The following is a 922,746-nucleotide window of genomic DNA, read 5'->3' as shown; positions in this document are numbered from 1 at the left end:
GTCCGTGTAAAAAGAAAATAATACCTAAAATAACGCGTACAAAAAGTGTTCCTATTTCTTGATTCGTTTTCATATAGTGAATTCCTCCTGTTTTTACACTACATAATGTAATGTTAATAAGTAAAAAAAATTAGTAATTTAAGTTGAGCATAATCATTAAGACCACCATCAGAATGGCTGATGTGACAATTGGAATAATTGGTACATTAAAAGGAATATTGTAAGTTGGATTTAAGATTTTTTGTATTCTTAAATTCAATGCCCGATCTCCAAAGGACACCGCAAACTTTGTTTGTTTTTGAAACTGGGTTTTCTTTTTAATCAGTTTCAAAAGGGCCTGCCCTACTCCAAGCTCAGTACCTGTCTGCTGAATGGCATAGTCATCTGCAATCACTTCGCGAAAAACAGAGTAGCTTTGTCTCATATGCTTTAACACTGGAATGTACCAAATGACTTTTGTGAGCATTGAGAACATGAAAGCTTTTAAGGGATCATAGCTGTATTTGTGATGCAATTCATGATGAACAACAGCGTCAATCTCCTCTTCATCCAGCATGTCCATGAGAGCTGTTGATAAATAAACCTTTGGGTGAAGCATCCCCATTGCAAAGGCAAGCGGTTCATGACAGTGAAACACAAAGATATCGTTTTGATATTTCTCTGACAGAGATTCGGTTGACTGTTGTTCGACTGCCAACATCATATGTCGTTTGAATTGAATGTACTTGCTGATTTGCTTTGCCATATAGAAAATTGCAAATCCCAATGTGTAGAGGACTAAGGCATCCAGAAAGTATTTTAAAGGAGTGAATCCATAGAATTCGAGCACGGACTGGCATACATGGATCAGGTTATATGCTTGGTTCCAGCCAAAAAAGCTTGAAAGCACGTAATACCCCATCTGATAAAAAATGGCTAAACCAATCAATATACCGCCTAAAAACAGCAGACTCGACTTCATTTTATTCATTTTGCTGCTCCTCTTTTTTAGATGCTAGCCTTGCTTCTAGAACTTTGAGTAATTCAGGATCAGCACTTTCAATCGCATCCACCATATGATTCACTGCCAATGGACCAAAATCGTCCATCAATCCTTGCGTAATCCATTTTGTTTGCTCATTTAGAAATTCTTCTTTTGTTAAAATGGGATTATAAATAGATGAGCGCCCTTTTGTTTTCTTCTCCACAATTCCTTTTTCGGTTAAGCGGTTCAGCACAGTCATCACCGTGTTGAAATTAATCGGCTTTTCATCTGACAGCTTCTGCTGCACCTCTTTAATCGGCATATCCTCACCTTGATAAAGGATCTCCATAATTCTTCCCTCTAAAGGACCAAAAAAACGATTCAATCCTTTTTCATTATATTTAAAAGAAGGAATTTTCATGTTATCACCCCACACTAAGCATTGTAGTGTAAATGAAAATGATAGTCAACTGATAAGATAAATAGGGGAAAATCGTTGTATATTGACTTTGCTTTTGGTAAAAATTATTTCTTTCTTTATAAGAATTTGCTAACCATTTATTGATAAGATAATCTTATGAAAATGGTAAAAAAAATCGTATTTTATTTATAGAGACTTTTGTATTATAGTGAAGATAACAACATTTCACTTACTGAACAAACATATAGGAAGAAGGTTTACATGTGATGAAACAAGGAAACAGCCTTCGAACCGATCTCATTCTGATTGCGATAAGCGGTTTAGGTGGATTTCTTTTGTCTTTAACAGGAATGTCTATTGGCTGGATGGTTGGTACATTAATCACAGCAGCTTTTATTGCCATGCGCCGCCCCACCCTGTTTCAGCGTAAAGGAACCAGCACCTTACGTATTCACAGCAGATGGCTGCTCCTTGGTCAATTCATTCTCGGAATCGAACTCGGACAGAAAATGAATATGAAGGTCCTTCACATTTTCGCTGAAAATTGGCTCCCTGTGAGTTTCATGCTCGTCTTTTCTATTCTACTGGCGATGCTCTCAGGCTTTGCCTTATGGAAGCTGAGCAAAACAGATATGCTGACAAGCTTTGTCGGAACTGCCCCCGGCGGTTTATCCGCTATGCCGGGGATTGCCCAAGAGGTGGGAGCAAATACAGCTGTTGTGAGTCTCGTGCAAACGATACGTGTATTAATGGTTGTACTCACTATCCCTTTTACAGTGTTTTATTTAAATACAAAAAACCAAGCGGATGCGGCTGTAGCTACGCAAGGAAGCGCCTTCTCTTCGGGCGTTTTCACCCTGTCAAACATCTCTTGGACCGCTGCGCTTATTTTAGGTGCCTGGCTCATGTCACGCCTGGCAGTTCGTCTTCATTTCCCTGCCCCTTGGCTGATCGGCAGCATGCTAGGCGTCGCAGCTCTTCAAGTTGGTGCGGGCGCACTCATAGGTTATGATTTGATTCCTTATTGGCCGGCACAAGCGAACATTGCGTCTCAAGTATTTCTAGGTGCAACCATCGGTTCAAAAATGAATAAACAGATGTTTGTCGGACTAAAAAACACTCTCATTGTGGCTGTCGTCAGCTCAGCTGGGCTAATTGCTGCGACTGTCCTCAGCTCTATTGCCATTGCTGAGATCACAGGCATTTCTGTCATTACAGCCATTCTTGCCTTTTCGCCTGGCGGTATTGCAGAGATGGCAACAACAGCGGTCACACTTCACGAGGATTCTACCTTTGTTGTGGCTGTACAAGTCGTCAGAATTATTCTCGTCATTGCAATGCTGCCACCGTTTTTCCGGTTCTTACATCATGTCTGGGCAAAAAGGCAGCCTGATTATAAAGCCGCAAAATAAAAAAAAGACGCTTTGCATATGCAGAGCGCCTTTTTTATTCGCTGGTATTCCTTTTGACACCGACGACTTGATCCTTTGAAATGGTGCCAAAATGCCGGCTGTCAAAGCTATGTATTCGGTTATCTCCAACCACAAAGTAATGATTGTTTTTGATTTTATCGTCTCCTGTGATGGCTTTCAGCTGAAAATCCCCTGTCAGGACGTTCCCCATTTTATGTTTTTTCTGCTCTTTTAAATAAGGTTCCTTCTTTTTTTCACCATCGACAAATAACTGATCATCTTCATACTTGATCGTTTCTCCTGGGAGTCCAATGACCCGTTTGATCAAGATTTGATTTTTAGGTCCGTGAAATAACACATAATCAAACCGGCTAATTTTCGTGAGTTTTGGCGAGAACTTATTGATTAATAATTCTGTTCCATCTGTAAAAGTTGGGTCCATACTAACCCCTTCTACTTTGTACGTGACAAACATGAAATTCTTTACTTGGAACAATAAGACGATGCCTGTAATAATCATCAACCATAGCAATGGCTTCTTTTTCATTAAGAGCCTCCTTTGTCCTCACGCTTGCTCATTCGAATGTTCAACCTGTTTTCTACTCTCTTTCCAACATACCATAATAACGCGATAACTAGAACCGCAAAAACACTTCTTAACGGATTCTTAACTAAAGCAGAAAGATCATAGCCAATAAAACTAATGATAAAAAGCATGACACACTTGCCAGATAAAGCAGCTAATGAGAATTGCCAAAAGCTAATTCTTGATAAACCCGCTACAACATTGACGGCAGCAGAGGGCGTGAAAGGAAAGCAAAGTAAAATAAATAACGGACCAAACCCCCGCTTCTCCACCCAAAGCATCAATTTTTTAATGGAAGGATGCCTACTGATAAAGTTGAGCATTCTCATCTGTCCAAATTTTCTGATCAGCAAAAAGACAAGAATAGACCCTGCACTTGCGCCAATCCAGGTCAATAAAAAGCCTTCCCAAAGGCCGAATGCATTTGCATTCGCTACAGCAAACGCAACGAGTGGTAAAAACGGAAGAAATGCTTCTATTAAGGGTAGCAATATGGCCACAATCGGTCCAAAGGCCTTGTAGCTTTCAAAAAATGATGTGATATTTTCATGAGTAAATAGGGAAAGAAATGATGTCAACTTCTTTGACTCCTTCAAGGTTTGTCTACTTTTCATTTTACATGGAAAACATAAAAATATACAAATGAATCCCCCCTGCCCCCTTGAGATTGTTTGACTCATTCGATATAATAAATAAGAACAAGTGTTCTATATATATATATAAAGAAAGCAGGCTTGGACATGACGAGACTATCAAGAATACAGCTTCAGATGATGGAACAGGCCATCTTTCTTCCAATGGTCATCTCCATCCTCAATCGTGATTTGACTCACTTAAAACAACATCAAACATTTAAACTAAATGAACCATACATTCAGCTTATGACCTCTGCCTTAAAGGAAGCACAGAAAGCACTTTATGAACTGAAGCAGCATTTACGTAAAGAAAAAATGAAGGTACAGCAAATTGAACACGATGAAGGATTTACAACTTATCTATTTATCATAGATGGCTATGAAGAAAAGCATAAATACTTTAATCCACGTATACGCCACCGGGTAGAGGAACTGCTGACTCAGTATTTTCTTCATCAAGCGAACTGAATTTGCTTCATTGTCGCACTTACCCATTCAAAGCAAAAAGCCTGCCACAGCGGCAGGCTCCTTCTTGTTTATGATAATTCAAGCTGTTCTCTCAGCTCTGTTCTCACTTCTTCTAATCCAGCGCCATCTAACTCAAAGTAATACACATTCCCAGGCTGATAATCATGGCCCTTCAGCTGAATGGTATCCACTGATTTCAATGAGCTCAATAACGGGAAAAGACCGATAAACTGCTTCATGGACAGATTGGTTGAAACATTATCACCAAGTGTATCAATGATGTTGTCATATGACGGGATCGAAGAAATGGATTTAGATTTTTCAAAGATGGCTTGAAGTGCTTCCATTTGGCGCTTTCCGCGCATGAGGTCACTGTCTGCCTTTCTCGTTCTCACAAAGGCTAATGCTTCTTCACCATTTAATGTATGGGCGCCTGTCTGCACATGAACTTTTCCCTTTGAATCCTTTTCCATTTGTTTTGCGATACCTTCATCTTCAATCGTGACGTCAATTCCATTTAACTCATCCACAATGTCTTGAAATGCCTTAAAGTTCCCTGAAATCACATAATCTACAGGAATGTTCAGCAGGTTTTCGACCGTTTTGACTGACAAATCTGCACTCCCAAACGCATGGGCGTGGGCGATTTTATCATATCCTCTTCCCGGTATATCAACATAAGAATCACGAGGAATACTGAGGAGCTTGATGGTTTTCTCTGTTCGGTTCACCGCCGCCAGTAAGACCGCATCACTTCTTGCTTCGTCTACCGTTTCACCTGGACGGCTGTCAATTCCAAGCAAGAGCACCGAGAAGCTGTCTTTTCCTGGATCAAAAGCTTTCACACGCTTTTGCGAGGTGTCTCCTCTTTCTAATGACACTTGCGCCTTATCCGACGCTTTTGAAATTTTATAGTAAGCATATCCTGTCACGGACACTGCCATCACCATGACAAAAGCCATGATAAACAGCACGGCTTTCACCCAAGGTCTCAGCCTTCTTTTTGATCTTGTTTTTTCCTTCATCCTTTCCGAACCCTCACTCTATCTTAGTCTATCAATGTAGGTTCCACTATAACATATTTTGATGAAAGTTTCCTGCACGCAACATATTTTTATGAATCCACAATAAAAAAAGCCGCTCAGTACGAGCAGCTTTTCTTCCATTATTTTTGGTCAATTCCTTGTTTTACTTCATCAATCATGGCAGTCAATGATTCAAGGCCGCCGCCAGATAAATACCACATGTCAGAGTTCAAATACACCACATGGTTGTTTTTGACCGCTTTGATTGATTTCACATAATCATTTTCAACAAGCTGTTTCGCAGAAGTTTCTTCTCCGATCGCTGCGCCTCGATCAATGACAAATAAGTAATCCGGATTCGTTTTGACCATGTACTCATATGAAATGCTTTGTCCGTGTTTGTCAGATGGCTCAAGCTTTTGATCTGCCGGCGTGATACCAAACACATCATGGATGAGTCCGTATCTTGACTTAGCACCAAAGGCTGTCATTTTACTGTCGTTGGCCATGATCATTAAACCATTCTGTTTCAACTCTTTTGCCTGTTTCTTTAATGCATCTACTTTTTGATCAATGGCTGCTAATTCTTTTTTGACTTCGTCTTCCTTATCAAAAATTTCCCCTAACGTCGTGGCATTCTTTTTAAATGATTCCATATAGTTGGCAGTGTCTACATCCATCAAAATCGTAGGAGCAATTTTAGAAAATTCATCGAATGCATCTGATTGACGGTTCTGGATAATGATCAAATCAGGATCTAACTCTGCAATTTTTTCAAAGTTCGGCTCTTTTAAACCGCCGACATTCTCATATTTGTCACCTTCATATTTGGATAAATATTTAGGCACGACTTGTTTTGGTAAAGCTGTCACATCCACACCTAGTTTGTCCAGCGTATCAAGACTTCCCATATCAAACACGACGACTTTTTTCGGGTTTTTCTTGATCTTCACGCCATCTTTATTCAGCATGTCTTTTACCGTGACGGTTTCCTCTTTTGTTCCTTCTGTTTTTCCTTGGTTCCCGCAGGCAGCGAGTACAACAATCGCTGTTAATACAGTCATCATCCAAATCCATTTTTTCATACTTGATCACCTCTTCATTTTTTTAAGAAAAATATAAGCAAATACGCTCACCGTGAATGACTTCAATCGGTATGCGCATGTCATAAATTTGTTCAAGTGCATCTGTTTGAATCACTTCTTCTACTCCGCCTTCTTTGATCACCTGTCCATCTTTTAAAGCGACGATATGATCGGAATACACAGATGCAAAGTTAATATCATGGAGAACCACAACAATTGTTTTCCCAAGATCTTTGACGAGCTGCTTAAATAGCTTCATCATCTCAACAGAATGATTCATATCCAAATTGTTTAAAGGCTCATCTAAGAAAATATAATCCGTATCCTGAGCCAGCACCATCGCAATAAAGGCTCTTTGCCTTTGTCCGCCGCTCAGTTCATCTACATATTGATGCTGGATATCGGCAAGCCTCATGTATTGAAGAGACACATCGATCATCTTCTCATCTTCTTTTGTCAGATGACCCTGTGAGTAAGGAAAACGGCCAAAGCTGACAAGCTCCCGTACGGTCAGGCGCACACTCATGTGATTGGCCTGCTTTAAAATGCTCATCTTTTTCGCTAGCTCCTGCGGAGGATACGCGCTATATGGTTTGTCCTGTAAATAAGCTGCACCTGTGTCTGGCTGAATCAGGCGGCTCATGATGGACAAAAGCGTGCTCTTACCCGCACCATTTGGACCAATGAGAGAGGTCAGCTGTCCTTTTTTCACACTGACAGTTGTTTCGTGAAGCACTGTTTTTCCGTTATATGTCTTACTGACTCCCTTCATCACGACCATGAACGACTCTCCTTTAAAAGTAAGTAAATAAAATACAATCCGCCTACTAAATCAATCAGGACACTCAGCGGCGTTTGAAAAGTAAATACCTTTTCGACAAGAAACTCCCCGCCTACAAGGGCAATGACACCGATGAAAAAAGAACCTAGCAGCAAGTACGTATGCCGGTACGTCCGAAAGAGCTCTCGTGCTACATTTACGACGAGTAAGCCGAGGAACGTAATCGGTCCGACAAGTGCTGTTGCGATGGACACAAGAACGGCTATCACGATCAGCATCTTTTTTGTGATGCTGTCATAGTCAATTCCCAGATTCACCGCATGCTCCTTCCCAAGTGACATGACATCTAATTTGGAGCGGAATGTCCAAATGTAAAGGCACAGCGCCGCAAATAAAACAGAAGCAATGAGTAAGATATCTGTGTTCATGTGATTAAAGCTTGCAAAGGATTTATCTTGTACGACCTGGTATTCATTTGGATCAATCAGCATTTCCATAAAAGAAGAAAGGCTTTTGAACAATGTCCCAAAGACAATACCAACAAGCAGAAGCAAGAAAATGTGTTTATTTTTCCGTTTGAACATCACCGTATATAACAGCACAGAAAATAGAATCATCAGCCCAACGCAAAGGAAAAAATTCAGGTTTTTATTGACGATCATAAAATTGGTCGAGCCAAACAGATAAATAATCGCTGTTTGCAAAAACAAGTACAGTGCGTCTAAACCTAGTATGCTCGGCGTTAAGATTCGATTGTTGGTCAAGGTTTGGAAGACAACAGATGAAAAGGCAATCGCGCCTCCCGTCAATGTCATCGCCAGCACTTTCTTTAAACGACTTGGCACTGTGTACGGCCAGTACCCCATTTGAAAGGTAATGAAAATCACGATCAGCACGGCTGCAATGGCTGCAATCAGGCATAATGTACGTTTCTTATGCATAGCGTTTCCTCCTTAATAACATGTACAGGAAGATCGCACTTCCGACGATGCCTACCATGAGCCCAACTGAAATTTCATATGGATAAATGATCACCCTTCCGAGCACATCACAAATCAGAACAAAAATGGCTCCTAGTAAGGCTGTATGCGGAAGGCTCTTTTTCAAGTGATCGCCGCGGTAGATCGATACAATATTCGGAATGATTAAGCCTAGGAATGGCAACATTCCGACAGTTAATATGGTGACAGATGTAATCATCGAAACGATCACCAAACCAACCGCCATCACACGTTTATACGTTAAACCTAAGTTGATGGCAAAGCTCTCACCCATACCCGCCACTGTAAAGCGGTCAGCATATAAATACGCGATGATCAATAGTGGAACACTCACATAGAGCAGTTCATAACGCCCCTGAACAATAAGAGAAAAATCCCCTTGAAGCCATGCAGATACGTTTTGGATCAGATCATATTTATAGGCTATAAACGTAGATATTGAACTGACAATCCCGCCAAACATTAAGCCGACTAACGGTACATAGATCGTATCGTTCACCTTAATATGCCGCAGGATTTTTAAGAAAAGAAGATTCCCAGCTAAAGTAAATAGAAACGCGATTCCCATTTTCATGAGCGGGCTCGCATGTGTAAAAACAAGCATTGCTGCTAAAATACCAAGCTTCGCCCAATCCATCGTTCCTGCAGTGGTTGGTGAAACAAATTTATTCCTCGTCATGCTTTGCATAATAAAGCCGCATAAACTAAGGCTCATGCCAGCAAGCACAATACTCATGAGACGCGGGATGCGACTTGAAACTAACGTATGTAATTGTTCATCTGTTAAATGAAACATCTGTAAAATGGACAGATCCTGTACACCGACAAACAGTGATACACATGCCAAACATACAAATAATAAACTTAATTGATACAACTTCATACTGGTTTCTCTCTTTCTATCAAGCTCTTTCCGCTAAAAATGATTATCATTATCAATTGAGCGACAGTTCATATATTATCATATCTAGTAAAATATTCAATAGCAGATTGAGAAAGACGGAAACTCATAAAAAAACAGCCTGCAGCGGCTGCTTTTTTCACCATTATTGAATGCTCACTTGAAATTGTCCTTTCAATTCCTCTTCTGCTTCTTGAAATAACTGCCTTACGCTTTCTGCATACTCGCCAAGAGCGTCTTTGCTCGTTTCAAAATTTACCCATGTCAGCTCTATTGGAAGATTTACTTCTCCTGTCAAACAGTCCCATAGGGCATCAAGATTTTTCCCGTAATAGTCAGGAAGGTGTAAAACTGTTTTTAGTTGGTCATGAAGCTCTTCTTGCGACCTGCACGATGCGCCGTCCAGCTGCACTTTTTTCATGTCATCTTCCCCTCTCATGCCTTTATTTTAAACGAACAGAAGGAAAAAGAGAAAGCGGGACTCCTCACTTCTGTTTCTGTCTGACACTTGAGATCAAAAGGATGAGACAAGCAGCCAAAACGACCAAGAAAAAGACGGTTAACACCATCTGGGTCCCGTACAGATCAGCAAAAAGACCGATAAAAACACTCGGAATACCCAGGCCTAAATAGGCAAACAAGTAAAATCCTGCAACGGCTCTAGCTGCCTCCTTTTTCCCCCGTTCGACAATAAGCTGAAGACCACCTAAATAAGTAAATCCATAGCAGGCAGTACCCGCAAGCATCGTTCCGGCAAGCACAAGAAGGATGGACCCGCTATTTGCTCCAAATAGCAAAAGGCCATATCCGCATGGAAGACAGATAAACCCGGCAAAGAGCGCTACTGTGCTATTCATCTTGCGAACAAAAGGCTGCATCAGGACACCTGCCATATTAATCAAAAAGAGTGCCGGCCCTACCCATAATTCATATCCATTCAATTTAAGCTGTGCTGGCAAAACCGAAATGACGAGGCCGCACACCGACCACGCGATGGCAATCGCTGCATTCGCCGGCATTGTTCCTTTTGGAAATGTTGGCAGGTTCATCATCGGTTTATCTGAATCTCCTTGTACAGGCGGAACGAAAAAGAAGACACCCACGATGGTTAGGATTAAAAGGCCCAGCACAATCCAATAGCTAAGAGGCGCAAGCGACATACGCTGAAAAGAAAGCAGTGCCGTAAAAAGAGCACCGCCCCCAAAGCCAACCGAACTGCATAACGCAATAAAAGTTGGAATCCAGCTTGATTTTTCTGGATATAAAGCAATCAAATAAGCGGTGCATGTGCCAACACTCAGACCAAGCCCCACCCCTTGCAGCAGCCGGGCTGCAAAGAGCATTTGTATGGTAGGGTGCACGATCATCAATAGGGTAGCACATAACGAAAAGCTTAGCGCGACCAATAAAACCGGTTTGCGTCCAGCCCGATCAGATATGCCGCCAAGAAAAAGCAAGACTGGAATCAGTCCGAAGACATATGCAGCAAATACAAGTGCTGTAGCCGCCTTTCCGTACCCTGCTTGTTCGGCATACAACGTATAAAGGGGCACTTGCAGATTCACTGCGGTCGTAATCATAAAAAGACCAAATAAAACGAATATAAATGGAATGATGGATAGGTGTGCTGTTTCTTCTTTAGATGCAGGGATCATTTGACTCTCTCCTCTATGTCATAAGCATATGACAACAGTGTACACACCTTTTGGCTTACTTCCTATATCCAAAAATGATGCTATTGACCACTCCATAATTCCGTGTCATCATCAAGTTATATGTGACAATGAGAGAAGGTGTCCGATGTATATTTATTTAGACCGCTCAAGTACAACCCCGCTCTGGCAGCAAATCGTGACTGGGATCATTCAACAAATTCATTCACAAAAACTGAATCCTGACGATCAGTTAACACCAACACGGGTATTAGCACAGGAGCTCAATGTATCAAGATCAACTATACAGCTTGCCTATGATGAACTGCTGGCAAGAGGATATGTCAGCACATCTAGAAGAGGCGGTACAAAGGTCATTTCGAGTGACCACTATGCAGCCTCCACTCCCCGTCAAAGTGACCCGCCTTTCCCTCTTCCGGTAAGACCACACTTTCAAGAGGCGGAGAAACAAATGGACCACTGGCTGTCGGCCAATCAATTTCATGAGAAACTCGATATTGATTTTCGACATCAGGAGCCAGCCATCGATGAACATTTTCAAAATATTTGGAAACGGTCGCTCACGAAAGCATTACAGCGATTAGATATGAAAGATTGGGGCTATTCCTCCCCGCACGGATTATGGGAAGTACGTTCAGAAATACGCCAATACTTATCTGTAGAACGCGGAATCGATGTAGAAGAAGATCAAATGGTGTTAACAGGTGGCACGCAGCAAGCCATTGATTTGATTTCACAGGTATTGCTTAAAAAAGGCGATACAGTAGCTGTTGAAGATCCAGGCTTTCCTGGGGCAAGGCTTTCATTTATGCATCGTGAAATGAACATTTATCCCGCACCCGTCGATGAAGAAGGAATCATGGTGAATACAGTGCCACGGCAAACAAAGCTGATTGCGGTGACGCCCTCCCATCAGCGTCCAACCGGTGTATGTATGAGTGTCAACAGAAGGCAGCAGCTGCTGAAATTTGCTGTCAGCCATCAGTCTTATATACTAGAGGATGATTTTGATGGAGATTATCGTTATCATGGCGGACCGCTTCCTTCATTATTTTCAGAAGCACCCGACCATGTGATTTACATCTTAAGCTTCTCCAAGGTGCTGACACCCGGCATCCGCCTTGCTGCCATTATCGGCTCCAAAGCGGTCATAAAAGAAATCGCTTCCCTGCAATCACTCATTCAAAGACAGCTGCCCATTATGGAACAGATCACACTCGCTTCTTTTTTCAGAGAAGGAGAATTTACGCGATATGTCAGGCGAATGAGACAGCTGTATAAAAAAAGACAGGCTGCCATGATGGATGCCCTTTTGACACAACACTTTGACAAGCACTTTCATATCTATGGAACCGATACGGGTCTTCATGTCTTTTTAGAAGGAGCGCCAGACTTTGACGAAAAAGGCAGTATTGAAGCAGCCAAAGCAGCGGGCGTTGGCATTTATCCATTAAGTCCTTATTGTTTTGAGAGCAACCGAAAGGGATTACTGCTAGGCTTCGCCTGTACGGACGAAAACATGATTCAAGAGGGTGTCCGCCGCTTAAAGCAAATACTTTATATGTAAAAAAAGCCTGAAAGTCCGCCTTCCAAGCTTTTTTACGTTGATTGCTGAATGCGGCCTACTTCTTCAATAAATGCAGCTGTCTGCTGCAATCCATCTTGCAGATGATGGGTAGCGGAAATAAACAGCTTTTCTTGACCTGGGTGCTTTAATAGCTGCTCCACCTGACCGATTCCTTTTTCAAATGAATGAAGACCTGTCTTTAATTGTTGATCCGTCTTTTGATAAGCGGCTGGAACTTCTTGATGAGCAAGCCCCTTTTGAATTACACGATCAAAGGCTTTCGTCGCTTTTTTCAATTTTTTATTTACTTGGATCTTTCCATGTCCATCTGAAATAAATTGGTCGGTCATGTTTTCATAAGCTTCATTTAACTCATCCATATAACGCTGAACCCATTGTTCATACGCAGCTTCTTTTGTGTCTTGTTTTGAAGGCGATTGACCTGCTTGCTGACAGGCTGCTAGTAATGTCACTGTCAATGTGAATAGCAGCATCAATTGCGATTGTTTTTTCATACAGAGCCTCCATTTCTTATTCCCATTCGTTCATATCGGTCATAGGAGTATCCTTTACCACATACGAACACTTTGCAAGAAATGATTTCTTTTATTGTAACAGACGGCTCGTGTCACTTCTGCGATTTATGAGTAAATGGATGAAAATACGTCTAAGGATCCACATTTTCCTGTCATTTGGTTGACAGTCTACCGATACACTTAATAGACGACTGGATATATGGATTTGGTTTCAATAAGTTCATGGTGGATGTTTTCTAATGAAAAGAAATACTTCGTTCGTGTCATCATGATGATGCCAAACGAAGTCGCCTTGTATTTTCCAAGTCTTAAATTATACATCCTGTTGATTTATTGAAGTTTACCTTTACAAGCAATCTCAAGTTCTTCGACTACTTCACCATCTTGAATGAGATATGCTTTTTCATGGAGATTGACAGCGGGACAAATATGATTTGGAATGATTTGCACCTTCTCACCGATCTGGACAGTCTGACGGAAGCCTTCGTGATAGATGATGGCATGCTCATCAAATACACTTGAAACAAATACATCATCATAGTCTTTTACTTTGCCTAGTCCTTTTGTTTTCGTCAGCCCTTTTGTACGGGTTTGAGCCGTGAGCCCTTTGGCTCCAACATCTGTAATGACACGGGCCTTTGTTGGCTTACTGATCACCGTCGTCAGCACAGCTGCCGCACAATGTGAAAAAGTGCCGATCACATTGGATTGAGAGGCATCCATGAAGATGTAAGTGCCTGGTCTGATTTCGGTGACTCCCTTTGGAATATCAAATTGAAATAAGAACGGCGGTGTTGATCCAATGCTCACTACCTCTAGCAGCATGCCTGCTTCTTTCGCAATCTGTGCAAACTGAAGCGTGCGATTCACAGCGTCTTCGTATAATGTCTGACAATGCGCTTTACTTTCCGCCTTATATGTATGTCCATCATGAGAAAAAATCCCCCTTAAATGAACGAAGTCACATGTTTGAATCGCCTGCAAGATTTGACGGAAATCACTCTCTTCAATGACACCAGATCTTTCTTCTCCAACTTCTATCTCAATTAGAACCTCCGCTTTTTTTTCTGCTCCACGAAAGACATGTTCAATTTGATACACATGCTCTACACAATCTATTCCAAATGAAATTTGTATCGACTCTGCCAGCTTTCGAATTCGCTTGAGCTTTGTCTCGCCTACAATTTGATTGGCGATAAAGATATCTGTCAGCCCATGCGCCGCCATTACTTCCGCTTCTCCTACTTTCGCTACAGTTAAGCCAGATGCGCCCATCTCCTCCTGCACCTTCGCAAGACTAGGTGTTTTATGTGTTTTCGTATGAGGACGCAGTTTGACTTGCTGACGATCCGCATATTGCTGCATAGCAGCTAAATTCTCCATCATTACCCGTTTATCAATTAATAGCGCCGGTGTATCTAGTTCATCATAAGTCATTATCATATCCCCTTTCACTGCTGCTCGTTATATAAAATTTTATACGTTATAGTTAAATTATATAATTTTTTATATAATTATCAATGTTTTTTTCTTCGAGAAAGAAAGACGATATGCTAAACCCTCGCTTCATAAGGAGTCCAGCGGCTGTCCTGCCGCTGGTTTTAGTTAATATCTGTTCCGAAGCTCCCTTAATATAAAATCGTATACAAGGTTGAGCTGTTGTTCCTTTGGATACAGCATAAATTCTTGTTTTTTAGGAAGACCTCCATCAAGACGATCTTGAAATTTCGTTCGGAGATACGCTGTTCCGTGCACCTGACTCTCAAATGATTTATATGAGACATCGAGTTTGACGGTTTGCTCATTTGTAAAGATGACCACCGTGTCTCCGAGGGATGATTCCTGGAAGGTATGAATGTATTTGTGGGAGATCCAGCCGCACTGAGGACGGTTGGATGAATAGGTTGGGAAGAAATACAAATGATTGGATGAGTCAATCACAATTGGAGGCTTGTGAGATATTCCTGTTACTTCATATGTTCCCGCTTTTCTGCCCGCATAGCTTGAGCCGAAGAATCTGCAGCTCCGTTCAATAATTTGCAGGGGCTTTAATTCAACGTAAAAGCTTGTCTCTCTTTCTATGACTTTTGAATATACTCTTTTTCCTTCTTCAACCGGAAGGACCGCCATTGTTGTTTGATTAATGACGTATGAATCTAAAGGTGTTTCACTAATTCCTGACACTTCATTTCCTCCTGTGTTAATTTTTGGTTATTTTAGATACTATTAATCTATCACCAACATATAAGAAACGACAGGATTTTTTCAAAATTTATTAAAAATCATCTTTTTATCGTATTTTTTAGTCCATTCGATCTAACGAAAAGCCTTTTTTAATGATATATCACATCCTGTCGATCGGACAAGAGATGTCGATTTCGCTCAAAAATAAATTGTCTAAAAATTATAAATTCTTGTTGATTTTTTCTCCGCCAATCCATATACTATAAAAAAGGCATCGGGGGGATTCTTTATGAAAGAGAAAAAAACGTATGCTGAGCTCATGAAGTCCCGCAACACCCAAAAAACCGAAGAAAATGGCGTCACTATTTTAGACATCTATATTCAAATGGTTTTAGATGAGGCGCTTTATAAACAGCGCTTAACCTTCCTTAGAGAAGAGATTGATAAGGCACTGGATCAGCGTGATGAAAAGCGATTCAACGACCTGTCAGCTCAATATGCAGAACACTGCTTACATCAATCATGATGATTTTACTTGCGGCAAAGAGACAGCAACTCGTCTCTTTACCGCAAGTTTTTTGTTTATCCATTTAAAATGGTTCCGCCATTTACATGCAGGATTTGTCCATTCATATAAGAGGAGTCTTCGCTCGCTAAAAATAAATAGCTCGGCGCAAGCTCTACTGGCTCACCAGGACGTTCCATTGGAACATCTCCGCCAAATTCTGAGACTTCCTTTTCCGTAAAGGTCGATGGAATGAGCGGTGTCCAAATAGGCCCTGGGGCTACCCCATTCACTCTAATCCCCTGTTTAATGAGCGATAAAGATAATGATCTCGTAAATGTCACGACTGCCCCTTTTGTAGATGAATAGTCGATCAAGGTTTCATGCCCTTTATAGGCTGTAACAGATGTGGTATTAATGATACTGCTTCCTTTCTTTAAATGAGGAAGAACCGCTTTTGTTAAATAAAACATGGCAAAAATATTCGTTTGAAATGTTCGAAGAAGCTGATGCGAGGTAATCTGTTCAATGCTTTTTTGCGGATGCTGTTCCCCGGCGTTGTTCACCAAAATATCGATGGAACCGAAAGCATCTTTCGTTTTTTTGACCACCTCGTTTGAAAACGCCTCATCTCCTAAATCACCTGCAATTAAAATGGCGCGGCCTCCCGCCTTTTCAATATAGTCCTTCGTTTCCTCTGCATCGCGGTGTTCACTCAAGTAAACAATGGCGACATTGGCTCCTTCCTTCGCAAACAAGACCGAAACTGCTCTTCCGATCCCGCTGTCTCCACCTGTCACAATGGCTGTTTTCCCTGCTAACTTTTTATCCGGCACCTCTCGATCAAAAACAGGTCTAGGGTTCATTTTATATTCCAGACCTGGACGTTCATTTTGATGCTGAGGCGGCAATGTTTTCTTCGGCTGCTTTGTTGACACGTCTGTCCACTCCTTCCTTTTATCTTGTTTATTTTTATGTGTTGGCTATTTTTTTATGTATGTCAAACTAGTTTCCTTACGAATGTATGATTTTCATCATTGTGGAAAAATTATACACAACAAGTCACTAACTGGAGGCGACAACATGAAACAAGAACATAAAGGATCGGAACAGGCAAAATCGTTATGGATAGCAGAAAGTCAGAAGCATTCTTTTCCTGCTGTACATGAGGATCTCACAGCAGATGTCATCATTGTTGGCGGCGGTATTACCGGTATCGCTACTGCGTTTGAAATGATAGAGCGCGGGCTGGATGTCATCCTCATTGATGCCGATCAACTGCTGCAAGGTACGACCGGACATACGACAGCTAAGATTACCTCACAGCACGATGTGTACTACCATGAGCTGATTCAGCAAATTGGCATGCCCAAAGCTCGATTGTATGTAGAAGCAAACGAGAAAGCAAAAGAGCTGATTCAAACTCGTGTCAAAGAGTACGACATCGATTGTCAGCTAGAAGTCAAAGATGCGTACCTTTATACAAAGGAAGAAAGCGGTGTAAAAAAGTTAAAGAAGGAATTAGATGCCTACAAACAGCTTGGAATTGACCGAGAATGGAAAACAGCGCTTCCTTTTGATGCTGACATCAAAGCTGCCCTAGCAATGACGCAGCAGGCACAGTTTCATCCCCTTCATTATCTAAATGCACTAATCGACCAGCTCCTAGAGCGAGGTGTACGTATTTTTGAACAGACTACCGCTGTTGACGTGAAAGAAGGAAACCGCCCTGCTGTCGTCACAAAAGACGGCCATCACCTGACAGGACGCTATATCATTTCCTGTTCGCACTTTCCTTTTTATGATGGGAAAGGACTTTATTTCACGCGAATTCACCCAGAGCAATCTTATGTGGTAGCAGCCAAAACAACGAAGCCGCTCCCAGACGGGATGTATTTAGGAATCGACCAGCCTGCTCATTCTTTAAGAACCGCAGAATGGCATGGTGAGGAAGTGGTTCTCATCGGAGGAGAAGGCCATAAAACTGGACAAGGCGGGGATGAATCTGCTCACTATGAAGGATTAGAAAGGTTTGGAGACGCCACCCTTGGAATTGAAGAGGTGCTGTATCGCTGGTCGACACACGATATGGTCACAATGGATCAAATCCCTTACATTGGCCGCCTGACCAAACACCACCAAAATATCTTCGTTGCGACCGGTTTTAGAAAATGGGGCATGACGACAAGCCATGTCGCTGCCACTCTTATCGGTGATTTAATTGAGGGAAAATCGAATCCATACGAATCGATTTTTACGCCATCAAGACCTGTTTCTGACTCTTTCGTCAAAGATTTTATTAAAGAAAACAGCAATGTCGCTGCCAAGCTGATCAGTGGTAAATTAAAACGAACCGATCAAACAATTGATGATTTAAAGCCAGGCGAAGGCGGCATTGTATCTTACGAACATAAAAAATGCGGCGCCTTTAAATCAGAGGACGGGAATATCTTTCTTGTGGATACAACGTGTACTCACCTAGGCTGTGAAGTCGCTTGGAATAATAGCGACCGCACTTGGGATTGCCCGTGTCACGGTTCACGTTTTTCCATTACTGGAGAGGTAGTAGAAGGCCCAGCAAAGAAACCACTAAAAAGGTCTTATAAAGAACAGTAAAATTTTACTGTTTCCCTTTAAAAAATCCAATATTATCCGATAAATAATATAAAGTCTGATAATTTGTGATAATTATGGGGGGACCAAAACATTGTTATTTAAAAAAGAGACGAAAAGAAAAAACACTGCTTTTTTCACACAGCAGGATGATGGGATAAAACGAATCAACTTTTTAAACAATACGGATATCGCGAAACAAATCAAAATGATAGACCTGACGCAGCATGACCTCTTTATTCTAAAACAGCTCAATCCAATTGTTCAGGAGGATATTGCACATATCGTTGATAAATTTTATAAAAATTTAGAAGTCGAATCTTCCTTGATGCATATCATTCAAGATAATAGTTCTGTTGAACGTTTGAAAAAAACACTCCGCATTCATATTAGTGAAATGTTTGCAGGTGTGGTTGATGAAGCCTATGTGGCAAAACGAATTAAAATTGCGCAAGTTCATTTACGGATTGGCCTCCAGCCTAAATGGTATATGGCAGCATTCCAGGATCTTCTGCTATCGATTATGGATTTATTTGCTCAGCATATCCAAGATTTCAAAGAATATCAGACAGCAGTCAAAGCGACGACGAAAATCTTAAATTTAGAGCAGCAGCTTGTCCTGGATACATTCCAAAATGAATATTCTAAAATTCGTGATGAAGCAGAACAGCAGCAGCAGGAGCTTCATACAAAAATCACAGAAACATCAAATTCGCTTGCTTCTCTCTTCTCAAACACAACAAATGCAGTGGACAAGCTTGTATCAAAATCTGATGAGATGGCGGACATGTCGCAAGCTGGAACGCAAATTTCAGCACAGGTCGAGGAAAAATCGATCGGCGGTAAAAAAGAATTAGAAATTCAACAAACACAAATGAACCAAATTGATGGCAGCATGACAAAGATTGAAACAGAAATTAAGCGTTTAGAAGAAATCGCCAAACAGATTGAACAAATCTTTGGGATTGTCACAGGCATTGCAGAGCAGACGAATTTGTTATCTTTAAATGCCTCAATCGAATCTGCACGAGCTGGTGAACATGGTAAAGGCTTTGCTGTCGTCGCAAACGAGGTTCGTAAATTGTCAGAGGACACAAAGAAAACGGTTTCAACCGTGTCTGAACTCGTCAACAATACCAATTCACAAATCTCCATTGTGTCTCAGCACATTGGGGACGTGAATTTACTCGTGACAGACAGTAAAGAAAAAATGACTCAAATCAATTCGCTCTTCGATGATATCGTCAGCAGCATGAACTTAAGTAAAAACCAAAATGGAAAAATTGAAATCGACCTTCAAACATTCCTTAACGAATTGAAGGAAGTCAAACAAACGGTGTCCCAAGTTGCCAGCTCAGTCGAATCCTTAACAAGTCTCACAAATCGCTGATCCAGTCTTTTTTCTTCTGCTTTAGTATAATAGAAGAAAAGATAGAAAAGGCGGGATTTGCTTGACAACAATTTGCCTAGTCAGACACGGGGAAACAGATTGGAATGCAGCGAAACGAATTCAAGGGCGAACAGATATCCCTTTAAACGACACTGGTAAATGGCAGGCTGAACAAACGGGACTTTACTTAAAGAATGCCCATTGGGATGTTGTCATTTCCAGTCCACTCACAAGGGCAAAAGAAACGGCTCACTTGATTTTAAAACATGTAGATGCGCCTCTTGTCATCATGGATGATTTCATTGAACGTGATTATGGTGACGCTGAAGGCATGTCGTTTGAGGAGCGCCAAAAGCTGTTTCCAGATAAACAGTATCCAAACATGGAGCCGCTTGAGGCGATTCAAGATCGAATGGTAGAAGGCATTGAGAAAGTCAGAGCAGCCTATCCAAATCAACAAGTCCTGATCGTGGCACACGGCGCTGCTATCCATGCTTTACTTACCACCTTAGCGGATGAACATCTGGGTCTAGAGAACACGAGACTTGTCAATGCTTGCTTAAATTATATGGAATGGAAAGATGGTGAATGGAAGGTCCTTGATTACAACGTGGTCAGCCATTTAACTCAATACTCCCCTTCTTAAAGAACCTGTTATTGTAACAGGTTCTTTTTAAATGACAAAAACAAAAAAAATAATATTTTTTTATATCGAAATTCGAAATAGATGCTAGACGCTTCTACCTATTTTAAGGCTTTTCGGGTATCGAATATTTGTCCGAAAATGGATCATAAGAAAAAAAGCACACTTCCTTTCTAATAGATAACCGCTGAAACAGTAGAACAAACATATTTTCCCAACGTTTCCAAGTGACTTAATTCCCCAATTTTCGCTAGGACTTTCACAAAAATTCGGGTCTACTCTTATTTGCCTACTTCCCTTAAACTGAATATACAGAATAATCAAACGAATCATTCTTATAGACTACGAATGATTATTCTGAAATAAGAAAAAAGGGATGTGGATTGTGCGTGAAAAAGAAAAATGTAATGACAAGTGTTTTATTGGCTGTCCCTCTTCTGTTTTCAGCAGGGTTTGGAGGCTCCATGGCAAATGCCGAGACGGTCTCAAAGTCAGATAGTGAAAAGAGCTATATTGTTGGCTTTAAAGCCTCTGCCACCACAAACAGCTCTAAGAAACAAGCCGTCACTCAAAATGGCGGAAAACTAGAAAAGCAATATCGTCTTATTAATGCCGCACAAGTAAAGATGTCCGAACAAGCCGCAAAAAAACTTGAACATGACCCTAGCATTGCTTACGTAGAAGAAGACCACAAAGCAGAAGCATATGCACAAACCGTCCCTTATGGAATCCCTCAAATCAAAGCTCCAGCTGTACACGCTCAAGGTTATAAAGGTGCTAATGTCAAAGTAGCTGTCCTTGATACTGGAATCCACGCTGCACATCCTGACTTAAATGTTGCAGGCGGTGCCAGCTTCGTCCCTTCAGAGCCAAATGCCACCCAAGACTTTCAATCACATGGAACTCACGTAGCCGGAACCATTGCTGCCCTTGATAACACAATTGGTGTTCTTGGGGTCGCTCCAAGTGCTTCCCTATATGCTGTTAAAGTATTAGACCGCAATGGCGACGGACAATACAGCTGGATCATTAGCGGTATTGAATGGGCTGTAGCCAATAACATGGATGTCATCAATATGAGCTTAGGTGGACCAAACGGTTCAACAGCGCTTAAAAATGCCGTTGATACAGCAAATAACCGCGGAGTCGTTGTTGTGGCGGCCGCAGGTAATTCAGGTTCCACTGGCTCTACAAGTACAGTTGGCTATCCAGCAAAATATGATTCTACAATTGCCGTTGCCAATGTAAACAGCAGCAATGTCAGAAACTCGTCTTCCAGCGCAGGTCCTGAATTAGATGTTTCTGCACCTGGTACTTCTATTTTAAGTACAGTACCAAGCAGTGGATACACATCTTATACTGGAACTTCTATGGCGTCTCCTCATGTAGCAGGAGCAGCAGCGCTTATTCTTTCTAAAAATCCGAACCTATCAAATTCACAGGTTCGCCAGCGCTTAGAAAACACGGCAACACCGCTTGGTAACTCCTTCTATTACGGAAAAGGGTTAATCAACGCTCAAGCGGCTTCTAACTAAACAAGCGCGAATAAAATCCGGCTGATCCAGCCGGATTTTATTTGTTTATTGCTTCCTCGACGTTTCCTCTTTTTCCGCTGCATTTTCCATCTCCATGATTCTCTCCATCATGGTTGGGTGTCCATAGCGGAAGACCTTCACTAAAAGCGGTGGATTCACCTGAGACAGCCCTGATTTTGCAAGCTTTTGAAAAGACGTCACCCCTGCCTCTCCGTCTTTTGTCAGGTTTACCGCATATTCGTCAGCTGCTCGTTCTTGATGTCTTGAAACTGCATTTGTAAAAGGTGAAGCTGCAAATGACAGCATCGATACGATAATGAGAAGAAGCGGAAGAGCAGCGATGTCGTTTGACAGCCTCAGCCGAAATGGAACTGCTCCCTTTTGATAAAAATAAAAATAGAGACGGTCGATCGCAAAAAATCCGGCAAGTGACAGCACTAGATATCCTGCTAATCCTATATAGACATGCTTCATGACGTAATGTCCCATTTCATGTGCCATAATAAATAAAATTTCGCGATCTTTCAGCTTTTGCAGTGTCGTATCCCATAACACAATACGCTTATTTTCACCAATCCCTGTGACGTAAGCATTCATTGTATTCGTTTTCTCAGACATATTGACCTCATATACATGATCTGCTGGGATATGTGCTTTGTCTGCAAGCGTTAAGATCTTGTTCTCAAGAGCTTGATCCTTTAGTGGATAAAAATTGTTATATAACGGATCAATGACGACCGGCTGTATAAAGAAGAGAAATAGCGTGAAGGGGACTGTCAAACACCAAGCATACAGCCACCAACGCTTTCTTCTTTTTTGAATGAGCCAAAAGAATACAATAGCACATAGAGCAAGAAGTGGATATTGAATCCAGAAATCCAGTATTTGATCTTTAAACCAGCTTGCCGTACTTTGAGCAGATACTCCGTAGTGCAAAGACAGCTGATAGCCAATCCACTTAATGGGCAATGAAATCAGCATTGTCAAAAGCGACAGCACAAACACATATACAAGTTTGCTTAAAAATGTGAAACGAGCTGCTGCCAGGCTCCAGTCTGCTATTTTTCGTGAAAACCCTGAAATGAGCAGAAGAAAAAAAACATACCAATCTAATGGAATTGTCATGAAATACAGCAAATTACGTATGTTCGAGAAATTCTCGCTGATGGCAAGTTCATGGCTTGTCATAAAGGTATGCGGATCTGCACTTGTTCCTTTTACACTTTCAGGAACCGATGAATCCCCAAATAGAAACAAATAAGAATAAATAAAAAGACCGTACAATATGTAAGCTACCGTTGCAAGAGCTACCCATTTACGTACTCGCACTGGTCAGCCTCCTTTCCATCCCTCTCTCTATTCTAATCAACCATTTTTTTGTTTAGAACCTGTCTCATGTGGCTCCATCATAGCATGCCCCATCTGAAAAAGCTTTCGCGAAAAAAATGATTATGCTACTCGAAAATCGGAGATGCTACATATAAAACAGAGAGTTGGAGGATTAAAATGAAGAAAATCCTTGCAGGAGTTGTGATCTTTGGACTTTTACTCATTACCTTCTTTTATGTGTTCAGCCGGACGAGCGAAATCTTTGATGAGAATCGAGCAGAAAAATTGCTGCTTTCACCTGCAAACGAGTCCATATCTTATGAAATAGATGATAAGGACACAGTAGAAGATTTAATAGAAGAATTAAACAAAGGCAAACAAACAAGCAATCATCTTAAGAAAAATTTAAAGGAACCAGATTATATCGCCAAGGTGATGTACGGCCGAACAAACGGCACCACCTTTCAGCTCTGGACGAGCCGTTCACAGGTCGTTTTTTTAGTAGATGGCACTTATTATGAACTGAATCAAAAACAGTCTAATTCTTTTCAGAAACAGTTAAAAGAAGCGATTCAAAAGGGCTAAAATGATCTTTATTTTAGCCCTTTGTCTTCTTTTCAGCGTGATAGAAAACCTTTTCAGACCTGAATGCGAGGGTTTGTCTACACGCTGAGGGAGCCTCCTCATAAGAGACTCCCTTTTTTTATTTACTTTCCTCTGCTTGATACTTTTCCTTTAGTGCTCTTCTTAAAATTTTACCTGTTGTGTTCTTTGGAATATCATCTATGAAATGGATCGTTTGGGGCTGCTTATATTTCGCTAAAAAGCGTGAACAATGTGTGATGATGTCTTCTTGATCGATGTGAGCATGTTTCTTAGGGGAAATGTAACAGACGACAGCTTCTCCGGTGTTCGGATCTGGCACACCGATGACGACGGCTTCTGCTACAGCTTCATGTTGATAAAGTACTTCTTCTACTTCTCTTGGATAAACATTATACCCGCCAACGAGAATCATATCTTTTTTCCGGTCGACAATATAAATGTATCCTTCTTCATCTCTTCTCGCTAAATCACCGGTATACAGCCAGCCGCCTCTTAGTGCAGCTTCAGTATCTTCTGGCATTTGATAATAGCCTTTCATAATGTTTGGTCCTTTTGCTATCAGCTCTCCGACTTCATTTGGACCGACTTCTTCTCCCAGTTCATTCACGATCTTATTCTTCACATTCATAATGTCGGTCCCAACTGAACCGGGTTTTCTTTTTCCATCAAGAGGATTGAATGCAGTTACTGGGGAAGCCTCTGATAATCCGTAGCCCTCCAGCACCGTGACACCAAATTTTTTCTCAAAACCGTGAAGTAAGGCAACAGGCATTGAGGCACCGCCAGATATACAAATCCTAACTGAGGACATCGCTTCCTCGTGCCCTTCCTGACGGTACAAATAGTTATACATAGTCGGAACACCAACAAATAACGTTGGCTTCTCTTTTTCCATCATACGCAAAAGCTCCGATGGGCTGAAATGCGGCATGACATAAATGGTCGCGCCATGAATCAATGGTGCATTCATACAAACCGTTAAACAAAATACGTGGAACATCGGCAAAGCGGCAATGACCTTGTCCTTTTCATCAATGGATAGGTACTCAGCGACGTCTCTGGCATTTGAATAAAGGTTGAAATGAGTCAGCATCGCACCCTTTGGTTTTCCTGTCGTGCCAGATGTAAATAGAATAACTGCCGTATCGTCCTGATGAATAGAAGGATGCACGTTCTCTTTCGCATGACCAGACACAAGCTTTCCAAAGAAGACAAGACGATCAGATACTTCCTTAAAACTTGATCTGCATGCAGATTCATTTTCTGCACAAATAATCACCCGTTCAATAGACGGAAGCTGTTCGTACACCTGCTCGTACACTGGCAGTAGCTGTTCAGGGGCAACAATCCCTTTTACATCACCTGTAATCAGCATATAGCCAATTTCACTAGGTGTGTATGTTGGATTGACTGGTACTACGACAAGTCCTGCCTTTAAGGCACCAAAAAAAGAAATGACAAAATGCGGTGAATTTCCTAAAATAAGCGCGATATGATCCCCAGCTTGAAACCCTTCGTTGACTATTCCATCTGCAAATCGCTCGATACTTGTCATCAGCTCTCGATAGGTCCACTTATTTCCTTCAAAGATCAATGCGATATTTTCTCCTTTCGTCATCGCCGTCTGTTCTAGATTTTTGATCAAATCCATTCTCCCACCCCTTACATGTCATCAATGAATGAATAGCCATTCATTTTATGGCCAAACATTCCTCCTTTCTATTATAATAGACAATCGAAAAAATCCACAAGATCAAATGTGAATCGCTTTCATTTCTTTCAATCAAAAAAGCACCGCTATCTCTAGCCGTGCTTGTCCCTTTTAATAAATCAAATCAAGAAAATCCTCTTTTGATACGTTGCCGAAGTAGTGGCGCATATCCATATCTTCTAATACGCCGCTGATCGTTTTGCGATCATATTGCTGCCCAATGAGTCTTTTTTCAATATCAGCAATATCCCCTACACCAAAGAAATCACCAAAGATTTTGCAGTCTTGGATGATGCCTTTTTTCACTTCTAATCGAAGATCAATGGAGCCTGCTGAGAATCTTTTAGAATGCTGTAAATTAAATTTCGGTGAACGGCCGTAGTTCCATTCCCATTTTTGATATCGATCCCGGGAAATCTCGTGAATCTTTTCCCAATCCTTCTCAGTCAATTGATATTGAGGGACATCCCCATTCGTATCGAAAATGTAGCTTAAAAGAATTTTTCTAAATTCTTCTGTTGTCATCTTTTGATCCATCAATTCACTAATATTGGCAACTCTGCTTCTAATGGATTTAATGCCTTTTGATTCAATCTTTTCTTTTTTCACATTTAAAGCCGAAACGACATGTTCGATTTCTGAATCAAATAGCAGCGTGCCATGGCTGAAAATACGTCCTCTTGTAGCAAACTGGGCATTTCCAGAAATTTTCCGTCCATCTGCCATGATGTCATTTCTCCCGCTTAATTCCGCTTTGACACCAAGCTTTTCAAGCGCTTTGATGACTGGCTCGGTGAACTTTTTGAAGTTATGGAAGCTGTCCCCATCGTCTTTTGTGATAAAGCTGAAGTTTAAGTTTCCTTTGTCATGATAAACTGCGCCACCACCAGACAGGCGGCGGACAATTTTGATGCCGTTGTCTTCCACATACTTCGTATTGATTTCTTCGATTGTATTTTGGTTCTTTCCAATAATAATCGACGGCTGATTGATGTAAAACAGCAAATACGTTTCTTCAGGATCTAAATATTTTAAGCAATACTCTTCTATTGCCAAATTAATCATTGGATCATAATGTTGTTCGTTATTGATAAACAGCATTTCTATCTTCCTTCCTTGTTCCATCTAAGCCCTGAATGGGCAAGCTGTATATTGCCAGTATATAACGCCTGTGCTTCATTGACTAGGTCTTTATGACGGCCAAAATGGGGCAGATGCGTGATGATGAGTTCGCCAACATTTGCTTCCCTTGCAAGCTTGCCCGCCTCTGTACTGTTCATATGTCCTGCACCCGATCCGTCCTGTCCAGCGTAAAAATTGCTTTCAGCAATCAGTAAATCTGCATCCTTGCTAAATGGGATAAATGCGTCCTGATAACTTGAGTCTGCTGTATACACCACCACAGCATCCCCTGCCTGAATTCTCATAGCATAGCATTCTGCCGGATGAACCGTTTTCAAAAAATCAATTTGAAATGGACCAATTTGAATACCCTCTTCTGGCTGATAAGCCTCTGCCTTAGTATGTACATCATCCGCAAGTCGCCCAAATGCTTTTTGATCACCCGTATGTCCATAGATCGGAAGCGGACCGCTGCTTTTTCCTAAATGATATCCCACTAGCTTCGCATATTGGAGTGGTCCGATATCCGCAATATGATCGTGGTGATAATGAGAAAGGAGAACAGCATCTAGTTCTTCTATATCAATGTATTGCTGCAGTTTGGAAAGAACACCGCTCCCGCAGTCTACAAGCAGACGAAAGCCATCTGATTCAAAAAGGTACCCTGACGTCGCTTCACCAGCGGCCGGAAACCCTCCGTAGCATCCAATGACAGTTAATTTCATCGTCATTTTTCCCTCCTTTTCTAAAAATCCCCTTCTTACAATATACCCATTTTTCATGAAAAAAGCATTCTTCTTGCCTATTGTTACAAAACAGATTGACAATTATTAATCTGTTATAATACAATAATAGCAACAAAACGTATAGGAGGATGACAAATGCTAGGAAAAATCACTGAGTTTTTTAGAAATTTGCCCTCAAAGAAATGCACAAAATGTGGAAATGATTTAATGGAACAACACGAGTGTTACGGTAATGAATGTGAGGAATGCTCACAAGTAAGTTATCTTAAATAAGGTAAAAAATTGAATTAAAAAGCACTTTTTTCCTCCATCGTCAGTTGGAGTCAAAAGTGCTTTTTATTTTTTCTGAAAAATAGGTAAAAAGGTAAAACCCCTGTCCTAAAAGGGTTTTTTAGTATTTTTATATGATGAGTTTTAGTTCTGAAGACACTTTTTATTGACTTGAATCAATAAAGGAGGTTCTAAATGTTCATTTTTTCAAACAATTTTGTATTTTCTTAATATAATTTAATCGTGGACGAGCCTCTTTAATTTTAGTTATACTTTAATTCATATATTAAAACTTAATATGATGGGAATATTCCTTTAATGAATATGTTAGGGAGGAAATCTATGAAAAAATTAAAATTTGGATTAGCTACACAAATCCTAATCGGTCTTATTCTCGGTGTCGTTGTTGGGGCAATCTTTTTCGGTAACCCAGGCGTTGAGACTTATTTAAAACCAATTGGAGACTTCTTCTTAAGACTCATTAAGATGATTGTTATACCAATTGTCGTATCTAGCTTAATTTTAGGTGTTGCAGGTGCCGGTGATGGTAAAAAAGTAGGGAAACTTGGTTTTAGAACTATTCTTTATTTTGAAATTATCACAACATTTGCGATTATTCTTGGTCTTGCGCTTGCAAACTTTGTTCAACCTGGTGCAGGCGTTGACTTTGGAAATACGGAAAAACAAGATATTAGCCAGTATGTTGAAACGGAAAAAGAGCAAAGCAGCAAATCAGTTGCTGATACGTTCCTTCATATCGTTCCAACGAACTTCTTCCAATCATTGGCGGAAGGTGATTTGCTTGCGATTATTTTCTTCACTGTGTTATTTGCTCTTGGCGTTTCAGCCATTGGTGAACGCGGCAAACCAGTGCTCGCCTTCTTCGAAGGTGTATCACACGCCATGTTCCATGTCGTCAATGTTGTGATGAAAGCTGCACCATTTGGTGTCTTCGCACTCATTGGTGTGACTGTATCAAAATTTGGTCTTGAATCTCTTATTTCATTAGGTAAGCTTGTAGGTCTTGTTTATTTTGCGCTCGCTCTCTTCCTTATCGTTGTATTCGGAATTATTGGAAAGATGATTGGCGTCAATATTTTCAGATTTCTTGCTTACATGAAAGACGAAATGCTTCTTGCCTTTAGTACATCCAGCTCTGAAACAGTTTTACCAAGAGTCATGGATAAAATGGAGCGCATTGGATGTCCGAAGGGAATTGTTTCTTTCGTTATCCCAATCGGTTATACGTTTAACCTAGACGGCTCCGTACTGTATCAAGCTATTGCGGCGCTTTTCCTTGCACAGGTATATGGCATTGACCTCACGATCGTCCAGCAGCTCACACTTGTTCTTGTACTGATGGTGACATCTAAAGGAATGGCTGCCGTTCCTGGCACTTCCTTTGTTGTATTACTCGCAACATTAGGAACGATCGGTGTACCTGCTGAAGGTCTTGCATTTATTGCAGGTGTGGATCGTATCATGGATATGGCGCGAACAGTTGTTAACTTAACAGGAAATGCACTTGCAGCTGTTGTGATGTCTAAATGGGAAGGTCAATATGACCCTGAAAAAGGACATCGCGTGATGACTGGACAAGAAGTACCTGAACCGACACAGCTTTCAAGCTAACGAAAAAGAACCCCATCTATCGGGGTTCTTTTTTTATGCCGTGATTAATTCTGATTGAACATAGTGATAAAGGAGATTCGCTGTATGGACGAGAGAATCTTCATGTGTTCGTTCAAATGCATGCGAGGAATCTATGCCAGGACCAATCAGTCCATGAATGATATCATACCCTGCTCTAATGGCTGCTGATGCATCAGAGCCGTAATAAGGGTAAATATCTAGACGGTAATCAATATTGTTCTCCTCTGCTAATGCGGCTAAATGCTTGCGTAATCCATAATGATAAGGACCGCTTGAGTCCTTCACACAAATAGACACACTGTATTCATCTGTTGATTGACCATCGCCGATAGCTCCCATATCGACAGCGAGGTATTCCACCGTTTCTTCTGGAATATTGGAATTTCCACCGTAGCCAATCTCTTCATTATTGGAAATTAAGAAGTGCGTCGTATGCGGCAATGTGATGTTTTCCTTTTGAATGCGGTGGATGAGTCGCAGCAAGAGCGCCACACTTGCCTTGTCATCAAGGTGTCTTGATTTAATAAAACCTGAAGACGTCACTTCCACTCTAGGATCAAATGAGATAAAGTCCCCTACTTGAATGCCAAGTGCTTTGACATCGTCTGCATTTTGCACCTTTTCATCGAGTCGGATCTCCATATTCTCTTGGTTTCGTTTTGCTTTTCCCGCATCCGCATAGACATGAACTGACGTTTGATGCATGAGAATGGTTCCTGTGTATGTATGGCCTGAAGCGGTTTCAATTTCACAGTATTCACCTTCGATTGAGTTATACTGAAAGCCTCCAATGAGTGCAAGACGAAGCCGTCCATTTGATTTAATCTCCTTTACCATCGCACCAAGCGTATCGACATGTGCTGTCAGCATGCGGTGTTCCTTATCATCGGTTCCTTTAATAGTGGCAATTAAGCCGCCCTTTCGATTTCGTTTTGTCTCAATATTTACATCCTGTAAAAAGCGTTCAACAAAGCCAATCACCTTTTCTGTATTCCCTGACGGACTTGGGATCGATACGAGCTTTTGAATCAGCTGAACGGTTTCGTTTACTTCAGTTGTCATTCGGCATTTCCTCCTTTGTCTGAAAGCAATTCCTTCCATGTATGCCTTTTATAGCATCTCTTCTTAAAATATATCGCTTCGGGTTCAAGAAGTCTAATTTCAAATCAAAAATCCTTCCTCTATCAAGAGAAAGGATTCATTGATTAAGCTTCGTCTTGTTTCATTTTTCTTACGTTCCAAGCAAAGTATGCGGTTGTTGCCGCCATCATGATGATCGCAACTGTTCCAAGAATCGCTGCTTGGTGCCATAAATAGCTGTCATCACCGCTTGCAATGATCGTTCTAAATCCATTGATTGTATATGTCATTGGAAGCAGACTATGAATGACTTGGAAGAATTTCGGCACAAGCTCAAGCGGGAATGTACCAGCACTTGCTGCGAGCTGAAGAACTAAGATAATGACGGCAATGAAGCGTCCTGGGTTCCCCATTGTTGTGGCTAGCAGCTGAATAATCGCTAAGAATGTCAGACTGACGACGATCGCAAAGAGATAGAAGCGCCAGAGACTTTCCACCTCAAGACCAAGCCCAAAGATGAGCATAGTACTTGCAATGACTGCTTGCAGGATACCGACAAGCAAAAGCACGCTATATTTGCTGACAAACCATTCAAACGCATTTCTAGGGCGTCCAGCAGGGTCTTTCATTGGGAATACAACGGTGAGCATTAGAGCCCCAACAAAGAGTCCCATGGATAAAATATAAGGCGTGAGCCCTGTTCCATAATTATCAATCTTTTTCGCTGTATCGTTTTCTGTTTTAACAGGGCTTGCAATCATATTGTAATTGTCTTGATTTGCATCAATTTCACCTGTTTCATCAGCAGCGCTTTTCAATTTATTGGACAGTTTACCTGTACCGCTCTTTAAATCTCCCAATCCTTTATCAAGCGATTTTGAGCCTTCGGCAAGCTTAGATGTATTGCTTTGGATATTTGTTGAACCACTTTCTAGCTTATTTAACGCTGCGCTAAGCTGACTTGATCCACTTGCAAGCTTATCCGCTCCGCTTTTCGCCGTATCAAGCTTTCCATTTGCTGTTTGCAGGCCATCTTGTAATTGGCCTTGACCTGTTTGAAGCTTCAATGCACCTTGATACAATTTATTCGTACCAGATGTCATTTGGTCGATCGCATTTTGTATCGCGACTGTAGACGTGTACAGCTGTTCTGTTTTCTTTGGCAGCTGTTTGACTTGCTGCAGCTGAGCTTTTGCAGATGCAACCGCAGACTGTACCTCACTTGCATCAGGCAGTTCCTGCAAGGCCGCTAAGCTTTGTTCGAGTCCAGACAGATCAGGCAGTTCGATTTTAGGCAGACTGTTCAGCTGATCCATTGCCGCCTTTTTCTCTTCATCTGTCATGGAGCTGTTTTGGATAATGCTTTTTACTTTAGCATCTCGATTTGATAATGCTTCTTTTAATGAAGCAAGTTTTGTACTGAACGTTTTTGCGTCTTTTTTCACCTGATCGAGTTTAGGCGCCATCTTTTCAAGATTCGCTAATTCTGGTGACGATAAGACTTTTTCTACTGCTGTAATTTTTTCTGAAAAGGATTGTGCTTTATTGTTTAGCTGCTCAATGCCCGCTGTGAATTGCGGCATTTTAGAAGCGAGCTGCTGATGTCCTTCACGGCTTGTGTTTAATCCTTCGGTTAATGTATCAATTCCTGTACCAAGATCTCCAAATTTCTGATCAATGGTTTGATAGCCTGTTAAGAGCTGACCGAGCCCACTGTCTAGAGACTGTATGCCTGTGTTCAGTTCACCCATTTTCCCTGCGAACTGATGAACACCTTCGCTATAGGTTAACGTACCTTCAGCCAATTTGGCTAAGTTGTCTTTTAACTTTGTACTGCCATCTTTTGCGCTTTTTGTTCCGTCATCAATTTTCTTCGCGCCATCGCTTGCTTGATCTAATCCTTTTGCAATCGTTTTGAAGTTATCAAAGATGACCTCGGCGTAATTTTTTGTGACTTCCTTTGAAACCGAATCTTTTAATTTGATAATGGCATTATTCGCAATTTGTGACGCCGCATAGTTTGCGCCTGGATTCGTATAATATTTCAGATTCGATTTTTTCGGATGTTTATCTAACACTGTACTTGCATTTTTCGAGAAGTCTTTTGGTATTTCCACAACGAGATAATAATCCTCGTTATTTAATCCCTTTACGGCCTTCTCTTCACTATCGACAAAATTCCATTTGAAATTATCGTTTTTCTTTAATTCCTTCACTAAATCATCGCCGACATGAAGGGTTTTCCCGTCATAATGACTGCCTTCATCCAAGTTAACAACCGCTACAGGCAGTTGATCAACTGTACCATATGGATCCCAATATGCTTTTAAAAATACACCACTGTAAATCAGCGGAATAAATAAGACAGCTAAAATCGGGATCAGTAGTTTTTTGCTCGTTACAATGTCTTTCCATTGATTCCGAATTAAATTCATTGCTGTTTTCCTCCCATAGATGAATGACTAAATATAAAATTTGGTCATATGAACTCAAAAAAAATTATGTTGTTGCAGATAGTCCTTTTAAGACATAAAGCTCCAGCGATTCGGCTACCTCTTCTTTTGTTAAAGGCTCGTATCGCTTTTCCCAATCAAAAATCAGTGCAATATATAATTTCACCATCACAAATGCAGTCAATTCAGGATCACAAGGCTTAATGTCGCCTTTATCCATCGCTTCTTGTACTTTCATTTTGATATAGCGAATGATCATCTGCTCCATCTTTTCGATCATTTCCTTGACCGCTGACGTGCCAAGCTCCGCATTTTCCTGAAAAATCTTAATTGTGAGCTGGTGGTTTTTTCGAAATTCTAAAATTGCAAAGAGTGCTAAGTGAAGGTTTTCAGAGAAACTATTCTTCTCATCAATCGCCTCATCCGCAATTTTCCTCATCTCTAGTAAAAGGGATGTGAAAATTTCATCGAACAACTCTTCTTTGTTTTTGAAAAATGTATAAATGGTACCTTTCCCGACGTTGGCAAGCTTCGCCACGAGGTCCATTGTGGTCGCTTTATACCCGAATTGAGTAAATGCCTTCGTCGCACCATCTAAAATCATTTGTCTCCTATCAACACTCATGATCTCACTCCCGAAATGACTATTTGAACGTTTTGGTCATTAAGTACAGAAAGTAATATACCATATCCCTTTCCCCGGATGCAACAACTTTGTTCACATTTATGATTCCCAACTCTTTTCGAATGATTCGAACATGAAAAACTCCCTTTCCATGACAGAAAAGGGAGTTGTTTTTTATGAAAATAGATACGATACAGCTTCTGAGATGGCGGCTTTTCCTTGATCAATACAATCAGGGATTCCAACACCTTCAAAAGCAGCACCTGTGATATAAACACCAGGATATGATTGCTTAAACGTTTCTCGCATGTTCGAAATAGCTTTTTGATGACCGACGTGATATTGCGGCATACTGGTCTTCCAGCGAGTCACTGTCGTCAATTCTGGATCTGCTTTAATATCCATGATTCTCTTTAAATCTTCAAGCACGATGCTGACGATTTGACTGTCTGACTGCTCGACAATCGATTCGTCGCCAGCTTTTCCGACGTACGCACGCAATAGCGTTTTTCCTTTCGGAGCTGTATGCGGCCATTTTTTGTTTGTCCATGTACAGGCCGTAATAGAGAAATCACTGTTTCTTGAGATGACAAAACCAGTGCCGTCATATTCATTATGAACATCCTCTTCTTTAAAACCGAGTGCTACCGTTGCAACAGAAGTAGAGGTCATGTTATGCAAATACTCAAGCCCTGCTTCTTGAGGAAACATGGAATAGATCGATTGATGCGGAGTCGTGATAATGGCTGAATCGGCAAAAAGCGTTTGACCGCTGTCTAATTGCACACCATAGCCTTCCTCTGTTTTTTCAATCTGCTTCACTTTTGTCCCTTTATACACCGTTGTCAGCTTGAGCTTACTTTCTACTGCTTCCACAAGCGACTGCAGTCCTTGATTGATCGTTTGGAACTGTCCTTGTTTTTTCGCAGTCACTTGCTGTGCTTTCGCATGCTGCTGTGATTTTTTCATCCCAAGAATCAAACTGCGATGCTGCTGTTCTGTTTGATAAAATTGCGGGAAGGTGGACATTAAGCTCAGGCGGTCAATATCCCCTGCGTAAATGCCTGATAGAAGCGGCTCGATTAAATTCTCAACGACCTCATCACCCACACGTCTTCTAAAAAATTCACCAAGCGACTGATCTTCGGTCTGCTTGCTTTTTGGCAACACGAAATCCATCGCCGCTCTCGCTTTTCCCGCAACTGAAAAAAGACCCGTTGTAATAAATGGGCTGATTTGAGTTGGAATACCCATCACAGCACCCTTTGGCATCGGATGAAGGGTTTCGTTGACTAGTACATACGCTTGCCCAGTTTCATTATTGACGAGCTGATCGGACAAACCGACATCCTTAGCCAGCTGCGGTCCACTGACCTTTCTTTCTAAAAATGAATCAGGTCCACGTTCGATGATGTAGCCGTCTTTATATAATGTTTGTATTTTTCCACCTAGCCTAGGGCTCGCTTCAATAAGAGATATTTGAATCGGAAGACCTTTTTCTTCGACTTCCTTTTCCAAATAGAAGGCGGCGGCTAAACCAGTGATGCCACCGCCAATGATGACAAGGTGTTTTTGATTGTCATGCATAGGATCGCCTTCTTTTATATGATTACTTGCTTTCGTCAAGCTTCTTTAATACGACTGTTGCCAGAGCATCAATAAATGCTGGTTTCGCATTTGGCATTTCTGGACGATAGTAGGCTGCACCAATTTCATCTGTCACGACTTTACATTCATAATCGTTGTCGTATAACACTTCAAGATGATCAGCGACAAAACCAACAGGCACATACACGAATGTTTGATAGCCTTTTTGTTCAAATAAATCCCGCGTTAAGTCTTGCACGTCTGGTCCAAGCCATGGATCCGGCGTGTTGCCTTCACTTTGCCAGCCAATTTCATAGTGTTCAATTCCCGCACCTTCCGCAATCATTTTGGCCGATTGTGCGAGCTGATCAGGATAAGGATCTCCTGCTGCAATAATTTTTTCAGGCAGACTGTGTGCAGACACAATAAGTACCGCGGAATCTCGTTCCTCTTGACTCATTGATGCATACGTATCCTTCACTTGTTTCACCCAATAGTCCACAAACTTCGGTTCATCGTACCAGCTTTCAACAGACGTAATCTGTAAATTGCCCAGCTTGTCTGCCTCATCTTGTGCACGTTTGTTATACGATTTCACACTAAAGGTTGAGAAATGCGGCGCAAGAACGATACTCACAGCTTCTGTAATGCCGTCCTTGTGCATTTCAGCAACTGCATCCTCAATGAAAGGCTCGATATGTTTTAAGCCAATGTAGACATGAAATTCAATGTCGTCTTGAATGTCATTCAAGTGCTCACACAAACCATTTGCCTGCTGCTCTGTAATTTTTGATAAAGGAGAAATACCGCCGATTGCCTTGTAGCGATCCTTTAAATCTTGCAGCATTTCTGGCTCCGGCTTTCTGCCTCTACGAATATGTGTATAATAACGCTCAATGTCTTCTTCTTTATATGGGGTGCCATATGCCATGACAAGAAGCCCCATTTTCTTTTTCTCCACAACCAACACTCCTTCAGATCATTTGAAATAGTTTAGATGGATGTTTTTTTATGTTTAGCTGAATAGTCGTGAATAAAATCGGTCAGCTTCTTTAACGTATCTGGTGAAACATCTGGAAATACCCCATGACCTAAGTTAAAGATGAAGTGATCTGATTTCATCCCTTGATCTAAAATATCTTTTGCTCTCTCTTCAATGACTTCCCAAGGAGAAAGTAAGATCGTTGGATCAAGATTCCCTTGTAACGTTTTTGCGAGCCCTTCTTTTCGAGCTTCGTCTACACTCATACGCCAATCCAGTCCAACGACATCTAGCGGCAGGTCATGCCAATCTTTCACCAGATGGCTTGCCCCAACTCCGTACATGATCATTGGTACATTTTCACTCTTCAACTCTGTGAAAATTCGCTGCATGACAGGTTTAATGAATGTCCGGTAATCTGCTGCATTTAAAGCACCAACCCATGAGTCAAAGATTTGAAACGCACTGATCCCTGCTTTTACCTGCGCACGTATGTACGTGATCGTCATATCAGCTAATTTGTTCATGAGCAGCATCCATGTCTCAGGCTCACTGTACATCAGCGCTTTTGTTTTATGATAGTTTTTAGATGGGCCGCCTTCAATCATATAGCTTGCCATCGTAAATGGTGCACCGGCAAAACCAATGAGCGGTACATTCAGCTGCTCCTTCGTTAAAAGCTGAATGGTATCAAGCACATATGGCAGGTCTTCTTCAGGATGAAGTGCCCCAAGACGTTCAATATCTGCTTTTGTCCGAATCGGTGAATCAATCACAGGTCCAATTCCATTTTTAATTTCAACGTCCACTCCAATAGCCGGAAGCGGGGTCATAATATCTTTATATAAAATAGACGCATCTACACCATATTGTTCTACAGGAAGTCTTGTTACATAAGCACATAACTCTGGCTGATGCGTAATTTCAAATAGCCCATATTTTTCTTTAAGGGCACGATATTCAGGCTGTGAGCGTCCTGCCTGTCTCATATACCAAACTGGTACATGGTCTGTTTTTTCCCCTTTGCACGCCTTTAAGAACGTGTCATTAAAAGCCTTCGTTTTTCCCATTACCTTTCATTCCACCTTTCGCCTTACACGCTCTTTGTATAAGGCTCAAACACTGCTTTTACTATACCGCTTTTTCAAGGCACGGTATACTAAAGCGGCTCAATGTTCAAAAAATCGCCGAATATTAACGTCCAAAAGCCTCTGGCTTGACATACGGGCTGCCTTCTCCTTCTTCTTGCGTTTGGGTATTATATGGAACCACCTTATACTCCGCATCTGAAAACACATTGGCATACGGCATTGTGTAGCTATTTGTGCCTGTCACTGAATCGATCAGCGTCTCGTTTCCATTTCTCTTTTCATAAATACGGTATTCAACCCGTTTATCCTCCTGCTTGTCCCAAGACAGCTCTAATGTAAACAATCCTTTGATTTTAAACGCATAGCGGGCTTCAAATCCTGAAAGTCCCTCTAAATGGATTGGCGATTGAAGTTCTTTAATCCCCTCTGGTTTTTCAAACGTTTCATTGGTGATTTGGGCTGTCGTTAAAATATCTTTAAACAGCTGCACTGGGTATTGACTGCCGCCAGTTAAATAGTGACTGTTATCGGTTTTGTCATACCCCATCCAGATGGCACCTGTTGTACTTGGCGTATAGCCGGCAAACCAAGCATCTTTTGTTGCACCTTTCACACCTGAATATGTGGTCGTGCCTGTTTTACCTGCTAAATCTCCAGCATATGAACCGCTCTGGGCTGTTCCGCCTTTGACGACTTGTTGCAGCATTCTTGTCATATCCCAAGCATTCTGAACGCTAAACACTCGTTCTGACTTACTGTGATTCTTCTCTACCGTTTCTCCATCATCATTGGTGATTTTCTGAATGAAGAAAGGCTTTTTATATACGCCTTCATTTGCAAATGTGTGGAAAGCTCCAGCGATTTGAAGTGGAGAAACCCCTTTTTCTAAGCCGCCAAGTGCCATGGCAAGTCCTTTATCCGAAATCTCCATTCCCATTTTCTCGAGATATGATTTCGAGGTATCAATACCAAGCTCGCTTAATGTCCACACCGCAGCTGTATTCTTACTTTTCATGAGCGCATCCACCATTGTGACCCTGCCTTCATACTGCCCATCGTAATTCTTTGGTGAATAGCCGTCATAGCTTTTTTCTTTGTCTTCAAGCAGGGAATAAGGTCTGAATTTTTTCTCCTGCATTGCCGGACCATATACCGCGATCGGCTTGAAAACAGATCCAGGCTGTCTAACAGCGGTAACCCTGTTATAGCCCCTTGCTTGATATTCTCGTCCTCCAATCGCTGCTTTTACTCCGCCAGACTCGTTATCAATAAAGACGGCGCTGCTTTCAGGAGAACCGCTTTTTCCCGGGAAATAACGGTTGTTTTTCATCGCATCGTAGGCGACCTTTTGCAGATTCATATCGATTGGAACTGTAATGGTATAACCGCCTTGAAGCAATTGTTCATGTGAAATGGCATACTCTGACTCTGCTTCCTTAATGATGAGATCGACATAGCTGTCTACCCAAGGCGTTTCTGATTTCTTTTTCAAATGAATGCCTAGTGTTCTCCCTTTTGCTTCTACTGTTTCTGTTGATGATAAATATCCTTGCTCATTCATTAAATTAAGGATGGTGTCCCGCCTTTGTTTATTTTTATCAGGGTGTAAAACAGGCGAGTAAGTAGACGGCGCTTTTGGCATCGCAGCGAGTGTAGCCCCTTCGCTGACAGTTAAATCTTTCACATCTTTACTAAAGTAATAATTGGCTGCTGCCTGAATACCGTAGACGCCATGACCGAAGTAAAGCTGATTCAGATACATCTCGAGCAGTTTATCCTTTGAATAATCTCTTTCTAAATTAATGGCAATAATGACTTCTTTTGTTTTACGAAGAAAGGTTTTGTCATTTGTGAGAAAAATATTTTTTGCGAGCTGCTGAGTGATTGTACTGCCGCCCTCTACCTTTCCTCCTGCTAATATATCTCGATAAACCGCCCTTGAAATTGACTGTGCATCAATTCCATGATGCTCATAAAATCGTTTGTCCTCGACAGCCACAAAAGCTTTCGCTACTTTATCAGGTACCTCCTTTAATGAGACAGGGTCCCGATTTTCTGAATACATACTTGTAAGTTCTTTTCCATTCTGATCAATGATTTGGGATGAAGCATGAAAAACAAGCTTCTTTTCATCTATGACATAATGTCCTAAAAATAAAATGGTCAGATAGCCAATAAATGAAAGTACGATGGTACTTCCTGCAATGACTAATGGAATGATTATCTTCTTTTTCTTCAAATTAGGTCACCTCATTCCTTTATACGGATAGTATGGGATGTATTGCTTCATAATATGTTTTATGGATTGACTACCAAAGAATTATATATCATTCTTTTGTTATACTATCAAGCAGGAGGCGGTTTAGATGAATGTCTATATCACATATGGAACAGCAGATTTCTTGCATAAAATCGCAAAGAAACACGATCAGGAGAATCTGCTTTATATGGTCGGAAAAGAACAAGCAGCTCTTTTCCATGAGACGGAGGGCGAGACTGTTTTTAAAGCCCCTCATGCCTATGATGTGATTTATGCGAAAGGTGAGCTAGTCCAATCTGGCTTCGTCACCTTGAATCATATCCCTGTGAAGCTTGAAAGCAGAGCACTTTTTGAATCTACTTTTCAGAAGAAGACGAACATCTCAGAACATCAGCGGGGCTTCCAGGCTCTTCGAGTGTTAAAACCGAAAAAAGATGAAGAAGTGTATTTGATTATGACACTTTGGGAATCAGAGGACTTATTTGAAGACTTTCAAGAATCAGAAGCGTTCTTTCAGCCAAATGAGGATACTGGCTCCATCTTCTCTCGTCCTGCTTTTCTCACATCCTATCATGCCGTTACAGACAATTAAGGAAGCGCTGAAAGCAGCACTTCTTTTTTTCATGAAAAAAAGCCCAATAGCTGGGCTTTTCATTTCATCGTCTTGATGTCAGCTCGTACCGATGAATGATCGGCTGAAGCACATAGAAATTCAATAGTATCCATCCTAATAAGATCGGCCACTTCAACATAGGTGAAGCACCTTTCAATTGAATGAGCATCACCAATAGCGAAATCAAGCAGATCATGAAAAAACTCATCTTGGAGACAAAGGTTTCTTTGACCTGATGACGACAGCTTGGACACATCATCATTTTCGTATGTGATAAATGAAACTTTTCAACGAAAGAAAATGCTTTTGAACAATTTGGACAGCTTCCCAACACGATTCCTCCCTTTCCCCGCTTCATATCAACTTCGACTTTTATGTAAAATGACCTTTTGATGCAGCATGCGAAATCCTCTTCTGTTGAAAGATTCTAACAATTACCATACAATCAGTAAAAGAGCATGAAGGAGGTTTTCGACTCAATGACAATATCCACTTTACAAAAAAGCATTAATGAACGTCTTGATGAACATTATGAGGAAATGGTTGAAATTAGACGCCATCTCCACATGAATCCTGAACTTTCTTTCCAGGAAGAAGAAACAGCCGCTTTCATCGCCAACTACTATGACACATTACATATACCAACACGTACACAGGTGGGCGGCCATGGTGTACTCGCCTTTATCGAAGGAGCTTCTCCGGGGCCGACGATTGCCCTCAGGGCTGATTTTGATGCACTTCCCATCCATGATGAAAAGGAAGTGCCTTACAAATCAACAAAGCCAGGTGTGATGCATGCATGCGGGCACGATGGGCACACAGCGACACTACTTGTCTTAGCGAAAATCTTGAATGAGCACCGCGATCAATTAAAAGGGAAAATCGTCCTCATTCATCAGCACGCAGAAGAATATGCGCCAGGCGGTGCAAAACCAATGATTGAAGACGGCTGCTTAGACGGTGTCGATGTCATATTCGGTACGCACCTTTGGTCTCCAGAGCCTTGTGGCACCGTTCTTTATAAAAGCGGGAACTTTATGGCAGCCGCCGATCGCTTCTCTATTCGAGTTCAGGGGAAAGGCGGACACGGCGCCCAGCCTCACTTAACGAAAGATGCTGTACTCATCGGTTCACAAATCGTCGCAAACCTGCAGCAAGTCGTTGCCCGTAAAGTCAATCCAGTTGATTCTGCTGTTGTATCTGTTGGAGGTTTTGTGGCAGAGAATGCTTTTAACGTCATTGCAGATTCAGCTGTTTTAACTGGTACTGCACGATCCTTTGAAGAAAGTGCACGACACACCATCGAACGAGAAATTGAACAGGTCGTGAAAGGGGTGTGCGACATGCATGATGCCGACTACACATATGAATATGTGAGAGGATATCCTGCTGTCAAAAATCATCCAAAGCCGACTGAATATATTGCTGACATCGCAAAACAGACAGAAGGTGTCACAGAAGTAAAAGAAGCGGAAACCCAAATGGGTGGAGAAGATTTTGCTTACTACCTTCAGCATGTCCCTGGTACCTTCTTTTACACAGGCGCCATGCCTGAAAACAGCCAAGACGTGTATCCCCATCATCACCCAAAATTTGATATCAACGAAAAAGCAATGCCTGTCGCAGCAAAGGTACTCGCCCGTGCCGTCCTTTCCTACGATGAATGAAAAAAAGCCGCTGTCGCCAGCGGCTTTTCTATTTCATTTCTTTCAACACTCGTAAGTGAAACACATGACGAGCGACATCTCCAAGCTGTCCTGTCAGCTGATGATTTGCCACACCGCCAACAGCGGCTCCGACGATCGGCATTAATTGAAATAGCTTCACTAGGTCAATGTAATCTCGATACTCCTGCTGAAAGCTGTACCAATCCATTTCCTCGCAGCTCGTTTCCCAATCATCTATGATGTTCATCATTTTTTGACGATGTTCACTGCCGGAAAAGGCGAGTTGAAATATACAGAGCAAAAAGAGTCTTTCCTCTTTTTGAGACAAATCAAAGCCATAAATACATGCCAGCTCATAAAGACATTTCATCTTAATGCTAAGCAACAGCGGAAAGTCTGCCATACCGAGCAATATACCACCTGCACCTGTTCCAATTCCTTCGATCGCAGCTGCCTTTTGATAGTACTTCACTTTCTCCTTTGCCAGTTCATTTCGCTCGATGATAGATAATTGCTCATCAATCACCGAAAATGAAGTGAAGTGCGATCCTGATACGGTGGATTCAACCATTGTTTTGACCGCACTTGTGATGACTTGATGAAATCGAGCAGGGATTTTGCGGTTCACCTGCTGCTGAACTCCTTTTGAAAACCGTTCGATCTTCGAAGGTTTTCTTAAAAAACGCGTTTGAAAAAGAATGGCTTCTTCATATAACTCCCGTTCAGCTGCATTCATCCGGTCCCCTCCTTGATGTCATCATACGCTCGCTGTCAGAAACATATCTCCGCTTATCTCATCTTTTTTAATCGACTGAGTACGTAAGGCTTGAAGAGGACAAGCACAAATGCCAGCGAAATCAGAAGGGCAAGTCCACTTCCCTGCCATCCTCCTGCCGGGAGTACTGCACAGCTCAGCAATATCGATTGAATAATAAGTACATTACGAACGAGAACAAAAAAGCTCCGATCCTTTTCTTGCTGAGCAACTGGATAAAGTGCCTGTAATGAAAGATGGGCAAAGTGCTTCGTTAACGGCACAAGCTGTACACCTGTGATAAACACGGTGAACAAGACAAGCAGCGCACCCACCCAGCCTGCTGCACCTGTATACAAAATAATCAGCACAAACACGGCGGTTAGCCTAAACACGAGACCAAAATAGTCATTTGAACGTAAAAACGCCCTCACATACATGTAAGAAAAAGTTTTACGCTGGTCATACGGAACAAACTGCAAGAGCCAGTCCATGTATGCTCTTCTTTTCACCTGTTTCTTTAAATGAGGCACATCTGTAAATAAGTTTGCCAGACGATAAAAACGCTGTTTTCGTTTTAATTCGTCAGAAATATGCAATTCCCATTGAAAAGGCTGTTTTTTTACTGCATTGGTTAAGTAAACGAGATAGACACCATAGATCAGATAAAAAACGATTGCGATTGCATAGGATGCCTGTAAAACGGTATAGATCAAAATCATATTCAATAGAAAACGAAGGACTGCATCAAGCCATCTGATCTGTTTTCCTTGAAAATAAGTGATCCTCCATTGAATTGCTGTATTCACACCCTTGATCAAAATCATTTGCGCCAATATCAGCACATACATCTTGAGGCCGCCTGAAGACACCGCAGAATAAAGCGGAAGTGCAACAATGGATACGGCAATAAGAGGAAACAGCTGAGAAATGAAGCTAAAATTAAAAGCTTGTTTTAAATAAGGCTCCATCTTCCCTTCCAAAGGAAGCAAAAACACGAGATCTGCTTCTTTGATCAACGTACGCACGTAAGAGCTTGTCAGCACCAATGAAAAAACAACTGCCATGACCCAGTAGGATGGGAAGTGAGCCGGAATCTGTTTGAGCCAGTTACTATACCAGCTCGCTCCGCCTGCAAGGAAAAAAATGAGCACAATGACAAGATGATCATTGAACATGTATTTTAAATATTTTCTTGTATCTTGTATGTGTTCCTCTAATCGGGATTTCCAAATGGTTTGCGTCGTTTTACTCATAGCTTTCTTCCTTTGTTAATTCCAAATAAAGATCATCGAGTGTCGCATCTCTCATATTGAACTGTTCTCTCAGCTCTGTCAGTGTTCCTTTCGCTCTGATTTCCCCTTCGTGCAAAATAATAAAGGAATCACAATAGCGCTCAGCTGTCGCCAAAATATGCGTCGACATCAGGACACTTGCGCCGTTTTTCTTCGCAGCATTCATCCGTTCAAGAAGTGCATTAATCGCAAGAGGATCAAGCCCTAAAAACGGTTCATCGATGATATACAGTTCTGGTTCAACAAGGAATGCACACATAATCATGACCTTCTGCTTCATTCCTTTTGAAAAATGAGCAGGGAACCATTTCAGCCGTTTCTCCATTCGAAATTCTTTCAGCAATGACGGCAGACGTTCATCTAATTGTTCCTTTGACAGACCGTAAGCCATCGCTGTCAGCTCTAAATGCTCTTTTAAGGTTAATTCTTCATATAATACAGGTGTTTCTGGAATAAACGTAAATTGCGAACGATACGCCTCTTGATCGTCTTGAAGAGTTCGTCCATTCAATTCAATGACACCTTTATGCGGTTTCATGAGCCCAATGATATGGCGAATGGTTGTGCTTTTCCCCGCCCCGTTTAAGCCGATGAGACCGACGATTTGATTTCTTTCTAATTCAAATGAGATATTTTTTAGAACGGGATTCTTCGTATATCCACCCGTTACATCTTTTACAGTGAGAAGGGACATGAATTCGTTCCTTTCTTTCTTTTTTCCTTTATAGTAACAAAAACGAAAGGTAATTTGAAATGTTTACCTATAACCGGGCATGAATAAAAAATAGGCGCTTTGGTCATCATAATGTATGTAGAAGAAATGAACTTGATGACCAATAAGTAAATGAGGTGTTTGTTAAAGGCAAAGAACCGCATGACAAGTTGGTTTTTCATCTAAAAACCTTAGCTTCTGTTTTGCTTCACTGATTCTTGATTTTTGTGTCCTATACAATATGTATACGACAAACCAAAACGTCAAATGAGGTGTTTACGGCAGAAATAGCAGGCATATGAATTCTTTATTTCAGTAAATAGAGAATTCAAAAGGCATATCGAATGAAAGCATCAGCATTTCTTCTGCAGGAGCAGGATGAGCGACCAAAGGAGTTCGCTTGTCCTGTTTTCTTTTTTGCTTCTTTTTGTGATACGATGAAGGAAAATGAATAAGGAGTGACATGATGTGAGCAATTGTATTTTTTGCAAGATCATTGATGGAGACATTCCATGTGCAAAAGTATATGAAGACGAGCATGTATTGGCTTTTCTAGATATTAGCCAAGTAACAAAAGGACATACCCTTGTAATTCCGAAAATACATAAAGAAAATATCTACAAGATGACACCAGAAGTGTCTAATCACTACTTCCAAGCGATTCCGAAAATTGCAAGAGCAATCAAACAGGAATTTGAACCAATTGGGTTAAACCTTCTGAACAACAACGGCGAAAAAGCCGGACAATCTGTGTTCCATTACCATATGCATATCATTCCGCGCTACGGAAAAGGCGATGGCTTTGGTGCCGTATGGAAATCACATCAAGAGCAATACACGTCAGAGGATTTAAAAGATATTTCTTCTGCCATCCACACGCGGCTTACCTCATCTTAATAGATGAGGTTTTCCTTATTTCTACCCCCTTTTTATCCCCTCCATCTCTTAATAGTAAGATATTTAGAACGATTCAAATTTTTTGTCCAATTGCTTCAAATTTGTGATAGGATGGTTTTATCTTTTGATCCATTAACGCGAGAAATAGGGAGAGATTGTGATGAAGCGAACGACGAATTTTAATGCTGGTCCGGCGGCACTGCCGCTAGAAGTGCTTCAAAAAGCACAGGAAGAACTTGTTGATTTTAAACAAACTGGGATGTCTGTGATGGAGCTGTCTCATCGCAGCGGTGAATATGAAGAAGTCCACAATAAGGCAAAAGCACTGTTGGTGGAACTGATGGATATTCCTGAAGAGTACGAAGTCCTCTTTTTACAGGGCGGAGCTAGTCTTCAATTTGCGATGATTCCTATGAACTTCTTACATGAAGGCGAAACGGCTCATTTCATTCAAACAGGCGCTTGGTCAGAAAAAGCATTATCAGAAGCAAAAGGGTTTGGTGAAACATCTGTGTTTGCTTCAAGTGAAGACGACAACTACTCGTATATTCCAGAAGTAGATGCCTCCGGTTTAACAGATGGCGCTTACTTACACATCACATCAAACAATACGATTTTCGGCACTCAATGGATAACGTTCCCAGACACGTCATTGCCGCTCATTGCAGATATGTCCAGTGATATTCTCAGCAAAAAAATCGATGTTTCTCAATTTGATTTCATTTATGCTGGGGCACAAAAAAACTTAGGGCCTTCTGGTATCACGATTGTGATCGCGCGCAAACGTTTATTAGAGAAAGAGAAAAGCAGCACACCGAAAATATTAAAATATTCAACACACGCAAAAGCCAACTCTCTTTATCACACACCACCGACTTTTGCGATTTATATGCTGTCTCTCGTCCTTGAGCATGTCAAACAGGCTGGCGGCGTAGAAGCAGCGGAAAAACGCAATGAACAAAAAGCAGGCATTCTCTACGACACAATTGATCAAAGCGGCGGTTTTTACAAAGGACACGCACGCACTGACAGCCGTTCGCATATGAATGTCACGTTTACCCTTCGTGATGATTCGCTCACTGCTTCCTTTGTAGAGAAAGCAAAGCAGGAACAAATGGTTGGACTTGCCGGCCATCGTTCTGTCGGTGGATGCAGAGCATCTATTTACAATGCGGTATCGATTGAAGACTGCCAAAAGCTTGCGGACTTTATGAAAAAGTTCCAGCAAGAAAATGAGTAAAAAAGCTTTTCTATAGAGAAATAAATTTGTTATAATAACGAGAAATATAAAGTGATGACTCTTGCAATAAATGATGAGCCATATTATTGGAGAGTCCTAAGAGCTTAGCAGAGGAGAGCATAGAAATGAAAACAAAAGAATTAGTGATTATGTCATTGCTTGCAGCAATGGGAGCTGTTTTGCATACGATTTTCCCGCCCATCTTTTTCGGAATGAAACCTGATATGATGCTGGTCATGATGTTTTTAAGCATCATCCTTTTCCCAAAGGTACAGCATGTAGTGGTTATTGCCCTAGTAACTGGCGTCATTTCTGCATTAACAACGGGTTTCCCAGGCGGACAAATTCCAAATATGATTGATAAACCAGTGACAGCCTTTATCTTCCTAGCCCTTTTCTTATCTTGCTTGAAGATAAAGAACAAAGTGGTGCTGACCGCTGTGTTAACTGCGATTGGAACCATCGTATCCGGCGTGATTTTCCTATCTGCCGCTTTACTAATTACTGGACTGCCAGCTGCATTACCGGCACTTCTTGTGGGCGTTGTCCTTCCAGCAGCCGTGATTAATACCATTGCCATGGTATTTGTCTTCCCAATTGCTCAGTCCATTCTAAGGCGTGCAAGAATGATAGAAGTTGCTTAACGAATAATCGAACCTCTTCATAATAGATGAAGAGGTTTTTTTCATGCTTTTATAAAAGAAAAAGGGTCAGCAGCAAAATGAGGAGCGAAATCCCTGCACCTGCCGCACACACAAGTGCTTTTTGCTTTAATACATGTTTTGGCGGATAAGACCCTGCATACCCCAGCTGTCTTGCATAATGAATAGAACCACCTGTAAAAACGACACCGATACACGTAAAAACGAACAGAAAGACAGACAACCTTCTCCCCTCCCTTTTCTTCAAAAGTATGCTAAAATAAAGCAAGCTATGTATGGAAGTTCAATGAAGCTGATCGTCAGCTCAGAGAGAACATGCGAATGTGCAAAATTTGACTAGAGGTGATTTGAATGGCTAGTGGACGTTCTTTATTAACAGGATTATTTGTAGGCGGTCTCCTCGGAGGTGCGGCAGTGCTCCTGACGACTCCCTCTTCTGGCAGAGATGTGCGCGGAAAGATGAAAGACGGCTATGACAAATTCGAAGATACGCTGACAAGATTAAAAAGAGATGGACAAGCTTTAAAAGAGCAAATTGTTGAAACAGCAAAAGAAAGCGCAGAGGTCATTAAAGAAGTCGGAACTGAATTACAAGCATCGATTCAGCAATGGCGCGAAGAAATCAAACCTCACCAGCAGGACTTGCAAAAGGAAATTCAGGAAATTGAGGAAAAGCTCAAACAACTGGAGAAAACCTTACAAAACTAATATACTCACGAAAAAATATTCGTTTACAAAAGTGTGCGGGGTGCGTATCCCGCACTTTTTTTGTTGAAAAAAGGTTATTTTGTCAATGTTTTTCATGAGTTTTAAAAATTCTTGAATTTTCAGCTTTATTAATCTTTATTTTATTGGCATAATAGAATTACAAGAAAAAGAGAAGTAGGTGAAATGGATGAATCATTCGGAACAGCCTTTCGATGTAAAAGAAGCACTTTTATTCAGTCAAAGAATGGCCCAATTGAGCAAAGCTCTTTGGAAATCCATTGAAAAGGACTGGCAGCAGTGGATCAAACCGTATAACCTAAATATCAATGAACATCATATTTTGTGGATTGCGTATCAATTAAAAGGAGCTTCAATATCAGAAATTGCAAAGTTTGGCGTCATGCATGTATCAACGGCGTTTAACTTCTCCAAGAAACTGGAGGAACGAGGATTTTTAAAATTTTCTAAAAAGTTAAACGATAAACGCAATACGTATATTGAGCTAACGCCAAAAGGCGAAGAGACATTCCATAAACTACTTGAAGATTATGACCCGGCACGAACTGGTATTGTCAAAGGCGCTCAGCCGCTTCATGACATTTACGGAAAGTTTCCTGAGATCTTAGAAATGATGTGTATTATCCGAAACATCTATGGTGAGGATTTCATGGAGATTTTTGAGAAATCGTTTTCAAACATTGAGAAGGACTTTTTGAATGAGCGAGGAAAAGTCACGAAAAAGCCTGAGGAACTTGAAGACTCAACTGATGCAGCAGAAAAAGCGGCTAAAGCAAATCAAATTGTTTAATGATCTTTATAAATTCATTCATTAACGGCTGAAACAGCCCTTGATCATGCAATGCAAATATCGTCTCATGCACATCCAGCTTTTCAATTAACTGTCCTGCAAAAAGCGCAAGCATATCGTCAAACATGACGTAGCCTTGTGCTTTTTGCTTGTCCATTTCCTCTGAAAGCTCAGCACAAATACGCTCAATTTCCTTCGCCTCTTCTTTCGATACCCGCTGCCTGATCAATAATGCATAATATGGATAACGGCTCATATCGGTCGCCGTCAGCAAAAGTTCCATATAATATTCGAGCTGGCTCATTCGTTCCTCAATACTCATGTACGTTCCCTCTTTCTCTTAGTCTTTCTATTTTAGCCGAAATTACTCATTGACGAAAGAGACGAACCTCCCTCTTCTGTCTTTTTTTCTTGAAAAACCCAAAGTTTCCTCTCTTTATTCCATATGAAGGCAACATTTTATTTTTTTTCAACAAAACCATTGATTTTTATCCTCAGGAAGAGTAAATTATCTTGAGATATTCAATTAGTTTTTTAAGATTGGAAGGATGAAAAATGAATTGTTGGAAAACCATTAATCTTGAAAAGGATTATGGTTATACGAGACTGCTGATTTCAGCCATAAGTCTTGCTATACTTTTTTTCATTATGGCTTTTTTATGTTTTCAACTGACTCATCCTGAAACGAGACTAAGCAGCCACAACGCACCGCTTTTTGCTGTACTTTTACTTATGACATTGCTTGTCCACCGTGTGGTTCACTTGATCCCAGTGATGAAAAACAAGAAAAAAATGACGCTATTTAAACGAAATTGCTGGAAGCGTGTGCCAAAGAAAGTAATGCTTTATTCACTTCTCAGTCCATTTTGTGTGATTTCACCGCTTTACTTTGTGTTAGGCGTGGCGTTTCCAATGTATGCACACTATTTTATCATCATCGCAAGTATTCATGCAGGCTATTGTTTGCCTGACTTTTTATTTGCATGGAAACTGCTCAAAGCACCTAAATCCTGCATTATCGATCAAGCCCAAGACGAGTTTGATATTTTAGTTGACCAAACTTCCTCATCATGAGGTTTTTAAAGCCAACTTCTATCTTTTTCATAAAAAATTTGGTAATGTAGTATGGGAATAGCATAGAGAGGGGGGATCTCCGATAGTTTTATTTTACTTCATCGTCTTTGCCGCGTTTATTGTGTATTCAATAAACAGGCTTACTAATACATTATGCCTTGTCAGAGAGATTCCTGAAGAACGGCAAGATAAGGTGTTTCGCTTTATCAATGTATCGATACTGATCTTACTGATCTCATCATTTGTTGAAATTACCATTTCTATTTAAGATCAAAGCAAAAGCTGCCAGTTTGATGGCAGCTTTTTGTGTATATTGATTGATTAGCAAATCCAAGATGCACCGATAATGATCAATAAGATGAATAACACGACGACTAGTGCAAAACCGCCAGCAAAGACTTCTCCTCCCATGTAAAAACACCTCCTGCCAGTTCTTGCTCTGTTCTAAGCTCAGTGTATGCAAAAAAAATGAAAACGTTTAGGCACCTGTCATCGTTTGAAAAAAGAACCGCCCGCACGCATGGCAGGACGGCTCCTTTCTGTTACAGCGATTTAATTAGTAAAGATATGCTGCACCAACGATGATCAGCAAAATGAATAGCACGACCAATAAAGCAAACCCATTAGAATATCCTGCTCCCATATAATTCAGCCTCCTTTTTGTGATCACTATATGTGTATGTCGCGCGCAAATTTTTGACTAGACGAATGCCCTCCCATTTGCATTTCTTTTTACAGCGTGTCACAATATGTTATGATACAAGCAATGATAAATAAATTGGAAAGATTAGGAGTGTTTTTTGAATGAAAAAAATGGCTTTAGCAGCTGTAACAGCAGTTAGTGTTTTAACTCTTGGCGCATGCAGTAGCGGTGATAAAGATGTCATCGCAACAACAAAATCAGGAGATGTCACAAAAGAAGAGCTTTATACAACTCTTAAGAAACAAGCAGGTGGAGATGCTTTAAATCTACTTGTTCAACAAAAGGTTCTTGCTGACAAATACAAAGTATCTGATAAAGAAATTGATAAGAAAATGGAAGAATATAAAAAGACACTTGGTGAAGATCGTTTAAAACAACTTCAAGATGAATTCGGAAAAGATTACATCAAAGATCAAGTGAAATATGAGCTGCTGACTCAAAAGGCTGCCAAAGCTAACATCAAAATCACTGATAAAGAAGTAAAAGCGTATTACGATGACCTAAAAGGGAAAATCCGCGCAAGCCACATTTTAGTAGCTGATAAGAAAACAGCTGACGAAGTGGAAAAGAAATTAGAAAAAGGTGAAAAATGGGATGCCGTTGTGTCTGAATATTCAACTGATACCGCTTCAGCAGCACAAGGCGGCGATGTAGGCTGGTTCGCAAAAGAAGGCCAAATGGACGAGAACTTCAGTAAAGCTGCTTTCAAACTAAAAGTGAATGAAATCAGCAAACCAGTGAAATCACAATTCGGCTACCATATCATTAAAAAGACCGAAGAACGCGGTAAATACGATGACATGAAAGCAGACTTGAAAAAAGAACTGCTTAATCAAAAACAAGCAGACACAAATGAAATCCAAACGATCTTAAACAAATTGGTGAAAGATGCCGATGTGAAAGTAAAAGATAAAGAACTTGAAAACACATTCAAAGAAAAGTCTCAACAACCCGCACAAAATCAACAACCTCAACAAAACCAGTAATCACAAAAAACCCCTCTGCCGTGATCGTGCAGAGGGGTTTTTATATGACCTGATTAAGCAATCGAGTCTTCATGTGCCGCCGTATCATGTGATCTTTTCACTTGCTGATCCTGACGTCTGCGCTCTCTTTCTTGTTCCATTCGCTCGATAAAAATTTCTCCTTCCTTTTCAATAAAGGATTGATCAATCTCTTGCTCCTCTTTGGCCGTTGTCATTAATTTATACGCACAGAAAATAATGCCAATGATACATGCATACACCCACCATGGAAAAAACAACATTTTTTCATCGCCTCCTTTTTTCAGAACAGCTCTCTCTTCCTTTGTATTACATGCTTATGCGAAAAGAAGACAAGTTATGAAAAAAACGCCCGCAATAAACGGACGTTTTGACATGGTTATTCGTGATGAAAGGTTGGTTTATAAAATGAACGATTCTCTAGCGCAAAAATACGTTCTGTATATTCTCCTGGCTTCACATGCTCAAGTGCACGATCCATCATATTCATCTTCGCATCTAAATTATCAATATAGTGGAGTATTTCGGCTTCCTTCACCATTGGTGGTTTCGGGCTGCCCCACTCTCCTTTTCCGTGATGACTCAGTACTAAGTGCTGTAAAATCAGAATTTCTTCTGTATCAATGCCAAGCTCTTCTGCAGCTTTCGCAATTTCTGTCACCATAATCGAAATATGACCAATTAAATTTCCTTCCACCGTATAGGTCGTTGAGACTGGGCCTGAAAGCTCTTTGACTTTTCCTAAATCATGAAGAATGATGCCTGAATATAAAAGATCTCGATCTAATGATGGATATAGGTCAACAATTGATTTAGCCAAATGCAGCATGGACACCACGTGATAAGCAAGACCAGAGACAAATTCGTGATGGTTTTTTGTCGCTGCTGGATAGTCAGCGAATTCCTGTCCATATTTTTTCAGCAAATGCCTTGTAACACGCTGTATATTAGGGTTTTTCATATCAAAGATATATTGCATAATCGTATCCATCATATCATGTTTTGGAATAGGAGCTGTTTCGAGAAAATCATCAATTCGAATTTGCTCATTTTCAGCAACAGGGCGTATATTCCTAAGTTTCAGCTGATTCCTCCCGCGATAATGATGAATATCGCCTACTACCTTCACAATGGTTTGCGCGGCATAGGTTTGTTCATCATTCTGCTTTGCATCCCATAGTTTCGCCTCAATATCTCCACTTTGATCTTGAAGAATTAACGTTAAAAATGGTTTGCCATTACTCGCAATCCCTTTAGTAGATGATTTAATTAATAAATGCAGGTCAACTTGTTCGCCGACATCATAGGTCATGATCCCTTTAGCCATTCAATAAAAGCTCCTTCCATGTTTCTGCTCATATAAGTATAACATAAGTCATTATTTGTCAATCATTCAACTGCTAAACTCGTAATCTGTCCATCTTCTGCTGCTTGCTTCATATGCTCATGACAGGTGAAATAAAACAGCTGTGTTTCAAAACGTGTGAGCTCGTTCATCATCTCCAGCACTCTTCCTAGACGAACGTGATCGAAATGAACGAAGCTGTCATCCATCATAAACGGAAGCTGACAATCTTGCTGATGAGACAAAGCGAGCGCAAAACGAATCGCCAGATAGATCTGTTCACACGTTGCCTGTGAAAGCTCCTCTGGACGGAATATTCGTCCATCCATTCTTTTCACCATCAGCAAGTCATCTTCAGGTGAAAATAAAATCGCTTCATAACGATCATTTGTTAACGGTTGAATAAAACTTGAGGCTGTTTGAAGCAATGCAGGCAGCCTTGTTTCTTTATGCTCATTCAATTTTTCTCGTATGACGGAGCGGACAAGCTGAATTGCCGCCCATTTTTTTGCGAGGTGCTTCGCATGCTCCTGCTCTGCGGCAAGCTGATGAGTCAAATCAGACACCGTTCCAGAAGCTTCTATTTGCCGGATTTCCACCGCTAGTTCTGCTAAACGTTTTTCCATATTCTCCGCATTCAATTGAACGTCATGAAGGTGCTGCTTTGCTTCTGCACACTCCTCTTCAAGGAGAGGTAATCCTTTGCGAACAATCCATTCCTCCTCATCAAAACAACCGCTTCTATGAAGCTCTTGATTTAGCTGCTGCAAATGGGAAAGCCGTTCCCGGTATTCTTTAGATAGATGAGAAAGCACTTGGTAATCTTCTTTGGACTCTGCTTCTACTTGACGAAAAAGCTCGCCAGTTTGTTTTTCGTAATATTGAATTTCCCCTTCTAGTGTCGTGAGCTGCTGGATCGCATGTTGAATAGATACGTGCAATGTCTGGCGTTCTTTTTCTCTTCTCGCCTCATCTTTCAATATCTCTTGAAAAGCTGAGATATTCTCCTGAATGGTTCCTTCCTTTTTTTGAAGGATACTGCTTAACGCTGAAACCCTGCGCTCATAAATCGATTGCTGATCGGAAAGCACGCCTATTTCACGATGAAGCTCCTCATATGCCGCTGTATTCATTTTTAATTGTTTTAGGATATGGAAGGCCTCTACTAGGAAAGTAAGCTCAGACGACAAGCCAAGCTGTCTCTTCTTTTCCTCTACTTGCTGCTGGACAGGTTCCAGCTCTAGCTCCCAGTCTTCATATTGACGAATGATTCTTTCGTACAGAAGCTCCTTCTGCCTCATAAGTGTTTCAGCTGAAGCTGCCTGCACTTGAAATGAATCAAAGGCCCCTTTGCCGCTTCTTTGTTTCATAGGGCTCATTTGACTGAATGGGTAAATGAGAAAGAAGAGAAAAACAGAAAATCCCGCAAACAAGAGCGTGATCCACCACTCTGTTAAAAAGAATAGAACAAGCAGAAGCACCACATCAAATGCGATCAAGCCTCGGAATAACGACGCCTGGGAATGAATCGGTTTCTTTTTCAATCTTGTCCCCTTCGCATCATCTTCTGCTCCGTGCTGTCTGACTTGCTGTTCCTTTAATCCTTTTAGAGCGGCTTCTGCTTCGTCCAGCTCATGTCTTGCGTGATCAAATCGTTCATCTAACTGCGCTTTTCTATCCATGAGACGAACGTATTGAGTGACAGTCTCCTTTAATTCCCACTCAAATTCAAGCGAATCATCGATTTGTTCGAGCTTTATCGGGTACTCCCACTTTAGCTTTGCTACCGCTTCGTCTATTTTTTGTTTCAATGAATCACGGTTTGCTCGACACTCTGCTATGCGCTTTTTCACAAGCTCAGCATTAGATGCTTCATCTACGACTCGTTTCATCTCCATTATGGTATCCTTGTCATAGAGCGGTTGAACTTGTACGAGTGAGGTTTGCAAATGGTCTAACTTCTGCTTCAGTGCAGTCAATTGAGCCTTTTTCGGGTGAAGGTGTGATTCTAGTTTATCCAGCTCATGCTCTGTTTCTGCTCTAAAACGTTTGACTCGGTCTGGATAGCGGGCTAATTCCTTTTTTAATTCCACTTTTTTCTCGATCATGGGATAAACTTGAATGGACTCAGCCAGTTTCTGAATGTGTTCTTCCACCTGCTTCATTTCATTTTGAAGCTTTTCAATCGTCTCTGTTAATTCAGATTGCTCCCGTTTCTTTTCGGTATAGCTGCCTTCTACCAATTTGGCTTGCTTCAGCTGACCTGTCAGATCTTTTAAGCGATCAAGCTGCTGGTTTAATTCAGGCTTGCGGCCATTTGGTTTAAACAGCTGCTCCTGCTGCTTTAGCAGCCTGCTATCCATCTTGGTGGCTGCATCCGAGCCAAATAAACTTGAGAAAAGTAGAAATTCGCCTATTTGGTCCTGGTTTAAGGCTTGGACATTTTGCAGTCCAAACACATCAAATGAATAGATTGATTGATATAATCTGCGATCCGTTCCCTTTAAAAGTGTCTGTAGAAAAGCTTCGTCTTTCACTTCACCATTCGGTAAAAATACCTGTGCTTGCCCACCGCGATCGGACGTTCTCTCAATATGAATAACGCCTAACTCATCATCTTGGCAAGTGAGGGAACCACCATAAAAAGAACCCTGTTTCGTCTTGTACATCTTGTTTTTCGGAAAACCAAATAACATCGATTCAATAAACGTTTTCAATGTCGTTTTCCCCGATTCATTCAGGCCGTAAACTAGCTGAAAACCGTCATCAGAAAAGTGAAAGGTCCGATTTGAAAATTTCCCGAAATGGGCGATATGGAGTGAACGTATTTTCATTGTGCCTCTCCTTTTCTCATAATTGCTTTAGCTGTTCTGTCAGCAGCCTTTGTGCTTCTTCTTTTATATCCACTTCATCCTCTTTTGTGAGAGCTTTTCCTGACTTTCTATAGGTTGGGTGACGCTTGATCGGTGATAGAAGCTCTTCATATGCCTCAAACTGTGAAATTTCAGCAGTGAGTTCCTTCAAAAAAGAATCTTCTGGATAGACGACATCCTCGTTTGTTCGGCAGTCAATCGATATCACCCAAACGAATACCTCTTCATCTTCTTCCTGTTCATGAAGAACGGTCAACAGCTCCTCAAGTACCTCAAGCTGAGTACGCTCAAAGTAAGGAGGAGCATCACCCGTCAATTCAATTTTCACAAAATGAGGGACGCCCTCCTCTTTCAGCTCACTGATTTTGCTATCCACAAGTGTCACAAGATCCGTCATATGAACCGTTTCTGTCATGTCTATTGCAAGTGTCTCAAACATCACATCCGCACAGCTAATAAATTCCGCTGTCTCAGAATCCTCGGAGAGTTGAATAACGTAACAGCCTTTCTCTCCTGTTTCTTTAATATGTCTGCCCTGCATGTTACCAGGGTAAATAATCAACGGGTCTTCATGCAGAAGGGCTCTCTTATGTATATGTCCAAGCGCCCAATAATCGAAATCCCGTGAAAGAAGCTGCTCAAGCTGAAATGGTGCATACGCATCATGCCCTTCTTGTCCGGCTAATGTACCGTGAAGCATCGCAATGTGATAGGCAGCATCTGTCGTTTTGACATAATGAGATGTCATATTTTCATAGACAGCCCGCTCTTTGTAGCTAAACCCATAAATACTTGCAACAAGCTGCCCCCCTCTATAGTAGGATTGCTCACTTGGTGTACTGCTTGAAAAAACGTGCACATTCTCAGGCCACTCAATCGGTGTCCATTCACCGCCTAAATGATCATGATTACCATAAATAATAAAGACGTCAATCCCTTGAGTTTGCAGTCTTAGAAACTGATTTCTTAAAAACAGCTGTGCTTTCAGACTGCGATTGGATTCGTCAAATAAATCTCCGCTCAGCAGCACAAAGTCTACTGCTCGAGCAATGGCGAGATCAAACATATTCTTCGCACTTTGAAATGTACTTTCTTTGAGCCGCTTAAATGGTAAGCTAGGGATATTCGACATTCCTGCAAATGGACTGTCTAAATGTAAATCTGCGGCATGAATAAAGGTGAGCTTAGTCAAACGTCTATCTCCTTGTCCGATACTGTCATTGTCCATATTTTATCATGCCATTTTTACGAATGCACGTTCTATCGCTCTCATTCTAAAAAACACATTTTTAAGAGCTAAAAAAGAGGTTTTGTCTTATTCATTGTTTAATTACATAGAAAAGCAGAGGAAAGGGAGATGAGGAATGGAGAAGACATACTTTTTAACTGTATTTGACCGGTCGGGTGAGACCTTATTAAATGAAAAAATCACAACGGATAGTGATGAAAAGGCAAAGGAATTAGGGCGCCATCGCTTAATCGAACAGCAATACACGAAGCATTCCCACCGGCTCGTTGATGATGCAGGCAAGCTTCTTTTATTTGAACGTTAAAAAAACCGGCATTCGCCGGCCTCACATTCGTTTATACGTTCTGAAACACAGGTCGTCTTTTTTCTAAAAAGGCCTGAATGCCTTCCTTATGATCATGACTTTGCCTCAGTCTTGCCTGTGCTGCCCTCTCCTTTTGAAGAACGGCTAGCAGCTCAGGTTCTGACTGCTGAAAATAGATCAGCTTTGTTTCAATAAATGCTTGAAGCGGCATGTTCATAAACGGCTTCACACATACTTTTTGATACGCATCGACTTCATCCTGAAACACCCCGTCTGCAAGGCGCAGTTTTAACGCTTCTTCAGCCGGCAGCTTTTGTCCGCTCCAAATCAATTGTTTCGCGGTTTGTTCACTGACTCTTTTTGTGAGAAAAAAATGCCCTCCGCCATCTGGAATTAACCCTACTCCATTAAAATTCATGGCGAGCTGTGCATCCTGATGCATAAACAAGTAGTCACAGCTTAAAGCAAAGCTAAAAGCAAGGCCTGCCGCTGACCCGTGGACAAGGGCAATCGTCACTTTTTTCATACCGGCTAGAGAAAGAGTAATTCCCTCGATCAAATCCATCACACGATGGAAATCTTCTTCACTTTCCTGCTTAAGCATCATGCCAATATCTCCGCCTGCTGAAAACCCTTTCCCCGCTCCCTTGATCACAACGACTTTTGCACTGCTTTCTTCCGCTGCATCACATGCCTCTTTGAATTCAGCAAACATGTCCACATGAAATGAATTATAAGCATCAGGCCTGTTGAAAACGATTTCAAAAATATCCCCGTTTAACTGACAATTGATATATGTCATCATCCATCCCCCTTTTCTTTTAAACTCATGACTTAATTCCATTTCAACCCGAATAATTCCTTTTCCTCTGCATGAAAAATTTCAAGATCAATTGATACCAAAACAAGCATAATTGTTGAAACAAGAAATATATTTTTATATAGTAAATGAAGAAAGAAAATGATTTTGAAAGGGGGAGGATGATTGATAAGGTGTTCCATATTCATATTGGTTAGTTTCATCGTCATGTTTTCTCCTTTTTCAAATGTCGTTTTTGCTCCACAGGCAGAAGCGAGTGCACCTAGTCTTATTTCTCCATCCATCTACGATGAAGAAATTCAAGCTGTGAAGACACCTCCATTTTCAAAAAAACATGCCTCCTCTATTCTGTTAAAGAACAGATTATCACTGGCTGATTCAAAGGTTTTTCTTCTCAAGCCTGCTCCATCAGCTGCGTTATCCATTGATCTATGTTTTTTGGAAATGAAGTGTGCGATCCCCATTATGTGTCAATCAAATTACCTCTACTGATTCATTTTATTTCATCCGTATTACTATATGAAAAACACAACCTATCATATTCGGAGGGATAAAATGAATATTAAAGAAAATGATCTTCCTGGGATCGGAAAGAAATTTGAAATTGAAACGAGAAATAGAGAAAAAATGACGATAGTGATTCATGATGATGGCAGACGGGAGATTTATCGTTTTGACGATGATGATCCAGATGAAGTGCTGTCCACCATTTCTCTCGATGATGCTGAATCAAGGCAAATCGCTGCGATTATCGGCGGCATGGTGTATAAACCGCAGGCACTTGAAACCATTGAAATGGCCTTCAATGACTTAATGATTGAATGGTTTAAGGTGGAAAAAGGCGCAAAAGCGGTTGGACATACACTCGGTGATTTAGATGTGCGGCAAAACTATGAAGTCACCGTCATTGCGATCATTAAACATACAAATGAAAAATTACTGAACCCTGGTGCCGATTCGATTATTGAAGCAAATGATACGATGGTCATTTCAGGCGAAAGAAAACACTTAAAGCGATTGATACGTGATTTTCTTTCTAGAGGGGGAGAGTGATGAATGGATCATTTAGTCTTTGAAGTTGGGACGGCGCTGATTCTCATCGCCATCGCCAGCTTAATCGCCAATAAAATAAAATTCTCTATCATCCCTTTTCTCATTGTCCTCGGTATGATCGTTGGGCCGCATGCTCCAACCATCGGGATCATTGATCTAAAATTTATCGAAAGCACCGAAATTATTTCGTTTTTTGGCAGAATGGGCGTCTTGTTCCTTCTTTTCTATCTTGGACTTGAGTTCTCTGTCGGAAAGCTTATTAAATCGGGCAAATCCATTGCTGTCGGCGGATCTATTTATATTTTGATTAACTTCAGCTTAGGACTGCTTTACGGTTTTATCACAGGGTTTGGGTTCCTTGAGGTTCTCATTATGGCAGGGGTTATCACGATTTCATCCAGTGCCATTGTGGCCAAAGTCCTTGTTGATTTGAAACGGACTGCGAACCCTGAAACTGAGTTAATTCTTGGGATCATTATGTTTGAGGATATTTTCCTCGCTGTTTATTTATCCGTCGTATCTGGTCTTGTCCTTGGAGATGCCACAACGGTTAGCGGTGCCTTATTATCCATTTTCATTGCTTTTGGTTATATGATGCTTTTCTTTATCATCGCACGTAAGCTGCCAAAACTATTAAACAAGTTGTTCGATATCCGTTCGAACGAAGTGTTCATCATTGTGATTTTTGCGGCTTTATTCTTTGTCGCTGGTTTCTCAGAGACAATCCATGTAGCAGAGGCCATTGGGGCACTCTTACTTGGTCTTGTTTTCTCAGAAACAGAGCACTCTGACCGCATCGAACATCTTGTGGTTCCATTTAGAGATTTCTTCGGGGCCATGTTCTTCTTCAGCTTCGGTCTCAGCATTGATCCATTTACATTAGGTGATGCCTTCTGGCTTGCGATCGGCGCTGTGATTCTCACCTTCATTGGGAACTTCACTGCTGGAATGTTCGCTGGAAGAAGAGCTGGATTTTCTCATAAAGCCTCTTCTAATATTGGATTAACCATCGTATCACGAGGAGAGTTTTCAATCATTGTAGCCGAGCTCGGTATTGCGGGCGGACTTGCCGCTACCTTGAAGCCATTTGCTGCATTGTACGTCTTAATCCTTGCGATTTTAGGACCGCTTGTGACGAAGGAATCTAAGCGAATTTATCAAATCCTAAACAAAATCTTCAAATGGAAAACAGAAAAACCAAAAGTGAAAAAGGAAACAACGATCTAATGAAAAAGGGCCCTATGCTTGGGCCCTTTTTCATCTTATTCAAATTGCTGAAATGCTGTTTCTTGCTTGACTGACGCTTCTTTCATCCCGCGAATCGTTTGAATCACTTTCTGGTTGCGGTAGATGGATAGTTTTAAATTGGTCGCCGCTGTTCCATGAGAGTGATCAAGATGCGTGAATGTAAAGAAATGATGAGGGCGCTTGTCTTTGAACACAAGCCTGAAGTCTTCTGTCACTTTAAAATGCTCTTCACTTTCCCATTCAATCAAAGGTTCATACGCTCTAAACCACGCCGGGATATTCGGAGTGTACCCTGTAGCCAATACGGCACGATCAGCTGTTATGCTCTTTTCTTTCTTTAGCTGCCACTGCTTTAGGTGCAGCTTCAGGGACTGATTCTCCTCCACCTGAATCACTTCAAGCTCGGTCATTGGCTGAATCACCACAGATGGCTCTTCACCTGTAACAGACCGATGATACAATTCCTGATAAATACGCGAGAGCGTCGATGCATCTATACCATTTCTTAATCCAGTCAGCCTAGGCAATGTGTTCATTCGTTCTTCATAAGGAAGCGAATGGAAATATTCGACGTACTTCGGTGTAAATAGCTCCTGGCCAAGCTCTGCCGTCTCCAGCTCTCTAAATTCACTAGATCGCGTAAACCACGAAAGCTGCTGTCCTTTCTTTTGATGCTGAAGCAGGTCTAAGAAGATTTCGGCTGCACTCTGCCCAGAGCCAATCACCGTCACCGACTCAGCTTCATGAAGTTCTTCCTGCTGGTCTAAATAACGGCTGCTATGTGTCACATATGGCAGTGCAGCATCAGGCACATCGACAGGAATCATCGGTTTGCTCCCTGTTCCAAGCACGACATGCTTTGCACGATACTCAGAAAGCGATCCATCCTTCAATTGCCGGACTTTCACAAGATAACCACCTTGGCAGTCCGTCACTTCCTCTACCTTCATCCCAAATTGACAGCTATCTAATTCACCTGCGACCCATGATAAATACTCATTGAATTCTCTTCGCGGAATGTCAAACTGTTCAAATGTATAGAACCGGTGAAGTCTATTTGATTCATGTAAATAATTTAAAAATGTATACCTGCTCCTTGGATTCGCCATCGTCACAAGATCAGCTAAAAAGGAGACTTGTAAATCCGTTCCTTTGATCAGCATACCAGGATGCCAGGCAAACTCGGACTCCTGTTCAAAAAAACAGCATGAAACATCTTCATACTCCTCTAACAAAGCCGCCAAACCTAAATTGGCGGGCCCAATCCCAATTCCGATCACATCAATCATATGTACACCTGCTTTAACTTTTTATCACTTATATACCCTTTTACAAATGAAAAAAACACTGCGTCACCGCAGTGTTTAAACGTGAGGAACAAATAATGACTCAAGAAATTCAATTTTCTCTTCGGTATAGTGTTCATAGCGGTCATTATACGATTTTGGATCTTTTGGATTGGCATACTGCGTAATTTTTCCTGAACGCGGATCAATGAATTTACTAGCAGCACCGCATCCAATCCCAATGATTGTCTGCACTTCTTCCATAATAATGATATTATACAAACTTTCCTGCCCATCCAATGAATACCCGACATTTTCAAGGTTCCCTAAGATGTTTTTTTGTCTATATAAATAATAGGGATGATAGTCATGTGTTTTCGTCCAAGCGACCGCTTCATCCATCATACGTGTGATTTCTTCTCGGTCTGCTACTTGATATTTGTCCTTATTGCGCGTCATCTCAGAAGCTCTTTTAAAGGAGAGCGTATGCACGGTTAAAGATTCAGGCTTAAGTTCTTCAGTCTGCTGCAAGGAATGCTGGAATTCCTTTAGCCCTTCTCCCGGCAAACCAATAATTAAGTCCATATTAATATTATTCATGCCATACTGTCTTGATAAGTGATACTTTTCAATCGTTTCTTCTACACTATGGTGCCGGCCAATGGCTTTCAGTGTTTCATTCTCATACGATTGTGGATTGATGCTAATCCGGTCAATATTATATTGGTTTAGCACTTCTAGCTTATCAAGCGAAATCGTATCAGGACGCCCTGCTTCGACAGTCACTTCCCGTATATGTTTCACATCAGGGAACGAGCGGTACATTTCTTCATACAGCAAATCCATTTCTTCCGCAGTGATACTCGTCGGCGTACCTCCGCCAAAATAAACAGTCGTCACTTTGATCCCATGTTCTTTTAGCCAAGTACCGATTTTTTGCATCTCATAATGCAGACCAAACAAAAACGTTCCCACTCTTCCAGCTTGTCCTTTAATCGCATAAGCAGGAAACGTGCAATAAGCGCATTTGGTTGGGCAGAAAGGAATACCAATATAAATACTTACTTCCTGCTGAAGGTCATACAGGTCAGGAATCGCTTGAAGCTGACGGTCGACAATCTCCTGCATCAAATCGATTTTTTCATCATGAATCAAATAATCACGCTTTAATGCGGCATGCGCGTCTTCCTTTGTCGTGCCTTCTCTCAGCATCTTATGGAGTAATTTTGTAGGACGTATCCCTGTGAGAATACCCCACTTTTGCGTCATTCCTGTGTACTCCTGAAGCAGATGTAAATAAACAGACAGCACTGTGTTTTTGATTTGCTTCCAGCGCTCCTTATCGTTCAAGCCCTCTGGGACGTCTCGCGAAAAACGACTAGTGATGTCTGATCCAGCGATGTGACCAGATGCTTCCACTATTCCATTTTTTTCTTCCCAGCTAAACAACATGACTAGTCCATCATCCAGTGCATCTGGATCAAACAGCACTTCACTATCTTCTTCGAATAAATTGGCTATATTGACAAGCGGGCGATGAAATCGTTCATCTGACAGCCCTTTAATTAAAATTCGCATCGTATCACCTTTATCTTCAAACTTGTTTCATTTTACAAAATCCATGTAGGAAAAGCAATGACTGGAACAGTTGAAGGCCCTGCCATTTCTTGATTGACAGGGCCCTCGTCTATATTATCGTTTAATATCGAATTGATGTAAAAATCCTTCTCTTTGCTGCATTCTAAAGTATTCTTTGATCATATAAGCGACTCCCTGTTCATCTTGCGAACGTGTCACCCAATCAGCTTTACGCTTAACAGAATGAGGGGCATTTCCCATCGCAACGCCTAAGCCAGCCAATTCGAGCATTGGGATGTCATCTGTCCCCTGCCCAATGACCACCGTATCTTCTAAAGTCAAACCTAATGCTGAAGTCAAAAGAGAAAGCCCCGCTTCTTTCGATACGCCTTTGCATACGATATTCATTTTCTCATCACTGATCCGAATAAGATCGACAGATGGAAAAGCTTGTTGAATGGTTCGGTGAATTTCAGGCTGAAGCTCTGCGGTTGAATATACTTCAATCACTGGTGTACTGACCGGTTCATCCATCAGCATATCACTTAGCGATTCAACAAATTGCACAGGATAGAAAATTGGATCAGACGGATGAATCAACGTCTTTCCCATCAGCTGTGACTGCGTTTTTTTCCGGTTGCCAATTGAGAATTTTTCATGCAGTAAGCGAACATTACAATCAAAGCTTTCAAGAATTTGCACAAGATTAAATGTTTTTTCTTCCGTTAGTTTCTTCACATGAAGCGGCTCATCGAGTTTATTCGCGATAAATGCACCACTATGCGTCACAAGGGTTGACGTTGGAATCTTCAACGCCTTGGCTATTTTTTGTGCGGAACGAAAATGCCGGTTGGTGACAAGCGTCACGTAAACCCCTTTTTTCTTCACGTATTCCACAGCTTCTTTTGTAGCGGAATGGATTTTTCCATTGGAACGAAGTAACGTTCCATCTATATTGAGTGCAAGTAGTTTTTTTGACACTGAGGCATCCCCCTTCTTGATGACTGTACTTACGATGAGGATATGCCCTAGCTTGGTGCTTTAGAACATGCAGTTGAAAGAGCCCTGTGTTATGAATCTTTTGCAAATAAAAAAAGCCTACCCCTAGGCTTTTTTTTATGTATGGTTTGGATGCGTCACAATGAGGTGATGAAGCTCCCCATGATCCCCTTATCTTTCACACACCAAAGCATTGCTTATATCAGATCCCCTTATGCTTTGCGTTTCTCCCAGAAGCGCTTCTCTCTCGTTTGGCTAATCGCCGTAAATCCCAAGTGAAACGCACCCAATTGTCCCATGAGAGCGCTCATTTGAAAGCACTTTCAATATAAGTATTATCGCAGAATTTATGAGCTTCGACAACCTTTTTTTGAAAAGTTGGACAGGGAACATGTGAAATAAAAAAAGGGCGAATATCATCGCCCTTTTCATTAATTTTCTTCTGGATTCCCATAAAGCTCTTCAAGAGGCTTCATGATCACTTTATTTAATTCTCCGATGAGAACACTCACACGTTGTTCTGCTTCCATCAACTGAGAGATTTTATCGTGCTGTTGAACAAGTGCCACTGTTTTTTGAGCTTGCTCTACTTCTTCTTGTGTGATCTCTTGACCAGTCATTTGTTTTTGTTGAAGGTTTACTTGAATGTCCCGGAAGTTCTCGAACATTCTTTTAGAGGACTCATCCGCGTTTACCTCATCATAAAGATTTTTTAAAGTTGAATATTCTTCGCTATGACGCAGAGCTTTTTCAAGGTCATATGCAACATCATAAACATTTACAGACATGTTATGTCTCCTTTCTATCCGTTATCACCGATATGATCGGCGGACACCACTCCACTATAACAAACTATGGCTTTCGTTTCACATATATACAATGAATTCATCAAAATTTCTCTAGCTTGTCTTAAAATAGCGTGACAAAGATTGCTTGAATTGCGCCGATTAATCCGCCTAAAAAACCGCCTAAAAACGTGATCATTTTAAGTTCATTGTTGGAAATGCTAATCACAAGCTCCTCCATTTTTTTAAGCGGAAAATGTTCAATCTGCTCACGAATGATATCTTCAAATTTGAGCTTTGCGAGCAGTCCCTCTAAAGCATTCGATGCTGCTTTAATCCCCTTGTCGACAAGCACTGGTGCAAAGTGTGTTTTGAGATCAAGCGCTACTGCACTGACATAATATCCAACTGGCTTGTCTAATATCAGCTTTGTAGAGAAGTGTGAAAGCAATTGCTTTTTCACACTATAAGCAAGCTCCTTCACATTCCATTTTTCATCTAGCTCCTGAAGAGAAAACTGCTTCACCTTGTCCCATTCTTGAACAAGCAAATCTGATAAAAATCTTTTTGTTTCTGCGTTTCTTAAAAATTTGATGATTTCAGGATGTACCCGATCAATTAAGCTTGAATTCCCTAGAAACATTTGAACCATACTGCCAAGCATGCCTCGTTCCTTTAAGAAATCATCAATCATATTGCCAAGCCTTGCTTTACCTTCCTCGCTTTCAAAATAATGAATCCCTCTCTTTAAAATATAATCTGCTGCATCTGGAATTTTTGAAGATATTTTGTTTTCCACATCTAGCGGAAGCAATTCAGATAAAGTTTGCTCATTATATTTTTCAAGCAGTGAATTGAGCTTTTGATCAGACCACTGATGGATCCATTCATCTGCTTTGACGTCAGCCTGTGATACGCCGAATCTTTCAAGCAAAGATAGCACTGTTATCTCCATTTCAGCGCCTTTGTCAATATATCGATGGACTGTATGCAAGATCTCCTGCTTTGCCTCCGATGATTCAAATCGCTTTTGAATTCCTTCTGGCGTGAGCAAATGCTCCATAACCATGACACCAACCTGCTTGGCTACTTCGTCTCTTCTTTTAGGAATGAGCCCTGGTGTAAATGGAAGCTGTTTCCCAAATAAATAGTATGGCTTATAAGGCCGAAAAAGCATTTTAATTGCAAGATGGTTTGTCGCTGCTCCTATGACTGCGCCTATAACAATCATAAAGATAAACGTTGTGAATATATTCATAGTCGTCATCTACCTTTCAAACAACACCCGATGTTTATTGGTTTAATCTATACGTATTATAGTTGTTGTCAAGTCCCCAAGCAAATGAAGCATGTTGCTAGACATATGATCAATCGATCTGTCGTAATGATAAAGGAGCGCAATCTTTATGTAAAATCATGAAAAAGTGTTTTTGTGCTGGTAAAAAAAGAAGTTGAAAAGAAGGTGTTTTTTAATGACATCAACATTAGGTATTGTGACCCTTTCTTCAAAGTATGAAGAGGCATTCACTCGTGGGTTAGCCAAAGCTGCCCCTTCTTATGGTTTAAAGGTTGTTCGTTTTACACCATTTGCTTTAAAGCCGGCTACAAATTTGATACAAGGTCAAACTTATACGAATGGTCAAGGATTTGCCGCAGCAGAATTTGAGATTCCTGACTTGATTTACGATCGATGCCTTTACAAGCAGGACGCACAATCTAAAAAAGCAAAACCAATCATGGAATGGCTGAAAAAGTATCCGAAAACAGATTTTTTGAATACAGGTATTTCAAATAAAATGATGCTATTCGAGCAGCTCCGTCTCCTCCCTTCTTTACAGCCATATTTACCTGTCTGCTCATTATTAAAAGAGCCATCAGACCTTCTCAACATGGTAAGGAAAGACGGTTATTGTAAAATGCAGCCGCTCTCTCAACAGCATGCAGCATCTACTTACTTCATTTTCTTAAAAGACAACACTTTCACTGTTCAGCTAAGTCCCGAGCAAGTCATCACATTTTCGCGTCCATCAGATATAGAGCGCTGGTGCAAAAAGTACGTTGGCCGATATTTCCTTCAATTTTTTCAGACGAGTGATCAAAAAGACTTTTTATTCAATGAAATAAGGATTTTCCTTATGAAAGATTCACAAAATCAATGGAATCGCATAGGGATTCACACAAAATCACCTACAGAAAATAGTCATTTAAACATTACACAAAAATCAGCTCCCATGATAGGCTTTGATCACTATCTAAACACATTACAGCCGCACATCAAAGAGCTTCTTTTAGATGATATTGCATCCATTCAAGCATCTCTCCCAGCATATATAGATAAAACCTTCTCCCCTTGCTTTGAATTCGCTGTAGACTTACTCCATACAAGTGAAGGCAGGCTTTTCATATCAAATATAAGATCAAAGCCAGGGCGATCCGCTTTTTTAAAAGCTTATCCTGACAAGGAAGATCAATTGATTCGTACCATTCTTGCACATGCTCAATCGATGACGTCTCAACCGAAGGAGGTTTCTTATGAACAAAAATCGCTTCATCATCGCCCCTCATCTCACAAGTGAAAAAACAGTTCATCTTCCCGCCCATTTTAAACAGCAGGATGCGATCTATTCTCTTGCTTTAGGATCCCGTTTAGTAGATGACTTCACCGTTTCCTATCATCAACATCCAAATAAAATTTTATTATCAGAAAATCTATATAGAAATTTACTAATTCCTTATCAATCAAAAGCTGATGTGATCGCCGTTGATCATACACTGTTTATAGGGCCGCTGCTTGGCATTTTCACCGCAGGTTTTGGGCAAAGCACGCAGCCACTAGGAACGAGATCAGACTTTTTTATCAAACTGCTGCACTCTTTCAGGCAGCATGCTGGATTTGCCTACCTTTTTGGTACACATTCTATTGATTGGGATAAAGGAATAGTAGAAGGATTGTTGTACCAACAGCAAACATGGGTTAAAAAACAGATGCCCCTGCCGTCAGTCATTTACGACCGTCTTCCAAATAGAAAGGCTGCTCAGTCGGCATTCATTCAAGAAACAAAGCGTAAACTCACACAAGACTATGATATCCCTTGGTTCAACCCTTATTTTTTCAATAAATGGGATATTCATGAACAACTGTTAACAGATGAAAAAACATGTCCTTTTCTTCCACATTCCATACAATTGGATCCGGTGGACGCTCTAAATAAAATAGAAACACTCCTCCATCTACATCAGGTCATATACTTAAAACCATCGAACGGAAGTCACGGCGACGGTATTTATCAATTAAAGAAGACGGCTCATGGAATCACTGTATGCTCAAATCACGGAAGCGCTGTTCCATATGACTCAATAGAGCATTTCGTGACCAAGCTCCGGAAAGATCACGCAATTCAAGACTTTATGGCTCAACAAGGCATTGCACTTCTTCAAATAGACAATCAACCAATGGATTTCAGAGTTCATACGAATAAAAATAAGTACGGCCATTGGACAGTCACGGCAGCAGCAGCAAAAGTCTCTGGCAATCACACAGTAACGACTCACCATTTACATGGTGGCTTAGTAAAAACACTTTATGATGTTTTTCCAGAAAAGAAGAAGCGTTTGAAAACTTTAGAGCAGCTTTCTTATACTGCCATCACGCTTAGTCAGGTGATAGATGAAAAAATGTCCGGTCATATTGGTGAAATCGGTTTTGATTTAGGCATTGATCAGACAGGAGCTATCTGGATGTTTGAAGCCAATTCTCGCCCTGGCCGCGAGATTTTCCAGCATGTTTCATTGCGAAACTCAGAAAGGCTGATTGGGAAAAGAATCATGGATTATGCATCTTATCTTTCACAAACGACCTCAACAACTACAGACCACACGAACGTCTACTAACTGTTTTCGTTTTAAATTTGATGGTGTTATGAAATCTATGCTTTTCCTATGCTCTTTTCATCAGATGAGATACAATAAAAGCAAGTTCAAGGTTGTTTCCGTATTGTCGTGTTTATTTATTGTTTCATCAATAAAAGCAAGGAGGCAATGATGATATGATTTCTCATTTTCAATGGAAACCTCTCTTTAAGAAAGCACAGTTGCCAGGCTGGAAAATATCCTTTTTTCACAATGGTGCGCACTACGAAGGCATCTACCACAAAACAGGTGATATTGAATGGGGCTCTCAGCTTCCACCTCATGAAGTCGAACCAACCTTAAAAGAAGAAATCCACGAATTAATGCTATTCCATGTCTATGATTAAACTGTTTAAGGAGCTTCGCCATGTTAGAAAAATTAAAGCTTGTTTACGGAGAGCATATCATCAGCTCACCTACAAATGATCATCAAATTCTTTGGTATCAAACAGACGAAGGCGAATTATTTGGAGTAGACAAATCAGAGCTTACAGCGAGAGAAACACTTCTTCTCAATACTTTCCTTACACCAATTGATCTTTCTCATACAAAGCAGACTGAGGATGAACAAAAATGGTACAGCTATCTTTTTGATAACAAACCACTAACCGTTCAGCACCCCGTCCGTGTATATTATTTTAAAATGTCCCATCAAGCAGAACAAAGGCAGCAAATAAAAGAGGCTGTGGTTCACAGCCTCGAACATACTCATTTCATTTGGACAGGCGCTGATACAGCGATGCTGATTCAAACAAACGCTACATCAGAAAATGGTCAATTAGATCTGCTAAACGATTTGTCTCTAGCCATTACAAGTGACTTTTTAACAGACTCAGTCTTTTTACAAGGACAGCTCCATTTGCCAAATGGACATTTACAAAAGAAATTGTTAAATGAACAGAAACTTTTCTTGGACCATGTGCAGCGAGGCAAGCTTAGATCAGGGATTTCCACATTTTATCAATGTCTGCCATCACTCATACGTTATGATGAATCCGCGCTCTCTCATGCTATTTCAGATGCTTTTAAAGAGGCGGTCCTTGATCGGGACGTTTACCGCACCCTCATGACCTATATGCAATGTAACTTAAATGCATCCAAGGCAGCAAAAGCTTTATATGTTCACAGAAACAGCCTTCAATATCGAATCGATAAATTTATTGAGCGCACAGGAATCGATATACGGCATTTTCCAGAAGCATCTGCTGTTTATTTTATGATGAATCTTCTCGACCTTTCATAACAATCAATGACATGAGCATCCTGCCCAAAAGTGAAAATGAGATGTTGTGCACGTTGTCCATTTACAGACGCTTCCCCATTTTATACACTTTATTTACAAGTAAAGCGCTTTCAATAAGAGGATGGGGAGGTTATCATCTATGGCTGAAATGATGCTCAATCAAATTTATAAAGTGTATGATAACAAGGTAACAGCAGTAGACAACTTTAATCTACATATAGAAGATAAAGAATTTATTGTGTTTGTTGGTCCATCTGGGTGCGGAAAATCAACAACCCTTCGCATGATTGCAGGACTTGAAGAGATTTCACAAGGGGATTTTCTGTTAGACGGAAAACGGATGAATGATGTAGCACCTAAAGACCGGGATATCGCAATGGTTTTCCAAAACTATGCTTTGTACCCTCACATGAATGTATACGATAATATGGCTTTTGGATTAAAGCTGCGGAAGTTCCCGAAAGCAGAAATTGATGAGCGGGTTCGAAATGCTGCGAAAATATTGGGGCTTGAGCAATATTTAGACAGAAAACCAAAAGCTCTGTCTGGCGGTCAAAGACAACGTGTTGCACTTGGGAGAGCAATTGTGCGTGATGCAAAGGTCTTTCTTTTGGATGAGCCGCTTTCTAATTTAGATGCAAAACTTCGCGTTCAGATGCGTGCTGAAATATCTAAGCTTCATCAGCGTCTGCAAACGACATTTATCTATGTCACACATGATCAGACTGAAGCTATGACAATGGCTACTCGCCTTGTTGTGATGAAAGATGGCTTTATTCAGCAGGTTGGAGCGCCGAAGGATGTATATGAAAATCCAGAGAATGTATTTGTAGGCGGATTCATTGGCTCTCCTGCGATGAATTTTTTCACAGGAAAGCTCTCTGACGGTGCCATTGCAGTTGGAAAAACGCATATTCGTGTACCAGAAGGAAAGATGAAGGTATTACGCAGCCAAGGTTATATCGGAAAAGATATCATCCTTGGTATCAGACCAGAAGATTTTCATGATGAACCCGTGTTTATAGAGGCATCTGAGGGCACAAAGATCGATGCCAACGTAGAAGTTGCTGAATTAATGGGAGCAGAAACGATGCTTTACTCTTCTCTCGATGGTCAGTCTTTTATTGCACGTGTTGATTCTCGTACTGATGTTCAGGCTGGACAGTCTATCCCTCTTGCTATTGATATGAACAAGGCCCACTTCTTTGATTCGGATACAGAACTTCGCATTCGCTCTGCTGATTAAAGAGATCTATGCAGCACCATCACTCATGATTGAGTGATGGTTTTTTTGCATGTTGAACAACATTTACCATGTTCTTTTCTCGTATGTTTTTTTCAGAAATCACCATAATACTTAGTACAAAGCAGTTACTGCATTGGGTTTCGCCAAGTGGCAAATGACTTGCTCATTTCGCTGGTGCGATTCCAGCAAACCCAACCAAAAACCAAATCATATACAAAAAGGAGATTCACATCATGGCAAATTCTAATAGTTCAAATCAATTACTAGTTCCTGGAGCAGAGCAAGCAATCGACCAAATGAAGTACGAAATCGCTTCTGAATTCGGTGTAAACCTTGGTGCAGAAACAACATCTCGCGCTAACGGATCAGTTGGTGGAGAAATCACTAAGCGTCTTGTATCTTACGCTCAACAACACATGGGTGGAACACAAGCTTAATTTCATATTTGGATCATAGAAGGCACCTCTTAAGGTGTCTTCTTTTTTTATTTTTATCCCTCACCAATCTCCTTTCCAGCTCATATCATGTAGTAGAAAGGAGCGGATCTTCATGGACATTATTTCCGGTATGAACTTTGAACTTCTACAATTTGTAGGGATCTCTCTATTATGTGAATATGCTCATAGTATTCGGTCCTTTCACCTTTATAAAAAAAGCATCACATAAAAGTTGTACCATTTTGGGTTCTTTTCACTTATAGTATGTAGTGGAGGGATCGAACAGATGAAAATAGCTCTTTTCGGTGCTCATGGACGTGTAGGACAAGCATTTCTTCGTTTCGTTCAAGTAGATGATCGTTACATAGTTCGTTCATTGATTCGGACAAACCGAGAAGAAATGCTTGCGGGTATGTTTCAAGTCACCGGCAATTCAAGAAATCGAGAAGATGTGCTTGAGACGATCAAAGGAGCAGATATTGTTGTGAGCTGTCTATCAACAGATGGTGATGATACATTATCTGTTTCAATGGAGCATATCGTACAAGCCATGAAGCAATCAAATACTTCAAGAATTATTACAATTGGTACGGCAGGTATTTTAAAGGCAAGGCAGCAGCCGGAGCTTTACCGTTTTGAAACAAATGAATCAAGGCGGACTACTTCCCGAGCAGCTAAAGAGCATGCCAAAGCGTTTGAAATCCTTCAATCGACTGATCTAGATTGGACCATTATTTGTCCAACCTATTTACCAGATGGAGATGTGACACGGTCATATCGCTATGAGAAAGATTTTCTCCCTATAGATGGAAAGAAAATTTCAGTTGAAGATACCGCACACTTTTTATATCAGCAGTTAAATTCGAAGGAATTTGTACATCAACGCGTCGGCATTGCCTACTGATGATGCAGCTCGTGTAAACGATATAACTAGTAAAGGTCGAGGTCAAAAACGAATCCTCGACTTTTTATGCAAATAAAAAGAGCCTCATTCAAAGTGAATAGGCTCTTTTTTGTTATTCATCAGCTGTTTGCAACAGCACCCTTTTGCAGTTCGTACATTTGCGCATACAGCCCTTCTTGCTGCATGAGTTGATCATGACTGCCTCGCTCGACAATTTCACCTTTTTCTAATACCAAAATCATATCGGCTTTCTTAATGGTGGATAATCGGTGAGCAATGACAAAAGTCGTTCGTCCTTCTTTGACGATATCAAGCGCCCGCTGAATGATCGCTTCTGTTTCTGTATCAATGTTTGCGGTGGCTTCATCTAAAATTAAGATCGCTGGATCGTACGCTAATGCACGGGCAAATGAGATTAACTGACGTTCTCCTGAGGAAAGAGTACTCCCCTTTTCAACGACTGGTTCATCAAATCCTTTTGGCAGGTGCTTCAATAACTCTACTGCGCCTACTTGCTTTAATGATGATTCAATCGTTTCTCTTTTAATGTCTTCATTTCCTAAGCTGACATTTGATGCAATCGTTCCGGAAAATAAATACGGGTCTTGAAGCACAATGCCCATTTGTTTACGCAACGTTTGGCGTGACTGGTGATAAATGCTTTCCCCATCTATGAGAATGTCTCCTTGCTGAATGTCATAAAAACGCAGCAGCAAGTTCATGATCGAGCTTTTCCCAGAACCGGTATGCCCCACAAGTGCAACCGTCTGGCCTTTTTTGGCCTCGAACGTAATGTTCTTTAATACATTATTTCCTTCATTATAAGCAAAGGTGACATCTTGGAACTGAACGTGTCCCTCCATTTTCTTTTGAACAGGTTCTTCCACTGTTGTTCCTGGCTCATCTAATAATCGGAAAACCCTTTCCGATGAAACCCTTGCTAATTCCAATCTCGAGAATTGGTTCACAATGCCTGTAATCGGCTGAAATAATCGATTTAAATAATCGACAAACGCATAGAGCACACCAATTGACACAATGCCCGTCGCACTTAAGGACGCACCGCCAAAATACCAAATGAGTGCCACATATGCTAAATTCCGAAGCAGGTTAACCAAGTTATGCGACAGAAGTGAATTTAAATGCAGCATCTTTCGCTGATATCGAAAGTGATTGTTGTTCAGCTCATCAAATTCCTCTTTCGTCACTTTTTCATGACGAAACGCTTGAATAATGGTCATCCCTTGAATGGCTTCATTTAGCTTGGCATTGATGTCACTAATGATCGAACGAATGCGGTGGTTGTACACTGATGCAAACTTTCTGTAGGTCATTGACCATAGGAAAATAATCGGTACCGCCACCAAACAAATGAGTGCCAGCTTCACATTTAATAAAAACATGGCAATATAAATTCCAATCATGTAAATAGCACTCGTCACGAAATTAGCGAGGACTGTCACATATAAATCACGAATGGTTTCTGTGTCATTGGTAATCCTCGCTACGACCTTTCCAGCCGGTAAATTATCAAAATACCGGATAGGCAGCGTTTGAATATGCTCAAATACATCAACCCTCATTTTTTGAATAATTCGATTGGCTATCCGCTGTAGCAGATAATGCTGCGCATACTGAAAGAAAATCGCAATGACGAGAAGCCCTAGATAAAATAGAACAAGCTGCACCAAACCACTGATTTCCGGCTCATAAAAAGAGAAAATTTCCTCTTTTGATAAACGCTGTACTTGATATGTCTCGCGCTCGTTCCCATTTTCAATGGTAAGCTGATCTCCGGATATCTTTCGGTTTCCATCAAAACGAATCGGCTCATTTACAAAATAGTAACCGAATCCGACTTGCACCACATTGATTTGTTTTCCGGATTTCATACCACTGTCTAATCGATCGCTTCGTATATAGTTATTTCCCTGGTAATAAACGGTTTTGTCTGTTTTTTCATTGACTTCGACATACGGTTTTTCTACACCTAAAATATGATCATCAATCATTTTCTTCCCAATAAATGGTCCTGTCAGTTCAGCACCTACTGCAATGATGAGAAAGATCAAGGCAACAGACAGTACTTTCTTATAAAGGAGTGCGTAGGCAAGGAGTCTTCTTCCTGTTGTCATGCCTCATCCCCTCCTTCCAGCTGGTTTGTCAGCTGCTGACGCAAAAATTGTTCTTTGTACCACCCATCTTGCTGAATGAGCTCTTCGTGGGTGCCCTTTTGGACTATGCATCCTTCTTCCATGACAAGTATGAGATCCGCATGCTCAACAGCTGATAGACGATGAGTCGTAATAAACGTCGTTTTCCCATGACGATTTTGCCTTAAATTTTCTAAAATAGCGGTTTCTGTTTTTGCATCTACCGCAGAAAGCGAGTCATCCAGTATTAAAATGTCGGGGTCTATTAATAAAGCGCGTGCAATGGAAATTCGCTGCTTTTGTCCACCTGACAGCGCCACACCTTTTTCCCCCACCATGGTTTCGAGACCCTCTGGCAAAAGACGTAAATCTTTTTCAAAGTAAGCATCTTTGATCGCTTGTGCTAATTCATTTTGTTTTGCGTCCCGATGACCAAAGCGCATATTCTCTTCTACACTTTTTGAAAAAAGGATATGATCCTGCGGTACGTATCCGATCCATTGAAATAGCTGATCCAATTCGATCTCTTGGATTGGGACTCCTGATAGCAGGATTTGACCATCACCTGTTGGATACTGGCGTAGAAGCTGTTTTACGATAGTCGTTTTACCGCTTCCTGTTTTGCCTGTAATTCCGATTGTCTGCCCTTTTCGAACCGTAAAGGACACATCAATTAAATTATCTTTAGGGGAAGTTGGATACCTGAATGTCACGTGATCAAACTGAATATCGCCAGGCTCTTGTAACGTTTTTGGCTGAGAAGCGTCTGTGACATCCGGCTTGTAGCTGAGTGTATGATTCAACCGGTCTAACGACGCATTTCCCCTTTGCATAATATTAATCAATTCGCCTATCGCAAACATTGGCCAGATCATCATTCCAAGATAGACGTTAAATGCGACAAGCTCACCAATGGTTAAATCACTTTGGAACACAAGATAGGCTCCGTAGCCGATTCCAATTAAGTAGCTGACACCGACAAGTAATTTCACTGTCGGCTCAAACAATGAATCAATGATCGCCACTCTCATATTTTTTTGAAATACATCATCTGTCATTTGGCGAAAGCGTTCGACATCTTGTTTCTCCTGTACAAAAGACCGAATAACCCGGACACCTGCGACTGATTCAAGGACGCGATCGTTCATATCACCAAATGCATCTTGAGCAACTGTAAAGCGATCATGAATCTTGCTGCCATAATACGCAATCAAGAGCGCCATCAGCGGCATAGGGATGATCGCCATTAAGGTTAATTTCCAGCTAATCGTCAGCCCCATCGTAAAGAAGATCATCAGCATATAAGCAGTGGAATCAACCAATGTCAGAACGCCAAAACCTGTCGTTAAAGCCACAGCATTTAAATCGTTTGTACCTAATGCCATTAAATTACCGGTTTTTTTCTTTTCATAAAAGGTGGGTGTCATCTTAAGTAAGTGACGCATGAGCTTCCCGCGCATCACACGCTCCATGACATTTGCGCCGCCAAATAACTGATACATCCAAAAATATGTCAGCGTATAGACGACGACACCTAGCAAGCAAAAAATGGTTACATAAAACACAATACTGGATGTTGTAAATTGACCAGAACGAATGTCATCAACTGCCTGCCCAAGATATCTTGGCGGCAGCATTTCAAGCACATTCACAATGAGCAGAAGCGTAATGGCGATCGTGTAACGCCTCCACTCTTGTTTGAAGAACCAGCCTAATTTCGCAAATACTGAAAACATGTTTGTCTCTCCTTTTAAAGCTAGCCGCTTTCTAGATTTTCCTGGCTGTCACCTTGTTTCGTTTTTTTGGTTTTTGTCATTTGTCTTGCTTTTGGCATGTTCACATGCTTTCACTCCTCTTCATTTACTTGTTGATCTCCATCCCTTTATTTCGAAATGCGAAATGAATACAACAAAAAAAGAGGCAACCAGCTGTCTGGTACGCCTCTTTTAGTCATGTAAAAAGGCGCATGTTGACAAATACGCAACATACGCCTTGATTCATCCGATCAATTGGAACATACGAGTCCCTTTTCAATGACCAATGAAGGTGTAATTGTCACGTGAATCAACCCATTCATGCAGTTTGATTTCATTCTTCCAATGTTGCACATGACATTTCCTCCTTTTGGCTCTTGAATCTTTTTTTATCTTATAGTGGCTGTCACCATTTTGTCAATAAATATTTTTCAATAAATGAAATTTTCTAACAAAAAGTTCACCGCCTTCATGTGTATCTTTTTCAGATAACGGGTATACCATGAGTGTAAAGACTCCTTTTGAAAGGAATGAGGACATTGTTTCAAGCTGATCGGATGGTCGTTGCGTTTGATGGACATGAAGACAGTAAGAAAGCATTAAAAAAGGCAATCGCTCTAGCCAAAACCTTGAATGCCAAGCTGACTGTTGCCTATGCACATGATGGCAAATCAAGCAGACAGGTGTTTGATGCACCACGCCCAATGACTAGCGGAGCTTATATCGGCGGCGGCATGGCAGACCTTCAAACACCCCCTGTGTATGTACCTCATGATGAACAGCAAAGTCCCTTGATTTTTGAAGATCATACAGAAGAGGTCGTTGCAGAAGCAAGAATGCTTTTAAATGAGGAGCAGTTTGAAGCTGCCATTGAAATTGTTGAGGGGGAACCAGCGGAAGCGATTATCGAATATGCTGAAGACATATCAGCAGACCTCATCGTCATGGGAGCACGTGACCAAAGCAGATTGAAAAAAATGCTCTTTGGCAGTGTAAGTGAAAAGTTATCATCAAAATCAGATATACCTGTGCTAATTGTAAAATAAAAGAATCACTAAAGGCTGTAAACATTGGTTTACAGCCTCTCTTTATTTATGAAGAAATAGATGCTTCACTTTCATGTTTAATTTTTTGCTGGAAGCCTTCCTGTACACGCTTTGTCAACTCTCCTGGAACGCCTTCCCCTACTGGCTGGCCATCAATTTCAACAATCGGAATGACTTCAGCCGTCGTCGAGCTGATGAAGATTTCCTGCGCGCGCAGCAGCTCTTCTTTACTTATACGAGTTTCTTCAACACTGCATCCCTCTTCTTTACATACCTCAAGAAGCTTTCTACGGGTAATACCGTTTAGAATAAGATTGTTTGCTGGATGTGTGCGAATCACGCCATCAATGATGGCATATACATTCGAGGAGGTTCCCTCAGTCACAAAACCATCTCTAATGAGAATGGCTTCAAATGCACCAGCTTCAGATGCCTTCTGCTTTTCCATGACGTTATATAAGAGATTTAAGCTTTTAATATCACATCTTAACCAGCGAAGGTCCTCAGATAATATGGCCTTTGCACCAGCTGTCTGCTCATGAACAGGCTTTTTCACCTGGAACGTATATGCTGTGATTTGAGGAGTGAGAGAATCGCCATATTGATGTTTACGAGGTGCGACGCCCCGCGTGACTTGAATATACACACCTCCATCTGTTAATTGGTTGTGGGCGACGAGCTGTTTTAACTTTTCTTCCATATCTGATACTGCCCCTTGAAGATGAATGCCGATTTCTTTTGCACTCTTGAACAGACGCTCTGTATGCTCTTTTAATGTAAACAAAGTCCCATTGTATACACGGATGACCTCATAGACGCCGTCACCAAATTGATAGCCTCTGTCTTCAATATCAACATGTGCATCCTTTTTTTCAATGAAATCGCCATTATACAATACTTTCATACGGAATCTCCCCTTCGCTTCGCATTAATGGTTGAGTCTGATGCTATCTTAGCGGATAAATGAGTACGTTTCAATGATTATTCAGAATTATTTCACATCATGATAAATGGTCAACTTTCTATTGTAACAAACATAGACTCATAACCAAAAAGATTCCAATTTTTTAGCATCTTCTATATTCATAGGCTCTTTTTTCCTGTATACTTAATCCATATGAGCACGACAAAAAACAGCGAAAAAAGACAGAATCTACTACATGATTCGACACAAATTTTTGATTTATTGGAGCGATTGTAATGCAACGGGTTACGAAAAAACAGACACCTTCAAACACGATGCTGCTCTCAAAGGCGATTGGTTTAGTGATTCTGTCACTGATCCTCTTTTTTATTTGGGATATATCTAAAACCAATATGCAGGCAGCAGATCAGCCGGCTAAAATGTCTGCGAGCAGTCAATTCCGAAACACAAGCACAAGTCTGAAAGCAAAAGATGATTCTACGAAAACATTAGATGCACATTTTAAGATCAACCCAAACAAACATGTAACGGATCAAACGATCTTTTTAACCTTTGATGATGGTCCGTCAGCGACATCAAATCAGCTTTTAGATGTGCTCAAAGCGCATCAAGTAAAGGCCACATTCTTTATGCTTGGGCCGCAGATTAAGGAACACCCGGCAGCTGTGAAAAGACTTCATCAAGAAGGTCATCAGTTAGGGCTTCATGGTATCACACATGATGTGAAACGCTTTTATCAAAAAAGTGATTCTCCCGTCAATGAGATGAAGGAAGATCAGCGAATTTTGGCTTCTGTCACAGGTGAGTATACACATCTTGTGAGAACACCTTATGGCAGCGCCCCAAATTTAACGGATCAGCAAAAGGCACGTTTAAAACAAAAAGGCTTTGTATACTGGGATTGGACAATTGACAGTCTTGACTGGAAATATAAAAGCTCAAAATATGTACCAGAGGTATTAAATCAGCTGCAAGTGCTTGAGACAAAACATCCAAAAGAACCAAAAATCATCTTAATGCACGATCAGCCAGCGACAGCAAAATACTTAAACAGTTTAATCACACAGCTAAAAGCGAAGGGCTATACATTTGAAGTCCTTGATGAATCGATGAAGCCGCTGCAACAATAAAGAAAGACCCCGCACCTTTTTTGGATGCGGGGTCTTTGATGATTTATAAAGCTTTCACGAGATCGCCAATTCGCTCATGAAAGACAAGATCAAACAGTGGATCGTATTCTGTTTCACTCAAATTCATCATCACCTTGAAGATGGAAGGATTTTGAGCGGCATCTTCTGGAATATATCTTGCTGGCGCCACTTCTAGGGAAGTCCCCATGACGAGCAGAAGGTCCGCTCGCTGAAGTGATTTCTCTACTTGATCAAAATGTTTGACCCTGTCTCCAAAAAGGACAACATCTGTTTTCAGCACACGCCCACATGTCCGTCCGTCTGAGGAAACCTTTAGACATACAGGCACTTCTTCTTGTAATAAATAAGGCAGTTCATATGTCGCTTGGCACGATGGGCAAGTAGCTGTTTGAATGGAGCCGTGGAGTTCATATACATGCTGGCTTCCTGCTTTTTTATGCAAGCCATCAATATTTTGGGTGAAAATATCCACATGTTTTCCTTGTTTCTCAAGGCTGGCTAAAAAGGTATGTCCACTATTGGGCTCGTACTCTCCGCTCATTTTCATCTGAAACAATTCCTTGAATTTCGGCCAGAATTGCTGAGGGTGTGATAAAAAGTAGGACCGGCTCATCGCCTCCATGCGGGCGGTGTCTTCAGTCCATAAGCCGCCCGTTGATCTAAAATCGGGGATACCCGATTCTGTGCTCATACCCGCACCTGAAAGTACCATAATATGTGAAGCCTGCGTTAATTTCTCGCTTAGCGCTGCCACCTTTGTTTGATCCACTCACCATTCCTCCTTTATTCACCCAGCTGTTTTTCGCCTTTTTGTTTCATATAAATGGTCTGTCCAGGGAAGGCAAATTCTACACCTTCTTGATGGAAGATATCCATGATACGGTAGTTAATGTCCTGTTTAATATCAAGGTTTTCAGCCCAAGCCGTCGTGTTTGTGTAAAAGTTGAAAAATAAATTCAAATAACTGTCCGCCAGTACATCGAGATTTACCATGATCGTCTCCTTGTGCACCCCATCATGTTCATAAAGCATTTGTTTGAGACGTTTGATGCATCGGTCAAGATTTTCCTTTGGTGTATTATAGGATACACGTACGGAAAACGTAATTTGGCGTTTATTCATTCTCGTCCAGTTCGTGATAGGTTCCTTTGAAAGCGTAGAATTCGGAACTGTCACGACAGCTTCAGCAGGTGTTCTAAACTTTGTACTTCGAAATGTAATGTCCTCGACAGTCCCAAGAACACTAGGCGTCTCCACAAAGTCGCCCATTGTAAAAGGCTTCTCTGTAATGATGACGATTCCTCCAAAAAAGTTCGCCACCGTATCCTGTGCAGCAAGCGCAAAGGCTAGACCACCTAGACCAAGACCTGCCACCAGTCCATTTACATCATAATTAAATTCTTGTGCAATGACACTAATACTTAGTGCAATGATAATGAAGCGAAGTACCTTTGATAAAAACGGCGCTAAAATATCATCCATTTCCAATTCAAACTTCGAATTTACTTTTTGAAATAAGAAAGAAGAAGCTGCGGTTAAATTACAAAGCCCCCATGTCAGCATCAATATAATGGAGGATCTATATAATTTGACGATGACATCCATATGATGCTCAAAGTATGGTGCCTGTCTTAACGCAAAATATAACCCAAGTGCGACAAAAAACAGTCTGGCTGGCTTTTCGAAAGCCACAACAATTTGGTTAATGACCTCCGTTTTAGACCGATTGGTCAGCCTAAAGAGAAGATGAAATAAGTACTTCGTAAATACTTTCCGAAGCAATAAAAAAAGCAATAAAATACAAAGGCTAATACCGATTTGGATCGCAACATCTACTGTAAAATATGTATCCATCCATTTTTGTGTAATCATGTTTGTCTCTCTCCTTTAAAACAATCCTCTCTAGTTTATAATATAACCTTCGTTTATGTCCTCTCATAAATGTCTGACCTCTATATAAAAAGCCTCGGGACCAGTCCCGAGGCATGATGTTCAATTATGAAATTTTGGCTAGAGACATATCGACGGGCAGCAAACTACTTTTTCTTCTGAGCCTGATCAAGGAGAGTCGCTTTAAACATTTCAGCATCCGTTTCGGCCTTAATACGTTCTTCCACTCTAATTCTCCCTTTACCCAATCATCTCGCCTCCTTTTCATCATTATAAAACATCAGAATTTTCAGTCAACATGACGAAAGCACTAATATTTTGGCGAACGCTGACGATTTGGACAAAATTGATCGAAGAAAAATTGATGTACTTCAGATTTACTCAATCAAAGCTTGGGATATTCCTGCAACTTTTCACATTTGAATCATCATACTTTCTTAGCAATGCGATTCACCATTACATACAGCTCTTCTTCCCTCCATATAGTAAAGAAGGAAAAACGGTAAAGCATTTGATATGATAAGACCAGAACTTATGTCAGGGAGCTGGAGCATGTGTATATTATTGCGCATAGAGGATCATCAAGCGCTGCCCCAGAAAATACAATGGCCGCGTTTGATTTAGCTGTTCAGCAGGGTGCAGATTATATTGAATTAGATGTACAGCTCACATTGGACCAGCACGTCGTCGTGATCCATGATGATACAGTTGACCGAACGTCGAATGGGAACGGCTTAGTCAAAAGCTATACACTTGATCAGCTGAAAAAACTGGACGCAGGAAGCTGGTTTGACCAACATTACACGAATGAACGAATTCCAACATTACAAGAAATTCTTGAGAGATACAGCCAGCGGATCGGGATATTGATCGAGATCAAACACCCAAAACGGCAGATAGGAATTGAAAAGGCAGTTGTCGACATCATCAATCGGTTTGCCTATTCTCGTCATATCATGATTCAATCTTTTGATGATCATGCACTTCAAAGAATCAAGGCTTTCGCCCCTTCTCTTCGAACAGCTTTTATTATAAAGCCTACTGCATTTAAACTGGCGAAAAGAAAATTAACTGCATACAGCTCGTTTGCCGATTGTCTTAATATGAAGAAAACGATGATCAACAGATGGTGGATAGACCGCATCCACTCATTCGGGATGGATGTGTTTATATGGACTGTGAAAGACCAAAAAACAGCCGATCGGATCAAAAAATATCCCGTTGATGGAGTGGTGACGGATCACCCGCCATTTTTTCTAAAGGAGAAATGATGTAAATGAAAGCGTATCTTGCTGTATTTATAGGCGGACTGCTTGGGACACTTTGCAGATATGAACTAAGCCAATCGATTGTCAGCCAAACATTCCCTTATGCAACGCTAATCGAAAACGTAACAGGCAGTCTGCTTCTTGGTTTTTCAACAGGATATTTTATGTTCCAGAAGGGAAAAAAATATCTTGCCGTTTTGATCGGAACAGGATTTTGCGGAGGTTTTACGACAATGTCCACTTTTTCTAAAGAAACGGTTCTTTTATTACAGACTGGGCAATTCACCTCAAGTGTGATCTACATCCTGCTCTCAGTCATTGCCGGAGTAGCCGCTGCCTTATGTGGACTGATGCTTGCTCAGCGGCTCTTTCATCAAAATAAGCAGCAGAGAGGAGGCAGATAAATGATCGTTTTATATACAGCTGTTGCCGGCGGGATTGGCAGCGCCCTTCGTTTTTTCATTAGCCAATTAATACAGAAAACCAAGTCTCATGCTCGTTTCCCGTATAGTATTATTCTCATCAACTTATTAGGTGCTGCCGGTTTAGGTATACTGACAGGTGCCGTGACTGCCAATCATCCGCTGCTTATGATCATTGGAACAGGTTTTTTCGGTGGCTTTACAACATTCTCTACGTTTAGTGTAGAGTCTGCGACCATGCTAGAGCAGCGGCAAATCGGAAAACTTGCTGTCTACTTATTGATGACGATCATCGGGTCTTTCTGTCTCTTTGCTGCGTGCTATCAAATAGGACATCACCTTTTTTAAATATTGGTAATGGCGGCTAAGCTGATGAGCAGTTGATCCATGAGCTGGCGCTTCATTAAAAAGAGTGTTTTTTCACTGTAGCCGATTTCCATCGCACATTTGGCCATCCGCCAATCTCGAAAATATTTGTAATCGATGAGCTGCTGCTCTATTTCATCCAACTCTTTTAGTGCTGTTTTAATACATGCAACGATGAGTTCATACTGATTTTTTTGCTCTTCTAACTTCTTCCGTGTCATGTGATCCAGATGATGCGGGCTTCTTTTTTCAATCTGTCTTTCGATATTTAAAATCGCTGCCTGGTAATTTTTGAAATTCTTCAAATGAAACTCAATACGTTTCATTGAGGTTTTTTTCTCTGTGATACTTGCTGTTTCATACCAAAGCATGTCCATCCCCCTCTATCGAACATTTGTTCTTATTATAACCCGAACAAACATTCGCAAAAAGAGACTAAATACCTAAAAAAACCTTGAGCTTATTTTTCGCTCAAGGTCATTTCATTTACTAACAGCGGCTCTTTTATATCAAGCCCAGTACGTGCATTTCCTTTTTCTGATGATGTGACGCCTTTCTTCAGGTCGATCTTTTTCACATAGCGTCCATCCATCTCCAAGACCTTCATCCGAATATCATCAAGATAAATGGATTGTCCTTCTCGGATATCAATATTCTCTTTTAAGATTAACCCGCCTATTGTATCAATTTCTTCATCATGATATGACATTTCGATCAAATCTTGAACTTCATCTAATCTTACTTTGCCATCTAAAACATAATGATGATCGGCTCTTTTTTGAATAACCGGCTGCTCATCTTCATCGAATTCATCTCGAATATCTCCAACAATCTCTTCTAAAATATCTTCTGTTGTGACAAGTCCAGACGTTCCGCCATATTCGTCGGTTAAAATCGCCAAATGCATTCTATCGCGCTGCATCTTGACGAGAAGCTCCTGAATAGGAATCGTGTCAATGACCTCAATCACTGGATATATATAATCTTGAATCTTCAGTTGATCTTTTTCTCCTTGATACACAAGATCTGCAAAGAGCTGCTTTTTGTTCAGCATGCCGATGACATGGTCTTTATCCCCTGAAAACACGGGAAAGCGTGTATACTTTTCCTGCGTCATGATGGAGAGGATATCATCTAGCGGCATATCTTCTGGAATTGCACAAATTTCTCTCCGCGGTACCATGATCTCTCTGGCAATTCGATTATCAAAGTCGAAAATCTTGTTCATATAATTATATTCTGATGGGTTGATTTCCCCATTTTTTAAGCTCTCAGATAATAAAATCTTCAATTCCTCTTCAGAGTGGGAATGTTCTTTTTCAGACCCCATATCGATGCCCATCATTTTGGTTAGAACACGGGCTGACCCGTTTAACACATAAATGAAAGGGAACATCAGGATATAAAATGCATGCAGCGGGCCTGACAGCCAGAGCGTCATTTTTTCCGCCTTTTGAATCGCAAGCGTTTTTGGTGCAAGCTCACCGACGACTACATGCAAAAAGGTAATAATAGAGAACGCAAGTGTTGCTGAGATCAGGCTGATTGCTGAATCAGGAATGTTTGTCAAACCGAAACCTCGAACCAAAAGTTCTTTTACAGCCGGCTTACCAATCCACCCTAAACCAAGGGATGTCACTGTAATACCGAGCTGACAGGCTGACAAATATTCATCTAGCCTTGATGTCACCTTTTTCGCCACGATGGCCTTTTTGGACCCTTCGGCAACAAGTTGATTAATTCTTGAACTTCTCACCTTTACTATGGCAAATTCAGATGCAACAAAGAAAGCTGTTAAAGCAATCAAAACACCGACTATACTCAGATTAACAATATCGTCCATTTAACCTTGCTCTTTCTTAGAAGAACAAGGAGTCACCTCCTGATTGATGATGTTATATTTTGCAAAACGGTTAACTGATTAAATAAGACTACATTGAGGGCCCCACTTAACCACCTCCGGTTCACGTATAAATCCGCTTCTCTACATATATATGAAACGGTATTCATTTTATCTTACCATAAATAATCTGAAAATTCCTGTATCACTATGTTAAATTTGACAGGACAATCTAGACTGAGAAATCCCTCTCTAATGTTCATATCGGCAGGAAATATGAACAATTAACTTGTATTTCAGACTCGAATTATATTAAACTATTTTCATAAACTATAACGTGACGGTTAGGAGGAGATGTTCAGATGGGGCTGAGAAAAAGTATCGTATTGGTGAACTAGCACAGATTGCACAGGTGACGAAACGAACTGTAGATTATTATACAAATCTAGGTTTGCTTGCGCCTGTTAGATCTTGCTCAAATTATCGTTATTACGATGAACATGCTTTAAAACGATTACAATTAATCGTTCTTTGCAAACAGCAGAGATTGGCTCTTTCTGACATCAAATCCAGATTAGATGAACAATTCCCTTCTCAAAAGGAAGATCCTGATGAACTTGTCCATTTAACCTCTGATATCGATCGGATGAACGAGCATATGGACCGCATTTTGGTACGTTGTAAGCAGCTTCAGCCAGAACAACGTGAAAAATTAAAAGAGCAGCTTACACCTGAAAAGATGACGGCTGTCCAATCATTTTTACTGCTGTTAAGTTAAAATTTTTACTAAACAGGAGGTGTTACCTTCGTTCTCAAAGTCAGAACGAAGGCCTTAATTGGACATAGTTAATTTACTTATAGTTGCTTTGCTTATAGCTTTAACCGCATTTTTCGTAGCATCAGAGTTTGCGATCATTCGCTTAAGAAGCTCAAGAATTGATCAGTTAATCGCAGAAGGTAATAAAACAGCAGTTGCTGTCAAGCATGTCACGACTCACCTTGATGAGTATCTGTCGGCCTGTCAGCTCGGTATTACCATTACCGCCCTTGGTATTGGTTGGTTAGGGGAAGAAACAATTGCGCACATGCTTGCTCCACTATTTGTAGAGCTGTCCATTCCTCAATCAGCTAGTTCTATTGTCACTTTTATTATTGCGTTTAGTATTATGACGTTTTTACACGTTGTGGTTGGAGAACTTGCACCAAAAACACTCGCCATTCAAAAGGCGGAGCAAGTATCTCTTCTTTTTGCTAGACCGCTCATGATTTTTTACAAAGTGATGTTCCCGTTTATCTGGGTATTAAATGGATCTGCTCGTTTGTTAACAAAAGCGTTCGGTCTTCAGCAAGTTTCTGAGCATGACATGGCGCACTCTGAAGAAGAATTGCGGATTATTTTATCAGAGAGCTATAAAAGCGGCGAAATTAACCAGTCTGAATTCAAATATGTAAATAAAATTTTTGAATTTGATGACCGTCTGGCGAAAGAAATTATGATTCCTCGTACTGAAGTTGTCAGCTTCCCTCATGATATTACCATTGAGGAAATGCTGAAGGTGACCAAGGTAGAGAAATATACACGTTATCCAATTGAAGATGGCGATAAAGATAACATGATTGGTGTTCTAAACATTAAAGAGGTTCTCACTGCCTGCATTAGCGGTGAGTGTTCTACAAGTGATACAATCGAAAAGTTTGTCAACCCGATTATTCATGTGATTGAAACAGTTCCTGTACATGATTTATTGCTCAAAATGCAGCGTGAACGTGTACACATGGCGATTTTATCAGATGAATACGGCGGTACAGCAGGTCTTGTGACTGTAGAAGACATTCTTGAAGAAATCGTCGGTGAAATTCGTGATGAATTCGATATTGATGAAATCAACGAAGTTCGTAAACTTGGAGAAGACCATTACATCTTTGATGGAAAGGTTCTAGTTGACCAAGTCAACCTGCTCTTAGGTACGCAGCTTGATAACGAAGAGGTCGATACGATCGGCGGATGGTTCCTTACACAGAAATATGAAGTTGAGAAAAATGACACCATTCGTGAACAAGGCTATGAATTTATCATTAATGAAGTCGATGGACACCATGTGGTATATATCGAAGTCAAAAAGTTAAATGAACAATTAGCAGAAGCCGCTGAAGAAGGCGCTTCTTAAGAAAAAAACGACCCTTGCCAAAGCAAGCGGTCGTTTTTCTTATGCCTTTTCCATTAATTGAGCTTCAAGTTCTTTAATTCTCGTGTTTAATACTTCCGTCATGGCACCTAACCGTTCTTTTGGCGGCAGATGCTCAAATTCTGACTGCTCAATCGGTTCACCGATAATTAAGCGCATTTTCCCCTTTTTGAAAAGACTTTTCGCATTGGACGGTCCTTTGTACGCTGCTGGAACGATTGGCGCTTTACCGAGCTGGGCAATGGTGACCGCACCTCTTTTTAAAGGTACATCCTCTGTTGTACGTGTTCCGCTTGGAAAAATCCCGACGATCTTTCCCTCTTTTAATAATTTAATGGGCGTTTTAATACTGCTTGGCCCAGGATTCTCTCGATCAACTGGAAAGGCATGAATCTTCTTTAAAAATCCACCGATCCATTTATTTGCAAACAATTCTTTTTTCGACATGTAGTGGATCTCAAACGGAAGAATCCCTGCGCCTAATGCAAGAACATCCACAAAACCCTCATGTGTACATGCAATGACAAACCCCCGATCCGTTGGCAGATTCTCTTTTTGATATACTTTGATTCCGCCTCGGAGAGAAAATAATACTTTGATGGTATAGCCTGAAAATTTATACATAGTGCACTTCCTTTGTTTGAAGAATGAAGGATTTGTTTCTATTATAACAAATTTTTTATTACCTGGTACTAAAAATTTCATGAAACAGCCAAACCATCACATCATTTTTCGTTAAGAATCACCGGTCTTTCTGTATCCAGGTCCATGGTTTTAGGAGAGAATAGAAGAGGAATTGTGTCCAATTTTGTCGTTTTTTAAGTTTTTTCCTGATTTGTTCTATTGAAAATGCTTTATAAATGGCGTAAATTTCGCTATTATAAGGAGAAATGATTTTGATTCGGCGAAAGAGATGAGTAATGTACGGTATTGAGAAGTTTCGTGCAACTTTATGCCTTTCTTATGCGTGTATAACATAGAGGGGAGAAAAATCAGTGACGATCGATGAAATTTATCAAATGTATATGAACGATGTTTACAGGTTTCTGCTCTCCATGACAAAAGACAAACATTTGGCAGAAGACTTATTGCAGGAAACCTTTATGCGTGCTTATATACATATTCATTCCTACGACCATAGCAAAGTGAAACCTTGGTTATTTCAGGTGGCACGAAATGCTTTTATTGATTATGTCAGGAAACATAAAAAAGAAGTGACCATATCGGATGATCTAATTGGCGGCCTTTTACAAACGTCTGTACAAAGCCCTGCTGAACAGGTTGAAATAAAAGAAGTCCTCAACATGTATTTAGAGCAGCTTCCAGATAACTACAAGGAAGCGTTGACATTGTATTATTTAAAAGAACTGAATTACAAGGAAGCATCCAAGGTCATGAATATTACTGAAGCAAATTTTAAAAGTGTTTTATTTCGTGCAAGGCAGCGCCTAAAAGCACTTTACAACAGAGGTGTTAATGATGAATGAAGAGTTTAACAAGCGATGGGAACAATATAATAATGGTGAGATGAACGAGGAAGAAATGATGGCGTTTGAAGAAGAACTTGAAGAAAACGAAAAACGCTTAAGTCAGGAACTGAACGACTCGGATTGGACAGATTTTTCCATCAGTCCTGAAAAGCAAAAAGCCATCTTACAATACGGAAAAAGAAAGTCTTATTTACGGATTTCCGTGCTTGCTGTCATATCGACACTCATTATTTTACCGCTTTGTACATTAGGAAGTTATCTATACTACGGTGTGGGCGGAGCAGAGAGCAAAGGGAATCACTTCATGGAAACAGCCGCTGTCACCGTCGCTTTGACGAAACCAAACGTGGCGATTGATATGAAGGATTTAAAAGGCCAAGTCAAGCTTTTTGGGATGAACACCGAATTGAAGCTGCAAAAACAAATTGGCAATAAAACAGAAGCCATTGGCAGTGAACAAATCGAGATGTTTTTCGATAAATTAAAGCAGCCTACCATCTCTTATTATGGTGACAGCGCACGCGATACGGAGGATTTCTTTACCCATCCTTCGGCGCAGCCAGATGCATCAAAAAAACAAACACTCACTACTTTAGACAAGCTTCCTGAAGGAACAGTCAGTGAAGTGTATGTATCCTATGACAAAGCTTATACACCAAAGGACGTTTATTCCTTTGCTAAAAAATATGATATGAAAGTGCTCTGGAATGCGATTAAAACAGAGGATTCATTAAGCGGGAATCAGCGGCCAATCGGCTTCCCTGGGAAAGACTCTGAATTCTTAAAAGAGCTTCAGCACACATCAAAAACAGAGGTAGATCAATTTAAAGATGCCCTTGCTTATGTCGATCAGCACCCAACCTGGGCAAAAACGATCTCTGGCAGACCTGAACTGGATCTGTCAAACCGAATACGCTATATCAACCAAAATGGTGTCACGATTTATGGCTCTGTGATCACAGGTCCTTCGAAAGAAATCGAGAAATTTGTGAAGACAAAACGCATTAAAACGGCAAAAGTGAGCGAGGTGGAATTATGGAATTGGTAAGAATTTTTAAAGAGCATAATGTATTTGGCTGGATTTCCGTCGGTACAGCGATATTATCCCTGCTCATGCTGAACCTCGCCATTATCAGCAACGTGACATTTTATTCTTTTCAGATGCTTCCTTTTGCAATGGCCGCAGTTCCATTTGGCATTATTGAACTGTTCATTAAAAAAGGCCGTACGGGCCCAGGGTTCCTTGGTGTCGTACTGAATATCTTTGTTATTGTTTGTGTCTACACCATCGTATCGATCGATGTCGATCTTCAATTAGGTTTTTAAATCTCATTAGATGAATAGCCAGTGTTACTTGACTTACGCCAAGCAGCACTGGCTTTTTGGTATTTTCTTAAATATACCCAACGGTAAGTCTACAGCGCAAATAAAAAAAGACTGCTTCATAAGCAGTCTCTTAGAATAAATTAGTTCACAAATGTTTTCGCTCCAAGGTAAATCGGCTTCCAGTAGCTTGAATTCATATTACTGATCGTCACACCATCAGAAGCAGCATGAATAAACTTGTTGTTCCCAATGTAGACACCCATGTGAGATGGACCCGATTTATATGTTGTAAAGAACACAAAATCGCCAACCTTTGGTGTTGATACGCTTTTCATTGATCCCCAGAAACCTTCAGTTGTTTGTCTTGAAATCTTTTTTTGTTTGTTAATGATATACCACATAAACCCGCTGCAATCAAAGCCCTTTGGTGTCGTTCCACCCCATCTATATGGTGTGCCATTGTGCGCTTTAGCATCTGCTACAAGCTTAGACGTGTTTAAAGAAGAAGCAGAAACTGTTTTTTCTTTAACAGGTGTTGTCTTCACTTTTTTAGATGTCTTTTTGACCTTTAGCTTTTGCCCAATTTTGATAAGGTTTGATTTGAGTTTATTTAACGATTTCAGCTCTTTTACAGTCATGCCGTACTTTTTGCCGATTTTAGATAATGTATCACCTTTAACAACTTTATGAGTAGCTGTCGCTGACGCCGCTTTTACTTTTGTTGTTTTTGATGTTTTCGTAGTTTTTTTTGAGGAAGTACCATTTACTTTTAAAGTTTGTCCAACATAAATCGTGTTAGATTTCAGCTTATTGTCTGATTTAATCTTGCTCACACTTGTTTTGTATTTTTTCGCTAGAACAGAAAGAGAGTCACCTTTTTGAACTTTTACTGATTGTGCTGAGGCAGCTCCGGCAAATAATGTCGTCCCAAGTAGAACTGCACTTGCAGCTGTGATCAATTGTTTTTTCATTTGTTCCTCCTGTATGTATCTATCGTGATCCGCATTTTATCTACTTACTATTATAAGGATCAAATACCAGAAGAAATAGTCTTGACTTCCTACGACATTATGCTTATTAATTCGGCAAAATTTATTTTTTTTTAGGGTTCTTTATATTTCATTTTCATTACACAATCATGACAAAATAAACGCATCTTGTCATGGATAAATGATACATTCATTTCTCTTTTTGGTCCATTCTATGTAAAGTGGACCTTTACAATTTTAAAGTGAACTTTACGATCCTGTAAATGGGAATCCACAATTCTGCTCTACCATTGTAAACGTAAGAGCGATACATAAACAATGAGGAGGCAAAATGAATGAGTGTGTTGAAAAGCTCGAAAACGAAAATCGCTGCAGTGGCGGCAGCATCTGTGCTATCGATTGGCATTTTTTCAGGGATTGAATTTGGACAGGCTGACAAAGCAGAGGCTAAAAAGAAGCAAAAAAATGACGTGAAAAATGTGATCGTGCTGATCGGGGATGGCATGGGAACACCGTATCTTTCAACTTACCGTTCATTTAAACACAACGGAGACCTTTCAAAACAAACAGCGTTTGACCCTTACCTCACTGGCATGCACAAAACATACCCTAACGACTCTAAAAGCAATATCACCGATTCTGCCGCAGCTGGTACAGCTATGGCAACTGGTAAAAAGACTTACAACAATGCGATCGGTGTAAATAAAAACGGCAAAAAATTAAAAACAGTTCTAGAAGAAGCAAAACGGAAGGGAAAATCTACAGGTCTTGTCGTGACCTCTGAATTAACAAATGCCACTCCTGCTGCGTATGCGGCTCACGATGTATCGAGAAAAAACACAGCAGCCATCGCTGATGATTTCTTCGATGAAAAAATCAGAAAACAGCATACAGTCGATGTCATGCTTGGCGGAGGTCTTGTCGATTTTGTCCGGAAGGATCGTGATTTGACGAAGGAATTCAAGCAAGCCGGATATGATTATGTCACCAATAAAGATGCCTTACAAAAAAACAAAAATCAAAAGGTGTTAGGCATTTTTGCTGATGGTGGTCTTGATAAAGCGATTGATCGTGATAAAAAGACCCCATCCCTGCAAGACATGACGTCCTCAGCCATTAAACAGCTGTCTAAAAACAAAAAAGGGTTTTTCCTTATGGTCGAAGGCAGTCAAATTGACTGGGCTGGACATGATCATGATATTGTCAGTGCAATGAGCGAAATGAAGGATTTTGAAAAAGCATTTGAAGAAGCCATTCGTTTTGCAAAAAAGGATAAAAATACGTTAGTCATCACCACTGCCGATCATTCAACTGGCGGACTCTCCTTCGGGGCAGACGGCTCGGGCAGCTGGGATTACAAACCGGTAAAAGCAGCGAAAAAGACACCTGATTTTATCGCAAACAAAATCGTCAGTGGCATGACTGTTGAATCAGCGCTGAAACAATACATCGATCTTGATTTCACAAAAGAAGAAATGGCCTCCATTCAAAAGGCCGCTGAAACAAAGGATGCTGTTAAAATTGATGATGCGATTGAAGAAGTGATCAACGTGAGATCACATACAGGCTGGACAACATCAGGTCATACGGGTGATGAAGTTCCATTCTTTGCATACGGACCATCCAGTCAAAAACTAAAAGGGCTGATGGAAAATACAGATCAGGCTAAACATATCTTTAAATTACTTAATCATCAATAAGACAAAAATCTTTGTAAGAGCAGGTGCACTAAGTACCTGCTCTTTTTATTGTTCAATCTTCCAGGAAAAATTCTGAAAATAAAGATATTGACAAATTGTTTATTTGTCTTACAATAAAACAAAAGGGTTTTTTGGTAGCGCTTACCTTTCTTTTTAACAATTCACTTCACAGGAGGTTTTTAACCATGATTCAAGATAGAAAAGCACCAGAAGGCATATTAGGGTTTCCTATTGCCCCTTTTCAAGCAAATGGACAGCTCTCCGAGGAAGCACTATTTCAAAACATTCAATTCTTACTAGACGAAGGGCTTGATGCCATTTTTATTGCTTGTGGGTCGGGAGAATTCCAGTCTATTAGTCAAAAAGAATACGAGCAAATGATTGATGTGGCACTGGCAGCTGCCGGTGGTAAAGTCCCTGTTTATTCAGGAGTTGGCGGAAATTTAAATACTGCCCTGGAATGGGCGAGAATTTCCGAGGAAAAAGGCGTTGATGGTTACTTATTACTCCCTCCCTATTTAATTCATGGAGAACAAGAAGGACTATATGAATACGCCAAAACCATTATGGAAAGTACAAACTTAAATGCCATCTTGTATCAACGAGATAATGCTGTTCTCTCAGTGCAGCAAATCAAACGGCTCACTACTTTTGAACAGCTTGTTGGTGTAAAAGATGGGGTCGGTGATATGGATTTAAACGTGAACCTTTCCTATACGATAGGCGACAGGCTCAGCTATCTAAATGGATTGCCTATGGCAGAGGTCACAATGCCGGCTTACTTACCGATTGGTTTTCATTCCTATTCCTCCGCCATTTCAAACTATATCCCTCACATCTCAAGAATGTTTTATCACGCACTGAAGACTGGTGATCAGGAAATGGTCAAGGACATATACACAAGTGTAATTTTACCGATTAACCGGATTCGTCAACAGAGAAAGGGCTATGCTGTCTCATTAATTAAAGCTGGCATGAACATCATGGGGCATGCTGTCCGCAATTCAGCAAGACCACCTGTTGTCCCTGTAGAGAAAGAACACTATCAAGAACTAGAGAGCATTTTGCAGCACGCAATGGAACGCTTCCCTAAAAAAGCGGCTGTGAATTAACAATAGAAAGGAGATCATATTATGTCCATTTCAGTGAAACAAAAAACGTACTTCAATTATGTCAATGGTGAATGGGTAAAGGCTTCGACAGGAGAAGTGATCCCCATCCAGAATCCTGCCGACAAAGAAGAGGCCGTTGGATATGTACAGCGCTCAAGCCTTGAAGATGTGAACGCAGCTATCACTGCAGCACATGAAGCAAAGACAGCGTGGCGAGATTTATCAGGTGCAGAACGAGGACAATATCTTTATAGAGCAGCTGATTTGCTAGAGGAACGTCTCGATGACATTGCAGTCACTGCTGTAAAAGAAATGGGTAAAACACTTCCGGAGGCAAAAGGAGAAGCGGCACGCGGTGTGGCCATCCTGCGTTACTATGCCGGCGAAGGGATGCGAAAAGAAGGAGATGTCATTCCTTCTACTGATCGAGAAGCACTCATGTTCACTAAAAGGGTTCCATTAGGTGTTGTAGGCGTCATCTCTCCTTGGAATTTCCCTATTGCCATCCCTATTTGGAAAATGGCACCTGCACTCATTTATGGCAACACGGTCGTCATTAAACCTGCAACAGAAACTGCGGCTACTTGCGCAAAAATCATGGCCTGCTTTGCAGATGCTCATCTCCCAAAGGGAGTAGTCAATATGGTAACAGGGTCGGGAGCTGTTGTAGGTCAAGGAATGATTGAACATCCAAATATCCAAGGGATTACATTTACTGGATCCAATGCAACTGGTAAAGCTATCGGTCAAAAAGCCTTTGAACGAGGCATCAAGTATCAGCTTGAAATGGGCGGGAAAAACCCCGTTATTGTAACCAATGATGCGGATCTTAATCTTGCGGTGGAAGCCACCATTACAGGAGCTTTCCGGTCAACAGGACAAAAATGTACAGCAACGAGCCGAGTCATTGTCCAAGAAGACATCTATGATGCCTTTAAAGAAAAGCTGCTTCAAAAGACGCAGGAAATCACTATTGGGGACAGTTTAAAAAAAGACGTATGGATGGGTCCAATCGCAAGCAAACAACAGCTTGATCAATGCCTTTCCTATATTGAAACAGGAAAAAAAGAAGGAGCTACCCTTCTCTTTGGCGGGGAACCATTAACAGATGGTGATTATCAGAATGGCTATTATATAGAGCCTGCCATTTTTGAACATGTCACCTCAGACATGACCATCGCTCAAGAAGAAATATTTGGGCCAGTCATTGCTTTAATCAAAGTGGGAGATATAAATGAAGCATTTCACATTGCCAATGATGTGGTATTTGGCTTAAGCGCTTCTATTTTCACACAAAACATCGGCCGTATGCTGACCTTTATTCAGAATATCCAAGCAGGACTCATTAGAATTAATGCAGAAAGTGCAGGAGTAGAATTACAGGCTCCATTTGGTGGAATGAAACAATCAAGCTCTCATTCTCGTGAACAAGGAGAAGCGGCAAAGGAATTTTTCACAGCCATTCAAACGGTTTTCATTAAATCGTAAATTTGAAGCATTTGAGAGGGCACCTGCCCTCCTCAATTCTCTATTTAGAAAAGGAGAAGAAATTATGATAAATAAACTCTTCCATGCTTCACAAACTGATAAAAAAACCTCTGTCCGCTGGTTTATCGTCTTCATGCTGTTTCTTGTCACTTCTGTCAATTATGCGGATCGTGCTACCCTATCGATTGCTGGAGATTCTGTTCAGCATGATCTTGGTCTTAGCTCTATTTCAATGGGTTATGTCTTTTCTGCTTTTGGCTGGGCATATGTCATTGGCCAACTGCCTGGCGGTTATTTATTAGATAAATTTGGCTCTAAAATTGTCATTGCCTGCAGCATTTTCTTTTGGTCTTTGTTTACATTGCTTCAAGGTGCCATAGGTTTTTTTACAGCAGGTACTGCGATTATTCTTCTTTTTTCCCTGAGATTCTTAGTAGGGCTGGCTGAAGCTCCTTCTTTCCCAGGAAATAGTCGTGTAGTAGCTGCATGGTTTCCTAGTTCTGAACGTGGAACAGCTTCTGCTTTCTTTAACTCAGCTCAGTATTTTGCGCTTGTCATTTTCTCCCCTATAATGGGCTGGCTTACACATTCTTTAGGATGGCATTCTGTTTTTATTGTCATGGGCATTCTCGGTATCTTGTTGTCTATTCTTTGGTTAAAAACGGTCTATAACCCAAAACAGCACCCGAAAATTAATGCAGCAGAGCTTGACTACATTTCAAAAGGCGGGGCTTTGACCTCAATGGACGATGAAAAGAGCCAGCAAAACAAAGAACCAAAATGGCCATACGTGAAACAATTACTTTCAAATCGGATGTTAATCGGCGTTTACATTGCTCAATATTGTATTACCACCCTCACTTATTTTTTCTTAACGTGGTTTCCCGTGTATCTTGTTCAAGCAAAAGGAATGTCCATTCTCGAAGCAGGTTTTGTTGCTTCCCTGCCAGCTCTCTTCGGTTTTTTAGGCGGGATTCTTGGCGGCTTGTTATCCGATTTTTTATTAAAAAGAGGGAACTCGCTTACTTTCGCACGAAAGACACCGATTATTATAGGCATGTTTCTTTCATGCAGTATGATTATCTGCAACTATACAGAATCTTCTTGGATTGTTGTTGCGATTATGTCGCTTGCTTTCTTTGGAAAAGGATTTGGGGCACTTGGCTGGGCCGTTGTATCAGATACCTCTCCAAAGGAATGTGCGGGTTTAAGCGGCGGTTTATTTAATACCTTTGGCAACATTGCGTCTATTACAACCCCCATTATCATTGGATATATTGTAAATGCGACAGGCTCTTTCAGTGGTGCGCTCGTCTTTGTCGGAAGTAATGCCGTCATTGCGATCTTAAGTTATTTATTCCTTGTGGGTCCCATTAAACGTGTGAAGCTAAAAGAACCCCCTTCCACTCCACCGGCCCCAGTTCCATCAAGTTCAATTTGAAAACGTTTTATATAAAGGAGGATGCATATGAATCAACACTTAAAAGAAGTGAAAAAAGAACGAACAACCAATCTCCCTTACATTACTGACATGAAGGTGATTCCTGTTGCAGGCCATGACAGTATGCTTTTGAATCTAAGCGGAGCGCATGGACCTTTTTTCACAAGAAATGTTGTGATCTTAACCGATAGCAGTGGTCGTCAAGGAGTCGGCGAAGTTCCCGGCGGTGAAAACATTCGTCAAACACTTGAAAATGCCGCCAGACTTGTCCTCCAAAAACCAATTGGGCAACATCATGCCATCCTGCAATCGGTACAGCATAAATTTCAAGACCTCGATACAGGCGGTAGAGGCAATCAAACTTTTGACTTTCGGACAACAATACATGCAGTTACAGCGATAGAAGCTGCTTTGCTGGATTTATTAGGTCAATTTTTAGAAGAACCGGTTTCTTCTTTATTAGGAACCGGTCAACATAGACAGGAAGTTGACATGCTTGGGTATTTATTTTACATAGGGGATCAGATGAAAACCCCTCTCCCCTATTTGAAAGAAGATCATTCATCTTGCAGCTGGTTCCGGCTTAGGCGTCAAAAAGCACTAAGAACGATGGACATTGTCCGTTTGGCTGAAGCGGCTTATGAACGCTATGGATTTCAGGATTTTAAGTTAAAAGGTGGCGTCTTTTCTGGAGAAGAAGAGATGGAAGCTGTAGAATCTCTTTCAAAACGTTTTCCAAATGCCCGTATCACACTTGACCCTAATGGAGCTTGGTCTCTTGATGAGGCCATTCAGCTTTGCAATGGAAAACAACATCTGCTTGCATATGCAGAAGATCCATGTGGAGCAGAAGACGGATTCTCATCCAGAGAAATTATGGCCGAATTCAAACGAGCTACAGGAATTCAAGTGGCTACGAATATGATCGCAACTGATTTCCGTCAGTTGTCACATGCGATCCAATTACATGCGGTTGATATTCCACTGGCGGACCCACATTTTTGGACAATGGAAGGTTCGGTCAGAGTAGCTCAAACGTGTCATGATACCGGCTTGACCTGGGGATCGCACTCTAACAATCATTTTGATATATCCCTGGCCATGTTTACACACGTTGCCGCTGCCGCACCAGGTCATATAACAGCCATTGATACCCACTGGATATGGCAAGACGGTCAGCAATTAACCAAGAACCCACTTTCAATCAAAGAAGGTCGTATAAAAGTGCCTCAAGAACCTGGGCTGGGTATTCAAATTGATATAGAAAAGCTAGAGGAGGCCAACCGTTTATATGAACAAATGAAGCTTGGTGCAAGAAATGATGCCATTCAGATGCAATATCTCATCGATGGCTGGACATTCGATCCGAAAAAACCGTGTTTAATTCGGTAGTTTGACTGTAAATGATTGTGTTCCCCTTCATTTTGTCTTACAATTGAACAACTGAAGGGGGAGAATGACTCGTGAATGAAAGCATAGATGAACTAAAATTTGAAACTGTTAATCGAAAAACATTAGCAAAACAAGTCATTGAACGTATCGTTCATTTATTATCTAGCGGGCAATTAAAAGCTGGTGACAAACTGCCGACAGAAATGGAACTAATGGAAATTCTATCAGTAAGCCGTCCTGTACTGCGCGAGGCTTTAAGTTCTCTTGAAACATTAGGTGTCATCACAAGGAAAACTCGAGGCGGCACATACTTTAATGATAAAATTAGCAACCAGCCTTTTTCTGTAATGCTCGCACTGGCTCAAGATAATTTACCAGCCATTATAGAGGCTCGAATGGTACTAGAACTAGGCCTTGTCACCATTGCTGCTGAGAAGATCAGTGAAGAAGAATTAAAAAAATTAGAAAAAACCATTGAAATGATAGAGAAAAGTACAGATAACAACTATGGTGAAGCGGATAAAGAATTCCACCGGATTATTGCCTTAAGTGCAAACAATCCCGTTGTTGAAGGTATGATTCAGGCGCTTTTAGTATCACATGCCAAAATTGACAGTCAAATTCCTTATCGAGAAAAAAAAGTGACCGTTAATTATCATCGGAAAATTTATGAAGCGCTTCGACTTAGAGACCCATATCAAGCACACTTCCATATGCATGAACATTTGAAGTTTGTACGTGATAAAATTTTAAAAGGGTTAAATCAAACGCCATGATGTGGAAGCGGATATGCTTCCTCTCCTCTAAAATGATAACGCTTTCGAAGGAGTGATCTCTTGAATCAAAAGGCACAGGAAGCACCCCTATATATTCAAGTAAGCCCAAAGGATAATGTGGCAATCATCGTTAATGATGATGGATTACCAGCTGGCACTGTCTTTTCGAGTGGATTGTCGTTAACCGACCGAATCCCTCAAGGGCATAAAGTAGCACTTAAGGCTATAGAACAGCATGCTCCAATTATCCGATATGGTGAAATCATTGGGTACGCTAACGAAACCATCCTGCAAGGAGGTTGGGTGAAAGAGCAGCTTGTTCAAATGCCAGCCCCTCCTCCTTTAGAAGAATTATCATGCAAAACATACAGCGGCTCTCCTCTTAAAAAGCTGGATGGCTATGAATTTGAGGGCTACCGAAATTCAGATGATTCTGTTGGTACTAAAAATATTCTCGGAATTACAACAAGCGTGCAATGTGTCGTGGGGGTTCTTGACTACGCCGTCAAAAAAATCAAGGAAGAGCTGCTGCCGAAATATCCAAATGTCGATGACGTTATTCCCCTCCACCATCAGTACGGCTGCGGTGTAGCCATTCATGCACCAGATGCGTTCATTCCCATCAGAACCATCCAAAACCTAGCCACACATCCAAACTTTGGAGGAGAGGTGCTGATCATTGGATTAGGCTGCGAAAAACTCGTACCTTCACGCATCGTCTCAGAAGATCAGCAACACGATATTTTAACCTTACAAGAAGAATCAGGCTTTTCTTCAATGATTACCTCCATTATGAAGGCTGCAGAGCACAAACTAATGAAACTCAATGGACGGACGCGCGTCCCATGTCCTGTATCGGATTTAGTGGTGGGCTTACAATGCGGAGGAAGCGATGCATTCTCAGGTGTAACGGCAAACCCTGCCGTTGGATATGCAGCAGATCTTCTTGTCAGAGCAGGCGCAACCGTTCTTTTTTCCGAAGTGACAGAAGTGCGGGATGCCATTCACCTATTAACACCAAGGGCTGTTAATGAAAAAACGAGGCAGGCACTTATACGGGAAATGAATTGGTACGACAATTATTTAAACAGAGGGCAGGCAGATAGAAGTGCAAATCAAATCCTTCCCCAGGAAATAAAAAAGGCGGTTTATCCAATGTCGTAGAAAAGGCGCTTGGCTCTATCGTCAAATCTGGCACAAGTCCAATATCTGGTGTGATTGGGCCTGGTGAGAAAGCAGCCACCAAGGGATTAATATTTGCTGCTACGCCGGCAAGCGATTTTGTCTGCGGGACACTGCAGCTCGCCTCTGGCATGAATTTGCAAATTTTCACAACAGGCAGAGGGACTCCATACAGTCTAGCAGCTGCACCCGTAGTAAAAGTGTCTACGAGAACCAGCTTACAGACACAGTGGCCAGATCTTATTGATTTTGATGCAGGCCGTATTGCAACTGGAGAAGCAACAATTGAGGAAGTGGGTACAGATATATTTCACTATATATTAGATGTCGCCAGCGGCAGGAAAGAAACATGGGCCGATCATTGGGGGATTTATAATGATCTGTGCCTATTTAACCCAGCCCCAGTCACATAAAAGAAGATGTCCGTTTTAGGACATCTTTTCTTTTGATCATTATGCGAGATATTTCCTATGAACCCCTTTTCCATCGTATGAAAACATCACTTCTTTTCCTTCAAGAACTGATTCGATATGCACACTTCTTCCCCACAGCTGAAATAAATACGGAAGGACTTTTTCTAAATATTTCAGATCAAGTTCAATGCCTTCGTACCAATGTTTTATATAAAGTTCATTGTTTTTCAAATAGTCGCCATCGATCACGGTCAAATAAGGAAAACCGCCATTGACCCTCATGCTCACAAGCTGATCACGAACAGCCTTCCAATCTTTATCAATGACTTTATAGTCTCTCCCCTGCTTTTGAAACAAGTACAAATCTTCTCTCATCACAAGGTCTTTTGTTAAGTAATTTCGAATAAAGGAAATATCTGATTCAATCTCCCTTACTTCAAACATTTTGCTGCGGCCCGATCCTTCTGTCACCCCTGCTTTTTTTAATTCTTCACATGGGTTGTCATAGCGCTCTTCGATATCTTCAAAAATCTTCAGACCTAAATAGTAAGGATTGATGCCTGTTTTAGATGGCTGCACCACGCCTGCATTTAATTTGGCAAACTCAATCGATTCACTTGAATCTAAATCAAGCTCACGCATAATCCGCTGATGCCAATACGATGCCCAGCCTTCATTCATAATCTTTGTTTCCAGCTGCGGCCAAAAATAGAGCATTTCCTCCCTCAGCATGGTGAGGACGTCCCGCTGCCACGGCTCTAGCTCCCGGGAGTGCGCCTCAATAAAGAGCAAAATATCTTTTTCCGGCTTTGGCGGAAATTGTTTGACGATTTTCTTTTTCTCATGCGTCTTCGGCTCATCCATTCCCCACAAATCATCATACGGCGTCTGACGTTTTGGTTTATCATCTTCACATTCTTCTTCATCGTCCATATTCCAGCTTAGTTTTGAACGAACAAGAGACGGATCAATATGCTCCTGTAGAGCCAATACGGCGTCTAAAAAGGATTCCACTTCTTTTGTTCCATGAAGATGCTCATATTCTTTGATCCGCTCTGCCGCTGCTGACATGCTTTCTACCATGTCTCGTTTTGTGTTTTGAAAACGGCAATTATTTTTGAAGAAATCACAGTGTGCCAGTACATGAGCCACAATTAATTTATTTTGAACAAGCGTGTTGTTATCAAGTAGAAAGGCGTAGCAAGGATTTGAATTGATGACCAGCTCATAAATTTTGCTTAATCCTAAATCATAATGAAGCTTCATTTTATGAAATTGCTTCCCAAAGCTCCAGTGGCTGAATCGTGTTGGCATTCCGTATGCACCGAACGTATAAATAATTTCCGCGGGACAGATTTCATACCTCATCGGATAAAAATCTAGACCAAATCCTTCTGCAATTTCTGTAATTTCATCAATGGCTCTTTGTAAAAGACGTTTTTCAGATACGCTCAAGGAAACCATCCCTCCTCATCGGACTTATCCCTACTATATGAGCGCACCTAAAAAAACATGATGTTCCGCCATTCGTTTAGACGACTTCCATTTCTTTCGTGGATTGCCCGCCGAATGACTCGAAATGAATATTCTGTTCTGGAATTCCCAGCTCTTTTAGTATATGAATCATCTCCTGTGTAAACACCGGGGAACCGCATAGATAAAATTGGCCTTTCCCTTCTCCAATCACTGATTGAAGGAATGGACGGTCAATGCGGGAAGCTGCCTTCTCAACAAGCTCTCCCTTACCAGGCTGCGCAAATTGTTCATTACATAAGATGATGCGACCATGAGAAGCTGCAGCTAGAACGCGTTCAAATTCATTTTCAAAAGCAGTTACATCCTCTAATCGATCTGCATGAATCATTGTAAATGGCCGGCTGTTTTGCGATGCTGTTTTCATTAAACCGATCATTGGTGTGACACCAGAACCAGCACTAATAAAATAAACAGGCTCTTTAGTGTCTTCTTGCAAACAGAACATTCCCTGCGGCATACTCACTTGAAGAACGTCCCCTTCTTCCATTTCATCATGCAAAAATGTAGACACATGACCATCACGCTTTACTGTAATGCGGTAATAAGAAGGATGATGCTGATCTGATAAGCTATATTGTCTGCTGCACATATAAGCTTCACCCGGCATATCTGCCTGAACCGTAACATATTGGCCTGCTTCATACATTGGCAGCTCTGATTCATCTTCTGGTACTAAGTAAAAGGAGATCAGCGATGGAGATTCCTGTACCTTTTTCTTAATCACAAACGGCTTCACATCTGCCCATCCGCCAGTTTGCTTTACATTCTCCTCCATCATTTCTGCTTCAATCGTGATAAAAATATTTACAATAATGTCATATGCGGCCTTCCAAGCTAAAAGCGTGTCATCTTTTTCCGTTAAACCAAACACTTTTTTCATCGCTTCAATGAGGTGATATCCGACGATTGGATATTGCTCTTTTTTGACCATCACACTGACATGCTTATGGGCAATCTTTTTGACCGCTGGAAGTAAATCTTCTAATCGATCGATGTGCAGTGCAGCTTGATATAATGTCGCAGCAAGCGCCTCTGGCTGACTTCCGTTCATGAGGTTTGTTTGATTAAATTGATTGAGTAGCTCTGGATGCTGACGAATCATATTTTGATAAAAAACAGTCACAAGTTTGGTTCCCTCGGCTTTTAATAAAGGGGCTGATTGTTTTATGGCATTCATTTGATCTTTAGATAACATCGTCATTCCTTCTTTCAAAAAGGTGTATTTTAAATACATCTTTATCGTAATGGATGACAGCTTATAAAAGCAATATTTATAATACATGTTTTAAATGTTGTCACATTTAACACTTTCTCGAACAGTTTTTGTCTAAAATGTGTTACGATGATACAAAACTCTATCAGGTTTAGAGGTCGTCAAAATGAAACTAACGAATTATACAGATTTCTCATTAAGAGTACTCATTTATTTAGCATCAAGAGAAAACAATGAACTGTCAAATATTCAGCAGATCGCCGATGTTTATGGCATTTCTAAAAATCATCTGACAAAGGTGATTTATCATCTTGGAAAACGTGGGTATGTGGAAACGATCCGTGGAAGAAATGGCGGGATTAGGCTTGGGAAAAGCCCAGAAAGCATTAACATTGGAGAGGTTGTCCGTTATACAGAGGATGATTTAGTCATGGTTGAATGCTTTGATCCAAAGAAAAACAACTGTATCATCTCTCCGATTTGTTCATTAAAGCATGTACTTCATGAAGCACTTACTGCTTACTTACGCGTTCTTGATCAATACACACTAAAAGATTTAACTCAAAACAAAGATGCTCTTAGAGAGCTCCTCCTTTAGGCGAAAGAATTCTTTTCTTTCGTCTTTTTCTTTACCTTCTTGTAATAATAATTAATTTAAAATTATTATAAATAAATATTGACTATCAGGTTTGATTTAATATAATTAGGGTATATAGATTACTAGAAATCATTTTTTTGTTTACAGGAGGAGAAAAGAATGACAAATTCAAATCATAAAAATTTGACAACGAATCAAGGCGTGCCTGTTGGCGATAACCAAAACTCAAGAACAGCTGGTCACCGCGGACCTACATTTCTTGATGATTACCATTTGATTGAAAAACTTGCACACTTCGATCGTGAACGTATTCCAGAGCGTGTCGTTCATGCAAGAGGCGCCGGCGCTTATGGTGTGTTTGAAGTTGAAAATAGCATGGAGAAACATACAAAAGCTGCCTTCTTAAGTGAAGAAGGAAAACAGACAGACGTTTTTGTTCGCTTCTCAACAGTTATTCATCCTAAAGGTTCACCTGAAACATTGCGTGACCCGCGCGGCTTTGCTGTCAAATTTTACACAGAAGAAGGTAACTATGATCTAGTTGGTAACAACTTGCCGATCTTCTTTATACGTGATGCATTAAAATTCCCTGATATGGTTCACTCTCTCAAGCCAGATCCTGTAACCAATATCCAAGATCCTGACCGTTATTGGGATTTTATGACTTTAACACCTGAATCCACTCATATGCTCACATGGCTCTTCTCTGATGAAGGAATCCCTGCGAGTTACGCTGAAATGCGCGGTTCTGGTGTGCATACATTTAGATGGGTCAACAAATATGGAGAAACAAAATATGTGAAATATCACTGGAGACCTTCAGAAGGTATTCGCAATTTATCTATGGAAGAAGCAGCAGAAATCCAAGCGAATGATTTCCAGCATGCGACAAGAGACTTATATGACCGCATTGAAAATGGCCATTACCCAGCATGGGACTTATATGTCCAGCTGATGCCGCTTAGCGATTATGATGACCTTGACTATGATCCATGTGATCCAACAAAGACATGGAGCGAGGAAGATTATCCGCTTCAAAAAGTAGGACGCATGACACTCAACCGCAATCCTGAGAACTTCTTTGCTGAAACAGAGCAATCTGCTTTCACACCAAGTGCACTTGTTCCAGGAATCGAAGCATCTGAAGATAAACTGCTTCAAGGCCGTCTGTTCTCATATCCTGATACGCAGCGTCATCGTCTTGGTGCAAACTACATGCGCATTCCGGTGAACTGTCCTTATGCACCAGTACACAATAATCAGCAGGATGGCTTTATGACAACGACTCGTCCAAGCGGTCATATTAACTATGAACCAAACCGTTACGATGATCAGCCAAAAGAAAATCCTCACTACAAAGAAAGTGAGCAAGTTCTTCACGGTGACCGTATGGTGAGACAAAAAATTGAAAAACCGAACGATTTCAAACAAGCTGGGGAAAAATATCGAAGCTACTCTGAAGAAGAGAAGCAAGCATTGATCAAAAACCTAACAGCTGATCTGAAAGATGTAAATGACAAAACAAAATTACTTGCGATCTGCAACTTCTATCGTGCAGATGAAGACTACGGACAACGATTAGCCGATTCACTTGGTGTGGATATTCGCTCATACCTTCAAGGAAGCATGAAATAATTGATCCGCAATGAGCACCTCTTTATTAGAGGTGCTTCAGATTGACAAAGGGCTAAAATGAGCTTTATTTTGGCCCTTTGTCTTCTTTTCAGCGTGATAGAAAACCTTTGCAGTCTAGGAAGGACGAGTACTGGCGCGGAGCGAATTTGACATTCGTGAGCACCGGCACGCAAGGACTGACACCGAATGCGAGAGTTTGTCTACACGCTGGAGCACCTCTTTATTAGAGGTGCTTTTTTTATAGCCGGAATACGTTAATACTAATCAAATGACCGGTCACCGGGTGAAAATAGATTTCTGCATGTGCGGCAAAAAGCGTTGAGCCTTCCTTCACGGTGACGCGAAACACATCTTTTGTCTGTTCTTCATTTACTTGTGTACGCCCAATATATTGATAATCGTTTAAAGCGGCGCCTTCATATTCCTCTTGCAACGCTGTGTACGCAAGTCTTTCCCAATTTTCAACAGGCTGCATCGCTGCATTTGCTGCAGGATAGATCATGAAAATGCCATACAAAACCATTCCTGCTGCAAAATGCATCCACCATTTCGGCTGCATAATATCATTGATCTCACTTTCATGTATATTTTGTTTATGTTTTGCTGGTCGATCCTTTTTCATACATGAAGCATTTATTCAGCCTAAAATTCCCGGTACATGATTAATGCGGACACCAACTTTTCCCCTGAAAATGTCGATATGTTCCGAGCAAACTAATGAGGACTTCTCAAGGGAAAGGAGAAGGTTTGATGAATGTGGCGGATTATGATAAGGCACTTTATTATACGCATCGCTCGCAATGGGATAATTTACTTATTCTTATGGTACGTACGCAAGATGACTTGCTCTCGAAACGTATTGAGCATTTCTTACATGCGTATCAATTTAACCGGAACGATGCTGATGTTGAAAAATGTTTATATGGGCTCCTGCAGTACATTGACCATGCTTCAGAGGCTGCTGCTTCTGAAGTTTATTCACAACCGATGTACACATAAAGAAAAAGGCTGATTATCAGCCTTTTTACATACACTTAGCAGTGCGCAGTGATTGGAAGCATAAAGTGGTCTTTTACCCATTCTTTTTTTGTATAAATAAACAGCGCATCCTCGTCATTTGGCGCCATAACCACATGTAAGCCGTCAATTGACGTATCAGGTGTAAAATAGAATATTACTTTTTCCGTCGTTTCATTCACAATATGTGCAACAACTTCCTCTATATTTTGCGGCTGGAGAGAAATGATATCAAAGACATGTATGGTTTCATTTTCTTCATTCATCAGGACAATGGTATCCAACGCTTCAATATAGAAAATGGCATCCGGCCAAACTGTAAAATAAAACATCAATAAGCTGCCATGGTCCTCAGCATCTAATTTCATTGAGCCCGTTTGACGTTTTTCTGCGAACTGTTCAAGTAATGGCAAGTCATGTTCCAACGTCAGCTGCTTTTTGCGCATGTCCTTTTTCATTTGAATGGCGCTTTTGCCGATATTTAGACTAAATTCGCTTTCGTGGTAACGGGTAAAGCCGAATCTTGGATAAAAATCCAGTACATTTTCATTGGCAAAAAGAAAAATCATATCATAGTCATTTTCGTACGTATCCATAATATGCTGCATTAACTTTGTCGCTAATCCTTTATGGCGGTAGGCTTGATCCGTCATCACCGTGCCAATTTGAACAGCTCGATACGTTTGGCCATCAATGATCAGTGACATGAGGTAGACGGAAGCGTTTGAGATCACTTTCCCGTGATGGACAAAGGAATAAGGAATATATTTTTCATCCCAGTACCCTCTTTTATACCAGTCACTAAAATCCAAATCAAATGTATTGATCGCTAACTTATTAAAGCTTTCTTTCAATTTCTCATCATGTCGATAATCACTCACTAATTCATATGTCTCCACGTTGATTTCCTCCTTTTTAAAGTCACTTATCTTCAGCCGGTTCATCACCTCCTTCAAAATAAAAAAAGACTTCATGAGCATACACTCATCAAGTCTTTTATCGTTTTACTCATAGAAATCAGACTGAACATGCTTCTCTTTTCACGCAAAAGGGTACGTCAAATAAACCGGTATCCGTGCTCTTTTTTATTCAATTCATTGAACTGAACGTGCGCTTAAAAGTTTTAGCATAACGACTAAATTCCCTTCTGTCATAGCAGCTCTTTCGGCTGATTTTTTTGATAATCCACTGCATACAGAGCCGCTTGTGTACGATCTGCCAGCTCTAGTTTGGATAATACATGAGATACGTGTGTTTTGACAGTCTTTTCAGAAATAAACAGTGATGAGGCAATTTCTTTATTGCTTTTCCCCTTTGAAATTTCGAATAAGACATCTCGCTCTCTATTGGTCAGCTCTTTCATTAACTTCCATTTTTGCTCTTTTGGCTCGGTCAAATGCTGCACAAGAAAGTTGGTGATATGAGCATCTAATTGATAGGTGCCCTTTTGTACGTCAATCATTGTCGTAAGGAGCTTTTCTGGCGCTACATCCTTGAGCTGATAGGCTTTTGCCCCTGCTTGAATAGCGGGAATAACATAATCTTTATCCGCATAGCTTGTCAGAATCACAATGCGGGTATCGGGCATTTCAAGCATCATTTGTTTCGTGGCTTCAATGCCATTCATCACAGGCATCGATAGATCCATTAGAACAATGTCAGGCCGCATTTGTCTGACAACTTCTAATGCTTCTTCTCCATTAGAAGCCTCACCAACGATTTCGACGTCAGGCTGTGTCTGCAAGAAAAACACAAGCCCTTTTCTCACAATATGATGATCATCTGCAATCACGACTCTCATGACGCCCCCTTCCTTTCTTGAGAAAATGGCACCTTCACTTGAATAGTGGTTCCTTTACCGAGCTCAGACTCTATACAAAATGTTCCACCAGCTCTTTTGATACGGTCAGACATCCCTTTCAGACCAAGTGAAGGGAGGCTCATTTGCTCGTCATACTGAAACCCTTTTCCGCGGTCAATGATTTTCATCTCAAACGTGTCTTTTGATTGTTCAAGCTGGACCTTGACTTCCTCTACTTCCGCATGTTTTTGACAATTATTCAGTGCTTCTTGGCATACCCGAAACAACGTTTCATGCTGCGAATGATCCATCTCCATACAGCCGGATAACGATAATGTACAGCGTAATCCTAAAAGCTTTGCATACTCTTGAATCCCTGTTGTGAATCCTTTTTCAAGTCCTCTTGGTCTTAGCTGCCAAATGAGTGACCGCATTTCAACCAGTGCATCTTGTGACAAATGCTGAATAAAATCAATCATTTCCCCTAGATTCTGATTGTTTGTCATTTGTCGGGCGGCCTTAGCAGTCAGACTGACTGAAAATAGCATTTGGTTGACGGAATCATGTAAGTCCTGTGCAAGCCGGTTTCTTTCTTCCAAAAGAGCATGCTGATGTTCGTTTTGCACAAGCTTCATGCGTTGAATGGCGGTTCCAATTTGAAGCGCAATGCTTTCAAGCAAATTCAGTTCTTCCTGGTTAAATGTGACTTTTCCTTTTGCCGCCACATTCAATAATCCGAACGTACGCTTACATGCTTTGAGGGGAACCGTCGCATGATGTGTAATTCCTTCTGTATCCCCAAGCTTTTGCTCAATCGCCGTTTCGATCCGTTTACAATTCATAATGTTGGTGGCTGATTGCAGTGAGCCTTTTGTGTATCGATTGATACAATAACAATCGTTTTGACACATCAGCTGCTTTTGATGCTTTGCCAGCGCTTCGGGTAAGGAGACCTCTGCCATCAGTTCATACGAGCCGTCTTTTTCTATAAAATAAATCCATGCTGAATGAAAGCCTGTGATATCCATAAGCATATGGAGCACTTCATGAAGCGTATCTTTCATTTCCATGCCTTCATTTAGCTTTTCAGCAATTTCTTTTAACGTTTTTAATGTTTCAACCTTCTCTTGGTATTCTCCCATACTGTTTACCCCCGGCATTTGCTGCCTTCTCTTTTCATTACGCTCATTATACCATGAGCATTCTGCCGGCTCTTTCTCTAAAAGGATGATTTTTTCTCATCCTTTTGACTGAGAAAAAGCCATCATGCATTCACACGATGGCCTTGTTTGTTTATTTAGCCGTTTCTTCCACAATCTCATAAACGACTTTCATCACTTCTTCTGACAGATGCTTCAGCTTTTCTTCGCTATCTGTTAAAGATGTACCTTTGACTGCAATATAAAATTTCACTTTAGGCTCAGTGCCGGAAGGTCTTAAGCAGAACCACGAGCCATCCTCAAGGAAATACTTCAGCACGTTTGACGCTGGCAGGTGAATGGTTTCTTCTTTCTTTTCGGCAACGAGGTGTCTTTGACTTGATTGGTAATCCTCGATGACAGTGATGCGCTGACCCGCGATGGCTGCTGGCGGATTTGTTCTAAAGGTATGAAGGATCGCTGAAATTTGCTCTGCTCCTTCTTTTCCTTTTAAGGTTAACGACTTTAACCCTTCCCGGTAAAATCCAAACTCCTTGAACATATCGACAAGCGCGTCGTACAAGGACTTGCCTTGTTTTTTATAGAAAGCAGCGACTTCGACAGCTAACAGCGCAGCCTGCACCGCATCTTTATCTCGGGCAAAGTCACCGATCAAATAGCCATAGCTTTCTTCGTACCCGAATTGAAACGTGTATTCTCCGCTCTCTTCGAATTGCTTGATTTTTTCTCCAATAAATTTAAAACCAGTAAGTGTGTCAATCGTATGGGCACCAAATGCTGAAGCAACAGCACGCCCAAGCTCACTTGTGACAATCGTTTTCATCACAACGGGACGAGGCGGCAGCTGACCAAGCTTTTGTTTTTCAGACAATAAATAATGGAGCAGCAGGGCTCCTGTTTGGTTGCCTGTTAAGACGGTAAACTCTCCATCATGATCTCTGACCGCAATACCTAACCTATCCGCATCTGGGTCTGTTGCAATGAGGATATCAGCATTCTGCTTTTCGCCAAGCTTGATGGCATACTCAAATGCTGCATGCTCCTCTGGATTTGGCGATGTCACTGTTGAAAATTGCGGATCTGGTTTTTCCTGTTCAGGCACAACAGTCACATGCTGATAGCCTAGAGCCTGAAGCCCTTTTCGGACAGGCTGGTTGGCTGTACCGTGAAGCGGGGTAAAAACGACTTTGACATCGACCTCACTTGCCAGCTCAGGGTGCACACTGATGGTTTTTAATTTTTCAATATAAGCATGATCGATTTCTTCTCCGATCATCTTGATCAGCCCTTGTTGTTTTAACGTTTCTTCTGAATCAACTGAAATCGACAGTTCATTTCCTATTGCATCTACTTCTTGAATGACTTGATCTGCTTGAAGTGGAGGCAGCTGTCCGCCGTCTTCTCCATATACTTTATAACCATTATATTCTGGTGGGTTATGACTTGCTGTTACGACAATCCCAGCAAATGCATTCAGCTCTCGAACAGCAAAGGAGAGCTCTGGTGTTGGACGCAGTTCGTTAAATACGTACGTTTGAATGCCCTGTGAAGCAAGTGTTTTGGCTGCTTCCATTGCAAATTCAGGCGATTTATGGCGTGAATCATATGCAATGGCGACGCCTCTTGTTTTTGCATTCTCTCCATGTTTCGCAATATACGCAGCAAGGCCTGCAGATGCTTTACGAACCGTGTACACATTCATTCGGTTCGTGCCGGCACCAATCTCCCCGCGCATTCCTCCAGTGCCGAACTCAAGGTTTTTGTAGAAACAGTCTTCAAGTGCTTGTTGATCATCTTGATGTGCCTCCAGCCATTCCCTTAGCTCAGCATCCAGGTGCTTCTCATTGATCCATCGCTCATAATTCGTCTTCCAACTCATGGTCGTCCTCCCAGCTCTTATCATCAATAAAATACATCTACTGTTATTTTATATGGAATCATCCTTTATGTCATGCTATATCATTGGCAGATGAAGAAAATGCTGAACAAATAAAAAAGCCGATACATGATCGGCTTTGATCGGCTTTTCTTTTATTCAGCATCAAGTGGTACAACTGCTTCATGGAATAGTTGATCTAATTGTGTTTGATGTTTCTGTTTTGCTGCTTCATCCCAGCCAAAACGCTCTGCCATATAGTCAACGACAGGCTGTGCATATTTTTTCGCCCAGTTGATATTAAATAATAGGCTTCCTGTTCTTCTTAAGAAGAAATCAACAGGGGTAACAGCTAATTCTTCTTCGATTGCATAGACAAGCTCTGCCAGTACATACGCTGGAATGTTTCGTTTGTCTGCTTCACCTTGAAGCTGCTCTACACGCTTGAAGAGACTGCTGACGTTTGAGCCATATTTTTCAGCGAGTTTTTGAGCAATCGGTTCTGTTAAACCAACAGATACTCCTTCTGCTGTTTTCGCTTGGACAAAGGATGCCATATTTTTAGACCCGCCTACATGACCGCCTGAAATTGGCATATGCTTTGTTTTACATGGCCCGAAGTCTTTGCCCGTTTCTTCTTTCAGTCCATCACGTACGAGATTCACAATGTGCTCAGCCATTTTGCGGTAGCCTGTTAATTTACCGCCAGCAATAGTGATTAAGCCTGAAGATGATGTCCATACTTCATCCTTACGAGAAATTTCTGAAGGGTCTTTGCCCTCTTCATGAATGAGTGGACGAAGACCAGCCCAGTTAGATTCAACATCTTTTTCTGTAATATTGAGATCAGGGAACATGTATTGAATCGCTTTGATGACATAATCACGATCTGCTTTTGTCATACGCGGATGTTCCAGCTGCTTTTTGTACACTGTATCTGTTGTTCCTACGTACGTTTTGCCTTCTCTTGGAATCGCAAAGACCATACGTTTATCAGGTGTGTCAAAGTAGATCGCTTGTTTTAATGGGAAGACTGATTGGTCGAATACTAAGTGAATACCTTTTGTATGCTGTAAGTGCTTCCCTTCTTTTGAGTGATCCTTGTCTCTTAGCTGATCGACCCATGGACCTGTCGCATTGACGATTTTCTTCGCATACACATCGTAGGTTTTCTGCGTCATGACATCTTCAATGACAACACCGACAACTTTGCCTTTATCATAAATAAATTCTTTTACTTTCGCATAGTTGACCGCTTCTGCCCCGAATTTCACAGCTTCTTTCATGACTTCGATTGTCAGGCGTGCATCATCTGTACGGTATTCAACATAGTAGCCGCCGCCTTTTAAGCCGTCCTTTTTCACAAGCGGTTCTTTTGCAAGTGTTTCCTTCGCACTTAGCATGCTTCTGCGCTCGCTATGCTTGACACCAGCTAAAAAGTCATACACTCTAAGCCCAATGGATGTTGAAAACTTACCGAATGTCCCGCCTTTATGCATCGGTAGAAGCATCCATTCTGGTGTTGTCACATGAGGACCGTTTTCGTATACAATGGCACGCTCTTTACCGACCTCTGCGACCATCTTCACTTCGAATTGTTTTAAATAACGAAGTCCACCGTGCACTAGTTTCGTTGAGCGGCTAGACGTACCTGCTGCGAAATCCTGCATTTCTGCAAGACCAACGCGCATCCCGCGTGAAGCCGCATCAAGTGCTGTACCAGCGCCTGTAATACCCCCGCCAATGATAAACACATCATATGGTTTTTTTGTCATTTCCTGCAGCATTTGTTCCCTTTCTAAGCTAGAAAAAGTCATCTCTTGTTCCTCCCATGTTGTACGGTAAAGAAAAAGAGACCGCAAACACCCAAAGCGTATTTCTACACTTCGGTGCCTGCGGTCTCTCCAGTTCTCCAACCGTTCTATTAACTTACTTGAAGTATACCATACTTTTGGTTTATTTGAAAGCTTGAGCTGCTTTTACAGCCTTTTTCCACCCGCTGTATAACGAGTCACGGCTGTCCTCTTCCATCTTAGGGTCAAAGCGCTTGTCAAGGTTCCATTGTTTTGCAATGTCTGAACGGTCGTTCCAGAAGCCAACTGCTATTCCCGCAAGATAGGCCGCACCGAGTGCCGTCGTTTCATTAATTTCTGGACGCTCTACAGGCACATCCAACAGATCACTTTGGAAGCCCATTAAGAAATCATTCTTCACAGCTCCGCCATCAACACGCAATGTTTTTAATGAAATGTTTGAATCCTTTTCCATCGCATCTAACACATCTTTCGTTTGATAAGCAAGTGATTCTAACGTTGCTCGGACAAAGTGCTCTTTAGAAGTACCGCGTGTTAACCCGAAAACAGCGCCTCTGACATCACTATCCCAGTATGGTGTGCCTAGACCAACGAATGCCGGAACGACATATACGCCCTCTGTTGACTCAACGCGCTCTGCATATGCTTCGCTGTCTTTCGAGTCTTTAAACATTCTCAGTCCGTCACGCAGCCACTGAATCGCTGAGCCAGCAACGAAAATACTTCCTTCTAAAGCATATTCAACTTTGCCGTCAATGCCCCATGCAATCGTCGTTAATAAACCATGATGCGACTTAATGGCTTTTTCCCCTGTATTCATCAACATGAAACATCCTGTACCATATGTGTTCTTCGCCATTCCTTCTTCAAAGCAAGCCTGACCGAATAAAGCAGCCTGCTGATCTCCCGCCGCTCCTGCTATCGGAATATTTCTGCCGAAGAAGTGATAGTCTGTTGTTTCACCATAAATGTGTGAAGATGGTTTCACCTCCGGAAGCATAGATGCAGGTACGCCAAGGATATCAAGTAATTCTTCATCCCATTTCAGATCGTAAATGTTGAACATTAACGTTCTTGACGCATTGGAATAATCTGTGACGTGTGATTTACCGCCTGTCATCTTCCAAATAAGCCAAGTATCGATTGTGCCAAACAGTAAGTCGCCATTTTCTGCTTTCTCACGGGCACCTTCTACATTGTCTAAAATCCATTTTACCTTTGTACCTGAGAAATAAGCATCGATGAGAAGACCTGTTTTATTTCTAAACGTTTCATTGTGTCCTTGCGCTTTTAAATCTTCACAAATGCCAGACGTTTGTCTTGACTGCCAAACAATTGCATTGTAAATAGGTGCGCCTGTATGTTTATCCCAAACAACAGCTGTCTCACGCTGGTTCGTAATTCCGATACCAGCGATTTGGTCTGCTTCAATTCCTGATTCAATTAAAGCAGTTGAAATGACCGATAGAACAGAGCTCCAAATTTCATTTGCATTGTGTTCTACCCAGCCTGGGTTCGGAAAATATTGATTAAATTCCTTCTGAGCTGTATGTGCAATTTTGCCTTCTTGATCAAATAAGATTGCTCTTGAGCTTGTTGTCCCTTGATCTAATGCAAGAATATATTTTTCTTTTGTCATGATGTTTTCCTCCCCTTACATACTTTCATTTACAGCATTTGTTTGGTTTTTCGTAGAGACATAGAGTCCTAACAATACCACAACTAAAATAACGCTTACAATCCAAAAGGCTGGAGTGACGTTCGCTTTAAAAGCTGCATTGTAGAAAACACCGCCAAATGCGCCGCCTAAAATTGGACCAATAACTGGCACCCAAGCATACTTCCAATTCGATGGGCCTTTCCCTGGAATCGGCAGGATCGCATGTGCAATTCTCGGACCTAAATCACGTGCAGGGTTAATGGCATAACCAGTTGTTCCACCTAAAGAAAGACCAATTGCAACAATTAAGAAACCAACAATCAGCGGATTGACTCCGTCTGCAAATTTATTTGCACCAATCGCTAAGATTCCTAGAACCAATACAAATGTACCGATGACTTCACTAAGTACGTTTGCAAAAGTATGCGGAATCGCAGGACCAGTTGAGAATACACCTAGCTTTGCACCTGGATCATCTGTTGCTTTCCAGTGCGGTAAGTAATGTAAAAAGACAATAATAGCCCCTATTAATGCGCCAAGCATTTGACCAACAATATACATTGGAACATCAGCCCAAGGAAAACTTCCTTCTAGCGCAAGCCCAATTGTTAGTGCGGGATTTAAATGCGCTCCGCTGATTCCACCCGTTGCATAAGCTGCAATGGCCACTGCAAATCCCCATCCGAAAGCGATTACAATCCATCCGGATTGATATGCGAGCGATTTCTTTAAATTAACTGCCGCACACACACCGCCTCCAAAAATGATGAGCAGCATTGTACCTACGACTTCTCCCCAAAATGGTGTCATGAAAAATTCCTCCTCTGGTTCAGTTGCCATCCCCTATGAATGTGTAGAAAAGATAAAGAAAAAGATCCACAACAAACATACTTTACATCAGGGTCATTTGTCACCTAGTAAAGCGCTGTTGTGGATCTCCGTTTCTCCATCACATGATATTAACTTAGTGCAATAGTATCAGAGGATGAAAACGTTGTCAATAAATATTCACATTTTCTCTTCTTCACTTTTGGAACGCTTTCCAAAGGGTGGTATTCGAGGTCGTCACAGCTGTAGCCCCTGCTTCAAGCGCTCTTTCTACATCTTCTTTTGTACGGATAAATCCGCCTGCAAATATTGGGATCCCAGCTCGCTCGCGCACTTCTGTAATTAAATCTGGTACGACTCCCGGCAACACTTCAATAAAATCTGGACGATGTTTCCCGACGAACTCCATGCTTTTTTCCATGGCACTCGTATCAAGTAAAAACATTCGCTGAATGGCATATACCTTTTTTTGCTTGGCTTTTACTATGACAGAAGACCTAGTAGAAATAATTCCTGCTGGCTTCATTTCCTGACAAATAAATTCCGTTCCATACTCATCATGTTTAATCCCGTGAATGAGATCGACATGGACAAACATTTTTTTGTGATGAGCATTTGCCTCATTCATGATGCCCTTTAGCCGGCCTAAGTGAACATCAAGTAAGACACCATATGTAAATGGACTTTTTAAAAATTCCTCAAATTGCTTCATATTGCGAACAGCAGGTAGAATAGGTTGATCATGAAAACTCATATGCCGTCTCCTTCAAAAGTGTATTGGATCAGTCTTCTCCTAACAGTAATAGAAACTCTTCTATTTTTCAATACACCTAGTGTGTCCAATACCGATTTCACCTCACATCATCTTCATAGACCTAGCTCAAAATGCTGGAAAGCATGCTTTTATTCCATAGAAAAAAGCAGAGAAGTCTCTCTGCTATAGCTGTGCCATGCTTTCTTTTAAGGTATTGATGATAAATGAGGCGTCATCATCTGTGATATTAAGCGGCGGTGCAAGCTGGGCAACGTTATTATAGCCGGCAACTGTATCACCATTTTTCCCAATGATCAGCCCGCGTTTTTTACATTCTGCGATCAGTTGACCGATAACATGTGGATCAGCTGGTTTTTTGGACTGCTGATCCTGAACAAGCTCAATGCCAAACAGCAAGCCTTTTCCTCTGACATCTCCGACAAATGGGTGCTCTTTTAACTCTTGCAAACGTTCAAGCATATCTCGCCCCAGCGCATCTGACCGTTCCACTAATTGCTCGTTTTCCATAATCTCTAGGTTGGCAAGTGCCACCGCACAGGAAGCAGGGTGACCGCCAAATGTATTCACATGGCGCAGCCGGTCATACGTATCTTCCCCTGCATAAGCTTCATAGATTTCTCGTTTCACGCACGTTGCAGAAAGCGGTAAATAGCCGCTTGTAATCCCTTTTGCCATGGTGATAATATCCGGCTTTACTTCCTCATGCATAAAACCAAACCGCTTCCCTGTCCGGCCAAAGCCGCAGATGACTTCATCTACGATAAGAAGCGCCCCATGAGCTTCACAGATGTCTTTGACCTTCTTCAAATACCCTTTTGGCGGCATTAAGATACCTCCGCCCGTAATGATCGGCTCCATAATGACCCCAGCAATGGTCTCACTTAGTTCCCACGTCATAGCCTGATCAATCGCCGCAGCACTCGCCAAATTCTCTTGGTCCTCAGGATGCCGATACACATCAGGAGGTGCAACGTGGATAAAGCCCTGACCTAATGGTTCATATTTATATTTACGCTGCGCTTGACCGGTTGCGGCAAGAGCAGCTGCTGTATTGCCGTGATACGACCGGTACCGGGAAATGAACTTTGTCCTTGTACTCTCTCCTTTTTGCGCATGATATTGTTTGACAATTTTAAATGCGGCTTCATTGGCTTCAGAACCGCTGTTAGAAAAGAAGATGACATAGTACCCGCCAAGCCACTCATTTAGCTTTTCAGCCAGCTGAATCGCCGGCACGTGGCTTTGTGTAAGCGGATAGTATGGCATTGTCTTTAATTGCTTATACGCCGCTTCTGCAAGCTCTTTGCGGCCATATCCGGCATTTACACACCAAAGGCCTGACATCCCGTCTAAATAGCGATTTCCATGAATATCTGTCACCCATGCGCCTTCTGCCTCGTGAATGACCATACTTTCATTTTCCTTGTTTGTCCCTTTCATATGATGCCAGATCAACTGATCATCTTTCGCCTGAAGATTTTGCGCCTGCTCATGTATTTTCATCTTCCCGCCCCCATGTATCCGTTTTCATCATTAAAGAAGCTTAGACCAGTTCAATAGCACATTGCCTCTCCATTCATTATATGGATGAAACGTGAGGCATATGAAACTGGAACTTGACCGTCCGTAAGAGATAACCAATCGTTCCTTTCATTATAAAAAAGGGGTCAGGCATATTACATTAGACAGATCGTCAACTGATTGAACAGAATCATAAGACACTTTTTTTGATGCCTTGGCAAAATGGAAACACACTCCGCTAACGTCGATTTCCTTGCAGGAATTCATAAGCAAGAATCGCAAATTCAAGTGCCTGGCGTTTCGGCGCCTGCATCATATCCTCACCAAGCAAGGCATGCAGTTTATCCAGTCTATGATAAAGGGTTTGCCTGACAATATAAAGCTTGCTTGCGGTTTCTTTTTTAGAACCGTTTGTCTGTAAAAAGATATTCAGCGTTTGATAGAGTCTCCCGCTATTTTGATTATCGTATACAATCACGGGCTCTAAATACTCTTTCACCATGCATTCAAGCAGACCGCTTTCCTTCATCGTAGGCATGAGACGGAGCATATGTAGATCCTGGTAAAATGGACTTTCCACCCGCTGAGGCATCACTTTTTTTAAATGCAGTACTTCTTTGGCAGCTTGAAAGCTTTTTCTCATGTGCTGAAACTGTTCACAATATTGCCCGATACCAAAATTGATCTCGGCCCCTCGGGGCTGCTCCCGGTCATACAATTGTTTGATGTCGTTTGCAGCCTTTTCTGCACGCTCTTTCCAGTCCTCTTTCTTTCTCGTGTTTAATAAAATAAACAAGGTTTGTCCTTGATGCTCATATGCAATCAGATAGAAACCCGCACGCTGAAAAATGGAGCGGCAAGATACGAGAAAGTAAAGATTCCCTGCGATTTCTTCGATTTGATGATGCTTTTGAAAGAGCAAGACGACGCAGCCAGTTGGCTTTTTCAACCCTTCTGTTTCTTCAAGGTGTTCTATGATCTCTCGTTCTGTATGCTCTTCTTGGAACCATTTTTGCAGCCATTCATTCTCTTTTGTCTTCTTTAGCTCTTCTGTATAAAGCTCTCTTAATGTTTGCTGGGCTAGAGCATTCGCTCCTTTATCCATCACGAGCAGTTCAAATTCAGAGAGCGTGTCCGCTTGATGAATGAGCACAAGATCTGCAAATGTTTGTTTGAGTGCAAGCACTTGTTTTTGCGTCACTTCGTATCCTTTTGGCACGGCAGCAAACTGCAAATAATTCATGACCAGTTCTTCGGTTGGTTTGGAAGAATCACATAAAATAATCGGCTCGCCCTGAACAGGGAGGAGTAAAAGAATCCCCCTTACGTGCTGATACACTTGATCCAAAATATCCATCTGCGGATGCGGGGTCAGTAAAAGCTCATTCAGCTTTGATGATAGTGCTTCTAAATCTGCCATCATTTGATACTGACGCTCGATCATCATTGTATGAAGATGCTGCGTGATGTTGACGAACTTCACTTCTTTTGTAAACAGAATAAGCGGAAAATCTCTTTCTTCTGCATAGATCAGCAATTCTTCCGGCACATCGAATCTTAACGGCACAAATTCAATACACAAGCCGGCTGCCCCTGAATCAATCAGCTGCCGTAAAAACGCTTGAAACACATCCAGTTGATCATGGAAGCCTGCGGCTGTCGTTAATATAAGCTCGCCTCCATTTAACAAATCCTCTACATCAGGCACTTCTAACACATGTATCCATTTGACCTGCCGAAACAATCCTTTTTCCCCTGCTAACACTTTTGCATGCGCAAAATGCTTCGTTTTCAACACGTCACTCACTTGGAAATGAACATCTACATTCATTCATATGTCCCCCTTTGTTTGCGCCTATCCCCTATCCCAGAGGGTGCATGGATAAAATCCATAATAAAACTGGTAATGTCACGATACTTAAGATGGTACTGAGAAATGTCGTGCTTGAGACAAACTCAGGCTTCGTTCGAAATTGTACAGCCATCAGCGTGGTATTTGCTGCTGTCGGCATGGCTGCCACTAAAATCATAATTTGTTTCACCATATCGTCTACCGGTAAAATAAGCGTAAAGACAAATGCGATGAGTGGGGAGATAAACAGCTTCAGTAATACAGCATAAGAAATATTGCGATAATCCACTTGCTTAAAAGAGATCACGGCAAGCTGCATGCCTAAAATAAGCATAATCGTCGGTATGGCAGCATTCCCTACAAGCTGAATACCCGTCATCAGCTCTTTAGGTAATGAAAGGTCAATCAGCTGAAATAATAGACCGATGAGCGCCCCGTAAGCAACCGGCATACGAAGCACTTTTTTCAGCACGACCTTTCCATCTCCCGCATCCTCTCCGCCCTTTGCTGCATAATACATGCCGATTGTACTCATGACAAGCTGCTGCAGCACCATCAACACGATCGCAATATCCAAACCTGCTGCTCCGAAGACAAGCAGCACAACGGGCGTGCCGTAGTTTCCATTGTTCATAAAGGCTGACGACAGAATCATGGCACAATACGTTTCATTCGAATAACCATAAATACGAGATAATATAAAGACACATAAAATAAGTGCAAGACAAAGCCCGACAACAAAAATGGATAAATACACATAGTCCATCGACACTTTGTTTTGATAAAAGGTTTCAAACGCAAGAAATGGTGACATTAAATATAAAGACATTGATGAGAGCGTATGTATGTCAAAACCAATCGCCTTCTGCCCGATATACCCAATCAGAAATATGCCGAACACTGGCAGTAAGACAAGTAAAAACTCCATGCTGCACCTACTTTTCTCTAGTTGAATTCCAGATTCCTTCTGCTTCCTCATTATCATACCACTGATAAACAATAAAAAAGAAGCACCCTTATGAAAGGCCGCTTCTTTCCTCATCCATATAAAACACTTCCCACAAATGACCATCAAGATCCTGAAAGCTCCATCCATACATGAACTCATGATCCTGCTTCTCCTTAAACGGTGAACCGCCTGCTGCCATTGCCTGCTCGACAAGCTCATCGACCTCTTCTCGTGAATTGACACGAATAGAGATAATCACCTCTGATGCCTCTTTTGCGTCCACTAATTGTTTCTCTGAGATGGATTGAAAATGCCTAAGAGATAACAGCATGACGGTGATCGTGTCATCAATGACCAAACAGGCCGCCTGATCATTCGTGAACTGCTGCTCAAAGTCAAAACCCAGCTGCTCAAAAAAAGCGATAGATTCCTTTACGTGCTTTACCGGCAAATTGATATACAGATGTTTAGATTGTCGCCCCATATTCCTCTCCTTTTTGAACACATGATCTCCTTTCAGTATATTCTGCTTTTGCTCCAGCATCCCTTTGTCAATCGAAAAAATCTTATCTAATCAGATGTCCCTTTTTTAGCAGTGAAAGCGATCGCTCATGGCGCCACATTGTCTCTTTAAAAAATGTCATCAAAAAGAAGCGCCTCAACAATAGGCGCTTCCTTTCTTTATTTTTTATATTCAATATGGTACACGTCTCTTCTTCGGTCTTTCAGCTGACGTACGGTCCCGTCTTGCCTTTGTCTTCTTAAAATTTCTAAATCGACATCACCAACGACAACCATCTCAATGTTTGGATTACACTCTCCTACAATCCCATCTCTTGCAAATTCAAAGTCTGATGGGGCAAATATAGCCGATTGTGCATATTGAACATCCATATTTTCGGTTTGCGGAAGGTTGCCAACTGTTCCCGAGATGACGGTATAAATCTGGTTTTCGACCGCTCTCGCCTGTGCACAGTAACGTACTCTTAAATAGCCTTGGCGGTCTTCTGTACAGAACGGAGTGAAAATAATTTTCGCTCCTTTGTCAGCCGCGATCCGTGCAAGCTCAGGAAATTCAATATCGTAGCAAATTTGGATCGCAATTTTGCCACAGTCTGTATCAAATACCCGGACCTGGTCACCAGCAGAAATCCCCCACCATTTTCTTTCATTCGGCGTGATGTGAAGCTTATATTGCTTTTCAATCGTTCCATCACGTCTAAATAAATAGGCGATATTGTAGATTTTCCCTTCCTCTTCTACAAAGTGGGACCCGCCGATGATATTAATGTTATATTTCACAGAAAGGTCTGTGAACAAATTAATGTAGTCCTCGGTATATTCCGTAATCCGCTGTACGGCAAGACTTGGTGAACGCTCTTCTAAATAAGACATGAGCTGCGTCGTAAAAATTTCTGGGAATACGGCAAAGTCAGCTGATGCATCTGATGCGACATCCACATAATACTCCACCTGATTCATAAATTCCTCAAAGGAATGAATTTGTTTCATCGCATATTGAATCACACAAATTCGAACGGGGAACGCCGATTTATAATATCTTTTCGATTGCGGGCGATAGTCGACATTGTTCCATTCCATTAATGTCGCATATGTGCTGGATGCTTTATCATCCGGCAGGTAATTCGGATTGATCCGCATGAGACTAAATTCATTTAACAGCTGAAAAGATAAAACGGGATCATAGATTTGGTGAAGCATCACCTGCTCCACATACTGGCGAGGCGTCATTTCCTCTTGGTATTTATGATAATTCGGAATGCGTCCGCCAATGATGATGCTTTTTAAATTTAATCTTCTCGCTAAGTCTTTTCTTGCTTCATACAAACGATGCCCAATTTTCATGCGGCGGTACTCAGGACTCACCATGACTTCGATTCCGTACATATTCATCCCATCAGGATTATGGTTTGTGATGTACCCATCATCTGTAATGTCCTGCCACGTGTGGCGATCATCGTATTCATCAAAGTTAATTAATAAACTTGAACAAGAGCCAATGATTTCTCCCTCGAATTCAGCACAAAACTGCCCTTCTGGGAAATGCTCAAGGTGGCTTTCAAGATGCTCTCGTTTCCAAGGGTCCATGCCCGGAAAGCATACCTCTTGCAAGGCAATGATTCGGTCAATATCCTCTTCCCGGATATTGCGGATCACCATTCTTTTTTCAAACCGCGTTAAGTCTAGTTTTTCTGCCATGATGTTTTTGCCCCCTTACTGATCCTCTTTTTCAAGCTGAAGGAATAGCTGGAGCAATTCGATTTCAGCCATGGATTCTAATCTGACATCATATTCTTCAAATTGCAGCGTGCTCGTCACTTTGTTTGGGACGATGACGCATTTCATGCCTGCCCGTTTGGCAGCTACTGATCCATTCACAGAATCCTCAAATGCCACGCAATCTTTTGGCTCTACCCCTAAGCAGCGTGCGGTTTGCAAATAGAGCTCTGGATTTGGTTTGACTTCTTCCACATCATCTGACGTGCGGATACATTCAAAGTAGTCGAAAAGACCAATCTGCTTTAGGTGATCTGACACCCATTTATAGTCTGAGCTGGAAGCAAGTCCAATCTTGATCCCGAGCTCCTTTGCTGCTTCTAAATAAGCTTCTACGCCAGGTCTTGCTGATTCGTCCTTCATTCTTTTTTGAAAACGAGAACGCCGATCTGCTGTGAGTGTCTCATGATCCAGCGTCTTCCCTAGCTGCTTTTCCAAATATTCAAATGGCTTAAAGCCTGCCTGCGTCCCAATGACATTGCCCCATACGGAAAGAGGCAGCTCTGACTCATGCTCCGCAAACATTTCTTGTAAAACCTCATATTCATGTGTTTCTGTATCTAAAATTAATCCGTCAAAATCAAATATAATCGCCTTTACCAACGAGGCCACTCCTTTTTTTACGAAAGTCTTAAACATTTACTCAATGCTATCATATCGTGAATAAAATTGACTTTCAAAGATGAATGTCTGCTAAAATGATTATGTATAAAAGGAGCCTGCACCGTTTTGTCAGGCTCCTACCCGTGTTCTGTTCATTCTGTAAGAGATCCAAGCGCTCCGATTCGTGGAGAAATAGGCAATGTTGAAAAAGAGCGGGTTTGGTATTACAGATCTTAAAGGTTTCTCCGTTCCCTTAAAAATAGTATGTGCGAGGGCCTTGTAAGTTAACAAGGAAGTTCACACCATCTTTTACGCATTTTGAAGGTGACGGCTGACAAAATCATCTAGATCAAACGGAAAAGAAAAGCCGCAGGCATTGACCTGCTCACGGTTCCGCTCGAATAGCTCACGATCACGTTTGGTGATATGACGTTTCGGTTTTACAATTATGGTATGTAATAGCTGAAGTCCCGATAAAATACGAAAAGCATCATCCATCGTCCCGTTATATACTCCATCAATAAAGGTAAGGGAGCGGTCTTTTTGACGCATATCCAGCTGCTGTCCATTGACAGCATGAGAAAGAAGATCTTCAACATCCTTTGATATTTCTTCAATTGCCTGCTCTTGCAGGTCTGTAGCAGCTTTCATTAATCTCACGTGACATCTACCTCTCTGTCGTTATTTCTCCATTCAGAATAGCACAGAAAAAAAGGCGTTCGCCAAGGTAAGTGTTTCCTATATATACCCATAGAGAGGAACGGATATCATGATCATAAAAGGGCACACGCTCTCACTCAAAGTAGACGAGCAGTATCATCACACATCACTCAGTCATTTTTTAAAGACAGCCGTATCTGCATCAAAACCGATTATCCATTTTTGGATGGAGCATCAAAAAGTCCGTTTAAATCAAAAGCCTGCCCATCACGCGGCTAAAGTCAGTAAAGGCGATCAGATCATCATTGATTTATTTGAAACAGAAGAAAGTGATGTGGCACCAGAATACGGTGAATTAGAGGTGCTCTTCGAGGACGAGCATTTATTAATTGTGCAAAAACCTGCCGGACGGCCAACTCATCCGAATGAACAAGGACAAACGGGCACACTGGCTAACCTTGTGGCCTTCCATTTTCAAGCAAATGGAGAAGAAAAGAGGGTGAGACATATCCACAGGCTGGATCAAGACACAAGCGGCACCGTCATTTTTGCAAAGCATAGATTAGCCCATGCGGCTCTTGATCAAATGCTTTCTAAAAAAACAATCAGCCGAACATACATCGCCATCGCAGAGGGGCTTTTCAAAAAAAAGAAAGGCACCATTGATGCAGCGATCGGCCGTGACAAACACCATGCAGTCAGACGAAGAATCTCCCCTACTGGACAAAAAGCTGTGACTCATTTTCAGGTCATGGACATGAATAAACGTCTGCAAATGACAGCCGTTAAACTGCAATTAGAGACGGGTAGAACGCATCAAATTCGTGTCCACCTTAGCAGTCTCGGGCATCCACTAGCTGGGGACACTTTATATGAGGGAGTTCGTGATTACATCAACAGGTGTGCTCTTCACGCCAAGCAAGTTGACATGAAACACCCCTTTACAGGTGAGCATCTGATCATCGAAGCACCTCTACCACCTGATATGGACCAGCTCATGAGTCAAATCATCCATTAACAAAAGAGCCTGCTTTCATACGCAGGCTCTTTTTCTTTATTCAGACACTCTTTTTGCATAAATAATATACCGCTCTGGCGCATTGCCGACGAAATGAAAAGGATAGCATGTGGTTAATATCAGCTCTTCCTTTTCATTCTGCAACGTAATGATAGATGTATCATGCTGATCGACAATTTTTGTATGTGTGATTTCATATATAAATTCACCATACGGCACAGTGATTTTCAGTTGATCTCCAATATCCAACTCGCCTGTCCGGCGAAACACCGTGTCACGATGGCCAGAAAGGACGATTTGTCCATTTTGATCCGGATAATAACTGTCTTTGTAGTGTCCTACTCCCTTTGCAAGGTCATCCGCATCCGTCCCTTCGACAATGGGAAGGTCTGCTTTTAATTTTGGAATCGTCAGGATGCCAGAGGCTTTCCCCATTTCAGGAGCAAACTGCTTCTTGGACATCCCTTGATCGTCCGCCACGACCTTCTTCGCTTCGTCTAATGATTGGGCTGTTTGAAGATGAGTCGATGCGATTTGCCAAATTCCCCAGCCGAGCAGCCCAATCCCAGCTGTCATCACAGTCAGTGCAAGCCACTTTTTCATGCTTAAACTCCTTTGCTTGTTCCATTTCTCTTAGATGATACGCTCTTTAGCTTGCTGCTTTTTCTTCTTGTTTTGCTTTTTGAATTCGTCCCTCTTTTTGATACACAATGGAAGCTCCCTCAAAGCTTTTCACAAAATCGACAGTCGCTTCTAAGTCTTCTGGGCCTGTTTCAGGGTTTTGCCCCAGCCTGCCTATTGGTGCATATTTACTGCCAGTTGCAGTTGCCATGAAGTTATTCACAGTGAGTGTATACGTTTGATCAAGGGCTACGGCTGAACCGTCTGGCAGCTTCAAGTCGACTACTTTATATGTTACCGGATCATAGGAATATGAAAAGCCCGAAATGCTATAATCTGGTCCAAATTGTGGAGAAATTTGTGCTTCTATTATCTCTACTAAGTCTTTTCCCGTGATTTCTAGTTTGACTAAAACGTTGCCAAATGGCTGAATATTAAAGAGATCTCCCCACGTTATCGGCCCTTTTTCAAGGTTTTGCCTAATGCCGCCTCCATTCATCATGGCAAAGTCACTTTTCATTGAATATCTCATACCATCCGCAATCAAATTACCGAGCGGCGTGTCTCCATCATTTGAATAGCCGCCTTCCATTTTGACCCCGGCTTCTCCAACAACCTCACTAATTATCGGCTCCACTTCTTTCCCGTAATGAGCCAAGATGTCTGCTGCTTCCTTGTCCTTTTCTATACCAGCTTGATCTATATACTGGATTTTCGCACTCTTTTTGACGATATCCTTCGATTTACGGTCAAGTGTCACATTGACTTCGCCAATCGCCTTTCCATATTCAAAGGCTTGCACAATTAATTTTCCATTGACCTCTCCATTGACCACTTCGTGATTATGCCCTGCAAAGATGACATCAATTTCATCATCACCTTCTTTGGCAAGCTTTGCACTCTCTCCAGTGATTGTATCTCCATTTTGAGAGGCTGTCATATGAGCTAAAACCGCTATAGCTTTAATTCCTTTTTGTTTTAATTCCTTCGTGGCTTCATTCACGGCTTTGACTTCATCTGTAAACTGAATGTCTTTAATCCCTTCTGGCATGACCATTCCTGCGGCTGACTTGGTCACAACACCGATAAATGCGACAGGGATTCCTTCGACTTCGATGATTTCATAAGCCGGTAAAAGCAGTTTGCCTGTATCCTTGTATTCACAGTTCGCACAAACGAGCGGAAAGTTCTGTCCGTCATACCCCTCTGTGCCTTTAGGATGTTCTCCGCCATTTAAGATACGCAATAGCTCGTCGACCCCTTCATCGAATTCATGGTTGCCGACCGTGCCCACATCAAAGCCAATGTTCTCCATGAGTTCAACGGTTGGTTCATCCTGCAGAAGAGAAGATATAGGAGAGCTCCCGCCAATCATATCTCCAGCATGGACCGTAATCGTATTTTTGTGTGCTGCTTGTTTTTGCTTCATATAGGCCGCGACATAATCCATTCGTCCGTACATGCCTTTACTGCCATCACCTTTGAGATCCAGCTCGTATTCTTGATCAATTTTACCGTGTAAATCATTCATACTTAAAATCGTTAACGGTACTTCACTCGCATCCTTTGCCGGCTGATAGCCAGCCTGCTCTGCTTCTTCTTTGGAAGCAAAAAAGATCCGTTTATCCACATTGATTTCTTTCCATTTGTCAGGGGACACGTAGGTTTTCACAGCTGAGTTACCAACATAGCGTGTCAGTCCTTTTTTCTGTTCTCGTGCTCTAAATTCAAACGGCTGTTCCATCAGAGGATCCGCTTCGTTCCATATGCCCAGTCCTTTTTCTTTTGCTTCTTTTACTGCTTTTTGAAACGTATGATAGTCCTTTTCATCTCCAACTGGCCAGATGAAATAAGTAGGAGCATATCCTTTTTTTACAAGCTCTAGATTTGTATTTAGCCCTTTTTTGGTCTTCACTTGAGCTAAAAGACGTCCATAGCTGTCCTTCGCTTCAGGACCAATCTTTAATGTGACTTGGTCACCGCTTGAAAGAAGTGTTTTTAAATAGTCAGTCGCCTGCTGTCCAAAACGCAATTGGTTTTGGTCTAATTCATTTTTTGGCTTATGATACGTTTCCGGCGTGTCCATATTCACAAAACGCACCTTTGTTGTACCAAGAACAGGCTTCTTTAGATGAATCGTATCTCCATCCACCACACGGTCAACTGTTGCTTTGTATTCCTTCTTAATCTTTGGCGGCTTTGGCTGGCGTTTCAGCAGTTTGATATCATCCTTATGTCTTGGAAGCACCTGCAGCGTATCATACCTGCTTAACACCCCTGTAAACTCGTACCATTTCCCTGTCTTTACTTTATCAATAGCATTTGTATCGACCATCACTCTCAGGATGGTGCTGTGGTATTTTTTATCAATGATCACCACATTGTATCCACCGCCAGCCGGCTGCGCTGGTTTTGCCTCAACATAGCCTTTAATCTTCACTAGTCTTCCTTCATGTTTACCGGCTTGATCCGTTTCTAGTTGTTTAACGGACACTCGCTTCGCCTTTGGCAAACTTTGATTCACAGCATCTATCTTCAGGCGGCCTTGATCTGGCACAATTTCAATCATTCCTTTATAAGACGTGATCTTACCAGTCACTGTCACCTTCATGCCTGCTTTTAGTTCCGGGAAGTTATTGGGCTGCGCTGAATAAATATTGATTCCAGCTGATTTGTCTTGAATGTATGTGGACAATTTCCCATTGCCTACAGCGGATTGATCTGCTGTCACAATTCCGCTCACCGTCACGGTCTCTCCTATTAGCTGACGGGCTTTTTTGATCTGCACGATCTTTTTTTGCTTCCACACCATTTCCTTCTTTTCAGATGCACTGACCTCGCCTCCTGTGATCATGCCAGGCAGTAAGGATTGCAAACTAAAGATCATCAAAACCAAACAACAAATCATTCGAATAGATAGCATTCGTTTCATTAGACCTCTCCCCTTTGCGCTTCATCTCTCATAGTGTACAAAGTAAATATTGATGTTGAATGGATTTCATGTAAAACTTGTCTTTTTAACTCATCGGAAAGGTAATAATCACACGTGTTCCCTCAAAGCTTTTACTTTCAAAACGAATGGTACCGCCATGGCTTTCAATGATTTTAATGGTCATCATTAAACCAAGGCCTGTCCCCTTTTCTTTTGTAGTATAAAAAGGTTCACCGAGCTTCCCTATTTCGTCCTCTGGTATTCCCTTTCCTTGGTCTTCAAATATCAACATCATTTGATGATCTTTCATGAGAGAGGTCACCTTGATGACACCTGTCACACCATCCATTGCTTCAATTCCGTTTTTAAGGATGTTCAGGAAGACTTGTTTCAGTTCATTCGGAATGCCTTGAATATTAGGAAGCGACGGAGACAGATTTTTCTGAATGGACACGCCTTTTAAGACCGCCTGGGATTCAACGACCATGATCACTTCTTCGAGCAGAATATTGACGTGTACCGGTTCAAATTTCACCGATTTGCTTCTAGAAAGAACGAGGAATTCATTAATAATCGACTCGAGCCGATTAAACTCTGACATCATCACATCTGCATAATCTTTCTGATACTTCTTACTTTGAATCATCAACTGTAAAAATCCTTTTAATGATGTCAGCGGGTTTCGTATCTCATGAGCGATGCCTGCTGCAAGCTGTCCTACTGCCGACAGCATCTCTGATTTCATCAGCATTTTCTCTGACTGCTTTTGATTGGTGATATCCTCTGAAATCCGCATCACGGTTGACTGCATTTTGTCAGGATCATCGATGCGGTGTAAGGAGACTCTCTCCCACCGTTCACGTCCAGATAAATCCTGAAAGTACAGCTCACCTGTCCAGCTTCCCTCTCTTAAACAAACCTTCCATTGCTTCTCTAAATCATCACATTGACATAGCGAATGGTAGACAGAAAAAATATCTTTGCCGATCAGGTCATATTCATGCTGCTGGACAAACTGACAGAAACGCTGATTCACGCACTGGATAACCCCTTCCTCCGTTGCAACAACAATATGAATATGGCTGTTATCAAGCGCCGTCACCGCTAGATGAAGCGACTGCTTGATTTTCGTTACTTCGGTCATTTTAATCCAAGTCATCACCGCTCCTTCATGCTCTTGATCGAAGATAGGTGTGATGTGAACGGTGAATTGCTCTCCTTCGTTCGTTTCAATTTCACGTTCGATCGCGCGCCTATCCGATATGACGGATTGGATATCATGATAAAGCGTTTCCTGCGTAAGTTTTTTAGCCATCGACTGAAAGGATTGCTGATGTCTGATTTTCGCAGAAGTAAATAAAGAGGCAGCTGAAGGAGTGTAATAGCGAATATTCATGTCCCTGTCCACAAACAACGTCGCAAGCTCCGGCTTGACAGAGGGTCTGTACAGTTTCTCTCTTGTCACCCTTAAGTTGTTTATGATATTAATAAAATGCTCGTGTTTTTTCTCAAACTCCTCTAATTGCGTGTGTTTCGCTTTTAATTGAGCCCTTGCCTCCTGCTCCTTTTGTTTGACTTCATTCAGTTCATTTTCTAAATCGACAATACGCTGCTGATAGACTGAATTCTGATCTGACATTCCTTTGCCCCTGCCGTTATTTTGATTTTTTCCTCTCTCATTCATTCGAATGAGAATGACGTAAACTCCCTTAAAACGGCGGTCAAAACTTTTCACGGTGAAATCTGCATACTGCTTGCTGCCTTTTTCCGAAATGAGAACATGTTGAGACACAACCTCTGTCTCGTCTGTCCACACCTTTTGAAAGGTTTGACTCAACATCTCTTTCATATAATCAGGTGTTACATATTCACATGCTTGATCTGACACTTCTGTATGGTCTAGAAAAGAATACGCACCATTTGATAATGCCAGGATTTCGTCACTATCGTTGATAATCATACATGCATCATAATCCTCGCTTACTTCTTGCATATATTGTGCGGCTCGCGCTTTCAACTCGATATCACGAGCGTCTGGTGCCCAAGGGACATGTGATTTAGAAACGTTTGAATGGGTGTAAATGTTCCATTTTTCATTGAACAAATGAAACAAACGAGGGATATTGGGTACAGTTTCATTTGGCCCTAATATCAACATCCCTTGATCTTTTAAAGCATATTGGAATCGGGACAATATTCGTTTTTGCACTTCAGGCTGGAAGTACATCAGAACATTTCGGCAGCTGATAAAATCGAGGTGGATAAAAGGTGAATCGATCAATAAATTGTGAGGTGCAAAGACAATATGTTTTCTAAGCGACTGCTTCACAATAAAAGCGTCACCTTTCCTTTCGAAATATCGCGCCCTCCATTTTTCCGGCATCCTTGCCATAGACTCTACTGAGTAAAGACCTTTACTAGCTGTTTGAATGGCTTTCCGGTTGATATCTGTTGCAAATACTTGAAGTTCGATGGTCACTTGTCTTCGCTTCATTTCTTCTAAAAATAAGATCGTAAAAGAATAGGCCTCCTCTCCTGTCGAACATCCCGCAATCCAAATACGGCATCGAGATTTCCCGTTTTTCACCGCATTTTCAATGATCGACGGAATGATCTGATGTTCACATACACGAAAAGCCTCCATATCCCTAAAAAAAGACGTCATGCCGCTTAAAAGCTGTGCGTGCAGGCGATCAAGCTCATCTGGTTCTCTTTCTAATAAGCAGTCGTACTCTGATAATAATGAAATCCGTTTTTTTGCAATCCTCATTCGTTTTTGAATGACAGATAGCAGCCTTTTCTTTTGATAGGTTGAAAAGGCAATGCCTTTATACATTTCAAGACGTTCAATAATTCTCAGTAAAACAGGATCTGCCTCATCGACATGCGGGACGTTGATGATATTTGCGATATATGCCGCAAGGGTTGAAGGGTCTTTGAATGTTTGTTGATACAAGGTGTCAAAACCACTTTCTACCTCACTGCACGATAAAGCTGTACCGCCTTGCTCAACCAACTGAAGCAAGCCACTTCCCACACAATGACCTTTTTGAAAGAAAATCGCAAAAGCCTCTTCCTTTTGAACGCTGGCAAGAGACTGACAAAGCAAGTCCACAGAGCAAGCCATGCACGCCGGCAGCTGCTCTGATAGGTGCAGCCGCTGATCTTCTGTTAACGTCACAACCGCATGCTGTGGACAAAAATAAATCGTCTTCTTCATGACTTTCTCACCATGTTTAATCGTTTTTGCCCGGTAGCCAATCGGTAAAACAAGTGCTTCCAAATCAGTTATACAATCGTCCGTCACATGATTTTGCACAACAATAAAAGAGGCATTTAATTCATGTGGAAATGATTGAAAAAAAGCCTCAAGATGATGCTGTTCAAACGGTGAAACACCGATGCCAATCACTGGTGCCTGCACATGTTCGTCTTCTATCAAACGATTAATGATTTTGTCCTGCATCTGGTACCCCCATGTTCATTCGTCTGATACTTTTTTTCGACAAAAAGGAAGAAAACCCTCTAATTGTAAATAATGTTTTTGCATGAAAGAAGGAAAACATCCTCACATTAAAACAGATTGTATAAACAGAAGGAGGAATCTCAATGCAAAACGATCAGCAACCAATGTTTCAAGGAAGCGCTCCCCAGCCCGAGCTCAATCATGGCGGACATGAGTTATTCGATTTACATGAAATTTTAGCCGGCACGATTAATATTTTGGATCAGTATATGATCCTGCGGCAGTTTATTCAGGATCCTGCATTATCCGACATCTTGGATCGACAATACCAATTCGTTTTATCACAGTACAATGTCACTGTAGATTGTTTTTCTACTGGACAAAAGCCTAGTGAAGAAACCGCTACTTATATGATGAAAGAGCACACACAAGTGACGTACGGGATCAAGCCTTCTCAGCCGAAGAAGCCGAATCAGTCATTACAGGATGTAAAAGACTTGGGCATCACAGGGCATATGCTCAGCCTGGTCAAATCACATGCTGGATTACTTTCCATGTCTGCATTAGAAGTAACAAATCCAGTTGTCAGACGTGTGCTTGCTGCGCAAATCCCGAACTTTATTGAAATGGCCTATGAAATTTTCTTGTATCAAAACAAGCATGGCTACTATCAAGTTCCCCAGCTTTCCAGACAAGACATGACGGCCATGACATCAGCTTTCGCACCGCTTCAAGGGCAGGTTCAAATGCCGCCAAGTAAAGCCAATCAGCAAAAACCCCTTCATTAAAAAAACGGCTGACCCTTTTCTCTGGTCAGCCGTTTTTTCTTTGATACATCTTGTTAAACTGATCTTCAAAATCTGCGAGCCGCTCCCCTGTCGCCTGTTCAAAGCCTTTAGCAAATTGACCTATTTTCGCCGTTTCCTGCATGATCTCATGTATGATATCTCGTCCGTAAAGCTGAACCAGCTCATAGATCATATAATAGCTTTGCAAATAAACATCTGTCTCATACGTCATCCGGGAGTCCTGCCAATCTTGATCGGAATGAAGAGATTGAAAGGGAATGACGTCGAACCGTTCAGACGTGGCATTTAACACGTCATAGGCCGTCCATTCTGCTGTTCCTTCATGGAACCAAAGCGGAAAGATCACTGGAGACACTTCATAAGAATGAACTTTTTCATAGAAAACAAAGTGAGCATATTCATGAATAAATAACGTGTTGAAAAAGTATAAAGGCAATGTCTCTTTCTTCAATAATGCTTCCCGTTTATCTGGATATAACCCAATCATTTGATCATGATCGGAGTAAAAACCCGTAATATGCTTGATTCCGGCAAATTGCTCGATCGTCTCTTTATCATCAAAATAAATAATGTCTAAAGGTTTGTCAGTTTCAAACTGAAACACTGACGCTGTCCTCTTCTTTGCCTGATCCATGGCCTCGATTGTCAGGTCAACAAAAGCGTCCTCTTCCTCTGCATAGTATATTCTAATATGTTCATAAACTTGCTTATTGAGTCCCTCCGTTAATATGGTTTTAGGAGAAGACTGCTGCTCTAAATATTGTCCTGTCAGCTGAAACGCAACATAAATCAAGTACGCGGTGAAAGCATAAAAAATGAGACCTGCTGCAATCATTCCGCCTACAAGCTTTTTATGAATCAATGACGGCTTGGCTTTCATTTGCTCCCCACCTGAATTCATCCTGCAGCCTCTTTCTCTTTCTATGAAGAAACAAAGATCAACAAGAGGTGATATATTTTTTACTTTATGCAGTCAGGTGCGCAAGGTGCGGTTCCAAACAAAAAAGCCGCATATGACATACGGCTTTTGTCGTAGCTATTTTGATTCAGGGAAGACACGCCGAACCGTTTCAGTAAATTCATCGAAAAATCCTGAAATTGGCTCTCCGCTTCTAATACGTTTTCCGTATCCTTCCATACGATCGATAAAGTCTGGATTCGCAGATACATACACGTTGTCGATTTGTTGATCCGTTGATTTGACTTTGTCTGAAATTTTCTTTTTCAGATCGTCCGTCACATTACCGCTTTTATCGCCTTCAAGCATAACGGCAACAAATGCATTTTTTCCTGTGACAAGCACGTTCGCTGTTTTCACTTCAGACATGTTGGCTACAAGCTCTGACGCTTTATCTGCCACTTTGACCTTCTGAGGTGTTTGAACATTTGGTTCGTCCTGTCTCATATTGTCATTCTTATATGTGACATTTTCATACTGTCGTTTCATTGTTCCTCTTCGCTCATCTCCCTGGTTGTTCATGCCACATCCAGTGGTGATCAATGTTGGAACGAGTAGTAAAGATAGCATCCATTTCTTATTCATCAATTATTCCCTCCTTTTGCTCATAGGTTTTTCATCCAGCCGGCTTTTTATGCACACATTTCTATTTCATAAAATGAATTCATAATTCAGCCTGCTTTGGTCATCCTAAACATGATGAAGAAGTATCATCATGATCAAATGGAGGGATTCGTTTGTTTAAGAAAAGAAAAGGCATGAGCACTGGCGCAATGATCGCAGTATCAACAGCCATCATTGCATTATTTTCTCCGGTTTTACGAAGAAGGCTGAAAAGCATGACGCAAATGAATATGTCTTCAATGATGAAAGGAAAAAGCCATCAGCACCATGACTCATCTCGTCACGAGTCACACGCACAGAATGAATCAAAGGGAACTGCGGAAATCGGACAAATGATGAAGCAGGCATTCACTGCTGTACAGCCAAATCATACGAATCAGCACCAATCGACATCAAGAAACCATCAGCCAAGAGAGTCTTATGCACAGTCTCTCCATATTGATGAAAGTGTCATGAATGTGATGGATGATGAATCAATCCAGCAAGTAATCAATGACATCGAGCACAAATAAGAAAACAGGAGCCTTCATAAATAGAGGCTCCTGTTTATTCTCCTGAAAAATGTTCTTTCACCATCACAGAGAAGAAAGGTAAAAAGGTGATTTCAACTGTTGTGATAAAATCGTCATAAGCTTCTACTATGGTTAAGAGCTCTTTCTCGTTTGGCCGGTCCTTTTTTATCTCTACATGCTGCACGGTTTTAAAATCATATATGCCTAAAACGGATGCGTCTTTTTTTCGAACAGCCTTTAACGTAAATTCTTGATTACCAAGGTACATCGTGACAACGAAGCGCTCGTCTTGATTCTCAAATCGAAATGTCAGGTTTTGATATTCAATAGGCATACCTCTCTCGAACCTTTCATCAGGCTCCGTTTCAAAAAAAGAAAGCCAGTCCGTTTCATCTGGGAAGCGTTTTCCTCTCATGTGTTTCGATCCCCTCATAAGTGAAATTTTTATTAATTATCCTTTTTCCCCTTTTCTTTTGCAACAAATTTTAGTAATTTTAAAAAGGTGATTTTATTTTGCTAAGAGACCTCTTTATTAATTTAACAATTCTTGTCACTTTCCATTATTTATTTATGCTTGTGTTTAAAGAGAATTTTCTGAAGAAAGAAGATACCCTGCTCAGACAGCTATGCAAAGGCATTCTTTCTGGATTACTCGGTGTCCTTTTAATGTTCTTCTCTATCAAAGCAGGTCCAGCCATCATCGATTTAAGACATATCCCCCTTATTTTAACGGCCTTTTATGGAGGCATCGTCCAAACCATCATTGCAGCCTGTGTTGTGATTATTGGTCGATTATTAATTGATGCCAACGTCGGTTCTTTCATCAATATTTTTTCCATGATGATCATTGCAACAGCCTCTTTTTTAATTGCTGAGCGCCATATGAATCAAGTTGCGAAAATGCTTTTGTCCATTACGATCAGCAATGTGATTGCAACTTTTTTGTTTATTACGATTGCACATGAGACCTCTATTGAAGTCCATTCTGCCTATTGGATGTTCTCATATGTTGCAGGACTGTTTAACTTTTACGTCATTGAGCATCAAACAAAAGCATATCAGCTGTTAAATTTGTATAAATTCCAAGCTCATTATGACTTTTTAACAGGTGTTTTAAATAAACGGAAGTTCGATGAGGTCTTAAGTGATGCTTTTTCTATGAAATTTAAGCAGCCTATCCATCAAATGTCCCTTATTTACTTAGACATCGATTACTTCAAATCCATCAATGACCAATATGGACATCATGAGGGAGATATGGTTTTAAAAGAAATCGGAAAAAGGCTGATGAAAAACACAAGAAGCTCTGATTATATTGGCCGGATCGGCGGTGAGGAATTTGCTGTCCTTCTACCAAATTGTACAGTTGAAAAAACATGGCAGATTGCAGAACGCTTACGGAGAAAAATAGCAGATCAGCCGATTTATTTACAAAATGGCATGTCCATTCATATCACAGTATCACTTGGGTGTGCTTATTACCCCGGAACAAGTGCAGACATCAAACAATTACCGATTATGGCTGATCAGGAGCTCTATAAAGCGAAGCAGTCTGGCCGAAATCAAGTGAGCTTCTCAGAGAGAAAAAGAGGCCAATTAATATAGGCTTTTTCCTCAATTTGTTAGCGCTAATTATTTTTAAAAAAGTTTTCGTATAACAGTTGTTTTTTCCCGCAAACACTGGTAAAGTAAAGGTAATTATTTTTGTTCGTATCATCTTTAAGAAGAAAGTTTTGAAAGAGTTTTCGTCTTTGAAGTTTGTGTAAGAGCAAGAATAGTGAATTTAAGCGTTAAGATCGCTTTAGGAGGAAATTTCATGTTAGAAGGTAAAGTAAAATGGTTCAACTCTGAAAAAGGTTTCGGATTCATCGAAGTAGAAGGTCAAGACGATGTATTCGTTCACTTCTCTGCTATCCAAGGCGAAGGCTTCAAAACTTTAGAAGAAGGTCAAGCAGTTTCTTTCGAAATCGTTGAAGGTAACCGTGGACCACAAGCTGCTAACGTTAACAAAGCGTAATTTAAGAGCATCTGCTCTTTAGCACTTTATAGAGTGAAGGAAAACCGTCCGGCTTCTGCCGGCGGTTTTTTTGTGCCATAAAAAAAAGAGAACCTGCGAGAGGTTCTCTTTTTTATTTGTCCTTCTGCTTTAGCTTCTGTAAAGCAGAACGATACATATCATCATTCATTTTTGTCTCTGGTTCTTCTTCTTTGACAGGTGGTTCTGGCTGCTTAAACTTTTGAAGCGCCTGTCTATAAAAATCATCGCCAGACACTCGTTCATCCGTTTGAGAAGGCTTTGACGCTTCCTCTTCTTCTTCAGGCTCTACAGGTCTCGCCGCAACTTCTGACTCGCTGTGCGGCACGTCAGGCTGATTGGGCACATCTTCTTTGATCTCTTTCTTCTCGACCGAAGCGTGTCTGACATTGAACGCTACTAATCCGATAATGACTAGAACAGCAGCTACTAACGCTACAATAATCGTCGCCAAAAGAACCCTCTCCTTATCGCTTAAATGACGCAGTGACTGATGCTACACGTCTTCCTAATGCTTTGCCGAGTTCAATGCCTTCTGTAGAAATCACTTCATCAGAATCAATCGGACAAGTCACACCTGCTCCATAGTAAGAGCCGTATAAAGCATTCTCTGGCACATTTCCAGGAAGGCCAACGACAAGCATCCCTTGATGGAACATTGGTGTAATCAAATTATGCATCGTCATTTCTAAACCGCCGTGCGTTGTAGCAGTTGTACAGAAAACGGCACCGACTTTATCGATCAGTTTTCCCTCTGCCCATAGGTAGCCAAGACGGTCAATCCATGTCTTTAACCCAGAACTAATGGTACCAAAGTGACCAGGGCAGCCCCAAATGATCGCATCCATTTGATCCAGCTTGCGAATATCCGCATCTTTCACGTGATCGACGAATACTTCAGCCTGCTCTGTTTCACCTGCGCCTGCTGCAATTGCTTCTGCCAGTGCTTTTGTATGGTCACCTTCACTATCGTATACGACATAAATTTTCATGTACGGTCCCTCCACACTTATCTTGCATCTTGGTTTGCTTCCTTAGGTGCTGGAAGCAGTGTCATTTCTTGTTTTTTATGCTGCTGATCTTTTCGCTTTTTATCCTTACGTACATCACGCAGGAACAAGCTGAGAATGACACCAGCGGCACAGAATAACGTTACCCACATGTAAGCATCATTGATGCCCATTACGTTTGAATCGACCTGTGCTTTCGTAAAGAGCTGGGTAGATACATATTTTTGAGCAGCTTCAGCTGTCATGCCCATATGATGCATCACATTCGACACAGCCGCCTGGAATGAATTCATAAAGAACGGGTCCGCTGTATTTGTTTGATCCGCCATATTGGAATAATGGAATGTTGTCCGATTCGTATAAATCGTTGTGATCAAACTCGTACCGATCGAACCGCTAATTTGTCTTAATGTATTAGACATCGCTGTACCATGACTGTTTAAGTGCTGTGGTAATTGGTTCATCCCAGCTGTCATCACCGGCATCATCAAGAGTGACATACCGAATGCACGAACTGCATACATGAGCACAATGTGACTATACGATGTATCAATGGTCAGCCTTGTAAACTCGAATGTGGTGACAACGGTAATGAGCATCCCCACAATCGCAAGCGGACGAGGTCCAAATTTATCAAACAAAATCCCTGAAATCGGGGACATAATCAGCATCGCAAGTGCCCCTGGAAGCATTAATAGCCCGGATTGCAATGCCGTAAACCCAACGAGGTTCTGCAGATAAATCGGAAGTAAGAACATCCCAGTGTATAAGGCAACTGTAATAATAATATTAATGACACTTGATAATGAGAAGATGCTGTATTTAAACACGCGGAAATCAAGCATCGGATTATCAGCTTTCAGCTGTTGGAAAATAAAGAGAATGATCGCAATCGCACCAACAATAATCGTCGATAAGACAATCGGATCTGTCCAGCCATCACTTCCCGCTTCACTCACTCCGTATAGAAGCGAAGCAAAACCAACGATGGAAAGAATCGCACCAAGGCTGTCCAGCTTGATTTTTTTAGGCTCTACAATATTTCTAAACATAAAGAAAGCCGCGATAATGACAATCGCTCCGATTGGTACAAGTCCATAAAACATAATACGCCAAGAATAATGTTCAATAATATAACCAGATAATGTTGGTCCTACCGCAGGAGCAAACATCATCGCAAGACCGAAAATCCCCATTCCTTTCCCTCTGTTTTCCGGAGGGAAAATAAAAAGGATTGTTGTCATCACGAGCGGCTGCAGGATACCGCCGCCGATTGCCTGAATCAAACGACCGATGAGCATCGTTGAAAAGTTCGGCGCAATCCCGCAAATAAAGGTCCCTAGTGTAAACGAGATCATGGCGACTAGAAATAAGCTGCGCTGTCCAAAGCGTGTGATTAAAAACGCAGATAACGGAATCAGCACACCGTTGACAAGCATATAACCTGTTGTAAGCCACTGAATCGTCGTTGCACTCACATTAAATTCAGTCATTAAATGGGGCATGGCTACGTTCAGAAGCGTTTGGTTCAAAATCGCTACGAACAAGCCGGCCATTAAAATGATCAGTAAAGACAAGGAGCCTGCTCCCTGTTTTGTTGCTGCAGGTTGATTTGCCATCTCAGACAACCTCCTTTCATTTTTTGATATCAAACATCATTAAGATGAAATTTTGACAGAAGCATTCATACCAGGAAGTACTTTGTCTGATGGATTTTTAATTGAAATTTTCACTGCTACTTTTTGTGTGACTTTTGTATAGTTACCACTTGAATTTGTTGCTGGCAGCATATTGAATGTTGAGTTTGTCGCATAACCAATTTGTTCAACTGTTCCTTCAAATGTTGTATCAGGATCACCATCTACCACGATGTCGACTTTGTCGCCTTTTTCAATACTTTTAATATCTGTTTCTTTGATATTCGCTGTGATGTAAAGCTTGCTTAAATCAATGGTTTCACCAAGAACTGTACCAGGCTGCACTTGTTGATTGTTTTGTACTTCTTTTTTGACTAATGTGCCATCAGCCACTGATTTAATGTTTGTTTTTGTTTCTCCTTCAACTTTTGCAACTGTGCTGTCTTTTTGCACTTCGTCACCTTCATTGATATCCCAGCCTTTGATTTGTCCAGCTGCTGGTGCTGTGATTTGATACATGTCACCTGTCACTTTCGCCTCGTCAGTTTTGACAAAATTTGTGCTTTCGTAGTAGTAATAAGCACCTCCGGCAATAATGGCAAGAATCACAATAAGGCCAATAATGTTCGTTAGCAATAAACGCCCTCTGTTCATGTTTTGTTTCTCCTTTCATGTATAAAAATATAGTGTCATCTGCTTTAGCAAACTTAGAATGCCCATCATCTGACAGAATATGAAACAAGCTCATAAAGCTGTTATTTCTCCTTCATCTACTCCGCCTGAAAAATGGTGTGCAGCCCATTTATACTTATTGTTCACTCATGAGCAAAGAGTAGAAAAAGAAGAAAAGACGATCGGCATCTTTTTTGAAAAACTTATATTTAACAAGATTAAATATTAATAAATGAAAATTGAAATGTCAAAGAGAAAGTTTTACTTTTTTTCTGGTGATCCCTTCCTTCTCCATACAAAAAACCCTTCAGCCCTTATGCTGAAAGGTTTTTTCAAATGTGCTATTTACGAAAGAACTTCTTCCTGCTGAAAAAATTTTTTTAGTGCGAGAAAAACATCTGATTTTTGCTTCAAAATATAATGCTTAAATTTCTCATCCTGTATATGCTTATATGCTGACATTAATGTAGAATGCCGGTTGTATTGATTCACTTCACCATAACAGAATAAGTTGGCTTTTTTCATAATTTCAGAAACAAGCTTCACGCACCGTGCATTGTCTGAGGTCAAATTGTCTCCATCAGAAAAATGAAAAGGATAAATATTATATTGCGACGGCGGGTATCGTTCGTCTATGAGCTCTAGTGCCTTTCGATAGACAGAAGAGCAAATGGTCCCTCCGCTCTCGCCCCGCGAGAAGAAATGCTCTTCATCTACAACCTTCGCCTCCGTATGGTGGGCAATAAATTCAATATCGACCGTCTCATACTTTGTCCGTAAGAAACGTGTCATCCAAAAGAAAAAACTTCTCGCCATATATTTTTCCCAAAGCCCCATACTTCCGCTCGTATCCATCATCGCCAAAACGACGGCTTTCGACTCTGGTTTGGTCACTTCATTCCACGTCTTATATTTGATATCCTCTGGGTAGATTGGATAAAAGGAAGGACTGCCTGTCATCGCATTTCGTTTAAATGCCGACAGCATCGTTCGTTTTTTATGAATATTCCCTGTTAACCCGGTTTTGCGAATATCGTTAAACTCAATTTGCTCGACAATGATGTCGTCAAGCTCCTTTTGTTTAAGGTTTGGCAGCTTTAGCTCCCGAAACAGCGCTTCCTCAAGATCGATTAATGAGACCTCTGCTTCGTAATAATCCTCACCAGCCTGATCTCCAGCGCCCTGCCCCTTTCCTTGCCCTTGCTTACTGTCTGATCCATCGCGCGCGACAATATCTCCAACCTCGCTGTCTCCATCGCCTTGACCCACATGCTTATTTTTGTCGTAATTATACCGAATTTTATATTCATCTAACGAACGAATCGGAATTTTGACAACATCTTTTCCATTAGACATGATGATGCTTTCTTCTGTGACAAGATCCGGCAAATTATTTTTAATCGCTTCTTTGACTTTTTTCTGATGACGCTGCTGGTCGTCATAGCCTTTTCGATGGAGGGACCAGTCTTCCTGAGATACAATAAACTGACTTTTTTCTTGCCGGGACATCCATCCCCCTCCTCACCTGTTTGCACAATTCTTCTAACTACCGATTCCTTTATCCTATGCTGCTCGTCACCCAAGTTGACGATCATTTCTAAAAAAGACATTACCGGTGCAGGTGCGCCAATAATGCCTCCTTCATTTATTAACGATTGAGAAGACTGCCTACATATTTTAAAAGTTCATTTGCACTTGTTGAATTATAGCCATGTTCATCAATCAATCTAGCCACTACTTCATTGACCTTCTTCAGCTGCTGTTCATCCGGTGTCTTCGTTGACGTCGTAATTTTCACCACATCTTTTAGATCAGCAAACAGCTTCTTCTGAATCGCCTCTCGCAATCTCTCATGAGAATTATAATCAAAGCGTTTGCCCTTTCTCGCATAAGCCGAAATACGAATCAGAATTTCTTCTCTGAATGCCTTTTTGGCGTTTTCAGAAATACCGATCTGCTCCTCAATTGAACGCATAAGCTTTTCATCAGGATTCATTTCTTCACCAGTTAACGGATCACGCAGCTTGTTTTTATTACAGTACGCCTCGACATTATCTAAGTAATTATCCATCAGTGTTTTCGCAGACTCCTCATAGGAATACACAAATGCCTTTTGAACTTCCTTCTTCGCAATATCGTCGTACTCTTTTCGCGCGACAGAAATAAAATTCAAATAGCGCTCCCGGTCCTCGCTGGAGATAGACGGATGCTGATCGAGTCCTTCTTTTAACGAACGAAGGACATCCAGCGCATTGATCGATTCCATATTCTTTCGAATAATAGTGGAGGAAATTCGGTTAATCACATACCGCGGATCAATTCCGCTCATCCCTTCATCATGAAATTCCTTTTTCATCTCATCAATATCAGCAGATTGGAAGCCTTCGACACTCTCTCCGTCATACAGACGCATTTTTTTCACCAAATCAATATCAGAACGCTTCGGCTCTTTGAGTCTTGTCAAAATGGAGAACATCGCTGCCACCTTCAGCGTATGCGGGGCAATATGCACATCAGAAACATCACTTTCTGAAATCATTTTATGATAAATGCGTTCCTCCTCTGTCACCTTCAAGTTATAAGGAATCGGCATCACAATAATTCTTGAGTGCAAGGCCTCGTTCTTTTTATTTGAAATAAACGACCGGTACTCGGTTTCATTCGTATGAGCGACAATCAATTCATCTGCACTAATCAAGGCAAAACGGCCTGCTTTAAAATTTCCTTCCTGCGTTAATGACAGGAGATGCCATAGAAATTTCTCATCACACTTTAACATCTCCTGAAACTCCATCATCCCTCGGTTTGCTTTATTGAGTTCTCCATCAAAGCGGTAGGCCCTTGGATCTGACTCTGATCCAAATTCAGCAATGGTTGAAAAATCGATGCTTCCTGTTAAATCAGCAATGTCCTGAGATTTCGGATCAGATGGACTAAAGGTACCAATACCAGTTCGTTTATCCTCTGAGAAAAAGATCCGTTCAACCCTTACATCCTCAATTCGTCCGCCATATTCCTCTTCTAGCCTCATCATATTCAGAGGGGACAAATTCCCCTGCACACGAATGCCATATTCTCTATAGAAATCCTCCCGCAGATTTTGCGGAATAAGATGAAGCGGGTCTTCATGCATCGGGCAGCCTTTGATCGCATAGACTGCGCCATGATCTGTCAGTGAATATTCTTCTAGTCCTCTTTTCAGCCTAGTAACAAGCGTAGATTTCCCGCCGCTTACTGGTCCCATCAATAACAAAATACGCTTCCTCACATCGAGCCGCTTGGCAGCAGGGTGAAAATATTCCTCTACTAATCTTTCCAATGATTCCTCTAACCCAAAAAGTTCCTGATCAAAAAATTTGTACGTTCTGACCCCATTCTCCTCTTCAATCCCGCTGTCTTTAATCATATGATAAACGCGAGAATGAGCAGATTGAGCGACAAGTGGATTTTCCTTTATAATGTCTAAATAATCGCTGAATGTGCCTTCCCATTTGAGACGCTGCTCTTCTTCTCTGTGCTGTTCGATTTTCTTTAAAATATCCATATGAACCTCCTCTTTCAAGATTGAAGCAAGTAATCAGATACTGTTTTACAATCTATGCGGAGGCGTCCTATTACATGCTTTCGTTCTTCAAAATGACGAATTGGCAAACTGAATTGACAACCATCCGCAAGACCCTTCATAATAAAGGAAAAACAGGAGAAAAATGCTCTTCTTCTCTTGCTTTTCAAGGCGAACTTCACACCATATGAAACAGGCAGCGATAGAAACAAAGGGATAAGGGGGAAGCTTATATGAGAACGGTCATTATGATGGGCGTCATCATTACGTTTTTAGTATCCATTTTCACAGCTGGCTACGAAGGCAAGCCTGGTAAATGAAAAAAAGGATGTTCCATTAGCGGAACATCCTTTTTTCATTTAATACGTTGTTTTTAGCACCTGCATATTCACTGTATTCCCTGATACATGAATGGACGTAAAGTCTTGCGTATCAATCACAGGTGTGACGGCACGACTGTCTAATGTGATGTCAGTAAAACGAGTAGAGAAGTTTGCCCGAATATCTTTCCGGTAGATATCGTCAGTCACTGCTACTGTCGACAGTAATTTCCACTTAGTCACAGAGCCAATGTTTGAGTTTTGAATTTCTGTGATGATACGCCCGGTATAACCAACATTATTTGTCCCCCAGAACGTCGCTCTTGTATGTCCATTCAAGTTTTTATAAATGGTCATTTGCACAGTACTTCCAGGCTTAAATCCTTTTGTATACGTAAAATCATTTTTTCCTTCGATATATGTCTCTTGATTATTTGTTCCTACTTTCATCGTAGGTTTCCACACATTATAGGTTGGACTGTATTGAAGACCGATGTCTGCTTCTTTTGAACCTGTGAATCCAGAATAAATATAAGCTGTCCCATTTGACACACTCATTGCGGGAGGGAGTTGAATCTTTGTGACCAATATTGATCCATTGCTATTGATATAAGTACGCCCGCCGATACCTTTCGATAATTGCACTGCTTCTATTTCCTGCGTCTGAGAGAGACCTGGGATACTGACTGGAATCGTCCCCATTAAAATAGCAGAGCTAATGGCACTAGTGATCAGTAGCTTTTTCATCTCATTTAATGGATTCATTATTTTTTGAAAACGCGATTACAATCTATCATACTACCTATTTTTTACATGTAAAAAAATATAAAAAAGTCGTATTTTCCTTCTTTATATTTCTTATCTCATATAAAAAAAGCCGAGATAGGTATCCCGGCTTTCATTATGACCTTAAATCAGATCTCGGTATTGCTGCTGGCGAAGTGCCTCATACACAAGAATTGCTGCCGTATTCGATAGATTCAGAGAACGAACATGCTCTGTCATCGGTAAACGAAGGCAGCGGTCCATATTCTGTTCGATCAAATCTTTCGGCAATCCACTTGTCTCTCTGCCAAAAACGAAGAAGTAGTCTTCATCTAACTGAGAGTAATCAAATGTCGTATGCGGCTTTTGGCCAAATTTTGTGATATAGAAGAATTGTCCCTTCGGATGAGCCTCAAACAATTCATCAAGCGAGTCATGATAGACCACATTGGCATATTTCCAATAATCGAGTCCTGCACGCTTCAGCATTTTGTCATCTGTCGAAAAACCAAGCGGACGAATCAGATGAAGAGTTGTATTTGTTGCTGCACATGTACGCGCAATATTTCCAGTATTAGCTGGAATCTCTGGTTGATATAAAACGACATGAAGTCCCAAAAAAGTTCACCTCTAATTTTCTTTTCCGCTCAACATTATACCATTAACTATCCTTCGCGGCATCGTCCAAAATGTGAAAAAACGTATAACGAATAGCAGGTGTATAGGCGGTCGAATCCTCATACGACCAATAACGCATACGGCTGTCATATGTCTGTGCATTCACAAGAGGCATTCCGCCTTTATCATGATCGACGACAATGGTTGTATGATTATACCTGCCATCTCCCTCAAAATCGTAGCAAATGACATCACCAATTTGAAGCTCCTGCGCTTCTTTGAGTTTCTTTGCTCTTAAACCCGCTTTCGAATTCGCTAAATAATTTTTCATCGAATGAGCCACCGTCCAGCTATAGCTCCACGTATGAGGACGCACCCACCAGCCAGATCCGCGGTTCGGATACCCTCTCGTTGGTGCATTCCCTGCTTTCAAGCATTGTGAAATAAAATTTGTGCAGTTATCTTCAAAATTTTTATAGGCGGGATTTCGTTTATTCCAGTACGTCTCCGCATATTGCACAGCTGCCCGCCGGTCATAGTGAAAGGCTCTCCCAAACTGTTCTTCGGTCTGAAAGCGCTCATCCACCTGCTCTTCCATTTGCCGTTTTTCTAGCATCATCCGATCTTTGACAAGCATGTCGTTGTAAAGGAACGCTTCTCTTTTTTCTACCTGCTCCTCTAAATAAAAAGAGTCGTCTGCATCCTTGCATACATAAGTGAGATGAGCGAGATACTGCACATGCTGAGCCCCGTCATCCTGAATCGATGAATCAAGAAGTTTTGCTTTGGCTTTCGCCTTGACAATCTCCACCTGTCTTCTAGCAAAAAGCTCTTTTTTCCGTTCAACTGCTTCCACATCAGACATGAGCTGCGGCTGTTTAATTGCACTCCCATTTAATAAATAACCAAGCCTGTCTTCTAATGTTTGCTCTAATAATTGTTTCACACAGACACCACCAAACTTTTTTTAAAATCTCTGTTTGGTTCATTCTATGTTCATAGGGATGTTATTTAGTATTTAAAGGTGTCTGTAAAAACTCAATCCCTTTGACAATTTCTTGTTTCGCTTCCTCATCACTTTCCCGCTCAAGGGCTTTTTCCAACTCTGGGAGCAGCTGCTCGTCGCCAATTTTCCCTATTGCCCAAGCAGCCGTGCCTCGAATAACAGGCCGTGGATCCTTGTGCATCAAATCAATCAACACGGGTAAGGCAGATGTATCTTTAAAGTGAGCAAGTGCCAAAATCGCATTTCGCTGAATCGGCTTTTTCCCCCGCCATGACCCTGAAACATGACCGTATTTTTCCTTAAACTCACGATTACTGATCGTAAGAAGCGGCTTTAAGAGCGGCTTCGCAATTTCAGGGTCCGGCTCCATTTCAGGATGCAAATGAAAGTCTTTTCCTTTATTGATCGGGCAGACGATTTGGCACGTATCACACCCATACAATCGATTTCCTATTTTCGAACGAAATTCGTCAGGCAAAAATCCTTTTGTCTGCGTTAAAAATGAAATACATCGTTGAGAATTCAGCTGTCCTGGATTCACAAGTGCACCAGTTGGGCACGAATCTACACATTTATTGCACGTTCCGCACTGGTCTTCAATTTTTTCATCCGGTTCAAATGGGACATTTGTGATCATTTCAGCCAAATACACATAAGATCCAAACTCTGGCGTGATAATCATACAGTTCTTTGCACTAAAACCTATGCCAGCGCGTTCCGCTACTGCACGATCAGACAGTTCCCCTGTGTCCACCATTGATTTTGTTCGTATATCGACATGTTTGCTTCGCAAGAATTCTTCGAGCATATCGAGCTTTTTTTTCAGCACAACATGATAGTCCGTCCCCCAAGAAGCCCGGCAAAAGATCCCTCTTCTTGCATCTCTTGTACTTCGAGGAGCTTCTTTCATTTTGGAAGGATACGCGAGCGCTATCGCAACAATTGATTTGGCCTTCGGAAGCAGCAAAGAAGGGTTTGTTCGTTTTTCGATGTCAGGCTCTTCAAAGCCTGACAAATACCCTAACGATTCATGTAAGATGAGGCGGTCCTTTAATGAATCAAATGTATCAGCACTTGCAAATCGGATTTTATCGACACCAATTTCTTTCGCATATTGAATCAATTCTTCTTTTAATTCTCCAACATGAATCACCTTGCAAACCTCCTTTCTTTGTTTCTTCTGTTGTTTTCAGTATAATACGAGTGTATCATGATCGATTGGAGTGAGTCACTGTGAAGATACATATGGAAATTTCTCATCCTGAAAACCCGTCTATCCATGTTGGACAGATTGAATATTCGCATATTGAAGTTGATACATCCCCTCAAATGTTAAAAGGCCGACTACGCCTGTTTCAAGAATCTTTATTCTTTGAATACGAAGATAAAGTCTTAGAAGAAGTACCAGCAATCAAAGAATGGACGGATCTTTTAAAAGACGTTCCTTTCCTGCCAATTCTTGCTGATATCCAAAAGGAACAATTTATTGACTCGACCAATTCCGTACAGGATTTGTCGATATTTTTCTCTTTAAAATATTTCTTGCCCATCCTGACATTCGATGCTGATCGCATAGAAGAGCCGCTTTCACTAGCAAAACATGAGACTGGCCACATTGAATGGCAGGACGACGCGGGACTTAAGGGATTATTTTCTCATGCAAGTAAAGCACAAATTTCTCAAGACACAAAAAACATTCTGCAAATCATCCTCTTTCCGCCATCTATTTCCCGGGAAAAGAGTGAAGCTCTAATCCAATCCTTGACGAAGATGTTTGTACAAATACATGGTGGAGAAAGTAAATATGAACTTATTGAAAAAGCACTGTAGCTTGACAGTGCTTTTTCACATTATACTGACATAATAAAAAACGCAACACTTCGTTTATCTATGAAACGAAATACTGCGTTATAAACAAAATTATGTATTGGAGCGGGTGATGAGAATCGAACTCACGACATCAGCTTGGAAGGCTGAGGTTTTACCACTAAACTACACCCGCATCAATTTTTAAAAAGCAACGTCATCGCGTTGACTTTTATTATGTTACAACTTTCTTAACAATTCGTCAAGAGAATATGAAGATTTTTCGTCAAAAAACTTCATATTCTCCGTATATATTACGATAGTTATTTATCTAGCTGGATATAAAATAAGTATGCTTGTGACTTATTCTTCAGCGCTTGCTTTGGATTCTTCTCAATCACTTCAAGCATAGGTGAATTCCCGTCTTTCCCCATTGCTGCTGTATATGCAATCAATGCCTTTCCTCCAGAAGAGACTTTGACAGTTTCAGATTGTGCAGAAAAAACATAGTCACTTACTTTGAACGGGAAGCTTGATGTCGCTTTCGCCATTCCCTCATTCTTTTTGTCTGACCAAATACTAAATTGTGATTCATATGTATCTTTCTCATGCTTTAATTGCAAGAGCACATTCATCGTTTGGTCGGTTCCATTCTGATGTAAAGTAAAGGTGGCAGATGATGCTTCCTGATTAGCTAATCGACCATTTTTGTAATGACTCCCGATAAACGTAATACTCTTATCCTTCTTCGTTAATCCTTTTAGTGTCAAAGCCACCATTTCATTAGGGGTTGATGCTTCTAGTAAGTTTTTTTCTTTTTTTGTCAGTTTCATTTGTTCGATGGTTACTTGCTTCTTAGTAGCAGATTCCGTGTTTATTGTAGATACCGTCTTCTCGGTTGTCGTGGTTTCTTCGGCCTTCTCGCCGCATCCTGCTAATAGAAAAACAGTGAATATAAGAACACTCCATTTTTTTAACATTGAGATCCCCTTTGATGTTTTTTCTATTATACTAAAATTTGGTTGATTATACAAAAAAAGATTAGGAGGATTCTCCTAATCTTTTGCTTTTTTCTGCTTCATTGCTGATAAGAAAGCCACAATGAGAAAACTCGCGGCAAAAATCACAATCATATAAATAAAAAAGTTTGGCTTGATCTGAAAAGTAAATGCGGATGAACCTTCCATCTCAAAAGCGAGACTGTTAAATAATAAGGCATCATTCGTTTTTGATTGAAATAAATGATAGAACAATACACCAATTGTCAGCATCGGAAAGCCTAAAAATCCTAGAAAGCCACCAACAATAGCGCCTTGTTTCATCGCCTGTACGTTCATGATCGTTGTCCTCCCATTCCCCCAAGCAATAGCTGCTTCATAATGGATTTACCATCCCCCATAAATGGAAGAAGATAGAGTAATTGAATAAAATACGTGATTGAAAAAATAAAGAAACCTGTCGAAATTGGATTTTCTTTCAGAAATAATACGGTCACAATGATCCCTGCTGCCCCGATCACACCCGGGACAAGCGGCCCAAGCAGAGTAATCCATACTTGCTTTTTCTGAAACGGATCTAATACAGGTCTCACAAATTTCACAGACATCATATCACTCGCAAAAAAGCCTTGAGGACCATCCCGTCCCGCAAATTTCCGATGCGCATAGCCGTGTGCTGCCTCATGTAAGGCGGTCCCGGTAATTAATCCAAAATAAATAATAGTAAAATAAATCGCAATGGCTGCAATCGACTGGTCAGGAATGAATAAAAAAGCGATCCCTGCCATGACCATAAAAAGCATCCAGAAAAAGATGATTTTACGCGTCACCATGAGCAAAGCCGTCCCCAAAATGTGCAGGAACGAGTGACCAGTGCAATCAAATCGTTCCTTCATTTTCACTTGATACTGTTTGAAAAATTGACAACAGGCTGTCACAATCCGATATGGTGATTGATAATGAATAGACAGCAAGTGATGCTGATTTAACCCCATTATCAGTTGATAAAAGTCACGAGAAATCACAGATTCATCGACCTGAAACAAATCGGCGAGCTCTGCGGTAATACTTGCTTCTGTCCTTTTGCCATCTACTTTCGTTAACATATGATAGGCACTTTCATTAATCGGGAGTGTGCTTCCATACTGCGTATCAGTGAGATGCCTCTTTTGTAAGGTCACATACGGCGCGAGTGCCGGTACCCGCTCAATCTTTAGCTTATTGTTAAGAAGTTGAATCATGTGAATACCTCCATGAAAAACCTTTGTATATGGCAAAGATGAGCAGACCTTCAAATGCAGCTACAAGCAGCCACTGAAGTGTTTGACTCGACTCCCCTATGATATAGTTTCCAATAAAAACAATCGGAATCATGAGTAAAATAAGTGCTCCAAATGAAAAAATACCTGTGTAGGGATTGTTTCGGTCAAGCGGAAGTAAAATACCTACCACATAAAAAAGCGCAGTGGCATTGCATAAAACAGCAGCCCCAATCAATACGTTCCAAATCTGATCAGGAAGCGTCAGCGTTGTCAGCATGAATAACGCAATTTGCAGTATACCAACAAGCAAAAGCCCGATAAACTTATACAGAGCCACTTCCCACGATCTTAGGCCAAATGTTTTGTACATCCCCAGCATTCGTTTATCATTGCCAAATGAATTGAAGGCGGTTAATCCAGCAAGAGCGCAGAGAACAAAAAACGCTTCTTCTTCAAAGCGGAATCCAAACTGATAACGGACGAATAAGATCACAATGAGGAGAATGAGAAAGTTTAAAATGTTTTCTTCATTTCGCACCTGTGATTTCATTTCCTTTACAATAAGTGACCATTTTTTTGAAGAAGAGAACGGCAGTTTGTTTAAAAAGGTTAACGCTTTTTTCTCTGCCATAATTGGCATCATCGCAAGAGAAAGAAATGCGCCGCCCGCCGATAAAAGGATGAACAGGATCAAGATTGCATAATTCACCCCTTCAGGAGACATTCCTTGAGCCGCTAAGAAAAACGGTGCTGTAAAATACATCAAATGATAATCAAACTGTATATATGATTGCTGAATTTGACTGATATCAAAATGCGTCATTCCATACGCCACAACCAGTGCTAATAAAACAAAGATCGCTGCAAATTTTTGTAACGGTAATTTTAATTTCAGAACGACCAAATAGGTAATATTATAAATGAGTTGCAGAAGCATTAAGACAAAAAGCGATTGCAAAATCACCATTAAAAAGAACGTAAAGATAAAGAAAATACCTATTCCCTGGGCAATAAAGTTAGGTAAAAGCAGGATACCGATAAAAAATAACACAAGTCCTGCCACCACTGTCACCATCGGAATAAAGTATCCAAGGCTTTTCTGAAAGGTAGAAAGCGGGAACCAGCTGAGCTGCATAGAAAAACGGTCTTGCTCAGGCGTTCTGACCTTGATCAAAATGAATAACAAGCTTGTAAATATGGATGCATTGATCGCCATTGACACAACGAGTAATCCAAGTGAACGTTCATCTCCATTTAAGAAAGCCTTCATAAAGACACCTGTAAAACTGTATCCGATGATGGCGCCCATTGTGACGGCAAACAAAAAGAATAAGATCACAATGATCCGCTTCGTCTGAGTATCAAAGAGCTTATACATCTCCTGCTGCCACATTTTAAGCATCATTCTAGAAATGATTAATGATTTCATCAAAATGTGCACCCCTATCACTTAACATTGAAGCTTTCAGAAACACCTGTTCCAATGTGCTTGATTGATACTTCTCCTTTAAGGCTGAGACCGTTCCTTCATCCATTTTATTTCCCTTAGAAATAATGGCGATTTTGTGGCACAGCTCTTCCGCTGAAAGCATATCATGCGTTGAAAGCAAGATCGCACCATGGTGCTCGGCATAACGCTTCATCAGTTTCTTTGTGTTTATAACCGCTTCAATATCAAGTCCTCTAAAGGGCTCATCCATGATCACCAATTGACTATCAAGCATAAAGGCGGCAATCAGCTGTGTCTTTTTTTTCATACCATGTGAATAGGTTTCGATCGGTCTTGATAAAGCCGAGTCCATATCAAACAGTTCAATTAGTTGATTTCTTCTATGAATTGTTTTACATTCATACATAGAAGAAACAAAATCTAAATATTCAGCACCAGTCAATGCTTCAGGGAGTAGCAGATCATCTGGAACATAGGCTACTTGTTTTTTAAAGGATGGTTCGTCATTTGTGACGTCCTGCAAGAGAATCGTTCCTTCTGTATGCTTAATGATGCCGAGTATACAGTTAATCATCGTTGTTTTACCGGAACCATTCGGTCCAGCAACAGCAACGATTTGATGAGGGTCGATCTGTAGATGAAAATCATTGACAGCAGTCACGTTATTTTTATACGTCTTAGTTAAATTCTCGATCGTAAACATATAACCTCCAAGTGTCTGCATATTCTTTAAAAACAGATCAGGCTAAACCGCCCGCCACAGACGGTTTAGCCCTGGTGTCATTTCATAGAAGTAAAAAGATGAATCCTAAGTATAGCTACTTACATTCAATTTGGACTTTTAAGCCACTTTCCCACTGAACGGCTCCTGTAAAGCTACCCTTGCCGTTTGCTAAACACCAAACTGCTGCTCCTAGAACAACTGTTGCTCCCAGTCCAAGAAGGACAGCAACAAATACTAAGAACCAAGCTTGGTCCATAATAGCAGGTTCCATAGTGGAATAGTCAACTTGCGGCGCTGCATAAGTCATACTTTTCACCTCCCAGCTTATGATGATCGTATCATAGGCGTCACTCTCCAAACATCAACAGAAGATCCCATTTTTGACCGAACATACTTTTGGGTAAAATGTGACTTTTTATTCAATTATTCACTTTTAAGTGTATAACACCTCTCTTATTAACTAGGTTTTTTCACTCCATAAGAACCACAAAACCCAGATAATGGCAATTAAACCATCTTTTTTCTTCTTTTTTTGAAATAGGCCATTTTTATCATCTCCTTTATATATTCTTTCTTTTTTGTGAGATAGAAAGAATTCCCCCGATATATCAGATATAAAAGTCCTGATTATATGTCGTTATAACTCCATTTATGAAATATTTACTGATAATTCCGACAAAAAAGTGAGTATATTTTCCTTCTTCTCTTGTCACTTAAAATATGTATATACAAGAGAGATCATTGGGAAAAAAGCCCTTGCCTTCTTGAGTAACATCCAACATATGACACGCTCCTTTCTATGAAAAAGCAACCTACAGCATAGGCTTTCCCCATGATTCCACCAGCTGGCATTCTTTGTGCTTCAAATTAGATTAATCGCTTATAGAATTCATCTAAAACGATGGCGAGCATGATCTTTTCAAACAACACTTGAATGATTTGCTGCTTTCTAAAAAAACTGATCCGCACTCTCTAATGAAACAATCTCTCTTTTCACCAACATATACACCCTTCCAATTGAAATAAAAAAGTTCATCAACTTTATTGATTATTTTTTCAGATTTATCTAAAAAATGATTGACCAGGCATGAAACAAGATTTATAGTCTTATTAAATATTTCTTATCAAAGTAGTTGGTTTTATCTAACAAAAGGAGGATACACACATGTCAGAAGAACGTCCATTCCGTTTAGAAACAAAAGCCATTCACGCAGGTCAGGAGCTTGATTCAGCAACCTATTCAAGAGCCGTGCCTATTTACCAAACAAGCTCTTTCGGTTTTAGAGATAGTGAGCATGCGGCGAATTTATTTGGACTGCAGGAACCCGGAAATATTTATTCTCGCATTATGAACCCTACAAATGACGTCTTTGAAAAACGGATCGCTGAGCTTGAGGGCGGCATTGGTGCACTTGCTGTCTCTTCTGGACAAGCAGCGACAACTTATTCTATTTTAAACATTGCAGGAGCTGGTGACGAAATTGTATCCTCCAGCAGCCTTTATGGAGGCACGTACAATTTATTTGCCCATACACTCAAAAAGCTCGGCATTACAGTGAAATTTGTTGATTCATCCAACTTGGAAGAACTCGAAGCAGCGATTACAGACAAAACGAAGGCAGTGTATGCAGAAAGCATTGGGAATCCTAAAGGCGACATTCTACATATTGAAGCCGTCTCAGCCATTGCACACAAGCACCATATTCCGCTTATTGTGGACAATACGCTCGCAAGCCCCTATTTATTAAGACCGATCGAGTTTGGTGCAGACATTGTCGTCCATTCCGCTACGAAATTCATTGGCGGTCATGGTACATCAATCGGCGGTGTCATTGTCGATAGCGGCCAGTTTCCTTGGGCTGACAGTGATAAGTTCAAAGGGCTGACTGAACCAGATCCAAGTTACCACGGCCTGACGTATACCGAAGCGATTGGAGAAGCGGCTTATATCACAAAAGCACGTGTACAGCTCTTACGGGATTTAGGAGCAGCCCTATCACCATTCAACTCATTCTTACTTCTGCAAGGCCTAGAAACTTTGCATCTGCGTCTCGAGCGTCATAGTGAAAATGCATTAAAAACAGCGCAATTTTTACAAGATCACCCTCTTGTAGATTGGGTAAGCTACCCAGGTCTTGAAAGCCATGAATCTTATGAGCTTGCTCAAACGTATTTGCCAAAAGGACAAGGCGCCATTCTCACATTCGGTATTAAAGGTGGACGAGTAGCTGGTAAAAAGCTCATTGATTCCGTTAAGCTTTTCTCCCACCTTGCAAATGTGGGCGATTCCAAATCACTGATTATTCATCCTGCCAGCACAACGCATCAACAATTAAGTGAAGCAGAACAAAAAGCGACAGGCGTCACACCAGAACTCATTCGTTTATCTGTTGGAACAGAAGCGATTGAAGACATCCTTGCAGATCTTGAACAGGCGATCACAAAAAGCCATGCTGAATGAAATAGAAAAAGCACACCTCTGTGTGCTTTTTTTTATGAGTCATTAATCATTGAGAAGTCGAATGTCTTGGAAAGGGTAAAACACAAATGAAGTGGTTCCTTGAATATCACTTTTTGTAAAAAGACCTAAGCCATTGCGGCTGTCCATTGAGTTTTGACGATTGTCACCCATGACAAAATACTTTCCTTTTGGAACGGTAAGAGGACCAAAATCAGGTGTCAGCAAGGTCCCATCTGCGGCTGCTTTCTTTTTCTTTGACGCTAAGTAAGGCTCCGCCACTTTTTGACCATTGACATACAGCTGGTCATTTTTCATTTCAATTTTATCACCGGGTAAACCAATTAATCGTTTTACATAATGAGTGCTGCGGTCTTCCCCATCAAGAACAATGATCTGTCCCCGTTTGTAATCGCCGAAGTAATCAACCGTTTTATTCACAAAAACCCGCTCTGTATCATGCAATGTCGGGTACATGGAAGACCCTTTGACAATGTAAGGGGCGAATAAAAAGTTACGAATGATAAAAACAGCAATGAATGCGATTAAGATGGCTTTGATCCAGCCCCATAATTCTGATTTCTTTTTTTGTGTTTTTGTATTTGTTGTCATAAGCTCCTCCTGAAATCCCCTAGGACGAAATGAGTTCCGCCAGCTGCACGCCAGCATCACGCTTGTATCACCCTAAATATAAACATATTTTGCCAACAAATCAAGCGGTGAGAGAGAAAAAGGCAAGCACCCTTCTGTGCTTGCCCAAAACTCAGTTACTTAGCAGAAGAATCCGCTTCTTTTTCTTTTGATTTACCATAGAAATAATCAGATGGATTCACTGGTTTAAAGTCAGACAGCTTATGGAATCGAAGAAGATCCCTATAAAGCACTTTATCTGAAAGGCTTAACTGATTATCGACACGGGCTTTAATCGCCTCTGTCTTTTTATTTTGTTTCACAACTTTACCTGTTTTTGTATCGTAGACAGTGTTATCTACGAGTGTATATTTTGGTGTCACATAGTTTCCGTTACGGAATGCAACAGTTTGATCATGCTTCTTAGAGAATAGATCTGTTCCAAAATTCACATACTCATTTGAATCAATACCTTGTAAGTGAAGAAGCGTAGGCATCACGTCTACTTCACCACCATACGTATGGTTCACGCCGCCCTGTTTGCCAGGAATACGAATCATGAGTGGTACACGCTGGTTTTGTGCATTTTGATAAGGTGTAATTTCTTTCCCTTGAATTTCACTCATTGCACGGTTATGGTTTTCAGAAATACCGTTGTGATCACCATATAATAAAATAACAGAGTCTTTATACATACCTGATTTTTTCAAGTCTTTAAAGAATTGCTCTAATGACTCATCTAGATATCTTGCTGTTTGGAAGTAGTTATCTACTGTTTTGTCACCAGTTGTTGCCTTAGCAATCGTCGCATCTTTTTCATCTAAATTAAATGGATAGTGATTAGTCAGTGTCATTAAATGTGCATAAAATGGCTTTTTCATTGATTCTAGCATCGGGATTGATTCTTTGAAGAATGGTTTATCCTTCAGACCCATATTCACAAGATTTTCTTCATCCATGTTGTAATATGAAGCATCAAAGAATTGATCATATCCCATATGCTTATAAATCGTGTCACGGTTCCAGAAAGATTTATAGTCCCCGTGAAGCACTGCGCTCGTATAGCCTGCTTTTTGATCTAGGATGGCAGGGAGTGATTGGTAAGTATTTTCACCTTTTGTCACAAACGCTGCTCCCTCTGGCAAGCCGAACATACTATTATCCATCATTAGCTCAGCATCAGCTGTCTTTCCTTGACCTGTCTGATGGAAGAAGTTGTCGAAATACGTAAAATCCTCTTTACCATGAGCTAGTTTGTTTAAAAACGGCGTCACTTCTTCTCCATTTAGTTTGTAGTCAATTAAGAAAGACTGGAAGCTTTCTAAATGGATTTTAATGATGTTTTTCCCTTTTGCTTTACCAAAATACTCTGCGTTTGGCTTCGCATAGTGAGAAGCCGTATAGTTTACAACATCCGTTAAATCTTCACTGCTCGCATTTGCTACCTGTGTTGCATTTTGTGCTGATTGTACTCCGTCATAAATCGTATAATTATAAACACCTAAGTATTTGACAACATACTTGTGATCAAATGTTCTTGTTAATAATTCTGGACGGTCCTTTTCAGCTAAATGAAGGTTTACAAAAAACAGTCCTACACCTGCAGCCACAATCAGCAGTGCAAATGTCTTTTTCATTTGGAATTTCTTCACTTCTGGTCTCCAAATCACAATCGCAATCAAGATAATGATATCAAGGAAATACAAAAGGTCATGCGGCTTAATACTAGATAATACACCGCCAGTCATGCCTCCTCCAAGATTGCCTGCTTGCTTCATTGTGGAGAAAGTCAAAAAGTCATCAAAGAAACGGTAGTACGCTACATTCGCATATAAAAGTGCGGTCATAATAAAGTCAATAACAATTAAAACAATGGCAGATTTACGACCCTTCAAAAAGAGAGCCAGTCCCAAAAACACAATGGCTGAACTAAATGGATTTAATAAGAGAAGCCCCTCTTGAAAAGAACCTTTCACTCCTAAATTAAAGTCCATTTTGTAGGCAGCGTACGATTTCGCCCAAAATAAAAGGACAGCCAATACAAAAAAGCTATATTTGTTCGCAAATATTTTTTTCATAAAACCTCTTCTTTCTTAGTTATCGTTCTGATTTAAATGAAATCATAAAAAATTTACATTGATTTTGAAAATGTAAATCTTCTTCACCAAGCATTCCGATGCTCTGTTTCCGCCGGATATATGTGCTCCTTTAATATAACGTATGAGAAGCTTCAAAGGTTTCAAAAAAAATACGAGTAAATAAAAGGAAAAATATCCATGAAGGGTTTGTAAATCACTCAGTACTACTTTACTTTTTTCATCTATTCGTGTCAAAGTAATTATAAAGAAAAGGAAGAATCACCTAGGCCTTTCGACTCTTTCACCTAAATTTATACAAAATTTAATACATAATCCATTTGTTTTTTATTGTGACTCACCCTCCAGCAATCCATGTATTTTCTCTCCCTCTGTCAATCTAAAAAAGTTTTAAGCAAAAAAAAAGCTTGATTTCTCCTCCTGATGTGCGGTGTGATAAAGATATAGATTTTCAAAAAGCAGGCTGGAGGACATCACATGAAGAATAACAAACAAATAAGCGCATTTAAAGAAAGATTTTCAGAAGAAATAGATCACATCATTGCTGTCACAGGACCTTCAGGAGTAGGCGCAGGAAAAACCGGACAGGAATCTCTTTGGACACTTCTATTCCACTGATTGCATGGAAGGAAAAAGACCTCATCACAACCGAAAACATAAGGCTCCTGCTGGTTAACAGATGAAGAGGGCTTGCGGGAAAAGCAGGCACAATTACATAAAGAATCAATCGTGACACTTCAGGTCCGAAAAGGTGAAGGTGAGTTCATTCTTGTATCACTCATCGATACAGATACACAGGATCAAGAGCTTCAAGAGATACTAGAAGAAGCTCAAAAACCTGTCTTTTACCATGATGACATGCTGGGCACCTTTGAATTAGTGAGAGGAAGCGACGGACCACTTCTTTAATCAATACACAAATTATTCGTTCACAAAAATCGGTGGATATGGCGCATATATTCAATCCCCACCCCATCATCAACCAGGCGAATTCATGCTGCAAATCGCCTCAGAAGAAAAACCTCGGTTCATGATTGATGATAACGGCACGATGTATTTCTATTACGACAAAGACACAAAAGAATGGTTTATGCACTGGGATTGTTTTTAAAGGTTTATTGAATGAAACCTTGCCTCCTTCTAAGCGTAGGAAAAAATATGGAAGGAGGAAACCAACATGGGATTCATTTTCGAAATCTTTTCACTTGCTGTGTATATCCCTTTTCTACAGGTAGATGAAGAAGATATCTCTAGAAACGCAGCCCATCTCAAAAAATTCAGCTGGTTTCACACGTTATTAAATGATCCAGCTTTCAGGAATCTCATCATTTATCATCCAGATGTCAGACAAGTCATTGGTAGATGTAACACGGATAAACTCCATCACAAGCGATACAACTTAAAATGCGAACGTAAAGTGCTGAAAGCATTACGTCGTGCTATGTAAATGTACAAAAAGAGCCGCACTTTCCTGTGGCTCTTTTCATCGTTCTCTAAGAAAACATTTGACGCCTGGACAACTCTCCCCGTATATTATGTATAAATCCATCTTTTTCATAGAAAAGGGGGCTTTACATGCGCTTGTTTAAGTACTGGAGAAAAAAGCAGCCTAAACAGCAGGTCACTTCAGAAAAGCAAGAAGACAGCATCCCAATCAACTTCTCCACACTTCCCTTTGGCACAGACACCGTAGACGATTTTTTGTTCAACTTAGACCTAACCTCGAAGCTAACAGATCCCTATAAAGAAACAGATTCGAACAAATGAACCTAGACCTTCATGAATCCTCATCCAATCCTGGATGATTTTTTTATACTCAATGAAAGGTGTGGCCCATGAAAACATATTATATCGTCAGACATTGCCAAGCAAATGGACAATCCGAGGATGCGTCTTTAACGCCACAAGGCATCGCACAATCTCACGCACTAGCACAGTTCTTTTCCGGTATCCACCTCAATCAGATCATCTCAAGTCCTTATAAACGAGCGATCCAAACCACTGAGCCCCTTGCTCATGTGAAACAGCTCGAGGTACAAATTGATCAGCGTCTTTCTGAACGTGTGTTAAGCAGTAAACCAATGGACGATTGGTATGAGAAACTAAAGCTCAGTTTTTCGGACTTACATATGACCTGTGAAGGCGGAGAATCGAGCCAAGAAGCGATGAATCGTATTGTAGAGGCACTCTATGAACAAATAAAATTAGGAAAAGATCATACCTTATTCGCCACACATGGCAATATTATGAGCCTGCTTCTAAAACACGCCGATCCCACGATTGGATTCAAGGAGTGGGATCAGCTAAGCAATCCAGATGTCTATGTTCTGCAATATTTTAGACCAGATCATGTAGAAATAGAGCGAATATGGCATAAGTAAAAAAACGGCAGAATGAATTCTGCCGTTTCCTCATCTATTGATGATAATAAAATGCCTCTACCCACTCATAGGGCTTCTTACGCTCCGCACACCATTTCATAAAGCCTCTTGTCTCCGTCTGCTGAAATTCCTTCCAATCCGATAAAAGCTGGTTATAGTAGACCGAATGTTTTTCAACATTGGTACGAATCCTCTTATCTTCAATCAGTATCATGACATCTTCAATGCCCTGAATTCGCTCTTGATCTTTCTCATAGGTGCTTAAATAAAGATCTTCATGTATATGATGAAACGAATACCATAAGGCCGATAGATAGGTTTCACAAATTTGAACTATCACACGCTGCTCCTTGCTGCCTCCAAGCTCTAGTGCCTTCAATAAGTAAGGCAGCCCTTCTCCCTGATGCACAAACAAGCCTTGCCAGCGATACGGTCTCACATCCATTGGATCAACATTCTCCCACTCTTGCAAAACAGGCTGAATCACCTCATTTACCAATGGAAACACAAGCAAATGATGACCATCCTCAAACCGTTCAATCCACTCAAACAGCCAAGCAACAAATACACGCTTTGCTTCAACCTCGTTTTCCTTCATCTCCGCAATAAAGGACTGAAGAACTTTAAGCGCATCTTTACGCAGCCCCTGCTCTTTTCTCTCACAGTACTGTCTAAAAAGCGGATAATCTCGTGATTCCTCGTCTTCAATGATGGTCTGTAATATCGTCTTCGTATGCAAGATAACAACTCCGCCCCTCTAAATTCATTCTATTTATCTCCTATAGCCAATTGTAACGTCCACATGAAACAGTACAAAGATGAGAAGCTCTTATTTATTGAAACAAAACTAGATTCCTTAACGTTGATTCACCACATCTATATAACGCTTTTGAATCACTTCTTTGATTTTATCGTAGTTCTCCCAACGATCTTCAACATGATACGCTTTCAGCTGCTGAGAATGTCTCCTCGTAGTCATCTAAACACAAGCCATGTTCAAAATCGAAATAATCCTGGGCGAATTCATTTCCTTCAGCATTTAGCATATTCTATTGGTCCTTCTTATTTCGAGGGAGGCAGCTACACGATCTGCTTGATAAGAGTGGTATAACGCCTAACTGCTGTTGAAAAATTTTCTAATAAGTTTATATTTTCATCTAAATAACTCGTTTTAACCACAAAAAAACGTTTCACCATTGTGGTGAAACGTTAGGCTGACGGTAAAATACCGATCATAAAACTTTTAATAGATACCGGTGGCCGGGGTCGAACCGGCACTCCGTGAGGAACACGATTTTGAGTCGTGCGCGTCTGCCAATTCCGCCACACCGGCATGATCATTAAAGAGCGCAACTTATTATAAAAAAACAATGGTGCCGAGGGCCGGACTTGAACCGGCACGGTAGTCACCTACCGCAGGATTTTAAGTCCTGTGTGTCTGCCAATTCCACCACCCCGGCAGTCTTTTCAAAAAAGGCGACACCCGGATTTGAACCGGGGATAAAGGTTTTGCAGACCTCTGCCTTACCACTTGGCTATGCCGCCATTATTGGAGCGGAAGACGGGATTCGAACCCGCGACCCCCACCTTGGCAAGGTGGTGTTCTACCACTGAACTACTTCCGCAAATTAACTGGGCTAGCTGGATTCGAACCAACGCATGACGGAGTCAAAGTCCGTTGCCTTACCGCTTGGCTATAGCCCAATAATAAAATGGGGCGATTGATGGGAATCGAACCCACGAGTGCCAGAGCCACAATCTGGTGCGTTAACCACTTCGCCACAACCGCCATAGATGTTATGAATCATATTAAGAAAATTGGCAGGGGCAGTAGGAATCGAACCCACACCGGAGGTTTTGGAGACCTCTGTTCTACCTTTAAACTATGCCCCTATGAAAACAAAAATGGTGGAGGGGGGCGGATTCGAACCGCCGAACCCGGAGGGAGCGGATTTACAGTCCGCCGCGTTTAGCCACTTCGCTACCCCTCCACATTTGAAAAACAGTGCCGGCAAGAGGACTTGAACCCCCAACCTACTGATTACAAGTCAGTTGCTCTACCAATTGAGCTACACCGGCAAATAGTGGTGGCTCGGGACGGAATCGAACCGCCGACACACGGATTTTCAGTCCGTTGCTCTACCAACTGAGCTACCGAGCCAAGTATTCTTTTTAAAAATGGCGGTCCGGACGGGACTCGAACCCGCGACCTCCTGCGTGACAGGCAGGCATTCTAACCAACTGAACTACCGGACCATTTTGGTTGCACTCAATGAGCACTCCCCATTGGTATATAAAATAATTTGGTTGCGGGGGCAGGATTTGAACCTGCGACCTTCGGGTTATGAGCCCGACGAGCTACCGAACTGCTCCACCCCGCGACGATATAAAAGATATGGTGGAGGATGACGGGCTCGAACCGCCGACCCTCTGCTTGTAAGGCAGATGCTCTCCCAGCTGAGCTAATCCTCCGAATAAAAATACTGGTGTATATTCTATAAAATGGTGACCCGTACGGGATTCGAACCCGTGTTACCGCCGTGAAAGGGCGGTGTCTTAACCGCTTGACCAACGGGCCCTTTATTATGTAAATTGTGGCGGAGAGCAAGGGATTCGAACCCTTGAGACGGGGTTACCGCCTACACGATTTCCAATCGTGCTCCTTCGGCCACTCGGACAGCTCTCCAAATTGGCTCCGCAGGTAGGATTCGAACCTACGACCGATCGGTTAACAGCCGATAGCTCTACCACTGAGCTACTGCGGAATGAAGAAAGCCTGGCGATGTCCTACTCTCACAGGGGGAGACCCCCAACTACCATCGGCGCTGAAGAGCTTAACTTCCGTGTTCGGTATGGGAACGGGTGTGACCTCTTCGCCATCATCACCAGACAATTTAGTGACAAAAGATATTATACTATGTATTGAAAATAAATCAAGAGATATTTTAAAAATGTTCTCTCAAAACTAGATAACAATGTTCAAACTTCACATTAGAATATAGGTTAAGTCCTCGATCTATTAGTATCTGTCAGCTCCACGTGTCACCACGCTTCCACCTCAGACCTATCAACCTGATCATCTTTCAGGGATCTTACTTCCTTGCGGAATGGGAAATCTCATCTTGAGGGGGGCTTCATGCTTAGATGCTTTCAGCACTTATCCCGTCCGCACATAGCTACCCAGCGATGCCCTTGGCAGAACAACTGGTACACCAGCGGTGCGTCCATCCCGGTCCTCTCGTACTAAGGACAGCTCCTCTCAAATTTCCTGCGCCCGCGACGGATAGGGACCGAACTGTCTCACGACGTTCTGAACCCAGCTCGCGTACCGCTTTAATGGGCGAACAGCCCAACCCTTGGGACCGACTACAGCCCCAGGATGCGATGAGCCGACATCGAGGTGCCAAACCTCCCCGTCGATGTGGACTCTTGGGGGAGATAAGCCTGTTATCCCCGGGGTAGCTTTTATCCGTTGAGCGATGGCCCTTCCATGCGGAACCACCGGATCACTAAGCCCGACTTTCGTCCCTGCTCGACTTGTAGGTCTCGCAGTCAAGCTCCCTTGTGCCTTTACACTCTGCGAATGATTTCCAACCATTCTGAGGGAACCTTTGGGCGCCTCCGTTACATTTTAGGAGGCGACCGCCCCAGTCAAACTGCCCACCTGACACTGTCTCCCTGCCCGATAAGGGCAGCGGGTTAGAAGGTCAATACAGCCAGGGTAGTATCCCACCGATGCCTCCACCGAAGCTAGCGCTCCGGTTTCCAAGGCTCCTACCTATCCTGTACAAGCTGTACCAACATTCAATATCAGGCTGCAGTAAAGCTCCACGGGGTCTTTCCGTCCTGTCGCGGGTAACCTGCATCTTCACAGGTACTATAATTTCACCGAGTCTCTCGTTGAGACAGTGCCCAGATCGTTGCGCCTTTCGTGCGGGTCGGAACTTACCCGACAAGGAATTTCGCTACCTTAGGACCGTTATAGTTACGGCCGCCGTTTACTGGGGCTTCAATTCGCACCTTCGCTTACGCTAAGCGCTCCTCTTAACCTTCCAGCACCGGGCAGGCGTCAGCCCCTATACTTCGCCTTACGGCTTCGCAGAGACCTGTGTTTTTGCTAAACAGTCGCCTGGGCCTATTCACTGCGGCTTCTCGGGGCTTTAACACCCTAAGAAGCACCCCTTCTCCCGAAGTTACGGGGTCATTTTGCCGAGTTCCTTAACGAGAGTTCTCTCGATCACCTTAGGATTCTCTCCTCGCCTACCTGTGTCGGTTTGCGGTACGGGCACCTCTCACCTCGCTAGAGGCTTTTCTTGGCAGTGTGGAATCAGGAACTTCGCTACTAAATTTCGCTCGCCATCACAGCTCAGCCTTTACGGGAAACGGATTTGCCTATTTCCCAGCCTAACTGCTTGGACGCGGATATCCAATACCGCGCTTACCCTATCCTCCTGCGTCCCCCCATTGCTCAAATGGTGAGGAGGTGGTACAGGAATATCAACCTGTTGTCCATCGCCTACGCCTTTCGGCCTCGGCTTAGGTCCCGACTAACCCTGAGCGGACGAGCCTTCCTCAGGAAACCTTAGGCATTCGGTGGACGGGATTCTCACCCGTCTTTCGCTACTCATACCGGCATTCTCACTTCTAAGCGCTCCACCAGTCCTTCCGGTCTGACTTCACAGCACTTAGAACGCTCTCCTACCACTGTTCGTAAGAACAGTCCGCAGCTTCGGTGATACGTTTAGCCCCGGTACATTTTCGGCGCAGAGTCACTCGACCAGTGAGCTATTACGCACTCTTTAAATGGTGGCTGCTTCTAAGCCAACATCCTGGTTGTCTAAGCAACTCCACATCCTTTTCCACTTAACGTATACTTTGGGACCTTAGCTGGCGGTCTGGGCTGTTTCCCTTTCGACTACGGATCTTATCACTCGCAGTCTGACTCCCAAGGATAAGTCATCGGCATTCGGAGTTTGACTGAATTCGGTAACCCGGTAGGGGCCCCTAGTCCAATCAGTGCTCTACCTCCGAGACTCTTACCTTGAGGCTAGCCCTAAAGCTATTTCGGAGAGAACCAGCTATCTCCAGGTTCGATTGGCATTTCACCCCTACCCACACCTCATCCCCGCACTTTTCAACGTGCGTGGGTTCGGGCCTCCATTCAGTGTTACCTGAACTTCACCCTGGACATGGGTAGATCACCTGGTTTCGGGTCTACGACCACGTACTCATGCGCCCTATTCAGACTCGCTTTCGCTGCGGCTCCGCATCTTCTGCTTAACCTTGCACGGGATCGTAACTCGCCGGTTCATTCTACAAAAGGCACGCCATCACCCATTAACGGGCTCTGACTACTTGTAGGCACACGGTTTCAGGATCTATTTCACTCCCCTTCCGGGGTGCTTTTCACCTTTCCCTCACGGTACTGGTTCACTATCGGTCACTAGGGAGTATTTAGCCTTGGGAGATGGTCCTCCCGGATTCCGACGGAATTTCACGTGTTCCGCCGTACTCAGGATCCACTCTGGAGAGAACAACATTTCAGTTACAGGGCTGTTACCTTCTTTGGCGGGCCTTTCCAGACCTCTTCGCTTATATCGTTCCTTTGTAACTCCGTATAGAGTGTCCTACAACCCCAAGAGGCAAGCCTCTTGGTTTGGGCTGTTCCCGTTTCGCTCGCCGCTACTCAGGGAATCGCATTTGCTTTCTCTTCCTCCGGGTACTTAGATGTTTCAGTTCCCCGGGTATGCCTTCTCATACTCTATGTATTCAAGTATGGATACTACTCCATTACGAGCAGTGGGTTTCCCCATTCGGAAATCTCCGGATCAAAGCTTGCTTACAGCTCCCCGAAGCATATCGGTGTTCGTCCCGTCCTTCATCGGCTCCTAGTGCCAAGGCATCCACCGTGCGCCCTTTCTAACTTAACCATTTCTTACTTTAGAAAGAATCACTATGTGTGATGAACTTTGCATTGCATTCAATGTGAATGTATTACTTATTGTTATCTAGTTTTCAAAGAACAATCCTGTCTCGCTAGAGACATGTTTTGAAGGAATGATCCTTCAAAACTAAACAAGACGAAAACGTACGCTGCTCCATATATCCTTAGAAAGGAGGTGATCCAGCCGCACCTTCCGATACGGCTACCTTGTTACGACTTCACCCCAATCATCTGCCCCACCTTCGGCGGCTGGCTCCATAAAGGTTACCTCACCGACTTCGGGTGTTGCAAACTCTCGTGGTGTGACGGGCGGTGTGTACAAGGCCCGGGAACGTATTCACCGCGGCATGCTGATCCGCGATTACTAGCGATTCCAGCTTCACGCAGTCGAGTTGCAGACTGCGATCCGAACTGAGAACAGATTTATGGGATTGGCTAAACCTTGCGGTCTCGCAGCCCTTTGTTCTGTCCATTGTAGCACGTGTGTAGCCCAGGTCATAAGGGGCATGATGATTTGACGTCATCCCCACCTTCCTCCGGTTTGTCACCGGCAGTCACCTTAGAGTGCCCAACTAAATGCTGGCAACTAAGATCAAGGGTTGCGCTCGTTGCGGGACTTAACCCAACATCTCACGACACGAGCTGACGACAACCATGCACCACCTGTCACTCTGTCCCCGAAGGGAAAGCCCTATCTCTAGGGTTGTCAGAGGATGTCAAGACCTGGTAAGGTTCTTCGCGTTGCTTCGAATTAAACCACATGCTCCACCGCTTGTGCGGGCCCCCGTCAATTCCTTTGAGTTTCAGTCTTGCGACCGTACTCCCCAGGCGGAGTGCTTAATGCGTTAGCTGCAGCACTAAGGGGCGGAAACCCCCTAACACTTAGCACTCATCGTTTACGGCGTGGACTACCAGGGTATCTAATCCTGTTCGCTCCCCACGCTTTCGCTCCTCAGCGTCAGTTACAGACCAGAGAGTCGCCTTCGCCACTGGTGTTCCTCCACATCTCTACGCATTTCACCGCTACACGTGGAATTCCACTCTCCTCTTCTGCACTCAAGTTTCCCAGTTTCCAATGACCCTCCCCGGTTGAGCCGGGGGCTTTCACATCAGACTTAAGAAACCGCCTGCGAGCCCTTTACGCCCAATAATTCCGGACAACGCTTGCCACCTACGTATTACCGCGGCTGCTGGCACGTAGTTAGCCGTGGCTTTCTGGTTAGGTACCGTCAAGGTGCGAGCAGTTACTCTCGCACTTGTTCTTCCCTAACAACAGAGCTTTACGATCCGAAAACCTTCATCACTCACGCGGCGTTGCTCCGTCAGACTTTCGTCCATTGCGGAAGATTCCCTACTGCTGCCTCCCGTAGGAGTCTGGGCCGTGTCTCAGTCCCAGTGTGGCCGATCACCCTCTCAGGTCGGCTACGCATCGTCGCCTTGGTGAGCCATTACCCCACCAACTAGCTAATGCGCCGCGGGTCCATCTGTAAGTGACAGCCGAAACCGTCTTTCATCCTTGAACCATGCGGTTCAAGGAACTATCCGGTATTAGCTCCGGTTTCCCGGAGTTATCCCAGTCTTACAGGCAGGTTACCCACGTGTTACTCACCCGTCCGCCGCTAACATCCGGGAGCAAGCTCCCTTCTGTCCGCTCGACTTGCATGTATTAGGCACGCCGCCAGCGTTCGTCCTGAGCCAGGATCAAACTCTCCGAGGTATGCAGGATGCATATCACACATGCGTTGCTACACGATGTAGCGAACTTAGCATGTGATCATTTCCTGCCTCGCCAGTTTGACTGACTACCTATGATGTATCATAGGATTTTTTTATAAAAACTCGAATTAACAGGTACGTTTTGTCTTGTTTAGTTTTCAAAGATCATCTTCATTGTCGCTCAGAGGCGACTTTCTCAATATAACATTTCGGCGCTGTGTGCGTCAAGTGTTTTTTAGAATTTCTTTTTGTCAGCTTTTCTTTCAAAGCAACTTGGTTGCTCGTTAGCGACGTATAATAATATACCATCATAACATTCATGCGTCAATATCTTTTTTTACAAAATATCCTCGATGATAGATTTTTTGCCCCTTTGTCTCAATCGGCTCCACTTGAACAATTCCTTTTTCCACAAAGAAATCAATCATGACGCTAAGGTCAGGCGTGAAATACTTGAGGTCAGGATGCGCGAGAAGCTCGCCAAAAAGCCATATATCTTGCTGTTCCATGACATGACGCAAATGAGCGGCACCAATTTCTGCTTTTGAATGGATCAAAAAATCATTTGCTAAAAATAAAAGTTCCAAACGCTTATGCAGACTTTCGTGGCTTTCAATGAGTTCTGAATAAAGTTTATATACTTCCGGTTCCATATGACGCACCTGATTCCAAACCGTCACTTCTGGGTGGAAGCCTTTATCGATCACTTCAATACGTGCCAAATGATGCAGAGCATGCACAATTGAATTATATGCATCAAGGAATTGATTTGACTCAAAAAATGCTTTTCCTTCTATATATCTGCGAATGAGCTTGCCGTATTCTAAACCGATTTTAAGTTTGCGGTTTGAAAACGGGAATGTACTCAGTTCATCAATCAAGTTGAAAATATATTCATTTCGATCAAATAGGACTTTCCCATTCAAAATCCAATCAATGATTCGGCGGTTAGTGCCGAGGGTAATCCATTCCTTCAGCTGATCATCTGTGACAACATTTAAAGAAGCTGTTTGGTGATCGGATTCATAGTGCTTGATAAATAACGGCTCTTCCGCTTCTTTTACAATGACTAGAAGTGCTGCATCAAAGTTATCCGTCTCAGAAGATACTTTGTGTCTTCTTTCTACTATAATCACAGCTAATGTGTCTGGATGGCTTGCTCTCTCTTGATAAATAGGACGGAGAAGATTTTCCATAGTGATTCCTCCAATACTCGGGTGTAAAGTTCTTCTCTAATGCTATGTATTTCTCCTCATAGAATCAAAATTCCTTCAATACAAGAAAAAAGATCATTGAATCATTATAAGCAATTTATTCACAAAACTCTATAACTAATTCAAACGGAAAGGTAAAATGTGCTATATTGGAGACAAGGGGGACTAGGGATGGCGAAATACTCCAGTAAAATTAATAAAATCAGAACATTTGCACTTAGTTTGGTTTTTGTTGGCTTTCTGATCATGTATATCGGTGTGTTCTTCAAGGAATCGATTTGGCTGTCGACTTTCTTTATGCTGCTCGGCGTCTTATCGATCGGATTGAGTACAGTGGTTTACTTTTGGATTGGTATGCTTTCTACAAAGGCAGTGCGTGTTGTTTGTCCAGGCTGTGAAAAGGAAACAAAAGTGCTTGGGCGGGTGGATATGTGCATGCATTGCAGAGAGCCGCTTACACTCGATCCAGCATTAGAAGGCAAAGAGTTTGATGAATCCTACAATCGAAAAAAGTCATAAAAAAAGCTGACCATTTAACCGGTCAGCTTTTTCATTAATGATTTTCTTTTTTCGCACATTCTTGACAAGTTCCATAGATCTCCAAGCGATGATGACTGACTTTAAAGCCCGTCACATGGGATGCAAGCTGTTCAACTTCATCAAGGCCAGGATAATGAAAGTCCACTATTTTTCCGCAGTTTTCACAAATCGCATGGTAATGGTCAGATGTCGCAAAATCAAATCGGCTTGAGGAATCACCGTACGTTAATTCCTTTACTAATCCAGATTCCCGGAAGACTCGTAAATTGTTGTAAACCGTTGCGACACTCATGTTTGGAAATTTTCCTTCAAGTGCTTTATATATATCGTCCGCGGTTGGGTGAGTCATAGAATTTACGAGAAACTCCAAGATGGCATGGCGCTGCGGAGTAATTCGAACACCGGTTTCTTTTAAAGCATCTAAAGCGTCTTTTAGTTCGTGAGCAGCCATTTCATCATGCACCTCTCTTCAAAAATATTCTTATATTGTAATCTTTATAAATAGTGTACCCCCAGAGCCGAATCTTTGTCAATTACAATCCTCTTTTTTACCTATTCTTCTTCACAAAAAAGACCGGCATGTCTGCCGGTCTCATCCTGTGATGATATTAAGCGTGAGCTTTCAGTTCCTCAAGCGCTTCTTCTACGTGGTCTTTCACCTTGACTTTTCGCCATTCTTTCACAAGCGTTCCTTCTTTATTAATAAGAAACGTTGAACGTTCAATGCCCATGTATTCTTTGCCAAAGTTCTTTTTCAGCTTCCATACCCCAAAGGCTTCAGACAATTTCTATTCATCGTCTACAAGAAGCAGGAACGGTAAATCATGTTTTTCTTTAAACTTTTGGTGCTTGTCCTGACTGTCTGGGCTTACGCCGATAATGACAGCATCTAATTCTGCAAAGCTTTGATGGCGGTCGCGGAAATCACATGCTTCTGTTGTGCAGCCTGGTGTCATATCTTTTGGATAGAAATAAAGGACAATATGTTTTCCTTTAAAGTCAGAAAGCTTTACTTTCTCCCCGTTGTCACCGGTTAATTCGATTTCAGGTACTTGCTGGCCTATTTCGATTGTCATGACACAATCCCTCCAACCTATTTTTTAATTAGCCTATCCAATTTTGAGAGGATATTCAACTAAGTACGCTTGCATTGGCATGTTAAAATAATGATAGACGACGTGATACGTTGAGATAGGAGGCTATTTATGAAATTCACAGAATCAGAAAAATTACATCAAGAGGCGCTGGAGCATATCGTTGGAGGTGTCAACAGTCCGTCTCGTTCATATAAGGCAGTAGGCGGCGGTTCACCCGTGGCTATGGAAAGAGGAGAAGGCGCTTATTTTTGGGATGTTGATGGAAACCGCTATATCGATTATCTAGCAGCATACGGTCCAATTATTACAGGACATGCTCACCCGCATATTACAAAAGCTATTACAAAAGCGGCTGAAACAGGTGTCCTTTACGGAACGCCAACGAAGCATGAAGTCACTTTTGCTAAAATGCTGAAGGAAGCCATGCCTGCTTTGGACAAAGTTCGTTTTGTCAATTCAGGAACAGAAGCGGTGATGACAACGATTCGTGTCGCGCGCGCATATACAGGCAGAACAAAGATCATTAAGTTTGCCGGATGCTATCACGGCCACTCTGATCTTGTGCTTGTGGCAGCTGGCTCTGGTCCTTCCACTTTAGGAACCCCTGATTCAGCAGGCGTACCAAAGAGCATCGCCAATGAAGTCATTACCGTTCCATTTAATGATATTGACAGCTACAAAGAAGCATTGGATCGATGGGGCGATGAAGTAGCAGCTGTCCTTGTCGAGCCAATTGTCGGGAACTTCGGCATCGTGGAGCCTAAGGACGGCTTCTTGCAGCAGGTCAATGACCTCACTCATGAAAAGGGCGCACTTGTGATCTATGATGAAGTGATTACAGCTTTCCGCTTTATGTACGGAGGAGCACAGGACTTGCTTCAAGTAAAACCTGACCTCACTGCATTAGGAAAAATCATTGGCGGCGGACTTCCGATCGGTGCTTACGGCGGTAAAAAAGAAATTATGGAGCAAGTCGCTCCTCTTGGACCAGCCTATCAAGCTGGCACGATGGCAGGAAATCCTGCATCCATTCTTTCTGGTATTGCATGCTTGGAAGTGTTAAAACAAGATGGTGTTTACGAGCGCCTTGATCAGCTTGGCGCTATGCTAGAAGAAGGCATTTTAGCCCATGCAAAAAAACATCAAGTAGATATTACGGTGAACCGCTTAAAAGGGGCTCTCACGATTTATTTCACAAAAGAAACCATTGTAAACTATGAACAGGCGGAAAATACGGATGGCGAAATGTTCGCCCGCTTCTTCAAATTAATGCTTTCTCAAGGGATTAACCTCGCTCCTTCTAAATATGAAGCTTGGTTCTTAACGATCGCACATACTGAAAAAGATATTTCTGAGACGCTGCAAGCAGTAGATCATGCGTTTGAACAGTTAAAACAATCATAATAGGGTCAAAAACAGGCGTAAAAAAATGCGCCTGTTTTTTTATTTATCAGCTCTTGTTTGTCAAAAGCGTGCAAATCTGTTACATTTCTTCTCAATACCTTCTTTTGATGTTTTCATGAACTTTCAAAAATCACTTGAATATTTCGGAAGACCGCTGTATATTACTTAGTTGTTCATCAAAATATTTATAATAAATGACGAGTGATCATCTATTATCAAAAAGAAAGGAATGCAGGGACAAAACCAATGAAACTTGGAGCCCGTATTTTAAAAACTGGTATTGCCATTGTACTCGCGCTTTACCTGGCAACATGGCTTGGGTTGCCAACGCCCGTCTTCGCGGGAATTGCAGCTGTATTTGCTATCCAGCCATCTATTTATCGATCTTTTTTAACGATTGTTGATCAAGTGCAAGCCAATATTATTGGAGCAGCACTTGCCATTACGTTCGGTCTGCTTTTTGGCACTGGGCCAGTCATTATCGGTTTAACCGCCGTCATGGTCATCGCCATTAATTTAAAGCTGAAGATTGAACACACGATTCCAATTGCACTTGTAACCGTCATTGCGATTTTAGAAAGTGCTGGGGATCATTTCCTTTCCTTTGCCTTAATTCGAACAGCTACTGTGGTGTTAGGAGTTCTTTCTTCATTTTTAGTGAATTTAATCTTCCTGCCGCCAAAGTATGAAACAAAGCTTGTTCATCACATTATGGAAAATACGGAGGAGATTTTAAAATGGATCCGTCTGAGCTCCAGACAGTCTACTGATCATTCCACTTTAAAGGATGACATCGATCAAATAAAAGAACGCATGATCAAATTAGATCACATTTACTTATTATACAAAGAGGAACGAAGCTATTTAAAGAAAACAACCTATGTAAAATCAAGAAAGCTCGTTTTGTTCAGACAGGCAATTATGACATCGAATCGTGCTCTGTACTTGCTGAAAAAGCTTCATAAATTAGAAAATGAGATTCATTTGATGCCAGAGCATTTCCGGGAAAGCTTAACGGATGAGATTGATTATTTACTGTATTGGCATGAGCGGACCTTGATGAAGTTTGTCGGAAAAATGAAGCCGCAGGACGATGAATTTAAAAACGAATGCTCTCTTCGCCTTGAAACGTTAACGAAATCATTTATCCAGCATCAGCAAAACCAAGAAAACGACTTGCTCGATTACAATATGCTGAATGTCATGTCCAGCATCATCGAATACCGTGATGAACTAGAGCATTTAGATACATTGATTACAAGCTTCCAGACGTATCATCCAAATGACAGTGAAATTGAGACAGATGAAAAAGAAGCATAAATAGAAAAGACCGATTTCGATAATCGGTCTCAGATTGTTGACAAAGGGCTAAAATGATCTTTATTTTAGCCCTTTGTCTTCTTTTCAGCGTGATAGAAAACCTTTGCAGTCTAGGAAGGACGAGTACCGGAGTGGAGCGAATTGAACATTCGTGAGCACCGGCACGCAGGACTGACACCGAATGCGAGGGTTTGTCTGCGCGCTGAGACCGATTCCTAGAATCGGTCTTATTTTATTTTCTTCATTTTAGGATCCAGTGTGTCTCTTAATCCATCTCCCATCAGGTTAAAGCCCAAAACTGTCAGCATGATCGCTACACCTGGGAAAATTAATGTCCAGGGGGCTTGAACGAGATAAGGTCTCGCATCGGCGAGCATTTTCCCCCACTCTGGGCTTGGTGCCTGTGCACCCAATCCTAAAAAGCCTAAAGCCGCTGCCTCGATAATCGCCGTTCCGATCGCAAGCGTCGCCTGTACGATGACTGGCACCATACTATTTGGCAGAATGTGACGCAGCACGATGCGGCGGTGTGACATCCCAACCGCCTTTGCTGCCAGCACGTATTCTTCTTGTTTAATACTCAGCACTTTTGAACGAACGAGCCGTCCAAAGGTTGGGACATTAATAATTGCAATGGCAATAAGGGCATTTTGTAAGGAGGGGCCTAAGATGGAGACGATCGCAATCGCTAGTAGAATACTAGGAAAAGCGAGTAAAATATCAAACAATCTCGAGATCACAGCATCTAGCACTCTTCCGCCATAGCCTGCTATCAATCCAAGCAGTGTGCCTAAAATGACAGACCCGAGAACCGAGAAGAAACCAACCCATAAGGAAATCCGCGCTCCATGCACAACTCTTGAAAATATATCTCTGCCGAAATCATCCGTACCAAACCAGTGCGCAGCTGAAGGGGCGCTAAATCGCTCACCAAGAGATTGTTCATTGATGCTATAAGGAGCAATGAGTGGTGCGAATATCGCTAGGATAAGAAATAAAAAGACAATCACACTGCCAATGACCGCCAGCTTGTGCTGAAAGAACTGCTTCATCGATTCAAGAATCAATGATTGAGAGCGTTCTTCTTTTGATTGAGGTGGTTCAAGCTCTTTTTGTGCTTCCATGTTGTCACTCTCCTTCCCTAATATTTAATCCTAGGATCAATGACTGCATACAAGATGTCCACGATGAAATTGATCAGGACAAATATCAGCGCAACGACGAGTATGCCAGTTTGAATGACTGGATAATCACGATAACTGATGGCGTCATATATATATCGGCCAATTCCCGGCCAAGCAAAAATGGTCTCTGTTAAAATGGCTCCGCCAAGTAAGAGGCCTGTTTGAAGACCAATAATCGTCAAGATCGGAATAAGCGCATTTTTCAGGCCATGCTGATAAATGATGAAAAATGAACGTACCCCTTTTGCTTTTGCGGTTCGAATAAAGTCTGAATGAAGTACTTCTAGCATACTTGCCCTTGTAATCCTTGCAATAATCGCAGCAGGGATTGTCGCAAGAGCTGTACTTGGTAATACCAAATGCTTGATGCTGTCAGTGAATTGATCAAACCGGCCTTGCAAAAGCGTGTCCAGCGTATGAATATACGTGATCGACTCCACTGGATTCCTTACGTTTTCTCGGCCCGTCGTCGGCAAAATACCTAATTCGATCGAGAACAGCCACTGCCCCATTAAGCCTAACCAGAAAATCGGCATAGACACTCCAATGAGTGCAATAAACATTGCGACATAATCAAAGATGGAATGCTTAAACCAAGCACTAATGATTCCGGCATTCACTCCCACAACAATCGCCAGCACCATGGCAAAAAAGGTCAATTCTAACGTCGCAAATAAGTAAGGCTTCATTTCCTGGGCAATAGCCGCTCCTGTTCGTATCGAAGTCCCTAAGTCCCCTTTTAAAAGACCCAGCATGTAATGTCCGTATTGAACATACCAAGGCTGGTTTAAACCGAGCTGGATGGTTAATTGTTCTACTGCCTCTTTCGTTGCCCGCTGTCCTAAGATGACCTGTGCTGGATTCCCTGGAATAAACCGAATAATTGAAAACACGACCAATGTCATTCCAATCAGTACTGGGATGAGCATTCCTGCCCGCTTCATACAATAAGCAAACAAACAGCTTTCACCGCCTTTTTCTTTGTCTTCTTTTCAGCGTGATAGAAAACCTTTGCAGTCTAGGAAGGACGAGTACTGGCGCGAAGCGAATTTGACATTCGTGAGCACCGGAACGCAGGACTGACACCGAATGCGAGGGTTTGTCTACACGCTGTAAGGGAGATACAAGATCTCCCTTATTTGCTTATTCGAAATACACGTCATCTAAAGCTTCAGAACCAGTTGGATGCGGTTGATAGCCTTTTAAATCATTAGATGCTGCAAGCATTGGGATCGAATGCACCAATGGAATCCAAGGTGCTTCATCATGAATGATTTCTTGCGCTTTTTTATACAGCTCATTTCGTTTCTTTTGATCTGTATTTGTTTGCGCTTCAATGAGGATGTCGTGCATTTTATCGTTTTCGAAGAATGTATAGTTGTTGCCGCCAATGCTGTCTTTGTCCAAAAGTGTGTAGATGAAATTATCAGGATCGCCATTGTCCCCTGTCCAGCCTAATAAGAACACATCTGCTTCCCCTTTACTTGCCTTATCTAAATAGGTCGCCCAGTCATATGTCACAATTTCTGCTTTGACGCCGACCTTTTCAAAGTTTGATTGAATGACTTCTGCTACCTTCATCCCATCTGGCATATATGGACGCGGTACAGGCATCGCCCAAAGCTTGATGCGAAAGCCGTCAGGAAAACCCGCTTCTTTCAAAAGTTCCTTCGCTTTTTCTGGATCATACGGATATGGATCAATGTCGTCATTGTAGCCTTCTAAAGCTGGGGGAAGAGGGTTTTTTGCTGGCTCGGCAAGTCCGCCATAAAATGACTCAATGATGGATTCTTTATCGACCGCGTAATTGAGCGCCTGACGAACGAGCTTGTTATCAAGCGGCTTTCTTGTGACAGTGAGTCCGATATAGCCTACGTTCATTGATGGTCTTTCAATGAGCTGGAGTGCTTTATCAGTTTTAATGCCATCTAAATCTGACGGATTCACGCCATCCATCAAATCGATCTCACCTGTTTTCAGGGCATTTAAACGAGCCGAGTTTTCTGGAATAGAGCGGAAGATGATTTGGTTCAGTTTTGGTTTATCCTTCTGCCAGTAATCTTCGTTCTTTTCTAACACAATACGGTCGTTTTGCTTCCACTCTTTAAACTTGAATGGTCCTGTTCCCACTGGATTCTCACGAAAAGAATCACCGCTTTTTTCAACAGCCGCAGGACTTGCGATGCCAAACGGTGACATAGCAATGTTTTTAAGGAATGTCGCCTGCGGGCGCTTTAGCTGAAATTCAACTTCATGCTCTCCTTTGACGATGATGTCTTTAATCACATGTCCTTTATCTTTTTTATAGCCGCCAAACATGCCATAGTAAGGAAATTTTTCTGCATCACCATTCATCCAGCGGTCAAAGTTGAATTTCACTGCTTCTGCGTTAAAGTCTGTGCCATCGTGAAATTTCACACCTTCTCTTAAGTAGAATGTGTATGATTTTCCGTCCTTTGCAACATCCCAGTCTGTTGCGAGACCAGGATGGATGGTCGTGTCTTTCTCACCATAATTCAGTAGCTTTTCAAACATATTCTCTGTGACCTTGAAGGTTTCGCCTTCTGTCGTTGTGATCGGATCTAGTGAAGTGGAGTCTCCTCCTCTGCCAAATACGAGGGTGTCTTTTGTTGCTTTTTCTTCTGATGACGGTGCGGACGAGCATCCCCCCAAAAACAGTGCAAGTGCCAGCACAAAAATGAAACTACTGAATAACCATGTCTTCTTCATTGTGTTCCTCCTTTTGATATAAGTAACACGCCGCTGCGTGCCCCGGTTCCTCCTCATACAAAGCAGGGACTGCTTTTAGGCATTTCTCCCACCTTTTTGGACACCTTTTGTAGAAAGGACAGCCGCCTTCTATCGTCATTGTGGACTCTTCTGCTGACACATCTTGCGTTTCCAGCACGTGGTCCATATGTGGAATGGATTTCAGAAGCAGTGACGTATAAGGATGAAGCGGGCTGTGAAACACGTCTTCGGCAGGCCCCATCTCGACAATTCGGCCAGCATACATGACTGCGATTCGGTCGCTCATATACCTGACAACACCAAGATCGTGAGAAATAAACAGATACGTCAGAGAAAGCGTCTTTTGCAATTCAAGCATCAAATTCAAAATTTGTGCTTGAACGGATACATCTAAAGCCGAAACGGGTTCATCGGCAATGACAAGACTTGGATGGGTAATGAGTGCTCTAGCAATACCAATACGCTGCCTTTGTCCGCCGCTGAATTGGTGCGCATAACGTTCCCCGTAGGAAGGATCAAATCCGACAATGTGCAGCATCTCTTTGACCCGCTTTCGTCTATCTGCTTTCGTCCCATGTTTATGAACAATGAGCGGTTCCTCTAAAATATCTTTGATTTTCATTCGTGGATTTAATGAAGCGTATGGATCTTGAAAAATCATTTGAATGTCTTTTCTTAAAGAACGCATCTCTCTTTCTTTCAAAAGGGTGACCTCTTGCCCTTTCAGTTGAATAGAGCCTGACGTCGGTTCAGTCAATCTCATTAAGCTTTTGCCAAGTGTTGATTTCCCGCAGCCTGATTCACCGACAATGCCTAGCGTTTCCCCCTCCTTCACGTGAAAGGACACTTGATTTAAAGCCAGAGTCGAATGTTTGTGTTTAGAAAAAAAAGCGGCTGTGTCATACCGTTTTGTCAGCTGATTCACTTGCAAGAGTGGGCGACTCAGTGTCTTCTCCTCCTTCCATTAGAAAGCATGCCACGCGGTGGTCCTGTTCAATGGATTGTAAAACTGGATCTTCTTCAAGACATTGCGCCATTTGATAAGGACAGCGCGCGGCAAATTGACAGCCGGATCGAATGGTTCCCGGCTTAGGTACATGACCTGTAATAGAGATGAGCTTTTCTTTTTTCTCTTTAAACGATGGAACTGAGGCGAAAAGACCTTTTGTGTAGGGATGCAGAGGTTTTTGAAAAATACGGTCAACGGTTCCTTCTTCTACAATTCGACCGGCATACATAATCATGACTCGCTGGCATATTTGCCGCACGACGCCTAGATCATGGGTTATAAATAAAATAGCGGTGTCCATCTCTTCGTTTAGCTTTTTGAGCAGGCGAAGGATTTGCGCTTGGATGGTCACATCAAGTGCAGTTGTCGGTTCATCTGCGATCATGAGCTTTGGATGGCAAAGCATCGCCATCGCAATCATGACACGCTGGCGCATGCCGCCTGATAATTCATGCGGGTATTTTTTAAGTAACGATTCGGCTTGCTTCAATCCGACTGTCTGAAGCAGATCAACCGCCTTTGCTTTTGCTTCTTTTTGACCGATTGCTTGATGTGTGAAAAGGGCTTCCGTCATTTGTTTGCCGATGGTCATTAATGGGTTCAGAGAGGTCATTGGCTCTTGAAAAATCATCGAAATGTCATTCCCTCTTATCTCTCGCCACTGTTTTTCTGAAAGCGACAGCAGGTTTTGCCCTTCGAATTGAACCTCACCCGTTGTGTCTGTTTGCTGGTTCAGGCCCATTAATGACATAGATGTGATACTTTTCCCGCAGCCAGATTCGCCAACAATTCCTAAGGTTTCTCCTTTTTGAATCGAGAACGATATGTGATGGACGATGGGTACTTTTTGCTTTTTTTGCTGAAACGCAATGGACAGCTGTTTGACATCTAGCAGCACGTCTTGTTCTTTCACATATTCACCACCCCGTCATACTTTTTAAAATTGTATTGAGACAAGCTGGGAAATATGTCATGTTTTTGACAAGCATAAAAAAGCCTATCCGCTAGAATCGGATAGGCTTCTACTAATTTAATGTTTGAATGGTAAATAGATGGCGATAGTAGCTGTCTCGGTTCATTAATTCTTCGTGTGTTCCTTTTTCCACAATTTCGCCTTGTTCCATAACGACAATGAGGTCAGCATGTGTAATCGTTGATAAGCGGTGCGCGACAATAAAGGTTGTACGCTCCTTCGCTAGCTTTTGCATCGCTTCTTGAATGTAATGTTCACTTTCTAAATCAAGTGCAGACGTCGCTTCATCTAAAATCAAAAGCGGTGGATTTTTAAGAAAGACCCTTGCAATTGAAATACGCTGTTTTTGACCGCCTGACAGCTTCACGCCCCGTTCTCCTACCTTCGTGTCATATCCTTCAGGAAGAGACATAATAAAATCATGGGCATTTGCCGCTTTTGCAGCCGAAACGATTTTTTCAAAAGATGCTTCTGGGTCTCCCACCGCAATATTTTCTTTAATCGTGTCACTGAATAAGAATGTATCCTGCAGCACCATTCCGACTTGATTTCGAAGGCTTCTTGCTTTGTACTCTTTGATATCGATGCCGTCAATTTCAAGTGACCCGTTTGTGACATCATAAAACCTTGGAATTAAGCTGACGAGTGTCGACTTCCCTCCACCGCTCATTCCTACAAGCGCAACCGTTTGTCCTTTTTCTACTTTCAAGGAGATATTGTGCAGAATCTCTTCCTGTGTGTGTTCATAACGAAACGACACATTTTTAAATTCGACCTCACCTTTTAAATGATCAGCTTCTTTTGCATTCGGCCGATCTGTTACCTCATATGGCTCATCAATAAATTCAAAAATACGATCCATTGACGCCACTGACTGGGTTAAAGTCGTGGATGAGTTAATGAGACGGCGAATCGGGTTGTACATCCGGTCAATATAGCCGACAAAGGCAATCATGGTCCCGATCGAAAGTGATCCATTAATTACGGTGTAGCCAGCAAATGCAATGATTAATAGCGGTGCAATGTCAGTGATGGTATTGACGACGGCAAATGTTTTGGCGTTCCAATTCGTGTGGTTGATCGCTTTGTTTAAGAAATTTTTGTTTTCATCATGAAAATGTTCTTGTTCATATTCTTCAATGGCAAAGCTCCGAATGACTGGCATACCTTGTACCCGCTCATGCAGATGCCCTTGCACTTCAGCCAGCGCCTGCGACCGCTCTTTTGTCAGCTTGCGAAGCCTGCCGTAAAAATACTTCACTGCAAACGCATATAGCGGAAAAATAATGACAGACACGATGGTGAGCTTGATGTCCAGTGTACACATAATGGCGATCACGATCAGCACGGTCATCAAATCAAGCCAAATGTTCATAAGACCTGTGATGACAAACTCCTTTGTCTGCTCCACATCGTTGATGACCCTTGAAATAATTTCCCCAGTTCTCGTGTTGGCATAATAACGAAGACTGAGCTTTTGAATATGCGAAAACAGCTTTTCCCGAATATCAAATAATACCTTACTGCCTGTCCACTGCGCATAGTATTGTCTATAGTATTCAACAGGCGGCCTCATCACTAAAAATAAGACGAGCATGATTCCCATAATGATCAATAGAGATGATGTCTTTTCTTCAGCCGACCCCGAGCCTTGAATGACATCATCAATGACATACTTTAAAAGCAGAGGCAATGTTAAGGGAATCGAGAACTTGATCATCCCGATGACCATTGTCAATGCAATCTGTTTTTTATACGGTGTAACAAAAGCCATGTAGCGTTTAATGACCCCCATGTAAATCTCCTTCCCAATCTATCAGTGCCTCTTATCCGTACGCAGTCAAAAACCTGTTAGCCTAAAAAGCCAAACAGGTTTTTGCTGCTCTTGCTTATTTTGTATAATGTAAAAAACGTTCATACCACATATCCACAAATTCAGGAGCAAACGGACCTTTCCGCTGGTGAATCCAATGCAATAATGTATTCAGATGCTCTCTTAAGATACTATCGATTTCCTTTGGATAATTCATCTGCCTCTTATGATCTGCATATTCATCCTCATCCAAAATATTGTACGTCATGTCTGGAAAGACTTTGACATCTAAATCGTAATCAATATACTTAATTGCTTCTTCATCTGTCGCAAAAGGAGAGCTGATGTTGCAGTAATAATATACCCCATCATCTCTAAGCATCCCAATCACATTAAACCATTGTTTTGCATGGAAATAGCAAATAGCCGGTTCTCTCGTCATCCAAGTACGGCCGTCGGATTCAGTCACCATTGTACGGTCGTTTGCACCAATGATACACAATTCCGTTGCTTTCAGAATGGTGGTTTCATTCCAAATCCTGTGGATCAAGCCATTGTGTTTATAGCTTTGAATTTGGATGGTTTCTCCTTCCTTGGGATAGCCCATATTTTCTCCCCTACTTTCTATAACAAACAAACCTAACAGTCCAAAGACCTAATTTCCCAACTAAACATGTCTCTATTATATTATACCGTTACATCATTAAAAAATGAAATGAAAAAGCCATTCAACCCAATTGAACGGCACACTGTCTTACATCACGGTTGAACTCTTTTCCATCTGCTTGTATGAATTGATGACCTCTTCTGTCTGTTTTGTAAATAAGGTTTGGACTTTTTGCAGTTCCTCCCGTTTCTGTTTGATTTGATCACAAAGCCTATGCCACTCTTCTTTTTTTTCATCCTGCAGCAATTGTTTTTCTGTTTCTAAGCATAGATCGAGTTCTCCCTGTACATTGAGCAGTTGATCCATGAGCTGCATTTGTTCTTTGACAAGCTGATCGAAATCAGACATCTAACTCCTCCCTTTTCATCGAATCCACTTTTTGTCTGTATACCATTTCTTGAAAGAAGGAGGAAATCCTTTGACTGTTTATGTAGAGGTTTTACAGGTTTTGTCGGATGGTGGGGAGAGGCAAAAAGAAAAGCACTTCATTCGTAGATGAAGTGCTTTCCTTTGTTTCAGTGATTAGCTGTTTTGTTGTTTGTTTTGCTCAGCTTTTTGGTTGTATTTTTTTACTTGCTGTACGTCAGTCTCGCTAGCAAATTCAGTACCAAATTGACCGCCTTGTGCAGAAGCTTGGTTTTGTTTCTTCACTTGTTGTGCGTTTGTTTTGTTTTGTTGTTGATCCATCATTATCACCTCCACGCACATTAATTTGTGCAGAAGGTGTACATCCTATTCATGATTTTTTTAAACTAGTAAAGAACGTCCGCCATCCACAATAATGGTCTGTCCTCTAATCATGTCTGCCTTGCCTGATACAAGGAACTCCACGCTGTCGACCATGTCTTTAATTTCCACCATTCGGCCAGCTGGTGTATTTTTCTTGGCGTCTTCTAAAAGCTCTTCGCGGTTCGGGAAGTGCTTAAGTGCATCTGTATCGATCGCGCCGCCAGATACGGCATTCACGACGATATTTTTTTGTGACAGCTCCACAGATAGATAACGCGTCAATGCTTCTAATGCTGCTTTTGAGACGCCGACTACTGTGTAATTTTCAAGATAGCGAATAGAGCCTAGTGAGCTAATGCTGACGATGTGTCCGCCCCCGTTTTTCTCCATTAGTTTCGCCGCTTCTTGTCCGCAGAATAATAAAGCTTTCGCATTGATATTCATCGTCCAGTCCCAATGATTTTCTTCAAGGTCCATGATTGGACGCTGAACACCAGATGCCGCATTGTTCACAAATATATCTAAACGGCCAAAGGTTTCGTCGATTTGCTGAAACATATCTTTGATTTTCTCTGGCTGACCTACGTTGGCTTTGACAACCAATGTTTTCACGCCCATCGCTTCAATTTCTTCCGCTGTTTCAAGTGCGGCTTTTTTGCTTCTCGCATAGTTAATGACAATGTCATATCCTTTTTCAGCTAGGCGAAGGGCTACTTCTTTCCCTACTCCTCTACTGCTGCCTGTAATTAATGCACATTTACGTTGACTCATTATGGTTCATCTCCTGATTTGAATAGTTTTCGTTCATTCGCTTCACACTAATAGGAAAATTCCTATTAGGAGGTTTCATTCATGTATGTCGGACGCGATTTAAGCCAGCTTGGCATGATGTCCAAGGATCAATGGAAAGATACTGAGCTTGCTTTCTTTCATCATGCTTTCCAACAAATTTTACCTTATTTGAACGAAGAAGGGCAATCTAAGTATCGAGAAATCATTTCTGAAATTGAAGACCGCGGGGGTCTGCACAGAAATGAAGCCGATTATACTCATGGTACAACGGTTAAATACGACTAGGCTCTTCAAGTGCCATCTTCCAGATTTTTTGGTGTGAGACTGGCAAAGCATATGCCTCAAATTCCTCTGTTGTGACTTTTTTCAGCATCGTGTCATCAGATACAGAGGTAACTCGTCCAAAGAAAACAGAAATATTCCAGATGAGGTGGGTAAATACGTGCTGAATGGTGCCTTCTAAATCACTAAGCTCCGCTTGTACACCTGCCTCCTCTTTTAAGAAATCAATTAACTGCTCTTTTTCCGTTTTTCTTCCCTTCATGGTTTCCATGTTAGGGAATTCCCATAAATTCGCAAGAAGGCCTGTACTTGGCCGTTTATGAATATATAGGTTGCCTGCATCATCAAATAACACCGCTGCTGCCATTGATTTTGCAGTCGGCTTTTTCTTTTTGCTTTTCACTGGGAGCTCATGCTGAACGCCTTCCTCTAGTGCCGAGCAATGCATGTTCACAGGGCAAATGAGGCAGGCAGGGGATGTTGGGGTGCAAATGAGCGCACCAAGCTCCATTAGCCCTTGATTGAATTCTGAAGGCTTTTCCCGGGAAATGAGCTGATCGACCGCAAACTCGAAAATATTTCTCGTTTTTGGTTTTGCTATATCATCCCATACAGACAAAATACGGGAAATGACCCTCATGACGTTGCCGTCTACCGCAGGGTACGGCTTGTTATAGGCGATACTCAGCACTGCACCGCTCGTATACGGACCTACACCTTTAAGCTTTGAAAACTGCTCTTTCGAATCAGGGACAACGCCCCCGTAGGATTCATATACTTCTTTCACAGCTGCCTGTAAATTACGCACTCTTGAGTAGTAGCCAAGACCTTCCCATGCTTTCATGACCTTTTCTTCATCAGCTAAAGCAAGATCTTTCACCGTGGGGAATTGCTCCATAAACCGGTTGAAGTACGGAATGACCGTATCCACCCTCGTTTGCTGGAGCATTACTTCTGATACCCATACGCGGTATGGATCTTGATTTTCACGCCATGGCAGTGTCCGTTGTTCTTTTTCATACCAATCAATTAAATCATGCTGAAATCCCGCAATATCTTTGCGGTCCAGCTTTTCTTGAATGTCTTTCATATCTATACTCCTTCTCATTGAACCGAGGGCTAACGTTCTGAAAAGAACCTTATTTGTTGTATACTGTTTGTAGATACGTTAACATGTTACATTAAATCAAGACAAAGCAAAAGTGCTTTTGCACATAGTCTTGAAAGAAGGCGTATACTTTGTATGATTGTTCCTAAGCATGACAACTAGGAGGTAATCAATTGGATACTGGTACTCATGTAGTAATGGGCATTTCTCTTGGGGGACTTGCACTTTTAGATCCAGCCGTCAGCGCAGATCCACACATGGCACACGCCGTGATGATCGCGACCATCGCCGGCTCCCAAGCACCAGACATTGATACTGTGCTAAAACTAAAAAATAATGCGGTTTATATAAGAAATCACCGAGGATTTACACATTCCATTCCTGCTGTACTGTTTTGGTCATTGCTGATTCCGGCTGTGATTTTCCCATTTGTGCCGGGGGCAGATTTACTTCACCTTTGGTTATGGACACTATTAGCCGTTGTGCTCCATGTGTTTGTGGATATATTCAATGCATACGGCACGCAGGCCATTCGTCCATTTTCAAAGAAATGGGTAGCGCTTGGGATCATTAACACGTTTGATCCTTTCATCTTTTTTACACACCTTGTCGCCATTGTCGTTTGGGCCATTGGCGGACATCCCGGCTATACGTTCATTACGCTGTACGCCGTGATTTTCTGTTACTATATCGTCAGGGTGATCATGCAGCTTCAGATTAAACATCAGCTGCGTGCACAATTCGATGAAATTGAAGAGATTATTATTTCGCCTACAATGAAGTTCAGACAATGGCGCATTGCCGTGAAATGTAAATCCTCTTTCCATGTTGGGCGCAGCATGAATGGAGAAATCGTCATTTTAGACACCTTTAACCGCGTGCCGGTCCCTGATACTGAAATTATGAAAATTGCCAAACAAGACGAAAACATTTCAGCCTTTCTCTCCTTCTCCCCTGTCTACCGGTGGGAAGTGGATAAATACAAGGATCATTACGAGGTACGGTTCATTGATTTGCGCTACCGCAGCAAAGGTCACTACCCTTTTGTCGCGATCTGCCATATCGACATGGACCACCAAATCAAAAATTCCTATACCGGCTGGATTTTCAGTGAAGAAAAACTGCAAAAAAAATTAAGACTCGGCTCTGTGTGAGCGAGTCTTTTTTTGTTGTGTAGGGCTTGGATTTAGGGGAAAGTACATTATTTTGATTATTCATTTGTGTAGATTTTGAACTGGATAGGTATTTGACTTTATATAATTTGAAGAAATTGTGATCTATGCACTCATGGAGAGTGCGATTGATGACGTTGCGTAATTCGGTTGAAGATATGATATTTCAATCCACGCACTCATGTAGAGTGCGACAGAAGGATGTGTTAACCATGTTCCAATTACTTATATTTCAATCCACGTACTCATGGAGAGTGCGACGAGTAAGACATACACAAGTGATTATACACGGTATATTTCAATCCACACACTCATGTAGAGTGCGACATTATAATGATCGAAGATACACCAGAGAGTCACGTATTTCAATCCACACACTCATGTAGAGTGCGACTGCGATTTCCGCCCTAATTATAACATTTTTTAGGGAATGATCGTCAAAACCCTTAAGTTTCTATATAGAACTTTGTTTTCACTCTTAAAAAATAGATTTTTTCTCATTTTTGTCGAATGAATAGGTGCGAATGTTCCAGAGATTTTATGTTCACCTCTCATTCGCACCGAATTTTTCTAGTCTGAAATCTATTTGAATCTTGATAATCATATTTATTATTTCAGCAACAACTTTGAATTTAATTAAATACATTACTACTGAGAGGCTGAGTTATGTTTTTCGTAATTATTAATCCACGCACTCACATAGAGTGCGACTAGAGATTACAAAGAAATATGGGCTTACAGTCGTATTTCAATTCACGCACTCATGTAGAGTGCGACTAAATTTATTACTCATGTGGGAATTTATAAAGGAATTTCAATCCACATACTCATATAGAGTGCGACATCCAACAATATTATTGCCAACTCTCCAGTCCAAAGACTCAGCAGTGGTTTGAAGACGACAAAATATTTCAATCCACGCATTCATGTAGAGTGCGACCATAGACCATTATTTATCACAGCCGTTAACAAAAATTTCAATCCACGTACTCATATAGAGTGCGACAAGTCAAGGCACTATTAGACATTATGTTTGACTTATTTCAATCCACGCACTCATATAGAGTGCGACTGCGATTTTCGCCCTAATTATAACATTTTTTAGGAAATTATCGTCAAAACCCACAAGTTTCTATATAGAATTTTGTTTTCACCCTTAAAAAATATACATTTTTTCTCATTTTTGTCGAATGAATAGGTGCGAATGTTCCAAGGATTTTATGTTCACCTCACATTCGCACCGACTTTTTCTTAGTATGAAATCTATTGAAACTTGTTAATCATACTTCTTTATATTTCAGCAACAATTGAATTCAATTAGATTCATGACTACTGAGGCAGGAGGCAGAGTTATGTTTTCGCAATTATTAATCCATCCACTCATGTAGAGTGCGACGCGCAAAGCTTTCTTGACGACATGCTGGCCTTTGCATTTCAATCCACTCACTCATATAGAGTGCGACTGGGATGTAGATCCAAAAGAGGCTGTTAAGGGACATTTCAATCCACGCACTCATATAGAGTACGACGAAAGCGCAGGAAATAGAAGTCACCAAACAATATATTATTTCAATCCACGCACTCATGTAGAGTGCGACTGCGATTTTCGCCCTAATTATAACATTTTTTAGGGAATGATCGTCAAAACCCTTAAGTTTCTATATAGGAATTAAGTTTTCACACTTGAAAAATATACATTTTTTCTCATTTTTGTCGAATGAAACGGTGCGAATGTTCCAAGGATTTTATGTTCACCTCACATTCGCACCAAGTTTCATGAAATGTCGTCGTCCATTTTAAGTCTTCCATAACCTGCATTTGTTTTAGCGCCGATTCCTTCGTGTTCTAAAGCGCCTAGTAAGATGGTTTTGGCGAGTTCGAGCCATTCCGCTTCTTCTGGTAGATTCTTTTTTGTTTTCAATAGAAGTTGAAAGCGGCCGTTGACCACCGTTAAGAAATGAATCGGTGTTGGTGAGTCATCATCTCGAGGGGCTGGAACACTTCCCCCTTTGTTCATCTTGTCTAGCTTGACGCTGTTATAGTCTGAATGATGTGGTGTCATCACATCCACTTTGAATGCTTTTCCTACCGTCTCAGGCATCATGAGCGCATCATGAAATTCGATGATGCCAGCACGTTCGTTTGTTCCAAACAATGTGTTGTAATCACTACCACCTTGTTTTAGTTCTTGGAAGTTTTCACCTAATACAGAGTGGGCATAGTGAGAGGCTACGCCTTTTAAAGCTGTTCCTGGTAAATAAGGAACGCCGTATACTGGGTGTAATAACAATCCAGTTTCAAGTACACCCTCTCCTCCATGTCCAATGACTAACGGCGATATGGATTTGACTAAGCATGTGGGGTTCGTATCGGTATAATATCGTTCCACAAATTTTTCATACAATAAGCGATTTTCCCCCCATTGTTTTCGATGCAGCTCTATCACATTTTCATAAAATGACTGCTTCTTCGAACTGTCCTTTATGATGTTCGACAATGTAGAACCATCAATCTCCCATTTGCTTTTGTTTAAGGTTAATGACAGATTCATTGGATGTCCTCCACATTTTCCGTCCCTTGTTCCACCTTTAAAATTGATTCCGCATATCTTTTTAACCAAACAGATGCACTTAAAGCTTGTCTTGATTTGATTAAGTAATCTCGATTGGAAGCTGACCAACTTTCTTGTAAATCTAAAGTTTCTTTTATATCTTGAACGAATTGTTGATAAGCATTTCCTTTTTTTGATTTTGCTTCAAAAAATGTAATGGTGAGCCTTAATCCATTTGTTAAGATCATTGAGGCGAATCTATGACAGAGTTGTCCATATTGATTTGAGAAATTCTCCTCATTCGTTTTAGCATTCATCACATGTTGATACGCTTTCTCAGCATAATGATGTTGAATGAGTTTCATGATCCTCCCCTCCTGTCATACGCCAGGATACTCTTCCTTTACCTACGTTTGTGTTTCCACCTAATTGAAGATACATCTGTTTTTCTAGTTGATTTAAAAGTTGATGTCTAACAGATAAATCATTGCTTCCATCGACACGATCACACCACATGAGCCCATAAAATATGGCTTCTGCAGGTACATACTCTTCATACCAGAGAGCTCCTTTACTAACTGTTTGGGTTTCATGATCAATTCTAATACGAGGTGTCACTTCAGAATTCATGGTGACAATGTATTGAAAAACGTCATCACTTACAATCACAAATCGTTCTATCCAAAGAGTTTGTGATTGTTTATCCTCGAATAAAAGTTTGGCCATCTGTTCAGCAAAATCGGTTAGTTGTTGAGATTTTTTCGCTGCCCCTTGGAATTCACCTAGGTATAATTCGTCATTCTCTACTAATGTAGAATTCATGGTGACTAGCGTGCTTGATTCTTCTATGAGATCAGGGATATCAAGCGATACGCCTAATGCTTTTGCATCGCGGACTAATCTTTTCAATATGAGTGGACTTGCCACATATCCAAATGTACCGTATCTACTCGCCACAGGGAATGAAAATAACCGGCCATCTGTCATGACGACTGCTCCTGCGCTTCCATCTTGATCTCCTTGTGTACCAAATACTTTTTGTACGAATGTGTCTTGTCCTTTCGCGCGATAATGTTCACGCTGCACGCCTTTGATACTGCTTCCAGGTATAATCGGCCATTCTGTTACTTTTTCTCGTTGTATAGGCATATCAATCACGCCAACTCCTTCACCCGCTCCAATATGAAGGGGGGATAAACAATGTATCCAAAACCAACGGCTTGCTTCCATCATCTCACTCCTCTTATTCATTCGGCTTCCATGTTCCCCAAAGTGCTAACCCGCAGCCATCTTCACGATCAAACGCTTCTTTGCGCCGGTTACGATCAGATACTGATTGAAGCCACATTTTTTCAGCCAGTTCTGCTGGATCTCCTTCTTCTACTGTAAAGAAGTAAACACTACCTGCGGGGACTAAGCGGCGTATTGCTTTTTCACGCCCTTTGTCTTTATTTGCTAAGCTCCATCCAGAGATAGGCTGCCAATGTGGAACTGATGCCCAAACCAATTTGAGTCGTACATTTGTATCAAATAGTGGTTTTGACATAAGCTGTTCATCCAGCCAGCCGGGCTGCCATCCTTTACTGAAATAAGCAGGTGTCGCCAATATCATGCGAACATACGGCTTGTTTTTGAGCGATTCTTTAATAGCATCCGGACATGTCCAATCTTGTTGGTATACATGTGGCCTGTCTTCTATATGAGCCAGTCTCCGTTCACCACCGATCGGATGAATGCCTGAGAAAGGCTTTAATTCTTCTGACTCTTCAGTAGATAACTCTATTCCTGCCTCCAGTTTAAAGTCATCTGGGAATATGAGCGATTCAGTCGAAAAGAGGTGCTTATCTTTTGCTCTTTTACTGCCAGTTTCCACCTCAATTTGTGTTCGTTCCTGACGCTGTAATGCTGGAATAAATGCCGGTGGTGTTTCCTTTTTGAAAGAATGATTTTCCTTCTGCATGTGTTGGTATTCAGTCAAGGCTTCCTTCACCTGACTCTCATCCACTGCGTCTGTCAGCCAGTTCACCATCCACTTTAGTGATACAAAAGCAGGCGGCGATTTCATTTTTTTACGAGCACCAGCTCCAATTGGCGGCCATAATGCCTCACTAAAACGACCTGTTTTTCCTGTACCAAAAAAGCCCTGGCCTTCCGACATCATTGGCTTTGGTCTCACTTGATTCATCCCATACTCATCATCGAATAACTCAAGGTCATGAGGCATTGGCACATATAAATGATCATGCCAGCGATATAAAGGACCTCGCACAAGAGATTTTGAATAATAAGAAAGTGGCGTCGTGTATTTTATTGATTGTCGTTTCTTTGCTAGAGCTGTACGAAGTGTTCCTGCGACCACACTCGGCGGAACATCGTTTAATGAACGCGCCCTTATACCCGGTACACTTTGAAATGGGCGTGCATCACGAATAAGTAACGGATCAAGCGGTTGAATGTGAAACCATCTTTCAGGCATGTCCACTTACCTCCTCTAGTTGAAGAGCAATGATCATACATTCAGCGATTGTATGTAATTCTTCTAATGTATTCTTCTTCGGTATATACTTCTCAATCAATTGATCGATCCACTCTTTCGTTTCTTGCTCTGTTTTTGCTTCCGTTTTCTTTTTGAATGCAAGACGTCTTATCTCTAGTGGAATGAGTTCATCTAAAATTTCCGGCTGTTTTCTAAAAGAAGACTGTTCGTATGTTTGATACAACTCTCGTAAGCCATATGCAAAGCCAGATGTGAAATAAGACTGCTTTAACCACGTCGTCATCTCTTGGATAGAGGCCACTGGATCTATTTGAAATGAGACTGAGATATTCATTGTGTCTCCTCCGCCTCGCTTTTGGAAATGAATCGCTAATGAATTCCGCTCTTGTTTCGCATATTGTTCAGCCTGACGTGCCATGCTTCTTACTTCTTCAAGAGGCTCAAGCATATGAACGATAGCGATGCCAATTGAAATCGAAGGAGGTATTTCACTATGTTGATGAGCCTTCATCGTTGAAACAAATTCTCTTTGTAATTTCCCAGCTGCTTCTAAGCATTGGTGCACCGGTACATAAGCCATGACATCATCTCCACCGCCATAGATCAATGTACCTTCACATTTGGAAATAATCCCACAAGCCTTTGAAGCAAAAGTTGAGAGCGTTTTAGAAAATGCAATATGGCTTTCTACATGCTGTATATTTCGCAGTTGGCTGCCCATCTTATCTCCATCCGCCATGAGAAAGGCATAGTAAGGTGAAGGTGTTGGTGGTTTGATCGGCTGGCCGTGATGCTTGCTGTATTCACCTTTGAAATATTTTTCAAGCAGCTGTGTGATTTCATTTTTCGCTTCTGTTCGTGTGGTCCCGACAAGTCCTCGTTGTTCAAGAAAATCTTCTATTCTTCTTTCATAAAAAAGCGATGCCTCACTCCAATCAATAGGAGCTACTGTTAGATTCATATTCTCAAGATATGTTTCTACATCTTTCACATATTTTATGGCTGCTTGCTTCATCTGTTCATTTTGTTCCAACATGTTTTGATAGGGAGCAAAAGCTTTATCGCATACAGATGGAAATGTCTCGCTCGGATGCTTATGTAAGGACAATCGTTTGATCACTGAAATCGCATCTAATGATTCATGTTCACCAATTCCCCATTTCGCTAGTTGCGCCACTTGCTGTGGTGTTTTTTGCTTTTGGAAAACAGACTCTCGTCCACCATCAAGTGATGATTTTGGTTCACCGAATAACGCCCCTGGTTCATTTTGTTTAAAATCTCTTAAAGTCTTCCGTGCCGCCATTAAACCTTCGACTTCTTGAAGAGCCAAATGATATGGACTTGCAGACGCATTTGCCGCTTCCTCTTGAGTTTGCATCTCAGTCCATACAGCATAAAATTCTATTAAATCATCTACTTGTCGATTCCATGTGCCTATTTGAATATAAGGATCCACAATCTCTCTTACAAAGTCTGCGTATTCCTTCCATTTGTCATATATTGCTTTTTTCACTTGTCTTGCAATGGATGAAGGCTGTTCATGTGAGATTTCCCCCAATATTTTATTTGGTGCGTTGTTTGGTTCTGCAGAGGATTCGTTGAACACAGGGAAAATAAGCGTTCCTCCCAGTTGTTGAAATTTCTTCGCACCTGCTTTACTTAATTCAGAAAGTAGAAAAGAGCCAAACCATAAATCACGCGTCCGCCTTGCTTGCGCAATAAATTCTTGAACAGGCCCTATCGAAAATAGCATTAATGTTTGTTTTTGTGATTCTTCTGACAAAATGTTTGCACCTCCTTGCTATGTAAAAAGGCTTGAATCACCGATGAGTGCGTACGGCCACTCTCGTCTTGTAATGGGTTTTTTGAGTAGGTGGCTGTTGGGTAGATACTTTGTTCATCTGTCACATCGGGCAAAGGCTTTCCGTACCCTAAAAGCGATAAAGCTTCGATCTTTGGTTGCTGCAGCACCATCACCATGCCCACCGATTCCTTTTGATTAATAGCTAACGGTTTTAAGATGAGTGGTGAAGCCAAACGATCCTTTCCTTTAGGTAGAAGCGTTACAGGATCTGGGTCTTTCCCCTTATCTTTAGGAGCAAATCGGAACTGAATAGGCAAACCAAATTGAGCTCTAGGAAATGCTTGATATTCTAATGGTTTCTCTTTTGGATATGGGGTTTCATGACCTGATTTAGCCTTACCTGTTAAAAGACGAATAGTATCTGCTTCCGGCCAACAACTTCTCCCCATTTTTTTATTCGGGTTTGATCTTCTTCGAAATGTTTCATATGTCTGAATGACGGATCGCCAGCTTGAGATCATAGATGATGGAAATGCCTGTACTCTGAATTCACGACTAAGCGTCGGCCATTCTCGACTTGATGCTGGCAATTGGATGTCATATTCTAAAAGCTTTTGCTCAAACCATTTTTCAAATTGGCTTTTTGTCCTCTTGTTGTATGGTGAAAATTGCTTGCAATATAAACTGCCACACCCACGTCTCGTTCTTGACCCAAGTCCACCGAAGTTGATCCAAGCCCACAAGGCAGCTTCAACTTCTTTTTTGATTAACTCAAAATCGGTTGTTTTTTTAGATAACCGGATATTTAAAGAAAATTGCGCCTTCATGAGGTATGGTGTTTTATCTTTCATATTTGAAAGAACATACCGTGGAAAAGGATGATTTTTCTTTTTAAAAAATACTTTTGAATTTCTTTTCACTTCGTCTTTTTCATAATGCGTTACCACTTGAATCTGGCTCGCTTGTTCTGTATGACCAAATATCTCTGCTTCTCGTTTAGATAATTCATTTGCATTTTTGCAAACAGCTCCTCGAGTTGCACGCCACCAGAAACGAAGATGTCCACGAATTGCACTTTCTCGAATCGGTCTGTCTTGATCAATTGAGTTTGATTGGGGCCCTCCGCCAAACATTGGCGTAACCAAATGAATAGTAAGCGGCTCTTTAAAAAGTTTTTGGTCTTCATGAATTTTCGTGTCGATCGCATGTTTCACATCATGCCAATTCGTTTTGGGTTTTCTAGATTCCCTTGTCATGTCGCTCTCCTTTCTTCACTTTGTTATATGTTTCTGAAACAGCTTGGCATATGCATAGTGAGGAAAAAACATGGGATTGTTAATGAGCATCAGCAATTGATTTAATTGGAAGTTCAGCGTCAACAGATCGTATCCATCAATACGTAAATCGCTGAGTTTGTTTTCATCTAGAAATTTTTCTTCTTCCTTAGATCGTTTTTCTTGATTGAAACAATTTAATTCGTTTGACCACCATCTTAGATGTTCATGTTCATTAGGTACTTTCAATTGAAATTCATTGCTTTTTTTCATGAGCATGAAATCAAAGGACGCCGCTAATTTAGCTGCTTTACTTGAAATTGTTTGGTCTCCTTCTCTTTTAAAGTTACTTGCTAAAATGAGCAAAGGACGCGTCCTCTTTTGTGTGTTACTTTCACTTGTAAAGTAACCTGTAGCCATTCTAGCAATTCCTGTTGTTTTTGGTGTTAACTGTTTTATTTTTTCAGACCATTCTTCTAAACCTTTTTCTTTCAAATTTGAACTTTTACATTCTATAGCAACCGCAACCGCCTCAATCGGTATAAATTTCAACGAATTGTGTTGGAACACATACGGCGTATACTGCTCATCAAATACGGCAATATCGACTTCGTTAGAATGATTTCCTTCTGAGTCAATAATGATGACACCTTGTGCTAATGAATATTTTTTAGGAATGATTTTCCGAAAAAACTCCAACCACATCACTTCTCTAGAATCTCCTGTCAGCCCGCCATGATTAGAAGCAAAGTCGACTTCTTCGGATATCATGCTGTTTAATCTTTGATAATTCTCTAAGATCAGCTGCTCCACTTTACCGGTTTGCTTCGTTTCACCCAAACCAATTCCTCCTTCATCATTCATTACGAATGGATAAAATTTGAATCTAAATGACTACTTTTCATTTCGACTTATTTTGAGATTTTTTAAGGTTTATTTAGGAAAAAGAAGAAGAAAAAAACATGACTGCAAAAAGTCATGTTTTCACTATACAAATGAACAGTCTATTTTGATGGCTTTTGTATCTGAAAGAGGGTGTTGTAAGAAGATGATCTTTAAGGTAGTCATAACCGTTTAAGAGCATATTTCATTCCACAAACTCATGTAGAGTGCGACGCCAGCGGAATATCTAAACGTGCCGCAGCCGACAATTTCAATCCACGCACTCATGTAGAGTGCGACTGCGATTTCCGCCCTAATTGTAACATTTTTTAGGGAATGATAGGCTAAATCCTCAAATTTCGATATAGAATTTTGATTTCCCCTTCATAAAATATACATTTTTTCTCATTTTTGTCGAATAAAAAGGTGCGAATGCCTCGGGGATTTTATGTTCACCTCACATTCGCACCAAGTTTTTAATTCATTGACTTTATTAACTAAAATGACTACTCTTCTCCCAATCTTTGAGGAAAAGTAAATTTTAATCAGTATAGTTACTCCACTAATTATTTCCGATCAAACATACATGCTTTAACTTTAACTATGTTTTCTCTTACCTAAAATCAAGAATGGCTAAGCACTCATGTAGAGTGCGACCGAAGAACACTACAAAAAATACCCAACACCACAGAATTTCAATCCACGCACTCATATAGAGTGCGACCATACTAGAGTATTTCACTCCTGAAGAAATTGTTATTTCAATCCACGCACCCATATAGAGTGCGACTGCGATTTCCGCCCTAATTATAACATTTTTTAGGAAATTATAGTAAAAATCCACAAATTTTAATATAGGATTTTGTTTTCTCCTTCATAAATTATACATTTTTTCTCATTTTTGTCGAATGAAAAGGTGCGAATGTCCCGGGGGTTTTATGTTCACCTCACATTCGCACCAAATTTTTCTTAATCCTATTTAATTAAAAACTATTGCTTAAAGGTAGTTATCTCGTTATTTCATCAACAGCTTTGAATTCATTTAAAAACATGACTACTGTCAACATTTTTTTCAATCTACCTCAATCCATACACTCATGTAAAGTGCGACACATAGAAGCACCTGAGCATGGTCAAACAATCATTATTTAAATTCACGCACTCATTCATATAGAGTGCGATGCTCAAGTGACGACTGAAGAGGAGTGAGCGAAGCATTTCAATTCACACACTCATGTAGAGTGCGACTGTTACTGCAGTATTCCATGTTGAAAAAATGGGTAATTTCAATCCACGCACTTATGTAGAGTGCGACCACGAACAATCGGTAAAGGTAGCGTCAAATGGGAATTTCAATCCACGCACTCATATAGTGTGCGACTTTTTGGGCATGTAAAACAGGTCACAAATGCTTTATTTCAATCCACGCACTCATGTAGAGTCCGACTGCGATTTCCGACCTAATTGTATCATTTTTTAGGGAATGATTGTAAAAATCCACAAATTCCAATATAGGATTTTGTTTTCTCCTTCACAAAATATACATTTTTTCTCATTTTTGTCGAATAAAAAGGTGCGAATGTCCCGGGGATTTTATGTTCACCTCATATTCGCACCATCAGTTCCTCTTACAACTTCGTCATATATTCCACAATAAACTCCCAAAAGCCAGGTCCTTCTTGGTAAATCAGCCAGTCTACTTTTTCGATGAGTTTGATATAGAGTTCTTGTTCGAGGTCTTCTCTTTCTTGATATGCCGTGTTTTGTAGTTTCTTTTTGATCATGGGTGTGAAGGTTTCAATGAGTTCTTCCATTTCTCCATTGGTCATTTTGTCTTCGTGCACGGACTTCTCCCCCTGTTTCTTCTTTTAGTTTGTTGAGTGCTTTTTTGTGTATGTTTGAGATGTTTTGTCTCGTTTCGCCTAGCCGGTCGGCTATTTCTTTCATTGTTTGACCTTCAACATAAATATGGGTTAAGACCATTTTTTGTTTGTCTGTGAGCTGCTGGTAGGCCTTGTACAATGTTTGGTCTTGCAGGTGCTCCCCCAAGTCTTGCTGGTTGAAGAGCACGGCTTCATACGTATCTGTTTGAACAGGATCTTTCACTTCTTGATGATCAGGATGATCGAGTATGAGCGGAAAACGCTGCTGCTTTTTTTTGACTCGTTTATCAAAGTCGACTGAAAAGATGCGGATCATTGTGGAAATATACTTGATGATGCGGATTTTCTGATAAAACTGCTTGAACTCGGAATCTAGTTTTTTCGCATTTTCTTCGTTTGGCTCTTCCATGACTTGCCGGAGCAGCTGCTGGTTTTTAGGGTTGCTTAAAAATTGCTGAATGAGCGGGTGATCAACGATTTCCTTCCATTTTGCTTTCAATAACAGCCGATAATCCATGTGCATCCTCCCCTTTGTTCTCTCTACTTGCATTAAGTGGACAAAAGTTAAAAAAAGTAAACTTTGTGAAACGGGTCTAATGGTTCATTTTCTCCTCCTCTGCTTTCCTTTTTCTTCTTTCAGACCACCTATATAGAAGACGAGCATCCGCTGGGAGGTGAGACAAATGGAGACCTTTTTTTCGGAGGAGTGGCTGAAGCAGCTCGGTCAGGCTGGCTTCCCTGCCATTTTGACGATTTACTTGCTGACACGCTTTGAACGAAAGTTTGATGAATTAAGCAAGCTCATCCAACGATTGGTCGCTGTTCAAAAAAATGATGAATCAGATTGACATCTTCTTGATTCGTTTCACCTTATGAAAACGAGGGCGAAATGAAAGGCCTTTTGTCACCTCACACAATACGATGTTGAAAGGGGATTTTATCATGAGTGAAAAGCAAAATGGTGTACCGCAGCCGATTCGAGGAGAAAAAGGCGCAACGGTCAAAATTCCACGTAATCTCGAGCGGGACAGACAAAATCCAGATATGCTCACGCCGCCTGAAACCGATCATGGAACGGTCTCCAACATGAAATATTCTTTTTCTGATACACACAATCGTTTAGAAAAAGGCGGCTACGCCCGCGAGGTAACGGTACGTGAACTGCCGATCTCTAAAAGTCTTGCCTCTGTTAATATGCGGCTAAAGCCTGGTGCGATTCGTGAACTGCACTGGCATAAGGAAGCGGAATGGGCGTACATGATTTATGGGGAAGCCCGGATTACATCGGTTGATGCAGAGGGGCGCAATTTTACAGAGGATGTGACTGAGGGTGATTTGTGGTACTTCCCTTCTGGCTTGCCGCACTCTATTCAAGCACTTGAGCCGGGAGCTGAATTCTTGCTTGTGTTTGATGATGGGTCATTCTCAGAAAATAGTACGTTCCAAGTAACGGATTGGCTTGCCCATACGCCAGAGGAAGTCGTGCTCAAGAACTTCGGTATGACAAAGGAGCAGTTTGACAAGCTGCCAGAGAAAGAAAAGTATATTTTCCAAAAAGGAATTCCTGGTTCCCTTGAATGTGACAAGGTGAAAACAGAGCAAGGAGAGGTCCCGAATTCCTTTAAATATGAGCTGTTAAAACAAGAGCCGATTACGTCAAGCGGTGGACAAGTGTGGATTGCGGATTCTACCAATTTTAAAGCATCTAAAACAATTGCCTCTGCTCTTGTGAAAGTCGATCCAGGCGCCATTCGTGAGCTGCACTGGCATCCAAATACGGATGAATGGCAATATTTCATTTCTGGAAAGGCACGAATGACCGTATTTGCTTCTGATGGACATGCGAGAACCTTCAACTATCAGGCGGGAGACGTTGGATATGTGCCATTTGCAATGGGGCATTATGTAGAGAATACAGGCGACGAACCGCTTTATTTCTTAGAAATCTTTAAGAGCGACCATTATGCAGACATTTCACTCAATCAGTGGCTTGCGGTCACACCGAAACAGCTTGTTCTTGATCATTTAGATCAAGGTGAAGATTTCTTAAAACTGCTTGATACAGAAAAACATCCTGTCATCGCTGCCCCTAAAAAAGAGGATTAACGTATGACTTCCTGCAAAAAGGCTGTCCTTTTTGCAGGTATCTTCATGTAAAGGAGTGTTTGATCACCTATGCAGCAATCTGTTCACGCTTTATGGCAAGGGCTGAAATGGCTCATGGCAGCGTCGGCTGTCTGTTACATATTTTTGTTGTTTTGTGTGCTGTTCTTTCATTTGACGGGTGCTTTTTATCAATCGATTTTATCATTGCTACTGTTTATGGGCATCTATGTTGTACTCGGGATCTCTTTTGAACATCTGGAACATGTGCTCATGCAGTTTGTTCGAAAGTGCCGGTCTAGAAAACGATCCATCGTTTTCTATGCCATTATATTTCACCTTTTGTTTATTTGGGGTGCTGTTTATTTATCAGACGAATTGGTTGACGGCATTTGGCTGTCTACTTCTGAGGAAATTCTCTTTGCCATGAGTCTTTGGTTGTTTCATTTTTTGTTTGATTATGCGACGTTTCCGTTTGAGAAAGAAGCTTCATGACTCTCTATCGTCTTTCTGGAGAGAGCGCTTCTTTGATCTGCTTCATATGATGGATGTCGTGATCAATCAGTCCTTGAACATAACTTGATAACGTCAGCTCTGTTTGACCGATCAAAAAGGATGTATTCCAGCGAGATGCTTCGATTTTCTTCATTTCTTGAAGCAATTCTGTTCTGACAGCAATAAATCGTCTAATCGTCTCGCTTCTCTCTTCGTGTCTCGCCCTTTCGGCTGACTGTCGATTCATTTCATGCACATCAGGTGCCTGCGGTAACGCTTGATTGTTCCAAAATTCCTTTAGACGATCGTGTAAAATAAATTCATCCCATGGAACGAAATGTGCGATGATCTCAGCAATGCTCCACTTTCCATCAGCAATGGCTCTGCGCCATTCTTCGTCTGTTATTTCCGCTAGTGACTGTACCCATTCAAGGGTGTGTTCATAATGATCAGTAATGGATTCTTTGTTTAACGTCAAATGGTTTTCCCCCATTCTCATGCTTTTATGTTGATTGTATCAATTTTGAGAAAGATAAAAAAACACCACTTATGATGAAAAGTGGTGTTTCTTGTGTTTTCTCCGTGCATAGAGGATCGCACCAATCAAACTGATCAATGAAATCAATGCGAGAATTCTGATATAAGGCGGATAGTAGGTTAGCACAATCTCGTTTTTTCCTTTTTCTATTGGAAAACCAATAAAAGTGTAGTTGGCTTTTTCAATATCGGTTTTGTGTCCGTTCACCGTGAGCTCCCAGCCTTTTTCATATGGAACAGGCAGAATCATATAATTATCGCCGAGCTTGTTATCATATGAAATCGTAAAGCGGTTATTTTTAAGCTTTACCTGCTGGCTGCCATCATCCTGTTTTTCTTTTTCATATGCTTTCTCTAGGACGCGGTAAGGCTCTTGATACAGCTTCAGTTGATTGAGCTCATATGTCCCTTTTGGTACTCGAATGGAAAGGATCTTTTCCGCAGGGACTCGAATCGTCACTTCATTTACGCCTGTTTTGTAGATGGATGTATTGCTTTTTCGTGAGGTGACGTAGTCGTCAACGGATAACTGAAACCCTGCGTTACGGTCGGTCCGCTTCACATAAAAGCTCACATACACATCCCCTGAACGGGCCATATCATCTGGCAGTGTGATATTCAGGCCGCCTGTTTCTCCGTATACATCAAGCACGCCGTGTTCGTATATCGCCTGTTCGGTATGAATATTTGTATCCTTGACTCGATTTGGCGTGCGCTCAATTTCAGCGTTTCCTTTTTTGTCTAAAATCACACCTTGCAGCATCGCATGCTCTTTATCAAGTGCTGAGGCATTCTTTAAGGATCTTTCTGAATAAACGGTGCTCGTTGTTCTTGCAAATGGCAGCGGCCGAGTATTTTCATATACCTCATAATGCTCACTTTTCAAAATTGGCTTAAAATAAGCTGGTGGTGAGTAAGGCATCATGTTGTTTCTCATATAATACTTTCCGTAGGTCAGGCCGTATAAATTCGCCCTGTCCCCCATTGTTGCATACCGGCTGACACTTTCCCTTCCCATATCGATTTGCAGGTCATTCCAGTAGAAATTGAGCAAATGCTGATTCAATATACTTGAATACACACTCATGCCTTGAAAGCCTTCAAATAACGGGGTATTGTTTCGCACGCCGTTCATCCAATCAATACGGGCGAACGGATCTTTTGAGCGGCTTTGAATCTGCTGGATCAGCTTCATTTGCTCAGGCCCAGCATACGCTTCACTTTTCATATACGTATCTGATACTTCTTTAATATTGCTTCTTTCAGATAAGTAGCCCTGCTGATACACACCTGCTGTCAGTAAGCTAAAGACAATGAGCACAGCTGAAAAGAGACGAAGGTGCTGGCGTTTTTCCGCATGAATCCATAGGAAGAACAAGCTGATCACAAGCAGTCCTATGCCTGTAAATACAACGACATCCATGTTTCCCTTTGCTCGTTCTGAAAGGGCGACAGCGAGAAGGAATGCGATCCAGGCGCCTAAGACCGCACGCTTTTTCCACTTCCACTCGATTTGTGAGAAATGCTTGATGGTGATGGCAACGACCGCTCCAACTGTAAAGGCAAGAATGTATTCAAACCTGTACTGCGGTGCCGAAAAACCATTAAACACGCTCGCCATCTTTGGGCTAAAGTGAAAAACAATGAGCAGAATACTGATGGATGTGAACATGAAAAACCATCTGTTTCGGTAAAGCGGAACGAGGAACATACAAATCAGAAAAATCACGGGTAATAAATACACCCTGCTTGCAAACAGCAGATGATCATGCAGCTCGAACCAAGGAATGGCCTGTTCATACGGTGGTCTTACATTATTGAGAAAGCCATAAACAGACGGGATAAAAAAAGCGGCACTGATCCCAAAGGATAACAGCGTAGAGATCGCAAGCGTCCAGAACACCTTCCACCCGCGCTCCTCACTTCGCAGCTTGATCATATATCTGAAAACAAGATAGATCGCTAAAAAGATAAAATGAATATAAGCAAAGTAAAAGTTGTTGATGAGCATCAGGCTGCACGCCAAAATAAACCAAGCCGGCTTACCCGTTTTGAATATCCGTTCAACACCAAGCACAAGCAGCGGAAGCCACATCATGCTGTCGGTAAAAAACTCCCAAAATGTTTGATGCCGAAAATACACAATAGACAGTCCGTAAATTGCGGCACCTGTCAATGCACTTAGTCTATTTTGAACCATTGAAAGAAGCACACGGTAAGCGATGATTAGAATGAGCGTCAGCTTGATCACGCTCAGCCAAATCACAGCATGTGCCCAGAAATGAATGTCCGTTGACTGTATGAAATGAAGCGTATTCATCAGCCAGACGACAGCGACTGTCACCATAAAGACCGTCGACGTTGTGAAATAATACCCTAATTGCGTGTATGTACCGCCGCCTAGACCGAATTGATAGGAATAAAAGAAATTCCCTTTGACATATTCGTCGTAAAGCAGCTTTTTAAATGGGAGCATTTGCGAGATGCCGTCCCCATCTCCTGTCATGTACCGGCCTTGCGTATATTCATATAAGAAAAAGGAGTGTCCTAATAAAGCAAGAATGAGGCACATTCCAATGATTATCCATCTACGTTTCATCATCTAAATCCTTTCCACAAAAGATCCACTGTTCTTTGAAACAAAACAACCCAGCAAGCGATTCGTGCTTGCCGGTTATTTGACTCCACGTTATTTAAATAACTGTGTTAACACTCGGTCTTGTTCCTTTGAGCTTGTCTCTTGCTGCATGACATTTGATTCCTGGATCAAATAATGCGGCCTCTTTTTCGTTTCATAATAGATACGGCCAATATATTCTCCAATCACACCTAGACTCAAAAGCTGGACACCTCCGAGGAAAAGCACAGCCGATATTAAAGTGAAATAACCCGGTACCATCACGCCCGTTCTGACAATTTGAATAAAGGTGGCCACGATGTAAATCAAAGAGAGGAATAAGATCAGTATGCCAGTATAAAAACAAATACGCAGCGGGCGGTTGTTAAAAGAAATGACGCCATCTATGCCATAGTTAAATAACTTCTTCAGTGACCATTTTGTATCACCATGCTGTCTTTCTACATTTTCATAATAGATGACCTTTTCTTCAAACCCAATCCAGCAAAAAAGCCCTTTTGAAAAACGATTTCCCTCTTTCAGCTGAAGCAATGCATCGATTGCTTGGCGTGAAATTAAACGGAAATCCCCGACGCCATCACGCAAGTCCACTTCTACTACCTTGTTCATCACTTTATAGTACATGGATGCTAAGTAAGAGCGAAGCTTGCTGTCTCCTTTACGGTTCCGTTTGGCAATGACTTGATGATAGCCTTCTTCATACCCTCTGACAAAATCCTGAATCAAATACGTCGGGTGCTGCAGGTCGGCGTCCATGATGATCGCAGCTACTCCCTTCGCATATTCAAGTCCTGCCAGAATAGCGGCTTCCTTCCCAAAGTTACGCGAGAAGGAAATGTATTTGACCTTTGCACTTTTGCGAGAGAGCTCTCTCATGTATTGAAGTGTGTTGTCCTTGCTTCCATCATTCACAAAGATAATTTCAAAGTTATAATGAAAATCGCGAAACTCTTCCTCGAGTGCCTCAAAGATTCGTCTGATGTTTTCACCTTCATTGTAAGAAGGAATTATAACAGAGAGCAATTCTCGTTCCATATCGCACCTTCTCTTCACTTTTTTCACATAGTCTGTTATGTTCATTATTCCTTTTTTGTCAGAAAACGAAACCCTTTTTTATTATCCATAAATTACATGTCTCTTTAATCGTTCCATTATATCAAAGTTTTATTTCCAGTGATTTTCAGTAAGATGAATTTAATGTAATTTTAAGTTTAACCATTGTAAAAAGCCTGTAATTTCGATCACAGACTGGGTATTGTATCATAAAATTGTTTGCTTATTTATATATTTTCCTATTACTTGAAAAAGATGAGCGGGCACTTCTTTTAATGAAGCAGCCCTTTGTTCTGCCCTTGCAGATGCTCGTTTGCCTTTGATTGTTTATTTTGAAATAAATGCAGCTGCGCACCGTAGCTCTCAATCCATTCTTGGACAATCCGTTCTGTTGTTTCCTGTCCTTTATACTTGCGGCCAGCCTTTGCATAGGTCGTTTCAAAATCACTCCAAAGCAGCTCTACCCATGTACGTGCTTCGTCATATGTCAGCATATTGTTTTTTTCCATGAGTTGTTCTGTTAGTCGCTCAAAGTATTGTTCCATGTCGGTTCCTCCTTCATCTAGCAGAAAGTGCCTTTTTAAAAAAACCTCTTTTTTCATATACTACCCTTACGTCTTCAAAAGACGCAAATGATTTGTATTGTTTGGAGGGAATCGATATGCGTAATAAAGCAAAAGGCTTTCCAAATCAAGTGAATCACAAATTTGAAGGCGAACCAGGCGCCACAGATGCTTATGCGTCTAAAAGGCCGAATGGTGAGACGAATACACGTCCACAGGAACGTATGAGGGCATCAGGGAAACGCTAATTTTTCCAAAGGGAGTGCTTGAGATATGAGTTCAAATGGGAAATCGTATATGGAAGACTTTGTTCAATTAAGGACAACCGCTTACCCTCAACCATGGGCGAATGCAAAGCATTCTGCCTCTCAGGTCAACGGAGAAACGCAGCAAACGCAGCACGACATCGTACTTCAGAACAACGTCCGTAAACAGCGTTCGAAGTAAAGAAAAGGACTGATCTCTAGGATCAGTCCTTTTTCGTAAGCATTGAAATCGGCAGGGCATCTTCCTTATTTGGAGCCGATACTCTGTATCCCCACGCAAATACGCCATTTAAATATTCCACGTAAAATTGCTCGTCTGTATCTTTGATTTGATAAGTCGTTTTGGTTTGAATGAGGGCGGGATCTAATAAGTAGGCTTTGGCCATATCGATTTTCCGTTCTAAGACGGCATATTCATTGACAATGCCAAGCTGCTCAGCCTTTCGTGCTTTTTCAGAAAGAGAGGCAATTTCCTGCTTCAATTCGTATTCCGTCATCTCACTATAACGTTTTTCCATCTGTCATTCCCCTTTGTCTAAAACGTGATCAATTGTATCGAGATCAAAGCCTTTTCTGAATAAAAACTGCTTCACTTTCATCTTCTTTTCAAATGATCCGTCATATCCTACCTTGCGTTTTGCCTTCTCCAGCATATAGAGGAGGGCTTCTTCTTCCTTTTCCTCTTCTTGTCCATCATAGGCTTCTTGAAGGGCTTTATCAATGATCGCAAACGAAAATCCCTTTCGCTGAAGCTGAAGCTTGATGCGCTGCTCGATCTCTTTTGCAGAACGATTCTTTTCTTTTCTCACAAGCTTGAGAACCTGATTGACGGCTTCCTCCAGCTGTAAGTCATCAGGATATTGCGATAGCGCTTGTTCAATGGTGTCATCGTCTATCCCTTTAAGCTTTAACTCTTTTTTCAGGACGGACGGCCCTTTGCTGTTCGTTTTACGGTGGGTGCTTACATAGGCTTCCGCAAATTCAAGATCATTTACATACTTGTAATGCTTTAATTTGTGTATAATTTCACTAATAGCAGGCGCTGGAATTTCTTTTTTCGTCAAATAATCGGTCACTTCTTTCACCGATCTCATTCGGTAGGATAAATAATCGACGGCCTGCTGAAATCCTTTTTTCACAGCATCACCGAATTGAATTTCAATGATATCTGCTTCGTCCAGCTCTTTCCCTTTTTTCAAATCGTGCTGGACGAGCACATCTAGATCAACGCTAAAGGCGTACTTTTCATCAAGAAAGATGTTCACCCGCTCTGTATTGTTTTTCTGAGCGGAGATTTTTGTAATATAGGGCATCCTGTGATCACTCCTTTTTTAAAACAATCAGGATGTTTCTTCTGATTCAAAATCGTGAAAAATATAGGTATGTATATGAGAGGAGAGATGTCAATTGAATATCGCCATCACCGGAGGAACCGGTTTTATCGGCCAGCACGTCACAAAAGTGCTCGCTGCTGAAGGACATCATCTATATATTTTAACAAGAAATCCAAAGGAATCCGAACAAAATCATTTACACTATGTGCAGTGGCTGACAGAAGGTGCTGCGCCTGAGCATGAATTGCCTGCCATTGACGTCTGGATTAACCTTGCTGGAAAATCCATTTTCACCCGCTGGACAGACAAGGCAAAAGAAGGCATCCTCTCTAGCCGTATTCAATCCACACAAGAAGTGAGACGCATTATAGAAGCGCAGGAATCGAAACCATCTGTGCTCATTCAAGCTAGTGCTGTCGGAATTTATGGCACGTCTCAAACAGGAGATTTTACGGACGAATCACCTCCTGCGGATACTGATTTCTTAAGCCATACCTCAAAGCGTTGGGAAGCTGAGGGGCAAAAGATTGAAGCACTTGGCATTCGTACCGTCTACACACGCTTTGGTGTCGTGTTAGGAGAGAAAGGTACACTGCCACTGATGACTCTGCCATATAAGCTGTTTGCCGGCGGGACGATCGGCTCTGGTTCGCAATGGGTTTCATGGGTTCATGTCGAAGATGTGGCACACCTTATTGCTTATGCGATACACCATGACGACATCTCAGGTCCACTCAATGTCACATCACCGAATCCTGTGCAAATGAAGCAGCTCGGACAAACGATTGCGTCTGCCCTTCACCGCCCCCACTGGATGAAGGTCCCATCCTTTGTCATTCAAACGGCACTTGGTGAAATGTCATTACTTGTTTTAGAAGGCCAGCGTGCGCTGCCGAAAAAGGCGCTGCTTTCTTCTTATGACTTTTTGCATCCTGAACTAAAAGAAGCGATTTTGCATTCAGAGGAATAAATTTTGTCAAAAACACCCATCCTATTAGAAATGAGATGAGGGGGCGTTTTTGATGAAGAAAAAAGAACACCAGCCAACTTCAAAGCTGAAGAAAACCCAGGAAGTCCTGTATCAGCAGGAATTCAAAAAAGCAGAAAGAGCAGCAGCAGAAAAAAGAAACAAATAAGATGGATATTCCACTCCAACAAGCACATAACTAAAGTGATCTTGTAAAGGAGGGAAAGGCTTTGAAAAAAGACCAACACCAAAAATCCAATCATGAGCTTGCAGCACAAGAGACGGATGGCGAATATGTTGAATTTTCCAAAGAACTTGCAGATCCAAATGACGTAAAAGCAATGGCACGTATGAAAGCAGCCGACCAGCGCGCCAAAAAACAATAAGTAAAAAAGCAGACACTTTAGCGGTCTGCTTTTCTTTTATTGAATTTCAGTTAAAAGACTTGATGCTTTCTGACGTGATTTTTCCTCAGGCACCTCTTCTGGATAACCAATGTGAAGGATCGCAGCAAAACGCTCGTTTTCCTTTAAGCCCATGTCTTGTTGAAAGCCTTTGTCATATAAAATGCGGCCGCTCTTCCAGACCATACCGATCCCTTGATCCCACGCAAGCAGCTGGAAGTTTTGAATGAGCGCACTCACAGCGGCAAAATCATCATTTCTCACCACAGGATTCTCGTCTTCTTTTAGCACGACAAGTAAAAGCGCTGGGACCTTAGAAAAGTAATCTCTATATTGATTGATCTTTTCTTCCTTTGCATCTGGGTTGTTGCGCTGAAAGAACGCAATGAAGCGATCAACAAAAGTTGCTTTGGCCTCATCCGTCACCGCATATAGAAAGCGCCATGGCTCCGTGATTTTATGGTTCGGTGCATAGACTGCATCCTCTAATAACGGCTGAAGCTGCTCAATGGTCACCGGCGTTTCTTTGAATTTTCGAATGGATCGTCTATATCTGACAGCGTCTCGAATCGTTAACGCTTCTGTTTGTTGTTTGATTTCTGGCATATCTGTCATCCTTTCAATCAATCTTAATTGAAATTGATTCTCATTCACATTATAAACATCATTTAGGGCAATTTGCAAATGGTGTTTCCCTTCCTGTCTGCTAAAAAGTTGTTTGACTTTTTCAAGTAATGTTACAATCATATTACGTTTTAAACAAATTTTGATAAAAAAACCAGTATGATGAAATGGTTTCAGGTATTCCCATTTTGTCTGATTCGGTTATTTTGTCAAAAGGCTTTCAACCCATGATTGGAAGGGAGGCTTCTGGATGGAATGAAAATCAATATCGGGCAAATCATCAAGCTCTACCGTTATAAACAAAATATGACCCAATCTGAATTGGCAGAAGGAATTTGTTCTGTCTCTCATTTAAGTAAAATCGAAAATGGCTCAAAGGAGGCCAATCAAGATACCATCAATTTACTGCTTGAACGGCTGGGCATCAGTCAAGAAACGCTGTCACAAAAGGCGCGTCACCTGCTGTCACTCTTGGACGAGTTTCAAATGAATATGTATTTCTATGCACTCGATCAGGCAGAACAAAATGCAGAAATGATCATTCAGCACGAGGAGCAGTTCTTTTCGCTGGATTTAGGCATTCAGTATCATCTGTCCTTATTTCAATTTTATTTATTAACGGACAAACAGCCGCTTGCCTTAAAAACACACCGCGTGCTTAAAAAGTTTGAAAAAACCTTTATTGAAACAGAAAAAGAAATTTTCGAATATTTAGATGGCATTCATCTAATAAAAAATGGTCAGCTTGAAGAAGGCTTAAAAAAACTTGAGAGCTGCTTTTCTTACGCGTCTGTTGAACAAAGTGACCTATATTATCACTATGCAAAAGCACTCGGAAATATGGGACATCTTGGTGATGCGCTTGAAGCGACACATCAAGCGATGGATTTATATAGACAAAAGAACAATTTCAAGCGGATTATTCACTGTACACTCATTCATGGCGTGATCTCACTGGAACTAAAAGCCTTTCAAACGGCGAAGAAATATTTAAAAGAAGTGATTTTGCACACGTCCCTTTATCCTGATGCCTATATTAAAATGACGGCTTATTTTTATTACGGGGTGCTCTTAAAACGTGAAGGCGATTTCTCTTCAGCTGTGCCTTATTTACTAGATTCACTCAATTACTTTAATCAAGAACAGATAGAAGACCGTTACTGTGAAACATTGTATGAAATTGCGACATTATATGCTGAATACGACCGCAAAAAGGCACTTCCCTACATACACGAGCTCTTAAAACAGCCTCGTATTCAGCCAAATTGTTTATATATGATCAAAATCTATAAATTGATGATTGAGGAAAACCCTCTTGATTTGAAAACCTATTTGATCGAAGCAGCCCTTCCTTACTTTAAACAAAATGAGCTGCACAGTGAGTACTTGTTTGCTCTTAGAACCTTGCTTTCCTATGCGGCTTCTGAGCTTGACGAACGTGCATATATGTCCTATACGAGAACGCTGCTTGATCACTTAGCATCATATGTTCCCTATTACAAAAAAGCATGACCTTCTGCCGATCGAAGGTCATGCTTTTCCAATTCATTAAATGGTCTTCTGTTGATCTGTACCAGGACGAGTGACTTGTTTGACAGAATGAATGTACCGTTTTCTCGCAAAATAATCATACGCATGCTGTCCAAAGCCTAACCAAATGCTGAGCACGATGAATGGGACCGTTCCCCATAATGCAGGGATATTGCAGGCAATTCGCAGCCACGTATAGATCCCCGAATTTTTTTGGTTTTTGGCTAAGGAAATAGACACGATTCGTTTTTCTGCCTTCTCTTCACTTATTTTGTTCAGCTTGAGCAGTTGCGAATGCCTAAAGGATTCAAAATGAATACGGTTCTTCCAATCGAGAGCTTTCAACAAGTCAATCGCTTTTGCACATGAAGGACTTTGCCCGTCATAAAACACAAGCAGCCTAAGTGATTTGATGGAACGCTGTTCTCTTTTTTTCGATTCAGCGAGCTTCTTTTTTTCTTGATCGAGATAAATGATTTTTTTCATAGATTGATCGCCAGCCCTTTTCCGTCATTTGTTTTTTAGTTCGTTCAAAGGAGATTACAACTAGATTACTATAGTTGCTGGGCCTCTTGTATTGGGAAAAAGCAAACCAACGTGCGTTATATGAGCCTTTAGATAAGGGCAAAATTGAGGTTTTCATGGCACATATGAGGTTTTTCAACTAAAAATGGTTGGGAAAATCGTGATGCTTTGCGGTTTTCTGCGGTTTTTTGTAGAATTCTGCGGTTTTTCTACATCTTTATGCGGTGTTTTGTAGGTGAGACGCAAAAACAAGATAAAAAAAGACTACTTCCCGTTGCGGCGAAGTAGTCTTTTGGTTTATATTTTTTCCAAAACTTCTACTATTTCTTTCTCAATATCTTTCCATAAGTAACGATCTGTCGTATAGTGATGTGCGGCTTCTTTCGCAAATACTTGAAAAGCTTCTTCAAAATCAGGTGCATCCTTGTCTGGTTTTTTCTCATCAACAAAGCGCTGTGCTTCTGTTGAGCGTGGCCCCCATTTTCCTACTTCATTCCCGTCCTGATCAATGATCACGATAATCGGAATCGATCTTGCGGTCCCGTTCGTTAAATACTGATCCATCAGATCTAGATGCTCGTCCCGAATGAAATAGCGCGCATCAATGAGTGCTTCACTCGCGATACGCATGAAAATTGGTACATTGACCATCGCATCCCCGCACCAATCCGCTGTGATGACAAGCGATCTGAGCTTTTTCTTTTGCAGCTTTTGAAGCAGCTCTTTTTCTTTTTGATGAATTGCGTACTGATTGTACACCGTGAGCAGATTTTCTCGGTTTTTCTCCATGTTGTGTACATATGTACGTTCAGTTAATCCCTTTGTAAACCATTCATTTAATGTCATATTTACATCCCCCTTACCCTTCAACTTTACCACTTTTGCTATTCTTTTGTCTAAAAAAACCTTCACCTAGTGAAAGGTAAAGGTTTTTGATCTATGGACGCCGGTTGCGATTTGGGTCCATCCCAATCAGCTTGGTGACAAGCACCATTGTGACAGGTAATGATGTATTCTTTTTATACGCTAAATATTTTCCGCGCCACTCGGGTTTATATTTCTGTTTAAACGACCTTAATCCGCTGAAGCTGTACATAAATCTGACGTTGTTGAAAATGACACTCGCCAAACGCTCCGTGAGGAAGGACTGATGAAACGTCCCTACATTTGATAAAGGCGCCATTCCCATGTTAAAGGATTTGTAGCCTTTTTCTTTCGCCCATTGAAACAGGTGGATAAACAGCGCATCCATCATCCCGTTCGGTGCATCATGCATATGACGCATTAAGTCGATGGAAATCTCCCCTTCTTGATACATCGGCATTAGTGACACAAAAGAAATGATCTCCCCTTGTTCATCCTTCAGAATCGCAACCGGTGCTTTTTGAAGATAATCTTCTTGAAAATAGCCGAGCGAAAATCCTTTTTCTTTTTTCTTTCCGAGCCAGCTGTCAGAAATCTGTTTTAAGGTTGAAATGAACTCATCTGAAAAAGGCGGTTCCAGCATTTCAAACGTATAGCCTTCTCGTTCAAACTTATTGGCCACAGCCCGTAAATTTGATTTTTTCTTACCGGAGAGAGAGAACGTTTCTAAATCGACCATGGCTTCTTCTCCAAGCTTAAAGAAATGAAAGCCTAAGTCATGATAAAGTGCCATTCCTTCCCGTTCTACTTGATAAAAAGCGACGCGATAGCCTGCTTTTTCGGTCTGCTGTAAAAACTCTTCAAGCACAAGTGGATAGGACGCTTTACGTCCAGAGGGATCTCCGAGCACAATGACGCAGCGCCCAATTCGTCCAAATTGAAGCATCGCCTCTCCATCACTTGAGAAAAATAATTTTTTATCGCCTAAAAAGCCAAGATGACTGAGGGCATTTCCGCCCTTTTCCTCTAAAAACGTTTTTAATTTTTCCTCATCTGCTATTTCTCCAATAGGAAATGCTTTTTTATTAAAAATCAATTTACTAATGAAAAAGAAAAGTGGTACACCGATGAGAGCAATCATGCTCGTCATCGTGATATGCCGTTCATTATGCACCAGGTAATCCTTACTCAAGAAATGCCCAATTTTTGTCCAAATAAAGTTGCCGATGACATTATAGTTAAACAGCACGAGTAAATATCCAGCGGCGGCCGCCACAAACTGATACAACGAATAAGGGGCCTGCTGCTTCACAAATTGATTTCGAAGAGAGAAAAATACAGCCATGATGACTGGCAGAATAAAGATGAGACTCAGGTTAAATCCTTTTAACAAAGTAAACACAAAGCCGCCTGCTAGGGCGATCATCGTCAGCACGTACGATCTTTTTGTTCGTTTATACACTTCAATGGACAATATCATCAGAATGATTCCGAACATTAAAGAAAGACCATTAAATCCTGATAACAGAAAACGTGGAATGCTGGTAATCACACCTAATCGATCGACAGGAAGCACAACAGACGCCATGATGAGCAAGCCGCTTCCGAAGGTTAAAATTGATAATGATCCGTACAATAAACGGATTAATAAAGCACGGTGCAACACAATTAAGACGTTCGTTGTTTCTATGGCAGGTGCCATTCTCGGATTGCCTTCAAGACGTCTAAGCGTCGTTCCCGTTAAATCGTAAGCAGCTAGACAAAGCCCAAGGATAAACGGGAAGATCGAGTACACGAAGCGGTACAAAACGAGCGCCGTCAGCACCATCTCTTTATCAAACCCAATGTACTGCATGCTGAGTAAAAAGATGAGATCAAACGAACCAAATCCGCCCGGAACCATACTGATTAAACCGCCGATTGACGCAATCGCAAATACGCCTAATACAATCCGGACATCGACGTTCATCCCCATAGAGACGACAGCCATGTACATGACAAGACCAGCTGCCAGCCATTCTAAAAACGATGCACCGATATAAGCGTAAATCGGATGCTTCAGTCCACTTTCGCCGCTCTCAATCGAGCTTTTTCGAACGGACGCCATAATGATGTAAATGGGCACAATACAGGCAAAGATAATAACAAAAGCCCATAGCCACGGCTCTTGGCTGATAATACTTTCAACAGGAAGCACCCTCACCAAGATCAGATCACTGAAAATAGATAAACCCAAAAGGACCGAGGAAGTCAAAAGGGCAATGCCTTTCAGCAGTTTTTTCGTATCGGTTATGTACTCCTTGTATAGAAGCGTTCTAAGCCCTGCTCCTGAAAGACCGCCGAACCCAAGGACACTGTTAAAGGAGTTCGCAATCCAGGAAATGCGAATCGTTTTCCAGCCGCTGATGGGCATATTAAGGTTTCTTCGTAAAATAAAATCATATAAGGACATCGATAACACTGCGACAAGTCCAAGAAAGACAAGAATAAACAAGTCCATTCGATTCAAGCTGTCAATAATATAAAATGTCTTTTTAATGGAAAGGCCGCTCAGCTCCTGCTTGGCGACAAAAATTAAGACAAGGATGATCACGATCGGAAAAAGCATTTTTAAGATCGTCAAACCCGTTTTTTTGTTCCACATGTTTTCCCCAACTTTCTAGGTTGCTTCATTTATTTAGACTGAACATTATTATACAACAAATACCACTTGATTCATGCAGTTTAACATTCAAAAGCTTGACGAACCTTTCAATTAGAAGTAAAAATCAGTAGTATAGAGAAAAGAGCCGCTTAAAGGAAGTGAACAAGCGTGGAATATAATATTCATGACACCACTGTATTAAAAGAAGAGATTCTATCTCCAGAGGAAAAAAAGACATGGGTGCTTTATATGAAAGTACTCACAGCTGCAGGTCTTGGAGATGTTTCAGAATGGATGAAGCTCGATATGAGTATGCCTCAAATGAAGGTGCTCATGCTGCTCAATAACCATGGCTCTCTCAAAGTATCCGAAATCGCTGAAAAAATGGGCGCGTCTTTGTCCAATATGACAGGTCTGCTTGACCGGTTAGAACAGTCTCACTTTGTTGAGCGAAAGCACTCTGAGCGTGACCGGAGAATCATTGTCGTAGAACTAACGGAGGAAGCGAAAAATATTTTCAGAAGCATTTATCAAAAAGGACACGAAAAAATCAAAAATTCCCTGCAACGACTCAATGACGAGGAAAAAGAAAAAGTCAACGAAGGTCTAGCTATTTTAGAAAAAGCACTGCGTCCTGAACGCGGCTAAACATGAAAAGGAAAAAAGACGGTCACTTGAGATCCGTCTTTTTTAGTTCTTCTTCTACTTGTTTATCTGAGAGGATAAACGTTTTTTGAATAACTCCCCTGTCATCCCATAAAAGGTAGTTGGTGGAGGGCATGATTTAAGTTGTAAGGTCTGTAAAAGTACTGATGAGATACAGAAGAAGTATTCCAAACATTTAAGAGTAAGTTAGATCGTTATAAGAAGTCATATAAAAACGAATAAAAGAATTGAGTTTTCCAGGCAGAAGAAATGTTATTCATCTTGCTAATTCCCTATTTATTAGTGAGGTGTATTTATGGCAGAAAGAGATCATTATAAAAATTTGTTGATAAAACTCTGTGAAGATCAGGGAATATCAACTCGTAAACCTAAATTTGAACAAGTTGAAAGTTTGATTCTTATTAATCTTAAGAATCAATTAAAAGAAGGAGTTGACTTGGAATGTTTTAAGGTTTTAAACCTGATCCATCAAACAGTCTCACCCTTTGGAATAAAATTTGACCAACAGCTTACTTTGTATCCTGGTGGAAATCGTTTGGACAGAGTGACAGTTTCTTTTGATAAAGATGATTACGAGCTGACCGGTGACACGAAATGATTTTTGAAGGTGGTGTGTGCAATAGTTTTGATTTTTAAGGAAGTTCAAAAAATAAACTTCCGGGCAATACCAGGAATGGGGTCCCGCCAACCAAATGACATAAAACCCACGCTAAGGGGTACCGCCAGAATTTCGGAAAAAAACATGCTAAGAGTATGCAAGATTTTATACAACTTTTAAGATAATCAAGTAACAAACAAGGACCCTAAAACCGCGCCAGATAGGAATGTATAAAAAAATGCATAGATTTATAGAACAAAAAAAGGGGGTCCCTTGTGAGAGTAGGGTTCCTCCTCTATATTTGCTACCGTTAAATGAGACGTTATGTTAATTAGGTTTGTATAAAGTATTCATGTTTTCCTTAGAATAAGATCAAATAATAATTTAAATTAATATATAGCCATATAAATTATTACCATTTGAAGAATCGCAAATAAATATATTGCATAGAAAGCTTGAATTGAAATTTTATTCATATAATAGGCAATAATCATACATACTGGAGAAATAAAAAGTCCGTTATATTTTTTTACAATTAAATCAGACTCATTCCATCCATTAAAATGTATCGGAATTTCGTTATAACTAAACGGATAAGCTAAGATAGAAATTAAAAATGTTAATACAATAACTGCTAAAAGAACTTTATTGTTAAATAACCAATACATATCTCTCCTTACCCACCAAAAAATCATTATAATTAATTATAGAATGTTAATATATCATTTGTAAAATATGTATTTTAATTTATAACCCTCAAAGTAATTAATGACAAAAATGCACTTCCAATAACGAATTTTATGTAAATAAGCTGTCCATATGGACGGCTTATTGTATGTTTTTGCTTAACGTGGTTTTTTTCCGAAATGCTGGCGGAACCCTATCACTATTAAGTAAGGTGTCATCTAAATCAAATAGCATTGCTTTATAATCTCTTAATTAACTTCACAGCCTTTCTTATATAAATAATCCCTAGTTCGCACCTTCAAACTTTCAATTTACTAAAAAATGTAATATTTAACTATCGCACCCAATAATTGAAGATAAGCAAACTGAGTTGTCAATTGGCAACCAATTCTTAAAATCAAATTCATTTCTTTGTCAATCATTATGTAAAATCTATTACAACGGGGTTGGAGCATTAATTAGTTGGTCAAAATTTATTTCTAAAAGTTGTCCTGCGTGAACCAAACCACTCCCAAAACCGTACATAAGAACTCGATCTCCATTTTTGACTTTTCCTTCACGGATTCCAAGGTCAAGAGCTAAAGGAATTGTAGCAGCAGAGGTATTTCCATAATTGACTAAGCTATAAAGTGTCTTTTCCAATGAGTATTCTAATTTTTCACAAATTGGTTCTATCAATCTTAAGTTAGCACTATGGGGTATAAACCAATCAACTTGATCTAAACTCGTTTGTGTTTTTTCTAAAATCTTTCGTATGCTGTCTGGAATATTTCTTACAACCCATCGAAAAACTTCTCTACCATTTTGTACAAGACATTGAGTATCGATTAACTCAATATCATTGACCTTTTTTGATAGTCCAGAACGATATACATGTTGCGCTCCTCTTCCATCACTTCCTAGATGGAATCCAATGAAGTCGTTGGATTGTTCATCTCTTTCAACTAATACTGCACCAGCACCATCACCAAATAGAATGCATGTACTTCTATCGGCATAATCCGTAATTTTTGAGATTGTGTCTGCTCCAATAACTAATACCTTTTTGTGGAGTCCAGAAGAAATTAAACCGTTTGCTGTATGCAATGCATAAACAAATCCTGCACACGCTGCACTTAAATCTATAGCACCTGCTTGGTTTATATTTAATTGATCCTGTATTATGCTGGAAACAGATGGGAATGGGAAATCTGGTGTACTAGTTGCTACAATAATCATATCTACATCTTCAACTTTTTTATTATATCTGTGCATTAAATCTTTTACAGCAGATACACATAAATCACTGGTAAATTCATCAGAACGAGTTATTCTACGTTCATGAATTCCTGTTCTTTGGATAATCCAATCATTACTTGTTTCGACCATTTGCTCAAGCTCAAAATTTGTTAATTTCTTTTCAGGTACATAGGTACCAATAGCTGTAATTCTTGCTTTTGACATCATTTGTTTCTCCCCCTTTACTATAATTACACTAAGTTTTATAATCTAATATTAGTACCAGATACTAATATTGTCAAAAATTAAAAATGAAAATACTGATAATTGAAAATCCGCTTGTGAAAATATAAAAAGGGAGAGGGAGTCATGTTCAATACTCAACAAATTAAAGAAATTATTCCACATCGTTATCCGTTTTTATTAGTTGATTGTATTCTTGAAATAGAGGAGGGAAAACGCGCAGTTTGAATTAAAAATGTTACTACTAATGAAGAGTGCTTTAATGGTCACTTTCCAGAATATCCAGTATTGCCAGGTGTTCTAATTGTAGAAGCGTTGGCACAAGTAAGTGCAGTTATTATGTTAATGAAAGATGAAAATCGAGGGAAAATTGGATTATTAAGCTGTTACTATAACGTATCTCCAAAAGAACATATTTCGCTATATAAAACAATGCCGCCATACAAACAAACATGGCGCCGACAATTCTTCTACCAGACATGTGTTTACTCCTTTAATTCCATTGATTTCTTTTGATTAATTCCGTGATATGGGCAAGGTGATGCTTTGAGTGCCAGACGTACATACCTGTTGCATCATATAAGGACACCGTTTGTTGATCGGCTGGGTGATAATAGGACGCAGTGAAGTCTTCCTCTGACATCCCTCGAAGTAATGTAACCCATCTGCGGTGCAGACTGCTGATTAAGGGCAGTGATAGGCTGATGGGCGCTTTGCTATCTGGAAGCTCGGCGAATCCCGCCTGATCATATGGACGGATGTTTGGTGTTTCTTCTGTGAGCGCAAGTTTGAATCGTAAATAAGCATTCAGGTGGCTGTCTGCTACGTGATGAATGAGCTGACGGACGGTCCATCCTCCAGGCCGATAGGGTGTATCCAGCTGACCATCTGTCAACTGATAGGTCACCGCTTCATACTCTTGTGGAATCGCAGCCAACTGATCAATCCATGCCTCAAGCTGTTCTTTCGTTTTTTCTTCAACCGGTTCATATAAGCCAATCGGATATTGTAATGACGTCATACGCTCTCCCCTCTCTTAAAATCCTTCCAGCACAAATTTACCAATCATTTTTCCTTGCTCAAGCGTTTGATGTGCCTGTTTCAAATGAGCAGCATTGATCGGACTGAGAACCTTTGTTAAGGTATGCGTCAATGTCCCCTGTTCAAATAACTCAGCCGCCTCTTTCAAAAGCTCATGCTGTTTGATCATGTCCGCTGTTTTGTACATAGGGCGTGTGAACATGAACTCCCATACAAATGCAGCACTTTTATTTTTGAGTAATTGAATGTCTAGGTTGTGCTGGTTCTCGACAATGGTACAGATCGTGCCTTGGGGTTTTATGGCTTCTGCCATGCCTTTGAAATGTCCATCTGTGTCATTTAAGCATAAAATAAAATCCACTTCGCCTATTCCTTTTTCCTGAAGCTGCACGAGAAGCGGCTCATGATGATCAATGATATGATCGGCACCTAATGACAGACACCACTCTTTTGTTTCAGGTCTTGATGCGGTGGCGATCACAGTGGCATTCGCTAATTTGGCTAGTTGAATGGCGATAGAACCTACCCCGCCTGCACCACCGATGATTAGCAGTGTTGCCCCTTCTGCATTTCGCTTCATATGCATCCGGTCAAATAACGCTTCATATGCCGTAATGGTCGTCAGAGGCATCGCGGCTGCTTCTGCAAAGGAGAGATTGGCAGGCTTTTTCGCCACAATCCGTTCATCCACAAGCTGATACTCACTATTTGAGCCTTGACGCGTGATATCTCCCGCATAGTATACGTGGTCACCTGGCTGAAATAATGTACACGCTTCACCGACTTCAACAACCGTGCCGCTTGCATCGTAGCCAAGAATTTTCAGTTCTTCTTCCTTCTGATCCTTCGGTGATCTCACCTTTGTATCAACTGGATTCACTGAGACTGCCTCTACCTTCACCAGTATATCCCTGCCCATTGCTTTAGGCTTTTCTACTTCCTGATCCATCAGGCTTTGCTCATGCTCAATCGGTAAGTACTCCAATAGTCCAACGGCTTTCACTCGCTCGCACACCCTTTCTCCATGCTTCTTTTACACATTTTATCATAATTTTCTGATGTTTTTGGATAGGTTGCACATTTAGGATCTCTTCAAAGCCTTTCGCTCCCTCGCTATATAAGAAGGACGTCCCTTTTGCAATGAAGGAACATAGAAGAACCAGCTTTTGGATTTAAAGAATAGCTGGAAGTAATAAAACTGAATGTGCTGCAGGAAAAAAATCATCAATAGAAAAATAGCTAGTGAAAGAGTTTGGAGATCAGCCGCTCCCTGTAGCCATTCATTGATAAAGAAAACAACAAAACCGATCATCATCAGCTGTTCCAGCCTCTGCATGAGCTGGACAAAGACGTGCCCTCGTTTGGGGAGATCGCCTGACTGGCACTTCCTGATCTTTCTCGATTTGTAAAACCAAATGATACATTCTACTAAGTTATGAGTCATAAAAAGAGCGATGAGGGCGATCAATAAAGGTGATGGGGTATAAAGGACTTGTGCAGCAAACGGAAACACTAAAAAATAACATGCAATACATGCGTGTCTGACTGATAAGAGAAATAGTTCTTTTTCTATGTATGGTTTCATCTGTTTCACCTCCATATGTACTACGTCTTATTTGCCAAAAAGTTTCCTTTTTCAATAGAAAAAGGATGCCTCCAAAAGGCACCCTTCATGAATCAAACTTAAAATGCAGCGCTTAGTACGACAGGTCCTTGCGGAAGCTGGTTATCCTTTTTTGGTTCAAGGGTGACTGCCACGGTAGCTGAAAAAGGAAGTGTGCTCCTCATGAGAATGTACTTACTTTACGAAAAAAACGGTCATTTGGATCACTAATATCCAAAAAGTCAAGAATCCATGTGTTTCCATTCTCTGTTCAGTAGATTTTAGCAAACTCTCATCTCCCTCACAATTTAATTGAAGTAGAACTCATTTTTTCAACATGTCATAATAGAAGGTAACGAAACGAATTGGAGTGTCCTTCAATGATCTTGACGATCGTTCTTTTTTTATTAGCAGGAATAGCAGAAATTGGCGGCGGCTACCTTGTGTGGCTTTGGCTGCGTGAAGCCAAACCCGTCAGCTACGGGATTGCTGGGAGCCTCATCCTCGTCGCTTATGGGATCATCCCTACCTTCCAGCAGTTCCCGACCTTTGGACGAGTTTATGCGGCCTATGGCGGTGTGTTTGTGGTTCTTGCTGTGTTTTGGGGCTGGTGGGTCGATCGAAAAACGCCTGATTTTTACGACTGGATCGGTGCTTTGATCTGTTTAGCCGGAGTCAGTGTGATGTTATTTGCGCCCCGCCATTCATAGCCTCATATAAAAAGTGCTGCCACATATGGGCAGCACTTTTATGAGATTATTTTTTAACGAGCTCCAGCCGTTTGTAATTCTTTGTTCTTCTCTTTAAAGCGTTCGTTATGAGAAGAAACATACGCCACTTTTTCGGCTTCTGGTTCGATGTAAAGCTTCGCGCTATTGAGCGCATTGACTCCGTCAACAAATGTCCCAGCTATTAAGCGGACCTTGCTTTTATGTGTACATAAATCACCTACCGCATAGACGCCTGGTAAATTGGTTTCCATTTTTTCATTGACCTCGATCAGTCCCCATTCACCCTGCTTGAGTCCCCATTCTGATAGAACACTTAAATCGCCTTTCATGCCGTGATTGACGATGACAGCGTCAGTTTCCATTCGCTCGATTTCACCTGTCTCTATGTTTTGGATGGTGACAGCATCAATTTTATCGGCTTGACCATGAAGTTCTGTCAGTTCATGCGGGGTTAAAATTCGTGTGCAAGATGCCTTCATGTTGGCGACGTTTTTCTCATGTCCGCCAAACATGTCACGGCGATGCACGACGGTGACACTTTCCGCAATTGGAACGAGGGCATTTGCCCAGTCAACCGCTGAGTCGCCGCCTCCAGAGATAACAACCCGTTTTCCTGCAAATGTCTTAAGCTCCTGCACTGTGTAATAAAGGTTTGTCACTTCATAGCGGTCTGCATGCTCGATTTCAAGTTTCCGCTGGACAGGGATGCCGTGGCCCATCGCTAAAATGAGGGTCTTCGTCAAATGGCGATCACCATTTTCAGCCGTCAGCAAAATGTTCTGATGTTCATCTCGCTCGAATGACGTGATTTTTTGATTCAGGGCGATCTCTGGTTCAAATGTTTTCGCCTGCGTTTCCAGCTGCTGAATCAGCTGTTCGCCTCTTGTTGGCGGCAAACCGCCTACATCCCAAATGACCTTTTCAGGATACAGTAGGATTTTTCCGCCAAGGCTTTCGTTATACTCAAGTACCTTCGTCTTTAAATCCCGCATCCCACTATAAAAGGCGGTGTACATGCCTGCTGGACCGCCGCCAATAATGGTGACGTCAAACAATTCAAGCTGCTCTGTCATTTGAGTCCCTCCAGTTTTTCATCGATTGATCTATTTATAAGTGATATTGATTCTCATTATCATATGTACCTATTGTAGTCTACTCTGGTGAAGGGAATCAATAGCTTTCTGCAAAAAAGAACAGGACGAGCGTTTTCTCGTCCTGTCATCCATCACACAATCGTTAATCCAAGGTCTTTTAATTCCAGCGAAACAAGTCTTGCAATCGCATCTGCTCCTTCTTTTGTAAAGTGCGTGCGATCCTCTATGCCTGTTGACAGCATAAAGTAAGAGGTCGTTTTCTCTATGCCGGAAATTTGATAAAACTGAAGGCTTGCCGTATTCAAATCAACGAGAAGGACTTCTTCTTCATCAGCTAGTTCTTTCATAGCGGCACAGTAATCTGGGAAATCATTGATATATTCTCCGTCTTTTTCATGAAAGCGGCCGACTGGCGTTAATAAAAGCGGTGTTGCTCCTTTCGCTCTTGCTCCATGAATATATTGAGACAAATAGCTTTTATACGTCGTGAAAGGATCTGTATGCCGCTCGGGCTTCTCCGTTGAAGCATCATTGTGCCCCATTTGGGTGAACAGCCAGTCCCCAGGCTGAATGTCAGCCAATATTTTATCAAGCCGTCCTTCTTCAATGAATGTTTTTGAGCTTCTTCCACCGATTGCGCGGTTGTCGACGCTCACGCCTTGCGCTGTATAGCGATGTAAAAACTCTCCCCATCCTCCTTGAACAGGACGGTCTGGGTAAGATGAAACGGTTGAATCACCAGCTAAATAGATGGTTGTCATGTTCATACGCCCCCTTTTTCAAATAGCCACCTCTTCTAAGCGATGCGGACATCCTAGTGGCTGCTGAAAAGATATGAAACAATTAGCATCGCTACTTCATTGATTCTCTTTTTGATGATGAAAACCCTGCTTACCGGTCGATGTGAATACGTTAAATATGCGGCGGAAGTTCTACTTTTGTCTCAACAGCTTGCTTTAACGCCTGAAGCATGTAACCAATTCCCTTATATGGAGTCAGCGGATAAATCGCTGTCTGATGAGGAAGTAATAAAGGATCGATCACCTTTCGATATTTCTTTCCACCTAGTATCACTAGTTCATCATATGCAGTGAGATGTTTTTCATGAAATTGCTCACTTAGTCCTTCACATGTTATCTGATCAGCATGCGGTGTACCAAAAGCCACATCATAATTTTCATGAATGATCTCATCTGCCTTTAAGAATCCATGCTTCGCTGATAAAATCAGCCAGTCTGAAAAGAACGTTTGGGCATAGCTTTTCGTACGCTGATGCAGCGGACTTAAATAAACGAGGTTCGCCGGCTGGCTTCCTGCTTCTGGATGGACGTCCCAAATTTTCTTCGCCCCACATGGAATGATACAAACTCGCTTCACTTGATTTTCTCCTTCCTTCGTCGATACATCCGATACAACATACAGCCTAGCGCTGTGCCAAGTGTATTTAAGAGAATATCATCAATATCGCTGCTTCTTGTAATGATACCAGATTGCGAGAATACCCATTGAAGCACTTCAATCATGGTTGACAAGAAAAAGCCAGCAAGAATCGCCTTTTGCCAGCGTAAGGTTCGGAATGCTTGATAGAGAAAAAAACCAAGTGGCACAAATAACAAAATGTTCCCTGCCAGATTCAAAAAAACAAGATTGGGATAGCCGTGATGGTAGGCGTGAAGATTTTGATAAATGGACTGCAAAGGCATGAGGTTGACACTCACCTGATCCCTTGGTGCGGAAAAACGATTTGGAAAGACCGTCAAATATAATAAAACATTCGTATAAATAAATAGACAGGCAAGAACTAATTCTGTACGTAAATAGATAAATCGTTTTTGCTTTTTCGCCTGTCTGTATCTCATATGTAGATAGAGCGGGACGAGCAGGAGAAAATAAGCAATGGAAACTATAGCACTGGATGTCATACGGAGAGCTGCCCCTTTCTCACATGATGCTTGACCATATTTACAGCTTATTCAGGCCTGCCCGCATCTATTCATCACTTATTCTCATATTCAATGACGAGAATACCATATTGACAAATCGTCATTTTTCCGCTAAACTGACTGACATTCAGTCATTTAAGGTCGGTGAAGATGTGTCGAAACGAGAAAAGATTATGCTTGCTGCCATTGACGCGTTTAAAGAAAAAGGAATTGAAAAGACGACCATTTCGGATATTGTGAAAGCAGCAGGAGTGGCACAAGGAACATATTATTTATATTTTCCTTCAAAGCTGTCTGTCATGCCTGCTATCGCAGAATATCTGATCTCACAGATGGTCCCCGCTATTGAAAAAGAATTAACACAGCATGCGGATGTCCTCGATCAAGCAGATGCGCTTGTTGAATTCATCTTCTCTTTTACAAGACAATACCGTGACGTCCTTGCTCTGACCTACTCAGGTTTAGCTGCCACGGAGCATTTAAAGGAATGGGAAGATATTTATGAGCCGATTTACAAATGGGTCGCTGCTTTTTTAGAAAAAGCTAAGCAGGATAAAAGAGTCCGTGCGAATTTGAACTGTCAATATGCCGCTAAATTCATTATCGGTTTACTGGAATCGTCTGCTGAGCAAATGTACTTATTTACAGAAACAGATACAGAAGAGGTTCTGATTCAAAAGCGAGAGGTGAAGCAATTTCTCCTTTACGCACTTGGCATAGAGACACCTTAACTTAGTACAGCACTTGCTGTACGCTCTTTTTTGGCTTCAAAATGACGAATCGTCAGTTTTAGGAGGAAATAGGATGAAAAAAAGCTGGATGTATGTCGCACTCACTTGTTTATTCGAATTACTTTGGGTGTTTGGTTTAAATAAAGCTGATGCTGTGTGGGAGTGGGCGATCATTATCTGCCTGATCCCGGTTGATTTTTATTTTTTAATGAAAGCCTGCGAGAAGCTGCCGACAGGGACCGTGTACGCCGTGTTTGCCGGAGTTGGAACGATTGGTACGTCTTTGATGGATTATGCGCTGTTTGGCGGTTCGTTTTCATTAGAAAAGCTCTTATTTATGGGCATTTTAATTCTCGGCATTATTGGACTGAAAGTGTCTGATGGAGATGCACATGAGCAGAAAGGAGAAGCGGTATAAATGGGCTGGTTTTTTGTGCTGTTAGCCTCTGCCTTTGAAATTGGCGGAACCATTGGTCTCAATATGTTCAGTAAGAAAAAGCAAATCACGACAGGCATTTTATTTGTTGGCGGATTTGCCTTATCCTTTTTGTTTTTATACGCCTCGTTCTCTTCCGTTCAAGTATCCGTTGCCTATACGGTCTGGATTGGACTTGGAACGGCGGGCTCTGTCTTGTTTAATATGATTCTATTTAAAGAGCCGAAAAACATGATTCGTATACTCAGCTTGCTGCTGATCGTGATTGGTGTGGTCGGGCTGAAGTTGTTTGCGTGATTGATTGACAAAAAAGGAAGGGAGTCAAAGCCCCTTCCTTTTTTATTTCTCGTTTAATGTGGATCATGCTGCTCGAGCAAGAGACCCATTGCGTAAATCGATCCGCCTTTTTCATCTAATAAAAAGTACACAATCAAAGGTTCCCCAAAAGCTGCTGTCTGCTGTGTGAACAAAACACAGGTGAATTTCTCGATACCAATTGGAAGCTTTCTTTTTAATATAGGATGAAGAATAGGCGAAGTCCGAATTGTATCTACATCAACATCCCAAAGTTCGTTTTTTAATGTTGGATAATGCTCTGATAACAATTGGTGTAACATGTCGGTCGTGAGCGCTACTTTTCCATCGTACCCATCATCTATTATGTTGGTGTTATACATCCGACGGTTGCTCACCCTTTGAAGCATTGATTCGTATTCCTTTTAAGACAAAGCGTTTCTGGCCATCAAGTGTACAAGTGATCAATGTCAGTTCATTTTTCCCGCGATCCTTTAGTACATCAACATCCGTCGGTTCAATCGTAGCAGAGCTGACAATTTTATATTCGTATGTTTCAGCTTGATGATGTAAGACGACTTTTTCTCCTTTCGGCACCTCTGGCAGCTGCCGGAAAAGCCGATCACCTCTATACCCTCTATGGCCTGCAATCGTGAAATTCCCTTCACCTGGCATTTGATGAGATTTGATTTGAGTCAGTGCAATACCTAAATTTTCTTTTGATGTAACTGGAAGCACTTTTTCGTTTAAATCAATTGACGGGATCTCTAGCTCCATCACATCTCGTAGGTCTTCCTCTGACACAGTTAAATGTGGAATAGAAGAAAGGGCATCACTGTCATTTTCTTCAATCATCTTTAATGCCTGTTCCATTGCCGCTGTCTCTTGAGAAGTTCGCCACTCATATATAAAAGGAATGGAGATGAGCATCAGCCCTGTGAACACCAAAAAGCTGCCTAATAAGGTTCTTTTTTTCATCAATACACTCGTTCCTTCCTTTTACTGAATGGTTCTTCTTCTAAGAACAAGGAGAACAGTTCCAAAAACTACTAGTAAAATCCCTGCATACATCAAATAACGCAGCCATTCTTCTCCGGTCTTTGGCAGCTCACCGTTTGAGTCATGAGGCGGATGTTGATCACCTTTAGGTGAGGCTGGAGGATTCGTGTGATCCTCTTCATTCTTCACTGGTGCATTTTTCACAATCAATGTCTTGATCTCCACTTCGCCCATTTGAATTGTAAAGATGAGTGGTTTCTTTAAAGCTACATAACCATTTGGAGCTTTCGTCTCTGTGAGTGTATATTCACCAGGTTTAAGCCCTTTGACAATGGCTTCTCCGTCTTTTCCTGTTGTCACAGATTTTATGGTTTTCCCGGCTTTTGTACGAATGTCAAAGGCTGCACCTTTTAAGGTTCTATCTGTCTGCTGGTCTACCTTTATGATACGCAGACTTCCTAAGATCAAGTGATTCTTCGCTGTTAATTGAAGTGGCTTCTGCTGATTTTTCTCAATGGTAAACAGGATCGGCTTATGATCCAATTGATAGCCATGAGGTGCTTTCGTTTCAACGAATTGATATTCTCCCGGTTTTAGATCGTTGATGTGAAGCTTTCCTTTTTGGTCCGTTACAAGTGATGTCTTCAACGTTTTCCCTTCTTTACTCAGAAGAGCAAACTCTGCATTTTCGAGCGTATGTCCCTCCTCATCCACTTTGGTCAGTTCCACTGCTCCCGGCGTCAGTTTGTTGATCATTTCTACTTTTGCTGGTTTGTCTTGACCTAAACGAATCGTAAATGAGACAGGTGTCTGATCCAATTCATAGCCGGCAATGCTTGCTGTTTCGACAAATTGATAGGTTCCTGGTTTCAGTTGATCGACTGTCAGTTGACCGTTTTTGTCTGTCTTTAAGTCTTTCTGAATACGCTGATCATGCTCATCAATCAGGTCAAAGGTCACCCCAGCGAGCAACTGTCCATCCTCCCCTTTTTTCTGAAGCTTCACAGCACTTGTCGTCCGAATATTTTCTTTTGTCACTTTCACCAGTTGATTTGGGTTGAAATCAATCTTAAAGTCTACTGGTTCTGCATCTAGTTTATGTCCAAAAGGTGCTTTCGTTTCAACCAATTGGTAAGCGCCTGGTTTCAAATCGTTTACAGTGATGATGCCTTTCTCGTTGGTTGTTAAACCTGACATCAATTCTTTACCATCGTCATTGAAAAGTGTAAATTCTGCGCCTTTCAATCTTTCTTTTTCTTCCCCTATTTTTGTTAGTTCTACAGAACCTTTCTTGAGCTGATTGATTGCCTCCACTTGAATCAACTCTTTTTGACCTAATTCAACTTGAAAGACAAGTGGTTTCGCACTCAATTCATAGCCTTCAAGACTCTTTCTTTCAACAAATTGATAGGTTCCAGGTTTTAGACCTGTGAAGGTGATTTTTCCCTCCTGATTGGTTGTAATCCCTTCTCCTCCTGCCACTATCTTTCCTTTGGCATCAGATAGATCAAAGACAACCCCTTCTAATGATTTCCCATCTTCGCCTTTTTTGTGTAACAGCACTCCGCCTGTTGTGCGGCTATTTTCTTTTGTGACACTGACCAGCTTCTGTGGGTTAAATGGAATAGCAAAAGTGACAGGTGTTTCGTCAAGCTCATGACCGAATGGAGCCTTCGTTTCAACAAACTGATAGGTTCCAGGTTTAAGATCGCTGATTGTGATCTGCCCGTTCTGATCTGAGACGAGACCCGTTTCAATCTCTTTTCCATTTGCATCTAAAAGCTTGAATTCTGCTCCTTTAAGCACATCATTCTTTTCACCGAGCTTCGTGAACTGGACAGCTCCAGTTTTAAGATCATTGATTACTTTTATCTCTGCCTGAGTTTTTTGTGCGATTTCGATGGTAAAAGGATAAGGTTTATTTTTCTTTTGGTAACCATCAATACTCTCTGTCTCCACGAGCTGATATTTGCCCGGTTTGAGGTTGTCGATCAAAAGCTTCCCATCTTCATCTGTTGTCAAATCTTTACGCACGACTTCGTCATTTTGATCCATGACTTCAAATCGAACACCTTGAAGCTTCTTGCCATCTTCTCCTTCTTTCATCACTTCTAATGCACTTGTTTCATATAGGTTCTTTTTCGAAATGATGACCGGTTCCTTTGGATCGAGTGGTACTTCAAATTTGATTGGCGTTTCATCTAATACATAACCATCAGGTGCTTTTGTTTCAATGAGCTGATACGTACCCGGTCTTAGTTCGTTTATCGTGATCTTGCCATTTTCTCCTGTGACAAGCGAATCTTTTAGCTCATGCCCATCTTGATCTAAGAGCTTGAATTGTGCACCTTCTAGTCTCTCTCCGCCTTCGCCTATTTTGCTCAATTCTGCAGAGCCTTTTATCATGTCATTTACTGCGGTTACAGTCGTTGTTTCTGTTTGATTCTCTTTAATTGTGAACGGCCATTTTTGCTGATTTAATTGATAGCCTTTCGGTGCGTTTATCTCAACAAAATAATAGGAACCTGGCTCAAGATGTTTGAAAAGAATTTCTCCTTTTTCGTCCGTTTTCAAATGGGTTTGGACAGTATCTCCAGATTCATTTTTTAGTTCAAATTCTGCATTCTCTAATGCTGCACCCGTCTCTTTGTCTTTTTTTGTTAACTTGACATGCTGGCGGATTTCTTGGTTCTGCACCGTCATGCTATTTCCTGTTTTCGCTTGATCTCCTGATTCGTAAGGCTGATCAATCGTTACATGGATCGGTTCCTTGTGCTTCATATAACCATCAGGTGCTTTCACTTCTGTCACTATATAGTCACCATACAAGAGACGATCAAATCGAAGAGCTCCTTCTTCATCTGTTGCCTTTGTTCCAATGACGATACCGCTCGCAGCATCTGTCAGAGAAAAGCTTGCTCCTTTTAGCACTTTTCCACTACTCGCATCTACCTTTTTAATGGTTAAAGCGCCAATCGCTCCCGTGCCATCTCCCATGCCAGCGGTGCGTTTTACCACAATTGAGGCTTCGGATTCCTTTTTTATTTCTTTTACATTTTCACCTCTAAACGTTACTTCGTTTTGAAGTGTACTTCCCACCTTATCTAAAATGAGAGATTGATATTCTAAAATATATGGTCTGGTGATGTCTTCTTTAAATTTGATTTGAAAAGAGTCTGGATCGAATTCAAGGTCTAGCTCATAATCCTTCCCTTTTTCTAGCTCTTCCTTTTTGGTCACTTGCCCCTTTTCATCTATTGTCGTCGAATAGAGATGAAATGAGTTTTCTATTATTGCTTGGTTACTGCTCGGATGGTCTATAATCGTCGCATCTTGGACTGTTGATTGACCAAAGTTGATATTCAGTTTCCAATCAATAACCTTCCCTTGCTGATTTCCTGATTTGCTCGTGTATTTCCCTCCATTTGGAATGGACACCACAGCATTCACGTCTGATTCTTTCGTCTTTCCATCATAAAGGGCCGCTTTATTTTCGTAGGTTTTCTGTACTAAATCCATTCCTTCAACACTTGTTTGATACGTGATTTTGTATGGGGAATCAATGGCTTTTTTGAAAATGACTTCGAAGCCTGATTCTCCTTTTTCATTTTCAAGGAATTTGATGTCATAATGTTCTTTCGCTAATACCTCTTTTTCTTCTGCTCCATTTTCCCCGCCATGTAAATCAAGCGAGTAGATGGTGATTGAATCTTTAAGCAAACGCTGATTTCCTTGAATGAAATCCTCGATTTTCGCCTCTTCTAAATGTTTCAAGTTATAGTTCACACCGATATTCCAGGTGATCTCTTTTTTCTTTGCATCATATGTTCCGTTCTTGAACCCATTTGACTGCGTGTATGTGTCAGGCGTGAAGACAGACTGATTTTCCTTCGTCAAATCCTTGCCATCTTCATTTACCCATTCAAGCTTTACATGATTACGCAGGTTCTTTTGATCTTTATTTGCTCTTTTTTCATAATCAAAAGACGTTGTATATGTGACTACATGTTCTGTCTTTATTTCTTTCGTAAATTGAATATCAAATCCATTTGCATGTTCAACTATTTGATAATCTGTGCCTTCTTCAAGCACTGTATTTCCTGTCGTCACTTTTAAACTATCTTTTTGCAGCGTCAATCCTTCGTTTGTAAACGTATCTTTTAATATCAGGTTGTTCATGGTTTGTTGATCTTTGTTGAAGGTGATACGCCATGGAATGGTCTTGTTCTTGTAATTCGGTGTTCCATGATTTTTCGTTAGGATTTGCTGGTCAATTCTTTGCTTCCCTTGTTTGCTCTCTTTGCCAGCTGTTACAGTATTGATAATCTCTTCAGCTTCAAAAATCCGCTCGGTTGCTTTTGTTTGATATGTGATGAGATAAGCCGATTGAATATCTTGATTGAATTGCAAGGTAAACCCGTTTTGTTCATCCTTTTTTTGAGGTTGAACCACATAATGTTCAAACGCTTTTGTTCCTGATTCTTTGCCATTCTGATCAATTGTGACTTCCTTGACTTGAAATGAATCGGATATCAGCGCCTGTGTGCCATTAAAGAAGTCTTCTAACAAAGCATCCTTTTTAGCAATCGTTTTTTCGTTATAGTTATAACGAATTTCCCAGGTAATCGTCTGTGTGACTGGGTCGTAGTGGGCGGCTTTTTTATTTAAAGGGCTGCCTCTAGTCACATTCACTGTTCCTTCTGCTGAACTAATCACTTTATCAGCAGAGACAAGGGACGCTTTATTACGAAACGCAGACTGATCTTGATTCGTAATGTCCGTTTCATACATTAAACGGTAAGCTAGATGCACGTCATCTTTAAATTCAATCGTGAAATCTTGACCATCTGCTGTTTGGCCGATGGTGTAGTGGTTTTCGTCAAGCTGCTGACCAATCGATGTTTCACCATTTAGCTTTGTATCAACACGATAAAGCTTGATTGAATCTTTTTTTAACGCCTGCCCCTCTTGAATCGGATCTAACAGTCTCGCTTGTTTCACATCGTCTAAGTCCATATTAAAATCGACTGTCCATTGAATGGTTTCAGCATTGTAAGATCGATTGGGTTTTCCCTTTTTAGAGACATTTGGGCCATTTGGAATGTATTGAATCGGGATCGATATCGTATCTTTGCCTTCAATTGGAGTAATGACCACTTCTTTTTCTTCAGTAATGACAGTTTTTTTATCTAATTGCGTCCACACTTGAAGTGTTCCATGGATATTTGAATATTGTTTGATAAAGTCAGTGAATTCGATGGAGGCATTTCCACTTTCATCTACAGAAAAATAACCAATGGTTGCTTGATTAAATTTCATCTCGAGACGATCGATTTTTTCGTAAATCACTAATTCCTCTGGAACCTTGAAATGGAATTCATCACCGCCATTATAGCTATGCCCATTCGGGATGGCCCACTTATAGTTAATGGAAATCAGCGAGTTGATATCAGGCCTATCAACTGAATTTCCTCCCTGATCTTCAAATATCAATTTCGCATCAGTGAGGAGATTTTCTTGTATCAGCATTTGTTTTGAAACACTTTGCAGCCCTACACGCTTAGATATGCTCACTTTGTTTTTTAGTAATTCATCCTCATCGCTTTGTTTCGTTTGAGCGGCTTCTTGATTCTTAGCTGCTTTGTCTTTCTCAGTTGAGGTTGTGTCATCTTTTGGAAGGCTTTCTTCACGCTCGTTTTGCTTTGTTTTCTCTTTTTGCTCAGCTATACTAGTGACATCGATGTCTATTGATCCTTCTAAATTTGGATCAAGCTCAACATCTTCTTTAAATATGACCGTCACTTCATTTTGTTTTGAAACGGTATACTCTCCAACAGATACTTCATTGACAATAATTGGTTCATTCTGCTCCTTCTCTACCTGAATGGCTGAAGGAAGAGAGAGAACATACGGATATTGCTTTTTTAGATCAATTCCTTTTATAGACCAATGGACAGTGGCCTTTCTTACTTGCTGATCTTCCATGTTTGATAACTTGTTTCCTTCGCTATCAGCAAACTCAATATCCCCATAAATGTTTTCTTGGCTTTCTTTGGCTTGTGCCCCTGCCAGAGGCAAGATTCCTAATATACTAGACTGTATGACTAACACCGCGATGAGAGCCAATGACAATATTCTTTTCAATACATCCACCCTTTTCTAAAATTAATTTTCAACAACGATAAAAAACCATTTGTATCTTGTCTGATAAACCACTCCGTTTCTAATCAAATATTTTCTAAAAATTGCACCTTAAGACCCTATGAATAAAATGAGATGATCAATCATGAGCTTGAAAGGTAATCATGAGTAGTGGATATAGTAACTGGATAGGGGTCTATAGAAATGGGGAATAGTGAGAGGGATCATGAAAAAATAAATGTGAATTTTCTATTTATACTGGAATGAACAACAAATGATGTTTACATGCTTATATAATCATGTATTCACATATGGTTCGTTCATATGAAACAAGCATGTATCATATGGTATGTATGGTGAGACAGTTCAGCATCATATAGATCGCATTCCTTTCTACTCCCTTTCATATGGTAATCAAAAAGCTTCTCCGTTTTATTCTTACATTTACCGTTTCAACAGCAAAAAAATAAACAAAATATCTAAAATGATCCATTTTTATAGGATTCATGGCTTACTTATCACCTTTTAAAAGAAAAATATGGAGAATCAGCGAATAACATTTGTTTTCGTCTAATTTTTTTCTCTTTTATCATCAAAAGTGAAGACAAAACGATTTAGCCTAAACATTACAATCATTTCATGCCTATTTTGAGAATCAAATGTTCTTTAAGTGAACTTCATAATATAGAGGCAAGCCAAGGGAAGGAGTTAGTTGTTTGATGGAGCTCATTGATAATAAATCAAAGAGATGGATAAAAATTTTAAAACTGCTTGTATCCAAAAATAAGTGGTGGAGCCTTCAAGAAATATCGAATGAACATATCGGTTCGGTTCGTGCCATTCAAAGCGATTTAGAACAAATGAAATCGTTCAAAACAGAGAATGGAGAGCCGTTAATCCACATAAAGCCAAGACAAGGCATATCCATTTGTTATACACAGACGATACGAGTAGACTACTATATCAAGGAAATATTAAAAGATACGATTGAAATTCGATTGATTGACGGCATTTTTTTCGAACAAAACAGGTCTTTCTATGAATGGATGGACACGCTTAATATTAGTAGATCAACATTGTATAACACCATTCATAAAATCAATTCGATCCTTACATCCTATGACATCGAGTTACGCCCAGATAGTATGCAGTTCCATGGGGATGAGAAGGAGATTCGTCAATTCTTTGTTGAGTTTTTGTTTGAAGTGTATGGAAGCCGGCTTTGGCCATTCGATGATATTCAAAAGCAAGACGCAGTTGATTTATTACAAGAGCTATTTCAGGTGCTCGAAGTCAATGTACCAGATGTGGCTATAGATAAATACTGCCTGTGGCTCGGTGTTTCCATTCACCGAGTGAGGAAAAATTTTACCATACGACGCAATTATACGTACTCGATGAATGAAGAAAAACAGACCTCTACAGCCAAAGGTATCTATAATCAAATCAAAAACTGGGAAGAGCACATTTGCCAAATGACAAAGGACATTTTTGGTATTACACTGGATCATCACGAATTTGTCTTTTTACTATTGATCGAACCAGCTATTGGCCACTTTAAATCAATTGAATCTGTCGAAGAAAAGTTGACGTTCTTTCAATCGCATACACCACACCTCTTTGAAGCCATTCATTCATTTATCAATCAATTGGAGTTGATTTATCATCAAGAGGTGGCTAATCGCAAGGTGATGACACTGATTCTTCTCCAATATTATGTGTATTCTAAGGAAATTACCGTGAGAGATGGATTCCTTTTCAAAAAGAAATCGAGTTATTTATCAGAGGTGAAAGAGCAGCTTCCTTACTTCTATTCGAGGATTACTCATATCATCCAAGAGTTAAAAACAGACGATATACTCGCTTCTTTTGTGAAAAATGAACGGGAATTGATCCGTATCATTACGTCTACCTGGAGAGGGCTTGTTCAATTTGAAATGGAGCGAAGAAACGTGTTGAACATATTTGTTATTTCAACATTAGGTTATTATCATAGTTTGTTTATAGCAGATTTAATTAAATTAAGCGTGCCTCCTCTCATCCACACTTTTACAAGTCCAGAAAATACATTAAATGATGTAACGATGGATCAACTTGGGATTGATATGATCGTGACCGATACCGAGCTCCCTATTCAATTTGGACGATATACACTGCTGATCAGCTCTTTTCCAACAAAGAAAGAATTGGACAACTTGAACCGAAGATTGGTTGATATGATCGACTAATGTTCATCAAAAAAAGCTGCTTGAGAGCTTCTCAAGCAGCTTTTTGCTTCTGTATTAATGAAGCACGATTTGTTCATTCATCAAATCAATGGCGTAAAGTGATTGCTCATATTCATCTAATAGAAGGTATACTTTGAGCGGTGCAGCGGTTTGATCTGTCTGCTGCGTGAATAGGACACAAGTGAATTTTTCGATCCCCTCTGGCAGCTTGCTTTTCAGAAAAGGATGAAGAATAGGAGAGATTCGAAGGGTATCAACATCTTTCAGCCAAAGCTCATCTTGTAACGCAGGATAATGGTCAACCAAAAACTGACGAAACACTTCCAATGTACTCAAGGCAGATATCCTCACTTTCTTCTATCATGGCTTCAAGCTTACCTAAAAACAAACGTGTTCGAGTCATCCTATGATGTCAGTCCACCAAATGTCGTATACTACTAGAGACACGATTTCATTTTTCTTCAAAAAGCATTGTAGATCAACTTTACTGTCAGGAGTGTTTACTATGTATGACGTCTACTATATTCCAACCGATGGACCTATGATCATATTCTTATCTGTTTCTTTCGTGATGAAACGACAACTTCCTGCTACAAACTTCCAAATTCCTTCAAAAAATTGGTGCAATGAGACAAAAAAGAACAGCTCCTCACTGTTCTTTCAGAAATTATGAGAGGTCTTTCAAAGAAAACACTTCGCCGCTCTCTGCATCAACACCATCATGGCAATCGAGCTTTCCGCATAGAACATATTGTTTTTGCACTTCGTCATAGACGTAGATAGGTGTAAGTTCAAGACGTTCTCTCAATTTTTCAAAGGCTTCTTTCTGAGATACAGAAATTTCACTTGCTGCTTGAGAAGGACTCAGTATCCCGCACACTTGAAACATTTCTTTTTTATCTATGTAATTAACGGCTTCAAACGAGCTGGCGTCAATGAAGACCTTGATCTTGTCCATAAACCCACTGCCTTCTTGCCCGTTCGTTTTTAATATCGCATGGATGTATCCATGATCACGTTGGAGTGTTTTCAGAACCCACTTCCCTGTATCCTTTGGATATTTTTGCGCCAAGAATCTTCGGATTGATTTGATACACTCAGCTTGCTCTTCTTTTGATATCGGGAAGGTATCTGGTGACGGTTCCAATGAGAAAGCTTGTTCAGCTGAAATGTTCTCATGAATATTCATTTCCTTTTTTTCAAAGGCATTGTTTAACGGTTCATTCCACTCAATGATCTCATTCATGTGTATACAATGCGTTTCTCCACGCCCAAGTTCAAACGGAAGCGTTCCTGTTCCATCGTTCTTGACATAGATTTCTTCTAATGCATAAATTGCTCGAATTCGATTGTGCTCGAAGGATGGCCATTGAAACTGCTGCACTTGCTGCTCGGCTAAGTTCTCCAGCTTATCAATAGAAAGCGTGAATTCCTCAGCTCTCAGTAATGTTTTGGCTAAAAATGGGCCGTGGTGTGTAAAGTACATGAGCTGTCCATGTTCATCCCATTTCACATCAATTCTGCCTGAAGGCGTCACTTTCACACCATCTATTGCTTCTTCGAAAAAAAGTCCCCCTTTTTCCTTCTGATGCATGTGAAAATGCTCACCATAGATCAACCCTGTTTCTTGTTCGATCCATTGAATGACATGAGCTGGATATGGTCTCTTAAATGTGACACCATGCTGCGCATAGGTTTTGTCCATGACAAAAATAACTGTTTCCACCTGTCCCGTATTCAAATTCACTTCAATAACGGCTGTGCCGTCTGGGTTGACATCGTCGTCCTCAGGTTCAGCTTCATGAGAGGGGAACCATTCCATATTCAATGTATAAATCGTTTCATTAAACATATTGACGTAACGATGAAAGCTGTGTCTTTTTAGATGATAAAGATCTAAGCCAAATTTCGCCTTTGTCTGATCAATCAATTGTTGTATGTTTGCATTCAATGGATTCACCTCAAAATGGTTAAGTTTTATGGAAGAACAAAAATAACGATAAAGCTGAAGATGACAATAGCCATCAAGAGTCCTAAAGCAATTCCCATTATGTTTGACTCTTTTGTATAACCTGTTAATTCGACTTCAGTAGATCGGTCGATTTTTCTAAAGCGAAAAAGCATGCTAATATTGATAAGAGCTAGAGCCATAATCAATAAGAAAAGTAGAAATATAGGTTGGATATCAAAGAATGGGTTCGATACATCTTGGAAGCTAAAAGACTGAAAGAACATAAGCCCACTCAATATCAGTTTCCAAATATTATCCATCTTCTGTTCTTTCTCCCACTCTTTCCCCAATTTTTCTTTTTCATAAATAGCTATCTGCTCGAAAATTGGAATGAAAGACTTTGTTGATCCTTTTTTAATAAAACCATAAATGCTTTGAAGGAGCATTAAAATTCCTAAACAAAGAAAGAAATGTGTAAATCGAATTTCAACAATTTGGATCAACATAAAAAAAGCGACGATTATGATAGCGGCTATTAAATTAGAGACAGCTATTTGTTTTGTCCTCATCTTTTTCAGTGCAGCTTGTTCCATGTAATACTCCTCTCCGTTTTAAATGTTTCTGTTGAACGCTCTATCTTTATTACGATTTTACCGAAAAAATGTTTCAATATTTTCCCTTTCTACTGTCAATTCGGCTTTTTTCGCAAATGAAAAGACGCCCATCATTCAATGAACGTCTTATCTTTCTTCATGAAATCAGCACATCATATTTGAGCAGCTGTTCTGTCTTTTATTTGTTGAGCTGCCAGGTGTTTAAAGTCATCAACAGACAGCTGTCTAGATGTCTTTTCTCCATGCTGTCTGATGTTCAGTGTTTTTTCTTCCATTTCTGTATCGCCAATGACAGCGATATAAGGGATTTTTTGCATTTGTGCTTCTCTCATTTTATAGCCGAGTTTTTCATCCCGTTCATCGATTGTCACTCTTATTCCGATCTTTCTTAATTGCTGCTGCACCTCAACGCAGTGGTCGAGGTGAACCGTTGAGACAGGGATGATTTGTACTTGTACTGGTGCCAGCCATAACGGGAAGACGCCTGCAAAATGCTCGATGAGAATGCCAAGGAAACGATCCAGAGAACCGAAAATGGCACTATGAATGACAACTGGCCGTACCTTTTCATTTTTTTCATTGATATATGTTAAATCAAATTTCTCAGGCATTTGAAAATCTAACTGAATTGTGGCGCATTGGTGGCTCCGCTGCAAAGCATCTTTCATATGAAAATCGATCTTCGGGCCATAGAATGCGCCATCTCCTTCATTTAGCTGGTAATCGACTTTTAGCCGATCAAGCACATTCTTTAGCGCTGATTCAGAGATATCCCAAATGGCATCATCGCCTAACGCTTTTTCAGGACGAGTGGATAGTTCCACAGAGTACTCAAACCCAAATGTCCGATACACATGATCAACTAATTGGAAAATTTGTTTGATTTCAGCTTCAATTTGATCTTCTCTCAAAAAAATATGGGCATCATCTTGGCAAAATGTCCTGACCCTGAACAATCCATTTAATGCTCCGCTAAATTCATGACGATGCACCTGACCAAATTCAGCCATCCTGATCGGAAGGTCTCTGTATGAATATAAGCTATTTTTAAACATGAGCATATGTCCCGGACAATTCATCGGCTTTAAAGCAAAGCTTGTATGGTCTACTTTTGAGAAATACATATTTTCATGATAATGATCCCAGTGTCCCGACTTTTCCCAAAGCTCTTGGTTCATCATAAACGGTGTGCTCACTTCTTCATATTGCGCTTTGCCTCGCACTTCTCTAGAAAAAGCCATTAATTCATTTTTGACAAGCTGACCTTTTGGTAAATAAAACGGCATACCTGGCGCTTCTTCTGAAAACATAAATAGTGATAATTGTTTCCCTAATTTTCGGTGATCACGCTTGTTTGCTTCTTCCATGAAATGAAGATATTCAGCTAGTTGTTTTGAATGTTGAAACGCTACACCATACACTCGCTGCAATACATCTTGATGACTGTCTCCCCGCCAATAAGCCCCTGCAACACGTGTTAGTTTAAATGACTTTAAGTACCCAGTAGAAGGTAAATGTGGTCCACGGCACAAGTCGATAAATTCTCCTTGCTGATAAACTGTGATGGCTTCTTGAGAGGGTAGACCTTTTAAAATATCCAGCTTATATGGATCATGTGCAAACAACGATTCAGCTTCTTTGTAAGATACCTCTTTTCTTTGGATGAGATGATTCTCGTTTATGATGTTTTCCATTTCTTTTTCAATTACAGCCAAATCCTCTACACTTAATGTTTGATTGAGCTTCATATCATAGTAAAATCCATTTTCGATAACAGGTCCGATTCCAAGTGTGACATTGTCGTATAACCTTTTCACCGCTTGGGCTAATATGTGTGCAGATGTATGGCGCAGCACTTCAAGCCCTTCTTTTGAATCGAGTGTGACAATAGACAGCCCAGCATCGCTGTCCAGCTGGTGACTTACATCGACCAATTGATCATTGATCTTTCCTGCCACTGCTTTTTTCCTTAAACTCGGGCTAATATGGGAGGCAACATCTGCGACAGTCGTACCTGCAGAAAACTCCTTTATCTTTCCATCTGGAAATTGAATCTTCACCATGTTTTCTTTCATGACTGACACACCTTTCATTTTTTGATATAAAAAAACACACCCATCCCTCATAAAGGGACGAATGTGTAATCCGTGGTTCCACCCAAATTCCCATAACGCATTTTCGCTTTATGGCTCTGGTGCCGTAACGTGGCATAGTCGGTATTGGATACTTCAATTTTCCCCAATACAGCTCAAAGGTGGTAAGACAACTTTTCTGCGTTGGGAAGATTTCAGCGTGACTTCCCTCTCTAGTAACCGATAAAAGCTGCTCATGTCCTTTTCAAAGCAATGATGATATAGGAGTGAACAAAAAAACACACCCATCCCTCATAGAGGGACGAATGTGTGATCCGTGGTTCCACCCAAATTCCCATAACGCGTATTCGCTTTATGGCTCTGGTGCCGTAACGTGGCGTAGACGGTATTGGATACTTCAATTTTCCCCAATACAGCTCAAAGGTGGTAAGACCATTTCCTGCGTTAGGAAGATTTCAGCGTGACTTCCCTCTCTGGTAACCAGTAAAAATGGCTCATGTCCTTTTCTTCGCTTTTAATTTCTCCATATCTTACATGATGATGATAGAACATGTAAAGCTTTATTTTGTGCAGAGCAATTGAAATTCATTCTTTAAATGATATGTTGGGTGATTTTTGACATTAATTAAATTTTGTCTGTTAGCATCCTATTTTGCTGTAGGAATAATTAAGCCAGAAATAATTTCCTTAGATTCCTTAATCCTGATAGTAAGAGTATAACTGTGAAATTTCTATATCTATTCCACCTTTAATAAGTCTTTGTATCCTACTGTTAAATAGTTTATCTAATATTTCTTTTTTGTCCTCAAATCGTCCATAATGGATTTTTTTATGACAGACTAAACAAATTGAAACAATATTAGCATGGATGTCTAAACTTTTATCAAATTGGTCTTGATATTGCATTGGTATTAAGTGGTGAGCCTCTACATAATTCTCTCCATTAAACTTAGAAATAAAATGCTTGTGTTGATTGTCAAACTCACATAAATAGTTTGCATCGGCTATAGCTCCACTTGCATATTTAGGATTTCTACGCCATACCTTTTTATTATTCACTAACCTATGTTTAGGCTTATTTTTTGGCTTATCCTCAATATCAACACTACTGATATCAGCAGAATTTCCTATTAGGTATTTTTCAAACTCCTGCTCCTCTTTAAATAGTTCTGCTTGTAACTCTGAAGCATAATAATACTCAATGTATTTTTTAAAATGATTTAAAGCTACACTATACATCCTATGTCCTTTTTCATTCTTCTTTTTAAACTCAGAATTATCAAGAATTGCATCGATAAAGGCAGTATCAGTTAAAGTAAATAAATTAAAACTCTGTAATCCATAATCTCTTAATTCTAATGATATTGTACCAATAGCTTTAGAGTATCTTCCTATAGAGTATGGTTTTATATTTGCATAAGTTCTTAACCATTCAGCAAAAGTATCTTGATTCATCAATGGTACTATTCACTCTCTCTGTATATTGTTTTCTTTATAAATGAATATTATTTTTAGAGTTAGTCAGCAGAAATAATATGAATTTTGTATTATAAAGAAATTTCAATTCATATTCTTATTCACAAATTCCCCTTCACAATCGTTCTCTTGGCTTTCTTAACAATTCTGCTAGTTGCTTTTGTATCAGAATCCTTTGACCACTGGTCGCACAGGTTTGTTACCCAATTTGGCTGTGTTTTACTAGCGTCATTGAGCCAGTTTCCTACAGAATCTTGAACATATGTTGATAGATCGGATTTGAGTAAATTTAGAATAGGCAGTGCCCTCTCTGGCTCTTGTTTTAATAACTCAATATGCTTTGTCCATACCCCTCTAGGACGGATCGACTCTACAGAGAACCGGCGAATATTTTCATCCCCGCTTTTTGCCCATTCTGTTAAATATTCTATACTTTGATCAAGCTGATGACTGAGGCTTTCTCTCACTGACATCCACGCAATTTCTCGTACACCAAAATGATGATCAGCTGCAAATGGCTGAATGTACGCAAGTTTCTCTTCCAGAGTTGATAAGTGTTGTTTGTTCATATAAGCAGCCCAACAGCGAACGCTATCAGATACGTGGTGAGCAAATGCCTGTAGTACTTCCGCTTGTTTTTCCTCATTCTCTTCGTGTAGCACTTCATCTAACAATTGACCGATGAGACGAATTGCTTTCATTCCTGATTCAGCTTTTTGTTTAGTGATCTCAGATGAAATATCGTCTATATAATGGTCTAAACCAACGGACGGCAAAACATGCTGTATTAGCGTCATATGATTGACAGCCAGCCATTCAGTTAAATTCACACTTTCGATCTCTCCCTGATTCAAAAGGATCCAGACGTCACGAGGGATATCAGTCCCCTTTCGAGCGCCTTTTCGATTGATGATATCCTCACTTATTTGCATTCTATTTTCTCTCCTCGTCTAGCAGTTCTTTTGTTAGACATTCATCGTTTTTAAAAGAAATTTGTTGATGCCTTCATTCTTTGGATATTGACTCCTATTGTAGCAAATAAACAACTTCACTGGTTCATTCTTCAAATCAAAAAGGAACTACCCGAAATAAGTAGTTCCTTCTATACAAAATTGAATTTAAGTTAGCTTCCTTGTTCGAGCACCTTCAAACTCTTATGCTGAGAAAAACGGTCAAACGCCACCATTAGAATGGTCATGAGTAAAGCGAGAAAAACGGTTCCAGCACTGATCCAGCTTAGGTTTAATATAGATGTTTCGCTTAACAAAATCCCTCCTACACCAGAGCCTAAGGCAAATCCGAATTGAATAAATGATGTATTGACACTTAATGCGATATCAGGAGATTTTGGTACAAGTGTTACAAGATATAGCTGCTGAGCTGGTGATGTGCTCCATGTAGCGATCATCCATATCATGATGACAGCCACCATGACCACGAGATTCCCTGTGACAAATGCTAGCAGCATGAGCATGATGATTTGCAAAATGATTCCTGAGAAAATCGTGAATATTGGGCCCTTTTTATCTGCCGCAATCCCTCCAAGGCTGGAGCCCAAAAAGCTGCATATTCCAGCTAGTAATAAAATGCCACTGATTTCTGTGATACTAAGGTTTGCTGATGCTTGCAGGAAGGGCGTTAAATAGGTAAATAACGTGGAATATCCACCTACATAGAATAGCGTCACTGACACCGCAAGTAATATTCGCTTATCTTTTAAAATCGATAATTGCATACCAAGTGTCACCGGTTCTTGTTCTTTCATAGAGGGAATTCGCCTATACACAACAATCAGCGGAATAAGCGTGATCAATCCAATGGTTGCGAATAATGCTTTCCATCCGATTATACTGCTTAGAAATGTCCCGATGGGAACGCCCAAAACCAAGGAGCTGCTTAATCCCATTAAAATGATGCCAATGGCTGTTCCTCTTTTTTCACGTTCTACAAGACGAGTCGCAACAGCCATTGCCACTACAATAGCCGTCCCCCCACTGATTCCTTGTAAAATCCTTGTCATCATTACCATTTCAAACGAATGGCTGACACTTGTGATGAAATTACTTAAAATAAAAATGATCAGCATCCATGATAGTATTTTTCTGCGGTCCATATTGATCGTCAGTGCAATGACAATCGGTGCGCCGATGGCTGCTGAGAGAGCTAAAGACGTGACCAATAATCCAGCAGCAGACGTCGTGACATGTAAATCATCTGCGACCATCTGGATAATGCCTGTAATGATATATTCAATCGTTCCAATTAAAAAGGCTGCTAATGCAAGTAAATAGACAACGGTTTTATTTTTCATCGTGACTTTTCTCCTTTGGGCAAAGTTTACGATTTGATCTCATCTTTAATAGGAATTTGAATTTCAATGAGTCTGCCTTCTTCATTTTCAGACAAAGGGTAATAAATCTCTCGGCCCGGCTGGTCTTCTTTCACGCGGTATCCGTTATTTTCGATCCATGTTGCCAGGTCAATACAAGCAGTTTGTGCGGATGGAGAATGTGAATGAAATAACAGCGTCGCCATGGTTTCTTCTGCAGGTAACGTACGTATCTTGATTCCTTGAGGAAGAGTGCCCCTTAACGATTTGACGGAATACCCCACCTCAAATTCGAACTCACTTTCTTTTTCGAATGAGTCCCTCCACAGCACCACTTGTGGTCCCGAGATCGATTCTTGTTGATTTTTAAGTAATAAATGATGAAACGTTTGAAAGAATGAGGGGATCTCATCAACAGTTCCGTTAGTTTGAAAAGACATGATGCGTTTGCTTTCAACAGATTTGATGATGACCTCCTGTTCTTTTTCAACACACCCCTCTCGTTTGATGAGGTGCATCCGCTCCTTAATACGCGCTAATTTCTGTTGTTCTCTCTCGATCAATTGCTGAATCTCACTTTCTTTCAGCAGAAACATGCCCTGAATCTGCTCTACCGAAATATCTTCCCGAAGAAGCTGAGCCATTTGCTTTAACGTAAAGCCCAATTCCTTGTACAGAAAAATTCGATTGACCTCAAGCAGCTGCTCAGCTGAGTAATATCGGTATCCCGAATCTTGATCAATCTGCTTAGGCTTTAATAAATCAATTTGGTCATAATATCTTAAGGTTTTAACAGGCACTTTACTTAACATAGAAAAATCGCCGATCTTGAACATCCTGCATCTCCTCCGTTTTGTTGATCTGATCAAAGTATAAACCTTTCAGTTAAGGGGAAGGTCAACTGAAGAATTTAAAAATGTCGATTCGCTTCAGTAGAAACAAAAAAGCACTATTTTCAAATAGTGCCTAAAACGAAGGTTTTCGATTCACTTTTAAAAGAATGCTTTCTGATAAGAGCGGAGCACATGCCATCACCCCTTGAATTTATTCATTTACCCCAAACAATCCAATCTTTTCAGGCACTTTACAATATCTCCACTTTTAAAGAAATTGAATATGGCACCCTCGCTAAACCGTTCGGCTCTTACAACCCCCATCATGAGAGCAAGCACACACTGCGCATTTAAATTTGAAATGTCCACATTCTCCATATCGTTCGGTCCACCTTCAATCCCATTTTCTTTGAGGATCTCTCTGTAGCGGGTAAGCTCCAGCTCTTGATGTTGTTTTGCAAAGGTATAAACATCTTCGATCAAGTGACGAACCGTTTCGGAATAATTCACAAAGGGCATCTGAATTGGGCGTTCAGCTGTTCCATCATTTTCTTGATCGATTACCCATTCTCCAATATGATCTTCCTGAAGCAGCGGTATGTATTTTGTTAGAATATCGAATTGACTCATTTTCATCCTCCTCTATCTCCTTTATATGGTTTACTCTGATCGACACCTATGGATCAGTATAAAAAAATCCGTGATCATCCTACCAGCTAGACACCAGTATTCAAATCACGGACAGTCTTTATTCACTTCACTTTTTATACTCTAACCATTGATACAACTGTCTCCACATGCGCCGTTTGCGGAAACATATCGACTGGCTGCATGTATTCGATTTTGTAGTCTTTTGACATGTATTCGAGGTCTTTTGCTAATGTTGATGGGTTGCAAGAGACGTAGACAAGGCGTTTTGGTTTGACTTGTTTGACAGTGTCTAAGAAGGTGCGCTCGCAGCCTGTTCTTGGCGGGTCCACGACGATGACGTCAGGACGGAAGCCTTCTTTGACCCATTTTGGCAGCCAGTGTTCAGCTGTTCCTGTCACATAGGTCGCGTTTTTCATGCCATGTTTTTTGGCATTTTTCTTGGCATCATCAATCGATTCTTTGATGACATCCATTCCTCTTACTTCTTTTGCACCATCTGAGAGCCACATACCAATGGTTCCAACGCCGCAATATGCATCGACAACCTTTTCTTTGCCAGTCAGTTTGGCCGCTTTTTTCGCTTCGTCGTAAAGCTTTAGCGTTTGCTTCGGATTCAATTGGAAGAAAGCACGTGCACTCAGTTCAAAGGAGACGTCTCCTAAAAATTCTTGAATGACCATGTTGCCAGCTAGGTGAGATGTCTTATGGCCAAAGATGACCGACGTTTTTTCACCGTTGACATTGTGCATAATGGACGTCACTTCTGGCAGACGTTTTTGAATGGCTTCGGCGATTTCTTTTTTCTTTGGAAATTCAGGTTTTGATGTGACTAGAACGACCTGTACTTCACCTGTTTCAAAACCGACACGCACAACAATTGAGCGTACGTCGCCTTTTCTCGTCCGTTCATTGTAGACCGATACACCGAATTTCTCTAAGATTTTGCGGACAACGCCCGTTGTTTTGTTCGTATTTGGATGCTGCACGATACATTCCTTGATCGGTACAAGCTTATGAGAGTTCAGTCCATAAAGCCCAGCAATGATGTCACCGCTGTGAGAACGCCCTACTTGGAACTGGCTTTTGTTTCGGTAGTGCCACGGATCTTCCATACCGATCGTTGGTCGAATATCTAGCTTTTCAACTGATAGCTTCGTATGTCGTTCTATTGATTGAATAACAATATCTCGTTTTTCCTTTAGCTGCTGCTCGTATGCCAAATGCTGAAGCTGACAGCCTCCGCACTGCTCGTATACTGGGCATGGCGGTTTCACTCGATGCTCGGAGCGCTTTCGGACTTTCCTGACCGTACCTTCTGCATATTTTGCTTGGACATTCGTTGCTTCCACAACCACTTCTTCGCCTGGAAGCGCACCCGGGACAAAGACCACTTGCTTTTTAAAATAACCGACCCCTTCCCCATTAATGCCAAGGCGTTTAATGGTAAGCGGGAACTGCTGTCCCTTTTGTAAAAGGGCACCTTGCTGTTTTTCCTTCACTTCATTCTCTCCGTTCTATCTGAACCCTTGATAGGTTGTCTTCATTTTATTCCATCTCATTAGTATATCATGACTTGGACAAAGAGAGAAAATCCCTTTCATTTATTTATCTGTCTCAATGCTTCTCCATAAATATAAAGAAGCGTAGCTTAAATACGGGGTCCACTCCTTGCTTAATGCTGCCATTTCTTCTTTTGTCGGCTTTTCAGGCAGGTCAAAATGCCGCTTGATGGCGTTTTGAATACCGATATCTGCCATCGGAAAGAGATTTGGTCTTCCAAGTCCATTCATGAGCACATTTTGAACTGTCCAAGGTCCAATCCCTCTAATCGGAAGCAGACGTTCTTCCACCTCCAGATCAGTTAAATCGTGTAATTCTTCTAAACAAAGAGAGCCGCTCACAATTCGCTTCGATACATCGATGACATATTCCGCTTTCCGCTGACTAAATTGGAGCTTTCTCAAATCCTCTGTTTCAAGTGAGGCGATGGCTTCCGGTAAAGGATCAAACCAAACGCCTTCTATTTGCTCACCGTACGTATGAACAAACCGTTTCGTGAGCTCATAAGCAAACGCCAGATTGAGCTGCTGATGAATGATGCATTTCATCAAACAATGATATAAATGAAAATCCAGCATGAGCGGTGTCCCGACATGACGCTCAAATATGGACGCTAAATTCGTTTGAGAAAAATGCTCATGCACAGAGTGTAATTGATGCTTCATGCCAAATATCCGCTTCACCTCACATATGAGAGGTTCCTCAGGACCTTTTCCTTGCACCCGAAACGTGGGCGCTTCTTTTGTTCCGGTGGCTTGAACGACGACAACGTATGGTTTTTGTTCTAACCTAATTGGTACTTTGATTTCTCGTTTATTCAAATCGACTGCTTTTAATGGATCACTTGATAAGCGTCTGAGCACTTGATCGAAATGATACGGCGGCTCCACCACCAGCTCTTTTTCCCACATGTTTTCCTCTTCCTTTCTGCAAACACGCAGATGCGATTGTTTCACTTTGCATGAATGATTCTCCATATTGAATACTTTTAAACATAAAGAGTACAAGAATTTATCAGTTATATCTTCCTTATTTATGGTCATTTTCCTTTTGGATGAAGGAACATTTTTAGTCGAATTCAGCTAAAATTCGACAGAACCCTTCAATATTTTAGGATTATTTACCTTAAATTAGAAATAGAACCTCTGGGTGATATCTTCTATTCCGAAAACATTTGTATAATTATGACATATCAAGGAGGTGAACAAAGGAATTAGCTGATTAGGCAATCATTTGTTTTATCTTGCAGGAACATATTTTACCTCATTGATAACCGGCTTCACCTAGTTTCACTTTTTACGAAAAGAAAGACCCAAAATTTAAAAACAAAGGAGATCCGACCAATGAAAAAAACCATTCTTTCTGTTGCCCTTGCCACTGCTGTTTCTTCGACACTACCAGTATTCGCTGACGCTGCTGAACAAAAAACTACTCCAGTTTCAACTACTGTTCAGCAAACTGTTTTAAACAAAGCTGCTGAAAGTAAAGCATCTACAACCGCAGGAAACGTTAATATTAACTTTGACGTACTTGGTATAGCTAATGCATTAATCAATGCTGCAAATGCTAACACAAACCGTGAAGGCTTTGTCAAAGGACTAATGGAGTCTGCTTTCTATGCTGCGGGCTCAAAATACAATGTCATGGTATTTAACTTAAGCCAAGGTTATGAGACTCGTTTCAACGGAGTCAAAACGTTTGCTACTGTGAAATACGGAAGCATTACTTACGGAGTTTGGGTATTTGAAAATGGATCTTTCACAAACAAAGGTGACGGCGGCTACATCAACTGGGCATTTAGAGGCTGGTTCGACCGTAACGGTGGCTTCGTCAACTTCCGTCGTCCTTAATTCTCGTTTTTATCCATCAATCATACACGCACATTGGACCGATCTCAGTGATGAGATCGGCTTTTTTTATGCAGAACACGTATAAGTTCACCGGTGCTGCTTCATGATATAATGCAAGTCTGGAGGGGTGCACATGCTGAAAAAAATTGCAGTGACAAAAAACGGTGACTTGATTGAACATGCAACATTACAGCAGCTTTCAAGCCCCGATATCGCCTGGTACTGGATTGATTTCCATGCGCCAACAGAAAAGGAAGCAGCGCTTTTGAAGGAATACTTTCAGTTCCATCCGCTTGCGATTGAGGATTGCTTCCATTATTTACAGCGGCCGAAGCTTGATTTTTATGAAGGGTATTTATTTTTCGTGCTTCATGCCCTGAATCAAAAGACGCTTCGATCTGAGGAAATCGATCTGTTTGTCGGTGACAATTATATCGTGACCTTTCATTTGAAGGAGGCGCCATACATTGACCGTGTCATTCGAAAGCTCAAAGAATCTGACAAAACCCGAAATAGCGGACCTGAGCATATTGCTTATATGCTGATTGATCAGCTTACCGATGATTATTTCCCTATTATTTATCAAATTGAGGACAGGCTGAATGAAATTGAGGATGAAGAAGGTCATAAAACATATGGAACGCTGATGAACGAAGTATTCGGAATTCGATCCGATTTGCTCAAGCTGCGACGAACGATTATCCCGATGAGGGATCTTTTATATCGTATTGTAAACACGCACATGATGAAAAGCGATACAAATCGTCAAGCATATTTTAATGATATTTATGATCACTTATTGAAATTAACAGAGATTGTCGAATCGAACCGAGAAATGACAGCAGATTTAAGAGACAGCTATCAGACGCTGAATTCCAATCGAATGAATGCGATCATGATGACATTGACCATTGTGTCGACCATTTTTATCCCACTGACCTTTATTGTTGGGGTGTACGGAATGAACTTTGATAACATGCCTGAATTACACTGGAAGTATGGCTATTTTGGGGTGCTGATTTTCATGGGTCTGCTCGTCTCGGGTATGCTTTTGTGGTTTAAGCATAAAGGATGGTTCCGCATATTCAAATAATGTGTAGAGTAAATGGCTGAGGGGGCGGTTAGATGAAAAACTGGATTCCATTGACTCATCAAGAACTAAAGCTGGTATGGAAGACGTTCTATCGAGATTTCAAATTTAATCCAAGCATCTCTCGTTTTCCCTCATTCCACGTACCATCTCCTTATATTACATATGATATTTCTGCTTATTTTGAGGACCCTTCCCTTCTACATGCGGAGAAAGACCTTGAAGAGAAAGCGTTACTTGCTTTTCAGGAGCATATGAGAACAGACGAATATATGCTGGCACTCGATTGGCAGCACGAATGCTACTGGATCACACCATACGAGTCATTTGAAAAAGATGAAATTGGGGAATGGAGAGTCCCTGTGCTTCCTAACGGGGATTATGATTTCTTTTTATCAAAAGAGATGCATTGGGGCTTGCTAGGACATCCTTGGGAGCAAACAATCACGATTTTTGGTGAGGGCTTGATTGACTCTTTTACGCGTCATCACCCGATTTTGTTTCAGCGTAAAATAAGAGAAGGATAAAGAAAAAGCTCGCAGGTCTTCTGCAAGCTTTTTTCTATAGCTGAGGCAGATGCCATACTTTTTCAAGCATGAGATCGTCTAGGCTTTTAAAGGAATATCCTTGTTTTTTCAGAGCCGTGATGGCATCATCCAATGCCTCGGCATTGTCCCTTGAGACGGTATGAAGTAAGTAAATGGCACCTGGGTGCGCCTGCTTCATCATTTGATCGTAGGCATACTGTTTTCCTTTTTGATGATGAATATGCCAGTCCACAAACGCCACTGACCAGAAAACGGTTTGGTAGCCGAGCTCTTTTGTTTCCTTCAGCACCCTTTCACTGAATACACCGCGCGGCGGACGAAGATAGAGGTTGTCTTGTTTTCCAGTGATTTTGTACACGGCTTCATTGACACGCCCCAGCTCTTCTTTGATTTCTTTCGTACTCTTTGTTGTTAAATCTGGATGGTGATAGGAATGGTTGCCAATGATATGACCTTCCTCTGCCATCCGTTTGACGAGCTCAGGCTGATCCTTTACAAAGTGCCCTGTCACAAAAAAGGTGCCTGGTACTTGATGTTTTTTCAGCACATCTAAGATCTTCGGCGTGTACCCATTTTCATAGCCATTGTCGAAGGTAAAATAAATCTCTTTCTTTTTCGTGTTTCCTAAATAAAAGGCATCATACTTTTTTAAAAGGACGTTCAATTCTTTACCCGCATCTGCTGGCTTGTGTTCTTTGCTTTTCGCAAATCCCCAGTGGACGGGCTTATTAGACACGGCTTCCGCTTCTGAGAGAGGCATGGATACAAAAAGCGCACATAAACAGATGAGCATGTATTTTTTCATTTACGTCACTTCCCGGTTTTTCTTCTATTGTGCAGAATAAGACCGAGACTCATACATTGATTCACCTGCCAAATTAAAGAAAAAAGCCCGCACTGCGCGAGCTATTCTTCCTTCCAATCGTTTTTAAACCGTTCATATTTCGCTTCTAGGTCGTCAATCATCTGGATCAGTCTGTCTATATCCTCAACATCTGTTGATTCAGGATCTAATGAATCAATCACATTCATAAACATATCTAATCGGTTCTTTAAATAGTCAACCTGCTGCTCTTTGCTGTCTGCTGCCTTGCCCATAGATACACTCCCTTTAGCATTTGTTTCTAGCTTATCTTTTTTTCCCTTGTAAATCAATGAAACCCCACTTGCGTATAACGGTGATGGGGCTTAAAATTAACTGTTGGCGGGTCCACGTTTGCCCGAATGAAAAGGAGATAGATACCATGAACCAAAAAACAGCACTTCGTCCGATTACACCTGCATATGACCCTTGGGAAGCCTATCTCGATGTGCAGGATTACGGAGAAATGAAGCTGACAAATATTGAATTTACGACAACGACGTTGTGTAACATGAGATGTGAGCACTGTGCGGTTGGCTATACTTTGCAGCCGAAAGACCCACATGCACTGCCGCTTGATTTGTTACTTCGCCGTTTAGATGAAGTTCCGCTCCTGCGCTCAATCAGTATTACAGGCGGAGAGCCTATGCTTTCTCTCAAATCTGTGCGGGAATATGTCGTCCCTTTATTAAAATATGCCCATGAACGCGGCGTCCGTACACAGATCAATTCAAACTTAACACTTGATTTGACGCGATATGAAGAAATTATTCCATACTTAGATGTCCTTCACATCTCACATAACTGGGGAACTGTCGAAGAGTTTGCAACGGTCGGTTTTGCGATGATGGACAGAAAACCAACCTTTGAGCAGCGCGAGAAATTATTTAACCGCATGATTGAAAATAGCCGGGCACTTGTCAAAGCAGGTGTTACCGTATCTGCTGAAACCATGCTGAATAAGCGCACGCTTCCATATATTGAACACATCCACCGACAAATTGTGGAGGAAATGAAATGCCAGCGCCACGAGGTTCACCCGATGTACCCAAGTGATTTTGCCAGCGCCCTTGAATCATTGACGCTACCGCAAATGCGTGATGCGATTCATCAGCTGCTGAATATTCGTGATCAGAACACATGGATGCTGTTTGGCACCTTGCCATTTTATTCTTGCAGCACAGATGAAGAAGACCAGCGCCTCCTCAAGCGATTACGCCAGGAGAAAAATGTTACAGTACGAAATGACCCTGACGGCCGCTCACGTTTGAATGTGAATATTTTTGATGGGAATATTATTGTGACAGACTTTGGCGATACACCGCCGCTTGGAAACATTGCTAATGATACATTGCAATCTGCTTATTCACGCTGGATGGACACAAAATTAGCAAAAGAGCTGAATTGTCATTGTCCAAGCGTACAATGCCTCGGTCCGAATGTCCTTGTGAAAAACAGCTATTATCAAGATGTTGATTTTACTTCTCGTACAGCCAGGGGGTAACCGATAGATGGACGATACTTTTCTGACAATAGTCAAGAACAAATACATTGAAATTCTCCTTGTTGGACTCGTTCTTTGGCTTGCCGTCTTTATGATTAACAAAGCGCTTCAAATTTTCTTTAAACGAACGGAGTTTATAGAGGACAAGAAGAAAAAAACGATCGAGAGCTTGGTCAAATCTGTTACAAAATACACCGCTTCGATTTGCTTTGTAATGTATGTCATTTCTCTCTTCTTTCATGATTTCGGGAAAATTCTTGCAGGTGCTGGTGTTGCTGGGATCGTCATCGGTTTTGGCGCCCAGACGCTGATTCGCGATATTTTAGCAGGCATTTTTCTGATCTATGAACGTCAGATTCATAAAGGGGATTATGTGACAGTAAATAACCTCTTTAATGGAACGATTGAAGAGATTGGTCTCCGTTCTCTGCAAATTAGAGAATGGAGCGGCAAGCTGTTAACCATTTCTAACGGAGACATCCGGCAAATTCAAAACTATAACATGCACTACATGCGGATTACGGAGTCTGTATTAATTAGTGCGAATCAAAACCCAGATACAGCCTTTCAAGCACTCGAAACGGCCTGTGACAATTTAAATCAGATGCATCATGATTTTCTCAAAAAAGATGAATTTCAACATGCCATTGAACCGTTTCAAGTCCATGGCATTATGGGCCTGAACAAGCTGAACCGCGGGATTGAGATCACAGTGAAAGGAATGGTCGAAGACGAAAAATACTTCGATGCTGCCCTCGCTGTCCGAAAAGAAATGATCAAACAACTTCATCAGCATGATGTCAAATTGCTTGAAGATCTCGTTTATCCCCAGCCTGCAAAATAACCTCATTTATGATGGGGTTATTTTTTTGATTGTTTTTTGTTAACTAGTTAATTATAATTGATTATAGTTAACTGGTTAACATAAAGAGAGGATGTTGATTCATGACAAAAAAAGAAGCGATATCATTTATTAAAGAGATGTATGAAGAGGTATTAATCAAATTCAATATAGAAAAAGTGGAGGCTTATTTTTCACCTGATTATCAGCAAGTGACTGATGGAAAGGTCTCGACACTTGATGAGTTTAAAAAGCATCTATCCACATTAAAAGGATTGACAAAACAGCTTGAGATCCCCGCTTTTCATGATGTGTTATTTGATGAAGATACGCAGCAAGGGTGTTTTCGTTACACTGTACATGTGAAACTCGCAAGCGGGGACCGGGGTTTAATTGATGTCATGGCTCTTTTCACGTTATTAGATGGCAGGATCATTCGGTGCGACGAGCTGACGAGATCTCACAAGCAGCATGAAACGCTTGAACAGCTTGGACACATCAGCTAAGAAATCTCTTCATTTCAGCCCTCTTACTTCTATCCTCTTGACTGATTCATGTATAATAGAAGGCAGAATGATTTCATGCAGCATGGGGACCCTCATACTGTGTATTTACTAAGTGAAAGAGAGTGAATAAGATGGGTCGTAAGTGGAACAACATTAAAGAAAAGAAAGCATCAAAGGATGCCAATACAAGTCGTATTTACGCAAAATTCGGGCGTGAAATCTATGTGGCTGCCAAACAAGGTGAGCCAAACCCAGAATCAAACCAAGCACTTCGCTTTGTTCTAGAACGTGCCAAAACATATAGTGTCCCAAAACACATTGTAGACCGTGCCATTGAAAAAGCCAAAGGCGGGTCAGAAGAGAACTTCGATGAGCTGCGCTATGAAGGATTTGGTCCAAGTGGATCGATGGTGATCGTTGATGCCCTCACCAATAACGTCAACCGCACAGCGTCAGATGTTCGAGCAGCCTTCGGGAAAAACGGTGGAAACATGGGCGTAAGTGGTTCTGTTGCTTACATGTTTGACCAAACGGCAGTCATCGGTGTCGAAGGGAAAAGCGAAGAAGAAACGCTTGAACTGTTAATGGAAGCAGATATCGATGTACGTGACATCATGGAAGAAGATGAAACGGTGATCGTATACGCTGAACCAGATCAATTCCATCAAGTACAAGAAGCATTCAAACAAGCCGGCGCTCAAGAATTTACTGTCGCTGAAATCACGATGCTTCCTCAAAACGAAGTGACATTAGACGATGAATCTAAAGCACAATTCGAGAAACTAATCGATGTATTAGAAGAGCTTGAAGACGTGCAGCAGGTTTATCATAATGTGGATTTAGGGTAATAAAAATTTAAGCCATAGTAGTGGTTGGGTTCATTCAACTTCTACTATGGCTTTTTTATTTTCTCAAAAAAATGTACCATGTGAATATCATGTTAATTTCTACAAGTTTTTAAGGAGCTGAGTTCCATCTTTAAAACATGGGGGGTTTCTTATTATGGATTTATGATCATCCCGTTTCTTGGTCTATGTTTTATTTTCAACAATTTAACGATATTGACTAAAGTGATCTTCTTTCTTTTCATCTTATGGTTTTTCTATAACCTCTTTGATTTTTACAAGAGTGAACTGAAACGGGAAAAAGAGAAATCCAATTAGCAAAAAAACAGTCATCTCCTCTCTTGATAAGAGGAGATGACTGTTTTAATTCATCCCTTGAAAACCAAACGTCAGGTGATCCTGCACAGGAATCCAAGCGCCGATTCCTTGCGAGGTCACGTTTTTCACGACGAGTTTTCGTTTATTTCCTTTAAGCACAAGGTACACTTCTCCGTATGTCACCTTTCCTTTTTCGTTAATCGCTGGTGCATAGGCATGAAGCGAAGCTGCTTTTTTCGGAGATACATGGTACGACTGATCTCGTTTTGTTCCTGCGCCAATCACTGTGTCAAAAGCGAGGGGCAGCTTTGTTTTTTGAATGGCTTTTTGCATCATCAATGTTTTCACATCTTCCGGGTTTGGCACCTTTGCTGTGAGCCCGCCGCTCACTTTCACTTGCTGCTTTTGAACGTATTTTCCAATGGCTGTTTTGTTGCCGCCTCTATTATCAATGTGGTTCGTATTCACTTTTTTGTATTCCCAGTTGGCAACCGTTTCGTTTGAATCGTAGCTCAGCGCCCATCTCCCGAGGAAAATGGTCGCGCGGTATCCAACCGCTAATGGCGTCCCTGAAATGCTGGATTCATTCAGCATTTTGATCAAATGGGTATTTTCAATCGGTACATTCGTTGTTTTGAACAATTCAGCTGTCAGCTCACTCGGCTGGAGCAGGGGCTGATCCTGTGACGCGTTCGGATACGTATTCTCCTTTGAGATACTGGCGACAGAGGATGGCACTTTAAATGGCTTCGCCGCCTCTAGTGGAAAGCTGTATAGAAAACTTAAGGATAAGAGAACAACAAACATGATGCGGGGCATCTTTTTCATATCATCACTCTTTCTCATTCATTTTTTCATAGTATTTTCCGCAAAGACGTCCCTTATCCACAAAAGATTATAAAAGGAAAAATCCAATCGCCATAATGAAATAGGCAGCAAGCAATGTGGCACCTTCAAACCAATTGGTATCTCCGTCATTAGATAAAATGACTGTGAGTAATACAGCGGATGCCATCGCAATAAGCTCTGGTAAGGAGAAAATGAGCGGCATCTGCGTATTGAAAAAAAGCGAGCTGATGACAAGGATTGGTGCCACCATCATCGCAACCTGAAGTGTGGAACCAAAAGCTATTTCCACTGCGACATCCATTTTGTTTTTATACGCCATGATGACAGCAGAGGCATGTTCTGCGGCATTTCCGACGATGGCCACAATAATGACTCCGATAAACAGCTCACTCCAGCCAAATTGTTCTCCCACCGTATCAAATGTATGGACGAGGCGCTCTGAAATGTACGCAACGGCAATCGTCGCAAGCAGCAAAATCACAGTGGCAAACTTACCAGACCATTCAGGTGTTTCTTCTTCCGTCTCCGCTTCCCCGTCCATGCTCTCCAGCTTGGCAACATAGACTCCGCGGTGGCTGACCAGTTTGAAATAGAGCGCTGCGACATAAAGCAAAATCATCACAATGCTAATTCCAATGCTTAAAACAAATTGTTTATCCTCAGCCATCTCCACCGAAAACACTTCTGGAATGACAAACGCCACAATAATGGCAAACATGAGCAAGCCCGAGTTGTGCCTTGCATCGTGGACATTGAACACTTGGCGCTTATATTTTAATCCGCCAACGAAAAAAGACAGCCCCGCCACAAGCAGTAAGTTTCCGATAACTGATCCAGTTAATGAAGCAAGTACAATAGCTGTCAGTCCTTGCTTTAATGCAAAAAATGAAATAATTAACTCTACCGCATTTCCAAATGTGGCGTTTAAAAGCCCGCCAATTCTTGGGCCCGCTATGATGGCAAGACTTTCTGTGGCTCTTCCCATAAAACTAGCAAGACCAATAATGGCGATACAATACACGGCAAACATGATGACCTGCGGGAAATGAAGAAAACTGCCAATGACCGATAGCGGCACACCAATTGCGACAATCACAAGAAACAAACGATTCATACAGCCATTCTCCTTTACATATGTCTGATTGTTATTCTTTCGTGAGTGCCGGCATCATATACATTTAGATTCGCTCGTGTGAAAAGGTGACCTCAATACTTCCTTTCACAGACTGCACCATCGAACAATGCTTCAAAGCAATTGTGATGACTTTATCTATTTGTTCTTTAGATGTATTGATGTGTTCAAAAATGATATGTAAATGAATACGGGAGATTTTGTTTACAGCTCCTCCTCTTGTCGTTTCAGGTGTGATCGTCAGCCCTTCACAGGATATTCGCTTTTTCCGGCATACATGAATGAGCATTTCTCCAAAGCAGCCTGCAATAGCTGAGGTGAACAATTGAGATGGCCTGTACCCCATTTCTTCTTTTCCTGAGATATACAGCTGCTTTTCATCTGTTCCCGCAATCCACCGGTCCGTTTCGTATATCAGTTTCATTCCTTTTCCACCTTTCTATTGAAACCCCTATGGTTCCATTGTACGATGAAAATATGAACTTGTAAGGAGCTTCTTATGTCGAGAATTCACTTTATGATTTTAATTTTACTTGTATCTGTATCTGGTTTTTCGCAGGGAGCGTTATTGCCTGTCATTTCGATTATTTTTGAACATGCCGGCACTTCTCCTACGTTAAACGGTCTGCATGCCACAGGCTTATATCTTGGCGTGCTGCTAGCATCTCCCTTTATGGAAGCGCCGCTTCGCCGGTTTGGGTTTAAGCCGTTAATTGTCATTGGGGGCGCTGCTGTCTTTTTAAGCTTGTTTAGCTTTGTGTTTTTTGAATCTTATGTCGTCTGGTTCTTCCTGCGGCTCATGATCGGGATTGGTGATCATATGCTGCATTTCTCTACACAGACGTGGGTGACCTATGCATCGTCATCGAGAAATCGCGGGCGAAATATTTCATTGTATGGGTTATCCTTTGGACTCGGTTTTGCCGCTGGACCTTTTTTAACACCACTCATTGAAATCAACCCATCTTTACCTTTCATTGTTTCTGGTGCCGTTAGTTTATGTATTTGGCTGCTTGTTTTTGTTTTGAAAAATACATATCCAGATACGGGCGAAGTGCAGACGTCAGAGCAGACAAACAGTTTGAAGCGCTTTAAGAAAGCCTTTCAATTTGGCTGGGTCGCCTTTATGATGCCTTTTTGCTATGGCTTTTTAGAAACGACACTCAATAGCAACTTCCCTGTTTATGCACTCAGAAGCGGGGTAACAGTAGATGCAGTTGCGTTTATTTTACCTGCGTTTGCCATTGGAAGTATTGTCTTTCAGCTACCTCTCGGGATGCTCAGCGACCGGTTTGGCAGGCGCCGCATCATTTTATGTGTCACACTCGTCGGGTCTTTCTTTTTCCTACTAGCAGGAATTTTCATTCAATCGGTTTTGGCTGTTGCGATTTGTTTCTTTATTGCCGGAATGGCTGTAGGCTCTACCTTCTCACTTGGCATCAGTTATATGACCGACTTATTGCCAAAGCATCTGCTGCCTGCTGGAAATTTGATGTGCGGGATGGCGTTTAGTGCGGGGAGTATTCTCGGGCCTGTTCTCGGTGGAATCTTTGTGCAAACGTTTGAAGGAATGAATTTACTTTACCTTGTCAGCATCGTGATATTATTCGTGTTTTTCTGCGTTCGATTTGGGCGAACGGCAGCAGTGGGTGAAAGTCATTAAAATGGAGGGACGATCTTTGTTTACATACGACATCACAAATGAATTGACTTTGACATCTCTACAATTTGATGATGCGGACACATTATTGAAACTTATTCAAGAGAATCAGGCTCATTTAGAGGAATGGCTTCCATGGGTCCATCACTGCAAAAGCATAGAGGATGTCAGAACATTTATTCAATCGACTCAAACTACCTACAATGAACAAAAAGGGTTGGAAGCTGGCATTAAGCTGAACGACCAACTTATCGGGGTGTTCCGTCTGACGTTTGATCAGAAAATAGGCAATAATGGTTATTGGATTGATCAAGACGCACAAGGTCAGGGTATTGTGACAACGATCGTGAAATATATGACAGAAATATTTTCTACAAAAGTCGATGGATTTGAAATTTTTTGTCCTGTAGGTCATGTTCGAAGTGAAAATGTAGCGATAAATGCCGGATTCGAGCTAGATCCTCACCATCAGTCAAAGCCTGATGCCGCTTTTATCCTTAAGCGATATATACGATTTTGAAATAAAAACTCCCCTGCGCTATGCAGAGGAGTTTTTCATTTAGTGATATCCATTTTGCCCGTTCGCACTGCCGCTTGTTTTGTGCTTAGGCTGATGACCTTTGTTTTGTTTCGTATTGCTTCCGCCTTTTTTCGATTGTTTGGACATATGTGATTTCCCCCATCCATTCAGATTGAACTTGTTCGTTCTTCTTTAGGATGCCCGGATTTCTTTATAGCTTGCCTGGTACGATTTTACGTTTATGTAAAAGCGCATTGAGCTCGCCGCCAAGGATAATCATGATGCCGGTTAAATAAAACCAGATCATTAAAATAATGATTCCCCCAATGCTTCCGTACATCGCACTGTAGTTGGCAAACTCGCCTACGTAAAATGAAAACAGCATGCTGACCAAAATCCATCCAATCGATGCAAAAATGGCACCTGGCAGAACAAATTTCAATTTCAGCCTAATGTTTGGAGCAAAATAGTACAAGGATGTAAAAACAATCAACAAAATCAGCGGGCTAATGATCCATCTCATCGCAGTCCATACGGTGAGAAAGGCATCTGACTGCCCGACTAATTTAGCGACAAATAAACCAAGTTCTTTTCCAAAGACAGGCAGCATCAAGGCAAAAATAATGGTCAAAACCATCGCGATCGTTAAGATAATCGATGTTAAACGTACGAGAATGAAGGAACGATTCTCCTCAACTTCGTAAGCATGGTTAAAAGCTCTGACGACGGCATTAATGCCGTTAGATGCTGACCAAAGGGCGGCAATAATCCCAAACGATAATAACCCGCCGTTACGATTATTCAGCGTCTGATCGGCAATGGATTCAATCATCGAAAGCGCTCCTTCTGGCGCATAACCAGAAATGACGCTCAGGACATCCTTTGACGTCAGCGGCAAATACCCAACCAGTGTCAGCACGAAGATGAGAAACGGAAATAATGAAAGCAAAAAGAAATACGCAAGCTCAGCAGATTTTGCCGGTCCTTCATGCAGCAAAAAGCGTTCAATTAACGCTTTAATAAAACCCATACGCCTCATCTCCAATGATCAATCTGTCTGTTTCGATTGAAAGTGATCCTTTGTTTCTTCAATAATTTCTAATACCCTTGGGGTTGTTTCCTTTAACTGATTGACCTGTTCATTTAAAAATGACAAATCATCTGAGACTGTTCGCATCAGCTGCTTCGTTTCTTCCATCTTTTCTTTCATGCAAGCCGATATTCTGCCTGGCTCCTGGCGGTATTCATCCAGCTTTTGCTGGCAGTCATTCCATTTCTCTTTGAGTGCAATTCTCGTTGGCCGATGAAATAAAGTTAGCAATGCGCCGCAAGCTGCTCCTATGACAGCTCCTCGGAGCACGATTTGATTTTTTTCTTCCATCTCGTCTGATCTCCTTTCAGTTAAAGGTGGTTCTCTTTCTTTACATACGTCAAAAAACGGTCAATTCCTGTTTCAATTAATTCATGGACTTCCTCAAAGTTCCCAGTGTAATAAGGATCTGGCACATCATCTCGATCGTCGTCTTCTACAAAATCAAGAAGACGGCCAATAAAGTGATGTTTCCCATAGCCGGCTATACTGCGAAGTGCCCCTACATTTTCAGCATCCATCGCCATGATATAGTCGTATGTGGTGATATCCTTCTCCATGATTTGTCTTGCAGTCATTCCTTCATAGCTGATGCCTTTTTCATCAAGCAGCTTTCGCGTTCCTTCATGCGGAGGACTTCCTTGATGCCAGCCGCCAATCCCTGCTGAATCAATCACAAAGTGCTCGCTAAGCCCCTCATCTTCTACTCTTTTTCTAAACATGGCCTCTGCCATCGGTGACCTGCAAATATTGCCAAGACACACGAATAACACATGTATCATTCTTCATTCTCCTCCTATCTTTTCCCTAAGAGTTCTTTTCGAAAACCTTTTCTCTATCATATCAAGCCCTTTTTCTTTTGGAAACTTTGCAAGAAAAGCTCTCATCGCCATTGACAAATTACACAAAAACAGGAGAAACTTTAGGAGAATTACACAAACAAAGGGGGATATTAGATGGGAATAATTGAGCAGTTTGTCACGACGATGAACAATTTTTTGTGGGGGCCTCCCCTATTGATTTTAATTGTTGGTACTGGAATATACCTCACCTTTCGCGTTCTCTTCATTCAAATTAGATTACTTCCTTATTCTTTAAAGCTCGCTTTTTCTAAACAAGACAAAATGTCAGAAGGAGATATTTCTCATTTCCAAGCGTTAATGACGGCTCTTGCTGCAACTGTCGGTACAGGGAATATCGTAGGTGTGGCCTCGGCAGTTATAGCGGGTGGTCCGGGTGCGGTATTCTGGATGTGGTTTGCTGCATTTTTCGGAATGGCCACTAAGTTTGCAGAAGCTGTTCTTGCAGTTAAATACAGGATCAAAAACGAAAAAGGCGAAATGTCTGGCGGGCCTATGTATTATTTAGAGCATGGATTGAAACAGAAATGGCTAGGGGTGCTATTTGCTGTTTTCGGCGCCAGTGCTGCCTTTGGGATCGGCAACCTGGTACAGTCTAATTCCATCTCAGGAGTCATGAATTCTACCTTTCAAATTCCAACATGGGTGACAGGTATTATCATTACTGCTTTTACGGCACTCGTGATTTTAGGCGGAATTAAGAGCATTGGCCGGGTCACATCTATTTTTGTACCCGTCATGGCTTTATTTTACGTCATTTGCGGTCTGATCATTCTTGTCATGAATGCTGATCTCGTTCCAGGCGCAGTCGGTCTTATTTTCTCAGATGCCTTTACGGGTCAAGCCGTGGCAGGTGGTGCAATTGGAACTGTCATTCGCTGGGGTGTGGCACGAGGAGTATTTTCCAATGAAGCAGGTCTTGGGTCAGCACCAATTGCTGCTGCGGCTGCGAAAACGGATATGCCCGCCCGTCAAGCTCTCGTATCTATGACGCAAGTGTTTATCGATACAATCATTGTTTGTTCTATCACTGGCATTACCATTGTCATGGCAGATATGTATTTAACAGTGAAAAGTGATGCGCTGACCTCGTTATCCTTTGCTCATTTTCTCGGTCCAGTTGGCTCAACCATTGTGGCAATCGGTCTGCTCTTGTTTGCCTATTCCACCATCATTGGCTGGTCCTATTATGGTGAAAAATGCTTTACATATTTGGCGAAGGATTCGTACGTCATGTATTATCGCATCGTGTTTGTCATTGCTGTCTTTTTCGGTGCCGTGTTTAAAAATGACTTCGTTTGGGGTGTAGCAGATATGCTCAATGGGCTGATGGCGATTCCAAACTTAATCGGGCTCATCGGTTTATCAGGGGTTGTCGTATTTGAATCCAAACGAATCATTGATAAGATTAAGCAGGAGAAAAAGGAGAAAAACATCTCCGTGTCATCTTAATAGCCCTTTTATTCTTTTGCATTTCTGTTAAAATAGACATATTATTCGACATATATGCAGGAAAGGACGTGCCGCCCTTGTCAGAGCAAAAAGCGGCTGAAGTCAATCAGCTGATTGAAGACATTTCGCAAAAGTTAAATATGCTGAACATTGGAGTCATTAAAGCCGAGGACTTCAGTCCAGACAAGTACGAAGATATCGAATTTCTTCACCAAATGGTGATGAAAAAATCTTCATTCAGCCCAAGTGAAATGCAAGCCATCGCAAGCGAGCTAAAAAACTTAAGAAAATAATGGTGCAAAAGGAAACTGCTTTACGGTCTACACGCAGTTTCCTTACATCATGCGCAGAAAAAGCCAGCACCCCGCAAGGTGCTGGCTTTTTTTATCCTGTCATAACTGCGGTTTATTTCTCAAGCAGTTTTAATGATTCACGGTTAAATGCTGGAATGTCATCAGGTGTACGGCTTGTCACAAGCTGATCCTGACAAACGACAACTTCTTCGTCTTTAAATTTAGCGCCTGCGTTTTCCATATCTACTTGAATGGATGTATAGCCAGTTGCGCTTCTTCCTTCCAGCGTCTTCGCTGTAATAAGCAATTGCGGTCCATGACAGATCGCAAATACTGGTTTTTTCTCGTCCATAAATGCTTTAGTGAATTGGACGTAACGATCATCTGCACGCAGAATGTCCGGTGAGAAACCGCCAGGAATGAGAAGTGCATCGAAGTCTTCAGGCTTCACGTGATCAATGGACGCATCCACTCTCACTTCTGCATCTCCTTGCTTCCCTTTCACTGTTTTACCTTTTTCGTTTTCAATCACTGTGATTTCATGACCTGCATCTTTAAAGGCTTTTGCAGGCTCGGTGTATTCAACATCCTCAAAGTAATCTGTTAATACAACTGCAATTTTCTTACCCATGTAGAAACCCTCCTGCTTGATTATCGTTTACACTACACACTATACCCGGGCATGTTGAAATGAAACATCCTATCCCTATCAGAAAACCCCTTACGATAAAAATAAGCAATTCGACTCATTCATATCCCCTTAACAAGGTAATTCGTATGATTTATGTTATCTTTACAATAATCTGCAAAAAATAACTACAAAAGTTAACGAAACATTTCTACAATAGGTATTGTGGTCAAAAAAATTAGAAAGGCGGAGATCAGGTGAAGAAGCAAACACATAGGTCTAAACGAAGGAAAAACCTGTCTATTCTGCTCACTTCCATTATGATGATTAGTCTCATTCTCCCAGCAGTACCTACTTATGCAGAAACAGAAAACGGCAATGCCGTAAAGGTCAGCATCTTAGCCACAACCGATGTTCATGCGAACATGATGAATTATGATTATTACAGCGACAAAGAAACAAATGAATTTGGTTTGGCAAAAACAGCCGAGCTGATTGACAAGCACCGTTCACAAAATCCCAATACACTCCTTGTTGATAACGGAGACCTGATTCAAGGAACCCCTCTTGGAGAATACGTTTACAAACATGAGAAAGACAGCATCATCAATCAAACAAAGGTTCACCCCATTATTCATACACTCAACAAACTAAAATACGATGCAGGAACACTTGGCAATCATGAATTTAACTACGGATTATCTTTCCTTGACGGTACCATTGCGGGCGCCAACTTCCCGATTGTCAATGCGAACGTCAAAAAGCTAAATGGAGAACACCGTTTTACACCTTACGTGATCCAAGATAAAACCTTTAAAGATGCAAACGGAGCCTCACAAACTGTGAAAGTTGGTTACATAGGATTTGTTCCACCACAAATTATGACGTGGGATAAGAAGCATTTAGATGGACAAGTCCAAGTGCAGGACATCGTCGAATCTGCCAATGAAACCATTCCTGAAATGAAGGCGAAAGGCGCAGATGTCATTGTCGCTCTTGCCCATACAGGAATTGAAAAAACAGCTTCACCTAAAGGATCAGAAAATATGATCTTTGACCTTGCCACGAAAACAAAAGGCATCAATGCCATTGTATCTGGCCACCAGCATGGCACATTCCCAAGCGCTGAATATAACGGCGTCGACAAATTCAATGTCTCAAAAGGAACCATCAACGGCATCCCAGTCGTCATGTCAAAAAACTGGGGAAGCTACCTCGGAGTCATTGATTTAACATTAGAGCCTGACGGCAGCAGCTGGAAGGTCACAGACGGAACAGGCAAGATTGAATCTGTTGCCGGAGTGATATCTCAAAACAGTACTGTGAAAGATGCTATTCAAACAACGCATCAAAACACACTTGATTACGTGAGAAAGCCTGTTGGCAAAACAGAAGCAGACATTAATAGCTTTTTCGCTCAAGTGATGGATGACCCTTCGATTCAAATTGTGACAGATGCCCAAAAATGGTATGCACAAGAAAAAATGAAGGACACTGCGTATCAAAATTTACCGATTTTATCTGCAGGTGCCCCGTTTAAAGCCGGCGGCCGAAACGGTGTAAATTATTATACAAATATCGCAAAAGGAGATTTAGCAATTAAGAACATCGGCGATCTCTACCTTTACGATAACACTGTGCAGATTGTGAAACTGAGAGGCAGTGAAGTGAAAGACTGGTTAGAGATGTCTGCCGGACAGTTTAATCAGATCAAACCGAACGTTTCAAAAGAACAGCCGATTTTAAACGAGGAATACCGCTCGTATAACTTTGATGTAATAGATGGTGTGACATACCAAGTCGATGTGACGCAGCCTGCTAAATACAGCACAACAGGCACACTTGTCAACGCCAATTCAAACCGCATCAAAAACCTGTCTTACAACGGGAAAAAAGTCTCTGACAATCAAGAATTTTTAGTCGTGACAAATAACTATCGTGCTTCTGGCGGCGGAGGCTTTCCGCATTTGACCCAAGATAAAGTGGTGCTTGCCTCAGCAGATGAGAACCGTCAAGTGCTGATGGATTATATTATCGAACAAAAAACCATCAACCCAAGTGCTGATCAAAACTGGGCCATTGCACCGGTGAAAGGCGCAACTTTAACATTTGAATCTTCTCTTTTAGCCAAACCGTTTGCTGAGAAATCAAACAGCGTAGACTTTGTTCGTAACGCAAGCACAGATGGTCTTGGTGTGTACAAGCTAGCCTTTAAAGAGGATGGCACAACAGAACCGCCTTCATCAGACAACTGGAATTTAACAGTCATGCATACGAACGATACACACGCACACCTTGATGATGCGGCAAGACGCGCAACAAAGATCAAAGAAATCCGTGCTGAAAGCAAGAACAATATTTTATTGGACGCTGGAGATGTCTTCTCTGGTGACCTATACTTCACAAAATGGCAAGGACTTGCCGATCTGAAATTGATGAACTTAATGAAATACGATGCCATGACGTTTGGTAATCATGAATTTGACAAAGGTCCTTCTGTACTACGTCAATTTCTGACAGGTGATGCATCAGATGTCGATCCGAAAAACCGTCATCAATTTGAAAAGCCTCAATTCCCGATTGTGTCATCAAACGTGGATGTCTCGAAGGAAAAACAATTGAGCGACTTAGTGAAAAAACCAGCCTCATTTAAAGCTGGTGAGAAAAAAGAAGCCGGGATTTACCCTTACATCCTGCTTGATGTTAATGGTGAAAAGGTGGCCGTATTCGGCTTAACGACTGAAGACACAGCCATTACATCCAGCAGCGGTCCTAACATTCAATTTAAAGATGCGTACAAAAAAGCAAAAGAAACAGTCAACACCATTCAAACAGAAGAAAAAATCAATAAAATCATTGCGTTAACACACATTGGCTACAATCGTGATCTTGAGCTGGCTCAAAAAGTTGACGGTATTGATTTAATCATTGGCGGCCACACGCACACACTTGTTGAAAAATTAAAGGTCATCAATAAAAAAGAACCTACAATTGTCGCTCAGGTGAAAGACTACGGACAATTTTTAGGGAAAGTAGACGTAGCCTTTGACAAAAAAGGCGTCGTACAGCCAAAAGAATCTTCTTTTGACCTGATCTCTATTGATGACTCTGTCAAAGAAGATGCAGATGCAAAAGCGATCCTTGATGGGTACAAAGCAGATATTCAAGATTTAAAAACAGAAAAAGTCGGCTATACAGATGTCTTATTAGACGGACAACGCGAGCACGTCCGTGCGAAGGAAACAAATCTTGGGAACTTTATTGCCGACGGCATGCTGCAGAAAGCGCAAGAATCTGCCGGTGCTGACCTTGCCATCACAAACGGCGGCGGTATTCGAGGCAGCATTGAAAAAGGAGATATCACTTTAGGTGATATTTTAACGGTGATGCCTTTCGGAAATACACTTTATGTCGCAGATTTAAAAGGCAGTCAAATTAAAAAAGCACTCGAACAGGGGCTGTCAGGCATAGAGGAAGGCGGAGGCGCATTCCCTCATGCAGCTGGCATTGAATATACGTTTACACTCAGTAAACCAGCTGGCAGCAGACTGATTGATGTGAAATTGAAAGACCAAAAGGGTCAACTGACAGACTTTGATGATGAGAAAACATACCGCGTAGCCACAAACGCATTTGTCGGCACAGGCGGCGACGGCTACAGCGTCTTTACAGAAGCCTCTCACGGCGAAGACTTAGGTTATGTCGACTATGAAATCTTCAAAGAGCAAATTGAAAAGGCAGACGGGCAGATTTCGCCTGTTATCGATCACAGGGTGAAAGAAGTGTTCCTTCCTCGTGCGAAAGGAAAAGGCGCTTATGACATTCAAGATGATAAGAAATTCCAAACATATGTGCAGCATACAAACAAAGCATTGCTCTATCTAGACAAAGCAAGCAAAGCGAAAAACGTTCAATTGTCTCTATCAAAAGCGCAAGTAGCCGAGCTGAAGAAAAGAGAGCAAGATCCAAACGTCACCATCTATCATGACAAAGTGGGACTCGCATTACCGCTCTCCAATTTGTCCGAGAAAAGCGCAGATATATGGATGACAAAGACGGATAAAGTGAAAAACGCATTAACGGATACGTATGATTTCCAAATCAAACAAGACAAGAAAAAGGTTTCGACCTTTAAAGACCCTGTCACACTATCCTTTACACTAGACGAGCCTCAAAAGGCGAAAAAACCTGGTGTGTATTATGTGGATCGCGAGAAGAATCGTTACGCCAAAACAAGTAACGGATCGTTCGAAAATGGAGTCGTATCAGGTCAAACTGAGCACTTTAGCGAATACACCGTCCTCAATCAAAATGCAGCAGCTGGAACAACCCCAGATCAAACTGGTGGAGACGGCGAAACATCAGCACCAGGCGGAGGCACAGGTACAGATCCAAACCAAGAAGGAACCGGCCTCCCAGGCGGCACACTGCCGAATACAGCCACGATGATGTATACAGCTGTACTGATTGGCGTGCTCATGCTCGCCGCAGGCGGTATCCTTTATTACTACCAGCGCAAGCGTACAAGAAAAAATGTATCATCCTAAAGGAAAAGGACAGAGCCTATGCTCTGTCCACTTTTCATGGAATAAGACATCAATCTTGAGATAAATAGATCCAATTGCGGTCGTCAAATTCTTTCACATCATCTGACCCTATATGACGAAGCATTCTATTAAAGAACATGATGTCATTTTCATCATCTACATCATATAAATCCTTTAAAACATAATCTCTTATAATAAAATTCGTTAAGTTCGTATTATTTACAAAATCAGCAAAATAATCTTCTACAAGAGTTAAATCCTCTTTACTTAATTTTTCATCATTGATAATGGAAATATGAAACACATTCAAAATCGCTTGTATATCTTCTTCATCCATATAACATAATGGGTCTAGCTTTCTGTCTTCTTCCGTAAACGGTTTTCGCGTATCTTCAATGATGACGTAGCATAAAATCTGATGATCTTTCATCACGCTGAATATTTCTAAATCTCTTAATTTTAGTGGTCTATTTAATCTCATCATCTTTCCTCCTGAAAATGGTGATCTTTTTGTCGTCTGCTTTTCCCAAAACCTGAAATGGACAGAGCCTATGCTCTGTCCACTTTTTCTCTTCTTGCAAAATCGACGAATCTGAAGCGGTCTAATCGGTGACGGCTTTCCGTGTATTGAAATAAACTTGTATCCTCTAAGAACACGTAATTTTTCACGACAACCACATGGTCAAACCCGTTCAAATCAAGATACTTGGCGTCCTCTTCTGTACATGGCTCCACCACAAATTCCTTTTGGGCATAGCTGATTGATACACCGAGCTCACCTTCAATATACTCGTAAATTGATCCTTCACATATGTCCTTCGACAAGACCGACACATGCTTTTGCAAAAAGTAATCCTTGTCTAAAATCACTTCTTCTCCGCTAATATTGCGAGAGCGGATGACTTCCCAGACATCCTCCTGCCCACTAATTTTCAGCTGAGACTGAATATACTGATCCGGTTTGATTAAACCAAATTCGTGAACCGTCGTAACTGTCTTTCGGCCAAGTGTTTGGGAAAGCTCTTTAAAGCTGACGAGACCCGAGACTGGGAATTGCATTTTTTCACGATTCAGCAAGACAGAGCCTTTCCCGCGGATTTTTTGGATATAGCCATTTTGCACAAGGATATTTAATGCCTTTCTCACCGTCTCACGGGACGTATCGTACATCAAGGATAGCTCATGCTCTGATGGCAGAATGCCTTTATCCTGCCAATCACCTTGTTCAATTCGTCTTGCGAGCTGATCATAAATCACTCGAAACTTATTCTCTTTCATTTTCCCTCCGCCCCATTTTCTAGCGTTTGGTTAAATGATAAACGATTGACTCATATGGACGCAACGTAAATCCCTTCATATCTGCCGGTACATCCTCATAATTGGATAACAGCACTTGCCCCTCCATCTCATCTATAGCCTGCACAAGCTCATCAGGAAGCGTAAAGTCCGTCTCTCCTGCGTAAAAGTGATTGATCACAAGAAGCTTCTCCTCATCACTTTCTCTCACATAAGCAAAAACCTTCGGGTCATCTGCTAAGAGTAAGGTGAAGCTTCCATATGTGATCACGTCAAGTTCTTTACGTAGCCTGCAAAGGGCTTGATAGTGGTAGAAAATAGATGTCTTATCTTTTAATGAAGCTTCGACCGAAATGTCGTTATTGGCTGGCTCAATCCAAGGTGTTCCTTTTGAGAAACCTGCGTTCTTTTCTGAGGTCCACTGCATCGGTGTTCTCGCATTATCTCTTGACTTGACCTGTAAAATGGCGAGTGCTTCTTCCTTTGATTTCCCTTTTTCAAGCATGGCTTCATACATATTGAGTGATTCGATATCGCGGTAAGACGATATGTCCTCAAACCGAGGATTCTTCATGCCGATCTCTTCACCTTGATAAATATATGGAGTCCCTTGCATGAGATGAATGGTGGTCGCCAGCATCTTCGCTGATTGCTGATGGTACGTTTCATCATCACCGTATCTTGAGACAATACGCGGCTGATCATGATTGCACCAGAAAAGCGCATTCCAGCCGCCGCCCTCATGCATTTTCGTCTGCCACTCAGACAGAATCGACTTCAATTCCTGAAAATCAAATGGTGCGAGGGCCCATTTTTCTCCGTTTGGATAATCGACCTTTAAATGATGGAAATTAAACGTCATATCCAGCTCCTGCCGATCCGGTCTTGTATACCGAATGCAGTCTGCGATATTCGTTGAAGACATTTCCCCGACTGTCATGCTGTCATATTTCGAAAAAACCTCTTGATTCATTTCATGCAGAAACTCATGAATTCTTGGGCCATCCGTATAATACATCCGGCCGTCTCCTTGCACAGACTGTCCGGCGTCATCTAAGAAGCGTTGATCTTTCGAGATGTTGTTGATGACATCCAGCCTGAATCCATCAATTCCTTTATCAAACCAAAAATGCATGATGTCATATACTTGCCTGCGCACCTCATCCTTTTCCCAATTGAGATCCGCCTGTGTGACATCGTATAAATGAAGATAATACTCTCCCGTTGCTTCATCTAGCTCCCAGGCTGGACCGCCAAATTTTGACTGCCAATCATTCGGCGGTGATCCGTCTGCTTTAGGCTCCTTCCAAATATAATAATCTCGATAAGGATGATCCTTTGACTCGCGCGATGCTTGAAACCACTCATGGAAAATGGATGTATGATTGACGGCTAAATCCATGATGACTCGTATGCCTCGATCATGGGCTTCTTTCAGCATGTGTTCAAAATCCGCCATTGTGCCGTACATGTCATGGATTTTTGTATAGTCACTAATATCATAGCCGTTGTCATGCTGCGGGGACTCATACATTGGCGTGAGCCAAATACAATCCGCCCCCAGCTGTTTGATATAATCGAGCTTTTTTGTCACACCATTGATATCGCCTGTACCTGAGCCCGTTGTATCTAAAAAGCTCTTCGGGTAAATTTGATAGACCACCGCTTTTTTCCACCACGGTTCGTTTGTTTGTTGTTTCAATTTCCTTCACCACCACTAGTTAAGTTCTTGTGAAACATCTTTCTTCTTTTTTAGCTTTGCATACAAAAGGGTTCCAATGAACGGGACGATGAGTACAATGACCATCCCTATCGCAAATGCGCCCCAATATTTCGGGATAATGGAGAAGATTCCTGGAATGCCTCCAACACCAACTGAGCTTGCCAGCACCCCTTGAGAGGCGATAAACATACCAGCTAAACCAGAGCTAATGAGTGCAAAAATAAATGGGAATCGATAGCGCAGGTTGACGCCAAACATCGCTGGCTCGGTAATTCCTAAGTAAGCGGAAATACTTGATGTCAGTGAGAGCCCCTTTTGCTTTTCATCTTTTAAAACAAACATCATCGCGAGTGCGGCTGATCCTTGTGCGATATTAGACAGTGCGAGCATCGGCCATAGAAACGTGCCATGCAGTTTGGAATTAATCAATTGAATATCGACAGCGAGGAACGTATGGTGCATCCCTGTAATCACTAATGCAGCGTACAATCCGCCGTATAATAGACCGCCAAGTGCTGCGAACTGCTGGAATACAGCCACAAGTCCAGATGTTAAAACGTTACCGATTGCAAATGTAACAGGTCCAATGACGATAAAGGATAAAAAGCCAATGACTAATAACGTAATCGGTGCAACCACTAACAGCTGAATACTTTCAGGTGTCCGTTTTGTGATGAATAATTCGAGCTTCGCTAGTAAATACGAGGCAACGAGTATCGGAAGAACCTGCCCTTGATAGCCTACCTTTTGCACTTCAAGTCCAAACAAATTCCAGACAGGAATCTCACCAGACTTTTCAGCCGCTCCATAGCCCCACGCATTTAATAAGTCTGGGTGTACAAGCATCAGCCCAAGGACCATCCCTAAGAGCGGATTTCCTCCAAACCGCTTCACTGCTGACCAGCCGATTAATGCGGGCAGGAATGTGAAGGCAGTGCCTGCAATCAAGTTGATCATATTCGCTAAATCAGCCCATGCCGGATACACATCCACAATCGATTTTTGATCAAAGAAAATATCTGGAGCTGTTAAAATATTATTAATCCCCATTAATAAACCGGCTGTGACGATGGCAGGAAGAATCGGAATAAAGATATCCGCAAGCGTTTTCACAGCACGCTGCAATGGATTTAATTTTTGATCAGAGGCACGCTTAACGTCCTCTTTTGTGGCTTCCCCAATGCCTGTCTGTTTCACCATTTCAGCATATACTCGATTGACGACCCCTTGGCCGATCACAACTTGGTATTGACCGTTCGCTGAGAAAGATCCCTTCACTTCTTCTATTTGTTCAAGTGCTTTCTCATCAACCTTTCCTTCATCCTTCAGCACAAAGCGCAGCCTTGTCACACAATGTGTTGCTTGATCAATATTTTCTTTGCCGCCGATGGCTTTCACAATCTGATCTGCTGCTGCCTGATAATCAGCCATGCTATCCCCTCCGAGATCGTTTTTTATAAGAAAAAAGAACCAAAAAACTTGTATATACATGTTTGTTTCTTATTTTATATTTGTATATACATGTAGTCAACAACAAAATGCAGCGCTTTCATAAAAAAAGCTCCCTCAATGTGCTCAGGAGAGGCAGCGTGTCATCATCTTTTTTTATGCTCCGTTAATTTTTCGTAGACCCTGTTTTTATAAAAGGAGGAGGCTGGACGGGCAAAAGTTTGGCGCTTAGATGTGAGTTCATCCAGGCGTTTTTGTTTTTCTTCACATATGAGAGAAAGTTTTTTTCTTTCCTCTCCGTCTATACTGGAGTAAAGAAGCTCTTTGACGGTCATGAGTTCTTTTTTCAGTGCTGTTTCTTCCCCAGCAAAGCCAGCATTTTTCATCATCCTGTAGCCCATTCTGAGTTCTTCAGGTACATGAGCAGCGTCATCTTTAGGCAGGGGTTTCCCAAAGCCAGATAATCCTTCAAAAGCCCCGTGATCCATCGCTTTTTTGATCCGTTCTTCTGATAATCTCTGCGCAAAATCCATGGCGTTTCTCCTTTCGTCTGAAACGATTTGATTAAGCATAGCAAAAAAGCTGACTCTCTCACAAGAGTCAGCTTCAGATACGCTTAAAAGAAGACAAAGGGCTAAAATAAAGATCATTTTAGCCCTCTCTCGTTATTTATTGTCGATTTTGAAAGTAGATACCATCTGTGCTAAGTCCTCTGACATATCAGAGAGCTGTTCAATCGCACTTGAAATTTGCTGCATGCCAGCACTTTGCTGTTCTGTTGCTGCCGCTACTTCTTGAGAGCTGGCGGCGTGTTCTTCCGATACAACTGAAATTTGTTCAATCGATGTAGAAATCGTTTGATATGCTTGCTCTACTTGCTTAATAGAAGCAAGCAAATTGTTCGTTCTTCTTGAAAACTGAGATACGCCGTCGTAAATCACAGCGAAGTTTTGTGACGTGCCTTCCATTTGTTCACGTCCTTCTTCCACTGCTTTACTGCTTTCCTCTACGCTTTCAAGAACACGCTGACTGTTTTCCTGTGTGCCGATGACGAGGTCTGAAACGGTTTTAGCCGCATCCGCTGATTGCTCAGCTAACTTACGCACCTCATCTGCCACAACAGCAAACCCTTTTCCTTCTTCTCCAACACGTGCCGCTTCAATTGAAGCATTCAGTGCAAGCAGATTCGTTTGCGCTGAAATGTCCGTAATAATCGAGATGACACTTTCAATCTCCGTTGAATGAGATTGTAATTCTTCTGCTGCCTGCTTTGAGTTGGTCATCTTGTCATGTAACATATTCAGATGCTCAAGCACATGATTCACTAGTTTTTGACCAGATTCTGACTGCTCTTGTACGTCAGATGAAACAGATTTCATTTCATCGACTTCTTTTGTGACACCTTCGATTTGAGTATCGATCTCTGCAACGGATGTTGTACAATCCGTAATATTTGCGACAGAATCATTGATTCCTTCACTCATATTCGTCATGGCTTCTGACACTTGCTGCGCACTTTGACTCGATTCATTCGTTACGGTGCGAAGCTGTGAGGACATTTTCGACACTTCACTAGATGAGTTTGAGATCTTCGCAATGAGCTCTTTGATCCGCCCCTGCATCTTTTGGAAGGATGCGGCAAGTTGACCGATCTCATCTTTACTTTCAACCTCTACCATTCCAGTTAAATCACCGTCAGCAATTCGGTTCGCTGATTCCATCAATGAACGTGCTGGTTTCGCAATTCTTCTGCCCATGATAAAGGAGAAAAACAACCCACCGATGAGCACAATAGCAGATGCAACCGTGATATAGATCGTCAGCTTCTTCGTTGTTTCAGGCACAACAGATGCATCTAAATCAATTCCTAAAATCCCCGTCAGTTCACCGCCTGAATCTTTGATTGGCAAAAAGACTGATTTATGTGTACCAAATGAGTCTTTGTAAATATCACTTTTGATCATTTTATCTTCAGAAAGTGCTTGTTTCATCTCATCTGAAAAGGCATAATCTTGATCAAAATCATTTTCTTCCCCAGTTAATATAATAATTCTTTCTTTGCCGCTTTTATTAGATAGCACGTATAAGTTCTCAAGCGTATGATCTTCTTGAAGCTCCTTGAATTTCTTTTTGACCTCCACATAAAGGGGATCATCCTTCCCGCTAATGCCAAGAACGTTTCCATCCAAATTATCGATTTCTTTCTTTGCAGTATCAATATCTGTTGTTAATCGATAATCAAATTGCTTTAATAACTGGGATGATAAATCCTGGCTGACTAGATAAAATGTTAAAACGAATAGTGCAACGGTTGCGAGTAATGTTACGACAACGACTGACATGATTTTAGAGGATATCGTGTACCCTCCAAATTTCCTTTGTTTCGCCATTTTTTCCTACATCTCCACTCTCAGATTTGATTTAAGCATGTACATGTTCAAATTGTCCACAAACAGATGCGATCACATCTTTTAAATAAGATACGATATGTGGGATATGCTCTGGTAACGTATAAGGTGAGATAACAAAAAACTTACTAACACTTAGATAGAATTCTTGTCCTTCTTTTGCATTTACAAGTAAAAACTTCGTTGTATCGCCAAAGAACATTTCGTCTCTTTTCTCTCCAAGCTTTTCAAACAGCATTTTGTTCAATTCATTATTCCGCTCAATTTCCATTGCAGTCGCTTCGCCTGAAATCTCTTCTTGAAAACGCGGTGAGCCGTCTAGGTAAATTCTAAATAATGTAGCCATTCCGACGTTGTCATCATTCACGACTTCTGCTTGCGGAATTTCTTGACTGAGTGCTTCTCTAAAGGCAAGGTTCACCTCTAGGAATTGACCGAGCAAGCGCTGGTAGCCTTCAATTCCAAACGTTAACAGCACACTCAGCATACTGATAGAGCTTCCCATTCTTGAGCATTCCAGTGTATAACCCGTATGGTATTCGCCGTAGCCTCTATGACCAACATATGGTGTCTCTTGTTCTTCCAGATCTAAACGCTTTAGGTCAGCAGCATTTTTCACTAAGAATAAACTAGATGTGTAAGGTGTTTGGCCGAGCTTTTGAAAGTCAAAGCACATCGTGTCAGCAAGAGAAAGATGCTGGAATTTCGCTTTGATTTCTTTTAGCATACGAAGAACACCGTATGAGAATTGCAGCGGGTTTTCAGCTACATCATACTCATTAAAGAAAGCAAAGAATCCGCCGAGCGCTGAATCCGCATGAATATGCGGCACCTGTAGACCATACTCCCCAGCAATGGCTTCTGCTGTTTCACGTACCCCTTTTACATCATCAATTGCAATGGCATCTGTTGTTCCGGTTGTTGCGACAATATAAACGGGAATTCCGCCATTTTGTGCAACACGTTCCATTTGACAACGCAAATCTTCCATATCCATCGAATGATCTTTATTCGTCTTAATTCTGATCAAATTGTCTGTGCCAAGTCCTGTTGCTTCCATTGACTTAAATAAGCTGTAATGTGCAGCATCAGAACAAAACGCATAAAGATTTTGCGGGACACCTTTCCGTAGTGACTCCGGCGCAACTTTTGCAATCGCTAAACGTAGTCCTGAGAAAATGGCTCCCTGACCTCCCCATGTTGTATATCCCCCGCTCACACTTGGATCATATCCAATGAGCTTAGACATCATTGAGACCACTCTGACCTCAGCTTCCGCTCCTGCTGGTCCATAAACATCCCATAGGTTGTTTCCATTTACCAGCATGGCCGTCAGCATGCCTAGAATTCCTGGTGTACTTGCCATTGGCAAAATGTTCGTGAAGAAATACTTTGTGTGGTATGGATGGTTATGTAAAAGCTTCAGTAATTCTTCATTCACAAGTTCCGATTGTTGGCCGTTCACCGGAATTTGACTTGTTTCAGTGAGCTTTTGGTAAAAATCTTCTCCACGATTCTTTTCACCCTTTAGGTGTGCACGGTTCGGATCTTTCAGGTGATCGACCCCTGAAACAATCTGCTCCATTAATTTGATGAGTTCTTTACGCTCTGCTGCATTTCCGTCCTCACTCGGAAACCAGTTCTGAACGAGGTTCTCTGCTCGTACAGTCATATACTATCAATCCTTTCAATGGAAGATTTCCCTGTCAAAGTCTATATCGACCCCAATTTAAAAGTTTATAGTCTCGAAATGTTCACTTAAGTATATTTAGATAATTTGTTCATTCATCAAAATAAATAAAACCCTTACAAAACACATCGAAAACATTATGTTGATGAAACAAAAAAATATATTGATATATCTCATCGAAGGAAATTTCATCCATGTTCCTCCTCCATTCTTTTTCTCATTTTTTTTACTTAACCTGCATAAACATTAAGAAACACTGGAAATACTCTCTAAATAATCATTGTAGAAACCAAATTAATTCTTTAGACTTGTGTCTTTTTACCTGTTTTATTGATATAGCAACTGGAAAATGGCTGAATTTTCTGTTAATAATAGGATGAATTTCATAAAAAGTTTTTCGAAGAGCGAATATTTTCGTTTTCTTCCCTTTTATTGCTCGGACAGGCTGCTGACGCTCTTCTCCGGTTAACACTTTTCTATTTGAGCATTTCATGGTATATTCTAATGGTTCGTTTTCTTTCGTTCCGCCTCTTCCGTGTATCGGAGAAAAGGAGTGTTTTTATGAAAACATTTATTCAAAAACGAGGCCTCGGCTTCTTTGTTATTGCAGCCATCTTACTTTGGCTCAAAACGTATTCAGCGTATTTAATTGAATTTAAACTTGGTATATCAAATGTGCTTCAGCATATTTTGCTTTTCGTGAATCCTATTAGCTCCAGCTTGTTCTTTCTTGGCTTTGCTTTATTGTTCAAGAAAAAATGGCAGCCTGCCGCTATCATTGTGATTCATTTTTTCATGTCTTTTTTACTATACGCAAACATCGTGTACTATCGATTCTTCAATGACTTTATCACGCTGCCTACCGTGATGCAGGCAGGAACGAATGGCGGACAATTAGGTGATAGTGCATTTTCACTCATGCGTTGGACTGATATGTTTTACTTTATGGATACAATCATTTTGATCGTACTCGCAGTCCGCATGAAAAAGCAGCAGCAAACAAGTACAGCTACTGTACCTGTTCAAAAGTCAAAATCGTTTAGACTCGTCCTTGTGTCCTCTGTTGTGATCTTTGTGATGAACTTAGTCGCCGCAGAGATTGATCGACCAGAGCTTTTATCAAGATCGTTTGACCGCAATTATTTAGTTAAATATTTAGGTGCTTATAACTTTACTGTGTTTGATGCCATTCAAAATGTGAAATCAAACAGCCAGCGTGCTCTGGCAAATTCAAATGACGTGACAGATGTAGAGAACTATTTAAAAGCGAACAGCGCTGATCCTAACCCGGCGTATTACGGGAAAGCGAAAGGCATGAACGTGATCACCATTTCTCTTGAATCTCTGCAAAACTTTGTCATTGATTACAAAGTAAACGGAAAAGAAGTGACGCCATTCCTTAATTCATTGGCACACGACAACCAAACGTTTTACTTTGATAACTTCTTCCATCAAACAGGACAAGGAAAGACGTCTGATGCTGAATTTATGATGGATACTGGGCTATTCCCATTATCACAGGGCTCTGTTTTTATTAACAAAGCGCAAAACACGTATCAAGCACTTCCTGGCATCTTGAAGAAGGATCAATACACGTCAGCAGAATTCCACGGCAATACGAAAACCTTCTGGAACCGTAATGAAATGTTTAAGTCGTTTGGATATGACAGATTTTACGATTCTGAGTACTACGATATGAATGAGCAAGATACGAAGAACTATGGGCTGAAAGACAAACCTTTCTTCAAAGAATCCATGCCAATGCTCGAAAACTTGAAGCAGCCGTTTTATTCGAAATTCATTACGTTATCGAACCATTTCCCATTTGGAATGGATGAAGGTGATACCGATTTCGAACCTGGTGACTTCGGAGACTCTGTCGTCAATAACTATTTCCAATCGGCTCATTATTTAGATGAAGCCATTGAACAGTTCTTCAACGACTTGAAAAAATCAGGTCTCTATGACAATACAGTCGTCATTATGTACGGAGACCATTACGGCATTTCTGAAAATCACAATGAAGCGATGGAAAAAGTGACAGGACAAAAAATCGGAGATTATGAAAATGCGCAGCTCATGCGTGTGCCGCTCTTTATTCATGTACCAGGGGTAAAAGGCGGACAGATTCATAAATACTCTGGAGAAGTCGATATCGCACCAACCCTTCTGCACCTGCTCGGCGATGATACGAAGAACTATTTAATGTCTGGTTCTGATATCTTATCGAAGAATTTCAAAGAGCTTGTGCCATTTAGAAACGGTGACTTCGTCTCTAAGGACTACACAAAAGTAGGCAATAACTATTACAGCAACAAAACAGGCGAGAAAATTGAGCCGACTGATAAAGCATCACAAGAAAATGAAACGGTGAAAAAGATGCTGGAGACATCTGATAAGATCGTCACCGAAGATTTACTCCGTTTCTACAAGCCTAAAGGCTTTACACCGATTGACCGCAATCAATATGACTATACAAAGAAAGTACAGGATGAAGAAGATTCCTCTTCCGCCAAAGATGAATCCAGCTCTTCATCAAAATAACTTTCTCATTTTAAGAACCAGCCGATCCCTGATCAGCTGGTTCTTTTCCCGTTTGACCGCTATTGCACCGGGTATAGAAAGAAGAAGGAGGGATTTATCTTGAAAAAAACAACCGCTTTTGTCGTGACTGCTTCACTCGCTTCGTCCGCCCTAATTGGTTTCAGCCCTGCGGTCTCAGCACACGCCATGACCAAAACAGCAGTAGAACAATCCGTTCCTCAAGGTCCGAAAAACACATTAAACAACGTGTATGAGCTGGCACATAAAGGACAAATGCCGTACTATGCAGAAGGACTAAAAATTGGTGTTCAAACAAAAAAAGACGTTCATCATAAACTAGGAAATCCATATCCAGAAACAGGTCACAGCAGCTTTGATTTGTATTATGCTGAAATGGGGAATCCGGGATTTGCTTTTCATTATGATGCAAAAGGCAAAATTGACGAAATCCGTTATTTCGGTACAAATGTAGAAAAAGAAACGAATATCGGCGGGATGACCCCTTCCCTATTAAAGAAACAACTTGGACCAGCGGATTCGGTCAGCACCATCCCTCAGACAAAAGAGAAAAAATACGTGTATCGAACTGGAGATTATGAGCTTGAATTTATCGTCGGCCATGACCCAGATATAAATCATCATAAACTCACCGTCCTGCATATTAACCTGATGAAAGCCGATTCCTAAATAAAAAAGCATCCTGAGCAGAAGCTCAGGATGCTTTTTTTTATTATGAAGCCACTTCTAAATGCGGCTTTCTTTTCATTGTTCGTTTCAAGACTGGACCTGCGACATAATCAAGTCCAAATTTGCCTGCATTCCCTTTCGCTGCCATGATGACGATGGCAATGAGCAAGAGAAGCGGGTTGACAGAGACGGTACCAGCTAGTAAGAAAGAGACATTCATCACGCTTCCGAAAAAGGCTGCGGTTGTTGTGAACAATCCAACGATTAATCCTAGACCTACTAAGATTTCTCCCCACATGACCATGGCACTGAATAGTCCCGCATTCGGCAAAGCGACATTTTCTAAAAACCATACATAGAACGGATACACTAAATGGCCATCTTTGACAACAGGTTCAGCTATCGCAAATTGTAAATATCCTGATGCATCGAATCCGCCTGTTAGTTTTCCTATACCAGATGTCAGCCAAGTCCATCCGATATAAAGTCTTGCTGCCAAAAGGATAACCGCTGCCCATACATTCGTTTGTAAGAATTTTGTAAACATGATGATGCCTCCTTTTAATTTATGTGAAATATTTCACATTATCTTTATGATCTTATTATACTATGCCGTTTCTAATTTGTGATCTTTTTCACATAGGTATTCACAAATTGTTCATGAATATCTATGTGAGGTAAACTTTTCCCTTGCTAAAACCGTCTAAGTCATTTCAGACAATAAGAAAGGGTTTAACTTTGTATGAAAACATTATTCCATTTTGCTTACTTACAGGCGATGTCGTGTCTATTCCCTGTCATGATCTTTGCGGCGCTTGCCCTATCAAAGATGGTGGCTATTCCTTTTCTTCACCGGTATGATTTCATTCTACTGCTTTGCCTCCTGGCACAGATTCTCATGCTGACGCTTCGGCTGGAGACATTGAATGAACTGAAGGTGATTTGTCTATTTCACCTCATTGGAATTGGCTTAGAAATGTATAAAGTACATATGGGTTCTTGGTCCTATCCTGAAGAAGCTTATACGAAGGTCTTTGGGGTTCCGCTCTATAGCGGGTTTATGTATGCGAGTGTAGCAAGCTATATTTATCAGGCACTGTCCCGACTTCAAGTGCAGATGGCTTCATGGCCCCATCCGTTTTTTTCAATCGGGATCAGTTTGTGCATTTATCTCAATTTCTTTACGCATCATTGGCTCTATGATCTCAGGTGGTGGCTGACATTGCTGCTTGTTGTCGTGTTTCGAAAAACGTCCGTCTCGTTTCAGGTTGGCTCTTCTACCTTTCGAATGCCGCTTGTCGTCTCATTTCTGCTGATTGGTTTCTTCATTTGGATTGCCGAAAATGTCACCACCTTTTTAGGAGCATGGCAATATCCAAATCAACAGCACGCTTGGTCTCTCGTACATCTTGGGAAAATCAGTTCTTGGTTTTTACTTGTTGTAATCAGTATTGTGCTGGTGATCGAACAGCGCAAACAAAAAAACGTTCAGCCCATTTGACCTGGCTGAACGCTTTTTTCAATCTCGATCGACTTCCTTGCGGAGATCATCTGCGACAAATTCTACATTCGTTCCAATGATGATTTGTACGGAGGTTTTCCCTGAAGTCAGTACCCCTTTGGCACCTGCTTTTTTCAATGTGCCTTCATTTAATAAATGTGTATCTTCTACTGTTAAACGTAGACGAGTGGCACAATGATCAATCGTGGTGATATTGTCTTTGCCGCCAAGTCCCTCTACAAGCATACTCGCACCTGCCGTCTTCGTATCATCGGCTGCAATATCTTCAATGTCATCATCTTCCCTGCCTGGTGTTTTGAGCTTTAACAGTTTAATGAGGAAATAGAAAACCACAAAGTACACAATGCCATAAAGCACCCCAACTCCGAGCAGCATGAGTGGTTTTCGTGCGATGCCAAAGCTTAAAACGTAATCAATCGCTCCTGCTGAAAAGGCGAAGCCGCTATGAATTCCAATGGTGTTCACAATAAAGAGCGAAAGACCTGTTAGCACAGCATGGACACCATATAAGAGTGGAGATAAAAACATAAATGAAAATTCAATTGGTTCAGTGATCCCTGTAATAAATGACGTAAGCGCCATCCCAATCATCAAGCCAGCTGTAGCTTTTCGCTTTTCAGGCTTTGCGGTCACAACCATGGCTAGACATGCCGCTGGCAGACCGAACATCATCACTGGGAAGAACCCAGTCATAAAGACACCCGCACTTGGATCTCCTTTAAAGAATCGTGCTAAATCCCCTGTTGCCCCGCTGAATTCCCCGAATTGAAACCAAAATAAGTTATTCAGCACATGATGAAGTCCTAATGGAATGAGCAATCGGTTAAAGAAACCAAACAGCCCTGCACCCGTTGCACCAAGACTTAAAATCCATTCCCCTAAACCATTGATCCCGCTTTGAATCGGAGGCCAGACATATCCGAAAACGGCTGCTAATAGAATGGTGAAAAGTGCGGTCATAATGGGCACAAGCCGTCTTCCGCTAAAGAACCCTAAGTATTCCGGCAGTTTTGTATCCTTGAAGCGATTGTACACATACCCTGCCAATAGCCCGCATAAAATACCGCCCAATACCCCCATATTGTTCGTTGAGTTAATCGACGTTGTACCAGCTGATAAAATAAAATAAGAGATCGCACCTGATAATGCCGCTGCCCCATTACCATCCTTTGCAATGCCGATCGCTATACCCATTGCAAAAATTAAAGCCAAGTTTGCAAAAATAGCATTCCCTGCCGCATGAATAAACGGGATATCGAATACATCCTCCCGCCCAATAGCCAAAATAATCCCTGCTGCTGGAAGCACAGCGATTGGAAGCATAAATGATTTGCCTAGCTTTTGAAAAAACTGAAACACCATTTGCCTTCTCCCCCTTTGTCTTCATCATGACCAAACGTTCATGATGTTCATAAAAAATATATCATATGCACATCTAGTTATCTATACCAATTTGTCCACATTCATTTCACATTCCGCTCTTTACTCTTTTCGCGTAAAATGTGGTAAGCTATTGAATAGAATGAAGTTATAGAAAGCGGGAATGAACAGTGATTGTCAAACATGATCATGAGTTAGAAGCCTTAAAAAAAGTCGGCCGAATTGTCGCTTTGGCAAGAGAAGAAATGAAAAGCCAAGCGAAACCAGGCATGTCTACAAAAGAATTAGATTTGATTGGAAAAAAAATATTAGAAGAGCATGGGGCCAATTCGGCGCCTGAAAAGGAATATGACTTCCCTGGGACGACTTGTATCAGCGTGAACGATGAAGTTGCACACGGTATTCCAAGTGAAAAAACCATTTTACAAGAGGGCGACCTCATCAATATTGATATCTCAGCAGAGCTGGACGGCTATTATTCCGATACCGGCATTTCATTCGTATTAGGTACAGGTGATGCTCGTCTTGAAGCATTATGCCAGTGTGCAGAGGATGCATTCCTCGAAGGATTAAAGCATGCAAAAGCCGGTAAAAGACAAAACCAAATTGGCCGTGCGGTCTACAATACAGCCAAAGAACAAGGATTTACCGTCATTAAAAACCTAACAGGACACGGCATTGGGAAAAATCTGCATGAAGCACCCAACCATATTTTGAACTATTATGATCCATTCGATAATGCTTTGTTTAAGAATGGCACAGTGATCGCCTTCGAACCTTTTATTTCAACAAATGCTGAATCGATTTATCAGACTGATGACGGCTGGACATTTAAAACACCAGATAAAAGCCTAGTGGCACAGATTGAACATACCATTGTGATCACAAAAGACGAACCCATTATTTTAACGAAGCTGTAAGCCAGCAGGTCCCCTTCTTCACTGGAGGGGTTTTTTTCGTTTCCCTTTCACGAATCTGTCACGACTAAACAAAAATGCCTGTGGTAAAATAGGCAAAGATATGCGAAAGGGGTCTTATTTGATATGTGGTTCATCATCATAGGAGTTATCTTTTTGATAGAAAGTATCATCTTAACGGTTGTAGGTATTAAGAAAAAACAATCCATGATGACTTATCTTGGTATTGTCATCATGATTATGACGGTCGGCATGATCATCGTTACCCTCAACCCGCCAAATTCATAAATGATTATTTCCAGCATATACATGGATCATAGGCAGATAGAATCAGTTTTCATTTCTTAACCCCTGCACACTTTTCACGTCCTTTTTTGAGATGTTACAATGCAGGCAGTTTCAATTGAAAGGAGTTTTCTATCATGCATTATGGTAGCAAAGGCTGGTATGTCGAAGAATTAAAGAAGCTTGGTGTGACCAAGCATGAAGGAAGAAAGCTTCAAAGCTTAAAAACATATTTCCTTGCAAATCTTCTTGAGCAAAAGAAACCTAGCTCATAAACGCTTAAAGCCGTACATCAGCATAAGATGTACGGCATTTTTTAAATGTGCTGAACTCGTTTTTCTAAAGACTTCCTCACCACATCTGCTAAGGCATCTACTTCAAGAACGGCTTTCAGCCTCTCTGGACTTGTTTGACGATATTTGACTTCGTTCACTTCATGGACTGTAATGTGATGGGGCGCTTTTTCTACTAATACAAGAGAACCATCAGGCGGCACTATGCCTTCTTTCAGCACCCGTAAATAAAAGCCGGTATACCCCGTTTGCTGTACTTCCTTGACAAGCTTCATGTTAGCGTGCTTAAAAGATAGTTTCACACACGGCTGTCTTGGCTGGCTCACTTCAACAAGTGCTTCTCCAAGTTGAAAGACATCGCCAATACGCACCTTCGTCTCGACTAGCTTGCGCACTGTCAGATTTTCGCCAAACGCAGCTTCCTGTAATGTAACCCCTAAAAATTGCTCGAAGTAAGCATAATGATCATATGGAAAGACGCAGACGGCTTTATCATATCCTCCATGATGAACCAAATCACCTTGGCCATCTCCCTCAAAATTGACCTTACTCAAATACACAGGCTCATGAATACGCTTTTTGTTGATGGCTGTTTTGATTTCTTTTCCGTTCGCATAGGTCGTGATGGGTTGTCCTACTTGGATTCCTACTATGTCGTATCTCTTCTGTCCCAAGATGACCATCTCCTTTAGTTGTCTCATGCCTATTATTTTACATCGTTAGACAATTAAATCATAGTCGATGCGTGAAGGTCAGTTACATGCTATGGTACGATGAGAAAAAAGGAGAGATGACATTGATTCATTATCATGCCATTGTCGCAGGACGGGTGCAGGGAGTCGGTTTTCGCTATTTTGTACAAGGAGAAGCCGTCAATCGCGGGATGAAAGGCTGGGTACGCAACACAGATGAAGGTCATGTCGAGTTAAAGGTAGAGGGTGAGCAGCAAAAGGTACTTGATTTCTTAAAGACCGTTCGAAAAGGAAGCCCTTTTTCAAAGGTCACAGATATGCAGATGGAGCCGCTCACTGAGTTAGCTCATTATAAGGATTTTCGAATAAGGTAATCAAAAAACCTAGCTCTCGCTAGGCTTTTTCTGTCCCATGGTAGGGCTTTTCCTGATAAAAATAATTCGGCTTCACAATGGTATTGTCGTAATGCTTGTGGAAGACGTGGGTAGCAGCTGGTGATACTGGCGGAATCAGCCATGTCCAGTCCCCAGTCAGCTTGCGGTCAGCCTTTTCTTCCTGCTTTTCAAACTGTTTGAATTGATGTGCTGCTGTATGGTGATCAACAATGGTCACCCCTGCTTCTCGGTAAGAATGGAGAACCGCTACATTCAACTCAACAATGGCTTTGTCCTTCCAAAGCGACGCATTCTTTGTCGTGTCCAGCCCTAAAATAGAAGCAACTTTTTTCAACATATTGTAGCGATTTTCATCGGCTAGGTTACGTGCGCCAATTTCTGTACCCATATACCATCCGTTAAACGGTGCCGCATTGTAATGAATACCGCCAATCTCTAATTTCATATCAGCAATAATCGGAACGGCGTACCATTTCAATCCTAAATCACGAAATCCTTCATATTCAGGATGGGTAATCTCGACTTCTTGGACGATTTCTTTCGGAAGCTCATACAGAACTGGCGGCTGATCCTTTAGCTGAAACATGAGAGGCAGAATATCAAAATGCGTGCCCTCCCCTTTCCAGCCATGGGCTTCACACAACTTTGTCAATTCAAGAGATGCCTCGTCGCCAATGATGCCATACTCCGTCTCATAGCCTGCATAACGAACGAGCTGATGATTATAAATGACGACTTCCTTTTGCGAATGATTTTCTGGAGGAAAGATCGTAATGGATGGTTTGATTTTCCCACCATTTGTCGCATACTCAATATGATGAAAGAGTGCCTCTTTCACCTCTTCTTCTGTCTTCACATGCCGGCAGTCGTGAACTTGCAGGGTTGACCAAAACAAACGGCCAATGCAGCGGTTGCTGTTGCGCCACGCCATTTTCGCCCCGTGCGCCAATTCCTCTTGTGTATGAGTATACATCCCTTCAGAGTCAATTTCTTGTTTTATTTCATGCAGACGTGCTGCTTTCTCTTCATTGGACTTGCTTAATTCTTCATAGCATAAAGAAATAAAAGCTTCTGCTTCATTCCACAACGCTTCTTGATTACTCAAACATACTCGCCTCACTTTAATACGAATATATCCATTGTAGCGGTTTCTATTAATAAATTCACTGGTTTCAAACCATTTTTTATCATATCAACCGACCATTGTCCTTAGAGCGCGGATGAATCAATCCGTTTAAGGGTTTGCTCGAGCCAGCGGACATAGCCTTTTTCTCTTTCAATTGCCCTTGTCAGCACTAAGTAATGCCCAAATTGCGCTGAATGAAGCGATTCAGCGGCAGGGTCTTCCTCCGTTAAAGCGTGCAGCTTCTGTTCTAGCATGTCTATTTTTTTGGTGCGCTCTAGCAGTTGATGTGTAAACAAGTCAGCCGCTTCTTTGTTGTCCATGGAAGAGATGAAAAATGTTTTGAGCATGAATTCATCCTTTGTTGTTTCTGGTATCGGGTCTTTTGTCCTTAACCACTGATGCAATTCTGCTTTCCCTGCCTCTGTGATTTGATAAACCTTCTTCTCCAGCTTCTTTCCTTGTATACGAATATCAAATTCAATAAACCCTTCTTCTGTGAGACGCTTCAGCTCAGGGTAAATTTGGCTGTGCTTCGCACTCCAAAACTGTCCAAGGGAATCCTTAAAATGTTTGGTTATATCGTATCCCGTCAGCTCACACTGATCTAGTAAGCCAAGAATGGCATATTTCAAAACTCTCATGATGTGCCTCCAACGCTTATTCTTTGACAATAGTATACCATAGACTTTAAAATAAACATGTAAATCATGACATGTTTTAAATAACATCATTCTAATGAAAGAAGGAATAAACATGGATCAATTCGTTGGACTTCATATGATTTATACGTATGAAAATGGCTGGGAATATGAGATTTACATTAAAAACGATCACACCATTGATTACCGCATTCATAGCGGAATGGTTGGAGGCCGCTGGGTCCGTGATCAAGAAGTGAATATTGTGAAGCTGACAAAAGGCGTTTACAAAGTTTCTTGGACAGAACCAACTGGGACAGACGTCTCTCTGAACTTTATGCCTGAAGAAAAACGCATGCATGGCGTCATCTTCTTCCCAAAATGGGTGCATGAACGTCCAGATATCACAGTTTGCTATCAAAATGACTATATCGATCTCATGAAAGAATCTCGTGAAAAATACGAAACCTATCCAAAATATGTTGTTCCAGAATTTGCGGACATTACGTATATCCATCATGCAGGTGTAAATGACGAAACCATTATCGCCGAAGCACCATATGAAGGCTTGACTGATGAAATAAGAGCTGGACGAAAATAAAAAAGCGGCACGCACTGTGCCGCTTCTAGATTGTAGACAAAGGGCTAAAATGATGTTTATTTTAGCCCTTTGTCTTCTTTTCAGCGTGATAGAAAACCTTTGCAGTCTAGGAAGGACGAGCACCGAAGCGGAGCGAATTTAACATTCGTGAGCATCGGCGCACAGGACTGACACCGAATGCGAGGGTTTGTCTACACGCTGAGGGCTAAAATAATTTTAGCCCTTTTTTATTTAATACCTAACGTCTTTTTAGATAGCAAGAACCGGTACACTGGGAGTTCATCGCCTACTTTTGAAGCAATAAACCCAGATGACATATAGCTGTCTTTTGATTCTGGTTCAAGGGCAAGTGACAATAAATTTGTTTGCGGCTGCGCCGTGATATATACCTTTGTCCCTTTTGGCAGCTGACGTTTCTTTTGGGTGAGTTCTGTTTCAAGCTGAATATCTGTTTTGCTCTTTTCGTCTCGTTTTGTTACTTGATAGGCTTGTACCGGTACTTTCACGCCGACAGGCAATGTGACACTTTTTAACCCTAAAGTTTTCAGCTTCCGTTCTACCCCTTCATGCCCAGGTAAAACGAGATAAGCTGTCGGTCGTTCTCTCGACATGACAGGAACAGCATCGCTCGCACTGTGAAAGCGTACAGGGATATTGATGGTCCGTCCTTTTTCAATATCCACCATTTCAAGCGAATCATCCATTGGCGCTTTGAAATCATCTTGAATGACCACTTGATCGTCATCATTTGATTGAAGTCCTTTTTTCACCAGCTTCAGTCGCTCCGTCACCATTTGCTGCTTCACCTGCTTAGCATGCTTCACCGTTGTTTCAATGATTTTTTCATGTGTGGTGACTTGTGCTGCGACGCGGCGGGTAAAATCCTCTCTTCCAATTCCAATCCCTCTGCTTTCTACAAGAAATGACAAAGCTGGCGAGAGCGCCAAGGCATTTCGGCCAATTCGTGCATCCGTTCCGCCTTCATAGAGATCGATCTTTCCATCCTTTCCTTTGTGCTTGTATAATATAAATCATTCGAAAATCCTTGATTTGTCAGCGTTTCACGGACGCCGCTCACATATAATTCATTTGACGTGAGCCGGATGCTTTCTGGAATATTCAAGTTCTTCCCTGATAATATCAGTAAATCGTGATATTTGAGGGCACCCGCTGAGCCGATATCATCAAACTGCTTTTGTCCCACATCGTATTCATGGGCATCAATGACTACTTCTGGTGCATACCGATTAAATTCTTGATGCAGGGCTGTGAGCTCTGGAGATTCTAATGTCATATGATCACGGTTTCCATCCGTTCCGTTTGCAAGCCTGCGGTCAAACGCATAAGAACCATCAGGATTGATTCTCGGGACAATGATCATATTCACATGATTGAGTATACGCTCTCCTTGTTCACCTGCTAATCGTTTTGCGATGACGAGAGCAGATTCACCGGAGGCTGGTTCATTTCCGTGTATTTGTGCTTGAAGCCAGATCGTTGGCTTTTTTGAAAGTGGAGAGATATGACGATCCTTTGTAAAGTAGAGAGCTGAAATGGACCGTCCTTCAATGGATGTTCCAATCTGTTTCTGCGTAGCGTAAGGACTTTTGCGGACAATATCACGTAAGAATTCTTGAAGCTCTTCTTGTGTTGTAAAGGCTTCTCCTTTTTTCTGAAAGGCAGGGGTGTCGAACGTCTCGTCAGGTTCAGGGTATAGCTTCTTCACTGAGGCCGGCTGTTCATAACTCTTTCCAAAATAAGGGGTATCTGCATGAGCTGAAGCTGGGCTCACCATCGACAAACTTCCTGCTATGAGGCATACAGCAGTAAAAAGAATCGTGCCTTTTCGTTTGGACATGCTATCCTCTCCCTTCGTTGATTTGCATTATAAAGAAAAAAACAGTAAAAGTGTCAGTATTTTTCAAAAATATATCTTTTGGAGGAACAGACATGTTTTTTGTATAGGGCAAATGAATCGAGCCTGCTCGGCAATATGACCTAAAAAAAGTGCCTGCTCAAGTAGCAGACACTCTTTTATTTACCAAATAGAGATGGCCCCAATGAGTATCGACATGACCGTCATGGCGACGACTGCAAGTACAGCCCATTTCATGCCAAACTTCTGATGCTGATCCAGTGATACCCCAACAAGTCCAACAAGTAAATGAGTGGATGGAACAAGTGGGCTTAGCATATGAATCGGCTGACCAATAATAGAAGCTCTCGCGATTTCGATTTTATCAACACCGTATGCTGCCGCTGTTTCTGATAGGATCGGCAGGACCCCATAAAAGTATGCATCATTCGGCATAAAGAACGTAAATATCCCGCTCGTTAACGCAACAATGACTGGAATGAGCCGCCAAGCTGCTCTGGAATAGCAGATACAATCGAAATCGCCATTTCATCGACCATTTTCGTCCCAGTTAAGATGCCTGTAAAAACCCCTGCCGCAAAAATCATGGAAGCAATGGCTAAGACGTTGGTTGAATGAGCCGCAATCCGTTCACGCTGCTGTTCAAGGTTCGGATAGTTCACGATAATCGCCACACAGAAAGCAAGAACAAATAGAACCGTTAAGCTGACTTTTCCTGAGACAAGAAGGAGCACCAATAACAACGTAAGCGTCAAGTTAAACCACCAAAGTTTCGGCCGCTTGATGTCATCCTGTAGTGCCGCTGCCATTTCATTTGCATGAATCGGCTGGTCGAGCTCAATGACACCAAGACGTTTTCTTTCAGACTTCCCAAGAAAGTATGCCACCACAATCATGCTCAAAACCCCTGCACCAATGACTGGAATCATCGGGCCAAATAAAAGTGAAGGATCAACGCCAAGTGCACTCGCCGCTCTAGGTGTGGCACCTCCCCATGGAATCGTATTCATAATCCCCATGCCAACTCCGGCAATCCCCGCTAAAATAATCGGACGGATGCCAAGCAGCGTAAATAACGGAAGCATCGCTGTTGTTGTAATCATGTACGTTGTTGTCCCGTCACCATCAAGTGCAACAAGCATGGTCAGGACAGCTGTTCCGACGACAATTTTTAATGGATCGCCTTTGACAATGTTTAAAATTTTCGCCACCATTGGATCAAATAAACCAGCATCAATCATAATGCCAAAGTACAAAATCGCAAACATAATCATGACCGCTGTCGGCGCGACTTGCTGCACACCTTTGACAATCATGTCTGAAATTTCAGTAAAATGAAAACCTGCAATAAGAGCAAATGCAATTGGTGTTAATACCAATGCCGTTAAAACAGACATACGTTTCGTCATAATTAAAACCATAAATACAACCATCATAAGAAATCCTAAGATTGCTAACACTTTGTTCACCCCTTATGTTGTATACGCTTTCATTAAATGTTGGTATCCCATTTCCAACCCTTTCTGTCATGATATCTGACGTTGAAATTGAAGTAAATATTATGAATTTTAATTCTTTTTCGGTCGATAAATGCTTTTTGTTCATTTTGTTCAAACTTTGATTTTGATGGATTCCATAAAAAAAGCGGTCTCACTCGACCGCTTGTTCTCCTTGGATAAACTGCTCATATCGCCTTAATTGCTCCTCCATAAAGATCTTTGACTCTTTGCTGTTCATATAACGACTTGTCCAGCCCTTTTGCTTTAATTGCTTTTTCCAGGACTTCGTTTGTGTCATTTTTTGAAGAAGCTGATCCCATTCACGAATATCATGCTGATTCATTTGCTTTGGGCCCATCACACCACGCCAATGAGAGAAGATGAGCGGGATGCCTTGCTCTTTCCAAGTCGGCACATCTTCAAATCCTGCTAAACGCTGATTCGTTGTGGTTGCCACAAGCTTTAGCCTCTTCTTTTCATAATCATGGCGAACCTCTGTAATCGTGGTCGTTGCTGCATCTACCTCATGGTCAATCAGCGCTTGAAATAAATCATCTGCACTGTCAAATTTCAAAAATTGGATGCGGTATGGATCAATTCCTGCCATTTCTGCCGCTCGTGCGAACGAGATTTGATCATCATTACCGAAGTCTGGGGCAAATCCAATTTTTAAGGAATCTGGTTTCTTCTTTAGTGTGTTTAATAGCTCCTTCCCATTTGAAAAGGGAGAATCCACTGGGACTGCGACGACCTGCCACTCTTCTGCCAAAATGGCGAGCGGTGTGACATCGTTCATTGTCATGTTACTGCTGCCAAGCAAATTACGGCTTAACAATAAGCTTGAATTCAAACTAACATAGTTGGTATCTCGCTCCATCATATATGTCCATCCTTTATCCACCGTTCCGCCTCTTTGATAAAGGATATTCACCGGCCGCTTCACCAGCTTTTCTTTCTCGAGCACTGATTTCATCACTTGAGCTGTTTGGTCAAAGCCGCCGTCAGGGACACCAGACACCACAATATATAATGGGCTGTGCTGCAGGAAAGAGTCGCCTCCCTTTTTTTCATTAAAGGTGAGCGTCATACAAAGACAGATCATAATGACAAGGCATATTCCTTTTTTCATCTTTTATGACTCCGCTTGCTTTATGGCAGGATAATATTTCCGTTCTGGTCTGCCAATGATTCCGTACGCAAGCTCTGCCCGGCATTCTCCTGTTGTCACGAGATACTCGACGTACCGTCTCGCTGTTGTGCGTGAAGCCCCCATCTTTTCTCCGAGTTCTTCGGCTGTAATCCCATTATTCTCTGATGCCATCAATGTTTTCACCTTGTCCAAAGTCAGCGAATTGATCCCTGTAGGCAGGTCCCTGCCATCCTTTTCTTTTGGCTCTTCTTGCATCTGTCCAAAAAACAAATCAATCATCGTTTGATTGACTTCATCCTTAGAATTGATGATGTCTTTCTTCTCTTTATATTCGGTTAAAACTTGCGCAAACTTTGTGCGGTCACTGGTTTGATTAAATAATGAACCACTCCGTAATGAAGTGCATCTCTTAAAAGTGTCGTTTCCGTTGCAGCCGTGATAATAATTACATCTATTTCTGGATAGTGTTCTCTTAAAAGCGGCAACAGGTTTGTACCGAGCTCATCGGGCATATATACATCAAGCAAGATGAGGTCGACTTGTTCCTTTTGGAGCGCCTCCCACATATCTATTGCACTCTTTGCCTTTCCGGCGACTTGAAATCCTTCTATTTGTTGTATATAAGATTCATGAATGGCTGCGATTCGAAAATCATCCTCCGCAATGAGTACCTTCATCACCATTATTCCCCCTTTGTGCCTTTCGGTATGTATGCAGTGAAGATGGCACCGCCTTCTTTTTGGTTCGTCACTTCAATCCAGCCCCCAAGTTCGTCCAATACTTCTTTCACATTCGCTAGCCCGTAGCCTCGTCCTTCCCCCTTTGACGAATGGCCTCTTGTGAAAATATGTGAAAGTTCTTCCTCGTTTACTCCATCACCTGAATCAGATACTTCTATGATAATATCAAACCCAATATCTGTAATGAACAGGCTTACCTCGCGCCTCTCCTTATTTAGTACGGCCTCAAAGGCGTTATCTACAAGATTACCAATGATAGTAATAAAGTGAGATAGACTTAAATGTGTTGGAAGCGGCTCCAATGAACTATTTTCATCGATGTGGAAATGAACCTTCTTCTCAGATGCTTTCCCTAACTTGCCGAGTAAGATGGCTTGTATTTTAGGAGATCGAATTTGCTTCATGAGTAAATCGTGCTGACGGTTTTGCAGCGTATATTCTTCCTTTATTAAGTCGATGGCCTCATCCACTTGCTTCAGCTCAAGCAAACCTAAAATGGCGTACAGCTTATTTGAGAATTCATGCGTTTGTGCCCTCAGGTCTTCTGAATATTGGCTGACCTCTGTTAATGTATCCAGCAGCTTCGTCAGCTCTGTTTTCTCTCGGAAGCTCACAATTCCCCCAAAAACTCGATTGTCCCACCACTTTTTTCACATTTAAGACATAGGTTTTATCATTGACGACGGTTTCGATGTTCGGTTCAATCGTTTCTGCCTTTAAATAGAAAAGGAGATTGGCTTTTGGCAAGACTTGGTCAATATGAAGCGGCAGCTCGGATGAAACGCGCAGCATGTGTTTAGCAGATGTATTCATCATCGTTATCGCGCCTTTGCGGTCAAATGCAATAATCCCTTCTTTTATAGCAAGCAGCATCGCTTCTCTTTCTCGAAATAATGAAGCAATTTCGTGCGGTTCAAGCCCTAATGTATCTTTGCGAATACTTCTTGTTAAAAAAATCGCTCCGAATATACCATAGGCAAGAGCACAAAAAGGGCAATATAGCTAAGCTTGATTAGTTGATGGGCTGTCGCTTGATCAATTTCCTTTTTTAAAAATTCGACGGTGACTGTGCCAATAATTTCTTCATGCTTGCCTGTTTCTTTCATAATCGGGGCACTGCCTCTGACAACGGTTTCACCATTAGAATCACCCGTTGATATGGAGGTCCCCCCAAATAGCAGGGTACTTCTTCCTCTAAATACACTGATGGTTTTTCCTACATTCTCATGATTCGTATGAAAAAGGACCTTCCCTTTTTGATTGGTAATGAAGATGGCATGTGCTCTGACTTGATCCTTCATTTGCTCAAGCACTGCCTGTTCTTCATACTCAGACACTGATGAGGTGCCCACCGATGTTTTAATGGGCGGCATATATGAGATTGTTCTAGCGGTTTGCACCGCCAGCTGTTCAGCTTGCCGTTGCCTTTCTGATGTCTGCAGAAAACCAAAACAAATGGTCAATAACGCAATGACAACAAGCAAAAGCCCGATAATTAACCCCAAAATTTTCGTTTGTAAAGTGACTTTCCTTTTGCCCATCCTCACCGCTACAACCCCTAATTCAAGTAGATTCATCGACTAGACTCTAAGAAAATCATATCATTTTTTCTTACGAAGTTAAGAGAAAATTCATTCAAACAAAAAAGGACGACTCAAATCGAGTCATCCCTGTTTCAATTACGTGATAGATAAGCCTGCACTCGCATAGCCTGCTACAGTGTTAATTAAAGATAAGCCTGTTGCAGTCGCAGAGAAAACAACCAGTAATCTTGTTTCTGCTGTAACTGGCACATTCAGGCCGGTAGCGATTCCGTTTGAAATAGCACCAATAGTTAAAATCCCCGTTAATGGTGGTGCCAACGTGACACTCGCTACTTGAGTGAAGCTGTTATCTGGTGTCGGTGAAGCAAATAAGCTAGCTGTCACTGTAATACTCGTGCCGACTAAAGCCAATGCTGCCGTAGTACTAAAGTATCCGGCAAATGAAGTAATAGTGCCATCCCTTGGTACAGAGAATGCCATATTTAAAAGAGTACCTGCTGCTCCTGTTAAGTCGATGATACCACCTAGTATGCTAACGCCTGTTGCAGAGCTACCAAAGCCGACCAAACTAGAAGTTCCGACAAGACCCCCTGCAATTGTAGTCAAGACAGCAGGGGTACCTGATGCAAATGGAATAATCGCACTCGATCCAGTTGCTCCGGTTGCTCCGGTAACTCCGGTGGCGCCGGTATCTCCTGTTGCTCCCGTTACTCCGGTCGCTCCTGTGACTCCGGTGGCGCCGGTATCTCCTGTTGCTCCCGTTACTCCGGTGGCCCCTGTGACTCCGGTGGCGCCGGTATCTCCTGTTGCTCCCGTTACTCCGGTGGCCCCTGTGACTCCGGTGGCGCCGGTATCTCCTGTTGCTCCCGTTACTCCAGTCGCTCCTGTGACTCCGGTGGCGCCGGTATCTCCTGTTGCTCCCGTTACTCCGGTGGCCCCGATATCTCCTGTTGCTCCCGTTACTCCGGTGACTCCGGTGGCCCCGATATCTCCTGTTGCTCCCGTTACTCCGGTGGCCCCTGTGACTCCGGTGGCGCCGGTATCTCCTGTTGCTCCCGTTACTCCAGTCGCTCCTGTGACTCCGGTGGCGCCGGTATCTCCTGTTGCTCCCGTTACTCCGGTGGCCCCGATATCTCCTGTTGCTCCCGTTACTCCGGTGGCTCCTGTGACTCCGGTCGCTCCGGTATCTCCTGTTGCTCCCGTTACTCCGGTGGCCCCAATATCTCCTGTTGCTCCCGTTACTCCAGTCGCTCCGGTCGCTCCGGTGGCCCCGATATCTCCTGTTGCTCCTGTGGCTCCCGTATCACCTGTCGCTCCTGTACCTGTTGCTCCTGTGATCCCAGTTGCACCGGTAACTCCAGTCGCACCTGTATCTCCTGTTGCACCGGTTGCTCCTGTACCTGTTGCTCCTGTGGCTCCTGTGATCCCGGTTGCTCCGGTAACTCCAGTCGCACCTGTATCTCCTGTTGCACCGGTTGCTCCGGTAACTCCAGTCGCACCTGTATCTCCTGTTGCACCGGTTGCTCCGGTAACTCCAGTCGCACCTGTATCTCCTGTCGCACCGGTCGCTCCTGTACCTGTGGCTCCTGTGGCTCCTGTGATTCCGGTTGCTCCGGTAACTCCAGTCGCACCTGTATCTCCTGTCGCACCGGTCGCTCCTGTACCTGTGGCTCCTGTGGCTCCTGTGATTCCGGTTGCTCCGGTAACTCCAGTCGCACCTGTATCACCTGTCGCACCGGTCGCTCCTGTACCTGTGGCTCCTGTGGCTCCTGTGATCCCAGTTGCACCGGTAACTCCAGTCGCACCTGTATCTCCTGTTGCACCGGTTGCTCCTGTACCTGTTGCTCCTGTGGCTCCTGTGATCCCGGTTGCTCCGGTAACTCCAGTCGCACCTGTATCTCCTGTTGCACCGGTTGCTCCTGTACCTGTTGCTCCTGTGGCTCCTGTGATTCCGGTTGCTCCGGTAACTCCAGTCGCACCTGTATCTCCTGTCGCACCGGTGGCTCCTGTACCTGTGGCTCCTGTGGCTCCTGTGATTCCGGTTGCTCCGGTAACTCCAGTCGCACCTGTATCTCCTGTCGCACCGGTCGCTCCTGTACCTGTGGCTCCGGTTGCACCCGTTTCACCAGCAGCTGCTAACAATGTATAATCTGGTGACGTACCTGGCGTACCTGTTGGCGGCGCTGAATTCACCACATACGTACTTCCATCGAATGTCACGACTTGACCTACTGGATAGGTTGGGGCTACCGCTGGATCAAATGCCACAATGCCCGTTAAGCCTACACCAGTGGCTCCAGTTGCTCCTGCCGGGCCTGCTGGGCCTGCTGGACCCGCTGGACCCGCTGCACCTGCTGGACCTGCTGGACCTCTTCTTCCTCTCCCGCCTGGCGGACCTTGAATCACACAAACACAAGGATCTTTTCCGCAGCAAGGATTTTTCACTGGTTTCCCTGGCTTTCCTGATATCCCTTTCTTACAACTATCACATTCCCAGCCAGCATCCTTATACGCATCATACCAGCTTCCTTTTTGGTAGTGGTCTGTCGAATGAGTTGGATATGTCTTTCCGCATTGTCTACATCTTCTCATGGAATCACCCCCCATCCATCGTATTCATCATTCCTTGGAAAGGTGTATGTACACTTTTATTTTTATCAAGAAGTATTGAAAAGACCTTGCGCTCGATGCACAAGGTCTTATATTTATTGAAATTTCATTGTCATTTTGATATCTTTTCCTACCATACTATACTCAATATCTGCTGGACGGATCGCTTCTTTTAGTTTTTTCACCCCTTCTCCTTCAAAAAAAGTAGGTGCATGTTTTCCACCGATTAATAAAGGCGCCATGTAAATGACGGCTTCATTGACTAGTGATGCTTCTAAAAAGGACGCACTCACATTTCCTCCTGCTTCAACGAGAACTGACATGACAGAACGTTCCTTCAGCATTCGTAACACGTCATGAATATTTGTCCGCTGCTCTCCGCTTGTGACATAGACTTGATGCCCTTTATCTACCAGCTGTTCATACTTTTTCTGATCATACATGTGCGAGGTGCAAATAATGGTTTCCGCCATATGATCTGTTAAACATTTCGCATGAAGCGGAATCCTTAATGTGGAATCTAAAATGACACGAATGGGCTGGGTCGCCATTGAATCTTTCACAATAAGACCTGCATCATCTTGAATAATCGTTTCGACGCCTGTTATCACAGCATCGGCTTCTTGACGCAATTGCTGCACTTCTTTCCTCGCTTCTGTTCCTGTGATCCATTTGCTTTCAAGATGAGATGTTGCAATTTTCCCGTCTAACGAAATGGCTGATTTTAATATGACGTAAGGAAGGTCTGATTGAATGAAATGAAAAAAAGGCACATTTAAGCCGTCCGCCTCCTGTTTACATATTCCTTCATCTACTTCGATCCCTGCTTGTTTCAACATGGTAACCCCCTTACCTGCGACAAGCGGATTTGGGTCTTGCGTCGCAATGACTACACGTTTCACACCACTTTTGATAATGGCTTCCGTGCAAGGACCCGTTTTCCCATGATGCGAACAAGGTTCAAGCGTCACATACATGTCAGCTCCCTTTGCCTTTTCCCCTGCCATTTGCAGCGCATGAATTTCAGCATGAGGTTCGCCCGCCTTCATGTGAGCACCAATCCCAACAATCTCACCTTGCTGTACAATGACTGCACCGACAAGCGGGTTTGGGGAGGTTTGCCCTTTCATTGCCTTTGCGTTGGCAATCGCCAGCTTCATATAAAAAACATCGTCTTTCATGTGAGTCTCCTTTCTTCTCTTTCAAGGGAAAGAACTCCTTCAGGAAATGAAGGAGTTCTATTCTCATGTGCTATATTTTTTCCATCCGTTTCTTTTCAGATCGATCATAGTAAGGCAAGGAATAAAAAAGTTTATATGATGCTCGTTGTTTACAAAAACAGCATTTGCGTAATTCATATTTATTAATGAGGAGCACATGCGGACAATTGAGTACAGTCAGGCCTTTTTTCATATGTTCCTTGCAAACACTTATCATGAGAATCCCCCGCTTACATTCTTTTTCTTAATGAGAGATTACTTCTTTCGGAAATTGTTCAAATAAGCGCAGTACTTCAGTATGTGTGCCATCTTCTCGAATATGATAAATCCCGCCGTCATATGAGCTTGCGTATACATCATTGCCTAATTGTCTGATGGCACTAATCCCATTCTTGGCAATTCTAATTGGGCCGGTATTGAACTCCAGCTCTGGATTCCACACAACGATATAGCCCCAATAATCTCCGCTCACAATATAGCCAGAGTCTGTGACAGAGACAGATTTAATAGAATACTGGTGTTCATTATGCTGGTCTAAAATTCTTCCTGTATGCAAATCAAACAATCTCACATTCTTGTCACGGCTGACAATGGCAATACGATCTCTTTTACTATCAATGAATACATCATTTAACAGCTCTGTCGCTCCGATATATTTCGCTTTTAAAGACAAGCTCTTCTTATCTAAAAGACAGATGGTTCCTTCTACCGCGGCTGTGATGATATGATCTCCTTCTACTTTTAATGCTTTAACAGCACAATCGTGTGCTTTGGAACGGCCAATTTCCTTTAAATGTTCTGTCGAAATGACATGTACATAACCGCCGTAAGTTCCAATATAGAATTGCCGATCCTCCTCGTGGAAATACACACTGTTGACCGGCCCTGTGTTGAGATCAAACGAAACCATTTGCTGTAATGATTCATGAACAATATGCACCTGACTTGCATGATCTCCCCACGCATAATAGCTTCCATCTCGTGCGACAGCCACTCCATTTGTTAAAACGCCTGTCGATTTAGCGATTTCAATCCCGTTCTTTCTGAATTTTCCGTCATCTGATGCTGTGATGATATCTCCCGCATCAGTCAGCGCAATATCATTAATAGAGGGTGTCGCCATTTCGATCTCATCTGATACAACTTTTCCCTTTTCAATAGACCATTCACAATACGTTTTTCCAAAGCTGGCTCCTAGGATCGATTTCTCATCCTCCGTCCAGACAAGCGAGCGCTCCCACTGATATTTATGAGGCAGCAACGTATCGACTAAATCCCCTGTTTCATAATTCCACAGCTTAATTAAATGGTCATAGCCTGCTGTCAGCAAGTAATTGCCGCTTGGAGAAAAGTTCACCCGCTTGACGCCCTGTAAATGGGCTTTAATGATTTTTTTCTCCTGTAAAGTAACCGCATCATAAATAATGACGGTGCCATCGTCTCTGCCAAGTGCGAACACTTCTTTTTGATTGCTGCCGCTGATTGTGTCCAGCTCATAATCAAACGGACCAATTTCCCCTACAATTTCTCCTGTATCATACAGCCATACAAGAACGTAGCCATCATCACCTGTTGTATAAGCTTTATCGCCATGTATCCATACAGCTAATACATCTTTGCTATGTCCATGGAATTCTCTTAAAATAGCTCCTGTTTCGATATCCCACACTAAGCACCTTCTATCTCTAGACACCGATACTAGTAAGGTATCCTGTTTGGCAAAGGCGACGGCTTCTACATCATCCGCATGACCAAACAGGGTGCGAATTCGAGTATGAGTGCCTGTATCATACAATTGAATGGTGTAGTCTGACGATGCACTCGCTAAATACTTTCCGTTTTCAGAAAGAGATAAAGAGTTAATGATATGCTCGTGACTTCCAATAAACGTTCCTTCTCCTGTTGCCCGGTTCCACTTATAAATACAACGGTCATAGCCGCCAGTGTAAACAATTTGGTCCTGCTGAGTTGATAAAACAGATGTAATCGGTCCTCTATGCATGATTTTACACTCCCACCTTTATATGTTGTTTTTGACGAGTCACTACACGAAAGCCAGTAAATCGAAAAACGGGATCTGGATGCTTCCCGTGTCTTCTGGCGACTCTGCATAAATCTCCGCCTCTTGCAAAGGAGCCGCCTTTTAAAATGTAGTAATCACTGCCAAGCGTCTCCGTTAAATCATCTACGACCTCGATGCCGCCTTCGTATACATGATATTTGGTGTTGACCCATTCCTCGACGTTGCCCCCCATATCATAAAGACCAAATAAGGATCTGCCCTTTTTGTATTGACGGACAGGCGTCGTTTTTTCAATATTTGATTCGAACGTATTACATAAAGAAGGATCAAACTCATCTCCCCACGGGTATTGATTTCTCGTATTTCCTCGGGCAGCATATTCCCATTCTTCTTCAGTAGGAATCGACACGTCTATCCCAAGTTTCCCGCTCAGCCACTGGCAGAACGAGAAGGCTTCCTCGATATCCATGCCCCAAGCCGGATGATCTTTCCCGCCACCAAGCTCTTGATTCGTTAAGCTCTCCGGGTACGCCTGGCCTGTTTCATCACAGTAGCTTTGATACCATTCATTGGTGACGACCGTATCTGAAATAAAAAATTCATTGATATACGGCTGATAGGATGGAAATTCTTTGTACAGCCATTTTTGAAATTTTTTCTCACGGCCGTAGGTTGGATTGAGAAGCTTGTCCTTCCAGAATTCTGATGCCTTTTTCATATCTTCTTCATTACTTCCAATCGTTGCATAGCCGCTTGGGATTTGAATCCAATTGATTTCAGGTTTCACGCTTTTCTCCCGCCTTCTTTAAAGTAAACTCATCTACTGATTAATTAATTTTTTCTCATCGACCATATGCCCTGAGGCTGCTTTTGCCTTTAAATAGGCTTCATTATAGAGTGAGGCTTCGACCGTATGATCAAACCGCAAAACAGGAAGACCGTAGGCAGCAATGGAATCGACTTTATCTGGATTGTTCGTTAGGAGGTGCATTGGTTTCCCTTTGTTTAAATAGTGCAGAACAGCCGCTGCCTCCTCGTAATGCCGGTCATCATCTCCGCAGCCAATCAGACGGTTGGCTTCAAAGGTATCCAGCTTCATTTCCTGTAATTTATACGTCAATGCTTTCGCCATCAGCCCAATTGACCGCCCTTCTTGATTGGCCATATATACGAGCATGCCTTTTCCGTAATCGGTGATTTTCTTCAGCGATAACGCAAGCTGTGGACCGCAGTCACATTTCAGTGACCCAAACACATCCCCTGTTTGGCAGACACTATGAATTCGCACTAGCGGCGGCACCTCATTTTCAAAGTCGCCAAATAAGAGACAAGAGGAAAAGGTTTGCTGCGCGGTACTCATTTGGACAATAGATTCGATCGTTGGTTTTGTCTCCCCTTCAACAGGTGCGAAGGCATACCATTTAAATGGCACTTCTTCATGTTGAATGGAGATCGGCAGGTTCACTGGCCCCACGAGCAAATAGTTTTTTTCTTGAAAGGTAAAATGATGAATCATTGATTGTAATTCATCTACAAACTTGTTCATTTGTCTCCCCCCTATTCATCGCTGCACCCAAATCGACTCTCATAGCGCAGTGATGGAGTGATGAATATGTGTCCGCACTCCCTTACTTAACTTGTGTGCTCCTATTTCAAGCGGCACTCATGCCTAAAAAGAAGAATATAGATGTGCGATGCCTCTCATCGTTCAGACCCTGATTTTCGCAAAAATGTTTCCGTTCCACCTCTTCTAGCAATGTTTCAATCTAGGTCTTGTCCAGTACAAAGGAGCAGAAATCTTGGTTCATACGATGTTAACGCCTTTCGATTCTTACATGATGCATGCTCTTTATTAGAATGAACCCCTCTGCTAGCTTTGAGTGATCACCTTTGTACTAGATTTTGACGGCAATGACATGATGCTGGCTAATGCCGGCCTTTGCTTTTAATGGTGTAATCGATACAAGCTCCAGACCTGATGAACAAATTCTTTCTCCAAGCTGAGAGTCTGAAAATGAAAAGTGGAAACGGCCATCTTCTCCGATTAACCCTGTTCTCCACTCTTCTCCCCATACAACAAGTGAGAAGACGCCGTCTTCATGAAGCAATGAGGAGACCTGTTTTAAATAACGCTCATGATCATCAGGATGCTGGTGATGAAAGCAGCCATGATCTAAAATTAAATCAAACTGCATCCCGCGTCCCTGATCCATCGACCAGGACATAAAATCTTGATGAACAAAATGGACAGGAACCGTTTCTCTTTTCTGTAATCCTTCCCACTCCTCATGCTCATACAGGTCGATACCGACATATGCAGAAAGCCCCCTTAAATGTTCAAGTGCCCGGCCGTTCCCGCACCCGATATCGAGCACAGAAGCAAGTGCATTCTTTTCCCGTGAATGCCATGCCTTTAATGACATCACGGCTGCATCTGTTAAGGATGGATCAGTAGACCACATATCTGTTCTTTTCTCATAATGTTCTTGAAATGCCATACGCATTTTTTCTAGATACAACCCACTGTCTTCATGGTATAAAGCTTTTTTCATCACAGGACCTCCTTCTATTCAAAATCGGCTTTTCGGGCAAAGGTCATTTTCAAGCCAAAAACCTTATGTTAAAATGAAAGATGGATTTTTTAGGAAAATCTGTTTTCTGAAAAAGGAGAGTAGCATCCCACATGTTCACTCTTCTTTTTCAGCATGCATCCTCATATGCAGCCATTTGAGAGCTGCAGCGCCTCAGCTTATTGTCTCTTTTTTTCATATGAGTTCACCTCCTTCACCGTTCGATCAACTCACAGTCTTTCTTGAAAACGCTTTCTCTTCTGTACAGGAGTACGACGTCTTTTAAATATCTCTTGCAAAGTGATCATAGTAGAAAGATCATCTACTGTTTAAATCGGCTATCATTTCTTCTTCATGTAAAAAACCATTTTCTCGTGTTTAGTAGTAATTTTCCGAGTGCTTTTACCTTGGTTTTATGCCACCACCTATCACTAGAATGTGCTTCGAATAAACCCATCAGAAATTTAACAACTACTTCCATAATGACTGGATTAAGCCAAATATATTGTTTTTAGATTATTTTGTCAACAAATTATTTCCTAAACATTAAAATGAATTTTCTAATTGAAAATACAGGTATTTTTCGTGGTTTTTTGACCTCAAAACACTTATTTCTACACAAAAATACAACATAAACCAATAGAACTAAGAAATTTATCTACTAAATTACACAAGATTTTTATTTCATTTTGAAACAAAATTGAAAGATACAATGATTATTTCCCGAATGGATTTTTGTGATATTTTGACTATTTTTTTCTCATTTCCGATCATTTTCTTTGGTATATCTGCATTTTCAATTAGGTGATTTACTGTTTATTCCAATCTGCTGTTTTTTCTTATTATAGTAAAAAAGATGTATCCTCTCCTTCAGAGATGATGGCATGAAAAAAAGCCCCTTACGAAAGTAAGAGGCTTTTTTCAGTTGGCGTTTATGCCCAAGTTTTCACTTTTTCATGGTCTGTCACAAAGAGAAGGACTTTTCCTTCGTCTAAATGTTCTTCAAATTTCTCAGCTTCTTCTTTAGAGAAACCAATTTCATGGATTTTATTTCGGAGTTCATCGCCCTTTTTACTAAAGATGTTCCCAACAGCATGTTTAAGTCCAACTTCTCTTTGACCTATCGTATTAGCATCTGCATTTCCAGCAATACGCTCTGTACGATCATCGTCATGGGACAGAACATAAATGTCCTCTCTTGCAACACCGAGTGCTTTTAATTGCTCTACATCTCTTTGAAGTGTCTCATCATTTGAATACTCTCTTACAACAGGTTTCATTTTATATTCCTCCTTTAGCGTCTTACGAATCTTTTACCCGTCACTTTTGTCATTAAACCTTCCTTGAGCACATCCATTTTACATTGTGTACTAACCGTGCCTATTGGCTTATTTTTGACAAAAAGCCCGTAAAAATGACTAAATTTTCTGAAATATTGTATTCATCCCTGTTGTTTTGTTGTACAATTCTTATACTGGAGGCTAGAAATGAGGTAGAGCTGATGTATTACTTTTCAGCGGAGCAGCAGTTTAATGCTTGGGTTGTCAGTGATTTGGTGAAACAGCTTTTTCAGAAGTGGAATCCTGAAGAAGCAAAAGCAAAACCGCTTACATTGTTTGCTGAACAGCACTTTCGCATCTCCATTGATTATCTCTTTTCAATCATCATTAACATTGGAGATATCGAGTCGATTGAACAAGATCCACAAGACCTGTTGTCCTCATACTTGAATATCCTTTTTCCTTTTGTGACGCGCGATATGATGAAAGCCTCCATGCAAAATGCGAACGAATATTTGTTAAAAGAACGTGATGCGGACGTGTATCAGCTGTTTGGCTGTCTGCCGCCGCTCCTCTCTGTTGACTTCCAAAAAAGTAGTCCTCATCTATGAGATGGCGGCTGCTTTTTTGTATGTGTTTGAAAAAGACCGTATGTTTTGAATGAAAAGAAGCATCATGTTAATGTAAATCTAGGCTGCAAGTGAAAGGGAGGATTTTACATGAGTCAACAAAAGCAAATTCAATTAGCCAAACGTCCAAAAGGATTACCTACAAAAGATGTTTTTCATTTTGAAACAGTCGATATACCTGTGCCGCAAGATGGCGAAGTCTTGATTCAAACGAAATATGTTTCTGTAGATCCTTATATGAGAGGACGAATGCAGGATACAAAATCCTATACACCTCCATTCAAGCTAAATGAAGTGATTCAGGGCGGTGTTGTCGGAGAAGTCGTTGAATCCAAATCGCCTCAATTTGAAAAAGGGGATTTTGTTCTTGGATTCCTTGGCTGGCAAGAATATTCTACAGCCAAAGCTGAATCTCTGACTAAAATTGATCCATCCATTGCGCCATTGTCCTATTATTTAGGAATTTTGGGCATGCCAGGGCAAACCGCTTATTTCGGACTTCTTGCGATTGGCCAGCCAAAAGAAGGCGAGACCGTTGTCATTTCTGGAGCCGCAGGTGCCGTTGGTTCCGTTGTGGGACAAATTGCTAAGATCAAAGGCGCTCACGTCGTTGGGATTGCGGGATCTGATGATAAGCTGGCTTATTTAAAAGAGCTAGGCTTTGATGAAACGATTAATTATAAAACAACAAATGATTTAGATGATGCCATAGCAAAGGCGTGCCCTAACGGCGTCGATGTGTATTTTGACAATGTTGGCGGCGAAATTTCTGATGCCGTGATGAATCATTTGAACCGCTTTGCACGTATTCCAGTGTGCGGCGCAATTTCGTCTTATAACATTAGCGCAAGCGAGGACATCGGACCGCGTGTGCAAACAAAACTCATTAAAACAAGCGCATTGATGCAAGGCTTCATTGTTGCCAACTATTCAGATCGTTTTGAAGAGGCTGCAAGAGATCTCGCACAATGGGTAAAAGAAGACAAACTGACTTATAAAGAAACAATCATTGAAGGCTTTGACAACATTCCTGATGCATTCCTTGGACTATTCAAAGGTGAAAATGTCGGAAAACAGCTTGTCAAAATTTCATAATAAAAAAGGCCCCTCCATGTGGAAGGGTCCTTTTTTATGCCTGCTTGGGGGCAAGATGCAGCTGGCCTTGCTTATAAACAATTTCCTGAAGCGAAAGATTCAGCTTTTTCGCCATTTTTTTGAGCGTTGCATGCTCTTGAGGTGTGACTAGGCTGATGACAGCCCCTTCCTTTCCTGCGCGTCCGGTTCTGCCTGAACGGTGGATATAGCCTTCTTCGTTTGGCAGGTCGGCATGGATCACGTAAGGCAGATCGTCAATATCGATGCCTCTTGCTGCGATATCCGTTGCAAGGAGAAGCGGGAATTCACGCTGTTCAAATTCCTTTAAGATGATAGCACGCTCTGCTTTTTTCGCCTCACTATGAAGCACACCAAGGTCGACATGGTGATACGCTAATTTCTCTGCATAAATGCTTAAATTCGTAATATCACGCACAAAGACGAGCGCCTGCATGTCCTCAAGCCGTGATAGCTTTTGCAGTAATTTCACTTTATCACGCTGATCACATAACAGATAATAGTGTCCTACTTTCTGCGCTTCTTCCTCACTTCTGGCAATTTTCAATACTTCTGGTTCAGACGTCATTTGTTTAATCAGTTGAACCGTTTCCTCTTTTAACGTCGCAGAAAAACAGAGGATTTGTCTTTCTTTTAATGTGGATTTAATGATCGCTTGGATCGTTTTCATATGCTCTGGCACAAGAAGCTGATCTGCTTCATCTAGCACGACCGTTTTGACTTCGTGCATTTTCAGTTTCTTGATTTTGATTAATTCCTGTACACGGCCAGGTGTTGCGACAACGATGTTCGGGTGTTTCTTTAGTTTTTCCTGCTGCTTTTTGATGTTCGCTCCACCAATCAAGGAGACCGCTTTGATGTCTGATCCTTGTTTGAACTCTTGCACGACATCAAAAATTTGCATCACAAGCTCTCTTGAAGGTGCCAAGATTAAGACTTGCGGGTGTTTGATATTCACATCGATTTTATTTAAAAGCGGCAACACATACGCCAGTGTCTTCCCCGTTCCCGTAGGCGATTCCGCGATCACATCACGCTTCTCCGTAATCCACTCTGCTGTTTTTTCTTGTATAGCTGTTGGTTTTTCGAAGCCAGCCGCTTGAAAGTTTTCCTGAATAAATGGCTTTGCTTCTTTCAAAAATGCCCAATTTTCTATCATGTCGATCTCCTTTATCCTCATTCAATCTATCCTTTAGTATCTCAAAATCAGCTTTGAAACGCAATTTTTCTTTTGATGCTTTTATCGAGCCGGACAGTTCGATATAATCATGAGAGGCACTAGCCGTTTTGAATCTATTTGAGGTGTAAAAAATGATATTATCTGTTAAAGATTTAAGCCATGGCTTTGGCGACAGAGCCATTTTTCACGAAGTCTCCTTCCGTTTATTAAAAGGCGAGCATGTCGGCTTAATTGGCGCCAACGGTGAAGGAAAGTCAACGTTTATGAATATTATTACTGGCAAGCTGGAGCCAGATGCAGGAAAAGTCGAATGGGCAAAAAATGTCCGTGTCGGCTACCTTGATCAGCATACTGTACTAGAAAAGGGAAGAACGATCCGCGAAGTGCTTCAGGATGCATTCCACTATTTATTTTCCATGGAAGTAGCGATGAATGACATTTACGGCAAAATGGGTGAAGCCGATCCTGATGAGCTGGAAAAGCTGTTAGAGGAAGTGGGCGTCATTCAAGATGCGCTCACAAACAATGATTTCTATATCATTGATTCCAAGGTCGAAGAAATTGCGAGAGGTCTTGGGTTAACGGATCTTGGGCTGGACCGTGATGTGACGGAGCTGAGCGGCGGACAGCGTACAAAAGTATTGCTTGCGAAATTGCTGTTAGAAAAGCCAGAAATTCTCCTTCTCGATGAGCCAACCAACTATTTGGATGAGCAGCATATTGAGTGGCTGAAGCGCTATTTACAGGAATATGAAAATGCGTTTATCCTCATTTCACATGATATTCCGTTTTTAAACAGTGTCATTAACTTGATTTATCATGTTGAAAATCAAGAGCTCACGCGCTATGTTGGTGATTATGATCAATTTAAACAAGTGTACGAAGTCAAAAAGCAGCAGCTTGAAGCAGCTTATAAAAGGCAGCAGCAGGAAGTCGCTGAATTAAAGGATTTTGTTGCAAGAAACAAAGCACGTGTCAGCACAAGAAATATGGCTATGTCCCGTCAAAAGAAACTGGATAAGATGGATATGATTGAATTGGCAGCAGAAAAGCCAAAGCCTGAATTCCACTTTAAGACGGCACGGACTTCCGGGAAATTGATTTTTGAAACAAAAGATTTGGTTATTGGTTATGATGAACCGCTCTCTCGTCCATTGAATCTGAAAATGGAACGCGGGCAAAAAATTGCGTTATACGGCGCTAACGGTATCGGAAAAACGACATTGCTGCGAAGTCTTCTTGGAGAAATCACGCCAATTTCTGGTGAGGTGGAACGCGGAGAATTCCTGCATATTGGCTACTTTGAGCAAGAAGTAAAAGAGCAAAACAGCAACACTTGTATTGAAGAGGTGTGGAGTACCTTCCCTTCTTACACGCAATATGAAGTGAGAGCCGCTCTTGCAAAATGCGGATTAACGACAAAACATATTGAAAGCCGCGTGTCTGTCTTAAGCGGAGGAGAAAAAGCAAAGGTCCGTCTTTGCAAACTAATCAACGAAGAAACCAACTTACTTGTTCTCGATGAGCCGACCAACCACTTGGATGTCGATGCAAAAGAAGAACTAAAACGCGCGTTAAAAGAATACAAAGGGAGCGTCTTATTGATCTCTCACGAACCTGAATTTTATCAAGATGTTGCAACCGACACATGGAATTGTGAATCTTGGACGACAAAAGTACTTTAACAAAAAAGCCTTATATCTGCATAAGATATAAGGCTTTTTTCTATTTAATGACCTGCTTGAATATTGACGAGATGTTTACGGCCAAGAAGCAGGATGATCATGCCTAACAGAACGACAGCCGCCCCAACATAGTAAGGGGTGCTTGCTGTATAAGATTCAGCAAGTACGCCGGCAATCCAAGGAGCAATCGCGCCCCCAATAAACCGTACAGCACTATAAGAGGATGAAGCAATCGAACGTTCAACCGGCGCCGATCCCATCACAGCGGTCGTGAGCACTGTATTGATCATGCCAAGGATGCCCCCAGCAATAACAATTCCGCAGATGACGACTACAACATGTGAAGTCCATACCCCAATGCCGAATAAAATCACAGCAAATGAAGCAAACAGAACCACAAGGGAAGTCAATGTCCCAAGTTTGCGATGAATGACCGGCGCTGAGAAGACGGATGTCACGGCCAAAAATAGTCCCCATCCAAAGAAGACATAACCAAGACCATGCTCATCCAGATGAAGCACAAATGGCGAATAGGCTAAAAGCACAAAGAAACCAAAATTGTATAAGAAAGCGGCAGATGCCATCGTTAAAAGCCCTTTATATTTTAACGCCCCGACAGCCTCGAATAATTTCACCTTTTTCTGAGGCTTTTGCATCGGCGGGAGCATAAACGTAATGGCTAAAAGAGCAACAAGCATTAACACCGCAACGCCAAAGAATGGTCCGCGCCAAGAGATCGTCCCAAGCTCTCCGCCAAGCAGCGGTCCAACCGAAATCCCAAGACCTAGTGCAGCCTCGTATAAAATAATGGCCTTCGCACTTCCTCCAACAGACACACCGACAATGACAGAGAGGGCAGTTGAAATAAATAAGGCATTCCCAATGCCCCATCCGCCTCTAAAGCCGATTAATTCATTAATCGTTGAAGAGGTACCGCCTAAAGCAGAAAAGACAATAATAAAAATAAGTCCTATTAATAACGTCCATTTCGCACCAATCCGACTAGAGATAAAGCCGGTAAAAAACATGACAAAGCCGGTCACAAGTAAGTAGCTCGTAAATAAAAGAGAGACCTGACTTGGAGATGCATCTAATTGTGATGCAATGGCTGGCAAGATCGGGTCCACAAGTCCTATCCCCATAAATGAAATCACACACGCAAAGGCAACAGCCCAGACGGCTTTCGGCTGCCTAAGCAGACTTGTACGCTGTTTCAACACTTCTTCTTCCTTCATTCCATCAGAACCTTTCCTTCAAATGTTGACAAAATAAAATAAACACGCAGAGGTGTTTATTTTTGTAATTGCTCAATTGCATGAGCCGCTCTTTCTTTCATCGTTTCAAGATCCTTTTTAAAAGATTGAATCGTTTCAAGCTTTTTTGTAATCAATTGATGCTGTACAGACAGCTGCGCCTCAATATCTAACAGCTTCTCTAATCGTTCCTTCGGATCAAGCGACAGCAAGTAACCCTCTTTATTCAGCTCAAGCTGCTTTCCTATTTCCATAAACGATTGAAGCTCTTGTAAAGAAAATCCAAGTACCTCTTTTGCCTGCATCACTTTCTCTAGTTCTTCCATGTCGTCCTCTGAGTAAAGTCTGACACCGCCCTCTGTCCGCTTTGGTGCTGATAATAAACCAATCTCTTCATAGAAACGTATCGTCCGTTTAGTCAGTCCGCTTCTTTTCGCCACTTGATCAATTTTCATCCATTCCATTGCCAGTGCCTCCTGCTCATCAATTCATGATTTATTATACACCTTTATAACCTTAACGTAAACGTAAATGTTTGCACTCTTGATTTTTCTCGTGTTTTGATGCAAAATAAATAGTAATAATTACGATTTAAAGGAGGGATCTCATGTTTTCTTTTCCACCCAAAAAAGAACGACACCAACAATTCGGATCTGTACCACCAAGCCTTGGAACGAAGCCCCCTCAAAAAGAGAACATGACTGACATCCAAAAGACGGAGCAGGACTTTTATTTTCATCTTGAACAAGTCGGCATCTGCCGCGTGTCTTATCCTGTACGAATTTTGTCTAAAACGGCACCGCAGGACCAAATAACTTCTGCTGACTTTGCACTGAGTACCTCCCTGAGAGCTCACGAAAAAGGCATTCATATGAGCCGTCTCACTGAACAGCTGCACTCGTTTTACGAAAGCGGCAAGCCGCTTGATGTGAATAGCTTAAAAGCATTGACAGCAGCGCTTGCCCGTCAGATGAATCAGTCATCTGCCTCGGTTCAAGTTTTCTTCCCTTGGTACATGGAAAAGCAAAGCCCAGTCACCGGGAAATCGGGTTTGATGCATGCGACAATCACATATGACATTCATTTTCATGAAAAGGATGGATGGACCTGTCATATTGGCTGCGATGCACAAGTCACCACATTATGTCCTTGTTCTAAAGAAATTAGTGAATACGGTGCACATAATCAGCGCGGCTCTGTTTCCATTCAGGTAGAGTTGTTTGAACAAGCATCATTCCCTAACGACATGAAAGCAGCTCTTTTACATATCATTGAGTCCAATGCGAGTGCACCGCTCTATCCTGTGCTTAAAAGACCTGATGAAAAGAAAGTGACAGAAGAGGCTTATGAAAATCCACGCTTTGTAGAAGATCTCACAAGGTTAATGGCCATCGAATTATATGAGCAGCCATGGGTCAGGGGCTTTCAAGTCGAGTGTCGTAATGAGGAATCCATTCATCAGCATGATGCCTATGCGAAATGCTCTTATCAAAAAAACCTGTAGATCAACTCTACAGGTTTCTTATTTCTTAGTCATGACTCTCTAATTCCTCAATCATCAGCGATAGTTCTGTCCAGCGGTCCATTGCTTGTTCTAGTTCTTCAGCAACGGCTTTTTGTTCGTCCATCAGCTCTTGAATTTTTCCAAAATCACTGCCTGCCTCCGCAATGCTGGATTCAAGCTGCTGGTGTTTTTCCTCTAAAGCCTGTATCCGGTCTTCAATTCCGTCCCATTCAAGCTGGTCTTTATAAGAAAGTTTTTTTCTCTTTTTAGGTGCCGCTTCTACTTGTTTCTCAGCAGGCTTTGTCTCTGTCCGCTTCTGCTCTTTTTCTTGCTCCATGTAATCGCTGTATGCACCTTGGTAGTGTGAAATGCGGCCATTTCCTTCAAAGACAAGCAGACGGTGAACCACTCGGTCTAAGAAATAACGATCATGCGATACGGTCATGACAACGCCAGGAAACTGTTCTAAATAATCCTCTAAAATGCTGAGGGTCTCCGTATCAAGATCGTTCGTCGGCTCATCTAAAAAGAGAACATTTGGTTCTTCCATTAAGACTTTCAATAAATACAATCTGCGGCGTTCTCCCCCTGACAGCTTGCGAATAAACGTCCTCTGCATGGATCTTGGGAATAAGAACCGTTCCAGCATTTGCTCTGCTGTCACTATGGCACCATCAGATGTCTTGACGATCTCAGCTGTTTCCTTGATGTACTCAATGATGGTCAGTTCTTCATCCATTTCCTTGTGATCCTGCGTGTAATAGCCAATGCGAACGGTTTGTCCAATGGTCAATTGTCCTGTAGTCGGTTCTATTTTACCCGCTAGACAGTTAAGAAGAGTCGTTTTGCCGACTCCATTCGGTCCGATAAATCCAATCCGGTCGCCCGGCACGACTAAATCTGTAAACCGCTCCACAAGGGTCTGGCCAGCAAATGAAATTGATAAGTCTTCTGCCTCTATGACTTGTTTTCCTAGGCGGTGCGAGCCGATAGCGAAATCAAGCTCTCCTTTCGCATCAGGCCCTTTTTGATCCATCAGCTCTTCGGCTCTGCCAATGCGTGCTTTCTGCTTCGTCGATCTTGCTTTTGCCCCTCTTCTCAGCCATGCAAGTTCTCGTCTGAGTAAGTTTTGACGCTTCGTTTCTTTCACCTGAGCTTCTGCTTCTCGTTCGGCTCTTTTTTCTAAAAAGACTTCATAATTTCCTTTATACGTATAGAGCTGCCCTTGATTCAATTCATAAATTCGGTTGGCCACACGGTTTAGGAAATAACGATCATGCGTCACCAGAATGACAGCACCGCTGTATTGACTCAAATATCCTTCGAGCCATTCAATCGTTGCATTATCGAGATGGTTGGTTGGCTCGTCTAAAATCAGCAATCCCGCGGGCTGAATTAAATTTTTAGCAATCGCGACACGCTTTTTCTGTCCGCCTGATAATGCATGAACAGAGCGGCTCACATCTTTGACACCAAGCTTTGTCAAAATCGTTTTTGCTGACAGGTTCGCATCCCATGCATCTTCCTGATCCATTCGATTTTGCATGCGCATCAGCGCTTCTTGTTTTGCTTCATTTTGGGGATCATGCTCTAAATCGGCTAGCGCCTGTTCATATGCCTTCATCGTTTGAATCATGGGTGCCGTTCCAGAAAAAATGTAATCAAGAATCGTTTCATTCCCGCTCATTTCAGGGTCTTGCTCAAGAAATTCGATATCAAGTGTCCCTGCCTTCGTGATGTCACCCTCCTCAAACGATTCAAGTCCTGCAATGACCTTTAGGAGCGTTGACTTTCCTGTTCCGTTTGGTCCAATCAATCCGATGCGTTCCCTTGGTTCTATATGAAAAGAAATATGATCAAACAGCGTTTTCTCGCCATAGGTTTTATATAATCCTTCAACATTCAATAAACTCATTTTTATCAGCCCTTACATAGATTCTCCCTTTATTTTAAATCAGCCAGTAGCAGAAAACTAGTTTTAAAAAAACCCGCTGCTGAAAAGAATGTTTCCTTTTGCTGCTCGATACACTATGAAGAGGTGATCTAAAGATGGTAACCATTAGCTTATGTATGATTGTGAAAAATGAAGAGGAGGTGTTAGCGGACTGCCTTTCCTCTGTCCAAGACATTGTAGATGAGATGATCATCGTTGATACAGGGTCAACAGATCGTACGAAGGAGATTGCTCACTCCTTTTCAGCACAGGTACTTGATTTCGAATGGGTTCAGCACTTTGCAAAAGCCCGCAATTTCGCTTTCTCACATGCAACGAAAGAGTATATTTTATGGCTTGATGCTGACGATGTTCTGCTTGAAGAAGACCGTCAAAAACTTCTTCAGCTCAAAGAGACACTTGATCCTTCGGTGGACGCCGTCTCGATGTTTTATCATGTGGGATTCGATGAAGACGGTCAGGTGAATTTTAAATATAGAAGAAATCGCCTTGTGAAGCGTGCCTTGAACTTTCAGTGGTACGGGGCCGTACATGAGTTTCTTCAAGTGTATGGCAACATCTTTCCAGCCGATATAGCCGTCACACATCAAAAGCGCAAGAAAACAACCACTGGTGAGCCCGGGCGCAATCTTCGAATTTATGAAGACATGCTCGCAAAAGGAGAGGACATGACGCCACGTGATCTCTTTTACTTTGCCAATGAATTAAGAGATAACAGGCAGCATGTCAGGGCGATTCGTTTTTATCATGAATTTTTAGCGACAAAACAGTGCTGGATTGAGGATGAAATTCGCACATGCCAATATTTAGCCGACTGCTATTATGCGGTAGGCTTCGAGGAAGCGGCTTTATCCTCATTATTACGTTCTTTCTTATACGATCAGCCCCGTCCAGAATTTTGCTGCCGGATCGGGGATCATCTAAAAATACAAAATAAACATCAGGCAGCGATCTTTTGGTATGAGCAGGCGCTGAAGGCTCCTGAAAACGAAACAGCCTTCACACTCACACAGTATAAAACGTGGTATCCACATCTCCAGCTTTGCTATTGTTATTATCAGCTCGGCGATTTGGAAAAAGCCAAGACACATCACCTTGCCTCCTCCGCCCATTACCCCACTCATCCAAGTGTGCTGTTCAATGAAAAAATATTTGCTGAACAGACATAGATCCCCCGTCACCACATCCGCCTTCCACCTGCCAGCGGATGTCTCTTTTTATGCACAAATTCGATTGTGATGTTTAATACTTTAATGATTTAAAGCGTTTTTCAACCAATTGACTAAATTGTCAATTACGCATATACTAACATTCGTCTTACGAAAAGATTTATCCATTAGGAGGTCAACATGAGTTCTTTATTTCGAAAAAAGTCTCTCGACCAGCTCATGCTTGAAAGTCAAACGAAGCGGCTTAGCCGATCGTTAAATACGTTTGATTTAATCTTGCTTGGCATTGGCTGCGTGGTCGGGACTGGTATCTTTGTGATTACGGGGGTTGCGGCAGCAAAGGATGCGGGACCTGCGATTATTATATCTTTTATTTTGGCTGCGATCGCATGCGCCCTTGCTGCTTTTTGCTACGCTGAATTCTCCTCGTCCATTCCTGTGTCAGGAAGCGTCTATACGTATTCCTACGCCACACTTGGGGAATTTCTCGCCTTCTTAATGGGCTGGGATCTCATGCTTGAATATGTCATTGCGCTCTCTGCTGTAGCAAGTGGATGGTCGTCCTATTTTCAATCACTGCTCAGTGGATTCGGTCTGCACATACCGAAGGCTTTATCAGCTGCACCTGGAGCCGCTGATGGTGCCGTCTTTAACCTTCCAGGCGCACTTATTATTTTACTCATCACCTTTATCGTCTCAAGAGGCGTCAAAGAAAGCACGAAGCTGAATAACATCATTGTGTTAATCAAAATTGCCATCGTCCTTCTCTTTATCATTTCAGGCTTTGCTTACGTCAAACCTGAAAACTGGACACCCTTTATGCCGATGGGCTTTGAAGGAGTAATCGCAGGCGCGGCAACAGTCTTTTTTGCTTATCTCGGATTTGATGCGATCGCCAATGCATCTGAAGAAGTCAAAAATCCGCAAAAGGCGATGCCGATCGGCATTATCGGGGCGCTCGGTGTTTGTACCATTTTATACATCGGTGTGTCCTTTGTCTTAACCGGCATGGTTCACTATACGAAACTGAATGTCAGTGACCCTGTCGCATTTGCTCTTCAAGTCGTTGGCCTTCATAGTGTGGCAGGTATCATATCAGCCGGTGCAATTATTGGGATCACAACGGTTTTAATTGCCTTGGTCTATGCGCAGGTTCGCTTAACCTTTGCGATGAGCCGTGATGGACTCATGCCAAAAATTTTCTCAAATGTTCATCCAAAATCGCAAACACCTGTTGCCAACACTTGGCTGACAGGTGCTGTCGCAGCATGTATCGTAGGTTTTGTGAATTTATCGACGCTTGCGAATTTAGTGAGTATCGGTACACTTGCAGCCTTTACGGTGATTTCAATTGCCGTCATCGTTTTACGGAAAAAGCACCCGAATGTCAAAGCAGCGTTTAAAGTGCCATTCGTGCCTGTTCTTCCGATTATCAGTGCGGTCATTTGTATCACACTTGCGACGACCCTTTCATGGGTGACTTGGAGAGCCTTCCTTATCTGGGTAGCCATTGGTGTCGTTGTTTACTTCACCTATGCAAGACGAAAAAGCCATCTTAATGAAACACATTAGAAAAGAGACACGGGGTTTCCCGGTCTCTTTTTTTTGCTTAAATCACGCTGTTTTTGGCTGAATTTGAGTCCACCATGTCTGGATCTAACACGCTTATTACACGCCAAAGGACACTCACAGCAAAAAATCCACACCACCACCGAAGCCAAAAGAAACAAAAACACCGACGGTCTCGATTCGATCAAAGCCATCTTCTTAACCCGCTCAGCTTTTAAACACAATCGGGAGCCAGAAATACACCGCAAGGACAATCGCAACAATACTGATGATATTTAACCAAAAGCCTGCCCTGACCATATCAGATATTTTCAGCACGTCCGCACTAAAGACAGCGGCGTTTGGCGGTGTGGAGATCGGCAGCATAAACGCACATGAAGAAGCCAAAGCAGCCGCAGCCATTAACCCATATGGCTCCATGCCAATCGCAAGCCCAAGCCCTACCGTAATCGGAATAATCATATTGGCAACAGCTGTATTTGACATAATTTCAGTCATAAACAAAATCGCTCCCGTTAAAATGATCAACAGCACGATATACGAAAGCCCATTTAAATGCTGTAGATTTTCCCCAATCCATCCCGTTAGATTGGTTTCTGCAAAGCCCGTAGCGAGCGAAAGCCCACCTCCAAACAAAAGCAAAAGCCCCCATGGCAGCTGTTTCATATCCTGCCATTCTAATATTCTCTCTCCATTTGTTGCTGGAATGAGAAATAACAGCATGGCACCGAAAATGGCGATAGACGTATCAGATACGGTGATCCCTCCAAACAAAAAGAGCTTAAAAATCCATAAAAACGCCGTCATGAGAAAAACAACAAACACCCATTTTTCCTCTTGTTTCATTTTTCCTAAATTCTCTAATCCCTTTCGAATGAACGCTACACTCATTTCACCTGTGTGCTCTACCTTGAACTGTACCTTGGTCAAATACAGAAATAAGAGAATGAGCAGAATCATCGCAACAGGAAAACCAAACAAAAACCATTCAAAAAACATAATTTCCCGATCTAATAGCTTTTTTGACATCGCAGCAAACACCGCATTTGGCACAGATCCGACAAGTGTTGCTAGACCACCAATTGACGCTGAATACGCAACCGACAATAAGATGCTTTTACTGAATCGATCAAGAGATGGACCAGATAAGACTTCATTAGCCTTGACCTCTTTAATCACTGCAAGTGCCACTGGGAGCATCATCAGGGCTGTCGCTGCATTCGAAATCCACATAGATAAAAAAGCAGTCGCGATCATGACACCTAATACAATGCGGTCACTTCTTGTGCCAATCACCCTCAAAATGTGTAAGGCCATTCTTCTATGTAAGTTCCATTTTTCAATGGCAATAGCAATCATAAATCCTCCCATGTACATAAAGACGATCGGATCTCCATAAGCCCTTGATGTCTGTTCCATAGAAAGCCCGCCAAGTGTCGGCAGTAGGATGATGGGCAATAAAGATGTTGCAGGTATGGGCAGTGCTTCTGTCACCCACCATGTTGCCGTCCAAGCCGTAATGCCCAAGACTACCCTCGCAGCATAGGTCAATTCATCTTCAGGTATGAGAAACAGAACGAGCAAGAAGAGTGTCGGTCCAAGAATAAGTCCAATTACATTCACTTTTTTATAAACGATAACAATTCCCCCCTATTGAAAGCGCTTGTCATATTTTTTCTAATTTTCCACATTCGATGATCTCTTAAGAAATCCTTTAAATCATAAGAAAAAATGAAGATATCTTTCATAAAAACAGCTGTCATTTTACTCCCATTTTCAAAACCATGACATGATGCCTTGGTCTATTTTCATAGGAGAAACTATACAAATCATGTGCAATCACTGTAAAATATAGAAGATCTAATCAAAAATTGAGGTGTTTTCATTGTATAAGGATCAAAGAAAATCATTTTGGAAACAGAAAAAATTCATTATTCCTCTTCTTAGCATCATCGTGATAGCAGCTGCTCTCTTTTTCTTAAAAGATACTCTTTTCTCAAAAGAAAAAGAGGCTTTAAAAGCGGCTGAATCCTTTACGAAACAATTAGAGAAGAAAGACTTTACGAAGCTGGCTGATGAGGTAACGAGTGCGTCTTTGAAAGCCAATGACTTCTCAAAAAAACAACTAGCCGAAAAATATGACAATATCTTTAACGGAATTGGTGCTTATGATCTGAACATATCAAAGCTCAACGTCGAAAAACAGGACAAAGGAAATGGGTATCAATTTTCCTATGATGTGACAATGAAAACGTCTTTTGGCAAGCTGCACAAGCTTTCTTACAAGGGCGTTCTCTCAGAAGAAGATGACAAGTGGAAAGTGGACTGGAAGCCAAATCTCATCTTCCCGCAAATGGAGAAGGGAGATACTATCAAAGTCAAATCAGACCCTGCTGTCCGTGGAAACATTGTAGACCGAAAAGGGCGTACGCTGGCAGAAACAACTGGTGGAAACGCACTTGGCATCATCCCAGGTAAACTCGGAACAGGGAAAGAAAAAGAACGCAATATCAAAAAAATCAGCAAGGCGTTTGATATAGACGAAGAACTGATTGACAATCAGCTGAAACAAGCATGGGTCACAGACGACACGTTTGTCCCGCTCAAATCAATGTTAGAGCAAAAGCCGATTCCAAAGGAGGTAAAAGGCGTCACCTATCAAACGAAGGAAATGCGTTACTATCCTTATAACGAAGCCGCCGCCCATCTCACCGGCTATGTCGGAAAAGCAAATGCAGATGATATCAAAAGAAATCCGGCATTAAAAGCAGATCAAATCATCGGCAAAACCGGCCTTGAATTTACGTTTGACAAAAACCTGCGTGGACAAGATGGCGGAAGCATTCTGATCGTCCATGATGAAACAGGCATTGAAGAAACATTGCAAAAATCAGATCGAAAAGATGGAAAAACAGTGAAGCTGACCATAGATGCTTCTTTACAGAAAAAAACCTATGAACAGCTAAAAGGTGAAAAAGGGGCCGTCACGATCATGAATCCATCATCGGGGGATCTATTAGCGCTTGTCAGCGCCCCTTCCTACGATGTCAATCTCATGACAAATGGGATCACACCTAAGCAATATCAGGTATACAGTGAAAACCCAGACCTCCCATTCCAAGCTCGCTATGCGAGCCGGTATGCACCAGGGTCTACATTCAAAACCATTACAGCGGCCATTGGGCTGGAAACAGGTGTCACAAAACCTAATAAAGTACGCACCATTCATGGACTGAAATGGCAAAAGGATCAATCTTGGGGCAATTATCGAATTACACGGGTTCACGATAAAGAAAACGTAAATATGGTCGATGCCCTCGTGTACTCAGACAATATTTACTTCGGACAGGAAGCACTGGAAATTGGCAAAGACACCTACGAAAAAAAAGTAAAAGCATTTGGGTTTGGCGAAGATTTGCACATGCCATTTACAATGAAACCAGCACAAGTATCGAACGATGGCATTCAATCGGACATCTTACTTGCTGACTCTGCCTATGGCCAAGGCGAATTACTCATGTCACCGATTGAACAAGTACATGCCTATTCTCCATTTGCAACAGGAGGCAAGCTTGTCTATCCTCGAGTCGTTCAAGATGAAAAAACAGCATCACCAAAACAAATCATCAAAGAAGACTCGGCAAACTCAGTGAAAGACGCGCTGACTCAGGTCGTGACCAGTCCAAACGGTACAGCTCACTCCTTACAAATTGAAGGAGCTGATATTGCCGCTAAAACAGGAACGGCAGAGCTGAAGAGCAAACAAGGGGCAACAGACGGTTCTGAAAATGGATTTTTACTTGCATTTAATCCCAAAAAAGAAGATTACGTCCTCGTCGGCATGATTGAAGGTGTGAAAAACCGCGGCGGAAGCGGACTCGTCATTCAAAAAATGAAGCCTGTGATCGCATCTTTTTATCAATAACCCTTTAGAGACACAAGCACTTGTGTCTCTTTTTTCTAAATCATGACAATTTGCTATTGTTTTATAGTTCACCTTATGAATAAAATGAGAAGAATGCAAAATAGAAAACAGTTGAATGAAAGGAGGAAGTCTCATTGGCTATTGCTGCTCGTACAAAGGATAAACCTCAAAATTCTGTCACCGGATCAACGGTTTACCCCATTTTATTGATTATTGGCATTTGCCATATGCTGAACGACACATTGCAAGCCGTTATTCCTGCGATGTTCCCTATTTTAGAACGCTCAATGGGGCTGACCTTTACACAATTAGGGCTGATTGCCTTTACATTAAATATGGTCTCCTCCGTCATGCAGCCCGCTATTGGGTGGTATACAGATAAACGGCCGATGCCTTATGCACTCCCGATTGCTTTATTTTCTAGTGCTGTCGGTATATTCGGGCTTGCGTTTGCGCCTTCCTTTGCCACCATTTTGCTTTGCGTTGTCTTTATCGGACTCGGCTCTGCAATTTTCCATCCAGAGGGCTCTCGTGTTGCCAACATGGCAGCTGGTCCAAGACGAGGACTTGCACAGTCCATCTATCAAGTAGGCGGAAATACAGGTCAAGCCTTTGCTCCGCTGATCGCTGCATTAATGCTCGTCCCTCTCGGTCAGCCAGGCGTGGCTTGGTTTACGATTGTTGGAATGATTGCTGTCGGTTTCCTTCTTTATATTTCAAGATGGTACGCAGGAAGACTTCAAACCATTCGAGCTCAAGCGAAAAAGGCTCCAGCAAAAGCTGCAAGATCTGATATTCATCGTAAGTCAGCACTCACAGCACTTGGCATTATCGTCTTTCTCATCTTTGCCCGCTCTTGGTATGGGAATGCGATATCGAATTTCTATGCGTTTTATGCGATTGAACAATATGGATTGACGATTAAAGAATCACAGACTTATATTTTCTTATTTCTCATTCTAGGTGCAATTGGGACATTTTTAGGCGGACCGCTTGCAGACCGCTTCGGCAAGAAAACCGTGATTTTAATTTCCTTATTGGCATCCTTTCCGCTTGCCCTGCTGCTGCCATTTGCCGGACCTGTTTTTGCTTATGTTTTACTTGGACTAATTGGGGTCATTCTGACATCAAGCTTCTCTGTCACAGTCGTTTATGCTCAAGAACTATTTCCCGGGAAAATTGGCACAATGTCTGGTTTAACTGTTGGGCTTGCGTTTGGTATGGGTGCAATTGGATCAGTCGCTCTAGGCTCATTCATTGATGCCTTCGGTTTAACGCCTACCATGATCGGAGTCGCCTTTTTACCGATATTAGGCATCCTGGCCTTCTTACTACCTAGCGATCAAACCATCTCCAAATGGAATGAATCATAAAAAGGAGAAAACCGCTCAGTTATTGAGCGGTTTTTTCATATCTCATAAAAATGCGTGTCAGGAACGTGCTTCTTTGCAATAAACCCTTGCTGAAATTCTGGAAAGACCTTTTGCACCTGTTTAATTTTTTGATGAACCAAATCGGCATACGGAATATATAGATGATCCACTAGATTTTGTTCTGTCATATAGTAATACCAATTAAGATTAAAGGTATTCTCATCAATGATCGTAAAGGCAGAAAAATGATAGAACAAGAGTGGATATTCGTCGAGATACATATCCCCTTTCACAACTGAAAACTTGTAGTTTTCAATATTCCAAATGGCGGCATTGGCTCCTTTAGATGTCACCACATGGACCCCTTCAAAATCATCGATCCATCTTTCAACATACCGCTGATCTCCATACGTCTTATTTTCTGTATCCATTTCTACTGTACAGTGTGCAAGACAGTTTTCCTTCCATTGTGTGACCGCCTGTTTGGCAACGTCTGTGTTGCGGCAGCCGACAAATCCAGTATTAAAGCGGCCAGACAACTCATAAAAGTGATAGAACCGCTTGGAATTCATATGATCCGTCAAAAATAAATGAGCGAGTGGATTCTCTGCAAATACCGCCTCTGGATCATGATAAAAATACAAATCCGTATCCAAATGGGCGAGATAATCCGCTTCTGAGGACTCAAGGATTTTGAGCAGAAAAGCAGGCTTTAACGTCCAGCAATACTCATGGAACGTCCGATCATCTTTTGCCTTTCGCAGCGTGTCATCTTCAATGTCTTCAAGCTGTTCATATTGAACGTGCGGATGAGGGAATTCACTTAACACTTTGTAAGCCAAAGGGTCCGCACATAAAACCGACAACTTGAATGAATGGGCGGTTTGTTCAAGCGAATGAATCAGCGCCAAAAGCTTAAAAATATGGGTATTCGACACAATGGTTGTAAAATGATAAGATGCCATCTACAACACATCCACTTGAAACAAATCAACGCGTAATAGCTCTTTCGTCAGCCCTTGAATGGCTTCTACAAGCACTGTGCAGCCATATTCCTGCCGTGCAAGCTGCGCTGCCTCTGACAGCTTTTTCAAAGGGACATGCTTTGCTGTCAGCTGATCTTTTTTATCGCGTTTGATGCCTACATTCCGCTCTGTGATCAAATGAAGCAGCTCTAAAAAATAAGAAAGCAGACCATCGAATGCCAGATTTTCACGCAGCTGCCGGACCTCTTTCACAATGTCATTTGTGACGGTGTGAGAAAATGGACCAGAGAAAGCCAAATGGACATCAATGGCATCAATATTGTTGTACTTCTCGCACATATACAAAATATTATATTTGATGTCATCAAATGACGTTAAATTACTTGGATGCTCCTGATGCACACTCATGATATCCTCTCGCAATTCAAACGAGAGACCAAGCTGATGCAGACGAATTCCTAAATCATAATCTTCAAACCCGTACCGAACGATATTTTCATCAAACATCCCGAGTGCCATGACATGCTTACGTTTGACAGAGGAGTTATTCGTAATAAAAAATCGCCACGGCAGCTCATAAGAGCCTAAATCATAGTTATACGTGCGCAAAATGTCTTTGAGAATATCAATAAACTCAGACTGCAAATCGAAGCTTTTCTCTAGAAATGCACCATTTTCAACTTCCTTCATTGATAAAAGAGGCGTTTTATCTTTCATTTTCCGCTTATACAAGCCTTGCTTTTTCAACCGATTGATATGATCCTTATCAAATGCTTCGTAAAAATAACGATAAATCCGCTTCCAGCATACACCACAAATGACAAGGTCCTCATGAACAGCATGTGCCTCCGCATGCTTTTGAATAAATTGCGGCTCTGCCAGCATATCGCTGTCATGGAATATCAGCAGGTCTCCCTCCGCCTCGCGAATGGCATGATTGCGACCCTTGGCAATCCCTTGATTGACAGGAATACGTACCTTTTTAAACGGGAAATTCACCTCAATGTTCTCAAGCATTTCCATCGTGCCGTCCGTTGACCCATTATCAGCGACAATCACCTCAAATGGAATATCCGTATCCTGAAGCGTTAAGGAAAAAAGACTCCCTTCTAAACGCTCTTTGGCATTATAGCTTGGAATAATGACGCTTACCTTTGGCTTCTCATTCATGCGTCATCCCCCTCCAATTTGGCATAGCCGTTAAACAGCGGATCGACCTGCTTAACAGATTCAATCACATGGCGCAGCACGTTTCGATAGGCTTCTTGGAAAAACGGCAGATCATTTCTCCCTTTTTCATGAATTTGCTGCATCTCATCCTTGCTCACGATGCGAAAGCCGCTGAAATGATAGCAAATGAGCGGATGCCCATCCTCCAGCAAAATACGTCCATTCTCTTCCCGATAAGAATGTTGCCCATAGTTCCAATGACCAATATTCACGCCTTTTGTTTGAATATCTTCCACTTTTTCAAACAGCTTCGGCATATGATCGAGATATCCTTGATCGCCAAACTTGCCTTCGCCCGGCGCATTTTTGCATTCCTTCAGGCATTCTTCTTTCCACCAGCTGAGGCATTTCCGGCCGGCTTCATCTCCTTTAAAATGCAGGAAGCCTGAGTTATAGCGGCCTAATAGCTTCTGAAGCATCTTCACTTCCTCGGGATCGAAGCTCGGAATCACAATATCCCCTCTCGAGAGTAAAACAGAGGCATCCGGCTGATGTTGAAAAATCACTTGCGGGCTCTCATAAAAGAACAAATCCGCATCAAGATAGGTTACGCCCTCTGCCTGCTCCTGTTCAAATAACCACTCAATCCAAATCGGCTTTAATGTCCAGCAATATTCCGAGGCATCCCGTTCCTCTTTTTTATCCAGCAGCTCCGGCGTTTCGAGCTCCCGTACATGAACAAGATCGACATGAGGAAAATTCATTTGATGAAGCAGATCAAATGCAGCATCATCCATACATAACGTCTTGATGACAGCATCATCTTCTACTTGCTTCAATGATAAGAAAAACGCAATGGCTTGATAAAGTCTTCCACTCGATAGAACCGTACAATATATGCTGTTCATCTACTTACACCTCTATTTTTGAAAGAATTCGCGGTACCATTCAATCGTCTTCTCTAAACCTTCATCAATGGAGTAGTCAGGCTTCCAATCAAGCAGCTTTCTCGCCTTTTCTGCCGACAAATATTGATGCTTAATCTCATGCGTTCCTTGGTTTAAAATACGCGGCTTCAGTTCACTGCCCATTGCCTTTAAAATCTTATCCACAAGCTCAAGCACCGTCAGCTGAATTTCATTACTAAAGTTAAATGCTTCTCCAGCGAGCCCTTTTTCCTCCATCTTCTCAGCTAGCAGCAAATAAGCCTTGACTGCATCTTCAATGTAGAAGTAATCACGAATAAATGTCCCGTCACTTCTAATTTCCGGTGCCTCTCCTTCTAACACAAGCTGGATGGTTTGCGGAATGATTCTGTTGAAATTTAAATCCCCGCCCCCGTATAAATTGCCGCAGCGTGTAATACAAACCGGAAGACCATATGTGTTGTAATACGTGTGAGAAATTAAATCTGCACAGCTCTTCGATACATCATACGGATGTTTCCCATTTAGCGGCATGTCTTCATCGTATGGAAGCTGCTCCTGATCGCCGTATGCTTTATCACTTGATGCCACGATGACTCGTTTGATCAGCGGCTGTCTTCTGCAAGCCTCCAGTACATTCCATGTCCCTAAAATATTGGCTTCAAATGTAGAAACAGGGTGTCTATTTGCGACCCCAACAATGGCCTGCGCCGCCAAATGGAAGACAGTATCAATTTCGTATTCTCCTAACGCACGTTCAATCGTTTGCATATCCTCCAATGCACCTTGCACCACATTCATCTTTTCGAATTGACTGCCTTGATATAAATTCGATCGAGGCACCTGATCACGCACAAGTCCAGTTACGTTTGCACCTTGATCAATCAATTCCTTGACGAGATAGCTTCCCAATAGTCCTGTACATCCAGTCACAAATACGTTTTTCCCATTCCAAAATCCGCTCATGCCGTCACCAAACCTTCCATGGTTGTTTTCCATTTGTCCACATGCCATTGATTTCCTTCAGGTTCTTATACGTATCGATCGCTGTCCAAAATCCGTGGTGCTCATAAACCGCAAGCTCTCCATCATTCGCCAGATTTTGCAGAGGCTCCGCTTCAAACACGCATTGATCACCGTCTGTCAAATAGTCAAATACCTTTGGAGACAACACAAAAAACCCTCCATTGATCATCCCGACACTGTCTGTCTTCTCAGAGAAGGATTGTGCCATCCCGTTATACACCTTCAGTGTCCCGTACTGGGACTTCTTTTCAATTCCTGTGACAGTCGCAGCTGCCCCAAGATCCTGATGACGCTTCAGCAGATGAAACATATTGATATTGGCAAGTCCATCACCATACGTCATCATGAATGTCTCATCCCCAATGTAGTCCTGCGCCTGCTTTAACCGTCCGCCTGTCATCGTCTCCTCACCCGTATCTAAAAAGGTGATTTTCCAGTTCTCTGACTTTCCTAAAAGCTTCATTTCTCCTGTTGCCATATCCAGCTGCATGCTGTGATGCCGCCAGTCGTAGTTCAGAAAATATTCTTTGATCTTCTCTCCTTTATATCCAAGCAATAAGATAAACTCATCTACTCCGTAATACTGATAGATTTTCATAATATGCCATAGAATAGGCCGATCTCCGATCATAGCAAGTGGTTTAGGAAGCGCTTGTGTGACCTCACTCATTCTCGTTCCCTTTCCTCCGCAGAGAATGACTGCTTTCATCTTCTCCCCTCATCTCTCTATGAAAATTTTTGATTGAAAACCTTATCTTTATGCGGAAAATCAGTACATGTACCCTCAGACTTTGTCCGACATCAGGTTTTGAATCTACTCTATTCATATGTCGAAATGAGAGATGGTGCCACCTAGCATTTAACTATTTTTACAAATAAAAAAAGAGCGAGATTTGTATTCTCGCTCTTTCAAAGTTTAAATTGTATATTATCAGGGTAGATGGTATGATAAACATGTGCATCATCAGCACAAACAGCCTCTTTTTATAAAGAGACTACTAGATGGAATGAATTTAAGTGGCAGCTTGCTTCATTCTCAATATGAATCACGGAGGTGAATTCTCATGGCACAAAACGTACTTTGTGAAGTGAACTCTTGCCGTTTTTGGGCTGATAACAGCTGTACTGCTTCTACCATTAAAATTGGTAAAAACACAATGACTGATGTGACTCGCAATGCCGAAACTGATTGCGAAACATTTGAAACAAAATAAGTTGTTTTTCTGAGATGAAGGAACTGGCAGGTTCCTTCTTTTCTTTTATCATTCTATCAAGAATGATAATTATTATCAAGTGTTTTTCACTAAACATTTCTCGGGAAATAGTGACACGATATTTCTCCATTCGTTGACGATTTTCACTCCTTTTTCTATACTCAACATATCCGAAGAAGAAAAAGTGGTGACCAATCAATGGATTTTACGATACGTTTTCTATCATTCTTTGTCGTAGAAATCGAAGGCAAAGATGAACAAGCAAATAAACGGTTCAAGCATTATCAAACATTAGATCAAGAGGAATTTGAACAAAGTGAGCTGAAGGACTTTTTAGATGGTGAGCTAAAAAAAATCGTCAAACGAAAAGTGGACAGACACCCTAAATCTGAACAAGTACCGACCAAAATTGGCCGATTCGTTGTCGAACCCGGTCATGAACTCGATTCAAATCCAAACTACAATTTATTTCATCAGACGAGATTTGCAGATACAAAAGAAGTATTTAATGAATGCAGCGAACAGTTTGTTCGCACGTATTTAGATACAAGTGCTGTCAGAGGCGGCGTTTTTTTAGTTGCGTCTGCTGTCCCTAAAAAATATTTTGATGACTCCTTTGTCTTTATTATGAAATGCGATTTTGAACAGAAAGTGGCTTCTATCGCTGATACATCTACCTTGATCAAAAAAGTCGAAATGGCCATTACAACAAAAAATATGAAATCGATTCAATATCCGTTTATGCCAGAAGAGGGCATGACAGAGGAAGCCGAAGTGAAAATTCACCAATCCTCACATGCGCGTTATTTTGAGGACTTTCTGAAATTCGTCGAATACGGGGAATCTATGCCTGAAATCATGAAATCACAGGTCATGAATATGGTGCAGGAACAAGTATTTGAAACATTACAGGATGAAAGTGAAGAATTAAAGCAGTTCGAAGAGGATCTTGAAAAATGGGAAGCGAGTGAAAAACGAGAAATTAGAGAAACACTCGATACAGAACAGGTCACACTAGCAGCTTCTCACATTGTGGAACAAACCCCTGATATCACAATGAAAATGCGTCTAGGTGAAACAGAAATCAAAGGACTTCTAGCGGACTTTGGCCACTCGATCCATATTGCGAAGGTCAACAATCGATATGTCTTGCTCGTTGAAGCAGACCAAATCGTCTTCGAAAAAGGAAGCACACCTGTTGAATTCCATAAACCAAATGGATTAAAAGAGGTGGTCAGCCACCTGACGCAAAAAGCCTACGATTCAGACATAGAATAAGAGAATATGACTGCCTCCTGCGATCAGCTGCATGAGGCAGTTTTTTTATATAACGCTTCATTTTTTACACTGCACCAGAAGAAACATGCAGCTGCCCGTCTCTTGCCCACATGCTGACAAGCATTAAGCTTATGATGAGCATCAGCCAAAAGACACTGTTTGTTCCGAAAAACTGAATCAACGTATATCCGCACAAAGGCCCTAAAGCAGCACCCATATCTTGAACAAAAGAATAGCTTGCGAGAAAGCGGTTCTTATCTGTTTGAGCAGAGGCTTTTTGAAAGGCAAGTGTATCGGTGAACGTTGTTACAATCGTTGCCAGCAGCTGAATCAAAAGCAGCATCAATAGGAACCAGCCGCTTACCTTCAGCATGACCCCAAGAAAACTGAGCCCTCCAAATGAAAGAAACATCCAGCATAGCATTCGTTCCTTCATCACAAGCCGATCAAACCATTTGCCTGTTCTCGGTGCGACAAATGGTTCCCACCCCCACCTGATTGCTTGAATGACACCGCTTAAAACCGAAGCTCCGATGACAAAGCCAAATAGAGCAAATTCATCCTGATCGATCTTTGCTTCAATGACATGACTCAGCGTGGATGCGAATAAACCTTGTATAATAAGTGCGACCAGCATGCCTGTTATCAGTACTTTTACAACATCTCGTGCAAACCACTTCTGTTTGATGCCATGATACATCTGCGTGCCTTCTCTCTTTTCAATTTCATCCAAAGATACATAAAAAACGCACCCTATCAATGTGAGTAACCCAAAGACAAGCGTCATGGACTGGAAGCCGATCAAGCTGGCGAAAATCCCGCCAAATAACATGCCAAATAAACTGCCAAGCCGGTAAAGCCCATTATAAAGACCCGTCAAATGTCCTTGTGAGCCTTCGTCCATTTCAGCCAAAACCCTCATCCCGCTCATACGGAGTAACGTCCAAGCAAGTCCCCATGCGCAGCGGCAGATCAGCAGCAGCCAAAAACCGCTCACCCCATATAATATCGTGGTCACTGACGCGATCAAAATCGCCATCAATACACCGGTCTTCATGGGGATATATCGATAGAGCCACCATACGACAGGCGCTAGCGGGATGCGAATGAATCGGTTGATGGACAGCAGTAATCCGACCTCCCAAATGGATGATAAACCAATCTCTTTCCAATAGACTGGAAGAACAATATAGAGCATTGAATCCCCAATAAGTGCAAATGCTGTGATGAGCGATATTGACACAACTTGCTTTTGACGATGATCCATTTTCCCTTCCCCCTTCGCTATCTTTACGATAAGGGATGCTTTATAATAAATCTAATGAATGTTTTTGATTAAACCATTAAAATAATTGATAGGTGGTGCAAAGTTGAATTTACATGCCCTTCGGATTTTTGCAAAGGTCGCAGAGACTAAAAGCGTCACACAAACAGCAGACGCACTATCTTTGACACAGCCAGCTGTGACGGCTCAGCTTAGAAGCATTGAACGAGAGATCGGTTTTCGCCTTTTTAAACGAAACGGCCGAGGAATTACGCTCACAGAAATGGGAAAGATGCTGTATCCTTATGCCCGGCAAGTGTTCGAGGCTGAAAAGGAAGTAGAATATCAGATCACACTATTACAAAACGGGAAAAAGGGGCACCTCCGCATCGCTTCTACCTACGTACCACTCAACTTTTTACTGCCTGATTGGCTCGCTGCTTTTAAAACGTCATCACCACAGACAGAAATCGAATTAAAAAGCGGAAACTCCGCTCAAGTGATAGACAGCCTGCTTCAATATGAATCAGATGTGGCCATCGCTGTAATTGAAGATTTGCATCATGAGGAGATCGTTACCTCCCATTTGACGAATTTAAGCTATGATTTTATTGTGCCAGCAGACCATCCGTTAAACGGAAAAACCGTCCCGCTAGAGCGCCTGAGCCTGGAGCCTTTTTTGATGCGTGAAGAAGGCAGCTCCACAAGAGATAAGCTCTTTTCCCTTTTCACCTCGAAAGGAATTAAAAAACCGACTGTTGATTTACAATTCAGCGGTGTTCATGAAGCGATTCAAATGATCAAAGCTGGCTATGGGATCACACTTGTTCCCCGTGATGCGGTTCAAGGCAGTCTCAAGCGGAAAGAGATTGGGCGCGTATATATCGAAGGCATAGAAATCGTCAGACCCGTTGTTATCTGCAAACGGGCGAATGATCTTGAAGAAAATAGAACAGTGGATGCCTTTCTGCAAATGAAAGATATCGGTCCATTTAAGGCGCCTGCTGCAAATTAAAAAAGTGCCTGCATAAGAAACAGGCATTTTTTTCTATTCGGCTGGTTGAACAATGTCATACGGTACAGCCTTTGAGGCTTTCACTAATTGTTCTGGTGTGATGAGGATTTCATTTCCCCATTCGCCTGCTCCAACACCTAATACCTCTTCCTCTAATAACGAAGCTTCGATGATGGTGCGGAAGCCTTCTGGCTGCCAGCAAAATGGCGGTATCGAGCCAATTCGGTAGCCCGTCACTTCCAGAACCTTCTCTGGTGATGCCATTTTAATATTACGAGAGCCGGCCGCTTTCTTTAGTTTCCCTGACTTAATATGCTGGTCTGCGCCAACCATCACAAGCAGCTGCTCCCCTTCCCCTGTTTCAAAAATCAATGTTTTGATCATTTGTCTTTCACGAAAACCAAGGGCTGCTGCTACATTTGCTGCTCCCTTCTCTGTTTCGGAAGAAAATGCTTTGATCTCATATGGGATGCTGTGCTGATTCAAGAATTCATGTGCCGGTAGTACTTTCATTGATTTGAACCCCTTTCCTTGCGATGTCTTTCATTTAGCTTATCACAATCCTCTCATCCTTAAGATGTATTTTTCAATGAAAAGCCTCTAGGTCCTTCATCACCATGCTATACTGAACTTGTTTTTGAAAAGGAGCCGGTTGGATATGGGAAACAAGTTTTGGTATTATACAGGCAGTAAAAGCCTTCTCATGCTAAGTGATATTCTATTTGTGATGACGATCACGTTTGTGATCTATCAAGATACACAATCTGTTGCCTATGCGGCTCTATTTCCGCTAATAAGAACGCTATGCCAGCTATTAGCCGGGCTCATCTCTCCTGTTTTGACCGATCACTTTCAAGCGGGCCGGCTGTTGAAATGGGTCCCTCTTTTACGTCTTGTGATGCTCATCGTGTTTACAGCCCAATTTCATTTCTTTCAGCAGCATATGGTCTGGCTGTTAGGTGCGCTTATTCTCATTTCCATCACAGGCGGGTTCATCAGTCCTTTATTACAGGCCATCATGCCGATGCTTGTGCCAGCAAATCAGCTTGTGAAAGCGAACAGTACAGCCTCCATTTTTCATCAAACGGTGCAAATCGCCGGCTATTCTTTTACTGGAATGCTTGTCCTGTTCATTGGTCCCTTTTATTTAATGTGGATCACTTGTTTTATGATTGTGTTGTCTTATTTGTTTTTCACCCCTGTATTTCCTCTTCTTAAGCAAGAAGACACCGTTCGAAAAGCAAATAAGATGAACAGTTTCAAGGATGGCTGGACGATCATTTGGACAAACAAAACAATTCGCACCCTGACCTTTATGGATGTCTGTGAAAATATAGCGGGTGCTGTGTGGATCGGGGCGATTACCCTTGCCTTTGTCACCCATGATTTAAACGAAAGTGAGGAATGGTGGGGTTTTATCAACGGCGCTTATTATACAGGCGCCATTCTAGGCGGGCTCTTGGCTGCGTGGATAAGCCGGTTGATTCAAAAGCAGCTTCTTCTCTTTATGGCAGCTGGTTCATTCATTTATGCGGTGCTGACTATTGTCTTTTCACTGAACAGCCTGCCGTGGCTTGCTTTACTGCTTTGTATTTTGATGGGGCCTGCTTATCAAATTCGGGATGTTTCGCAGCAAACCATTCTTCAAACGGAAACGCCCGTCCGAGATTTATCAAAGGTGTACTCGGCTCATTACGTCCTTTCTTCTGTATCTGTCGGTTTATCTATTTTCTTTGTTGGATTGATTGCAGATGCATTCGGAGCGAGGACTGTGTATTTGCTAGGCGGTTTGTTTGTGCTCATCTGTTCGGGGATTGCCATCCTCGCTTTTATGAGGCAGAAAAAAAAGAGCGGCTGATTCATGCAGCGGCTCTTTTACTTTTCCTTTAACATCGCGAACATGTCACGAGCCATCGCTTCTAAAATATACACAACTGGCGTCTGTGTCGTAATATTGGCTCTGTGAACCCGTTCGTCTGTCACGTAATAAGCAATATTTAAATCGGAAATGCGCGAAATCGTACAGTGCTGATTGTTTGTAATACTAATGATTTTGCTTCCTTCTCTTTTTAACTTCGAAATATGATCAATCGTAATACGGTTCTCCCCTGATACAGACAGCACAATGGTGACACTATTGTCTAAATACTGCATATTCATCGGGAAAAACGGATCATTGATGTAAAATGAAAATTTCTCAAGACTCGAAAAATACCTAGCCCCATACTGTGCCAAAATACCAGAGCTGCCAGTTCCGATAAACAGCACATTTTTTGCATCGGCAATGAGCCTTGCTGCCTCCTTAATTTTCCCTTCAAAGTCCCCTTTCAGTGTGCGTTCAATAAATTCATATAGAAAGTGCTGTGTGCTTTTTAAAGTAGGTGTCTGCTCTGATTCTAAATACATTTTGAGTTTCACTTTAAACTCTGAAAAGCCTTCACAATTCACTTTTCGGCAAAAGCGAAGGACAGACGAGGTGGAAATATGGGCAGCATCTGCTAAATCCCGAATTCTCATATACACGACCTTTTCACTGTTTTCCATGATATATCGGTATAAAGCGCTTTCTAGTTCATTAAAGCTTGAAATGACCTCACTTGAAAACATCTGACTTCCCCTTTCTCCAACAGCATGTCACAATGTGTTTCTTTTATGTAACAAATCTCTAAATGAGACACCCTTGCCTAAAGACGCTGAAGTCATTTACGCACTAGATGCTCTCACGATAAGCTATAGATGTACAGACAAAAGAATTGGCTTTTCTCTATTATAACATTGCGCGTTACATTATTCGGAGGTGCAGCACATGGCAAAAGGATTAAAGGTTGTCACAATTGGCGGAGGATCAAGCTATACACCAGAGCTTGTAGAAGGATTTATTAAACGATACGATGAATTTCCGATTAGCGAGCTTTGGCTTGTCGATATTGAAGCGGGAAAAGAGAAGCTTGAAATCGTCGGAAATCTTGCAAAACGCATGGTGAAAAAGGCAGGACTTCCAATCGAGGTTCATTTAACATTAGATCGCCGGAAAGCGCTTGCGGGCGCTGATTTCGTCACAACACAATTCCGTGTCGGACTTCTTGAAGCACGTATGAAGGATGAACGCATTCCTTTAAAATATGATGTCATTGGTCAAGAAACGAATGGTCCAGGAGGTCTATTCAAAGGACTTCGCACCATTCCAGTCATTCTTGATATTGTCAAAGATATTGAAGAACTGTGCCCAGACGCATGGCTTGTGAATTTCACCAACCCAGCTGGTATGGTCACAGAAGCCGTTCTTCGCTATTCAAACCATCGCAAAGTCGTTGGCTTATGCAACGTGCCAATCGGTATTCGCATGGGAATCGCCAAAGGACTTGATGTAGACGCAAGCAGAGTCGAAGTCAGCTTTGCTGGATTAAACCATATGGTCTTTGGACTCAATGTATTCTTAGATGGCAAAAGCATCATGGATCAAGTCATCGAAGACATGGCAGATCCAAACTCCAGCATGTCGATGAACAACATTCAAGCCATTCCGTGGAATGCAGATTTCTTAAAAGGGCTTGGCGTCATTCCATGTCCATATCACCGCTACTACTACAAAACAAGTGATATGCTGGCTGAAGAAAAGAAAGCAGCAGAGAATGAAGGTACTCGTGCAGAAGTCGTTCGTGCACTAGAAAATGACCTGTTCGAGCTTTACAAAGATCCTGATCTTGATATCAAACCGCCACAGCTTGAAAAACGAGGCGGTGCTTACTACAGTGATGCGGCTTGTAACTTGATTGCATCCATTTATAACGACAAGCATGACATTCAGCCTGTGAACACCATCAACAATGGTGCCATCAGTGACATTCCAAATGATTCTGCCGTTGAACTCAACTGCGTCATCACAAAAGACGGTCCTAAACCAATCGCTGTTGGTGAAATGCCAGTCGCTGTCAAAGGACTCATTTCTCAAATTAAATCCTTTGAACGTGTTGCCGCTGAAGCAGCCGTGACAGGCGATTACAACACAGCCCTTGTCGCAATGACGATCAACCCGCTCGTCCCATCAGATGCGATTGCAAAAAGCATCCTCGATGAAATGCTAGAAGCACACAAAGAATATTTACCACAGTTCTTCAATAAAGTAGAAGCATAAAACAGAACCGCACTTGTCAAAAGTGCGGTTTTCTTATTTCGCTGCAAACAGCCGGTCCATCTGAGCACGATCATAGTCTAATAGCCAGTGCTGTAAGCCCTCATAGACTGGCCGAAGACGCTTAGAATCTGACGCTATGAGATCACAGCCTCGATCATCATATAAGTGGAAAATCATCTGTTTCGAGAGATTGATGAGATAAATTTCATAATCAAGCTTCCCCTTCATGATTTGATTCGGTGCATAGAAATCCTCTCGGCACATGGCTTGTAGTAGCGGACGCAATCGAATATCTTGCAGCCGGCATTTCAGTGTAAATCTCTCCAATGTCAGTGGGTCATCTATTTCTGGTCGTACATAGGTCAAAAGCTCGTGACGCAATCGGCTGCGTACTTGCCGGCGGACATATTTCTGATAAACTAGGAGCTTTTGCTTCGTTAATTCATGTTCATGCTGCGTATAGACATCCGTTACAAGCAGAATATCGTCTTCTGGGTCAAAAGCATATTTCACAATCTCCAAAGCACGATCCCCCGCTTTTTCTAATACAACTGATTCCTTTCCTAATGACCAATCTGCCACTTCAAAGCGAAGCCCAAAAGGCCATTGATAAAAAAGGGGCGGTGTGAGGATAAGATCAGGGAAATGACTTTTTAAAAAGCTATTTGTTTGATCGCTCATGTCATGTCCTTCCATTGATTTTATTTCTTATTTTACCGTTGAAACTGATGGGAAAACAATTGGAAATAAACTGTCATTTCTTATATGATGGAAAGAGATGGAGGTGTGACCAATTGAAAACATCAACAAGGTTTTTACAAGTGTTCCTTACAGCACTGATCACTATGTGGGTACAGACTGGACTTGATCAGGCGAACATCATTCATATCACCAATGTATGGGTCGATGCCAGCAGCTGGATCCTTATTTTCTTTGTCATCTACGCACTTTTTGAATGGGCAGCTCACGTCTTAGCAAAACGGAAAACCGCTCATCGCTGAACATCTCTTTTCATAGAGATGTTTTTTGTTGAAATTCCTCTTGCACAAGTTCATGGATGACGCCCATTCCTGCCTGGCTTCCAGCAGCTGCTGCAAATACAAGCTGAGCAGGGCCGCCTAAATTGTCACCGCATGCAAAGACACCGCTGACGGTTGTACGTCCAAGAATATCTGTTTCAATGCCCGCATTTTTCGTCATTTGGCAGCCAAGTTTTTCAGCAAATGGAGCTGACTGCTTGAAATCACTTGCGACAAACCCCCCTTCTCTTTTCACTGTCTCCCCATTCGCAAGTTGGAGAGAGTGCAGCTGCCCATTGTCATGATCGATTGACATAATCGGTACATCAATGACTTGAATAGAATGTGCTGATAGCAGTGCCTTCTCCTCTTCAGCTAACACTTGCTGCCCATTCGTAAACACGATCAAATCCTTTGTCCAATTGGAAAGAAGTTTAGCCATATGCAAGGCGCGTGGATTCTCAGCAATTAGGGCAAGCGGCTTGTCCTTTAGCTCCCAACCATCGCAGAAAGGACAGCTAAACAACGTCTTTCCATACACGTCATGAATTCCCTTAATCTCTGGCAGTATATCCTGAAGTCCTGTTGCCAATATGATTTTCTTCGCTTCGAATCTTTCTCCCTCTTGTGTCAGTAACGTAAAGTTGTCCTCATTGTTTTGTATCTCAACAATTCTGCTTCGCTTTATTTGAATATGAGGGTAGTTTTGAATATCTGCCTCTCCCGCTTGTCTGATCTCAAACGGTGTCATTCCATCGTTTGTAATAAATCCATGTGATTCCTGTGTCACTCGATTTCTTGGCATCTCGTCATCGAATACAATGACCTGTTTTCTGCCCCGCCCCACAACAAGTGCTGCACTTAATCCGGCTGGCCCGCCTCCGATAATGGCACAATCTAATAACATGTAAATCTCTCCTTTTTATTAAAGATTTTAAAGACTCTTAATATCTATAATTAGTTCAAAAAAATCACATGTTGAAAAATGGATTCTTTTCTGTCTGCTCAATTTGGCTTGCAATATCAACTAACCGCTTTTGACTTAACGTCTCCTGCATTTTTGTTTCAACATCCTGCATGACCTGTTCAATCAAACAGTCATCATGAGGCATGAAAGAATCATGCTCTAAAGAACAGCGAAACAAATTCGTTTGCCCTTCTACAGCCTGAATGACGTCTAAAAACGAAATGTCTTCCTTCTTTTTCATAATGGCGTAACCACCTTTTGCACCAGGTGTTGATTCAATCAATCCTGCCTTTACAAGCTTTGTTAAAATTTTAGATAAATAGGTGGGTGAAAGATCTTGCATTTTAGCAAGAGGCTCAACGCCAATTGCTTTCCCCTTCGGAGCAAGAGTTAAAAACACCATCGTATGAAGTGCATAGTTGGTCGCTTTAGAATATTTCATGGGAACATTCCTTTCTATCTATTATAGACCTTTTATATCTTTAATTGATCATAAAAGATTCAAGAAGAAAAAGCAAGTGTTGTGGTTCTGCTTCTTTTTTCATTCCACATTTCGCATTTTCTTCCGATAATAAAGGTAAGCACGAATCAAATTTTGATGAAAACTAGAAGGAGTGAAGAAAATGTCAGATCAACAGCACAATGCAGCACACGAAGAAGAAGAGGAATTCAATGTATACGACATGCTTCCGCCCGCAGGAACAATCATTGGTGAAGCAACAGAAGAAGAGATGGAAGCTGCGGCAGCATTAGAAGTGAGACATGTCGCGTTCATGCGCCTTCAAGACATGTTCATTCAATTTGATGGCTCGTCTTACAAAGACTTATTAAAAGACTTCCAAGAATTCGAATATGATTCTACAAAATTCTGGAGAGGTATTGCTAAACGACTTCAAATTCCATACGAATGGCCAATCCGACTCGACCACGCAAACGGTCCAATTTATATTGGTGAAACAGAGGATAGCCGTGAGGTTGAGGAGAGTGCAGAGTAAGGAAATGATGACCCCCTTTTTGACGAGGGGGTCTTTTAGTACCCAGTGAAAACCGCTTTGTCGCCATCACAAAAAAAGCGGAATACATCGGTTGAAAAAACAAATAAGCAATATGAGCGATGTAACGCCCATATTGCTTATCCTCGTGTTATGTTAACTCTGGCCAAAATGCTTTATTTGCCACAATTAAGTCGTCTAAAATATCTTTTGCTACTTTAGCACTCGGCACCGTTTTCGATAATGTGATGGCCTGCCATAGTTTTTGATAGGAACCTTCTTCAAATGCTTCTACTACTAATTTTTCTACGCCAACTTGCTGCTCCATGAGACTTTTTTGAAATCTAGGAATTTCTCCAACCACTAATTTTTCTGGACCGTTGCTGCCAACGATACAAGGAATTTCGACCATGGCTGTTGGGTCAAAGTTCATGATGGCGCCATTGTTCTCTACAATCATCAGCATCCGTTCTTTTTTATTAAAAGCAATGGCTCTTGCTAAATCAACGATATAGGAAGCGTGTTCATCGATGGTTAGCTTTGTTTCCTTCGCACTCCCTTTATCAATGATGGCCTGACATTCACTAAAAACAAAAGCTTCTCGCCCCTCCATCACTTCATTGGCACGCGTGAACTCTATGTTTGAATGTGCCACTTCTTCATCTGGAAATAGATAGTATTTCAAATACGTATTCGGTACCGTTTTTGGATCAAGTGCTTGAATATCTTTAGCCTTTTTTAATGTGCTGTTCCAGCTCTTCTGCTGTTCTAGTTCAGATGTTCCATCTGTTGCATAACCATGCTGGCTTACATGCTTAATCACCTCAGGCATTAAGCTATTTCCTGCTTTATCCCGAATATCTGTCCACCAGCCAAAATGATTCAAACCATAGTAATCTACTTCCAGTTCTTTACGTGAAGATAAGCCTAAATTCTTTGCAATTAATTCTTCGATTCCAATCGGCATATCGCATATGTTTAAAATCTTGGAATTCGGTCTTAGCTTACGTGTTGCCTCTGCGACTATAGCTGCAGGGTTAGAATAGTTTAACATCCAAGCTTCAGGTGAGTATTTTTCCATATAATCGACAAGTTCTAATACACCTGGAATGGACCTCATTCCGTAAGCTATTCCGCCTGGACCGCATGTTTCCTGTCCGACGACTCCATGCTTCAATGGAATTTTCTCATCTAATTCACGCATTGCATATTTGCCGACACGGATATGTGCCATCACAAAATCGACTTGAGTAAAGGCTTCTTCTGGGTCCGTGCTTGCCAGTAATCGCACTTCTGGTGCTCGTTCTTTTAACATAATCTCACATGCATCTGCAATCGTCTTTTGTCTAGCTGCATCATTATCATAGAGTTTAATTGTATGAATTGGGAACTCCTCTAAATAGTTTAACAGCATCAAAATGATCCCTGGTGTAAATGTACTTCCGCCTCCAGCAATGGTAATATTAAATGTTTTCATTATATCCAGCTCCTTTTTCAATTAAATGAAAGTTTTGCCTCAAAGGACTCTCTCACTTGCGGTACACTTAAGCCAACAATGATTTGAATGCTTTGACCACTCTTAGCCATTCCGTGTGCCAGTTTATTTTTTGTAAAGTATTCCCTATCTTTCACCAAGCTAGGGTCAATCACTGTAATACGCAGACGCGTGGCACAGTTTGTCACATCTTTAATGTTTTCTTTACCGCCAAGGCCTTCTAAGAAATAAACGGCTTTCTCTTCATACTCAGACGCATAAACGGGCGCTTCCTTTTTGTCATGACCCTTTTTATTAGCATTCTCATAATCTTGTTTTGTATATAGCCTAGTCTCCTCCTCATGTTTTCGACCTGGTAATGGAATATCAAATTTCACAATCATCCATCTAAATATGACAAAATACAATGCTGTAAATAGACATCCAATCATGGCTTGGATCAGATAAATCCCTCCATGATTTGAAGAGAGCGGAATCCAGTTCAATGCAGCTATCTCAATAAGCCCGGAACCCATCATTCCGACAACACCAAACATATTCATGATTGTCACCATGGTGGCTCCAAGAAGTGCATGTATCACAAATAAATAAGGTGCGAGAAATAGAAATGTAAATTCAAGTGGTTCTGTAATTCCGGCAAATATTGCTGTTAATGTGGCGGGTAACACCAATGCCAAAACCTTTTTTCTATTTTCATTCGGGGTAGAAAAATACATCGCTAGAGCTATCCCTAAACAGCCGAACATCTTAATATTTCCATGCAGTAAAAATCCGTATGGATAAAGATTTTTCAAATCGGAAGTTGAGGTCGCAAATTCATTTAAGTGAGCAATCCAATATGGTTTTAACCCCCCATTTACAGCCGCTGGACCAAACTCAAAAGGTGTATAAATAAAATGGTGAAGTCCTGTTGGAATTAACACCCTTTCCAAGAAATGAAACAGCCAGACACCAATATATCCAGACTGTGACATGAACCCTTGGAGAGATTGAATCCCTTGCTGAACATAGGGCCATACAAAAGCAACGATAAAAGCAATAGGAATCATCACAAAGAATCCGATGATGACAACAAATACAAGCCCCTGGAAAATCCCGAGCATTTCAGGCAGCTTTTGATCATAAAAACGATTATGGATCCAAATCACGATTCCAGATATCATAACCGCACCAATGATACTTGTATCGAGCGTAGGTATACCCGCAATTTCTTTTACACCCGCTACATTCTCGACACCTTGCGATAAATCAACACCAAAAGTGGACGGCCAAAGTGTCAAAATAGCATGAATATAATTGTTAAACACAAGATAAATCATCAAAGCTGCGAGCGTAGCACGTGCTTGCGCTTTTTTTGCAAGAGAGATGGGTAATCCAATCACAAATGCCAGCTCCATATGATTGAAGATCGTCCATCCCCCGCTTTCAATCAGTGCCCAAACCTTATACCACATCGTATCTTCTGCAGCCATTTCCCCCATAATCGCTGGATTCTTACATAAAGTCGCAAGGCCTACAACAATACCAAAAAATGCGAATAAAAGTACAGGAACTACCATAGCACTGCCAAATCGCTTGATTGCATTCATAAGCATCACCCCTTTGTTTGATCCATAAGACCACTGTAAAGGGAGCGCTTACAAAAACCAATAGGTTTGACGTATTTAGAAATCAAGTTGTAACATTAGATTATATTTTCACAGGAAGAAAATATTTTCATGTTGGAGGGCACATCGCATGATATTGGACAAGCTGGTAAATGAATACTTCGAAGATTTAAATAAGAATGATCTGCACATTATTAAAACGATTCACGATCACCTTGAAGAAATGAAGACAATGAAAATTCAGGATCTTGCTCATTATGCTCATACTTCCATCTCATCCATCCATCGGCTTGCCAAGAAAATAGGCTTCGACGGCTACAGTGACTTAAAGTCTTATGTGAAATTGAATAATCATACTGAAGAAACAACACAAGATTTAATGAAGCTGCTCGATCAAGATATCCAGCAGACAAGGAAATATATGGAGCAGCTGGACTTTCATCAATTAAATCAACTGATTGATCGCGCACCGTATATTTATATTTATGGTACAGGAACAGCTCAGCTCGATTTGGCCAATGATGTACAACGACAGTTATGGTCACTGCATAAGAAATCTCAAGTTTTACGAAGTAAGCGAGACTTAACAGATGGAATCGTTGAATTTGGTGAGGATGACCTTTTATTTATCATTTCTTTATCAGGCGAATCGAAGAATTTAGATGAAATCATTCAATTGGTGAAAACTAGACATATCAAATTTATCAGCATGACCACATTGAGGAATAACCTCCTTGCACAAAATGCCATGTTTAACATCTATGTAAGCAGCACCCCGTTTCCTTTGTATAACAAAGTGGACAACTCAAGCTTTCTGCCATTTTACATTGTGGTAGATATTATCGTAAGAAAATTTAGTGAGTGGAAATGGAACCAATTGAATAATAGGACTTAAAAATAATAGGTACAGTTTTGGAGTGAAGTGGTGAAATAATTCATTTTGCTTCATAAAAAAGAGAGACACTTTTGTCTCTCTCAAAAAACACCAAAATATTTTTCTGAAATAAGTGATGACTGCTCAATGTTATTCAGCAGTATAATGCCCAGCAAGCAGTTCATCAAACGAATCCGCTAATTTAAAATCCGTCTCATATTCTAGATCAAAGTAATGAATGGGCGGATGCTCCTTTGTTTCTCTATAATCCAATGCAATCCACGTATGACCATCCCCACAAATCAGCACAAGTCCCTCAGGCAATTCCCATTCTTCTATTAAATAATCACTATCCATAATGCCTTCATTTTTAGCAATTCCTCTTAAATGATCAAATGACACATGATCCTCTGCCCATCCATTCGGCTGGTCCGTTGGAAAAGCATTATGCAAGGTATAACCGCCATTTTGTTCAAGAATAAGTTTCTTATATGTATCAGGCAGGATGACGCCTAGCTTCTTTTCTGCTTTTGCAATTCCTTTCTCATTGATTTTCTTAAATGTCTCTTCACTTTCTCTGTCTTTATCCCAAAATGATTTCAAATAAAATACCTCCAATTGTTATTTCTATCTTATCTTACCATTTGAGACGACTAGTTTAATAGTCCTATTCATAGAAAAAAGAGAAGGGCTTCCCCTCCTCTTTTCAATCGTTATTGTTCTTTATTTCTCGCTTCAAATTCATCCAGCATTGCACGCACTTCATCTGTTGATGATGTGTTCATTAATTGATTTCTTAGGAAACTCGCTCCTCTGAATCCTTTCACATAAATCTTAAAGAAACGGTGCAGTGCCTTGAATGGACGCAAGCCTAGTGATGAATATTGATCATGAAGATCAAGATGCAACCTTAAAAGGCCTAGCAGCTCATCACTCGTATGCTCCTTCTGTTCTTTTTCAAAGGCAAATGGATTATGGAAAATCCCACGCCCAATCATCACACCGTCCACTCCATACTGCTCAGCGAGCTTTAAGCCCGTTTGACGATCAGGAATATCACCATTAATCGTTAAAAGCGTATCAGGTGCTACTTCATCACGAAGTTTTTTTATCTCAGGAATGAGCTCCCAGTGAGCATCCACCTGGCTCATTTCCTTTCTTGTACGAAGATGGATAGACAAATTCACAATGTCTTGCTCCAATATGTGTCTGAGCCACCCACGCCATTCATCGACCTCTGTAAAACCAAGTCTTGTTTTCACACTGACAGGTAATCCCCCAGCTTTTGCAGCCTGAATCAGCTCTGCCGCAACATCTGGGCGTAGAATCAATCCACTGCCCTTCCCGTTTTGCGTGACATTCGGAACAGGACAGCCCATATTAATATCAAGACCCTGAAACCCTAACTCCGCCATTCCAATGCTCATTTGTCTAAAGTTCTCAGGCTTGTCTCCCCAAATATGAGCAACAATCGGCTGTTCATCCTCTGTAAAGGTTAAACGCCCCTTCACACTTTGAATACCATCCGGATGGCAATAGCTCTCGCTGTTCGTGAACTCTGTAAAAAACACATCAGGTCTCGCCGCCTCACTCACAACATGACGAAACACAACATCTGTCACTTCTTCCATTGGTGCTAATATAAAAAATGGCCGTGGTAAATCACGCCAGAAATTTTTACTCATCTTTCATCCAATTCCTCTCATGACATAGCGCCTTAAAGGGCATGTCCTTCTATAAAATCTTTCAGCAATTTTTATCATTATATACTTTAGTAAGGATTCAACGCAAAAGGAGCATAAAATGAACATTAACAAAATGCTATCAGCACTTTATAAAATATCAAAAATTTGAGAAGACGTAAACGCCGTTCAAAAAGGTACTACTGGAAAACGTGTCATGCGACGGGCAGCAGGTAATGCATCTGGCAAACTAATAAAAAAGATATTCAAATAAAAAAAGCCCTATGCAGGGGCTTTTTAAATTGTAATTGCCTTTTCTGTTACATGATAAGTATTAGAAGTAATGATTTTATCAAGCGACCAACCGGCAGCGAATAACACAGAAAAAATTGTTACACTGATACATAACTTTTTCAACTTTAGATATTCTCTATTCAAAATATATCACATTATATAAAATACAGTACTAAGATACAATTCATTCTTAATATGGTTTTTGTTACAATTTTTGTGTATTGCATAATAAGAGTGATTTTCTTAAAAGACCTATACGAATTTTAGAAATATTTCACTGGTTTTCCTAAAAAGTTGCTGCTTAGATCAGAAAGAATTCTGCCAAATCGCAAAAGTAATGGATAAAGGGGAAAAGTGGACAGAAAAACAGTTCACTAATGCTTAAATAGGCTCTCCTAGAGATGTTACTAAAACTTTGGCAAAATTCATTTTTAATCTTGTTTAAATAAACAATAAGTGCTATTAGTTTCTAATAGCGCTTTTTTATGGAGGTATTCATGTCTTTTTCTTACGTGATTTCATTGACTTTTTTAATACTCCTTTTAGTGTCTATCATACTCTATACTTTTTTAAGAAAGAAAAACGTTGTAGATGAAGCCCCTGGCGCTATTGCTGCCGTTCTTCTTATTTTACTAATATTTTTTTCCCTAAGTTTCATTATTGCCCTTCCAACTGTTATGCTTTATCTAGTCTCATTGGGAGTGAATTTTCTTTTCGGTGAATACATCACTTATGATTCATTTTTCTCTTTGATTACCTTTTCATTGTTAGTCAGCATCATCGTGATTTTTTGGTCATTTATAGTTTTATTTATAGGGAAAGGAATCATTTTTTTGTTGAAGGTCCCAATATGGATAACTTATATTTTAGAATTTTTTGCTTCGTGGGCTCTTATTTACTTCACGATTAAATATGTACTAAATTTGGAGAAAATTGAAGTTTCTATATGGGGAAATGGTGTATTGATTTTATCTTTCTTTGTTAGTTTCTTATACATCGGACTTGATATTATATCCTCTGCGCTTGATCAAAAAAATCAGAAAAACATAGGATAATAGCCCCCCATCCAATAAAGGACAGGGGGCTATTTACTAATAGATATTATTTTATACCGCTTTTCTAACACTGCTGCTTTAATCTTTGGACCATAGATGCTATCAGCAGAAGGCCTATGCATCATCCTGATATCGATGTTTTTCTCGAAATCGGGATGTCTTTCAATACATTAATGATTAATCACAAGACTTGCCACACACTCCACATGACTCGTATGCGGGAACATATCCACAGGCTGTACTTCCTCTGTCACATACCCACCATCTTCAAGAATACGCAAATCACGAGCAAGCGTCCCAGGATTACAGGACACATACACAACTCGTTTTGGTTTCATCTTTAAAATCGTATCAAGCAGTGCTTCGTCACAGCCTTTTCTTGGCGGATCGACGACGAGGGTGTCTGCTTTGATGCCTTCTTTGTACCAGTTTGGGATGACGGTTTCTGCTTCGCCGACTGCGAATTCGACGTTATTGATCCCGTTTAAGGCAGCGTTGCGTTTTGCATCTTCAATCGCTTCTGGCACAATTTCTACGCCATATACTCTGCCTGCTTTTTGTGCGAGAAATAAGGAAATCGTACCGATTCCACAATACGCATCGATGACAGTTTCTTCTCCTTGCAGCTCGGCATATTCAAGGGCTTTGTCGTAAAGCACCTTTGTTTGAGCTGGGTTCACTTGATAAAACGAGCGGGCTGAAATGGCAAATTTGATGTCGCCAATCGTGTCATAAATGTATTCTTCTCCCCATAAAACGGTTGTTTCGTCTCCGAAAATGACATTTGTTTTCTTTGAATTCACGTTTTGTACAATTGACCGAACGTGTGGGAAGCGTGCTATAATCTGCTCAATCACCTGCTGCTTTTGCGGAAAGTCAGCCGTTCTAGTAACAAACACTACCATCATTTCACCTGTTGCAATACCGTAGCGAACCATCACATGACGCAGCCACCCTTTGTGTCGCTCTTCGTTATATGCTTTGATGCCAAACGCATTGCATATGTCTTTTACTGCCTGTACCACTTCGTCATTTTCTGATTGCTGGATCAAACATTTTTCCATATCGATGATTTCATGGGTACGTTGCTGATAAAATCCTGCAACAAGTCCGCCTTCTCGTTCGCCAACTGGAACTTGTGCTTTGTTTCGGTAATTCCAAGGGTCTTCCATGCCGAGTACAGGATGAACTTTTACACGGCTCATATCAAGCTTGCCGATCCGCTCTAAAACGTCCTTTACTTGTTTCTGTTTAAATAGCAGCTGGCCTTCATAGCTCATATGCTGAATTTGACAGCCTCCGCACTGCTTATAGATAGGACATGGCGCATCTTGCCTATGCTGACTTTCTTTTGTCAGCTCCATGAGTCGTCCAAAAGCAAATCCTTTTTTGACACGTGTGACTTTGATTTTCCCTTGTTCGTCAGGAAGGGCATTCGGTACAAAGACAGGGAACCCTTCAATTTTCGCTACACCTGCACCTTCGTGCGTTAAGTCTTCGAAGGTTACATTGTAGTATTCATTCTTTTCAACAGGCGGTTTCATTTTCACCAATTTTATCACCTCATTTGCAAAGAAAAACTTGGCGCCATAAGGAACCAAGTTCAATCTCTACCCTATTTTTTCAGCTGTTGCTTTTGGCACTATAAATTCAATATGACGATACAGGTTTTCAAATTCACCTGGCAGCATGCCGCCGAATTCGCCATCTAAATTTAATTGCATTTTATCTTTTACATCTACCTTCACGCGATTCGCTTTTGCGTAGATGACATTGTTATCATGAATATGCTCGCCTCGAAGTGCAAGACTGACTACTCGAATGGCTTCTGCTAAATTGACCTTCTTTAAAATAATCAGGTCAAACATTCCATCATCTAAAATGGAATCTGGCGCTAGCTTTTCAAAGCCGCCTACTGAATTTGTGAGTGAAACAAGAAACAGCATGATTTCTCCATGAAACAATTTGCCGTCATATTCAATTTCGACTTCTGTCGGGCGGATCGAAGGAAGCATCTCCATGCCTTTTAAATAATAAGCAAGCTGTCCAAGCATTGTCTTCAGCTTACTAGGCACTTCATAAGTGAGCTCTGTTAACCGGCCGCCGCCTGCAATATTAATAAAATAATGGCCATTGACTTTACCGATATCAAGCGGCTTCGCTACACCATCTATAATGGCATCTGTTGCTTTTAAAACACCTTCTCGTGGAATTCCAAGTGCTCTTGCGAAGTCATTTGTTGTTCCAACTGGAATGATTCCTAGTTTCGGTCTTTTTTCAAGCGGTGCTAGTCCGTTGACGACTTCATTGATCGTGCCGTCTCCACCTGCTGCTACAATTAAATCAAAGTCTCTCTGTGCGGCTTTTTCAGCTGCTTGTGTCGCATCTCCTGCACATGTCGTTGCATGACAAGATGTTTCATAGCCAGCTTGTTCAAATTTTTGCAAAACCTGCGGCAAATTCTTCTTGAAGAGTTCACGCCCAGATGTCGGATTGTATATAATTCGAGCACGTTTCATTCATCATCATCCTATATTCATTATGCAATCTATTTTCACCACTAACAACCTTTAATTATACTATGAGATTTGAAAATGGCAACAGAACAACCAGCTAATATGAGAAATCTCCTGCCACATTACCCTCAGCAAGAAAGCATTCTGATAAGATAAAAGAAAACGCTGTAAAGGATGGTTTGCGATGAAAAAGCCTGTCTATTTTAATCATGATGGCGGTGTTGATGATCTCGTCTCGTTGTTTCTTCTCCTTCAAATGGAACACCTGAAAGTGATTGGGACGTCTGTCATTCCTGCTGATTGTTATTTAGAGCCTGCTCTCAGTGCATCTCAAAAAATCATTGATCGATTTAGCCCTTATGAAATTGAAGTCGCTGCTTCAAATTCTAGAGGCGTCAATCCTTTTCCGAAAGAGTGGCGCATGCATGCTTTTTATGTAGATGCCTTACCTATTTTAAACGAGAAAGGCACTGTTGATACAAACGTGTCCAAGCTTCCAGCACACCTTCATTTAATCGAAACCGTTAAAAAGGCAGCCGAACCTGTCACGCTACTCTTTACAGGGCCGCTCACAGATCTTGCCCGTGCATTAGAAGAAGATCCTTCCATCTCTAATAAAATTGAAAAATTGGTATGGATGGGCGGTACGTTTCTTGAAAAAGGGAATGTGGAGGAACCCGAGCATGATGGGACAGCAGAATGGAATGCTTTTTGGGACCCTTATGCTGTCAGCACTGTCTTCAAGGAACGCTTTCCTATTGATATGGTCGCACTTGAAAGCACAAATCAAGTTCCACTTACACTTGATGTGCGTCAGCGCTGGGCTTCCCTTCGTTCTCACATTGGGATTGATTTTATTGGGCAGTGCTACGCCTTTTGTCCACCGCTCATTCATCATGAAACAAATTCGACATATTACTTATGGGACGTACTCACAACGATGACGCTTGCTTCTTCATCATTTACCCATTCAAAAGAAGTGAGCGCGATCGTTTATACCGAAACGCCAAAGCAAGGGCGCACCGCAGAACATCCAGATGGAAAGTCAATACAAGTCATTGACCATGTCGATCGTGATGCCTTTTTCCAAGCATTTGAAGAGCTCATGAGAAAAGCTGTTTGTCAGATTTCAACATAAAAAATCCCCGCCAATGAGCGGGGATTCCTCTTATTCTTCTTCAGCGTACTTTTTCTTACGTCTGAACTTGCTTAAAATTTCATACACGATTGGGACGATGACCAATGTGAGAAGTGTAGAACTTGTTAAACCGCCGATCACGGTCACGCCAAGTCCTTTTGATACGATCTGGCTTCCGCCTTCAAATCCTAATGCGAGTGGCAGCAGTGCACCGATCGTCGCAAGTGCAGTCATTAAGATTGGACGTAATCTTATTGTTCCTGCTTCAAGTAAAGCTTCTCTTGTTGAAAGACCTTCTTTTTCTTTATGAATCACTCGGTCAATCAACACAATGGCATTTGTCACAACGATACCGATCAGCATAAGCAATCCAATCATAGCGTTTAAGCTGATGGTTTCTTTTGCTAAAAACAATCCAACGAGTGCGCCAATAATCGTAAATGGAAGTGAGAAGAGAATCGCAAATGGTGCAAGACCTCCGCCAAATGTGATGACGAGAACGAGGTACACAATGGCAATCGCTGCAAGCATTGCAAGTCCAAGCTGTGTAAAGGATTCCTCAATATCCGCACTTACGCCGCCTGTGTCAATCGTTACGCCAGACTTCACATCAAGCTTGTCGACTTTCTTCTGAACATCCTGTGTCACACTTGAGACGTTGTCTGTTGTCATGTCACCAGACACTTCTGCGTAGATTTTTCCATCACGTTTTGTCACCGTATTTGCTGTCGTACCATCTTTTACTTTTACGACATCACCAATCCGGACTTCTTGTCCTGTTGGTGTTGTGATCTTTTTATTTTCTAAATCTTTTTTGCTCTTATATTCGTCTTTTTCGGTTTGAAGCTTCACATCAAGTTCTTTGCCGTCTTCTGTGACTTTCGTTAGTGTTGTTTCACTATTTTGAGGGGCAATCGCTTGAGCGATTTGTGAAGCAGTTAGACCTAGCTTCGCCAGTTTTTCTTGATCTGCATTAAACGTATATTCGTCGTATTTCTCAGATAAGCTTGTGCTGACATTTTTTAGGTTTTTCTCATCTTTTAAGATGTTCTCGACATCTTTTACTGTGCCTTCAATATCGCTTACTTTGTCGCCGTAGACATAGTACGTTATGGTATTGCTTGCGCCAGCAGACGAGAAGTCTTGTGATTTCCATTCCCCTTTAGACGTTTTATCTTGCAGGGCTTTCGTCACTTTATCTTTTTCTTTATCAAAGTTTGGCGTGTCATCGTCATATTGTACGAAGAATAACGCACCGTTAGAGTTCCCCCCTACACTTGCTGTCATGGGATTTGAAGAACCTAGTGAATATTGAACAGTATTGACATGGTCACGTTTGATCAAATATTCTTCTGCTTTTTTCGTTTCATCAATTGCTTGTTCTCTCGTTTGTCCCGGCTCAGGTGTATATGTCACCATTGCCGTCTTTTCTACTTCCTGTGGTAAGAAGCTGACACCGACAAGTGGTGCTAAGAATAAGCTTCCGACGAGCATAAGAATGGCAATTCCTGATGTGATCCATTTATGGTTCAGTGTCCAATTGAGTACACGTCTATAACCGCCAGCAAGCTTGCTTGGTTTATGCTCTTTTACTTTTTTCGCTGTGCCGTACAGGTTCTTTTTAAATAAACTGTGTGCCATCATTGGAACAATCGTAATGGCGACAAGCAGTGAAGCAAGTAAAGCAAACACAATGGTTAGAGCAAATGGGATGAATAGTTCACCAATCATTCCACCTACTAATGCTAACGGTAAGAATACCGCAATCGTCACAATCGTCGAAGACATGATCGGGATAAACATTTCTTTTGTGGCTTCTCTGACGAGTGCTTTGCCTTTTAACGGTTCATCCTTTAACGCCATTCGTCGATAGATATTTTCTATGACCACAATCGAGTCATCGACCACACGCCCAATGGCGACGGTCATGGCACCAAGTGTCATGATATTTAATGTAATATCCAACTGATTTAATAATAAAACAGCAATCAACAGAGATAACGGAATGGAGATGACCGAAATTAATGTTGATTTGATATCTCGAAGGAACAACATAATGATAATGATCGCAAAGATTGCTCCGATGATTGCCTTGTTTAGCATTGTGCTGACAGACTCTTTAATCGGCTCTGCTTGATCATATGTCGTGCTTACTTTGATTCCTTTGTTGTCTTTTTTGAATTTCTCAAGCTCTTTTGTCACTTCTTCTGCCACACTCACGGTATTGGCATCAGAGCCTTTGACAATTTGCAGACCGATGCTGTCTTTTCCATTCGTTCTAGAGATCGATTCTGCATCTTTTACTACTTTAATATCCGCAATTTCAGAAAGCTTGATCGTCGGCAGCTCTACAGATTGACCGCTTGCTGCTCCTCCACCAGTTTGCTGCTGAGCTGCTGCCTGTTGCTGACTTGCATTTCCAGCCTGCTGCTCCGCACCTTGCGCACCTGGGTTTTCAGCGCTGCTAGATGGTGCTCCAGCTCCAGCGCTTCCCGCACCGCCGCTTGCACTTGGTGTGACAGGGATTCGCATGTTTTTCAAATCTTTGACGCTTAAAATATTGCCGTCCACGACAACTGATTTTTGTTTGTTGCCAAATGTGTATAGACCTAATGGTACATTGACATCAGAGCCTTTAATCATGTTTTGGACGGTTTCTTCATCTAAACCGTATTCTTTCAATTTCTTTTGTTTAAAAGAAAATTCTACTTCTTTGATTTGCTGTCCTGAAGCTTCGACAGAAGAGACACCTTCTAATCCTTCAATGGAAGGAACAAGGTCGTTTTCTACTTTCTGTGTAAGGTCTTCTAATGATTCTTTATCACCAGAGACACTGATTGCTAAGATTGGAATTGCGTTAATGCTAAAGCGTGCGATTTTTGGTTTTTCTGCATTTTCCGGAAAATTGATATTGCTAATCGCATCTTCAATTTCCTTCTTTGCTTCATCCATGTCTTTGTTGTAGTCGTACTCGATTTGAATAGATGAGGCATTTTCAAATGAATTGGATGTGACCACATTGACTCCGTTGAGGTTTTGAATAGACTTCTCAATTGGGTCGGTCACCTTATCTGATACTTCGTCCGGCGTTGCGCCAGGATACGTTGTAGAAACCGTAATGACTGGAGTGTTGATATTCGGGATTGATTCTTGTTTCATATTCAATCCGGCATATAGACCAGCAACTGTTACGATAATCGTCATGAGCCATACAGCGAACTTATTCTTTAATACAAAATTGATGATCGAATTCATTATGTCCTCCATTTTCCTTTATGTATTGACTGACTGGTCATTCTATATCATAATAAACGGTGATATACAATGCCGTCAACCATTTCACTTGCGTTTGACGTAACATTCTAAAGCTGAAGGGGCCTTATTTCATGAACGAAAAAAAAGAAAAAATCATTAAAGTAAGCATCCAGTTGTTTGCGAAAAAGGGTTTTTCTTCTACGACCATTCAGGAAATTGCAGATGAGTGCGGAATATCAAAAGGCGCATTTTATTTACATTTCAAATCAAAAGAACAGCTTTTCAATCGAGCCTTTGAATATTATATCGACACGTCTATGCAAAGTATTGAAACGATTCGAAAAGAGAATCAGCATCTCGCGCCGAGAAAGATCTTCCAGAAACAAATCGCTGAACAGTTTCAGCATTTTGCTGAGAACAAGGATTTTATCATTTTGATCCTCAGCGAGAACATTATTCCAGAAAACCAGCAAATTAAAAAGTATTCAAAAACAGTGAAAAAGCAAATGAATGATGAAATTCAAATTTCCATCTTGACCACTTATGGACAGGAGATCGAACCATATATAACTGACCTGTCAGTCATGATTCAAGGAATCATCCAATCGTATGTGCAGGTCCTGCTTTTACAAGATCAGATGCAATTATCATTTGATGAGCTTTCTTCCTTTATACTCGAACGATTCGATGATTTGGTCCAAGGCTTGCTTCGTTCTCAGACGAAACCGATCCTGAAGCAGACCATTTGGGACGATGAAGCGCCGAGTGCTGCTTCCCTTCAAGAGGAGCTTCGTTTGTTAAAGCTTGAGCATCTGCTTTCTGATGATACCCTTGTATCCATTGAAGTCATTGAAGAAGAACTGGCGAAAGCTGAGCCTCGTAAGCCAGTCATTCAAGGGATGCTGACGAATTTAGAAAAGTGTGAGGACCCTGCTGTCTTAAAAGTAGTGGAACAATTGAAGCTGTTTCTTCAATAATATTACGTGCTGTTTTTCCGGTTAGTTCACCTTTATCCCCCTTCGAATGTGCACTTTCGCTTATACTTCATTATAAGAAAAGAATCTCCGAATTGATATACGGCGGTGGTCTGAATCTATGATAAGACCCTGTCCTTTCAAGCAAAAAAACCGCCTCTTCTCATGAGGCGGTTTTTGCTATTTAGCGTTTTTTGATTTCTTCTAGGAGAATCTTGTTGACCATCGGCGGGTTTGCTTGTCCCTTCGATGCTTTCATGATTTGTCCGACTAAGAAACCAATCGCGCGGTCTTTTCCATTTTTAAAGTCTTCGATGGATTGCGGGTTGTTATCAAGTGCTTCTGTGACAAGTTTGAGTAGTGCACCTTCGTCAGAAATTTGGACAAGTCCTTTTTCTTTGACGATTGTTTCTGCGTCTCCTCCATTTTCAATGAGCTCTTTGAATACCTTTTTGGCAATCTTAGAGGAAATCGTTCCTTTTTCAATGAGTTGGATCATGCCAGCCAGCCCTTGCGGCGTTAGCTTTGTATCTTCCAGCTCTTTTTGAGCAGAGTTTAAGTAGGCAGATACTTCACCCATTAGCCAGTTTGAAGCTTGCTTCGCTTCTGCACCTTCTGAAATGGTTGCTTCAAAGAAATCAGACATTTCTTTTGTCAGCGTCAGCACCATGGCATCATATGCAGGAAGTCCAAGCTCATCGATGTAGCGTTTGCGGCGCTCGTCTGGAAGCTCTGGAATGGATGCTCTTACGCGTTCTTTCCACTCGTCATCAATGTACAGCTCCACCAAATCTGGTTCTGGGAAGTAGCGGTAATCATCTGAGCCCTCTTTGACACGCATAAGGATCGTCTTTTTAGACGCTTCGTCATAGCGGCGAGTTTCCTGTTCGATCAAGCCGCCAGATAGCAATACTTGCTCTTGGCGTTTCTCTTCGAATTCAAGACCTTTTTGTACGAAAGCAAACGAGTTCAAGTTCTTGAGCTCTGTTTTCGTTCCAAACTCTTCACGGCCGATCGGACGAAGTGAAATGTTGGCATCACAGCGAAGTGAGCCTTCTTCCATCTTACAGTCAGATACGCCTGTATATTGAATAATAGATTTTAGTTTTTCTAAGTAAGCATACGCTTCTTCTGGTGTGCGAATGTCTGGCTCAGATACGATTTCAACAAGCGGTGTGCCTTGACGGTTGAAATCGACAAGTGAATATCCGTCGCCTGTATGCGTCAGTTTACCTGCATCCTCTTCCAAATGGAGACGCGTAATACCGATTCGTTTCGTTTTGCCTTCTACTTCAATTTCAATCCAGCCGTTTTCACCGATCGGTTTATCAAATTGAGAAATTTGATACGCCTTTGGGTTATCAGGATAGAAGTAGTTTTTACGGTCAAATTTTGTATCTGTTGCGATCTCACAATTTAGCGCCATTGCTGCTTTCATTGCAAAGTTCACCGCTTCTTTGTTCAATACAGGCAGTACGCCAGGATATCCAAGATCGATGACACTTGTTTGCGTGTTGGCAGCTGCACCAAAAGGTGTCGGCGAGCTGGAGAAAATTTTCGATTGTGTTTTTAGCTCAACGTGGACTTCAAGTCCAATTACCGTTTCAAAGTTCATTCTGATTCACCCCTTACAGTTCAGGTTTTGCTTTATGATGATCTGTTGCTTGCTCGAAAGCGTGAGCCACGCGGTAAACCGTTCCTTCATCAAAGTGCTTGCCAATGATTTGCAGTCCTAACGGAAGACCATTTGCAAATCCACAAGGCACACTGATTCCTGGAACGCCTGCAAGGTTCACAGGGATCGTTAAAATATCGTTCGCGTACATAGTCAGTGGATCGCTTGTCTTTTCTCCAATGTTAAATGCAGGAGTTGGCGTTGTTGGCCCTACAATGACATCATACTTTTCAAAAACATCTTCGAAGTCTTTTTTGATCAATGTACGGACTTTTTGCGCCTTCTTATAGTATGCATCATAATATCCTGAGCTAAGAGCGAATGTCCCAAGCATGATGCGGCGTTTCACTTCGTTACCAAAGCCTTCAGAACGTGTATTTTTATATAAATCAATCAGGTTGTCTGCATTATCTGTACGGTAGCCATAGCGGATGCCATCAAAGCGCGCAAGGTTCGCGGATGCTTCTGAAGAAGACAGTAAGTAGTAAGTCGCAAGCGCATATTTAGAATGCGGCAGAGACACTTCTTCCCATGTTGCACCAAGTCCTTCTAATACTTTTAACGCTTTGAGAACAGACTCTTTTGCTTCCTCGCCAACACCTTCTCCAAGGTATTCTTTTGGCACTGCAATTTTCATGCCTTTGATGTCTCCAGTTAATGAAGAAAGAAAATCTGGGACGTCGACATTTGCGCTCGTTGCGTCCATTTGATCGACGCCAGCAATCGCTTGAAGTACGTATGCGTTGTCCTCTACGTTACGCGTAATCGGCCCAATTTGATCTAATGAAGAAGCAAATGCAATTAAACCGTATCTAGATACACGGCCATATGTCGGCTTCAGTCCCACAACTCCGCAGAATGATGCCGGCTGGCGAATCGAACCGCCTGTATCTGATCCAAGTGAGAATGGTACTTCACCTGCTGCAACAGAAGCTGCTGAGCCACCACTTGATCCACCTGGAACAGTGTTTAAATTCCACGGGTTTTTCGTTGCTTTGTAGCCTGAGTTCTCTGTAGAAGATCCCATCGCAAATTCGTCCATATTTAATTTACCGATTGTGACTGCTTCCGCATCTCTCAGACGATTGACAACCGTTGCATCATAAATAGGGTCAAAGTTTTGCAGGATTTTACTAGATGCTGTTGTACGTAAATCCTTTGTGACGATGTTATCTTTCACACCGATTGGCATACCGAACAATAGACCAAGCTCGTCCTTTTCACCAACTGCCTCGTCCAATTCCTTTGCATACGCACGAGCTTTCTCTTCGTCCAGTGCAAGGAATGCTTGTACTTTCCCGTCTACTTCATTGATTCGTTTATAAGACTCGTCCACTAAATCAGAAACAGACAGTTCCTTTTTATGTAAAAGCTCTTTTAATTCAGAAATTTTGTGATCAAACAGTGACATGTCTCAGGCCTCCTTTAGTCCAAAATTGATGGCACACGAATATAGCCGTCTTTATGATCAGGCGCGTTTTTGATGACTGCCTCAATGGAAAGACCTTTATTCGGAACATCTTCTCTCATGACGTTTTTCATTTTTAATACGTGTGTTGTTGGTTCAACGTTTTCCGTATCTACCTCGTTTAACTGCTCTGCAAATAAAATGATGCTATCAAGCTGTTCAGTAAACATCTCAGCTTCTTCTTCTGTAATTGCAAGCCGTGCCAAATGCGCCACGTGCTTTACTTCTTCTATTGAAATTCTAGACATGCAGGTTCACCTCCAAAAATGATACGTGTTCGTGGTCATGATCATAAGTCATATACACTTTATCATATCAAATTTTACTGTTCTAAAGCAACTTTACGCAGGCGCAGCAAGAGGCCTTTTCTCTCGAAGCATCATTGTCATCCAACTGATAAAGAAAATATTCATACAGATCACCTTTTATTTTCAGAAAATTTTTACTTTTACTTACCTTTGTAAGCGCATACAAACTGATTCGCATCACCGATCTGTCTATTTTTTCTTCAAAATGTGGAGGTTTAAGAAGGTTGATCACTTGGGAATACTCTGTTAGGTTAAGTAACCATAGCAGTGAGAAGGGCATTCAATCAAAAAAACAGCCCTGACACTTCTGCATATTTTGATTGAGGTGATGTCAAATTAATACGAAAAAGGTGAGAACACAAAATGAGTATTGAAGTTACAATTTCCTTATCTATTTATTTTATCGGGATGCTTGCCATCGGTTGGTATGCATTCAGGAAAACACATGATTTAAATGATTATATGCTTGGTGGACGCGGACTTGGTCCATTCGTTACAGCTCTTTCAGCGGGTGCTGCGGATATGAGCGGCTGGATGCTGATGGGTGTACCAGGTGAAATGTATAAAACAGGTTTATCGACTACCTGGCTTGCGATTGGTCTCATCGTCGGTGCTTACTTGAACTATCTCATTCTTGCACCTCGTTTACGTTCTTATACAGAGATTGCTGATGATGCCATTACGATTCCTGATTTCTTTGATAAACGATTCAAAGGATCATCTTCTTTATTAAAAGCTGTATCAGCTGTCATCATTTTAATTTTCTTTACGCTGTATACATCGTCTGGGATGGTATCAGGCGGACGTTTATTTGAGTCAGCATTCGGTGCACACTACATGTTTGGACTGATTTTGACGTCAAGTATTGTGATTTTGTATACATTGTTTGGTGGATTCCTGGCAGTGAGCTTAACGGACTTTGTCCAAGGAGCTATCATGTTTTTAGCATTAGTGCTCGTGCCGATCGTTGCCTTTACACAATTAGGTGGACCTGTTGCCACATTCCAAGATATTCAACAGATTGACCCTAAATTGCTTGATATTTTTAGAGGAACGAGCGTCATTGGCATTATATCCTTCCTCGCATGGGGACTAGGTTACTTTGGACAGCCGCATATTATCGTGCGCTTTATGGCGATTACGTCTGTCAAAGACTTAAAACCAGCACGCCGCATCGGAATGAGCTGGATGATTATTTCAGTAATTGGTTCACTGTCTGTCGGTTTAGTTGGTGTTGCCTATGTTCATGAAACGGGTATGAAACTTGCTGACCCAGAAACCATCTTTATCGTCTTTTCTAAAGTGCTGTTCCATCCATATATCACTGGATTTTTACTTTCTGCCATTTTAGCAGCAATTATGAGTTCAATTTCGTCTCAGCTGCTTGTCACGGCAAGTGCGATGACAGAAGATTTATACAGAACGTTCTTTAGAAAAAAAGCATCAGACAAAGAGCTCGTGATGATTGGCCGTATGTCTGTTCTCGTTGTCGCGGTGATTGCCCTTTGCCTTTCACTTAATCCAAGTGACACCATTCTTGACCTTGTTGGTTATGCGTGGGCAGGATTTGGTTCTTCATTTGGTCCAGTCATCTTACTTTGCCTATACTGGAAGCGAATGAATCATCATGGTGCCCTTGTTGGGATGATTGTTGGTGCGGTAGTCGTTCTCACATGGATCACGACAGGCCTTAACCACGCAACAGGGATTTATGAAATGATTCCTGGCTTTACGTTAAGCGGTTTGGCTGCCATTATTGTGAGCTTAATGACCAGCAAGCCGACAAAAGCATCAAAACAGCTGTTTACTAAAATGGAAAATCATCTTGAAGAAGAAACAAAATAAAGAACATGAAGGGTCATCTGCCTTATGCGGATGACTCTCTTTTTAAAAATAAAAAGCTTTTCTTTCTTCCGATTCTGAATAAAATAAGAGTTGTGCAGCCATATGGGCTGTGAGAAGATCATATACATGATGTGAAACGTACATGAAGTGAAGGAGCGATACGCATGTTTTGGACAATTGAATGGGATACAGTCTTAAAATTAGCCGTGGCCACCTTAATCGGTTTGATTATTGGGCTTGAACGAGAGCTGAAGAAAAAGCCCCTCGGCTTAAAAACGTGTATTGTCATTGCTGTCAGCTCCTGCGTGTTAACCATCATCAGCATTGATGCAGCCTACAATTTCCCTCGAGTCTCTAAGCTTCAAATGGACCCACTCAGGTTACCGGCGCAAATTATATCTGGTGTTGGTTTTATTGGAGCAGGTGTGATTCTGCGAAAAAGCAATGATGTCATCTCAGGTCTTACAACTTCTGCGATGATCTGGGGAGCAGCAGGACTTGGGGTTGCAACAGGTGCAGGATTTTATAAAGAAGCCTTCCTCAGTCTTTTCTTTATTCTGATTAGTGTCGAATTTCTACCATGGCTCTTCCAGCGGATCGGGCCGATTCGCTTACAGGAAAAAGAAATCCGCATCAGAATGTCTCTTTCTGATCGAAACCGCATGACGGATATTTTAAAAGAAATGAAAGCCCTCAATATTCGCATTCATTCTGTTCGAATTGATGATTTAACAGAAAAGAACTATCCGATTATGGAAGTACGCGTACGCGTGCATAAAGATCGCTATACAACCGATGTGTACTTTGATATTAAAGATCTAGAAGGCGTCGTTGGCGTGAAGTGTGATACGGTATAAAAGGTGATGGGACAAAAGTCTCTTCGCCTTTTTTTATGGGAAAAGGGTTGAACCATTGCCTTCGTTCAAATAAAATACAAATTATGAAATAAATGATAAAAGGGGATTTTTCATGGGCTCTATGGATCGTAAAAATCGTATTTTTCTTATGTGTGGGATGCTAGCGGTACTCGTCTTCGCTGCTTTATTGACCTCACATGATGTCACTCCCGTATCAACAAATGCAGCAGACAAGAAACAAACGAAAACACCAAAAAATATTATTTTTATCGTTGGCGATGGAATGGGGATGCCCGTGATCAAAGCCTACCGCACATTCAAGCAGGAAAAGCTTGGTTCTACAAAAGCACAAACCGTCTGGGACCCGTATTTAGTCGGGATGCAGACCACACATCCAGATGATCCTCGAGATAATATTACCGACTCAGCAGCCGCAGCCACGGCCATGGCGACTGGGAAAAAGACATACAATGATGCCATCGCCGTCAACCAAGAAAAAGAACCTCTTAGAAGTGTCGTTGAAGCAGCAAAGGAAGCACAAATGAAAACAGCCTTTGTTGTCTCATCTGACATCACCGATGCGACACCTGCCGCTTTTGGCACACATAACGTCTCCCGAAAAAACAAAGAACAAATTGCAGACCACTTTTTTGATGAGAAAATAGGCGGAGAGCACAAAGTTGATATCCTTCTAGGTGGCGGAATGCAATATTTTGACCGAAAAGACCGTAATCTTGTGAAAGAATTTAAGAAGAGTGGATATTCCATTCTAAGGTCAAAAGATGATTTAACCTCCCAATCATCTTCAAAAATGCTTGGCTTATTCCAGGAGGACGAACTGGATCGAGCCATCGATCGTCCAAAGCATGTGCCTACTTTAAAAGACATGACACTGGCAGCATTGACCCAATTAAATCAAGACAATTCGCATGGGTTTTTCATGCTGCTTGAAGGCAGTACCATCGATTCTGCTGGACATGAAAATGATGTGGTCGGCGCCATGAGTGAGATGGAGGATTTTGAGAAAGCAGTCCAAGCGGTTCTTCAATTCGCTAAAAAAGACAAAGAAACCCTTGTCGTCATCACAGCAGATCATGCGACTGGCGGCTTTTCGTTTGGTGCAGACGGCATGACAAGTGAAACCGGCTATAAATGGGACCCAGCACCCATTCTAGCTGCTAAGAAAACACCTGTGTATATGGCAAAGAAAATCGCAGGTGGACAATCGGTACGTGATGTCCTTCACACCAATATTGATTTCTCGCTCACAAAAGAGGAAATCTCACAGGTAGAGAAAGCGGCACAATCAGGGAAGGCCGGTACGATCCAACTCAGCATTCAACATATCTTTGATCAGCGTTCTTTCTCAGGCTGGACAACCTTTGCCCATACAGGTGAGGATGTCCCTGTCTATGCATATGGACCTGGTAAAGCAGCATTTCAAGGCTGGATCGATAATACAAAGCAAGGAAAGAACCTGTTTCACATCATTGAATCACCGTCCACCTATCGCCCATAAAAAATAACCCCCGCCTCATGACATAGGCGGGGATTTTGATGTTAAGATTGACTGAGTTTTGTAAAGTCAAACGTCGTAATCGGTGCTGCTTGCTCAATGTCGGAGCGGAAGCCAGCGAGCATGGCCTTCTCTTCTTCTCCGATGGTAGCCAAATCAAATGCTTGATGCAGCAAGCCATAGATCAGCACGTGACGTAAGCGAAGGAAGTCAGGAATGTAGGCAAGCCACTCATCCCCAAGCTCATTCTCTTCACGATAGCCTTTAAGGAATTGCTTCATAAAGTTTCCTGCAAAAGCAGCTTTGTCTTCGTATGGAATCACTGGGTACCACAACACATTGTATAGCAAAATGCTGATGTCATTTATAAACCAGTTGTACCCGATATCATCGAAATCAAAGGTCGTAATTTTCCCTTGATCCCAGTGGAAGTTTCCGTGATGAAGATCCGCATGAACCAATCCGTACGTATCCTGATTTTTCGGAAGCTTTGCCAGCTTTTCCATCAACCGATCCGCTTGTTCAAACACAATGGTCTGATCGGCCGGGACATACTTACGCAGTTTCAGCTGCTCCTCTTCATCCCACTCTTGTCTTTTATAACGTGGGTCTGACAGCTGATAGCTTTTTGTCAGTTTATGCATGCGCCCTGTGTACTGTCCAAGGGCATAAAATAATTCATCGTTCCAGTCTGCCTCTTCCACTTTATGGCCTGATGCTTTTTCATAGACTCGAAGCAAAAATGAACCGCCTTGCCCATCGTCTACTTGCTCGATATCACGGCCATTTAATGAAGCAATTGGTTTCGCAACCGAAAGTCCGCCCTTCGCTAAGTGATGGAGCCATTCCATTTCACCTAAAATATAATCAGGTGATCTGCGGATGGTATGGGTAATTTTTAAAATGAAAGACTCTCCGTCTTTTTTAAGTTCATACACATAGTTTTCTGCATCTGCGATAAAGTGGATGTCACTTCGCTGGACCCCGTATAAATGAGTGGCCTCATCTAAAATTTTTGATTCTTCATATATGGCTTTTACATCTTTATGCATGCTGATTCTCCCTCTTCATATATTTTGCTAATTCTCGAATGGTGTGTTTTTCAGCAAAATTCAAATCATCAACATACCAACCCTTCTTTTCAATCTCTACTTCCATTTTGACAGCAAGTAAAGAATTTCCTCCTAAATCGAAAAAGTCGTTGTCAATTCCTACTTTTTCCACATGAAGAATGTCACACCAAATATCAAAAAGCAATGCCTCGCGTTCATTGGTTGGCTGTGCGTAAAGTCCATGATCCTGCGTTAGTTCCGTCTTTAATAATGCACGAAGACCTTCTTGATCATGTACCTTAAGGGCTTTTACATAACCGCTGTGCAGCGTTTGATCTGGTTGAACCGTTTCCCATGTATAACGATTAGAAGCTGAATGACTTGCTGCCTCCACCCTTTGATCCTCTATTTCTTCTGCCGAGTGCTGACGAGATGACAATTGGTCGACGATCTGAATGTGATCGCTCAGTGAACCGATTTCTTTCACTTGTATCCGGTATGTTTGCTGCTCCTCAATCTCCTGCATCTGGTGCTCTTTCATAAATGACTTGAACAGCTCATTACGTCCAGTCGATGCAAACGAGAATTCAATGGAAGAAAGCTGATGCAGACGGCTGTATTCAGCGAGCCATGTCAGACATTTTTGCTCAATCCCTTTCCCTAGAGCACGGCAGCTTAGCATCCATGCATCAATTTTCAAGGTGTCGCCTGCATGATGAGCCAAGATAGCCCCTACAATCCCTTCATGACTGAAACGATCCGCTGCCTCAATGACCCAGCCCTGGACATGCTCATTTTCCATCCGCTCTCTCAGCTGCTGTTCATCAAAGCGCTGCTCATTTAAGCGGAATTGGTTAATACGGCTGCTCATTTGCGCCACGCGGGCAAGGTGCTCTTCTGCCCACTCTGTTACACTCATGTTCAAATTCAAATCTTGTAAAAATTGCTCCATTGATGGCGATTCTGCTTTTTCTTTTTGACGAGCCTTTTCAGCCTTGTAGCTCGTTGTTCGCCCTCTATCTTCATCTGTGACATCATAGCGGTCGAATGCCCAAGCATGCTGGGCGAATAACGGAATCGCTTTTTCATTGGCAGGTAACAGCAGCGTCATCACTTCAGGCAGCTCTTCATTCATACGCAAGCACTGAGCTGGATCATCGTCTAAGAAAATAAACTGAGATAATGAAAGGTTCAGAGAATCTGCCATCTCTTTTAGATGTGCCGGTTTACTTTCCCAATTGATCCGCCAGTCGACGATATCGTCTTTTTGCAAGATCATATCTGGGTGGTTTTCAAACACGCGCCACACATCTTCTTCATTGTTCCTGCTGCTCAAGACAAGCAGGAGCCCCTCTTGCTGCTTTTGTTTTAAAAAGCGCTGAAGCATTTGATGTTCTGGCGTAATGTCGATGCCTTCCACACCGTCTTCTGAAACGACACCTCTCCAAAGCGTATGATCACAGTCAATGGCCGCTACCTTAAATGGTGCACCTTGCCATGCAATGATCTCGCGTGCGACTTTTGTACCGATAGCTCCACAAAAGACTTCAGTGAATGGGAGGTGTGCGGCTTGCTCTCCTTTTTCATCAAAGATGTCATCCATCTGATATTGCTGAGCAAGCTGACGACAGTCGATCAACTGAACACCGCCTATCTCAGATAACTGAGCAATCCACTCTTGTTCCACGTCTTGCAGGGTGTCTTTAAGAGCAGCACTTATCGGCAAAATCCCAACAAAATATAGGTTATGTTTCGTTTTTGATTTCAGAACGTTTGCTAGTTCTTCAGCATGCTCTAAAGCCAGTTTTTTCTTTTCTTCCAGTGAGAGATGAGCGGGACCAGTGATATCCTCTAAACGAATGAGCAGAAGATTCGCACCGTTTTTCTTCTGTGAGATAAGGCTGCGCTCATTTAGTAATTCCTGATAAACCTGCCCATATGGTGCAAATTGAACATCAAGCTGCACATCAAACTGCTTGGTCCAGTACTGAATATAAGGTGCGACTGGATCGGCTGTAAATGTCGAGCTGACTGTCAGTACGAGCGGTGCTTTTTCCTCTGCGCGCTCCCTTTTCTCTTTTGCTGCTTGTTCTTCTTCCTGTGAAAGAACAGCGAAATCCTTGAGCAGTTGATCAGGTGTTTGAACAGCCTGTTCGACCAAGTGCTGGAAGTGGTTGACGAAAGCTTGCATCGTCTCATGTTTAAACAGAGCCAGATTGTATTGAAGGACGCACTTTAACTCCCCCGTTACCTCTCTGACAACATCCATTTTCATATCAAGTTTGGAAATCCCCTTTGCAAACTCATGTGTTTCAAATGTTAGTCCATCGGCTTCAATTTTAATATTCGGATCGTACTCATTATGATAGATGAGCATCGTATCAAAGAATGGATTGCGATGCGGTCTTGTTTTTGGATTCAGATGCTCAACCATTTGGTCAAATGGGTACTCTTGATGGTCATACGCATCCAGCAGTACTTGCTTTGTCTGCGCAAGTTGCTCTGTAAAGGTTGCTTCTTGTACCATGTCTAGTTTAATTGGCAGGAAGTTCGTAAACATGCCAATTGTATGCTCGATATCTGCATGACGTCGTCCAGCCACAAGTGAACCGACAATCAATTCCTCCTGATCCGCATAACGTGAGAGCAGCAGCCCATAGAGCTGGAACAAGATGACGTTATTTGTCAGTTGATACCGTTCAGCGAGCTGTTCAATTTTCTCAACGATGTGCGGTTCAATATTAAATTTAATCGCTCTTCCTAAGAAGGATTGTTCCTTCCGTTCAAAATCATATGGCATTGTCAAAGTTGGCACATTTGAGCCAATTTGCTGCTTCCAATAATCCTGCTGCTTTTGAAACATCTCGCTGCGGAAATATTTGTCTTGCCATTCTGCATAATCTTTATATTGAACGGTCAGTTCCGGCAAGGTTTCCCCTCGATAGAGCTCAGTAAATTCTTTAATAAAGATGTTCATGCTCGCTCCATCCGCCACAATATTATGCATATCGACTAATAAGAGATGATCATGTGCTGCGATTTTCACAAAACGCACACGGATCAATGGTGCAGCCTTTAAGTCAAATGGACGAATGAATTCATCGATTTGTGCTTCTAATCCTTCTTCATCAGCCTCTGTCATTTCAACAGCAAAGTGGAAATCATCATGGACCCGCTGAACCGGTTCTCCACCTTTTAATTCAAAGGTCGTTCGCAAGGTTTCATGACGATCAATTAATTGCTTGAAGGTCTGCTCAAAGCGCTCGACGTCAATTTCACCTTTACATCTTAGTGCCATCGGCATGTTGTATGAGGTCACTTGACCAATACGCTGATGAATGAGGAATGTCCGTCTTTGAGCAGCAGATAATGGATACGTGTCTTTCTTTTCCACTGGTTCAATCTTGAAATATTGATGCTTCTCTGCCTTTTCGATGAATGCTTGGAGCTTTTCAATCGTCGGATTGTTGAACATGTCTGTGAGCGTAAGTTCTACACCAAACTCTTTGTGAATTTGAGAAATCAGACCGGTCGCATTTAACGAATGTCCGCCAAGCTCAAAGAAGTGGTCGTCTCTTTCCACCTTTTCAATTCCTAAAATGTCTTTCCACATCCGCTGTAACGTTGCCTCAATATCATTCGCTGCGGCGGCATGGACTTGATTGTTTTTTTCTATTTCCTGTGCCTTGTTTTCCTTTGGCACCACCATTTGCACACCTGAGGATGAAGATAATGCGGATGTATCTACCTTTTCAATCCAATATCGTTGTCGTTCAAATGGATAGGTCGGCAAGGATACTTTTTGATTTGATGTCTGATTTCGCCATTTTGTCCAGTCAACCGGCACCCCTTGAAGCCAGATGTCACCAAGCCTGCCCAGCAGGTAGCGGTCGTCTGCTGCCTCTTCTTTCGGGTGACGCATCAATGGAATCGGCTGCTGATGGTGTTCCTTTGAGGCTTGGCGAATAAAGGCACTTAACATATTCCCCGGCCCGACTTCAACGAAAATAGGATCAAGCTCCGTTAATAATGTCTCCGCTCCATCACGGAAACGGACCGCTTGCCGCAAGTGATCAGCCCAATATGCCGGGTCTTGCACTGCTTCATGGTCAATCCACGTACCTGTCACGTTAGAAATATACGGGATAGACGGTGCATTCAATTGATACTCAGCTACCTTTTCTTTGAATGATGGCAGGATGTCATCCATCATTTTAGAATGGAAGGCATGAGAGGTGTGAAGCTTCCTGCACCCATGTCCAGCAGCCTCCAGCTTCTCAGCAAGTGCATCAATGGCTGCGGTCTCCCCTGACACTACACATAACTCAGGACCATTTACTGCTGCAAGTGAAAGATCATCTGTTAAATATGGCAGCACGTTCTGTTCACTCAAAGGAACGCTCAGCATAGAGCCTTTTGAAAGCTTGCTAATGAGCTGTCCCCGATAAGACACAAGATCTACGGCATCTTCAACAGATAGTAAACCAGATACGGCAGCAGCTGTGTATTCTCCAATACTGTGGCCGATCAGTGCCTGCGGTTTGACGCCAAAATGAATCAGCAATTTAGCCAAAGCGTATTCCACACTAAACAGAAGCGGCTGCGTATATTCTGTTTGGTTGATCAGCTGAGGATCATCACTTGCTTCTGTTGAGAATAAAATGCTGAATGGGTCAACTGAGATATGCTGTTTGAATTGATTCAAGCATTGATCCAGCGCTTCCTTAAAGACTGGATATTTGTCATAAAGCTGACGCCCCATGTCTACATACTGAGATCCTTGACCTGGGAAAAGAAAGACGACTGGCCGGCTCGATGTTTGGGAGCTTGCCGTCTTGACCACCTCTTTTGACCTTTGATTCAGCGCCTGTAACATGTCAGCCGTGTTACTTCCAAGAATGACACGTTTATGCGGGAAATGATGGCGCCCTGTTTGCAGCGTATAGGCAACGTCACTTAGACGAACATGCTGCTGATGCTGAAGTAAATAGTCCGCAAGGCGATCCGTCATTTTCTCAAGAGCTGCTGGTGTTTTGGCAGATAATAAAAGAAGTTCACTATCCTCAGGGCTATCTGCGGCGACACGTGTAGCAGGTGCTTCTTCTAAAATGACATGAGCATTTGTTCCACCAATTCCAAACGAGCTTACACCTGCCCGGCGAGGAGATTCCTGCTTGCTCCATGGCGTCAAGTCTGTGTTTACAACGAAAGGCGAATTGGCAAATTCAATTTTTTCATTCGGCGTTTCAAAATGAATCGTCGGCGGAATCACTTGATGCTTTAAGCTTAAAACGGTTTTAATAAAGCCGGCGACACCTGACGCATCATTCAAATGACCAACATTTGATTTGACAGAACCAATGCGGCAAAAGCCTTTTTTATCTGTATCAAACGCTTGCTTGAGCGCTTCAATTTCGATCGGATCTCCGAGGGTAGTCCCGGTTCCATGTGCTTCAATGTACGAAATGGTTTCAGGTTCCACCTCAGCCATTCGAAGTGCTGTTTTAATCGCTGATACTTGACCTTTCGTACTCGGCGCTGTATATCCTACTTTTCTATTTCCGTCATTATTAATAGATGATCCTTTAATGACAGCATAAATGTGATCGCCGTCTTCAATGGCATCCTCTAAATTTTTTAAAATAACGGCTCCTGCACCATCACCAAAAACGGTTCCATCGGCCTTGTTATCAAAGACGCGGCAATGTCCGTCAGATGAATGGATCATGCCTTCTTGATAAAGATAGCCCGATTTTTGCGGCAGGCGAATGGACACGCCGCCTGCAACAGCCATATGACAGTCACCGCTTAATAAAGCCTGAACAGCTAAATGAATCGACACCATCGAGGTCGAGCAGGCGGTTTGCACCACCATACTCGGCCCCTTCAAATTTAATTTATATGAAATCATCGTCGCCAAATAATCACGCATATTCAGAACGGCAGCTTCCAGTGTTTTCGAATCCTCACCTTGAGCCGCCCCTTGAAGTGCTCTCATGACCCATTCTGTATTGATTCCTGCACCTGTATAAAGACCAATTTGCCCTTTATATTCAAACGGATCGTACCCAGCGTCTTCAAGCGCCGTCCACACACATTCATGAAACAGTCTGAACTGCGGATCCATCATGGCCGCTTCCTTTGGTGTATAGTCAAAGAAATCTGCATCAAATAAATCAACATCATCAAGCATTCCTTTTGCTTTGACAAAACGGGGGTTTTTCAATAAGGCTTCATCTGTACCTTCACGCCGTAATTCTTCCTCTGTAAAAAAAGAGATGGTTTCTTTTCCCTTTTTCAGATTCTCCCAGTACTCATCTACATTTTTGGCCCCTGGAAAACGACCTGCAAGACCGATAACAGCAATTTCTGCGCCATGATAGTGATTCGTTGTATCATTCATTCTCGATTCCGCCTCTCAATCTTTTATTCCGTTGCTGTTTAAAACGAGCTCTTCGATCACCTGAAGTGACGACGGCTAGTTCTTCTTCCATCGTTTCTTCCTTCGAGTCCTCAGAAGGCTGGATATATTTCGCAAGCTCTGCAACAGATGGGTACGTAAACAAGGTCACAACCGCTTCATTTGTTTGAAGTGCTTGATTTAACCGATTGGTGACTTGAACAATATCCAGCGAGCTTGCGCCGAGATCAAAGAAATTGTCGTGAATGCCCACTTGTTCCATGCCCATAAAATCCTGCCATACTTGACAGATCGCTTTTTCAGTTTCATTTCGAGGAGCCACATATGGATTGCCCAGCTCTGGTCTTTCGTGCTTAGACACCTCATATGAATCCTCATTCGCTGCTGCCTTCGGCTCTAGTGACAGCCATTGATCTATCCGTTCATCAAGATTTCCTGTGGACACGAGCATGTGTCGATTCTGCCGGTTAGACAGAACATACTGGAACAGCTCAGCACCCTCTTCTGGTAATATCGCAAGCTCATTGATCGATTCACCAATTGTGGATTCTAGCTCACCCCAGAAATTCCACGCATCCCAGTTCACACACATCCACGGGGTTTGACTATGTTGATTAAGTCTAGCTGCAAATGCATCCATATATAAGTTAGCCGCTGAGTAAGCAGAGAATCCTAAGCCCCCAAGCAATGCACTAATGGAAGAAAAGAGAAGACAAAAGTCTGCTTGTTCTTGTTCCAGCAGCTGCTCTAGTACATCGAGCCCTTTCACCTTTGATTGGAATTGATCCTCTCCCTTCGCCAGTGTAGAAGGGATATCTTTGATTGCACGGAAGGATGTACTTCCTGGTAATCCGGCTGCATGGAATACACCATGAACGCCGCCATGCTTTTTGCGAATGGTCTCAAAAACACGTTTCATCTGATCCAGATCTCCTGCATTCGCCTGCACCGCTTCTACTGTTGCACCTAATCGTTCGAGCTCAAGCACCTTCTCAATTCTCGTGCGCTGCGCTTCATCGGCATTTACTTGGTGAACGTATGACGCCCATTCATCTCTCGGCGGCAATGCCGTTCTTCCAGTTAAATAAAGATGTACGTTTCCTTCCTTCGCCAGCATCTTTGATAGAACAAATCCGATGCCGCCTAAACCTCCTGTGATCAGATACACACCATTTTGCCTGATCATCTTCGGAAGACCATCTTCTTTTTGCAGCGGCAAACGTTTGTAGCTCTGCACCCAGCGTTGACGATTACGATACGCCACAAGCTGATCCTTTCCAGGCTGCATGATTTCCTGCACAATGAGATCGACAAGCGCTTGTTCCTTCCAAGACATCACGTCTGGCACATCTTCCACATCAATATTCCAGCATTTGATATGATGGTATTCCTGTGAAATCACTTTACACGGTCCAAGCATTGCACTTTTCTCTGCACATATCGTCTCATTGCCTGTGACTGGCTGAATTCCGCTAGTGATCGTAAACAGACGGCATTCTCGAATATTTTTTTGGGAAGCAATCGCTTGAGATAAGAAAATTAAGCTGTAATAGCCTTTTTCAATGTGCGCCTGAAAAGCGGATTGACGATTCGAGTTGTCATCTTCTTTCGCAGCTTCCCATAAATGCAGAATCCGATGGATATTGACACCTCTATTAGACAATGAATCTAGCATGTTACGGTAGTGCTGGCCTTCTGCCGGATTGATCGTAAACGACTGCTCTTGCTCTTGATAAGCTTCACCCTTTGTGACAGAAATGACCTTGATACCTTGTTGCTTAAATGAATGGGTAAACAGTTCATGAAAAGCATCCTGTTCCCTGAAAATGAGCCACGTTTGTTCTTCTGTTTCTTTTTCGAAAACAGGATTTAGCGGCTGCTGCTCCCATGAAGGCAGGTAGAACCATTCTTCCATCTCTTTCTTCTTCGTTTCCTTAGGAGCGGATAGCTGCGGAGAAACCGGCTTTCCTGCTTCAATCCAATATCGTTTCCGCTCGAATGGATAGGTCGGCAGCGATACGAGCTGACGTTCCTCTTGAGTTGGATGTTGCTGCGCTTTGACCTCGTAGCCGCCTGCCCATAGCTCTCCTATTCTTTTTAAGAAATATGCATGGTCATCCGCTTGTTCTCTTGCATGCCTCACCATATTCAGAACATCATGATGAGACTCTTTGTTATCATGACGTTTCGCTAATGCCGTCAAGCTGTTTCCAGGTCCAACTTCAATGAGCGCTCGTACTTCATCGGTTAACAGCTGAGATAGACCTTCATGAAAACGAACGGTTCCACGCAGGTGGCTCGTCCAATAAGATGCTGTCATCACCTCTTCACTTGTTGCCCAGGTGCCTGTCACATTCGATATAAACGGAATCGTCGGCTCATGCAATTCTACTTTCTCTACGAATTGTTGAAACGCCTCAAGCATCGGCTCCATCATATAGGAATGAAAGGCATGAGAAGTATGGAGCTGTCTTGTGACAATTCCTTTGTCTTGCAGTTTCTTTTCAAATGCAGTGATATGCTCTTCTCTTCCAGAAACGACACAAAGGTCTTTTGCATTGACAGCAGCAACAGAAAGCGATTCATCAATCATCGAAGTCAGCTCTGCCTCGGGTAATTGCACACTAAGCATGGCGCCTTTTTCCATGTCTTGCATCAATCTTCCTCTTGCCATCACGAGTGTTAATGCAGACTCCAGAGAAAAGACCCCTGACAAGCAAGCGGCAACGTATTCGCCGATACTGTGTCCAATCATTGATTCTGGCTCAACACCGCTATGCTGAAGCAATTTGGCTAATGCATACTCAAATATAAAGAGAAGCGGCTGAGCATTTGACGTTTTTGTGATGTCTTCGTTCGTTTCATTCTTGGAAAAAACAATGCCCTTTAAATCAACTTGCTCCGTTTCCATTACATATTTAAAGCATCTATCTACTTCCCATTTGAACACTGGCTCTGCATCGTATAATCCGCGCATCATACCAGCATACTGAGCGCCTTGACCCGAAAACATAAAGGTCGCTTTACGCCATTTTTTGCTTCGGAACACACTCGTTTCAAGCTGTTCCTGCTGCATCCATTCATCAGCAGACGCGAGCACGATGGCTTTTCGGTATGGAAATTGCTTTCTGCCATACCGCAATGTATAAGCAATATCTTCAAGCGGAACTTGAGGGTGCTGGATCACATACTGCTTTAATCGCTCTGTCATTTTCGCTAAAGCAGTATCTGTTTTTGCAGATAAGACGAGCAGCTGCTTTTGGTTAGAAGCTGGTTTTTGCTTCGTCTGTATGCCCTCTTCTATGATCATATGGGCGTTCGTTCCACCGATACCGAAAGAGCTAACCCCCGCTCTTCTCGGGCCATCTGCTTCCTTCCAATACAACGCCTTTTGATTCACATAAAACGGTGTATCTTTGAAAGGGATCTCCTGATTGGGTGATTCATAATGAATGGTTGGCGGGATCGTTTTATGCTGGAGGGCCAAAATGGCTTTAAACAGACCTGCAATCCCTGCCGCACTATTTAAGTGGCCGACATTACTTTTCACAGAACCGATCGGAATCTTCAGCGGATCTGTCCCTTTGAACACTTGACTAAGGGCAGATACCTCAATTGGATCTCCCATTTTTGTCCCCGTACCATGTGCTTCTACATAACCAATGGATGCGGGATCGATACCTGATTTTTCATACGTTTCTTTTAAAACCTCTGCCTGTCCTTCCACACTTGGAGCGGTAAAACCAGCTTTTCGGCTGCCATCATTGTTCACACCAACCCCTTTGATGACCGCATGAATCGGGTTGCCGTCTCTCATCGCATCTTCATAACGTTTTAGCAGAACAATCCCCGCTCCATCTCCGAAAATGGTTCCGCTCGCCTCTTGGTCAAACGGACGGCAATGTCCATCTTTTGATTGAATCATCCCATCTTGATAGATGTAGCCGATATTTTCTGGAGAACTGACCGTCACACCGCCAGCCAGTGCTGCATCACATTCTTGATTCAATAAAGCTTGACAGGCCATGCCAATGTTGACAAGTGAGGTCGAACAAGCTGTCTGCATGGTCACGCTAGGCCCGTGTAAATTCAATTTATAAGAAAGCTGCGTACTAAAGAATTCACGATCATTTAACAGCATTGCGCTGAATTGCTCAGTTGCTTCCATTTGATGTGCAAAGCGCGTCAGCCACTCATGATTTGGACTCGTTCCTGTATAAACACCAATTTTCCCTGCCATTCGATCAGGGTCACAGCCAGCATCCTCCAGCGCTTCCCAAGCACATTCATGCAAGAGCCTGAACTGCGGATCCATGAGCTCTGCCTCTCTAGCAGAATAGTTGAAGAAGTCTGCATCAAAGCCTTCGATCTCTTGTAAACGGCCTTTTGCTCCAATGAAATTCGGATGCTGATAAACAGACGCATCCAGCCCTGCTTTCTTGAGTTCTTCTTCTGTGAAAAAGTGAATCATTTCCTCGCCATTCACAAGACGCTGCCAAAAGTCTTCTAGCGACGAAGCCCCTGGGAACCTTCCTGCCATTCCGACAATCGCAATATCCGTATGCTCCTGGGACGTGTTCTTTACTGGGAGAGAAGCAGGTGTTTGATCTCGTTCCATCTGTTCTTCAAACAAATATTCAGCAAGGCTTGCCACTGTAGCAAACCGATACAATTGAACAGTGTCAATTTGTTGATCCATTCGCTCAGATATTTTCGCTGCAAGCTGAGATATATCAAGTGATGTCGCACCAAATTCAAAAAATGGCGATTCATCATCCATTTGATCAAACCCAAAATGAGTTTGAACAATGTCGTGAATATCTTTTTGTAAAGAAGCGAGCGAAGTAAAAACACGCTTTACATCCTGCGGCTTTTGTGGCTCAATGGCTGCCATCGTATTTGTTTGTGCAGAAAAATCGGTTTTATGAAATGGATACCCAGGTAGCGGAATGCGCTGCCTGTTCTTCTCCTCTGTTAAAGGAAAGGATAAGCCGACCCCCATTTCACAAAGAACACCGGCGATTTGAAGAATGTCTCCATCAAGTGATTCGGTTGATTTTTCTGCTCCCTTTTCAACCACAATGCTTTGTTTTATTGAAAGATCAATGATCAAGGCTGTTGATTCTTGCTCAATCAAAGGCGGTTTTACAGACTGATCCATATCAAGAAAACGCTTTGCAGACGATGGATGGAAAGTGGTTAGTTCCTCCCCGGTTTGCTGCAAGTAAACAGGCTGTTGGAGTGTCCTCTGAGACAGGGAAGCCAGCCTTTGATTAACCGTCTCGATGTCATGAAGATGGTACACAATAGATGCCGCATCTTTTAGCTCAAGCCCGCCTGCTGCATATAAAGCTGTCCAGACTCCGCTGCCTTCTCCAATCCAACCATCTGGTTCAATTCCGAGTGACCTTAGCTCGTTGGCAAAAGCCGATGTCATGATCAGCATAGCCACTTCTGATTGTCTGCTTTGTTTGGAATGGAACAGCTCGTCTTTTTTGATAGGTACCGCAGATTGGACGAGGCTCATTAATCGATCCACTTCTGTTTTGAAAGAATGATCTTTCTCATACAGCTTGATGTAATCACGTAAACCTGACTCATGATACCCCGTCAGCCTCATGCTTATCCGTTTATAAAGAAGACTTTCTCTGCCTGCTGTATCTTCATTTAGCACTTGCAGTTGCTCTAATAATTCATCCCGCGACGAACAGACAAACGTTTTTCGATATTTGAAGGCTTTTCTTCCACTTTGTAAGGTGTAAGCTGCTTGGCCAAGTGAGAGTTCATGATGTGAGGAGACATATTCCTTCAAGTTTTTTGTCATGTTCTTCATATCATGCGTTGATCTAGCTGAAAGCACAATTAATTCTTTGGACGAGTCCGTGCCGTTTGTTTTTCTTGGCTTCGCCTCTTCTAAGATGACATGAGCATTTGCTCCCCCTATACCAAAGGCACTGACTCCAGCTCTCCTTGGCAAATGAGACGACTTCCACTCCTCTTTGTCTGTCCCAACATAAAATGGCGTTTGCTCAAACGGAATACGGTGATTCGGCTTGTCAAAGTGCGGCATCGGGGCAAATTGACGATGATGCAGCATCATGACTGTTTTGATAAAACCAGCCACGCCGCTTGCGGCATCTAAATGCCCAATATTGGCTTTGACTGATCCAATCCGGCAATAGCCTTGTTGATCTGTTTGAAAAGCACGAGTAAGCGCCTCAATCTCAATCGGATCTCCAACAGGCGTACCCGTTCCATGTGCTTCGATATAAGAAATCGTCTCTGGTTCTGTCTCAGCCATTTCTAACGCAGATTCAATGACACTTGCCTGTCCACTCACACTTGGGGCTGTATAGCCGACTTTATTGCTTCCATCATTGTTCGTTGCAGATCCTTTTACGACGGCATAAATAAAATCTCCGTCTTCTATCGCATCTTTCAATCGTTTTAGCGCAACCACGCCTGCACCCTCACCAAAAATGGTTCCTTTTGCTTTTTCATCAAACGGACGGCAATGGCCATCAGGAGAATAAATCATTCCTTCTTGGTATTGATAGCCTGTGATTTGCGGCTGATGGAGTGTGACACCTCCTGCTAACGCAAGGTCGCATTCACCTCCGATTAATCCTTGACAGGCCATATGAATAGCAACAAGCGACGTGGAGCAAGCCGTTTGTACCGATACGCTTGGACCTTTTAGATTTAATTTATAAGCAATCCGAGAAGCAAAGGACGGGTCATTGAGATGCATGATTTGAAATACATCTTCGTTCTTTTCAAGTGACGACATATGCTGCCCCATCCACGATAGATTGCTAGATGCCCCGGCATAAAGACCAATTAAACCTTCGTATTGCTCAGGCTCATAGCCTGCGTCCTCTAGCGCATGCCATGTGCATTCATGCATCAATCGAATTTGCGGGTCCATAATGGATGCCTCTCGCGGAGAGTAGCCAAAAAAGTCTGCATCAAATGATGATGCATTCTGTAAAAATGGCTTTGCCTTCACATAATCAGAACGCTTTAGCAGCGTCTCATCTACACCCGCTGCCTTTAATTCTTCATCAGTGAAAAACGTAACGGATTCTTTCCCTTGCGATACATTTTCCCAAAACGTTTGCACATTCGGTGCTCCGGGAAACGTACCTGCTAATCCTACAACTGCAATTTCAAGTCCAGATTCGGTCCATTGCTCTTGATCAGACATACGCTGCATTTCTCCCATCTATTTTCGTTTTAATCTCTGTTTACGGCGGTTTTTCCCATCTGCCATCGCCTGTTTACGGAGATTAGATGATTCAGTGACAGCTTGCTTTTCTTCCTTTACTCCATGTATCTTCTTCAGTTCTGCAGCCAATGACGCGATCGTCGGATGGCTATACATCATGACCACCGGAACCTCTATGCCATAAATTGATTTGATATGACCGCTCATCTGCAGCAAATCAAGGGATGTCGCACCCATTTCAAAGAAGTTCTCATTCACATCCGGTTCATGATGAAAAAAGGAGCTGAGTACATCACTCAATGATGCTTCTAGACGATCATCTATGATCTGCGATATTTCTTGAGACGGCTCTTCTTCCTGCTGCATAGGTGTTAATCGATGTTTCATTCTCTCACCCATGTCTCGAACAGAAACAAGAATTTGCGGATAATCTAGACGCAGCACTTCCTGAAAGGCCTTTATCCCTTGTTCTGGAAAAATTCCCGCCTGCTCCTCAAGCGCCATCATGTCATTGACTTTGGCCGCTAATGCTGAGTCGTGTGCCATACCGACTTTTTCCCACCGATCCCAGTTTAAAGAAATCACTGGCTTTCCTTCCTGCCTCTTCGCATGAGCAAAGCTGTCCATAAAAGCATTGGAAGCCGCATAAGCCACTTGTCCAGCCGCTCCAAGAAAGGACACTAGGGATGAACAAAGTAAAAAGAAGTCGAGCGTTTCATCCTTGAGTGCTTCATCCAGCACATAGGTCCCGTTGATTTTTGCCTGACACATGCGAATTTCATCGTCTGCTGTTCTTGCTTGGATGATCTTCCCATCTGCCTCTCCTGCCGCATGAATGACACCATGTAAATCACCAAATGACGTATGAGCCAGCTGGACCGCTTTCTGCACAGCATCTTGATCTGACACATCACCGTGTACAACTTGTACATCAGCTCCTAACTCTTCAAGAGTCATCAGCTTTTTCACGGTCTCAGCTTCTTTCCCATCTGCATCACGCAGCTCATGCCATGCAGAGCGTTTACGTATTTGTAATCGGCTCATGAACACAAGTTTCGCTTGATACGTTTCTGCTAAATGTTTAGCTAATGTGAAGCCAATGCCCCCCATACCGCCGGTCATGAGGTAAACGCCATGAGTCCTGAAAGGCTGCTTGGACGATTCCTCTTTGTTTAAAGGGGTGCTTGAAGCCTTTCGAATCCACCTGCTGTTCACGCGATACGCCACGACCGCATCTTGATCGTGCATTGCAACCTCGTATGAAAGAAATAGCGGCCAGTCCGCCTTTGTTTCCTGACATAAATCAATGTGCTGACACGCAATATGCTGATATTCTTGAGGAATGGTCAGAGCCAGCCCAGTACATGTTGCTTGAAGAGGATTGACCTTCTCCATCCCGATTACATCATGCGCTTGGTTTGTCACAAGATGAAGACGGATGGCTGTGTTATGATACTGGCTGATCAGCCTGACGAGATCGAGCACAGATAAGTAGTTTGGCTGATCATCGGTATCTTCTGTTAGTTCATCATGCATCCAGATGATCTCTTCCGGTATAAATTCAGATTGCTGCAGTTCAGCCATCACCCACTCTAAATGTGACAGCATATGAACGTCAGCCTTCATCAACTGGTCATTTTCTTTGATCGTATGATCACTTTGACAGACGCTGACAACCTCTGCATGCCGTTCTTTCAAATAAGCGCCAATATGACCATTTTTCTCAAAAACCAAGATACGCTTCCCTTGATGATGCTGCTCTTTTAGTACAGGTGCAGAGCGCTCCCATACCGGAATGTAAAACCAGTCTTGAAAATCAGCTGAGAGTTTCTCCCCCTTTTCTGATGGCGCTAAAGCGGTCATCAGCTGATCCGCTTTAAACTGCGGAGAGGGGAATATTTGATGCTCGAATGGATATGTTGGCAGTGACACTCGATATGGGGCCTTTTCTTTTCTGACAGCGCTCCAATTCGGTTCCACTCCAAAACTCCACAGCTTCCCTATAGCCTTTTTCATATATTCATCATCAGCAGCTTGTTCTTTTGGATGTCTCACCAATGAAACAGCCGCTGCTTTGTTCACATCATAGTCATCATGTCGTCTCACAAATTGAGTTAACGTATGACCTGGCCCCACTTCAATGAAAACCACTTCTCCAAGTCCAAGTAACGTCTCTACTCCTTGACTAAATAAAACAGGCTGCCTGATATGAGATGCCCAGTAATCAGGTGATGCGGCTTGTTCATTTGTTAACCAGCTCCCTGTCACATTCGAAAGGATCGGAATCTCGCCCTGCTGGTAGGTGATCTCCGAGAGAACGTTCTTAAACTGTTCGGACGCTTCATCCATCATACTCGTATGAAAGGCGTGAGAGGTTTTCAGCTTTTGGACAGAAGCTCCTCTTTTTTCAGCTTGTTCGAGATAAATCTGTAACCGTTCTGAAGGACCGGAAACAACAGATAATTGTGAGCTATTCACTGCAGAAAGCTCGACACCTTCTGGAAGATCATGTTCAATCTCATCGGCAGGGAGTGACACACCGGCCATTTCACCTGGAGGCATTTTTTGCATCAAACTGCCTCTTTTTAAAACGATCCGGATGGCATCTTCAAGGTTGATCATACCGGCCACGCAGGCAGCCGTGATTTCTCCAATACTATGACCAATGAAATAATGCGGACGTATGCCTAGTCCCATCAGCTTCGATGCGAGCGCATACTCAAAACTAAACAAGATGATTTGTGTATATGATGTTTGCTGCATGAGTTGTTCTGCTTTTATGAACTCTTCTTCGGTTGTTGGATATAACACGTTCTCGATCTCAACACCTGATAACGATAAAATAATGGCAAAACATTTCTGAAGCGTTTCTTTAAATTCAGGGTCTTTCTCATATAAATCCTTGCCCATATTCACATACTGAGCACCTTGACCAGAAAACATCCAAACGACCGCAGGCTGTTGAAAGGCCTTTTGCGGCTGGCCGGCTGACTGGAATGTGCGGCCCGGACCTGCAAGAAAAGCTTGTCGATAAGGAAAATGCTTTCGTCCCTCTTGCAGGGTAAATGCAGCATCGGATAGTGTGACATGCTTATGTTCTTTTAAATAAGATGTCATTTGTTCAGCAGACTTTTGAACCGCCTGCTTCGATCTTGCCGAAATCACCATTAGCTCATGATCTCTTTCTACTGACGGTTTGTCGGCGGCGGGTGCCTCTTCCATGATCAGATGTACATTCGTTCCGCCGACTCCAAATGAACTGACCCCGGCACGCAGCGGCTGCTCTGATTTCGTCCATGGTACAGGTGTTGTATTTACATAAAATGGGCTTGATTCAAAATCAATTTTCGGATTCGGTTTTTTATAATGAAGGCTAGGCGGCAGCATCTGATGGTACAGACTAAGCGTTGTCTTGATAAAACCTGCAATCCCTGCGGCTGAGTCAAGATGACCAATATTGGTTTTCACAGACCCAATCGCACAAAACTGTTTTTTATCCGTTTGAAAGGCTTGCTTTAGTGACTCAATTTCAACTGGATCTCCAAGAGTCGTACCTGTGCCATGTGCTTCAATATAAGATATACTCTCAGCTTCTACACGACTGATGTTGAGTGCCTTTTTAATGACTTCGCTTTGTCCTTCTATACTTGGTGCCGTGTAGCCAACCTTCCGCCCGCCGTCATTGTTATAGGCTGAACCTTTGATCACGCCATAGATATGGTCCTTATCCTTTAGTGCCTGCTTTAATGATTTGAGCACAACAACACCGCAGCCCTCGCCGCCAACGGTTCCTTCTGCCTGTTCATCAAAAGCCCGGCAGTGCCCATCTGGCGACATGATCATGCCCTCTTGATACATGTATCCTTTTTTGTGAGGGGTCGTAATGGTGACGCCGCCTGCGAGTGCCATTTTACATTCTCCGGTAATCAGGGCGCGCGCCGCCATATGAATGGCAGTCAAAGAGGAGGAACAAGCTGTATCAACAGCTACGCTCGGTCCCTTCAAATTCAATTTGTAGGATACCTTTGTGTTCATGAAATCTTTATCTGTTAACTGAACAGCCGCAAATTGTTCAGATGAGTGATTCGTTCTCATCAGCATGGAAGCAGCTTGCCAATATAAATTAGCAGAAGCAGCTCCAAATAAACCAATCGGTTCCTGATAGGTTTCAGGGTTATAGCCTGCATCTTCAAGGGATTCCCATGCCACCTCATGAAACATGCGGATTTGCGGGTCCATTACTTCTGCTTCACGCTGTGAATAACCAAAGAAATCTGCATCAAAGTGATCATGCTGATCGACTGCTCCTTTAGCACGTACATATTGCTCATGGTCTAATGCTTCTTTCTCAACCCCTGCCTCAAGCAGCTCTTCCTTCGAAAAGAACGTAATGGACTCTCTTCCATTTGCAAGGTTGTCCCAAAAGTGATGAATATTCTTTGCTCCCGGAAAACGGCAGGCCATCCCAACCACTGCAACCTCTAATCCTGTGAACTTACTCATCTATCATCCCGCCTAACAGTTGAGCGGCACTTTCTAAGTCATCCGCTTCATTTTCTCCATCATTTTCGATCTGTTTCTCTTGCCCTGAGACTTTGTTTCTCAATTGAGCGGCTATTTGCGAAACAGTTGTATATTGGAACAGCTCCATCACTGTCAGCTCCTGCTGAAATTCCTCTTTCACTTTATTGGACAGCTCAACGATATTAAAAGAGTTCCCGCCTAAATCGAAAAACGGTTCATCTATACGAATCTGCGCAGCAGGGACTTGTAAAATAGATGCGAAAATGCGAACAAGCTTCTGCTCTGTTTCATTATGTGCTTGAATGGTCAACGGCTCTTGATTGCCTGCCACTTGATCTTCTGGATTCGGCAGTGCTTGGATATCCAATTTCCCTGATAGATTCAAAGGAAATTGTTCTGTTTGAATGACATGCCTCGGCACCATATAACCTGGTAACCTTTCACTTAAAGACTGACGAAGCGCACGCTGATCTATCGCTTGTTTTGCCATCATATATGCGCAAATGTATTGGTCCTGATCCTTCGTTTCCTTAGGAATGACAATGACATCTTGAATCAGTCCTTGCATATGCGGGTCATCAAGAATGGCTCTGCGGATCTCCTCGAGCTCAATTCGATATCCTCTGATTTTCACTTGGCCATCGTTTCTTTTAGCAAATTCTATCAACCCATCAAACCGCCATCTTGCAAGGTCTCCCGTACCGTATAACATCCCGCTGCTCAGCTCTGGTTTTTTGATAAATTTCTCCTTGCTCAGATCAGGGTGATTGATGTATCCACGACCTACACCATCGCCTGCTATATATAGTTCGCCAAAGACGCCAATCGGAACTGGCTCCCCTTGCGCGTCACATATGAAAATATGCTCATTCGGCATCGGCTTCCCAATAGGAATGACCTGCTCGTCCCAGTCATGGGGAATCAAAAAGGATGATGACTGAACCGTACATTCAGTCGGCCCATACGCATTAATCATGATCGGTTTTTCACCTGATACATGCTGTAAAAATTGATCCATCAGCTCTTTTGTGAACACCTCTCCGCCCACCAGCAGCATGTTCAAAGCAGGCAGGTCTTGTTTCGATTGCGCTGCTGCCTTGTTCATCAGCTTTAAGTGAGAAGGGGTCACATCTGACAGCTGAATGTGGTTTTCTTGGTAAAACGACCATAACGCATGCCCATCCATACGGACTTCATCTTTGGCAATATGCAGCGTATGCCCGAGGAGCAATGCCGGGAACAATGTTTGAACAGACGCATCAAAAATGTGTGAAGCCAGCATCCCTACTTGCAAAGGATCAGGGAGCAGATCAAAAAAGCGCGTTTTCATTCCATATACCAAATTAATGACATGACGATGTTCAATAACGACCCCTTTTGGATGCCCTGTCGTTCCTGATGTATACAGGACATACGCCATATCCGAAGGCGAAATAGACCAAGTCAGATTCTCTTTTATTGGCGATTCTTGAAGCATGTCTTGAATAACATGAACCTCGACATCCAACTCTTCATGTCCGTCTGCATCCGAGACAATAGCTGCAGCGCCGCTGTTTTTGAGCATATACCGAATTCTTTCGATCGGCAGATGGACATCAATCGGTAAATAAGCATAGCCAGCCTTTAAGATGCCAAGAATGGCAATGACCAGTTCAGCAGACCGGTTCATTCTGAGACCAACTGGAGTCTCACGTGTCATCTCACTTTGAGACAGTCTAAGCGCAATGCGATCCGATAAATCATCAACCTCTTCATATGTATAGGAGGTTGTGCCAAACATAACGGCCGTTCGTGCTGGATGCAATTGGACTTGTTCTTGAAATAACGACACAATATCACGATCCACTGGATAAGCGAGCGACTCTCCTTGAAACGAATCAAACAGCTGACTTTTCTCCATATCAGATAAAAATGAGTGTGTGCTCATCGCTTGTTCAGGCGTTTTGAGACATTGCTCTGTGAGTGTCATGAAATGTCTGGAGAACTGCTCCATCATTTGATCGTCATAAATGGAAGCATCCCAGTGAACTTCAGCATGAAGGTGATCTTGTTCTTTCTTCCAAACAATGAGCACATCTGCATGCAGCTGCTCTCGGTCAGCATGCCCATGCAATGTCTCAAACGCACATGCCAGATTGACACGCCTCTTGTCTTCTCCTACTGAATGCCAAAGCTCATCCATTAAAATATGAACAGGATAGTTTTGATGACGCACTGCCTCCTGAAACGATTGTTTCACTGCCTCTAGCCCTGCGCTAAAGCTCATATGAGGCTCAATCTCTGCCTTAAGCGGCAGCATATGATTAATGGCTGATTGATTGGCAGACTGTTCCATTGTAGGAACAGTCACCATCAACTCAGTTTTTCCGCTATAACGTTGAAGCAAGCCAAAAGCAGCTGTGGTCAGCACGATAAACAGGCGCAAATCAGAATCTCCACATAATTGCTTTAACGAATGGTTCATAGCCACAGGGAAGGACGAATGAAGCGATCGGTTCATTGCAGCAGAATGGGCTTGTGAAACCGTATGAGGGATCCGGCCATCCAGTTGTACACCTGATAAGACAGATGTCCAGTAGACTCTTTCTAACGCCCTTTCCTTCGCCGCTGCTTTCAGTTGAAAATCATCATGTTCAATCACTCTTCCATTCACCTCTTTACTTATATTTTTAAGTCATCTAATTCGAAAAGAGATACGTCGTCTAATTGCTTGAATGAAGAAGTCAGTTCGATCTCTTCTATTCTCATCGCATCTGCTGAAACAGCCCGCATGATGTCTTTCAGCAAGCCTGCAATCCGCTGAATGGTTTCCTCACTGAAAAGCTCAGTATTATATTCAATCGTTGAAGAAAGACCGTCTTCCTGCTCATACGCAATCCAGAGTAAATCAAAGCGCGACGTTCCTGTCTCATACGGATAATCACTAAAGGTTAAACCGCCTACCTTCAGTTCTGGCTGATTCATATTTTGCAAAGCGAACACAGCATCAAACAATAGATTCCGGCTGACACTCCGGCTTAACTGGAGGTCTTGAACCATTTGTTCATATTGATATTCTTGATGTCCGAAATCACCGATGACATGTGCCTTCACATCCTGAAGGAATTGCTGGTACGTCAGCTCTGCTTTAGGATATAAACGAAGTGGCAGCATATTGACAAAGATACCGATGACTTGCTGCAGCTCCTCTTGTTTTCTGCCTGCTACCGGAACCCCGACCGTGATATCTGATTGTCCGCTTAATTTATGAAGCAAAATCTGATACACACTTAACAGACCCATAAACAGAGTGGCGTCTTCTTTTAAAATAATTTGCTTAAACGCGTTCAGCTCTGCTTCTTCTATACGGAACGTATAATGCCCACCGCGGAATTGTCTCACCTCTGGCCGATCGAAATCTGTTGGCAGATCAAGTAGCGGGGCACCCTCTAACCGGTTTTTCCAGTAATCACTCGATTCTTTCAGTGCTTCAGACGCAAGCATGTCATTTTGCCATTCTGAAAAATCTTTATATTGCAGAGCGAGAGGCTCAAGCGTCCTGCCGTCATATAACTGCATAAAGTCGTTGACCAAAATATCTTGAGAAAGACCGTCTGAGATAATGTGGTGCATGTCCAGCATGAGCACGAATTCCTCTTTTGCCAGCTTCATCACACCGACTCTCATCAATGGAGCCTCACTTAACGTAAAGGCAGTCAAAAATTGTTCAATCACTTGTTTTTGATCTTCCTCAGATCCTTGTGTCGATCCTTTTGTGAGGTCAAACAATGTGACTGCAAATGGTACCTCTTCTTCAATCTTTTGATAAGGGACGCCATTCTCTAGTACAAACGCTGTCCGCAAACTTTCGTGTCTCTTAATGAGCTGCTGAAATGCCCATTCCAACCTGCTGATATCGAGTTTTCCTTTGATTCGTCCCGCTTTAAACTCGTTGTATCCTGTGCTGTTTACATCCATTTGCTGCATGAGATACAACCGTTTTTGCGCAGACGACAGAGGATAATGCTCCTTCACTTCGGCTTTTTCAATCGCATGATAAGCAGCAGTATCTGCTTGGTCGATATATGCTGCCATTAATCGTATCGTAGGTATTTGGAAAAATTGTGGCAGTGTCAGCTCTACACTAAATGCACGATGAATGATGCCAATGAAGGTAATCGCCTTAAGAGAATCTCCACCCATTTCAAAGAAATGATCATCTATGCCAATGTCATCAATCTTAAAGAATGCTTGCCAATGTTGACTTAATTCCTTCTCCAGCTCTGTTTCAGGTGCCGCATAATTCGTTGAAAGCGCTGGCCGAGAATACAAGTTTCCATCTTGTACATGCTCTCCGCCGCTCTCTTCCTCACGGGATAAACGGTCTACATATCTGTGAATACGATCATGTAAAGATGTTGTCGAAATAACCATTTGTTCCACGTGATCCAGTGAAAGCAATCGTTCAAAGATCATTCTTCCTTCTTTTTCTGTAATTAACGTTTCGGTGACATCATCTCCGATTGGAAGATCGAGCTGCTTCCCCTGCTCAAATTCCCAGCCGTCAAAGCTAATGACAGACCACTGTGTTTCTGAACGTAGATTGCGTTCATACACGTACGCATCGATGAAATGATTCACAGCTGTATAGGCTGTAAAACCGAGTCCGCCCAAGATCGGTGACAAAGATGACAGTACAAAACAGAAATCAAGGGATCGATCACCTAAGGCGGCATCAAGATGAAGTACGCCATTCATCTTCGCTTCAAAATGCGGCTCCGAAAATGTGACATCTGTTTGCTCCATCACCCGGAAAGATTGGTCGCCTGTCACTCCAGCTGCATAGATCACACCGTCGATCTGTCCATATGACGCATCCACTGTGTTGATCAATTGCTGGATATCTTCCCTGTGACGAACGTCTACTTTCTGTATGAGAACGTCTGCGCCTGTCTCTTCCAGTGCCATTACCTTTTGTATTTTTTTCTTTGTTGGATCCTGTTCATCGTGCGTAGACAGCCATTCTCGCCACTTGCTTCTATCAGGGAGTCCAGACCTGCTCGTTAAGATTAAGGTTCCCTTCGTTTGCTCGGCCAAAGTCTGGGCGATATTCAATCCAATAAACCCAAGTCCGCCAATTAAAATGTAGACACCATCTTTTTTAGCCAAATGAGCATGTCCTGTTTCGGGAACTGAACCTTTCGCATACTTTTTCACATATCGCTTATTTCGTCGATAGACCGTGAGAAGCTGTCCATACGCTCGATCTAGCTCATCGCTTATTTGCTTCAGCAATCGCTTTTCTTGAACCCCATTTTCCACCGGGCGATCAATATCAAGAATGCGGTAACGCAAGTTCGGTGTTTCTTGTGAAATAACCATGGCAGGTCCTAGATGGATCGCTTTTTCAGGATAAAGTTCAGGCTCCCCGCCAACGGCATACGTCAATGAGGAAAGAACGGTAATCGATACCTTTTGGTCCAAAACATATTTTTTCAATGCCTGGCCGATATAAAGCAAGGAGTAATAAGCATCTTGCTGCGTTTGCTTCACCCATTCTTCTTCCGTGTGAGATGGCTGTCGTTCTGAAAGCCCCCATAGATGACAAACTTCTGACACGTTGATTTCGTCATCTGCCAGATTTGATATGAGCCTTTCATAATCAGATGGCTCATGTGACCGAATGGTATAGCTTTTTTCGTCATGCTTCGTAAATTCATTTCCTTTACGAACCACTACGAACTCGTTCCGTTTCGTCAGGAGCTCAGCCGCAATCTTCTCTCCGAAAGCAGATGGCTCTGCAAACAAAAGCAAGGCTCCGGCAGACGAATCATCTGATGGCACGCAAGGTAAAAGACCCGCTTCCCAATGAGGGGTATAGAACCATTCATCCATTTGCTGCTTTCGTCCAGACTGCTTTGGTTTTTCGTGCTTTACACGATCTGCTGCATCATACCAATAGGAAGTTTGATCAAACGCATACGTTGGCAGCGGCATTTTCCGCGGCTGACGGTTTAGATGGAACCTGTTCCAATCAATGGATAATCCGTTTGTCCATAGACGTCCGATCTGCCCAAGTAAAAATTCTGTATCCGTCACATCTTGTTTTGCATGTCTGAGCACATGACATACATGCTGATTCAGGCCGTTCAATGACCTGTTGACCATCACGCTTAAATCTTGTCCTGGTCCAATCTCAATTAATTGAATATTGTCCTCTTGTAAAATATTTGTGATGCCTTCAGCAAAGCGAACTGTATCGGTCATATGCCTTTTCCAATAAGACATATCTTTCGCACTCGTATCTGTCATCCAATCTCCTGACAAATTCGAAATAAATGGAATACGAAGTGTTTTGGCTTTCATATGCTTTAATTTTTCTCCGAATTGCTCCGCTGCCTCCTTCATGACATGTGAGTGGGCAGCAATGGTTCCACCTAACCGCATACACATCAATCTGTTGCTTTTCAGCTCTTGTTCAAATTCACTTATCGCCTCTTCTAGACCTGACACGATACATGATGAATCATTGACAACCGCGAGAGAAATATTATTTGGAAGCATCGGTTTTAGCTCTGCCTCAGGTAATGGAACACTCATCATGACGCCAGCTGGTGACGATTGCATCGCATTCGCACGATAGGCGACCATGGACATTGCGTCCTTTAAGCTGAATAGCCCTGATATAGCGGCCGCCGTTAATTCGCCAAAGCTATAGCCGATCATTGCATCAGGACGAATGCCCCATTCAATGAAGAGCATGGATAAGGCATATTCAATGGCAAAAATGGCCGGCTGTGCATATTGAGTACTTGCTAATTTTTCACGCGCCTTGTCTGTTTCAGCCGCTAATGGGTAAAGAATACGGGCAAGACTTCGCCCCGTTGCTTCTTCATATGCTTGAAAACAAGCATCCATTTGCTTCTTAAAGTAAGGCTCTTCCCGGTACAAATCTAATCCCATATTGAGATATTGATTGCCTTGTCCAGAAAACATAAAAATAATCTTTTGTTGCTCCACATGCGAATGCATGAGCTTTCCAATGCCCTTGCCTTGCTTTTCTGTTAATACTCGCAAAGCATCTTCTCTGCTTGCCGCAACAAATGCCTGACGGAAACCAAAGAACTGTCTTCCTGTTTGCAGAGTATAAGCTGCGTCTGCCAAATTGATAGAAGGCGTGTTTTCTATTTGGTTTACGAGTTTGTCTTTCATTCGTTCCAAGCTCGTTTTGCTCTTTGCTGAAAGAACAAGCAGCTCAGCAGAACGAGGCATTTGCTGACGATCTCTTTGTGGTGCTTCTTCTAATATGACATGTGCATTGGTTCCACCCATTCCAAATGAGCTCACCCCAGCCCGCCGCAAATGTGAAGCTGGCTGCTTCCAGTCAGTCAGCTCAGTGTTTACAAAGAAAGGGCTATGCTCAAATGCAATGTTTTCATTGGCTTTTTTGAAGTGAAGACTAGGTACAAATGTGTGATGCTGAAGCGAAAGCACAGCTTTGATCAAGCCAGCTGCTCCTGCCGCTGCATCCAAATGTCCAATATTGGTTTTGACAGACCCAATACGGCAAAATTGTTTTTTCTCTGTGTCGAAAGCCTTTGTGAGCGCCTCTATTTCAATCGGATCACCAAGTGATGTTCCAGTTCCATGTGTTTCCACATATTCAATCGTATCTGGTGAAACATCTGCTTGATTTAGAGCATCCTGAATGACACGTGTCTGTCCTTCGACGCTTGGAGCATTGAAACCAACCTTTTGATCACCATCATTGTTGATGGCAGAGCCCTTAATGACCGCATAAATATGGTCGCCATCTTCTATGGCTTCACTAAGTGCTTTTAAAGCAACAAGACCAACACCATCTCCGCCAACAGTTCCATCCGCTTGATCGTCAAAGGCGCGGCAGTGGCCATCACTTGATTTCACCATGTTCTGCTGATAAACGTAGCCTGATTTCACTGGGTGCAGGATCGACACACCTCCCGCAAGAGCTACATCTGAATCACCATCCGCAATGGATTGACAGGCCAAATGCAAGGCGACCAAAGAAGTTGAACAAGCGGTTTGCAGCGTAAGCGCCGGTCCTTTCAAATTCAATTTATGGGCAATTCTTGTACTTACGGTGTACGTATCATTGAGTGAACCCACTTCAAACAGCTCTGACATACTGCTATCAAGGGAAGAGGCAAAACGCTGAATCCATTGGAAGTTCGATGTGGACCCCGTAAACAACCCGACCTTACCCGTATAATCTTCTTGCACATACCCCGCATCTTCCAGCGCCTTATAGGCGTACTCATGGAGAAGACGTATTTGAGGATCCATCATTTCTGCCTGACCTGGCGAATAACCGAAGAAGGATGCATCAAATAAATCAGGTCCATCAATCACACCTTTTGCCCTCACATAATCGGGTCGTTCGAAGGTCTGACGGTCAATACCAGCTTCAAGCAGTTCTTCATCGGAAAAGAAGGAAATTGATTCTTCTCCATTCTTCAAATTTCGCCAAAATGCCTCAACATTTTTCGCACCAGGGAATTTACCAGCCATTCCAATAATGGCAATCGGCTCATTGGCTTTTCTTGTCTTTTGTTTCACAGGCTGCGCGTCTGCCGCTACCTGCTCTGAATCGCCGCTTAAATATGCGGCAAGCTCTCTAATCGTTGGACGGCGGAACATTTCGACCATTGGAATGCTTTGATTCAATTGCTTAGCGAGCTGTTGATTGACGTGGATTAAGTTGAGTGAATGCCCGCCAATGTCAAAGAATTTGTCATGAACACTTACCTCATCTAAGCCGAGGACTTTTTTCCAGATGTCTTGAATGACTTTCTCAGTATCAGAAAGATGGGCAGCGCCCGCCTGCTTATTCGTTTGCTGCGCCTGTTTCAAAGCAGGTAATGCCCGTTTATCTAGTTTGCCATTGGCAGTCAGCGGCATATCATCCAATTGAACAAAGTGAGTTGGGATCATATAATCCGGCAGCTGATCAGCCAACGCTTGTTTCATTGCAGCTTGATCAAGTCTGGCTGTCGTGACAACATATGCGGCCAAACATGGTGTACCAGAAGCATCTGGCTTTACAACAACAGCTGCTGCTTTCATACCTGGCTGTTCATTCAGCCAAAATTCAATTTCACCTGTTTCAATACGATAGCCTCTCAGCTTCACTTGATCATCATTTCGACCTAAAAATTGAATGAGCCCATTAGGCAGAATGCGGGCTGCATCACCTGTTTTATAAATTTTTTCACCTGGCTGGAAAGGGTGATCAACAAACCTTTCTTCGGTGAGTTCCGGTCGATTCAAATACCCTTTTGCGACACCTTTCCCGCCAATATATAATTCACCGACGGTTCCTTCCGGCATGAGATTCATATGTCTGTCAAAAAGAAGAATATCTGTATGCTGTGCAGGCTTTCCAATCGGTACATACACGTCTTGATCAAAATCCTGGTCATATCGATGAATCATGCAGCCAACCACCGTTTCAGTTGGTCCATATTCATTCACAATTTCAATTGGCTGCGGGAAGGACTGCTGAATGGATTTCGCTAGAGATGTTTCCAGTTGTTCTCCGCCTAAAATGAAACATTTCATTTGGCTGTCTGGGAAAGACAAATGCTTAATAAACTGTAAATGAGATGGTGTCAGTTTCATCACATGTACGCGATTATCTTTTATGATGTCTTCGACAAGCAGCTGCCGGTTTTCATGGTGGTAAATCATGATGGTATTTCCTGAAATGAGCGGCGTGAAAATAGAAGTAACCGTCAGGTCAAAGGACAGTGAAGTATACAAAGCAAAATGCCTTGTTTCTCCTCGAACATATACTTGCTTCGCCCAATCAATATAGTTGGCTAAGCCAAGATGATGAATGAGTACACCTTTAGGTCTTCCGGTCGTACCTGATGTATAAATGCAGTAGGCTGTTTGGTCTGAGGTGATGGCTTCTGCCAAGTTGTCTGATGGTCCGGTGTATAGATCCGGCTGTGTGATATCAATTTTTTCTCCATGATAAGCATAGGTGAGCCCTTTAATTGGATGAGTTAAGAGCCATTCTACTCCGCTGTCTTCTAATAGATATTCTATTCGTTCCTGCGGGTATTCAGGATCAATCGGTACGTATGCACCGCCAGCTTTTAAGATCGCTAAGCATGCTATCACCATTTCAATGGAATGCTCTGCTAAAATGCCGACACGCTGCTCCTGTTTGACTCCTTTGTTTTGTAAATAATGTGCGAGCTGGTTCACTCTCTTATTGAGTTGTTCATATGTAACCGTCGTATCGCCAAACTCAACTGCGGCTGCCGCTGGCGTTCGTTCCACTTGTGCTTCAAAAAGGTCAATCACCGTTGGTTCATTGCTAGATGTTGCCCCGCCATACTGCCGGAAGACCGCTAATTGCTTTTCTTTCTCTTCTTCTGATAGCAGCTGTAGCTGAGCAGCAGATTTGTGCGGATGAGCACAGGCATCAGACAGGAGATGAAGAAAATGCTGACACCACTTTTCGATTTGTTCAGCTGAAAAGCTGACGGGGTTATACACCAATGAAAAGTGCAGCTGATCATCAAACGCCTGGACACTAAGCGTGAGATCGAATTCTGTCTGCTCAGTCATCTCAAATCCACGAATACGAATAGGCTGATCGTTTTTCGTGAGCATTTGATCTAGTGGATAGTTTTCAATGACGACGATTGAATCAAATAACGATTGCTCTGCCGTCATTCCTGCATATTTCTTTAAATCAGATAGCGGTGTATGTTCATATTCATTTCTTACAGCTATCTCACGACTCACTTCCTGCATCTGTTCAAGAATCGGCCGCTCTTGTTCGAATGAGACCCGCAGCGGCAATGTGTTAATGAACAGCCCTGTCATCTTTTCAATATGAGGGACATCCGCATTTCTCCCTGATACTGTTGTCCCAAAGACAATATCATCTTGGTTGGCATACTTAGATAGCAAAACTCCCCACAGCGTATACATCACAGATGCGAGCGTCACGTCATATTGATTCGTGAATTTGCTCAGGCTCTCCGCAATGGAAGTATCCACTTGATGTTCATATTGATGAAAAACTTCTGAATTTTCATATGCGCCGCTTGACTTCGGAAGCAGTTCTGCATAACTCCAGCCATTGAAAACATTTTTCCAATAGTCGGCTTGTGCTTCTGTCTGTTGAAGGTTTTTCTGCTGCCATTTGACAAATGATTGGTAGGACGGTCTTTGTTCAAGAAGAGGTTTGTCCCCATTCGATAAGCGCTCATATGCACTCATCCAATCGCTTAATACAATCCCAAGGCTCCATCCGTCCAATAAAATGTGATGGAAGCTAATGAGAACCCAGCTGACTTCATCATTCACTTCACATAACGTCAGGCGAAATGGGACTTCCTGCAGATCAAAGCGTTCTTCTCGGTTCTGTGCCGTCACCTCCTCTTTCAGCACATAAAGAGGCTCCTTAGCTTGTGTCAAATCACGATATCGAATGTCTGGCTGGTGCTGCTTCAGCACAATTTGTACTGGTCTTGCGAGTTCCTGCCATCTGAACAATGTTCTAAGCATTTCATGCTGTTTGGTGACATTCGTCCATGATTGTTCAAAAATGTCTCGATCTATCGGTCCGTCTATTTCGATCAGCAGTTGTTCAAAATAAGCTGTTCCGTTCGGTTCCATTAAATGATGAAACAGCAGTCCCTCTTGGATCGTAGTGATACCTAACATATTTTCAATGTTCTGTTTATCCAGCTTCTGCGGCTGTAAAGCCATGGGATCATCTCCTTTCTCTCTAAGAATGTTTCACGAAATAATGGCGTAAACCATAGTTAGCAATAACCTGCTGCTGAATTTGCGAAGTTCCTTCAATAATTTCAAGCACCTTCGCTTCACGATATAGTCTTGAAGCTGAGTTTTCCCGGCTAAATCCACTTCCGCCATGGATTTGGACATTTGTATTTGTAATGTCAACGGCGATTTTAGAGGTGAAATATTTTGCAATGGATGTTTCTGTGATCGCATCAGGATGATTCGCTTCTCTCATTTCTCCAGCCTTTAGGCATAAGGCTCTCGCTGCATGGAGCTGGGTAACCGCATCTCCAATCATGCCTTTGATCATTTGATGCTTGTACAATTTTTCATTAAACTGTGTTCTTTTACGTGAATACGTGACAAGAGAATCAACGGCTTCTTGTGCAATGGCAAGTCCTGCCCAAGCGACACTGTATCTTCCATGGTCTAATGCGAGTGACACCACGTGGTTAAATCCGCCCCCAACTGGTCCTAAGACACAGTCTTCATGCACCTGGACATGATCGAGGGTGATTTCCGCTAAATATGATGCTCGATTGGCCATCATTCCTGTAATTCTCTCAATCTCTACACCCGGCTGATCTCGATCGACAAGGAATGCCGTGACTTGTTCACCGTCTCTTGCAATCACAATAAAGAAATCTGCAATCGCACCAAAGGAAATCCACTTTTTCTTCCCATTTAATACATAGGATTGTCCTTCTTTTTGATAGCTTGTTTCAACATGATTGGCATCTGAACCAATATTCGGCTCTGACAAAGCAAAGGCACCGATTTTTTCTCCTTTAGCTAATTCAACAAGCCAGCCTTGTTTTTGGTCTTCTGTTCCATAACGAAGAATGGCTTCTCCTACGAGTGAATTCACTGTCAATAATGTCCGTACATTACAGCAAGCTTTTCCCACTTGTTCCGTGAACTGTCCATATGCTATTGGATCAAGCCCCAGCCCTTGATAGGAAGACGGTATACCTGCTGCCAAGTAGCCTCTTTTCGCCATATCTCGAATGAGCGACTCTGGTAAATGTTCCGTCTCATCGAATTCATTGGCAAAAGGACGGATATGTTCATCGCAATACTGTCGTATTTCTTCAATGGCATCGATCGTTTGTTCAGCTGTTTTCATGAAGAGCGGCCCCCTGTTGTTTTCTCTCAATTAAGGCGACAATGCGATTGACCGTACTAAAATGAGCAATGTCGAGGTCTTCGTTATCTAATTGGAAGTGAAAATCATGTTCGATATAGTTCACTAGTTTCATCGCAAATAGAGAATTGACAAAGCCTTGTTCAAAAATATGATCATCATTTCCAAGCTCAATTTCCTCATCAAATACCACTAGGTTTTGCTCGATATAGGCTCTTACTTGTTCGTGTAGGTTCATGATTTAATCTCCTCGCTTTTCGCTTTTTTATTGTTTGGCTGGATCTTTCTGATTTAATTCAATATTGACATCTACGTATTCTGGGAAAGGCTGAATCATGCTTAAATCATTTTCAAACAAGATATAGCCATCCTCCCCCTTCTCAATTTCTTTGAAATTCGCAAACTTGTATGTGATATACATCATGCGGTTTCGGTCGGTTTGTTTAAAGTCAGCCACAAGGCGCTTTCCTCGCTTTTTCGCTTCTTGCAAAATCGTTGTGAGTAAAATGGTCCCGACACCACGAGACATGACGCGGCAAGACATAAGCAGCAGTTTGACATGCCAGGTGTCGCCTGTTTCTTCTATTAATGAGAGTCCAATTTTTCCATAGGAACCGAATTTATCTTCAAGTTCACAGACAAGCAGCAAGTGAGAATCTGATTGACGGAAGAAATCAAGTTCTTCATAATCATAGGTTTTCCCGCTCGCATTTAATTGATTGGTACGGACGGTCAGTTCTTCAGCTCGCTGGAGGTCTTGTTCTCCTGCTTCTGAAATTACGAATTTCATATGTAAAGACGCCAAGAATTTCTCAGGCGGCCCTTCATATTTCTCTTCTTCCTGCTGCCTTTGGTCCGCTTCTAAATACATTCTTCTGCGTCGTCTGGCATCTTCTGTGATAAAGACTGGACGCAGCCGATCATCAGTGAGTAATGACATATAATCCACTGCATCCCAGCACGTAATCTCTGGGTGAACAGCCTTCACTTCTTCTCTTTCAAATGGCTGATCATCAATAAAGAGAATGGTATCTTTATGAATATTTAGGCGCTCACTGATTCTCTCTAAAGAACTAGATTTGGCATTCCAATGAATCTCTGGATAGAGAAAGAAATGCTCGATCCCAAAGGCGGAGAGCTTTTCCCTCACGGCTGCTTCATCATTCCGGCTTGCAATAGAAAGAAGGATACCGCGCTCATCTAATTCTGTTAGCACTTCCTTCATCGAAGGCTTTAACATCACTTCATCTGATTCAAGTAAAATTCCATCCCATAATGTATGATCTAAATCCCAGACAACACACTTGATTTGCTTAGCCATTTGTTTTTCTCCTCTCACATGTCATATTGGAAAAAGCCTTTACCTGATTTTTTGCCGTACTCGCCTGCGTCGACCATTTTGACAAGTAGAGGACATGGACGGAACTTCGGATCTTTGTAGCTCTCGTATAAAACAAGCAATGAATTCAAAATCGTATCAAGCCCAATTAAGTCCCCTGTCGCAAGTGGTCCCATTTTATGGCCGAAACCCCCGCGGAAAATTTTATCGACATCTGCTGGTGTGGCGACTTGATCTTGCACCGCCCAAATCGCTTCGTTGATTGTCAGCATAAGCACACGGTTGGAAACAAATCCCGGAAAATCATGCACCACAACAGGTGTTTTATCAAACGATTTCAAGAAACCTTTTGCGGTTTCAACTGTGTCATCAGAAGTTGCTTTTCCTCTAATCACTTCAACCAACGCTTTAAGAGGAACAGGGTTCATAAAGTGCGCCCCAATGACCTTCTCAGGGTGATGCATAAGGGACCCTACCTTTGTAATCGAAATACAGCTCGTGTTTACAAAATAGATGGTTTCTTTCGCACAAATATCTCGCAGCTCTTCATAAATGGGTCTTTTAATCTCCCAATCTTCCGTCACATTTTCAATGACGATATGCGCGTCATGTAAGCCTTCAAGTGAAGTTGACAGCTGGATTTGAGACAATACATCTTCTAAAGACAATGAGATTTTCTTCTTTCTCACAAATTGAACCAGTTGATAGGTCTTCTTGATTTTTTCCAGCGCTTCATTTAGTTTTTCTTCTGTGACATCAACTAATGTGACTTGATAGCCATTTGCTGAAAGGTCTAATGCCATATCAGCCCCCATCACACCTGCTCCAATCACACCTACGTGCTTCGTGTTCATTTCTCCAACACTCCAATTCGCTTTAAAATGACATTGATTTTTTCTACGACTTCATTTGTTAATGAATGAATAAAAAAGTGATCTCCATCGAATTCAAAAAACGCACAATCTTCGCTAGTATATTGATCCCAATCGTCTAAATCGAACAGCACAGAAGGCAAATCACGTGTACCATAAAAAATAGAAATTGGACAAGCAGCTGGAACGACTTCATCACACAGATAGGTCTCCAAAAGCTGAAAGTCTGCTCTTAAAATCGGCAGAAAAAAATCAAGCACTGCATGGTTATCGGCAAGTTCCTCAGGAACGCCTCCCATCGCAATGATCGCCTCTTTCAGTTTGGAATCTGACAGTTGATGATAGACTTTCTTTTCTGGAATATGTGGTGGAAAGCGCCCAGAATAAAAGACATGGACAGGCTCTTTGTTTAACCTTGTTTTCATTCTTTTTTGTAATTCATACGCAAGGACAGCTCCCATGCTATGACCGAAAATGGCAAAAGGCTCTCCTTCTTTTAAGGAGGAGGACGCCTGTACATAAAGATCATCTGCGACCTGCTGTAAATCGGTCCGTACAGGCTCTGTCATTCTTGTCCCGTGCCCAGGGAGTTCAAGGGCATGAATTTCTATCGACTGGTCTATATAAGATTTCCACGTACTGAATACGGTACTTGCCCCACCTGCGTACGGTAAGCAAAATAACTTCACGACACGCCACACTCCCTTTTGCATTTGATTGCCAACGCTTCCAGCCAGTGTTTTTCATCATGAATGATTTGTTCTAAAGAAGCTTTGATATTGGCTTGGTACCTGCTAGACATCTCACCTGAGAAAAGGAGTTTTGCTGCCTGATGCCTCGCTTTCTCCCATTCTGATACAATACGTTCCATCCATCCCACCAGCTCAGGTAGATCGCCTTTGATGAGATTCAGCCGATACAGCTCCACTTTCTTCGTATTGATGATCTGATTGAACGACGCCACGAGCTTCTCGATATCATCCAATTGCGGATACTGCTCATAAAATGTTTCAAGAGCTGTGATTCCTTTTTCGATTACGTCTATCTGACCATGCATATTTCTCAGGAAATAAGTCGTTTTTTGATCAAATAATTCAGTCGAGAGCTTGTCCGGTTCAAAGTAGAAAGACGCATAGGAATGAAATTGATCATTCGGCTGAAAATGATCATGAAAGGTGTCATACCCTTTCTGTACATCTTTAAATGACAGCACTTGATGCTCATAAGACAAATTATCTAAATGCCGATTCTCTAATACTTGAAAGGTTTGCTGATTTTCATCGAAACCCTTAATTAAAATTGAATGACGGCTATGGGTTGTCAAATACTCTTTTCTGCCTCTCTGAACGTAAGGGTCTACCCACACAATGACGGGGCGGTCCCGCATCACATCTTGTTTGACCTTTTCAATGAGGTTGGCACAATACGTCATTTTTTCAACTTGAATGCCTTGTAAATTCATAATCTTTTCTGGATCGTGTGCCGACATCCAGTCAATCTGCAGCAAGCCGTCATCTGTAAGCCCATAGGCAAATTGATCATTTAATAAGTATGGAGCGACTTCTTGATCATGCAGCTTCACAATTGGAAAAAAGCAATTGAAAAAACAGCTGCGATAAAACAAATCATTATAAGGATGAATGCCCGAAATCTGTTTGACGGTCATCTTTTTTTCCTCTCTTTCCAGCAGGAGATGTCACCATAAATCCTTTGATGAAACCAATCGTACACAACCAAATGAAAAACAAATAATAAGAAATCGCTAATTCAATGAGAGAGGAAGGTCCCCATACAAAAGTCATTTTCCAAGGCAGCCCATTAAAGGCTAGCTGCGAAAGAATCATTGGCAGGAGCAATATCCCAATTAGCAGCAGCACCCAGCCGATGCTTTTCAGCCATACGCCAAGTGACATGTCCCTGCGAACTAAAGCGCCGTTTCTTACACGCTTTTTCCACTTGATAAAACGAACGACAGACACCATTTGCAGTAAAATAAAAAGACATGTGGCTGCAAGACTCAATTGATCAATGAGCTGAAAAGGATCCATCGATGATTCTGCTTCTTCATTTGTGCCCGTAATCGTATTGGCAATAAGACGTGCCGTTTGCTCTGTGTAGCTGCTATTCATATTTGCTAACACTCCAATAGCAACTCCTTCTTTTGGCTGGATCAGAAAAAATGATGAATAGTTTGGGTTAGAGCCTGCATGAAAAAGTGATGACACCTGCTCATGCGCTTTTTCTATATACCAGCCGGCATTGTAATAGACATGCTTCCCTTCATCTGGGACATTCACAGTCAAGTAATCCGGATTTTTTACAAAACGAGACCAAGTTGAATCGGTCAATTGATATTGCAGCCAAGTCCCCACATCCTGACCATTCATCACAATATAGCCTGCAGGGGTGTTGCCTCGATATTCTGGTGCTTCATAAGCATGCGGAGCAAGGAATTGCAGTTTAAATCCTTCTGAGACAACACCGGACTTCATGCGTTTTAGCCCAGCCTCCGTTTGGTCAAGATGATGCCTTTTAAACAGTTCTTTCATATAAGCCTCATACGACGTTCCTGTTACATTTTCAATGATGAGACCAAGGACATCATAGTTGATGGTGGCATATTCAAAGGAGCTGCCTGGCTTGCGATTAAGCTCAATTGATTTCAGCTGATGGACTGTTTTTTTCAGCGCATCCTTTGCATGATCAGGCTGGATAAGCGCAATAGATTGAAAGGGAATGCCGCTTGTGTGATGCATTAATTGCTCTACCGTCAAACGCTGAGGCTTTCCATGGTATGTTGGAAAAAAACCTGGAATATAGCTGCTCACTGGATCTTTTAAATGAAGTTTCCCTTGCTTCTCTAACTCCACAATAGCAAGGGCGGTAAACGCCTTTGATGTAGATCCAATTTCAAAGAAAGTGCTGGCTGTCACTTGCTTCTTTTTCTTTCGATCTGCATAACCAAAGCCTTTTTGGTACACCACTTCGTCCTTTTTCACAACCACAACGGACATGCCTGGAATGCGCCCAAGCTTCATCTGTTCCTCTATCACTTGATCAATGGCTTTAGGTGTAATCACTGCTTTTGCATGTGTCCCCCCAGCAAAGCTGCTTATCCATAAGACCGCTAATAAACATGACATGTAGATAACATGCTGATTTTTCCTCATGTAAATAATGAATCCATTTCTTCAAGAGACATATTCACTGTTTCAAAATCAGACGGTGTAAATTCGATTCCTTCCTTCTCTAAGCAATGCTGTACCAGACGCTCAATTTGCCGTTCTACCTCTTGTAATAGCTGCGTCATATCTGTTTCACACAGCTGTTTTGCGCTAAAAGAAAGATGGAATATCAGCTGACCGCCCTTGATGGTAGCGACCATATCGATGACGGTTGTTAACGGATTATCCAATGACGAATCAATCCCCGATGTAAAGTAAGACATCTCGTAATCAGATGATTGTTTAAGCACCTGATCAATTTCACCTAGATAGTTAAAGCGTAATTGCGGCGCTGAATGATTAGGAATCTGCCTATTGATGAGTGACAGCAGCCCATAGTCTGCACCTTTATTTGGCACTTCACGTATCGTTTCTTTGACAGCCCGTATGTGATCTGAGAGAGATTCAGACACATGAACATTCACAGGGTACATGGTGGTGAACCAGCCGAACGTTCTAGATACATCGATATCTTCCTCCACAGCATCCCTGCCATGACCTTCTAATTCCAAAGAAATCCGCTTTTGATTCGTTTGCTGATAACAGGCTTGCGTCAAGGCTGAAATTAACAGTTCGTGAGGCTGCGTTTGATACGCTTGATTCGCTTGATTGATCAATTGATTCGTGAGTTCCACTGATAACGCCTTGGTTAATTTGACTTCGTCTCTGACATACCCCTCATTTGAAGAAACTGGATACAGAGGCTGAATATCCTGCACCGCTTTTTGCCAATAGCTGAGCGACTCTTTTACATCCTCTGATACCGCATACTCGTTCATCCGCTCCGTAAATGTTTGATAGGAATGGGTTTTAGAAGGAAGTATTTCTGCTGTAACCTTCTCTGCATGCAATAATTGAATCAAGTCCTCCACAAGAATTTGCCATGACATACCATCAGCTAAAAGATGATGGGCGGCAAAAATGAGATGTGATTGAGAATCAGTTTGACAAAGCGCTGCCTGAATCAATGGTCCTTGATAAAGATGAGTCCTTTGCTTGACCTGACACCCTACATCTTTTAGCGCTTCTTCCACATTCTCTTCTGACAATGCCGTGAAATCGTGTATCATCAGCGGAATATCATGAATGTCTTCATCATAATAGAGTGTGTTAGTTGCCTCATGTACTTTTAACCTTAACCCGTCGTGATGAATGACGAGCTCTTTGAAAGCATCCTGCACGATTCTTTCATCCATCTTTTTCTTTGAATGAACAATGATGGATTGATGCCAAAAATGTTCATCTTTTAATCGCTGGGACCAGAACCATTCGATAATTGGGATCGATTTCACATCGCCCGCAGCCTGCTCTTGTGAAATATGTAAGACAGGTTCCTGCTGAACGACTTGTGCCATTTCTTTAAAAATGGGATACGTAAAAAGATCTTTGGTTTTTAAATAGAGTCCTTTGTCTTTTAACTTCGCAATAAATTGAATCGCCTTAATGGAATCACCGCCAAGCTGATAAAAATGATCAGCTGGTTTGATCGTTTCATGCCCTAAGATGTCTTTTGCTGTATCTACTATGATCTCTTCAATGTCCGCTGTTTCCTTGGACCATTCAACGGCTGTTTCCACTTGAGACAGCAATGGATCAGGCAGTGCTGTCCGATTGATTTTTCCGTTTTGAGTAAGCGGGAGCTCATCTAGTACAACAAAATAGGCAGGTACCATATAAGCTGGAAGCTGATCTGATAATTTCTTTCTAAGTAAAAAGGACGTCATCTTTTTTTCTTTTAATTCAATATATGCAGCCAGCTGTTTTTCTCCAGATGCATCGGTTAGATCAATAACAGCTGCTTTATCAACTTCTTCAAGTGCAATAAGTGCAAGTTCAATTTCACCCAGCTCAATCCGGTAGCCTCGCAGCTTGATTTGATGATCAATCCTGCCAATGTAATCAATCTTTCCATCATTTGCTCGTTTGGCTATATCACCTGTTCTATACATGCGGCGACCGCTTACAAATGGATTGGGCAGAAAGCGCGATTCATGCAAATCAGGTCTTTGCCAATATCCTCTTCCAACACCCGCGCCTGAAATATATATTTCTCCTACTGTCCCTGGCAGCACGGCTTGCTGATTCTCATCTAAAAGGTAAATCTCTGTATTTGGCATTGGCACACCAATTGACACCGATGTCCCTCCATCCTCTTGATGGAATTGATGAATCATACAGCCAACGGTTGCTTCAGTTGGTCCATATTCATTAAAGATGGATATCCTTCCATCACTTGCCTCTGTGATTCTTTTGGCCAAAGCGGTCGATAATTGTTCTCCTCCCACAATCATCCGTTTCACAACTGATTGAGACAGTGCAGCATCTGTTAATAGTGCCATATGAGCTGGTGTCAGCTTGATGACCTTTGCTTTTTGATCAAACAAAATATGTTCTAATAAAAAGCCTGGCTGATCCTCTTGACGATAGATCACCACTGTACTGCCAATGACCAATGGCGTATAAATGGATGTCACGGTTAAATCAAACGCAATAGATGAATACAAGGCAAAATGATCATCTGATGAATCAGTATAGTGTGTTTTGGCAGACATGATATAGTTCACTAAGCTTCGGTGCTCAATCATGACTCCCTTTGGCTGGCCTGTAGAGCCAGACGTATAAATCATATATGCGACGTCTTCAGCATCCCCAATGAATGGATGTACCGCATCATACTGATCCAACTGATCCCACACGTTGTAGATATTGTACGTATCGCCATTAAAATGGTATGCAGATGCGTCATCTGTGAAAAACAGCTTTGCCTGGCTGTCATCCAAAATAAACTGAATGCGTTCCTGAGGATATTCAGGATCAATCGGCACATATGCACCTCCAGCCTTTAAAATCCCCAGCAGCAGCACGATAAGTTCTGGTGAATGATTCATACATACTGCAACAAAGTCATGTCTCTGTAAGCCATGTGTTTGTAGGAAATGCGCCATTTGATTGGTTTTTCTATCAAGTTCACCGTATGTCATGATATGAGATCCGTCCTGAAGTGCGATTCGATCAGGAGAAGTCTTTGACATGTCTGTGATCAATTCATGAATTTTTTGTTTCTGTGGAAATAGCACGCCCGTGTCGTTCCATTGATATAGCTCTCGATGTTCCTCGTCTTCTGTCATAAGAAGTACGTCTTTTAACAGCTGCTTTGGCTGAGCGAGTATGGTTTCGACAAAGAGAAGCATTCTTTCATGTAGAAAGCCGATGTCTTCATTGCTGTAATCTGAGATCTTGTAGTCATATTGAAGCTCAATTTGCCCTTTTTCATCCCATTCTTTCACAGCAACTTGTAAGCCATATGGCTGGAAGCCATTGTAAAGTTCTATGTAATCAACTTTGTATCCTTCCATCTCCTGCACCATATTTGTGCTGTAGGAGTTGATATAGATTTGAAAAAGCTGATTATATCCTGCTTTGGCAAGCTCTAAATCTTTGACAAGTGCATCATAGGGATAACGCTGATGCAGGAAGTAAGCCTTATAGCTTTTTTGAACGTCTGTCAGACTTTCTAACAAAGAGAGATGAGGATCAATCTTCATTCGATATGGCATTGTACTGACGGTCATACCGGACGTGGCTTTTTCCTTTTGTCCGGAACGATTGAGAACTGGCGTCCCAATAATAAAATCTTTTTGCTGGTATCTTTTATGCAAATAAACGAAGAGTCCTAAAGTAAATAAAGAGTTGATTGAACAATGATGGGTATCTATAAATTCATAGATTCGTTCTGAGAGTTGTCGATCAAGATAATGGCTGTGCCGATGGCCTTTGATTTGGTCAGTTCCCTGTACCAAATTACTATCAGACACATCAGATAATGCTTCTTTCCAAAATTGCTGATCTTTTTTAAATCTTGGGGAGTTCATATATTTTGATTCTTTAACAATAAATACAGAATGATTATCTGCTTCTTGTTCAATAGAGGAGCTTTGGGTAAGAGCAGTGTAAAGCTGGCTAATTTTATCGATGATTACTTTCATCGACCATCCATCTGCTACTGTATGATGGCATTTGATGAAATAACCGGATTGTTGTTCACCGATTTTTAGTACAGCAAATTCGGCGAGAGGGGTTTCTGTTAATTGAAATGGTGTTTTGAAGGCTTTTTCGGCCCATTCTAGCATGTCTTCATGTGTGGAAAACTCATAGGCAGGAATTGGATTATCGGCGTTTGGATCAACGTATTGAAGCGTCTCACCATCTTTCTCTACTAGCTTGAGACGAAGAGATTCTGTCATCATGATACAAGATGCAATGGCCTGCTTCAGTTTATCAAGCTGTAACGGCCCATTGACGAAGATGATACCGCCAATATGATTGATCGGTGTTTCTGGATAAAATGTTTCCATGTTCATCACGCGCCGCTGCGGATGTGTTAATGGCCAATATACTAAATTACTAGTCAATTACGCCACCTCTACTTTTCATATAGTTAACATTTCTACGAACATATTAAATCATATAACGGTATTTTTGTAAATAATTGAGATAAAATGTCTAAATTTGTTCATTTTTTAATCTAGACGCTAGGAAAGCCGACACAGTAAACAGAGCAACGTTTATAAAAAAGACGACTCTTGCCCCAAAGAGATCGGTCATGGTGCTCATAACGAGGATGGACATTCCGTATATAAAAGTTGATAGTGTATGTTGAGCTGACAGTATTTTGGGCAATTCAATTTCACTCAGTGTATCTTGTACATAGGTACGAATGGAAATGCTGCGAAGCTGAAAAGCTGGCCCTAATAAAAAGACAAACAACAAACTCATCCATGCTGAATGATTCAATCCTAAGCAAAGGGTTAGCACAGCTACGATCACCGAACTGTAAAAAATGTGATCAAACAAACGCTGTTCCACATGCTTTGCGAACCGCAGCACGAGCAGGCCGCCTAGAATGGTTCCGCCAAAATAGCTTGCGTTAATAAAGCCCCACCATGTTTCAGGCTGGTGTAAGACTTCTGTGACATACACAAGGATAATGGCTCCAGTCCAGATACTTCTACCACTCATGGATAGCATTTCTAAAACCGTTAATGTTCGAATAGTTGGCTTTTCATACATGAGCTTCCATCCTGAAAAGACCCTTGTAGTAAATGATTCAGACTGTTGCTCATGTTTAACTGCAGCCCCAGTATCAATCATAAAGAGCATAGATATGAGCGACAAACTGTATAAAACAAGTGTCGTCAATAGGAGAAACTGCGGTCCAAGAATACCAATAAACAGCCCTCCTAAAAGCCAGCCTAGTAAAAGAACAATTTGATCAGAAGTTAAGATATAACTATTGGCTTTTAGTAAAAAGTTCTTTTCTACTAAACGCGGGATCATCGAATTTCGAACAGGAATGGTTCCTCCATCTATCAAAGACAGGAAAAATACAATGATAAAAAAGAAAGGGATAGTAAAAGTTGATAGTTGTAGAATATAAATGAAAATCAAGCAACCGAAGAAAGCAATTTGACACATTTGCAAATAGATAATGAGTCTTTTCAGCTTAAATTGATACATAAAGAAAGGAATGAGTACCGCTCCAAGGGCTTGTCCAACAAACTGCGAAACAGCCACCATTGAAGCAATCAGTGTAGAATTTGTTAATTGATATGTCAGGATGGTCAGAACGAGGACATATAGCGAATCACCAAAATTAGCTAGGGATTGTCCCCCTAATAAAAAGTAAAATGATTTGTTTTTCATATTGATCTCCATTTTCTCTTCATTATCACCCATAATAATACATTATTTTCTACACTTCTACTTTTTATAACAATATTTTCATAACTTGATACATTTTACCTAATTTAAAAAACCGCCAAAAGGCGGTTTTTATTTAGTCATATATATGAACAGTTGGTTCTTTGTCTTCAGCATTTTTCGTGATCAGGGCTTCTTGTTGATCAGAAGATGTGATGTTAATTTCGATATTGGTACTCTTATAGTAATCCATGACTTCACCTGTTAAATATTGCGTGAAGGCTACAACTTCCGTTTTTCCGTAGAACTGCATTGGAATTTCGACTTTCATTTTTTGCAGGTTGCCGTTTTTGTAAAAGCCTTTTCCTACGACACCAGTATAATTCGGGAAGTAGTCTTCGACTTTTGTTTTGAAGCGGTCAAATCGCTCGGAATCATCTTTGTAGTTGCCTTTCGCATTATCTGAAGGGAAGAAGACATTCTCCTCTTTGATCGTATCCCAATTACCGATATCAGCTGAGCCTGCTTTCACATCCGTTTTGGCGATAAAGTTTCCTGGAACGATAGATGATTTTGGTGCTTGCTTATAAAGGGCAATCATGACAGGCACTTTTTGCAGCCCATCCATTTGACGAATTCGTTTGATCACTTGTTCAGCAATTTTTTCGCCTTCCGACAATAGTTTCTTTGAATTTTTCGATGAATCGATCGTCACTTCTTGCTGCGGATCACCGATATTTTCACGGTAATAATAAACAGAGTTCAGTGCAAGACCAATGACAACTCCGCCAAGCTGTAAGCTGTTTTTATCTTTTCGAATTAAGTAATTATGTTCTAGCATCGAAGCTAAGTAAATTGGACTATTTTCATTTTTAGACTTTGTTGAACCTGAGCTTGGAAGAGCTGGGTTTAAGCCGAGATTCTTAAAGTCTTTATCTTCTTTTTCTGCCTTTTTCAGATCACTGCCTGTTTTTTTGCGTGCCAGCCAGTTGAGAACGGTGTCCTCATCTAAATGCTGTCCTTCTTGGAAAAGATAGTCGTTTGTATTAAATGACTCTGTTGCAAGGCGCATAAGTCCTGTTTCAAATTCATCGATGTCCAGGCGTGTGTTGAGACGCTCTGCTGTTAATCCTCGCGCAGCCCCTTGTTTAAACGGCAGCACCATTTTGTAATAGGAGTCAGAGATATTGTACATCGGGATGATGGCTGTTTCCTTCGTTTCATCCGTTTTTTGTGTGACCTCTTCTTCTTCCTTTCCCCCAAAAGGTGCACACGCTGACAATACCAGTGTGAGCATTGTCAGCAGCAATAACAACTTTTTCAATAGAAAACACTCCTCTTATTTCTTTAGCTCCTCGAGCATTTTAGCTTCGTCCCAAATTTCAATATTGAGTTCTTCTGCCTTTGTCAGCTTACTTCCCGCTGCTTCTCCGGCAATGACTAAATCTGTTTTTTTACTCACACTACCTGCCAGCTTGCCGCCTAATGCTTCGATCGCTGCTTTTGCATCGTTTCGGGCCATTTCTTCTAATTTCCCTGTCAGCACAATGGTTTTGCCTGCAAAATAGGAATCACTTTCTTCTGCCATCACCGGCTTTGGCCCTGTGTAGGTCATATTGACCCCTAGCTCTTTTAGTTCATTTAGCAGGTTGAGTATTTCTTCTTTCTCAAAGTACGTGACGACGGCATCAGCCATTTTTTCACCGATTTCATCGACTTCGAGTAATTGTTCTTTCGTCGCTTGCTTTAATTGATCGATGTCGCCGAAATGCATCGCCAAGGTCTTTGCCGCTTTAGAGCCAATAAATCGTATACCGAGTCCAAATAGTAAACGCTCTAGAGAGTTTTCTTTCGATTGCTCAATCGAACGCAGTAAATTGTCGACAGATTTTTCGCCCATTCGCTCAAGCTGAATGAGCTCTTCTTTCGTTAATCGGTAAAGATCGGACACACGAGAGACAAGCTGTTCTTGGAAAAGCTGTGTAATGACCCGCTCGCCAAGCCCATCAATGTTCATTGCATTACGGGAAACAAAGTGAATGAGTCCCTCACGTATTTGAGCAGGGCATTCTGGATTGATGCAACGCAAAGCCACTTCTCCTTCAATTCTCACCAGCTCACTATGACACTCCGGGCATTCAGTCGGCATGTGAAACGGCTTTTCTTCTCCTGTACGCTGATCGATCAGTACGCCTGCGACTTCCGGAATAATATCGCCCGCTTTTTTCACAATCACTTGATCAAAAAGGCGAATATCCTTTTCTTTGATCAAATCTTCATTATGAAGAGAAGCACGCTGCACTGTCGTCCCTGCTACTTTGACAGGCTCAAGAATCGCCGTTGGTGTGATGACGCCTGTACGTCCGACACTTAGTTCAATATCAAGCAGCTTTGTCACGACCTCTTCAGCCGGAAACTTGTACGCAACAGCCCAGCGGGGACTTTTGGCTGTAAAGCCGAGCTCTTCCTGCTGAGCTAATGAATCGACTTTGATGACAATTCCATCGATTTCATATGAAAAATCGGCACGCTTCGTTTTTAGTGTTTCAATGAGGTCAATCACTTCTTCAATCGTTTGACACATGCGTCTTTCTTTGTTCGTTTTAAAGCCAAGCTCGTCGAGAAGATCAAGCCCTTCGCTTTGCGATTCAACACCGATTTCATCAAGCTCCGCTATACTGTAGACGAAGATATCAAGGTTTCGTTTCGCCGCAATTTTCGTGTCAAGCTGACGAAGCGAGCCTGCCGCCGCATTACGCGGGTTAGCAAACGGCTCTTCTTCGTTTTGTAATCTTTTTTCATTTAATGCTTCAAAAGAAGGTTTTGGCATAAATGCCTCGCCTCTCACTTCAATTGACAGAGGACGTTTGATTTTGAGCGGGATAGAACGAATGGTTTTGAGGTTTTCAGTAATATCCTCACCCGTTGTCCCATCTCCACGTGTGGCACCTCGGACAAACACGCCATTTTCATAACGGAGAGAAACAGCGAGTCCGTCAATTTTCAGCTCGACATTGTATGCGATATCGTCACCGACTGCTTGACGAACCCGGCGGTCAAAATCAAGAAGGTCCTGTTCATTAAACGCATTCCCGAGGCTGAGCATCGGTGTGCCGTGACGCACTTTTTGGAAGGCGTCTAACACAGCCCCTCCTACTCTTTGTGAGGGAGAGTCCGCTGCTTTTAAATCAGGGTGCTCTTCCTCTAAAGAGATCAGCTCACGCATCCGCGCATCATATTCAGCGTCAGGAACACTTGGACGATCAAGTGTATGATATTCGTAGTTGTATTGATTCAAAATCTGGTGCAGTTCCTCGATCCGGCGTTTCGCTGCTTCTTTATCCATCTGCTTCTTCCTTTCAATTCATCCGTTTTATAAGTCCAATCGGTTTATTGCTTCTCAATTGGCGCAAATGCTGCGAGAAGACGCTTAATGCCTGTAGGGCTTGGGAAGGCAATATCAAGCTCTGTGCTGTCTCCACTGCCTTTTACACTCACAACCGTTCCAACGCCCCATTTTTTATGAGCCGCTTTATCTCCCACAGCCCAGCCAATACTTCCGCCGCCTGTGTTTTGAATGGTTTGAGTTTGCGGACGTGAGACAGGTCCCCGTCTTTGCGGTCTTTCTCTTGTTTGGCCAAATGGTGTTTTCGTTTCTTTTTTCTCATTTAGGTTGTCCAATAAATCGGCTGGTATTTCTCGAATGAATCTTGATTCAAGGTTCATGTTTGTCCGGCCGAAGAGTGTTCTCATCTTGGCACTTGATAAATAGAGCTCTTCTTCCGCCCGTGTGATGCCTACATAGGCAAGGCGGCGCTCTTCTTCCATCTCTGCATCTTCCATTAATGAACGGCTGTGCGGGAAAACACCTTCCTCCATGCCCATTAAGAAAACAACAGGGAATTCTAGACCTTTTGCAGCATGAAGAGTCATTAAGATGACGGCATCCTGATCTTCTTCCTCATTCTCATCCAGCTTATCAATGTCTGCGACGAGGGCGAGATCTGTCAGGAAAGTCACGAGAGACTTGTCTTCATTTTGTTCTTCAAAGTTCTTAGTGACGGAGAGAAACTCGTCAATATTTTCTAGACGGCTTTGTGCTTCAATCGTTTTTTCAACCTTCAGTGCTTCACGATAGCCGGTTTTCTCTAGGATTTCTTCTGTTAATTCTGTGACAGATAAATAATCCTGCATGTTCGTCATTTGATCAATGAGCTGTTTGAACTCATCAAGCGCATTGGCTGCCCTTGCACTGAGTCCAATGAAATCCACCTGACCAAGCGCTTCAAACATAGACAGGTCATTCATCTCCGCATATGCTGCGATTTTATCAACAGATGTCGCACCGATTCCACGCTTTGGTACGTTGACAATACGTGCAAAGCTAATGTCGTCATCTGGGTTAGCTACTAGGCGTAAGTAAGCCAAAATGTCCTTGATCTCTTTTCTGTCATAGAACTTCGTGCCGCCGACAATGTTGTATTGAATGTTTGACTTCAATAATGTTTCCTCTATGACACGAGACTGGGCATTGGTTCGATAAAGAATCGCAAAATCGGATAATTTACGCTTACCGCTCTGATGAAGCTGATGAATCTTTCCAGCAACAAATTGACCTTCACCGAATTCATTATCTGCACGGTAATAGGCAATCTTCGCTCCTTCATCATTTTCTGTCCAAAGATTTTTCGGCTTACGGTTTGAATTGTTTTGGATCACCGTATTTGCGGCATTCAGAATACGTTTAGTCGATCTGTAATTTTGCTCAAGCAGAATCACTTCACTGGACGGATAATCTTTTTCAAAGGAGAGAATGTTTGTAATATCCGCTCCGCGCCAGCGGTAAATGGACTGATCCGAGTCACCGACCACACATATATTTTGAAAACGCTGAGCGAGCAGTTTCACAAGCATGTACTGCGCTCTGTTCGTATCCTGATACTCATCGACATGAATGTATTGGAATTTCCGCTGATAGTGTTCTAATACTTCAGGGATGCGCTCAAACAGACGAATCGTCATCATAATTAAATCATCAAAATCGAGTGACTGGTTTTTGAGTAATCGTTTTTGATAATCTGTGTAGACGTCGCTGACCACTTGATCATAGAAATCTCCGGCTGTTTTGGCATATTCCTCTGCGTCAATGAGTTCGTTTTTTGCACTGCTGATTGATCCTAAAATGCTGCGTGGATCGAACTTTTTAGGATCGATATTTCGTTCTTTTAAAATGTTTTTAATGACTGAAAGCTGATCAGATGTGTCTAATATAGAGAAGTTGCGATTCACACCAATACGGTCAATATCACGTCGTAAAATGCGCACACACATGCTGTGGAACGTAGAGATCCAAATGTCATCCGCACCAGGCCCTAAAATGGCTTGGACACGTTCACGCATTTCACGTGCTGCCTTATTTGTAAACGTAATCGCTAAAATGTTCCACGGAGCCACATGCTTTTCGGCCATTAAGTAGGCAATTCGATGTGTGAGCACCCGTGTCTTTCCGCTTCCTGCTCCTGCCATCAATAATAAGGGGCCATTTGTTGCTTTGACCGCTTCTTTCTGCGCGTCATTCAGCCCTTCTAATAGATGATTCGATATTTCATTCATTCCATTCACCGCCAATTCGAACTTATGTTCTATTTTAACCCGTTTCATCTTGTTTGACTATGATGACTTTTTGACTGCGCCCACTGTCTTTAATGCTTCTTTGAAATTGTCATAAATAACGTTTCCTACAACAACCACGTCTGCATGCTGCGCAAAGTCTTCTGCCTGCTTTGCGTTTTCAATGCCCCCGCCATAAAAAAGAACCGTTTCAGAAAGCACTGCTTTCGTTTCTTTCACAAGCTCTATATCTCCAAGCGTTCCGCTGTATTCTAGATAAAAAATGGGCAGCTTCATCAAATGCTCTGCCACTCTTGCATATGCCCTTACGTCATCGATGTCCAGCGCTGTATTTGCCTCTGTGAGCTTGGCCGCTTTACACTCTTCATTTAAAATAACATAGCCTTCAGGCACGATCTCTTCCATTGACATCAAATCACCGAATTCCTTCATCGCGTCCTTATGAAGCCCAACAATCCAATCAGGATGAGAGCTGTTTAAGACGGTCGGGATGAAATACAGATCGAAGCCCGGCACAATCATCTCATGTGTTGAGATTTCGAGCACACATGGCACAAGAAATCGGCGGACCTTTGACATCAATTGGAGCACATTGTCCTCTGTCACATTGTCACTGCCGCCAATCAATATGGCATCCGTACCAGATTCACAAATCGCCTCCAGCTGTTCATCGGATATTTCTTTATTTGGATCGAGTTTAAAGACATGCTTCCACTCGGTAACATCATACATGAAAAACGTTCCTCCATTCGTTTCATTCCATTTAAATATTATAACAAAATCAGTGACCGCAAAAAATGGGTAACCTCCTTCAGCTAAAAGTTTCATTCTTTTGAAAATGGACGATTTTAACTCTAGATGAGGCTAATGGAGACTATGTGAAGATCCACTTCAAGAGGACTGAGGGAGATAAATATATTAATACTGAACTGAAATGCGAGCTGCTTCGTCTCATCACATGATATTATACAATAAAGGAACATTTTACTATCTAATAAGCAGGTGAATGATTTGAAAAGAACCATCACATATGATCAAACGTTCGACATCGGATACATTGATCTCATCCCGCCTAGAATCGGGACAATCAAAGAAACCATTGAATTAGACGTAAATGAATGTGTGAATGCAGATATTGATAAAGAGGGCCGAGTGGCTGGGCTGGAGCTATTTGCAGAAGAAGCCGAGGTTTTGAAGCACACACCCGTTTATGAGGACGAGCTTTCGTTACGTTTTACGGATCAGGAAGTTCTCTCAACCTATCATTTGTCAGGCATTGAATTTCAATTCTCGACGCCTGATCACAAAGGGCTGATCGGTTTTACGATTGTCGATCCTCTTCGATATAACGTCAAAAGAAAGACAAGAAAAAACCGTTTTGAATGGTCAAAACGGTTTTTCCAAACTATTGTCTCACTTCATTGAAATAATGGACGGATGTCATGGCCCCTTCATCGACCATCTTGTTGTCTTGAATATCTAATGGATCAGGGTGTCCAGCTTTTTCAGGAATCTTTTCATCTGAGCGGAACATGCTTGCCCATTTTTTGAGATGCTGTTTATTTTTTACCGCTAATAACACAGCACCACCAACCCCTAATCCTGCAAGTACATACGCATTCGGACGCTTATTCATGTATGTTCCCTCCCCTTATGATCTTATTTGTAAGTTACCCCGCCTTTTCATTTCTAAACGTCACAATATGTTGAAGTGGTTTCTCTTTCAATGAAAAGTGGAATAACAACAGCAATGAAAGAGAAAAGAGGGGATCTTCGTGACAACGACTTTAATTGTCATTGCCGCACTGCTAGTTATTTGTTTGATCATGCCAATTATTTTATTGCTCTGGATTTGGATGAGAGATGAAAAACAGGAAGAGCATTCTGTCCTGCGAAATTATCCGGTCATTGGGAAGCTGCGGTTTATTTTTGAAAAAATAGGACCTGAGCTTCGTCAATATCTGTTTCTGAATGATCGAGAGGAGCTTCCTTTCTCGAGAAGAGAATACGAGCAAGCTGTCATGTCTGGGAAGTACAAAAGCCGGACGATGGGCTTTGGATCAAAACGTGATTTTGACAAGCCTGGTTATTATATCCGCAACGTCCTGTTTCCAAAACAGCGAGATGAATTACGGATCGATCAATCTGAAAAAATCCATACAAAAGTGTATCAGATTGATCAAGACAATTTACTGCGAAGAAGTGAACATACCAAAGAGGTCGAAGCAAAACCTTACTATCTCCATCAAGACGATGTACAAGTGATTGGCGAGCACACATGTCAAAAGCCTTTCCGTGTAAAAGGCCTGATTGGTCAGTCTGCCATGAGCTACGGCTCTTTAGGCGACAGGGCCATTACAGCACTATCCTCTGGATTAAAAATGGCCGGCGGTACGTGGATGAACACAGGTGAAGGCGGGCTTTCCCCATATCACCTCAAAGGCGGAGCCGATATCATTTGCCAGATTGGGCCTGGTCTATTTGGCGTGAGAACAGAGGATGGTGCTTTCTCCTTTGAAGAATTTAAGAAAAAAAGCGAGCACGAGGAAGTCAAAGCCTTTGAGCTGAAGCTGGCACAAGGAGCTAAAACACGCGGCGGTCATATTGACGGCAAAAAAGTCACCGAAGAAATTGCGAATATCCGTAAATTGCCGCCCCACCAATCCATTGACAGCCCAAACCGATTTGAGATGTTCCACTCCATTCCAGATATGTTTGATTTCATTGAACAGCTGAGAAGTATAGGCGGAAAGCCTGTCGGCATCAAGCTTGTGGTCGGACATAAAGAAAACATTGAAGAGCTTGCAGCATATATGAAAAAAAGCGGAAAGCATCCTGATTTCATTACAGTGGATGGCGGAGAAGGCGGTACTGGTGCATCTTTTCATGAATTGGCAGATTCCGCAGGGCTGCCGATTTTCACGGCTCTCCCTATGGTTCATCAAATAATGAAGGAATACGGTGTCAGAGATCAGGTAAAACTCTTTGCTTCTGGCAAACTTCTCTCACCAGATAAAATTGCGATTGCCCTTTCCATGGGTGCTGACTTCGTCAATATCGCACGGGGACTCATGTTTTCAGTCGGATGCATTCGCGCCCAAGTGTGCCACACGAATAAATGCCCAGTCGGGGTCGCCACAACTGATCCAAAGCTGCAAAAAGGTTTATCAATTGAAGAAAAGAAATACCGAGTCTGCAATTATATCCTTTCTCTAAGAGAAGGCCTGTTTAACTTATCCGCAGCCGCTGGTATTGAATCTCCCATTCATTTTAATGAGAAACATATTATCTACAGACAAGAAAATGGTCAGACAAGTGAAGTGCCGATGTTTTCAGGGACACAGCCATCTGTCTAGTTTGAGAAAAGGTGCGTTTTCGCACCTTTTTTTCGTTGACATTTTGGCTCAATCGCGTATAAAGAACTTAGAGAAATGATAGGAGATGGAGGATGCGTGAGGTTATAGGCGAGCTAAAATAAAAAACAGGACCGCTTGATTCAGCCAGTCCTTGCTTGTCTTTTTAGCGCTCTTCATAAAAAAACTGTAAACAACTCCATTCTTGTTGAAAAGGATTGTTTACAGTGAAAGCTGCTTATTTTGTTTCGTCATTTGCCTGCTGTTCTGCTACGCGGTCAAGTGCCATCGTATAGGCATCATTTCCGTAGTTCAAGCAGCGTTTGACACGTGAGATGGTTGCAGTGCTCGCACCTGTTTCCGTCTCAATTTTATGATACGTGTTCCCCTCGCGAAGCATACGCGCTACTTCAAGACGCTGTGATAAAGATTGGATTTCATTGATGGTACACAAATCATCAAAGAATCGATAGCATTCTTCCAGGTCTTTAAGGGATAAGATGGAGTTGAATAACTGATCTAAGCTTTTGCCCCTTAATTTATCAATTTGCATCTTTATACATCTTCTCCTTTACTATTGGCACACCGCTTCGCACGATTCTATGAAGAAAAGCGGTATCTTTCCTGACTAATTTTTTTCAACCTCAGCAATGAGCTTTGAACGAATCATGACAGGTTGGGTTCTACGCTGGAAATGCCGTCAGTTCTTTCGTAAGCCGAAGCTTCTTTATCGTATACAAATTCGACAAGTTCTGTCATTTTCCTTGTTCGACAATCTGACAAACTTGTTTGCTTCCGATATCAAGATCACTTCTGCTTAATTAGGTATGCCCTAAAATACAGGTTGTGCGGAAAGCTCGGCGAGACCAAAAACATGCGCCCCGCCTCGCTCAATTATTTAAATTATGTTGGTCGGCCAGCGTAACCGACAGATTCATTTTTCAATTAGGGCATTTCACTCATCATGTCGAAGCCCTCTGCTTCAACGCAGCGAAGAGATCCATTGCTCACTTCTGCCCTATAACAGCTGTCAGAAAGATAGCAAAGATGATACAGCTCCACTCTGTTATATTTTAACGCATTATAGACGGAAAGAGTACAGTTTTTTTCATGACATCAAATATTCCTCTTGGTGTCACTCGAATATACGGCAAATGTGTACTTTGGAAAAAGACAAGTGTATCAATTGGGCAATCAAATGGATAGCCTCGCTCAATGAGCAGCTCGCGTAATGTTTTTATCTGCTGAAGAACAGTCTCAAACGGTTCAGCCGATGCACAGCCTGATAATTGCAGCGGGATTTCGTGCAAAATTTTCCCGTTCTCTGTGAGGACGATCCCCCCGCCGATTTCTTTCATTCTCTTATGTGCCAGCATCATGTCCTCTTTATTTTTCCCAATCACTAAAATGTCACCCGTGAGCGAAAATGAGCTGACAAAGCCCTGCACTTTATTTGCAAAACCTTTAAGCATCGTATTCACACGCCACTCGCCTTTTCGGTCAATCAGGCTAAAGAAACTTTGATCATGGTCACAGGACAGCTGGTTCACCGAGTTATCAATCTCCACTGTATAAGGCTCCATGATGACAGCATTTCTCATTTTGACACCTAGCGGCATGGAAAATTGCAAATCACTCATCGTCAGATCATAGCCTAAATCTAATGGAACAAGCCCGCCATTTTTCCATTTAGTTTCTTGAAATTGATTCTGGTTCTCGCCATCTAATTTGAGAATAACCCCTTTAGATATCACCGTTTCAGGATTTGGGTTCATTGGATCATCTAAAATATTCAAAGAAGCCAGCCGGCCGGGACCGACAACACCTAATAGGTCATCAATTTGATAGTATTTTGCAATGTTAAATGTCGCCATATTATACGCATCAATGATAGGCACGCCTTCTTCAAGGGCAATTGAAATCAAACGATTAATCATACCTTCCTCATAAAAATGAGGCGCAGCTCCGTCTGTTGTATAGAAAAAGTGATCATAGTGTCTAAAATCACGCTCGTGCAGTTCTCTTAAAATGTTCACTAAATCTGGGCGGATGGAAGAATGACGAAGTGAGACATGGTAGCCAAGGGACAAGCGTTTTAGCACATCGTCCGCATTCATCGCTTCATGATCACTGTCCGCGCCAAACAGCTTCATTTTTGTTAGCGTTTTCTCGGAAGCTCCGGGGAAATGCCCTTCAATTCGTTTTCTCTGCTTCTTCGTTTCTTGCATGCAATATAAAATGAGATCATCACCGTCCATCAATCTTGGCCAGCTTGTTAATTCGCCGCCTTGAAGGACATCAGGATGATCAATCCATTCCTTGCGATAGTTGATAGGAAGCATCTCATCTTCATATCTGACTTCAGTCTGAAGATCGTATCTAGACCACCAGAAATACTGAAATGGCTGCTGTTTTAATTCACACAGAGTGGAAAGCGCTTTCTTTTCATTGCTCTGCAAAAGAAGAAATAAGTTATCGCTGACCATCGTTGTTGTGCCAAATTGAGACACATATTCTGCAAGTGATTGGGGATTATAAATATGGAACGGATGCGCGTGAGGCTCTATATACCCAGGCACAATGTATTTCCCTTCACAATCAATCACACGTTTAGCTGATTTATTTTGAGGAAGCTCTGCTCCGACATAAACAATTCGATCATCATGTATCCAAATATTTGCCTTCACCCATTGTTTCAAAAATGGGTTTAGCACGAGTCCATTCGTTAAAAGGAGTGTTGGAACTATTTTTGAGTCGACTACATCGATTTGTGTGCGGATGTCATTGTTTCTCCAATTAAAAGTACGTTCGGACATTCACATACTCTCCTTCATTTGTATTAGCACTATCGTAACATAACGAACCACGTTACGCATTAATGAAACGTTACAATTTCTTGAAATCACACTTAAAATATTTAAAAAAGGAGATTCACCTTCAATGAAACCTAATCTCGGCTTAATGGAAGCGCTCATTCGAATTGCCTGCGGAATGACAATATGTACTGTGGCTGGTTCTTTATATGCTAGAAAACCATGGAGTAAAATGCTGCTTTTCAGCATCATGTGCGGCGGGATGAAACTGGCATCTGGCATTCTTCGTTTTTGTCCAGTGACATATATGTGTGAGCAGCAGGACACACATAAAGAGAAGGCTGAGTGAGACAGCCTTCTTTTTTTGTAATTATTTTCCGCCTCTTTCATCACTCCGCTGCTTCACACCATTCCACCATCGTACCTGCGATAATTTCTGCTGCTTCAATCACATGCTCAATGTCGATGGATTCATTCGGAAAATGGGCAAGCTCTGTTGTTCCAGGACCAAACACGATGATCGGAATACCTGCCGCCTGTGAGAGTAATCCGCCGTCCGTTCCCCAAGGAGCGGCTTCGATCTTTGGCGGCTCCTTCTTGACCGCTTCATATTGTTCCTTCAATAGACTTAAAAGTGGATGATTCGTATCGATTGAGCCTGGAAGCCATCTTGCACCAAACCATTCGACCTCGACAGGATGATCTTTGAACCATTCATCCTTTTCCCCAAGTCCCGTCATCCAATTTTCTAATTCCTTCTCTGCCTGCTCAACCGTCTCACCTGGCATCACACCAAGTCTGCCCTCCATTGTGACCAGATCTGCTACAGAGGACGGCCAATCACCGCCTTGTATTTTCCCCATGTTGATGGGGATCGGAATTGGGATATGCTGAAATAACGGCTCGGTGATGCGCTGATTTCGTTCTTCTTCAAGTGCCGCTATATGCGTAAGAACGATCATACTCTTTTCAATAGCGGAAACACCGTGATATCTTGTTCCGCCATGAGCTGCCCTTCCTTTAATATACAGTCTGAACCACTTAGATCCCTGCTGAATCGGAAAGATTTTCATATGACTTGGTTCTGGAATGATGGCCGCATCTGCTGTATACCCTCTCAGTATGGCTGCAAGGGTGCCTGCACCGCCGCTTTCTTCTTCGACGACACTATGAAACACAACATCTCCTTTCAGCGGAATCTGAAGCGCATGCAGTGCCTCTAGTGCGAAGAGTAAAGAAACATTTCCGCCTTTCATATCTGTTGCCCCGCGTCCATAAAGTCTCCCGTTTATGATATGCCCGCTGTAGGGCGGATATGTCCATTGTTTCGTATCTCCTGCTGGAACAACATCCACGTGCCCATTTAATAAAATGGATTTGCCGCCGCCTTTCCCCTTCAATCGTCCGGCGACATTGGGACTTCCTTTAAAGGAACGCCTCGGGGAATAGAAATACGGATGTTCCAGCAGGTCTTCTCCGCCAATGTCCCATACATCTACATCAAAACCAATTGCGGAAAGCTTATTTGCTACGATTTGCTGCACATCTTGTTCATTCCCTTGGGTACTTTCACATTGCACCATTTGCTGAAGAAGCGCAATCGCTTCATCTTGGTGCTCTCTCATCCAGCTTCTGATCCGTGTAATTGGCTGCAAGTCAGTCATCCTTTCTACACAACAGATTTGACATCGGGCGCTAAAATTAATGGGGCCTCTGTCGCCCTTATGACATCTTCCGGCTGAAACGGCGGCATGACTTCACGTAGAATGAGCAGCTGTGATTTGACCTCAATGACTGCCATATCCGTAATAATCAGATCCACACAAGACTTAGCGGTTAAGGGCAGTGTACAGGCAGATTTCACCTTTGACTCACCGTGTTTATCAAGGTGGCTCATCACCACCACAACCTTTTTCGCCTTTTGCGCAAGCTCAATCGCTCCGCCCATCCCGGGTACTCGTTTGCCCGGCACAATCCAATTCGCAAGATCACCCTGACTGCTTACTTCAAGTGCACCTAAAATGGTCATATCCAGCATGCCTTTTCGAATGATACCAAAAGCAGTCGTGCTGTCCATGTATGAACCGCCTTTTGCTAACGTAATAGGGAAACCGCCGGCATTGCACAAATTCGGGTCTTCTTCTCCTTGTGCTGGTGAGGCGCCTGCCCCCATAATGCCGTTTTCTGCATGCAGCCACACCCTGTAATGCGCTGGGATGTATTCAGCTGCAAGTGTCGGGATGCCGATCCCTAGATTGACGATCATACCATCTTCAATTTCCTGCGCCGCGCGTTTGGCTATGCGGTGTCTTAAATCGATGTCTCCCATGCCCATGTCCAGTTCACTCCTTTTGATTGCACGATCTGGTTCACAAATACGCCTGGTGTCACGATTTCTTCTGGATGAAGACTGCCCACAGGCACAATCTCTTCCACTTCCGCAATGGTCCAGTCTCCTGCCATCGCCACAATCGGGTTTGTATTCCGTGCACTTTTATCAAAAATCAGATTTCCTGCTTCGTCTGCTTTGAAGGCATTCACAATGGCAATATCCGCTGTTAGCGCAGGCTCAAGGATATATGTCTTCCCGTTTAGCGGAACGAGCTGCTTCTCATCGAGATTGAGGCTATCCATGCCGACATCTGTCACAATGCCTGCCAAGCCCATCCCGCCTGCTCGAATTTTTTCTGCTAGAATGCCTTGCGGGTAAAAATGAACGTCTAGTGTACCTGCCTGCATTTTCTGTCCGGCTATTGGATTTGAGCCAATATGAGAAGCAATGATCTTCTTGACTCTTCCTTCTGTGATCAGCCGGCCAACACCGATTTGCGGGAAGCCTGCATCGTTTCCGATCAATGTCAGATCTTTGATATTGGCTTCTAGGATGGTGTCGATCAATGATGGCGGGGACCCTACGCCGCCAAACCCGCCAAACATGATGGTCATGCCGTCCCTAAAATGCGTGATCACTTCATCTACATTCACTGTTTTGTTCATCATCTTTCCTCCCTACATCGCAGATGGGAAAAACCCTCGATTGATGACTTCTTGTTCGACCTGCGTGATTGTCTGCTCAAATAATTGAATGAGTTCATCCATCTCCTGCTGCGTGATGGAAAGCGGCGGTGCAATCATGACCGCTGCACCTCCCACTCCATCCTCTCCAGCGCTTGCTGGATAAACAAGCAAGCCATTTTGCTTGGCCGTCTCAACGACTAAATGCGTCATTTGAGCATGGGCAGGAAATGGTGTTTTCGATAAGCGGTCTGCGACAAACTCAATGCCAATGAGCAGTCCCTTTCCTCTCACATCTCCTATGATGAAATGGTTTGTTTGCAAATCCTTTAAAGCATTCATTAAATATCGGCCAGACAGATCCGCTCGTTCAGGAAGCTGATGTTTTTTCATATATCGAATGACGGCTAGTGAGACGGCTGCTGAAAGCGGATTGCCGCTATAGGTGTGACCTGCCATCACAGAACCTGAACCGCTCAGAATCGGTGCGATGACATGATCTGCTGAGACGGCTGCCGCAATCGGTGAATAGCCGGCACTCATGCCTTTGCCGAGAACCATAATATCTGGTACGACGCCCCAATGTTCCATCGCAAACATTTTCCCAGTTCGTCCAAAGCCTGTCATGACTTCGTCTGCAATCATTAAAATATCGTTTTCCTCACAGACACGCTTCATCGCTTCAAAATATCCGTCTGGCGGTACAAGCGCCGCTCCCGATGCTCCAACAATCGGCTCTGCAATAAAAGCGGCAATCCTCTCTTTTCCTATACGCTGAATGACGGTTTTAAATTCCTGGACATACCATTCGACCTGCTTGACCTCTTCCTTTGGCAGCCATGAACGATAGCTATATGGCGGAGACAGCACCGGGTGCTTTTCGAGCAATGGTTCAAAGCGCTCTCTCCTTGCAATATGTCCTGACATCGACAGCGCACCGAGTGTGATGCCGTGATAACTCATCCATCTTGAGATAATGTGATTTTTCTCAGCCTTCCCCTGCTCCTGCCAATGCTGAATAGCAATTTTCATAGCCGTTTCCGTTGCCTCTGATCCGCTTCCGACAAAAAAAGACCAGTTCAGGTTACCTGGGCAAAGCGTACTCAATTCATAGGCAAGTTCTTCTGCTGGTTCATTTGTGAATTGCGATCTGTACGTAAAGCTCACTTTTTCCGCTTGCTCTGTCATGGCATCAATGATCTCACGTATGCCATGTCCAATACTTGCCGTGACAGCCCCCGAAGAGCCGTCTAAATATTTTTTCCCGTCCCGATCATATAAATAAATCCCCTCTCCTTTCACAGCCACAGGATAATGCTGATTCAACATCGGTTTGATTAAGTAATCCCGGGTCTCCACTTTGCCATTCCTCCCTCTCTTGTCAGCAGCTGCATCTTTCTTTTTTCATGAATCGCAAGAAAATTTTGTATACTTGTTATAAGATTAGCTTAATCAAGAGGGCAGTCATCCTCCATTCGCCACATGCCCGAATTTCACACGCATTTTTTATACATCGTGTATAAGAGTGTTCAAAAGGAGGTCATGAGTCTATGGCGATTCTCGTCAAAGATGCACTCTCACTCGATATCATGAAGGGAACAAAGCTGCTCGCTGGAGAAAATGGACTGGACCGTCTCATTCAGTGGGTGACCATCGTGGAAATTATCGAGGACACCTCGAGGCTTTCCGAAGGGGAATTACTCGTCACAACAGGCTTTGGACTTGCAGACAATCAAGAAAGACGCGCCCGGCTTGAGGAATTGATTCAATCTCACAGGCTTTCAGCCATTGCCATTTATCAAGGCGTATACTTAACGGAAATTCCAACATCACTCATTCAAGCGGCGAAAAATAGCGGCATTCCGCTCATCGAAATTCCGCCACACATCAATTTCTCAGACATTACAAAAGCCGTCCTAGAACAAATCGTGAGCAGTCAGCTCCATCAGCTTAAATATTCATCAGCGATTCATCAAAGACTGACCCAATTAAATGTAAGGAATAAAAATGTGACGCAAATTACAGATGAACTGGCACATCTCACTGCAGCGAACATTGTCGTGCTTGATGTCTTTTTACATCAAACAGCGGCTCATCTCATCAAAGATGAAGTGACGTACTCTCCTGCTTTTGGCTTTCTGACAGATCGTGAACCAATTGAAACCATGCCCCTTCTTAAGCAGGCAGAGGAGAAAGGGCGGCTCGTCTATGACACGTGCGGAGCGTTTGTCCTCGCCGCATGTCCGGTGATTGCGATGGGTGATATTTTCGGGTTTATTGTGTCTTTAAAGAAAAAGGAAGCGTGGCATCATCTCGACGCGATTGCCATTGAGCATGCCGGGGCAGTGTATGCGATTGAATGGCTGAAGCAAAAGGCCATTCAAGATACAGAAAACCAAATGCAGGGACATTTGTTAGATGATATTTTGCAGCAGCAATATACAGAAGAAAGCTACGTGGTCGAACAAGCAACAAAGCTGCAATATGATATGAGCGATGAGCAGGTGGTCATCTACTTTCAATTTCAGCATCAGCACACACAGCTCGATCATCAAATGATGCAGCGCCTCTCTCAATTACTCACGTCGATATTTGAACGCAGACATATTCCCTTTTTACTAAAGGCAAGGCTCGATTCCATTTTTGCCCTGACACCCGCAGGAAAAAAAGCGTTTCAAGAAGCGGAGTGGTATCGCGCAGCAGAGGAGTGCCGGAGCACTTGGTCGTATTTTTTTCCTGTCCATCCGATTGTAATTGGCATCGGGAGAGCCTATGACCAGATCAGTCTCTTTGCAAAAAGCGCGAAGGAAGCGCAGTATGCAGCAAGACTTCTTCCGCTTTTAAAAACAGACGAAAGCATCATTCATTATCAAAAGCTTGGCTTATATGGCATGCTTCTTGAAATGAATGAAGCGGGTATGAATTTGCATGACTTTTACGTGGAGCTGTTAAGTCCTTTGCTTTATACGAAAAAACAAGGGGCTGACCTTATCCATACACTCGAAGTGTATTTGGCACACAATGAAAATATTCAAAAATCTGCGGGAGAATTGTTTATTCACAGACATACATTAAGCTACCGGCTGAAACAAATTGAAACGAGAACAGGCTGCAGCCTCAAATCCACTGATGATCGGATGAAGCTGCAGCTCAGTATCATGGCGTACCGCCTATCTGGTCTGCTTGATCAGATGAGAACCATTTCATGATTCATTCGGCGTTTTGACCCATAGATTCATATCTTCAATTTTGTCAAAAATATAGCAGTTGTTTTGGAAGCGCCCGGTATACGTATAACCGAGCTGATAAAACACTTGATTCATTCCATAGGACAGTGCACGTGCAAGAGAATAAAAGACATAGATATGCATCGACTGGAGTTCTTTTTCAAGTGCTAGAATCAAATGATGCATGAATCCTAGTTTTCTGTATGATGGAAGGGTCGCACAATCTGTTAATTCCGCATGGCCATACGGCGCATTGATTTCAGCGGATGCCGCACTCACAATGTGTCCGTCATGTTCAACGGCATAAAAAATCGTCCCTTCCTCCATTACCTTTTGGATATAATCTGGCTCGTTCATTGGCGTGGGATACGTTTCAAAGACTGTATCATAGAGCTTTGCCAGCTTGTGAATATCCTTCAGATCGGCTTTCCTCATCACATACTCATCCTGCCACGTGCCTTGGTCTTTTTTCATCTCCTTCGCTTGAATGGATGCGACGATCTTATCTTCCTCCAGCCAATACGAACTGTTCATTCGATCCTCAGTGAGAAAAAGCGACATGCCGTACGCATCACTTCCGAGGAAATAATGAGAAAACACGCCTTCAAGCCGAAAACCTTTTTCTAAAAAAAGCGGCACATGCTCACGCCTTACTTTCACAATGACCTTAGAAGCCTTACAGCCCGCCGCTTCCTGAAGAACTGACTGAATAACATCCCGCACCCTGCCGCTATAATCATCTAAACGGATTCGCTCATTAAATGAATCAATACAGATCAAGGCAGAAAAACGCTCGTTTGCAAGTTTCTTCAATTGCACCATACACTCATTCCTCTCTTATGAATCAGTTAATAAAGAACTTCCAAACGGATGAGACAATCGCCATACTCACCAATATAGACACATCCTCATATACATCATGGCTGATCTCTTTTTGACTTTGTTTTGCTTTCTTGCTTCATTCATGATGAGATTTGAGAACACGACAAATAAAATAAGTAATACGATTGCAAATAGAATGATTCCTTGAATGACCATACTGCCTCCTCATCAACTCGTGATCCCATACTACTTCTTCATATTCAATCGGCATCCCTTCTCATGAACAAAAAACACCTTTCCATCTCGACAGATAGAAAGGTGTTTTGATTAAATCGATTTCCCCGCAGCCTTCAGCGCACGGGCGCCAATGTCACGGCGGTAAAATAGACCTGGCTGCATGATTTCTTCAACGGCTTCATACACTCTTGATCTTGCCGCTTCAAATGTGTCGTCAAATGCCGTCACATTCGCTACACGGCCGCCATTTGTGACGAATTGATCGTTTTCTTTTTTTGTTCCTGCGTGGAAGGTCACGACATCAGACACACTCGTTTGCAAAGCACCGATTGGTGTGCCTTTTGCGTAGGCCTCCGGGTATCCTTCTGAAGCAAGAACTACACTGACAGCGGCAGTGTCTTTCCACTGCAAGTCCACATCTTTTCCATCTAGAATATCGAGGAAGACTTGGACTAGATCTGATTCAAGACGAGGGAGAACAACCTGCGTTTCAGGATCGCCAAAGCGTGCATTGAATTCAATGACCTTTGAGCCTTCTGGTGTCAGCATTAAGCCTGCATATAAAATGCCTGTAAACGGACGCTCTTCCTGCACCATTGCGCGAGCCGCCGGTTTGACGACATCTTCCACCGCTTTTTGGACGACTTCATCTGAAATTTGCGGAACTGGCGAATAAGCCCCCATCCCGCCGGTATTCGGTCCTTTGTCATCTTCAAATGCCCGTTTGTGATCCTGCGCGATCACCATTGGATACACCTTTTCTCCATTGACAAAGGCCATCAGTGAAAATTCCTCGCCTGTTAAAAATTCCTCGATGACGACAGATGCACTCGCATCGCCAAACTTTTCATCTTCCAAAAAGTCGTGCAGACAGTTGATCGCCTCTTCAAGTGTCATCGCGACTGTCACGCCTTTTCCTGCTGCAAGACCGTCTGCTTTAATGACAATCGGCGCACCCTTTTCTTCCACATAAGCCTTCGCTTCTTCAAACGATGTGAAGGTAGCGTAAGCGGCGGTCGGGATATCATAGTTTTTCATTAAGTCTTTTGCAAATTCCTTTGATCCTTCAATAACCGCAGCTTTTGCATTTGGTCCAAATACCTTTAGACCTGCCTCTTCAAATGCATCCACCACACCTGCAATTAAAGGAACCTCTGGACCGACAATCGTTAAGCCTATTTCATTATCTTTTGCAAAACGAATTAATGCCTCATGATTACCTTCATCGATTGGTACAAGCTTCGCAGCATCTGTCATTCCATCATTGCCGGGTGCGACAAATACTTGGCTGACAAGTTCACTTTGCTTCACTTTCCATGCGATGGTATGCTCTCTTCCGCCTCTGCCGATAATTAATACGTTCACACTGTCATCCCCTTAATGTTTGAAATGTCTAACGCCAGTGAAGACCATGGCGATGCCGTATTCATCTGCCTTTTGAATCGATTCTTCATCACGAATGGAACCGCCTGGCTGGATGATCGCTGTGACGCCTGCCTTCGCAGCAGCTTCCACTGTATCGCCCATTGGGAAGAATGCATCAGAGCCTAGTGCGCTTCCTTTCGCTTTTTCACCTGCTTGTTCAATCGCAATGTTCGCTGAGCCCACACGGTTCATCTGACCAGCGCCGATACCTGCTGTCATTTGATCCTTCGCGAGGACAATGGCATTTGATTTCACATGCTTGACGACTTTCCATGCAAGCTTTAAATCTTTCCATTCGTCTTCTGTTGGTTCTCTTTTCGTTGGAATAGAGATGGTTGCTTCCTCTAAGCCGTACGTGTCAATATCCTGCACGAGCAGTCCGCCATGGACACTTGTCAGCTGCTTTTCTTTTTTCTCAAGATTCGCTTCTACATCTAGTGTTAATAGACGAAGATTCTTTTTCGCTGTTAACACGTCAAGTGCTTCTTGGCTAAAAGATGGGGCGATGACGATTTCTAAGAAAATCGTATGCAGCACGTCAGCCGTTTGTTTGTCTACTTCACGGTTCAGCGCCACAATGCCTCCAAAAATAGAGGTTTCATCTGCTTTGAATGCACGGTCAAAGGCTTCAGCAATCGTTTCTCCTGTACCAACACCGCACGGATTCATATGTTTTACAGCCACAGCCGCTGGCTCCGTAAATTCACGTACGATTTGAAGAGCTGCATCTGCATCTTTGATATTGTTATAAGAAAGTTCTTTTCCATGTAATTGCGTTGCAGTAGCCAAAGAGCCTTTGCTTGGAAGAGCATTTTCATAGAAAGTCGCTGCTTGGTGCGGGTTTTCTCCATAACGAAGAGATTGTTTTTTCTCAAACGTGACGGTGAACTGCTCTGGCTCTGTTTCACCAACATAGTTCGTTAAATAATCCGCAATGAGGGCATCGTAAGCAGCCGTATGACGGAATACCTTCGCCGCAAGCTCACGTTTTTTCTCTAGCGGCACGCCGCCTTCTTTGATCTGCTGAACGACTGTACCATAATCACGAGGATCGACAATCACTGTGACGTCTTGGTGGTTTTTCGATGCCGCACGAAGCATTCCCGGTCCGCCAATATCAATGTTTTCAATCGCTTCTTCAAACGTCACATCGTCTTTTGAGATCGTCTCTTTGAATGGATAGAGATTCACGACAACAAGATCAATCGGCTGAATGCCATGCTTTTCAATCTGTGCCATATGCTCATCGTTTTCTCTCACTGCCAATAATCCACCATGAATGTTCGGGTGAAGCGTTTTGAGTCGTCCGTCCATGATTTCAGGGAATCCAGTGACTTCAGAAATCCCAATGACATCAATGCGGTTCTCTTGAAGAAGTTTATGTGTACCTCCAGTTGAAATGACTTCAACACCAAGTTCTGTTAATTCTTTCACAAAAGGTACAAGATTTGTTTTATCGGAAACACTGATTAATGCGCGTTTGATCGTCATGCTTTCGTCACCTCATTAAGATAATTCTAAAAGTGATTTGATCACTTTTGGATATAGTGTGTGTTCTAGTTCATGCATTCTTTTTTCAATCGATTCAAGCTCTTCGCCTTGTTCAATATAAATCGCGGCTTGATCAATAATCGGACCTGTATCCATCCCTTCATCGACAAAATGGACGGTGATGCCTGCCACTTTGACACCTGCTTGATAGGCTTGTCCGATGGCATCAAGACCTGGGAAGGCTGGCAGCAAAGATGGGTGAATATTCACGATTTTCCCTCTATACGCTTCAAGTAATGTCGGACCGATCAGTCTCATATACCCAGCAAGGAAAACCCATTCTACTTCATGAAGCCTGAGCTGTTCGATGATCGTTTGTTCAAAAGCGGCTTTATTCGGAAAAGCCTTCGGGGTAAAAGCAAAGGAGGCAATGCCCTCTTTCTCAGCACGCTCCAGCACCTTCGCACCCGGTTTATCACAAATCACAATGGCGGCCTCTGCCTGCCACTGTTCTTCTTTTAACGTATCTATAATGGCTTGAAAGTTTGTCCCGCTTCCAGAGGCGAAGATCGCAAACTTCTTCATGAGAGGCTTCCACCGCCGAATGTGACACCTTCTCCTTTTTGAACACGACCGATGAGAAATGCTTTCTCTCCATCTTGTTCAAGTTCACTAATCACATCCACAAGATCGTCCTCTTTTACAGCTAAGACAAAGCCAATGCCCATATTAAACACGTTGAACATCTCTTCTGCCTTCAACTGACCCTTTTCTTGAATAAAGGAGAAAATTGGTGGCACTGGCCATGAGCCGTTATCAATCTCAACGCCAAGACCTTCAGGCAGCATACGTGGTAAATTTTCAATAAAACCGCCGCCTGTCACATGTGCCATGCCGTCAACTTTGCCGGCTTTCACTTGTTTGAGAACGGGCTTCACATAAATTTTTGTCGGTTCAAGAAGCTCTTCTCCGAGCGGTCTTGTAAAAGGTTCATACGTTTGATGCAGGTCAAGACCAGCGTCTTCCAGCAAGACTTTACGAACGAGAGAGTAGCCATTGCTATGAATTCCGCTTGAGCTGAGTCCAATGAGCAAATGTCCCTCTTTGATACTGTTTCCTGTCACGATTTCGTCCTTTTCAACGACACCTACCGAAAAACCAGCAATATCATATTCTTCTTCTGTGTAAAGACCTGGCATTTCGGCTGTCTCACCGCCGACAAGTGCTGAACCAGACTGCTCACATCCGTCAGCCACACCTTTGACAATGGATTCAATTTTTAGCGGATCTGCTTTTCCAACGGCTAAGTAATCTAAGAAAAAGAGCGGTTCTGCCCCTTGTGCAAGCACATCGTTGACACACATGGCCACGGCATCGACGCCGATCGTATCGTGTTTATCCATTAAAAAGGCAAGCTTTAATTTCGTTCCGACACCATCTGTTCCTGAAACAAGAACGGGCTTTTTGTATGGCAGCTCAGATAGATCAAACATACCGCCAAATCCACCTAGAGCGCCCATAACACCTGCTCGTTTTGTACGTTCTACGTGTGTTTTCATTCGTTTGACGGCTTCGTACCCTGCTTCGATGTCGACACCGGCGTTTTTATATGCTTCTGACATCCCATTCACTCCTTTTAGCTGCTGCTTTCCATGTATTTTCGGCAGAATGAAAGAGCAGCATATCAATTCATCTTGACTGCTGCTCCTTTATTCGATTATTTCGTCAGGACCGTTTCCTTCACATGCGGAAGAACTGTATCTTCATAAATTTCAGTCGGGTATTTACCAGTAAAGCATGCTAAACACTGACCGCGCTGCGGATCATCATACTTCCTGCCAATCCCGTCCATTAAACCGTCTACAGATAAAAATGCAATGGAGTCTGCACCGATTTCCTGTCTAATTTCTTCCACTGAATGAGAAGAAGCAATCAGCTCTTCGTGTGTGGACGTATCAATTCCATAAAAACATGGATGCGCGATTGGCGGTGAACTAATGCGTACATGGACTTCCGTCGCACCCGCTTCTCTTAGCATCGTGACAATTCTGCGGCTCGTTGTACCGCGTACGATGGAATCATCCACCATCACGACACGTTTTCCTTCGACAACCCCGCGCACAGCAGACAGCTTCATCCGTACGCCCTGCTCACGCAATGCTTGAGACGGCTGGATAAACGTCCGGCCGACATAACGGTTCTTAATCAAACCGAGCTCATACGGAATACCTGTTGCTTCGGCATATCCAATCGCTGCAGAAATACTGGAATCTGGTACACCTGTCACAACATCTGCTTCGACATGCGCTTCTTCGGCAAGCTTTTTGCCAAGATTCTTTCTCGCACTATGCACATTGATGCCGTTGATATTGCTGTCAGGTCTTGAGAAATAAATGTATTCCATGCTGCACATGCTGCGGTTTATGTTCATCGAGAAGCGCTCAGATTTCAAGCCTTCATCATTAATGATCAGCATTTCGCCAGGCTCCACATCACGTAAATACGTAGCACCGACGACATCAAATGCACATGTTTCAGAAGCGACGACATAAGCATCTCCAAGCATACCAAGTGAAAGCGGGCGTAAGCCGTTCGGATCAAGCGCCACGATCATTTCTGTTTCCGTCATGATTAAGAAAGCATATGCTCCTTTCAGCATGGACAGCGCATTTTTGATCTGCTCTTTTAATTCAATATGCCCGCTGCGCTTAATTAAATGAGCCAGCACTTCGGTATCAGAAGAGGTCTGGAAAATGCTCCCTTGGTTCTCTAGCTGCTGCTTTAACTGCGTTGCATTCACTAAGTTTCCATTATGAGCAAGGGCAAGACTGCCGTTGTTTTGCGAGCGGAAGAAGAGGGGCTGCACATTTTCAAAGCCGCCTCCGCCTGCTGTCGCATACCGAACGTGTCCGATCGCCCCTTTTCCTTTCAAATCCTTTAGCTCACCGTTTTGAAAGACTTCCGTAATCAGTCCAAGGCCTTTGTGTGATGTCAGGTTCTCACCATTTGTTGCAATGATTCCCGCACCTTCTTGTCCTCGGTGCTGAAGGCTATGCAATCCGTAATATGTGATTTGCGGGGCTTCTTCGTGTCCCCAAACCCCAAAGACACCACACTCTTCATTTAAGCCTCTGATTTCAGCAAGCATGGGATCGCTCCTTTCCATGCACGTTCAAGCTCGTTGACCGCTGCATGAATCCATTGTTGTCCTTCTTGATTTTTGACGGTAAATACACCATCATTTGTGACCGTTCCGACTTCTTTCGCATCTTTGACAGCCGCAGCAAACGCTTCGCGGTGCTCTGGTCTGACTGTGACAACAAAACGTGACTGTGTTTCACTGAATAAGGAAGCTTCGCTGTTTAAATCGATTTGGATATCTGCGCCAAGACCGTCTGTTCCAAATGTACTTTCAGCAAGTGCTACACCAAGCCCGCCTTCAGATACATCGTGTGCTGATTGAACGAGACCGTTTTGAATCGCGGCTAGCAGAGCTTCTTGACGCGTCAGCTCTACATCCAAATCAATGTCTGGTGCTTTTCCGTAAATACGGCCTTCTGTCATCTTTTGAAGCTCACTGCCTGCGAATTCTTCCTTCGTCTCACCAATGACGAAAATCACATCGCCAGCCTGCTGGAACGATTGAGTCGTAATATGAGCAGTATCTTCAACCAAACCAACCATTCCAATGACTGGAGTTGGGTAAATCGCTGTTCCATTTGATTCGTTATATAAAGAGACGTTCCCACCGATAACTGGTGTGCTTAGCGTGCGGCATGCTTCGCTAATACCGTCAGCTGACTTTTCTATTTGCCAGAAAATTTCTGGTTTCTCCGGGTTACCGAAGTTCAGGTTATCTGTCACTGCTAGCGGACGCGCGCCTGAGCAGACAATGTTACGTGCTGCTTCTGCGACGGCGATTTTCCCGCCGACCTCTGGATCAAGGTAGAGATAGCGTGCGTTACAATCTGTTGTCATCGCTAGGGCTTTTTTCGTTCCACGGATTCTTAAAACGCCCGCATCAGAGCCCGGTGCAACGACGGTATTTGTCCGAACCATGTAGTCATACTGATCATAAACCCATTCTTTACTCGCAATTGTTGGCTGCTGGAGGAGCTGCTTTAACGTTTCGGCTGCATCTGTGATGGCTGGAGCTTCAACTTTTGTTTCTAAAAACTCACGATAGTATGCAGGCTCACTTGACGGCTTGTGATAAACCGGCGCTTCTTCTGCAAGAGCGTCAACAGGAAGCTCACATACGACTTCACCTTGATGGAGTAAACGAAGCATTTTATCGTCTGTCACATGACCGACTGATACCGCTTCAAGATCGTATTTTTCGAAAATATCAATGATTTCTTGTTCGCGGCCTTTTTCAATGACCAGCAGCATTCTCTCTTGCGATTCAGACAGCATCATTTCGTATGCCGACATACCTGTTTCACGCTGCGGAATGAGATCTAGATTCATCTCGATTCCAGAACCTGCTTTACTTGCCATTTCCGCGCTTGAGCTTGTTAAGCCAGCCGCTCCCATATCTTGAATCCCAACGAGCGCATCGTTTTTGATGACTTCAAGGCACGCTTCAAGCAGCAGCTTTTCCATGAACGGATCGCCGACTTGAACCGCTGAACGTTTTTCTTCTGATTCATCAGAAAATTCTTCAGACGCAAATGTTGCACCGTGAATACCGTCACGTCCCGTTTTAGCACCAACGTACATGACCGTGTTGCCGACACCTTTGGCCTGCCCTTTTTTGATGTCCTCATGGTTGATTAATCCAACACACATCGCATTTACGAGCGGATTGCCTTCATAGCTTTGATCAAAATGAACCTCTCCGCCGACTGTTGGAATTCCGATACAGTTTCCATAGCCTGCGATCCCTGCCACTACTTCTTCAAACAAGTACTTCACGCGCGGTGAAGTCAGTTCACCAAAACGAAGAGAGTTTAATACAGCAATTGGACGCGCACCCATGGAGAATACATCACGGATAATTCCGCCGACACCTGTGGCCGCTCCTTGATACGGTTCAATCGCAGATGGATGGTTATGTGATTCGATTTTAAATACAACCGCTTGGTTGTCTCCAATATCAACGATTCCAGCGCCTTCCCCAGGACCTTGAAGAACATGCTCTCCTTTTGTCGGGAATTTGCTTAAGACAGGCTTTGAGTTTTTATAACTGCAATGCTCTGACCACATGACAGAAAAAATGCCCGTTTCTGTGTAGTTTGGCAGCCTGCCAATAATGGATTCGATTAAAGCGAATTCTTCATCACTCAATCCCATTTGCTGATACAATTTCTCTTCTTTAATTTGCTTGTGACTTGGTTCAAGCAGTAGTGACATGAGTGTCCCTCCAATTTTTCACGATAGATTGAAACAATTTAAGTCCGTCTGCGCTGCCTAGTAATGAATCAACCGCGCGCTCAGGGTGCGGCATCATGCCGAGTACATTGCCCTCTTCATTCGTTATACCTGCAATTCGATTGACACTGCCGTTAATATCGTCTCCGTAAGTGAAAGCGATTTGGCCATTTTGAATGAGCTTCGCTAAAGTGTCTTCATCACAGTAGAAGTTGCCTTCACCGTGCGCTACAGGAATCGTAATGGATTCGCCTTTTTGATAGCCGCTTGTAAATTGCGTTTCGTTGTTCTCTACAATGAGTTCAACTGGACGACAGATAAATTTCAAGTCTTTATTTCGTCTCATCGCACCTGGAAGAATGCCAAGCTCCTGAAGAATTTGGAACCCGTTACAAACACCAAGAACAGGCTTTCCTTCCGCAGCTGCTTTTTTCACCGCCGGCATGATGTTTGAGAAACGAGCAATCGCACCACATCTTAAGTAATCCCCATAAGAGAAACCGCCTGGTACGAGTACACCGTCAAATCCGTCTAGACTCGTTTCGTCGTGCCATACATATTCAACTTGTTCACCTAACTCATCTTGAATCGCATGGTACATATCGATATCACAGTTAGAGCCAGGCAAGACGATCACTGCAAACTTCACTGTGCGACAACCTCCTCCACCTCATAGCGGTAATCTTCAATCACCGTGTTGGCCAGTAATTTTTCACACATTTCTTTGACGACTGTGTCTAAATCACGATCTGATTTTTCAATGACAAGCTCCATGTATTTCCCGATACGGACATCCTTTACTTCCTGATAAGACATGCTGTGCAAGGCGTGCTGCACGGCACTTCCTTGTGGATCAAGAACGCTCTCTTTTAAGCTGACAAAAATTTTCACTTTATACATGTTTATGGCCTCCAAGTCTTTTGAAAATTTCTTCGTATGCATTCGTTAAGCCGCCCAGGTTTCGTCTGAACACGTCTTTATCAAGCTTTTCGTTTGTATCTTTGTCCCAAAGCCTGCACGTATCAGGTGAAATCTCATCAGCCAGCAAAATACGATTCTCGTGATCTATTCCGAATTCAAGCTTGAAATCAATTAAATTTACATGGCAGTCTGAGAAGATTTGCTTTAACTCTTCATTCACTTGTCTTGTGATCTGTTTCATTTCCTCGACCTGTTCTGGTGTCGCTGCATGTAAAATGTGAATATGATCTTCTGTAATGAGCGGATCGCCGAGTGCATCATCCTTGTAGTAAAACTCGATCAATGGTGTATCCAGTTTCGTTCCCTCTGGAATGCCAAGGCGCTTTGACATACTGCCTGCCACCACATTTCGTACTACTACTTCAAGCGGAACAATCTGCACCTTTTGAATGAGCTGTTCTGTTTCAGAGATTCGTTTCACAAAGTGATTGTTGATCCCTTCCTCATGCAGCATTTGAAAGATTAAGCTTGAAATTTCGTTATTCAGTCTGCCTTTGCCTTCAATTTCAGCTTTCTTTTCGCCGTTAAATGCTGTCGCTGAGTCTTTATATTCGACATATAAAATATGCTCGTCATCGGTCTGATAGATTTTTTTCGCTTTGCCTTCGTAGAGAAGTTCTTGTTTCACAGTCATTCAGGTTGGCCTCCTAATTTGAATGTTGGCAATTTTCAGGATTGGGCACCTGACAAGCAGGCGGCCCTTTTCTTACGCAAGACCTAGACGTTCGAAAATCATATCGACATTTTTCAAATGATAGTTGTAATCGAAGCAGTCAGCGATTTGTTCAGGTGTTAAGCGTGATGTGATTTTCTCTTCCGCTTCTACTAATGAACGGAATGGTACTTGCTTCTCCCACGCTTCCATTGCCTTTGGCTGAACCGTATCATATGCCTCTTCACGTGCCATGCCTGTATCGATTAATGCAAGAAGAACGCGCTGTGAGTAAATCAAGCCAAGTGTGCGGTCCATGTTGCGTTTCATGTTCTCAGGGAAGACCGTCAAGTTTTTCACAATGTTTGAAAAACGGTTTAGCATGTAGTTCAGTGCAATCGTTGCATCTGGTAAAATGATGCGTTCAGCAGACGAATGAGAAATATCACGCTCATGCCAAAGTGGTACATTCTCATAAGCTGTCAGCATATATCCACGGATCACGCGGGCAATTCCCGTCATGTTTTCAGAGCCGATTGGGTTCCGTTTATGCGGCATTGCTGATGATCCTTTTTGTCCTTTTGCAAAGAACTCTTCGACTTCACGTGTTTCACTCTTTTGAAGTCCACGAATTTCAACAGCAAATTTCTCAATGCTTGTTGCGACGAGTGCAAGAGTAGCCATGTAATCTGCATGACGATCACGCTGCAAGGTTTGGGTGGAAATTGGTGCAGCTTTGATGCCAAGCTTCTCACATACATATTGCTCAACAAACGGGTCGATGTTCGCATATGTGCCAACAGCACCAGAAATTTTGCCGTACTCGATGCCAGCTTTTGCTTGTTTAAAACGTTCTAGGTTACGCTTCATTTCTTCGTACCACAGACCAAGCTTCAGGCCAAATGTTGTCGGTTCAGCGTGTACACCGTGTGTACGGCCCATCATGACGGTATATTTGTGCTCTTTTGCTTTTTCTTTTAGGATGTCAACAAATCTCTCAATGTCCTTGAGCAAGATATCGTTCGCCTGCTTTAATAAATATGAAAGCGCCGTATCCACTACGTCTGTAGATGTTAACCCGTAATGAACCCACTTTCTTTCTTCTCCTAGAGATTCAGATACAGCACGCGTAAAGGCAACCACGTCGTGGCGCGTGTCTTGTTCAATCTCTAGAATACGATCAATATCAAAGCTTGCATTCTTGCGCATGGTCACAACGTCTTCTTTCGGAATAACACCAAGCTCTGCCCAAGCTTCACAAGCGAGAATTTCTACTTCAAGCCATGCATTAAATTTGTTTTCCTCTGTCCAGATTGCTGACATTTCTGGTCGTGCGTAACGTTCGATCATTTCCCGTTTCCTCCATCTCTTTCAGTCCATATCTTTGTGATGTTTGTCATCCATTCATCATCAAGCTGTTTCATAAATGTCATGTGACCCATTTTGCGGCCGGCTTTTACTTCATGCTTTCCATATAGATAAAGCTTCGCTTCTTTGAGAAGCTCAGGATGCTCTGTTGGGATGTCCACTTCATCGCCTAATAAGTTCACCATCATGCCCTCTGAGAAAAGGGCTGTACCGCCAAGCGGCAAACCGCATATCGCGCGAACGTGCTGTTCAAACTGACTCGTCTCACATAAATCGAGCGTATAATGACCAGAATTATGCGGGCGAGGCGCCAGTTCATTGACGAGCAGCTCTCCCTCGTTTGTCAGGAACAGTTCTACAGCAAGTGTACCGACTAGCCCCAGCTTTTCAGCCAGTGTCGTTGCCAGCTCTTTTGCCTTCTCCTGAATGCGTTCCTCTACCCTTGCAGGCACAATGCTTTGGAACAAAATGTTGTGCTTATGAATGTTCTCAGCGACTGGGAATACCGCAATCTCCCCATGAATAGAACGAGTGACGATCACCGAGAGCTCCATTTGAAATGGGACCCAGCTTTCTAAAATACAAGTTCCATGTGTGAGCAATGCTGCTGCTTCATGAAGCTGTCCTTTTTCCTTGATCACGTACTGTCCTTTTCCGTCGTAGCCGCCTCTGCATGTTTTCAGCACGGCTGGCAAACCAAGAACGGTTACTGCGTCTTTCAGCTCTTTTTTATCATGAACGATGCGATAAGGCGCGACTTCACAGCCTGCGTCTACAATCCCTTTTTTCTCCGTTTCACGATTTTGAGTTAAAAGAAGAAGTTCACTTCCTTGCGGTAAATTGGCTTCTTCCTTCAATTGATTAAGTGCATCATAATCAATATTTTCAAATTCATATGTCACGACATCGCTGATTTCTGCCAGCTGTCGAATCGCTTCGAGGTCACTATATGCAGCTGTGATTTCTGTATCAGCAACCTGTCCACAAGGAGATTGTGCGACTGGATCTAACACAGCTGCCCGGTATCCCATTTGCTTTGCGCTGACGGCCATATATCTGCCAAGCTGTCCTCCGCCGATAATACCGATGGTTGCGTTTGGAAAAATGGTCTGCTTAGCCAAGCTGATCACTGCTTTCTAGTACAGTCTGTTTTGTTTGCTCTCTTCTTTCTTCAAGGCGAGCAGCGATTGTTTCATCAAATGCTGAAATCATTTGCGCGGCAAGAAGCCCTGCATTTGTTGCACCGGCTTTGCCAATCGCCACTGTCGCAACTGGTACACCGCCTGGCATTTGAACGATGGATAATAAGGAATCCAGCCCATTTAGTGCTTTTGATTGTACGGGCACACCAATGACCGGCAGTGTCGTTTTCGCTGCGACCATCCCCGGTAAATGTGCTGCGCCTCCAGCACCGGCAATGATGACTTTTAGTCCTTTACCTCTTGCTTCTGCCGCATATTCAAACATCAAGTCAGGTGTCCGATGTGCGGATACCACCTGTTTTTCATACGGAATGTCTAATTCCTCTAAGATATCGCACGCATTTTTCATTGTTTCCCAATCAGATGTACTTCCCATGATGACACCTACAAGCGGCTTCATTTTGTCCCCACCTTTAAGCTGATATTCGATTTTGTATCGTTTGACACGCTTCCCAAACCTAAGCAGCTTGTCAAACGCCGAACAAAAAGGCCCGATTTGCATTGCATTGTTAGGAAGCAACACAAACCGGGCCATGGTAAGCGCTGTTCGCTTTTGAAACGCCATGTCAGTTTTGTTCACTATCCTGCATAGTCCAGTCATTTACGGTAACTGGGTAGAAACTTATGGGCCATATTCCCAAGATTATATGAGGCTCGTGTTATGATTTCATGTTTATCTTAACAACGGATGTTCATGATGTCAACGGATTTATCGAACAATCTACGAAGTCGTCGTTTTAATGTTCGGATTTAGACTATTTTTCCTTCAAATACGATTTTTTTCCCAATCGGAATGATCTGAATCGACCCATTTTCCTTCTTTTCCTGAAAAATGGGCTCCTCCATTCGTCGGACAGGCGAGTAGCCTTCCGCTGCCATCTGGGACAACACTTGATCAATCGTCATGTTGTCTTCCACATAGAATTTCTTCTTCTTTGGTTTTGCGGTCATTCTTTAATTCTCCTTTTCTTCACAGCCTTCACCCAGAAGCCGCCGTGAATCGATTTGGGCTCATACGAAATGATAAATGCCTTTGAATCCAGCGTTTTAATCGTTTCATATAATTGCAGTTCATATTTTCTCGGTGTTAAAATTTGCAATGCTGTCCGGTCTCCTTCAAGACCGCCTGCTACCCAGCTGGTGACACCATATCCTTTTTCTCTCAATTGTCTTGGGAGATCGACATCCAATTCTTTTGTGATCACGTTAACAGTTGTGTAGCCAAGTGCCAGCTTCTCTTCAATTTTCATCCCGACAATGATCCCCATTCCATAACCTAGCGCATACGCAATGACATTTTGTATTTGATCTAAGTTATCAAGTACGATACTTAACCCAATGACATAAATAAGCATTTCAATCGTACCAGCAAAAGCAGCTGCGTACCGTCTGCCTTTCATTGTTAAAATCAAACGCATAGTGGAAAAAGAAACATAGACAATATTAATCACTAAAATGATCAAAACCATGGTGAACGCATTGGATAAAAGTTGTTGAAGCACGATTCGAACCCCCTGCACTAAAAATCAAATAAAGCACCCCATATTCTACTAGAGAACATACCTTGATACAATCAAATTTGCGCGAGAAAAACACATATATCTTTCGACAACAAAGGTGGTCTTTGTTACCAAGAGTTTACCCGTTTTTTCCTCTTCTCAACATGAAAGCCTCCTTTTTCAAAAAAGGAGGCTTTCAGTGTGTTTATCCAAATCGAACAGGAACAAGTGATGGAATCAAATACTCTCCGACAATGCTCCAGAGTAGTGCAATGATGACAAGCTCCACCAATAAAAAGATCCAGCCCGCATACATCAAATCACCGCGCACCGCTTCATGCTCCGATTGAATCGAGCGAAAGAGTACGACCGCAATCAACTGGAGACCAAAAAACATCATCACAGATAAAATGACCGTCACATATGGAATATTCATCATGGCAAATACAAGCCAAAGGATGGATAAAACCAAAACCGGCACAAGGGCGGCACCAAACTTCATGATCACTTCTTTCAGTGATATGTTTCCTTTTAGCATGTACTTTCCGAGTAACCAGACGGTAAGCATCATCAATGTCAACAGGATGAGTGTAAAGACCGCTATCCTCAAAAAGGCGTCACCAAAAGAGTAATGAATGCCAAAGCCTAATAAACGGGTCTTTGACGCCTTTAATTGAACATAGTTGCCTAAAGCAAAAAACACGCTGCATAACACAATCGAAATCCAGGCGTACTTCATCCGTAATGTTTCCGCTTGATTGATTGCTCGACTCGGTGATTTTAACATCGCAAGTCCATATGAGCCATAGCGCTTAAACGCGCCTCCTACACCTTGCAGCATACGCTGAATGGCAGAACGCTCATCAGCCGCTGCTGCTTTTGCTTTCGAGGTTCTTCCACGTTTTGCGGCACTTCTGCTGAGGCGGGATTGCCTCGTTTCTTGATCTATTGATGGCTCTTCATTTTTTAAGTCTGATGTACTTTGCTCTTGATCTTTTTCTAACATTCATATCAACTCCTATCCAGCACAATCCAAACAGGCTCATACGAATGTCCTGTTCGGATGACTCCTCTTAAAGTAGCGGAGTCTCTCTGTTCAGTCAAGATGCCTTGACGTTCATACGAATAGACGGATAAAGGGCAGCAGAGGTTTTAAAATGGTAAGAAAATTAGACAAAACAAAAAAACAGCAGCTTCCATGAGCTACTGCTTCAGCGTGTAGACAAACCCTCGCATTCTTTGTCAGTCCTGCGCGCTGATGCTCACGAATGTCAAATTCGCTCCGCGTCAGTGCTCGTCCTTTCTAGACTGCAAAGGTTTTCTATCACACTGAAAAAAGAAGACAAAGGGTTAAAATAAAGATCATTTTAACCCTTTGTCAACAATTAATGATTTAAGAAAGCAAAGTAGAGAATAAAGATCACAAACAATCCGTACATAATCGGATGTACTTCTTTGGCTTTCCCTTTAAAGATCATCGTAATCGGGTAGAAAATAAAGCCAACCGCAATCCCTGTTGCAATACTGTATGTGAGTGGCATCATAATCATCGTTAAGAAGGCTGGTACTGCAATTTCAAAACGATCCCAGGCAATCTTCGCAAGCGGAGCCACCATCAGTGCACCGACAATGATTAAAGCAGGTGCTGTCACATTCGATGTAACGATGGATAATAGCGGCGAGAAGAACATCGCAAGCAAGAAGAAAATACCCGTTACGACAGCTGCAAATCCAGATCGCGCACCAGCAGCTACACCAGAGCTGGATTCAACATAAGACGTTGTCGTCGATGTTCCAAGGACAGAACCTACAACGATTGAAGATGAATCCGCCAGAAGTGCTCTTCCTGCACGCGGCAGCTCATTATTTTTCATTAAACCAGCTTGGGTTGCAACAGCCACAAGCGTTCCTGCTGTATCAAAGAACCCAACGAATAAGAACGTTAAAATCACGACAAGCATTTGAATCGAGAAGATTTCTGGCAAATGAATCAAGGCTTGTCCAAAGGTTGGAGATAAGCTTGGAATACTTCCCACAATTTGCGTCGGTACTGGGACAAGACCAACAATCATTCCTGCAATAGCTGTCACAAGCATCCCGATGAAGACACCTGCATTCACTCGAAGAACCATTAAAATGACGGTCACAACGATACCAAACACCGTTAATAAGACAGGACCACTGTGAATGTTTCCAATCGAAACGAGCGTATTATCATTATTGGCGATAATGCCAGAGCCTTGCAGACCGACAAACGTAATGAACAAGCCAATACCCGCACCAACCGCCAGCTTCAGCTCAGCCGGAATGGCATTGATGATTTTTTCACGGAAACCTGTTAAAGAAAGGGCAACAAAGATCAATCCTGAAACAAACACACCAGAAAGTGCTGCTTCCCATGTGATGCCCATGCCAAGAACAACCGAGAAGGCGAAGAAGGCATTCAAACCCATACCTGGTGCAATTGCAATCGGATACCTGGCAATCAACCCCATCAGAATACACCCTGCGGCAGAGGCTAACGCCGTCGCTGTAAAGACAGCGCCCTGATCAATTCGTAATTTATCTGGAAAATCCGGTACAGACACTAAAGCAAGTGTGATCGGATTGACAAACAAAATGTAAGCCATCGACAAAAATGTGGTTAAACCACCGATGATTTCTCTGCGGTAATTCGTTCCTAACTCATCAAACTGAAAAAACTGTTTCAAAGCCAACTGACTCCCTTCATGTCCTTTTGCTTTAGTCTGTCCCATTCACAAGTCAAATAAAAAACGCCCCAACAGTTTTGGGACGCTTGACTACAAGTGTGAATTCAGACCGTGACATAAAACAAGAACAATGCATGATTTATATCAAACGAGTGTGAATTGACGTAGTCAAGCCATTTACGGTAGCTTGGTAGAAACTTGCGGGCCATATCCCCGCGATTATACGACTTCTATCTATTTGATTTCTGTGTCTATTGTACCAACTTCATTTTTAAAACACAATACGAAAAGCGAACAATTTTCAAAGAAATGTCCGCTTCATTCGTCTTATTACACGAATTTGGAAAATCACATCTAGTTCTTTATACACCCTTCTCTAAATCCTTCTCTTTTACAAAAACCGTTTCGGCCACATGGAAAAACTCTTTCACTGCCGGAGAAGCTTGGGAGAGAGAAGGACAGGCGAGCGAAACCTCGCGGTGATGAGAGACATTCAACTGTCGAATGTGCACAAGCTGCTGCGTTTTTAAAAACAGCTCAGGACCTATTGTGACACCAAGCCCTTCCCCAACCATACGAGCAATGGTCGTACAATCGTGTACTTCAAATAAAGTAGCTGGCTTCAATTGAGCCTCAGCAAAAATATCCTCTACATGTGATTGATACATGCCAGTCGGCATAATAAACGGTTCATCCGCCAAATCTGTGATATCTACAATGGACTGCCGGTGAAATCGATGATTTGGATGATAGGCGACCACCATCTCATCTTTGATCAGCGGCAGCAAGTCGAAGGCTTCATCTGCATGGCCTTTCACAACAAAACCAACATCAATGATGCCAGAGTCCAGCCACTCTAATATTTCTTCATACGTTCCCTCATAAAATTTAAATTCGATTTTCGGATGCTTTTTCTGATAGCTCACAAGCAGCTTAGGCAATAAACAAGCAGATGCACTGGCAAATGTTCCGATACGAATCAAGCCCGTTTCGATATTTTTCGTTAACGCAATTTCCTGCTGAATCTTCTCCACCCTATTTAACACTTCTCTAATATGCGGGAGAAGGGTTTGACCGATGTCTGTCAGCATAATGCCCTTTTTTCGGTCGCGAATGAATAAAGACACATCCCACTCCGTTTCTAAACTTGCCACCGCATGACTGACCGCGGACTGCGTCATATTTAATGCTTCAGCTGCTGCGGTAAAACTGCCAAGCTCGACCACTTTTGCAATAATATCAAAGCGAACAAAGCTCATGAGTATTCACTCATCTCCTTCATGAAAAACATCAATTTTACTTATGTTAGCACGGAATTTAAACTAAATACAACGTATCAAAATGAAGGAAGGGTTCAAAAATGAAAAACACATCTCATCAGCTATTGATTATTCTTTTAGCTGTCGGTTCATTTGTCACAGGCACTTCAGAATTCGTCGTGTCTGGCATTCTAGATATAATTGCAGTTGATTTACACATCTCCATTCCTGCTGCCGGGCAGCTTATCACCGTTTACTCTCTATTTTATGCAGTAGGCGCTCTCTTTTTAGTCATGGCAACATCGAAATTGAACCGAAAAAAGGTTCTGTTATCGGCTATTTTTGTGTTTATTTTAGGCAATGTGGTCGCCTTTTTTAGCCATCACTTTGTGCTGCTCCTGCTATCCCGAATTATCATGGCGATGAGTGGCGGCTTATATATTGTCGTCGCCACGAATTATGCAGCGCAGATCGCCCCTCCAGAAAAAAAGGGAAGCGCGATGGCAACGGTCATTACTGGTTTTACCATTTCACTCGTACTTGGTGTCCCTATTGGCACATTTTTATCAGGTCATGTGGATTGGCACTATATTTTTCTCATCATTGCACTAGGTACTGCTTGTCTTTTATTACTGCTTTATCAATTACTGCCACCCATGGAGGGACATTCACATCTGCCATTGAAGCAACAATTACATCTCCTTCAAGATAGCAGGGTGATCAGCGGCTTAGCCACGACCGTCTTTTGGATCTTAGGCTACACAATGGTATTCGCTTATATCTCGCCTTTATTACGACAGACCGCTGGCTTTTCTCTTGAAATGACAAGTATTTCCTTACTTATATTAGGAATTGCTGCTTTTATAGGCTCACGCTTTGGCGGCTTCGCCGTTGATCAATGGGGGCCAAACCGAACCATCTCGATCAGCATCATGATCCAGATGCTCGCTCTCTTTGCCTTATTTTTTACGCAATTCTCTACAATTAGTGTCTTGATCACACTAGCCATATGGGGCATCGCTACATGGACGACAACTCCAGCGAAGCAGTTTTACCTCATCTCTCTAAAACCCCAAGCATCAGAAACCGTGCTGAGTTTTAATACAGCGATTATGAATATCGGCATGATGCTCGGATCGTCAATTGGCGGTGTGATGATTCAATATACAAACATCACGAATTTAAGCTGGATTGGCGGGTTAGCTAGCTTTGTTGCGTTAATGTTGATTCGGTATTCGTTCAATCGTAATCGACTGATGCGTCAACAGACAAAAAGCGAACATGTATAACCATGTTCGCTCAAGCTTGTAGACTTTGTCTACAAGCTTGAGCATTTATACTATTAATTCCGTTTACTACGAAGCTCAATGAGTGCTAATGTATTGTCATTGAAAAAGAACTCCAGAATGATGCCATTTGATTGATCTTGATATTGTATACCTTTGCTATAACCTTCAACAAACCAGAGTTTCTTGAATTGATCTCCATATGTTTGTACCACAGATGAATAATCATCTCCAATAGTGACTCCTTTAGATGTTTGGAGTGTTTTTTGTTTTGACTGAATGAAAATAGATGTAACTCGATGATATTGATCGACTGATACTACAAAATCTTGGTTTTCTTTTTCCATATAGACCATCTGTTTAGGATGAGAGAATTGAGGATTCTCCACAAAAGTATGATCTCCCTCAAATGTTTGACCGATCTTAAAATGACCTAGCGATTCATCTGTTAAAGATACAGAATGAAAATTAAAAAACATTGTCATCCAAACAAATAGTGCGGTTCCTCCTAAAACAGAACCTACAATCACTAGCACTTTAGATTGAATGATTCCCTTTTTAAATAAATAGATCACTAAAGATACAGTAATCATCACGATAACAATTATGATTAGAAAAATGCCCATTTCACTTATCCTCTTTCTCTTTTATATCATTCGGTTGTAAATGATTACCACGATTATAATTTCATATTATACCAAAGCATTCCAAAAATTCGACCAGTACAGGTATAATTTAAATAAAACAAAGAATAGGAGATAAATATGAGTAGACATAAGCTGATATTTCCACAATCATTTCCAACGATCCATACCGAAAGACTGATCTTAAAACAAGCAACGATCGAAGATGCTGAGGATATGCACATCTATTTATCCAATGAAACCGTGTGCCGCTACATGGGAATCGATGCTCATAAATCCATCGAAGACACAAAAGGAGAAATCAAGTGGTATGACGATATCTTCAAAGAACAAACAGGCATCCGGTGGGGCATTTCTCTAAAAGATGATCCTGCTATCATCGGCAGCTGTGGATTTCTTAATTTGGAAAAACAACACTGCCGCACGGAAATTGGCTATGAATTGCATCAGGGTCATTGGAGAAAAGGCATCATGAGCGAAGCGATTGCTGCGGTGTTGCGATATGGATTTCAGGAGATGAACCTGAACCGGATTGAAGCCATCATTGATCCAGCAAATACGTCCTCTGTTCAATTATTGGAGAAGATTGACTTTGTACGAGAGGGTTTATTGAGAGAGTATGATCTTGGTCAGAATGGGTTTGATGATGTGTTTATGTATTCGATTTTGAAAAAGGATTACGAATAAAACAAATGAAAACGGATATTCATTTCATTCAAAAGCCGCAATCAGAATATGTTTCTTTTCACATTTATGAGCTTAATTCGACGATTGAAAAGCTTGTCCAGCAAGTGGAGCAATCAGCCCCTTATTTCTTAGCACAAGAACCCACGAAAGAAAGAATGAAAAAGGTCTATTATCACGAAATTTTATATATAGAAAGCGTTGATAAAAAATCGTTTTTGTATACATCAGACGGGGTGTTTCTCTTAAAGGAAAAGTTATTTGAACTTGAAGAACTGCTTGAAGCGCACGATTATGTCAGGATTTCAAAATCGATGATTCTATAATATAGATTCTATTGCCGCTATATCTCCTAAAACAAGCGGTTGTTTTGGAAGCAAAGCTTACAAATGAGGAAAAGGTGATGATTTCACGTTTTTATATTCAATCATTAAAAGAGAAACTTGGGTTACGGAGGAATTGAACAGGATGAAACGCTATATCACAAATCTTTTGATCACATTTTGTATGATCTTTACTGCCCTCGTATTGATTTACTGTTTCACGTTTGGAACGATGCCCATCTATATTTTACAAGCAATCATGTTCAGTTCCTTTTTTTCAAGCGCCCTGACCTTCTTGCTATATCCAAAACAAACGTACAGTCATAAACGGATTCTTTTTCAACAAATTCTATATATCGTCCTTGTGATGTGTATGATTATGACCACCATCATCATCGTCAGCGCTGAAATCAGTCTCCTTTCGTTCATCGTGAATTTCCTTGTGGTCATGGCATTATTCTTTTTGATGAAGTACCTATTGTATAAAAAAGATCAAGCAACTGCTGAGGAAATCAACGAACTTTTACAGCAGCGAAAGAAACGCACAACATCTTAATGTGCATCTTAGGGCTAAATATTGACATGTTAGGAAGGTTTAATTGTGACTTCTGCTTGATTCCACTACTCTGACGTTAGAGGAGGAATCAAAACATGAAACCAATCACAATCATCCGAAAATCAGTACTTCTACTGCTGTTTTCTTTAATCATTCCAACAAGCGCAGGTGTCTATATATCCATCAAAGAAGTAACCGATCCAACGAACATCTATCTCATCAATGGCTGTGCCATGCTGGCTGGGAGTCTTTTTCTTCTATTATTTATTCAAAAGAGCCGTTTTCACTTGAAAGAAATAGGGTTTCGAAAAGGGACTCTCGGGATGTGGGTCATTCCCATCCTTATCATCGAGACCATCCCGTTTATCGCTGGATTAAACAAGGACTTATCACTATCTTCTTTCATGTCGCTTTGTTTCTTCATGGTGTGTGTCGGTATTTTTGAAGAAGGTATTTTTCGCGGCATTCTGTTCCAATATTTAAAACGAATCAATCTAAGCACTGCCATATGGGGCTCCGCCGTACTATTCAGTCTTGGTCATGCTGCTAATCTTTTAAGTGGAAAAAGCCTCACCTTAACAGTGGCACAAATTTTATTCGCCTTTTTATTTGGATTCGTTGCAGCTGAAATTGTGGCACTCACTAACAGCCTGCAATGGGTCGTCCTATGGCACGCGGTGCATAATATCGTGGATCAAATGACAAATGGGCAAACGCCCATGGCGATGCAAATGCTTTTGCTTTCAATTCAATGTGTTATCTTGCTTGTTCTTGCGGTGGTGTTGTGGAGAAGATTAAGAATGAAAAAAGTGTTCAATAGATAATGAAAAGAGGAGGAAAGAAATGAAGGAGAACACATGGATAGAAGGCTGGTTTGAAAAGTGTGAAGAACTTGAAGTCAAGCCTTGGGATTGGGATTTTAAACAAAGTTATATCAAAGAACCGGTACCAATAGATAAATCATCAATTGAGTTAATATTAGATTATAAAAGTCGTAAACTCAAAGAAATTGGAATCTGTAATGTCACCAAAAAAGCCGGTCGCAAAGCTGACTGTGATAAAGAACCTTTTTATATTTATCAATTACTTTGGAGTACTGAATATGAGCCAAAGCCTAAATCACAGTTTTCTTTAGATCGTCACAATTTGCTCCGTGGAGAAACAATGAATTCGTTCATTACGACTTTCAATCATTCTAAAAAAATAACTTGGGATAATCATCTCAAACATGAGTTTGAAAAATTCGCTACTTCCACCCACTGCATTGGGAATTTCACCGTATTACCACATTGGATGAATTCGGGCCGTTATGTATTTTCTCAAGATTATTGGGATGTGACGATGTATTCACTTTTTGAATTCTTTCAACCATTAGGATGTTGGAAACAGTTCGTCGAACGATATTTCCTTCAACCTTATGTGAATAATGATGAAGAATGGACAGTGAGTGAATTTTGGGAAGGACATTTTGTTAGCATAGGAAATTACAATCAATTAAAACCTCAAAATGAACAAGAATTAAGTGAGTATCTACATAAAGTCAATCTCAGGATTGAAGAACGAGGCAAATGGATCATCAAAAAAGTCTGTGAAGAATTGAAGTTACAAAATTTCAAATTTTATGATGAACTGAAAGATATGCAAATTCGATTTTCCAATGAGATGAAATAAATATAAATGAGCGAGCTCAGTGCTTCGCTTTTTTATTTTAAAATAAAATTCCTAAAAATAGGAAGTTAGATCATAATAAAAAGCTTATACCCTAGACGCATGTAATCCTCTTTCAGAATGCTGTTATTTCTAAATCAACAACTCCTTTACCACATAAAACGCCTTCTCTAAGCAACCCTTCTTTGATAAAATTTACATCCTCATTTACCGGCATAACCTTCGCTTGAATTCTATCAATATCAACTTTTTCAAAGAAAATTTTACTAATGTAAAGAGAGCTTATGTTGCAATCCCCTTATCCCAACGACCTTCCGCAAGAAATAACCAATCGTCACCTCATTCACTTTTTGATTGAAGTACTTTGTTTCGATAATGCCAACTAACGTATGAGGCTTGTTTTTTTGAAAGATATTTAAAAAAGATAAGATATGCTAGGTTTTATTGCTAATCGTTTTATCTATTGCTTTAATGTGCAGTTCCTCTCATTATTTTGAAACTTAAAACACCCCTTTTCGATAAAAAAGGGGTAGTGTTTTTTATATTTGAATAATGGGTTGATACATATTAATTCCTACTTCATTTTCAATTTCTGAATATACATCTAACTCGTCATATGGATCCTCGACTGAAATAATCGCTGCAAAACTTTGAGCATAACCTTCTGGCACACCCCATTTTTTTGACATACGAAGCTCCAAACTCCACATTCCAGAATCAATATTTCTTGATAATGCCTTTTCCATTCTGGTTACTGGATAAAATCTCTCCTTAAAAGAAACTTCATTCATGTCATTCAAAGACAACTTAATTTCATCTTCTTTATTTAGTTTATAGATATTTGAATAAAGATGTATTTTAGAATAATCCAACCCCTTACCTCTATCTGTAAGTGGATCCCAGACTACGGTTACACGCAGGTTAACTTTTTTATTACCAGAGCGTTGAATAGTTTCATCTGTTAAAATGGTCGGAATCCAAAAAGGAATTTTATAATAAGTTTGACCTTCTATCACTCCTTCGTGTACATATGTTGCTTTACTATTTAAAGATTCTAAACATTTTCCTAAATCAGGCTCACCAAAACCCAAATGGTCCTCTAAAGGTCTAGAAAATTCACTACTTGTAGGATGATTTGCAAAATGAATTAGTAGCCCTTTTATTAAGTTAGGGGTAGCATCCGGGATTTTTTCAAATAACTCTGCTGCATAAGACGAAACTATAGGTGCGGAAAAACTTGTTCCAAGAGATCGTTGAAATCCTCCAGAGTAAGAACAAAAGCCCAATGTACCAAAACTAGGATTATCAGAATTATGTAACCCTAAATTACCACCATCTACAACTAAATCGGGTTTCCTTGAGCCATTAAATCCTGGTCCCCTCCGAGAAAATGGAGCTGGGTGGTTCTCTCCTCCAAGCATACCATCTTCGAAATTTTTTATTAATGATCCCACACTTAATGATAGATATGACTCCGCTGGAGAGTTTATTCGTTGAGAATCTTGAATAAAATGATCTGGATAGTTTTCGCTATTTAGCTTCTCATACACATTCTCAATGTTTCCTGCAGAAATTACAAATAAAACTTCATAGACTTTACTAATATGGTCTATTTCTGCGGCAAGACGTGTTACTTTGAATTCATCTAATGTTGAATACCCACTTTGACTTATTAAATTAATAGAAAGATTATACACTTTAACTTCGTCTTTATGAGCCTGAACTACTTTTCGGATTGCCCTAATTAGATCAATCTCAGATAAATTTAATTCTTCTCCGTTTCCATCTTTTCCGTATATATTAAAATCAAGAACTCTACAAAAGGGTGTTAGGGTTCCTCTTGAGATTTGTTCATCTAATTTATCTCTAAATATAACTCTTCCAGCAACAAATGTCCCATGAAACCTGTCGTAACTATATGCTGGTGTATAGTCTATCTGTTCTATAATATAAGGAGATAAAAACGAATTAGAACTATCCACTCCGCTATCGATAACACAGACAACAGCATTTCCATCATAAGTCTCTACTGTAATCTCCTCAACAACTTGAGAAGATTCTTTGAGAGTGGTAATTGATACTTTTGTTTGTACATCGACTGACTTTATTGAACTAAAAGATCTAACAAGATCTTCAATGTGCTCGCTACTCATTGTTCCTTCTACTAAAACACTACCGGAAGAAAATAAGAATTGGTCGGTTATAAAACCTCCTCTATTTTCAATAAATTTTTCAACAGCTTCTTTAAATCCTTTTTCAGCAACATCTTTTGGCAACGAAGTAAATGATTCTATTGAAACTTCCAAATTTTCCTTTTCTCCATAATCAATTTTAGACTTAACCGTTTGAGATATTTTATTTAATGGATTTATTTCCCCAATATCATCAATAAATGAATAATAGGACTTACCTTTGTTATTCGGAGTGTTAATATAATTCTCGACTTTTCTTTGTAGAGTATTCAAACTGCTGTTAGAGATTACACCGTAACCATAAGAATCATTGATAACATCCAAAACCTCTATATCTGACTTTTCCATCAAGTTTCCGAAACGATCATATAGTTTTTCGCCGGGAGCAAGGTTAACTTCAAAGAATTTTCTATCCTTTACGGGGTCAATATCGTAGCTCTGTTGGGATATTTTTAATAAATCTTCTAATAGTTCCTGTCCATGTGCACGGTAGTCGCTACGTTGATATGTGCTTCCACCACCATTGAAGTTAGTTTTTGTTTTACTTACACTATTCTCTGAAATCCGCAAATGCGGTTTTTCCATCTAGGATTCCTCCTTCATCTTCATAAAAAGAGTTGATTTAGGTATATCTAGTAATTCGCTAAGATATGAAAAAGAATATTTCCGTTCATTTTCATTTCTCAATTTTTTTGCTATACCTATTTTTTGCTCTAATGTAATGTCTTTATCCTGATTACTTATGTTTCTAACAATATCTTCGACAATAACAGTGTAAAGTTTAACGTTTTTTTCATTAATAATCCAATTCCTAGAAGAATTTTCAATTGATTGAACAAGCAAAGATGGAGTAAATCCTTTCGTCAATATTGTAATAAAATCAATTTGATTAGCGTGAAGGTTTAGACTTATATCAGTTAGTGTATTGGCTATTATTTGATTTCTTTGATTATAATCAGGTAGTTTAAATTCTATATTATTTTCAAACCTTCTCCATAAAGCCTTATCTAGTAAATGAGGATGATTAGTGCAAGCAACCAAAAATGAGTTCTCAGGAAAGTCATCCAAATTTTGAAGCAAAGAAATCACAATTCTTTTAAGTTCTCCTAACTCATTATTATCATCTCGACTTTTTCCTATAGCATCTATTTCATCTAATAAGATTAAACATGAGTTATTCCTTGCATACTCAAAAACTTTACTTAAATTATCACTTGTTTTTCCCAAGTATGAAGACATCAATGAATCAAAGCTGACATAGGCAATTTTTAAACCAAGTGATTTCGCTAATGCTTTTGCTGTTAGGGTTTTTCCTGTACCAGGTACTCCATGAAACAAAATTTTATTCTGAGGTTTAAGATTAAATTTTAGTAAGTCATCTCTTTTTTTCCACTGGTGAACAACAGATATTAATTGTTGATCTACATCAGTATTTGAAGATAATTTCTTCAAATCAATTTCAGGTTCTAAAATTTTTATAAAATTCTCTTCATTGCTCTGATTTGAACTTAGATAATTACTTTTTTGATTGAACGGTGTAATATCAAAAGAACTTTTCTTTACAGAATGAGATGTTTCAGGAAGATTCACATCCAATAGCAACTTATTGAGTTTTTTTGCGAATTGATAATTTTTATTTTCTTCTTGATACTCAATGATTAATTTGCATTCTTCTAAAAAATCTTCTTTTCTTTCTTCAATAAAAAATTTAACAAGATTAATAACATGATTGTTTAAAGACATTTTAAAATCCACTTCCTTCTTTGAACAATAATTTCCCCTTTGAATTCAATACTTTAAACCACCTATCGTCTATAATAACCGATTCAAAGGGAAATATGAACGTTAATTTAAGAATATCATGTTGAAAATAAACTTATACTACTTTACATTGAAAAAGTGCTTGTCTTCCACTTTCTTCAAACTGTTTTTTCTTAGACTTTCAGTTAAAATTTATAGGAACTTTATTATAAAAGCTCTCTTGAATAAATCAGTGCAAATTATTAACTTGCACTGATCTCTTATACTCTTATTAGCTAGGCTCAAAACTCCTTCAAGTTCATCTTTATGGTAAGGCTCTGAAAACTTCGCTTAACAACCAGCACATTGCATATTGATAGGAACATTTAACATTATCCCACCTGCTACCCTATAGTAATACCAATTGTACACAGTGGTACTTACTCCGCTTATCTGAAATCAAAGGATGAAAAAGCTCGTGGTTTCGCGACATTGATGCAGCAAATTAAGTCTGAGTATTACAGAGGGGGACGTCTTCAATTTTCTGCTTTTGTTAAAAGCGAAGATGTGAAAGGTTCAGCTGGTTTATGGATGAGGATTGACCATTCTTCAGGTGAAGTTCTTGCGTTTGACAACATGATGAACCGTCCAATTACAGGAACAAACGGATGGAATCATTTTAGTGTAGTACTAGATGTTCCAGTAAAAAGTGAAGTCATTGCGTTTGGCATTTTACTACAAGGTCCAGGTCAAATTTGGATGGACGAACTTAGTTTTAAAATTGTAGATGAAAGTGTGCCAGTGACAGAACAAAATACTGTGGATGATTTAGAGGATGAACCAGTGAATTTAAATTTTGAAGGCTAGCAGACTGAAGTGAAGAGGAGATTGATTGCCATGAAAAAAATTGGTGCGATTTTATTGTTCGCTGTGAATTCACTTACCTTTATTTGTGGCCTTGGTTTTTTATTTGGTGAAGATGATGAAGAAACCACATTAATACAGAAGTAATTCACTTTGAAATCACATAATGAAAAAACCCTACCGAAATTCTGGTAGGGTTTTTTTGTGGGGAACTGTATGTTTCAAAACGGTTTTCTCTGTTTTTCAAAAGGTTTAACCCTTATCCATCAACGTTCCAAGAACAAATACAGCAATAAAGTCCTACTCCCACTCAATCGTAGCAGGCGGCTTACTCGTAATATCATACACCACGCGGTTAACATGCTTCACTTCATTCACGATACGAGTTGAGATCTTTTCAAGTACATCCCAAGGGATTCTTGCCCAGTCACTCGTCATCCCATCAATCGAAGTAACAGCACGGATGCCAATTGTATAGTCGTATGTTCTTGCGTCACCCATGACTCCTACGCTGCGGATATCTGGGAGAACCGTGAAGTATTGCCAGATGTCGCGCTCAAGGCCGAAGTTGGCAATTTCTTCGCGTAGAATTGCATCCGATTCACGGACGATTTCTAGTTTTTCTTCAGAAATTTCACCTAGTACACGGATACCTAGTCCTGGACCTGGGAATGGCTGTCTCCAGACGATGTCGTCAGGAATGCCCAGCTCTGAACCTAGAGCACGGACTTCATCCTTGAATAGCGTATTCAAAGGCTCAATCAATTCGAACTGCATGTCTTCTGGAAGACCGCCTACGTTGTGGTGAGATTTGATTGTTTGTGCCGTTGCTGTTCCGCTCTCAATGATATCTGTGTAAAGTGTTCCTTGTGCTAAGTAGTCGATTCCTTTTAGCTTGTCCGATTCATCATCGAATACATAGATGAATTCGTTACCGATGATTTTACGTTTTTGCTCAGGATCAGACACACCTTTTAGCTTGTTTAAGAAACGATCTTTCGCATCTACTTTAATCACGTTCATGTTGAAACCTTCGCTAAATGTTTTCATAACCCCTTCTGCTTCGCCTTTGCGAAGAAGACCGTGGTCAACGAAAATACATGTCAGCTGATCACCGATTGCTTTGTGGATCAATACCGCCACAACAGATGAATCCACACCGCCGCTTAGTGCGCATAATACTTGTTTGTCGCCTACTGTTTCACGGATTTTTTGCATTTCGATTTCAATGAAGTTCTCCATTGACCATTTGCCATCGCAGCCACATACGCCGAAGACAAAGTTTTTCAATAGGTCATTTCCGTACTCAGAGTGACGAACCTCTGGGTGGAACTGAACGCCATAGAAATTCTTCTCAGCTAAGCTCATCGCTGAGTTTGGACAATGTGCACTTGTTGCATCAACTGTAAAGCCTTCTGGTACTTCAACAACGAGGTCACCATGGCTCATCCAAACGACTTGATCAGTCGGAAGGTCTTTGAATAAAGCAGGCGTTCCATTAATGTGGATATCTGCTTTTCCATATTCACGCTGGCTTGCCGCTTCTACTTTCCCGCCTAAATAGTGAGTCATGAGCTGCATGCCGTAGCAAATGCCTAGAACCGGAATGTCTAGATCAAAAATCTTTTCATCACAGCGGAAAGATCCTTCATCATAAACACTGTTTGGTCCACCAGAAAGGATGATTCCTTTAGGCGCCATTTCTTTAATTTCTTCAGCAGTTAAAGTGTGCGGATGAAGCTCACTGTACACACCAAATTCACGAATACGTCGTGTGATCAGCTGATTGTACTGACTGCCGAAATCTAGAACCAAAATCATTTCATTTACTAAATTTGTCATGGTGTCACCTCTATGTCCAATATAGTTTTTTATAAACGCACAGAAAAAATGAGAGGAGAAAACCTGCTCTCAGTGTGAATCACGCTTTTGAAGCGCCCAGACTCACATCCGAACGCTTCAATTTCATGTATTTTAGAAGGTTTTAATATTCACCTATTCTAACAACAGGAAGGTACGGGGTCAAGACTATCTCCTGTTTATTAAATTTTCCCATAACTTTGCCGATTGCCGCCAAAGCGCCGACACATCCTCTCGTCGATAGAGTGCCCGCTCATAGAGCTGCGTCAGCTCTGACATGCGATGATCTCCATCCTTGTCATCGATCAAAGAAGCGAATTCTCTTAGCGTCATGCCTGGTTTTTTCTCAATTCCCCTGCGCTTCAGCTGCTTTAATAGAGCCGCATACGCATAGAAGAATGCTTCCTCCTCTGGCAGACGTTTCACCTTTCTCACGATAAAGAATGGCAGCCACCTTGCTCTGAATCGATAAAGCAGCCAGCTCATCAACCCAAGAAGGACCAAAGCTCCTGCCGCATAACCCAAGATTGAACCAACATGCACAATACTTGGCTTTGCTTGTGCTGTTTGTTTCTTTGGTTCTGCCGGCTGCTCTGTCTCCTGCTGCTGCGGCTGTTCTGCCGGCTGATCTTCGCGTGCATCAGAGCTAGGCTGATCTTCTTCCTTTTGATCATCCGTTTGATCGCTTGAAACGGCTTCATTCGTAAATGTCTGTGGGTTCGTAAATCCTTTTGTCGGTTCGAAGGTGACCCAGCCTCTGTTTGGAAAATAAACCTCTACCCATGAATGCGCATTGTTATTGGTCACTTCATACACATTGTTTCCATCCATCTGTGTTTCATATAACTGACCTGACGTATATCCTTTCACCCATCTCGCCGGAATCCCGATCGAACGAAGCATCACAATCATAGAGGATGAAAAATTATCACAGTAGCCGATCATCGTATCAAACAAAAATTGATCCACATAATCTTCATTACGACTAGGCACTGCGACATTTTGCGTTTCATATGAAAACTTCGCTGACCCTAAGTAGTCCTCAATCGCTTTAGCTTTATCGTACATATTATCCTTCGTTTCCGTTAAGCTGTTTGCCAATGTTTTCACTCGCTCTGGTAATGAGGAAGGAAGCTGCAAGTATTCACGGCCAACCTCCTGATTGACTTTCTGCTTCGTCGGTACTTTGATCCTCTGCAAATCCTCAAGGATAAATGTAGGCGATAAGAAGCTGACTTGGTAGTTCCCTAAATTTTTCGGCGGATTTTGAATGGATGGGACAATTTTTTCCGTTTTCCCCATCATTTGCAGCGGAATGTTTTCCATTGGCATCAGTGTGATCGTCCCAATCGGATAGACGGCATGATTAAATCGATAGTCAGATTCCATATCGACTCTCGTTTCGTGCACCTCTGTTTTTACACGCTCGGTAAACCAACGATTTGGCACATCATCGTCCTTTAGCCGAGTAGGCTTTGTATCATTTGAGGCATCCTCCCAGCCCTTTCCTGTGTAGATGCTTTTTGTTTCGACACGAAAGTAAGACGGCTCCTTTCCGCTCCATTTAAAGACCGGTGTGCGGTCCTCACTAAACGGTCCGCCAAGCGCCGAATCATCTGCACTATATCCTACCTTATTCTGCCCGGCTGCGTTATCTTGATTCGTCACCGCCTTAAAAAACGGGACAGGATCAGGCCATTTCGGATCAGACTTTGGCAAAGAAGCGCCGAGTGCCGCTGATAGAAGAACGAGGGCCAGCATGGGCAAAAACCATTTTAGACGCGCCTTCTGTGACACCCGGATGCCTTCAGCCGAACGCAGTCGATCGAAATACAGCAACCCCAGCAAACAAAAACCAAACACCATAATGCGAACGATCGCAAAGGCAGCATCATATGGCGTAAACGTATCAAGAATCGTGACATACACAATCGTCATGAGTAAAAAGAAAAAGATACGCTGCTGATAGACCACCCAATAATGAAGCAAGTAGACAAGCAGCCATAGCAAAATATAAAACAATAATGTGCGGAAGGACGGGTACATGTCACTCCACATGCCTGTGCTCATGAAGGTGATATTATCTTTGATATCAGCAAATAATGCAGCCGGATAGCTTGGCTCTGCTTGATAAAAGATCAAATATAAGGCGAGCAAGATCATGCCAGTACAAATAGGAAACGTCACATACCACTTCAAACGAAAGAATGTAAACAAACACGTAAGCCCTATAAAAATAATGAAATAAGACGTATGACTCGTCTCTGTAAAGTCTTGAAGCGGACGAAGCCACTCCCAAAGCAGCAGAAATGCTACAGCATAATAGATGAACAACTCAAAACGGCTTTGCCGCTGATGCGTATGCAGCATAAATGTTTGTCACCTCACAGTTCTTTCGTGCAGCCGGTCTTCAAATAAAAGGGTCGTGCGTATTCCAGATGCTTTGAGCCGGTCTACAAGCTGTTTTTCTTTTGTCGTGAATCGATCCAAGGCTCTCTTCACTAAAAGAACAGTGATGTTCTTTCTATTTCGATTTCCAAAGAGACTCGCAGCAAGCTCTTCTTGCAGCTGACCCGTGACGACATATTTTCCAGAGTGCTGGTACTCACTCGCTGCTAACGTCTTATATTCTTGTGCGCGAGAAGGTTGATGCTGCACCCTTGTTAAATAATAGAGCATGTCCTGTAAATGAAGTTCTCCTTGATCCACTCGAAAGGCATGCTGATCTCCTAGAGGTACAAGACCTGAAGGCACCCCTTTTTTCACTGCCGTTTGGAGAACAGAAGCTGTAATAGACACGACGGTCTCAAAAACCGCTTCATCTGTAAAATCAGCAAACACGACAAGGTCCTTTGTTTGATTCTGTTCAAATTCCTTCGTCATCAGCTGATCTCTTCTAGCCGTCGTCTTCCAGTCCACCCAGGCAAAACGGTCTCCTTGCTGATATTCCCGCACGCCTGTTGTCACATGGGTCGGTTCATTGAACCACGAGTGAACCGCTTTGCCTCCATTTTCATTCGCTGACTCAGCTGACTCCACCTGAAGATCGAGCATTTTCGGATAGACAAGCAGCTTTTTTTCTAACGGAATGATCACTTCTTTCTCCACAAAACCAAACATATCACCCGTTTTGATTCGAACCGCTGACAAATGATGTTCCCCGCGCTTGACATCATTCAATTGAAAGGAAAAACGCCACGTTTTCCGAAACCATGGAAACAGCATTTGCTTCATTTCAATTTGTTCCTGTAAATGAAAGGTGTCCGGCGGATCATCCTCAATCAAGACGTAAACGTATGGAAATGGATTTGTCCGCTTGATTTCAAGGTCAACGGACAGCACGTCTCCCGCCTTCAAGCGGGTTTGCTGTAATGTCCTTTTGGCTGTCGCTCGCAGCGGAATGAGCGCAAACAGCAAAGCATACAAAGTATATGGTAAAAATGCATAAAAAAGGAACCAGCTCACAAACCCCCCCTGAAACATGGCATAACAAAAGACTGCCGCAGTGAGGATGATGAGCATCATTACCCGTAACCATAATGAAACAGCGAAACGATGACGTGACTTCATTGAGTCATCGACTTTTGAACTGGCACGCCAATTTGCTCAAGCATTTGTCGCAGCAGTGTCTCCGCCTTCTTCCCTTCATACGTCGCTTCTGATGTCAAAATCATTCGATGCGGCAATGTATACGGCGCCAAATACTGTACATCATCAGGAATCACATAATCTCGCTGATTCAACAGTGCATACGCCTGAGCCGCTTTCATGAGGGCGATCGATCCCCTTGGACTCACACCTAAATAAACAGATGGATGCTGCCGCGTCGCTTGAGCGATTTCCACAATATATTCTTTAATGGATGCATCCACATGAATGGTCTGAACAGCTTGCTGCAACGCATGAATATGATCCTTTGTCATCACTGCTTGGAGCGTATTAATCGGGGACTGCTTTTCCTGCAAATTGAGCACCTCCAGCTCCTCCAGCATGGTCGGATATCCCATCTGCAGCTTGAATAAAAACCGGTCCATTTGCGCTTCTGGCAGCGGATAGGTCCCTTCATATTCCACTGGATTCTGCGTCGCCATGACGAAAAAAGGATCCGCAAGCGGCATTGTTTCTCCGTCCACTGTGACACTGCCTTCCTCCATCGCTTCGAGCAATGCCGACTGTGTTTTAGGAGAGGTCCGGTTGATCTCATCAGCCAAAATAATCTGCCCCATAATCGGTCCTTGCCTAAATTCAAATTCATTTGTCTTTTTATTATAAATCGACACACCTGTTACATCTGAAGGCAAAAGGTCAGGAGTGAATTGGATTCGCTTAAACTCACAGCCAATGGATTTTGCCAAAGCACGAACCATCATCGTCTTCCCAACACCAGGCACATCCTCTAGTAGCACATGCCCCTTCGCCAAAATCGCAACAAGGCTTAATATCGCAATGTCTTTTTTCCCAACCATGACTTTATTGATGTTATCTACGATTTTTTGTAAATCTGAATGCATCGGTTCATCAAATGCCATCCTGATCCTCCTATCACGTTTCCGTTAAATTTCATATAGTCTAACTTTACCATACAACGCGCATTTGTATAAAACATCAGCATGTAGAAAAAAAGAAGCCTTCTCACGATGGAAAAGACTTCTTCTCTTCTTTTGTCTCACCTGCTGGCTCCATATGAACATGAGAGTGTAAAATATCATGTTCCTTCTTCATTCTATGTTCGATCTCATCTGCAATATCATGGCTTTCTGCAATGTTCAAGTGCGGCTCGACCTCCACTACTACATCCACATGGACCGTACTTCCGAGATACCGTGCCTTAATATCTTTCAAATCGCCCACTCCAGGTGTTGCTTCAATGGTCTCTTTATATTTAGACATATCTTTTATATGAAAACCGTCCGTTAACGAATGAGAGGCATCTCTGAAAATCTCCCACGCCGTTTTACAAATAATGAGGCCAATGACAAACGCTGCAAGCGTATCAATCCATGCCAGCTGAAATTGAGAGGCGATAATCCCTACAAATGTTCCAATACTCACATACGCATCTGATTTATTATCAGCTGCTGCTGCATGAAGAGCCTGGCTATTGATCCGTTTGGACAGATTGCGGTTGTAAATATACACGCCGTACATCACCACAGCACTTCCTGCTGCCGTCCAAGCTGCGATCATATCGGGCGTTTGATGCTCAGATGAGAAGAGCGACCGGCCCGCACTCAGCAGAACCTGAAGTCCAACAAGCATCATAATAAAGGACGCCACAAGAGACGCAATATTCTCTGCTCGAAAATGACCGTATGGATGATCTTCATCAGGCGGCTTTTGAGAAATACGCAGCCCAATCAACACAGCAAGGGATGCAATAATATCCGTCGTATTATTCAATCCATCTGCCGAAAGAGCCTCTGAATGAAACACATACCCAATTAGAAGTTTCACCGCTGATAAGATCACATAGGCAATGATGCTGACCCAAGCTCCTGTTTCACCTTGTCTTAATTCGTTATAGCGCTCCATGTCGAACCGCGCCTCCTCACACATCACTTTTCTATTATTTATCTTACAAAGCAAAGCCCGTGTGGGTCTACAGCAACATGATTCGCTTGTGTCAGCAAAATAGGGTACATAGAAATGTGTTGACCTAAGTAAACTTATTTTTATAAGGTCAATTGACCTCAAGACCTACTCCCATCAACCTTTTTCCAATTCACTCTGTGATGAACATATGGACAACATCACTCTTCTCGATAAATTATCAGAATAATTTTATTTTGAGACACAACTTCTCCCCATCCTATCTTATGCTATTTTTAAGAATGAACAGAGGAAAAAGAGGGAACATAATCTCTCAAATCCTTTATACTTTTTAACATCATGTTAAGAGGTTTGAAATGTCAGTTTGATAACCTGTCCAATGCTGAATGACAATTCAGTATGATAAAATTTAAAATATTCTAAAAACAATTTCTCTATGAAGAGAAATGTTTGGAGGTAAAGACATGTCCAACATGACAAACGGTCTTCAAAAAAATCTGAAAACAAGACATATTTCAATGATTTCCATTGCTGGGGTTATTGGCGCAGGGCTATTTGTTGGTAGCGGCGCTGTCATTCATTCTGCAGGGCCTGGAGCCATTCTTTCCTATTCTTTTGCCGGACTTCTGGTGATCTTTATTATGAGAATGCTTGGAGAAATGGCATGCGCCTATCCGACAAGCGGTTCCTTCTCACAATATGCGAGTGATGCCATCGGTCCTTGGGCCGGGTTTACAATTGGCTGGCTTTACTGGTTCTTCTGGGTCATCGTCATCGCCATCGAAGCCATTGCCGGTGCTGCCATTATTCAGTATTGGTATGGAGATGCACCTGTTTGGCTCACAAGTCTTATCCTCACTATCCTCTTAACATTAACGAATATCTTTTCTGTTAAATCTTTTGGCGAATTTGAATACTGGTTCTCATTAATAAAAGTCGTCAGCATTATTCTCTTTCTACTCATCGGTTTTGCATTTATCTTTGGTTTTGGCGGTCATCATACTGCAGGACTTGCCAATTTAACGGGGAACGGTGGTTTCCTTCCAAATGGATTCAGCTCTGTTTTACTCGGAATTGTCGTCGTCATCTTTTCCTTCATGGGAACCGAGATTGTGGCAATAGCGGCCGGAGAATCAGCAGACCCAGTCAAGTCTGTGACAACAGCTACCCGCTCTGTTGTATGGCGTATCATCGTGTTCTATGTCGGATCCATCGCTGTCGTTGTGACCTTGCTTCCATGGAATTCAGCGAGTATTTTAACAAGCCCGTTCGTTGCGGTATTAGAATACATCGGCGTCCCATCAGCGGCTCAAGTCATGAACGTCATTGTTTTAACAGCCGTTCTTTCTTGTTTAAACTCTGGGTTGTACACAACGTCCAGAATGCTTTATTCATTAGCGGAAAGAGGCGAAGCACCGAAACGCTTTATGAAAATCAGCAAACGTGGTGTTCCTGTAGCGGCTACAGTCGCAGGCACCTTCTTTTCCTACATTGCCGTCATGATGAACTACTTTTATCCTGAAACCATCTTTTTGTTCTTAGTCAATGCGTCCGGCGCCATTGCCCTTCTTGTCTACTTGGTCATTGCTGTTTCACAATTAAGAATGCGACGCAAACTCGAAAAAGAAAATCCAGAACAGCTCAAAATCAAAATGTGGCTGTTCCCATACCTCACGTACTTTACCATTTTGGTCATTTGCGCCATCTTGGCATCGATGCTGTTTATCGAATCAATGAGACCACAGCTCATTTTGACAAGTATCATTACCTTCGGGGTGCTTGCCGCTTATTTCGTCTTTAAACCGAATAAAAAAGTGCCTGCAAATGCAGCGCTTGAAAATAAACACCCGTAATACTCCCGCTAAAAGCGGGTTTTTTTATTTTATTCACCTATTTTCATGTCCGCACTTATACTGTATCAAATTGGATTTTAAGTGAGGATTAGACAACATGAACCTAGAAAAATTTGTTGACGAGCTGCCAATTCCAGAAGTCGCGGAGCCCGTCAAAAAGAACCCAAGACAAACGTATTATGAAATCGCTATGGAGGAGGTTTTCCTAAAAGTTCATAGAGACCTGCCCCCAACCAAGCTATGGACCTATAATGGCAGTTTGCCTGGTCCAACCATTCAAGCGAATCGAAATGAAAAAGTCAAAGTGAAATGGATGAACAAATTGCCGTTGAAGCATTTCCTGCCGGTCGATCACACCATTCATGCCGGCCATCATGATGAACCAGAAGTCAAAACGGTCGTTCATCTGCATGGCGGCGTCACACCAGCAAGCAGTGACGGCTATCCAGAGGCTTGGTTTTCACGAGACTTTGAAGCAGCCGGCCCCTTCTTTGAACGAGAGGTATACGTATACCCAAATCATCAGCAAGCCTGCACATTGTGGTATCACGATCATGCGATGGCATTGACACGATTAAATGTGTACGCCGGCTTAGCTGGGTTTTATTTGATCTCAGATGCGTTTGAAAAATCGCTAGAATTACCGAAAGATGAGTATGACATTCCGTTAATGATCATGGACCGTACGTTTCAGGAGGATGGCGCACTGTTTTATCCAAGCAGACCAAACAACACGCCAGAAGACAGTGACATACCAGATCCGTCCATCGTGCCCTTCTTTTGCGGAGAAACCATTTTGGTTAATGGAAAAGTATGGCCGTATTTAGAAGTAGAACCGCGTAAATATCGCTTTCGTATTTTAAATGCGTCCAATACAAGAACTTACGAGCTGCATCTAGACAACGATGCTACGATTTTGCAAATTGGATCTGATGGCGGCTTTTTGCCAAGACCTGTTCACCATCAATCCTTTAGCATTGCTCCTGCTGAACGGTTTGATGTCATCATCGATTTTTCAGCTTACGAAAACAAAACGATCATCCTTAAAAATAAAGCGGGCTGCGGACAGGAAGTGAATCCTGAAACAGATGCAAACATCATGCAATTTAAAGTCACACGGCCGCTAAAAGGGAGAGCACCTAAAACATTACGGCCTATTTTCAAACCGCTTCCACCGCTTCGGCCTAGTCGAGCTGATAAAGAGCGTACGCTCACTCTTACCGGTACACAGGATAAATACGGCCGCCCCATTTTATTGCTGGATAACCAATTTTGGAATGACCCCGTCACGGAAAATCCTCGGCTTGGCAGTGTAGAGGTTTGGTCCATCGTCAATCCAACAAGGGGCACACATCCCATTCATTTACATCTTGTTCAATTTAGGGTGATAGACAGAAGACCATTTGATACAGAGGTCTATCAATCGACAGGGGAAATTGTGTATACAGGACCGAACGAAGCCCCTCCTTTACATGAACAAGGCTACAAGGACACCATTCAAGCGCATGCCGGTGAAGTCATTCGGATCATCGCTCGCTTTGTTCCATACAGCGGCAGGTATGTGTGGCATTGTCATATATTAGAGCACGAGGATTATGACATGATGCGGCCGATGGTTATCATCCAGTAAAATGAAATTAATCTCCCGTCACATGCGTAAACACATGTATTGAGTAAATCATTGCGAAGGGCTAACAGACAGCGATATATTAGCCCTTTATTTCCTTTTCATTGAATTATTCTAAAATAAAACAAAGCATGACTTGAAATGGCATTTATTTGTACATTCAATACTTAAAAAGTTGACGCAGCAAACCGATAATACTACTATATACCCATTGCATCTGTCAAAAGGCACATAAGCCACAATGAACGAACAAATGGAAAATTGCGATAAAAAACGGAGGAGTTCAATTTGAATGAAGAAAAAGAGACTTGCCAGGTCACACAAGAAACAGCGGCAGGTAACATAGAGAAGCTTTCAATTCAGGAAAACGAGAGCATTTGGTCAAATATTGAACAGCTAACAATTGAACTCGGTGAACAAAAAGAATTCAACCACTTCATTTTAGATGAAAAACAAAAGGCCATCAGCACATTATCTGCCCTCATTACAAAAGGCGATTGTGATGAAGAATTAAAGACTCATTTTGAACAAGCATTACATATCGGACTTTCTGTCATAGAGATCATGGAGATTATTAAGCACTGTACAAAAGTTGCTGGATTCCCTCACTCCATTAATGCCCTGTTTATCTTTCAAAACTTACTAGACAATAACACCAAATAAATCAGTGAAAACGAGAAGCCTTCTGTCCTCTCGTTTTTTTATGTACACTCATATTACTCTCTTTCTTTTCCTCTGTCACATAAGCAAAATACGAAAATACCACACGTTTCTCTGCTTAAAAATTGCTTTCCCTTCCATGAATTCCTCAATTTCACCATCATTTCAAGCGGCAAAATAAAAAAACGTCCAGTTATATCAAATAACTGAACGTACCCTTATCGATTGACAGTGAAATTGTTAACAATTCCGCCATCCTTCTCCCAAGCGGCTTCCACTGTTTTCTTCTTGATATTGTATTCAAATATCGTTCTTACCTTTGCTTTTCGTCCGGTGTCATCCTTTAATTCCTTTGCGTTTTTAGCAACACCTAAGAAATAAATAGAAGAACCATCCGTAGAAAATTGCGGCTGTGCGGCACTTAAAATATGCATATCCTCACTGTTCTTAACGAGTGTCGTCGTTTTTCCGGTTTCTACATCAAGCATCTTAATAGAGGATACTTCTTTTTCGTTTCGCACCTTCACTTCTGTATAAATCAATGTCTTATGATCTGGTGAAAATGAAATATCATTGATCGTTTGCGAGATACGTGTAATACGCTTCCCCTTCGCACCTGTTTGAAGGGTGATCTTCATGGTCGTTGGTTCAGGGTCTCTTCCCTTTTCATTCGCTTCATCGGTTTTCTTGTAATCTTCTTTTAAGGAATAATGCTGGATTGCCAGAAGGTTTGACGCCGGATCATAAGCAAAAGAACTCACCGTATCATCCTTGCTTTTTTCTGGATATAACACCTTCATTTTTTGTGTATTCAAATCATAAGAAGCGACATAAAATTGTTCGCCAGAATCCTTGTTATACCTGAGATATAACTGTTTTCCGTCTCCAGACAGCCTCATACTGTCGATGGAATCATCACTCGTAAATAGCGTTTTTTCTTCATCTGTTTTCACATTCAGTTCTCTAATACTCACTTTTTGTGTGTCTTCATCCGTATACGTGTAATATAAAAGCTGTTTCGTAGAATCATAAGCAATCGAAGGATATGCTGTCAGTTTCTCCGTATGAAGCGCCCGGTCATGCAGGTAATACGTATTGTTTAACTGTTGATCTGTAAATGAAACGAGTAATTCGTCTTTTGCATCTTGATTCGTTTTCACTTTTCCTGCATGTTTCGCCTCTTGCGCCGGCTTCATCATGAAGAAAATGACTGCCGCAATCACTGCGACTCCGATGACCGTGATGATCCACCATGTTGATTTTTTCATTGCCTTTCAGACCCTCTCTACAAGAAAAGAAGCCAGAAAATAAACTTTTCCCGCTTCTTTGCATGACTATGTATTAATAAGTGTAATGCCCTTTTACGACACCTTTACTTGTTTTATACCCTAGTGCTTTGAATGCTTTTGGACTGACGTCTAATACAGCGTTTGGCATTCTGCCTACATCATATTTATATACTGTAATCACTTTATGTGGTTTCGCTTTTGTTGTCACTCTAAGTTTTGTACCTTTTTTCGGTACGTCAAATCCCATTTTAGTTGCTGCATCCCAATGACCGAGTTTTTTTCCATCTGCGCCCTTTTTACCGACACCATTATACCAAGTAATATTGCCGCTTACTTTTTTTGCACTTGCTCCATGTGAGAAACTAAACGCCAAAAATAAACTAGCTACTGTTACGATTGTCGCGATAAGCTTTTTATTCATTAAAAAATCCTCCGTATTTGGTTTCTGCACTTATTATACATGAAGATGCCCCCAGTTATTTTACAGTCACATTACAATTCGAATACAAGTTGACCACTTTATGACCGATTTTGTTCACAAAAAATACCAAAATCGGCCAGAACAATGTAAGTAACCCCTCTCTTTCATTTTATATAATAAAAGTGAATCCAATTTAAGGAGGAATTTTTATGAAAAAGTGGTTCATCGTTTTGAGTGTAAGTTTGGCCTTCGTTTTGATGCTATCAAGTATCCCTGCCTCTGCAGCTGGTCCTCGTCACGGCGCGATTGTGACACAAACGGATGAGGCAAAATGGTCAGGTATCTCTGCTGATATTGTGCTGCCGAAAACAGCCACTATTAAAAATGGCTATGCGGACTGGTACCTCGGTCTCGGCTCTGCCGTTGTAGAGAGCGGTATTTCAAAAACGTCGTCTGGCTATAAGGTCTTTCTTGGCAGCGGCTCACAAGGCGGCAGTCAATACTGGAACAGTGAGTACGATAAGAGCATTACGGATGGTGCACGTGTCAACTTAAAGCTCATCAACAATGGTGATGGCACAGTGTCACTATACGTCAATGGGAAATTGCGCTATAAGCAGCCTGTTTTCAACCCTAGTCGTCTGAAAAACCTCGATGTCGTCAAAATGGTTCACGGCGTCCAAGATAATGGAACAAACAGCTACTCACAAGCAAGTTTCTCGAATGTACAGCTTCGTGCGAATACTTCAGGAAGTGTCTATAAAAAATGGGATGGAACAATCAAATCATCGCTTTTACGTAAAAATTTAGAGTCTGGTGCTGCGGCTCCTAAATTCACCGTCATTTCTTCTATTCCATTAAGTACAAGCCTTTCAGCACAATAAGAAAAAAGCGCCCTATTTTGGGTGCTTTTATTGTTCACAGCTTATCAACACTTCTCTTTTAATCAAAACAAGGATTCGTGGTAACATAAACATACATACTTCGCAGAAAAAAGGAGAACGAACGTGAGAAAAAGTCTACTTGTTTTCATGAGCCTAGTTGCAAGTCTCTTCATTCTAGCAGCTTGCTCAAATACGACAAAAGAACAAAAAACAGAATCTAAGGCACTTCCAACGATTAATGACCGCATTCAAAATGAAACGAAAGAAGTCATGGAGCAGTCTAAGCTCGTAAAAGACACAGCCATCACCGTTGATCAAAAGAAAAAAGTCATTTCTTTAAACGTAACCGCTTCATCTGATACCAATAGTGATTACGCTGAAGTCATCGGTTTAAACTTTGCCAAGACGCTGGCCATTGGGGCATCAACTGAAAAAGAAAACAACCTGCACAAACCAGAAAATGACAGCCTTGGCGCCCTCTATTCCTTTTACGACCTAAACATCACCGTGAAACAAGAAAACGGCAAAGTACTGGCAAAAGGAAAGAAAAAAACAAATGAAACAAAAATCACCTGGGAAAGAGCCCAGTAATTTATGGTTTTTTACGATGAAAAAAGCTTGTAGAGGACTTCTCTACAAGCCTTTTTTCATGTTTATTCAGTCAAATCGTCTCTCATCGCATCGACTAGTGTGTGAATATCTGAGTGAGTCCTTGATGCTAATCGTACCAACAAATCATCTATACACTCATACAAATGATGTTCCCTCAAAATATACTCCTTATAAAATGGAATGACAAAGAAATAGAGCAAATCAGCCAATTCAAGTGCAACGTTATCTTCATCCTCATCTTCTAACGCCTGTCCAACACTTTCAATCAACCAAATCAAATCTGCTTTCTTTTCAATCGGGACATACATCAGTAAATGAATATCATCCGTATCCTTCGTTTGTAAAATCCGCTCAGCCGCTTCCTTTGACAGCGCCCCAATTTCTGTAGAAGATATATTAACAACCGCTAATTCATCCTCTGATCTCACTTGATTCATTTGCAGCAAGTTTTGGTCCATCTCGACTCACTCCCCATTCTCAGATACCTTTATTATAAGGAATTGATCTGATTTTTTATGGAAATAGTGGATTTTTTTATGTAATTTTAAAGAAAATGTGACATTATAAGCCAAGATATCTCATTTCTCTCAAAACAAAAAAAAGCACTTTTGATCATAAGAGTGCTTTTCTCATACATCCTTTACTCTCTTTTTCATCGCCTCAGCCATTTCCACGTCACCCTCTGCTTCCAACTTTTCAATGATGTGAGCATAATCCCTTTCATGGCGATTTTGGCTTAGTTTAAAAGCAGCCTGAACTTCATCAATGATGATTTTAAAGCCCACAATCCCTTTCATTTGTTTCTCTAACAGTTCATCAGACAATGTATCCCATAAAACAGGCTGTTCTCTGTGGCTTTCGTATGTTTCCAGCATCGTGGTTAATTCTTTTACCAGTTCCCCTTTTTCTAACAGCACAGCCTTTCCATATACATGGACAGCCTGATAATTCCATGTCGGTACGGCTTCTTTTTCATACCATGAAGAGGATATATAGGCATGTGGTCCTTGAAAGATGACGAGCACCTTCTCATTTTCTTCAAACGTTTTCCACTGTGGATTTCCAATCGCCATATGTCCTGTAATCACATACGAATCTTCAACTTGATGAAAACTCACTGGAATATGTGTCGCAATGGGCTTCTCATCTGTTGTGGTCACAACTGTAGCAAATGAATTTGATTGAATAAATGATTTGATTTTCTCCATATCTTTCACTTGAAAAAATGATGGAACATGCATGTTCTCTCCCCCCTTTTAGATCAGCTCAGTGTTTTGGTCATAATGAGATCCATTTGCTCTTCGTCCCCCATAAGGAATGAATGCACTCCTGTTTGAACAAACCCTAGCTTTTGATAAAATGCAATGGCCGCTTTGTTGTGCTCCCACACCCCAAGCCAAACATCACGTTTATGATATTTCTTCGCGATCTCAAAGGCTTGATTGATTAAATATCGGCCTAATCCTTGTTTTTGAAAGGACTGCTTAATATAAATTCTTTCAATCTCTAACGCTTCACTTCCCATCTCTTCTGACTGCGCATCATCCATATTGACCTTCAAATAACCAGCAACTTCGCCATTCACTTGAACAAAATAGAACTGTGAAGATGGATGATGTAATTCTTTTAACAGCTGGTTCGGATGAAAGGCTGTCTTTACGTAAGCATCGATATGTTCCGCTTTGTTTTGATTCTGAAAGGTTTCTATAAATGTGTCGATACCGACTTTTTGCAGCTCTTCTATATGCTGTTCATTGCATGGAATAAAAGTGACGGTCATTGAAGTCATCTCTCCTTATCATTTAGTAGCGTCTCTTATTTCCTTTTTTCACATAATCCCAATCTTTTTCGATATTTTTTCTCACCCTTAGAAGATACTCATATATCTGTTCTGCTTCCTCTTCAGAAAACCCATCCAGCGCTACTTGATTCGAATAATCATTTTCTTGTTTAATCATTGGATATACCGCTTCCCCTTTATCAGTGGGAAACAGCTTTTTGATTTTTTTATTCACTCGATCATCTTTCTTCTCAATAAAACCATGCAGTTCTAATTTTTTGATAGCACGAGCAGCCGTTGTTCGATCCACCTTGATCATTTCCGCCAGCTTTTCCTGAATGATGCCAGGCTCTTCACATATACGCACAAGATACAAATACTGCCCCTTCGTTAAATCGTACTCTTTAAATTCAATATTACTTATAGAATCAAGCGCCCGAGCGATGACGCCAATCTCTCGCAAAATCTCTCTCATTTATCACGACTCCTTTTGTTGCATTTACAACATAAAACATAACAACATTATAGTTTATTTTTGTTGTAAACACAACAAAAAAACACCTTCATTGAGAAAGTGTTTTTTTCATTTTCTTTATTTCGCTCGTTTCTTTAATAGTGGTAATCGTTACAAAAAATAACGATCTCTGATCATCGCGAACGAAGGTGGTTAGGCAATGGGAAAAAGAAGAAGAGAGCCTCATAATATGCCACTACATTTTATCATATATATTCGTTGCTAGAAGATAATTTCCCTTTATGCAACCGCTCTTTTTATAACATAATCTCTCCAGTTTTATTAGCCATTATTCGTTAGAGTCCACATAGATTAAAATTAGAATTTTACCTTTAACAACCATCATTAAAATGATGAATATAATGGTTTAATTTAGGAACTATAAAAAGGTGACCAATCGTCAAGAAAGGAAGGTCGCTTAATGAATATTTTACAATTAGGGAGGATGACAATGGGAATTTTAAGTGGAAATCCAACGGATGAACCTATGCACTATGGTGAAGTGTTTGGTACATGGTCTTACTTGATGGTAGCTAAAGGTTTAGTTGCTGGTTATCAAACCCACTTAAACCATGCAGGTGACGAAGACTTACAAAAATTAATTGAAGAAGCTATTCAGGGTGGGCAACAAGAAATCAAAGAAATTGAAACTTTATTAAAAGAAAATGGAATTGGCTTACCTCCAACACCTCCTGAACGACCTAAAGCTTGTATAGACGATATTCCAGTAGGGGCACGTTTTCAAGATCCAGAAATAGCCGCTGGTCTTTCGGCGAACATTGCGGCAGGCTTAGTATCGTGTAGCACAATTATGGGGCAATCCATTCGAGAAGACATAGCTATGATGTTTGGACAGTTTCATGTTCAAAAGACAGCACTTGGAGCAAAAGTCCTTAGACTTAACAAAGAAAAAGGATGGTTAATTCCACCACCTCTTCATCATAGCAAAGCAGAAGATTGCTAATCATAAGATGATTAAACATTAAAGAGTAGACCTTTAGGGTTTACTCTTTTCTTGCTAAGCTTTAAACTTTCTACAAATTGAAAACTCTCCTTCACTCTCTTTACAGTCACTATATTTTGCCATTCCCATCGATTGCCTCTGAGCCAACATCATCAGCACTAGAAGATCAATTCCTTTAATATACCTAAAAATATCTTCCTCAGATTTAAAAGCTCCTATTACTATAGGTTCCTTAAACATTGATAGCAACTAACCAGTGGTAAAAACTTCGAGAGTAACCTTTCTCTATTATAGTCCTTGCAATTGCAGCATAAAGTCGGGCCCGTTCCGAGGTTCCATTTAATCAACAAGGTTGGTCATACCATACTGCTTGAGGTCGAATCGTCATTAATGAAAAACAATAGCATAGTGGACATAAGATTAGTCATACTACAAGGAATATCTATGCTCATATGACTGTTAATATGGAAGAAAAGGCCTCCCAACAGTTTTGCAAACTGATGAAAGGCCTTCTTCTATAGTTAGCTTATTTGTCACAGGTTGCCTTGTGTTTAATAACACAAGGACAAATACGACGACAAGAAAAGCATATTATTATTTCAGACGTTGATATAACAAGGTTTTGAAACCCTGATTACATCATGCCGCCCATACCGCCCATGCCGCCCATGTCTGGCATTCCGCCGCCTGAGCCGCCTTCTTCTGGTTTGTCAGCAACGACTGCTTCAGTTGTTAGAAGCATTGCTGCAACAGAAGCTGCGTTTTGAAGTGCAGAACGAGTTACTTTTGTTGGGTCAACGATTCCTTTTTCGATCATGTTTACCCATTCGTTTGTTGCTGCGTTGAAGCCTACGCCAATTTCTTCGTTTTTCAAGCGCTCAACGATGACTGATCCTTCAAGACCTGCGTTGTGAGCGATTTGACGGATTGGCTCTTCAAGAGAACGTAGAACGATGTTTACACCTGTTTGAACGTCACCATCTGCTTCGATTGAAGCGACTTTTTTGTATACATTCACAAGTGCTGTACCACCACCGGATACGATACCTTCTTCAACTGCTGCACGAGTTGAGTTCAGTGCATCCTCGATGCGTAGTTTGCGCTCTTTTAGTTCTGTTTCCGTTGCAGCCCCAACTTTGATGACAGCGACGCCGCCAGCTAGTTTTGCAAGACGTTCTTGTAATTTTTCTTTATCGAATTCAGAAGTTGTTTCTTCTACTTGCGCACGGATTTGGTTGACGCGTGCTGCGATTTGAGCAGAATCTCCTGAGCCTTCTACGATGGTTGTGTTTTCTTTTGTCACAACAACTTTAGACGCGCGGCCAAGCTGACCGATTTCAGTTGATTTCAGGTCAAGTCCTAGGTCTTCTGTGATTAACTCTCCGCCAGTTAGAACAGAGATGTCTTCAAGCATTGCTTTACGACGGTCACCGAATCCAGGTGCTTTGACTGCCACTGCGTTGAATGTTCCACGAAGTTTGTTCACAACAAGTGTTGCAAGTGCTTCGCCTTCTACATCTTCAGCAATGATCAATAATGGTTTTCCTTGTTGTACAACTTGCTCAAGTACAGGAAGGATTTCTTGAATGTTCGTGATCTTTTTATCAGTGATTAAGATATAAGGATTTTCAAGAACCGCTTCCATCTTATCAGAATCAGTCACCATGTATGGTGAAGCATATCCGCGGTCAAACTGCATTCCTTCAACCACTTCAAGCTCAGTTGTGAACCCTTTAGATTCTTCGATTGTGATAACGCCGTCGTTACCTACACGCTCCATTGCTTCAGCGATTAGGCTGCCTACTTCTTCATCTGCTGCAGAAATAGACGCAACTTGAGCAATTGATTCTTTGCCTTCGATTGGTTTAGAAATCTCGTGCAAGCCTTCAAGTGCTACTTTCACTGCTTCTTCGATCCCTTTACGAACGCCAACAGGGTTTGCACCAGCTGTTACGTTTTTAAGACCTTCACGGATCATTGCCTGAGCTAGAACCGTTGCAGTTGTTGTACCATCACCAGCTACGTCGTTTGTTTTGCTTGCAACTTCAGCCACAAGTTTTGCACCCATGTTTTCAAATGCATCTTCTAATTCGATTTCTTTTGCAATCGTTACACCATCATTTGTGATAAGTGGAGAACCGAATTTTTTCTCAAGAACCACGTTACGTCCTTTAGGTCCTAAAGTTACTTTTACAGCATCTGCAAGTGCATCTACACCACGTAACATCGCGCGACGTGCTTCTTCACTGAACTTAATATCTTTTGCCATAATAACGAAACCTCCTCAGTCTTTTTAAAAATATATCTCAATGTTTTTTTATGTGATTAACCAATAACAGCTAAAATGTCGCTCTCACGAAGGATTAAATATTCTTTGCCTTCATATTTCACTTCAGTGCCTGCATATTTTGAGAAGATAATGCGGTCGCCTGTGTTTACTTCTAACGCAACGCGCTCACCACTTTCAAGTACACGACCTGAACCTGCTGCAACAATTTTACCTTCTTGCGGTTTTTCTTTTGCAGAATCCGGTAACACAATACCGCTAGCGGTTTTTTCCTCAGATTCAACGAGTTCAATGATTACGCGATCGCCTAATGGCTTTAACATAAGAAACAACCTCCTCAATTTTTATATGTAGTCTTTTTTAGCACTCATCACCAGTGAGTGCTAACACATTTATTATAATAAAGAATGTCTTCTGTAATTTCAAGTAAAAACCTTTAAAAATTTTTACGCTTTCATGATCTTTTTTCAACTCAGATTCTTTCCTTTTCATCGAAAAAGAAGACTTGTGTTACAATAAATCTAGTTCTTTTAGTAAAGGGGTTTTCGTTACTTGAAAAAACAATATTGGTACATCATCTTAACGTATATATTGGTACAGGTTTCTGCGATTCCTTATGTGTTCATCATGAAATGGTTAGGATTCATTCAGACACCGATGACACAAACAGAGCTCTCTAAATTGTCAGGAACATGGACAATCATCAGCTTCTGTATCGGATTAATCATTATTCTGCTCATTCTTCGGACTGTACCAAAAGCTTCACTTCGAAATGAAGCACCGGTTTCAGTCGGGGTAGCTATCGCCTGGATCATTGGCGGTTTCTTTCTTTCCCTCTTTGCACAATCGATTGCAGGAGCGATTGAACAATATGCATTTGGCATTGGCCGTGAATCCGAAAATACTCAAGCCATCTTATCCATTATGGATGCAGTTCCATGGCTTGTAATTGTCATCGCCCTGATTGGACCGATATTAGAGGAAATCATTTTCCGAAAAATCATTTTTGGTGTGATTTATGAAAAAACGAACTTCTTTATTGGAGCGCTTGTCAGTTCAGTGGTATTCGCAGCTGTACACAATGATTTTGCTCATATCTTACTTTATACCGCGATGGGCTTTACCTTTGCCTTTTTATATGCGAAAACAAAACGTATCATTGTTCCAATCGGTGCACATATGCTGATGAACTCGCTCGTCATTCTTGTGCAGATTGAGCCAGTAAGAAAAATGATTGAAGAACAATCTCAAACAATGCAAATGATTATTGGAGGCTTTTTCTCATGAGAAACCCTGTCGTATGGGGCGTCATTTATTTTGCCGTAGGTGTTGCTTTCACCTATATGGCCATTCAAAATCCAGGTGACATGTGGTCATTTTACAGCATTTTGCTGATGGTGTTTGCGGCCTATAATATCAATATCGCGTTTAAAATGTTTGCCTTCTCTGTCAAACTCAAAAAACAGCAGCAAAAATAAATCAAAAACCATTTTCTAATCTCTGGAAAATGGTTTTTTTATGGAGGACAAGTTTTCATGAAACAAGAAAAACTGAACATCTTAAATGAGCAGCATGAAGCGATTGGAGTTGCACCCCGTTCAGATGTCCACGCCCAAGGTCTTTGGCATGAAACCTTTCATTTCTGGCTTCTCAAAAAGGAACATGACACCGTGTATCTCTATTTTCAGCTAAGAAGCCCCGCAAAAAAAGATTTTCCTGCTCTGTTTGATATCACAGCAGCAGGCCACCTTCTTGCAAATGAACAGCCTTCTGACGGTATGAGAGAGGTAGAAGAAGAGCTTGGTCTTACTGTCCCTTTTGAAGATCTAGCCTTTGCAGGTGTTATACAGGATGAAATTCATCTACCCGATTTTACTGATCGTGAATTTTGCCATGTCTATCTTTACGTCCATCAAGAAGAGCAGATGAACATTCAATTACAAAAAGAAGAAGTCGCTGGACTTTACAGAGCAAAGCTAATGGATGCACAGCAGCTTTTCATGAGAAAATGTGAAAATATTCATCTGGAGGGCTTTGAAGTTGATGAAGCCGAAGAACAACGTGAGGAAAACAGAGTAGTCTGTATACAAGATTTTGTACCGCATGAGCCTGCCTATTATCAGCATCTATTTCAAGCGATCAATCAATTCCTTTTACAATAGAAAAAGCATCGTGACCCTTATTCGGATCACGATGCTTTTTTATGAGACATCATAATTTTTTTTCTCCTCTGTCTCTGTTTGCTGCATTTTGCGATAGGTCACTCTTGAAATAACAATACTCACTTCATACAAAACGAGCATCGGCAAGGTGACCATGAGGTGAGAAACAAGCTCTGGCGGTGTAATGAGTGCGGCAATAACAAGGAGGACAAAATAGGCATACTTCCGTATTTTTGATAAAAACATCGGTGTGATGATGCCAAGTCTTGTGAGAAACATCAACACAACGGGCATCTGAAACAAAAAGCCAAATGGAAGTGTTAACTGCATCAGAAATGTAAAATACTCATGAATCCCAATGACTTGCTCTACATTTAAATCATTCGACATTCGCATCATAAAATCAACGACAAACGGAAACAAAATAAAATAAGAGAAAGCCACACCGCTCAAAAATAAAAGCAGTGCAATCGGAATATAAGCAAGTGTCATCTTTCTCTCTTTTTCATATAAGCCGGGGCTGACAAACGCCCAAAGCTGATATAAAATCACGGGACACGTCAAAACCAAAGCAATGACAAATGCGAACTGCATAAACACGTACAGCGGATCTGTGAGCTTAAATGCATTCAGTGTCAGTGTGGCCGCTTCATCGGTATTTTGTAAATACACAATGACCGGCTTAGCAAGAAAAAAACCAGCCACCATAAAGGCGACAAAAAACATCGCAATGATCACTAAACGTTTTCGCAGTTCCACAATATGCTCCATAAGCGGCATATCTTTGACATTCATGAAGCTCATCCTATTCTACTGATCTTCTTTTTTCTTTTTTTCTTCCTGATCATCAGCTAAACCTTTTGTGGCATTTTTGAATTCACGTAATGTATCTCCTGCTGCTCTTCCTAATTCAGGAAGCTTTTTCGGCCCAAAAATAATGAGCGCAACAATCGCAATCAGAACCAAGCTTCCAGGACCGATCGGACCCATTTGCTCCACCCCCTTTACCCCTTTTCGTCAATCCTCCTGTGTAACAGAGTAATGCTTTAAGAAATACACAAGAGACTGAAGTTCAACCGCCAAATCTATATGATGAATTCGAATGTGTTCCGGCACATTCAATCGAGCCGGCGTAAAGTTAAGGATTCCTTTGATGCCAAGGGCAATCAAACGATCTGTAATGGATTGAGCTGCTACGGCAGGTACTGTCAAAATGGCAACAGGAATATCTCCTACCTCTTGAACATGCTCTTCAAGCTTATCCAAATCATAGACAGGCACGCCGCCTATCTCACTTCCTATTTTACTCTCATTGACGTCAAAAGCCATTGAAATTTTTGTATTATTATTTTTGATGAAATTATAGTGTAAAAAAGCAGTCCCTAAATTCCCGACACCGATGAGCATGACATTGGTCATTTCATCTTGGTCAAGTGTCTTTCTGAAGAAGGTCAAGAGGTAATCGACATTATAGCCATACCCTTTCTTCCCAAGTGCACCAAAGTACGAAAAATCTCGGCGAATGGTGGCAGAATCCACTTTGACTGCATCACTAAGCTCTGCCGATGACACCCTTTGTTTTCCTGATGCATGCAGATTTTTTAAAAAACGGTAATATAGCGGCAAACGTTTGGCTGTCGCTTGTGGAATTTTTGACTGATCTATATTCATATAAGGTCCTCCAACTTAAATATCAGATGCTCTGTGAAAATCACCGTTTTTCCCGCCTGTCTTTTCAATTAAATAGGTAGGACCGATGATCATGCCTTTATCAATCGCTTTGCACATGTCGTAAACGGTCAGTGCACATACTGAAGCAGAAGTGAGCGCTTCCATCTCCACACCCGTACTTCCTTTTGTTTTCACCTGTACTTGTATGTTCAGAATGTACGCATTTCCGTCTTCCTCCCAATCAAAGGAGATATCCACGCCTTTTAGTGCAAGCGGATGACACATTGGAATGATGGTAGATGTTTGCTTTGCTGCCATGATGCCAGCAACCTGTGCAACAGACAGCACATCCCCTTTTCCAATTTCACGTTGTTGTATTTTATGAAACACTTCTTTTATCATACGAACGCTTGAAGCAGCAACGGCGGTTCTCACTGTAGACGATTTGTCACTAATGTCGACCATCTTTGCTCTTCCCTGTTCGTTAAAGTGGCTAAATTGACTCATCTTTCAACGCTCCCTCACTCAAATGATACACTATTTTTTCCTATCTGTCTTTCATTTGAATATGGCGATTGTATGTAACATTTGCCGGTTTACTGCTGATAAGCTACACTTAACATATTATAGCAGAGGTGAATTTACATGATGATTCTACAAGTGAATCAGCTGTCCAAATCGTTTGGTGCTGATACTGTTTTAACGAATATAAAATTGGAAGTCAAAGCAAGGGATCGGATTGCCATTGTAGGTCGTAACGGCGCAGGCAAATCCACCCTTTTGAAAATCATTGCCGGTCAATTGTCTTACGAGCAAGGTGAGATCATCAAACCGAAAGACCTATCGATCGGCTATTTAGCACAGCATACCGATGTGACATCTACACGTACGTTAAAAGACGAATTATTATCGGTTTTTGATCATTTAAAAGGGATGGAACAAGAGATGAGAATCATTGAGGAGAAAATGGCTTCCTCCACAGGTTCTGAGCTGGATTCCCTCATGAAAACCTATGACAGACTGCAGCAGGAATTTAAAGATCAAGGCGGCTATCAATACGAAGCAGATGTCCGCTCCATTCTTCATGGGCTGGGCTTTAGTCACTTTGAAGATGAGACAACCGTTCAATCCTTAAGCGGCGGCCAGAAAACCCGTCTAGCGCTTGGAAAGCTCTTATTAATGAAACCAGAACTCTTAATTCTGGACGAGCCGACCAACCATTTAGATATTGATACCTTATCATGGCTGGAGCAGTATTTGCAAAATTATACAGGCGCCATTCTGATCGTGTCCCATGACCGCTACTTCTTAGACAAAGTGGTGAACCATGTGTATGAAGTCTCAAGAACTGCCATGAAAAAGTTCGCAGGCAACTATAGTAAGTATCTTGAACTGAAAGCTGAGCAGCTAGAGCGTGATATGAAGCTCTACGAAAAGCAGCAAGAAGAAATCTCAAAGCTACAAGACTTCGTAGATCGCAACCTGGCAAGAGCCTCAACCACAAAGCGCGCTCAGAGCAGACGCAAGCAGCTGGAACGGATGGATCGTTTAGATAAGCCATTAGGTGATGAAAAATCCGCAAACTTTCATTTTGATATTACGAGACAAAGCGGCAATGATGTGCTGAAGGTACATGATCTCGACATTCGTTATGATGAAAAAACACCACTCCTATCCTCCCTTTCTTTTCAGATCAAACGTGAGGATAGCGTGGCACTCATTGGTCCTAACGGGATTGGGAAATCAACCCTTTTAAAAACGTTAACGAACACATTAACGCCTGTAAAAGGCGACATCACCTTTGGATCTCATGTCACGATCGGCTACTATGACCAAGAACAAGCCAAACTGACATCATCCAAAAAAGTGCTCAATGAGCTTTGGGATGACTATCCTCATATGAATGAAAAAGAAATTCGGACATGTTTAGGGAATTTCCTTTTTTCTGGTGATGACGTCTTAAAGCCCGTTCATGCATTAAGCGGTGGAGAAAAAGCCCGGCTTGCCCTGGCAAAGCTGATGCTTCAAAAAGCCAATTTCCTAATACTTGATGAGCCTACGAACCATTTGGACTTAGATAGTAAGGAAATTTTAGAGAATGCGCTGATCGATTATCCAGGAACCATCTTATTTGTCTCGCATGACCGTTATTTTATTAATCGACTAGCAACGAAAGTATTCGAGCTGTCGCGAGCGGAAACAAAAGAATACCTTGGTGACTATGACTACTACCTTGAAAAGAAAAATGAACAATTAGAGCTTGAGGCGCTTCAAGAAAATGAACCGCTTAAAAAACAAGCAGCAAAGCCAGTAGAAACAGCAAAGCTTTCTTATGCGGAAGAGAAAGAACTGAAAAAGAAAGAAAGACAAAAGCAGCGCAGAATCGAGGAAATTGAAAAGCGGATTGCTGTCATTGAAGAGAAACTTGGTGAAAATGAAGAGCTTCTATGTGATCCTGCTATTTTCCAAAATCATGAGAAGGTCCAAGACATTCAAACAGAAAATGATACGCTTAATCAAGAGCTTGAATCACTTTTCGCGGAGTGGGAAGAGCTATCCGAATCTTAAAGAGTGCCCAAATGGGTGCTCTTTTTTCTTTCAGTGGAAATTTATTATCCACATTAATATCCACAAAAACTTCTTTGTTATTCTTAAAAATTTTGGACTTATCCACTTTATTCACAGGTTTTTAATCACATATCCACACAAAAATTCTTTTTTATACACATTCTCTTCATTTCAAAACAAAATTTTCAAATAATTGTGGATATATAACGTTTACATGTGAATAAATCGCTTTCATTGAAAATGAAAAAAACCTGTGTATCCACAGGATTTTTCATTCATATGAGACAAGCGGTAAGCCCGGCTGGCCATTCATCGCCATATCGCCTCTTATTCCCTTTTCAAACGCAATGGTTCCAGCAGCAGCGATCATGGCTGCATTGTCTGTGCAAAGAGATAACGGCGGAATAATGACCTTCACGTCAGGTAGCTTTGTGAATGCTGTCGTCAAAGCTTCTCTCAGTCCTTTATTGGCAGCGACTCCACCAGCTAGGACAACCTGCTTTACGCCATAGGCCTCAGCCGCTTTTAATGTTTTCCCAACAAGCACCTCAATGACGCTTGCTTGAAAACTTGCTGCCAAATTCTCTGGAGCAATTGTTTCTCCCTTTTGAGATGCATTGTGTAATGTGTTAATTACAGCTGATTTTAATCCACTAAAGCTAAAGTGATAGGAACCTTCTTCAAGCCATGCACGAGGAAGTTTAATCGTTGGCTCTCCTTCATGTGCTAACCGATCAATATGAGGTCCACCTGGATACGGGAGACCCATCGTCCGAGCCACTTTATCGTAGGCTTCTCCAGCCGCATCATCTAATGTTTCTCCGATGACCTCAAAAGATCCATGCTCCTTCATTAGCACAAGCTCAGTATGTCCACCAGAGACAACAAGAGCCAAACATGGAAACTGTAATTCATCTACAAGCTGGTTTGCATAAATATGCCCAGCAATATGATGTACACCAACAAGAGGAATCTGATGAGCAAAGCTCAGTGCCTTGGCTGCGTTGACACCGATCAGAAGGGCACCGACTAAGCCCGGTCCTTCTGTGACAGCAATGGCATCTAAATCCTGAAAGCTCATATTGGCCTGTGTCATCACTTCTTCCAATACGATGGTAACTTGTTCCACGTGATGTCTTGAAGCGATTTCTGGTACAACACCGCCAAATCGTTTATGACTTTCTATTTGCGAGGCCACAACATTCGCCACAATTTCTTTCCCATTTTTTACAATGGATGCAGCTGTTTCATCACAGCTTGTCTCTATACCTAATATGAATCGATCTGTTTGTTCACTCATTTATATTCACCCACATGACCAATGCATCTTCCCCATTATCCGTATAATAATTCTTTCGAATAGAAGCTGGTCTGAAACCAAGCTTTTCATAAAGGGATTGTGCAGGTGTATTCGAAACCCGCACCTCTAAAGAAAGATGATCTGTCTTTTTTTCTTTGCAAAATTCCATGACATATCGCAGCAATGCTTCCCCGTAGCCCTTTCCTCTATGCTCAGGGAGAATCGCAATGTTCGTAATTTGTGCATCGTCCATGACGATCCAGACCCCGCAATACCCAACAGGCTGTTTATCTTCTTCAATGAGGAAATAATGGCTGTACTGGTTATGGAGAATCTCATAGACAAATGATTCTTTTTTCCAAGGTGCAGTAAACGAATGCACTTCAATCGTATACACCTCTGGAATGTCCGCTACCGTCATTTTTCGAATCTCTGTTATGTTGAGATTATTTTTGTCCTTCAAGCCATTTCACTTCCGCTTCTGCCAAACGAATATAGTTAGGAACAAGCTGATGAACATCTTCAGCAGGACGATCTGTCCCTAAAAACGCAAGCATTGAAGGTCTTGGGTTATGAAAAGCTCCCTCTGCTATCACAGCAGTTTCTCCTAAAATGGAGCGAATGCTCTCTTCATGAAGATGCACATCCTGCCCAAGAAATAGGACAGGCTTTCCTGTCTGCTTCAGCTCATGAAGCCAATCCGTGAGCAAGATATTTTGGTCTGGTTTGATCTCTTTGATTTTTCCTTCTTCAAACGTATATAGCCCAGTATAAACTTGTCCTCTTCTCGCATCAAATAGTGGCGAGATCCATCCATCAAAATATTGACCATTTGCCGCAAGTGTTTCTAAACTTGAAACAGCCGATATCGGGATAGACAGCGTCCACGCGAGTGTTTTTGCAATGGTCACACCAATTCGGACACCAGTGTAGGAACCAGGTCCTTTCGCTACAACGATTTTACTTAGTTCACTTGGCGCTACACCACATTCTTTCATTAATGCCTCAACAGTCGGCATCGCTCGAACGGAATGGTTCTTTTTTAAATACGTGATGCTCTCACCAATCACTGTGGAATCTTTTACAAGGGCAATTCCCAGTGTATGGTTAGACGTATCAATTGCCAGTATGGTCAAATTCTTTCATCTCCTTACAAAGGGTCTTATAGCGTTCCCCTTTTGCACTAAACGTGAGATGACGTTCTTCTTCACGTTCTGTTCTCAGCATTTCTATTTTCAAATAGGTGGAAGGCAATTGAGATCCAATGAGATGTGCCCACTCAACCAAGCATACACCTTCGCCCTCAAAATATTCTTCGAGCCCAATATCTTCTTCCGCATCTTCCATGCGGTACACGTCCATATGATAAAGTGGCAGTCTGCCATCGGTATATTCTTTAATAATCGTAAAGGTAGGGCTGTTGACGATACGGGTAATCCCTAAGCCTTCTGCAAAACCTTTTGAAAAAGTAGTTTTGCCTGCACCTAAATCCCCTTCTAATGTCAAAACATCGCCTGGCATCACAAGTTTGGCCAAAGCAGCGGCAATTCGTTTCGTCTCATCCGCACCTTTTGTCGTCCATGTTAATTTCACAGTTATGTCACCTCATTTCTTAAAATGATTATATCCTTTTTTCATTAACATTGTTTGCTGTTCATTGTCTTTTAATATAACGCTTGCTGCTTGATCACCTTTGACTTGTCCAATGCGTTTGACTTGAATGTCTTCTTTTCTACATTGCATTTCAAAGCTTTCCCAATCAGCCTCTGGAATCGTACCAGTTAATACAAAGTCTTCCCCGCCAAATAACACCCATTCCAGCCAGTCTTTACGCAGCACTGGTAAATCTGGATGTGCGGGGAGCTTGTTTGCTTCTATCTCTATCGTCACATGACTCGCTTCGGCTATCTCATTCAGCTCACTCGCTAATCCATCACTCACATCATTCAAGGTGACCCGTGGGAAGCTTGAGCAAATATGTCCAGCAGCAATGTGAGGCTGAGGCTTTTTATGACGCTCAAGAAAAAAGGATTTGTCGACTGCCTTGGTAGGGGTTACTTCGTTCATTAAAAGTGATAAGCCAGCAGCTGATGAACCAAGCTCACCTGTGACAAAGACGACGTCTCCTGTCTGAGCACTGTGACGATAACAAGCTGTTCCCTTGGGAACCTCGCCAATGACCGTCACTGTAATGACAAAGTCACTGCGAGTGGCGACTGTATCTCCACCAATTAAATCCATATGATAGGTGTCAGCCAATGCTTTCATTCCCTCGTAAAGAGCTGAAACGATCGTCTCATCACCATGAGGGGGGATCGCAATCGATACAAGATAATACTTTGGGGTTCCTCCCATTGCGGCAATATCACTGACATTGACCGCTAGTGCTTTAAAGCCAATCTCAAAAGGTGTGGAAAAATCAAAACGAAAATGAACATACTCCACCATTGTATCAACACAAACGACCTCTTCACAATGTGAATGAGGTTGATAAACACTTGCATCATCACCGATGCCCATAACCAAAGAACGCTGATGTGTTTCTTTTGGTGTAATTCGGCGAATAAGATCAAATTCATCCATAAAAAGCAGCCCCTTCATGCAATCAATTGATTGAGTAGACACGATGTCAGACATAATTAGTATTAGTGTAAGCCAATATGAGTTTCAATTCCAATTAAAAATGATATAAAGAAAGCCTGGTATGAAAAAACCAGGCTGGGTTGAAGTGTTCTATCTTTTTCTTTTCACATAACGTGTAGCCAAACACAAACCAATTCATTGCATCTTGGATACGTACGAAAAGAAAAAGACATAAAAAAAAACGAAACTATACGTTTTCGTTTACAAGTCATAAAAATGGCGGTCCGGACGGGACTCGAACCCGCGACCTCCTGCGTGACAGGCAGGCATTCTAACCAACTGAACTACCGGACCATTTTGGTTGCGGGGGCAGGATTTGAACCTGCGACCTTCGGGTTATGAGCCCGACGAGCTACCGAACTGCTCCACCCCGCGATGATATAAATATGACAAGCTTGGCGGCGTCCTACTCTCACAGGGGGAGACCCCCAACTACCATCGGCGCTGAAGAGCTTAACTTCCGTGTTCGGTATGGGAACGGGTGTGACCTCTTCGCTATCGCCACCAAACCTGATGGAGAGAATGTTCTCTCAAAACTAGATAACAATGTTCAAGCTTCACATTAGAATATAGGTTAAGTCCTCGATCTATTAGTATCTGTCAGCTCCACGTGTCACCACGCTTCCACCTCAGACCTATCAACCTGATCATCTTTCAGGGATCTTACTTCCTTGCGGAATGGGAAATCTCATCTTGAGGGGGGCTTCATGCTTAGATGCTTTCAGCACTTATCCCGTCCGCACATAGCTACCCAGCGATGCCCTTGGCAGAACAACTGGTACACCAGCGGTGCGTCCATCCCGGTCCTCTCGTACTAAGGACAGCTCCTCTCAAATTTCCTGCGCCCGCGACGGATAGGGACCGAACTGTCTCACGACGTTCTGAACCCAGCTCGCGTACCGCTTTAATGGGCGAACAGCCCAACCCTTGGGACCGACTACAGCCCCAGGATGCGATGAGCCGACATCGAGGTGCCAAACCTCCCCGTCGATGTGGACTCTTGGGGGAGATAAGCCTGTTATCCCCGGGGTAGCTTTTATCCGTTGAGCGATGGCCCTTCCATGCGGAACCACCGGATCACTAAGCCCGACTTTCGTCCCTGCTCGACTTGTAGGTCTCGCAGTCAAGCTCCCTTGTGCCTTTACACTCTGCGAATGATTTCCAACCATTCTGAGGGAACCTTTGGGCGCCTCCGTTACATTTTAGGAGGCGACCGCCCCAGTCAAACTGCCCACCTGACACTGTCTCCCTGCCCGATAAGGGCAGCGGGTTAGAAGGTCAATACAGCCAGGGTAGTATCCCACCGATGCCTCCACCGAAGCTAGCGCTCCGGTTTCCAAGGCTCCTACCTATCCTGTACAAGCTGTACCAACATTCAATATCAGGCTGCAGTAAAGCTCCACGGGGTCTTTCCGTCCTGTCGCGGGTAACCTGCATCTTCACAGGTACTATAATTTCACCGAGTCTCTCGTTGAGACAGTGCCCAGATCGTTGCGCCTTTCGTGCGGGTCGGAACTTACCCGACAAGGAATTTCGCTACCTTAGGACCGTTATAGTTACGGCCGCCGTTTACTGGGGCTTCAATTCGCACCTTCGCTTACGCTAAGCGCTCCTCTTAACCTTCCAGCACCGGGCAGGCGTCAGCCCCTATACTTCGCCTTACGGCTTCGCAGAGACCTGTGTTTTTGCTAAACAGTCGCCTGGGCCTATTCACTGCGGCTTCTCGGGGCTTTAACACCCTAAGAAGCACCCCTTCTCCCGAAGTTACGGGGTCATTTTGCCGAGTTCCTTAACGAGAGTTCTCTCGATCACCTTAGGATTCTCTCCTCGCCTACCTGTGTCGGTTTGCGGTACGGGCACCTCTCACCTCGCTAGAGGCTTTTCTTGGCAGTGTGGAATCAGGAACTTCGCTACTAAATTTCGCTCGCCATCACAGCTCAGCCTTTACGGGAAACGGATTTGCCTATTTCCCAGCCTAACTGCTTGGACGCGGATATCCAATACCGCGCTTACCCTATCCTCCTGCGTCCCCCCATTGCTCAAATGGTGAGGAGGTGGTACAGGAATATCAACCTGTTGTCCATCGCCTACGCCTTTCGGCCTCGGCTTAGGTCCCGACTAACCCTGAGCGGACGAGCCTTCCTCAGGAAACCTTAGGCATTCGGTGGACGGGATTCTCACCCGTCTTTCGCTACTCATACCGGCATTCTCACTTCTAAGCGCTCCACCAGTCCTTCCGGTCTGACTTCACAGCACTTAGAACGCTCTCCTACCACTGTTCGTAAGAACAGTCCGCAGCTTCGGTGATACGTTTAGCCCCGGTACATTTTCGGCGCAGAGTCACTCGACCAGTGAGCTATTACGCACTCTTTAAATGGTGGCTGCTTCTAAGCCAACATCCTGGTTGTCTAAGCAACTCCACATCCTTTTCCACTTAACGTATACTTTGGGACCTTAGCTGGCGGTCTGGGCTGTTTCCCTTTCGACTACGGATCTTATCACTCGCAGTCTGACTCCCAAGGATAAGTCATCGGCATTCGGAGTTTGACTGAATTCGGTAACCCGGTAGGGGCCCCTAGTCCAATCAGTGCTCTACCTCCGAGACTCTTACCTTGAGGCTAGCCCTAAAGCTATTTCGGAGAGAACCAGCTATCTCCAGGTTCGATTGGCATTTCACCCCTACCCACACCTCATCCCCGCACTTTTCAACGTGCGTGGGTTCGGGCCTCCATTCAGTGTTACCTGAACTTCACCCTGGACATGGGTAGATCACCTGGTTTCGGGTCTACGACCACGTACTCATGCGCCCTATTCAGACTCGCTTTCGCTGCGGCTCCGCATCTTCTGCTTAACCTTGCACGGGATCGTAACTCGCCGGTTCATTCTACAAAAGGCACGCCATCACCCATTAACGGGCTCTGACTACTTGTAGGCACACGGTTTCAGGATCTATTTCACTCCCCTTCCGGGGTGCTTTTCACCTTTCCCTCACGGTACTGGTTCACTATCGGTCACTAGGGAGTATTTAGCCTTGGGAGATGGTCCTCCCGGATTCCGACGGAATTTCACGTGTTCCGCCGTACTCAGGATCCACTCTGGAGAGAACAACATTTCAGTTACAGGGCTGTTACCTTCTTTGGCGGGCCTTTCCAGACCTCTTCGCTTATATCGTTCCTTTGTAACTCCGTATAGAGTGTCCTACAACCCCAAGAGGCAAGCCTCTTGGTTTGGGCTGTTCCCGTTTCGCTCGCCGCTACTCAGGGAATCGCATTTGCTTTCTCTTCCTCCGGGTACTTAGATGTTTCAGTTCCCCGGGTATGCCTTCTCATACTCTATGTATTCAAGTATGGATACTACTCCATTACGAGCAGTGGGTTTCCCCATTCGGAAATCTCCGGATCAAAGCTTGCTTACAGCTCCCCGAAGCATATCGGTGTTCGTCCCGTCCTTCATCGGCTCCTAGTGCCAAGGCATCCACCGTGCGCCCTTTCTAACTTAACCATTTCTTACTTTAGAAAGAATCACTATGTGTGATGAACTTTGCATTGCATTCAATGTGAATGTATTACTTATTGTTATCTAGTTTTCAAAGAACAATCCTGTCTCGCTAGAGACATGTTTTGAAGGAATGATCCTTCAAAACTAAACAAGACGAAAACGTACGCTGCTCCATATATCCTTAGAAAGGAGGTGATCCAGCCGCACCTTCCGATACGGCTACCTTGTTACGACTTCACCCCAATCATCTGCCCCACCTTCGGCGGCTGGCTCCATAAAGGTTACCTCACCGACTTCGGGTGTTGCAAACTCTCGTGGTGTGACGGGCGGTGTGTACAAGGCCCGGGAACGTATTCACCGCGGCATGCTGATCCGCGATTACTAGCGATTCCAGCTTCACGCAGTCGAGTTGCAGACTGCGATCCGAACTGAGAACAGATTTATGGGATTGGCTAAACCTTGCGGTCTCGCAGCCCTTTGTTCTGTCCATTGTAGCACGTGTGTAGCCCAGGTCATAAGGGGCATGATGATTTGACGTCATCCCCACCTTCCTCCGGTTTGTCACCGGCAGTCACCTTAGAGTGCCCAACTAAATGCTGGCAACTAAGATCAAGGGTTGCGCTCGTTGCGGGACTTAACCCAACATCTCACGACACGAGCTGACGACAACCATGCACCACCTGTCACTCTGTCCCCGAAGGGAAAGCCCTATCTCTAGGGTTGTCAGAGGATGTCAAGACCTGGTAAGGTTCTTCGCGTTGCTTCGAATTAAACCACATGCTCCACCGCTTGTGCGGGCCCCCGTCAATTCCTTTGAGTTTCAGTCTTGCGACCGTACTCCCCAGGCGGAGTGCTTAATGCGTTAGCTGCAGCACTAAGGGGCGGAAACCCCCTAACACTTAGCACTCATCGTTTACGGCGTGGACTACCAGGGTATCTAATCCTGTTCGCTCCCCACGCTTTCGCTCCTCAGCGTCAGTTACAGACCAGAGAGTCGCCTTCGCCACTGGTGTTCCTCCACATCTCTACGCATTTCACCGCTACACGTGGAATTCCACTCTCCTCTTCTGCACTCAAGTTTCCCAGTTTCCAATGACCCTCCCCGGTTGAGCCGGGGGCTTTCACATCAGACTTAAGAAACCGCCTGCGAGCCCTTTACGCCCAATAATTCCGGACAACGCTTGCCACCTACGTATTACCGCGGCTGCTGGCACGTAGTTAGCCGTGGCTTTCTGGTTAGGTACCGTCAAGGTGCGAGCAGTTACTCTCGCACTTGTTCTTCCCTAACAACAGAGCTTTACGATCCGAAAACCTTCATCACTCACGCGGCGTTGCTCCGTCAGACTTTCGTCCATTGCGGAAGATTCCCTACTGCTGCCTCCCGTAGGAGTCTGGGCCGTGTCTCAGTCCCAGTGTGGCCGATCACCCTCTCAGGTCGGCTACGCATCGTCGCCTTGGTGAGCCATTACCCCACCAACTAGCTAATGCGCCGCGGGTCCATCTGTAAGTGACAGCCGAAACCGTCTTTCATCCTTGAACCATGCGGTTCAAGGAACTATCCGGTATTAGCTCCGGTTTCCCGGAGTTATCCCAGTCTTACAGGCAGGTTACCCACGTGTTACTCACCCGTCCGCCGCTAACATCCGGGAGCAAGCTCCCTTCTGTCCGCTCGACTTGCATGTATTAGGCACGCCGCCAGCGTTCGTCCTGAGCCAGGATCAAACTCTCCGAGGTATGCAGGATGCATATCACACATGCGTTGCTACACGATGTAGCGAACTTAGCATGTGATCATTTCCTGCCTCGCCAGTTTGACTGACTACCTATGATGTATTATAGGATTTTTTTTATAAAAACTCGAATTAACAGGTACGTTTTGTCTTGTTTAGTTTTCAAAGATCACGTTTCAAAATGGAGCGGGTGATGAGAATCGAACTCACGACATCAGCTTGGAAGGCTGAGGTTTTACCACTAAACTACACCCGCGTGATTTGTATTGGCGCGCCCGAGAGGAGTCGAACCCCTAACCTTTTGATCCGTAGTCAAACGCTCTATCCAATTGAGCTACGGGCGCTTAATCAGGCGACTTAATTATCTTAACATATCGTTTTTATCAAGTCAACATCTTTTTAAAATTTGTTTGTCGCATGTGTTTGAATGTCTTTGTTTCAAATACGTCATCAGCGACGAATAAAAATATACCACGGATCACATAAATGGGTCAATACATTTTTCTAAAAAAGTTTCATATTTTTTAAGAAGTGGTTTTTTCTTAGATAAATAGAGATGCAATAGCCCTATTTTCTTCTCTTTCTTCATAATTCTAATGATTCTTAAATAAAATCTTTCTAAATCCAAAGGAGGACAAAACATGGTCACATAGAATTTTTATTTATTGGAAAATTCTTAATATTTTCCAAGCATTTAAAGGAGGTAGGAGATGATGAAAAAGTTCGTCGCTTTTCAAATCATGATCGCTTTGGTGATAGGAGCTCTTATCGGCCATTTCTTTCCTGACTTCGGGATGGCACTGCGGCCAATTGGAGATGGATTCATCAGATTGATTAAAATGATCGTTGTTCCTATCGTTTTCTCTACCATTGTTATTGGTGCAGCTGGCAGTGGCGGTATGAAGAAAATGGGCAGCCTAGGATTAAAGACGATCATTTGGTTTGAGGTCATCACAACCATCGTTCTAGGAATTGGTCTATTGCTGGCTAATGTTCTAAAGCCTGGCGTTGGCCTTGATTTCTCTAAATTAGCTAAGAAAGATATTGGTGAATTAGATGGCTATACGCAGAAAGTCGTCGACTTTAAACAAATGGTACTCGATATCATTCCAACGAATATCGTCGATGTTATGGCTCAGAATGATTTACTTGCTGTCATTTTCTTCGCCATATTATTTGGTGTAGCCGCAAGCGGCATCGGTAAAGCATCCGCTCCTGTTCTCACCTTCTTTGAATCAGTGGCACAAATTATGTTTAAGCTAACGCAGATGGTCATGGTGACAGCACCTATTGGAGTTCTTGCATTAATGGCTGCTTCCGTTGGCCAATATGGCATTGTTTTATTAATCCCAATGATGAAGCTTGTCGGGACTGTATTTTTAGGATTATTCATTATTCTCTTTGCTTTGTTCCCTCTGGTCGCACTGATCTTCCGTTTTAACTACTTCGAAGTTTTAAAAATGATTTGGGATTTGTTCTTGGTTGCCTTCTCTACTACAAGTACAGAAACTGTCCTTCCTCAGCTTATGTCACGAATGGAAAAATACGGGTGTCCAAAAAGAATCGTCTCCTTTGTCATTCCATCTGGTCTTTCTCTCAATTGTGATGGGTCCAGTTTATATTTATCGGTATCCTGTGTGTTTCTTGCACAAGCGTTTGGTGTCGACATGAGTCTGTCACAGCAGCTTTTGATGATGCTTGTTCTTGTGTTAACGAGTAAAGGGATTGCAGCGGTGCCATCTGGTTCACTCGTCGTTCTTTTAGCAACCGCCCATGCAGTAGGTCTTCCAGCAGAAGGCGTCGCCATTATCGCCGGTGTTGATCGAATTATGGATATGGCACGAACAGGTGTGAATGTTCCAGGGCATGCCGTTGCATGTATTGTCGTATCGAAATGGGAAAAAGTATTCCGTGAGTCCGCATGGGAAGTTCCAAAAGCAGGTGAGGAAACAAAAGGGATGTAATGTTATATGAAGGAAAGGGGTTCCCCTTTCCTTTTCTTATGATAAAAATGCTTGCTTTAGGACCGCTTTGCCTTGAGGTTGCAGCTGCACTTCTGCATATGCGCCATTAATCAGCGTCATTTGTGGCGGGACATGCCCACAATCTATATCGTAGAAAATGGGGATTTGTAATTCCTTTTGTAATTCTTCATATACGTCCCGATATTGATACCCTTCTACAGGCACATCAACTGCACTTCGCCCAAACATGATACCTGAACAGTGGTCAAACCACCCTGCTAGTTTTAATTGAACAAGTGATCTCTTCATGCTGGTAGCATTTAATGCGCAGTTTTCGAAGTACCAGAGAATCGGTTCACCTTTTATGAATGTTTCCTGAAAAGCTTTAACGTCTCCAAAAGGTGTCCCCGCTAAGTGACGTATGATATCAATGCAGCCTCCCATCAGTCTCCCCTTCACCGCCTTCTCCTGCGGATGAACAGTGCGCCATCTTGTAGGCTCTGTTAAATGAAAGACATGTTGACTCGGGGTGTCATGCTGCCATTCCTTTTGATACTTATATGAAGAAAACTGAGTAATGTCCATCTCCTCTTCTGTGGAAAGCACTTTTTCCCACATAGCAGTCGTTTGATCAGACTCTTCCCCTCGTAAATCCACTAAGTTTGGGCCATGTGCTGTAGCAATGCCTGTTTTTAATGTAAATGCCAGCAAGAGTGCACTCGTATCTGAGTAACCAAGAATCCACTTTTTGTGCATCGTTGAGAAATCAAGGTGCTCTAGCACTTCCATCAAAAGCTGTCCTCCCCATGGCGGGATGATGTGGTCAATCTCATTGCACGTCATCATATACTGAAGCTCGTTTGCTCGTTCTATGGCAGGCGCTGATTTTGCCTTTTCCTGGTGCCATACCGTCTCTCCACATATGACATCATAGCCTCTTTTTTTCATTCGTTCGCATGAGAGCTGAAACATGTCATGCAAGGATGGCTGTACACCTGAGGAAGGTGCTGTGACACCAATCGTTTGTCCTTTTTGTAAATGCGGAAATTGTATCATTCTGTTTCCCCCATCCTCTCTCAATCTCTCAAGCCTACCCATTTTAAAGAAGATGCCCCTTTTACAAGGGACATCTTCTCTTATTCCTTTTGACGTAGCACAGTATAGACACCTGCAAATATACATAGAATTCCAATGAATGAGCGTAATCCCATTTCTTCTCCCAAAAGCAGCCATCCAAGAATGGCACCTACGATCGGTTGAAAGAAAAAGAATAGACCTCCGCTTGAGGCATCCATCAATTGAAGCCCTCTATTCCACAAAAAGAATGCTAAAGCTGTTGAAATGATGCCTAGATAAAGAATACCGCCCCAAATCTCTGGCCTTGCCATCTGCTCCACATCTAGGTGAGGTAAACGAAATAATACTGGCGGTGTTAAAACAATGAATGCAATGATGATCGCATATGTGGTTGTCACCACCTGAGGGTATTTTCCTGGAACTCGTTTTAGCAAAACAGACATAAGCGCCCATGTTAAAGCAGCGATGACCAATGAAAGACCGCCAACAAATTCATCTGTTTGCACTGCGACTGGTCCAATCATGAGCAATACACCTGCTGTAGCAAGCAGGATGGATGCGCACTTTCGAACAGTCATGGCTTCTTTTAATAGAAAGAACGCAAACAGCACCATAAACGCAGGTGTTGCAGATGTGATAACGGCCCCCATTTGTGCAGACGTATACATCGTCCCGATTTCTTGGGTCACGATTGAAAGAAAATTTCCGATCAGCCCAATCACCACTATAAGCGGGATATCTTTTTTATCTAATCGAAAGGAATAGCCCAAGCGCCAAATGGTGAACACCAAAACGACTCCTGCTACAGCATATCTCATCCAAACGAGCTCAAGTGGTGGAACAACCGCTACTGTTACTTTGACAACAACGTACATGCCGCCCCAAATACTTGCAGCGATTGCTAGGTAAAGGGCGCCTATATATTTTTCATTCATCTTTTTCCCTCCGTTACTGGATATTTTGATGACCATATCCACAAACGGAGATCACTCTCCGTTATGGACGGAGGGCATTTGGAACATCATGTTCAAACAAAGGCTTCCATAGCATTGCCGTCACTCCAATTATTTTTATTTTCTGATACTTTATAACAAATTCTGGTTGACTTCAATCCTTTTTTGTCACCTTTTTTCTTCATATAATAGAAGATAAGCGGCTATTGACATGCTGAATTCGTTTTCATATAGTAAGTAAAACTATAGGTGGTCACGCAGAAAAGGAGTAGAGGTCGTTGGATATTGAAGCTAGAAAACACATTCCCAGCACGGAACATGAACCATTTCTCGAGGGAATAAAAGATTGTGTGCCAACCCTGCTTGGTTATATGAGTATTGGGTTTGCCTTCGGAATTGTTGGAATTAGCGCACAGTTGAGCTTATGGGACATTGCGCTTCTATCAATCTTTATTTATGCAGGTGCTTCACAGTTTATTATCTGTGCACTGCTTGTCACTGGAAGTCCCCTTTCCGCTATTATTCTCACTACATTTATTGTGAATCTGCGTCATTTATTGCTCAGCCTGACGCTGGCTCCTCATTTTACACGCTACTCTGTGAAACAAAACATTGGATTCAGTCTATTGCTGACTGATGAATCCTTTGGCGTAGCCATGAATAAATTAGCTCAGCAAGGAAAGCTGAATAATCGGTGGATGCATGGGCTAAACATAACGGCTTATTTGTGCTGGATTGCTGCCTGTATACTTGGCGGCATTTTTGGACACTGGATTTCAAATCCTGAAGCCCTTGGTCTTGATTTTGCCCTTTCCGCTATGTTTGCTGCGCTGTTGGTTCTTTCTTTGCAAACTGTGCCTAAAAGCAAGTTAACCCATCGCCTGTCACTTGTTTTGTATATGGTCGTTGCAATGTTTGTTCTGCTTCATTTTGTTCCCTCACACGTGGCTGTTCTGTTAGCCACCATGATTGTCGCAACCATTGGGGTGGTGACAGATAAATGATCAGCAGTTTTATGATATGGCTGATTCTCGGCTGTATGATTGTAACCGTCATTCCAAGGGTCGTTCCCTTTTTATTTGTACGAAGTATCGAGCTGCCTGAATTGGTGCTTAAGTGGTTATCGTTTATTCCCATTTGTATCTTTACAGCTTTGATTGCAGAGCATCTGTTCATTCATACCACAACAGGCGTCACCATTCACTGGATGTACCTTGCTGTCTTAGTTCCGACCGTACTGATCGCTATTTGGACAAAAAGCTTGTCACTTACTGTTCTTGTAGGCGTCATGCTGATGGGAACTGCTAGATGGTTTTTCTAAAAGAAAAAGCTTAACCGCATGTGGTTAAGCTTTTTTCTTATCAGGAATTCATCATCAGGGCATGCCTTAGATGGTTTATGTAGCTTTCTGAAAGCTACTCGTTTAGTTTATTCTTCACATCCCCTTTTTTATCTTGAAGCTTTCCTTTGGCTTGATCCTTTTTCCCTTCTGCTTTCAGGTTTTGATGATCTGTTGCTTCGCCAAGCTTTTCTTTCACTTGACCTTTGACTTGATTTGTTTTTCCTTTCGCTTTATCCATATGTCCTTTTTCTTCACTCATTTGTTCCACCTCCACGTTTGATACTATTCATTTAGCCTTTTTGAGAGATACAAAACATCTGAGTGTGCGATCCAAGAAACTACAGCAACATGAAAATCCAGCCAAGGTCGGCTGGATTAAAAATAATGATCTATAAGATAGACTTAAAAGCTTTAACCTGTTTTACTCTGATCGTATTCAACCAGATCACCTAGAATTTCGTCAATCTGATTCATCATCGCAGTTTCAATTTTCACCTCAGATGCTAAAGCATTCTCCCTCACCTGTTCTGGACTAGAAGCACCGATAATTGCTGCAGAAACGTTCTGGTTTTGCAGTACCCATGCTATCGCAAGCTGAGCGAGAGTAAGATCAACCTCTTGTGCGACGGGCTTAAGCTTTTGGATCGCCTCTAAGGTGTTATTATTCATCCAGCGTTGAGCAAGGTTTTTAAAAAAAGGTTTTCCAGCAGATGAGTTAGCACGCGAATTAGTCGGAAGTGATTTTCCTGGGAGATACTTTCCAGTAAGGATCCCCTGGGCCAAAGGCGACCATACTACCTGGCCAAGTCCTTCACGCTGGCAGGTCGGTATTACATCACTTTCAATGATTCTCCATAACATGGAGTATTGAGGTTGGCTGGCGATAAGGGGGACATTTAGCTCTCGTGCAAGCGCTGCCCCTCGAGTAATTTGTTCTGCTGTCCACTCACTTACACCAATATAGTTCACTTTACCCTGTCTTACTAGATCTGAGAAAGCTAACATCGTTTCTTCCAGAGGTGTAGTTGGATCAAACCTGTGTGCATAGTAAATATCAATATAATCCGTTTGTAAACGTCGCAAAGAGGCATGACAGTTTTCCAAAATATGCTTGCGTGATAATCCTCTATCGTTTTTCCCAGTACCAGTTGGATGACATACTTTTGTACAAAGTTCAATACTCTCCCGCCGGATCCCTTTTAAAGACCTGCCTAGTATCTCTTCAGCCTTGGTGTCTGAATAAACATCAGCAGTATCAAACGTCGTAATACCAACATCAAGAGCGGCTTTCACACAATCATGGGCAGTTTCTTCATTTATCTTACCACCATGATTAATCCAGTTTCCGTAAGCAAGTTTACTAATTGTTAATCCACTAGATCCAAGTTTACTATACTCCATAACAATGCCCTCCTTTTAAAAGAATACTTTCATTATAAAAAGAGGTCGTTAATATGTATAATATATATATTCAGATAAATATATATATATTTTATATAATTAAAAATATTTCCATTAAAAAAGCGCAAAACTGTTTAATAACAATCCTTCGGAATCATTTTACACAATAAGCAAGTATGAAATTTATAGGGGGGGCATAAAAAATGGATCTGAGACAAATACGTTATTTTATAATGGTTGCTGAAGAACTAAATTTTAGCCGGGCAGCTGAACGTCTTAAAATGGCACAGCCTCCATTAAGTCAAGAAATTCGTAAATTAGAAGAAGAGTTAGGTGTTACGCTTTTTCATAGAACGAAAAGACAGGTTAAACTTTCAGATACAGGGAGAGTATTTTTAGAAGAAGCCCGCCGTACGCTTCTTCAAGTAGATAGAACGATTAAAGCAACACAACTTGCAGATGACGGAAGGATCGGTCAGTTAACGATCGGTTTCGTAGATTCTACTGATATTGTGATTGATATTATTAAAAGGTTTCGAGAAAATTTCCCTAACATCCATCTTGTCTTATATGAAATGGCTACAGAACAGCAGTTAAAAGCACTATATAAGAAAGAAATTCAAATAGGATTTATTCGTTCTAACCAAAATAATAAGATACTTACCTCAGAAATTTGTTGTGAGGAATCATTAAGCTTGGTTTTGCCAGAAAATCATCCTTTAGCTTCATTTCCCAAAGTTCCAATTCATTTATTAGCCAATGAACCATTTATCATGTTTCCACGTCATCTAGGTGCAGCATTTTATGATTTAATTATCAGCTACTTTTGGGAAAATAGCATAAGTTTAAACGTAGTTCAGGAAGCTATTCAAATGCATACGATTGTTAATTTAGTTGCTGCAGGAATGGGAATCTCTGTGGTTCCATCTTCAGTAGAAAGCGTAAAACGCGCAGGGGTTGTTTATAGAAAAATCCAAGAAACTACACCAAAAGTAAATTTATATGTTTCATGGAGACAAGATGATACATCAACCGTTGCTGACCACTTTTTAACAGTTGTGAGAGAAGCTTATTTAAGTTCTCAGTCTAAATCATGAAGATCCAGCCAGGGTCAGCTGGATTAAAAAATACTTATCTATAAGACAGGCTTAAAAGCTTTCACCTGCTATGTACACGTTTCAGGTATGATAGACATAATGGAAAGAAAGGTTGGTGCTCTGTTCAATGATCATCTCTGAAAACATATTCACCGTTCGTGGTTTGACCTATCGTATTCGGTCTGCTGCAATTGGCGATGCCAAGCAGTTATCAGCTCTCAGACTGAAAATTGATGGTGAAACAGAATATTTAGACCGTGAACCAGGCGAAGCCTTTCTTCATGAAAAAGATTTTGAGGTTTTGATTCAAGAGGATGCCAAGCAAAGCAGGCATTTATTTTTGGTCGCTGATATTGAAGGAGAGATTGTCGGTTTCTCTAGATGTGAGGGACATTCACTCAAGCGCTCTGCTCACAAAGTGACATTTGGCATCGCCATACAAAAGATGCCTGGGGCTATCACATTGGCAAAGAGCTTTTAGCCGCTTCTATTGACTGGGCTGATCAGCAAGGCATCCAGAAAATGTCACTTCACGTGCTGGAAACCAACCAAAAAGCCATTCGGTTATATGAGCGCCATGGCTTTCTGATTGAAGGGGTATTAAAAAATGATAAACGGCTGGCAGATGGACTTTATTACAATACTGTTGTGATGGGCAGGCAGAGGCCAAGCTTCTGACTACTTACATCACATAGCCCCATACCATTGAAATCGCACTGTATATCAGAAGCAGCCCCATGACAAACTGGAACGGTTTTTCGTAAGCAGTCAAAAAGCGCTTATATAAAGAGCCAAATAGGCTCCAGCTGAATGTACCGAGAAAGCCAATAAGTGCGAGAATCAATGTCCATATCACATAATGCATATTAGATTGTCCATATGGCAAAACAAAGGTTGAAATCACGGTCAACCCATACAAGATCGCTTTTGGGTTGATAAATTGCAGCATCATACCAGGAACAAAATGATTGTAGCGGTCAAGGGTTTCGTCATCCCCGCCTTTACTTTTCATGATTTTGACAGCTAAATAAATCATGTATGCGGCTCCGATGAACGCCATGACCCAGCCTATTTTCGGCATCACTTGATAAAGAATGATATTAAAGAAGCAACTCAAACACAAAATGACGAGAAACCCGATACCCACACCTAAACAAAATCGAAATGTTTGCTTGACCCCATACTTATTCGTAAAGACCATGGCCATGATGTTGTTTGGCCCCGGGGTAAAGCTGCTCACAAAAGCATAGATCAACATAGAAAGAATCAAGTTGCCGCCTCCCTCGTGCGTTATTAAGACTTTAATTACTTTATTGCGTATGTTACGTTTTATTGTAACGTTTGGTCTTTATAAAGTAAATAGAGAAAGGAGTTTTTTCATGGAAGATGTACAATCGATTATTTCTAAAAATGTGAGGCTTCTTAGAGATCAAAAAAAATTAAGCCTAGAAAAGATGGCAGAATTAACTGGTGTCAGTAAAACCATGATTGGACAAATTGAAAGAGGAGAATCAACCCCTACCATCACGACTTTGTGGAAAATCGCCAACGGATTAAAGGTATCTTTTAGTGAGCTCATTCACGCACCACAGCCTGAAATCAAAGTAGTACGCAATGAGGATGCACAGATTTTAACGGAAGATGACGGGAGATATCGCGTGTATACGACTTTTCCCTTTGATGACCGGGGAAAATTTGAAGTGTACCGAGTAGAAATTGATCCTGGCGGGTCGCTGCATGCGAATGAACATATTGGCGGAACAGAGGAATTGATCACTGTTTTTGAGGGAGCGCTTGATATATCCATTGGTGATGAGCAATACAGCTTAAAGGCCGGCGACTCCATTCGTTTTAAAGCGGACCGTTCGCATGCATATAAACAAACCGGAGAGCAAATGGTCCGGCTGCAAATGATTCTTTATTATCCGCAATAAAAAAGCTGACAGGCTTGTCCACCTGTCAGCTTTTCATTTATTTAATTAAATCCCGGATCACGTACAACCGTTCCAGTAAATGTGACTCTGTATTTTCCTAATCCTAATTCTTCAATAGAGGTTTGTTTTAAAATACCGACCCAGCCATCCTTTGCATAGACAATACTTTCTGGGATGTTCGATGTCGTATACGTTCTTGTTTCTGAGACAGTTCGACTTGCCTGAACCGTTATTTCACTTTTTGTTTGTTCCTTTGCTTCCACCGGAGCGGTTGTGACCCCGGCACCTGTTAAGACAATTGCTCCAACCAAAACAGAAGACATGACCTTTTTCATAAAAAAATCCCTCCCTTTTTTTGTTGAACATATTAACCATACCATAATTTAGTCCTTTTATAAGTTATTTTTTCATTTTTTTGAAAATTATGATATGATTGTCTTATGTTGGATAGAGAGTGTTCTATACTTCTATGCTTTTATCCTCATCTCATTCCGTCAAACAATTGTGAACGGAGGTGATTTCATGAAAAAATGGCTCATCTGTTTTCAACTTGTTTTCCTCTTCACCTTGACGACCACACCACTTGCTTCTGCTGCTTCATGCCCTACAGTGAAACCTTGTGTCATTGATCCTTAAGCATAAGAAAGGTCGATCAAGCCTATTCACTTGATCGACCTTTTTCGTTATGCTTGCTCTGCTTCCCAGCGGGCAACCTCTTCTCTTACTTTAGGAGCGACTTCTTTTCCAAATAACTCAATGGCTTTTAATACTTGATCATGCGGCATTGAACCAACCGGTACATGAAGCATAAAGCGCGTGATTCCTACATTTTTTCTAAGGTGAATCACTTTCTCTGCCACTGCATCTGGATCTCCTACATACAGCGCGCCTTCTAACGTTCTCGCTGCATCAAATGTAGAACGAGTATATGGACCCCAGCCTCGCTCTCTTGCTAATGTGTTCATCACATGCTGTGTGGAAGGGAAGAATTGGTCTGCTGCAAGATCTGTTTCTTCCGCAACAAATCCATGCGAATGTGACGCTACGGTTAATTTCTCTGGGTCATGTCCAGCGTGCACTGCCGCTTGCTTATACAGCTGTACAAGCGGTGCGAACTGTCTAGGACTCCCGCCAATGATGGCAAGTACTAGCGGCAGCCCCAATAATCCAGCACGTACAACAGATTCACGGTTTCCCCCACTGCCGATCCAGATTGGAAGCGGATCTTGAACGGGTCTTGGATATACCCCAACATCTTGAATAGATGGGCGATGCTTTCCGCTCCATGTTACACGCTCGGACTGCTGTAATTTGAGCAGCAAATCAAGCTTTTCTTCAAATAATTCTTCATAATCATTCAGGTCATAGCCAAAGAGCGGAAATGATTCAATAAATGAACCACGACCTGCCATGATCTCTGCACGCCCGTTTGATAGTCCATCTAATGTTGCAAAATCCTGAAAGACACGAACAGGATCTGCTGATGAAAGGACTGTCACTGCACTTGTCAGGCGGATATTCTTTGTTTGTGTTGCCGCAGCCGCTAAGACGACAGCTGGATTCGATGCAGCGAAATCTTGTCGATGATGCTCACCCACTCCAAATACATCAAGGCCGACTTGATCTGCTAAAATAATTTCTTCGACTACTTCTCGAATACGCTGTGCGTGACTGACTGTTTTTCCTGTTTGAAAATCAGGTGTTGTTTCTACAAATGTACTTATTCCTAGTTCCATGAGTGGAACCCCCTATCTTATAAGTATGTTACGAATTCAGAGACTGGCTTTCTGTAGCCTCTCGCTTGTCTACTCTCTACTTTTTCTTTTCCGAGTGTGATCATTAACACAGGAACCAAATCCGACTCGATATTTAACACCTTTTTCATGACATCAGGGTCAAAACCGATCATTGGGCACGTGTCCCATCCCTTGTTTTTGGCGGCGAGCATAAACAGCATCGCAGATAATGAAGCATTGCGGATCGCCTCTTCTTTCTGAAAATCCGCTCCTCTCTGTTCATAAAAGGTCATCGTCTCTCTGACCATTTCTTCGTATTGCTGCGTGTTTAAAATGCCAAGCATTTTCAGACCTTCATAGATGTTCCCCGCTTGCTGATAAGCATTTGGGTCTCCAAGTACAATAATTGCTGCTGAGGCGGAATGCACTTTATATTGTCCAAATGCAGCTTCTCTTACTTGTTCTTTGAGACCTTCTGTTTGGACGACGACATATTGTGTGTGCTGTAAGTTAAAAGCAGATGGTGCCATTTTGACTTCTTCAAATATGCTGTTAAGCTCTTCTCTCGAAATCGAGATATTTGGCAAAAAATTTGATGCGGATCGTCTTTCACGTACCAATGTATCAAAGCTGAGTGTCATCTTGTTTCCCCTTTTCGTGAAGTTGTTTTGCACCTAAACCGACTTTTTTTAGTAATTCAATGAGCTGTTCTTTTTCTTCTTTTTCAATAAAGGATAGGTTTTGCGAAATGACATCTGTGTGTTTAGGAAAAATGTCATCAAACAATTGCTTTCCTTTTTCCGTCAGCAATACATGAAATACACGTTTATCAGAGGGTGCACATTGCCTTTTCACCAGCTCTTGTTTTTCTAGTTTGTTCACGACATATGTCATGCTTCCACTTGGGATTGACAGGATGTCGCTGATCTTTTGGACAGGATGCGGCCCCTTACTATAGAGCAATTCAAGGATCTGAAAGTTCTCAAATCCGATATCATACCGTTCAATGTCTTTTTGGATATTTGTAAAAAGAGCTTGATAGGCTTTCATCCACACGCGGAATAGCCTTAAGTCTAATTCATGTTCATGCTGCACCATGGCAACTACTCCTTTTTTCAATAAATCCTAAAAATAGGATAAATTTATCCTAACACTAGGATATTTTATTGTCAACGAGTTTGTTTCATAAAAAAAAGACCACCTCAGGTCAGTGATCCTCTTCTTTTAAGACAAAATGCATTTCAGCTATCTGCTTGTATTGTTGTACTTCTTTTAATGAAAACCTGGATTCCATATCCGCTGGGGAAAACAGAGGAATGCCTCTCCCAATCATGACAGGTGCGATTTGAAGGTAAAGCTCATCAACCAATCCTGCTTTTATGAAAGACTGAAGCAGTTCCCCGCCGCCGACAATCCAGATATGCTGACCTGGTACATCTTTTAATTTTTTCACAAATGATAAGATATCTTCTCGAATGATATGAGTTCCTTTCAGACTGTCTTGTAAAGTTCGTGACATGATATAACAAGTCTTTCCTTCGTAAGGAAACTCATCTGGTGACAGCTGAAGAACCTGCTCATATGTATTTCGCCCCATGATCAGCGTATCAACTGACGCATAAAAGTCATCATAGCTCGTTTCTTCCTCGCCCTCTGTTCCTATTAGCCAATCGAGCCGGTGATCCTCTCTCGCTAAATAGCCATCGATACTCATCGCCCCATAAAAAAGCAGCTTCCTTTTCTGACTCAATCCCATCACTCCTTACCCTAAATAAGAACATATATTCTATCCCCATTGTATCAGAAAGGAAAGACAAAGGATACATGGGTTTGCCATCTTCCATTTTCATGTCTTCAAAACCGTGATTCAATAAGGTATCCTCTTCAGGTAATGATATAATAAAATCAGTTCAATCAATGATCATACTTGGAGGAGAGACTGATGATACGACGACTTGATCATATCGTGTTGACTGTACAACATATGGAGGACACCATTCGCTTTTATACAAACGTATTAGGAATGAAGGAAGAAACCTTTGGAGAAGGCCGTAAAGCGCTTCGTTTTGGTTTACAGAAGATCAACCTTCATGAAGCTGGTCATGAATTTGAACGGGCAGCGGCTCACCCACTTCCTGGCTCTAGTGATTTGTGCTTTATCACCGATTTAGATATGGATAGTCTGCTGCTGCACCTTCGCAAGCAAGTGGTTCCTATTGAAGAAGGGCCAGTCAGGCGCACAGGTACATTAGGTCCGATTGAATCTGTTTATATCCGTGATCCTGATCTGAATTTAATTGAAATTTCTCGATATATAGAGGAGGGTGATCCGTCATGACCCGCTTATTTTTGAGACCGATTGAAGAGCAGGATTATCCTGGTATTCAAAGAGGATGCCAGCATGCAGAAACTCTTTATATGACTGGCACACGCAAAACGTTCACACTAGAAGAGATTCGTTCAGCCTATACCCGATTTTTACAAGATGACAGCAGACGAGATTTCGCCATTTGTCTGCTAGACACGAAAGAAATGATTGGGGATGCGGCGATTGTGGACATTGATCCAATTAATCATACGGCAAGCTTCCGCATTGCGCTTCATGGACCAGAACATTTCCAAAAGGGCTATGGTACAGAAGCTGTCCGGATGGTTCAAGCATTCGCCTTTGATACATTAGAACTCAATCGTCTTGAGCTCGAAGTCTTTTCCCATAATCCAAGAGCCTTCAGAAGCTATGAGAAAGCCGGATTTCAATATGAAGGGAAAAGACGCCAAGCACTCTATTTCAATGGAACCTACTCAGATGTGATCATCATGGGCATCCTTCGTGAAGAATACAATCAGATGAACAGTGGAGATGCCCCCGCTTAAGAAGGGTCATCTTTTTTAAAAAATTGAATCGCTGTGACGATGATCAAACAAATCATGGAAGAGAGAACGATAGAGATGCTTGATATACTAAGCGCCATGCCTTCCCATCTGCCAATGAAGAAACTGGATATCAATAAAACCAATCCAAATAGAATGAAGCATATAGGGAGGATTAGCCCCGCATGACGGTGTCTGCGTCTTTTCCCTGCCCACCATGAGAGACACAATACAACGATTGTAAAAATAGCGGTTTGCAGCCAAAACATGTTATTTCACTCCCATTCTCTTTTTTATCTTATAACAATGGAGGTACTACCAATGAACATTAGACCCATTGAGCAAAAAGACAATCCGTATATCGCAGCGATTATCCGCCAGTCACTAGAATCGGCGAATTTGGCGATTGAAGGAACCGCCTACACTGATCCCCACCTTGACCAGCTTTTCGAATACTATCAATCATTGACTCATGCAGCCTATTGGATTGCTGAAGAGAATGGTGACATTGTAGGCGGCGTAGGCATTGCTCCATTTACAAACGACATCTGTGAATTACAAAAGCTTTATTTAAGTCCAAAGGCACAAGGAAAAGGTGCGGGCAAAAAACTGATGGATACGGCGCTGCAATATGCCTCTACATACTACGAAGCATGTTATTTAGAAACCCGCCAGGAATTAACTGCAGCCACCGGCCTTTATCAGCGATATGGCTTTTCTCTTCTCTCTGAACCGATTGATGGCTCTGAGCATTCTGCGATGGATGCTTGGTATCTCAAAACCTTCTCATCATGAGCCATAAAACACTCGATAGGTTTTTGTCCGCTGAAAGCCTAGCTTCTCTGCCAGTTTGATCGAAGCTAGGTGATGGACATCGTCAATCCCAATGCGGTGTCCTCTTATTTTCAAGACAGCTCCTGATCATATGCTGACCTGCCAGCTGCGCCAAACCTTTCCCCCGGCAGGCTTCTTCTGTCCAAATATCTATCTCCACACGATCTTCACTTGAAAAAATGGAGACACATTCACTCACCACGTTCTCTCCATCTAAGATGGCAACTCCGATTCCTTTTGATAGAAAGCAAGCCGCTTTCCCCCAATAGACTTCGTAATAGCTAGGTGGAAAAACCCTGCTTGCATTGATCACCAGTTCATTTGTCCGCTCTACTCTATAGCCCGGATGAGGCGCATGGACATAAGAATGTGCCTGCAGAAAAACGTACGCATGTCTTTCCATCTCATTCAGATGTGAACCAAGACATTTTTTCATCATCACATCTGTTGATTGATTCGCTGAAAATACGGTAAACCGGCCGTTTTGTCATCTCTGTCTTTCGTAAACATTCACAATGAAGGCCAAGCAGCGTGACAGCTCCGCTTCTCTCTTGCCTGCAACATAATAAATGCCGCATGCAGCTTCAAGAAAAAAAACAAGAGGGTGCTCTACATCATCTACATAAAGTTGTCCTTGTATGAAACCATCCATGACCGCATCTACAAACACTGGATATGCCGGGTCAATCTGGCGAATTCCTTCTTTCATCGATGGTGACCTTTGCTTCTCCAAGAGATGCACAGTGCTCCCTCCTTTCACGAACATGTTCTTTCCTTCCATTATAAATAAAAAGCTGCGCGCATGCAGTGACTCTTTTTACCCTTTACTGTGGAACTACTTTACCATCCCTGCACCTGTCAACATTCTCATCTCCACCGCCATCAATTTAGCCTTTCAATTAGGGGCGGCCGCGTTATATTCGACTGCTTTACTGCAATTGATTATGTTATTTCATCGGCATTGCCTTTCTGACACTGACTGGTCATATCATCGCCTTTCTGTTTTACAAAAAAGCATCAAAATCAAAAAATGGCAGAAGCATTGAATCATTTGAAGCCGCAGTCTTAAAAAAAAGAGACCTCGTTTGAAAGGTCTCTTACTTCTTCATTCATTATTCTGCCGCAGGCTCTTCTGCCTTCCCCTTCCAAATAAGGGTTAAGCCTAACCCAAGAAATAAGACAACACCTGCGAATAGAAATGGGAAATGTATATTTTGATCGAATAAAATGCCGCCAAGTGCTGGGCCGAAAATCGTACCTAGGCTTGTGTAGGTGGAGTTCATCCCTGCGACAAATCCTTGCTGGTTTCCAGCGATTTTGGATAAGAAGGTCGTTAATGCTGGTCGCAATAAATCAAACGCAAGGAAAATGACACATGTGACAATCAGTACAACCAAAAAGCCTGAAACGACTGTCGAAACGAAAGCAAGGACCGCTCCGACAATCAGGCATAGCTGAATGACTCTTTTCTCCCCTAGGGCATTAACCAGTTTACCAAACACAAGAACTTGGATGATGACCGCCACAATCGAGCTGACGGTAATGATGACGGCAATATCTTTTGGTCCAAATCCAAACTTATGATTTGTAAACAAGCTAAAGACTGTTTCATACGCAGATAGTCCAAAAGCGAGGACAAACACAATGATAAAGGCGATGAGATAGCTTGGATGAATCGATTTTTTCAAATCTTTAAAGAAAGTAGATTCCTTCACTTGACCCATTTGTTTCGCTCGCTCTTCTTTTGTTAATGGCTCCTTCAGCATAAACATAGACGAAATGACGGCAATAAACGCAATCCCTGCTGCAAAGAAGAATGGCAGGCGTACGCCATATTCTGCGATAAATCCGCCAATGCCCGGGCCAATAATAAAACCGGTACTAATGGCCGCTGACACATAGCCCATTGCCTTTGATCTTTCTTGAACGGTCGTGATATCTGCGACATAAGCAGTGACAGCCGGCATGATAAATGCCGCACTAATGCCGCCTAGCAGCCTTGCAAAATACAGCACATACACGTGTGTCCCAAGACCGAAGACGAGTTCTGATAACGCAAATAGAAACAGCCCTGACACAATCATAATCTTTCTTCCGTAGCGGTCTACCCATCTCCCTGCAATAGGTGAAGCAATGAGCTGAGCCACAGCAAACGCCGCCACAAGGTATCCCATCGTACTTCCTGTTAGATGCATCACGTTCATGAATAGCGGCATGACAGGAATGATGAGACCGATGCCTAAAAACGCAATAAATATATTACTTAATAAAATAACGAGTACAGCTTTTTGCTCACGAATCGGTTTTTGCATGATGTTTGTTTCTCCTTTACTGACTCACTTGTTACTCATGATGGTTGATTCCGTGAATAAACAATGAGATCGCCTCTTTTTGTAACTCTTTCTTCTGTTGGATGGTGTCACTTTTATATAACACGTCTAATCCGTAAAAAACGGAAAGTAATATTTTCACTTTTGACTCCACATGCTGAATTGACCAGCTGCCATCTTCGTTTCCTTCAAGTAAGATGTCTCTCATCACATCATCAAAGTCGGCATCAATCTTGTTCAGCCGTTCCATGACCTCGTCTGATGTAAAGGCACTTGCACAGAATTCCTCACTCGCTCTCATTAATGGGTAGTTAATCCCCATTTGACTGAGCAGCTCTGCAAATCCGGCGAGCTTATCAATGGCCCGGTGCATCGTTTGTTTCTCCTGATGCCACGTCTCCATCATCAAACGGTGATCCTCTTCCATGATATGAAGGAACAAGAACTCTTTTCCTTTAAAATGGTGATAGAGATTGCCTTTACTAACCTCAGCAGCCTCTAGAATATCCCGCACGGATGTTTCTGAATATCCTTTTGTCGCAAATAAATCACGAGAAGCGGTGACGATTTTTTGCTTCGTCTTTTCGCTCTTTCCAGCCCCGCTTTGTGTACTTGTCATCTTTCACAATCCCTTCTACCTTGCTTTTCTTTGCAAGGACAAATCAAAACCGACCAGTTGGTTTATTTTTTTTATTATAAATGGATCTTTTTCAAAATACAATGAAAAAGTCATCGAATTCATAAGGAGTGAATCATGTGAAAACAAACAATACGGTCATTTATGCCATCTCATCATTTAACATTCCTTAATATTTAACTTCACTTAACAATAAGGATTGCCTATAATAGAATAGAGGTGATGTCATTGGATGAGGAAATCATTCATTACGGTAAAAAAATCATTGAATATTCGAATGCACTAGGCTCTATCTATGTAGAAGAGTATCAACGATTTTTAAAACATGAGTATGCAGATTTATCAGCCAAACAAGAGCTGACACTTGAATTATTACGGACAAAAACGAGAACAATCAACGAACTAGCTGATTACTTTTCAATTTCGGCAAGTGCCGCTAGCCAGCTTGTCTCAAAGCTTGAGCAGCTTGGCTATGTCAAACGAGAAATTAATCCACATAACCGAAGAGAAATCATTGTTGATTTTGCTCAAAAGGGTCATGACTATCACAAGAATACGGAAGAAATTCAATTGCACCTTATTCAAAAATACTATGCAAAGCTTCCAAAAGAAGATTTAAAAACATTATTATCTCTATACGAAAAAATCTATCAGATTGCGAAAGAAGCGCCTTAATCCGGTGTTTTTCTCCAACATTTAAGTTAGATAAACTATTAAGGGGATGAAAATATGGGTAGGATTCATTTACAAGATGGACGTCATATTGGTTTGTGTGAATACGGTGATCTTGAAGGATTTCCAGTATTCTTTTTTCACGGAACTCCTGGATCAAGAGTCATGTTTTTAGAAGATGACCCAATCTCTAAAGAGCACGGTGTTCGCCTCATCTGTTTAGACAGACCTGGATTTGGTTTATCTACCCCTCAACCTGACCGTACGATTTTAGACTGGGCAAAAGACGTGCTGGAAGTAGCAGATCATCTAGGCATTCACCATTTTTCAGTGATGGGTGTATCTGGAGGCGGCGCATTCGCTGCTGGCTGTGCTTATCAATTGCCGAATCGAGTCCTTTCAGCCGCTCTGATCTCAAGTACAACGCCATTTCAGGACGGAAAACCGCCTAAGAGTATGCTCAAAGAGAACAAATTGGCTTTTTTCCTGAGTAAGAAGTTCCCTTGGCTATTGAAAGCAAGCTATCGTTCCCAGAAAAAAATGATTGAGAAAAAACCAGAGAAATTTAAGAAGCTGGCCAAAAATGGGAACAAACATTTACATCCATGGGACCGTCAATTCCTTCAAACCGATGAGCAGCTCGAGATGATGATGACGCATTTACACGAAGCCACTCGTCAATCGGTGGATGAATGTATTCATGAACCATATTTGCTCTCGCAGCCATGGGCATTCGATATGAAAGATATACAAATCCCTGTTGATGTATGGCATGGAAAAGAGGATACGATGGCTCCATTTGTAGAAATAGAAAAAATGGCTCCTAGTATTCCAAACGTCAAAACCTATTATATAGATCAAGCGGGACATTTTCTTACAGATGTAGACGATATATGGCGAGATATTTTACTCTCTTTAAAAACACGTGCTGAAAAGTATCATCAGGAACATGCATAAAAAAAGACCCGAAGCTTCGGGTCCCTTTCTTCATTAATATTTTTCATAATATGTCTGTACTTTATCTGGATCTTTTGTCTTCGTTAGAGCGAGCATAAGCAGAATGCGCGCTTTTTGTGGATTTAATGAATCCGATGACACAAAGTGATGTTCATCATCCATTTTTTCGTGGGTCACAATTCCATTTCCCGCACGGCTTGATCTCACGAGGACCACATCTTTCTTCACTGCATCTGTTGCCCCTTTGATGGCTTCTGTTGACATCGTTCCATTTCCTGCTGCGGCAACGACAATGCCTTTCGCTCCTGCTTTTACAGCTGCATCATACACATATTTTTGATCATTTTGATAGCCATATAAAATATCGACTTGTGGCAATTCTTTTATTTTCGATACATCAAATTCACTATCAGTTGTATGTTTTCTTGTCGTTTCGTTATAGAAGGAAACCACTTCACCAGCAATTTCTCCAATGTAGCCTTGCTCAAGTGACTTGAAGGAATCGGTTGTGGTCGTGTTTGTCTTTGTAATAAATCGAGCTGAGGCAATTCGGTCATTTAACGTGACCATGACACCTTTGCCCTTTGCTTCTTTTATAGAGGCAATTTTGACAGCATGATACAAGTTCAGCGGACCGTCCGCACTGATAGCAGACGCTGGTCTCATTGAGCCAACGACCACAACTGGCTTATCACTTTTGACAACCAGATGTAGAAAGTAAGCTGTTTCTTCAAGTGTGTCTGTACCATGCGTGATGACTATGCCATCCACCTGATCATCATTTAAGAGTTGATTCACTCGTTTGGCTAATTTTAAAAGAAGGGCATTATCAACATTTTCACTGCCAACATTCGCTACCTGCTCACCGGTAACGTTTGCAATATCCTTTAGCTGAGGAACTGAAGCAATGACTTTATCGATGCCAAGTGAACCGGATTTATATCCTGTCGTATCTGTATCACTGTCCGAACTGCCAGCAATCGTCCCGCCTGTCGCTAATACCTTAATATTAGATAAGGACTTATTCCCTGTTTCTACGGCTGTCGTTTTGTCCTTTGATTCATTAGTTGCGCTTTCTTTTTCGCTTTGATTTTTCTCTTGGGTACTTGTATTGGCACAAGCTGCTGTCGACAGTAATAAAGCAGAAAGAAGGACAGCACCTAACCATTTTGTTACGTTCATTCGATCATCTCTCTTCTTAAATGTGATGGATTCAAAGCTAGATCTCTTTCTATAGGGTTTACTTTATACCATTCCTTCATTCATCGGCATGAGGCGAAAGATACAGAACCAAATAAAGGAAAAAAGATATTATCACAATTACTTCTTTACATCTAAATACCTAACTTTATTTTTAAAAAAGGAGATATTGAGATTGTTCAATCAATAAAAGTAAACAATACTAGATCATCAATTTATGATAAAATATAGTAAATTTTACAAAAAAGGAGTATACGTATTGCAAATGCTTCAATCATTTCACAAAATCCTAATAACACTATTCCTTAGTTCGATTTTACTCAGTCTGTTCGTATGCTTCTATCCACCGATTCAGGGAGAGCCTGCGTTCCTGGTATTTTACATTCCCATCTTTTTTGTTTATTATTTCGTTTTTGCGGTTCCTTTGCAGTTGTTGTTTTCTTTGCAGCCAAAGGCTTTCCATCCTCTTTATTTAACCGCTTATTTACTGATTGCAATGGTTGTCATGCTTTTTGTCATTGATGGTATTGGGAGCTCGGCATCTGTGCCTATCGTCATCATGAGCAGTCTCATCTACTGGGTCTCTGATTCTTTGCTTTATCAAAGAACATATGAAAAAAACACCTAATGTGAAGGTGTTTTTTTCATCAAATAATTGTTATCCATTTTGAGTTTGAGCGGATTTCGCAGGGCGGACGAGTTCCTGTTCTATATAATGACGAGCGTATACTTTGTGATGTTCAATAGCTTACATACTTCTCCACTTGTTACATACGTCACTAGATTCCCTCCTTGTGTACACATTCTAAACCATGTGGTTACCATACAGTCAATCATGCCATAAAAAAATCACCGAGGAAATCTGCCCTCAGTGATGTGTCATTTCTATTTCATACTTGGACCAGCATGTGAAAAAATCGGGTCTTTCAATTCAAAGTCAAATGTCTTGCCGTCAACAATACCGACTGTTTTTTCATGATCATAAAGCTCGAGCAGACAAGCTGCCATTTCTTTTGATGTATGATATTTCTTGATATTGCCTTCATATTCAAATTGGTCTACATCTAATGAACGCTTTGCAAATTCTGATTCTGTCGCGGAAGGCGCTAATACTTTTGCCTGTAAGTTAGCTCCTTTTTCTTTCAACTCTAGTGCTAGTCCTTCTGTAAAGGCGCTCACGTAAAACTTCGTGGCTGAATAGGTGACGGCATTGCCGACGACTGTATAGCCCGCTCTTGAAGAAATGTTGATCAGCTGCGCCCCTTCTACTTGCTCATAATCACGAACAAATAAAGTGGATAAAATCGTTAAGGCTTCGATATTCAGATGAAGCATATCTCCAATTTTTCTTACATCCTGTTCTCCTATTGAACCAAAATGGCCGAACCCTGCATTATTAATGAAGGTGTCAAGCTCATATTCAGCCAACGATTCATAAAATGAATACACTTGCTCCATGTCGGTTAAATCGACAGACTGTATGTTTACTTTGATATCGGGATATTGATCAAGAATCTCTTTCTTCAGTTCTTGGAGTTTCTCGAGCCGGCGTGCAGCTAAAATAAGGTTTTTGCCTCGTGCTGCAAAGGCTAGCGCCGCCTCATACCCAATACCTGAACTTGCTCCTGTAATGACTGTATAGCTCATTTATATCCCCCTATTAACGTCTTCTAACTGGTTAAATTATAACGACAGCACTTCGCTCTAGTCAATTTTGAAGAGAATCACAGGGTTTATTAACTTGTCTCACTTCATTCATCATGTTGGAGGATGTCATGTTGAGATTTTTTTGTTAATTTGTGAAAAACCAATTGGTAGGAATGTTCGATTAACTCCTCTACAAATGAAGATGGAATGTCCGCATCAAGGTAAATCGAATTCCAATGAGTCTTATTCATATAATAGCCCGGAATAATCCCCTCATGCGCCTCTCTTAGTTCTTCAGCACGTTGAGGGTCACATTTTAAAGTGATGACAGGTTTTCGTTTCGCATCTCCGCCCATCATAGCAAACATCTTTCCACCAATATGATAACGATCTGCCTGCCATTCTGGCTGATAATCATGGGTTACTCCTTTTAAAGAAAGACAAAATGCCTGTAGTTTCTCTTTTTCCATTAGATTCGCTCCTTTTTTAAGTCGTCTTCTATTCTTTCTATTATATCGACAATGAAGGCAGATATCTGATCTTTTGTAACCCACTTCTTTCTCAAGCAACAATAAAAGCACAGTCCCGCTGGGCTCTGTGCTTTAACATCACTGTTCCTTTCTTATTCAAATGCCTTCTTCAATTGATCACTCATCAGATGCCAAGCCTCTTCAGCTATTGCTAAATCTCCGGCATGCGTGAAGGCGTGAGGGACTCCTTTAAACTGTCTGTACGTGACGTCTACCCCTGCTTCTTTTAACTTCTCCGCATATTGTTCGGCTTCTTGAGCTAGCGAATCTCTTTCAGCTGTGATAACGAGAGCTGGTGGCATTTGTGCCAAGGATGAACGATCAGCAAAGATCGGAGAAACGAGCGGATTGTGCGGATCTTGGCCTTGCAGATAGAAGGCATTAAAGAGTCTCGCCATTTCAACTGGGATCGCTTCTTCAAACGCTGGCTTTTGTGCTGGATCAGTGGCTAAATCAAGCGGCGGATAATCAAGCACTTGATAGACAATAGGAAGTTGGTGCCCTTTTTGAATATTTAAGAGACAAGCAGCCGTTGCCAAGTTTCCTCCTGCGCTATGTCCGCCAATGGCTACTCTATTGGGATCTATTTGAAGCTCATCAGGATGTTCATACAGCCACTTCAGCACATCGTAGCATTCATGAAGGGCGGCCGGGAAAGGGTGCTCTGGGGCAAGCTGATACTCCACATTGACGACGATACATTGCGCTCGGTCTGCAATGACCGGACACCAATGGTTATCCATTTCAGCACTGCCTAGGATAAATCCTCCGCCATGTAAATTCACAAAAACAGGAAGCGGCTGCTTTGATGTGTTGACCGGCTTAAATACCCATACCTTTGTTTCGCCAGCACTTGTTGGAATGTCATATTCCATTTTGTTTACTTCAGGAGGATGGACTGGTTTTAGTTCCGATTGACTCGGTAATGAACCTTCAGCTGGTTGACGTAATGAAGCAGCGATTTTGATTTGTTCTTCTAAGTTCATGATCTCAGTCTCCTATCTTATTCATTTCTTCTAACTCATTCGTTCCTTTTTCCTCTTTTCCTTCTACTGAATTAGCAGCACATTCTCATTGGTTCACTTTTTATCTATCTCCCCATTTTCGCTCTCTTTGAAACAAGCATTGGGCAAATAAAAAAAGCACTGCGGCGCTAGGTCCTCAGTGCTTTTCATCTATTTTATGAAACTTGCTGTTCTACTTTCACTCGTTTAATGAAGAAAGCGATGATCAAACCAATGACGGTCATGATCACAGCAAAGATAAATGCATGCTGGACGCCATTTGTAAAGGCGAGCAGCTGGTTCATCGGATTTGCAGGATCAGCCACATTTTCCATAAAGCTGCGGGTCCCTGATGAAAGGATCGAAATACCGACCGCAGTACCAATAGCTCCTGACACCTGCTGCAATGTATTCATAATCGCTGTACCATGCGGATATAGCTCTGGCGGCAGCTGATTTAATCCATTTGTTTGTGCAGGCATCATGATCATCGCGATTCCGACCATTAACGTAATATGAAGGGTCACAATGTATCCAATCGATGTATTCACACTTAAATTCGTGAAGCCAAACATCGTCGCTGCGACAATGACAAGCCCTGGAATCACAAGCCATTTTGGTCCAAACTTATCAAATAGCCCACCCATGATTGGAGATAACAGACCGTTGATAATTCCACCAGGCAATAGCATTAAACCTGCTGTAAATGTCGTTAGTGCCAAGGATGTTTGCAGATACAATGGCAAAATCATCATAGCAGACAGCATCACCATCATACACACTAAGATCAGCAGTAACCCAATGACAAACATCGGATATTTAAACGGGCTTAAGTTCAGCATCGGTTCCTTCATATTCAACTGTCTGAGAGAGAATACAAGAATCCCAATGACACCTACTACAATTGCAACGATAACATGCATACTGCTCCAGCCGCCGCCTTCACCGGCACTGCTAAAGCCATACACAATTCCTCCGAAACCAATGGTTGAAAGCACAATCGATAAAATGTCGATTTTTGGTCTTGTTGGCTCCGTAATATTTTGCATAAAGATAAAACCAAAGACGAGTGCAGCTATTAATAACGGAAGTGAAATCCAGAAAATCCAATGCCAAGTCAGCGATTTCAAAATAAGACCAGAGACTGTTGGACCAACAGCTGGTGCAAACATGATCACAAGACCTATAATCCCCATTGATCTGCCTCGTTTATGAGGCGGGATGATCACCAAAATCGTATTGAACATCAATGGAAGAAGCAATGCTGTACCGACTGCCTGCACGACACGTGCCACCATTAAAATACTAAAGACTGGCGCAACCGCTGCAATAAATGTTCCAATGATCGAAAAGATGAGCGACGTAATGAAAAGCTGTCTTGTTGTAAACCATTGAAGAATGAGTCCTGAAATTGGTACGAGAATACCAAGTGTTAATAAATATCCTGTTGTCAGCCACTGAGCTGTCGTTGCTTCAATACCAAAGTCTAACGTTAAGCTTCTCAGCGCCATATTTAGTGCCGTTTCACTGAACAGGCCAATAAAACCAGCTGTAATAAATGAGATAATAATGGGCAGCGTTCGAATATGAGAAGCTGCTGCTTGCTGTTTGTTCATAGTAGGTTGGCTCCTTTTCTTTTTCAATTTAGATCAATCATAGGAAGTCAGGCTGGTCAGAAATGAGCCACTTCAATGTCTATTGAAAACAGATAAAATCTGTTTCTCTGCAGCGAATTGAGCGATTTTTTCGATTGAATAACCAGATTCACAAATATAAAACATCAGTTCAGGCGTCATCGGAGAGGACATACATAATGTCGTCAGCTCAATATCCTGTATGTTCGCTTCCCCTTTTTCTTCTGCTTCCTCCAGCAAATCACGAATGATTTGTTTAAGCGATTGACTGTAATGACAATCATACACTTTACTTGTCTGTTCTAAATTCCCAGAGATTGTAAGCATCCGAATCCAGTCTAAGTGATGACCGACGATGAGATGAATTTCTTCGAGCACATAACGCAAACGTTCACGAACCGGCTGGTCACTGATTTTGCTCAAGTAAAGATGCAAAGCAGGGATCAGCTGTTCAAATTTTTCTCCAAGGATAGAAAGGCATAAATCACTTTTATTGGCATAGCGGCGGTAAAGAGTGCCCTGCCCAACACCAGCTGTTTTGGCAATTTTATGCATGCTGACATTTTCCACGCCAAATTCCTGAAACAAAGAAAAAGCGACCTCTTCAATTTCCTTTCCAATATCCTTTTCCATGATGCCTCACCTTCTTTACCTTCAACCATATTGCACTTATCTCTATGTGTTAAATCTCATCTCTTTTGATTCTCATTAGGACAATTGTCCCGATATTATCTTACGGACAACTGTCCGCTTTGTCAATCATTCTTTATTAAATGGCATGAAAAATATCAAAAACTCAATTTTAACGAATGAGTTTTTGATGACCTTTTGCTGTTTATACCATTTTCTTTAGTAACTTCCTATGAAATAAGAGAAGAATCTAGCAAAAAATCCTCTTTAATATCATATATTAGACCGATTTTCCATTTTGAGAGAATAATGTATGATCAATTAAGAAAACGCTTTCAAAAAAGGAGAGGGGAATGCCTATATGTCTTACCGTGTGAAACGAATGTTGATGCTGCTTGTCACTGGATTAGTCTTGAGTTTGTCCACATTTACTGCGGGTGCCTCGGCACAAACAGGCGGGTCGTTTTACGAGCCTTTTAACAACTATAATACGGGGTTATGGCAAAAAGCCGATGGGTACTCGAATGGAAACATGTTTAACTGTACGTGGCGTGCAAATAATGTCTCCATGACGTCATTAGGTGAAATGCGATTATCGCTCACAAGTCCCTCCTATAATAAGTTTGACTGCGGAGAAAACCGCTCCACTCAAACATATGGCTACGGGCTTTATGAAGTCAGCATGAAACCAGCCAAAAATGTAGGGATCGTGTCTTCGTTCTTTACTTATACGGGACCGACTGATGGTACGCCTTGGGATGAAATTGATATCGAATTTCTAGGAAAAGATACGACAAAGGTTCAGTTTAACTACTATACCAATGGTGTAGGAAATCATGAAAAAATCGTCAACCTTGGTTTTGATGCAGCAAACTCTTATCACACGTATGCATTTGACTGGCAGCCTAACTCGATTAAATGGTATGTGGACGGACAATTAAAACATACTGCCACTACTCAAATTCCTCAAACTCCAGGAAAGATTATGATGAACCTGTGGAATGGTGCAGGTGTCGATGAATGGCTCGGCTCCTATAACGGTGTTACACCGCTCCACGCACATTATAACTGGGTGCGTTACACAAAAAGATAACCACATCACAAAACCTGTGAAAAGTCACAGGTTTTTCTTCATTTAAATTGAACTGGTTTTTAGTTGATGAACCAGCTTTTGTTCATAGCTGTGGATAATATCTTCATAACTTTCTATCTTGTAATCTAACCGCTTAATCGTCTCTTCGATTTCCTTTTGTTTTTCTACAAGTCTTTCTCTCTCATTGACCAAAATACTTTTCCGCGAGGACAGGGTACGATCCTCGCCCTCGATAAATAAAGCCGTATATTCTCTAAGTGCATCAATTGAGAGACCCGCATTTCTCATACATTTGATAAATTCAATCCACTGAATATCTTCTTCTGCATAATCACGAACACCGTTTTCATCACGTCGGATCGGTCGAATTAAACCAATATTCTCATAGTATCTGAGCGTGGCAGTAGATAAATCGAGCTGCTTGGCGGCTTGTGCTATTTTCATTGTTTTCACCCTTCTCTTCTTCTCTCACCTTATGAAATTCCTTCTTCTCATCATCTCCAATTTCATAGAGAACGCAAGATGCTTTTGGCTCAATTCTTTATTTAAGGATGTTGAAAAGCTTGAAGAGGGTTCTCTATTGACTTAGAGTTCACTTTAAGACGTACAGTATAGAAGTAAAGAATCTTACTTTTGAAAGGATGATCAAGAATGTGTCAGACGCACCATTCAAACGTTTTAAGTGTTTCACATGCAAAAGCGAGCTTTGAACGGACAACCATTGAACGAAGAGCGCTTCGTCCACATGATATTTTAATCGATATTCAATTTAGCGGGATATGTCATTCAGATATCCACAGTGCCTTTGATGAATGGGGCGGCGGTATTTTCCCAATGGTTCCGGGTCATGAGATCACTGGAGTCGTTGCCGCTGTTGGTGATGATGTGACGAAATTTCAGATCGGAGACCGTGTAGGTGTTGGCTGCTTTGTTGATTCCTGCGGCACCTGTGAATATTGCCAAAATGGAGACGAGCAATATTGCACGAAAGGGGTCGTCCAAACCTATAATAACCTCGATTATGACGGGGAACCGACTTACGGCGGCTATAGTCAGAAGATTGTCGTGACAGAGCGCTTTGTCGTCAGCATTCCAGATCAACTATCCCTTGATGCCGCAAGTCCTCTTCTCTGCGCTGGAATCACAACTTATTCACCGTTAAAGCACTGGAAAGCAGGGCCAGGTAAAAAAGTTGCCATCGTCGGGATGGGCGGACTCGGTCACGTGGCCATTCAATTCGCACGTGCACTTGGCGCTGAAGTCACGGTATTGAGCCGCTCTTTGAATAAAAAAGAAGAGGCGCTGTCATTTGGTGCAAAAGATTATTTTGCTACAAGTGATCCTCATACCTTTCAGTCACTAGCCGGTCAGTATGACCTCATTCTCAACACAGTTTCTGCCAATATCAATATAGACGCCTATTTGTCCCTACTTCGTGTGGATGGAACCTTGGTGAACGTCGGTGCACCACCTGAGCCAGATCAATTCCACGTCTTTTCATTGATTACTGGCCGCCGCAGCATTGCCGGTTCACTCGTTGGAGGCATACAAGAAACACAAGAAATGCTCGATTTCGCAGCTGCTCACAATATCGCACCACAAATTGAAGTGATCAACGCAAGTCAAGTTGATGAAGCGTATGAACGTGTGCTGAAAAGTGATGTGCGTTATCGGTTTGTCATTGATATTTCGACATTATGATCGGATTCTATTTTGAAAGACTAGCTCAATGGCTGGTCTTTTTTAATGGTGGATATCCTGTTTTTCTTATAGCGAGGATTCTAGAGGATATGTTCAAAAATCATGGATAATAAAAAAAAATCACACCCAAAATTTCTTCAAAATAATCTCTCTTTTTTAGAACTAAATTTATTGACAAAAAATAAATAAACATGTTATTATTAAAAATTTGATTATTTCGGATCGATTTGTGGTACCCTTATAGTAGGTACTTAATATGGAGGTGGATGATATGTTTCAAATTGGTGATAACATTGTGTATCCAATGCATGGAGCAGGTATAATTGAAGCCATAGAAGAAAAAGAATTTTCTGATGAAAAACAACAGTATTATGTGATTAATATGTCAATCAGTCATATGAAAGTGATGATTCCAACACGGAAAATGTCGGGTTCACGTATTAGACCTGTTACAGATATACTGGCATTAAACAGTGTGATACACATTTTCCAGCATGGCAAATCAGATCAAATACTGACATGGAAAGAACGGCATACAATTAATACAAACAAAATAAAAACGGGTAGCATCCAAGACGGTGCTGAAGTTGTACGTGACCTGATGCGTATGAAGAAAGAGAAAGCACTAAATGCAAGTGAAAAGAAAATGCTAGATGATGCCCATGAATTTTTGCTAAGTGAATTAGAAGTCATCAAAGGGATTACAGAAAAGCAAATAAAAAGTTTCTGTTAAGAACTCTGCCGCTCTTTTGGGCATCCCTCACCATTTTTGAATACATGTTCTCTAAGAACCTATCCACCCTTCAACTTATGAAAGAAAAAAGAATTTATTTAGGCAAATTCCGCATATTGTAAATCCAATATGCTATACTGTTGATAAACCTTTGAAGCATGAATTTTTTTACGATTACCTTGTAACATCTCCCTACTTGTACGCTGAGTAGGGTTTTTTATTGAAGAAATAATTGGAAACACAAAAAAACAGGCTCTCTACAGAGAACCTGTTTTTAAAAATGAAGATTAAGCAGTTTTTTGAACGTTAGCAGCTTGAGCTCCACGAGAACCTTGCTCTACGTCAAATGTTACTTTTTGACCTTCGTCTAAAGATTTGAATCCGTCACCTTGGATAGCTGAGAAATGTACGAATACATCGTCGCCTTCTTCACGTTCGATAAATCCAAAACCTTTTTCTGCGTTAAACCATTTTACTGTACCTTGTTCCATGTTTGTTGCCTCCTAGTGCGTTACCACACAATGTATTATACTATCCTTGCCCAAAGTATCCTCAAGACGAAAAGTCTTTCTTCATGCTATCCTTTACGCCGAACAAAAATAATTATTCTTATTGTAACATGAATCGGAAATAATTGCAATTTAGGATTTAAAAGAGCACCAAACGTGATATAGTGACACAAATAAGACAGGGGGTTTAATGATGAAACGAATAAACAAATTTCATATCCCTCACCCTTGTTAATTTAGCTATGTTAAAGAATAATGTTGATTTTGGTTAAAAAGAAGAAACTTCCCTTTGCAGCGAGTCCACTTGTGCATAAAATCAGTTAGTTTGATCACCAAAAGAGAGAATCTTTTCTAAATTCTCTCTAAAATCGACTGAACAAAGTCAGTTTTCCCCTCTGCATATTTGTGTTTTTCATTTTTATTTAAAATTGATAGGTTCAGTTTGAGCTGCTCGTACTCACTTCTTACTAGTTCGTTACTTCTTAAATAATCCCTGAAATTTAACTGTTCGAGTAAATACCTATTGCCTGTTTGATACATATGGATTTGGTGTGTACGTGGTTCTCCTTTGTTGAAATAGTGTCTTTCAGGTAAAACATTGGTTCCTTTATATGAATAACCTAGCCCTTCCAAAGCTGTTACGCACTGTTCTCCGTCAAGAAAATCATCTATTTCAATTGCAATATCAATAATTGGCTTCGCACTTAAACCCTTTACTGCTGTACTTCCAATATGGTGGACATTCACTGTGTACTGACCGATAACCTCTACTATTCGTTTCTTTTCCACTTCAAATTCTTTGACCCATTCAACAGACCAAGGAACTAAAAAAACCTCCCCTCTTGGTAATCCAAGCATTTACTCAACCCGCCTTATGATTGTTTAGTTAGACTTTTTTAACATAGGTCAAATCGGTAGAAAACATATAAATCTTACTAATAGTTGAAGCATTTCGATGGATAGCAAAAAAACCTTTCAAACGGTATGGGGATGATTGGACTGCATTATATAAAAATATTATTCTCAAACAAAAACGTCCACTTACTTAAGATGAGTGGACAGTCATTTAGAGAAAAACTACTTAACATTTTCCGACTCAAGTCTGTTTAACCAGTTATGGACTAATGAGTTAAATACATCGGGTTGTTCAATTTGCAGGTTGCGGCCAGACATATCAAGCACTGCAAAAGTTACCCTTGGATAATCTAGTTTTCTTTTTATATTCATTTTATGATGATTTTGATTTTTCTAATTGGTTTTCGCCCCATAAAAGAAGTTGTTCAAATATAGGGATCAGCTCTAGTCCTGCCCCAGTCAATGAATATTCTACTCTTGATGGAACTTCATTATACTGAACTCGTTGAACAATTCCGTTTTCAATCAGATCCTTTAATGATTGATTGAGCATTGTTCCTGTAATTCCATACACTTTACGCTTTAACTCATTATATCGAATATCATTGTAACTACATAGTACAGCTAAGATTTTTAAATTCCATTTTCCCGCTAATATATTTAAGGCATAACTTGCTGGAGCTATCGCTTTATTTAGCTCACTTTCAGTCATATTTTATCCACTCCTTAGTCAGTTTTTCCTTACTTAGTCAGTTTATATTGAGTACTTGTTAAATCAATTCCATTTATTATAATCAAATATGTAAACCATGTCACCCATGTATTAGAGAGCTAAATTGATTTTAAAACCCTTCAAGTTCATACTTTTTCTAGGAGATGGAGTGAGTAAATGAAAAATGAAAAGATGCGTGCTGCACAATATACTAAATATGGATCACCGAATGTTCTTTTTGAAGATTCTATATCAAAACCTGTTATAGAAACTGGAGAAGTACTCATTCGTGTACATGGGTCGAGTGTAAACTCTATGGATACGCTTTTTCGATCAGGCAAGATGAAACTATTAACGGGTAATCGATTCCCTAAAGGAACAGGGGCAGACTTTTCTGGTGAGGTTGTTGAGGTAGGATCGAACGTAAAAAATTATCAATTAGGTGATAGAGTGTGGGGAGTTCTTCCTATGAAATTAAGGAGCCAAATTGGTAGTGCCGCTGAATATGTAGCTATATCACCTGAGAAAATATCTAAAATTCCTACAAAGGTTGATCTCTTACAAGCTGCGGCATTGCCTGGCGTAGGTGCTACTGCAATTATTGCTTTAAAATATAAAACTAAACTTAGAAAAGGCGAAAAGTTACTTGTACGTGGTGCAAGTGGAGGAGTCGGAAGCATTGCGATTCAAATTGGCAAAATGTTGGGTGCTCATGTAACTGCTCTTGCAAACGAAAAACATCTTACTTTTCTTCAAGAGCTAGGTGCAGACGAAGTATTTAATTATAAAAAAACATCTCCTACTGATCTTAAAAAGTTTGATGTAGTCATGGACACAGTGGGAACTGACCTCAAACATTATAGGCGCTTGCTTGCAAAGAACGGTAGAATGGTTACTATTGGATTTCCTAGTTTTTCGTCCTTAATATATATATTAGCTTCAACTACTTTCGGTTCTCGTAGAGTTCGCACATTCAGTGCAAATCCCAAAAATGAACTTCTAAAAGAATTAGCATCTTATGTAGATTCCAACAAGGTCAGACCAGTTATTGATAGCATTTATTTTTTATCTGATGTTGCCAAAGCTCATCATTCCTTAGAAGCTGGAGGTGGACGAGGAAAACGCATCATAAATTTACTTGATAAAAAATAAGCCATCATTTCAGGATAAAATGGACGCTCGTTTCTTGTAAAAGGCGTTGCTCCATTTGCGGCGTTATTAGGCGGGGCTTTAGATGGATTGAGATCAACTCAATTTGCTGATGCATTCAGGACTTTAGCCGCTAAAATATAGATCGTCTTTTCACCAGTACCAAGACTAGCTATTGGAGGTACATATAAGTTTGTTTCCAAATTAATCAGAGACTATAACTCTTTCAGTAGGATATACTAGATCTAAATCCTATGACATAGCGTTTGATTATGCTAAAAGATATTATGAAAAAAAACCGTTACTACTTTACTAGCAATATTCAATATTTCTGCTGTAAAAGGTGCATGGTTTTGGTAAGCAAGTCTTCTCCCATAGCTGTATTTTCCGCACAAAAAAATAATACCAAAGGTGGTTAAACCCTTGGTATTATTGGGATGCGGCCGAGAGGACTTGAACCTCCACGGGTTATTCACCCACTAGGCCCTCAACCTAGCGCGTCTGCCATTCCGCCACGACCGCGTGTATGATGTGCTCTTATATTCATAAGTGCACTGTTTGAAAAAACAATGCGGGTGAAGGGACTTGAACCCCCACGTCATAAAGACACTAGATCCTAAGTCTAGCGCGTCTGCCAATTCCGCCACACCCGCGTGACAATGGTGAGCCATGAAGGACTCGAACCTTCGACCCTCTGATTAAAAGTCAGATGCTCTACCAACTGAGCTAATGGCTCATCTGCTATGCAGAAAAACATATATAAAAAATGGCTGGGCTAGCTGGATTCGAACCAACGCATGACGGAGTCAAAGTCCGTTGCCTTACCGCTTGGCTATAGCCCAACGAATCAAAAAACAAAACATGACCCGTACGGGATTCGAACCCGTGTTACCGCCGTGAAAGGGCGGTGTCTTAACCGCTTGACCAACGGGCCATACAATAATGGCGGAGAAGGAGGGATTTGAACCCTCGCGCCGCTTACGCGACCTACACCCTTAGCAGGGGCGCCTCTTCAGCCACTTGAGTACTTCTCCATTATGGCTCCGCAGGTAGGACTCGAACCTACGACCGATCGGTTAACAGCCGATAGCTCTACCACTGAGCTACTGCGGAATAATAAGACATGTTTCATTATATATATGCCAGAAAAATGTGTCAAGAATTTTTAAGCGTTTCATTCCTGCCCCATTGCGACGGCTTTTATAATTTAACATATACTAATATAACAGTCAAGCCTTTTTCCATGCCATTTGTTTAACTTGGCAGAAAGCCCCCGACCTCTTAACGTAGACCAAGGGCCTTGATGCAGCCTTCCTCAGGAGACTAAGACAGCTTAAACTTTCGCATCCACTTATAAAAAGTACTTCTTGGCACCCCTGCTAACTTCGCTGCTTCTGACACATGACCTTTCGTATTATGCAGTGCTTCTATCACTGTTTGCTTTTGAATGCGCTCCCTAAACGTGAGTTCTTTTGGAATCTCGGTACACTCTTCTGGATGCAGCTTCTGCTTTTTCTGATCAATCGTCTCTAATACTGAAGCATATTGCGATTCACCAATCCATCCGCCTTTAGGAAAGAGGACCCTTAGATGTTCAAACAGATTAAAAAGCTCTCGTATGTTTCCCGGCCAGTGGTATTCCTGCAATGTCTGAAAAAATGATTCAGGAAATACCGCATTCCAGTGGTACTTCTTTTGGTAATAACGATATAAATCATGAATGTCTTCTTTTCTTTCTCTAAGCGGCGGGATGTTGATCGGATAGACATGAAGACGGTAATACAAGTCTTCTCGTATTTTTCCTTCCTTCAGTAGTTCGTTCATATTACGGTGTGTCGCTGTAATGATTCGAATATCCAAAGGAATTTCGTATGTCCCGCCGAGCGGTACGACTTTCCTTTCTTCTATCACCCGAAGAAGTGCTACTTGCATCGCATATGGGATTTCGCCAATTTCGTCTAAAAAGAGTGTTCCTTTATGAGCTTGTTCAAATTTCCCTTTAGCTCCGTGACGTTTTGCCCCTGTAAAAGCCCCTTCAGCATAGCCGAATAATTCGCTTTCTAACAGGCTTTCAGGAATGGCTCCGCAATTAACAGCAATAAACGGTCCTCTATGCCTTTCACTGGCTGAGTGAATAGCTCTAGCGGCCAGTTCCTTCCCTGTACCTGTTTCGCCCCAAATATATACATTGGCATCTGTTTGTGCCGCTCTCTTCATCTCACTGAGCGTCTGTTGAAACACCTTACTTGTTCCAGATTCCCCGGGAAATTGAGCAAAGGAAACGGTGATGCTACTTTTCGCTGCTTCTTCAAGGGAAAGGGACATGCCCAGCATCTTTCCATCTTGCTCTGATTGAATGATCTGCGTTCCCCGGATAACAAATGGATGACCCTTAAGCCGCTCGACATCCATTCCGTACCAGTCAGAAAATCGTTCTCTAATCGACCGGCTTGCAGAAACAATTTGCTTTTTTTCATTACAGATCACATACGGTTCGTCTGCTTCCACCTGCTGGAGACAATGAGTGATCAGCTCCATCTCTCTCCTTTTTTGCTGGACTTGAATTTCTCTCTCTATGGCATAAGCAACCGTTGAAGCCATTCCAAGCATAAAAGGGTGCTTGTTATCCGCCATACAGGAGATATCAATCACCCCTATGATCGTACCGTCTGCATCACGAATAGGAGCGGCTGAACAACTCCAATGGTGAGAGGCGACAGAAAAATGCTCAGTTCCGTTGATCGTCACAGCTTCCCCGATGACGAGTGCCGTTCCAATAGCGTTCGTGCCTACATCTGTTTCGGTCCAGCGCGACCCCTCCATAAAATTAATTTTTCTTGCTTCCACCATCGTTCTTTGGCTTCCTGTCAGACTTAGCACATAACCGTCTGCATCGATAAGTAAGGCCAGCATGTCAGATTCTTTTAATTGCTGACTGATTTTATTTAAGTAAGGAAGAGCGGCATTTAGGAATAATGAGTATTTCTTTTTTTGGGCACTGAATAATTCCTTTTCTAAGAACGACTGTCCTTTATCTAAATACGGATTAACATTTGCCTGTTTACATCTGTGCCATGATTCCATCACTCTCTTATTCAGACGAGACTTATCAAGCAAACCTTCACGAACAAAACGTTTCCACGTATTTAAATAACAAGGCGTCGGATTCATTCCATCCTCTCCTCTGGGGGCTTTTTATTCATTATAGATAATTATAAAAGCGCTTTCAATTAACATTGGCTAACCCAAGAAGTCAATCGGATAGAAATAGAGTCTTTTTCAGCAGTGCACCGCTCGTCCAATTGTTTGCAGCAAGGCTTCGTGTATCGCCTCTGAAAGTGTCGGATGTGCCGCAATAAACTGCTCTAATGTATCAGCGGTCAGCTCTGTATGCATCATCACCGCCGCTTGTCCAATCAGTTCTGTTGCATTCGGTCCAATGATTGATACACCTAAAATTTCTTGATATTGCGGTTCTACAATGACCTTTACTTGACCGGCTGGTTGATTTAAGATTAATGCTTTTCCATTTGCAGAAAATGCACATGTCCCTATCCGAATCTCCTCATATTGTTTTCTAGCACTCTCTTCATTTAAACCAACACTGGCGATTTCTGGAGAGGTGTAGATGCATCTTGGAATCACTTGTTCATTGACTTTTACATGTTCACCCGATGCATGGGATGCCGCAACCGTTCCTTCATGAAAAGCAGTATGAGCAAGCTGGACCCCACCTGTCACATCACCGCACGCATAAATATGCGGGAGATTGGTTTGCATATGTTCATTGACGTAGATTCCGTTTCTGTCAAATTCAATGCCGACCTGATCAAGATTCAACTCTCCAAGCTGCGGAGTTCTGCCAATTGCCACTAAGCAAAGATCAGACTGGATTTCACACTGCTCTCCTTGATTTTTCTCTACCACTACTTTTCTTGAAGAAGAATCAAGCTGTTTGACTGCAGCGGACGTCAAAATGTCTACACCCGTTTCTTCGAGTTGCTCGTGAAGACATTGTGCTATATCACAATCTTCTTCAGGTAAAATGTGCACTGCCCGCTCAACCATGACAACTTTTGTCCCCATTCTGCTAAATATGCTTGCAAACTCACAACCGATCACCCCTCCCCCAATAATACAAAGCGAATCTGGTATCGAAGAAAGTGACATGGCATCCTTGCTGTGAATGATCCATTCCCCATCAAAAGGTGCAAAAGGTAAAGCAGCAGGCGCTGCCCCTGATGCAATAATGATTTGTTTTGCTTGAATGATTTCAGACTTCCCTTCACTTTCTATCAATAGCTCATGTGCCGATAGAAATGATGCCTTCCCATTCACCACGCTGACTTTGTTTTTATTCATCAAGTAGCGAACGCCATCAGTCAGCTGCTTGACGACAGACTGTTTCCGTTTTTGGACGGCATCCCATTGGATGATAGGCTCATGTTCTGGAAGCTCAATTCCAAAATGTACAGCCGATTTCACATGCTCAAACATATCGGCGCTTTGCAAAAGCGCTTTCGTCGGAATACAGCCTTCATTGAGGCAGGTACCCCCCAGCTGACCTTGATCAATTAACACAACCTCCCTGCCAAAACGGGCGGCTGTTATGGCTGCCACATAACCTGCTGGTCCGCCTCCTATAATGACCAGTGTCATGATACTTTCACCTTCTTCCTATAAAAGAATGGATATTGGTTCTTCTAAATATGCTTTGACCGTTGATAAAAATGCGGATGCCGGCGCTCCGTCCAGCACGCGGTGATCAAACGTAAGACTGAGTGGCAGGATGGTCCCTTTGCACAATTCATCCTCTCGATAAATAGGGGTTTCATACATTGTTCCGACGCCAAGGATACCGGCTTCCGGCGGATTCAAAATCGGAGTAAAATGCTCTACACCATAGGCACCTAGGTTGGTGATCGTAAAGGTAGAGCCTTCGATTTCATCGTGAAGAAGTTTGCCTTCACGTGCTTTTTTGCCATACAATTTGATGGTCTTCGCTAGCTCAATGAGCGCTAGTCTCTCCGCATGTCGAATAACTGGCACAGCTAAGCCGTTTTCTAAAGCAGCAGCTATCCCAAGATGAACATACTCAAAAGTTTCCACTCTTTCATTTTGATATTGACTGTTCATCGCAGGGTGTTCGAGTAATGAAAGGATCGTTGCTTTGGCTACAAAATCGGTCATGGTCAATTTTGTATCGTGACGGGCTATGGCTGTTTCATTCAGCTGTTGTTGTAAGTTTGTAAGTTTTGTCACGTCCGCTTTCATCGTAATGGTTAATTGTGCACTTGTTTGCAGGCTTTCCATCATTCTTGAGGCAATTGTTTTCCGCATCGTGTTAACAGGTTGATGCTCTGTCTCATTTTGTTTTTTCTCTGCCCGTTCAGGAAGCGCATGAAGCACATCCGCTTTCGTAATTCTTCCCCCCGGTCCTGTCCCCACCAGCGTATCAATGTCTAGGTTTGCGCTATTCGCAATTTTACGAGCAACAGGGGAGATTTTCTTTCTCTCTTTCTTTGGTTTTGACTGGACGTCTCTTTCTTTCTTTTCCTCCACCTGTTCATTTCCTTCACCGATATAGCAAATGACCGTGCCAGGCGGTACACCTTCTCCCTCAGACACTTTTATATCCAATATGGTTCCTTCAGCAGGTGATTCGATCTCCATTTCAATTTTTTCGGAGTTGATGCTTGCAATGCTTTCCCCTTTATTTACGGTCTCACCGACCTCCTTATTCCAGACAGATACCGTTCCTTCTTTCATTGACATACCCAATTTAGGCATCACAACTTCGACAGCCATCTCCCTCTCTCCTTTCTTTAGTTCAAGATCTTGTCATGATTCTTGCCAATCATCTCTAATACGGTGTTCACAACCTTATCAGGTGTCGGCAGATATATATCTTCAAGAGGTGGTGAAAATGGTACTGGTGTATGAGGAGCCGTCACTTTTTTGATTGGAGCATCAAGTAAATCGAATCCTTTATCTGCAATCAAAGAAGAGATATCTGCGGCAATTCCGCACCTTGGATTTGCTTCATCCACAATGACAAGCCGATTTGTTTTTTCTACCGAAGTCAGAATGGCCTCTTCATCGAGCGGCGACAAGCTTCTTGGATCAATCACTTCCGCTTCAATACCTTGAGCAGATAATTGCTCTGCCGCTTCGAGTGCTGTATGCACTTGTTTGCCTACTGCAAAGATGGTTACATCAGAACCCTCTCTCTTCACATCTGCTTTACCAAGCGGCAGTGTGTAATACCTCTCCGGCACATCTCCTGTGATATTGTAAAGCGTCTTGTCTTCAAAAAAGATGACAGGGTCCTGATCCTCGATGGCTGCCAGCAGCAGCCCTTTGGCTTCATAAGGTGAAGAAGGCACAACTACTTTTAATCCAGGAATGCTTGTAAATAACGCATACAAACTTTGCGAATGCTGGGCTGCTGCTCTAAAACCCGCCCCATGTGTCGTTCTAATCGTGATCGGCACCTCTGCTTTTCCGCCAAACATGTATCGAAATTTTGCGCCTTGATTCAGCACTTGGTCCAGACAAGTACCGATAAAATCATTAAACATAAGTTCCGCAATTGGTCTTAGCCCTGTTGAAGCAGCTGCCATAGCCGCGCCTACATAGCCAGCTTCACTAATCGGTGTGTCTAGGACACGCTCACGTCCAAACTCCTGTACGATTCCTTTTGTTACTCCAAGAACTCCGCCCCATGCTTCATCATCCTGTAAGTGATCTACATGAGCGCCTCCCGCAACATCTTCCCCCATTAAAATGACATCTTCGTCTCTTCTCATTGCCAGTTTAATCGCTTCATTCAAAGCACTAGACATGCTGATTTCTCTTGTCATTTTCCTCTCCCCTTTCTGATTTATTGATACGAAACATACACATCGGTCAGTAATTCGGTATGATCTGGATATTCACTTTCTTCACTGAATCTAACGGCTTCATCTATCGCTTCTGCTACAGCCGCTTCAATACTTGATATCTCTTGATTCGTCAGCAGCTGCTTCTTTAATAATTCATTTTTAAAAAGAGCGATGGCATCTTTCTCTTCTTGGTGTTCTGTTTTTTCTTGATTTGTTTTGTAGCGCTGAGCGTCTCCTTCAAAATGACCATAATTCCGATATGTCATGCATTCAATCAATGTCGGACCTTCACCATTTTTTGCTCGTTCTATCGCTTGTTCTGCTGCTTGATAAACGGCTGTCACATCTTTTCCATCTACTTGAATACCCGGAATGCCATAACTGGCGGCTCGATCCACGATCGATTTGCAGCTTGAAGCATAGGAAAATGGCGTCGCTTCCCCGTAACCATTGTTTTCTGCGATGAAAATGACAGGCAGTTTCCAGATGGCGGCGAGATTGATTCCTTCGTGAAAAGTCCCTTGATTGTTTGCACCATCCCCAAAAAAGCAAACGCTTACATTATCTGTCTTTTTATATTTAGCCGTGAGGGCTGCCCCGCACGCAAGTGGAAAGCCGCCTCCAACAATTCCGTTAGCACCGAGCATTCCTTTATCAAAATCTGCAATGTGCATGGATCCACCTTTTCCTTTACAAAGACCTGTGGCTTTTCCATAGATTTCTGCCATCATTCCTTTTAGATCACAGCCCTTAGCGATACAATGGCCGTGGCCGCGGTGTGTACTTGTAATACTGTCTTGTTCATTCAGGTGAGCACAGACTCCTACAGCAACAGCTTCTTCGCCAGCATAAAGATGGACAAAGCCTGGCAAAATCCCTTTTGTAAAAAGCGTGTGTACTTGATCTTCAAATTGGCGGATTTCCTGCATTTTTTGATACATCCAAACGGCTTTTTCTTTTGTGAGTGCCATTTCCATATGGTAAAACCTCCTATCTTTTTTGCTTGCACTTATATACAAGCAAAAAACGTGCCAACATCATGGCACTTGAAAACTTAGGTTTTGAACGATTCACACCGATCAAAAAAGAGACAAAATGAGACTTGCGTCTCTATTTGTCTCAATATGTCTACTTCATCTTCTATATATCACGATGATCAGTTCCATTGGACACAAAAAAAAGCATCCCATAAAGGAATGCTTTTCACTCTGAATCGATTGTACGCCGCCATTTTAATTTTCCTTTGCAGACGCCGCACACATAACGAGAGGTATCAAATCGTCTTTTCCTAATAAAATACTGACCGCATCCTGTGCAGACATATTCATGCCGTTTCTGTAAACACCGTTTATTTTGTACGGTCTTTAGCGATGTACAAAAACGTGGGGCTCCTACTTGTTTTAATAACTCTTTAAAATCCCGGTCCCGATGCTGATAGCCCTTCCCCTCAAGGTGCAGATGATAATGACACAGTTCATGCTTAATGATACCGATCAATTCGTCTCTTCCATGCTCCTCTAAATATCGGCGATTTAACTCAATATTGTGTGTACCAAGCAAATATCTTCCGCCTGTCGTTTTGAGACGGTCATTAAAAACAGCTTGATGGCGGAATGCCTTACCAAAGAACTGCTCAGAAATATGCTCTGTTAACTGCTGTAACTCTCTCTCCTTCAATCAAGATCGTTCCTTTCTATAAAAACCTCGAACGGGACAATTTCCCCTTTGCATACATTGAAGGTACACCCACTGTTTCGATCAAAGGAGGAATGGGCGATGCCCAACTGGCTGAAAAATCAGATGCAGAAGGCATTTTTTGAAAAAAATCATTACCAAATTAAATTGCTGAATCAATGCTGGTACTTCTACAGAAAAAAACATTCAGTCACATCAAGGCACACCCCATCCTAAGGTGCGCCTCGTTTTTTGTTTACTCTGGTTTCAGCATGGAGAGGGCAACGCGGCCTTTTGCCTGGTCAACGGAGTCCACCCATACAGTTACAATGTCACCAACTGATACAACGTCAAGCGGATGCTTCACAAAACGGTTGCTTAGCTTTGAAATATGTACAAGCCCGTCCTGCTTTACACCAATATCAACGAATGCGCCGAAGTCTACGACGTTTCTCACCGTTCCTTGCAGCTCCATTCCTTGCTTCAAGTCCTCCAATTTCAACACATCTGTTTTCAAAAGAGGTTTTGGGACTTCATCGCGCGGATCACGCTCAGGTCTTGTCAGCTGATCGATGATATCCTGAAGTGTAATGATACCAATATCAAGCTGCTCTGCTGCTTCGTCCAGTTTGACCTCTGCGATTTTCTCCTTTAACTGCTCTGTGCCAAGATCGTCTGGCGTCATCTTGATCATGCGTAAGAATTTTTTTGTTTCTTTATAGCTCTCTGGGTGAATGCCTGTACGATCAAGTGGATCTTGTCCGTCTGCGATGCGCAGGAAGCCGATACACTGCTCATAAGTCTTAGCACCAAGTCTTGGAATATCCTTGAGCTCTTTTCTGCTTGTGAATCTCCCAATCTCTTCGCGGCGCTTGATGATATTTCCTGCGACGGCTTTTGAAAGGCCTGACACATATTGCAGCAGCGCCTGTGAGGCCGTATTGACGTTCACACCGACTTGGTTGACGACAGTCTCCACCACGAAGGTTAACGAGCTGTTTAATTGCTTTTGGCTCACGTCATGCTGGTATTGGCCCACCCCGACAGACTTCGGATCAATTTTCACAAGCTCTGCTAAAGGATCTTGTAATCTTCTAGCAATTGATATGGCACTTCGTTCTTCGACTTGCAGGTCTGGAAACTCTTCTCGCGCCAGTGCAGACGCAGAGTATACACTTGCCCCTGCTTCATTCACGATTAAATAGGACACTGGCTGATCCAGCTCTTGAATCAGGTCTGCGATGAATTGTTCGGTCTCTCTTGAGGCTGTTCCATTTCCAATCGCAATGACTTCAATGTTTGATGATTGAATGATCTCTTTCACTTTTTGTTTGGCTTCCGCTTTTTTCTGCACAGGCGGGTGCGGGTAAATGACGCCAATATGATGGACTTTGCCCGTATCATCCACGACGGCTAACTTACAGCCTGTACGAAATGCAGGGTCGACTCCTAGTACACGCTTTCCTTTCATCGGCGGCTGAAGAAGCAGTTTTCTTAAGTTTTCAGCAAAAATATGAATCGCTTGCTCTTCTGCCTTTTCTGTCAGCTCTTTGCGTATTTCTCGTTCGATCGAAGGCTGAATGAGGCGTTTATAGGCATCATCAATTGCCGCTTCAATAAACGGTCTCGCCGTCGTCTGCTTGCCTTTTATGACTTGCTTGTCGAGATAGAAACGAATATTTTCAGCAGGTGGTTCGATGGCTGCCTTTAAGATGCCTTCTTTCTCTCCACGATTGACCGCTAGTACACGGTGGGGCACTATCTTTTTGATGGGCTCTTGATAATCGTAATACATTTCATAGACGTTTTTCTCATCGCTCTCGATGTCTTTTCCTGATGTGACCAGACTGCCCTTTTGGTACGTTTCACTGCGAATCCATTTCCGCATATCAGGATCATCAGCCAGCTGTTCAGCAATGATGTGCTGCGCGCCTTCAAGTGCCTCGTCTACACTTCTTACTTCCTTTTCTTCGTTGATAAAAGAAGCAGCCTTCTTCTCGATCTCATCGCTTGGCAGCGCGAGTACATATTCCGCCAGCGGCTCGAGCCCTTTTGCTTTGGCTACATTCGCCTTTGTTTTACGTTTTTGTTTGAATGGCCGGTATAAATCTTCGACCTCTTGCAGTTTATGAGCTTGTTCAATTTTTTGTTTTAATTCATCCGTCAGTTTGTCTTGTTCAGCGATTAAGCGAATGACTTCTTCTTTTCGGTTCATGACATTTTGGATATATGTATAGCGCTCTGAAATGGTTTGAATTTGCACCTCATCCAGTGAGCCTGTCTGCTCTTTCCGGTAACGGGCAATAAACGGGACGGTGTTGCCATCCTCTAAGAGCTTGATGACACTTTCAATTTGTTTTGTTGAAAGCTTTAATTCTGTTGCAATTTGTTTCAATAAAAAGTCAGATGTCTTCATACTTTGCATCCTCTCACTGTGTCTTCTCTTTTAGTGTATCAAAAAAACCGGCAAAACAGAAAAAAGGTCAGCTATTTTACATGAGCTGACCAAGTACATAGGTGAGATCGTCTTTCTTGTCTTGTGTGTATGCTTCAAGCTGTTTGGCAATGTCTGCAACTGAATGACTATGCTTTAAACACATTCTCATGTTTGGCACATTCAGTCCGTCTGAATACATAATGAATGTCGATCCTTTTTCGTAGGAATAGGTGTAAGTTTTATATTTTCTAGGTTTCCCTGATAAGTATCCTGATGTCGGAAGTGGATAAATATAGTCGCCAGAAGGGGCATTCAAGATAAACCGAATATTACCAACCGAACAATAGGTAAATTGCTGCTGGGAAAAATTCACCTTTAAGATCGCAACTGTGGCCCCGCGTTTATTTTTCATAGCCTGATTGCATCTGTCGATGAGGGTCGTCATATCCTCATGTCCATATTCTTCGACAATTTCGCTGACTAAAGAAGATGATTCATTGGCGAACTGACCGCTGCCTAATCCGTCTGCCACAGCACAAATTAGTTCTTCATCATCTGCTTTAATAAAAAAACTGTCCCCGCAGCATGATTTCCCTTCTTTATTCGATTGATAGATAATAGCATTCACATGCTCATGCTGTTCAATCTGCTTCATTACCCTAGCTCCATAGACGCATCTTCTGATAATGCATCTCGTAGCTTTTTAACTGCCTTCCGTTGCAGTCTCGATACATGCATTTGGGATATCCCGAGTAAATCGCCTGTTTCTTTCTGACTCTTATTTTGTAAATAAGTCAGATTGATAATCTCTTTTTCTCGATCTGTCAGAACATGAAGCACACTCTCAAGCATCATTTTTTGGTTCACGCGTTCGTAGCCTTCTTCCTGTGAGCCGACGACGTCTAAAATGGTAACGGTACTTCCTTCAGAATCAGCCTCAACGCCTTGGTCTACAGACAGCGCTTGATAGCTTTTGCCCATCTCCATTGTTTCAAGTACTTCTTCTTCTGTCACATCTAGATATTCTGCAATTTCTTGTACTTTAGGTGACTTTTGTGTCTCCGTTGTCAGATGGTCAACTGCCATCTTGATTCTTGGGCCAAGCTCTTTTATCCGTCTTGGTACATGGACACTCCATGTCTTATCACGTAAAAAGCGTTTGATTTCCCCGATAATGGTTGGAATCGCAAAGGCTTCAAATGATTTACCGACGAGCGGGTCATAACGCTTAATGGCACCGAGTAAACCAATCATTCCAACTTGTCTGAGATCCTCATGAAAACTTTTCCCTTTGGAATATTTTTTCGCCAGCATATCGACCAGATTTGTATAACATTCGACAAGCGTGAGCTGCGCCTGCTCGTCTTGGTTGGTTTGATAGCTTTGGATGAGGCGATCCACTTCATCTTTAGTTAGTTTCATAGTTTTGGATGGTTGTGTCATGGTCAACTCGCTCCCTGTTTAAAAACTTTGTCATCGCAACGGTAACTCCGGAGTTTGCTTGCACCTCGACTTCATCCATCAATGTTTGCATCAAATATAAACCAAGACCTCCTTCTGCCAATTGATCCACCGTATGAGCAGATGTGTAAGGCCCTAGTCCTTCCTGCTTTTGCTTAAAGTCAAAGCTACCGCCTTTGTCAGAGACAATGATTTCTAGACGATCCTCATAGACAAGAAAGCGAACAGCTACCTCTCCACCTTCGCCATGTTCACCTTTGTAGGCATGCTGAACTGCATTTGTACAAGCCTCACTGACGGCAATTTTTAAGTCCTCAATCTCTTCGTAGGCATAGCCCATACGGCTTGCTACGCCTGAAAGAGTCAGACGAATGATGCCTACGTATTCTGGTTTCGCCGGGATTTTCATCTCGATTAAATCTACTGATTCGTTCATTGTACCCCACCCTCTGTCTTTGCAGAAATGTCAATGATGTCCTTTAGTCCAGTAATTTCAAACAATCTTACAAGCCGATCCGATAAGTTCTCAAGCTTTAATGTTCCGCCTGCTTTTTGAGCCGCTTTAAACAGCCCAACAAATACACCTAAACCCGTACTATCCATATAAGAAACATCCTTCAAGCAGATTTCAAGATGATCCCCTTGCTCCGCTTTAGGCATAAGCTTTTCTCTTAGCTCAGGAGCGGAGTATACATCGATTTCTCCGCTGACGCTAATTTTCGTCTTATTATCTATTTGATGCTCTTTCATAGACATATTCATTATGCATTCACCTCGAAATTCTTGTTTCCTAGAATTTTATATACCCGCATATTTACTTTCTAAACCTTTCTTTTCAGAACAAGTAATGTAAAGTCATCATGAAGCTGAAAATCTTGCAGCTTCAGTAAGCTGGCATAGATAGCATCGACCATTTCCTGAGCTGAATAAGATAGGTGCTCTGCTATAAGCGTTTTGATATCCTCCCGCTCTAAAAAACCGTCCTCTGACTTGGATTCTGTCACGCCATCTGAGAATAAGATGACCATATCCCCGACGTCCAAATACTTCTCATACTGCCGGTAGTCAAAGTCTGGTGCGATCCCAAGGACAAGTCCCTTAGCGTCTAAATCGTAAAATTGATTCTCTTTTTTGCAATAGAAAAAGCCCGGCTCATGACCAGCCGATGCATATTTAAATTCATGCGTTGCTTTATTATAGCTGCCATAGAACATGGTAATAAACATGCTCGGGTCTACGTTTTGCTCGACAACACGATTAAGGGTTTTTAACACCTTTGTGGGACCGCTTCCTGACTCCGGCAAGGAATCCATCGCATACTTAATCATCGACATACAGAGCGCAGCCGGGATGCCTTTCCCAATCACATCTGCGATCGCGATATTAATCGTATCGTGATCGGTGACAAAATGGTAATAATCTCCACTCATCTGTTTTGCCGGCACACTAATAGCCCCGATATCAAATGTGTCTCCTTCTGGAATTTTCGTTTCCAGAAGGGTTTGCTGAACATTAGCAGCAATTTCGATTTCTGATTTAATTTCTTGCTGGATGCCTCTAAGTGTTAAATGTTCCTGGTAAGCTAGTCCGTACCCAATCATGACTTCAATTAAGAAGTCTAGTGAATGAAAGACATCTTTCGGCAAATCAGGGTATAGCTCCTGAATCACTTTTCGGTGAACACTCACTATTTCTTCAGGAGGTATTTGATGCTCAATGGTTTTTCGGCTAAATTTTTGAGCTTGATAAAGCGATGTTTCAGTTAAATCACTGATATAACGACTGAGCAGCTGATGATACCGCTGCTCCATTACCTCCTTAAAATCCATGGTTTCCCTCCTAGCGAAGCCACTTAACAGCTTTTATCTCCGTTCCTTGTTCTTGTGTAGAATCTAATTCAAAATCATCCATCAGTCTTCTGACTCCCGGAAGACCTGCTCCGAGTCCGCCTGATGTAGAAAAACCGTCTTCCATCACTTTACGTATATCCATGATGCCAGGCCCTTCATCGGTTGCAATGATTTTGAGTCCACGCTTTCCGCGCTCCATCACTTCTTCTATACAAATCTGACCTTTACCAGCGTATAAATAGATGTTTCGAGCTAGTTCAGAAATGGCCGTCGTAATTCTTGCTTGGTCAACTGTTCCAAATCCTAATTCTTTAGCAACATTTCGCCCCAGTTGTCTTGCCGCAACTATGTCCCATTCCGTCAAAATTTTCACACAGGATTGGTCTTTCATATCTATTCCCCCAATTCCCGCTTCAATGTCTCAAGCCCTTGTTCAAGATCTAATGCTGTCTGAATTTCTTCCAGTGATATACCAAGTTCAATCAGTGTTACAGCGACTGCCGGCTGTATTCCTGTTAATACAACTTTTGCCCCCATGAGCTTTGACATCGTGATGACATCGCCTAATACTTTTGCGATAAATGAATCGATCATATCAACAGATGTTAGGTCAATGACAACGCCGTTCGCTCCTGTTTCATGAATTTTATTCAGCAAGTCTTCTTGAAAGTGAAGGGCTGTTTGGTCATCAAGCTCCCACTGTATCGAAATTAGAAGACAATTATATAATTTTAAGATTGGAATCTTCGGGTGATTTCTCACTGGGTTTCCCCTCCAATGAAACAATTTTTCGATTTGTCATTTCTAAAGCAGTTTGAATTCCTTTTTGAAGGGTATTCTTTGTTGTAACTTGAGATAAATCAATTCCAAGGGTGACGATGGTTTGGGCGATTTCTGGGCGAATACCGACCAATAAGCATTTTGCACCTACTAATCTCACAGCCTCTGACGCTTGAATAATATGGTGTGCCACCATTGTATCGACGACAGGTACACCGGTGATGTCGATTAAGACCACCTGTGACCGATGCTTCACAACGCCATTTAACAAATTCTCCATGATCTTCTTCGCACGGTCTGTATCAATTGTTCCGACAAGAGGCATGACAGTGATGTGCTCAAACACCGGAATCAGCGGAGCAGAAAGTTCCTGTAACGCAATTTTTTGAAGGTTGACGGTTTTCTCCCATGAGATGGAGTAGTGATTCAATATTTCGTTATGAACTGGTGAGATGAACCGATCAATTTCCCATATGAGCTCATTACTTCCTTGTTCAGTATTTTTGTCACTGTTCATTTTGTGATATAAGTGTGAACGGATTTCCGTTAGCCCTTTTGCCAGTAACTTAAGTGATATACCCATTTGTACAATTTTTAAAGCAAAAGATTGCACTTTTTCTTCAAAATCCTCAGCATTCGCCTCTGAAAGGGATGCCAGAATAAGCTGGACATATTCGGAACAAATCGTTTCATACATTTTATCGTTTAGCATCATGTCCGTTTCTTCTTCTCCGAGTCGTTTGAAGATGTCAGTCCATTCTTTTTCTAATTCCTTTTGGTGCGCTCTAGCAAAAGCTAACACGATATGATTCGACATAATTTACCCCCTACATACATAAAAAACAATAACTTTCATTCTCTCTCCATTATAGCCTTAATAAAAAATGAACACAAAAAAAAGTTGCTCACAGGAGAGCAACCAAATATCACCATATTAAAAATCAATAAGAGCCAAACTAACTTGTAAGGCTTCATCAACCTTCTCCATCATCTCATCATCAAGATGTGTGATTTTATCTGTCAATCTTTGTTTATCGATTGTACGAATCTGTTCCAAAAGAATGACAGAATCTCGTTCAAAGCCGTAGCGCTTTGCATTGATTTCGACGTGAGTCGGTAATTTCGCTTTTTGTATTTGGGCTGTTATGGCTGCAACGATAGCAGTCGGGCTGAAGCGATTTCCAATGTCATTTTGAATCACCAATACCGGGCGAACCCCGCCCTGCTCGGAGCCAACAACAGGAGATAAATCAGCAAAGTAAACATCACCGCGTTTAACAATCAAATGTTTAACCCCCGCTGACTAATCGCTCAACTGTATTCTCAGCCTCAAACTCTGCGTATTGTGCCTCTGAAGAGATATTCAGATTAATTTTCGCCATCTCCATGTAGCCGCGTCTCATCGATTCACGATTTTGTCGAATATTACGTTCACGAATATACGTTTTTGTCGCTCGGTAGATCAATTCATTTCTTGTTACCTTATCCTGCTCTGCTACTCGTTCGATCTCAGACATTAAAGTCTCCGGCAGTCGAATCTTCATTTCGTTTGTTGCGCTGGATTCAGACAAAAAACATACACCTCCACAAAACTTACGGATACCGTATCGATCCATTCCAAGACTAATCATACCATTATTCAATGCACAAGCAAAGCTGTTTTTTCATGATTTCTTATTAGAACATGAAGCGGCTCGCCACCCGTAAATCAAGATGATAATGGAGTTCCTCTTTCCCATTATACGCTTTTTTCCGAAAATCATACGGTATTTCCAAAATCTCTAAAAAAGGGAGAATGTTTACCCTACTTTTGTCGAATAAAAAAGAACGAAGTCAGTTTGACCATCGTTCTTTTGAACACTGTTTATAAAAAGCTTGGCCCGCTTTGAAGCAGCGGATTCCGTACATGCACTCTTTTGCCGTCCTCCATATATACTCTTGGGATGCGGTGGCCAATCGAGCAAGTGACTTCATAGTTAATGGTTTCAAGCCTTTTTGCGATTTCATCGACTGATACCATGTCTTCCCCTTGCTTACCAATTAAAACGACCGGCTCCCCTACTGGAAGATTGTCTTTCAGTTCAATCATGAATTGATCCATGCAAACCCTTCCTGCGATCTTCCGGCGCTTTCCGCCAACGAGCACTTCCGTTCCTGCCAGCTTCCTGATCCACCCATCTGCATAGCCGACTGGAACCGTGCCGATCCACGTATCTTGATTGGCTGTATACGTCGCCCCGTAGCTGACACTCTCACCCTTTTGAATGTGCTTCACATGGGCAAGCTTTGTATGAAGAGACATGGCTTCTTCCAGCTTGAAAGGCAATTCATCCTTGATTTCTTCTGACGGTGACAGCCCGTACATACTGATGCCGAAGCGAACCATATTAAACAAAACGTCTTTAAACCTTAGACCTGCTGCACTGTTGGAGCAATGAACGAGCAGCTTGTCCGTATGAAGCGGCTCGAGCAATGTTTGAAAGGTATCGACCTGCCGATCAAAGTAGGCCTCATCCTTTTCATCTGCTGTCGCAAAGTGAGTAAATACGCCTTCCAGCTGTAAAAAAGAGTGTTCACTGACAAGCTTTTTCACTTCGTTCACTTGCTCTATCGTTTTCACACCTAATCGGTTCATTCCGCTGTCTATTTTCAAATGAAAACGTATAGGTTGTCCCATCTGTCCTTTCACCATTGTGGTGACTTCTCTCAGCCAATCGATGGAGTAAGCGGTCATGATGACATTGTATCGAACGGCGGCTTTGACATATTCCGGCGGTACGGCGCCGAGTACAAGAATCGGTGCTTTGATGCCTTTATTTCTTAAAGAGACGGCCTCATCTAAAAAGGCTACGGCTAATAAGTCTGCTCCTGCTTTGAGGGCAGCTCTTGCCACTTCTATATCTCCATGTCCATATGCATTGGCTTTCACCACAGCCATCAGTTGAACACTTTGACCAATATGATCTTTCATATGTGAAACATTATGCTTAATTGCTGTTAAATTAATTTCTGCCCATGTGTCTCTATAAAAGGCATTTGTGTCCATCCGTCACACTTCCCTATTGAATGATTCAATACCTTTATTATGATACTAAAAATCAAGAATAATGTGAAACAAATCAAAGAAAATCAGCCCTTGCATAGGGCTGATGTTTCATTTCCAAGGCTCTCGCCTGAGATATTTATTTAGCTGACTGGCCTTCTACACTCTTTGCAACCATCAAGAGCTCTTCCTTCGATAGATCACTTGAAGAAATCAAGTAGTCCACTCCGTCAGATGTCCATGAAAGGGATTGATCTGTGAGAACCCCAACTGTCATGCCAAGGTCGACTGGCTCGCCGTTCATCGTCACAGGCGTAGATGCTTCAGCTACTCTCGCTTTTTCCTGAATGAGTGTGAAGGATTTCTTACCGCCATACGTCATCACATAACGTTTCCCAGCATCTGTCATCATTTCTTTCTCTTCCATCTTCTTCACGCCCTCTGGCATATCAACTGGCGTTTTCACCGCAAAGCTGTCAGATGAGTCTGCACTTGTGGCTACATCCATTTGAGAGAGTGTCATGTTTTTCTTCTCATCAAATGCATCTTTGTCAAAGGATTTATTGAATTCAAAGTGAGAGAATTCCACTTTCACCATTGGCTTTTTGTCGCTATCCAGTACTTTCACACTGGCAGGCGCCATTGTTTTTTTATGAAAGGTAATCTCTTGGGTAGGCAGCATTTGGTTGTGCTGATAATTGGTTTTGGTTTCGAACACATACTTTGAATCTTTCGCTTTGAACTGAGCTGCACTGTCATTTTTAATGTCCTTCACGAGTGACTCAAATAAGTAGACCTGACTGCTATTATTTGGCCAATCACTGTGGAAACGGAAGCTCTTGTTCAATGAAGGTGTCAGCACAAACACACCATTGCCATTTCTTAAAATGACTTGACTCTGATCCTTTTTCGGATTTTCTAAATAGACACGGTAAAGTTCCGGCTTCTTGTACCAAATCTCTACTCGATACTCCTGCGGGTCATTTCCTGTCTCAATGGTCATTTTTGCTTTGGCTTTGTATGATGTCATTTCCTCTGCCTTTTTGTTTAAATCTCCAACGATATCCTGCTGAGATTTTTGACCGCATGCGGAGAGAATCAGTACAAAAAGGATTCCCGTTACAAGCAAAACAAAGCTTTTTCTCACCCTTTTCAACCCCTTCGTTAATTGTGTTAAAAGGAAGAAACCGCTTGTTTGACTTTAACAGTACGCCTCAAGAGTTAACTGCGTACCGCGAACCATCAAAGCCTGTTAGCAACTCGCCCTTCCTTATCGCACTACCCAATATATGAAGGGGGGACAAACAATATGCAGACTAGCTTGACAACCTTTCAATTAAAACTTGTGCAGCAGCATATTCTTTCGTGTGAGTGATGGACACATGAACCTGGTCGCCCATCGTTTTCTTGCTTTTGATGAAAGGTTTTCCATGTTCGTCTTTCTGGATTTCCAAGTCATGAAAGCTTAAATGCCGTCCGATTCCCGTTCCGTAAGCTTTAGCGAAAGCTTCCTTTGCTGCAAACCGTCCCGCCAAAAATTCCAGCTGCCTCTTTTCACTGAGTTCGTTAAAGATGTCTTGTTCACTTAACGTTAAAATTCGTTCTGGTAAACGAGGCTGTCTGTTAAGCACTCGCGCGAGCCGGTTGATTTCTACAATATCAATGCCTATTCCTTTGATCATGAGGTACCTCCTATGATACTCGTACTAATTTGGATGTTCTCTTCATAAACGTGTTACTATAAACTTACCATTATCTAGTCAAAAGGGGTTTGTTATGTTTATTCGAACGGAGAGCTTTCAACAATTTATTAGATCGTATCCAATCGTAACAACGATTCTTGCTTTGCAAATTGGTCTGTGGCTTATATTTGCGATTCCTATTCCTCTTATACAGCTTGGTCACGATCATCTCGTCGGTTTCAATTATGGGGTAGCTGCCGGAGAATGGTGGCGGCTCGTCACACCTATTTTCCTTCACGGAAGTCTGACCCATATTTTGTTCAATTCTATGTCCTTGTTCTTATTCGCTCCAGCGCTTGAGTATTTGCTTGGGAAGGTTCGATTTCTGATCATCTATCTTGGTGCAGGGTTCATTGGCAATCTCGGAACCTATTGGGTAGAGCCTTTAGAGTATGTACATGTCGGCGCTTCTGGTGCCATCTTCGGTTTGTTTGGCGTTTATTTATACCTTGTTCTATTTAAACCGCACATGATGGACCGCGGCAATTCTCAGGTGATCATAACGATTCTTGCAGTCTCTGTCATCATGACTTTCGTTAACTCAAACATCAATATTATGGCTCACTTATTTGGATTGATCGGCGGCATGCTTTTAGCACCTCTTACGCTATTTTTCCATTCAAAAAAAAGACGCTACTAACCTCATAAAAAATGTCGATCACTCCTATGAACGGGAAGCTGATCGACATTTTTTGTTTAAGAAGATTTATTTTTTTCATACGAATACCAATCCATTACACGTGCAGCATCTTCTTCCTCAAGGTGATGCACACCAAAGGAATCAAGCAGTGCAGAGGATTTCACAAAGGTGTGAATACTCGCCAATCGGCCTTTCTTTTGGAAGAAAGATTGCGTCATCGTATAGTTTTGCATTCGTTTTCTCAAGACAATGCCAGTGGTTTTGCCAATGCCTCTTGATGTCAGTTGAATCAATGGATCTTTGATCGTATAGCCTGATTGTTTATAAGCTAAACAGCCAAAAACCAAAGCAATAGGAAGTGGAATGAGTGCCAAATACCCCCATGGTGGAAAACGTACAGATAGGATCACGCCGACAAGTAATGGCACAAAGCCGTAAGAGATCAGGTAGCGTTTGAGTGAACGCTTTGGCACCTTTTTCAGTTCAGCTTCTGGCGCCAAGTGATAATGATCTGTGAATTGAGACAGCAGTTCGTTGATTTTTTTCTTCCGAATCAGCGGAAATAAGACGGAAGAGGTTTCTTTTTCTGTAATAGAACCTCCTGCACTCACAAGCATCACCGTCGCAAAGCCAAAAGGCTCACGGAGAATATTTTCTTTGATTTTCACTGCTTGAATTCTCGCAAGTGGAATGGTCATTTGATGCCTCTCGATGAGCCCTCTTGTGATAATGATGTCTTTCCCTTTTCGTTTTGCGGTAAAATTCGCATATTGAAGGGCTGTTACCCCAACACTAAGAATCCACGCAATCAATACGGCAAGAAATATGAGAATCGCATAAATCTCAACACTCGCATGACTTAAAAAAGAGAACCGCTTGACGAATCCGTCCAAAGGAAGAATTTCATCTATTTGTGTGTAAATGGCGAGACACCCGGAAATAATGACTCCGATTCCGCTTGAAGTGGTCGCAGCCAAAAGCAGCTCTGGTACACCCATCCGATAGGAAACATTCATTTCTTCTTCTACAGGTTGTTGCGCTGTCAGAGGATCATGCGGAACATCCCCATTTTCATCCAACATCTCTTCTTGCTGCAAGCTTTTCTTCCGGTTGAAAATCGATTGCTTTAATTGTTCCGCTTCTGCTTTTGTAATCGCCGTCAGGCTCACTTCCGGACCGTCCGTTCCGCCTGCTGTTTCGATTTGGACCCGCACCAAGCCGAAAATCCGCTGGAAGATACCTTCACTTGTATTCACGGTTTGAATTCGTTCTAACGAAATATATTTTTTCTTTTTTGTGATGACGCCCGATTCCACGCGAAATTCATCATCTTCCATCCGGTAGGTGAATCGCCTCCATGCTAAAACGGTTGAAACAGCTTTCCATAAAAGAAGCACACCAAGAATGATAAATGCATAAAAACGAATGCTCGAATTCGAGTTCACAAAAATAAGCACGAAAAAAGGGATAATGAAGTTTTTGATCATGGATACGGCATCTGATATAAAATCAATGAACATCGAGATTGGATGTACACGTTTTGGTTCAGACATCATCTTCCGTCACCCTTGCTAAACGAGATATGTAATCACGAAGCTCATCTGCTTCTTCTAATTCTAGCGCCGGTATATCATGAACTGTAGCAGCAGTCGATATTTGAACAGATGCCAAACGGTAGCGCCTTAAAAGCGGCCCTTGCGATGTATCGACATGCTGGACTCGCACCATCGGTACAATCACACGTGTGATGCGAATGAGTCCATGCTGAATTTCAATTTCATTTTCGAATACTTCGTAGCGCCAGATGCGATGACGGATTTTCGGTATAAGCCAAATGCCAAAAATGACCTGTAAGACCCATAAACCGACGAGGATGGCCCCAATCCAATATGGCCATTGAAAATAATAACTAGCAATAAATACCCCAATGATGATGAGTAAGAAAATCAATGAGATAATTCCATTTTGAAGACGCCATACCTTTAATCCATTTAAGCTAATTTGACGTTGCGGCTGTTTTCTCACATTCTTCCCCCATTCTCTTACTTTTCTATCAATATATTACGAAACAGAGCCTAAAAAGTTTCAATAAGCCTGTTAAAAAAAGCGAACCCTGCAAAGGATTCGCTCTTGTATGTTAGTTGTTATAAGATTTCTTTTGACGACGATCGTTAGAAGAACGATTGCGGTCATTTGATGAACGCTTTTTATCACCGTAAGATGAACGGCTTTTCCCGCGATAGCCGCCTCCTCCGCCGCCGTCTCTACGTTTAGAAGAGCTGCGGTTGTTGCGATTGCGTTTTGAAATCATTGGTGCTTCATCTGTCAAACGAACAGGCGTTGCATCTGGCTCTTTTGTCATCATTTTGATGGCAGCCGCAACCACTGTGACAGAATCATTATCTTCTAGCAATTCAGCAGCAGCTGTCATGTAGAAGTTTAAGTTGTTTTCACTGATGATTGTGCGCAGACGATCAATGGTTACTTGCTGTTGACCTTCAATTGCTTCATCTAGAGTTGGTTCTTTCATACGTTCCATTTTACGTTTAGTCGTTTGCTCAATCGCACGAAGCATATCTTTTTCACGCGGTGTGATAAATGTCACCGCCATACCTGTACGTCCAGCACGGCCTGTACGTCCAATACGGTGTACGTAGCTCTCTGGATCTTGTGGCACGTCAAAGTTATACACGTGTGTTACGCCTGAGATATCAAGTCCACGTGCTGCAACGTCTGTTGCTACAAGCACATCGATTGAACCTTCTTTGAATTTACGAAGCGCAACCATACGTTTCGCTTGTGTCAGGTCACCATGAATTCCTTCAGCTGTATAACCTCTAAGGTTAAGTGCTTCTGTCAATTCGTCAACACGGCGCTTCGTACGGCCGAAGACAATTGAAAGCTCAGGCGATTGAATGTCAAGAAGACGAGTCAATGTATCAAACTTCTTACGCTCGTGGATATCCAAGTAGAACTGTTGGATGTTAGAGACAGTCATTTCTTTTGCTTTTACTTTTACGTGTTCTGGGTTTGTCATGAAACGTTCTGCAATGCGCTTAATTGGTGCAGGCATTGTCGCAGAGAATAAAAGTGTTTGGTGTTCACTTGGTACATTTGAAAGGATCGATTCAATGTCTTCGATGAAACCCATGTTTAGCATTTCGTCTGCTTCATCTAGCACAACAGTTTCAACATTTTGAAGACGCATTGTACGACGGTTAATGTGATCGAGTAAACGTCCTGGAGTCCCTACGATGATATGAGGATTTTTCTTGAGCGAACGGATTTGGCGGCCGATATCTTGTCCACCGTAAATCGGAAGTACGCGCGCACGCTTGTCTTGGCCAATTTTGTATAGCTCTTCCGATACTTGAATCGCTAGTTCTCTTGTTGGCGCAATGATAATCGCTTGGATATTTGGAGACGCTGGGTCGATTTTTTCTACAAGAGGAATACCAAATGCTGCAGTTTTTCCTGTTCCTGTTTGTGCTTGTCCAATGACATCTTTATTCTGAAGACCGAGAGGAATTGTTTCCGCTTGAATCGGTGTTGCTTCTTCAAATCCCATGCGGTTAATAGCTTTCATGAGACTTTCGCTTAATTGAAAATCTTGAAACGTTATAGTCAAATTATTCAAACTCCTTCTAATTGCTGTTTCAGTAATCTCGTGAATGATCATTAAAAACTGCCCTTTTCCGAAAGGACAGGTCCATTATATACAAAGCCCGAATTACCCTACCTTATATCTTACCATTACACTATTTGTTTTTCAACAAGACAGAAATGGATATATCTACTGTTCCACAATGACAGATTCACCATCACTTTGATCTCCATCCATCCATTTCCACTTTTCGAACAGTTGAATTTTTCCGTTATCCAACTGCTTAGGTGTAGAATTGCAAGACCCGCTTCTCATGCTGCCGTCTTTGCTGACATGGTGGTACCTAAAATGAAGTGTTCCATCCTCATTCACAGTTCCTACAAGTACACCAGATACAATACTGCCGCCTTGATATGTGCCCGTTAATATATTCCCGTCCTGACGATATTGAAATATGGTTCCTGCCGATACTTCTCCGTTACTCGAATTAGACTGCGGGACAAAGGTTTTTCCGTCATAATGAAACAACCGAATCAACCACCTTTTCTTTCCTATTGTACCATAGGCTTGTCACTCATTCGACAAAAATGATGCAATTTTTAACAAGTGGGATTCAATTTATATTAGTTTAGCCACATTTTCGCTTTTCTATAGATTAAATTGTTTTTTTTAGAAATTGCTCTACTTTTTCAAACAATTGCTGTGCACATGGCTCGTGACAAACATGGTGTTTACAATCAGGTAAATAAAACATTTCTTTCTGACGAGACGGGATTTTATGATCAATAAATTCTGCACTTGAAGCGGGCACAATCCCATCACTTTCACCTTGAACAATTAACACAGGGAGGTGAAGCTTCTCAAGGGAGCTCTTCGTTTGCTTCACCAGCTTCATAAATTCTACAGCAGCTGACAGCGGCGTGCTCGTTAGCTTATGGCGGTATCTATCATACAAAGGATTCGTATCAATCAGCCCAGACAATGATTCCTTCAGCATCTGCCTTGTGTCTTGAATCATTTGTTTTGGATTCACATATTTAGCCGCAGCACTTAAAAGGACGAGACGAGCAACCGGATACTTCGCTGCAAGATAAGAAGCGATCATTCCTCCCATGGAAAAGCCGATCAAAAAAATGGTGTCGCATGTTCGGTAAAGAGATAGAAGTTCTAATTCAGCTGTTGCAATCCATTCTTGATAGAAAATGCCTTTGAGCTGAAGCTCATCCCCATGCCCCGGAAGCGTGACTGACTGAACGTTCCAATCTGTCTTCTGCTTTAAATATTGCGCCAGCGGTTCCACTTCATAGGGGGCGCCAGTGAATCCATGTATACATAGACAGCCAATCATTCTGTCACCTTCTTTGCGCTCACTCTTTATAGTGCAGTAATGACTTCTTCTAATCTCATGCCGCGTGAGGCTTTGACTAGAACAACATCGTCAGGACCTGCTACGTCAGCAAGTTTTTTCTTCAGTTCCTCTTTGTCCATAAATGAGAACACGCGCGCGTCACCGAATGATTGCTTTGCTCCTTCAGCGATGAATGCACCTAGGCGGCCATACGTCATCACATGATCAATAAATTCAGGCTTGATGTAGCGGCCTAGTTCATCATGATACGTTTCTTCTTCGCTGCCCATCTCGAGCATGTCTCCAAGGACAAGAATGCGATTAGCGAAGCCGTCCATATCTCCTACAAGATCAATTGCAGCTTTCATGGAAGTAGGACTTGCATTATACGCATCATTGATAACAGTGATTCCTTTCTCTGTTTTAAACAGCTCAAGACGCATCCCTGTCAACTTTGTTTGCATGAGTCCTTGGGCGATTTGTCTTTCATTCAGTCCAAAGTGCTGGCCTATGGCAATTGCCGCAAGGGCATTCTTCACATTATGTTTCCCTAATACAGGAATGAGAAACCCCTGAGCATACCCTTCGACTTGAAATTCAGTTCCTTCTGCAAGCTGGTTGATATGCGTTACCTTGATATCACAGTCCTCTGCTTCTCCAAAGGTTTTCACACGCTGCGAAAGTGCAGTCGCTCTCTCGCGCAGCAAGGGTTCATCTCCTAAGTAATAAAAGATGCCATCCTCTTTTAATCCTTTTGTGATTTCACATTTTGCATCAGCAATGGCTTCTCTTGATCCCAAATCTTGCATATGAGATTCTCCAATATTGGTGATGACTGCTGCATCAGGCTCAGCGAGTTTTGACAAAAACTCGATCTCACCTTTTGCACTCATCCCCATCTCCAACACAGCAATATCTGTTCCTTCCGGCATTGCAAGAATGGTGAGAGGTAGACCGATATGATTATTAAAGTTACCATCTGTTTTATGAACTTGGTAAGCCGTTTGTAAGACGGAATGAATCATGTCTTTCGTTGTGGTTTTCCCATTACTTCCTGTAATACCGACAACACGAGGTTTTTCTTCTTTCAAGTATGATTTTGCCAGCTGTTGAAGTGCTGCCAGTGTATCCTCTACAAGAATGACAGGTACACCGAACGGTGGATTGGCTTCTTTTTGATTCCAAAGAACAGCTGCGGCTCCAAGCTCCACTGCTTTAGAAGCAAATGTGTGACCGTTAAAATGTTCTCCAATTAGGGGGATAAACAATGCACCTTTTGATACTTTTCGTGTATCTGTTGTCACTCCGAGAATTTGCTCTTCGCCAAAAGCTTGATTAGATAGTGTCCCACCAGCCATTTGGGCGATTTGTTTCACTGTACGTTTGATCATGATTTTTTCGCCTCTCTTTCTCATTTCACGTTTGAAGGAAAAGAGACACTACCTAAGGATAGTGTCTGCTTGTTGCTCACATTAAAAAGTCGTTTTAATGGTTTGTTTTTCTTGATGGCGTTCAATTGCAAGTGACACTAGCTTTTCAATCAGCTCTGGATACTCTACACCAGTGTGTTTCCAAAGCAGCGGGAACATACTAAATGGTGTGAATCCAGGCATTGTATTCACTTCATTGATCAACACTTCGCCTTTTTCTGTGAGGAAGAAGTCTGCACGTACAAGACCAGAACCATCGAGGGCTTTAAATGCCTTAATCGCCATATCATGAATCGTCTTGTATTCATCCTCTGACACACTTGCAGGAATGATCAAATCTGTATCGCCATCTTCATATTTTGCTTTGTAGTCATAAAAATCTGTTTTAGGTGCAATTTCACCAACGACAGAGCATTTCGGCTCGTCATTTCCTAATACACCAATTTCGATTTCTCTTCCAACGACGCCTTCTTCGACGACCACACGACGATCATATTGGAAAGCCAAATCGAATGCGGTTTGCAGCTCTTCTTTGCTGCGGCATTTGCTAATTCCAACACTTGACCCCATGTTGGCAGGTTTCACAAAGCATGGATAGCCAAGTATTTGTTCCACCTGTTCTAAGCTGTCTGGTGTGGCCTTTTCATAGTCTTTTTTATTGAAGGAAAGGTGCTTTGCTTGTGCAAGTCCTGCTTGAGCAAAAACATCTTTCATCATGACTTTATCCATACCCGCGGCAGAAGCAAGAACGCCGTTGCCGACATACGGAATATTTAGCAGTTCAAGTAATCCTTGCATCGTTCCATCTTCACCATTTGGCCCGTGCAGCAATGGGAAGACAACATCAATCTTCTCATCAGCAGATGCAGGCTGCGGAAACATGCTCTCATTTAAAGAAGTTGGTAAAAACGTCTTTGCGTTCTGTTCAAATTGAAGCATTTTGACGTTTGAAACTGGTTCAGTGAGTTTTTCTCCTCTTAGCCATTCACCCTCTTCTGTAATATAAATTGGATGTATATCGAACTTCTCAGTGTTAAGTGCTTTTGTAACTGCAAGGGCTGTTTGCAGTGATACATTATGTTCGGCTGACTTTCCGCCGTAAATCAATCCTAAACTTATTTTCAATGGATACTCCCCCCACTAAAATTCATCTTTACTATCTTATCACTTTCAAGCAAAAATGCTCTAATTAATTTTTGTTGTTACGGAATTGAAATGATTTGTAAAGGTTGTAAGCGCCTCCCGAGCATTTGTATGTCATTCGCCATTATTTTATATTAAAATGACATTGAAAAGGAGTTGTGACAAATTGAAAAAAATCACAAGTACTGAACAATTCAATGAAATCATTCAATCTGACAAAGAAGTCATCGTTAAATTCTTTGCAACATGGTGTCCTGACTGTACAAGAATGGACATGTTCATTCCAGACATCTTAGAGGCTTATGCTCACCATGAATGGTTTGAAATAAACAAAGATGATTTCCCTGAATTAGCAGAAACGTATCAGGTCATGGGTATTCCAAGCCTGTTGATTTTCAAAAATGGCGAAAAAACAGGTCATTTACACAGCGCAAACGCAAAATCACCTGAAGAAGTGACAGAGTTTCTTCAAGGGCACGTTTCTTAATGGGTTAAACGAAGGACATCAGCAAACGTTTGCTGGTGTCTTTTTTCTTCTCCATCTCTTACATCAAATCTCTCCATAAGACGAGTTGCACATCCAAAACGTTTCAATGAGCGAAAGAATGTTTTATATAGATGTTTCACTTACGACAAGAAATAACAGGAATTATTTCCTGGGAAAGAATGAGCGTCGATTCGGCTTGGAATATGTCGGTTACGTGAATTTTCTGAATTGAATCTTTACTTCTGACATTTCGCTTTGTATAATAGAGTTGCCAATTGATAATGATTATCAATTTCATCTATGTGAAATCCTATAGACGTCTATACTTATATAAAGGAGCGATGAGTCACATGTCTAAGAAGAAAATCAAAACATATCAGCAATTGATTGAAGAGAACAAGAAGGCCATCATGCGCGACCCTAAAATGATGGAAAGTATATACGAAACCATCGACAAAAAGCATCAGAAGCAGCTTGCAGCTGCTGGACGTGAATCATAAACATAAGACGAGCAGTCACAGCTGGCTGCTCGTCTCTTTTGTCTTTTTGAACAGAAATAAAAAAGCCGATAAAATCGCATCATAGATTTTATCGGCTTTTGTTTTAATGTGATTTCGCTACACGGTCCTGCTTCATTCCTAAATAAATGAGCATATATGTGAGATAACCCATTGTCATTGTTAAACCACCGAAGAAGAACTGAGAAAAGACAGGCTCCTCAAATGTTGTGACGGCAGCAAGAATGATCCAGCTCGCATATAAATAAACCATGAACCATTTCATGTTTCTTTTAAGTGTATACAGAAAGAAAAGACCCGCTAACGAAAAGATCCCCAGCGCTAGTCTGAAATAAACAAGATGATCAAACTGGAAGGCAAAAGACACAAACGAAAACGACAGCAGCAACAAAATTGGTAAAGCCGTAATGAAATTTTTCACGATAGTGCCACCTCCAAGACTCCATCTTATTATAAGACAAAATCAGCCGGTTATCGTGAAATACAGACTCGTTTTCACAAATATGTCACGAATTTTTCTTGTTATTTGACACAATTTTTACACATTTACATCACGTTTCCAAAAAAGAACCCAAGCCGTGCCAACAAAGAAAACAAAATGCGCCCCCACTATAAATAGAGAAAACAAAGGGCTCATGCCATGGAAGGGCGGCGGTCCTTGAAAGCTGTACTGAGTAAAGTCCGTATTAGCAAAAAGCAGGATTTTCCCCCATTGATTTTCTAAAAGAGACATTATAGGCACAAGTGATTTCGCTGCATATAAAACAAAAAACGAGGTCACAAGCGCAACGAGGCTGTTCCTAAACAAGCTGGAACACATAAAAGCGAAGCTTGCCATCATGATTACTTCCACCCACTGAGATCCGATAACAGCATACGTATGCTGAAATAATCGTCCCGTACTTTCATCAAATTCAGTACCAAAGAAAATAAGGCCAAATAAAAAAGCTAATACATAATAAAAAACAAACAAATATATGATCGTCAGCACAAGTGTGATGTATTTTGACAGAAAAATTTGCAGCCTTGTTTTGGGCCGGATCAATAAAAACTTGATCGTCCTTTTTTGAAACTCTGTTGAGATCAAGGTTGCGCCAATGACAACAGCGAGCACCTGTAAAATAAACACGACGTTCGTGGAATAAGCAAAATAATTGGCGACAGTGTCTTGTCCACCAAAGCTGGAAATGACTCGTTTCAACGCTAGAGCCATCGCCAATTGAAAAACAACGATCAATCCAAGAGCAATGAATGTGATCTTTTTCCTCATAATTTTCTTATGCTCATTCTTGATGAGTTGAAGCATCTGCCGTCCCGCCTTCCGTCCATTTCATAAATGCCTCTTCAATTGATGGCTTTTGAGGCGTCATTTCAAGTACATCAAACCCAGCCAGAACAAGCTGTTTGTTCAGCTCAGGCACTTGTTCTTTGTTCAATTGAAGTAATACACGCGCTCCATTTCGTTCATATGTATAGGCCTGCGTGTCGAGCCACGAAACCACCTTTTCCACTGGCTGAATATTCATGAGTATCTGTTCTTTCCCCTCCATGTCCCGGAGCTTCGCACTGGCTTTGATTTGTCCTTTTTGAATGATGATCATGCGGTCACATAGCTCTTCTACCTCATGCAATAAATGTGTGGCAAATAAGACGGACGTTCCTTCTTCTCGTACTAGTGTTTGCAAGTGCTCCCTGAATTCCTTCATACCTGCAGGATCAAGTCCATTTGTCGGTTCGTCTAAAATCAGCAGGTTCGGCTGATGTAATATGGCTTGTGCAATCCCAAGCCTTTGTTTCATCCCCAGTGAATACGTCTTCACCTTCTGATGAATGGCGTGCTCCAGACGAACTCTTTTCACCACTTCCTGCATTCGTTCCTCAGTCACTCCATCGTGCATCGCCGCATACAGTTCAAGGTTTTCAAAGCCTGTTAAATAAGAATAAAATTCGGGATTTTCTATAATTGCACCAACAGATGACATCGCGTGTAGAAAATCCTCATCCTGTGAATATCCATTGATTATGATTCGGCCATTGTTTTTTTTCATCAAGCCAACGATCAAACGAATCAAGGTTGTTTTTCCAGACCCATTTGGCCCAAGTAAGCCGACGATTTCTCCCTTCCCTATTTCTATAGATATATCTTGTAAGATCATTTTCCGGCCAATTCGTTTATCGACTTTCTCTACTTTTAGAACAGCAGACTCCAACGTGGTTCCTCCTTCTGATGTAAAGCCTATGGCGGTAAATAAGACCGCTCATTCTGTTAAAAGTATACCACGCAAGACAAGGGGCCCATGAAAAAAGGACTGATCGAGTCAGCCCTTCTTTTACATTACATGGATAGGTTCGGTGATGCTGCGTCTTTCTCGTGTTTTTTCTCCGTTTCTGTCACAATCACCGCACATGCTGCGTCACCTGTAATATTGACAACGGTTCTTGCCATATCTAATAAGCGGTCTATGCCAAGGATGAGCGCAATGCCTTCAACAGGCAGATTCACAGAGTTCAGTACCATAGCGAGCATGATGAGCCCAACTCCTGGCACACCCGCTGTGCCGATACTTGCTAAGACAGCCGTTAAGACAACCGTCAGCATTTGGACAAGCGTCAGTTCAACTCCATATACTTGCGCGATAAAAATGGTCGCGACCCCTTGCATAATCGCTGTGCCGTCCATATTAATGGTTGCACCAAGCGGCTGTACAAAGCTTGAAATCGGCTCTGGCACCTTCAAACGTTTCTGGGCTGTTTCCATTGAGACTGGCAGGACTGCGTTACTGCTTGATGTACTAAATGCGACAACCATTGCTGGAGAAAATCCTTTGAAAAACGCCATCGGATTTCGCTTCGCTAAAATGGCGACAGTTGACCCATAAGTCAGGAAGAAATGCAGCACGAGCGCAACTAATACGACCGAGAAATAGAGGCCCATCGCTTTCATCGCATCAAATCCCTGGCTGCCAATTGCGGTTGCGATCAAACCGAATGTTCCGTACGGTGCGAACTTCATCACTATGCCGACAAGAAACATCATTAATTCATTTCCTTGTTCAAACAGCTTTAGCAAACCTTCCGTCTTCTTCCCAAGCATGGCAATGCCAAGGCCTAAAAACACACAAAAGACGATGATTTGAAGCATGTTTCCTTCAACTAAAGATTGGACTGGATTGGTTGGAATGATGTTGAGTAGTGTTTCTGCCATTGATGGGGCTTCCTCTGCGGAATAATCAGCCGCTTTCGTATCAAAATTACCGAATGCTCCCGGCTTGATCAATAAGGCTAATGAAATGCCAATGATGATGGCAAAAGTAGTAGTAAGTAGAAAATAAGTAATGGTTTTTGCGCCGATTCTGCCAAGCTTTTTCGGATCACCTAGACCTGCTACACCTAGTGTGATGGAAAAGAATACGATCGGCACTACTAACATTTTAATCAAGTTTAAGAAGATTTGACCTAGAGGTGTGAATAGATAAGGATCTAACACTTTGAATACATTTGGAGCGAAAATGTTAAGCAAAAGTCCCGTGATTGCACCTACAATAAGGGCAATAATAATTTTTGTAGCCAGCTTCAATAAAATCTCCCCTTCCTCGTCAAAAAGACCCACGAGAGAGTTTTCTCGTGGGTCTGCGTGTCCTTACATATACCACCGTTTACTCTCTTCACGCCGATGAGGTTAGCTGACGGGTTAGGACGAAGAGATGTCCTTTTTTCTCAACAGAGAAAAATTCACCCCAAAATAGTGGGTCCCCCATTCCTTTAGAAGGATTAAGCGTGTGGTTATTATGATATTTTCATACTATTTATACCTTATTTTTAGAAAATTGTAAACAGGTTCAAATGAACTTTTTAACTACTTTCCTCCTTGTTGGTGACCTCCAAAATATCTAGGATAAACACAAAGATTGGTATACCAATAATGAGTCCCCAAATCCCGATGTAGTGTTCAGAGAAGATCAGCACAATAAATGTGAAGAAAATAGGGAGTTCTGTTTTTGCTGACATGAGCTTCGGGTTTAAGAAGTAGGCTTCAATGGCATGGATGATGACGATCACCAGCACAATATAAAGGACATACATGCCGCCTCCAAGGGTATACGCAATGATGCTGAGTGGAATAAGTGAGATGACCACACCCGCTACTGGGATTAAGCCTAGCAAAAAGACCATGACCGCTAATCCAAATAATTGCGGGAATCCCATAATGCCTAGCGCAATGGTTGTTAAGACACAGTTAACGGTTGCAATAATAAACTGTGCTTCGAGTACCTTTCCAAACGTTCTGGAAAATTTACGTCCAAAGAAGGCTATTTCATGATAGAACACAGAGATTTTACTCGTTTTGAACTTGTTCATGAATTGAATGAGGCGTTCCTTTTCGAACAGGAAGAACATGCTTAATATTAAGGACATAATGACCTGGATACTGAACGTGCTGAAATCTGTTAAGTATGTATAGAGGAAATTAAACCCTTTCTCAAAGTAAGCTGATATTTTAAAATCTCCGAATACGTTGGTGATGACATCAAAGAAGGGTAAATCTTGTGGATGATCTGCAATTTTCTTTCCTAAATGAAATAGCTGCTCCACCTGTTTGGCGATAATTGGCACAAAAACGAATCCGCCAAACGTCAATCCACCAGCCAAAAGAATATACAAAATGGTGATAACCGATTTCTGTCCTATTTTCAGGAAGTGACTTAAAAAACCTCTAATGACCTCTTCTAACCGATTCATCAAAAAGGTGAATATGAAGGTCAAGAGAATTAAATTCATCATTCCTCTTAATAGATATAAGGCTGTGGCTAATACTACAAATACAGAAAACCGCTTAACACCGGGTTTTTCGAACAATTTAAAAAATGCCGCCATTACGTTACACACCTGCCAGGACTAAAGTCTATTTTTCATCGGATCTGATATACATTATATCGGATCTTTCTGTAAATTATATAATAAAAGGTCAATAAGGTCTTACGATTCGTCCTAAATTTATCAAGCTTTAATGTTTTTTCTTTTTCACACAAGAAAAAACCGAACCCCATGTAGAACATAAGGTTTCGGTTTTTAGGTTGTTTTTATACTATACAGCCTGCTTCATATTGCGCATTTCTTGAAGTGCTGTTTTGCTCTTCGCTTCGTCAAATTCACCTTCACTTTTCGCAACAACGATTGTTGCAATTCCATTTCCAATAAGATTTGTAATGGCTCTTCCTTCGCTCATGAATCGATCTACACCTAGAAGCAGTGCAAGCCCCTCCAGCGGAATGACCTGTAGTGCAGCGAGTGTAGAAGCCAGCACGATAAATCCGCTTCCTGTCACCCCAGCCGCTCCCTTTGATGTGAGCATCAGGACAAGGATGATGGTGATCTGCTGACCGATGGACAAGTCTACACCAAACACTTGTGCCAAGAAGACCACAGCCATCGATAAGTAGATTGAGGTTCCATCTAAGTTAAAGGAATACCCTGTGGGGATGACAAGACCAACCACAGACTTAGAGCACCCGTAGCGTTCCATTTTATCCATCATTCTTGGCAGCACGGATTCTGATGAGCTTGTGCCAAGAACAATTAAAATTTCATCCTTGATAAATCGCAGGTAACCGAACAGGCTGAAGCCATACATTTTACAAATGATGTTCAGCACAACGAAGATGAACAGGAACATGGTCATATAAACGGAGAGCATCAGACTTGCGAGCGGTTTAATCGATGCCAAACCAAAGTGTCCGATCGTATAAGCCATTGCCCCAAATGCACCGAGCGGCGCAGCACGCATGATATATCCAATGATTTTAAAGAAAACAAGTGACAGCTTATCGAGCCATTCGATGATGCCTTTCCCCTTCTCGCCAAGTGCAGCGAGTGCAACACCGAATAAAATAGAGAAGAATAAGACCTGTAAAATATCACCCTTTGCAAAGGCGTCTACCATGTTAGAAGGCACGATGTGTGTGACAAATTCCATCCAGTCGATACCCTGTCCCCCGTTTTGGGTATACTGTGAAACGTCCCCTTTTTCAAGCTTGCTATAGTCCAGACCTGCACCCGGCTTCATGATATTTACCACAAAAAGACCGATGACCAAAGCAAGCGTCGTGACGACTTCAAAATAAATAAATGCTTTTCCCCCAACTTTTCCAACCTTTTTCATATCCCCCATCTTGGCAATACCAAGAACAATGGTTAAGAAAATGATTGGCGCGATGACCATTTTAACGGCATTGATAAAGGTGTCACCCAGCGGCTTCATTTCTTTTCCGACGTTTGGCCAAACCATCCCGACAATGATTCCGATAATGACAGCTGCAATCACCTGAAATGTCAGGTTCTTCAAAAGCCTCTTCATAAAAAATCAACTCCCTCACCCTGTGATGTAAACGCTTAACTATTATCTGTAGATAAATGATAGCGATTTCATCAAAGGCTGTGAAGCTTATGAACATATCGTACATTTTGGTCTTTTTGGTCTCTTAGTCAGAATGTACGATATATTTATTGACAGGCCGGCCAACCCCGCCATATTGCATATCTAATTTCAGCTCGCCTTCTTTCACTAAGAAGTCTAAATACCGGCGTGCCGTGACACGGGCAATGCCGAGTGCATTGGCAACTTCCTCTGCAGACTGCGGGCCTTCCTGCAAGCCCATATAGGCTTTAATTTCATTCATCGTATGCACATTCAGCCCCTTAGGGAGCCAAGTATCCTCCTGCTTAACAGCAGGCTTTCGTATGATATCATCCAGCATCTCCTGAGAAAATTCTGCTGCTGTGCGAATTTTAGATTTAAACGCTTTATAGTTTTCAAGTGATTCTTTCATACGTTCGAACTTAAACGGCTTGATGATATAATCTCGTGCACCATTTTGAAGCATGATGCCAATGGTCTCTTTGTCCTTTGCCGCAGAAATAACGATCACATCCACCTGTATCTTTTGCTTTCTAATGTCTTGAAGCGTCTTCACGCCATCTTTTTTTGGCATATATACATCGAGGACAACAAGGTCTGGACGAATATCTTTGATCAGCTGGATGCCCTGCTCCCCATTACCTGCGACTGCCGCAACTTGAAAGCCAGGAACACTCTTAATGAACTCTTTATTCACTTCTTGCACCATCGGGTCATCTTCAATTAATAGCACCTTAATCTGAGTCATCTGTCTCTCTCCTCTATTGTCATTGGGAATTCGATTGAGAAGGTGGTACCAATGCCGATGCTTGATGTGACTTCTACATTTCCCATTCCTTTGTCGATAATCGTTTTTACAATATACAGGCCATAGCCTGTTCCGCCTTCTTTGCCGTGTGTGAAACCTTTATCGAAAATATAAGGAATCATTTCCTCTTCAATCCCGGAGCCATTGTCTTCAATTAACATCGCGAGGATATCCTCGGTTTGATCAATACTAATAGAAATGCATTTTGTATCTCTTTCTACAGTATCATACGAGGCAAAGGCGTTCTCGATCAGATTGCCAAGCAGCTTCGTCATATCATGTTGATCTAGACGCTCAGGGAAATCACGCAGACAGCTATGTTCGTCTACTTCGACCTTTATGCCTAGCTCCTTGCCCCTTCTGATTTTGCTCATCAATAATCCCGCAACGGCATCATGCTGAATGACGCGGTGAAGAAAGTCCATCACATGTTCCTGTTCTTCCGTCGTTTGAAAGGCTAGATCGAGCGCCTGATCGGGTTTACCAAGCTGAATCAGCCCGGCAATCGTATGAAGCTTGTTCATATGCTCATGGTTTTGCACCCGCAGACCGTCAACAAAGTTCTTGACTCCGGTTAACTCCTCTGCTAATTTTGCCGCTTCTGTCCGGTCCTGAAAAATGGCGACCGCTCCGATAATTTTCTTTTTCATGACAATCGGAATCCGGCTGCTCATAATCCGCTTTCCGCTCATATGAATTTCTTCATTGTAAACGGGTTCAGCGCGATCAATAATCTCAGGGAGTCTTGTGTCAGACAGCACATCCCAAATATTCCGGCCTACGACATCCCCTGTCACACCAAAAATTTGCTTCGCCTTTTCATTAAAAATGGTGATCATGTGCTGATTATCAATGGCGATGACCCCTTCATTAATAGAGTGAAAGGTTGCGGTGCGCTCCTCTAGCATTCTGACAATCTCATGCGGCTCCAGCTTAAACATTTGCTGTTTAATATGACGGGCGAGCAAAAATGAGCCTACAAGCCCAAAGCTGAGCGTCAGCAGAAGGATCATGAGGATATCCCGCTTCATTTCTCCTAATATATCGATCATACTTGGCAGCGTTCTCCCTACAAGGACAACCCCTGTTTGATTAAATTGATCATCCTTCACTGGATAAAAGGCTCTGATGGCTGTCCCAAGCTCTCCCTCTGCTTCTGAGAAATAAATATGCTCTGCAAAAGCAGGCTCTTCATCTGTCCCCTCCGAGCGCTGACCAATCCTTGTTTTTACTGGATGCGTTAATCTCACATGATCCATATCCATGACGACAATGTAGTCAGCATCTTGAATAATCCGAATCTCTTCGATGGCATGCTGTAATCGGTTACGTTCCTTTGTTTGATCAGCTAACGCCTGCTTCACCTCATTCATCTCAGCCACTGTTCTCGCCGTGTTCATGAGCCTTTTTCGAAGCTCTCGTTCCTCTGTTTGCTGGATTCCCCCAACAAGGACAATTCCTCCGATTAAAAGGGCGAAAATGACAACGAAATATGTGAGGATGGTGAGCTTCCATCTAATAGATAATTGTTGTAATTTCAATCGATTTCTCATCATTTTTCCACCTGTATCTTTACGAATTCTTCCTCGGTCAAGTATGCTTGACATAAGGGGGATCGGACGCATGAAGAATTTACTCGCCTATACACTATTGCTCATAATCGGTTTTGTAACCGCTTTATACTTTGGTTTTTATCATATGATGCCAAAATCAGCGACGACCTTTGATGATGAACAGACAGGGCTGAAGGATCAGCTTGTGTTCAAATTTAGCCATGTCGTGGCAGATAATACACCAAAAGGACTTGCCGCAAAGAAATTTGCTGAGCTTGTGCACGAAAAATCTGATGGGAAGATCAGCATTCAAATTTTCTCCAACGGGAGTCTTTATTCTGATATAGAAGAAATTAATGCACTCAAAGAGAATCAAGTTCAATTTATCTCCCCGTCTACCTCGAAGCTCGGCATGCTGTCCCCTGAGTGGCTGGCTCTTGACCTTCCCTTTGCTTTTTCTAATTATGATGCGGTTCAAGAAGGCCTACACGGTGCAATTGGACAAAGATTGTTTGGCACCCTGCAAAAAGACGGGCTAAAGGGAATGGCCTATTGGACAAATGGCTTTAAGCAAATCACCTCTAATAAAGGGCCAATCAAACAGCCTGGTGATTTAAAAAACCAATCTCTCCGCATTATGCAAAGCGATATGATTGAAAAACAATTCAAACTTCTTGGCGCAAAGCCCTATCAGGAATCGTTTAATTCAACGTTCCAGCTATTAGAGACAAAAAAAGTAGACGGTGAAGAAAATACCATTTCAAATATTTATTCAAAAAAATTCTATCATATACAAGACTATATGACGATCAGTAATCACGGGTATTTGGGCTATGTGGTCTTAACAGATCAATCCTTCTTTGAACGCCAGACACCTGAAACGAAACGAATTTTACTTGAAGCCATGGAAGAAACAACAGCTTGGAATGAAAAACATGCAGAACAGATGAACAAAGATCAGCTAGAGGACATTAAACGGGAATCGCCGATTGCCATTCATGAATTGACGCCAGCAGAAAGACAAAAATGGGTGAAAGCCCTCGATCCTTTGTATGAGGAAGCCGAAAAAACCATTAGTTCCACCCTAATCAAGCAGATTCGCGAGCTGCGTGCGCGTTATGAACATTCTCCTATCCATGCTTTTCAAGATGAGGATGAGACCAAATAAAAAATCCCTTTGAGAAAGGGATTTTTTATGCACCAGATTCACTCTGTTCTTGCTGCGTGAGCTCTTCTAATCTTGTGACAATTCTTCGCTTTCGGTATTGCATCATGCCTGTTTCGGCAATACCTTTTAGTTGTGAGCGGTTGGAAACTGCGCCAAACAAAATGCCTGCTATGGGAACAAGCTGAAACAGCTTCTTCCAGCCAAACGAATCCCGGTAATTATACACCACTTCACGCCACCCTTGGATTTGGGAAATCATGTTTTCGTGCTTTCCTTCTGAAGCTTGATAGCTCCTCAGCTCTTTTAATATAGATTTCTTCCCCACCACATCAGCAGAGTTCAGCTGTAAGCATTTTATGATGAAGACCCGCTCTTCCTTGTTTTTAGGATCATAGCCATAGGTGACGGCAATATCCTGTAATGTTTTAAGGGAGAGCCCCAGTACCGCAGGAATATCTGCTGCCAGCGTAAACATACCGCCGACACCAGTTGTCGCACCTTGTACCGTGGCGAGGTTCGTCCTGTTTTTCCCCATATGTTCACTAATGGCATCCATGATTTCAATAGGAGCTTTTTCAATATCTTCTATGCGCTGAATGGAATCATCAGCACATTTCTTTTGAAATTGATGGATGATGCCTTTTTCTGATGTCAAATAGGCACCGCCTGATTGAATGTAATGCCCCATTTCATCAAGCAGCACACCGATTTTTTTCTGAATAAAGGCAGGCGTCAGCTTGTCCAGCATTTGAAATGGAAGGCGGCTGAGTTTCTCCCAAAACCATACCTTTTGCTGGTCTTTCTCCCACTGTTCAATCTCCTTTAATTGTGCTTTTAGCCACTCTTTTTCCTCCATGCCATTTGCCTCCTTAGATGCCGCTCAAGTATTTGTTTGTTATTATACACAATCCTTGTCCATCATACGTATAGAACATTGAAGCGGTTTCGAAAGGTTTGAAACTTTTTCAAAACGGTTATTGCTTAATACACAAACAAAAAGAGGAGTGATCAACATGTTAGGATTTCTGATTTCATTAGTTGTGGCGATTGTCATCGGCCTTATTGGCAGTGCACTCGCTGGAGGTAGTGTACCAGGAGGATGGATCGGTTCAATGATTGCCGGGCTTGCAGGTGCTTGGATTGGTCATGGATTACTTGGAACGTGGGGTCCTAGTCTGGCAGGCTTTGCGATCTTTCCAGCAATCTTAGGAGCAGCGATCTTTGTCATTATCTTAAGCCTGATCTTCCGTAGTGTGGGATCAAGGGTATCTTAAAAAAAACGAATAACAGAGGAAGCAGTAGGGACACCGTCTAAGAGGCGGTGTTTTTTATGTGATGGATTGACAAGGTATCTATTTTTTTCACTTACATATGATAAACAAACCTATTAGTTCAGATAGTTGACTTTTCATGAAGATGGGCATATGATGATTAAAAATTGCATCAAGGAAACTTTTTGTGCCCAAGCAAAACTTTGTAGAATCTAGGTGATGACATATGACAAACAAATACATCGAGGCACAGGCACACATGTCAGCGGCAGCTGAACGTGCACTTGAAGGAAAGGTCAAAGGATTTAGAAGGCTCCTTCCTTTTCTCGGCCCTGCTTTTATCGCAGCCATTGCATATATTGATCCAGGAAATTTCGCCACCAACATTGCGGCTGGCTCCAAATACGGATATCTCCTTTTATGGGTCATTCTCATATCAAATCTCATGGCTTTGCTCATCCAGTCCTTATCCGCAAAGCTTGGAATCGCGACAGGTAAAAACTTACCTGAAATCGCACGTGAAGAGTTTCCAAAACCCGTTTCAATCGGTTTATGGATTCAGGGAGAGCTCGTCATTATTGCCACGGATTTAGCTGAGTTTATCGGGGCGGCACTTGGTTTATACTTGCTTTTTCGAATCCCTCTGCTTGAAGCATCTATTATCGCCGCTATCGGTTCATTTGCGATATTAGAGCTGCAAAGACGAGGCTATCGAGCATTAGAAGCAGGTATTACAGGCATGCTGTTCGTTGTCGTGATCGCTTTCGCTGTGCAAACCTTTGTCGCCAAACCAGATATCGCAAGTGTCGCTGGCGGACTTTTCATTCCAAAATTTGATGGCGCAGACAGCGTGCTGCTTGCAGCTGGAATTTTAGGTGCCACTGTGATGCCTCACGCAATCTACTTACATTCAGCTTTAACCCAAAGAAGAGTCGTCGGCAGAACGGAAAAGGAGAAAAAGCAGATTTTCCGCTTTGAGTTTTTAGATATCCTCATTGCGATGATAGTCGCCGGGGCCATCAATGCCAGCATGTTGATTGTGGCAGCCGCTTTATTTTATAAAAATGGTCTCTTTGTTGAAGATCTGGATGTTGCGTTTCAGCATTTTGGTACACTCGCAGGGCCTGTATCGGCCATCTTATTTGGTGTAGGTCTGCTTGTAGCCGGACTATCCAGCTCTTCTGTTGGTACACTGTCAGGCGATATCATTATGCAGGGCTTTATTCAATACCGAATCCCGCTATATGTCCGCCGGCTGATTACCATCATTCCCCCTATTGCGATCATTGCATCTGGGGTGAACCCGACCTCCGCGCTTGTGATGAGTCAGGTCGTCTTATCCTTTGGTATTGCCTTTGCTTTAATTCCGCTCATTTTATTTACAAGTAAAAAGCGAATTATGGGCGAATTAACGAATGCCCGCTGGGTGACAGGAATATCTTGGGTGATAGCAGCTCTTGTTGTAGCACTTAATCTTTTCTTAATTGTAGATACGTTTATGTAAAAGACAGTGTTGAGCTGTCTTTTTCTTTCCATTTGGTTATGGTAGAATTCCCCTGAGAGGATGTGGGTTCATGTTTGTTTATCAGGATCAAGAGATATCCATGCGGCTGCTTGAGCCAAGAGACGCAAGAAGTCTGTATTTGCTCATTCAGCGGTCGAGAGAGCATTTACGTGAATGGATGCTTTGGGTGGATTCAACGCAGACAGAGGAAGACAGTATGGCGTTTATCCAAGGCGCCATGCAGCAAGCGATGCAGAACAACGGTTTTCAAGCGGGCATCTGGTCACATGGAGAGCTCGTCGGCATCATTGGCACCCATCAAATTCATTGGATCAATAGAACCGTTTCAATCGGCTATTGGCTCGGAGAAGGCTATCAAGGAAAAGGCATCATGACAAAAGCCTGCAAAGCGGTCATTCGCTATTTATTTGAAGAGTGCGGACTGCACCGTATTGAGATTAGGGCTGCTGTCGACAATCAGAAAAGCAGACGCATTGCAGAGAGATTATTCTTTTCGCTTGAGGGAATATTAAGGCAATGTGAATGGCTGGGCAATCGCTTTACCGATCATTGTGTGTACGCCCTTTTACAGCCTGAATATATGAAACAAAAAACGCATTCGATGAATCAGCCTACTTAATTGTGTCGATTGCATGAATTATTTTACAAAGTGAAGCTTTGTAGTATCCGTTGTGATCGGCATCTGATAAAATAGAAGGAAAAATCGAGGTATGATGTATGTCTCTTATTATTTTATTTTACTTATGGATTGTCCCTTTGGTATTTGGTATTTTCTTCTCATTCCTAACAAAGAAAGCCACCTACAAACGCCGCTTTGTCCCATCCTATAGCATGGTAGGACTCAGCATCGTTTTTCTCATTCTGGCACTCGTCTTTTCAGCCAGCCATTTTCTATTTATTTGCGGTATGTTCCTATTTGCCACAACCCTTGTCGGCACAGGCATCCCTTTATTCTTAGCCTTTGGAAAAACAACATCCTAAACAAAAACCACCTTTTCACGATGAAAAGGTGGTTTCTTTTTTATTGAAGTGGCATTCGGTATGTCATCGTAGCATTTGGATGTTCTTCAATCGTCTTCATCATGTCTTGAAGAATCTCTGCTGCGCGATCATTTGAGTCATACTTGCCGAGCATCTTTGCCCAAGAAGTACTTCCCAAGATCATCCCTTCAATTTTTTTGCCGCTTACTGAGACTTCTTGTACATGAATTAGAGTTTGTTGGTTTTGTGTGAGGATCCATAGCATGGTTTTTTCTCCTTTTTTGTGGTGGTTGGATTAGTTTAACATATGATTTCCAATTATGTGTGGAGTGATTTGTTTTGCAAGTGCAATTGCAGTTTAAAAAACCTTGGTTCTATTAGAAAAATCAAGGTCAGAGTTTCATTCCGGCTTATTATATTTCTGAATGTATTGCTGAATGCCTGAAAACATCAAATCCTTTATTAATTCCGTATATTGATTGTAAGCATCTTCTTTTTCAATAATAATATCTAACATACTTTTTAATTTACCATCTATGATAATCACTCATTTTTTTCTCCTCCTTTGCTTTCAAAAAAAGAAACAAAACCACTTTATTCTTTTATCATATCAATCTTTACATGCCTGAAATTATTATCATTAATAAAACGATGAACCTTAATTCATCGTTTTATCTAAGCTCTCTAGTTATTTAAAAATTAATCTTCAATATAGCTTTCTGCTAGATCAATATCTTGTGTCATCTCTAATTCAGGATATTTTTCATCCAATTTACGCAAACATTTAATTAATTCCTTACTTTGTAAAATTTCTGATATGTCTTCAAACACTTCACTTATCCAATATAAATCTTCTTTACTGCAACGATCTAAATATTCTAGCGTTCTCTCTTCGTTTTCCCCAAGAATTTCTATTATTTCATCCCAACTTTTCTGTATACCATAATCATCATTTAAATCTAATTTTTTTCTTTTATCTAATACTATCTTTAATGCATTCTCAATATCCATATTGTTCCTCCATATTAAGGTTGTTTTGTAGCATCAGGAAAAATAGTTCCTACTTCCCCATTGGTTTTAATAACTCCAACCCTTACACCTTTATACTCACCAAAAATAGTCACTCCGTTTTCCACTTTTGAAAAATCAGGTGATTTAACAATTTTGGCACCAGCTGCCGCAATATCAGATTCTGTCCAGTTTTCTGGGAACCAAGATTGGTTGGAGCCTGTCCGTTTTGCTTTCACCTTATGACCAGGTACATTCCCTACCCTAACACCGTTCTCATATACTTTATTTATATTATATTCTATATTATTTTCTTGTAAGAATTTTATGTTGCTTTGTCCGTGTCCTCCACCCTTCATTTTTGAAATATCACCTGTTTTAGGGTTTGTTGTGAAATCTCCTTTATTAGAATGATTAATGCTATTTTCAGGTATTTTATTTAAACCACTTGTTCTCTTAATCCCCATCTTCCCATGAAACCCTTTCGCCCCAAACGGCAAAAGCATTCCAAGCGCCGCGTTCATACTCGCTTCCTGCTGTTCTTTCGAGACCTTATTTCCAAACATGTCTCGCCCAGTAATCGCTTCACTGAAGCCGTTTGTTGCGGTGAGACCATATAAGCCTTTTTGAGAGGTTTTTAAGGCGTCAAAGGATTTTTGCGATGTCTTGTAGACGTCGACTGCCCTGACTGCGGCTGATGTGGCTTGAGTCGTTTTATAGACGGCTTTACCACCTTTGAAAATACGGCCTGCCCAGCCGACGATTGGGATATAACCCGCGGCTGCCATTCCGCCTGCGGCGACTCGCTGACCTGCGGTGAGCTCTTCGCCTGTGATCGGGTCAACGCCTGTTGCGGCGCGTTTTGCATCGTTCACGCCAGTCAGTTCATTCACGATATTTCCGCCATAGTCGAGTGCTTTTTCATACCAAGAACGGTTGGCGAGGGCTTCTTGTTCCTTTACGATTTCTCTAGCTTCTTCTTGTTCTTTTTTAATTTTGAGATATTCAGCAGTTTGCTTCTCAATATCGCTTTTTGCCTTGTAGATTTTGCTATTTTGATACGCTTTCTTGTCGAAATTCATCGGCGAAATGGATTTTCCGTCATTTGTCGCATTCATCATTTCTGCGTACAATGCCATTGTAGCTTGCTGCTCCGTCTCTGACAAAGCATATTCATCTTTTAAATTTTGATCAAACTCTCTTAGGTCTTTTACTGTCTTTTTTCGCTCGTCTTCCGCATCTGCAATCTTTTCATCAAAGCTTTGACTATCAAATACCTCTAGAGAAATGAGGTCGTCGATGTCTTGAAAAATCGTTTTGAGTGCCTTTTTTTGATCCTTTACAATGCTTTTGGCATTTTTGATGCCCATATGTACAGCGTTGTCTAAAAAGTGTTCTTCTACGAAGGTATCGCCGCCAAAGTTTGTATCATCGAGTGTCCCAGAAACACCTTCATGAAAGGCTTTTTGCTTATCAATGAAGCTGATAAACATATCTACATTTCCAGCGAGCTCTTTGTAGAAGCTTTTAATGTTATCGGCACCTTTCCCAGTGAAGTCGTCACCAAGATTAGAAACACCTTGTAATGCTTTTTTTAAATCTACCATTTGTTCGCGGAGTTCCTGGTAGTGTTTTACCCTTGCGTCCATGGCACTTGTTAGTGCTTTTGCATCAAGTATCTTGCCCAGAAGAAGTCACTCCCTCCATTATTGATCATAAAGTCTATTTTACCTTTCTCATCGAATTGGAAAAATAGGCTTTAAGTTACAAAATTAATTTCCAAATATTTTAATAGAGATGAAGGCAAGTGACAATTGAAATGATTTCCCTAATCATCACAAAAAAAGTCAGCCTTCTTTTCAGAAGACCGACTACCTTGTGTTTAGAAAAAGCGTTTGAGGCTTTTCTTGAGTGGAGGGATATCCAGCTCACCTTTTTCAAAGAATTTTTTCAATAAATATTTACTGAAGCCTGCTGCTTGGGTGTACGTGATTTTTCCAGGTAACGGGGGTTCATTGGCGACAGTGACATCAATAATGACTGGTTTATCCGATTGAAGGGCTGTATCAAAGGCTGGAGCTAGTTCTTCATGTGATGACACGGAGATTCCTTTGCCGCCACATGCTTCTGCAAACTTAGCAAAATCAATATCCTCTAGCTCTATACCATAATTGATGTTTCCTTTTACCTGTTGTTCATATTCAATCATTCCCAGGTTGTTGTTGTTTAAGATCACGACAACGATCGGCAGCTTATATTTTACAGCTGTCACAAAGTCTTGCATGACCATTGTGAAGCCTCCATCACCACAGACAGCAATGGCTTGTCGGTTCGGTTCATTTAACTTAGCCGAAATCGCACCAGGTAAACCACAGCCCATTGTGGCAAGCCAGCTGGAGATAATGAAATCCTGCTGTTTCATTTCGAAATGACGTGCCATCCAGACCGTCACATTACCAACATCAACTGAAAGAATAGCGTCGTCTTCGACTGCTTCTTCTAATCTAGCAATGACTTGCTGTGGTTTAATCGGTGAAGTAGCAACGGATTTTTCCTTATCCATTTCTTCTCGCCACTTCATCATATGCTCTGTACAAGCTTCAAGAAAACCACGCTGCTCTTTATATTCAATGTAGGAAGTCAGTTCATGCAAACCACTCTTGCTGTCGCTCACGATTCCCACATCTACCGGATATCTTTTACCGATTTGATCTGGTTTAATATCCAGTTGAATGGCTGGCGTGTCCTCTGGTAAGTAGTCTCTATATGGAAAGGAGGTTCCAAGCATAATTAAGAGATCACATTCTTCCATCGCTTCATATGCCGGCTTCGTTCCAATTTGACCTAGGTTACCTAAAAAGTATGGATGCCTGTCTGGCACAACCCCTTTTGCAGGGAGTGTGATGACGATAGGAGCAGCTGCCTTTTCTGCAAATGAAAGAAGCTCTTCTTTTGCATGTCTTAATCCTTTACCTGCTAAGATGACTGGCTTCTTCGCATTGTTAATCAGCTGAGCTGCCTTTAGCAGTTGATCTTTCTTTGGCCGTACTTCTCCCTCAACATAAAGAGGAGATGTATAAACGGGTTTACGCTTAATTTTTTGAGAAAATAAGTCATCCGATACGGTGAGAACTGCCACACCTTTATGGGTATAAGCTGCTTTGATGGCTTGATTCAATAAGTCAGGCAGCGCTTCTGCCGTCTGTACCTGCTGATTAAAGACAGCGACATCATCAAACATCCGCTCTAATTTGATTTCTTGGAATGTGTCTCTGCCTACTTCGGCCGAAGCAACCTGTCCTGCAATTGCTAAAACTGGTGCACCATCTGCTTTTGCATCATATAGTCCATTTAATAAGTGGACAGCACCCGGTCCAGCGATTGATAAGCAGACACCGAGTTTACCTGTTAGTTTGGCATCAGCCGCCGCTGAAAGTGCTGCCACTTCTTCATGTCTCGTTTGTATAAATTGTATTTGGCTTGATTCATGTCTAAGTTCTTCAATCAATTCGTTTATGCTGTCGCCGGGCATTCCATAAATATGTTTCACGCCCCACTCTTCCAGTAGCGCTGTTACTTCTTTTCCTGCGGTTCTTTGCGGCATGTGAGAAAACTCCTTTTTTCTTACTCCATACCACCGCATCCTTTTGATCAAACGTTTCAACTTGCTTTTGCTACTTTTTAAAATGATATGGAAGGGTCGCCACCACAATATCACGCTTCCATAATAGGCGGAATCTTAATAAAAAGGCAGATTGATTATGCAAAATGGTGTGCCATCTTTTTTTCGGGATAAATTGAGGCACGAGCACCATCACTTTATATTGATGCGCATTTGCTTTTGCCTCAATGGTTTCAAGAAATTTATCAAGCGGGTGAATGAGACTTCGATAGGAAGAATGCAGCATCACAAGCCGTACACCGCTGTTTAGTTTTTCCCAATCCTCTTCAATTTTCTTATCCTTTTCTTTATCAAAGGATACATGAACCGCTATGACTTGATCTGACAAAGACCTTGCATATTGGACAGATTGTTCGACGACACGTGTTACACCTGCTATCGGTACGATGACCACATTCCCTTTAATCTCAACAGGCTCTGTTTCATTCAATAAACGCAGTTGTTCTCCAACAGACAGGTAATGCTTTTTAATGGAATGAAAGATAAATAGAACAATAGGCATGAAAACAAATACTGGCCATACGAGATGGAACTTGGTCAAAATGAGTATCATGAAAACTGTAAAAGAAATCAGTGCTCCGACTATATTGATTGGCATTTTCGTTTTCCAGCCCTGCGGTTTTTCTCGAATCCACTTCACACACATGCCGGTCTGCGACAGGGTAAATGGAATGAACACACCGACAGCATATAGCGGGATGAGGTGTTCTGTTTTCCCATCAAACAACCAAATGAGCAGCATAGAGGCTACGCCTAAAAAGATAATGCCATTGGAGTAACCAAGCCGATCTCCTCTTACAGTAAACATACGCGGCATATATTTATCCTTTGCTAAATTGACAGCCAATAAAGGAAAGGCTGAAAAGCCGGTATTTGCCGCTAATATTAAGATTAGCGCTGTGACAGCCTGAATCACGTAATAGAAAAACGTACGTCCAAAAGTGTCTGATGCAATTTGTGATACAACCGTTTCTTCTGGCTTTGGCGAGATGCCGAAACCAAACGCAAGCAATGTGACTCCCACAAATAAAACGGCTAGTAATCCACCCATCATCAATAATGTTCTTGCTGCATTTTGAGCAGCTGGTTTTTTAAAGGATGGAATGGTATTTGAAATGGCTTCTACTCCAGTCAGAGCAGAACAGCCAGATGAAAAAGCTTTTAATAACAGAAATAATGTAATGCCTTGTACGTGTGTGCCTACCGCTGCATGCTCAGGTGCTGGCGGTACGCCGCCTGTTAACAATTTAAATCCGCCGACTCCAATTAATATAAGGAGTGAAAATACAAACAAGTAGACAGGATAAGCCAAAATAGATGCCGATTCTGTCAATCCACGAAGGTTGAGCACCATAATCACGATGACCAATACAATTGAGATCAAGACATGATATGGATATAGTGCTGGAAAAGCCGATGTGATGGCATCAGTACCCGCTGATATGCTCACTGCTACAGTCAAAATATAGTCTACAAGCAATGATCCACCAGCGATCAATCCTGGTTTTTCACCTAGGTTTCTGCTAGAGACAACATATGCCCCTCCGCCTTCTGGATAAGCATAAATGATCTGGCGGTAAGATAGAATTAACGCCATTAAAAGAATTAATACGCAACCTGCAATCGGGAGTGAGTACCAAAATGCTGCTGCACTAACCACGGAAAGAACAATTAAAATTTGTTCTGTACCGTATGCAACTGATGACAATGCGTCTGATGACAATAATGCCAACGCTTTGATTTTTGATAGTTTTTGTTCTCCTGCTGCCTGTGATTTTAATGGTTTACCAATTAAAATACGCTTCATCAAACTGTACATGTGATGCCCGCTCCTTTAGTGTCAAACGATTTAAATTACAAAAGATGGATCGCCAAAAAGACACAGAGGCAATAGAATGCCCTGTGCCTATTGTTTAGATCACAGGTTGGTCTTTGCTCTCTTTAACGCTTACGAGGTTAGCTGACGGATTCGGGCGCATGAGACTTTGCCCTACCTAAAAAGGATTCACCCCACGTGGTGCTTTCCACCACAATTGGTTCCCCCGCTCATCGAAATGATTCAGCGATTGGTCTTTTATAAAAGAGATCATACTCCCGTTTGACACCAAAGTAAAGAGATTTTTTCAAGGTCTTTTGACCGTTTATCACTCAGTTTTTTTGCGATTTTTTCGTACGAAATAAACAATCATCATCACCACAAAAATGATCAGTACAGCGATACACGCAAAGTAAATCCAAGACTCACCACCGCCTTGCTTTTTACCTTTTTTCAGATCATTTGTTGTGCTGCTGACTGTTTGGTGATTAGAGAACATCTCTTTGTTTTTGCTTTCTATTGCAACTGTTGCGGTCTCCGTATTTGTTTGAAGGAAACGTATCATATCATTTGAAACATCAGCGTCAGCTGCAGTCATTCCTGCAAAAACGGTCATTGTTTGTTCTTTATTCCATACAGATGGCTGCGTCCATACAATACGAGCTGTGGTTTCGTTGATCATGCCAAATGAGGATACATCATATTGACCCTTTTTCGCTGGAACGATGAGATCGTCTGCTTTTTCTTTTAAAAGAGAGAATGTCTGGATGCCCCCGATGAAAATGAGAGAGTTCTTTTTCAATTGTTCATTTGTCACATTCGATGCTTTGATCAAATGATATTGAGCAGCTTCCGGCTGACTAAATGATTCTGTCAGCATCGCCATTTGATTGATCGTTGCTTGCTTGATTTGATCTGGCATGATGATCAATGTGTTTCCTTGCTGTGTTTTTGAAGTGTAAGGAAGCGGCCATGCGGCTAAATCCGGTGTATCACTATTTGTTCCTTCTGGTATTTGAAGAGAGCTGTTCTTGTCAATGTAAATCCAGCCTTCTTCATCCGTATGTCTGCACGATTCCATGCTTTTAAAACCCGTTGTGACAAATTGCAAGTCCACATACTCGTTCTTTTGAAGTACTTGCGAGTCTACTGGAATGGACACATGATAGAATCCATTCTCATCTTTGTTTCCTAGTTTTGTTAACGGTATGTCGTGCGGTTCGTTATTGATCATCACTGTTAGACGTTCCGCTTTGTTCGCTGGATCCGATTTTTTAAATGATAGATTTAGTTTTGCACCTGATTTTTGTTGAGCGATTAATGCTTTCGGATAATAGTAGTGATCAGATGCCGTCTTTTTGGTTCCAACTGTGACATCATCTCCGCCAAAATCTATTAAACGAATATGATGCGATGGCTTAGAAGCATTAGCTGTCACCTTTTGCAGCAGCAGGTCGGTACCAGTGAGCTGACCCGTCAGTTCAGGTTGAGTCAGGACACTGATTTTTTCAGCAATTGTCCTTGGCTGTTCAGCAGAGACAAATAAAATGGGCTGTTCTTTTTTCTTTGCTGTCAGGGTTCTCACCGCTAACGTAAGTTGATTGCTTTCTGTTTTAATCCCCGCAGCTTGCTCGATCGATTTCATACGTCCTTTCCAGCTTCCTTTTGCTCCCACAGCAATGGTTGGATGCGCAATTTGCTTGAGGTCCTTTTCTTGAACGAGTTTGAGGTCTGCTAGACGGTCTTTGTTTTTCAACGTACGATAGATTTTCATAGCCGCTTCTAATTCAGCCGCTTCCGGTGTATTTGGAATCACAATATCTGTTTGTTCTTTCTGCTCACTTGATGGAATAAAAGGTGAAGGGAAGCTGTCTAACGTCACGTCTTTCGTTTGAGCTCCTTTAAACGCCAGCTCACTTTCAGGATATACTTTCAGCCAATTGGCAGGTGTCTCTTGGTTGATACACACACCTTCTTTTAACACACCATAAAATGCGAGCTGAATTTGATGAGATCCTTTTTTCAATTGCGCTTTGTTCAATTTGATTTGAATCGATTTTTTTTGGTTTTTCCCTGATACAGGGATTGTCTTTTCAATCTCTCCATCGATCATCACTGTGAAAGACGATGGCGAAATGAGTAATGGTGAAGCCTCTATATTTAATGTAAGAGTGCTAGACTCTACTTTTTCTTTCTCCATTTGATAGGAAAATTCAGTGCGGTCTTCTTGTCCATACAAGGTCACCACATCTTCTGATAGATGTTGCGTTTCTGTTTGACTTCCTTTTGATGAGCGAACCCAATCGTCTTTCACTTGTACTCGATTGGATTGCGCCATTGCTTGACTTGCCATGAAAAAAGGCTGAATAGCAAGGGATAGCGCTAATATAAAAATCATCCATTTGACCGATTTCAATTTGTCACCCGCTTTTCTTTTGTTGTTGATCGTAACGCTCCGTTTTGTACCATTTCACTTCTTGTTTCAATAATCGGCTCTTCACCTCTACACATAAGGAGTACACGACAAGCGCAATCCATACTTGAGAATAGGTGAAGTACATGAGGACCACAATGAGAATGTTTTGTTTGGTGAGCTCTGTTTTCTCAATACTTAATGTAATCATCACTTCTGTTAGAAAGAGGAAGAAGGCTAATCCCCACAGGATCAGTGCGACAGCCCCTACAGATAAGTGAAGGTCAACAAATAGGTTCACAATAAAGATGCCATTTGAGAGCAGAACACCGAAGAAAAATAAGAAATACGTAAAGAAGAAATAAAACAAATCGAAAATCATTCGTTTTCGTTTCAGCTTCATAAACTGCCTTAAAAATTTGAGTACAACATATTGATTCCCTCTAGCCCAGCGCGTTCTTTGCCGCCACCAGACCTTCCATGTCTCAGGCTCTTGTTCCCATGTGATCGCAGCTGGGAAAAATCGAATCACATATCCAAGGTTATACACACGGATCGTTAATTCGGTGTCCTCGGCCAAAGCTTGGACATCCCAGCCGCCGAGTTCTTCTAAAATGTGCCGGCGGATGGCGAAGTTGGTGCCTGGTATTGTCGCAATCCCAAACCACTTCCATCTCCCGCCCTGCGCCATCCATTGGAAGCAGATGGTCTCAATATTAATAAATTTGGTCAGCAAATTTTTGGCTGCATTGATCACTCTGAATTTCCCGACAACAGCGCCTGCTTTTGGGTCATTCAATAACCCAAGAACCAAATGATAGACAGCCTTTTGTTCCGGCATGTTATCTGCATCGTATACGCAAATCACTTCTCCTGTCGAAGCCTTCAAGCCTTCATTCAGTGCAGTGGATTTTCCCTTCCCTGCAAATGGCGGCTTTGTTTCAACCATATGGACATGATCATATTGCTCACTGAATGATTGCACAATATCTCCTGTGCGATCAGAGGAATTGTCATTAATCACAATGATTTCAAGGAGGTGTTTAGGATAAGATAGCTGGACCATCGCTTTTAACGTCTGCCGAATGACAATTTCTTCATTATGAGCAGGAATCAGGATACTGACGGTTGGCAGCTCTTTCCCTTGTTTTGTCCATTTAGGCAGCACTTTTTCATAGGTGAGGTAATGCTGAAAGCCGCCCTGCATGAGAAACATGTGGTATAGGAGCATAGTCCAAATCAGTAGTAATGAAAGATAAAATAAGACATCAGCCACCTAATTTTCTCTCCTTAAAAATTCGTTTTTTCATTGTCAGTCTTAAATACAATGTGTATAAAGAAAATGCCGCAATGAATAGCATCACCACGACTGTAAGAATTCGCAGCATATTTTCTATGCCGCTTCGTTTGACTGTTTTTGTTTCGGCTATGTCGGATTGCTCTACTTGAATATGTCCATTCCCTGATGTTTGGATTTTTACATGTGCAGTTTGGACCGTCTGTTTTGTTTTCTTTAAATCCAGCCATTCACTAGAAGGGATTGCCTCCATCTGTGTTATCAGCTCCTGTAATCCGGCTATTCCTGATTCTACATCATAGGACAGTCCGATTGCGGCTGATTGAAGATGCTGCATGGATTGAATCGTCTGTTCAGTTAAAACATTTGAATATTCTTGGTCAGACGCTGTCTCTACTGGTCGCTGAGGATATAGGGTCATTCCATGTAACATGGCAGGAGACGTCACCAGCGGCGGTGCACCGACTGTTTTCCAAGTGCGGTCTGACAGCTGCACCTGTCCAAATAGACTGGACACATGCCTTGAAATCACTTCATAACCTTGTTGAGATATGGTATCATGCGGCACCTCGAATGCAAGTGGATATAGACCTTGCTGGGCAAGAAGCTCGATGCCCTTTGTCAGTTTTTCTTCTGTATAGGCGGTTTCTTGCTGCTGATTCGATCTGGTATAAGCATTAAAGTCTTTTTCATTTGGGAACTGACTTTTACTCCGTTTCTTCTCAGTTTTTTTGGGATCATTTGACGTGATGGACTGATCATACTTTGCATCCCAGAACTCAAAGATCTGACCAGATTCCTCCGTTCGATACGTACGGCTAAAGCCATGAAGAATGATACTCGCTCCATTGCCTTGCAATTGTTTTAACACATTCACGAGCTTCGGGCGGTCACTCAGTGTGACTTCATCACCTGTTTCTCGATCCATCCAAACAGGAGTCACTGCGATCTGAAAAGGAATATGCCGTGCGGATACGTATTGTCCAAGTTCAAGCAGCTTCTTCTCGTCACTTGCTGGACTGATGTTCCCGAGCATTAAGTATTTTGTCGTCATTTGCACAGAAGTTGGCATGTATTTTTCTAGCACTTCTGCAAGAAGCTTGTTGTGCTGCACGACATCTAAGATTCCGATATATGCCGCACCTTCTTTTGTTTGAATCACAAATGGCAGATCAGATTGACGTTTCTTCACTAGAAATTCATTTTGCAAGTCTGCCCCTTGAACCGTTAACGCATTGATACTTCTCTCTAGCTGACGGTATGTCTGATCATGTGTATGTTTCATTTGACTGGTATGATCTTGTTTGTGAAAAGTAAGCTTGGAGAATGGGCGAAGCTGTTCCGCATTGTATCCAATGGCGATGAATTGCTGTGATTCGTTCAACGCACGAATGGTTTGTTTTGGCAAGGTTCTCTTTATTTCACCGAGATAAATGACTTGCTGAAATTCATTGATCCTCTTTTCAGCCAAATGTTCATCGGATACAATCGTCGTCTGTTTGGAAAAATGACCGGCGAGTAGATCCAGCATATGAACGGCTGCAGTCACTTCATCCGATTGTGTGGAATAAACGATCAGGGTATTTGGCTGCGTGACAAGAGCATCGGCTGAAGCCATGTGTTTCAACGAAAGAATCGAAAAAAGCGCGATCATCAAACAACATTTCATCAAAGAATTAAAGTTCATTCATCATCATCTCGTTTTCTAGTTCTTCTAAAAATTGCTCTGGCGTTCGATAATCCGAGCTGCTTGTTAAATGACAGACATGAAATGTCAAGGTCACTTCACGACCGTTTAACAGGACATGCGGTTGCAGTTTATTCTTTAGCTTATCAAGGACAACTGACACGTTTTCTTCTGGTGTGTGAGTTAGCAGCAAGCCCATTCGCTCTTCGGATAATCGAAATTTCTTATCGGTTTCTCTTACGCTTTCGCGGATCTTGAGACTTAATTGCTGAAATAGGTGCTGCATTTCTTTTTCTCCATATAACGATTTGAATTCCGCTGCGTAATTCATATGAAGAAGAATAAAGACAAATGGCTGTTTGTACCGTTCTGCCCGTTTCATTTCCTCGGACAATTCGAGCTTCATCCGCTCAGCATTGTCAAATCCTGTTGTCGAATCAATCGCCACAAATTGTTTGATGGCCTGCTTTTGTTGTTCAATGGTGTGACGCAGCATCTTGATCCGTTCATGCAAGCTTCCCGCTGAAATAGCGAAAAAAAGAAGTGCTACGCCCCAAATCACTACATCTTGCAATGTTTGATTTGAAAAAAGGGGATTTTCATGACCAAGCTCTGTAAAGAACATGGCGCTTCCTATAAAGAACAAAATAAGCAAGGTGAAAATTAATGCTGGTAGGATACCAAATAAAATACCGCAGCCTAACACGACAAATGTCAGTGCGATGATCATAAAGCTCTCCGCATCTTGTACGTTGAGATAGCCCATAAACAAAATAAGGCCTGCAAACGTGAGGAGCAGAGAATAGTACAAGCGATACGTGTTACTGAACAACCGATTCATTTAGAAGCTCCCTTTCTGCAATCAGAGGCAATAAGTTATCAAATGAGTGTGTGTCTTTTTCGTTCATATATCCTCCGTAATAAGGCTTGAGAGGATCTTGAGTTTGTAATTCTTTCATGCGGTGATAAACAGCCTTTGCAAATTCAAGCTCGTTTTGTTTAAGGGCATACAATAGGACAAGTGCATATACCGAAGGCGATTCATACGTCACAGATGGCTGCAATGTGCTCAGCTTATATCTCCCGTACAGTTTTCCTTCTTGTTTAAAAGTCGTTTTAAGCCATTTCATGATCGCAGACGTATTAACCTTTGCATGATGGGCATATAGAGCCGTATAGAGTTGATCGATCATATTGATTTCTCGATCAAACGAATAGGTTTTTTTCTTTATGTCATAGGATTTAGGAAAGAATCCTTTTTTTCTCGGTGCTTGTTTTAGAATGGCTAATTGGTTACTGGTCATTTGTTTCGTGAATATTTGGAGGGATTCCAATTCTTTGATTGCTTTTGGGTCTATATAAGAGAGTGTGATTGTGTGTGAAGTTCGATTTGTTGATGCATCATAATAATCGGACAATATGCCTTTGAACATGTTTTTTTCTTTTAACGCTTGAGCGATTTCTTTTGCTGTCGTTTGATACGCTGACTTCTTCCACAAACGATTTGCCTTTTGAAGTGCCGCCACTACACGTAAATCATCAACTAAAGCATTGGCCTTACTTTTTTGCTCAGATTCAATTTGCCAGCTGAGAAGATGATGGTCTAGTAAAAATTGATCTTGTAGAACACCCAACTGTTGGTCAAATAAATTTTGATCTTTTTTTCGAACAAGATAATCCATCCAAAGTCCGAGTGATTCAGATAAGTAGATGTGCTGCTCTGCAAAAGAGGTACGAATCAAGCCTTGATCTGTCATTAAGTGGTGAGTGATAAAATATTCTCCAGGCAATACAGGCTGTGGCGATACTGGATCAGCTGATTCTTTCTGCTGCTTCCAGGTACATCCGCCTAGTAGAATGACAATGAGTAAAACAATTGCTGTACGATATATGCGTGTATGCATTCGTGTCCCCTTTCAACTCCCCGTTCTCTAAGCATCTAACGATTTATTATAGAGCGTTTTTGTTTAAATTTAAATAAATATTTTATACCAAATTACGAGTCTTTTCGCATATTTATTCCCATTTTCAGAAAAACAATATGTCGATATGCTTGAGAACACTGAAAAACCCATGCGTTTCCGCACGGGTTTTTACACAACTATTGATCTAATTTTAGTTTCTTTAATTGTTCAGCTAGTGCATTATTAATTGGTTCTTCCATTTTCTTTTGTTTCTTCAAATATTTAGACACATCGTGCTTACTGGCTTTCTTTTGATTGGATTGAGATTTGCGTTTTTCGAAGACAGACAGTTTTTCTCTATGGCCGCACACACAAGCAAAGATTTTGCCATCGCCTTCTCCGCGCAGCTCGAGCTTTCTATGACAGTTCGGGCAGCGTGCGTTTGTTTTCTTCGCCACATTTTTACGATGGCCGCATTCCCGGTCCTGGCAAACAAGCATCGTTCCATGTTTTCCATTCACTTTCAGCATGAGTTTTCCGCAGTCTGGGCAATGGGTGCCAGTGACATTGTCATGCTTAAAGGTCTGGTTCGTCTGTTTGATTTCAGATACGGCTTGTTTCGCATATAATTTCATTTCACTCATGAATTGAGAAGCTTTCAATTGCCCTTTTGCGATTTTAGAAAGCTTTTGTTCCCATTCCGCTGTTAACGCAGGAGACTTTAAGTCTTCAGGCACTAAAGAGAGCAACTGCTTTCCTTTCGATGTGATGAAGATGTCTTTGCCCTTTTTCTCGATTAGGAAGCTATTGAACAGCTTTTCAATAATATCTGCTCTTGTTGCTACTGTCCCTAGACCACCTGTTTCACCAAGGGTTTTCACTAAGTCTTTTTCCTCTTTCTGCATAAATGCCGCTGGGTTTTCCATGGCAGATAATAGGGTCGCTTCATTAAAACGTGCAGGAGGTTTCGTTTCTCCTCTTGTTTCTTTCAGCTGTCGTACGTCTAGTGACTGTCCTTCTGAAAGCAGCGGCAAATGTTGATCCACCTCGGCTGATTCCTCTTCTTCATAGGAATTATCGTACACGGCTTTCCAGCCAGCTGATTGCACGATTTTCCCTTTTGCTGTGAACGTTTCACTGCCTATTTTGGCGATAACCGTTGTTTCTTCGTACTCAAAAGGATTCATGAGTACCGCAAGGAATCGTTTGGCAATAAGGTCATATAATTTACGCTCTTTATCACTTAATGCACCTGGATACAGCTCTTCCTCGGTTGGAATGATCGCATGGTGATCTGACACTTTTGCATCATTGACGAAGCCTTTGTGCGCTTTTACACCTGATTGTAAAATCCGGTTCACATGCTGCGCGTATGGTCTGACGTTCATTCCTTTTAATCGGTCTTTTAATGTGGGAACGATATCCGCTGAAATAAACCTTGAATCTGTACGTGGATATGTCACGAGCTTATGCTGCTCATACAATCGCTGAAGCGTAGATAATGTTTCTTTTGCTGAGAAGCCATAGCGTTTATGCGCATCACGCTGCAATTCAGTCAGATCGTACAGGCCCGGCGCAAAAGCTTTTTTCGCTGTTTTTTTCAACGCATCAACCACTGCTGTTTTTCCTTCGCATGCTGCCAAGCGCTCTTTGATCACATTCTCTTGGAAGGTACGGTTTTGCTTTGTTTTGGCATCCTGCCAGGTCAAAGTCAGTCCATCTACTTGTGCAGTCAATCCATAGAACGGCTTCGGCTGAAATTGCTGAATGTCTTCTTCTCGTTTGGCGATCATGGCAATCGTTGGTGTTTGTACCCGTCCGCAGGAAAGCTGTGCATTGAACTTGGTTGTCAGCGCTCTTGTTGCGTTGATGCCGACAATCCAGTCTGCTTCTGCACGTGCAACTGCTGAGCGATACAGGTTATCGTATTCTCTGCCGTCTTTTAATCGTTTGAAGCCTTCTTGAATGGCTTTGTCCGTGACAGATGAGATCCATAGTCGTTTCAAGGGCTTTTTCACATGTGCTTTTTCAAGAATCCATCTTGCGACAAGCTCCCCTTCACGTCCAGCATCTGTTGCAATGACAATGTCTTTGACATCTTTTCTCGCAAGCTGTGCTTTCACTGCTTGGAATTGTTTGCCTGTCTTTTTCATCACCACAAGCTTAAGCGGCTCTGGAATGATTGGTAAATCCTCTAAACGCCAGGATTGAAATTCTTTTCCGTAGCCTTCTGGATCAGCCAGTGTGACCAAATGGCCAAGCGCCCATGTCACAATGTATTGATCTCCTTCTAAAAAACCATTTCCTTTTTTATGACACTTCAGCACACGCGCAAGGTCACGTCCTACTGAAGGTTTCTCTGCTAATACAACTGTTTTTGACACTAGATTTCACATCTCTTTCTTCTATCCATCCTTTTATTATAGCAGACGTGGAGATGCGGTTCTAATGACGGATTATTTCTTCAATCGTTTGATGATTTCGTTTGTGACTTCTTGTGTTTGATAGGGTCCGCCGATGTCCGCTGTTAAAAAGCCGTCTGCTGTGACTGATTCGATGGTGCTGAGAAGGTGCGTACCCAGCTCTTCTTCTCCGAAATGATCAAGCATCAGTTTAGCGGTCCAAATTTGACCGATTGGGTTGGCGATTCCTTTTCCCGCAATGTCTGGAGCTGATCCGTGTACAGGCTCAAACATGGATGGGTATTTGCCATTTACATTGATGTTGGCGGCAGGCGCTACGCCAATACTTCCCATAATGGCTGCCCCAAGATCTGTCAAAATATCACCAAACAAATTACTGGCCACAATCACATCGAATTTTTCTGGTCTTGTTACAAAGAAGGCTGAGAGCGCATCAATGTGCTGAGAGTCTGCTGCCACCTCTGGATAATCCTTTGCTACGTCTTGAAACACTTCATCCCAAAAAGGCATGGTATGAACGATGCCATTTGATTTTGTTGCACTCGTCACATGCTTTCGCCTTTTTTCTGCTAATTGAAAGGCAAAACGCATCGCACGCTCTGTCCCTTTTCTTGAGAACACCGCATTTTGAACAGCAAGCTGATCTTCCCCTTGATAAATACGGCCTCCAATTTCACTATATTCACCTTCACCGTTTTCTCTGACAACTAGAAGGTCGAAATCCTTTGGCTGAGCAAGCGGTGAACGTATACCATTCAGCTGTTTTGCAGGTCTAACGTTAATCACTTGCTCAAATTCACGTCTAATCTTAATGAGCAATCCCCAAAGCGATACGTGATCCGGCACTAAATTGGCATCTCCGACAGCCCCTAAGAAAATGCTGTTAAAGGCTTTCAGTTGATGTAATCCATCCTTTGGCATCATCTCGCCATGCTCTAAATAATATTCACAGCTCCACGGAAAATCCTGAAAGGTAAAAGACAGACCACCATGTAATTCTGACACCGCTTTCAATACTCGTATGGCTTCAGGTACAACTTCCTTCCCAACCCCGTCACCTGGTATCGCCGCAATTGAAACATGCTTCATTCATTTTTCCTCCTTCATTATCGGTCGACCGTCGACCACTTAAGCTTGAGTTTACTAGACCGTCCATGTTCTTTCAATGGACAAAAGACGCTTTTTTGATCAAAGCGCCTGTTTATCCTGGAAAAGCATCGAGGGTTTCTGTTTCTTCCTCCCCGCATCTTTTTTATCTGAAAGCAGCAGTCCTCCTAAGGTCAGTGCCGTTCCAAGTACAGACATGAGGGTCAATCTCTCATGAAGAACGATCATTGAAATGACCATCGTAATAATAGGAACGCCATAAATATACACACTCGATTTCACCACACCGAGCGTTTTCACCGAAAAGCTCCATGTCAGAAAACAAATGGCAGATGCGAACAGGCCTAAAAACAGCAAGTGAAAGGCAAACGACGGATTCGTCAATCGCTCCCAGTCTAAACGAATCTTAAAATGCCAGATCAGGGGAAGCATCCAAAGCAAGCCGTAAAAAAAGACACGCCTCGTCACTTGAATGAGATGGTATCCATATTGATTGATCATTTTCGATAAAATAGAATAGAAGGCCCAGACAATGGTCGCCGTTAATGCTAGCGCATCACCGATTGGATTCAATTGGAACGTCGTCATTCCATTAAAGCTAATCAGTACAATTCCTGTCATCGCGATGAAAAAGCCTATGAAAAACCGGCGGTGCAAAGGCTCATCTTTCAATAAAAAATAAGCCAATAAAAATGAGAAGAATGGTACAACTGAGCTGATGACACCTGCATTCGAAGCGAACGTATAGGTGAGTGCGACATTTTCTAAAAAATAGTATAAGACCACACCGCATAATCCTGCGAGCGCAAACATCGCTTCATGCTTTTTACGCTGCACCTTCATGGTGACCGGGTAGATCATCATCAGAGCCAGATATCCAATAAAAAAGCGAAAAAATAATATTTCTGTTGGAGAAAAAGCCGTTAACAATATTTTGGTTGAGATAAAGGTCGAGCCCCATAGAAAAATAGTGAACATGGCCGCTAGATGACCAAGCAGCTGTTTATTTTTCATCTGCTGTTACCTGCTTTGCAAAAATTTGCTGATATTGCCCTGGGGTGAGCCCAATAAATTCTGAAAAGAAATGACTCAAGTGACTTTGATCAGAAAAACCAGCGGAGACTGCCGCATCTACAGGCTTCACTCCTTGGGCGAGAAGCTCCTTCGCATAGTTCACTCTCACTGTCTGTAAATAACGATACGGCGTGATCCCTCTGTACTTTGTAAAAGCACGAAGAAGGGAGTATTTGTTCATAGACACAAGCTCTCCTAAGTCGTCTAACGAAATATTTTCCGTGCGGTATGTTTCAATATATTGCTGTACATCTTGGACTTTCTGTTCGGCGGCATGCACTGCTGACGCTTTTTCCTCTGATGTATCAGCATAGGCTTCAATCAGCTGCTTCATAAAGAAATAAAGCGTTTCCTGTTTATTCAAAGCTGGAGCTTCTTCTGTGATCATTTGATGAAGATCATATAATGGCTTTGTCAGTTCACTTTGTGAAAACACAGGGGCTTTAAAATGTGGCTTGTGCTGAAACATTTTCTCTATGACATCTGCTTCTATATTTAAACAACGATAATCTAGTGTCCTGTGATCAATCTGCTCGCATGCGTGATTGTCATATGGATTGAAAAGAAGGATGTCTCCCTTTTCAATGATGTATTCTTCATTTTGGCAGATCAAACGTCTTTGACCGTCCTCAATAAATCCAATCACATAGTATGTATGAAAATGATTCGGGAACTTTTGCATGATGCCATGAAAGCGATACGCCTCTATTTGCAAGTCCTGATCAAAATGTACCGTTCGTTCTTCTTGTGTTTTCAAGTCGATCCCCTCTTTCACTGAACTGATCATTAGTGTAGCACACCCTTTTTCTCTTGAATTGTACGATATTGACTTTTCCGATGCAGGCTTGCCTAGAGGGAAAAACTTGGATAACATGAGACAAAAGATGATGTGTAAATGAGGGAATGACGGGATGAATTCATTCGAGATGGAAAGACCAGCACCATACCATATGCAATTTTATGAACAGCTGAAGCAAATGATATTTGATGGGCAGTTTCAGCCAGGGGAACGCATCAATGAGACACAGCTTGCCAAACAATTTGGTGTAAGCCGATCACCGGTTAGAGAGGCGATGAGGCTTTTAGAAAAAGATGAACTCTTGATCGCTGATCATCGGTCAGGCTACTCTGTCTATACGTTAACGGAAAAAGATGTCGAGGAGCTTTATCAAGTTCGAATCGCCCTAGAAACGCTAGCTGTTGAGCTTGCATGCAAGGAAGCCGCGCAAAGAGAGCTGGATGATATTGAGCAGGTCCTCAAGCAGGCAGACGGAGCAATCAAGCAGCAGCTGCCATCTAAAGAGATCGTCCAGTTACATGAAGCCTTTCATCAAAAAATTATTCTAGCGAGTCACAATCACCGCTTATGTAAACAATTGAATCATGTGAATGCACTCATTCATTTTTGCCGTATCTTTCATTTTAGCGGCGGAGCGCGTGCTGAAACGATTCAAAAAGAGCATGCTGCCATTTATTCTGAAATGAAAGAGCGCCGCTCCACAGAAGCCGTTCAAGCGATGACGAATCATTTGTTACATGATGTGATGCACTTAAAGCAAGTACTCTCTGAAACAAACAAGGATTAAGTGATTTTCCCTTTTTTCCATTTTTTAAGCATTACATGAACATATTTTGAATTTTTCGTAGATTTCAGCATGTCCAGACGATCTTTCGTTTATATTAGAAGATGAGAAACTAGCTCTTATACAGGAGGATTTGTATATGCATACAAGTATTAGCCGTCTTCGACAGGCGGGTTTTATTGAGGGTATGTCTCTTTTAACCCTTCTTTTAATTGCCATGCCTCTGAAATATTTTGCGGATATTCCGATGGCAGTCACCATTGTAGGCTCTCTTCATGGCGCATTGTTTGTCATCTATATGCTTGTTTTGGCATATGTGACTTTTAAAGTTCGCTGGCATTTGAAATGGTCCATCGCTGGTTTTTTTGCGGCGTTCATTCCTTTCGGCAACTTCGCCTATGATAAGGTGCTCCGCCAGTATGATACTAAAGCTTAATCAAAAAGGGCTAAAACGAAATTCGTTTTAGCCCTTTTTCTACACGCTGAATCCTTTTCATTAAACGGATCGCTTGCTGTGGTCCATTCACTGATTCTTTTTCCTGAATGAGGATCATACATTGCAAAATGGAGCTGCTGGTCTTTTGATACAGCACTCACCACTCGTTTTCCTTCATCAAATGTAAAAATTCGTTTGACGTCATACTCTGTTACTTTCCCATCCGACAAATCATCTTGGTAATGGTTCCACACCATGAAACTGATAATGATAGCTGGAATAAAGAAGACAATATATCGTAGAAAAATCACTGGTATTCTTTTCACTTGATCGCTTCCTTTCATGAGGTTCCTTTATCTTATACGTCAGTGCAGCGAAAATGTTTCGTGCTAGAAGAATACCATTCCAGCCTTCGAATTCCATATTTTACAAACTTCGTTGTTTGCGATAAAATCCAATCAGATTCAAAAAAGGAGTTTTTCTCATTGGATAAGCTATCTTCTATCTTTCTAGCGGCTTGGCTGCGTGTTCCTCGTTGGTTCAAGCAATGGGTGCTCGTATCCATTTCCATTTTCTTTTTTTATATGTGTTTTGTAAAGGGGCTGACTAGCTGGCATACCTTGCCGCCCATCACTTTACTATCATGTGTCATCGGTTCCTTCTTCATTTGGCTGTTATGGCTAAAAGGTCAAAAAAATAAGTGAAATGGGGAAAATCATGAAAGAATCCATAAGTTATTTTGCTATCTCTTTTGTTCTGCAATGGGTTTGGTTTGGCATTGTGCACCCTGATAGAGGCGTGACACTCCTGGACATGTTCATCTTTTCTATTTTGTTTGCGGTGATGTTCTTTTTTATCCAGAAAATTTGGCGGTATCAGAAGAAAGGGCGAAGTGAGTGATCATGAAATGAACCCAATGAAAAAGGCTGCCAAATAGATGGCAGCCTTTTCCTTGCTCTTTTCATGCAAATAAATAATCAATGTGTGATCTCCGTTACGGAGTGTATGAATTAAGATTCGATCATATCAGTGTGTCATATGTGTTCCGAGTGAACCTACGTTTGAAAGTAAACGCCATGGAAGTTCTGGATAACAAGACAACGAAAGCCCTACCTCTCATTCGTCCTTACGGCTCCGAAGCCGTGCCAGTGTGAATTGTAAATCAAAACGTCTTTTTTCCACTCTTCCGCTTTTATAGGGGGCGGGTGCAGAAGGAAAAGAATAAGTTTGTTCGCTTTGACAGCGTCTCGTTCTTATCAAGTAGAAGCTCTATTGCTTCTCATTATGTCATAGAAAAAAGAAAGTTTACTTTCTTTATTTATTTGCTTATTTCAACACTTAATATAAAACTATAACACATTCCCCCAGCTTACGCAAGTGTTAAAGTGATAATTCTGCCGGCGTACGGCTTCCTTCATTCATGTAACGAATGGAGGTTGGATCAATCTTCAGAATCACTAGGTTCGGATCATCTTTTCCTTTAAACCATTTCTCCATCTCCTCAGACCAAAGGCGGTCGATCAGTTCTGGATCATCAGTTAATGTTGCGGTACCTGCGATTTCTGCATACGTGTCACCGAATCCTTCACCTGAATAACCAATGAGAATATGGACATTCGGGTTTTTTTCAATTTCGTCTGCTTTATGTGTTTCTTTGCTCGTTGGTGTATATAATGTCAGCCCTTCATGGAAAAAAGTCATGTAGCGGGTATGCGGCTTATCCTGTTCAACGGTCGCCAGTGTTCCGACCTTTTGTTCATCTAATAGGCTGAGTACCTTTTGTTTTAATTCTTCTTGTGACATATCGTTTCACTCCTTCAAATTTCATCCGTACTCTTAGGTTTCCACGACAATCCATTCATTAAACAAAGAAATGTGTTTTTCATAAAAAGAGATCTTCTGGCTGATGCTATAGAAAACAGGCTCAATGAAGGGAGAAGTTGAACATGCATCATGAAACGATGTTCCATTTGAGTTCACTTGTCATTGCGGCAGTTGTTGTGGGCATTATCGTATGGTCTGTCTCATCTGTGCAGAAGAATCGCAAGAAATACTAAACACACCGCCCAATCAAAGCTGGGCGGTGGCGCTATTGATCATGTATTCATAAAGGAACCGCCGTTGACGTGAAGTGTTTGTCCTGTCATATAAGACGATTCGTCAGAAGCAAGCAGCACATAGCAGCCGACATGCTCTACAGGCTGTCCTGGTCTTCCCATTGGGGTTTCTGCCCCGAAGCTTTCCACACTATCCTCATCAAATGTAGATGGAATGAGCGGCGTCCAAATTGGACCTGGCGCTACACCGTTCACCCGAATCCCATCTTTCACAAGCGACTGTGCCATAGAACGCGTAAAGCCGTTGATGGCCCCTTTTGTCGCCGTATAATCAATCAGCACTTTGTTGCCTCGATATGGGTTAATGGATGTTGTATTAATAATTGTACTTCCCGGTTTTAAGTAATCCAGTGCTTTCTTCGTAAAATAAAAATAAGAATAGAAGTTGGTTCTAAAGGTTTGGTGAAGCTGTTCACTAGAAATATCTTGAATCCGTTCTTTCGGATGCTGTTCAGCCGCATTATTCACTAAAATATCTAATTGCCCAAAGGCTTCAACTGTTTTTTCTACCGCTTTCTCGCAAAAGGCTTCGTCACCGACATCTCCTGCAATCGTTAAACATTTAACGCCTTCCTGTTCTACGCGCTTTTGCGTATCCTTTGCATCCTCATGTTCATTTAAGTACACAATGGCGACGTGTGCACCTTCTTTTGCATAGGCAACAGATACAGCACGTCCAATTCCACTATCTCCGCCTGTAATCAGTGCGACTTTCCCTTTGAGCTTGCCAGACCCTTGATATGATTCATCCTCAAAGATCGGCGCAGGATTCATTTCTCTTTCACTGCCTGGCTGCTGATCCTGTGTTTGGCGCGGAATGCCATTTGTTAAGTATTCACGTAAATCCATGTGTAAGCTCCTCCTTGATTTTTTGATGTATCCTTTCATTACCACCTCTTTTTTTTACTCAAACATCCCTAAACTGCACAGATGCGTTTTGTAAATCGGCATGTTTCAAGTTGGGAAAAATCGGTTACATGATCATTAAAAAGGAGCGTTCTCAAATGCTGTCAACCATTTCGAAAACCTTTAGCAGACCAAAAGGCTGGCTCGGAAGCATCGCAGGCTTCATTATGGCAAATGAAAATAAAGCATTGAATCAGTGGGCCATCCAGCACTTAGATCTGACAGATAGTGAAAACATTGTGGAAATCGGCTATGGGCCCGGCTACAGCATCAAGCATATGCTTAAGCATTATGAAGATCTTCACATTGATGGTCTAGATGCCTCCGCCACCATGCAGGAGCAAGCACAGTCCCGCGTCAGCAAACGGTCAAAAGACAAACAGGTCCGGCTGTATGTAGGGAAAATCGAGAAAACACGCTTGCCCGGAGAGCAGTATGACAAAGTACTGTCTGTCAACAACTTTACGATTTGGGATGATCCAAAGACTGGCCTACTCAACCTTTATCACACGTTGAAACCAGGCGGAAAACTTGTCATTGTGATGCAGCCAAGAGAAAAAGGTGCTGACTCCAGCCGGACAAAAGAGATGGGTGAAAACATATTGAATGACTTACAGTTTGCGGGGTTTGACCATTTTTCTGTTGAGTATGAGGAAATTCGTCCAACACTTGCTGTCTGTGTCACAGCCAAAAAGCCGAGAAGCGAATAAGCTCTCGGCTTTTTTTCTTACCATTTTGCTTCTTTTACAAATTGATAGAACAGCTGATGCAATTTCTGTTCAATCTCTTCCTTTGATCCTTGTCCATAAAGCACCATGCTTTCCTCACTTTCAATGATGGATGAACTGATCAGACTAAACATTTCAGACCCTTCCTTGCCAAGCTTTTGCGGCGCCAGCATCATAAGCATTCGTGACATCATTTGCTGCCCGCCATCCATGCTTTTGACCTCATATGCCTGATCAAGATCATAAATATGAAAGATTGGTTCCTTGATGAATTCATGCTTTAAATGAAAAAGAGCAAACTCGGTACCAGGTATGCCTAAACCGCCTTGCTGTTCACGTTCCAGTAAGCCGCTCGCTACATCATCCGCATGTGTGATAGATCCTTCTTCTTCAAGCTGACGAAGCAGCTGCCTGATTGTTGCCTCATGCTGCGGCAGCGTCTCTCTATTTTCGATGGTAAAATGGGACAAGATGCTGCGAATCACAGACATGTAATTCGTCACTTTTTCTGCAACCGCCATCATATTAACGGATTCTTGTACCGTTTCTTTGGCAGCTTCTTTCAACCTTTTTTTCTCAATCATATAAGGAATCTTTCGTTTAATATGAGCCTTCACACGCATAGCGTCATCCTCGTTTAGGAGCGGACTGACCATGATGTAATCGATATGGTCATATGGGATCGGAACAGTCGATACAATCATGTCATAGCTTGATGCATCGATTTCTTTTAGCTCCATCAAAGACGATAGATCGAATTCGGCGATTTCTGGCAATTCCTTTTTTAAACGAGAAGCGAGCATTTTGGAGGTACCGATGCCGCTTGAGCAAACGACCAATGCATGAATGTTCGTTTCTTCTTTTTTGATTTCAAGCACTGAGCCAAAGTGAAGCACAATAAAGGCGATTTCATCCTCTGGAAATTCAATCTCTGGAAAGAAACGCTCGACTCCTTCTTCAATCGCCATAAAAAGCAAAAAGTAGTCCTTTTTAATTTGTTGTGTAAGTGGATTATAGATTCTCATCTTTTCCTTTAAACGGTTCATGGCAGGTTCGAGATGAGACACGAGTCCCTCATACAATGAATCATTCTCATTTAAATGATAGCCGGTTTTATTTGAAATAAAATCAATGAGCTTCTTCGTTCTGATCGCTATATCCAGCTCGATCTCATCAATACGGTATTCTGCCCCAAAGCTGCGATTTGCACTGCGCAGGTGGATGGTCATATAACCGACCTCTGCTTCAGGGATCTCCACATTAAACATGCGTTCAAGTGCTCTTGCGATTCGCAGTGATGATTCAAATTCTTTCGTCCGCTTTAGTTCAAGCAGCTCTTCCTCTTCCATTCGAATGGTTTCGCCAAGCTGAATCCGTTCAATGGCATAGGTTAAGTGAACGACAAGCGCAATATAGGCACTATCAGATAAAGAGAGTGACAGTCTATTTTTCAAATGAAAGAGCAGTCTTTCTACCTTAAGCAGCTGCCCTCTGCTGACAACGCCAAACACCTTTTCCGTCGCTTTCGTTCGATGCTTGATATTCATTTCAATTGTTTCTAAAAATAATTGAATATCGAGCCGGTCGACAATCAGGTTGCCGACAATCTTTCGTTTAGCTTCCTCCGGTCCTTTTAATTCAATGCCATACCCGCGTTTTCGGATCAACTGCAAACCGTAAGGAGCGATCCACTCCGTCAGTTCATCTAAGTCATAGCTGATGGTCGCATTTGTTACCTGCAAATCGGCTGCGAGTGTATATAATTTCACCGGTTCCTTTGCTTCAAGCAATGCACAAAGGATTAAGAGCTTCCGTTCGTCAGAGCTATATTCAATTTGATCCTCATTTGACATATGAGCAAGAAGCCGCTGTTTATCCTCCTGTTCACCGACTGCCTTCAAGCCTTTCCCCGGCTGTTTATCTAGTGAAAGATCATAATTCTTTAATATCGGTTTGATCGATTTTAGTTCTCTATGAATGGTTCTTGTACTCACCTGAACAGAATCGGCTATCTCACGAATGGTGACATAACGATTTTGCTGAATGATGTATTTGATGATCTTCTGTTCTCGTGCCGTTATGTACATGAAATGCCTCCCTCTGCAAAAATAGGTCTATTGTCACACCTTAATATAAAACGCTTTCATCAAACGATGCAATCTTAAGTTGATCTGACTTTGGCACAGTGGCTGTGACAAAATTAAAAACAAGGATTCATCAGACGCTTCTCCAAAATGACGGTCCATACTCCTTTTGATGAAATTGAACCTTTTGTTCACGAAAAGGCAGTGTACCCCCAGCTTTTAAAGAATAAGTCGGATTATATATTGGAGAGCCAAAGCAATAATCCATCGTTCCTTCCTCCGGGCGGAAGATGACGGTTCGCATCGTCCCAAACAGCTCCTCATAATTGTGCACAGTCAGACCATCTGGATATTCTGTCTGGAACAGCTTAGCAAGAGAATCACTTGATCGTTGTTCTTCTAAAGCCTCCATTAACATGTCGTATCTGACAATAGAATGATGCTTGGTCATCCCTTTTCCTGTTTGATCAGCAATCGGATGATTTGTGGCTGCAATATAACCTGTCTCCGGTCTTCTGACCATTTTGCGGCCATCAATGATTTCAATCACAGCCGCTTCTCCTTTTCGATCGGCAAGCATGAGGTGAACATTTGAGGCAACGGGCATTTCCTGAATAGAGTGAATGGCTTCCTCAACCGTTCTACAGTTTTCCAGAACAGATCGAATCACATGATACACTTGCAAACCGGCAACTGCTGGAGCCTTTAAACCGGCTTCATTTCCAACCGGCGGACCACAAGCAGAGAATGTCACAGAAAGACCATGCTCATTCATCCCATCAGATCTGCCAAACAAGAGCAGTGACGAGCCCGTATGACATGCCGAGCCTTTCACATGTGTCGTCACAAGACGCATATCATCAAATATTGGGGAGAAATCATAGTTACGCAGCATGACCGTTTGTTGACCGGTCGCCATATTCCCCTGCCTCACGCAGTGGGAACAGCCTGGCTGAAGATGAGATGAATAGAAAAAGGTCAAATAACGCTCATCTAATTGCAGTTCATCACAAAATCCAGCTATCTCTTCTTCTAACTGAGGAAGATGAGGGCGCATCAGCTGCTTCGTTTCCTTCACAGTCTCTTTTTCTAGCGGTTCTGTTCGAATATATTGTGTCTGTAGCAACGGGTTCTCCTTAAACCAGACAGCCTGCTGTTTTCCCACTTCATAAGCGGTTCCTGTCATTTCATGAAAATATGCACTGATTTCCTCCATGACTGCACACCTCTTTCGACTTCGTTTCTTTTATCATATCGAAACCGTCATTTATTGAAAAGGATGAAAAAAACTGCAACCCCAACGGATTACAGCTGTTTCCAGGATTGTTGAAACAATGCTTTTGCCATTGCTTCATATCCTTTATGGTTCGGATGAAATTGATCAATCGATAAGTAATCTCTTTCATGTCCCTCAAACGCCCGGTACACATCCACAACCTCTACATGCGGATTTGCAGCAAGCAAGCGAAGCTGATGATTGTATTGCTGAAGCCACCGCCCCGCTATTGGTATTTGTGGAAAAGGATTATATAAATTCATGAGATACACGCAATAGGGCTGCTGCCCTCTTTTGATATGAGCGATTTCTTGAATCATCTTGCTAAAATTCGCTTGGCAATGCAAGGTCGCTTGCAGCAATTTCTTTTCATCTTCACCCTCTTCATACTGCTGAACAGCTTGAACAAGGTCATTCCCGCAGCCTGTGATGGTGATGATGTCAGCTGGTGCAATAGCACGCCTCACATCAGATCGTTTGAACAGCTGTAAAATCTGATCCGTCGTTAACCCTGACTTTGCAAATACGGACAGCTCGACTGACGCCTGTGTCTTTTTTTCAAGCATCCATTGATACCGCTCAGCGAAGCCTCCGCCAAATAAACGTGCCCCCACTCCCACTGTTAAGGAATCTCCAATCGCAACATAGGATCGTCCCACTCTTATCCCTCACTCTCTCCTGCCTTCTCTTATATATACGAAATCGGAGAACAGATGCTTGTAGCAGATGGCTTAGGGGCATTCATCTTTTTTTTCATGAGACGTCTTTATAAACTCTTTACTTGCGAGATCGACTGTTTTTTTGTTCAATAGGAGTAGGTTTTTATGATGAAATCCGTATCTCCAAGCGTTTCAGAAAAATTTACAAACTTTTTATCTTGATTTCGAGACTTTATACCTTGACTTCAAACTACATTGTGATTACAATGAAAATATCAGTTTTTATGTAACTGTACTTGTTACATCTTTTTCGTAGCATTCCAATATGATTAAAGATGCCACATATTCAGTGTATCTTTGGGATACGCTAAAAAAATCACTGAAACAGAAAGGATTGAATGAACATGGCAAAAGTTTTATACATCACTGCACATCCGCATGATGAAACAGTTTCTTACAGTATGGCTACTGCTAAAGCATTTATCGAATCTTATAAGGAAGCAAACCCAAGTGACGAGGTTGTACATATCGATTTGTACAAAGAAAACATCCCTCACATTGATGCAGATGTATTCGCTGGCTGGGGCAAGCTGCAATCAGGTGCTGGCTTCGATACACTTTCAGCTGAAGAGCAAGCGAAAGTTGCTCGCCTAAACGAATTAAGCGATCAATTCGTTTCTGCTGACAAATATGTATTTGTTTCACCACTTTGGAACTTCTCATTCCCACCAGTTCTTAAAGCATACATCGACTCTGTTGCTGTAGCTGGTAAAACATTCAAATACACTGAGCAAGGTCCTGTTGGATTATTAACAGACAAAAAAGCTCTACACATCCAAGCACGTGGCGGATACTATTCTGAAGGTCCTGCTGCTGAACTTGAAGCAGGCCACCGTTACCTTGGTACAATTGCGAGCTTCTTCGGAATTCCTTCCTTCGAAGGTCTTATCGTTGAAGGTCACAATGCTGAACCTGCGAAAGCAGAGCAAATTAAAGCAGATGCGATCGAACGTGCAAAAGCTTTAGGAAAAAATTTCTAATAAACTGAACGCGAAAAGCCAATGATCTTAACGGTCATTGGCTTTTTATTTGTTTAGATGAAAGCCTAATTCTCTGGAGATACCGATCGCGGCTTTTTTGACCTGCTCAATTAAATATGGAAGGCGTTCCTTTTGATAGCCTGCTTCAAACCCTGCAATGCTAATACCTGCTGCGACTTCTCCAAGGTGATTGAAAATAGGGGCTCCAACCGCAGCGGTATAGTTTTCAAGCTCCGAATAGCTTAACGTATAGCCCCTTTCATTTGATTCATCCAGTATGTTTCGAAGAACCTCTTTATCTGTAATGGTCCCGATTCCGATTTTCCCTAGCTCAATCGAATCAATATAAGCGAGTCTCTCGCGCTCTGGTAAAAAGGAGAGAATACTTCTTGCACAAGCACCCGCATATAGGGGAGAGCGCCTGCCGACGGCGGTGTAGAGACGAACAGGCTGCGTCCCTTCGATTTTATCCACGTAAATGGCTTCGTCTCCTTCACGAACGATGAGCTGTACAGCTTCTCCCACTTCATCCCGCAAGCCTTCCATAAATGGTCTTGCAATTCTCCGAATATCAAGGCGGTCCGCCACAAGCTGCCCGTATTCTAGAAACATCAGACCTAACCGATAAACACCTGAATCTTGCTTTTCTAATAATCCCATATCGGTTAACGAGCTCGCCATGCGGTGCACAGACGTTTTCGGCATGCCGGAGAGCTCGATCATTTCATTTAACGTTAATTGGTCACGTGCGATAAACAGCCGCAAAATCTCCATTGATTTCACCACGGTTTTATTTGTATTTTGCATGTCCATCCCCTTTTCTAAACGAATGCTTCCAGCTTGATTCTGGCAGCCAGCTCCTTCAATTCTGCTTCTTGCTTAAATAGCGCCTGCTCTGCGTCCTGATGATCGATTCGCTTAAAATACAGATTCGCCCCAGGCATCGCTTGTGCAATGAGCGGCAGATCTACCGTCGCTACTTCTCCAATACGCGGGTATCCGCCTGTTGTTTGCCGATCTGCCAGCAGAATAATCGGCTGGCCGTCAGGAGGAATTTGAATAGAACCAAAGGCAACCGCTTCTGAAATCAATTCAAGCTTTTCTTTTAAATGAACCGGCTCCCCCTTCAAGCGGCAGCCCATGCGATCTGATTGAGGCGTGACTTGGTAAGGCTGTTCGAAAAAGGTGTGTTGAGATATTTCTTGAAAAAAAGAAAGGTGTCTCCCTGGCAGCACCCGAATCACGGGCGATTTCCGCAGCGGCAAAAAATGCGTATGACTTACAGTCCAATCGGGTGCGCTGTACGCCGCCTGTTTCACTTCGCTTTTGAGCCTATCAGACAATCGATCCGCTACGATTGAAGGCTTTCCAATGGACAGGACGTCTCCTTTTTCAAGCGGACGTCCGTTCAGTCCACCTATTCCTGCTCTCACATAGGTGCTTTTGCTCTGCATGACCGGCTCCACATCGAATCCACCTGCCACAGCAAGGTAAGCGCGGCAGCCTCTCTTACAAGGACCAAAGGTGATCGTGCTTCCTGATCGAACAAAGAGCGGTTTCCATAAAGGGGCTGGCTCTCCATCGATGTCGATTTCCACATCAGCGCCAGTCAATCCAATAAGCTCATCCTTTTGACACGTCAACACAGGACCTGGCCCCATTAATGTTATTTCCAGCACGGCTTCGTTTTCCTCGTTGCCTGTGAGAATGTTGGCAATTCTAAGTGAGAGCGGGTCCATGCCGCCGCTCGTTAAGACGCCATACTTTTGATAGCCTTTCCGACCTTTATCTTGAATGGTTGTGAACATTCCTGGCTTGATGACATGAATACTCAACGTTCTGCCTCCTTCATGCTGAAAAATTCCTTTTCAGACATTTGGACAAATCTGACCTCGTCTCCTGCTCTCAATAGACTTGGGACTTTCTCGTCTGGATAAAAGAGTGGCAGCGGGGTTTGTCCAATGAGCTGCCAGCCGCCGGGTGTGGAAATGGGGTAAACGCCGGTCTGCTTTCCCGCAATGCCGACAGATCCTTTTGGAATGGACATTCTCGGTGTTTCCCTGCGCGGGGCTGCGATCTTTTCAGACAGCCCGCCTAAAAATGGAAACCCCGGGGCAAATCCAATCATATAGACAAGATACGTCCCTGCAGTGTGAATACGCACGACTTCCTCAGTCGTTAAACGATTGATCCGGGCGACTTCTTCTAAATCAGGTCCCAGCTCTCCCCCGTAGCAGACTGGAATATCGATGATGCGGCGCTTCGACTGAACCCCCTCCTGCCATTTCTCTTCAAGAAGTGTTTCAATATAGTTTTTCACCCATTCATACGGAGACAAGTCCTTTTTTTGAAGGTGGGCAGATTGATGAACAGTATAAGGCTCGTAAAAAACAGTCAAGTTTGTAAAGGCTTGAACAGCTTCCACATATCCAGCAAATGGATGCTGCTCAATACACGAAAACAGCTGCACAACACGCTCATGAATCTCTTCACATATGTCTGCTCCTGCTTGGATAACGATCGCTGCATCTCCTAGCGGGTGGAAGGTGATAAAATCTTTTATCGTTGAAAATGCCACTTGAGGATCCCTCTCTTTCTAAAGCACACCGAGCTGTTGATCTCTTTGATCTGTGATGAACATATGCCCAGGTGCATGGGTAATCGCAATGTCTGGTTTTGTATGCATGACAATGGCCTGCGGCGTCACACCACATGCCCAAAACACCGGGACTTCTCCTTCTTTGATCACAGATGGTTCTCCAAAGTCCGGCTGATCCACATTGGCAATTCCAATCATCGCTGGGTCGCCTATATGGATGGGGCCGCCATGAACTGACGGGAATCTAGACGTCACTTGTACACTTCTTGTAATCTGATGCGCCGGAATGGGCCTCATGCTGACAACCATCGGGCCATGAAACACCCCTGCTCTTTCACAAGAGATATTCGTTTGATACATCGGAACGTTATGACCGTTTTCAATATGGCGAACAGGGATATCATTCAGCATGAGCGCATGCTCAAACGTAAAACTGCAACCGATGAGAAAGGCAACCATATCCTCCTCCCAATAAGCAGAGATATCTGAAACCTCTTCTTGAAGAATCCCTTTTCGGTAAATACGGTATTTAGAAAAGTCCGTACGAATATCCGCTTGGGGTGCCGACCGTCTCGGCACTGGATCACCCGGCTCCAGTACATCAAGCAAGGGGCATGCAGCCGGATTGCGCTGACAAAACAAAAGAAAGTCAAAGGCAAGTTCCTTTTTAACGATCATTAAATTGGCTTGAGCATATCCCTCTGCTAAACCCGCCGTTGGTCCTGTGATTTCTTTTTTACGAATCAACTCTCTGATCTGTGAAGGCTCATATGTTTGATCAATACTCATTCAAATCAACTCCATAGTTTAGGGATTTCAGTCATAATGGTATATCCGCCCATCAAAGCCATGATGATGACAACCAATGCACCTGACGCTGTCAAAAAGAATGGATGACGGTAATCGCCGACAATTTCTTTCTTATAGGCCGCAACCAGCAAGGTGCCAAGTGCGAGAGGTAAAATCAATGCATTGATCGCCCCAACTAAAACTAATATGTTCACAGGTCGTCCGATCGTAATAAAACAAATAGTAGAGAGGGTAATAAAGCCGATGATAATGCCACGTTGATTTTGCTCAATTTTTGGCGAGAAGGTTTTAAAGAAAGAAACAGATGTGTAAGCCGCTCCAATAACCGATGTAATCGCCGCAGCCCACATAATGATCCCGAACATTTTATATCCAACATTTCCAGACGCTAACTGGAATACAGAAGCAGGCGGATTCGCTGGATCAATCTGTAAACCCTTTGAGACCACTCCTAGCACGGCTAAAAATAAAGCGACACGCATCACAGATGTAATCAGGATGCCGAAAACAGAGCTTTTTGTCACTTGAGGAAGTGCATCTTTCCCTTTAATTCCAGCATCCAATAGACGATGTCCGCCAGCAAAAACGATATAGCCGCCAACTGTCCCCCCGACAAGTGTCACAATCGATAGAATATCAATTTCTTCTGGGACAAATGTTCTGAGTGCTGCTTCCCCAACGGGCGGCGCTGTTGAAATCGCCACATACAGCATCAGGCCGATCATGACAAAGCCTGCTACCTGTGTGAAACGGTCCATCGCTTTTCCAGCCTCTTTGATCACAAAGATCAGAATGGCAATGACAGCACTGACCCCTGCTCCGATTCGCGGATCGACGCCGAAGATGACCTGAAAACCGAGACCAGCACCAGCGATATTTCCGATGTTAAAGGCAAGTCCCCCAATGACAATCAAAAAGGCCAGCACATAACCGAGCCCCGGCAGAACCATATTCGCAATATCCTGACCTCGCTTTTCTGACACGGCGATGATGCGCCATACATTCGTTTGTGCAAAAATATCCAACAAAATAGAGATGAGAATGACAAACCCAAAGCTAGCCGCAAGCTGCTGTGTAAAGACAGTCGTTTGTGTTAAAAATCCCGGTCCTATTGCGGACGTCGCCATTAAAAAGGCTGCGCCCATCAGCATAGAACGATTCCCCTTTGGTGCCTTCGTGTGCTTGACTTCCTCTTTTTTCATGCTGTTTCCCCCTTTGATGACGATTTTTATTGAAAGGCTTTGAGATGAATACTCGCTTCTTTTAGTTTTGATGTAATGATTTTGGCAAATTGAAGCGCATGGCTGCCGTCTCCGTGAATACAGACCGTATCTGCTTTAAGCGAAATGTCTTCCCCTTGAACGGTATGTACCTTCCCTTCTCGCACCATACGAACGACCTGCTGAACTGCCCGTTCATCATCTTCAATGAGTGCATGTGGTTCGCGGCGAGATGTCAACGTCCCGTCTGCTTGATAGGTCCGATCAGAAAATACTTCATGAGCCACTTGAAGGCCAATTCTCTCACCTGCTAACGCAAGTTCACTGCCTGAGAGACCGAATAACACAAGACTTGGATCGACATGATACACAGCCTTTGCAATCGATTCAGATAATTCAGTATTTTTAGCCGCCATGTTGTAAAGGGCGCCGTGCGGCTTGACATGCTGCATCGTGCCGCCTTCTGCCTTGAGAAAGGCTGATAGAGCGCCAATTTGATAGACGACGAGATCATAGGCTTCCTCTGCCGAGATCGCCATTGGACGTCTGCCAAAGCCGACCAAATCTTGCAAACCTGGATGCGCACCAATTTGGACCCCTTTATCCAGCGCCATTCTGACCGTTTTTCTCATGACCGTTGGATCTCCTGCATGAAAACCGCAAGCAATGTTGGCTGACGTGACATATTCAAGAATTTGTTCGTCCGCACCGATTGTGTATTGACCAAAGCTTTCTCCCAAATCACAGTTGATATCCACTTGATACATAGGATCCCTCCTTGTTGTTCCGAATAACGGAATATAAAGTCCGAATATTCGAATTTATATTGATTATATCAATTTTGGATAGATTGCACATGACATTGTCAGAAAACATAACAATAGAACTAGGAGAAATTAAAAAAGCGAGAGGATATCGCCTCTCGCTTTTTCATCATGTTCTTCATTTAGATAGCACCCAATGTTGGATGGCTTTTGCTACACCGTGTTCTGTGTTAGGAGCTGTAATCCAATCAGCGGCTTCTTTCACCACTTCTTGCGCATTTCCCATCGCAATTCCTAATCCGGCTTCTTGAATCATGGCCATATCATTTAGGCTGTCGCCAAGTGACATGACATTGTCCATCGTACAGCCAATGCGTTCTGCTACCTTTGCAAGAGCCGCAGCTTTGTTAATCCCTGCCGCATTGACTTCGATATTGGTCGGACTTGAATTTGTGATCTCTAGATGCTCATTTGCTTTCAATGTATTAAGTACTTCCTCACGAACGTCATCATCATGAATATCAAAGCCAAATTTCAACCATTCATGGTCATGAATTCGTTCTGGGAATTCACCTCTCCACACTTTCTCCACAGTGGAAGCCCAGTAATCGGTTTCGAACCTATTTTTTAGATCCCACATCATTTGGACGTGATCAGGATGCAGCAGATCTCGTTCGATTAGTTGGAAGTTTGAATCCCAGATTTCACTTCCATTTGCTGTCACAAGGTAAGAAGACAGCTTAAGCGGCTCAACCAGCTCTCGACATGTCATCAGCGTCCGCCCTGTGCTAATGACCACATGGACCCCTTTTGCTTCAGCATCTTTAATGGCTTGTTTATTTTCCTCTGGAATGACGTGTTCACTGTTTAACAGCGTGCCATCCATATCAATGGCAATCAATCGGATGTCTTTCTTATCAGCTTGTATGGACAAATTGAGTACCCCACTTTGTATCATTTTTTGTAACTATCTTTATTTTAATATAAAGAGGAAGCTGGCACAAAGGGACGAGTTTGATCCCATAGAAAAAAGACCTTGTTACAGGTCTCTTTGCATTGGCTTAGCGTTCACACGCAATGCCGTCTTTATCACGGTCAAGTCGCATATTTTTTTGGTAAAGTGCTTTTGACACATACGGCTTGTACTTTGTTTTGCCGCCTTTGTTTTTCGTGTTTTTGCTTTTTGCCACGCCGCCTTTATAGACTTTGTTCAGTGCTTTGCAGTTTTTGTAGGACTTGACCGTTTTTGCATCTGCAGTGTGGGTGTCGACTTGTGTAAAGCTTAGTAAAAGACCTAATGACAAGACAGCCACCATGATTTTTTTCAACATGTATGATCCCCCTATTTTTTCTATTTTTACATTTTTATCATATGTCACCACTTTTTGTTTTTCAAGACTATTGTGCTTATAAAATAGATTTTTTTGGAATATAATATGCTTTATCTCCTATATGGTACAATGAGTGGGAAACCTTTCCGTTTTTGACACGTATATGAGAGGAGTTTTTCACATGAAAATGAAATATACCATTCTATATGTAAACGATGTTGAGGCAAGTATTCATTTCTATCAACATGTACTTGGCTTTCCTATGAAACTCAGGGTTGAATCCTATGTTGAGTTTGACACGGGGGACGTGACATTATCAATTAATTCACGTCAGGATGTCAAAGATGCACTTGGATTGCCTGTCCCTGAAGCAAATCAATCCTCTCAAACGTTTGAGATAGGGTTTGTTGTGGATGACGTGGATCAAACCATTGCATCAATGAAGGAAAAAGGGGTTCCGATCATCAAAGAACCTGCAAAGAAACCATGGGGTCAAACCGTCGCTTATGTCGCTGATCCTGATGGTCATTTCATTGAAATATGTGATGCCATCTCCTAATCTCCTTTGAAGGAAGTGAATCAGCATGAGAAAAAAACATGCCTTTTTCGCCGGAGTTTGCTCAATGATTGTGATTTGCAGTGCCGCTATTATTTTGCAGCACCATGAGTGGATAGGGTGGATCAGTGGTGGAATCTCTATTATTGGCGTCATGATGTCTGGACTTCTAATGGGGGCTTGGACAAGCGGAGAAGAAACGCGGGCAGCCTATCATTCTGAAACAAAGGAACACCGCATGTGGCGTCTTGATACGGCTTTTCTTTTGATGATTTTTGCAGTTCCGCACATGGCTGCATCGGTCTTATATGTTTTGATGTAATCACTTGTTAAAGGAGTTAGCAATATGGCTGTTTTTGTCTTATTGATTGTATTCGGCTTTCCCATTATTTCCGTGCTGATTGGCATTTTTGGCACAATGCTCTTGAAGAATGTTTGGATGCCAACTTTGATTGTACTATTAGCAAGCATGATTCTCATGTTCACATATATTGACGGGAATAAATCCTTTCTCATTTGGGTCATCATCTACACCGTCTTTACGTTTATCGCCGCATGGATGACAAAGCGGTTTCGGTTCAAGTAAAAAAGAACAGTTTGCACTGTTCTTTCAGATTGTTGACAAAGGGCTAAAATGATGTTTATTTTAGCCTTTTGTCTTATTTTCAGCGTGATAGAAAACCTTTGCAGTCTAGGAAGGACGAGTACTGGCGCGGAGCGAATTTGACATTCGTGAGCACCGGCACGCAGACCTGACACCGAATGCGAGGGTTTGTCTATACGCTGAAAGAACAGTTTGCACTGTTCTTTTTTTGGTTCATATATCGGCGCACCATAGCTCAATTTCAATTTTCAGCTCAGGCCATCCTAAAGCTGATACATAAGCAACCGTCATTGATGGATAAGCTGTTTTAAAGATCGTATCCCACTGAGGATATAGATGATCCCAGTCGATTTCTTCCGTTGCCCATATATTGACCTTGATGACATGCTCTTCATTCAATCCTTCTGATTCAAGGATTTTTTTAATATTTTCAAATGTATTGGTTACTTGGTCGTTTAAACTTGATGGGACCTGTCCATCCATATCTGTTCCTACTTGACCCGATGTAACAAATAATCCCGCGCCCTTTGGTACTCTTGTGATATGACTATAGCTGCCAACGGGCTTCGGCATACTTTCTGGGTTTTTTCTCGTAATTTTTTCCATGTTATATCCCTCACTCACTTTGATTTTCCTGCTAGATTCTTCCTCATGTAGACAGACTTCACCAATTTCTATCTATTCTAAAAGAAAACAGCAGTGGAGTATCCATAGCCACTAGGTAAGAACATCAATATCTTCTTTTTCATGACCGAAACACTCCTTTTTATTGCGTGAGCAAGGTTTTGATTAACTATATAGTACCTGATACGAGACACACAGTCAAAATGATTTATAGACGATAACGCGCAATGTCTTGATTCAATCTCATGCTTAATTCATTAAGCCTTTCTGCTGCTTTTGCCACATTGGAGATGGCTGTCACTTGTTCATCTGTGGATGCGGTGATCTCTTCGATCGCAGCGGCATTTTCTTGAGAAATATGTGCCGCTCCATGCATCGCTTTTGTGATGAGATCGTTTTGCTCCAGCAATGTATTCAGCTCTTTTGCCATTGCGTCTGTTTCGACGATGGTTTGTGAAATCGACGCAGAGATGGCATTGAATTCATGTTCTGTTGCATGTACCGCTTCATCTAACTCAGCAAAACGATCCATTGTGCTCGACATCATACCGGCTGTTGCCGTCGTTTCTTCTTTAATGCCTTGTACCATTTGCTGAATTTGAACGGCTGATTGCTTTGTCTGCTCAGCTAAATTCCGCACTTCACTCGCCACAACCGAGAAGCCTTTGCCTTGCTCTCCTGCGCGTGCTGCTTCAATGCTTGCATTCAGCGCTAGTAAATTCGTCTCATTTGAAATGCTTTCAATCGTATCAGTGATTTTAGAGATATCCTGTACTTTTATACTTAACTGCTCGATTCCTGTTCTAATACCTTTAGACGCCTGAATTGATTGTTCATTTGATTGTTTTAATTGCTGAACAATTTGCTGGCCCTGCTGCGATGATTGACTCGATTGGTCAGAGATTCGTTTAATTTGGTCGCTTTGTTCTTTGACATTTTCGATGGATTGATTGAACTGGGTCATTTGTTGATTGGCTGCATCAAGGTCAGATGCCTGATGAAGCGTTCCGGTCGATATGTCGCCAATGGCTCGGCCAATTTCTTCACTGCTGGCTGAGGTTTCTTCAGATATCGCCGATAAATCTGTCGCTGATTCAACAAGCTGGCTGCTCGTTTCCTGTAGACCGCTCACAAGTGTCCTGAGTTCTTCTGACATATGATTAAAGCCTTTTGCCAGCTGTCCAATTTCATCTGTTGTTTCTTTTAAACTCGTGCGTTCAAGATTCCCCGCCGCAATTTCTTTTGAAGCAGCAGTGACTTGCTTGAGCAGTCTGACTTTTCCTCGAGCAGCTAAATAAAAGACGCCAAGACCGAGAAGAGCGACACCTGCTGTAATGAGCATCATATAGAGCTTCATCTGCTCTAATTCTTTATAAAATTCGTCCTGGAAGACGGCGATGCCGACACTCCAATTCCAGGGCGTGAACTGGCTCATATAGGCAAGCTTTTGCTTTTCTTCCCCGGTGGCATCGTCCTTATCTAAATAGGTCACATAGTGTGCATCTTCGCCTTCTGATTTGGCTCCAGCGACCATTTTTTCACGATTGGTCGTGTTATCTGGAATGACGCCAATGTCGTTGACAGGATGGACTTGAGAGGAATAATCTGCTCCATATGCGACGAGATAGCCTTCATTTTTATATATAAAATCTGATTTTTGAAATTGGTACCCTTTCCCGTTGTCATTTTTAGGCCCGCTCAAGTAAATACGGGCTTGTTCCTGCGCCTGTTCAAGCGTCAGTTCTTTTTTCTCTACACGATCATTCAACTGTTCAAGTGTGGCCATTGCTCCGCTGACGATGTGCTTTAAATCTGCTTTCCCCGCATCAATTAAGACATGTTTCGCTAACAAATACCCCGTTGTCCCAACAAGTCCGCCGGTTAAGATCGTGATCACGATAATGGCAGACATTAATTGAAAAAAGACACTTCTTGACGCAAACGTTTTCTTTTTCATATACAAATTCCCCCTTACATCATATATCGTCAAGCGGGGAAAACTATTAAAAAAGTCATAAAAAAATCCCTTTCACTCGTTGGAAAGGGATTTTCTGATTATCGAGCTGTTTCTTTCAGAATGGCTTGATAGAGATCGTCTGTTGGCGTGAGGCCACATACTTCTTCCAGCACACCTTCAATGCCTTTTTCTTTTCTTAATGCCTGCAAACGAACCGCTTCTTCGTCTTCGGCAAAGTCATAAGCGAGAGCTGCAGCGATACCTTTGATTAAGTACACTGGCTGTTTGATCTTTTTCGCTGGACCGATTAAACGGTCGTCTGCTCCCAGCTTTCTAAGAGGAGATCGTGCGACACGAGTGACTTCGTCGGAGATAAAAGCATTTTCGAATCGTTTGATGATTTTTTGAATATAGGCATCATGTTCTTCTTTCTGAAAGCCATATGTGTCGATTAAATAACTGCCTGTTTCATGAAGTGCTCCTTCAATAACTCGGCGAATCTCTGGTGTATCGACGGCTTCTTTAATCGTTTGAACGCCTTGCTGATACCCGACATAAGCAGCTAGTGCATGCCCTGTGTTGACAGTAAAGAGTTTGCGCTCAATATACGGCGTCAAATCTTGTACAAAGGTTGCTCCTTCAATCTGAGGAACGTCACCAATAAAGCCAGTCTCATCAATGACCCACTCGAAAAAAGGCTCGACTGATACTTTCAGAATGTCCTCATGGTGCTGAATCGGAACAATGCGGTCCACAGCAGCGTTTGGAAAACCAACTGTTTGTGACAACGCTTCTTGTTCCTCTTCTGTTAAATGAGAGAAAACGGCTTCTTTTAAATGAGAGCTGCCTCCAATCATATTTTCACATGCCACGATGTTGATGATATGGTCAGGTTTTTTCTCTTTTAATCCTTCAGCAATCGATGAAGCTATGATCTTCAAAACGGCTGGTCCAACAGCTGTTGTCATTAAATCGGCTGATGCGACGGCCTCTGTTAATGCCGCTGTGTCTTGTGCAGAATTGATCGCTCTCACTGGGCCGACTACTTCTTGTTTTTGACCCGGCGATGCGAGTTCAACCGTGTATTCTCCTCTTTCATTCAGCTCGTTGATGACCGCTTCATTTACATCGGTAAAGACAAGCTCAAAGCCTGATGTTTTTAACAAAGATCCGATAAACCCTCTGCCGATATTTCCTGCTCCAAAATGAAGTGCCTTCATGTTAGTTCACCTCGTTAAAAATGGCGATCAGTTCATCCTGATCCTTTGCATGGATGATGCGTTCTACATTTTCTTCTTCTGAACAGACAATCGCAATTTGAGAAAGAATATCGAGGTGTTCGTTGTTTTTACCAGCGATGCCAAAGACAACTTTGGCGATATTTCCTTCTCCGTATTCAACACCTTCTGGAATTTGAATGATGGAAATCCCAGAATGAAGGACAGCCGCTTTCGCATCCTCTGTTCCATGAGGAATCGCAATCCCGTTGCCCATAAATGTAGATGAGATATTTTCTCTTTCAAACATTTTGTCGACATAATCACTTGTGACATAGCCGTTTGCCACTAGGACCTCGCCCGCTTTTTTAATGGCTTCTTCTTTTGAGCCTGCTTGTTCGTTTAGAAAAATATTGTCTTTTGAAAGTACTTGTTTCATGAATGATCACACACCTTTTTTTAGAATGGAAAATCAGAAAAACAACCAAAACGGGGAGTTCAATAAAGAAAAATTGAACTCAACCCGTTTCGTCATGTTATTTTTTCAATTTCTCAATCAGCTCATCGTATTTCGGGCTGTTTAAGAAATTATCAACTGAGATATGCACAGCGCCCGGCAGTTTCGCCTTGGCTCTGTCTGTTAAATCTTTATGAGTAAAGACCACATCGGCGTCATCTGGGATGTTGCTGATGGATGTGTTTGTCACATCAATATCAAGCTCTGCCTTTTTGACTTTATTCTTTAAGATGGATGCGCCCATCGCACTTGAGCCCATTCCTGCATCGCAGGCAAAGATGATTTTGTTCACGTCATCTGGATTGACATCACTTGGAGATGCTGCTTGCTCATTTGCTTCAGCATCTTCTTTTTGAGCTGTGAGAGCAGCTGCTGCTGCGCTTTTCTTCCCTTTCATGTCCTGCATCTTTTCTGTTGCTGCTGTTAGATCCTCATCAACAGCTTTTGAAGCCTTCAAAATCACAGAAGCGACAAGGAATGATACGACGGCTGCCACGACAACACCTGCAAGAACGGCAAGGTGTCCGCCTTTTGGTGACATCAGCATGAGGGCGATAATACTTCCTGGTGACGGCACAGCCTTTAAGCCTGCATTTAACAGGGTAAAGGTCAGAACGCCGCTTGCTCCCCCTGCAATCACCGCCAAAATGAGCTTTGGTTTCATTAAGATGTACGGGAAGTAAATCTCATGAATTCCTCCTAAGAATTGAATGACAATCGCACCCGGTGCAGACTGTTTCGCATTTCCTCTACCAAAGAACATGTACGCAAGTAGAACACCTAACCCTGGTCCTGGGTTTGTTTCAAGCAAGAACAGAACGGACTGCCCTGTCTTTGCCGCTTGCTCCACCCCTAAAGGACCTAAAATTCCTTGATTAATCGCATTGTTTAAGAACAAGACTTTCGCTGGTTCAATGAAAATACTTGCCAGCGGAAGCAAATGTGCATTCACAATGATATCTACACCAGCTGCAAGGGCTTTATTTAGACCAAGTACCACTGGGCCGATGGCGTAGAAGGCAATCGCGACAAGAATGGCACCTAGAATCCCTGCCGTAAAGTTATTCACAAGCATCTCAAAGCCCGATTTGATTCGATCTTTGAAGAGCTGATCAATTTTCTTAATCAAGTAACCGCCAAGTGGTCCCATGATCATGGCACCTAAAAACATTGGAATGTCCGAACCGACAATGACCCCAATCGTCGCGGTTGCACCGAGTACCCCGCCTCGATGGTCGTATACGAGCTTACCGCCTGTGTAACCGATTAAGAGCGGCAGTAAGTAGTTGATCATTGGACCAACAAGTGAAGCTAATTGTTCATTTGGCAAATAGCCACTCGGAATGAACAATGCCGTAATGAGTCCCCAAGCGATAAATGCTCCAATATTCGGCATAATCATACCGCTTAAATAGCTTCCAAAGCGCTGTACTTTTACGCGGAATCCGCTTTTTTCCTGCATCTATGAAAACTCCTTTCTTCTCTCCCTTTATTCAGGGCTTTATAGGTCAAAAGATATAAGAACAAGTGTCAGTGAAGCCCTTAACCCTATCGTAAAACGCTTTCACTTTCCCTTCAATTGAAACTAAATGTCACTTTGTCACTTAGTGTGTGACAAAATTGAAATATGATGTGAATTCTCTGTCAGAGCATAGGACAAATGGAGTAAAAAGGTTGACGTGCCGTGGTTTTGATGCAAAATTCATTGTAATTTCACAACTTTCAAATAGTCTCTTCTTGTTTCCTCTTCTTAAATCGAATAGGCTTATACATGATCAAACCTATTCAATCAAGAAATGTCTGCGCAGACATGACACAGAAAAAGTGAACCATCTTGCTGTTTGTTTCGTTTACCTTTTAGAGTGAGCGGCACAATAGGAGGAGCGGTTTTTTCTGTGACTCACAGTTTACTGCCGCTTTCTTTCTGATACATGAGACATTTTCATAGGTAGAAAGGCGGTTATTCACTTGTTGAAACATAGTAAGTGGCTTCTGCTCCTTATCGTCACGTTGGCTTTTTTCATTCCAAAGGAAGCATTTGCTCATGCATACGTCGTCAGCTCGAATCCAGCGGCAAATGAAGAGCTGGAGAAACAGCCTCCTTCGGTCTCTATCACATTTAGTGAAGGAATCGAAAGCGGATTTCATGCCATTAAGGTGCTCAATGCAAAAGGTGATCGTGTGGATAAAGGAGATACGGTCATTAAAGATCAAAAAATCATGGAAGCTGCTTTAAAAAAGGATTTACCAAAGGGGATTTATACCATTCAGTGGAATGCGGTATCAGCAGACGGACACTCTGTCTCTGGCATGATCCCGTTTAGTATTGGCAAAGCGGATGGCGGCTTTGACCAATTAGATCAAGGTCAAACGAATGAATCCATCGATGTAGCCTCGACCATTGATAAAGCCTTACTTTATACATCGTTTAGCTTATTTCTCGGGACCATTTTGTTTGGACTGTTTTGGTTTAAAACATCCATTTCACCTGTATTAGCGAAACGAATGAAGAGGCTTTTGACTTTGTCACTGATCATGATGGGCGGAGCTCTCGTGTTCCAGCTGCCGATTCAAACAAAATCAGCGGCAGACGTGTCCTTTTTGGGGGCATTTCAGCCATCGCTTTTACAAGAAACCATTGCGTCGACTTCTGGCGGTAGTTTGTGGATGATGCTCATGGTGTCATTTGTTCTTCTGACCATTTGGAGCATAGTTGCGATGAAAAAAGGGGATTTTACTTCTTTTCGGATATGGTTGTTTCCACTGCTCCTATTCGCAGTGCTTCTCTGGCTGAAGGCACAAATCGGACATCCAGCAGCAACCGATAATAAAATACTGACAACGTCACTTGATTTCATCCATCTCGTTTCTGCATCGATCTGGGTCGGTGGTTTAACAGCCATTGTGCTTTTATTGTTGAAGAAGCTGCCAAATGAAGATCAGCCGCTCATCCGAAATACATTAAATGCGTTTCACCCTTGGGCACTGCTCTCTGTTGGACTCATTGTGTTTTCAGGATTTGTGAATGCCATCTTCATTTTGCAATCGTTTGATGCTCTTTTCCAATCAGCGTACGGAAGAACCTTTTTAATCAAGCTTGGTTTATTTATCATGATGGGCCTTCTAGGACTTGTCCATTACTTGATGCTGAGATGGGAAAAGAAACAGAAACAAAACGTTTCATTACGAGCTGAGTGGATCATCGGAATCGCCATTTTGTTATTAACGGCTGTGTTCACCAATATTCCGAGCCCTCCTCCGCCTGCACCTGAGCCATTCTTTGGCGCAAACCAGGTCGAGCATCGTGACATTGTGTCCATGAGCATTACCCCGAATGCCCCGGGAAAAAACACATTCGAGGTCGCATTTACGAAGAAGGATGGACAAACGATTACAGATATTCAATCTGTATCAGCCAAGATCCATAAAGTCGCCTTATTCGGGGAAGAGAAACCGAGTGAATTTCAGCTGAAACGATTAAAAAATGGTCATTTCTCTGCTGAAAACCTCTTGTTAAATGAAAAAGGTACTTGGAAAATTGAAATCCATGCGTTAACTGGTTCTTTTGAAAATATCGATACCACATTTATTAGAAGAAACTAAAAGGAGTTCATACCATATGAAAAAATACGTTAAAGCTTTATTACCAATGCTTCTCACTTCATTTTTATTGGCGATTCCTGTGAGTGCTCATGTCACAGTCAAGCCTGATACGTCTGCGACAAATGCGTGGGAAACCTATACGTTAAAAGTTCCTTCTGAGAGTGACAGTCCAACGACTAAGGTTGTCGTGACAATACCTAAAGGCGTAGAATTCCAGCAATATGAGCCAGTCCCTGGATGGAAAACGTCAACTGAAGAAAAAGATGGCAAGGTGACAAGAGTGACTTGGGAAGCAACGGGTAAAGGCGTGCTTGCCGGACAGTTCCAGCAATTCGTTTTTGTAGCGAAAAACCCTGAAAAAGCAGGTGAAGCTGCATGGGATGCATATCAATATTATAAGGATGGAACGGTCGTTGAATGGACAGGCGATAAAGATGCTGATAAGCCGCATTCGATCACAAACATTGTGGCATCTAATACGGTAACGGATTCACATGGACAAGAAAAACCAAAAGAAGAAAAGGCATCTGAAACAGCCTCCAACTCTTCCTCACCACTTGTAATAGGGTTGTCCATTGCTGCTCTAGTCGTAGCACTGATTGCGCTTGGGCTTGCTTTTAGAAAGAAATAATTGATTCGTAAGCGATCGTTTTCACGGAAACGATCGCTTTGTTTCTTTCCACCTTGAACACGAGATCATTTTTCCAACCTATTATTACCAATATAGGATTGAATAGGATGGTGACGCGTGCCATAATGAGACACATGACCACCTAGGAGGCTATGAGATGAACCATTTAATTATATTTGCTCATCCCCAGCAAAGCTTAAATCAAACCTTATTAGATCTTGTTGTCAGCACTCTTTTGAACAATGGTCATGAAGTGACTATTCGTGATGTCTATGCTCTTGGTTTTTCGCCAGAGCTAAGCATGTTGGAAAAGGCTGCGATCAAACGGGGTGATGTCCCAATTGCCATTCAAACAGAGCAGAAGCTGATTCAGCAAGCAGATGTCCTAACGTTTATTTTTCCCATTTGGTGGACAGGCTTACCCGCTATGCTAAAGGGCTATGTAGAACGCGTTTTTTCTGAGGGCTTCGCTTATCAAATCAATGAGCATGGGGCTATTGAAAACCTGCTTCGGCACAAAAAGGGTGTCATTATCAACACGCACGATGCTCCAAGGACCTTTCTTGACTCTAACCGGATCGTTTCCGCCTCCCATCGCATGACAACAGATACAGAAGTCTTCAATTTTATTGGTGTTGAGCCTGTTGAACGACTTTTGTTCAGCAGCATGGAGCAGGCACCAGCAGATTACATCCACGAAATTCTGAAAGAAACGAAAGAAACGGTGGAGCAGCTTTTTCCGCCGGCTGTTTAACATAAAAAAGACTGCCGAGATTCCTTCTTCGGACAGTCTTTTTCACGTTTATTCGTCTAAACCAATGGATACATATTTGGTTTCTAAATACGGTTCGATCCCTTCGATGCCGCCTTCACGGCCAATTCCGCTTTCTTTCATTCCTCCGAATGGTGCTTGAACAGCCGATGGGCCGCCATCATTCCAGCCGATTATCCCGTAATCAAGATTCTCTGAGATGTAGAGGCCGTTTCGATAATTCTCTGTAAAGAAATAAGCTGCAAGACCAAAAGGTGTATCGTTCGCTAATTCAATCGCTTCATCTAGCGTTTTGAACGTCGTAATCGGTGCCACTGGTCCAAAGGTTTCTTCATGCATGATGTTCATGGAAGGGTCTACATGTGTGAGAACCGTTGGCTGGACAAAATAATATGACTTGTCATCATCAAAATGCGTATCACCGCCGACAAGGATTTTCGCCCCTTTATCGACTGCATCTTGAATTTGGCTGACAATTTTATCAAAGCCGCGCTTATTGATAATTGGGCCGATGGATGTGCCTTCTTCAAAGCCATTTCCCACTTTCAGCTTTTCTACTTCTTTGCTGAAGCCTTGAGCAAATGCTTCATGAATGTCTTCATGTACAATTAAGCGGTTGGCACAGACACAGGTTTGTCCTGCATTACGGAACTTAGATGCCACTGCTTGTTTGACAGCTAGTTCAAGATTGGCATCTTTGTCTACGATGAGCGGAGCATGACCGCCAAGCTCCATTGATACGTGCTTGACTGTACTCGCACTGTTTTTGATCAGATGCTTTCCGACTGGCGTTGAGCCTGTGAACGTGATTTTGCGAATCAATGGACTATCTGTGAATATTTCACCGACTTCTTTTCCATCTCCAACCACCCATTGCAGGGCATCCTCAGGAATTCCAGCTTCGTGACCTAATTTCACAAGTTCAATAGCCGTCAGCGGCGTGTCTTCAGCAGGCTTCACAATAAACGTACAGCCCGCTGCAAGTGCTGGTGCAGCCTTTCTCGTGATCATGGCTGCTGGGAAATTCCACGGTGTAATGGCCGCAACAGGGCCCACTGGCTGCTTTGTGACAAAAAGGCGTTTGTTCGTCGTATGTGACGGAATGGTTCTGCCGTATATCCGTTTGGCTTCCTCTGCGTACCATTCAATGTATCCAGCCGCATAGACGATTTCGCCTAATGCTTCTTGATACGGCTTCCCGTTTTCTTCCGTGATGATTTTCGCGAGCCTTTCTTTATGTTCAATCATGAGATCAAACCACTTGCGAATGATATTGGCACGTTCATGCGCAGACGTTTTTGCCCATGCTTTGAATGCTTTGTGTGAGCGGGTAATGGTGTCTTCGATCTGTTCTTTTGTATGCTGAGCAACTGAAGCAATTTCTTCTCCTGTTGCAGGATTATACACTTTGAGTTCGTTTGTCATGCTCTACCGTCTCCTTCGTTCTTGGATTCATTACATATAGTATATACCCAATGAGTGCCCAACCTAAAAGCAATATCCATTCAGCTGGCCATGATAAGGAGGCCGGCATTCCTGGAAAATAAAATGAAAGAAAAAGGAGACTCAGCCCGATAGCTAAAACGCCTGTCGTCCGCCAATACTTAATGCGGTATGGACGCTCAAGCTCTGGTTCTGCTTTGCGAAGTCTCATAAAGGCAATGGACACTATTAAGTACCCTACGATAATTCCGACACCGCCCGCATTGACAATCCACACGAGGGCAGGACGCCCTAATAATGGAGCGAAAAAGGCCAATGCACCAAGAAATAAAATCGCATGTGTCGGTGTTTTATACTTTGGATGAATATACGCAAACCATTTGGAAATCATGCCTCTTTCCGCCATCGCATATAGAATACGGCTTGCACCGATGATAAAAGCATTCCAGCTCGTCACAATTCCTGCTACACCGCCAATGACAAGCACTGTTCCAAACGCCTGATGACCGAGCAGCTCCACCATCGCATCTGCTGTCGCCAATGAAGAGGCTTCAAGCTGTCCTTTTGACAGCCCAGCAGCTACCCCAAAGACAATGAGCAGATAAAACACAACGGCACTCACGATGGAGATAATCAAAATTCTCCCGATAATTCTCTTCGGCGCATTGATCTCCGCCGCCACTTGCGGGATGACATCAAAACCAACGAATAAAAAGGGAATCATCACTAAAACCGCCATGAGACCGCCAACTCCGCCTTGAAACATCGGCTCAAGGTTTGCTACATTTCCGTTAAATGTTGCGCCGCCTAAAAGAAGAAAACCTGTCAGGATAATGGCCACTGTAAAAACAGATTGAAAAATAGCAGCTGGCTTGGCGCCAATGTAGTTCAGCGCTGTTAAAAATAAAGCACCACCAGATCCAATCAACACCCATGTGAAATATACGTCCCATCCCCCTATATTCCATAGGAAGCCAACATGCTGTGTTGGAATGACATAATCAATGACAGTTGGCAAGGCAACAGCTTCAAACGTAATGACGGACACATAACCAAACAATACGCCCCATGCTGAGACGAACGCTGATTTCATCCCAAATGCCCGCTGGACAAAGACGAGCCCTCCTCCCGTCTCTGGAATTGCAGACGAAAGCTCAGCATACGTGAGTCCAATAAAGATGACGAGAATACCGCCGATGACAAAGGCGATGACACTGCCTAAAAATCCTGCTGTTAAAATCCAATCTCCCGAAAGTACAACCCAGCCCCATCCAAGCATTGCACCAATGGATAAAAACAGTACGTCAGACTGCGACATGGTTTTTGCCATTTGTTGTTTTTGCATACAACCATCCCCCTTTGTTGTTTAGCGTGCTTTGAAGGCGTCCTCGATGATCCCTAGTCCTTCATTCAGCAGCTCATCTGTGATGACAAGTGGTGTTAAGAAGCGAATAATATTCCCATTAATCCCTGCCGTTAATAAGAGCAGCCCGTGCTCATTTGCATATGCTGCAATCGCTGCGGCTGTTTTCTTATCTGGCGTACGCGTTTTTTGATCTTCCACAATTTCAATCGCCGCCATTGCCCCTAATCGGCGGACTTCTCCAATGAATGGATACGTTGTTCTCCAATCATTTGCTTTGTCCTCAATGACTTGTCCGATGTGCTCAGATCGTTGATTCAATTGTTCCGTTTCAATAATATCAAGAACCGCTAGTGCTGCCACACAGCCTAATGGACTTCCTGCATATGTCCCCCCAAGCTCACCTGGATCTGCCGCATCAAGCAGTTCTTTTCTGCCAACTACACCGCTCAGCGGTAACCCAGCCGCAAGAGATTTTGACACCGTGATTAAGTCAGGCACCACATCAAAGTGCTCAATCGCAAAGTATTTCCCTGTTCTCGCAAAGCCTGTTTGGATCTCATCTGCCACAAAGACAATCCCGTGCTGCTGACAGAATGAAGCAACGTGCTGTACAAAACGCTTCGATGGTACAATAAATCCGCCCTCCCCTTGGACTGGCTCCATGACCACACAAGCAACGGTTTCTGGTGCAACGGCTGCGACGAAGAATTGATTGAATTGATCAATGATGTACTCATCGTAGGCTGCATCGCTTAATCCTTCTGGCTTTTGATAGTAATAAGGGTACGGCGCTTGATACACCTCTGACGCAAATGGCCCAAACCCAAATTTATATGGCTTGACCTTACTCGTCATGCTCATCGTCATATTCGTTCTGCCATGGAAGCCTCTTGTAAACGACACAACGGCCTGTCTTTTCGTATATTTACGTGCAATTTTCACCGCATTTTCAACAGCTTCTGCACCTGAATTTAGGAAAATGGCTTTCTTGTCATGGCCGCCTGGTGTGAGGCGGCATAGCTTCTCTGCCAATTCAATATACGATTCGTACATCATCACGTTGAATCCTGGATGAATCAGACTGTCTGCCTGTGCTTTGACGGCTTCCACAACCTTTGGATGTGAATGACCTACATTTAATGTACCGATAGCGCCTGCAAAATCGATAAAACGTTTCCCATCGATATCGAACAGCTCGGCTCCCTTCCCCTTCGCTGCAAGATGACGGTTGCCATTACTCACGCCTCTTGCGACGTATTGATCTCTTTTCCCCTGCCATTCTTCTGTTGAAAAACGGTTTGTTGTCGTTTGACTCATTGTCATCCATCCCCTTTATGTCTTTTTTATTATTCTGAATATTTTTTGGTATGATAGAAAGTACCAATATCATTTTTTTCATGGTACCAGAGAGGAAGGAATGACGAGATGCTGACAATTCAACTAGACCAAACAGGGGCAAACGGATTTATTTATCATCAAATTTATACGAAAATTAAAGGTGAAATTTTAAACCGAAACCTTCAGCCGCACGATCAATTACCCTCAAAACGAGAGTTAGCCGATACATTAAACGTCAGCGTCAATTCAGTGAATGGCGCGTATCAGCAGCTGCTTGCTGAGGGATATTTATATTCGGTCGAACGCAAAGGTTTTTTTGTGGAATCATTAGAAACGTTTCATGAGTCAGGTCAGCTGAAACCCTCGTCCCTTCCAGCAGATTTAAAGGAGGAGCCGATTGCACGGGACGACTGGTATTCCTTTTCACATATCTCTGTTGATACAGCCAATTTTCCATTTAAAAGCTGGCTGAAAAGTGAACAAAAGGCGATCAGCCTCCATCAAGAAGCGTTTGGTGAGCTTCCGCATCCACAAGGTGTGTACGAGCTTCGGGAAACGATTGCCCGGTTGATCGGGCTTGCGCGAGGGGTCAAATGCTACCCAGAACAGCTCATTTTAAGCGCAGGCACGCAATCACTTATCCATTCTTTATCAAGCATTCTTCCAGCCGATCAAGTATACGGATTAGAAAACCCTGGCTATCGCCGGCTCTATCAAATGCTGAAAAACAATCATCACCGAATTGAAACGATTGGCATTGATCAAAAAGGGGTGCGGATGAGTGACATTCACAAAAAACAGCCGAATGTCTTAATCATTACCCCTTCACATCAATTCCCAACAGGGGTGATTATGCCGATTTCACGGCGGATTCAGCTCTTAAACTGGGCAGCCGATCATCCCGGCCGTTATATCATTGAGGATGATTATGATAGTGAATTCAAGTATGGTACAGACAGCATTCCAGCGCTGCAAAGTTTGGATCGATATGACAAAGTCATTTATATGGGGACCTTTTCAAAATCATTGCTGCCAGGCTTAAGGCTAAGCTACATGGTGCTCCCGCAGCATTTATTGAGACGCTATAAGGAAGAACAGCACTTCTTCATTCAAACAGCCAACCTTTTTACGCAATACACCCTTCTTCATTTTATAAAAGATGGGGCGTATCAGCGGCATATTAAAAGAATGAATGGTTTATATGAGGAAAAGCGGAAGCAGCTCATTGAAGAGCTCGACACGGTTTTTACTGACAATGTACGGATTATTGGGGAAAATGCTGGACTTCATTTTATCGCAGAGTTCCGCTCAAACCGAAAGCAGCATGAGATTTTACAGCGAGCCAAAGAAAGAAAGCTCAAAATGTATGGGATGGATCGTTTTACCCTTGATGAGCAATTGCCGGGGCATCAGGAAGGCTTTGTTCCGCTCGTCCTCGGCTTCTCTCATATGCGGCCAGAGGATATTGAGCCGGCGGTGAAAAGACTGTATGAGTCGATTTATGGGAAATAAAACAGCCAGCTGCTTTACTAGACAGCTGGCTTACCACCGCTCTTTATCTACGGCTAAAATGGATGACACGAGTCCAGGAAAAGCGGTCTCGATGTCTTCTTTTCTTAAAGAATAGTAGCGGTGTTTACCGTCAATTCTCACTTTCACGACGCCTGCCTCCCTCAGCACTTTGAAGTGATGAGAAAGCGTAGATTTGGCAATATTCATCTCATACGTACCGCATGTCCTCTCGCCCGCTTCTGCTAAGCAGCGGACAATTTCTAACCGGATAGGATCAGCCAATGCGTGCAGCACAGAAATCAGTCTTATGTCTTCTTGAGTTGGATGGATTGGATTATTCATACGATTAATGTATCGTATTTTGTGCCAACATACAATCTCATGACTCGCCTCATACAAAGTAACGATACATCCTTTGGAAACGATTATGATGATATACAAGCTGTCTTAAAGGGAAGGAACTGTCTATCAAACAAATGTAGATTTGACCCATCAACTAACCGTCACAAAACATCAGCAAGTAGGTATCATTCAGAAAACAGCTGCCGAACATTTTGATCACGGCACAGCTTCCAGGTTAAAAAAAGGGACAGCTATATACTGTGTAAAGCAGCGAAAAGACCTTTTGATCGTCGAACTTAACGGACAGATCATCATATATGCCGCACATGCGGAAGGATAAAATACCTGTCACATAGATAGGTATTTTTTAAGTTTCTTTTCTTGTCATGGGTCATTGGTTTTGTTATCATTGCAAAAGTGACCACTCGGTTTCCATTGTGACCATATGGTTTTACCGATTCGGAAAGGACTTATGAAGATGAACGAAAAGCAAGAAGAGATTTTGCGGGTTTCAAAGAAATTATTTTCTCAAAAAGGCTATATGAGTGTCTCCATGCAGTCAATTGCCGATGCCTGTAAAATATCAAAAGCGTCTATTTATAAACTGTTTGATTCAAAGGAAGCTCTTCTATTAGAACTGATTAAATACAATCAGCTGAAAATGAGAGAGATCTCGCGCATCATTCATTCAGAAACGACGCTGTCCAAAAAGGAAAAATTCACAAAGAAGATCAAACTTGAGCTTGAAGAGTTTAAAGAGAATCATAAATTTTTGAATATGCTGTCCTTTGAAGCTTTTTCGCAGCATTCGCCCATTGTCATTAAGCATTTACGTGAGACACGCTCCATTATCATGCAGCGGCACAGAGACATTATTTTAAGCACATATGGTGAATCTGTTGCGCCTTACGTCTGGGATCTTGTGATCGTCCTCAACGGATTAATGAGAGAATTCATCTTAATGCTGGCGATTGAGCGCAAGAACATCCAATTAGAAAATGCCGCCGAAATGATTATTGGCGTGATGGACCGTGTGTCGAAAAAGCCTTGCTCCATTGAGCCTGTGTTAACAGATCAGCTGATGGACTCTTATTTGCTTTCTTCACAGGACGAATATGATGAAGAAAAGCTTGTCATCTCGTCCTTAACGAAGATCAAACAAGAGCTTCACGCACTGCCAAACGGAGAAGAAAAGGACGATCTCCTCTCTGCGTTTGAGCTGCTGAGCCAAGAATTATCAAAGGACCAACCGAGAACCTTTTTAATCAGCTCATTGCTCGATTATTTAGGTAAAAACAGCGTTTTATCACAAAACGTGTCACAGCTGAAAAGCATCATTCTATAGATAAAGAAGGGATAACATGAACCAATCAACAACATCGTATAATCGATCTGTGATTGTGGGGATTTTCCTCGTTGGGGCATTCGTCGCGATTTTAAACCAAACGCTGCTCATTCCAGCGATCCCACATATCATGGAGGAATTCAATATTGATGTCAGCAAGGGACAGTGGCTCACCACAGCCTTTATGCTGACAAACGGGATTCTCATCCCGATCACGGCTTTCTTAATCGAGAAATTTTCAAGCCGTTCTTTAGTTTTAACGGCGCTTAGCATCTTTACAGCCGGTACAATTCTTGCTTCATTTGCAACGAATTTCCCTGTATTACTTGCAGCGCGTATTGTGCAGGCAGCCGGCGCAGGGATTTTAATGCCGCTGATGCAAACGATCTTTTTAACCATTTTCCCGAAAGAAAAGCGCGGGCAGGCGATGGGCATGGTCGGTCTTGTCATTTCGTTCGCACCAGCGCTTGGGCCGACACTTGGCGGCTGGATTGTTGATTCCTTCAGCTGGAAGTTCTTGTTCTATATTGTTCTGCCAATCGGTATCATTGATCTCATTCTTGCTTTCTTCTTAATGAAAAATGTAACGCAGCAAAGAGAGACACGTATTGATGTTTTATCTGTCATCTTGTCGTCCTTCGGTTTCGGCGGGCTGCTTTACGGATTTTCTAGTGTCGGAACATATGGCTGGACGAGTGCGACTGTCCTCATTTCGCTGATTGTCGGCGCTATGAGCTTGTTCTTCTTTATTCTGCGCCAGTCGAATTTGACAAGACCGATGCTTGAGTTTGGTGTCTTTAAGTTTGCGATCTTTAGCTTAACGACCTTCCTTGGGATGCTTGTCTTTGCTTTATTGATTGGTACAGAGACCATCCTGCCGCTCTATACGCAAAATGTCAGAGGATTGTCTGCTCTTGATACAGGGCTTATCTTATTGCCAGGTGCTCTCTTTATGGGACTCCTGTCACCGATTATTGGACGGATTTTTGATAAAGTCGGCGGAAAAGGGCTGGCATTAGGCGGGTTTACAATACTCACCATTACGACCTTGCCATTTATGCTGCTCACCCTTGATTCATCCATCGCCCTCATTACGGTCGCCTACACGCTTCGCTTAATCGGGGTTGGGATGATCATGATGCCGCTGACAACCGCAGGTATTAACTCTTTACCGCCTCATTTGATCCCGCATGGGACAGCGATGAATAACACGATGAGACAAATGGGCGGCTCCATTGGGACGGCTGTGCTTGTCTCCATCATGAGCAGTTCTGCTGCAAATGCAGAATTAGCCAGCCCATTAAAATCAGCCGTTCACGGCATGAACACATCATTTATCGTGTCTGGTTTGATTGCGGTCCTTGGACTCGTCCTCTCCTTTTTCTTAAAGGAAAAACGCGAGAATAAAGTGATGAAGCAGGAGCTATCTTCCTCCTCATCTTCTTCATAAGAAAAGAGCTCGGCATATGGCCGGCTCTTTTTTCATATACTCACGCTATATCGTCCTCTCCAAAAGGACATTTGTATTTACAGCGAAGAAAAACCTTGATAATTTAAAGAAAAGAGTTGATAATAGGAACTATTCAATTTGTGAGAAAATTTTTACTATAGGAGATGTATGCATTGAAGGTCGTTAAATTTGGTGGCAGTTCACTTGCATCTGGCAAGCAGCTGCAAAAGGTATTTGACATTGTAACAGCAGATCCAGCTCGAAAAGCAGTCGTTGTTTCCGCACCAGGAAAACGGCATTCAACGGATACGAAGGTCACCGATCTATTAATTAGCTGCGGTGAGCAATATTTACGTTTAGGCGAAGCACACGATTTACAGGAAGCCGTCATCGAACGGTATGCCTCCATTGCGGATGAACTCGGGTTAAGTCATGACGTGATTGACACCATCAGGCAAGATCTAGACGCCCTCTTACAGGCTGATACGTCTCATCCTGAGCGATATCTTGATGCCATCAAAGCAAGCGGTGAAGACAATAACGCAAAGCTCATTGCCGCCTATTTCCGCCATCAAGGTGTCGAAGCTCACTATGTGAATCCAAAGGAAGCTGGTTTATTTGTGAGCGATGAGCCTGGCCAAGCGCAAGTCCTTCCGGAGTCATATGATCATTTGTACAAATTAAGAGAGCGCTCTGGCATCATCATATTCCCTGGCTTTTTTGGCTTTAGCCTATTGGGAGATATTGTCACCTTTTCTCGCAGCGGCTCCGATATTACCGGTTCCATTTTAGCAAACGGTTTGAAAGCAGAAGTGTATGAAAACTTTACAGATGTGGATGCTGTTTACGCTGTTAATCCAACGATCGTTCATGAGCCGAAGGAGATTACAGAGCTGACGTACCGGGAAATGCGCGAGCTATCCTATGCTGGTTTTTCTGTGTTCCACGATGAAGCACTCATTCCAGCCTTCCGTGCAGGCATTCCAGTACAGATTAAAAACACCAATAATCCCTCGGCAAAAGGCACAAAAATTGTGAACCAGCGAGATCATACAAATGGACCAGTTGTCGGAATCGCCTCAGACAGCGGATTTTGCAGCATTTATATTAGCAAGTATTTGATGAACAGAGAAGTCGGTTTTGGACGTAAGGTGCTGCAAACGTTAGAGGAATATGGGCTTACGTATGAGCACGTTCCTTCTGGCATTGACGATATGAACATTATTTTAAGACAGGATCAGCTGGAGGAGCAGCATATTGAACAAGAGCTGCTCGACCGCTTGAAGCTCGTGCTTGATGCAGATGAGGTCGTGTTAGAGCCGAATCTCTCACTCATTATGGTTGTAGGAGAAGCGATGCGTCACAATGTTGGCACCACAGCAAGAGCAGCAGAGGCGCTGTCAAAAGCGAAGGTCAATATTGAAATGATCAATCAAGGCTCTTCAGAGGTCAGCATGATGTTTGGCGTCAAAGCGGCTCAAGAAAAAGAAGCCGTTCAAGCGTTGTATGAGGAATTTTTCTCTATGTCTACCGTCCCTGTCTCCCTTTAACCAGCAGACTGCCAGATCTCAGGATCGGCAGTCCTTTTTGTTCTCGCCCGATTCACATGGATTTGCGCATTAAAATATATCTATTTCTCGTTTCATTTTGTATGATAGAGACAAATCAACTATTGTTCCGGTCTATGATCGGAGCTACAAGGAGTCCTAAAACAATGCCTCGTCAACAACTATTAAAACAGTTTCGCAATTTTCATGATGCTTCTACGAGTATTTTAAACATGATGAGTCAATTCACTGATGTGAATACACTGTTTATTGCTAAAAACGATCAAACCACCAATCAGATTGTCAAGGTGCTAAATCATGACGAGCAGCTTCTTGAAGAAGGAGAAGAAATTCCTTACGAGAAGACATTTTGCAAGCTGGCGGTCGATCATCAGGATACGCTTGTGATCCCTGATATATCATTGGATGATCGTTCTAAATACTTAGAAGTCACGAAACGTCTTCAAGGCGGATCATTCATTGGCGTGCCGATTGATTTTACAGATGGTACGAACTACGGAACGATTTGCGGACTTGATCTAAGGCCGCAGCAATTCACAGAAGAACACGTGCATATGTTTGAAACGATGGCTTCTTTATTAAGCTACGTCCTCGAACTCGACCGTGCCAACCGGCAGATTCAGCAATTATCTGTACCGATCGTCCCAGTTGTTGACGGTGTCGCCGTGCTTCCTCTCCTAGGTGATATCGAAGAGACACGTGCTCAGCATATTTTAGAAACCATTTTACAGGAAAGCTACAGACTGTCGCTCTCTCATTTGGTCATTGATGTATCGGGAACAAAACGCCTGAATGAACAGAGCATTCAATATTTGGTCAGCTATGCACAAACGCTGAAACTTTTAGGAATTTCGGCTGTTTTAACAGGGATTAAACAAGATCTTGCTCTAAGTGCGATTCAGTCGAATATTTCATTTAAAGACATCACCATCCGGAAAGACTTGCCGCAGGCACTTGCTCATATTGGCTTGACGTTTACTAAAATGGAATAAGAAATGATACACAAAAAGGGCTAAATAAATTTTAGCCCTTTTCTTCTTTTTAAATCATGCCAGCAGCTGCAAATAAGAAGAATCGTTTCCGTCTTCAATAACTTGTAAAATCTGCTGTGCATGTGATGCGTCTGTGACACTGTTTAATTTTTGCATGATGTCTTCTTTCGATAGTGCATGGCCTGGTGCTCCCCGCGGAAGATCGACTCGTTTGCTAATGGTGGTGCCATCAGATAAGGTAAGCTTCACAATCGTAAAGCGACCTTTTGGGACAGCGTCTGGATGGGGTTCTGTCGTTTGATCATATTCTCTGCTCACCCGCTTCATCCATGTGCGCATGTCTGATGGAATGGTTTTTTTCGTAAAGGCATCCAGCGTAAGCGTCTGTCCAAATACGGCAAGTGCGATGACGTATTCGACACTGAATCGTCCTTCTTCGCCCGTCAAAGGTGTCCGCTCAATAAGCGCTGCATCTCCGCCAGGCGGGAATATGACCTCTGCTTGTTTCACCTGATCCGATAAGAAAGTATGCTCTTCCATTAAGGATAGAATCGCATCTGCTGCATGATGCGCTGCTGAGCAGAACGGGTATACTTTGAACCACAGCCCCGGCGAGACAATACGCCACGCTATACCATACTCCTCTAGTAAACGATTTTCCGCCAGCTCCTGATCTCCATAGAGAGAAAAGAAACCAAGCGTACCATCAAGAACCGATTCATTCCCGCCAAAACCTGAACAAGCTAAGTCCATAGACCAGACGGCTGTTTTAGCCGCTAAGCCGGCTTGTAATGGTTTCATATCAGAGCCGAACTGCTTTCTCATTCCGGCTGATTGCGCTCCGGCAAAGCCGATTGCCTTCGCCAGCTCTTCCTGCGAGACTTGTTTTAAATACCCAATGGCACATACTGCTGCAATGGCTCCGAGTGTTCCGGTATTATGCCAGCCCCGCTCATAATGCGCCTTGCCGATGGATTCGCCAAGCCTTGCCATCACTTCAACGCCTGTAATGTAGGCTGCTAAAAATCGATCACCATACCCTTTGCTGTCTGTCAGCTGTGAAAGCAATGCTGGGATGATCACCGCACTGGGATGTCCTCTCACATCTGAGTGCACATCATCATAATCAAGGGCGTGGATCAAGTAGCCGTTCAGCATGGCTGCGGCTTGACGGCTGACCTTCTTCCCTTGTCCAATGACAGGAATTTGAGCGGCTCCGCCTTCTTGTTCCACAAGCGCCATTAGCTTCTGTATACCTTCATCCTCTCTCGCAGCAAGCGCTGCTGCCGCAACGTCTAACAGACCATATCGAGCCATTTCAACGGACCGCTGATCTTGAAGCGGATCAGCTACAAGCACAGCCTCTGCCAGTTGTTTTGTTAGTTCCATGATCGTGACTCCAATGCCCGAACGGCAAGCTCGGAAAAGAAGGCAGCGGCAACTGGAAGTGCTTCTTCATTTAATGTAAACGCAGGGTGATGCCACTCCTTGGTACCACTAGTCCCCATCCATACAAAAAAGCCTGGAATGCGTTCTTGATAAAGGGCAAAATCTTCTCCGCCCGGTGACTGCTCTGCCTGCGCTACATTTAAGTGAAGCGAACCAGCCGTTTCTTCTACCACCTTTGTCAAACGCTCGTCATTCAACACAGAAGGCAAATACGGATGCCATTTCACTTCGCCTTTTGCCCCAAATCCTTCGGCAATCCCACTCACGATTTGTTTCATGAGATCTGGAATCATCGCTCTCACTTCAGGCTCAAACGTCCGAACGGTTCCTTCCATCTCAACACGATCAGGAATCACATTCCATGATGTACCGCCTTGAATGCGTGTGATGCTGACTACTGCATGATGCAATGAGCTGATGCGGCGGCTGACGATTTGCTGAAGAGCACTTGTGATCTGCCCGCTGATGGCAATCGGGTCCACCGTGTGATTCGGAATACCTGCATGGCCACCCGTTCCTTTAATATCGATTTCAAACCGGTCAACACTTGCCATTAATGCTTTTTCTCTAATACCAATGGTGCCTACTGGCAGATCAGGTTTGTTGTGCATACCAAAAATCGCATCCACTCCATCTAATACGCCTGCCTCTATGACGTGTTTCGCTCCTTGCGCGACTTCCTCAGCCGGCTGGAACAAAATGCGGACCGTTCCTTTGATCTCGTGTTTCCGCTCTTTCAATAAAAGAGCCGCTCCAAAGATAGAAGCTGTATGGAAATCATGACCGCATGCATGCATTTTCCCAGGTACCTTTGAGGAAAATGGTTCGCCAGATGCTTCTTCAATCGGAAGTGCATCAATATCAGCTCTCAGGGCAATCGTTGGTCCCTCTTGTTCTCCTTTGATTTCACAGACGATTCCTGTTTGAAGAGCTGGAAAATCGAGTACAGTGATCCCTTCTTCTTCTAACCAGCCGCGCAGTTTCTTTGTCGTTTCATATTCTTCAAACGCCAGCTCTGGATGCTCATGAAGTGCTCGGCGAATGTTAATTAAACGTTTGTTTAAAGCTTCATTTCCTATTGATTTCACTGATACTCACCCCTCTAAAGAGTAAAAAGCAGCTTATGCTTCTTCAGCCGCTGCTTCTTTTTGGATAAATCGTTTTGTCCGTTCATTCTTCGTTTCATCAAATAACTCAGTTGGTGTGCCCTGTTCAATAATATGACCATCCGCCATGAAAATCACATGGTCTGCCACTTCTCTTGCAAACGCCATTTCATGTGTGACGATGATCATCGTTGTTTCTTGAATCGCAATGGATTTAATAACTTGAAGTACACCTGAGACAAGCTCTGGATCAAGCGCTGACGTTGGTTCATCGAGTAAAATGGCATGTGGATCAACCGCTAACGCACGGGCAATTCCAATTCGCTGCTGCTGTCCGCCAGATAACGTGACTGGATAGCTGTCAGCCTTTTGCTCTAATCCTACCTGCTTCAGCAGCTTCATCCCAATCTCATTTGCCTGCTGCTTCGTCATTTTTTTCGTCACAAGCAGTGATTCTGTGATGTTTTGCAGTGCTGTCTTGTTTTTAAATAGATTATAGTTTTGAAACACCATGGCCGTTTGTTGACGCAGATGATGGGCTTCTTTACGTGTATACTTGGACGCATCGAGCTTCGCATCGCCAATTTCAATCATGCCTTCATCTGGTATTTCTAATAAATTTAAGCAGCGCAGCAAGGTGGATTTACCGGAGCCAGAAGGTCCGATAATGGCCACAACCTGCCCTTTTTGCACGTCGAGATTGATTCCGTCTAAGACAACAAGATCGCCGAATGATTTCTTCAAATTGGTGAGCTTGATCATGTCCACACCTCCTTAATTCCGGTAAGGTTTGCTGAGTTTTCGTTCAAATAGGTCTTGAAGGAAGCTATAAATGATGGTCATAACCCAATACACAATCCCTACGGCTAAATAGGTTTCAAAGTATTTATAGTTCGCGGACGCAATCATCTTCCCTTGTGCAAACATTTCTGCCACCCCAATGGTAAAGGCAAGAGATGTTTCTTTTAAAAGACCGATAAAGGTATTCCCCGTCGCTGGAATCGCATTTCTGACTGCCTGCGGGAAAATAATTCTGACGTAAGACTGCCATCTTGTCATGCCGACAGATAGACACGCCTCTAGCTGCCCTTCATCTACAGAATTGAGGGCCGCTCTGAAAATTTCTGCTAAGTATGCTGAGTTTTTAATACTTAATCCGATAATGACCGCTGTTAGGGCATCCATTGAGGTCATCGCAGGGAATAGCTGCGGAAGACCAAAATAAATGAGAAAGAGCTGAACCAAGGTTGGAACCGCTCTGAAAAAAGAAATATACAGCTTGGCAAATTGGTATAAAACAGGTATCCGGTTTTTCGTAATGAGAGCGAATACCACACCAATGATAATGGCAAATACCATGGAGACAATCGCCATGAAGATCGTTATCGGCAAGTATTGAATCAATGTCGGAAAAACCGTCACCATATACTGCCAATCAATTTTGTTCATGTCTGCTCTTCACCGCCGCTGTCGTTATTTTTTAATTGGCACCGTGACATCGTCTTTGAAATACTTCTCAGACAATTTCTTCAGTGTCCCGTCTTCTCTTAATTCTTTGATCGCTTTGTTAAATTCTTCTCTTAGCTTGTCATGCTTTTTATCTTTGGCAAATGGGTAGCCTACTTCTTCATACACAATTGGGTTGCCAACGATTTTGAGAGGCAGACCTGTTTTTTCAATTTGAGCAAGTAATACACTGCGTCCGTTGACATAAGCATCTACTCGGCCATTTGCCACTTCATTTAATACACCGTCTTGCGTTTCATATGTTTTAATATTGATTTTTTTGTCCGGGTCTTTGCTCTCTAGGTTTTTGGCGTGGTTAGAGCCAAGAACCGCCGCCACTGTTTTTCCTTTTAAATCATCAAGACCTTTGATGTCGTTGTTGTCCTTTTTCACGATAATTTGTGTTCCTGCGTAAGCGTACGTATCTGTAAAGTTAAACGTTTGTTTACGCTCATTTGTGACTGCGACTTGGTTTGACACTGTATCCAGCTTACCAGATGTCAGCTGTCCCATCAGTCCGCTGAATTCACTCAGCTGCCAGTCTAGTTTGTAGCCGAGTTTTTTTGCGATGGCTTCAGTTACTTCGACATCGAAGCCAACAAGCTTGCCATTGTCTTTATAAGCAAACGGATAGCTTTGTCCTGTGGCGCCTACTTTTAACACTTTTTCGTCTTTGCCTTCACTCTGATTGTTGCCGCCGCAAGCTGCTAAAACTGCCAGCATTGCTGCAAATAGAACGACTAGCCACTTTTTGTTTTTCATGTTCGTAAACCCTTCTTTCTTCTTATAATTGTGTCATATCTGACCTTAGTTGTTTTTTAAAATAAACCGTGATGTGACCCTTGCCTAAATCCTTTTCTCCTGCTCTGACGTAGCCTTTGCGCTCATACATGTCCATGAGCCACGGATGCTTATCAGCTGTACCTAGAGATACGTATGGCACCTTCAGGGTATCCCTTAGCACTTCAGTTTCCACCCATTCCAGCAAGACAGAGCCTGTCCCTTTTTTGGCGGCTGGTTCTGAGGCAAACCACCAAATGTGCGGAACGCCGAACGGTCCTGGCTGCTCTCCCCAAGGCATACGGAGCGACAAGGTGGATAGAAGTTCTCCGTTTTCTTCCATCACATAGCAAAGATTCTTTTGTACATTTTTCTGCACGAGAGCGAAATCAGCATGTGCTGCTTGAAACTGGATGCCGAGCTCACGAATTGGCTCATAGGCTCTTGTTGTCAGTTCAAGCAGCGCCTCTATATCTGCCTCTGTTGCCAGACGAAATGTGTATCCCAACGTTAGTCACCTCACCCTTATGTCGTGTAGCGATTTTTTGGCTGTGTTAATCCTAGATTTTCTCGTAAGGTTTGTCCTGTATATTCTGTTTTGAATAGACCTCTTTCCTGAAGGATTGGGACGACGCGGTCTACGAACACATCCAGCCCTTCTGGCAAGAGCGGCGGCATGACGTTAAAGCCGTCTGCTGCTTCTTCATTGATCCATGTTTCCATCACATCTGCTAGCTGCTCTGGTGTGCCAATGAAAATATTATGACCACGAGAGCCGGCAACCGATTGATAGAGCTGGCGAATGGTCAGGTTATCCTTTCTCGCCATATTCATCACAAGATCAAAACGGCTTTTCACCGCATTTGACGTGCTTGGATCAATCTCTGGAAGCGGTCCGTCTAAAGGATACTGAGACAGATCAATCCCACCTAAGTAGTTTTGCAGAATGCTCAACCCAATCTCAGGAACAATCAGCTCCTGTAATTCTTCATATTTTGCTTTGGCTTCTTGCTCTGTATCAGCAATGATCGGGAAGATCCCCGGCATGATGCTGACGTCCTCTCTAGCACGACCAGCAGCCACTACTTTCTCCTTCAAGCTTTGATAAAATTCCTTCGCTTTTTCGAGATCGTTTTGTGCAGTGAAAATGAGTTCAGCTGTTTTCGCTGCAAGCTTTTGACCATCCTCGGATGATCCTGCTTGAATGATCACTGGCTGCCCTTGAGGCGTGCGTGATACGTTGAGAGGACCTCGTACTGAGAAGAACTCACCTTTATGCTGGAGCTCATGAAGCTTACTAGATTCGAAGAATTCTCCCGTTTCCTTGTTTCTGACAAGGGCGTCTTCTTCCCAAGAATCCCACAGACCTTTGACGACCTCGACGAACTCTTCTGCTCGTTCGTATCGTTTATGGTGTGCTAAATGCTCTTCTCCGCTAAAATTTTTCGCTGTTTCTTCAATAGAAGATGTGACCACATTCCATGCCGCTCTTCCGCCTGATAAATGATCAAGGGAGGCAAACTGTCTTGCAATATGGAAAGGCTCACTGTATGTAGTGGATGCTGTTGCTGCTAAACCAATTGATGAAGTAGACTCAGCAATGGACGAAAGCAGGGTGAGCGGTTCAAATCTCGTCAATACATTCGGATGAGAGGTTTGATTAATGGATAAGCTGTCGGCTAAAAAGAGTAAATCAAGCTTTCCTTCCTCTGCTTTTTTCGCTAATTGTTTAAAATAATCCAGGTTCATGGCTGCATCTGATACGGCGTTCGGATGTCTCCAAGAGGCAACATGATGTCCAGTTCCTGCGATGAATACGCCTAGCTTGAGCTTCCTTTTCGGCTGTGACACTTGTTCTTCATCCTTTCTATATCCTGCTGTATCAAACTGAAGTCCTCAGAAGATACATTTTTCTGATTGAATTAATCGGTTTTATCAATAAAAAAAGGGCAAATGTTGCGAAAAATGAAAAATAATTATTACTATATGCCCTTTTTACAGGATTGTCAACCGCCTTCTGAACCTCCAAAATTAGGGGATTCACCAGCTCATCATGGTGTATCGATTTCAATATTTCCGATGAGCCGGTCTGTGGTATGTGTCACCAATTGGCTGCGTTCCAGCATGTTATGGGCGATCACGGAATGAGTGGAAGATATGGTGCGGACGGCAATCGCTTTTTGAGGAGATAAATTAATGATGTTATTCCGCAGCACACGGGCTGAGGCGGCTTGATCGATAAAGATCGCCGTCGGCTGTCCGAACGAACGATTTAAATAAAAGCGGTTATCTCCAATTTGCGGTGAACCATTTTTAATATACATCACCACATATAAAGATGTTTCTTCAAAGGAATTATCTTTAATTTCTAATGGACCCGTCGTGCTGCTGTATAAGGCGTAATTTTGGTAGTGCTTAAAGCGATTCTGCCAGATGAAAGCCTTTGCATTCCCAGTGATACTGATCGTATACGAAGACGCAAGCTCTGGGTGTCCTTCTTGAATAAAGTGGTTGCCGTTGATTCCAGCTTCCCCTTCCTGCACCCATATCCCTCTGCTGAAATCTTTGAATTGATTGTGCTGGATCAGGATATTCGTTCCTCTCACCATCGCCCCATCGATCACCGAGTAGATTGTATTGTTTGAAAAGACGACGCTATCCGATTGATAGATACGCAGCGCTGCGCTTCTTTGCCCTGTATTCGTCCCCGATTCAATATGATTTCCTTCTATTAGAATACGATTCGCCATATAAACGGACACAGCCGCATCTTCAAATAGACTGATCTTATTTCCTGTAATGTGAACGCTGTCGCCCCTCACATCAATCCCTTTTTCAAATCCCTCAATCATATTGCCAATAATAATCACATTGTTTTCCGTTTGACCAAGAGAGACACCTAAGCTCGTAATTCCTGCTTTTGTAACGCCTCCTCCCACTGCACGGATCAAATTGTTGGCAATGATTGTTTCGGTGGCAAAGCCGTAGGAGATACTGCTGTCTGTATGATTGCCTTCAATGATGACACCATAGCCGTTGAAATTATAAATGGAACTTGCAGCACCACCTCTTACAATGTTGTTTCGAATTTGAATATTCAGCGGTTCCTCCATATTAACTGCGTTTTCTCCGTAGCCTTCAATATCAATACCCATTCTCGGCTCGACTCCGTTTACTCCTGCTCTCTCCAGCAGACAGTCCTCCACAATGACCCCATCACAGCCTGTAATCGAGATATTGTTTCGTCTTGAATCTGTGATGTGGCAGCCAGAAATATGAATAGATGAAGCAGGCGAGTACGATTCAGCTTGTGATAATAAACCGTGGGGACTTACAATGATGCCGTCTCCCGTACAATTCTTGATTTGCACACGATTCACTTCCACATGGGAGGCCCCTTCAATACATATCCCAAAGCCCCACTCATGGGTTTTTCGTTCAGGGGGAAGCGACTTGTACACATGCTCATGACGATCCCCTTCGATTCGCCCGCCTCTGATGGTCACATGCTGAACCTTTCCTATATAAAAGGCCGCATACCCCCACGAATCATTTGGTTTCACCTTAATCACGGCATCCGGCGCCATCTCAATGTACATATGACTTGGCACCCGTATGCCTGCACCTCGGAAAGGAAAAAATCGATCACCTCTGTACACTGCATCGATTACATACGTGCCGCTCGGCAGCCAGACGTGGGAATACCCCTGTGCTTTCGTCCATTCTAAGCATTCATTGAGCCTCGCTGTACAGTCCGTTTCCCCATCCGCAATCACACCAAAATCTTGTACATTGACAACAGGTTTTTTTAGATCAGATTCATTCAATTCCCCCAACCTAAATCCCTCCTTTTCACACAAGTCCTCTTGTCATCCTATGCATGTGTAAAAGGTTTGCTTGTACAATTCTTCAAATTTTAAGTGAATTTTCAGATATAACTTTCTGACCATTCTCACTTGAAAGAATGTTTCATTTTTTTGAGTCTTTACGCCTATTGAACTAACATTTTCCTGTTTTAGAATAGTTTTATATTGACACAAGAACTATACAAGAATATCATTTTTCTCATATCTCTTTTTTTAAGAAAGGATCTATGCCATGTCTACAATTGACCACGATAAAATTGTTAAAAGTGTTCCTCAAAAAGGGTTTTTTGGACATCCTAAAGGACTTTATACACTATTTTTCACTGAATTTTGGGAGCGTTTCTCTTATTACGGCATGCGTGCACTGCTTATTTACTATATGTACACAGAGGTGACAAAGGGCGGTCTTGGTTTTGATCAGACGACAGCCAATTCGATCATGTCTGTCTACGGTGCGCTTGTCTATATGTCAGGCATTATTGGAGGATGGCTCGCCGACCGGGTATTCGGTTCGTCCAGTACGGTCTTTTATGGCGGGGTTTTCATTATGCTTGGACATGTCATTTTAGCTTTGCCAAGCGGAGCAACAGCGCTCTTTATTAGTATGGGACTGATTATTATTGGGACGGGTCTTTTGAAGCCGAACGTTTCAAACATTGTTGGCGACCTGTATACCAAAACGGACCCTCGCAGGGATTCTGGCTTTAGTATTTTCTACATGGGCATCAACATGGGTGGTTTTATTTCCCCATTAATTGTCGGAACACTCGGTCAAAAAGTGAACTTCCACCTCGGATTCTCACTTGCTGCCGTTGGGATGCTTGTTGGACTTATTACATTTGTGATCACGAAAAAACCGAACCTTGGTCTTGCCGGCACTTATGTGACAAATCCGTTATCAGCTGCTGAACGCAAGAACTTCAAAATTTTCGGAACATTGATCATCATTGTGCTTGCTGTTTTTGTCGTCATTGGCATTCAAACAGGCGCACTCACGATTAATCTATTCACTTGGTTTGTCAGTGTGCTTGGTGTGCTCATTCCGATTGTGTATTTCATCGTCATGTATTTCAGTAAAAAGACGAGCCCAGTGGAGCAATCCAGGGTTCTCGCTTATATTCCATTGTTCCTTGCTGCGGTGATGTTCTGGGCGATTCAAGAACAAGGCTCAAACATTTTAGCCACATATGCAGATCAACGAACAAACTTGAATTTCCTAGGGATGACACTTGCCTCTTCGTGGTTCCAATCATTGAACCCAATCTTTATTGTGCTGCTGTCTCCTGTGTTTGCTTGGTTGTGGATTAGACTTGGAAAGAAACAGCCGTCTACCCCGATTAAGTTCTCACTTGGCCTTCTATTTGCAGGATTATCCTTCATCATCATGATCATTCCTGCCTACATGTCTGGTCCCAATACACTTGTGAGCCCATTATGGCTCGTTCTGAGCTTCTTCCTCGTCGTGATCGGAGAGCTCTGCTTATCACCAGTTGGGCTGTCAGCGACAACAAAGCTTGCACCTGCTGCCTTCTCAGCGCAAACGATGAGCCTTTGGTTCCTTTCAAATGCGATGGCACAGGCGATCAATGCGCAAGTGGTCAAACTGTTTGATAAAGTGCCAGAAACCGTCTATTTCGGTATCATCGGATTGCTTGCCATCGTTTTATGCGGTGTGATGCTGCTCTTAACACCAGTGATTAAGAAAGCGATGAAAGGTATTCATTAAATGAAAAAAGAAGCCTCCCGATTGGGTTGGCTTCTTTTTCATCGTTTAAAACCGAATCTCATCATCTCCATGGATTTGCAGCTTAAGCGGTTCACTTTTCGCCTGATGCTTTTTCACATAGCGGTGATAGACGACATACCCAATGATCATGAGAGGGACGCCGACATATAACCCAATGCGCTGTTCCTTATCAAAGGCAAGGCTGATTAAAACGATTGTGTTGAGTGTAATCGCAATAATTGGCAGAACCGGATAGAGAGGGGTTTTAAATTTTAAGTTTTCCAGCTTTCCGCCTGCTTTAAGATATCTTCTGCGGAAAAGCATCTGTGATAATGTAATGGTGATCCAGCCAGTCTGGGCACTCATGCCGGCAATGGACACGATCCAGGCAAATACTGTTTTCTCTGCAAAGAACCCGGATAATAGCGAAATCCCTGTAAACAGGAACGTGAGCAGTAAGGCATTCATCGGAATACCGCGCTGATTCACGCGTCTAAATGCTTTTCCTGCCATTCCTTCCTTCGATAAGGAATACAGCATTCTCGTCGATGCATACAAGCCAGAGTTGGCAACAGATAATAAAGCGATGATAATGACAAAGTTCATGATGTCTGCCGCAAAAGGAATTCCCGTTCTCTCAAATACAGTAACAAATGGACTTTGCAGCACACTCGCTTCCTTCCAAGGCACCATACCCGCTAAGACGAAGATTGATAAGACGAAAAAGACGAGTGTACGCCAAACAGTCTGATGAATCGAACGAGGAACGGTTTTCTCAGGGTTTTCACTTTCTCCTGCTGCAATCCCGATCAGCTCTGTTCCTTGGAATGAAAAGTTCACGGTGATCATCGTGACCACAACGGCGAGCAATCCATTTGGAAACAAACCATCACTCACAAAATGACTGAAGTAAGGGGCAGGTTCTCCGCTCGTTGTTTCAATAAAACCAAACATCGCCGCTCCGCCTACACCTATAAAGAGTAAAATCGCAATAATCTTAATGGTTGAAAAGAAAAACTCCGACTCCCCGAACGCTTTCGCCGATCGGGCATTTAATAAGAAAAGACACAGTCCAAATATGAGACACCAAATCCACACATCCACTTGCGGGAGCCAGCGCCTCATCAGCTGTCCTGCTGATAAGAATTCTAGGGCGACCGTTGCCGCCCAGCCAAGCCAATAAATCCAGCCGACAGCAAAACCCGCTGCAGGGCTGACAAATTTCGTCGCATACGTATGAAACGACCCCGACACAGGAAGTGCGACCGACAACTCTCCAAGACACAGCATGGTTAAATACATAATCAATCCGCCCACAATATAAGAAAGAACGGCTCCAACAGGCCCTGCTTGTCCAATCGTATAGCCCGTTCCTAAGAAAAAGCCTGTCCCAATGACACCGCCAAGTGAAATCATAAATAAATGGCGGGAGGTCATCGCCCTTTTCAGTTGTTCGGGCTGATTTTGTCCAACATCCACAATGATGCCCTCCTTCTTCTAAGATGCTCAGTTATCAAAACATGTCTCCATGTGATTCATTCAATTTTCAAAACAACCTACTAATTATACATCTTTTATAATAAATATTCTTCCTTCTATGGTCACTGTCACAAAGTCTTTATTTTAGTAATGTTCGCACAAATAAAAGATGAAGGGCTTTGTAGACGATAGAGGTTTGAAAGAAATGGGTTGCGGGCATAAAGTTGGTGAGATTCGCTCAAGCTAGTTTCAAATGCTTTACTTTTAGGTTGCTTCTCTGTAAGATCATATGTTGTAAATACCAACAAGAAAAGTGGGGAATAAAATGAAAAAAATGTTCTTTGCCATTATTTTAGGCGCTTGTGTTGCATTGATCACGGCATGTGGATCTGGTGCAAGCGACAACGCGAATAAACAATCTGGGTCTAAGGAATCAGGCGACCTTTGGAAATCTATTCAGGATAAAGGTGTTCTGACGATCGGAACAGAGGGTACTTATGCTCCTTTCACATTCCATGACAAAAAGACAGATAAATTAACTGGCTACGATGTAGAAGTCATCACAGAAGTAGCAAAACGTCTTGACTTAAAACCAGAATTCAAAGAAACACAATGGGACAGCATGTTTGCTGGACTGAATTCAAAACGTTTTGACGTGGTAGCGAACCAAGTTGGTAAAACTGGACGTGAAAATCAATACGAGTTCTCTGATAAATACACAACGTCTCAAGCCATTGTTGTGACAAAATCAGATAACAACGACATCAAGAAACTATCTGATGTAAAAGGCAAAAAAGCAGCACAATCATTAACGAGTAACTACAATAAGCTAGCAACAGATGCTGGTGCTAAAATTGAAGGCGTTGAAGGTCTTGCACAATCGATTCAATTGATTCAGCAAGGACGTGCTGATCTGACGTTCAATGACAAGCTGGCTGTATTGAATTACTTGAAAACAAGCGGGAATAAAAACCTAAAAGTTGCATTTGAAACAGGAGATCCTCAAGAAACTTACTTTGCATTCAGAAAAGGCAGCGGCGAAGTCGTTGACAAAGTGAATGGCGCATTAAAAGAAATGAAAAAAGACGGTACACTTGCTAAGATTTCTAAGAAATGGTTTGGTGAAGATGTTACAAAGTAATACCCTGGGAGTCGTCATTCCTTGGGATCTTCTTCAGCAATCTTTTTGGCCAATGGTGATGCAGGGGATTTATTATACAATTCCCCTCGCCATCATTGCCTTTATCATTGGTATTTTTATCGCGCTTGTGACAGCTCTTGCTAGAATGTCTAAAATCAAAGCCCTCAGATGGATTTTCTCCATCTATGTGTCGGCCGTTCGCGGAACGCCGCTTTTTGTGCAATTGTTTATTATTTTCTATTTCTTTCCGACATTTAATATCACACTGGATCCATATCCAAGTGCCATTATTGCTTTTTCATTAAACGTAGGTGCGTATGCGTCGGAAATTATCCGTGCATCCGTCCTGTCTGTTCCAAAAGGACAATGGGAAGCTGGTTATTCGATCGGGATGACGCATCGTAAAACACTCATCCGCGTCATTTTACCGCAGGCTGTGCGTGTATCGATTCCGCCGCTATCTAATTCATTCATTAGTTTGGTGAAGGATACATCTCTTGCCTCCCAAATCCTCGTGGCAGAGCTTTTCCGTAAGTCTCAGGAAATTGCTGCAGCGAACTTGGATCAGATATTGTTCATTTATATGGAAGCAGCCCTGATCTATTGGGTATTCTGCTTCATTCTATCGCTCGTTCAGCATCAAATTGAAAAACGACTTGATCGATATGTCGCAAGGTAAGGAGGGAACGACATGCTAACAGTCAAAGGTCTAAAGAAATCCTTTGGTGAAAATGAGATTTTAAAGTCAATAGATTTTACAATCAACAAAGGGCAGGTTGTGGCCATTCTCGGTCCATCAGGTTCAGGAAAAACAACGATGCTTCGCTGTTTAAATGCACTTGAAACACCAAATGGCGGCTCCTTTTCCTTCGATGATTTCTCGATTGATTTTTCGAAAAAAAATAAATCAGCTGACCTGCTGAAGCTTCGCCGGAAATCGGGAATGGTGTTTCAGGATTATCACCTGTTCCCACACCGCACAGTGCTTGAAAATGTGATGGAAGGTCCTGTTCAAGTACAGCGCCGTCCGAAGGAAACGGTTCGAAAAGAAGCCATCCAGCTCTTGCAAAAGGTCGGTCTTGAAGATAGAAAAGATCTGTATCCATTCCAGCTGTCAGGCGGTCAAAAGCAGCGTGTCGGGATTGCCCGTGCACTTGCCATTCAGCCAGAGCTCATGCTTTTTGATGAACCAACCTCTGCACTTGACCCTGAGCTTGTCGGGGAAGTCTTAAAGGTCATGAAGGATCTAGCGAAAGAAGGCTGGACCATGGCAGTGGTCACACATGAAATTAAGTTTGCCCAAGAAGTGGCAGACGAAGTGATTTTTATTGATGGCGGCGTCATCGTCGAACAAGGCCCTCCGGAAGAAATCTTCAAACGACCGAAGGAAGAACGAACAAAACAATTCTTAAACCGGATTTTGAATCCAGTATGATGAAAAAAGGCTGTTCTCACGTGATGAGAGCAGCCTTTTTTCATATTTTTAAAAGTAAGCGATTACAATTGAGCAAAGCCATTTAAAGGGGCGTGGGAGTATGTTACGATTGAATTCGAGTGTTTAAGAAAGAAGGGAATGCTTTTGAAGCGGGAACATCTTTTACGTTGGTTTTTTTATTTTGTTGGATTGATCGTACTAGCTTTTGGATTATCGCTGACAGTGAAAGGAAAGATTCTTGGGATTGGTCCTTGGGACGCTTTCCACTACGGACTGTTTCAGCACTTTGGACTCACGATTGGACAGTGGTCCATCATTATTGGTGCACTGATTGTGACACTGACTTCTGTTTTTACGAAATCATTTCCAAAGATCGGCGCATTACTGAACATGGTGCTGATTGGCGTGTTTATAGATTTCTTTAATGCGGTATTGCCTGCACCACATGGGTATTTACCCGCTTTATATGTGTTTATTACAGGCGTTGTGGTATCAGGGTATGGTGTTGGCATTTATGTCTCAGCCAATCTTGGCGCCGGGCCAAGAGATTCATTAATGCTGCTCATCTCAGCGAAAACAGGATTGAACGTGCAGTGGGTTCGAAATGGCATTGAGTTAACAGTGCTTTTATTTGCATGGATGCTCGGCGGACCGATTGGCATTGGCACGATTCTGACTGCTATTTTTACAGGTATCGTCCTTCGTTTCTCCTTGCCGCAGTCTACACGGCTCCTGCAGCTGCTTATTACTAAAACAGCAGAGAAACCTGTTCAAACGCTTATCAGATAAGAACAAGCCATTCTACAAAAAGAATGGCTTTTCTTGTGCTGAAATAAATAAACAGATTTTTCTTATATTCATAAGATGAAATAAGCCTACATCTGTCATTTTAGGCTTTCAGTGAAAAGGAGGCCTGTTTCCCTTTTTCCCAGCGCTCTCCAATGTTACAATCAATGTAAAAAATTGAGGTTCGTTATGAAGATATTTGCTATCCAATTACTACACTTAGATGAAATAGGTGCACGACAACAAATCGATTGCCTGAAACCCTTTGTATCACCTGCAAAGCGTGCTGCGGCTGAGCGCTTTCGTTTTTTGGTCGATGCAAGAAGGACCCTGTTAGGTGAGGTGCTGGTTCGTCAAATGATCCATGATATGTACGATCTGCCTATTGATCAAATCGTTTTTGCAACAGAGGGCAACGGCAAGCCTTTCGTCCGGCACATTCCTTCTTTTCACTTTAATCTTTCTCACTCTGGTGATTGGGTCGTATGCGCAATAGATGATGCACCTGTAGGTATTGATATTGAGGAGATCAAACCGATTGATCTAGCGATTGCTAAACGATTTTTTTCAGCAGATGAGTATGAGGATTTACTTTCACAACCGGCAGAACGGCAGGAAGCCTACTTCTTTCATTTATGGTCAATGAAGGAGGCCTTTATCAAGCTGACTGGAAAGGGATTATCTTATGGTCTTTCGTCCTTTACAGCCCGTCTGTCAGAGGATGGACTGGCGACGTTGATATTACCTGATCATGAAGCGCCCTGCTTTGTTCAAACATACTCACTCGATCCTGCCTACCAAATGGCGGTGTGCACACGAAAGCCTGCTGCGGCTGAAAGTGTTGAGATACTCTCTTGCAGAGATGTGCTGTCCCGCCTTTAATATCGCCCAATTTGCTGAAATGCTGTCTTTAGCAAATCGACTCCACGTGTGATTTGCTCTTCTTTCACATGCCAGATGTTCAGCTGAAGAATGGGGTCTTTTTGATGGGTTGACAGGTAATGGCGGTCGATTGACTGAATGGAAACAGATGCCTTTTTTAGGTGCTGAATGAGCTGATTCATCGGAATCGACCGATCGACACGTACATGTGTATGGGCAGCTGGCTCCTCTTCTCCCAGTTGATAAGCGATTTGATCATTTTTCAGACAAGTCACCAGCTGTTTGGATCGGTTGCGATAGGTTGTCTGCATTCTGTCTCGATGCCGTTCAAACATCCCACTTTTTAAATATATTTCTAAGGCTGCCTGTGACAGCATGGAGCTGTCGATGTCAATGAGCCGTTTGTGTTCACTAAAAGGTCCAATCAGTTCCTCAGGTAAAACGACTGCTCCTGTTCGAAGTCCCGGAAAGATAATTTTGGAGAAGCTCTTTAAATAAATGACCTTACCCGCCTGATCGTATGAATAGATCGGGTCTCTTTTTGCGTCGAATTCTAAATCGGCTATATAATCATCTTCAACGATATAGACATCATATTTCTCAGCAAGAGCTGCAATCGCTCTTTTCTCCTGTTTTGACAAGCTCGTTCCAAGCGGGTTTTGAAACCTTGGCATCGTATAGAAAAAGCGAATCTCCTCTTCTCGAAAGATACGCTCCAATTCCTGAAGATCAATTCCCTTTTCCGTCCGCTGAATACCCTGCACAGGCAGTTGATTTTTCTCTAAATATTGGAGGTATAGGTGATAGCCAGGCTGTTCGACTAGTATGGTCTGTTTTCCATTCGGAAAAGGGATGGTGCTTAAAATGGATAACGCCAGCTGAATACCAGAGGTCATGACGATCTGTTCTGGATTTGCAAATACTTGATAATCCATTAATCGCTTAGAAATGACTGGCAGCAGCGATGGTAATCCGTTGGCTGTGCCGTAAATAAACAAGTCATTTTGATACAAATCAATGGCTTGGTTGATGCAGTGCTGGAAATCGACATATGGAAACACAACGGGATCAGGTGCAGATGAAGCAAAATCAATCCATGTGCTATCCTGTTTGCCCGCCGACTGCTTCGTTTTCACGACATAATAGCCGCTTCTTTCTACAGAATACAGCAGATGTTCACGTTCTAATGTGTCCAGCGCTTTGATGACAGTGCTTTTACTCACTGCATATTGAGTTGCTAAATGGCGAATGGAAGGGATCTTCATGCCAGCACTGTATTCACCAGACGCCATTTTCTCTTTTAAGCTGAGAATAAGCTGATCATATTTCCTCACACCGCTTCCTCCTTGTACCGGTACAGATATCATGTTCTCTTATTGTACACCTTAGATGATCCGATTACGATAGAAGAACAGAACCGGTCAATTCATCTGAAGCATGCATGCTCGTGTAAGGAGTCAACTTGTGAACATTTCAAAACAGAAAGCGTATGCTGCCGCGATAGGCTACGCCACGATTATTGGTTTTTCATTTTTGTTTGTCAAAATTGCATTAGAATCAGCAAATCCGATCGATTTATTGGCACACCGCTTTACGATTTCTTTTGCAGCCGCACTATTGCTGTATCCATTTTTACGAAAGAAGAACCGTCTCTCTATTCAATGGCGTGATCTTCTCTACATCGTACCGTTTTCCTTGCTTTACCCTGTGTTGTTTTTTGCTTTTCAAGTATGGGGGCTGATGTATACCTCTTCGTCAGAGGCTGGTATTATCCAGGCAACGATTCCCATTCTGACGATGGTGCTGGCCGCGTGGTTTTTAAAGGAACGCGCGACATGGATACAAGTGCTGTTTACCATTCTTTCTGTGTGCGGGGTGATGCTTCTCTTTGTCATGAAGGGAATTGATGTAAAGCATTCACACATGATCGGCTATGTGCTGATATTGCTTTCAGCCTTATCCTCCAGTGCATATAGTGTATTTGCCCGGGTGATTACACGGCGCTTCCATGTGATTGAACTCACCTTCGTGATGACATTCTTTGGGTTTGTCTTCTTCAATGCCGCTGCGCTCATTCGGCATTCGGTCAACGGGACAATGCCGCAATTTTTCAGCCCATTTACACAAGCATCCTTTGTATGGTCAATGCTCTTTTTAGGCATTCTTTCTTCACTTCTCACGGCATATTTATCCAACTATGCCCTCTCTCAGCTTGAAGCGGCAAAGGTCAGCATCTTTAACAATTTATCTGCGTTTATTACGGTCGCCGCTGGGGTTCTCATTTTACATGAAACAATCGATTGGTATCATCTCATCGGAGGTGTGCTGGTTATTGGCGGAGTGATTGGCGGGAATGTAGTGAAGAAGCGGAATTCATAAGAAAAAGCGGTCTCTCAAACGAGGACCGCTTTTTTTTAATGTCTGATGAAGTGTTGTTTGGCAGCAAGGTCAATCACATGTCTCATCTTTTCTGTGAAGTGCTCGAGGTGTGTGTTGATGTACATGTGGCCTCCATCGAAATTGGTGCGTTTGATGGTCTTTGCCCATGGCAGCCAGCCGTTTGCATCTTGCATGCATTTTTCATCTTGTGTTCCATTGAATAAATAAACGGGTGTTTCGATGACGGATTGATCTTTGTGCTGGAAGGTTTCCAGCGCCTGATAGTCTGCACGTAAGGACGGCGTAAAGTAATCCATCATTGGTTTGTTCTCTAATAATTCCTTTGGAATCCCGCCCATTTCGGCAATATGCTGAACAAATGCTTCATTGGATAAATGGGTCAGGATCTGCCGTTTTGTTTGCGGCGGCTGAATGGCCGAGATCACAACTGCTGCAGGATAGACCCCTTCCTTTTCTAGCAGCTGCGTCAGTCTATACACGACAAGTCCTCCCATGGAATGTCCGAACAGGATAAATGGGCGGTTCAGGTTGCCTGTAAGCCCTTCTTTGTACAGCTCAGCCAATTGGTCAATGCTCGTTTCGAGCGGCATGAGATTGGTTCCATGCCCTGGGGGCTCTGCTGCTGTTAATTCGGCAGAGCCTTTTAGCTGTTCAAAAAGTGGACGGTACGAGGCGGAATAACCGCCTGCAAAAGGAAAACAAATAAGCTGAATAAGGTCTGATTTTTTTTCAAAGGTTTTAAATAACTGATTCATACGTCCTTACCCCTTTATAATCGTTTGAAGAATCCGTGCCAGTTCATCTGCCTGCGGCCTTTTCATCATGGTGACATGGTCTCCTTTGATGTGATAATACGAGCACGACCCTTTCGTATAAGCCTCCCAGTCTGAGAACTTCTTCTGGAAATCGATGGCGTGATCACTGCTTTGTACAATATAAAACGGCACAGGGAATGGTTCTTTTTCTAATTCAATGGCTTGTGACATGATCGTATTATGCGTTTGCATTTGCAAATATTTATCTAAATATTGATCATTCATAAATTGATGAACCACTTCATCCTTTTCTGCCTCTTTGAGTATTGTCTGTTTCACTTCTTGGAAGCTCAGCCCTTGTAATGCTTCTGGCTGGATGCCGACGAGATTTCCCATTCCAAGGACAAGCGCAAGCATTTTCACTTCTTCTTCGTTCATATCGGCATGGAGCGCCTGATCTGCCTCATCTCTTAGCACTGGCACCGTATCTAAAATGATCAATCCTTTCGGCGCTTTTCCTGCATGGCAGAGCCGCTGATTCATTCCGTAGGCAAGATGCCCGCCCATTGAATGCCCTGCTAGATAGTCAATGCCTGGTCGATAGAAGGTCTCAATGGCTTCAATAAAAATGGTGACAAGCTCTGTGTAATGAAGGAATTGCGGTTCTTCATCCTCATATAAGCCAGGAGACTGCATGGCATAAACAGCGCCTTGATGTGTCATCAGCTTAGCAACATCGATATAGCCCATGACCGTTCCACCGGCAGGCGGTGCAAAGAATATTCTCGGTTCAGCTGGATCGCCTTTTTTCAGCTCAATCACATAGTCCTTCGGAGACCTTTCGACATGCTCCCCGGCCTCTGGAATTGCGTCCACATGTGCGGCTAGCTGCGCAGGTGCTGGATGCATGAAAATCCATTTTGGATCAACACGAATCCCCTTTTCTTTTAATTTGGCAACAGCCTGGATACTCATAATCGAATCGCCGCCTAAATCAAAGAAGGAGTCATGCATGCCTACTTGTTTGACACCAAGCACTTCCTTGAAAGCTGTGACAATTTGTTCCTGCGTTTCGGTGACTGGTTTGTCATCCCCCTGGGAAAGAGAGATCGTTTCTGTCGGCTCTGGCAGTGCTTTTTGATCAACCTTTCCGTTCGTTGTGACTGGCATTTCGTCCATTACAATAAAGTAACTTGGAATCATGTAGCCTGGCAGGCTTTCCTGCAAAAATGCTTTCCAGCCCGGAACAGGATTCTCCCCGTCTGTGACAAGGTAGGCTGCCAGCCGTTTAGAGCTGCCATACGTTTTGGCGATGACTGTACATTCCTTTACTTGCGGATGCTTGAGGAGAGCTGTTTCAATTTCCCCACATTCAATCCGGTAGCCTCTAATTTTCACGAGGTTGTCTTTTCGGCCGAGATATTCAATGGTGCCATCTGAGCGCCATGTACCAAGATCACCTGAACGATACAGCTTGTCTCCCTCTAGTTCAGGAAATGGATTGTCAATAAAACGCTCCTGCGTCCGCTCTGGATCATGAAGGTAGCCTTTTGCCAGCCCTGTTCCGCCGATATAGATTTCTCCTTTGACGCCTGCTGGCACTGGGTTGAGCGCTTCATCTAGTATGACGACAGTTGAGTTCGATACCGGGACACCAATTGGAACTGATCTTGCACCCTCTGGCATGTGCGTGACTTGATGTGTTGCTGCTAAGGTCGTGTTTTCTGTTGGACCGTAAGCATTGATGAGCACACCCTCCATATGTGGGAGTACCTTTCGTGCATGCTCACTAGACATCGCTTCTCCGCCAACAAGTAATGTGCGGTAGCCTGCTACACTTTTTGGATCGTGCTCCACCAGCCGATTGAATAATGCGGTTGGCAGACAGTTGGCTGTCACTTGATGCGTTTTGATCAACCGTGATAATTCATCCATATTCAGTGCGGCATATTTTGGGATCAGAATCAGCTGACCGCCATTCAGCAGCATTCCCCATAATTCAAATGTAAAGGCATCAAAAGCATAGTTTGAGAGCTGAAGCATCTTGTCATCTGGACCTAGTTCAATATAGTTTGTTTCTCTAACCAGGCGGACAACTCCTGCATGAGGGAGCATCACGCCTTTTGGTGTACCTGTTGAGCCTGATGTGTAGTTGACATAGGCCAGCTGGGCTTCCCCTATGATCGATTGTTCTCTTTGATACACTGCATCTGTTTCTGATAACGGCTTGTCCATGTTAATCTTTGTACCTGTAAAGTCTACTAGACGACTCGCAAAATGAGACTGAGTGATGATCACATCACTTTGCGTATCGCGAACGATGAGGCGGATGCGTGCATCTGGATATTCAGGTGACATCGGAACATACGCAGCACCAGACTTGACGATACCTAGCACCGAGACAATCATGTCAAAGGAACGATCAAAAAGCATCGGTACCAGTGAACCTGGTCCAACTCCTTTAGACTGCAAGTAAGCAGCAAGCTGTGTCGCCTTCTCATCCAACTCTTGATACGTCATGTGCTCTTCCAAATAGGACAAGGCAATACGGTGCGGATCACGCTGCACCTGTTCTTCAAACAGCTCTTGAAGGGTCCGTTTTGGATATGATGTAGCCGTTTGGTTTTTTCCTATGATCATGGCGGCCTGTTCCGCTTTATCCATTAAGCAATAGTCAGAAAATGTACGTTCAGGCTGAGCCGTCATACCATCTAGCAGATGAAGATAATAATTCATATAACGATGGATGGTCTCTTGATCAAATAAATCTGTATTGTATTCCACATGGATCGACAGCTGATCTCCCTGTTCAAATACATGCAGGGTGAGATCAAATTTAGACACTGTATGATGGACCATCACATGTTCACTTGTCAGCCCTTTGAGCTTTACATTGAGCGAATCTGTTACATACCCTATGGCCACTTGGAAAATAGGCGATCGACTTAAATCTCTATCCAACGAAAGATCATCGACAAGCTTGTCAAATGGATAACGCTGATGCTCAAATGCTTTTAACGTCATCTCTTTCACGTTTTCCATGACATCAGCAAATGTATCTGCTGTGGAGATATCCTGCCTCAGCGCAAGTGTATTCACAAACATCCCAACGAGCTTCTCTGATTGTTTGGCATCTCGCCCTGCGATCGGCGAGCCAATGATGATATCTGTCTGTCCGGACAGCTTGTGAAGCAGGACGTAGTACGCTGACAGCATCGTCATGAACAGCGTTGTGCCCTGCTGCTTGGACAAAGCCTGCAAACGGCGGATAAGCGGTTCTTCCAAGACGATTTGCTCTGTAGCGCCGTTAAATGTTTGAACCGGCGGACGAGGGCGGTCAAACGGCAGCTCTAGCACTGGAAGTTCACCTTGTAAGGTATCGAGCCAATAGGTTTGGTCTGCTTGATGATGCGTTAGTTGCTCATTTTCCCAATGAACATAATCTGTCCATTCGATTTCCAGCGCCGGGAGCTGCGTCGATTCATCTGAAAGAAGCCCGTCATATGCCACTTCTAACTCCTGAATGAGCAGGCTGAGCGACCATGCATCTGAAATGATGTGGTGCTGCGCGCAAAGAAGATAAAATTCCTCATTGCCCATATCCACAATCGTCCACTGCGCAAGAGGTCCTCTTTCTAAATCATAGACGCGGTTTGCCTCTTGCTGAATAAGCTGCTTGAGTCTTCTCGTTCTCGTTTTTTCATTAAATAATGAGAAATTCGCAACTGTGACGGATGGCGGAAGGTCTTCACGTATCAGTTGAACTGGCTTGCCGCCAAGCGATTTAAATGTTGCACGCAGTGCTTCATGACGTTTCGTTAAGAGACCAATCGCTTTTGTTAACGCTTGAATGTGCAGTTGTCCTGTCAGCTTCCAAGCACCTAATATATTGTAATGATGGCTCTTTTCTAATGTGGATAAGAACCAAATGCGCTTCTGAGCATGTGACAGCTCATAGCTTGTTCGCTTTTCAAGCTTTGGTATCTTGGCTTCCTGAACAGCCGGTGCCCCTTTGATGTCATCAACCATTTGCGCCAGATGGGCCAAATGCTTACTTTCAAATAATATTTTTAAAGGCGCCTTGATTGAACATTCATGATTGATCCGAGAAATAGTTTGAGTCGCCTTTAATGAATGCCCGCCAAGGTCAAAGAATTGATCCTCTTTGTACACACGATCTACGTCTAAAATGTCCTCCCATATGGCAGCAAGAATTTGCTCTGTTTTCGTTTCTGGCAATTGCTTTTCAAGGGGTTGTCCATTTTTGTGCTGATTCAGCTTGAGGGCTTCATGATCAATGGAGCCATCTTGTTTTTTCGGTATTTCTTGTACTTGCTGAATATCCCAGTCACCTTTTGTTACGCCTGCGATATCTTCAACATGCACTTCTGTGCCAGGCTGAACCGTGTAAAAAAGCTTTTTCTCAAAAGTCGGTATTGGTGCTGGCTGAAGATACTCAGCAATTTCTGGATTGGCTCCGTCTAGGCCGATAAATAGATGCGCTTCATTCAGCCGGGCACCTAGACATAATGAATGGAGACCTTGCTTCTTTCCAATCAATTGAAATCCCTTGCGGACGGTTAGCGCTGCGCCGGTATGTCCCTTAGACAAACCAAGATTATCCCACATGCTGAAGTTCAAAGAGATCGCCCGTCTTCCTTCTTGAAAGGTGAGAGCGTGCGCAAGTCCATCTAAAAAGCTGTTGGCTGCAGAGTATGCCCCGAATGTTGTGCCGCCAAAAAAGCCATTCACCGATCCAAAAAAGACGAGTGGTACTGCCGGGTCATGCTTGAAGGCTTCCTGCAGGACAAACGCTCCGTCTGCTTTCCCTGACAGCTCCTTTGTGAAATCCTCTTCTGACGTATGAGCCAATGCATACTTATCCGTATGCTGAAAATGCTCTGACACATTGCCAGCCCCAGCTAAATGCAGCACGCCCCGGATGGATTGACCAAAGTGTTTTTCTGCTTTGTAAATCGCCCGCTCGACGTCAGCTAAATTGGTCACATCCGCTCGTACATAGATGACATCACCGAGGCCTTTTAGCTGTGAGAACGCCTCTTTCTTTTCCAGGCTGTCTTCCAGAGAAGTCCTTCCAATCAATACGAGCTTTAGTCCAAATTGGAGCATCTGCTTAGACAGCTCAAATCCAATACCGCCAAGACCTCCAGTCAGCAAATAAAGACCTTCATATTCTAAAAACCCTTCTGTTTGAGGTGCTTTCATCATATTGACTTTTTCCAGCTTTGGTACGAACCTGTGCCCGTTTCGGTATGACACCTCTGCTTTTATATGAATCGCTGACAGCTCTTCAGCAATGTGCTTTGCATCCTGTTCCACACGCTCCGCTTCAATATCAATATGGGACACCTCTGCTCCTTCCCATTCTTGCGGGATGGTTTTTAATAAACCAGCGAGCGACGTTTTCTCCACATGAAGATCGTCTTCAGGGCTTACAAATTGACCACCCTTTGTCACTACGACAAGCCGGATCGGCTCTTTGTTTTCTTGCCTCCACGCTTGATACAAGTACAAAATAGATTGATTGGTACTCGCATGCATTTCTTTGAACTGCGCAGGCTCAACGATGGCTTCTTTGTCTGTCACATTCCACAGGTGGAGCACCTGCCCGGTCTTTAATTCATCTGCTTCAAGTGCTGCAGCGAGCCTGACATAATCCCCCTTGATTCTCGGATTCATCTGGTACATCCCTTTGGACAAACGCAAAAATTCACGCCCTTTTTTCACAGAAACATAGGGCTGATTTCTTTGTTCAAATTGTGCGTAAAGTGATTGGTACAGCCCTTTTTCATCCTCGAAAACGAGTACATGATCAGCAGAAGGCTGAGACGGACCAATATGCTCCTTTGCCCAAATGCGTTTGAAAAACCAATCTGGGAGTGTTTGTTCATTTTCAGAAGCAAGATCCAGTGCCCTTTCAATGTCACGGAATACTCCCTCTTTTAGCGCTGCACCTAACTGGGCACGTTGGATTTTCCCACTCTCTGTTTTCGGAAATTGGTCTTTTTTCACCGGAATGATGTGATCAGGCTCTATCCCGATTTTTCGGATGATGGCCTCTCTAATCTGCTGAATCATCGTGATTTGTTCCTCTATTGAATCTTTTTGCGAGACAAAAAAGACGGCAAGCGTGTCGTTGCTTGATTCGGGATTGTAAATGCCATACGCAGCGGCAAAGGTGACTTCAACCCCGTCCACCTCTTCCACAACCGCTTCAATTTCGTAATTCAAATAGTTGGCTCCGTTGATGACGATGATGTCCTTTTCTCGACCTGTCAGAACAAGACGCCCTTCATGAATAAATCCTAAATCCCCCGTGTGAAACCAGCCATTTTCCGCAAATACCTCTTGATTGGCTTCCTCATTTTGATCATAGCCCATCATAATCGTTGGACTCTTCACCTGTAAGCGTCCGACCTGATCTTCTGGCAGCACATGATGATGTTCATCTACAATCCGAATCCATACAGACGGAATAGGTACGCCGACTTCTGTAAACGTCATCTTGTGCGGATGATCTTGCGTCACGTATTGAATTTCACCTGTTAACGAGGTCTGATCAATCGTCAGCTGTCCATCCTGATCATCATGCCGCATGAATTTCTTTGATTGAACAATGGCTGAGGATGTTTCAGACATGCCGTACGCCGGCACCATCGCATGGCGGCTTAATCCATGCTCACCCATGATATGCATGAAGCGCTGCGTCACTTTTGGAACAACCGCTTCGGCTGCATTCATAATATAAGTCAGTGTGGAGAGATCCCAGCTCCCCTTGCGAATGTCGTCCTCATATTCATTCATCATAGCAAAAGCAAAATTCGGTGCCCATGTCCTTGTGACGCCGTATGTTTCTACCCAATCCAGCCACACCATCGGCCGCTCGATAAATTGATCGATGGATGGACTAATCTGCTGGCAGCCAAGGTAGACGTCATGCACATGAAACATGACAATGCCTCCTACATGATCAAGCGGCATCCAGTTAAGCGACACATCCTCATGCGTAAAGCCATTTGTCTGCTCAAAGGAGATGATCCGAGATAAAATACTTTGATGGTTGTGACGGATACACTTAGGCACACCCGTACTTCCTGAAGACAGCAGCTGAAGCACAGGCTCATCCGGCTCTGGCTCATAATGCTGTTCATCCGGTTCACACGTAAGCAATGTTTCTACTGTTAAAATTGGTATTTCTTTTGCCTCAAATGTCTCACGCAGCCCAGCAATGTCTTCAGCACTTGCTTCATTTGTAATAATAAACGGTTCATTTTGCAGCTGAAACACGCCCTTGAGCTTGTTCACTCCTTGATTCATCTCATCATAAACAGGCGGCACAGAGACTGGAGTCGGAATGATGCCACCGAGAATACAGCCCCAAAACACGGTGATGAAATCGTGATGATCTTTTAATTGAAGTAACACTTGATCGCCGTTTGTCAGCCCTGCTTTCCTTAAACCAGACAGAACCCGTTCTGCGTTTGTGAGTAACTCAGGGTAGGTTTGGGTCAATGTGCGCCCGCCTTCTTTGATATAGGTCACCCCGCGGTCAGGTGACATAAAGGCTGATCGAATCAACACCTCTGTCAGTGTGACAGGTGTGCCTGGTTTTTTGTTGACATCCCCGCCATACACAAGTGCGGGCGGCTTTTCATGAGCGGATGCTTGCTTTGTTTCGCCCGCTTCATCCTTCGAAATCGATTCGTTCCCTTGTGCACGCTGCCGATTAGGAAACAGGTCATCTAGGTGATAAGGCATTTGTTTTTCTGTCTGACTTTCAATGAGAGTGGCCGCGTCCTCCACTCCATCTATGGCTTTCGTACGCTCTTCTATCTTTCTTAAACCTTCTTCATCTATGATGTCAATCGAAAGCAATGCTTCTGTATCGATGGCTCCACTTTCTGCCCTTGGCAAGGAAGGCAATAAGACGAGAGCGGCTGGTACTTCATGGGGATGAAGCGGGCCTTTCATCAAGTCCTCTCTTGTCAGCGAAGGGTCCTTCGCCTGTGCAAATAGCACAAGCGAGAGGCTGCCTTCTTGATTTTTCTTAGGGATTAACACACATTCCTTTAGCGGAAAATGAAGCATCATGACCTCTTCTAATGCTTTCAGATCGATTCGTTTTCCGTTGATTCTTACGATATGATTTGCTGTATGTCCTTTTCGTCTACTAACTAACATCGTTCTTCTCCTCCTACATCCAATCCAAAATCTGAATCTTATTTTTTTCAGTCCAAACGCCGACATCCCCTGTCGGATAGAGGTATTCGCCTGTTTGATGTTTGAATGGATGCGGAATTTTATGCGTCTCCATCCAATCGGCAAGCTCCCCGCAAAGTGCTTTGATATCCTTCGCGCCGATAAAAATATCTCCAGAAAATCCTACCGGCATGAGCTGATGCTCTTCGCTTAGCACAAATATTTCCGTCTCACAGGAAGGATCGTGCACACATGAGTAGACCTCTTCTTGATCTGGGTACAGCACGCTGACTTGTGCGTTTTTCGACCAATCGGTGATCATCCGCTCTTTTTCTTCATTTGTCACCATCGTGAAATCAGAGAGTGGTGTCTCCACTTGCTCTGTCATGGCTTCAAGTGTGTGGATCAGCTGCTGCATCAGCGATTGTATTTGTTTTTCTGTATATTGATTGAAGCGGTATGTGACCCGAAGCTCCAGCGTATCTCCTGGGACAGCCACAAGGGTCAGGTCATAGTTTGTTTCTTCATGACTTGCAATGTCTAATATCCGTACACCATACGGCTCTACAGATTCAATCGGATAGTTTTCAAACACGACAATGCTGTTAAACAATGATTCTCCATTCGGGATTTGGGTCATCTGCTGAATATCTGGCAGTACGGTATACTCGAATTCTCGCATGTGAAAAACCGTTTCCTGCGTCTGTGCCAGCAGCTCGGCAATGGTCCTGTCTGGTGTGATCGGCAAACGGAGCGGCAAGGTGTTAATAAAGAGCCCTGTCATGCTTTCAACCTCTGGTAAGTCCGCCGGCCGCCCAGATACTGTGACACCGAACACGACATCCTCTGAGCCTGAATGAAGGTGCAAGAGCAGCCCCCATGCCGCCTGTATCAGTGTGCTCATCGTGACCTTCTGTGTGCCTGTCATCTTCTCCAGCTTCTGCTGCATTTCAGGCGTCAGTTTGATACTAAATTGATCAATACCTGCTCCTTCATTCGAAGTCTGCTCTCCGTCCCCAGGAAGTGGTGTGGCTTCCTTCACTCCTGACATATAATGTTTCCAGAACTCTTGCGCCCTCTCTTGATCCTGCTTTTGCAGCCACTCAATAAAATCTTTATATGGACGCACAGCCAGAAGGTTCATCTCTCGTTCATCCACAAGAGAGCGATACATTGAAAAGGATTCCTCAATCAAGCCGAACAGGCTCCAGCCATCGATTAAAATATGATGAAAGCTAAAAACAAACGTGCATGTTTTCTCGTCACGATGGAATAAAGCGATACGAATGAGCGGTTCAGCCGCATCCTCTAATTTGAAATCCTTTGAACGATCGGATTGTAAATAACGCTCAATGGTTTTCTTCTGATCCGTTTCACTCAGGTGGCGCACATCGTGCTGAGTGTGGTGAATGCTTCCTTCTGATTGAATCAATTGGACAGGCTCCTTTAGCCCCTCCCAAGCAAATCTTGTCCGCAAAATCGAATGACGTTCTACAAGCAGATTCCATGCTTTTTCATAGGCTTCGCCGTCCGTTAAGCCTTCGAGCGTCATATGCACCTGACCAAAATAAGCCTGTGACGCTTGATCTAACAGTGCATGAAACAGCATCCCTTGCTGCATCGGAGATAGTGGATATACATCCACTACATGATCTGGAAGCTCATCTATTTGCTTTTGCGTCAGCTGAACCATTGGAAAATCAGATGGCGTAAAGCCGCCTTTTGTCTCTATACAATGCGTCAGAATGTCCTCCATTTTTTCTTTGAACCGTTCAGGTAACTGGCGCACCTCTTCCTCCTGAAGCAGTTCACGATTGATCATAAAATTCATCTGAAGCTGACCACTGACAACGTATCCGTACACATCGATTAAATGCTGTCTTTCTGCTTTTGGATCATGTACATGTCCATTTCGTTCATCTGCTAAATACAGATTTGCTTCACCATCTATTTGATCTAGCTGTCCAAGGTAATTAAAGCTCATCTGCGGCGCTGCCGTTTTGAGTAAGCGAGATGCTGTCATGTATTGAAGCAAGCCATAGCCGATCCCCTTTTGCGGCACAGCTCTTAAGGTTTCTTTGACATCTTTGATTTGTCTCTCCACATCGGTTTGAATAAAAGGAATAAAAATAGGATAAGAGCTTGTAAACCAGCCGACTGTCCGTGACAAATCCATCTGTTCAAATAAATCCTCGCGTCCGTGTCCTTCTAACGTGATCAATATTGGCTTTCCAACGGCTTGCGCAAGTCCTGATAAAAGTAAATCGTTGACCTCAGTTCGGTACGCTTGTGATGCGTGCCTTAGTAAAATGTCTGTTTGATCCTTCGTCAATTGAACAGTCAGGATCTCTGCATGTTCTTCTATATTGAAAAGCGCAGGTGTTTGAAAAGGAGAACCTTCTTCCTCTTGATCCATGATCTTTTGCCAAAAAGGAACCTGCTCTTGTAATTGATCGGTTTGTGCATATTCATAGAGTGCATCTGCCCACTGCTGATAGGAAGCGGTTTTCTTTGCAAGTGTGATCTCCTGCCCTGCTGCAAGCTGCTTCAATCCATTTAATAGATCTTCCTGTATGATGCGCCACGATATTCCATCCATCACAAGATGGTGGGCTGCGATAAAGAGTTCAGACGTACGATCACTTGTCTGAAAAAGAATGGCTTTGATCACTTCTCCCCGCTCTAATGACAATGTTCCTTGACAAGCGCTTGTCTCCAAGCGAATTTGCTCCAGCGCTTCCTCATGAGAAACATCCGTCAAATCAAAGAATGTGACACAAGGGGTGATGCCAGGCGCACGAATGGTTTGAATCCATGTGCCGTCTGCTGCTTTTGTATAAATGGCTCTCAGCATATCGTGATGGTCGACAAGCTTTGAGAGAACCTGTGACAACTGTTCGGCTTGTACGGATAGCTTGAATTCAATATGCGCTGATAGATTCCAATAATCTTGGTTTGTCATCGATTGCTCAAGGAACCAAGATTGGATTGGAAGCAGTCGAACATCTCCTGTAACAGGCGATTGATCATAGGACACAGACACATCCGCTTTTTTCATTACGCGTGCCAGCTGCGAAATGGTCTGTTTTTCAAATACATCTCTTGGCTGAATGATGTAGCCTTCCTGTGCTAGACGTGCCACCATTTGTATGACAATAATGGAATCTCCGCCTAGCTCAAAGTAGTTATCATGTACACTAATTGAAGGAGTGCCAAGAAGCTGAGTCCACACTTTTTCCAGCACTCGTTCTTCCTCACTGAGTGCCTTATCTGCTGGTTTGTCCACTTCTTCCTGTCTCCACTCTGGCGGCGGGAGACGCTTTTGGTCTACCTTGCCGTTTGGCGTGAGCGGCAGTTCCTCTAGCTCTATGAATAGGCTTGGCACCATATAATCTGGCAGCATGTCTTTCAAGGCGCCGCGAATGTCTTGCTGAGTCCATGCACCTTTTTGGACAAAATAACCGATGAGCCGCTTATGACCACTTTCGTGCTGATGCGGAATGACAGCACATTCTATGATGTCTTCAAAACTCAGCATAGCGGCTTCAATTTCTCCGCATTCGAGGCGGTGTCCGCGTATTTTCACTTGATGATCGATTCTTCCAAGGCAGTCGATAATACCATTTGGGAGCCAGCGGCCCATATCGCCTGTTTTATATAAACGCGCTCCTTTTTGGAAAGGATGCGGGATAAATGATTGCGATGTTTTTTCTTCATCTCCAAGGTAACCGAGTGCCAGCCCTGTTCCGCCAACGTAGATCTCTCCAATAACACCCTGCGGAACCGGCTGCAGCTGGTCGTCTAATACATAGGCTTGTGAATAAGCAATTGGCTGACCGATAGGAACTGTCGCCTGCCCTTCGTCTAATGAGCGAATGTGATGCACACAGGAGAACGTCGTATTCTCAGTTGGTCCATAGCCGTTTAAAAGCCCTTCAGGTAAATACGGCAGTGCCTTGCGGATATGAGCAGCTGAGAGCGCATCACCACCGACTAATAATGCATCAAACCCAGATAAAGCTTCTGGATGTTCCTCTGTTAACCGGTTGAACAGCGGCACCGTCAGAAATCCTGTTGTGATCTTGTATGATGTCAGCGTGTCAGCCAGCGTATCCATTGATAAAATCGTATTTCGATCGGCCAGGATCAGCCTTCCCCCATTTAGCAGGGCTCCCCATATTTCATACGTAAAGGCATCAAAGGAGAAGCTGGCGATTTGTAAAATGCGCGTATGTTCATCAAGGGTGACATAATCTGTTTCACAAACAAGCCGGATGACTGCTTGATGCGGGATCAAAACCCCTTTCGGCTGTCCAGTTGATCCTGACGTGTAATTGATATAAGCGAGTCCATCAGGTTTTAGGGCAGCAGGTATGAGTTCTGCTTCTGATAAAAACTCTTCATATCCCTCATCAAGACAAATGAGTTCGGTTTGGCTGATGGACACCTTTTTGAGCCATTCATTTTTTGTCAGTAACAGCTTAATACCTGTATCCCTCAGCATATAATCAATCCGTGTATCTGGATATTCAGGATCAATTGGCACGTAGGCGCCTCCTGCTTTCACAATCGCCAGCACCCCAAGAATCATTTGAGGCGACCTGTCGATGAGCAGCCCTACTGGTTCATGCGGCGTCACACCTCGCTGTTGCAGAGAAGCAGCAAGCCGGTCGACTTTCTCTTGTAACACACGATACGTCCACTGCTCTCCCCCGAATTCGAGAGCAATGGCATCGGGTGACTTTCTCACCTGCGCTTCAAACCGTTCCGTGATGAGAAGCGGGCCTGCAGGCTGATTGGTTTTACCGCTCCATTCATAGAGCAGCTGATGCTTTTCTTTCTCTGGCAGGTAATTCATTTGTCTGATCGGCTGTGCTGGATTTTCACAAATACACGCAAGCAGATGCTCGTAGTACCGAAGGAACCGATCCATCGCGTCGTCAGAAAATAAGTCCACATCATACTCCAGTTTTAATTGAAGACCCTCCGCCCCTTCAAAAACAAACAGGGATAGATCAAATTTGGCGGTATCGTTATCTTCAATGGCTAAAACGGATGTCGCCTCCCCCATCGGAGAAGCTTCAAGCGGCAGGTTTTGCAAAACGAACATGACCTGAAACAGCGGCTGCTTGCCAGCCTCACGTACAATATTCAGCTCATCTACGACCATCTCAAACGGCACATCCTGATGCGCATAGGCGCCCATTGTTGTTTCTTTCACCCGCTCTAATAGTTCAGTGAAAGCAGGATTCCCGCTATGATCGATCCGAAGTGCCAGCGTATTTACGAAAAATCCGATGAGATGCTCCATCTCCGTCCGATTTCTCCCAGCAATGACTGATCCAATCACAAACTCATCCTGTGAAGACAATCGATGCAGCAAGGTAGAAAAGGCAGTCAGTAACGTCATATAAAGGGTGCTGTCTGTCTTTTTAGAAAGGGCAGCCAGCTGCTCAGTTAGCGACTTCGACAAGTGGTATTTTTTCGTTTTTCCCTTGTAGGATTGAACGGCTGGCCGCGGGTAGTCATACGGCAAAACCAAATCTTCTACAGGAACCGCAAATTGCTCCTTCCAATAGGAAAGCTGCTTATGCAGCGTCTCTCCAGTCAAATACTCCTTCTGCCATAGTGCGTAATCCGCATATTGAATTGGCAGCGGCGAAAGATCAGGCGCTCTCTTGTCAATCATCGCTGTATACCACTCAGACAGCTCTCTTGCGGCAATCCCAATCGACCAGCCATCTGACACAATGTGGTGAATGGACATCAGCAGCAAATGATCTGTTTCCGACAGCCGAATCAGTTTCACTCGAAAGAGCGGATCATGTTCTAAGCGGAAAGGTGTGCCCGCCTCTCTTTTTGCCCATTCAGCCGCTTTTTGTTCTTTTTCTTTCTGTGCTGTCAGATCTGATAGATCCACCACTTCAAGCTCTGGAAGAGTCATATGCTCATGTATGATCTGCACTGGTTCACCGCCGCTCATGGTAAAGGAAGTTCTGAGCGATTCATGCCTTTGCACCATTTGCTGCAGACTCCTCTGAAGCACCTTCACATCTAAAGGTCCATTCATCCGAAAGGAAATTGTATTATTGTAAAATGGCAGATCGGGCTGTAATTGATAGAGAAACCACTGTCTTTGCTGGGCATAAGACATCGGAATCTCCTGACCCTTTTCCATTTTCCGCACCTGTACCGCTTCATCCACTTTTGCATGCGAATCGATCCATTCCGCTAATTCCCCAAGTCTCGTATGCTCAAAAAGAACAGCGAGCGGCACGTCAAATCCCATTCTTTGTCTCACCGCAGACAGCATTTGCGTTGCCTTGAGCGAATGACCCCCGAGTAGAAAGAAATGATCACCGCAGCTGACATTTGAGACATCAAGCAGCTCGGACCAAATGTTTGCCAAAAGTTTCTCCGTCTTCGTTTGAGGCGCTCTGTCCTCTGCATCCTGTCCACTTTCCTCAATGAATGCTTTGAAATACGCTTCATCCGGCATGCCATCCTCTGATTCTTTCCAGTATTCCTCAGGAAATAGATGCACGGAATATTCACCAGATAGATGAGACTGCAAACACGTATAAATGGACTGATACAGCCGTTCTTCAATAGCCTTTGTTTTGTCGGTTTTAAAAAAGACATACATGGCTTGCTCTGTTTGCCTCTCCGCTTGGCTCATTTCTTGAATGTCCTGCTTTGACCGATCTAATCCCATATAAATGAGTGGCGCATCTGTCATCAAACATGCCAGCATTGTCTGGAAGCCCGCCCGCTTCGGAATCGGGAGATAGCCTCTTTCTTTTAACATGCCTTTGATCATCGAACCCTCGCTCATGCCGACCTCATCCCACATGCTAAAGCTAAAGCAATACGGCTTCACTGTAGATGTCAGCCTTTGATAATGAGCAAATTGTTCAACGAACTCATTGGCAGCGCAATAAGCGCCGACGGTCATCCCGCCCTTTAACGTTCGTGCTGACGAGCTAGATAAAAATAAGACGTTCTGCCGTTTAGAAGCCGCTTCATGAAGCGCAATCGTGCCATATACCTTCGCTTCGTACATCGCATGTAAGGACGCAGACGTCATGTCAGCAAGCAGCTCCTCTTGAATGATGCCAGCGAAATGAATCACGCCATGCAGCCTTTTTCCTTGAGCCGCCTCTTGTCTTGAGATGAGCGCTTCAATGTCTTTTGCGTCCGTCATGTCCACTTCTTCATAAAAAACTGTGCCGCCATGGTCTTTCGCTTGTTTCTCAAGTGAGGTCAAAACGTCTTGCTGCTCCGCAGATAAAGCCTTTCGTGCTTTTCTTCCAAGCAGCACAAGATGCGCTTGATAGGACGTCAGAAGGTGTTCACTCAGCATCCGCCCAATGCCGCCAAGCCCTCCTGTCATCACGTAAAGCCCAGATGATTCAAATGGCGGTTTCTTCCTCTTTTGATCTTTTTCCAGATGCAGCGGTGATAAAAGAGGAATATAACGAACACCTTCGCGGTAAGCAGCGATATGATGGCTTGTGTCATGTGTAAGCTCTGTCATGATCGCTGATGCATGAGAACGGTCAGCCGGTTCTGTTAGAGAAAAATCAAGACATCGCACCTTGATAAACGGCCATTCATGCTGTACAGCTGTCATCAATCCTGTTGTCGTTGCTTTTTCCACATGATGCGTTTGATCTTCTGGCAAATTCATCGCATGAGCTGAGACAAAGGTGATCTCTACAGGTTCCTCATAGGCGGCAATCGCTTTTGTTACATATAATGCACTCATGCTGCCAGTTTTCTGCGCTTCCTTCGCCATTCCCGCTTGAAGTGTGTCTTCCTTGTTTGTGTAGTTCCAAAGGTGAATGATTTGTTTCACCGAAACGCCATACGAACGGAGCGTCTCAAAGAGTTGTTCGTAGTCTGACGGCCGATTCGGGTGGATGATGAAGTGAGTATGTGTGAGTTGTGTGAATGCTTGACCCGGTTCAACCGTAATATAGGTTTGTTCATTGTTTGAGAGGGATCTCAATTGATCTGCCAGCCCTAATGCATCTGCAAAGATCACCATGTCCCCTGCTGTTTGCTTTTCAGTTTCATGAAGCGGAGCAGGTGTCCACTTCTTTTGATAACTCCAATCAGGCAAGGTGTGTTCATTTTCAAGTCTGATGTCCAGTTCCTTGATGATTTCGTCGAATTCACCTTCCTGCCACCTTGTCTTGAGCTGTGCCCTTTCTATTTTTCCAGAGCTTGTTTTCGGAAAGGCATGCTTCTGGACAGGGATAACCTTTGATGCAGACAGACCCATTTTTGTAGCAATATGGGTTTTAATGTGTTGGCTAGCCCTCATGATATAAGCAGGCTCATACAGCTTCGGTGTAAAAAAGAGAATCAGTTCATCGGATGCAGATGCCTCCATCCGAACGGAGCAAGCAGCCACAAAGCTCGTTTCTACGCCTGGTACTTCCTCTGCCATGGCTTCAATCTCATAGTTGTGATAATTTTTCCCGTTGATGATGATCATGTCTTTTTCTCTACCGGTTAATGTCAGCCTTCCTTCGTGCAGAAAACCTAAATCACCCGTGTGAAACCAGCCCTCTGTTTGAAAAACCTCTTGATTCGCTTCGTCATTCTTGTAATAGCCCTTCATCGTCGTCGGCCCTTTGATTTGCACGCTGCCAATGTGATCTTCGGGAAGAAGCTCATGCTGATGGTTGACGATACGAATCGTGATACCCGGAATCGGTTTCCCCAGCTCTGTAAAGCTGACGGTTCCTGTCTCACGTGCCTCCGCTGGTCTTAGCTGCTCTGTCAGCGACGTTTCCTCAAAGGTCAGAACCCCGCTGTTTTCATCTCCCCGCTCAATCGCAAAAGAGAAGACAACGGCTGATGAGATTTCAGACATGCCGAAAGCCGGTCTGAGAACGTCTCCCTTTAAGCCGTGCGGAGCGAGCAGGTGTAAAAACCGGTGAATTGTCTTCGGTACGACCGCTTCTGCCCCATTGATCATACACGTCATGGCAGAAAGATCCCAGGATCCTGAAGAAATGTCTTTCTCATAATCATTGATCATCGCAAATGCGAAGTTAGGTGCCCACGTCTTCGTTGCACGATAGCGGTCCATCCAGTCAAGCCAGCGCAGCGGCTGAGCGATGAAGTCATCTGTCCTTGCCCGAATCTGTTCACAGCCTGTGTACACATTGACAAGGTGGAACATCACAATGCCGCCAATATGATCTAATGGCATCCAGTCTAACGAGACATCCTCTTGTGTAAACTGATTGGCTGCCACTGTCCCTTTGACATTCGCCAGCACACTTCTATGAGAATGCTCTACGCATTTAGGCATCCCCGTACTTCCAGACGTTAAGATAAAAAAGACTGAATCATCAGGCGTGACTGGATGTGCTTCTAGATCTCTTTCTAAAGTGAGCATCGGTTCAACGGCTGCCACACGTAATTGATCTGTATGCCACAGTAAAGCTAAGCCTTGCACCTCATCAATCAGCGAGTCATCCGTGAGAATGAGCGGGTGCTCCAGCAGGTTCCAAGCGTGATGAAGCTTCTTCACTGAGGCATTCATTTCCCGATAGGTCGGGGCTGCCGATACAAGTGTTGGGACAAATCCGCCTAACACACATGCCCAAAAGGCCGTGACCATCGCATGATTCGATGAAAATTGAAAGAAGACAGGATCACCTGGCTCAAGCCCTAGTGCCCTTAAACCCGTCAGAACCCGTTCGGCATCCTCCTTTAACTGTGCGTAGGATTGCGTGAGTTCATTTTCACTATTGATGATATAAGTCAGCCCGTTTGTCGTTTTGGCTGCCTCAGTTAGAGCGTCCTGCAAGGTTTGAGCTCCTGCACTAACATCTATATCCCCCCCATAGGAAATGGCTGGGGGCATGTCCGCTAAAGCAGACGAAGCCATTTGCGTCTGTATCCATTCAACTGCGGCCTCCTGCTCCATGTGATGGTCGAGAAATAAATGAGAGAGGTGATATGGCCGAGGTCGAATGGTTTTTTCACGAGAAAAAACAGCGAAGCGTTCGATTTCGTTGGTTTGTAAAATGGTTTTCTGTACATCTTGTAAAATCGTATCCATTGATTCATGTACATTCGATTGATTAATGGTTGATGGTTTCATATGAGTTCCTTTCCTTTTTTGTCAGGCAGGGCTGCCAGAGTGCACCCCCTGCCTAATCTAAAGTTTACAAGACTGCTTCTCTATTTTTATGATGGACTATCTTTTGGATCAGCTGTGCATTTTGAGCGGCACATTCTTTGTTTTTGAACATGTCAGCGTGCTGACCATAGCCTTGGTATTGTCGATAAGCGCCGGTCGTCGCAGCTTCCCAATTTTCCATCCAGTCTGGTATCGCAATTTGCTCTTCGGATTGGATGAAGTCAATGTCTGCTTGTATCTCTCCTTGATTCACCCCCTTAACAAAAGTTTCATAGTAGGCCCTCGTTTTTTGAGCAAGCGCGTCTTGGATGAGCTCCGCTTGTGCTAGTTCACTTTGCTGCGACTGATGGACGATCGCTGCTATATCGTCATCAATGGATCGTCCTTCTAAATCACTTTCTCCTATTTTCTTATAGGAATCGATCATGATGACCTTTTCGACGGTCCGCCCTGCTTGTTCGAGCGATTGAACAAGCTCAAAGGCTAGGTAGCACCCGCCAGAGTATCCCATCAAAGTCAGCGGTCCTTCAGGCTGAAGGTGCTGGATATGCTGAACATATTGCGAAATTCGATGATCGGCTTCAATAAAGTCAAAGGCGATCAAACGAACACCATCAAGCGTTTTTGCGGCTTCCTGATAAATAAATCCATAGCCTGGTAATGGCGGGAGAGCAAAGACTGTTGGCGTTTGAGATTCATTGAATACAAGATAGCCTTCGGCTTCCTGATCCTGCTGTTGAATATAACGGCTGATTGCTTCAATGGTAGGCGTCTCAAACAGCAAGTGAATGGGCACCTGAACATCGAATTCCTTCGACACCTTGGATAAAAGCGACATCGCTTTTAATGAATGCCCGCCAAGCTCAAAGAAATGGTCATCTGTGCTGATATCATCTCTTTCAAGCACTTCCCTCCACATCACAAGCAACTTTTGTTCTACCTCATTTACTGGAAGCTTCACATGGCGGTTTCCTTGAGGCGCCTCTGGCTTTGGCAGCTGACGTTTATCAACCTTTCCATTTGGCGTAAGCGGCATTTTCTCAAGTCTGATCAGCTCATGAGGCTGCATGTAAGCCGGAAGTTTTTCCTTCAGCCCTGACTTGATCACATCGAGTTTGTTCTTCCACTCCTCCTCACACGTCATATAGGCGAGCAGCCTTGTATGCTGCGTGTTATGCTGATCAGCTATAAGGGCAGCTTGCTTTACGCCTGGATGCATGAGAAGGTGGGCTTCAATTTCTGTCAGCTCAATTCGATGACCGCGAATTTTCACCTGATCATCCACTCTGCCTGCATACTCAATCAAACCGTCTGCTCGAAAATAAGCCAAGTCTCCCGTACGATACAGCCTTTCTCCCGCAGCAAATGGATGGGCGATAAAGGCTTGTTTTGTCAGATCAGGACGATTCAAATACCCCTTCGCAAGCCCTTTTCCACTCAGGCATAGTTCTCCGACCATTCCAATCGGCTGAAGCTGTCCGTGCGGGCTCAATATATAAGCACCCGTCTGGTTGAGCGGCTTTCCGATTGGAATCGAACGCGTCTCTACCGGCAGAGCCTCATCTACTGGATAATAGGTGGCGAAGACCGTTGATTCGGTTGGACCGTAGACATTGATCAGTCTGTCTTTCCCCATGACATCAAAGGCTTTCCTCACATGCTGTACCGATGCCCGCTCTCCTCCGAACAGCACCTTGCGCACACTGCGCATCCAGTCGGTTTCTTCATCAACGAGGAGATTAAATAATGCAGTCGGAACAAACATGACAGAAATGCTTTCTCTTTTAATCAGCCCCGTCAGCTCGCCCATGTCTAAAATGGTCTCTTTTTTCGGCAGGACAAGCTTCGCTCCGTTTAAAAGTGCGCCATACACATCAAATGTAAAGCCATCAAATACGCTGTTGGATAGTGACAGCAGTGTATCTGTTTCTGAAATGGTTAAGTAGTTCGTATTTTTGACCACCCGGGCAATATTGGAATGGGTCGTCATGATGCCTTTTGGCTGACCTGTTGTACCAGATGTATACATGATGTAAGCCGTATCGTGTAAGCCTGCTTCTAGCAGAAGATTCTCTGAGCTCATCAGTGAAATTTCCTGATCATCCGCAAACAGATACGTACCATCAAACGCAAGTGCCTTCGCCTGACCGATAAAGGATGAGTGAGTCAGAAGATGCGTTGCCCCGCTGTCTTTAAGCATGTATTGAATGCGGCTTTCTGGATAATCGGGATCAATTGGCACATAGATTGCGCCTGCTTTTAAGACAGCCAGCAGGCTGACAATAAGTTCAGGCGTGCGGTCGGCTAAAATGGCGATGACCGTTTGATGCGTGACCCCATTTTTTTGCAAATGCCTTGCCAATCGATTGGCTTGTTCATTCAGCTCCGCATATGTCATCGTGTGCTCACCTGCTGATAATGCCACTGCATTCGGCTGTTTGCGGACATTATGCTCAAACCATTTCGACAAATACAGCTGGTCATGCTCAAGCTCAGGCGCATTCCATTCCTCAAGAATCAGCTGCTTTTCCTGTTTCGTGACGAGTGTAAGTGTATGAACCGATTGATCGGGATGCTTGATCGCCTCGTTCATCAATAGACTCAGCTGCTCCTTTAACCGGTGGACAAATTGAGGATCAAATGCTTTTTGGTTAAAGGCCAGCTTCAATTGCAATTGTTCTCCTGGTGATGCCAGCAAATTGAGATCATAGTTCGATTTTTCATATACATTCATGTTTTCCACAGTAAACCCTAATCGCGCCTCTTGCTCGTCCTTCTTTGCGGCTGGGACGTTTTCAAACACGACAATATGATCAATGAGTGGCTGCTGACCTGTCTTTGCCTGAATATCATAAATCGGAATATATTGGTGCGGCTCGGCTGCAAGAGACTGCTGCTGAGTCTCTGATAGAAGAGAACGGAATGTCATGTCATCTGTCAGCTGAATTCTTCTTGGGATGACATTGATGAACAAGCCAACCATTCTGTCAACACCAGCCAAATCTGCCGGACGTCCCGACACAACCGTGCCAAACAACACATCATTTGAACGCTGATATCTGCTCAACAGAATTGACCACACCGATTGAAGCACGCTGCTTAACGTGGCATTTTGCTGCAACGCTAACTCTGATAAAGCAGCCGTTTCTTCTTTGCTCATCGACCATTCCATTTCGCCTAATTCATGTTCATTCGTTTGTTTTCTCTGTTCTTTAAAGGTTGATTGTCCATCAAACCCGGCCAATGATTGCTGCCAATATTGAAGTGATGCTTGTTTATCTTGTTTTTCCAGCCATTGAATATATTCTTTGTATGGTTTAACCGGTTCCAGCTTGTAAGGGGCGTCATGCAAAAGTGCATGATAAATTGCAAATAACTCCTGCACCACAAGCCCAAAGCACCAGCCATCAAGGAGGATATGGTGATAGCTCCATATCCAGCGATAGCTGGCAGGGCCCGTTTGGAAAACGGATGCCCGCATGAGAGAATCCTTCGAGAGATCAAATCCTCTCAGCTGATCCTGTTGTTTAAATGTCTCAATACGTACAAGCTGTTCGTCTTTAGAAAGATCCTGCATGTCCACCACATCAAGCGTAAAAGGGCGTTTCTTCAGCACAACTTGGACAGGACGCTTCACTTTTTCGTGGAGAAATACGGTACGAAAAATATCGTACCGCTCCACGATGACATTCATGCTTTTCTCAAGTAAGTCATGACGCAGTGTGCCCTTTACGTTCATATCCATTTGCTCTACATAAAAGCCCTTTTCTTGATGATGGAGGGTATGAAACAGCATTCCTTCTTGCATCGGTGACAGATAATACATGTCTTGAACTTGATCCCTTTTAAATGAACTCATCTATTTCATCCTCCCTTCCCGTTTGTATGACTGATCTCGTGTTGTTAGGTCAATTTTTCCTCAAGCATGTCAAAAATGTCGTCCATTTCATCCATTTCAAGATCAGCCGCAGAGAAGTCACTTGGCGTAAATTCTCTTTCGTGCTGCGCTAAACAATGGGTAATGATGGATTGGATTTTTTCTTTCAACAATGCCATGAACTGCTGTATCGTTTGTTCTTCATATTCATCTGTACAATAGGAACACGACAACATGAATCGATTGTGTTGAACAAGACCACTGAGGTTCAGCTTATAGACAGCTTCTGAATCAGGGCTTGCTTGTCGTCCCATATCATAGGTGGACGGTCCAAAGAGTTCTGTCGTCACTTCCTGATCGATCTGCCCAAGATAGTTCAAGCTGATTTCAGGATGTACGTGCTGTCCTGACGGCTCAGTGGCTGTCATGTATTTCAAAATCCCGTAGCCAATTCCTTTATTTGGCACACGCCGCAGCATCTCTTTCGTTCCTTTAATAGCATCAGCTATGGTCTGATCCGGCTTTGCTTCAAGAACAACTGGATACATACTCGTAAACCAGCCAACCGTGCGGGAGACATCCAGCCCTGATAAAATATCCTCTCTTCCATGACCTTCAAGCTGCACATGTACATGGGACTTCCCTGTCCACTCCTGAACGGCAAGCCCGAGAGCACATAGAAGAATATCGTTCATTTCCGTTGTGTACGGTAGATGAATATCGGTTAAGAGATGCTCGGTTTCGGACTCTGAAAGCTGCATCTGTACTGCTTTTGTTTGAGCAACTTTTCTTTTCGTTACTTCATGATCAACAGGTAAAGTGGTCAATGGCAGAGTGTCAATCTCTGTCCAGTACTCACTTTGGCTTTTTAACGGCTTGGACTGTGCGTATCGTTCGATTGCCTCTGCCCATTCTTTAAAGGAATGGGTTTTTGGCGGAAGGACGAGCGTTTGTCCTTGAGCTGCCTGCTGATAAAGAGACATAAAATCCTCTAGTAAAATTCGGCATGAGACACCGTCAATGACAAGATGGTGTGTCACGATGAGTAAGTGATCGCCATCTTTTGCACGGAAACAAATCACTTTCATGAGCGGACCTGTTTCGAGGTTCAGCTGACGCTGATACTCGTTGGCATATGTGGAAATGGCCTTTTTCACGTCGTGCTCTTTAGAGACATCATGAGAAATAATCGCAATCGATTCCGTGAGCTCCCGCTGATTGTATTGCAGAATGTCATCATGCTCCTGCCTGTATACCATACGCAGTGCATCATGATGTGAAAGTAATTTCTGCATCACTTGTTCTGTAATCGAAAGGTCAAATCCGTTTGGCGCATGAAGCATCATCGAGAGATTCCAATGGTGCTGGTCACTGAATGCTCGCTCAAAGAACCAGCGTTGAATGGGAGTCAAAATGACTTCCCCTTCAACCGATGATTGGTCAGCTGTCAATTGATCGGCTTCTTCGATATATGGGCGCAGCTCCGCAATCGTTGGATATTGGAACAATAGCTTCATATCAAGCTTCCAGCCCGCTTGTGTGAGTCTGCTTGCCATTTGAATGCCTTTAATCGAATCTCCACCAAGGAAGAAGAAGTGATCGTGAATGCCGACTTGGCTCACGCCAAGGACATCTGCCCAAATACCGCAAAGCAGTGTTTCAACTTCGTCTCTTGGGGCTTCGTATGCCGTTTGGTTTGCTTCCATGTCAGGTGCTGGCAACGCTTTTAGATCGACTTTGCCATTTGCCGTCATTGGCAGTTGGTCTAGCTTGATGATCCATGAAGGCACCATATAGTCTGGCAACGTGCGTTTTAAGCTTTCTTTGAGATCTGTCGTTTCTTCATCCGTGATGACATAAGCGGCAAGGGCATCTTGATCGCTGGCATCTTTGACCGTTGTCACGACTGCTTCTTTGACTTCCACCAGCGCAAGGAGCTGCGCCTCAACTTCTGACAGTTCAATACGGAAGCCTCGGATGTTGACCTGATGGTCTTTTCTGCCGAGGTAAATCAGCTCAGCATCCTCTGTCCATTTCACTAAGTCGCCTGTACGGTACATGCGCTCGCCTGGATAAAATGGATCTGGGACAAATCGTTTCTCTGTTTCCTCTGGAAGATTCCAGTACCCTCTTGCCAGTCCTTTTCCTGCGATCACAAGCTCACCCGGTACGCCTGGCGGCGAGAGGTCGTATAACGAATCCATGATGTAAAAACGTGTATTGGCAATCGCTGTTCCGATTGGAAGTGTGTCTTGATCTGGGTTGATGATCCCGCTTGTCGCCACGACTGTGTTTTCTGTTGGGCCATAGTTATTGACGAGTTTATATGGAACAGGCTTTACCTGTTTCAGCTTGTCTCCGCCAGTCAGTAGGTAGCGCAGTGAATGATTGTCCATTGACATAAATTGCTCGCATAACTGAGTTGGCAGGAACGCAATGGTGATCCCTTTTTCATTGAAATACGTATTGAGCTTGATCATATCGAGACGAATCGCTTCATCGATGATGTGCAGCTCTGCGCCGGCGATCCATGACGGGAACATTTCCCAAATGGAGGCGTCAAAGCCAAAGCCGGCATATTTGGCGGTTCGATCCGCATTTGTCACTTGGAAGGCATCATTATGCCAGAAAGCAAGATTGACAAGGGACTGGTGCTCGACCATGACACCCTTCGGCTGTCCAGTCGTTCCCGATGTGTAAATCATATAGGCGAGATCTGTTGGTTTCACATGTACCTGAATTTCTTGTGCTTCTCCTTCTACGGCATCTTCTATTTGCAGAACATGACCTGTGAAAGAAGTTGGTGCAGTCAGTCCTTTTTGCATCAGAAGCACCTCTGCCCCGCAGTCATCTAGCATGTACGCAATACGCTGAGCCGGATAATCCGCATCAATTGGAACGAATGCCGCACCTGCCTTCAGGACGCCAAGGACGGCTGCCGTCATGTCAAGCGATGGACGGGTGAGAATGCCGACGCGATCTCCGGGTTTTGTGCCAAGAGAGATCAATTTCTGAGCAACTACATTCGCCCGATTGTTCAGTTCCTCATATGTCCAGCTCGTTCCGCAGAAGGTCGCCGCTTTTTGGTGAGGCGCTTTGTGCGCATTAGCTCCAATCAGTTCATGGATCGTTTGATCTGACGGGACGTCTAGGACAGGACCTGACCATTCATTGATCAGTTCTCGTTTTTCCTCTTCAGTTAAGATCGATAGCGTTGAAATTGGCTGATTGAGCTTAGCCAGCATTTCGTCTATGATTTGTTCAAAATATTGACTCCAACGCTGAATGGTCTTCTTTTTAAACAGTGCCGCTGCATACTCAAACCGCAGGCCCACTTGGTCTTTTTCTTCAAATACACCGAGCGTTACATCAAATTTTGCTTGAACTGTTTCTTGCTGTTTTTGCGAAAGCTTGAGTCCATCCAGATCCGGTAACGTCAGGTCTCGGTCATCCGTTGTCAGCATCACACTAAACAATGGATTGCGGCTCGTGTCTGTCGGAAGATCTAACTGTGCCACCAATTCCTCAAACGGGAAATCTTGATGTTCATAGGCTGATAGGCTGCGATCTTTCATTTTTTCAAGCAATTGTGCTGTGGTTTCCTCCAGCTGCATTTCATTTCGAAGAGCCAGTGTATTCACAAACATGCCCGGAACCCGTTCGATTGAAGCATGCGTACGTCCTGCTGTCACAGCGCCTATGACGATATCTGTCTGCCCAGTTAATTTGGAAAGGAAAATGGCAAATGCCGTTTGCATGACCATGTTCAAGCTCACACCTTTTTCAGCCATGAGCGTTTTAATGGACTGCACCTTTTCAGCAGATAACCATCTATCGACTCGGTCTCCTTCAAATGACTGAACATGAGGGCGTGGAAAATCAAGTGGCAGCGCCAAATCTTCAGGCGGCTGAGCGTATTGCTCCAGCCAATATTGACGCTGTTTCTCGAGCAGCGCTTGCTGCTTTTCTTCCTGCTGCCATACCGCATAATCCTTGTAGTGCAGCTGAACTGGCGGTAATGTCTTTTTCTCATACAACTCTGCCAATTCTTGAATGAGCAAACTGCGTGTGACACCATCTGCGATGATATGGTGCATATCCATCATGAACACATATTCTTCATTAGAAAGCTTCGCCACCTTTGCCCTCATTAATGGTGCTTGATGTAATGAGAATGGGGTGATGAATGCGTCTATGACAGGTTGTTCATGACCTCTCTCTACTTCAACAACCTCTAACGTAAACGGCATTCGGCGATAGACTTTTTGAACTGGTACGCCGTCAATTTCTACAAAGGCTGTCCGCAATGATTCATGTCGTTCGATCAAGGCTTGCAGCGCTTCTTCTAGCTGCTTTACATCAAGGCTGCCTTCCATCATCAAAACGGCAGGCATATGGTAAGTAACTGCTTCTGGATTCAGCTGCTGTAACACATACATCCGCTTTTGAGCGGAAGAGACAGGATAGAAGTCTTGCTTCTCCGCCGGTTGAATGGATGTGATGTCCGAAGAATCCACTTCTTCCAAATAGGCTGCCATCGACCGTATCGTCGGCTTTTCAAAAAGGACTTTGAGCGGCACATGCTTGTTCAGCTTGGCTTGCACCTTCGCAATGAGCACCATGCCCTTGAGAGAATGACCTCCCAATTCAAAGAAGTGATCATGAACACCTATTTGTTCAACCCCAAGTACTTCTGACCAAATGTCGCACAGCGACTGCTCAAGTGCCGTTTCTGGTGCTGCATGCACCGCGCGGTTCATATGCACCTCGTGCGGAAGCGGCAGAGACTTCGCATCTACCTTTCCGTTTTGTGTGAGCGGAATGTGGTCGACTTTGACAAAGTACGTTGGAATCATATAATCCGGCAGTGTCTCCGCAAGCTTTTCTCTAAACGTCAGTGTTCCAATTGGCTCAGGCGCTGCGTAATAGAGTGCAAGCTCCGGTAAACGGGACATGTGAATTACTTTGACATACACCTCTTGAATGGATAATCGTGCACGCGCAGCATGCTCAATTTCCTGTTTCTCAATACGATAACCGCGGATTTTCACTTGATCATCTATTCTTCCGAGAAACTCAATGTCTCCATTTGCATGCTGTCTGACCAAATCCCCTGTGCGATACATTCGCTCCTGAGGATAATATGGATTTTCAAGAAAACGCTCTGCTGTTAATTCAGGCTGATTCAAATACCCTCTCGATACACCTTCCCCCGATATATAAAGCTCTCCAGGTGCGCCATAAGGGACAAGGCGCTGCTGACGATTGAGTGCGAGCGCTCTTGTGTGAGCAATTGGCTGCCCGATCACAGAGCGATCCTTCAAAGCTTCCAGCTCTTGCGGTGTGATCAGCTTGGTCACAGTCCCAATAGTTGTCTCTGTCGGGCCATAGTGGTTCATCACTGCCACACATGGGTGCTGCTCCATAAACGTTTCAACATCCTCAGAGACAATCGGTTCCCCTCCAAGTATCACAAGGCGTAAAGCATTAAATGCATGATCCTTCGAATCTGCCATCATATGAAATAAGGATGGTGTCATTTTGATATACGTCAGCTCTTGTTCATCAATCAAACGCATGAGACGCACCGGGTCTGTATACACATCTTCACGAGGCACATAGAGTGTCCCCCCTGCTTTTAAAACAGGGAAAATGCTTGTGTAACCGAGATCGTATGCATAAGAAGAAAGCAGTGCCGTCCGATCGCATTCTTGCAATGTCACCTCATTTGTCAGCCAGTTGACATAGTGTGATAGATTACGATGCGTGAGCTGTACACCCTTCGGCTTCCCTGTTGTCCCAGATGTGTATATTACATAAGCGAGCTGATCGGCTGAGCCTTCCGGCAGATCTAGCGAGCGGCTTTGCTGCACTGCTTTTTCAACCTGCACGACCTGAATCGACTTGTTGTGTTGATAGGAACCTGCAAGAGACTCATTTGTCACGATCACTTGTGCACCTGAATCTTCTAATGTGTAGCGGATACGTTCCGCAGGGAAGGCCGGATCAATTGGCACAAATGCACCACCTGCTTTCATCACACCAAGCATTGAGACGATGACATAGACAGAGCGGTCAAGAATCAGCGCTACAGTCTTTTCTTTTTCGACGCCTCGTATCTTCAATTCACTGCCAAGCACATTTGCCATGTCTTCCAGCTCGCGGTAAGTGAGCTTCCGTTGATCATCCATCACCGCAATGGCATCTGGTGTTTCCTTTGCCTGACGCGAAAATTGGACATGGAAGGGCTCATGACGATTCGATTGCACTTCGTCTTTTTTCTCCAATCGCTCTATTTGCTCATGCTGATCAAGGATACGGAGCAAGCCGATCTGTTCATCCGGGTGTTGGACCGCTTCACGAATAATCGCTAGAAGATGAGTTCCGAACCTGCGGACCGTCTCTTCTTTAAATAATGCCGCTGCATAGTCAAAGCTCAGCTTTAATGCTCCCTCTCGTTCAAATGCTTCTAGAGACAAGTCAAATTTGACAGAGTGATGCTGAATGGCATAAGGCGAAATGTGCAGATCGCCGAGCTTTAGCGCCGGAACCTCCATGTTCTGCATGTTAAATGACACGCTAAAGAGCGGGCTTCGGGTTGTATCACGATCTAGCGGAAGGCGTGCAATTAATTCTTCGAGCGGATAGCTTTGATGAGCAAAAGCGTCAACACTCGTTTCTTTTATTTCTTCAAGCAGCTGTAAAAATGTTTTCGTTTGTTCTGGTTTTCCGCGCATCGCAACGGTGTTGATAAACATCCCCGGCATGTCCTGTATATCAGGGTGTGTCCGTCCTGCAACAGGGGAACCAACGATGATATCTTCCTGGCCGCTATAGGTGGCAAGCAGCACTTGAAAAGCAGATAACAAGAACATGTACATGGTCGTATCTGTTTTCTGAAGCAATTCATGAATCCGCTGAGTTGTCGCTTGATCACAACCAAACATGAATCGTCCCCCGGAAAAATCACGTTCCGCTGGACGCGGATAATCAGTTGGCAGCTCTAATACCGGCAAGTCCCCTTCGAATTGCTTCAACCAATATGCTTCATGCTCCTTCTGTTTCTCCGTCTCTTCTTCACTTAACTGCCAGACAGCGTAATCTTTATAATGAATGGCTCTTTCTGCAAGAGCTTCTCCATCATAGGCCTTCGCCAAATCTTGAATGAACGTCTTCATGGAGCTGCCATCTGTAATGAGATGATGTGCTTCCAAGACGAGAAGATGACGGTTCTCACTGACCTTCAACAACTGAGCTCGCAATAGAGGCGCAGCTGTTAAATCAAATGGTGTTTGACGTTCAGAAAGGAATGCCTCCGCCTCTTCTTCTTTGATGTCATGAACGGGAAGGTCAAATGCAGTCCATTCATTCACCCTTTGGACGATGTCTTCTCCATTTATATGAAAACTCGTTCTTAAGATTTCATGCGTTTGGATCAACTGATCAAACGCTGATCTGAGCCGCTGATATTCGAGTGTCCCTTCAAGCGTTAAGACGATCGGAATATGATAATTCGTGCTGTCAGGTTCGAGTGTCTGCAAAATGTATAAACGGCGCTGAGCTGGTGATACCGGATATTCTTCCGCCTGCTCTGCTGGTAAAATAGGATGCCCCGTTTCTTCTTGACCGTCCTGATCGATGTACGCCGCTAATGAACGAATTGTCGGCTTCTCAAAAATCACTTGAATCGGCACTTCCTTTTGAAGCACCTCTTGAATTTTCGCGGACATCATCATCGCTTTGAGAGAGTGCCCGCCAGCCATGAAGAAATGTTCATCTACTCCTACCGTTTTCCCAAGGAGCTCCTCCCAAATTTGAGCGAGTGCCTTTTCTGTCTCCGTCTCAGGCGGAATGATTTCCTTTTTCTCCTGATACGCTTCTTCCGGCTTTGGTAATGCTTTTCGATCTACCTTCCCGTTCGATGTGAGCGTAAAAGCATCCAGCTTCATCACATGGTGCGGCACCATATAAGCTGGCAGCTCTTGATTGAATAAATCCCGTACCTTTTCTTCTGTCATTGTCCCTGTGAAGTAAGCTGTGATTTCCTTTTCATCTGATGAAAACGAATGGACAAGCACAACCGCATCATCTATGCCCGCTTCTTGCTGAAGCACTGTTTCAATTTCACCAAGCTCAATACGGAAGCCTCGAATTTTCACCTGATCATCTGTCCGGCCGAGGAATTCGATCTGGCCATCCGCGCCATATCTAGCCAAATCCCCTGTTCGATACAAACGGCCTGACGGCTTAAAAGGATCTGCCATGAACACTTGATTGGTCAAATCTGGACGATGGAGATACCCTCTTGCGACACCATCTCCACCAACATACAGCTCTCCTGGCGCTCCAATTGGCTGCAATCTTTGATCATCATCTAAAATATAAGCTGACGAATGGTTAATCGGCTGGCCAATTGGGATCGGCCCCGTTTCATTTCCTCTTACTTCGTAAATGGTCGAGATGGTTGTATTTTCTGTTGGGCCATAGGCATTCAGTAAGACAAGTGCTGGATGATGCTGTTTCACAAGCTCCGCACTCTTCACATTGATGACGTCACCGCCTGTAATTAATGTGGTTAATCCTTTGAACATTTGCGGCCGCTGCTGAGCGAGCTGATTAAATAATCCAGTTGTTAAAAAGAGCGCCGTCAACTGATGTGTTTGGATAAATTGTTCGAATCGATGGATATCCAATAAAGTATCACGGTCAACAGGATAAAGCGTCGCCCCATTTAGCAGCGTGGTAAATATCTCAAAGGTAATAGCATCAAAGCTAACGGCCCCTGTATGCGCCATACGATCCGACTGGGTCAAGCCTAATTTCTCCTGAGAGCAAGCCAATCTCACAATATGCTGATGCTCAATTTGAACCCCTTTTGGCTGTCCAGTTGATCCTGATGTATACATGATATACGCCAATTGAGATGGAGACGTCCGAACTGATAAATCCACGTGTGAGTGATGAGGCTTACTCGTCACATGTACAGCCTTTATATGTTCATCAACTGGCGGCTGATTGTCAGCATGAAGCAAAATGGATGCGCCGCTGTCTTCAAGCATCCATCGGATTCTCTCCTCAGGCTGGGAAGGATCAATCGGCACATAAGCAGCCCCTGCGTGCAGAACTGCTAAAATGGCGATCACCGCATCTGCTGATCGGTTCATATACACCGCGACAGCATCCCCCGGCTGTACGCCGTTTTCAACAAGACTGCCGGCTAAACGACGGATTTCTTGTCCAAGCTCCCCGTACGTGAATGTTCGATCGCCTTCAACTAATGCCAGATGGTCAGGCTGCGCCTTCATACGTTCATTAAGCAGCTCAGGAATAGACAGATGCTTCGGATAATCTCGCTCTGTCTGATTCCACGCTTCAATCTGCTGCTTCTCCTCTTCTGTGATACATGTCACGTCATGAAGGCGTACATCAGGGTTCTGGATGATTTGCTTCATGAGATTGGTCAGATGTTTTGATATGTTTTCAATGATCTTTTCTTCAAAAGCTATGGCGTTGTATTTGATTTTCAATGTCCACGTTTCACCTGGATAAACAAGGACATTTAGGTCGAAATTCGTTTGTTCAAATCCGTCCTTTACATCAATGGAAAAACCAAGCCGTGCAGACATAGTATCACCAGACAGCTCCTGATCTAAAGGATAGTTCTCAAACCCAACCAAATGATCAAAGAGCTGCCCTCCAGCAGCTGTCTTTTGCTGAATGTCATAAAGCGGCATAAAATCATAGTTTTCCGCTTCCAGTGCATGCTGCTGAACCTTTTGAAACAGCTGTTTGAACGTCTGCCCCTGATCCAATGTCACCCGAACGGGTATCGTATTGATAAACAGCCCTGCCATGCGCTCAATCTCAGATACACTAGGAGGTCTGCCCGATACAACGGTTCCGAATGTCACTTCATCTGCTGCATGATAGGTGCCTAAAAGAACGGACCAGACCGCTTGGAACAAGTTCGGTGCCGTCACTTGGCTTTGTCTTGCCACATCTTGAATGGCTTGTACCGTATGAGCATCCCATGTAAACGTCCATTCCTGATGGTCGTATTGTCCGTTCGATTCTTTTTGCTGCAGCAGTCCTTGATGTTGAACAGCGCCATCTAGACGCTTCTTCCAATAACTTTCCGCTTCTTGTTTATTTTGCTTTCCAAGCCACTGGATATAATCTGCATAAGGCTTACCCTGTGAGCGATCCGGCGTTCGACCGTTCCGATAAGATTCATAGTAATGAAACAGTTTTTTCATTAAAACACCCATGGACCAACCGTCCATGATGATGTGATGGTTGCTCCAAATCAGATGCCAATTTGTTTCATTTAGTTGAAAAACAGCGACCTTCAATAATAGATCATTCGTTAAGTGAAATCCTTGCTTTCTCACTTGCTTTTTATATTGACCCAATGCCTTTTGCTGCTCTTGATGATTCAGATGAGATAGATTCTCTCGATACACATCTAGATGACGTTCAGCCAGTACAACCTGACGAGGCTTTTGCAATTGTTGATAGACAAAGGCTGTACGGAGAATGTCATATGTCCGTATGAGCTCATTGAGACTTTTTTCAAAAAGAGCGAGATCAAACTCTCCGCTTATTCCAAGCTCAAGCTGTGTGAAATAAGAGGAGGAATTAGGATCTAGCATGGCATGATACAGCATGCCCTCCTGCATGGGTGTTAAAGGATATACCTTTTGAATCTTCTGCTTGCTCATAAGTCCACCTCTTCGTTTGCTTAAAATATATCCATTAGCTTTTCAAGTTCATCCATGGTGAGATCTTCATCCCCTACATCACTAGGTGTCATCTGGGTTTCCTCCTGTGATACGCAATGTGAGATCAGCGCCTTCACACTCTTTTCAAGGAGATTCTTGAATTGTTCCATCGTACCTTCTTCAAATTCAAGATGATGATAAGAAATCGTCACATGGAGCATTGCTTGTTCTACGAAACCAACAATATCAAGTGCATGAGGCTTCTCTGATTCAGGGCTCAGCGATTGTCCTGGATGCCACGTTGAGCGGCTTAACTCAACGCCGATCTGTTCATCAAACTGACCAAGATAGTTAAAGCTGATATCTGGTGTGACATCAAATGAGATATCGTCCTTCATCTTGTCAGGGGTTAAATATTTTAATATGCCATAGCCGATTCCCTTGTTCGGAATGTGCCTGAGTTCCTCTTTTAAATGCTTGATCTGATAAGAAAGATCGTCTGCATGCGACATATCCAGTAACACAGGGTACATGCTTGTAAACCAGCCGATGGTCCGTGATACATCGACCCCAGGGAGGATTTCCTCTCTTCCGTGTCCTTCAAGATGAATAAAGTGTCTCTCTTCACCTGTCCACTCTTTCATGGACAATCCTAATGCTGTCAGCAAAATATCATTGATGTCTGTTTGGTATGCTTCATGTACATCTGTCAGCAGACTGCGTGTTTCCTTCTCAGACAATTTAAAGCGAATGGTCTGAGTATGAAGCATCCGTTGATCCTCCGTCACATGATCCTTTTGAAGCGGTGTAACGGAATGTGCAAGTACCTTTTTCCAATAAGCTCTTTCCGATAGCAGTTCATCTGACATCGCGTATTCCGTCAGCTTCTGGGCATATTCTTGGAAGGAGTGTGTTTTTTCAGGAAGTGTCAGGTCTTCCCCCCGCTTCGACTGTTCATAAAGAGCGATAAAATCTTCAAGGAAAATACGCCATGACACACCATCGATGACAAGATGGTGTACAGCGAGCAATAAATGATCCCCTTGATCCGTTCGGAAAATGGCTGGCTTCACTAAAGGTCCCTCCGCCAGCGATATACTCGCCTGCACTTCATTTGCAAGCTTTTCTACCTGCTGAATTTGCTGCGACAGTTCTCCTTGTACTTCCATCACATCAACAGCCACCATGTTTTCCTCAATTCTTCGATGACGCTGGATCATGCGCCCTTCTTCAAGCTGATACACCATTCGCAAGGCATCATGATGGATCATCAGCTGCTCCAACACTTGCTGAACGATGGCTTCATCCAAGCCATTTAGCGCATGGAGCATAACCGATTGGTTCCAATGGTGCTGACTCGTAAAGTTTCGCTCAAAGAACCAGCGCTGAATCGGTGTGAAAATGACTTCCCCTTCAACTGGTGATTGGTCGGCTGTCATTTGATCAGCTTCTTCAATATATGGGCGGAGCTCCGCAATCGTTGGATATTGGAACAATAGCTTCATATCAAGCTTCCAGCCCGCTTGTGTGAGTCTGCTTGCCATTTGAATGCCTTTAATTGAATCTCCGCCAAGGAAGAAGAAGTGGTCGTGAATGCCGACTTGGCTCACGCCAAGGACATCTGCCCAAATATCGCAAAGCAGTGTTTCAACTTCGTCTCTTGGCGCTTCGTATGCCGTTTGGTTTGCTTCCATATCAGGCGCTGGCAATGCTTTCAGATCGACTTTGCCATTTGCCGTCATCGGCAGTTGGTCTAGCTTGATGATCCATGAAGGCACCATATAGTCTGGCAACGTGCGTTTTAAGCTTTCTTTGAGATCTGTCGTTTCTTCATCCGTGATGACATAAGCGGCAAGGGCATCTTGATCGCTGGCATCTTTGACCGTTGTCACGACTGCTTCTTTGACTTCCACCAGCGCAAGGAGCTGCGCCTCAACTTCTGACAGTTCAATACGGAAGCCGCGGATGTTGACCTGATGGTCTTTTCTGCCGAGGTAAATCAGCTCAGCATCCTCTGTCCATTTCACTAAGTCGCCTGTACGGTACATGCGCTCGCCTGGATAAAATGGATCTGGGACAAATCGTTTCTCTGTTTCCTCTGGAAGATTCCAGTACCCTCTTGCCAGTCCTTTTCCTGCGATCACAAGCTCACCCGGTACGCCTGGCGGCGAGAGGTCGTATAACGAATCCATGATGTAAAAACGTGTATTGGCAATCGCTGTTCCGATTGGAAGTGTGTCTTGATCTGGGTTGATGATCCCGCTTGTCGCCACGACTGTGTTTTCTGTTGGGCCATAGTTATTGACGAGTTTATATGGAACAGGCTTTACCTGTTTCAGCTTGTCTCCGCCAGTCAGTAGGTAGCGCAGTGAATGATTGTCCATTGACATAAATTGCTCGCATAACTGAGTTGGCAGGAACGCAATGGTGATCCCTTTTTCATTGAAATACGTATTGAGCTTGATCATATCGAGACGAATCGCTTCATCGATGATGTGCAGCTCTGCGCCGGCGATCCATGACGGGAACATTTCCCAAATGGAGGCGTCAAAGCCAAAGCCGGCATATTTGGCGGTTCGATCCGCATTTGTCACTTGGAAGGCATCATTGTGCCAGAAAGCAAGATTGACAAGGGACTGGTGCTCGACCATGACACCCTTCGGCTGTCCAGTCGTTCCCGATGTGTAAATCATATAGGCGAGATCCGTTGGTTTCATATGAACCTGAATCTCTTTTGCTTCGCCTTCTACCGCATCTTCTATCAGCAAGACATGACCTGTGAAAGAAGTTGGTGCAGTCAGTCCTTTTTGCATCAGAAGTATCTCTGCCCCGCAGTCTTCCATCATGTAAGCAATACGCTGATCAGGATAATCCGCATCAATTGGAACGAATGCCGCACCTGTCTTGAGAACTCCAAGGACAGCGGCCGTCATATCAAGCGATGGGCGGGTGAGAATACCGACGCGATCTCCTGGTTTTGTACCGCTTGAGATAAGTCTTGAAGCAACTACATTCGCCCGGCTGTTGAGCTCTTCATACGTCCAGGTCGTTCCGCAGAAAGTCGCCGCTTTTTGTAGGGGTGCCTCATGTACCTTGGCCTCAATCAGCGCATGGACCGTTTGATCTGACGGGACGTCTAGGACAGGTCCTGACCATTCGCTGAGCAGTTTTTGCTGCTGCTTCGGTGATAATAGCTGCATTTGATCTAACGATTGATCTGGCGCTGATACCATTTGTTCCAACAGATGAAGGAAATATTCCTTCCACTTTTCAATCGATGCCTGTTGATAGATAGAAGAATTAAAATCAAACACAAGCTCAATGTGATCAGCCGATTCGTTTCCAGTTAAGGTCAAATCAAATTTGGCGATGTTCTCTTCGAATGGCTGTGGAACAATGTGAAGTCCATCCATCGTTAAGTCACGGATATCCGCATTTTCCATTGAGAACACCACATCAAAGATGGGATGACGGCTAGTGTCTCGAACCGTTTGCACTTGGTCTACCAATTCTTCAAATGGGTACAGCTGATGCTCATTTGCCTCTAACACAAGCTGGTGAACATTTGACGCAAATTCTGCAGCTGTCTGATGTCCTGCTGGCTTGGTTCTAAGTGCCAGCGTATTCACAAACATACCGATGACAGATTGAATATCAGGATGAGTTCTGCCTACAATCGGAGAACCGATGATGATATCTTCTTGTCTCGAAAGTTTGCTTAAAAGGGTACTGTAGCAAGTAAGCAGGACTGTATACGTCGTGCTGTTGAGTGCTCTGACCAGCTCATCCAATTTCGCTTTAAGCGGCCCATCGATTGTAAAGGAGACACGATCTCCTGCGAATGTTTGCACTTTTGGTCTTGGCAGGTCTTCCGGCAGTGCCAGTACAGGTAGCTCTCCTTGTAATTGCTCCAGCCAAAACGCCTCTTCAGCTTTTTTTTGTGCAGCAAACGTCTCACTTTTTGACCAAACCGCATAATCCTTATATTGAACAGGTAATTCCTCTAGTTTGTCTCCTCGATACAAGGCTGAAAGCTCCTCAATTAAAATGCCAACAGATGCGCCATCTGAAATGATATGATGCATATCAATCAGTAAATAATGGACATTTACGGAAACAAAAACTAGACCTACTCTGAGTAAAGGCGCCTTTCCTACATCAAATGGACGGATAAAGTCATTCATCAATTCCTGTATGTCTCGTCCGTTCCCTTCGATTTTTTCAATGTCTACAGAGATATTTGTTTCAATCCGCTGAACAGGTTCATTCTGAACGAAATCAAAGCTCGTTCGGAATGCTTCATGACGATGGACAAGCTGTTCAATCGCCTTTTCAAATCGTTTTTCATCAAAGGTCCCTTCCAGCTTTAAAGCAGCCGGCATATGATAGCTTTGCTCCGCATCGGTCATTTTCTCCAATACAAACAGTCTTTTCTGAGCAGATGTCACTGGATAATAGGCTGCCTCTTCGGCGATCTCAACTCGCTTAATTTCCGTTTGATCCGCTTGATTAACCACCAAGGCAAACGCCTCTAATGTTGGGAATTCAAATAAAGACTTCAAAGTGAGCTCCACGTGCATCTCTTCATACAGCCTGTTCAGCATTTTCATGCCGCGCAGCGAATGGCCACCGCATTCAAAGAAATGATCGTCCCTGCCGATTCTCGGCACTTCAAGAACTTCCTCCCAAATGCGCGCTACGTGATGCTCTGTTTCGGTTTGAGGAGGGATGTACTCATTTACCCCCTGCTCACTTAGGTCAGGCACCGGTAAGGCGCGCCTATCTACCTTGCCGTTATTCGTCAGCGGAAGCTCGTCTAATTGCATGAAGAACGACGGCATCATATACACAGGCAGTTCACGTCCTGCTTGCTCGCGCAAATCAGTTAATGAGACAGACCCTTCTGCTGTAAAATACGCACATAATGTATCATTTGGAGATGCAATGACGACGGCTTCCTTCAATTGCGGTTGTCGCAGCAGCTGATGCTCAATTTCTCCAAGTTCAATACGCTGACCTCGAATCTTCACTTGATGATCAATCCGTCCAATGAATTCAATCTCTCCATTTGACAGCCAGCGTGCAAGATCACCCGTTTTATACATGACCTCCCCAGGGCGGAAAGGATTTTCCATAAATTTTTCGCTTGTGAGTTCTGGCTGCCCATAATATCCTTTCACCAGTCCATCACCAGCGACACATAGCTCTCCCGCAACACCCGGCGGCTGCACATGTCCAAATTCATCTACAATGTAAACAGCCGTTTGACTCACTGGCTTTCCAATTGGAATGGATAACGCCTGCTTCTCAATGTGATTCACTGGATAATACGTAGTGAAAATCGTGCTTTCAGAAGGACCGTACATATGAACAAGCTTGCCTTCCCCCACCGTTTCAAGTGCAGTCATGACATGAGGCACGGAAGCTCGCTCTCCGCCAAACAGAACTTTTCTGACGTTCTTCAGGCTGTCTTTTTTCATATCGATGAGTAAGTGAAAAAGAGCTGTCGTGATCATTAAAATACTGACTTTTTCCTTCTCAATCGCTCCAGAAAGCTCATTCATATTTAAGATATGGTCCTTTGGCAGAACAATCAGTTTCGCTCCGTTTAATAAAGCACCAAACACATCAAACATAAAAGCATCAAATACATAGTTTGATAGACTCATCACCGTGTCTTCATGATGAATGGTAAGATAATTTGATTGCTTCACCGTTCTCAAAATATTCCGGTGTGTCACCATATTTCCTTTCGGCTTGCCAGTTGTACCAGATGTATAGGTCAAATTCGCCAAGTCCTCAGGTAAAATAGGTATGTCTATATTGCTGTCTGACTGCTGAACAATCAGTTGATCTTCTGTTTCGACGACGGTTCCCTCAAAAGAAGCGAGTACCGAACGTTGGCGCAGCACCTGGTGTGTCAGTAAAAATTGTGCACCGCTATCTGTCAAAAAGTGCTTCACGCGCTCATCAGGGAAATCAGGATCAATTGGTACATAGACGCCGCCCGCCTTAAGTACAGCTAGAACAGAGAGTACCATTTCATTGGATCGTTCAAAGAATAAGGCCGCTTTCATCCCTCTTTCAAACCCATGTTCACGCAAATAATGAGCCAGCTGGTTCACTCGGTCATTCAGTTCTTGGTAAGAAAGAATCACACCTTCACATTGGAGTGCAGACTTATGACCATGCTCCTGCACCTGTGCTTCAAACTGCGTCACAATGGTTTCTTCTGCCGGATAAGGCGTCGGTAACGGATTCCACAGATTCAGTTGAGCTTCCGCTTCCTGTTCAGACAGTAATCGATAGGATCGAATCGCTTCCTCCGGCGATTGGACCATCTGCTCCAGCAAATACATATAATGATGTAGCATTTGCTCGGCTGTACTTCGTTTAAATAGCGCCGTACTGTAATCGAGGACAAAGGATAAACCTTGATCTGACTCCATCGCTTGCAGCGTTAAATCAAACTTTGCAATATGGAAATTGGTTTCTTCAATTTCAACTTGCATCTCTCCAATATGCTGGGCTGCTCCATGATCTGGCATGAGTGTAAAAACGGTATCGAATAAAGGATGACGGCTAAAATCTCTTGGTATATTCAGCTTTTCAAGCAGCCGTTCAAATGGATATTGCTGATGCTCAAATGCATGCATCGTCTTTTCCTTAACTTGCTCGATCAACTGCGACATGGTTCCATTCGGATCAACCTCTGACCGCAAAGCAAGTGTCTGGACAAACATGCCGATCATGTCATCCAGGTCTGCATGCACACGCCCTGCCGCAGGTGTTCCAACCACGAATTCCTTTTGACCCGTGTACTTCGCAAGCAATGTATAGTAAGCAGAAAGCAGAACCGTATACAGTGTCGTGTGGTGATTTGCCGCAAGCTCCTGCAATTGTTCCTTTAACGTTTCATCTATTTCTTTGATCACACGGTCCCCTGCAAAAGACTGGACCGCTGGGCGTTGATAATCGGTCAACAGCTGTAAAGCAGGAAGATCACCCGAAAATTCCTGCAGCCAGAATGCCTCTTCTTTTTGAAAATCTTGTTGTTCTTGCCAAACAGCATAATCTTGATATTGAAGCTTCAATGGTGCTTTGACCGATCCCTCGTAAGCATCTGACAGCTCACGCAGCATTAAATCAATCGAAAGACCATCTGAGATGAGATGATGCATATCGAAAAAGAGCAGGTGCTCCTGATCATGAAATGACTTCAAGCCAATACGAAGAAGTGGTGCACACTCAAGGTCAAAAGGTCTGACAAATTGCTGCATATTTTCTTCCATCGTGCCGCCTGTCAGCTGCTCTATTTGAAATGCCACTGATGGAGCTACCTGCTGACATGGAACACCTTTCAACGTATGAAAAGAAGTACGCAGCATATCATGACGTGTGATGAGTCTTTCAAAGGCTTCAGTCAGCTTCTCTCGCTGCAATGTTCCTTTTAACCTCACAACAGCTGGCATATGGTATGCGGTGCTTTGCTCCAATTGACTCACCATATAAACGCGCTGCTGTGGAGGTGACAATGGATAATGGTCTGCTACCGGCGCTTTTGGTATCACCGTTTCAGAAGATGTTTCCGCTTGCTCAATGTAGGCAGCCAAAGCGGCAATGGTCTGCTGTTCAAATAAAATGGAGAGCGGCACTTCCACCTGAAAGTCTCGCTGAACATGTGTGAGTACTGTCATCGCTTTAAGTGAATGACCACCTCGCTCGAAGAAAGAATCATATACACCAATCTTCTCTTGACCAAGGATTTCTTCCCACAAACGTACAAGCTTCGTTTCGAGATCGTTTCTAGGTGCAGCATATACAGCATGAACTGCTTTGTCGCCTTTTAAAGCAGCAAGTGCACGACGATCGACTTTGCCGCTGACTGTGAGTGGAAATGCATCGAGCTCTTTGAAATAGAGCGGCATCATGTAAGCTGGAAGCTGATGTTTGATAGCGGCTTGCAGCATGTCAACTGACACACCTTCTTGACGAGCTTGATAGTAAGCACTTAACGCCTTTCCCCCGTCCACTTCATCAACCACAAGTACGACAGCTTGATCGACTCCATCTACCTGCTCCATCACTGCTTCAATTTCGCCTGTTTCTATGCGGTAACCCCTTATTTTTACTTGATCATCCATTCTGCCAAGATAATCAATCGTGCCATCCGGAAGCCATCTGACTAGATCCCCCGTTCGATACATCCGCTCGTGTGGAGAAAACGGATCTGCCGTGAATACCTTCTCCGTTAATTCAGGCTGATTCACATAGCCTCGTCCAACACCTATCCCTGCAATGCATAGCTCTCCAATAGCCCCCTGCACCTGTAATTGATCATGGTCATTTAAAATATAAAGACGGTGATGACCGAGTGGTTTTCCGATCGACACATAACGCTGCTGTTCAGATGATTCGCGCAGCTCACTTAGTTCCAGACGATGAACCGCCGCATCGACACACGTCTCAGTCGGACCATACACATTCCACAAAGTAAAATCAGGCTCACTCATACGAACCGCTTCGATAAGAGAGTGTGCTGCTTTCGCAGGCAATGCTTCTCCCCCAATCAACATGTGTGTCAATGACAGCCCGTCCAAATCCGCTGCAAGTAAAAGCTGCACATGCGCCGGTGTTCCGTCTGCTGCTTCAATTTGATGTTTTTTATAATAAGCCGCTAATTGAACACCATTTCTCGTCGTTTCTCGCGGGATGATATGAAGCGTATGCCCAAATAAAAGAGCAGCAAAGATTTGTTTCACCGATGCATCAAAATGGAATGGTGCAAGAAGCGCCATTTGAAGCTCACTCGCCCCTTGATAAATCTCATGATGCAAGGCATGGACCAAATGATGCAGCTGAAGATGCTCAATCATGACGCCTTTCGGCTTTCCAGTCGTACCTGATGTATAAATCATGTAAGCCAAATCCTCAGGTGCCGACTGATTTACAAGCTCAGGCAGCAGACCATCATCTAATTCGATTTGCTGCTGAACGACCATTTTTTCCGAGAGGGCACGGTATGTTGAAACGAACGATTCCTCTGTTAACACAATGGAAGCACCAGAATCCTCCACAATATATTGAATGCGCTCCTCAGGTAATGCCGGATCAATCGGTACATACGCCCCGCCAGCCTTTAATATGCCGAAGATCGCCACCATAGCATCTGCCTTCCGATCCATTAGGACAGCAACAGGCACATCACGCGAGACACCTTTCATTTGTAAAAACCGCGCCAGCTTTTCTGCCTTTTGATACAGCTCTCCATAAGTAAATGCTCCATTTTCCGCTACAACGGCTGTCCGCTCTGCATACTTATTTGCTGTCTCATCAAACATGTGGTGAACCGGTTTTTCAGCTGGTTTTTCAAACGGGATTCTCTCAGATAGTTGCAGCAGTTCCTTTTGTTCATCTGATGGAAGTAAAGGAAGTGTCCCGATCAGCTGGTCAGGCTGAGAGACCGCCGCCTCTAGTATGATCAAAAATCGATCAAACATCTTACTGATTTCTTCTTCGGTGAATACATCTGTACGGTAGTCCAAATCAATGGTCAATGTATCTGTATCCCAGCGGTCCTTTACATGGATTGAAATATCATTCATTCCACTCCCGCTAAAAATCGGTTCAGTAATAAAAGACAGATTCTCTTTTTTCTGCCACTGCATGACCTGGTATTCTAAAGAAATGTCAAAAAGGCGCCCTGTAAACCCTTCTCTTTCTCGCAAATCATTCATGAGGAGATTGTAAGGGTACTTTTGGTGACGCAAGATCTTCATTTGATCCGCCATAACCTGTTTTACGAAATCAAGAAATGTTTGCGACCCATGAACAGATGCACGCATTGGAATCGTGGAAACAAACATACCAATCATCTTTTTTTCTTTGGCATTCGTTCGGTTGCCCATAAAGGTTCCAAGAACAACATCCTCCATGCCGCTAAAACGATGTAAATATACATAAACAGTGGACATAAACATCGAGAGCATACTGACTTTCTGCTCTTCACAAAAAGCACGAAGTTTCTCCTTCAAAGAATCTGGAATATCCCCCGAAAATCGCTGCGCATGTAAACTCATCTCGTATCCCTTATGCGGTTTTAAAGAAGCGAAATCTGGAATATTGGCAAATTGCTCATTCCAAAAGGCTTGGTCTTTTTGAAATCGTTTAGAAGTTTCATAGCTTTGCTCACTCATGATGTGATCAACGAAGGAAATCTCCTCAACCGGTGAGATGTCTACCCCGTGCAGCATGTCCTGGTATAAGTCGATAATGCGATTTCCCATCAAGATAATCGAGATACCATCCGCCACAATATGATGTGCTTTACAGAACAGCCAGCACTCTTGATCACTGATTTGAAAGACCGTAAATTCAATCAAGGGGCTGTCAATTAACGGCATTGGCTCACGGATTTGCTCATTCGCCCAAGCCCTCACTTCTTCTTCACTCCAGCCCTTCTCCATGCGAATCGGCTGTTCTTCATAAGGCTTCATATATTGAACAGGCTCCTCCTGCTCATGTCGATACACCAGCCTCAAACGAAGGGAGTCAGTTTGGCGAATGTACGCTTGAAGCACGTCAACGACTAAAGATGGATCTAAACCTGATACCGATCTCAATCTGGCGAATCCACCCAAATTAGAAATACTTGTACCTGGATAAAATCTTTCCGTGTAGAATACTCGCTTTTGCGCATGTGTTAAGGGGTAATAAACTGTATTCATTCTTATCCTCCGCCTCTTTTATGTTTTCTCCACCAATGTGACACCCTGAACCCTCTATATCAAAAGAACCAAGTCTATTTGATTAAATAGACGCAATACGGAAAGAAGCCCACCCCGAATAAAACGGAGGGACTCCCATTTTGATTCGGTAACCTGCCGACCATAGTAAAAAAGCAACATTTACCTTAGGACATGGCTTTGCGTCTCTACGTTTCCATAGATTTGCCTTTTTCTTCTTTTCTTTTTAAATATTTTCTATTTACGTCCACTTTATATGAAATTATTGTTTTTTTCACCGAAAAATGGGTGTAAAGATTCATGCGTTATACCGAATGAATCACATGATAATTTACGATATTTACCGAAAATAACTAATAATAGTTGCGTTCAACCGAAAATAATCGACTAAATACCGCAAAAACTTCATGTTTCCCCTTAAAATTTGCAAATATGACCGAAAATGCAGGATAGAGGTCTCCTTTCACTCTCCAAAATTTCTTAAATCTTAAGAACTATATTCCCTGAAAAATTGAAAATATTTACCGTAAAAACAACACAAAAAGAGCTGCCATTTCAAATGACAGCTCCCTTGTTTCTTCATTATATTTACATCACCTTAGACAGGCCAATCGTTTTCTCAATGATGAGCAACGCAATGATAGAAATGATAATAAATATGACAGATATCGCATTGACACTCGGATCAAAGGTTTGCTCAATGTAATTAAACGTCCTGATGGGAATCGTAATGGTTTGGGGAGAGGAAACGAACAAACTGATCGATATTTCCCCAAATGACGTCACAGCTGAAAACACCCCGCCTGCAATAATTCCTGGCTTAATCAAAGGCAGCGTCACTCGAAAGAATGTGCGAATGGGTCCTGCGCCAAGATTCATTGAAGCTAGCTCAAGCCGCGGGTCCAAATTCGAGACACTGACGCCTACTGTTCGAACCACATAGGGAAAGCCAATAATGACGTGACCTATGACAAGCGCCCACAAAGATCCCGTAAACCCCATAGCCGTAAACAAATAAAGCATGGCAATCCCCAACACTACCTGAGGAATCATAAGTGGTGACAAAATGAAGGCTTGGATGGCCTCCTTTCCCTTAAAGGAAAGCCTCGCTAAAGCATACGAAGCCATCGTGCCTAAAAGAACCGTGAGCGGCGTTACGATGAATAGCAAAATCACACTGATACGCAGAGACTCCATCCATTCTGGATTCGACACGACCTCTTGAAACCAACGAACGGAGAACGAAGTCGGCGGAAATTCAGGAAAGGCATTTGGACTAAAAGCAGATAGGACGATGACAAGAACAGGTATGGTTAAAAAGAGATAAACCAATGACCCAGCAGTCCAAATCAGGATTGAAAGCAAGCGGTCACCTAATGATTTTTTACGCATGCATCCTCGCCTCCCAACGCTTCAATAGATAGCTTAATAAACTGACCACCACAAGCACACAAACCAATAACGTAAAGGACATCGCTGCAGCAAGAGGCAAGTTATACACCTGCATGACCTGCTGATAAATAGACAGCGGCAGCAGAGGCTGCATCCTTCCGCCGACTAACAGCGGGGTGATATAGCTCCCAGCCGCCAGTGAAAAGACAATAATAGCTCCAGTCACCATACCTGGAATGGTCAGTGGAAAGGTCACATGAAAGAAGGTTCGAATACGTCCAGCTCCTAGACTCATAGAAGCCGGTCGTAAATGACGATCCATATCGGTTAAGCTCGTCGCGATAGGCAGCACTGCAAAAGGCAGCATGACCTGAACATAAGCAATAATCACCGCATTCATATTCCACAGCATAGAGAGCGGCTTTTCAATCACATGTAAATCTAATAACATGCCATTGATCAGACCATTTTGCGAAAGAAGGACAATCCATGCAAACGTCCGAATCACAACACTTGTCAAAAGCGGCGAAACAAGTAAGATATAGAAAAATGCCCGCAGACGCGGATGAGGTGCCTTGACGAGCACGTATGCTGCGGGGTATGCCATCAATAAACAAATCACCGTTGTCTGCAAGGCTACCCACACTGTACTTCCAATCGCCTTCACATACGCATCTGTCGTGAACACATGAATATATTGAGAAAAGCTATATGTTTGTAATGTATTCATCATTGAATCCACATCGCGAAAACTGAGGACGAACATCATCACAAGCGGCGCTAGAAGAAATACAACAAGAAACAAACACGCAGGCAGCAGCATGAACCAATGAAATCGCTGATTCTTTTTCTTGATACGCATCACGTATGCACCTTCGAATCTAGGAAAACGATATCTTCAGGCTGCCAATTGATATGAATTGCTTCTCCAGCTTTCGGCAGTTCAGGAAATGCTGCATCAGAAGCATGGACAATCATTTCACCGCTATCGAGCCCCACCACTAAACGTAATGAGTGACCAATATAACTGACATCTGCCAGCACGCCTGATACATGGTTGGGCTGAACGTCTTCCCGCTCAGAAGATATGCTGATTCTTTCTGGACGGAGCATGAGTAAATGATTCCCCTTCTTCTCTTGGTGTGCCGCAGCCTTTAACTCAACATGCTGCCCGTTTGACTGGGTTAAATGAGGAACGATAAATGCAGCTTTAGCTTCATCATATACTGCTTCAAATAGGTTCACCTGTCCGATAAATTCAGCAACAAATCGATTGTTTGGCTGGCGATACACCTCTAAAGGCGTCCCAATCTGCTGGATTCTTCCCTCACCTAAAATCCCAATCCGATCAGAAAGGCTTAATGCTTCCTCTTGGTCATGGGTCACGAGGATGGTTGTAATTCCGACATTCCTTTGAATATTTCGAAGCTCTGTCTGCATATTTTTTCTAAGTTTTGCATCTAGGTTACTGAGCGGTTCATCAAGAAGAAGAACAGACGGCTGAATCGCAAGCGCCCTTGCAATCGCTACCCGCTGCTGCTGTCCACCACTTAATTGATGCGGCATACGTTTCGCAAACGCCTCTAATTGCACAAGAGACAAACATCCCATTACTTTCTCTTTGATTTCTGCCTTCTTTTTCTTTTGAACCTTTAACCCATACGCCACATTATCAAATACGGTCAGATGCGGAAAGAGTGCATAGCTTTGAAAGACCATACCCGTTTTTCTTTGATAAGGCGGTAAAGTCGTCACATCCTGATCACCAATATAGACGACACCTTTTGTTGGCTCTAAAAAACCGCCAATGATGTTTAATAACGTTGATTTTCCGCAGCCGCTAGGGCCAAGAAGGGAGAAAAACTCTCCCTCATTCACCGTAAGACTGACATCGTTAAGAGCAATCTGCTCGCCGAAATGCTGGCTGATATGTTCTAAATGGATTCCACTCATGCGATCACCTATTTTCCTCCGCCTAATACTTCGTTCCATCGATTTGTCCAATTGCCAAGCTCTGAAGTTGCTGTTTCGTAATCTACCCAAGTCAGCTTGCTATAATAATTCTCTCCAACCTTGACCTTCCCCTTAATCTTGTCACCGTATTTCACATCAGAATTCGACATGCCATAATAAGATTTTTCCGAGAAAGCCTCCTGAGCTTCTTTTCCACTTAAATAGTTTAATAGTTTGTAAGCCGCTTCTTCATGCTGACTTCCTTTCGTTAAAGCCCAGCTCGCAACAGCTGCAACAGCGCCTTCTTTCGGATATGAGAAACCAATATCCATTCCTTCTTCTTCAAGTGCAAATACTCGTCCATCCCAATATGGAACTGCTGCCACGTCACCACGTTCTAACAAGGTTTGAATAGACCCTGGATTATCTGGAAAAGCAGCTACATGTCCTTTTAATTGTGAAAGGCTTTTAAAGGCTTTATCAATATCCTTAGGATTTGATTCTGTCCCCCCTTGAGCATGGACAAGCGCAGAGAAAAATTGCAAACCGGCTGAATAAGTCGGAGATGATATCGCCACCTTCCCTTTTAGCTGACTGCTCCATAGGTCTGTCCAGCTGTTTGGTTCCTGCTTCACAAGATCTTTTCGATAAGCAATTCCTAGCTGCCCCATGCTAAAGCCTGCTGCATATTGTTTCCCATCAATAGTGAGCTTCTTTTGGACAGAACGGTAAAGTTTTTTGACATTCGGTGCTTGCTCTTCGTCAATGGGCGCAAGAACGTTTGCTGCAATACCTCTTTGAATCGTATCAGGCTGTAAAATAAGCAGGTCATACGGTGGATTTTTTCCATTGGACGCTTTTAATTTCGTAAACCATTCAGAATCCGCTCCAGAGACGGTTTGGACTTTAATTCCCGTATCTTTTTCAAACTTTTCGAGGATTGGTTTGATATTCTTTTCCCAATCGCCTCCGTATACGCCAACGATCACAGTCTGCTGCTGTTTACCTTGATCCTGTCCATTTCCACCGCAAGCTGTCAGCAGTAGAATCATTGATAGTACACCTGCAAAAATAGTGATTAATCTTCTTTTCATGATTGATTTCCCCCTTTTTGTCCATCCATATGACGAAGTGCTTGAATAATATCTTTCTTTGTTAACGGCTCATTTCTATGACTGAAATGTTGATGAACTGCATGTTTATAATGCGTACGTTCATTAGCTGGGTAAGAACGCAGCTGCACGGCAAGCTCGCTGCTGGCTTCATCCGTCCATACTTTCTCATAAGCTTCTCTGTGTTCTCCGAAATCCCACATGATATCAGCAGGATGATCAACCTTTTCACGAAGCTTATTCGTTTGCTTTTCATCAATCTTCCATTCATTTTGGTCTAGATACACTTTAACGCCATATTGCTGCAGCGCTCTTTCTTCACTTAATAGACCTGCTTCCACTTCCTGAAGGACTTTTTCTTTCTTTCTAGCAAATGGATTTCCCCAGCCGCCTCCACTTGGTGATATTAATTGCACAATATCGCCTTTTTCAAGACGCAGAACATCTATTTTTGGCTGGTCTTGTTTTTCACCTTTTGCTGTGATCAGCTTGACCTCACCAACAGCTCCTGCTCGGCCGCCCATTAACCCCCAAGGCTGAAACTTCATTCGTTCCATTCCTCGTGCGGTCACCATAGATTCAGGCTTGATCATTTCAAATTCCAAACCAATCGCATGTCCACCTCTGTTTTCTCCTGCCCCGCCTGTGTTCGGCAAAAGCTCATATCGGTGAACATGAATATCAATATGCTGTTCTAAACTCTCAATGGGTGTATTTTTCAAAAAGCCAGATGAATGATCAATGCCATCTACTCCATCAGTTCCATTTTGAGCACCGCCGCCTCCGCCTAATGGTTCGACAACAGACATTTTCCTGCCACCTGTTTGATCATCAGGAACAGAGAGAACAACAATAGCAGATTGACCTGCACCTGCTGCCGGCACTGCTTCAGGTAACAGCTTACCAATGGCGCCTAGCACGACATTATACAGCCTCATCGTAATCGAATGCCGAATACCAACAGAGGCCGGGTATTCTGGATGCACCAGCGTCCCTTTAGGTGAAATCACTTCAATCGGATATGTTATTCCGCCATTAATCGGTATAAAGGGATCTTTACTAATAATGTAATTAATCAACCCTTGATATAGGAAGGAATGCTTCTGACCATTGGTGACAAGGTTAAAAGCTGTTTTCACTTGAGGGTCACACTCAGAAAAATCAAGAATCAGCCGCTTTCCTTTCACCGTTAACTTGATTTTCAAACGGATCGGCACATCCGAGATCATATCATCATCTAAATAATCAGCGAATTCACTCGTTCCATTCGGAATGGCTTCAATGACCTTTCCTGCACGAATCTCAGCTTGCTTCAGCAGGTCCATCATTCCTTGTTTCACTTCATTTTTTCCAAATTTGCCAATCATTTCTTTTAACCGAATTTCTGCTGTATTTACTGCAGCAATCATCGCATTGATATCCCCATCATTTAAATGACTGGCTCGGCTGTTGGCTCTTAATAAGGTCCGAACGACATGATTCTCTTTCCCGCCTTCAGAAATTTTCACTGGCGGGATTCTTAATCCTTCTTGATGGACATCTGTTGCTGTCGGTGAAATACTCGAAGGCACAAGTCCGCCCACATCACTCACATGAACAAAAGACCAAGCATAGCTGACAATTTCACCATCTACGAAAATTGGCTTAATGATATGGACATCCGGCAGGTGAGTCGCTAAACCATCTGTCGTATAAGGGTCATTTGTGATGATAATATCTCCCGGCTGCATCGCCCCGCTCTCTTCAATCGCTTTTTTAAGACTCAGCCCTAAAAAGATCGTTACACCCACTGTCTTCGGATAAACAAAGAAATCTCCAGAAGGCGTGGCTAACGCTGTCGCAAAGTCAGCTGATTCTTTGACGAAAGTCGTAAAAGACGTCCGTTCAATGACATGTCCCATGCCAGACGCAATTGCATTAAAATAACTGCGCATCATCTCAAGCTTTGCTGGATCAGTTCTCATGTAAAGCCGCCTCCCTTGAAATCACCAAGTTCCCTGATTGATCAATGCTGCCTGTCCAATTTGGCAGAATCAATGTTGTCGTATCATCCTGCTCAATAATGGCAGGTCCATTGATGACAGAACCTACTGACAAAGTATCTCTGTAATAAATAGCTGCTTCATGGTCTTTTTCTTCTATAAAGATTCGCCTGTATTCATATGGCTTCAAAGATTGTCCGCTGCTTTCATGAACAGGTGTGAAAGGCAGCGGCGGCGTCTCGCCTATGACTCGAACTCGTAAATGAGTAAACTCGATGTTCGCCTGATCATCTCTATGACCATATTGACGCTGATGCAGTTTGTGAAAGGCTTCAATGAGTTGGTGGATATCTTGTTCTTGCTTCAGCCATTCAGCTGATAATGGTAATTCAATCTCAAAGGCTTGTCCTTGATAACGTGCATCTGCCAATAATAGAATGGATGTCTGTTTAATATGCTGAATGTTCTGCCGACTGAACCAATCAGTCGCTTTTCGCGAAAGCATCTCAAAATCTTGTTTTAGTTGATCTATCGAGTAGTCTTGTAAGCATATTTTCTTCGACAGCACCGCATCATGAATAAAATCAGCGGTCAGAGCACCTAATGCACATAATGTTCCTGGACTTGGAGGAACGACCACTTTTTTCGCATGGATTTCTCGAGCAAGGAAATTCGCCACAACCGGTCCTGCTCCGCCAAATGCTAGTAAACTAAAATCTCTTGGGTCAAATCCTTGCTGCTCCATGACATTGCTTAATTCTGTGTACATATTGGCGACAGCTACTTGGATCAGCTGGTCAGCCGCTTCTTCTACCGTTTTGTTGAGCTGGTCAGCAATTGGCTGAAAGGCCTTTTCCGCCGCGGACAGCTGTAGGTGTAAATGTCCTCCGGCAAAACGCTCTTGATTGAGATAACCGCATATGAGGAACGCATCAGTTAAGGCAGCTTTCTTCCCCTTACCATACGAAGCTGGTCCCGGCTGTGAGCCAACTGATTCTGGTCCTGCTTTGAGAAGCCCGCCCTGATCAATCCACGCGACAGAACCTCCGCCTGCCCCTATTGAATACATCGCAACAGATGGAAGAATGATAGGAAAACCTGAAAGCTGATTAGACTGAGCCATTGTAGGCTGCCCCTTTTGAATAATGGAGATATCTGCACTCGTCCCCCCTACATCAAAAGTGATCAGGTTGGATTCGTTTGCAGAGGCTGCGATTCTTGCCGCACCAATGACACCAGCTGCTGGACCAGAAAAAAGTGTTTTAACAGGTGAAGTTGCTGCACTTTCTGCATCCATTAAACCACCATTTGATTGTGTAATGTATGGAGAAATTGGTACACCTTCTTCTTTCAAACGGCTTTTCAATGTTTGTAAATACTGTTTTACCTTTGGTTGAATGTACAAATTGACAACAGACATCACAGTACGCTCGTATTCTCTCATTTGAGGCCATAATTCAGATGAAGTAAGGACTTCTAATTGCGGATAATGGTGTTTGATATAGGCTTTTGCCTGTAATTCATGAACTGGATTTTGATAACTATGTAAAAAAGAAATGACAATACCTGCTAGCCTTTTAGACATGACCTGCTGGACAGCATGATCTAATTGCTGCAGATGGAGAGGTTTTTTGATCGTACCATCGTGTATCAACCTTTCAGAGATTGGGTATACATGCTTTCGTGGTATCAATGGTTCCGGCAAACGAGAATTGAAGTCATAAGGAATGGGTAATCGTAAACGTTGTAGTGATAATATGTCTTGAAAGCCTTCCGTCACAAAAAGGGCTAAATCTGCTCCTTTCCGCTGCAATAATGTATTAAGACCGATTGTCATTCCATGTACGAGATATTGGATTTTAGATAAATCAACACCTCTGTCTTTTAGAAGTTTTAGCCCATTGATAATTCCCTGGGCTGGGTCGTCAGTCACTGTGGGTGTTTTGAGTTCAGTCAACGCCCCTGTTGCTTCATTCATCAGCGATAAATCAGTAAATGTTCCTCCTATGTCTATACCAAGCCGATAAGAGACATCCGCCATTTGTACTCCCCTCCTGCAATGTAAATAGAATCATATTTTGATAAATTACGACATTTTTTGATATTTGACTCCATATTATTAAAGCATATCGGTCTAGTCAATTTTATTTTTTTAAAATTTCTGTGTGTTAAATTCTTGAAATTAGCCCAAAAAGCAGTGATAAAGCCATTTTGATAAAGCATAATCTTTTTTTGACCAGCAAAATTAAAATTTTTATGAAATTTTACAAATATGAAAAGCAAGAAAACGGATAAAAACCGTTTTTCGAACTTTAAAAGGCGTTTTTTCAAAACCAGGAGAAATTGGTAAGTAATTCTGCTATACTTCTGTTTACAAAATACGCAAACAAGAAAGAGAGCTAGCATCTATGAAACTTCTTAAAATCATTCTCTTGCTTTTACTAATCGTCGTTGGTGTAGCAACAGGCTATATTCAACTGGAGCAAAGTAAACAAGAGACGACGAATTCATCTTATGACAAAACCATTCACTTCCCATCAGATCGTTACCCAGAAACCGCGAAGCACATAGAAGAGGCAATTGATGAAGGCCATTCATCCGTATGTACGATTGACCGTAAACATAGCGATGAACAGAGAGACCAATCACTTCATGGCATCCCAACAAAGCGCGGGTATGATCGGGACGAATGGCCGATGGCGATGTGTAAGGAAGGAGGAACAGGAGCTTCTGTCAAATATATCAGTCCTTCAGATAATAGGGGAGCAGGCTCATGGGTCGGTCATCAATTATCCGATGATCCTGACGGCACAAGAATACAATTTATCATCGATTAACGCCATTTCCCTTTTCTATCTAAAAAAATTTTCTCGTAACTGCATAAAGGTATTTCAAACATTTTTTTCATGCCGATAATCCTTAAGGAGGTTTAACCTACCTTATACCTAAAGGAGTCAAAAAGCATGAAAAAAAAGGGAAAACTGAGGCTTGGTGCCAAAATTTTGCTGATCTTTTTAAGTGTCCTCATCATCTTTTCAGCAGTTGTTGGTTATGTGGTGAATCGCGAAATGACAGAAAACATCAAGCACATGGCCACTGAAAAAGCAAAAGGTGATTTAAAGCTAGGCTATGCCTACCTAGATGAAAAAGTGGCAGGCTCGTGGCAGATAAAAGATGGCAAGCTTTATAAAGGGGATACCCAAATCAATGATCATGATACATTGGTTGACCAATTAGCTGAATATACCGATGATACCATCACAATTTTCCAAGGGAATACCCGTGTCGCAACGAATGTCATGTTAAACGGAAAACGAGCTGTCGGTACAGAAGTCTCACCTGAAGTGAAGGCCACTGTATTAGATAAAGGAGAAAACTATTACGGCACAGCAAATGTTGCCGGGAAAGACTATCAAACGGCTTATATGCCGATCAAAAATGAAGCAGGCAAAACGATTGGTATTTTTTATACGGGCGCCAATCAAAGCGTGATTTCACAAATGCTTCAGTCATTCTATATTCAATTTGTCATTGTTCTGTTGTTAAGTTTAATTGTTGCAGTTATCATTATTTCTATTTTCACAAAGCGGTTTCAGTCACGCCTCAAGTGCATAGCTTCTGCCATTAAAAGTGCCGGCGAAGGAAATTTAACCATCAATGTGTCGGATACGGCAGGCGATGAACTGTCTGACCTGGCTGGTCATTTCAATAAGATGCGGGAAAAATTAAATCAAACCATTCTTAATGTCATGAACACATCTGAATTAGTGGCCACCTCATCTGAGCAGCTTTCAGCTAGCGCAGAAGAAACAAGTGCAGCATCAGAAAAAATCACCCACAGTATTCAAGAAGTAGCTCAATCATCAGAAGAACAATCAGCTCAAATGACAACAAGTGAGCACACGATGATTCAAGTATCTAACGAGCTGGCAAACATCACGGAAAATGCGGAACAAATGGCTTCAAGAAGTCAATTTGCACAAGAAATGGCCCTAAAAGGTGTACAGAATATTGGGGAAGTAAACTCACAAATGACATCTATTGCAAGATCAATAGAGGAAAATGGGACAGCCATTCAAGCATTAGAAACACGTTCAGCTGAAATTGATCATATTTCCAATGTTATTACAGACATCGCTAATCAGACAAACCTGCTTGCTCTTAACGCAGCAATTGAAGCAGCACGAGCAGGCGAGCATGGAAAAGGTTTTGCGGTTGTCGCAGACGAAGTGAGAAAGCTCGCTGAAGAATCTCAAGCATCATCAAATATGATTTCCCATCTCATTTCTGAAATCCAAAAAGAGATGACTCATTCGACGAATGCCATCAAACGAGTAAAAGAGGAAGCGGCTCAAGGGACTGTACTTATTTCTCATACAGAAGAATCATTTATTGATATTCAACAGTCAATGAGAGAAATGGCAGATGGCATCAAGCATTTATCTAGTGCATCACAAAAAATCGCAGCTTATACAAACGATGCGAAACAATCCTTTGCCACTATCACAGAAGGCGTTAAACTAACGAGTGAACATTCACAGCAAGTAGCCGGTTTAACAGAAGAACAATTTGCCGCAATGGAAGAAGTAACAGCATCATCAGAAGCTCTTGCCCATTTAGCAGGAGATTTAAAAGCAATGGTTTCGCAATTTCACATCTAGATTCCTCAAATAGAAGCGCAAGACGGCGACAATCGTCTTGCTGCCTAACATTCTCTTCAAGAATCATTCTTTCAACCATTCACATTCCAACGAAAATCTATGTATAAAGGAGTTTTTTAAATGAATAAGTTAAACCAAGCCTATTCCCTATCTATCTCTTATCACCAAATCACCGTATACACCGGAAGCAAAACACCACCTGTGATTGATTGGTCAGATGATGACATTCTTCAAGGATTCGCCATGGGAGATCAGGGTGTGTCCTTTGAAGGGGTCAACAACGGAAAAGCATCTATTACTGTAACTTTAAATAGCGATATGCCCCCAGCCTCGGCTGACAGAACAGTTACAGTGCCTTTTACGCATGCAAGCGATCAAGTTTATATCACAAGCGTCATGGCTCAGGTGCTGTCTTTCCCTATTCCAAAGGGAGACTATCAGCTCACCTGCTATACCTCACAGCAGCCTGATCAAGACCTTTATCTTATAAATTTCCAAACTGTGTAGATCACGACTGATCGTACAAATCAAGCCACTTTTCCGCAAAGTCTACTGATTCTCTCACCGGCAATAAATATGAACTGGCAAGTCCGATTTGACCGTGATCATGAGTGCCTCCTGATTGCAGAAAATCACGACCGATCTGCTCAAATAGTTCTTCTCTTGTGATAATATCTTGGTACTCTTTCCATACCCTCCAACCATTTTCTAAGATGGGAGCTCCTCTTGTCATGAGGTCTTGCTGAGGGATGCGATATTCAGCGAGATGGAAAGCTGTCAGGCTCTCAAATGACGTACCAATCAGCAGCACCTGAGCCTGAAGATCATACATGCGGGCTAGAGGCGAATGTTCTCCTAATCCAAAAGAAAGTGCGTGGTGTTTCAGAAGCTCATGTTTCCTTTTGCCCCAGGCTGTGAATGAAAAATGAGGATGATTGCTTCTCGCCACGCCTGGATATTTCCAAAACGTTTCCGCTACCTTTCCCATTGCTGTTGGTGTCGTGTATGCTGGATCAAATGCAGGCATCGTCTCTTTGATCGATTTCCACCACGAAAAAGGAACAGGCGGATCGATCCAATCAGCGGGATCAGAAAGCTCTAACGTTTGTGCCGGCATGATCAGTGTCCCCTCTTCTGATAAGGTTTCCATCAATGCTTGTATGAGGGCAACAGCGCCTCCGTTTACCCAGCCGATAGATGATAAAGATGAGTGAACACATAAAATCATGCCTTTTTTCACACCAAGTTGAACCAAGTCTGCTTTGATTCTTTCCTTTGTCATCGGTTCAGCTTGATTTTTGATTAATTTTTTCATCGTTCCTTTTCCTCCTGCGTCTCTTCTATTACTGATGAATGAGACGTTTAACCGCAATAGACAGTTTATAATTTGCGTAATTAGTCAGCTCCGTTAAAAACAGATCCAGTTCATCATGACTGGAAAAATGGCCTTCAGCCATATAACAGCCCTCACCACTTATTTTAAATAAGTTCTTGATCTCTTCCTGTTGGTCGAGAAACGACAGAAGTGGTTCGTGATGATGACTGCGGGTATAGAGCTGCATAAATGTTTGGATGGTCTTTTGAGTCCGCCAGTCAATCGAAATGGTATATGCTTCAATCACACCCTCTTCTTCAAGCTTTAACACACGATTTGCAACAGCTTGACCGGTTAAATGAACTTTTTCACCTAGTGCTTTCATGGTCAATCGACTGTTTTTAGAGAGCTCTTTTAATATATCCATATCGGTTTGGTCTAACATTGGCTCACCTCTTTCAAAAATCAAGTCCTTCTGCTGAAAGACTTTCATTACCCTCTGTCATATGGAACTCTTTTAATATACTGTAAACTTAATCAGAAAAAAAGGAGGCCTTTTCATGAAAATCACGCTCATTCGGAATGCTACTTTATACCTTCAATATGGTCAGGCAACTTTCTTCATTGATCCCTTTTTAGCAGCAAAAGGAACATATCCACCGTTTCCTCATACAGCCAATCAACATTTGAACAATCCCATTGTTGATCTGCCTGTAAACATTGATTTAGACAACATGCTTCACCCAGATGCTGTCTTACTCACTCATTTGCACGTGGATCACTTTGATGACGAGGCAAAACAGAAATTAGCTCAAGACCAGCCCATTTATACGCAATCGGAGAATGACAAAAAAGAAGTTGAAGAAGCCGGTTTCCAGCATGTCACATGCATTGAAGACGAAATAGATATTTGCGGTGTTCATATTAAGCGGACAGGTGGACAGCATGGGACAGGAGAAACAGCGAAGCGGATGGGACAGGTCAGCGGTTTTGTTTTCTCTCACCCTGATGAACCTACCCTTTACATTGCAGGTGATACCATTTGGTGTGATGAGCCGAAGGAGGTTGTCAATACATGCAAGCCAGATGTCATTGTGGTTAATAGCGGAGCTGCTCAATTTTTAGAAGGCGATCCGATTACCATGACAAAGGAAGACATTTTAGACGTTCACCGTTCTCAGCCAAAAGCACAAATTGTCGCTTGTCACCTTGAGGCAGTGAACCATTGCTTGCTAACAAGAGCTTCTTTACAAGCTTACATTCAGGAGCATCAAGCAGAACAAGCCATTTTTGTCCCTAAAGATGGTGAAAGCCTCACCTTCTGAATAGATTCATAAACAATAAAAAAACCGGCACCTCGCTGCCGGTTTCAATCATTATGGTCGATGGTGCTGTGGTTTTTTCAGCAATGGAACGAATCCGTTATTTTCCAAATGATTGTAATGTTCATCCATTCGTTTGGTAATATGTGTACCTTGTTCCTTTGTTAACACACCATATTGAACGTATTTCTCAATCACTTCTTTTCGTTTAGAAAGAATTTGCTGCTCAAGCATTTCAATTTGTTTTTGTTGTTCTGTCGTTAATTTTACTTGATGCGTTACTGGACGCTTTTCCATTTGGGGTGTTTCACCATGAGCTGTTTCCATATAAAAACCAGGCAACAGCATCATCCATAATATGATAAAGCCACTTACTTTTTTCATCATTGTTATTCCCTCCTTTATTCGCAATTATTTTGTACGCACCTTCCTTTTTTATACATTATTTCACCAAGCAAATTGCACATAATATTCTTACTTTTTCGCTTTTCTTCTGAAAACGTTGTCCTAACAGAAAAAGCGTGCTATGTTTTGTTTTGTATAAAAAATAGAGGAGGATTCTTAAATGAGTCGTTTTTATCATAGAAAATCGATATGGTTGATGCTTGTTGTGTCTGCTTTCATACTTGTCATGTCTGCTTGCAGTCAATCAAGCTCTTCTCAGTCTGGAGATTCAAAGTGGGATGAGATTCAAAAGAAAGGGAAAATCGTGGTTGCTACTTCAGGCACCCTTTATCCAACGTCATATCATGATACATCTAATGGCAAGGATCAATTGACTGGTTATGAAGTGGAAGTGGTCAAAGAAGCGTTTAAACGCCTTGATGTGAAAGTAGAATTTAAAGAAATGGGCTATGATGGCATGCTGAGCGCCATTAATTCTGGTCAAGTGGATGCCGCTGCAAACGACATTGACATCACAGATGACAGAAAAGATAAGTTTGCCTTTTCAACTCCTTATAAATATTCCTATGGCACGGCGATCGTACGAAAAGATGATTTGTCTGGCATTAAGACGTTAAAAGATTTAAAAGGAAAGAAAGCAGCTGGAGCTGCCACAACGATTTACATGGATGTCGCTCGCAAGTACGGTGCGAAGGAAGTCATTTATGATAATGCGACAAACGAGCAATACTTAAAGGATGTCGCTAATGGTCGTACAGATGTCATTCTAAATGATTATTACTTGCAGACACTAGCTCTTGCTGCATTCCCGAAATTAAATATTACGATTCACCCTGACTTAAAATACATGCCAAACGAACAAGGTTTTGTGATGAAGAAAGACAACACAGAGCTTCAAAAAGAATTAAATCGTGTCTTAAAAGACATGAAAAAAGACGGAACCATGAAAAAGATTTCCGAAAAATTCTTTCATCATGCAGACGTCTCAAAGAAAATAGATGCTGATGTCGAAGATGTCGACATTTCTAAATAAGGAGCCGCAATCGTGGGAGATATTCATTTAGAATATATATTTAATCCTGCACTGGCAAAGTCGTCATTTCCATTTGTCATGAAAGGCATCTGGCTGACGCTGCTCATTTCCTTTGTGAGCATGTTTTTTGGTACAATTCTTGGCTTTTTTATTGCGCTTGCCAGAATGGCGAACTCGTGGATGCTTCGCCTTCCTGCACGGTTGTATATCTCATTCATGCGAGGCGTGCCCATTCTGGTGATTTTGTTTATTCTTTATTTTGGATTCCCTTATATCGGGATTGAGTTTACAGCGGTCACCGCTGCCATTATTGGGTTCAGCTTCAATAGCGCTGCCTATATTGCAGAAATCAATCGGGCGGCCCTCTCCTCTGTTCCGAGTGGACAGGTGGAAGCTGCCAAGTCACTAGGCCTCAGCTATTGGCAAACGATGCGCGGTGTCATTTTACCTCAATCTGTCCGCATCGCACTTCCGCCATTGACCAATGTCATGCTCGATTTAATCAAAGCCTCCTCACTGGCTGCGATGATTACTGTACCCGAGCTCTTCCAGCAAGCAAAAATTGTAGGTGGACGCGAATTCGATTATATGACCATGTATATTTTGGTCGCACTCATTTACTGGGGCATTTGCAGCGTAGTCTCATTGCTTCAAGACTTTTTAGAAAAGCGCTATGCGAAATATCTGTAATAAAAGAGAGCAGATCTCATGGATCTGCTCTCCTTTGTATTTAGCTTTAATGTATCAGCCATAACCACACATATAACCCTAGTAAAGTAAGGATCAAGGTTGGGATGGTCAGGATGATTCCGGCTTTCATGTATGCACCCCAAGAAATATGGACGCCCTTTTTCTTGAGAACATGAAGCCACAGCAATGTCGCCAATGAGCCGATAGGGGTCATTTTCGGACCAAGGTTGGAGCCGATGACATTGGCATAAATCAGTCCGTCTCTCATGACGCCTGCTGTATCTGTATGACCGATCGCAATCGCATCGATTAACACAGTGGGCAGATTGTTCATGACAGAGGACAGCACTGCAGCAAGCACGCCCATAAACATCGTTCCCGCAAGCAAGCCATGCGATGCGCCTTGTTCGATCCATGCCGCCAATATTTCTGTGAGACCGACATTCTTCAGTCCATATACGACGACATACATGCCAATTGAGAAAAAGACTATGGACCACGGTGCTTCTTTTATGACGCGTTTTGTCGCCACTTGCGGACTTCTTCTCGCCAGCCACAAGAAGACAAGGGCAATACCGCCCACAATGATGGAGACCGGAACCCCAATGAGTTCCCCTGCAAAATAACCGACAAGCAGACAGCCGAGCACATACCAAGACAACCGGAACATGCGGATATCTCGAATAGCTGATGCCGGCTCTTTCGCTTGTGACAGATCGTATGTTTTTGGGATGAGCTTCCGGTAAAACACATAAAGCACTAGCATGCTCGCTCCAAGCGACACAAGGTTTGGCACGAACATGTTTGCTGTATATTCTAGAAATCCAATATGAAAATAGTCGGCTGATACGATATTAACCAAGTTACTAATCACAAATGGCAAGGAGGTTGTATCTGCAATAAAGCCGCTCGCCATCACAAAAGGCAGGATCATCCGCTCATCCAGCTTTAACGCTCTCACCACAGACAAGACGATCGGGGTCAAAATCAGTGCCGCTCCATCGTTCGCAAAAAAAGCAGCCACGACAGCGCCGAGCAATGTTAAATAAATAAACATGCGGACACCGTTCCCTCTTGCGGCTTTTGCCATATGCAGTGCAGCCCATTCGAAAAACCCAATTTCATCTAAAATTAACGAAATAATAATGATGCCAATAAACGCAAATGTCGCGTTCCATACTATATGCGTCACTTCCCACACATCGCCCAGATGAACGACACCAAAGACAAGTGCAAGAATGGCGCCTCCACATGCTGACCATCCAATGGTTAAACGTCCTGGCTGCCAAATGACAAGGACGAGGGTCAGGATAAAAATCAAAATGGCCAAGGTGACTGCTCCCAAAGGTGGCCCCCCTTTCATAAAATCCTTACCTATCATACAACGAAACGCAGCAGTTGTATGCCATTTTCACATGAAAACCCGCAGGTGATCCCGGGCACCTGCGGATTCGATGACTATTGATCTTTTTTCATCAGCATCAATTCAATAAATAACTCACATCGCTGACTGAAGTGACTTAAATCAATTGAGGTCATATCAAAGATTTGTTTCATTCGATAGTTTAATGTATTTTGATGAATAAACAACTGCTCTGCGGCTGGCTTTAGCTTGCAGTTATTCAATAAGTAGACTTCAAGCGTTTTTAAAAAAGAAGTTTGGCTGTCACGGTCTTTTTCCTTCAAACGTAACAAATCTGGATTGAAATCATTTTTCTTTTTTTGATGGCTGTAAATCGAGTCTAAGAATCGGAAAACCCCCAGATTCTCGTAATCATATGGAATCAGCTCTTGTCCCCCCACAATTTTCACAGCCTTCACGACCTCTATCGCTTCAAATCGACTTGTACTCATTTTCATGACATCTCGATACTCTCTTCCCATCCCGATATACAGCGGCGAAGGATGGGCATGCGTTTTCGATTGCAGATGAGCGATGACGTCGGCAGCAGTTGCTTTCGGTGAGTGCCGGTCTGACAAGCTGCCCAATATCACGACAATGTCGGCTTGAACGGAGTATACGTGATTCACCTTATCTTCTAGCTGCAAATACGTTCGAATGACATCCTTCACGTCTTCTGCCGTCTCACTTTTGTTATCGGCAGCATGTACGACCATGACAGTAAATACTGCCGGCAGCGGGATGCTTAAATTCTCAGCCTCCCACTTCAGTTCTTCTTCTGTATAAAAATGATCATCCATGACCTTTTTGAAAAATTCTTCAATCTTGCCTTCCTTTTTCTCCAGCTGTTTCTTATTCTTATAAATCACTTTTCCCACTTGAAAGGAAGCTTCGTGCAAAAATTGCAGCTCCTCCTGAGAGAGGGAATCCTCAATGTCCTGCACCCAAATAAAGCCCACAACTTCTTGTTTATGCTTGGCGCTCACAGCCACCCGCCGATTAAACCCGAGCTCGTCATGACCGCTCACATAAAAAGGCTTTGAATCCGTGTGAAGCCGCTCGATGACCCCTGTTTTCTTTAACCAATCGACTACAGACCCCGGACATTCCTTTGAGAAAATCGTTTGCTGGTTGACTGGGTCAAACTGCTGAATGCTGTAAGAATTATAAGCAAGGAGCTGGCACTCTGTGCTTTCTAAAATGACTGGTTTTTTTAAATACCCGCTAATAAATGCAATTAACTTATCGACATCAAAAAATGTATGAAGCTTTTCTAATATCTCTTCCATCCCGATTGCTCCCTGATTAAGTGATACATTTATCATACTTCTTTCCAGTCAGATTTGTATAGAAACAAGTCGTAGACAAGCAAAAAAAGCATGAACCCGTGTGCACAGGTTCATGCTTTTCCATCTTAAAACATTTCACTAATCGTTTTCGCCTGCATGTGTAGAGCTAGGTAATCTGGACCGCCTGCTTTTGAATCGGTTCCTGACATTTTGAATCCGCCAAATGGGTGGTATCCCACGATGGCTCCTGTGCAGTTACGGTTAAAGTAGAGATTCCCTACATGGAACTCCTGCTTCGCACGGTTGATGTGATCACGATTATTGGTAATGACAGCACCTGTCAAACCATATTCCGTGTTGTTGGCTACTTCAAGTGCCTCATCAAAGCTAGACACTTTCGAGAAGGCCAAGACTGGTCCGAAGATTTCTTCTTGCATCAAGCGAGATGTTGGCTCAAGATCTGCAAAAATGGTTGGGTGAATGAAGTATCCTTCCGAATCATCACTCGTTCCACCAGTCACTAAGCGGCCTTCCTCCTTGCCCACCTCGATATAATCCGTGATCTTGTCAAAGGACGCTTGATCAATGACAGGTCCCATGTAGACATCCGCAGAAAGAGGATTCGCTGTTGTTTTTGTTTCTGTGATTTCCTTCACTCGCTGGACCACTTGGTCATACAGCTTCTCGTGGACGACAGCCCGAGATCCAGCCGAACATTTCTGACCTGAAAAACCGAAGGCTGATGTGAAAATGGCATTAGCCGCTAATTCGACGTCTGCATCCTCATCTACAACCACTGTATCTTTACCGCCCATTTCAGCAATGACGCGCTTTAAATGCTGCTGACCTGGCTGTACTTTTGCCGCGCGTTCAAAGATACGTGTCCCTACTTCTCTTGAGCCAGTGAATGTAATCAGGCTTGTTTTCGGATGATCTACTAAGTAATCTCCGACCTCTGCTCCGCTTCCTGGTACAAAGTTCACCACACCCTTTGGAAGACCTGCTTGCTCAAGCTCTTCCACAAAACGTGCCGCAATCACAGGAGTTGCACTCGCTGGTTTTAAGACAACTGTATTCCCAGTGACGATTGGCGCTACTGTTGTTCCTGCCATAATGGCAAACAAGAAGTTCCACGGCGGAATGACGAGCGTCACGCCAGTTGGTGTGTAAACATATTGATTGCGTTCCCCTTCGCGGCTGTTCACTGGTTTGCCTTTCGCCAGCTCCAGCATTTGACGGGCATAGTATTCAAGGAAGTCGATTGCTTCTGCTGTATCTGCGTCCGCTTCATTCCAAGGCTTACCTGCTTCTTTGACAAGAAGGGCTGAATACTCATGCTTTTTACGGCGAATGCTTGCCGCAGCACGGAATATGACGCTGGCTCTTTCTTCTGGAGACGTATAGCGCCAAGTTTCAAATGCTTTCGCCGCAGCCTGAACCGCTTGCTCTGCCTCTTCTTTCCCGGCCTTTGATACGGTTCCAACGACTTCATCCTTTTTCGCTGGATTGATCGAGATAATCTGGTCTTTCGTTTCGATTCTTTCTCCATTAATCACGAGCGGATAGGTTTGACCAAGTGATTCTGTTACCTTTGCTAATGCTTGTTCAAACGCTTTGCGGTTTTCTTCCTGGCTAAAATCCGTGAATGGTTCATGTTTGTAAGGTGTTGTCATCTTTGTCACGCTCCCGTTTCAAATTATTTTCTCGTCATCCCTTTTAAAGCAAAGGCAATGTTTGCCGGCCGTTCTGCAAGACGTCTCATGTAGTAGCCATACCACTCTCGTCCATACGGGGTATAGACCCTCATTTGATAGCCCTCTTTCACAAGTGCCTGCTGCGTTTCTGACCTCATGCCATACAGCATTTGAAATTCGAACTGACTTGTCGGTATATTGTGTTTTTTCACAATATTCTTCGTAAACTCGATCATTTGATCGTCATGTGTCGCAATGGCTGTATAGTTCCCTGTGAGTAATTGCTTTTCGATCAGCTTTTGATAATTCTGATCGACGTCTTTTTTGTTTGGATACGCCACTTCAGCGGATTCCTTATAGGCACCCTTTACAAGTCTTAAAAATGGCTGAAGCTCATTTAGGTCATCAAGATCCTTTTCTGTTCTGTACAAATACGCCTGCAGGACCGTACTGACATACTCATATTGAGATTTCATCTCTTTAAAAATGTCCAGCGTTTTTTGACAGCGCTGTTCATCCTCCATATCGATTGTCACCATGATACGGTGTTTCTCTGCCGTATCTAAAATGCTTTTCATATTGCGATACACAAGGTCATCGTCAATATCCAGGCCAAGTGATGTCATTTTGAGTGACACGTGGGAATTGAGTCCCGCCTCAGCAATCCGCTGAATGGTTTGAATACACTCATTCGCCCGCTCATTTGCAATCTCTGCCTTTGTGACAAATTCACCAAGGTGATCAACTGTTACAGCCATTCCTTGATCATTTAATCGTTTGATGACAGAGATAGCGCTCTCAAAATCCTTCCCACCGATGATTTTCTTAGATGCAACAGCACTTCCCCAATTACGAGCAATATGGTTCAAGAGACTGCTCTTTGACAAAAACAAGAAGAAATTTCTTGTGACCGACTCCATAAAGGGCACCTCCCACTCTTTGTAAGCTATGTCTTTATTGTAAGGCTCATAAGCTGTCCGCTACAATATTTGAAGATGACAAAAATTCTGACTTTTTTTGTGGTTTTATCACAATAAGAGCTAAAAAAGAGCCTGCCGCTATCCGGCTGGCTCTTCCCTCCTACGCCCACACCTCATCAAGGGTAGACTGCAGCAGCTCATTTAATTCTTGCGTGAGATTGTCTTTCGGCTGATTGTAGCTTTTCACCAATTCATCAAAACGCACCAGCTCTTTGTCGATGAATGGATGGACATAGACGAGACGGTTCTCTACATCCATTTCCTCTCCGTCCATTTTACGTTTGAGCAGCTCGTGAATTTCTGTTAAAAGCGGGCCTTCCTCCACTAGCTCCTCGAGCAGTTCATGAAAGTCCATCGGCGGAACCGTCCGGTAGCGTTCAATCCACTGACAGGCAAATAGCGGACGAAGCACATAGAAATACTTCTTGATTCGCACCTGCTCCCCTCGTAAATGCCGGCTTTCATTCCGCTTCGCCATATTGAGGTAATGATACATCAATGCTGCAGGATAAAACGCTCGATCCTTTAATGCTCTTAGCTGCTTTGCCAAAGAGAAAGATTCAGCATAGATGATGTCAGAAGATAGCCATTCCATGATGGATGGATTTGATTTATTGAATAAGCGAAGTGCCTTTCTAAGCTCCCAGCCGCTGATATCAAGCACGTCATCAATCGGCCGTTCAATGACATCACGATGCTCTTCCATCGCCCAATACCATTCTTTCCGGGGAACATATAAAAAACGAACATCATAATCACTATCAGTCGAGGGAAATCCCCATGCCCTGCTGCCTGATTCGACGGCGAGGCAAATCTTTACGTCATACGTTTCTTCGATGATTTTCAGCTCTTCCTTGATTCTCTCTCTCAAGCGTCCATCAACTCTTTCTATAGAATTCTGCATGACTTCTTCACGTTTTGGGAAAATACGAATAAGACATATAAAAAAGGAGTTGGATCTGATGTCTATATCTCGCATTATGAAATGGATCACCGGGATTTTTGAAGCCTGCCTTGCCATCCCTGTGATCGGAGGTCTATTCGTTATCAGCAATGGCTATTCACCGCTCATGGTCATGCTTATTCTGCATATTATCACACTCGTCTTATCGAAGCGAGACCAGGGACCAATGATTGGAAGCATCATCGGAATTGTCACATCCTGCCTTGCTTGGATTCCGATTCTCGGATTCATTCTTCATATCATCACTGCCCTTGCCCTGATTATCACTGCGTTAGTGCCTGATGAAAAAACGAGACAGAATACGAGCTATTAAAAAAGAGGCCCTCCTAGAGCGGCCTCTGTTCTTTTAGATCCTTAAATGCTTTTGTAAGAAGGCAAGCTTCTCTGTTTGAAAAGCCGGGATGTACTCGTGTCCAAAGTAGCGATACACCTTTAAATCTTTATCTGTTTCTAAATGGTTGTATACCGCAAACACAGTAGATGGCGGGGTGATTTGGTCGATCAGACCGATGGCCATCAATGTGGGCTGTTTCACCCATTCGGCTAAATTGATCAAATCAAAGTAGCTCAATGTCTCAAATACCTTTTCTTCCGCTTCTGGATCACTGTTTCTTCGAAAGTATGAATTGATTTCTAAATAAGGCTGCTCCAATGCCACATCCACTGCACGCTCGAAATTTGATAAGTAAGGATAATCTGCCACGACGACCTTTGGAATGTCTGAAAGTGCCGCAGCTGCAACCGCCAGTGCACCTCCCTGGCTTCCGCCCACCACGCCGATCCGGTGTTCATCCACTTCTGGGAAAGACTGAATCACGTCGAGCGCTCGAACCGCATCTAAATAAACACCCCGATAATAGTAGGTCTCTTTCGATAAAATGCCTTTTGTCATCCATCCTAGAGACTGCCCTGCTGGTGTCACTGTTTTATCTTCACTGCCGCCTTGACCACGGACGAGCATACCAAATGTCGCATAGCCATGCAGTGCCCAGTTGACGATGTCATGAATGCCGCCGTCATAGCTGGCATTATAGCCATGAAAATGTACGAGTGCTGGATGTGGACCTGCTTGATCTGGTACTGCATACCAGCCTTCAATTCGAGAATGACCAAAGCTTTGATACGTCAGGCGGTACACCTTCACTCCCTTTACTGGATAATTATAAGGTTCAAGTGCTGGCTCTGCCTCCACTTGGTTCAGTTCTTCAAGCGAAGCTTTCCAAAAGTCTGAAAAATCAGGTCGTGCTGTTTTCTTCGGTTTATACTTTTTGAGCTCTTCTAATGGTAAATCAAACAATTGCATATCCTACTATCCCCCTTTGTTTTAATAGTTATGAGTATCATATCACTGTTTTCTTGACTTAGAAAGTCATTTTCACTATAAAAGACAAAACCTTCTGACATTTTTATTGGCAAAGAGGATTGAAACCTTTATGATAAAGAAACTTGGTTGAAGACTAGATGTTCTCAGGCAAAACAAATCGATAGACATTCATGGATTTTCACATTTACACCATCGAATAAAGGAGGAACCTGTATGAAAATCGCCCTTGTCCAAATGGACGTACAAATTGGAGAACCTGATGTGAACTTTCAAAAAGCAGAAGCGTTTTTACAAGAAGCCATCCATCAGCAGCCTGATCTGATCATTTTACCCGAAATGTGGAATACTGGTTACGCTCTTGAACAAGCCGACCAGCTTGCAGATGTAAACGGTGAACGCACAAAACAGCTTTTCTCTTCCTTTGCCCGTAAGAACCAAGTCGTTCTCATTGCTGGAAGTGTATTGAACAAGCGCACAGAAGATGAGAGGATCACCAACACGATGTATGTCTTTAACCGCCAAGGTGAGCTTTTAGTTGATTATGACAAAATTCATTTATTTCGCTTAATGGATGAGCACAACTATTTAACCGCTGGTGACCAGCTTGGTTTATTTGACTATGATGAGGATGTGAAGATTGGGGCGATGATATGCTACGACCTTCGCTTTCCGCAGCTTTCCAGAACACTTGTCAACAAAGGGGCAAAGGTGCTTATCAATACGGCGCAATGGCCGTCAGCAAGAGTGGATCATTGGCGCAGCTTGCTCATCGCAAGAGCAATTGAAAATCAGTCATTTATGATTGCTGTTAACAGAACAGGCACAAGCAGAGACACTGAATTCCCTGGACACTCCATGGTGATTGATCCACTTGGCCGTATTTTACTTGAAACAAACCATGAGGAAGATATTTATTATGCGGACATTGATCTTCAGCTAGTGGATGAAGTGAGACAGCAGATTCCTGTGATGACAGATCAGCGTCTGGATATTTATTAAAAAGCAGGGTGCTCCCCTGCTTTTTGCTTTTAATTAAACGTTTGTTTAAGCTTTTTCTTGGTTTTGATAAAGGTCCATTAGGGCTTGAGCGGCTTTCGTTAAATACCTTTCTTCCACATATGCAAACACAAGAGTGCGGGTTGGGCATGAATCAATTTTCAAATAAGTGACTTCGTTCCTTTCCTCTTGTGCCACCATTTTCGGCACAACTGTCACACCTAGTCCATTTTTGACCAATGCCTGCGCTGTTTGAATATGACTTGTTTCAAAGGTAATCTTCGGCTGAAAACCATGATGAAGACATAGTTCCATGACCACTTGCCGAAAGCCATATCCCTCTTTCAGCATAATAAATGCGGCGTCTTCCAGAAGGCGAAACGGAACAGACCCTTTCTGATCTGCTTGATTGATGATTTCGTTCAATTCATCTGTTGACCAGGGCTGGGCAGTTTGCGGAACTGCGAGAAGAAGCGGCTCTGTCAGCATGTATTTCGTTTTCAATGATTCATGCTCGACAGGCATAGATAAAATAGCCAAATCCAGCTTTCCAGCCAATAGAAGTTTTTCTAGCTCACGAGGTGATTCTTCTATTAGTTGAACGTGAACATGAGGATACGTTCGACAAAAGGTTTTTAATAAACCGGGCAAGACATAGCCCCCTGTGACTGCTGGCGCTCCAATGTTCAGCTCTTTCCCCACTTCATAAGCTGCTTCTCCCATTTCACGCAGCAAATCATCTCTTTCCTTCAAAATGTTCTCAGCCCTTTTAATGAATCGACTCCCTTGAGGTGTGGGCGTGACTTGTCCATACTTTCGAATAAAGAGGGGTGTGTCTAATTCCTCTTCCAGCTTCTTCATTTGTTGGCTTAAAGAAGGCTGTGCAATGTGAAGTTGATCCGCTGCTTTTGTAAAACTTTTCTGCCGGTACACTTCCATGACATATTCCATCATTCGTATATCCACTTTCATCACCTCATAGGTTTTAACTATTCATGTCATATCTTTTATGTCTTAGACAAATAACAAAATGAATTTTACGATAAAGAGACAACAAAGGGGGAGAAGAAATGAATCCATATGCTAAAGCCGAAAACCAATTCTCACAAAATGCCGAGAACTATCGAGATTCACCTATATTTGCAGCCGGAGAAGAGCTGGAATGGATGAAAGCAACAGCCAATACGAAGGGTCACGAGCATTTACTTGATATCGGCTGTGGGGCAGGACATACCGTTTTTTCCTTTTCAGATATCATTTCTAAAGGAATCGGCATTGATGTCACGCAAAAAATGATCGAGGTTGCAGCAGCACTTGCGGAAGAACGCCAACTGAAACATATTACTTTTGAGCGGGCAGCCGCAGAAGCACTGCCCTTCGCTGATGAATCATTTGACATCGTGACGTGCCGATTTGCCGCTCACCACTTTACAAACCTGCCGGCAGCCATGTCTGAAATCAGCCGTGTCTTAAAAAAAGGCGGCACATTCCTGCTCGTCGATCATTACGCACCCGAAAACACTGCACAGGATTCATTCATTAATCACTTAAATAGACTCAGAGATCCTTCTCATGTGCGAGAAAGCTCGTTATCAGAATGGAAAGAGCTCTTCGCTGCCAACCAACTGACTCAAAAAGAGAAGCGTTACTGGGATCTGCAAATTGATTATCAGGACTGGATGATGCGTGGACGCACACCAGAGAATGTTCAAAAAGAGATCGTTTCCCATCTTCAATTCGCAGACCCTGATACAAAGCAGCTGTTTCAACTTCAATTCGATGCACAGCAGCAGCCTATTTCCTTCTGTTTAAAAGCTGCACTCATTCAAGGAATGAAGAATTGAACTTATAGAAAAAGTCTACCCTCGTTGGTAGACTTTTTTATTTCGAGTATAAATCCCAACCAAGCTTGAGTGTGTCCACAATATAATTGGCGACTTCCTCAGCTTCTAGATGATCTGTTTCGACTCTTGAGTTATGAAGGGCATATATTTCCCGGCGCTCTTCAAACAGCTCTTTCATCTCGTCAATCGTCCGGTTGTGAAGAACAGGGCGGTTTTCAATCAAAATATCAAGCCGCTGTTTCCAATTCTCCCAAGATAAATCAAGGAAAAGAACCGTACAATGCTTCAAGCAGGCGCGTTTGATTTCTTCCTGTTTGAATGCACCGCCTCCAAGAGAAACGATCTTTAGCTGTGTATGCTCACATAAATCGACGATATAATCTTTTTCAGCCTGCCTGAAGAATGCTTCTCCTTTTTGCTGAAAGATCTCAGGAATCGTCATGTTATACTTTTTCTCAATCTCCTGATCCACATCAATAAAATCTCTATATAGCTTTTTGGCAACCAGCTGCCCAATGGTTGTTTTCCCAACACCCATAAAGCCAATGAGGACAATATTTCGCTGTCTCACAGGGATTTCTCTATTGTTTTTCATATTCGTGACACGTCCTCCTTACGACAAGGAATGCTACATAATGTATCTATTATATGATAAATGGCGCGCGAAAAGATAGGCAATTTGAAAAATTATACGTAGATCATCTGCATAGAAAAAAGAACCTACCCTCTTTGGAATAAGTTCTTCACTGCGTGCGTAACTCACGGTGCAATATCCTCTAATACTTTCTCGCGCGTTTCGATCATTTTAAAAGCAAGAATTGCTCCCACTACAGTCACACTTGCGAAAAGAATAAAAATAGTTGAAACACCGCTTACCTCTAAAATAAAGCCTATCATAATAGGAGCGATCGCTGAGGCCAGCCTAAGCCAAGCTGTAGCAAATGCCGTTCCAATCACCCTCATACGTGTTGGATAAATTTCAGGTGTATATAGATAGAGAAGAACTGTAATTGTCCCCATCATTCCGTAAGCAGCGGACCCTAAATATATAACACTTTCTGGAGAATTAGCTCCGCTGATCCATAAAGCCGTTAATAAAGCACCTGTTACAATAAATGCAATGGTTGCCCAGCGCTTTCGTCCTACTTTATCAATTAAAAATGCACAAGCGAATACCCCTATGGTCTGTAAAATATTTGTTAGAGATGCTGCCCTTAATGAATCTCCAACTGGCAAATTGTAAACAGTATTATAAAGACTCGGTAACCAGTTATTTAAACCATTCGATACAAAGTAGGCAGAAAACCATAGTCCCCATACGATCAATGTTCTTTTACGATAAAAAGTTGAAAAAAGCTCTTTCCAGTCGCCTTTTTCAGTACTGCTAGATACTTGCTTTGCTACAGGCATTCGTTTGTCAGTACTAGCTTCAATTTCTTCAATAATTCTTTCGGCTTCATCTAACCTGCCTTTCGAAATAAGCCACCTTGGAGATTCGCGCAACATGAAAAAGAATACAAAGACGATTAAACCTCCAATGCCCCCAATCAAAAACATCCACTTCCACCCAAAGCTAGGTACAACAAATGCGCCAATTTGAGCTGAGATCATTAATCCTAATGGGAAAATCATCTCATAAAGCATAAAGAATCTACCTCTCCCTTGAGCCCTGGACAACTCATTGATATATGATGCCGCTACCGGCACTTCTCCCCCTACCCCAATCCCTTGTATAAAACGAAAAATAAAAAGGGCCATAAAATTACCTGAAAATACACACGCGATACTCATAATTGACATGAGGAATACTGTCCACTTTGCACTAAATACACGGCCGCGCCTTTCTGCTAACCATCCAAAGAAAATAGCACCAATCGCTTGTCCTATATAACCAGACCCAATAAGAAGACCAATTTGAGCAGGTGATAAACTCCACATTCCGATGAGAACTGGGAGAACAAACGCTAAAGATAGAGCATCAAAAGCATCAAAAAAAGTAGCAGATCCCATAATGATACGAGGTTTTAAATGCCATCTAGAAAAAGGTACACTTTCCATCCTAGTCAATAATTGTGAAGCTCTATCAACAACTTCTCCATCATGAGAATTTGAATTTCCGCTGAATTCTAACGTCATGTTATCTCCTCCTTATTAGAGGAAATGATGCAAAAGTACATGCCGAAGAGCGCTAAAGAAATCGCTTACATTTTAAACCAAGAGACATTCTAAAGCGTTCATACGAGTTTTCAGCATCTATCATTTCTTTTTTGGCGTTCCCGTGGTGCCCCGGTCTATATAGTACATAGGGAAGATATGTTCCATCGCATCTAACTGTTCTCCTTCCAATAACTGTGTTAGTAAAGAAACAGCTTTTCTTCCCATTCCAACTAAATCAACATGAACTGAAGATAAAGAAGGGGTTAGAAAACTTGCAATGGGCACATCATCGGCACCAACGACAGACAAATCATGAGGTATTGACACATTTGCGTTATTTGCCGCTTTCATGACCCCCATCGCCAAAAAATCTGAAGAGCAAACAACTCCAGTCATGTGCTGGTTTCCTTGGAGAAATTGAGAAACCACTTCTACTACTTTTCCCCCATCAAATTCATCTAACTCAAACACAAGTTCTTTGTTCATTGTTAACCCTAAACTTTTAAGTGTGCGCTCATATCCCTTGTAATACCTCACACTATGCATCGAACTCATTGGACCATTGACCAGCCCAATGGTTCGATGACCTTTATCAAATAAGGCCGTTATTGATTGACACACACCTTCTTCATCATCTGGCCTGACACATGGAAATGGAGAATCCTCTAGATAACTTCCGACAACTATAATGGGAATGGCTAAACTTTTTAACCAATCCATGCTTAGTTCTTCATTTCTTGGTGAAAATAGAATGGCTCCATCTACTGCCTGCGTTTCAAGTAATCGCTGCTGCTGTATAGATGTAAACGACATCAACATATTGAATTCCGTCTCATCTAATTCCTTCGCTATTCCATCTAGAATCGTTGAAAAAAATGGATTATTCAAAATATATGAACCACGCGGAACCACTACAGCTATATTCCCTGTCTTCCTTTTGACGAGCCCTCTAGCTCCTAAATTAGGACGATAGCCTAATTCATCAATTACTTGTTTGATTCTTTCAGCCGTTTGAGCACCTACTCCTGGTTTACCACTTAATACTCGGGAAACAGATGCTATAGACACTCCAGCTTTCAATGCTACATCTTTAATACTTACTGACACATTTCATACCTCCGGGAGTCTGTTGTTTTGTCCTCTATTATAACCTGACTCACCTTCATCATGAAATTAATGGTCTGTTATCTACTGACGTTTTCCTTAAGCAAACCAACACTTTGAAGGCCCTGGCGAATCTCTTCTTTCTCCTTATGAGTTAAAGGTAAGACCGGCTTCCTAGCAAGCGAACTACTGATTAGACCTCGCTGGTACATCGCTTCCTTCATTCGCAGATGAGAGGTAGATGAAGGTTCATCCATTTTATACACAGCATGCTTTAATTCGAAGATTCTATCGTAAACTTTATTGGCCGCTACAAGATCTTTTTCTTCCACACATTTCACAAGTTCAGCGATCAAATCTGGCACAAAACAGCCGAAACCTACAAGTGCTCCATCAATCCCTTGAATTAATGTTGGCAATAAATATTCATCGTGACATGTGAGTAACGATACATCTGGTGCATGTTTTTTCAATGCCCGCACATCGACCTCGTATTGTGCCATGTCTCTTTGACCAATTTTAAACGAGACAACATTCTCAATTTCCGACATTTCTAGTAATTGATTGGTTGTATATGAGGTTTTTGTCCAAGTTGGATATTGATGTACGATGATTGAAATGTCAATCGCTTCTGCAACATCTTTAAAGAATTGGACAGGTGACTCAGGCTGCATACCGAATCTTAGCCATGAATGTGGCGGCATGAGAAGTATACCTTCTCCGCCAGCTTCTTCAACGGCTTTTGCATGTTGGATCGCTTCAATTGTCCCTTCAGCAGAAACCCCAGAAATGACAGGTACTTCCCCTTTTAATTCGTCGGCTGCAATGCGCACAGCCTCAGCTCGTTCATGTGGCAGTAAAGTCATAATCTCACCAGTATGTCCATTGACAACGATACCGTTAATCCCTTTGTGCTCCGCCACCCAACGGACAAGCTTACGAAAAGCAGGTTCATCAATTGAATAGTCATCTTTAAAAGGAATTAAGACAGCCGGGAATACACCGCTCCATTTTTCTTTATTTTTCATCAACAAATTCCTCCCCATTCGATTATAGTAAACGTTTACGGTAAGCGTTTACGTAAACAATCATAAAATGACATAACGGAGATTGTCAACTTACTTTTTAGAAAATTTTAATTATTCAAATAAAAATACAATCAATTTCATTTTTCTAGTAAATAATATAGGTTTGTTTTATTTCTTAAATGATTAAGCAGTATCTGCTGGTTAAAGTTGCTGATTATCATCCTAAATACATATTCAATAAGAGACCATTATAAATAATTTTATATTTTCAAAACAGTATTTTTACTATAAAAAACCTCTCCATCAAAGGAGAGGTCTCTTGCTTTTTCTTATTTCCACCAGTCATCAAACATGGAAGCTGGTACTTGGCGTTTATGCTCTGATTGAACATAGCGCTTTTCAATCGCTTCTGCTGCTTGATCTGACACTGGCTTACCTTCTAAGTAATCATCAATTTCATTGTACGTAATGCCAAGTTCTGTTTCATCCGTTTGCTGAGGTTTGTCATCAAGCAGATCCGCTGTCGGTTTCTTTAAGTATAGACGCTCAGGTGCTTGCAGCGCTTCTAGCAGCATCCGGCCTTGGCGTTTCGTCAGACCTGTGAGCGGAAGAACATCTGCACCGCCATCACCATACTTCGTGAAGAAGCCGGTTACTGCTTCAGCTGCATGATCTGTACCGATGACAAGTAATCCTTCTTCTCCTCCGACAGCATACTGCGCGATCATTCTCATGCGTGCTTTGACATTTCCTTTATTAAAGTCAGACAACGGGCCGCCTGTGTCCTTTTGATATTGTTCACTAAATGCCGTCACGGCAGGCGCAATATCATATTTCCACGACTTGTCCGGCTGAATAAATGATAAAGCGAGCTGTGCATCATCTTCATCCTGCTGCACACCGTGCGGGAGGCGCACCGCAATAAAGACTGCCTCTTCTTTTCCTTCTTGACGCAGCTCAGATGCAGCCAGCTGTGCTAGACGGCCAGCGAGCGTTGAATCCTGTCCGCCGCTAATGCCGAGGACGAATCCTTTTGCGCCAGTTTTTTTCAAGTATTCCTTTAGAAATCCAACCCGCTTTTCGATCTCCTGCTTTGGGTCAATTGAGGGCTGCACATGCAACTCTTGGCTGATCTTTTTCTGCAAACTCATACACTTTTCCTCCTAAGCTTCCTCTACATGAAGAGAACAGGTTTTACTCTGAATTCATTGGTTTGACAACGTTTTTTGAGTCTTCATTATACCATGTTTTCAGGAAGAACATTTTGTTAGACGTTCCCCTATTTCATTAATGATCAAACATTCACAAAAGAAAAAGACCATGTCTATATGGACTGGCCCTTTTCTTTTTCAATCAATTTCTACCCGTATAGATGTACAGCTTGCGCCATTACACTTCCCAATATCAGAAGGACATGCGGATACGGCCACAATGAGATCCATTTCGGCTCGCAGACGAATGTAATCACCGGGAAGAGATTTTGGGAGCTCCACAGACAGTTTTCCTTTTTCATCAATGACTGTATTCATAAAGGCATTAAAAGGATAGTACATATCCTCCTTAGGAATCCCAAATGGCTCAAAGGCAGTCCGCAAATTATCGTAGCATGTATGCATGACCTCTAAATGCGTCCGTCCGTATAAAAGCTGATACATTTCTTGCCGGCAGGCGGGCATGTATAAATCATGGCATTCGACTGTGTCTTCAATGACCGTAAACATCGGTTTATATAAATTAGAATAGAGCTTATCCCCTTTTTTCACTTTTGACGAAAATAGGCTGTCCATTGTCGCGCCTTGGTCAAATTTTTCATAAAAATCCTTTTCATGATAGGCCATGACATCTGCTACTTGCTGACCTTCAATATCAACGACCCGCATACATTGGCCTTTTCCTAAGCGAAAGCCGTGTCCATCCTTTGGTAAAATGACATATTCTCCGTTCATCACATGCACTCCTTTCCATGTCAGTATGCCCAAAACGTCCCCTTGATCATGTATAAAAAAAGACGGCGGTCACAAGCTAATGTCATTGAAATCGAAAGGTGTTGCACATGCATTGAAAGAAGAACAAACTTTATCTTGGTGGCAGCTTTCTCTCATCGGAGTCGGCTGTACAATTGGCACTGGTTTCTTCCTTGGTTCCAGCATTGCCATTACAAAGTCCGGTTTTTCCGTCTGCATTTCTTTTTTGCTTGCTGCGGTCGGAACCTATCTCGTCTTTAAACATTTGGCTGCGATGACAGCCGATAACCCTGATAAAGGGTCATTTTGTTCCTATGCTCGTAAAGCATATGGACGCTGGGCAGGGTTTAGCAATGGCTGGGTGTATTGGTTTGCAGAAATGCTGATTACGGGAAGTCAGTTAACAGCGATTTCCCTTTTTACCCGCCACTGGTTTCCATCTGTTCCGCTCTGGGTGTTTTCTGCGATTTATTCCGCTCTTGCCCTGCTCGTGATTATCATAGGGCTTTCTTCTTTTCAAAAGACAGAAAATGTCCTTGCGGTACTGAAGACAGCGGCGATTTTTCTGTTTATGATCCTTGCGGTGCTTGTGTTATTCGGCATTCTGACAGATCATAAACCGACCCTGCATCTGCCAAACAAAGATCACGAATGGATGCCGCTCGGTGCACTTGGTCTTTGGAATGGATTGATTTACGCGTTTTATGCATTTGGGGGAATTGAAGTCATGGGTCTGATGGCGGTTCATTTAAAAGATCCGAAAGATGCGGCAAAGGCTGGACGCGTCATGCTGATCATTCTAGCGGTCATCTATATCGTCTCGATCGGACTTGCTCTCTTGCTTGTCCCAGTAACAGCCTTTAACGAGAACAGCAGTCCATTTATTACATCATTAGATCCATTTCATTTATCAATCTTTCTTCATATCTTTAATGGCATTTTCATTATTGCCGGCTTTTCGACATTGGTTGCCTCACTCTATGCAGTCACGACGCTGCTTGGCACGATGTCGGAGCATCAAGATGCACCTGCTTGTTTTAAACAAAAAGACCCATCTCATGTCGGATGGCCTTCGATTATTTTAACTGCTGCTGGATTAATTGTCTCGATTTTGCTTGCACTCTTTTTGTCCAAACACATCTACGAGCATCTCACAACAGCAGCCGGCCTTACCCTTCTGTACACATGGGTATTCATTCTGTTCTCAAGTAAAAAGCTATCAAAGCCATCCACTCGCCAAACGTGCGAAATGATTCTTGCGCTTCTCTTGATTGGAGCCGCCATTTCAGGCACTTTAACAGAGGCAAGCGGACGACCTGGCTTTTTTATCAGCCTTGGGATCATTGCAGTGATTGCCATCATGGTGCTATTTATGAGAAAAAAGTGGAAGCAGCAGGATCAGACCGCATCATAATTTCATCATGTTTTTTAATGCAGTAAAAGGACATTTGGCGGAGGCTGGTTTCTCCGCCTCTTCATCTGGGAGAAAGTATTGCTTCCATTCATGATTGGTCGGATCACCGTACCATTTTAATGATGGGTGAACGCTGACCTCATCATACGCTTTGAGCCGCTTGCGAACGAGCTGGCTCATTTTTTGACCAAACTTGGTCGATCCATTCAATTTCTCAAACACCCATCTAGGCTGAAATGCCATCAAGACATAAGGGAAGTGGCGGCTTTTTCTGAGCTTATGAGCCGGTGTGGAGCACAAAATAAAATACGCTTCCCCGTGAAAGCAATACTCCCACTCATGATGATGAGTATCTAGTGGAATATCCTCAGGCCATGGCACTTCATCTTTCTGGTGCAGTCGTTGAAGCAGTGACCAAAACTGCTGCTCAAACTCTTCAAGCGAACTTTCTTTTAAATCCTGCGGTGTTTCAAAAAAACAAATAAATGAAGCATATTGACCCGTTTCTTTCGCACAGCTTTGATATTCTCTCAGCAGCTGGGCTAATTCATCAACCGCTTCCTCTTCCCTCGGATCACCCACAAACCCATAGCGTAAATGATCGAGAAAAAACCCCTGTCTTCCCGGTACACAAGGGAATGTATCTGCCTCATCTCCTACCATCTCTCCAAATTGAGTAAAAGCATCCTGCTTCCATTCTTCTAGTGATCGTAGATTTTGATCAAGGCAACTTTTTGCATACAACTGGGCCATTTTTTCCACCTCGTTTTAGCGTCTTCTCCATAGCCTATGAGAAAAAAAGGCTGTGGTGACTGTCCTTCAACGACTTTCCTTGCGCATTCAAGAGGTGGACGTTCTCGTTCAAATTGAGCATGTATGTGTGTCTTTCACTCCATGATGCATGAACAGACAAGTGTATGCAGCCGTCAAACTGCTTCTTTTAATAGAGCGCTTTTGTATCATTCCTATGATCTGTTCTTCATCAAAAAGACAGAATCAAGCACCCAATAAATGAGGGCCGAGCATAAGCTAAACAGATAGACAATGTTGCTGTGATGACTGATAAGATCAGCATGCACACATAGTTGAATACTGGAAGAAAAATACGCATGGCAAAGCTCCTTGAAACCATTTTATATCCCATCATTATTCAAGAATGTGTTATGTCTGTCAATCCTTACAAAAAACAGACTGAATGTATCAGTCTGCTTTTCTACCCAATCAACGCCATGATCCCTTGATACCCAAAATAGGCGCCGAAACCAAGTAAAGATAAGCCTGCAAGAACGGATAAGCCATGTAAGACACGTTCACTTAAATAGCGCCTAAACGAACTAGCAAGCAGCGCCATACTGAAATCCCAGATCAGCATGCCGATAAAAATAGCCATGCTGTACATCAGCATTTGAGATGCCCCATACTTTTCAATCGTATTAGCCAAAATACTGCCGTAGATGCCAAGCCAAAATAAAATACTGAGCGGATTGGAAAGAGAAATGAAAAACCCCGTCATGAACGACTGACCAACCGAAGTGTTTCCACCATCCTTTTTCGGGCTCTCCTGCAAATTGATTTTACGCAGACTTTCAATGCCCGTATAGGTCAGAACGAAAAAGCCGAACAGCCACAAAAAGGTTTTCACTAGAGGTGCAGTCAAAAGCTGGGCGACACCAAAATAGATGAGGAGCATATAGACAATATCCGCGGCCATCGCCCCCACACCAAAAATCCACGCGTGCCAAAATCCACTTTTAATCCCTCTGTCGATTTGGGCTGCATTGACTGGCCCAACAGGCGCTGAAAGTGACAACCCTAAAAAGATATAACCAAAAAACACCGCCACATAGACGTCCTCCTTTTGATGCTGACTTGTACATATTATTCAAACGTTCTGTGTTTTAGTACAAGTCCTTTGTCATCTTTTCAGGTGGACTCAAGGAGACATTGGATATTGCTTACCGATCGGCTTTCAGCGCCGATTGCTGCGACAGGACCGTATCCTTTTTCTTAGCACGATTCATTTGAATCGCAGCTGCAAACAGAAGAACAGCTAAGAAAGCGAAAACAAAGACGGCACTTGCTGCTCCTGCCCATTCAAGACTAAAGCCAATCAAGAAGGACAAGCAGGCTCCGCCTAAACTTGCGGCTGCAATAAAGTAACTCGTTGCCTCGTCGATGGCATTTTCAATCATTAATGCAGATGCAGTCAGTGCGATTGGGAACATGCCAGCTGCGCACAGGCCGATGAAAAAGATGAGAAGCAGCTGCGCGGCTATGTGGGTTGTCAGGGCAAAGACCACGAGCAGCAGAATCATGAGTGCTGCGCTTAGCTTTAAAAAACGCAGCGGGTGCAGCTGATCCGCTTTTCTTGCAATCACGGTTCTGCCGATGACGATCGCTGTCCAAAAGGTTGAGACCGCAAAAAGACCCCAATGGTCTCCCCCCTTTTCCAGCATGATCGACGGCAAAAAGTTCGCAAAGTTCGTTTCAATCCCTGCGTAGAAAAAGGCAAAGCAAATCATGATCACCACAATCATTCGATTGCTGCGATCAACAAGTAAGGACGGTTTTCTCATCCCTTTGGAAGGAGCAGCCATCTGCCCACGAGGCAATTTGTTCATAAAGGCAAGCCAGAGCATAAGGAAAAAAGTCAGTGCACCGACCTGAAATAAAAACACATAGTGCCACGTCTGTTCAGTGACAGTGAGCAGAATCACAAGTGGAAATAACAGCGCGCCTAACCCAAAAAAGACCTCCATGATGCTGATTCGCTTCGCACTGTTTGCCATCGAAATCACATACGCTCCGGCTGTGGTCTCAAGACTGCCTGCACCGCTCCCAAGAAAAAAACCTGCCAGCACAAGTGTTGTCCAGCCCGGCACCAAAAGTCCAAGGAGAAGTGACCCGATCATCAGCAAAAGACCCATGGTCAGAACAGCGCCATAGCCTTTTTTCCTCACAAGAATGGGGGATAACAGAACACCTGTCAAAAAACCAATAAACTGAAAAAAGATTAAAGAAGATAATTCCCCGGGACCCTTATCGTAACTTGACAGTAAATAAGGAGTTAAGCTGCCAAAAAACACATGAATGGTCCCAATAAAAAAATAAAAGACACAGCCAAAATAAAATACTTTTTTCATCTTTTCACTTCCTCTAAAAAGGAGCGGAGTCATGACATCCTCCGCTCCACCTCTTTAATATGTCCGGGCAGACTTGACAGCCTCTTCCCTCTCGAAGCATGTATTGAGCGCAGCCTGTGCGCGATACCCATCTACAAAATCAGCCACTTTCATATGAGATGGATATGAATCTGTATTCACCCAGTGCATCAGCTGATCACGGAACGTATCAGACCATCCGTAAAATTCATTTGGCGGATCTGTCAGCAGGGTTTGCGGCATTTGATGACGCTCCACACACAATCCATCACTGATCTCATATTCGTTTTTCATGTTCGTATGGTATTTGAATACCTTGTCATGACCAACGACTTCTACACTAAATCCGCATTCCTCAGGCTGCGTGCTTTTGGATGTGACCAAGTGAAAGAACACTTGATTCTCCATCTGACCGAAAATTTCGGTATGATCATCCACCTGCACCTTTTTCTCTTCTTTTTTCTTTACATGTGTCAGCATCTTGGTATTAAGTGATTCTTTCTTCATGTCACTGCCAAATAAGTACCACAGCATATCAATTAAATGAATACCAAGATCCCCTAATGCACCGCTTGTGCGCAGACTCTCACCGCCGTCTCTCCATGAAAATGTCTTTCTTCTGAGGGCACTGTTTTTCTTAAAATGAGTCCTGACGGTCAAAATGCGGCCTAATTCACCATTGGCAATCAAGTTCTTCAAAATATTCACAAAGGATAAGTAACGATAGTTAAAGCCCATACTGGCTTGAACCTGGAACTGTTTGGCTGTCTCCACCATTTCCTTCGCTTCCTTCAGCGACACAGCCATCGGCTTTTCACATAAAATGGGCTGTCCTGCTCTTAGTGCCTGAAGGGCATGGTCCTTGTGACAAAAATTAGGGGAGGCAATGATCAACCCGTCAGATGCATCTGCTAAAGTTTCGATACTTGAATACACACGTCCTCCGTACTGTTTAATGAATCCTTGTGCAACTGACTCGTGTAAATCATAGACACCAGATAGCTCTGCACCTTTGATTGTTGATAATGCTCTTGCATGTGCTTTTGCAATATTCCCTGCTCCAACAATTCCAATTTTCTTCATGAATGTGCCTCCTCATGTTTATACATCACTGTTTTCAGTGTTTCATAGATTCCTTTTGCATACCCATGATGACAAATTTGATGATGGTGCCGCTTGGCTTCGGCCGTCGCATTTTGGACGAGGAAACCATGCGTGACGGATTGAAGCATCCGCAAATCGTTCCCACTATCTCCAAAGGCAAAGCCTTGATCTTTCGATAAATCATATTGCTTCAACATAAAGCGGACAATTTCATCCTTCCCTGTGCCGACTGGTAAAAAGTCGACATCATAGCAATCAGCTGGGTCTCCTGCGAGCGGATTGCATTTGTTGATGTTGACCGCCACCCCGCGCTCTTTGGCAAGTGTTTGGATGAATGATAGATGATGAAGATCTGTCCGTTCATCCTGCTCCTGATAATAGAAATTCTTCTTATACCCTGAGCTGCCCAGCTGCGTTTGCGGTCTGAGATGAATTCCCTTTTCACGTATGGTTTCGAGGATGTCTTCAATTTTTTCATCTGAAAAGCCCTGCGCATCCAGCCGCTTCATCCACTCCGCATCTGCCTGTCCAAAACGAGCTTCCGATGTATACACAATTTCAGTTCCTAAGTTCGACGCAATGAAATGCGGGAATTGATGAAAACCGCCTGTTTCCATTTTACTTGTGACAGAATCGAGGCTGCTTCCCGTGACCCAGCCAAGCATGAGCAGTCCTGCTTCGCTCTTTTCTGCCACAAAGGCTTCCAGCCGTTTTACATCCTCTCGCTGCTCCTCTGTCATTCCGTGAGAATAATAGGTTTCATCAAAGTCACAGAAGACGATCCACTTCGGATTTTCCGGTTGATTCAGCAGTTTTTTATTGAATGGAAGACTTGATAACATGATGAACCCCCTCGATGACCTTCTCCTGATCTTGCAGCGGCATGCCTGGATACAGCGGCAAGTGAAGTAATTGCTGTGCTGCTTTTTCCGTTTGTGGAAGTGTCGCTTGTTTATACTTTTGAGAAACAAGATTTGTTTGATGCTGATGCGATAAAATCGGGTAATAAACATCTGTTTCTATGCCCATTTCCAGCAATTTCGCTGCAAGCTCATCTCGTTCTCCCTTCATCACTCTAATCGGGAACAGATGCCAGACGTGATCATCCGTCAGCTTCGGAATCTTCAAATATCCTTCATCCTCAAGCGTTTGCAGCTGGTCAATGTACCGCTTTGCTAAGTAAAAGCGTTTAAAGTTTTGTAATCCTAAATACTTCATGCGTTCGAGTCCGATCGCTGCCTGCAAATTATCAATTTTAGAATTAAATCCATAGTCACTGCGTTTGACATTTTTCTTTCCTACTTCAAAGCCGTGATAGCTGATCTCCATGCATTTTTCCGCTAAGGCTTCATCATTTGTCGCGATGGCTCCTGCCTTGCCGCAGACACCAAGATTTTTGTATGGATTAAAGCTGAGAACAAGTCCATCTCCATATGCTCCAAGGCCGGTGCTGCCGATCGCCTGACAGCCATCTTCAATGATTTTCAACCCATGCTTTTTCGCAAGCTCCGAAATGGTCTTCATATCCGCTTGCTTTCCATATAAATGAACTGGAAGAATGCATACTGTTTGATCTGTGATATGCTTTTCAATTTCACTCGGTGCCAAGCAGTAAGTATCTGGATCAATATCGGCATAGACCGGAACAGCCCCAATCGCAAGCACTGCATTTTCTGTTGCAGCAAAGCTATTCGCTGGCAAAATGACCTCGTCTCCCGGATGGACGCCTGCTGATATGAGGCTGATCATTAGGGCATCTGTTCCACTTGACGTGGCAATGACATATTTCTTCCCTAAGTACTCAGCGAGCTGCTTTTCAAACGCCGGAATATATGGCCCTGAAGTAAAACGGCCAGAACTCAATACTTCTTTCAACACCTGCATGATATCATCGATCTCATCCTCTGAAATCAGTTTATCAACTGGCAGAAATGGTATCTTTTTTTCCTTATTTTGTTTATAATGGAAGAGAATTTTTTCCAAGCCTGTGCGCCCTATATCTTGCTCAAGGAACGTCACCAGCTTTTCATTTGCTAGGTGCTTCTCAACTGAATCAGACTTTACTTGAACACCTTGATTGATCATATCCAGCAAAGGAAGATAATCCTTGCTTTTACCTGATATCTTCGTCAATATTTGCATTCCATTCCCTCCAATTAATCAATTCCATTTGTTAATATTTAACTTGTTTCACATTGTAAATGATGTTATCGATTTCAGAACAATAACTTTGTGTAAAGGATTTGTTAATATGTGTACAATTTATGAAATTGCCAAACGCTGCGGGGTTTCAACCACCACCGTTTCCAGAGTGCTGAATCATCATCCATATGTGTCAGAGGAAAAGCGTCAGCTCATTTTACAGGTGATGAAAGAAATGGAATATACACCGAGTTCAGCGGCTCGCACTCTTCGTTCACATCAGACAAAAACCATTGCTGTGTCTGTCCCGGCTGTGGACCATCCTTTTTTTGCACAATTGATTAAAGGCATATCAAAGGAAGTACTGGATCAAGGTTATAAAGCCATCGTGCTTCAGACGTTTTATCAGGAATCGTTAGAGCTTGAAGGGCTTCAATTATTAAAAAAAAGAGAAGTAGATGGGGTCATATTAGGGGCATTAGAAAATCCGTGGGAAAAGATCGAGCCATTTTTAACGAACGGCCCTATTGTCATGGCGAACGAATATCATCAAACAGCAGACATCCCGATTATTGGATACGATGAGCGGGAAGCCGCCTATAAAGCGGTTGACTACTTGATTCAGTCAGGGCGAAGATCGATTGGGTTTTGCTTTGATACTGAAAGCAGTGAAGCACAAAAACAAAGGAAACAGGGCTATCTTGATGCACTTTCTGCACACGGCTTGCCGCTGCATGACGATTGGCTTTTCGGGGAGGCCTTCACCATTGAAGACGGTTTTCGCTTAATGGATGTCATCCATGACATGAAGAATGCACCTGATGCCATTTTCACGGGTAATGATCAAGTCGCAGCAGGGCTCATTAAACAGGCCATTTCATACGGTTATCAAATCCCTAAGGATCTAGCGGTGATCGGCTATGACAATCAAGACATTTGCGAGGTGACAGCTCCAACAATCACCACAATTGACATCCCGATCGTAGAGCTTGGCCAGCGGTCTGTGCAGCAAATAATCGAGATCCTGCAAGACCAAAAACCATTACAGCGTGAACATATCCATCTGCCTACCCGGCTTGTGACAAGGGAATCGACATAAACAAAAAAGACTGAGAGCTGTCTCAGTCTTTTTTTTTACAAAGGGCTAAAATGATCTTTGTTTTAGCCTTTGTCTTCCTTCTTTCAGCGTGATAGAAAACCTTTGCAGTCTAGGAAGGACGAGCACCGGAGCGGAGCGAATTTTACATTCGTGAGCACCGGAGCACAGACCTGACAAAGAATGCGAGGGTTTATCTACACGCTGTGACTGAGAGCTGTCTCAGTCTTTTTTTAAACCTATACAAATTGAGCAAGAATGAATGTCCATATACACACAATGCCGAGCAGGATGAAGCTGTACTTCACGGTCTTTTGGAAGAGCTCAGATTCTTTACCTGTTTCTCCAACAGCTGCTGTAGCTATGGCGATGGATTGTGGAGAAATTAATTTTGCCATGACCCCGCCAGTTGTATTTGCCCCGATTAACAAACCTGCCTGTGAGCCGATTTGAGAAGCAGTGACCGCTTGAAGGTTGCCGAATAAGGCGTTGTTACTCACGACAGATCCTGTAATAAACACCCCGATCCAGCCAAGCACCGGGCTGACAAGCGGGAACAAATCGCCTGTTTTGGCAAGTGCAAGCCCAATGGCTGAACTTAGTCCAGCGAAGTTCGCCAAGTTGGCAAAGCCCATGACAAAACAAATGGTGAGAACAGGTACCCAAAGCTCTTTCACTGATGCTTTTAAGCAGGCAGCTCCTTCTGTTAATGTAATATGTCTGCTAAACAAACCTGTCAGCATCACCGCAATCAGAATGGCAGTACCCGTTGCACTGATGACATCAATTTTAAAGATCGCATCAATGGGTGTTTCTGTTTGTGCAATTGGTGGTAATTTCACAATTTGCTGATGCAAAAACGGCATCTTCACTAAAATCGTCGTCCAGTTGAGCGGGCCTCCTGCAGCAAACAATGCTTTAAATGCTGGCAGACTCCATACCGTAATAACGGCGGTTAAAATATAGAACGGAGACCATGCTTTCAGCACTTCAATGCCGCGATACGTTTGTTTCTGTTCAATGGCTGGTGCTCCTTCTTCACGATAAATGTGTTTCGGCTGCCATTTTCGAAGAAATAAAGCCAAAATGCCCATGCTTGCTAAGGCTGAAATAATATTGGCAAGCTCAGGACCCATTGTCACCATTGTGACAGCTTGTAAAATGGCATAGCTTCCACTTACAACAAGCAAGGCAGGGAGCGTTTCTTTAATCCCTTTGAATCCGTCCACAATGAGAATGAGGAGGAACGGAATACAGAATGAAATAAACGGTATCGTATACACAAGGGTTTGAGATAACGCAAGCGGCGTCATATTGCCCATTTGCGCCCCTGTAATGACTGGGATACCCACAGCACCAAATGCGCCAGATGCAGCATTGGCAATTAAGCAGAGCATCGCAGCTTTCAGCGGTTTAAACCCAAGCTCTGTTAAGAGAGCAGCACTGATCGCAATCGGTACACCAAACCCAGCGGCTCCCTCTAAAAATGCGTTAAAACTAAAACCAATTAATAAGAGCTGAAGACGTTGATCTTGAGAGATTCCTGCAATACTAGAACGAATGACATCGAATTTACCAGATTTCACAGCAATTTTATAGAGCCACACCGCCATGATGACGATATATCCAATCGGCCACAGTCCATTAGATATACCGAGCAGCACAGCAGATAATGCCTTTTCAATTGGCATATGAAAGAAGAAAACAGCTGTTACAAAGCTGACGATTAAGGTAAAACAAGCGGCTAAAACACCTTTTAACTTAAATACGGTTAATGCAAGCAGGAAAAACAAAATTGGGAGCATTGCTACCAATGCACTCACGAACTCATTACCAAACGGATTATATATTTGCTGCCACATAGTGATTCATCCTTTTCTGCTCAGATAGGTTGCTTTTGATTAAAAATGAGGAGCCAAAATCTCTTTTAACACATTCACACTGTGTGCGAATTGTTCTTTTTCTGTATCATTAAGGGCAAGCTCCATCACTTCTGTTGCGCCATTTCGATTCACAAGGGCAGGTACACCAATGTAGACATCTTCTGCTCCATACTCTCCATCTAAGTAAGTGCTGACGGTCAAAATACTGTTTTCATTGTGCAGGATCGCTCTTGTAATGCGGGCCAAACTCATCGCTACGCCGTAGTAAGTGGCGCCTTTTTTCTCAATGATTTGGTAAGCGGCATGGCGGACATTTTCCATCATCTCATCTAAATCTTCTTGTTTGTATTGATCATTTCTCTTCATTAATTCTGTAATGGGTACACTTCCGATATTCGCATGACTCCATACAGCAAGCTCTGTATCCCCATGCTCTCCAATGATGTACGCATGCACATTGTGTGCCGCTGCTTCAAAGTACTCACTGAGCATGTATCTAAATCTTGCAGTATCAAGTGTGGTTCCACTGCCAATCACTCGCTCTTTTGGCAGGCCACTGAATTTCCAAGTGGCATATGTCAAAATATCAACAGGGTTCGTGGCGACTAAGAAAATACCATCGAATCCACTTTTCATCACATTGTCTACAATGCCTTTAAATATATTTAAATTTTTCTCAACAAGGTCAAGTCTCGTTTCACCTGGCTTTTGGTTCGCACCAGCACAGATACATACAATGTCTGCATCCTTACAATCTTCATAATCTCCATACCATGTATTCACAGGATGCGGAGCAAATGCTTTCCCGTGGTTTAAATCCATGACGTCACCCATTGCTTTATCTTGATTTAAATCGATGACAACCAATTCATCTGTGATCGCTTGATTTATTAATGTAAAGGCATAACTGCTGCCTACAAAACCTGCTCCAATAAGTGCTACTTTGTTTACTTTTTCGTTTGTCATTTATCTCATCCTCCTGAGTAAAACTAGGTTGTTTTTCATTTGTGAAGTATTTCACATTCTTATTGTGCAACACTTCACAAACTTTTGCAAGGGGGTTGCTCAAAAAAAATATGTAGCGAATTTGTGAACACACTTATTGTGCTTTCAAAGCGCTGTCTCCATGCATATTTCCACAAGAAAAAAGCTGCCAAACAATTGTCAGCAGCTTTATACATGTTTAATAAGGTCCCCAGTTGATCATAACGCCGATACAAATAAAGACAAGACCAATGACAAACCAAATGAGCGCAAGCGGCACCATAAAACGCAGCCACTTCACATAAGGAATACCACTTGCAGCAAGCACAGCCATCAACACACCTGACGTCGGATTGATACAGTTGACCACCCCTTCGCCAAGCATAACCGCTTCAACAGCTACCTGTCTTGTGATGCCCATTAAATCAGCCAGCGGCGCTAGAATTGGAATAAAGACAACCGCTTCTCCTGATCCTGATGAAATCAAAAAGTGAAGAAGTGCACTCGCAATATACATCCCAATCGCACCAGCAATTGGACTAAATCCTGTCAGCATACTCGCCAAGCCATTTACCACTGTATCAAGCAGCTTACCGTTTTCTAAAATGACAGAAATGCAGCGTGCCATTCCGACAATGAGTGCGCCGTACACAAGGCTTTGACAGCCGACAATAAATGTTTTCGCAATATCATTGGCTGCTAATCCGCCAAGCAATCCAGCAGCAATGGCCATAAAAATGAACACACCTGCCATTTCCTTATCGGTCCAGCCAAGCTGAAGCGCGCCATATAAGAAGCCCCCAAGAGACAATCCGCACACCGCTAAAATCAGCTTATGTCTGCCGGTAAATGCAGGCTTGTCCACAGATTCTGCATCAGATCCGCCAAGCCCCTTCGCAGGAAACCATTGGTCACCAAGAAGACTTCCCTTCTCTTTATTCTTTAGGCGTCTTGTATATAAATAGATGTACACAATACTAGATATAAGAAAACAAAGATAAATAATGACACGCAGGCCAATCCCAGAAAAGATCGGCAGCTCTGCAATCGTTTGAGATAAACCCAGTGGAGATGGAGACAAAATGGTTGCGTTAAATCCAGCATAACAGCCGATGTAAATGACCGCTGCTCCTGCCACAGCGTCCCATTTCAAGGACCTTGCCACAATAATCCCGATTGGAATAAATCCTATAACAGAGTTCACGACAATGCCGGTCGTTCCAAGCACCGAAAATAATCCTCCAACAATACAAATAAACAATAATTGCTTCGTTTGAAACCTGCTGATGACATGGTGAATCATTCCGTTAATGGCACCTGTTTTCTCCAAAATGGCAATGGTTCCGCCAGTAAATAGAATGAGAAAAATAATAGAAGAGGACCCTACCATCCCTTCCTGAATGGCTGTAAAAAAGCCAACGGGACTTACGGGTGATTGATCAATGCGGTGATAGCTGCCAGGAACAGCTGTTGTGATTTCCCCTGATGTCTTTCGGTCAAACTCACCCGCTGGTACAAAATACGTTGCAATGGTACAAATGAGCGCAATGATAAATAAGAGAACATACGCATCCGGCATTTGAAGTTTTCGTTTTTGTTTCTCTGGTGCTGATACTGCCGCTGTTTTCATGTGTCAAAACCCCTTTGTCCCGATCGGAATTTCACTTAATTTTCTGAATAATCAAATGATGTGTTATATTATAAACACTGATGATATTTAAGATCAATATTATTTCACTAAAAGAATGTTTTGACAGATTTTCTGTCAGCAAGGAGGCTACTCATGACAACTTTGACAAACGAAATGCAACAGACCGTGACAGACATCTTTGAACACCTGCACGCCCACCCAGAAATAAGCTGGGAAGAAACGAATACGACGGCTTATCTTGAAGGCATATTAAAAAAAATGGGCTGCGAGACTCGAACATTTGACGACTGTACAGGAGTAATTGGTGAAATGGGAGAAGGCGCACCAGTGGTCGCTGTGAGAGCCGATATTGATGCACTTTGGCAGGAAGTAGATGGTGAGTTTCAACCCAATCATTCATGTGGTCACGATGCACACATGACAATGGCTCTCGGCACCTTCATGGCATTAAAGGAAAAGGAGCTCCCGAACGGCACCATCCGCTTCATTTTTCAGCCTGCTGAGGAAAAAGGCGGCGGCGCGCTGAAAATGATTGAAAAAGGTGTGTTAGCAGACGTTGATTACTTATACGGAGTGCATGTGCGCCCAATTCAAGAAACATTAAACGGACGCTGTGCACCTGCCATTTTGCATGGATCGAGTAATCATTACATCGGCACAATTATTGGAGAGGAAGCCCACGGTGCACGCCCGCATCTTGGGGTCAACGTCATTGAAGTGGCTTCTACCCTCGTGCAGAGACTCGCGCATATCCATGTCGACCCAAGAGTTGCACATTCTGTAAAAATGACCAACCTACATGCTGGCGGAGGCAGTTCAAACATCATCCCTGGCAAAGCTTCTTTTACATTAGATGTCAGGGCACAAACAAATGATGTGATGGATGAACTAGAAAAAGAAATTGAAAGAGCCGTACATGCTGTAGCGGATGCCTTTGGCGCTTCCATTACACTTTCAACCGATCACCGTCTGCCTGCCGCAACCTTAAATGAGGAAGCTGTCCAGATCATGTCTCATGCAATTGAACAGATTTTAGGCAAAGAGCACCTCGATCCCCCGATCGTCACGACAGGCGGAGAGGATTTTCACTTTTATGCAGCAAAGGTTCCGCATATCAAATCCACGATGCTTGGTTTAGGCTGTGATCTAGAGCCCGGTCTACATCATCCTTATATGACATTCGACCGCTCTGCTATCTTTACCGGCATTGAGATCTTGACGGAAGCTGTCTATCAAACCCTTCAGCAGCATTCATCATAAAATCAAAAACCCACCCGTTTTTTCTTTAAACGGGTGGTCTGCTTTATATTATGCATTCAAATCTGTCATGGCTGGGACGTTGATTTCTTTTACACAGGATACCCTTGATAAATGAATCACACATCTCGCAAGCTCTACAAAATCCTGTACAGGGATTCTCGTTTCACCATATAGAGTGATGGCTTTTTCGGCTCCATCTTCATATGGAACCTCTGCCGCCAGCTCTCCTGGATTGATACAGGTGACGGATATTTTATCTTTTCTCACATGCTCTCTCAGTGCATTCACAATTCCGCGCAAGCCAAATTTAGATGCGACAAAAGAAACTTGCGGCAGGTTTGTATGATCGAGTCCCGCCGTTGAGCCAATCACGATGATTTTTCCATTCTCCGATTTCCTTACGTGCGGAAGCAGTGCTTGGATGTAAGTAATCGTAGAGGTGACATTCACATTGATTAAATGAGCGATATCCTCTGGCTGATCGTGATCGAATGAATAATCATCTTCAAAGCCTCGTTTTTCCCATAAACCAATGTTATAGATGAGAACATCAATGGTTTGATTCTCCAATGCTTCGAGCATAAAAGGGATGTGGGTTTGGCTTGATAAATCAATTTTCAGCCAAATTCTATGTACACCGTCATCTATGTTCAAACTGCTCGGTTCACTTCGAGACACAATCCAAACTGTATCTCCACTTGAAGGAAGACCTTTTACAAAAGCATCCCCTAATCCTTGACTCGCACCGAATATGATATAGTTTTTACTCATAGCTCCTCCTTCTACGGCTCATGAGCTTTCAGTCAGACTGCAGCTCATCTGTAAGCGTTTTATGCCTATATCATATAGGTTCTAAGATCTAACTGCCTCTTTTATGCCTGTCTTCACTTCCGGCTACTTGATTTCCTTTAATTCCACTGGTAACGCACGCTCTTCTATAAAGGATTGAATCATATCAATAAACAGTTCTTTCTTTTCAAACGTAAATGTATGTCCAATATCAGGAACGACGACACCTGCTGCCTTCGGATGTGATGTCGTTATTTTCTTTGCTGACCGTTTCATGATACCTTTTTCCTTTTCTCCCACTGTGACAAGAATCCGTGCCTTCGCTTGTTGAAACGTGTCTGGGAGCTTGTAATGGAGATTTTCTTGAAACATCGTCAGAAGGGTTTTCTTCTGCAAACTCTTCGAATCCGCCGCATAGTCATTCAGTACATCGTTTGGAAGCCCCATCTTTTCAGCTTGGAGCTGGATAAACCAATCTTTCTTTAATAATGGATACGTAAGAGGTAAAAGAGGTCTCACCATCAAGTAAAGCCATGGCAGCGGCATCACAAGAGCGCTGTTGATGACGGCTATGTCTACGATATCAGGCTCATTCGATAACACTTCAACGGCAACCTGTGCACCTAGAGAGAATCCAATGAGTATCACTTTACGGCCGTGCGCATGCTGCTTGAACCACGAGATGACTTCAAGAGCGCTTTCTCGCATGGAAAATGACTGTTCATTTGCTCTTGTCCCGTGACCAATCAGATCAGGCGTATAGCATTCATACGATTCCTTGAATGTTTCCATCTGCTCCTGCCACATCCAGCTGCTGACTCCTCCGCCATGCAGGAAAATCATGATTGGCTTATCCATCATCGACAACTCGTCCACCATCCTTATATAAGAAAAAAGCAGCCGCTTTTTGAGCAGACTGCTTTTTCATATGCTCCCTTCTATTATAAGGGAACCTCATCACTATAGGCTATTTTTTCAAATCCTCAATCGAGTTGACGTTCTTCATATATGTCGGAACAACTAGCCCCATGCGAAGACCTTTCATACTTGTGCCTAGATCATCATATTTCCCTTTAAACTTCGCTGCATACGTTTTATGCGTATTTGGCAGCCAAGCAGATAATGAGGCATCTGCACTTCCAGTTGCAATTGCTGTCCACATCGGACCCGCTTCCACCTGAGTCAAGGTCGCTTCAAATCCGAGCTCACGCAGTACTTCTGCAGCAACATTGGTACTTGCAATCTCACTATCCCACGCAACGTAGGCAAGATTGACTTTGTCACCATTCGACTTTTTCACGCCTTTTGTCCATTTCGCTACTTGGTCTTTATGTTTTTTCACATATTTAACGGCGGCATCCTTTGGATTGATACCATCTTGGATATCCATCATGACTTCGCCCATGTCATCTTGAGACCATTTAAATTGACTAAGCATTTTGGCTGCTTCCGGCTGATCTTTTGCAAAACCTTTACGTGAAATCGTATGAATCTCTTCCGCTTCACCGTAAGATTTCTTTGGATCCTCTAAATATTTTAAATCATAGCGAGTAAACATCCAGTGTGGATTCCAGCCAGTGATAATAATTGGCTTTTTACGGTCGTAAGATTTCTTGAGCGTTGCGGTCATAGCTGCACTTGATGCAGACACAACCGTCCAATCCTCTAAGCCGTAATCCTTTTTCGCTTGATCCGTTAGCGCCATAATCCCTGAACCCGGATCAATGCCGATAATGGTTTTATTCACCTGCTGTGCTGCACTCGCATTTGAATCTGACTTCACGCCACAAGCGGCTAGTAAAAAGACAAGCAGGGCGGTCATCCCAATGTAGAGAGACTTTTTCCACATTAAGCATTCCCCCTGGTTTTTTTCGTTTTAATGTTTTGTGTAATACGGTCGAGTGTAATCGCCACAATCACAATGGCAATACCTGCTTCAAAACCAATTCCTGTTTTCAGCTGCGTTACCGCACTATATACTTCCGAACCAAGTCCTGGAGCACCTACCATTGCCGCAATGACGACCATTGATAGAGCAAGCATGATACTTTGGTTAATACCAGCTAGGATGGTTTTTGTTGCAAGTGGAAGCTGAACTTTGAATAAACGCTGGAATGTCGTTGAACCAAATGCTTCTGTTGCTTCAATTAAATCAGCTGGTACTTGTTTAATACCGAGAATCGTCATACGAATCGTTGGCGGCATGGAGAAAATAACTGATGCCACAACCCCAGGCACAACGCCAATGTTAAAGAAGAAGATTGCTGGTAATAGATAAACGAATGCAGGCATTGTCTGCATTAAATCTAAAATAGGTGTTACAATCTTACGCACAGTTTCCTTCTGTGATGCCCAAATACCGATCGGAACCCCGATCACGATGGAAATGACCACAGCTGTCAAAACGAGCGCAAGTGTTTGTAGCATTGGATGCCAGTAGCCTAAATAGTCGATCAGCAAAAATCCAATAAGTGTGAAAAGAGCAACTCCTCTTGTACTGATCCACCAGGCAATGCCGGCAAAAATAAGGGTTAAAATAATAGATGGAATCACACCAAGTGCTGCCACAATTCCATTTACTGTGCCTGCTAATCCATTTGTGATGCCATCAAAGAAACCACCAAACGTTAATGTTAACCAGTCAACAAATCGATCAATGTAATCCGCGAACTGAATTCTAGGTAAATCACTCATACTAAACATCTTATTCTACCTCCTGTGCAGAAGGCTCTTGTGTTTTAATTTCCTCAAGTTTGTTAGAAGACATGTTGATATACTCATCATTACCTGATAACGCACCAATTAATGCACCTCTGACCACAATACCCTTCATTCTGTTTTTCTCATCGACAACGGCAATCGGAATGTTTGCTGCATCAGACACTGCGTCAAAGATTTCTGTCAAATACGTAGATTCCAATACTGTCGTGAATTCTTTATCGAGAACTGTTTCAAGCGACGCTCCCATTTCTGCCGCCTTTTTCGCAGCTTGTGCAGAAATAACACCTAATAAATGCTTTTTCTTATCTACTGCATAGATAGACGAAATCCCAAGGTTTTTCATGAGCGTGAGCGCAACACGTGCCCCTTTGTCGATCTGAATTGTTTCTGCACGTTTCATAATATGACCAGCGGTTAATACTTTAGAAAGGTCGACATCTTCAACGAAACGTTCAACATATTCATTCGATGGGTTCATCAGGATTTCTTCTGGTGTTCCGATTTGAACGATATTTCCGTCCTTCATGAGCACAATGCGGTCGCCAATCCGAAGCGCCTCATCTAAATCATGGGTAATGAAAATGATCGTTTTTCCTACAGATGTATGAAGCTCAAGCAATTCATCCTGCATATCTTTACGAATTAATGGATCGAGTGCGCTGAATGCTTCATCCATTAATAAAATGTCAGGGTCATTTGCTAATGCACGTGCCAATCCAACACGCTGCTGCATCCCGCCACTTAATTGGTTTGGGTACTGTTCTTCAAAGCCTTCAAGTCCAACAAGCTTTAAGGATTCAAGCGCTTTTGAGCGGCGCTCTTCTTTGTCTACACCTTGTAATTCAAGACCGTACTCTGTGTTCTCAAGAATCGTACGGTGGGGGAACAATGCGAAGTTTTGGAAGACCATGCTGATCTTTTTCCGTCTGACTTCACGCAATTGATCCTTTGACATATTTGTTATCATATCCCCATCAATAAATATTTCTCCGGAGGTTGGTTCGATTAACCTATTTAGCAGCCGCACAAGTGTGGACTTTCCGCTCCCTGATAGCCCCATGATGACAAATATCTCGCCGTCATACACATCAAAATTTGCTCGATTGACACCAACTGTTGCGCCGGTCTCTTTTAGGATCTCTCTTTTTGTTTTCCCTTTTCCAAGCATTTGAGATGCTTTTTTAGCATTTTTACCGAAAATTTTAGATACATTATTTATCTTGATTTTGATAGTTCTCTCTTCAGAATTCATATTTTCCCTCCAAATTAGCATCTTTATAACCGTAACATAAGCGTTATGATGCGAACAATCTTTAGAATTCGCTTATTTCCGCACAATATGTATGAATTCCATATAGAGGTCTGGTGATTAGAGTTTATACGCCGTATTACTCGTAAATCCTATAGAATGCTTCATAAACTACATATTTTACGGGGTATTTCCTCTCATCAGACAATATTTTACTGGAAATTCCTAATTGTGCTAAAAAATAACTCGAATCCTCACTATAGCGGACTTTTTCAAACATGGGTGAACCATTCCCCTGAACAGGATTTACCCGAAAATGGTCACATAAAAACCTTTTTTCTTCAAATTTTAATAAAATTCATGAGTAACTGCCTGCAACTTTAGTTACAGACAGCTTATTTTTTAGGACTCTAGGGCAGCCCGCTTAATATTATCTTGCAATTCAAGCATACGTTTTGTTCCATCTTCGCGTAATCGTTTGTTTTCTTCTTCGATCTGTTTCGTCTCTTTCATCCCTTGTACAATCGTATTAAAGGAAGATTCGATCGTTTCAATGTCGATACTTGGACGTCCAGACAATTTGGCAATCTCCACACTTTGACTTGAGATGTTTTCAGCATTTCGTTTCAGCATTTCATTTGTTCTTCTGTCCAGCTCACTCATTGAATCAGCCACAAGCTTTTGTCTCTTCGCTGTAACAGCTTGAATGATCCCATTTTTAAAAATTGGAATGGTGATGATGAACGCAGAGTTGATTTTACCGATTAATTTCGTATTCCCACGCTGCAGCAAACGAATTTGCGGTGCCGTTTGAAGAGCCACCATCCGTGCCATATCAAGGTCATATACACGCTCTTCCAATGCTTGAATGCCGTTACGAAGTGTATCAAGCTCCATTTGTGCCAGCTGGTTTCCACTAGCCGCTTTTTCTTCATAAGAAGGAACCAATTGCTTTAATTCTTCGATTTTCATTTGACCTGCAACAACATACTTTTCAAGCTCCATATAGTATTGAATGTTATGCTCATACATTTCTTCAAGCGTCACAGTCGATTTGGTCATTTCGTCTTTATATTTACTGATTTCTACATTAATTTTTTCAATCTCTGCACCGAGCGTTTGATATTTACTGAAAATCTTTTCAATCATGCTGCCGCCGCGTTTAAAGATTTTTGATAACAAACCACCCTTTGGCTCGTCAAAATCATTTTTATCAAAACGATCCATAATTTTTCCAAGCTGCGTCAGCATCGTTCCTGAGTCAGTGACACTTGTTGAACGCATCATCGAAAGAATACGATCAGAGAACTTAGAGATTTCAACGGCCGGCTGCTTTCCGTATTCAAGCAGCTCCAGCTGATTTTTCGCATCGATCTGTCTCGCAATATTTTGCACTTCTGGTTCATTTCGAAGCTGAACGCGGATATCGTCTGCCTTCTCAATGGAGATTTCCTCTTTATCAATTGAAATGATGTCATTTCCGTTTGTATTTGTCATAAGCTTTGATCTCCTTATCGATTTTTAATGGATTGAAATAACTTTCTGACGATGGATGGCTCTTTAAACTCCTGATTCATGACCATCTCATCAAGCCAATGGGTATCAAATAATTGGTCATCTATATACCGCTCGATACACTGGTATCCCGCCGGATGATACACGAAGAGATCCACCCCCATTTCGTTTAGGAAAATGAGGGCAGCCGCATCAGAACGAGTCAGCTCACCATTATATTCCGTATGGTATAAAATCACTTTCGGTACGGTTTGTGCATAATCAAAGGTTTGAATGAGTTCAATGAGCTCCTGGCCGATATGCAGTATCTGTTTGAATAAATAAATACGGACATCTAATTCGGTCTCATTGCCTTCTTTTAATAGCTTTGGATGCTGACAGATTCGAGATACCGCCTCTGCTATCGCACGCTGCGCGCCCTCATATAGATGAGAAAACTGCCATACATTGCTTTTCATTAATAATTCAGGATCAATCTCTCCAGCAGACGAAAGGGCATGCTGATAATGAAATTGATAATTCGAAGACACTTCTTTCGTAAAAGGAAAATGGCGAATGGTCTTCGTCTCTTTCCCTTCCATTAATGTGTGGATACGATCCCAGTATTCACGCTTGTCTCGTGTGACCCCCATCATTTTCGCAAAGAGATTCGGAATCTGTATCGTGTCCCGGTCTGCTTGAAAATTAGGGCGGATAAAGGAACGTTCCTTTGCAATTAAAAACAGCTCATCATACGTTGTCTTCAGCGTAATGGAATGAGGGGTATGATCTCTGAATTGCCACGGCTTATACAGCATTGAATCTTCCGTGTGGAGCACCTCTTCAAGCTCTCTTGTCGAGCGGTACGCCACCGTTGATTTCCTCTCAGGCTTTTCAGTAGGGAACGGTTCAAGCTTTGAATTTCCCGGATACTGATCAATAAAAGTCAGCTTTTCTTCTGGATCTAATTCGCGGAACGAATCCTCGCCCTCTGGATGAAATAGCACAACATCACAGCCAATCAGCATGACATAGTAAAGAAAATAAAGCTGACTTTTATTCGCCTCTCCATACCAAATGACAGCCGGCATTTTTTCTTCTATATTGGCTTCCTTCAGCCATGGACCTAGATGATTATTTGAAAACTTCACTACATCCAGCAGAACCCGGCGGAAATCGGGATGCTGAAATCCACCCTCATGCATCTGTTTGAAATGCTCAAACACCTTGATCAATGAAAGGCGGATATGCCGGTTCATCACAGGGTTTGGATGGCGTACAATCAGCTGTTCACCATCTAAAAAAGCCACAAAGCGATTCACGGACAATCCCTTTTCTTCTTGGTTAATCAAATGAATGCGTTGAAGCGCTTGAAAATGCTCCGGCTCAATATGACGATTGAGCGTTTCACTTAAAATATGAACACCATCTGTTTCATATAATTCATGTAAATAAATAAAATAATCGGTTGCATCATGCGGAGTTCCAAGGACCCGGACGGCGAGACGCGGCAAGGACAATGTATGCTCGTCCTTTACATAACCGTCTCTTTCAGGGAGCGGCTTTTTCAGCACGTTTTTCCAGGCTTCCTGCTCCGCCCGTGTATGGTTGACATCGATTTCTTTATAACTCACGCCGCTCCTTCCTTTCTCCTATATTTTCTCGAAAGCTACTACTATCATATCATTCACCCTTCTACTTCTGCTATCGAATCGAAGGCTTTTTTACGGTCGTCATCTGCTTCATGACACAAGCGGTGATTTCATCTGCTGCTGCCATGCCCGATGCTGCTGTCGGCTCAAGTAGTGGGTCAAAGTCGAGCACTTCTCCATGCCTTGGGGCAAAGCCCATATCCGCCTGACGAATAAGAACTGCATCTAAAAGGGAATCGCCTGCACCATATACATATTCAAGCTCCAGCCGTTCCTTTAAAAAAGCAACAGCATCCCACTTATTCAGCGGCTCCGGAATAAAATAAAGCTTCCGTCCTTGAAGAGACACCTGCCAGCCTCTCTCCTCGCCCCACAGCTTCAATTCAGCAAGTGGAATGTGAGACAAATACTCATCTTTCATAATCAAATAAAGAAATTTCCCCTCTGCTGTCCGGGTACGCTTCACCCATGCCGCAACTGGAAGGTCGGAGATGGCTTTCAGCATCTCTCTGACTGACATACACGCTTTGAGCCTCTCATCAACAATAACCTGCCAATCCTCAAGCGGCTTGCCGTGATGAAGGATACAGCCCCCATTTGTCGTAACGGCATACTCCGGTTTGAGCTTTTGCTGAAAGAAGGTGATCCGTTCATACTGAGCGGTCGTTCTTGTCGTCACTGGAATGAACCAGCCCAGTTGATGGATAGTCTGCAAGGATTTTTTCGTTTCAACCGACATATAGGAAAGCGGCCGTTCATCCAGCACCTCAACTAAATCATAATCTCCTTCATACTCATACTGATCCAGCACTCGATGTGAGTAAATCAGTGTCCGGTCTAAATCACTAGCAAACGCACTTGTCTTCATGACGTCTGCTCCAGCGGACGAATGAGCCCACAGCACGTATAGGACATATTGGCATATTCAATGACAGGAACGTCTCTGTCCTCTGCCAAAAGCAAAATATGCTTCAGCTTCTCCTGAGACCCAGGCTGAATCAGGATTTTCCAAGGGATTCTTCTAAGCAGCACACGGGTCGTCTCACCAACACCCGGCTTAATCAAATGGGTATTTTTAATTTGAAACTCCTGACCGATCGCTTCAATGGACGCCATCCCCCGCCAGTCCGCAGGCATTCCCTGTGTGAGGATGGTCTCTGCTTTCTCTCGTACATTTGGTTCGAGGCTAGAAAATGCTTCTTCAATTGTATCCACATACAGATTGGACACATCCTCATCAAGCAGCTCTTCATAATACTTCGCCCCATGGAAATCATCGGCACTGATCCAGCGGTTGTTTAGTACCGTTCGACTGACAAGTCCAGATACCGTCGAATTCAAGCAGGCACTTGGAATGAGAAAGTCCTCTCTCGTTCCGTAGACATTTGTACAATAGCCAGGGTCAGCTAGTACAGCCAGTTCACTAGAAAGACGAATATCATACTTTCTTTCAAAATCAATCACAGCTTTTTGGAGCTCTCTCGAAATCGCACCTTTTCCGGTCCATCCATCAATAAAGGCAACCTCAAAGCCCGGATGTTCTTTGAGCATATAATGCAGCGCATTCTCATCTATTCCTCGGTCACGAATAATAGAGATGCTGTAATGAGGCAGTTCAAGACCATATGTCTTTCGAATATATCGTTTGATGAGCACCCCGATCGGCGTTCCCGCCCTTGCCAAACTGCAAAGAACCGTTTGGAAGCCTCGCTTTTTCACAATCTGTTCTGCTACCACAGCTACTGCTTCTGCTACCTTTTCCTTACTTTCTTTCAGAGATTGATAGAATAAATCCATATAAGATTCCGTTGGTTTATACTCAATCGGCAGCATTTCTGAATAATGCGCACCGCGCTGAATCGAACGCTCCCGCTCTTCTGTACTTTTCTCCATCTCAATGGATGATAAATCTTTGAGTAAGAAGGTTACATCCTGCTCTGGATAGCTTCCCATCTTTGTATACACATTAGCCATTCACCTTCACCTCGTCTGATAAAGTCACAATATGCACATGCTTCACATGCCGCTCGGCAAATAAGTGAACAAGCGGACGCAATGCCTCCTGAGAGACCTTTTTCTCAAAAAAGAGAAATACATCATCGTATTGATCTTTTGGTATGTTGTACACGTAGTGCTGAATTCGGGCATCCTCTGGACTCACAAAGGTAAACCCATTTTGAACAGCGTATCCATCCTTTTCAACAGGGTGAATTGGGCTTCTCGTCGTTGAATGAAAGAGAACGCCTTCTCCCATATGTGCAGCCAGTCTCATCGGCACATACATCAGCTCACCTGTTCCTAAACAAAGTGTCTGCTTTCCTTTGCGTTCCTTCTTCAGTTTCAGCCCAGCCTCTGCAGCTGCTTGGTCGATGGCTGCCGTATCTGCTGCGTTTAAACCCAAACGGCCCGTTTCATGTATATATGGCGAATGACCTGCCGAATTTGCTGCATAAGAAAGTGCATACGGCTCGTGCTTAAAGAAAGATTGAAGAGAGTGAACAGAGAGACTTGGCAGATCCTTTTGCTCAGCAATCTCATACGAATAAGCTGGCTCATCCAGCGTTTTGCCCCGAAAGACCATTTGCCCTTTTAATAAAGACAATGATGTGATGTGAATACCAAGCTCCTCTTCAAGCTCACACATGGCTTTCTCGTGCTCCTCAGTCCGCCAGTCCAAAATAGAAAGAATCGTGTAAGAATGCCGCGGATGCTTTGCATGAAGGTCCCGAATGATATTGATATTCGTACGGCCTGTCGTGACTTCATCATCTACTAGCACGATGGGACGGTCTGTGCGAAGTAATGCTTCGTCTGCATAACAAAGCTGATCCGTCGCATGCGAATGCTCTTCTTCAAATACCAATGAAGGATCAAGATCCAGCAGCTGTTCACGTGTCGTATGGATGTAAGATGCTCCTTCTATTACGTCATACACACCATGCCCCAGTGCTGTTGCTGTTTCTGCAAAGCCGATCACGATCGGCTGTTTTCCTGCTGAAAGCTTCTCCTTTTTGAGCACTTCGTAGGCTTTAGTTAATGCCATGTGGTCATCCGTCTTGAGTGCTTCTACTAAAAGGTCTTGATGCGGAGATGTCTTGCCTGTTTGCTCTTGGGCATATGCCATGGCTAAAAGACCCGAGACAAGGAGCGGTTTTACTGGATGAACAGGAATATGCTTACCGAGCACCTTACTAACGAATAAAAAGGCTCTTTTTTTGTTCACCCTTGCTGCCATGTCAAAAAGATGCTCTTTTTCCAGCTGAAGCGCACCTTCTTTGAGATCAAGCTCAACTTCCATATGTTCCAAGATGCTCAGCGTATGCGGCTTCTGCTTCTGTGAGTATGTCGATATAGCTTCTATTTTCATGAAACACCCCGTAAATATCTGACTTAATTAAAATGTGCTCTGCCCACCGGTAATGCGGCTTCGTTTCATTCATTTTATTAGAGAAGGTACTCTTCATTACGCCAACTGTGCCGTCTGCATGTTCAAGAATGCTTAATGCATCCATATACTCTTCCTTCGTCACAACATACATGCTTTGCACCGGCTTAAGATGTGTTGGATGAATGACCGTCTTTCCATGAATGCCGTTAGCCACATCGAGTTTTGTCTCCTTGAGTAAACCTTGTACGTCATCAAATTCAGATAAAGACGGTTCACCGCTCCTATGAGAAAGCGCACGGGTGAATGGCTTTTGTTCCTCTCGAGCAGGGCCAAAATGCTCCCACACAGCCCCAGATATTACAAAGGAACGCCCAAAATAATTGATGATATCTGTGATTAAATCTGCAATCAATTTGATCTCATAGATGGTCGTGTCACGATCACGGCGAATACCGTACAAACCACAAAGATCCGTTGCCCCAATGCGAATATTCAAAATATATTCCTCGTCATTCAGCAAGATCTGCTTTAACTCAGACAACACCGTATATCTTGTTTCTTTTTCTAATAAATCGGGTGTTTCCAAAATGGGCATCCCATAAAGTGTTGTCCGCGTTTGGGACGATGCCTGTTTCAGACTGTCCAAATAATCCTTCGCATTATGAATTGAACACTTCGGGAACACAAAACCGGTAAGTAATTGAAGAGAGGAACCGAGCAAGTCTGCCATTTTAAGCAGCTGTTTCGGCGAACGAACTCGAATAAATAAAAGAGGCAAATGTTCAGCCGTTTCAGGAGCATGCGTTACTTTCTCTTTGAGACTGGCCAATTGTGTCACTAGATTCTGTTCGGCCATGTCCACTTCTTGATCACCGATGGCATCCTCCAAGCAAAATACAACAGAGCAAAGCGCTTCATATTTCTGTGACAGCAGCATATCTGCTATATCTTGTCTTGTCGCAGGCATATACAAAGTAGCACCTAATGCATGCGCAAGAACATGCCTCTGTGTCAGTGGATGCATCGCCCCTGGCCGCTTGAAAAAAAGATCGTGCTGCCTCGCCTCTGATAAAAATCGAAAATACCGCATGCTGTGCCACCTCCTGTTGTTTAGAGAAAATAAATGACCTGATGATTCAAAAAAGGATGGAGCCGCTAGTCAACTCCATTCCTTTTTGATCGTCCTATTCTTCTTTTGAAGCCGCAGCTTCGTTTGTCACATCTTGATGTTTCTTCTTATTGATTTTATGAACAATAAACGTCCCGATAAATGCTAGGATAATAATTGCAAAGAATGCGACATGCGGAATTTCAATATGAGCAGCACTTAAGCCCATTTTGATAGCAATAATTCCAATGAGAATAAACGCTGTATTCTCAAGCTCTGGAATACGGTCAATGAGGACAAGGAATAACTGTGCCACTGTACGCATCATGAGAATTCCAAGCATTCCGCCTAATAGCAGAATCCATACTTCCTCAGATACAGCGAATGCCGCAAGAATACTGTCCACCGAGAAGGCAAGGTCCATAATTTCCACAGAAATAACAGTTGCCCAAAACACGCCAAATACACGAACCATCCAGCCTTCTTTTTTCAATTCCTTCGCTTCGTCATCGCCATCACCTAACCAGAAGTGCTTAATGACAAGCCATGCTAAATATGCAGCTCCGAGGACCTTAATCCACCAGAACTTAATAAGCAGCATCCCTACGCCAATGAATAGAAAACGGAAGAAATAAGCGCCAATTAATCCGTAGGTTAATGCCTTTTTACGCTGCTTTTCTGGTAAATGTTTCACCATGACAGCTAATACAAGCGCGTTATCTGCTGATAACAATCCTTCAAGCACAACAAGGGTCCCAATGAGCCCCCAAGAGACAGGGTTTGTTAATACCTCTGCCCACATATGCCAATCAAAAAACGAGGCATAGGTGTCCAACATATGTTTCAAAATATCCAACTGGTTTTCCTCCTATAAGTGTAGAAGCATCAGCAGGCTTTCGCCTGCTGTTATTCTTGACCGCTGTTTCTTTCTCACTTTGGAAAAGACCCTCATATGAGTCATTGGCAGCGCCACTTGAATCGATTTGTTTCTATCGTTTACACTTCTAACCCATAATTTTGACAAAGAGCTGCAAGTCCGCCAGAGAATCCGCTTCCGATGGCGTTAAACTTCCAATCGCTTCCGTGGCGGTACAACTCACATACCACAACAGCTGTTTCAATTGAGAAGTCTTCCCCTAAATCAAAGCGAATCAATTCTTCCCCGCCCTCTTCATTTACAACACGAACAAACGCATTAGAGACTTGTCCAAAATTCTGGCTGCGTGTCTCTGCATCATGAATCGTAACTGTAATTCCGATACGATCAATGTTAGCAGGAATTTTTGAGAAATCAACGAGAATTTGCTCATCATCTCCATCTCCTTCGCCCGTCCGGTTATCACCTGTATGAGTGACACTGCCGCTTGGGTGCTGAAGGTTATTATAGAAGACAAAATCTGTGTCTTGCTGACAACGATTGTTTGCATCGACTAAGAAAGCCGAAGCGTCCAAATCAAATTCGGCTCCACCAGAATATTTATTCGTATCCCAGCCAAGACCGATCATCACTTTCGTCAGCCCTGGGTTGGTTTTTGTTAAATCGACACGTTGTCCTTTTGAAAGCTGAATCGCCATATTCGTACCTCTCCTGTCTTTGAAAATATGAAACTAGCCGTTACCCGATATCTAAACCGAAGTCCGTTGCAATGCGGGCAAGTCCGCCTTGATAGCCCGATCCGACAGCTGAGAATTTCCATTCCCCGCCATGACGGTATAATTCACCTACAATAATCGCTGTCTCGATGGAGAAGTCCTCTGCCAAATCGTAGCGAATGAGTTCTTCATTTGATGCCGCATTTAAAATACGCACATATGCGTTCGTTACTTGTCCGAAATTTTGACTGCGCGCTTCCGCATCATGAATCGTAATGACAAATGAAATCTTCTCAATACTCGCTGGTACAGCTGATAAGTCGATATTGACTTGCTCGTCATCTCCGTCTCCTTCACCAGTGCGGTTATCGCCTGTATGTACGACACTGCCGCCACCGCCAGTTGTTTGATTGTAAAAGACAAAATCCGATGGAGAGCTTGCCTTACCTGCTGCATCTAAAAGAAATACACTTGCGTCTAGATCAAAGTCATGTCCGCCGTCATACTTATTGACGTCCCAGCCAAGACCGACGACCACTTTTGTTAAACCTGGATTCGTTTTTGTTAAATCAATTTTTTGACCTTTCGCTAAAGAAATTCCCACTAGGAATCTCTCCCTTCTGATTAAATATAGTTTCTCGTAATATCGGCAAGCTTCGCATCATTTGTACCGTTTCCAACAGCCGCAAACTTCCAATCATTCTCATGACGATAAAGCTCTCCAACGATTAACGATGTTTTCCCTGCATACTCATCTTTTAAATTATATTTCACTAATTCTTGATTGTTTGAACGATCCACGATGCGAATGTACGCATTTTGAATCATACCAAAATGTTGATTTCTTCTTAGTGCATCATAGATGTTCACAACAAACACCAATTTATTCACATTGCCTGGCACCTTGCTCAAGTTGACGAGGACTTGTTCATCATCTCCGTCTCCTTCACCAGTCAGGTTGTCACCTGTATGCTCGACGCTGCCGCATTTGCTTTTCAAGTTGCCAAAATAAATCAAATCTTTATTTTCCGTAAACTTATCATTTTTCAGCATGAGCACTGAAGCATCACAATCAACATCAGCGCCGCCTCCGCCGCCAAACAGCTTTCCTAAAAATCCGCCGCCTTGTGATACAGGGTCCCAGCCAAGTCCAACAAGAATATTCGTTAGCCCTGCTTTGCCTTTTGTTAAATCAATACGTTGACCTTTTTCTAATGTAATCGCCAAATCAATCACTCCTCCAGCATAATAAAAATCTATTTATTAAGCGATGGACCCTATTAAAATTATCATACATGAAAATTCGACAAAATTCATGATATGACATTGGAGCCTCTTACTCTTTTTTCTATTTACTAGTATATACGATCTATGTTCAAGATAGGTTTCAAACAGATGATATTTTTTTAACGAAAGATCCATGTTGAAAATGGTTCATGTCGTAAATGAAGTGTTTCATGTGAAACATTGTCGAATGTTCCCGGTAAGCAGCTCTAGCTGAATGAACGAAGTGCAGGCATCATTTCACTTGGTTTTATATGTTGATATAGAAAATATAAAAGCTTGCGATCGAGAGATAAACCCTTTCGTTTCCTTCTATTCATGGATTTCTTTATACTTGAGATGAAGAACATTGACCGTGTCGATGAAAGGATGTTGATGATGCCATCACTTCACATATTAGATCAAGTCGCTATTCCTAAAGGTCAGACAGCCCAAGAGACATTGATTCACACAACGCAGCTGGCTCAGCTTGCGGAAACTCTTGGATATGAGCGTTATTGGTTTGCTGAACACCACAGCACAAGAGGGCTCGCTAGTACAGCACCTGAAATATTAATGGCACATATTGCTGCTCATACATCAACCTTACGTACCGGGTCTGGCGGCATTTTACTTCCGCAGTACAGCCCCTTTAAAGTAGCAGAGGTCACGCGGCAGCTTGAGGCTCTTTATCCTGGACGGATTGAGATCGGTGTCGGAAAATCTCCAGGCGGGATTGAAAGGACGAGACTGGCTTTGACGGACGGCGTGCATAAAGACCTGTCTCAGTTTGACCGCCAGCTGAAGGATCTTCTATATTACTTATCAGACAGCCTGCCTTCTGGGCACCCGCATGCAGGAGTCAAAGCTTCTCCGCTTGTCGATGCTCATCCGCCGGTTTGGCTGCTTGGTCTAGGAGAAAATAGTGCCATGCAGGCGGCGGAGCTTGGGATCAACTATATTTTTGGTCACTTTATCCACCCTGCACGCGGCAAGCAAGCATTTGAGACGTATCGGTCTCACTTTTCTCCATCTGTCTTTTCCACGCAGCCTCACGCTATGTTTGGCGTTTTTGTCATCTGTGGTGAAACAGATGAAGAGGCCGACCGGATCGCCAGCAGTACAGATTTATGGCTGCTGCGTGTTGAAAAAGGACTGGACAGCCGCGTACCTTCTATAGAAGAAGCCAGTGCCTATCACTACACCACGCAGGAAAAGAAAAAAGTGTTACAAAACCGCCAGCGGATGATTGTCGGCTCAAAAGCAACGGTGAAAGAGCAATTACTTAGCTTGATGGATCGCTATCAAACGGATGACATCATGATTCTAAACAATTCTTTTGATCCGATAGAAAAACAGCGCTCCTTCAAACGAATCGCAGAATTATTTTGAAGCCAATCCCCTTGGCTTCTTTTTTTACATTGTCATAAAAAATGGGAAATGTAACATCAAGATGTCAAAATCCTTCCGTCTGTCATCTGATCGCAAATGTGTCTTCTAATCGTTAGCGAACTGTAAACGCATAAGGGGTGTACCTTTTATATAGTAGAGGTACACATTAAAGAATCGTTTACGACGCTAGAAGGAAGGAGATGACAGGCCATGAAAAAGAGACTCGATTGGGTCGATGCGGCTAAAGGAATCGGCATTCTGCTCGTGGTCATGGCGCATGTGCCCATTCCAGATTCGTTAAAGCAATTCATTTACTCTTTTCATATGCCGCTTTTCTTTTTACTATCAGGCATGATGTTTCGATCATCCTCACACCCTGCTCTGTCATTTATTCAGAAGAAAGCCAAGAGCTTACTCTTACCCTATCTCTATTTCTCCATCATTACGTATGTTTTCTGGTTCTCCGTTACTCGTTTTTTTGCCTTTAAGGGACAAACGGATATTGACCCTTTCGTTCCGTTTACAGGTATTTTTATATCCAATGCAGATGAAGCTAGACTCACGCATAACCCAGCCATCTGGTTTTTAACGACGCTCTTTTTAGTGGAAATTATATTTTTCTTTATGCACTGTCTGACAAAAGGGAAACCTGCTGTCCTGATCTTACTGACCGTTTTTTGCGGAGGTGCTGGATATGCCTCTACATTGCTTTTAGACCAAAGTCTTCCTTGGAATGCCAATGTCGCCTTGACGGCTGTTGTGTTTTATTCAATTGGATTTTTGGCAAAGCAATGGTTTGTGGAATTAAAAACAGATCCAACCCTTCTTCTATGTACAGGTCTGCTTGTACTGACGGCTTACATGCAAAGCTTGAATTCACGGGTCGATATGCGCGTTAACGACTATGGCGATCTCTTTCTTTTCTATGCATGTGCACTGCTCGGTTCAGCTGCCGTGATTTATTTAAGCTTTAAATTCAAAACGTCCCCTATTTTGACGTATCTCGGACGAAATTCTATTGTTATTCTTGTCTTGCAGTTTGCCGGCATCGATATTATGAAAGCATTTGTTTATTATGGACTTGGCATCAATATTGCGGATACAGCGCAGCTCTCTTGGACACTCTTTTATACGATCGGGACTTTGCTGCTTATGGTGCCGTGTATCTCCTTCCTGAGCAAGTATCCGCTGCTGCTCGGCAAACCAGCCAAAGCAGCACACCGCTACGAACAAAAAACATCCGCCGGCTGATCGGGCGGATGCTTTTTGTATTAATCATTGATTTGAGAAGGAAAAAGCGTCATTCCTCCATCCACAAATAAGGTGGTGCCTGTGATATACGAAGCTTCCTTAGATACGAGGAATGCAGCGGCGGACCCAATCTCCTTCGGTTCGCCAAAGGCTCTCATCGGAATCTTTTCAAGCTGCTTTTGTTTTTTCTGTTCATCCTGCAAATCATCATTCGATTCGGTCGCCATTGTACCTGGTGCAATCGCATTGATCCGAATACCTGCTTCCGCATAATCAAGAGCCAGCGTCTTCGTCATCATATTCATTCCACCTTTGGAAGTGGAATAGTGAACATTGAACGGGCGCGGTATTTCCTGATGGACACTGGATATATTTAAAATGGACCCTTTGATGTCATGCTCCATCATATAGGCGATCGCAGCCTTTGCTCCTAAAAAGGCGCCTGTGATATTGACATCAATGACTTTTTGCCATTGTTCAAGCGTCATCTCATGCGGCATCGCTTCTTCGCCATTAAAGCCTGAATTATTAACGAACACATCTACTGTACCGAAATGCTCCAGTGCTGTATCCATGATGGCTTGAATTCCTTCCTCTTTGGAGACATCTGCGTGTACTTTCACCGCTTGACCTCCGCGCTGCTGAATGGCTTGTACCGTTTCTTCAGCACCATCTTCATCGCCTTTATAGTTTACAACCACATTCATTTGCTCTTGTCCAAATCGTAATGCGATGGCTTGTCCGATTCCTTTTGAAGAACCTGTGACAATGGCTGTTTTTCCTTTTAAATCTTGATACATCTTCATTTCCTCCTCCAATCACGTGCTTCATCTTGTTGATACACAATGGTTACCCATTTTGAAAAAAGGAAAAACACAACCCTCTGCAATCGTTAACTAAGAGGATTGTGCTGTTCATCAAGCTAAAAGGTGTTATAGACATTTTCACATGTTTCACCGGTTGGCTGATAAAAGCAATGCGACTTATACCTTGCCACAAACGGCTGATTGTACCAAGTCGGTGGACAATTTCCAGGCGGTTTAAAATACCAAAGGCTGAATTTTGCCGGCCAAAATCGTTCTCCGTTAATATTCCTCCGCGCTAGTGCTTTTTCCGTTTCTCGTGCTCGCTGATAAAAATAACCATGCGTGACCGCTTCAAATGCATGCTCCTGATAAATCATTTGTGGAATCGTACGCAGCCCTTTAAAGTCAGAGCAGTTGGCACGCAACCGGTTGATGCCCACATTTCCTACGAGCAGCATCCCTTGCTTCCCTTCACCTTCTGCCTCCGCTCTCAGCAGTCTGGCCATTAGATCAATATCAGAGCTTGTCGCTCTTACCACTGCCATACATCCACCTCCATTTCGTTTCTCTTTTATTTTATGTGGTCTTTCTGTGTAGATGACTGCCATTTTGACGGGAAAAGACACATTCAGTGTCGAGAGCCTGTCTAAACACCTCAACATTTTGCTGGACATGTGTCTCTCTGCCAACAACACACAAACCAAGTGATCATACACATAACAGGAAAAAATATTCATTACTATAGACTCATTTACAAGTCATAAAAATCCTTCTAATTGCTACACCTTCGTCAAAAACAGTCATTTGAACCTATTCAATAATCCGACTCAAAACCTTAAAATATAAAATGTTGAGTTTTTACAGGAGATATCACATCATAAATTACAAGTTTCTCCTCTCAACTTAGTGTCATTTTTACTACTTGAAGCTGTGCAGCCGTTGAAACGCACTGAAGTATTGACAGTACTTTCGCTTCATTCTACAGTAAAAAACATACAGTATTTTTCTTTTTGTGCAAAAAGAACGATATGAACTAAAGCTTTCCAATGAAATTCATCATAAACCCGAGGAGGAAAACATGTCATGTTTAAAAAGAAATTATCCCTGTTTCTTCTGATCTTGTGTGTAACTGTTGTCGCTGCTGCTTGTAGTGGTGGAAAAGAAAAATCTGCTGCGAAAGAAAAAGATACAAAATCCCTTGATGCAGCAGAGGTAAAGGTAGAAAGCGCTGAGTACACGTTACCACCTCAATACGATACATCTGTACAGGATGATCAGTATGTACTAAAAGTGAACGTATCTGTAAAAAATATCAGCAAAGAGCCTCTAAATGTTGATAAAAGCAACTTCACGCTTTACCAAGATGATGCACAGGTGTCTACGATCTCTCCAGATGACTACAACGAAGTATTATCTTCAAGCTCTCTAAATGCAGACAAAGTATTAAAAGGCGGTCTTTTCTATGTTGTTGACAAAGACAAAGACTATCAGCTTGTGTACACAGAGCCAGGCAGTGGTTCTAAAAAAGATGACAAAACACTAGAGTTCGATATTAAAGGGAAAGACTTAATGAAAAAAGCAGATACACTTCAAGCATCTGCAAAAGCCCTTTCTTCTTATATTGATGTGATGATTTTTGGTAAGAATAACGACGAGTTCGAAAAACTAACAGGTGATAACAAATCAACCGTTGTCAACGAATTTGATAAATCATTCAAACAAGGCTACATCACGTCATCAGGTATTTCTTCTAGCTCAGCGAAGGACGAAAACCTTGATAAGCTTCTAAAAGCTGTAAAAGAAACATTAGCTGAAAAATCAAAAGTATCAACAAAAACAAAAGCCATCAGTGGTGATAAAGCCGTTGTGACTGTGACCCTTACACCAATTGATGCAAGCCCTCTTGTCGATCGTTTAAAAGAAAAGGCGACTGAGTTCTACAGCAAAAACCGTACAGCGTCTTATGATGAAGCACAAAAATATTTACTCTCGATCTACCCAGAAGAGTTCAAAAAATTAGGACCTTCATCTTCTGAAGAAACAGTAGAAGTCAACATGAAGAAAAATGACATCGACCAATGGAAACTTGATTTGAACGATTACAAAACAAGCTCATTAGTTGAAAAATTCATCAAGAACTAATGAAAAACCCCCGGGACAGGGGGTTTTTCTTATCGTTTTTCGTTTGATCCCTATATTTAATTTCTAATTACAGCCAAGAAAGTAAGATACGGTCTATTACGAAGGATTTTCTTTTGCCGCTTCATACTCTTTTATCACCTCAACCGGATCAACAGCATCCTCCTCTTGTGCGTATTCCTCTACATAAGGATCCATTAATTTCTCAAACTTTTGTTCGTCGTCTACTAAAGCAATATACGTTTCATATCCTTCATAATCGGATGGATATAAATGTGCAACGGAACTGCCCGTTTCTAACGCTTCATCTATTGCTTTTCTTAATTCCAATAACCCTTTCCTGTTCCCCAAAATAAACGCTTCAAAATGGTGTGTTTGTTGAGCATATATATTACATAACTCTAGCACATCATCGTTATCTGTTTGATAAGACATACACCAATCACCTCTTTAATCAAATTAGGATAATAATGTAAGTTCTCTTCTATTATGCCCTTTCTTTAACCCGATCGTGAACCTCTTTTATATGAATCTCTGGATATAAAAAAACTTGTAGAATAATCTACAAGTTTTACTTTCTTTATTTCGCAAGCATCCATTTCTCTTTCATAAACAAGCTTCTCACGATGACAAACAAGATGACGACTGCGAGGGCTGAGGAGCCGAGTGTCAGAGTGATGGACATCGGATCAATGATCCCAAACATCAGTTGCTTACAGAGCGCATGAATATTGAGGAATGGGATGGCAAAGTAATACGTATCTAGCTGCGTAGCACCTGCTCTCATGGTAAAGAACATTGGGATCACACCTAATGTAATGATCATGGACATGTACGATTGTGCTTCTTTTACTGAGCTTGAAACGACACTGAGTAGCAGTTCAATCATCGAAACCATGAATGAGAAGATGATAAGCGCCGCAAACATGACGGCGATAATGCTCCACATTTGATCACCAAAGTTCAGTGCTTGTTTTAGCTTTTCTGTAAAGAGCAGCGTGGATAAAAGCAGCATGCCGATCGCCACAATTCCACTTAAAATCCCGAACATGGAGACAGCAAGCCATTTTCCTATGAGAATATGAAGTCTGCTGGCAGGTGTCAGGAACAACGCTTCAATGGATTTCCGGTCTTTTTCACCCGCTACAATATCAAGCGCAGCTGGCAAAGCTCCTGAGATAACGGAGGTCACCAAAATCATCGGAAGGAGAATCGACAAAAGCATAGCGGTCATTCCATTTTCCCCTTCATCGCCTTCTTCTACATCAACGGCCTGCACCTGAAATGGATGAATAACAGATGTATTGATTTGATCAGCGGCTAAACGCTTTTCTACGATTTGGTTTTGATACTGCTCCAGTAAGGATTGCAGCATTTGAACCGCGATGACCGAATCATCATCTGTTGTGTACCCATGAATTTTAATCGCAAATGATTTTTGATGCTGAAGCATGTCGTCAGCCTCTTTCGGCATTTCCAGGTAAGCATTCGCCTTCCCTTCTTTGACAGCTTGCTGCGGGTCATCAAATGTTTCAAGCGTGAGGTTTTTGACCTCTTTGATCATTTGATTCATTTCGGTTGGAAGCTTTTCATTCACTGCGACCGTATAGGTTTCATCCCCTGGATCTGCAATCATGCTTTCATAAAAGAACACCAGTCCAAGCATCGTCAAAAGAGGAATCAGCACTGTTAAGAGTAAGGTTTTTCGGTCCCTGAGTGCATCTGTCATTTCTTTTAAAAATACGGTTTTCCACATTATGAAATCCCCCTAGCGAGCTTCGACATAAAGATATAGTTCAAGTCATCACTTTGTTCCTGTGTATATAATTCTGGAAGTGTCCCTTTGTACACAAGCTCTCCTTGATGAATCATCATGACACTGTCACAAAGCTGGCTGACTTCTTCCATGATGTGGCTTGAAAAAAGGATGGTTTTATTTTGCTGCTTGAGCTGATGAATAAAGTCTCTGAAAATATTACTTGATGTGATATCCAAGCCTGTTGTCGGCTCATCAAATAAGATAATGTCAGGATCATGAATCAAGGTTCTGGAAATTGCCACCTTTTGTTTCATTCCTCTTGAGAATCCTTTCACCTTGCGATCCATATATTGTCTCATCCCAAAACGCTTTGCCAGATCCTCTATTCTTGCTTTGATTTCATGCTGGTCTAAGCCATATAATTTGCCAAAGTATTCAAGATTTTCTCGTGCCGTCAAACGATCGTAAAGCCCTGTCTCACCGCCAAACAAAACACCAATTCGCTTTTTCACTTCCGTTGATTCTTTCACCGTATCAAAGCCTGCGACAGTGACTGTTCCGTGCGTAGGCTCTAATAATGTGGCTACGGCGCGCAATAATGTGGTTTTTCCTGCACCATTTTCTCCTAAGATGCCAACGACTTCCCCTTCCTTCACGGAGAACGTCATGTGTTTCATTGCTTTCACGACTTTTTTCTTATCTTTAAACCAGCAGCTGCAATCGCTGAGAGTAATCATTTGGTTCGCCCCTTTCAACTTTCTAAGTCTATGATAGAAAAAATAACGCTTCGCTGACATAAAAATGTCGCGAAACGTCCTTTTTCTGTCTTGAAATGATCTATTTTAAAAAAACAAATGGTAAAATAGACAAATAATAAGAAGAGTCACAGGTGATTTTTATGATAAAAGTAGGTCTCGTTGATGATTACCGAATAGATTTAGAAAAGCTGCATGCCATTGTGGGCAGAATGGAGGCTGTAGACATTGTCTTTGTCACGCAGTCAGCAGAGGATGCATATAAGAAGGTCAAACAGGGAGACATTGATCTGTTGTTCGCAGACATTGAAATGCCCGGAATGTCCGGTTATGAATTAGCGGATCTCATTCACTCTCACGCACTGAATGTCGATGTTGTATTTGTGACAGGAAACAGTGGATATGCGGTCCATGCGTTTGATTTAAATGTTCATGATTATATTATGAAGCCCTACCAAGCCGATCGAATTGCCAAATCCTTAGATCGCTATCTGTCCACCAAGCAGGAGAAAAGCATTCATGGACGGCTTCTCATTAAGCAGCAGTCAGATATTCATGTGCTGCAAAAGAAGGATGTCATTTTTGTTGAGCGAACAGGCCGGTCAACCACCATTGTCACAACAACAGGAGATATCCAGACATATCAGACATTAAACGAGTTAAAGGGCGATCTGGCTGAAAAAGATTTTATCCGCTCCCACCGATCGTTTATCATCAATATTCATTACATCAAGAACTTCTCGGCGTATGCCAAAAATTCGTTTATCGTGTCTTTTGAAGGTACGGATAAAAAAGCCATGATGACCAAGCAGCAATTAGAATACTTTAAGAAATACTATTTTTAAGGAGAACGAACGTGAACGATTTCTATCTTGGATTCCGCATGTATGCTCTCATATGGCTAGGTCTTGCATTTCACGCAGCTGTTGAAGCTTTTCTGCCGCTATCATCTGGGGTGCTGTGGCTCCTCACCTTTTGTGTGATTTGTCTTTATACATTCTTCATATACAAAAGGTTTTTGCCTCATGTGAGTGATTATGTGATGCTGGGCGCTTTTGTGCTCTTCACCTGTGCAGGTCTTTCCCTTTTTCTGACGCAAGGAAATGGGCTGAGCTCTCTTTTGGCTTTTATGATCATCATGACAGCAGATATCCTTTCATTGAAGATGATGCAGACGGATAGACGGTTAAATGGACGGCTTCAAGAGCTGATCAACGCAGAATCAAGAACCAATGAATTGCTGCTTGAGCTGCGCAGTAAACATCATGAAACAGCTAGACATTTAAATGCCTTTTCCGCGTCGAACGACGAACATGAGATCAAGGATTTGATTCAGCAATACGTGAAACATTTCCCATGGATTAAAGGAGAAAATGCTTATTTGGCCTCAACCTTGCACCCCTTTTTTGAGCGGGCTGAAAAAGAGGACATTGCCCTTTCACTAGACCTTCAAGCACCTTTTTCATCGCTTCCGTTTTCTAAGGCGGATCAGGTTAGTTTTACTGGCAACCTGCTTGATAATGCCCTAGATGCGGCGATTGAAGCGAAGCAAGCCGGGAACGAGGGAAGCATCTCAATCACGACCTCTATTCGGAGCGGACTCTTTTTAATCCATTGTGAGAACAGCACAAAAGGAATGGAAAAACACGTGTTAGACCATTTGTTCAAAACCTATGGGCGCTCGACAAAAGGCGGCGATCATCAAGGAATGGGGACGTATATCATTCATCAGCTTGTTGAAAAGGCAGACGGTACACTTGATTTCACTTACCGTTCTCCAAATTTGCGGCTCGTCATCAAAATCCCCCTCACGATGTCATAAAAAAAAGGTGCAGCTAGGCACCTTTTTTTTATTAAGAGAAAATGTGGTCAATTTGATTGATTTCCTCTTTTGTTAATTGAACATCGTTTGTTTTTAAGTTTTGCAGAACTTGCTCAGCTCGTTTTGCACCTGGAATGATGGCATCGATGCCGTCCTGCGCTAAAAGCCAAGCCAGTGCGACGTGTGCCGTTTCAGCGTTCTTTGATTGTGCAATTGCCTTCAGCTTGTCCACTTTTTCGAGGTTTTGAAGGAACGCCTCACCTTGGAAAAGCGGGTCTTTTGCTCGAATATCATCAAATGTCGCATCCTTCGTAAATTTCCCAGTCAACAGGCCTGACGCCAATGGGAAATAAGGAATAAAGGAAATACGATGCTCGACACAGTATGGGAGAAGATCCTGCTCTGCCTCACGTTTCAGCAGAGAATACTCCGACTGAAGCACGTCTAAGTAGCCATCTCGATTAAAGGCTTGAAGCTGTTCAAAATCAAGGTTTGATGCACCAATTGCCCTGATTTTTCCTTCATCCTTCAATTCCTTTAATGTGCCTGCTACTTCTTCCAGCGGCGTCCGGCCGTCTGGGAAATGCATATAGTATAAATCAATATAATCTGTTTGCAGTCGTTTCAGGCTATTTTCGACCTGCTCTCTTAAAAAGTCCCGGCTGTTATCCAGTTCAATTTGTCCGTTTACTTCTTTATGAGCCCCCTTTGTCGCAAGGACAAGGTTTTCTCTGCCGCCTCTTTTGGCAATGATCTCACCGATCAATTCCTCTGAACGGCCCAGCCCATAAATAAAAGCAGAATCTAAGAAATTGACACCTTGATCAAGAGCCGTCTCCACAAGCTCCCGTCCGGCATCTTCACTCAGGTTCGGGAACAAATTATGTCCACCTACCGCATTCGTACCAAGCCCTATCGGATTCACCTGTAAATCAGTTCGTCCAAGCGTTACCTTTTTCAAAAGCTCATCTCCCTTATCCGCTTAATCATCCTTATTTTCCCATGAATCCTTTTCAACATTCAAGTATCCTGCTCTCTGAAAATTAACATAGCAGGTAGACGCTGAAAAAATGAAGGGACGTATAGTCATCTCTCTGAAAGCATTAACACCTTCACTTCAAGATTTTTACCTAAAAAACATTTAAAACCCATAATAAATCTATAAATTAATTCTTATTAACTAGTATATTAGACTTACAAAATTCCTTTTATTAAAGATGTTTGTGTAAATTTCTTTCAAAGATAGGGACTAAAACCTATTCCTCATCATGATTGAATTTCGATAGAATGAATAGTGCAAATCGTCATAAGGAGATTTTCCCCTTTAACACCCGAATATACCATTCTATCTGTTTCTTTTTTCATAGTCAGATAGCGGGAATGAAATGACGAAAGAAAAGCAAAGGAGCATCAACTGTGAATCTAAAAAAAATAAGTGCACTCCTCATGATTTCATTCGTGATGATCATCTCTGCAGCCTGCCAGAGCTCAGCCAAATCAAGCAACGCTGATCAAAAATCAACAAAAACAGCAGAGGTAAAAGTCAATAGCTACGAATATACGTTACCAGAAGACTCAACAACTACGCTAAGAGACAATGAATTGGTGCTAAAAGTCAACTTGACGATTACAAACAAAGGTGACAAAGCTCTTTCATTATATAGCTCTGACTTCTCCCTTTATCAGGACGATGCCAAAGTATCTGATTTAAAATTTTACGGCAGTAAAGACCGCCTTGACCTCGGTTCATTGAACAAAGGCAAATCACAATCAGGTGCTCTTTATTTCCTAGTAGACAAAGGGAAAAAATATCAGTTCGTGTACCAAGACAGCATCAAGAAAAACAGTGATTCGATCGAAATCAACCTAGATGGAAACAAAATACTTGATACAGCGAAAAAGCTGGATAACCCTGCAAAGGCGCTATCCGCTTATACCGATATGATTGTCTTTGACAAAAAGAACGATCAATTTGCCGATTTAACAGGTGACAACCAATCGGATGTCGTCAATAAATACCACGACATGTTTGTGAAAGACTTCAAAAGAAGTGCCGGCATGTACGGAAATGAAGTAAGTGACCGTGATATTCTGTCTATGTATAAACGCATTCAAAACACCATGAAAGATAAAGCCAAAGTAGAAACAAGTGTGAAAACCATCTCTGATGACGAGGCGAAGGTTGTCGCTCAAGTAACAGGCATTGATGCTTCTAACTTAAAAGACAAGCTAGACAAGCAAAGAGACGAGTTTTACAACGGCAAGATCCGCTCTAAAGAAGAATTGTATAAGAAAAGCTTAGACATGTACGCGTCTGAATTCGAGAAGCTTCCCCCAGTCTCCAGCCCAGCTGAATACGAAGTGAAAATGAAACGTAATGGGGATGGTCAGTGGAAAATTGACCTCAACGATTATAATACATCGCAGTACATGAGCGGGTTTATTAAAACGAGATAATTATGAACTAAAAAAAGACGCTGGCCCATGAAGGTGCCGCGTCTTTTTTTAATGTTATACAGTCGCCTCTTGCTCTTCTTTCACCGCTTTTTCAATATCTTTAAAACGGCTCGATACAGTAGACGCACTAATGCCATACTTTTTCGCTATTTGCGCTTGAGAAAGCGGGGCATCGCTTGCAAGTGAATGAATGTAATATTCGATTCCCGCAGCAAATGATGCTGCTTTACGGATCACAGGTGATTTCTGATCACAATAGGCTTTCCACACAGTTAAAGCGCCATCAGTCAGGCTTTGGTCCCCGTGTTCCTTCATTCCGTCTTCAATCAGCTTAGCTGTTTCCAGCTGAACATCACTTGCCCAGTCCATGCGATCTGCTGTTAGACCTGTATCGCCTTCTGTTTGAGCAGATGTTTCTGATTCTTCTACTTCTTGCTTCGCAAACATGCACTTCAGCACGTCAGGGAATGATTCTCTCATAAATGTGCTGCGCGTTCCTCCATTTGCCTCATATGCTTCAACAAGCTGACGAACTTGAAGAAGAAGCGTATCTGTAAACTCTTTTGCAAACATCGTATATTGAATGAAAAACTCTGCTTTTTCTTCAAATTGAACAGGGAATCCAAGCACGAGACTTCCTTTTTCAGGCAAGACTGTTTGATCCGGTTTTACATCTACTTCAACCTTCTCAGCTGTCACCATATTCTCAAAGTAAAGAGACTCGTCCGTTTTTTCATTTAATAAAAGCAAAGATGGTTCCATGTCTGTCCATGATTGAACCACTTGTTTTGTTTTCGGACGGGTAATATCCTCTGCTTTCTTTGTCAGGAATTCTTGGAAGATGGTTTCTTTCTGATCCGTTAATGGACGGAAGAAAATGCCCCATACACTTAAATGAAAAACTGAAATTTGTTGCGTTTCTTTATCCATATCTGCAAGGAAAGAAAACTCATTAATGAATTGATTAATGGCTCTCTGATGCTTAGAGAAAGCATAATTCATTAAATCCTTTTGAACTTGTACAGCTTCCTTAAACACAAGCTCAGACGTTTGTTCTCCGCCTGACTTTTGACCACAGCAATGTTTATATTTTTTTCCGCTTCCGCATGGGCAGAGCGCATTTCGTTTAATTTTTCCCAAAATAAAACCTCCGACATTCTAGTCTAACCTCACTATTTTAACAAACGATTGCACAGGAGAGTTTTATTTTCAAGAAAAAAGAAAAATCAGAATGATCAGTTAAATAACAAAGATACATGAAGATCACGACAGATCATAGGAATAGCAGTCTTTTTCTGTTTATTTTCTCCAATCATTCCAACAGATTTTCTTCAGCTCATTCCTTCAAATAACTGCTTTGCTTCAAAATAAAAGATTTGAACAAACTTCTTCGTATTGACTCTGCCTGTCGATCCTGCGGATGAAGAGGTCTTCTGCATTTCTTTCATTCTTTGGCTGACATCGGTAAAGTCAAAAAACTTCGACGCATAGTGCTCAAACTTAGGATTCGAGAAATCTGTTAATCCTAGTGAAGCAAAATGATTCAAGGAATGATGAATAGCGCGTCTAATCCGCTGCTCTGCTGCTTTCACTTCTCTCATCACTTCGACATCGGTTGCCCCATCATCCAGCTTCCTCTCCGCTGTTTTGATAAAGAGTTGCTTTAGCGGCGGGAAATTGACCTCATGAGAATTGGCTGACTGTGTTTCATGTAAGTAGATCAGGATCTCTAGTAAATCCTTAGAACCGCTCTCTCCGACAATTCCTAGTTCGGATAAGAGGAATTCCCCTGCCTCTTTCATCGTCCTTTTCTTCGACCCAGCGCCCGTCGTATCATGAGAAATTACAGGCTCTAACGGCAGCACATGGCGAAGGGAAGCTTGAATATCATATATCGATTTCTCCAGCTTGATCCGCTCCATGACTTTTCGAATCACACTGACGATCTCAATTCGATTGACAGGTTTATGAATATAATATTCGATCCCTAATTCATAGGCTTCTGCCATCATCTCTTTCGCCTCTACTTGGGAAATCATCATGATTTTACCTTTGAATTCAGGGTGAATATGACGAATCGTTTGAATGCCGTCTCTAGCAGGCATTAAAAGGTCAATCAGAAGGATGTCTATTTTTTTTAGGTTCAATGAATGGGCTTCTAATCCAACTCCGTCATCGGCTTCATCCACGACCTCTCCCAAATCTTCATCCTCAATGATTTGTCCTAAAATCGAGCGTATTGCACGATCATCATCTGCAATGAAAAACCGCATACACTCACCCTCTCTGTATTAAATTTTGTATAGGAAGGATTAGCTGAAAAGCTGTTCCCTTTGTTTCTCTTTGTTCGATTTTAATTTGACCGCCAAGCTCTTTAACCAGCTCTTTCACATAGGATAATCCAATCCCAGTTGATGGTGTTCCATATGCATCAAATTTAGAAGTATAGCCTGGATCAAATACAATTTCTCTCATTTTTTCAGGAATCCCCGGGCCATCATCTTCAATCCGAATCTCTATTTTATCATGACTTCCTTTTAATACGAGTGAGATCATTCCAGTATCCTTTATGGCTTCAACCGCATTTGCCATTAAATTATTAATCAGCGATAAGAAAATGAACACATGGTAATCATGCAAATGAATGCCCCTTATATCAGATGTAAAAGAGATGTTTTTTCCTAGAGATAACGCATATTTCTCTTGAATGCGGATGACAATCTGAACTAGCTCTTCAGCCTTCATATAGTCTTGCATATTTTCCTTAGAAATTAGCTTCGAAAGACCAGCATAAATACGCTGATTGTCCTTTTTCACTTCATGGATTTCTCCTGCGAGCTTCAACAGCTCCTGACTCACTTTCTTGCCTGCTTCGTGTTCATGCAGCAGACGATAAAGTCTGTATGATTCTTGCGTAATATGCTCTGTATGTTTTAACGTTTTCTTTAAATGAACCGTTTCTTCATATAAATTTGAAATGACCATCATCATATGCTCATTTTGTTTCATGATCTGCTTCTCTCTTGATTGTGCCTCGTACAGCTTCATCATATTAAAAAAGCTGATCACCACAAAGCTGTGAGCAAACGCAATGAGAAACATATCACTCAGCTTTGATAATGTCATCGTCGTATCAAACACTAAAAATTGTACAAACAGCTCAACAAAATCAGCTACTAATTCGATCATGAGACCAATGATCCCAATAAAAATAGAGCGCTGTTTAAAACGTCCCGTACGGACGGCAAAAAACAGGAAAGCATATGTAAAATAGAAGAAGAAACTTGGGAATTGCTGATAAAATGATGCAGCGAGATCAGCATTATGCTGAATCAGATCTAAGCCTACTCGAAAAAGCACAATGGCTGCGCCTGTTAAAAACCCAGGCAAGAATGGTCTAGATTTCCTTAAGAGTAATAAACAAAAGAAAAACGCAGGTGCCCCAAAGCTGATCCGGAACGTCTCATTCACAGGATAAAACTTCAGTTCTCCTGCAAGCGGCACAATAACTACCATAAAAATTAAAATGAATGCGTCTTTTTTAACAAGCTGGTTTAAACTCAAATGACTGACATCCCTTCCCCTGTTTGCATAGCCACAGTATACAAGGAGACTCTTTTCTTCACAATGTACAATAAAATAATTTTTACGAATCCTTCTATCCCCAAAATCCTTTTTTATGACTATTCTCCGAGGCGGCATGGTGACCTTTCAGCTATTCAGCGTTTTGGTGATTGTCTACAATAATGGGAATTGTTTAGACAATGATCGACAAACAGATTTTTATTTGTAAGTTTTTCTGTAGATTTTCGTCAGATTGTGTAGTTTCCAAGATAAATTGAATGAACAATTTTAGTGAAACTATATGTAAGCGTTTTCTGAATTTTCACTAAAAACCCTTTTTGTTTTTTCGCCGCCAAAGCCTTCATTTCAACATATATTTAGGTGTAAAGGAGTGGTACAAGCAGCGCATGACAAGTTCTTTGAAGATGTGTAACATGTTTTCGTGCCTATTTGATCGCATTTTTTGTCATCCGCCAATTCAATAGGGTACTTTTTGATTTTTGATTGGAGGAATCGTATGAAAACAGCAATTTCTAATAATACACAACACGCATGCCAGTCTTCTGTTGATCAATGGGCAGAAGAAATACGTCCGTATTACAAAAACGGGCAGAATGCTGGCTACATTCCAGCACTCGGAAAAGTGAATTCCTCTCAACTTGGTATCAGCGTGATAGGCTCAGATGGATCATCTGTACGTTACGGTGATTGGGACGTTCCCTTTACCCTACAAAGTATCTCAAAAGTCATCAGCTTTATAGCTGCCTGTTTAGGAAGAGGCGTACCATACGTCTTGGACCGGGTAGATGTAGAGCCAACTGGTGATGCATTTAATTCCATCTACCGCCTTGAGATGCATAAACCGGGGAAGCCCTTTAATCCAATGATTAATGCTGGAGCTATTACCGTATCCTCCATCCTTCCCGGAAAGACTTCTACAGAAAAGCTAGCATATATTTTCGATTTAATCGAAAACTTAATAGGAAAGCGTCCATCTGTTAATGAAGAGGTTTATCAATCAGAATGGGCAACTGCGCACCGCAACCGTGCTCTTGCTTATTACTTAAAAGAAACCAATTACTTAGAATCAGATGTCGAAGAGACATTAGAAGTGTATTTAAAGCAATGTTCCATCGAGGTCACAACAGAGGACATCGCCTTGATTGGACTGATTATTTCAAGTGATGGCTACCATCCCTTTAAACAGGTCCAAGTCATACCAAAGGATATCGCAAGACTAACAAAGGCATTGATGCTGACATGCGGCATGTATAATGCATCTGGTAATTTTGCTGCTTTCGTAGGCGTTCCAGCCAAAAGTGGTGTGTCTGGAGGAATTATGGCTTGCGTTCCGCCAAGCGCAAGAAGAGAATTCCCATTTCAGACAGGCTGCGGAATCGGTATTTATGGTCCCGCCATTGACGATTGCGGAAATAGTATTACCGGTGTCATGATGCTGAAAAAGCTCGCCAAAGAGTGGGATCTCAGTATTTTTTAAAATGAACAGTCATGAATTCGAAGAGGTGATGTTATGAACGAAAAAGCTTTGCTATCTTATTTAACAAATACAAATGATTTTATTTGGACTTATATTGTGATTGCTCTGTTACTTGGAGTAGGGGTCTACTTCACATATAGAACTCGCTTCCTGCAAGTGAGAATGATTAAAGAAATGGTGCGTGTCCTGAAAGAAGGAAGAAAAGAAAAAGAGGGGATATCACCGTTCCAAGCATTTGCCATCAGTATGGCGGCACGTGTAGGTACAGGGAATATCACAGGGATTGCTATCGCCATTGCAATTGGTGGACCTGGGGCAATTTTTTGGATGTGGATCGTAGCCATTATCGGTTCTGCCTCAAGCTTTGTTGAAAGTACATTAGCCCAAGTGTATAAAGTGAAAGATAAAACAGGATTCCGCGGTGGACCTGCTTATTACATGGAAAAAGGGTTAAACAAGCGCTGGATGGGAATTTTATTTGCGATCCTAATTACAATTTCTTTTGGAATCGTCTTTAATGCGGTTCAATCAAATACGATCACCGTCGCTTTTGAAAACTCCTTTGGATTAGACCGTTTAACAGTCGGTATTGTAATGGCTGTTATTTTTGCAGCAATCATTTTCAAGGGAATCCAAGCCATTGCAAAAGCTTCTGAATACATTGTCGTTGTACTGGCTCTAGCTTATATCGGAATTGCATTCTTTGTTATTGTGACAAATATCACTGAACTTCCTGGTGTCATCAGTACGATTGTGAAACATGCCTTCGGGTTTGAACAGTTCGCTGGCGGAACACTAGGCGGGGCATTATTACAAGGGATTAAACGCGGTCTCTTCTCGAATGAGGCTGGTATGGGTAGTGCACCTAACGCAGCAGCAACAGCCGTGACAAGTCACCCTGTAAAACAAGGGTTAATCCAGGCATTTGGCGTATTAACAGATACGTTAATTATTTGTACGAGCACAGCCTTCCTTGTCCTATTCTCTGATGCGTACAAAACAACGAACCTGCAAGGAATTGAATTAACACAGGCTTCACTCAGTCAGCACATTGGGCCATGGGCCTCTGGATTCCTTGCTATCATGATTTTCCTATTCGCCTTTAGTACATTGATCGGTAACTATTACTATGGTGAAACGAACATTGAATTCCTTGGTGCCAACAAAATTTGGCTTAACATCTATCGAATTGCCGTTATTGGAATGGTTCTTTTCGGTGCAGTTGCAACTGTTCCTCTCGTTTGGGGTCTAGCCGATCTCTTCATGGGACTCATGGTCATCGTCAACCTCATCGCCATTACCATGCTGTCTAAGGTCGCCTTTGCAGCATTGAAGGATTATACGAGACAGAAAAAAGAAGGCAAGGACCCTGTCTTCTATAAAAATGCCGTTCCAAACAATGAGAAAATTGAATGCTGGGACGACGAACCTGCTTCGTTGAAAAAGAATCAAATCGGATAAATAAAAAAAGCTCTGGTCCTCTGATCAGAGCTTTTTTCTTTAGTTCAAAAATTCGAGTATGAGTTTGTTCACCACTTCTGGCTTTTCATGATTGATCCAATGAGAAGCATCATCGACAAAAATCAGCTGACCATTTGGGCAAATCTTCATCGTTTCCTTCGCCAGCTTTCTGCTTAAAAACTTGTCCTCCATCCCCCAGATCATGCGAACAGGTACTAAAATGCGTTTTGATATCGGCTTTTCAAAGCCGCCCTTTTTGATGGCGCGGTACCAATTCAGCATTGAGGTCATGGCACCTGGCTGCGTCCAAGCCAGCTTGTAGCTTAATACATCTTCCTTCGTGAACAAATGTGGTCTTGCAGTCAATCCAATGGCTTCATCCAGCTTTTGAAAGTGATTTTCCTGAAGTGCTGCCTCTGGCACATTCGGAAGCTGAAAGAAAGCGATATAGGAGCTCTTCTTCCACTGCGGGGGATAAAACGGAAGAACCTTCATCATGACCCGCGGATGCGGCATGTTGACAATGATTAATTTCTCTACATATTGAGAACGTGTGGATGCCAAATGCCAAGCAACAGCTCCTCCCCAATCATGACCTCCCACAATCGCCTTTTGATTCGGACTAAGCGTCTTAATCAGCCCTACGATATCATCTCTCAGTTGATCTAATACGTAGGATTCGATTCCTTCCGGCTTATCACTTAAATGGTAGCCCCTTTGATCAGGAACGACGACACGATAGCCTGCCTCAGCCAGGGGCATGATTTGGTTCTTCCAGCCGTACCAGAACTCAGGAAACCCGTGCAGCAGTACAAGCAGCGGGCCATCCTCAGGTCCAGCCATTGCTGTGTGAAGTGTTACACCATTTGTTTGGATCGATTGAAATTCAATTTGCTCCATCCCTTTGCCACCCTTCTCCTTGTTCTTTTATTCTTCCAACATAGCATATTTTACATTTTTCAGAAAATAAAAACACTCCCAAAAAAACCTTCACAATAGTGAAGGTCTTAGAATTTTGACCAAGGATCCTTGAACAGCGAATTGGTGCTTTTTGCGAAAGAAACAGAGAAGATATGTATTTGTGCTAAATGACTAAATAACTAAAAAAGCAGACTCTAATCAGTCTGCTTTTTTTACGATTTTTATTTATCTAGAGAATATTTTTCTATTGCTTCTTTTGGAGATATTTCTTCATCAAATGAAAGATAACGACAATACACTTCACTTAAGTGAAGTGGTTCTTCTTCTAAATTGTCTACAAGTTCAAATATATCTAGGATTGCTACTAATTTTTTTGTTGTTTGTCCGTAATCCCCATTTCCAAATGTTTCTTCTGGAAAACTTTTTTCTATAATTTTTTTAACTTCATCTTGATCTTTTGCTTTGATTAATACGATTCTTTCTTCAAATATCTTATCAGGTCTAACTTTGGGAGACGGTATGGATTCAAACAATAATTTTGCTGAAAAGAGATCATACATAGATTTATCACCTTTTAATTATTTTTTCTTTTTAAATCTGTGATCAGTTAAAAGTTTTTTAGCTGTTCTTGCTTTTTTGATACCCTTTTTTGCATCTTTATTAATTTGATCAATGGTTTTATTTAGATATTCTGTTGGAAATTCACCTCTTATTTTTCCCTTTTCTGTTTTTTGAGATGAATTCATTTGCTGTCATTTTGTGATGTTTAACAACTTGAGCTTCCCAAGAGTTTGAAGAAAATATCATACCACCTACAATGACAGCCCCAGTTGCTAATACTGCGACTTGTCCTAATCCTGGAATAAAGAAGAAAGGAATCGGAATTGCAAATTTTGTTTCTGCAATTTGATCATGATTTATTTCTCCTTCAGAGGATACTAAATCATTTGGGTTAATCACAATATTTTCGTTTTCTGTTGCCTTTGCTGGTGCTTGTAAAACAAAAGTAAATACAGATAGTGCTAGTAGTGTGGAAATTATTTTTTTGATCAAGTCCAATACTCCTTATAGTTTATTAGAAATTCAATTGAATAACAAATTATATATTATATTACATTAATTGGATATCCAATAGATTTAAGGTAAATATAAGGGAATTGTTTTTTGAGGTTGCTGTGTCCACAATCATTTTTTATTTTTATATCATTGCATGATCTTTATTTAGCTCTTTGTCTTCATCTATTTCATATAATTCAGCACCCATATCAACCCATTTTTGCGGTCCTGTACTTGTCCGTGAAGTGCACCAAAGAACGTATCCTGTAATTCGACCAGTACATCTCCGTCAGCTTCTAGCGCTTCATATACTGCCTTTAGTTCTTCTTCATTGTCAAACTGCATAATCAATCTGAGATTCTCGGGCTTTGGTGTGCGGCCAAACGTATCTGAAAAGTGGAGCAGCGATTCTCCAAGGTGCAGTTCCGCATGCAGCACACGGTCTTGATGTTCATTTAAAATATGAATATCTCCGCCAAAAATTCCTTGATAATATTGAAGAGATTCCTTCACATCGTCTACCACAATATAAGGACTAACGCTAATCATACCCTTCATCCTCCTCTTGTTCCGTCCATCTTCTCTTTTATAGCTTATCCCAAATCGTATGAAAAAAGGCACAAATCGTCAACGGATTTGCACCTTTTTCTCATGAAGCTTTCGCTAATTCACTATGTTTATTTGAATACGCTGCGTACATGACGACACCGATTAACAGCCAAACACCAAAGTAAAGCCACGTCCGGCCTGGTAAGTTGAGCATAAGGAACAAGCAGCAGCCCATTGAGATAATCGGCAAGACCGGCACAAATGGAACCCGGAATCCCCTCTCAAGCTGTTGATGTGTCTTTCTCAAAATGAGCACAGATAAACTCACCATCGCAAACGTCAATAAAGCACCGATATTCGCTAAGTTGGACAGGTCCTTTAAATCAATAAACCCTGAAATAACAGCTGTCATTCCGCCAATCATCCATATGCTTGCAACAGGCGTATCACTTTTGTTTGTTTTCGAAAATACTTTAGGCAAAAGTCCGTCTCGTCCCATCGCATAAGCAATTCTAGTTGCTGCATAATTATTGGCGAAAATCACAGCCATCAATCCAATGACCGCACCGACAGAAATAATACCGGCTACGCTATTTTGATGTACACTTTGCAGCACATAGGACATAGCCTCTGTGACATTCAGTTTTGTATAGTGCACCATACCTGTCATGATCAAACAAACGACAATGTAAATGATCGTGCAAATGAGTAATGAGCCGATAATGCCAATCGGCAGGTTCCGCTGCGGATTTTTCACCTCTTCCGCAGAAGCAGAAATCGCATCAAATCCTAAAAAGGCAAAAAACACAGCAGCAGCACCGGCAATGACGCCTTCTGCACCAAACGGCATGAACGGCTGCCAATTAGCTGGCTGTACATAAAACCCGCCTACTACAATGAAAAGAACAATAATACCAAGTTTCACAAACACCATGATATTATTGAATTTTTTACTTTCCTTCGTTCCTCTAGATAAGATCCACGCAATCAGTAAAGCAATGATAATGGCTGGCAGATTCATGTATCCGCCTTGTTCTGGTCCCGCTAAAAATTGATGGGGGATCGAAATTCCAAACCCCTCAAGCAAGCTGTTGAAATAACTCGACCAGCCACTGGCGACAGCTGAAGCAGTCAGCATATAAACGGACAATAAAGTCCATCCCATCAGATGACCGACAAGCTCTCCCATCGTTGTATATGAATAAATGTACGCACTGCCGAATACAGGCAGCGCTGAAGCCATTTCTGCATAGCAAAGTGCTGCCAAACTGCACACAATCGCTGCAATGGCAAAGGAGAAAATGACAGCCGGTCCTGCATCCTTAGCCGCTGTAATTCCGGTTAACACCATGACCCCCGTGCCGATCACAGCCCCTATACCAAGGAGCGTGAGATCGAGCCCGCCCAGCGTTCTCTTTACCTTTTGCTGCCTGCTCTGTTCTAACAAATCGTGAATGTGTTTCTTACGAAGAATATGTCGCAAACCCTTTCCCTCCAAAACGTTAGAAAAACAAAAAATCATTCAAATTTCATTATAGCAGAATAGGTACTACGCATTCACAACCAATTCACGTAAATCTTTCTTCATGATTTTACCAAGCTTGTTTTTTGGCAGCTCCTGTGTGAAATGAATGGAGGGCACTTTGTAATCTGCCAAACGTTCCTGGCAATAGTTCACCACATCTTCTTCGCAAAAATCGACGGAATCGTCTTTTACGATATACGCACTTGGCACTTCACCATATAATTCGTCTGGTACCCCGATGACAGCTGATTCAATCACACCTGGAATTTGATCAATGACCTCTTCTACTTGGTCAGGATAGATATTATCCCCGCCGTACAGAATCACATCTTTGTATCTGCCAGTAATGAAAAGAAAACCGTCTTCATCTAGATAGCCTGCATCCCCCATATGGAACCAGCCATCTTTCAGCACCTTCTCAGTAGCGTCAGGCTGATGATAGTAGCCTAGGAAATAAAATGGACTTCTCATGACGACTTCGCCAATTTCTCCTGCTGGCAATGTCTCCTCTGTCTCAGGATGCACGATTTTCACATCTACATCCGCATCCACTTTACCGGCAGAGCCCATTTTATCCTCACCCATCGCTGGATGCCACGCACTGACAATCCATGCTTCCGTACTTCCATAGCCATGCATCATCTGAATGCCTGCTTCTTTGTAATCTTTAATTAAGCGTACCGGCACCTTCGTACCGCCAGAAATCGCAATTTCAAAAGATGAGAGATCGTACGAACCGCGTTTCATTTCTTCTAGCATGTACGTGTAAGCTGATGGGAAAGCCATCATGAACGTAATTCTTTCTTTCTCAATCGTTTCTAAAATGCGTTTCGGTGTTGCATCATGTAAGAAGACAAGCGTATACCCTTCAATCGCAGCTGCGATCAGATGATTAATTGAACTCATATGATACAGCGGATGACTCGCCAAGTACCGTTTTCCTTTCAGATCAAATCCTCGATTCCCATGTCTTGTTAAAAATTGATAAATTCGTCCATGCCCGACCATACAGCCCTTTGGATTGCCCGTTGTTCCAGAAGTGAATAAAATCATCGCTAAATCCTCTTCTGATACCTCATCAGCAAGATGACTTCCATCATTTGAAGCCAAAATGTCTTCAAACAGCTGGGTTGTTTTCGCATTGGCACCGGATTCCACCATCAGACAATCTTCTAAAGACACATTCACTGCCGCAATGATGTCACGGAATTCACGGTCAAAAAATAAAGCCTTTGGCTCTGCTTTTTTCAAAATACCTTCCAGCTCAAAAGAAGTAAGCTGCCAGCTAAGCGGAACTGCGACTGCACCTGCTTTGATGGCTGCCAGCATAATCGTTGAAAAGTGATGATGGTTTTGACAAATAAAGCAAACGCGGTCTCCTTTTCCAATCCCCTTTTGATATAAGTAATGAGCGAGCTGGTCAATGCGTTTTGCATATTCTTCAAATGTATAAGACACACCCCCGCCAGTTACCGCTTCAATTTGTGAAGAGCGTTCCATTCTGTCGTTAAGTAATGCCTGTAAAGTATTCAATATCTTCATCTCCAAACGTTTGATTTACAATAGCCAATTTCCAGTGAATGGGGTTGGCAGATTTTATCTCATTCACATTCTAAAATAAAACCAGCTGAAAGTAAAATCATTTCATTTTGGAATTGTTCTTTATATTAATTGATAATATAGGTAATTTTATAGCCGTCTTCCATTTTGGTTTAAATGATGATAACTATTATGATAAGATAGACCTAGTAATTGATCGGAAAATGCGAACGCAATAGGAAAAGAGGTATGGAGAATGCAACATTTCGAGCTAGAGGCAAGTTTATTAGACCATGCGCTGACAAAGTATTTAAAGGCGACGAAGCAAATAGATGAAGAGAACATCCCGAAAAACGTCACGAATGTGAAAGGGTTTATTTTACGCATCATTTATCGCCATCAAACATGTACTGTGAAAAATATTCTGCAGGAAGTTTCATTATCTCCCTCTGCAACAACAACCGCTCTCAATCACTTAGAAGATGAAGGGCTGATTATCCGCTCTCGAAATAATAATGACCGCCGTACTGTATGGATTACACTCTCTGAATCAGGTGAACAAATCGCAAAACAAATGATCGACAACCGCCAGCTGCTTGTCAATCAGCTGTTCAACCATCTTTCAGAAGAAGATAAAAAAACATTTTTTGAATTAATCGAAAAAATGATGGACGAGCACACATTAAAGGCTTAGGAATACTACTAAGCCTTTTTTTATGGCTTTAAGATGACCTTTATACAATCATCCTTTTTTTCATTAAATATGTGATACGCATGAGCGGCATCATCTAATGGCAATTGATGTGTGATGATCGCTCTAGGATCAATTTCACCGGTTGTCACTTTTTGATAGAGCTTTGACATGTAGCCTCTCGCCGGAGCCTGTCCCATTTTCAGGGTGACGTTTCTTGCGAAAAAGGCACCTAATGGGAACATATTGTATAGGCCGCCGTACACACCAGTCATCTGCACTGTCCCACATTTGCGGACGGCTTTTGTGGCAATTTGAATGGGTCCAATCGTTCCGCCTTGCAGCTTGAGTTTCTGCTCAATTTTTTCAAGCGGTGACTTCTTCCCGTCCATTCCCACACAATCAATCACAACATCGGCTCCACCCTTGGTGAGCTCCTTTAACGTTTCTCCCATGTCGGGATCTTCTGTAAAATCAAATACTTCTACGCCGCTCATCCGTTTTGCATGTCGCAGACGGTAATCAATGTAATCGACCGCAATCACACGTTCTGCCCCTTTTTGCCATGCAAATTGCTGCGCCATTAACCCAACAGGTCCACAGCCTAACACAATGACCGTATCACCTTTTTTCACACCTGCGTGCTCCACGCTCCAATAGGCAGTTGGAAGAACATCCGATAAGAACAGTAATTGTTCATCCTCCAGCTCACAATCATCTGGGATCTTAAACGGGGTGTAATTTCCAAAAGGCACGCGTAAATACTCTGCCTGTCCTCCAGGATAATTCCCATATTTCTCACTATATCCAAAAAGCCCACCCGAATCGTAGTGCGGGTTTGAGTTGTCGCATTGGCTTTCTAAGTGATGATGACAATATTGGCATTGACCACATGCAACGGTAAATGGAATAACGACACGATCTCCCTTTTTTACTGCCGTGACATCCGGTCCAACTTCCTCCACAATCCCCATTGGCTCATGCCCAATCACATAGCCGATTGGAAGCGGGAAGTTCCCCTGATACAAATGTAAATCAGATCCACAAATTGCTGTTGATGTAATTCGTATGATCACATCTTCCCGATCTTGAATAGATGGCGCATCTACTTTCTTCACAGCAATGCTATTTTTTCCTTGATAAGTAACAGCTCTCACATGCATTTCCTCCTTTAGCGAAAATCATCTGTACATAGCTTCACCTTGAATGAATGGTTCATTCATCAAATGAGAGATTTATAAGGAGGAGCCAAAAAATAAGAAAGGCCCGTCGATAGGTTCGACAGGCGCTTATTCAATCATGTGTAACGCGTTACATATTTATCCTTTTTCGACAAAAACCAAATCATATTGAGATGAAGTCTCTCGATCGATCATCAAGTTCCCTTCTTGAATAAAATAAGGACATATACTCGGGCTTTGTGATTCTTCAAACTGCTCATACAACTGCTCAATCTTTCCAGGGAGCAGTAAAAGCAAAAATTTATTAGAATGGGAAACGAATTCATAAGAATGAATCGTATCCGGCGGTATATAGGCAAAATCACCCGGCATCAGGCAAATATCCTCTCCGTTCAATTGAAGGTTCATTTTTCCTTCAACGCAATAGAGTGCTTCTGTATGTACTTGATGATAATGCGGAGGAAAATACTTTCCCTTCGCGCCTTCAATCACAAAATGACTGAACCCGCCTCCAGTTGTTTCTGTTGTTGCGATCAGCTCATGAAGCTGACCATCCACGATATATTGCTTCCCTTCACCAGCCTCTAATACATAGGGCTGCACCGCCTGAGGGAGCTGACTATGAAATAAAACGGAGGGCTTGGTTGTATTTGATAGCTGCCGGATACCATGCATCAATATGAGATCGCTTTCTTTTTCAGCTTGTTCAAAGCTGGCTGCATCGAAAGCATGATCAGTCATCAGCCATTCGTTCTGCTGAAGCCTCTTCCCAATTTGCTGATACACATCTGTCATTTGTCCGCCCAACGTATATGAAATAAACCTTGTTTTGTGACTATGCATTCTGTAGCCATGAATCGTTTTAGGCGGGATATGAATATAATCGAAGGCTGTGACCATATATTTTTTACCGTCCAGTATCACTTCAAGCTTTCCTTCCAGCACGAAAATGGTTTCAAATAAGTGCTCATGACAATGAAGTGGAAAATAAGCCCCTTTCCCACCTGTGATTAAGACAAGCTCAAACAGCTGATTCGTTTGATTTGCTTCTGCCAGCACATGAACAAGCTGATTTTCAAGCCCATACAGCTTCCCTGAACCAGACACGGTATAAAAATAGGTATCTTCGGATTGCTTGATTGATTGCGGTTGCTCCGACATCCCATCACTCCTCATGACTAATTGACTATCTTTATTATATAGACCAATTGATATAATAGATAGACAATATGCGAGAGATTTTACTCTTCTCGCATAAATAAGTGTCTAAGGTAACACTTTACGTGTTCTAACGGGGTCGTTTGTTTGAGTGCTGTGGTCATCGATAGACCCCCAATCACCATTGAATGAAGGAGAGAAGCCAGCTCATCCGCTTTGTTTTCTTCATATCCGCTGTTCATTAGCTTTTCTTTCACAAGCTCTTGCCAGCGGATCATTTCTTGTTTGCATGCAGCATGAAGCTGCGTATGTTCTGGCTTGGATTCTGCCGCCAGCAAGACAATCGGAATCCCTCTTTCACTTTCTTGCTCCATAAATCCCCGAATGATGTTTGTCATAAAACTTTCAATGGCGATATAAGGGTCATCCGAATAGGCAAAGCTTTCTTCAATTCGATCGATGACCTTTTGACTAATATATTCAACGGCTGCTATGGCCAGCTCTTCTTTTCCGTTTGGAAAGTAATAATAAAGAGATCCTTTAGGCGTGCCGCTCTCTCTAATGATTTGATTCAATCCTGTCGCATGATACCCCTGTTTGCGTAAAAGAAGTGCAGCCGTTTGAATAATTCTATCCTTCGTACTCACGTGTGACACTCCTTTCCCTCCATAGACAAATGTGTTTCAACGTATGATTTGATTTGTTCCTTTCCAAATCGAGGATGTCTCCATTTCTGCTGCAAGCCGAAGCAGCCAGTCCTCTTTTCCCTTTGGTGCTGTCACCTGTACCCCTAAAGGCATGCCCGCTTCAGTGAGATGAACAGGAACACTCATAGAAGGCTGACCCGTTAAGTTGGCAAGCTGTGTAAATGGTGTGTAGGTCAGACTCTTTAAGAACATGTCATAAATAAGATCCTGCTGCGCTTGCATTGAGAGGGATGACACACGTAAAAGTTCAGTGATTTCCTCTTTCGAATGCATCAGCTCACCAACCTTTGGAGCTGAATAGGCAGTAGCGGGTGTCACAAAGAGATCGTACGTTTGATGAAATGATGCCATTTGTGCAGCCGCCATATCCCACGCATCAAGACTTTCTGTATAAGCAGCAGCGGTCACATTCTTGCCAGCCTCCGCCAGCACCCATGCGACGATGTCCGTTTCCTCCGGATTGACTGGACGTCCTAATGAACGAGCCAAGGACGTGAATAATGCAGACATTTCTCCGCTGTTCATGACGTAGTATTGCTGCATCAGATGGATCCCGTCAATTGCCGGCTTCGCTTCTTCTACTTGGTGCCCTTGATCACTCAGCCATTTCACTGTTTGCTGAACCGCCTGCTTCGCTTCCTCACTAACCTTCGTACCTACTGGAGATTCTATACTGTAAGCAATTCGCATAGAAGATGTACGTTTCACTAGATCTTCTTGATAGCTGCCGTCGTATAACGGCGTTTGGAAAGCCGCTTCAGGCTGAATGACTTGAAGCAGATCAAGAAGAGCTGCACTGTCCCGAACTGTTTTTGTGAGTGTAAAATCAATGGAAGCCCCTTGCCACTGCCTTCCTGCGCCTGGTCCTACCGGCGTTCTTCCTCTCGTTGGCTTGAGACCGAACAAACCTGTAAAGGATGCTGGAATCCGAATGGAACCACCGCCATCACTTGCTCCACCAGCCGGTACGATGCCGCTTGCAACAGCTGCTGCCGTCCCGCCGCTTGAACCGCCAGGGGAATAGTCAGGATGCCAAGGGTTCCTCGTTGGACCATGTAAAGAAGGTTCTGTTACATTCCTTAAACCGAATTCTGGTGTGTTTGTATGCCCCATCATGAGAAATCCAGCCTGCTTCAATCGATGGACAAAGTGGGAGTCCGTTTTTGCCTTTACATCCTTTAACAATGCAGCACCTGCTGTCAGCGGTTCATTTTCCATCCCTTGCGATATATTTTTCAGTACAAATGGAACGCCCGCAAACGGCTGATTCGTATGTAATGTCTTGATTTCTTTTAATACTTGATCTTGTCTTGTCTGAATCACCGCATTTAGTTCAGGATTGACCTCATTCAATCTAGCAAATGCAGCCTGTACAAGCTCGTCTGGCGTTACCTGCTTATTCCGTACAAGTGCTGCCAAGCCAGTCGCATCATACGTCATATACTCTTTTACGTTCATCAGCATGTCCTACTTTCTCTTATTATGATCTCTCTATTGTCTACTAGATTTGTATGAATTTCAATTTCAGGTTACTTGTAAAAAAACTTTCTGACAAACAATATGATTCTTCTAACCATCCTTCTCATTTCTCCGATATAATAGAGAAAAAAAGACGGAGGTCATCGTATGCAAGGGGCTATCGCCTTGAAAAAGAAAATCGTCGTAGTCATCGCGTTTCTTCTTGCGTTGACAACTGCCTTGCCTTACCATTCGCAGGCAGCTGCACCGCCAAAAGAAACAGATGTCATCATCGTCTATAAAAACCAAAAAGGAAAGCAAACGGCTATTGAAGAAAGTGAAAAAGTGAACGCACAGTACATACATCTTCCCGCTGTCGCTGTGACAGCAGATGAACAAGCCGTCACTTCACTCAAAAAAGACCCAAACATTGCATATGTGTCAAAAAACGTAAAGGTCAAACTCGCTTCTTCTACCATGAAAAAAACTGCTGCCGCTACGAATCAGGATGCATTGGTTCAAAAATCTTACAACCTGCAAAAGCTGAATGTAAAGAAAGCGATCAAAGAAGGCGTCACAGGTAAAAATGTGAAAGTAGCCGTTTTAGATACTGGTATTTTTCCACATGAGGATTTAAAGGTATCGGGCGGTAAATCATTTGTGAACTACACATCTTCCTATAAAGATGATGAAGGACACGGCACACATGTCGCGGGCACGATTGGTGCGATCAATAACGATTACGGCACAGTCGGCGTCGCTTCTGGCGCGAAGCTGTATGCTGTGAAAGTGTTAGATAAAAAGGGAGAAGGCGACCTGTACAGTCTGCTTCGAGGCATCGATTGGGCCATTAGCAATAAGATGGATATTATGAATTTAAGTCTAGGTTTTGAAGACAATATCCCCATCTTGCGTTCAGCAGTGGATGAAGCATACAAAAAAGGACTGCTTGTGATCGCTGCAAGCGGAAATGATGGGAAGAAGAATCATATCAGCTACCCTGCCGCTTACAATAGCGTCATTGCTGTTTCCGCAACCACTGACAAAGACAAACTCGCGTCTATCTCAAATACAGGGAAAGGCATCGAATTTTCTGCCCCTGGCGAGAACGTCATCAGCACTTATTTAAAAAATGAATATTGGTATGCAACGGGTACATCACAAGCTGCACCGCATGTCACAGGGATGCTGGCGCTGTTGAAGCAGCTTCATCCGAAGAAAACAAATGCACAGCTTCGCACCTTATTGCGCAGCTATACAGTGGATCTTGGCGCAAAAGGAAAGGATCCACAATTCGGCTATGGCCGCGTGCAATATATACCGCAGTCCACCTTTGTAAAGGCTGCGACCAGCGTTGTCAAAACAGCCGAAACATCTAAAAAGCAGGCAGATGTCAATCAAGCCAAAACGAGAATTGGCCGACTCACTGCAAGTAAACAAAAAACAGCACTCACCGAACGGGTGAAAAAGGTACAAGGAACCATTGATATCCGTTCCGCACGTTCAAAGGTTCAAACAGCCGAAAAAAACAAAACACAAGGCGCCATTAAAAGCGCCCAAACGGCTATCAAAAAGCTAAACAAAGGCAAAGAAAAAACAAGCCTGCAAAACCGGCTCGACAAAGTCAAAAAACAGGTCGCCTATCAAAAGAAAGTGACAGACGCCAAACAAAAGGTCAAAAAAGCGGAAGCCAAACGGACAAAGAAAACAAAAGCAGCGGCTCAAACCGCTGTCAAACAGCTAAAAGCTTCCAAAACGAAAACCAACTTACAGAAACGATTAAACCGTATCAAGGTTTGACAGAAAAAAACGATTCCTCGCCTGAAAGGAATCGTTTTTTCTATTTCAACATCGGCTCAAACAAGCTGTGATGATATTTTCCTTCGGCATCTGCCCTCACTTGAACGAGTATGCTTTCTAACGAAGCCATCACACCCTCTAATGCCCGGCGCACTGAACCTTGTTCAAAAGCCGCTAAACTCTCCGGCAATTCATCTTCATCCAACACAAAGAAATGACCATTGGGCAGAACGAGAAGATCAATAATGAGGTCTTCAAATATGACCAGCTGGCCGTTGAACCATGTATTCCTCACAATATTAAAATAAGACCCAAGTTCCTTCCCTTGATCATCCCTCCAGTAGTAAATATTGTAGGGTCGATCCTTCCAATAATAGGCGGTCGTATAGCTCCCTTTTGGAATGGTCAGAGCACCATCACCTGCCCTCATCGTAAACGTGTCTTCGATCTTGTGAAACAGCACAGCCTGCTGCTCCTGTGCGTCTAACAGCTGACAAGTATGTTCCACGACCTTCTGATCGTATTTGATTTTCCTCTCGATTACTTCATCCCAACGATCCGCATGTAGCGAAAACAACATGTCACAACTCCCTCTGCATCTAGTTTCTCTCTTTCCAGTATACACCGATTTTTTTTGAAGAAATAAAGGGTTGCTGCATTTACTTATGGAAGACCTATGATGAGGTGAAATAAATGAACGGAATCACGATTCTTGAAAACCTTACAGAGCTTGGACAAATCATCCTCTTTTTATGCAGCTATGCCTTTTATTGGCGGCTGGTGAAAACGAAGAGAGAACGAAAGCTGTCCCTTTACGAACGCGTATTAAAATTCTTTTTCATGTTCGGTTTAATTTCGTGGGGGGTATCATATTGGGCGCTTGTACTGTGGGCGTAAATTGAAAAAAGGAAGAGCTGTCCCTGAAGGACTTGCTCTTCCTTTTATTACGAGTGATGTGATGAACCAGCCGGCTGTTCTTTTTGGATAACATATTGATAGCTCTTGACATGCGTCCCATTTTGATTCACAAATTCTTTATCTAGTGCACGCTCAAAGCCCATTCTTTCATATAGACGAATGGCAGCCTGCATTTTATCAGATGTATGAAGATACAGGACATTTTCGCCCCATGATTGCGTAAGTTCAATACTTTTACGTAACAATGACTCTGCAATTCCTTTTCCTCTAACATCGGGATCTACTCCTAAAAACCGGACGATGGCTGATGTAATGCCCATTTCGGGTTTGTCATACGCTTGCTCTGATGACCGGAACATTTGAAGCGTCCCCACGACCTTGCCTTCAAGCTCCGCCACAAGCATCAGCTCCATGTTCGGATTATCTACAGCTGCTGCAAGCGCAGCAGAATAATTTTGCCAGCCTTCCTCTGTAAATTGAGGCTCATACTGTGAATAGGATTTGATTAGTACATGCCTGATCGCTTCATGATCTTCTTTGACTGCTTGACGAATGATCAGCTCTTGCTGCTTCATGTCAGCACCTCCTGTTGTTTATTGCTAGATATACGTATCATGCAAATACTGCATGTCGATGACCTTGTTCTTTTCTCTACTCATTCAATGTAAAGAGTCTCATTCGAAAGATCAATCATTTTGCACGGAATCATCTTTGAAAATTTCCATTGAAAAGGAACGCTTGATTCATTATGCTGTTTTGAGGAAGTATACGAGGAGTGTAGTGATCATATGAGTTCTTTATCTTATCCCCAAGAATCGAAAAAAAATCGATTTCTCCTTGCTGCATTGCTTGGGTCTTTAACAGCCCTTGCACCGCTTGCAATGGATATGTATTTACCTGCTTTGCCTAATATTGCGCGTGATTTTGAAGCAAGCACGGCTTTGTCCCAATTAAGTCTTATGGCTTGTCTTATTGGACTGGCGCTTGGACAGCTGATTGCAGGTCCTATTAGTGATACGATCGGCAGAAGAAAACCGCTGATGATCGGCTTAATCATTTTTATAGCCTCATCACTTTTATGTACGGTGGTCACATCGATTTGGATGTTCATCCTCTTAAGATTGATTCAAGGGCTCGCTGGTTCAGCTGGCATTGTCATTGCACGAGCGATTGTGCGAGATCATTATGAAGGATCAGAAATGACGAAATTCTTTGCACTGCTGATGTTGGTCAACGGGGTTGCTCCGGCAGCGGCACCTATTGTGGGCGGACAGATTTTACGCTTTACAACATGGCAGGGTGTATTTGTTCTACTAGGAATTCTCGGGGCCTTGATGCTGCTGAGATCCATTTTTTCACTACAAGAAAGTTTACCTGTGGAGCGCAGACAGACTGGGGGCTTTCAACAGATTGTTGGTGCCATGAAAATTTTAGCGAGTGATCGTCTCTTTGTTGGGTATGCCCTCTCGCAGGGTCTTGTATTCGCAGCGATGTTTGCCTATATTTCTGGCTCACCGTTTGTGCTCCAGGATCTTTTCCACCTTTCTCCACAAGGATTTAGTGCTGCCTTTGCGGTGAACAGTCTTGGCATCATCACGGCTGGACAAGTATTTGCCCGTGTCGCTGTAAAAATCGGCGAAGAGAAAGTTCTTCGCATTGGATTGCTGACAGCTGCCTTAGGCGGCGTCACCTTATTTTTGATGATCTCCATTGATGCAGGATTGTATGGCATTCTCATTCCATTGTTTTTTGTTGTCTCAAGCGTCGGAATTGTCGGTACGTCCGCGCCGTCTCTTGCGATGCAGCATCACGGAGCGCATGCAGGAAGTGCAGCTGCCCTTATCGGGGTGGCACAAATGCTGCTAGGCGCATGCATGACACCTCTTGTCGGACTAGCGGGAAGCCAAACAGCCTTTCCAATGGGCCTGATCATTATGCTTTGTGACCTAGGTGCACTTTGCTGTTATTTCTTCTTTGTGGCCCGAGCAACAAAAAGACCCGCATAAGCGGGTTTTTTTAGTTCATTATAGCGCGTTGCTACCAATTGATGGTGCGGAACACGTTGTTCTCGTTTTTTGTGTGATATGCGTCTGGATCAAAACCTGATAGCCCAAACCCAATCGCCGTTACAATGCCTCCTACAACTGTGAAGATCATGCCCCATTTAAAGCATTGCTTTTTGAATTCATTCACGTTCATATTCTCACGACCTTCTTTCTAAACATTCCCATGAATGCCTTAGTGGTTTGAACAGTCATTTGCACAAATAACTTTGTCAAATACACCGTGGCAATGCCGCATAATAATCCGACACCTAATAGAAGAATACCCACTCCAACCTGCGTCACCACCACATGCAAACCGTCCTGAAAAATAAATGGAGAACCAATGATGCTCCAAAAACCTCCGAGCAGACCAGTGAGCGTCAATGCACCTGTGACGAGCGGAACGCACCAAACCAACATATAGACAGAAAGAATCAGCAGAATGACCGTTGCTAAAATACTTCCCCATAACGGAAAGCCCAAAATGAGAATGGAAAGCCTTGTAGCTTTTTCTCCGAACGTCGGCACCTGAGTAGTTTTGATTCCTTGTTCCTTCATAATCCCCTCAGCGATGATTGAAGGCTGACCCACTTGATGAACAGCTTCCTGTTCGCTGTAGCCATCTTCCTGATAATCCTCGATCATTTCATCGTAATATTCGATGAACCGATCACTTTCTTTTTCGCCTAGACGATGCAGGTGCTTCTCTAAGCTGGCTAAAAATTCTTTTTTATTCATTGCCCTGTCCTCCAGAAATAAAGTCGTAAATCGCCATCACTTGATCCCATTCCGCTAAAAACTGCGCCATATGCTCACGGCCGCTATTTGTCATTCGGTAGTACTTTCTTAATCGACTGTTATGTTCCTGGGAATAGGTCTCCACATAGTTGTTTTGCTCTAACCGCTTTAATATCGGATATAATGTCGATTCTGAAATCTCAATACAATGGGACATATCTTTAATAATTTGATAACCATAGGAATCGCCTTTCTTTAATACCGCCAGTACACAGAATTCCAGCAAACCTTTTTTTAATTGTGCATTCATGATTACAACTCCTAACCATCTATACTATACAATACATAGTATAATGTGACAAGAGGTATAGAGCATAAAAAAAGACCCGGTTAAGGTCTTTTCAGGTTTATATATTCACAAATCCTTCTCCGAACACATCACGCACGTCATGGACAACAACGAATGCGTCTCGATCAATTTTCTTGATAATTTTCTTTAGGCGCATGAGCTCTTGCTTTTGAATGACTGCGTAGAGAATCTCCTTCGATTCCTTTGAATAATGACCGCGTCCGTTTAAAATCGTCACGCCTCGATCCAAAGTGTGATTGATTTCTTCAGCAATATCATCTTTGCATGAAGAAATAATCGTTACTGCCTTTTTCGTGTTAAGCCCTTCTATCACAAAGTCCATCACCTTTGTTGCCACGTACAGCATCACAATGGTGAACATTAATTTTTCCGCACCAATAATAAAGTAGGAAGCAAATACGACGATCAGATCAAAGAACAAGATGGCATAGCTCACGTTCCAGTCTAAATACTTGTTGGCAATTCTTCCGAGTATGGCAGAACCCGCCGTTGTACCGCCTGCTCTTAGCACAAGACCAATTCCAATACCGATGATAATTCCTGCGAAAATCGCTCCAATGATCAATTCATGTACATTCACGACCCATGTTGTGGTCAGGTGTAAAAATAGGGAGTTACTTGCGACGGCAACCACAGTATAAATCGTCGTCTTCTTGTCCAAATATTTATACCCCACAAGCAGCAGGATGGCATTAAACACCAGGTTCGTCAGCCATGGTGCAATTTCAAACAAATAATAGAAAATGATGGACAGCCCCGTTACACCGCCTTCACCAAATTCAAGTGGAATGACAAACATGTTCACTGCTGCAGCAAATAAAAAAGAACCAATCAGAATCATAGCCAAATCTTTTACACATTTTTTCAATTTCTTCTTTCCTCCTTTTCTAAGCATATAAAAAACCCTCTTTCTGCACGAAAGAAGACAGTCGTTGGACAAAATAAAAATCAAAAGACAGCGCCTTTTGATGAAGCTTTCTGAAATGAACCTTTCCATAATATATATCTCTTTTTAGAGGCTGTCAATGACTTGGTTTTCTATTATTTTGACTGCATGTTTATGCACCGAAACCCGCATGTTTTCAAGGTTTTTCCGCGATATCATGCTTTTTCCTCTCCTTGACAAAAACACTTTAGTCATTTAAACTACTGCCTCATATCATATCCATCATTTCCAACTAAAAAGGAGGGTGTTCGATTCCGATGAATCCTATTCAAAGCCGTTTACAGCCTCACGCACCTTTGGTTTTAGACGGTGCACTTGCAACGGAGCTTGAACGAAAGGGCTGCGATTTAAACGATCGTTTATGGTCAGCCAAAATACTCATTGAACAGCCAGAATTGATTCAGCAAGTACACTTGGATTACTTCCAAGCCGGAGCTGACTGTGCCACAACAGCGAGCTACCAAACAACGATTGATGGCTTCGCTGAAAAAGGCTATACAAAAGAAGAAGCCATTGAACTAATGAAACGATCTGTCACTTTAGCAAAAGAGGCACGCGATCTTTTTTGGCAGGATGAAGCGCATCGTAAAGGACGGACAAAACCATTTGTCGCAGGATCTGTGGGGCCATTCGGTGCTTATTTGTCTGATGGTTCAGAATATAAGGGAAATTACGGACTCACGGAGCAGGCACTCATTGATTTTCACAGACCAAGAATTCAGGCATTAGTAGAAGCTGGTGCAGACATTCTTGCATGTGAAACGATCCCTTGTCTGATTGAAGCAACGGCTATCGCAAAGCTGCTGCAAAATGAATTTAGGGGTGTATCTGCTTGGATCACATTCAGCGCAAAGGACGATCTTCACATTAGTGAAGGTGATTTGCTCAGAGAATGTGTACAAGCATTGGAACCTTATGAACAGATCGCTGCTGTTGGTGTAAACTGTACGCCGCCGCAATTTATCTCTTCTCTCATTCAAGAGATGAAAAAGGGGACGAGCAAGCCGATTGTCGTGTATCCAAACTCAGGAGAATTATATGATCCTGAAGAAAAGGTATGGAGCGGGGATACATCTCAGCATACATTTGGTGAATGTGCGCATCAATGGTACAAAGACGGCGCGCATATCATCGGCGGCTGCTGCCGGACGACCCCAGAAGATATCACGGACATCTTAAAACAAACCACATCATAGCACCACGAATCATCACACATACTTCTAAGCAAAAGGGCGGGAAGACATGGAACAAGCAAAAGATCAGTCACAACAATATCAACGAAAAATGACGAGCCGCCACCTGTTCATGCTTTCTCTAGGCGGCGTTATTGGAACAGGGCTCTTTTTAAGCTCTGGGTATACCATCAATCAGGCAGGACCCGCAGGAACGATTCTTGCCTATCTTGTCGGGGCATTAATTGTGTACCTCGTGATGCTCTGTTTAGGCGAGCTGTCTGTCGCAATGCCGGTTACAGGGGCCTTTCATACGTATGCAACAAAATACATTGGACCCGGCACAGGCTATACAGTCGCTTGGCTCTACTGGCTGACATGGACAGTGGCACTCGGTTCGGAATTTACAGCGGCAGGCCTTTTAATGCAGCGCTGGTTCCCAGACACATCGGTTTGGATGTGGAGTGGCGTTTTTGCTCTTCTCATCTTTTTACTCAATGCTTTTACAGTTAAGTTCTTTGCAGAATCGGAATTTTGGTTTTCCAGCATTAAAGTAATGGCTATTATTCTCTTTATTATCCTTGGCGGAGCTGCGATGTTTGGCTTGATTCCATTAAAGGGCGGTGAGGCCGCTCCATTCTTTTCTAACTTCACTGGAGAAGGCGGACTTTTCCCAAACGGCTTTTTACCAATTTTAATGACGATGCTGGCCGTCAATTTTGCTTTTTCAGGTACGGAGTTAATTGGGATTGCTGCGGGTGAAAGCGTCAATCCTGACGAGACCATTCCAAGAGCGATTCGCACAACCGTACTGCGTCTTGTCCTGTTTTTCGTTGGAACGATCGTGGTCTTAGCCGGCTTGATCCCAGTGGAAGAAGCCGGGGTGATCAAAAGTCCATTTGTTGTGGTGTTTGATCGAATCGGGATTCCGTATGCCGCAGATTTCATGAATTTTGTCATTTTGACGGCGATCTTATCTGCCGCAAACTCAGGACTATACGCGTCATCCCGTATGCTCTGGTCTCTTTCTGAGGAACGGACACTGCCTAAGAAACTAGCGAAGCTGACATCAAAAGGAATTCCTTTGAATGCACTGGTTTTAAGTATGATCGGCGGTATTCTTTCTTTGTTATCAAGTGTCATCGCACCCGAAACGGTATACCTTGTCCTTGTTTCGATCTCTGGACTGGCCGTTGTAATCGTGTGGATGGGGATTGCTGCCTCACAGTTTATGTTTCGGAAACGTTTTTTGCAGGAAGGCGGACAGCTCCATGATCTTTCCTTTCGAACCCCGCTCTATCCAGTGGTTCCAATTGCTGCCTTCCTCCTGTGTTTTGCATCTGTCATCGGTATTGCCTTTGATCCAAATCAGCGGATTGCCCTCATCTGCGGCATTCCTTTCATCGCGCTCTGCTATGCTGCCTATTATGTGACAGCTTGGATTCAGAAAAAACGAGAACCTGGTGTATAACGCCAGGTTTTTTTCTATAAAAACAACCTGACAAAAAAGGATAACACTAGCAACAGAATCACACTTTGGTATATGATAGGAATCTATGATTTTCAGGATGAACCAAGGGAGTTGTCACTAATATGGAAATGACCATTACAAGAGCATTAAGTGAACTGAAAATGTTAGATAAGAGAATCAACCGAACCGTTGATGAAGCCGTACTTGGTGGATTGATGATCGGGAAACATATACAGCACGGGTTTCAAAATCAAGAAGAAATCGAAAAAAAGGCGAAGGCTGATGACCAATCGATTCAAGCATTAATCAAACGCAGGAATGCCATCAAATCAGCCATTGTTGTGTCGAATGCGACCACAACAATTGATGTAGCGGGTGTCAGCATGACAGTGGCAGAAGCGATTGAACGGAAGACGTCGATCGAATACGATATTCGTTATTTACGGAAATTGAAAAAGGTGTACACAGAACTAGTAGACAAAGTAGAACAAACCAATGAAGATGTGAAAAAGAGGCTCGACCAGCATTTAGAAACCTTGTTTGGGAAAGACGGAAAAACACAAGCGGCTGCCAACCAAGAGATCGTCAAGTCGTTCCTCGCTGAAAATGAGGCAACGATCATCGACCCGCTTCGTCTTCGAGTGAAGATTGAAAAGCTTTCGAACGAAATTGAGGATTTTCAAATGGAAGTTGATTTTTCCTTGTCTGAAAGCAATACACTGACGAAAATACAGATCGATTAATTGATTTTGTTAGTGAGCCGAAAATCGATAGAACTAAACACCTCCGAGGGAAAGGTCATTCCCTCCTCATCTGATCATCTTTGGATGATCCTTGATAAAAGCTCAAAGCTGAACGTTCAAGGATCAACGTTCAAGTGTGAAAGTTCTTATCCATCAAAGCTCAGGATTAAAAGTTAAACGCTCGATCGAATCTGGGAGTAACGGCTGATGAGTGTTTGTTTATCGACTCTTTCGGTTGCCGCCCAGCAGGTTTGCTAACAAAAAGAAAAGGATGTCAAATGAGACATCCTTTTTTCTATGAAAAAAACGACAAGCTCCAGCCAAGTCGTCTCCATCAGCAAATTAGTTACGTAATGTATATGCCAAATGGTACACACTTGTGACATTTGAAGATAGCTTGATGTCGTTTGAAGTGAACGTCGCCGGAACAATATCGTAGTAATGTGTCGACCAGCCTGCATTATTGTATGTACGGTAGCCTGCACCTGAAGGAACTTGAATCGTTAGTGAAAATTGTCCATTCTCGTCTGTTGTGCCTGTCGCTGTTTGAGCCAATGATTTGATCGCTGCTTCAAAATAAAGCTGGATTGGCTGATTAGCCATCAGATTTCCGCTCGCATCCTTTAATGTTCCTTTAAACGTAGCTGGATAATAAGAGCCCACTCGATATTTACTGCCAGAGCCGTAATTCACCATTCCACTATCTGCTGCTGTGACACTAGTTACTTGTACAGATGCTGGTACTGCTCCTGTTTCCTCTGCATGTGCAAAGGTTGGGAATACGAGAAGCAATGATAGAAAGAAAGCAAACATCATTTTTTTCATCGATAAATCCTCCTTTTTTTCCTACTATATTACTATCAACATTAATTGGTATTTTTCCAGTAACAAACAAAAGAACTTCCCTTTTTTAGAAAGGGAAGTTCCAGATTGTTGACAAAGGGCTAAAATGATCTTTATTTTAGCCCTTTGTCTTCTTTTCAGCGTGATAGAAAACCTTTGCAGTCTAGGAAGGACGAGCACCGGAGCGGAGCGAATTTTACATTCGTGAGCACCGGAGCACAGCCCTGACAACGAATGCGAGGGTTTGTCTACACGTTGAAACTTCCCTTTTTTAGAAAGGGAAGTTCTTCTCTTACTTTTTCACAACAACAACCTTCACCGCTTTGCTTTCTCTTTTTCTCACATCAGAAGCGGTCACATACAAGACTGTTTTGACTTTTTGCGGTTTTATTTGGGCAGTAAATGCGCCCTTGTTATTCGTTTTCACCGTTTTGATGACTTTCTTTGATTTGTTTTTCACTTTAATGGTCAATCCTGCACCCGCAGTCCCTTTGACCGTTTTACTTTTGACCGTTACTTTGCCCACTTTCGGCTTAGCTGGTGCTTTGCCTTTTTTGACGACTGTTTTGAGCGTTGTAGCGGCCTTTCCTTTTGAAATCTTAATGTGAAGGACTTTGTTTTTGTTCTGATGCTTGATCTTCACACTAAAAGTTCCATTTTTGCCTGCTGTGCCTTTTCCAAGCAGGGTTTTGCCTCTATACACAGAAATAGCAGCGCCTGCCTTTGCTTTACCTGTCACCTTTTGATGCTGATCCTCCACTTTGCTCACAGATGCATTCAGTTCGACAGCACTTAAAGCAGCAAATGCATTCAGTCTGCCATGTCCTGTCATCCAATCAATACCTGGAATTTTCGGATCGACAATTGGCTCATCGTTTTCATCATAGAAAACGTCATCTTTTCCATCAACAGATGTAAAGGAGATCTTATCTGCTGTGCTTTGCAAGATATTCCTTACTTGATTTGGCTTCAAGGATGGATTTTTAGAAAGCAGTAATCCTGCTGCTGCTGCCACATATGGTGTCGCCATTGATGTCCCGCTCAGATATGATACATTCCCATCTGGCATTAAGCTGGGAATATCAGATCCTGGTGCAGACATGCTCAGTCCTTTACCATAGCTTGAGAATTCAGCGGCAATATCCATACGGTTGCTTGCGCCAATGGCCATTCCGTACTTTGATGTCGCAGGATAGCCCATTTCTGGAACGCCATCATTTCCACTCGCCACGACCACTAGTACATTTCTTTGAGCCGCGTAGTTCATTGCATATTCAATCACCCGGCTGTAGTAGCCGCCAAGACTCATATTGATGACCTTTGCGCCTTTATCCACTGCATGCTTGATTCCAAGTGCAATATGCTCTGTATCTCCAAAGCCATAGGCATCCAGCACCTTCACCGGAATGATGCCCGTATGTTGATTGAGACCTGCCATGGAGTAATGATTATCGGCTTTTGCGGCAATAATGCCGGCAACATGCGTACCGTGTCCATTGTCATCAATCGCATCTTTGTTTCGTCCAATGAGATTCGCACCTAAGTCCGTACGAACAGTCCCGCTTAGATCAGTCAAACGACTGTCTACACCTGTATCCACAACTGCAATCAATGTTTGCTTCATCTTGCTTGTGCCAATCAGTGTGTTCATTTGTTCAAACTTCACATCAGCGCCTTTTTTCCCGCTGTTTTGCGCACTGTTTTTCAGTGGCCACTGGTATCCATACTGCACATCATTGCTCAGTGCACGATACGTTTGAACAGGCTCTGCAAATTCAACATTCGGCATGCTGGACAGCTTTCTCGCAGTGCTTTTGATCACAGCTTTGCCTGCTTTTAGTGTCTTCCCAGCTGACTCTTGCCCTGCTGGTAAATCATAGACATACATTCCTTTAAACAAAGGACTTACTGACTGCGATGTCACGCGGTTTTCTTGGATTCCATAGCTTTTCATCTTCTTTTTCGCAGATTGAAGCGTTTGGCCATCCTTTAATTTAAAAATGATCTTATTCGTCTTCACTTTCTCTTCTTTTACAAGCTTTTGCTTTTCTAATACATAACCGATCGATTTTCCTTCAAGCTGATCGATTCCAATATTTTGACTCACTGCTTCTAATTCCTTCTTTAAATAGGCAGGACTTGCTCCTTTGAGCATATCAAAAAGAGAACGGATCGCCTGTTGTTCTTTCTCTGTCACGATATGACCACTAAATGCACCATTTTTCTCTACGTCATTTAGCAGTGTCTTTAATGTAAGCAGATGATTGTATACCTTTTGCTGCTCATTTTTTTGTTTGATGAGCTTCGATTTGAGAAATGGCTTTGTCTTTTGGAGCAGGCGACTCAGCTTCTGACCATTTGGTGTTTCATTAAAACGTTTATCTTCAATTGTACGCATCGATTGGAGAATTTCGCGCCCGTACTTTTTCTCAATAATAATGATGTCAGGCTCATCGTCTTCAGGGAAAACGGGTTCAGAAGGCGGAAGGTTAGCTCCTTTATACCCAATTGTATAGGCCGCATCCTCTTCCTCATCACGGCTGTCTTCCTCCGACCCTAAATAGAGCACTTTGACAAAATAAGGACCTGACCATGCATGCGGGAAGTCGATCTCTGTCTCTCCACTTGCAGTGTCCACACGGTATCTCGAATAAGTGTCATCCTTCATCGCTCTGTCCTTGCTTGGATAGACCGATACGGATAACACTTGTTTACTTTTGACAGAAATTTTCATATGTGTATCTTTTGCCACCTCTTGTGCAGATGGCGTGATTTGGTACCATGACTCTTCCATTTCATTCTGTAATGTCCCTGAGATGACTTCACCATTTTTTAACCCAATGGCTTCATTGACATTTGTTCCTTTACTGACAGCTGCTGCCTCGTATCCAGGAAATACCGCCATACAGAGAATGATGGCCATGAGTACGATCACACAGGATTTGACCTGCTTTTTGAACATGAAAAGACCCCCTTATCATTTGTAATACCTTGGAAGAATATCACAGAAATGCATTTAGTAGAATCTGTTTTTTACATAATTAAACTCGTTTTAAGCTAGGATTTGAGATAACAGACAGCAAGACAAATAGCTTCATAAACTTTTTGCCATTTCAAACGGAAAATGATTCTATTTAACCATGCCGAAAAGTACATTACAATCAACTTGTAAGCGCTTAACAAACAAGAGAGAAGGGATCAGCTTGTTCCAAAAAGATCATGTTTTCACACAAGTAAACGGACGATCAAAGAATGAGATTTTACAATACATTGCCGAGAAAGCTGAAGACCTTCAGATTACAAACGATCAGGCGGGGTTATTATCCGATTTGTTGACACGCGAAGACGAAGTTTCAACAGGACTTCAGCAAGGCTTCGCCATTCCTCATACAAAAAGCTCCGCTGTACAAACGGCTTCACTTCTTTTTTTAGAGCTAGAACAACCGATTGAATGGGGCAGCTTCGACGATTTGCCCACAAGCTATTTATTTACACTGCTCGTTCCATTAGAAGAAGCAAATGTCACACACCTGAAATTACTGTCAGGGATTGCGACAAGCCTCATGGAACCGGCTTTCATCGAAAAAATACAACCAGGTCAAACCGCTGACTATTATTACGAAGTCATTGAACAACAATTGAAAGAGGGGATTACACAATGAAAATTGTCGGTGTCACTTCATGTCCAGCAGGGTTAGCTCATACACCAATGGCAGCAAAGGCATTAGAGAATGCGGGTAAACAGCTCGGTCACGAGATCAAAATTGAGCAGCAAGGGATTATGGGACAGGTAAATGGCATTACAGCAGAGGAAGCAAAGCAGGCAGACCTTTGTATCATTGCATCAAATCAGCATATCAACGATGCGGAACGTTTCTCAGGCATTCCCACAGTACGTGTCGAGATTGGACGCGCCTTAAAAAATGCCGAGCAAATCATCACAAAAGCCGTAGCACTTGTTGAAAAGAAAAAATCTGAATCTTAATAAACGTGAGCAATGCCATATAGAAAGGAGCAAAGCAAAATGAAAGCAAAATTAAAAGTCATTGAAGGCCATCTCATGACCGGTATTTCTTATATTCTTCCTGTGATCATCGGTGCCTCCCTTATCGTTGGTTTAGCAAAACTAGTCGGATTAGGATTTGGTGTTTCAGATTTAAACGCCTATAAGGATGCTGGCGGCATTTTACACGGCGCCTATTTAATGGAGCAGGTTGGCTGGACAGGCATTGGCTTAATGAACGTCCTGCTCGCTGGATTTATCGCCTATTCGATTGCGGATAAATCAGGTCTTGCGGCCGGCTTCATCGGTGGTGCCCTTGCCAGCTCAACGAATGCTGGATTTATCGGTGCCGTCATTGCAGGCTTCTTCGCAGGATATGTCGCTCTTTTTGTAAAACGAAAAATTCAAATTCAAGGCTCCGCGGCCGGACTCGTTCCTCTGCTCATCTTACCGCTTATAACCGTTGGCTTAACCGGGCTTCTCATGTCCGTTCTGCTGGGCGGTCCATTAGGCGCTTTGAACACGGCATTAATTGAATGGATTAAAGGTATGGTCGCTGACGGCACAAGCACACTCGCACTCGCTCTCATTCTAGGTGCGATGATTGGGTTTGATCTTGGCGGACCAGTGAATAAATCTGCTTGGATGGCTGGTAACGCACTCTTCCTATCAGGCGTCTACCTCCCTGCCATCCTCGTCAATATTGCGATTGTCATTCCGCCGCTTGGATACGGGCTTGCGACATTGATTCGAAAACGCAACTTCTCTCCAACCTTTAGAGAAGCCGGACGAGGCGGGCTTGTGATGGGCATTATCGGTATTACGGAAGGGGCGATTCCTTTTACCCTTGTCAATCCTTTGAAATTGATTCCGCTCAATGTTGTCGCGTGTGCTGCTGGAAGCGGGGTCGCTGCATTATTAGGTGTTCATGACATCATGCCGCCAATTGGCGGGCTATACGGCTTCTTCTCAGTCGGAAACTGGTGGGCTTATTTAATCGGAGCCCTCACTGGCGCACTCGTCATCGGTATTGGCGCCAATCTGCTTGTGAATTTCTCTGAGAAAAAAGAGCCAAAAACGCCACAACATGACCAGAAGCAGAAAGAAGAAGACGATTTTGACCTTGTGCTAGAAGGATAATTTGAACATAGAAAGGTGTCGTTGATCAATGACTGTCAATGTACATGTGATTCCACATACTCACTGGGACCGGGAATGGTATTTCACCACCTCCCGATCCCGTATCTACTTAATGAAAAGCGTAATGGACATTTTAGACACCCTTGAAACAGATGAAAGGTTCCATTACTTCATGCTCGATGCACAGGCATCCTTATTGGATGATTACCTGAAATGGCGCCCTGAGGATGAGAATAGAATCAAAAAGCTCGTCACAGCCAAACGTCTCATCATCGGCCCATGGTATACCCAAACCGACCAGCTCGTCATTTCAGGTGAATCGATTGTACGGAACCTGCAATATGGGATTGAACGCTGTCAGCAGTTCGGTCATGTGATGAAAGTCGGCTATGTCCCTGATTCCTTCGGTCAATCCGCGCAAATGCCTCAAATTTACCGTGGATTCGGCATTGTGGATACAGCTTTTTGGCGCGGTGTTTCAGACCATATGACGAATCACACTGAATTCAATTGGCAAGGTGCTGACGGCAGTGAAGTCTTTGCTGTGAACCTGCCATTTGGCTACTACTACGGTGGAAATATTCCTGAAAAGGATGAGGATTTACAAGCCTTTTTATCTGAAAAAATTGGTGCGCTGCAAGCAAAAGCAACCACAAAGAATGTTTATTTCCCAAATGGCTTTGACCAAGCACCGATCCGCAAAAACCTGCCTGACTTATTAGAAAAAGCCAATGAACTTGACGAGCACCACTATCAAATCAGCAGTTTAGAAGATTACATTGCAGCAGTGAAAAAAGAGCGGACTTCTTTTGAGACATTAGAAGGAGAGCTCATTCATGCGAAACATATGCGGATTCATAAATCTATTTTTTCAACACGAGCTGATTTAAAAATCTTAAACAATCAAATTGAAAACTATCTCGTCAATGTGATGGAGCCTATCCTAACGATTAGCTATTCACTCGGACACGACTATCCGCATGATACGGTTCGTGATATTTGGTACCTCATGTTTGAAAATGCAGCGCATGACAGCATTGGCGGCTGCAATAGCGACACGACGAATCAAGATGTCTTCTTCCGCTACAAGCAGGCAAAGGAAATCGCCGAGAATCTTGTGGACTTACACATGCGTCTCATTGCTATTCGACTGCAAACTGAGCAAGAAATCACATTCACGTTATTTAATACACTGCCTTCAAAGCGTTCTGAAGTCATTGAGGTCGAAACCTTTATCACGGAACGTCCATTTACACTAAAGGATGCAAACGGAAGAATGCTTCACTACACAGTGAAAAGCAAAACCGATGTCACAGATTATGTGCTGGCACAGCAAATTTCTCTTAACCCAAGTAAAGATGTGTACATGCCAAAACAAGTATGGAAAGCCATTCTGCTGATTGAAGCCGCCAGCTTACCATCCGTTGGTTATACACAAGTCAGCATGGTTTTCGATAAATCAAGCGAATCTGCATGGGAACAAACAGAAGGACGCGCGATTGAAAATACGTATTACCGCATAGCGGCAAATGACAACGGATCGCTGGACATCACAGATAAACAAACAGGCCGGACATTCTCTGAGCAAATGATCTTTGAAGACAATGGAGACGATGGAGATTCCTACAACTATTCCCCGCCGCGCGAAGATCTGTATGTGTCATCCAAGGATCTTTCTTCAGCAGACATCACAGTGTCTAAAAGCGGCCTGCAGGAAGAGCTCACCATCCAGCTTACTCTCACTGTCCCATATGACTTAGAAGAGCGCTCTCAGCAATCGGTCACGACTTCACTCCCGATCACAGCGAAGGTGGCATTAAACAAAGATGAGCCTGTCATCCGTTTTCATGTCGATGTCGACAATCATGCGTTAGACCATCGTCTGCGTGTCCTCTTTGATACAGGCATCGCATCAAAGGTATCACTGAGCGATCAGCAGTTTGGAACCACCGAACGCCCAACAGAGCTCACGCAAGAGCTTGAATGGTGGAGCAATGAGCATTGGGAAGAAAAACCGATCACCATTGAACCGATGCAATCCTTTACTGCACTTCGTGATGAAGCATATGGTGTCGCTCTATTGACCGACTGTGTGAGAGAATACCAGATCACAGGAGAAGGCTACACAACGATTGCGTATACGCTCTTCCGCTGTTTCGGAAAAATGGGGAAAGAAAATCTTCTTTACCGTCCAGGCCGCGCATCTGGGGAAAAAATTGTTGAGACACCTGACGCTCAGCTGCAAGGTGCACTGTCGTTCTCATTTGGCATGCACTATAGCAAGGACGCTGTCAGCGAGGGGCACTTAGCGCAGCTTGCTAAGCGGTATACCACCCCAGTTCAATGCTACGAACGGGCAGACTTTTTAAACGGTCGTTTAATTTTCTCTTTCCGAGATGAAAAAGAAGACTTACAATCTACTTATAGCCTGCTTGACATTGAGACAGACGGAGCCATTCTAAGCGCTCTAAAAAAAGAAGAGCATGGGACAGGCATTGTCATCCGTCTCTTCAATCCATATTTAACGCGTCAAACAGCCGCTTCAATCAATAGTTCATCTCTACAACACGGAGAAACAGCGAATTTAGGCGAAACACCTGAAGGACATATACTCAAAGCACAACATGGATCATTACACATTGAACCGCTCACACCTTGTCAGGTACAAACCTACATTGTAAAGAAAAAATGAACATGTAGGGGCGGGGTCCATTTGGATTCCGCCCCTCTTTAATGGAGGGCATTGATCATGCGAATTGGAGGCATTGAAGCAGGCGGAACAAAATTTGTCTGCGGCTACGGAACAACAGACGGAACGATTGAACACATGACTTCCTTTGCAACAGGAAACCCAATTGAAACATGCCGGCAAGTGATCGATTACTTTACAAAGCATCCTGTCGATGCCATTGGCATTGGGGCATTCGGGCCTGTCGATGTAAAAGAACAAAGCCCAAGCTATGGGACGATTTTAGATACACCAAAAACAGCCTGGCGCCAATTCCCTTTCCTCTCAACCTTAAAACAAGCCCTTGGGCTCCCGATGAAGCTTGATACCGATGTGAACTGTGCAGCACTCGGAGAAGCCCGCTTTTCGGTCGAAGCACAAAAGCCTGCTTCTTTGGTTTACATCACAGTTGGAACAGGAATAGGCGGCGGTGCCTATATTGAACACCGCCTCATTCACGGATTGCTGCATCCAGAAATGGGTCATATCACCGTTCAGCGGCATCCTCATGATTCCTACGGAGGCTGCTGCCCAATACATCATGACTGTTTAGAGGGACTGGCATCTGGACCTGCCATAGAAGGACGCTATCATACACTGGCACCAATGCTGCCAGAGGAGCATCCTGCCTGGTCACTTCATGCCTACTATCTCGGGCAGATGACCGCCAATTTATTACTCACTCTTTCACCAGAGCGCATCATTCTCGGCGGAGGTGTGATGAAACAGCCCGCTATGCTGCCCCTCATTCTTGATGAAACAGAAAAGCGGCTTCACGGGTATTTGCAGCTGCCAAAGCCTTTAAATGAAATTATCACAAAGCCATCCTTTGATGGATTATCTGGTTTAATGGGCGCAATCGCTCTTGGTACTGATGCCTTACAGGCGCAAGGAGCCGCGCAATGATGATGACGGCAGATCCTCGAACCTATCAGCTGATTCAGCGGCTATTTGAAACGAAGGGGTTCGTGAAGCTGGAGGAGCTCACTGCCTCTTTTCGCTTATCTGACCGCTCCATCCGCAATTTAATCAAAGAAGCAAATGAACAACTAAAGGAAGCTGGAGCCAAGATTAAAACGATCCGCGGAAAGGGATACACCCTATTAACGAGTGATCAAGACGCCTTTCTGCTTTGGCTTCATCAGCAGAAGCTTCCTGCCCGCTCTCTCGTCCCCGTCATGCCAGAAGAGCGTGTACGATTTATGATGAGAAAGCTATTGCTTCAACCGGATTACTTAAAAATTGACCAGCTGGCTGAAGAACTGTTTATCAGCCGCATGACGGTCAGCAGTGATTTAAAAAAAGGACGAGAGCTGTTAGCCCGTTACGGCATGACCCTTGTGTCAAAGCCTGGTTTTGGCTTAAAGATTGAGGGAGACGAGCTGCAAAAAAGAACATGCTATGCAGACTTACTCCTTGAGGAAGAGCCTGCACTTTCTCATATCACCGAGCGGGAGCAGCTCCATTTTCCTGATATTTCTCTTGAAACCATTCGATCTATTGTCCTGACGAACCTGCATCAAGAGTCATTGCTCATTAAAGATATTGCCTTAAAAAACTTAGTCATTCACTTAGCGATTGCGATTCAGCAGACACGAAAAAACCAGCGGATATCCGCCAGCACCACTCGTACACAAAGATCGCAAGTCTTAATGAGAATTGCCCAAAAGATCATACAGCAGGTAAGTGACACCTTTCACGTCATCTTATCAGAGGATGAAACAGATTACTTAGTGATGCATCTATTGGCGAATCAAACGTGGAAAGAAGCCGCCCAGCATCAGACGACAGTGGAAGTTCAGCAGGCGGTTGCGGTCTTTCTACAGCACATTGAGAAAACAAGCGGCCACCGCTTTGCAGATGACAACATCCTGCAGCAAGACTTGATGCTTCATATGAAGCCATTATTAAATCGAATCCAATATGGCGTATCCTTACAAAATCCGCTTTTGCATGAGATCAAAGCGTCCTATCCTTACCCGTTTGATTTGGCTGTCAGCGGACTGAATGCCTTACAGCTGGTACGGACGCCAAATGAAGACGAGGCGGCATATGTTGCCCTGCATATCGCTGCTTCATTTGAAAGAAGTCAGCTCGATACCTCGCAAAAAAAGAAAGCCATTATCGTGTGCGGGTCTGGACTAGGGACGGCAAGACTGCTTGAAATTAAATTGAAGGCAGCCTTTCAGCACGAACTGGAAATCGTCGAGCTGTATTCCTATCAGGATTATCTAATGAGCACCACCCTGCCCTGTGATGTCATCATTACAACCGTCCCACTCGCATCAAAGGGAAAACCCGTGATTCAGGTCAGCGCTTTTTTTGAACATCATGATGTACAGCGGGTAAATGAGATCATTCATTTATTAAATGGACATGGGACTCCCTCTAAAGAGCTGATGGCATTTTTTCAAGAACGATTGACCTTATTGAATGCTGACCTATCCAGCAAGGACGAGGTATTAGACACACTATGCAGCCGTCTAGAGGAGCATCAGCTAGTATCGCCTTCTTTTCGGTCCTCGGTGCTTGAGCGGGAGCAAATGTCCTCTACCTATCTTGGCAGAGGAATGGCTATGCCACACCCGCTCATCACAAATGAAGGCACCTCCTGCGTAGCCATCGCACACTTAAAACAGCCAATTGACTGGCAGGGAGATGAAGTATCACTTGTCTTTTTATTAGCGATTCATAAGGATGACGCAGCCTGCATGAATCAATTCTTTGAACAGGCCGTCGATTTACTGGACAATCCAGACCGCATTCACTTCCTGAAGCAAGCAAAAACATTTGATGAGTTGATGGATGCGTTGTTTCAATAAGATAGAACAAAGGCCGCCCAGTTAATGAGGCGGCCTTCGTGTTATTTAGAATATGGATCATCAATCGTATATGACATTTTTCCCTTCTTCACTTAATTTCTTCAAAGAGCTCAGCATATGTTCAATTTCTTCATCAGAATGTCTTTCCCATGAACCTAATTCTGCGACTATTTTCAAAGGGGATTTCGATCGATAAGAACGTGTTGGATTGCCGGGAAATTTTTTGTCAGTCAAATTCGGATCATTTTCAAACTCGCCTAACGGTTCTACAAGATATATTCTCTCTTTCGCATCAGACCTTGCTAACTCAGCACCCCATTTGGCCGCATTTAATGTTCCAGTGAAATAGATATGGTTTGATTTTTTATCCTGAAAATTGGATAAATACAGCCGTTCAAGCAGATCTCCAATCTTCAATTCTGCTTTCGTCCCATGAAAAAATGGGCCAGGATCTAAAACCTGCTCATTGTCATTCATACAGCCGCACCCCTTATCGTTTTTGACTTGCGTATAACAGTATACGGCCTGATCTGGGCGGAAAACAGTCTATAATTGAGATTGAATTCGGGGTATAATGATAGTAGAGAGCAAGATGTGATTTGTAAACTCCAGCAAGTTGAAAAAACAGCAAGAATACATACAAAACAGTCTTCTTGAAAGAGATAAAAAGCTGTTAGAGGCCATAAGAGAAACTCAAGAAACTAAAAAATTAATTGCGGCAACGGAGCAGGAGGAAAAGGAAGGACAAAAAAAATTTTGGTGGCAGTTTTGGAAATAGCGTATTGATGCCTAGGAAGGAGAACTGATCAGGATTGAAGAAGATGAGGATAAAGTAGCCAATGAGACGTTTGATGTTATAGCTGGTTGGCGTGTTGGCACATAATCAATTAAATTTTTCAGGAAGGGTGTAATGAGATAATGAAGGATAGAGATAAGATTTGTCATATATATGCTCAAAAAAGTTGGCATATGGATTCTTATATTATTGGTAATCGTGAGGGTTTAATGGAATTAAAGAGTGCTATTGACCAAGCATTGAAAAGTAATGTTGGTCAAGCTGAATTGTTTCCATCAGATTTAGAGGATTATACAACTTACGTTGCTTTAGTTGATGATAAAGAAGAGTTGGATTCACTTATTATGCCTTACATTGATGAGGATAATGATGATGAAAACTTGATACATCCAGTTGATATAGTTACAACTCATGAAGAGAAAAAAACCCCCTAAAAATTAGGGGTTTTTTAGTGTAATATTGTTTCTCCTGGACTTGCTTTGTATTTCTTTGGTACTGATGCTCTGAGAGCATGGTGTATTTTATCTTTTGGAGCTACATGGAAATGCCAATACCAAGTTGAGGTTTTTGGTATTAAAGGGATTTTTCCATTGTCTACAGCAAATACTCTTGTTGTTTTTTTCTTTCCTTTGTGTAGGACGACAACTAAACTTCTAAGTTGTCCTTTATCATTTCTTACATCCCATTTAATTTTGTAATTTTTACCGAATCCTTTTATTCGATTTTTTAGATATTTAAGTGCAGTTCTTGCGCCTTTTGATCTGATAGCCATTAAAGCAACTCTTCCTACGGTCATTGCGATAGGTATGAAGAATACTGGTAGTGCTTGTGTTGTTATTTCACTCTGATTACTTTTGGAGTCAAGTTGTTTCATTCGGTTTTCTAAAGCTAAAAATTCTTCATTGTTGAAATATTGATCTATCACTTTATTTTGTTCTGACTCTGACATGTTTTCGAATTCTTTTTCTTTAAATGGAAGGTTTTCTATGTATTCCCTCATTTTCATTTCAAGTTCGTCTAATTCTTTGGTAGCTTGTTCATTTTGTAGAACTGTTGGTGTTACTAACGCTTCTAATTCTTGTGAATTGATAGAGTGTGTTTCTGCTGATGCTTCTGATGAAAATGGAGTCCATATTGATATGACAAGAGCTAGGGTAATTAGGGTTAAAAGTGTTTTTTTGAACATTTTGTTTACATTCCTCCTTTTGTATTAAATTCCAAAATAAAGGTTATCAAATTAAAATGAGTGTATCAATGGATTTAAGAAAATTTCTTTTTTGGTTGCGGTGTCCGCAATCATTTTTTTTATTTTTTAGAACTTCGTTTTGATGAAAATTTCTGTGGTAGAATCCGTTCACTGTGGAGGTGAACATGATGACCATTGAAATTCATGTGATGGATTTAGGGGCAATTATTATTTGTGGTTTGATGCTCTTTGCAGTGTGGTGTGAAGAAGAAGTAGGCGATTAAAGCCTGCTTCTTCTTTATGGGGTTCGGGGAAGATTTCCCCGACTGGTTCGGACAGCGTCCGAGGTCTTGAATTTAGGAAAAATAATAGCCGACACCTTCGGCGATTTATAAAAGGCGCGGAGTACTTTTTGAAGGAGGAAAACGAGAGAAAACAGAATACACCTAAGAAGGATCGAGGTTATGAGCCAGAAAGGTGATGATTGTTTTGATTATATCTATATTGTTGATGTTGACGGGCGTTTCTTATTTGCTGTGTATATGCAAAAACGAAAGAATAATAAGCAAAACGAGAAAGGCTATAGAATGACTTTTGCGGCTATTGTCTTGTTATTGGGTATTATTGCTTCCACTGGAGGTTGAGGGCTAGATATGGCATGAGTCAACGGTAAGCGGAACGAAGTAAGCATTAAGGAGTTGACTCATTCACGACACCCAAAAGCCTGTTATTCAAACAAACTCCGGGACACTCCCTATTTCCCCTTTCCTCATTTCAAGACCTTAGCCAAAAATTAAAGGATTAAATGTAAATATTTTCATTCTCCCACACTTGCTTATTTGTAAGGTAAAATTGTTTAACATTCCTCAATCTGCAAATCAACATCTACCAATCGGACAAATGACACAAGCCGAAATGCATATGTTCCTAAACAATGGTGCAAGATATAACCCACCACAATCTAAAGAAGCCCAAACTAAAAATATCGTCACTACAATAGCAAAAAAACTTGCTGTTCAGGCTCTTCAGGCACATATTTAGAAAAACCCTTATCAAAAGTAATAGGCAAGAAATATGCAAAGAAAGCTAAATCAGGTTTTTACAAAGTAGCAGATTAAATCGAAAAAGTTCAAAATGTACAAGAAAAAGGAATAGCCGCAATTTTTATACAAGCTGGCCTACCACCTGATGTAGCATTCGAAACAGCGAAATGGATTGTGATATTCTTCGGATTATAAAAGAAAGCAGTTTATTAGGCTGTTAAAATCAGACTATCATTTTAAAACAACTCGAACAATATGACGTTGCCAATAGAGTGAACGAAAAAAAAAGCCAGCCACCCGCATAAGGTGATTGGCTTTTTTATCTGTTACTTCCCGATGTTCTCTCCATTTTGCTGAATCAAGGTTTCGTACCAATAAGAGCTCTTTTTACGAATTCGTTTGAGGTCTTTTAGGTCAAATTCGTCGCGGTTGACGTAGATGAACCCGTAGCGCTTGGAGCATCCTTGGTGTGTGCTGATTAAGTCGATGGCGGACCACGGGCAGTATCCGAAGACCTCGACTCCGTCTGTGATCGCCCATTTGATTTGTTCGATATGCTTTTCTAAATAATCAATTCGATAATCATCCTGAATCGAACCATCTTCTTCTAACTTGTCGAAAGCACCCAATCCGTTTTCTGTAATAATAAGCGGCAGCTGATAGCGGTCATAAATCTCGCGCATCGTTGAACGGAAGCCGACAGGGTCAATCTCCCAGCCAAACGCATTTTTACTTAAGAACGGGTTGTTGCCGCCTTTGTATACGCCATCTTCACCAGATTTTAAATGCTGATCTCCGCCGCGTGCAAATTCATCGTTGCCATCTCCTTTACTCGCTTCAACTGTTTGAGAAGTGTAGTAGTTAAAGGCAATGAAGTCTGGCTTTGCACTTTTCAAAATATCCATATCTCCCTCTTCAATAACAGGAAGAATGTCTTTTTCTTTCATATAAGCCCAAGCAAGGTTGTTATAACGGCCGAAGACTGCCATATCAAGATAAAGCCAGTTGCGGATCGCATTGTAATTCGCCGCAGCAAGCACATCCTCAGGCTTTGGAGATGCCGGATAAATGAGCGCTATGTTTGGTGCTGGTCCAATTTTCGCTTCAGGCAGCAAACGATGACAAAGCGTCATGGCTTTCGCCTGAGCTACGAGCATATGGTGGTTCTGCTGATACAGTTCTTTTTTTGGATTTTCTAAATTTGGATCAAGTGTACCGAGCGCCGATCCATGTAAGATCATCATGTTTTGTTCATTAATGGTCAGCCAATAGTTTACCTTCTGGCCATATTCCTTAAAGAGAACCTCTGCATAACGTTCAAACGCATCTACTGTCGCACGATTTGACCAACCGCCTTTTACTTGAAGCGCATGAGGCAGATCAAAATGATACATTGTCACGATTGGTTCAATGTCATAGCGGCGCAATTCATCGATGAGAGAATGATAGAATTCAATCCCCTTTTGGTTGATCTCCCCATCTCCATCTGGAATGATCCGTGTCCATGCAATAGAGAAGCGATAAGCCTTTAAACCCATTTCTGCAAACATCTTCACATCCTCTTTATAGCGGTGATAGTGATCGCTTGCGACTTTAAAATCCGTTGTCCCTTCAGGGTAACTTGCTCTCATATCAATGACAGAAGGCCCCTTGCCATCCTCGTTCCACGCACCTTCTACTTGATAGGCGGAAGTAGATCCGCCCCAGAAAAAGTCCTTTGGAAATGGTGCTAGTGTTGAATATCTCATAATTTCTTCCTCCTCTTCATTAAACGAGATGTAAAAATGATTGTCCTGGTGTGATTTGTTTTTCTTCTGTTTCAATAATATCGCTAAACTCACCGGAATTGGTAATAATCACTGGTGTTGTGACGGAAAGGCCGGAAGCTTGGATGGCTTCAATATCAAATTCTGCAAGCAGTTCACCTTCTGTGATGGTTTGCCCCTGTACGACCTTCGGGGCAAAATGCTGACCGCCTAATTGGACGGTATCCAGTCCAATGTGAATGAGCACTTCTGCTCCGCTTTCAGAGGTGAGGCCGTACGCATGGCCTGTTGGGAACACCGTTGTCACAACTCCTGATACTGGTGCAAACAGCTTGCCTTCTGATGGAATGATGGCTGCACCCTTTCCTAGTGCACCAGATGAGAATGCCTTATCCTGCACTTCCTCCAGCTTGATCATCTCGCCTTTTAAAGGACTCTTCACATGAGCTGCTTTGACCCCATGTTCGTTTTCCATTGTTGGTGCGGAAATCGGTGCTGGCGTGTCATCTTCATCTACTGGATCCTTAAATCCAATCAAATAAGTCAAGACGATGGATAGAACAAACGAGACCGAGATTCCGATGATGAACCCTGTAAAGCCTTGTCCGTAGAAAATCGGAAGTGTCAGTAAACTTGGAAGTCCTGACGCAATCGCAATACTTTGTGAATAACCGATGATCGCACCGCCGACTCCGGCAGAGAGAACGGCTGCAATAAATGGTTTTTTCAAACGAAGCGTGACACCATATACAGCTGGCTCTGTAATCCCAAACACGGCAGAAACCGCTGTCGATCCAGCCAATGATTTCAGTTTTTTATTCTTTGTTTTCAGCATAACACCGATTGAGGCACCGGCTTGTGAAAATACAGCTGGCGCAGTAGCCGGCTTGATATGATCTTTTCCATGGACGGCAATATTATTTAAAATCACTGGCACTAGACCCCAGTGGATACCGAAGATCACGAGAACCTGCCATGCCATCGCAATTAAAGCACCTGCAAGTGTAGGACTAAAGGAGAATATTTTCAGCAAGACAGCTGCAATGCCGTTCCCTGCATACACACCAAATGGGCCGAATACAATGAGTGTCAGCGGAACAACCGTGACAAGTAAAATCAGTGGTGTAATAAAGTTTTTGACGCTTTCATGAATGACTTTGTTAAAGAAACGTTCGATATATCCCATGACAAACACTGCCAAAATGATTGGAATAACCGTTGATGTATACGACATTAAGACGACCGGAATACCGAAGAAGGTCACATCTCCGCCGCCTTTTGATAATTCTTGAATGGTTGGGTAAATGAGTGCACCAGCAATCGTCACAGCGACAAATGGATTCGCTTTAAACTTCCTAGCAGAAGTGAATGCGAGCAGTAATGGCAGGAAGTAGAACAAGCTGTCAGACGCAGCAAATAAAATTTGATACGACGTATCTTCAGGTGATAACCATTTCGCATTGATACAGATACCTAATAGACCTTTTAAAATACCAGCACCCGCCATGACACCGAGAAGAGGTGTGAAAATACCAGAGACAATGTCGACGAATTTTCCGAAAAGGCTCGTGCTCTCTCCACCTGATTTTGCAGATGAAGAAGTGGACTCCTCTAATAGATTCGTAAACTCCCCAATCTCTCGATAAACCTCTGGTACGGTATTGCCAATGACTACTTGAAATTGGCCGCCGCTTTCCATGACGGTTACAACACCATTTAATTTTTCAATGGCTGCTTTGTCTGCTTTTGATCGGTCATTTAATGTGAAGCGAAGTCTTGTAGCGCAATGGACCAGTGAATGAACGTTTTTCTCTGTGCCAATGTGTTTGATAATGTCTTCTGCTAATTGACGATAACTCATACAAAAACCCCCTTTTTTTCAAAAAAATACGTTTTTAGGCAAAATAAAAACCTAAACGGGCACCAAAAATAGTCGCAACTTGCCATTGCGCTTTTTCAGTGAACGTTTAGGTTTTGCCTGCCGAACAGTCACAATCCTCTAAGACGATCATTGTGAAACCGTATTCTTTTATGTTTATGAGCAAATAGTACCACTCAGCTTTTCTTATGTCAACGCTTTCTTTTAAAATCTACCTTTATTTTTCTCGTTTGATCAATCGATTCAAATGAATGGATAGATACAGCATCTCCTCTGATGTGAGATCTCGGTGATAGGTTTGATAGACATATTCTGCGATTTTCTTTGCACATTCGTAAGCCTTCGGATATTTCACCTTGATCAGCTGATACAAGTCCTGATCTTCGCTGACAAGCAGTGTTTCGTTGATCAGACGCTGGACGAAAAAGCGCAAATGCGTGAGAAAACGGTAATAGTTGAGTGAGTCTTCATCAAAATCCATGTTGAGATGATATTTCACAATGGTGAGAATGGCGTTTACTTCTTTTGTGATATTGACCGTTGTATTCATGTCCTCATTGAGCTCTGCATTAATGATATGCATCGCAATAAAGCCTGCTTCATCCTCAGGCAGTTCAATATGAAGACGCTCTTCAATCATCTCAAGACAGTCCTTTGCCACAAGAAATTCATCTTTGTATAAGCGTTTAATCTCCCAAATAAGCGAATTCTCAATGAGGTGATTTTTCTTCAATCGTTCGATGGCGTAATGAATATGGTCTGCGAGTGATACATGCAGACTTTCATTTAATCTTCGGTTCAGCTTTGTATGTGCATATTGAATCATTTCTTCGGTTACCTTGACCACATCATACGGAACTTCCAGAAGCAGCATTTTCATCCGCTCATGAACGGAGTGATCCTCCAGGCGGAAGACTTTATCGATTAACGATTCGTCTACCGGATCTCCAGGCCGTCGTTGAAACGCGATACCTCTGCCCATGACGACGATTTCTTTTCCTTGTTCATCTATCACACTAATGACATTATTGTTTAGAACTTTTTGTATCTGCAACCCCAAACACCTCCGTCTATGACCCACAATCTTCACTCAAAATATGCTCTCATCTTAACACAACTGTCAAATCACTTGGTGTTTTTATCTGACTTTTGCAATAGATTTCATCATGATTCTACCCCTTCATGGCTGGTCTGATCATTCAATTGCCTGCATACAATACTCCGAGGAGGTGACCTTCAGTGAAGGCTTTTTTCTGGTCTGCATCATTTTTATTCATGCTTCTATTCACACTCGTTTTTCTAGGAATCGTGTTTTGGCTTAGTGGACAAGGCATGGATCAGCTTTGGAGATATGTGCTCATCTCATTTGTCACAGCAGCCGTTTTGCGTGGCGTCACCACTTGGCTGAGGCAGCACGTGATGCATCATTTATCAAAATAAAACGGCTGCCCGCGATATTCAGGCAGCCGTTCCTTTATTCTTTGGATGATGCGGCTTCTTGCTGAGAAGTACGCAGCTCATCATTAATTTTTTTCGCATCCTCTAGAAATTCTGTTTCAAATCCACTTTTGAGTGCCCACATATAAAACAGCAAGGCAACCACTGCAATGAGCGCCATATCCCAGCCATAATGAATGACATTATAGCCGCCGAATTTGTCACTGCCAAGGCAGGAAATCGTCATCATCACAAGCAAGTACACGACCATCCAAGCACCCGCCTTAAAGTTGCGGCCGAAGCCTTTCCACTTCGCTTTTGCTTGATAGTAAAAATAGATCGGAAGACCGATGAGAATAATGAACAGCACCTGACCTGTTAACGGCCACCTCGCCCAATACAGCGTCAATGAGGCAAAGACAAAGCCGAGAGGAGCAATGATGCTGAGTCCTTTTATTCGAAGCGGACGATATAAATCTGTCCCTGTCTTTCTCAGTGTCATGACGGTCACCGGACCTGTCAGATAAGAAATGAGTGTCGCAACAGAAATGATTTCAGCAAGTACACCCCAGCCTCTAAATAAAAACAGAAAGATAAACGATACGGCTAAGTTAAAAAACATCGCTGGACGAGGCACACCGTAAATAGGATGCAGACGGCCAAGCACACTTGGCATGTATTTGTTTTTTTCCATTCCATAAATCATACGAGATGTCGTCGCCGTATACGTAATCCCTGTACCAGAAGGTGATACAAACGCATCTGCATATAAAATCAGAACCAGCCAGTTAATCCCAAGCGCAATGGCAAGGTCAGCAAATGGCGAGTTAAAATTCAAATGGCCCCATCCATTCACAATCATGGACGGATTGACAGCACCGACAAAGGCGATTTGTAAAAGCACATAAATTACAGTCGCAATCAAAATGGATCCAACAATGGCGATCGGAATCGATCGGCCTGGATTTTTCGCCTCACCAGCCATATTAATCGGGCTTTGGAAGCCATTGAAGGCAAACACAATCCCTGATGTCGCAACAGCTGTCAGCACACTCGCCCAGCCGTTAGGGGCAATACTAGTTCCAGAAGTAAAATTCTCACTATGAAAACCTACGAATAAGAGCGCACCAATTGTTAATCCTGGAATGACAATTTTAAACACAGTAATGAATGTATTCGCTTTTGAAAATAACCCAACTGTCCAATAATTGAGCAGAAAGTAAATCACAAGAAGTACACTGGCGACCATGAGCCCTTCTGTCGTCAAAACCCCTTTTGTGACCAAATGGCTTGTCCACTTTGCCCACTCCCAAGGCCATGAGCTCATATACTGGACAGAAGCCACCGCCTCAACAGGAATGACGGAGACAATAGCGATCCAGTTTGCCCAAGCAGCAATAAACCCGATAAAAGAGCCGTGTGAATATTGCGTATATTTCACCATTCCGCCTGCCTCTGGAAACATCGATCCGAGTTCACTATAAGACAAAGCGATAAATAAAATCACGACCATCCCAATCAACCAGGACAAAATAGCAGCAGGTCCGGCAATTTGAGCGGCACGCCAAGCACCGAAAAGCCATCCTGAACCAATGATTGAGCCAAGACCTACCATCATTAAAGCGAAAGTTCCCATTCTACGATGCAAATGATTCATGTTCATAACACCTTTCGATTAAATTACAAAGCATGTGCCCAAGTAAGCATCTTTCTTACTTGCAGCTCTCTTTTCATTCAATTGACAAATATTTCTTCAATTAAATCTTTACCCTTGTTCATTTTTTCGCCTGTTTTATTATCTCTCAATTCTCTATTTTCTGAAATAGTCGAACATGCTTATTTCTAAAGAAAGCGCTTTTTCAACGATTCAATCTATTAGACTGAATAACTACCTTTACCCTTATTTTGAAAAAAACAAAACAAAAAAAGAAAGAGGAAATGAATCCCTCTTTCTTCTGTATAGAAAAAAGGATAAAGGGGGTCCCTCTATCCTTGTGAAATTGCTTGTTCTTTTTCAATCACAGCTAGTCTTTCTTGCACTTCTTCTTCAGACAGATTGTGCTGTTTCACATAAAGATTACGTTCACTTGTACGGCATTCATGGCTGCAGCTGCGCATATACTTATGCTCGCTCTCTTCTGTTGCAATCATTTTGCGGTTACATGCAGGGTTTGCACAGTTCACATAACGCTCGCAAGGCTCACCGGTGAAGAAATCTTTTCCGACAACTACATGCTCTGTTTGATTCACTGGCACTGTTAAGCGGGTATCAAACACATAGCATTGACCATCCCATAGCTTCCCTTGAACTTCTGGGTCTTTTCCGTACGTGACAATTCCGCCGTCAAGCTGTGAGACATCTTCAAAGCCTTCACGCTTTAACCAGCCTGAGAATTTCTCACAGCGTACGCCGCCTGTGCAATACGTCAGGATTTTTTTCCCTTCAAGAATGTCTTTATTGTCACGAATCCACTCAGGTAATTCGCGGAATGTCTCGATATCAGGACGTACTGCCCCTCTAAAGTGGCCGACATCAAACTCGTAATCATTACGTGCATCAATCACAACGGTATCAGGTGATTGCATTTGCTCGTAAAATTCAACCGGGCTGAGATGTTTACCTGTTAATTCTAACGGATTCACGTCATCTTCAAGACTAAGATTCACTAGTTCATTCCGATGGCGGACGTGCATTTTTTTAAACGCATGACCATCTGCTTCGTCAATTTTGATCGGCATAGACGCAAAGCGCGGATCTTCTTTTAACGCTTGCATGTACTTGTCCGTTTGCTCAATGGTACCAGAAACAGTTCCGTTCAAGCCTTCTGCTGACACAAGGATACGGCCTAACAAACCAAGCTCCTTACAGAATGCTAAATGCTCTGCTGTAAACGTCTCTGGGTCCTCAATGGGGACATATTGATAGTAAAGTAAGACACGATATTGTTTTTCCATATATATAAACACCTCTTAAATTTAATCAAAACATACCGTTCTTTATCATACAGGAAATACATACCTAAAGGCAATGTCAGCGGCTCAATTCCATAAAACGGAAGGGTCTTTCTCCTCATATTATCGATTATTTGACAGAACTTTCTGTAAAATGAGATGATTTATGAAATATGATGTTGTAAAGGAGCAGAACGCAATGATCCAGCCAGAAGATATCGTCAGAAGCGGCCCAAACCAATTTATTTCTCAAAAAGGGATTTATCATGAACTCGATTCACTTGTTTCTTCTTCCTTCCAGTCGCCCGCTGTCGTGACGGGACATGATTCATTTCATGCTTTTTCAGCGTACACAAAGCTTCCACCTCATTGGCCTGTTGTTCAGCACAAAGGATACAGTTCACCAAATGCGATCACACGAATTGCTGAAGAACTGAAAGGGGCAGATGTGATGATTGGGATTGGAGGCGGCACGATTTTAGACACCGCCAAGTCAGTAGCAGAAGCTCTTCAAATTGAAGTGATCATGGTTCCAACCATTCCAGGGACATGTGCTGCATCTACACCGCTTAGCGTCATTTATGATGACAAGGGGAATTTCATGAGAGTCGATTACCATAAACGGTCCAGTTATCTCACCTTAATTGATCATACATTTTTGCTCTCTTCTCCTCTTTCCTACCTTCAAAGTGGTATTGGAGATACGCTGGCGAAATGGTATGAAGCAGAAGCCATTATTCGAAATGCAAAAGACTCCTTACCGCTCATGGTGCATGCTGCACTAAAGCAGGCGGTATACGTCAGAGACATTCTTCTTTCCCATAGCGAAGAAGCCGTCCACAGCTTGACAACAGGGCAGCACTCGCAAGCATTTGCAGATGTAACGGATACCATTATTACATTAGCCGGCACGGTCGGCGGGTACGGGGGACGCTACGGCAGAATGGCAGGAGCGCACGCCATCCATAACGGATTGACATTTATTGAAGAAACGCATCACGTATTACATGGTCAAAAAGTGGCCTATGGCATTCTTGTTCAGCTTGCCGCAGAAAATCGAATGAGCGAAGTAGAAGAATTACTTGAGCTTTATGAAACACTCGGATTACCTAAAAATATGCGTGAGCTTGGCATCACAGCTCAGCTGGAAGAAGCCGCAAAAACAGTGGCAAGCCATGCTGCACGTGCAGACGAAACTTTTTGCTTGATTGGAGACTATTCCAAAGAGCAAATTGCCGACGCCATTCAAGTCATTGAAAACGTATCAGCCTCGAAAAACCGTTAAATAAAAAAAAGCACAGGCATCCACCTGTGCTTTTCTTTCGATTAAAAATCAAAGTTATCTGGATCTGGACCTGTGCGCTCATCTTCATTAAGCTGATCGATGACGCCCATCTCATGTGCGGACAGCTCGAAATCGAAGACTTGTGTGTTTTCGATGATTCGGCTCTTCGTCACAGATTTTGGAATAGTGATAATACCATGCTGCAAGTCCCAGCGAAGAATGACTTGTGCCACGGATTTGTCATGTTTTTTCGCAATATCCTGAAGAACAGGATGGTTCAGAAGCTTCCCGCTGCCTAATGGTGACCACGCTTCTACATGAATCCCTTTCTCCTTGCAGTAGTCTCGTAAAGGCTCCTGCGTCAGCTTTGGATGCAGCTCGATTTGATTGACCATTGGCACAACTTCTGCCTCTTCTAATAAATCATCTAGGTGGTGCGGATGGAAGTTACACACACCGATGGCTCGAACGCGTCCATCCTTATACAGCTTCTCTAGTGCTTTCCATGTTTCTTTATATTTGCCTTCAACTGGCCAATGAATTAAATAAAGGTCTAAAACATCTAGCCCAAGCTTGTTCATACTTGTTTCAAAGGCTTCAAGTGTTGCTTCATAGCCTTGATCACGATTCCAGACCTTTGTCGTAATAAACAGATCATCGCGAGAGATGCCTGATTGCTGAATGGCTTTGCCTACCCCTTCTTCATTTTGATAGGCCGCTGCTGTATCAATGCTGCGGTAGCCCGCTTCAAGAGCGTCTTTGACTGCATTTACAGCCTCATCCCCATCTTTTACCTGCCATACACCAAAGCCTAGCTTCGGCATTTTTACTCCGTTTGCTAATGTGACTCTATCTGTTAATCCACTCATCAAACAAACCTCCGCTTCATTTTTACTTACCAAGCACTATACCCGAATTTTCTATTGATCATGCAAGAAATTTCGCTGGTGTTATTTGATATATTGTCCTATATCGACTTGATTGGCGTCAACGATTTGGTATTCGCTGATCTTATTTTTCGTTTTAGAACCATCATATGTCTCTAAATAAGCTTGATCATAAAAGACGATTCCGTATGTAACATTGCCTTCCTCTAACACCCTAATCCAATAAGACTCTTTTGTTTCTTTTTTAGCGCCATTCGCCTCCTTTAATTTCATACCTGAAAATTCATTCAGCAGCTTTTGAATATCTTCTTTCTTATCTACCACAACTTGCTCATTATCATGCTCAATTTGAATCGAAGTCACCTTATTCTTATCCAGTGAGGTCACATCATCAAAAGAGTATGTTTTGGTATTGATCATAAAATAAATACCTATTCCTATTAAAACCACTACACCTACACCAATGATCCACTTTTTCAACCTAGCTCCTCCTTCTATCCACGCCACACCTATTGAAACAACGAAGTCCAATCATCCTCCTCAGAGAACACTTGAATCCCGTGCTGTTTCAGCAAGGCGGACGTCACACCATCACCAGCTTTTGTCTTACCGTTAAACTCTCCCTGGTAAATCAGCCGGCTCCCGCAAGAAGGGCTGTACTCTTTTAACACAACCGCTGTTGCTTTCAGAGACTGAACCTGTTCCAGCGTGGCTTTTGCACCTTTTACATACATCTCTGTGACGTCAGTTCCATGAACATCGACAACAGCAGCCTGCCCCCGTAAAACATCATATCCATCTCCGCCAATGATTTCTGCCGGTGGTCTAGGCGTAGAGAAGCCGCCAAGCAGTTCAGGACAAACTGTCACAGCCTTTCCTTCCTGCACAAGCTCTTCAATTCGCTGATCTAATCGATGGCTGCCATTATACCGGACCTTCAACCCAGCAAGGCAAGCGCTGACCACAATCACGTCTGTTCCTCATTTTTATGGATTGAGCGTTTTTTACTGACTTTAAAATAAATACATACAGGCAGATAGAAGATCGTGTACCCTAAAAAGGGCAGGGCACAATACAAAGCGGCCGCCCAAACAGGTTCTTCAACTCCTGTAATGCCAAAATAGTAAACAAATAATAGCAAGCTGACAAACAGTCCTACGAACGGCATGATGGCTGCTGACTTTTTAAAATTTTCCATCATTTCTTTCCCCAGAGAAGCTCCCTCCCTTTTAACATGATCAGGAATAACGTCAATATATGTTAATTTTACCATATAAAAAACCGAAATCATCTCATTTTCTACGATGGTTTCGGTTTTTTTAATCTATATTTTTTCTTTCCAAGCCTTCAAAAAGCGCTCAATCACCTGTAATTCATCTTCATGAAACTGCTGGAGAAATTCTAAATAGGACGCGACAGCTTTTTCATGTAGTTCATCATGCAGCGCTGCCAATTGCGTGCCTTTCTCTGTCAATGAATAGTAGACAGATTTCTTATCCCCTTGCCGGTGGCAATAGTCCACCATGCCTTTATCAATTAGTTTTTTCACAGCCTTTGTAATGGCAGGCTTTGATAGTTTTAGTTGTTGAGAAAGAAATGTATTATTTGATTCGTTTGGATTAGCTTGAATCATCGATAAAATGTGAAGCTGTGTGAGTGTCCAATCTTGCTTGAGTGTATCAGTCGTGGTAATCAGTGGATCTGTTGGATCATTCCGTCTCTTTTCCCTATGCATAATCAGATCTTGAATCGCTTTTAATACAATCTGCTCTTTAGTCTCCATCTGAACCTCCACTCTTAACTGGTTAATAAAATGGTACTAATAATTAAAAGAGGAGTCAAAAGAAATGTCAGTGTGAGAAAAAGAACAGGCCATCAGACCTGAAAATGGTGTATGCACTTTTCTACTAGTTGACCCATCATGTCACAGCTCCTCTTTCTTTTATTTGCTATAATTCATGGAAAGAAAGGCTCTTTTCGTGAGATGTTGAAATAATATAGAACAGAAAAAAAGCTGCCTATCATGAGGCAGCTATTCAGCACGATGCTGACGATCCATATAAAATGGTGGTCTTTTCAACGAAATCACCGCACAGCTAAAGGCAATCAGCACAAACACTGCACCGAATTTCGCCAGATCAACAGATGAACCGGTCATCGTAAACAGGACACCACCAACCGCTGATCCAATCGAGATACCAATTTGCAAGGCCGATGTATTTAAGCTTTGCTGAATATCAGACGTGACAGGATCTGTTTGAATCAAATAGCTCTGCAAAGCAGGCGTTAATGCCCAGCTAAGCGCTCCCCATAGGACAACCATGACCATAAAGAGGACAAACACGCCCGCTGTATAAGGAATGATAAACATCACAACCGCAAATGCGATTGTCACCAGCAAAATGGCTTTCCCTGAACCCAGCTTGTCACTAAGCCAGCCGCCAAACCCATTCCCGCCAATAGAAGCAAGCCCGAAGACCAAATAACAAATACTAATCCAGAACGGGGTCATATGCAGAACTTCCATTAAAAACGGAGTGAAATAAGAATAAAGCATATAATGACCTGCCAGCATAAACAAACTGATCAAATGTGCACTAAAAATTTTCGGATGCCCTAAAGAACGTATTTGCTCTCTCAGAGGTGTGACTTTTTCAACAGGCATTTTCTCCAATAGGAAATAGATCAGCACCATCGATATCGCTGATAAAATACTGATTCCTAAAAACATCACTCTCCAACCAAAGCTCTCTGTAATAAAAATACCGATCGGTACACCGAGAACAAGTGAAGAACTAATCCCAATAAAAATCAGCCCTAATGCCTTCGCACGATGCGCTGGTTCCACCAATTTAGCAGTGATCGTCAGTGACAACACCACCACAAGCGCTGTACTCATCGCGATCAATACCCTAGAGATCATGACAAGGGCAAAGGTCGAACTAAAATATGTGAATACATTTCCTATTGTAAACACCAATAACGCGATTAAATAAAGACGCTTTCGTTCAATTTTAGCTGTGGCAGTCAGCAGCACAGGCGCTGAAATGGCATACACAATGGCAAATACGGTGATAAGCTGCCCAGCTGTTGCAAGAGATACATTCAAATCCTCTGCAAGGCTTGGCAAAATGCCCCCGACCACAAGCTCAACTAATCCAACCGCAAAAGTAGAAACGGCTAATAAATATACTCTCCAGTTCATGTCTAACATCCCTTCTATATATCATCGCTTTCACTTTTGATACAGGGCGCAGACAAACAAAAAAACCCTGATTACAAAAAAGGAAAGCGCGCTTTTGTAATCAGGATTTATCGGATCCTGGTAGAAACCCTCAAACCATATTATTGAGGTTATACAAGTCTATTTTTTTCTTCAAATATATTAGCATAGCCTTACATAACTGGCAAGCTGTAAAAATAGGAAATGACTGCAAATTCACGATCACACAAAAGCACTCAGAACAGCATGACAAGAAACCCCAGAACAACTTGCTTTCTCCTGCATTTACAGGTAAACTGATGAAAAATCAACGAACATTGATCAACGTAGATCTGGAAAAGTAGCTTGAATCGACCTTTAACAGAGAGGGAACGGTGCTGGAAGTTCCTACTGACATCTTCAAGTGAACCTGCCGATTTAGTTCTGTTTCACACAGCGGTTCATACCGTTATCATGATCGAGTGTAAAGCTGTGCTTTAAATTAGGGTGGTACCACCAGGAATGGTCCCTAACTTAAAGCACAGCTTTTTTGTTTTTACAAAGGAGGAACATGCAATGTCAAAGAAACAATTTGTTGAAAAAATTACAAGCATGGAAGACGACTTTGCCCAGTGGTATACAGATGTTGTCACAAAGGCGCGCCTCGTCGATTATTCAAGCGTCAGAGGCAGTATGATCATTCAGCCATACGGCTTTAAAATTTGGGAGAATATTCGCGACGAACTTGACCGCCAAATCAAAGAAACAGGTCATGAGAATGTGTATATGCCGCTCTTTATCCCAGAGAGCCTGCTGCAGCAGGAAAAAGACCATATCGAAGGCTTCGCTCCTGAAGTGGCATGGGTCACACATGGCGGTGATTCCGAATTACAGGAAAGGCTCTGCGTCAGACCGACCTCTGAAGTACTGTTCGCTGAGCATTACAAAAACATCATTCATTCCTACCGTGATTTACCGAAGCTATATAACCAATGGGCGAATGTCGTCCGCTGGGAAAAGACCACACGTCCCTTCCTTAGAACCCTTGAATTCCTATGGCAGGAAGGGCACACATGCCATGAGACTGAGCAAGAAGCGATTGAGGAGACAGAAAGAATGCTTCACATCTACGCTTCTCTTTGCGAAGAGCTCCTTGCCATTCCTGTCATTAAAGGGAGAAAAACAGAGAAGGAAAAATTCGCTGGTGCCCGCTTCACCTATACGGTCGAAAGCTTGATGCATGATGGAAAAGCGCTGCAAACGGCCACTTCTCACTTCTTCGGGAACGGATTTGCCAAAGCATTTGGCATTGAATTCTTAAACCGTGAAGGAAAACTAGAGCATGTCCAGCAAACCTCTTGGGGCTTCACCACAAGAATTATCGGCGCCATGATTATGGTGCACGGCGATGACAGAGGGCTTGTCCTTCCGCCAAACATTGCGCCAGCCCAAGTGCGGATCGTGCCAATCGCCTCTCATAAAGAAGGTGTGCTCGATCATGCCTACGAATTGAAAGATCGACTCACCCGCATCGCACGTGCTGACATCGATGCAAGCGATAAACAGCCAGGCTGGAAATTCAACGAATGTGAAATGCAAGGCATTCCTTTACGTGTAGAAGTGGGACCAAAGGATATTGAAAAAAGACAAGTGATGCTCGCAAGACGAGACACTGGTGAAAAGCAAGCTGTCACATTAGATGCACTTGAACAAACCATCACATCCACGCTTGAAGACATTCAACGGACGATGTACGAAAAGGCGAAAGAACGATTACATGAAAAAACATCAGAAGCTCACACAATTGAAGACATTGAGCACATTCTTTCAGAAGAAAACCGATTGATTAAAGCCATGTGGTGCGGTGACGAAGCCTGTGAAAACGACATTAAAGAAAGAACAGGGGCGACCTCACGCTGTATCCCATTTGAACAGGAATCCGTTTCAGACACATGTGTCTGCTGCGGAAAGCCTGCATCTGATATGGTCTTCTGGGCGAAAGCTTATTAAGAATAGGAACGAAAGAGAAGCATCCTCACGATGCTTCTTTTCAGCGTGACCTGAAAACCTTTGAAGTCTAGGAAGGACGAGCACCGAAGCGGAGCGAATTTGACATTCGTGAGCATCGGCGCGCAGAACTGACAACGAATGCGAGGGTTTGTCTACACGCTGAGGCTTCTTTTTTTGTTAAAAAGACCCAAACACCCATTGACCTCACCTGCACGATCCCCTATAATTCATATTAATATAATCGGTTTTTAAGACTTTAACTGGAGTGGTAATATATGAAGCGCTGGCCCTCACTGTTTGCCGAACGCTGCCCTAAATGTAAAACAGCATTAGAAGTCTCTAAGTCCAATGCCCTGCAAGGCAAAGTCGTGAAAACATGTCCCAACCTTCATTATCAAAAAGAGTTTCACCCAGCCCTTGAAACATATATCGAGCACGATGACGTCAAATAAAAAAGACCAACACGCTTTGTTGGTCTTTTCTTTATAATAAATCAAGCCAAATTTTGACCGCTGTCGCCGTAATCATTACAGCAAGTGCCCATTGCAAGTAGACGGCATTGATTTTCTGACCGACCTTAGCACCAATCGGAGCAGCTGCCAAACTTGCCAGCATCAGCACAACCGCAGGAAGAAGCATAACTTGACCCGTCAATACCTTTCCAGTCGATGCACCGATCGCAGATAGAAACGTAATCGCAAGTGAGGACGCAATCGTCATCCTGACAGGAATTTTTAAAATAGACAGCATCACCGGTACCAATATAAATGCTCCACCCGCGCCTAGCACCCCGGAAACACTGCCAATCACAAAGGCAATACCTGCCGCAAGCCCTTTATGAAAAGTGACTTCTCCCTCTGAGTCTGCACGCTGTCCCTTTTTTGGAATCAGCATAAGGATCACAGCCACTACCGCGAGCAATCCATAGACGAGATTCATCCCATTCTCTGGCATAAAGTGAGATACATAACTGCCTAATAAGCTGCCCGCCAATATACTGCTCCCCATATATAAAATCAACGACCGATGTAAATACCCGCTTTTTCGGTAGGCCAATACCCCACCGAGCGTCGAAAAAAGCACTTGAATAGCGCCAATTCCTGATACCTCGTGAGCCGATAGTGCCATCACACCGACCAGTGGCGGGATATAAAGCAGCATAGGATAGTTGATCACAGATCCCCCGATCCCCACCATTCCTGATAAGAAGGAACCAATACATCCGATGATAAAAAGTGTAATCAAAAACGCAAAATCCACGCTGGTCTCCTCCTTTGCAAAAGGAAAAGGGGATCTTCAGCAGATACCCCTAACATCCTTTAGGACCCTTTTCTCACCCAGAACTTCAGCACATGTCCTTCATCCGTCTGCGTGATCAATTCATGTCCGCTTGACTTTGCCCATGCTGCCAAGTCAGCTTTAGCCCCTTTATCTGTTGCATGTATTTCTAAAACTTGACCTTCCGTCAAGTCATTCATTTTTTTCTTCGTCCGAATAATCGGCATTGGGCATGCAAGCCCTGTTACGTCTAAAATTTGATCTGATGTCATTTGATTGTTCCTCTCTCCTTATTTTATTGGACATTACCGAATCGCACAACGGTTTGGACCAATTTCCATTTCACGCTGCGCTTCATCGTCTGGGCTCAGCTTCCCCATATTGGCTTGACGAATGTCTTGATAGGCGTTTGGCTGTGCAGGCAGATTCTTCGTGACCATTTGTCTAAATACGTCTTCATCTTCAATATTCAGTCCATGATTTTCTTCAAATAGAACGCCTAGCTCCTTCCAAACGCTTCCGTCTTCATTGACTTCATCCATGATCATGAAATGCGCTGGCAATACAATGAATTCTTTCGAAAGTGCTCTATATCGGTCATAAAGCGTTTCTCTCAAATCACCTACCCAGTCCTCCGCCATTCCAGCGAGATCAGGTCTTCCAATCGAATCAACGAACAAAATATCACCTGAAAGAAGATATTGATGATCCACGATAAAAGATGTTGAACCAATCGTATGCCCCGGCGAGTAAAGGGGGTGAATATCAATGGAAGCCGCTCCAATCGTCATCCGCTGCCCTTCTTCAAGACGGTGATATTCAAAGATCACCTCTTCTGCATCTTTTGGCGGCAGCCAGTAGCTGGCACCAGTCTGTTCAGCCAGTCTTTTCCCACCAGAAATATGATCCGCATGAAGATGAGTATCCAACACTTTCGTTATAGAGACATGATGTTTTTTAGCAAAACGGGTATAGATATCCGTCATTCTAGCTGCATCTACAATTGCGGCTTCTCCATTCGACATGATCATATAAGACAGGCATCCCTTGCCCATACGCACAAATTGATACAGCTCTCCACCGCCGGTTAAATCCCCGATCTTCACTGGCTCTAGATGCTCGCTCCACGCCTTCATACCGCCTTCTAAATAATGGACCGTTCTGCCCGCCTCTGACAGCATCTCCGCCACCATGATAGAGGAGCCTTCCTTGGCACAAACCACCAACACTTCACGGTCATAAGGAATGTGAGATAAAATGCCCTCTACTCCTTCAAGGAGATCAAAATAAGGCACATTCATATGAACGATTGCTTCCCCTTCGATCTTCCAATCCTGAACATCCGCTTGATTTCGCACATCTAGCAAAAAGAGCGGTTCTTTGTTCACGATCTTTTTTGTTAACTGCTCTGCGTTCATCGCTTTTACCGTCATGTTCCATTCAGCTCCTATTTTTCAATCGCTCCTGTCCAGCTATTCATGCCTGGCACGATATTCATCAATTGATGAAATCCTTTTTCTTTTAACTTTTGCGCAGCTAATTCACTTCTTCTGCCTGAATGACAGATCAGATAAATGTCCGTCTCCCGGCTCAATTCCTCCGCACGTTGTTCAACCTCACCAAGAGGAATGTGAAGAGCTCCTGGAATATGCCCCGCCTCGTATTCATCAAGCTCTCGCACATCTAAAATAAACAAAGATGGATCTTCTTTTACTTTCTGTTGAAAAGTCTCCAAAGACATTTCCGAAATCATGGACTTCCCTTCTTTCTCTTGTTCTCCGCCCTTACGAATCAAATGATGAAGCACCTGGCCTTCTACTTTTGTTCCTAAAAATTCGTGGCCTGCACTTTTTGACCATGCCGCTAGATCCGCTGCTGATCCTTTATCGGTTGCTTGCACTTCAAGCACATCACCCGGCAATAGCTCGTTCATTTGTTTTTTCGTTTTTACAATCGGCATCGGGCATGCCAGTCCTTTTGCATCTAAAATGACAGTTGGTTGCTGCATGTCTTATCCTCCTCTATATAGGGGTGGGGGTATATTTTATTGCGCATTTAATGCCAAGCATTTATGCCACCCTTAATGTTTGTAATTTGAGTAAATCCCTGCTTCTTCAATATTTTCGCCGCCTGCATACTTCTCATTCCGCTTTGACATATCACATAGACCTCTTCATTTTTCTCAAGCTGAGAAGCTCGTTTCTTCAAATGAGACAACGGGATGTTTTGAAAGCCTTTGATATGATTTGTTTGAAATTCACTAGGAGATCGCACATCAATGAGCTGTTGACCTTTGCTTTTCAGCTTCTTTTTCATATGAGCTGCATCCATTTGCTTTACACCTCGTACCGGCAAAAAGCGGCTCACGAGTAATCCAATTACGATGATGAGTAAAATCGTCTGCACCATCCTGCTTCACCTCACTAGATGAATAAATTCACACGTCCGATTTCAGCCTCTGCTAAATATGCCGCTACACCAGCATATTGAATGTCATCTAATAATTCTTTCTCCTGTAATCCTAAAAGATCCATCGTCATTGTACATGCCACAAGATTGATATCCTGCTCCTTCGCCATCTCAATGAGCTGCGGCAAGGTCATAGCATTGTGCTTTTTGATCACATGCTTGATCATTTTCGGCCCCATTCCCGCAAAATTCATCTTGGAAAGCCCCATGCGATCAGCCCCGCGCGGCATCATCTTGCCAAACATTTTTTCTAAAAATCCTTTTTTCATCGGTACCATCTCATCCTTACGCAAGGCATTCAGCCCCCAAAACGTATGAAAAATGGTTACCTCATGATCATAGGCTGCTGCACCATTGGCAATAATGTAAGCTGCCATCGCTTTATCATAATCTCCACTGAATAACACAATCGTCGTACGTTTTTTCTGTTCTTCCATTCTGCTCCTCCTTCAAATATTACCTATGGGGGTATATAAAAATAAAAAAATATATACATATACCGGTAAGGGTATATTACATCAAGTAAAAAAATCCGTCAACCTCCAAAGGCTGAGGAATTTCTTACCGGCTTTTCACCAATAGCTCAACTGCCTCTTTCACAAGACCTTCCGTATCCTTGCCTTGTTCAAGACTTTCACGGACACATTGCTCAAGATTAGTACTCACAATCACACCCATTGCCCGATCAATGGCATTACGTGATGCAGACAGCTGCGTGACCACCTCGCGGCAATCTTTGCCTTGCTCCATCATCGCAAGAACCCCTTTAATCTGCCCTTCAATCCGGCGAAGACGGTTCTTCATCTGCTGATTATATTCCATGTACCAGCACTCCTTTCTATTCTTTCTATGAACAGATAGTATACCCTAAGAGGTATTTAGTCAAACGACTTGCCCTGCTCTTTTGTAGAGAACGTATGTGAAAATAATTGCACATTCCACCATTTATTGATAAAAAGAAAATAATCAACGGACGAGAAATCATTGAAGAAAAGAGGACAGCCCATGACTTTACATCACTATATTGGAGCAAACAAAGAACTGCCACTTGGTACTTTTGGTCAAAATCCTACATATAAACCATTCTCTGAACTCAATATCAGAACGTTTAATAAAAAACAAAAAAAGTCCAAAACCTATCAAAAAGAAGATCCTTTGATAGAAGTATTTGAAACAGAAGAGGATTTCGCTGGCATTCACATTGATTATGTAGATCCCGTCTATGAAGCGGTAAGAGACAAATTCACACATCATTTTGTTTATGATTTAGACATCATTCATTCTCTTCGTCCACTTTTTCAATTCATTGAAAAAGAGCTGTCAAAAGGAGAAACCATCGAAATCTATTCTTGTGTAGATGGACTCGAAACGAAAGAAAAAGATGATCAATTGGATGTAGAAATTGACCTAAGCAAAAAACGCTTTGGAAAACATATCGATTTTAAAGAGATCGATGAACTGATTTATATGTTTGAATTAGAACACTTACAATATGTGCTGGTGAAGAAGTAAAGATGATAAATTCCTTCCAAATGAGGGATCTTATAAAAAATAAAAACAAAAAAGCAGGTGACCCATGCCAAACAACCAAACACCCAACCCACTCATCAACGAAAAATCACCGTACCTCCTTCAGCACGCCCACAACCCAGTTCACTGGTACCCGTGGGGGCAAGAAGCCTTCGACAAAGCCAAGCGTGAAAATAAACCGGTGCTTGTCAGCATCGGCTATGCCACTTGTCACTGGTGGCACTGCTAATAATTGAAACTCATAAGTTTGTTAATAGATTCGTTAAACTTTTCCAAAAGAACAATTCCTATAGTATAATGTCACTAAAGTTTAAATTGTTAGGAGAGCTAGATGTGGAACAAAGCATCGTGGAATACTTAAGAGAAGAAGCAATTAACGATTTATTTGAAATGGAAACATTCGAACGGTCCTTTCAGGTTTGGAAAGACCTTATTCACAAGCATTCGACTCCATTGAATGCTTCAAATGTTATTGATTTAGGAGATAAACTTTCAACTATTTTTAGATTAACAGGTGTTTCTGGACGTTCTCAATCTGATATATCCGCAGCCGGACACGCTTGGGAAGCTCTTGTGTGCTGGTATTTAAATATATGTTTGATTGGAACACGTACAGTAGTAGTTAAACAGAAGAAAAACTTGATACCAACTCCTATTAGTGATGCATTAAGAGTTAGTTACGGTACATTCCCTTCAGGAACTGAGTCTGATTTAATTGCAATTACGTTTCCTAAAAAAGGCGACTATACTGAGGTAGACAAACTAAATATAACTATTAGAGATAACAGCGGAAGAGTTGTTCCTGCTGTAAAACAACGTGGGCGAGTATATAATTACAAACCTATTATCAATGCATTGCTAGAAAGAGATTTTTCGTCTTGTGAAGTTGGAGTGATACAATGCAAGACTAATTGGAATGACAATGCACAAATTCCAATGTTATGGGATATGATTTATTCCTCTAGGGGATTTATGAGGCATTCTATCACAGTCGGAACTTCTGCATATTCAATCAACGATTTGAAAAAATTTACATATTCGTTTGTTACAGTACCGACGGTTCAGCTATCAAAAATTAAACCTAGCAGCACCTGTGTAAAACGAGTTCAAAATCTTTCTGGAGGTAACTACTGGGGTCACTCTTCTATGCCCTCAGTAGCTAATTCTATTAAAGATATCTTTGGCAAAAATTTTTCATCTTCAACAAATGGAATGTTAAGAAGACTAAACTCAGAGTTACAATTCGTATCATCAACTTATTCATACTTTAAGTTATATTAACTCAAATGAAAGACGCCTATACTTGAATTTTTAGGCGTCTTTCATTTGATGTTTTTATAGCTTGAATTATCTTTATACCGATTGCTTTTGCTAATAATGGCGGGACAGCATTTCCAACTTGTGTATACTGAGGTACTTCTACTTTTCTACGTTGCCCTCCGGTGGTTCTTTTACCTAAAAAGATGAAACTATCATCAAAGGATTGTAATCTTGCCATTTCTCTCACAGTAGGTATCCTGTTCTCATACGGAGTTAGGTAATCATCAGGCAATGTTACAACTGTAGGAGATACACTATCCTTCTTATATCTATATCTATTATTCTTTTTAGTTAGCAAAGCGTTAATCAACTCTTCATCAACTGGTGGCCTATTAAAAAGTGAAATAACTTGTTCGGGTTCACATTTCTCTTCAAGTTTGTTCACACATTCTTTTAAGAGAGATGGATATTCAGTTAAATTAATTCCTTCCTCTCTAATTCTTCTTTTTAACATTGAAGAACTTTCACCTTCACGAAATAGAGAAAATCTTTCTTGAATAAGCGCACTATGATTTGAAAAATCATGATTATAGATATTTTCCTTTGAATATATAGTAGTACCTGAAACTGATTTTGTTCTTCCATTAATCGAGGAAAGTTGGTACTCGGAGTACTTATTAAAGTACTTTTCCTTCTTCTTACTATCTATTATTAGATCACTTATAGCCTCATCAACAGATACTTTTTCATTTTCACTCGGTGTTATGGGTTCTGGATAAGCTGGGATTTCTTCTCCTTCCAAATAAGCTATAAATATTGCTCTTTTTCTTCTTTGAGGGACACCGTAATTTGAAGCATCTAACAGCATCGGCTCTACGGTTAAATAACCAATTTTATTAAATTCATTTACCAATATCTCTGGCATTAAACTCCCGTCTTCGTATGTTTCACCTGTAATGCCAGTATATCCATCCATTTTAGTATCCATAAACCCCTCAACATTTTCCATAATAACGTATCTGGGATGTATGTCTTTTACAATCCTTAAATATTCTCTGAATAACATATTTCTAGGGTCATCTTTTTTGCGAAGTCCTGCTCTGCTAAAACCTTGACATGGTGGACCACCAAAAATAGCATCTATTTGTGGTAAGTCATCTTTATCTTTAAAAATATTTAAATTTCTAATTGATGATAAGATTTCTTCTGAACTTAAAGTTCTTATATCAGCTCTCTTGAAATAAGTGTTTTCTCCATGAATCAACCCTAGTTGTTTATGTCTAAAGGTATATGTTTTCTCAACATCCACACTTATATCAGAGGAGAATACAATATGAAACCCAGCTTGAAGAATACCCTCACTCATACCACCAGCTCCACAAAAAAGGTCAATAGCTATAGGCTTCATAACAAAACCTCCTTAATTAAATTACATGTACTATTATCTTATAAATCATTTGAAAAGTCCAGGTTTTTTCATAAAAACAATTTTTAACTTGGAATAAAGAATATTGTTTATACATAATAGCACTCAGATATTTTTAAATCATCAATTATCATACTATGAATATCACTTATTAGGTCTCCATGCACTGATAATTAAAGTTTTTGGAGGTATTCAATTTTAATGCTAAGCTAGATGTTACTAATAAAATAAAGTAAAGGCAGGTGATTCCATGCCAAACAAAAAAATACCCAACCGATTAATCGCTGAAAAGTCGCCATACCTTCTCCAACACGCCTATAATCCGGTCAACTGGTACACATGGTCAGACGAAGCATTCGAGAAAGCGAAACGCGAAAACAAACCTGTTTTCGTATCGATTGGGTATGGATAACCAAAGGAACATGCCACTGGTGCCACGTCATGGCACACGAAAGCTTCGAAGATCAGCAAGTCGCTGACATCCTAAACGAACATTTCATTTCGATTAAAGTCGATCGTGAGGAGCGTCCAGACATCGATTCTATGTATATGTCTGTTTGTCAGATGATGACGGGGCAAGGCGGCTGGCCGTTGAACGTATTTGTCACGCCTGATCAAAAGCCTTTTTATGCGGGGACTTATTTTCCAAAGAGAAGTGCTTATGGACGTCCTGGTTTCATTGAAGCACTGACACAATTGCTGGATGCGTACCACAACGACCGAGATCATATCGAATCATTAGCAGAGAAGGCGACAAATAATCTGCGGATCAAAGCAGCAGGGCAGACAGAAAATACCTTGTCTCAAGAGGCGATCCACAAAGCCTATTACCAGCTCATGAGCAGCTTTGATACGCTGTATGGCGGATTTGGTTCTGCACCGAAATTTCCTGCACCTCATATGCTTTCATTCTTGATGCGCTATTACGAATGGACTGGGCAGGAGAATGCATTATATGCAGTCACGAAAACGTTAGATGGGATGGCAAATGGCGGTATATACGATCATGTGGGTTCAGGTTTTTCTCGTTATTCAACAGACGAAAAATGGCTTGTGCCTCATTTTGAAAAAATGCTGTATGATAACGCCTTGCTGATGGAAGCTTACACAGAAGCATATCAGCTTACTCAACAGCCTGAGTATGAAAAGCTTGTCCAACACCTGATCCACTTTATCAAACAAGATATGATGAATCCGGACGGCTCCTTTTATTCAGCGATAGATGCAGATTCTGAAGGAAAAGAAGGACAATATTACGTCTGGTCAAAAGATGAGATCATGACTCATTTAGGCGAGGACCTCGGCGCATTATTCTGCGCTGTCTATCACATCACAGAAGAGGGGAACTTTGAAGGGGCGAACATCCCTCATACCATTTCAACCTCTTTTGATGACATCAAAGCCTCTTTCTCGATCGACGACCATACGCTTCAGTCCAAGCTTCAATCTGCCCGGCACATTTTACAATCTGTCAGACAGCAGCGGCCCGCACCGCTTGTCGATGACAAGGTGCTCACATCTTGGAATGCGCTGATGATCTCTGCTCTCGCCAAAGCAGGAAGGGTATTCGGTGAAGAGGAAGCCATCCGTATGGCGAAACAGGCGATGTCTTTTCTAGAAACACACCTCGTCCAACACGAGCGGCTCATGGTCCGCTATAGAGAAGGGGATGTGAAGCATCTAGGCTTTATCGAGGATTATGCGCATATGCTTTCTGCCTATATGTCCTTATACGAAGCAACCTTTGAACAAGAATGGCTGGAAAAAGCCACAACAGTAGCTGAGAACATGTTTGAGCTGTTTTGGGACAAGGAAAAAGGGGGCTTTTTCTTCTCAGGATCAGATGCGGAAGCGCTCCTCGTTCGAGAAAAAGAAGTGTACGACGGCGCCATGCCTTCTGGTAACAGCACCGCACTCAAGCAGCTTCTCACGCTAAGCAGACTGACCGGACGTCAGGACTGGCTGGACACATTAGAGCAGATGTTCAAAGCTTTTTATGTCGATGTCTCTTCCTATCCAAGCGGGCACACAGCGTTTCTGCAAGGACTCTTGAGTCAATATGCAACAAAAAGAGAGATCATCATTCTAGGGAAAAACGGTGATCCTCAAAAAGAACGGCTCTTACAGGCGTTTCAGAAACGCTTCATGCCATTTGATATCATATTGACTGCCGAAACAGGGCAGGAATTAGCGCAGCTCGCGCCCTTTACAAAAGATTACAAAACAATCGATGGCAGAACCACCGTTTATATTTGTGAAAACTACAGCTGCCGCCAGCCAATCACCGATATCGACGAAGCGATGGAACAATTATTCCACGATTGAGTTTGTCATGAGATGACTATGAGAAGACAAAATGAGGACAAACAGATAAAAAACATGTCAATCCGCTAACAAATTGTCTGTACGGTTTTATTTTTCCTAAAAAACGGTTAGAATGCGCACTAGATGTTCTCATACCGAAGGGAGAGAAAATGATGAAAAAGGTATCATACACACTCATCGCTTGTCTGTTATCTGTTGGGCTTGCAGCCTGCTCGTCAAACGATGCCAAACAAGATAAGCAAAACGATTCAGCCAAAAGCAAGGAAACAACACAGGCTGACCAAAAAGAACAGCAAAAGCAAATGGAAGAGATGCAAAAGAAATTAGACGCACAAAAAATCGATGATCAAAAGGTCGTTGCGACCGTCAACCAAGACAAAATCACAGGTAATGAATATAATAGTGCTTTATCGACCATTCAAGGCCAGCTTCAGCAATCAGGGCAAGACCCAACATCTAAAGAAGGCGCAAAAGCAGTCAAGAAACAAACCATTGATGCGCTCGTAGGTCAAGAGCTCATCCTGCAAGATGCTGAGAAGAAGGGCATCAAAGCCTCTGACAAGCAGGTAGATAAACAGCTAAAAGAAGAAAAGAAACAATTCAAAGACAACGCTCAATTTGAAGAAGCCCTTAAGAAAAGCGGACTCACAATGGATCAGCTGAAAAGTGACATTGCCGACAGCATCAAATACAGCCAGTATGTCGACAAAGAAATCAAATCAGCGTCCGTCTCTGAAAAGGATGTCAAAGCGTACTATGATCAATACGCAGATGAAATGAAAAAACAAAAGCAAAAAGCACCTGAATACAAAGAGGTTAAATCACAAATTAAAAAACAGCTAGAATCTCAAGAAAAGCAGAAAGAAGTACAAAAAGAAATTGAAAAACTAAAGAAATCTGCGAAAATTAATGTGTCTATGTAACAGCTAAGAAAAAATCCGCCATTGTGCGGATTTTTTCGTTACTTGATGAACTGTTTTTCCAAAATAATGACAAAAGCCTCATCATAAACATCTCCTCCTTCCGATATGATGGGAGTACAAAAGAAAGCGTTATCAATTCTTTTGTCTCTTAAAAAGTACAAGATCAAACGCCGATCTCGTACTTTTGCTTCAGTCAATCGGACAACTACAGGAGGAGGATCTTTATGTTTAAATGGTTTAAACCCGCTCCGCATATCGACAGACTTGATGATGCCAAGACAGACGAGACCTATAAGCGGCTGCGGCTGCAAGTCTTTTTAGGCATCTTTATCGGGTATGCGGGCTACTATTTGCTGCGCAAAAATTTCGCTTTTGCTATTCCTTATCTACAGGAAGAAGGGTTCACGAAAAGTGAATTAGGCTTTGTACTCGCAGCTGTCTCCATCGCCTATGGCTTTAGTAAATTCATCATGGGGATGATTTCAGACCGCTGTAACCCAAGATACTTTTTAGCCACCGGACTCTTTCTATCAGCCCTTATCAATATCCTATTTGTCTCATTTCCATGGGTGACATCAAGTGTATGGATCATGTTCTTATTCATGTTTTTAAACGGCTGGTTCCAAGGCATGGGGTGGCCGCCATGCGGACGCACGATGGCGCATTGGTTTTCGGTTAGTGAACGTGGAACGAAAATGTCTATTTGGAACGTCGCTCACAATATCGGCGGGGGAATTCTTGCACCGCTCATCACCTTAGGGATCGTGCTGTTTGCGACATGGAAAAGTATCTTCTTCTTCCCTGCCATCATTGCCATTATCGTCTCCATCGTGATCATTCTACTCGTCCGGGATACCCCGCAATCCGCTGGTCTTCCGCCAATCGAGGAATATCGCAATGACTATCCGGCACAGCAGTATGAAGATCAAGAAAAAGAATTAACAGTGAAAGAGATTTTATTTAAGTATGTACTCAACAATAAATTCCTTTGGTATATCGCCATTGCCAATGTCTTTGTGTACTTCGTCCGTTACGGTGTCGTGGACTGGGCGCCGACCTACTTAACAGAAGCAAAGGGCTTTTCACCAGAGCATTCACGCTGGTCTTATTTTCTTTATGAATATGCAGGCATTCCCGGCACATTATTGTGCGGCTGGATCAGTGACCGCTTCTTTAGAAGCCGCCGCGCACCAGCGGGCGTCCTCTTTATGGCTGGGGTATTAATTGCGGTGCTCGTTTACTGGTTAAACCCTGCTGGCAATCCAATGGTCGATAACATCGCCCTTATCAGCATCGGCTTTTTAATTTACGGACCTGTCATGCTCATTGGACTTCAAGCCATTGACCTTGCTCCTAAAAAAGCGGCTGGCACTGCGGCCGGACTCACTGGCTTCTTTGGCTATATTGGCGGCTCTGCCTTTGCCAATGCGATGATGGGCGTCGTCGTAGATCACTATGACTGGACAGGAGGCTTCATTTTACTGGTTGGTTCTTGTGTGCTTGCGATTGTCTTCCTGGCGATGACATGGAATACAGGGAAGCGCGTAGAGCAAGCTTAATGAAAATCACATAAAAGATTCATATCCACCCAACATGCCCTTTACATCTATTTCTTATGATGAAGGCAGTTACCGTAAAAGGAGGATAAAATATGAAGAAAAGTAGATTACTTGCTTTCGTGTTGCTCTCTTTTGCTTTACTGTCTTTTGCGTGGGTGCCGACCACCATATCGGCACATGAACATCTTTTATCTCCAGATCGTATTTTAACCGTTGCACACCGCGGAGCATCAGGGTATGCACCAGAGCATACCCTGGCTTCCTACAAACTCGCCACAAAGATGAATGTGGATTACCTCGAACTCGACCTTCAAATGACAAAGGATGGACACCTCATCGTCATGCACGATGAAACCGTTGACCGGACCACAAACGGAACAGGCTGGGTCAAAGACCTCACACTTGCCGAAATCAAACAGCTTGATGCCGGTACATGGTTTAACGAAGTCAATCCCGACAGACAAAATGCCAACTATATCGGACAGCGAGTACTCACATTAGATGAGGTGCTGCGCTATTTCGGCAAACGAGAGAATTATTATATTGAAACAAAAAAACCAGACATCTATTCGCAAATGGAAGAAAAACTAATGGCGACCCTAAAAAAACATCATCTTCTCGGGAAACACACAAGAAAAGGGCAAGTCATGATCCAATCCTTTAGTCAAGACAGCCTGCTAAAACTACAGAAACTAGCTCCACGCCTTCCAAAAGTACAGCTATTAGACAGAACCCAAATGACGTCCATCACAGACGATCAGCTCGACTTCATCAAAACTTATGCAGTGGGTGTCGGGCCAAACTTTAGAGCATTGACACCTGAAAACGTACAGCAGGTCAGAAGCCACGGACTCCTCCTCCACCCATATACGGTAAACAACGAAGCAGACATGACCCGTTTACTGCAATACGGCGTCACCGGTCTTTTCACCAACTTTCCAGATGTCTTTAACCGTGTGAAAGCTTCACTCTAAACAAAAAAAGCCTTGCGGTCCATCCCGCAAGGCCTTTGATTATTTTACCGTTTGATCAGAAGAAGCTGTTTCGATCGGTTTCCGTTTCCCGATCCCAAAGACATAGAAGCTAAGCGCTACTACAATCAAGAACCCAATGGCCACGATTAGAGAAATACGCGTATCCTGATTAATGAGCATAAATACAAGCACCATCAGTAAGAAACCGATTGTAAGATAATTAGAAAACGGAGCTAGCGGCATCTTGAATGGATGTTGATCAAGCGCAGATCCCTTCGCCTTTCTAAAGCCGATATGACTAATCAAAATCACAAACCAAGGCACCATACCAGGAAGTACACTCGCACTATACACATAGACGAAAATGTTTGGTGGCGCAACATAATTGAGGACAACTCCTATCGCTAGACCAATCAGCACAGCAAATGTCCCAAAATACGGCACGCCATTCTTCGAAATTTTGGTGAAGAAAGCAGGCGCCTGTCCATTCACACCTAATGTATAAAGCATACGTCCCGCACTGAAAATCCCACTATTACAGCCTGACATCGCTGCTGTAATGACGACAAAGTTAATAATACCAGCAGCTGCTGTAATCCCAATTTTCGCAAACGTCGCCACAAATGGACTGCCAAGGGTATTCAGCTGATCCCAAGGATACACTGTCACAATGACAAAGATCGCACCGATATAGAAGATCAAAATACGCCAGATGATACTTTTGATGGCATTGGTCAGCGTCTTTTCTGGATTTTGTGCTTCACCTGCTGTAATCCCAATCAGCTCTACCCCCTGATAGGCAGCAATGACGAGCGACAACGCAAACAAGAATCCGGTAAATCCACCTGTAAAGAACCCGCCGTGCGCCCACAGATTAGACAAGCCAATAGGCGTCCCGCCATTTCCAAATCCAAAGAAAATAATGCCTAGACCTGCAATGATCATCAAAATAATCGTCACAATCTTGATCATTGCAAACCAAAATTCGAACTCACCGAACGATTTAACCGAAATCAAGTTGGCCGCTCCCAAAATAATCATCGCGATTAAACCTGGAATCCACGCTGGCAGGTCTGGGAACCAATATTTCATATAAGCGCCTACTGCAATAATTTCCGACATCCCGACAATGACCCACTGGAACCAGTTACTCCAAGCTGTCATATACCCCGCAAGCGGATGAATATATTGATGACCAAATGTAGCAAATGAACCTGTACTCGGTTCAACGTATAACATTTCTCCCATCGCACGCATAATAAAAAAAATAAAGATACCACATACTGCGTACGCTAGAAGAACCGATGGACCTGTCCATTGAATGGCCTTGGCTGACCCCATAAATAAGCCAACACCAATCGTGCCGCCGAGTGCGATCATTTGAATATGGCGGGCACTTAACCCTCTCTTTAATTCTTTTTGAGCCACTTTTCTTCCCCCTCATCAACAAACAACATAAAAAATAAAAATCAGAATGTTCATTCTGATTGAGAAACATCAATCTTTCGTTGTATATTATCATAATAAATCTACCCTTAAAAAACAATTGTTTTTTTGAGGGAAACACTATTATCAAAATATTCCGACATAAAGAGATGTTCAAATTGTTTTATATTGATATATTGAATCAAAGGGTGAAAGTCATTTCAAATCTGATGACTTAATAGGAACTGACCGCCTCTTATATCAACCTCAAAGGATCGCAATCCATTTTTATGCACCATTTTCTCCTTCTCTCGATGACAAGAAAAGTCATTCCGGAAAGCGCCGGATCTTTTCTTTACATAACAAGTAAACCCATCATTTTCCGGTATCGCCACTTTGACATTTGCTCCTGTTGAAGTAGATTTAAGTGAATCTAGCATGTTTGTAGAATGAATCTGTATCCTTCTACCTGTTACATGCAGATCAACGTCCAAAAAGGCACCCGCCAACTCAATTTTTGACGATGTGGCGTGCAGTAATAACCTTTGTACGGTAAGCTGCCGACTAGAAATAAGCCCACCTACAGTCTCTAAATGGAGATGCTTGATGTTACCTGATAGCATCGTTTTTCCAGACGTTAAATGACAAGAGACATTCTCCACCTTCAATCTCTCTGCCTGAAGATTTGCTCCTTTACAACGAATGGAAATGGACTGTAATTGTCGTTTAGGGAGAAAAATAGCGACATCGGTTTTATAAAGTTGAAGTCCTAAGCTGAGTATTTTTTTCCGTCTATCTTTAATGAACAATCGTCCATCTCTTACCTGATGATGCATCAAATAACCTTTTGGAAACACTTGATTGACCGTTTGACGAATGATGAGATAAGGATGATCATGGTGTTGAATAAACACCTCTCCGAGCAGCCAATCCAGCGATAATTCTACGACCAACTCTTCAATTAGAATCGTATGCTCCATATGTCTCCCTCCTTGTGTACTCGCTTATCTCGCTTAAAGCCGGGTCATGCGGCCCCATAATTCCAAGATCACTATGAGGACAGCTATCATCATGACTCCTGACAAAATGAAATTCATTTGATCATTTCCATAAACAGCGATTAATACGTTTCCTAAAACAGCACATAGAACAATCGCAGTCAGAATGGTCATGAAAATAGACCTCTTCATTACCCCCACTCTCATCGCAATCATGCCAATACCATTGATACAACAAGTAAACACTAGGTACGTTTTGCTCACAGTGAGCATCACATCAGCTGTCAGCGCATCCTGAACAATGGGGAAGAAAGTTTCAGTGACACTAAACACAACAAATGAAGGAATGATACTACACAGCATGACAATTGTAGAGAAGCAGAGCATCCAAACCATTCTCGAAAGGAGGGATAACCTCATACTGGATGAATGAGGTTCTTGTTCTTTCAATGCACCCACTATTTCTCGACAATACATCATGGCTGTGACGATCGAAAAAAAGATCATCCATACTATACTGGTCAACAAATAGATATTCGGATATTGCTGAAAACCGATTTCCTGTTCAAACTGTGCAGCAAACGCGACAAAATAAATAAACACCAGTAGTACAATACTGACAATCATACTAGCTTGAATATAATGTTTCATATGGCCTTTTCTTAGCTCGAGTTTTACGAATTGAAGCATAAGGCATCCTCCTATGAAATGAATTTTCCTTTTGTCTCTTATCTGACCATTTAGGTTCCAGGCTGATCATATCCACCAATCCCAGCATGATGCGCTGTGACCTTTTGAATAAATAGATCACTCACCACATCCACTCCGAGACCTTTCATCATCTGTTGTAAAAACAGTAAACGCTGACTAGTTTCCTGCTCATCACGAGCAAATAGCGTAGGGTTCAGCCATATATTGACGAGTAGCATAAACACTTCTGCCACTTCCCCAGGAAATGTAGTATTTATCGAACCATCATCAATTCCTTCAAGAATAAGATGTTTGATTTTAAGCGCATCCTGATTGACGCCTGCCTTCATTCCCTCAACCACAAATTGCGGATTTTTGATCTGGTCAACCAAGATCCCATCAATGGAATGAGATTTTGGATCTGCCACTAGCTGCTCTAAAATACGCTGCAGCTTCTCTTTCGCATGCGCTGCCTCTGTATGCTTAATCAGATCTTCAAGCTTCTCAGTCGCATGACGAAATTGCCTCTCCATCACGGCACGTAATATTTCTTCCTTCGATTTGAAATGATGATAAATAGCCCCTTTAGACATGTTCAATTCTTGGATGATATCCTGCAAACTCGTCTTTTCAAATCCTTTTTCCTGAAACAGCTTCGTCGACACATCTAAAATTTGCTGGATTGTCTTTTCTGGATATTTATTTCTGGCCAAATGAAATGCCTCCTTTTACATACCGACCGTTGGTATGTATATTTGTATTTTTCATTATAAACTGTTCTTAAAGATTTGTATAGAATAAAAAAGAGACCGCTCACACGGTCTTCTCAAGCTTTAAATTCACAGGAACATCCGGCAATGCCAAATCCTCACTTCCCCCACTATCTCAGGCACCCACCTCATCTGTTCTTAATCATAAAACAAATCAACACGCCTGTTTTGATTCAATAACCTTGGGTAACTATACGATGTGGAGGGGGCATATCACTAACGGTGACTCTCGTTGTTAGTTAGAAATTCTCTAAAATCAGCTGCGATTTCCTTTGATTTCGTATGATGCAAATAATGGCCGCCTTTGAAAGTAACTACTTTTCCGTGATCTACATTTTTCAGTAGATCTTCATGCATTGGTTTCCAGCTTGGTGTTTCTTTCTCCGTTTGATCCGCTAGATAGAAAACAACGGGGAGATTCTTAGGAAAATGTAATCGTTGAGCGTTTTTAAAATTGTTTCTAAAGTTTTCTGCCTCACTAGCTTGGCTTTCATTCAAGAAATTTCGGAAGGTCAGCATTTTAATCTGATCTTTCGTTTGATCATCTACTTTAGGCATCACCAGTTGATCTGGATTCACTTTCAATAACAATCTGTAAAGGCCAGATTGATTGAGCAGTTGCAAACTGGAAACCGGTAATTCATCCGTTTCCTGCTTAGGAACACTATTATCAATTCCAACAAATGCTAACACTTCTTTTTCATATTGATTCACATATTCTAGTCCATAAACACCAAAAATTGAATGTCCCATCAACGTATACTTTTTAATGTTGAGCTTCTGCAAACATTCATGAATCTCATCTACAATGTTTTGACTTGTCCGTACTTTATCTGTATCGTCACTTAAACCATATCCAAATGGTTCAATCACTGCGACTCTATAATAAGGTGATAATTCATCTACTAGCGGCTTAAAATCTAACACTGGCGAAGCAGTTCCATAGCCTGGAAGCAGTACAATCGTTTCTTTCCCATCGCCTTGAATGAGCACATTCATTTGCTTCCCATCCACCAAGACCTTTTGCCCATAAGCTTCTATTTTCCCCTTCTCCCGTTCATTACTAATGAGGTTTACAAAATAAACAGTAGCTAGAAAAACAACCATGACCGTGATAATGGTGCCTATGGAGATCAGCATGATTCTCAATATTTTTTTCATTGGTTTTCTCTTCCCTTCATGATGAAGAACCCTAGCTTACATCCATCGATGAAAATTAATATTTTCTTTCACAATAGATGATGCCGATTGTATTTGCGCAAACACTTGATACATACATAAAAGTAATCGCTATATAAAACCACTCTGTTGGAGATGAGAATTGATGGACTAAAGATTGAATGAGAACAACTAATAGATAAGCTAAAGCAACACCTACAATAGAAAAACTTCCGGCTTTCGCTAAAATAAATTGACCTCGTTCATCATGTTTATATTCACGGTTTTTCTTAAATTGAAAGACCGTGCTTAAAATAGAAAGGATAATCAGTGAATAAAGTATGATCGTCGTCATCATTGTTGTTCCTCCTTGTCAACCTCTTGAAATACGTCATACAAATCAACTTCAAATGTCCTAGCAATTTGAAATGCTAATTTTAAAGACAAAGAATATTTACCATTTTCAATAGCTGCCACAGTTTGACGAGTCACACCTAACTTCTCTGCCAAATCCTTTTGTGTCCAGTCTCTTTCTGCCCGTAATACCTTGATTCTATTTTTAATCTCCATTTCAAATTCCTTTCTTAAAGGATGGTTTATTTAACATTATGTTAAAAATAATTAACATTATGTTAATTAACAATAACCTCTTTTCTTCTGCATGTCAATTTCACATGAATCAAAAAAATAAGAATCATCCATTTTGAAAAGTCCTTCCTCAAAATGAATGATTCTCTATCAATGTTCATATGATATTTGCATTAAAATACTTTTCTTTGGTAAATAGCGGCCGAAAGCCCCCAGGACATGAGGTAGATCAACATGATGAGCACAGCTGATCCAGTATATAAAATCGGAATCGATACATTCATCACAAAATCAGTGATCACGCTGAAATGCTCTGCTAAATAAGCCATAATCGGCGGCCCTATACCAGATAAAATGATAAAGACAATGATCACTGCCGTTGAGATATAGCCGGGTTTCAGAATATAAAACAAAGGAAATGTAAACGCCGCAAACAGTAAAAACAGCCCGCTGCCAAGTGCGATATCCATCATCGTAAACAGCTTCCCAAAACTAAATAAAGCAGCACTTGTCAGCCCGATCGCAATCACCATAAAAAAAATGGCACCAAGATAACGTGATGCGATAATTTCTTTACGTGTATAAGGCAAAGAGTTTAATAGGATATTCGTTTCTGCCTTCTCATCGTACGCATATGTGTTAAAAGGTATGAAGAAACTGGCGACGAGAAACGTCAATGCCGGAGGCACATCCATGAGAATAAAAAATAAGATAAACGGAAGAAAAATAATCAGCTGTTTCTTTTGCAAAATCACATCACGCTTCATTAAATGAAACATGCTCTACACCGCCTTTCAAATAAAACATGATATCCTCAAGCGATGCCCGTTCAATCACAACATCATCTCCAAAAATATGCTTCACTTCACCAATACGATCTGTTAATGCTTCAAACCCTGCTGCTGTACGTTGAATATGGACAAAGGCTTTTTCAGTGTCTCGATCCAACAAATCCAAGCTTCCCTTCACAAGCGCATAATTCTCCGCTACCTCATGAATCGACTGTTGAAAGACCAATCTGCCATTTTGTATAAACGCAATATAATCTGCAATCCGGTCTAAATCTGTTGTCATATGTGTTGAGAAAAAGATCGTTCGATTTCCATCAATCATCAATTCTTGTAACGTACCGAGCAGCTCTCTTCTAAAGACCGGATCTAAACCAGCAGTTGGTTCATCCATAATAATCAGCTCTGCATGATGCGATAGAGCAATCGCAAGTGATGCCTTCATTTGCATCCCTTTTGAAAATGTTTTGATTGCTTTATGCAGCGGCAGACCAAACTGCTCAATATATTGATAAAAAAGCTGGTCATCCCAGCGTTTATAGGCCGGTCCCACAATTCGTTTAATGTCCTTTAAATTTAATCCTGGGAAAAAAACGTTGGCATCGTAAACAAATCCGATTCGTTCCTTAATCTCTTTTTCATGGGTATGATAATCTAATCCGAAAATCTTTACGTCACCTGAATCTGGTTTTAACAAATTCATGATCATTTTAATGGTGGTCGACTTACCCGCTCCATTTTCCCCAATAAACCCTGTGACAAAGCCTTTTTTGACCTGTAAATCGAGATTCTGAACTGAAAAGTCCTTGAATCGTTTTGACACCCCTTTAAATTCAATCACAAGCTCCACTCTTCTCACTCCTCATACAAGAACTTTAATAACTGCTGCAATTCATCAAAAGATAAACCTAATTCCTTTCCGTTTGTGACAACCGCTCCAAGCTGTTCCTCGATCACCTTCAATTTCTTCTCTCTCATCACTTCTAGGTTTTGTTCCGCAACAAATGATCCCTTGCCTACAATTGAATAAATAAATCCTGCCTTCTCTAACTCTTCATACGCTCGCTTTGTTGTAATCACGCTGATTTGTAAATCCTTCGCCAGCTTTCGAATAGACGGCAGTGCTGCACCTTCTGCAAGCTCACCCGTTAAAATCATCGATTTGATTTGATTCGTAATTTGCTCATAGATGGGCTCCTTAGAATGGTTTGAAATCGTAATTTGCATATAAAAACCTCTTTTTTCAGTACTGGTGTTTGGAACGCAATAATGTATATATACTATATATACATTATATACAAACTAAAAGAATATTCAACTATTTTTTGATTGCAACTCAACTAAAAAAACCGCACAGCTCTTCAGCTATGCGGTCTTCTCCAACACCATTTATCTCCAATACACCCATTTTCCCATAAGCCACTCGACAGGACCTCTTCTCCATTTTTTCAAATAGAGATGGCTGATGAACAGCTGTGCTGTGTACAGTCCGACAGCAAGCAGCAACCCAAACATTGACCCCATCTGTCCAAATAGACCAAGTCCATAAGAATAAAAAATCGTTGTACAAATGATCGACTGCGCCAAATAGTTTGATAGGGACAAACGGCCAAGTCCTGCAAGCAGACGTTTGAGGCCTTGAGCTGCTTTCGAATAGTAAAAAACAATAAACGCTTGAATATACCCGATCGCCAGCACATAGCCACCGAGAATCATAACGAATTCACTCCAAGGCGCATCAATGAACGTCGCACATTTTAGCGCAAGCCCGACGACAATGACCCAGACCCAGCCTTTGCGATAGGCCATCCCTCGATCTTCTTCTGTGAGATGTCCTCGTTTACCAATCACCATACCTAGCAATGCAAACGGACCCACCATCATCGTACCGAAAAGAAACCCTAGTATCGGCATAAGCGTAATGGTCACGATCGCCAGAATAATGGTCACAATCAACATATCGTCTTCAACCGTAACCCGGCTGAGCAAAATATCCCCATATGCACCCTTCGCATACACATCGGTTAAAAAATCATCATTCCCATAAACAAAGTTCATCATATATGGCACAACGACTAAAGACAACGCCCCTAACACACCCGACCAAATAAGCATTGTTTTGATTCGGCTGCTCAAAAACATCATCAAGAAAAACGTACAAGCTCCATAATAAAGAAGAATGTCACCATTCCAAATAAAGATGTAATGCAGCATCCCAAGCACAATAAGACCAAAGCCCCGGCGAACGACAATGGCATTCGTACTTAGTCCCTTGGCTTTCGTTGATTCAATCAGCTTGATAAAAGAATACCCAAACAAAAAGGAGAAAATCGGATAAAACGACCCTTGGAACAAAATTTCCGTCAGATAAACTCCGAATTCCTGCCCCCAAAAACTCGAATCAAACATTTTCTCAAAATCATAATCATATTGAAAATTAAGCATATTCACGATCAAAATACCTAATAAACTAAAACCACGCAAACTATCAATGAACTCAACCCTAGATCCCTTCAACACGACAGCTCCTTCGGAAAATATAAAAGCATATTTATCCTACCACACTTTCAAAAAATTGGTCTCTACACCCATGTGAAAACATGCGTTTTAAGGTAAATTTAATAAAAAAACCTAGAATATACATTCTAGGTATCTTACTGATGAATTATGAATGATGATTTTCTTCTTTCCGCATCACACGTTTCAAATAAAACAAAATCCCCAATCCAAAAAAAATCAACATCAGCTCCCAGTCTGCAGGAATCGGAAACCATTTCAATATCATTAAAATCAACAAAACCGCTCCAATCCCTGCGAAAAAAACCGCGTTTCTTTTTAATTCTTTGTTTGATAGAAACAACACTCTCTCCTCCCTTACACTTACTAACCAATTGAATGTTTTTCTAACTTTTCCTTTGATCTGAAGGATAAATCCAAGGAAGATGCCCAGGCCAATCGAGTTTTTTCGTTTCCACTATTCATCCCCCTTTTCCTTTAGCTGAAAAGCGATAATTTTCCCTAATGCTTCCTCTGCAGCAAAAGGAGTGACGCTGCCTGTTGGATTTTCTTGTTCTTGTTTTAAGCACTCGTACATGTTTTTTTCAATTTTTGATGGATCAACCCAAGAGATACACCATGATGCCCAGAAACAAGTAGGTCCCTCATAACGTTTAGCCAGTGCCAGAAGGAATGGCAAGCTAGGCTGTCCAATCCTCATGAGTGACATGGCAGCGGCCATTCTTGTATCCTCTTCGTCACTTTCTAATAGCTTTGCTAGCGGCTCAGCTGCTTCTCCCGCATCTGCTCCAAATTCACCAAGTACAGCTGCTGCAATGTTCCGCAGAGATCCTCTTTCTTTTAAAGCCTCAACAAGGACGGGCACTGCATCTTTTCCAAACTTTCTCAATTCCCCTATTGCTTGAATGATCGTTACTTCATTTGTATTTGCCAATTGTTGAACTGATTGAGACAGCTTATTTTCTGGTTTCATTGACAATCAACTCCTCTTTTTAATGAACCGCACGGTATCGATAACAAAGCACATAAAATACAGCTCCAGCCACTAGGGATACAATTGCTGTCAACAAGTCATCAGTGAACAGATGAATGCTAATAATGACCACAGCACTGAACACAGACGCAAATAGCAATGATCGATAATAGGCGGCCAAAGCAAAACTTCTTTCTCGTCTCAGAGGCTGCATAAAGGCAAAGAGCCGTATGGCCAAAAACCATATATAAACTCCTCCACCAAATAAGGTCCAATACAATACATCCTGAATCTCAACCAAATAAAGTGAAATCAAGTAGAACGCATACAGCCAAAAGGTTTGAAACACTTCTAACAGAATGATTTTTTGATATAAAGCGCCTGGAAAAAGATAGAGCACTCCTGTTTGTGCGTGTCTTACAATCCCCGCATAATATGAACTAAAAAGAACGGATGCAGCGATGACGATTAAGAATAGATTCAGCCAATCTGAAAAATAAGTAAGGACGACATAGTAAGTACCAATTAACAGCATGGTAGATAACAAATGGAAGGTCGCATACTTTTTTAGCAGCAATAATTCAATCCAAAGAAAAGCCCAGCTGCCCGTTAATGACGGAAGCCCCCACCACGTCTTGCCCTTTTTTTGAACAATTGGACTTGATTGAATATGTTTCCCCTCAAATTCCTCCCAAAATACTGCCTCCTTGACTAAAGACTCCTTCATCTCTAAACGATGACTAGCCTTGTACATCATCAGGAAAGATAGGAACATTACTCCAATAAAGATGAAGAAAGAAAGAATGGAGAACTCTTCGATCATACGTCCAGCTTGAAACATCAAAGAATCAGCAATGTTCATCAAGAAGGGCTGTTTCATCATGAATTGATTCAAAACAAGCAGTGCAAAGAAGCAAAACATCAATACAAAACCGAGTATGAGCAGGCGCTTGTATACTCGAATGGTTCTAGCACAAGACACCGCAATCATCCAAGTTTCGACCAAACATAACAGCCCTGTCAGGATGAGTGATTTTCCAAGCAGAAACGGGTACTGCTGCGCCATAAAAAAAAGAAGAAGATCCGCAGCCACAGCAGAGACAATGAGAAGAGCCCCTCGCCAAAAAATGTGATACAACCATACACTGATGACAACTGTCCATAGAGAAGCGCCATTTCCATATAACCAAATGATATCGTTCATTTGACTAGGCAGCCGATTTGTAAACAAGCCAAACCCCATATAGAGAACAAACAAGCAGACAATGATCCATCCAGCTGCAACCGTATTCCAATCACCCATACTTGAAACTGCGCTTAGCTGAAAACCAATTGCCGCAATGAAAAGAAGTAAGATCACAAAAGGCATTTTCTTTTCTTGATTTTTACTGATCAAGCGCCTTTGAGATTTCATCCATAAAAGGGAGAGTGTGTTATTCACTTGACCACTCCCCCAGAAGTTGAATGACTTCTGCCCTCCACTCAATCTGTTCTTCCTTTAATTGAGGAACATCCATATTCTTCATGATGGCACCGTCTCGAATCAATACCACCCTGCTGGCCGTATCAAGAACGAACTCTAGACTATGAGTCGAGACAAAGACCGCCCCACCTTGACTGCTTTTTTGTCTCAGCCAATCCGACAGCCACTGTTTTGACGGAATATCTAACCCAACAGTCGGTTCATCTAATATAAAAAGGGAGGCATCTTGAACAATGGCCCCTGCTAAGACGACACGCTGCTTTTGGCCTCTTGACAGCCTTCCGCACAGTTCGTTCATCTTCTTTTCCATATGTACTTCTTTCAACGCTTCATGTACCTTTTCCTTGATCTGTTTTAAGCCTTTATGATATCCACGAGCACGGAATTGAACATGTTCAGCAGCCGTTAAGTCTGGATACAAATACGGCTGATCAGGAATAAGAGCTACTTGTTTTTGGACATGGGAATGACCAGGCGGGAAACCCTCAATGAGAATTTCCCCTCCATCTGGTTTATATAGACCCGTTAAACACCGAATCGTTGTCGTCTTCCCGGCGCCATTAGGCCCAAGCAGTGCCACAACTTCTCCTGCTTCTATGGAAAATGACAGGCCCTCTATCCCATCACCATTACTGTATCGTTTGCTTATATTCTGAACCTCCATGAATGGCATCGAATCTCTCCCTTGTATTAGAGTGATGTATGCTTATCTATGGTGTGTTATAAGATGAAAAGCGAATGTCATTAGACCCACTAACCACTTACCCTAATATTACCATATAGAGAATAACAAGGTAATAGGAATGAGGTAATCTATTCTATGTACAACGGATTAAGAAAATATATCATGTACAAAATAAAAAAAGATTAGGCGACAGTATCCTAATCCTTTATCTATTAAACAGTTATTCCCTCAAACCGCCCCATCACCCAAACCCATCTCCTGACACGCCCAAGCATCCACCTCTACCTTCAAAGCAGGAGAAGCCAAGGCAACTACATAAATCATCGTCATACAAGGCAGATGATCACCTAAGAACTGCCCCATGATTCGTTTTCTACACTCAGCATCGAACTCTCCCACGAGATAAAATACTAGTTTCGTTATATCTTCCACGGCCATATCTGCCGCTTCTACGTTTCGTTTCACATTCTCTAACGCTAGTTCGAGCTGCTCCAACGGGCTCTCTGGGATTGTTCCATCCGCCTCCATTCCCACTTGACCTGATAGGGTTAACCACCGCTGTGGTTCAGTTGTCTCTATTTGATGGGTATATGGTGCGACTGGCGGGTGAATGGTATCAGGATTACGTGATGTTCTCATGAATAAAAACTCCTTTTCTGAAAATACAGTCAATTTTTATCCATCATATCAAACTTTCTACCGTATTCAGATTTTTATGCTCATAGTAAACCTGAAGAAGCAATCGCAACAGCATTCTATAATTCTTGTTTTCTAAAAAGAAACCATCCGATGAGAAAAAAGAAACCAATCAATACCGATACACCTAGAAAGCTTGTAAGCGCCTGATCCGAATAAGTCCCTCTATGAATCATCTCCTCGGCCGCACTTGTCACGCCTTTAGGCGCAAACTTCCCTAATGTATCCTCATAAAATGAAGGAACGGTAAATAGAATAAGGTTGATCACAAGCGATACACCGCCGGCTGTGACGGAACGCGTAAAGAACGCCGAAGCACAAATGGTCGATACCACAATCAGCAATAAATTTGGATAATAAAGAAGTGTTCCTTTTACCACATTGACCCAATTCACATGCCCAAATTGGATGTCCACATAATAAACGGAGGCAAGCACTGCCACCACCAAACTAAACAAGGTCAAACCAGCATAGGCGCATATTTTTGAGACATAATAACTCATTCGACTGATCGGCTTCACCATAATCATCGCCGTCACCCCAGAGGCACGCTCTCCCGCAATCGTCCCCATCACGATCATAATGAGAATAAAAACGCCAAGCGAATCGAACTTACTCAATGCACTCGCTAAAGCCTCACCAGCGCTAGGCTCTGGTATATAAAATGTGGACCCTTCAGGTAAATTAGCTGATTTCGATAAAAGATCCGGCAGCATTTTGAGCGTAATAGGCTGTGTGATCATTAAAATCGTAAAAATGATCGGCACAAATAAAATTTTATAACTAGTGAATAACTCCCTAAATTCCTTTTTCAGCATCATCATGCATTCACAACCTTCATGAAAATATCTTCAAGCGTCAGCTTAGATAGTCGATAATGGAGGAGAACACCGCCAGTTTCAGAGATGAGACCAGGCAGCTCCTTCAACGCCATTTGTTGATCGTTCACTCGCACCTGATAACCGTCCCCTGCCTCAATGCATTCCTCCATCCAATCCTGCTCTTTTAACAACGCCACTAATTTCGTATTCTTTTGTTCTAATTGAAATTCAATCACTGGCTGAATATAGTCTTCTTTGATCTGTTTCATGGAAGAGGACATTTCAATTTTTCCGCTGTTGATCATGATAATATGATCCGCCACCCTTTCAATGTCATCTAAAATATGGGTCGACATAAAGATCAACATCTCATGCTTTAAACGCTCAATCAAAGTCAGGACGTCTTTTCTCCCCATCGGATCAAGTGCGGACACAGGTTCATCTAGAATAAGAACCTTTGGGCTGTTGATGAGCGCCTGTGCAATGGCGAGCCTCTGCTTCATTCCTCCACTATAGCTGCCAATGGCACGATCCTTCGCCTCATACACACGGCAAAGCTTCAACAGCTCCTCAGTTTTGGAGCGAATGATGTTTTTCTCTAATTGAAATAACCCGCCAACCCAATGCATCCACTCCTGACCTGTCATATCCTGATAAAATGCAGGCTGCTGCGGACAATAGCCAATCACATGACTAATGTCATCCATGTCCTTTGTCACATCCATACCCGCCACCTTCACGACGCCAGACGTAGGACGAGCAAGCCCCGTCAAAATCCGAATCGTCGTTGTCTTACCTGCTCCATTGGCTCCTAAAAACCCTACACATCCGACCTCCCCAACAGAAAACGAAACGTTTTTTAAAACTTCATGCCGACCATACGATTTCGTCAGCCCTTGACACTCCAGCATATTCAAGCAAATCCCCCCTACTAAGATTGTTTACGACCAAAAATGAAATACGCAATAGGACCGGCACTCGCCACAAACACAATCACCAAAGCCCAAACCCACTTCACCTCTCCTCTGACCCTAGATGGATCTCTTTTCAGCAAATCAAACAAACCAATCACCATTAAAATGGCTTGCAGCAAAACGAGAGGTAAAATCATCTTCATATCCATCCACGCCACTCCTTTTTCATACACCAATTTGTTTTGATATCACTTCTTTTGACGACATGAAGAGGGGATTCGTTCAAATGGATTTTATTTTTATTGATCGAATGGTCTATAAGATATAAAAAAGCCCAGTGAAAGTTGTTCACTGGGCTTGCTTGTGATGGTCATAACGAATCTCGCAAAATCTTTTCCATCGTCTTTCCTTTCGCTAACTCATCAATCAGCTTATCTAGATACCGAATGTTTTTCATGGTTTCTTCCTCAATGTCTTCTACTCGAACACCACAGATGACTCCTTTGATTAAGCTGCGGGAAGGATGAAGCTCAGGAGCCTCAGCAAAGAAGGTTTCAACGTCTATCTGTTTATCCACCTGTTCCTGCAGCTCTTCTGGACTGTACCCCGTTAACCAACAAATAATCGTATCAACTTCAGCCTTCGTTCGTCCCTTTCTCTCTGCCTTTGCGATATAAAGAGGATAGACTTTTGCGAAGCTCATTGTATAGATTTTAGGTTTGGTCATGTGATTTTCTCTCTTTCTTTTTTAAATATTCAAGCTGTATGGCCTTCTCTAGATGCCGCTCTCTTAGTATGCCTATTTCCTTTTTATTACCTGCATCTTTTTTGAAAGATCTATATTTAAGAAATTGAACGAAACAGAATCCTAGAAATACACAAATCGGTCCTTCGACGGTAGCAGGACCACCAATCAACAAATAAGAGCTAATAAATAATGCGATATAAATGATTAAGAAAAAAGTAATTCCCCATTTTTCCTTTTTTAAATATTCACTCATAATGATTCCGCTCCCTTGAACATGTACGATCTTATCGAATCTATCTTTCATTTTATTTAGCTCTTTAGACACAAAATACCCCTTTAGATAATTATATCTAAAGGGGTATCAAAAGTCTGAATTAATTTAAACCCTACTCCACCGTCACACTCTTCGCAAGGTTACGTGGTTTATCCACATCACACCCGCGGTGAAGTGCTGCGTAATAAGCGATGAGCTGTAATGGGACAACAGATGCAAGTGGTGCAAGTGCTGGGTGTACAGCTGGAAGGACGAAACGGTCGCCTTCGTCTTCTAGGCCTTTTAGTGAGATGACACATGGGTTTGCACCGCGTGCAACGACTTCTTTGACGTTACCGCGAATGCTGAGGTTCACGTGCTCTTGCGTTGCAAGGGCAATGACCGGTGTGCCTTCTTCAATTAAAGCAATGGTGCCGTGTTTGAGTTCTCCGCCAGCAAAGCCTTCTGCTTGGATGTAAGAGATCTCTTTTAGTTTTAGTGAACCTTCAAGGCACACATAGTAGTCAAGTCCTCTTCCGATAAAGAATGCGTTACGTGTCACTGTGAAGAAGTCACGAGCGATTTGTTCCATTTCATCCTTTTGATCGACAAGGGCTTCCATTGCATTTGCTACAATACCAAGCTCTTTCACAAGATCAAAGTCAAGAGATTGACCATTTAATTCGGCTGCAACTGATGCAAGGATCGCAAGAACAGCGATTTGTGCTGTGTAAGCTTTTGTTGAAGCCACTGCGATTTCTGGTCCTGCATGAAGAAGCAATGTGAAGTCCGCTTCACGAGAAAGCGTTGAACCTGGTACGTTTGTGATCGTTAATGCTTTATGACCAAGCTCTTTGACTTGAACGAGTACAGCACGGCTGTCCGCAGTCTCCCCAGATTGAGAAAGGAAGATGAACAACGGTTTTTTCGATAGAAGCGGCATGTTGTAAGAGAATTCACTTGCTACATGGACTTCTACAGGTACTTTCGCCCAGTCTTCAATATATTGTTTACCGACAAGTCCAGCATGGTAGCTCGTTCCACAAGCCACAATGTAAATGCGGTCTGCTTCTGCTACTGCACTTGCAATATCGCCAGCGACTGACAGCTTGACGTTTTCGTCTTGATATTCTTGGATGATTTTGCGCATGACAAGCGGCTGCTCATCCGTTTCTTTTAACATGTAGTGAGGATATGTGCCTTTCTCGATGTCGCTTGCATCTAGCTCAGCGATATAAGAAGGACGTGTCATGATATCACCGTCAAGGTTTTTGATGATCACCTCGTCTTTTGTGACAATGACCATTTCTTTATCCATTAATTCCGCATATTCGTTTGTTACTTGAAGCATCGCCATTGCGTCAGAAGCGACAACGTTGAAATCTTCTCCGAAACCAACCAATAATGGGCTTTTGTTTTTCGCCACATAGATTGTTTCTTTGTTTTCGTTATCGAAAAGGGCAATTGCGTAAGAGCCTTTTAGTTGAAGAAGCGTTTGACGGAAAGCTTCCTCTGTATCAAGACCTCTGTCCACAAATTGTTCGATAACTTGAACAACAACCTCTGTATCTGTGTCGCTTTTTAGTGTGACGTCTTGTAAATATTCGCGTGTCAATTGTACATAGTTCTCGATGACACCGTTATGAACAAGCGTAAAACGGCCAGAAGCACTTTGATGCGGATGCGCATTTAGATGGCTTGGTACACCGTGTGTTGCCCAGCGTGTATGTCCGATTCCTGCTGAAGATGCTACATTTGCATCAACAACTTCACGAAGCTCAGCGATACGTCCTTTTTCTTTGAACACATGCACGCCTTCTTCGTTTGCCACAGCGATTCCTGCTGAGTCATACCCGCGGTACTCAAGCTTCTCTAAACCCTTTAATAAGATTTCCTTCGCATCATTCTGACCAATATAACCTACGATTCCACACATAAATATTCTTCCTCCCGATCATGTGAAAGGGACAAAGAAAGCCTACTAAAATAGAAGGGACATTTCTTCGTCCCTCTCTACATGTTTAATTTGGGAGATCATGTGTATTCCCTTTGTACAAAGAGTCACCTCTTTGCTTTAAAGAAACACTTACGGCTGTGATCTCTTTTTTGATCAGCCGGGAGGCATCCGCCGAAAATTCGATAACCTCCATCCTCGTCAACTAAGCATCTTTCGTCCGATCGCTTAGTTCGGGCGCTATAATTATAAGAGAGTTGCTGAACATCTACCCTGCCTTTCCTGATAGAATAAAAATCCAGTAACACAAGGATGATTGTACTATAAGGTCTGACCTCCGTCAATCACAATTTAGCGGGTGATCCCGCTCAAGAAAGTGAGACCTCCATACACTATATGCGATGAGGCTTGTCACGTTCTACCTTTGATGTGCTCTCCTATGTATGAAGGCAGCAATAAATTGCCTTCGCTTATAAGATTCGTACAAATCCATCCATTTATGACGTTTATTCGAAAAAAAAGCAAACCGCCGCTGGCGATTTGCTTTCATCTATTACTCGATACCCATTTCCTCTTTCACAACAGCGGTAATTCGAGTCACATATTCATCACACAGCTCTTTTGTTTTCGCCTCTGCCATCACGCGTACAAGCGGCTCTGTTCCAGATGGACGAACAAGAATACGGCCATCACCGTTCATCTCTTTTTCGACCTCTTGAATCACTGCTTTTACTTTTTCATTTTCTTCTACTTTATATTTATCAGACACTTTCACATTCACTAGAAGCTGAGGGAATTTTTCCATTTCAGCTGCAAGCTCTGACAATGTTTTTCCTGTTGCTTTGAGTGTATTGACAAGCATGATCGCAGAAAGCATGCCATCACCTGTCGTATTGTAATCAAGGAAAATCAAATGGCCTGATTGCTCACCGCCGACATTATAGCCATCCTTTTTCATCGCTTCAACCACATAGCGGTCACCAACAGCGGTTTGGATGCTCTTAATGCCTTGTTTCTCCAGCGCTTTATAGAAGCCTAGGTTACTCATGACCGTGGACACGACGGTGTCATCCTTTAATCGGCCTTCACCCTTCAAATAACGTGCACATATGTACATAATTTGATCGCCGTCTACAATATCACCTTTTTCATCGACAGCAATTAAACGGTCTCCGTCACCATCAAACGCAAGACCAATATCTGCACCCTTCTCCTTCACAAAAGCAGAAAGTGCCTCTGGATGAGTTGAGCCGACACCATCATTGATATTCAATCCGTTTGGTGATGTTCCCATTGTGGACACATCTGCATCTAAATCCGCAAATAAATGTGTCGCTAGAGAAGAGGTTGCACCGTGAGCACAGTCAAGCGCCACGTGAATACCTGTGAAATCCTCGTCCGCTGTCTGCTTCAAGAATTGCAAGTATTTCTGACCTCCTTCAAAGTAGTCATTCATCGTTCCAAGATCCGCTCCAACTGGGCGTGGCAATTGATCGACCGGCTGATCCATCAGCTGCTCAATTTCATTCTCCTGTTCATCAGACAGCTTAAAGCCGTCACCGCCGAAGAATTTAATTCCGTTGTCTTGAACTGGGTTGTGAGAAGCAGAAATCATGACACCCGCTTCTGCATCCATTGCCTTCGTTAAATAAGACACACCAGGTGTTGAGATCACACCTAGACGCATCACTTCAGCGCCAATTGAAAGTAAGCCTGCAACGAGCGCTCCTTCTAGCATATGACCGGATACACGTGTGTCTCGTCCAACGAGTACCTTTGGACGTTCTTTATCCTTCGTGAGCACATAGCCGCCAAATCTCCCAATTTTAAATGCGAGCTCTGGCGTTAATTCGCTATTCGCCACACCCCTTACACCATCAGTTCCAAAGTACTTGCCCATGTTTCAATCGCTCCTTTTTTACCATTCAAGAGGACGCTTCGTCCTCTTTTTTATCTTCTTTGATCCGCTGTCTTTGACTTGATTCTTTCTTTGCTTTATCTTGCGTGGATTCTTCTTTACTCTTCTCATCCTGATCATCGTCATCAGAAGATGGATCCTTCCGATCATTCGTAGACGCTGGCTGATCTTCTGTCTCAGTAGAAGTCAGTTTCACTTTGACTTTTGATCTCGATAATGTCCACGTCACATTTTGAGGACCGTTCACTTGAATGGTGACCTCATGTGTTCCTTCGTTCAAGTCCCCAACATTGATATAGGCTTCAACATCTGAAGCCTTTAGTTTATCAATCGCACTCTTTGATCCCTTTGCTGTTAACGTGAGTCGTCCAGAAGATGGGCTCACAAAATCAGAGGTGAGATCCTTGCTCAGACCTACGACAGAAATTGGTACATTATCGATCTTTTTTTCTTGCGCTGTTGCAACCTTCACTTTGATCTTGACGGTTTCGGGCGATACCTTTTTCACACCATCTGGCAGGGGAATGTCGGCATCAATCTCCGTATCATCTTTGATCTTGCTTAGGTCCAGCTTGACGCCATCAATAAAATCAAGCGAATCCAGCACTTTTTGAGAGCCGTACACTGTGACCTCACTCGGGCTTGTCTCAATACTTGAGATACTGATCCCATCCGGCAAACTGCCAGTCCGCTCTATTTTAAACGGAACCTTTTTGCTTGGACTTGAGATGGGAACTGTAATATTCACCACAGACGGACTCAATTCGACTGGCAGCTCATTCCCGCTGCTATCATACACAGTGAGCTTCGCTTCCTTTTCAATTTGCTGATCGACATCCTCTAGGTTCACAAATGCTTTAATGACAGAAATTTTGTCGATCACGTCCTTTGAACCAGTGACTGTGACTTTTTTCGGATTCACAATAGGCTGTTCAGGTGAATAGCCGTCTTTGATTTTATTTTGATTATAAAATTCGGTTTCAACAGGAAATTCAGCTGTTGTTTTTTCTTGTATCGTCACCGTCGTCACAGACGGATTGATCGATAGTGTGAGTCCCTTTGATACATCTCTTGCCTTCAGCTCCACTTTATGTGTACCTGTCGATAAATTCTGCATATCTGCGTATATTTCAAAATTCTTTGTTTGTCTTGCTGTTTTCACAGCACTTGTTGACCCTTTAATCGTCACATTGACTGTCTGCGGCACACCAGTGACGACGTACTTCTCGTCGTCATAATACGCTTTAACAGGAATGTCGGTTAAGGTTGCTTCATCTGTCGTCGATGTTGGGAAAAAGGATTCACCGATTTTTTTCGGCGTGGGCGCTTGCGCTGAATTGACTGCACCATACAGCAATAAAGCGAAGACCAATGCAAGAAGCTTTACGGCCCAGCGATTATTCAAAATCTTATCCATTTTTCTTGCCCCTCCAATACCATTTGGTCGAGGAAGCATCTTTGCTGTTCTTACTAAATTCAGCAATCAGCATTTCTTCAAGCGCTTCTTCTGTCAATTCTCGGTGGAGATCACCATTTCTTGCGACAGAAATGCCGCCTGTCTCTTCAGAAACGATGACGGTTAAGCTGTCTGTCACTTCACTAATTCCGACTGCCGCCCGGTGACGCGTCCCCAGTTCCTTAGAGATAAAAGGACTTTCTGACAGCGGTAAATAACAAGCCGCAGCTGCAATCTCATCACGCTTCATAATGACAGCACCGTCATGAAGCGGTGTATTTGGAATGAAAATATTAATGAGCAGCTCTGAACTCACCTTTGCATTCAAAGGAATTCCAGTCTCTATGTAATCATTCATCCCAGTATCACGCTCAATTGTCAGCAGCGCGCCGATTCTGCGTTTTGCCATATATTTAATTGCTTTTGTAATTGCCTCGATCGTTTTCTGCTGCTGTTCCTCTATAGGTGTCCCGCTTCTTGAGAAGAAACGGCCGCGCCCAAGCTGCTCAAGCGCTCTCCTTAGCTCTGGCTGAAAAATAATAATGATCGCAAGGAATCCCCACGTAATCGCTTGATCCATCAGCCATTGAAGTGTGTTAAGACCGAGATACGCACTTCCCATCCTGACAAGAACAATGACCACAATTCCCTTTAAAAGCTGAACCGCTTTTGTTCCGCGGATGACCATCATTAATTTATATATCACATACCAAACAACGAGAACATCAACAGCATTACCGAGGTACTGCAAAAAAGGAATATCCCCTAAAGCCATTTCCTCGTCCTCCAGAATTTTCAGTTATTCTTCGTTTGATGCATTTTTAATAAAAAAAGAGACTATGTGTAAATACATAGCGTGGCTATTATACCACATTTTGTTTCAGCAAGGAAAACAGTTGCCATATATGGCTGGCGTGCTAGTTCGCATACATTCTGACCTATAATATAGAAAAAGAGCAGCCCCATAAAGAGACTGCTCTCGACCCGTATGATTACTTTTGCTCCTCTGGTCCAATGACCCGCATCACATTTTGTGCTGTGGATTTCATTTTGTACCAAATCCAATCAAACACTTCATTAATTTCATTAATTTGACCAGTGACTTGTCCGGCAGAAGCAGTCAGCTGTTCCCCATTGACGACGGTGACATTTCCATCAACCTTGCCTTCTACAATCAGCTTGCCATTTTTGACAGTGACATCACCTTTTACGGTTTCCCCTTTAGGTACGGTCACTGTATCATTTACAACGACGAGATTCGGCTGTTTTGACACACTGAAATTATGATCGGTATTCCAGCTTGTAAACAGACTGCCTCCCATCAAAATGAGAAAGAGGGCAGCGGCCACCATCAGCGGATGAGCTTTGATCCATCTTTGAATCGACACACGCTTTTTTTCCTTTGGAAGACCTGCCATCACCTTTGCAGTGAAATCAGATGGTGCTTCTATATGAGATGTACTCTGCACAAGCGCGATGGATTTCTCAATTTGTTGAAAATGAGTACGGCACTCCTCACACGATTGCAGATGGCTTTTTAATTCTTTTTCGTCTTGGGGCTCAATGTCCCCGTCTAAATACTGATGCATAAGCAGGACGATTTTTTCCTGACAGCTCATCAAAATCACCTCACTCAAAGGTCTCTCAACTGTTTCCGGAGAGCCTCTCTACCCCTGTGTATTCTCGTTTTCACCGTACCAACGGGTATATTCAGAATCTCGCTAATTTCTTTTAACGAGAGTTCATCAATATACTTTAATACGATGACCGAACGATATTTATCGGGTAATCTTAGAATTTTTTGCTGAATGGTACTCGATAATTCAAGAGACACCACCTCTTCCTCTGGCAAAATGCCATCAGCAGCAATTTGAGAATACATATTCAATCCTTCTGTTCCTGCCACCTCTGCATCTAAATAATAATCCGGCTTTTTTTTGCGAATACGATCGATGGTCAGGTTGGTTGCAATGCGGTACAGCCACGTAGAAAACTTACGATTCACATCAAAGCTTTCAATATTCACATAGGCACGAATAAACGCCTCCTGTGCAATATCCTCTGCTTCGTGTGCATTCCCAAGCATACGATAGCACAGCTGATAAATTTTGTCTTTATACAGGTCTACGATGTCTGCAAATGCGTTCTGGTCGCCTTTTTTCAATTGCTTAATTCTCTTTTTAATCATTGTGTCCATAGTATATTCAACCTCTGCCTTCACCGGTCTTTATGTATACGAATCTCTTTCCAAAAGGTTTCATTCTCCTCTAAAAAATAGTGTAACAAATTTTTGACAGCGTGTTACGCATATCCACCGGTAAAAACCTTAATATATCCTTAAATTTCTCCAAAACAAAAAAGAACGGGAACAAGTCCCGCTCTACAATAGCTTTTCGCCCATTAACGAACCAATCAACGCAACAGCTGCCTCGGCTGTTTTATTTTTTTCATCCAAAACCGGATTCACCTCAACAAATTCAGCTGAAGTCAAAATACCCGCTTCCTCTAAAAGTTCCATGGCAAGATGACTCTCCCGGTAGCTAATGCCGCCCGCCACAGGAGTTCCTACACCAGGGCACTCCGCTGGATCTAGTCCATCTAAATCAAGCGACAGGTGGACACCATCTGTTCTTTCCTTTAAATATGAAATGGCTTCCTCCATCACCCTTGTCATCCCTAAACGATCTATTTCATGCATCGTATACACTTTAATGCCTTTCTCTCTAATCAATGCCCGCTCTCCTTCATCTAAGGATCGAGCACCAATTATAACAACATTCTCAGGCTTCAATTTAGGGGAATAACCACCAATGTTCGTTAAATCAGCATGCCCAAGGCCGAGACTGACTGCAAGCGGCATACCATGTATATTTCCAGAAGGAGAGGTTTCCTCTGTATTTAAATCACCGTGTGCATCATACCAAATGGCACCTAAGTTTTCATAATGCTTGGCTACCCCCGCAAGTGTTCCTATCGCAATGCTGTGATCACCGCCTAAAATGAGCGGGAATGAGCCTGATTGCACAATACTGTCAACCTTCTCAGCTAGCAGCTGATTCGCACCAGCATTCTCCGTTAAATTTTTTAGCTTTTCACTTGTATATAAACCTTTCTCATCATCTCTTTGTTCAACCAAAATATCGCCGAGATCCTCCACATCAAATGAAAGCGATTCCAATTTTTCTTTTACGCCTGCACACCGAATGGCACTCGGTCCCATATCGACGCCCCTTCTCATTTGACCCAAATCCATCGGAACTCCGACAATCGTGACCTTCTTTTGATCTCCCATATGTACATCCCCTTTCCGTTCATGCTTATATTTTACTTTCTCGATGCCTTCTGACTCAACTCAACAATATTTTGAATAGTTATACATTCCGTCTGCCAACATAAAAAAAGACACCTTTTTGAAAAAGGTGTCTTAACTGGGCTAGCTGGATTCGAACCAACGCATGACGGAGTCAAAGTCCGTTGCCTTACCGCTTGGCTATAGCCCAAAAATGGTGGAGGGGGGCGGATTCGAACCGCCGAACCCGGAGGGAGCGGATTTACAGTCCGCCGCGTTTAGCCACTTCGCTACCCCTCCACATATGGAATTGATAAAGAAAAAACAGTGCCGGCAAGAGGACTTGAACCCCCAACCTACTGATTACAAGTCAGTTGCTCTACCAGTTGAGCTACACCGGCATATGGTGGAGGATGACGGGCTCGAACCGCCGACCCTCTGCTTGTAAGGCAGATGCTCTCCCAGCTGAGCTAATCCTCCACATCATGGTGACCCGTACGGGATTCGAACCCGTGTTACCGCCGTGAAAGGGCGGTGTCTTAACCGCTTGACCAACGGGCCAGTTTGTCAAGTTTGCTGTTTCCGTGAAGCTGACAAAAGTTATTATATACAGGTTGTCCCCCTTTTGTAAAGGGGATTTTTATTTTTTTTATTTTCTGTCTATTCATCTCCAATTAGAACCACTTTTTTGTTTGAAATATAATTTCAGTATTTAAATATAATGTTGAAATTTCATATCATACTGAATATACTGAAAATGAAGAAATAAGGAGGAATGTCGCATGCAGCCATCTCAATTGCGTTCTTTGACAACAGAATCAAGAAATCCTAACACAATGGGAATATCACAAGCAGATCCACTCGAAATGCTCCAAATGATTAATGAAGAAGATATGAAGGTCGCTCAAGCAGTCAACCGTGTGCTACCACATGTCAAAACAGCAAGTGACTTCGCCTATCAATCCATCTCAAATGGAGGCAGACTCGTTTATTTAGGGGCCGGGACAAGCGGCAGACTTGGCGTGATGGATGCTGTTGAATGTCCCCCTACCTATAGCGTCTCACCTGATGTGATTATAGGCATCATGGCAGGCGGAGACTCTGCTTTTTCACATGCTGCCGAAGATGTGGAAGACAGTGAAGAAGCCGGCAAACAGGATTTAGTACACATTCACCTGACATCAAAAGATACGGTCGTCGGTATCGCCGCCAGCGGCAGGACACCCTACATCATCGGCGCTTTAAACTACGCTAAATTCATCGGCGCAAAAACAGTAGCCCTCAGCTGCAATGAACAAGCAGAAATTAGCGAGCTGGCAGACTGCGCCATTGAAGTCATTGTAGGACCAGAAGCCATCACTGGGTCAACACGAATGAAAGCCGCATCCGCTCATAAAATGATTTTAAATATGCTTTCCACCTCTGTCATGATCAGACAAGGTAAAGTATATGAAAACCTGATGGTTGATGTAAAAGTCAGCAATCATAAATTAAAAGAACGCGCCATCACCATCATTCAACATGTGACAAACGCTTCCTACGAACAAGCTGTGAAAACCCTTGAAGCGGCAGACTTAGAAGTCAAAACCGCCATCGTCATGCTTCAAACAAACACAGACAAAAAAACAGCCAAGGATTTACTCAACAAAACGAATGGCCATATCGACAAAGCCATCTCTCATCATCAATCCTAAAGGAGGCAGAGCTCATGTCAGCAGGTGGACTCACCCTACTACACACAATGAAAGCAAAGCTCCCCCAATCTGAAAAAATCATTGCAGACTATATCCTTGCCCATCCTGACAAAGTCATTAAAAGCACAGTACACGAGATCAGCCAGGCAGCCGGAGCAAGCAGCTCTGCAGTCATCCGCCTTTGTAAATCTCTCGGGCTAGATGGCTATCACGATTTAAAAATGCGAATCGCTGGAGACTTGATGCATAACGATAAACAAGGCTACCGTGATATCGAACAAGATGAACCGATTCAATCCATTATTCAAAAAACAGCAGGAAACTCGATTCAATCGATTAAGGACACCGCTTCTATTTTAAATGCAGATGCATTAGAAAAAGCTGTTCAATTACTGCTGCATGCAAACCAAATCCATTTTATCGGCGTCGGTGCATCTGGCATCGTGGCAGCGGATGCCCAGCAGAAATTTCTCAGAATCAATTATGCTGCGACTGCCTTCACTGACATGCACATCGCATCAACGGTCATCGCAAATGCAGGAAAGAATGACATCGTGTTCGGTATATCCTTTTCAGGAGAAACGTTAGACATCATTCAAGCCCTTCAGCTCGCAAAAGACAATCAAGTGAAAACCATTGCCTTAACGCATCCTGGTCAAACAAGCGTTTCTGCCTTAAGTGATGTTCACCTATCGACGTCCGGTTCCAATGAAGCACCTTTTCGCAGTGCAGCCACTTCCTCTAGAATGGCACAGCTCTACTTAATTGATGTCTTGTTCCTCAGCTTAGCTTCCCGTCAATATGAAGAGACAGCGCAATATATTGACAAGACAAGACATGCCATCCGCTCCATGAAACGAAAATCAAAGGGGGATTCAACATGAGTCATCAAACGAAATATCAGCAGTTGGCGAAAGACATTCTTTCTCTCTGTGGTGGTTCTGAAAACATCTCTTCCCATACACATTGTATGACGCGTCTCCGAATTACACCGATTGACAATGAACAAGTTCACATCACAAAAATCAAAGAACTCGATGGCGTCATAGGTGTCGTCGAGGCAGAAACGCTTCAAATCATTTTAGGTACAGGTGTTGTCAACCAAGTATCAAGTGCGTTTGAACAGCTGCTAAATGCCTCTGGCTCTTATGATTTAAACAATGAAGCACAAAAAAACAAGCAAGCCATTTCACAAAAGAACCGCACACCGTTCAAGCTGTTCTTACGACGGATTGCCAGCATCTTTATTCCTATCATTCCGGCACTCGTTGCATCAGGTCTTATTACAGGGATTACGAAAGCAATCGTGCAAGCAGGCTGGCTCGATGAAAAGTCTCAAGCAGCGATCATTTTAACCGTTATTGGTTCAGGCTTGTTCGCATATCTCGGTATTTTAGTCGGATCAAATGCCGCAAAGGAGTTTGGAGGCTCTCCTGCATTAGGCGCATTAGCTGGTATCCTCATTATTAACCCAGCCTCCGCAGACATTATGTTATTTGGCACAAATATTCTACCAGGCAGAGGCGGGCTCATCGGTGTTCTTCTAGCCGCCATCTTTATGGCACTTGTGGAAACCCGAATTAGACGCTTCGTCCCGCAATCACTTGATATCATCGTCACACCAACCATCACACTACTCATTACAGGCATTTTTACGTACGTTGTCTTCATGCCAGTCGGCGGATTTATATCTGATGCCATCACCTCAGGATTAACTTATCTATTAAATATGGGCGGAATCTTCGCTGGATTTGTTCTTGGTGCGACCTTCCTTCCACTTGTTGTGACAGGACTTCACCAAGGACTGACACCAATTCATATGGAACTCATTAATTCCATTGGAGATGACCCGCTTTTGCCAATCCTCGCTATGGGCGGTGCAGGACAGGTCGGTGCGGCATTCGCCATTTATATGAAAACAAAAAAGAAAAAACTCAAAAGAGCCATCGCAGGTGGACTTCCTTCAGGGATGCTCGGCATTGGTGAACCACTCATTTTCGGTGTTACACTCCCGCTGGGACGGCCATTTCTCACTGCTTGTCTTGGCGCTGGAATCGGCGGCGCATTTCAAGCCTACTTCCAAATTGCAACGAAGGCGATTGGTGTATCAGGTCTCCCATTAACCTTTATTGTTCACACACATCAAATGCTTCTTTACTTAATCGGACTCTTTATTGCATATGTCGCTGGATTTATTTTCACATACTTATTTGGTTTTCATGATGATATGGCTGTTGAATTTGAGGAAAAATAAGCAATAGGAGGTCTAACTCTTGAAGAAATACTTTCTCTTAATAACAAGTCTGCTCATGCTCCTTGGATTACCAGCACAAACATTTGCAACTAGCTCCCATCCTGTATCGTCTTTGTCTAAAACAGCACCTGAAGAATACCCCGTCTTAAAAAAGGCAAAACGACCGGAACAAGTTGGTTTTTCTTCCAGGCAGCTTAGGAAGGTTGATCACATGATTCAAAACGATATCAAAGCAGGATTTCCAGGAGGCGCACTCATCATTATCAAAGACGGAAAAATCGTCCATCAAAAAGCCTATGGCTACCGGCAAAAATACGAAGGTACAACCGAACTCAAATCATATATGAAAATGAAAAAGAATACACTGTTCGACTTAGCATCCAACACCAAAATGTATGCGACCAACTATGCCCTGCAAAAGCTCGTCTACGAGAAAAAACTGGATGTGAACGAAAAAATACAATCCATCCTGCCAGATTTTAAAGATGAACCAGATGCAAAGGTAACCGGCAAAGAACAGCTCCGTGTAAAAGATCTTCTGACCCATTCTGCCGGGCTCCCTTCCAGTGTCTTATTTTATAGCAAAGAAGCAGCCGGCACCTTTTTCTCTCAAGATAGAAAGACAACGATGAAATGGCTGCCGAAGGTGCCGCTGCAATACAAACCAGGCACCCAGCACATTTATAGTGACATTGATTACATGCTGTTAGGCATGATCATTGAGAAAAAAACAGGTATGCCTCTTGATCAATATGTAGAGTCGACGATCTATCGGCCGCTAGGTCTCAAACATACAATGTTCAATCCACTGCAAAAAGGATTTAAACCGAAGCATTTTGCAGCAACCGAACGTTTAGGTAATTCGCGAGATGGTGTCATTAATTTTGAAAACATTCGCAGGTACACCCTGCTAGGCGAAGTCCACGATGAGAAAGCATATTACTCAATGGCAGGTATCTCTGGTCATGCCGGACTTTTCTCTAACATGTCAGATATGGCCGTGCTGCTCCAGCTCATGCTGAACAAAGGAGGCTATGGAAAAAAAACCATCTTTGATCAAGCTTCTATCGATCTCTTTACAGCCTCTTCTGATACAAACCCAACTTACGGGCTAGGCTGGCGTAAAAACGGTCATACTGACATGGAATGGATGTTTGGAAAATATGCAAGTAACGAAGCCTATGGACATACTGGCTGGACCGGAACCATGACATTGATTGATCCAAAACATAATCTAGGTATCATCTTGCTGACAAATAAGAAACATTCGCCTGTCGTTTCACCTGAAACCAACCCAAATCAATTTGAAGGTGACCTTTTCCCAACTGGTACTTATGGAAGCATCATGACCGCAATCTACGAATCTTTTAAGTAAAAGGAGGAATTCGATGTTAAAAGCTCTTTTCCCCGCTGCTCTAGTTTTAGCTCTGCTAACCTCTTCCATTCCAACGGAAAAGGTTAGCTCTGCCCCTCTTCCAACCGCAAAACAAATGGTGCAAGACATGTCCCTGGATGAAAAGATAGGTCAAATGCTCATGCCAGACTTTCGCAATTGGCAAACAAAAGATGAATCTGCACCTACAGGCTTAACAAAGATGAATAAAGAAGTGTCCCATCTTGTTGAAAAATATCATCTAGGCGGTGTCATCTTATTTGCGGAGAATATCGTTGATACGAAACAAACCGTCAAACTCACCCATGAATTTCAAAAAGCATCACCGAACATTCCATTACTCATTTCAATTGATCAAGAAGGTGGAATCGTCACAAGATTACAAAAGGGAACACATTTCCCAGGAAATATGTCGATTGGTGCCTCTAGAAGTAAGAAAAATGCATACGACACAGGCAAAATCATCGGCAAAGAACTAAACGCACTAGGGATCAATACAAACTTCTCTCCTGTGCTTGATGTGAATAATAATCCAAACAACCCCGTCATTGGTGTCCGTTCCTTTAGCTCTGATCCTGCTCTTGTCACTAGGCTTGGCCTTCAAACCATGAAAGGACTTCAAAAGGAAAAGACCATTTCCACACTAAAGCATTTCCCGGGACATGGTGATACAGCCGTCGATAGTCACTATGGCTTGCCGCTCGTAGAACATGACCTAGATCGTCTTAAAAAAGTGGAGCTGTATCCGTTTCAACAAGCCATCAACGCTGGTGCGGATATGGTCATGACCGCTCATGTTCAATTCCCTGCCATTGACCACACAACGTACAAAAGCAAAAAAGATGGCGAGGACATTATGGTTCCAGCAACCTTATCGAAAAAAGTCATCACACACTTATTAAAAGAAGAGATGGGCTTTCAAGGTGTTGTGGTAACAGACGCCCTAAATATGAAAGCGATTGCAGATAACTTTGGGCAGGAAGAAGCCGTGGTGATGGCTATTAAGGCAGGTGTCGACATCGCCCTTATGCCAGCACCAGTCACCTCTCTAAAAACAGAAAAAAACCTAGAGAATGTGTTCAATGCTGTAAAAAAGGCGATTGTAAAGAAAGAAATTCCGATGTCTCAAATCAACCAATCTGTCGAAAAAATTCTTCAATTGAAAATCAAACGCGGCATCATTTCTTCCAAGAAACCCATCACCCTTGAGAAAAAAATCAAAAAAGCCACTCAAGTCGTTGGGAAAAAGTCGCACCGGAAAGCAGAACAAAAAATGGCACGTGAAGGGATCACCCTGCTTAAAAACAACGAAAAGACCTTACCATTCAAGCCTAAAAAGAATAACAAGATCTTGGTCATGGCACCTTACGATGATCAGACAAAAGCCATGTCTGTCACAATTGACTCTCTGATCAAACAAAAAAAGATCAAGCCTGTACGTATCCAATCATATGCGTTTGCGGATAAGACCTTCACCAAAGAAACAGCCAAACTGATTCAAGATGCTGACTATGTGATTACCGGCTCTTACGTTGTCCAAAATGACCCAGCTGTGAATGATGGTGTGATTGATGACAATGTCCAGGACCCGAAAAAGTGGGCTACTGCTTTCCCGCGTGCTGTCATGAAAGAAACAGCAGCACAAAACAAAAAAATGGTCATCATGAGTCTAAGAAATCCTTACGATGCGGCAAATTTTGAGGAGGCTGATGCCTTACTAGCCGTTTACGGTTTTAAAGGCTACTCAAACGGACAATTCAATCAGCCAAATATTCCTGCTGGATTAAAAGTGATATTTGGCGCTGCATCACCTAAGGGCAAATTGCCTGTGGATATCCCATCTGTCACTCATCCAAATCAAACCCTGTATCCATTCGGCTATGGACTCAACTTGAAAGGGAAACAGATCAAATAGGAGGGATTCTCTTGAAAAAAACAGCAAGCTTGATACTCGCAAGCATTCTCATCATGAGCACATTGACCGCAGCCTCCCCTGCAGAGCAAGGACGAACAGACACAAAAGGAAAAAAAGCAACAGTCAAAACAGGGATCGAAACACTACTATCAGGCAACCTTTCATGGTTAAAAGGGAAAAGGGTCGGCCTCATTACGAACCCAACTGGTATTGATGCAAATATGAAAAGCAGTGTCGATCTCCTATTTGAGCATCCAAATATCAAGCTTACTGCTCTATATGGACCTGAACATGGTGTGCGCGGCGATGCACAAGCAGGAGAAGGCGTCGAATCCTATACCGATGAAAAAACGGGTCTCCCTGTTTACTCTCTCTATGGAAAAACAAAAAAACCAACGCCTGATATGCTTAAAGATGTAGATGTTTTGCTGTTTGATATCCAAGATGTTGGCGCTCGTTATTACACTTATATTTACACGATGGCCTATGCGATGGAAGCCGCTAAAGAAAACAACATTCCCTTTGTTGTCCTAGACCGTCCAAACCCCATTGGCGGACTAAAAGTAGAAGGCCCTGTCTTAGAACCTGAGCACGCTTCATTTGTAGGGCTCTATCCAATACCATTAAGACATGGGATGACCACTGGTGAACTAGCAAAATTCTTTAACAAAGAGTTTCATATCAATGCTGATGTCACAGTCATAAAAATGAAAAATTGGAAGCGTTCTATGACGTTTGATGACACGAAGCTGCCGTTCGTCCTTCCTTCACCTAACATGCCGACAGTGGATAGTACCTTTGTATATCCCGCCACAGGATTAATTGAAGGAACAAATGTCTCTGAAGGCAGAGGAACAACAAAACCGTTCGAGCTCATTGGCGCTCCATATATCAATAGCAGCGAGCTAGCAGATCATTTAAATCAGTTAAAACTAAAGGGTGTACAATTTAGACCAGTATCATTCACCCCCACTTTTTCTAAACATTCAGGTAAGCTATCACACGGTGTGCAGCTATACGTCACAGACCGCTCTTCATTCGAAGCGGTAAAAACAGGGTTATCCATCATCAAAGCAATACATGATTTATATCCAAAAGACTTTCAGTTCCTTCAAACAGGCAGCTTTGATAAACTCATCGGAAATGGTTGGATGAAAGAAGAAATCAATCAAGGTACTTCCGTCAAACACATCATGAAGCGCTATCATCACGACCTCAAAACGTTCGAAAAGAAACGCAAGAAATATCTCATCTATTAATTCGCAAAAAGACCTCCATCTCATAAGATGGAGGTCTTTTCATGATAAAGATTTAGTCACAGCAGGCGCCTTCAGCTCAAAACGATTGAGTAAGAAACCAAACAAGGCAGCAAGCACTTGCTGAAATAGCATGCCAATCACAACAGGGACAGCAACAGCAGGCGGGAAAAAGCTAATAGCAAGCACAGCTCCGGCACTAATATTTCTCATTCCGCCCGTATACACAATGGCCACAATCTCCCCTTGAGTACATTTCATCACCTTTCCAATCAACCATGCAAAAGCATACCCACTCATCGCAATGAAAAAGACAGTCGCTGCTTTGCTAAAAAATGCAGCATCCAGTTCACGCAAATATGGGGCGACAACAGAACTGTTAATCGATACGACAACAAACAAGCCTAATTTTGAAAAAGGAGACAGGGTCTGACCAATTATTTTCGTCACCGATGGCTTTGCATACTGACGAACGAGCATCCCTAAAATAGAGGGCAGCACCACCATACCAAACAGCCCTTTCATGATTGCGACCATGTCCATATGGACCTGTGTACCGACGAAGAGTGACAAGCTGGCTGGCACAATCAATGGCGAAAGCAATGTATCAATTAAAATGATGGATAACGTTAACCCGACATTCCCTTTATACATCGCCGCCCATATTAAACTAGAAACACCTGTTGGAATCACCATCGCAAGCGTCAAACCGGTGATCGTCATGGAATCACCCGCAAATATCAAATGCCCTGCTGACCAGGCATAAAGGGGCATCAGCACATGTAAAATCATAAACGATAAAATCAAAGGCAATGGGTGCATCACCGTATGCTTTAAAGCTGAAAAAGTAGATGACAAGCTCCCTGAAAATGTCATCATGGCAAATACCCAGGGCACCATAAACGTAAAATCCTTTAAATAGGCCGACAATAATACACCGAGTAACACACTAATGGGCGTAATAAGCGGCATCATCCGGCCGAGCACTTGGTTCAAACGCACAAGCATGCCGGCCACCTCCATCCTTCACTTTCTTACCTTTTCTATTGTAACAAACAGAAAGATCTTTTTAAGAACCATTCACCTGTTTCACAAGCTTTCGACTCGAGGTATCCATTCCAACTACGTCTACCTGTACACCAGCTGCTTGATACTTTTCCTTTACACGTTCTATCGCTGCCACGCCTGATTCATCCCATATACGCGCTTCAGACAAATCAATCACAACGGCTTGGAGATCTTTCTCCTGATGGAACGCTTGGATGAAATCAGTGACAGAAGCAAAGAAAATTTGCCCTTTAATTCGATACACCCAAAAACCCGCTTGGCTTTCTGTAGAGGTAATATGAAGCTTTGATATTTTTGCTACAAAGAATATCGCACTAAGCAGCACTCCTGCAAACACACCTTTTGATAAATCATGAGTCAACACCACAGTCACGACCGTGACAATCATGACAATAGAATCTGTTTTCGGATTCTTTTTTAGCTGCTGAAAGGAACTCCAATCAAATGTCCCAACGGAGACCATAATCATCACAGCCACAAGAGCAGCCATCGGAATTTGAACCACCACATCTCCGAGTACAAAAATCAGCACCATTAGAAATGCACCCGCTACAAAGGTAGAAAGACGGCCACGCCCGCCTGCCTTCGTATTAATCACTGATTGACCAATCATCGCACAGCCAGCCATACCACCAAAGAATCCTGCAACCACATTAGCAATCCCTTGACCTCTCGCTTCCTTGTTCTTACGACTAGACGTCTCCGTCATATCATCGACAATCTGTGCAGTTAAAAGAGACTCAAGTAAACCAACCATCGCAAGTGCTAAAGAATAAGGAAAAATGATAGTAAGTGTCTCCCAGCTAAACGGTACTTGAGGAATCAGAAAAGCAGGCAAAGAACTAGGAAGCTCTCCCATATCTCCAACCGTTCTCACATCAATATGTCCAAATACAGCAATGATCGTCATGACAATAATCGCAATGAGTGGGGAAGGTATCACTTTTACCACCATCGGCAATAAATAAATAATCAACAAGGCGCTACCTGTCATGATATACATGGCCATTGATTCTCCGACGAAATGTGGAAGCTGAGCCATGAAGATCATAATAGCCAACGCATTCACAAAACCAACCATCACGGACCTCGGAATAAATTTCATCAGACGAGACACTCGGCAGAGTCCAAACACTATTTGAATCAGACCTGTTAAAATCGTAGCTGCAAACAAATATTGCAATCCATGATCGGCAACCAAATTAACCATGACCAGAGCCATAGCCCCTGTAGCGGCCGAAATCATACCTGGCCGTCCACCAACAAACGAAATCACAATTGCAATACAAAACGAAGCATACAACCCGATCTTCGGATCAACGCCCGCAATAATTGAAAACGCAATCGCCTCAGGAATTAAAGCCAGAGCCACTAAAATACCCGCAAGCACATCCTGACGCACATGCCCAAACCATTCTTGCTTTACAAATAAATCTTTCAAACCATCTACTCCTTTTTATATACATACCGAACATGGAAAAAGAAGATCAACCAAACCTGGAGATGAAGAAAGGAAAAATAAATAATGCTTCACTTTCGGGGGGAAGAGGGACGTACAGAGTCTTTTGTTAGAGAGGATATCATCACTTTAGTAAGAATATAAGAAAGGCACTAAAGAATCAAGCACAAAAAGAAGGAATGTGTAGAAAATTGATACAAAGCTTCCTTATCAATCGATTTATTCCATTTTCATGAGTCTATTTGTCACTGAGCAAGTCCAACATTTTAAAACAAACAAAAAAAGCCCCTATATAAAAGGGGCTTTTGGTTTATTAACGTAATAATTGAAGTACGTTTTGTGGCTGTTGATTCGCTTGTGCAAGCATAGCTTGAGAAGCTTGAGAAAGAATGTTGTTCTTAGTGAACTCACTCATTTCTTTTGCCATGTCAACGTCACGAATACGAGACTCAGCAGCAGTTAAGTTTTCAGCAGATGCACCCAAGTTGTTAATAGTGTGCTCTAGACGGTTTTGGACTGCACCAAGTTTTCCACGTTGAGCAGATACTTGGTTAATAGCTGCATCAACAATACTTAGTTGAGTATCAAAACCAACATCAGTAGCATCTGCTGCATTATCAGCAAATTTTCTAACATCGATGTCTTTAATAGCTTGATTCGCTACAATCCCATTAGCACCTTTCACTCCCAATGCATCTGTACTCATTTTATCAATATGAACTGAAATTTGTTGAGTTGCGTTAGCACCGATTTGGAACACTAAAGCATTACCACTTGCTGGGACTGCAGGTGTACCTGTATCTGGATCATCTGGATCTGTCGGCGGAATTGCTGGTGTTCCTGGGGTTCCTTTAAACGAACCATCTAATAATTTTTTACCGTTAAACTCTGTACGATTTGAAATTCCATCTACTTCTTCTTGTAAAGCTTTAATTTCATCTTGGATAGATTGAAGGTCAGACTCTTTATCCTGTGTACCAGTATTTCCAGCTTGAACGACTAGTTCACGAACACGTTGAAGGATTGAATGAGTTTCAGTCAATGCACCTTCAGCTGTTTGGATAAGTGAGATACCGTCTTGTGCGTTTTTAGACGCCATTTCTAATCCGCGGATTTGTCCACGCATTTTTTCAGAGATCGCTAGACCTGCTGCGTCATCTCCTGCGCGGTTGATTTTAAGACCAGAAGAAAGTTTCTCCATGTTCTTTTGGCTCGCACCGTTGTTTGCAGATAAACGGTTCAGTGTGTTAAGGGCTGCGATATTGTGGTTAATTCTCATTTCCTATTACCTCCATGTAATTTTTTTCGAGCTTGTCTGTAAAGTCCATTTAGATGAGAAGCTCTTCCTTAGAATTTCCGATTTCTAAGGCATGTGTATAGTAATAATGCAGAGCACCTTTTGGCTCTCTAACTTTACTACCATATGTAACATCAGTTATGGCAATAATCATGAAATCTCCTTCTATTAATGCTCACCATAACAAAGAGTATTATGTTACCTACTATAGACAGACCTACCACATATTTTAGTTTGTGGAAATTGTCATTTTCACAAATTAGACACATTTAACAAGCACATAGGGAAGATGAAATTTAATGAACTGCTTTTTATGGAATATTAAGTAAAATAAAAAGGACATATTACGAAAACAGGAGGAGAAACATGATTAGTGTAAAACCGTGTGGAAACAACACTTTTTCGTATACCCTAGAATCACTCGATAAAGTAACAGAGAAAAGAAAAAGGTTTTTGAGAGAAGGATTCACTTCAAAAGAAGAACAATGAAAGTTGCGACAGCAAAAGAATTGCAGCTTCACAGATTTTCAAACGTTGAAAAATAAACATCAAAAAAGCCCCTGTTCTCTATGGCCAGGGACTTTACTTCTTTCATTTTTTCAATGCTTTTTGAAGAGCTGCTTTTGTCTTCGTTCCGTTCCATTTCTTATGTGGCACAACGTTGACCAATAGAATTCCTTGCTAATTCGTCAGCTGACAAATTAGCATTGTACGTTCTCAACTGCCTTTTCAAATTTAAATACATGGTGGATCGATTCGCAAAAAGGCACGATATAAAGAAAATTCATTTGCATGTCATGCGTCTTACTCATGCTACTAAATCAAATCGGAATATACCTGTGGGTTTAATATCAAATCTGTCTCTCAGCGTTTAGGTCATGCGGATGTTAAAACAACTCTTAATACGTATACATATACGGTCAGAGAAGCAGACACTTTAGTGGCGGAGCTTAATTGGTCCCAAGCAAATAAAAAGGACATAAAAAAAAGCCTTCTCACCATCGAGAAACCCTGTCAGATCAACATTTAGAGGAAAGCTTCCAAGCGGGCTCGAACCGCTGACCTCTTCCTTACCATGGAAGTGCTCTACCTACTGAGCTATGGAAGCATGGCTCCGCAGGTAGGACTCGAACCTACGACCGATCGGTTAACAGCCGATAGCTCTACCACTGAGCTACTGCGGAATGATAAAGTAACTTCTTCCATTGGAAGGATATAAACAAAAAGCTTGGCGGCGTCCTACTCTCACAGGGGGAGACCCCCAACTACCATCGGCGCTGAAGAGCTTAACTTCCGTGTTCGGTATGGGAACGGGTGTGACCTCTTCGCTATCGCCACCAAACCTGATGGAGAGAATGTTCTCTCAAAACTAGATAACAATGTTCAAGCTTCACATTAGAATATAGGTTAAGTCCTCGATCTATTAGTATCTGTCAGCTCCACGTGTCACCACGCTTCCACCTCAGACCTATCAACCTGATCATCTTTCAGGGATCTTACTTCCTTGCGGAATGGGAAATCTCATCTTGAGGGGGGCTTCATGCTTAGATGCTTTCAGCACTTATCCCGTCCGCACATAGCTACCCAGCGATGCCCTTGGCAGAACAACTGGTACACCAGCGGTGCGTCCATCCCGGTCCTCTCGTACTAAGGACAGCTCCTCTCAAATTTCCTGCGCCCGCGACGGATAGGGACCGAACTGTCTCACGACGTTCTGAACCCAGCTCGCGTACCGCTTTAATGGGCGAACAGCCCAACCCTTGGGACCGACTACAGCCCCAGGATGCGATGAGCCGACATCGAGGTGCCAAACCTCCCCGTCGATGTGGACTCTTGGGGGAGATAAGCCTGTTATCCCCGGGGTAGCTTTTATCCGTTGAGCGATGGCCCTTCCATGCGGAACCACCGGATCACTAAGCCCGACTTTCGTCCCTGCTCGACTTGTAGGTCTCGCAGTCAAGCTCCCTTGTGCCTTTACACTCTGCGAATGATTTCCAACCATTCTGAGGGAACCTTTGGGCGCCTCCGTTACATTTTAGGAGGCGACCGCCCCAGTCAAACTGCCCACCTGACACTGTCTCCCTGCCCGATAAGGGCAGCGGGTTAGAAGGTCAATACAGCCAGGGTAGTATCCCACCGATGCCTCCACCGAAGCTAGCGCTCCGGTTTCCAAGGCTCCTACCTATCCTGTACAAGCTGTACCAACATTCAATATCAGGCTGCAGTAAAGCTCCACGGGGTCTTTCCGTCCTGTCGCGGGTAACCTGCATCTTCACAGGTACTATAATTTCACCGAGTCTCTCGTTGAGACAGTGCCCAGATCGTTGCGCCTTTCGTGCGGGTCGGAACTTACCCGACAAGGAATTTCGCTACCTTAGGACCGTTATAGTTACGGCCGCCGTTTACTGGGGCTTCAATTCGCACCTTCGCTTACGCTAAGCGCTCCTCTTAACCTTCCAGCACCGGGCAGGCGTCAGCCCCTATACTTCGCCTTACGGCTTCGCAGAGACCTGTGTTTTTGCTAAACAGTCGCCTGGGCCTATTCACTGCGGCTTCTCGGGGCTTTAACACCCTAAGAAGCACCCCTTCTCCCGAAGTTACGGGGTCATTTTGCCGAGTTCCTTAACGAGAGTTCTCTCGATCACCTTAGGATTCTCTCCTCGCCTACCTGTGTCGGTTTGCGGTACGGGCACCTCTCACCTCGCTAGAGGCTTTTCTTGGCAGTGTGGAATCAGGAACTTCGCTACTAAATTTCGCTCGCCATCACAGCTCAGCCTTTACGGGAAACGGATTTGCCTATTTCCCAGCCTAACTGCTTGGACGCGGATATCCAATACCGCGCTTACCCTATCCTCCTGCGTCCCCCCATTGCTCAAATGGTGAGGAGGTGGTACAGGAATATCAACCTGTTGTCCATCGCCTACGCCTTTCGGCCTCGGCTTAGGTCCCGACTAACCCTGAGCGGACGAGCCTTCCTCAGGAAACCTTAGGCATTCGGTGGACGGGATTCTCACCCGTCTTTCGCTACTCATACCGGCATTCTCACTTCTAAGCGCTCCACCAGTCCTTCCGGTCTGACTTCACAGCACTTAGAACGCTCTCCTACCACTGTTCGTAAGAACAGTCCGCAGCTTCGGTGATACGTTTAGCCCCGGTACATTTTCGGCGCAGAGTCACTCGACCAGTGAGCTATTACGCACTCTTTAAATGGTGGCTGCTTCTAAGCCAACATCCTGGTTGTCTAAGCAACTCCACATCCTTTTCCACTTAACGTATACTTTGGGACCTTAGCTGGCGGTCTGGGCTGTTTCCCTTTCGACTACGGATCTTATCACTCGCAGTCTGACTCCCAAGGATAAGTCATCGGCATTCGGAGTTTGACTGAATTCGGTAACCCGGTAGGGGCCCCTAGTCCAATCAGTGCTCTACCTCCGAGACTCTTACCTTGAGGCTAGCCCTAAAGCTATTTCGGAGAGAACCAGCTATCTCCAGGTTCGATTGGCATTTCACCCCTACCCACACCTCATCCCCGCACTTTTCAACGTGCGTGGGTTCGGGCCTCCATTCAGTGTTACCTGAACTTCACCCTGGACATGGGTAGATCACCTGGTTTCGGGTCTACGACCACGTACTCATGCGCCCTATTCAGACTCGCTTTCGCTGCGGCTCCGCATCTTCTGCTTAACCTTGCACGGGATCGTAACTCGCCGGTTCATTCTACAAAAGGCACGCCATCACCCATTAACGGGCTCTGACTACTTGTAGGCACACGGTTTCAGGATCTATTTCACTCCCCTTCCGGGGTGCTTTTCACCTTTCCCTCACGGTACTGGTTCACTATCGGTCACTAGGGAGTATTTAGCCTTGGGAGATGGTCCTCCCGGATTCCGACGGAATTTCACGTGTTCCGCCGTACTCAGGATCCACTCTGGAGAGAACAACATTTCAGTTACAGGGCTGTTACCTTCTTTGGCGGGCCTTTCCAGACCTCTTCGCTTATATCGTTCCTTTGTAACTCCGTATAGAGTGTCCTACAACCCCAAGAGGCAAGCCTCTTGGTTTGGGCTGTTCCCGTTTCGCTCGCCGCTACTCAGGGAATCGCATTTGCTTTCTCTTCCTCCGGGTACTTAGATGTTTCAGTTCCCCGGGTATGCCTTCTCATACTCTATGTATTCAAGTATGGATACTACTCCATTACGAGCAGTGGGTTTCCCCATTCGGAAATCTCCGGATCAAAGCTTGCTTACAGCTCCCCGAAGCATATCGGTGTTCGTCCCGTCCTTCATCGGCTCCTAGTGCCAAGGCATCCACCGTGCGCCCTTTCTAACTTAACCATTTCTTACTTTAGAAAGAATCACTATGTGTGATGAACTTTGCATTGCATTCAATGTGAATGTATTACTTATTGTTATCTAGTTTTCAAAGAACAATCCTGTCTCGCTAGAGACATATCTTGAAGGAATGATCCTTCAAAACTAAACAAGACGAAAACGCACACTGCTCCATATATCCTTAGAAAGGAGGTGATCCAGCCGCACCTTCCGATACGGCTACCTTGTTACGACTTCACCCCAATCATCTGCCCCACCTTCGGCGGCTGGCTCCATAAAGGTTACCTCACCGACTTCGGGTGTTGCAAACTCTCGTGGTGTGACGGGCGGTGTGTACAAGGCCCGGGAACGTATTCACCGCGGCATGCTGATCCGCGATTACTAGCGATTCCAGCTTCACGCAGTCGAGTTGCAGACTGCGATCCGAACTGAGAACAGATTTATGGGATTGGCTAAACCTTGCGGTCTCGCAGCCCTTTGTTCTGTCCATTGTAGCACGTGTGTAGCCCAGGTCATAAGGGGCATGATGATTTGACGTCATCCCCACCTTCCTCCGGTTTGTCACCGGCAGTCACCTTAGAGTGCCCAACTAAATGCTGGCAACTAAGATCAAGGGTTGCGCTCGTTGCGGGACTTAACCCAACATCTCACGACACGAGCTGACGACAACCATGCACCACCTGTCACTCTGTCCCCGAAGGGAAAGTCCTATCTCTAGGGTTGTCAGAGGATGTCAAGACCTGGTAAGGTTCTTCGCGTTGCTTCGAATTAAACCACATGCTCCACCGCTTGTGCGGGCCCCCGTCAATTCCTTTGAGTTTCAGTCTTGCGACCGTACTCCCCAGGCGGAGTGCTTAATGCGTTAGCTGCAGCACTAAGGGGCGGAAACCCCCTAACACTTAGCACTCATCGTTTACGGCGTGGACTACCAGGGTATCTAATCCTGTTCGCTCCCCACGCTTTCGCTCCTCAGCGTCAGTTACAGACCAGAGAGTCGCCTTCGCCACTGGTGTTCCTCCACATCTCTACGCATTTCACCGCTACACGTGGAATTCCACTCTCCTCTTCTGCACTCAAGTTTCCCAGTTTCCAATGACCCTCCCCGGTTGAGCCGGGGGCTTTCACATCAGACTTAAGAAACCGCCTGCGAGCCCTTTACGCCCAATAATTCCGGACAACGCTTGCCACCTACGTATTACCGCGGCTGCTGGCACGTAGTTAGCCGTGGCTTTCTGGTTAGGTACCGTCAAGGTGCGAGCAGTTACTCTCGCACTTGTTCTTCCCTAACAACAGAGCTTTACGATCCGAAAACCTTCATCACTCACGCGGCGTTGCTCCGTCAGACTTTCGTCCATTGCGGAAGATTCCCTACTGCTGCCTCCCGTAGGAGTCTGGGCCGTGTCTCAGTCCCAGTGTGGCCGATCACCCTCTCAGGTCGGCTACGCATCGTCGCCTTGGTGAGCCATTACCCCACCAACTAGCTAATGCGCCGCGGGTCCATCTGTAAGTGACAGCCGAAACCGTCTTTCATCCTTGAACCATGCGGTTCAAGGAACTATCCGGTATTAGCTCCGGTTTCCCGGAGTTATCCCAGTCTTACAGGCAGGTTACCCACGTGTTACTCACCCGTCCGCCGCTAACATCCGGGAGCAAGCTCCCTTCTGTCCGCTCGACTTGCATGTATTAGGCACGCCGCCAGCGTTCGTCCTGAGCCAGGATCAAACTCTCCGAAAAAGTACAAAACCGAAGTTTTGTTTTTCGCCAGTTTGACTGACTACCTATGATGTTTCATAGGATTTTTTTATAAAAACTCGAATTAACAGGTACGTTTTGTCTTGTTTAGTTTTCAAAGATCATCTTCGCCGTTCTTAGCGGCTTTAATAATATAACATTTCGCTTCATCTTATGTCAACAACTTTTTTCAAGTTTATTTCCCGAAGCGTTTTGTGTTTGTCACTGTGTGTCAGCGACGATTAATAATATATCACGAAAATATTCTATCGGTCAACGCCTTTTCAAAACTTTTTTTAAAATAGTTTTATTGTGCATCTCAAAGCCTTGTCCTGCATACAATCAAGTAACAATCTTGGACAAGGCAGGAGTGTTTGAATTGAGTCAACTATATGTGTTGCCTATTAAACGGCTGAAGCAAATTGTCATTATTCTTGTAGCAGCCCTTGCAGCTGCAACCTTTTTTTATGTACAAAAGGCACCGCCGCTGTCGGTATTTAAAACAGAACACGGACCCCGAGCCATTTATAAAGGCGAGACTTCCTCAAAACATGTCTCCCTCACTTTTAATATTGGCTGGGGAGATGAGAAGGCAGTCCCTATTTTAAATGTCCTTCGAGAGTACGATATAAAGAACGCTACTTTCTTTCTGTCTGCTTCTTGGGCCGAGCGTCATCCTGATATCGTCAAACAAATTAGAGAGGACGGTCACCAAATCGGCAGCCTTGGCTATGCTTATAAAAATTATAGCCAGCTTGAAGACAGTGAAATCAAGCGAGATCTTGTCCGGGCACAAAATTCATTTCAAAAGCTTGGACTAGATGACATTCAACTATTAAGACCGCCAACTGGGCAATTTAACGAAAAAGCATTGAAAATTGCCACACAGTACGGTTATACAGTTGTCCATTACAGCGTCAATTCACAGGATTGGCTGAATCCGGGCGTCGACCAGATTGTTCAGAATGTAAATGATCGAATGAAAAGCGGAGACATTGTTCTTCTGCACGCTTCAGATTCAGCAACCCAAACCGCTCAAGCCTTACCAGCTATTTTGAAACAAATCAAAGAAAAGAATTTAAAAAATGTGACGGTTGGCGAACTGATCTCCAATACCAAAACAAAGTCATCGGAAGTTAAGTAGCTTTCGCCTTTGAAAAACGCGGCATAGCTAATAACTGAAACGCATTACAGCCTAATAGCGGAAATAGCATCAAATACAGCCAGTCCTCTTCATTGACTCTGAGCGCCGGGAACCATTCTAACGACGTGATGACGACCATGAGAAACATTGCGGAAACAAATGTTTTCTTAGAGGACTGCTGCTGTTTAAAGTAAGCCACGATCAATGCGAACACACCGATAAAGACAGGCAGCCATAGGTATGGAAGAAATGATTCATTCTCCCCGAAAAACAAAAACCGCAAGTAAGCTAAATCAAACAGCACAAAGATCACTAGAAACAATTGAATGGTATTCCATAAAGAATGTGACCGGAATATCTCTAGCGCAAACCGGTGCACCGTCAAAAAGACAACAAACCCCATCTGGCTAATGACACTAAAAATCATCCCCACACCAATGAACCAAAACAACACAGATGCGATCTCTAGAATGTCAAACGATATAAAAAGCTTCTGATATTTCCCCCACTCCAGCGCAAAGCCTACCACGCTTGTAATGACCGCTCCAACAGCTAGCACAGAGAAGAAAAAACGAACTAAATCCCGACTTTTCATTGAATTGATCCAACCCCTATTTTTGTTATGTATAAATTTACGTGAAACATTCATATTAAAAGTAAGACATGTAACGAAAGGAGCCACAGTATGTCAAAAGGCATCTTGCGTATATTGAGCTGTTTTCTTCTTTTATCTTTAACAGCTTGTGCTCCCAAAACCCAATCCTCATCTAATATGGACTATGACGAAACAAAGAAAATGGTCGTCGATATATTGAAGACAGATGACGGTAAAAAGGCCATTCAACAGTTATTAAATGACGAGGCAATGAATGAAGCTTTGGTAATGGATGAACAAACTGTGAAACAAACGATAGAGAAAACACTAACTTCTGATAAAGGCAAAGAGTTCTGGAAGAAGGTCTTTGAGGATTCTAAATTTGCCGAGACTTTCGCTAAATCCATGCAGCAACAGCATGAAAAGATGTTAAAACAGTTAATGAAGGACCCTGACTATCAGCAATTGATGATGGATATTCTCAAGGATCCCGAAATGGAAAAGAAATACGGTGAACTGGTGAAAAGCAAAGAGTTCAGAAAGCACTTAGAAAAAGTCATTACAGAAACATTAAGCAGTCCTCTTTATAAGAAGAAATTCGAAGATGAGCTCAAAAAAGCAGCATCTGAAAGCAGCAGTGATACTGGTTCAAAAGGCAGCGAAGAAAGCGGCAGTTAAACATCACCCGAGTGGAACTACATCCACTCGGGCTTTCATTATGCTTTTACTGCTAATTGTTCAATGACTTTATTCGCAATGTGTTGATACACTTCTCCTGTTGGATGGCTCGCATCATAGACGGATGGAGCAAAATCATCTTCATTCCAATCAGGCTGCCTTAGAGGAATTTGACCAAGGACCGATACTCGCAGCTCTTCCGCCAGCTTATCCCCGCCTCCTTTTCCAAAGACATATTCTTTCTCACCTGTTTTTTTGCTTTCATAATAGCTCATATTCTCAACGACACCCAGCACCTCGTGATCTGTTTGCAGTGCCATTGCGCCCGCTCTAGCAGCAACGAAAGCAGCTGTTGGATGCGGTGTTGTGACAATGATTTCTTTACAGCTTGGAAGCATTGTATGAATATCAAGCGCCACATCTCCCGTTCCAGGCGGAAGGTCTAATAGTAAGTAATCTAATTCTCCCCACTCGACTTCGTGGAAGAAGTTATTCAGCATTTTACCAAGCATCGGTCCTCTCCAAATGACCGGTGCATTTTCTTCAACAAAAAAGCCCATTGAAATCACTTTGACACCAAAGCGTTCCACAGGAATAATTTTTTCCCCTTTAACAGTTGGTCTGACGGTGATTCCCATCATATCCGGTACACTAAAGCCATAAATATCTGCATCAATCAGTCCGACTTTTTTCCCTAGACGAGCCAGTGCTACAGCAAGGTTAACAGACACGGTGGATTTACCAACGCCGCCCTTTCCACTTGCAATCGCTAAGAACTCAGGCGGATTTTTAGAGTTGAGCAAATTTTCTTCCTCATCTTGTGAAGGCATAAACCTTTCAAGTGTTTCCTGAGGCAATTCTTCAAAACGTAGCCCTACTGTGTTAGCGCCAGCTGATTTCAAGGCTTGTACGATGTCTTGCTGCAGCTTCATCTGCTCAGCAGTACCCGTTTTGGCAATGGCCACCTTTAAGCTCACATGCTCTTTTTCAGGCTTTAGGCTGATTTCCTTGATGGCATCCAGCTCACCAAGCGGTATATGAAGGAAAGGTTCGTCCATCTTCCCAATTAATTTTCTCACATCGTCTTGTCCGATCATAGCAGAACCTCACCCTTTATTGAATTCGTTTACAATCCAAGTATATCATACATATCCTTACAATGTCTGTCCTGTTTGCCTGCGATCAAAAGGAAAAAGCCCCTTATTCAGGCGGCTCTTTTTGCTCTGTTAAATATCTGAGAATGCCTTTATAAATGGAGGCAGCAATTTGATCCTGATATTTAGGTGTTGCCAGCTGACCTGCCTCTTTCGGGTTGGAGAGAAAGCCAATTTCCACAAGGGCTCCTGGCTTTGTGACATTTTGCATTAAATAAATGCCATTGATCCGCTTCGCCTTTCGATCTGTGTTTTCAAGATTCCTGCGTAATTCATCTTGGATGAACTTCGCTGCCTTTTCATTCTCTTCATATTTTCCGTAAAAAAACGTCTGCGCTCCGCTCCATTTGTTCGATGGGATCGCATTTAAATGAATACTTAAGTAGAAATCCGCTTCAGACTCATTAATGACTTTTACGCGGTTCCTCAAATCCTCCGCTTTCTTCCGGGCATATCCCTTTGTATTCTTTGATGATAAATCAGAATCATCCTCTCGGGTCATAAGAACAAGCGCTCCCTGCTCCTGTAAATAGTCACGTATCTTCATGGATACATCCAGTGCAATCTCTTTTTCAAGCAACTCTCCTCCTACGGCCCCGCCATCTGGACCACCATGACCCGGATCTAGATAGATGATCTTCCCGCTTAGAGGCAAATTCCACGATTTCCACGAATCATCATTTAGAAATTGAAACCTGAATAAGAATAAGAGGACAATAAACCCGATTAAAAACCCTGTCCATTTCAGCTTTCTTTTCATCCCTGTCCCTCCCATACACCATTATTTTATAGATATGGGACAAGGGCTGGAAATATGCTTAGTGCAGCCGAAGCTTATGCCTTTTTTCTGATTCTCGAAAGCCTTCCTGCCACCACATGCTTAAAAAATCCCTCGCAAATGGATAAAAACATGACATCTCCCGCTCCATTCGGAACATATTTCCCCACGATTGCAAACACCCTGCCAGCTCTTCAACCAGCTCCTCTTCCTCATGAATTGACCGCTTCTTCATATCATCGAACGATTCACTGTACTTGCTCGACTCACCGTATTTCCCACCTGCTAAAAAAGCTTCAATGGCGAAATCGATGCAGCCATCACTCATAATACCGGCTGGATCATCTGCAAATGGGAACAGCTTCTTCGTGAATTTCTCGGAAGCGACCGTCACTTGTTGAAGAGACAATGTACGCAACAGCTTCTTTTCAAGCGTGACATCTCGTTTTGTTTTCAATTGATAAAATGAAAGAATTTCTGCCATGGACTGAACTCCTTTTTTCTTTGTATTGTTCGTTGGTTTGAACAAAACATGCAGTTCAGTAAATGGAAATGGAGATACATGAGCTCTAAAGACGAGCCATCCGTCACGTTTAAAAGACAACTGCTAGAAAAGAAGCTGCCTCACTCTTTTAAAGAGCACAAAGATGATGCAGTTCTTTGGCAAAAGGAGATTGTAGATGGAGTTGTGAAGTCAAAAGAGAAACGCCAAGATGTATACAAAGCGTTTCCCATGCAATAATAATAAAACAGAGGGGTGTTACCCTCTGTTTTTTTTGATAATTATGTAGTCAAAGCCTGCACCAATCGTTGTCGAAAGTTTTGATCCACTGCTGCAGTAAGCATAAATTCATTGAATACTTCCCCAACCCAGTGAGAATGATTCGCTTTCGTATCATTGATAAATAGAGAAATGGATATGGATGATGTATCCGTTTTTCGATATAAAGCAGCTGTGAAAACAAACAATGTTGAACCGCCTTTATACCAAATATATTGATCTTTTTCCGTCTTCAATGTTTCTCCCAGTACGATTTGGCTAAAAAGACTTTTTTCTTCTATTGTTAATAGCTCATCATGTAGACGTTTCATAAATTGTGCATACTGATTGGTTGTAGACTTTGTCATCTTTTGCGTCAGTAATGATTGAATACGAAAGCTTAATAAGTTCTTTTTCGTCATTTTTTCTTCTAACGCCTTTTTATGCTCTGGGTCATTTTTCATGATATTGAAAATCTCATTCATCAAAGATTTGTATTGCTCATCAGTTACACCGCTCATTTGCTTTAATGCATCCCGCCGATGATCAGAAACATAGGATGACCACAAAAGCTTTGGGGTGACCGGCATGAGTTCATCATGTTCTGTAAGACCTGCTTGTTTCATCCGATCATTGATCTTTTCTAAGCCGAGCCGGTCAATTAAATAATCGGTACAAGCATTCGAACTGACTTGCATCATCCCTTTGGCGATATCTAATAAAGTCGCATGCTCAGAAAAATCGTTGACCTCGAGCCAGTACGTGTGTGCACCACCGTCTGTTCTATCAATATAAAACCGCTCTATATCAGACAATGCCACTTTTTCATCTAGCTTGATGCCGCCACTGGAGACAGATTTGACAAAATGAAATAAAACCATTAATTTCACCGTACTTGCAAGTGGTGTTTTTTGATCACCATTCCAATCTAACACCACGTCATCATTTTCAATGATTGTCACTGATACGTCCTTTTTGTTTTTTGCGACAAATGTCAAAAGATCTTCCTTCGTTTTCTTCATATCTCTTTTATACAGCAAGATTTGAACCATTACGTAAAGTATGACCACACCAATAACAACGAGACCGATTTTGAGTAACATGTTTCTCCTTTCCAAATAACAGAGGATTTACATATTCAATATAACAAATATTTCAAATAAAGGCGCAAAAAAGCAGAGGTTCGCGAATCCCTCCACTTCTTGATGTTCTTATTGATGGGGCAGATGCAGTTTCATCCCATCATGCGTAGCTTCAAACCCTAATTTTTCATAAAAACGGTGTGCATCTGGTCTCTGTTTGTCTGTTGTTAGCTGAATCATATGACAGCCGCGGTCGCTTGCGTGTTGAATAGCCCTTTTTATCAACATCGTGCCAATTCCTTTTCCTCTATGAGTCGAGGCTGTACGAACTCCTTCTATTGAAGCTCTCCATCCTCCTTGATGTGTAAGAAATGGCGTCATGGTCAATTGGAGAACACCTACAGCTTCTTCCTGATCACACGCAACCATGAGTTCAATATTTGGATCAGCATCTATTGAGTGAAAGGCTTTGATATAGCTTTCTAATAATGGTTGAGTGTAGCGCTCTCTTTTTTGACCTAACATATCATCAGCGAGCATGAAGACGATCTTGTCGAGATCTTCCAGCGTGGCTTCTCTGCACGTCAGTTGACTTAAATCCAAAGAAAACACCTCCTATGAAATGAAGTGAAACAATTTCATCATTGACCAAAATACCATTGAAGTGCGTTCTTATATAAGATGTGATCAGCAGCTTTTTCATCAAAAAGCTGTTGAATCAACTCAACATCACCGTATTCAAATGGACGCTTTGCCCTTGTGGATGGAAGGTCTGTACCAAACATCAGTGCATTAGGATTCGTTTGATAAATAGACGTCAGCGCATGTTCAACGTTTAAATCGACACGTCCAAAACCTGTTGCTTTCACACGAACTCCTTTTTCAACCAGCTTTAGCAAATGCGGCAAGCCTTCTTCCGATAAGCCTAAATGATCAATTGAAACGGCCGGCAGCTTTTCAAGCATAGATGAGATGTCAGGGAGATGCCTAGCGTCTATGTAAATCTCACTATGCCATCCCGCCAGCTCATACACCCTTCTCGCAAAATAATCGAGCTTCGAAATAGCCTCCGAACCACCCCGCTTCACATTAAAACGTAAAGCTTTTACCCCATGTTGATCCAAATGAACAATCTCATCATCAGTTGCTGTAAAAGGTAATTGAGTCACACCGCAAAAAGCTGGGCCCAGTTCATCTAGCGCTTTCAACAAATAGCCTTGGTCAAAGCCTTGAAATGACCCTGACACGATTGTCCCACCTAAAATCCCAAAATCAGCCGTCTCTTTCCTATAATCATTCACCACATAACTATGCGGTGTATATCCTTGGTTTTCTTGAATGGGAAAATCAAAATCAATGATATGAAAATGTGCATCAAAGATCCTCATGCCCGCGCCCCTCTTCTGCTTATTTGACCTGATTATATCAATAGTGAAAGCGAAGGGATATTTGGAATGACGAATTACTTCATATCATGAAAACTTATCAAGTCTTCTTCATGAACCATTCATCTTGTAAAATGGCATAGTAAAACTCATCCCACCACTCGTTTCCTTGTGGTATACACTTTTTAAAATACCCTTCTCTTCTCATCCCCATTTTCTCCATCACTCTCCACGATGGCACATTTTCAGGCTGACAAGTGGCAATGATTCGATGTAAATTCATTGTGTGAAAGCCATAATTTAGTACAGCATAAGCCGCTTCTGATGCATAGCCTTTGTTTTGATATGCAGGATTGAAGACCCACCCAATTTCATATGTGTGCTCACCAAAGTACGGATGAAACGCGATATGCCCAATGCATGTATGATCTTCTTTTAATAGGACAGCGACATACTTAGCATTTTCATGACGATTATTTTTGATAAATTCCTTCGCATCTTCTTTAGAAAATACATCTTCCGGAATATACTTCATCACTGCCGGATCAGATGTATATGCATAAACATCCTGCCAATCATCATCAGTAAATGGTCGAATGAGACACCTTTCTGTCGTTAGATTCATAGGACAACCTCCATAAATAATCTTCTTTTAAACAGAAAACTTTCTATACTCATATTTTATACGTATCCAAAAGGAAGTGACCAGTCATTATTTATTAAATAAAAAGCACAAAAAAAAGCACCAGCAGGATGCTGATGCTTTTAATATATGGTTTGTCTGTAACAAACCTTTGTAAAACGTTCATACAATATAAAATTGATTAACGTTTTGAGAACTGAGGAGCTCTACGTGCGCCTTTAAGACCGTATTTCTTACGCTCTTTCATACGAGGGTCACGAGTAAGAAGTCCAGCACGTTTAAGTGATGTACGGTACTCAGGATCTACTTCTAGAAGAGCACGAGAGATACCGTGACGAATTGCTCCAGCTTGACCAGAGAATCCACCACCGTGAACAGTTACAAGAACATCGTAGCTGTTAGCTGTTTCTGTGATGTTCAAAGGCTGTTTCACGTCTTCGATTAAAGCAGCGAATGGAATGTATTCAGTAATTTCACGATTATTAACGACGATACGGCCTTCACCTGGAACTAAGCGAACGCGCGCTACAGAACTTTTACGACGACCTGTACCGTAATATTGAACCTGTGCCAAATTGTTAACCTCCCTTATAATTAACCGCGAAGTTCGTAAACTTCAGGTTGTTGTGCTTGATGTGGATGCTCAGAACCACGGTACACATTTAATTTTTTGAACATTTGACGGCCTAATGGACCCTTTGGAAGCATACCTTTGATAGCAAGCTCCAACATTTTTTCAGGGTAGTTTGTACGCATCTCAAGAGCAGTTCTTTGTTTCAAACCACCTGGGTGCATTGTGTGACGGTAGTAAATTTTGTCCGTCAATTTCTTACCTGTTAATTCAATTTTCTCAGCATTGATGATGATGACGTGATCACCTGTATCAACGTGTGGTGTATAAGTTGGTTTGTGCTTACCGCGCAAAAGTGATGCTACTTCAGTAGAAAGACGACCTAGAGTCTTGCCTGCCGCATCAACAACTAGCCATTTGCGCTCAATTGTGCTTGCGTTCGCCATTGGTGTTGTACGCATGAGTTTCCCTCCTAAATAAATCAAAGATTTTTCCTTGAATCAAATGCTACGTTCTATTTCAAAACACAAGATAAGTCTTCCGGGGCTTATTTGTGGGGTTGAAATACATACCATATGATATCTTATAACTTTCTGCTTCCTGTGTCAAGAACATGTTACACCTGGTTTAGTTGTCATAGAAAACTTCCCATAAATACAGTCCGTGACTAGGCGCAGTCTTGCCTGCCGCTTCGCGATTTCGGGCGGCAAGCATGGCTTTTATCTCCTCAGGGCGAAATTTACCAGATCCGATTTCAAGTAACGTTCCAGCGATAATTCGCACCATGTTGTATAAAAAGCCATTTCCTCTCACACGCATTTCAAGCCCGTCTGAGACGTTTTCCCACTCAAGGGTGTAAATATCCCTCACCTTGTCCTGAACCTCTGTATTGGCCGCACAAAAGCTTGTGAAATCATGTGTGCCAATGAGGTGCTCAGCAGCTTCTCTCATTTTGCCTGCATCCAGCCGGTAAGGAAAGTGGCAGGCATACTGTCTCGTGAACACATTTTGGTGCGTTTCCGTTGAGACCTTATAACGGTACTCCTTCGAAACGACACTAAAACGTGCATGAAACGACTCATCCACTTCCTCAGCCTTTAGAACCCGGATATCATCCGGCAGGAGACTGTTGAGGGCAAAAGGCCATCTTTCCATCGGAATCGAGAGCGGCGTGTCGAAATGGATGACCTGCCCCTTCGCATGCACACCGCTGTCCGTCCGGCCAGAAGCCACGATCGGAATCAGTTCATCCTGTTTGTGCATTCTTGCAAGAGCCGACTCGATCTCCGTCTGAACAGTCCGCTGCCCAGGCTGCACCTGATAGCCTTTAAAATGTGTCCCATCGTAGGATACGGTACATTTGACCTTCATCTAGGAATCACCTAATTTCTCAGAAGCACAAGGAGTGCTGTTAACAGGATGAATAGGAGCAGCGTGAACGTGTCTTTCATGCCCCAGACAAGCTGACGGTATTTCGTCCGCCCTTCTCCACCGCGGTAGCCTCTCGCTTCCATTGCTGTCGCCAGTTCCTCTGCACGCTTAAACGCACTGACGAAAAGCGGAACAAGCAAAGGAACAATTGCTTTCATGCGATCTTTAAGAGGTCCGCTTGTAAAATCAACACCTCTTGCCATTTGTGCCTTCATGATTTTGTCCGTCTCTTCTAGTAAAGTTGGAATAAACCGAAGAGAGATGGACATCATGAGAGCAAGCTCATGAACGGGCAGTTTGATTTTACGGAATGGGTGAAGCAGCTTTTCCATACCGTCTGTCACTTCTATAGGCGTTGTGGTTAACGTCAGAAGTGTCGTCATCATGATGAGATAGACAAAACGGAGTGAAATGAAAATCCCCTGCTTTAGACCTTCTTCATAAATATTTAAAAAACCAAAGTGAAATAGCAAGGCGCCATCCTTTGTCATAAAAATATGCAGAATGAAGGTAAACAGGACAATCCATAGGATCGGCTTCATTCCTTTGAGAATAAAGTATAGCGGCACCTGAGAAACCATCACCACAAGAAGGGTAAAGACACCTAAAAGCCCGTAAGTGATGTAATTATTAGCAAAAAAGACAATAAAGACAAAAAAGAAAATTGATAACAGCTTTGTCCTTGGATCAAGACGATGGACAAAGGATGAACCTGGCACATATTTGCCGATAATCATACTATCCATCATGATGTCGTGTCCTCCTGATAAAGAGCTGTTAAGGCTTCTGCCATTTCATCCATGGTCAGAAGCGGCCTCGGAAACGTAATGCCCAGCTTTTCTTCTACAGTCTGCTGGAATTTAATCGTTTCTGGGAGGTCGAGACCAAATGAAGACATGTCTGTACGATTGGCAAACAATTCTCTCGGCGTACCTGTCGCCTTCACTGTTCCTTTATGCATCACAATCATTTGATCCGCATAATGAGCGGCGTCCTCCATACTGTGTGTAACCAGAATCGTGGTGAGGTTTGCCTTTTGATGAAGTTCATAGAACATGTCCATGATTTCCTTCCGTCCGCGTGGATCTAACCCTGCAGTCGGTTCATCCAGCACAAGCACTTCTGGCTCCATCGCTAGAACACCTGCAATCGCCACACGTCTCATTTGACCGCCGCTTAGTTCAAAGGGAGATCGAGATAATAGAGATTCAGGAAGACCAACCAGCTTCAGCATTTCCTTTGCCTTCGCTTCTGCCTTCTCCTGAGGAACGCCAAAATTCATCGGACCAAAGCAGATATCCTTTAGGATCGTTTCTTCAAAGAGCTGATGCTCAGGAAACTGAAACACGATGCCTACTTTTTTCCGGAGGGATTTTAAATCCTTCTGCTTTTTATTGGCTTGTAAGACGGTATCTCCAAGCGCAATGCTCCCCTTCGTTGGTTTGAGCAATCCATTTAAGTGCTGCAGCAATGTGGACTTGCCAGAGCCTGTATGACCAATGACAGCGACATAACTGCCCTCTTGGATGGAAGCATTGACATCATACAAAGCGAGACGCTCAAACGGCGTTTTCATTTGATAACGATGCTCTAGTTCTTTGATCGTAATGTCCATAACTCTTTCACCAATCCTTCTTGTGTCAAATGGGCATTTGCAAGCGGCACACCTTGCTGCTTCAATTGTTTGCTCAACCGATAGGAGAATGGCAGATCAAGTCCAATCTGAACCAGCTGTTCATCTAGTTCAAATACTTCCTCTGGGGTTCCCTCGGCAAATTTTTTCCCGCCATTCATGACAATGACCCGGTCTGCCTTGGCGGCCTCGTCTAAATCATGTGTGATGGAAATGACTGTGACCGTTCCTTGTTCCTTCAATAGTCTAACAGTCTCTAACACTTCTTCACGGCCGATCGGATCAAGCATCGATGTTGCTTCATCCAGGATCATGATGTCAGGGCTTGCGGCAAGAACACCTGCAATGGCAACTCTCTGCTTTTGCCCGCCTGATAGATGGTGCGGCTCTTGATCAAGAAACTCCTGCATATTGACCTGTTTAACAGCCCAATCTACACGTTCTATCATCAATTCCCGCTCAACCCCGTTATTTTCTAAACCAAAAGCCACATCATCACGAACCGTTGAGCCAACGAATTGGTTATCTGGGTTTTGAAAGACCATTCCGACCTTTTTGCGAACATCCCAAACACTCTCTTCTTTGAGCTCAATCTCTCCAACCTTGACCGTTCCAGCATCCGGTAAAATGAGCCCATTCAGTACACGGGCAAGTGTGGATTTACCTGAACCGTTATGGCCAACAATGGCGAGCCATTCATTTTGGTTCACATGCAATGACACTTGATCTAAAGCGGGCTTGTCCGCATCCTTGTGATAACGAAATACAATGTCCTTTACGTCAATTAATGTCTTCCCCATCTCTACCGGACCTCCTCTCAGCTCAATCTCTTCTTTGCTTATTGCTAAAAAGCCGTAGTATCTAAAAAAGGGCATAGATCCAGTTATGAACTGTCCCGCCCTTTCTTAGATACACGCTATGTGATTAAACTAATTCAATGACAGCCATTGGTGCGCCATCGCCGCGACGAGGTCCAAGCTTCATGATACGAGTGTATCCACCTTGGCGATCTTCGTAGCGAGTTGCAACGTCAGCGAATAATTTTTGAAGTGCATCTTGGTTTGTTTCAGCATTAGCTACTTCATTACGAATGTAAGCTGCAGCTTGACGGCGAGCATGAAGATCTCCGCGTTTGCCAAGAGTGATCATTTTTTCAACTACAGAGCGAAGTTCTTTCGCACGTGTTTCAGTTGTTTCGATGCGTTCGTTGATGATCAAATCAGTCGTTAGGTCACGAAGCATTGCTTTACGTTGTGCACTAGTGCGTCCTAGCTTTCTGTATGCCATGTGATGTCCCCTCCTTAGTTAGAGATGCTGTATGAATAAAAAACACACGAAAATCCTAGTTCACAATGAAACTAGTCAATCGTCTTTACGAAGACCCAGTCCAAGTTCTTCTAGTTTCGCTTTCACTTCTTCAAGAGATTTACGTCCAAGGTTACGAACTTTCATCATATCCTCTTCTGTCTTGTTAGCAAGCTCTTGAACAGTGTTAATACCCGCACGCTTCAAACAGTTGTAAGAACGAACAGAAAGATCAAGCTCTTCAATTGTCATTTCAAGCACTTTTTCTTTTTGGTCTTCTTCTTTCTCAACCATGATTTCAGCATGCTGAGCTTCGTCAGTTAACCCAACGAAAATATTCAGGTGTTCAGTTAAAATCTTAGAACCTAGAGCGATCGCTTCTTTCGGTCCTGTGCTTCCATCAGTCCATACATCTAGTGTTAATTTATCATAGTTTGTGATTTGCCCAACACGGGTGTTCTCCACTTGATAAGTCACACGAGATACAGGTGTATAGATTGAGTCGATCGGAATCACACCGATTGGCTGATCGTCTCTTTTGTTTGCATCAGCAGGATTATACCCGCGACCTCTTTGTGCAGTTAAGCGAACACGGAAGCTCGCATTCTTGCCAAGAGTTGCGATGTGGAGATCTGGATTTAAGATTTCAATATCGCTGTCGTGTGTAATATCAGCAGCTGTTACAGTACCTTCATCTTGTACATCAATTTCAAGCGTCTTCTCTTCTTCAGAGTAGATTTTGAGTGCAAGCTTTTTAATGTTTAAGATAATCGTTGTAACATCTTCAACCACGCCTTCGATCGTTGAGAATTCGTGTAAGACACCATCTATCTGGATCGATGTTACAGCTGCACCAGGAAGTGAGGATAAAAGGATACGACGAAGGGAGTTCCCTAAAGTGGTACCATATCCACGCTCAAGTGGCTCTACGACAAACTTGCCATACTTGGCATCGTCGCTGATTTCAACCGTTTCGATTTTTGGTTTTTCAATTTCGATCATCTAATAAAACCCTCCTTCAAAACGTCGAAACCTCGAATAGAATCATATGAGATTCCATCCGAAATTCCTCATTGTTTAGTCCCGTATGTGCTCAGGCAACGAGTCGTGTATTCGTCTCATAAATAACTGTATCATAACCCATTATTGACAGGGACACAAAATCTATACAAACAAATTACACGCGGCGACGTTTTGGTGGACGGCATCCGTTATGAGGAACTGGAGTTACGTCTCTGATTGCAGTAACTTCAAGACCTGCAGCTTGAAGTGCACGAATTGCAGCTTCACGACCAGAACCAGGACCTTTAACAGTTACTTCAAGTGTTTTAAGACCATGTTCGATAGAACCTTTAGCAGCAGTTTCAGCAGCCATTTGTGCAGCGAAAGGAGTAGATTTACGAGAACCTCTGAATCCTAATGCACCAGCACTTGACCAAGAAATTGCGTTTCCATGAACATCAGTAATCGTTACAATCGTGTTGTTGAAAGTGGAACGGATATGAGCGATTCCAGCTTCAATATTCTTTTTCACGCGACGTTTACGCGTATTTTGTTTACGAGCAGCAGCCATTCTTTAACTACCTCCTTTACTTATTTTTTCTTGTTAGCTACAGTACGACGCGGACCTTTACGAGTACGCGCGTTGTTTTTTGTGTTTTGTCCACGAACAGGAAGTCCTCTACGATGACGGATTCCGCGGTAGCTTCCGATTTCAATTAGACGCTTAATGTTAAGTGAAACTTCACGACGAAGGTCACCTTCTACTTTAAGTTTGTCAATGATATCACGGATTTTACCAAGTTCGTCTTCAGTTAGATCGCGAACGCGAGTGTCTTCAGAAACACCTGCTTCTTTAAGGACTTGTTGCGCAGTCGTACGACCAATTCCAAAAACATATGTTAAAGAAATGACAACACGTTTATCACGTGGAATATCTACACCAGCAATACGAGCCATGATTTGGGCACCTCCTTGTTATTAGCCTTGTTTTTGTTTATGTTTTGGGTTTTCACAGATCACCATTACTTTTCCTTTTCTGCGAATAACTTTACATTTTTCACAGATAGGTTTAACAGATGGTCTCACTTTCATGTGTTTCCAACCTCCTTCTTCCGGAGTTGCTTTATTTGTAACGGTACGTAATTCTACCACGAGTTAAGTCATATGGAGATAATTCTACCGTAACTTTGTCTCCAGGTAAAATGCGAATGAAGTGCATACGGATTTTTCCTGATACATGAGCCAAAACTGTATGACCATTCTCTAGTTCAACTTTGAACATTGCATTTGGCAAAGTTTCTGCTACAGTACCTTCCACTTCAATTACATCGTCTTTCGCCATTCAAGTGTTCTCCCTTCTTCAAATCAGTAACTTGCTCTCTGACAAATGTCCAAATGAGTTCATCTCAATTGTCCATCTATCACCCGACCTGTTTTGAATATACTGTTCTGAACTTCCGGAGATACGCAACCATAAAAGGTTATATGATTGATATTTTTTCTTAGGAGAATGAAATTTACGCTTTTCTCCGTCTGCGATTAGTACATGGCAGCCACCGAACATGCCGATGACACCTGTATACTGATCTTGTTCTTTCCTTTGGACTATACAGACAACCTGCCCGATTTGGGCCTGAAAGGCTTCAGTGAAGACCTAAATCTTAGTCAGTATATCAAAACCTGTATCTGTAATCGCAATCGTATGCTCAAAGTGAGCACACTTTTTCCCATCAACCGTTACAACCGTCCAGTTATCAGCCAATGTTTTCACATATCGGCTGCCTGCGTTCACCATCGGTTCGATGGCCAACACCATTCCAGGTTTTAGCCGCGGGCCTTTGTTGGGCGGACCATAATGAGGAATTTGAGGGTCCTCATGAAGATCCTGTCCGACCCCATGTCCAACATATTCTCTAACAACTGAGAAATTCTCGTTTTCTACATACGTTTGTATGGCATGGGAAATGTTCGACAGACGTTCGCCTGGCTTTGCTTCCTGTAAGCCTTTATATAGAGATTCCTCTGTGACTTCCAGTAGTTTGCGGTCTTCATCACTGATTACCCCAACTGGATAAGTCCAAGCAGAGTCACCATGATAGCCATTTAACTTTGCACCAATATCGATACTAATGATGTCGCCATCACGTAAAACCCGTTTACCAGGAATACCGTGAACGAGTTCTTCATTCACCGAAACGCAAATGCTCCCGCGAAAACCATTATACCCTTTAAAAGATGGGATTGCACCCTGCTTTGTAATAAAACGTTCGGCAATTTGATCCAATTCTTTTGTCGAAATACCTGGTTTTATGTGTTTCTTCAGCTCTTCATGAGTCAGTGCGACAATGCGTCCAGCTTCTCTCATAATCTCAAGCTCGCGAGGAGTTTTACAGATAATCATTTATTTAATCCCCCAAGCAGGTTCTTGATATCTGCATATACATCGTTAATGTGCTTCGCACCATCAATGTTTGCAAGATACCCTTTTTCTGAATAGAAGTTCAGTAAAGGTTCAGTCTGCTTTAAGTTTACTTCAAGTCTAGTCGAAACGGTTTCTGCATTATCATCTGCACGTTGATAAAGCTCGCCTCCACACTTATCGCAAACATTTTCTTTCGCAGGTGGATTGAATACTAAATGATATGTTGCTCCGCAATTTTTGCAAATTCTTCGGCCAGTCAGACGCTCCATCAAAGCATCTTTATCGACTTTAATATTAATGACATAATCAATCGTTCTGCCAAGGTCCTTTAGAATGTTTTCTAAAGCTTCAGCCTGAGCGACTGTTCGCGGAAATCCGTCCAGAAGAAAACCTTGTTCACAATCATTTTTGCCAAGTCTTTCTCTAACAATACCGATTGTGACCTCATCAGGAACAAGCTCTCCTTTATCGATAAAGGATTTTGCTTCGAGCCCAAGTTGTGTCTCCTCTTTCATAGCAGCGCGGAACATATCTCCTGTTGAGATATGAGGGATCCCATAATCATCAACAATTCGTTCTGCCTGAGTGCCTTTACCAGCACCCGGAAGCCCCATTAAGACTAAGTTCATTTCGGATTTCCCCTTCCTTACTTAGAGAGGTTGGGCAGAAGCCCAGCCCTCTGTTTTATTTCATAAATCCACGGTAGTTTCGTTTCACTAATTGGCTTTCAAGCTGTTTCATTGTTTCAAGTGCAACACCTACAACAATGAGAAGACTTGTGCCGCCAATTTGTGCAGCGGAAGGTAATCCAGCGAATTGAATGAAAAAGATAGGAAGTATTGAAATCACGGCTAAGAAAATGGCGCCCACAAACGTGAGTCGGTACAAAATGCTCGTAATTCTATCTTGAGTCATTTTCCCTGGACGAACTCCCGGGATATAGCCACCCTGCTTTTGCAGATTTTCAGCCATTTGTTCAGGATTCACTTGGACAAAGGCATAAAAATATGTGAAAGCAACAATCAGTGCTACATAAATCGTCATACCGATTGGCTTAGTATAGTCAAAGTTGTTGGTTATCCAAGTTGTCACATTATTGGTTCCGAAGAACGATGCAACCGTCTGCGGAGTAATAATGAAAGAAACGGCAAAGATGACTGGAATCACCCCTGCTGGATTCACTTTCAATGGAAGGTGCGTTGCTTGACTAGCAGACATTTGTGCACGGCCAGTTCCTTTTGAATATTGAATCGCAATCTTTCTCACTGCCATTTGAATGTAAATAACACCGATAACAATGACAAGGATAGCAATAACAATAAGGGCAATTTTCAGGATTTGCATGAACAGCTGTCCATCTCCACCTACAAACTGCTGAGCGTACACTTGTTTTAATGTTTGAGGGATACCTGCAATGATACCGGCAAAGATAATAATCGAAATACCGTTACCAACACCGTGAGCAGTAATCTGCTCTCCCAGCCACATTAAAAATGCTGTTCCCGCAGTGAGTACGACCGCAATTAAGAGGTACGTTGAAACACCTGGGTTTTCAATCAGCATGCCTCCTGCCATATTGTTGAATCCATATGACATTCCTAACGCCTGGATAAAACCTAGAACAATTGTAAAATACCTTGTGAATTGTGCTAATTTTCGGCGGCCAACCTCTCCTTGCTTTGACCACTCAGTGAACTTCGGAACAACATCCATCTGCAAGAGCTGAATGATGATCGAAGCAGTGATATACGGCATAATCCCCATTGCAAGAATGGAGAATTGGAAAAGTGCCCCGCCCCCAAACGTGTTGAGGATCCCGAAAACACTCATTTGATCCTGTGCCTGGAGAACTTCGGCGTTCACATTAGGCACAGGGATGAAAGCACCTATACGAAAGACGATTAACATTAAAAGAGTGAATATAATCTTATTCCGTATATCTTTCACGCGCATAAAATTGGAGATTGTCTTAAACAAGTTAGATCACCTCGGCTGTACCGCCAGCAGCTTCAATCGCTTCTTTCGCAGAAGCAGAGAATTTATTGGCTTTTACAGTTAATTTTTTTTCTAATTTACCGTTGCCAAGAATTTTTACTCCTGCTTTTAACTTGCTTATTGCACCAGTCTCTAGAAGAAGTTCAGGAGTTACTTCCGTTCCTTCGTCAAAACTGTTTAATCTGTCTAAGTTGATAACCGCGTAATCTTTACGGTTGATGTTTGTAAAACCACGTTTTGGAAGACGTTGGAATAAAGGCATCTGACCACCTTCGAAACCAGGGCGTACACCGCCGCCAGAACGAGCGTTTTGACCTTTATGACCTTTACCAGAAGTTTTACCGTTACCTGATCCAATACCACGACCAACACGGTTGCGTACTTTACGTGAACCTTCTGAAGGCTTCAATTCATGAAGTTTCATTTGGGCACCTCCTTATCGATTAAAAATGTTTTATTGTTCTTTAACAGAAACTAAATGAGACACCTTGTTAATCATGCCGCGGATCGCTGCATTGTCTTCATGTACGACTGTTTGGTTTGTTTTCTTAAGACCAAGAGTACGAACAGTGACACGCTGATCTTCTGGGCGACCGATTACACTGCGTTTGAGGGTAATTTCTAATTTATTTGCCATTAATGTTCCCTCCTTATCCTAACAGGTCTTCTACAGATTTTCCACGAAGCTTCGCAACGTCTTCAGCACGTTTAAGTTCACTTAAACCCTGAAGTGTTGCGCGGATCATGTTGATCGGTGTATTAGAACCTAGAGATTTAGAAAGGATATCAGCTAGACCAGCAAGCTCAAGAACCGCACGCACTGGGCCTCCAGCGATAACTCCTGTACCTTCTGAAGCAGGCTTCAATAGAACGTTTCCTGCACCGAATCGACCGATGATTTCATGTGGAATTGTAGTTCCAACCATTGGTACTTCAATTAAATTCTTTTTCGCATCTTCAACAGCTTTGCGGATCGCTTCTGGTACTTCTTGTGCTTTACCAGTACCGAATCCTACATGACCGTTTTTGTCACCGACAACAACTAAAGCTGCAAAACGGAAACGACGTCCACCTTTAACAACTTTCGCTACGCGGTTAACCGTAACTAAGCGTTCTTCTAACTCTAATTTGCTTTGGTCAATACGACTCATTCGGATGTGTCCCTCCTTCTTTTATTAAAATTTAAGTCCAGCCTCACGAGCAGCTTCAGCTAGAGCTTTTACACGTCCATGATATAAGTATCCTCCGCGGTCAAATACCACGTTAGAGATTCCTTTTTCAACAGCACGTTTTGCAACAAGTTCGCCAACTTTAGTAGCAGCTGCAGCGTCAGAACTATTCTCGATCTTTAACTCTTTATCAAGAGTAGAAGCACTTACAAGTGTTACACCGTTAACATCATCAATTACTTGAGCGTAGATGTTCTTGTTAGAACGGAAAACGTTAAGGCGAGGTCTTTCAGCAGTACCTGAAAGTTTCGCACGAACACGAGCGTGTCTTTTAAGACGAGTAGCGTTTTTGCTAGTTTTCGTAATCATCCGAGTCACTCCTTTCTTCACATTAAGCGATCTTACTTACCAGTTTTTCCTTCTTTACGGCGAACGAATTCACCTTCGTAACGAATTCCTTTACCTTTGTAAGGCTCTGGAGAACGGACAGCGCGGATGTTAGAAGCTAGAGCTCCCACACGCTCTTTATCGATACCTTTAATGACTACTTTCGTTTGAGATGGAACTTCGATTTCAACTCCAGCCTCAGGAACGATTTCAACTGGATGAGAGTATCCAACGTTAAGAACAAGTTTGTTTCCAGATTTAGCTGCACGGTAACCGACACCGATAAGTTCTAAACCTCTTTCGAAACCTTTAGATACACCTTCAACCATGTTTGCAATCAAGCTACGTGTTGTACCATGTAATGCACGGTGTTCTTTATGTTCAGACGGGCGGCTTACAGTTAAGACGCTGTCCTCAATTTTAATTTCCATATCAGGGTGAAATGTACGAGTTAGTTCACCTTTTGGTCCCTTTACTGTCACTGTGTTATCGTTGTTTGTCACAGTAACTCCTGAAGGGATCTCGATTAGTTTTTTACCTATACGAGACATACCAAGCACCTCCATTCATCTTAAACTTTTTTTACCATACGTAAGCAAGTACTTCTCCACCAGCTTGTTTAGCACGGGCTTCTTTGTCCGATAAAACACCTTGTGATGTAGAAATAATTGCGATTCCAAGTCCGTTAAGTACACGTGGTACTTCATTTGATTTCGCATATACACGTAAACCAGGTTTACTGATTCTTTTTAGACCAGTGATAACACGCTCGTTGTTTTGGCCATATTTAAGGAACATACGGATAATTCCTTGTTTGCTGTCTTCAACATATTCAACGTCACGGATAAAACCTTCACGCTTTAAGATTTCAGCAATTTCTCTTTTGATTTTTGAAGCCGGTACTTCTAGCTTCTCATGACGTACCATGTTCGCATTGCGAATACGAGTCAGCAAATCTGCAATCGGATCTGTCATAACCATTATTTAATAACCTCCTTCCCATTTATGGGGATTACCAGCTGGCTTTTTTAACGCCAGGAATTTGTCCTTTATATGCAAGTTCGCGGAAACAAATACGGCAAAGTTTAAACTTGCGAATTACTGAATGTGGACGTCCACAACGTTCGCAGCGCGTATACTCTTGAACTTTAAACTTTTGTTTGCGTTGTTGTTTCGCAATCATAGACTTTTTAGCCACGATTTCGCCTCCCTTTCATTGATTATTTCTGGAACGGCATACCTACTTGAGTTAATAACTCACGTGCTTCTTCGTCCGTATTGGCAGTCGTAACGATAACGATATCCATACCGCGGACTTTTGTTACTTTATCGTAATCAATTTCTGGGAAGATTAACTGTTCTTTAATACCAAGCGTGTAGTTTCCACGACCGTCGAAAGATTTCTTAGAAATCCCGCGGAAGTCACGTACACGTGGTAAAGATACAGAAATAAGTTTATCAAGGAAATCGTACATGCGCTCTCCGCGAAGTGTTACTTTCGCACCGATTGGCATTCCTTCACGTAGACGGAATCCAGCAATAGACTTCTTCGCACGAGTAACGACAGGTTTTTGACCAGCGATAAACGTTAATTCTTCAACAGCAGTATCGATTGCTTTAGCGTTTTGAACAGCGTCACCAACACCCATGTTGATCACGATTTTTTCGATTTTTGGCACTTGCATTACTGATTTGTATTCAAACTTAGAAACTAATGCAGGTGTAATTTCTTTTACATACTTTTCTTTAAGGCGGTTCATGAGAAAGACCTCCCTTCCTTATTTACTATTTATCTAGAACTTGCCCAGATTTTTTCGCTACACGGACTTTCTTTCCGTCCTCAACTTTATACCCAACACGTGTCACTTCACCCGTTTTAGGATCAAGCGGCATTACGTTTGATACGTGGATCGGCGCTTCTTGTTCAGAAATTCCGCCCTGAGGGTTAGCTTGGGTTGGTTTAGAGTGTTTTTTCACAAGGTTAATACCTTCTACTAAAACACGGTCATTCTTAGGGAAAGCAGCAAGGATGACTCCTTGTTTACCTTTATCTTTACCAGAGATAACCACTACTTTATCGCCCTTTTTAACATGCATTTAATCGCACCTCCTTGAGTCGCGGATTGTATTCATTAAAGTACTTCTGGTGCTAGAGAAACAATTTTCATATAGTTGTTTTCACGAAGTTCACGTGCTACTGGTCCGAAGATACGAGTTCCACGCGGGCTCTTGTCGTCACGGATAATGACACATGCATTTTCATCGAAACTGATGTAAGATCCATCGTTTCTGCGAGCTCCGCTCTTTGTACGAACGATAACTGCTTTCACAACTTCACCTTTTTTGACAACGCCTCCTGGTGTTGCTTGTTTAACCGTACAAACAATGACATCACCGATGTTAGCCGTCTTACGTCCAGAGCCACCAAGAACTTTAATCGTTAGTACTTCGCGTGCGCCAGAGTTGTCAGCTACTTTTAAACGAGTCTCCTGTTGAATCATTAATGTTACCTCCTTTCGGAAAAAGAAATCCGAACTTTATTAGATAATAACGGCTTCTTCGACAACTTCAACTAGACGAAAGCGTTTAGTCGCAGATAAAGGACGAGTTTCCATGACCTTTACGATGTCTCCGATTTTTGCTTGGTTGTTTTCATCATGTGCTTTGAACTTCTTAGAGTATCTTACACGTTTGCCATAAAGTGAATGCTTTTTGTATGTTTCAACTACAACAGTGATGGTTTTATCCATTTTGTCAGAAACAACACGACCTTGATACACTTTACGTTGGTTACGTTCGCTCATGTTTGCGGGGCCTCCCCTCTAATTATTATTTATTAGCAGCGATTTCTCTTTGACGAATCACAGTTTTCATGCGTGCGATTGATTTACGCACTTCACGAATGCGAGCAGTGTTTTCAAGCTGCCCAGTCGCTAATTGGAAACGAAGATTGAAAAGTTCTTCTTTAAGAGACTTTACTTTTTGTTCAATTTCAGCAGTGGTAAGGTCACGAATTTCATTAGCTTTCATTTGATTCACCACCAATTTCTTCACGTTTTACGAACTTCGTTTTAATTGGCAATTTGTGAGATGCAAGACGAAGAGCTTCACGAGCAACTTCTTCAGACACACCAGAAATTTCAAATAAAACTTTGCCCGGTTTTACTACAGCTACCCATCCTTCTGGAGCACCTTTACCGGAACCCATGCGGACTTCTAGAGGTTTAGCTGTGTATGGCTTAGAAGGGAAAATTTTAATCCAAACTTTACCGCCACGTTTCATGTAACGAGTCATAGCAATACGAGCAGCTTCGATTTGACGGTTCGTGATCCAAGAAGCTTCAAGAGCTTGGATACCGTACTCACCGAAATGTACTTCAGTGCCACCTTTTGCACGACCACGCATTTTCCCACGATGTTCTCTGCGATACTTCACGCGTTTTGGCAATAACATATTATTTTCCTCCTTCCGCAGTATTCTTCTTAGTTGGAAGGACTTCTCCACGATAGATCCATACTTTTACGCCAAGCTTACCATAAGTAGTGTCAGCTTCAGCAGTAGCATAGTCGATGTCAGCACGAAGTGTGTGCAACGGAACAGTACCTTCACTGTAATATTCAGAACGAGCAATATCTGCACCGCCAAGACGACCAGAAACCATTGTTTTGATTCCTTGTGCTCCAGCACGCATTGTGCGTTGGATTGTTTGTTTTTGTGCACGACGGAATGAAATACGATTTTCAAGTTGACGAGCGATGTTTTCAGCAACTAGCTGAGCATCAAGATCTGCTCTCTTGATTTCAAGAATGTTGATGTGTACACGTTTGCCAGTTAGGCTGTTAAGAGCTTTACGAAGTGCTTCAACTTCAGATCCGCCTTTACCAATTACCATACCTGGTTTAGCCGTGTGGATTGTGATATTTACGCGGTTTGCAGCACGTTCGATTTCTACTTTAGAAACAGACGCGTCAGACAAACGCTTGCTGATGAATTCACGGATTTTCAAGTCTTCATGTAAGAAGTCAGCGTAATCTTTTCCTGCGAACCATTTAGATTCCCAATCACGAATGACGCCAATACGAAGACCTACTGGATTTACCTTTTGACCCACGGATTATCCCTCCTTCTTTTCTGATACAACGATTGTAATGTGGCTAGTACGTTTGTTAATTGCGCTCGCACGACCCATAGCACGTGGACGGAATCTCTTAAGTGTTGGACCTTCGTCAACGAATGCTTGAGTAATCACTAGGCTGTTAGCGTCCAACTCGTAGTTGTGCTCAGCGTTTGCGATAGCAGATTTTAATACTTTTTCAATAATTGGTGAAGCAGCCTTAGGTGTAAGGTTTAAGATAGAAACTGCTTCTCCTACTTGCTTACCTCGGATCAGGTCCATTACTAGACGTGCTTTACGAGGAGCAATACGGACTGTTCTTGCGACAGCTTTAGCTTGCATTTAAAAGCCTCCTCTCATTAGCGTCTTGTTTTTTTATCGTCACTAGCATGACCTTTGTAAGTACGGCTTGGTGCGAATTCGCCCAATTTGTGACCTACCATATCTTCAGAAATGAAAACAGGTACATGTTTGCGTCCGTCATAGACAGCGATTGTGTGACCGATGAATTGTGGGAAAATTGTAGAACGACGAGACCAAGTTTTTACGACTTGCTTTTTGTCAGTTTCATTCAATTTCTCGACTTTAGCCATCAAATGATCATCAACAAATGGTCCTTTTTTTAAGCTGCGAGCCATTGTGGAACCTCCCTTCGTGATTGAACTACGGTCCTAAATGAACCGTAGACAACCCCGTTACTTGTTTTTACGACGACGTACAATGAATTTATCAGACTTGTTGGTTTTCTTACGAGTCTTGAATCCAAGAGTCGGTTTACCCCATGGAGACATTGGTGATTTACGTCCGATTGGAGCGCGTCCTTCACCACCACCGTGTGGGTGATCGTTAGGGTTCATTACAGAACCACGAACTGTTGGGCGTACGCCTTTCCAGCGAGAACGTCCAGCTTTACCGATGTTAATTAATTCGTGTTGCTCGTTTCCAACTTGACCGATAGTCGCACGGCAAGCAGAAAGAATCATGCGAACTTCTCCTGAGTTCAAACGTACAAGAACGTATTTACCTTCTTTACCAAGAACTTGAGCAGAAGTACCAGCAGAACGAACTAATTGTCCACCTTTACCTGGTTTTAATTCAATGTTATGCACAACTGTACCAACTGGGATGTTGATAAGTGGAAGAGCATTACCTGGTTTGATGTCAGCTTCTGGTCCAGAAGTAACTTCAGTACCAACTTGGATTCCTTTCGGAGCAAGAATGTAACGTTTCTCACCATCTGCATAGTTTACAAGAGCGATGTTCGCTGAACGGTTTGGATCATACTCGATTGTAGCAACGCGTCCAGGTATACCGTCTTTATCACGCTTAAAGTCGATGATACGGTATTGACGTTTATGACCGCCACCTTGATGACGAACAGTCAATCTACCTTGGTTGTTACGTCCGCCTTTTCTGTGAAGCGGTGCAAGCAACGATTTTTCTGGTTTGTCAGTCGTGATTTCAGCAAAATCTGAAGTAGTCATGCCACGACGACCATTACTGGTTGGTTTATACTTTTTAATCGCCATTTTGAATTTCCCTCCTTCTTTTTAAGATTTACGCTTCAAAAATTTCGATTTCTTTGCTGTCAGCAGTTAATTTCACGATCGCTTTTCTGCGACGGCTAGTCATACCAGTGTAGCGTCCAACGCGTTTAGATTTTCCTTTGTAGTTTTGAACGTTGACTTTCTCAACTTTCACTCCAAAGATTTCTTCAACAGCGTCTTTCACTTCTGTTTTGTTAGCTCTGACATCAACTTCGAACGTGTACTTCTTCTCTGTCATTAGATCAGCAGAACGTTCAGTAATGATAGGGCGCTTTAGAACATCACGAGGATCTTTCATTATGCAAGTCCCTCCTCTACTTTTTCAACCGCTGCTTTAGTGATCAGAAGTTTGTCGTGGTTGACAACGTCAAGAACGTTGATACCGTTAGCTTCAACAACTGTTACTCCAGGGATGTTACGAGCAGATAAAGCAACTGTTTCGTTTGCATCCGCAGTGACGATCAACGCTTTCTTCTCAACAGATAATCCTTTAAGGATGCCTGCGAATTCTTTCGTTTTCACTGCATCAAGAGTCAAATCTTCAAGAACGATCATGTTGTTGTCGATTACTTTAGAAGACAATACTGACTTGATAGCCAAGCGGCGAACTTTTTTAGGTAATTTATATGAATAACTGCGTGGTGTTGGACCGAATACGATACCGCCTCCGCGCCATTGTGGTGAACGAATAGAACCTTGACGAGCACGACCTGTACCCTTCTGTCTCCAAGGCTTACGACCTCCGCCACGTACTTCAGAACGAGTTTTTACTTTATGAGTTCCTTGACGTAAGGAAGCTCTTTGCATAAGAATAGCATCGAATACTACGCTTTCGTTTGGCTCGATTCCAAACACAGAAGCGTTTAATTCGATTTCACCGTTAGTAGAACCGTTTTGGTTAAATAATGCTACTTTTGGCATGACTTGTTTCCTCCTTTCCTAAGAGAGTTATTTAGATTTAACTGCACTCTTTACAGTTACTAGAGATTTTTTAGCTCCTGGTACATTTCCTTTGATCAATAGTAGATTGCGTTCTGCATCAACTTTAACGATCTCAAGGTTTTGGACAGTGATTTGCTCTCCGCCCATACGACCTGGAAGAAGTTTACCTTTGAATACTCGGTTTGGATCAACAGGTCCCATTGAACCAGGACGACGGTGGTAACGTGAACCGTGAGTCATTGGTCCGCGTGATTGTCCGTGGCGCTTGATAGCCCCTTGGAATCCTTTACCTTTTGATGTTCCTGTTACATCTACGATATCTCCATTTGCGAAAATATCAACTTTGACTTCCTGACCAACTTCATACGCATCTAACTCCGCACCGCGTAATTCTTTTACGAAGCGCTTAGGAGCAGTTTCCGCTTTAGCAACGTGGCCCTTCTCTGGTTTGTTAGAAAGCTTTTCACGTTTGTCATCAAAACCGATTTGGATTGCTTCATAGCCATCCGTGTCAGTAGTCTTCTTTTGAAGAACAACGTTAGCAGCAGCCTCAACAACAGTTACAGGGATAAGATCACCGTTTTCTGCGAATACTTGCGTCATACCAATTTTTCTACCTAAGATTCCTTTGGTCATTAGTCACACCTCCTATAATATGTGTATTCTATTTGAATTAAAGTTTGATTTCGATATCTACACCAGATGGTAAATCTAAACGCATAAGTGCATCAACTGTTTGTGGAGTTGGATTCACGATGTCGATTAGACGTTTGTGAGTACGCATCTCAAATTGCTCACGAGAATCTTTGTACTTATGCACCGCACGAAGGATTGTGTAAACTGATTTTTCAGTTGGAAGCGGGATTGGACCAGATACACTAGCACCAGAACGCTTAGCCGTTTCAACAATCTTCTCAGCAGATTGATCAAGAATTCTATGATCATATGCTTTTAAACGAATACGAATTTTTTGTTTTGCCATTATTTTCCCTCCTTTTCGCCTACTTACGTTAGACAGTTCTCCGTGAGAAAAACCTGATCACCTTGCCATGGCAAAGCGGCCGGGTGTGTCAGCAACCTCTCACTTCATCGCAGTCAAAGACCAACATGCACTATTGTACCAAATTGGCCTGCGTGTTGCAATAATAAATCGGATAAATTTATGATTTGCACACTTTTCATATTATACAGGGGTTCAGCCTATAAATCAAGCTTTCCCTGAAGATGATGTACAGCAGTCTTTTTTATGGTACGGATAAATTCTTCTGGTTCTTCTAGATGCGGGGAATGTGCAGATTCTTTAAAGGTGAACCATTCTTTGATTGGTGCTGTTAATTGATCAACATATGGTTTTGATACAGCAGCTGGTGTAATCATGTCATATGCACCAATGATAAAGTAGCAAGGTATTAATATAGTAGAAACTCGGTATTCAATGCTCTCATTCATCAATTCATCCCATAGCATGTCCTGACTAAACTTCTGTCCTTTAAGGAACTTCCACTTATCTTTCAGCTGATATTCCTTACTAAAAAGAAATCCGCGCAGCATTTGAATAAGCGGCCTCCACCTATGTGTGAGACCTACGCTTCCGAGCTCTTTATAGAGAGAGAACAGTGCATGAGCTGATATTCGTTTCCACGGAGGAGGCGTCAGTAATCGCAGGCACCAAGTAAACAACCGATTCCGATGGTATTTCTCCAAAAGGAGCTCGTACGACACAATATCTTCTTTTAATACATCTACTACCTGACTAATTCCATAATAAGCATGATATAGATCTGGACGCTTATGTACTGCTTGTATGGCGATTAGTGATCCCCATGAATATCCTGCGATGTACAATTTTGATTGACCTAGATATGAAAGGACTTTCTCTGTCAGTTCAATCGTATCTTCAATAAATTGCTGAATGGTCATGGAAGTATCGGGGAGATTCTTTTGATAGGAAAGTCCCGCGCCTCGCTGATCCCAATGAACTACTGTAAAATCTTGATTAAGTTCCTCATGAAACGAGTCGATATAGCTGATTTGAGCGGAGCCGGGCCCACCGTGTAAAAATAAAAGAACAGGCTTCGCTTCATTTGTGTGATCTTCTTTGATCATAATCCATTGGTCAACCCCGCCGATTAACCATTTCTTCAAATATATCTTCGCCATTCCAGTGATCCTCTCGGTTCCAATTAGATTCTATAGCTTATAGTAGCCGTTCTGATCTGGAAAAGCAAAAAAAGAGACCCTTTTGCAAGGAGTCTCTTTTATATGTTTTATTACTTAATGATAGTTGAAACGACGCCAGAACCTACAGTACGTCCACCCTCACGGATAGAGAAACGAGTTCCTTCTTCGATAGCGATAGTAGAGATAAGTTCAACTTCCATCTCAGTGTTATCGCCAGGCATTACCATTTCAGTACCTTCTGGAAGATGTACGATACCAGTTACGTCAGTTGTACGGAAGTAGAACTGCGGACGGTAGTTAGCGAAGAATGGAGTATGACGTCCACCCTCTTCTTTAGAAAGTACATAAACTTCAGCTTTGAAACGGCTATGTGGAGTGATTGTACCTGGTTTAGCAAGTACTTGACCACGTTGGATATCTTCACGAGATACACCACGAAGTAGTGCACCGATGTTGTCACCAGCTTCAGCATAGTCAAGAAGCTTACGGAACATTTCAACACCTGTAACAGTTGTTTTACCGTTTTCTTCTTGAAGACCGATGATTTCAACTTCGTCACCGACTTTAACTTGTCCACGCTCAACACGACCAGTAGCAACTGTTCCACGACCAGTGATTGAGAATACGTCCTCAACCGGCATCATGAATGGCTTCTCAGTGTCACGCTCTGGAGTTGGGATGTACTCATCAACCGCATCCATAAGTTCAAAGATTTTTGCTTCGTAATCAGCATCACCTTCAAGAGCTTTAAGAGCAGAACCTTTGATAACAGGTACATCGTCACCAGGGAAGTCATAGTCAGAAAGAAGGTCACGAACTTCCATTTCAACAAGTTCAAGTAACTCTTCATCGTCAACCATGTCACATTTGTTAAGGAATACTACGATGTATGGTACACCTACGTTACGAGAAAGTAGGATGTGCTCACGTGTTTGTGGCATTGGACCATCAGCAGCAGATACTACTAAGATCGCGCCGTCCATTTGAGCAGCACCAGTGATCATGTTTTTAACATAGTCAGCGTGTCCTGGGCAGTCTACGTGTGCATAGTGACGAGTTTCAGTTTCATACTCAACGTGTGCTGTTGAGATTGTGATTCCACGCTCGCGCTCTTCTGGAGCACCATCGATTTGGTCATAAGCCATAGCCGTACCTTTACCAGATTTCTTATGAAGAACTGTTGAGATAGCAGCAGTTAGAGTTGTTTTACCATGGTCAACGTGTCCAATTGTACCAATGTTAGCATGCGATTTGGAACGGTCGAATTTTTCTTTAGCCATTCTAAAAATCCTCCTTAAAGGTTCATTGTATTTGGTATAGAGTGATAGAAAGTGAAGAGTTACCTCTCACTTTCTGATCTTCAATAGTAGTTATACTTTAGTTTAAAGGCAAAATCAATTATTCACCTTTATTTTTTTTGATGATTTCTTCACTGATGCTCTTAGGCACTTCTTCGTAGTGATCCATGTGCATAGTGAAAGTACCGCGTCCTTGTGTATTAGAACGGAGTGCAGTTGCATATCCGAACATTTCAGAAAGTGGAACCATCGCGCGAACAACTTGAGCGTTACCGCGAGCTTCCATACCTTCTACACGTCCACGACGAGATGTGATATCACCCATGATGTCTCCCATGTATTCTTCAGGGATAACGACTTCCACTTTCATCATTGGCTCAAGTAGAACTGGGTTACATTTGCTGACAGCATTTTTCAATGCCATAGATGCAGCAATTTTAAACGCCATTTCGTTAGAGTCAACATCGTGGTAAGATCCATCAAATAATTTTGCTTTGATGTCGATTAATGGGAATCCAGCTAATACACCATTTTCAAGTGAATCTTCAAGACCTGCTTGAATAGCTGGAATGTATTCACGAGGAACAACCCCACCGACGATTGCATTTTGGAATTCGAAGCCTGCGCCTTCTTCGTTTGGTTCGAATTCGATCCAAACGTGTCCGAACTGACCGCGTCCACCAGACTGACGTACGAATTTACCTTCAACTTTTGCACCAGAACGGAATGTTTCACGGTACGCAACTTGAGGAGCTCCTACGTTAGCTTCAACCTTGAACTCACGCTTCATACGGTCAACAATGATATCAAGGTGAAGCTCACCCATACCAGAGATGATCGTTTGACCAGTTTCAGTGTTTGTTTGTGTACGGAATGTTGGATCCTCTTCAGCTAGTTTAGCTAAAGCGATACCCATTTTATCTTGGTCAGCCTTAGACTTAGGCTCGATTGCTACATCGATAACTGGCTCTGGGAATTCCATAGACTCAAGGATAACAAGACTTTTCTCGTCACAAAGAGTGTCACCAGTTGATGTATCTTTAAGACCTACAGCTGCTGCGATATCCCCTGCATATACAGTAGAGATTTCTTCACGGCTGTTTGCGTGCATTTGAAGGATACGTCCAACACGTTCACGCTTGTTCTTAGAAGAGTTCTTCACGTAAGAACCAGAATCAAGTGTTCCAGAGTATACACGGAAGAAAGTTAGTTTCCCAACATAAGGGTCAGTCATTACTTTAAAAGCAAGGGCTGCGAATGGTGCGTCATCAGTAGACTCACGTACAACCTCTTCATTTGAATCTGGCAAGGTACCTTTGATTGCAGCAACATCAGTTGGTGCAGGAAGGTAATCAAGCACAGCGTCAAGTACAAGCTGAACACCTTTGTTTTTGAAAGCAGATCCAACAAGAACTGGATAGAATTCAACATTCAACGTTCCTTTACGGATTGCAGCTTTCAATTCAGGAATTGTAATTTCTTCACCCTCAAGGTATTTTTCCATAAGCTCTTCGTCAAGCTCAGCGACAGCTTCAATTAGGCTGTTGCGAAGCTCTTCAGCTTTGTCTTTATACTCAGCAGGGATTTCTTGTGCATCAGAGCGAGTTCCAAGGTCATCTTCGTAGAAGTATGCTACGTTATCTACAAGGTCGATGATTCCTTCGAATTGATCTTCAGCGCCGATCGGCAATTGAATTGCATGAGCGTTCGCTTGAAGACGATCTCTTAATGTGCTTACAGAGTAAAGGAAGTCCGCACCGGTTTTATCCATTTTGTTAACGAATACGATACGAGGTACTCCGTAAGTTGTTGCTTGGCGCCAAACTGTTTCAGTTTGTGGCTCTACACCTGATTGTGCATCAAGAACAGCAACCGCACCATCAAGTACACGTAAAGAACGTTCAACTTCAACAGTGAAGTCTACGTGTCCTGGTGTATCGATGATGTTTACACGGTAACCTTTCCATTGTGCTGTAGTAGCAGCAGAAGTGATTGTAATACCACGTTCTTGCTCCTGCTCCATCCAGTCCATTTGGGAAGCTCCTTCGTGAGTTTCGCCAATTTTATGGATACGACCAGTGTAGTATAAGATACGCTCAGTCGTTGTCGTTTTACCGGCATCAATGTGAGCCATGATACCAATATTACGAGTTTTGTCTAAGGAGAACTCTCTTGCCATTGGGTAATTTCTCCTTCCTTATTAGGGAATAGTTTTTTTAGTTTGGTATAAATCCTACCAGCGGTAGTGAGCGAATGCTTTGTTCGCTTCTGCCATTTTGTGTGTATCTTCACGTTTCTTAACAGCAGCACCAGTGTTGTTAGCTGCGTCAAGGATTTCGTTAGCAAGACGCTCTTCCATCGTTTTTTCTCCACGAAGACGAGCGTAGTTTACTAACCAGCGAAGACCTAAAGTAGTACGACGGTCTGGGCGAACTTCTACAGGAACTTGGTAGTTGGCTCCACCTACACGACGTGCTTTAACTTCAAGAACTGGCATGATGTTTTTCAAGGCTTGTTCGAAAACCTCCATCGCTTCATTACCAGTACGTTCTTTGATGATATCAAATGACTTGTAGAGAATTGTTTGTGACTTTCCTCTTTTACCGTCGATCATCATTTTGTTGATCAAACGAGATACAAGTTTAGAATTGTAAATTGGATCTGGCAATACGTCTCTTTTTGCTACAGGACCTTTACGTGGCATCTGATAGCCTCCCTTCTCATTTAAAAGGATTTCTATCTGTCTCTCATCTCAATATCATTGTCAGTTGCCTGACTCCACTGATCTGATATCAACTTCTAAAAACCCTTATGTTTGTTTGTATTATTTGCTTTGTTTAGGGCGTTTTGTTCCGTATTTAGAACGTCCTTGCATACGACCGTCAACTCCGGCAGTATCAAGCGCACCACGAACGATGTGGTAACGTACACCCGGTAAGTCTTTTACACGTCCGCCACGGATAAGTACTACACTGTGCTCTTGTAGATTATGTCCGATACCAGGAATGTAAGCTGTTACCTCAATCAGGTTAGACAAACGTACACGAGCATATTTACGTAGTGCTGAGTTTGGTTTTTTCGGTGTCATTGTACCGACACGAGTACAAACCCCGCGCTTCTGTGGAGATGTTACGTTAGTGTGCTCTTTTTTGAAACTGTTGTATCCTTTGTTAAGTGCAGGAGACTTTGAGTTTTCAACTTTACTCACGCGTCCTTTGCGTATTAGCTGATTAATTGTAGGCATGTTGTTATTCCTCCCTTCGTTGCTTTTTTTTATAACCCACATACCCAGGTGGTTCATCAAAAGGCAAAAAACAATGCTTTTGCATTTACACATGCAAAAACAAAACAAGTACGCTATAACATAATGGCAACAGCTGCTGCCCCAACTTCAATTCCGCAGGCTTTGCCGAGCTTTTTCATGGAATCTACCACTAAAATGTCTACACCCTTCTCTTGCGCTAGTTTTATTACACTAGCTGTTAAAGCAGGATCAGCATCTTTCGCTACGACGATTTCCTTTACTGAATCTCGTTTCAGAGCTTTTACTGTTTGCTTCGTACCAATAATAATGGATTGAGCCTGTGATACTTTATCATAAGACATCGAATATCCTCCAAAGTAACAGGTTTTATTTTGAGCACCTTGGTTATATTATCATCATGGCAGAAGGATGTCAATATCATATGACAGATTATCTTGACATCCTTCACCATTTTTTGATGATTTTATAGGAATCTCACGAGAAAGATTACTCTACAGGAACCATATCGTCAGACGGCTGCACTTGTGAAACCGGCTTAACTTTACGGTAGTTTGGCATTCCTGTTCCAGCTGGAACAAGTTTACCGATGATAACATTCTCTTTCAAGCCAAGCAGTTCATCACGTTTTCCTTTGATCGCCGCATCTGTTAGGACACGAGTCGTTTCTTGGAAGGATGCCGCAGACAAGAATGAGTCTGTTTCAAGCGATGCTTTTGTAATACCAAGAAGAACTGGACGGCCTGTTGCAGGACGTTTGCCTTCGAATAGTACTTTTTTGTTCGCTTCAGTGAATTGATGTACATCAAGAAGTGTGCCTGGTAATACATCTGTATCCCCTGCATCAGCGACACGCACTTTACGAAGCATTTGGCGAACCATTACCTCAACGTGCTTATCTCCGATTTCTACCCCTTGCATACGGTATACTTTTTGTACTTCATGAAGCAGATATTCTTGAACAGCTGTCATGTCAGTCACTTTAAGAAGTTCTTTCGGATCGATCGAACCTTCTGTCAGTACTTGACCACGAGTGACTTTGTCACCTTCAACAACTTTCAGACGCGCATTGTAAGGAGCTGTGTAAGAACGAGTTTCAACGTCGCCTTGAACCACAATTTCCTGCTGCTTGTCACGAACATCGTTAATTTCAGCAACGACACCATCAATTTCAGAAATGGTCGCTTGCCCTTTCGGATTACGAGCTTCAAATAGCTCTTGGATACGAGGTAAACCTTGTGTGATATCGTCTCCTGCTACCCCACCGGTGTGGAACGTACGCATTGTAAGCTGTGTTCCTGGCTCACCGATTGATTGAGCAGCGATGATTCCAACTGCTTCACCGACTTCAACGTCAGTACCAGTTGCAAGGTTACGGCCGTAGCATCGTTTACATACACCATGAGGCGTGTTACATGTAAATGCAGAACGGATCCATACTTCCTCAATTCCTGCTTCAACTACTTCAAGTGCTTTATCTTCATCAATTAGTTCGTTTTCGTCCACAATGACTTCGCCCGTTTCAGGATGAACAATTGGTTTTCTTGCAAAACGTCCGATCAGACGTTCTTCAAGCTTCTCAATAATTTCATTTCCTTCTCTAATGGACTTCGCCAAGATACCACGGTCTGTACCGCAATCTGTTTCACGGATGATAACATCCTGTGCAACATCGACGAGACGACGCGTGAGGTAACCTGAGTCAGCTGTTTTAAGGGCTGTATCGGCAAGACCTTTACGCGCTCCGTGAGTGGAAATAAAGTATTCCAATACGGTTAAACCTTCACGGAAACTAGATTTAATCGGAAGTTCAATGATACGTCCAGCCGGGTTGGCCATCAGACCACGCATACCAGCCAGCTGAGTGAAGTTAGATGCGTTACCACGCGCTCCAGAGTCACTCATCATGTAGATTGGGTTGACTTCATCAAGGGACTTCATCAGTTTACCTTGGATGACATCTTTAGAAGAACTCCAGATCGAAATGACTCTCTCGTAACGCTCTTCTTCAGTAATCAAACCACGTCTGAATTGCTTCAAGACGTTATCTACTTTTGCTTGTGCTTCTTCGAGGATCTTCTGCTTATCATCTAATACGACGATGTCAGACACACCAACCGTAATACCCGCTTTAGTAGAGTATTTGAAACCAAGATTTTTCATGCGATCAAGCATTTTAGATGTCTCAGTGATATGGAATCTCTTAAAGATTTCCGCAATGATTTTACCTAAAATACCTTTTTTGAACGGCGCATTGATTTCTTGTTTCTCGATCGCAGCTTTGACATCCTCACCTTTTTCAAGGAAGAAGCGGTCAGGCGTTTTTTCTTCAATATTGCTCTTTGTCGGCTCATTCATGTAAGGGAATGATTCCGGTAAGATTTCGTTAAAGATCAGTTTTCCGACTGTTGTAATCAACAATTTAGAACGCTGTTCATCAGTGAATGTCACATTCTTCAACGAGCTAGCTGCAACAGCTACACGTGTATGAAGATGCACATACCCATTTTGATAAGCTAGAAGGGCTTCGTCAGTATCTTTGAAGACCATACCTTCTCCGATAGCACCTTTACGCTCAAGTGTAAGGTAGTAGTTACCAAGCACCATATCCTGAGATGGAGTAACAACAGGTTTTCCATCTTTCGGGTTCAAAATGTTTTGAGCAGCAAGCATTAAGATACGAGCTTCAGCTTGAGCCTCAGCAGATAATGGTACGTGAACCGCCATTTGGTCACCGTCAAAGTCAGCGTTGTAGGCTGTACATACAAGTGGATGCAGACGAATTGCGCGTCCTTCCACAAGTGTAGGTTCAAACGCTTGAATACCAAGTCTGTGAAGAGTCGGTGCACGGTTTAGTAAGACTGGGTGCTCACGAATAACTGATTCTAAAACATCCCATACTTCCGGCTGCACGCGCTCAATTTTACGCTTCGCACTCTTGATGTTGTGAGCTAAACCTTTTTCAACAAGCTCCTTCATCACGAATGGTTTGAATAATTCAAGAGCCATTTCTTTCGGAAGTCCACACTGATACATTTTCAAATGTGGTCCTACGACGATAACGGAACGTCCAGAATAGTCAACACGTTTACCAAGCAAGTTTTGACGGAAACGTCCTTGTTTCCCTTTCAGCATATGAGAAAGAGATTTCAATGGTCTATTTCCTGGTCCTGTTACTGGTCGGCCTCTACGTCCATTATCAATCAAGGCATCGACAGCTTCTTGAAGCATACGCTTTTCGTTCTGAACGATGATGCTTGGCGCACCAAGATCTAATAAACGTTTCAGACGATTGTTACGGTTGATAACACGACGATAAAGGTCGTTTAAGTCAGAAGTAGCAAAACGTCCACCATCAAGCTGGACCATTGGACGTAATTCTGGCGGAATAACCGGAAGTACATCAAGAATCATCCATGATGGTTTGTTTCCTGAGTTACGGAAGGCTTCTAGCACTTCAAGACGTTTAATCGCACGTGTACGACGCTGTCCTTGAGCAGTTTTCAGCTCTTCTTTCAGTGTATCTACTTCTTTTACAAGATCGATATCTTGAAGAAGTTTATTGATTGCTTCTGCACCCATAGCTGCTTGGAACGTATTACCGTATTTATCTAAATAAGCACGGAATTCCTTCTCAGAAAGAAGTTGTTTCTTCTCAAGCGGTGTGTTGCCCGGATCTGTTACAACGTAAGAAGCGAAGTAAATCACTTCTTCTAACGCACGTGGTGACATATCAAGAACAAGACCCATACGGCTTGGGATACCTTTGAAATACCAAATGTGGGAAACTGGGGCAGCCAGTTCGATATGCCCCATTCTCTCACGACGGACTTTTGCCCGTGTTACTTCTACACCACAACGGTCACATACAACACCCTTATAACGAACACGTTTATACTTTCCACAATGACATTCCCAGTCTTTTTGCGGTCCGAAGATACGTTCACAAAAGAGACCATCTTTTTCAGGTTTCAGTGTACGATAGTTAATCGTTTCAGGCTTTTTCACTTCACCAAAAGACCAAGAACGGATTTTATCAGGTGATGCGAGACCGATGTTCATATACTCAAAATTGTTCACATCTAGCAAGGGGCCTACCTCCCTTTTAATCTTCGGGTTATACCCTAGTCACTTGCTCTAATCGTTTCTGCTATTCTTTTGTGACTGCGTCACGTTCAAGATCGACAGGTGCGAGGTCTGCAGCATCTTCGTCATTAGATAACGCTAATCCGTCTGCTTTCTTCGTTTCCTCATCGTCTTCTAAATCTCTCATTTCTATCTCTTCTTCATCGCCAGATAGGATTTTGACATCCATACCTAAACTTTGAAGTTCTTTAATTAACACTTTGAATGATTCAGGGACACCTGGTTCAGGGACGTTATCCCCTTTGACGATGGCCTCGTATGTTTTCACACGACCTACAACGTCATCCGATTTAACTGTTAAGATCTCTTGAAGTGTGTATGCTGCACCGTAAGCTTCAAGTGCCCATACTTCCATCTCTCCGAAACGCTGACCACCAAACTGTGCTTTACCGCCAAGTGGCTGCTGCGTAACAAGTGAGTATGGTCCAGTTGAACGGGCGTGAAGTTTATCGTCAACCATGTGAGCCAGTTTGATCATGTACATGATTCCGACTGATACACGGTTATCGAATGGTTCACCAGTTCGACCGTCATAAAGGACTGTTTTCGCATCACGGGACATACCTGCTTCTTCAAGCGTTTCCCAAACATCTTCCTCACGCGCACCATCGAATACTGGTGACGCAATGTGGATGCCAAGGTAACGTGCAGCCATACCCATATGAAGTTCAAGTACCTGACCGATGTTCATACGAGATGGTACCCCTAGAGGGTTTAACATGATATCAATCGGTGTTCCATCTGGAAGATACGGCATATCTTCTTCTGGAAGGATTTTAGAGATAACCCCTTTGTTACCATGTCGTCCGGCCATTTTGTCACCTTCAGAAATTTTACGCTTCTGAACGATGTATACGCGGACTAACTGGTTTACACCTGGAGGTAATTCATCTCCATCTTCACGGTTAAAGACTTTGACGTCGTGGATAATTCCGCCGCCGCCGTGTGGAACACGTAGAGACGTATCACGCACTTCACGAGCCTTTTCACCGAAGATTGCATGTAATAGACGTTCTTCAGCTGTTAGTTCTGTTACACCTTTAGGCGTTACTTTCCCTACAAGAAGGTCTCCGTCTTTTACTTCTGCACCAATACGGATGATTCCGCGCTCGTCAAGGTTGCGTAAAGCATCTTCACCAACGTTTGGAATATCACGAGTGATTTCTTCCGGTCCAAGCTTTGTATCACGAGCTTCTGATTCATATTCTTCAATATGAATAGACGTGTAGACGTCATCTTTTACAAGGCGCTCACTCATGATGATCGCATCCTCGTAGTTATAACCGTCCCAAGTCATGAAGCCGACCATGACGTTACGTCCTAGAGCCAATTCACCTTTTTCCATTGAAGGACCGTCTGCAAGGATTTCTCCTTTTACGACTTCATCTCCAACACTTACGATTGGACGCTGGTTGTAGCAAGTCCCTTGGTTAGAGCGGACAAATTTCAGCAAGCTGTATTTGTCTAGATTTCCTTTGACTTGTTGTCCGTCAACGTCTTCATAGCGACGAACCCAAATATTTTTTGCTTCAACACGTTCTACAACACCAGGGTAGCGGCAGATAACAGCAGCACCAGAGTCTTTCCCTGATACATACTCCATACCTGTACCAACAATCGGTGATTCCGGCTGCATCAAAGGCACAGCCTGACGTTGCATGTTCGCTCCCATTAGAGCACGGTTAGAGTCATCGTTTTCTAAGAATGGGATACATGCTGTCGCTGCAGAAACAACCTGCTTTGGCGAAACGTCCATGTAGTCAACGCGGTTTCGAGGAACAACTGTGTTTTCCCCTCTGAAACGAGCAATGATATTATCATCAATAAACGAACCATCTTCACCTAATATAGCATTCGCTTGTGCTACAACGTAGTTATCCTCTTCATCAGCAGTTAAGTAATCGATTCTCGGTGTCACTTTACCTGTTTCAGGGTCAACCCGGCGGTAAGGTGTTTCAATAAAGCCGAAGCGATTCACTTTTGCAAATGAAGATAGAGAGTTGATCAAACCGATGTTTGGACCCTCTGGTGTTTCAATCGGACACATACGGCCATAGTGAGAGTAGTGAACGTCACGAACTTCCATTCCTGCACGCTCACGTGTCAAACCACCCGGTCCAAGCGCCGACAGACGACGTTTGTGCGTCAATTCAGCAAGCGGGTTTGTTTGATCCATGAACTGAGAAAGCTGAGAGCTACCAAAGAACTCTTTGATAGAAGCGATCACAGGACGGATGTTGATCAGTTGCTGAGGTGTGATCGTGTTTGTGTCTTGGATCGACATTCTTTCACGAACAACACGCTCCATTCTGCTTAAACCAATACGGAATTGGTTTTGCAGAAGCTCACCTACAGAACGCAGGCGACGGTTACCAAGGTGATCGATATCATCTGTGTCACCTACACCATGAAGAAGGTTGAAGAAGTAACTGATCGATGCAATGATGTCAGAAGGCGTGATGTTTTTCACAGCTTCCTCTACGTATGCATTCCCGATCACGTTGATCACTTGCTCGCCTTCTTGATCAGACGGTGCATAAATCTTAATAGATTGAAGTTCTACTTCATCTTCTACTACGCCACCATTTGGATAAAGCTTTCTAAAACCGATGCCGTTTTCTAAGTATGGAAGAACTTTATCAAGAACTCTTCTGTCTAAAATTTGACCTTTTTCTGCTAGAATTTCACCTGTTTCAGGGTCAACTAACGTTTCAGCCAATTTTTGATTGAACAGTCTATTTTTTATATGAAGCTTTTTATTAATCTTGTAGCGTCCAACATTAGCTAGGTCATATCTCTTCGGATCGAAGAAGCGAGAGTCTAGCAGGCTTTTCGCATTTTCAACAGTTGGCGGCTCTCCAGGACGGAGGCGCTCGTAGATTTCGAGAAGTGCTTTATCCGCATTCTCTGTATTGTCTTTTTCCAGCGTGTTGCGTAAGTATTCATTCTCGCCAATGAGGTCAAGAATCTCTTGATCAGAGCTGAAGCCGAGAGCACGCAAAAGAACCGTAACCGGCAACTTACGTGTGCGATCGATGCGTACATAGACTACATCCTTCGCATCAGTTTCGTATTCTAACCATGCGCCACGGTTTGGAATGACAGTCGCAGTAAAACCTTTTTTACCGTTTTTGTCTACTTTACCACTGAAATATACACTTGGAGAACGCACTAACTGAGAAACGATTACACGTTCCGCACCGTTAATGATAAAAGTACCTGTGTCTGTCATGATTGGGAAATCACCCATGAACACATCTTGGTCTTTTACTTCTCCAGTTTCTTTGTTAATTAAACGAACTTTTACTCTTAGTGGAGCAGAGTAAGTTACATCACGTTCTTTTGATTCTGCTACAGGATACTTAGGATCCCCTAGGCTGTAATCAATGAATTCAAGAGAAAGGTTACCAGTAAAATCCTCAATTGGGGATATATCTTGAAACATCTCTCTAAGACCCTCATCAAGAAACCACTGATAAGAAGAGGTTTGAATTTCAATGAGATTTGGTAATTCTAACACTTCGCTTATGCGTGCGTAGCTTCTGCGCTGGCGGTGTCGTCCATACTGAACTAGTTGACCTGTCAACTGATTCACCCCTCAAATCATGCGTATTATATGTGTAAAAAGTATTTCAGCCTTTCAAATGTCAGTAAAGAAATACTTTTACAAGACAAAAGAAAAAAGGGTTTCTAAAATAAGAAAACCACATCCAAAAACAAATACCGATTTTATTAGTTTTCCCAAGTATGCATAATTTATACAAAATAGTTATTTTTTAAGCCTATCAAGCAAAATATACACATTGGCATTTTATAATGTTAACACAGCTAGGAAACTGCGTCAAACTTTTTTAGCTTTGATAATATAGTAGCCCTTTTTTTTCAATACAACCTCGACTTCTCCAAAGAGCTGTTCTAATTTTTCAATCGCAGATGGTCCGCCCTGCTTTTTCTGAATAACCACCCACAACTCACCTTCCGGCAATAAATGATCAGCACTTTTTTCAAAGATCGCATGTACAACTTTCTTCCCTGCCCGTATTGGGGGATTGGTCAGTATAGAGGCAAAAGCAGCTGATGAATGAACATTCGAGAACAAATCACTTTGATAGATGCGGACATTATCAATGCGATTATGTTTAGCGTTTTCCTTTGAAAGTTCGACTGCTCTTTCGTTCACATCAATCATATGAATGGTGCGGCTCGTCATTTCGTTTGCTAACGATAAGCCAATCGGTCCATAACCGCAACCGACATCTAAGACATCGCCATCCACGTCAGGTTCTTCAAAAGCTTCAATTAAAAGCCTTGAACCAAAGTCGACTTCTTTCTTAGAAAACACTCCACTGTCACTTGTAAAAGTAAAGGTACGGTTTCTCAAGGTGAAGCCCCATGTCTGTTTATTGCTTTTCACTGATGGCTTTTCCGTATAATAGTGGTCACTCATGATGAATGGACCTCCTCTGGATTCAATCGTTTCAGGAGAATAGAAAAGAAAAAGCCCGCCAGTAAAAGCGAGCTTTCCCAAAAGATTAGGCGAAGATTACTTAACTTCTACAGAAGCGCCAACTTCTTCAAGCTTAGCTTTAAGTTCTTCAGCTTCTTCTTTAGCAATACCTTCTTTAAGTGGTTTTGGAGTGTTGTCAACAAGTTCTTTAGCTTCTTTCAAGCCAAGACCAGTGATTTCACGAACCACTTTGATAACTTTGATTTTTTGATCTCCAGCACCAGCAAGTACTAGATCAAAATCAGTTTTCTCTTCAGCAGCGGCACCACCAGCTGCAGCTACAGCTACAGGAGCAGCAGCAGTTACGCCAAATTCTTCTTCGATTGCTTTTACTAAGTCGTTTAACTCAAGTACAGTTGCTTCTTTAACTGAAGCAATGATTTCTTCGATATTTAAAGCCATTTGTAATTCCTCCATTTTAAGTTTTTTACGTTAAGTACGCATTAAGCGCCTTGTTCTTCTTTTTGTTCTGCAACTGCTTTAGTAGCAAGAGCAAGGTTACGAACTGGAGCTTGAAGAACGCTAAGCAACATAGAAAGTAAGCCTTCGCGAGACGGAAGTTCCGCAAGAGCCTTCACTTCTTCTACAGTCGCTACGTTTCCTTCGATGACACCAGCTTTGATTTCTAAAGCTTCGTGGCTTTTCGCAAATTCGTTGATGATTTTCGCAGGTGCGATAACATCTTCGTTACTGAATGCGATAGCGTTTGGACCTGTTAAGAAATCGTTTAAACCCGTTAGTTCAACTTGTTCAACTGCACGGCGAGTCAAAGTATTTTTGTAAACTTTGAATTCTACGCCAGCATCACGAAGCTGTTTACGAAGTTCAGTCACTTCAGAAACTGAAAGACCACGGTAATCTACAATTACAGTAGACATACTGTCTTTAAATTTAGAAGTAATTTCATCAACGACAACTTTTTTAGTATCGATTGCATTGCTCATGGTTACACCTCCTGTACATTCTTTGTGTAACACTTATACCGATCAGGCCATCACGTTCCTAACGAACGGTTCTCCATATAAAAAGCCTCCATTAAGACATGGAGGCTGTATATACAAGCATACGTTAACGTAAGACTGTGACATATACACCTCGGCGGGTTAATTAAGCCATAAGGCCCCTGCTGTCTACGGTATAAATGGACATATTCTATTTTACAACATTTTGATATTATCAAAACGATTGTGATAAGTCAAGATTTATTTTGCAGAGAAAGAAGATGGATCCACTTTCACGCCAGGGCCCATAGTAGTTGTAACAGAAACGTTTTTCACGTATACACCTTTAGCCGCTGCAGGTTTTGCTTTAAGGATTGTATCATAGATTGTTGCAAAGTTCTCAACAAGCTTTTCGTCCTCGAAAGAAACCTTTCCGATTGGCGCGTGGATGTTACCAGCTTTATCAACGCGGTATTCTACTTTACCAGCTTTGATTTCATTGATTGCTTTTTCTACTTCGAATGTAACAGTTCCTGTTTTAGGGTTTGGCATAAGACCTTTTGGTCCAAGTACACGACCGATCTTACCAACTTCACCCATCATGTCAGGTGTTGCAACGATTACATCGAATTCGAACCAGCCTTGTTGGATTTTAGTGATGTAATCAGAATCTCCAACGTAGTCTGCTCCAGCAGCTTCTGCTTCTTTTGCTTTTTCGCCTTTAGCGAACACAAGAACGCGTTGAGTTTTACCAGTTCCGTTAGGAAGTACAACTGCACCGCGGATTTGTTGATCGTTTTTACGAGGGTCTACGCCCAAACGAAAAGCAACTTCTACAGTCGCATCAAATTTCGCTGTATTTGCTTTTTTTGTAAGAGAAACAGCTTCAGCTACATCATACGCTTTAGTACGTTCGATCAGCTTAGCAGCTTCTACATACTTTTTACCTTTTTTAGCCATTATAAAAATCCTCCTTATGTGGTTTTAGCGGAATAACCTCCCACGAATAAGGGTTGCGAACTTGTCAAAACCAAACTCGCAACCCAACAAGACAATAAATTAATCTTCGATGACAATACCCATACTGCGTGCAGTACCTTCAACCATGCGCATAGCTGATTCAACGCTAGCAGCGTTTAAGTCAGGCATTTTTGTTTCCGCGATTTCGCGTACTTTATCACGCTTAACAGTTGCCACTTTATTACGGTTAGGTTCACCAGAACCAGACTCAATACCAGCTGCTTTTTTAAGTAAAACTGCAGCAGGTGGAGTTTTAGTAATAAATGTAAATGAACGGTCTTCAAAAACCGAAATTTCAACAGGAATGATAAGACCAGCTTGGTCAGCTGTACGAGCATTAAACTCCTTACAGAATCCCATGATATTAACACCGGCTTGACCTAGTGCAGGTCCAACTGGTGGAGCTGGGTTAGCTTTTCCAGCAGGAATTTGCAATTTAACAACTTTAACTACTTTTTTAGCCACGAGACACACCTCCTTAAAGTCCGTGATGTGGTAATAGGGGAATCCCCCTCCCACTCAACAACTTCATTCTTTATATGAATGACGAAATAACTAGCTAGCGATCTTGAGCGAACTCAAGACGTACCTTTGCTATATTACCACTTCTATACACTCATTTCAAGCTCTTTTGAATTACAATTTATCGATCTGCGTGAACTCAAGTTCCACGGGTGTTTCTCTACCAAACATATTAACGAATACTTTGACTTTGCTTTTATCGTAATCAATCTCTTCGATAGAGCCTGTGAAGTTAGCAAATGGTCCGTCGATTACCTTGACTGTTTCTTTCAATTCAAAGTCGATTTCTGTTTTGCGTTCTTCAAGACCCATTCTCTTCAGAATGGTTTCAGCTTCGCCTGGCAGCAGCGCTGTCGGCTTTGATCCTGATCCAGCTGATCCAACGAATCCTGTGACACCTGGTGTATTACGAACAACATACCAAGAGTCGTCAGTCATCACGATTTCCACTAGGACATAGCCAGGGAATACTTTCTTTTTGACAACTTTTTTCTTACCATTTTTAATATCTGTTTCTTCTTCTTCTGGTACGACAACGCGGAAGATCTTATCTTGCATGCCCATTGATTCAACACGCTTTTCCAAGTTCGCTTTTACTTTGTTTTCATAGCCAGAGTACGTATGCACAACATACCAATTCTTTTCCATTTCGTTCAGGACTATTCAGTCCTTCCCTCCCCACATTTCGTAATGTCTATTTGACGAATCTCGAGTACCGGTAAATATTTTCAAGCAATTGAAAAAACCCGTAAAACGGGTTTTTTGGCAAGTCATATTATGATCTATTATAGCACGTTCAGCAGACCATTATTCAAGTATTAATGAATTAATTCGATTAATTGTGAGATTCCTATATCAAGAAAAGAGAAAAAGATTGCAAAGAATACGACTGTTAAAATAACAGTGATTGTGTAACGAATCATTTCGTTTTTCTTTGGCCAGCTGACCTTCTTCATTTCTTTCCCGACACTTTTTAAGAAACTGATAATACGCATTGTAAAAGACCTCCACAGATTAAAGAACGCAAATCTTACTTCGTTTCTAAATGTGTTTTATGTGAATTACAAGTCTTGCAATATTTCTTAACTTCTAATCTTTCAGCTGCTGAAGCATCACTTTTCATTGTCGTATAATTGCGGCTTCCGCAGTCTTTACAGGCTAGAGTAATCTTTTTCCTCATTTTTACACCTATTTTCTCGACATCATTTCCTTAGTACCTTATCACAGTGTCGAAAAAGCTGTCAATATAGGTTTGATTAGAGACTAATCTCGCGAAGCTCTAAATATTTCTCTAATTTTCTCTTTACTCTTTGGAGTGCGTTATCAATTGATTTCACATGACGGTTTAAATCTTCAGAAATCTCTTGATAGGATCTGCCATCAAGGTAAAGCACAAGAACCTTTCTTTCCAGCTCGCTTAGTAGTTCACCCATCTTCATTTCAATATCATCAAATTCTTCTTTGCTAATGATTAAATCTTCTGGGTTAAGCGCTTTAGCACCGGAAATGACATCCAACAATGTTCTGTCTGATTCTTCATCATATATTGGCTTATCTAATGATACATAGGAATTTAATGGGATATGTTTTTGGCGAGTAGCTGTTTTAATTGCGGTGATAATTTGGCGGGTAATACATAATTCTGCAAAAGCCTTAAATGAAGTAAGCTTGTCCTCTCTGAAATCGCGGATAGACTTATAAAGTCCGATCATCCCCTCTTGGACAATGTCCTCTCGATCCGCTCCAATCAAGAAATAAGATCTTGCTTTTGCACGTACAAAATTTCGGTATTTCGTTATTAAGTAATCTAGCGCATCACTATCTCCGACATGAACCCTTTCAATGACTTGTTCATCTTCCAACTGGCAAAATTGCTCTCTGATGGATTTACCCTTGCTGTTGTTTAGATTCACTTCGATCCCCCCGACCGCACCTAGATAGAAATATTATACATTAATGGTTGAAATATCGTCAAGCTATTCCAGATTCCCACGCCGCCATTTTTCAAACGTTTTCAATACATCTTCTGACAATTCAATCTTGGATACTGGTTTATCAGAAGTAATCTTTTTGACTCTCGTCTCTATCTTTCGTTCGATCACTTCAATCTCTCTCAAAAGCTCTCGAGCCGACTTCCGAAGAGCTCCTTGCCCAAAAATTGCCCATTGTTCTGTGAAGTCTGAGGTCGCCACATGAATTTGCGTCCGAACATTATTCAAATCCTGGGCCAGCTTTTCAATCCGCTCATCAGCTGTTTCATTCTCTCTCGTAAAGATGACCTCTACTCGGTGGTTGATCCGCTTTTTTTCGATTCCTTTGACCATATGGGCATCGAATACGACAATGACTCGATACCCTGTGTATGCTTGATATTCTGCTAAATTTTGAATCAGCACGTCTCTGGCTTCTTCAAAGCTGTTTTCCTTTAAGTGCTGCAGCCGAGGCCATGCACCTATCATGTTGTATCCATCGACTAAGAGGATGTCCATCTCTATTCTCCTAACGGATAACGTTTTCGATACACTTCATACATCAATAGACTAGCGGCAACTGATGCGTTTAACGAAGTGACCTTCCCGGCCATAGGCAGCTTAATCAGAAAATCACACTTTTCTTTGATCAATCGGCCAATCCCTTTTCCTTCACTGCCAATCACAAGAGCAAGCGGCATCGTACCATCAAATTGTCTGTAATCCTGTTTGGCAGACGCATCTGTTCCCGCGACCCAGATTCCTCTTTCTTTCATCTCATCAAGAGCTCTTGAAAGATTGGTGACCTTGGCAACAGGAATATGTTCAATCGCCCCAGTAGATGCTTTGGCAACGGTTGTCGTTAAGCCGACCGCTCTCCTTTTCGGAATGACAATCCCGTGTGCACCTACAGCATCTGCTGTACGCATAATGGATCCTAAATTATGCGGGTCTTCAATTTCATCTAAGATAAGAAAAAACGGCTGTTCATTCCGCTTTTCGGCGATTTGATACAGATCGTCCAATTCCGCATATTCATATGCTGCTACTTGTGCAACGATTCCCTGGTGCTGACCTGTTACCATTTGATCAAGCTTTTTCCTCGGAACATACTGAATGGTGATATTTTGTTTTTTAGCGAGTTCAATGACCTGCTGGGCTTGTCCTTTTACAGTGTTTTCTGCCATCCAGAGCTTGTATAACTCCCGATCTGACTTCAGTGTTTCAATCACTGCATTTTTCCCAATCACATAATCATGTTGCTGACTCATTTGTCTTCCTCCCTGACGTTCCGATTTCAATCGCCTGACTAATCAGCTCTTCTAAGCGTTCGTCCTGCTTTTCAATAAATAAATAACCCATGAGCGCTTCAAGCGCCGTACTATAACGATACGTTTGAACGTCTGTGTTTTTAGGCACTGTGCCTGATTTTGCATTTCTTCCTCTTTTCAGCACTGCTTCTTCTGCTTCAGTGAAAAAGCCTTGCTGCTGAAGCGTAAATAAAATAGCTGCCTGAGATTTAGCTGAAACAATCTTGCTTGCTCGTTTGTGCAGCTCATTTGGTTTTGTCGCCCCCGTTTGGAGGAGGTGATGCCTCACATAGACTTCAAAAATGGCATCACCCATATAAGCAAGCGCAAGGCCGTTCAACTGTTTACCGTCTTTCAGCTTTTCAAAATTCAACATGACCTATTCTCCTCTTTTCCAGCGAGTACCTTGAGGAGTGTCCTCCAATACAATATTCATGCTCTTTAACTGGTCACGAATTTGATCAGATAGTGCAAAGTCACGATTTCTTCTAGCCTCATTGCGTTTTTCAATTAACGCTTCTACTTCTTCGTCAAGCGTGTGCTTTTCTTCTAATGAGAAGCCAAGAACAGACGTGATTTCTTGGAATAAGCCGATAAATGCCTTGATCACTTCCTCCGAAGTATGATCATTTTCCATATAATAATTCGCCTGTTTCGCAAGTTCGAATAAAACAGAAATTGCATTTGCCGTATTAAAGTCATCATTCATTTCAGAAATAAATGTCGCACGCTGCTCCTCAACCTTCGCCAGCCATTCAGCATTGTCTTCTGTGATATTCGTGCTGCTCTCGAGGCGATGATGTAAATTAGCATACGACGTTTTGAGTCGGTTAAACGCACTCTTTGTACTCTCTAGTAAATCCATTGAGTAGTTAATTGGATGACGGTAGTGAACCGACAACATAAAGAAGCGTAGCACATCAGGATCTTGTTCTTTCACAATGTCATGCACGAGCACAAAGTTTCCAAGTGATTTTGACATTTTTTCATTCTCAATATTAATATATCCGTTATGCATCCAATACTTCGCAAAAGGTTTCCCTGTCAAAGCCTCGGATTGAGCGATTTCATTTTCATGGTGAGGGAAGGTTAAATCCTGTCCGCCAGCATGAATGTCGATCGTATCACCTAAATATTTTTTAACCATGGCCGAGCATTCGATGTGCCAGCCTGGGCGTCCTTCGCCCCAAGGGCTATCCCATGAGATTTCTTGATCCTTTGCAGCCTTCCATAAAGCAAAGTCCAGTGCATCTCGTTTCTTCTCACCTACACGAATACGAGCACCTGTCTTCAGTTCATCAATCGACTGGTGAGAAAGCTTTCCGTAGCCTTCAAATGAGCGTGTGCTGTAATACACGTCGCCATCCGCTTCATAGGCGTAGCCTTTTTCAATCAATGTCGCAATAAATGCAATGATATCATCCATATTTTCTGTCACTCGCGGGTGAAGGTCAGCTTTTTTGCAGCCTAGTGCACTGACGTCTTCAAAGTAGGCTTGGATAAAGCGGTCAGCAATCGTCGGAACATCTTCTCCGAGTTCATTGGCTGCTTTGATGAGTTTATCATCCACATCTGTAAAGTTTGAGACAAAGTTCACATCATAGCCGCTGTATTCTAAATACTTACGTACAGTGTCATAAACAATAGCAGGTCTGGCATTCCCGATATGAATGTAGTTATAAACGGTTGGTCCGCACACATACATCTTGACCTTTCCTGGTTCAAGCGGGACAAATTCTTCTTTCTTACGTGTCAATGTATTATAAATATTGATTGTCATGATTGTTCTTCCTTTCTGCTCAATGAAGCCAGCTCACCTTTTAGCTTTTCCATTTCTCGTTCCAATTCTTTGAAACGATCGGAAATCGGATCTGGCAAATCTTGATGATTGAGATCACGATTGATTTTCTTCCCATTTTGAACGACGACTCGCCCAGGTATACCGACAACGGTGGAATGGTCTGGTACGTCCTTTAACACAACTGACCCCGCACCAATCTTGGCCCCTTTTCCGACTGTAATGGAACCAAGCACCTTTGCACCTGTCGCAATGAGGGCATCGTCTAAAATGGTCGGGTGCCGCTTTCCCTTTTCTTTCCCTGTTCCCCCTAGTGTCACGCCTTGGAAAACAGTGACGTTGTCTCCAATTTCACATGTTTCCCCAATCACCACTCCCATGCCGTGGTCAATGAAGAAGCGCCTGCCAATGGTTGCCGCAGGGTGAATTTCCACCCCTGTGAAAAACCGGCTGACCTGAGAAATGATCCGCGCAAGAAAGTACAGCTTACGCTTATAAAATGCGTGCGCGATACGATGAGCCCAAATCGCATGAAGCCCTGAATAGGTTAGCACTACTTCAATATAGCTTCTAGCAGCAGGATCTTGATCAAACACAGTATCAATATCTTCTTTCAGCATTTTGAAAAACACATGCTCCCCCCGTTCTTCCCCATCAATCTCTCTTAGGACTTGCTCTTTTTTTTGGACAAATAAAAAACGCCTCTGCCAAATGACAGAGACGTTTTGAAAACGCGGTTCCACTCTGTTTAGAAAGCCATCATTTTGCAGCCTTCTCAACTTAATCCCATAACGGAGGGTACCGCCCTTGCATACTAACGTACTCGTGTTCCTCAAGGGTCTTGAGGGTGCATTTCCAACTTCTGCCCATAAGTCTCTTTCAGCCGGTGAAGACTCTTTCTGTGATGGACGAAAACATTGTACTTCTCCCTCGCAACGATTTCCTTATATTTGCTTAATGCGGTTTAATACCGTTTCTTTACCTAGTAGTTCAATACTTTGCGGAAGTTCTGGGCCATGCGTTTGTCCTGTGACAGCCACACGAATTGGCATGAATAGTTTCTTGCCTTTATGCCCTGTTTCTTTTTGTACCGCTTTAATAGCAGCCTTGATTTCATCAGGTGTGAAAGATTCAAGTCGTTCAAGCTGACCAGCAAAAGATGCCATAACTTCTGGTACTTGCTCCTCTGCTAAAACTTCCTTCGCCTCTTGATTATACTCAATTTGCTCCTTAAAGAACAACTCTGTTAACTCAACAATTTCTGCT

At 42.4% G+C, this 922,746-nt stretch carries 832 protein-coding genes, 35 tRNA genes, 9 rRNA genes, 19 pseudogenes, 6 riboswitches and 5 other annotated features (2 of these 906 only partly in view); of the genes and pseudogenes, 254 read left to right on the top strand and 641 right to left on the bottom strand.

The window, feature by feature from the left end; translation table 11 throughout:
* The 3 genes in view from MKZ03_RS05075 to MKZ03_RS05065 are tightly spaced (at most 57 nt apart) and all read right to left on the bottom strand, a layout consistent with a single transcriptional unit that may run on beyond the window.
* Positions 1 to 73 carry the beginning of a DoxX family protein gene (locus MKZ03_RS05075; protein ID WP_034663477.1) on the bottom strand. The gene continues 338 nt to the left of window position 1, outside the view, so the window shows 73 of its 411 coding nt (coding positions 1-73); its start codon is at positions 71 to 73; its stop codon lies beyond the left edge, outside the window.
* Between the two features lie 57 nt (positions 74 to 130).
* On the bottom strand, positions 131 to 970 hold the full coding sequence (locus tag MKZ03_RS05070) for a M56 family metallopeptidase (protein ID WP_334748544.1): 840 nt from the start codon (positions 968 to 970) through the stop codon (positions 131 to 133).
* Positions 963 to 1,385 (bottom strand): BlaI/MecI/CopY family transcriptional regulator, encoded by a 423-nt coding sequence (locus tag MKZ03_RS05065; protein ID WP_024425495.1) that lies wholly within the window; start codon positions 1,383 to 1,385, stop codon positions 963 to 965. The genes MKZ03_RS05070 and MKZ03_RS05065 overlap by 8 nt, the downstream gene beginning before the upstream one ends.
* A 266-nt stretch (positions 1,386 to 1,651) precedes the next feature.
* Between MKZ03_RS05065 and MKZ03_RS05060 the strand changes: the two genes are divergently transcribed.
* Positions 1,652 to 2,797, top strand: a complete 1,146-nt coding sequence (locus MKZ03_RS05060) for an AbrB family transcriptional regulator (protein ID WP_334750255.1) — start codon at positions 1,652 to 1,654, stop codon at positions 2,795 to 2,797.
* A 34-nt stretch (positions 2,798 to 2,831) separates the two neighbouring features.
* Here MKZ03_RS05060 and lepB (MKZ03_RS05055) read toward each other — a convergent pair whose 3' ends face one another.
* On the bottom strand, positions 2,832 to 3,344 hold the full coding sequence (gene lepB, locus MKZ03_RS05055) for a signal peptidase I (RefSeq protein ID WP_034663490.1): 513 nt from the start codon (positions 3,342 to 3,344) through the stop codon (positions 2,832 to 2,834).
* Positions 3,344 to 3,961, bottom strand: coding sequence for a TVP38/TMEM64 family protein (locus MKZ03_RS05050; RefSeq protein WP_034663493.1), 618 nt, complete (start codon positions 3,959 to 3,961; stop codon positions 3,344 to 3,346). The genes lepB (MKZ03_RS05055) and MKZ03_RS05050 overlap by 1 nt, the downstream gene beginning before the upstream one ends.
* A gap of 162 nt (positions 3,962 to 4,123) precedes the next feature.
* On the opposite strand from MKZ03_RS05050, the gene MKZ03_RS05045 reads away from it, so the two are divergent.
* Positions 4,124 to 4,486, top strand: coding sequence for a hypothetical protein (locus tag MKZ03_RS05045; RefSeq protein WP_307499418.1), 363 nt, complete (start codon positions 4,124 to 4,126; stop codon positions 4,484 to 4,486).
* A gap of 68 nt (positions 4,487 to 4,554) precedes the next feature.
* On the opposite strand, the gene MKZ03_RS05040 is transcribed toward MKZ03_RS05045, so the two are convergent.
* The 7 genes from MKZ03_RS05040 to MKZ03_RS05010 all read right to left on the bottom strand — a co-directional run bounded on the left by MKZ03_RS05040 (position 4,555) and on the right by MKZ03_RS05010 (position 10,934).
* A complete protein-coding gene (locus tag MKZ03_RS05040; protein ID WP_106031443.1) occupies positions 4,555 to 5,511 on the bottom strand; it encodes an LCP family protein in 957 nt (318 codons plus the stop codon).
* Positions 5,512 to 5,651: 140 nt separating this feature from the next.
* Complete coding sequence (locus MKZ03_RS05035) at positions 5,652 to 6,596, bottom strand: siderophore ABC transporter substrate-binding protein (protein ID WP_307499417.1); 945 nt, start codon at positions 6,594 to 6,596, stop codon at positions 5,652 to 5,654.
* 22 nt (positions 6,597 to 6,618) lie between these two features.
* On the bottom strand, positions 6,619 to 7,377 hold the full coding sequence (locus tag MKZ03_RS05030) for an iron ABC transporter ATP-binding protein (RefSeq protein WP_095284989.1): 759 nt from the start codon (positions 7,375 to 7,377) through the stop codon (positions 6,619 to 6,621).
* The gene (locus MKZ03_RS05025) at positions 7,368 to 8,318 is read right to left on the bottom strand and encodes an iron chelate uptake ABC transporter family permease subunit (RefSeq protein ID WP_307499416.1); all 951 of its coding nucleotides are present in this window, start codon (positions 8,316 to 8,318) and stop codon (positions 7,368 to 7,370) included. The genes MKZ03_RS05030 and MKZ03_RS05025 overlap by 10 nt, the downstream gene beginning before the upstream one ends.
* Positions 8,311 to 9,261 carry an ABC transporter permease gene (locus MKZ03_RS05020; RefSeq protein WP_066031073.1) on the bottom strand — a complete coding sequence of 317 codons (951 nt, stop codon included), beginning with the start codon at positions 9,259 to 9,261 and terminating at the stop codon, positions 8,311 to 8,313. Before MKZ03_RS05020 ends, MKZ03_RS05025 begins: the two co-directional genes overlap by 8 nt.
* Positions 9,262 to 9,424: 163 nt before the next feature.
* On the bottom strand, positions 9,425 to 9,700 hold the full coding sequence (locus MKZ03_RS05015; RefSeq protein ID WP_060595943.1) for a barstar family protein: 276 nt from the start codon (positions 9,698 to 9,700) through the stop codon (positions 9,425 to 9,427).
* Between the two features lie 64 nt (positions 9,701 to 9,764).
* On the bottom strand, positions 9,765 to 10,934 hold the full coding sequence (locus tag MKZ03_RS05010) for an MFS transporter (RefSeq protein WP_341031152.1): 1,170 nt from the start codon (positions 10,932 to 10,934) through the stop codon (positions 9,765 to 9,767).
* Positions 10,935 to 11,079: 145 nt separating this feature from the next.
* Between MKZ03_RS05010 and pdxR the strand changes: the two genes are divergently transcribed.
* Positions 11,080 to 12,519, top strand: a complete 1,440-nt coding sequence (gene pdxR, locus MKZ03_RS05005; protein WP_307499415.1) for a MocR-like pyridoxine biosynthesis transcription factor PdxR — start codon at positions 11,080 to 11,082, stop codon at positions 12,517 to 12,519.
* Positions 12,520 to 12,551: 32 nt separating this feature from the next.
* Here pdxR and MKZ03_RS05000 read toward each other — a convergent pair whose 3' ends face one another.
* The 3 genes from MKZ03_RS05000 to MKZ03_RS04990 form a co-directional block, all read right to left on the bottom strand.
* Complete coding sequence (locus tag MKZ03_RS05000) at positions 12,552 to 13,034, bottom strand: hypothetical protein (RefSeq protein ID WP_341031148.1); 483 nt, start codon at positions 13,032 to 13,034, stop codon at positions 12,552 to 12,554.
* Positions 13,035 to 13,385: 351 nt separating this feature from the next.
* Positions 13,386 to 14,492 (bottom strand): D-TA family PLP-dependent enzyme, encoded by a 1,107-nt coding sequence (locus MKZ03_RS04995; protein ID WP_334748533.1) that lies wholly within the window; start codon positions 14,490 to 14,492, stop codon positions 13,386 to 13,388.
* 168 nt (positions 14,493 to 14,660) lie between these two features.
* On the bottom strand, positions 14,661 to 15,239 hold the full coding sequence (locus MKZ03_RS04990) for a competence protein ComK (protein WP_341031146.1): 579 nt from the start codon (positions 15,237 to 15,239) through the stop codon (positions 14,661 to 14,663).
* A 289-nt stretch (positions 15,240 to 15,528) separates the two neighbouring features.
* Between MKZ03_RS04990 and MKZ03_RS04985 the strand changes: the two genes are divergently transcribed.
* Positions 15,529 to 15,765 carry an IDEAL domain-containing protein gene (locus MKZ03_RS04985; RefSeq protein ID WP_008348804.1) on the top strand — a complete coding sequence of 79 codons (237 nt, stop codon included), beginning with the start codon at positions 15,529 to 15,531 and terminating at the stop codon, positions 15,763 to 15,765.
* A 56-nt stretch (positions 15,766 to 15,821) separates the two neighbouring features.
* Here the strand turns inward: MKZ03_RS04985 and MKZ03_RS04980 are convergent, their stop codons facing one another.
* Positions 15,822 to 16,682: an SDR family oxidoreductase gene (locus tag MKZ03_RS04980; RefSeq protein ID WP_060595936.1), complete on the bottom strand. Its 861-nt coding sequence runs from the start codon at positions 16,680 to 16,682 to the stop codon at positions 15,822 to 15,824.
* A gap of 145 nt (positions 16,683 to 16,827) precedes the next feature.
* On the opposite strand from MKZ03_RS04980, the gene MKZ03_RS04975 reads away from it, so the two are divergent.
* The 5 genes and pseudogenes from MKZ03_RS04975 (at position 16,828) to MKZ03_RS04960 (ending at position 21,925) form a co-directional block, all read left to right on the top strand.
* Positions 16,828 to 18,360: an FAD-dependent oxidoreductase gene (locus MKZ03_RS04975; RefSeq protein WP_307499412.1), complete on the top strand. Its 1,533-nt coding sequence runs from the start codon at positions 16,828 to 16,830 to the stop codon at positions 18,358 to 18,360.
* Between the two features lie 91 nt (positions 18,361 to 18,451).
* Positions 18,452 to 18,991: pseudogene (locus MKZ03_RS18985) on the top strand (protoglobin family protein); the annotation flags it as partial.
* A 144-nt stretch (positions 18,992 to 19,135) separates the two neighbouring features.
* Positions 19,136 to 19,747 carry a methyl-accepting chemotaxis protein gene (locus MKZ03_RS18980; protein ID WP_404841025.1) on the top strand — a complete coding sequence of 204 codons (612 nt, stop codon included), beginning with the start codon at positions 19,136 to 19,138 and terminating at the stop codon, positions 19,745 to 19,747.
* A 61-nt stretch (positions 19,748 to 19,808) separates the two neighbouring features.
* A complete protein-coding gene (locus MKZ03_RS04965; protein ID WP_307499411.1) occupies positions 19,809 to 20,393 on the top strand; it encodes a histidine phosphatase family protein in 585 nt (194 codons plus the stop codon).
* Positions 20,394 to 20,779: 386 nt separating this feature from the next.
* A complete protein-coding gene (locus MKZ03_RS04960) occupies positions 20,780 to 21,925 on the top strand; it encodes a serine alkaline protease SapB (RefSeq protein WP_060595933.1) in 1,146 nt (381 codons plus the stop codon).
* A 45-nt stretch (positions 21,926 to 21,970) separates the two neighbouring features.
* On the opposite strand, the gene MKZ03_RS04955 is transcribed toward MKZ03_RS04960, so the two are convergent.
* Positions 21,971 to 23,254, bottom strand: coding sequence for a M48 family metallopeptidase (locus tag MKZ03_RS04955; protein ID WP_307499410.1), 1,284 nt, complete (start codon positions 23,252 to 23,254; stop codon positions 21,971 to 21,973).
* 177 nt (positions 23,255 to 23,431) lie between these two features.
* Between MKZ03_RS04955 and MKZ03_RS04950 the strand changes: the two genes are divergently transcribed.
* Positions 23,432 to 23,839 (top strand): sporulation protein, encoded by a 408-nt coding sequence (locus tag MKZ03_RS04950; protein ID WP_307499409.1) that lies wholly within the window; start codon positions 23,432 to 23,434, stop codon positions 23,837 to 23,839.
* Positions 23,840 to 23,957: 118 nt separating this feature from the next.
* Here MKZ03_RS04950 and MKZ03_RS04945 read toward each other — a convergent pair whose 3' ends face one another.
* From MKZ03_RS04945 to MKZ03_RS04935, 3 genes are all read right to left on the bottom strand, one after another.
* Positions 23,958 to 25,511 (bottom strand): fatty acid--CoA ligase family protein, encoded by a 1,554-nt coding sequence (locus tag MKZ03_RS04945; protein WP_106041495.1) that lies wholly within the window; start codon positions 25,509 to 25,511, stop codon positions 23,958 to 23,960.
* A gap of 171 nt (positions 25,512 to 25,682) precedes the next feature.
* Positions 25,683 to 26,672, bottom strand: a complete 990-nt coding sequence (locus tag MKZ03_RS04940; protein ID WP_341031141.1) for a lipoate--protein ligase — start codon at positions 26,670 to 26,672, stop codon at positions 25,683 to 25,685.
* 2 nt (positions 26,673 to 26,674) lie between these two features.
* Positions 26,675 to 27,418: an MBL fold metallo-hydrolase gene (locus tag MKZ03_RS04935; protein WP_307500655.1), complete on the bottom strand. Its 744-nt coding sequence runs from the start codon at positions 27,416 to 27,418 to the stop codon at positions 26,675 to 26,677.
* Positions 27,419 to 27,574: 156 nt separating this feature from the next.
* Here MKZ03_RS04935 and yhfH point away from each other — a divergent pair, with 156 nt between their 5' ends.
* Complete coding sequence (yhfH, locus tag MKZ03_RS04930; protein ID WP_008359029.1) at positions 27,575 to 27,712, top strand: protein YhfH; 138 nt, start codon at positions 27,575 to 27,577, stop codon at positions 27,710 to 27,712.
* Between the two features lie 339 nt (positions 27,713 to 28,051).
* A complete protein-coding gene (locus MKZ03_RS04925) occupies positions 28,052 to 29,341 on the top strand; it encodes a cation:dicarboxylate symporter family transporter (RefSeq protein ID WP_034663550.1) in 1,290 nt (429 codons plus the stop codon).
* A 33-nt stretch (positions 29,342 to 29,374) separates the two neighbouring features.
* On the opposite strand, the gene MKZ03_RS04920 is transcribed toward MKZ03_RS04925, so the two are convergent.
* From MKZ03_RS04920 to MKZ03_RS04890, 7 genes are all read right to left on the bottom strand, one after another.
* Positions 29,375 to 30,424, bottom strand: coding sequence for a M42 family metallopeptidase (locus tag MKZ03_RS04920; protein WP_034663552.1), 1,050 nt, complete (start codon positions 30,422 to 30,424; stop codon positions 29,375 to 29,377).
* 143 nt (positions 30,425 to 30,567) lie between these two features.
* Positions 30,568 to 32,877 carry a YhgE/Pip domain-containing protein gene (locus MKZ03_RS04915; protein WP_340972258.1) on the bottom strand — a complete coding sequence of 770 codons (2,310 nt, stop codon included), beginning with the start codon at positions 32,875 to 32,877 and terminating at the stop codon, positions 30,568 to 30,570.
* A 64-nt stretch (positions 32,878 to 32,941) separates the two neighbouring features.
* Entirely contained in the window at positions 32,942 to 33,520 is a 579-nt protein-coding gene (locus tag MKZ03_RS04910) for a TetR/AcrR family transcriptional regulator (protein WP_034620016.1), read from the bottom strand.
* Between the two features lie 174 nt (positions 33,521 to 33,694).
* Positions 33,695 to 35,107 carry a protoporphyrinogen oxidase gene (hemY, locus tag MKZ03_RS04905; RefSeq protein WP_341031137.1) on the bottom strand — a complete coding sequence of 471 codons (1,413 nt, stop codon included), beginning with the start codon at positions 35,105 to 35,107 and terminating at the stop codon, positions 33,695 to 33,697.
* A gap of 22 nt (positions 35,108 to 35,129) precedes the next feature.
* Positions 35,130 to 36,068, bottom strand: a complete 939-nt coding sequence (gene hemH, locus MKZ03_RS04900; protein ID WP_034663560.1) for a ferrochelatase — start codon at positions 36,066 to 36,068, stop codon at positions 35,130 to 35,132.
* A gap of 32 nt (positions 36,069 to 36,100) precedes the next feature.
* Positions 36,101 to 37,159, bottom strand: a complete 1,059-nt coding sequence (hemE, locus tag MKZ03_RS04895) for a uroporphyrinogen decarboxylase (protein WP_341031134.1) — start codon at positions 37,157 to 37,159, stop codon at positions 36,101 to 36,103.
* A 124-nt stretch (positions 37,160 to 37,283) separates the two neighbouring features.
* On the bottom strand, positions 37,284 to 39,419 hold the full coding sequence (locus tag MKZ03_RS04890) for a transglycosylase domain-containing protein (RefSeq protein ID WP_341031133.1): 2,136 nt from the start codon (positions 39,417 to 39,419) through the stop codon (positions 37,284 to 37,286).
* A gap of 127 nt (positions 39,420 to 39,546) precedes the next feature.
* On the opposite strand from MKZ03_RS04890, the gene MKZ03_RS04885 reads away from it, so the two are divergent.
* Positions 39,547 to 40,032, top strand: coding sequence for an antibiotic biosynthesis monooxygenase family protein (locus MKZ03_RS04885; RefSeq protein WP_341031131.1), 486 nt, complete (start codon positions 39,547 to 39,549; stop codon positions 40,030 to 40,032).
* A 64-nt stretch (positions 40,033 to 40,096) separates the two neighbouring features.
* On the opposite strand, the gene MKZ03_RS04880 is transcribed toward MKZ03_RS04885, so the two are convergent.
* Entirely contained in the window at positions 40,097 to 40,249 is a 153-nt protein-coding gene (locus MKZ03_RS04880) for a hypothetical protein (RefSeq protein WP_341031129.1), read from the bottom strand.
* Between the two features lie 283 nt (positions 40,250 to 40,532).
* On the opposite strand from MKZ03_RS04880, the gene MKZ03_RS04875 reads away from it, so the two are divergent.
* Positions 40,533 to 41,720, top strand: a complete 1,188-nt coding sequence (locus MKZ03_RS04875; RefSeq protein ID WP_060595923.1) for a M20 family metallopeptidase — start codon at positions 40,533 to 40,535, stop codon at positions 41,718 to 41,720.
* A 28-nt stretch (positions 41,721 to 41,748) separates the two neighbouring features.
* On the opposite strand, the gene MKZ03_RS04870 is transcribed toward MKZ03_RS04875, so the two are convergent.
* Genes MKZ03_RS04870 through MKZ03_RS04860 form a run of 3 tightly spaced genes read right to left on the bottom strand, consistent with a single transcriptional unit; the run spans position 41,749 to position 44,463 of the window.
* Positions 41,749 to 42,456 carry an EcsC family protein gene (locus tag MKZ03_RS04870; RefSeq protein WP_334748497.1) on the bottom strand — a complete coding sequence of 236 codons (708 nt, stop codon included), beginning with the start codon at positions 42,454 to 42,456 and terminating at the stop codon, positions 41,749 to 41,751.
* A gap of 53 nt (positions 42,457 to 42,509) precedes the next feature.
* Positions 42,510 to 43,730: an ABC transporter permease gene (locus MKZ03_RS04865; protein WP_341031128.1), complete on the bottom strand. Its 1,221-nt coding sequence runs from the start codon at positions 43,728 to 43,730 to the stop codon at positions 42,510 to 42,512.
* Positions 43,723 to 44,463, bottom strand: coding sequence for an ABC transporter ATP-binding protein (locus MKZ03_RS04860; RefSeq protein WP_003212171.1), 741 nt, complete (start codon positions 44,461 to 44,463; stop codon positions 43,723 to 43,725). Before MKZ03_RS04860 ends, MKZ03_RS04865 begins: the two co-directional genes overlap by 8 nt.
* Before the next feature lie 486 nt (positions 44,464 to 44,949).
* Here MKZ03_RS04860 and MKZ03_RS04855 point away from each other — a divergent pair, with 486 nt between their 5' ends.
* From MKZ03_RS04855 to MKZ03_RS04845, 3 genes are all read left to right on the top strand, one after another.
* Positions 44,950 to 45,378, top strand: coding sequence for an HIT family protein (locus tag MKZ03_RS04855; protein ID WP_341031126.1), 429 nt, complete (start codon positions 44,950 to 44,952; stop codon positions 45,376 to 45,378).
* Positions 45,379 to 45,538: 160 nt separating this feature from the next.
* Complete coding sequence (gene serC, locus MKZ03_RS04850) at positions 45,539 to 46,618, top strand: 3-phosphoserine/phosphohydroxythreonine transaminase (RefSeq protein ID WP_341031124.1); 1,080 nt, start codon at positions 45,539 to 45,541, stop codon at positions 46,616 to 46,618.
* 125 nt (positions 46,619 to 46,743) lie between these two features.
* Positions 46,744 to 47,262, top strand: a complete 519-nt coding sequence (locus MKZ03_RS04845) for a tryptophan transporter (RefSeq protein ID WP_024425455.1) — start codon at positions 46,744 to 46,746, stop codon at positions 47,260 to 47,262.
* A gap of 49 nt (positions 47,263 to 47,311) precedes the next feature.
* On the opposite strand, the gene MKZ03_RS04840 is transcribed toward MKZ03_RS04845, so the two are convergent.
* The gene (locus tag MKZ03_RS04840; RefSeq protein WP_003211362.1) at positions 47,312 to 47,503 is read right to left on the bottom strand and encodes a hypothetical protein; all 192 of its coding nucleotides are present in this window, start codon (positions 47,501 to 47,503) and stop codon (positions 47,312 to 47,314) included.
* A 128-nt stretch (positions 47,504 to 47,631) separates the two neighbouring features.
* Here MKZ03_RS04840 and MKZ03_RS04835 point away from each other — a divergent pair, with 128 nt between their 5' ends.
* The gene (locus MKZ03_RS04835) at positions 47,632 to 47,988 is read left to right on the top strand and encodes a YtxH domain-containing protein (RefSeq protein WP_034663584.1); all 357 of its coding nucleotides are present in this window, start codon (positions 47,632 to 47,634) and stop codon (positions 47,986 to 47,988) included.
* A gap of 187 nt (positions 47,989 to 48,175) precedes the next feature.
* Positions 48,176 to 48,796 (top strand): HTH-type transcriptional regulator Hpr, encoded by a 621-nt coding sequence (locus MKZ03_RS04830; RefSeq protein ID WP_307499398.1) that lies wholly within the window; start codon positions 48,176 to 48,178, stop codon positions 48,794 to 48,796.
* Here MKZ03_RS04830 and MKZ03_RS04825 read toward each other — a convergent pair.
* A complete protein-coding gene (locus tag MKZ03_RS04825) occupies positions 48,774 to 49,118 on the bottom strand; it encodes a YhaI family protein (protein ID WP_034663590.1) in 345 nt (114 codons plus the stop codon). The two genes, MKZ03_RS04830 and MKZ03_RS04825, sit on opposite strands and share 23 nt — an antisense overlap.
* Before the next feature lie 233 nt (positions 49,119 to 49,351).
* On the opposite strand from MKZ03_RS04825, the gene MKZ03_RS04820 reads away from it, so the two are divergent.
* Both MKZ03_RS04820 and MKZ03_RS04815 read left to right on the top strand, forming a co-directional pair.
* Complete coding sequence (locus MKZ03_RS04820) at positions 49,352 to 49,870, top strand: DUF3267 domain-containing protein (protein ID WP_307499397.1); 519 nt, start codon at positions 49,352 to 49,354, stop codon at positions 49,868 to 49,870.
* Between the two features lie 82 nt (positions 49,871 to 49,952).
* A complete protein-coding gene (locus MKZ03_RS04815) occupies positions 49,953 to 50,138 on the top strand; it encodes a hypothetical protein (protein ID WP_072368131.1) in 186 nt (61 codons plus the stop codon).
* A 53-nt stretch (positions 50,139 to 50,191) separates the two neighbouring features.
* Here MKZ03_RS04815 and MKZ03_RS04810 read toward each other — a convergent pair whose 3' ends face one another.
* Both MKZ03_RS04810 and MKZ03_RS04805 read right to left on the bottom strand, forming a co-directional pair.
* Positions 50,192 to 50,281, bottom strand: a complete 90-nt coding sequence (locus tag MKZ03_RS04810; protein ID WP_017360317.1) for a YjcZ family sporulation protein — start codon at positions 50,279 to 50,281, stop codon at positions 50,192 to 50,194.
* A 145-nt stretch (positions 50,282 to 50,426) separates the two neighbouring features.
* Complete coding sequence (locus MKZ03_RS04805) at positions 50,427 to 50,513, bottom strand: YjcZ family sporulation protein (RefSeq protein WP_008361129.1); 87 nt, start codon at positions 50,511 to 50,513, stop codon at positions 50,427 to 50,429.
* Positions 50,514 to 50,674: 161 nt separating this feature from the next.
* On the opposite strand from MKZ03_RS04805, the gene MKZ03_RS04800 reads away from it, so the two are divergent.
* A complete protein-coding gene (locus tag MKZ03_RS04800) occupies positions 50,675 to 51,559 on the top strand; it encodes a peptidylprolyl isomerase (protein WP_307499396.1) in 885 nt (294 codons plus the stop codon).
* A gap of 53 nt (positions 51,560 to 51,612) precedes the next feature.
* Here MKZ03_RS04800 and MKZ03_RS04795 read toward each other — a convergent pair whose 3' ends face one another.
* The 4 genes from MKZ03_RS04795 to MKZ03_RS04780 form a co-directional block, all read right to left on the bottom strand.
* Positions 51,613 to 51,840: a sporulation YhaL family protein gene (locus MKZ03_RS04795; protein ID WP_034663596.1), complete on the bottom strand. Its 228-nt coding sequence runs from the start codon at positions 51,838 to 51,840 to the stop codon at positions 51,613 to 51,615.
* A 116-nt stretch (positions 51,841 to 51,956) separates the two neighbouring features.
* Complete coding sequence (gene yhaM, locus MKZ03_RS04790; protein ID WP_106041471.1) at positions 51,957 to 52,904, bottom strand: 3'-5' exoribonuclease YhaM; 948 nt, start codon at positions 52,902 to 52,904, stop codon at positions 51,957 to 51,959.
* Positions 52,905 to 52,966: 62 nt separating this feature from the next.
* Complete coding sequence (locus tag MKZ03_RS04785; protein WP_341031119.1) at positions 52,967 to 55,756, bottom strand: ATP-binding protein; 2,790 nt, start codon at positions 55,754 to 55,756, stop codon at positions 52,967 to 52,969.
* A gap of 16 nt (positions 55,757 to 55,772) precedes the next feature.
* Entirely contained in the window at positions 55,773 to 56,987 is a 1,215-nt protein-coding gene (locus MKZ03_RS04780) for a metallophosphoesterase family protein (RefSeq protein WP_034663603.1), read from the bottom strand.
* Between the two features lie 172 nt (positions 56,988 to 57,159).
* On the opposite strand from MKZ03_RS04780, the gene MKZ03_RS04775 reads away from it, so the two are divergent.
* Positions 57,160 to 57,348 (top strand): YhzD family protein, encoded by a 189-nt coding sequence (locus MKZ03_RS04775; protein ID WP_034663606.1) that lies wholly within the window; start codon positions 57,160 to 57,162, stop codon positions 57,346 to 57,348.
* Positions 57,349 to 57,379: 31 nt separating this feature from the next.
* Here MKZ03_RS04775 and MKZ03_RS04770 read toward each other — a convergent pair whose 3' ends face one another.
* Both MKZ03_RS04770 and MKZ03_RS04765 read right to left on the bottom strand, forming a co-directional pair.
* Complete coding sequence (locus MKZ03_RS04770; RefSeq protein WP_106061830.1) at positions 57,380 to 58,153, bottom strand: enoyl-CoA hydratase; 774 nt, start codon at positions 58,151 to 58,153, stop codon at positions 57,380 to 57,382.
* 29 nt (positions 58,154 to 58,182) lie between these two features.
* The gene (locus MKZ03_RS04765; RefSeq protein WP_340972233.1) at positions 58,183 to 58,371 is read right to left on the bottom strand and encodes a hypothetical protein; all 189 of its coding nucleotides are present in this window, start codon (positions 58,369 to 58,371) and stop codon (positions 58,183 to 58,185) included.
* A 352-nt stretch (positions 58,372 to 58,723) separates the two neighbouring features.
* Between MKZ03_RS04765 and MKZ03_RS04760 the strand changes: the two genes are divergently transcribed.
* The gene (locus MKZ03_RS04760) at positions 58,724 to 59,221 is read left to right on the top strand and encodes a cation:proton antiporter regulatory subunit (protein WP_034663613.1); all 498 of its coding nucleotides are present in this window, start codon (positions 58,724 to 58,726) and stop codon (positions 59,219 to 59,221) included.
* 3 nt (positions 59,222 to 59,224) lie between these two features.
* A complete protein-coding gene (locus MKZ03_RS04755) occupies positions 59,225 to 60,448 on the top strand; it encodes a cation:proton antiporter (RefSeq protein WP_034663616.1) in 1,224 nt (407 codons plus the stop codon).
* Positions 60,449 to 60,483: 35 nt separating this feature from the next.
* Here MKZ03_RS04755 and MKZ03_RS04750 read toward each other — a convergent pair whose 3' ends face one another.
* The 5 genes from MKZ03_RS04750 to MKZ03_RS04730 form a co-directional block, all read right to left on the bottom strand.
* Positions 60,484 to 61,758 carry a lysine N(6)-hydroxylase/L-ornithine N(5)-oxygenase family protein gene (locus MKZ03_RS04750; protein ID WP_307499393.1) on the bottom strand — a complete coding sequence of 425 codons (1,275 nt, stop codon included), beginning with the start codon at positions 61,756 to 61,758 and terminating at the stop codon, positions 60,484 to 60,486.
* 75 nt (positions 61,759 to 61,833) lie between these two features.
* Positions 61,834 to 63,333 (bottom strand): coproporphyrinogen III oxidase, encoded by a 1,500-nt coding sequence (locus MKZ03_RS04745; RefSeq protein ID WP_341031114.1) that lies wholly within the window; start codon positions 63,331 to 63,333, stop codon positions 61,834 to 61,836.
* A gap of 114 nt (positions 63,334 to 63,447) precedes the next feature.
* Positions 63,448 to 64,314 (bottom strand): Cof-type HAD-IIB family hydrolase, encoded by an 867-nt coding sequence (locus MKZ03_RS04740; protein ID WP_060595898.1) that lies wholly within the window; start codon positions 64,312 to 64,314, stop codon positions 63,448 to 63,450.
* 449 nt (positions 64,315 to 64,763) lie between these two features.
* Positions 64,764 to 65,120 (bottom strand): YlbF family regulator, encoded by a 357-nt coding sequence (locus MKZ03_RS04735; RefSeq protein WP_012009440.1) that lies wholly within the window; start codon positions 65,118 to 65,120, stop codon positions 64,764 to 64,766.
* A gap of 121 nt (positions 65,121 to 65,241) precedes the next feature.
* Positions 65,242 to 66,375, bottom strand: a complete 1,134-nt coding sequence (locus tag MKZ03_RS04730) for a DUF445 domain-containing protein (RefSeq protein WP_106041453.1) — start codon at positions 66,373 to 66,375, stop codon at positions 65,242 to 65,244.
* Positions 66,376 to 66,589: 214 nt separating this feature from the next.
* Here MKZ03_RS04730 and MKZ03_RS04725 point away from each other — a divergent pair, with 214 nt between their 5' ends.
* The 7 genes from MKZ03_RS04725 (at position 66,590) to MKZ03_RS04695 (ending at position 72,856) form a co-directional block, all read left to right on the top strand.
* On the top strand, positions 66,590 to 67,693 hold the full coding sequence (locus tag MKZ03_RS04725; RefSeq protein WP_307499391.1) for a YheC/YheD family protein: 1,104 nt from the start codon (positions 66,590 to 66,592) through the stop codon (positions 67,691 to 67,693).
* Positions 67,650 to 69,008 carry a YheC/YheD family endospore coat-associated protein gene (locus MKZ03_RS04720; protein WP_307499390.1) on the top strand — a complete coding sequence of 453 codons (1,359 nt, stop codon included), beginning with the start codon at positions 67,650 to 67,652 and terminating at the stop codon, positions 69,006 to 69,008. The genes MKZ03_RS04725 and MKZ03_RS04720 overlap by 44 nt, the downstream gene beginning before the upstream one ends.
* A 155-nt stretch (positions 69,009 to 69,163) precedes the next feature.
* Entirely contained in the window at positions 69,164 to 69,373 is a 210-nt protein-coding gene (locus MKZ03_RS04715) for a YheE family protein (protein ID WP_003211787.1), read from the top strand.
* A gap of 20 nt (positions 69,374 to 69,393) precedes the next feature.
* On the top strand, positions 69,394 to 70,269 hold the full coding sequence (locus MKZ03_RS04710) for a helix-turn-helix domain-containing protein (RefSeq protein ID WP_307499389.1): 876 nt from the start codon (positions 69,394 to 69,396) through the stop codon (positions 70,267 to 70,269).
* Positions 70,270 to 70,408: 139 nt separating this feature from the next.
* Positions 70,409 to 71,515: an ABC transporter ATP-binding protein gene (locus MKZ03_RS04705; RefSeq protein WP_307499388.1), complete on the top strand. Its 1,107-nt coding sequence runs from the start codon at positions 70,409 to 70,411 to the stop codon at positions 71,513 to 71,515.
* Positions 71,516 to 71,748: 233 nt separating this feature from the next.
* Positions 71,749 to 71,952, top strand: coding sequence for an alpha/beta-type small acid-soluble spore protein (locus MKZ03_RS04700; RefSeq protein ID WP_034663637.1), 204 nt, complete (start codon positions 71,749 to 71,751; stop codon positions 71,950 to 71,952).
* Between the two features lie 286 nt (positions 71,953 to 72,238).
* The gene (locus tag MKZ03_RS04695) at positions 72,239 to 72,856 is read left to right on the top strand and encodes an NAD(P)-dependent oxidoreductase (protein ID WP_034663640.1); all 618 of its coding nucleotides are present in this window, start codon (positions 72,239 to 72,241) and stop codon (positions 72,854 to 72,856) included.
* A 119-nt stretch (positions 72,857 to 72,975) separates the two neighbouring features.
* Here MKZ03_RS04695 and MKZ03_RS04690 read toward each other — a convergent pair whose 3' ends face one another.
* Positions 72,976 to 74,991, bottom strand: a complete 2,016-nt coding sequence (locus tag MKZ03_RS04690; RefSeq protein ID WP_341031110.1) for an ABC transporter ATP-binding protein — start codon at positions 74,989 to 74,991, stop codon at positions 72,976 to 72,978.
* Positions 74,988 to 76,745, bottom strand: a complete 1,758-nt coding sequence (locus MKZ03_RS04685) for an ABC transporter ATP-binding protein (RefSeq protein WP_034663647.1) — start codon at positions 76,743 to 76,745, stop codon at positions 74,988 to 74,990. The genes MKZ03_RS04690 and MKZ03_RS04685 overlap by 4 nt, the downstream gene beginning before the upstream one ends.
* A 557-nt stretch (positions 76,746 to 77,302) precedes the next feature.
* On the opposite strand from MKZ03_RS04685, the gene MKZ03_RS04680 reads away from it, so the two are divergent.
* Positions 77,303 to 77,809, top strand: coding sequence for a universal stress protein (locus MKZ03_RS04680; RefSeq protein ID WP_341031108.1), 507 nt, complete (start codon positions 77,303 to 77,305; stop codon positions 77,807 to 77,809).
* A 46-nt stretch (positions 77,810 to 77,855) separates the two neighbouring features.
* Here MKZ03_RS04680 and dat read toward each other — a convergent pair whose 3' ends face one another.
* Positions 77,856 to 78,713, bottom strand: a complete 858-nt coding sequence (gene dat, locus MKZ03_RS04675) for a D-amino-acid transaminase (RefSeq protein ID WP_307499386.1) — start codon at positions 78,711 to 78,713, stop codon at positions 77,856 to 77,858.
* A gap of 296 nt (positions 78,714 to 79,009) precedes the next feature.
* Here dat and MKZ03_RS04670 point away from each other — a divergent pair, with 296 nt between their 5' ends.
* Positions 79,010 to 79,864 carry a polysaccharide deacetylase family protein gene (locus MKZ03_RS04670; RefSeq protein ID WP_034663654.1) on the top strand — a complete coding sequence of 285 codons (855 nt, stop codon included), beginning with the start codon at positions 79,010 to 79,012 and terminating at the stop codon, positions 79,862 to 79,864.
* A 43-nt stretch (positions 79,865 to 79,907) separates the two neighbouring features.
* On the opposite strand, the gene MKZ03_RS04665 is transcribed toward MKZ03_RS04670, so the two are convergent.
* The 3 genes from MKZ03_RS04665 to MKZ03_RS04655 form a co-directional block, all read right to left on the bottom strand.
* Positions 79,908 to 80,639: an NAD-dependent protein deacylase gene (locus MKZ03_RS04665; RefSeq protein ID WP_400559241.1), complete on the bottom strand. Its 732-nt coding sequence runs from the start codon at positions 80,637 to 80,639 to the stop codon at positions 79,908 to 79,910.
* A 29-nt stretch (positions 80,640 to 80,668) separates the two neighbouring features.
* Positions 80,669 to 81,757, bottom strand: coding sequence for a mechanosensitive ion channel family protein (locus MKZ03_RS04660; protein WP_060595874.1), 1,089 nt, complete (start codon positions 81,755 to 81,757; stop codon positions 80,669 to 80,671).
* Positions 81,758 to 81,921: 164 nt separating this feature from the next.
* Positions 81,922 to 82,023 carry a YhdX family protein gene (locus tag MKZ03_RS04655; protein WP_017360338.1) on the bottom strand — a complete coding sequence of 34 codons (102 nt, stop codon included), beginning with the start codon at positions 82,021 to 82,023 and terminating at the stop codon, positions 81,922 to 81,924.
* A 306-nt stretch (positions 82,024 to 82,329) separates the two neighbouring features.
* Between MKZ03_RS04655 and MKZ03_RS04650 the strand changes: the two genes are divergently transcribed.
* Genes MKZ03_RS04650 through crcB (MKZ03_RS04640) form a run of 3 tightly spaced genes read left to right on the top strand, consistent with a single transcriptional unit; the run spans position 82,330 to position 83,813 of the window.
* Positions 82,330 to 83,046, top strand: a complete 717-nt coding sequence (locus MKZ03_RS04650; RefSeq protein ID WP_334748433.1) for a glycerophosphodiester phosphodiesterase — start codon at positions 82,330 to 82,332, stop codon at positions 83,044 to 83,046.
* A 5-nt stretch (positions 83,047 to 83,051) separates the two neighbouring features.
* Positions 83,052 to 83,447 (top strand): fluoride efflux transporter CrcB, encoded by a 396-nt coding sequence (crcB, locus tag MKZ03_RS04645; protein WP_341031105.1) that lies wholly within the window; start codon positions 83,052 to 83,054, stop codon positions 83,445 to 83,447.
* Entirely contained in the window at positions 83,448 to 83,813 is a 366-nt protein-coding gene (crcB, locus tag MKZ03_RS04640; protein ID WP_307499382.1) for a fluoride efflux transporter CrcB, read from the top strand.
* Here crcB (MKZ03_RS04640) and MKZ03_RS04635 read toward each other — a convergent pair.
* Positions 83,810 to 84,202 (bottom strand): transcriptional regulator, encoded by a 393-nt coding sequence (locus MKZ03_RS04635; protein WP_307499381.1) that lies wholly within the window; start codon positions 84,200 to 84,202, stop codon positions 83,810 to 83,812. The genes crcB (MKZ03_RS04640) and MKZ03_RS04635 overlap by 4 nt on opposite strands.
* 89 nt (positions 84,203 to 84,291) lie before the next feature.
* Entirely contained in the window at positions 84,292 to 85,674 is a 1,383-nt protein-coding gene (locus MKZ03_RS04630; protein ID WP_034663680.1) for a hemolysin family protein, read from the bottom strand.
* Between the two features lie 334 nt (positions 85,675 to 86,008).
* Between MKZ03_RS04630 and MKZ03_RS04625 the strand changes: the two genes are divergently transcribed.
* Together MKZ03_RS04625 and MKZ03_RS04620 are read left to right on the top strand one after the other, a co-directional pair.
* Positions 86,009 to 86,449 (top strand): MerR family transcriptional regulator, encoded by a 441-nt coding sequence (locus MKZ03_RS04625; protein WP_034620022.1) that lies wholly within the window; start codon positions 86,009 to 86,011, stop codon positions 86,447 to 86,449.
* 58 nt (positions 86,450 to 86,507) lie between these two features.
* Positions 86,508 to 87,839, top strand: a complete 1,332-nt coding sequence (locus MKZ03_RS04620) for a hemolysin family protein (protein WP_012009419.1) — start codon at positions 86,508 to 86,510, stop codon at positions 87,837 to 87,839.
* Between the two features lie 39 nt (positions 87,840 to 87,878).
* On the opposite strand, the gene MKZ03_RS04615 is transcribed toward MKZ03_RS04620, so the two are convergent.
* Positions 87,879 to 88,481 (bottom strand): lysophospholipid acyltransferase family protein, encoded by a 603-nt coding sequence (locus MKZ03_RS04615; protein ID WP_034663683.1) that lies wholly within the window; start codon positions 88,479 to 88,481, stop codon positions 87,879 to 87,881.
* 371 nt (positions 88,482 to 88,852) lie between these two features.
* Between MKZ03_RS04615 and MKZ03_RS04610 the strand changes: the two genes are divergently transcribed.
* Genes MKZ03_RS04610 through MKZ03_RS04600 form a run of 3 tightly spaced genes read left to right on the top strand, consistent with a single transcriptional unit; the run spans position 88,853 to position 90,673 of the window.
* Positions 88,853 to 89,344, top strand: coding sequence for a sigma-70 family RNA polymerase sigma factor (locus MKZ03_RS04610; protein ID WP_003211938.1), 492 nt, complete (start codon positions 88,853 to 88,855; stop codon positions 89,342 to 89,344).
* Entirely contained in the window at positions 89,337 to 90,395 is a 1,059-nt protein-coding gene (locus MKZ03_RS04605; protein WP_034663685.1) for an anti-sigma factor, read from the top strand. The genes MKZ03_RS04610 and MKZ03_RS04605 overlap by 8 nt, the downstream gene beginning before the upstream one ends.
* Positions 90,383 to 90,673 carry a hypothetical protein gene (locus tag MKZ03_RS04600; protein ID WP_034663689.1) on the top strand — a complete coding sequence of 97 codons (291 nt, stop codon included), beginning with the start codon at positions 90,383 to 90,385 and terminating at the stop codon, positions 90,671 to 90,673. The genes MKZ03_RS04605 and MKZ03_RS04600 overlap by 13 nt, the downstream gene beginning before the upstream one ends.
* 140 nt (positions 90,674 to 90,813) lie before the next feature.
* On the opposite strand, the gene MKZ03_RS04595 is transcribed toward MKZ03_RS04600, so the two are convergent.
* The gene (locus tag MKZ03_RS04595) at positions 90,814 to 91,644 is read right to left on the bottom strand and encodes a C40 family peptidase (RefSeq protein ID WP_307499379.1); all 831 of its coding nucleotides are present in this window, start codon (positions 91,642 to 91,644) and stop codon (positions 90,814 to 90,816) included.
* A gap of 353 nt (positions 91,645 to 91,997) precedes the next feature.
* On the opposite strand from MKZ03_RS04595, the gene MKZ03_RS04590 reads away from it, so the two are divergent.
* The 7 genes and pseudogenes from MKZ03_RS04590 to garD all read left to right on the top strand — a co-directional run bounded on the left by MKZ03_RS04590 (position 91,998) and on the right by garD (position 101,166).
* Positions 91,998 to 93,362 (top strand): alkaline phosphatase, encoded by a 1,365-nt coding sequence (locus tag MKZ03_RS04590; protein WP_307499378.1) that lies wholly within the window; start codon positions 91,998 to 92,000, stop codon positions 93,360 to 93,362.
* Between the two features lie 185 nt (positions 93,363 to 93,547).
* Positions 93,548 to 94,474 carry a 5-dehydro-4-deoxyglucarate dehydratase gene (kdgD, locus tag MKZ03_RS04585; RefSeq protein WP_106037892.1) on the top strand — a complete coding sequence of 309 codons (927 nt, stop codon included), beginning with the start codon at positions 93,548 to 93,550 and terminating at the stop codon, positions 94,472 to 94,474.
* A 21-nt stretch (positions 94,475 to 94,495) separates the two neighbouring features.
* Complete coding sequence (gene gucD / locus MKZ03_RS04580; RefSeq protein WP_341031102.1) at positions 94,496 to 95,962, top strand: alpha-ketoglutaric semialdehyde dehydrogenase GucD; 1,467 nt, start codon at positions 94,496 to 94,498, stop codon at positions 95,960 to 95,962.
* A gap of 64 nt (positions 95,963 to 96,026) precedes the next feature.
* Complete coding sequence (locus tag MKZ03_RS04575; RefSeq protein WP_334748417.1) at positions 96,027 to 97,403, top strand: MFS transporter; 1,377 nt, start codon at positions 96,027 to 96,029, stop codon at positions 97,401 to 97,403.
* A gap of 21 nt (positions 97,404 to 97,424) precedes the next feature.
* Positions 97,425 to 98,795: an enolase C-terminal domain-like protein gene (locus tag MKZ03_RS04570; protein WP_445662024.1), complete on the top strand. Its 1,371-nt coding sequence runs from the start codon at positions 97,425 to 97,427 to the stop codon at positions 98,793 to 98,795.
* A gap of 71 nt (positions 98,796 to 98,866) precedes the next feature.
* Positions 98,867 to 99,571, top strand: coding sequence for a FadR/GntR family transcriptional regulator (locus tag MKZ03_RS04565; RefSeq protein ID WP_034663709.1), 705 nt, complete (start codon positions 98,867 to 98,869; stop codon positions 99,569 to 99,571).
* A gap of 60 nt (positions 99,572 to 99,631) precedes the next feature.
* A pseudogene (garD, locus tag MKZ03_RS04560) lies at positions 99,632 to 101,166 on the top strand (galactarate dehydratase).
* 39 nt (positions 101,167 to 101,205) lie between these two features.
* On the opposite strand, the gene MKZ03_RS04555 reads toward garD, so the two are convergent.
* Together MKZ03_RS04555 and MKZ03_RS04550 are read right to left on the bottom strand one after the other, a co-directional pair.
* A complete protein-coding gene (locus tag MKZ03_RS04555; protein ID WP_400559154.1) occupies positions 101,206 to 102,630 on the bottom strand; it encodes a SpoVR family protein in 1,425 nt (474 codons plus the stop codon).
* Between the two features lie 67 nt (positions 102,631 to 102,697).
* Positions 102,698 to 103,897 carry a globin domain-containing protein gene (locus MKZ03_RS04550; RefSeq protein ID WP_341031096.1) on the bottom strand — a complete coding sequence of 400 codons (1,200 nt, stop codon included), beginning with the start codon at positions 103,895 to 103,897 and terminating at the stop codon, positions 102,698 to 102,700.
* Positions 103,898 to 104,081: 184 nt separating this feature from the next.
* Here MKZ03_RS04550 and MKZ03_RS04545 point away from each other — a divergent pair, with 184 nt between their 5' ends.
* Complete coding sequence (locus tag MKZ03_RS04545) at positions 104,082 to 104,513, top strand: Rrf2 family transcriptional regulator (protein ID WP_282067246.1); 432 nt, start codon at positions 104,082 to 104,084, stop codon at positions 104,511 to 104,513.
* A gap of 159 nt (positions 104,514 to 104,672) precedes the next feature.
* Positions 104,673 to 106,148, top strand: a complete 1,476-nt coding sequence (locus MKZ03_RS04540) for a catalase (RefSeq protein ID WP_034663722.1) — start codon at positions 104,673 to 104,675, stop codon at positions 106,146 to 106,148.
* A 238-nt stretch (positions 106,149 to 106,386) separates the two neighbouring features.
* Here the strand turns inward: MKZ03_RS04540 and MKZ03_RS04535 are convergent, their stop codons facing one another.
* Complete coding sequence (locus tag MKZ03_RS04535) at positions 106,387 to 106,770, bottom strand: YqzG/YhdC family protein (RefSeq protein WP_307499372.1); 384 nt, start codon at positions 106,768 to 106,770, stop codon at positions 106,387 to 106,389.
* Positions 106,771 to 106,898: 128 nt separating this feature from the next.
* Between MKZ03_RS04535 and MKZ03_RS04530 the strand changes: the two genes are divergently transcribed.
* Positions 106,899 to 107,147 (top strand): YhdB family protein, encoded by a 249-nt coding sequence (locus MKZ03_RS04530; protein WP_024426598.1) that lies wholly within the window; start codon positions 106,899 to 106,901, stop codon positions 107,145 to 107,147.
* 35 nt (positions 107,148 to 107,182) lie between these two features.
* Here MKZ03_RS04530 and MKZ03_RS04525 read toward each other — a convergent pair whose 3' ends face one another.
* The 15 genes from MKZ03_RS04525 to MKZ03_RS04455 all read right to left on the bottom strand — a co-directional run bounded on the left by MKZ03_RS04525 (position 107,183) and on the right by MKZ03_RS04455 (position 124,962).
* Positions 107,183 to 108,064 (bottom strand): GNAT family N-acetyltransferase, encoded by an 882-nt coding sequence (locus MKZ03_RS04525; RefSeq protein WP_307499371.1) that lies wholly within the window; start codon positions 108,062 to 108,064, stop codon positions 107,183 to 107,185.
* A gap of 251 nt (positions 108,065 to 108,315) precedes the next feature.
* Positions 108,316 to 108,966 carry a response regulator gene (locus tag MKZ03_RS04520; RefSeq protein WP_307499370.1) on the bottom strand — a complete coding sequence of 217 codons (651 nt, stop codon included), beginning with the start codon at positions 108,964 to 108,966 and terminating at the stop codon, positions 108,316 to 108,318.
* Complete coding sequence (locus tag MKZ03_RS04515; RefSeq protein WP_307499369.1) at positions 108,963 to 110,108, bottom strand: GAF domain-containing sensor histidine kinase; 1,146 nt, start codon at positions 110,106 to 110,108, stop codon at positions 108,963 to 108,965. The genes MKZ03_RS04520 and MKZ03_RS04515 overlap by 4 nt, the downstream gene beginning before the upstream one ends.
* Before the next feature lie 151 nt (positions 110,109 to 110,259).
* A complete protein-coding gene (locus tag MKZ03_RS04510; protein ID WP_341031093.1) occupies positions 110,260 to 112,005 on the bottom strand; it encodes a phospho-sugar mutase in 1,746 nt (581 codons plus the stop codon).
* Between the two features lie 152 nt (positions 112,006 to 112,157).
* A complete protein-coding gene (gene glpD / locus MKZ03_RS04505; RefSeq protein WP_106039576.1) occupies positions 112,158 to 113,819 on the bottom strand; it encodes a glycerol-3-phosphate dehydrogenase in 1,662 nt (553 codons plus the stop codon).
* A gap of 139 nt (positions 113,820 to 113,958) precedes the next feature.
* The gene (gene glpK, locus MKZ03_RS04500; protein WP_341031090.1) at positions 113,959 to 115,455 is read right to left on the bottom strand and encodes a glycerol kinase GlpK; all 1,497 of its coding nucleotides are present in this window, start codon (positions 115,453 to 115,455) and stop codon (positions 113,959 to 113,961) included.
* A gap of 15 nt (positions 115,456 to 115,470) precedes the next feature.
* Positions 115,471 to 116,286 carry an MIP/aquaporin family protein gene (locus MKZ03_RS04495; RefSeq protein ID WP_095284949.1) on the bottom strand — a complete coding sequence of 272 codons (816 nt, stop codon included), beginning with the start codon at positions 116,284 to 116,286 and terminating at the stop codon, positions 115,471 to 115,473.
* A gap of 214 nt (positions 116,287 to 116,500) precedes the next feature.
* Positions 116,501 to 117,058, bottom strand: a complete 558-nt coding sequence (locus MKZ03_RS04490; protein ID WP_034663739.1) for a glycerol-3-phosphate responsive antiterminator — start codon at positions 117,056 to 117,058, stop codon at positions 116,501 to 116,503.
* Between the two features lie 183 nt (positions 117,059 to 117,241).
* On the bottom strand, positions 117,242 to 118,582 hold the full coding sequence (locus MKZ03_RS04485) for an aspartate aminotransferase family protein (RefSeq protein ID WP_341031088.1): 1,341 nt from the start codon (positions 118,580 to 118,582) through the stop codon (positions 117,242 to 117,244).
* A gap of 256 nt (positions 118,583 to 118,838) precedes the next feature.
* On the bottom strand, positions 118,839 to 120,431 hold the full coding sequence (locus MKZ03_RS04480; RefSeq protein ID WP_341031086.1) for a PucR family transcriptional regulator: 1,593 nt from the start codon (positions 120,429 to 120,431) through the stop codon (positions 118,839 to 118,841).
* 31 nt (positions 120,432 to 120,462) lie between these two features.
* Positions 120,463 to 121,380 (bottom strand): AEC family transporter, encoded by a 918-nt coding sequence (locus MKZ03_RS04475; protein WP_341031081.1) that lies wholly within the window; start codon positions 121,378 to 121,380, stop codon positions 120,463 to 120,465.
* 88 nt (positions 121,381 to 121,468) lie between these two features.
* A complete protein-coding gene (locus MKZ03_RS04470; RefSeq protein ID WP_066031112.1) occupies positions 121,469 to 121,885 on the bottom strand; it encodes a VOC family protein in 417 nt (138 codons plus the stop codon).
* A 197-nt stretch (positions 121,886 to 122,082) separates the two neighbouring features.
* Entirely contained in the window at positions 122,083 to 123,621 is a 1,539-nt protein-coding gene (locus tag MKZ03_RS04465) for a bifunctional GNAT family N-acetyltransferase/carbon-nitrogen hydrolase family protein (RefSeq protein WP_012009394.1), read from the bottom strand.
* Positions 123,622 to 123,636: 15 nt separating this feature from the next.
* Positions 123,637 to 124,302: an HAD family hydrolase gene (locus tag MKZ03_RS04460; RefSeq protein WP_334748383.1), complete on the bottom strand. Its 666-nt coding sequence runs from the start codon at positions 124,300 to 124,302 to the stop codon at positions 123,637 to 123,639.
* Between the two features lie 309 nt (positions 124,303 to 124,611).
* Positions 124,612 to 124,962 (bottom strand): DUF5365 family protein, encoded by a 351-nt coding sequence (locus tag MKZ03_RS04455; protein WP_106071602.1) that lies wholly within the window; start codon positions 124,960 to 124,962, stop codon positions 124,612 to 124,614.
* 109 nt (positions 124,963 to 125,071) lie between these two features.
* Between MKZ03_RS04455 and MKZ03_RS04450 the strand changes: the two genes are divergently transcribed.
* Positions 125,072 to 125,980, top strand: coding sequence for an RluA family pseudouridine synthase (locus tag MKZ03_RS04450; protein WP_334748381.1), 909 nt, complete (start codon positions 125,072 to 125,074; stop codon positions 125,978 to 125,980).
* A gap of 36 nt (positions 125,981 to 126,016) precedes the next feature.
* Here the strand turns inward: MKZ03_RS04450 and MKZ03_RS04445 are convergent, their stop codons facing one another.
* The 3 genes from MKZ03_RS04445 to MKZ03_RS04435 all read right to left on the bottom strand — a co-directional run bounded on the left by MKZ03_RS04445 (position 126,017) and on the right by MKZ03_RS04435 (position 132,999).
* Positions 126,017 to 126,583, bottom strand: a complete 567-nt coding sequence (locus MKZ03_RS04445; protein ID WP_341031078.1) for a class D sortase — start codon at positions 126,581 to 126,583, stop codon at positions 126,017 to 126,019.
* Positions 126,584 to 126,629: 46 nt separating this feature from the next.
* Positions 126,630 to 129,533, bottom strand: a complete 2,904-nt coding sequence (locus MKZ03_RS04440; protein ID WP_341031076.1) for a 5'-nucleotidase C-terminal domain-containing protein — start codon at positions 129,531 to 129,533, stop codon at positions 126,630 to 126,632.
* Positions 129,534 to 129,618: 85 nt separating this feature from the next.
* Positions 129,619 to 132,999, bottom strand: coding sequence for a CheR family methyltransferase (locus tag MKZ03_RS04435; protein WP_341031073.1), 3,381 nt, complete (start codon positions 132,997 to 132,999; stop codon positions 129,619 to 129,621).
* Between the two features lie 143 nt (positions 133,000 to 133,142).
* Here MKZ03_RS04435 and MKZ03_RS04430 point away from each other — a divergent pair, with 143 nt between their 5' ends.
* On the top strand, positions 133,143 to 133,787 hold the full coding sequence (locus MKZ03_RS04430) for a spore coat protein (RefSeq protein ID WP_012009386.1): 645 nt from the start codon (positions 133,143 to 133,145) through the stop codon (positions 133,785 to 133,787).
* 25 nt (positions 133,788 to 133,812) lie between these two features.
* On the opposite strand, the gene MKZ03_RS04425 is transcribed toward MKZ03_RS04430, so the two are convergent.
* Together MKZ03_RS04425 and MKZ03_RS04420 are read right to left on the bottom strand one after the other, a co-directional pair.
* On the bottom strand, positions 133,813 to 134,688 hold the full coding sequence (locus MKZ03_RS04425) for a hypothetical protein (protein WP_341032607.1): 876 nt from the start codon (positions 134,686 to 134,688) through the stop codon (positions 133,813 to 133,815).
* Between the two features lie 156 nt (positions 134,689 to 134,844).
* Positions 134,845 to 135,351: a YhcN/YlaJ family sporulation lipoprotein gene (locus MKZ03_RS04420; RefSeq protein ID WP_034663773.1), complete on the bottom strand. Its 507-nt coding sequence runs from the start codon at positions 135,349 to 135,351 to the stop codon at positions 134,845 to 134,847.
* Positions 135,352 to 135,503: 152 nt separating this feature from the next.
* Here MKZ03_RS04420 and MKZ03_RS04415 point away from each other — a divergent pair, with 152 nt between their 5' ends.
* Positions 135,504 to 135,902 carry a hypothetical protein gene (locus MKZ03_RS04415; protein WP_034663775.1) on the top strand — a complete coding sequence of 133 codons (399 nt, stop codon included), beginning with the start codon at positions 135,504 to 135,506 and terminating at the stop codon, positions 135,900 to 135,902.
* Positions 135,903 to 135,936: 34 nt separating this feature from the next.
* On the opposite strand, the gene MKZ03_RS04410 is transcribed toward MKZ03_RS04415, so the two are convergent.
* On the bottom strand, positions 135,937 to 136,317 hold the full coding sequence (locus MKZ03_RS04410; protein ID WP_341031069.1) for a hypothetical protein: 381 nt from the start codon (positions 136,315 to 136,317) through the stop codon (positions 135,937 to 135,939).
* Between the two features lie 98 nt (positions 136,318 to 136,415).
* On the opposite strand from MKZ03_RS04410, the gene MKZ03_RS04405 reads away from it, so the two are divergent.
* Entirely contained in the window at positions 136,416 to 137,507 is a 1,092-nt protein-coding gene (locus MKZ03_RS04405) for a diguanylate cyclase (protein WP_034663781.1), read from the top strand.
* Between the two features lie 211 nt (positions 137,508 to 137,718).
* Entirely contained in the window at positions 137,719 to 137,919 is a 201-nt protein-coding gene (gene cspB / locus MKZ03_RS04400) for a cold shock-like protein CspB (protein ID WP_003212277.1), read from the top strand.
* A 112-nt stretch (positions 137,920 to 138,031) separates the two neighbouring features.
* Here cspB and MKZ03_RS04395 read toward each other — a convergent pair whose 3' ends face one another.
* The 10 genes from MKZ03_RS04395 to queG form a co-directional block, all read right to left on the bottom strand.
* Positions 138,032 to 138,391: a hypothetical protein gene (locus MKZ03_RS04395; RefSeq protein ID WP_060595840.1), complete on the bottom strand. Its 360-nt coding sequence runs from the start codon at positions 138,389 to 138,391 to the stop codon at positions 138,032 to 138,034.
* A 13-nt stretch (positions 138,392 to 138,404) separates the two neighbouring features.
* A complete protein-coding gene (locus tag MKZ03_RS04390) occupies positions 138,405 to 138,929 on the bottom strand; it encodes a flavodoxin family protein (protein WP_034663787.1) in 525 nt (174 codons plus the stop codon).
* A 17-nt stretch (positions 138,930 to 138,946) separates the two neighbouring features.
* On the bottom strand, positions 138,947 to 140,566 hold the full coding sequence (locus tag MKZ03_RS04385; RefSeq protein ID WP_034663790.1) for a DHA2 family efflux MFS transporter permease subunit: 1,620 nt from the start codon (positions 140,564 to 140,566) through the stop codon (positions 138,947 to 138,949).
* A 39-nt stretch (positions 140,567 to 140,605) separates the two neighbouring features.
* The gene (locus tag MKZ03_RS04380; RefSeq protein ID WP_034663794.1) at positions 140,606 to 141,238 is read right to left on the bottom strand and encodes an HlyD family efflux transporter periplasmic adaptor subunit; all 633 of its coding nucleotides are present in this window, start codon (positions 141,236 to 141,238) and stop codon (positions 140,606 to 140,608) included.
* Between the two features lie 363 nt (positions 141,239 to 141,601).
* Positions 141,602 to 142,765 (bottom strand): sporulation protein YhbH, encoded by a 1,164-nt coding sequence (yhbH, locus tag MKZ03_RS04375; protein WP_060595839.1) that lies wholly within the window; start codon positions 142,763 to 142,765, stop codon positions 141,602 to 141,604.
* A gap of 139 nt (positions 142,766 to 142,904) precedes the next feature.
* Complete coding sequence (locus MKZ03_RS04370; RefSeq protein ID WP_034663803.1) at positions 142,905 to 144,800, bottom strand: PrkA family serine protein kinase; 1,896 nt, start codon at positions 144,798 to 144,800, stop codon at positions 142,905 to 142,907.
* Positions 144,801 to 145,177: 377 nt separating this feature from the next.
* Positions 145,178 to 145,885 (bottom strand): YrpD family protein, encoded by a 708-nt coding sequence (locus tag MKZ03_RS04365; RefSeq protein ID WP_341031064.1) that lies wholly within the window; start codon positions 145,883 to 145,885, stop codon positions 145,178 to 145,180.
* Positions 145,886 to 146,047: 162 nt separating this feature from the next.
* Complete coding sequence (gene trmL, locus MKZ03_RS04360; protein ID WP_034282301.1) at positions 146,048 to 146,521, bottom strand: tRNA (uridine(34)/cytosine(34)/5-carboxymethylaminomethyluridine(34)-2'-O)-methyltransferase TrmL; 474 nt, start codon at positions 146,519 to 146,521, stop codon at positions 146,048 to 146,050.
* Between the two features lie 43 nt (positions 146,522 to 146,564).
* On the bottom strand, positions 146,565 to 147,467 hold the full coding sequence (locus MKZ03_RS04355) for an amidase domain-containing protein (RefSeq protein WP_060595838.1): 903 nt from the start codon (positions 147,465 to 147,467) through the stop codon (positions 146,565 to 146,567).
* A 61-nt stretch (positions 147,468 to 147,528) separates the two neighbouring features.
* A complete protein-coding gene (queG, locus tag MKZ03_RS04350) occupies positions 147,529 to 148,677 on the bottom strand; it encodes a tRNA epoxyqueuosine(34) reductase QueG (protein WP_066031773.1) in 1,149 nt (382 codons plus the stop codon).
* An 83-nt stretch (positions 148,678 to 148,760) separates the two neighbouring features.
* Here queG and MKZ03_RS04345 point away from each other — a divergent pair, with 83 nt between their 5' ends.
* Positions 148,761 to 149,357 carry a hypothetical protein gene (locus MKZ03_RS04345; protein WP_240667858.1) on the top strand — a complete coding sequence of 199 codons (597 nt, stop codon included), beginning with the start codon at positions 148,761 to 148,763 and terminating at the stop codon, positions 149,355 to 149,357.
* Between the two features lie 98 nt (positions 149,358 to 149,455).
* Here MKZ03_RS04345 and MKZ03_RS04340 read toward each other — a convergent pair.
* The 7 genes from MKZ03_RS04340 to MKZ03_RS04310 all read right to left on the bottom strand — a co-directional run bounded on the left by MKZ03_RS04340 (position 149,456) and on the right by MKZ03_RS04310 (position 154,074).
* Positions 149,456 to 149,529 (bottom strand) — tRNA-Gly (locus tag MKZ03_RS04340).
* 127 nt (positions 149,530 to 149,656) lie between these two features.
* Positions 149,657 to 150,313 carry a hypothetical protein gene (locus MKZ03_RS04335; RefSeq protein WP_341031062.1) on the bottom strand — a complete coding sequence of 219 codons (657 nt, stop codon included), beginning with the start codon at positions 150,311 to 150,313 and terminating at the stop codon, positions 149,657 to 149,659.
* Between the two features lie 75 nt (positions 150,314 to 150,388).
* Positions 150,389 to 150,670, bottom strand: coding sequence for a hypothetical protein (locus tag MKZ03_RS04330; protein ID WP_060595836.1), 282 nt, complete (start codon positions 150,668 to 150,670; stop codon positions 150,389 to 150,391).
* Complete coding sequence (locus MKZ03_RS04325) at positions 150,667 to 151,572, bottom strand: PqqD family protein (RefSeq protein ID WP_060595835.1); 906 nt, start codon at positions 151,570 to 151,572, stop codon at positions 150,667 to 150,669. Before MKZ03_RS04325 ends, MKZ03_RS04330 begins: the two co-directional genes overlap by 4 nt.
* Positions 151,556 to 153,022, bottom strand: coding sequence for a hypothetical protein (locus tag MKZ03_RS04320; protein ID WP_341031059.1), 1,467 nt, complete (start codon positions 153,020 to 153,022; stop codon positions 151,556 to 151,558). Before MKZ03_RS04320 ends, MKZ03_RS04325 begins: the two co-directional genes overlap by 17 nt.
* Positions 153,000 to 153,746, bottom strand: coding sequence for an ABC transporter ATP-binding protein (locus MKZ03_RS04315; protein ID WP_034663820.1), 747 nt, complete (start codon positions 153,744 to 153,746; stop codon positions 153,000 to 153,002). Before MKZ03_RS04315 ends, MKZ03_RS04320 begins: the two co-directional genes overlap by 23 nt.
* 115 nt (positions 153,747 to 153,861) lie before the next feature.
* Complete coding sequence (locus tag MKZ03_RS04310) at positions 153,862 to 154,074, bottom strand: hypothetical protein (RefSeq protein ID WP_003211695.1); 213 nt, start codon at positions 154,072 to 154,074, stop codon at positions 153,862 to 153,864.
* A gap of 858 nt (positions 154,075 to 154,932) precedes the next feature.
* On the opposite strand from MKZ03_RS04310, the gene MKZ03_RS04305 reads away from it, so the two are divergent.
* Positions 154,933 to 156,228, top strand: coding sequence for a homocysteine synthase (locus MKZ03_RS04305; RefSeq protein ID WP_341031056.1), 1,296 nt, complete (start codon positions 154,933 to 154,935; stop codon positions 156,226 to 156,228).
* Positions 156,229 to 156,270: 42 nt separating this feature from the next.
* On the opposite strand, the gene lepB (MKZ03_RS04300) is transcribed toward MKZ03_RS04305, so the two are convergent.
* Together lepB (MKZ03_RS04300) and MKZ03_RS04295 are read right to left on the bottom strand one after the other, a co-directional pair.
* Positions 156,271 to 156,837: a signal peptidase I gene (lepB, locus tag MKZ03_RS04300; RefSeq protein ID WP_106036589.1), complete on the bottom strand. Its 567-nt coding sequence runs from the start codon at positions 156,835 to 156,837 to the stop codon at positions 156,271 to 156,273.
* Between the two features lie 155 nt (positions 156,838 to 156,992).
* A complete protein-coding gene (locus tag MKZ03_RS04295) occupies positions 156,993 to 158,933 on the bottom strand; it encodes an LTA synthase family protein (RefSeq protein ID WP_106041376.1) in 1,941 nt (646 codons plus the stop codon).
* Positions 158,934 to 159,428: 495 nt separating this feature from the next.
* On the opposite strand from MKZ03_RS04295, the pseudogene MKZ03_RS18975 reads away from it, so the two are divergent.
* The 5 genes and pseudogenes from MKZ03_RS18975 to MKZ03_RS04265 all read left to right on the top strand — a co-directional run bounded on the left by MKZ03_RS18975 (position 159,429) and on the right by MKZ03_RS04265 (position 161,332).
* A pseudogene (locus MKZ03_RS18975) lies at positions 159,429 to 159,860 on the top strand (DUF7021 domain-containing protein).
* Between the two features lie 28 nt (positions 159,861 to 159,888).
* Entirely contained in the window at positions 159,889 to 160,062 is a 174-nt protein-coding gene (locus MKZ03_RS04280) for a hypothetical protein (protein WP_341032606.1), read from the top strand.
* 66 nt (positions 160,063 to 160,128) lie between these two features.
* A complete protein-coding gene (locus tag MKZ03_RS04275) occupies positions 160,129 to 160,398 on the top strand; it encodes a hypothetical protein (RefSeq protein WP_307499343.1) in 270 nt (89 codons plus the stop codon).
* A 128-nt stretch (positions 160,399 to 160,526) separates the two neighbouring features.
* Positions 160,527 to 160,718 (top strand): hypothetical protein, encoded by a 192-nt coding sequence (locus tag MKZ03_RS04270; RefSeq protein WP_106041368.1) that lies wholly within the window; start codon positions 160,527 to 160,529, stop codon positions 160,716 to 160,718.
* A 68-nt stretch (positions 160,719 to 160,786) separates the two neighbouring features.
* The gene (locus MKZ03_RS04265) at positions 160,787 to 161,332 is read left to right on the top strand and encodes a histidine phosphatase family protein (protein WP_307499342.1); all 546 of its coding nucleotides are present in this window, start codon (positions 160,787 to 160,789) and stop codon (positions 161,330 to 161,332) included.
* A 34-nt stretch (positions 161,333 to 161,366) separates the two neighbouring features.
* Here the strand turns inward: MKZ03_RS04265 and MKZ03_RS04260 are convergent, their stop codons facing one another.
* From MKZ03_RS04260 to MKZ03_RS04155, 23 genes are all read right to left on the bottom strand, one after another.
* On the bottom strand, positions 161,367 to 162,071 hold the full coding sequence (locus MKZ03_RS04260; RefSeq protein ID WP_307499341.1) for a hypothetical protein: 705 nt from the start codon (positions 162,069 to 162,071) through the stop codon (positions 161,367 to 161,369).
* A 117-nt stretch (positions 162,072 to 162,188) separates the two neighbouring features.
* A complete protein-coding gene (locus MKZ03_RS04255) occupies positions 162,189 to 162,311 on the bottom strand; it encodes a hypothetical protein (protein ID WP_307499340.1) in 123 nt (40 codons plus the stop codon).
* A complete protein-coding gene (locus MKZ03_RS18970; RefSeq protein ID WP_442323806.1) occupies positions 162,265 to 162,378 on the bottom strand; it encodes a DUF7832 domain-containing protein in 114 nt (37 codons plus the stop codon). Before MKZ03_RS18970 ends, MKZ03_RS04255 begins: the two co-directional genes overlap by 47 nt.
* 205 nt (positions 162,379 to 162,583) lie before the next feature.
* A tRNA-Leu gene (locus tag MKZ03_RS04250) sits at positions 162,584 to 162,665 on the bottom strand.
* A gap of 38 nt (positions 162,666 to 162,703) precedes the next feature.
* Positions 162,704 to 162,792: transfer RNA gene (locus MKZ03_RS04245), tRNA-Leu, on the bottom strand.
* A gap of 14 nt (positions 162,793 to 162,806) precedes the next feature.
* Positions 162,807 to 162,877 (bottom strand) — tRNA-Cys (locus MKZ03_RS04240).
* A gap of 5 nt (positions 162,878 to 162,882) precedes the next feature.
* Positions 162,883 to 162,957 (bottom strand) — tRNA-Gly (locus tag MKZ03_RS04235).
* A 7-nt stretch (positions 162,958 to 162,964) separates the two neighbouring features.
* Positions 162,965 to 163,036, bottom strand: a tRNA-Gln gene (locus MKZ03_RS04230).
* A 9-nt stretch (positions 163,037 to 163,045) separates the two neighbouring features.
* Positions 163,046 to 163,121: transfer RNA gene (locus MKZ03_RS04225), tRNA-His, on the bottom strand.
* A gap of 30 nt (positions 163,122 to 163,151) precedes the next feature.
* Positions 163,152 to 163,225, bottom strand: a tRNA-Trp gene (locus tag MKZ03_RS04220).
* A 13-nt stretch (positions 163,226 to 163,238) separates the two neighbouring features.
* A tRNA-Tyr gene (locus tag MKZ03_RS04215) sits at positions 163,239 to 163,323 on the bottom strand.
* A gap of 15 nt (positions 163,324 to 163,338) precedes the next feature.
* A tRNA-Thr gene (locus tag MKZ03_RS04210) sits at positions 163,339 to 163,411 on the bottom strand.
* A gap of 6 nt (positions 163,412 to 163,417) precedes the next feature.
* Positions 163,418 to 163,493, bottom strand: a tRNA-Phe gene (locus MKZ03_RS04205).
* A gap of 18 nt (positions 163,494 to 163,511) precedes the next feature.
* Positions 163,512 to 163,588 (bottom strand) — tRNA-Asp (locus tag MKZ03_RS04200).
* Positions 163,589 to 163,636: 48 nt separating this feature from the next.
* Positions 163,637 to 163,713, bottom strand: a tRNA-Met gene (locus MKZ03_RS04195).
* A 15-nt stretch (positions 163,714 to 163,728) separates the two neighbouring features.
* A tRNA-Val gene (locus MKZ03_RS04190) sits at positions 163,729 to 163,804 on the bottom strand.
* A gap of 31 nt (positions 163,805 to 163,835) precedes the next feature.
* A tRNA-Glu gene (locus MKZ03_RS04185) sits at positions 163,836 to 163,910 on the bottom strand.
* 17 nt (positions 163,911 to 163,927) lie between these two features.
* Positions 163,928 to 164,018, bottom strand: a tRNA-Ser gene (locus MKZ03_RS04180).
* Between the two features lie 4 nt (positions 164,019 to 164,022).
* Positions 164,023 to 164,097: transfer RNA gene (locus MKZ03_RS04175), tRNA-Asn, on the bottom strand.
* 9 nt (positions 164,098 to 164,106) lie between these two features.
* A 5S ribosomal RNA gene (gene rrf, locus MKZ03_RS04170) occupies positions 164,107 to 164,222 on the bottom strand.
* 109 nt (positions 164,223 to 164,331) lie between these two features.
* Positions 164,332 to 167,262: ribosomal RNA gene (locus MKZ03_RS04165) — 23S ribosomal RNA — on the bottom strand.
* A 182-nt stretch (positions 167,263 to 167,444) separates the two neighbouring features.
* Positions 167,445 to 168,993 (bottom strand): 16S ribosomal RNA (locus tag MKZ03_RS04160).
* Together the 16S, 23S and 5S rRNA genes with 16 tRNA genes alongside form the textbook arrangement of a ribosomal RNA operon.
* A gap of 316 nt (positions 168,994 to 169,309) precedes the next feature.
* Positions 169,310 to 170,188 carry a nucleotidyltransferase-like protein gene (locus MKZ03_RS04155; RefSeq protein ID WP_034664951.1) on the bottom strand — a complete coding sequence of 293 codons (879 nt, stop codon included), beginning with the start codon at positions 170,186 to 170,188 and terminating at the stop codon, positions 169,310 to 169,312.
* Positions 170,189 to 170,377: 189 nt separating this feature from the next.
* Here MKZ03_RS04155 and MKZ03_RS04150 point away from each other — a divergent pair, with 189 nt between their 5' ends.
* Positions 170,378 to 170,725, top strand: a complete 348-nt coding sequence (locus MKZ03_RS04150; protein ID WP_003217804.1) for a YgzB family protein — start codon at positions 170,378 to 170,380, stop codon at positions 170,723 to 170,725.
* 34 nt (positions 170,726 to 170,759) lie between these two features.
* Here MKZ03_RS04150 and perR read toward each other — a convergent pair whose 3' ends face one another.
* Together perR and bcp are read right to left on the bottom strand one after the other, a co-directional pair.
* A complete protein-coding gene (gene perR / locus MKZ03_RS04145) occupies positions 170,760 to 171,197 on the bottom strand; it encodes a peroxide-responsive transcriptional repressor PerR (RefSeq protein ID WP_012009347.1) in 438 nt (145 codons plus the stop codon).
* Positions 171,198 to 171,354: 157 nt separating this feature from the next.
* Positions 171,355 to 171,822, bottom strand: a pseudogene (bcp, locus tag MKZ03_RS04140) (thioredoxin-dependent thiol peroxidase).
* A 129-nt stretch (positions 171,823 to 171,951) separates the two neighbouring features.
* Here bcp and MKZ03_RS04135 point away from each other — a divergent pair.
* On the top strand, positions 171,952 to 173,247 hold the full coding sequence (locus MKZ03_RS04135; protein WP_034664957.1) for a glutamate-1-semialdehyde 2,1-aminomutase: 1,296 nt from the start codon (positions 171,952 to 171,954) through the stop codon (positions 173,245 to 173,247).
* Positions 173,248 to 173,493: 246 nt separating this feature from the next.
* Complete coding sequence (locus MKZ03_RS04130) at positions 173,494 to 174,567, top strand: FUSC family protein (protein WP_341031046.1); 1,074 nt, start codon at positions 173,494 to 173,496, stop codon at positions 174,565 to 174,567.
* Between the two features lie 227 nt (positions 174,568 to 174,794).
* Here the strand turns inward: MKZ03_RS04130 and MKZ03_RS04125 are convergent, their stop codons facing one another.
* The 10 genes and pseudogenes from MKZ03_RS04125 to fabL form a co-directional block, all read right to left on the bottom strand.
* Entirely contained in the window at positions 174,795 to 175,691 is an 897-nt protein-coding gene (locus tag MKZ03_RS04125) for an ABC transporter permease (RefSeq protein WP_307499336.1), read from the bottom strand.
* Between the two features lie 17 nt (positions 175,692 to 175,708).
* Positions 175,709 to 176,710 (bottom strand): ABC transporter permease, encoded by a 1,002-nt coding sequence (locus MKZ03_RS04120; protein ID WP_034664965.1) that lies wholly within the window; start codon positions 176,708 to 176,710, stop codon positions 175,709 to 175,711.
* A 184-nt stretch (positions 176,711 to 176,894) separates the two neighbouring features.
* A complete protein-coding gene (locus MKZ03_RS04115; RefSeq protein ID WP_307499333.1) occupies positions 176,895 to 178,481 on the bottom strand; it encodes an ABC transporter substrate-binding protein in 1,587 nt (528 codons plus the stop codon).
* Positions 178,456 to 179,433 carry an ABC transporter ATP-binding protein gene (locus tag MKZ03_RS04110; protein ID WP_334750858.1) on the bottom strand — a complete coding sequence of 326 codons (978 nt, stop codon included), beginning with the start codon at positions 179,431 to 179,433 and terminating at the stop codon, positions 178,456 to 178,458. The genes MKZ03_RS04115 and MKZ03_RS04110 overlap by 26 nt, the downstream gene beginning before the upstream one ends.
* Positions 179,402 to 180,424: an ABC transporter ATP-binding protein gene (locus MKZ03_RS04105; RefSeq protein WP_106031309.1), complete on the bottom strand. Its 1,023-nt coding sequence runs from the start codon at positions 180,422 to 180,424 to the stop codon at positions 179,402 to 179,404. The genes MKZ03_RS04110 and MKZ03_RS04105 overlap by 32 nt, the downstream gene beginning before the upstream one ends.
* Positions 180,425 to 180,536: 112 nt before the next feature.
* Positions 180,537 to 182,279, bottom strand: a complete 1,743-nt coding sequence (locus tag MKZ03_RS04100; protein ID WP_341031041.1) for an ABC transporter ATP-binding protein — start codon at positions 182,277 to 182,279, stop codon at positions 180,537 to 180,539.
* A 94-nt stretch (positions 182,280 to 182,373) separates the two neighbouring features.
* Complete coding sequence (gene ntdP / locus MKZ03_RS04095) at positions 182,374 to 182,904, bottom strand: nucleoside tri-diphosphate phosphatase (protein ID WP_012009337.1); 531 nt, start codon at positions 182,902 to 182,904, stop codon at positions 182,374 to 182,376.
* Between the two features lie 147 nt (positions 182,905 to 183,051).
* Positions 183,052 to 183,312: a YgaB family protein gene (locus tag MKZ03_RS04090; protein ID WP_106072578.1), complete on the bottom strand. Its 261-nt coding sequence runs from the start codon at positions 183,310 to 183,312 to the stop codon at positions 183,052 to 183,054.
* A 174-nt stretch (positions 183,313 to 183,486) separates the two neighbouring features.
* A pseudogene (locus MKZ03_RS04085) lies at positions 183,487 to 183,636 on the bottom strand (gamma-type small acid-soluble spore protein); the annotation flags it as partial.
* Between the two features lie 75 nt (positions 183,637 to 183,711).
* The gene (gene fabL, locus MKZ03_RS04080; RefSeq protein WP_003217873.1) at positions 183,712 to 184,464 is read right to left on the bottom strand and encodes an enoyl-[acyl-carrier-protein] reductase FabL; all 753 of its coding nucleotides are present in this window, start codon (positions 184,462 to 184,464) and stop codon (positions 183,712 to 183,714) included.
* Between the two features lie 81 nt (positions 184,465 to 184,545).
* Here fabL and MKZ03_RS04075 point away from each other — a divergent pair, with 81 nt between their 5' ends.
* Positions 184,546 to 184,770 (top strand): hypothetical protein, encoded by a 225-nt coding sequence (locus MKZ03_RS04075; protein WP_060595815.1) that lies wholly within the window; start codon positions 184,546 to 184,548, stop codon positions 184,768 to 184,770.
* On the opposite strand, the gene mutY is transcribed toward MKZ03_RS04075, so the two are convergent.
* Complete coding sequence (mutY, locus tag MKZ03_RS04070; protein WP_338712373.1) at positions 184,757 to 185,857, bottom strand: A/G-specific adenine glycosylase; 1,101 nt, start codon at positions 185,855 to 185,857, stop codon at positions 184,757 to 184,759. The two genes, MKZ03_RS04075 and mutY, sit on opposite strands and share 14 nt — an antisense overlap.
* A 191-nt stretch (positions 185,858 to 186,048) precedes the next feature.
* Between mutY and MKZ03_RS04065 the strand changes: the two genes are divergently transcribed.
* Entirely contained in the window at positions 186,049 to 187,029 is a 981-nt protein-coding gene (locus MKZ03_RS04065; protein WP_060595813.1) for a metal-dependent hydrolase, read from the top strand.
* Positions 187,030 to 188,821: 1,792 nt separating this feature from the next.
* Here MKZ03_RS04065 and cmr6 read toward each other — a convergent pair.
* The 9 genes from cmr6 to MKZ03_RS04020 form a co-directional block, all read right to left on the bottom strand.
* Entirely contained in the window at positions 188,822 to 189,598 is a 777-nt protein-coding gene (cmr6, locus tag MKZ03_RS04060; protein ID WP_341031036.1) for a type III-B CRISPR module RAMP protein Cmr6, read from the bottom strand.
* Positions 189,595 to 189,963: a type III-B CRISPR module-associated protein Cmr5 gene (cmr5, locus tag MKZ03_RS04055; protein WP_341031033.1), complete on the bottom strand. Its 369-nt coding sequence runs from the start codon at positions 189,961 to 189,963 to the stop codon at positions 189,595 to 189,597. The genes cmr6 and cmr5 overlap by 4 nt, the downstream gene beginning before the upstream one ends.
* Positions 189,935 to 190,828, bottom strand: a complete 894-nt coding sequence (gene cmr4 / locus MKZ03_RS04050; RefSeq protein WP_341031031.1) for a type III-B CRISPR module RAMP protein Cmr4 — start codon at positions 190,826 to 190,828, stop codon at positions 189,935 to 189,937. The genes cmr5 and cmr4 overlap by 29 nt, the downstream gene beginning before the upstream one ends.
* 13 nt (positions 190,829 to 190,841) lie before the next feature.
* Positions 190,842 to 192,074 (bottom strand): type III-B CRISPR module-associated protein Cmr3, encoded by a 1,233-nt coding sequence (gene cmr3, locus MKZ03_RS04045; RefSeq protein ID WP_341031029.1) that lies wholly within the window; start codon positions 192,072 to 192,074, stop codon positions 190,842 to 190,844.
* On the bottom strand, positions 192,067 to 193,878 hold the full coding sequence (cas10, locus tag MKZ03_RS04040; RefSeq protein ID WP_341031027.1) for a type III-B CRISPR-associated protein Cas10/Cmr2: 1,812 nt from the start codon (positions 193,876 to 193,878) through the stop codon (positions 192,067 to 192,069). Before cas10 ends, cmr3 begins: the two co-directional genes overlap by 8 nt.
* On the bottom strand, positions 193,848 to 195,155 hold the full coding sequence (gene cmr1 / locus MKZ03_RS04035) for a type III-B CRISPR module RAMP protein Cmr1 (RefSeq protein ID WP_341031025.1): 1,308 nt from the start codon (positions 195,153 to 195,155) through the stop codon (positions 193,848 to 193,850). Before cmr1 ends, cas10 begins: the two co-directional genes overlap by 31 nt.
* Before the next feature lie 15 nt (positions 195,156 to 195,170).
* Positions 195,171 to 196,013 (bottom strand): DUF6602 domain-containing protein, encoded by an 843-nt coding sequence (locus MKZ03_RS04030; protein WP_341031023.1) that lies wholly within the window; start codon positions 196,011 to 196,013, stop codon positions 195,171 to 195,173.
* Positions 196,014 to 197,683: 1,670 nt separating this feature from the next.
* The gene (gene rsoA, locus MKZ03_RS04025) at positions 197,684 to 197,884 is read right to left on the bottom strand and encodes a sigma-O factor regulator RsoA (RefSeq protein WP_017366878.1); all 201 of its coding nucleotides are present in this window, start codon (positions 197,882 to 197,884) and stop codon (positions 197,684 to 197,686) included.
* A complete protein-coding gene (locus tag MKZ03_RS04020) occupies positions 197,853 to 198,455 on the bottom strand; it encodes a sigma-70 family RNA polymerase sigma factor (RefSeq protein ID WP_341031021.1) in 603 nt (200 codons plus the stop codon). The genes rsoA and MKZ03_RS04020 overlap by 32 nt, the downstream gene beginning before the upstream one ends.
* A 166-nt stretch (positions 198,456 to 198,621) precedes the next feature.
* On the opposite strand from MKZ03_RS04020, the gene MKZ03_RS04015 reads away from it, so the two are divergent.
* From MKZ03_RS04015 to MKZ03_RS04005, 3 genes are all read left to right on the top strand, one after another.
* Entirely contained in the window at positions 198,622 to 198,786 is a 165-nt protein-coding gene (locus MKZ03_RS04015) for a YvrJ family protein (RefSeq protein ID WP_073415715.1), read from the top strand.
* Positions 198,787 to 198,880: 94 nt separating this feature from the next.
* Positions 198,881 to 200,044, top strand: a complete 1,164-nt coding sequence (locus MKZ03_RS04010) for an oxalate decarboxylase family bicupin (RefSeq protein ID WP_106061986.1) — start codon at positions 198,881 to 198,883, stop codon at positions 200,042 to 200,044.
* Positions 200,045 to 200,113: 69 nt separating this feature from the next.
* Positions 200,114 to 200,536, top strand: a complete 423-nt coding sequence (locus tag MKZ03_RS04005; protein ID WP_341031017.1) for a regulatory YrvL family protein — start codon at positions 200,114 to 200,116, stop codon at positions 200,534 to 200,536.
* Between the two features lie 4 nt (positions 200,537 to 200,540).
* On the opposite strand, the gene MKZ03_RS04000 is transcribed toward MKZ03_RS04005, so the two are convergent.
* The 4 genes from MKZ03_RS04000 to MKZ03_RS03985 all read right to left on the bottom strand — a co-directional run bounded on the left by MKZ03_RS04000 (position 200,541) and on the right by MKZ03_RS03985 (position 205,309).
* Positions 200,541 to 201,035, bottom strand: a complete 495-nt coding sequence (locus tag MKZ03_RS04000; protein WP_445662023.1) for a DinB family protein — start codon at positions 201,033 to 201,035, stop codon at positions 200,541 to 200,543.
* A 48-nt stretch (positions 201,036 to 201,083) separates the two neighbouring features.
* On the bottom strand, positions 201,084 to 203,675 hold the full coding sequence (locus tag MKZ03_RS03995) for a YfhO family protein (protein ID WP_341031012.1): 2,592 nt from the start codon (positions 203,673 to 203,675) through the stop codon (positions 201,084 to 201,086).
* 87 nt (positions 203,676 to 203,762) lie between these two features.
* Positions 203,763 to 204,746 (bottom strand): glycosyltransferase family 2 protein, encoded by a 984-nt coding sequence (locus MKZ03_RS03990; protein WP_034665005.1) that lies wholly within the window; start codon positions 204,744 to 204,746, stop codon positions 203,763 to 203,765.
* A 290-nt stretch (positions 204,747 to 205,036) separates the two neighbouring features.
* A complete protein-coding gene (locus tag MKZ03_RS03985; RefSeq protein ID WP_106051563.1) occupies positions 205,037 to 205,309 on the bottom strand; it encodes a YfhJ family protein in 273 nt (90 codons plus the stop codon).
* A 116-nt stretch (positions 205,310 to 205,425) separates the two neighbouring features.
* Here MKZ03_RS03985 and MKZ03_RS03980 point away from each other — a divergent pair, with 116 nt between their 5' ends.
* Entirely contained in the window at positions 205,426 to 205,575 is a 150-nt protein-coding gene (locus MKZ03_RS03980; RefSeq protein WP_003217849.1) for a small, acid-soluble spore protein K, read from the top strand.
* Positions 205,576 to 205,600: 25 nt separating this feature from the next.
* Entirely contained in the window at positions 205,601 to 205,774 is a 174-nt protein-coding gene (locus tag MKZ03_RS03975) for a YpzG family protein (RefSeq protein ID WP_003217811.1), read from the top strand.
* 22 nt (positions 205,775 to 205,796) lie between these two features.
* Here MKZ03_RS03975 and MKZ03_RS03970 read toward each other — a convergent pair whose 3' ends face one another.
* Both MKZ03_RS03970 and recX read right to left on the bottom strand, forming a co-directional pair.
* The gene (locus tag MKZ03_RS03970) at positions 205,797 to 206,111 is read right to left on the bottom strand and encodes a YfhH family protein (RefSeq protein ID WP_060595807.1); all 315 of its coding nucleotides are present in this window, start codon (positions 206,109 to 206,111) and stop codon (positions 205,797 to 205,799) included.
* Between the two features lie 3 nt (positions 206,112 to 206,114).
* Positions 206,115 to 206,906 (bottom strand): recombination regulator RecX, encoded by a 792-nt coding sequence (gene recX, locus MKZ03_RS03965; protein WP_060595806.1) that lies wholly within the window; start codon positions 206,904 to 206,906, stop codon positions 206,115 to 206,117.
* A gap of 94 nt (positions 206,907 to 207,000) precedes the next feature.
* On the opposite strand from recX, the gene MKZ03_RS03960 reads away from it, so the two are divergent.
* From MKZ03_RS03960 to MKZ03_RS03950, 3 genes are all read left to right on the top strand, one after another.
* Positions 207,001 to 207,897 carry a TIGR01777 family oxidoreductase gene (locus MKZ03_RS03960; RefSeq protein ID WP_341031007.1) on the top strand — a complete coding sequence of 299 codons (897 nt, stop codon included), beginning with the start codon at positions 207,001 to 207,003 and terminating at the stop codon, positions 207,895 to 207,897.
* 52 nt (positions 207,898 to 207,949) lie between these two features.
* Positions 207,950 to 208,063, top strand: coding sequence for a YfhE family protein (locus MKZ03_RS03955; RefSeq protein ID WP_080869592.1), 114 nt, complete (start codon positions 207,950 to 207,952; stop codon positions 208,061 to 208,063).
* 61 nt (positions 208,064 to 208,124) lie between these two features.
* Positions 208,125 to 208,280 (top strand): YfhD family protein, encoded by a 156-nt coding sequence (locus MKZ03_RS03950; protein WP_034665021.1) that lies wholly within the window; start codon positions 208,125 to 208,127, stop codon positions 208,278 to 208,280.
* A gap of 36 nt (positions 208,281 to 208,316) precedes the next feature.
* Here the strand turns inward: MKZ03_RS03950 and MKZ03_RS03945 are convergent, their stop codons facing one another.
* The gene (locus MKZ03_RS03945; protein WP_223256567.1) at positions 208,317 to 208,904 is read right to left on the bottom strand and encodes a nitroreductase family protein; all 588 of its coding nucleotides are present in this window, start codon (positions 208,902 to 208,904) and stop codon (positions 208,317 to 208,319) included.
* Positions 208,905 to 209,177: 273 nt separating this feature from the next.
* Between MKZ03_RS03945 and MKZ03_RS03940 the strand changes: the two genes are divergently transcribed.
* Entirely contained in the window at positions 209,178 to 210,434 is a 1,257-nt protein-coding gene (locus MKZ03_RS03940; protein WP_334750867.1) for a transcriptional regulator, read from the top strand.
* 36 nt (positions 210,435 to 210,470) lie between these two features.
* Here MKZ03_RS03940 and MKZ03_RS03935 read toward each other — a convergent pair whose 3' ends face one another.
* The 3 genes from MKZ03_RS03935 to mprF all read right to left on the bottom strand — a co-directional run bounded on the left by MKZ03_RS03935 (position 210,471) and on the right by mprF (position 214,485).
* The gene (locus tag MKZ03_RS03935; protein WP_066031146.1) at positions 210,471 to 210,938 is read right to left on the bottom strand and encodes a thiol-disulfide oxidoreductase DCC family protein; all 468 of its coding nucleotides are present in this window, start codon (positions 210,936 to 210,938) and stop codon (positions 210,471 to 210,473) included.
* Positions 210,939 to 211,274: 336 nt separating this feature from the next.
* Entirely contained in the window at positions 211,275 to 211,823 is a 549-nt protein-coding gene (locus MKZ03_RS03930) for a thioredoxin family protein (protein WP_341031002.1), read from the bottom strand.
* 91 nt (positions 211,824 to 211,914) lie between these two features.
* The gene (gene mprF, locus MKZ03_RS03925; protein ID WP_341030999.1) at positions 211,915 to 214,485 is read right to left on the bottom strand and encodes a bifunctional lysylphosphatidylglycerol flippase/synthetase MprF; all 2,571 of its coding nucleotides are present in this window, start codon (positions 214,483 to 214,485) and stop codon (positions 211,915 to 211,917) included.
* A 168-nt stretch (positions 214,486 to 214,653) separates the two neighbouring features.
* Here mprF and MKZ03_RS03920 point away from each other — a divergent pair, with 168 nt between their 5' ends.
* Both MKZ03_RS03920 and MKZ03_RS03915 read left to right on the top strand, forming a co-directional pair.
* Entirely contained in the window at positions 214,654 to 215,133 is a 480-nt protein-coding gene (locus MKZ03_RS03920) for a MarR family transcriptional regulator (RefSeq protein WP_003217817.1), read from the top strand.
* 313 nt (positions 215,134 to 215,446) lie between these two features.
* Positions 215,447 to 215,749, top strand: coding sequence for a hypothetical protein (locus tag MKZ03_RS03915; protein ID WP_095286102.1), 303 nt, complete (start codon positions 215,447 to 215,449; stop codon positions 215,747 to 215,749).
* Positions 215,750 to 216,138: 389 nt separating this feature from the next.
* Here the strand turns inward: MKZ03_RS03915 and MKZ03_RS18965 are convergent, their stop codons facing one another.
* Together MKZ03_RS18965 and MKZ03_RS03910 are read right to left on the bottom strand one after the other, a co-directional pair.
* Complete coding sequence (locus MKZ03_RS18965) at positions 216,139 to 216,417, bottom strand: DUF1648 domain-containing protein (protein WP_307499319.1); 279 nt, start codon at positions 216,415 to 216,417, stop codon at positions 216,139 to 216,141.
* 454 nt (positions 216,418 to 216,871) lie between these two features.
* Complete coding sequence (locus tag MKZ03_RS03910) at positions 216,872 to 217,882, bottom strand: ketoacyl-ACP synthase III (protein ID WP_075611048.1); 1,011 nt, start codon at positions 217,880 to 217,882, stop codon at positions 216,872 to 216,874.
* A 141-nt stretch (positions 217,883 to 218,023) separates the two neighbouring features.
* Here MKZ03_RS03910 and fabZ point away from each other — a divergent pair.
* Positions 218,024 to 218,314 (top strand): annotated as a pseudogene (fabZ, locus tag MKZ03_RS03905) (3-hydroxyacyl-ACP dehydratase FabZ); the annotation flags it as partial.
* 76 nt (positions 218,315 to 218,390) lie between these two features.
* On the opposite strand, the gene MKZ03_RS03900 reads toward fabZ, so the two are convergent.
* The 3 genes from MKZ03_RS03900 to MKZ03_RS03890 all read right to left on the bottom strand — a co-directional run bounded on the left by MKZ03_RS03900 (position 218,391) and on the right by MKZ03_RS03890 (position 220,523).
* Positions 218,391 to 218,918 (bottom strand): YfiT family bacillithiol transferase, encoded by a 528-nt coding sequence (locus MKZ03_RS03900; protein ID WP_341030997.1) that lies wholly within the window; start codon positions 218,916 to 218,918, stop codon positions 218,391 to 218,393.
* Between the two features lie 15 nt (positions 218,919 to 218,933).
* Complete coding sequence (locus MKZ03_RS03895) at positions 218,934 to 219,941, bottom strand: zinc-binding alcohol dehydrogenase family protein (protein ID WP_307499317.1); 1,008 nt, start codon at positions 219,939 to 219,941, stop codon at positions 218,934 to 218,936.
* A gap of 78 nt (positions 219,942 to 220,019) precedes the next feature.
* The gene (locus MKZ03_RS03890) at positions 220,020 to 220,523 is read right to left on the bottom strand and encodes a hypothetical protein (RefSeq protein ID WP_106038445.1); all 504 of its coding nucleotides are present in this window, start codon (positions 220,521 to 220,523) and stop codon (positions 220,020 to 220,022) included.
* A gap of 398 nt (positions 220,524 to 220,921) precedes the next feature.
* Between MKZ03_RS03890 and MKZ03_RS03885 the strand changes: the two genes are divergently transcribed.
* On the top strand, positions 220,922 to 221,251 hold the full coding sequence (locus MKZ03_RS03885) for a YnfA family protein (RefSeq protein WP_106038444.1): 330 nt from the start codon (positions 220,922 to 220,924) through the stop codon (positions 221,249 to 221,251).
* Positions 221,252 to 221,304: 53 nt separating this feature from the next.
* Here MKZ03_RS03885 and MKZ03_RS03880 read toward each other — a convergent pair whose 3' ends face one another.
* From MKZ03_RS03880 to MKZ03_RS03865, 4 genes are all read right to left on the bottom strand, one after another.
* Positions 221,305 to 222,345 carry an NAD(P)/FAD-dependent oxidoreductase gene (locus tag MKZ03_RS03880; RefSeq protein WP_106038443.1) on the bottom strand — a complete coding sequence of 347 codons (1,041 nt, stop codon included), beginning with the start codon at positions 222,343 to 222,345 and terminating at the stop codon, positions 221,305 to 221,307.
* A 152-nt stretch (positions 222,346 to 222,497) separates the two neighbouring features.
* Positions 222,498 to 223,127, bottom strand: a complete 630-nt coding sequence (locus tag MKZ03_RS03875; protein WP_039167979.1) for a rhamnogalacturonan acetylesterase — start codon at positions 223,125 to 223,127, stop codon at positions 222,498 to 222,500.
* A 151-nt stretch (positions 223,128 to 223,278) separates the two neighbouring features.
* Positions 223,279 to 223,743, bottom strand: coding sequence for a DUF6884 domain-containing protein (locus MKZ03_RS03870; protein ID WP_106038442.1), 465 nt, complete (start codon positions 223,741 to 223,743; stop codon positions 223,279 to 223,281).
* Positions 223,740 to 224,288 carry a VanZ family protein gene (locus MKZ03_RS03865; RefSeq protein ID WP_307499315.1) on the bottom strand — a complete coding sequence of 183 codons (549 nt, stop codon included), beginning with the start codon at positions 224,286 to 224,288 and terminating at the stop codon, positions 223,740 to 223,742. The genes MKZ03_RS03870 and MKZ03_RS03865 overlap by 4 nt, the downstream gene beginning before the upstream one ends.
* 173 nt (positions 224,289 to 224,461) lie before the next feature.
* Between MKZ03_RS03865 and MKZ03_RS03860 the strand changes: the two genes are divergently transcribed.
* The 3 genes from MKZ03_RS03860 to MKZ03_RS03850 all read left to right on the top strand — a co-directional run bounded on the left by MKZ03_RS03860 (position 224,462) and on the right by MKZ03_RS03850 (position 225,773).
* Positions 224,462 to 225,040, top strand: coding sequence for a TetR family transcriptional regulator (locus MKZ03_RS03860; protein WP_060595824.1), 579 nt, complete (start codon positions 224,462 to 224,464; stop codon positions 225,038 to 225,040).
* Positions 225,041 to 225,113: 73 nt separating this feature from the next.
* A complete protein-coding gene (locus MKZ03_RS03855; protein WP_017358819.1) occupies positions 225,114 to 225,458 on the top strand; it encodes a DMT family transporter in 345 nt (114 codons plus the stop codon).
* Positions 225,459 to 225,773, top strand: a complete 315-nt coding sequence (locus MKZ03_RS03850) for a DMT family transporter (protein WP_034665057.1) — start codon at positions 225,459 to 225,461, stop codon at positions 225,771 to 225,773.
* 53 nt (positions 225,774 to 225,826) lie between these two features.
* Here the strand turns inward: MKZ03_RS03850 and MKZ03_RS03845 are convergent, their stop codons facing one another.
* Genes MKZ03_RS03845 through MKZ03_RS03835 form a run of 3 tightly spaced genes read right to left on the bottom strand, consistent with a single transcriptional unit; the run spans position 225,827 to position 232,922 of the window.
* Positions 225,827 to 226,153, bottom strand: a complete 327-nt coding sequence (locus tag MKZ03_RS03845; protein WP_334750871.1) for a hypothetical protein — start codon at positions 226,151 to 226,153, stop codon at positions 225,827 to 225,829.
* The gene (locus MKZ03_RS03840; RefSeq protein WP_106072584.1) at positions 226,146 to 226,748 is read right to left on the bottom strand and encodes a class D sortase; all 603 of its coding nucleotides are present in this window, start codon (positions 226,746 to 226,748) and stop codon (positions 226,146 to 226,148) included. The genes MKZ03_RS03845 and MKZ03_RS03840 overlap by 8 nt, the downstream gene beginning before the upstream one ends.
* 21 nt (positions 226,749 to 226,769) lie before the next feature.
* Complete coding sequence (locus MKZ03_RS03835; RefSeq protein ID WP_341030994.1) at positions 226,770 to 232,922, bottom strand: SpaA isopeptide-forming pilin-related protein; 6,153 nt, start codon at positions 232,920 to 232,922, stop codon at positions 226,770 to 226,772.
* Positions 232,923 to 233,629: 707 nt separating this feature from the next.
* On the opposite strand from MKZ03_RS03835, the gene MKZ03_RS03830 reads away from it, so the two are divergent.
* Positions 233,630 to 235,138, top strand: coding sequence for a helix-turn-helix domain-containing protein (locus MKZ03_RS03830; protein ID WP_334750873.1), 1,509 nt, complete (start codon positions 233,630 to 233,632; stop codon positions 235,136 to 235,138).
* A gap of 54 nt (positions 235,139 to 235,192) precedes the next feature.
* On the opposite strand, the gene MKZ03_RS03825 is transcribed toward MKZ03_RS03830, so the two are convergent.
* From MKZ03_RS03825 to MKZ03_RS03775, 11 genes are all read right to left on the bottom strand, one after another.
* Positions 235,193 to 235,474: a hypothetical protein gene (locus MKZ03_RS03825; protein ID WP_003217864.1), complete on the bottom strand. Its 282-nt coding sequence runs from the start codon at positions 235,472 to 235,474 to the stop codon at positions 235,193 to 235,195.
* Positions 235,475 to 235,805: 331 nt separating this feature from the next.
* Positions 235,806 to 237,098, bottom strand: coding sequence for a hypothetical protein (locus tag MKZ03_RS03820; RefSeq protein WP_341030992.1), 1,293 nt, complete (start codon positions 237,096 to 237,098; stop codon positions 235,806 to 235,808).
* A gap of 17 nt (positions 237,099 to 237,115) precedes the next feature.
* On the bottom strand, positions 237,116 to 237,682 hold the full coding sequence (locus MKZ03_RS03815) for a hypothetical protein (RefSeq protein WP_341030990.1): 567 nt from the start codon (positions 237,680 to 237,682) through the stop codon (positions 237,116 to 237,118).
* Between the two features lie 173 nt (positions 237,683 to 237,855).
* A complete protein-coding gene (gene thrS, locus MKZ03_RS03810; protein WP_341030989.1) occupies positions 237,856 to 239,778 on the bottom strand; it encodes a threonine--tRNA ligase in 1,923 nt (640 codons plus the stop codon).
* Between the two features lie 50 nt (positions 239,779 to 239,828).
* Positions 239,829 to 240,053, bottom strand: a binding site (T-box leader).
* A 37-nt stretch (positions 240,054 to 240,090) separates the two neighbouring features.
* Positions 240,091 to 240,314: a binding site (T-box leader), on the bottom strand.
* A 178-nt stretch (positions 240,315 to 240,492) separates the two neighbouring features.
* Complete coding sequence (locus MKZ03_RS03805) at positions 240,493 to 241,254, bottom strand: HNH endonuclease (protein ID WP_260335879.1); 762 nt, start codon at positions 241,252 to 241,254, stop codon at positions 240,493 to 240,495.
* A 119-nt stretch (positions 241,255 to 241,373) separates the two neighbouring features.
* On the bottom strand, positions 241,374 to 242,204 hold the full coding sequence (locus tag MKZ03_RS03800; RefSeq protein WP_341030987.1) for a DNA alkylation repair protein: 831 nt from the start codon (positions 242,202 to 242,204) through the stop codon (positions 241,374 to 241,376).
* A 191-nt stretch (positions 242,205 to 242,395) separates the two neighbouring features.
* Positions 242,396 to 243,583 (bottom strand): MFS transporter, encoded by a 1,188-nt coding sequence (locus tag MKZ03_RS03795; RefSeq protein WP_307499307.1) that lies wholly within the window; start codon positions 243,581 to 243,583, stop codon positions 242,396 to 242,398.
* A gap of 26 nt (positions 243,584 to 243,609) precedes the next feature.
* Positions 243,610 to 244,437 carry a MerR family transcriptional regulator gene (locus MKZ03_RS03790; protein WP_307499305.1) on the bottom strand — a complete coding sequence of 276 codons (828 nt, stop codon included), beginning with the start codon at positions 244,435 to 244,437 and terminating at the stop codon, positions 243,610 to 243,612.
* A 216-nt stretch (positions 244,438 to 244,653) separates the two neighbouring features.
* Positions 244,654 to 245,064 (bottom strand): DUF6508 domain-containing protein, encoded by a 411-nt coding sequence (locus tag MKZ03_RS03785; protein ID WP_106031330.1) that lies wholly within the window; start codon positions 245,062 to 245,064, stop codon positions 244,654 to 244,656.
* A 134-nt stretch (positions 245,065 to 245,198) separates the two neighbouring features.
* On the bottom strand, positions 245,199 to 246,584 hold the full coding sequence (gene rlmD, locus MKZ03_RS03780; protein WP_060595788.1) for a 23S rRNA (uracil(1939)-C(5))-methyltransferase RlmD: 1,386 nt from the start codon (positions 246,582 to 246,584) through the stop codon (positions 245,199 to 245,201).
* A gap of 102 nt (positions 246,585 to 246,686) precedes the next feature.
* Entirely contained in the window at positions 246,687 to 247,556 is an 870-nt protein-coding gene (locus tag MKZ03_RS03775) for a DNA-3-methyladenine glycosylase family protein (protein WP_341030985.1), read from the bottom strand.
* A 432-nt stretch (positions 247,557 to 247,988) separates the two neighbouring features.
* On the opposite strand from MKZ03_RS03775, the gene MKZ03_RS03770 reads away from it, so the two are divergent.
* The 3 genes from MKZ03_RS03770 to MKZ03_RS03760 all read left to right on the top strand — a co-directional run bounded on the left by MKZ03_RS03770 (position 247,989) and on the right by MKZ03_RS03760 (position 250,112).
* Entirely contained in the window at positions 247,989 to 248,495 is a 507-nt protein-coding gene (locus tag MKZ03_RS03770; RefSeq protein WP_034665101.1) for a hypothetical protein, read from the top strand.
* Positions 248,496 to 248,628: 133 nt separating this feature from the next.
* Entirely contained in the window at positions 248,629 to 249,588 is a 960-nt protein-coding gene (corA, locus tag MKZ03_RS03765; protein WP_066031160.1) for a magnesium/cobalt transporter CorA, read from the top strand.
* A 32-nt stretch (positions 249,589 to 249,620) separates the two neighbouring features.
* Positions 249,621 to 250,112: a DUF2716 domain-containing protein gene (locus MKZ03_RS03760; protein WP_341030982.1), complete on the top strand. Its 492-nt coding sequence runs from the start codon at positions 249,621 to 249,623 to the stop codon at positions 250,110 to 250,112.
* 34 nt (positions 250,113 to 250,146) lie between these two features.
* Here the strand turns inward: MKZ03_RS03760 and pdaA are convergent, their stop codons facing one another.
* Both pdaA and MKZ03_RS03750 read right to left on the bottom strand, forming a co-directional pair.
* Positions 250,147 to 250,938, bottom strand: coding sequence for a delta-lactam-biosynthetic de-N-acetylase (gene pdaA / locus MKZ03_RS03755; RefSeq protein ID WP_106051670.1), 792 nt, complete (start codon positions 250,936 to 250,938; stop codon positions 250,147 to 250,149).
* Between the two features lie 101 nt (positions 250,939 to 251,039).
* On the bottom strand, positions 251,040 to 251,231 hold the full coding sequence (locus tag MKZ03_RS03750) for an SE1561 family protein (RefSeq protein WP_012009274.1): 192 nt from the start codon (positions 251,229 to 251,231) through the stop codon (positions 251,040 to 251,042).
* A gap of 146 nt (positions 251,232 to 251,377) precedes the next feature.
* Between MKZ03_RS03750 and yfkAB the strand changes: the two genes are divergently transcribed.
* The 4 genes from yfkAB to MKZ03_RS03730 all read left to right on the top strand — a co-directional run bounded on the left by yfkAB (position 251,378) and on the right by MKZ03_RS03730 (position 254,694).
* Complete coding sequence (gene yfkAB, locus MKZ03_RS03745) at positions 251,378 to 252,499, top strand: radical SAM/CxCxxxxC motif protein YfkAB (RefSeq protein ID WP_341030980.1); 1,122 nt, start codon at positions 251,378 to 251,380, stop codon at positions 252,497 to 252,499.
* A gap of 7 nt (positions 252,500 to 252,506) precedes the next feature.
* Positions 252,507 to 253,343 carry a mechanosensitive ion channel family protein gene (locus MKZ03_RS03740; protein WP_060595782.1) on the top strand — a complete coding sequence of 279 codons (837 nt, stop codon included), beginning with the start codon at positions 252,507 to 252,509 and terminating at the stop codon, positions 253,341 to 253,343.
* 101 nt (positions 253,344 to 253,444) lie between these two features.
* Positions 253,445 to 253,846, top strand: a complete 402-nt coding sequence (locus MKZ03_RS03735) for a nuclear transport factor 2 family protein (RefSeq protein ID WP_334750884.1) — start codon at positions 253,445 to 253,447, stop codon at positions 253,844 to 253,846.
* Positions 253,847 to 253,977: 131 nt separating this feature from the next.
* Positions 253,978 to 254,694, top strand: coding sequence for a YebC/PmpR family DNA-binding transcriptional regulator (locus MKZ03_RS03730; protein ID WP_341030975.1), 717 nt, complete (start codon positions 253,978 to 253,980; stop codon positions 254,692 to 254,694).
* 360 nt (positions 254,695 to 255,054) lie between these two features.
* Here MKZ03_RS03730 and MKZ03_RS03725 read toward each other — a convergent pair whose 3' ends face one another.
* The 3 genes from MKZ03_RS03725 to MKZ03_RS03715 form a co-directional block, all read right to left on the bottom strand.
* Complete coding sequence (locus tag MKZ03_RS03725) at positions 255,055 to 255,837, bottom strand: YfkD famly protein (protein WP_034665127.1); 783 nt, start codon at positions 255,835 to 255,837, stop codon at positions 255,055 to 255,057.
* A gap of 67 nt (positions 255,838 to 255,904) precedes the next feature.
* Positions 255,905 to 256,972, bottom strand: a complete 1,068-nt coding sequence (cax, locus tag MKZ03_RS03720; RefSeq protein ID WP_034665131.1) for a calcium/proton exchanger — start codon at positions 256,970 to 256,972, stop codon at positions 255,905 to 255,907.
* A 64-nt stretch (positions 256,973 to 257,036) separates the two neighbouring features.
* Complete coding sequence (locus MKZ03_RS03715) at positions 257,037 to 257,414, bottom strand: OsmC family protein (RefSeq protein ID WP_307499294.1); 378 nt, start codon at positions 257,412 to 257,414, stop codon at positions 257,037 to 257,039.
* Positions 257,415 to 257,489: 75 nt separating this feature from the next.
* Between MKZ03_RS03715 and MKZ03_RS03710 the strand changes: the two genes are divergently transcribed.
* The gene (locus MKZ03_RS03710; RefSeq protein WP_341030972.1) at positions 257,490 to 258,653 is read left to right on the top strand and encodes an MFS transporter; all 1,164 of its coding nucleotides are present in this window, start codon (positions 257,490 to 257,492) and stop codon (positions 258,651 to 258,653) included.
* A gap of 16 nt (positions 258,654 to 258,669) precedes the next feature.
* Entirely contained in the window at positions 258,670 to 259,170 is a 501-nt protein-coding gene (locus tag MKZ03_RS03705; RefSeq protein WP_341030969.1) for a GNAT family N-acetyltransferase, read from the top strand.
* Between the two features lie 211 nt (positions 259,171 to 259,381).
* Here the strand turns inward: MKZ03_RS03705 and MKZ03_RS03700 are convergent, their stop codons facing one another.
* The 3 genes from MKZ03_RS03700 to MKZ03_RS03690 are packed head-to-tail and all read right to left on the bottom strand — an operon-like array spanning position 259,382 to position 261,042.
* Positions 259,382 to 260,200 (bottom strand): YihY/virulence factor BrkB family protein, encoded by an 819-nt coding sequence (locus MKZ03_RS03700; RefSeq protein WP_034665141.1) that lies wholly within the window; start codon positions 260,198 to 260,200, stop codon positions 259,382 to 259,384.
* Between the two features lie 18 nt (positions 260,201 to 260,218).
* The gene (locus tag MKZ03_RS03695) at positions 260,219 to 260,551 is read right to left on the bottom strand and encodes a YtxH domain-containing protein (RefSeq protein WP_307499292.1); all 333 of its coding nucleotides are present in this window, start codon (positions 260,549 to 260,551) and stop codon (positions 260,219 to 260,221) included.
* A 20-nt stretch (positions 260,552 to 260,571) separates the two neighbouring features.
* A complete protein-coding gene (locus tag MKZ03_RS03690; RefSeq protein WP_034665148.1) occupies positions 260,572 to 261,042 on the bottom strand; it encodes a low molecular weight protein-tyrosine-phosphatase in 471 nt (156 codons plus the stop codon).
* 174 nt (positions 261,043 to 261,216) lie between these two features.
* Between MKZ03_RS03690 and MKZ03_RS03685 the strand changes: the two genes are divergently transcribed.
* Together MKZ03_RS03685 and MKZ03_RS03680 are read left to right on the top strand one after the other, a co-directional pair.
* Positions 261,217 to 262,572: an alanine/glycine:cation symporter family protein gene (locus tag MKZ03_RS03685; protein ID WP_060595772.1), complete on the top strand. Its 1,356-nt coding sequence runs from the start codon at positions 261,217 to 261,219 to the stop codon at positions 262,570 to 262,572.
* 77 nt (positions 262,573 to 262,649) lie between these two features.
* Positions 262,650 to 262,865, top strand: a complete 216-nt coding sequence (locus MKZ03_RS03680) for a DUF1128 domain-containing protein (protein ID WP_003214000.1) — start codon at positions 262,650 to 262,652, stop codon at positions 262,863 to 262,865.
* A gap of 112 nt (positions 262,866 to 262,977) precedes the next feature.
* Here MKZ03_RS03680 and MKZ03_RS03675 read toward each other — a convergent pair whose 3' ends face one another.
* Entirely contained in the window at positions 262,978 to 263,496 is a 519-nt protein-coding gene (locus MKZ03_RS03675; protein ID WP_106038428.1) for a type 1 glutamine amidotransferase domain-containing protein, read from the bottom strand.
* A 254-nt stretch (positions 263,497 to 263,750) separates the two neighbouring features.
* Here MKZ03_RS03675 and MKZ03_RS03670 point away from each other — a divergent pair, with 254 nt between their 5' ends.
* Complete coding sequence (locus MKZ03_RS03670; RefSeq protein ID WP_341030966.1) at positions 263,751 to 268,040, top strand: multifunctional 2',3'-cyclic-nucleotide 2'-phosphodiesterase/3'-nucleotidase/5'-nucleotidase; 4,290 nt, start codon at positions 263,751 to 263,753, stop codon at positions 268,038 to 268,040.
* Between the two features lie 49 nt (positions 268,041 to 268,089).
* Here the strand turns inward: MKZ03_RS03670 and MKZ03_RS03665 are convergent, their stop codons facing one another.
* From MKZ03_RS03665 to MKZ03_RS03635, 7 genes are all read right to left on the bottom strand, one after another.
* Positions 268,090 to 268,524 (bottom strand): terpene synthase, encoded by a 435-nt coding sequence (locus tag MKZ03_RS03665; RefSeq protein ID WP_334750889.1) that lies wholly within the window; start codon positions 268,522 to 268,524, stop codon positions 268,090 to 268,092.
* A gap of 65 nt (positions 268,525 to 268,589) precedes the next feature.
* Positions 268,590 to 269,318, bottom strand: coding sequence for a trehalose operon repressor (gene treR / locus MKZ03_RS03660; protein ID WP_060595768.1), 729 nt, complete (start codon positions 269,316 to 269,318; stop codon positions 268,590 to 268,592).
* Between the two features lie 19 nt (positions 269,319 to 269,337).
* Entirely contained in the window at positions 269,338 to 271,038 is a 1,701-nt protein-coding gene (treC, locus tag MKZ03_RS03655; protein WP_034665166.1) for an alpha,alpha-phosphotrehalase, read from the bottom strand.
* A 15-nt stretch (positions 271,039 to 271,053) separates the two neighbouring features.
* Entirely contained in the window at positions 271,054 to 272,490 is a 1,437-nt protein-coding gene (gene treP, locus MKZ03_RS03650; RefSeq protein ID WP_034665169.1) for a PTS system trehalose-specific EIIBC component, read from the bottom strand.
* A 164-nt stretch (positions 272,491 to 272,654) separates the two neighbouring features.
* Positions 272,655 to 273,041: a DnaJ family domain-containing protein gene (locus MKZ03_RS03645; RefSeq protein WP_341030962.1), complete on the bottom strand. Its 387-nt coding sequence runs from the start codon at positions 273,039 to 273,041 to the stop codon at positions 272,655 to 272,657.
* Positions 273,042 to 273,173: 132 nt separating this feature from the next.
* Positions 273,174 to 274,898, bottom strand: coding sequence for a methyl-accepting chemotaxis protein (locus MKZ03_RS03640; protein ID WP_341030960.1), 1,725 nt, complete (start codon positions 274,896 to 274,898; stop codon positions 273,174 to 273,176).
* Positions 274,899 to 274,929: 31 nt separating this feature from the next.
* The gene (locus tag MKZ03_RS03635; protein WP_334750892.1) at positions 274,930 to 276,588 is read right to left on the bottom strand and encodes a pyridoxal phosphate-dependent decarboxylase family protein; all 1,659 of its coding nucleotides are present in this window, start codon (positions 276,586 to 276,588) and stop codon (positions 274,930 to 274,932) included.
* A gap of 579 nt (positions 276,589 to 277,167) precedes the next feature.
* On the opposite strand from MKZ03_RS03635, the gene MKZ03_RS03630 reads away from it, so the two are divergent.
* Together MKZ03_RS03630 and MKZ03_RS03625 are read left to right on the top strand one after the other, a co-directional pair.
* Entirely contained in the window at positions 277,168 to 279,150 is a 1,983-nt protein-coding gene (locus MKZ03_RS03630; protein ID WP_034665184.1) for an LTA synthase family protein, read from the top strand.
* A gap of 99 nt (positions 279,151 to 279,249) precedes the next feature.
* Complete coding sequence (locus tag MKZ03_RS03625; protein WP_341030958.1) at positions 279,250 to 279,837, top strand: YjgB family protein; 588 nt, start codon at positions 279,250 to 279,252, stop codon at positions 279,835 to 279,837.
* Between the two features lie 43 nt (positions 279,838 to 279,880).
* Here MKZ03_RS03625 and MKZ03_RS03620 read toward each other — a convergent pair whose 3' ends face one another.
* Positions 279,881 to 280,384 (bottom strand): DoxX family protein, encoded by a 504-nt coding sequence (locus tag MKZ03_RS03620; RefSeq protein WP_034665187.1) that lies wholly within the window; start codon positions 280,382 to 280,384, stop codon positions 279,881 to 279,883.
* Between the two features lie 195 nt (positions 280,385 to 280,579).
* Between MKZ03_RS03620 and MKZ03_RS03615 the strand changes: the two genes are divergently transcribed.
* Positions 280,580 to 281,338: a DUF817 domain-containing protein gene (locus tag MKZ03_RS03615; RefSeq protein WP_095286073.1), complete on the top strand. Its 759-nt coding sequence runs from the start codon at positions 280,580 to 280,582 to the stop codon at positions 281,336 to 281,338.
* Positions 281,339 to 281,356: 18 nt separating this feature from the next.
* Here the strand turns inward: MKZ03_RS03615 and nagE are convergent, their stop codons facing one another.
* Positions 281,357 to 282,718 (bottom strand): N-acetylglucosamine-specific PTS transporter subunit IIBC, encoded by a 1,362-nt coding sequence (gene nagE, locus MKZ03_RS03610; protein ID WP_341032604.1) that lies wholly within the window; start codon positions 282,716 to 282,718, stop codon positions 281,357 to 281,359.
* Positions 282,719 to 282,909: 191 nt separating this feature from the next.
* On the opposite strand from nagE, the gene map (MKZ03_RS03605) reads away from it, so the two are divergent.
* The 3 genes from map (MKZ03_RS03605) (at position 282,910) to MKZ03_RS03595 (ending at position 284,216) form a co-directional block, all read left to right on the top strand.
* Positions 282,910 to 283,659, top strand: a complete 750-nt coding sequence (gene map, locus MKZ03_RS03605) for a type I methionyl aminopeptidase (protein WP_034665196.1) — start codon at positions 282,910 to 282,912, stop codon at positions 283,657 to 283,659.
* A 123-nt stretch (positions 283,660 to 283,782) separates the two neighbouring features.
* On the top strand, positions 283,783 to 283,944 hold the full coding sequence (locus MKZ03_RS03600; protein WP_003214360.1) for a hypothetical protein: 162 nt from the start codon (positions 283,783 to 283,785) through the stop codon (positions 283,942 to 283,944).
* 134 nt (positions 283,945 to 284,078) lie between these two features.
* Positions 284,079 to 284,216, top strand: a complete 138-nt coding sequence (locus MKZ03_RS03595) for a YflJ family protein (protein ID WP_003214303.1) — start codon at positions 284,079 to 284,081, stop codon at positions 284,214 to 284,216.
* Positions 284,217 to 284,257: 41 nt separating this feature from the next.
* Here MKZ03_RS03595 and MKZ03_RS03590 read toward each other — a convergent pair whose 3' ends face one another.
* Positions 284,258 to 284,908: an MOSC domain-containing protein gene (locus tag MKZ03_RS03590; RefSeq protein WP_060595758.1), complete on the bottom strand. Its 651-nt coding sequence runs from the start codon at positions 284,906 to 284,908 to the stop codon at positions 284,258 to 284,260.
* Positions 284,909 to 285,030: 122 nt separating this feature from the next.
* Between MKZ03_RS03590 and MKZ03_RS03585 the strand changes: the two genes are divergently transcribed.
* Positions 285,031 to 285,300 carry an acylphosphatase gene (locus MKZ03_RS03585; RefSeq protein ID WP_034665208.1) on the top strand — a complete coding sequence of 90 codons (270 nt, stop codon included), beginning with the start codon at positions 285,031 to 285,033 and terminating at the stop codon, positions 285,298 to 285,300.
* Between the two features lie 19 nt (positions 285,301 to 285,319).
* Here MKZ03_RS03585 and MKZ03_RS03580 read toward each other — a convergent pair whose 3' ends face one another.
* Together MKZ03_RS03580 and MKZ03_RS03575 are read right to left on the bottom strand one after the other, a co-directional pair.
* On the bottom strand, positions 285,320 to 286,426 hold the full coding sequence (locus MKZ03_RS03580; RefSeq protein ID WP_307499281.1) for a nitric oxide synthase oxygenase: 1,107 nt from the start codon (positions 286,424 to 286,426) through the stop codon (positions 285,320 to 285,322).
* Positions 286,427 to 286,530: 104 nt separating this feature from the next.
* A complete protein-coding gene (locus MKZ03_RS03575; RefSeq protein ID WP_034665213.1) occupies positions 286,531 to 287,088 on the bottom strand; it encodes a PadR family transcriptional regulator in 558 nt (185 codons plus the stop codon).
* A 112-nt stretch (positions 287,089 to 287,200) separates the two neighbouring features.
* On the opposite strand from MKZ03_RS03575, the gene MKZ03_RS03570 reads away from it, so the two are divergent.
* Positions 287,201 to 287,686: a phenolic acid decarboxylase gene (locus MKZ03_RS03570; protein WP_025206914.1), complete on the top strand. Its 486-nt coding sequence runs from the start codon at positions 287,201 to 287,203 to the stop codon at positions 287,684 to 287,686.
* Positions 287,687 to 287,913: 227 nt separating this feature from the next.
* Here the strand turns inward: MKZ03_RS03570 and MKZ03_RS03565 are convergent.
* The 12 genes and pseudogenes from MKZ03_RS03565 to MKZ03_RS03510 form a co-directional block, all read right to left on the bottom strand.
* Positions 287,914 to 289,544: pseudogene (locus tag MKZ03_RS03565) on the bottom strand (M14 family metallopeptidase).
* A gap of 180 nt (positions 289,545 to 289,724) precedes the next feature.
* Positions 289,725 to 291,022: pseudogene (locus tag MKZ03_RS03560) on the bottom strand (citrate:proton symporter).
* A gap of 190 nt (positions 291,023 to 291,212) precedes the next feature.
* A complete protein-coding gene (locus tag MKZ03_RS03555) occupies positions 291,213 to 292,190 on the bottom strand; it encodes a tripartite tricarboxylate transporter substrate-binding protein (protein ID WP_106038420.1) in 978 nt (325 codons plus the stop codon).
* Positions 292,191 to 292,193: 3 nt separating this feature from the next.
* Positions 292,194 to 292,891, bottom strand: a pseudogene (locus MKZ03_RS03550) (response regulator).
* 2 nt (positions 292,892 to 292,893) lie between these two features.
* Positions 292,894 to 294,492: pseudogene (locus MKZ03_RS03545) on the bottom strand (ATP-binding protein).
* 138 nt (positions 294,493 to 294,630) lie between these two features.
* Positions 294,631 to 297,087 (bottom strand): exosporium glycoprotein BclB-related protein, encoded by a 2,457-nt coding sequence (locus tag MKZ03_RS03540; protein ID WP_341030955.1) that lies wholly within the window; start codon positions 297,085 to 297,087, stop codon positions 294,631 to 294,633.
* A gap of 113 nt (positions 297,088 to 297,200) precedes the next feature.
* A complete protein-coding gene (gene ribD / locus MKZ03_RS03535; RefSeq protein WP_307499277.1) occupies positions 297,201 to 298,286 on the bottom strand; it encodes a bifunctional diaminohydroxyphosphoribosylaminopyrimidine deaminase/5-amino-6-(5-phosphoribosylamino)uracil reductase RibD in 1,086 nt (361 codons plus the stop codon).
* A 283-nt stretch (positions 298,287 to 298,569) separates the two neighbouring features.
* On the bottom strand, positions 298,570 to 300,327 hold the full coding sequence (locus MKZ03_RS03530; protein WP_095285986.1) for a WD40 repeat domain-containing protein: 1,758 nt from the start codon (positions 300,325 to 300,327) through the stop codon (positions 298,570 to 298,572).
* Positions 300,328 to 300,331: 4 nt separating this feature from the next.
* Positions 300,332 to 301,135: a formylglycine-generating enzyme family protein gene (locus tag MKZ03_RS03525; protein WP_034664515.1), complete on the bottom strand. Its 804-nt coding sequence runs from the start codon at positions 301,133 to 301,135 to the stop codon at positions 300,332 to 300,334.
* A gap of 33 nt (positions 301,136 to 301,168) precedes the next feature.
* Entirely contained in the window at positions 301,169 to 301,894 is a 726-nt protein-coding gene (locus tag MKZ03_RS03520) for a GTP cyclohydrolase II (RefSeq protein ID WP_034664517.1), read from the bottom strand.
* A 349-nt stretch (positions 301,895 to 302,243) separates the two neighbouring features.
* The gene (locus MKZ03_RS03515) at positions 302,244 to 302,900 is read right to left on the bottom strand and encodes a class I SAM-dependent methyltransferase (RefSeq protein ID WP_341030951.1); all 657 of its coding nucleotides are present in this window, start codon (positions 302,898 to 302,900) and stop codon (positions 302,244 to 302,246) included.
* 950 nt (positions 302,901 to 303,850) lie between these two features.
* Positions 303,851 to 304,198: a general stress protein gene (locus MKZ03_RS03510; protein WP_060595744.1), complete on the bottom strand. Its 348-nt coding sequence runs from the start codon at positions 304,196 to 304,198 to the stop codon at positions 303,851 to 303,853.
* A gap of 221 nt (positions 304,199 to 304,419) precedes the next feature.
* Between MKZ03_RS03510 and MKZ03_RS03505 the strand changes: the two genes are divergently transcribed.
* Both MKZ03_RS03505 and MKZ03_RS03500 read left to right on the top strand, forming a co-directional pair.
* The gene (locus MKZ03_RS03505) at positions 304,420 to 304,809 is read left to right on the top strand and encodes a YfmB family protein (protein WP_003214189.1); all 390 of its coding nucleotides are present in this window, start codon (positions 304,420 to 304,422) and stop codon (positions 304,807 to 304,809) included.
* A gap of 108 nt (positions 304,810 to 304,917) precedes the next feature.
* Entirely contained in the window at positions 304,918 to 305,922 is a 1,005-nt protein-coding gene (locus MKZ03_RS03500) for an NADP-dependent oxidoreductase (RefSeq protein ID WP_060595742.1), read from the top strand.
* Between the two features lie 34 nt (positions 305,923 to 305,956).
* Here the strand turns inward: MKZ03_RS03500 and MKZ03_RS03495 are convergent, their stop codons facing one another.
* Complete coding sequence (locus MKZ03_RS03495) at positions 305,957 to 307,099, bottom strand: DEAD/DEAH box helicase (protein ID WP_034664534.1); 1,143 nt, start codon at positions 307,097 to 307,099, stop codon at positions 305,957 to 305,959.
* Positions 307,100 to 307,251: 152 nt separating this feature from the next.
* On the opposite strand from MKZ03_RS03495, the gene MKZ03_RS03490 reads away from it, so the two are divergent.
* Positions 307,252 to 308,805 (top strand): ABC-F family ATP-binding cassette domain-containing protein, encoded by a 1,554-nt coding sequence (locus MKZ03_RS03490; RefSeq protein ID WP_334750900.1) that lies wholly within the window; start codon positions 307,252 to 307,254, stop codon positions 308,803 to 308,805.
* A 44-nt stretch (positions 308,806 to 308,849) separates the two neighbouring features.
* On the opposite strand, the gene MKZ03_RS03485 is transcribed toward MKZ03_RS03490, so the two are convergent.
* Positions 308,850 to 310,040 (bottom strand): MFS transporter, encoded by a 1,191-nt coding sequence (locus MKZ03_RS03485; RefSeq protein WP_066031184.1) that lies wholly within the window; start codon positions 310,038 to 310,040, stop codon positions 308,850 to 308,852.
* Positions 310,041 to 310,096: 56 nt separating this feature from the next.
* The gene (locus MKZ03_RS03480) at positions 310,097 to 310,522 is read right to left on the bottom strand and encodes a MerR family transcriptional regulator (protein WP_034664543.1); all 426 of its coding nucleotides are present in this window, start codon (positions 310,520 to 310,522) and stop codon (positions 310,097 to 310,099) included.
* A 143-nt stretch (positions 310,523 to 310,665) separates the two neighbouring features.
* Between MKZ03_RS03480 and folE2 the strand changes: the two genes are divergently transcribed.
* Positions 310,666 to 311,562, top strand: coding sequence for a GTP cyclohydrolase FolE2 (gene folE2, locus MKZ03_RS03475; protein ID WP_341030946.1), 897 nt, complete (start codon positions 310,666 to 310,668; stop codon positions 311,560 to 311,562).
* A gap of 25 nt (positions 311,563 to 311,587) precedes the next feature.
* Here folE2 and MKZ03_RS03470 read toward each other — a convergent pair whose 3' ends face one another.
* Entirely contained in the window at positions 311,588 to 313,477 is a 1,890-nt protein-coding gene (locus tag MKZ03_RS03470; RefSeq protein WP_341030945.1) for an ABC-F family ATP-binding cassette domain-containing protein, read from the bottom strand.
* Between the two features lie 134 nt (positions 313,478 to 313,611).
* Between MKZ03_RS03470 and MKZ03_RS03465 the strand changes: the two genes are divergently transcribed.
* Entirely contained in the window at positions 313,612 to 314,685 is a 1,074-nt protein-coding gene (locus MKZ03_RS03465) for a tetratricopeptide repeat-containing glycosyltransferase family 2 protein (RefSeq protein ID WP_034664551.1), read from the top strand.
* A gap of 180 nt (positions 314,686 to 314,865) precedes the next feature.
* The gene (locus MKZ03_RS03460; protein WP_034664554.1) at positions 314,866 to 316,257 is read left to right on the top strand and encodes an amino acid permease; all 1,392 of its coding nucleotides are present in this window, start codon (positions 314,866 to 314,868) and stop codon (positions 316,255 to 316,257) included.
* Positions 316,258 to 316,461: 204 nt separating this feature from the next.
* Here the strand turns inward: MKZ03_RS03460 and MKZ03_RS03455 are convergent, their stop codons facing one another.
* Positions 316,462 to 317,877: an SLC13 family permease gene (locus MKZ03_RS03455; protein WP_268496223.1), complete on the bottom strand. Its 1,416-nt coding sequence runs from the start codon at positions 317,875 to 317,877 to the stop codon at positions 316,462 to 316,464.
* Between the two features lie 262 nt (positions 317,878 to 318,139).
* Here MKZ03_RS03455 and pbp4 point away from each other — a divergent pair, with 262 nt between their 5' ends.
* Together pbp4 and MKZ03_RS03445 are read left to right on the top strand one after the other, a co-directional pair.
* A complete protein-coding gene (gene pbp4 / locus MKZ03_RS03450) occupies positions 318,140 to 320,179 on the top strand; it encodes a penicillin-binding protein PBP4(5) (protein ID WP_307499272.1) in 2,040 nt (679 codons plus the stop codon).
* A 134-nt stretch (positions 320,180 to 320,313) separates the two neighbouring features.
* Positions 320,314 to 321,552: an MFS transporter gene (locus tag MKZ03_RS03445; RefSeq protein WP_034664564.1), complete on the top strand. Its 1,239-nt coding sequence runs from the start codon at positions 320,314 to 320,316 to the stop codon at positions 321,550 to 321,552.
* 35 nt (positions 321,553 to 321,587) lie between these two features.
* Here the strand turns inward: MKZ03_RS03445 and MKZ03_RS03440 are convergent, their stop codons facing one another.
* The 5 genes from MKZ03_RS03440 to rfbF are packed head-to-tail and all read right to left on the bottom strand — an operon-like array spanning position 321,588 to position 326,369.
* Positions 321,588 to 322,517 carry a putative nucleotide-diphospho-sugar transferase gene (locus MKZ03_RS03440; protein ID WP_106031361.1) on the bottom strand — a complete coding sequence of 310 codons (930 nt, stop codon included), beginning with the start codon at positions 322,515 to 322,517 and terminating at the stop codon, positions 321,588 to 321,590.
* A complete protein-coding gene (locus MKZ03_RS03435; RefSeq protein WP_340971973.1) occupies positions 322,518 to 323,708 on the bottom strand; it encodes a glycosyltransferase family 2 protein in 1,191 nt (396 codons plus the stop codon).
* A complete protein-coding gene (locus MKZ03_RS03430; protein WP_341030943.1) occupies positions 323,705 to 324,616 on the bottom strand; it encodes a putative nucleotide-diphospho-sugar transferase in 912 nt (303 codons plus the stop codon). The genes MKZ03_RS03435 and MKZ03_RS03430 overlap by 4 nt, the downstream gene beginning before the upstream one ends.
* A 12-nt stretch (positions 324,617 to 324,628) precedes the next feature.
* A complete protein-coding gene (locus tag MKZ03_RS03425) occupies positions 324,629 to 325,600 on the bottom strand; it encodes a GDP-mannose 4,6-dehydratase (protein WP_041816148.1) in 972 nt (323 codons plus the stop codon).
* 4 nt (positions 325,601 to 325,604) lie between these two features.
* On the bottom strand, positions 325,605 to 326,369 hold the full coding sequence (rfbF, locus tag MKZ03_RS03420) for a glucose-1-phosphate cytidylyltransferase (protein ID WP_106043758.1): 765 nt from the start codon (positions 326,367 to 326,369) through the stop codon (positions 325,605 to 325,607).
* 355 nt (positions 326,370 to 326,724) lie between these two features.
* On the opposite strand from rfbF, the gene MKZ03_RS03415 reads away from it, so the two are divergent.
* The gene (locus MKZ03_RS03415) at positions 326,725 to 326,874 is read left to right on the top strand and encodes a DUF1540 domain-containing protein (RefSeq protein ID WP_003213883.1); all 150 of its coding nucleotides are present in this window, start codon (positions 326,725 to 326,727) and stop codon (positions 326,872 to 326,874) included.
* Between the two features lie 198 nt (positions 326,875 to 327,072).
* The gene (locus tag MKZ03_RS03410; RefSeq protein ID WP_341030941.1) at positions 327,073 to 328,152 is read left to right on the top strand and encodes a DUF3900 domain-containing protein; all 1,080 of its coding nucleotides are present in this window, start codon (positions 327,073 to 327,075) and stop codon (positions 328,150 to 328,152) included.
* Between the two features lie 64 nt (positions 328,153 to 328,216).
* Here the strand turns inward: MKZ03_RS03410 and MKZ03_RS03405 are convergent, their stop codons facing one another.
* On the bottom strand, positions 328,217 to 329,419 hold the full coding sequence (locus MKZ03_RS03405; protein WP_307499269.1) for an MFS transporter: 1,203 nt from the start codon (positions 329,417 to 329,419) through the stop codon (positions 328,217 to 328,219).
* A gap of 103 nt (positions 329,420 to 329,522) precedes the next feature.
* On the opposite strand from MKZ03_RS03405, the gene MKZ03_RS03400 reads away from it, so the two are divergent.
* Positions 329,523 to 330,431 (top strand): LysR family transcriptional regulator, encoded by a 909-nt coding sequence (locus MKZ03_RS03400; RefSeq protein ID WP_341030939.1) that lies wholly within the window; start codon positions 329,523 to 329,525, stop codon positions 330,429 to 330,431.
* 33 nt (positions 330,432 to 330,464) lie between these two features.
* Here the strand turns inward: MKZ03_RS03400 and MKZ03_RS03395 are convergent, their stop codons facing one another.
* Positions 330,465 to 330,944 carry an aminoacyl-tRNA deacylase gene (locus tag MKZ03_RS03395; RefSeq protein WP_060595726.1) on the bottom strand — a complete coding sequence of 160 codons (480 nt, stop codon included), beginning with the start codon at positions 330,942 to 330,944 and terminating at the stop codon, positions 330,465 to 330,467.
* A 145-nt stretch (positions 330,945 to 331,089) separates the two neighbouring features.
* Here MKZ03_RS03395 and MKZ03_RS03390 point away from each other — a divergent pair, with 145 nt between their 5' ends.
* A complete protein-coding gene (locus MKZ03_RS03390; RefSeq protein ID WP_307499266.1) occupies positions 331,090 to 332,289 on the top strand; it encodes an MFS transporter in 1,200 nt (399 codons plus the stop codon).
* Positions 332,290 to 332,306: 17 nt separating this feature from the next.
* Here the strand turns inward: MKZ03_RS03390 and MKZ03_RS03385 are convergent, their stop codons facing one another.
* Positions 332,307 to 333,038 carry a MurR/RpiR family transcriptional regulator gene (locus tag MKZ03_RS03385; RefSeq protein WP_034664588.1) on the bottom strand — a complete coding sequence of 244 codons (732 nt, stop codon included), beginning with the start codon at positions 333,036 to 333,038 and terminating at the stop codon, positions 332,307 to 332,309.
* A 199-nt stretch (positions 333,039 to 333,237) separates the two neighbouring features.
* Here MKZ03_RS03385 and MKZ03_RS03380 point away from each other — a divergent pair, with 199 nt between their 5' ends.
* Positions 333,238 to 334,566 (top strand): 6-phospho-beta-glucosidase, encoded by a 1,329-nt coding sequence (locus MKZ03_RS03380; RefSeq protein WP_034664592.1) that lies wholly within the window; start codon positions 333,238 to 333,240, stop codon positions 334,564 to 334,566.
* Positions 334,567 to 334,599: 33 nt separating this feature from the next.
* Here MKZ03_RS03380 and MKZ03_RS03375 read toward each other — a convergent pair whose 3' ends face one another.
* Positions 334,600 to 335,247 (bottom strand): DUF3885 domain-containing protein, encoded by a 648-nt coding sequence (locus MKZ03_RS03375; protein ID WP_341030936.1) that lies wholly within the window; start codon positions 335,245 to 335,247, stop codon positions 334,600 to 334,602.
* A gap of 113 nt (positions 335,248 to 335,360) precedes the next feature.
* Here MKZ03_RS03375 and MKZ03_RS03370 point away from each other — a divergent pair, with 113 nt between their 5' ends.
* Positions 335,361 to 335,567, top strand: a complete 207-nt coding sequence (locus MKZ03_RS03370) for a hypothetical protein (RefSeq protein ID WP_282067467.1) — start codon at positions 335,361 to 335,363, stop codon at positions 335,565 to 335,567.
* 10 nt (positions 335,568 to 335,577) lie between these two features.
* Here the strand turns inward: MKZ03_RS03370 and MKZ03_RS03365 are convergent, their stop codons facing one another.
* A complete protein-coding gene (locus MKZ03_RS03365) occupies positions 335,578 to 336,492 on the bottom strand; it encodes an NAD(P)/FAD-dependent oxidoreductase (protein WP_341030932.1) in 915 nt (304 codons plus the stop codon).
* A gap of 64 nt (positions 336,493 to 336,556) precedes the next feature.
* The gene (locus tag MKZ03_RS03360) at positions 336,557 to 336,994 is read right to left on the bottom strand and encodes an Rrf2 family transcriptional regulator (protein ID WP_307499262.1); all 438 of its coding nucleotides are present in this window, start codon (positions 336,992 to 336,994) and stop codon (positions 336,557 to 336,559) included.
* Between the two features lie 181 nt (positions 336,995 to 337,175).
* Between MKZ03_RS03360 and MKZ03_RS03355 the strand changes: the two genes are divergently transcribed.
* The gene (locus MKZ03_RS03355; RefSeq protein WP_034664610.1) at positions 337,176 to 337,547 is read left to right on the top strand and encodes a hypothetical protein; all 372 of its coding nucleotides are present in this window, start codon (positions 337,176 to 337,178) and stop codon (positions 337,545 to 337,547) included.
* 148 nt (positions 337,548 to 337,695) lie between these two features.
* Here MKZ03_RS03355 and MKZ03_RS03350 read toward each other — a convergent pair whose 3' ends face one another.
* Positions 337,696 to 339,021, bottom strand: a complete 1,326-nt coding sequence (locus tag MKZ03_RS03350) for a 6-phospho-alpha-glucosidase (protein ID WP_307499261.1) — start codon at positions 339,019 to 339,021, stop codon at positions 337,696 to 337,698.
* 17 nt (positions 339,022 to 339,038) lie between these two features.
* A complete protein-coding gene (locus tag MKZ03_RS03345; protein ID WP_106043762.1) occupies positions 339,039 to 340,628 on the bottom strand; it encodes an alpha-glucoside-specific PTS transporter subunit IIBC in 1,590 nt (529 codons plus the stop codon).
* 148 nt (positions 340,629 to 340,776) lie between these two features.
* On the opposite strand from MKZ03_RS03345, the gene MKZ03_RS03340 reads away from it, so the two are divergent.
* Positions 340,777 to 341,541 (top strand): MurR/RpiR family transcriptional regulator, encoded by a 765-nt coding sequence (locus tag MKZ03_RS03340; RefSeq protein WP_106061759.1) that lies wholly within the window; start codon positions 340,777 to 340,779, stop codon positions 341,539 to 341,541.
* Positions 341,542 to 341,673: 132 nt separating this feature from the next.
* Here MKZ03_RS03340 and MKZ03_RS03335 read toward each other — a convergent pair.
* Together MKZ03_RS03335 and MKZ03_RS03330 are read right to left on the bottom strand one after the other, a co-directional pair.
* Positions 341,674 to 342,123 (bottom strand): annotated as a pseudogene (locus tag MKZ03_RS03335) (SMI1/KNR4 family protein); the annotation flags it as partial.
* A gap of 110 nt (positions 342,124 to 342,233) precedes the next feature.
* Positions 342,234 to 343,205: a tRNA dihydrouridine synthase gene (locus MKZ03_RS03330; protein WP_034664624.1), complete on the bottom strand. Its 972-nt coding sequence runs from the start codon at positions 343,203 to 343,205 to the stop codon at positions 342,234 to 342,236.
* Between the two features lie 788 nt (positions 343,206 to 343,993).
* On the opposite strand from MKZ03_RS03330, the gene MKZ03_RS03325 reads away from it, so the two are divergent.
* Complete coding sequence (locus MKZ03_RS03325) at positions 343,994 to 344,551, top strand: hypothetical protein (protein WP_334750912.1); 558 nt, start codon at positions 343,994 to 343,996, stop codon at positions 344,549 to 344,551.
* Between the two features lie 170 nt (positions 344,552 to 344,721).
* On the opposite strand, the gene rlmD (MKZ03_RS03320) is transcribed toward MKZ03_RS03325, so the two are convergent.
* Positions 344,722 to 346,101 (bottom strand): 23S rRNA (uracil(1939)-C(5))-methyltransferase RlmD, encoded by a 1,380-nt coding sequence (gene rlmD, locus MKZ03_RS03320; RefSeq protein WP_340971944.1) that lies wholly within the window; start codon positions 346,099 to 346,101, stop codon positions 344,722 to 344,724.
* Positions 346,102 to 346,161: 60 nt separating this feature from the next.
* The gene (locus MKZ03_RS03315; RefSeq protein ID WP_034664632.1) at positions 346,162 to 347,070 is read right to left on the bottom strand and encodes a diacylglycerol kinase; all 909 of its coding nucleotides are present in this window, start codon (positions 347,068 to 347,070) and stop codon (positions 346,162 to 346,164) included.
* A 181-nt stretch (positions 347,071 to 347,251) separates the two neighbouring features.
* On the opposite strand from MKZ03_RS03315, the gene MKZ03_RS03310 reads away from it, so the two are divergent.
* Entirely contained in the window at positions 347,252 to 348,205 is a 954-nt protein-coding gene (locus MKZ03_RS03310) for a nucleoside hydrolase (RefSeq protein WP_034664636.1), read from the top strand.
* A gap of 30 nt (positions 348,206 to 348,235) precedes the next feature.
* On the opposite strand, the gene MKZ03_RS03305 is transcribed toward MKZ03_RS03310, so the two are convergent.
* Entirely contained in the window at positions 348,236 to 351,460 is a 3,225-nt protein-coding gene (locus MKZ03_RS03305) for an efflux RND transporter permease subunit (protein WP_340971942.1), read from the bottom strand.
* 131 nt (positions 351,461 to 351,591) lie between these two features.
* On the opposite strand from MKZ03_RS03305, the gene MKZ03_RS03300 reads away from it, so the two are divergent.
* The gene (locus tag MKZ03_RS03300; protein WP_307499191.1) at positions 351,592 to 352,437 is read left to right on the top strand and encodes a TetR/AcrR family transcriptional regulator; all 846 of its coding nucleotides are present in this window, start codon (positions 351,592 to 351,594) and stop codon (positions 352,435 to 352,437) included.
* Between the two features lie 181 nt (positions 352,438 to 352,618).
* Here MKZ03_RS03300 and gatB read toward each other — a convergent pair whose 3' ends face one another.
* Genes gatB through gatC form a run of 3 tightly spaced genes read right to left on the bottom strand, consistent with a single transcriptional unit; the run spans position 352,619 to position 355,825 of the window.
* Positions 352,619 to 354,049, bottom strand: coding sequence for an Asp-tRNA(Asn)/Glu-tRNA(Gln) amidotransferase subunit GatB (gene gatB, locus MKZ03_RS03295; RefSeq protein ID WP_034664646.1), 1,431 nt, complete (start codon positions 354,047 to 354,049; stop codon positions 352,619 to 352,621).
* Between the two features lie 13 nt (positions 354,050 to 354,062).
* A complete protein-coding gene (gene gatA / locus MKZ03_RS03290) occupies positions 354,063 to 355,520 on the bottom strand; it encodes an Asp-tRNA(Asn)/Glu-tRNA(Gln) amidotransferase subunit GatA (protein ID WP_034664650.1) in 1,458 nt (485 codons plus the stop codon).
* A gap of 14 nt (positions 355,521 to 355,534) precedes the next feature.
* Positions 355,535 to 355,825, bottom strand: coding sequence for an Asp-tRNA(Asn)/Glu-tRNA(Gln) amidotransferase subunit GatC (gene gatC / locus MKZ03_RS03285; protein WP_034664653.1), 291 nt, complete (start codon positions 355,823 to 355,825; stop codon positions 355,535 to 355,537).
* Positions 355,826 to 356,248: 423 nt separating this feature from the next.
* Between gatC and putP the strand changes: the two genes are divergently transcribed.
* From putP to MKZ03_RS03270, 3 genes are all read left to right on the top strand, one after another.
* The gene (putP, locus tag MKZ03_RS03280; RefSeq protein WP_341030925.1) at positions 356,249 to 357,730 is read left to right on the top strand and encodes a sodium/proline symporter PutP; all 1,482 of its coding nucleotides are present in this window, start codon (positions 356,249 to 356,251) and stop codon (positions 357,728 to 357,730) included.
* A 164-nt stretch (positions 357,731 to 357,894) separates the two neighbouring features.
* Complete coding sequence (locus MKZ03_RS03275) at positions 357,895 to 358,587, top strand: MgtC/SapB family protein (protein ID WP_034664661.1); 693 nt, start codon at positions 357,895 to 357,897, stop codon at positions 358,585 to 358,587.
* Positions 358,588 to 358,699: 112 nt separating this feature from the next.
* Positions 358,700 to 360,106, top strand: a complete 1,407-nt coding sequence (locus tag MKZ03_RS03270; RefSeq protein WP_341030923.1) for an alkaline phosphatase — start codon at positions 358,700 to 358,702, stop codon at positions 360,104 to 360,106.
* A 41-nt stretch (positions 360,107 to 360,147) separates the two neighbouring features.
* Here the strand turns inward: MKZ03_RS03270 and MKZ03_RS03265 are convergent, their stop codons facing one another.
* From MKZ03_RS03265 to MKZ03_RS03175, 21 genes and pseudogenes are all read right to left on the bottom strand, one after another.
* Positions 360,148 to 361,155, bottom strand: coding sequence for a phosphotransferase enzyme family protein (locus tag MKZ03_RS03265; protein ID WP_307499188.1), 1,008 nt, complete (start codon positions 361,153 to 361,155; stop codon positions 360,148 to 360,150).
* The gene (locus MKZ03_RS03260; protein WP_341030922.1) at positions 361,148 to 367,558 is read right to left on the bottom strand and encodes an HAD-IIIC family phosphatase; all 6,411 of its coding nucleotides are present in this window, start codon (positions 367,556 to 367,558) and stop codon (positions 361,148 to 361,150) included. Before MKZ03_RS03260 ends, MKZ03_RS03265 begins: the two co-directional genes overlap by 8 nt.
* A complete protein-coding gene (locus MKZ03_RS03255) occupies positions 367,551 to 374,783 on the bottom strand; it encodes an SDR family NAD(P)-dependent oxidoreductase (protein WP_341030921.1) in 7,233 nt (2,410 codons plus the stop codon). Before MKZ03_RS03255 ends, MKZ03_RS03260 begins: the two co-directional genes overlap by 8 nt.
* A gap of 18 nt (positions 374,784 to 374,801) precedes the next feature.
* Positions 374,802 to 379,307: a type I polyketide synthase gene (locus MKZ03_RS03250; protein ID WP_341030920.1), complete on the bottom strand. Its 4,506-nt coding sequence runs from the start codon at positions 379,305 to 379,307 to the stop codon at positions 374,802 to 374,804.
* Positions 379,300 to 381,969: a non-ribosomal peptide synthetase gene (locus MKZ03_RS03245; RefSeq protein WP_341030919.1), complete on the bottom strand. Its 2,670-nt coding sequence runs from the start codon at positions 381,967 to 381,969 to the stop codon at positions 379,300 to 379,302. Before MKZ03_RS03245 ends, MKZ03_RS03250 begins: the two co-directional genes overlap by 8 nt.
* A gap of 20 nt (positions 381,970 to 381,989) precedes the next feature.
* On the bottom strand, positions 381,990 to 391,079 hold the full coding sequence (locus tag MKZ03_RS03240) for a non-ribosomal peptide synthetase/type I polyketide synthase (protein WP_341030917.1): 9,090 nt from the start codon (positions 391,077 to 391,079) through the stop codon (positions 381,990 to 381,992).
* Between the two features lie 19 nt (positions 391,080 to 391,098).
* Complete coding sequence (locus MKZ03_RS03235; RefSeq protein WP_034664692.1) at positions 391,099 to 392,241, bottom strand: acyl-CoA dehydrogenase family protein; 1,143 nt, start codon at positions 392,239 to 392,241, stop codon at positions 391,099 to 391,101.
* A complete protein-coding gene (locus tag MKZ03_RS03230) occupies positions 392,228 to 392,497 on the bottom strand; it encodes an acyl carrier protein (RefSeq protein ID WP_034664694.1) in 270 nt (89 codons plus the stop codon). Before MKZ03_RS03230 ends, MKZ03_RS03235 begins: the two co-directional genes overlap by 14 nt.
* 27 nt (positions 392,498 to 392,524) lie before the next feature.
* On the bottom strand, positions 392,525 to 393,580 hold the full coding sequence (locus tag MKZ03_RS03225) for an HAD-IIIC family phosphatase (RefSeq protein WP_034664698.1): 1,056 nt from the start codon (positions 393,578 to 393,580) through the stop codon (positions 392,525 to 392,527).
* 14 nt (positions 393,581 to 393,594) lie between these two features.
* A complete protein-coding gene (locus MKZ03_RS03220) occupies positions 393,595 to 394,452 on the bottom strand; it encodes a 3-hydroxyacyl-CoA dehydrogenase family protein (RefSeq protein ID WP_034664701.1) in 858 nt (285 codons plus the stop codon).
* On the bottom strand, positions 394,449 to 395,159 hold the full coding sequence (locus MKZ03_RS03215) for a thioesterase II family protein (protein WP_334750924.1): 711 nt from the start codon (positions 395,157 to 395,159) through the stop codon (positions 394,449 to 394,451). The genes MKZ03_RS03220 and MKZ03_RS03215 overlap by 4 nt, the downstream gene beginning before the upstream one ends.
* The gene (locus MKZ03_RS03210) at positions 395,156 to 396,136 is read right to left on the bottom strand and encodes a C39 family peptidase (protein ID WP_334750925.1); all 981 of its coding nucleotides are present in this window, start codon (positions 396,134 to 396,136) and stop codon (positions 395,156 to 395,158) included. Before MKZ03_RS03210 ends, MKZ03_RS03215 begins: the two co-directional genes overlap by 4 nt.
* Positions 396,099 to 397,613: a serine hydrolase domain-containing protein gene (locus tag MKZ03_RS03205; protein WP_341030913.1), complete on the bottom strand. Its 1,515-nt coding sequence runs from the start codon at positions 397,611 to 397,613 to the stop codon at positions 396,099 to 396,101. Before MKZ03_RS03205 ends, MKZ03_RS03210 begins: the two co-directional genes overlap by 38 nt.
* A gap of 23 nt (positions 397,614 to 397,636) precedes the next feature.
* Complete coding sequence (locus MKZ03_RS18960) at positions 397,637 to 399,532, bottom strand: condensation domain-containing protein (protein ID WP_445662033.1); 1,896 nt, start codon at positions 399,530 to 399,532, stop codon at positions 397,637 to 397,639.
* A 12-nt stretch (positions 399,533 to 399,544) separates the two neighbouring features.
* Positions 399,545 to 400,675 (bottom strand): annotated as a pseudogene (locus MKZ03_RS18955) (amino acid adenylation domain-containing protein); the annotation flags it as partial.
* A 141-nt stretch (positions 400,676 to 400,816) separates the two neighbouring features.
* Positions 400,817 to 402,106, bottom strand: a pseudogene (locus MKZ03_RS18950) (condensation domain-containing protein); the annotation flags it as partial.
* 91 nt (positions 402,107 to 402,197) lie between these two features.
* On the bottom strand, positions 402,198 to 403,397 hold the full coding sequence (locus MKZ03_RS03195; protein WP_307499178.1) for an MFS transporter: 1,200 nt from the start codon (positions 403,395 to 403,397) through the stop codon (positions 402,198 to 402,200).
* 133 nt (positions 403,398 to 403,530) lie between these two features.
* Complete coding sequence (locus MKZ03_RS03190) at positions 403,531 to 404,718, bottom strand: CamS family sex pheromone protein (RefSeq protein WP_034664713.1); 1,188 nt, start codon at positions 404,716 to 404,718, stop codon at positions 403,531 to 403,533.
* A 15-nt stretch (positions 404,719 to 404,733) separates the two neighbouring features.
* Entirely contained in the window at positions 404,734 to 406,740 is a 2,007-nt protein-coding gene (ligA, locus tag MKZ03_RS03185; RefSeq protein WP_341030907.1) for an NAD-dependent DNA ligase LigA, read from the bottom strand.
* A 44-nt stretch (positions 406,741 to 406,784) separates the two neighbouring features.
* Positions 406,785 to 409,007 carry a DNA helicase PcrA gene (gene pcrA / locus MKZ03_RS03180; protein WP_341030905.1) on the bottom strand — a complete coding sequence of 741 codons (2,223 nt, stop codon included), beginning with the start codon at positions 409,005 to 409,007 and terminating at the stop codon, positions 406,785 to 406,787.
* Between the two features lie 57 nt (positions 409,008 to 409,064).
* Positions 409,065 to 409,757: a heptaprenylglyceryl phosphate synthase gene (locus tag MKZ03_RS03175; protein WP_334750930.1), complete on the bottom strand. Its 693-nt coding sequence runs from the start codon at positions 409,755 to 409,757 to the stop codon at positions 409,065 to 409,067.
* A 279-nt stretch (positions 409,758 to 410,036) separates the two neighbouring features.
* Between MKZ03_RS03175 and MKZ03_RS03170 the strand changes: the two genes are divergently transcribed.
* Positions 410,037 to 410,450 (top strand): DUF2283 domain-containing protein, encoded by a 414-nt coding sequence (locus tag MKZ03_RS03170; protein ID WP_341030903.1) that lies wholly within the window; start codon positions 410,037 to 410,039, stop codon positions 410,448 to 410,450.
* On the opposite strand, the gene MKZ03_RS03165 is transcribed toward MKZ03_RS03170, so the two are convergent.
* Entirely contained in the window at positions 410,431 to 410,661 is a 231-nt protein-coding gene (locus tag MKZ03_RS03165; RefSeq protein ID WP_003214314.1) for a hypothetical protein, read from the bottom strand. The genes MKZ03_RS03170 and MKZ03_RS03165 overlap by 20 nt on opposite strands.
* Positions 410,662 to 410,851: 190 nt before the next feature.
* On the opposite strand from MKZ03_RS03165, the gene MKZ03_RS03160 reads away from it, so the two are divergent.
* Positions 410,852 to 412,381 carry an FMN-binding glutamate synthase family protein gene (locus MKZ03_RS03160; RefSeq protein WP_445662032.1) on the top strand — a complete coding sequence of 510 codons (1,530 nt, stop codon included), beginning with the start codon at positions 410,852 to 410,854 and terminating at the stop codon, positions 412,379 to 412,381.
* Between the two features lie 235 nt (positions 412,382 to 412,616).
* Here the strand turns inward: MKZ03_RS03160 and MKZ03_RS03155 are convergent, their stop codons facing one another.
* Together MKZ03_RS03155 and MKZ03_RS03150 are read right to left on the bottom strand one after the other, a co-directional pair.
* A complete protein-coding gene (locus MKZ03_RS03155; protein WP_003214053.1) occupies positions 412,617 to 412,931 on the bottom strand; it encodes a YerC/YecD family TrpR-related protein in 315 nt (104 codons plus the stop codon).
* Positions 412,932 to 413,451: 520 nt separating this feature from the next.
* Entirely contained in the window at positions 413,452 to 415,194 is a 1,743-nt protein-coding gene (locus MKZ03_RS03150; protein WP_334750933.1) for an adenine deaminase C-terminal domain-containing protein, read from the bottom strand.
* Between the two features lie 124 nt (positions 415,195 to 415,318).
* Here MKZ03_RS03150 and MKZ03_RS03145 point away from each other — a divergent pair, with 124 nt between their 5' ends.
* Entirely contained in the window at positions 415,319 to 415,540 is a 222-nt protein-coding gene (locus MKZ03_RS03145; protein WP_060595694.1) for a YgaP family membrane protein, read from the top strand.
* Between the two features lie 40 nt (positions 415,541 to 415,580).
* On the opposite strand, the gene MKZ03_RS03140 is transcribed toward MKZ03_RS03145, so the two are convergent.
* From MKZ03_RS03140 to MKZ03_RS03125, 4 genes are read right to left on the bottom strand one after another with little or no spacing between them, the layout of a single operon-like run.
* Positions 415,581 to 416,846, bottom strand: coding sequence for a peptidase (locus MKZ03_RS03140; protein ID WP_106038384.1), 1,266 nt, complete (start codon positions 416,844 to 416,846; stop codon positions 415,581 to 415,583).
* Between the two features lie 14 nt (positions 416,847 to 416,860).
* Positions 416,861 to 417,526 (bottom strand): 3-oxoacid CoA-transferase subunit B, encoded by a 666-nt coding sequence (locus tag MKZ03_RS03135; RefSeq protein WP_282067487.1) that lies wholly within the window; start codon positions 417,524 to 417,526, stop codon positions 416,861 to 416,863.
* Complete coding sequence (locus MKZ03_RS03130) at positions 417,502 to 418,188, bottom strand: CoA transferase subunit A (RefSeq protein WP_341030895.1); 687 nt, start codon at positions 418,186 to 418,188, stop codon at positions 417,502 to 417,504. Before MKZ03_RS03130 ends, MKZ03_RS03135 begins: the two co-directional genes overlap by 25 nt.
* 12 nt (positions 418,189 to 418,200) lie before the next feature.
* A complete protein-coding gene (locus MKZ03_RS03125) occupies positions 418,201 to 419,565 on the bottom strand; it encodes an aspartate aminotransferase family protein (protein WP_066031219.1) in 1,365 nt (454 codons plus the stop codon).
* Between the two features lie 191 nt (positions 419,566 to 419,756).
* On the opposite strand from MKZ03_RS03125, the gene MKZ03_RS03120 reads away from it, so the two are divergent.
* Positions 419,757 to 421,415: a PucR family transcriptional regulator gene (locus MKZ03_RS03120; protein WP_341030893.1), complete on the top strand. Its 1,659-nt coding sequence runs from the start codon at positions 419,757 to 419,759 to the stop codon at positions 421,413 to 421,415.
* Here MKZ03_RS03120 and ablB read toward each other — a convergent pair.
* The 19 genes from ablB to MKZ03_RS03025 form a co-directional block, all read right to left on the bottom strand.
* A complete protein-coding gene (gene ablB / locus MKZ03_RS03115; protein ID WP_341030891.1) occupies positions 421,410 to 422,255 on the bottom strand; it encodes a putative beta-lysine N-acetyltransferase in 846 nt (281 codons plus the stop codon). The genes MKZ03_RS03120 and ablB overlap by 6 nt on opposite strands.
* 66 nt (positions 422,256 to 422,321) lie before the next feature.
* Entirely contained in the window at positions 422,322 to 422,471 is a 150-nt protein-coding gene (locus MKZ03_RS03110; RefSeq protein ID WP_334750939.1) for a hypothetical protein, read from the bottom strand.
* Positions 422,472 to 422,582: 111 nt separating this feature from the next.
* The gene (gene purD, locus MKZ03_RS03105) at positions 422,583 to 423,857 is read right to left on the bottom strand and encodes a phosphoribosylamine--glycine ligase (protein ID WP_340971874.1); all 1,275 of its coding nucleotides are present in this window, start codon (positions 423,855 to 423,857) and stop codon (positions 422,583 to 422,585) included.
* A gap of 12 nt (positions 423,858 to 423,869) precedes the next feature.
* Positions 423,870 to 425,408 carry a bifunctional phosphoribosylaminoimidazolecarboxamide formyltransferase/IMP cyclohydrolase gene (purH, locus tag MKZ03_RS03100; RefSeq protein ID WP_341030887.1) on the bottom strand — a complete coding sequence of 513 codons (1,539 nt, stop codon included), beginning with the start codon at positions 425,406 to 425,408 and terminating at the stop codon, positions 423,870 to 423,872.
* A gap of 15 nt (positions 425,409 to 425,423) precedes the next feature.
* A complete protein-coding gene (purN, locus tag MKZ03_RS03095) occupies positions 425,424 to 425,993 on the bottom strand; it encodes a phosphoribosylglycinamide formyltransferase (protein WP_106038378.1) in 570 nt (189 codons plus the stop codon).
* Entirely contained in the window at positions 425,990 to 427,030 is a 1,041-nt protein-coding gene (gene purM / locus MKZ03_RS03090) for a phosphoribosylformylglycinamidine cyclo-ligase (protein WP_106039488.1), read from the bottom strand. The genes purN and purM overlap by 4 nt, the downstream gene beginning before the upstream one ends.
* A gap of 95 nt (positions 427,031 to 427,125) precedes the next feature.
* Positions 427,126 to 428,556 (bottom strand): amidophosphoribosyltransferase, encoded by a 1,431-nt coding sequence (gene purF, locus MKZ03_RS03085; RefSeq protein WP_341030885.1) that lies wholly within the window; start codon positions 428,554 to 428,556, stop codon positions 427,126 to 427,128.
* Positions 428,532 to 430,763, bottom strand: coding sequence for a phosphoribosylformylglycinamidine synthase subunit PurL (gene purL, locus MKZ03_RS03080; RefSeq protein ID WP_106072532.1), 2,232 nt, complete (start codon positions 430,761 to 430,763; stop codon positions 428,532 to 428,534). Before purL ends, purF begins: the two co-directional genes overlap by 25 nt.
* Positions 430,747 to 431,430, bottom strand: coding sequence for a phosphoribosylformylglycinamidine synthase subunit PurQ (gene purQ, locus MKZ03_RS03075; RefSeq protein ID WP_060595681.1), 684 nt, complete (start codon positions 431,428 to 431,430; stop codon positions 430,747 to 430,749). Before purQ ends, purL begins: the two co-directional genes overlap by 17 nt.
* Positions 431,427 to 431,681 (bottom strand): phosphoribosylformylglycinamidine synthase subunit PurS, encoded by a 255-nt coding sequence (gene purS / locus MKZ03_RS03070; protein WP_003214349.1) that lies wholly within the window; start codon positions 431,679 to 431,681, stop codon positions 431,427 to 431,429. Before purS ends, purQ begins: the two co-directional genes overlap by 4 nt.
* Positions 431,674 to 432,396: a phosphoribosylaminoimidazolesuccinocarboxamide synthase gene (gene purC, locus MKZ03_RS03065; RefSeq protein WP_341030884.1), complete on the bottom strand. Its 723-nt coding sequence runs from the start codon at positions 432,394 to 432,396 to the stop codon at positions 431,674 to 431,676. Before purC ends, purS begins: the two co-directional genes overlap by 8 nt.
* 72 nt (positions 432,397 to 432,468) lie before the next feature.
* The gene (purB, locus tag MKZ03_RS03060; protein ID WP_034664786.1) at positions 432,469 to 433,764 is read right to left on the bottom strand and encodes an adenylosuccinate lyase; all 1,296 of its coding nucleotides are present in this window, start codon (positions 433,762 to 433,764) and stop codon (positions 432,469 to 432,471) included.
* Positions 433,761 to 434,903: a 5-(carboxyamino)imidazole ribonucleotide synthase gene (gene purK, locus MKZ03_RS03055; RefSeq protein WP_341030882.1), complete on the bottom strand. Its 1,143-nt coding sequence runs from the start codon at positions 434,901 to 434,903 to the stop codon at positions 433,761 to 433,763. Before purK ends, purB begins: the two co-directional genes overlap by 4 nt.
* On the bottom strand, positions 434,896 to 435,384 hold the full coding sequence (purE, locus tag MKZ03_RS03050) for a 5-(carboxyamino)imidazole ribonucleotide mutase (protein ID WP_058015578.1): 489 nt from the start codon (positions 435,382 to 435,384) through the stop codon (positions 434,896 to 434,898). Before purE ends, purK begins: the two co-directional genes overlap by 8 nt.
* A 169-nt stretch (positions 435,385 to 435,553) precedes the next feature.
* Positions 435,554 to 435,655, bottom strand: a riboswitch (purine riboswitch).
* 79 nt (positions 435,656 to 435,734) lie between these two features.
* Entirely contained in the window at positions 435,735 to 435,935 is a 201-nt protein-coding gene (locus MKZ03_RS03045) for an NETI motif-containing protein (protein ID WP_012009137.1), read from the bottom strand.
* Positions 435,932 to 436,486 (bottom strand): DUF2179 domain-containing protein, encoded by a 555-nt coding sequence (locus MKZ03_RS03040; RefSeq protein WP_024424505.1) that lies wholly within the window; start codon positions 436,484 to 436,486, stop codon positions 435,932 to 435,934. Before MKZ03_RS03040 ends, MKZ03_RS03045 begins: the two co-directional genes overlap by 4 nt.
* Positions 436,487 to 436,688: 202 nt before the next feature.
* Complete coding sequence (locus MKZ03_RS03035; protein ID WP_275718550.1) at positions 436,689 to 437,489, bottom strand: hypothetical protein; 801 nt, start codon at positions 437,487 to 437,489, stop codon at positions 436,689 to 436,691.
* Between the two features lie 379 nt (positions 437,490 to 437,868).
* The gene (locus tag MKZ03_RS03030; protein ID WP_034664933.1) at positions 437,869 to 439,194 is read right to left on the bottom strand and encodes an NCS2 family permease; all 1,326 of its coding nucleotides are present in this window, start codon (positions 439,192 to 439,194) and stop codon (positions 437,869 to 437,871) included.
* 145 nt (positions 439,195 to 439,339) lie between these two features.
* Positions 439,340 to 439,441: riboswitch (purine riboswitch) on the bottom strand.
* A 115-nt stretch (positions 439,442 to 439,556) separates the two neighbouring features.
* On the bottom strand, positions 439,557 to 440,453 hold the full coding sequence (locus MKZ03_RS03025; protein ID WP_340971855.1) for a LysR family transcriptional regulator: 897 nt from the start codon (positions 440,451 to 440,453) through the stop codon (positions 439,557 to 439,559).
* A 101-nt stretch (positions 440,454 to 440,554) separates the two neighbouring features.
* Between MKZ03_RS03025 and MKZ03_RS03020 the strand changes: the two genes are divergently transcribed.
* Positions 440,555 to 441,742, top strand: a complete 1,188-nt coding sequence (locus MKZ03_RS03020; protein WP_341030880.1) for an MFS transporter — start codon at positions 440,555 to 440,557, stop codon at positions 441,740 to 441,742.
* Between the two features lie 53 nt (positions 441,743 to 441,795).
* Here the strand turns inward: MKZ03_RS03020 and MKZ03_RS03015 are convergent, their stop codons facing one another.
* The gene (locus MKZ03_RS03015) at positions 441,796 to 442,365 is read right to left on the bottom strand and encodes a hypothetical protein (protein WP_341030878.1); all 570 of its coding nucleotides are present in this window, start codon (positions 442,363 to 442,365) and stop codon (positions 441,796 to 441,798) included.
* 138 nt (positions 442,366 to 442,503) lie between these two features.
* On the opposite strand from MKZ03_RS03015, the gene MKZ03_RS03010 reads away from it, so the two are divergent.
* The 5 genes from MKZ03_RS03010 to MKZ03_RS02990 all read left to right on the top strand — a co-directional run bounded on the left by MKZ03_RS03010 (position 442,504) and on the right by MKZ03_RS02990 (position 445,617).
* Positions 442,504 to 443,070: a GNAT family N-acetyltransferase gene (locus MKZ03_RS03010; protein WP_341030877.1), complete on the top strand. Its 567-nt coding sequence runs from the start codon at positions 442,504 to 442,506 to the stop codon at positions 443,068 to 443,070.
* A gap of 5 nt (positions 443,071 to 443,075) precedes the next feature.
* Entirely contained in the window at positions 443,076 to 443,393 is a 318-nt protein-coding gene (locus MKZ03_RS03005; protein WP_341030875.1) for a LytTR family transcriptional regulator DNA-binding domain-containing protein, read from the top strand.
* 142 nt (positions 443,394 to 443,535) lie between these two features.
* Positions 443,536 to 443,946 (top strand): hypothetical protein, encoded by a 411-nt coding sequence (locus MKZ03_RS03000; protein WP_111912118.1) that lies wholly within the window; start codon positions 443,536 to 443,538, stop codon positions 443,944 to 443,946.
* 95 nt (positions 443,947 to 444,041) lie between these two features.
* The gene (locus MKZ03_RS02995) at positions 444,042 to 444,770 is read left to right on the top strand and encodes a CPBP family intramembrane glutamic endopeptidase (protein ID WP_341030873.1); all 729 of its coding nucleotides are present in this window, start codon (positions 444,042 to 444,044) and stop codon (positions 444,768 to 444,770) included.
* A gap of 19 nt (positions 444,771 to 444,789) precedes the next feature.
* Entirely contained in the window at positions 444,790 to 445,617 is an 828-nt protein-coding gene (locus MKZ03_RS02990) for a hypothetical protein (RefSeq protein WP_341030872.1), read from the top strand.
* A 536-nt stretch (positions 445,618 to 446,153) separates the two neighbouring features.
* On the opposite strand, the gene MKZ03_RS02980 is transcribed toward MKZ03_RS02990, so the two are convergent.
* Entirely contained in the window at positions 446,154 to 448,391 is a 2,238-nt protein-coding gene (locus MKZ03_RS02980; RefSeq protein WP_341030871.1) for a S8 family peptidase, read from the bottom strand.
* A complete protein-coding gene (locus tag MKZ03_RS02975; protein WP_341030870.1) occupies positions 448,392 to 449,549 on the bottom strand; it encodes an AAA family ATPase in 1,158 nt (385 codons plus the stop codon). It abuts the gene before it with no gap.
* A gap of 492 nt (positions 449,550 to 450,041) precedes the next feature.
* Between MKZ03_RS02975 and MKZ03_RS02970 the strand changes: the two genes are divergently transcribed.
* Positions 450,042 to 450,413: a hypothetical protein gene (locus tag MKZ03_RS02970; protein WP_341030869.1), complete on the top strand. Its 372-nt coding sequence runs from the start codon at positions 450,042 to 450,044 to the stop codon at positions 450,411 to 450,413.
* 297 nt (positions 450,414 to 450,710) lie between these two features.
* Here the strand turns inward: MKZ03_RS02970 and guaA are convergent, their stop codons facing one another.
* The 5 genes from guaA to MKZ03_RS02945 form a co-directional block, all read right to left on the bottom strand.
* On the bottom strand, positions 450,711 to 452,252 hold the full coding sequence (gene guaA, locus MKZ03_RS02965; protein WP_144487508.1) for a glutamine-hydrolyzing GMP synthase: 1,542 nt from the start codon (positions 452,250 to 452,252) through the stop codon (positions 450,711 to 450,713).
* A gap of 186 nt (positions 452,253 to 452,438) precedes the next feature.
* Positions 452,439 to 454,640 carry a DUF4129 domain-containing transglutaminase family protein gene (locus tag MKZ03_RS02960; RefSeq protein WP_341030866.1) on the bottom strand — a complete coding sequence of 734 codons (2,202 nt, stop codon included), beginning with the start codon at positions 454,638 to 454,640 and terminating at the stop codon, positions 452,439 to 452,441.
* 9 nt (positions 454,641 to 454,649) lie between these two features.
* Positions 454,650 to 455,840: a DUF58 domain-containing protein gene (locus MKZ03_RS02955; protein WP_341030864.1), complete on the bottom strand. Its 1,191-nt coding sequence runs from the start codon at positions 455,838 to 455,840 to the stop codon at positions 454,650 to 454,652.
* Positions 455,837 to 456,799, bottom strand: coding sequence for an AAA family ATPase (locus MKZ03_RS02950; protein ID WP_060595663.1), 963 nt, complete (start codon positions 456,797 to 456,799; stop codon positions 455,837 to 455,839). Before MKZ03_RS02950 ends, MKZ03_RS02955 begins: the two co-directional genes overlap by 4 nt.
* 103 nt (positions 456,800 to 456,902) lie before the next feature.
* Positions 456,903 to 457,802 carry a cation diffusion facilitator family transporter gene (locus MKZ03_RS02945; RefSeq protein ID WP_341030862.1) on the bottom strand — a complete coding sequence of 300 codons (900 nt, stop codon included), beginning with the start codon at positions 457,800 to 457,802 and terminating at the stop codon, positions 456,903 to 456,905.
* Positions 457,803 to 458,284: 482 nt separating this feature from the next.
* On the opposite strand from MKZ03_RS02945, the pseudogene gabP reads away from it, so the two are divergent.
* From gabP to MKZ03_RS02930, 3 genes and pseudogenes are all read left to right on the top strand, one after another.
* Positions 458,285 to 459,681: pseudogene (gene gabP / locus MKZ03_RS02940) on the top strand (GABA permease); the annotation flags it as partial.
* An 89-nt stretch (positions 459,682 to 459,770) separates the two neighbouring features.
* Positions 459,771 to 461,303 carry a multicopper oxidase family protein gene (locus MKZ03_RS02935; RefSeq protein ID WP_341030857.1) on the top strand — a complete coding sequence of 511 codons (1,533 nt, stop codon included), beginning with the start codon at positions 459,771 to 459,773 and terminating at the stop codon, positions 461,301 to 461,303.
* 285 nt (positions 461,304 to 461,588) lie between these two features.
* Positions 461,589 to 461,963, top strand: a complete 375-nt coding sequence (locus tag MKZ03_RS02930; protein WP_034664837.1) for a carboxymuconolactone decarboxylase family protein — start codon at positions 461,589 to 461,591, stop codon at positions 461,961 to 461,963.
* Positions 461,964 to 462,178: 215 nt separating this feature from the next.
* Here MKZ03_RS02930 and MKZ03_RS02925 read toward each other — a convergent pair whose 3' ends face one another.
* Both MKZ03_RS02925 and MKZ03_RS02920 read right to left on the bottom strand, forming a co-directional pair.
* Positions 462,179 to 463,228, bottom strand: coding sequence for a hypothetical protein (locus tag MKZ03_RS02925; protein WP_341030855.1), 1,050 nt, complete (start codon positions 463,226 to 463,228; stop codon positions 462,179 to 462,181).
* Between the two features lie 73 nt (positions 463,229 to 463,301).
* Positions 463,302 to 463,670, bottom strand: a complete 369-nt coding sequence (locus tag MKZ03_RS02920) for an RlpA-like double-psi beta-barrel domain-containing protein (protein WP_003213878.1) — start codon at positions 463,668 to 463,670, stop codon at positions 463,302 to 463,304.
* 209 nt (positions 463,671 to 463,879) lie between these two features.
* Here MKZ03_RS02920 and MKZ03_RS02915 point away from each other — a divergent pair, with 209 nt between their 5' ends.
* Together MKZ03_RS02915 and MKZ03_RS02910 are read left to right on the top strand one after the other, a co-directional pair.
* Positions 463,880 to 464,554 (top strand): hypothetical protein, encoded by a 675-nt coding sequence (locus tag MKZ03_RS02915; protein WP_307499150.1) that lies wholly within the window; start codon positions 463,880 to 463,882, stop codon positions 464,552 to 464,554.
* 123 nt (positions 464,555 to 464,677) lie between these two features.
* The gene (locus MKZ03_RS02910) at positions 464,678 to 465,145 is read left to right on the top strand and encodes a hypothetical protein (protein WP_341030852.1); all 468 of its coding nucleotides are present in this window, start codon (positions 464,678 to 464,680) and stop codon (positions 465,143 to 465,145) included.
* A gap of 62 nt (positions 465,146 to 465,207) precedes the next feature.
* Here MKZ03_RS02910 and MKZ03_RS02905 read toward each other — a convergent pair whose 3' ends face one another.
* The 4 genes from MKZ03_RS02905 to MKZ03_RS02890 form a co-directional block, all read right to left on the bottom strand.
* Complete coding sequence (locus tag MKZ03_RS02905) at positions 465,208 to 465,624, bottom strand: hypothetical protein (protein WP_341030850.1); 417 nt, start codon at positions 465,622 to 465,624, stop codon at positions 465,208 to 465,210.
* A 171-nt stretch (positions 465,625 to 465,795) separates the two neighbouring features.
* Positions 465,796 to 466,407: an FMN-binding negative transcriptional regulator gene (locus MKZ03_RS02900; RefSeq protein ID WP_034664860.1), complete on the bottom strand. Its 612-nt coding sequence runs from the start codon at positions 466,405 to 466,407 to the stop codon at positions 465,796 to 465,798.
* Positions 466,408 to 466,427: 20 nt separating this feature from the next.
* Complete coding sequence (locus MKZ03_RS02895; RefSeq protein ID WP_341030847.1) at positions 466,428 to 466,946, bottom strand: GNAT family N-acetyltransferase; 519 nt, start codon at positions 466,944 to 466,946, stop codon at positions 466,428 to 466,430.
* Positions 466,947 to 466,968: 22 nt separating this feature from the next.
* The gene (locus MKZ03_RS02890; protein ID WP_341030846.1) at positions 466,969 to 467,421 is read right to left on the bottom strand and encodes a MarR family winged helix-turn-helix transcriptional regulator; all 453 of its coding nucleotides are present in this window, start codon (positions 467,419 to 467,421) and stop codon (positions 466,969 to 466,971) included.
* 490 nt (positions 467,422 to 467,911) lie between these two features.
* Between MKZ03_RS02890 and MKZ03_RS02885 the strand changes: the two genes are divergently transcribed.
* The gene (locus tag MKZ03_RS02885; RefSeq protein WP_034664874.1) at positions 467,912 to 468,424 is read left to right on the top strand and encodes a DUF3231 family protein; all 513 of its coding nucleotides are present in this window, start codon (positions 467,912 to 467,914) and stop codon (positions 468,422 to 468,424) included.
* Between the two features lie 634 nt (positions 468,425 to 469,058).
* On the opposite strand, the gene groL is transcribed toward MKZ03_RS02885, so the two are convergent.
* Both groL and groES read right to left on the bottom strand, forming a co-directional pair.
* Entirely contained in the window at positions 469,059 to 470,693 is a 1,635-nt protein-coding gene (gene groL / locus MKZ03_RS02880) for a chaperonin GroEL (protein WP_034320371.1), read from the bottom strand.
* Positions 470,694 to 470,749: 56 nt separating this feature from the next.
* Positions 470,750 to 471,034, bottom strand: a complete 285-nt coding sequence (gene groES, locus MKZ03_RS02875) for a co-chaperone GroES (protein ID WP_003214120.1) — start codon at positions 471,032 to 471,034, stop codon at positions 470,750 to 470,752.
* 229 nt (positions 471,035 to 471,263) lie between these two features.
* Here groES and MKZ03_RS02870 point away from each other — a divergent pair, with 229 nt between their 5' ends.
* The 3 genes from MKZ03_RS02870 to MKZ03_RS02860 are packed head-to-tail and all read left to right on the top strand — an operon-like array spanning position 471,264 to position 472,873.
* Positions 471,264 to 471,998: a CPBP family intramembrane glutamic endopeptidase gene (locus MKZ03_RS02870; RefSeq protein ID WP_106071923.1), complete on the top strand. Its 735-nt coding sequence runs from the start codon at positions 471,264 to 471,266 to the stop codon at positions 471,996 to 471,998.
* Positions 471,995 to 472,189 (top strand): YdiK family protein, encoded by a 195-nt coding sequence (locus MKZ03_RS02865; protein WP_034664886.1) that lies wholly within the window; start codon positions 471,995 to 471,997, stop codon positions 472,187 to 472,189. Before MKZ03_RS02870 ends, MKZ03_RS02865 begins: the two co-directional genes overlap by 4 nt.
* A 57-nt stretch (positions 472,190 to 472,246) precedes the next feature.
* Complete coding sequence (locus MKZ03_RS02860; protein ID WP_341030843.1) at positions 472,247 to 472,873, top strand: NUDIX hydrolase; 627 nt, start codon at positions 472,247 to 472,249, stop codon at positions 472,871 to 472,873.
* A gap of 39 nt (positions 472,874 to 472,912) precedes the next feature.
* On the opposite strand, the gene tatC is transcribed toward MKZ03_RS02860, so the two are convergent.
* From tatC to moaC, 4 genes are read right to left on the bottom strand one after another with little or no spacing between them, the layout of a single operon-like run.
* Positions 472,913 to 473,677, bottom strand: a complete 765-nt coding sequence (gene tatC, locus MKZ03_RS02855; protein ID WP_341030841.1) for a twin-arginine translocase subunit TatC — start codon at positions 473,675 to 473,677, stop codon at positions 472,913 to 472,915.
* Positions 473,678 to 473,683: 6 nt separating this feature from the next.
* Positions 473,684 to 473,863, bottom strand: a complete 180-nt coding sequence (locus MKZ03_RS02850) for a twin-arginine translocase TatA/TatE family subunit (protein WP_003214302.1) — start codon at positions 473,861 to 473,863, stop codon at positions 473,684 to 473,686.
* A 27-nt stretch (positions 473,864 to 473,890) separates the two neighbouring features.
* The gene (locus tag MKZ03_RS02845) at positions 473,891 to 474,544 is read right to left on the bottom strand and encodes a redox-sensing transcriptional repressor Rex (RefSeq protein WP_008355687.1); all 654 of its coding nucleotides are present in this window, start codon (positions 474,542 to 474,544) and stop codon (positions 473,891 to 473,893) included.
* A 15-nt stretch (positions 474,545 to 474,559) separates the two neighbouring features.
* The gene (gene moaC / locus MKZ03_RS02840) at positions 474,560 to 475,051 is read right to left on the bottom strand and encodes a cyclic pyranopterin monophosphate synthase MoaC (protein ID WP_066031256.1); all 492 of its coding nucleotides are present in this window, start codon (positions 475,049 to 475,051) and stop codon (positions 474,560 to 474,562) included.
* Between the two features lie 138 nt (positions 475,052 to 475,189).
* Here moaC and MKZ03_RS02835 point away from each other — a divergent pair, with 138 nt between their 5' ends.
* Entirely contained in the window at positions 475,190 to 477,112 is a 1,923-nt protein-coding gene (locus MKZ03_RS02835) for an ABC transporter ATP-binding protein (protein ID WP_307499146.1), read from the top strand.
* Between the two features lie 271 nt (positions 477,113 to 477,383).
* On the opposite strand, the gene tsaD is transcribed toward MKZ03_RS02835, so the two are convergent.
* The 12 genes from tsaD to MKZ03_RS02775 all read right to left on the bottom strand — a co-directional run bounded on the left by tsaD (position 477,384) and on the right by MKZ03_RS02775 (position 486,627).
* Positions 477,384 to 478,412 (bottom strand): tRNA (adenosine(37)-N6)-threonylcarbamoyltransferase complex transferase subunit TsaD, encoded by a 1,029-nt coding sequence (gene tsaD, locus MKZ03_RS02830; protein WP_034664904.1) that lies wholly within the window; start codon positions 478,410 to 478,412, stop codon positions 477,384 to 477,386.
* On the bottom strand, positions 478,405 to 478,833 hold the full coding sequence (rimI, locus tag MKZ03_RS02825; RefSeq protein ID WP_024424460.1) for a ribosomal protein S18-alanine N-acetyltransferase: 429 nt from the start codon (positions 478,831 to 478,833) through the stop codon (positions 478,405 to 478,407). Before rimI ends, tsaD begins: the two co-directional genes overlap by 8 nt.
* A gap of 25 nt (positions 478,834 to 478,858) precedes the next feature.
* Positions 478,859 to 479,548, bottom strand: coding sequence for a tRNA (adenosine(37)-N6)-threonylcarbamoyltransferase complex dimerization subunit type 1 TsaB (tsaB, locus tag MKZ03_RS02820; RefSeq protein WP_034664907.1), 690 nt, complete (start codon positions 479,546 to 479,548; stop codon positions 478,859 to 478,861).
* A complete protein-coding gene (gene tsaE, locus MKZ03_RS02815) occupies positions 479,529 to 480,005 on the bottom strand; it encodes a tRNA (adenosine(37)-N6)-threonylcarbamoyltransferase complex ATPase subunit type 1 TsaE (RefSeq protein WP_341030837.1) in 477 nt (158 codons plus the stop codon). Before tsaE ends, tsaB begins: the two co-directional genes overlap by 20 nt.
* Before the next feature lie 12 nt (positions 480,006 to 480,017).
* Positions 480,018 to 480,995 carry a thiamine-phosphate kinase gene (gene thiL / locus MKZ03_RS02810; protein WP_341030835.1) on the bottom strand — a complete coding sequence of 326 codons (978 nt, stop codon included), beginning with the start codon at positions 480,993 to 480,995 and terminating at the stop codon, positions 480,018 to 480,020.
* Between the two features lie 277 nt (positions 480,996 to 481,272).
* Positions 481,273 to 481,349, bottom strand: a tRNA-Asp gene (locus MKZ03_RS02805).
* Positions 481,350 to 481,353: 4 nt separating this feature from the next.
* A tRNA-Met gene (locus MKZ03_RS02800) sits at positions 481,354 to 481,430 on the bottom strand.
* A gap of 18 nt (positions 481,431 to 481,448) precedes the next feature.
* Positions 481,449 to 481,564: ribosomal RNA gene (gene rrf, locus MKZ03_RS02795) — 5S ribosomal RNA — on the bottom strand.
* Positions 481,565 to 481,625: 61 nt separating this feature from the next.
* Positions 481,626 to 484,556 (bottom strand): 23S ribosomal RNA (locus MKZ03_RS02790).
* Between the two features lie 182 nt (positions 484,557 to 484,738).
* Positions 484,739 to 486,287 (bottom strand): 16S ribosomal RNA (locus tag MKZ03_RS02785).
* A 178-nt stretch (positions 486,288 to 486,465) separates the two neighbouring features.
* Positions 486,466 to 486,539 (bottom strand) — tRNA-Gly (locus MKZ03_RS02780).
* An 11-nt stretch (positions 486,540 to 486,550) separates the two neighbouring features.
* Positions 486,551 to 486,627: transfer RNA gene (locus tag MKZ03_RS02775), tRNA-Arg, on the bottom strand.
* 369 nt (positions 486,628 to 486,996) lie between these two features.
* Here MKZ03_RS02775 and gltP point away from each other — a divergent pair.
* Positions 486,997 to 488,247 (top strand): glutamate-aspartate/proton symporter GltP, encoded by a 1,251-nt coding sequence (gene gltP, locus MKZ03_RS02770; RefSeq protein WP_034666069.1) that lies wholly within the window; start codon positions 486,997 to 486,999, stop codon positions 488,245 to 488,247.
* 36 nt (positions 488,248 to 488,283) lie between these two features.
* On the opposite strand, the gene MKZ03_RS02765 is transcribed toward gltP, so the two are convergent.
* Both MKZ03_RS02765 and MKZ03_RS02760 read right to left on the bottom strand, forming a co-directional pair.
* On the bottom strand, positions 488,284 to 489,303 hold the full coding sequence (locus MKZ03_RS02765) for a S66 family peptidase (RefSeq protein WP_307499142.1): 1,020 nt from the start codon (positions 489,301 to 489,303) through the stop codon (positions 488,284 to 488,286).
* An 80-nt stretch (positions 489,304 to 489,383) separates the two neighbouring features.
* The gene (locus MKZ03_RS02760) at positions 489,384 to 490,259 is read right to left on the bottom strand and encodes a DMT family transporter (protein WP_034665952.1); all 876 of its coding nucleotides are present in this window, start codon (positions 490,257 to 490,259) and stop codon (positions 489,384 to 489,386) included.
* Between the two features lie 296 nt (positions 490,260 to 490,555).
* Here MKZ03_RS02760 and MKZ03_RS02755 point away from each other — a divergent pair, with 296 nt between their 5' ends.
* Positions 490,556 to 491,281 (top strand): AzlC family ABC transporter permease, encoded by a 726-nt coding sequence (locus MKZ03_RS02755; RefSeq protein WP_341030831.1) that lies wholly within the window; start codon positions 490,556 to 490,558, stop codon positions 491,279 to 491,281.
* On the top strand, positions 491,278 to 491,598 hold the full coding sequence (locus tag MKZ03_RS02750) for an AzlD domain-containing protein (protein ID WP_341030829.1): 321 nt from the start codon (positions 491,278 to 491,280) through the stop codon (positions 491,596 to 491,598). Before MKZ03_RS02755 ends, MKZ03_RS02750 begins: the two co-directional genes overlap by 4 nt.
* A 94-nt stretch (positions 491,599 to 491,692) precedes the next feature.
* Here the strand turns inward: MKZ03_RS02750 and MKZ03_RS02745 are convergent, their stop codons facing one another.
* Entirely contained in the window at positions 491,693 to 491,878 is a 186-nt protein-coding gene (locus MKZ03_RS02745; protein WP_034665964.1) for a CsbD family protein, read from the bottom strand.
* A 152-nt stretch (positions 491,879 to 492,030) separates the two neighbouring features.
* Positions 492,031 to 493,020 carry an aldo/keto reductase family protein gene (locus tag MKZ03_RS02740; protein ID WP_341030827.1) on the bottom strand — a complete coding sequence of 330 codons (990 nt, stop codon included), beginning with the start codon at positions 493,018 to 493,020 and terminating at the stop codon, positions 492,031 to 492,033.
* A 203-nt stretch (positions 493,021 to 493,223) separates the two neighbouring features.
* On the opposite strand from MKZ03_RS02740, the gene MKZ03_RS02735 reads away from it, so the two are divergent.
* Positions 493,224 to 494,117, top strand: a complete 894-nt coding sequence (locus MKZ03_RS02735) for a LysR substrate-binding domain-containing protein (protein WP_307499135.1) — start codon at positions 493,224 to 493,226, stop codon at positions 494,115 to 494,117.
* Positions 494,118 to 494,244: 127 nt separating this feature from the next.
* A pseudogene (locus MKZ03_RS02730) lies at positions 494,245 to 494,795 on the top strand (GNAT family N-acetyltransferase).
* A gap of 4 nt (positions 494,796 to 494,799) precedes the next feature.
* Here MKZ03_RS02730 and MKZ03_RS02725 read toward each other — a convergent pair.
* Complete coding sequence (locus MKZ03_RS02725; protein ID WP_095286277.1) at positions 494,800 to 495,387, bottom strand: LysE family transporter; 588 nt, start codon at positions 495,385 to 495,387, stop codon at positions 494,800 to 494,802.
* A 109-nt stretch (positions 495,388 to 495,496) separates the two neighbouring features.
* Between MKZ03_RS02725 and MKZ03_RS02720 the strand changes: the two genes are divergently transcribed.
* Positions 495,497 to 496,051: a helix-turn-helix domain-containing protein gene (locus MKZ03_RS02720; protein ID WP_334750846.1), complete on the top strand. Its 555-nt coding sequence runs from the start codon at positions 495,497 to 495,499 to the stop codon at positions 496,049 to 496,051.
* A 41-nt stretch (positions 496,052 to 496,092) separates the two neighbouring features.
* Here MKZ03_RS02720 and MKZ03_RS02715 read toward each other — a convergent pair whose 3' ends face one another.
* The 5 genes from MKZ03_RS02715 to MKZ03_RS02695 all read right to left on the bottom strand — a co-directional run bounded on the left by MKZ03_RS02715 (position 496,093) and on the right by MKZ03_RS02695 (position 499,537).
* Positions 496,093 to 496,386 (bottom strand): hypothetical protein, encoded by a 294-nt coding sequence (locus MKZ03_RS02715; protein WP_307499131.1) that lies wholly within the window; start codon positions 496,384 to 496,386, stop codon positions 496,093 to 496,095.
* 348 nt (positions 496,387 to 496,734) lie between these two features.
* Positions 496,735 to 497,787 carry an LLM class flavin-dependent oxidoreductase gene (locus tag MKZ03_RS02710; protein WP_095286274.1) on the bottom strand — a complete coding sequence of 351 codons (1,053 nt, stop codon included), beginning with the start codon at positions 497,785 to 497,787 and terminating at the stop codon, positions 496,735 to 496,737.
* 17 nt (positions 497,788 to 497,804) lie between these two features.
* Complete coding sequence (locus MKZ03_RS02705; RefSeq protein WP_340971794.1) at positions 497,805 to 498,428, bottom strand: nitroreductase family protein; 624 nt, start codon at positions 498,426 to 498,428, stop codon at positions 497,805 to 497,807.
* A complete protein-coding gene (locus tag MKZ03_RS02700) occupies positions 498,412 to 498,885 on the bottom strand; it encodes a MarR family winged helix-turn-helix transcriptional regulator (protein WP_034665998.1) in 474 nt (157 codons plus the stop codon). Before MKZ03_RS02700 ends, MKZ03_RS02705 begins: the two co-directional genes overlap by 17 nt.
* 109 nt (positions 498,886 to 498,994) lie before the next feature.
* Complete coding sequence (locus tag MKZ03_RS02695) at positions 498,995 to 499,537, bottom strand: dihydrofolate reductase family protein (RefSeq protein ID WP_052004395.1); 543 nt, start codon at positions 499,535 to 499,537, stop codon at positions 498,995 to 498,997.
* A gap of 192 nt (positions 499,538 to 499,729) precedes the next feature.
* Here MKZ03_RS02695 and MKZ03_RS02690 point away from each other — a divergent pair, with 192 nt between their 5' ends.
* Together MKZ03_RS02690 and MKZ03_RS02685 are read left to right on the top strand one after the other, a co-directional pair.
* Positions 499,730 to 500,125, top strand: a complete 396-nt coding sequence (locus MKZ03_RS02690; protein ID WP_034666005.1) for a VOC family protein — start codon at positions 499,730 to 499,732, stop codon at positions 500,123 to 500,125.
* A complete protein-coding gene (locus MKZ03_RS02685) occupies positions 500,122 to 500,661 on the top strand; it encodes a GNAT family N-acetyltransferase (RefSeq protein ID WP_034666010.1) in 540 nt (179 codons plus the stop codon). Before MKZ03_RS02690 ends, MKZ03_RS02685 begins: the two co-directional genes overlap by 4 nt.
* Here the strand turns inward: MKZ03_RS02685 and MKZ03_RS02680 are convergent.
* The gene (locus tag MKZ03_RS02680) at positions 500,658 to 500,927 is read right to left on the bottom strand and encodes a YesK-like family protein (RefSeq protein ID WP_060595619.1); all 270 of its coding nucleotides are present in this window, start codon (positions 500,925 to 500,927) and stop codon (positions 500,658 to 500,660) included. The genes MKZ03_RS02685 and MKZ03_RS02680 overlap by 4 nt on opposite strands.
* 52 nt (positions 500,928 to 500,979) lie before the next feature.
* Between MKZ03_RS02680 and MKZ03_RS02675 the strand changes: the two genes are divergently transcribed.
* Complete coding sequence (locus tag MKZ03_RS02675; protein WP_034666017.1) at positions 500,980 to 501,453, top strand: GNAT family N-acetyltransferase; 474 nt, start codon at positions 500,980 to 500,982, stop codon at positions 501,451 to 501,453.
* A gap of 82 nt (positions 501,454 to 501,535) precedes the next feature.
* Here MKZ03_RS02675 and MKZ03_RS02670 read toward each other — a convergent pair whose 3' ends face one another.
* From MKZ03_RS02670 to MKZ03_RS02655, 4 genes are all read right to left on the bottom strand, one after another.
* The gene (locus MKZ03_RS02670; protein ID WP_340971789.1) at positions 501,536 to 501,928 is read right to left on the bottom strand and encodes a GNAT family N-acetyltransferase; all 393 of its coding nucleotides are present in this window, start codon (positions 501,926 to 501,928) and stop codon (positions 501,536 to 501,538) included.
* A gap of 51 nt (positions 501,929 to 501,979) precedes the next feature.
* Positions 501,980 to 502,234 carry a hypothetical protein gene (locus tag MKZ03_RS02665; RefSeq protein ID WP_340971786.1) on the bottom strand — a complete coding sequence of 85 codons (255 nt, stop codon included), beginning with the start codon at positions 502,232 to 502,234 and terminating at the stop codon, positions 501,980 to 501,982.
* A gap of 370 nt (positions 502,235 to 502,604) precedes the next feature.
* Positions 502,605 to 503,804: an MFS transporter gene (locus MKZ03_RS02660; protein WP_060595617.1), complete on the bottom strand. Its 1,200-nt coding sequence runs from the start codon at positions 503,802 to 503,804 to the stop codon at positions 502,605 to 502,607.
* Positions 503,805 to 503,835: 31 nt separating this feature from the next.
* Positions 503,836 to 504,441, bottom strand: coding sequence for a TetR/AcrR family transcriptional regulator (locus MKZ03_RS02655; protein WP_341030821.1), 606 nt, complete (start codon positions 504,439 to 504,441; stop codon positions 503,836 to 503,838).
* A gap of 240 nt (positions 504,442 to 504,681) precedes the next feature.
* Here MKZ03_RS02655 and MKZ03_RS02650 point away from each other — a divergent pair, with 240 nt between their 5' ends.
* Positions 504,682 to 505,134, top strand: a complete 453-nt coding sequence (locus MKZ03_RS02650) for a MarR family winged helix-turn-helix transcriptional regulator (protein WP_034666030.1) — start codon at positions 504,682 to 504,684, stop codon at positions 505,132 to 505,134.
* Positions 505,135 to 505,188: 54 nt separating this feature from the next.
* Complete coding sequence (locus tag MKZ03_RS02645; protein ID WP_334750840.1) at positions 505,189 to 506,088, top strand: alpha/beta fold hydrolase; 900 nt, start codon at positions 505,189 to 505,191, stop codon at positions 506,086 to 506,088.
* Between the two features lie 33 nt (positions 506,089 to 506,121).
* Here MKZ03_RS02645 and MKZ03_RS02640 read toward each other — a convergent pair whose 3' ends face one another.
* Positions 506,122 to 507,270, bottom strand: coding sequence for a type II asparaginase (locus tag MKZ03_RS02640; RefSeq protein ID WP_034666034.1), 1,149 nt, complete (start codon positions 507,268 to 507,270; stop codon positions 506,122 to 506,124).
* Positions 507,271 to 507,730: 460 nt separating this feature from the next.
* Here MKZ03_RS02640 and MKZ03_RS18945 point away from each other — a divergent pair, with 460 nt between their 5' ends.
* Positions 507,731 to 507,916: a hypothetical protein gene (locus tag MKZ03_RS18945; protein WP_400559857.1), complete on the top strand. Its 186-nt coding sequence runs from the start codon at positions 507,731 to 507,733 to the stop codon at positions 507,914 to 507,916.
* A gap of 257 nt (positions 507,917 to 508,173) precedes the next feature.
* Here MKZ03_RS18945 and MKZ03_RS02630 read toward each other — a convergent pair whose 3' ends face one another.
* The 5 genes from MKZ03_RS02630 to MKZ03_RS02610 all read right to left on the bottom strand — a co-directional run bounded on the left by MKZ03_RS02630 (position 508,174) and on the right by MKZ03_RS02610 (position 512,736).
* Positions 508,174 to 508,935, bottom strand: a complete 762-nt coding sequence (locus tag MKZ03_RS02630) for an SDR family NAD(P)-dependent oxidoreductase (RefSeq protein ID WP_334750838.1) — start codon at positions 508,933 to 508,935, stop codon at positions 508,174 to 508,176.
* A gap of 104 nt (positions 508,936 to 509,039) precedes the next feature.
* A complete protein-coding gene (locus tag MKZ03_RS02625; RefSeq protein ID WP_066031275.1) occupies positions 509,040 to 509,405 on the bottom strand; it encodes an MmcQ/YjbR family DNA-binding protein in 366 nt (121 codons plus the stop codon).
* Positions 509,406 to 509,557: 152 nt separating this feature from the next.
* The gene (locus tag MKZ03_RS02620) at positions 509,558 to 510,451 is read right to left on the bottom strand and encodes an alpha/beta hydrolase (protein ID WP_034666043.1); all 894 of its coding nucleotides are present in this window, start codon (positions 510,449 to 510,451) and stop codon (positions 509,558 to 509,560) included.
* A 194-nt stretch (positions 510,452 to 510,645) separates the two neighbouring features.
* The gene (locus tag MKZ03_RS02615) at positions 510,646 to 512,085 is read right to left on the bottom strand and encodes a DHA2 family efflux MFS transporter permease subunit (RefSeq protein ID WP_034666046.1); all 1,440 of its coding nucleotides are present in this window, start codon (positions 512,083 to 512,085) and stop codon (positions 510,646 to 510,648) included.
* Between the two features lie 72 nt (positions 512,086 to 512,157).
* On the bottom strand, positions 512,158 to 512,736 hold the full coding sequence (locus tag MKZ03_RS02610; RefSeq protein ID WP_216454444.1) for a TetR/AcrR family transcriptional regulator: 579 nt from the start codon (positions 512,734 to 512,736) through the stop codon (positions 512,158 to 512,160).
* Positions 512,737 to 513,094: 358 nt separating this feature from the next.
* Here MKZ03_RS02610 and bglS point away from each other — a divergent pair, with 358 nt between their 5' ends.
* Entirely contained in the window at positions 513,095 to 513,826 is a 732-nt protein-coding gene (gene bglS, locus MKZ03_RS02605; protein WP_066031276.1) for a beta-glucanase, read from the top strand.
* 42 nt (positions 513,827 to 513,868) lie between these two features.
* Here bglS and MKZ03_RS02600 read toward each other — a convergent pair whose 3' ends face one another.
* Positions 513,869 to 514,270: a MerR family transcriptional regulator gene (locus MKZ03_RS02600; protein ID WP_060595605.1), complete on the bottom strand. Its 402-nt coding sequence runs from the start codon at positions 514,268 to 514,270 to the stop codon at positions 513,869 to 513,871.
* Positions 514,271 to 514,477: 207 nt separating this feature from the next.
* Here MKZ03_RS02600 and MKZ03_RS02595 point away from each other — a divergent pair, with 207 nt between their 5' ends.
* Both MKZ03_RS02595 and MKZ03_RS02590 read left to right on the top strand, forming a co-directional pair.
* Positions 514,478 to 515,527 carry an NAD(P)-dependent alcohol dehydrogenase gene (locus MKZ03_RS02595; RefSeq protein ID WP_034666054.1) on the top strand — a complete coding sequence of 350 codons (1,050 nt, stop codon included), beginning with the start codon at positions 514,478 to 514,480 and terminating at the stop codon, positions 515,525 to 515,527.
* 271 nt (positions 515,528 to 515,798) lie between these two features.
* A complete protein-coding gene (locus MKZ03_RS02590) occupies positions 515,799 to 516,260 on the top strand; it encodes a CarD family transcriptional regulator (protein WP_095286254.1) in 462 nt (153 codons plus the stop codon).
* A 287-nt stretch (positions 516,261 to 516,547) separates the two neighbouring features.
* Here the strand turns inward: MKZ03_RS02590 and MKZ03_RS02585 are convergent, their stop codons facing one another.
* From MKZ03_RS02585 to MKZ03_RS02570, 4 genes and pseudogenes are all read right to left on the bottom strand, one after another.
* A complete protein-coding gene (locus tag MKZ03_RS02585; RefSeq protein ID WP_003214229.1) occupies positions 516,548 to 516,751 on the bottom strand; it encodes a cold-shock protein in 204 nt (67 codons plus the stop codon).
* A gap of 369 nt (positions 516,752 to 517,120) precedes the next feature.
* Positions 517,121 to 517,627, bottom strand: a complete 507-nt coding sequence (locus tag MKZ03_RS02580; RefSeq protein WP_341030815.1) for a GrpB family protein — start codon at positions 517,625 to 517,627, stop codon at positions 517,121 to 517,123.
* A 219-nt stretch (positions 517,628 to 517,846) separates the two neighbouring features.
* A pseudogene (locus MKZ03_RS02575) lies at positions 517,847 to 517,975 on the bottom strand (alpha/beta fold hydrolase); the annotation flags it as partial.
* 22 nt (positions 517,976 to 517,997) lie between these two features.
* Positions 517,998 to 518,336 carry a winged helix-turn-helix transcriptional regulator gene (locus MKZ03_RS02570; RefSeq protein WP_307499111.1) on the bottom strand — a complete coding sequence of 113 codons (339 nt, stop codon included), beginning with the start codon at positions 518,334 to 518,336 and terminating at the stop codon, positions 517,998 to 518,000.
* A gap of 177 nt (positions 518,337 to 518,513) precedes the next feature.
* Here MKZ03_RS02570 and MKZ03_RS02565 point away from each other — a divergent pair, with 177 nt between their 5' ends.
* A complete protein-coding gene (locus MKZ03_RS02565; RefSeq protein WP_334750837.1) occupies positions 518,514 to 519,488 on the top strand; it encodes an NAD(P)-dependent alcohol dehydrogenase in 975 nt (324 codons plus the stop codon).
* A 435-nt stretch (positions 519,489 to 519,923) separates the two neighbouring features.
* Here MKZ03_RS02565 and MKZ03_RS02560 read toward each other — a convergent pair.
* The 13 genes from MKZ03_RS02560 to MKZ03_RS02500 form a co-directional block, all read right to left on the bottom strand.
* Positions 519,924 to 520,007, bottom strand: a tRNA-Leu gene (locus MKZ03_RS02560).
* Positions 520,008 to 520,055: 48 nt separating this feature from the next.
* Positions 520,056 to 520,138: transfer RNA gene (locus tag MKZ03_RS02555), tRNA-Leu, on the bottom strand.
* Between the two features lie 7 nt (positions 520,139 to 520,145).
* Positions 520,146 to 520,221: transfer RNA gene (locus tag MKZ03_RS02550), tRNA-Lys, on the bottom strand.
* A gap of 31 nt (positions 520,222 to 520,252) precedes the next feature.
* Positions 520,253 to 520,327, bottom strand: a tRNA-Gln gene (locus MKZ03_RS02545).
* A 20-nt stretch (positions 520,328 to 520,347) separates the two neighbouring features.
* Positions 520,348 to 520,419, bottom strand: a tRNA-Glu gene (locus MKZ03_RS02540).
* A 9-nt stretch (positions 520,420 to 520,428) separates the two neighbouring features.
* Positions 520,429 to 520,519: transfer RNA gene (locus MKZ03_RS02535), tRNA-Ser, on the bottom strand.
* A 4-nt stretch (positions 520,520 to 520,523) separates the two neighbouring features.
* Positions 520,524 to 520,598: transfer RNA gene (locus tag MKZ03_RS02530), tRNA-Asn, on the bottom strand.
* A gap of 210 nt (positions 520,599 to 520,808) precedes the next feature.
* Positions 520,809 to 522,656: a sigma-54-dependent Fis family transcriptional regulator gene (locus MKZ03_RS02525; protein WP_307499107.1), complete on the bottom strand. Its 1,848-nt coding sequence runs from the start codon at positions 522,654 to 522,656 to the stop codon at positions 520,809 to 520,811.
* 108 nt (positions 522,657 to 522,764) lie between these two features.
* Complete coding sequence (gene lpdA, locus MKZ03_RS02520; protein ID WP_334750836.1) at positions 522,765 to 524,144, bottom strand: dihydrolipoyl dehydrogenase; 1,380 nt, start codon at positions 524,142 to 524,144, stop codon at positions 522,765 to 522,767.
* 18 nt (positions 524,145 to 524,162) lie between these two features.
* Positions 524,163 to 525,293, bottom strand: a complete 1,131-nt coding sequence (locus tag MKZ03_RS02515; RefSeq protein ID WP_334750835.1) for a dihydrolipoamide acetyltransferase family protein — start codon at positions 525,291 to 525,293, stop codon at positions 524,163 to 524,165.
* A gap of 17 nt (positions 525,294 to 525,310) precedes the next feature.
* Positions 525,311 to 526,348 carry an alpha-ketoacid dehydrogenase subunit beta gene (locus tag MKZ03_RS02510; RefSeq protein ID WP_334750834.1) on the bottom strand — a complete coding sequence of 346 codons (1,038 nt, stop codon included), beginning with the start codon at positions 526,346 to 526,348 and terminating at the stop codon, positions 525,311 to 525,313.
* 20 nt (positions 526,349 to 526,368) lie between these two features.
* A complete protein-coding gene (locus MKZ03_RS02505; protein ID WP_307499104.1) occupies positions 526,369 to 527,346 on the bottom strand; it encodes a thiamine pyrophosphate-dependent dehydrogenase E1 component subunit alpha in 978 nt (325 codons plus the stop codon).
* A gap of 226 nt (positions 527,347 to 527,572) precedes the next feature.
* A complete protein-coding gene (locus MKZ03_RS02500; RefSeq protein ID WP_341030810.1) occupies positions 527,573 to 528,046 on the bottom strand; it encodes a SprT family protein in 474 nt (157 codons plus the stop codon).
* Positions 528,047 to 528,145: 99 nt separating this feature from the next.
* On the opposite strand from MKZ03_RS02500, the gene cmpA reads away from it, so the two are divergent.
* Positions 528,146 to 528,280, top strand: coding sequence for a cortex morphogenetic protein CmpA (gene cmpA, locus MKZ03_RS02495; RefSeq protein WP_095286213.1), 135 nt, complete (start codon positions 528,146 to 528,148; stop codon positions 528,278 to 528,280).
* A gap of 19 nt (positions 528,281 to 528,299) precedes the next feature.
* Here cmpA and MKZ03_RS02490 read toward each other — a convergent pair whose 3' ends face one another.
* The 14 genes from MKZ03_RS02490 to acpS form a co-directional block, all read right to left on the bottom strand.
* A complete protein-coding gene (locus MKZ03_RS02490) occupies positions 528,300 to 530,459 on the bottom strand; it encodes a Tex family protein (RefSeq protein ID WP_341030808.1) in 2,160 nt (719 codons plus the stop codon).
* Between the two features lie 76 nt (positions 530,460 to 530,535).
* Entirely contained in the window at positions 530,536 to 531,135 is a 600-nt protein-coding gene (locus MKZ03_RS02485; RefSeq protein WP_341030807.1) for a PP2C family serine/threonine-protein phosphatase, read from the bottom strand.
* The gene (sigB, locus tag MKZ03_RS02480; protein WP_099679665.1) at positions 531,135 to 531,923 is read right to left on the bottom strand and encodes an RNA polymerase sigma factor SigB; all 789 of its coding nucleotides are present in this window, start codon (positions 531,921 to 531,923) and stop codon (positions 531,135 to 531,137) included. The genes MKZ03_RS02485 and sigB overlap by 1 nt, the downstream gene beginning before the upstream one ends.
* Entirely contained in the window at positions 531,889 to 532,377 is a 489-nt protein-coding gene (gene rsbW / locus MKZ03_RS02475) for an anti-sigma B factor RsbW (protein WP_307499097.1), read from the bottom strand. The genes sigB and rsbW overlap by 35 nt, the downstream gene beginning before the upstream one ends.
* On the bottom strand, positions 532,374 to 532,703 hold the full coding sequence (locus tag MKZ03_RS02470; protein WP_034663950.1) for an anti-sigma factor antagonist: 330 nt from the start codon (positions 532,701 to 532,703) through the stop codon (positions 532,374 to 532,376). The genes rsbW and MKZ03_RS02470 overlap by 4 nt, the downstream gene beginning before the upstream one ends.
* A gap of 59 nt (positions 532,704 to 532,762) precedes the next feature.
* On the bottom strand, positions 532,763 to 533,770 hold the full coding sequence (locus MKZ03_RS02465; RefSeq protein WP_106056749.1) for a PP2C family protein-serine/threonine phosphatase: 1,008 nt from the start codon (positions 533,768 to 533,770) through the stop codon (positions 532,763 to 532,765).
* A 10-nt stretch (positions 533,771 to 533,780) separates the two neighbouring features.
* A complete protein-coding gene (locus MKZ03_RS02460) occupies positions 533,781 to 534,182 on the bottom strand; it encodes an anti-sigma regulatory factor (RefSeq protein WP_341030800.1) in 402 nt (133 codons plus the stop codon).
* A 2-nt stretch (positions 534,183 to 534,184) separates the two neighbouring features.
* Positions 534,185 to 534,553, bottom strand: a complete 369-nt coding sequence (rsbS, locus tag MKZ03_RS02455; RefSeq protein ID WP_003214235.1) for an RsbT antagonist protein RsbS — start codon at positions 534,551 to 534,553, stop codon at positions 534,185 to 534,187.
* On the bottom strand, positions 534,513 to 535,388 hold the full coding sequence (locus MKZ03_RS02450; RefSeq protein ID WP_045210228.1) for an RsbT co-antagonist protein RsbRA: 876 nt from the start codon (positions 535,386 to 535,388) through the stop codon (positions 534,513 to 534,515). Before MKZ03_RS02450 ends, rsbS begins: the two co-directional genes overlap by 41 nt.
* Positions 535,389 to 535,505: 117 nt before the next feature.
* Positions 535,506 to 535,856, bottom strand: coding sequence for a type II toxin-antitoxin system endoribonuclease NdoA (ndoA, locus tag MKZ03_RS02445; protein ID WP_003214169.1), 351 nt, complete (start codon positions 535,854 to 535,856; stop codon positions 535,506 to 535,508).
* A gap of 4 nt (positions 535,857 to 535,860) precedes the next feature.
* The gene (locus tag MKZ03_RS02440) at positions 535,861 to 536,142 is read right to left on the bottom strand and encodes a hypothetical protein (RefSeq protein WP_012008995.1); all 282 of its coding nucleotides are present in this window, start codon (positions 536,140 to 536,142) and stop codon (positions 535,861 to 535,863) included.
* A 293-nt stretch (positions 536,143 to 536,435) separates the two neighbouring features.
* Positions 536,436 to 537,617, bottom strand: coding sequence for an alanine racemase (gene alr, locus MKZ03_RS02435; protein ID WP_341030798.1), 1,182 nt, complete (start codon positions 537,615 to 537,617; stop codon positions 536,436 to 536,438).
* A gap of 136 nt (positions 537,618 to 537,753) precedes the next feature.
* A complete protein-coding gene (locus MKZ03_RS02430) occupies positions 537,754 to 538,770 on the bottom strand; it encodes a LolA family protein (protein WP_106037124.1) in 1,017 nt (338 codons plus the stop codon).
* Between the two features lie 160 nt (positions 538,771 to 538,930).
* Positions 538,931 to 539,296 carry a holo-ACP synthase gene (acpS, locus tag MKZ03_RS02425; RefSeq protein ID WP_106056745.1) on the bottom strand — a complete coding sequence of 122 codons (366 nt, stop codon included), beginning with the start codon at positions 539,294 to 539,296 and terminating at the stop codon, positions 538,931 to 538,933.
* 94 nt (positions 539,297 to 539,390) lie between these two features.
* On the opposite strand from acpS, the gene MKZ03_RS02420 reads away from it, so the two are divergent.
* Positions 539,391 to 539,996, top strand: coding sequence for a rhomboid family intramembrane serine protease (locus tag MKZ03_RS02420; RefSeq protein ID WP_060595589.1), 606 nt, complete (start codon positions 539,391 to 539,393; stop codon positions 539,994 to 539,996).
* A gap of 56 nt (positions 539,997 to 540,052) precedes the next feature.
* On the opposite strand, the gene MKZ03_RS02415 is transcribed toward MKZ03_RS02420, so the two are convergent.
* From MKZ03_RS02415 to MKZ03_RS02385, 7 genes are all read right to left on the bottom strand, one after another.
* Positions 540,053 to 541,552 (bottom strand): PH domain-containing protein, encoded by a 1,500-nt coding sequence (locus tag MKZ03_RS02415; protein WP_341030795.1) that lies wholly within the window; start codon positions 541,550 to 541,552, stop codon positions 540,053 to 540,055.
* Entirely contained in the window at positions 541,542 to 542,021 is a 480-nt protein-coding gene (locus MKZ03_RS02410; RefSeq protein WP_106031673.1) for a PH domain-containing protein, read from the bottom strand. Before MKZ03_RS02410 ends, MKZ03_RS02415 begins: the two co-directional genes overlap by 11 nt.
* A 112-nt stretch (positions 542,022 to 542,133) precedes the next feature.
* Positions 542,134 to 543,624 carry a degradosome RNA helicase CshA gene (cshA, locus tag MKZ03_RS02405; protein ID WP_060595587.1) on the bottom strand — a complete coding sequence of 497 codons (1,491 nt, stop codon included), beginning with the start codon at positions 543,622 to 543,624 and terminating at the stop codon, positions 542,134 to 542,136.
* A 165-nt stretch (positions 543,625 to 543,789) separates the two neighbouring features.
* Positions 543,790 to 544,128 carry a glutamate synthase gene (locus tag MKZ03_RS02400; RefSeq protein ID WP_034663966.1) on the bottom strand — a complete coding sequence of 113 codons (339 nt, stop codon included), beginning with the start codon at positions 544,126 to 544,128 and terminating at the stop codon, positions 543,790 to 543,792.
* 127 nt (positions 544,129 to 544,255) lie between these two features.
* Positions 544,256 to 544,948, bottom strand: a complete 693-nt coding sequence (locus tag MKZ03_RS02395; protein WP_034663968.1) for an alpha/beta hydrolase — start codon at positions 544,946 to 544,948, stop codon at positions 544,256 to 544,258.
* Between the two features lie 26 nt (positions 544,949 to 544,974).
* Positions 544,975 to 546,339 (bottom strand): UDP-N-acetylmuramoyl-tripeptide--D-alanyl-D-alanine ligase, encoded by a 1,365-nt coding sequence (locus MKZ03_RS02390; RefSeq protein ID WP_341030791.1) that lies wholly within the window; start codon positions 546,337 to 546,339, stop codon positions 544,975 to 544,977.
* 81 nt (positions 546,340 to 546,420) lie between these two features.
* Entirely contained in the window at positions 546,421 to 547,503 is a 1,083-nt protein-coding gene (locus tag MKZ03_RS02385; RefSeq protein WP_060595585.1) for a D-alanine--D-alanine ligase, read from the bottom strand.
* A 184-nt stretch (positions 547,504 to 547,687) separates the two neighbouring features.
* Between MKZ03_RS02385 and MKZ03_RS02380 the strand changes: the two genes are divergently transcribed.
* Complete coding sequence (locus MKZ03_RS02380; protein ID WP_034663973.1) at positions 547,688 to 548,008, top strand: thioredoxin family protein; 321 nt, start codon at positions 547,688 to 547,690, stop codon at positions 548,006 to 548,008.
* A 350-nt stretch (positions 548,009 to 548,358) separates the two neighbouring features.
* Positions 548,359 to 548,508 (top strand): Fur-regulated basic protein FbpB, encoded by a 150-nt coding sequence (gene fbpB / locus MKZ03_RS02375; RefSeq protein WP_003214266.1) that lies wholly within the window; start codon positions 548,359 to 548,361, stop codon positions 548,506 to 548,508.
* Positions 548,509 to 548,611: 103 nt separating this feature from the next.
* Here the strand turns inward: fbpB and MKZ03_RS02370 are convergent, their stop codons facing one another.
* The 8 genes from MKZ03_RS02370 to MKZ03_RS02335 form a co-directional block, all read right to left on the bottom strand.
* Entirely contained in the window at positions 548,612 to 548,947 is a 336-nt protein-coding gene (locus MKZ03_RS02370) for a hypothetical protein (protein ID WP_008359528.1), read from the bottom strand.
* Positions 548,948 to 549,064: 117 nt separating this feature from the next.
* A complete protein-coding gene (locus tag MKZ03_RS02365) occupies positions 549,065 to 549,832 on the bottom strand; it encodes an ABC transporter permease (protein WP_106031670.1) in 768 nt (255 codons plus the stop codon).
* Positions 549,810 to 550,736, bottom strand: a complete 927-nt coding sequence (locus MKZ03_RS02360; RefSeq protein ID WP_106031669.1) for an ABC transporter ATP-binding protein — start codon at positions 550,734 to 550,736, stop codon at positions 549,810 to 549,812. Before MKZ03_RS02360 ends, MKZ03_RS02365 begins: the two co-directional genes overlap by 23 nt.
* 125 nt (positions 550,737 to 550,861) lie before the next feature.
* On the bottom strand, positions 550,862 to 552,103 hold the full coding sequence (locus MKZ03_RS02355) for a dicarboxylate/amino acid:cation symporter (protein WP_307499085.1): 1,242 nt from the start codon (positions 552,101 to 552,103) through the stop codon (positions 550,862 to 550,864).
* Between the two features lie 77 nt (positions 552,104 to 552,180).
* A riboswitch (cyclic di-AMP (ydaO/yuaA leader) is annotated at positions 552,181 to 552,314 on the bottom strand.
* A 64-nt stretch (positions 552,315 to 552,378) separates the two neighbouring features.
* Entirely contained in the window at positions 552,379 to 553,401 is a 1,023-nt protein-coding gene (locus MKZ03_RS02350) for an AI-2E family transporter (RefSeq protein WP_034663979.1), read from the bottom strand.
* Positions 553,402 to 553,612: 211 nt separating this feature from the next.
* Positions 553,613 to 554,881 carry a C4-dicarboxylate transporter DctP gene (dctP, locus tag MKZ03_RS02345; protein ID WP_034666695.1) on the bottom strand — a complete coding sequence of 423 codons (1,269 nt, stop codon included), beginning with the start codon at positions 554,879 to 554,881 and terminating at the stop codon, positions 553,613 to 553,615.
* Between the two features lie 124 nt (positions 554,882 to 555,005).
* Positions 555,006 to 555,689 (bottom strand): response regulator, encoded by a 684-nt coding sequence (locus MKZ03_RS02340; RefSeq protein ID WP_341030785.1) that lies wholly within the window; start codon positions 555,687 to 555,689, stop codon positions 555,006 to 555,008.
* The gene (locus tag MKZ03_RS02335; RefSeq protein ID WP_445662022.1) at positions 555,686 to 557,305 is read right to left on the bottom strand and encodes an ATP-binding protein; all 1,620 of its coding nucleotides are present in this window, start codon (positions 557,303 to 557,305) and stop codon (positions 555,686 to 555,688) included. Before MKZ03_RS02335 ends, MKZ03_RS02340 begins: the two co-directional genes overlap by 4 nt.
* A 67-nt stretch (positions 557,306 to 557,372) precedes the next feature.
* Between MKZ03_RS02335 and MKZ03_RS02330 the strand changes: the two genes are divergently transcribed.
* The gene (locus tag MKZ03_RS02330; protein ID WP_341030783.1) at positions 557,373 to 558,470 is read left to right on the top strand and encodes a DctP family TRAP transporter solute-binding subunit; all 1,098 of its coding nucleotides are present in this window, start codon (positions 557,373 to 557,375) and stop codon (positions 558,468 to 558,470) included.
* A 25-nt stretch (positions 558,471 to 558,495) separates the two neighbouring features.
* Here MKZ03_RS02330 and MKZ03_RS02325 read toward each other — a convergent pair whose 3' ends face one another.
* On the bottom strand, positions 558,496 to 559,326 hold the full coding sequence (locus tag MKZ03_RS02325) for an EcsC family protein (RefSeq protein ID WP_106031665.1): 831 nt from the start codon (positions 559,324 to 559,326) through the stop codon (positions 558,496 to 558,498).
* Between the two features lie 157 nt (positions 559,327 to 559,483).
* On the opposite strand from MKZ03_RS02325, the gene MKZ03_RS02320 reads away from it, so the two are divergent.
* The 4 genes from MKZ03_RS02320 (at position 559,484) to MKZ03_RS02305 (ending at position 562,247) form a co-directional block, all read left to right on the top strand.
* The gene (locus MKZ03_RS02320; protein WP_034663984.1) at positions 559,484 to 559,744 is read left to right on the top strand and encodes a GlsB/YeaQ/YmgE family stress response membrane protein; all 261 of its coding nucleotides are present in this window, start codon (positions 559,484 to 559,486) and stop codon (positions 559,742 to 559,744) included.
* Positions 559,745 to 559,967: 223 nt separating this feature from the next.
* Positions 559,968 to 561,245 (top strand): Nramp family divalent metal transporter, encoded by a 1,278-nt coding sequence (locus MKZ03_RS02315; protein ID WP_034663985.1) that lies wholly within the window; start codon positions 559,968 to 559,970, stop codon positions 561,243 to 561,245.
* 70 nt (positions 561,246 to 561,315) lie between these two features.
* Complete coding sequence (locus MKZ03_RS02310) at positions 561,316 to 561,885, top strand: GNAT family N-acetyltransferase (RefSeq protein WP_340971731.1); 570 nt, start codon at positions 561,316 to 561,318, stop codon at positions 561,883 to 561,885.
* A gap of 98 nt (positions 561,886 to 561,983) precedes the next feature.
* Entirely contained in the window at positions 561,984 to 562,247 is a 264-nt protein-coding gene (locus tag MKZ03_RS02305) for a response regulator (protein WP_341030780.1), read from the top strand.
* Between the two features lie 40 nt (positions 562,248 to 562,287).
* On the opposite strand, the gene MKZ03_RS02300 is transcribed toward MKZ03_RS02305, so the two are convergent.
* From MKZ03_RS02300 to MKZ03_RS02230, 15 genes are all read right to left on the bottom strand, one after another.
* Positions 562,288 to 562,512 (bottom strand): hypothetical protein, encoded by a 225-nt coding sequence (locus MKZ03_RS02300; protein ID WP_003214145.1) that lies wholly within the window; start codon positions 562,510 to 562,512, stop codon positions 562,288 to 562,290.
* Positions 562,513 to 562,647: 135 nt separating this feature from the next.
* Positions 562,648 to 562,794, bottom strand: a complete 147-nt coding sequence (locus tag MKZ03_RS02295; protein WP_334750820.1) for a hypothetical protein — start codon at positions 562,792 to 562,794, stop codon at positions 562,648 to 562,650.
* 152 nt (positions 562,795 to 562,946) lie between these two features.
* Positions 562,947 to 563,258: a hypothetical protein gene (locus tag MKZ03_RS02290; RefSeq protein WP_106043484.1), complete on the bottom strand. Its 312-nt coding sequence runs from the start codon at positions 563,256 to 563,258 to the stop codon at positions 562,947 to 562,949.
* Between the two features lie 14 nt (positions 563,259 to 563,272).
* Positions 563,273 to 564,943, bottom strand: coding sequence for a T7SS effector LXG polymorphic toxin (locus MKZ03_RS02285; protein WP_341032602.1), 1,671 nt, complete (start codon positions 564,941 to 564,943; stop codon positions 563,273 to 563,275).
* 194 nt (positions 564,944 to 565,137) lie between these two features.
* Positions 565,138 to 566,859 (bottom strand): pyruvate oxidase, encoded by a 1,722-nt coding sequence (locus MKZ03_RS02280; RefSeq protein ID WP_341030778.1) that lies wholly within the window; start codon positions 566,857 to 566,859, stop codon positions 565,138 to 565,140.
* Between the two features lie 70 nt (positions 566,860 to 566,929).
* Entirely contained in the window at positions 566,930 to 568,756 is a 1,827-nt protein-coding gene (locus MKZ03_RS02275) for an APC family permease (protein WP_034663998.1), read from the bottom strand.
* A 111-nt stretch (positions 568,757 to 568,867) separates the two neighbouring features.
* A riboswitch (cyclic di-AMP (ydaO/yuaA leader) is annotated at positions 568,868 to 569,012 on the bottom strand.
* 69 nt (positions 569,013 to 569,081) lie between these two features.
* Positions 569,082 to 571,169 (bottom strand): cellulose biosynthesis cyclic di-GMP-binding regulatory protein BcsB, encoded by a 2,088-nt coding sequence (locus MKZ03_RS02270; RefSeq protein WP_341030777.1) that lies wholly within the window; start codon positions 571,167 to 571,169, stop codon positions 569,082 to 569,084.
* Positions 571,170 to 571,173: 4 nt separating this feature from the next.
* Complete coding sequence (locus MKZ03_RS02265; protein ID WP_370876301.1) at positions 571,174 to 572,397, bottom strand: glycosyltransferase family 2 protein; 1,224 nt, start codon at positions 572,395 to 572,397, stop codon at positions 571,174 to 571,176.
* A 37-nt stretch (positions 572,398 to 572,434) separates the two neighbouring features.
* Positions 572,435 to 574,150: a DUF2334 domain-containing protein gene (locus MKZ03_RS02260; protein ID WP_341030775.1), complete on the bottom strand. Its 1,716-nt coding sequence runs from the start codon at positions 574,148 to 574,150 to the stop codon at positions 572,435 to 572,437.
* Positions 574,140 to 574,991 carry a GGDEF domain-containing protein gene (locus MKZ03_RS02255; protein ID WP_341030774.1) on the bottom strand — a complete coding sequence of 284 codons (852 nt, stop codon included), beginning with the start codon at positions 574,989 to 574,991 and terminating at the stop codon, positions 574,140 to 574,142. The genes MKZ03_RS02260 and MKZ03_RS02255 overlap by 11 nt, the downstream gene beginning before the upstream one ends.
* Positions 574,972 to 576,054, bottom strand: a complete 1,083-nt coding sequence (locus MKZ03_RS02250; RefSeq protein ID WP_341030773.1) for a glycosyl hydrolase family 8 — start codon at positions 576,052 to 576,054, stop codon at positions 574,972 to 574,974. Before MKZ03_RS02250 ends, MKZ03_RS02255 begins: the two co-directional genes overlap by 20 nt.
* A 197-nt stretch (positions 576,055 to 576,251) precedes the next feature.
* Complete coding sequence (locus MKZ03_RS02245) at positions 576,252 to 578,438, bottom strand: DNA topoisomerase III (RefSeq protein ID WP_341030772.1); 2,187 nt, start codon at positions 578,436 to 578,438, stop codon at positions 576,252 to 576,254.
* Positions 578,439 to 578,510: 72 nt separating this feature from the next.
* Positions 578,511 to 579,566, bottom strand: a complete 1,056-nt coding sequence (locus MKZ03_RS02240) for a tartrate dehydrogenase (protein ID WP_307499070.1) — start codon at positions 579,564 to 579,566, stop codon at positions 578,511 to 578,513.
* Positions 579,567 to 579,665: 99 nt separating this feature from the next.
* A complete protein-coding gene (locus MKZ03_RS02235) occupies positions 579,666 to 580,598 on the bottom strand; it encodes a DMT family transporter (protein ID WP_334750813.1) in 933 nt (310 codons plus the stop codon).
* Complete coding sequence (locus MKZ03_RS02230) at positions 580,588 to 581,445, bottom strand: AraC family transcriptional regulator (RefSeq protein WP_341030771.1); 858 nt, start codon at positions 581,443 to 581,445, stop codon at positions 580,588 to 580,590. Before MKZ03_RS02230 ends, MKZ03_RS02235 begins: the two co-directional genes overlap by 11 nt.
* Before the next feature lie 124 nt (positions 581,446 to 581,569).
* Between MKZ03_RS02230 and MKZ03_RS02225 the strand changes: the two genes are divergently transcribed.
* Positions 581,570 to 582,244 carry a GntR family transcriptional regulator gene (locus MKZ03_RS02225; protein ID WP_340971709.1) on the top strand — a complete coding sequence of 225 codons (675 nt, stop codon included), beginning with the start codon at positions 581,570 to 581,572 and terminating at the stop codon, positions 582,242 to 582,244.
* 136 nt (positions 582,245 to 582,380) lie between these two features.
* Positions 582,381 to 582,677, top strand: coding sequence for a DUF3817 domain-containing protein (locus MKZ03_RS02220; RefSeq protein ID WP_034664017.1), 297 nt, complete (start codon positions 582,381 to 582,383; stop codon positions 582,675 to 582,677).
* On the opposite strand, the gene MKZ03_RS02215 is transcribed toward MKZ03_RS02220, so the two are convergent.
* Positions 582,674 to 583,003: a hypothetical protein gene (locus MKZ03_RS02215; RefSeq protein ID WP_334750809.1), complete on the bottom strand. Its 330-nt coding sequence runs from the start codon at positions 583,001 to 583,003 to the stop codon at positions 582,674 to 582,676. The genes MKZ03_RS02220 and MKZ03_RS02215 overlap by 4 nt on opposite strands.
* A gap of 159 nt (positions 583,004 to 583,162) precedes the next feature.
* Between MKZ03_RS02215 and MKZ03_RS02210 the strand changes: the two genes are divergently transcribed.
* Positions 583,163 to 583,381 carry a hypothetical protein gene (locus tag MKZ03_RS02210; protein WP_106056715.1) on the top strand — a complete coding sequence of 73 codons (219 nt, stop codon included), beginning with the start codon at positions 583,163 to 583,165 and terminating at the stop codon, positions 583,379 to 583,381.
* Between the two features lie 676 nt (positions 583,382 to 584,057).
* On the opposite strand, the gene MKZ03_RS02205 is transcribed toward MKZ03_RS02210, so the two are convergent.
* On the bottom strand, positions 584,058 to 584,480 hold the full coding sequence (locus tag MKZ03_RS02205; RefSeq protein ID WP_012008953.1) for a pyridoxamine 5'-phosphate oxidase family protein: 423 nt from the start codon (positions 584,478 to 584,480) through the stop codon (positions 584,058 to 584,060).
* A 293-nt stretch (positions 584,481 to 584,773) separates the two neighbouring features.
* Positions 584,774 to 585,643: an SDR family oxidoreductase gene (locus MKZ03_RS02200; protein ID WP_034664026.1), complete on the bottom strand. Its 870-nt coding sequence runs from the start codon at positions 585,641 to 585,643 to the stop codon at positions 584,774 to 584,776.
* A 155-nt stretch (positions 585,644 to 585,798) separates the two neighbouring features.
* On the opposite strand from MKZ03_RS02200, the gene MKZ03_RS02195 reads away from it, so the two are divergent.
* Positions 585,799 to 586,410, top strand: a complete 612-nt coding sequence (locus MKZ03_RS02195) for a class I SAM-dependent methyltransferase (protein WP_341030770.1) — start codon at positions 585,799 to 585,801, stop codon at positions 586,408 to 586,410.
* A 17-nt stretch (positions 586,411 to 586,427) separates the two neighbouring features.
* On the opposite strand, the gene MKZ03_RS02190 is transcribed toward MKZ03_RS02195, so the two are convergent.
* From MKZ03_RS02190 to MKZ03_RS02180, 3 genes are all read right to left on the bottom strand, one after another.
* Complete coding sequence (locus tag MKZ03_RS02190) at positions 586,428 to 588,515, bottom strand: BglG family transcription antiterminator (protein ID WP_341030769.1); 2,088 nt, start codon at positions 588,513 to 588,515, stop codon at positions 586,428 to 586,430.
* Between the two features lie 130 nt (positions 588,516 to 588,645).
* Positions 588,646 to 589,728, bottom strand: coding sequence for a C45 family peptidase (locus tag MKZ03_RS02185; RefSeq protein WP_341030768.1), 1,083 nt, complete (start codon positions 589,726 to 589,728; stop codon positions 588,646 to 588,648).
* 89 nt (positions 589,729 to 589,817) lie between these two features.
* Positions 589,818 to 590,447 carry a GDSL-type esterase/lipase family protein gene (locus MKZ03_RS02180; protein WP_340971697.1) on the bottom strand — a complete coding sequence of 210 codons (630 nt, stop codon included), beginning with the start codon at positions 590,445 to 590,447 and terminating at the stop codon, positions 589,818 to 589,820.
* 404 nt (positions 590,448 to 590,851) lie between these two features.
* Here MKZ03_RS02180 and MKZ03_RS02175 point away from each other — a divergent pair, with 404 nt between their 5' ends.
* A complete protein-coding gene (locus MKZ03_RS02175) occupies positions 590,852 to 591,487 on the top strand; it encodes an FMN-dependent NADH-azoreductase (protein WP_169057611.1) in 636 nt (211 codons plus the stop codon).
* Between the two features lie 45 nt (positions 591,488 to 591,532).
* On the opposite strand, the gene MKZ03_RS02170 is transcribed toward MKZ03_RS02175, so the two are convergent.
* The 8 genes from MKZ03_RS02170 to MKZ03_RS02135 all read right to left on the bottom strand — a co-directional run bounded on the left by MKZ03_RS02170 (position 591,533) and on the right by MKZ03_RS02135 (position 598,211).
* The gene (locus MKZ03_RS02170; protein ID WP_334750803.1) at positions 591,533 to 592,294 is read right to left on the bottom strand and encodes an IclR family transcriptional regulator; all 762 of its coding nucleotides are present in this window, start codon (positions 592,292 to 592,294) and stop codon (positions 591,533 to 591,535) included.
* A 14-nt stretch (positions 592,295 to 592,308) separates the two neighbouring features.
* The gene (locus MKZ03_RS02165) at positions 592,309 to 593,322 is read right to left on the bottom strand and encodes a 5-oxoprolinase subunit C family protein (protein ID WP_341030767.1); all 1,014 of its coding nucleotides are present in this window, start codon (positions 593,320 to 593,322) and stop codon (positions 592,309 to 592,311) included.
* Positions 593,319 to 594,065 (bottom strand): 5-oxoprolinase subunit PxpB, encoded by a 747-nt coding sequence (gene pxpB / locus MKZ03_RS02160; protein WP_341030766.1) that lies wholly within the window; start codon positions 594,063 to 594,065, stop codon positions 593,319 to 593,321. The genes MKZ03_RS02165 and pxpB overlap by 4 nt, the downstream gene beginning before the upstream one ends.
* Positions 594,066 to 594,083: 18 nt before the next feature.
* Positions 594,084 to 594,875, bottom strand: coding sequence for a putative hydro-lyase (locus MKZ03_RS02155; protein ID WP_341030765.1), 792 nt, complete (start codon positions 594,873 to 594,875; stop codon positions 594,084 to 594,086).
* Between the two features lie 5 nt (positions 594,876 to 594,880).
* Entirely contained in the window at positions 594,881 to 596,098 is a 1,218-nt protein-coding gene (locus MKZ03_RS02150; protein WP_341030763.1) for an NRAMP family divalent metal transporter, read from the bottom strand.
* Positions 596,099 to 596,124: 26 nt separating this feature from the next.
* Entirely contained in the window at positions 596,125 to 596,883 is a 759-nt protein-coding gene (locus MKZ03_RS02145) for a LamB/YcsF family protein (RefSeq protein WP_341030762.1), read from the bottom strand.
* A 175-nt stretch (positions 596,884 to 597,058) separates the two neighbouring features.
* Entirely contained in the window at positions 597,059 to 597,838 is a 780-nt protein-coding gene (locus MKZ03_RS02140) for a Cof-type HAD-IIB family hydrolase (RefSeq protein WP_370876201.1), read from the bottom strand.
* A gap of 103 nt (positions 597,839 to 597,941) precedes the next feature.
* Positions 597,942 to 598,211, bottom strand: a complete 270-nt coding sequence (locus tag MKZ03_RS02135; RefSeq protein ID WP_080769491.1) for an excalibur calcium-binding domain-containing protein — start codon at positions 598,209 to 598,211, stop codon at positions 597,942 to 597,944.
* 181 nt (positions 598,212 to 598,392) lie between these two features.
* Between MKZ03_RS02135 and MKZ03_RS02130 the strand changes: the two genes are divergently transcribed.
* The 3 genes from MKZ03_RS02130 to MKZ03_RS02120 are packed head-to-tail and all read left to right on the top strand — an operon-like array spanning position 598,393 to position 599,353.
* Positions 598,393 to 598,770 carry a VOC family protein gene (locus MKZ03_RS02130; RefSeq protein WP_066031314.1) on the top strand — a complete coding sequence of 126 codons (378 nt, stop codon included), beginning with the start codon at positions 598,393 to 598,395 and terminating at the stop codon, positions 598,768 to 598,770.
* Between the two features lie 25 nt (positions 598,771 to 598,795).
* A complete protein-coding gene (locus tag MKZ03_RS02125; protein WP_341030760.1) occupies positions 598,796 to 599,089 on the top strand; it encodes a DUF5316 domain-containing protein in 294 nt (97 codons plus the stop codon).
* 24 nt (positions 599,090 to 599,113) lie between these two features.
* On the top strand, positions 599,114 to 599,353 hold the full coding sequence (locus tag MKZ03_RS02120) for a DUF2651 family protein (protein ID WP_340971686.1): 240 nt from the start codon (positions 599,114 to 599,116) through the stop codon (positions 599,351 to 599,353).
* Positions 599,354 to 599,584: 231 nt separating this feature from the next.
* On the opposite strand, the gene MKZ03_RS02115 is transcribed toward MKZ03_RS02120, so the two are convergent.
* The 5 genes from MKZ03_RS02115 to MKZ03_RS02095 form a co-directional block, all read right to left on the bottom strand.
* Positions 599,585 to 599,977 carry a RidA family protein gene (locus MKZ03_RS02115; protein ID WP_060595555.1) on the bottom strand — a complete coding sequence of 131 codons (393 nt, stop codon included), beginning with the start codon at positions 599,975 to 599,977 and terminating at the stop codon, positions 599,585 to 599,587.
* Positions 599,978 to 600,203: 226 nt separating this feature from the next.
* Positions 600,204 to 601,952, bottom strand: a complete 1,749-nt coding sequence (locus tag MKZ03_RS02110) for a methyl-accepting chemotaxis protein (RefSeq protein WP_341030758.1) — start codon at positions 601,950 to 601,952, stop codon at positions 600,204 to 600,206.
* A gap of 98 nt (positions 601,953 to 602,050) precedes the next feature.
* Positions 602,051 to 603,172, bottom strand: coding sequence for a mannitol-1-phosphate 5-dehydrogenase (locus MKZ03_RS02105; RefSeq protein ID WP_341030756.1), 1,122 nt, complete (start codon positions 603,170 to 603,172; stop codon positions 602,051 to 602,053).
* Between the two features lies 1 nt (position 603,173).
* Positions 603,174 to 603,608 carry a PTS sugar transporter subunit IIA gene (locus MKZ03_RS02100; RefSeq protein WP_034664060.1) on the bottom strand — a complete coding sequence of 145 codons (435 nt, stop codon included), beginning with the start codon at positions 603,606 to 603,608 and terminating at the stop codon, positions 603,174 to 603,176.
* A 97-nt stretch (positions 603,609 to 603,705) separates the two neighbouring features.
* A complete protein-coding gene (locus MKZ03_RS02095; protein WP_034664061.1) occupies positions 603,706 to 605,148 on the bottom strand; it encodes a PTS mannitol transporter subunit IICB in 1,443 nt (480 codons plus the stop codon).
* Between the two features lie 506 nt (positions 605,149 to 605,654).
* On the opposite strand from MKZ03_RS02095, the gene MKZ03_RS02090 reads away from it, so the two are divergent.
* From MKZ03_RS02090 to MKZ03_RS02080, 3 genes are all read left to right on the top strand, one after another.
* The gene (locus MKZ03_RS02090; protein ID WP_341030755.1) at positions 605,655 to 607,289 is read left to right on the top strand and encodes a copper resistance CopC/CopD family protein; all 1,635 of its coding nucleotides are present in this window, start codon (positions 605,655 to 605,657) and stop codon (positions 607,287 to 607,289) included.
* Between the two features lie 16 nt (positions 607,290 to 607,305).
* Complete coding sequence (locus MKZ03_RS02085; protein WP_340971677.1) at positions 607,306 to 607,920, top strand: YcnI family copper-binding membrane protein; 615 nt, start codon at positions 607,306 to 607,308, stop codon at positions 607,918 to 607,920.
* Positions 607,921 to 608,077: 157 nt separating this feature from the next.
* Positions 608,078 to 608,674 carry an NAD(P)H-dependent oxidoreductase gene (locus tag MKZ03_RS02080; protein ID WP_334750792.1) on the top strand — a complete coding sequence of 199 codons (597 nt, stop codon included), beginning with the start codon at positions 608,078 to 608,080 and terminating at the stop codon, positions 608,672 to 608,674.
* 48 nt (positions 608,675 to 608,722) lie between these two features.
* Here MKZ03_RS02080 and MKZ03_RS02075 read toward each other — a convergent pair whose 3' ends face one another.
* Genes MKZ03_RS02075 through gabT form a run of 3 tightly spaced genes read right to left on the bottom strand, consistent with a single transcriptional unit; the run spans position 608,723 to position 612,818 of the window.
* Positions 608,723 to 610,117, bottom strand: coding sequence for an NAD-dependent succinate-semialdehyde dehydrogenase (locus tag MKZ03_RS02075; protein WP_341030754.1), 1,395 nt, complete (start codon positions 610,115 to 610,117; stop codon positions 608,723 to 608,725).
* Complete coding sequence (locus MKZ03_RS02070) at positions 610,092 to 611,480, bottom strand: APC family permease (RefSeq protein ID WP_334750790.1); 1,389 nt, start codon at positions 611,478 to 611,480, stop codon at positions 610,092 to 610,094. The genes MKZ03_RS02075 and MKZ03_RS02070 overlap by 26 nt, the downstream gene beginning before the upstream one ends.
* Before the next feature lie 21 nt (positions 611,481 to 611,501).
* Complete coding sequence (gene gabT / locus MKZ03_RS02065) at positions 611,502 to 612,818, bottom strand: 4-aminobutyrate--2-oxoglutarate transaminase (RefSeq protein WP_334750789.1); 1,317 nt, start codon at positions 612,816 to 612,818, stop codon at positions 611,502 to 611,504.
* A gap of 108 nt (positions 612,819 to 612,926) precedes the next feature.
* Between gabT and gabR the strand changes: the two genes are divergently transcribed.
* Positions 612,927 to 614,351: a MocR-like transcriptional regulator GabR gene (gene gabR / locus MKZ03_RS02060; protein ID WP_334750788.1), complete on the top strand. Its 1,425-nt coding sequence runs from the start codon at positions 612,927 to 612,929 to the stop codon at positions 614,349 to 614,351.
* A gap of 30 nt (positions 614,352 to 614,381) precedes the next feature.
* Here gabR and MKZ03_RS02055 read toward each other — a convergent pair whose 3' ends face one another.
* Positions 614,382 to 614,693 (bottom strand): ArsR/SmtB family transcription factor, encoded by a 312-nt coding sequence (locus tag MKZ03_RS02055; RefSeq protein ID WP_034664461.1) that lies wholly within the window; start codon positions 614,691 to 614,693, stop codon positions 614,382 to 614,384.
* A 478-nt stretch (positions 614,694 to 615,171) separates the two neighbouring features.
* On the opposite strand from MKZ03_RS02055, the gene MKZ03_RS02050 reads away from it, so the two are divergent.
* From MKZ03_RS02050 to MKZ03_RS02035, 4 genes are all read left to right on the top strand, one after another.
* A complete protein-coding gene (locus MKZ03_RS02050) occupies positions 615,172 to 616,038 on the top strand; it encodes a TetR/AcrR family transcriptional regulator (RefSeq protein ID WP_334750787.1) in 867 nt (288 codons plus the stop codon).
* A gap of 16 nt (positions 616,039 to 616,054) precedes the next feature.
* Positions 616,055 to 617,488 carry an MDR family MFS transporter gene (locus MKZ03_RS02045; RefSeq protein ID WP_341030752.1) on the top strand — a complete coding sequence of 478 codons (1,434 nt, stop codon included), beginning with the start codon at positions 616,055 to 616,057 and terminating at the stop codon, positions 617,486 to 617,488.
* Between the two features lie 173 nt (positions 617,489 to 617,661).
* Complete coding sequence (locus MKZ03_RS02040; RefSeq protein WP_340971661.1) at positions 617,662 to 619,038, top strand: aspartate kinase; 1,377 nt, start codon at positions 617,662 to 617,664, stop codon at positions 619,036 to 619,038.
* 164 nt (positions 619,039 to 619,202) lie between these two features.
* Positions 619,203 to 620,048, top strand: a complete 846-nt coding sequence (locus tag MKZ03_RS02035; RefSeq protein WP_034664090.1) for a GAF domain-containing protein — start codon at positions 619,203 to 619,205, stop codon at positions 620,046 to 620,048.
* A gap of 54 nt (positions 620,049 to 620,102) precedes the next feature.
* On the opposite strand, the gene MKZ03_RS02030 is transcribed toward MKZ03_RS02035, so the two are convergent.
* The 8 genes from MKZ03_RS02030 to MKZ03_RS01995 form a co-directional block, all read right to left on the bottom strand.
* A complete protein-coding gene (locus MKZ03_RS02030; RefSeq protein WP_340971659.1) occupies positions 620,103 to 621,437 on the bottom strand; it encodes an MmgE/PrpD family protein in 1,335 nt (444 codons plus the stop codon).
* On the bottom strand, positions 621,428 to 622,585 hold the full coding sequence (locus MKZ03_RS02025) for an amidohydrolase (protein ID WP_341030751.1): 1,158 nt from the start codon (positions 622,583 to 622,585) through the stop codon (positions 621,428 to 621,430). Before MKZ03_RS02025 ends, MKZ03_RS02030 begins: the two co-directional genes overlap by 10 nt.
* A gap of 33 nt (positions 622,586 to 622,618) precedes the next feature.
* Positions 622,619 to 623,365, bottom strand: a complete 747-nt coding sequence (locus MKZ03_RS02020; protein WP_060595533.1) for an amino acid ABC transporter ATP-binding protein — start codon at positions 623,363 to 623,365, stop codon at positions 622,619 to 622,621.
* Positions 623,366 to 623,377: 12 nt separating this feature from the next.
* Positions 623,378 to 624,052, bottom strand: a complete 675-nt coding sequence (locus tag MKZ03_RS02015; protein WP_341030750.1) for an amino acid ABC transporter permease — start codon at positions 624,050 to 624,052, stop codon at positions 623,378 to 623,380.
* A gap of 24 nt (positions 624,053 to 624,076) precedes the next feature.
* Positions 624,077 to 624,871 carry an amino acid ABC transporter substrate-binding protein gene (locus MKZ03_RS02010; RefSeq protein WP_060595531.1) on the bottom strand — a complete coding sequence of 265 codons (795 nt, stop codon included), beginning with the start codon at positions 624,869 to 624,871 and terminating at the stop codon, positions 624,077 to 624,079.
* A gap of 22 nt (positions 624,872 to 624,893) precedes the next feature.
* Positions 624,894 to 625,397 carry a GNAT family N-acetyltransferase gene (locus MKZ03_RS02005; protein ID WP_341030749.1) on the bottom strand — a complete coding sequence of 168 codons (504 nt, stop codon included), beginning with the start codon at positions 625,395 to 625,397 and terminating at the stop codon, positions 624,894 to 624,896.
* Between the two features lie 17 nt (positions 625,398 to 625,414).
* Positions 625,415 to 626,740: an LLM class flavin-dependent oxidoreductase gene (locus MKZ03_RS02000; RefSeq protein ID WP_341030748.1), complete on the bottom strand. Its 1,326-nt coding sequence runs from the start codon at positions 626,738 to 626,740 to the stop codon at positions 625,415 to 625,417.
* A gap of 200 nt (positions 626,741 to 626,940) precedes the next feature.
* Positions 626,941 to 628,725 (bottom strand): right-handed parallel beta-helix repeat-containing protein, encoded by a 1,785-nt coding sequence (locus MKZ03_RS01995; protein WP_340971650.1) that lies wholly within the window; start codon positions 628,723 to 628,725, stop codon positions 626,941 to 626,943.
* Positions 628,726 to 628,987: 262 nt separating this feature from the next.
* On the opposite strand from MKZ03_RS01995, the gene MKZ03_RS01990 reads away from it, so the two are divergent.
* Positions 628,988 to 630,481, top strand: coding sequence for a peptide MFS transporter (locus MKZ03_RS01990; protein ID WP_334750782.1), 1,494 nt, complete (start codon positions 628,988 to 628,990; stop codon positions 630,479 to 630,481).
* A gap of 45 nt (positions 630,482 to 630,526) precedes the next feature.
* Here MKZ03_RS01990 and MKZ03_RS01985 read toward each other — a convergent pair whose 3' ends face one another.
* Complete coding sequence (locus MKZ03_RS01985) at positions 630,527 to 631,960, bottom strand: amino acid permease (protein ID WP_034664109.1); 1,434 nt, start codon at positions 631,958 to 631,960, stop codon at positions 630,527 to 630,529.
* A 325-nt stretch (positions 631,961 to 632,285) separates the two neighbouring features.
* Between MKZ03_RS01985 and tcyA the strand changes: the two genes are divergently transcribed.
* The 5 genes from tcyA to MKZ03_RS01960 all read left to right on the top strand — a co-directional run bounded on the left by tcyA (position 632,286) and on the right by MKZ03_RS01960 (position 636,204).
* Positions 632,286 to 633,101: a cystine ABC transporter substrate-binding lipoprotein TcyA gene (gene tcyA / locus MKZ03_RS01980; RefSeq protein WP_106043419.1), complete on the top strand. Its 816-nt coding sequence runs from the start codon at positions 632,286 to 632,288 to the stop codon at positions 633,099 to 633,101.
* Positions 633,088 to 633,780 carry an amino acid ABC transporter permease gene (locus MKZ03_RS01975; protein WP_106043417.1) on the top strand — a complete coding sequence of 231 codons (693 nt, stop codon included), beginning with the start codon at positions 633,088 to 633,090 and terminating at the stop codon, positions 633,778 to 633,780. Before tcyA ends, MKZ03_RS01975 begins: the two co-directional genes overlap by 14 nt.
* Positions 633,781 to 633,792: 12 nt before the next feature.
* Positions 633,793 to 634,536, top strand: a complete 744-nt coding sequence (locus tag MKZ03_RS01970; RefSeq protein ID WP_340971645.1) for an amino acid ABC transporter ATP-binding protein — start codon at positions 633,793 to 633,795, stop codon at positions 634,534 to 634,536.
* Between the two features lie 144 nt (positions 634,537 to 634,680).
* On the top strand, positions 634,681 to 635,325 hold the full coding sequence (locus tag MKZ03_RS01965; protein WP_034664112.1) for a YczE/YyaS/YitT family protein: 645 nt from the start codon (positions 634,681 to 634,683) through the stop codon (positions 635,323 to 635,325).
* A gap of 186 nt (positions 635,326 to 635,511) precedes the next feature.
* Positions 635,512 to 636,204 carry a 4'-phosphopantetheinyl transferase family protein gene (locus MKZ03_RS01960; RefSeq protein WP_034664114.1) on the top strand — a complete coding sequence of 231 codons (693 nt, stop codon included), beginning with the start codon at positions 635,512 to 635,514 and terminating at the stop codon, positions 636,202 to 636,204.
* Here MKZ03_RS01960 and MKZ03_RS01955 read toward each other — a convergent pair.
* Positions 636,201 to 637,538 (bottom strand): aminotransferase-like domain-containing protein, encoded by a 1,338-nt coding sequence (locus MKZ03_RS01955; protein ID WP_341030746.1) that lies wholly within the window; start codon positions 637,536 to 637,538, stop codon positions 636,201 to 636,203. The two genes, MKZ03_RS01960 and MKZ03_RS01955, sit on opposite strands and share 4 nt — an antisense overlap.
* Before the next feature lie 130 nt (positions 637,539 to 637,668).
* On the opposite strand from MKZ03_RS01955, the gene MKZ03_RS01950 reads away from it, so the two are divergent.
* Positions 637,669 to 638,583 (top strand): DMT family transporter, encoded by a 915-nt coding sequence (locus MKZ03_RS01950; RefSeq protein ID WP_034664118.1) that lies wholly within the window; start codon positions 637,669 to 637,671, stop codon positions 638,581 to 638,583.
* 35 nt (positions 638,584 to 638,618) lie between these two features.
* Here MKZ03_RS01950 and MKZ03_RS01945 read toward each other — a convergent pair whose 3' ends face one another.
* The 12 genes from MKZ03_RS01945 to MKZ03_RS01890 form a co-directional block, all read right to left on the bottom strand.
* A complete protein-coding gene (locus tag MKZ03_RS01945; RefSeq protein ID WP_341030745.1) occupies positions 638,619 to 639,359 on the bottom strand; it encodes a thioesterase II family protein in 741 nt (246 codons plus the stop codon).
* Between the two features lie 6 nt (positions 639,360 to 639,365).
* Positions 639,366 to 647,561, bottom strand: coding sequence for an amino acid adenylation domain-containing protein (locus MKZ03_RS01940; protein ID WP_341030744.1), 8,196 nt, complete (start codon positions 647,559 to 647,561; stop codon positions 639,366 to 639,368).
* Between the two features lie 13 nt (positions 647,562 to 647,574).
* Entirely contained in the window at positions 647,575 to 657,705 is a 10,131-nt protein-coding gene (locus MKZ03_RS01935) for a non-ribosomal peptide synthetase (protein ID WP_341030743.1), read from the bottom strand.
* 64 nt (positions 657,706 to 657,769) lie between these two features.
* Positions 657,770 to 661,603, bottom strand: a complete 3,834-nt coding sequence (locus MKZ03_RS01930; RefSeq protein WP_340971634.1) for a non-ribosomal peptide synthetase — start codon at positions 661,601 to 661,603, stop codon at positions 657,770 to 657,772.
* 44 nt (positions 661,604 to 661,647) lie between these two features.
* Positions 661,648 to 672,342, bottom strand: a complete 10,695-nt coding sequence (locus MKZ03_RS01925) for a non-ribosomal peptide synthetase (RefSeq protein WP_341030742.1) — start codon at positions 672,340 to 672,342, stop codon at positions 661,648 to 661,650.
* Between the two features lie 20 nt (positions 672,343 to 672,362).
* The gene (locus tag MKZ03_RS01920) at positions 672,363 to 683,069 is read right to left on the bottom strand and encodes a non-ribosomal peptide synthetase (protein WP_341030741.1); all 10,707 of its coding nucleotides are present in this window, start codon (positions 683,067 to 683,069) and stop codon (positions 672,363 to 672,365) included.
* Positions 683,070 to 683,213: 144 nt separating this feature from the next.
* A riboswitch (cyclic di-GMP riboswitch) is annotated at positions 683,214 to 683,306 on the bottom strand.
* Between the two features lie 369 nt (positions 683,307 to 683,675).
* Complete coding sequence (locus MKZ03_RS01915; protein ID WP_106031578.1) at positions 683,676 to 684,479, bottom strand: ABC transporter permease; 804 nt, start codon at positions 684,477 to 684,479, stop codon at positions 683,676 to 683,678.
* On the bottom strand, positions 684,472 to 685,341 hold the full coding sequence (locus tag MKZ03_RS01910; protein WP_060595513.1) for an ABC transporter permease: 870 nt from the start codon (positions 685,339 to 685,341) through the stop codon (positions 684,472 to 684,474). The genes MKZ03_RS01915 and MKZ03_RS01910 overlap by 8 nt, the downstream gene beginning before the upstream one ends.
* The gene (locus MKZ03_RS01905; RefSeq protein ID WP_341030740.1) at positions 685,341 to 686,432 is read right to left on the bottom strand and encodes an ABC transporter ATP-binding protein; all 1,092 of its coding nucleotides are present in this window, start codon (positions 686,430 to 686,432) and stop codon (positions 685,341 to 685,343) included. The genes MKZ03_RS01910 and MKZ03_RS01905 overlap by 1 nt, the downstream gene beginning before the upstream one ends.
* An 8-nt stretch (positions 686,433 to 686,440) precedes the next feature.
* Entirely contained in the window at positions 686,441 to 687,526 is a 1,086-nt protein-coding gene (locus tag MKZ03_RS01900) for an ABC transporter substrate-binding protein (protein WP_034664150.1), read from the bottom strand.
* Positions 687,523 to 689,508 carry a hydantoinase B/oxoprolinase family protein gene (locus MKZ03_RS01895; RefSeq protein WP_341030739.1) on the bottom strand — a complete coding sequence of 662 codons (1,986 nt, stop codon included), beginning with the start codon at positions 689,506 to 689,508 and terminating at the stop codon, positions 687,523 to 687,525. The genes MKZ03_RS01900 and MKZ03_RS01895 overlap by 4 nt, the downstream gene beginning before the upstream one ends.
* Positions 689,498 to 691,567: a hydantoinase/oxoprolinase family protein gene (locus MKZ03_RS01890; RefSeq protein ID WP_341030737.1), complete on the bottom strand. Its 2,070-nt coding sequence runs from the start codon at positions 691,565 to 691,567 to the stop codon at positions 689,498 to 689,500. Before MKZ03_RS01890 ends, MKZ03_RS01895 begins: the two co-directional genes overlap by 11 nt.
* Positions 691,568 to 691,934: 367 nt before the next feature.
* On the opposite strand from MKZ03_RS01890, the gene MKZ03_RS01885 reads away from it, so the two are divergent.
* From MKZ03_RS01885 to MKZ03_RS01875, 3 genes are all read left to right on the top strand, one after another.
* Positions 691,935 to 692,363: a NucA/NucB deoxyribonuclease domain-containing protein gene (locus MKZ03_RS01885; RefSeq protein ID WP_034664156.1), complete on the top strand. Its 429-nt coding sequence runs from the start codon at positions 691,935 to 691,937 to the stop codon at positions 692,361 to 692,363.
* A 126-nt stretch (positions 692,364 to 692,489) separates the two neighbouring features.
* On the top strand, positions 692,490 to 694,187 hold the full coding sequence (locus MKZ03_RS01880) for a methyl-accepting chemotaxis protein (protein WP_341030735.1): 1,698 nt from the start codon (positions 692,490 to 692,492) through the stop codon (positions 694,185 to 694,187).
* A gap of 120 nt (positions 694,188 to 694,307) precedes the next feature.
* On the top strand, positions 694,308 to 694,694 hold the full coding sequence (locus MKZ03_RS01875; RefSeq protein WP_340974396.1) for a competence protein ComJ: 387 nt from the start codon (positions 694,308 to 694,310) through the stop codon (positions 694,692 to 694,694).
* Position 694,695: 1 nt separating this feature from the next.
* On the opposite strand, the gene MKZ03_RS01870 is transcribed toward MKZ03_RS01875, so the two are convergent.
* Together MKZ03_RS01870 and MKZ03_RS01865 are read right to left on the bottom strand one after the other, a co-directional pair.
* On the bottom strand, positions 694,696 to 695,502 hold the full coding sequence (locus MKZ03_RS01870) for an aminoglycoside N(3)-acetyltransferase (RefSeq protein WP_307499020.1): 807 nt from the start codon (positions 695,500 to 695,502) through the stop codon (positions 694,696 to 694,698).
* Positions 695,503 to 695,530: 28 nt separating this feature from the next.
* Positions 695,531 to 695,947 (bottom strand): Lrp/AsnC family transcriptional regulator, encoded by a 417-nt coding sequence (locus MKZ03_RS01865; protein WP_034664465.1) that lies wholly within the window; start codon positions 695,945 to 695,947, stop codon positions 695,531 to 695,533.
* 115 nt (positions 695,948 to 696,062) lie between these two features.
* Here MKZ03_RS01865 and MKZ03_RS01860 point away from each other — a divergent pair, with 115 nt between their 5' ends.
* The gene (locus MKZ03_RS01860; RefSeq protein ID WP_340974395.1) at positions 696,063 to 696,827 is read left to right on the top strand and encodes an MBL fold metallo-hydrolase; all 765 of its coding nucleotides are present in this window, start codon (positions 696,063 to 696,065) and stop codon (positions 696,825 to 696,827) included.
* Positions 696,828 to 696,878: 51 nt separating this feature from the next.
* Here the strand turns inward: MKZ03_RS01860 and MKZ03_RS01855 are convergent, their stop codons facing one another.
* Positions 696,879 to 697,208, bottom strand: coding sequence for a YckD family protein (locus tag MKZ03_RS01855; RefSeq protein WP_307500646.1), 330 nt, complete (start codon positions 697,206 to 697,208; stop codon positions 696,879 to 696,881).
* A 181-nt stretch (positions 697,209 to 697,389) separates the two neighbouring features.
* Between MKZ03_RS01855 and MKZ03_RS01850 the strand changes: the two genes are divergently transcribed.
* Together MKZ03_RS01850 and MKZ03_RS01845 are read left to right on the top strand one after the other, a co-directional pair.
* The gene (locus MKZ03_RS01850) at positions 697,390 to 698,262 is read left to right on the top strand and encodes a transporter substrate-binding domain-containing protein (RefSeq protein ID WP_060595505.1); all 873 of its coding nucleotides are present in this window, start codon (positions 697,390 to 697,392) and stop codon (positions 698,260 to 698,262) included.
* Between the two features lie 12 nt (positions 698,263 to 698,274).
* A complete protein-coding gene (locus MKZ03_RS01845; protein ID WP_307499018.1) occupies positions 698,275 to 698,952 on the top strand; it encodes an amino acid ABC transporter permease in 678 nt (225 codons plus the stop codon).
* 46 nt (positions 698,953 to 698,998) lie between these two features.
* Here MKZ03_RS01845 and MKZ03_RS01840 read toward each other — a convergent pair whose 3' ends face one another.
* The 5 genes from MKZ03_RS01840 to MKZ03_RS01820 form a co-directional block, all read right to left on the bottom strand.
* A complete protein-coding gene (locus tag MKZ03_RS01840) occupies positions 698,999 to 700,297 on the bottom strand; it encodes an arsenic transporter (RefSeq protein WP_334750763.1) in 1,299 nt (432 codons plus the stop codon).
* 113 nt (positions 700,298 to 700,410) lie between these two features.
* Positions 700,411 to 701,643 (bottom strand): PucR family transcriptional regulator, encoded by a 1,233-nt coding sequence (locus MKZ03_RS01835; protein WP_034664173.1) that lies wholly within the window; start codon positions 701,641 to 701,643, stop codon positions 700,411 to 700,413.
* Positions 701,644 to 701,768: 125 nt separating this feature from the next.
* A complete protein-coding gene (pruA, locus tag MKZ03_RS01830; RefSeq protein ID WP_307499014.1) occupies positions 701,769 to 703,316 on the bottom strand; it encodes an L-glutamate gamma-semialdehyde dehydrogenase in 1,548 nt (515 codons plus the stop codon).
* Between the two features lie 23 nt (positions 703,317 to 703,339).
* Positions 703,340 to 704,257: a proline dehydrogenase gene (locus MKZ03_RS01825; RefSeq protein ID WP_341030734.1), complete on the bottom strand. Its 918-nt coding sequence runs from the start codon at positions 704,255 to 704,257 to the stop codon at positions 703,340 to 703,342.
* A gap of 160 nt (positions 704,258 to 704,417) precedes the next feature.
* A complete protein-coding gene (locus MKZ03_RS01820) occupies positions 704,418 to 705,221 on the bottom strand; it encodes a nucleotidyltransferase domain-containing protein (protein WP_341030733.1) in 804 nt (267 codons plus the stop codon).
* Positions 705,222 to 705,279: 58 nt separating this feature from the next.
* Between MKZ03_RS01820 and MKZ03_RS01815 the strand changes: the two genes are divergently transcribed.
* Entirely contained in the window at positions 705,280 to 705,594 is a 315-nt protein-coding gene (locus tag MKZ03_RS01815) for a hypothetical protein (RefSeq protein WP_012008865.1), read from the top strand.
* Positions 705,595 to 705,627: 33 nt separating this feature from the next.
* Here the strand turns inward: MKZ03_RS01815 and MKZ03_RS01810 are convergent, their stop codons facing one another.
* Entirely contained in the window at positions 705,628 to 706,584 is a 957-nt protein-coding gene (locus MKZ03_RS01810) for an acetylxylan esterase (protein WP_341030732.1), read from the bottom strand.
* Between the two features lie 234 nt (positions 706,585 to 706,818).
* Here MKZ03_RS01810 and MKZ03_RS01805 point away from each other — a divergent pair, with 234 nt between their 5' ends.
* Positions 706,819 to 707,604 carry a carbon-nitrogen family hydrolase gene (locus tag MKZ03_RS01805; protein ID WP_341030731.1) on the top strand — a complete coding sequence of 262 codons (786 nt, stop codon included), beginning with the start codon at positions 706,819 to 706,821 and terminating at the stop codon, positions 707,602 to 707,604.
* Positions 707,605 to 707,649: 45 nt separating this feature from the next.
* Here the strand turns inward: MKZ03_RS01805 and MKZ03_RS01800 are convergent, their stop codons facing one another.
* Entirely contained in the window at positions 707,650 to 708,555 is a 906-nt protein-coding gene (locus MKZ03_RS01800; RefSeq protein WP_341030730.1) for a LysR family transcriptional regulator, read from the bottom strand.
* Positions 708,556 to 708,671: 116 nt separating this feature from the next.
* Here MKZ03_RS01800 and MKZ03_RS01795 point away from each other — a divergent pair, with 116 nt between their 5' ends.
* Positions 708,672 to 709,445, top strand: coding sequence for a class I SAM-dependent methyltransferase (locus MKZ03_RS01795; RefSeq protein ID WP_307499010.1), 774 nt, complete (start codon positions 708,672 to 708,674; stop codon positions 709,443 to 709,445).
* A 37-nt stretch (positions 709,446 to 709,482) separates the two neighbouring features.
* Here the strand turns inward: MKZ03_RS01795 and MKZ03_RS01790 are convergent, their stop codons facing one another.
* The 6 genes from MKZ03_RS01790 to MKZ03_RS01765 form a co-directional block, all read right to left on the bottom strand.
* On the bottom strand, positions 709,483 to 710,040 hold the full coding sequence (locus MKZ03_RS01790) for a shikimate kinase (RefSeq protein ID WP_106031566.1): 558 nt from the start codon (positions 710,038 to 710,040) through the stop codon (positions 709,483 to 709,485).
* Between the two features lie 164 nt (positions 710,041 to 710,204).
* Positions 710,205 to 711,581: an MFS transporter gene (locus MKZ03_RS01785; protein WP_307499008.1), complete on the bottom strand. Its 1,377-nt coding sequence runs from the start codon at positions 711,579 to 711,581 to the stop codon at positions 710,205 to 710,207.
* Between the two features lie 120 nt (positions 711,582 to 711,701).
* The gene (locus tag MKZ03_RS01780) at positions 711,702 to 712,709 is read right to left on the bottom strand and encodes a LacI family DNA-binding transcriptional regulator (RefSeq protein ID WP_187704319.1); all 1,008 of its coding nucleotides are present in this window, start codon (positions 712,707 to 712,709) and stop codon (positions 711,702 to 711,704) included.
* 77 nt (positions 712,710 to 712,786) lie between these two features.
* Positions 712,787 to 713,734 carry a dihydrodipicolinate synthase family protein gene (locus tag MKZ03_RS01775; protein WP_307499006.1) on the bottom strand — a complete coding sequence of 316 codons (948 nt, stop codon included), beginning with the start codon at positions 713,732 to 713,734 and terminating at the stop codon, positions 712,787 to 712,789.
* A gap of 329 nt (positions 713,735 to 714,063) precedes the next feature.
* Positions 714,064 to 714,885: an ammonia-dependent NAD(+) synthetase gene (gene nadE, locus MKZ03_RS01770; protein WP_034664190.1), complete on the bottom strand. Its 822-nt coding sequence runs from the start codon at positions 714,883 to 714,885 to the stop codon at positions 714,064 to 714,066.
* Positions 714,886 to 715,083: 198 nt separating this feature from the next.
* Complete coding sequence (locus tag MKZ03_RS01765) at positions 715,084 to 715,680, bottom strand: DUF1989 domain-containing protein (protein WP_034664192.1); 597 nt, start codon at positions 715,678 to 715,680, stop codon at positions 715,084 to 715,086.
* Between the two features lie 79 nt (positions 715,681 to 715,759).
* On the opposite strand from MKZ03_RS01765, the gene MKZ03_RS01760 reads away from it, so the two are divergent.
* The gene (locus MKZ03_RS01760; RefSeq protein ID WP_106031564.1) at positions 715,760 to 717,112 is read left to right on the top strand and encodes an amino acid permease; all 1,353 of its coding nucleotides are present in this window, start codon (positions 715,760 to 715,762) and stop codon (positions 717,110 to 717,112) included.
* On the opposite strand, the gene MKZ03_RS01755 is transcribed toward MKZ03_RS01760, so the two are convergent.
* From MKZ03_RS01755 to MKZ03_RS01725, 6 genes are all read right to left on the bottom strand, one after another.
* Positions 717,107 to 717,865, bottom strand: a complete 759-nt coding sequence (locus MKZ03_RS01755) for a YqcI/YcgG family protein (protein ID WP_106038502.1) — start codon at positions 717,863 to 717,865, stop codon at positions 717,107 to 717,109. The genes MKZ03_RS01760 and MKZ03_RS01755 overlap by 6 nt on opposite strands.
* 460 nt (positions 717,866 to 718,325) lie before the next feature.
* Positions 718,326 to 718,955 (bottom strand): LysE family translocator, encoded by a 630-nt coding sequence (locus MKZ03_RS01745; protein ID WP_034664197.1) that lies wholly within the window; start codon positions 718,953 to 718,955, stop codon positions 718,326 to 718,328.
* 112 nt (positions 718,956 to 719,067) lie between these two features.
* Positions 719,068 to 720,255 carry an MFS transporter gene (locus MKZ03_RS01740; RefSeq protein WP_307499001.1) on the bottom strand — a complete coding sequence of 396 codons (1,188 nt, stop codon included), beginning with the start codon at positions 720,253 to 720,255 and terminating at the stop codon, positions 719,068 to 719,070.
* A 54-nt stretch (positions 720,256 to 720,309) separates the two neighbouring features.
* Positions 720,310 to 721,356: a Gfo/Idh/MocA family protein gene (locus MKZ03_RS01735; RefSeq protein WP_340974383.1), complete on the bottom strand. Its 1,047-nt coding sequence runs from the start codon at positions 721,354 to 721,356 to the stop codon at positions 720,310 to 720,312.
* Positions 721,353 to 722,219: an HAD-IIB family hydrolase gene (locus tag MKZ03_RS01730; RefSeq protein ID WP_334750758.1), complete on the bottom strand. Its 867-nt coding sequence runs from the start codon at positions 722,217 to 722,219 to the stop codon at positions 721,353 to 721,355. Before MKZ03_RS01730 ends, MKZ03_RS01735 begins: the two co-directional genes overlap by 4 nt.
* Positions 722,194 to 723,519: a DegT/DnrJ/EryC1/StrS family aminotransferase gene (locus MKZ03_RS01725; protein ID WP_341030727.1), complete on the bottom strand. Its 1,326-nt coding sequence runs from the start codon at positions 723,517 to 723,519 to the stop codon at positions 722,194 to 722,196. Before MKZ03_RS01725 ends, MKZ03_RS01730 begins: the two co-directional genes overlap by 26 nt.
* 109 nt (positions 723,520 to 723,628) lie before the next feature.
* Between MKZ03_RS01725 and MKZ03_RS01720 the strand changes: the two genes are divergently transcribed.
* Positions 723,629 to 724,618, top strand: a complete 990-nt coding sequence (locus tag MKZ03_RS01720) for a LacI family DNA-binding transcriptional regulator (protein ID WP_060595486.1) — start codon at positions 723,629 to 723,631, stop codon at positions 724,616 to 724,618.
* Between the two features lie 236 nt (positions 724,619 to 724,854).
* Here MKZ03_RS01720 and MKZ03_RS01715 read toward each other — a convergent pair whose 3' ends face one another.
* From MKZ03_RS01715 to MKZ03_RS01705, 3 genes are all read right to left on the bottom strand, one after another.
* Positions 724,855 to 726,477 (bottom strand): L-lactate permease, encoded by a 1,623-nt coding sequence (locus MKZ03_RS01715; protein ID WP_066031359.1) that lies wholly within the window; start codon positions 726,475 to 726,477, stop codon positions 724,855 to 724,857.
* Between the two features lie 39 nt (positions 726,478 to 726,516).
* A complete protein-coding gene (locus MKZ03_RS01710; protein WP_060595484.1) occupies positions 726,517 to 727,464 on the bottom strand; it encodes an L-lactate dehydrogenase in 948 nt (315 codons plus the stop codon).
* A gap of 217 nt (positions 727,465 to 727,681) precedes the next feature.
* Positions 727,682 to 729,112 carry a YfcC family protein gene (locus MKZ03_RS01705; protein ID WP_060595483.1) on the bottom strand — a complete coding sequence of 477 codons (1,431 nt, stop codon included), beginning with the start codon at positions 729,110 to 729,112 and terminating at the stop codon, positions 727,682 to 727,684.
* A 153-nt stretch (positions 729,113 to 729,265) separates the two neighbouring features.
* Here MKZ03_RS01705 and MKZ03_RS01700 point away from each other — a divergent pair, with 153 nt between their 5' ends.
* Positions 729,266 to 730,393 (top strand): M20 peptidase aminoacylase family protein, encoded by a 1,128-nt coding sequence (locus MKZ03_RS01700; protein WP_307498995.1) that lies wholly within the window; start codon positions 729,266 to 729,268, stop codon positions 730,391 to 730,393.
* A gap of 48 nt (positions 730,394 to 730,441) precedes the next feature.
* Here MKZ03_RS01700 and MKZ03_RS01695 read toward each other — a convergent pair whose 3' ends face one another.
* The 15 genes from MKZ03_RS01695 to MKZ03_RS01625 all read right to left on the bottom strand — a co-directional run bounded on the left by MKZ03_RS01695 (position 730,442) and on the right by MKZ03_RS01625 (position 745,614).
* Positions 730,442 to 731,164 (bottom strand): SDR family NAD(P)-dependent oxidoreductase, encoded by a 723-nt coding sequence (locus MKZ03_RS01695; protein ID WP_341030724.1) that lies wholly within the window; start codon positions 731,162 to 731,164, stop codon positions 730,442 to 730,444.
* 123 nt (positions 731,165 to 731,287) lie between these two features.
* A complete protein-coding gene (locus MKZ03_RS01690; protein WP_341030723.1) occupies positions 731,288 to 732,040 on the bottom strand; it encodes an alpha/beta fold hydrolase in 753 nt (250 codons plus the stop codon).
* A gap of 109 nt (positions 732,041 to 732,149) precedes the next feature.
* Positions 732,150 to 733,031 (bottom strand): glycine betaine ABC transporter substrate-binding protein, encoded by an 882-nt coding sequence (locus tag MKZ03_RS01685; RefSeq protein ID WP_341030722.1) that lies wholly within the window; start codon positions 733,029 to 733,031, stop codon positions 732,150 to 732,152.
* A complete protein-coding gene (opuAB, locus tag MKZ03_RS01680) occupies positions 733,031 to 733,876 on the bottom strand; it encodes a glycine/proline betaine ABC transporter permease subunit OpuAB (RefSeq protein ID WP_034664471.1) in 846 nt (281 codons plus the stop codon). The genes MKZ03_RS01685 and opuAB overlap by 1 nt, the downstream gene beginning before the upstream one ends.
* Positions 733,877 to 733,886: 10 nt before the next feature.
* Positions 733,887 to 735,155, bottom strand: coding sequence for a glycine/proline betaine ABC transporter ATP-binding protein OpuAA (opuAA, locus tag MKZ03_RS01675; RefSeq protein WP_034664221.1), 1,269 nt, complete (start codon positions 735,153 to 735,155; stop codon positions 733,887 to 733,889).
* A 399-nt stretch (positions 735,156 to 735,554) separates the two neighbouring features.
* Positions 735,555 to 736,649: a toxic anion resistance protein gene (locus MKZ03_RS01670; RefSeq protein WP_003217200.1), complete on the bottom strand. Its 1,095-nt coding sequence runs from the start codon at positions 736,647 to 736,649 to the stop codon at positions 735,555 to 735,557.
* Positions 736,650 to 736,663: 14 nt separating this feature from the next.
* A complete protein-coding gene (locus MKZ03_RS01665; protein ID WP_307498989.1) occupies positions 736,664 to 738,280 on the bottom strand; it encodes a YceG family protein in 1,617 nt (538 codons plus the stop codon).
* Positions 738,281 to 738,350: 70 nt separating this feature from the next.
* Positions 738,351 to 739,166 carry an HAD family hydrolase gene (locus MKZ03_RS01660; protein WP_341030721.1) on the bottom strand — a complete coding sequence of 272 codons (816 nt, stop codon included), beginning with the start codon at positions 739,164 to 739,166 and terminating at the stop codon, positions 738,351 to 738,353.
* Positions 739,163 to 740,272, bottom strand: coding sequence for a cysteine protease StiP family protein (locus tag MKZ03_RS01655; RefSeq protein ID WP_341030719.1), 1,110 nt, complete (start codon positions 740,270 to 740,272; stop codon positions 739,163 to 739,165). The genes MKZ03_RS01660 and MKZ03_RS01655 overlap by 4 nt, the downstream gene beginning before the upstream one ends.
* On the bottom strand, positions 740,265 to 741,596 hold the full coding sequence (locus MKZ03_RS01650) for a phosphoribosyltransferase family protein (RefSeq protein WP_341032601.1): 1,332 nt from the start codon (positions 741,594 to 741,596) through the stop codon (positions 740,265 to 740,267). Before MKZ03_RS01650 ends, MKZ03_RS01655 begins: the two co-directional genes overlap by 8 nt.
* Positions 741,586 to 742,776 (bottom strand): HpcH/HpaI aldolase/citrate lyase family protein, encoded by a 1,191-nt coding sequence (locus tag MKZ03_RS01645; protein ID WP_034664231.1) that lies wholly within the window; start codon positions 742,774 to 742,776, stop codon positions 741,586 to 741,588. Before MKZ03_RS01645 ends, MKZ03_RS01650 begins: the two co-directional genes overlap by 11 nt.
* A 94-nt stretch (positions 742,777 to 742,870) precedes the next feature.
* Entirely contained in the window at positions 742,871 to 743,650 is a 780-nt protein-coding gene (locus MKZ03_RS01640) for a TerC family protein (RefSeq protein WP_034664243.1), read from the bottom strand.
* A gap of 140 nt (positions 743,651 to 743,790) precedes the next feature.
* Entirely contained in the window at positions 743,791 to 744,369 is a 579-nt protein-coding gene (locus MKZ03_RS01635) for a TerD family protein (RefSeq protein WP_034664245.1), read from the bottom strand.
* Positions 744,370 to 744,409: 40 nt separating this feature from the next.
* A complete protein-coding gene (locus tag MKZ03_RS01630; protein ID WP_034664247.1) occupies positions 744,410 to 744,991 on the bottom strand; it encodes a TerD family protein in 582 nt (193 codons plus the stop codon).
* Positions 744,992 to 745,011: 20 nt separating this feature from the next.
* Positions 745,012 to 745,614, bottom strand: a complete 603-nt coding sequence (locus tag MKZ03_RS01625; protein WP_034664249.1) for a TerD family protein — start codon at positions 745,612 to 745,614, stop codon at positions 745,012 to 745,014.
* 435 nt (positions 745,615 to 746,049) lie between these two features.
* Here MKZ03_RS01625 and MKZ03_RS01620 point away from each other — a divergent pair, with 435 nt between their 5' ends.
* Complete coding sequence (locus MKZ03_RS01620; protein WP_341030715.1) at positions 746,050 to 747,042, top strand: LLM class flavin-dependent oxidoreductase; 993 nt, start codon at positions 746,050 to 746,052, stop codon at positions 747,040 to 747,042.
* Positions 747,043 to 747,252: 210 nt separating this feature from the next.
* Positions 747,253 to 748,293 carry an acyltransferase family protein gene (locus MKZ03_RS01615; protein WP_341030714.1) on the top strand — a complete coding sequence of 347 codons (1,041 nt, stop codon included), beginning with the start codon at positions 747,253 to 747,255 and terminating at the stop codon, positions 748,291 to 748,293.
* A 20-nt stretch (positions 748,294 to 748,313) separates the two neighbouring features.
* Here MKZ03_RS01615 and MKZ03_RS01610 read toward each other — a convergent pair whose 3' ends face one another.
* Together MKZ03_RS01610 and MKZ03_RS01605 are read right to left on the bottom strand one after the other, a co-directional pair.
* Positions 748,314 to 749,093, bottom strand: a complete 780-nt coding sequence (locus tag MKZ03_RS01610; protein WP_341030713.1) for a glucose 1-dehydrogenase — start codon at positions 749,091 to 749,093, stop codon at positions 748,314 to 748,316.
* Positions 749,094 to 749,215: 122 nt separating this feature from the next.
* Positions 749,216 to 749,644 carry a cell wall hydrolase gene (locus tag MKZ03_RS01605; RefSeq protein WP_034664257.1) on the bottom strand — a complete coding sequence of 143 codons (429 nt, stop codon included), beginning with the start codon at positions 749,642 to 749,644 and terminating at the stop codon, positions 749,216 to 749,218.
* Positions 749,645 to 750,182: 538 nt separating this feature from the next.
* Between MKZ03_RS01605 and MKZ03_RS01600 the strand changes: the two genes are divergently transcribed.
* Entirely contained in the window at positions 750,183 to 751,241 is a 1,059-nt protein-coding gene (locus MKZ03_RS01600; RefSeq protein ID WP_341030712.1) for a DUF4352 domain-containing protein, read from the top strand.
* A 96-nt stretch (positions 751,242 to 751,337) separates the two neighbouring features.
* Here the strand turns inward: MKZ03_RS01600 and MKZ03_RS01595 are convergent, their stop codons facing one another.
* From MKZ03_RS01595 to MKZ03_RS01585, 3 genes are all read right to left on the bottom strand, one after another.
* Positions 751,338 to 751,673 (bottom strand): hypothetical protein, encoded by a 336-nt coding sequence (locus MKZ03_RS01595; RefSeq protein WP_307498981.1) that lies wholly within the window; start codon positions 751,671 to 751,673, stop codon positions 751,338 to 751,340.
* Between the two features lie 145 nt (positions 751,674 to 751,818).
* A complete protein-coding gene (locus tag MKZ03_RS01590; protein ID WP_341030710.1) occupies positions 751,819 to 752,994 on the bottom strand; it encodes an ABC transporter permease in 1,176 nt (391 codons plus the stop codon).
* Positions 752,994 to 753,734, bottom strand: a complete 741-nt coding sequence (locus tag MKZ03_RS01585) for an ATP-binding cassette domain-containing protein (protein WP_307498977.1) — start codon at positions 753,732 to 753,734, stop codon at positions 752,994 to 752,996. The genes MKZ03_RS01590 and MKZ03_RS01585 overlap by 1 nt, the downstream gene beginning before the upstream one ends.
* A gap of 161 nt (positions 753,735 to 753,895) precedes the next feature.
* Here MKZ03_RS01585 and MKZ03_RS01580 point away from each other — a divergent pair, with 161 nt between their 5' ends.
* Positions 753,896 to 754,597, top strand: a complete 702-nt coding sequence (locus MKZ03_RS01580; protein ID WP_106031546.1) for a LytR/AlgR family response regulator transcription factor — start codon at positions 753,896 to 753,898, stop codon at positions 754,595 to 754,597.
* 11 nt (positions 754,598 to 754,608) lie between these two features.
* Positions 754,609 to 755,574, top strand: coding sequence for a sensor histidine kinase (locus tag MKZ03_RS01575; RefSeq protein WP_334750749.1), 966 nt, complete (start codon positions 754,609 to 754,611; stop codon positions 755,572 to 755,574).
* 31 nt (positions 755,575 to 755,605) lie between these two features.
* On the opposite strand, the gene MKZ03_RS01570 is transcribed toward MKZ03_RS01575, so the two are convergent.
* Positions 755,606 to 756,535, bottom strand: coding sequence for an aldo/keto reductase (locus MKZ03_RS01570; protein WP_060595468.1), 930 nt, complete (start codon positions 756,533 to 756,535; stop codon positions 755,606 to 755,608).
* Between the two features lie 455 nt (positions 756,536 to 756,990).
* Between MKZ03_RS01570 and MKZ03_RS01565 the strand changes: the two genes are divergently transcribed.
* Complete coding sequence (locus tag MKZ03_RS01565; protein WP_307498974.1) at positions 756,991 to 758,031, top strand: DUF4352 domain-containing protein; 1,041 nt, start codon at positions 756,991 to 756,993, stop codon at positions 758,029 to 758,031.
* A 54-nt stretch (positions 758,032 to 758,085) separates the two neighbouring features.
* Here MKZ03_RS01565 and MKZ03_RS01560 read toward each other — a convergent pair whose 3' ends face one another.
* From MKZ03_RS01560 to MKZ03_RS01550, 3 genes are all read right to left on the bottom strand, one after another.
* Entirely contained in the window at positions 758,086 to 759,171 is a 1,086-nt protein-coding gene (locus MKZ03_RS01560; RefSeq protein WP_034664274.1) for an SEC-C metal-binding domain-containing protein, read from the bottom strand.
* A 191-nt stretch (positions 759,172 to 759,362) separates the two neighbouring features.
* The gene (locus MKZ03_RS01555; protein WP_307498972.1) at positions 759,363 to 760,304 is read right to left on the bottom strand and encodes a response regulator; all 942 of its coding nucleotides are present in this window, start codon (positions 760,302 to 760,304) and stop codon (positions 759,363 to 759,365) included.
* A gap of 4 nt (positions 760,305 to 760,308) precedes the next feature.
* On the bottom strand, positions 760,309 to 761,595 hold the full coding sequence (locus tag MKZ03_RS01550; protein WP_307498971.1) for an ATP-binding protein: 1,287 nt from the start codon (positions 761,593 to 761,595) through the stop codon (positions 760,309 to 760,311).
* A 517-nt stretch (positions 761,596 to 762,112) separates the two neighbouring features.
* On the opposite strand from MKZ03_RS01550, the gene MKZ03_RS01545 reads away from it, so the two are divergent.
* Positions 762,113 to 763,093: a glutaminase gene (locus MKZ03_RS01545; protein WP_307498970.1), complete on the top strand. Its 981-nt coding sequence runs from the start codon at positions 762,113 to 762,115 to the stop codon at positions 763,091 to 763,093.
* Between the two features lie 33 nt (positions 763,094 to 763,126).
* A complete protein-coding gene (locus tag MKZ03_RS01540) occupies positions 763,127 to 764,554 on the top strand; it encodes an alanine/glycine:cation symporter family protein (protein WP_034664280.1) in 1,428 nt (475 codons plus the stop codon).
* 39 nt (positions 764,555 to 764,593) lie between these two features.
* On the opposite strand, the gene MKZ03_RS01535 is transcribed toward MKZ03_RS01540, so the two are convergent.
* The 6 genes from MKZ03_RS01535 to MKZ03_RS01510 form a co-directional block, all read right to left on the bottom strand.
* On the bottom strand, positions 764,594 to 765,454 hold the full coding sequence (locus MKZ03_RS01535) for an alpha/beta fold hydrolase (RefSeq protein WP_034664282.1): 861 nt from the start codon (positions 765,452 to 765,454) through the stop codon (positions 764,594 to 764,596).
* A 242-nt stretch (positions 765,455 to 765,696) separates the two neighbouring features.
* The gene (locus MKZ03_RS01530) at positions 765,697 to 766,035 is read right to left on the bottom strand and encodes a DUF4288 domain-containing protein (RefSeq protein ID WP_034664284.1); all 339 of its coding nucleotides are present in this window, start codon (positions 766,033 to 766,035) and stop codon (positions 765,697 to 765,699) included.
* 142 nt (positions 766,036 to 766,177) lie between these two features.
* A complete protein-coding gene (locus MKZ03_RS01525; protein WP_341030708.1) occupies positions 766,178 to 766,528 on the bottom strand; it encodes a hypothetical protein in 351 nt (116 codons plus the stop codon).
* Between the two features lie 186 nt (positions 766,529 to 766,714).
* Positions 766,715 to 767,080, bottom strand: a complete 366-nt coding sequence (locus tag MKZ03_RS01520) for a VOC family protein (RefSeq protein ID WP_334750746.1) — start codon at positions 767,078 to 767,080, stop codon at positions 766,715 to 766,717.
* Between the two features lie 100 nt (positions 767,081 to 767,180).
* Positions 767,181 to 768,563, bottom strand: coding sequence for an amino acid permease (locus tag MKZ03_RS01515; protein ID WP_034664289.1), 1,383 nt, complete (start codon positions 768,561 to 768,563; stop codon positions 767,181 to 767,183).
* A gap of 66 nt (positions 768,564 to 768,629) precedes the next feature.
* On the bottom strand, positions 768,630 to 770,138 hold the full coding sequence (locus MKZ03_RS01510; protein WP_341030707.1) for a class I adenylate-forming enzyme family protein: 1,509 nt from the start codon (positions 770,136 to 770,138) through the stop codon (positions 768,630 to 768,632).
* Positions 770,139 to 770,400: 262 nt separating this feature from the next.
* Between MKZ03_RS01510 and MKZ03_RS01505 the strand changes: the two genes are divergently transcribed.
* Positions 770,401 to 770,838, top strand: coding sequence for a MarR family winged helix-turn-helix transcriptional regulator (locus MKZ03_RS01505; protein ID WP_034664294.1), 438 nt, complete (start codon positions 770,401 to 770,403; stop codon positions 770,836 to 770,838).
* Between the two features lie 20 nt (positions 770,839 to 770,858).
* Here MKZ03_RS01505 and MKZ03_RS01500 read toward each other — a convergent pair whose 3' ends face one another.
* The 4 genes from MKZ03_RS01500 to MKZ03_RS01485 form a co-directional block, all read right to left on the bottom strand.
* The gene (locus MKZ03_RS01500) at positions 770,859 to 771,992 is read right to left on the bottom strand and encodes a zinc-dependent alcohol dehydrogenase (RefSeq protein ID WP_106061707.1); all 1,134 of its coding nucleotides are present in this window, start codon (positions 771,990 to 771,992) and stop codon (positions 770,859 to 770,861) included.
* 162 nt (positions 771,993 to 772,154) lie between these two features.
* Positions 772,155 to 773,177 (bottom strand): quercetin 2,3-dioxygenase, encoded by a 1,023-nt coding sequence (locus MKZ03_RS01495; protein ID WP_034664300.1) that lies wholly within the window; start codon positions 773,175 to 773,177, stop codon positions 772,155 to 772,157.
* 80 nt (positions 773,178 to 773,257) lie between these two features.
* A complete protein-coding gene (locus MKZ03_RS01490; RefSeq protein ID WP_307498962.1) occupies positions 773,258 to 773,821 on the bottom strand; it encodes a TetR/AcrR family transcriptional regulator in 564 nt (187 codons plus the stop codon).
* 36 nt (positions 773,822 to 773,857) lie between these two features.
* Positions 773,858 to 775,339, bottom strand: coding sequence for an amidase (locus MKZ03_RS01485; protein WP_060595539.1), 1,482 nt, complete (start codon positions 775,337 to 775,339; stop codon positions 773,858 to 773,860).
* Between the two features lie 168 nt (positions 775,340 to 775,507).
* On the opposite strand from MKZ03_RS01485, the gene MKZ03_RS01480 reads away from it, so the two are divergent.
* Positions 775,508 to 777,139 (top strand): S8 family serine peptidase, encoded by a 1,632-nt coding sequence (locus MKZ03_RS01480; RefSeq protein ID WP_445662021.1) that lies wholly within the window; start codon positions 775,508 to 775,510, stop codon positions 777,137 to 777,139.
* 40 nt (positions 777,140 to 777,179) lie between these two features.
* Here MKZ03_RS01480 and MKZ03_RS01475 read toward each other — a convergent pair whose 3' ends face one another.
* Complete coding sequence (locus MKZ03_RS01475) at positions 777,180 to 777,719, bottom strand: DUF402 domain-containing protein (protein ID WP_341030703.1); 540 nt, start codon at positions 777,717 to 777,719, stop codon at positions 777,180 to 777,182.
* A 113-nt stretch (positions 777,720 to 777,832) separates the two neighbouring features.
* Here MKZ03_RS01475 and MKZ03_RS01470 point away from each other — a divergent pair, with 113 nt between their 5' ends.
* On the top strand, positions 777,833 to 778,036 hold the full coding sequence (locus MKZ03_RS01470; protein ID WP_334750742.1) for a hypothetical protein: 204 nt from the start codon (positions 777,833 to 777,835) through the stop codon (positions 778,034 to 778,036).
* 47 nt (positions 778,037 to 778,083) lie between these two features.
* Here MKZ03_RS01470 and MKZ03_RS01465 read toward each other — a convergent pair whose 3' ends face one another.
* Complete coding sequence (locus tag MKZ03_RS01465) at positions 778,084 to 778,632, bottom strand: GNAT family N-acetyltransferase (RefSeq protein ID WP_066031383.1); 549 nt, start codon at positions 778,630 to 778,632, stop codon at positions 778,084 to 778,086.
* Positions 778,633 to 778,845: 213 nt separating this feature from the next.
* Between MKZ03_RS01465 and MKZ03_RS01460 the strand changes: the two genes are divergently transcribed.
* Positions 778,846 to 780,063, top strand: a complete 1,218-nt coding sequence (locus tag MKZ03_RS01460) for a multidrug effflux MFS transporter (RefSeq protein ID WP_282068857.1) — start codon at positions 778,846 to 778,848, stop codon at positions 780,061 to 780,063.
* 31 nt (positions 780,064 to 780,094) lie between these two features.
* Here the strand turns inward: MKZ03_RS01460 and MKZ03_RS01455 are convergent, their stop codons facing one another.
* From MKZ03_RS01455 to MKZ03_RS01440, 4 genes are all read right to left on the bottom strand, one after another.
* Positions 780,095 to 780,256: a hypothetical protein gene (locus tag MKZ03_RS01455; RefSeq protein ID WP_162839381.1), complete on the bottom strand. Its 162-nt coding sequence runs from the start codon at positions 780,254 to 780,256 to the stop codon at positions 780,095 to 780,097.
* On the bottom strand, positions 780,253 to 780,840 hold the full coding sequence (locus MKZ03_RS01450) for a DUF1700 domain-containing protein (protein ID WP_341030702.1): 588 nt from the start codon (positions 780,838 to 780,840) through the stop codon (positions 780,253 to 780,255). The genes MKZ03_RS01455 and MKZ03_RS01450 overlap by 4 nt, the downstream gene beginning before the upstream one ends.
* Complete coding sequence (locus tag MKZ03_RS01445) at positions 780,833 to 781,150, bottom strand: PadR family transcriptional regulator (protein ID WP_034664309.1); 318 nt, start codon at positions 781,148 to 781,150, stop codon at positions 780,833 to 780,835. The genes MKZ03_RS01450 and MKZ03_RS01445 overlap by 8 nt, the downstream gene beginning before the upstream one ends.
* A 97-nt stretch (positions 781,151 to 781,247) precedes the next feature.
* Positions 781,248 to 782,078, bottom strand: coding sequence for a YitT family protein (locus MKZ03_RS01440; protein ID WP_034664484.1), 831 nt, complete (start codon positions 782,076 to 782,078; stop codon positions 781,248 to 781,250).
* A gap of 335 nt (positions 782,079 to 782,413) precedes the next feature.
* Between MKZ03_RS01440 and mmuM the strand changes: the two genes are divergently transcribed.
* From mmuM to MKZ03_RS01425, 3 genes are all read left to right on the top strand, one after another.
* The gene (gene mmuM / locus MKZ03_RS01435; protein ID WP_034664310.1) at positions 782,414 to 783,352 is read left to right on the top strand and encodes a homocysteine S-methyltransferase; all 939 of its coding nucleotides are present in this window, start codon (positions 782,414 to 782,416) and stop codon (positions 783,350 to 783,352) included.
* A gap of 46 nt (positions 783,353 to 783,398) precedes the next feature.
* Complete coding sequence (gene mmuP, locus MKZ03_RS01430; RefSeq protein WP_341030699.1) at positions 783,399 to 784,799, top strand: S-methylmethionine permease; 1,401 nt, start codon at positions 783,399 to 783,401, stop codon at positions 784,797 to 784,799.
* A 122-nt stretch (positions 784,800 to 784,921) separates the two neighbouring features.
* Entirely contained in the window at positions 784,922 to 785,542 is a 621-nt protein-coding gene (locus MKZ03_RS01425) for a hypothetical protein (protein ID WP_334750740.1), read from the top strand.
* 342 nt (positions 785,543 to 785,884) lie between these two features.
* On the opposite strand, the gene MKZ03_RS01420 is transcribed toward MKZ03_RS01425, so the two are convergent.
* Both MKZ03_RS01420 and MKZ03_RS01415 read right to left on the bottom strand, forming a co-directional pair.
* Positions 785,885 to 786,367 carry an Ig-like domain-containing protein gene (locus tag MKZ03_RS01420; RefSeq protein ID WP_187704308.1) on the bottom strand — a complete coding sequence of 161 codons (483 nt, stop codon included), beginning with the start codon at positions 786,365 to 786,367 and terminating at the stop codon, positions 785,885 to 785,887.
* Between the two features lie 310 nt (positions 786,368 to 786,677).
* Complete coding sequence (locus MKZ03_RS01415) at positions 786,678 to 789,347, bottom strand: S8 family peptidase (RefSeq protein WP_341030695.1); 2,670 nt, start codon at positions 789,345 to 789,347, stop codon at positions 786,678 to 786,680.
* A gap of 241 nt (positions 789,348 to 789,588) precedes the next feature.
* Here MKZ03_RS01415 and MKZ03_RS01410 point away from each other — a divergent pair, with 241 nt between their 5' ends.
* Genes MKZ03_RS01410 through MKZ03_RS01385 form a run of 6 tightly spaced genes read left to right on the top strand, consistent with a single transcriptional unit; the run spans position 789,589 to position 797,078 of the window.
* Positions 789,589 to 790,047 (top strand): PTS sugar transporter subunit IIA, encoded by a 459-nt coding sequence (locus tag MKZ03_RS01410; RefSeq protein WP_060595447.1) that lies wholly within the window; start codon positions 789,589 to 789,591, stop codon positions 790,045 to 790,047.
* Positions 790,044 to 790,370, top strand: a complete 327-nt coding sequence (locus MKZ03_RS01405) for a PTS fructose transporter subunit IIB (RefSeq protein WP_012008793.1) — start codon at positions 790,044 to 790,046, stop codon at positions 790,368 to 790,370. The genes MKZ03_RS01410 and MKZ03_RS01405 overlap by 4 nt, the downstream gene beginning before the upstream one ends.
* A 39-nt stretch (positions 790,371 to 790,409) precedes the next feature.
* Positions 790,410 to 791,528 carry a PTS fructose transporter subunit IIC gene (locus MKZ03_RS01400; RefSeq protein ID WP_341030693.1) on the top strand — a complete coding sequence of 373 codons (1,119 nt, stop codon included), beginning with the start codon at positions 790,410 to 790,412 and terminating at the stop codon, positions 791,526 to 791,528.
* Between the two features lie 28 nt (positions 791,529 to 791,556).
* Positions 791,557 to 794,220, top strand: coding sequence for a mannosylglycerate hydrolase (gene mngB / locus MKZ03_RS01395; protein ID WP_341030692.1), 2,664 nt, complete (start codon positions 791,557 to 791,559; stop codon positions 794,218 to 794,220).
* 57 nt (positions 794,221 to 794,277) lie between these two features.
* Entirely contained in the window at positions 794,278 to 795,162 is an 885-nt protein-coding gene (locus MKZ03_RS01390; RefSeq protein WP_341030691.1) for an ROK family protein, read from the top strand.
* A complete protein-coding gene (locus tag MKZ03_RS01385; protein ID WP_340974330.1) occupies positions 795,159 to 797,078 on the top strand; it encodes a BglG family transcription antiterminator in 1,920 nt (639 codons plus the stop codon). The genes MKZ03_RS01390 and MKZ03_RS01385 overlap by 4 nt, the downstream gene beginning before the upstream one ends.
* Before the next feature lie 60 nt (positions 797,079 to 797,138).
* On the opposite strand, the gene arr is transcribed toward MKZ03_RS01385, so the two are convergent.
* Positions 797,139 to 797,555, bottom strand: a complete 417-nt coding sequence (gene arr, locus MKZ03_RS01380; RefSeq protein ID WP_341030690.1) for an NAD(+)--rifampin ADP-ribosyltransferase — start codon at positions 797,553 to 797,555, stop codon at positions 797,139 to 797,141.
* Between the two features lie 139 nt (positions 797,556 to 797,694).
* Between arr and MKZ03_RS01375 the strand changes: the two genes are divergently transcribed.
* Complete coding sequence (locus MKZ03_RS01375) at positions 797,695 to 797,856, top strand: DUF3967 domain-containing protein (RefSeq protein WP_341030688.1); 162 nt, start codon at positions 797,695 to 797,697, stop codon at positions 797,854 to 797,856.
* A 140-nt stretch (positions 797,857 to 797,996) separates the two neighbouring features.
* Positions 797,997 to 798,308 carry a hypothetical protein gene (locus MKZ03_RS01370; protein ID WP_307498937.1) on the top strand — a complete coding sequence of 104 codons (312 nt, stop codon included), beginning with the start codon at positions 797,997 to 797,999 and terminating at the stop codon, positions 798,306 to 798,308.
* A 14-nt stretch (positions 798,309 to 798,322) separates the two neighbouring features.
* On the opposite strand, the gene MKZ03_RS01365 is transcribed toward MKZ03_RS01370, so the two are convergent.
* Positions 798,323 to 799,060: a hypothetical protein gene (locus MKZ03_RS01365; protein WP_307498935.1), complete on the bottom strand. Its 738-nt coding sequence runs from the start codon at positions 799,058 to 799,060 to the stop codon at positions 798,323 to 798,325.
* Between the two features lie 464 nt (positions 799,061 to 799,524).
* On the opposite strand from MKZ03_RS01365, the gene MKZ03_RS01360 reads away from it, so the two are divergent.
* Positions 799,525 to 799,704 carry a hypothetical protein gene (locus tag MKZ03_RS01360; RefSeq protein WP_307498934.1) on the top strand — a complete coding sequence of 60 codons (180 nt, stop codon included), beginning with the start codon at positions 799,525 to 799,527 and terminating at the stop codon, positions 799,702 to 799,704.
* A gap of 725 nt (positions 799,705 to 800,429) precedes the next feature.
* On the opposite strand, the gene MKZ03_RS01355 is transcribed toward MKZ03_RS01360, so the two are convergent.
* From MKZ03_RS01355 to licT, 3 genes are all read right to left on the bottom strand, one after another.
* The gene (locus tag MKZ03_RS01355; RefSeq protein ID WP_307498933.1) at positions 800,430 to 801,851 is read right to left on the bottom strand and encodes a glycoside hydrolase family 1 protein; all 1,422 of its coding nucleotides are present in this window, start codon (positions 801,849 to 801,851) and stop codon (positions 800,430 to 800,432) included.
* 19 nt (positions 801,852 to 801,870) lie between these two features.
* Positions 801,871 to 803,730 (bottom strand): beta-glucoside-specific PTS transporter subunit IIABC, encoded by a 1,860-nt coding sequence (locus MKZ03_RS01350; RefSeq protein ID WP_341030686.1) that lies wholly within the window; start codon positions 803,728 to 803,730, stop codon positions 801,871 to 801,873.
* Between the two features lie 235 nt (positions 803,731 to 803,965).
* A complete protein-coding gene (licT, locus tag MKZ03_RS01345) occupies positions 803,966 to 804,802 on the bottom strand; it encodes a BglG family transcription antiterminator LicT (RefSeq protein ID WP_066031389.1) in 837 nt (278 codons plus the stop codon).
* Positions 804,803 to 804,987: 185 nt separating this feature from the next.
* On the opposite strand from licT, the gene MKZ03_RS01340 reads away from it, so the two are divergent.
* Positions 804,988 to 805,188: a hypothetical protein gene (locus tag MKZ03_RS01340; protein ID WP_060595439.1), complete on the top strand. Its 201-nt coding sequence runs from the start codon at positions 804,988 to 804,990 to the stop codon at positions 805,186 to 805,188.
* A 34-nt stretch (positions 805,189 to 805,222) separates the two neighbouring features.
* Here the strand turns inward: MKZ03_RS01340 and MKZ03_RS01335 are convergent, their stop codons facing one another.
* On the bottom strand, positions 805,223 to 806,842 hold the full coding sequence (locus MKZ03_RS01335; protein WP_307498929.1) for an APC family permease: 1,620 nt from the start codon (positions 806,840 to 806,842) through the stop codon (positions 805,223 to 805,225).
* A 329-nt stretch (positions 806,843 to 807,171) separates the two neighbouring features.
* The gene (gene trhO / locus MKZ03_RS01330; RefSeq protein ID WP_307498928.1) at positions 807,172 to 808,140 is read right to left on the bottom strand and encodes an oxygen-dependent tRNA uridine(34) hydroxylase TrhO; all 969 of its coding nucleotides are present in this window, start codon (positions 808,138 to 808,140) and stop codon (positions 807,172 to 807,174) included.
* Positions 808,141 to 808,339: 199 nt separating this feature from the next.
* On the opposite strand from trhO, the gene MKZ03_RS01325 reads away from it, so the two are divergent.
* Positions 808,340 to 809,422, top strand: coding sequence for an iron-containing alcohol dehydrogenase family protein (locus tag MKZ03_RS01325; RefSeq protein ID WP_340974432.1), 1,083 nt, complete (start codon positions 808,340 to 808,342; stop codon positions 809,420 to 809,422).
* A 41-nt stretch (positions 809,423 to 809,463) separates the two neighbouring features.
* Here the strand turns inward: MKZ03_RS01325 and MKZ03_RS01320 are convergent, their stop codons facing one another.
* The 6 genes from MKZ03_RS01320 to MKZ03_RS01295 all read right to left on the bottom strand — a co-directional run bounded on the left by MKZ03_RS01320 (position 809,464) and on the right by MKZ03_RS01295 (position 813,514).
* On the bottom strand, positions 809,464 to 810,291 hold the full coding sequence (locus MKZ03_RS01320; protein ID WP_340974326.1) for an aldo/keto reductase: 828 nt from the start codon (positions 810,289 to 810,291) through the stop codon (positions 809,464 to 809,466).
* An 81-nt stretch (positions 810,292 to 810,372) separates the two neighbouring features.
* A complete protein-coding gene (locus MKZ03_RS01315; protein WP_340974325.1) occupies positions 810,373 to 810,789 on the bottom strand; it encodes a hypothetical protein in 417 nt (138 codons plus the stop codon).
* Positions 810,790 to 810,818: 29 nt separating this feature from the next.
* Positions 810,819 to 811,280 (bottom strand): DUF523 domain-containing protein, encoded by a 462-nt coding sequence (locus MKZ03_RS01310; protein ID WP_034664351.1) that lies wholly within the window; start codon positions 811,278 to 811,280, stop codon positions 810,819 to 810,821.
* Positions 811,277 to 811,507, bottom strand: a complete 231-nt coding sequence (locus MKZ03_RS01305; RefSeq protein ID WP_223250469.1) for a hypothetical protein — start codon at positions 811,505 to 811,507, stop codon at positions 811,277 to 811,279. Before MKZ03_RS01305 ends, MKZ03_RS01310 begins: the two co-directional genes overlap by 4 nt.
* Positions 811,508 to 811,633: 126 nt before the next feature.
* A complete protein-coding gene (locus MKZ03_RS01300) occupies positions 811,634 to 812,092 on the bottom strand; it encodes a MarR family transcriptional regulator (RefSeq protein ID WP_034664352.1) in 459 nt (152 codons plus the stop codon).
* Between the two features lie 249 nt (positions 812,093 to 812,341).
* The gene (locus MKZ03_RS01295; protein WP_340974323.1) at positions 812,342 to 813,514 is read right to left on the bottom strand and encodes an MFS transporter; all 1,173 of its coding nucleotides are present in this window, start codon (positions 813,512 to 813,514) and stop codon (positions 812,342 to 812,344) included.
* Positions 813,515 to 813,591: 77 nt separating this feature from the next.
* A riboswitch (purine riboswitch) is annotated at positions 813,592 to 813,691 on the bottom strand.
* Between the two features lie 159 nt (positions 813,692 to 813,850).
* Positions 813,851 to 814,045, top strand: a binding site (T-box leader).
* Between the two features lie 42 nt (positions 814,046 to 814,087).
* On the opposite strand from MKZ03_RS01295, the gene proS reads away from it, so the two are divergent.
* The gene (gene proS, locus MKZ03_RS01290; RefSeq protein ID WP_340974321.1) at positions 814,088 to 815,521 is read left to right on the top strand and encodes a proline--tRNA ligase; all 1,434 of its coding nucleotides are present in this window, start codon (positions 814,088 to 814,090) and stop codon (positions 815,519 to 815,521) included.
* A gap of 275 nt (positions 815,522 to 815,796) precedes the next feature.
* On the top strand, positions 815,797 to 815,973 hold the full coding sequence (locus tag MKZ03_RS01285; RefSeq protein ID WP_003216908.1) for a hypothetical protein: 177 nt from the start codon (positions 815,797 to 815,799) through the stop codon (positions 815,971 to 815,973).
* 31 nt (positions 815,974 to 816,004) lie between these two features.
* On the opposite strand, the gene MKZ03_RS01280 is transcribed toward MKZ03_RS01285, so the two are convergent.
* The 7 genes from MKZ03_RS01280 to MKZ03_RS01250 form a co-directional block, all read right to left on the bottom strand.
* Positions 816,005 to 816,781 (bottom strand): sulfite exporter TauE/SafE family protein, encoded by a 777-nt coding sequence (locus MKZ03_RS01280; RefSeq protein WP_340974319.1) that lies wholly within the window; start codon positions 816,779 to 816,781, stop codon positions 816,005 to 816,007.
* A gap of 59 nt (positions 816,782 to 816,840) precedes the next feature.
* Entirely contained in the window at positions 816,841 to 817,071 is a 231-nt protein-coding gene (locus MKZ03_RS01275; protein WP_034664361.1) for a sulfurtransferase TusA family protein, read from the bottom strand.
* Between the two features lie 33 nt (positions 817,072 to 817,104).
* Positions 817,105 to 818,232, bottom strand: a complete 1,128-nt coding sequence (locus MKZ03_RS01270) for an MBL fold metallo-hydrolase (protein ID WP_307498913.1) — start codon at positions 818,230 to 818,232, stop codon at positions 817,105 to 817,107.
* Between the two features lie 14 nt (positions 818,233 to 818,246).
* Entirely contained in the window at positions 818,247 to 818,807 is a 561-nt protein-coding gene (locus MKZ03_RS01265) for a sulfurtransferase TusA family protein (protein WP_106029687.1), read from the bottom strand.
* A 47-nt stretch (positions 818,808 to 818,854) separates the two neighbouring features.
* Positions 818,855 to 819,208: a rhodanese-like domain-containing protein gene (locus tag MKZ03_RS01260; RefSeq protein WP_334750727.1), complete on the bottom strand. Its 354-nt coding sequence runs from the start codon at positions 819,206 to 819,208 to the stop codon at positions 818,855 to 818,857.
* A gap of 14 nt (positions 819,209 to 819,222) precedes the next feature.
* Positions 819,223 to 819,705, bottom strand: coding sequence for a DsrE/DsrF/DrsH-like family protein (locus MKZ03_RS01255; RefSeq protein WP_003216959.1), 483 nt, complete (start codon positions 819,703 to 819,705; stop codon positions 819,223 to 819,225).
* A 124-nt stretch (positions 819,706 to 819,829) separates the two neighbouring features.
* Positions 819,830 to 820,090: a metal-sensitive transcriptional regulator gene (locus MKZ03_RS01250; RefSeq protein ID WP_003217059.1), complete on the bottom strand. Its 261-nt coding sequence runs from the start codon at positions 820,088 to 820,090 to the stop codon at positions 819,830 to 819,832.
* Positions 820,091 to 820,273: 183 nt separating this feature from the next.
* Here MKZ03_RS01250 and MKZ03_RS01245 point away from each other — a divergent pair, with 183 nt between their 5' ends.
* The 3 genes and pseudogenes from MKZ03_RS01245 to MKZ03_RS01235 all read left to right on the top strand — a co-directional run bounded on the left by MKZ03_RS01245 (position 820,274) and on the right by MKZ03_RS01235 (position 822,079).
* Positions 820,274 to 820,780 carry a hypothetical protein gene (locus tag MKZ03_RS01245; protein WP_341030683.1) on the top strand — a complete coding sequence of 169 codons (507 nt, stop codon included), beginning with the start codon at positions 820,274 to 820,276 and terminating at the stop codon, positions 820,778 to 820,780.
* A gap of 64 nt (positions 820,781 to 820,844) precedes the next feature.
* A pseudogene (locus tag MKZ03_RS01240) lies at positions 820,845 to 821,021 on the top strand (DUF255 domain-containing protein); the annotation flags it as partial.
* Between the two features lie 110 nt (positions 821,022 to 821,131).
* Positions 821,132 to 822,079, top strand: a complete 948-nt coding sequence (locus tag MKZ03_RS01235; protein ID WP_341030682.1) for a hypothetical protein — start codon at positions 821,132 to 821,134, stop codon at positions 822,077 to 822,079.
* Positions 822,080 to 822,095: 16 nt separating this feature from the next.
* Here the strand turns inward: MKZ03_RS01235 and MKZ03_RS01230 are convergent, their stop codons facing one another.
* Positions 822,096 to 823,466, bottom strand: coding sequence for a DNA cytosine methyltransferase (locus MKZ03_RS01230; RefSeq protein ID WP_341030681.1), 1,371 nt, complete (start codon positions 823,464 to 823,466; stop codon positions 822,096 to 822,098).
* Positions 823,467 to 823,734: 268 nt separating this feature from the next.
* Between MKZ03_RS01230 and MKZ03_RS01225 the strand changes: the two are divergent.
* From MKZ03_RS01225 to MKZ03_RS01205, 5 genes and pseudogenes are all read left to right on the top strand, one after another.
* Positions 823,735 to 823,916, top strand: a pseudogene (locus MKZ03_RS01225) (DUF255 domain-containing protein); the annotation flags it as partial.
* 9 nt (positions 823,917 to 823,925) lie between these two features.
* Positions 823,926 to 825,809, top strand: a complete 1,884-nt coding sequence (locus MKZ03_RS01220) for a thioredoxin domain-containing protein (protein WP_341030680.1) — start codon at positions 823,926 to 823,928, stop codon at positions 825,807 to 825,809.
* Between the two features lie 152 nt (positions 825,810 to 825,961).
* Positions 825,962 to 826,732 carry a SurA N-terminal domain-containing protein gene (locus tag MKZ03_RS01215; protein WP_307498907.1) on the top strand — a complete coding sequence of 257 codons (771 nt, stop codon included), beginning with the start codon at positions 825,962 to 825,964 and terminating at the stop codon, positions 826,730 to 826,732.
* Positions 826,733 to 826,956: 224 nt separating this feature from the next.
* Positions 826,957 to 828,291 (top strand): glycerol-3-phosphate transporter, encoded by a 1,335-nt coding sequence (glpT, locus tag MKZ03_RS01210; RefSeq protein WP_034664381.1) that lies wholly within the window; start codon positions 826,957 to 826,959, stop codon positions 828,289 to 828,291.
* Between the two features lie 92 nt (positions 828,292 to 828,383).
* Positions 828,384 to 829,265 carry a glycerophosphodiester phosphodiesterase gene (locus MKZ03_RS01205; protein WP_340974309.1) on the top strand — a complete coding sequence of 294 codons (882 nt, stop codon included), beginning with the start codon at positions 828,384 to 828,386 and terminating at the stop codon, positions 829,263 to 829,265.
* A 39-nt stretch (positions 829,266 to 829,304) separates the two neighbouring features.
* On the opposite strand, the gene MKZ03_RS01200 is transcribed toward MKZ03_RS01205, so the two are convergent.
* The 32 genes from MKZ03_RS01200 to MKZ03_RS01045 form a co-directional block, all read right to left on the bottom strand.
* Positions 829,305 to 830,693 (bottom strand): amino acid permease, encoded by a 1,389-nt coding sequence (locus MKZ03_RS01200; protein ID WP_212041010.1) that lies wholly within the window; start codon positions 830,691 to 830,693, stop codon positions 829,305 to 829,307.
* Positions 830,694 to 830,911: 218 nt separating this feature from the next.
* Entirely contained in the window at positions 830,912 to 831,670 is a 759-nt protein-coding gene (locus tag MKZ03_RS01195; RefSeq protein WP_307498903.1) for a DUF4097 family beta strand repeat-containing protein, read from the bottom strand.
* A 33-nt stretch (positions 831,671 to 831,703) separates the two neighbouring features.
* On the bottom strand, positions 831,704 to 832,378 hold the full coding sequence (locus MKZ03_RS01190; protein WP_341030678.1) for a bacitracin ABC transporter permease: 675 nt from the start codon (positions 832,376 to 832,378) through the stop codon (positions 831,704 to 831,706).
* 50 nt (positions 832,379 to 832,428) lie between these two features.
* Positions 832,429 to 833,091 (bottom strand): TetR/AcrR family transcriptional regulator, encoded by a 663-nt coding sequence (locus MKZ03_RS01185; RefSeq protein ID WP_307498899.1) that lies wholly within the window; start codon positions 833,089 to 833,091, stop codon positions 832,429 to 832,431.
* A gap of 273 nt (positions 833,092 to 833,364) precedes the next feature.
* A complete protein-coding gene (locus MKZ03_RS01180) occupies positions 833,365 to 834,309 on the bottom strand; it encodes an alpha/beta fold hydrolase (protein WP_341030676.1) in 945 nt (314 codons plus the stop codon).
* Between the two features lie 55 nt (positions 834,310 to 834,364).
* Entirely contained in the window at positions 834,365 to 834,661 is a 297-nt protein-coding gene (locus MKZ03_RS01175) for a hypothetical protein (RefSeq protein WP_334750717.1), read from the bottom strand.
* The gene (locus MKZ03_RS01170; RefSeq protein ID WP_012008754.1) at positions 834,661 to 834,876 is read right to left on the bottom strand and encodes a helix-turn-helix transcriptional regulator; all 216 of its coding nucleotides are present in this window, start codon (positions 834,874 to 834,876) and stop codon (positions 834,661 to 834,663) included. Before MKZ03_RS01170 ends, MKZ03_RS01175 begins: the two co-directional genes overlap by 1 nt.
* Before the next feature lie 191 nt (positions 834,877 to 835,067).
* Positions 835,068 to 835,673 carry an ABC-2 transporter permease gene (locus tag MKZ03_RS01165; RefSeq protein ID WP_307498894.1) on the bottom strand — a complete coding sequence of 202 codons (606 nt, stop codon included), beginning with the start codon at positions 835,671 to 835,673 and terminating at the stop codon, positions 835,068 to 835,070.
* On the bottom strand, positions 835,651 to 836,532 hold the full coding sequence (locus tag MKZ03_RS01160; protein ID WP_341030675.1) for an ABC transporter ATP-binding protein: 882 nt from the start codon (positions 836,530 to 836,532) through the stop codon (positions 835,651 to 835,653). Before MKZ03_RS01160 ends, MKZ03_RS01165 begins: the two co-directional genes overlap by 23 nt.
* A gap of 5 nt (positions 836,533 to 836,537) precedes the next feature.
* On the bottom strand, positions 836,538 to 836,909 hold the full coding sequence (locus tag MKZ03_RS01155; protein ID WP_003217079.1) for a GntR family transcriptional regulator: 372 nt from the start codon (positions 836,907 to 836,909) through the stop codon (positions 836,538 to 836,540).
* Between the two features lie 162 nt (positions 836,910 to 837,071).
* A complete protein-coding gene (locus tag MKZ03_RS01150; protein WP_334750716.1) occupies positions 837,072 to 838,199 on the bottom strand; it encodes a DUF418 domain-containing protein in 1,128 nt (375 codons plus the stop codon).
* A gap of 457 nt (positions 838,200 to 838,656) precedes the next feature.
* Positions 838,657 to 839,172 (bottom strand): HEAT repeat domain-containing protein, encoded by a 516-nt coding sequence (locus MKZ03_RS01145; RefSeq protein WP_341030673.1) that lies wholly within the window; start codon positions 839,170 to 839,172, stop codon positions 838,657 to 838,659.
* 19 nt (positions 839,173 to 839,191) lie between these two features.
* Positions 839,192 to 840,613: a sporulation killing factor system integral membrane protein gene (gene skfF, locus MKZ03_RS01140; RefSeq protein WP_341030671.1), complete on the bottom strand. Its 1,422-nt coding sequence runs from the start codon at positions 840,611 to 840,613 to the stop codon at positions 839,192 to 839,194.
* Positions 840,606 to 841,328: an ABC transporter ATP-binding protein gene (locus MKZ03_RS01135; RefSeq protein WP_307498886.1), complete on the bottom strand. Its 723-nt coding sequence runs from the start codon at positions 841,326 to 841,328 to the stop codon at positions 840,606 to 840,608. Before MKZ03_RS01135 ends, skfF begins: the two co-directional genes overlap by 8 nt.
* Before the next feature lie 240 nt (positions 841,329 to 841,568).
* Positions 841,569 to 841,979 carry a RidA family protein gene (locus tag MKZ03_RS01130; RefSeq protein ID WP_341030669.1) on the bottom strand — a complete coding sequence of 137 codons (411 nt, stop codon included), beginning with the start codon at positions 841,977 to 841,979 and terminating at the stop codon, positions 841,569 to 841,571.
* Between the two features lie 116 nt (positions 841,980 to 842,095).
* Positions 842,096 to 842,860 carry an ABC transporter permease gene (locus MKZ03_RS01125; RefSeq protein WP_307498884.1) on the bottom strand — a complete coding sequence of 255 codons (765 nt, stop codon included), beginning with the start codon at positions 842,858 to 842,860 and terminating at the stop codon, positions 842,096 to 842,098.
* A complete protein-coding gene (locus MKZ03_RS01120) occupies positions 842,857 to 843,774 on the bottom strand; it encodes an ABC transporter ATP-binding protein (RefSeq protein ID WP_106031866.1) in 918 nt (305 codons plus the stop codon). Before MKZ03_RS01120 ends, MKZ03_RS01125 begins: the two co-directional genes overlap by 4 nt.
* 14 nt (positions 843,775 to 843,788) lie before the next feature.
* Positions 843,789 to 843,980 (bottom strand): PLD nuclease N-terminal domain-containing protein, encoded by a 192-nt coding sequence (locus tag MKZ03_RS01115; protein WP_034664414.1) that lies wholly within the window; start codon positions 843,978 to 843,980, stop codon positions 843,789 to 843,791.
* A 161-nt stretch (positions 843,981 to 844,141) separates the two neighbouring features.
* Positions 844,142 to 844,498 carry a DUF2200 domain-containing protein gene (locus MKZ03_RS01110; RefSeq protein WP_307498882.1) on the bottom strand — a complete coding sequence of 119 codons (357 nt, stop codon included), beginning with the start codon at positions 844,496 to 844,498 and terminating at the stop codon, positions 844,142 to 844,144.
* Positions 844,485 to 844,844, bottom strand: a complete 360-nt coding sequence (locus MKZ03_RS01105) for a hypothetical protein (protein ID WP_106039403.1) — start codon at positions 844,842 to 844,844, stop codon at positions 844,485 to 844,487. Before MKZ03_RS01105 ends, MKZ03_RS01110 begins: the two co-directional genes overlap by 14 nt.
* A 61-nt stretch (positions 844,845 to 844,905) precedes the next feature.
* Positions 844,906 to 846,708 carry a glutamine--fructose-6-phosphate transaminase (isomerizing) gene (gene glmS / locus MKZ03_RS01100; RefSeq protein ID WP_341030663.1) on the bottom strand — a complete coding sequence of 601 codons (1,803 nt, stop codon included), beginning with the start codon at positions 846,706 to 846,708 and terminating at the stop codon, positions 844,906 to 844,908.
* 571 nt (positions 846,709 to 847,279) lie between these two features.
* Positions 847,280 to 848,626: a phosphoglucosamine mutase gene (gene glmM, locus MKZ03_RS01095; protein WP_034664420.1), complete on the bottom strand. Its 1,347-nt coding sequence runs from the start codon at positions 848,624 to 848,626 to the stop codon at positions 847,280 to 847,282.
* Positions 848,627 to 848,651: 25 nt separating this feature from the next.
* Positions 848,652 to 850,061 (bottom strand): CdaR family protein, encoded by a 1,410-nt coding sequence (locus MKZ03_RS01090; protein ID WP_060595398.1) that lies wholly within the window; start codon positions 850,059 to 850,061, stop codon positions 848,652 to 848,654.
* The gene (gene cdaA, locus MKZ03_RS01085) at positions 850,054 to 850,875 is read right to left on the bottom strand and encodes a diadenylate cyclase CdaA (RefSeq protein WP_060595397.1); all 822 of its coding nucleotides are present in this window, start codon (positions 850,873 to 850,875) and stop codon (positions 850,054 to 850,056) included. The genes MKZ03_RS01090 and cdaA overlap by 8 nt, the downstream gene beginning before the upstream one ends.
* A gap of 217 nt (positions 850,876 to 851,092) precedes the next feature.
* Positions 851,093 to 851,719 (bottom strand): anti-sigma-W factor RsiW, encoded by a 627-nt coding sequence (gene rsiW / locus MKZ03_RS01080; RefSeq protein ID WP_307498880.1) that lies wholly within the window; start codon positions 851,717 to 851,719, stop codon positions 851,093 to 851,095.
* Positions 851,720 to 851,733: 14 nt separating this feature from the next.
* A complete protein-coding gene (gene sigW, locus MKZ03_RS01075; RefSeq protein ID WP_003217112.1) occupies positions 851,734 to 852,297 on the bottom strand; it encodes an RNA polymerase sigma factor SigW in 564 nt (187 codons plus the stop codon).
* A 183-nt stretch (positions 852,298 to 852,480) separates the two neighbouring features.
* Positions 852,481 to 853,392, bottom strand: coding sequence for an arginase (rocF, locus tag MKZ03_RS01070; RefSeq protein ID WP_106031853.1), 912 nt, complete (start codon positions 853,390 to 853,392; stop codon positions 852,481 to 852,483).
* 136 nt (positions 853,393 to 853,528) lie between these two features.
* Positions 853,529 to 853,600 (bottom strand) — tRNA-Gln (locus MKZ03_RS01065).
* A gap of 4 nt (positions 853,601 to 853,604) precedes the next feature.
* Positions 853,605 to 853,689 (bottom strand) — tRNA-Tyr (locus MKZ03_RS01060).
* Between the two features lie 28 nt (positions 853,690 to 853,717).
* A tRNA-Thr gene (locus MKZ03_RS01055) sits at positions 853,718 to 853,790 on the bottom strand.
* Between the two features lie 3 nt (positions 853,791 to 853,793).
* Positions 853,794 to 853,869: transfer RNA gene (locus MKZ03_RS01050), tRNA-Val, on the bottom strand.
* Positions 853,870 to 853,875: 6 nt separating this feature from the next.
* Positions 853,876 to 853,950: transfer RNA gene (locus tag MKZ03_RS01045), tRNA-Glu, on the bottom strand.
* A gap of 221 nt (positions 853,951 to 854,171) precedes the next feature.
* On the opposite strand from MKZ03_RS01045, the gene murQ reads away from it, so the two are divergent.
* Genes murQ through MKZ03_RS01015 form a run of 6 tightly spaced genes read left to right on the top strand, consistent with a single transcriptional unit; the run spans position 854,172 to position 861,904 of the window.
* A complete protein-coding gene (gene murQ, locus MKZ03_RS01040) occupies positions 854,172 to 855,083 on the top strand; it encodes an N-acetylmuramic acid 6-phosphate etherase (protein WP_340974285.1) in 912 nt (303 codons plus the stop codon).
* 14 nt (positions 855,084 to 855,097) lie between these two features.
* On the top strand, positions 855,098 to 855,967 hold the full coding sequence (locus tag MKZ03_RS01035; protein WP_034664434.1) for a MurR/RpiR family transcriptional regulator: 870 nt from the start codon (positions 855,098 to 855,100) through the stop codon (positions 855,965 to 855,967).
* Positions 855,964 to 857,337 (top strand): PTS transporter subunit EIIC, encoded by a 1,374-nt coding sequence (locus MKZ03_RS01030; RefSeq protein WP_106031852.1) that lies wholly within the window; start codon positions 855,964 to 855,966, stop codon positions 857,335 to 857,337. Before MKZ03_RS01035 ends, MKZ03_RS01030 begins: the two co-directional genes overlap by 4 nt.
* Before the next feature lie 19 nt (positions 857,338 to 857,356).
* Entirely contained in the window at positions 857,357 to 858,712 is a 1,356-nt protein-coding gene (gene pbp4b, locus MKZ03_RS01025; protein WP_341030659.1) for a penicillin binding protein PBP4B, read from the top strand.
* A 13-nt stretch (positions 858,713 to 858,725) separates the two neighbouring features.
* Positions 858,726 to 860,645 (top strand): glycoside hydrolase family 3 protein, encoded by a 1,920-nt coding sequence (locus MKZ03_RS01020; RefSeq protein ID WP_341030658.1) that lies wholly within the window; start codon positions 858,726 to 858,728, stop codon positions 860,643 to 860,645.
* Positions 860,646 to 860,656: 11 nt separating this feature from the next.
* Positions 860,657 to 861,904: an exo-beta-N-acetylmuramidase NamZ family protein gene (locus MKZ03_RS01015; RefSeq protein ID WP_334750707.1), complete on the top strand. Its 1,248-nt coding sequence runs from the start codon at positions 860,657 to 860,659 to the stop codon at positions 861,902 to 861,904.
* 39 nt (positions 861,905 to 861,943) lie between these two features.
* Here MKZ03_RS01015 and MKZ03_RS01010 read toward each other — a convergent pair whose 3' ends face one another.
* The 9 genes from MKZ03_RS01010 to MKZ03_RS00970 all read right to left on the bottom strand — a co-directional run bounded on the left by MKZ03_RS01010 (position 861,944) and on the right by MKZ03_RS00970 (position 871,790).
* A complete protein-coding gene (locus MKZ03_RS01010) occupies positions 861,944 to 862,909 on the bottom strand; it encodes a bile acid:sodium symporter family protein (protein WP_340974276.1) in 966 nt (321 codons plus the stop codon).
* Positions 862,910 to 862,970: 61 nt separating this feature from the next.
* The gene (locus tag MKZ03_RS01005; RefSeq protein ID WP_341030656.1) at positions 862,971 to 864,410 is read right to left on the bottom strand and encodes a SulP family inorganic anion transporter; all 1,440 of its coding nucleotides are present in this window, start codon (positions 864,408 to 864,410) and stop codon (positions 862,971 to 862,973) included.
* A 331-nt stretch (positions 864,411 to 864,741) separates the two neighbouring features.
* Positions 864,742 to 865,707, bottom strand: coding sequence for a flagellin Hag (hag, locus tag MKZ03_RS01000; protein ID WP_017358869.1), 966 nt, complete (start codon positions 865,705 to 865,707; stop codon positions 864,742 to 864,744).
* A 49-nt stretch (positions 865,708 to 865,756) separates the two neighbouring features.
* Entirely contained in the window at positions 865,757 to 865,879 is a 123-nt protein-coding gene (locus MKZ03_RS00995; RefSeq protein ID WP_334750703.1) for a hypothetical protein, read from the bottom strand.
* A gap of 881 nt (positions 865,880 to 866,760) precedes the next feature.
* A tRNA-Thr gene (locus MKZ03_RS00990) sits at positions 866,761 to 866,833 on the bottom strand.
* Between the two features lies 1 nt (position 866,834).
* Positions 866,835 to 866,909, bottom strand: a tRNA-Asn gene (locus MKZ03_RS00985).
* A gap of 42 nt (positions 866,910 to 866,951) precedes the next feature.
* A 5S ribosomal RNA gene (gene rrf, locus MKZ03_RS00980) occupies positions 866,952 to 867,067 on the bottom strand.
* Positions 867,068 to 867,128: 61 nt separating this feature from the next.
* A 23S ribosomal RNA gene (locus MKZ03_RS00975) occupies positions 867,129 to 870,059 on the bottom strand.
* A 182-nt stretch (positions 870,060 to 870,241) separates the two neighbouring features.
* A 16S ribosomal RNA gene (locus MKZ03_RS00970) occupies positions 870,242 to 871,790 on the bottom strand.
* 376 nt (positions 871,791 to 872,166) lie between these two features.
* Between MKZ03_RS00970 and pdaB the strand changes: the two genes are divergently transcribed.
* Positions 872,167 to 872,931, top strand: coding sequence for a polysaccharide deacetylase family sporulation protein PdaB (pdaB, locus tag MKZ03_RS00965; RefSeq protein WP_340974273.1), 765 nt, complete (start codon positions 872,167 to 872,169; stop codon positions 872,929 to 872,931).
* On the opposite strand, the gene MKZ03_RS00960 is transcribed toward pdaB, so the two are convergent.
* On the bottom strand, positions 872,924 to 873,526 hold the full coding sequence (locus MKZ03_RS00960; protein WP_034665561.1) for a KinB-signaling pathway activation protein: 603 nt from the start codon (positions 873,524 to 873,526) through the stop codon (positions 872,924 to 872,926). The two genes, pdaB and MKZ03_RS00960, sit on opposite strands and share 8 nt — an antisense overlap.
* Before the next feature lie 90 nt (positions 873,527 to 873,616).
* On the opposite strand from MKZ03_RS00960, the gene gerD reads away from it, so the two are divergent.
* Positions 873,617 to 874,204 (top strand): spore germination lipoprotein GerD, encoded by a 588-nt coding sequence (gene gerD, locus MKZ03_RS00955; protein WP_034665564.1) that lies wholly within the window; start codon positions 873,617 to 873,619, stop codon positions 874,202 to 874,204.
* A 38-nt stretch (positions 874,205 to 874,242) separates the two neighbouring features.
* On the opposite strand, the gene MKZ03_RS00950 is transcribed toward gerD, so the two are convergent.
* From MKZ03_RS00950 to MKZ03_RS00940, 3 genes are all read right to left on the bottom strand, one after another.
* The gene (locus tag MKZ03_RS00950) at positions 874,243 to 875,301 is read right to left on the bottom strand and encodes an Mrp/NBP35 family ATP-binding protein (RefSeq protein WP_187704284.1); all 1,059 of its coding nucleotides are present in this window, start codon (positions 875,299 to 875,301) and stop codon (positions 874,243 to 874,245) included.
* Positions 875,302 to 875,404: 103 nt separating this feature from the next.
* Complete coding sequence (gene cwlD / locus MKZ03_RS00945) at positions 875,405 to 876,118, bottom strand: N-acetylmuramoyl-L-alanine amidase CwlD (protein ID WP_034665571.1); 714 nt, start codon at positions 876,116 to 876,118, stop codon at positions 875,405 to 875,407.
* Between the two features lie 58 nt (positions 876,119 to 876,176).
* Entirely contained in the window at positions 876,177 to 876,620 is a 444-nt protein-coding gene (locus MKZ03_RS00940; protein ID WP_307498867.1) for a DUF2521 family protein, read from the bottom strand.
* A gap of 78 nt (positions 876,621 to 876,698) precedes the next feature.
* Here MKZ03_RS00940 and MKZ03_RS00935 point away from each other — a divergent pair, with 78 nt between their 5' ends.
* Positions 876,699 to 876,878, top strand: a complete 180-nt coding sequence (locus MKZ03_RS00935) for a hypothetical protein (RefSeq protein ID WP_307498866.1) — start codon at positions 876,699 to 876,701, stop codon at positions 876,876 to 876,878.
* Positions 876,879 to 876,919: 41 nt separating this feature from the next.
* On the opposite strand, the gene MKZ03_RS00930 is transcribed toward MKZ03_RS00935, so the two are convergent.
* The 64 genes and pseudogenes from MKZ03_RS00930 to gltX form a co-directional block, all read right to left on the bottom strand.
* A complete protein-coding gene (locus MKZ03_RS00930) occupies positions 876,920 to 877,999 on the bottom strand; it encodes a serine hydrolase (RefSeq protein WP_334750962.1) in 1,080 nt (359 codons plus the stop codon).
* A gap of 108 nt (positions 878,000 to 878,107) precedes the next feature.
* On the bottom strand, positions 878,108 to 878,581 hold the full coding sequence (locus MKZ03_RS00925) for a GNAT family N-acetyltransferase (RefSeq protein ID WP_334750963.1): 474 nt from the start codon (positions 878,579 to 878,581) through the stop codon (positions 878,108 to 878,110).
* A gap of 38 nt (positions 878,582 to 878,619) precedes the next feature.
* Positions 878,620 to 879,366, bottom strand: coding sequence for an amidohydrolase family protein (locus tag MKZ03_RS00920; RefSeq protein WP_340974268.1), 747 nt, complete (start codon positions 879,364 to 879,366; stop codon positions 878,620 to 878,622).
* A gap of 97 nt (positions 879,367 to 879,463) precedes the next feature.
* Positions 879,464 to 879,988 (bottom strand): GNAT family N-acetyltransferase, encoded by a 525-nt coding sequence (locus tag MKZ03_RS00915; protein WP_340974265.1) that lies wholly within the window; start codon positions 879,986 to 879,988, stop codon positions 879,464 to 879,466.
* Between the two features lie 199 nt (positions 879,989 to 880,187).
* Positions 880,188 to 880,580, bottom strand: coding sequence for a 30S ribosomal protein S9 (gene rpsI, locus MKZ03_RS00910; RefSeq protein ID WP_003217273.1), 393 nt, complete (start codon positions 880,578 to 880,580; stop codon positions 880,188 to 880,190).
* A gap of 20 nt (positions 880,581 to 880,600) precedes the next feature.
* Positions 880,601 to 881,038, bottom strand: coding sequence for a 50S ribosomal protein L13 (gene rplM / locus MKZ03_RS00905; protein ID WP_003217042.1), 438 nt, complete (start codon positions 881,036 to 881,038; stop codon positions 880,601 to 880,603).
* A 166-nt stretch (positions 881,039 to 881,204) separates the two neighbouring features.
* Entirely contained in the window at positions 881,205 to 881,948 is a 744-nt protein-coding gene (gene truA, locus MKZ03_RS00900) for a tRNA pseudouridine(38-40) synthase TruA (protein WP_341030651.1), read from the bottom strand.
* An 11-nt stretch (positions 881,949 to 881,959) separates the two neighbouring features.
* Positions 881,960 to 882,757, bottom strand: coding sequence for an energy-coupling factor transporter transmembrane component T family protein (locus tag MKZ03_RS00895; RefSeq protein ID WP_044139647.1), 798 nt, complete (start codon positions 882,755 to 882,757; stop codon positions 881,960 to 881,962).
* Positions 882,754 to 883,623 (bottom strand): energy-coupling factor ABC transporter ATP-binding protein, encoded by an 870-nt coding sequence (locus MKZ03_RS00890; RefSeq protein WP_044139648.1) that lies wholly within the window; start codon positions 883,621 to 883,623, stop codon positions 882,754 to 882,756. The genes MKZ03_RS00895 and MKZ03_RS00890 overlap by 4 nt, the downstream gene beginning before the upstream one ends.
* Positions 883,599 to 884,441: an energy-coupling factor ABC transporter ATP-binding protein gene (locus tag MKZ03_RS00885; RefSeq protein WP_095286189.1), complete on the bottom strand. Its 843-nt coding sequence runs from the start codon at positions 884,439 to 884,441 to the stop codon at positions 883,599 to 883,601. Before MKZ03_RS00885 ends, MKZ03_RS00890 begins: the two co-directional genes overlap by 25 nt.
* A gap of 124 nt (positions 884,442 to 884,565) precedes the next feature.
* Complete coding sequence (gene rplQ / locus MKZ03_RS00880) at positions 884,566 to 884,928, bottom strand: 50S ribosomal protein L17 (protein WP_003216944.1); 363 nt, start codon at positions 884,926 to 884,928, stop codon at positions 884,566 to 884,568.
* A 75-nt stretch (positions 884,929 to 885,003) separates the two neighbouring features.
* A complete protein-coding gene (locus MKZ03_RS00875; RefSeq protein ID WP_003217009.1) occupies positions 885,004 to 885,948 on the bottom strand; it encodes a DNA-directed RNA polymerase subunit alpha in 945 nt (314 codons plus the stop codon).
* A 175-nt stretch (positions 885,949 to 886,123) separates the two neighbouring features.
* On the bottom strand, positions 886,124 to 886,519 hold the full coding sequence (gene rpsK / locus MKZ03_RS00870) for a 30S ribosomal protein S11 (protein ID WP_003217231.1): 396 nt from the start codon (positions 886,517 to 886,519) through the stop codon (positions 886,124 to 886,126).
* A gap of 20 nt (positions 886,520 to 886,539) precedes the next feature.
* Positions 886,540 to 886,905, bottom strand: a complete 366-nt coding sequence (gene rpsM / locus MKZ03_RS00865; RefSeq protein WP_003217023.1) for a 30S ribosomal protein S13 — start codon at positions 886,903 to 886,905, stop codon at positions 886,540 to 886,542.
* A gap of 21 nt (positions 886,906 to 886,926) precedes the next feature.
* Entirely contained in the window at positions 886,927 to 887,040 is a 114-nt protein-coding gene (rpmJ, locus tag MKZ03_RS00860; RefSeq protein ID WP_003156543.1) for a 50S ribosomal protein L36, read from the bottom strand.
* A 31-nt stretch (positions 887,041 to 887,071) separates the two neighbouring features.
* Positions 887,072 to 887,290: a translation initiation factor IF-1 gene (infA, locus tag MKZ03_RS00855; RefSeq protein WP_003217190.1), complete on the bottom strand. Its 219-nt coding sequence runs from the start codon at positions 887,288 to 887,290 to the stop codon at positions 887,072 to 887,074.
* A pseudogene (locus tag MKZ03_RS00850) lies at positions 887,268 to 887,575 on the bottom strand (KOW domain-containing RNA-binding protein). Before MKZ03_RS00850 ends, infA begins: the two are co-directional and overlap by 23 nt.
* 27 nt (positions 887,576 to 887,602) lie before the next feature.
* Positions 887,603 to 888,349, bottom strand: a complete 747-nt coding sequence (gene map / locus MKZ03_RS00845) for a type I methionyl aminopeptidase (RefSeq protein WP_003217210.1) — start codon at positions 888,347 to 888,349, stop codon at positions 887,603 to 887,605.
* Positions 888,346 to 888,999, bottom strand: coding sequence for an adenylate kinase (locus MKZ03_RS00840; RefSeq protein WP_106043923.1), 654 nt, complete (start codon positions 888,997 to 888,999; stop codon positions 888,346 to 888,348). Before MKZ03_RS00840 ends, map (MKZ03_RS00845) begins: the two co-directional genes overlap by 4 nt.
* Positions 889,000 to 889,054: 55 nt before the next feature.
* Positions 889,055 to 890,347 carry a preprotein translocase subunit SecY gene (secY, locus tag MKZ03_RS00835; protein WP_012008710.1) on the bottom strand — a complete coding sequence of 431 codons (1,293 nt, stop codon included), beginning with the start codon at positions 890,345 to 890,347 and terminating at the stop codon, positions 889,055 to 889,057.
* Position 890,348: 1 nt separating this feature from the next.
* Positions 890,349 to 890,789 (bottom strand): 50S ribosomal protein L15, encoded by a 441-nt coding sequence (gene rplO, locus MKZ03_RS00830; RefSeq protein ID WP_003216888.1) that lies wholly within the window; start codon positions 890,787 to 890,789, stop codon positions 890,349 to 890,351.
* Positions 890,790 to 890,819: 30 nt separating this feature from the next.
* On the bottom strand, positions 890,820 to 891,002 hold the full coding sequence (rpmD, locus tag MKZ03_RS00825) for a 50S ribosomal protein L30 (protein WP_003217067.1): 183 nt from the start codon (positions 891,000 to 891,002) through the stop codon (positions 890,820 to 890,822).
* A 13-nt stretch (positions 891,003 to 891,015) separates the two neighbouring features.
* The gene (gene rpsE / locus MKZ03_RS00820; RefSeq protein WP_003217179.1) at positions 891,016 to 891,516 is read right to left on the bottom strand and encodes a 30S ribosomal protein S5; all 501 of its coding nucleotides are present in this window, start codon (positions 891,514 to 891,516) and stop codon (positions 891,016 to 891,018) included.
* Between the two features lie 24 nt (positions 891,517 to 891,540).
* Entirely contained in the window at positions 891,541 to 891,903 is a 363-nt protein-coding gene (rplR, locus tag MKZ03_RS00815; RefSeq protein WP_003216951.1) for a 50S ribosomal protein L18, read from the bottom strand.
* Between the two features lie 32 nt (positions 891,904 to 891,935).
* A complete protein-coding gene (gene rplF / locus MKZ03_RS00810; RefSeq protein ID WP_106031906.1) occupies positions 891,936 to 892,472 on the bottom strand; it encodes a 50S ribosomal protein L6 in 537 nt (178 codons plus the stop codon).
* Positions 892,473 to 892,503: 31 nt separating this feature from the next.
* On the bottom strand, positions 892,504 to 892,902 hold the full coding sequence (gene rpsH / locus MKZ03_RS00805; RefSeq protein ID WP_003217040.1) for a 30S ribosomal protein S8: 399 nt from the start codon (positions 892,900 to 892,902) through the stop codon (positions 892,504 to 892,506).
* 31 nt (positions 892,903 to 892,933) lie between these two features.
* Entirely contained in the window at positions 892,934 to 893,119 is a 186-nt protein-coding gene (gene rpsN, locus MKZ03_RS00800; RefSeq protein WP_008356542.1) for a 30S ribosomal protein S14, read from the bottom strand.
* Between the two features lie 22 nt (positions 893,120 to 893,141).
* On the bottom strand, positions 893,142 to 893,681 hold the full coding sequence (rplE, locus tag MKZ03_RS00795) for a 50S ribosomal protein L5 (RefSeq protein ID WP_003217159.1): 540 nt from the start codon (positions 893,679 to 893,681) through the stop codon (positions 893,142 to 893,144).
* Positions 893,682 to 893,706: 25 nt separating this feature from the next.
* Positions 893,707 to 894,018: a 50S ribosomal protein L24 gene (rplX, locus tag MKZ03_RS00790; protein ID WP_003217151.1), complete on the bottom strand. Its 312-nt coding sequence runs from the start codon at positions 894,016 to 894,018 to the stop codon at positions 893,707 to 893,709.
* 35 nt (positions 894,019 to 894,053) lie between these two features.
* Entirely contained in the window at positions 894,054 to 894,422 is a 369-nt protein-coding gene (gene rplN, locus MKZ03_RS00785; RefSeq protein ID WP_003216882.1) for a 50S ribosomal protein L14, read from the bottom strand.
* Positions 894,423 to 894,461: 39 nt separating this feature from the next.
* Positions 894,462 to 894,725, bottom strand: a complete 264-nt coding sequence (gene rpsQ, locus MKZ03_RS00780; protein WP_003216906.1) for a 30S ribosomal protein S17 — start codon at positions 894,723 to 894,725, stop codon at positions 894,462 to 894,464.
* A 25-nt stretch (positions 894,726 to 894,750) separates the two neighbouring features.
* Complete coding sequence (gene rpmC, locus MKZ03_RS00775; protein ID WP_003217155.1) at positions 894,751 to 894,951, bottom strand: 50S ribosomal protein L29; 201 nt, start codon at positions 894,949 to 894,951, stop codon at positions 894,751 to 894,753.
* Positions 894,941 to 895,375, bottom strand: coding sequence for a 50S ribosomal protein L16 (gene rplP, locus MKZ03_RS00770; protein WP_003156478.1), 435 nt, complete (start codon positions 895,373 to 895,375; stop codon positions 894,941 to 894,943). The genes rpmC and rplP overlap by 11 nt, the downstream gene beginning before the upstream one ends.
* 1 nt (position 895,376) lies before the next feature.
* Entirely contained in the window at positions 895,377 to 896,033 is a 657-nt protein-coding gene (gene rpsC, locus MKZ03_RS00765) for a 30S ribosomal protein S3 (RefSeq protein WP_003217241.1), read from the bottom strand.
* Between the two features lie 3 nt (positions 896,034 to 896,036).
* A complete protein-coding gene (gene rplV / locus MKZ03_RS00760) occupies positions 896,037 to 896,378 on the bottom strand; it encodes a 50S ribosomal protein L22 (RefSeq protein ID WP_007496316.1) in 342 nt (113 codons plus the stop codon).
* A gap of 17 nt (positions 896,379 to 896,395) precedes the next feature.
* Positions 896,396 to 896,674 (bottom strand): 30S ribosomal protein S19, encoded by a 279-nt coding sequence (rpsS, locus tag MKZ03_RS00755; RefSeq protein WP_003216920.1) that lies wholly within the window; start codon positions 896,672 to 896,674, stop codon positions 896,396 to 896,398.
* A gap of 57 nt (positions 896,675 to 896,731) precedes the next feature.
* Positions 896,732 to 897,565 (bottom strand): 50S ribosomal protein L2, encoded by an 834-nt coding sequence (gene rplB, locus MKZ03_RS00750; RefSeq protein ID WP_007496314.1) that lies wholly within the window; start codon positions 897,563 to 897,565, stop codon positions 896,732 to 896,734.
* Between the two features lie 28 nt (positions 897,566 to 897,593).
* Positions 897,594 to 897,881, bottom strand: coding sequence for a 50S ribosomal protein L23 (rplW, locus tag MKZ03_RS00745; RefSeq protein WP_003217016.1), 288 nt, complete (start codon positions 897,879 to 897,881; stop codon positions 897,594 to 897,596).
* Positions 897,881 to 898,504, bottom strand: a complete 624-nt coding sequence (gene rplD, locus MKZ03_RS00740; RefSeq protein ID WP_341030650.1) for a 50S ribosomal protein L4 — start codon at positions 898,502 to 898,504, stop codon at positions 897,881 to 897,883. The genes rplW and rplD overlap by 1 nt, the downstream gene beginning before the upstream one ends.
* Before the next feature lie 27 nt (positions 898,505 to 898,531).
* Positions 898,532 to 899,161, bottom strand: a complete 630-nt coding sequence (rplC, locus tag MKZ03_RS00735; RefSeq protein ID WP_012008703.1) for a 50S ribosomal protein L3 — start codon at positions 899,159 to 899,161, stop codon at positions 898,532 to 898,534.
* A gap of 37 nt (positions 899,162 to 899,198) precedes the next feature.
* Complete coding sequence (gene rpsJ / locus MKZ03_RS00730) at positions 899,199 to 899,507, bottom strand: 30S ribosomal protein S10 (protein WP_003156464.1); 309 nt, start codon at positions 899,505 to 899,507, stop codon at positions 899,199 to 899,201.
* A 218-nt stretch (positions 899,508 to 899,725) separates the two neighbouring features.
* On the bottom strand, positions 899,726 to 900,685 hold the full coding sequence (locus tag MKZ03_RS00725; RefSeq protein WP_066031439.1) for an alpha/beta fold hydrolase: 960 nt from the start codon (positions 900,683 to 900,685) through the stop codon (positions 899,726 to 899,728).
* Between the two features lie 110 nt (positions 900,686 to 900,795).
* Entirely contained in the window at positions 900,796 to 901,986 is a 1,191-nt protein-coding gene (tuf, locus tag MKZ03_RS00720) for an elongation factor Tu (RefSeq protein ID WP_034283892.1), read from the bottom strand.
* 118 nt (positions 901,987 to 902,104) lie between these two features.
* A complete protein-coding gene (gene fusA / locus MKZ03_RS00715; RefSeq protein WP_106031908.1) occupies positions 902,105 to 904,183 on the bottom strand; it encodes an elongation factor G in 2,079 nt (692 codons plus the stop codon).
* Positions 904,184 to 904,237: 54 nt separating this feature from the next.
* The gene (rpsG, locus tag MKZ03_RS00710) at positions 904,238 to 904,708 is read right to left on the bottom strand and encodes a 30S ribosomal protein S7 (protein WP_003216884.1); all 471 of its coding nucleotides are present in this window, start codon (positions 904,706 to 904,708) and stop codon (positions 904,238 to 904,240) included.
* A gap of 120 nt (positions 904,709 to 904,828) precedes the next feature.
* A complete protein-coding gene (rpsL, locus tag MKZ03_RS00705) occupies positions 904,829 to 905,248 on the bottom strand; it encodes a 30S ribosomal protein S12 (RefSeq protein ID WP_003216962.1) in 420 nt (139 codons plus the stop codon).
* A 113-nt stretch (positions 905,249 to 905,361) separates the two neighbouring features.
* Positions 905,362 to 905,610, bottom strand: a complete 249-nt coding sequence (locus tag MKZ03_RS00700) for a 50S ribosomal protein L7ae-like protein (protein WP_034665612.1) — start codon at positions 905,608 to 905,610, stop codon at positions 905,362 to 905,364.
* Positions 905,611 to 905,755: 145 nt separating this feature from the next.
* The gene (rpoC, locus tag MKZ03_RS00695) at positions 905,756 to 909,355 is read right to left on the bottom strand and encodes a DNA-directed RNA polymerase subunit beta' (RefSeq protein ID WP_034665614.1); all 3,600 of its coding nucleotides are present in this window, start codon (positions 909,353 to 909,355) and stop codon (positions 905,756 to 905,758) included.
* Positions 909,356 to 909,416: 61 nt separating this feature from the next.
* Positions 909,417 to 912,998, bottom strand: a complete 3,582-nt coding sequence (gene rpoB, locus MKZ03_RS00690; RefSeq protein WP_003217223.1) for a DNA-directed RNA polymerase subunit beta — start codon at positions 912,996 to 912,998, stop codon at positions 909,417 to 909,419.
* A 255-nt stretch (positions 912,999 to 913,253) separates the two neighbouring features.
* Positions 913,254 to 913,859, bottom strand: a complete 606-nt coding sequence (locus MKZ03_RS00685) for a class I SAM-dependent methyltransferase (protein WP_106038589.1) — start codon at positions 913,857 to 913,859, stop codon at positions 913,254 to 913,256.
* A gap of 96 nt (positions 913,860 to 913,955) precedes the next feature.
* Positions 913,956 to 914,321, bottom strand: a complete 366-nt coding sequence (gene rplL, locus MKZ03_RS00680) for a 50S ribosomal protein L7/L12 (protein ID WP_003216952.1) — start codon at positions 914,319 to 914,321, stop codon at positions 913,956 to 913,958.
* 41 nt (positions 914,322 to 914,362) lie between these two features.
* Positions 914,363 to 914,863 (bottom strand): 50S ribosomal protein L10, encoded by a 501-nt coding sequence (gene rplJ, locus MKZ03_RS00675; protein WP_034665618.1) that lies wholly within the window; start codon positions 914,861 to 914,863, stop codon positions 914,363 to 914,365.
* 69 nt (positions 914,864 to 914,932) lie between these two features.
* Positions 914,933 to 915,073 (bottom strand) — a sequence feature (ribosomal protein L10 leader region).
* Between the two features lie 48 nt (positions 915,074 to 915,121).
* Positions 915,122 to 915,820, bottom strand: coding sequence for a 50S ribosomal protein L1 (rplA, locus tag MKZ03_RS00670; protein WP_034665623.1), 699 nt, complete (start codon positions 915,818 to 915,820; stop codon positions 915,122 to 915,124).
* 99 nt (positions 915,821 to 915,919) lie between these two features.
* Complete coding sequence (gene rplK, locus MKZ03_RS00665; protein ID WP_003216956.1) at positions 915,920 to 916,345, bottom strand: 50S ribosomal protein L11; 426 nt, start codon at positions 916,343 to 916,345, stop codon at positions 915,920 to 915,922.
* 171 nt (positions 916,346 to 916,516) lie between these two features.
* Entirely contained in the window at positions 916,517 to 917,050 is a 534-nt protein-coding gene (gene nusG, locus MKZ03_RS00660; RefSeq protein ID WP_003217197.1) for a transcription termination/antitermination protein NusG, read from the bottom strand.
* 170 nt (positions 917,051 to 917,220) lie between these two features.
* Entirely contained in the window at positions 917,221 to 917,397 is a 177-nt protein-coding gene (secE, locus tag MKZ03_RS00655; protein WP_003216942.1) for a preprotein translocase subunit SecE, read from the bottom strand.
* Positions 917,398 to 917,432: 35 nt separating this feature from the next.
* Positions 917,433 to 917,582: a 50S ribosomal protein L33 gene (gene rpmG, locus MKZ03_RS00650; protein WP_012008694.1), complete on the bottom strand. Its 150-nt coding sequence runs from the start codon at positions 917,580 to 917,582 to the stop codon at positions 917,433 to 917,435.
* A 76-nt stretch (positions 917,583 to 917,658) separates the two neighbouring features.
* Complete coding sequence (gene sigH / locus MKZ03_RS00645) at positions 917,659 to 918,315, bottom strand: RNA polymerase sporulation sigma factor SigH (RefSeq protein WP_008345424.1); 657 nt, start codon at positions 918,313 to 918,315, stop codon at positions 917,659 to 917,661.
* A gap of 63 nt (positions 918,316 to 918,378) precedes the next feature.
* Entirely contained in the window at positions 918,379 to 918,891 is a 513-nt protein-coding gene (rae1, locus tag MKZ03_RS00640) for a ribosome-dependent mRNA decay endonuclease Rae1/YacP (protein ID WP_034665628.1), read from the bottom strand.
* Positions 918,892 to 918,893: 2 nt separating this feature from the next.
* The gene (gene rlmB / locus MKZ03_RS00635; RefSeq protein WP_034665632.1) at positions 918,894 to 919,643 is read right to left on the bottom strand and encodes a 23S rRNA (guanosine(2251)-2'-O)-methyltransferase RlmB; all 750 of its coding nucleotides are present in this window, start codon (positions 919,641 to 919,643) and stop codon (positions 918,894 to 918,896) included.
* Positions 919,627 to 920,058, bottom strand: coding sequence for a Mini-ribonuclease 3 (locus tag MKZ03_RS00630; RefSeq protein WP_034665636.1), 432 nt, complete (start codon positions 920,056 to 920,058; stop codon positions 919,627 to 919,629). Before MKZ03_RS00630 ends, rlmB begins: the two co-directional genes overlap by 17 nt.
* A gap of 3 nt (positions 920,059 to 920,061) precedes the next feature.
* Positions 920,062 to 921,462 (bottom strand): cysteine--tRNA ligase, encoded by a 1,401-nt coding sequence (gene cysS / locus MKZ03_RS00625; RefSeq protein ID WP_003217177.1) that lies wholly within the window; start codon positions 921,460 to 921,462, stop codon positions 920,062 to 920,064.
* Complete coding sequence (gene cysE / locus MKZ03_RS00620; RefSeq protein ID WP_012008691.1) at positions 921,459 to 922,112, bottom strand: serine O-acetyltransferase; 654 nt, start codon at positions 922,110 to 922,112, stop codon at positions 921,459 to 921,461. Before cysE ends, cysS begins: the two co-directional genes overlap by 4 nt.
* 81 nt (positions 922,113 to 922,193) lie before the next feature.
* Positions 922,194 to 922,425: a binding site (T-box leader), on the bottom strand.
* Positions 922,425 to 922,746, bottom strand: partial view of a glutamate--tRNA ligase gene (gene gltX / locus MKZ03_RS00615; protein ID WP_307498849.1) — the 3' end only. The gene runs 1,130 nt beyond the window's last position; only the last 322 of its 1,452 coding nucleotides appear in the window; the start codon falls outside the window, past its right edge; the stop codon is at positions 922,425 to 922,427. It overlaps the preceding feature by 1 nt.

Source organism: Bacillus sp. FSL R5-0431 (assembly GCF_038002985.1).
Classification (GTDB): domain Bacteria; phylum Bacillota; class Bacilli; order Bacillales; family Bacillaceae; genus Bacillus.
The sequence above is the reverse complement of the archived record's forward strand: the minus strand, read 5'-3'. Positions and strand labels throughout refer to the sequence as shown.

What these genes read in the sequence shown, in the direction of transcription:
- rplA (WP_034665623.1), bottom strand. Translation starts at nt 915,820, where the DNA reads ATGGCTAAAAAAGGTAAAAAGTATGTAGAAGCTGCTAAGCTGATCGAA.
- MKZ03_RS01705 (WP_060595483.1), bottom strand. Translation starts at nt 729,112, where the DNA reads ATGAAAACAGCGGCAGTATCAGCACCAGAGAAACAAAAACGAAAACTT.
- MKZ03_RS01620 (WP_341030715.1), top strand. Translation starts at nt 746,050, where the DNA reads ATGCCATCACTTCACATATTAGATCAAGTCGCTATTCCTAAAGGTCAG.
- rplE (WP_003217159.1), bottom strand. Translation starts at nt 893,681, where the DNA reads ATGAACCGCCTTAAAGAAAAGTATGTAAAAGAAATTACACCTGCATTA.
- MKZ03_RS03690 (WP_034665148.1), bottom strand. Translation starts at nt 261,042, where the DNA reads ATGATACATGTGTTATTCGTGTGTCTTGGCAATATTTGCAGGTCACCG.
- MKZ03_RS03315 (WP_034664632.1), bottom strand. Translation starts at nt 347,070, where the DNA reads ATGAAACGTGCTCGAATTATATACAATCCGACATCTGGGCGTGAACTC.
- MKZ03_RS00725 (WP_066031439.1), bottom strand. Translation starts at nt 900,685, where the DNA reads ATGGCGAAGATATATTTGAAGAAATGGTTAATCGGCGGGGTTGACCAA.
- rplR (WP_003216951.1), bottom strand. Translation starts at nt 891,903, where the DNA reads ATGATTACGAAAACTAGCAAAAACGCTACTCGTCTTAAAAGACACGCT.
- MKZ03_RS01855 (WP_307500646.1), bottom strand. Translation starts at nt 697,208, where the DNA reads ATGAAAAAAGTAAGTGGCTTTATCATATTATGGATGATGCTGTTGCCT.
- MKZ03_RS03235 (WP_034664692.1), bottom strand. Translation starts at nt 392,241, where the DNA reads ATGAAAACAGCTGAACAAACGATCGATGCCATTGAAGAAATACGACAG.
- MKZ03_RS03885 (WP_106038444.1), top strand. Translation starts at nt 220,922, where the DNA reads ATGATCTTGACGATCGTTCTTTTTTTATTAGCAGGAATAGCAGAAATT.
- MKZ03_RS03865 (WP_307499315.1), bottom strand. Translation starts at nt 224,288, where the DNA reads ATGACATCCAGTGCTATAGTTTCCATTGCTTATTTTCTCCTGCTCGTC.
- MKZ03_RS04365 (WP_341031064.1), bottom strand. Translation starts at nt 145,885, where the DNA reads ATGAAAAAGCTACTGATCACTAGTGCCATTAGCTCTGCTATTTTAATG.
- MKZ03_RS04575 (WP_334748417.1), top strand. Translation starts at nt 96,027, where the DNA reads ATGATAAATAAACTCTTCCATGCTTCACAAACTGATAAAAAAACCTCT.
- MKZ03_RS03035 (WP_275718550.1), bottom strand. Translation starts at nt 437,489, where the DNA reads ATGTTAGAAAAAGATCAAGAGCAAAGTACATCAGACTTAAAAAATGAA.
- MKZ03_RS01445 (WP_034664309.1), bottom strand. Translation starts at nt 781,150, where the DNA reads ATGAATGCACAATTAAAAAAAGGTTTGCTGGAATTCTGTGTACTGGCG.
- MKZ03_RS03490 (WP_334750900.1), top strand. Translation starts at nt 307,252, where the DNA reads ATGATATTATCTGTTAAAGATTTAAGCCATGGCTTTGGCGACAGAGCC.
- glpK (WP_341031090.1), bottom strand. Translation starts at nt 115,455, where the DNA reads ATGACAAAAGAAAAATATATTCTTGCATTAGATCAAGGGACAACAAGC.
- MKZ03_RS01710 (WP_060595484.1), bottom strand. Translation starts at nt 727,464, where the DNA reads ATGACAAACGAAAAAGTAAACAAAGTAGCACTTATTGGAGCAGGTTTT.
- MKZ03_RS02490 (WP_341030808.1), bottom strand. Translation starts at nt 530,459, where the DNA reads ATGAAGACATCTGACTTTTTATTGAAACAAATTGCAACAGAATTAAAG.
- MKZ03_RS02735 (WP_307499135.1), top strand. Translation starts at nt 493,224, where the DNA reads ATGGATCTGAGACAAATACGTTATTTTATAATGGTTGCTGAAGAACTA.
- tcyA (WP_106043419.1), top strand. Translation starts at nt 632,286, where the DNA reads ATGAAAAAAATGTTCTTTGCCATTATTTTAGGCGCTTGTGTTGCATTG.
- MKZ03_RS03740 (WP_060595782.1), top strand. Translation starts at nt 252,507, where the DNA reads ATGGACGATACTTTTCTGACAATAGTCAAGAACAAATACATTGAAATT.
- MKZ03_RS02710 (WP_095286274.1), bottom strand. Translation starts at nt 497,787, where the DNA reads ATGGAACTAGGAATAAGTACATTTGTAGAAACAACACCTGATTTTCAA.
- MKZ03_RS02145 (WP_341030762.1), bottom strand. Translation starts at nt 596,883, where the DNA reads ATGTATCAAGTGGATATCAACTGTGATTTGGGAGAAAGCTTTGGTCAA.
- MKZ03_RS03435 (WP_340971973.1), bottom strand. Translation starts at nt 323,708, where the DNA reads ATGAATGAGAAGCCAAAGGTAAGCGTCATTATTCCAAGCTATAATGCC.
- MKZ03_RS02890 (WP_341030846.1), bottom strand. Translation starts at nt 467,421, where the DNA reads ATGAGAGAGATTTTGCGAGAGATTGGCGTCATCGCTCGGGCGCTTGAT.
- MKZ03_RS04015 (WP_073415715.1), top strand. Translation starts at nt 198,622, where the DNA reads ATGGAGACCTTTTTTTCGGAGGAGTGGCTGAAGCAGCTCGGTCAGGCT.
- MKZ03_RS04710 (WP_307499389.1), top strand. Translation starts at nt 69,394, where the DNA reads ATGTTAGAAAAATTAAAGCTTGTTTACGGAGAGCATATCATCAGCTCA.
- MKZ03_RS02275 (WP_034663998.1), bottom strand. Translation starts at nt 568,756, where the DNA reads ATGTACAGTTTGATGAAGCGTATTTTAATTGGTAAACCATTAAAATCA.
- MKZ03_RS01520 (WP_334750746.1), bottom strand. Translation starts at nt 767,080, where the DNA reads ATGATTAGCGTTAGTCCTTATATTGTGGTAGACGATGTGAAGGAATCT.
- MKZ03_RS04090 (WP_106072578.1), bottom strand. Translation starts at nt 183,312, where the DNA reads ATGTCTGATTTCGATCAGCTTGTCAAAGAACAAATGCAGCTCATGGAT.
- MKZ03_RS03640 (WP_341030960.1), bottom strand. Translation starts at nt 274,898, where the DNA reads ATGGCGAAACAAAGGAAATTTGGAGGGTACACGATATCCTCTAAAATC.
- MKZ03_RS03855 (WP_017358819.1), top strand. Translation starts at nt 225,114, where the DNA reads ATGAAAAAAAGCTGGATGTATGTCGCACTCACTTGTTTATTCGAATTA.
- mmuP (WP_341030699.1), top strand. Translation starts at nt 783,399, where the DNA reads ATGGAACAAGCAAAAGATCAGTCACAACAATATCAACGAAAAATGACG.
- MKZ03_RS02100 (WP_034664060.1), bottom strand. Translation starts at nt 603,608, where the DNA reads ATGAAACAAGTACTTTCAAAAGACAATATTTTTCTAAACGAACAAGCA.
- rocF (WP_106031853.1), bottom strand. Translation starts at nt 853,392, where the DNA reads ATGGGAGATCAAAAGAAGGTCACGATTGTCGGAGTTCCGATGGATTTG.
- map (WP_003217210.1), bottom strand. Translation starts at nt 888,349, where the DNA reads ATGATTATCTGTAAAACTCCTCGCGAGCTTGAGATTATGAGAGAAGCT.
- MKZ03_RS02900 (WP_034664860.1), bottom strand. Translation starts at nt 466,407, where the DNA reads ATGCATGTTCCATCATTTTTTCAAGTGAAAGATATGGAGAAAATCAAA.
- MKZ03_RS03205 (WP_341030913.1), bottom strand. Translation starts at nt 397,613, where the DNA reads ATGTCATGTTTATTAGCGGTCTTATGGATAAGCAGCTTTGCTGGGGGG.
- MKZ03_RS01900 (WP_034664150.1), bottom strand. Translation starts at nt 687,526, where the DNA reads ATGAAAAGAAGATTAATCACTATTTTTGCAGGTGTACTATCAATGATT.
- MKZ03_RS00875 (WP_003217009.1), bottom strand. Translation starts at nt 885,948, where the DNA reads ATGATCGAAATTGAAAAACCAAAAATCGAAACGGTTGAAATCAGCGAC.
- MKZ03_RS04875 (WP_060595923.1), top strand. Translation starts at nt 40,533, where the DNA reads ATGACAATATCCACTTTACAAAAAAGCATTAATGAACGTCTTGATGAA.
- MKZ03_RS02260 (WP_341030775.1), bottom strand. Translation starts at nt 574,150, where the DNA reads ATGAACTTTAATTCTTTGATGAAATGTTGTTTGATGATCGCGCTTTTT.
- MKZ03_RS02075 (WP_341030754.1), bottom strand. Translation starts at nt 610,117, where the DNA reads ATGACAAACGAACTCAAAGTGTATAATCCTGCAACAGGAGAAGAAATT.
- MKZ03_RS02615 (WP_034666046.1), bottom strand. Translation starts at nt 512,085, where the DNA reads ATGAACAAACAGCAAGCAGCAGCTTCTCATATTCGAACGCTGCCCATT.
- MKZ03_RS02230 (WP_341030771.1), bottom strand. Translation starts at nt 581,445, where the DNA reads ATGATCAGTTCAGTGAAAGAGGGGATCGACTTGAAAACACAAGAAGAA.
- MKZ03_RS04305 (WP_341031056.1), top strand. Translation starts at nt 154,933, where the DNA reads ATGTCAGAAGAACGTCCATTCCGTTTAGAAACAAAAGCCATTCACGCA.
- MKZ03_RS01030 (WP_106031852.1), top strand. Translation starts at nt 855,964, where the DNA reads ATGAGTCATCAAACGAAATATCAGCAGTTGGCGAAAGACATTCTTTCT.
- MKZ03_RS04315 (WP_034663820.1), bottom strand. Translation starts at nt 153,746, where the DNA reads ATGTTTACGATCGAGAATTTAACTAAGACGTATAAAAATAACGTGACT.
- MKZ03_RS00935 (WP_307498866.1), top strand. Translation starts at nt 876,699, where the DNA reads ATGAGCTCTAAAGACGAGCCATCCGTCACGTTTAAAAGACAACTGCTA.
- MKZ03_RS04700 (WP_034663637.1), top strand. Translation starts at nt 71,749, where the DNA reads ATGGCAAATTCTAATAGTTCAAATCAATTACTAGTTCCTGGAGCAGAG.
- MKZ03_RS01930 (WP_340971634.1), bottom strand. Translation starts at nt 661,603, where the DNA reads ATGAGTTCATTTAAAAGGGATCAAGTTCAAGACATGTATTATCTGTCA.
- bglS (WP_066031276.1), top strand. Translation starts at nt 513,095, where the DNA reads ATGTCTTACCGTGTGAAACGAATGTTGATGCTGCTTGTCACTGGATTA.
- gabT (WP_334750789.1), bottom strand. Translation starts at nt 612,818, where the DNA reads ATGAGTCAAACGACAACAAACCGTTTTTCAACAGAAGAATGGCAGGGG.
- MKZ03_RS03700 (WP_034665141.1), bottom strand. Translation starts at nt 260,200, where the DNA reads ATGGGTTTTATTAAAGCGTTAATTGAACGCTTTTTGCTGCATGAAGGA.
- MKZ03_RS03135 (WP_282067487.1), bottom strand. Translation starts at nt 417,526, where the DNA reads ATGGGCATGGGAGACATCGATTTAAGACACCGCATAGCCAAACGCGCG.
- MKZ03_RS02310 (WP_340971731.1), top strand. Translation starts at nt 561,316, where the DNA reads ATGTTTGTTTATCAGGATCAAGAGATATCCATGCGGCTGCTTGAGCCA.
- MKZ03_RS04915 (WP_340972258.1), bottom strand. Translation starts at nt 32,877, where the DNA reads ATGAATTTAATTCGGAATCAATGGAAAGACATTGTAACGAGCAAAAAA.
- MKZ03_RS04510 (WP_341031093.1), bottom strand. Translation starts at nt 112,005, where the DNA reads ATGAGTTGGAAGACGAATTATGAGCGATGGATCAATGAGAAGCACCTG.
- MKZ03_RS02865 (WP_034664886.1), top strand. Translation starts at nt 471,995, where the DNA reads ATGAGAAACCCTGTCGTATGGGGCGTCATTTATTTTGCCGTAGGTGTT.
- murQ (WP_340974285.1), top strand. Translation starts at nt 854,172, where the DNA reads ATGCAGCCATCTCAATTGCGTTCTTTGACAACAGAATCAAGAAATCCT.
- MKZ03_RS03220 (WP_034664701.1), bottom strand. Translation starts at nt 394,452, where the DNA reads ATGAACACGAAGCACGTAGGTGTGATTGGAGCAGGTGTGATGGGGGCT.
- MKZ03_RS03230 (WP_034664694.1), bottom strand. Translation starts at nt 392,497, where the DNA reads ATGAACCTACACGAACAAGTAAGAGCCTATATCGAGCAAAACCTAGTG.
- MKZ03_RS02935 (WP_341030857.1), top strand. Translation starts at nt 459,771, where the DNA reads ATGAACCTAGAAAAATTTGTTGACGAGCTGCCAATTCCAGAAGTCGCG.
- MKZ03_RS01470 (WP_334750742.1), top strand. Translation starts at nt 777,833, where the DNA reads ATGAACGGAATCACGATTCTTGAAAACCTTACAGAGCTTGGACAAATC.
- MKZ03_RS02290 (WP_106043484.1), bottom strand. Translation starts at nt 563,258, where the DNA reads ATGGATATTGAGAATGCATTAAAGATAGTATTAGATAAAAGAAAAAAA.
- lpdA (WP_334750836.1), bottom strand. Translation starts at nt 524,144, where the DNA reads ATGACACTGGTCATTATAGGAGGCGGACCAGCAGGTTATGTGGCAGCC.
- rplM (WP_003217042.1), bottom strand. Translation starts at nt 881,038, where the DNA reads ATGCGTACAACACCAATGGCGAACGCAAGCACAATTGAGCGCAAATGG.
- MKZ03_RS04570 (WP_445662024.1), top strand. Translation starts at nt 97,425, where the DNA reads ATGCATATGAATCAACACTTAAAAGAAGTGAAAAAAGAACGAACAACC.
- MKZ03_RS04385 (WP_034663790.1), bottom strand. Translation starts at nt 140,566, where the DNA reads ATGGCAAATCAACCTGCAGCAACAAAACAGGGAGCAGGCTCCTTGTCT.
- MKZ03_RS03225 (WP_034664698.1), bottom strand. Translation starts at nt 393,580, where the DNA reads ATGGCTAAGCAAATCAAGTGTGTTGTCTGGGATTTAGATCATACATTA.
- MKZ03_RS04255 (WP_307499340.1), bottom strand. Translation starts at nt 162,311, where the DNA reads ATGACTACGAGGAGACATTCTCAGCAGCTGAAAGCGTATCATGTTGAA.
- MKZ03_RS02450 (WP_045210228.1), bottom strand. Translation starts at nt 535,388, where the DNA reads ATGTCGAATCATATCGTGTTAGCTTTTGCTAGAGCGCACCAAAAGGAA.
- MKZ03_RS02950 (WP_060595663.1), bottom strand. Translation starts at nt 456,799, where the DNA reads ATGGCATTTGATGAACCGATGCATTCAGATTTACAAAAAATCGTAGAT.
- MKZ03_RS02835 (WP_307499146.1), top strand. Translation starts at nt 475,190, where the DNA reads ATGATGATTCTACAAGTGAATCAGCTGTCCAAATCGTTTGGTGCTGAT.
- crcB (WP_307499382.1), top strand. Translation starts at nt 83,448, where the DNA reads ATGATCGTTTTATATACAGCTGTTGCCGGCGGGATTGGCAGCGCCCTT.
- MKZ03_RS03815 (WP_341030990.1), bottom strand. Translation starts at nt 237,682, where the DNA reads ATGGAACAAGCTGCACTGAAAAAGATGAGGACAAAACAAATAGCTGTC.
- rpsH (WP_003217040.1), bottom strand. Translation starts at nt 892,902, where the DNA reads ATGGTTATGACAGATCCGATTGCAGATTTGCTGACTCGTATTCGCAAT.
- MKZ03_RS03915 (WP_095286102.1), top strand. Translation starts at nt 215,447, where the DNA reads ATGGCAGAAAGAGATCATTATAAAAATTTGTTGATAAAACTCTGTGAA.
- ablB (WP_341030891.1), bottom strand. Translation starts at nt 422,255, where the DNA reads ATGGTGCAATTGAAGAAACTTGCAAACGAGCGTTTTTCTGCCTTGATC.
- MKZ03_RS01495 (WP_034664300.1), bottom strand. Translation starts at nt 773,177, where the DNA reads ATGTCGGAGCAACCGCAATCAATCAAGCAATCCGAAGATACCTATTTT.
- MKZ03_RS04295 (WP_106041376.1), bottom strand. Translation starts at nt 158,933, where the DNA reads ATGAAAAAAATATTTGCGAACAAATATAGCTTTTTTGTATTGGCTGTC.
- MKZ03_RS02225 (WP_340971709.1), top strand. Translation starts at nt 581,570, where the DNA reads ATGAATTCATTCGAGATGGAAAGACCAGCACCATACCATATGCAATTT.
- MKZ03_RS02110 (WP_341030758.1), bottom strand. Translation starts at nt 601,952, where the DNA reads ATGAAAAAGAAAACGTTTGCGTCAAGAAGTGTCTTTTTTCAATTAATG.
- MKZ03_RS03725 (WP_034665127.1), bottom strand. Translation starts at nt 255,837, where the DNA reads ATGAAAAAGATGCCCCGCATCATGTTTGTTGTTCTCTTATCCTTAAGT.
- MKZ03_RS03195 (WP_307499178.1), bottom strand. Translation starts at nt 403,397, where the DNA reads ATGAAAAACAAATCATTTTACTTTTTATTAGGGGGACAATCCCTAGCT.
- MKZ03_RS02205 (WP_012008953.1), bottom strand. Translation starts at nt 584,480, where the DNA reads ATGTCACAAGAAGAATTAAAACAAAAGGTACTCAGCCTATTAGATGAA.
- MKZ03_RS01350 (WP_341030686.1), bottom strand. Translation starts at nt 803,730, where the DNA reads ATGAGTTATCGTCAATTAGCAGAAGACATTATCAAACACATTGGCACA.
- MKZ03_RS05065 (WP_024425495.1), bottom strand. Translation starts at nt 1,385, where the DNA reads ATGAAAATTCCTTCTTTTAAATATAATGAAAAAGGATTGAATCGTTTT.
- MKZ03_RS01815 (WP_012008865.1), top strand. Translation starts at nt 705,280, where the DNA reads ATGTCTATATCTCGCATTATGAAATGGATCACCGGGATTTTTGAAGCC.
- MKZ03_RS01585 (WP_307498977.1), bottom strand. Translation starts at nt 753,734, where the DNA reads ATGATTACTCTCAGCGATTGCAGCTGCTGGTTTAAAGATAAGAAAAAA.
- MKZ03_RS04985 (WP_008348804.1), top strand. Translation starts at nt 15,529, where the DNA reads ATGAAAGAGAAAAAAACGTATGCTGAGCTCATGAAGTCCCGCAACACC.
- MKZ03_RS05060 (WP_334750255.1), top strand. Translation starts at nt 1,652, where the DNA reads ATGAAACAAGGAAACAGCCTTCGAACCGATCTCATTCTGATTGCGATA.
- rpmC (WP_003217155.1), bottom strand. Translation starts at nt 894,951, where the DNA reads ATGAAAGCTAATGAAATTCGTGACCTTACCACTGCTGAAATTGAACAA.
- MKZ03_RS01880 (WP_341030735.1), top strand. Translation starts at nt 692,490, where the DNA reads ATGAAAAAAAAGGGAAAACTGAGGCTTGGTGCCAAAATTTTGCTGATC.
- MKZ03_RS03555 (WP_106038420.1), bottom strand. Translation starts at nt 292,190, where the DNA reads ATGAAAAAAGGAATATGCCTTGTCATTATGATCTGTCTTTGTATGACG.
- MKZ03_RS01820 (WP_341030733.1), bottom strand. Translation starts at nt 705,221, where the DNA reads ATGCAGAATTCTATAGAAAGAGTTGATGGACGCTTGAGAGAGAGAATC.
- MKZ03_RS03165 (WP_003214314.1), bottom strand. Translation starts at nt 410,661, where the DNA reads ATGAATAAGCGTCCGAATGCGTATGTACTTGCAGGATTAGGGGTTGGT.
- MKZ03_RS02055 (WP_034664461.1), bottom strand. Translation starts at nt 614,693, where the DNA reads ATGAATAATCCAATCCATCCAACTCAAGAAGACATAAGACTGATTTCT.
- guaA (WP_144487508.1), bottom strand. Translation starts at nt 452,252, where the DNA reads ATGACAAATTTAGTAAATGAAATGATTTTGGTTCTAGATTTCGGCAGT.
- MKZ03_RS04795 (WP_034663596.1), bottom strand. Translation starts at nt 51,840, where the DNA reads ATGTTGTTTTTTCCATGGTGGGTGTATGCATGTATCATTGGCATTATT.
- MKZ03_RS03000 (WP_111912118.1), top strand. Translation starts at nt 443,536, where the DNA reads ATGAAACGCTATATCACAAATCTTTTGATCACATTTTGTATGATCTTT.
- MKZ03_RS04265 (WP_307499342.1), top strand. Translation starts at nt 160,787, where the DNA reads ATGAAAACATATTATATCGTCAGACATTGCCAAGCAAATGGACAATCC.
- MKZ03_RS05035 (WP_307499417.1), bottom strand. Translation starts at nt 6,596, where the DNA reads ATGAAAAAATGGATTTGGATGATGACTGTATTAACAGCGATTGTTGTA.
- MKZ03_RS02170 (WP_334750803.1), bottom strand. Translation starts at nt 592,294, where the DNA reads ATGCAAAATACAAATAAAACCGTGGTGAAATCAATGGAGATTTTGCGG.
- nadE (WP_034664190.1), bottom strand. Translation starts at nt 714,885, where the DNA reads ATGAGTTTGCAGAAAAAGATCAGCCAAGAGTTGCATGTGCAGCCCTCA.
- MKZ03_RS02415 (WP_341030795.1), bottom strand. Translation starts at nt 541,552, where the DNA reads ATGATGTCTGAACCAAAACGTGTACATCCAATCTCGATGTTCATTGAT.
- MKZ03_RS04380 (WP_034663794.1), bottom strand. Translation starts at nt 141,238, where the DNA reads ATGAACAGAGGGCGTTTATTGCTAACGAACATTATTGGCCTTATTGTG.
- MKZ03_RS04435 (WP_341031073.1), bottom strand. Translation starts at nt 132,999, where the DNA reads ATGCAGGACAAAATCATTAATCGTTTGATAGAAGACGAACATGTGCAG.
- MKZ03_RS03695 (WP_307499292.1), bottom strand. Translation starts at nt 260,551, where the DNA reads ATGGAAGAAAAAAATCAAATCGTGCTCCGAGGAGCTGTCATAGGAGCA.
- MKZ03_RS03630 (WP_034665184.1), top strand. Translation starts at nt 277,168, where the DNA reads ATGAAAACATTTATTCAAAAACGAGGCCTCGGCTTCTTTGTTATTGCA.
- MKZ03_RS01300 (WP_034664352.1), bottom strand. Translation starts at nt 812,092, where the DNA reads ATGGAGACTAAAGAGCAGATTGTATTAAAAGCGATTCAAGATCTGATT.
- MKZ03_RS03175 (WP_334750930.1), bottom strand. Translation starts at nt 409,757, where the DNA reads ATGTATGATGTTACCGAGTGGAAGCATGTCTTTAAACTCGATCCAAAT.
- MKZ03_RS02200 (WP_034664026.1), bottom strand. Translation starts at nt 585,643, where the DNA reads ATGGATTTACGTGAATACTTAACAAATGGCATTCCGCGCCAAACACAG.
- truA (WP_341030651.1), bottom strand. Translation starts at nt 881,948, where the DNA reads ATGAAGGTCAAATGTACCGTATCCTACGATGGGACACATTTTAAAGGC.
- MKZ03_RS02155 (WP_341030765.1), bottom strand. Translation starts at nt 594,875, where the DNA reads ATGAGTATTGATCAAACATATGAGCCTTCACAGATCAGAGAGTTGATT.
- purS (WP_003214349.1), bottom strand. Translation starts at nt 431,681, where the DNA reads ATGTATAAAGTGAAAATTTTTGTCAGCTTAAAAGAGAGCGTTCTTGAT.
- glpT (WP_034664381.1), top strand. Translation starts at nt 826,957, where the DNA reads ATGTTTAAATGGTTTAAACCCGCTCCGCATATCGACAGACTTGATGAT.
- MKZ03_RS03130 (WP_341030895.1), bottom strand. Translation starts at nt 418,188, where the DNA reads ATGAACAAAACAGTGAATGTAGATGAAGTGATCACGCATTTTAGGGAC.
- MKZ03_RS01535 (WP_034664282.1), bottom strand. Translation starts at nt 765,454, where the DNA reads ATGGAGCAAATTGAATTTCAATCGATCCAAACAAATGGTGTAACACTT.
- MKZ03_RS02190 (WP_341030769.1), bottom strand. Translation starts at nt 588,515, where the DNA reads ATGTACATAACGGCACGAGAACAGAAGATCATCAAATACATCATTCAG.
- MKZ03_RS03340 (WP_106061759.1), top strand. Translation starts at nt 340,777, where the DNA reads ATGATATTGGACAAGCTGGTAAATGAATACTTCGAAGATTTAAATAAG.
- MKZ03_RS01795 (WP_307499010.1), top strand. Translation starts at nt 708,672, where the DNA reads ATGAATCCATATGCTAAAGCCGAAAACCAATTCTCACAAAATGCCGAG.
- MKZ03_RS03265 (WP_307499188.1), bottom strand. Translation starts at nt 361,155, where the DNA reads ATGCATAAAGATGTAAAAGCCATATATGAAGAATCAAAAATTTTAGAT.
- MKZ03_RS03120 (WP_341030893.1), top strand. Translation starts at nt 419,757, where the DNA reads ATGGCGATTCTCGTCAAAGATGCACTCTCACTCGATATCATGAAGGGA.
- cysS (WP_003217177.1), bottom strand. Translation starts at nt 921,462, where the DNA reads ATGACAATCAATATTTATAATACATTGACACGTAAGAAAGAAGAATTT.
- MKZ03_RS01915 (WP_106031578.1), bottom strand. Translation starts at nt 684,479, where the DNA reads ATGCGTAAAAAATCATTAGGTGACCGCTTGCTTTCAATCCTGATTTGG.
- MKZ03_RS01895 (WP_341030739.1), bottom strand. Translation starts at nt 689,508, where the DNA reads ATGAGAACTGATCCAGCAAAGCTTGAGATGATGCGCAGTTATTTTAAT.
- MKZ03_RS02515 (WP_334750835.1), bottom strand. Translation starts at nt 525,293, where the DNA reads ATGGCTGTCGAAGTTGTGATGCCTAAATTGGGTATGTCAATGAAAGAA.
- rplL (WP_003216952.1), bottom strand. Translation starts at nt 914,321, where the DNA reads ATGGCTTTAAATATCGAAGAAATCATTGCTTCAGTTAAAGAAGCAACT.
- pcrA (WP_341030905.1), bottom strand. Translation starts at nt 409,007, where the DNA reads ATGAATGAAATATCGAATCATCTATTAGAAGGGCTGAATGACGCGCAG.
- groL (WP_034320371.1), bottom strand. Translation starts at nt 470,693, where the DNA reads ATGGCAAAAGATATTAAGTTCAGTGAAGAAGCACGTCGCGCGATGTTA.
- MKZ03_RS01610 (WP_341030713.1), bottom strand. Translation starts at nt 749,093, where the DNA reads ATGTATCAAGATTTAAAAGGAAAAACAGCCATTGTCACAGGTTCTTCA.
- MKZ03_RS03990 (WP_034665005.1), bottom strand. Translation starts at nt 204,746, where the DNA reads ATGGAACGAGAATTGCTCTCTGTTATAATTCCTTCTTACAATGAAGGT.
- secE (WP_003216942.1), bottom strand. Translation starts at nt 917,397, where the DNA reads ATGCGTATTATCAGTTTCTTAAAAAGTGTCGGGAAAGAAATGAAGAAG.
- MKZ03_RS03430 (WP_341030943.1), bottom strand. Translation starts at nt 324,616, where the DNA reads ATGAACAGCATATATTGTACGGTTCTATCGAGTGGAAGACTTTATCAA.
- MKZ03_RS02135 (WP_080769491.1), bottom strand. Translation starts at nt 598,211, where the DNA reads ATGTTGAAAAAAATCATGGTGGCTGTCTTGTCATTAGGTCTTTTACTA.
- rplJ (WP_034665618.1), bottom strand. Translation starts at nt 914,863, where the DNA reads ATGAGCAATGCAATCGATACTAAAAAAGTTGTCGTTGATGAAATTACT.
- MKZ03_RS01460 (WP_282068857.1), top strand. Translation starts at nt 778,846, where the DNA reads ATGAGTTCTTTATCTTATCCCCAAGAATCGAAAAAAAATCGATTTCTC.
- MKZ03_RS01940 (WP_341030744.1), bottom strand. Translation starts at nt 647,561, where the DNA reads ATGTTAGTTAGTAGACGAAAAGGACATACAGCAAATCATATCGTAAGA.
- MKZ03_RS04750 (WP_307499393.1), bottom strand. Translation starts at nt 61,758, where the DNA reads ATGATTGATGTGATCGGAATTGGGATTGGGCCCGCCAATTTAGGTTTG.
- MKZ03_RS03995 (WP_341031012.1), bottom strand. Translation starts at nt 203,675, where the DNA reads ATGATGAAACGTAGATGGATAATCATTGGAATGTGCCTCATTCTTGCT.
- rsbW (WP_307499097.1), bottom strand. Translation starts at nt 532,377, where the DNA reads ATGAACGAATCAGTAGATTTAATCGAGATGAAAATCCCGGCGAAACCA.
- MKZ03_RS01865 (WP_034664465.1), bottom strand. Translation starts at nt 695,947, where the DNA reads ATGTTAGACCAAACCGATATGGATATATTAAAAGAGCTCTCTAAAAAC.
- MKZ03_RS03270 (WP_341030923.1), top strand. Translation starts at nt 358,700, where the DNA reads ATGGGCTCTATGGATCGTAAAAATCGTATTTTTCTTATGTGTGGGATG.
- MKZ03_RS01735 (WP_340974383.1), bottom strand. Translation starts at nt 721,356, where the DNA reads ATGAAGAAAATTGGAATTGTTGGAGCAGGGAATATTGCAAAAGCACAT.
- MKZ03_RS00890 (WP_044139648.1), bottom strand. Translation starts at nt 883,623, where the DNA reads ATGGACATTACGATCAAAGAACTAGAGCATCGTTATCAAATGAAAACG.
- MKZ03_RS04755 (WP_034663616.1), top strand. Translation starts at nt 59,225, where the DNA reads ATGGATCATTTAGTCTTTGAAGTTGGGACGGCGCTGATTCTCATCGCC.
- MKZ03_RS02905 (WP_341030850.1), bottom strand. Translation starts at nt 465,624, where the DNA reads ATGGACCAAAACTTGCTGCAAATGAATCAAGTGAGATCAGAGGATGAA.
- MKZ03_RS03515 (WP_341030951.1), bottom strand. Translation starts at nt 302,900, where the DNA reads ATGAAAAAAGCTTTATACCATGAAGACAGTGGGTTGTATCTAGAAAAA.
- MKZ03_RS04390 (WP_034663787.1), bottom strand. Translation starts at nt 138,929, where the DNA reads ATGAAAATTTATGTCGTATACGATAGTGAAGGTGACCATACAAAAGCA.
- MKZ03_RS01755 (WP_106038502.1), bottom strand. Translation starts at nt 717,865, where the DNA reads ATGGCCCAGTTGTATGCAAAAAGTTGCCTTGATCAAAATCTACGATCA.
- MKZ03_RS03210 (WP_334750925.1), bottom strand. Translation starts at nt 396,136, where the DNA reads ATGACCGTCAAACAGATTTCGGGCATTCATCCTTATAATGATTTGTTT.
- MKZ03_RS02395 (WP_034663968.1), bottom strand. Translation starts at nt 544,948, where the DNA reads ATGATTGGCTGTCTATGTATACATGGATTCACTGGCGCCCCCTATGAA.
- MKZ03_RS04715 (WP_003211787.1), top strand. Translation starts at nt 69,164, where the DNA reads ATGATTTCTCATTTTCAATGGAAACCTCTCTTTAAGAAAGCACAGTTG.
- MKZ03_RS01365 (WP_307498935.1), bottom strand. Translation starts at nt 799,060, where the DNA reads ATGTTCAAAAAAACACTTTTAACCCTAATTACCCTAGCTCTTGTCATA.
- kdgD (WP_106037892.1), top strand. Translation starts at nt 93,548, where the DNA reads ATGATTCAAGATAGAAAAGCACCAGAAGGCATATTAGGGTTTCCTATT.
- yhaM (WP_106041471.1), bottom strand. Translation starts at nt 52,904, where the DNA reads ATGGCTAAAGGGATCATGACCTATGATGTCGGCGAACAAGTTGACCTG.
- sigB (WP_099679665.1), bottom strand. Translation starts at nt 531,923, where the DNA reads ATGACACAACCATCCAAAACTATGAAACTAACTAAAGATGAAGTGGAT.
- MKZ03_RS01420 (WP_187704308.1), bottom strand. Translation starts at nt 786,367, where the DNA reads ATGAAAAAAATGATGTTTGCTTTCTTTCTATCATTGCTTCTCGTATTC.
- MKZ03_RS01785 (WP_307499008.1), bottom strand. Translation starts at nt 711,581, where the DNA reads ATGACGTTAGAATTCAGCGGAAATTCAAATTCTCATGATGGAGAAGTT.
- MKZ03_RS01800 (WP_341030730.1), bottom strand. Translation starts at nt 708,555, where the DNA reads ATGATGGAATATGTCATGGAAGTGTACCGGCAGAAAAGTTTTACAAAA.
- MKZ03_RS01475 (WP_341030703.1), bottom strand. Translation starts at nt 777,719, where the DNA reads ATGTTGTTTTCGCTACATGCGGATCGTTGGGATGAAGTAATCGAGAGG.
- MKZ03_RS02315 (WP_034663985.1), top strand. Translation starts at nt 559,968, where the DNA reads ATGACAAACAAATACATCGAGGCACAGGCACACATGTCAGCGGCAGCT.
- MKZ03_RS05045 (WP_307499418.1), top strand. Translation starts at nt 4,124, where the DNA reads ATGACGAGACTATCAAGAATACAGCTTCAGATGATGGAACAGGCCATC.
- MKZ03_RS02340 (WP_341030785.1), bottom strand. Translation starts at nt 555,689, where the DNA reads ATGACTCAGATTAAGGTGCTATTAATTGAAGATGACCCGATGGTGCAA.
- MKZ03_RS01145 (WP_341030673.1), bottom strand. Translation starts at nt 839,172, where the DNA reads ATGAAACCAGAAAATAAGCTGTCTCAATCAGTTCAACAATTGGCAAAT.
- rplD (WP_341030650.1), bottom strand. Translation starts at nt 898,504, where the DNA reads ATGCCAAAAGTAGCATTATTTAACCAAAACGGTTCTACTAACGGTGAA.
- MKZ03_RS01645 (WP_034664231.1), bottom strand. Translation starts at nt 742,776, where the DNA reads ATGCGGTATTTTCGATTTTTATCAGAGGCGAGGCAGCACGATCTTTTT.
- MKZ03_RS04430 (WP_012009386.1), top strand. Translation starts at nt 133,143, where the DNA reads ATGCAAAACGATCAGCAACCAATGTTTCAAGGAAGCGCTCCCCAGCCC.
- MKZ03_RS01255 (WP_003216959.1), bottom strand. Translation starts at nt 819,705, where the DNA reads ATGGAAGAACAGAAAAAACGTACGACGATTGTGTTATTCAGTGGAGAT.
- MKZ03_RS00995 (WP_334750703.1), bottom strand. Translation starts at nt 865,879, where the DNA reads ATGATTATTGCCATAACTGATGTTACATATGGTAGTAAAGTTAGAGAG.
- MKZ03_RS02990 (WP_341030872.1), top strand. Translation starts at nt 444,790, where the DNA reads ATGAAGGAGAACACATGGATAGAAGGCTGGTTTGAAAAGTGTGAAGAA.
- MKZ03_RS01090 (WP_060595398.1), bottom strand. Translation starts at nt 850,061, where the DNA reads ATGGATAAGATTTTGAATAATCGCTGGGCCGTAAAGCTTCTTGCATTG.
- MKZ03_RS04425 (WP_341032607.1), bottom strand. Translation starts at nt 134,688, where the DNA reads ATGAAAGCCAAGCCGTCATTGATTCATAAAAAGCTTGTAGGCGGAATG.
- MKZ03_RS02240 (WP_307499070.1), bottom strand. Translation starts at nt 579,566, where the DNA reads ATGAAGCATGTTTCAATTGCGGCGATACCAGGTGACGGGGTTGGGAAG.
- MKZ03_RS02070 (WP_334750790.1), bottom strand. Translation starts at nt 611,480, where the DNA reads ATGCAAAAACAACAAATGGCAAAAACCATGTCGCAGTCTGACGTACTG.
- MKZ03_RS01195 (WP_307498903.1), bottom strand. Translation starts at nt 831,670, where the DNA reads ATGGAGCATACGATTCTAATTGAAGAGTTGGTCGTAGAATTATCGCTG.
- MKZ03_RS02485 (WP_341030807.1), bottom strand. Translation starts at nt 531,135, where the DNA reads ATGAAGCAGATTGAACAGCATGAGCATGTGAATGCTATTATCTATCAA.
- moaC (WP_066031256.1), bottom strand. Translation starts at nt 475,051, where the DNA reads ATGAGTCAATTTAGCCACTTTAACGAACAGGGAAGAGCAAAGATGGTC.
- MKZ03_RS04100 (WP_341031041.1), bottom strand. Translation starts at nt 182,279, where the DNA reads ATGGGGGTCATTAAACGCTACATGGCTTTTGTTACACCGTATAAAAAA.
- MKZ03_RS02745 (WP_034665964.1), bottom strand. Translation starts at nt 491,878, where the DNA reads ATGAGTGAAGAAAAAGGACATATGGATAAAGCGAAAGGAAAAACAAAT.
- MKZ03_RS02350 (WP_034663979.1), bottom strand. Translation starts at nt 553,401, where the DNA reads ATGGCGGCATTTTTTAAATTGTTCGAAAAACCCGGTGTTAAGCGGTTT.
- MKZ03_RS04075 (WP_060595815.1), top strand. Translation starts at nt 184,546, where the DNA reads ATGTATGTCGGACGCGATTTAAGCCAGCTTGGCATGATGTCCAAGGAT.
- gatB (WP_034664646.1), bottom strand. Translation starts at nt 354,049, where the DNA reads ATGAACTTTGAAACGGTAATTGGACTTGAAGTCCACGTTGAGCTAAAA.
- MKZ03_RS02915 (WP_307499150.1), top strand. Translation starts at nt 463,880, where the DNA reads ATGAAAAAGTGGTTCATCGTTTTGAGTGTAAGTTTGGCCTTCGTTTTG.
- MKZ03_RS02300 (WP_003214145.1), bottom strand. Translation starts at nt 562,512, where the DNA reads ATGCTATGGATCCTCACACAAAACCAACAAACTCTAATTCATGTACAA.
- MKZ03_RS02470 (WP_034663950.1), bottom strand. Translation starts at nt 532,703, where the DNA reads ATGAATATGTCTATGAAAGAGCATCAAATAGATAATAAGACGAAAATT.
- rpmJ (WP_003156543.1), bottom strand. Translation starts at nt 887,040, where the DNA reads ATGAAAGTGAGACCATCTGTTAAACCTATCTGTGAAAAATGTAAAGTT.
- MKZ03_RS01425 (WP_334750740.1), top strand. Translation starts at nt 784,922, where the DNA reads ATGGAAATGACCATTACAAGAGCATTAAGTGAACTGAAAATGTTAGAT.
- MKZ03_RS04685 (WP_034663647.1), bottom strand. Translation starts at nt 76,745, where the DNA reads ATGTTTTCAGTATTTGCGAAATTAGGCTGGTTCTTCAAACAAGAGTGG.
- MKZ03_RS02325 (WP_106031665.1), bottom strand. Translation starts at nt 559,326, where the DNA reads ATGGAGGAAAAAGAGTGGCTAAAAGCACAATTAAAGGAGATTGAACAG.
- MKZ03_RS04835 (WP_034663584.1), top strand. Translation starts at nt 47,632, where the DNA reads ATGGCTAGTGGACGTTCTTTATTAACAGGATTATTTGTAGGCGGTCTC.
- MKZ03_RS04925 (WP_034663550.1), top strand. Translation starts at nt 28,052, where the DNA reads ATGAAAAAATTAAAATTTGGATTAGCTACACAAATCCTAATCGGTCTT.
- MKZ03_RS02850 (WP_003214302.1), bottom strand. Translation starts at nt 473,863, where the DNA reads ATGGGTCCGATCGGTCCTGGAAGCTTGGTTCTGATTGCGATTGTTGCG.
- MKZ03_RS04115 (WP_307499333.1), bottom strand. Translation starts at nt 178,481, where the DNA reads ATGAAGAAGACATGGTTATTCAGTAGTTTCATTTTTGTGCTGGCACTT.
- hemE (WP_341031134.1), bottom strand. Translation starts at nt 37,159, where the DNA reads ATGGGAAAAACGAAGGCTTTTAATGACACGTTCTTAAAGGCGTGCAAA.
- MKZ03_RS02085 (WP_340971677.1), top strand. Translation starts at nt 607,306, where the DNA reads ATGAAAAAATACGTTAAAGCTTTATTACCAATGCTTCTCACTTCATTT.
- rae1 (WP_034665628.1), bottom strand. Translation starts at nt 918,891, where the DNA reads ATGGACATCCTCTTAGTCGATGGATACAACATGATAGGTGCATGGCCT.
- MKZ03_RS02035 (WP_034664090.1), top strand. Translation starts at nt 619,203, where the DNA reads ATGCCTCGTCAACAACTATTAAAACAGTTTCGCAATTTTCATGATGCT.
- MKZ03_RS02995 (WP_341030873.1), top strand. Translation starts at nt 444,042, where the DNA reads ATGAAACCAATCACAATCATCCGAAAATCAGTACTTCTACTGCTGTTT.
- MKZ03_RS03465 (WP_034664551.1), top strand. Translation starts at nt 313,612, where the DNA reads ATGGTAACCATTAGCTTATGTATGATTGTGAAAAATGAAGAGGAGGTG.
- MKZ03_RS01935 (WP_341030743.1), bottom strand. Translation starts at nt 657,705, where the DNA reads ATGAAACCATCAACCATTAATCAATCGAATGTACATGAATCAATGGAT.
- MKZ03_RS04275 (WP_307499343.1), top strand. Translation starts at nt 160,129, where the DNA reads ATGGGATTCATTTTCGAAATCTTTTCACTTGCTGTGTATATCCCTTTT.
- arr (WP_341030690.1), bottom strand. Translation starts at nt 797,555, where the DNA reads ATGAATGACAATGAGCAGGTTTTAGATCCTGGCCCATTTTTTCATGGG.
- tuf (WP_034283892.1), bottom strand. Translation starts at nt 901,986, where the DNA reads ATGGCTAAAGAAAAATTCGACCGTTCCAAATCGCATGCTAACATTGGT.
- MKZ03_RS03355 (WP_034664610.1), top strand. Translation starts at nt 337,176, where the DNA reads ATGTCAGATCAACAGCACAATGCAGCACACGAAGAAGAAGAGGAATTC.
- cmpA (WP_095286213.1), top strand. Translation starts at nt 528,146, where the DNA reads ATGCCCAACTGGCTGAAAAATCAGATGCAGAAGGCATTTTTTGAAAAA.
- cdaA (WP_060595397.1), bottom strand. Translation starts at nt 850,875, where the DNA reads ATGGCTTTAGGGGATATTCCTTTTTTGCAGTACCTCGGTAATGCTGTT.
- MKZ03_RS04810 (WP_017360317.1), bottom strand. Translation starts at nt 50,281, where the DNA reads ATGGGAGGAGAAGTCTTTGCTGGCGGTTTTGCACTAGTCGTCGTGTTA.
- MKZ03_RS03635 (WP_334750892.1), bottom strand. Translation starts at nt 276,588, where the DNA reads ATGACTGTACGAGCAGAGAACCTCGTTCAGAACTGGTTTCCGAGTGAG.
- MKZ03_RS03800 (WP_341030987.1), bottom strand. Translation starts at nt 242,204, where the DNA reads ATGCAAATAAGTGAGGATATCATCAATCGAAAAGGCGCTCGAAAGGGG.
- MKZ03_RS01405 (WP_012008793.1), top strand. Translation starts at nt 790,044, where the DNA reads ATGAAAATTGTCGGTGTCACTTCATGTCCAGCAGGGTTAGCTCATACA.
- MKZ03_RS00915 (WP_340974265.1), bottom strand. Translation starts at nt 879,988, where the DNA reads ATGAATCTAACGACAGAAAGGTGTCTCATTCGACCATTTACTGATGAT.
- MKZ03_RS04485 (WP_341031088.1), bottom strand. Translation starts at nt 118,582, where the DNA reads ATGAAAATACATGAGCAGGCGCAAAATCTTCAGGCGAAAGATGATCAG.
- MKZ03_RS04520 (WP_307499370.1), bottom strand. Translation starts at nt 108,966, where the DNA reads ATGAGAGTCGTGATTGCAGATGATCATCATATTGTGAGAAAAGGGCTT.
- MKZ03_RS02390 (WP_341030791.1), bottom strand. Translation starts at nt 546,339, where the DNA reads ATGATCAAACGTACAGTGAAACAAATCGCCCAAATGGCTGGTGGGACA.
- MKZ03_RS02150 (WP_341030763.1), bottom strand. Translation starts at nt 596,098, where the DNA reads ATGAAAAAAGAGGAAGTCAAGCACACGAAGGCACCAAAGGGGAATCGT.
- MKZ03_RS01885 (WP_034664156.1), top strand. Translation starts at nt 691,935, where the DNA reads ATGAAACTTCTTAAAATCATTCTCTTGCTTTTACTAATCGTCGTTGGT.
- MKZ03_RS03730 (WP_341030975.1), top strand. Translation starts at nt 253,978, where the DNA reads ATGGGTCGTAAGTGGAACAACATTAAAGAAAAGAAAGCATCAAAGGAT.
- MKZ03_RS04445 (WP_341031078.1), bottom strand. Translation starts at nt 126,583, where the DNA reads ATGAAAAAGTGGCTTGCACTGACTGTGATGACAGCTGGGATTGGGCTG.
- MKZ03_RS03935 (WP_066031146.1), bottom strand. Translation starts at nt 210,938, where the DNA reads ATGAAAAAAATCATTTATCTCGATCAAGAAAAAAAGAAGCTCGCTGAA.
- MKZ03_RS01905 (WP_341030740.1), bottom strand. Translation starts at nt 686,432, where the DNA reads ATGAGTGGAATCCATTTAGAACATATCAGCCAGCATTTCGGCGAGCAG.
- MKZ03_RS01925 (WP_341030742.1), bottom strand. Translation starts at nt 672,342, where the DNA reads ATGAGCAAGCAGAAGATTCAAAAGGTATATCCTTTAACACCCATGCAG.
- MKZ03_RS04735 (WP_012009440.1), bottom strand. Translation starts at nt 65,120, where the DNA reads ATGTCTGTAAATGTTTATGATGTTGCATATGACCTTGAAAAAGCTCTG.
- MKZ03_RS02250 (WP_341030773.1), bottom strand. Translation starts at nt 576,054, where the DNA reads ATGCATACACGCATATATCGTACAGCAATTGTTTTACTCATTGTCATT.
- MKZ03_RS03845 (WP_334750871.1), bottom strand. Translation starts at nt 226,153, where the DNA reads ATGTATAACACCAACATAATAGATGATGGGTACGATGGAAAAGTAGCG.
- serC (WP_341031124.1), top strand. Translation starts at nt 45,539, where the DNA reads ATGAAGCGAACGACGAATTTTAATGCTGGTCCGGCGGCACTGCCGCTA.
- MKZ03_RS03570 (WP_025206914.1), top strand. Translation starts at nt 287,201, where the DNA reads ATGGATCAATTCGTTGGACTTCATATGATTTATACGTATGAAAATGGC.
- MKZ03_RS01465 (WP_066031383.1), bottom strand. Translation starts at nt 778,632, where the DNA reads ATGAAGCAGCAAGAGCTGATCATTCGTCAAGCAGTCAAAGAAGATCAT.
- MKZ03_RS01765 (WP_034664192.1), bottom strand. Translation starts at nt 715,680, where the DNA reads ATGAACGGAGAATATGTCATTTTACCAAAGGATGGACACGGCTTTCGC.
- rplW (WP_003217016.1), bottom strand. Translation starts at nt 897,881, where the DNA reads ATGAAAGATCCTCGTGATGTTCTAAAGCGCCCTATCATTACTGAACGT.
- MKZ03_RS18970 (WP_442323806.1), bottom strand. Translation starts at nt 162,378, where the DNA reads ATGCTAAATGCTGAAGGAAATGAATTCGCCCAGGATTATTTCGATTTT.
- cspB (WP_003212277.1), top strand. Translation starts at nt 137,719, where the DNA reads ATGTTAGAAGGTAAAGTAAAATGGTTCAACTCTGAAAAAGGTTTCGGA.
- MKZ03_RS02690 (WP_034666005.1), top strand. Translation starts at nt 499,730, where the DNA reads ATGATACGACGACTTGATCATATCGTGTTGACTGTACAACATATGGAG.
- MKZ03_RS01355 (WP_307498933.1), bottom strand. Translation starts at nt 801,851, where the DNA reads ATGAGATATTCAACACTAGCACCATTTCCAAAGGACTTTTTCTGGGGC.
- MKZ03_RS01110 (WP_307498882.1), bottom strand. Translation starts at nt 844,498, where the DNA reads ATGACCAAACCTAAAATCTATACAATGAGCTTCGCAAAAGTCTATCCT.
- MKZ03_RS02420 (WP_060595589.1), top strand. Translation starts at nt 539,391, where the DNA reads ATGTTTATTCGAACGGAGAGCTTTCAACAATTTATTAGATCGTATCCA.
- MKZ03_RS01910 (WP_060595513.1), bottom strand. Translation starts at nt 685,341, where the DNA reads ATGCGTATCAAGAAAAAGAATCAGCGATTTCATTGGTTCATGCTGCTG.
- MKZ03_RS04830 (WP_307499398.1), top strand. Translation starts at nt 48,176, where the DNA reads ATGAATCATTCGGAACAGCCTTTCGATGTAAAAGAAGCACTTTTATTC.
- MKZ03_RS01480 (WP_445662021.1), top strand. Translation starts at nt 775,508, where the DNA reads ATGCAAGGGGCTATCGCCTTGAAAAAGAAAATCGTCGTAGTCATCGCG.
- groES (WP_003214120.1), bottom strand. Translation starts at nt 471,034, where the DNA reads ATGTTAAAGCCATTAGGCGATCGCGTAATCATTGAACTCGTTGAATCT.
- MKZ03_RS01945 (WP_341030745.1), bottom strand. Translation starts at nt 639,359, where the DNA reads ATGAATCAGTTATTTAAAACCTTTGAAAAAAAATCAGACCTTATTCAG.
- cmr3 (WP_341031029.1), bottom strand. Translation starts at nt 192,074, where the DNA reads ATGCCTGAAAGATGGTTTCACATTCAACCGCTTGATCCGTTACTTATT.
- MKZ03_RS04555 (WP_400559154.1), bottom strand. Translation starts at nt 102,630, where the DNA reads ATGGTTTCCTTGAGCGTATCTGAAAAACGTCTTTTACAAAGAGCCATT.
- MKZ03_RS03790 (WP_307499305.1), bottom strand. Translation starts at nt 244,437, where the DNA reads ATGTTCAAGATCGGCGATTTTTCTATGTTAAGTAAAGTGCCTGTTAAA.
- MKZ03_RS02705 (WP_340971794.1), bottom strand. Translation starts at nt 498,428, where the DNA reads ATGACACTCAGCTTTGATACATTGGTACGTGAAAGACGATCCGCATCA.
- ribD (WP_307499277.1), bottom strand. Translation starts at nt 298,286, where the DNA reads ATGAAAGACGATGTTTTTTATATGAAGCTGGCGATTGCCAACGCAAAG.
- MKZ03_RS04490 (WP_034663739.1), bottom strand. Translation starts at nt 117,058, where the DNA reads ATGAGTTTTCATGATCAACCTATTCTACCTGCTGTTCGCAATATGAAG.
- MKZ03_RS03675 (WP_106038428.1), bottom strand. Translation starts at nt 263,496, where the DNA reads ATGGGTAAGAAAATTGCAGTTGTATTAACAGATTACTTTGAGGATGTT.
- MKZ03_RS03770 (WP_034665101.1), top strand. Translation starts at nt 247,989, where the DNA reads ATGAAAAAAACCATTCTTTCTGTTGCCCTTGCCACTGCTGTTTCTTCG.
- MKZ03_RS01595 (WP_307498981.1), bottom strand. Translation starts at nt 751,673, where the DNA reads ATGTCTTATCAAACAGATAACGATGATGTGCTAGAGTTATGTAATATA.
- MKZ03_RS01245 (WP_341030683.1), top strand. Translation starts at nt 820,274, where the DNA reads ATGACTTTACATCACTATATTGGAGCAAACAAAGAACTGCCACTTGGT.
- MKZ03_RS01530 (WP_034664284.1), bottom strand. Translation starts at nt 766,035, where the DNA reads ATGTATGATCTCTTTTCAGCAAAATTATTGTTTGAATCCATACCGTCT.
- MKZ03_RS02460 (WP_341030800.1), bottom strand. Translation starts at nt 534,182, where the DNA reads ATGAAAGACCAATCCTGTGTGAAAATTTTGACGGAATGGGACATAGTT.
- MKZ03_RS04845 (WP_024425455.1), top strand. Translation starts at nt 46,744, where the DNA reads ATGAAAACAAAAGAATTAGTGATTATGTCATTGCTTGCAGCAATGGGA.
- MKZ03_RS04995 (WP_334748533.1), bottom strand. Translation starts at nt 14,492, where the DNA reads ATGACTTATGATGAACTAGATACACCGGCGCTATTAATTGATAAACGG.
- MKZ03_RS01220 (WP_341030680.1), top strand. Translation starts at nt 823,926, where the DNA reads ATGGCACACGAAAGCTTCGAAGATCAGCAAGTCGCTGACATCCTAAAC.
- MKZ03_RS03345 (WP_106043762.1), bottom strand. Translation starts at nt 340,628, where the DNA reads ATGAATGCAATCAAGCGATTTGGCAGTGCTATGGTAGTTCCTGTACTT.
- rimI (WP_024424460.1), bottom strand. Translation starts at nt 478,833, where the DNA reads ATGACGGTAGCGGACATTCCAGAGGTGTATACGATTGAAGTGCATTCG.
- MKZ03_RS03685 (WP_060595772.1), top strand. Translation starts at nt 261,217, where the DNA reads ATGGGAATAATTGAGCAGTTTGTCACGACGATGAACAATTTTTTGTGG.
- MKZ03_RS01540 (WP_034664280.1), top strand. Translation starts at nt 763,127, where the DNA reads ATGAACGAAAAAGCTTTGCTATCTTATTTAACAAATACAAATGATTTT.
- rplV (WP_007496316.1), bottom strand. Translation starts at nt 896,378, where the DNA reads ATGCAAGCTAAAGCTGTCGCAAGAACAGTCCGTATTGCTCCTCGTAAA.
- MKZ03_RS03975 (WP_003217811.1), top strand. Translation starts at nt 205,601, where the DNA reads ATGAGTTCAAATGGGAAATCGTATATGGAAGACTTTGTTCAATTAAGG.
- MKZ03_RS03325 (WP_334750912.1), top strand. Translation starts at nt 343,994, where the DNA reads ATGTCTTTTTCTTACGTGATTTCATTGACTTTTTTAATACTCCTTTTA.
- MKZ03_RS02720 (WP_334750846.1), top strand. Translation starts at nt 495,497, where the DNA reads ATGGAAGATGTACAATCGATTATTTCTAAAAATGTGAGGCTTCTTAGA.
- MKZ03_RS05015 (WP_060595943.1), bottom strand. Translation starts at nt 9,700, where the DNA reads ATGAAAAAAGTGCAGCTGGACGGCGCATCGTGCAGGTCGCAAGAAGAG.
- MKZ03_RS01165 (WP_307498894.1), bottom strand. Translation starts at nt 835,673, where the DNA reads ATGTTTCATTTAATGAAGCGTGATGTGATTTTGCAAAAGAAACAGCTG.
- MKZ03_RS01455 (WP_162839381.1), bottom strand. Translation starts at nt 780,256, where the DNA reads ATGAACGTGAATGAATTCAAAAAGCAATGCTTTAAATGGGGCATGATC.
- MKZ03_RS02505 (WP_307499104.1), bottom strand. Translation starts at nt 527,346, where the DNA reads ATGGAAATGGCACTCACAAAAGAAAAAGCCGTTTGGATGTATCAAAAA.
- MKZ03_RS03460 (WP_034664554.1), top strand. Translation starts at nt 314,866, where the DNA reads ATGAGTTCTTTATTTCGAAAAAAGTCTCTCGACCAGCTCATGCTTGAA.
- rpsE (WP_003217179.1), bottom strand. Translation starts at nt 891,516, where the DNA reads ATGAGTCGTATTGACCAAAGCAAATTAGAGTTAGAAGAACGCTTAGTT.
- MKZ03_RS01835 (WP_034664173.1), bottom strand. Translation starts at nt 701,643, where the DNA reads ATGGAAGAGATATTAGAAAAGCTTCATACATTTTTTGATGTCGATAAG.
- MKZ03_RS04270 (WP_106041368.1), top strand. Translation starts at nt 160,527, where the DNA reads ATGCGCTTGTTTAAGTACTGGAGAAAAAAGCAGCCTAAACAGCAGGTC.
- MKZ03_RS01130 (WP_341030669.1), bottom strand. Translation starts at nt 841,979, where the DNA reads ATGAGAACATCACGTAATCCTGATACCATTCACCCGCCAGTCGCACCA.
- MKZ03_RS18980 (WP_404841025.1), top strand. Translation starts at nt 19,136, where the DNA reads ATGGCGGACATGTCGCAAGCTGGAACGCAAATTTCAGCACAGGTCGAG.
- MKZ03_RS02715 (WP_307499131.1), bottom strand. Translation starts at nt 496,386, where the DNA reads ATGAAAAAGGTCATGTCTTCTGTTTTGGTTGGAGCAATTGTCTTAACA.
- MKZ03_RS04940 (WP_341031141.1), bottom strand. Translation starts at nt 26,672, where the DNA reads ATGCTGTTTATCAATAACGAACAACATTATGATCCAATGATTAATTTG.
- MKZ03_RS01805 (WP_341030731.1), top strand. Translation starts at nt 706,819, where the DNA reads ATGAAAATCGCCCTTGTCCAAATGGACGTACAAATTGGAGAACCTGAT.
- MKZ03_RS04410 (WP_341031069.1), bottom strand. Translation starts at nt 136,317, where the DNA reads ATGAGAGGAAAACGCTTCCCAGATGAAACGGACTGGCTTTCTTTTTTT.
- MKZ03_RS01810 (WP_341030732.1), bottom strand. Translation starts at nt 706,584, where the DNA reads ATGCAATTGTTTGATTTACCATTAGAAGAGCTCAAAAAGTATAAACCG.
- MKZ03_RS03735 (WP_334750884.1), top strand. Translation starts at nt 253,445, where the DNA reads ATGACAAAAAAAGAAGCGATATCATTTATTAAAGAGATGTATGAAGAG.
- yhbH (WP_060595839.1), bottom strand. Translation starts at nt 142,765, where the DNA reads ATGTCCCGGCAAGAAAAAAGTCAGTTTATTGTATCTCAGGAAGACTGG.
- MKZ03_RS01890 (WP_341030737.1), bottom strand. Translation starts at nt 691,567, where the DNA reads ATGGCGGATGTCTCTTATCGGCTTGGTATAGACATAGGAGGAACATTT.
- MKZ03_RS04820 (WP_307499397.1), top strand. Translation starts at nt 49,352, where the DNA reads ATGAATTGTTGGAAAACCATTAATCTTGAAAAGGATTATGGTTATACG.
- MKZ03_RS04440 (WP_341031076.1), bottom strand. Translation starts at nt 129,533, where the DNA reads ATGAAACGAATGCTATCTATTCGAATGATTTGTTGTTTGGTTTTGATG.
- MKZ03_RS03415 (WP_003213883.1), top strand. Translation starts at nt 326,725, where the DNA reads ATGGCACAAAACGTACTTTGTGAAGTGAACTCTTGCCGTTTTTGGGCT.
- MKZ03_RS03495 (WP_034664534.1), bottom strand. Translation starts at nt 307,099, where the DNA reads ATGATAGAAAATTGGGCATTTTTGAAAGAAGCAAAGCCATTTATTCAG.
- proS (WP_340974321.1), top strand. Translation starts at nt 814,088, where the DNA reads ATGTCAAAGAAACAATTTGTTGAAAAAATTACAAGCATGGAAGACGAC.
- MKZ03_RS04515 (WP_307499369.1), bottom strand. Translation starts at nt 110,108, where the DNA reads ATGGGAGAATACCAAGAGAAGGTTGAAACATTAAAAACGTTAAAAGAA.
- ligA (WP_341030907.1), bottom strand. Translation starts at nt 406,740, where the DNA reads ATGGATAAAGAAGCAGCGAAACGCCGGATCGAGGAACTGCACCAGATT.
- sigW (WP_003217112.1), bottom strand. Translation starts at nt 852,297, where the DNA reads ATGGACACAATGATTAAAAAGAGAATTAAGCAATTGAAAAAAGGCGAC.
- MKZ03_RS03850 (WP_034665057.1), top strand. Translation starts at nt 225,459, where the DNA reads ATGGGCTGGTTTTTTGTGCTGTTAGCCTCTGCCTTTGAAATTGGCGGA.
- MKZ03_RS02330 (WP_341030783.1), top strand. Translation starts at nt 557,373, where the DNA reads ATGAAGAATTTACTCGCCTATACACTATTGCTCATAATCGGTTTTGTA.
- cmr5 (WP_341031033.1), bottom strand. Translation starts at nt 189,963, where the DNA reads ATGAAACTCATTCAACATCATTATGCTGAGAAAGCGTATCAACATGTG.
- MKZ03_RS01615 (WP_341030714.1), top strand. Translation starts at nt 747,253, where the DNA reads ATGAAAAAGAGACTCGATTGGGTCGATGCGGCTAAAGGAATCGGCATT.
- MKZ03_RS01180 (WP_341030676.1), bottom strand. Translation starts at nt 834,309, where the DNA reads ATGAAAAAAATATTGAGAATCATGCTGATCTCCATAGGCACCATTATC.
- MKZ03_RS02365 (WP_106031670.1), bottom strand. Translation starts at nt 549,832, where the DNA reads ATGCTTCAACTCATCAAGAATGAGCATAAGAAAATTATGAGGAAAAAG.
- MKZ03_RS01670 (WP_003217200.1), bottom strand. Translation starts at nt 736,649, where the DNA reads ATGACAAATACAAACGGAAATGACATCATTTCAATTGATAAAGAGGAA.
- MKZ03_RS02680 (WP_060595619.1), bottom strand. Translation starts at nt 500,927, where the DNA reads ATGTTTTGGCTGCAAACCGCTATTTTTACAATCGTTGTATTGTGTCTC.
- rplO (WP_003216888.1), bottom strand. Translation starts at nt 890,789, where the DNA reads ATGAAACTTCATGAATTGAAGCCTTCAGAAGGTTCACGTAAAGTACGC.
- MKZ03_RS04495 (WP_095284949.1), bottom strand. Translation starts at nt 116,286, where the DNA reads ATGACACCATTTTGGGGAGAAGTCGTAGGTACAATGCTGCTCATCATT.
- MKZ03_RS01320 (WP_340974326.1), bottom strand. Translation starts at nt 810,291, where the DNA reads ATGAGTGGATTAACAGATAGAGTCACATTAGCAAACGGAGTAAAAATG.
- MKZ03_RS03775 (WP_341030985.1), bottom strand. Translation starts at nt 247,556, where the DNA reads ATGTGGGAAAAAGAGCTGGTGGTGGAGCCGCCGTATCATTTCGATCAA.
- purH (WP_341030887.1), bottom strand. Translation starts at nt 425,408, where the DNA reads ATGACGATCAAACGCGCATTAATCAGTGTTTCCGATAAAACAAATCTT.
- MKZ03_RS01275 (WP_034664361.1), bottom strand. Translation starts at nt 817,071, where the DNA reads ATGACATCAGATCAAATTTTAGACGTAACAGGGCTTGCATGCCCAATG.
- MKZ03_RS02610 (WP_216454444.1), bottom strand. Translation starts at nt 512,736, where the DNA reads ATGGAAAAGGATATTGGAAAGGAAATTGAAGAGGTCGCTTTTTCTTTG.
- MKZ03_RS01920 (WP_341030741.1), bottom strand. Translation starts at nt 683,069, where the DNA reads ATGAATACAGTTTATTACCCCTTAACACATGCGCAAAAGCGAGTATTC.
- MKZ03_RS05040 (WP_106031443.1), bottom strand. Translation starts at nt 5,511, where the DNA reads ATGAAGGAAAAAACAAGATCAAAAAGAAGGCTGAGACCTTGGGTGAAA.
- MKZ03_RS01205 (WP_340974309.1), top strand. Translation starts at nt 828,384, where the DNA reads ATGAAGAAAAGTAGATTACTTGCTTTCGTGTTGCTCTCTTTTGCTTTA.
- MKZ03_RS02760 (WP_034665952.1), bottom strand. Translation starts at nt 490,259, where the DNA reads ATGAATGAAAAATATATAGGCGCCCTTTACCTAGCAATCGCTGCAAGT.
- opuAB (WP_034664471.1), bottom strand. Translation starts at nt 733,876, where the DNA reads ATGAGTGATTTACCTAGAATTCAGTTCGCGGATTACATTGATCGATTT.
- rplC (WP_012008703.1), bottom strand. Translation starts at nt 899,161, where the DNA reads ATGACCAAAGGAATCTTAGGTAGAAAAATTGGTATGACGCAAGTATTC.
- MKZ03_RS01230 (WP_341030681.1), bottom strand. Translation starts at nt 823,466, where the DNA reads ATGAAGCCTATAGCTATTGACCTTTTTTGTGGAGCTGGTGGTATGAGT.
- MKZ03_RS03045 (WP_012009137.1), bottom strand. Translation starts at nt 435,935, where the DNA reads ATGACCGCAAAACCAAAGAAGAAGAAATTCTATGTGGAAGACAACATG.
- MKZ03_RS01360 (WP_307498934.1), top strand. Translation starts at nt 799,525, where the DNA reads ATGAGCCAGAAAGGTGATGATTGTTTTGATTATATCTATATTGTTGAT.
- MKZ03_RS03255 (WP_341030921.1), bottom strand. Translation starts at nt 374,783, where the DNA reads ATGTCTGATCAAGAGCAATGGACCGAATCTGGACTTGAAATTGCAGTT.
- MKZ03_RS01655 (WP_341030719.1), bottom strand. Translation starts at nt 740,272, where the DNA reads ATGGCTAATGTGTATACAAAGATGGGAAGCTATCCAGAGCAGGATGTA.
- rfbF (WP_106043758.1), bottom strand. Translation starts at nt 326,369, where the DNA reads ATGAAAGCAGTCATTCTCTGCGGAGGAAAGGGAACGAGAATGAGTGAG.
- MKZ03_RS02045 (WP_341030752.1), top strand. Translation starts at nt 616,055, where the DNA reads ATGAACCAATCAACAACATCGTATAATCGATCTGTGATTGTGGGGATT.
- MKZ03_RS02630 (WP_334750838.1), bottom strand. Translation starts at nt 508,935, where the DNA reads ATGAGCTATACAGTCATTACAGGAGCAAGTTCAGGTATTGGGTATGAG.
- mngB (WP_341030692.1), top strand. Translation starts at nt 791,557, where the DNA reads ATGACTGTCAATGTACATGTGATTCCACATACTCACTGGGACCGGGAA.
- MKZ03_RS02565 (WP_334750837.1), top strand. Translation starts at nt 518,514, where the DNA reads ATGAAAAATGAAAAGATGCGTGCTGCACAATATACTAAATATGGATCA.
- MKZ03_RS01635 (WP_034664245.1), bottom strand. Translation starts at nt 744,369, where the DNA reads ATGGCGATTCAGCTTTCAAAAGGACAACGTGTCGATTTAACAAAAACC.
- fusA (WP_106031908.1), bottom strand. Translation starts at nt 904,183, where the DNA reads ATGGCAAGAGAGTTCTCCTTAGACAAAACTCGTAATATTGGTATCATG.
- rplQ (WP_003216944.1), bottom strand. Translation starts at nt 884,928, where the DNA reads ATGGCATACAGAAAGCTAGGACGCACTAGTGCACAACGTAAAGCAATG.
- MKZ03_RS02195 (WP_341030770.1), top strand. Translation starts at nt 585,799, where the DNA reads ATGCTGTCAACCATTTCGAAAACCTTTAGCAGACCAAAAGGCTGGCTC.
- MKZ03_RS03010 (WP_341030877.1), top strand. Translation starts at nt 442,504, where the DNA reads ATGAGTAGACATAAGCTGATATTTCCACAATCATTTCCAACGATCCAT.
- gatC (WP_034664653.1), bottom strand. Translation starts at nt 355,825, where the DNA reads ATGTCTAGAATTTCAATAGAAGAAGTAAAGCACGTGGCGCATTTGGCA.
- MKZ03_RS03840 (WP_106072584.1), bottom strand. Translation starts at nt 226,748, where the DNA reads ATGAAAAAAAGAACCTTATTAGGCAGCTTTTTGGTGTTCACAGGGCTG.
- MKZ03_RS01285 (WP_003216908.1), top strand. Translation starts at nt 815,797, where the DNA reads ATGAAGCGCTGGCCCTCACTGTTTGCCGAACGCTGCCCTAAATGTAAA.
- MKZ03_RS03665 (WP_334750889.1), bottom strand. Translation starts at nt 268,524, where the DNA reads ATGATGAGATTAAATAGACCACTAAAATTAAGAGATTTAGAAATATTC.
- MKZ03_RS00895 (WP_044139647.1), bottom strand. Translation starts at nt 882,757, where the DNA reads ATGATGGATAGTATGATTATCGGCAAATATGTGCCAGGTTCATCCTTT.
- MKZ03_RS01695 (WP_341030724.1), bottom strand. Translation starts at nt 731,164, where the DNA reads ATGAGTAAAAACTATATCATATTCGGTGCGAGTCAAGGATTAGGGGAT.
- MKZ03_RS03330 (WP_034664624.1), bottom strand. Translation starts at nt 343,205, where the DNA reads ATGAGTAAAAATTTCTGGCGTGATTTACCACGGCCATTTTTTATATTA.
- MKZ03_RS03305 (WP_340971942.1), bottom strand. Translation starts at nt 351,460, where the DNA reads ATGAATTCGATCATCAATTTTGTATTAAAGAATAAGTTCGCTGTATGG.
- rpsM (WP_003217023.1), bottom strand. Translation starts at nt 886,905, where the DNA reads ATGGCTCGTATTGCTGGTGTAGATATTCCACGTGATAAACGTGTTGTC.
- MKZ03_RS00940 (WP_307498867.1), bottom strand. Translation starts at nt 876,620, where the DNA reads ATGGCAGAAATTCTTTCATTTTATCAATTGAAAACAAAACGAGATGTC.
- MKZ03_RS03005 (WP_341030875.1), top strand. Translation starts at nt 443,076, where the DNA reads ATGAAAACGGATATTCATTTCATTCAAAAGCCGCAATCAGAATATGTT.
- MKZ03_RS03145 (WP_060595694.1), top strand. Translation starts at nt 415,319, where the DNA reads ATGAAACCTAATCTCGGCTTAATGGAAGCGCTCATTCGAATTGCCTGC.
- putP (WP_341030925.1), top strand. Translation starts at nt 356,249, where the DNA reads ATGAGTATTGAAGTTACAATTTCCTTATCTATTTATTTTATCGGGATG.
- MKZ03_RS04125 (WP_307499336.1), bottom strand. Translation starts at nt 175,691, where the DNA reads ATGGAAGCACAAAAAGAGCTTGAACCACCTCAATCAAAAGAAGAACGC.
- perR (WP_012009347.1), bottom strand. Translation starts at nt 171,197, where the DNA reads ATGGCTGCTCACGAACTAAAAGACGCTTTAGATGCTTTAAAAGAAACC.
- MKZ03_RS04760 (WP_034663613.1), top strand. Translation starts at nt 58,724, where the DNA reads ATGAATATTAAAGAAAATGATCTTCCTGGGATCGGAAAGAAATTTGAA.
- MKZ03_RS01730 (WP_334750758.1), bottom strand. Translation starts at nt 722,219, where the DNA reads ATGTTATCAAGTCTTCCATTCAATAAAAAACTGCTGAATCAACCGGAA.
- MKZ03_RS02255 (WP_341030774.1), bottom strand. Translation starts at nt 574,991, where the DNA reads ATGAATCGGTTGTTCAGTAACACGTATCGCTTGTACTATTCTCTGCTC.
- MKZ03_RS02020 (WP_060595533.1), bottom strand. Translation starts at nt 623,365, where the DNA reads ATGATCAAGCTCACCAATTTGAAGAAATCATTCGGCGATCTTGTTGTC.
- MKZ03_RS02120 (WP_340971686.1), top strand. Translation starts at nt 599,114, where the DNA reads ATGGCTGTTTTTGTCTTATTGATTGTATTCGGCTTTCCCATTATTTCC.
- MKZ03_RS05020 (WP_066031073.1), bottom strand. Translation starts at nt 9,261, where the DNA reads ATGAAGTTGTATCAATTAAGTTTATTATTTGTATGTTTGGCATGTGTA.
- MKZ03_RS02585 (WP_003214229.1), bottom strand. Translation starts at nt 516,751, where the DNA reads ATGGAACAAGGTACAGTAAAATGGTTTAACGCAGAAAAAGGTTTTGGA.
- MKZ03_RS01295 (WP_340974323.1), bottom strand. Translation starts at nt 813,514, where the DNA reads ATGAACTGGAGAGTATATTTATTAGCCGTTTCTACTTTTGCGGTTGGA.
- MKZ03_RS04420 (WP_034663773.1), bottom strand. Translation starts at nt 135,351, where the DNA reads ATGAATAAGAAATGGATGCTATCTTTACTACTCGTTCCAACATTGATC.
- MKZ03_RS04595 (WP_307499379.1), bottom strand. Translation starts at nt 91,644, where the DNA reads ATGAAAAAACAATTGATCACAGCTGCAAGTGCAGTTCTACTTGGGACG.
- MKZ03_RS00960 (WP_034665561.1), bottom strand. Translation starts at nt 873,526, where the DNA reads ATGAAAAGTCGGGATTTAGTTCGTTTTTTCTTCTCTGTGCTAGCTGTT.
- MKZ03_RS03510 (WP_060595744.1), bottom strand. Translation starts at nt 304,198, where the DNA reads ATGAAACCTGTTGTAAGAGAGTATTCAAATGATGAGACACTTCAAAGA.
- MKZ03_RS04325 (WP_060595835.1), bottom strand. Translation starts at nt 151,572, where the DNA reads ATGATTCAACTTCTTAACAATAAGCTAAAGATTGAGCGGGTACCGGCA.
- MKZ03_RS04690 (WP_341031110.1), bottom strand. Translation starts at nt 74,991, where the DNA reads ATGACAACAGGAAGAAGACTCCTTGCCTACGCACTCCTTTATAAGAAA.
- MKZ03_RS03540 (WP_341030955.1), bottom strand. Translation starts at nt 297,087, where the DNA reads ATGAGAAGATGTAGACAATGCGGAAAGACATATCCAACTCATTCGACA.
- MKZ03_RS04535 (WP_307499372.1), bottom strand. Translation starts at nt 106,770, where the DNA reads ATGAAAAAGGATCGACCAGCAAAACATAAACAAAATATACATGAAAGT.
- MKZ03_RS01685 (WP_341030722.1), bottom strand. Translation starts at nt 733,031, where the DNA reads ATGTGGAAAAAGTCTCTCTACATTGGGATGACCGCCCTGCTTGTCTTT.
- MKZ03_RS02595 (WP_034666054.1), top strand. Translation starts at nt 514,478, where the DNA reads ATGTGTCAGACGCACCATTCAAACGTTTTAAGTGTTTCACATGCAAAA.
- MKZ03_RS04950 (WP_307499409.1), top strand. Translation starts at nt 23,432, where the DNA reads ATGAAGAAAATCCTTGCAGGAGTTGTGATCTTTGGACTTTTACTCATT.
- rpsG (WP_003216884.1), bottom strand. Translation starts at nt 904,708, where the DNA reads ATGCCACGTAAAGGTCCTGTAGCAAAAAGAGACGTATTGCCAGATCCA.
- MKZ03_RS04910 (WP_034620016.1), bottom strand. Translation starts at nt 33,520, where the DNA reads ATGAGTGTTGATAGGAGACAAATGATTTTAGATGGTGCGACGAAGGCA.
- MKZ03_RS04335 (WP_341031062.1), bottom strand. Translation starts at nt 150,313, where the DNA reads ATGTTAAAAAAATGGAGTGTTCTTATATTCACTGTTTTTCTATTAGCA.
- MKZ03_RS02945 (WP_341030862.1), bottom strand. Translation starts at nt 457,802, where the DNA reads ATGGAGCGCTATAACGAATTAAGACAAGGTGAAACAGGAGCTTGGGTC.
- MKZ03_RS02320 (WP_034663984.1), top strand. Translation starts at nt 559,484, where the DNA reads ATGTTAGGATTTCTGATTTCATTAGTTGTGGCGATTGTCATCGGCCTT.
- MKZ03_RS02105 (WP_341030756.1), bottom strand. Translation starts at nt 603,172, where the DNA reads ATGAAGGCACTTCATTTTGGAGCAGGAAATATCGGCAGAGGGTTTATC.
- MKZ03_RS04825 (WP_034663590.1), bottom strand. Translation starts at nt 49,118, where the DNA reads ATGAGTATTGAGGAACGAATGAGCCAGCTCGAATATTATATGGAACTT.
- MKZ03_RS03150 (WP_334750933.1), bottom strand. Translation starts at nt 415,194, where the DNA reads ATGTCCGAACGTACTTTTAATTGGAGAAACAATGACATCCGCACACAA.
- MKZ03_RS02640 (WP_034666034.1), bottom strand. Translation starts at nt 507,270, where the DNA reads ATGAACGTAACAAAATGGTTAGGTGCTGTCCTTCTTTCTGCTTTATTA.
- MKZ03_RS02185 (WP_341030768.1), bottom strand. Translation starts at nt 589,728, where the DNA reads ATGGAGGAAATCAGTGCATATTTTCATGAAATGACAGGAACCGCTTAT.
- MKZ03_RS02970 (WP_341030869.1), top strand. Translation starts at nt 450,042, where the DNA reads ATGCAGCAAATTAAGTCTGAGTATTACAGAGGGGGACGTCTTCAATTT.
- MKZ03_RS04945 (WP_106041495.1), bottom strand. Translation starts at nt 25,511, where the DNA reads ATGGATTTGATCAAAAATCTAGAACAGACGGCGATGACGAAAGGAGAA.
- MKZ03_RS02650 (WP_034666030.1), top strand. Translation starts at nt 504,682, where the DNA reads ATGTCATTGGATGAGGAAATCATTCATTACGGTAAAAAAATCATTGAA.
- MKZ03_RS03500 (WP_060595742.1), top strand. Translation starts at nt 304,918, where the DNA reads ATGAGTCAACAAAAGCAAATTCAATTAGCCAAACGTCCAAAAGGATTA.
- MKZ03_RS01605 (WP_034664257.1), bottom strand. Translation starts at nt 749,644, where the DNA reads ATGGCAGTGGTAAGAGCGACAAGCTCTGATATTGATCTAATGGCCAGA.
- treR (WP_060595768.1), bottom strand. Translation starts at nt 269,318, where the DNA reads ATGAAAGAGAATAAGTTTCGAGTGATTTATGATCAGCTCGCAAGACGA.
- rplX (WP_003217151.1), bottom strand. Translation starts at nt 894,018, where the DNA reads ATGCATGTTAAAAAGGGCGATAAAGTAGTGGTTATCTCTGGTAAAGAT.
- MKZ03_RS02010 (WP_060595531.1), bottom strand. Translation starts at nt 624,871, where the DNA reads ATGAAAAACAAAAAGTGGCTAGTCGTTCTATTTGCAGCAATGCTGGCA.
- MKZ03_RS02335 (WP_445662022.1), bottom strand. Translation starts at nt 557,305, where the DNA reads ATGATGAGAAATCGATTGAAATTACAACAATTATCTATTAGATGGAAG.
- MKZ03_RS01660 (WP_341030721.1), bottom strand. Translation starts at nt 739,166, where the DNA reads ATGAAGACAAGTGCGTTTGCTAGTGATTTAGACCGGACACTGATTTAC.
- MKZ03_RS04770 (WP_106061830.1), bottom strand. Translation starts at nt 58,153, where the DNA reads ATGATGACATATATCAATTGTCAGTTAAACGGGGATATTTTTGAAATC.
- MKZ03_RS01260 (WP_334750727.1), bottom strand. Translation starts at nt 819,208, where the DNA reads ATGGTGCAGACGATTTTACTCATCATCGTAATTGGATTACTCGTGAGC.
- MKZ03_RS02685 (WP_034666010.1), top strand. Translation starts at nt 500,122, where the DNA reads ATGACCCGCTTATTTTTGAGACCGATTGAAGAGCAGGATTATCCTGGT.
- MKZ03_RS03275 (WP_034664661.1), top strand. Translation starts at nt 357,895, where the DNA reads ATGTTTTGGACAATTGAATGGGATACAGTCTTAAAATTAGCCGTGGCC.
- MKZ03_RS04705 (WP_307499388.1), top strand. Translation starts at nt 70,409, where the DNA reads ATGGCTGAAATGATGCTCAATCAAATTTATAAAGTGTATGATAACAAG.
- crcB (WP_341031105.1), top strand. Translation starts at nt 83,052, where the DNA reads ATGAAAGCGTATCTTGCTGTATTTATAGGCGGACTGCTTGGGACACTT.
- folE2 (WP_341030946.1), top strand. Translation starts at nt 310,666, where the DNA reads ATGTTTTCTTTTCCACCCAAAAAAGAACGACACCAACAATTCGGATCT.
- MKZ03_RS04630 (WP_034663680.1), bottom strand. Translation starts at nt 85,674, where the DNA reads ATGGACGATATTGTTAATCTGAGTATAGTCGGTGTTTTGATTGCTTTA.
- MKZ03_RS04870 (WP_334748497.1), bottom strand. Translation starts at nt 42,456, where the DNA reads ATGAATGCAGCTGAACGGGAGTTATATGAAGAAGCCATTCTTTTTCAA.
- MKZ03_RS01305 (WP_223250469.1), bottom strand. Translation starts at nt 811,507, where the DNA reads ATGGAAAATTTTAAAAAGTCAGCAGCCATCATGCCGTTCGTAGGACTG.
- mprF (WP_341030999.1), bottom strand. Translation starts at nt 214,485, where the DNA reads ATGTGGAACAAAAAAACGGGTTTGACGATCTTAAAAATGCTTTTTCCG.
- MKZ03_RS03240 (WP_341030917.1), bottom strand. Translation starts at nt 391,079, where the DNA reads ATGGCTTTACAGCCGCAGAAGCTGGATAAACAGAACATTGAAAATATG.
- rpsL (WP_003216962.1), bottom strand. Translation starts at nt 905,248, where the DNA reads ATGCCTACAATTAATCAGCTAATACGCAAAGGACGCGTGAGTAAAGTT.
- MKZ03_RS03440 (WP_106031361.1), bottom strand. Translation starts at nt 322,517, where the DNA reads ATGGCATCTTATCATTTTACAACCATTGTGTCGAATACCCATATTTTT.
- MKZ03_RS03890 (WP_106038445.1), bottom strand. Translation starts at nt 220,523, where the DNA reads ATGAAACCATACATAGAAAAAGAACTATTTCTCTTATCAGTCAGACAC.
- MKZ03_RS01385 (WP_340974330.1), top strand. Translation starts at nt 795,159, where the DNA reads ATGATGATGACGGCAGATCCTCGAACCTATCAGCTGATTCAGCGGCTA.
- MKZ03_RS01265 (WP_106029687.1), bottom strand. Translation starts at nt 818,807, where the DNA reads ATGCAGCAACCAACTGTCATTTTAGATGCAAAAGGACTGGCATGCCCG.
- MKZ03_RS02860 (WP_341030843.1), top strand. Translation starts at nt 472,247, where the DNA reads ATGAAACAAGAAAAACTGAACATCTTAAATGAGCAGCATGAAGCGATT.
- MKZ03_RS03025 (WP_340971855.1), bottom strand. Translation starts at nt 440,453, where the DNA reads ATGAGCTTTGTTCGCTTTGATATTATTGCAAAAGTGGTCGAGCTTGGC.
- MKZ03_RS01715 (WP_066031359.1), bottom strand. Translation starts at nt 726,477, where the DNA reads ATGTGGCAGCAAATATATAATCCGTTTGGTAATGAGTTCGTGAGTGCA.
- MKZ03_RS04775 (WP_034663606.1), top strand. Translation starts at nt 57,160, where the DNA reads ATGGAGAAGACATACTTTTTAACTGTATTTGACCGGTCGGGTGAGACC.
- rpmD (WP_003217067.1), bottom strand. Translation starts at nt 891,002, where the DNA reads ATGGCAAATAAATTAGAAATTACCCTCAAACGCAGTGTAATCGGTCGC.
- MKZ03_RS01700 (WP_307498995.1), top strand. Translation starts at nt 729,266, where the DNA reads ATGACAACTTTGACAAACGAAATGCAACAGACCGTGACAGACATCTTT.
- MKZ03_RS01990 (WP_334750782.1), top strand. Translation starts at nt 628,988, where the DNA reads ATGTCTACAATTGACCACGATAAAATTGTTAAAAGTGTTCCTCAAAAA.
- treP (WP_034665169.1), bottom strand. Translation starts at nt 272,490, where the DNA reads ATGGCTGATTATCAGGCAGCAGCAGATCAGATTGTGAAAGCCATCGGC.
- MKZ03_RS03530 (WP_095285986.1), bottom strand. Translation starts at nt 300,327, where the DNA reads ATGCATAGAGGACCGATTACATCTGTTTTATCAACTCAGCAGGACCAA.
- MKZ03_RS02975 (WP_341030870.1), bottom strand. Translation starts at nt 449,549, where the DNA reads ATGTCTTTAAACAATCATGTTATTAATCTTGTTAAATTTTTTATTGAA.
- MKZ03_RS03350 (WP_307499261.1), bottom strand. Translation starts at nt 339,021, where the DNA reads ATGAAAACATTTAATATTACCATTGCTGGAGGCGGAAGTACATTTACA.
- MKZ03_RS04135 (WP_034664957.1), top strand. Translation starts at nt 171,952, where the DNA reads ATGAAATTCACAGAATCAGAAAAATTACATCAAGAGGCGCTGGAGCAT.
- rsoA (WP_017366878.1), bottom strand. Translation starts at nt 197,884, where the DNA reads ATGACCAATGGAGAAATGGAAGAACTCATTGAAACCTTCACACCCATG.
- MKZ03_RS02130 (WP_066031314.1), top strand. Translation starts at nt 598,393, where the DNA reads ATGAAAATGAAATATACCATTCTATATGTAAACGATGTTGAGGCAAGT.
- MKZ03_RS03020 (WP_341030880.1), top strand. Translation starts at nt 440,555, where the DNA reads ATGAAAAACACATCTCATCAGCTATTGATTATTCTTTTAGCTGTCGGT.
- MKZ03_RS05070 (WP_334748544.1), bottom strand. Translation starts at nt 970, where the DNA reads ATGAATAAAATGAAGTCGAGTCTGCTGTTTTTAGGCGGTATATTGATT.
- MKZ03_RS03520 (WP_034664517.1), bottom strand. Translation starts at nt 301,894, where the DNA reads ATGAACAAGTTTGTAGATGAATTACAATCAATGATTCATCATTTTACC.
- acpS (WP_106056745.1), bottom strand. Translation starts at nt 539,296, where the DNA reads ATGATCAAAGGAATAGGCATTGATATTGTAGAAATCAACCGGCTCGCG.
- MKZ03_RS03930 (WP_341031002.1), bottom strand. Translation starts at nt 211,823, where the DNA reads ATGACATTAAATGAATGGTTTACAAAGGGATTAACTGAACGTACATAT.
- MKZ03_RS01650 (WP_341032601.1), bottom strand. Translation starts at nt 741,596, where the DNA reads ATGGAAGTTGAGCTTGATCTCAAAGAAGGTGCGCTTCAGCTGGAAAAA.
- MKZ03_RS03310 (WP_034664636.1), top strand. Translation starts at nt 347,252, where the DNA reads ATGAAAAAGCCTGTCTATTTTAATCATGATGGCGGTGTTGATGATCTC.
- MKZ03_RS01170 (WP_012008754.1), bottom strand. Translation starts at nt 834,876, where the DNA reads ATGGAGATTAAAAATAGAATCAAGGTATTACGGGCAGAAAGAGACTGG.
- MKZ03_RS04975 (WP_307499412.1), top strand. Translation starts at nt 16,828, where the DNA reads ATGAAACAAGAACATAAAGGATCGGAACAGGCAAAATCGTTATGGATA.
- MKZ03_RS02050 (WP_334750787.1), top strand. Translation starts at nt 615,172, where the DNA reads ATGAACGAAAAGCAAGAAGAGATTTTGCGGGTTTCAAAGAAATTATTT.
- MKZ03_RS02570 (WP_307499111.1), bottom strand. Translation starts at nt 518,336, where the DNA reads ATGACTGAAAGTGAGCTAAATAAAGCGATAGCTCCAGCAAGTTATGCC.
- MKZ03_RS03715 (WP_307499294.1), bottom strand. Translation starts at nt 257,414, where the DNA reads ATGAAACTGATATACGAAACGGACCGGTGGATTGCGGGAACAGATGAA.
- purN (WP_106038378.1), bottom strand. Translation starts at nt 425,993, where the DNA reads ATGAAGAAGTTTGCGATCTTCGCCTCTGGAAGCGGGACAAACTTTCAA.
- MKZ03_RS01175 (WP_334750717.1), bottom strand. Translation starts at nt 834,661, where the DNA reads ATGACGACGATCATACTTTATTCACTGATTATCCTTTCTATTTTAAGC.
- MKZ03_RS01450 (WP_341030702.1), bottom strand. Translation starts at nt 780,840, where the DNA reads ATGAATAAAAAAGAATTTTTAGCCAGCTTAGAGAAGCACCTGCATCGT.
- MKZ03_RS04935 (WP_307500655.1), bottom strand. Translation starts at nt 27,418, where the DNA reads ATGAAATTAACTGTCATTGGATGCTACGGAGGGTTTCCGGCCGCTGGT.
- MKZ03_RS02525 (WP_307499107.1), bottom strand. Translation starts at nt 522,656, where the DNA reads ATGAATCCGACGCCTTGTTATTTAAATACGTGGAAACGTTTTGTTCGT.
- rpsQ (WP_003216906.1), bottom strand. Translation starts at nt 894,725, where the DNA reads ATGAGCGAACGTAACCAACGTAAAGTGTATCAAGGTCGTGTTGTTTCT.
- MKZ03_RS02655 (WP_341030821.1), bottom strand. Translation starts at nt 504,441, where the DNA reads ATGACAAGTACACAAAGCGGGGCTGGAAAGAGCGAAAAGACGAAGCAA.
- gucD (WP_341031102.1), top strand. Translation starts at nt 94,496, where the DNA reads ATGTCCATTTCAGTGAAACAAAAAACGTACTTCAATTATGTCAATGGT.
- MKZ03_RS01860 (WP_340974395.1), top strand. Translation starts at nt 696,063, where the DNA reads ATGAAAATCACGCTCATTCGGAATGCTACTTTATACCTTCAATATGGT.
- MKZ03_RS04880 (WP_341031129.1), bottom strand. Translation starts at nt 40,249, where the DNA reads ATGATCTGCTTGATTTCGCTATTGGTGATGCTCATTCAATTGAAAGGT.
- MKZ03_RS04695 (WP_034663640.1), top strand. Translation starts at nt 72,239, where the DNA reads ATGAAAATAGCTCTTTTCGGTGCTCATGGACGTGTAGGACAAGCATTT.
- gltP (WP_034666069.1), top strand. Translation starts at nt 486,997, where the DNA reads ATGAAAAAGTTCGTCGCTTTTCAAATCATGATCGCTTTGGTGATAGGA.
- MKZ03_RS04920 (WP_034663552.1), bottom strand. Translation starts at nt 30,424, where the DNA reads ATGACAACTGAAGTAAACGAAACCGTTCAGCTGATTCAAAAGCTCGTA.
- MKZ03_RS04005 (WP_341031017.1), top strand. Translation starts at nt 200,114, where the DNA reads ATGCAGCAATCTGTTCACGCTTTATGGCAAGGGCTGAAATGGCTCATG.
- tatC (WP_341030841.1), bottom strand. Translation starts at nt 473,677, where the DNA reads ATGAGCTTCATGAATGTCAAAGATATGCCGCTTATGGAGCATATTGTG.
- MKZ03_RS02220 (WP_034664017.1), top strand. Translation starts at nt 582,381, where the DNA reads ATGCATACAAGTATTAGCCGTCTTCGACAGGCGGGTTTTATTGAGGGT.
- MKZ03_RS04550 (WP_341031096.1), bottom strand. Translation starts at nt 103,897, where the DNA reads ATGTTATCTAAAGATCAAATGAATGCCATAAAACAATCAGCCCCTTTA.
- MKZ03_RS04720 (WP_307499390.1), top strand. Translation starts at nt 67,650, where the DNA reads ATGAACAAAAATCGCTTCATCATCGCCCCTCATCTCACAAGTGAAAAA.
- MKZ03_RS01250 (WP_003217059.1), bottom strand. Translation starts at nt 820,090, where the DNA reads ATGGAATATAATCAGCAGATGAAGAACCGTCTTCGCCGGATTGAAGGG.
- MKZ03_RS00700 (WP_034665612.1), bottom strand. Translation starts at nt 905,610, where the DNA reads ATGTCTTATGATAAAGTATCACAGGCTCAATCCATTATTATTGGTACG.
- MKZ03_RS02590 (WP_095286254.1), top strand. Translation starts at nt 515,799, where the DNA reads ATGTTTCAAATTGGTGATAACATTGTGTATCCAATGCATGGAGCAGGT.
- MKZ03_RS04545 (WP_282067246.1), top strand. Translation starts at nt 104,082, where the DNA reads ATGAAACTAACGAATTATACAGATTTCTCATTAAGAGTACTCATTTAT.
- MKZ03_RS03620 (WP_034665187.1), bottom strand. Translation starts at nt 280,384, where the DNA reads ATGTTTACAAAATTCTTACAAACGAATGTATGGGCAGCGGTTATCCTT.
- thrS (WP_341030989.1), bottom strand. Translation starts at nt 239,778, where the DNA reads ATGAAAGAAAACATGGTGAAGATTCAATTTCCAGATGGAAAGATAAAG.
- fabL (WP_003217873.1), bottom strand. Translation starts at nt 184,464, where the DNA reads ATGAGTCAACGTAAATGTGCATTAATTACAGGCAGCAGTAGAGGAGTA.
- MKZ03_RS02305 (WP_341030780.1), top strand. Translation starts at nt 561,984, where the DNA reads ATGTCTCTTATTATTTTATTTTACTTATGGATTGTCCCTTTGGTATTT.
- purC (WP_341030884.1), bottom strand. Translation starts at nt 432,396, where the DNA reads ATGACTGTGAAACAAGAACTTCTCTACGAAGGCAAAGCGAAAAAAATC.
- MKZ03_RS03410 (WP_341030941.1), top strand. Translation starts at nt 327,073, where the DNA reads ATGGATTTTACGATACGTTTTCTATCATTCTTTGTCGTAGAAATCGAA.
- MKZ03_RS03880 (WP_106038443.1), bottom strand. Translation starts at nt 222,345, where the DNA reads ATGACAGAGCAGCTTGAATTGTTTGACGTCACCATTATTGGCGGCGGT.
- MKZ03_RS02980 (WP_341030871.1), bottom strand. Translation starts at nt 448,391, where the DNA reads ATGGAAAAACCGCATTTGCGGATTTCAGAGAATAGTGTAAGTAAAACA.
- MKZ03_RS02625 (WP_066031275.1), bottom strand. Translation starts at nt 509,405, where the DNA reads ATGGAAAAAGAGAAACTACAGGCATTTTGTCTTTCTTTAAAAGGAGTA.
- glpD (WP_106039576.1), bottom strand. Translation starts at nt 113,819, where the DNA reads ATGACTTTTTCTAGCTTAGAAAGGGAACAAATGCTGCAGGAAATGACA.
- pdaA (WP_106051670.1), bottom strand. Translation starts at nt 250,938, where the DNA reads ATGAAAAAATACATGCTCATCTGTTTATGTGCGCTTTTTGTATCCATG.
- MKZ03_RS02925 (WP_341030855.1), bottom strand. Translation starts at nt 463,228, where the DNA reads ATGAAAAAATCAACATGGTGGATCATCACGGTCATCGGAGTCGCAGTG.
- corA (WP_066031160.1), top strand. Translation starts at nt 248,629, where the DNA reads ATGCTGAAAAAAATTGCAGTGACAAAAAACGGTGACTTGATTGAACAT.
- MKZ03_RS03955 (WP_080869592.1), top strand. Translation starts at nt 207,950, where the DNA reads ATGAAGAAAAAAGAACACCAGCCAACTTCAAAGCTGAAGAAAACCCAG.
- MKZ03_RS01775 (WP_307499006.1), bottom strand. Translation starts at nt 713,734, where the DNA reads ATGAAAAATAAAGAAAAATGGAGCGGTGTATTCCCGGCTGTCTTAATT.
- MKZ03_RS02645 (WP_334750840.1), top strand. Translation starts at nt 505,189, where the DNA reads ATGGGTAGGATTCATTTACAAGATGGACGTCATATTGGTTTGTGTGAA.
- MKZ03_RS01020 (WP_341030658.1), top strand. Translation starts at nt 858,726, where the DNA reads ATGTTAAAAGCTCTTTTCCCCGCTGCTCTAGTTTTAGCTCTGCTAACC.
- dat (WP_307499386.1), bottom strand. Translation starts at nt 78,713, where the DNA reads ATGAAAGTATTGTATAATGGCGATTTCATTGAAAAAAAGGATGCACAT.
- rlmB (WP_034665632.1), bottom strand. Translation starts at nt 919,643, where the DNA reads ATGAGTCAGCAACATGATTATGTGATTGGGAAAAATGCAGTGATTGAA.
- trhO (WP_307498928.1), bottom strand. Translation starts at nt 808,140, where the DNA reads ATGGAAAAACAATATCGTGTCTTACTTTACTATCAATATGTCCCCATT.
- MKZ03_RS02895 (WP_341030847.1), bottom strand. Translation starts at nt 466,946, where the DNA reads ATGACCGTCACTTTTATTCCATGCAATGAACAGCATATAGAAGAGCTG.
- MKZ03_RS01740 (WP_307499001.1), bottom strand. Translation starts at nt 720,255, where the DNA reads ATGAAAAAAGTATTTTATTTTGGCTGTGTCTTTTATTTTTTTATTGGG.
- MKZ03_RS05025 (WP_307499416.1), bottom strand. Translation starts at nt 8,318, where the DNA reads ATGCATAAGAAACGTACATTATGCCTGATTGCAGCCATTGCAGCCGTG.
- MKZ03_RS03760 (WP_341030982.1), top strand. Translation starts at nt 249,621, where the DNA reads ATGAAAAACTGGATTCCATTGACTCATCAAGAACTAAAGCTGGTATGG.
- MKZ03_RS05000 (WP_341031148.1), bottom strand. Translation starts at nt 13,034, where the DNA reads ATGAAAAAACAATCGCAATTGATGCTGCTATTCACATTGACAGTGACA.
- MKZ03_RS03600 (WP_003214360.1), top strand. Translation starts at nt 283,783, where the DNA reads ATGTGGTTCATCATCATAGGAGTTATCTTTTTGATAGAAAGTATCATC.
- MKZ03_RS01590 (WP_341030710.1), bottom strand. Translation starts at nt 752,994, where the DNA reads ATGTGGAAAACCGTATTTTTAAAAGAAATGACAGATGCACTCAGGGAC.
- MKZ03_RS02265 (WP_370876301.1), bottom strand. Translation starts at nt 572,397, where the DNA reads ATGCTCCTATACCACATGTTTCTCATGCAGGGCGGCTTTCAGCATTAC.
- cwlD (WP_034665571.1), bottom strand. Translation starts at nt 876,118, where the DNA reads ATGAAAAGAAAGCTGAAATGGACAGGGTTTTTAATCGGGTTTATTGTC.
- MKZ03_RS03360 (WP_307499262.1), bottom strand. Translation starts at nt 336,994, where the DNA reads ATGAAATATTCTAAAGCGACCAACTATGCACTTCATACGATGGTGTTT.
- MKZ03_RS04330 (WP_060595836.1), bottom strand. Translation starts at nt 150,670, where the DNA reads ATGAACGTACAGGCGATGAAACAAGGCGCTATTGTTGGTGGCTTTCTA.
- MKZ03_RS04310 (WP_003211695.1), bottom strand. Translation starts at nt 154,074, where the DNA reads ATGACTTATGCAGCGCCGCAAGTTGACTATTCCACTATGGAACCTGCT.
- MKZ03_RS03015 (WP_341030878.1), bottom strand. Translation starts at nt 442,365, where the DNA reads ATGGGCATTTTTCTAATCATAATTGTTATCGTGATGATTACTGTATCT.
- MKZ03_RS01335 (WP_307498929.1), bottom strand. Translation starts at nt 806,842, where the DNA reads ATGAATCATTTGCATCGTAGAATGGGAACTTTCGCTTTAATGATGGTA.
- MKZ03_RS01825 (WP_341030734.1), bottom strand. Translation starts at nt 704,257, where the DNA reads ATGGAGTCGGTCACAAGAAATTTCTTCTTGTTTTTGTCAAAGAGCAGT.
- purE (WP_058015578.1), bottom strand. Translation starts at nt 435,384, where the DNA reads ATGAAGCCGCTTGTAGGTGTCATCATGGGAAGTACATCTGATTGGGAA.
- MKZ03_RS03395 (WP_060595726.1), bottom strand. Translation starts at nt 330,944, where the DNA reads ATGAAAGTACTACCGGCACATGAATTCTTGAATCAGCACAGCATCCCA.
- purF (WP_341030885.1), bottom strand. Translation starts at nt 428,556, where the DNA reads ATGCTTGCTGAAATCAGAGGCTTAAATGAAGAGTGTGGTGTCTTTGGG.
- MKZ03_RS04530 (WP_024426598.1), top strand. Translation starts at nt 106,899, where the DNA reads ATGAATGTGGCGGATTATGATAAGGCACTTTATTATACGCATCGCTCG.
- pruA (WP_307499014.1), bottom strand. Translation starts at nt 703,316, where the DNA reads ATGACAACACCTTACAAACATGAACCATTCACGGATTTTAGCCAGGAA.
- MKZ03_RS03485 (WP_066031184.1), bottom strand. Translation starts at nt 310,040, where the DNA reads ATGAAGGAAGAAGAAGTGTTGAAACAGCGTACAAGTCTGCTTAGGCAG.
- mmuM (WP_034664310.1), top strand. Translation starts at nt 782,414, where the DNA reads ATGAATCCTATTCAAAGCCGTTTACAGCCTCACGCACCTTTGGTTTTA.
- MKZ03_RS01970 (WP_340971645.1), top strand. Translation starts at nt 633,793, where the DNA reads ATGCTAACAGTCAAAGGTCTAAAGAAATCCTTTGGTGAAAATGAGATT.
- MKZ03_RS04800 (WP_307499396.1), top strand. Translation starts at nt 50,675, where the DNA reads ATGAAAAAAATGGCTTTAGCAGCTGTAACAGCAGTTAGTGTTTTAACT.
- MKZ03_RS04130 (WP_341031046.1), top strand. Translation starts at nt 173,494, where the DNA reads ATGAAACTTGGAGCCCGTATTTTAAAAACTGGTATTGCCATTGTACTC.
- MKZ03_RS04725 (WP_307499391.1), top strand. Translation starts at nt 66,590, where the DNA reads ATGACATCAACATTAGGTATTGTGACCCTTTCTTCAAAGTATGAAGAG.
- ntdP (WP_012009337.1), bottom strand. Translation starts at nt 182,904, where the DNA reads ATGGGCTATCCCAAGGAAGGAGAAACCATCCAAATTCAAAGCTATAAA.
- rpsJ (WP_003156464.1), bottom strand. Translation starts at nt 899,507, where the DNA reads ATGGCAAAACAAAAAATTCGTATTCGTTTAAAAGCATATGATCATAGA.
- MKZ03_RS01400 (WP_341030693.1), top strand. Translation starts at nt 790,410, where the DNA reads ATGAAAGCAAAATTAAAAGTCATTGAAGGCCATCTCATGACCGGTATT.
- MKZ03_RS02140 (WP_370876201.1), bottom strand. Translation starts at nt 597,838, where the DNA reads ATGATACAAAGTGGGGTACTCAATTTGTCCATACAAGCTGATAAGAAA.
- MKZ03_RS02125 (WP_341030760.1), top strand. Translation starts at nt 598,796, where the DNA reads ATGAGAAAAAAACATGCCTTTTTCGCCGGAGTTTGCTCAATGATTGTG.
- MKZ03_RS01115 (WP_034664414.1), bottom strand. Translation starts at nt 843,980, where the DNA reads ATGGATATGAAGATGATTTTACCTCTCGTTTTGCTGCAAGCCATTTTA.
- MKZ03_RS01155 (WP_003217079.1), bottom strand. Translation starts at nt 836,909, where the DNA reads ATGCAAATTACGATTTCAAACCATTCTAAGGAGCCCATCTATGAGCAA.
- MKZ03_RS01725 (WP_341030727.1), bottom strand. Translation starts at nt 723,519, where the DNA reads ATGCAAATATTGACGAAGATATCAGGTAAAAGCAAGGATTATCTTCCT.
- MKZ03_RS02885 (WP_034664874.1), top strand. Translation starts at nt 467,912, where the DNA reads ATGGGAATTTTAAGTGGAAATCCAACGGATGAACCTATGCACTATGGT.
- MKZ03_RS04860 (WP_003212171.1), bottom strand. Translation starts at nt 44,463, where the DNA reads ATGTCCCTTCTCACTGTAAAAGATGTAACGGGTGGATATACGAAGAAT.
- fbpB (WP_003214266.1), top strand. Translation starts at nt 548,359, where the DNA reads ATGTCTAAGAAGAAAATCAAAACATATCAGCAATTGATTGAAGAGAAC.
- MKZ03_RS03945 (WP_223256567.1), bottom strand. Translation starts at nt 208,904, where the DNA reads ATGCCAGAAATCAAACAACAAACAGAAGCGTTAACGATTCGAGACGCT.
- MKZ03_RS01370 (WP_307498937.1), top strand. Translation starts at nt 797,997, where the DNA reads ATGAAGGATAGAGATAAGATTTGTCATATATATGCTCAAAAAAGTTGG.
- MKZ03_RS02750 (WP_341030829.1), top strand. Translation starts at nt 491,278, where the DNA reads ATGATCAGCAGTTTTATGATATGGCTGATTCTCGGCTGTATGATTGTA.
- MKZ03_RS03575 (WP_034665213.1), bottom strand. Translation starts at nt 287,088, where the DNA reads ATGAGAGTTTTGAAATATGCCATTCTTGGCTTACTAGATCAGTGTGAG.
- yfkAB (WP_341030980.1), top strand. Translation starts at nt 251,378, where the DNA reads ATGAACCAAAAAACAGCACTTCGTCCGATTACACCTGCATATGACCCT.
- MKZ03_RS01960 (WP_034664114.1), top strand. Translation starts at nt 635,512, where the DNA reads ATGAAGATATTTGCTATCCAATTACTACACTTAGATGAAATAGGTGCA.
- MKZ03_RS03940 (WP_334750867.1), top strand. Translation starts at nt 209,178, where the DNA reads ATGAAAATCAATATCGGGCAAATCATCAAGCTCTACCGTTATAAACAA.
- MKZ03_RS01600 (WP_341030712.1), top strand. Translation starts at nt 750,183, where the DNA reads ATGTTTAAAAAGAAATTATCCCTGTTTCTTCTGATCTTGTGTGTAACT.
- MKZ03_RS03425 (WP_041816148.1), bottom strand. Translation starts at nt 325,600, where the DNA reads ATGAGCGGATTTTGGAATGGGAAAAACGTATTTGTGACTGGATGTACA.
- MKZ03_RS04605 (WP_034663685.1), top strand. Translation starts at nt 89,337, where the DNA reads ATGAATGAAGAGTTTAACAAGCGATGGGAACAATATAATAATGGTGAG.
- MKZ03_RS02030 (WP_340971659.1), bottom strand. Translation starts at nt 621,437, where the DNA reads ATGGAACTAACAAAACAACTGGCAGAGGCTGTGCTTGTAGCTGATCCG.
- MKZ03_RS04540 (WP_034663722.1), top strand. Translation starts at nt 104,673, where the DNA reads ATGACAAATTCAAATCATAAAAATTTGACAACGAATCAAGGCGTGCCT.
- MKZ03_RS01720 (WP_060595486.1), top strand. Translation starts at nt 723,629, where the DNA reads ATGTGTACAATTTATGAAATTGCCAAACGCTGCGGGGTTTCAACCACC.
- pdxR (WP_307499415.1), top strand. Translation starts at nt 11,080, where the DNA reads ATGTATATTTATTTAGACCGCTCAAGTACAACCCCGCTCTGGCAGCAA.
- MKZ03_RS03830 (WP_334750873.1), top strand. Translation starts at nt 233,630, where the DNA reads ATGGAGCTCATTGATAATAAATCAAAGAGATGGATAAAAATTTTAAAA.
- MKZ03_RS00630 (WP_034665636.1), bottom strand. Translation starts at nt 920,058, where the DNA reads ATGTTGAATTTTGAAAAGCTGAAAGACGGTAAACAGTTGAACGGCCTT.
- MKZ03_RS02955 (WP_341030864.1), bottom strand. Translation starts at nt 455,840, where the DNA reads ATGAAGTCACGTCATCGTTTCGCTGTTTCATTATGGTTACGGGTAATG.
- MKZ03_RS03875 (WP_039167979.1), bottom strand. Translation starts at nt 223,127, where the DNA reads ATGACAACCATCTATTTAGCTGGTGATTCAACCGTTTCATCTTACCCA.
- MKZ03_RS01505 (WP_034664294.1), top strand. Translation starts at nt 770,401, where the DNA reads ATGCAACATTTCGAGCTAGAGGCAAGTTTATTAGACCATGCGCTGACA.
- MKZ03_RS01270 (WP_307498913.1), bottom strand. Translation starts at nt 818,232, where the DNA reads ATGACGGTAAAAGCGATGAACGCAGAGCAGTTAACAAAAAAGATCGTG.
- MKZ03_RS02700 (WP_034665998.1), bottom strand. Translation starts at nt 498,885, where the DNA reads ATGGTGCAGCATGAACATGAATTAGACTTAAGGCTATTCCGCGTGTGG.
- MKZ03_RS03985 (WP_106051563.1), bottom strand. Translation starts at nt 205,309, where the DNA reads ATGGAACAATACTTTGAGCGACTAACAGAACAACTCATGGAAAAAAAC.
- MKZ03_RS02660 (WP_060595617.1), bottom strand. Translation starts at nt 503,804, where the DNA reads ATGCAAAAACCGATTCGTGAGCAAAAAGCTGTACTCGTTATTTTATTA.
- MKZ03_RS03710 (WP_341030972.1), top strand. Translation starts at nt 257,490, where the DNA reads ATGTCGAGAATTCACTTTATGATTTTAATTTTACTTGTATCTGTATCT.
- MKZ03_RS04480 (WP_341031086.1), bottom strand. Translation starts at nt 120,431, where the DNA reads ATGAATGTAGATGTTCATTTCCAAGTGAGTGACGTGTTGAAAACGAAG.
- MKZ03_RS04470 (WP_066031112.1), bottom strand. Translation starts at nt 121,885, where the DNA reads ATGGGGCGACAATCTAAACATCTGTATATCAATTTGCCGGTAAAGCAC.
- MKZ03_RS03380 (WP_034664592.1), top strand. Translation starts at nt 333,238, where the DNA reads ATGGCAAAAGGATTAAAGGTTGTCACAATTGGCGGAGGATCAAGCTAT.
- MKZ03_RS03300 (WP_307499191.1), top strand. Translation starts at nt 351,592, where the DNA reads ATGAACGAAAAAAAAGAAAAAATCATTAAAGTAAGCATCCAGTTGTTT.
- MKZ03_RS02740 (WP_341030827.1), bottom strand. Translation starts at nt 493,020, where the DNA reads ATGGAGTATAGTAAACTTGGATCTAGTGGATTAACAATTAGTAAACTT.
- MKZ03_RS04475 (WP_341031081.1), bottom strand. Translation starts at nt 121,380, where the DNA reads ATGGAGTTTTTACTTGTCTTACTGCCAGTGTTCGGCATATTTCTGATT.
- MKZ03_RS04730 (WP_106041453.1), bottom strand. Translation starts at nt 66,375, where the DNA reads ATGAATATATTCACAACGTTTATCTTTATGATTGTTATAGGCGCAGTC.
- MKZ03_RS02580 (WP_341030815.1), bottom strand. Translation starts at nt 517,627, where the DNA reads ATGCTTGGATTACCAAGAGGGGAGGTTTTTTTAGTTCCTTGGTCTGTT.
- MKZ03_RS18965 (WP_307499319.1), bottom strand. Translation starts at nt 216,417, where the DNA reads ATGTATTGGTTATTTAACAATAAAGTTCTTTTAGCAGTTATTGTATTA.
- MKZ03_RS01390 (WP_341030691.1), top strand. Translation starts at nt 794,278, where the DNA reads ATGCGAATTGGAGGCATTGAAGCAGGCGGAACAAAATTTGTCTGCGGC.
- rplB (WP_007496314.1), bottom strand. Translation starts at nt 897,565, where the DNA reads ATGGCGATTAAAAAGTATAAACCAACCAGTAATGGTCGTCGTGGCATG.
- MKZ03_RS04635 (WP_307499381.1), bottom strand. Translation starts at nt 84,202, where the DNA reads ATGCTTTGGTATGAAACAGCAAGTATCACAGAGAAAAAAACCTCAATG.
- yhfH (WP_008359029.1), top strand. Translation starts at nt 27,575, where the DNA reads ATGCTAGGAAAAATCACTGAGTTTTTTAGAAATTTGCCCTCAAAGAAA.
- MKZ03_RS02620 (WP_034666043.1), bottom strand. Translation starts at nt 510,451, where the DNA reads ATGAACTTAGAAGAACAAATCAAAATCGCTGCTTCATTACGTCAACCA.
- infA (WP_003217190.1), bottom strand. Translation starts at nt 887,290, where the DNA reads ATGGCGAAAGACGATGTAATTGAAGTGGAAGGTACTGTAGCAGAAACT.
- glmM (WP_034664420.1), bottom strand. Translation starts at nt 848,626, where the DNA reads ATGGGCAAGTACTTTGGAACTGATGGTGTAAGGGGTGTGGCGAATAGC.
- glmS (WP_341030663.1), bottom strand. Translation starts at nt 846,708, where the DNA reads ATGTGTGGAATCGTAGGTTATATTGGTCAGAATGATGCGAAGGAAATC.
- MKZ03_RS01555 (WP_307498972.1), bottom strand. Translation starts at nt 760,304, where the DNA reads ATGCGGTTTTTCATTGCAGATGATGATCGTGCAATACGCTCGATTTTA.
- MKZ03_RS01760 (WP_106031564.1), top strand. Translation starts at nt 715,760, where the DNA reads ATGTCATTGAAATCGAAAGGTGTTGCACATGCATTGAAAGAAGAACAA.
- MKZ03_RS00840 (WP_106043923.1), bottom strand. Translation starts at nt 888,999, where the DNA reads ATGAACTTAGTCTTAATGGGGCTTCCGGGTGCTGGTAAAGGCACTCAG.
- cax (WP_034665131.1), bottom strand. Translation starts at nt 256,972, where the DNA reads ATGAATCGTTTGTTTCTTGTGATTGTCGCAATTGGTGTGCCGCTATCG.
- MKZ03_RS04320 (WP_341031059.1), bottom strand. Translation starts at nt 153,022, where the DNA reads ATGAAATCATTAATCATTTCTAGAATGATGCTTAAAATGTGGCAGCAG.
- lepB (WP_106036589.1), bottom strand. Translation starts at nt 156,837, where the DNA reads ATGACAACAAATACAAAAACACAAAAAAAGAAATCAGAATTATGGGGC.
- MKZ03_RS03980 (WP_003217849.1), top strand. Translation starts at nt 205,426, where the DNA reads ATGCGTAATAAAGCAAAAGGCTTTCCAAATCAAGTGAATCACAAATTT.
- MKZ03_RS04150 (WP_003217804.1), top strand. Translation starts at nt 170,378, where the DNA reads ATGGCGAAATACTCCAGTAAAATTAATAAAATCAGAACATTTGCACTT.
- MKZ03_RS03390 (WP_307499266.1), top strand. Translation starts at nt 331,090, where the DNA reads ATGGGAAACAAGTTTTGGTATTATACAGGCAGTAAAAGCCTTCTCATG.
- MKZ03_RS03365 (WP_341030932.1), bottom strand. Translation starts at nt 336,492, where the DNA reads ATGTTATTAGATTGTGCCATTATCGGAGGCGGGCCAGCCGGATTAAGT.
- rplP (WP_003156478.1), bottom strand. Translation starts at nt 895,375, where the DNA reads ATGTTATTGCCAAAACGCGTGAAGTATCGCAGAGAACATCGTGGGAAA.
- MKZ03_RS02115 (WP_060595555.1), bottom strand. Translation starts at nt 599,977, where the DNA reads ATGGAAAAAATTACGAGAAAAAACCCAGAAAGTATGCCGAAGCCCGTT.
- MKZ03_RS04865 (WP_341031128.1), bottom strand. Translation starts at nt 43,730, where the DNA reads ATGAGTAAAACGACGCAAACCATTTGGAAATCCCGATTAGAGGAACAC.
- MKZ03_RS03970 (WP_060595807.1), bottom strand. Translation starts at nt 206,111, where the DNA reads ATGGAAAAACGTTATAGTGAGATGACGGAATACGAATTGAAGCAGGAA.
- MKZ03_RS04805 (WP_008361129.1), bottom strand. Translation starts at nt 50,513, where the DNA reads ATGGGAGCAGGATATTCTAATGGGTTTGCTTTATTGGTCGTGCTATTC.
- MKZ03_RS01975 (WP_106043417.1), top strand. Translation starts at nt 633,088, where the DNA reads ATGTTACAAAGTAATACCCTGGGAGTCGTCATTCCTTGGGATCTTCTT.
- MKZ03_RS01485 (WP_060595539.1), bottom strand. Translation starts at nt 775,339, where the DNA reads ATGAACGTAAAAGAGTATATGACGTATGATGCGACTGGCTTGGCAGCA.
- MKZ03_RS01690 (WP_341030723.1), bottom strand. Translation starts at nt 732,040, where the DNA reads ATGGATAAGCCAATCATGATTTTCCTGCATGGCGGAGGAGTCAGCAGC.
- MKZ03_RS04590 (WP_307499378.1), top strand. Translation starts at nt 91,998, where the DNA reads ATGAGTGTGTTGAAAAGCTCGAAAACGAAAATCGCTGCAGTGGCGGCA.
- MKZ03_RS03470 (WP_341030945.1), bottom strand. Translation starts at nt 313,477, where the DNA reads ATGAGTTTATTGAATGTTGAAGGATTATATAAAACCTATGGCGAGAAA.
- MKZ03_RS03110 (WP_334750939.1), bottom strand. Translation starts at nt 422,471, where the DNA reads ATGGTCATTCAAGGAATCATTCTATTTGCAATCGTATTACTTATTTTA.
- nusG (WP_003217197.1), bottom strand. Translation starts at nt 917,050, where the DNA reads ATGGAAAAGAATTGGTATGTTGTGCATACGTACTCTGGCTATGAAAAC.
- mutY (WP_338712373.1), bottom strand. Translation starts at nt 185,857, where the DNA reads ATGAAAGACATTCAAGAAAAGCTGGACCGCAAAGATATTGCGGGATTT.
- MKZ03_RS02015 (WP_341030750.1), bottom strand. Translation starts at nt 624,052, where the DNA reads ATGAACAAAATTGATTGGCAGTATATGGTGACGGTTTTTCCGACATTG.
- MKZ03_RS03480 (WP_034664543.1), bottom strand. Translation starts at nt 310,522, where the DNA reads ATGGAATGGATGAAAATTGATCAAGTGGCGAAAAGAAGCGGACTGACT.
- MKZ03_RS03405 (WP_307499269.1), bottom strand. Translation starts at nt 329,419, where the DNA reads ATGGATCATCGTCAAAAGCAAGTTGTGTCAATATCGCTCATCACAGCA.
- MKZ03_RS04600 (WP_034663689.1), top strand. Translation starts at nt 90,383, where the DNA reads ATGGAATTGGTAAGAATTTTTAAAGAGCATAATGTATTTGGCTGGATT.
- gatA (WP_034664650.1), bottom strand. Translation starts at nt 355,520, where the DNA reads ATGTCACTGTTTGATCACAAAATTTCTGAATTAAAAGAGCTTTTACAT.
- MKZ03_RS03645 (WP_341030962.1), bottom strand. Translation starts at nt 273,041, where the DNA reads ATGGATTTTGCGCAGAGATTATCAGAAGAACGGATCAAAAAAGCGATG.
- rpsS (WP_003216920.1), bottom strand. Translation starts at nt 896,674, where the DNA reads ATGGCTCGCAGCTTAAAAAAAGGACCATTTGTTGATGATCATTTGATG.
- MKZ03_RS01035 (WP_034664434.1), top strand. Translation starts at nt 855,098, where the DNA reads ATGTCAGCAGGTGGACTCACCCTACTACACACAATGAAAGCAAAGCTC.
- rsiW (WP_307498880.1), bottom strand. Translation starts at nt 851,719, where the DNA reads ATGAGCTGTCAGGAAAAAATCGTCCTGCTTATGCATCAGTATTTAGAC.
- MKZ03_RS03505 (WP_003214189.1), top strand. Translation starts at nt 304,420, where the DNA reads ATGTATTACTTTTCAGCGGAGCAGCAGTTTAATGCTTGGGTTGTCAGT.
- MKZ03_RS05010 (WP_341031152.1), bottom strand. Translation starts at nt 10,934, where the DNA reads ATGATCCCTGCATCTAAAGAAGAAACAGCACACCTATCCATCATTCCA.
- MKZ03_RS03260 (WP_341030922.1), bottom strand. Translation starts at nt 367,558, where the DNA reads ATGAATGATACAACGAATCACTATCATGGCGCAGAAATTGCTGTTATC.
- alr (WP_341030798.1), bottom strand. Translation starts at nt 537,617, where the DNA reads ATGGACACAAATGCCTTTTATAGAGACACATGGGCAGAAATTAATTTA.
- MKZ03_RS04785 (WP_341031119.1), bottom strand. Translation starts at nt 55,756, where the DNA reads ATGAAAATACGTTCACTCCATATCGCCCATTTCGGGAAATTTTCAAAT.
- MKZ03_RS00930 (WP_334750962.1), bottom strand. Translation starts at nt 877,999, where the DNA reads ATGTTACTCAAAATCGGTCTCGTTGTTATTGGTGTGGTCATACTTTAC.
- recX (WP_060595806.1), bottom strand. Translation starts at nt 206,906, where the DNA reads ATGCCCTATATTACAAAAATCTCCGCTCAGAAAAACAATACAGAGCGG.
- MKZ03_RS03385 (WP_034664588.1), bottom strand. Translation starts at nt 333,038, where the DNA reads ATGTTTTCAAGTGAGGTCATTTCAAGCTTTAATGAACTAGAAAGCGCT.
- MKZ03_RS04615 (WP_034663683.1), bottom strand. Translation starts at nt 88,481, where the DNA reads ATGTATAAATTTTCAGGCTATACCATCAAAGTATTATTTTCTCTCCGA.
- MKZ03_RS03160 (WP_445662032.1), top strand. Translation starts at nt 410,852, where the DNA reads ATGCCAATTATTTTATTGCTCTGGATTTGGATGAGAGATGAAAAACAG.
- MKZ03_RS03615 (WP_095286073.1), top strand. Translation starts at nt 280,580, where the DNA reads ATGAAAACATTATTCCATTTTGCTTACTTACAGGCGATGTCGTGTCTA.
- hemY (WP_341031137.1), bottom strand. Translation starts at nt 35,107, where the DNA reads ATGCATGACAATCAAAAACACCTTGTCATCATTGGCGGTGGCATCACT.
- purM (WP_106039488.1), bottom strand. Translation starts at nt 427,030, where the DNA reads ATGTCAGAAGCATATAAAAACGCCGGTGTCGACATCGAAGCAGGGTAC.
- MKZ03_RS02465 (WP_106056749.1), bottom strand. Translation starts at nt 533,770, where the DNA reads ATGGATTTTAAGGAGGTAATGGAGCAGCGGTATCATCAGCTGCTCAGT.
- MKZ03_RS03900 (WP_341030997.1), bottom strand. Translation starts at nt 218,918, where the DNA reads ATGACGTCATTACAATATCCGATTGGCTTATATGAACCGGTTGAAGAA.
- MKZ03_RS03750 (WP_012009274.1), bottom strand. Translation starts at nt 251,231, where the DNA reads ATGGGCAAGGCAGCAGACAGCAAAGAGCAGCAGGTTGACTATTTAAAG.
- MKZ03_RS03375 (WP_341030936.1), bottom strand. Translation starts at nt 335,247, where the DNA reads ATGAGCGATCAAACAAATAGCTTTTTAAAAAGTCATTTCCCTGATCTT.
- MKZ03_RS01850 (WP_060595505.1), top strand. Translation starts at nt 697,390, where the DNA reads ATGAGTCGTTTTTATCATAGAAAATCGATATGGTTGATGCTTGTTGTG.
- MKZ03_RS04765 (WP_340972233.1), bottom strand. Translation starts at nt 58,371, where the DNA reads ATGAAACTAACCAATATGAATATGGAACACCTTATCAATCATCCTCCC.
- MKZ03_RS04000 (WP_445662023.1), bottom strand. Translation starts at nt 201,035, where the DNA reads ATGAGAATGGGGGAAAACCATTTGACGTTAAACAAAGAATCCATTACT.
- thiL (WP_341030835.1), bottom strand. Translation starts at nt 480,995, where the DNA reads ATGGATGAATTTGATCTTATTCGCCGAATTACACCAAAAGAAACACAT.
- MKZ03_RS04670 (WP_034663654.1), top strand. Translation starts at nt 79,010, where the DNA reads ATGCAACGGGTTACGAAAAAACAGACACCTTCAAACACGATGCTGCTC.
- MKZ03_RS02845 (WP_008355687.1), bottom strand. Translation starts at nt 474,544, where the DNA reads ATGAATATAGATCAGTCAAAAATTCCACAAGCGACAGCCAAACGTTTG.
- MKZ03_RS03250 (WP_341030920.1), bottom strand. Translation starts at nt 379,307, where the DNA reads ATGAGTAAGTTCACAGGATTAGAGGTTGCAGTGGTTGGGATGGCCTGC.
- MKZ03_RS04450 (WP_334748381.1), top strand. Translation starts at nt 125,072, where the DNA reads ATGATCATAAAAGGGCACACGCTCTCACTCAAAGTAGACGAGCAGTAT.
- MKZ03_RS04465 (WP_012009394.1), bottom strand. Translation starts at nt 123,621, where the DNA reads ATGGCAGAAAAACTAGACTTAACGCGGTTTGAAAAAAGAATGGTGATC.
- MKZ03_RS03795 (WP_307499307.1), bottom strand. Translation starts at nt 243,583, where the DNA reads ATGAAAAATAAAACCGTTGTCTATTTACTTGCATTAGCAGCCTTTTTA.
- MKZ03_RS02960 (WP_341030866.1), bottom strand. Translation starts at nt 454,640, where the DNA reads ATGCTGCATACGCATCAGCGGCAAAGCCGTTTTGAGTTGTTCATCTAT.
- rpmG (WP_012008694.1), bottom strand. Translation starts at nt 917,582, where the DNA reads ATGAGGAAAAAGATTACTCTAGCCTGTAAAGACTGCGGAAGCCGCAAT.
- MKZ03_RS02280 (WP_341030778.1), bottom strand. Translation starts at nt 566,859, where the DNA reads ATGCCGCAAAGAACCGCAGGAAAAGAAGTAACAGCGCTACTGGAAGAG.
- MKZ03_RS01580 (WP_106031546.1), top strand. Translation starts at nt 753,896, where the DNA reads ATGATAAAAGTAGGTCTCGTTGATGATTACCGAATAGATTTAGAAAAG.
- MKZ03_RS02080 (WP_334750792.1), top strand. Translation starts at nt 608,078, where the DNA reads ATGAACCATTTAATTATATTTGCTCATCCCCAGCAAAGCTTAAATCAA.
- MKZ03_RS01790 (WP_106031566.1), bottom strand. Translation starts at nt 710,040, where the DNA reads ATGAAAAACAATAGAGAAATCCCTGTGAGACAGCGAAATATTGTCCTC.
- MKZ03_RS01415 (WP_341030695.1), bottom strand. Translation starts at nt 789,347, where the DNA reads ATGTTCAAAAAGCAGGTCAAATCCTGTGTGATCGTACTCATGGCCATC.
- MKZ03_RS05030 (WP_095284989.1), bottom strand. Translation starts at nt 7,377, where the DNA reads ATGGTCGTGATGAAGGGAGTCAGTAAGACATATAACGGAAAAACAGTG.
- MKZ03_RS02670 (WP_340971789.1), bottom strand. Translation starts at nt 501,928, where the DNA reads ATGAAAAAATGTCTTGGTTCACATCTGAATGAGATGGAAAGACATGCG.
- MKZ03_RS01125 (WP_307498884.1), bottom strand. Translation starts at nt 842,860, where the DNA reads ATGATGATGCTGAAAAAGGAATTTAGGGAGTTATTCACTAGTTATAAA.
- MKZ03_RS02510 (WP_334750834.1), bottom strand. Translation starts at nt 526,348, where the DNA reads ATGACAAGAGAAATCAGCATGTCTAGTGCTTTGAATGAAGCGATTAAA.
- opuAA (WP_034664221.1), bottom strand. Translation starts at nt 735,155, where the DNA reads ATGAATTCTGAAGAGAGAACTATCAAAATCAAGATAAATAATGTATCT.
- gabR (WP_334750788.1), top strand. Translation starts at nt 612,927, where the DNA reads ATGCTGACAATTCAACTAGACCAAACAGGGGCAAACGGATTTATTTAT.
- rplN (WP_003216882.1), bottom strand. Translation starts at nt 894,422, where the DNA reads ATGATTCAACAGGAGACTCGTTTAAAAGTAGCTGACAACTCTGGCGCA.
- MKZ03_RS03910 (WP_075611048.1), bottom strand. Translation starts at nt 217,882, where the DNA reads ATGATGTCAAAAGCAAGAATTACAGCTATTGGTACCTATGTACCTGAA.
- MKZ03_RS04370 (WP_034663803.1), bottom strand. Translation starts at nt 144,800, where the DNA reads ATGGATATTTTAAAGAAAATCGAACAGCACAGAGAAGAAGAGCAGCGT.
- dctP (WP_034666695.1), bottom strand. Translation starts at nt 554,881, where the DNA reads ATGAAGAGGCTTTTGAAGAACCTGACATTTCAGGTGATTGCAGCTGTC.
- MKZ03_RS01545 (WP_307498970.1), top strand. Translation starts at nt 762,113, where the DNA reads ATGAAAACAGCAATTTCTAATAATACACAACACGCATGCCAGTCTTCT.
- MKZ03_RS01875 (WP_340974396.1), top strand. Translation starts at nt 694,308, where the DNA reads ATGAATAAGTTAAACCAAGCCTATTCCCTATCTATCTCTTATCACCAA.
- MKZ03_RS04745 (WP_341031114.1), bottom strand. Translation starts at nt 63,333, where the DNA reads ATGCGAATTTTAATTAAAGGGCTGTCAGATGAACGATTTCATCGCCCG.
- rplF (WP_106031906.1), bottom strand. Translation starts at nt 892,472, where the DNA reads ATGTCTCGTATAGGTAAAAAACTAATCGAGATCCCTTCAGGAGTTACT.
- tsaD (WP_034664904.1), bottom strand. Translation starts at nt 478,412, where the DNA reads ATGAGTGAACAAACAGATCGATTCATATTAGGTATAGAGACAAGCTGT.
- purB (WP_034664786.1), bottom strand. Translation starts at nt 433,764, where the DNA reads ATGATCGAACGTTACGCACGACCAGAAATGTCAGCAATCTGGACAGAG.
- MKZ03_RS02765 (WP_307499142.1), bottom strand. Translation starts at nt 489,303, where the DNA reads ATGATACAATTTCCGCATTTACAAAAAGGACAAACGATTGGTGTCACA.
- cmr6 (WP_341031036.1), bottom strand. Translation starts at nt 189,598, where the DNA reads ATGAATCTGTCATTAACCTTAAACAAAAGCAAATGGGAGATTGATGGT.
- cmr1 (WP_341031025.1), bottom strand. Translation starts at nt 195,155, where the DNA reads ATGACAAGGGAATCTAGAAAACCCAAAACGAATTGGCATGATGTGAAA.
- MKZ03_RS01010 (WP_340974276.1), bottom strand. Translation starts at nt 862,909, where the DNA reads ATGCTTGTGCGTTTGAACCAAGTGCTCGGCCGGATGATGCCGCTTATT.
- hag (WP_017358869.1), bottom strand. Translation starts at nt 865,707, where the DNA reads ATGAGAATTAACCACAATATCGCAGCCCTTAACACACTGAACCGTTTA.
- MKZ03_RS01215 (WP_307498907.1), top strand. Translation starts at nt 825,962, where the DNA reads ATGAAAAAGGTATCATACACACTCATCGCTTGTCTGTTATCTGTTGGG.
- MKZ03_RS00685 (WP_106038589.1), bottom strand. Translation starts at nt 913,859, where the DNA reads ATGAGTGACCACTATTATACGGAAAAGCCATCAGTGAAAAGCAATAAA.
- MKZ03_RS00950 (WP_187704284.1), bottom strand. Translation starts at nt 875,301, where the DNA reads ATGATCGGACAAGACGATGTGAGAAAATTAATTGGGAAGATGGACGAA.
- rpsK (WP_003217231.1), bottom strand. Translation starts at nt 886,519, where the DNA reads ATGGCTGCTGCTCGTAAACAAAATACGCGTAAACGTCGCGTGAAAAAG.
- MKZ03_RS02600 (WP_060595605.1), bottom strand. Translation starts at nt 514,270, where the DNA reads ATGAAAATAGCACAAGCCGCCAAGCAGCTCGATTTATCTACTGCCACG.
- MKZ03_RS03155 (WP_003214053.1), bottom strand. Translation starts at nt 412,931, where the DNA reads ATGCAAATTGATAAATTAAGGGGCAAAAGCTTAGATCAGTTATTCAAC.
- gerD (WP_034665564.1), top strand. Translation starts at nt 873,617, where the DNA reads ATGTCAAAAGGCATCTTGCGTATATTGAGCTGTTTTCTTCTTTTATCT.
- MKZ03_RS04020 (WP_341031021.1), bottom strand. Translation starts at nt 198,455, where the DNA reads ATGGATTATCGGCTGTTATTGAAAGCAAAATGGAAGGAAATCGTTGAT.
- purL (WP_106072532.1), bottom strand. Translation starts at nt 430,763, where the DNA reads ATGTCACTACTGCTTGAACCAAGTCACAAGCAAATTAAAGAAGAGAAA.
- MKZ03_RS03785 (WP_106031330.1), bottom strand. Translation starts at nt 245,064, where the DNA reads ATGAGTCAATTCGATATTCTAACAAAATACATACCGCTGCTTCAGGAA.
- cmr4 (WP_341031031.1), bottom strand. Translation starts at nt 190,828, where the DNA reads ATGGAAGCAAGCCGTTGGTTTTGGATACATTGTTTATCCCCCCTTCAT.
- MKZ03_RS04660 (WP_060595874.1), bottom strand. Translation starts at nt 81,757, where the DNA reads ATGATTACACAAAAATGGATGGATACATATTTTACAGTAGATGTTGCG.
- MKZ03_RS04155 (WP_034664951.1), bottom strand. Translation starts at nt 170,188, where the DNA reads ATGGAAAATCTTCTCCGTCCTATTTATCAAGAGAGAGCAAGCCATCCA.
- MKZ03_RS02235 (WP_334750813.1), bottom strand. Translation starts at nt 580,598, where the DNA reads ATGAAAAATAAACAGCTGCTTGGTCATCTAGCGGCCATGTTCACTATT.
- MKZ03_RS00920 (WP_340974268.1), bottom strand. Translation starts at nt 879,366, where the DNA reads ATGAGGATCTTTGATGCACATTTTCATATCATTGATTTTGATTTTCCC.
- MKZ03_RS03595 (WP_003214303.1), top strand. Translation starts at nt 284,079, where the DNA reads ATGCATTATGGTAGCAAAGGCTGGTATGTCGAAGAATTAAAGAAGCTT.
- MKZ03_RS02095 (WP_034664061.1), bottom strand. Translation starts at nt 605,148, where the DNA reads ATGCAGGAAAAAAGCGGATTCCGCGTAAAAGTACAGCGCTTTGGAAGC.
- MKZ03_RS02920 (WP_003213878.1), bottom strand. Translation starts at nt 463,670, where the DNA reads ATGAATAAAAAGCTTATCGCGACAATCGTAACAGTAGCTAGTTTATTT.
- MKZ03_RS01135 (WP_307498886.1), bottom strand. Translation starts at nt 841,328, where the DNA reads ATGCCATTCATGGAGGTTCAGAATATAAGCAAACGATACAGTAATGGT.
- MKZ03_RS02675 (WP_034666017.1), top strand. Translation starts at nt 500,980, where the DNA reads ATGAACATTAGACCCATTGAGCAAAAAGACAATCCGTATATCGCAGCG.
- MKZ03_RS04010 (WP_106061986.1), top strand. Translation starts at nt 198,881, where the DNA reads ATGAGTGAAAAGCAAAATGGTGTACCGCAGCCGATTCGAGGAGAAAAA.
- lepB (WP_034663490.1), bottom strand. Translation starts at nt 3,344, where the DNA reads ATGAAAAAGAAGCCATTGCTATGGTTGATGATTATTACAGGCATCGTC.
- MKZ03_RS01190 (WP_341030678.1), bottom strand. Translation starts at nt 832,378, where the DNA reads ATGCTTCAATTCGTAAAACTCGAGCTAAGAAAAGGCCATATGAAACAT.
- MKZ03_RS01870 (WP_307499020.1), bottom strand. Translation starts at nt 695,502, where the DNA reads ATGAAAAAATTAATCAAAAATCAAGCTGAACCGATGACAAAGGAAAGA.
- MKZ03_RS04885 (WP_341031131.1), top strand. Translation starts at nt 39,547, where the DNA reads ATGAATGTCTATATCACATATGGAACAGCAGATTTCTTGCATAAAATC.
- MKZ03_RS00885 (WP_095286189.1), bottom strand. Translation starts at nt 884,441, where the DNA reads ATGGGGAAGACATTAATTGACGTAAAGGACATTGTATTTCGTTATCAC.
- MKZ03_RS02175 (WP_169057611.1), top strand. Translation starts at nt 590,852, where the DNA reads ATGGCAAAAGTTTTATACATCACTGCACATCCGCATGATGAAACAGTT.